Origin of the sequence: Acidovorax sp. YS12, assembly GCA_021496925.1 — a bacterium.
Taxonomy (GTDB): domain Bacteria; phylum Pseudomonadota; class Gammaproteobacteria; order Burkholderiales; family Burkholderiaceae_C; genus Paenacidovorax.
Genome location: CP053915.1, coordinates 4,189,347 through 4,902,500 on the forward strand (window position 1 = coordinate 4,189,347; position 713,154 = coordinate 4,902,500).

Consider the following 713,154-nt stretch of genomic DNA (forward strand, 5'->3'; position numbering starts at 1 on the left):
TTCTACGTCGGCACGGGCCAGGTGCGCTACCGGCGCTTCGGCCTCATGGTGCTGAAGTGGACGGTGATCGCCGCCTGTGCCTTCTTTGCCGTGCTGCTGGTCGGGCGCATCGCCTGAATTTTCCCTATACTCGCGCCTGCTCCGGGGTGCACGTAGGATTAATTTCCTGGGCGTGCTGAGATGGCGGACCTGACCGCCGGAACCGCGAACTTGATCTGGTTAGTACCAGCGTAAGAAGAGCTGCAATGGAAGAGGTGCGTGCGCGTGTGTATCCGCGCGCGCCTTCCATCGATTGCGGAGCATTCCATCCACCCGCCCAAGGAATGCCCGCGATGAACGCTCCCGACTCGTTTTCCCACCTCCTGGCCCGCACGCGCGAGCCTTTCCCGGCCTCGGCCAAAAGCTACCTGACAGGCTCGCGCGGCGACCTGCGCGTGCCGGTGCGCGACATCCGCCTGACCAATGGCGAGGTGGTCAGCGTCTATGACACCTCCGGCCCCTACACCGACCCGGCCGCCGCCATCGACGTGCGCCAGGGGCTGGCCAGCGTGCGCGGCGCGTGGATCGCCGAGCGCGCCGACACCGAAAGCTACGAGGGCCGCGTGCGCAGGGCGCTCGACGACGGCCAGAAGGCCGAGGACGGCGACCGCCTGGCCCAGTTGCGCGCCGAGGCCGCCGCGCTGCAGCGCCAGCCGCTGCGCGCCAAGGCGGGCACGAACGTGACGCAGATGCACTACGCGAAGAAGGGCATCGTCACCCCCGAGATGGAGTACGTGGCGCTGCGTGAGAACGGCCGCCGCGAATGGATGCAGCAGTACCTGCAGGACGCGGCGCGCGAGCAGCGCCTGGCCGGCAACCCGCTGGGCGCGAGCATTCCGAAGATCATCACGCCCGAGTTCGTGCGCGACGAAGTGGCGCGCGGCCGCGCCATCATCCCGGCCAACATCAACCACCCCGAAGTCGAGCCCATGGCCATCGGGCGCAACTTCAAGGTGAAGATCAACGCCAACATCGGCAACTCGGCCGTCACTTCCAGCATCGAGGAAGAGGTGGAAAAGCTGGTCTGGGCCATCCGCTGGGGCGCGGACAACGTGATGGACCTCTCGACCGGCAAGGCCATCCACACCACGCGCGACTGGATCGTGCGCAACAGTCCCGTGCCCATCGGTACCGTGCCCATCTACCAGGCGCTGGAGAAGGTGGGCGGCATCGCCGAGGACCTGACCTGGGCCATCTTCCGCGACACGCTGATCGAGCAGGCCGAGCAGGGCGTGGACTACTTCACCATCCACGCGGGCGTGCGCCTGGCCTTCATCCACCTTACCGCGCAGCGGCGCACCGGCATCGTCTCGCGCGGCGGCTCCATCATGGCCAAGTGGTGCATGGCACACCACCGCGAGAGCTTCCTGTACGAGCACTTCGAGGACATCTGCGACATCATGAAGGCGTATGACGTGTCCTTCAGCCTGGGCGACGGCCTGCGCCCCGGCTGCGCGTCCGACGCCAACGACGAGGCCCAGTTCGCCGAGCTGCGCACCCTGGGCGAACTCACGCAGACCGCCTGGAAGCACGACGTGCAGACCATGATCGAAGGCCCCGGCCACGTGCCGCTGCACATGATCCAGGCCAACATGACGGAGCAGCTCAAGCACTGCCACGAGGCGCCGTTCTACACCCTCGGGCCGCTGACCATCGACATCGCGCCGGGCTACGACCATATCGCCAGCGCCATCGGCGCCGCCATGATCGGCTGGATGGGCACGGCCATGCTGTGCTACGTGACGCCCAAGGAACACCTGGGCCTGCCCGACCGCGATGACGTGAAGCAGGGCATCATCGCCTACAAGATCGCCGCGCACGCCGCCGATGTGGCCAAGGGCCACCCGGGTGCCCGCGCGCGCGACGACGCACTGAGCCAGGCGCGTTTCGACTTCCGCTGGCAGGACCAGTTCAACCTGGGCCTGGACCCCGACACCGCCAAGGAATACCACGACGAAACCCTGCCCAAGGACAGCGCCAAGGTGGCGCATTTCTGCTCCATGTGCGGCCCCAAGTTCTGCTCGATGAAGATCACGCAGGAGGTGCGTGAATTCGCCCAGCAGGGCCTGCAGCACAAGGCCGAGGAGTTTCGCGGCGCGGGCGGCGAGCTGTACGTGCCCATCCAGCCGGTGGCCTGACGGCGGCCGCATTGGTGGATTCCCTCTGGGCGCCCCGGCGGTTCGTAGCATAAAGTTACGCCCTCGCCAGGGTTCACAAGGCCCTGGCTGCCCTGGCATGCGCATTGCATGAGACAGGGCTCTTCAGTCAAGGGGAATTCATGAGAGTCCTGGGCCGCCTGTCCATCCGCGCGCGTCTGTATTTCGGCACGGTGTTTTCATTGGCCTTGCTGGTGCTGCTGGGAAGCATGGGCTATGTGGCCCTGGACCGCACGCGCACCACGCTGCAGGTGCTGTTCGCCGAGCGCGTGCAGACGCTGACCGACATGTCCGACCTGCGCACCACGCTGGGCGATCTGCGCCGCGCGGAGAAGGACATCATCATCAACTACAACAACGCCGTCGAGGTGGGCCAGTTGCGCGAGCGCTGGAACAAGTCCCTCGCGTCGCTGCGCAAGAGCCTGGGCGAAGCGCGCGGGGCGCAGGCGGCGGACGCCGCGTTCGCCAAGGCCGTAGACCAGGCGCTGGCCGAGATCCAGCAGTACGCCGAAGGCATCGGCCCCATTTTCGACCGGCTGGAAAACGCCCAGCTCGACGGCGCGGGCGCCGGGGCCTACGCGGACCAGCTCAAGCAGCACATGGAGGCCACCGACCAGTTGCTCTCCACCCTGGCCCAGAGCGCGCGCCAGCAGATGGACGAAGCGCGCCAGGCCGTGGATGCGCGCACGTCGGCCATGGCCGGGCTCATCGGCGTGACCCTGCTGGTGGCGCTGGCCGTGCTGGTGCCCCTGACGCTGGCCAGCGTGCGTTCCATCACGCGCTCGCTGGCGCAGGCGCGGGACCTGGCCGAGCACATCGCGGCGGGCGACCTCACGCACGAAATCCGTGCACAGCAGCAGGATGAAGTGGGCCAGCTGGTGCAGGCCATGGGGCGCATGCAGGAGGCGCTGCGCGCCCTGGTGCGCCAGGTGCAGGATGCGGCCGGCAACATCGCCACGGCCAGCGGCGAAATCGCCACGGGCAACCAGGACCTGAGCCTGCGCACGGAGCAGACGGCGGCCAGCCTGCAGGAAACGGCTTCTTCGATGGAACTGCTGGCCGGCACCGTGCAAAGCGGCGCCGAGTCCTCGCGCCATGCCAGCGACTATGCCGTGTCGGCCGCGCAGGTGGCGCAGCGCGGCGGCAGCATGGTGGAGCAGGTGGTGCAGACCATGGACCAGATCACGGCCAGTTCGCGCAAGATCGCCGACATCACCGGGGTGATCGACTCCATTGCCTTCCAGACCAATATCCTGGCGCTCAACGCCGCCGTGGAGGCCGCCCGCGCGGGCGAGCAGGGGCGCGGCTTTGCCGTGGTGGCCGGCGAGGTGCGCATCCTGGCGCAGCGCAGCGCCGCGGCGGCCCGGGAGATCAAGGACCTCATCGGCAACTCCAGCCAGCGTGTCGAGGAGGGGTCGCGCCAGGTGGCGCAGGCGGGCGAGACCATGACCGAGATCGTCGGCAGCGTGCGCCGGGTCTCGGACATCATCGGCGAAGTCACGGCGGCGGCCGCCGACCAGCGCGACAACCTCGGCCAGATCCACCAGTCGGTGCGCCAGCTCGACCAGATGACGCAGCAGAACGCGGCCCTGGTGGAGCAGTCGGCGGCGGCTTCCGAGTCGTTGCGCGAGCAGGCGCGCCTGCTCGCGCAGGCCGTGCGCCAGTTCAAGGTGCGCGAGGGCGAGGGCGCCGCGGGCCAGGCCGTGGCGCGCGTGGAAGCGCCGGCGGCATCGCCCATGCTGGCGCGGGCCCTGCCTGCCGCCAGCGCGTGAGGCCGGGGGTACGTGCGGAATATGAGCCAAGATAGCCTCCAGCCCTTTCCTGGAAAGCGCTGGCAGCTATCGAACTCGTAGCGGAGATCCTGGCTCAGTGCGCCGCAAGGCGCAGGGCGGGCGGCACCACCGCCTGGGGCGGCTGCCCCGGCAGCAGGAACTGGCTGACCAGCCCCGTGAGGTCGTTGGCCTGCACCCGCAGGCTTTCGGTGGCGGCCGAGGACTCTTCCACCAGGGCCGCGTTCTGCTGGGTCATCAGGTCCAGGCGCGAAAGCGCGGAGTGGATCGACGTGATGTCGTCGTTCTGCGCCTGGCTGCCGGTCTTGATGTCGGCCATCGTGCGCGCGGCGTCCTGGATCGCCGTGACCACCTGCTGCATCGCCCGGCCGGCGTCGCCTGCCAGGCGCGAGCCGGCCTCGACCTGCTCGACCGAGGTGGCGATCAGCGCCTTGATCTCGCGCGCGGCCTGTGCCGAGCGGTTGGCCAGGCTGCGCACCTCGCTGGCCACCACGGCAAAGCCGCGCCCCTGTTCGCCCGCGCGGGCGGCCTCCACGGCGGCGTTGAGCGCCAGGATATTGGTCTGGAAGGCAATGGAGTCGATCATTCCCGTGATGTCGGCGATCTTGTGCGCGCTGGCGGAGATGTCCTGCATGGTCTGCACCACGTGCGCCACCACGTCCTGGCCTTGGCGGGCCTGGGCCGCGGCCTGGGCGGCACGCGCCTCGGTGTGGTGCGCGGTCTCCGCCGAGGCCTGCAGGGCCCGCTTGACGTGCTCCAGCGCCGCGGCCGTTTCCTGCAGGCTGGCCGCGGCTTCCTCGGTGCGGTCGGACAGGTTGGCGTTGCCGCTGGCGATGTCGGTGGACGCCGCGTGCAGGCTGTATACCGAGGCGCGCACCTGCTGCGCCAGGTGCCGCAGCGCCGTCTGCATGACTGCGAGCGACGACAGCATGTGGCCGGTTTCGTCGCGGTCGTGCCCGGCGATGTCGTGGCGCAGGTCGAGCCCGGCCACGCGGTTGGCTGTGTCGCTGGCCAGCGCGATGGGCCGCGTGATGCTGCGCACCAGCCATAGCGCCAGCAGCGTGCCCAGCACCAGCGAGAGCGCGCCGAACGCCACCAGTGCCAGTTGCGCCCTCCAGCTCCAGCTCGCCACCCGCAGGGCCCCGGCGTCGATGGACTGGCGCTGGGACTGCGTGAGCGCGTCCAGCGCCGCCAGCAGGGCCTGCGACGCGGGCAGGAACTGCGTTGCATAGACCTCGCGGATGCGCTGCGTGAGCCCGAAATCGCGCGCCTGCACCAGGGCCGCGCGGGCCTGGTGGAACGACTGCGCCTGCGTGTTCACATGCGCCAGGTGTTCCTCGTCCGCAGTGCGGGCGAGGCGTTGGGCCAGGGTGTCGATCAGGGCATCGTATTGCCGCTGGGTCTCGGCAATGTCTGCTCCCAGGGTCTCTCCCACTTCGGGCTCGGAACTCAGCGCCACCGCCTTGTAGCGCTCGGCGTTGATGGCCTGGAGGCGGTAGGCATCGGCCACCAGCCGTTCATTCGACACGCTGCGCTGGACGATGTCGTCGGTCGATTGCCCGATGCGGAGCAAGGACCACAGCCCGATCGCGGAGCCCACCAGGCTCAGCGCCAGCACGGCGACGAACAGGCCCAGCAGGCGCCGGCCCAGGGGGCCGACGGTGGCGCGGGCAGGGAGGGGGAGTGTGTGTGGCATGTGCATACGTCGAACGCCGGTGAGGCCGAGTGAACCCGATGCACACTGTGCTGCCAAATTGTGACAATATGTTTTCGCCGCATCCGGTGCGGCGGAGGGCTCCTAGGGAACTTCTGCACGAATCGAGCGGCAAGCGGGCGCGGCAGACCGCCCGGGGCCGCAGATGCACGCGGCGCGGCGATTCGTGCAGAGGCTCCCTAGATGGTCGAAGGGCTGCCGCTGCGGGCCGTGGGCACGGCTTGCGCCAGCCGCCAGCCCTGGGCGTGGATGGCGTCGCACAGGTGGCGCCCATCGGCGTGGTAATGGATCTCGGTGCCTTGCGGCGCTTCCAGCGCCGGCAGCAGCGTGTGCAGCAGCGCCAGCGCGCGCGGCAGGTCGGTCACCGAGATGTCCACCCGCATGAAGGTGGCCGCCCGCTTGCCGTCGGCATGCCGCTCGCCCAGGGATTCGCCCCAGCCCACGACCGTGCCCAGCCCCTGCGCCTGCAGCGCCTGGTCGATGCGCTCTTCGCGCAGGTGCAGCGGGTCCACGGCATGGCGCGCCACGGGGATGCGTACGTAGACGAAGAACTGCGGCATTTCGTGGTGGGCGTAGCGGTCATCGGGTGGGAGTTGCATGCGGTTCTTTCTACACCAAGCGCCGCATCTGCGCTGGCAACGGCCTTTGCGGCCATCCGGCCTGCGCCACGGGGCCCGCGACCGGGCGAGCATGATCGCGTTGCTCAGGAGGCTGGCTGAAGCGCTTGGCGCAGGCAGGCCGTCACGTGGTCGGCGAAGCCGCGCACGCGCGCCAGTTTGGCGGAGCGCTGGCTCATGACCAGCCAGAGCGTCTTGCGCGGCACGGCCTCGCAGGTGCCAATCCGGGCGAGAGAGGGGTCGTCCCTGGCCAGTTCGTCGGGAATCACGCCAGCGCCCAGGCCCTGCCGCACGGCATCGACCAGGGCCGCCAGCGTCTGCGTGCGCAGCGACACCGCGCGGACCTGGGACTGGAGCCAGCGGCTCTCCTTCAGGCCTTGCTGTTCCCCGCCCAGCACCACGCCCGTGCCGCGCGCCAGAAGCATCCGCGCCTGTCCGGGCGAAGGCGTGGCCACGGCCATGCCCTGGCGGGCCGTGTAGACGCCGAAGTGCAAGTACCCCACGCGGCGCACCACCAATCCCTCGGAGCGCGGCTGCAGCGTGCGCAGCGCGATGTCGGCTTCGTCCTTGCCGATGTCCAGGGCGCGGAACGAGGTGTCGAGCGCGAAGTCCACGCCGGGGTTCTGCGCCCGGAAGGACGCGATGGCCTGCACGGCCAAAGGCTCCAGCCCCTCTGCCAGCGTGAGCCGGATCGATCCGGACGCGCGGCTGTCGGCGCCGACGGCATCGCGCAGGGTGGCTTCGAGCGCCAGGCCCAGGGGCTCCAGGGCCTGAACCAGGCGCGCGCCGTTGCCCGTCAGCGTGGTGCCGGCGTGGTTGCGGTGCACCAGCTGGACGCCCAGGCCCGCTTCCAGGGCCGCCAGGCGGCGCGACAGCGTGGTGGTCGCGATGCCCAGGGCCCGGCCCGCATCCAGGAGCGAGGCATGGTGGGCGACGGCAAGCAGCAGCCGGAGGTCGTCCCAGTTCAGGTTTTGCATTCGTGCAGATCCGTTTCGCAGGCGTTGGCACGGGGGCCGGTGGTTTGCAGACTGGCGGGCATCAACCCAGGAGTATTGCTTGAACCAGAAGACTGCATTCGTAACCGGCGCGGCGGGGTTTTTGGGCCGCCATCTCGTATCCACCCTGGCGCAGGCCGGCTGGCGCATCCATGCGCTGGTGCGTGGCGCCGCCCCTGGCTGGCTGGCGGCGCAGGCCGGCGTGACCGTGCACCGCGGCGCGGCCGAGGACCGGGCCGCGCTGCGTGCGGCGATGCCGCAGGGGGTGGACGCGGTGTTCCACCTCGCGGGCAACACGTCGTCGTGGCGCGGGGACGCGGTAGCGATCCAGCGCGACAACGTGTTCGCCACCCAGGCGCTGCTGGACGTTGCGCGCGAGCGCGGCGCGGCGCGCGTGGTCATGACATCCACGCTGGGGGTGTTCCGCCTCGGGGGGCGCATCGAGGAGCGCAGCGCGATGCTCGCCCCGGGGGAGCGCAATCCCTACCTGCGCAGCAAGCTTCTGGCGGACGCGATGCTGTCGGACGCCGGGCAGCGCGGGCTGCCGGTCGTCAGCCTCCACCCGGCGCACATGCTGGGGGCCCATGATGTGTCTGGCTGGGTCCGCCTCTTCGACGATGCCGCCGCCGGGCGGATGGCGGCCGCGCCAGGCGGGCGGGCCAGCTTCTGTGCGGCGCGCGAGGTGGCCCGTGCGCACCTGGGCGCCGCGCTGCTGGCAGCGCCCGCAAGGCGCTATGTGCTTGGCGGGGCCGATGCGAGCTACCTGGAGCTGTTCCGCCGGATCGCGCACCTGACGGGCGCGAAGCCGGTGACGCGCACCGTGCCGAAGGCGCTTCTGTACACGGTGGCCTGCGCGGCCCAGGGGGCGTCCTGGCTGCGCGGGCGGCGCCCTGCGGTCACGCCAGGCCTGGCGCGGATCCTGGCGGGTGAGCTGGTGTGCGATTCGGCGCTGGCCGAGGCCGATCTCGGCTACCGCGCCGTGCCTTTGCCGGACATGCTGCAGGAGAGCTTCGCGGACTGGTCGGCGCGCCGGTCGCCTGGCGCCATCCAGGGGCTTTGAACCGGCGGCTCAGTAGCTGCGTCCGCCCTTGTACATGGCGTGCTGGCGGCGTTGCAGCGGCGCCACCGCAGCAATGCGCCCCATCGCGGCGCCAGCATGGGCGTGGGTGATGGCCAGCCCCAGCGCGTCGGCCGCGTCGGTGCCCGGCAGGCCGGGCAGCTCCAGCAGGCGGCGCACCATCTCCTGCACCTGCGCCTTGGCGGCGCGGCCGTGGCCGACCACCGCCTTCTTCATCTGCAGCGCCGTGTACTCGGCCACGGGCAGGTTGGCGTTGACCAGCGCGGTCAGCGCCGCGCCGCGTGCCTGGCCCAGCAGCAGGGTGGATTGCGGGTTGACGTTGACGAACACGATCTCCACGGCCGCCGTATCGGGCTGGTAGCGCGCCGCCACCTCGGTGATGCCGTCGAACAGCAGCTTGAGCCGCCCGGGCAGGTCGCCCAGCGCGGGCGCGGCGCGGGCGCCCGTGGTGCGGATGGTGCCGCTGGCCACGTAGCGCAGGTGGTGGCCCTCCACGTCCACCACGCCGAAGCCAGTGGTCTGCAAGCCGGGGTCGATGCCGAGGATGCGCATGGGGCTGGGTTGTCAGGGCAGCTGCGCCGAGGGCATGCGCGCCAGGATGGTGCGGGCGCGCTGCGCCAGGTAGGGCGAGCCGGGCTGCTTCTCGTAGTGCTTGGGCGCGGGCAGCATCACCGCCAGGCGGGCGGCCTCGGCCGGTGCCAGTTGGGCGGCGCTCTTGCGGTAGTAGTGCTGCGCGGCGGCCTCGGCGCCGAACACGCCCGCGCCCCATTCCACGCTGTTGAGGTAGATCTCCAGGATGCGCTGCTTGGACAGCAGGTGCTCCAGCGCGAAGGCCAGCACCAGCTCCTGCCCCTTGCGCAGCAGGGTGCGCTCGCCTGACAGCAGCAGGTTCTTGGCCAACTGCTGGGTGATGGTGGAGCCGCCGCGAATCCTGGGCGGGCGCTGGGCCGTGGCGCGCGCCTCGGCCTTGGCGTTGCGCTCGCGCGCCTTTTCGATCGCGCTCCACTCCACGCCGTCGTGGTGGACGAAGCCGTCGTCTTCCGAAGCCAGCACGGCGCGCTTGAGGTGGTCGGAAATCTGCGCGTAGGGCACCCACTGCTGGCGCCAGCGCAGGCCGCCCGGGCTGTGCCACAGCGCCCAGGCCTCGGAGCGCTGGAAGGTGGTGGACTGCGGGGCGGCCCACGCCATGGCGGCGATGCGCGCGACGAAGAACAGCTGCAGGCCCAGGGCCGCCAGCAGCAGCAGCGCCACCCAGCGTGCCAGCGCCTTCATGCCATGGCGCTGCGCAGTTCGGCCAGCACCTGGGCCGACGGGGGGCGCATGCCGCGCCAGAGGGCAAAGGCCTCGGCAGCCTGCTCCACCAGCATGCCCAGGCCGTCGCGCGGGCAGGCGCCGTGGCGCGCGGCCCAGTCGAGGAAGGGCTGTGCGGCGCTGCCGTACATCATGTCGTAGGCCAGGCTGCCGGGGCGCAGCACGTGGGCGGGCACCGGCACCCCGGCGCCGGCCAGGCTGCTCGCGGTGGCGTTGATGATGATGTCGAAATCGTGCTCCAGCCCTTGCATATCAAGCGCAAGCAGCTCTGTTTTTTGTAGCGCTGCAAGGGGCATGTGGGCCTGCACCAGCGCCTGGGCACGGGCTGCGGTACGGTTCATCACCGCCACGCGGCGCGGGCCCTCGTGCAGCAGCGGGCCGAGCACCCCGGCGGCGGCGCCGCCCGCGCCCACGAGCAGCACGTCGCGCCCGGCCAGCGGCACGCCGGCGTTGCGCTGGATGTCGGCCACCAGGCCCAGGCCGTCGGTGTTGTCGGCGTGGATGGCGCCGTCCTGGAAGACCAGCGTGTTGGCCGCCGCGGCGAGCTGCACGCGCGCGCTGCGCGTGGTGGCGCACTGCGCGGCTTCGAGCTTGAACGGCACGGTGACGTTGCAGCCGCGCCCACCCGCCTGGGCGAAGGCGCGCACGGCCTGCGCGAAGCCGTCCAGCGGCACGAGCTGGCGCGTGTACTGCAGGTCGTGCCCGGTCAGGGCGGCGAAGCGGCCGTGGATCCAGGGGGAGCGGCTGTGCTCCACCGGGTTGCCCATCACGCAGTAGGTATCGAGGCTCATGGCTTGGCGGTGGCGGTGCCCGCGCTGGCTTCCAGCGTCTGCTCGCGCGTGAACTTGAAGCGCGAGACCACGGCGATCTGGTCGGCCTTGCGGCGCATGTCGGGGTTGAAGGTGCCGAACGGGCCGGCCGCGCGGGCGATGGCTTCGGCGCGGCGGTCCAGCAGGGCGCTGCCCGAGCCCTGCACGATCTCGGTGGCGAGCACGCGGCCGTCGTGGTTGACGGTGATGATCATCACCAGCTCGCCATAGAGCTTCCTGCCCGCCTGCTCGGGGAAGTTGGCCGTGCCCTTGTCCTCGACCTTGCGGCGCAGCGCGTCGTAGTAGATGGCGTAGGCCTCTTCGCGCACGGCGGGGCTGATGTAGCGCTTCTTCGGGCGGGCGTTTTCCTCGTTGATGCGCTTCTCGATCTCGGCCAGCAGCTTCACGAGCTGGCGGCGCTTGAGCTCCTGCGCCGCCTGCTCGCTGCTGCGGCTGGGGGTTTGCGCCTCGGTTTTGGGCATCTGCGCCACCTGCTGGCGCAACTGGGCCAGCAGCAGGGTCTGCTGCTCGTGCATGGCGTCGAGCTGGCGCTGCGCTTCCTCGAAGTCGTCGCCCACGGTGGTCAGCGCGGCGTAGGGCAGGGGGCTGGTGGCGCGCCCTTGGGCGGCGTCGCCGCCGCCCGCCAGCGCGGCTTGCGCGATGGCCTGGGCCTTGTCCGGCGCTTCGGTGGACTTGGCGTTCACCAGGATGACTTCCAGCGGCGTGTCCTGGAACACGCGGTTGAAGCCTTCCGGGTCGACGAAGCGCACCGTCAGCAGCGCCGCGTGCACGGCCACGGACACGCCCAGCGCCAGCTGCAGCGTGCTCAGGCGAAGGAGGAAGGAGGGGGCTTTCATCTCACCTCACGGGGCGGGGCTGGCGTTGTCGGCGGCCTCGTTCACGTCCACGGCGATGGCGATGGGGCCGGCCACGGCGCTGTCGTCGTCTTCCTCCTCCACGGGGCCGTCGTCGCTCGGGTCGGCGGGGTCGTCCAGGCGCTCGGTCACCGTGCCGCTCACGTCGAGCGTGATCTCGTCGATCTCGCCGAGCTGCACGCGCACGCGCGCGCCGCGCTCCAGGTTTTGCGCGCCCAGCACGGGCAGCACCAGCGGCAGGCTGTCGGCGCGCACCAGGAAGTCGCCGCCGCCGCGCCCGTCCTTGATGACGGTGGCGTCCAGCGTGGCGATCTGGTTCTGCTGCAGGTACTTGAGCGTCCAGAAGCGCTCCATGCCGGCCTGGTAGCCGTTGTAGGCGCCGTAGGCGGTATCGAAGCTGCTGATGATGCCGAACAGCTCGGCGTCCTTGGGCTTGAACGGCGCGGCCAGCGCGGCGGTCTTGCCGTGGCGCGCGCAGGCGATGATCTGCCACTGGTTCACCAGATCGACATAGCGGCGCAGCGGCGAGGTGGCCCAGGCGTAGCTCTTCACGCCAATGCCGGCGTGCGGCAGCGCCTTGGTGGACATGCGCACCTTCACCCCCGGCGCCAGGCTGGCCTGGCTGCGGTAGATGCCGGGCACGCCGTGCTCGGCCAGCATCTGGCCCCAGGTGCTGTTGGCGACGATGGCGGCCTCGGCCACGATCAGGTCCAGCGGCGCGCCGCGCTTGCGCGTGCCGATGCGCACCGTCTCGCTGCCGTCGGGCTCGGCGTCGCCGTTGCCTTGCAGGCGGAAGGTGTAGTCGGGCCGGTTGAAGGCCTCGGGCTTGCCGCGCACCACCTCACGGCCCGCCTTCAGGTGCTTTGCCAGGCGGTATAGAAATGAGAGCTGCTCGCGCAGGCCCAGCAAGGCTTGGGGGGTGTTTTCGCTCTGAATCGACGGGTCTTGCAGCCAGGCTTCGGTGACGATGTGGTCGAGCTGGTCGTGGCGCAGGTTCACGGCCACGGGCACGCGCTCCAGGCGGGTTTCGGTGGCGGTGATCTCCAGCGTGGCTTCGTCGATGGTGGCGTACAGCGACACGGCCGGGTTGGCGCGGCCTTCGTCCAGGGTGTAGATCTGCACCACCGCGTCGGGCAGCATGGTGATCTTGTAGCCCGGCATGTAGACGGTGGACAGGCGTGTGCGGCCCAGCTTGTCCAGGTCGCTGCCCGGCACGATGGCCAGGCCCGGCGCGGCGATGTGGATGCCCAGCGTGACGGTGCCCGTGCCCAGGCCCTGCAGCGACAGCGCGTCGTCGATCTCGGTGGTGGCCGAGTCGTCGATCGAGTACGCCTGCACCGGCGCCAGCGGCAGGTCGGCCGGGGGCTGCGGCGCGCTCAGCGGCGGGAAGCCCGTGCCCTTGGGGAAGTTCTCGAACAGGAAGCGCTTCCAGTGGAACTGGTAGCTCGAATCGATGGCGCCCGCGGCCTGCAGCAGATCCAGCGGGGCCTTGTGCGCGCTGCGGCTGGCCTCGACCACGGCCTTGTACTCGGGCGCGTTCTTGTCGGGGCGGAACAGGATCTTGTAGAGCTGCTCGCGGATCGGCTGCGGGCAGGCGCCGGCGGCCAGTTCGGCGGCCCAGGTGTCGATCTGCGCCTGGACCTGCTTTTTCTTCTCGATGGCGGCCAGCGCCTGCTGCACGATCTCGGCCGGCGCCTTCTTGAAGCGCCCCTTGCCTGCGCGGCGGAAGTAGTGCGGCGCCTCGAACAGGGCCAGCAGCATGCCGGCCTGTTCCGTCACCGGGGCGCTGGCAGAGAAATAGTCGCGCGCCAGGTCGGCGAAGCCGAATTCCTCGTCGGGCGCGAATTCCCAGGCCAGTTGCAGCTCCACGCTGGCGGCGATGGCGCGTGCCTGTTCCAGCAGTTCCGCGGGGGCGGGCTTGTCGAATTTCAGCAGGATATTGGCGGCCTTGGCCTTGACCCGTTTGCCCGAGTCGAGCTCGATCTGGGCCGAGTTCTCGGCTTCGGAGAGGATGCGGCCGGCGAGGAATTTGCCGGCTTCGTCGAACAGTGCATGCATGGGCGCCGATTCTCCCATGTTGTTCCGTGGCGCCGGGCGCGCTCTATATGATCCGCTGCTTTCCTTTCTTCCCCCCGCCCCATGCAGCCACGCGCGGCGGCGGCGCCGCTGGCCGTGCTGGCCCTGGCGCTGCCCTTTCTTTTCGCCTACACCCGCCCGCCCAGCGCCAACTTCTGGCCCTGGCTGGCCTCGTGGGCCTGCGCGGGCGTGCTGGCGGCGCTGCTGCTGGCCGGGCTGGACTGGCCGCGGCGCGGCTGGGCGCGCTGCTGGAGCGCGGCGCTGGTGTTGGCGGCGCTGGTGGCGGCGGGCATCGGGCTGGCGCAGTATTTCCTGGGCGACCCGGGCGGGGCGCCGTGGGTGCAGCCTTCGACGCCGGGCCAGGCCATCGGCAACCTGCGCCAGCGCAACCAGCAGGCCACGCTGCTGAGCCTGGGCCTGTGGGCCTTGCTGTGGGCGGTGGCGCAATGGCAGGCACGCTGGGGCACGGCGCAGGCGCCGCGCGGGGCGGGCGTGGCGGCGGGGCTGCTGCTGTCCTGGGGGCTGGTGCTGCTGGCCGCGGCCAGCGCCGCCACGGCCTCGCGCACCGGCGCGCTGCAGTGGCTGCTGGTGCTCGGGCTGGCGCTGCTGTGGCGCCGTGCGCTGGGGCCTGTGCCGCTGGCGCTGGCCGCCGTCGGCCTGCTGGCCTATGGCGCTGCGTCATGGGCGCTGCCGCACCTGCTGGAGCAGTGGACGGGGATTCCAGCCGACCGGCTGTTTGCGCGCTTTGCCGACGACGGGCAGGGCTGCGGCGGGCGCAAGGTGCTGTGGACGAACGTGCTCCACCTGATCGCCCAGCGGCCCTGGACGGGCTGGGGCTGGGGGGAGCTGGACTACGCGCACTACGTCACCCAGTTTCCCGGCACACGCTTTTGCGTGCTGCTGGACAACGCGCACAACCTGCCGCTGCACCTGGCCGTGGAGCTGGGCGTGCCCGTGGCGGTGCTGGCGGTGCTGGCCTTGCTCGTGTGGGTGCTGCGTGCCGGGCCCTGGCGCGAGCCCGATCCCGTGCGCCAGTTGGCCTGGGGCGTACTGGCGCTGATCGGCCTGCACAGCCTGCTGGAGTATCCGCTGTGGTACGGGCCGTTCCAGGTGTCCGCGCTGGTGGCGGTGCTGCTGCTGTGGCGGCGGGGGCCGCACCTGGCGCCCGTGGCGCGCGGCGCGGGGGCGCTGGCGCTGTGCGCCCTGCTGGCTGCCGGCGCGTATGCGGGGTGGGACTACTGGCGCGTCGGCCAGGTCTACCGGCCCGCCGCCCAGCGCGCCCCGGCCTACCGCGACGCCACGCTGGACAAGGTGGCCGACACGCGGTTGTTCGCGCGCCAGGTGGAGTTCGCCCGCCTGACCACCACGCCGGTGACCCGGGACAACGCCCAGGCGCAGTACGCCATGGCGCTGCGCCTGCTGCACTTCTCGCCCGAGCCGCGCGTGATCGAGCCGCTGATCGACAGCGCCCGGCTGCTGGGGCTGGACGCGCAGGCGGCGTTCCATGAAGAGCGCTTTCGCCAGGCCTACCCGGACGACTACGCGCGCTGGGTGCGCCGCCGCGGTATCAAGCCAGACTGAGGAAATCCACCACCTGCGGCAGCAGCGCGGGAAACTCGCTCAGCGCGTGGTCGCCGCCCTCGCGCACGATCTGGCGCGCCTGCGCATAGCGCGCGGCCATCTCGCGCCAGTCCAGCAGTTCGTCGCCCTGGGCGATCAGCGCCAGTTCGGGGCCGGCGGGCGGGCGGCCGCGCACGTCCAGCGTGCGCAGTTCGTCGATGTACTCCGCGTGGAAGAACAGGCGCTGCGCCGGGTCATGCCAGGCCGTCTGCTCGCCGATGTAGCGCGCCAGGTCGCGCGCCGGATCGACGGCCGGGTTCAGCACCACGCTGGGGCAGCCGGCCTGCTGGGCCACCCAGCTGGCGTAGTAGCCGCCCAGCGACGACCCGACGACGGCCATGCGCGCATGCGGCCAGCCGGCAATGCCCTGCATCACCAGCGCCATGGCCGCGCGCGGCGATGGCGGCAATTGCGGGCACCAGAAATGCACCCGGGGATGGTGCTGCGCCACATGCCGGGCCATGTGCTGCGCCTTGGCGGACTGGGGGGAGGAGCGGAAGCCGTGCAGGTAGAGCAGGTGGGTGGTGGTGACCATGGGGCGGGTTCTACCATGGCGCGCCGCCGATAATGCAAGGTTATGTCCGCCGTTTTCGACAAACCCTCGCTCGCGCAACGCATCCTGCCGCTGTTTCGCGGGTTCGACGGGATTCTGGTGCTGCTGTGCCTGCTGCTGGCGGGCGCGGGACTGCTGGCCATGTATTCCTCGGGCTACGACCACGGCACGCGCTTCGTGGACCATGGCCGCAACATGCTCATCGCCCTGGCGATCCTGTTCGTCGTGGCCCAGGTGCCGCCGCAGAGGATCATGGCCTTCGCCATGCCCTTGTACACGCTGGGCGTGGCGCTGCTGGTGGCGGTGGCGCTGTTCGGCATCACCAAGAAGGGTGCGCAGCGCTGGATCAACCTGGGCGTGGTGATCCAGCCGAGCGAGATCCTCAAGATCGCCATGCCGCTGATGCTGGCCTGGTGGTTCCAGAAGCGCGAGGGCCAGTTGCGCCCGCTCGATTTCGTCGTGGCCGGGGCGCTGCTGGCGGTGCCGGTGGGGCTCATCATGAAGCAGCCGGACCTGGGCACCTCGCTGCTGGTGATGGCGGCCGGGCTGTCGGTGATCTTCTTCGCGGGCCTGTCGTGGCGCCTGGTGCTGCCGCCGGTGATCCTGGGCGCCATCGGCATTGCGCTCATCGTGGCCTATGAGCCGCAGCTGTGCGCGGAGGGCGTGCGCTGGCCGGTGCTGCACGACTACCAGCAGCAGCGCATCTGCACCCTGCTGGACCCGACGCGCGACCCGCTGGGCAAGGGCTTCCACATCATCCAGGGCATGATCGCCATCGGCTCGGGCGGGGTGTGGGGCAAGGGCTTCATGGCCGGCACCCAAACGCACCTGGAGTTCATTCCCGAGCGCACCACCGACTTCATCTTCGCCGCCTACTCGGAGGAGTTCGGGCTGGCGGGCAACCTGTTCATCATCATCTGCTTCCTGCTGCTGGTATGGCGCGGCCTGGCCATTGCCATGGGCGCGGGCACGCTGTTCGGCCGCCTCATGGCCGGGGCGGTCTCCACCATCTTCTTCACCTACGCCTTCGTCAACATGGGCATGGTCAGCGGCATCCTGCCCGTGGTGGGCGTGCCGCTGCCGTTCATCAGCTATGGCGGCACGGCCATGGTCACGCTCGGGCTGGCGCTGGGGGTGCTGATGTCGGTGGCGCGGGCGCAGCGCCTGCCGGCGGCGCAGCCACGGCCCTTCTGATCCTCCCGCATGGACATGGCGGCGTGCCTACAATTCCGCCATGATTTCCCGCGAACCCACCATCGAACGCCTGGCCACGGCGCGGCAGTTGCTGCTGCAGCCTTTCGGCCTGGACGAATCCCACCTGGCGCAGGCCCTGGCCGAGATCCGCGCGCACCGCGTCGATGACGCCGACCTGTACTTCCAGTACACGCGCAGCGAGGGCTGGAGCCTGGAGGAGGGCATCGTCAAGACGGGCTCGTTCTCCATCGACCAGGGCGTGGGCGTGCGTGCCGTCAGCGGCGAGAAGACGGCGTTCGCCTACTCCGACGACATCTCCGTGGCCTCGCTCCTTGATGCGGCCCGCACGGTACGGGCCATTTCGGCCGCAGGCAAGGCTGGGCGTGCGCGAGCAGCTACGCAAAAGATAGCGAAGAGCCGCTCCCTCTATCCGGAGATCGACCCTATCGCCACGCTGGACAGCACGGCCAAGGTGCAGTTGCTGGAGAAGGTGGAGCAGCGCGCCCGCGCCCAGGACCCGCGCGTCGTCCAGGTCATGGCGGGCCTGGCCAGCGAGTACGACGTGGTGCTGGTGGCCCGTGCCGACGGCACCCTGGCGGCGGACGTGCGCCCGCTGGTGCGCCTGTCGGTCACGGTGATCGCGCAGCAGGGCCAGCGGCGCGAGATGGGATCGGCGGGCGGCGGCGGGCGCTTCGGCCTGGCCTATTTCGACGATGCGCAGATCGCCCAGTACGTGCGCGAGGCGGTGAACGCGGCGCTGGTCAACCTGGAAGCGCGCCCCGCGCCCGCGGGCGAGATGACGGTGGTGCTCGGCCCCGGCTGGCCCGGCGTGCTGCTGCACGAGGCCGTGGGCCACGGGCTGGAGGGCGACTTCAACCGCAAGGGCTCCAGCGCGTTCAGCGGCCGCATCGGCCAGCGCGTGGCGGCCAAGGGCGTGACGGTGCTGGACGACGGCACCATTGCCGACCGGCGCGGCTCGCTCAACGTCGATGACGAAGGCCACGCCAGCCAGCGCAACGTGCTGATCGAGGACGGCATTCTCAAGGGCTACATCCAGGATGCGCTGAATGCGCGGCTCATGGGCGTGGCGCCGACCGGCAACGGCCGGCGCGAAAGCTATGCCCACATCCCCATGCCGCGCATGACCAACACCTACATGCTGGGCGGCGACAAGGACCCGCAGGAAATCGTCGCCAGCATCAAGAAGGGCCTGTACGCCACCAACTTCGGCGGCGGGCAGGTGGACATCACCAGCGGCAAGTTCGTGTTCTCGGCCAGCGAGGCCTACTGGGTGGAAAACGGCAAGATCCTCTACCCGGTCAAGGGCGCGACCATCGTCGGCAGCGGCCCGGAGTCGCTGAAGAAGGTCAGCATGATCGGCAACGACATGCGCCTGGACAGCGGCGTGGGCACCTGCGGCAAGGAGGGCCAGAGCGTGCCCGTGGGCGTGGGCCAGCCGACGCTGCGCATCGACGGCCTCACGGTGGGCGGCACCGCCTGAGTGGCCGGCAGCGCAGGCGTTTCCCCATGCCTTCGCTGCGTACATCCCGGCTGCTGCAGGCGCAGTCCTTCGACGCCATCAGCCAGCTCCTGCGCGAAGGGCTGGCCGATGAGGCCACGCGCGAAATGCGCGACGGCCTGAGCGCCCTGTCGCAGCAGATCGAGGCACTGGTCCAGGCCCGGCGCAAGCGCGTGGACGTTTCCACGCTCATTCCCCTGGGCCGGGCGCTGGCCGACAGCGCCAGTGCGCACCAGCGGCTCATGCATGGGCTGGGCGCGCCGTGGCAGTCGCTGTACGAATTCGCCGCCTACCAGCGCGACCTGCGCCGGTTGCGCGATGCGCTCGACGCCTGGCTGCTCGTGCTGGAACAGCACAGCCGGCGCGAGCGGCGCGTGTTCCAGCAGTTCGAGCAGCGCGCATGGCGCACCCTGGGCGGTGCCCTGCTGCTCATCGACATGTACGAGCAGAGCAGCGCCTGGCCCGCCGAGGCGCAGCCCGTGCGGGCGTATTCCTGGTGGCAGCGGGTGCGTGCATGGCTGGGTTGAGCGCGTTGCCGCCAAGCAACGCCGGTTTGTTGCACTGCCGCAAGACGTGCTACATTGAAACGATGCAGATGCGCAGCGCTTTCTACTTTTACTTTTGGTTCTCTGTCCTAGGCGGATGAGAGGAACGCGCGCAAGCACCCAAGACACCTCACACGACAACCGCCGCAGCTGAAAAGCCCGGCGGTTTTTTGTTTTTCGCTCCCTTGTTTTCACCCTTCGAGAGAAACCCCATGACCGTGCAAGCCTCCCCCGCCAGCGATGCCTGGTACCGCAGCGTCGAGAAAACCAGCCAGACCGACGACGAACGCATCCAGGACATCACCGTGCTCCCCCCTCCCGAACATCTGATCCGCTTCTTCCCCATCCGGGGCACCCAGGTGGAGTCGCTGATCACGCAGACCCGCCGCAGCATCCACGACATCATGGCCGGCCAGGACGACCGGCTGCTGGTCATCATCGGCCCCTGCTCGATCCACAGCCCCGAGGCGGCGCTGGACTATGCCCGCCGCCTGCAGCCGCTGCGCGAGCAGTACAAGGACAGCCTGGAAGTCGTGATGCGCGTGTACTTCGAGAAGCCGCGCACCACCGTCGGCTGGAAGGGGCTGATCAACGACCCCTACCTCGACGAGAGCTACCGCATCGACGAGGGCCTGCGCATTGCGCGCCAGTTGCTCATCGAGATCAACCGCCTGGGCATGCCCGCCGCGAGCGAGTTCCTCGACGTGATCTCGCCGCAGTACATCGGCGACCTGATCAGCTGGGGCGCCATCGGCGCGCGCACCACCGAGAGCCAGGTGCACCGCGAGCTGGCCTCGGGCCTGTCGGCGCCGATCGGCTTCAAGAACGGTACGGACGGCAACATCCGCATTGCCACCGACGCGATCCAGTCGGCCGGCCGCGGCCACCATTTCCTCTCGGTGCACAAGAACGGCCAGGTGGCCATCGTGCGCACCAACGGCAACCAGGACTGCCACGTCATCCTGCGCGGCGGCAAGGCGCCCAACTACGACGCCGCCAGCGTAGCCGCCGCCTGCAAGGACCTGGAGGCCGCCGGCCTGCCGTCCACCCTCATGGTCGATTGCAGCCACGCCAACAGCTCCAAGAAGCATGAAAAGCAACTGGACGTGGCCCGCGACATCGGCGCGCAGATCGCCGCGGGTTCGCGCAGCGTCTTCGGTGTGATGGTGGAGAGCCACATCCACGCGGGGGCGCAGAAGTTCTCGCCGGGCAAGGACGATCCGCGTGCGCTGGAATATGGCAAGAGCATCACCGATGCCTGCCTGGGGTGGGACGACTCGGTCGCCTTGCTGCAGGCGCTTTCCACGGCCGTGCTGGCGCGGCGCAAGCTGCAAAGCGTGTAAGCTTGTTGTCCCTATCATCCATTCTTCAAAGAGGGTTACCGCATGCACAGCGAAGTCTCGGTGGCTTTGTCGCCCCAGCAGGAGTTCCGTTTCGACCTGGAGGGGCAAGAGCCTTTGTCCAACGAGGCCGCGCGCCGTTGGCTGGACGAACAGTTCACGCAACTGGAGTGCGAGCCGCTGCGCGCCAGCGGCAAGGTGCTGCTGGCCGACAAGGTGCTGGTGGTGGCACAGGCGGCCGGGCTGGCCCGGCTGTCCGACCCGCAGTGGGGCCAGACCTTCGCCAAGGCTGCCAGCGCCGCGCTGTCCAAGCCGGTGGTGCGGGTGGACGTTCAGGCCATGGCGGTGACGTTCTGAAATCAAGCACCCCCTGAGTCGCCTTCGGCGCCTTCCCCCTCTCTCACGCTGCGCGTGGGAGGGGGACGCAGCCAGTGCGGTGGGGCGGCCCTTGCACGGTTGCCGCGCATGGGCCGCGCCGGTTTCATGCGATGCGCGCTATGGATAACTGAGTCCGGCGCCTGGGCCGGTACCGGCTCCCGCGCCTGCGGCGAGCGCGGCCAGCAGCAGGCCGTGCACGCCGCCGAAACCGCCGTTGCTCATGCACACGATGTGGTCGCCCGGCCGTGCGGCGGCGGCCAGTTGCGCCACCAGGCTGTGAATGTCCGCCGCCGTGTGGGCACGCTCTCCCAACGGGGCGAGTGCCGCCGCAGCATCCCAGTCCAGCCCTGCGGTGTGGCAGTACGCCTGGTCGGCGCTCTCCAGTGCCCAGGGCAGCTGGGCCTTCATGGCGCCGAGTTTCATGGTGTTGCTGCGCGGCTCGAAGGCCGCCAGGATGCGCTGGCCCGGCGGCAGGCGGCGGCGCAGCCCTTCGAGCGTCGTGCGTATCGCCGTGGGGTGGTGCGCGAAGTCGTCATATACCGCCACGCCGCCCACGGTGCCGCGCAGCTCCATGCGGCGCTTGACGTTCTGAAAGCGCGCCAAGGCCTCGGCTGCCACGCCGGGGGGCACGCCGGCATGCTCGGCGCCGGCGATGGCTGCGAGTGCATTGAGCTGGTTGTGCGTGCCCGAGAGCTGCCATTCCACACGCGCCACGCTGGCGCCACCGCGCAGCACGTCGAACGCCTCGGGCGGGCCTTCGGCGCGGTAGTCGCTGCTGGCCGCGCCGAACGTGCGCTGCTCGCTCCAGCAGCCCTGGTGCAGCACGCGCGCCAGGCTTTCCTCCAGCCCATTGGCGATGATGCGGCCCGAGGCCGGCACGGTGCGCACGAGATGGTGGAATTGGCGTTCGATGGTGGCCAGATCGTCGAAGATGTCGGCGTGGTCGAACTCCAGGTTGTTGAGGATGGCGGTGCGCGGCCGGTAGTGCACGAACTTGCTGCGCTTGTCGAAAAAGGCGGTGTCGTATTCATCGGCCTCGATCACGAACCAGGGGCGCTCGCCGCTGTCGGTGACGGCAGGGCCCAGGCGGGCCGAAACGCCGAAGTCCAGCGGCACCCCGCCCACGAGAAAGCCCGGTGCCTTGCCCGCGCATTCCAGAATCCAGGCCAGCATCGAGGTGGTGGTGGTCTTGCCGTGGGTGCCCGCCACGGCCAGCACATGGCGGCCCTGCAGCACATGCTCGGCCAGCCACTGCGGGCCGCTGGTATAGGGCGCGCCGGCATCCAGGATGGCTTCCATCAGCGGGAACTTCGGGCTTCCGTCGGCCAGCCGCGCGCGGCTGACCACGTTGCCAACCACGAAGACGTCGGGGCGAAGTGCCATCTGCCCGGCGTCGTAGCCTTCGACCAGCGCGATGCCCAGGGCGCGCAGCTGGTCGCTCATCGGGGGGTAGACGCCGGCGTCGCAGCCCGTGACCTTGTGGCCCGCCTCGCGTGCCAGCGCGGCCAGGCCGCCCATGAAGGTGCCGCAGATGCCCAGGATATGTATATGCATGGGGGCGATTCTACGTTTGCAATGAAAAAGTCTCGCAGCGCAGGCTGGTATTGCGCTGGTAGCTATCAATTTCAGAGTTTGAGGGTATTCGCGTGCCATGGTGGCGGCTTGGCGCGACAATCTTCGCGGTTGCTGCCGAACAGGGGGGCTCATGCACAACACCACCACTGCCGAGATTGCCAACGCCGCTGCCCGCCTGGTGGTGGAGGAGGGGCTTGACTGGGGCTCGGCCAAGCGCCGCGCCGTGCGCGACCTGGGGCTGCCCGCCCGCACGGCGCTGCCGGACAACGACCAGGTGGAAGACGCGGTGCGCGAATACATCGCGCTGTTCTGCGCCGACACGCAGCCGGGCGAGCTGCTGGCGCTGCGGCGCCTGGCGCTGGTGTGGATGGAGCGGCTGGCGGCCTTCCGTCCGCATCTCACGGGTGCCGTCTGGCATGGCACGGCCACGCGGCTCTCGGATATTTACCTGCAGTTGTTCTGCGATGACTGCAAGTCTGCCGAAATTGCCTTGATCGACCACCATGTGGACTATGAGCCGCGCACGGTCACGGGTTTTCATGGCGAGAGTGTCGAGGCGCTGACGCTGGGCGCCATGTGTCCCGAGCTGCAAACCATGGTGGGCGTGCATCTGCTGGTCTATGACCTGGATGATCTGCGTGGCGCATTGCGTCCCGATTCCCGCGGGCGGCTGCCGCGCGGCGACATCGCAGCCGTGCGCCGGCTGGTGCAGGAGACGGCGGCATGAAGGACGCAATGGATACCACCGCCGCCGTCAGCGCTACGCGCAGGCGCTGGCTGTATGCCGGGGTTGCCGTGGCCGCCGCTGGTGGCGGTGCCACGCTGGCGTGGCGGCACCTGCAGCCAGAGGCGCTGGCGCTGGCGCCGGGGCCGGAGGCGAACCTGTGGAGCCAGTCCTTCGTCACCCCGGAGGGCTCACCCTTGGCGATGGCGGCCTTCAGGGGGCGTCCGCTGGTACTCAACTTCTGGGCGACATGGTGCCCGCCCTGCATCGAGGAACTGCCTTTGCTCAATCGCTTCTACGGCGAACGCAAGGCCCAGGGCTGGCAGGTGCTGGGGGTGGCGGTGGACCAGACGCCCGCTGTGCGTAAATTCCTGGAGAAACTGCCCCTGGAGTATCCCGTCGCCATTGCCACTTCGGGAGGGATGCAACTGGGCCGCGCGCTCGGGAATCTGCAGGGCGGGCTGCCCTTCACCGTCGTGCTGGGCGCGGATGGGCGCATCCGGCACCGTAAAATCGGTCAGGTCCAGGCGCAGGATCTGGCCCGCTGGGCCGATCCGGTTTGATCCAGATGCCTTGGCGGTGCAGATTTCCATTCCGACGTTGATGAAAAATGGGGTCCGATGGCAGAAATAGGGTGAAATTGGAGTACATTCGCGCCCTATTCCGTTTTTAGCCGTTGGAGACCCCATGGATTTGCGAAAACTCAAGACCCTGATTGACCTGGTTTCCGAGTCGAATGTGTCGGAGCTGGAAATCACCGAGGCAGAGGGCAAGGTACGCATCGTCAAGGGCGGCGGCGCGGTCGTGCAGCAGTTCGTCGCGGCGCCCATGCAGGCCCCGGTGGCCCAGGCGCCTGCTGCGGGCGCGGCCGTCCCCGAGCTGCCAGCCCCCCCCGCGCCTGCGGGCCATGTGATCAAGTCGCCCATGGTCGGCACGTTCTACCGGGCCGCCAGCCCCGGCGCCAAGCCCTTCGTGGATGTGGGCAGCCAGGTCAAGGAAGGCGATACCGTCTGCATCATCGAAGCCATGAAGATCCTCAACGAGATCGAGGCCGACAAGTCGGGTACGGTGACCCGCATCCTGGGCGAGAACGGCCAGGCGGTCGAGTACGGTCAGCCGCTGTTCGTCATCGAGTGATGCCGGGGCGCCGCCGCGGGCGGCCTGGCCGCTTCCTTCTTCTTTCGCGGAGGGTGCCGCGCCTGTTTCATGCGTCGCTGGTGATGCGATGCCTCATGGAAAACGGATATGTTTAAAAAAATCCTCGTTGCCAACCGCGGCGAAATTGCCTTGCGCATCCAGCGCGCATGCCGCGAGCTGGGCGTGAAGGCCGTGATGGTCTATTCCGAGGCCGACCGCGACGCCAAGTACGTCAAGCTGGCCGAAGAGGCGGTGTGCATCGGCCCGGCGCCCTCGCCGCTGTCGTACCTGAACATGCCGGCCATCATCTCGGCGGCCGAAGTCACCGACGCCGAGGCCATCCACCCGGGATACGGCTTCCTGGCAGAAAACGCCGACTTCGCCGAGCGTGTGGAAAAGAGCGGCTTCCAGTTCATCGGCCCCACGCCCGAGTCGATCCGCATCATGGGCGACAAGGTGTCGGCCAAGCAGGCCATGATCCGCGCTGGCGTGCCCTGCGTGCCCGGCTCCGAGGGCGAGCTGCCCGACGACCCGGTGCAGATCCGCCGCATCGCGAAGGCCATCGGCTACCCCGTCATCATCAAGGCGGCGGGCGGCGGCGGCGGGCGCGGCATGCGCGTGGTGCATACCGAGGCGGCGCTGGTCAATGCGGTGCAGATGACCAAGGCCGAGGCAGGCGTGGCCTTCGGCAACCCGGCCGTCTACATGGAGAAGTACCTCCAGAACCCGCGTCACATCGAAATCCAGGTGATGGCCGACAAGTTCAAGAACGCCGTGTACCTGGGCGAGCGCGACTGCTCCATGCAGCGCCGCCACCAGAAGGTGATCGAGGAGGCGCCGGCCCCGGGCATCGCGCGCAAGCTGATCGAGCGCATCGGCGAGCGCTGCGTCGCGGCCTGCAAGAAGATCGGCTACCGGGGCGCGGGCACGTTCGAGTTCCTGTACGAGAACGGCGAGTTCTACTTCATCGAGATGAACACGCGCGTGCAGGTGGAGCACCCGGTGACCGAGCTGATCACCGGCGTGGACATCGTGAAGACGCAGATCATGGTGGCCGCTGGGGAGAAGCTGCCCTTCACCCAGCGCCAGATCGAGATCCGTGGCCATGCCATCGAGTGCCGGGTGAACGCCGAGGATCCGTACAAGTTCACCCCCTCGCCGGGCCGCATCACCATGTGGCACATGCCCGGCGGCCCCGGCGTGCGCGTGGACTCGCACGTCTACAACAATTACTTCGTGCCGCCCAACTACGACTCGATGATCGGCAAGATCATCGTGCATGGCGATACGCGCGAACAGGCGCTGGCGCGCATGCGCACGGCGCTGTCCGAGACCGTGGTCGAGGGCATCAGCACCAACGTGCCGCTGCACCAGGAACTGATGGTGGACGCCAATTTCACCGCCGGCGGCACCAACATCCATTACCTGGAAGAGTGGCTGTCGCAGCACAAGCGCTGATGGCCTTGCCGCCATTGCCCCGCTGGCCTGCGTGTTCGCGCGCAGGCCAGCTTTTCGTTTTTGCCAGGAGCCGTTGATGTTTGAGTTGAGCCTGCTGTGTCCCGAGGACAGGGTCGAAGACCTGAGCGACGCCCTGGACGCCCTGGATGCCCTGAGCGTGTCGGTGGAGGACGCCGATGCGCAGACCGAGGCCGAACAGGCCCTGTTCGGCGAGCCCGGCATGCCGCCGCCGCGCGAGGGCTGGCAGCGCAGCCGCATCGTGGCCTTGTTCACGGCCCGTGAAGGCGCCGAGGAGGCGCAGCGGCTCCTGGAGGCCCAGGAGTTCTTTGCCGGCTGCCAGGTGCTGGGCATCGTGCCGGTGCAGGACCAGGACTGGGTGCGCCTGACGCAGTCGCAGTTCACCCCGGTGGAGATCACGCCGGACTTCTGGATCGTGCCCACCTGGCACGACCTGCCCGCGCAGGCGCGCACCAGCATCCGCCTGGACCCGGGCCTGGCCTTCGGCACGGGCACGCACCCGACCACGCGCATGTGCCTGCGCTGGATCGCGCGCCAGGGCGGCGCGCAGGGCCTGGGGTGCGTGCTGGACTACGGTTGCGGCTCCGGCATCCTGGCCATTGGCGCCGCCAAGCACGGCGCCGTGAATATTGACGCCGTCGATATCGACCCGGCCGCCGTGGATTCGACGCGGCTCAACGCGCAGGCCAATGGCGTGCAACTGCACGCCGGGCTGCCCGAGCAGGCCCAGGGTCTGTACCAGACCGTGCTGGCCAATATCCTGGCCACCCCCTTGAAGGTGCTGGCGCCGCTGCTGTGCGCCCATGTGGCGCAGGGTGGCCACCTGGTGCTGGCCGGGATCCTGGAGCGGCAGGCCGAGGAACTGCAGCAGGCCTACGCGCCGTGGCTGCGGCTCGTGGTGTCCGACCGCGAGGATGGCTGGATCCTGATGACGGCGGTGCGCTAACCGTACGCGGGGTGGTTCCTACAATGCCGAGCCGATGAGCCAGATCACCTGCTGCCCTTCCTGCGGAACGAAGTTCAAGGTCGTCGCGGACCAGCTGCGCATTTCCGAGGGCTGGGTGCGGTGCGGCCAGTGCAAGGAAATATTCGACGCATCGGCCCACATGCAGGCCGTCGTCGCGGCACCGCTGTTGCCGGACTTCCCGCTCGAAGAAGGGGCAGTTGCGCATGCCGCGCCCGTGGTGCCTGCGCCCGCGCCGGAGCCCGTCGCGCCCCTGCTGGAGGTGCCCGGGCCGGTGGTGCCCGCCTTTCTCGCGGTGCCTGCGCCACCGCCCGTGGCCGTGGCCGTGGTGGAGCCCGCGGAGCCCATGCCGGCCGAGGCCGAGGCGGTTCCCGAGGAGGCCCCTGCGCTGGCGCCGGAAGTGCCGGAGGTGGCGGAGGCGCCCGCCGAGGACGCGCTGGAATTCCCGGCGCTCCTGCCCGTGGATCCATGGGTGCAGGAGATACCGCAAGAAGCTTCCGCCGAGGTGCCCGGCGAACCGGCCGGCGATGCCGTGCCGGCCACTGCACCGCCGGCCGTGCCTGCGGCTGCTACCCCGCCTGCTCCGGTGCAGCCGCCCCCCTCCAGCGAGGAGGAAGACGTGGACGGAGACGCTACCCCCGAGCCCGGCTTCGTGCGCGCGGCGCGGCGCCAGGCGTTCTGGCACAGCGCGGGCGTGCGCTTCGTGCTGCTGCTGCTGTGCCTGGCGGCGCTGGCCGGGCTGGCCGCGCAAATGGCCGTGCACCAGCGCAATGCGCTGGCCGCCGCGCAGCCACAGCTGCGCCCGTGGCTGGAACTGGCGTGTGCCCGGCTCGGCTGCGCCATCGGCCCGGACCGGCGCATCGCAGTCGTGGCCATCGACAGCTCCGGTTTCGTCAAGGCCGGGCGCGGCGACTCCTACCAATTGACACTGGCGATCAAGAACCTCTCCGGCGCGGCCGTGGCGATGCCCGCCGTCGAGCTGACCCTGACCGATGCGCAGGATCAGGCCGTGCTGCGCCGCGTGCTGCTGCCCGCCGAGCTGGAAGCGCCCGTGGAGCTGGCCGCGCATGGCGAATGGAGTGGCCAGACCATGGTGGTGCTGGCCGGGCCCGCGCTGCGCTTGTCGGGCTACCGCGTGCTGGCCTTCTATCCCTGATTTTTTATTTGACTGGACACACAAGAAATGGCTGCGTTGATTTGCGGATCCCTGGCGTTCGACACCATCATGACCTTCGAGGGGCGCTTCGCCGAGCAGATACTGCCCGACCAGCTGCACATCCTGAACGTCTCGTTCCTGGTGCCGCAGCTGCGCCGCGATTTCGGCGGGTGCGCCGGCAACATCGCCTACAGCCTCAAGCTGCTGGGCGGCGAACCGCTGCCCATGGCCATGCTGGGCAACGATGGCGGCGGCTACCTGGAGCGCCTGCAAGGCCTGGGCATCAGCACCCGCCACGTCGGGCTGGCGCAGGACAGCTATACCGCCCAGGCCATGATCATGACGGACCGTGACAACAACCAGATCACGGCCTTCCACCCCGGCGCGATGATGCAGGCGCACAGCCAGCGCATCGACGCCGGCACGGGCGCGCGCCTGGCCATCATCGCCCCCGATGGGCGCGACGCCATGCTGGAGCACGCCGCGCAGTGCCATGCCGCCGGCATCCCCTTCGTCTTCGACCCGGGGCAGGGCCTGCCCATGTTCAACGGTGACGAGCTGGCGGCTTTCGTGGCCCAGGCCAGCTGGATCACCGTCAACGACTACGAAGGCAAGATGCTGTGCGAACGCACCGGCTGGAGCCTGGAAACCCTGTCGCGCAAGGTGCGCGGCCTGGTCGTGACCCTGGGCGGCGAGGGCTGCGAGGTCTGGACGGACGGTGCCAAGATCCTGGTGCCCCCTGTGCCGCCCGCTGCCGTGGTGGACCCCACGGGGTGCGGCGACGCATGGCGCGGCGCGTTGCTCTACGGCCTGGAGCAGGGCTGGCCGCTGGAGCGGTGCGCGCAACTGGGCAACCGCGTGGGGGCGCTCAAGATCGCGCAGCGCGGGCCGCAGAACTACCAGCTGGACTTCGATCCCCAGTGAGCTTCCGCCTCCTGGGGCGTAGTCCGGATGGGAAATATGGGTCAAATAGGCCTCCAGCGCCCATCCAGAAAGCGCGAGAAGCTATCAAAATAGGAGCTTTCATCCTGCCGCTTCGCCATCCAACCCTCAGCCAGCGCCGCCGATCCGACGCCAGCCAGAGGAGGGGCTTTCATGTCCCTCGCCCTGCGCTGGCGGTTTCGTGTTCGAGCGCTACGACCGGGGTTGCTGAGTTTCTGCGCTGCAAACTTTGAAGAGAAGGAAGTCCATTGAACCGCTACATTCATTTGCCCAAACGCTCTCATTCCGTGGTTTGCCACATGGCCGCCAAGGTGCTGGGCATGGCGGCGCTGGTGCTCGGCGCCTTGCCCGCCCATGCCGACATCCTGTGGCTGCAGCGCGAGGGCGACCAGTTGCAGGCGCGGATCGGTGAGCTGTCCGTGCCTGGGGCCTTGCCGGCGCTGCGCGATGCCCAGCCCGTCCTGCCGGGTGGGCGCGTGGCGCCCATGGCCACGGCGGCGGACCACTACAGCTTTGCGCCTGGCGAGGGCGATGCACGTTTCACCGCACTGCGCGTGGGCGGCAATGGCGTGCTGACCTACTTCCAGGCGCGGCATGGCCGGCAGGAAACAAAAGCCGCCAATGACCTGGAGCTGGTGCCCGCCGAGCCGGGCGGCAATACCTTCCGCCTGTTCTTCAAGGGCCGGCCCGCCCATGCCAGCCGTGTGAACGTGGACACCGCCGCGGGCTGGCGCAAGTCGCTCACGCCCAATGCCGATGGCAGCGTCACGCTGGATACGCCGATCCCGGGCCTCTACGTGCTGGAGGTCAGTGCCAAGCTGAACGATGCCAACGTCACCATCGATGGCAAGAAGTACGAGGACGTGCGCTACACGGCGACGCTGAGTTTCGAAGTGAAGCCGTGACGGCGGGGCAATAAAGAGCCGGCCACCGCGTGTGGCCGCTGCCCCCAAGGGGGCGTTATTGCCTTGGGGCGGCCCGGCGGCAATAAAAAAACCCGGCTGCAAGCCGGGCCGTGCGCAGGCGCGTGGGTGTTTACGGCTTGCCGCCGGTCGGGAAGGGCCACGCGGCTTTCGGACTGAGCGTGGTCTGCACGGCAGGCGCTGCAGGTGCTGCCTTGGCCACGGGCTTGGCGGCGGCTTTCTTCGGCGCGGCGGCTTTCTTGGCGGCCGTGCTGGCCTTGGCGGCTTCGGGCGCCTTTGCTGCTACCTTCTTGGCGGCAGGGGCGGCTGCCTTCTTGGCGGGTGCTGCCGTTTTGGCGGCTGCGGGTGCGGCCTTCTTGGCTGGCGTGGCCTTCTTGGCGGGGGCGGCGGCCTTCTTCACCGGGGCGGCAGCGGCTTTCTTTGCAGGCGCGGCAGCGGCCTTCTTGGCGGGCGCTGCGGCCTTGGCCTTTTGCGGCGCGGCCGCTACGGCTTTCTTGGCGGGTGCGGCGGCCTTGGGGGCGGGCGCGGCCTTCTTGGCCGCTACGGTCTTGGCCGGCGCGGCGGCCTTCTTAGCGGGGGCAGCGGCCTTCTTGGCGGGCGTCGCGGCCTTGGCGGCGGGCGCGGCCTTCTTTGCGGCTACGGTCTTCTTGGCCGGAGCCTCGGTGGCTGCGGCCTTTTTGGCGGGTGCGGCTTTCTTTGCGGTCGGCTTGGTTGCCATGATGGTCTCCTGGGTCGATGGGCTTGGAGCACTTCACGCCGAACCGGTGCGAAGCGATCCATGGCGGCGGATGCGCGCATCCACCGCCATGAATGAAGCAAGCCCCTGGCGGCGGCAGCTTGCCGGCTGCCAGGGGGCTTGGAGGGTATTCGCCATCGCCGTGCAGGGCATCAGTCCCAGGAAAGCGCGCCGCCGGACTGGTACTCGATGACGCGCGTCTCGAAGAAGTTGCGTTCCTTCTTCAGGTCGATCATCTCGCTCATCCAGGGGAACGGATTTTCTTCGTTGGGGAACAGTGCCTCCAGCCCGATCTGGGTGGCACGGCGGTTGGCGATGTAGCGCAGGTAGCCCTTGAACATGGAGGCGTTCATGCCGAGCACGCCGCGCGGCATGGTGTCTTCGGCGTAGCGGTACTCCAGGTCCACGGCCTTGAGGAACAGGGCCTTGATCTCGTCCTTGAACTCGGCCGTCCAAAGGTGCGGGTTCTCCAGCTTGAGCTGGTTGATCAGGTCGATGCCGAAGTTGCAGTGCATCGACTCGTCGCGCAGGATGTACTGGTACTGCTCGGCCGCGCCCACCATCTTGTTCTGGCGGCCCAGCGCCAGGATCTGCGTGAAGCCGACGTAGAAGAACAGCCCTTCCATCAGGCAGGCGAAGACGATCAGGCTCTTGAGCAGCGTCTGGTCGGTCTCCGGGGTGCCGGTGTGGAAGTTCGGGTCCATGATCGCGTCGATGAACGGGATCAGGAATTCGTCCTTGTCGCGGATCGAGCCGATTTCGTTGTAGGCGTTGAAGATCTCGCCTTCGTCCAGGCCGATGGACTCCACGATGTACTGGTAGGCGTGGGTGTGGATCGCTTCCTCGAACGCCTGGCGCAGCAGGAACTGGCGGCATTCGGGCGCGGTGATGTGGCGGTAGGTGCCCAGCACGATGTTGTTCGCGGCCAGCGAGTCGGCGGTGGTGAAGAAGCCCAGGTTGCGCTTGACGATGCGGCGTTCGTCTTCGGTCAGGCCGTTGGGGTCCTTCCACAGCGCGATGTCGCGCGTCATGTTGATTTCCTGCGGCATCCAGTGGTTGGCGCAGGTGGCCAGGTATTTTTCCCAGGCCCATTTGTACTTGAAGGGCACGAGCTGGTTGACGTCGGTCTGGCCGTTGATGATGCGCTTGTCGGCGGCGTTGACGCGGCGTTGCTGAGAAGCAGCCGCAGAAGCTTGCGGGCTGTGGAGGGGAGTGCCGCTTTGCAGGGAATCCTGCGGTGCGGGCTTGGCTTCTTCGTCCCAGGTCAGCATAGGTTGTCCAGTGTCCGGATTATGAAAGCAGTGCTGCAAAAAGGAAAGCGCTGCAGCGTTGCGCAGCAAGGTTCTGTTGCATGGTGGCCGCGTGCACGGCCCGGTTTCCCCGGGGCCGTGCAACCGGCCTTCGGTGGGGCCTTACTGGCAGGCCTCGCAACCGGGGTCGTCGATGGCGCAGAACTTCACGTCGGTGGCAGGGGCGGCGTTCATCTGGGCCTGCGCCGCGGCGGCCGCGGCCTCCAGCGCGCCGTCCGCGCCGTGGCTGGCCACGGCGTTGAGCTGGCGCTTGTTCACCGTGCTCATCTCGACGTGCGTGGCGCTTTGCGTGCGCAGGTAGTAGGTGGTCTTGAGGCCGCGCACCCAGGCCAGCTTGTAGGTCTCGTCGAGCTTCTTGCCCGATGCGCCGGCCATGTAGATGTTCAGGCTCTGCGCCTGGTCGATCCACTTCTGGCGCCGCGAGGCGGCTTCGACCAGCCAGCGCGGCTCGACCTCGAACGCAGTGGCGTACAGCGCCTTGAGGTCCTGCGGCGCGCGGTCGATGGGCTGCAGCGAGCCCTTGAAGTGCTTCAGGTCCATCACCATCACGTCGTCCCAAAGGCCCAGGCGCTTGAGGTCGCGCACCAGGTAGGCGTTGACCACGGTGAATTCGCCCGACAGGTTGGACTTGACCGACAGGTTGCCGAACGAGGGCTCGATCGAGGCATCGACGCCGACGATGTTGGAGATGGTCGCGGTCGGGGCGATGGCCACGCAGTTGGAGTTGCGCATGCCGTCCTGGGCGATCTTGCGGCGCAGGGCGTCCCAGTCCAGGCGTGTGCCGCGGTCCACCTGCACGTGGCCGCCGCGCGCCTGCTCCAGCAGGTTCAGCGTGTCCAGCGGCAGGATGCCGCGGTCCCACAGCGAGCCGCGGTAGCTGGAGTACTGGCCGCGCTCCTTGGCCAGCTCGGTCGATGCCCAGTAGGCGTAGTAGCAGATGGCTTCCATCGACTCGTCGGCGAAGGCCACGGCGGCGTCGGATGCATAGGGAATGCGCAGTTCGTACAGGCTGTCCTGGAAGCCCATCAGCCCCAGGCCCACGGGGCGGTGGCGCAGGTTGGCGTCGCGCGCCTTGTCCACGGCGTAGTAGTTGATGTCGATGACGTTGTCGAGCATGCGCATGGCCGTGGCGATGGTCTTGCGCAGCTTGGCGTGGTCGAGCTGGCCGTCCTGGATGTGGCGCAGCAGGTTCACCGAGCCGAGGTTGCACACGGCGGTTTCGGTCTCGCTGGTGTTCAGCGTGATCTCGGTGCACAGGTTCGACGAGTGCACCACGCCCACGTGCTGCTGGGGCGAGCGGATGTTGCACGGGTCCTTGAACGTGATCCAGGGGTGGCCGGTCTCGAACAGCATCGACAGCATCTTGCGCCACAGGTCCACGGCCGCCACGCGCTTGAACAGCGTGAGTTCGCCACGGTCGGCCTGGGCCTCGTAGGCACAGTAGGCGCGCTCGAAGTCCTGGCCGTACAGGTCGTGCAGATCGGGCACGTCGGAGGGGGAGAACAGCGTCCACTGGCCCTTGTCCATCACGCGCTTCATGAACAGGTCGGGAATCCAGTTGGCCGTGTTCATGTCGTGCGTGCGGCGGCGGTCGTCGCCGGTGTTCTTGCGCAGTTCCAGGAACTCCTCGATGTCCAGGTGCCAGGTCTCCAGGTAGGTGCAGACCGCGCCCTTGCGCTTGCCGCCCTGGTTCACGGCCACGGCGGTGTCGTTGACCACTTTCAGGAAGGGCACCACGCCCTGCGATTCGCCGTTCGTGCCCTTGATGTGCGAGCCGAGCGCGCGCACGCGCGTCCAGTCGTTGCCCAGGCCGCCGGCGAACTTGGACAGCAGCGCGTTTTCCTTGATGGCGTCGTAGATGCCCTCCAGGTGGTCGGGCACCGTGGTCAGGTAGCAGCTCGACAGCTGCGAGCGCAGCGTGCCGCTGTTGAACAGCGTGGGCGTGCTGCTCATGAAGTCGAACGACGACAGCACCTCGTAGAACTCGATGGCGCGCGCGTCGCGGTCGCTCTCGCGCAGCGCCAGGCCCATGGCCACGCGCATGAAGAACGCCTGCGGCAGCTCGATGCGGGCTTTGCGCACGTGCAGGAAGTAGCGGTCGTACAGCGTCTGCAGGCCGAGGTAGTCGAACTGCAGGTCGCGCTGGGGCTGCAGCGCCTTGGCCAGCCGGGGCAGGTCGTATTGCAGCAGCTGCGGGTCGAGCAGCTCGTTGTCCACGCCCTTCTGGATGAACTGCGGGAACGAATTGGCATAGGCCTCGCCCATGGCGGCCGGGGCCACGTCCTGCCCCAGCACCTCGCGCACAATGGTGTGCAGCAGCAGGCGCGCGGTGGCGTAGGTGTAGTCGGGGTCCTTCTCGATCAGCGTGCGCGCCGCCAGGATCGAGGCCTTGTACACCTCGTCCATGGGAATGCCGTCGTACAGGTTGCGCAGCGTCTCGGCCACGATGGGCTCGGGCTGCACCTCGCCGCTCAGCCCGGTGCAGGCGCTGGCCACGAGCGCGCGCAGGCGCAGCAGGTCGAGCAGCACGCGCTGGCCGTTGTCCACCACGTGGATCGCCGGAGCCTGGGGCAGAAGCTGCGCCTGCTGCTGCGCGCGCTCCTGCGCGCGGCGCTCGCGGTACAGCACGTAGGCGCGCGCCACCTCGTGGTGGCCGCCGCGCATCAGGCCGAGTTCTACATGGTCCTGCACGTCCTCGATGTGGAAGGTGCCGCCGCCGGGGCGCGAGCGGGCCAGCGCGCGCACCACGGCATGCGTCAGTTCGTCCACCACCTCGCGCACGCTGGCCGAGGCCGCGCCCTGCGTGCCGTGCACGGCCAGGAAGGCCTTCATCAAGGCCACGGCGATCTTCTGCGGCTCGAAGGCGGCCACGGAGCCGTTGCGGCGCAGGATCTGGTAATGGGCCAGGGCGGACTGGGCGCGGGCGGTCGCCTCGAAAGCCTGGAGCGCCGGGTCGGCATGCGTGGAAGAAGGCGTGTCAAACGCAACTTGCATGGTGAATCCTCGGGTTGGGGTCGTTGGCCAGCCGGGGCGCGCGCAGCGGGGCTGTACCAGGGTGTAACGCTATATCTAGTGTCCTGCTTGAAGGCAAAACGCTACCTGTAGTGTACCGTCGTTGCCGCCTTCGATGCAGCGCGTGGGCTTGGCCGGCGCGGGCCGGGCCGTGGGAGGCCGCGTGCAAAACACCGCGCCATGGGGCTTGCCGGGGCCGAACGAAGCGCCCATGCCGCTTGCGCCGCGATTCGCCCCGGCAGGCGGTATGGATGCTGGGGCGCGCCGTTTCCCTGCGTGCGGGGAAAAACCCTTTGCGATGTGGGGAAAGGGGCGGCTGTACGACCGCGCTGTGCTGAGGTTTTGAGGTGTTTTTGGCCTCTAACCCTTATGCAGCAAGCGCAAGGCGCTATGTTTTTTGAGTCCTGTTGCTGTCCGGCGCGGGAAAGCGGGCCGCTTCCCACCCCAGCGCCTGCTGCAGACGGCGCCACTGGAACCCGGGCCCTGGGTCTTGCTTGCGCCCCGGGGCGATGTGCTCGTGCCCCGCGACGTGGGCGATGGGGTAGCGCGCCGCCAGGTCGCGGCACAGGCGGGCCAGCGCGGCGTATTGCGCGGGCGCGAAGGTCCGGCCTTCCAGGCCTTCGAGCTCGATGCCGACCGAGTCGTCGTTGCAGCGCTCGCGGCCGCGGTAGCGCGAGGCGCCCGCGTGCCAGGCGCGCTGGTCGCAGTCCACGAACTGCCACAGCGCCCCGGAGCGCGTGATGAAGAAGTGGGCCGAGACTTCCAGCCCGCGCAGGCCCTGGTAGTAGGGGTGGGCGTCCCAGTCGAGCCGGTTGGTGAACAGCTGCTGCACCGCGCCGGTGCCGTACTCGCCTGGCGGCAGGCTGATGGAGTGCACCACGACCAGGTCGATGTGCGCCTGCGCTGGCCGCGGGCCGAAGTTGGGCGAGGGCAGGCGCCGCGCGCCGGTGTGCCAGCCCCCGTCCCAGGCGGGATGGGAGGGTGCGGGCTGCTCATTCGGCGTCGTCGGCGCCATCGCTGTCCTGGGGGGTGGGGATCTGCAGCCGCGCGATGCGGTAGCGGATCTGGCGCAGGCTGATGCCCAGGCGCACGGCGGCGGCGGTGCGGTTGAAGCCGCTGTCGTGCAGGGCGCGCACGAGGATTTCGCGCTCCTGCTGGTCGAGCCAGCCCTGCAGGTCCGAGGGCAGTTCCTTCAGCGCTTGCGCCAGGGCGGGCGTGGGCGCTGGCACGGCCTCGGGCGTTGGCGCGGCCGGCTCTTCGGGCGCGGGGGGCGCTGGCGGCGGCATGGGGGGGGCCGTGCCATGGCCGAGCTGCAGCGTGCCCTCCTCGCTGAGGGTCATGGCCCGGTGCAGCAGGTTCTCGAGTTCGCGCACGTTGCCCGTCAGCGGGTGGCTGGCGATCTGCGCCAGCGCCTGCGGCGTGAGCTGCGGGGTGGGCTGGCCGGATTCCTGGGCGATGCGCGTCAGCAGCGCCTCGCACAGCGCGGGCAGGTCCTCGCGGCGCTCGCGCAGGGCGGGGAGCACCAGCTCGATCACGTTGAGCCGGTAATACAGGTCCTGGCGGAAGCGCCCGGCCTGCACGTCGGCGGCCAGGTCGCGGTGCGTGGCGCTGATGATGCGCACGTCCGCGGTCTCTTCCTGGGTCGAGCCGAGCGGGCGCACGCTGCGCTCCTGGATGGCGCGCAGCAGCTTCGACTGCATGGACAGGGGCAGGTCGCCGATTTCGTCGAGAAACAGCGTGCCGCCCCGCGCGGCCTGGAAATAGCCCTCGCGGTCTTGCGTTGCGCCGGTATAGGAGCCCTTGCGCGCGCCGAAGAACTCGGCTTCGAGCAGGTTCTCGGGGATGGCGCCGCAGTTCACGGCCACCAGCGGGCCGTCCGCGCGCTGGCTGTTGGCGTGCAGGGCGCGTGCCACCAGCTCCTTGCCGGTGCCCGACTCGCCGCGCACCAGCACCGGCGCCATGCCACGCGCCACCTTGGCGATGTGCTGCTTGATGGTGCGCATGGGCTCCGAGTCGCCCACCAGGCGGTCGAGCGCGGCGCAGCCGTCGTGCGGCGCGGCCGCCGGCTTGGTGCCCGGGCGCGCGCTGCGCGGCGCGGGCACGCCGCCCGCGCCCTGCACGGCCGAGGCCACGACGGCGCGGAACTGCTTGAGGTCCACGGGCTTGGTCAGGTAGTCAAAGGCGCCGGCGCGCAACGCCTCCACGGCGTTCTCGGCTGAGCCGTAGGCGGTCATGACGACGCAGCGCTCGCGCCGCTGGGCGTCGCGCAGCTCCAGGATCAGCTCCAGGCCCTGGCCGTCGGGCAGGCGCATGTCGGTCAGCACCACGTCGAAGCGCTGCGCGCGCAGTTGCTGGCGCGCCTCCTGCACGCTGGCGGCGGTCTCCACGCGGTGGCCCTCGCGCAGCAGGGTCAGCTCATACAGGGTGCGCAGGTCGGGTTCGTCGTCGACGACCAGTACGAAGGCGGCGTTGGCGGTCATGGGTGGTTCAGACCATGAGGGTGTCGAAAAGCCCCGCAGGCTCTGCCGGGCGCGTGGTCTTGCGGAACGTGACGGTGAAGGCGTTGCCGCCAGCGGGGCCCCGCGCCGTGGCGCGGGACAGCCGCTGGTACGCCAGGGAGGCACCGTGGCGCTGGCACAGCTCACGGCAAATGTACAGCCCCAGGCCGCTGGAGCGGCTGTGCGAGGAGAAGAACGGCTCGAACAGGTGGCGCTCCACCGAGGGGTCGAGGGGCGCGCCGTCGCTCCACACCTGCAGGCTGACCAGGCCGGTGCCGGCGGCCTGGGTGTGGAGCTGCAGCGAGTCGGGCTGCGTGCCCATGAAGCGCAGCGCGTTGTCCAGCAGGTTGATGAGCACGCGCCGCAGGTGCTCGGCGTCGAACTCCACCTGCACCCCGGGCGCCTGCAGCGCCACCAGTGCCTGGCGCCGCGCCGGCTCGGTGCCGCGCCAGTCGTTCCAGACCTGCGCGACGGCCTCGTCCAGCGCCAGCGAAACGGCCGGCGCATGGCTGATCTGGTTCTGCACGCGGGCGATGTCCAGCACCTCCTCGGCGATGCGCGCCAGGCGCTCGGCGTTCTGCTGCACCATGTGGCACAGCCGCTGCTGCGCCGGGTCGCCGAGGTCTTCGCCGAGCAGCGCGTTGGCCTGCACGATGGCGGCCAGGGGGTTGCGGATTTCATGCGCCACGGCGGCCGACATGCGCCCCATGGCGGCGAGCTTCTCGGTGCGCAGCCGCGCCTCCAGCTCGCGCAGGTCGTGCAGGAACATCACGCACTGCGGCTCCGTGCGGGTCTCGCGCGCGCCCTGCTGCGCGGCTGTGAGCCAGGTGCGCACGCGCAGGCCCGTGGGGCTCTGGCCGGGGTGCAGCAGGCCCACGTCGGCGCGCTGCGGCTGCCCGCTGGCGAAGGTGGCGCGCGCCATGCGCCACAGCGGCTCCCAGGCGGGTTCCGCGCCCAGCAGGAAGGGCGGCGTCAGGCCGTCCGCCTGCCCGCCCAGGAGCTGCCGCGCCGCCGGGTTGGCGGCGCGCACGCTGCAGTCCTGCGACAGCACGAGCACGCCGTCGCTCAGGTTCTCGATCACCAGCGCATTCACCTGGCCCTGCTCGCGCGCGCGCTGCTGGCTCTGCTGCGCCATCTGCTGTTCGCTCAGCAGGCGCTGTGCCAGCTGGTACGCGAGGTAGGCCACCATGAAGTAGCCGGTGCCGGTCAGCGCGGCCTGCAGGTAGTGCTGCGCGGCATCGCCCGCGTTCGGGTCCAGGCTGCGCCACCAGACGCTGCCCAGCAGCAGCAGCGTGGCCGTGGCCGTGGTGCCCAGCGCCAGCGTGAGCGAGCCCAGCACCGAGGCCATGAGGATGGGAATGCCGAACAGCGGCGTGTAGTTCATGCCCCCGTTCTGCAGCCATTGCAGCAGGCCCACCATCAGCAGGTCCACGCCCAGCAGCGGCAGCCACGACGGCCCTGGCTGCGGGTCGGGCGGCAGCGGCGCCGCCAGCAGCCGCGTGAGCACGGCCACCACCAGGTACAGGGCGCACAGCGCCAGCAGCTCGGGCTCGGGGTTCTGGTGCAGCGCCAGGCCCGCGCCCTGCAGCAGCAGCAGGGCCAGCGCCACCAGGGCGCGCGCGCTCAGGAAGCCGTGCCACAGGCGCTGGAAGGGGGTGTCGGAACGCTGCGGGGCGGCAGGCATCGCTGCGGGGGGCGTGCTAGCGCGGGCCGGCGCTGCGGTGTTCGGCGCAGCAGTAGTGGCGGCGTGCGTGTTCCAGGGCCTCGGCGCGCGGCAGGTGCAGCCCGCAATGGGCGCAGGACACCATGGCCTGGGGGTCTGGCACGGCGGGTGCGCGTGCCGTGGGCGCTGCGGGCGGGGGCGGGCGGTGCTTGTTGCGCCACAGCGCCCAGGCCAGGGCCAGCACGGCGAAGACCAGCAGGTACTTCATGCGCCCTTGCCCAGCACCACTTCGAGCACGAAGCGCGAGCCCACGTAGGCCAGCAGCAGCAGCACGGCGCCGCCGTACAGCACGCGCATGGCGCCGCGCCCGCGCCAGCCGAACTGCGTGCGCCCCAGCAGCAGGATGGCGAAGGTGACCCAGGACAGCACCGAGAACACCACCTTGTGGTCCCAGCGCCAGGCGCGCCCGTAGAGTTGCTCGCCGAACAGCCCGCCCGCCAGCAGCGTGGCCGTGAGCAGCACGAAGCCCGCCATGACGAAGCGGAAGGTGAGCCGCTCCAGCGTCAGCAGCGGCATGCCGCTGTGCGGATCGGCGGCCTGGCGGATCTGCCGTTCGGCGCGCGCCATGAGTGCGGCATGCACCACGGCGGCGGCGAACAGGCCGTACGACGCGATGCCCAGCGCCAGGTGCAGCGGCAGCCACGGCGAGGCCGTGCCGTGCAGCGGCTGGCCCGGGAAGGCGCAGGCCAGCAGCACGGCGACGGCGCCCAGGCCCGCCAGCATCCAGCGTGCCTGCATCTGCGGGAACAACTGGCGCTCCACGGCGTAGACCGTGAGCACCAGCCAGGCCGTCATCGACAGCGCGGGCGCGAAGCCGAAGCGCGGCGGCGCCTCGCCCACCAGCGCCCAGGCCAGCACGGCGGCGTGCAGCACCCAGGCCAGGGCCAGCGCGGTGCGCGTGGCGCCCGTGCCCAGGCGCGGGCCGGCAGCGGCCGGCACGGCATAGGCGACGGCCGCCGCCGCCGCGAGCAGCCAGCCGAGGAGGGAGGCACTGGGTAAAATCATGGCCCACAGTGTACCTGTGGGCCAGGGGTTTTCCCTCTGGCACCGCCCTTCCATCGCCCCCGGCTGTCCTGGCCTGCGGGCCCATCCAGAGACCGCAGCAGACATGGCTTCCGCACTCACCGACAAACTCTCGCGCCTCGTCAAGGAGATGCGCGGCCAGGCCCGCATCACCGAATCCAACGTGCAGGACATGCTGCGCGAAGTGCGCATGGCCCTGCTCGAAGCCGACGTGGCCTTGCCCGTGGTGCGTGACTTCGTCGCGCGCGTGAAGGAAAAGGCCATGGGCCAGGAGGTGCTGGGCTCGCTCAAGCCCGGGCAGGCGCTGGTGGGCATCGTCAACAGGGAACTGGCCGCCACCATGGGCGAGGGCGTGGCCGACATCAACCTGAACGCGCAGCCGCCCGCCGTCATCCTCATGGCGGGCCTGCAGGGCGCGGGCAAGACCACCACCACCGCCAAGCTGGCCAAGCACCTGCAGGAAAAGCGCAAGAAGAAGGTGCTCACGGTGTCGGGCGACGTGTACCGCCCGGCCGCCATCGAGCAGCTCAAGACCGTCACCCGGCAGGCCGGCGCCGAATGGTTCCCGAGCAGCCCGGAGCAGAAGCCGCGCGACATCGCGCTGGCCGCGCTGGACTACGCAAGGAAGCACTACTTCGACGTGCTGCTGGTGGACACGGCCGGCCGCCTGGCCATCGACGATGTGCTGATGCAGGAAATCAAGGAACTGCACGTCGCCCTGAACCCGGTGGAGACGCTGTTCGTCGTCGATGCCATGCAGGGCCAGGATGCGGTGAACACCGCCAAGGCCTTCAAGGAGGCGCTGCCGCTCACCGGCATCGTCTTGACCAAGCTCGACGGCGACTCGCGCGGCGGCGCGGCGCTGTCGGTGCGCGCCATCACCGGCGCGCCGATCAAGTTCGCCGGCGTGTCGGAAAAGATCGACGGCCTGGAGGTGTTCGACGCCGAGCGCCACGCCGGCCGCGTGCTCGGCATGGGCGACATCGTGGCGCTGGTCGAGCAGGTCACGCAGAACGTGGACCTGCAGGCCGCGCAGAAGATGGCCGAGAAGCTCAAGAGCGGCGATGGCTTCGACCTCAACGACTTCCTGGCCCAGCTGCAGCAGATGAAGCAGATGGGCGGGCTCTCCAGCCTCATGGACAAGCTGCCGACCGAGATCAAGGGCAAGGCCGGCCAGGTGGACATGGACAAGGCCGAGCGCGAGATCCGCCGCAAGGAAGGCATCATCTGCAGCATGACGGCGCTGGAGCGCCGCAAGCCCGAACTCATCAAGGCCACGCGCAAGAAGCGCATCGCCCAGGGCGCGGGTGTGCAGGTGCAGGAAGTGAACCGCCTGCTCAACGAATTCGAGCAGATGCAGACCATGATGAAGAAGATGAAGGGCGGCGGCCTCATGAAGATGATGAAGCGCATGGGCGGCATGAAGGGCATGAAAGGCATGCCCGGCCTGCCGTTTTGAGAGGCTGAGAGTCTTTTGCCCATGCCCGCCTTGCACGCCAAAACACCCCGGATCGTCGTTGCAAATGCTCGCCATGGCCCACGCTATGGCTGTGCTTTGCGCCTAGATCCGGGGTGTTTTGACGCGCCTTTCGGGCACGGCCAGAAAACCCTCAGCCTCTGAGCCGCCGCGCACGCGCCCATGGGCGACACCCTGCGCCTCGGCCCGCTGGCGCTGCCGTGGGGCACGCTGTTCCTGTTCGCGGGCTGGTGGCTGGGCACCTGGGCGCACGAGCGCCTGGCGCGCCGCCAGGGTCTTGCACCGGGCCCGCACGGCTGGCGGATCGGGCTGGCGGCGCTGTTCGCCGCGCGCCTGGGCTTCGTGCTGCAGTACCCCGCTGAATACGCCGCGGCCCCTTGGTCCGTACTCGACATCCGCGACGGCGGCTGGGCGCCCTGGTGGGGCCTGGCTGCCGCGCTGGCCTATGCGGCCGTGCTGGCCTGGCAGCGCAGCCCGTGGCGCCGCACCGTTGCCGTCGGGCTCGCGGCGGGCGCGGGGCTGTGGCTCGCGGGGCTGGCCGCGCAGCATTGGGGCGGTCCGGGCCCCGCGCCGCTGCCACGCTGGCAGGGCGTGGCGCTCGATGCCTCCACCGTCGCGCTGCCCGCCTTGCGCGGCCAGCCCGTGGTGGTGAACCTGTGGGCCACCTGGTGCCCGCCGTGCCGGCGCGAGATGCCCGTGCTGCGGCAGGCGCGCGCGCAGTACCCGCAGGTGCGCTTCCTGTGGATCGACCAGGGCGAGGCGCCCGACGTGGTGCAGCGCTTCGCCGCGCAGCAGGGCCTGCCGCCGGCCGACGTGCTGCTCGACCCGGCCTCCAGCCTGGGCGCACTGCTCGGGCGCAGCGCCTTGCCCACCACGCTGTTCTTCAACGCCGAGGGGACGCTGGTGGCGGTGCGCACGGGCGAGCTGTCGCCGGCATCGCTGGCGCACCATCTGGCGCAGATACTCCCAAAACCATAGCTGCCAGCGCTTGCCCACAAAGGGCTGGCGCCCGAAAAGACTTGTATCCTTACCACGGGCACAGGCGTGTCGGCCAGAATGGCTGCCTTTGGGGCAACGAAGGGGTGTGATGGGCAAGCACGCGGTCACGGCAGCGCCAGCCGGTTATGGCGACTTCCTGCACGAAGCCAAGGCGCAGATCCGCAAGCAGCGCTACTTGGCGCTGCGCGCCGCCAACAAGGAACTGCTGGTGCTGTACTGGTGGCTGGGCGAGGCCATCGCCCAGCGGCAGGCGCAGCAGGGCTGGGGCCGGGCGGTGGTGGAAACGCTGGCGCGCGACCTGCAGGCGGAGTTTCCGGGCAGCAGCGGGTTTTCGGCGCAGAACCTGTGGCTGATGCGCCAGTTCTTTGCGGAGTACAGCGGCAAGCCAAAACTCCAACCACTGGTTGGAGAAATCAGTTGGTCCAAGAACCTGCTCATCATGGCCCGCTGCAAGGACGACCTGGAGCGCGAGTTCTACCTGCGCGCCACGGCCCGCTTCGGCTGGACGAAAAGCGTGCTGCAGCACCAGCTCGACAACCAGACCTACCGCCAGTACCTGGCCGGGCAAACCAACTTCGACGCCGCCCTGCCGGACAGCGTGAAAGCCCAGGCGCTGCTGGCCGTCAAGGACCATTACACCTTCGACTTCCTGGGCCTGGCCGAGGCCCATTCCGAACGCGAACTGGAACAGGCGCTGGTGCGCAACCTGCGCGAGTTCCTGGTGGAAATGGGCACGGCCTTCACCTTCGTCGGCAACCAGTACCGGCTGGCGGTGGACGGCAAGGACTACTTCATCGACCTGCTGCTGTTCCACCGCCGCCTGCGCTGCCTGGTGGCCATCGAGCTGAAGGTGGGCGACTTCAAGCCCGAGCACAAGGGCCAGATCGAGTTCTACCTCGACCAGCTCGACCAGCACCACCGCATGGAGGGCGAGAACCCGCCCATCGGCATCGTCATCTGCCGCGGCAAGACCCGCACGGTGGTGGAGTACGCGCTGCGCAACATGCACCGCCCGCTCGGCATCGCCACCTACACCGTCACCCCGCAACTGCCCGCCAGCTTCGAGGGCGATCTGCCCAGCCCGCAGGAAATCGCCGCGCGCCTGCAGGCATGGGGTGCGCCGCAAGGCGAATGAGGGCGGCAACCGATCATGCCGCCGATAGATTCAAAAACCATAGCTGCCCGCGCTTGCTGCATAAGGCAAAACCCATGAAAAACCTTGAAACCCTCGCCGCCGGGCCGCTGCTCGACGCCTCGTACAAGGGCTACCCGCTGACCGCGCCGCCCTGCCGCCCCGGCGCGCTGGCGCAGCAGGGCTGGAACGTGCTCGCGGGCGACCTGCCGCTGCCGCTGGCCGTGCTCGACCGCGCGGCGCTGGCGCACAACCTGGCGTGGATGCAGGACTACGCCCGGCAGCGCGGCGTGCTGCTCGCGCCGCATGGCAAGACCACCATGTCGCCCGAACTGTTCGCGCGGCAGCTCGCCGCCGGGGCCTGGGGGCTGACGTTCGCCAGCGTCTGGCAGGCGCGCGTGGGCGTGGCGGCGGGCGCGCGGCGCATCGTCATCGCCAACCAGGTGCTGCAGGACGCCGACCTCGACGGGCTCGACGCCCTGCTGGCCGCGGTGGACGGGCTGCGCGTGTGGTTCCTGGTCGATTCGGCGGCGCAGCTGGCGCTCATCGAGGACTGGGCCGCGCGGCGCGGCAGCGCGCGCGTGTTCGACGTGCTGCTGGAGATGGGCATGCCCGGCCAGCGCACCGGCTGCCGCAGCGCCGAGGAAGCCCTGGCGCTGGCGCGGCGCCTGGCGGCCAGCCGCGTGGCGCGCCTGGGCGGCATCGAATGCTACGAGGGCCTGGCCGCGCGCTGCGACGACGCGCACGACGTGCCCGCCGTCACCGCCCTGGTGCGCAGCGCGGGCGCGGTGGCGCGCGGCTGCGACGCCGAGGGCTTGTGGGCACCGGGCGAGGCCGAGATCCTGCTGTCGGCCGGCGGCTCCGCCGTGTTCGACCTGGTGGTGCCGCTGCTGCGCCTGCAGGGCCTGTCGCGCCCGGTGGCGGGCGTGCTGCGCTCGGGCTGCTACGTGACGCACGACCACGGCAGCTACCAGCGCTTCGTGCGCCTGCTGGCGCGGCGCGAGGGGCTGGACGAAACCCTGCGCCCTGCGCTCACCGTGTGGGCCCAGGTGCAGTCGGTGCCCGAGCCGGGGCTGGCGCTGCTGGGCTGCGGGCGGCGCGACGTGTCGTTCGACATCGACATGCCGCTGCCCCTGCGCCGCGCCGCCGTGGGCGCGCGCGTGGCGCAGGCGGCGCCACAGGGCTGGCGCATCACGGCGCTCAACGACCAGCATGCCTACCTGCGCTTCAATCCTGAGGCGCCCGAGGGCGCCTGGCCGCGCGTGGGCGAGCGCGTGGAGCTGGGCATCTCGCACCCCTGCACCACCTTCGACAAGTGGCGCTGGATGCCGCTGGTGGAGGGCGACGGTACTGTCACCGGGGCCATCCACACCTGTTTTTAAGAGGGTGCCTGCGGCCCTTGGCGGCAGGGCAACGTCCCCCTCTTTTACAGCTGGGGATCTTTGTAAGAACCTCCGTGCACGCTTTCCTTCCGATTCGTGCAGAGAATTCCTGGCACCTTGCTGGAAAGGCCAGGACGTGCCCTGGGGTCGTAATGTTTAGTGCTTTTTGAGCTTGCAGGCCGCTTGCAGAAAGCGCTGGCAGCTATGGTTTTTGATCCTTCATGACCACCTCGCCGCGCAGCGTGTAGGTCATCGCCTCGGTGATCTTCACGTCGATCATCTGGCCGGTCAGGCGCGCATGGCCGGGGAAGTTGACCACGCGGTTGCATTCGGTGCGGCCCATCAGCTCGCCGTTTCCGCGCTTGCTTTCGCCTTCGACCAGCAGGCGCTGCACCGTGCCCACGCGCTCCAGGCTGATGTCCTTGATGTTCTGGTTGATGACCGCCTGCAGCGCCTGCAGGCGGCGCAGCTTCACGTCGTGCGGCGTGTCGTCGGGCAGGTTGGCGGCGGGGGTGCCGGGGCGCGGGCTGAAGATGAAGCTGAAGCTGTTGTCGAAGCGCACGTCGTGGATCAGCTTCATCATCTTCTGGAAGTCATCCTCGGTCTCGCCAGGGAAGCCGACGATGAAGTCGCTGCTCATCGCCATGTCGGGGCGGATGGCGCGCAGCTTGCGCACCGTGCTTTTGTATTCCATGGCGGTGTAGCCGCGTTTCATGGCCATGAGGATGCGGTCGCTGCCGTGCTGCACCGGCAGGTGCAGGTGGCTCACCAGCTTCGGAATCCTGGCGTAGGCCTCGATCAGCCGGGGCGTGAATTCGTTCGGGTGGCTGGTGGTGTAGCGGATGCGCTCGATGCCCGGAATCTCGGCCACGTATTCGAGCAGCAGGGCGAAGTCGGCCTTCTCGCTGGTCTCGCCCATCGCGCCCAGGTAGGCGTTGACGTTCTGGCCCAGCAGCGTGACCTCCTTCACGCCCTGGTCGGCCAGTCCGGCCACTTCCACCAGCACGTCCTCGAACGGGCGGCTCACCTCCTCGCCGCGCGTGTAGGGCACGACGCAGTAGCTGCAGTACTTGGAGCAGCCTTCCATGATCGAGACGAAGGCGCTGGCGCCCTCGACGCGCGCGGGCGGCAGGTGGTCGAACTTCTCGATCTCGGGGAACGAGATGTCCACCTGCGGTTTCGCCTTGGCGGCGCGCGCGTTCAGCAGCTCGGGCAGGCGATGCAGCGTCTGCGGGCCGAAAACCACATCGACGAAGGGCGCGCGCTTGATGATTTCCTCGCCCTCCTGGCTGGCCACGCAGCCGCCGACGCCGATGAGCACGCCTTTTTCCTTCAGGTGCTTGACGCGGCCGAGGTCGCTGAACACTTTCTCCTGCGCCTTCTCGCGCACCGAGCAGGTGTTGAACAGGATCAGGTCGGCGGCTTCCGGGTCGTCGGTGGGCTCGTAGCCCTGGGCGGCGCCGAGCACGTCGGCCATCTTGTCCGAGTCGTACTCGTTCATCTGGCAGCCGAAGGTTTTGATGAAGACTTTCTTGGTCATGGCGTGGGGCGAGGCAGACAGGCCCGGGCGCACGCGCGCCCATGTGAAAAACCCGCAGCATGTTGCCACGCTGCGGGTTTTATGTTTGGTGGTCGTAGGTGGACTTGAACCACCGACATCAGCATTATGAATGCTGCGCTCTAACCAACTGAGCTATACGACCGATAGAGCGAAATTATATGCCAGGAATCATTGGTTCGTAAAGTTCGCGGGGCGCTTGTTCACGAAGGCGTCCATGCCTTCCTTCTGGTCGGCCGTGGCGAACAGGCCGTGGAACAGGCGGCGCTCGAACATCAGGCCGTCGCTCAAGGACCCCTCGAAGGCGCGGTTCACGGTTTCCTTGGCGGCCATCACGGCGATCTGCGAGAAGCCGCTGATGGCGAGGGCGGCGCCCAGGGCTTCTTCCATCAGCTTGTCCAGCGGCACCACGCGGCTGACGAGGCCCGCGCGTTCGGCTTCGGTGGCGTCCATCATGCGGGCGGTGAGGGCCATGTCCATGGCCTTGGACTTGCCCACAGCGCGCGGCAGGCGCTGCGTGCCGCCGGCGCCGGGGATGACGCCGAGCTTGATCTCGGGCTGGCCGAACTTGGCGTTGTCGGCGGCGATGATGAAGTCGCACATCATCGCCAGCTCGCAGCCGCCGCCCAGGGCGAAGCCGCTCACGGCGGCGATGACGGGCTTGCGGATGGTGCGCAGGGTTTCCCAGTTGCGCGTGATGAAGTCGCCCTTGTACGCATCGGCGAAGCTGTACTTGGCCATGGCCGTGATGTCGGCGCCTGCGGCGAAGGCTTTCTCGCTGCCGGTGACGATGATGCAGCCGATCTTTTCATCGGCGTCGAACGCCTTGAGCGCCTCGCCCAGCTCGTTCATGAGCTGGTCGTTGAGCGCGTTGAGCTGCTTGGGACGGTTGAGCGTGATGACGCCGACTTTGTCGGCTTCGGTGCGCACGGCGATGCATTCGTAGGCCAAGGGGATCTCCAGGGTGGTTGTGGTTGAAGCGGTCAACTATAGCGAAGGCGGATGCCATGCCTGCAGGCAGCGCCGGACTTGGTGCGCCAGTGGCGGCACGTCTTGTTGCACCACGCCCCAGAGCAACCCGTAATCGATGTTTTCATAGCCGTGGCTGATCTTGGAGCGCAGGCCGTACCAGCCCTGGACGTCCAGCCCGGCATGCTGCGCATAGGCAGGGTCTGCGGCGTGGATGTTGTGCAGGGCCTGCCCGATGATTTCCAGCCTGCGCACCACGCTGTCGCGCACCAGGGTCAGTTGGAGGGTGGGGGCGCCTTCGCTGGCGAAGGTTTCCCGCGTGCAGGGCTGCAGATACGCCTGCAGCAATCCGGCGGAATCGAGGATGTCCTGCAGATAGGCCGGGATGCGTTCGGGGTGCGGGCGTGTCACAGGGCGACGGCTTCCCGCAGTACCTGGCCGCGCCAGGCGGGGGGCAGGCCGGGCGGGGTGTTCACGTCGAAGTTCAGGCCCAGCTCGTGCCGCAGTTGCTGTTCCATGCGCACGATGTCCATCAGGGTGGCGCCGGGCAAGGCATCGACCAGCAGATCGATGTCGCTGCCGCTGGCTTGCCGCCCTTGGGCCACGGAGCCGAACAGGCGCGGGTTGCCGCCCTTGTGCAGGGCTACGATGCGCCGGATCTGTTCCCTCTGGCGCATGACTTCGGTGTAGGTGCTCATGGCGCGGCTCCCGGGTGGATGGAATCAGGCGCCATTGTCACACCGCCCGGGGCGCTGCGGTGTCAGCCCGCCGCCAGCCACGCCTGGGCGCGCGCCGCGTCGGCCAGCTCCAGGCGCACGGTGTCGCCGGTGGCGCCGGGCGCGGGCAGGTCCAGCGGCAGGCGCAGTAGCCGCCCGTCGCGCGCCACCAGGGCCGTGGCCTGGCGCGCGGCGCCGGCGTACAGCGCCAGGTCGTCCAGGCGCTGCAGGCGCCAGGCCTGGCCGGCGGCCTCCAGGCCGAGCCATTCGTCGCCCGCCATGAAGCCGGCGCGCTCGGCGGCGCTGCCGCGCAGCACGGTCTTGATCTGCACGCTGTGGTTTTCCTGCACGCGCAGGCCCAGGCGCTGGGCGGGCTGCGCTGGCTCGGCCTTCAGCGCCACGCCTTGGGCGGCGAGCAGCTCGGCCAGGGGCAGCTCGGCGGTGCCGTGCACCCATTGGGCGATCTCGCCGTGCCAGTCGCGGCCGGTGAGGGCCTGCAGCACGGCGAGCAGGTCGGCCTCGGCCATGGGGCCGCCGGCGCAGCGCTGCCACAGGGCGCGCATCACGGCATCGAGCGTGGCGCCGCCCTCGCGGCGCAGGGCGAGGTCGAGGCACAGCGCCACCAGCGCGCCCTTGGTGTAGTAGCTCACGGTGGCGTTGGGGGTGTTTTCGTCCTGGCGGTAGTACTTGATCCAGGCGTCGAAGCTGGCCTGGGCCACGCTCTGCACCTGGCGGCCCGGGGTTTGCAGCACCTGGGTGCAGGCTTTGCCGAGCAGCTTGAGGTAGGCCGCGTCGTCGATCAGGTCGGCGCGGCGCAGCAGCAGGTCGTCGTAGTAGCTGGTGAAGCCCTCGAAGAACCACAGCAGCTCGGTGTAGTTCTCGCGCGTGTAGTCGTACTGCGCGAACTCGCGCGGGCGCAGGCGCTTGACGTTCCAGGTGTGGAAGTACTCGTGGCTGATGAGACCGAGCAGTTGGGTGTAGCCGTCGCTGGCCTTGGCGTCGCCAGGACCTTCGGTTTTGCGTGGCAGATCGCGGCGGCCGCAGATCAGCGCGGTGGAGTTGCGGTGCTCCAGGCCGCCGTAGCCCTCGTGCACGGTGTTGAGCAGGAACAGGTAGCTCTTGAACGGCGGCTTGCCCCGGGGGTGCCAGAAGCGGATGGCGGCCTCGCAGACCTTGCGCGTGTCGGCCAGCAGCCGCGCGCCGTCGAACGAGGGCGCGGCGCCCGCGACGACGAAGCGGTGCGGCACGCCGCAGGCGGTGAAGCTGGCGCTCCAGAAGGCGCCCATTTCCACCGGGCAGTCGGCCAGTTCGTCGTAGTCGGCGGCGCGGTAGCGGCCAAAGCCGCGTGCGTCCACTTTCAAGGGGAAAAGGCCGGTAGCGCAATGCCAGAGCGCGCTACCAGCTCTCTTTTTGGGAGCGACGATGTCGATCTCGCACGGCAGCGCGGTCTGGCCCGCCACCTGCAGGCACAGGCTGGTGGCGTTGAAGAAGCCGCGCGCGGCGTCGAGCCAGGCGGTGCGTACCGAGGCGTCGTAGGCGCACACCTCGTAGCTCAGCACCAGCGGCTGGCCCGGCTGGCAATCGGCGCGCCAGCGGTCTTTGGCCAGTTGCACCAGCGCCACCGGCTGGCGGCCCTGGCGGGCGTTCAGGCGTTGCAGGTTCTTGGCGAATTCGCGCACCAGGTAGCTGCCGGGAATCCAGGCGGGCAGGGCCACTTCTTGCATGGCGGCGGGCTGCGCCACGGTGAGCGTGACGTGGAACAGGTGGGCGTGCAGGTCGGCCGCTTCCACCCGGTAGTGGACGGCGGCGCGGGCGTGGGCAGGGGGCATGGCGGGTGCTGCAAAAAAGAGAGCTGTCAGCGCAGGCTGGATAAGCGCTGGGGCCTGAAAAGGCCCCATGTTCGTCAGTGCGTTGCGCGCGAGGTCAGTTCGCCGTGGTGGCGCTGGCCGCCTCGGCCAGGCGCTTTTCCACGTCCGGCGCGCCGATGGCGCCGGGCACGCGCGTGCCGTTGGCGAAGATCAGCGTGGGCGTGCCGGTGATCTTGTGCTTCTTGCCCAGCGCCAGGTTGCGTTGCAGCGCGGCGGTGTCGCAGCTCGCGTTGTCCGGGGTCTTGTCGCGCTGCATGTAGTCGTTCCAGGCGGCGGCGCGATCCTTGGCGCACCAGATGTTGCGCGACTTCTCGGCCGAGTCGGGGCTCAGGATGGGGTAGAGGAACAGGTAGACCGTGACGTTGTTGACGTTGCGCATCTCGCGCTCGAAGCGCTTGCAGTAGCCGCAGTTCGGGTCTTCGAACACGGCGATTTTGCGCGAGCCGTCGCCCCGCACCAGGGTGAAGGCGTCCTTGAACGGCAGGTCCTCGAACTTGACGGCCGTGAGCTGGTTGATGCGGTCCTCGGTCAGGTTGCGCCGCGCCTTGGTGTCGATCAGCTCGCCCTGGATCACGTAGCTGCCCTTGGCGTCGGTGTAGAACAGGTCGGTGCCCACGCGCACCTCGAACAGGCCGGGCATGGGGGTGGCGCGCACCTCGTCGATCTTGGCCAGCTGCGGAATGCGCTCGCCCAGGGTCTTGCGGATGACGGATTCATCGGCCTGGGCGCCCAGGCCCAGCAGGGCCAGCGTGGCGCCCGCGCACAGTGCGGGCAGCGCGCGGAGGGGGGATCGTTTCAGTTTCTTGGCAGTCATGTTCATTCTTCAGTGCGTCGTTCCCATGGCCTGGCGGGCCGTCCATTCCTTGAGCAGCCCGCTGCGCTCGAAGCCCTTCAGGCCCCAGTTGCGCAGCGCCTGCAGCGGTGCCTCGCGGCGCGCGAACAGCTGCTGCAGCCCGTCCATGGCCAGGCCCATGGGCAGCAGCGCCGCCTTACGCTCGCGCTCGTAGCGGCGCAGCAGCCGCAAGTCGGCAATGCTGCGCCAGTCGCGTTCCATCAGGGTGCGTGCCAGCGCCTGAACGTCGGCCAGCCCCAGGTTCAGGCCCTGGCCTGCCAGCGGGTGCACGTTGTGCGCCGCGTCGCCGGCCAGCACCCAACTGTGCGTGCCCGATGTACTGCCCGCGTGCTGGCTGCCGCACCAGTGGTTGGCCCGGGCTTGCTGCAGCGGCCAGGCCGCGCGGCGGCTGGCCAGTTCGAGCGCGCCCAGCGCGTCCTGGCTGGCTTCCTGCACACGCAGGGCAAAGGCTTCGGGTTCCAGCGCCAGCAGTTGCGGCGCCTGCTCCTGGGGGACAGACCAGACGATGGCGACGGAGTTCCCTTGCTCCCCGCCCAGCGGCAAGAAAGCCAGGATGCCGCCGTCGGCCTGGAACCACTGGCGCGCCACCTGGCCGTGCGGCAGCGTGCAGTGCAGCCGCGCGGCAATGGCCTGCTGCCCGTACGGGGTGGTGGCGAATTCCACGCCGAACTCATCGCGCGTGCGGCTGGCGCGGCCCTCGCACACCGCGGTGAGCGAGGCTGGCACGGGGCTGGACACCAGCTCCACCTGCGGCTGGTAGCGCACGGCTTCGGCCAGGCGGGCCTCCAGCGCGGGGACATCGACGATCCAGGCCAGCGCATCCACATGCTGTGCCGCGGCATCGAAATGCACACTGCCGTCCTGGTCGCCCTGGATCTCCATGCGTGCCACCGGGGTGGCGTGGCGGACGTCGGGCCAGGCGCGCAGGGACTGCAGCAGCCCGCGCGATACGGCATTGAGGGCGTAGGCCCGCACGTCTTCGTGCGGCTCGGCCGACGAGGGAGCGTCGCCCGGGCCGACCAGCGCCACGCGCAGGCGGTCGCGGGCCAGGAGCAGGGCGAGCGTGCGGCCCACGATGCCACTGCCGCGGATACATACATCAAAGGTTTGCGCCATGCCGGGCATTGTAGGAGGGCGCCAGGCCCGCCCGGTGCGCTGGAGGCGGGGCACGTAAAATGGCGGGTTTGTCTCCCCCCTACCAGAAAGCCACGCCATGAGCCTGAAATGCGGCATCGTGGGCCTGCCCAATGTGGGCAAGTCCACTCTCTTCAACGCCCTCACCAAGGCGGGCATTGCCGCCGAGAACTATCCCTTCTGCACCATCGAGCCCAACACCGGCGTGGTCGAGGTGCCCGACCCGCGCCTGGCGGCGCTGTCCGAGGTCGTCCAGCCCGAGCGCGTGGTGCCGGCGATCGTCGAGTTCGTGGACATTGCCGGCCTGGTGGCTGGCGCCTCCAAGGGCGAAGGCCTGGGCAACCAGTTCCTGGCCCACATCCGCGAGACGGACGCCATCGTCAACGTGGTGCGCTGCTTCGAGGACCCGAACGTGATCCACGTGGCGGGCAAGGTCGATCCTATCGCCGACATCGAGGTCATCCAGACCGAGCTGTGCCTGGCCGACCTGGCCACCGTCGAGAAGGCGCTTAACCGCTACAGCAAGGCTGCCAAGAGCGGCAATGACAAGGAAGCGGCCAAGCTGGTGCAGCTCCTCACGCCCATCCAGGCCGCGCTCGACGAAGGCAAGCCCGCGCGCACCATCGAAGTGAGCAAGGAGGACGCGCCGCTGCTCAAGCAGTTCTGCCTTATTACCGCCAAGCCCGCGATGTTCGTTGGCAACGTGGCCGAGGACGGCTTCGAGAGCAACCCGCTGCTAGACCGCCTGAAGGACTATGCCGCCGCGCAGAACGCGCCCGTGGTGGCCATCTGCGCCAAGATCGAGGCCGAAATGGCCGAGATGAGCGACGACGACCGCGCCATGTTCCTGGAGGAAATGGGCCTGGAGGAACCGGGCCTGAACCGCCTGATCCGCGCGGGCTATGATCTGCTGGGCTTGCAGACCTACTTCACTGCGGGCGTCAAGGAAGTGCGCGCCTGGACCATCCACAAGGGCGATACCGCGCCGCAGGCAGCAGGCGTGATCCACGGCGACTTCGAGCGTGGCTTCATCCGCGCGCAGACGATTTCGTTCGACGACTTCATCCAGTACAAGGGCGAGCAGGGTGCCAAGGACGCGGGCAAGATGCGCGCCGAGGGTAAGGAGTACGTCGTCAAGGATGGGGACGTGATGAACTTCCTGTTCAACGTCTGAATCTGCTGCGCCTGCCCTCTCGTCTGCGCATGCATTTCATGCTTTCTTTGCGGCAGGGAAAAATGCATTACAATCAGCGCTTCGCTTAGTTTTCTTCCTTGGAAGAAGGCGCTGTAAAAGAAGTTTTTAGAGAGTAAAAATTTCTGCTACAATGAAAAGCTTAGCGGCTGTAGCTCAGCTGGATAGAGTACTTGGCTACGAACCAAGGGGTCGTGGGTTCGATTCCTGCCAGCCGCACCAAACGGTAAGCCCTGGAACTGCAAAGTTCCAGGGCTTTTTCGTTTTTGTGAAAATTTCACCATGAGCAAGGCTTTCACAAAAGAAACGGACAACGATGAGGAGGAGCTGGGGCCTGCGCCGATTCCTCCTGGTGGCAAGAACTACATCACCCCTCAGGGCTATGCCCGCCTGCGGGGGGAGTTGTTGGAGTTGATCGATGTCGAACGGCCCAAGATGGTCGAGGTAGTGCATTGGGCAGCCAGCAATGGAGACCGCTCCGAAAACGGTGACTACCTCTACGGGAAGAAGCGCTTGCGCGAGATCGACAGGCGCATTCGCTTCCTGACCAAGCGCCTGGAGATTGCCGAGGTGGTCGATCCGGCGTTGCACGCGGGGCGTGACCAGATCTTCTTTGGCGCCACCGTCACCTATTTGGAGGATGGCGAAACCGAGCGTGAGGTGACGATCCTGGGCATTGATGAAGCGGATAGCGCGCAAGGGCAGATCAGCTGGATTTCTCCGGTGGCACGCGCGCTCCTGAAGGCGCGCGAAGGAGATGAAGTGCAGTTGCCGACGCCGGGCGGATTGCGCGTCCTTGAGATCGTGGCGGTGCGCTACCCTGCCAAGGAGGGAGCGCCCAGGGGCTGAGGCTCACTGAGGCAGGATGCGTTCTGCGCGAAGGACGGCTTGCGTGCGGCGCAGGTTCTTCAGTGCGTTCTCCAGGTGGGCCTGGTCGCGGGTCACGACGATGAAGCGCAAGTCCACGGTGTCCATGGCCGTCTCGTCATCCATGTCCACATGCACGATGTCGGCCTCGGATGTGGCTAGTTCCGAGGCTATGCGTGCGAGAACGCCCTTGCCGTTGCGTACCGTCACCTTGATGCCTGTTTCAAATGCCCGTGTCGGGTCTTCGCTCCAGTCGACAGCGATGAACCGCTCGCTGTCCTTGTGCTGCAGCCGTTTGGCCACATTGCATTCCGTTCGGTGCACCACCAGGCCTTCCCCACGTCCGAGGTATCCGACAATGGTGTCGCCTGGCACGGGGCGGCAGCAGGATGCATATTTGACCGAAGCGTTTTCGCTTCCATCCAGGGTCACCGCGCCTTGCGAAAGGTTCTCGTGGGAGGTGTAACGCTCCTTGGTCATCAATACGGCATTCGGGCGATGGCCATGCTCGCTGAGCAACACCATGAGCCGCTTGGCGACAATGCTTGCAATTCGCTTGCCCAGGCCGATATCGGTCATGAGTTCTGTGCGCGTGCGATTGCCTGTGAAGCGCAGCAGCTTGTCCCATAGAGGCTGGTGGTCTGCTTCGCTACCGGGCAATTGGTCCATGCCTTCTGCGCGAAGCGCCTGGGCCAGCAACTTCTCGCCCAGGGTCGCGGATTCGCTTTGCGCCATGGTTTTCAGGTAGTGGCGAATCTTGGAGCGCGCGCGGCCCGTGCGAACGAATCCCAGCCATGCGGGGTTGGGGGTGGATTCTGGTGCGGTGATTACTTCAACCACATCGCCGTTGTTGAGCTCGGTGCGCAACGGAACCGGCTCGTTGTTGATACGTGCGGCGGTGGTGCGGTCTCCGACATTGCTGTGGATGGCATAGGCAAAGTCCACCACGGTCGCGCCGCGCGGCAGCGCCATGATCTGGCTCTTGGGCGTGAATACATACACTGCGTCGGGAAACAGGTCGACCTTGACGTGGTCCCAAAACTCGGCGGCATCGCGTGTCTCGTTCTGGATATCCAGCAGCGATTGCAGCCATTTGGTGCCGAGCCGCTCGGCGGCGCCGCTGCCCGTGTCCTGGGCCTTGTACAGCCAATGGGCCGCCACGCCGGCCTCGGCGACGACGTGCATTTCCTCGGTGCGCATCTGGAACTCAATGTTGATGCCGGAGGGGCCTACCAATGTCGTGTGCAGCGATTGGTAGCCATTGAGTTTGGCGATCGCAATATGGTCCTTGAACTTGCCGGGAACCGGTTTGTACATCTGGTGCAGCACGCCTAGCGCGGTGTAGCAGTCGGTGACCGTGGGTACGATGACACGGAAGCCGTAGATGTCCGTTACCTGGGCAAAGCTCAGGTGCTTGAGCTTCATCTTCTGGTAAATGGCGTACAGGGTCTTTTCTCGCCCTGCCAAGCGAACCTTCATGCCTAGCTTTGCAAAGGCGGTATCGACTTCACCTTGCACTTTCTGAATCAGGTCGCGTCGCCGGTTGCGCGATTTGCTGACTGCCTTGGTGAGCGTGGCATAGCGCCACGGGTGGAGGTGGCGGAAGGCGAGGTCCTGCAGTTCGCGGTAGGTTTGGTTGAGGCCCAGCCGGTGCGCGATGGGGGCATAGATGTCCAGGGTTTCCGAGGAAATGCGCGCCCATTTGCTGCGTGGCATATCCGACAGCGTGCGCATGTTGTGCGAGCGGTCGGCGAGCTTGACGAGGATGACCCGCACGTCGCGTGCCATGGCCAGGAGCATCTTGCGAAACGACTCGGCCTGATTCTCTTCCCGCGTATTGAACTGCAGCTTGTCGAGTTTTGTGAGTCCGTCAACAAGCTCTGCCACCGGCGCGCCAAAACGGTCGATCAGATCCGATTTGGTGACGCCGCAGTCCTCCATGGCGTCGTGCAGCAGTGCGGCCATCAGGGCTTGGGCATCCAGCTTCCAGCTTGCGCACTGTGCTGCCACCGCGATGGGGTGGGTGATATAGGGTTCGCCGCTGTTGCGCAGTTGTCCCAAATGGGCCGCGTCGGCGTAGCGGTAAGCCTGCCGCACCTGCTCGATGCTGGCGGCGTCGAGATAGCCCAGGTTTTCCGTCAGTGCGGCGAAGCTCGCTGCAGCCGCGTTGGCGGCTGCAACGGTGGGGCCTGCCGGGGTGTGGCTTGGGTCGGGACGGGAGAGGGAGGCTGGAGGCATGGCCGCGTTCATAGGCTTAATGTAGCGCGGAGAGAGGCGGTTAGGGCCGGGGCAAAAAAAAGCACCGCTTGGCGGTGCTTTTCCACAAGGGAGCGTGGTGTGCGGCGGGTGTCAGCCGGGAACCTTCTTGAGCATCTCCAGGCCGACCTTGCCTTGGGCAATCTCGCGCAGGGCGGTCACGGCGGGCTTGTTGCGGCTTTCGATCTTGGGGGCGTGGCCTTGGCTGAGCATGCGCGCACGGTACGTGGCAGCCAGCACGAGCTGGAAGCGGTTGGGGATCTGCTGCAGGCAGTCTTCAACGGTGATGCGTGCCATGGGAAATACTCCAGAGAATCAGGTGATATTGAGCGACTCGAACGTGCTGGCACGGGCGCGGCGCTGGGCCGCGTACTTGAGGCGCTGGGCGTGCACGATGGCCTTCAGGTCGAAGAGCGCACGCTCGAACATTTCGTTGATTATAACGAAGTCGAACTTCTCCACCTGGGCCATCTCATGCGCTGCGTTGCGCAGGCGCCGTTCAATGACTTCGGCCGAATCTTCGCCCCGCCGCTCCAGCCGGGAACGCAATTCTTCCCAGCTCGGCGGAAGGATGAACACCAGAACGGCATTGGCAAACGCCTGCTTGATCTGCAGGGCGCCCTGGAAATCAATCTCCAGCACGATGTCCGCGCCCTGGGAGATGCGTTCCTCGATGGCTTTTTTCGAGGTTCCGTAGCGATTGCCATGCACATTGGCCCACTCCACGAAGGCGTTGCCCGACACCATGGTGTCGAACTCCTGCTCGGAAGCGAAAAAGTACTCCCGCCCGTGCTTCTCCTGGCCTCGGGGCGCGCGCGTGGTGTGCGAGATGGAGCGGTGGGCTTGCGAGTCCAGTTCGAGCAGGGCCTTGACCAGCGTGGATTTGCCCGCCCCGCTGGGGGCCGAGACGACGAACAGATTTCCAGGGTAGTCCATGCTGCCCTTACTCCAATGGCCAAAACGGAATTATCCCAGATCGGCAGCGCCCGCCAGCCTGGGCTTCACTCGATGTTCTGCACCTGCTCGCGCATCTGCTCGATCAGCACCTTCATGTCCACGCTGATGTGCGTGAGGTCGAGCGCTGCCGATTTCGAGCCCAGCGTATTCGCTTCGCGGTGCAGTTCCTGAATCAGGAAGTCCAGGCGCTTGCCGATTTCCCCGCCTTTTTCCAGCAGGCGCTCGATCTCGTCGAGGTGGGACTGCAGGCGCGTGATTTCCTCGGCCACGTCGATGCGGATGGCGAAGGCCGTGGCTTCGGTGAGGGCGCGGTCCTGGGCCGCTTCCGGCGCCACGGCGCCATCGGCCAGGGCCATGGCGTCCTTCCAGCGCTCCATGAAGCGCTGGCGCTGCTGCTCCACGAGCCGGGGCACCAGCGGCGTGGCCTGGCTGGCGAGCGCGCGCAGTTGCGCCACGCGATCCTGCAGCATGGCGGCCAGGCGCTGGCCCTCGCGCTCGCGTGCTGCGATCAATTCGCCCAGGGCCTGCTCGGCGAGCTGCGGGGCGATGCCGCTCCAGTCCTGGTCCGAGCCGGCGCTGGCGTTGGCGCACAGGCGCAGGGCGTCGGCCACGCTCAGCGGTGCGGCCTGGGGCAGCCAGGCCTGCACGGTGTCCTGCAGTCCGTTCAGGCGCTGCAGCAACTGGGGCGAGGGGGCGGGCAGGGCGCCGCCGCCTTCGCTTTCGATGGCGGCGCGCAGTTCCACCTTGCCGCGCTTGAGCCGCGTGGTCAGCAATGTGCGCAACTGCGGCTCCAGCGCCCGCAGTTCGTCGGGAAGGCGCAGCGTGAGGTCGAGGAAGCGGCTGTTGACGGAGCGGATTTCCAGTCCCAGCCGGTGTGCCGCCGCAGGCGCCTGGGCGCCTTCCGCGCTGGTGCCATGCTGGGCACTGGCGTACCCGGTCATGCTGTAAACTGGCATAGGACTTTCCGATGGTTGCTTGCGATCCGGCGATTATCCGGGTTCCACTCCCCCGCCCGAGGTCTCTTCGCAGAAAGTATGTCGTCGCCCAAGATCAAGCCCGCACCTTTGCCTCCCGACACCCTGATTGGTGGCTATCGCGTGGTACGCCGGCTGGCGGCCGGGGGGTTTGGCGTGGTGTACCTGGCGGTGGATGGCGAGGGCCAGCAAGTGGCCATCAAGGAGTACCTGCCCGCCTCGCTGGCCACGCGGGCGCCAGGCGAGCTGACGCCCAAGGTGCCGCCGGAAAAGCTCTCGCTCTACCGCCTGGGCCTCAAGAGTTTCTTTGAGGAAGGCCGCTCGCTCGCGCAGATCTCGCACGCCTCGGTGGTGAGCGTGCTCAACTTCTTCCGCGAGAACGAAACCGTCTACATGGTGATGAACTACCTGGAGGGCGCGTCCCTGCAGGACTTCATCATCACCGCGCGCGACCTCAAGACGCAGAAGGTGTTCCGCGAATCCACCATCCGCTCGCTGTTCGACGAGGTGCTGCGCGGCCTGCGCATCGTGCACCAGCACAAGATGCTGCACCTCGACATCAAGCCGGCCAACATCTTCGTCACCGACGACAACCGTGCCGTGATGATCGACTTCGGCGCGGCGCGCGAGGTGCTGTCCAAAGAGGGCAACTTCATCCGCCCGATGTACACCCCCGGCTTCGCCGCGCCCGAGATGTACCGGCGCGACGCCTCGATGGGCCCGTGGACCGACATCTACGCCATCGGCGCCTGCATCTATGCCTGCATGCAGGGCTTTCCGCCCAACGAGGCGCCGCAGCGCACCGAGAAAGACCGCCTGTCGCTGGCGCTGACCAAGCTGCGCGGCGTGTACTCCGATAACCTGATCGAGGTGGTCGAGTGGTGCATGGCGCTTGATCCGCTGTCGCGCCCGCAATCCGTGTTCGCCTTGCAGAAAGAGCTTTCGCGCGAGGGCGAGCGCCGCTACACCAAACTCACGGTGGCTGAAAAAATGCGCCTGCAGCTCGACACCCTGGTCTCCGACGCCAAGAAGAACGTGCAAAAACTCGGCGAGGCCACCGATCTCGGTGTGAAGCCGAAATGAAGTTCTCCGTATTCCAGGTCAGCCGCCGCGGCGGCCGCGAGAAGAACGAAGACCGCATGGGCTACTGCTACACGCGCGAGTCGGGCCTGTTCGCGCTGGCCGACGGCATGGGCGGGCACCCGCAGGGCGAGGTGGCGGCCCAGATCGCGCTGCAGACCATCTCCGCGATGTTCCAGCGCATGGCCAAGCCCAAGCTCGACGACGTGCGCGAGTTCCTCTCCGAGGCCTTGCTGGCGGCGCACCACCAGATCCTGCGCCACGCCATCGACAAGGGCATGCTCGACACGCCGCGCACCACGCTGGTGGCCGCCGTGGTGCAGGACGGGCGCGCGCAGTGGATCCACTGCGGCGACTCGCGCCTGTACATGGTGCGCGACGGCGCGCTGCTTTCGCGCACGCGCGACCACTCGTACCTGGAGCTGCGCAACATGGCCATCACCCCCGGCCTGGAGCGCGTCAACCGCAACGTGCTGTTCACCTGCCTGGGCTCGCCGTCCAAGCCCATCTTCGACATCACCGGCCCGGTGACGCTGGAGCAGGGCGACCGCATCCTGCTGTGCTCCGACGGCCTGTGGGGCAGCCTGGACGACGAAACCATCACGCGCGAGCTGGGCCGCCAGGCCGTGGCCCAGGCCGTGCCCGACCTGGTGGAAGACGCGCTGCGCAAGGCCGGCAGCACCAGCGACAACGTCACCGTCGTCGCCATGGAGTGGGAGACGCCCGACGCCTTCGAGTCCACCCAGGGCATTTCCACCGAGGGCATCGACGACGACGCCTTCGAGTCCACCATCCAGTCGGGGCCGCTCGATGCGCTGGTCGACGACCTCGACGACGCGGCCATCGAGCGCTCCATCGCCGAGATCAACGAAGCCATCCGCCGCTCCGCTGCAAAAAAAGCATGAGCGCGCAGCGCGCCACGCACACCTGAAAAGGAATCTTCTCCATGACGTTTGAACGCAGCGGCCAGCGCGCCGCCGACCAGTTGCGCGCCGTGCGCATCACGCGCGGCTACACCATCCATGCCGAGGGCTCGGTGCTCATCGAGTTCGGCAACACGAAAGTGCTGTGCACCGCCTCGGTCGAGGAAAAGGTGCCGCCGCACAAGCGCGGCAGCGGCGAGGGCTGGGTCACGGCCGAGTACGGCATGCTGCCGCGCTCCACCCACACGCGCAGCGACCGCGAGGCCGCGCGCGGCAAGCAGAGCGGGCGCACGCAGGAGATCCAGCGCCTCATCGGGCGCAGCCTGCGCGCGGTGTTCGACCTCCGGCTGCTCGGCGAGCGTACCATCCAGCTCGACTGCGACGTCATCCAGGCCGACGGCGGCACGCGCACGGCGGCCATCACCGGCGCCTTCGTGGCCGCGCAGGATGCGGTGAACGGCCTGCTCGCGGCGGGCAAGCTGGCCGCCTCGCCCATCACGGCGCCCGTGGCCGCGATCTCGGTCGGCATCGTGCAAGGCACGCCGCTGCTCGACCTGGAGTACGTCGAGGACGTGGACTGCGACACCGACATGAACGTGGTGATGACCGGCGCCGGCCACTACGTGGAAGTCCAGGGCACGGCCGAGGGCGTGGCCTTCACGCGCGCCGAAATGGACCAACTGCTGGCGCTGGCCGAAAAAGGCATTGGCGAACTGGTGGCGCTGCAGCGCCAGGCACTCTCGAACTGATAGCTGCCAGCGCTTGATGGACGGGCGCTGGAGCCCGATTTGACTATGAAAATCGTTTTGGCATCGAACAACCGCGGCAAGCTCGCCGAGCTGCAGGCCATGCTGGCGCCGCTGGGCGTGGAGCTGGTGCGCCAGGCCGACCTGGGTGTGGGCGAGGCCGAGGAGCCGCACTGCACCTTCGTCGAGAACGCGCTGGCCAAGGCGCGCTTCGCCGCCGAACACACCGGCCTGCCCGCGCTGGCCGACGACGCGGGCCTGTGCGTGCATGCCTTCGGCGGCCTGCCGGGCGTGCAGACGGCCTACTACGCCACCCAGTTCGGCTACGACAAGGGCGACGACACCAATGTGCGCGCGCTGCTGGAGCAGATGCAGGGCATCGCCGACCGGCGCGCCGCCATGGTCAGCACGCTGGTGGCCGTGCGCGGCCCGCAAGACCCAGAGCCGCTCATCGCCGTGGGCCGCGTCAAGGGCGAGATCGCGCCCGAGCGCCGCGGCAGCGGGGGCTTCGGCTTCGACCCGGTGATGTTCATCCCCGAATTCGGCAAGACCTTCGCCGAACTGCCCGCCGAGGTGAAGAACGCGCACAGCCACCGTGGCCGCGCCGCGCAGCAGATGCTGGCGCTGATGCGCGAACATTGGCTATCAAAATGAGAGCTTCCAGCGCTTGCCTGTCGGGCCATTGCGATGGTTTTGATATGAAAAACCTTGCTGGACAAGCGCTGGCAGCTATCGTTTCAAGAGCGCAATGACCTCTCCCCGCGACATCCAGCACTACATGCGCCCCGGCCTGCTGCAGCTTGCCAGCCTGCCGCCGCTGTCGCTGTACGTGCACCTGCCCTGGTGCCTGCGCAAGTGTCCGTACTGCGACTTCAACTCGCACGAAATGAAGGTGGGCGAGCTGCCCGAGCAGCGCTACATCGGCGCGCTGGTGGCCGACCTCGAAGCCGCGCTGCCGCTGGTGTGGGGCCGCACCGTGCACAGCATCTTCATCGGCGGCGGCACGCCCAGCCTGTTCTCGCCCGGCGGCATCGACCGGCTGCTGTCCGACATCCGCGCGCGCCTGCGCGTCGAGGCCGACTGCGAGATCACGCTGGAGGCCAACCCCGGCACGTTCGAGAAGGAGCGCTTTCGCGCCTTCCGCGCCGCCGGGGTGACGCGCCTGTCGATCGGCGTGCAGAGCTTCGACGACGGGCACCTGAAAGCCCTGGGCCGCGTGCACGACCGCGCGCAGGCGCTGGCCGCCGTGCAGGAGGCGGCGCAGGCGTTCGAGACCTTCAACCTCGACATCATGTACGCGCTGCCGGGCCAGACCCTGGCCGGCCTGGAGCGCGACCTGGAGACGGCGCTGGCCTTCGCGCCGCCGCACCTGTCGGTCTACCACCTCACCATCGAGCCCAACACCTGGTTCGCCAAGCACCCGCCCGCGCTGCCCGAGGGCGACGACGCCTACGCCATGCTCGACCGCATCACCGAGATGACGGCCGCCGCGGGCCTGGCGCGCTACGAAGTCTCGGCCTACGCGCGCAAGGGCCACCAGTGCGTGCACAACGGCAACTACTGGCAGTTCGGCGACTACCTCGGCATCGGCGCCGGGGCGCACAGCAAGCTCAGCTTCGCGCACCGCGTCGTGCGCCAGGTGCGCTACCGCGAGCCGCGCCTGTACATGGACAACGCCCTGGCGGGCCGCGCCGTGGCGCAGGACGAAGACGTGCGCCGCGCCGACCTGCCGTTCGAGTACATGCTCAACGCCCTGCGCCTGCGCGAAGGCTTTGCGCTGCAGGACTTCTGCGAGCGCACGGGCCTGCCGGTGACGGCCATCGCGCGCGGCCTGGAAGAGGCAGAGCGCAAGGGCCTGGTCGTGCGCGACATGGGCCACGTGCGCCCCACGGAGCGCGGCTTCGACTTCCTGAGCGACCTGCAGGCGCTGTTCCTGGCCGATTAAGGCCCGCAGTCAGCCGCAGCGCGCGGCGACGATGCGGCCCTGCGCATCGACCTCCAGGTTCAGCCGCTCGGCGTCGAACTCCTTGGTCACGGCCTGCCCCGGCCGCAGGATGCGCGCCATCAGCGCGCCCGAGCGCTGGCGCGCCTGCTCCATCACCGGCGCCGTGGCCTGCTGGCCCACCACCGTTTGCGCCGGCCCCGCGCTGCAGGCGCCGCCTTGCGGCTGCCAGACCGGCGAGGCGTGCGGGCGCGGGCTGCTGCAGCCGGCCAGCAGGGCCAGGCCGGCCAGGGTGGAAAGCATCAGGAAAGCGGGGGGCTGGCGCATGGCGGGGACTCCGGTGGTGGTGGTTTGGTGGTGCCGCGCTACCTTATCCGGCCTGGCGCCAGCGCTTGTCACGAACTGTCAGCGCTGCTGGAAAACGACCGCTTCCAGCCCCATGGCGCGGATGCGCCGGGCGGCCGCGCGGGCCTCGCTGGCCTTGCGGAAGGGGCCGGCGCGCACGCGCGTGTACTCGCCCTTGTTGGTGCCCACGGTTTGCACCTGGACGGGCAGCTTGGCCTTGCGCAACTGCTTTTCCACCTTGTGAGCGTTGGCGCCGTCGGCAAACACGCCGACGGTGATGTAGTAGCGCTTGGCCTGCAGCGGCGCCGGCTCGGCGTCTTGTGGCGCCTTGGCGGGCGGGCTGCCGGCCTGGGCCGGCTTGCTTTTGGCCTTCCTGGCGCTGGTTTTCGCCTGGGGGGCGGATTCGGCGGCCTTGGCCGGGGCCTTGGCGGCTTGGCGGTGCGTCAGGGGCCCGGCAGCGCGGGGGGCGGCCGCTGCCGCTGGCGGGGGTGCCACCATGGGCGAGGCTGCGGCGGGCGGCTCTGGCGCCGGGGCGGCCTCCACTGGTGGCGGCGGGGGCAGCGTATCCGATGCCGCCACCACGCTGGCCGACGCGGCGGCCAGGGGCTCCGGTGCCGACGCCGGGGCAGAGGCCGGCGTGCGCGGCAGGACGGTGGCCGTGCCCGCATGGGCCACGCTGGTGGTGACTTCGTGCGAGGGGCGCGGCACCCACAGCGCCGCGCCCAGCAAGGCCGCGCCCAGGGCCACGTACAGGCCGGCCAGCGCATAGAGCCGCGGCAGGGTGGGGGCCACCTGCGCCAGCTCGGTGTGCGCCTGGGCCACGTTGGGCGCGCCATCCAGCGCGCGCAGGGTGCGCTTGCGCACGTCGGTGTAGACCAGCGCATCGCCCCACAGGCCCGGCAGCGCGCAGCTCAGCACCAGCAGGGCCAGCCCCAGGCCGGCCTCGATGGGCAGCGGCGGCTGCAGCCAGGGGCGCAGGGCCGCGAACCACAACAGCACCAGGCCTTCCACCGCGCAGGCGTACACCAGGGCGGGCAGCCACAGCCTGCGGTAGAGCAGCCAGCCCAGGGTGCACAGCGCGGCGGCCCAGTTCCAGCCGGTGCGGGTGCGGCCCAGGGTCTCGAAGATCTCGAAGCGGGGAAGGTAGTGCGGCGCCCCGGTGGGGCCGAGGGCGGCCTGGTACAACGTGTCGATCACGTTGGGCGGGGTGTCGTCGGTGCGTTGCGGGGGGGCCATCTCGGCGTCCGCCGCAGAGGCCGGGGTCGCATGCATGGCGCATTGTGGCATGGGGGCATGGCCTGCCCGTGCCGCACGGGCGCGGGCGCCGTTGCGTTGCGGCAACCCAGGGGCGTTTTATTGACACGCGACAAGGCGCCAGGCGGCCACAGGCGGCAGCATGGCCGTCCGTGACTGCTCCCCCTCCTTTCTCTCGCCACCGCCGCTGGGGCCTGGGCATGGCCCTGGCCGCCCTGGCGCTGCTGGGGCAGCTGTGGATGGGCCAGGTCAGCACCGCGCATCTGGCGCGGTGGCTGTCGGCGCAGTACCTGCATGGCGATGTCTGCTCCGTGCTGGTGGCCGATGCGTCGGGCGCCGCCAGCGTGCCCGTGCAGGACTCGGATCCCATGGGCCACCATGGCCAGGGGTGCCCCGTCTGCAGCGTGGCCGGCACCGGCCTGGCGCCGGCCAGCACCGCCCCCGCGGTGCGGGGCCTGGCGCTGCAGGCATCGCGCCATGCTGTGCCGGGGCCGGAGGCCCCACGCGCGCTGCCGCGCGGCTATGCGCGCCCGCCCGCGCAGGCGCCGCCTGCGGCCTGAATCTTCCTCTGCCTGGCTTCCGCTGACCGTGCCGGCGCGCTGTGCGCCGCCGCGCGGGCGCGGCCCGTCCCTTTTCGTTTTTGATTCGCCATGAACCGTGAAAACCGTTGGCATGCCCGTGCGGCATGCCCGCGCAGCCTTGCGCTGCGCCCTCTTTGCGCCTTTCTTGCCGCCCTGCCGCTGCTGGCAGCCGCCCAGGAGGGGGCGCTGGACGCCGTCGAGGTGACCGCCCCCCGTTCCGCCGCCCAGCCGCTGGGCGCCAGTGCCGCCGACGGCGCCAGCCTGCAGGCCGGCCGCGCCTGGGGCAGCGACACGGCCCAGCTGCTGCGCAACCTGCCCGGCGTGAGCCTGATGGGGGCCGGCGGCGTGTCCAGCCTGCCCAGCGTGCAGGGCCTGTCGGACGACCGGCTGCGCATCCAGGTCGATGGCATGGACCTGATCTCCTCGTGCGCCAACCACATGAACCCGCCGCTGTCGTACATCGACCCGGCGCGCGTGGGCAGCGTGCGCCTGTTCGCCGGCATCACGCCGGTGAGCGTCGGCGGCGACAGCATCGGCGCCACGATCCAGGTGGAGTCGGCGCCGCCGGAGTTCGCCGAGCCCGGGCAGGCGCGCCTGCTCAAGGGCGAGCTGGGCGGCTACTACCGCAGCAACGGCAACGCCAGCGGCGCCCGTGCCTCGGCCACCTATGCCACCGAGCAGATGAGCCTGCGCTACGACGGCGCGGCCGCGCAGTCGGACAACTACAAGGCCGCCGGCGCGTTCAAGGCCGCCGGGCCCGCCGCCGGCAACAAGCCCGCCCAGTGGCTGGGGGGCGACGAGGTTGGCTCCAGCAGCTACAAGACGCGCAACCATGCGCTGGCCTATGCCGTGCGCGGTGCGTCGCACCTGGTGGAACTGCGCCTGGGTGTGCAGGACATCCCCTACCAGAACTACCCGAACCAGCGCATGGACATGACGCGCAACGACAGCCAGCAGCTCAACCTGCGCTACCAGGGCCAGTTCGGCTGGGGGCAGCTGCAGGCCCGCGCGTACCATGAGCGCACCCGCCACGGCATGAATTTCGGGCCGGACAAGCAGTTCTGGTACGGCGGCGCCAACGACGTGCCCGGCATGCCCATGGACACCGAGGGCCGGACGACCGGCGTGCAGGTGCGCGGCGACATTGCGCTGTCGCCGCGCGACACCCTGCGCGTGGGCGCCGAGGCCCAGCGCTACCGCCTCGACGATTGGTGGCTGCCCTCGGGCGGCGGCATGGCGCCCGATACCTTCTGGAACATCCGGGATGGCCGCCGTGACCGGCTCGACCTGTACGGCGAGTGGGAGGCCCGCTGGAGCCCGCAGTGGCTGACGCAGCTCGGCCTGCGCGCCAGCCGCGTGCGCACCGGCAGCGGGCCGGTGCAGGGCTACAACGGCAGCGGCTACGGCATGGAGGCGCAGGCCTTCAACGCGCGCGACCGCCAGCGCAGCGACACCAACGCCGACTTCACCGCCCTGGCGCGCTACACCGCCAGCGCCGAGGCCAGCTACGAGTTCGGCTTCGCGCACAAGTCGCGCGCGCCCAACCTGTACGAGCGCTACGCATGGTCCACCGGCGGGATGGCCATGCGCATGGTCAACATGGCGGGCGACGGCAATGGCTACGTGGGCAACCCCGACCTGAAGCCCGAGGTGGCCAACACGCTCAGCGCCACCGCCGACTGGCACGACGCCAGCGGCGAGCGCTGGGGCGTCAAGCTCACGCCCTACCTCAGCTACGTGGACAACTACATCGACGCCGAACGCTGTAGCGGCGCGGGCGCCATGTCGGCCTGCACGGCGGCCAACCGCACGGCGACGCAGGGCTTCGTCTACCTGCGCTTCGCCAACCAGGACGCGCGGCTGCACGGCTTCGACCTGTCGGGCTTCGCCGACCTGGGGCAAGCCGGCGGCGCGGGGCGCTGGCAGCTGGGCGGCGCGGTGAGCTATGTGCAGGGCAAGAACCGCAGCACCGGCGACGGCCTGTACAACACCATGCCGCTGAATGCGCGCCTGGCGCTCACGCAGCGCCAGGGCGGCTTCACGGCGTCGGCCGAGTGGCTGCTGGTGGCGGCCAAGACCCGCACTTCCCAGGTGCGCAACGAAGTCGGCACCCCCGGCTACGGCCTGCTCAACCTTCGCGCCAGCTACGCCTGGCAGCAGGTGCGCCTGGACGTGGGCGTGGACAACCTGCTCGACCGCATGTACTACCACCCGCAGGGCGGCGCCTACCTGGGGCAGGGCATGACCATGGCCGGAACCGCCGTGCCCTGGGGCGTGTCGGTGCCGGGCATGGGCCGATCGCTCAGCGTGGGCCTGACCGTGAAGTTCTGACCCTGCCGCCGGGCGGCGCCTGCGCCGCCCGGGCTATTCCACCCCGAGTTCGGCCAGGCCGTACAGCGGTGCGCTGAACCAGGGGCGCCACAGGGCCTCCATGGCCAGACCCGCCCAGCCGTAGCACTCGGCCACGCTGTGCGTCTGCAGCAGTTGCAGGCGGGGGTGGCAGTCGGTCAGCTCGCGCACGTGCCGGATGCCCCAGTGGAACTGCGCGCCCGTGCGGCCCACGCTGGCGTGCAGGCCGGCCTGGCCCACGGCGCACTGGGCCAGGGTGTCGATGAACAGCCGCGAGCCCGCCGGGGCGTGCGTGGCGAATTCGCGCAGCACCTGGCGCACCTGCGCGGGCTGCAGGTACATCAGCACGCCCTCGCACAGCATGAACAGGGGCTGCCCCAGCGCGCGCCGGGGCAGGTGCAGCGCCTGCCACCACTGGGGGTTGCGCAGGTCGAGCATGGCGTGGCGCAGCCGGGGGGACGTGGGCGGCGCCAGCGCGCGGCGCAGCGCCATGACCTCGGGCAGGTCGGCGTCGAGCCAGGTGTTGCGGCCCTGGTCGAGCCACTGGAAGTAGTGCGACAGGCCGCAGCCCAGGTTCACCCCCCAGGCCAGCGGGTGGCGCGCGAAAAAGTCTTCGCCCGCCGCGCGCAGGCGCCGCGTGCGCCACAGGATGTTCAGTACCGTGGGGCGGTCGGCCAGATAGCTGCCCACGTCGGCGTCGAGCACCGCCAGCTGGCGCTGGGCCTCGGCATCGTGGCAGGCCAGGTGGGGAAAGAGGGCGTCGCCCTTGGCACGCGCGGCCAGCGGGATCAGCAGCGTGCTGGGCACGGCGTGCAGCGGCTCGGTGGAGGGCGCGGCCGCAGGCGCGGGCGGCCGCGCGGGAGGCGGGGGGTGGAAAGACTGCCCGTGTTGCATGGAAGAACCCTCGGCGCCAGCGACGGTGGCGATCGCCCCAATCTACGGTGCGTGCCGGGGCGGGGCAATCGGTGGTGGCCGATACATTGTGCTGCATCAAGATGGTGCGTTGCAACAAAAGGTACTCCGCCCGGCCGTGCCGCAGGGCCGTTCCCGGCTTCAGGCGCAGAGCGCCGTGCGCCAGCCCAGTCCGGCCTCGGTGGCGGCGGCGGGACGGTACTCCGCGCCGACCCAGCCCTGGTAGCCGATGCGCTCCAGGTGCTGGAACAGGAAGCGGTAGTTGATCTCCCCGGTGCCGGGCTCGTGGCGCCCCGGGTTGTCGGCGATCTGGATGTGGGCGATGCGCGCCAGGTGCCGCTCCAGCGTCGCGGCCAGCTCGCCCTCGGTGCGCTGGGCGTGGTACACGTCGTATTGCACGAAGGCATTCGGGGCGCCCACTTCGTCGAGCACGGACAGCGCCTGCGCCGTGCGCTGCAGGTAGAAGCCCGGCATGTCGTACCGGTTGATGGGCTCCACCAGCAGGCGCAGTCCGGCCTGGTGCAAGGCGGCCGCGGCAAAGCGCAGGTTCTCGACCAGGGTGTGGCGCAGCAGCGCGTCGTCGGCGCCGGCGGGGGCCTTGCCCGCCAGGCAGTTGAGCTGGGGCACGCCCAAGGCGGTGGCGTAGGCCACGCCCTGCGCCACGCCGGCGCGGAATTCGGCCACGCGCGCGGGGTCGCAGGCGATGCCGCGCTCGCCGCCGTCCCAGTCGCCGGCGGGCAGGTTGTGCAGCACGGCCTTCAGCCCCGTGGCGTCCAGCCGGGCCTTGATCTCCTGCGGGCTGTGGGCGTACGGGAACATGAACTCCACCGCCTCGAAGCCGGCCTGCGCGGCGCGCGCGAAGCGGTCGAGGAAGGGCACTTCAGTGAAAAGCATGCTGAGGTTGGCTGAGAAGCGGGGCATGGGCAGGTCTCCAGATGGGAAGCGGGGATTTTCAGTGTTTTTGGCCTCCAGCGCTTATCCAGTAAGCGCTGCAAGCTACAGAATCAGGAGCGCGCGGAAGTCGTTCACGTTGGTATGCGTCGGCCCGGTGACGAACAGGTCGCCCAGCGGCCCGAAGTAGCCGCAGGCGTCGTTGCGGTCCAGGTGCGTGCCCAGGCGCAGGCCCAGGGCCTGGGCGCGCGCCAGGGTGTCGGGTGCCACGTGGGCGCCGGCGTTGTCCTCCACGCCGTCGATGCCGTCGGTGTCGGCCGCCAGCGCCCACACGCCTGGCGCGCCCTGCAGCGCCTGCGCCAGCCCCAGGCAGAACTCGCCCGCGCGGCCGCCGCGCCCCCTGGGCGTGCCCGGCGGCTGGGGGCGCAGGGTGACGGTGGTTTCCCCGCCCGAGAGCAGCACGCAGGGCCGCGCGAAAGGCTGGCCGTGCCGCGCCACGGCGCGCGCCAGGGCCGCGTGCACCTTGCCCACCTCGCGCGATTCGCCCTCGATGTCGTCCGACAGCACGTGCGCCGCCAGGCCCGCGGTGCGCGCCGCCGCGGCCGCCGCCTGCAGCGATTGCTGGGGCGTGGCGACCAGGTGCACCGCGTGGCCGTGGAAGGCCGGGTCGCCCGGCTTGGGCGTTTCGCAGGCGCCGGCCTGCAGCGCGGCCCGCACGGGCGCGGGCACGCCGATGCCGTAACGCGCCAGGATGGCGAGCGCGTCGGCGCAGGTGCTGGCGTCGGGCACGGTGGGGCCGCTGGCGATGACCGAGGGGTCGTCGCCCGGCACGTCGCTGATGCACAGCGTGACCACGCGCGCCGGCGCGCAGGCGGCGGCCAGGCGCCCGCCCTTGATGCGCGAGAGGTGCTTGCGCACGCAGTTCATCTCGCCGATGGCGGCGCCGCTGTCCAGCAGGGCCTGGTTGATGCGCTGCTTGTCGGCCAGCGCCAGGCCCTCGCCGGGCAGCGTGAGCAGCGCCGAGCCGCCGCCGGAGACCAGGCACAGCACCAGGTCGGTGCTGCGCAGGCCCCGGGCCAGCGCCAGCATGCGCCCGGCGGCGGCCAGGCCGGCGGCATCGGGCACGGGGTGGGCGGCCTCCGCCACCTCGATGCGCTGCGCCAGCCCGGCGGGGCGCGGCGGCGTGTGGCCGTAGCGCGTGACCACCAGGCCGGACAGGGGCGCGTCAGCGGGCCACAGCGCCTCCAGCGTCTGGGCCATGGCGCCGGCGGCCTTGCCCGCGCCCAGCACCAGCGTGCGCCCGCCCGGGCCCGGCGGGGGCGGCAGGAAGGCGGCCAGGGTGTGCCGCGGCAGCGCCTGGCGCACGGCCACGCCGTAGAGGTGTTCGAGGAAGGCGCGCGGCGCGCGCACCGGGTCGGGGGTGGAGGGGGCGGCGGTCACGGCATGTCCTTCGGTGGTTTGCGCCACGGTATCAGGGGAAGTGCCTAGGCGTCGGTCTACCAAAAGTGTATACACATTATGTCGCCACCGCTATCATGCGGCCATGGAAACGTCTACCACCAGTTTCATCGTCGAGAGCCTGACCCGCGCCATCGTCGAGCACCGGCTGCGCCCCGGCACCAAGCTGGCCGAGCAGAAGCTGGCCGACCACTTCGGCGTGTCGCGCACGCTGGTGCGCCAGGCGCTGTTCCAGCTGTCGCAGAACCGCCTGATCCGCCTGGAGCCCGCGCGCGGCGCCTTCGTGGCCGCGCCCTCGGTGGAGGAGGCCAGGCAGGTGTTCGCCGTGCGCCGCATGCTGGAGACGGAGATGACGCGCGCCTTCGTGCGCGAGGTCACGCCCGCCAAGGTGCGCGCCCTGCGCGAGCACGTGGCGCGCGAGAAGGCCGCCGTGGCGCAGGACGACGTGCCCGGCCGCACCGAGCTGCTGGGCGACTTCCACGTCTGCATGGCCGAGCTGATGGGCAACCAGGTGCTGGCGCAACTGCTGGGCGAGCTGATCTCGCGCTGCGCGCTCATCACCCTGATGTACCAGAGCGCCAGCGCCGCCGAGCATTCGCACGAGGAGCATGGCGAGATCGTCAAGGCGCTGGCCGCGCGCGACGAGGCGCTGGCCGTGCGGCTGATGCAGGAGCACCTGCAGAACGTCGAGGCCAGCCTGACCTTCGAGCGCGAGCAGCCCGTCAACGAACTTTCCATGGCCCTTTCCTGAGGCACCTGCGCACATGAACTCCCCTGCCGTTTACGACGCCACCGCCGCCTACCCGCGCGACCTGATCGGCCATGGCCGCACGCCTCCGCACGCCCGCTGGCCCGGTGGCGCGCGCGTGGCGGTGCAGTTCGTGCTGAACTACGAGGAGGGCGGCGAGAACTGCGTGCTGCACGGCGACCCCGCCAGCGAGCAGTTCCTGTCCGAGATGTTCAACCCGGCGGCTTACCCCGAGCGCCACATGAGCATGGAGGGCATCTACGAATACGGCGCGCGCGTCGGCGTGTGGCGCATCCTGCGCGAATTCGAGAGGCGCGGCCTGCCGCTCACGGTGTTCGGCGTGGCCACGGCGCTGCAGCGCCACCGCGAGGTGGCGCAGGCCTTCGCCGAGCTGGGGCACGAGGTGGCCTGCCACGGCCTGAAGTGGATCCACTACCAGGGCGTGCCCGAGGCCGTGGAGCGCGCCCACATGGCGCAGTGCATGGAAATCTTCGACGCGCTCTACGGCCGGGGCGGCGACCACGGCCTGGGCTGGTACACCGGGCGCGACAGCCCCCACACCCACCGCCTGGTGGCCGACGACGGCCGCTTTGCCTACGACAGCGACTACTACGGCGACGACCTGCCGTTCTGGATGAAGGTGGCCAGGAGCGACGGCAGCGCGCACCACCAGCTCATCGTGCCCTACACGCTGGACGTGAACGACATGCGCTTCGCGCTGCCCCAGGGCTACTCGCACGCCGACCCGTTCTTCCAGTACATGAAGGACACATTCGACACGCTCTACGCCGAGGGCGACCCGGCCGGCGGCGATGCGCCCAGGATGATGAGCATCGGCATGCACTGCCGCCTGCTGGGGCGGCCCGGGCGCATCACGGCGCTGCAGCGCTTCCTGGACCACGTCCAGGCGCACGACAAGGTGTGGGTCTGCCGCCGCATCGACATCGCGCGCCACTGGGCGCAGCGTTACCCGGCGCCCCATTCTTGACACCAAAAGTGCCTCCAGCCCTTGCTGGACAAGCGCCAGCAGCTCATTTTTCGAGAGTGAACGCCATGCCCATCACCCTGCAGGAACTCAACGCCGCCACGCCCGAGGCGGCGGCGCAGATGCTCGACGGACTGTACGAACACACGCCGTGGATCGCCGCGCAGGCACTTCAGGCGCGGCCGTTCGCATCGCTGGCGGCACTCAAGCACGCCATGGTGCGCGTGCTGGCCCAGGCGCCGCGCGCGGCCCAGGTGGCGCTGGTGCGCGCCCACCCCGAGCTGGCGGGCAAGGCCATGGTGGCGCAAACGCTCACCGCCGAATCGACGAACGAGCAGAGCAAGGCCGGGCTCACGCAGTGCACGCCCGAGGAGTTCGCGCGCATCCAGCAGCTCAACGCCGACTACAACGCGCGCTTCGGCTTCCCGTTCATCCTGGCGGTGCGCGGGCCGCGCGGCACGGGGCTGGCGAAGCAGGAGATCATCGACACCTTCGCGCGCCGCCTGGAGAACCCGGCCGACTTCGAACTGGCCGAGGCGCTGCGCAACATCCACCGCATCGCCGAGATCCGCCTGAACGACAAGTTCGGCGTGGTGCCCCAGCTCGGCAACGACGTGTGGGACTGGCAGGAAAAGCTGGCCCAGCACAGTGACCCGGGCTACGCCGAGAAAGGCCAGCTCACCGTCACCTACCTCACCGACGCGCACCGCGCCTGCGCCCAGCGCATCAGCCACTGGATGCGCGATTGCGGCTTCGACGAGGTCGAGATCGACGCCGTGGGCAACGTGGTCGGGCGCTACCACCCGGCCGTGGCGGGTGGAAAGTACCTGCTGACCGGCAGTCACTACGACACCGTGCGCAACGGCGGCAAGTACGACGGGCGCCTGGGCATCTTCGTGCCCATGGCCAGCGTGCGCGAACTGCACCGCGCCGGCCGCCGCCTGCCCTGTGGCGTGGAGGTGGTGGCGTTCGCCGAGGAGGAGGGCCAGCGCTACAAGGCCACCTTCCTGGGCTCGGGCGCGCTCGTCGGCGGCTTCCAGCAGGAATGGCTGGCGCAGCAGGACGCCGACGGCATCACACTGCGCGAAGCCATGCAGCACGCCGGGCTGTGCATCGACGACATCCCCAGGCTGCGCCGCGACACCACGCGCTACCTGGGCTTCGTCGAGGTGCACATCGAGCAGGGGCCGGTGCTCAATGAGCTGGACCTGCCGCTGGGCATCGTCACTTCCATCAACGGCAGCGCGCGCTACGTGTGCGAGATGGTGGGCATGGCCAGCCACGCCGGCACCACGCCCATGGACCGGCGCCGCGACGCCGCCACCGGCGTGGCCGAGCTGGCGCTGTACCTGGAAAAGCGCGCGGCCAGGGACGGCGACAGCGTGGCCACCATGGGCCAGCTGCAGGTGCCGTCGGGCTCGGTCAACGTGGTGCCGGGGCGCTGCCAGTTCTCGCTCGACCTGCGCGCGCCCACCGACGCGCAGCGCGACGCCCTCATCGCCGACGTGCTGGCCGAGCTGGCCGCCATCGCCGCGCGCCGCGGGCTGCGCTACACGGCCGAGCTGTCGATGCAGGCCTCGGCCGCGCCCAGCAGCGCGCCGTGGCAGCAGCGCTGGGAGCGCGCCGTGCAGTCCCTGGGCGTGCCGCTGCACCACATGCCCAGCGGCGCCGGCCACGACGCCATGAAGCTGCACGAGGTCATGCCCCAGGCCATGCTGTTCGTGCGCGGCCTGAACGGCGGCATCAGCCACAACCCGCTCGAAAGCACCACCAGCGACGACATGCAGCTGGCCGTCGATGCCTTTACCCACGTCCTGAACCAGATCGCCACGGAAACCCGATGAATACCTACGAACAACTCGACGCCTGGATCGACCAGCACTTCGACGAGCAGGTGCGCTTCCTGCAGGAACTGGTGCGCGTGCCCACCGACACCCCGCCGGGCAACAACGCGCCGCATGCCGAGCGCACGGCCGCGCTGGTCAGCGCCTTTGGCTTTGCGGCCGAAAAGCACCCCGTGCCCGAGGCCGAGGTGCGCGCCTATGGCATGGAGTCCATCACCAACCTGATCGTGCGCCGCCCTTATGGCGACGGCGGCAAAACCATTGCGCTGAATGCCCACGGCGACGTGGTGCCCCCGGGCGAGGGCTGGACGCACGACCCCTACGGCGCCGAGATCGCGGCGGGCAAGATGTACGGCCGCGCCACGGCGGTGAGCAAGAGCGACTTCTCCACCTTCACCTTCGCCGTGCGCGCGCTCGAAGCCGTGGCCAGGCCCGCGCAGGGCGCGGTGGAGCTGCACTTCACCTACGACGAGGAGTTCGGCGGCGAGCTGGGCCCCGGCTGGCTGCTGGCCCAGGGCCTGACCCAGCCCGACCTGATGGTGGCCGCCGGCTTCAGCTACGAGGTGGTGACGGCGCACAACGGCTGCCTGCAGATGGAAGTGGCCGTGCACGGCAAGATGGCCCACGCCGCCGTGCCGCACACCGGGGTGGACGCGCTGCAGGGCGCCGTGGCCGTCATGAACGCGCTGTACGCCGAGAACGCGAAGTACCAGCAGGTCACGTCCAGGGTGCCGGGCATCAAGCACCCGTACCTGAACATCGGCCGCATCGAGGGCGGCACCAACACCAACGTGATTCCGGGCAAGGTGGTGCTCAAGCTCGACCGCCGCATGATCCCCGAGGAGAACCCGGCCGAGGTGGAGGCCAGCATCCGCGCCGTGATCGCCCAGGCCGTGGACGCCTTCAACACCCAGCGCGGCTACGCCGGCGATGACGCGGTGCGCGTGGACATCAAGCGCCTGCTGCTGGCCCACGCCATGACGCCGCTGGCCGGCAATGCGCCGCTGGTCCAGGCCATCCAGAAGCACGGCGAGGCCGTGTTCGGCGCCAGGCCCCCGGCCGTGGGCACGCCGCTGTACACCGACGTGCGCCTGTATGTGGAGCGCGGCATTCCCGGCGTGATCTACGGCGCAGGCCCGCGCACGGTGCTGGAGTCGCATGCCAAGCGCGCGGACGAACGCATCGACCTGGAAGACCTGCGCCGCGCCACCAAGGTGGTGGCACGCACGCTGCACGACCTGCTGGACTGACGCCTTTTGCTCCTGAAAGAAGAGCTGCCAGCGCTTGCTGCATAAGGCCTGGAGGCATTTTTCATGCGGATTCTGGCAGCGCGGCATCCACGGTCTCGGGGCGGCCATACAGCCAGCCCTGCGCCAGCTCGATGCCGCAGGCGCGCAGCGCATCGTGCTGCGCCTGCGTCTCCACGCCCTCGGCCAGCACGCGGCAGCCGAGCTGGTGCAGCTGCGCGACGGAGCCAGCGATGTCCGCGTCGAGCAGGCCCCCCTGGCCCGCGTGGCGCACCACGGTGATGCACAGCTTGGCGATGTCGGGCCGCAGCACGCGCGCCGTATCCAGGTCGGCAAAGCCGCAGCCCGTGTCGTCCAGGGCCAGGCCGATGCCCTGCGCGCGCAGGCCCGACACCGCCGCCGACAGCTCCAGGGCGCCGTCCAGCGGCAGGTGCTCGGTCAGTTCCAGCAGCACGTCCTGGCGCCCTTGCAGCGGCAGCCGTTGCAGGGCGCAGGCCAGGGCCTGCGGGCCCAGGTTGACGGTCAGGAAGCGGCCCGGCGGCAGGCGCCCCCGGGTGCGCTGCAGCGCCAGCGCGGCGCAGTGCAGCTCCATGTCCAACGTGCGGCCGCAGGCGCTGGCGGCGGCGAAGAGCCGGTCCGGCGGCTCCAGCGCGCTGCCTTGCGGGCCCCGGGACAGCGCTTCGTAGCCGACGACGGCGCGGTCGCGCATGCGCACGATGGGCTGCAGCAGCGTGCGCACGCCCTGCGGCCCGGCCAGGAGGGCCGCCACGGCCGTGGCGGTGCCGTGCTCCAGGGCGCCGCCGGGCGGGGCGAGCAGCTCCGCTTGCAGCCAGCCGGGCGGGCACTGCCCGCCGTGCGCGGCCCAGGCGTCGGCGGCCAGCGGGCGCGCCAGCAAGCCCAGCGGCATGCGCATGCCCGTGCCCGCGCCCAGCACCTGGGCCGGCAGCGGCCGCGCCAGGCCGCGGCCCGCGGCCTCGATGGCGCCGCAGGTCTCCTCCAGGTCGCGCGCCAGCGCGCTGCGGCGCAGGCGGAACAGCACCGACCAGCGCCCGGCCGCGTCCTGCCGGTGCTGCGCCACGATCTCGTGCTGGGCCAGCAGGCGGCGGATCAGCGCGTCGGCGGCGTCGCCCAGCTCCCGCAGCGCCAGCTGCGCCGCCTGCGCGCCGAAGATGGCTTCCAGGCGCGCCGCGCCGGGCATGGCGATGGCCAGCACCCCGGTGGCCGGGATGGCCGGCGGCGGCGGGCCGTCAGAAGGATTCCCATTCGGCATCATGGCGCTCCTGCTTGCCGCGGCCCGCTTCGGGCAGCTTGGCCGGTGCGGCGCGCAGCGCCGGGGGGCGGGGCTGTGCCTTGCCGGCGGCGGGCAAGGGCTTGGCGGCTGCAGGCAGCGGCCGGGCCGTGGCAACCCGGGGCTGCGGCTGCGCGGTGGGCCGCGCCCGCGCCTGCATCCGCGCCGGTGTGGGGGCCTGCGCGTCGCCGCCGAGCTTGAAGACGCTCACGGCCGTGGCCAGTTGCGCGGCCTGCTGCTGCAGGGCTTCGGCCGCCGCGGCGCTTTGCTCGACCAGGGCCGCGTTCTGCTGCGTGGCGCGGTCCAGCTGGGTGACGACGCCGCCCACCTGCGCGATGCCCTCGGTCTGCTCGGCCGTGGCGGTGCTGATCTGCGCGATCAGCCCGGCCACGCGCTGTGCCTGGGCCACGATGTCGGTCATGGTGGCGCCGGCATCGCCCACCAGGCGCGAGCCTTCCTCGACCTTGGCGACGCTGTTGTCGATCAGCGCCTTGATTTCGCGCGCCGCGGCGGCGGAGCGCTGCGCCAGCGAACGCACCTCGCCCGCCACCACGGCGAAGCCCCGGCCCTGTTCGCCGGCGCGTGCCGCTTCCACGGCGGCGTTGAGCGCCAGGATGTTGGTCTGGAACGCGATGCCGTCGATCACGCCGATGATGTCGCCGATCCTGCGCGAGCTGGCGGTGATCTCGTGCATCGTGCTCACCACCTCGCCGACCACGGCGCCGCCCTTGTGCGCGGTCTCGCTGGCGGAGGCAGCCAGCTGCGTGGCCTGGCGCGCCGAGTCGGCGTTGTTCCTGACCGAGGCGGTCATCTGCTCCATCGAGGATGTCGCCTGCTGCAGGCTGGCGGCCTGCTCCTCGGTGCGCTGCAGCAGCCCGGCGTTGCCGCCGGCGATTTCCTGCGAGCCCGTGGTCACGGCGTTGGACGCCTGGCGTACCTGGCCGACCACCGCGGCCAGGCTGGCCTGCATGGCGCCCAGCGAGGCCAGCACGCTGCCCGGGCGCGCCTGCGCGGCACCGGCCACCGGGCCCAGGTCGCCCTGCGCCACGTGGCGCGCCACCTCGGCGAGCGCGCGCGGCTCGGCGCCGAGCTGGCGCAGGATGCTGCGCGCCACGATCCAGGCCACCGCGCCGCTGAGCAGCAGCGCCAGCACCAGCGCCGCGAGCATGACGGCCAGGAAGCCGCCCGCCTGCTCCAGCGCGGTGCGGTTCTCGGCCTGGATGCGGGCTTCCTCGAAGTCGATGAGCCGGTTGATCGCCGCGAGCCACTGCACGTACTGGGGCTTGGCCTGCTGCCACAGCGTCTCGCGCGCGGCGGCATCGCCTGCCTCGGCCTGGGCGACGATGGCCTGGGTGGTGGCGACGGCCTGGGCCTCGATGTCGCGGATGCCGGCGTACAGCCGCGCCAGCTCGGGCCCGGCGCCCGGCCGCGCAATGAGCTTTTCCAGCGGGCCGGCGGATTCGGCGTAGAAGGCCGCCAGGGCGGCGATGGTGGCGATCTCCTTCTGCCGCTCGGCGGGCGTGCTGCCGAGCACCACGTCGCGCACGGCGATCGAGCGGTCATGCGCCGAGCCGCGGAAGTTGATGGCGTAGCGCTGCACCTGCACGTGTTCTTCGCTGTTGGCGCGCAGCGCGCTGTTGATGCGCTCGACCTTGGCCATGGCGATGCCGGTAACGGCGACCAGCAGTGCCAGGATCAAGCCAAACCCGGCATACAGGCGCGCGGCGACGGTCATTTGGGAAAACGGCATGGGGAACCCACCCTTTGTTAGCAATTGTGTAATGAATTATATGAATACATACGTTTTGGATGAAAGGTAATTTCTATCGCCGTGCAAGCCATCGGCCGCGCGTGTCCGTGGCAACCACGGGTTCACCCGGATGGTGAGTGCCTGGTTTGTTTGTATACACTTTTTGTATGGATTGCGGCGTGCCGGCCGCGCGGAAAACTGACCCGAGGAAGACCCATGCCCACGAACGTCCACCCTGTCGATGAACGCCTGCCCATGGGGCGGCTGACGGCCCTGGGCCTGCAGCATGTGCTCGTGATGTACGCGGGCGCCGTGGCCGTGCCGCTCATCGTCGGCCGGGCGCTCAACCTTACGCCGGACCAGGTGGCCAAGCTCATCTCCGCCGACCTGTTCTGCTGCGGCCTGGTCACGCTGATCCAGGCCCTGGGCGCCACGCAATGGTTCGGCATCAAGCTGCCGGTGATGATGGGCGTGACCTTCGCCGCCGTGGCGCCCATGGTGTCCATGGCGCAGAGCAACGGCGGGCAGGTGGGGGCCGGGCTGATCTTCGGCGCCGTCATCGGGTCGGGGGTGATCTCGATCCTCATCGCCCCGGCGGTGAGCCGCATGCTGCGCTTCTTCCCGCCGGTGGTGACCGGCACCATCATCGCGGTGATCGGCATCAGCCTGATGCGCGTGGGCATCAACTGGATCTTCGGCAACCCGGTGGGCCCGACGGCGCCCAACGTGGTCAACCCCGAGCACCTGAAGTGGCTGGCCGAGGCGCAGGCCATGGCGGGCGCCCCGGGCTCCTCGCTGCCGCCCCTGCCCAAGGGCCTGGCCATCATGCCCACGGTGCCGAACCCCCGCTATGCCGACCTCACGGGCATGGGCATCTCGGCGCTGGTGCTGCTGTCCATCCTGCTGATCGCCAAGTTCGCCAAGGGCTTCGTGGCCAATATCTCGGTGCTGCTGGGCATCGTCATCGGCGCTGTGGTGGCCACGCTGATGGGGCTGATGACCTTTGAGAAGGTGGCCAAGGCCGAATGGTTCGACCTGGTGCTGCCGCTGGAGATCGCCATGCCGATCTTCGACCCCATCCTGATCCTGACCATGACGCTGGTGATGGTCGTGGTGATGATCGAGTCCACCGGCATGTTCCTGGCGCTGGGCGAGATGACCGAGCGCAAGATCAGCCAGGACGACCTGACGCGCGGGCTGCGCACCGACGGCCTGGGCACGCTCATCGGCGGCCTGTTCAACACCTTCCCGTACACCAGCTTCTCGCAGAACGTGGGGCTGGTGGCGGTCACCGGCGTCAAGAGCCGCTTCGTCTGCGTGGCCGGCGGCGTGATCCTGATCGTGCTCGGCGTGCTGCCCAAGATGGCCGCGCTGGTGGAGTCGCTGCCCACGGTGGTGCTGGGCGGCGCGGGGCTGGTGATGTTCGGCATGGTGGCCGCCACCGGCATCCGCATCCTGGGCGGCGTGGACTTCAAGACCAACCGCTCCAACGCCATGATCGTGGCCGTGTCCATCGGCATCGGCATGGTGCCGCTGGTGGCGCCGAACTTCCGCCAGTGGATGCCGCATTCCATCCATCCGCTGATCGAATCGGGCATCCTGCTGTCGTCGCTCACGGCCGTGCTGCTGAACCTGTTCTTCAACGGCGCCAGCGGCGATGCGGCCGACGCCGTGGAGGCCGCGCGCCAGGCGGAGGCGCACTAGGGTTGCCGTGGGGCCCCAGCAGCCAATGCACACCCAATGTGAATAAAAATGGTCGCCAGGGCTTTACTGGCAAGCGCCAGCAGCTATCGAATCAGGAGCTTGCGCCTGATCTTTGGCGGCTGAAACCGCTCCTGCGACGGTATTGGTATCAGTTTTCCATGGCGCTGCGCGCCACCCGCAGCCCATGAAACCGGCGCGGCCCATGCGCGGGCAGCCGCGCAAGGGCCGCCCCGCCGCGCTGGCTGCGTCCCCCTGCCCGCATGGCGCAGCCATGCGAGAGCGGGGGGAAGGCGCGAAGCGCCTCAGGGGGGTGTTGTTTCATCTCAGGCAGGCTCGATGGGCTCGGTGCGGTAGAAGCAGCCCGGCAGGATGGCCTGCTCCAGCATCTCAATGGAGCGCGCGTCCACGTGGCACCTGGCAAAGAACTCGCGCCAGCCGTTGACGACACCGAGCATGCGCTCGACGAGTGCCTGGGCCTCGCTGGCGGACAGCCCGAAGGCTCCACAGTCCGACAACAGGTTGTAGAGGCTGGCCACGCGGCCAAATCGTCCGGCTTCCAGCGCCAGATCACGGCGCTCCTGCGACACCAGCGGAGCCGGCACGATGTCGTAGGCCGGTGAGAGCCGCCAGCCGGCCGGGGTGCGCAGCAATGCATGGTTGCGCGGGTGATCGTCGTTGTTGGTGACCATCGCGTTGAATACCATGCGCATGAACAGCTCGCGCCGGTCTTCATCGGGCTTGACCGACCATCGGCGCAGCTCGTCGGCCAGCAGGCGGTAAGACCACCGCTCGCGGCCGCTGTAGCCGTCTTCGGCATCCAGGACCGTGAGACCGGAGACCAGGCCGTGCCGCGCGTAGGTCTGGGCGTCCGGGTTCCACGCGCGGTCGAAGCGCAGCAACATCAGGGCCTCGGCTTTGCCGATGGGCTCCAGGCGCGTGCCGCATACGTGCAGTCCCGCCGCGCGGGCGAGTTCGAGGGTGGCGAACTCGATACGCTGCATGTTGTGCCGGTCCCGCTTCTCGGGCAGCTTGGCCAGGTAGATGCGGTGCTGGTCTTCCACCGTGACCTTCGGCCGCGCACCGCCCATGCTGGTGCCGGGCTCCAGGCTTTCCAGCACCTCGTGGGGCAGTTTTCCGGTCTCCTCCAACTGTTCGGCCGCTTCGGCGAGTGCTTGCAGTTGGTGTGTGCGGTTGAATGGCCGCGCTGGCCCCGGTGGCGTAACGGAAAGACCAAAGCGCAGGTTGCCCGCGCCATCGTCGGGACCGTTGAGGAGGTATTCCATCTCGGCGATGTCGGCCTCGGGGCGCGCCAGGCGGGCCTGGATGACGCGACGACCCCAGGCATCGGGGCTGGCGTCCCGCACGGCGCCCGGAATGCCTTTGAGCTTCGTGAAGTGCTGAGGCTTCGCCGACAGAGGCAGACGGTAGGGGTCCAGGGCCATGACGTTCGGCCGTTCAAGGTAGCGCTTGCCGTAGGTGAAGGTGCCTTGGAACGCACCGGCGCCGACCTCCCGAACCTTCAGGGAGGCGCACGGTACCCACTCGAAGGTGCCGGGCAACTCGACGTAGACGTAGCAGGATTTTTCTTCGGCAGCCATGGAGGTTCCCGTCAGAAGTCGTTGCTGGGCGCAGGCGCACGCATGCGCTGCGGCCGCCGGGCTGCTTCAAGAATCTTCCCGTGTTCATCGCCGTCGGGGTCGGCAACCGCCCGAACCGTGTCCAACAAGCCGAGTTTCCACAGCACTGCCAGCAGGGAGCCGACCGCGACACCAGGCTCACCGTTCTCTATGCGGTACAGCGTGCGCCGGCCGATGCCGCAGGCTTGGGCCAGCTCGTCCATGTTCAACTGCCGGCGCAGCCGGGCGGTTCGGATGCCCTCGCCCAGTCGCTCGACGGATTTCAGAACTTCCAGGGGAAGCACTTGGGTAACTTTTTGAGCCATATTTGACCCGTTAAATGATATAACGGGCCAAATAATGCCATATTCGCATCACGCCAGGCAGGCGCTAACAGCTATCGAATCCTGCGACGGTATTGGTATTAGTTTTCCATGGCGCTGCGCGCCACCCGCAGCCCATGAAACCGGCGCGGCCCATGCGCGGGCCACCGCGCAAGGGCCGCCCCGCCGCGCTGGTGGCGTCCCCCTGCCCGCATGGCGCAGCCATGCGAGAGCGGGGGGAAGGCGCGAAGCGCCTCAGGGGGGTGTTGTTTCATCTCAGGGCGACTTCTCCGGCACGCTCACGAAGCCGATCTTGCCCAGGCCGGCCCGGGCCGACAGGGCCATGACCTTGGCGAGGGTTTCGTAGGGGGTCTGTGCATCGGCCTGCAGATGGATTTCCGGCTGCGGCACATGGCTTGCCGCTTCCTGCATGCGTTGCGGCAGCGCCTCTGTGGTGGTTGCCTCGCCGTTCCAGTAGAGGCGGCCATCGGCCTTGATGCCGAGCTGGATGGTCTGCGGCCGCAGATCGGCCGGTGCGCTGCTGGCTTGGGGCAATTCAATCTTCACCGCATGCGTCAGCAGGGGCGCGGCCACGATGAAGACGATCAGCAATACCAGCATCACGTCGATCAACGGAATCATGTTGATCTCGGAAAGCGGTTGCTGGCCGTTTGGAGCCGGGTGGAACGCCATCACGCCCTCCCGCCCTGGTGCGCCGGCATGGCAGCGAAGCCTTCCGTGGCGGCGGGTGTTTCCATCCGGCCCAGGGCCAGCAACCCGAAGACGCGGTGGGCATAGCTCTCCAGTTCGCCACTCCATTGCCGGTTGATGCGCCCGAAGGCGTTGTAGGCCAGCACGGCGGGAATGGCCACGGCCAGGCCGCAGGCCGTCATGATCAGCGCCTCGCCGACCGGCCCGGCAACGCGGTCAAGGCTCGCCTGCCCCGAGAGGCCGATGCTGAGCAGGGCATGGTAGATGCCCCACACGGTGCCGAAGAGGCCGACGAAGGGCGCCGTCGAACCGACCGACGCGAGGGTGGACAAGCCTTGCTCGCGCTGCCGGTTTTCCTCGGCAATGGCCATGTGCAGGGCCGCGCCGATGAAATCGTCCGGCACCGTCATGTCGAAGCCGCGCGGCTCCTCCTGGCGTTTCAACTGGCGGCACGCCGCCATCGCCTTCTCCAGCACCCGTCCATAGGGCTCCCGGGCCGGCGCCTGGCACACCAGTCCTTGCGCCTCGCGAAAGGTCGAAAGGCCGCAGGACGAGGCCAGGAAGCGATCGCTGGCCGCCTTCAGACGCAGTTGCTGCCAGGACTTCAACAGGATCAGGTACCAGCTAGCAACCGACATCAGCACCAGCGCACCCAGCACCAGGATGCCGACGGTATCGGTCTGCGCCAGGAAATGATGGATGCCGAACGGCACAGGGAGGGTTTCGGACATATTCAACTCCGCAAGGAAAAACGAATGGGAACCAGAACCCAGCCGGCGGTATCCGTGCCGCCCTGCCGGGCCGGGATGAAGCGCCAGAGCCAGACAGCTTCGCTGGCCGCCTGGTCGAGGCGCTCGAAGCCGCTGCTCTGGTGCAGCTGGATGGCGTCGGGGCGGCCTTCGGCGGTAACGTGCACGCGCAGCGTGACCCGCCCCTGCTCATGCCGCATGCGCGAAATGGGCGGGTACTCGGGTGCCGGGTTGGAGAGATAGTCGGCATCGAAACTCGGCGCCGAGGGCGACGGCACCGCGCCGGCCTGGGCCATGGCATCGGCCGCGGGCCCCTTGGGCAGGCTGGCTGGCGCTTCCGGCTTGGCCGGCCTGTCATCCGGGGCGGGCGGCGCCACCGGGCCATGCGCCAGCGGGTCCGGCGTCCTGGCGGCCACGGCCAGCACCGGTTCCGGCCTGGGACGCACCGCTGGCGCAGGCTTGGGTTTCATTGGCAAGGGCTTGGGCTCCACCGAGGGCCGCGGGTCGGCCGGCGGCTGGGTATGCGCGGCATCGACCCAATGGACCCGCAGCACGCCGACCGGCTCGTTCCCGCCCTTGTCGAAGGCACCAAAGTATTGCCCCGCCAGCAGGGCCAGCGCGTGCGCCGACAGCACGGCGGCCACCAGGCCGCAGTGCCATGCGAGCGAGACCTTGCCGGCATCGCCGCCGCACGGGGGCGGCGCCGGGTTCCGGGGGCCGGGTATCAGGGGCGGGTGGGCAGGGCGCATGGCGTTGGTCCGCTACCTTGCCACCGGAAGCCGGCGCAAACCGCCATGCACCGGCACCAGCGAGGCCAGCGCCTTTCCCTCGTGCTCGAAGGCCACCTGGCGCAGCGGCACGCCGTACAGCTGCAGCAGATGGGCCTCGGTCAGCACCTCGTCCACCGGCCCGCAGGCGTAGTCGCTCTGGCCGAACATCAGCAGGGCGCCGTCCGCCACGGCATGGGCGTGGTGCGGGTGGTGGGTCGTGAACAGCACCGTCAGCCCCTCATCGCGCAGCCTGGCGATCCATTCCAGCACGATGCCCTGGTTCTTCAGGTCGAGCGCCGAGGTCGGTTCGTCGAGCACCAGAATATCGGCCCCGCTCGCCAGGGCACGGGCGAACACGACCAACTGCCGCTGCCCGCCGGACAACTCATCGAAACTGCGCCCGGCCAAGCCGGCCAGCCCCAGGCGTTCCAGCGCATCGAGCGCCGCGATCTCATCGAGCTTCGAGGGCAGCGAAAAAAGCCCGATCTGCCGCGCCCGGCCCATGAGCACCATGTCCAGCACGCGAAACGGAAAGCTCACCTGGAACAACTGCGGCACGAAAGCCAACTGGCCCTGTACCCGTACTTCCCCGCGCACCGGCCGCAAGGCGCCGAGCAGCAGCTTGAGCAAGGTCGTCTTGCCCCGGCCGTTGGGGCCGAGGATGGCGAACACGCTGCCGCGCGCCACACGGGCCGAGTAGCCTTGCAGCACGGCGGGCATGCGCGGCCCGTAGGCGAAATCGACCGCCGCCATTGCGACGGCGGGCTCCAGCGGTATTTCACTCACGATTCCACCCTTTCCCCTGCATCTTCCAGAACAGGAAGGCGAACACCGGCGTGCCGACCAGCGACGTGAGCAGCCCGATGGGAATCTCCTGTGCCGTGGCGCTGCGCGCGATGTCGTCCATGGCCAGCAGGTAGATGCCACCGAGCAGCGCCGACGCCGGGAGCAGCCGCGAATGCTCCGGCCCGGCCAGCATGCGCGCGATGTGCGGGACGATCAGCCCCACCCAGCCGACACCGCCCGACACGGCCACCTGCGCCGCCACCAGCAGCGCAACCAGCGCGACAACGCCCCAGCGCAGCGCCTCGACATTGACGCCCAGGGCCTGCGCATCCGCCTCGCCCAGCGACAGCAGATTGATGCGCCAGCGCAGCATCAGCAGCAAGCTGCCGGCGAACAAGGTGACGCCTGCGACGATGGCCACTTTTTCATAAGTCATTCCGACGAAGCTGCCGAGCAGCCAGTAGATGATCGACGGCAGCCGGGTTTGCGGATCGGCCACATACTGCGCCATGCCGGTCAGCGCCCCGAAGAAGCCGCCGACGATCACCCCCGCCAGGATCAGCGCCAGCATGCTGCTCTTGCCGGCCAGCCTGGACAGCCCGAAGGCGACGAGCAGCGCCCCCATGCCGAAGCCGAAGGCCAGGCCGACCATGCCCCACATGGGCCACGAAAGCATGATCGCCAGCACCCCGCCGAACGAGGCCCCGGCCGACACCCCGACCACCTCCGGCCCGACCAGCGGATTGCGGAACACGCCCTGCATCGCCGCACCGGCCATCGCCAGCCCCATGCCGCACAGCGTCACGCCGAGGATGCGCGGCATGCGCACGATCTCCACCACCACCCAGGCCTTGTCGGTGTAGGGGCGGGATTCGTTCAATCCCGTGGTCAGCACGATCGAGACGATGTCGCGTAGCGGCACCGGATAGCGGCCCAGCGTGAGCGAGAAAAGCATCAGCGCCAGCAGCGCGACGAAGAACAGCAGAATCAACAAGTCGGCGCGCATCGGCGGCGAACGGCGGTGCGCGGCGGGGCTACCGGTATCTGCCAGCGCATCGGCGGTGAATGTCGGGTTGGATGAGTTCATGGGCAATGGCGCCGGATGACCGGGCACGCATCAATAAAGAGTATGTAGACTGGATCGGTTTTGATGAAAGAAGGCCGCCATGCGAACCACGCTGACCATCGACGACGCCCTGTACGAGCGCGCGCTGGAACTGGCCGACCCCGCCATGGACAAGGCCGATCTGCTGCGCGAGGCCGTCAAAACCTTCATCCGCGTGCAATCGGCCAAGCGCCTGGCCGCCCTGGGCGGCAGCCAGCCGGACATCCAGGACATTCCCCGCCGCAGCGGCGAACCCGCGTAATGAGTGAGGTGCTCGTCGATACTTCGGTGCGGCCTACGACCCCGCCCGGCATTGACCCACGCCGCCGTATGCCTGGTTTCCGTGGCATCAGTACGCCAAGGCCGTGCCACGGTCTTCCCCTTTCGTTTCGCTCGTCTGGATTGGCGCGCCGTCCAGCAGGCGCTCGAAACCGGCAGCGCCCGCGTTGTCGCGCGGGTGCAGCATGGTGTCGAAGTCGTGTGTGGTGAAGGCGTGGCCGTAGACCTCGCGGTAGGCGTCGGTGATCTCCCCGCGCAGCGAAGTTCTCCATCGCCCTCCGGGGTGCAGCAGCCGTGCCATCCACGACACCAGCAGCGGGGCTTCGACGGGCCCGGCCATCCGCGAGGCGCCCGTCGGCATACGGTACACACGCCGCTGCTGTACTGCATCCAGCGCACGCAGCGCAGGGTTTTCGTACAAGGTCTGCGGTGCCAATGAATGGTAGGGTGAAGAAAGAAGCAGGATGGCCTGGGGATCGAGCCGGTACAGTTCCTCGACGTTGGCCGCACCATTGAACGGGCGGGCCTGCTCTACGGCGTTGCGTGCACCTGCGGTGCGCAGCAGTGCGTCCAGCGATGCCTGCCGCCCGCTCACCACGTACAACTGTTCGCTGCTGACGATCACCACATCCACTGGCTTCGTCCCCGGTGGCACGCCCGCGCCCACACGCGCGATGGCGTGGCGGTAGCGCGTCAGCAGCGCCTCGGCGCGGCCGGGTTTGCCGGTCATCGCGCCGATCAGGCGAAACAGCGAGGCCCGGTCGGGCTCGTCGCGGTCATCCAGTTCGATGACGGCCGGGTAGCCTGTCGTTTCCAGCAGGCTGCCGAACCATTCGCCGGTAATCACCGCGTCGGGCTCCTCGATCAGCACCTGCTCGATGCTGAGCATGTTCGTCTCCGCGCGGATGATCAGCGGCGTGCGCCGCGCGAAGCCCGGGAACAGGCGGGTGAGCAGCTCGTTGCGCGCTTCGCGCCAGAGGTAGGGGTAGAGCGTGGCGACGTGCGCGTCGGTCTCGTCCACCGTCATGTAGTGCCAGACCATGGGCTGGTCGAACATCACGCGCCGCGCCGGAACGTCCAGCCGCACGCGGCGCTGCCGCAAGTCCTCGACCACGGTGCCGGGGGACGGCGCCGCCACGCGGGCGTGCGGCGGCCGCGCGGCAATCACAAGCACCGCAGCACTCAGCACCGCCATGGCCGCAACGGCCATCCAGTTCAGCTGCTGCAGCGGTGCCGCCACGCCTGGCCGGGCCATCAGGCCAGCATGGAGTAGAGCTGCGCCAGCGTGGTGGGCGCATGCGCATGGGCGTTGGAGCCATGCTCGCGCAGCCAGCGGTTGGCCTTGTCCGGCGAGAGCGCGCCGAATTCCATCTCGCTCAGGCAGCGGCCGGGGCGGATCACGGCCGGGTGCATGGCCCGCAGCGGCTCGTTGGTCGTGATCAGGATCATCACCTTGAGCCCTTGGCCCAGCAGGCCGTCGGTCATGTTCAGCAGCCGCGACAGGCCCTGGCCCGTGGTGACGCGCGCTTCCGTCGTCATCAGCTCGCCGGCATCCTCCAGGATGATCAGCTTGCTGCGCTGGCGGGCCTCGCGCGCCGTGCGCCCGCCGTTGAAATTGGCCACGTCGAAGATGTAGGTCGGCGAACCGCCGACGAAGCGCTCGGGGTCGGTCATGAAGGCCGCGTCGCACCACGGCTGCCACTCGCGCAGCAGCGCCCGCAGCGCGTGCGTCTTGCCGGTGCCGGGCGCGCCGTGCCAGAGGATCATGCGTTCCTTCGGGCAGTCGCGCAGCGCCAGCAGCCGCTCCATGCCCTCGGTCACCTCGGCGGCGTAGTTGCCGCTGAGGTCGGCCCAGCGGGGCGTGTCGAGCTTGCGCATCATCGCCTTGGGGTATTTGTCCGGGTCCAGCGCCCAGAAGGTGATGGGGACGACGGCATCGTCCTTGTCGTCGCCCACCTGGCGGGCGATGGCCGCGCAGGTTTCATGCACGGCCGCGTAATCCTTGCCGGCGGTGAGGATCTCGGCCCAGCCGTCGAGCACCTCGACCAGCGTGATCAGGTCCTTGCCGTGGCGCAGCAGCCAGGACTTCCTCTGGCCGTCGAAGCTCTCGCTGGCCTCCAGCCGCGACTTGAAGCCGCCCAGCATGTCCAGCGACCAGCCCTTGATGGAGATCTTCTCGCGCGCGATGTGGTGCAGCAGCTTGCCGTGGATCTCGCGGAAGTAGAACGCCACCGGCGTGTCGTGCAGCCACGGCAGGTTGCGGATATAGACGCCTGCACCGGCGAGTTCGCTGTTTGTGGGCGTGTCTTGCAAGGGGAAAGTCATGGCAGTTCCTTGGGGTTGAAGTGAAATGAAAACAGGGGCGCTGGCGACGCGGCACTAGAACTTGAGCGTGGTCGAAAAGGCCACGGTGCGGGGCGCTCCCAGCGCGGGGCCCACGCTGATGTAGTAGTGCTTGTCGAAGAGGTTCGATATGCCCAGCCGGAGGATGGCCGGTTTGTCGTAGAGCCGGGTTTCGTAGCGCAGGCCCAGGTCTGCCACGGCGTACCCCGCGCTGGTTGCCCGGTAGTCCTTGAGGGCGGGTACGTACTCCACCGAGCTTCTGTACGATGCGCCGCCCGTGAGGTACAGGCTGCGCAGGAACGGCAGCGCGTACTCTGCGTACAAGGAGAGCTTTGCCTTCGGAACGAAGGTGGGGGCGTTGTCCTGGTCGCGCGCCAGATTCGTCTTCGTGATCTTTGCGTCGATGAAGCTGGCGCCGCCGAACAGGGTCAGGTTTTTGGTTGCCTTTCCGGATGCCGTGAGTTCGATGCCCCGGTGAACCTGGCGGCCGTCCTGCGTGCGTGTCCGCGTGCCATTGGCATGGTTGTCGTCATACAGATTGGCCTGGTCGATCTGGTACAGCGCGGCGGTCAGCAGCATGCTGCCCAGCGTGGCCTTGGCGCCGATCTCGATCTGCTTGCCGATGGTGGGCGGCAGGAACTGGCCCGCGTTGGTATACGGCGGGCTTGCGCCCGTGGCGACCTGCATGCCCGATTGCAGAGAGCGCATATAGGTCGCGTAGAGCGACAGATCGGGGCGGGGCTTGAAAATCAGCGAGACCGTCGGCGTGGTTGCGGCACTGTCATAGGACGATGTGGCCGTTTCGCTGGTGTTGTATGCGTAGGTCTTGATGCTTGCGTGGTTGATGCCGACCAGGGCCGACCAGCGTTCGTTGAAGGCGATGTCGTCGCCGACCAGCGTGTTGGTGTAGCGCTGCCGCATGCTGACGTACCGCCCTTGCTGGCCCAGTTCGGGCCATGTGACCTCGGGGGTGTTCAACGCTGTGGCCAGGTCTGGAAAATAGAACTCCTGCCAGTTGTAGCCATCCTTGTAGGGGTGGACTTCCATGGCGCTGGTGTTCATCCCGAACGTCAATTTGTGGTTGATTCCAAGGGCCCTGAATTTCAGGTCGGCATAGAGATAGCCGCCATCGCTCCAGCTTTTGGAGTCAACGAGTTTGGCCGAGTCGATGTAGGCCCCGCCTACGTCGTCGATCCAGTACGTCGCGGTTTTGTAATCCTGTGTTTCCCAGACCCTGAGGTAGCCGGCCCGCACGGCGAGCGCATCGGACGGGCTCCAGGTGAGGTTCGTTCCAAGGCGCCTTGCAGTGAGGTCGCTGTAAGTCCCGTCGTTGGTGAACAGGCGCCGGTTGTCAACGTCCTTCGCGGACGGATACGCGCTGGCGCCCCAGATGAATAGATAGTTGTCGGGCTTGTTGACGTTGCGCGTTTCGTGCGAGGCGTCGAACTGGACCAGCAGGTCGCGGCTGAGGTGCCAGTCGAGCGCGCCGCTGAGCATGTTGCGCGCATTGCGCTGCCCGCGCATCATCGTCTCGCCGTCCTGGGTCAGCACGTTGAGCCGGTAGCCGAACCTTTCATCTTCACCGATCGGCCCGCCGAGGTCGGCGTGCGCGTACCACTGCCCGTTGCCGTAGTTCCCGAGCGTGAGGTCATGCATGGGGTACGGGGTGGGGCGCTTGCTGACCAGATTGGTCACGCCGCCGACGTTGCCTGCGCCATACAGAAAGCCCGAGGAGCCGCTCAAGGTTTCCATCCGCTCCAGGTCTTCGGTGGAGGTGCTGAGCCACGTCCAGCGCATGGGAATGCCGTTGCGGGTGACTTCCGCATTGGTAAAGCCGCGTATGCCGACGTTCAGATACCCGCCGTTGTTGGCGGTGTTGCCGCCGGGCGTTGCGGTGGGAATGTAGAGCAGCAGCCGGTCGGCCGATGGCGCGATCATGTTCTCCATCAACTCGGCTGGCACCGAGTGGACCGAGTAGGGCGTGTCCTGGATCGGCTTGTCGCCCCAGGGGCCTGTCGCCTTTGCCGTTTCGGGCCTGTACCCTGCCTGCGCGCTTCCTTCATCCGGCGCTGCTGCCGCCATGACAGATACTTCTGCCAAGGTGGCCACGCTGCCGTTCCTGACGACCAGCGAGCCATCTGCTGCCGTGATGGCTTCCAATCCGCTCCCTGCCAGCAGCCTGTTCAGTGCCGCCAGTGGCTCCATGGCGCCCTTCACGGCGGGTGCGGCCTTGCCCTCGAGCAGCGCGGCGTTGCCGCCGATGGACAGCCCCGATTGGCGCGAAAGCTGCTGGACCGAGGTGCTCAGCGGCTGGGCTGGCAGATCGATGGCCAGGGGTACTGCCTGGGCCCATGCGGCCACCAGCGAAAGCATGGCAGCCGCAATGGGGCGGATAGGAGAGGTGAAGCGCGAGGAAGGCATGGCGGGTTCCGGTCAAGAGATGCAATGTGCTCACCTGTACTTGACGGTACAGCGCCCGAAACTACTCAAATTTTTTTTAGAACGTGTTCACGATCTTTCCTTGGTGCCCGCAAGGCAGCAAAAAACCGCAATCCAGGCGCGCGCCGCAGCCCAGGCGCTCTGCCTGGTCAAGGTGCGCAACGACGAGTGCGGTTTTTTGCTGCCTTGCCCGAAGGGTTGCCCCCGCAAAAGGGGGATCTGCGGCGCTGCCAATGCTCGCCGGGCCACCAGCCCGGCTGCGCTTTGCGCCTTGCACCTGCCCCTTTTGCGGGGCAACGGGCTCTATGAAAAGATCGTGAACACGTTCTTAAAACCCAGCAACCCCTCTTGCCGGAGCGGCCTTGGCCGCGAATGTCAGCCCAAGAAACGATAGCGGAATAAGAAAACCGGCTCGGCGAGTCATAAGGCTTTCGTCAAGGCTTCCATCAAGGCACATGCGACAAGGGCGGCGGCTTCAGCGAACGGCCGAGATGGTGGTGCAAGAGCGACCGGTCAAAGGCGATGGGATGTTCATCCAGGAATCGATGGAGCCAAAGACGGTCAACTTCGGACTCGGACATGAAGATCTTCGTCCCATTGCGATCGCCGTAGATGTCGGCCAATTCATGCAGACTTGGTAGTGTTGACAGCGTTGCACGGGCGCGGGCCTCAAGATCGGCGAAGATGTCACCGCAAGCGGTGGCCTCAAGGCGATCGATATTTTGGGGAGTCAGGACCAGGTGGAGGCCAATGTCGGTCGGCACCGGCTTTTCACTGCGTATTACTTCAATCCATTCGCGTTCCGAGCGCAGGTTCCAATATTCGCCGATAAGATCGGTAACGCAGCGGGGCAGGCGTTCCCGATCCTCCTCGGTGATATATTCGGACTCGCGGTGGGCGCCATGGCCTTGATAATAGAAAGGTCTCACGTGCCGTTCTTCGCATGTGGGCGGCAAGGCATCGAGTTTTTCAAGCAATTCCTCCATGAGAGGCAGGCTGCTCTTGGTTAGAAAAAGCGCGATCGAATTGGTAAAGCCTAATTCTCTGGCCGTTCGAAGGGTGCGCATCAGGAAATCGAAATCGCCACGCCGTCCGTTCCAGCGATCGTGAACGGCGCCGTGGCCGACGAACGACGCATGGACGTTTTCCGCGCCGACCGCCTGGCGTTCGGTCAACCAATGGCGCATCTGCCATTCCTCCATCAAGGGTAGCCCACCCAGCTGAATCCATTTCATCTTGCTTCCGTGGGTGCGCTGATACCAGGCATCGAACTCGATGAAGGTCGTTATGTCGAAATTGTAAGACGGAAGAAATCCGCCATCGAGGCTGATTCCTTCTGGGCCATGGGCCTTGCCCCAATCAATGAATCGGCCGACAAAGGATAGCCAGCGGGCGAAGGGGAATTTCGGGGTTCTGTCGCCGATGCAGCAGTAGCGGCAAATATGGGCGCAAGGAGCGGCGTTGGCTTCTATCCTCATCCAGGCTACTTTTCCCAGCTCTCGTCCCATGATGACCTCCTTATTGGATATATGCTCAATGTGAGCGGTTGATTGCATTCTTCCGGGAAAACCGCATGTACCCCGCAGACATTGCGTTCTGGTCGAGGGACAGGAGCTTGTCTAAATCATCATCCGTCAATGTCGTGTCATGAATAAAATGAAATTCTTCGCGGTATGCCGAGCGCAGGGTGCGGGGTAGATCGGGGTAGAGGATCTCCGCGAACCATTGCAGCAGGAGATTCTCGTCGAGTGTCGGTGCGAAAAAATGCGAGGGAGGGATCCGGTATACTCTTTTATCTCGGACGGCACGAACGATTTGCCACTCATGGGATAGATATAGTTTCTTTGCTCCTTCGTCGGCGGCGAGGTCGGAACCAAGAAAAATAAAATCAGGATCCAGAACTGCAACAGATTCTGGTGTTGGTACCGTTCGAATCCTGTTTCCCCGGCTGACGTTTATGGCACCCAGAACATCGATCAGCCCGTTCAAATGCAATATTTCCCCGTAAAGGAAGCCGAGGCCGACTTCGGTCCCGCCGATGAAAAAAGCCACGCGCGGGTGTTCTTTCCGTGAGCCGATGCTGGCCTTCAACTTTTCGCGGCTTGTCAGGAAATGGGTGCGCAATGCTTGCGCGCGGGCCATCTTCCCGGAAATATTGCCCAATTCCAGCCACTGTGCCAACCGGGCATCCAAAGAAGCACTGTATTGGTAAGAAGAAAGCCGGTGCAGGCCAACCGCCTTCAGCATGGGGAGCCAGATGTCCTGCGTGATCAGGGCATCCGGGTTCAGCAGCAACATTGCTTCCGGATCCGGAGGGATGTTCACCGGGACGATCGCATCCACGTCTGAGTAAATGCGCGAAAGGATGTCCTTGTCGAAGTCGGCTTTCTCGATTCGGGATGTTCCGGCCACATGGCCGAGTTTCTGATCCAAGGTGGCGTAAGCGGCAAGAAAACTCGGCAGGATGACGACTCTCTAGGCGGCAGCCCCGCTGTCATCTGCTTCAGCCCTGGGTAAATCTACTGTAGGCGGCATGAGGGCCATGCTTGCGGCCAAGAGGGGAACCACCAGGAAGGCGGTTTCCCTTCCGATGGACCGCCCGCGTCGCTTCTTGAACGTCACCCGTGGTCAATTGAGATTGACGGTCGCCGAAAACATTGCCGTCAGCGGACTGGCGCCCGACCCTCTCGGATACCAGTATCGTTCATTCGTGACGTTGTCCAGATTGAAGCGGAACGTCGTATCGTAGCCACCAAGAACGGTTTTATAGCGAGCACCGATGGAACCATATGTATAGCCTGGGATATATTTCAATCCGGTGGTCACGTTGCTGGCAACAAAACGGCTATAGTTCTGCACGCCAGCGGTCAGGGTCAGGCCCGGAATATGGGTGACGTCATATTCTGCATACAATTTCTGCATGTATTTCGAAACACCTGCTGGCATTTGGCCGGCTACTCCAGGGTTATTTGGTCGATCGGTTATTTTTGCGTCCATGGACATGGCGCCGCCGAACACGGTCAGATTTTCCGTGACTTTTCCGGAAATGCCTATGTCGATGCCTTTGTGCTTTTGGCGCCCGTTGCCGTAGTGCGTGTAGGAGGTTCCGGCGCTGTTCATCATGTAATAGGTGTTGGCCTGCGTCATGTCGAAGGCTGCCAACGTCACCATGGCCTTGCCGATCGCCCATTTCACGCCAAGCTCATACCCTTTGTGCACGTTGGGCGATGAGGCGCCGGGATTGGTTACCGGCAAGTCAAAATAGGTGCTGGGAACGACATCACCGGGCGTCAGTCCCTCCTGGTATGTGAAGTATGTACTGACGGACGGGACAGGCCTGAAGATGATCGAGCCGGACGGGGAGAGTCGGGATTCCCGATAGTTTTGGGTTTCAGCACCTGTCGTGGCGTCGTAATTGGTAAAACCCATCCTGTCATACGATGCTCCAAGGATGATCGACCATTGATCGGTGATGTCGATCCTGTCGGCGATCGGGATGGATTCATAGACATAACTGTACGATGTTACGTATGGGCCTCCGATGGGCGGCTGCGAGGCAAGTGTGTTGTATGCCGTTTGCAAGGCTGCGGCAGATGCGGCGGGATCATAGTAGTTGAAGCCGTTGATGGTTGACCAGTACGAATTGGTTGGGCTATTGAATTTCGCCCACATTTTCTGGCGGCTATAACCCGTCGTTATGGCATGCTTTATGCCGGATGTTTCAAAATTGAGATCTGCAAGAGCATGGCCCGTCGTGTTGTAGAAGCGGGAATCGGAGTTTGAATTGCCCAGAGTTCCAGAATAAGACCCATTCGCCGCGATGTTCCCATAGCCAAAATACACATAGTTGTTGATGTTTTGCTCATGCTGGAAGCCGCCGCGTACGGCGAGATGATCATTGATGGCCGATCGAAATCTAATTCCGGCCCGATCCGTGGTCCATTTGCTGTAGGTCCATTCCGGCGCTCCGGTTTCGCTGAGATCTGGCGCTTCAGGAATAACCGCTCCTCTCAGGGACCAAGATGAGTTCGGAGCGTTGATCTTGTAGTCGTAATGGGCGTAATCTGCCTGGAATACCGTGGAGTCAATCGGTTTGAAATCGAGGGCGATGCTGACGAGATCGGATCGGATGCTTTGGTTCTTGATCGAGGTATCGCCATCGCGTCCCGCAATGTTGATTCGATAGCCGAAGCGGTCGCCCAGAGGGCCGCCAAAATCGCCATGGAGGTATCGGCTGGTTCCGCCAGGAGCCCCTGCGGTGACCTTGGCAAGACGCTTATCCGTGGGACGCTTCAGGACATAGTTCGTCACACCGCCAATGTTCAGGGCCGCGCCGCTGAGAAATCCCGACAATCCAGACAGTTGTTCGATGCGTTCCTTGTCTTCAAGCGGTATCGATCCGGTAATGTTTGAGAATGCCCTGACCATGCCATCGACCGCCCAATTCTGGGAAAATCCACGAGAAAGAACGTATCTTCCTCCATTGCCTCCGCGCTCTTCTCCATTGGTTTGGAGTGAGGGCATCATGCTCAGGATTTTCTCCGCCGATTCTGTACCGGCATTCTCGATCAGATCGGACGAAGCAACAGAATAACTGTAGGGTAAATCCTGAATCTTCGTTTGGTCCAAAAATCCGGCACGAGACACCAGATCGGCGCGGTAGCCTTCGCTTCCCCTGCCGTCCCGCTGCAAGTTCTGATCCGGCGTCATGTTCGACGCATGAACCACCACCTCCTTCAGCACGGATGCGGCCTTCCGGATGACGGCCTTGTTGCCGTCGAGATCCGCCCTCAGGCCGCTGCCCTGCAGCAGCTGGCGCAAGGCATCGGCGGGTTCCAGCGTGCCGTGCACGGCTGGCGCGGCCTTGCCCTCGAGCAGCGCGGCGTTGCCGCCGATGGACAGCCCCGATTGGCGCGAAAGCTGCTGGATCGAGGTGCTCAGCGGCTGGGCTGGCAGATCGATGGCCAGGGGCGCAGCCTGGGCCCAAGCGGCCACCAGCGAAAGCATGGCCGCCGCAATGGGGCGGATAGGGGAGATGAAGCGGGAGGAAGGCATGGCGGGTTCCGGGCAAGAGATGCAATGTGCTCACCTGTACTTGACGGTACAGCGCCCGAAACTACTCAAATTTTTTTTAGAACCCCAGCAACCCCTCTTGCCGGAGCGGCCTTGGCCGCGAATGCTTGGCTGTGTTCTTCCAACTCCACCAGGATGCCTTCGTCGCCGTGCCCGGAGGCCGCGCCCAGGTGGTGACATGCATGGCGACCACCGTTACGCGCCGGGTGCACCCCATTGCTGGAGGAAGCCCGTGCTGAAACCTTTCAGGTACTGGGTATATCTCTGCTCGTTCTCGATACTGTGCGATGCCGCTTTCGTGCGAACGATCTGGTCGGCCAGTTCCTGCTGCAGCACCGCGTTTTCAAGAATGGCTTTGGCGATAGCCGCTGTGCCGTTTCCCGACTGCAAGGCTCCATCCTTGCCAAGCAAGTAGGCGCCTGCCAATTCGGGGTTGTAGCCGGCGGCTTCCATCAGCTCCGGCTCCCTCTCGTAGAGCCGATCCATGTTGTCGGCGGCGGCGTAGTTCTGTGCGATGAACAGCAGATCTGTGGCGTCCTTGTTGGAGAATTTCCGACGGTCGTGCCATGCGATGAGCTTGAGTACGGCCAGGGATGGCAGGGAGCATGTGTTGACTACCAGCCCCGCGCCGAGGTCTACCACCAGCGTACTACGAAACGCATCCTCGAAGCCTGCCACGTTGAGCACCACGTCATTGCCTGGAGGCCACGCAATCTCGCCCGCAGGGTGCTCTATCCGGCCAAACGGGATCAAATCCAGGGGGATGCCTTTGGGGGCCCCGTAGTGCAGCCGGTGGGGCTTGCCATCCACGGCGTGGAACAAGCCCGTGCCAACGAGAACGTCCTTCAGGTGCTGAAAGCGGTCCCAGTCCTCAAGATAGATTCCGAGGTCCACGTCGCGTGTTGCACGCTTCACCTCCTGCCCGAAGACGTGGACCAAGGTGATGTCCCGCGCCATGGCGCCGCCCACAAAGAACGGGATTTCCAGCGCCGCGGTGGCGCTGCGCGCCTGCGTCAGGATCGCGCGCAGGGCAGGGTCTATGTCGCGGTCAGGAAGCCGTTTCAGCATCGAAGATTTCCTTTTTCAGCAGGCTTGCCACGTCGCGGTTGCGGCTATCCAGGCTGGTCATGAGGTCCGCGTAGACCAGCAGCAAAGGGGCGATGGGCTCAGCGCTTGAATCGGGAGGCGTCCAGAAGGCGTCGAGGATTTCAACCGTACCGTTGGGATCGGGCCGCAGGCGATACTGCATCAACAGCTTTCCGCGGTCCTTCCAACAATAGATGGTGGCCTGCTCGGGCTGGATGTATGAGGTTTTGAGCGCGGCGCCGACCTCGCCCCCCCAGGCAGCGTCTTCGGGCTGCAGTTTTGCATCCTTCCACCACCATCCATTTTGCGGTGCGTACCGCTGAGGTTTGAGCTTGCTGCGCAGTGCGATGGGGTAGTTGCGGGCCCACTCCGTCCGCAGGGTGTCCGCGGCGAGAAGCCTGCGGCTTTTGGTGTCACCGGGGCTCAAGTGGCCCAGGCGTCGAAGGCCTTCCATCGCCTTCGCAGCGGAGCCCAGGGAGACCCCCGCCTTTGTGGCAATGTCACGTATCGGGCGCCCCGGCATGTCGGGTTCTGTCAGCAAGGTGAAGATGACCCGCAAGGCGCTTGCGGACCCCATTACCTCATGACCAGAGCCAGGGGGCTCTTGTTCAAGCCGTTGCTTGCCAGAGATAAAGACATAGCAGCCAGGAACGTCGATGAAGGCGTTCCCTGCGGTGTCCATGAAGTTCAACCCGGCATCCTGGAAAAGGGCGGCATTTTTCTTCGACATGTAGGGCACAACAAGCAGCCGATTCAGGTGACGGGAGGTTTTTGAACGCCGCGCCTCCTGTGCACCCAGGGTTTCGATACGGACAACGGTTTTCACTTCCACCGCGAATCGATGGGCAGGGCCTTCCTTGATGCGCAGTGCGAGGATGGCATCTGCGTCGCCGGGTGATGCAAGCGCTTCATGTTCACAAACCTTCCAGCTCAAAGGGGGGCTCGTGGCCTCCATCGCCTTGGTGAGAATGCTGCTGAAGTTCATTTGTTCGGCATGTTCATAAAAAATGAACAAGCATAATAAATGAACAAAGGGTTCAGGAAACTCGCCTAGTGTCGCGTCAACGGTCGGATGTCGAAGGCTGCACGCAGCCATCGGATTGCAGCGCAAGGCGCAGTGCGCAGCCCATGCCGAGCGCATGGGCAAGCGATGCAACGCAGCGATGCAATTCGAGGGCAAGTGCAGACCGGCATCTGACCGTTGACGCGACACGGGTCTCCATGCTGTTCAGTTGGCGTGCTTTCTGGGAACCTCTCAAAACCCATCCGCTCTCTTCCTGACCCGAGAAGCCTGACCCGCCCCTTGCCATGATCACACCCCGCAGCGCGCTGAAGTTTGACCTGTTCGCCGAGGCCTCGCGCCAGCACAAGAGGGACGAGGTGGGCGATCCGCTGCAGGTGATCGCGCGGCACATCGACTTCGGAGCCCTGGCCGGGCTGGTGGATGCCTTGATCGAGCGTGGCGATGGCCGCCGGGGTGGCCGGCCGGCCTATCCCACCGAGGTGATGGTGCGCATCCTGGTCTTGAAGCGGCTGTACAACCTGTCCGATGAGCAGATGGAGTACCAGTTGCTGGATCGGGCGAGCTACCAGCGCTTTTGCCTGCTGCAGGATGCGATGAACGTGCCGGACCGCAACACGATCTGGCGCTTCGGCGAGCGGCTGGGCGTGGATGGGGCCACGGTGCTGTTCCAGGGAGTGGATGCGCAACTGCACCGCCATGGCTACATGGCCCGGGGCGGACAAGCCATCGATGCGACGCTGGTGCCCGCGCCGCGCCAGCGCCTGGACAGGCCGGAGCGCGAGGCCCTGGCCGAAGGCAGAACGCCCGATTGGAGCGAGGCCGAGCGCCGGCAAAGGGATGTGGATGCCACGCACACGAAGAAGCACGGCAAGAGCTACTTCGGCTACAAGCTCAGCGTGAGCGTGGACCTCAAGCACGGCTTCATCCGCCGCATCGCCACGGGCACGGCCAGCGAGCACGACGGACACCACTTCGACGAGGTGCTGGACATGCACAACACCGGGCGGGCAGTGCATGCGGACAAGGCCTACCCGAGCCGCCAAAGGCGCCAGATGCTGCAAGTGCTGGGATTCGTGGATGCGATGCAGCGCAGGGCCCAGCCGGGCCAGCCCCTGAGCGAGTGCCAGAAGCGGCGCAACCAGCGCATTGCCAGCAAGCGTGCCCGGGTCGAACATGCGTTTGCCGGCATCCGGCACATGGGCGGCAAGTTCGTGCGCACGATCGGGCAGGCGCGCGCCACGGTGGCGATGACGATGATGGCTGCCTGCTACAACATGAAGCGCCTGGCGTCGTTCCTGCATCGGGGAGTGGATGCGTTCTTCAAGCCCCAACCCGGCACCTGCAAGGCACAGGTGCGTCCGCACACAGCGAAAGCCTGAGCCATCGGGGCTGCAAGGCCCCTCAATGCACGAGGTGCAGACCGCCGTAAGGCCTCATCGCGCATTCAAAACGGCTGGCGTCCAATCGTGCCTATTCGGATCCGTCAATCATGGGGTTGTGAGAGGTTCCCTTCTGTCACTGTGGGAGCGGTTCAGCGCCGCTGTATGACCGCCGTTCCGTCGGCCTCGATGTGCACATTGACGGGGGCCATCTGGGGCAGCAGCCGCAAGAAGCTCTCGGCGTCGGCCACGCTGACCGAAGCGGTCACGCGCGAATCCTTCCCGGCCGGGCCTGCGAGTACGACAGGCGCCTGGCGGTAGCGCGAGAAGGTGGTGGCGATTTCGGCAAGGTCCGCATTGCGCAGGTCGATGAATCCTCGTTCGAAGGCAAAGGCGCCGGCCGCGTCGTGCGGGACGCGGGCGAGCTGGGCCTGTGCGCTGGCCGGCGCGGAGAGTTCGGCCACTTCGCCGTTGTGCAGCAGGATGCGCTGGCGCCGCCAGAAGGGGCCGGTCTCGACCTGGACGCGCCCGTGATCGACGCTGACCCGGGTGCGGTCGGCGAGCCGATTGACGGCAAAGCGCGTGCCGAGCACGGTGACGCGCAGGCCGCCGGCCTCGACGATGAAGGGGCGGCCGCCGTCATGCACGACGTCGAAGGCGGCCTCGCCTTGCTGGAGGGCCACGCGGCGTTCGGCCCGGCTGTAGACGATGTCGGCCGCGCTGGCGGCACCGAGCGAGAGCTGGCTGCCGTCGCCGAGTGCGCCGCGCCGGGGCTGGCCGGTTTCACTGCGCAGGGCGGTGGTCCAGACGGCGGTGTTGCGCCATTGCCACCAGATGGCCTCGCCGCCCAGGCCGGCCAGCAGAACGGCGCTCAGCCCGTGCTTGAGCGCCTGCCGGCGCTGCTGGCGCCGCTGCTCCAGCCCCTGGCTGATGGCGTCCCAGCTCTTGGCGTTGTCCAGGCGCTGCCAGAAGTTCTCGAAGGCGGCGTATTCACGGGCGTGCTCCGGGTTGCTTGCCAGCCAGGCTTCGAAACGGCCCCGCTCCGGGTCGTCGGCTTCTGCGTTGTGCATGCGGGCGAACCAGCGCGCCGCCTCTTCGTGTACCCGGCTCAAGCTGCCAGTTCCTCGGCAGCGCGCAGATCGACCATGGTGCGCATGACATGGTTTTCCACGGCGCGCACGGAAATGCCGAGGCGTTCGGCGATCTCGCGGCAACTGAATCCGTCGATGCGGAACAGCCAGAAAATGTCGCGCCGCTTGGCCGGCAGGCGGTCGAGTACGCGTTGCGCTGCCTCCAGGCCGGCGCGCAACTGTGCAATATGTTCTGCCGATGGGGTGGTGCCGGCAAAGTCGCCTTCAGCCACCCAGTCTTCATAATCGGGCAGGGAGATCCAGCGTGCGTCGTTGCGGCGATGGTCGGACAGCACGGAACTGACCACGGTGCGCAGGTAGGCATGCGGCTGCGCGATGGGTTCGCGGGCCGCCGTCAGCGCGAGACGGATCAAGGCGTCATGCAGCACGTCGGATGCGCGGTGCACACACCCCGTGCGCCGTTTGATGCCACCGAGCAGATCGGCGTATGCCCACCGCAAATCCACCCCGTGCCAAATCTCGTTTCCCTGACGTACAGATGCTTTCATCGCACTTTTCCGGACAACCGTTATGGCAATTGTGACATAACGGTTGCAGGGCTAATCCGCAAGGGCGCCGTGGTCTGCGGCTAGCGCCGTAGCAGGCGGCGCATCTTGGTGAGGATGGGCGCTGCGGCATGGGTGCAGGTGCGTTCGAGTTCGTCGTATTGCGCCAGCAATGCCAGGCCCGCCGGGGTGACCGTGGCGCCGCCCCCTCTGCTGCCGCCAGCGGCGGTTTCGATGAGGGGCGCCGGTACCGCGCGCTGCAGTTCGTTCAGCAGGGACCAGGCGCGTTTGTAGCTCATGCCCAGCAAACGGGCGGCGCCCGAGATCGAGCCTTGTTCGGCCACTGCGCGCAGCAGTTCCATCTTGCCTGGGCCGATCGGTACCACGTCGCCCAGGCGCACGCGCGGGCGGATGATTTCAGGTCGCAAGGGCTTGGTCACGGTGTGCGCTCATGGGTAGGCGGGCGTTGCGGTGCCGATTATGGCGGCGGCTGGCGCGTTCTATGATGGAGGGCTGCCAGCCAGCACGCTGGCAGCCTTATTTTTCTGGACTGTCCCATGAGCAAACCCCTGTCCGCCGCCGAGCAAGCCCTGCGCGAAGCCGCGCTCGAATACCACCGCAGCCCCGTCAAGGGCAAGATCGCCGTCACCCCCACCAAGGCGCTGTCGAACCAGCGCGACCTGTCGCTGGCCTACTCGCCGGGCGTGGCCTATCCGTGCCTGGACATCCAGGCCGATCCGTCCAAGGCCTTCGACTACACCTCGCGCGGCAACCTCGTGGGCGTCATCACCAACGGCACGGCCGTGCTGGGCCTGGGCGACATCGGCCCGCTGGCCGGCAAGCCGGTGATGGAGGGCAAGGGCTGCCTGTTCAAGAAGTTCGCCGGCGTGGACGTGTTCGACATCGAGCTGGACGCGCGCGACCCCGACAAGATCATCGAGATCGTCGCCAGCCTGGAGCCCACGCTGGGCGGCGTCAACCTGGAGGACATCAAGGCGCCGGAGTGCTTCTACATCGAGCGCGAGCTGTCCAAGCGCATGAACATCCCGGTGTTCCACGACGACCAGCACGGCACGGCCATCATCTCCAGCGCCGCGCTGCTCAACGGCCTGGAGCTGGTGGGCAAGGAGATCGGCGCCGTGAAGGTGGCCGTCTCTGGCGCGGGCGCCGCGGCCATCGCCTGCGTGGACGTGATGGTGGGCCTGGGCGTGAAGCGCGAGAACGTCTTCATGGTTGATTCCAAGGGCGTGATCTACGAAGGCCGCCCCGGCGGCTATGACGAGTCCAAGGCGCGCTACGCGCAGAAGACCGAGGCGCGCACCCTGGCCGACGTGGTGTGCGACGCCGACGTGTTCCTCGGCTGCTCGGCCCCCGGCGTGCTCACGGCCGAGATGGTCAAGACCATGGCGGGCAACCCCATCATCCTGGCGCTGGCCAACCCCGAGCCCGAGATCCGCCCCGAGCTGGCCAAGGCCGTGCGGCCCGACTGCATCATCGCCACGGGCCGCTCGGACTACCCGAACCAGGTCAACAACGTTCTCTGTTTCCCGTACATCTTCCGGGGCGCGCTCGACTGCGGCGCGACCAAGATCACCGAGGCCATGAAACTGGCCTGCGTGCGCCAGATCGCCGCGCTGGCCAAGGAGAACATCAGCGAGGAGGTGGCCGCTGCCTACGCCGGCAAGGAACTGTCGTTCGGCCCCGACTACCTGATCCCCACGCCGTTCGACTCGCGCCTGATCCTGAAGATTGCGCCCGCCGTGGCGCAGGCCGCGCTGGAGTCGGGCGTGGCCACGCGCCCCATCACCGACATGGAGGCGTACAAGGAAAGCCTGTCGCGCTACGTGTACCAGACCGGCATGCTGATGCGCCCGGTCATCAACGCCGCCAAGGCCCTGCCCGCGGAGCAAAAGCGCGTGGCCTACGCCGACGGCGAGGACGAGCGCGCGCTGCGCGCGGCGCAGATCGCCATCGACGACGGCATCGCCCGCCCCATCCTGATCGGCCGCCCCGCCGTGATCCAGGCGCGCATCGAAAAGGCCGGCCTGCGCATGCAGCCGGGCCAGGACGTGGAGATCTGCGACCCGTCCGACGACCCGCGCTTCCGCCAGTACTGGGAGCACTACCACCAGCTCATGAAGCGCGATGGCGCCACGCCCGAGGTGGCGAAGGCGGCGGTGCGCCGCTCCAACACCATCATCGCCGCGCTGATGGTCAAGCTCGGCGATGCCGACGCCATGATCTGCGGCCTGGTGGGTACCTACGAGACGCACCTGGAGCGCATCCACAGCATCCTCGGGCGCGAGCCCGGCGTGGCCCAGTACGCCGCGCTGAACGCGCTCATGACCAACCTGGGCACGCTGTTCATCGCCGACACCTACGTGAACGAGAACCCCTCGGCGCAGGAGCTGGCCGACATCGCCTGGGCGGCGGTGCAGGAAGTGCGCCGCTTCGGCATTCCGCCCAAGGTGGCGTTCCTGTCGCACTCCAGCTACGGTTCGTCCAAGCGCGCCTCGGCGCGCAAGATGCGCGAGGCGCGCGACCTGTTCGTGGCGCGCCACCCCGAGATCGAGTGCGACGGCGAGCTGCACGGCGATGCCGCGCTGGAGCCCAGCCTGCGCAACGCCTACCTCACCGACTCGACGCTCACCGGCTCGGCCAACCTGCTGATCTGCCCGAACCTCGATGCGGCGAACATCCTCTACAACGTGCTCAAGACCACCACCAGCGGCGGCGTCACCGTGGGGCCGATCCTCATGGGCGTGGCCGGCACGGCCTACATCCTGACGCCTGCCTCCACCGTGCGCCGGGTGCTCAACATGACGGCCCTGGCGGTGGCCAGCAGCGCCGCGCGGCGCAGCAACGGCTGAACGCCGCGGCCTCCCGTGTGCAAGGCCCCATGCGCCCGTCCAGGGCGCATGGGGCTTTTTCATGCCAAATCGGCCTCAAACGCTTGTCCAGCAAGCGCAAGCAGCTCCTCTATCAATAGCAAATGGCGCACCACCCGGGTGCATCGGGGGCCGTCGCGGGCTGGCATCGTTCTTGCAAAGTGCTTCGCGTCATCCCTTATTTCCTGCCGATCAAGCGGGTACGCGCCATGCACACCAAACGCATCCTCCTGAAAGCCGCCGCTGCAGCAGCCCTGCTGCTGGCAGGCGCCGCCGCCCACGCTGCCACGCCCATCAAGTTCCAGCTCGACTGGCGCTTCGAGGGCCCGGCGGCCTTCTTCCTGCTGCCCACGGCCAAGGGCTATTTCAAGGCCGCAGGCCTCGACGTGACGGTGGATGCGGGCAACGGCTCGGGCGGCGCCGTGCAGCGCGTGGCCTCGGGCACCTACGACATGGGCTTTGCCGACCTGGCCGCGCTCATGGAGTTCCACGCCAACAACCCCGACGCGCCCCACAAGCCCGTGGCCGTGATGATGGTCTACAACAACACGCCGGCGTCCGTGATGGCCTTGAAGAAAAGCGGCATCGCCCAGCCGGCGGACCTGGCGGGCAAGAAGCTGGGCGCACCGGTGTTCGACGCCGGCCGCCGCGCCTTCCCCATCTTCGCCCAGGCCAACAAGGTGGGCAGCGTGCAGTGGACCGCCATGGACCCGCCGCTGCGCGAGACCATGCTGGTGCGCGGCGACGTGGACGCGATCACCGGCTTCACCTTCACCTCGCTGCTCAACCTGGAGGCGCGCGGCGCCAAGGCCAGCGAGGTGGTGGTGCTGCCCTATGCCGACTTCGGCGTGAAGCTCTACGGCAACGTGATCATCGCCAGCCCGAAGCTGGTGAAGGAGAACCCGGGCGCCATCAAGGCCTTCCTGCAGGCCTTCGCCAAGGGCGCGAAGGAGGTGATGGCCAACCCTGCCGCCGCCATTGCCTACGTGAAGGAGCGCGACGGCATCGTCAACACGCAACTGGAGACGCGGCGCCTGCAACTGGCCATCGACACCGTGGTCAACAGCCCGGATGCGCGCGCCGAGGGCTTCGGGCAGGTCGTGCCCGCGCGCCTGTCGCTGATGGCGTCGCAGGTGTCCGACGCCTTCGCCACCAAGACGCGCGTGAACCCCGACGCGGTGTGGAACGGCAGCTTCCTGCCCGACGCGGCGGCGCTGGCGATCCTGCCGAAGAAGTAATTTGCTCTTGTTTCAATAGCTTCTGGCGCTTGCTGCACAAGCGCCAGGGCCTGGTTTTGCCCATGACATCCTCCACCCCGCCCGCTGACGCCCCTTTCGTGGAATTCCGCGATGTCTGGCTCGCGTACAACGACGAACTGCTGCGCGCCAACCATTTCGCGGTCGAGGCCATCGACCTGCAAGTGCCCCGGGGCGCGTTCATCGCCATCGTCGGCCCGTCGGGCTGCGGCAAGTCCACCTTCATGAAGCTCACCACGGGGCTGCGCATGCCCTCCATGGGCAGGATCCTGATCGACGGCCAGCCGGTGACCGGGCCGCTGAAGATCTCGGGCATGGCGTTCCAGGCGCCCTCGCTGCTGCCCTGGCGCACCACGCTGGACAACGTGCTGCTGCCGCTGGAGATCGTGGAGCCGCACCGCAGCCAGTTCAAGGCCCGGCGCAAGGAATACGAAGCCCGCGCGCGCGCCCTGCTGCAGAAGGTGGGCCTGGCCGGCTACGAGGACAAATACCCCTGGCAGCTATCGGGCGGCATGCAGCAGCGCGCGTCCATCTGCCGCGCGCTCATCCACGAGCCCAAGATGCTGCTGCTCGACGAGCCCTTCGGCGCGCTCGACGCCTTCACGCGCGAGGAGCTGTGGTGCATCCTGCGCGACCTGCAGGCCGAGCAGAAATTCAACGTCATCCTGGTCACGCACGACCTGCGCGAGAGCGTGTTCCTGGCCGACACGGTGTACGTGATGAGCAGGAGTCCCGGCCGCTTCGTGGTGCGCCGCGACATCGCGCTGCCGCGCCCGCGCGACCTGGAGCTGACCTACACGCGCGAATTCACCGACATCGTGCACGAGCTGCGCGGTCACATCGGCGCCATGCGCAAGGCCGGCGCCGTGATCAACCAGTAAGCGCAGGCAGAAGGACTTTCCCCATGGACAAGAAATTGGTCGAACGCTGGTCGCCCTGGGTGCTGCTGCTCGCCGTGGTCATCGTCTGGCAGGTGGCGTGCGCGGCGTTCAACGTGTCGGAATTCATCTTCCCCAGCCCCTGGGCCATCGCCACGCAGCTGGCGGAGTTCAAGGGCATCATCGCCGGCCACGCCTGGCGCACCTTCTGGGTGACCATGGCGGGCTTCGGCATCGCCATCGTGGTGGGCGTGCTGCTGGGCTTCGTCATCGGCAGCTCGCGCCTGGCCTATGCCGCCGTGTACCCGCTGATGACGGCGTTCAACGCCTTGCCCAAGGCAGCGTTCGTGCCCATCCTGGTGGTCTGGTTCGGCATCGGCGTGGGGCCGGCCATCCTCACGGCCTTTCTCATCAGCTTCTTCCCCATCATGGTCAACATCGCCACCGGGCTGGCCACGCTGGAGCCCGAGCTGGAAGACGTGCTGCGCGTGCTCGGCGCCAAGCGCTGGGACGTGCTGGTCAAGGTCGGCCTGCCGCGCTCGCTGCCGTACTTCTACGGCTCGCTCAAGGTGGCCATCACCCTGGCCTTCGTGGGCACCACGGTGAGCGAGATGACGGCCGCCAACGAAGGCATCGGCTACCTGCTGGTGTCGGCCGGCTCATCCATGCAGATGGGCCTGGCCTTTGCCGGCCTGATGGTGGTGGGCGCCATGGCCATGGCCTGCTACGAGCTGTTCAGCTGGGTGGAAAAGCGCACCACCGCCTGGGCCCACCGGGGCTCGCAGGGAGAGTGAGTCACACATCCCGCTGTGCGCCGCCCACGGCCCATGAAACCGGGGCAGCCGCTCAGGGGGCACTTCAGACGGCGCGCCGCTGCAGCGCCGCCGAGGCGGCAAACACCGCCAGCCCGCCCAGCGCCAGCGCTACCCCGACCCAGCCGGTGGACGCCCAGCCCCAGCCCCACAGCACGCCCATGCCGCCCAGCCAGGCGCCCAGGGCGTTGGCGGCGTTGAAGGCCGAGTGGTTGAGCGCGGCGGCCAGGGTCTGGGCCTCGCCCGCCACGTCCATCAGGCGCACCTGCAGCGCCGGGCCCAGGGCGCCGAGCGTGCCCACCAGGAAGGTGCCCGCCACGGCCAGCGGCAGCACCGGCACCGTGAGGGCGAACAGCGCCAGCACGGCCGCGCCCCACAGCAGAATGCCGGCGATGGTGGCCATGAGGTGCCGGTCCACGAACTTCGGGCCGATCCAGTTGCCCGCCACCATGCCCAGCCCGAACAGCGCCAGCACGAACGGCAGGCCCTGGGGCGGCAGGTGCGCCACTTCGAGCATCGTCGGCTTGATGTAGCTGAACACCGAGAACAGCCCGCCAAAGCCCACCGCGCCCACGCCCAGCGTGAGCCACACCTGCGGCTGGCGCAGCGCCTGCAGCTCGCGCCACGGGCTGGCCGCCGCCGGGGCGGGTGCGTGGGGCACATGGCGGTGCACCAGCCACACCGTGAGCAGGCCGATGGCGCCCACCAGCGCGAAGGCTGCGCGCCAGCCCAGGGCCTCGCCCATCCAGGCCGACAGCGGCACGCCCACCACCACGGCCACGGTGAGCCCCATCATGATCTGCCCCACGGCGGCGGCGCGCCGCCCGGGCGGCGCCAGGCCCGCCGCCACCAGCGCGGCCACGCCGAAATAGGTGCCGTGCGGCAGCCCAGTGACGAAGCGCAGCAGGTTCAGCGACAGGTAGCCCGGTGCCAGGGCGCTGGCGAAGTTGCCCAGGGCGAAGAACAGCATCAGCGCCATGAGCAGCGCGCGCCGCGGCAGGCGCGCGCCCAGCACCGCCAGCACGGGCGCGCCGACCACCACGCCGAGCGCATAGGCGCTGATGACGTGGCCTGCCGTGGGGATTGGCACGCCCAGGTCCGCCGCCACTTCGGGCAGCAGGCCCATGATGGCGAATTCGCCCGTGCCGATGCCGAAGCCGCCCACGGCAAGCGCCAGAACGGCGGCGGTGGAGGAGGGCGCGCGGGGGCTGTCTGAATGCATGGGAAAAAATAAGGAAAAAACGGCTCCAGCCCTTGCCTGGAAAGCGCGAGGTGCTATCAAAAAAGAAAACCGCCTTGCGGCGGTTGGCGGCGGGGCGCGGGGGCGCTCACACCTTCTCAGGCCACCGCGTCGGCCGGCAGGCGCTGCAGCATGGCCAGGCTGCGGGCGATGGTGTCGCGCAGCTCGCGGCGGTCGCAGATCAGGTCCACGGCGCCCTTGGCCTGCAGGAACTCGGCGCGCTGGAAGCCTTCGGGCAGCGTCACGCGCACCGTGGATTCGATCACGCGCGGGCCGGCGAAGCCGATCAGCGCCTTGGGCTCGGCGATGACGATGTCGCCCACGAAGGCGAAGCCGGCGCTCACGCCGCCCATGGTCGGGTCGGTGAGCACGCTGATGTAGGGCAGGCCCTTCTTGGCCAGGCGCGTGAGCGCGGCGTTGGTCTTGGCCATCTGCATGAGCGAGAACAGGCCCTCCTGCATGCGCGCGCCGCCCGTGGCGGTGAAGCAGATGAAGGGCACCTTCTGCTCGATCGCGGCCTCGACGCCGCGCACGAAGCGCTCGCCCACCACGGAGCCCATGGAGCCGCCCATGAAGTCGAACTCGAAGCAGGCCGCCACGATATTGATGCTCTTCACGGCGCCGCCCATGACGATCAGCGCATCGGTCTCGCCCGTCTGCTCCAGCGCTTCCTTGAGGCGCTCGGGGTACTTGCGGCTGTCCTTGAACTTCAGCGCATCGACGGGGATGACCTCCTGGCCGATCTCGTAGCGGCCCTCGTTGTCGAGGAAGGCGTTGAGCCGCGCGCGCGCGCCGATGCGGTGGTGGTGCGCGCAGTGCGGGCAGACGTTCTGGTTGTGCTCCAGGTCGTTCTTGTAGAGCACGGTCTCGCAGCTCGGGCACTTGATCCACAGGCCCTCGGGCATCTGGCGCCGCTCGGCGGGATCGGTTTGCTGGATTTTGGCGGGCAGGAGTTTTTCGAGCCAGGACATAGCGTTTCCTCTTTCAATCGCCAGCGTGCCCCCTGGGGGGCGCCGGCCGGGCTGCATTATGCGTCGAGCGCCTTGCGCACGCCGCGCAGGAAGTCGATGGTGACGGCGACCACTTTCTCGTGCGGCTGGTCTTCGATCAACTGGATGATGCGGCTGCCGATGACCACGGCATCGGCCACGCGGCCGATGGCCTGGGCCGTGGCCGCGTCGCGGATGCCGAAGCCCACGCCCACGGGAATGTGCACGTGCTTGCGGATGGTGGGCAGCATGGCCTCCACGGCCGCCGTGTCGAGCGCGCCGGAGCCGGTCACGCCCTTGAGCGAGACGTAGTACACGTAGCCGCTGGCCACGCGCGCCACCTGCTGCATGCGCTCCTCGGTGCTCGTGGGGGCGAGCAGGAAGATCAGGTCCATGCCGTGCGCGCGCAGCGCGGCGGCGAAGTCCTCGCATTCCTCGGGCGGGTAGTCCACGACGAGCACGCCATCGACGCCGGCCGCGGCGGCGTCGCGCACGAAGGCGCCGGCGCCGTGGATCTGGTCGTAGCGCTCCACCGGGTTGGCGTAGCCCATCAGCACCACCGGGGTGCCCTGGTTGCGCTGGCGGAACTGGCGCACCATCTCCAGCACCTGGGCCGTGCCGATGCCCAGCGACAGGGCTTTTTCGCCCGCCTTCTGGATCACCGGGCCGTCGGCCATGGGGTCGGAGAAGGGCACGCCGAGTTCGATGACGTCGGCCCCGGCCTCGACCATGCCGTGCATCAGCGCGGGCGTGATGTCGGCGAACGGGAAGCCGGCGGTGACGTAGGGGATCAGGGCCTTGCGGCCTTTTTCCTGCAGTTGGGCAAAGGTGGTGGCGATGCGGCTCATGGCTTGGCTCCGTGGGTGGCGGGCGTGCCCTTGACGGCAAGGCCCCGGGTCGAGGGGCGGTCGTAGAAATCCACGCCCGAGAGGTCGGCCACGGTGCCGATGTCCTTGTCGCCCCGGCCCGAGAGGTTGACCAGGATGGATTGGTCGGGGCGCATTTCCTTGGCCAGCTTCATGGCGTAGGCGAACGCGTGGCTGGATTCGAGCGCGGGGATGATGCCTTCGGTGCGGCACAGGTGGTGGAAGGCCTCGAGCGCCTCGCCGTCGGTGATGCCCACGTACTCGGCGCGGCCGATCTCCTGCAGCCAGGCGTGCTCGGGGCCGACGCCGGGGTAGTCCAGGCCGGCGCTGATGCTGTGCGTTTCGGTGATCTGGCCGTTCTCGTCCTGCAGGATGAAGGTGCGGTTGCCGTGCAGCACGCCGCTGGAGCCGCGCTGCAGGCTGGCCGAATGGCGGCCGGAGTCCAGGCCCTCGCCAGCGGCCTCGACGCCGATCAGGCGCGTGGCCGCGTGGTCGATGTAGGGGTGGAAGATGCCCATGGCGTTGCTGCCGCCGCCCACGCAGGCGACCACGGCGTCCGGCTGGCGGCCGGGGCCGAGGAACTCGGGCATCTGCGCCAGGCATTCCTCGCCGATCACCTTCTGGAAGTCGCGCACCATCATCGGGTAGGGGTGCGGGCCGGCCACGGTGCCGATGATGTAGAAGGTGTTGTCCACGTTGGCCACCCAGTCGCGCATGGCTTCGTTGAGCGCGTCCTTGAGCGTCCTGCTGCCCGACTCCACCGGCACCACGGTGGCGCCCAGCAGCTTCATGCGGTAGACGTTGGGGCTCTGGCGCTTCACGTCCTCGGCGCCCATGTAGACGATGCACTCCAGCCCGTAGCGCGCGCAGATCGTGGCCGTGGCCACGCCGTGCTGGCCGGCGCCGGTCTCGGCGATGATGCGCGGCTTGCCCATGCGCCTGGCGAGCATGGCCTGGCCGATCACGTTGTTGATCTTGTGCGCGCCGGTGTGGTTCAGGTCCTCGCGCTTGAGGTAGATCTGCGCGCCGCCCAGTTCGCGGCTGGTACGGGCCGCGTGGTACACGGGCGAGGGGCGGCCGACGAAGTGCGCCAGCTCCGAGTGGAATTCGGCCTGGAAGTCCGGGTCGTCCTGGTAGCGCGCGTAGGCTTCGCGCAGCTCGGTCAGGGCGTGGGTCAGCGTCTCGCTGGCAAAGCTGCCGCCGTAGGGGCCGAAATGGCCGCGCGCGTCAGGTTGTTGGTACTGGGACATGGGGGTTCTTTGCAAGTTGGGCGTCGGCCGCGCGCACGGCGGCAACGAAGCGGTGGATCTTGTCGGCGTCCTTGACGCCCTTGAGCGGCTGGCCGCCGGGGCCGTCCTGCTCTACGCCGGAGCTGACGTCAACGGCCAGCGTGCGGCAGCGCGGGCGCACTTGCAAGATGCCATCGGTCACGTTTGCAGGCGTGAGTCCACCAGACAAAACGAGGTGACAGTTGACGCTTGGTGGAAGGAGTGACCAATCGAATGCCTTGCCGCCGCCGCCATACCCGTCGACATGCGCGTCGAGCAGGATGGCCTGGGCCTGTGAAAAATCGTGTGCGTATTTTACGAGGTCGAAGCCCGCCGCCCCGGCGCCCAGGGGTATGCGCGCGGCGCGCAGCCAGGGGCGCGCGCCCTGGCCGCTGGCGGCCCAGCAGTCGGCGGGCGATTCATCCCCATGGAATTGGGCGATAGCGCCCGCCACGCAAGCGCTGGCAGCTATGACATTGCTAGCGCTCTCGTTGACGAAGAGCAGCACGGGCGTGACGAACGGGGGCAGGCGCCGCGCCAGTTCCGCGGCCCGCTGCGGCGTGACGGCGCGCGGGCTCCGGGCGTAGAGCACGAAGCCGATGGCGTCGGCACCGGCGGCCACGGCGGCGTCCACGTCCTGCTCGCGCGTCAGGCCGCAGATCTTGATGCGTGTGCGGGAGAAGGGGGGCGTCTGGGTGCTGGGTGCGGGGCTGCTCATGGCAGCCAATCATACGCAGCCGTACGCGTGGGCAGGCCCCAGGCCGGGTCGTACACCGGGCCGAGGAAATACAGGCCGTCCGGCGAGAAGGTGGGCGCGGCGGCGTCGCGCGAGCGCGCGGCCAGGACTTCGGCCATCCAGCCCGCCGGCTTGTGCCCCTGGCCCACGGCGATCAGGCAGCCCATGATGTTGCGCACCATGTGGTGCAGGAAGGCGTTGCCCTCGAACTCGAAGCGCCAGTAGCAGTGCGCGTCTTCACCGCGCCGCGTGATGCCGATGCGGTGCAGTGTCTTGACGGGGGTCTTGGCCTGGCAGGCCGAGGCGCGGAAAGACGTGAAGTCGTGTTCGCCCAGCAGGTGCTGCGCGGCGGCGCGCATGGCGTCGCCGTCGAGCGGGTGGAACACCCAGCCGACGCGGCCGGACTCCACGCTCGGGCGCACGGGCGACTGCAGCAGCACATAGGCGTAGCGCCGCGCCGTGGCGCAGGCGCGCGCGTGGAAGGCGTCGGGCACGGGCTGGGCCCATTGCACCGCGATGTCCGGTGGCAGGAAGGTGTTGGTGCCGCGCACCCAGGAAAACGGCGTGCGCCGCAGGGGCGTGTCGAAATGCACCACCTGCATCAGGCCGTGCACCCCGGCGTCGGTGCGACCGGCGCACAGGGTTGCCACTTCCTGCGTGGCGAAGCGGCCCAGGGCCGCTTCGAGGTGGTCTTGCACGGTCTGGCCCGAGGGCTGGCTTTGCCAGCCGTTGTAGCGCTGCCCGTTGTAGCTGATGCCGAGGGCGATGCGGGCCGTGCCTTCGGGCATCAGCCGAGGTCGGACAGCAGGCGCTGGGCGCGGGCCTTGAGCGGGCCGGTGGCTTCGGCAATCACCTCCTCGATCAGCGTGCGCGCGCCGTCGCTGTCGCCGATGGCGTGGAACTCCTCCGCCAGGGCCAGCTTGGTGCTCAGCGGGTCGCTCTCGTCCAGCGGGGCCGCCGCAGTCGTTTCGCCGGCGGCCGGCGTGCTGCCCAGCGGAGCCGGGGTGCTGGCAAGGTCCAGCGACAGGTCGCCCAGGTCGAATTCCAGCGAGGGTTCGGCGGCGGGCGGCTGCGCCGGGGCGGTCGCGAGCGGTATGGCGGCCGAGTCGAGCAACTGCAGGCCCTCGGTCGGGAAGTCGAGCGAGGCCGTGAGGGCCGCATCTTCGGCACTGGGGAGCTCGGGCAGGATGGGCTCGGGAAGGTCCAGGGCCTCCACCACCGGGGGCTCCAGCAGGTCGGGAACGTTGATGGCGCCCTGATCCAGCTCGGGGAGCGGGGCTGGCGGCTCGGCCATGGGTTCCGGCAGCGCGGCAGCCGTGGCGGCCGCGAAGTTGCCGGGCGCGGCGGGCGGCGCTTCGCCCGGGACGTCGGTCGCCAGATCGAGGTCCAGATCGAGGTCCAGATCCAGGTCGGGCGGCAGGGCAATGGGCGCGGCTGCCGCAGCGGCGGCGGTCACCGGGGTGGTGGCGGGAAAGTCGGTCATCAGCGGCGCGGGGGCGCTGGCCACGTCGGCCTTCATGCCGGGCTGGCCGCCGGGCTGGTAGAGCGGGTTCTCCGGGTCGATGTCGCGGCCCAGGCCAGCCACGCGGTTCCAGTCCGGGCCCTGGCCATTGGTCTGGCGGAAGACTTCGTTGGCCACGGCCTCCAGGGCCTTGCGGTCCTGGCGCTTGGCGTAGATCTCGGCGAGCTTGACCTGAATGGAGGTGCGGTCGGGATTGTGGCGCGCTGCCTCCTTGAGGATTTCCTCGGCCTGCAGGTCGCGGCCGTAGGCCAGGTAGACATCGGCCTCGGCGACGGGGTCCACGTCGCCGCCGGCATCCAGCTGGCTGGGCGAGTAGGCCAGGGAGGAGCCGGTGGTCATCTCGCTGTTGGCGGTGTCCACGCGCTGGCCGCCGCTTTGGCCGAAGAAGGAGTCGGGCTGCAGCTTGCTTTCCATGAAGCTGCTGTCCACGCCCGTGGCGGCCTGGCGGCGGCGCTGCAGGACGCGGTAGCCGCCATAGCCCAGCAGCAGGGCCAGGATGCCGCCGCCGGCCAGCGGAATCAGCGGGTCGTCGAGCAGGCCGTCGATGAAGCTGGGCTCCGGCGCGGGCTCGGGTGCCGGCGCGGGCTGGGGCTTGGGTGCCGGTGCGGGCGGCGGCGCCTCGGCGGAAGCCGCTTCCGTGGCCTGTTGTGCCGGGGCTTCGGCCGCGGCCGAGGCGGCAGGCTGCGCCGGGGCAGGTGTCTCGGCCTGCGATGCCGGGGCTGCCGGTGCCGCGGCGGGAACCTGGATGCCGGCTGCCGATGCGGCCGTGGCCGCCGGTGCGGCGGCGGACGCGCCAGCCGCCGCCGATGCGGCGCCGATCTTGTTCAGCTCGGAAATATTGCGCGACAGCTCGGCCATGCGGGCAGCGTTCTCGCCCGACTGCTTGTCCTGCGCCAGCTTCTCGTCGGTACCCTTCTGCCCCTTGATGGCGCCCTTGGACAGGGTCAGCTTGTCGGGCGCGGCCTGGGCCGGCCGCTTGTCTTCGACCTGGGTCTGGACCTTGCCGCTGGCGCTGCGGCTTTGCGTCGCCACTTCGGCCGAGGGGGCCGATGCGGCGAGCTTGCGGCGGAATTCGTTGAAGTCGCGGCTTTGCGCGGCCACGATCTGGCGCGCCTCCGTGGCGGGCACGGCCTGCGCGGTGGCGGCATCGGGCATGTGCAGCACCACGCCGGACTTCAGGCGGTTGACGTTGCCGCCCACGAAGGCGTCGGGATTGCTGCGCATCATCGCCACGAGCATCTGGTCGAGCGAGACGCCAGAGGGGCGGTGGGCGCCGGCCAGGCGGCCTGCGGTGTCGCCGGGGCGCACGGTCACGTTGTCCGTGGCGGGCTCGGCGGCCGGGCGGGGTGCGGGGCGCGGCGTGGCGGCTGGCGCCATTGCCGGGGCGGGAGCGCTGCGGGGGGCTTGGCTGACGGCCGGCGCCGGGATGATGGCGGCCGGTGCTGCGGGTGCGGGTGCGGGTGCCGCGGCTTGCGCCGGGGCCGTCACGGCGGCGGGCGGCTGGCGCAGCGTCGGCGGATCGAACAGCATGGTGTAGCTGCGCACGATCTGGCCGGAGCCCCAGGAGGCATTGAGCACCAGGTCGACGAAGGGCTCGTTGATGGGCCGGGTGCTGGACAGGCGCAGCACCATGGAGCCGTCGCTGCGGCGCTGCAGCTGCACCTGCACGCCGTTGATGGCGGGCGAGTATTCCATGCCCTGGGCACGGAAGGTTTCGGGCGGCGCAACCTGGGTGCGCAGCGTTTCCGCCTCGGAGGCGGAAATCTGCGGCAGCTCGATCTCTGCGCGCAGCGGTTCACCCAATGCAGACTGCACGGTGATGCGGCCCAGGGCCAGGGCCGAGGCGTCGGCTGCGTAGAGGCCGCCCAGGGCCAAGGCCGCTGCGGCCAAAGCGGAGGATTTCCAACGGTGCATGTTTGCCATCTGCTGTAGGAGTTGTGTGGCGCAATCGGCTGGCGTGATGGACATGAGCGATCTCCTCCTCTGCCGTGGCGCTGAATAAATGTAAAAAAGCACCTTAGCAGCAATGTTTTGCACTGACAAGCTCAGGCATCGCTCTAGCTTTTCCCGGGCTGCTCCGGGGCACAGAAGGGGATGGGTCTTGTTGGCAATGGACAACGACCGGTAACAGGGCGTATCCGCGGCAACCCAGCCTTGTGCGCCTTGGCGGCGTGCAACTCTTGCTGCGGCGGTGCTTTTCTACCGCCTGGCTGCTACCTTAGCAGGGCTGCACGGCAGGGAAGGCGCGAACAATGCGGTTGCCGGGGTGCTTTTCACCCCGGTGCCGCACGGCCGTCAGGCGCCGAGCAGGATGCGCAGCATGCGGCGCAGCGGCTCGGCGGCGCCCCACAGCAGCTGGTCGCCGATCACGAAGGCCGATACGTATTCCGGCCCCATGTTCAGCTTGCGCACGCGGCCCACGCCGACTTCCAGGCCGCCGGTGATGGCGGCGGGCGTCAGCTCCTTCACGGTGAGGGTGCGCTCGTTGGCGACGAACTTCACCCAGGGGTTGCCGCTCTGGATGAGGGCTTCGATCTCGGCCAGGGGCAGGTCCTTCTTGAGCTTGAGCGTCAGCGCCAGGCTGTGGCAGCGCATGGCGCCGATGCGCACGCACAGGCCGTCCACCGGGATGGTGGCCTCGGTGCCCAGGATCTTGTTGACCTCGGCCTGGCCTTTCCATTCTTCCTTGGACTGGCCGTTGTCGAGCTGCGCGTCGATCCAGGGGATCAGGCCGCCCGCGAGGGGCGCGCCGAAGAACTCGGTCGGCACGTCCTCGCGGATGGTCTGGGCCACCTTGCGGTCGATGTCGAGGATGGCGGAGGCGGGCGTGGCCAGTTCGCCGGCCACCGCGGCATGCACCACGCCCATGCCCTTGAGCAGCTCGCGCATGTGGTTGGCGCCGCCGCCCGATGCTGCCTGGTAGGTCATGGAGCTGACCCATTCCACCAGGCCGGCCTTGAACAGCCCGCCCAGGCCCATCAGCAGGATGGAGTTGGTGCAGTTGCCGCCGATCCAGTTCCTGCCGCCAGCGGCCAGCTTGGCCTTGATCAGGCCTTCGTTGACCGGGTCGAGCACGATGACGGCATCGCTTTCCATGCGCAGCGACGACGCGGCGTCGATCCAGTGGCCGTTCCAGCCCGCGGCGCGGATTTGGGGGAAGACTTCCTTGGTGTAGTCGCCGCCCTGGCAGGTGATGATGATGTCGCACTTGGACAGCTCGGCGATGTCGTTGGCATCCTTGAGCTGGGTGTGGACCGTGGCCATGGCGGGCGCCTTGCCGCCGGCGTTGGAGGTGGAGAAGAAGACCGGCTCGATCAGCGCGAAGTCGCCTTCGGCCTGCATGCGGTCCATCAGCACGGAACCGACCATGCCGCGCCAGCCGACCAGACCTACCAATTGCTTGCTCATTTCAATCGCCCTTTCAAGTTAAAAACAGTGCGCACCCGACCGGTGGCTGCTTTTCTTCGCCCCCGGCTCGTCTGGCCAGGGAGGGCGCACGACGATACCGGAGCTGGATCAGCCCTTAATGGTCGTGGTTTTGGTGGTGATTGCGCGCGCAGCCTTGCATGCCGTGGCGGCAGAGGCGGTGTTCAGGGCGAACGGGCGGGCGGCAAACATAGCCGCGCATTGTAGCGGAATGCGTTGCCGCCGCGGCGCCTCATACGGGTTTGCCTTCAACCGTATAACTAGGCGGGAAGCCGCAGACAGTGCTGTAGCACGGCAAGGCGAACCAACGACGTTAGACGGTTGAAGGCAAATCCGTATCAGCCCCTTTGCACCGATACGCCGCCATCCACCAGCATGGCCGTGCCGGTGACGAACGAGGCGGCATCGGACGCCAGGTACAGCGCGGCCCGGGCGATTTCCTCCGGCTTGGCCAGGCGCTTGAGCGCGTGCAGCTGCGCCACCTGGGCCAGGGCTTCGGGCGTGGCGTTCATGGCGTGGGCCATGGGGGTGAGCGTGCCGCCGGGCAGCAGGGCGTTGACGCGCACGCCGTGCGCCCCGAACTCCGTGGCCAAGGCCTGGGTGAGCCCGACCAGCCCGGCCTTGCTGGCCGCGTAGGCCGCCGTGCCTGGGAACGCCGCGGTATGGCCGACGAAGGTGGATGTGAAGATGACCGAGCCGCCGCCGCGCGCGCGCATCGCCGGGATCTGGTGCTTGGCGCCCAGGAAGGCGCTGGTGAGGTTGGTGTCCAGCGTGTCTTGCCAGGCCGCGAGCGGCACGCCGGGCGTGGGCTGCAGCGGCCCCATGGTGCCGGCGTTGTTGAAGGCCACGTCGAGGCCGCCGAAGCGCGCCACGGCCGTGGCCACGAGCGCCTGGGCGTAGGCCTCGTCGCGCACGTCGCCCGCCACGGCGGCGGCACGGCCGCCCTGTTGGGCGATGGCCGCGGCGAGCTGGTCGAGCTCCGCCTGGCGGCGCGCACCGACGACGACGGCCGCGCCCGCCTGGGCGAAAAGCAGGGCGGCGGCGCGCCCGATGCCGGAGCTCGCGCCGGTGACGATGGCGACGCGGTTGTGCAGGGAAAGGGGGGACATCAAGACTCCTTGAAGGGGGTTGAAAGCCCAGGAGTCTCGGGTGCGCGGGCGCGCGTGTCTGGCTGGTTCCGGACCTGTGAAGGGGCGGCGCGGCGCCACGCAAAAGCGGCCCCGCGGGGCCGCCTTTGCGTGGGCGGGGGGCAGGTCAGGCCGCCAGCGCCTTCACCACGGCGTCGCCCATCTGTGCGGTGCCGACCCTGGTCGTGCCTTCGCTGTGGATGTCGGGCGTGCGCAGGCCCTGGGCCAGCACCTTTTGCACGGCGGCCTCGATGCGGGCGGCGGCTTCGCCCTGGTTCAGCGAGAAGCGCAGCATCATGGCCGCGCTCAGGATGGTGGCCAGCGGGTTGGCCACGCCCTTGCCGGCGATGTCGGGCGCGCTGCCGTGGCTGGGCTCGTACAGGCCCTGCTTCCTGTCGTTCAGGCTGGCGCTGGGCAGCATGCCGATGGAGCCGGTGAGCATCGAGGCTTCATCCGAGAGGATGTCGCCGAACATGTTGCCGGTCACGATCACGTCAAACGCCTTGGGCTTCTTCACGAGCTGCATGGCCGCGTTGTCCACGTACATGTGCTCCAGTTCCACGTCCTGGTAGTCCTTGTGGACTTCCGTCACCACGTCCTTCCAGAACTGGAAGGTTTCCAGCACGTTGGCCTTGTCCACGCTGGTGACCTTCTTGCCCCGCTTGCGCGCGGCCTCGAAGGCCACGCGGGCGATGCGCTCGATCTCGGGGCGGCTGTAGCGCATGGTGTCGAAGGCTTCCTCGGCACCGGGGAAGTGCCCGTCCACGGCCGTGCGGCGGCCGCGCGGCTGGCCGAAGTAGATGTCGCCCGTCAGCTCGCGGATGATGAGGATGTCCAGGCCCGCCACCAGCTCGGGCTTGAGGCTGGAGGCGTGCGTGAGCTGCTCGTAGCAGATGGCCGGGCGGAAGTTGGCGAACAGGCCCAGGGCCTTGCGCAGGCCCAGGATGGCCTGCTCGGGGCGCAGCGGGCGGTCCAGCGTGTCGTACTTCCAGTCGCCCACTGCGCCGAACAGGATGGCGTCGGCCTCCTTGGCCAGCTTCAGCGTGGCCTCGGGCAGCGGGTGGCCCGCGGCCTCGTAGGCGGCGCCACCGACCGGCGCGGTTTCCATCTCGAACTTCAGGTCCAGGGCGTTGAGGACCTTGACGGCCTCGGCGACGATCTCGGTGCCGATGCCGTCACCGGGCAGAACTGCGATTTTCATGGTGCTTCCTTTTCAAATTTGATAGCTGCTTGCGCTCGCCAGCATTGGTTTTCAATATGAAACAACCTTGAAATCCTTTGCTGGCGAGCGCCAGGCGCTCACTTTTTTTAGTGCATCAGCCCTGTGCCATGGTGTGCGCCAGCCAGGGCTTGGTGGCCAAGCGGTGCGCCTCGAAGGCGGCGATCTTGTCCTTGTGGCGCAGCGTCAGGCCGATGTCGTCGAAACCGTTCAGCAGGCAGTACTTGCGGAACGGGATCACGTCGAACGGGATTTCCTCGCCCTGCGGACGCACGATCACCTGGCGTTCCAGGTCGACGGTGAGTTCGTAGCCGGGGAAGGCCGCCACCTCGTTGAAAAGCTGGTCCACCGTGGCCTCGGGCAGCACGATGGGCAGCAGCCCGTTCTTGAAGCAGTTGTTGAAGAAGATGTCGGCGAAGCTCGGCGCGATGATGGCGCGGAAGCCGTACTGCTCCAGCGCCCAGGGCGCGTGCTCGCGGCTGGAGCCGCAGCCGAAGTTCTTGCGCGCCACCAGCACGCTCGCGCCCTGGTAGCGCGGCTGGTTCAGCACGAAGCCGGGGTTGGGCTTGCGCGCGCTCTCGGGCACGCCGGGCTGGCCCGGCTGGTCCAGGTAGCGCCATTCGTCGAACAGGTTGGGGCCGAAGCCGGTCTTCTTGATCGACTTGAGGAACTGCTTGGGGATGATGGCGTCGGTATCGACGTTCTCGCGGTCCATGGGGGCCACCAGGCCCTTGTGCACGGTGAATTTCTGCATGGCGTGTTTCCTCAGGCGAATTTGCGGATGTCCACGAAGTGGCCGTGGATGGCCGCCGCCGCGGCCATGGCCGGGCTGACCAGGTGCGTGCGCCCGCCCGCGCCCTGGCGGCCTTCGAAGTTGCGGTTGCTGGTGGAGGCGCAGCGCTCGCCGGGCTCCAGGCGGTCGGCGTTCATGGCCAGGCACATGGAGCAGCCGGGCTCGCGCCACTCGAAGCCCGCGGCCTTGAAGATCTGGTCCAGCCCCTCGCGTTCGGCCTGGTCCTTCACCAGGCCCGAGCCGGGCACCACCAGCGCCTGCTTGATGTTCCTGGCCACCTTCTGGCCCAGCTTCTTGACCACGGCGGCGGCCTCGCGCATGTCCTCGATGCGGCTGTTGGTGCACGAGCCGATGAACACCTTGTCCACGAAGATGTCGTTCAGCGGCTTGCCCGGCTCCAGCGCCATGTAGGTCAGCGCGCGCTCCATGGCGCCGCGCTTGTTGGCGTCCTTTTCCTTGTCGGGGTCGGGCACGGTGGCGTCCACGCCCACCACCATCTCGGGGCTGGTGCCCCAGGTGACCTGGGGCACGATGTCCTCGGCGCGCAGTGTGACCACGGCGTCGAAGTGCGCGTCGGCGTCGGAGTGCAGCGTCTTCCAGTACGCCACGGCCTGCTCCCACTCCACGCCGGTGGGCGCCAGCGGGCGGCCCTTGACGTACTCGATGGTCTTTTCGTCCACGGCCACCAGGCCGGCGCGCGCGCCGGCCTCGATGGCCATGTTGCACACCGTCATGCGGCCTTCCACCGACAGCGCGCGGATGGCGTCGCCCGCGAACTCGATGGTGTAGCCCGTGCCGCCGGCCGTGCCGATCTTGCCGATGATGGCCAGCACGATGTCCTTGGCCGTGATGCCGGGCGCCACCTTGCCATCGACCTGGATGCGCATGTTCCTGGCCTTCTTGGCCAGCAGCGTCTGCGTGGCCATCACGTGCTCGACCTCGCTGGTGCCGATGCCGTGCGCCAGCGCGCCGAAGGCGCCGTGCGTGGAAGTGTGCGAGTCGCCGCAGACCACGGTCATGCCGGGCAGCGTGGCGCCGTTTTCCGGGCCGATGACGTGCACGATGCCCTGGCGCTTGCTCATGAACGGGAAGAAGGCGGCCGCGCCCACTTCGGCGATGTTCTTGTCCAGCGTGGTGATCTGCTCCTTGCTGATCGGGTCGGCGATGCCGTCGTAGCCCAGCTCCCAGCCCGTGGTGGGCGTGTTGTGGTCGGCCGTGGCCACGATGGAGCTGACGCGCCACACCTTGCGGCCCGCCTCGCGCAGGCCCTCGAAGGCCTGCGGGCTGGTCACCTCGTGCACCAGGTGGCGGTCGATGTAGAGCACGGCGGTGCCGTCCTCCTCGGTGTGGACGACGTGCTCGTCGAAGATCTTGTCGTACAGGGTGCGTCCCATGGCAGTCTCGCTTCGTCTTTCAGGTGGGGGTGGAAATTGTAGGATTGGCGAGGTGTTCGACCAGCAGCCGCGCGGTGACGGGCAGGGTGTCGAAGTCGCGCGCCACCAGGCGCAGCTCGCGCCGTGCCCAGGGCGCCTGCAGCGGCACGGCCGCGAGCCGGCCCACGCCGCGCATCAGCGCGAAGGCGCGGTCGGGCAGCAGGCCCACGCCCAGGCCGTTGTCGATCATGCGGCACATGGCGTCCAGGCTGGTGACCTGGATGCGCTGGCGCAGCGGCCGTCCGGCCTGCGCGGCGGCCTGGTGCATGGCCAGGCTGATGCTGCTGCCGGCGTGCAGGCCGACGATGTCCCAGTCCAGCACTTCTTCGAATTCGATAGCTGTCCGCGCAGACAGGGCGTGCGTTTGCGGCACGACCAGCACCAGATGGTCGCTGCGGTAGGGGCGGCTTTGCAGGGTGCTGCCATGGCTGGTGGCGGGCATGTTGCACAGCCCCAGGTCGGCCGCGCCTTCCTGCACCGCGTGCAGCACGGCGGGGCTCAGGTGCTCCTGCAGGTCGATCTTGATCTGGCTGTGCACGCGCGCGAAGGCGCCCAGGTCTTCGGGCAGAAACTGCACGATGGCGGAAATGTTGGCGTGCATGCGCACATGGCCGCGCACGCCGCCGGCGTATTCGCTCAGCTCGCCCTGCATGCGCTCCAGCCCGAACAGCACGGTGCGCGCATGGTGCAGCAGGCTTTCCCCGGCGGGGGTGAGCGTTACGCCCCGGCTGTGGCGGTACAGCAGCGCCGTGCCCATAGCGGCCTCCAGGTCCGACAGGCGCTTGCTCACGGCGGACGCCGCGATGAACTCACGCTCGGCCGCGCGGCCGATGCTGCCCAGTTCGCAGACGGCCACGAACAATTGCAGCGAGGTGAGGTCGATGCGGCGCGCGAAACTGCGCTCGGAGCTTTTCATGGGGGCGTGTGATCTTCTCGTTTGGAGAAGGTTTTGCGCATTTTCCCATGATGATTCGGTCTTTGCCATCGTGATATGCGATGGCGTGCCTCGCGGATCGGGCAGCCAGGGACGATAAAAAACCGCCAGGGCACGGATGCCGTGGCGGTTTTTGGCAGGAAGGGGCCGAAATTACTTCAGCTTGGCTTCCTTGTACTCGACGTGCTTGCGCGCCTTGGGGTCGAACTTGATGATCGACATCTTCTCAGGCATCGTCTTCTTGTTCTTGGTGGTGGTGTAGAAGTGGCCGGTGTCAGCGGTAGACACCAGCTTGATCTTTTCGCGTCCGCCTTTTGCAGCCATGTTGGTTCTCCTTCAGTGGAAATTAAGCCTGGCCACGGGCGCGCATGTCTGCGAGCACGGAGTCGATGCCGTTCTTGTCGATCAGACGCAGGGCAGCGCTGGAAACGCGCAGGCGCACCCAGCGGTTCTCGCTTTCCACCCAGAAACGACGGTACTGCAGGTTGGGCAGGAAACGGCGCTTGGTCTTGTTGTTGGCGTGGGAGACGTTGTTTCCCACCATGGGCTTCTTGCCCGTTACTTCACATACGCGTGCCATCAGGACACTCCGATAGTTCACGGCTGCCCGCCCTGGTGGCCGGCAACCTCACCTCGCCAGTTGGAACGGGTGGCGGTAACCCGGCTGCCGCGCCCGCCCCATCGGTGAGGATGTAGGGCGGAAATTCAGCAAAGCCGCGCATTATAGCGCGGCCGCCAGGAATCACTCCTGCTGTTCCAGGAAGCGCTGCGCATCCAGCGCCGCCATGCACCCGGTGCCCGCGCTGGTGATGGCCTGGCGGTACACGTGGTCCTGCACGTCGCCCGCGGCGAACACGCCGGGCACGCTGGTCTGCGTGGCGAAGCCCTTGAGCCCGCCCTGGGTGACGATGTAGCCGTTTTCGAGCTGCAGCTGGCCCTGGAAGATCTCCGTGTTGGGCGCGTGGCCGATGGCGATGAAGCAGCCTTGCAGCGCCACGTCCTCGGTGCGGCCGTCCTGCGTGCTCTTGATGCGGATGCCGGTGACGCCGCTGGCGTCGCCCAGCACCTCGTCGAGCGTGAAGAAGGTCTTGAGCTCGATCTTGCCGGCGGCCACCTTCTCGTGCAGCTTGTCGATCAGGATGGGCTCGGCGCGGAACTTGTCGCGCCGGTGCACCAGCGTCACCTTGCGCGCGATGTTCGACAGGTACAGCGCTTCCTCCACGGCGGTGTTGCCGCCGCCGATCACGCACACGTCCTGGTCGCGGTAGAAGAAGCCGTCGCAGGTGGCGCAGGCCGAGACGCCGCGGCCCATGAAGGCCTCTTCCGACGGCAGGCCCAGGTACTTGGCCGAGGCGCCGGTGGCGACGATGAGCGCGTCGCAGGTGTAGGTGGCGCTGTCGCCGGTGAGGGTGAAGGGGCGCTTCGAGAGATCCACCTTGTTGATGTGGTCGAACACGATCTGCGTCTTGAAGCGCTCGGCGTGCTCCAGGAAGCGCTGCATCAGCTCCGGCCCCTGCACGCCGGCCACGTCGGCGGGCCAGTTGTCCACCTCGGTGGTGGTGGTGAGCTGTCCGCCCTGCGCCATGCCGGTGATGAGCACCGGGTTCAGGTTGGCGCGCGCGGCGTAGATGGCAGCGGTGTAGCCGGCGGGGCCGGAGCCGAGGATGAGGACTTGGGCGTGTTGCGTGGTAGTGGCCATGGTCGGTTTCTGAGGGCTGGGCCCCTGGGTGTCTGAGGGCAAACGCCGATTGTAGGGAGCACCGCAGCCGCCCCGTTCTGTAACGGCTGTTCACCCCTGCTTCGGGTAAGCTTGCCCGCCTGCCATGACCTATTCCCTCAATACATTGAACGCTTCTTCCGGGAGCCGCGCCGCGCCGCGCTCGGGCGCCGCCCGCTTCGGCCATGAGATCGGCCTGGTGCTGGGCCTGGTGGCGTGGGTGTTCTGGCTACTGGCGCTGCTGAGCTATTCGGCGCAGGACGCGGCCTGGTCCACCTCCGGGGGGGGGCAGGCGCGCATGGTGGCCAACTGGGCCGGGCGCCTGGGCGCCTGGCTGGCCGACAGCAGCTATTTCATGCTGGGCTTTTCCGTATGGTGGGCCGTGGCGGCCTTCGTCTGGGCCTGGCTGTCGGCGCTGGCGCGCTGGATGCGCGGCGGCGAGGTGCCCGACGGCGCGCCCTCGCCGCTGCTGCGGCGCCTGGTCTTCTGGGGCGGCCTGGCGCTGCTGCTGGGGGCCAGCACGGCGCTGGAGTGGTCGCGCCTGTACCGTTTCGAGGCCCTGCTGCCCGGCCACGCCGGCGGCGTGCTGGGCTACGTGCTCGGCCCGGCGTCGATGAAATGGCTGGGCTTCACCGGCTCGGGGCTGCTGGGCATCGTGCTGCTGGTGCTGGGCGTGGCGCTGGTGTTCCGCTTTTCGTGGGGGCTGGTGGCCGAGCGCGTGGGCGGGCACATCGACGGCCTGGTGCAGTTCGGCCGTGCGCGGCGCGAGAAGGCCAAGGACCTGGCCGTGGGCAAGCGCGCCGCGCGCGAGCGCGAGGAGGTGGTGCAGGAGGAGCGCCACGAGATCGAGGCCCACCACCCGCAGCCCGTGACCATCATCGAGCCGGTGCTGGCCGAGCCGGCGCAGAGCACGCGCGTGGTGAAGGAGCGGCAAAAGCCCCTGTTCTCCGACATGCCCGACAGCCCGCTGCCGCAGGTGGACCTGCTCGATGCCGCGCAGGCGCGCCAGGAAACCGTCTCGCCCGAGACGCTGGAGATGACCAGCCGCCTGATCGAGAAGAAGCTCAAGGACTTCGGCGTCGAGGTCACGGTGGTGGCGGCGCAGCCCGGCCCGGTCATCACGCGCTACGAGGTCGAGCCGGCCACGGGCGTGAAGGGCTCGCAGATCGTCAACCTGGCCAAGGACCTGGCGCGCTCGCTGTCGCTGGTGTCGATCCGCGTGGTCGAGACCATTCCGGGCAAGACCACGATGGCGCTGGAGCTGCCCAACGCCAAGCGCCAGACCATCCGCCTGTCGGAAATCCTCGGCTCGCAGGTCTACCACGACGCCAAGAGCATGCTCACCGTGGGCCTGGGCAAGGACATCATCGGCGCCCCGGTGGTGGCCGATCTGGCCAAGATGCCGCACTGCCTGGTGGCGGGCACCACGGGCTCGGGCAAGTCGGTGGGCATCAACGCCATGATCCTGTCGCTGCTCTACAAGGCCGAGGCGCGCGACGTGCGCCTGATGATGATCGACCCGAAGATGCTGGAGATGTCGGTCTACGAAGGCATTCCGCACCTGCTGTGCCCGGTGGTGACCGACATGAAGCAGGCCGCCAACGGCCTGAACTGGTGCGTGGCCGAGATGGAGCGGCGCTACAAGCTGATGAGCAAGGTCGGCGTGCGCAACCTCGCGGGCTACAACGCCAAGATCGACGAGGCCAAGGCGCGCGGCGAGATCATCGGCAACCCCTTCAGCCTGACGCCGGAGCAGCCTGAGCCGCTGGACCGCCTGCCGCACATCGTCGTCATCATCGACGAGCTGGCCGACCTGATGATGGTCGTGGGCAAGAAGATCGAGGAGCTGATCGCGCGCCTGGCGCAGAAGGCGCGCGCCGCGGGCATCCACCTCATCCTGGCGACGCAGCGCCCCAGCGTGGACGTGATCACCGGGCTGATCAAGGCCAACATCCCGACGCGCATTGCCTTCTCGGTGGGCAGCAAGATCGACAGCCGCACCATCCTCGACCAGATGGGTGCCGAGGCGCTGCTGGGCATGGGCGACATGCTCTACATGGCCAGCGGCACCGGCCTGCCGGTGCGCGTACACGGCGCCTTCGTGAGCGATGACGAGGTGCACCGCGTCGTCAGCTACCTCAAGGAGCAGGGCGAGCCCGACTACGTCGAGGGGGTGCTCGAAGGCGGCGGCGAGGACGGCGAAGGCGGCTTCGCCGACAGCGGCGGCGAAGGCGGGGGCGGCGAGAAGGACCCGATGTACGACCAGGCCGTCGAGGTGGTGCTCAAGGACCGCAAGGCCAGCATCTCCTACGTGCAGCGCAAGCTGCGCATCGGCTACAACCGCTCGGCGCGTTTGCTCGAAGACATGGAAAAGGCCGGCCTGGTCAGCGCCCTCACGGCCAGCGGCCAGCGCGAGGTGCTGGTGCCCGCGCGGGCGGAGTAGGGTGGAGGAGCAGCGCATGCGCTCCCGTGGCCTCGCGGCACGCGGCCTGGCCCTGGCCCTGTCACTTGGGTTCCCGGCGCTCGCGTGGGCCCAGGATCCGGCGCAGAAGGTGGACGTGATGCACTGGTGGGTGTCGGAGGGCGAGCAGGCCAGCATCGACGTCATCAAGCGCTACACCCGGCAGGCCGGCATGGCGTGGCAGGAGGAAGTGCGGGCCGGTAGCGGCACGGCCCGCTACGGGGATTTCGTGCGCCAGCGGGTCGAGGCCGGCAGGCCCCCGGCCGCCGCGCAGATGATCGGCTTCGACATCCAGTACTGGGCCCGGCGCGGCGCGCTCGCCAGCCTGGACGAACAGGCCCGCCTGCAGGAGTGGGATGAAGTGGTGCCCTACGGCATCCAGCGCCTGTCCAAGTACCAGGGCCATTGGATCGCCGCGCCCATCAACGCGCACGCCACCAACTGGCTGTGGGTCAACAAGCCGGTGCTGGACCGCCTGGGCGGCACCGCGCCGGACAACTGGGACGCGCTGATCGCGCTGCTGGACAAGGCCAAGGCGGCCGGCATCGTGCCGCTGGCCATCGGCAAGGAGGCGTGGGAGCAGACCCTGCTGTTCGAGTCGGTGGCTGCCGGGGCGGGCGGCGCGGAGTTCTACCGCCGCGCCTTCCTCGACCTGGACCCGCAGGCGCTGCAGCCGCAGCTGCTGCGCACCATCTTCCAGCGCATGCGCCAGCTGCGCGCCTTCGCGGATGCGGGCCTGGCCGGGCGCACCTGGGACCAGGCCACCCGGATGGTGATGGCGGGCCAGGCCCTGCTGCAGGTGCAAGGCACCTGGGTGAACGGCGAATTCACCTCGCGGCGCATGGTGCCCGGCAGGCAGTTCGAGTGCTTCCTGTTCCCCGATACCCAGGGCATCTACCTGTTCAACGCCGACCAGTACGTCTTCTTCCAGGGCGCGGCCATGGCCGGCGCCACGCGCGGGCGGTTCGCCGCCACGCTGATGGACACCGGCCTGCAGCGCGACCTGAACATCGCCACCGGCGCCGCGCCGGCGCGCGTCGACGTGGCGCCGGACGCGTTCAACGCCTGCGGGCAGCAGCTCATCCGCCACCTGCGCGCCAGCAACATGCGCCGCACCGTGCTGGGCTCGGTGGCCATGGGCAATGCCAACCCGCCCGCGGTCAAGACGGCCATCTACCAGGTGGTGCAGGCGCATTTCACCGGCGCCATCGACGACGAGACGGCCATCGCCCGGCTGCAGGCAGCCATCGGGCGTGCCACGCAGTGAACGAACCCGCCATGCCGCGTTTCTTCAACAACCTGAAACTGGTCAACAAGGTGCTGCTGATGGTCGGGCTGCTGGGCTCGCTGTCCGTGCTCATCACCGTCTTCGCGCTGCTCAACATGCGCGCCATCGACCGCAGCTACCGCGACCTGCTGGCCGTGGACGTGCAGGCCGCCATCCTGATCGACGGCGCGCTGCTGGAGATGAACGAGGCCAGCCGCCTGGTGTTCGCCGTGCTCACCGAGCAGGAGGAAGCGCGCATGCGCGCCGTGGGCCGCGACATCGCGGCCGCGCAGGAGCGCTTTCGCCAGGCGCTCGACCGCCTGGCCCCCCTGCTGCGCGGCCAGCAGGGCGCGCTGGCCGGCGTGCGTGCGCACGAGGCCGCGGTGGCGGCGCAATCGGCCCGGATCGTGGAGGCCGCCGCCCGCTGGCGCGGCGACCGCGCGCTGCAGATCATCCATGAGCAGTTGCAGCCCGAACTCAAGGGCCTGCGCCGGGGCATGGACGGGCTGCGCGACGCCTCGGTCGCCAACTACCAGGCCGTGGCCGCCGAGCTGGCGGCGCAGACCCGCCGCACCACCGTGCAGACGGCGCTGGCCTTCGGCCTGGCCGTCACCTTCGTGATCCTGCTGTCGGCCTGGCTGTCGATCCACGAGGTCTCGCGCCCCATCAACGGCCTGGCGGCGGCCATGCGGCGCCTGGCCAACAGGGACTACGAAGGCCGTATCGAGGGCGTGCACCGCCGCGACGAGGTCGGCCAGATAGCCCAGGCCATGGACTACTTCCGCGAGAAGATGATCGAGGCCGACCGGCTGCAGCAGGAGGTGCTGCGCGACCCGCTGACCGGCATCGCCAACCGCCGCGCCTTCGACCAGGCCCTGGAGCTCGCCTGGCGCCAACTGGTGCGCAGCCAGCGCCCGCTGAGCCTGCTGTTCATGGACATCGACCACTTCAAGGCCTTCAACGACCACTACGGCCACGGCGAGGGCGACCGCTGCCTGGCGCGTATCGCCGGTGCCCTGCACGGCTGTGTGCACCGGCCGGGCGACCTGGTGGCCCGCTACGGCGGCGAGGAATTCGTCGCCATCCTGCCCGACACCGACGCCCAGGGCGCGCTTGGCGTGGCGCAGGCGTGCCACGCCGCCACGGCGGTGCAGGCCATCCCGCACGGCCATTCCGGCGTGTCCGGCTGGGTGACCCTCAGCATCGGCGTGGCCACCATGGTGCCGCGCCAGGGCAGCACGCCGCAGGAACTGCTGCAGGCGGCGGACGCCATGCTCTATGCCGCCAAGGCGGCTGGGCGCAAAACCACCCGCGCCATCACTTTGGCGCCTACCGCCACGGAGTAACCATGCGGAAAATTACTTTCTTTTTCATAGCTGCCTGCGCTTTCCCCGCCTGGGCCGACGGCCTGAAAAGCCTGGAAAACTTCATGAAGACCGCGCACAGCGGCCGCGCCGCCTTCACCCAGGCGGTGACGGCGCCGCCGAAGGACGGGCAGGCGGCGCGCACCAAACAGTCGAGCGGCCACTTCGCGTTCCAGCGCCCCGGCCGCTTCAAGTTCGTCTACGACAAGCCGTTCGCGCAGACCATCGTGGCCGACGGCAAGACGCTCTGGCTCTACGACGTCGACCTGAACCAGGTCACGCAGCGCGCGCAGGACAAGGCGCTGGGCGCCACGCCCGCCGCGCTGCTCGCCTCCGCGCCCGACCTCGCCGCGCTGCGCGCCGATTTCACGCTGGAATCGGCGCCCGAGGAGGGCGGCCTGCAATGGGTGCTTGCCACCCCGAAGGCCCAGGAAGGCCAGCTCAGGAGCGTGCGCGTCGGCTTCGACGGCGAGGCGCTCGCGGTGCTGGACATCGTGGACAGCTTCGGCCAGCGCTCGCTGATCCGCTTCACCGGCATGCAGCTCAACCCGGCGCTGCCTGCGGGCGCGTTCACCTTCAAGCCGCCTGCGGGGGCGGACGTGCTGCAGCAGTAGTGCTCCTTTTTCAGGAGCTTCTGGCGCTTGGTGTGACTGGAATTCCGATGGAAAAGTACCCGAAAATGTCTTCTGGCAAGCGCGGCAAGCTACGTTTTCGATAGCTACGCGAGCCCCATGCCGCGCGCCTGCAGCGCCGCCTCGGCGCGGCTGCTGATGCCCAGCTTGCGGTAGATGGCCTTCACGTGGTCGCCCACGGTGTGGCGCGAGATGCCCAGGACCTGGCCAATGTCGGCGATGCGCACGCCCTGGGCCAGCAGGCCCAGCACCTCGCGTTCGCGCTGGCTCAGCCCCTCCTGTGCCTGCACCTGCGCCTGCGGCACGCGCGGCGCCTGGAAGTGGCGCAGCAGCCGCCGCGCGATGGCCGGCGACAGCGGCGGCTGGCCCTGCGCGATGCCCTGCAACTGCGTGGCGAGCCAGGGGATCGGGTGGTCCTTGAGCAGATAGCCCTGGGCGCCGGTCTGCAGCGCCTGGAAAAGGTTTTCGTCGTCGTCGTGGATGGTGGAGACGACGATGGCGCAGCCGGGCTGGCGCTGGGCGAGGCGGGCGATCACGTCGCGGCCGTGGCCGTCGCCGAGCTCCAGATCGACCAGCGCCAGGTCGAACGGCTGCGCCTCGACCAGCCGCAGCGCCTCGTGCGCCCCGCGCGCCAGCGTGCACTGCGCGCTGGGGAAGGCCGCCTGTACCGCAGCCTGCACGATAGCCAGGGCATCGGGCAGGTCATCGACGAGCAGGACTTTTTTCATGCGATTTCCTGCGCCTCCAGCGGCAGGCGCACCGCCAGCTCGGCCTGGCCCTGCGCCGTGGCCGCGGTGCGCACCTCGCCGCCCCAGGCCTGCAGCCGCTGGCGCATGCCGCGCAGCCCGCGCCCCTCGGGCCAGCGCGCGGGGTCGCCGATCGCGCCGTCGTTGCGCACCGCCAGGTGCAGCACGCCGCCTGGCGCCAGGCGCAGGGCCACCTCCACCTCCCGGGGCCGGGCGTGGCGCAGCGCGTTGGTCAGCCCCTCGCGCAGCGCGCGCTCGACCACGGCCTTCTGGCGCGAGCCGAGCGCGGGCGCCTCGCCCTCGGTGGGCAGCTCCGCCGTCCAGGCCAGCGCCACGCGCGCCGCCTCGCAGCGCGCCCCGGCCTCGGCGCGCCAGTCGGCGGCAGCGTCGGCCAGCGGCATGTCGTGCGCGTCCATCACGTGCAGGGCGGTGCGCAGGTCCTGCATGGCGGCGCGCGCCAGCTCCACCAGCTCGGGCGAGCCGGCGCGGTGGATCAGCATGAGCAGGCGCGCGCCCACGTCGTCGTGCATGTCGCGCGCGATGCGGCGGCGCTCCTCGCTGGCGCCGCGCTCGTAGGCGCTGCGGCCGGCCTGGGCCTGCTCCATGAGCTGGCACAGCGCGTCCATGAAGGTGGCGTCCTTGCTCGAAAACAGCCGCTGCCCGCGCGCCGGGTAGCGCAGGCAGCGCGCGGCGATGCCGCCGCAGGCCGGCACCTGCAGCGCCAGGCCGGTGCCATCCAGCGCCGCCTGCGGGCCCTGGAACCCGCTGGCCTCCAGGTGCAGCGGGTCGTAGAGGCGGCGCAGCAGGTCGTCCCACAGCGTTTCCTGCGTCGGGCGCGAGGGCTGGAAGGCGATGCGCACCACGTCGGGCATCAGCTCGTGCACGCGCATCGCCGGGCGGTGCGCCAGGCGCTGCCACAGCCACTGCCGCGCGGGAAAGTACAGCGCCCCGCAGATCCACAGCGACGCGCCCAGCGCCAGGCCCGCCGACCAGTCCAGCAGCACGATGAGCAGCGCGTCCACCCCCACCACGGCCACCGTGCCGCCGACCCACAGCAGCATGCGCCAGGCCCATTCGTCCAGGTCGAACAGCCGGTAGCGCCGCAGGCCGAGCGCGATGCCCACGTAGATGAACAGGAAGAAGCCGAAGGCGTAGCCCTGGGGCATGGGCGGCAGCCAGCCCAGCACCGCCGTGGCGACGATGAGCGTGATGAACAGCCCGCTGCCCACCAGCAGCGACAGGCTGAGCCAGCGCAGCGACGCGCGGCCGAGCGCGTCGCCCTTGCTGCGCCGCCACTGCACCAGGGCCAGGGCGATGGCCAGCAGCATCTCGGTCATCACCAGCAGGCGCATGCCCTCGTCGGGGCCGGGCACCCAGCGGCGCACGTCGGCCCACCACCACAGCCCGAACAGCGCGAACGGCGCCGCCAGCCAGGCCGGGCGCGCGGCGGCGCGCAGGGGGCGCGGGTGCACCAGGAAGATGGCCACCAGCGCCGCGCCGAAGAGCGCTGCGCCGAAGTGGTTCAGGTGGCTCAGCGCCAGGAACGTATCGCCGGGCAGCGCCAGCTCGCGCCCGCTGTAGACGGCTGCGGGCATGGCGAACAGGGGAAACGACAGCCCGGTGATGCCGAACATGCGTGCGCCCCAGTCGTGCGGGCGCAGCACCCAGACCCAGCAGGCGATCAGGCAGCCGGCGGTGGAGACGGCGAGCTGGAACCAGAACAGCAGCGGCAGGTTGCTCACGGGCCGCTCGCGCGGCGTGGCCAGGGCGCTTTGCGGCGCGCCGTCCGGTCCGGCCTGCCACCACAGCGCTACCTGCGGGCCGCGCAGCACGGCGGCGAACTGGCTTTGCCGGGCGAAAAAGCCGTCCATGCGCGCGAAGCTCTCCAGCATGTCGGGCTCTTCCATCAGGTCCTCGGCGGCCAGCGCCCGCATCGGCTGCCCCGGCGCGGCAATGCCCAGCAGGCGCGCGCCGGCGGGAATCGCGGCGGACTGGCTGCGCTCCACGGCGACGCCGCCATCCGGCCCGGCCGCCAGCCGCAGCCCCAGCCATGGCATGTGCAGGGCCAGCGCCACGGCCAGCGCGATGGCGGCCAGGCAGTACCCGAGCGCGGCGGACAGCCAGAGCGAGGGCGGGCGGTGCGAGGAAGGCGTCATGCTGCGGGTGCAATGAAAATGATAGCTGCCAGCGCTTGATGGCAAAGGGCCAGGCCGCGTTTTTGCTCGAAACTTCCGGTGGTACGATGGGCCGCTTCGATGGTGTTGGAGGGCAAGTATGGCAGCGCAGGAAGGCAAACCCATGGCCGGGCGGCGCCCCGGCGCGGCGCGCGCCCGCAGGCATGCCTGACACTTTCGCCCTCCCGTCCCTGGCGCTGGCGGCTGTGCCGCTGTTGCTGCTCCTGCTCGGCCTGCTGGCCATGCTGCTGCCCGATGCCGCGCTGCGCGGCCTGGCGGGCGCGCGCGACCCCGTGGCCGTGGCCATGCTGCCGCTGTCCGCGGGCCTGGCGCTGCTGGGCCTGCTGCTGCTGGCGCTCAACGCCGCCGACGGCGTGCGCGCGCAGCAGGCATGGCAATGGCAGCCGGTGCCCGCGCGCGTCGTGCACAGCGGCCTGGTGCAGACCCTGCAGCCGCGCGCCGCCAGCCCGGGCTGGCGGCCCGACGTGCGCTACGCCTACCGCCATGGCACGCAGGACTACACCGGCCAGCGCGTCGCCTTCCATCCGCTGACCAGCAGCGACCGCGCCGCCACCGCCGCCTGGCTGCAGCGCAGCTACCCGGCGGGTGCGCAGGTGACCGCCTACGTCAACCCGGCCGACCCCGCGCAGTCCGTGCTCGAACGCGGCGGCGCAGTCTGGGCCTGGTGGATGGCCGCCGTAGGGCTGGTGCTGGCGGGCGCCGGGCTGTGGCTGCTGCGCGCCGCATTGCGCACGGATGGCACCGGCGGCACCGCGCGGCCCGCCCGCAGGCGCAAGCGTCGGCGTCGGCAGGGGTGAGCCCTCAGGGCTTGGCCGGGGCGCTGCGGGCCTGGCGCACGGCATCGGTCAGCGCGGTGTTGGCGTCGGCCAGCAGTTGCCGCGCGATGCCCTGGTAGCGCGCCGGGTCGGCGTGGATCTCCAGGTCCTTGCGCGAGAAGCTGCGGCCCGACAACAGGCCGGAGACGGCGCCCAGGGCGTTCACGCTGCCATCGGTCACGTCCCTGGTCGTGCCGTAGGCCTGCTGCGAGTACACCGCCTGCCCCAGCTTGAGGGCGCTGCCGTGCGCGTCGGGGCAGTAGCCCACGCACTGGCTGCCGCGCAGCGTGGCATAGACGATGCCGCTGCCCGCGCGCACCGACAGGCCCTGGCCCATGGCCACTTCGGCGTTGCCGCCGGCCACCAGGGTCTTGCCGCTGCTGGCGGCGTTGAGGAAGTCCACGTAGTAGGTCACGCTGATCACCCCGGCCTGCTGCTCCTTGAGCAGCGCGGGCCACACCTGCGTGGGGCTGCCCGCGTTGAAGCCCGAGAAGGCCGAACCCGCGCCGGTGTCGCCCGGGAACATCGCCAGCTTGGCGCCGCCGGGCGCGAACACCAGCAGCTTGCCCTGGCCGGCGTCGAGCGTCGCCGGGCTGGGCACGCTGGCCAGGCGCGCGTAGGCGCCCGATGCGGCCAGGTCGCGCGGCTCCAGCACCGCCAGGCCGCTGGCCCGGAGCTTGTCCACGAAGTCGGCGTAGGCCGCGTCGGTGATGGCCTGGTAGGTGGCATGGTCCAGGCCGCGCAGCGTGCCCTTCATGGCGGTGGAAGCGGAGTTCGTGCTGAACAGCGCGCTGCTGCTGGCCGATGCCGACACCTGCTGGCTGAACGCCACGCGGAACGCGGCGATGACGACCTTGCTTTCGCCCTGGAGGTAGCGGGTGCCGCTGGATTCCACGCTGCCCAGGGGCACGCCCAGGGCGCCGCGCTGCACGGCGGGCTGGTTGCCGCCGCCCGTGGTCACGCAGGCGGACAGCGCGGCCAGCGCCAGGGCCGTGGCGGCCAGCCGGGCCGGGCGGGAAAAAGGAAGGGGCGAGGACAGGGGCATCGGCGCGGACTCCAGCGGATTCTTGAAACGGTTGGATACGAATCGGCCGATTCTGGTGGGCCCCGGCATGCGCGGCAATCCCGCGTACGCGGGATTGCGGGGGGCGCCAGGACTCCGAAGAATGCGCGGGTTCGATACATCTCCTAACCAAAAGGAAACCTTTGCGATGACATACCCGAACCGTTTTACCCTGCAGCGCCCGCTGCGCTGGATGGGGGCCCTGGCCCTGGCCGCGGGCCTGGCCGCCTGCGGCGGAGGGGGCTCCAGCAGCAACGATGGGGCGGCCCCGGTCAATCCGCCCAAGCCCCCGGCACCGGTGGCGACCGAGCTCTTCGGCACCGCCGCCGTTGGCGCGCCCATCGCCGGCGGCAAGGTCGAGGTGCGCTGCCAGGGCGGCGCCACGCTGCTGACGGCCACCACCACGGCCACCGGCACCTGGCAGGTCGATACCACGGGGCAGGCGCTGCCCTGCGCGGTGCGCGTGACGGGCGGCAGCCTGGCGCAGGGGCAGGCCTACCACTCGGTGGCCCTGGCCTTCGGCACCCTGAACGTCACGCCGCTGACCGACCTGATGGTGGCCAACGCCGCTGCCAGGACACCCGCGGCCTGGTGGGGCGGCAGCGGCCCGGCGGACCCGTCGGCCGTGACGCAGGCCGCGCTGGACCGGGCGCTGGCCGCGCTGCGCGCGGCCTTCGGCCTGGCCGTGCTCAAGGACCTCGATCCGCGCACGGCGCAGTTCACCGCCCAGCCCAAGGACAGGATCGACGACGTGCTCGAAGCCCTGCGCCTGGCCCTGCCGAAAGCCGGCATGGACTACGCGGCGCTGGTGCAGGCGGCGCTTGGCCAGGGCTTCGCGCTGCCCGAGAGCTTCCGCACCGTGCTGGCTAGTAGCTACGTCACCGTCACCACGGGCGGCAGCACCCCGGACCCGGTGCCCGGCCCTGGCGGCAACTACACGCTCACGCTGAACGTCACGGCCAGCGGCATGGCCCTGGCGCCGATCACCCTGACCAACATGCCCAAGCCCGCTTCGCAGTCGGAGTTCTGCGGCTGGGTCGATGATCCGTCCAGCCCGCTGTCGCTGACCCAGGTGAGCAATGGCGCGACAGGCAAGGTCGTCATCAACAGCTGCGCCTTCAACGGCACCGTGGGCAGGGTGGATGCCACGCTGACGATCACCTCCCCCGTGGCCATGACGGTGCCCTACAGCGTCACGTACACCTACCGCTGACGCCGGAACTGGCCTTTTGCTCTGTTTCTGGTAGCTGCTTGCGCTTTGCTGGAAAGGGCTGGTGCCTGTTTTTTGCAGGAATGCCGGGCCTGCCCCGGCCCCTTGTTCAGGCCAGCGCCAGCAGCGCCAGCCCGATGGCGGCGGGCACCGCCTGGATGAACAGGATCTTGCGGCTGGCCGTGGCGGCGCCGTACAGGCCCGCCACCAGCACGCACAGCAGGAAGAACACCTGCACCTGCACGCCCCCGGGGCCGAGCCACAGGCCCCACAGCAGGCCCGCCGCGAGGAAGCCGTTGTACAGGCCCTGGTTGGCTGCCAGGGTCTTGGTGGCGGTGGCCATTTCCTGGGTCAGGCCGAAGGCGCGCCGTCCGGCGGGCTTGTCCCACTGGAACATCTCCAGCACCAGGATGTAGACGTGCAGCAGGGCGATCAGGGCGACGACGGCGTTGGCGGCAAGGGACATGGCGTGGCTCGCGGGGTGGCAAAGCGCCCAGCATATCCGCTGCCCGCCCGGCGTGCATGGGCGGGCTGTCGCCTGCGCGCGCGCAGGCGGGGCGTGGCGTCAGCGGCCCATGCCGTAGAACTCGTCGTTGGGCCGCATGCTGGTGACGTTGGCCATGCGGTTGGAGAGGCCGAAGAACGCGGCGATGCCGGCGATGTCCCAGATGTCGTCCTGGTCGAAGCCGTGCTGGCGCAGGGCCTCGAAGTCCTGGTCGTCCACTTCCTGGGCGCGCGCCGAGACCTTCATGGCGAAGTCCAGCATGGCCTTCTGGCGCGGCGTGATGTCGGCCTTGCGGTAGTTCACCGCCACCTGGTCGGCAATGAGCGGGTTCTTGGCGCGGATGCGCAGGATCGCGCCGTGCGCCACCACGCAGTACTGGCACTGGTTGGCGTTGCTCGTGGCGACCACGATCATCTCGCGCTCGGCCTTGCTCAGGTTGCCTTTCTTGTCCATCAGCGCGTCGTGGTAGGCGAAGAAGGCGCGGAACTCGTCCGGGCGGTGCGCCAGCACCAGGAACACGTTGGGCACGAAGCCGGATTTCTCCTGCACGGCCAGGATGCGCGCGCGGATGTCGTCGGGCAGGTCCTTGATTTCGGGCACGGGAAAGCGGCTGATGGGGGCTGCGGTCATGGTGGTCATGGGTCTCTCCTTGGTTTGAAAATGGATCACACCCGCACTACGAGGCGGCCGCGCACCTGCCCGGCAAGCAGCTCGGGCGCGATGGCGATGGCGTCGTCCAGCGTGATGTCGTGCAGCAGCGTTTCCAGCACGGCGGTGTCCAGGTCGGCCGCCAGGCGCTGCCAGGCCTGCAGGCGGTCGGGCGTGGGCGCCATCACGCTGTCGATGCCCGCCAGCGTCACGCCGCGCAGGATGAAGGGCGCCACCGTGGCCGGAAAGCCCATGCCCGCCGCCAGCCCGCAGGCCGCCACCACGCCGCGGTAGCGCATGGCGGCGCACACGTTCGCCAGCACCTGGCCGCCCGCCACGTCCACGGCACCGGCCCAGCGCTCCTTTTCCAGCGGCCGGCCGGGCGGGGCGATTTCCGCGCGGTCGATGACGTGGCGCGCGCCCAGGCCGGTGAGGAAGCCGGCCTCCTGCACCCGCCCGGTGACGGCGGCCACCTCGTAGCCCGCCTTGGCCAGCAGCGCCACGGCCACGCTGCCCACGCCGCCCGCCGCGCCGGTTACCACCACGGGGCCCTTGTCCGGCGTCACGCCGTGGCGCTCCAGCGCCAGCACGCACAGCGCGGCGGTGTAGCCCGCCGTGCCGATGCCCATGGCCTGGCGCGCGGTGAAGGGCGCCTGCAGCGGAACCAGGAAGCGCCCCGGCACGCGGGCTAGTTCGGCCAGCCCGCCCCAGTGCCCTTCGCCCACGCCCCAGCCATTCAGCACCACGGCATCGCCGGGCTGCCAGGCCGGGTCGGTGCTGGACTCCACCGTGCCCGCGAAGTCGATGCCCGGCACCATGGGGAACTTGCGCACCACGGGCGAGCGGCCGGTGATGGCCAGCGCGTCCTTGTAGTTCAGCGTGGAGTAGGCGACGCGCACGGTCACTTCGCCCTCATTGGGAAGGGAGGGCAACGATGCCTCGTCCAGCATGCGCACGGCAGCGGTCTGCTGGCTGTCCTGTTTGTCGATGAGCAAGCCACGGAACATGGGGATCTCCTTGTCGTTTACCTGAGCAGTTGAAAGAAACCTTCGGCATAGACCTGCAGCGGCGCGGCGGAGCGCTGCAGCTTGGCGCGCAGCACCGCGCCCTCCCAGCCGATCCAGAAGAACTGCGCCAGCACCGCGCAGTCGTGCCGCGCCGCGATCTCGCCGGCCTGCTGCGCGGCGCGCAGGCAGGCGGCGGTGCGCGCCTGCCAGTCGAGCAGAACGTCCTCCAGCTGCGCGCGGAACGATTCGGGCAGCGTGCCCATTTCCTGCCCCAGGTTGCCGACCAGGCAGCCGCGCTGGAAGCCGTGGCGCTGCATGCCCGCCTGGGCGTCGGCGATGAAGCCGTGCAGCCGCTGCAGGGGCGGCGTCGCGGGGTCCAGGAACCAGCGGTCGAGCTTGCGCGCGAAGTAGCCGGCGTAGGCCGCGATCAGCGCCTGGCCAAAGGCTTCCTTGCTCTCGAAGTAGTGATAGAACGAGCCCTTGGGCACGGCCGCCTGGCGCAGGATTTCGTCGATGCCGACGGCCGAGTAGCCTTTCTCCGTCAGCACCGCCACGCCGGTGCGCACGAGCAATGCGCGCGTGTCCTCGCGCGGCGCGGCGGGGTTCTTGGGCGGGCGGCCCCGGCGGCGCGGCGCGTGCGGTGGAGCGGTGGATGGCATGGCGGAGGGTTGAAATTAGACTGAATGGTTTAATTATTCCATTAATTAGACCGACTGTCTATATTTCGGCGTGGCAACGCCACTGCGTGTTGTCCGGCCGGCGTGTTCAGTGCGCGCTCGCGGCCAGCCCCGCCGCCAGGGCCAGCGCGTGCACCAGGGGCGCCGCCACCGACAACGCGATGGCTGGGCGCAGGCGCTGCGGTTCGCTGGCATGGCGCAGCAGCAGCGCGGCCGCCGCCAGCGACAGCGGCGCCGAGGCCAGGCCCCACAGCGCGGCGGCGGGCGGAATCAGCAGCCACACCGCCAGCGCCAGCCAGCCGTGCGCCAGCAGCGCCAGCGCCAGGTACAACCAGGCGGCGCGGCGTGCGCCCAGGCGTACCACCAGGGTGTTTTTCCCCACCTGGGCATCGGCCGGGGCGTCGGGAAAGCCATTGATCAGCAGCAGATTGACCACCAGCAGCGCAAAGCTCGCCGCCGTGGCCGCCGGAATGATGAAGAACTGGCGCCGCTGCACGTAGTCCGCCCCCAGCACGATGAGCCACCAGGCCAGGCCCACGGCCAGCTCGCCCAGGCCGCGCGACATCAGTGCCAGTGGCGGCGCTGAATAGGCCCAGGCCAGGAACAGGCCCGCCATGCCAATCAGCAGCAGCCCGCCGCCGCTGTGCAGTGCCAGCAGCAGCCCGGCGGGCACCAGCACAAGCAGCAGCAGCGCGGCCCAGCGGCCGGTGTCGGCCTCGGACACCAGGCCCTGCTGGATCAGCCGCGAACCGCCAGAGAACGGGAACAGGCCCTGCTGGTTCGCTGCGTCGGCGCCGTTGCGCGCGTCGTGGTAGTCGTTCAGCACATTCGCGCCGGCATGCGCCACCACGGCCAGCACCAGGGTGGCAGCGGCCTTGGGCACATCAAAGCCGCAGCCGCAGGCCCAGGCGAACGCCATGCCGAGGAGGCAGGCAGCCGCCGTCAGCAGCAGGAAGCCGGGGCGCGTCATGCGCAGCAGCATGCGCCAGCCGGGCGCGGGCACAGGGGGGCGGGAGTCGGAAAGCATGGCGCTATCGTAGCCACGCGCCGTGGCAGGGCGCGGCAGCGGGCGCGCTGGCGCGCAGCGCATGTGCCTCACATGGCGCGCCTTTGTGCTTCTGTATTGATAGCTGCTTGCGCTTGATAGTTAAGCGCTAGAGGCCATTTTCGCTTGTATTTTCAGCCAGCACGGCGGCCACGCGGGTACGCACCTGGGGCAGCACCTCGGCCTCGAACCAGGGGTTGCGCTGCAGCCAGCCGTTGTTGCGCGGGCTGGGGTGGGGCAGGGCGATGGTGTGCGGCCCCGGGCCCGCCAACTGGCCCCGCCATTCGCGCACTGCGGCGGTGACGCCCTGGCGCGCATCTGGCAGGTGCCAGGCCAGTGCGTACTGCCCCAGCACCACCGTGAGGGCCCGCCGCGGCAGGTGCGTCAGCAGGGACGCGCGCCAGGCCGGCGCGCATTCAGGGCGCGGCGGCGCGTCGCCCGACGGTCCCCGGCCGGGGTAGCAAAGGCCCATGGGCAGGATGGCCACCTGCGCGGCATCGTAGAAGACCGTGCGCTCCAGGCCCAGCCAGGCGCGCAGGCGCTCGCCACTGGCGTCGTCGAACGGGATGCCGCTGGCGTGCACCTTTCGCCCCGGGGCTTGGCCGGCGATCAGGATGCGCGCGCTGGCCGCAGCCTGCAGCACCGGGCGCGGGCCTAGCGGCAGGTGGGGTGCGCACAGGGTGCAGGCGCGCACGCGGCGCAGCAGGGCGGGCAGCGCTTCGGGCATGGCGCGCTGCTATGCAGTGATCTGCGCGCCCGCCTCGGCCAGCAGCGCGCGCAGCACCGCGCGGTGGCAATGGCCTTCTTCCTCGCAGTAGCAGCCCACGGAAAAGTTCGTCTGCCGCGACAACTGCGCCAGCAGCGCGATGCTGTGGCGGTTCTCGGGCGTGCCCATCTCGGCGCGGTAGCGGCGCTCGAAAGCGGCCCACTCCTGCGGCGTGGCAGCCGCCTGGGCCATCTTCACCGTGTCGTTGCTCGGGGCCAGGTTGGGGTACCAGACGTCGTACCAATCCTGCGCCGCGAACTGCTCCTTGGGCACGCCGCGCGGCGGGCGGCGCACGGTGCCAATGCGCGTGCCCTCGTCAGGTGCGCGCGGGGTGCCGAGGCGGACGATGCGAAGGGGCATGGCAGGCAGGGTTGAAGCGGGGAGGCCGCCATTTTGCCGGCGATGGGATCAGCCGCTGGCCAATAGGGAACGGCTGGGGCGCAAGGCCGGGTTAAGGCGCATAAGAGGAGTGGCTGTAGACGGCGATCAGTGCAAAAAAGACAACCGCCAGGCCAAGCCAGATGAGATTTCTCACCCCTGAGCGTGACGCCAAAATTCCCATGAGGAAAAAGGCGGCCGCGATGAAAAGCCACCCCTGCACGACGGCTCCCAGGCCCGAAGAGGTGGAAATGCCGAGCTTTCCCCCCGTGGTGAGCTGGTGTTCCGTGATGCCCATCCAACCGACGCTCGCGCAAATGGCTGCCAAGGCACAGAATGCGATAACGATAAAGAGGGGCGGCTTCATGTTCTCTGGCGTTCAAATTCACGGTTGGCTGAGCGCCGCGGGTGGACAGTGGGCGTAGCCCCCGCTGCTACGGGGTTGGGTTTTTTACCCATGTTGCCATGCTTTTTACAGTGGCCTCTTCAATGCCAATGAACCCGTGGTAATGCAGTGCCTCGCAGGGGTCGCCTGTCGGATTCTCGCCCCCGGAAACCATGAGCAATTTTTTGACAGGCGTGTTTTTGAGGCCTTTCATGATGCTCGGTACTTCGTGCGGTGCGCAAATGACGCAACCGTCTTTTTCATGGTGCACCACCAGGACGGGGATTTGAATTTTTTCGATATCTTGCGTGGGAATCGCACCCGCTTTCTTGTAGCTGACCACGCTCGCAGTGAGAACGATGCCGCCAAGGAGTTCGTTGCCGAAATCGATGGCTGCTGCAGTCGCTGAAACAGTTCCTCGGCTTGTTCCTACAAGCCAAACGGGTAATCCCGTATCGGCTTTCAAATATTCAACTACCCTCTTGATATCCTGGAGATGCTCGGGGCTGAGGCGGTCGGCGTATTCAACGTAGCCGGTCTTCTTGTCCGACGGCAAGCCAAGTACGGCAACATTCAGCCCGTTTTCGGTGAAATGATTTCGGCTACGGACTAAGAAGTTCTCGCTGGATGGCTGTCCATTCACTATTTTCCCCATGCCTCCTTTTCCTCCGGAGAGGAGCAAAACGGTTGCGCTGGCGCCATTGTTTTTAATGTAGAAGATCGGCGTTTTGACCTCCGGGCGGGTGTCAAGTCTGAGCAATTCTTCAGATGCCAGAGTCGGAAGGGCGATGAGTGTGGCTAAAAGGAAAAATAGAAAGCGCATGATGGATAGGGGCTGGTGAATCAAGCCGAGATATGCGGCAGATGGAAGCCATCTGCTTGAGAGCAAGGTTGCTAGCCAAGTCCACAAACCAGCGGTCCATAGCCAACAGCATAGCTGGTAATACAAGCCGGGGCTAGTGCGACTGCAAAGTTAAAATTAACCGATGCCAAGCCAAAGAAAAATACTAATTTGGAAAAATGGCGATGGCACGAAACGGATTGCTATCGAGCGCGGATTAATCTGCGCCCTTGGCAAGTACCTAGGTAGGCGGGTCGGCTTGAGCGCAGAGTTAGAGTGCATTGTTTTTCCCCTTGATGTTGCGCACGAGCATGCCAACAGTAACTGTAATAAGTAGGCAGATAACTGAGGACGTAATGACTGCGACAAGAAAGAACGGATCAAGGTAGCCAGCGTACAGGTAAGCAGCGACTTGAAACAGAACTACTGCTGTGGCAGTAGCCAGCACCGTGGCAAGCAAAAAGGAACGCAGCAACAGGTGCCACCCTAGCGCAGAAGCGACTGCGATAGACGACAAAACAAGCCAGCCAACAGTTGCCTCTGACATAGATGGCTCTAACGGGCGAGGTAAGCCGACCGCCGAAGGCGGGTCGGCTTGACCGAAATGTTAGAGTCAGAAGCCAAAACAGATAACCTGAATTTGGCGACGGGCGCGAACTGCGAAAAAGCACAGCGCCACCGAGGCTGCACAGCACTACCAAAACAATAGCTGCTTGCGCTTGCTACACAAGGGCCGGAGGCCAAAAATACTGGAAACCTGCGCAGCCCATGCAGGCGAAGCCCGGAGAAACGGCAAACCCAGCGCTGAACAACGCTTGAGAAACTGAATGCCGTTTGAAAAAGCATGGACGAAATAAATTGGTTTTCAGTGGTGCTAACACCCTGAGTTCAGCCGCCGCCGTAGGCGGTCGGTTGCGACAAATAGTTATGCGCCTGGCCTTAGCTCATTCAATAGCGGCTGGTACCAGTCTTGACGCTCCTTGATTTTTCCAAGAACGTAGCTTTTTCTCTCTGCGTATGTTTTTAATGCACCAGAACGCGATAGCATTGAATTGCAACTTGGACATGAAAGAACAAGATTTTCCAAGTCATCACTCCCTCCCTCGGAAACTGCAACAACATGATCTACGGTCGCGGAGTGAAATCTAGAAAATGAATCCAATAAGTCATCTCCACAGTATTGGCAATATCCGTTATCTCTTTTAAACGCTTCTTCCCATGTTCCGACATCAACTCGCATATGAAGCTCCTGTTAAACCGCCCAATGGCATAACGCCCTGAGTTCAGCCGCCGCCGTAGGCGGTCGGCTGCGACGAAATGTTAGGACGCAGTGGCGACTTAATATGGGGGCAGTCAAGAGACTCAATGACATTCCATGTGCCCACCAGGGAAAACGGTACATGGACGCCCTGTTTGGTTGTTGATAACTGTTCTTGGATGGCTTGGCGTGTTTTGATTATTAATAATTACACGAGTGGGTTCTGGCATATTTAACATTGACCGCAATTTTAAACATTCTGCGCCCTCTCGACGGTTCTTGTTAGTGATGGTGTTTTTCTCCATATCACAGCGTCGTGTTTGTTCTGATACAGAAACATCATAACGAATGCCAGCTTGGGGTGTCTGGCTTTGTACAGGTTGTGGTTGAGCATATTGCTGGTTAATTTGCCGCTCGCGCTGCAAGGCTTGTTGCTGCAATTTTCGATTTTCTGCCTCAAGTGCTTTCAAGCGTTCTTGATAGATTTGTTCGGGATCTTTTTTTCTTGAATTAAACCACCAGTAGAGCCTGCTTGACAGGGGAGATCAGAAAATACTGTACGCCCATTGACGCTGCATTTGTATACTTGTGCGTACCCCGTTGACATTGAAAGCACAAAAAATATAAAAGACAGGAATTGTCGGTTTTTCATGATATTTGCCACCCTAACGGGCGAGGTAAGCCGACCGCAGAATGCGGGTCGGCTGGAGCGCCGGGTTAGAAGATGTAGTTTTTATTTTTTTAAACTATCGAGGAGCATAGAAAGTTGTGCAGACAATGCAACCATTGTGCGGTCATGTTCCTCTGGTGATAAATTGCTTGGGTTCTGAGCATGCAATGTTATTGCCTCCAAAAGGGAAGATGCGGCATTGATCTTCGCAAGAGTGGTTTTTCCTTCAATAACTTGAGGAACTGCATCAATAATGTTTGTGGCTGAACTCATTATTTTGCTTTGCCAGCCTTGAATTGCCTCATTGACCTGCTCTAGTAGCTTTTCGGCCTTGTCGGCATCCTTCTTTGCCGAAGATGCGAACCAGATGGTGATTCCAACGCTACCGATTGGAATTGCCCAATCTTTGAAAATTTGAATGATTGATAATTCCATGTGTTTCTAACGGGCGAGGTAAGCCGACCGCAGAATGCGGGTCGGCTTGACCGAAATGTTACAGCCAGAAGCCAAAACCGATAACTTGGATTTGGCGACGGGCACGAACTGCGAAAAAGCACTGCGCCACCGAAGCGGCGCAGCACTACGAAAACAATAGCTGCTTGCGCTTGCTACGCAAGGGCTGGAGGCCAAAAAGACTGAAAATGACAAAACGCCAGCAGGCGAAGCCCGGAAAAACGGCAAACCCAGCGCTGAACAACGCTTGAGAAATTAAATGCCGTTTGAATAAGCATGGGCGAAATAAATGGTTTTCTGTGGTGCTAACAGTCAAAGTAAGCGGCTGGCCGGAGGCCAGTCCGCTTGACTGCAAAGTTAGACCCGAAAAAATGGAAAATTTGTACAGAAAATCCTTGAGAAGGACTGGGTCGTTGTAAATGGTCGGATGCGTGAATGAGGTAATAAGACAATGAGTTCATGATTTACTTCTCTTCTTTGCCACGATCATTATTCCTTCCGTATGGCTGTATCCCCAGCTTGTAGGGTAAGTTCCAGATTTGTCAACATCAATTCCACAATGGCCTGATATGGCTGGTGTGATGCTTAAAACATCAAAACCTTCAGAGTCAAGTTCATTGAGTGCTATTTCAGTTTCTCTGGAAAGTCTCTCGCCATCAATTAAATCATCCCTATAATCGGTGGTTTCGATCCACATTTTCTTTTTGGCATAAACAAGCTTTTCTCCTCCAAGAAGATTTCTCTTTACCTCTCCAGTTGGCTCATCTTTTTCGGCCCAATAGCCGAACTTTTGAAAATGTGCTTTTATCCAAATGGTTTTAAACAATGGTGGCTCCACTTATTGGGGAATATAATTTAGAGATTTTTGCAGTTTTCTAACGGACAAGATAAGCCGCCCGCAGTATGCGGGTCGGCTTGAGCGCCGGGTTAGACCCAAAGCGCAAAAACGAAAGTGACCGCAAAGGCCACGAACTACGAAAACCAGAGCTGCCTACGCTTGCTGCGCAAGGGCTAGAGGCCAAAAAGGCTTGAAACTGGCACAGCCTACGCAGGCGAAGCCCGAGCGAACGCCAAACACCCAGCGGATAAACGTTTGCGAAGGTAAATGGCGCTTGAATATTCATGGGCTGAAATGAGCAGGAATAAAAGGCAGGCTAACGGACTAGGTAAGCCTCCCGCAGTATGCGGGTCGGCTTGAGCGCCGGGTTAGACCCAAAACGCAAAAACGAAAGTGACCGCACAGGCCACAGACTACGAAAACCAGAGCTGCCTACGCTTGCTGCGCAAGGGCTACAGGCCAAAAAGGCTTGAAACTGGCGCAGCCCACGCAGGCGAAGCCCGAGCGAACGCCAAACACCCAGCGGATAAAAGTTTGCGAAGGTAAATGGCGCTTGAATATTCATGGGCTGAAATGAGTAGGAATAAAAAGCAGGCTAACGTTGGACGTAACCGGATGGCGAAAAGCGTAGCTTTTTGACAGTCCGGTTGACGGACTTGTTATGCATTTACCTGCACCTGCGTTGAGATGCCATGCTTTTGGGTAATGCTGCTCTGTGTGGCTGTATCTAGAAACTCACAATTACAGGGGTTGGTGATTTTTACTGCGTTTTGCCCCTTAGATTGAAGCCAACCTGCCACCCATTTGAATGCATTTTCAAACGCATCTGCAGCCGTTGTGTATGAGGCTCCAATTGGGACTAGAGATGAATAGAGGGTATGGAACTGAGGATCGTAGACGATTATTTCGCTGCTAAAGGGACTACCAGGTTGCGGCTGGATAATATGGATAGTGTGCTGAGCACCCTTGTCTGTTGAAACAATTACTTCTTGAATTGGAATCACAAAATCTCCTTATGCATAACGGGCGAGGTAAGCCGACCGCCGTAGGCGGGTCGGCTTGACCGAAATGTTAGAGCCAGAAGCCAAAACGGGAAACTCCCATTTGACGACGGGCGCGAACCGCGAAAAAGCGCAGCGCCACCGAGGCGGCGCAGCGCTTGCAAAACGATAGCTTCTTGCGCTTGCTACGCAAGGGCTTGAGGCCCAAAACACTGAAAAATGACAAAACGCCAGCAGGCGAAGCCCGGAAAAAACGGCAAACCAAGCGCTGAACAACGCTTGAGAAATTGAATGCCGTTTGAGTAAACATGGGCGAAATAAATTGGTTTTCTGTAGTGCTAACGCCCTGAGTTCAGCCGACGCCGTAGGCGGTCGGCTGCGACGAAAAGTTAGACCGGCTGAAAAAAGAGGGTATTTGTGCTCTGTTATTTAACCGGATGAATAACTGAAGGTAGATGCTCCAGATCGTTAATGTTTACGCTGATGGGCGGAAGCCATTTTATTTTCAATTGACGCTCACCATCTTTGGGGCCGCTCCAAAAACCGTGCCAGTGTGCTCGCCTGACATGTGGTTTTGGACTGGAATGACGACCTTCAATTGAATCATGAGTAACGTCTTCTGATTTGTCCAGTGCTGCGCGAATGGCTGCACCAATTCGTGTTCCAATTTCCCATGTTGTTACTTGGTTTGAGGGGAATGTACGGATTCCTTTCTTGGTTTTTGTTGGTGGAGTGTTGAATGGGCGATCTGTATTTTTGTATTCTGCATTAACACTGCAGAGGTATAGTAACAACGAAAGAATTGGGCGCAATACACTAGATTGAGACTCTAAAATGTAGTCCCTATTTTTTCGAACTTCTTCAACCTGTTTTCTAAGTGATTCAGGGGTTCCATGACTATCGTAGTCGATTGCACGATTAATTGACTCCTGCAGAGACCATTGCCCCAATTTTATAAAGCTAAATTTTCCTTGGTTTAGAGAGTCTGAGTCGAATAGAAAATGTATCTCAGGTGTTTTTGAATGGACATTGAATTCAAGATGAGCAAAGCATCCCTTTATTTCATGCGTATCTAGTGTGCATCCTGGCGTTTCGATATATAAACACCATTGAGGAAGTTGTAGTAATAGTTCGCTTGGGATGTCGCCATCCAAAGGAGTTTTAACTAGCGAATCATATAAACTTGAGTCAAATCTATAAACCCCCTGTCCTATTCTCCATTTTGATAACGCAGACAACATCAATCCATTTTCAATCTGTTGATTAATAGTAAGATCGTAATGATAGCCGTTGATGATGTGAACATAGGTGGAATTCGGCATAAAGCACCAGTCCGGCCAATTAAAATCATCTTGACCCTTCTGCGAGCGTAGCGAATCTACAGACGACCAAACACCTGGATAGTTCTTTGAGAAATTATCAAGAAATAATTTAGCACGGTGCGTTTGTAAATTGTTTTTTTGTTCCATCTTTGTGGTCTGCTGTTTCAATAAAGTGGCGCTAATGATTAATGAGGCTAACGTACTGAGTTCAGCCGCCGCCGTAGGCGGTCGGCTGCGACGAACAGTTAGATTTCTATAACTTTGGAGAGTTGTTTCTGCTGCCTTGCTCACGCTGTTGTTTTTGTATTTCTGCAGCTTTTAGGTTAATTAATTTTATTTCCGAATTGATCATTGCGTAATTATTTAGTGCAACCTCTAGGCCGCTCGCGAGCCCTATGAATTTACGATCTTCGCCTTGACGCCACTGATAGCCAAGTTCGATGCCGCAACGGTCGTCAGTTTGACGAAGAAGAGCACTGCCAATTACAACCCCCATGCAGGGTTCAGTTTTTGTCCGTTTCATATTTTTATCGAAAACAATGTATGAAGCCGGAGGGGTGCCAAATTTGGAAGTGAATGTTGGGGCGCCGTATTTCTTTTCAAAAGCCGCTTGAAGATTATCGAAAGCAGTCCATGTCTCTGGCTTGTAGCGAGCACCTATTTTTTCTTGCCTTGAAATTGAGAATATTTTTCCGCTAAGAGGTAAAAAACCCAATGAAATCCAACTTGTTTCCGATTCATTATTTGTATAACTATACTTAATTTTAGCCAAAGATTTTGGTATTCCCGGAGACTCTCTATAAAATTCTGTGGAATCAATGCTTGCGTTTGGAAGTTGGGATTTTAATGTTGCTTCAGCTTGTTCTTTTGTCATTCCAAGTTTTATTCCGAGAATGTCAAAATTTTCGGCGTTCTGTGCTAATGCACCAAATGTCGTATTCAGGAGGATGGTTGCGACAAGCAATTTGGAGAATTTCATACGTTCCTCAATTAAATCAATTTAACTAGATTTAGACAACCGCATGCTACTGACCCGGCGCGGCCTAAGTCAAGCGCGCAGCACAAAATCTCCTAAGCCAACCCCATGGCGGCGGTAATTTAGGCCGCCTAAAATTCCACGGATGATGGATGCGCCCTCAACCCCACCTGTTCTCGCCGCGTTGCAGCCGCCCAAGTTGCTGGATTCGTTGCGCCAGCGCATTCGGGTGCTGCACTATTCCATTCGCACCGAGCAGGCTTGCGTGGATTGGGCACGCCGTTTCATTCTGTTCCATGGCAAGCGCCATCCACGCGAGATGGGGGCGCCGGAGGTCACGGCCTTTCTCACCCATCTGGCTGTGGCGCGCAATGTGTCCGCCTCCACGCAGAACCAGGCCAAGGCCGCCATTCTGTTTCTCTACAAAGAGGTATTGCAGCAAGACTTGCCGTGGCTGGATGAGGTTGTTTCGGCCAAGAAGGCGCGCCGCCTGCCGGTGGTGCTGACGCAGCGCGAGGTGCGCGAACTGCTGCTGCACTTGCAGGGCACGCAGTGGCTGGTGGCTTCGCTGCTGTACGGTACGGGCATGCGCATTCTTGAGGCGTTACGCTTGCGCGTGAAGGATGTGGAGTTCGAGCGGCGTGAGCTGGTCGTGCGCGAGGGCAAGGGCAACAAGGACCGGGTGACAGTGCTGCCCGAGAACCTGCTGGCGCCGCTGCGCGAGCAACTGGAGCGGGCTCGCGTGCTGCAAGCGGGTTACGACATCCGTATCGTGCAGGAATTGCTGGGCCACAAGGATGTGAGAGCGTGAACACGTTCTGAATACCACCATGATCTACCCCCATGTTCTGAACAAGGGCGGGCGCGGCGTGCCGAGCCCGCTCGATGCGCTATGAGTCAAGCTTCCCCGTTTTCCCACCAGCCCCTGGCCGAGCGCCTGCGCCCGCGCACCCTGGGCGAGGTAATTGGCCAGCAGCATGTGCTGGGGCCTGGCATGCCGCTGCGGCTGGCGTTCGAGTCGGGGCGGCCGCACAGCTGCATCCTGTGGGGCCCGCCGGGTGTGGGCAAGACCACCATTGCGCGGCTGATGGCCGAGGCGTTCGATGCGCAGTTCATCAGCATCAGCGCGGTGCTGGGCGGCGTGAAGGACATCCGCGACGCCGTGCAGCAGGCCGAGCGCGCGCGCGATGGCCTGGTGCCGCAGCGCACCATCGTCTTTGTGGATGAGGTGCACCGCTTCAACAAGAGCCAGCAGGATGCGTTTCTGCCGCACGTCGAGAGCGGGCTGTTTACCTTCGTCGGCGCCACCACCGAGAACCCTTCGTTCGAGGTCAACTCGGCGCTGCTGTCGCGTGCCACGGTCTACGTGCTGCAACCGCTCGCGGCCGATGATTTGAAGCAAATAGTGGCTAAAGCCCAGGCCCTGCAAGCGCTACCAGCTATCGAAAGCGAAGCGCTGGAGCGCCTCATCGCCTATGCCGACGGTGATGCGCGGCGCCTGCTGAACACGCTGGAGACGCTTGCCGTCACCGCCGAGCAGGCGAAGGTGGAAACCATCACCGATGCCTGGCTGCTGCAGGTGCTGGGCGAGCGCATGCGCCGTTATGACAAAGGCGGTGAGCAGTTTTACGACACCATCAGCGCGCTGCACAAGTCGGTGCGCGGCTCCGACCCCGACGCTGCGCTGTATTGGCTGGTGCGCATGCTCGACGGCGGCGCCGATCCGCGCTACATGGCCCGGCGCATCGTGCGCATGGCGTGGGAAGACATCGGCCTGGCCGACCCGCGCGCGCTGCAGATCGCCAATGAGGCGGCGCAGACCTACGAGCGCCTGGGCAGCCCCGAGGGCGAGCTGGCGCTGGCGCAGGCGGTCATCTACCTGGCGGTGGCGCCCAAGAGCAACGCGGGCTACATGGCCTACAAGCAGGCGCGCACCTTCGTGCAGCAGGACGGCACCCGCCCGGTGCCCATGCACCTGCGCAATGCACCAACCCGGCTCATGAAGGAGCTGGACTACGGCAAGGGCTACCGCTACGCGCATGACGAGGAGGGGGGCTTCGCCGCCGGGGAGAGCTACCTGCCAGAGGGCATGGCGCCGCCGGGCTTCTACCGGCCGGTGGACCGGGGTCTGGAGATCAAGATCGCGCAGAAGCTCGATGAGTTGCGTGCGCGCAACGCGGCAGCGCGGCCGGGTGGAGAATAAGTTCGCGTCAGTAAACGAAATGTCTATTAGCAGTGCTGATGTTTCTGGTGCACTGCTGATGTGGTGCAAATCCCCGGGAAAACCCCGCCCATGCGGATAGGGGCGGGTTTGGCGCACTGGCTAGAATTTGTTGCAAACCCGCGCAGAGAAGCCTGGCGGGTTTTTTGCTACACACGGCTGGGGGCGCACAAGATGCCAACGACGCAGGTGTTGGCAAGGCGCGCACGTCACGAACGAAGGACTTTTTTATGGACATTCTGCTGCAACAGATCATCAACGGTCTGGTCCTCGGCAGCATGTACGCCTTGATAGCCTTGGGCTATACCATGGTGTACGGCATCATCCAACTCATCAACTTCGCCCACGGGGAAGTGCTCATGATCGGGGCACTGACCAGTTGGAGCTGCATCGGCATGATGCAGGAGGCCATGCCTGGCGCACCAGGTTGGGTCATCTTGCTGCTGGCCACGCTCATCGCCTGTGTGGTGGCGGCCGCGCTGAATTTCTCGATTGAGAAGATTGCCTACAAGCGGCTGCGCAGCAGCCCGCGCCTGGCCCCGCTGATCACGGCCATTGGCATGTCGCTGCTGCTGCAGACGCTGGCCATGATCATCTGGAAGCCCAATTACAAGCCCTATCCCACCCTGCTGCCCACCACGCCGTTTGAAATTGGCGGCGCGGTCATCACGTCCACGCAGGTGCTGATCCTGGCCGTCACGGCGGTGGCGCTGGGGGCCATGGTGTACCTGGTGAACTACACTCGCCTGGGCCGCGCCATGCGCGCCACGGCAGAGAACCCGCGCGTGGCCGCGCTCATGGGCGTCAAGCCCGACATGGTGATCTCGGCCACCTTCATCATCGGTGCCGTGCTGGCGGCCATCGCCGGCATCATGTGGGCGTCCAACTACGGCACGGTGCAGCACACCATGGGTTTCCTGCCGGGCCTCAAGGCCTTCACGGCGGCCGTGTTTGGCGGCATTGGCAACCTGGCGGGCGCCGTCGTCGGCGGCCTTCTGCTGGGGCTGATTGAGTCCATCGGCTCGGGCTACATCGGTGACCTCACGGGTGGCGTGCTGGGCAGCCACTACACCGACATCTTCGCTTTCATCGTGCTCATCATCATCCTCACGCTGCGTCCCTCGGGCCTGCTGGGCGAGCGCGTGGCCGACCGCGCCTGAGGAGCCAACGACCATGAAAAACAACAAGATCCAATGGATTCTGGGCGCCGTGGCGCTGCTGGTGCTGCCGCTGGTGCTGCAGTACTTCGGCAACGCCTGGGTGCGCATTGCCGACCTGGCGCTGCTCTATGTGATGCTGGCCTTAGGCCTGAACATCGTGGTGGGCTACGCTGGCCTGCTCGACCTGGGCTACGTGGCGTTCTATGCCGTCGGTGCCTACATGTTTGGCCTGCTGGCCTCGCCGCACCTGACGGAGAACTTCGCCTGGTTCGCCGCCAATTTCCCGGACGGGCTGCACATGTCGCTGTGGATGGTGATTCCCGTGGCACTGGTGCTGGCGGCGTGCACCGGGGTGCTGCTGGGTATCCCGGTGCTCAAGCTGCGCGGTGACTACCTGGCCATCGTCACGCTGGGCTTCGGCGAGATCATCCGTATCTTCATGAACAACCTGGACCACCCGGTCAACATCACCAACGGCCCCAAGGGCCTGGGGCAGATCGACTCGGTCACGGTATTCGGCCTGAACCTGGCCAAGCGGCAGGAGATCTTCGGCTTCGACATTTCGTCGGTCACGCTGTATTACTACCTGTTCCTTGTGTTGGTGGTGTTCACCATCATCGTCTGCTACCGCCTGCAGGACTCGCGCATTGGCCGCGCCTGGATGGCCATCCGCGAGGACGAGATCGCCGCCAAGGCCATGGGCATCAACACGCGCAACATGAAGCTGCTGGCCTTCGGCATGGGCGCGTCGTTCGGCGGCGTGGCCGGGGCCATGTTCGGCGCTTTCCAGGGCTTCGTCTCGCCCGAGTCGTTCAGCCTGATGGAGTCGATCATGATCGTGGCCATGGTGGTGCTGGGGGGCATCGGTCATATTCCGGGAGTGATCCTGGGTGCGGTGCTGCTGTCGGCGCTGCCCGAGGTGCTGCGCTACGTGGCGGGCCCGCTGCAGCAGATGACCGATGGGCGCCTGGACGCCGCCATCCTGCGCCAGCTGCTGATTGCGCTGGCCATGATCGTCGTGATGCTGCTGCGCCCGCGTGGTCTGTGGCCTGCGCCCGAACATGGCAAGAGCCTGGAACAGAAGTCCTGACCCCACCACCGAGAGCAAGAAATGGCAGATACATCGAAAGAAGTGGTGCTCAAGGTCGCGGGCATCTCCAAGCGCTTTGGCGGCCTGCAGGCGCTGTCGGACGTGGGCATGACCATCCGGCGCGGCCAGGTCTACGGCCTGATCGGCCCGAACGGCGCGGGCAAGACGACGTTCTTCAACGTCATCACTGGCCTGTACACCCCCGACACCGGCAGCTTCGAGCTGGCCGGCCAGCCCTACGCGCCGCACGCCGTGCACCTGGTGGCCAAGGCGGGCATCGCGCGCACGTTCCAGAACATCCGCCTCTTCGCCGACATGACGGCGCTGGAGAACGTGATGGTGGGGCGGCACATCCGCACGCATTCCGGCCTGCTGGGCGCCATCTTCCGCACCAAGGGCTTCAAGGCGGAGGAGGCAGCGATCGCCAAGCGTGCGCAGGAGCTGCTCGACTACGTGGGCATCGGCAAGTACGCCGACTTCAAGGCGCGCACGCTGTCCTACGGCGACCAGCGCCGCCTGGAGATCGCGCGCGCCCTGGCGACCGACCCGCAGCTCATCGCGCTGGACGAACCAGCCGCCGGCATGAACGCCACCGAGAAGGTGATGCTGCGCGAGCTGATCGACCGCATCCGCAAGGACAACCGCACCATCCTCATCATCGAGCACGACGTGAAGCTGATGATGGGCCTGTGCGACCGCGTGACGGTGCTCGACTACGGCAAGCAGATTGCCGAGGGCACCCCTGCCGAAGTGCAGAAGAACGAAAAAGTGATCGAGGCCTACCTGGGCACCGGCGGGCACTGAAGGACCGAAAAAATGGCCGAGAAATCCGACAAAGTTCTATTGCAGGTCAAGGGCCTGAAGGTGGCCTACGGCGGCATCCAGGCCGTCAAGGGCGTGGACATGGAAGTGCGCGAGGGCGAGCTGGTCACCTTGATCGGCTCCAACGGCGCCGGCAAGACCACGACCATGAAGGCCGTCACCGCCACGCTGCTCGCCAACGACGGCGACATCGAGTACCTGGGCCGCAGCATCAAGGGGCGCGGCGCCTGGGACCTGGTCAAGGAAGGGCTGGTGATGGTGCCCGAGGGGCGCGGCGTGTTCGCGCGCATGACCATCACCGAGAACCTGCTCATGGGCGCCTACACGCGCAGCGACAACGCCGGCATCCAGGCCGACATCGAGAAGATGTTCACCATCTTCCCGCGCCTGCGCGAGCGCAAGGACCAGCTCGCCGGCACCATGTCGGGCGGCGAGCAGCAGATGCTGGCCATGGGCCGCGCGCTGATGAGCCAGCCCAAGGTGCTGCTGCTCGACGAGCCCTCCATGGGCCTGTCGCCCATCATGGTGGACAAGATCTTCGAGGTGGTGCGCGACGTGTACGCGCTGGGCGTGACCATCGTGCTGGTGGAGCAGAACGCCAGCCGGGCCCTGGCCATCGCCGACCGCGGCTACGTGATGGAGTCGGGCGTCATCACCATGACCGGGCCGGGCCAGGAGCTGCTGAGCGATCCGCGCGTGCGTGCGGCGTACCTGGGCGAATGATGCGCATGCTTCTGAATTGATAGCTGCTTGCGCATGGTGGTATTGGGCTGGGTGCCGTTCTGGCGCCTAGAATACTGGTTGCCATGACCTTTCTGCAATCCCTGCCCATCTCCGTCCAGACGGTCTTCTTGTTGCTCTTGAGCAACATTTTCATGACCTTCGCCTGGTACGGCCACCTGCGCAACCTCGCCACCGCGCCCTGGTACGTGGCGGCGCTGGTGAGCTGGGGCATCGCCCTGTTCGAGTACCTGCTGCAGGTGCCGGCCAACCGCATCGGGTTCACGCAGTTCAACGTGGGGCAGCTGAAGATCCTGCAGGAGGTCATTACCCTCGCGGTTTTCGTGCCTTTCTCGGTGTTCTACCTGGGGCAGCCGCTCAAGTGGGACTACCTCTGGGCCGGGCTGTGCATGGTGGGGGCGGTGTATTTCATTTTCCGCGGCGCCTGACGGCCGCCCGCATGGGGGGCGCGGCTGCCCGGTTAAACTCGCAGGCTTGGCGCATTTGTCATACGAATGACACAAATTGCGCAGGTCTTCCCTACCCCCTTCCGACCACCCCCAATCAGGAACCCTCATGCTGTTTGGCAAGCTGTTGCCGCGCGAAGGCAATTTTTTCGAGATGTTCAACCAGCATGCCGACCGCATCGTCGATGCGGCGCAGGCGTTCTCCCTGCTGGTGGCCAACTACGGCGACCTGCATCTGCGTGAGAAGTACAACCAGGCCGTGGACAGCGCCGAAGGCGCCGCCGACCGCGTGACGCACGAGGTCAACCGCCTGCTGCACAAGACCTTCATCACGCCCATCGACCGCGAGCAGATCCATTCGCTCATCAACACCATGGACGACGTGGCCGACCTGTTCCAGGACTCGGCCGAGGCCATGGCGCTGTACGACATCCGCGCCATGACCGAGGAGATCACGCGCCTCACCGACCTGTGCGTGCGTGCCAGCGAGCGCCTGCGCGACGCCGTCAAGCTGCTCGACAAGATTGCCGACCCGGCCGTGGCCGAAGCCGCGCTCAAGACCTGCGAGGAGATCGACCGCCTCGAAGGCGATGCCGACCGCGTGCTGCGCAGCGCCATGAGCAAGCTGTTCCGCGAGGAAACCGACGTGCGCGAACTCATCAAGCTCAAGGCCATTTACGAGCTGCTGGAGACCATCACCGACAAGTGCGAGGACGTGGCCAACCTCATCGAGGGCGTGATCCTCGAAAACTCCTGACGCCCCGCGCGCAAAGGTTCCTCTCACCATGGAAACGGTACAAACCGCGCTGTGGGTCGTGGTCGTGCTGGTGGCGCTGGCCATCGTGTTCGACTTCATGAACGGCTTCCACGACGCCGCCAACTCCATCGCCACCGTGGTCTCCACGGGCGTGCTGCGGCCCACGCAGGCCGTGCTGTTCGCGGCCTTCTTCAACTTCGTTGCCATCTTCATCTTCCACCTCAGCGTGGCCGCCACCATCGGCAAGGGCATCGTCCAGCCCGGGGTGGTCGATACGCACGTGGTGTTCGGCGCGCTGGTCGGCGCCATCACCTGGAACGTCATCACCTGGTACTACGGCATCCCGAGCAGTTCCTCGCACGCGCTCATCGGCGGCATCGTCGGCGCCGTCATCGCCAAGTCGGGCGCCAGCGCCCTGGTGGCGGGTGGCATCCTCAAGACCGTGGCCTTCATCTTCGTGTCGCCGCTGCTCGGCTTCGTGCTGGGCTCGGCCATGATGGTGATCGTGGCCTGGATCTTCCGCCGCACCCGCCCGAACAAGGTGGACAAGTGGTTCCGGCGCTTGCAACTGCTCTCGGCCGGCGCCTACAGCCTGGGCCACGGTGGCAACGACGCGCAGAAGACCATCGGCATCATCTGGCTGCTGCTCATCGCCACCGGCTACGCCTCGGCCAGCGACGCCTCGCCGCCCGCCTGGACCATCATCGCCTGCTATGCGGCCATCGGCCTGGGCACCATGTTCGGCGGCTGGCGCATCGTCAAGACCATGGGCCAGAAGATCACCAAGCTCAAGCCCGTGGGCGGGTTCTGCGCCGAAACCGGCGGCGCCATGACGCTGTTCCTGGCCACCATGCTGGGCATTCCCGTGTCCACCACCCACACCATCACCGGCGCCATCGTCGGCGTGGGCTCCACGCAACGCGCCAGCGCCGTGCGCTGGGGCGTGGCGGGCAACATCGTCTGGGCCTGGATCCTGACCATTCCGGCCAGCGCTTTCGTCGCGGCGATTGCCTACTGGGTCAGCCTGCAGCTGTACTGATTGCTGCGGTTTTCATAGCTTCCAGCGCTTGCCTGGCAAGCGCTGGAGCCTGATTTCATTGTGAAATCTTGCGCGCTTCCTCGATCTGGTACTCGAAGTAGTGCTGGAAGCTGAACGCCAGGCTCGCCATCAGCATGCCCGCGCCGACCATCAGCGACAGCGCGATGCCGATCACGGTGAGCCAGCGCGTGGCACCCGCCGCCTCGGCCGCCGGGTGCCGCGGGTTGAAACGCGCGTTCCAGCGCGTGGGCGGCGTCAGCCCGTAGAGGATGGCGCGCAGCGCGCAGCCCGCCACCGTGAAGCCCAGCAGCGGCACCAGCAGCCAGCTCAGCCGGTCGTCCTGCCCCAGCGCCTGCACGCGCGCGATGCCGTACAGCCCCAGCCCCGTGGCCAGGGGCAGCAGCCAGCCGAGCAGGTCGCGCGGGCCGTGCAGGTAGAAGCGGTGCAGGCCCAGCGGCCCGCCGAGGAAGGCCAGCCAGGTGGCCAGGGTCTTGTTCTTCATGGCGCCTCGGGCGCGCTGGCGTCGCCTTCGCCCAGGGGTTTTTCCATCAGCACCACGTCCAGCCAGGTGCCGAACTTCCAGCCCACCGAGCGCAGCGTGCCCGCGTGGGTGAAGCCGCTGGCGCGGTGCAGGCCGATGGAGCCGGCGTTGGCCGAATCGCCCACCACCGCCAGCATCTTGCGCACGCCGGCGGCCTGCGCCGCCTCGCACAGCGCGGCGAGCAGCAGGCGGCCGAGCCCCTGGCCGCGCGCCGAATCGAGGATGTACACCGAGTCCTCGGCCGAGTAGCGGTAGGCCGGGCGCGGCTTGAACCAGTTGCAGTAGGCGAAGCCGAGTACCTGCCCGTCGTGCTCGGCCACGAGGTAGGGCAGGCCCTTGCCCAGCACGTCGGCGCGGCGCGCGGCCATGTCGGCGGCGCTGGGCGGCTCGGTCTCGAAGGTGCCCGTGCCGTGCAGCACATGGTGGGCGTAGATGGTGGTGATGGCTGCGACGTCTGTGTCGCGGCTGGCGCGGATGTGTGGCATCGAAAAAACGAACTGGCTATAATCGGCGGCTTTGCTGCGTGTCGCTGGCCGGGTGGCCAAGTCGCGTGTCTCAAACGCCGCAAGATATGGAACGGCAGTAGGTGCTGCATGTTCTCCACCCGAAGGATAAATCATGGTCGTCATTCGACTCTCCCGCGGCGGCGCCAAGGCCCGTCCGTTCTACAACATCGTCGTCGCCGACAAGCGCGTGCGCCGTGACGGCCGCTTCATCGAGCGCCTGGGTTTCTACAACCCCCTGGCCAAGGATGGCGAGGAAGGCCTGCGCATCGCCCAGGACCGCCTGGCCTACTGGCTCGGCGTGGGCGCCCAAGCGTCCGACACCGTTGAGCGCCTGGCCAAGCAAGCTGCCAAGAAGGCCGCCTGATTCGCTTTTCAGGCCCTCCCGGGGCGGGTGCCGTCGGTGGATACTGGCGGCCCCGCCTTTTTGTTTTTGCGTAGCGCCATGTCCTCCTTTCCTCCACTCGAACCGGCCGAACTCCCCGCTGACGCGGTGGAGGTGGGCCGCATTGCCGACGCCTGGGGCGTCAAGGGCTGGTTCAAGGTGCTGGCGCACAGCGCCAGCCCCGAGGCCCTGTTCGCCGCGCCCCAGTGGTATTTGCAGCCGTCCGAGAAGGGCGCCAGGATCTTCAGCGGCACCGTGCTGCTGGTGCCGCGCCAGACGCGCACGCACTCCGACGCCATCGTCGCCAGCGCCCAGGGGGTGGAGGACCGCAACGCCGCCGAAGCGCTGCGCGGCGCGCGCATCTTCGTCTCGCGCGCCTACTTCCCGCAGACGGAGGAGGATGAGTACTACTGGGTCGATCTGATCGGCCTGGACGTGCGCAACCGCGAGGGCGTGGCCCTGGGCCGTGTGCGCGAGTTGCTGTCCACGGGGCCGCAGACCGTGCTGGTGCTGGCCTACGAAGAGGATGGCAAGGCGCGCGAGCGCATGATTCCCTTCGTGTCGGCCTTCGTCGACAAGGTCGAGCTGGCCGAGCGGCGCATCACGGTCGACTGGCAGCCCGACTATTGACGCGGCGCGCGCCGATGCGCTTCGACCTCATCACCCTGTTTCCCGAGCTGTTCGCGCCGTTCCTGGCCAGCGGCGTGACGCGCCGTGCCTACGCCAGCGGCCAGGTGGTGGTGCGCCTGTGGAACCCGCGCGACTTCGCCGAGGGCAACTACCGCCGTGTCGATGACCGGCCTTTCGGCGGCGGCCCCGGCATGGTGATGCTGGCCGAGCCGCTGGCGCGCTGCCTGGCCGTCATCCGCGCCGACCGGGCCGAGGCGCCGGACGTGCAGGCGCCGCTGGTGCTGTTCTCGCCGATTGGCGAGCGCCTGGACCATGCAGGCGTGGCGCAGTGGGCGCAGGGCCCGGGCGCCATCCTGCTGTGCGGGCGCTACGAAGGGGTGGACCAGCGCTTCATCGACGCCGAGGTGCAGCGGCAGATCAGCCTGGGCGACTTCGTGCTCTCCGGGGGCGAGATCCCGGCGATGGCGCTGCTCGACGCCGTGACGCGCCTGCAGCCCGGCGTGCTGCACGATGCGGGCAGCCACCAGTTCGACAGCTTCAATCCGCAGCTCGACGGGCTGCTCGACTGCCCGCACTACACCCGCCCCGAGGTCTGGCGCGGACAGGCCGTGCCGCCGGCGCTGCTGTCGGGCCACCACGCCGAGATCGAGCGCTGGCGCCGCGCGCAGAGCCTGCAGGCCACGGCCAGCCACCGGCCCGACCTGATCGCCGCGGCGCGCACGCAGGGGCGGCTGACGCGCCAGGACGAGGCTGTTTTGGCCAACATGCCCGGCAAGCTATAATCAAAGGCTTTTCGATCCTCTGGCCGGCCGCTGCAAGGCGCACCCGAAGGTGCGCGCGCAGCCACACACCGTCAATCCCGACGCATGCCAATCCTGGCGCGGACAAGATCGTTGGATGCAACCATGAACCTGATCCAGACCCTCGAGCAGGAAGAAATCGCCCGCTTGAACAAGGAAATCCCTGAATTCGCGCCCGGCGACACCGTCATCGTGAGCGTGAACGTGGTGGAAGGCAGCCGCAAGCGCGTGCAGGCCTACGAAGGCGTGGTGATCGCCAAGCGCAACCGTGGCCTGAACAGCGGCTTCACCGTGCGCAAGATCTCCAGCGGCGAAGGCGTGGAGCGCACGTTCCAGACCTACAGCCCGCTGATCGCCAAGATCGAAGTCAAACGCCGTGGCGACGTGCGCCGCGCCAAGCTGTACTACCTGCGCGAGCGCAGCGGCAAGTCGGCCCGCATCAAGGAAAAGCTGCCGGCCCGCAAGGCCGCACCCGTGGCTGCCGCATAAGCGCCGCGCCTGCAGTCTTCCTGCCCAGCCGCTACAGTGCCCCTGTAGCGGCTTTTTTATTGTCTGAGCGTGACCCAGCCTGCCCCCGTCTTCACCCCCTTGCCCGCGTTCGACCCGCGCAGCGTGCCCGTGGCGCGCGTCGATGCCGACCTGCCCGCCGTGCCGCCGCAGGCCCAGACGCCCGCGGCGCTGCGCCAGCGCTTCGCCGCGCCGCCCGCCTGGCAGCCCGAGGTGGTGCTGGAAAAGAAATTCATGCAGCGCGAACCCGCGCAGGCCTCGGTGCTGGTGCCCATCGTGCTGCGCGCCCAGCCCATGGTGCTGCTGACCGAGCGCACGGCGCACCTGTCCACGCACTCCGGGCAGATCGCCTTCCCGGGCGGGCGCGCCGACCCCGAAGACACCAGCCCCGCCGCCACGGCGCTGCGCGAGGCGCAGGAGGAGGTCGGGCTCGACCCCGGCTGCGTCGAGGTGCTCGGGCCGCTGTCCACCTACGTCACGGGTTCGTCCTTCATCATCACCCCCATCGTCGGCCTGGTGCGGCCCGACGCCGTGCTGCGGGCCAACCCGCACGAAGTGGCCGACGTGTTCGAGGTGCCGCTGGCCTTCCTGCTCGACCCGGCGCACCACCGCCACCATGTGGTGGAGTGGGGCGGCGTGCGGCGCGAATGGTTCTCCATGCCCTACCAGGACGGCGACAAGAACCGCTTCATCTGGGGCGCCACGGCGGGCATGCTGCGTAATTTCTACCGTTTCATGCGCGCCTGAACGGGCGCCTGGCGGGCCGCGCGGGCGGCGCCAGTATGATGGGCGCCCATGAGTTTCTTCGCCATCCTGTTCGCTCTGCTGATCGAGCAGGCGCGCCCCCTGTCCCGCACCAATCCCATTCACGCCGGCGTGCGTGCGTGGGCCTTTTCGGTGCGCCGCAATTTCGACGCGGGCCACCAGCACCACGGCTGGGTGGCCTGGGGCCTGACGGTGGTGCTGCCCGCGCTGGTGGCGCTGGGCATCCACTGGCTGCTGCTGTGGGGCGTGGGCTGGCCCCTGGCGGTGCTGTGGAACGTGGCGGTGCTCTACATGACGCTGGGCTTTCGCCAGTTCAGCCACCACTTCACGCGCATCCGCGACGCCCTGGAGTCGGCCGACGAAGACGCCGCGCGCGCCGCGCTGGCGCACTGGCAGCAGGTCGAGGTGGGGCAACTGCCGCGCAGCGAGATCGTGCGCCACGTGATCGAGTACTCGGTCATCGCCGCGCACCGCCATGTGTTTGGTGTGCTGGCCTGGTTTTCCATCCTGGCGGCACTGGGCCTGGGGCCCACGGGGGCGGTGCTCTACCGCCTGGCCGAGTTTGCCGCGCGCTACTACGACGAGGACAAGGGCGACAAAGGCAGCACCGCCCTGCAGCAGTCGGCGGCCCGGGCCTGGACGGCCATCGACTGGCTGCCCGCGCGGCTGACGGCGCTCAGTTTTGCCGTGGTCGGCAATTTCGAGGAGGCCATCGAGGGCTGGCGCTTCCATGCCCAGAACTTCCCCAACGACAACGACGGCGTGCTGCTCGCCGCCACCTCGGGCGCCATCAACGTGCGTCTGGGCGGCGAGGCCCTGCGCCCGCGCGCCGAGGCCGATGGCGCCGCCGCCAGCGAGGGCGACAGCGGCATCACCCCCGGGCGCGAGCCCGAAGTCGGCCACCTGCGCAGCGTGGTCGGCCTGGTCTGGCGCTCGGTGGTGGTGTGGATGCTGCTGCTGGCGCTGCTCACGCTGGCGCGCCTGCTCGGCTGAACCTTTCATCTTTTTGAGCCAAATCGGGCTCCAGCCCTTGCAAGGCAAGCGCTGGAAGCTATGAAATCAGGAGTTCCACGCATGTCCCTTCCTTCGCTGTGCAGCCCCGTGGTGGCCGGGCTGCAGCCCTATGTGCCGGGCGAGCAGCCGCGCATTCCCGGCCTGGTCAAGCTCAACACCAACGAGAACCCCTATCCGCCGTCGCCGCGCGCGCTGGCGGCCATAGCGCAGGCCGCGCGCGAGGGGCTGCAGCTCTACCCCGACCCGCAATCGCTGGCCCTGCGCGAGGCCATCGCAGCGCGGCATGGCCTCGACGCGGGGCAGGTGTTCGTGGGCAATGGCTCGGACGAAGTCCTGGCGCATGCCTTCTTCGCGTTCTTCCAGCACGCCGGCGCGCCGCTCCTGATGCCCGACATCACCTACAGCTTCTACCGCGTCTATTGCGGCCTGTGGGGCATCACTGCCGAGCTGCAGCCGCTCGATGCCGGCCTGGGCATCGACGTGGACCGGCTGGCCGCGCGGTCCGGGCAGGGGGCGTGCGCCGGCATCGTGCTGGCCAATCCGAACGCGCCGACCGGTATCGGCCTGCCCCTGGCACGCATCGAGCAACTGCTGCAGACCTGCCCGCAGCGCGTGGTGCTGGTCGATGAGGCCTATGTGGACTTCGGCGGCGAGAGCGCCGTGGGCCTGGTGGCGCGCTACCCGAACCTGCTGGTGGTGCATACGCTGTCCAAGTCGCGCTCGCTCGCCGGGCTGCGCGTGGGCGTGGCCTTCGGCCAGCGGCCGCTGGTCGATGCGCTGGAGCGCGTCAAGGACAGTTTCAACTCCTACCCGCTGGACCGCCTGGCCCAGGCCGGCGCGTGTGCCGCCTATGAGGACGCGGCGTACTTCGAGCAGACCTGCAGCGCCGTGGTGCAGAGCCGCGAGGGGCTGCTGCTGGCGCTGGAGGACCTGGGCTTCGCGGTGCTGCCCTCGCAGGCCAACTTCCTCTTCGTGCGCCACCCGGGCCATGACGCGGCCACGCTGGCGGCGCAGTTGCGCGAGCGCGCCGTGCTGGTGCGCCACTTCGCCCGGCCCGAGCGCATCGCGCAGTATCTGCGCATCAGCGTCGGCACGCCCGCCCAGTGCGATGCGCTGGTGCAGGCGCTGCGGGCGATTCTGGACGGAAGGGGCGGCGCATGACCACGGCTCGCCTGATTGACGAAACCCGTGCGCGCCACTTCATCGAGCACTACCAGAGCCTGCTGGAGCAGGTGGCCCTGGATGCCGGGCTGGTGCATGCGCCTGTGGCCAAACAGGGCCTGGTACATCTGCTGCAGGCCGCACGCGATGCGCTGGCGGACAAGCCCGCGCTGATCCCGCCCGCCCTTGCCGCGCTACAGGCGCAGGGCAGGCCCGTGCCGCAGGACATCGTCGATGCCGTGGCCACGCTGCGTGTGGGGCGCTGGGTGTACCTGCGCGACACCACGGGCTACAGCGTGCTGTTCGATGGCGAATATGAAAACGTGGCCTATGCCGTCAAGTGCCTGACCACGCCGCTCAAGGAAATGCTGGGCGACAGCGGGGCGGTCATCACCTGCGGCCTGCTGGCGTATGAAGGCCGGGTGATCTCTGATGGTTTGGTCGGTTTCGTTGCCTGGCTAGGCCCGGGGCTGCGCCGCGACTTCAACGCCGCGTTGGGCAAGGTGCGTGCCGGTGGGCATTTCCACAGCGACCGTGTCGTGCCCTTGCCAGCGTCCTTGCCAGCGGATTGATCGGGAAACCGGGCCGGGTTGCCCGGGGCTGCGTGGAGCCGCTTCGGTGCCGCTGCCTTCACGCCACTGCGGCGGCAGCCGCGCTGGCCACGTCGGGCTGCAGCTCGGGCCGCAACCGCTCGTACAGCCCGGTGCGGCGCGCGATGTCGAGCGGCTGGCCCATCAGGCCCGAGACGATCAGGCGCACGCCGTGGGCGGCGCAGGCGTGGGCCAGGTTCTCCAGCGCCTCGGCGCCGGTCGAATCGACGTAGATCACGTTCTTCAAGTCCAGCACCAGCGCCTGGGCGGGCAGGTGGTCCTCCATGGCTTCGAGCAGCTTGGTGGCGCCGAAGAAGAGCGCGCCGTACAGCCGCCAGACCTGCACGCGCGCGTCGTGCCCGGCCAGCACTGGCAGGTCGGCAGCTTGGACGCGCTCGGCCCGCGACAGGCTGGAGATGCGGTAGATGAAGGTCAGGCAGGCGGCGAAGATGCCGAACTCCACCGCCACCGTCAGGTCGAAGACCACCGTCAGCAGGAACACGGACACCAGCGTGATGCGGTACGGCAGGCGGTAGGTCTTGAGCCGCGCGAATTCGCGCCACTCGCCCATGTTCCAGGCGACGAACATCAGGATCGCCGCCAGCGTGGCCAGCGGGATGGATGCGGCCAGCGGCGCGGCCACCAGCATCACCAGCAGCAGCGCCAGCGCATGCACCATGCCGGCGACGGGGCTGGTGGCGCCGCTTTTCACGTTGGTGACGGTGCGCGCGATGGTGCCGGTGGCGGGCATGCCGCCGAAGAACGGCGTGACGAAATTGGCGATGCCCTGCGCCATCAGCTCCTGGTTCGGGTCGTGGCGGTCGCCCACCATGCCGTCGGACACGCGCGCGCACAGCAGCGATTCGATGGCGCCCAGCAGTGCCAGCGTGATCGTCGGCATGAGCAGGTGGCGCGCCGACTCCCAGGTGAAATCGGGCAGCGCGAACGCGGGCAGCCCGGCCGGAATGCCGCCGAAGCGGCTGCCAATGGTCTCCACCGGCATGCCGGACAGCGCCACCACGGCGGTCGCCAGCACCAGCGCGACGATGGAGCCCGGCACGCGCGCGAGCGCGCCGGCTAAAGGGTGCCGCCACGCGGGCAGCCAGCGCTGCCAGCCCACGACCACCGCCAGCGACGCGGCGGCCACGCCGGTGGCCCAGGGATTGAGGGTGGACAGGTGCTGGTACAGCGCGCCGAGCATGCCGAAGAAGTCGCCCGGCATCTTCTCGATGGAGAGGCCCAGGAAGTCCTTGACCTGCGACAGCGCGATCAGCACCGCGATGCCGTTGGTGAAGCCGATGACCACGGCCACCGGGATGAAGCGCACCAGCGTGCCGAGCTGCAGCACGCCCATCAGGAACAGCAGCACGCCCGACAGCGCGGTGGCGATGATGAGGTTGGCCACCCCGTACTGCTGCACGATGCCGTAGACGATGACGATGAACGCCCCGGCCGGCCCGCCGATCTGCACCTTGCTGCCGCCCAGCGCCGAGATCAGGAAGCCCGCGATGATGGCGGTGAACAGCCCCGCCTCGGGCGGCAGGCCCGACGCGATGGCAAAGGCCATCGCCAGCGGCAGCGCGACGACGGCGACCGTGAGGCCCGCGCCGAAGTCCTGCGCGAAGCGGGCCCGGTCGTAGCCGCGCAGCGCGTCCATCAGGCGTGGGCGGAAGGACAACATCGGGGCGGCTCGCGCCATGGCAGTACCTCTCTTCAATAGCGCGGCGCCTCGCTCAACTCCGCGAATAGTTCTCTATAGATTTTGTAGCGGCTGGCGCTGATCGTGCCTGGGCTGGCGTCCGATTCGACCTGCAATTGCACCGCGCAGCCGGGCTCGTGCAGGTGCGTGCAGTTGTAGAACTTGCACGCGCCCGCGTGCGCGCCCACGTCCGGCATGCAGCGCGCCAGGTCGGTGGGCGCCAGGTGGCGCAGGCCGAATTCCTGGAAGCCCGGCGAGTCGATGAGCGCGGTGGTGCGCGCCGCGTCCACCCAGTACCAGGCGGTGCTGGTGGTGGTGTGCTTGCCGGAGTTGAGCGCCTGCGAGATCTCGCCCGTCTGCGCCGATGCCCCCGGCACCAGCAGGTTGATGAGCGTGCTCTTGCCCGCGCCCGAGGGGCCGAGCACCAGCGTGGCCTTGCCCTGCAAATGCGCCATCAGCGCCGTGCGGTCCGCCTCGCCCGATTGCGCCAGGGACAGCGGCAGCACGTTGTAGTGGCGGCTGTCGGGGCCCGCGCTGCCGGCCATGTGGCGGTAGGGCAGCAGCCGCTCCCAGGCGCGCGCGAAGGGCTCCACTAGGTCGCTTTTGTTCAGCGCGATCAGCGGCGTGATGCCTTCGGCCTCGGCGGCGATCAGCGCGCGCGCCAGTTGGCTTTCCGAGAACACGGGCTCGGCGGCGATCAGGATCAGCACCTGGTCCAGGTTGGCCGCGAACGACTTGGTGCGGATCTCGTCCTGGCGGTAGAACAGGTTGCGCCGCGGCAGCACTTTCTCGATGGTGCCCTCGTCGCCCTGGCCGGGCGGCGGCGCCAGCCAGCGCACCTGGTCGCCCACCACGGCCTGGCTTTTCTTGCCGCGCGGGTGGCAGATGCGGCGCGTGCCGTCGGGCGTTTCGACCACGCAGTGGCGGCCGTGGCTGGCCACCACCAGGCCTTCGCGCGCGCTCATGGCGTGGCCAGCAGCGCGTCGATGCGCGCCGCACAGTCGAAGTCGGTTGCCGAGATGCCCTGCACGTCGTGCGTGTTGAAGCGCACCACGCAGCGGCCGTAGTGCACCGACAGGTCGGGGTGGTGGTCCTGCGCGTGGGCGATGAAGGCCACCGCGTTCACGAACGCCATGGTCTCGTGGTAGCTGGCGAAGCGGTAGGTTTTCTCGATGGCGCCCGCGTGCAGCTGCCAGCCCGGGTGCTGCGCCAGGTTTGCTTCAATTTCGATAGCTGTCAGCGCGCGCCGTACCTGGGCGGACCAGTCTTTTTTCGGAAACATGGAAGTCATGCGTGTACCGGGGAGGGCAGGCGCGCCAGGCGCTCGGTGGCGGGCGGGTGCGAGTAGTAGTACTTCACGTACAGCGGGTCGGGCGTGAGCGTGGAGGCGTTGTCCTGGTAGAGCTTGAGCAGCGCCGAGGCCAGGGCGCCGCCGTCGGCCTGGGCCATGGCGTAGGCGTCGGCCTGGAACTCGTGGCGGCGCGACCACTGCGCCATCAGCGGCGCGATGAAGAAGCTGAACACGGGCACGGCCAGCAGGAACAGCAGCAGCGCCAGCGCGTCGTTCGGCGCCGTGCCGCCCGGTGACAGGTTCGGCACCACGCCCAGCCCGGTGTAGAACCAGCCTTGGGTGGACAGCCAGCCCAGCAGCGCGAAGCCCGCCAGGCTGAGCGCGAACAGCCCCGCCATGCGCTGGGCGATGTGGCGGTGCTTGAAGTGGCCCAGCTCGTGCGCCAGCACGGCCTCGACCTCGGCCGGGGTGAGCTGCTGCAGCAGCGTGTCGTAGAACACCACGCGCTTGGCCGTGCCAAAACCCGTGAAATAGGCGTTGGCGTGCGCGCTGCGGCGGCTACCGTCCATCACGAACAGGCCCTTGGCGGCGAAGCCGCAGCGCTGCATGAGCGCGGTGACGCGGGCCTTGAGGGCTTCGTCCTGCAGCGGCTGGAAGCGGTTGAACAGCGGCGCGATGAAGCTGGGGTAGACCCACATCAGCAGCACGTTGAACCCCATCCACGCGCCCCAGGCCCAGAGCCACCACAGCGGGCCGGCGGCGCCCATGAGCCACAGGATCAGCGCGGCGATGGGCAGCCCGATGAGCGCGCCCACCAGCGTGGACTTGAGCAGGTCGGTCAGCCACAGCTTCCACGTCATCTGGTTGAAGCCGAAGCGCTGCTCGACGCCGAAGGTCTGCGCCAGCGACAGCGGCAGGTCGATCAGCCCGCTGATGAGCGCGAAGGCCGCCAGCAGCGCCAACTGCTGCACCATGCCGCCGCCGAGCCAGGCCAGCAGGGCCTGGTTCAGCAGGTCCAGCCCGCCCAGCAGCGTCCAGCCCACGAGCACGGCCGCGCCCAGCGCCATGTCGAGCAGGCCCAGGCGCGCCTTGGCCAGGGTGTAGTCGGCGGCCTTGTGGTGGGCTGCCAGGGGAATGCGTCCGGCAAACGGCGCTGGAACCTGGGCGCGGTGCCGGGCCACGTGGCGGATCTGGCGCGAGGCGAGCCAGAACTTGATCATCAGCCCGGCGCACAGCGCCAGGGCGAACAGCAGGGACAGCGCCAGCGAGGGCGGCAAGGTATCACGTGGGGGCATGCGCGGGGAGTGTAGGGGATGGGCGACAATGCCGGCCATGTCCGAACCCTCTACCCCCACCCCTGTATTGCCCAAATCCGAGCAGAACCTGGTCTGGCTCGATTGCGAGATGACCGGCCTCGAACCCGAGACCGACCGCCTGCTGGAGATCGCCGTCATCGTGACCGGCCCGAACCTGGAGCCGCGCGTCGAAGGCCCGGTGTTCGCCATCCACCAGAGCGACGCGCAGCTCGACCAGATGGACGCCTGGAACAAGGGCACCCACGGCAAGAGCGGCCTGATCGACAAGGTGCGCGCCTCCACCATCACCGAGGCCGAGGCCGAGCAGCAGATCATCGATTTCCTGAGCCAGTACGTGCCCAAGGGCACGGCGCCCATGTGCGGCAACAGCATCGGCCAGGACCGGCGCTTTCTCGTCAAGTACATGCCGCGGCTGGAAGCCTTCTTCCACTACCGCAACCTCGACGTGAGCACGCTCAAGGAACTGGCCAAGCGCTGGAAGCCCGAGGCCTACAACAGCTTCAAGAAGGCCCAGAAGCACACGGCGCTGGCCGACGTGCACGAATCCATCGACGAGCTGGCGCACTACCGCACACACCTGCTGTCGGTGTGAGAAACACGCCGCGGCAGCGGCGCGTGCGGCGATAATCCGCCGCTGTCTGTATCCAGACACCCCTCCCGAGGCGCTGGCGACCTGCCTGGCGCCTTGGTTTTTTCGCGCATTCTTTTACCGGAGACACGCCATGCAATCGCTTTCGTTCAAATCCCTCCTCGCCGCCGCTGCGGCCCTGGCCTGCGCGGCCGGCGCCTCGGCCCAGGAGCAGGTGGTCAAGATCGGCCACAGCGGCCCCCTCTCGGGCCCGAACACCTTCGCCGGCCGCGACAACGACAACGGCGTGCGCCTGGCCATCGAGGAACTGAACGCGCGCAAGATCAGCGTGGGCGGCAAGACGCTGAAGTTCGAGCTGGTCTCCGAGGACGACCAGTGCGACGCCAAGACCGGCGTGGCCGTGGCGCAGAAGTTCGTCGATTCCGGCGTGCGCTACGTCATGGGCCCGTACTGCTCGGGCGTGACCATTCCCGCCTCGCGCGTGTACGACAACGGCGGCACCCTGGTTTCCACCGTGGGCACCAACCCCAAGATCACGCAGTCGGGCTACAAGAACCTGTTCCGCATCGTTGCCAGCGACGTGCAGGCCGGCGCCAGCATGGCTGCGTATGCGGCCAACGTGCTCAAGGCCAAGAAGGTCGGCGTCATCGACGACCGCACTGCTTTCGGCCAGGGGCTGTCCGACGAGTTCGCCAAGGAAGCGCAGAAGCTCGGCATGGCGGTGGCGGGCCGCGAGTTCACCAATGACAAGGCCACCGACTTCATGGCCATCCTGACCACGTTCAAGGCCAAGCAGCCCGAGGTCATCTTCTACGGCGGCTACGCGCCCCAGGCCGCGCCCATGGCACGCCAGATGAAGCAGCTGGGCGTGCGCGCCAAGCTGCTCGGCGGCGACACCCTGTGCAGCCCCGAGATGGGCAAGCTCGGCGGCGACGCCGTGAACGACGTGGTGTACTGCGCCTACGCCGGCATGCTGATGGACAGCGACGCGGGCGCCAAGGCGTTCCAGGAGAAGTTCGCCAAGCGCTTCGGCCAGAACCCCGACGTGTACAGCCCGTTCTACTACGACCAGGTCATCAACATCGGCGAGGCCATGCAGAAGAGCGGCTCCATCGATCCCGCCAAGGTCGGCGCCTACATCCACCAGAACGCCCACAAGGGCGTGATGGGCGAGTACGCGTACGACGACAAAGGCAACCGCATCAAGGCCCCCGTGGTCGTGATGACGTTCGCAGGCGGCAAGGCCAAGCCGCTCGCCAGCTATTGAGGAAGCCCCGCACGATTTGCGGGAAAACCCCAGTCGTGCCATAATTGCGAGATTGCACCGCCGAGGGCGGTGCAATTTTTTTGTGCATCTCCCTTCACTCACCGGGCTTTGCCTGCGGCGCACGCCGCAAGCAGCAAACATTGCCCACCCAGGCCGTCCGCTGCGGCCTTGCGGTTCCGTTTGATGGTTGATGTTGTTGAACCATTGAACGAAGCCGCCGCAGGTAGCGCCTGCGGTTGCCCGTTTTGCGTGAGAAACCATGACCGACATGCTGCCTATGCAGGGCGACGCCGCGCCTGCCGATACCTCCTTGCCTCTTGAAACCCTGGCCCCCGAGGCCACCCCCGCTCCGTCCGCGCTGCCCGAGGGCTTCGTGCGCCTGGGCCTGGCCCCCGAGCTGGTGCAGGCCGTGCGCGACCTGGGCTACACCCAGCCCACCGCCGTGCAGGAAAAGGCCATTCCCATGGCCATGGGCGTCGAGGGCGAGAACTTCATCGACCTGATGGTCTCCAGCCAGACCGGCAGCGGCAAGACCGCTGCCTTCCTGCTGCCTGTGCTGCACACCCTGGTGCGCCAGCAGGCCGAGCAGCAGGCGAACGAACGCGCCGAATACGAGCGCCTGTGCGCCGAGGCCGCCGCCCGGGGCGAGGCCGCACCGAAGCGCGCACGCCGCAAGGACCCGACCAACCCGCGCCACTTCAAGGCCGCCGTGCCGGGCGCGCTGATCCTGTGCCCGACGCGCGAACTCGCGCAGCAGGTGGCGCACGACGCCATCGACCTGGTGCGCCATTGCAAGGGCCTGCGCGTGGCCAACGTGGTGGGCGGCATGCCCTACCAGCTGCAGATCGCCAAGCTGCAGAACGCCAACCTCGTGGTGGCGACGCCGGGCCGCCTGCTGGACCTGCAGCGCTCCATGCAGATCAAGCTCGACCAGGTGCAGTTCCTGGTGGTGGATGAGGCCGACCGCATGCTCGACCTGGGCTTCTCGGACGACCTGGCCGAGATCAACCAGCTCACCAGCCAGCGCAAGCAGACCATGATGTTCAGCGCCACCTTCGCGCCGCGCATCCAGCAGCTCGCCATGCGCGTGATGCACGACAACGGCTCCGCAGTGCAGAAGGTCACCATCGACTCGCCGCAGGAAAAGCACGCCAACATCAAGCAGGTGCTGTTCTGGGCCGACAACGCGCAGCACAAGCGCAAGATGCTCGACCACTGGCTGCGCGATGCCTCCATCGACCAGGCCATCGTGTTCGCCAGCACGCAGATGGAGTGCGACGGCCTGGCCAACGACCTGCAGCAGGACGGCTTCTCGGCCGTGGCGCTGCACGGCGCTTTAAGCCAGGGCCTGCGCAATCGCCGCCTGATGGCGTTGCGCAACGGCCAGGTGCAGATTCTCGTGGCCACCGACGTGGCCGCGCGCGGCATCGACGTGCCCACCATCACCCACGTGTTCAACTTCGGCCTGCCCATGAAGGCCGAGGACTACACCCACCGCATCGGCCGCACGGGCCGTGCTGGCCGCGACGGCCTGGCCGTGACGTTCGCCGAGTTCCGCGACCGCCGCAAGATCTTCGACATCGAAGGCTACAGCCGCCAGCCGTTCAAGGCCGAGGTGATCCCGGGCATGGAGCCGACGCAGCGCTTCCCGCAGGGCCGCCCCGAAGGCAATGGCCGCGGGCGCGAGGGCCGCGAGAACCACAGCCGCGACCGCCGCTTCGGCCGTGGCGAGGGCCGCCCGGCCTTTGGCGACCGCGCAGCGCGGGGCCCGGCCCGCATGGGTGACGGCCAGGGCGCGCCGCGTGGCTTTGGCGACCGCGCCGGGTTTGGTGACCGTGGTGGATTCGGCGACCGTGCTGGGTTCGGCGGCGGCCGCCGCGACAACGACGGCTATGGCCGCAAGGGCGGCTTCGGCGAAGGCGGTCGCAGTGAAGGCGGGCGCGGCGGCTTTGGCCGCCCCGAGGCGGCAGCGCCGCGCGGTGACTGGGGCGGGCGCGGCAAGCCGGCTTTCAACAAGCAGGCGGGCGGCGGCAAGCCCTTCGTGCCCCACGACGCACGCAAGCGCACGCCGCATTCGGCACGCTGAGCGCCAGCGGGCGCAGCCCAGCGAACCGGCCTTTTAGGCCGGTTTTTTTATGGCCCGCTTCCCTTTGGGGCTCACGGCGGCTCACGATAATGTGCGGCGGAGGTGCCCAGTGACTTCTTTCCCTGTATCCGGCGTGGACTACGAACACATGTTCGAGCTCGCCCCTGTCTCGCTCTGGCTTGAGGACTACAGCGCCCTGCGGCAGCTGTTCGAGCGCTGGCGGGCGGAGGGCGTGAGCGACATCCGCGCGCACCTGGCGGGGCACCCCGAGCGGCTGGGCGCCTGCAGCGCCGCGCTGAAGGTGGTGCGGGTCAACCACCGTACCCTGGCGCTTTTCGCGGCGCCCGACCAGGCCACGCTGGTGGCCCGCCTGGACGAAGTGTTCCGGGGCGACATGCATGCGCGCCAGGTCGATGAGCTGGCGGCGCTGTGGTCCGGGGCGCTGGAGTTCTCCAACCGCACGGTGAACTACGCCCTCGACGAGCGGCGCCTGGACGTGCAGATCCATGCGCGCATCCTGCCGGGCCACGAGGAGCGCTGGGACCGGGTGCTGGTGTCGCTGGAGGATGTCACGGCCGAGGTGCAGGGCGCCGAGCGCCTGCGCCGCAGCGAGCGCTATGCGCGCGGCCTGTTCGAGCATTCGCCGGTGTCGCTGTGGGTCGAGGACTTCAGCCATATCCGGCGCCTGCTGGACGAAGTGCGCGCCCAGGGCATACGCGACTTCGCCACTTTCCTCAAGGTGCACCCGGAGTTCGTCACGCGCTGCATCCAGGAAATCCGTGTCATCGACGTCAACCGGCAGACCCTCGCCATGTTCGGTGCCGCAGACAAGGCCGAGCTGCTTGGGGGAATCAACCACATTTTCCGCGACGAGATGCGCGAATCCTTTGCCGAGCAGTTGCAGGACCTGTGGGATGGCAAGCTGGTGCAGCAGCGCGAGGTGGTCAACTACGCGCTGTCCGGCGATCTGCTCAACATTCACATGCAGTTCGCCGTGCTTGACAGCCATGTCCAGGACTGGGGGCTGGTGCTGATCTCGCTCGTCGACATCACGGCGCGCAAGAAGGCCGAGTCCTACCTGGAGTACCTGGGCAAGCACGACGTGCTGACGCAGCTGCGCAACCGGGCCTACTACATGGAGGAGCTCAACCGCCTCGCGCGCAAGGGGCCATGGCCGGTGGCGATCCTGGCCATGGACATGAACGGCCTCAAGGAGGCCAACGACGACCACGGCCATGGCGCAGGCGACGCCATGCTGCGCCGCGTCGGCGAGGTGCTGGCCAAGGCGGTCGATGCGCCGGCCTGCGCCGCGCGCGTCGGCGGCGACGAATTCATGGTGCTGCTGCCCGCCACCGACGAGCGCGGGGCGCTGGCCGTGCAGGAACGCATCCTCTCCTTGCTGGAACTCAACAACCAGTTCTACCCGGGGCAGGCGGTCAGCCTGTCCATGGGCATTGCCTGCTGCCAGGAGGGCGAGTCGATCGAGGCCTCCGTGCACCGGGCCGACCAGGCCATGTATGCCGAAAAGGCCCGCTACTACCAGGAGCGGGAGCTGGACCGCCGCCACCCGCGGCGGTGACGCGGGCCGCCGTCAACGCGCCGTATCAGTTTTCCATGGCGCTGCGCGCCACCCGCAGCCCATGAAACAGGCGCGGCCCATGCGCGGGCAGCCGCGCAAGGGCCGCCCCGCCGCGCTGGCTGCGTCCCCCTGCCCGCATGGCGCAGCCATGCGAGAGCGGGGGGAAGGCGCGAAGCGCCTCAGGGGGGTGTTGTTTCATCTCAGTGCGCGGAATGGCGGCCGATGTCCGGCCAGCGGTGGTGCAGGTAGATCCATGCCACCAGGCCCACCAGCATCAGCAGCAGCGAGGCACCAGCCAGGGCCACGGCGGAATGCATCACCAGCGGCGCCACCATGCCCGCCACCACGCCGTTGGCCGTGGAGCCGACGAAGGCCTGCAGCGATGACGCCATGCCGCGGCGCTGCGGGTGCAGGTCCAGCACCAGCAGCGTGACCACGGGCACCATCAGCGCCCAGCCGAACGAGAAGATGCCAATGGGCAGCAGCGCCCAGAGCACGTGCGGCGCCAGCAGCAGGTTGGCCACGAGGTTCAGCGCCGCGATCAGCAGCATGATGAGGAAGCCGTGGCGGATCTGGCGCTTCGGCGCGATGCGGCCCGCCAGGCGGCCGCTCATCCAGGCGCCGCCCATGATGCCGGAGATGGTGACCAGGAAGAACCAGAAGAACTGCGTGGGCTCCAGTCTCAGCACATCGCCGAGGAAGGCCGGGGCCGACAGCACGTACAGGAACATGCCGTTGAACGGGATGCCGCTGGCCAGCGCCAGGAGCATGAAGCGCGGGCTGGTGCCCAGTTCCCAGTAGCCGCGCAGCAGATGACCGAGGTGGATCGGCTGGCGCTCGCTGGGCGGCAGCGACTCGGGCAGCCAGCGGTGGTTGGCCAGCCACAGGCACACGCCCACGCCGGTGAGGAACCAGAAGACGCTGTGCCAGCCCAGGTGCACCGCCAGCCAGCCGCCGACGATGGGGGCGATGGCTGGCGCCACGCCGAAGAAGATGGTGACCTGGCTCATCACCTGCTGCGCCTGGGCCGGCGGAAACATGTCGCGGATCACGGCGCGCGACACCACGATGCCGGCGCCGGCCGACAGGCCCTGCAGTGCGCGGAACAGCACCAGCGCGCCGATGCTGTCCGACAGCGCGCAGCCCGCCGAGGCCAGGGTGAACACCGCCAGGCCCCACAGCACCACGGGCCGGCGCCCCAGGCTGTCCGACAGCGCGCCGTGGAACAGCGCCATGAACGCGAAGGCGAACAGGTAGGCCGACAGCGTTTGCTGCATCTCCACCGGGGTGGCCTGCAGCGCCTGGGCGATCGCCGGGAACGCGGGCAGGTAGGTGTCGATCGAGAACGGTCCCACCATGCCCAGCAGGGCCAGCAAGATGGCAAGGATCCAGCGCGGGCCGCGCCACAGTGCTTGGGCTTGGGGATGCATGCTTGAGAATCTGCGCCGAGAGGGGAAAAGAAAAAAGCACCTGCCGATTCCTCGGCAAGTGCTTCATCTTCGGTTGTTTTGGTGGGCCCTGTAGGATTCGAACCTACGACCAACGGATTAAGAGTCCGCTGCTCTACCAACTGAGCTAAGAGCCCTTTTCTGCGGCTGCACTGCAGCAGAGCCACGAATTATGCACGAATTTTTGGGGCGTCTGCAAGACACGCCCCAAAATTTATTCCATCGCGTTGCGGCGGGCCAGCTCGACGAACAGGCCGCTGTGGTCCAGATCGTCCAGGCCGTGCGCCACGGCGTCGGCGTAGAGCGATTCGAAGAGCCGGGTCACCGGGGCCTCGAAGCCCAGCTCCTGCGCCGTCGCCAGGGCGTTGCGCATGTCCTTGAGCTGCACCGTCATGCGCCCGCGCGGGGCGAAGTCGCGCTCCACCATGCGCTGGCCGTGCAGCTGCAGGATGCGGCTGTCGGCGAAGCCGCCGGCGATGGCCTCGCGCACCTTGGCCATGTCGGCACCGCCCTTGGCGGCGAGCAGCAGCGCCTCGGCCACCGCGCCGATGGTGATGCCCACGATCATCTGGTTGGCCAGCTTGGCGAGTTGCCCGGCGCCGTGCGGGCCGACGTGCGTGGCGTGGCCCAGCACCTGCAGCAGCGGCAGGGCGCGCGCGAAGTCGGCCGCGCCGCCGCCGGCCATGATGGCCAGCGTGCCGGCCTCGGCGCCGACGGTGCCGCCGGACACCGGCGCGTCGAGCGCGCCGGTGCCGTGCTGCGCCAGCCGGGCCGCGTGCGCGCGCGCTTCGCCGGGCTGGATCGAGGCCATGTCCACGAACAGCGCGCCGGGCCGCATGGCCGCCGCGGCCCCCTGCTCGAACAGCACGCTGGCCACGGCCGGGCCGTCCAGCAGCATGCCCATGACGATTTCGCCGGCCGCCGCCGCGCTGGCGGCGCTGGCGTGCGGCACGGCGCCATCGGCGGCCAGGGGCTGTGCCTTGGCGGCGTCGCGGTTCCAGACGTGCACGGTGTGCCCGGCCTGGCACAGCCGCCGCGCCATGGGAAAGCCCATGCGCCCGGTGCCGAGCATGGCGATGTCCATGTTTGCTCCTTTTTCAATAGCTTTTAGCGCTTTGCCAGCAAGCGTTGGAGGCCATTTTAGGCATGAATCACAGACCCCTTCCGGAAAGGCGTGCGGTGCATAGTTGAATGAATGAGTTTGATTCTCATAAGTATTTGCTAATGAAAATGCGTAAGATGCCGCCGTGGCGCCCGGGCGGGTTGCGGGTGCCGCCTGTGCCTACCGTTCAGCCCGCCGTTACAGGAGTTTCCATCATCATGTTCCGTTTCGCCGCCATTGCCGCTGCCGCCGTCGTCCTGGCCACCCCCGCTTTCGCTGCCGACAATTGCAGCGTCCAGGTCGAGGCCAACGATGCGATGCAGTTCAACACCAAGAGCATCGACGTGCCCGCGTCGTGCAAGAAATTCACGGTGCAGCTCAAGCATGTGGGCAAGCTGCCCAAGACGAGCATGGGCCACAACTGGGTGCTGGCCAAGACCGCCGACATGGATGCGGTCGCCAAGGATGCGCTGGCCGCCGGTGCCGCCGCGGGCTACCTCAAGTCCGGGGACGCGCGCGTCATCGCCGCGACCAAGCTGCTCGGGGGCGGCGAGAGCGACTCGGTCAGCGTCGACGTGGCCAAGCTCAAGGCGGGCGATGCCTATTCGTTCTTCTGCACCTTCCCGGGCCACGTGGGGCTAATGAAGGGCACGCTGCAGGTCAAGTAAGCGCGCTGCACGCCGCACCAACGCAAACGGGGGCCGAGGCCCCCGTTTGCGTTGGTACTGGCGGTGCTTACATCAGCAGGTGCTCGCCCGCGTTGTCGCCGCCCAGGATCACGTAGTTCACCTTGCGGATGTCCATGAGCTTCTTGCCGCCGGCGTAGCTGATGGAGCTCTGGATGTCCTGCTGCATCTCCACCAGCGTTTCGGCCAGCTTGCCCTTGATGGGCTCCAGGATGCGCTTGCCTTCCACGTGCTTGTACTCGCCCTTGTTGAAGTCGGAGGCCGAGCCGTAGTACTCCTTGAACAGCTCGCCATCGACCTCGACGGTCTTGCCCGGCGACTCCTCGTGGCCCGCGAACAGCGAGCCCACCATGATCATGGTGGCGCCGAAGCGGATGCTCTTGGCGATGTCGCCGTGGCTGCGGATGCCGCCGTCGGCGATGATGGGCTTGGTGGCCACGCGCGCGCACCACTTCACGGCCGACAGCTGCCAGCCGCCCGTGCCGAAGCCGGTCTTGAGCTTGGTGATGCACACCTTGCCCGGGCCGATGCCCACCTTGGTGGCGTCGGCGCCCCAGTTCTCCAGGTCGATCACGGCCTCGGGTGTGCCCACGTTGCCGGCGATGACGAACGCCTTGGGCAGCTTGGCCTTGAGGTACTGGATCATGTTCTTCACGTTGTCCGAGTGGCCGTGGGCGATGTCGATGGTGATGTACTCGGGCGTGATGCCTTCGGCCACGAAGCGGTCCACCGTGGCGTAGTCGGGCTGCTTCACGCCCAGCGAGATCGAGGCGAAGCAGTCCTTGGCGTGCATGTCTTTGACGAACTGCACGTTGTCCAGGTCGAAGCGGTGCATCACGTAGAAGTAGCCGTTCTGCGCCAGCCAGGTGCAGATGCGTTCGTCCACCACCGTCTTCATGTTGGCGGGCACGGCCGGGATGCGGAAGCTGCGCCCGCCCAGCTCCACGCTGGAGTCGCATTCCGAGCGGCTCTCCACGCGGCACTTGCGCGGCAGCAGCAGGATGTTGTCGTAGTCGAAGATTTCCATGAGATTCCAAGCTCCTTTGAAAAGGCGCCGCCGAACCATTTCGGCAGCGTGGGGCGCTTGGCTTGGGACCGGCTTTGCGGGCGGCAGCGTACAAGCTGGCGCCGAACCCTGGTTGCACAGGCACAAAAAACCGGGCGTCAAGAAACTTGGGCCCGGTGATTGATTCTATACCTGCCCGCGGCGGCGGGGTGCGAGGGGGTTTCTACAATCCCCGCATGCATTCCCAAGACCCGCTTTCCGCCCCTGCCGCGCCGCTGCTGCAGGGCCTCAACCCCGAGCAGCTCGCCGCCGTCACCCTGCCTTCGGGCCACGCGCTCATCCTGGCCGGCGCGGGCTCGGGCAAGACGCGCGTGCTCACCACGCGCATCGCCTGGCTGCTGCAGAACGGCCACGCCACGCCGGGCGGCATCCTGGCCGTGACCTTCACCAACAAGGCCGCCAAGGAAATGGTGGCGCGCCTCACGGCCATGCTGCCGGTGAACGTGCGCGGCATGTGGATCGGCACCTTCCACGGCCTGTGCAACCGCCTGCTGCGCGCGCACCACAAGGCGGCGAACCTGCCGCAGGCGTTCCAGATCCTCGACACGCAGGACCAGCTCTCCGCCATCAAGCGCCTGTGCAAGCAGTTCAACGTGGACGAAGAGCGCTTTCCGCCCAAGCAGCTGGCCTACTTCATCGCCAACTGCAAGGAAGAGGGCATGCGCCCGCGCGACGTGCCCGCGCACGATGCCGACAGCCGCAAGAAGGTGGAGGTCTACCAGCTCTACGAAGAACAATGCCAGCGCGAAGGCGTGGTGGACTTCGGCGAGCTGATGCTGCGCTCCTACGAGCTGCTGCGTGACAACGACCCGATCCGCGCGCACTACCAGCACCGCTTTCGCCACATCCTGGTCGATGAGTTCCAGGACACCAACCGCCTGCAGTACCTGTGGCTCAGGCAGATGGCGGGCGACGAGGCGGATGGCCGCCTGCAGACCCACGGCTGCGTGATGGCCGTGGGCGACGACGACCAGAGCATCTACGCCTTCCGCGGTGCGCGCGTGGGCAACATGGCCGACTTCGTGCGCGAGTTCGCCGTGGCGCACCAGATCAAGCTGGAGCAGAACTACCGCAGCTACAGCAACATCCTCGACTCGGCCAACCACCTCATCAGCCACAACAGCCGCCGCCTGGGCAAGAACCTGCGCACCACGCAGGGCGCGGGCGAGCCCGTGCGCGTGTACGAAGCCGCGACCGACCTGGCCGAGGCGCAGTGGATGGTCGATGAGATCCGGCAACTGGTGAGGAACGACGGCCTGGCGCGCAAGGAAATCGCCGTGCTCTACCGCAGCAACGCGCAAAGCCGGGTGATCGAATCGCAGCTCTTCAACGCCAGCGTGCCCTACCGCGTGTACGGCGGCCTGCGCTTCTTCGAGCGCGCCGAAATCAAGCACGCGCTGGCCTACCTGCGCCTGCTGGAGAACCCGCACGACGACACCAGCTTCCTGCGCGTGGTCAACTTCCCGCCGCGCGGCATCGGCGCGCGCACGCTCGAGGTGCTGCAGGACGCCGCGCGCCAGGCCGGCTGCTCGCTGCACGACGCCGTGAGCGCCGTGCCCGGCAAGGCGGGCGCCAACCTGGGCGCCTTCGTGGTGCTGGTCGATGTGCTGCGCGAGCAGACGCAGGGCCTGTCGCTGCGCGGCATCATCGAGCAGATGCTCGAATCCAGCGGGCTGGTGGAGCACTTCCGCACCGAGAGGGAAGGCGCCGACCGCATCGAGAACCTGCAGGAACTGGTCAACGCCGCCGAGAGCTTCGTCACCCAGGAAGGCTTCGGCCGCGACGCCGTGGCCCTGCCGCTGGACGAGCACGGCCAGCCGCTCACGCAAAGCCCCGTCAGCCAGGGCCTGGACCCGGACGCGCCGCAGCTCGACGAGCCGCTGCGCCCCGCCGCCGGCATCATCGACGCCGACACCGGCGAAACCCTCTCGCCCCTGGTTGCCTTCCTCACCCACGCCGCGCTGGAAGCGGGCGACAACCAGGCCCAGGCCGGGCAGGACGCCGTGCAGCTCATGACCGTGCACGCCAGCAAGGGGCTGGAGTTCGACGCCGTGTTCATCGGCGGGCTGGAAGAGGGCCTGTTCCCGCACGACAACGCCTCCAGCGACCGCGACGGCCTGGAGGAAGAGCGCCGCCTGATGTACGTGGCCATCACCCGCGCGCGCCAGCGCCTGTACCTGAGCCACGCGCAAACGCGCCTGCTGCACGGCCAGACGCGCTACAACGTCAAGAGCCGCTTCTTCGACGAACTGCCCGAGGAAGCGCTCAAGTGGATCACGCCCAAGCAGCAGGGCTTCGGCTCTTTTGCTCCCAATTCAGGAGCTGGTAGCGCTTATGGGACAAGCCCTGGAGGCCGATTTGGCTTCAAATCCGACAGCTACGCCAGCGCGCCGCCGCCGCCCAAGGCCACCTCGCACGGCCTGCGCGCGGGGCTCGCCGTGTTCCACACCAAGTTCGGCGAAGGCAAGGTGCTGGCCATCGAAGGCACGGGCGACGACGCGCGCGCGCAGGTGCACTTCCCGCGCCACGGCACCAAGTGGCTGGCGCTGTCGGTGGCCAAGCTGACGGTGGTGGAGTGACGCGGGAAACTGTCAGTCGAGCAGGTCCGAATAATCGCCGCGCTCGAATGCCTCGCTGGCCTGCCAGGGCGCCACGGCCGGGGCGGGCAGGCGTGTGGCGGTGACCAGGGTGGAATCGGTGCCGTGCGCGTCGGTGCGTTCGATCCTGCGCGGGTACTGGCCCGCCACGTCCCAGTCCACGGTGGTGGTGGCCTCGCCCTGCCGTTGCCGGTAGCGCTGCACGCCCGCCTTGGGCGGCCCCACGCGCTCCATGCGCTGCAGGGCGGCGGGCGGCACCAGCCAGTACTGCGTGTCCCACGCGCCGCCGTAGCCCACGTTGCCGTGGTGCGCGCGGTCGACCTCGATCACGCGGCGCATGCTGGCCAGGATGACTTCGACCTTCTCCTGGCCGTCGTCGCTGCGGCTCACGCGCAGCGGGGCGCCGTTGGCTTCGTCGTGCGCGTGGCCGGCGTGCGGGCCGTGGCTGTGGTCATGGCCGTGGCCCTGGCTCTGGCGCAGCGCGGCGGGCAGCTCGCGCTCGGTCCACACCATGCCGACGCGGCGGTGGACGTGGTTGGTGTGCGTGGCCTGGCGCAGCACGCCGTCGCGGCCGATGGTGCGGGTGTGGTAGGTCACGCGCAGGTCGATGGGCGGCGCGGCCTTCATGGCCGCCGTGGCGGCCTGCACCGCGCCGCCAGGGCCTTGCGCGGGCTGGGCGAATGTGGCCGGCGGCAGCCACAGCGCGGCGGCAAGCAGGAGGGGGGAGTATTTCATGGAACTATCAAAAGCATAGCTGCCCGCGCTTGATGGACAAGCGCGGGCAGCCGGTTTCACTCAAAGCGTGGGGTTACAGTCCGGCCGCTTCCTTGACCTTGCCGAACACCTTGGTGTTGTCCATGGTGCCCTTGAAGATCTTGGCGCCCGCGCCGCCAGCGAACAGCATCACGTCGCCGCCGCCGTGCGTTTCGGAGCCGGGCGAGCCCAGGTTGATGTTGACTTCCTGCAGGAAGTTGTCCTGCGTGGTGTCCACGTTGGTCAGGTCCTCGCGGCCCGCGCCGCGTGCGGGGGCAACCCAGGGCTTGCCGCCGTCTTCGTCGTTGGCCTGCGTGGTCGCCGTGGGGCGCCCGCCGTTGCCGAACACCAAGGTGGTGTAGGGTTTGCCGTCTGCGGCCAGGGCGGGCTTGCCGGTCTGGTAGTCGATGGCCTTGCCGAGAATCGGCGAGCCGATCCTGGTGTAGCCGTTGAAGGCGATGGCGTGGTCATGGTCGGCCGTCACCACGATCAGCGTGTTCTTCAGGCCGGGGTCCTTCTTCTCCATGTAGGCGCGCACGTTCTCGATGGCCTTGTCGAAGGCCAGCGTGTCTTCCAGCGCGCGCTTGGCGTTGGTGCCGTGCAGGGCGTGGTCGATGCGGCCGCCTTCCACCATCAGGAAGAAGCCCTTGTCGTTGCGGCTCAGCACGTCGAGCGCCTTGGTGGCCATGTCGGACAGGCTGGGCTGGTCGAGCTTCTGGTTCACGCGGTCGAGTTCGTAGGCCATCTCGCTTTGCGAGAACAGGCCCAGCAGGCGGGTGGCCTTGCTGGTGTCGAGCGCGGCCAGTTCGCTGCCCTTGCTCACGTAGGTGTAGCCGTTGCCCTGCATTTCCTGCACCAGGTTGCGCGTGTCCGTGCGCTTGCTGGACGGATTGGCTGCCTTGGGCAGGTAGTTGCGCTGGCCGCCGCCCATGAGCACGTCGAGGCCCGCGGTCACCGACTGCTCGGCGATGGTGTTGTAGGCATTGCGATTGCAGACGTGGGCGTAGGTGGTGGCCGGCGTGGCGTGGCCGACGCGCGTGGTCGAGACCGCGCCCACGGCGCGGCCCTGGGCCTTCGACAGCTCCAGCAGCGTGACGGCGGGCGAGCCATTGTCGGCCGGGCAGGTGGAGTTCTCGTCCTTGTAGTACTGCGCGCCTTTGGCGTCATAGGCCGAAGTCTCGGCGGACATGGAGATGACCTCGTTGTTCATCTTCACGCCGGTCATGTACGCGGCCATGGAGGGCGCGCTGTCGGTGGTCTGGGCGTCGCGCGAGAAGGTCTTGATGCGCGCGGCGTAGGGCAGCGTCTGCATGGCGAGCTTGGCGCGCTCGCTGGTGGGCAGCTTGGCGGGGTTGCCGGCGGCGATTTCCTTCTCGCCCTTGTAGATGCGCGCGGCCGTGACGGTGACCGGGCCCATGCCGTCGCCCAGGAAGAAGATGACGTTCTTGGCCTCGCCGGCGGCCTGGGCCGCGCCCGATGCCAGCAGTGCCACGGCCAGCGCGGTCTTGCGGATTGCGGAGTTCATGTGTGGATTCCTTGTGTTGTGCGGGGCGCTGGCTTACAGGCCGAGGGACTTCTTGATGAGGCCGAACACCTCGTGGTTGGTCAGCACGCCGCTGAAGTTGTCCGCGCCCAGGCCGGTGGCGCCCAGGAACACGTCGCCGCCGCCGTGCGTCTCGCCGCCCGAGGGCATGGGCACCACGGCTTCCTGCAGGTAGTCGGCGCTCTCCAGCTCGGCGCTGCTGATCGGGGCGCGCACGGGCTTGTAGCCCGGGCCGTTGCCGAAGCCCAGCACGGTGTAGGGGTTGCCATCGACATCCTTCGAGGGCGCGCCCTTCACGTAGTCCTTCACCAGGCCCAGCACGCCAGGGTTGCCGGGCGCGGTCTTGCCGGTGATCCTGGCGTAGCCGTTCATCTGCAGCGTGTGGTCGTGGTCGGCGGTGACGACGACCAGCGTGTTCTTCAGCCCGGGGTCGACGGCTTGCATCTTCGCCAGCGCGGTCTTGATGGCGTTGTCGAAGGCCACGGTGTCCTGCAGCGCGCGGCGCGCGTTGGTGGCGTGCAGCGCGTGGTCGATGCGCCCGCCTTCCACCATCAGGAAGAAGCCCTTCTTCTTCGCGGCCAGCGCGTCGATGGCCTTGCCGGTCATCTCGGACAGGCTGGGCTCCCTGGATCCGTCGCGGTCCAGGTCGTAGGCCATGTGGTCCTTGGTGAACAGGCCGGCTATTTTTGTGCTGCCGTCCACGGGCAGCTTGTCGAACGCGGCCTTGTCGGCGGCGAAGCTGTACTTGGCCTTCTGCAGCTCGGCGATCAGGTCGCGCCCATCGTTGCGCCGGCCGCCAGCGGTGGCGGGCGTGAAGTAGTTCGTGCCGCCGCCGAAGACCACGTCGATGCCGTCGCCCAGCTTGGCGTTGTAGCCCGCGCCGCCGGGCACCAGGGCCGCGGCGATGGTGTTCTCGGCGTCGCGGTGGCACACGTGCGCATAGGTGGTGGCGGGCGTGGCGTGGGTGATGCGCGTGGTCGTCACCACGCCGGTGCCGTAGCCGGCAGCCTTCATTTGCTCCAGCAGCGTTTCCACCGCCGTGCCGTTGCCGCTGGCAGGGCAGGTGCTGTCGTACTTGACGTGGTAGGGCTTGCCGTCGGCGCCGGTGGCGCGGGTCTCGGGCGACATGGAGATGACCTCGTTGTTCATCTTCACGCCGGTCATGTAGGCGGCCATCGAGGGCGCGCTGTCGGTCACCTGGCCGTCGTTCGAGTAGGTGTGCACGAAGGCGGTCTCGGGCAACTGGTCCATGGTCAGCTCGCCCGTCTCGCCCACGCTGTAGATGCGCGCAGCCGTCAGCGTGGTGATGCCCATGCCGTCGCCGAGGAAGAACAGCACGTTCTTGGTCGGGGTTTGCGGCACGGGTGTGCTGCCGCCATCGCCGTCGCTCCCCCCGCAGGCGGTGACCAGCACGGATGCGCCTGCCAGCGCCGCACACAACAATTTCAGCTTCATTGGATTGCCCTCGATGGAGTCGTTGGTTGATCTGCGGGCAAATCTAGAAGGCGTGCATGACGGGGGTGTGACGGGGCCCATGAAAAAACCCGGCCGGGGCCGGGTCGTGCTGCGCATGCGCGGCGTGAGCCGCGCTGGGCGTCTTACAGGGTGGGTTGTTTGGCGCTGCCGGTCAGGTAGCCCACGGCGGCGCCGGCCTTGTTCTTGTAATTGGCCTTGATCAGCGGATCCAGTGTGTCTTTCACCACGTTGTGGATGCCGCCCCAGTCACCGGCGTGCTGGAAATTGCTCATGATGTAGGTCCAGCCGTTGATCTCGTCCACGGCGTGCAGGCCGGTCGATTCGCCGCCCGCGGGGATCGACATGAGGCGCGCGAGCTGCTTGGTGTCGACGTTGTAGGCCCACAGGAAGTTGTTCACGTGCTGGCTGCTGTCCTCGCCGATGAACAGGGTGCGCAGCTTCTCCGAGAACTTGAGGTTGTCGGGGTTGCAGACCTTGTTCGGGTTGCCGGTGTTGCCCAGCGCGTCGGCGGCGATGTCCTCGCCGGCCAGCAGGGCCTTGGTGTCCACGGGCATCCACTCGCTGTTGATGGCGGCGCCGGCGGTGTCCTTCTGGCCGCCGCGCAGGTTCAGTGCCATCACCACGCCGGCCTTGAGCTGCTTGGGGATGGAGATGCCGTTGCCCGGCACGTTCGCGGCGTCGCCGGCCACCATGGACTTTTCGCAGTTCTGCAGCGCCGAGTAGGCCACCTTGTCCCTGGCGTTGACGGTGGTGCCCTCCATCTTGGTGAAGCCCATGCTGGCGCCTTTGTATGCGGCGTAGCGATGGGTTTCCAGGAAGGCGGCGGCCTTGTCCATGCCGGGATTGATCTTGATCCACTCGGTCTTGCCGTTGGCCACGATCTTGGTGTAGCTGGCGTCGCCGGGATCCTTGGATTGCACGCTCATGATGTCGGCGGGCTTGAGCGTGTTGGCCAGATTCTCGATCTCGGCGCTGGTGGCCGACCCCAGCTTGATCCAGGTGAGCGGCGCGGCGCTGCCCGAGGCCGGGTCGATGGAGAAGCCCGCGCCCACCTTGGCGGCGTACAGCGTGCCGGAGGACAGGTCCTTCTCCTTGTCGGCCACGAAGACGAAGTAGGCGCTGTTGGTGGCGTCGTCGCCCATCAGCGCGGTGCGCTGGTCGGGCATCACCTGCACCAGCTCGTGCGAGATGCGGCCCATGCAGAAGTGCTTCTTGATGCTGCCGGTGCCATCGGGGTTCACCGTCACCTCGGGCATGTGGCCGTAGTGGTACGGGTTGGCTGCCGTCTCGCTGCCGTACAGGTTCTGGCTGTAGGCCTTGAACTGCGCGTTGCTGGCGGCGGTGAAGGCGTCGGGCTCGTACTCCTCGCTCGACAGGTGGGTGCCCCAGGGCGAGAGGCTGGCGCCGCAGGTGATCCACAGGCCGTGCACCTTGGAGGTGTCCACGTTGTGGTACTTCACCAGGCTCAGCTTGCCGGTGGCCTGGTCCTGGTCCAGCGTGAGCACGGCGATGGGCGAGGGCAGCTTGCCATACATGTCGGTCTTGCCGTCCTGCGCCCAGGTGGTGTACTCGAACTGCACCACGGCGAACACCGGCTTGCCCTTCACGCCGTCCACCTTGGCATTGGGTACGGTGAGCAGCGAAGTGCCGTCGGGCGAGTCGGAGAAGAACTGGCGCTCGGCGCCCGCCACGCTCTTGTCGATGATGGGCTGGTTGCGGATGTCCACGTAGCCGCCGGCCAGGATCTTGCCACCCTTGCCGTCGGCCACCAGGTCGCCGGTGATGAAGAAGGGCTGGTAGGCCAGCTGGTACGACTGCGCGCTGCCGTCGCTGAACTTCACGTCCAGCGCCGAGCCCACCGTGGTCGTGGCCATGGCGGCGGCGTTGGCCAGCGTGGGGGCGGCCATCGAGGTAAAGGATGCCGAGGCGAATGCGGCGCTGCTGCTGCCGCCACCGCCGCAACCCGTGGCCAGCAGCGCGGCCGTGGCGGTGGAGCCGAGGGGCAGCAGGGGGGCACTGGCCAGGAATTGCAGGGCCTTGCGGCGCGTGGGCTGGGGGGTATGGGACATGGTGGGGTCGTTATGTGGTCAAGAACGGAAGGAACAGGCGCCGTCCATCACGGCTGCCGCGGCCCATGCTAGGAAGCCCGTGTGACAGATCCGTGAAGGCAAAGAAAAACCCGGCCAGGGCCGGGTTGTGCTGGGGGGGCGCGGGACGGTCAGTCCACGGGCGGCGGCGGGGGCGCGTCTTCCGCGGCGGGCTCGGGCGCCGCCTGCAGGTACTGCTCGGGCGGCTCGAAGCAGTCGCGGAAGGTGAACACCACCGAGCTGAAGAACATGGCCGCCAGCACCATGGCCGCGCCGACCATGATGCCCCCGGCGGCGGTGCCGATGGCCAGCGACAGCAGCCCGGTGACCAGCGCCACCACCATGCCCACGGCCAGGAACACGCCCATCCAGGCCAGGCCGAAGACCGTGAAGGCGCCGAAGTTGCGCACGCAGGCCACGAGGCTGAAGAACAGCGCCTTGACCGGCGGCACGCCGTGCCAGTGCACCAGGCCGGGCGCGTGCCAGAACAGCAGCGACAGCGGCAGGTACAGCAGCACCGACAGCCACATCGCGCCCTGGAAGGCGGGGCTTTCGGCCACCTCCGGCGTCAGCCTGGCGCCGCCGAAGTAGACCTGGGCGAACTGCCCGCCGTCCACCAGTGCCGACAGGCCCATGATGCCCAGGAAGCCCACAGCGTACATGCCGCCCAGCGCCAGCATGGCGCGCAGGCGCTGCTGCCCGGTGCGAAACGCCACCAGCAGCAGCGCGGGCGTGGGAAAGCGGCCCTGCTGCGTCTCGGCCGTGGCCACCATCATGGCCAGCGTGGCCGAGGGCAGCAGCGCCAGCGCGATGGGCGCGCCCACCAGCGGCACCAGCGTGGCCAGCGACATGGCGGCCATGGTCATGAAAAACAGCGCTGCCAGCGCCAGCGGCTGGCGCCAGAACGCGCGCACGCCGAGCTGCACCCATTTCACGCCGGTGTAGGCGGGGACGATGCGAAGTTTCATGGCCTGGGAGTCTATGCGTCCATGTGCAAGGGGTGGTCAACGCGCGCGCGCAGCACGCGCTCGAAGTGTGCCGGGTCGTGGGCCTTCAGCATGCTGGCCTCGCGCGGCAGGTGGAAGTCCCACAGGCGCGAGATCCAGAAGCGCAGCGCCCCGGCGCGCGCCATGGCGGGCAGCAGCGCGCGCTCGGCGGCGCTGAGCGGGCGCACCGCCTGGTAGGCGGCCAGCATGGCCTGGGCGCGTGCGCCGTCGTGCGCGCCCGTGGGCAGGTCGATGCACCAGTCGTTCAGGCACACGGCCAGGTCGAACAGGAAGGTGTCCACCCCGGCGAAGTAGAAGTCGAAGAAGCCCGTGAGCCGCTCGCCGTCGAACATCACGTTGTCGCGGAACAGGTCGGCATGCACCGGGCCGCGCGGCAGCGCCGCGTAGCTGCTGCCGGCGGCCACGTGGTTCTGGTACGCCAGCTCGGCGCGCAGCAGGGCGCTCTGCGCCTCCTGCAGGTAGGGCAGCACCACGGGCACGGTCTCGTTCCACCACGGCAGGCCGCGCAGGTTGGGCTGGCTGCGTTCGTAGCCGCGCCCGGCCAGGTGCATGCGCGCCAGCATCGCGCCCACGGCTGCGCAGTGCACGGAGGCCGGGGCCAGCTGGCTCTTGCCGGCGAGCTTTTGCACGATGGCGGCGGGCTTGCCGCACACCTGGTGCAGGATGTCGCCGCTCTCCCGGTCGGCCTGCGGGTCCGGCACGGGGATGCCCTTGTGCGCCAGGTGCTTCATCAGGTACAGGTAGAAGGGCAGTTGCTCGGCGCTCAGGCGCTCGAACAGGGTCAGCACCCATTCGCCCTGGTCGGTGCTGAGGAAGTAGTTGGTGTTCTCGATGCCGCCCTCGATGCCGCGCAGGCCCGTGAGCCGGCCCAATGACAGGCGTTGCAGCAGCGCCTGCGCTGCGTCTTCGGAAACTTCGGTGAAAACAGCCATGGTGCGAACAGGCGCGCCATGGCGCCTGCAATCCGGAAATTCGGTCGGGGAAGGTGAGGAAGGAGGGGGGGCGCGCGCGTCAGAACTTGAGCACGTTCCACACGCGCGGGCCGTTGGTGTCGGTGCTGTCGCTGCGGCTGCGGGTGTGCGGGCTCTGGGTGCCGGGCTGCACCTCGTAGGCCGGCAGCTCGCCGGTCTTGGGCTGCACGGTGATGGTCTGGGTCTGGCCGCCCACGCGCAGCTCGTCCACGCGGCTGCCTTCGTCCTCGACCTGGATGCGCTCGGCGCGCTGGTTCAGGCGGGAGTCTTTTTGCTCATCTCTTTGTAGCTGCTGGCGCTTGTCTGGCGCGCCTTCGGGGCTGTTTTGGCCCATATTCTGGGCAAGGACGGAGGCGCTGGCCAGGCAGGCCAGCAGCGTGAGGGTGGTGGAAACGGCGCGCATGGCGCGATTGTAGGCGGGTGCGCCGTCCCAGCGCTCAGCGCTGCGGCGGGCAGCCCTGGGCCGTGCAGGCGCTGGTGTGCTGGGTGATCAGGCCGCGGTAGTTCTGCCCCATCTGGCCCATGCGCGCACACACGTCGCCGCGCGCGTCGAAGGCATAGCCCTGGCTGGCATCGGCGTTGAGCAGTTCCACGCGCGCCAGGCCGGCCTGGGCGAAGGCCTGCGGCTGGCGCCACTGCGGGGCGCAGATGCTGTGGAAGACGAAGGTGGCGTACACCAGCTCGGTTACCTCGGGCTTGCCCATTTGCAGCTGCAGCACGCCCTGCTGCATGCGCGCGGCCGTGAGGCCGTTGCCCAGCAGGGGCTTTTGCAGCACCTCGGGCACGTTCTGGAAGGCCGGTTCGGCCAGGGCGAGGGTGCAGGCGCTGGCCAGCAGCAAGGGCAGGAGTTTTTTCATGGCGGTTTCCTTCGGCATCGGCGGATTGTGCCGTTGCGTGAAGCCTTTCACGGCCTTTTCCTTGCGGTGACAATCGCCCCCATGACGCAAGACAAAACCTTGGTGCTGGTCGATGGCTCCAGCTACCTGTACCGCGCCTTCCACGCCATGCCCGACCTGCGCGCCGTGCCCGGCGACCCGGCGAGCAGCCCCACCGGCGCCATCCGCGGCATGGTCAACATGCTGCAGGCGCTGAAGAAGGACGTGGCGGCCGACTACGCGGTGTGCGTGTTCGACGCCAGCGGCCCCACCTTCCGCGACGCCATCTACCCCGAGTACAAGGCGCACCGCCCCGCCATGCCCGAAGAGCTGCGCGCGCAGATCGAGCCCATCCACGAGGTGGTGCGCCTGCTGGGCTGGACGGTGCTGGCGATTCCCGGCGTCGAGGCCGACGACGTGATCGGCACGCTGGCGTGCATGGCCGCGCGGCAGGGCGTGCAGGTGGTGGTCTCCAGCGGCGACAAGGACCTGAGCCAGCTGGTGAACGAGCGCATCACCATCATCGACACCATGAACGGCAAGAAGCGCGATGTGGCCGGGGTGACGGCCGAGTTCGGCGTGCCGCCCGAGCGGATGATCGACTTCCAGGCCCTGGTGGGCGACGCGGTGGACAACGTGCCGGGCGTACCCAAGGTCGGCCCGAAGACCGCTGCCAAGTGGCTGGGCGAGTACGGCTCGCTCGACGCGCTGATGGCCCGCGCGGGCGAGATCAAGGGCGTGGCCGGCGAGAACCTGCGCGCCACGCTGGGCTGGCTGCCCACCGGGCGCCAGCTCGTCACCATCAAGACCGACTGCGACCTGAGCGCGCACGTGGCGGGCCTGCCTGCTCTTGATTCGATAGCTGCTGGCGCACAGCAGACGGGCGCTTTGGCCGGTTTTTATGAAAAATACGGTTTCAAGGGCCTGGCGCGCGCGCTGCAGCAGGCCAGCCCGGCGCCCACCCCCGCCGTGGCCATGCCCGGCGAGAGCGGCGACCTGTTCGCCGACCACAGCGCCAGCCCCGTGGCCGAGGCGGCGCAGCAGCGCAGCGTGGTGTACGACACCATCCTGAACTGGGCCGATTTCGACCAGTGGCTGGCCCGGCTGCTGAAGGCCGACCTGGTGGCGCTGGACACCGAGACCGACTCGCTCGACGCCCTGCGCGCGCAGATCGTCGGCATCTCCTTCAGCGTGCAGCCGGGCGAGGCGGCCTACGTTCCGCTGCGCCACGAAGGGCCGGACACCTCGGCGCAACTGCCGCTCGAAGAGGTGCTGGCGCGCCTCAAGCCCTGGCTGGAGGACGCGCGCCACGCCAAGCTGGGCCAGCACGTCAAGTACGACCGCCACGTGCTCGCCAACCACGGCATCGAGGTGCGCGGCTACGTGCACGACACCATGCTGCAGAGCTACGTGCTCGAAGTGCACAAGCCGCACAACCTCGCCAGCCTGGCCGAGCGCCACACCGGCCGCACTGGCCTGAACTACGAGGACCTGTGCGGCAAGGGCGTGCACCAGATCCCGTTCGCCCAGGTGCCGGTGGACAAGGCCGCCGCCTACTCGTGCGAGGACTCCGACCAGACGCTGGAAGTGCACCAGGCCCTGTGGCCGCTGCTGCAGGCCAACGAGCGCCTGCGCGCCATCTACGAACTGGAGATGGCCAGCAGCGAAACCCTGTTCCGCATGGAGCGCAACGGCGTGCTGATCGACGCCGCGCTGCTGGCGCAGCAGAGCCACGAGCTGGGCCAGCGCATCGTGCAACTGGAGCAGGAGGCCTACGAGATCGCAGGCCAGCCGTTCAACCTCTCCAGCCCCAAGCAGCTCGGCGAGATCTTCTTCGACAAGCTCGGCATGCCCGTGGTGAAGAAAACCGCCACCGGCGCGCGCAGCACCGATGAGGAGGTGCTGGAAAAGCTCGCCGAGGACTACCCGCTGCCCGCCAAGCTGCTGGAGCACCGGTCCTTGAGCAAGCTCAAGGGCACCTACACCGACAAGCTCGGCACCCTGGCACTGCCGCGCACCGGGCGCGTGCACACGCACTACGCGCAGGCCGTGGCGGTGACCGGGCGCCTGTCGAGCAATGAGCCGAACCTGCAGAACATCCCCGTGCGCACGCCCGAGGGGCGGCGCATCCGCGAAGCCTTCGTGGCGCCGCCGGGGCGCGTCATCGCCAGCGCCGACTACAGCCAGATCGAGCTGCGCATCATGGCCCACATCAGCGGCGACCAGTCGCTGCTGCACGCCTTCCAGCACGGCCTGGACGTGCACCGCGCCACGGCGGCCGAGGTGTTCGGCGTGCCCGTGGACCAGGTCAGCAGCGAGCAGCGCCGCTATGCCAAGGTCATCAACTTCGGCCTCATCTACGGCATGAGCAGTTTCGGCCTGGCCAAGAACCTGGGCCTGGACAACCAGGCCGCCAAGAACTACATCCAGCGCTACTTCGAGCGCTACCCCGGCGTGCAGCAGTACATGGAGGAAACCAAGGCCCGCGCCAAGTCGCTGGGCTATGTGGAAACCGTGTTCGGCCGCCGCCTGGTGCTGCCCGAGATCAACTCGCCCAACGGCCCGCGCCGCGCCGCCGCCGAGCGCGCGGCCATCAACGCGCCCATGCAGGGCACGGCGGCCGACCTCATCAAGCGCGCCATGGTGGCCGTGCAGGCGCGCCTGGACGCCGAGAAGCCCGAGATCCTGATGGTCATGCAGGTGCACGACGAACTGGTGTTCGAGCTGCCCGAGAGCGCCGTGGACTGGCTGCGCCGCGAGGTGCCGCGCACCATGGCCGGCGTGGCCGCGCTGAAGGTGCCGCTGGTGGCCGAGGTGGGCGTTGGGCGCAACTGGGAAGAGGCGCATTGAAGGACAAGCAATCCGTGGCCGACAAGCAGGCGACGGCTGTCCTGCTGGCGGAAGGATTCGCCTTCGCCGTGCAAGTCGGCCTGATCTCGGGCGCCGCCATCGTTGCGGCGCTGGGCAAGTTCCTGCTGGCCTTGCTGCTGCTGGGGCTGGCCTGGGGCCTCGTGCGGCGGTTGCGGCGGCGCAAAGCGCAGCGCATGGCGTAAAAAGCCAGTCCCTCTCTTTTCTTTTTTCAAGGAGCAATGCCATGGCGTTTGACGAACTGAAGCAAGACCTCGATGCCCTCGTGCCCGGCCAGCCCGCCGGAGGCGCCAGCCGCCGTGCTGCACTGCACCTGATGCTGGGCGCGGGCTATGCCGCCGCCGCCGCGCCGGTCATGGCGCAGACCGCCATCCAGACGCCCGCGCAGGGGCTGGCTGCGGGCATGGTGCAGATCGACGCGGGCGGCTTCCAGATGCCCGCCTACCGCGCCGCGCCCGAGGGCCGCAGCGGCCTGCCCGTGGTGCTGGTGGTGCAGGAAATCTTTGGCGTGCACGAATACATAGCCGACGTGTGCCGCCGCCTGGCGCACGCGGGCTACCTGGCCATCGCCCCGGCGCTGTACGCGCGCCAGGGCGACCCCGCGCAGTACACCGAGGTGGCGCGCCTGCTGAGCGAGCTGGTCGCCAAGGTGCCCGACGCGCAGGTGCTGGGCGACCTGGACGCCACCGTGCGCTGGGCCGGCGCCCACGGTGGCGACCTGGCCCGGGTGGGCGTCACCGGCTTTTGCTGGGGCGGGCGCATCACCTGGCTGTACGCGGCCCATGGCCCGGTGAAGGCGGGCGTGGCCTGGTACGGGCGGCTCGCGGGCGAGGCCAGCGCGCTCGCGCCGCGCCATCCGCTGGACGTGGCCGCCACGCTCAAGGCGCCGGTGCTGGGCCTGTATGGCGAAAAAGACAGCGGCATCCCGCTTGACATGGTCGATAAGATGAAAGAGGCCCTGCACAAGGGTTCGGCCGCCGCCCAGGCGTCCGAGTTCGTGGTCTACCCCGACGCGCCGCATGCCTTCCATGCCGACTATCGCCCGAGCTTCCGCAAGGAAGCCGCCGAGGACGGCTGGAAACGGGCGCTGGCCTGGTTCAAACAGCACGGCGTGGCCTGACCGCCAAGCCCTTCGGGGCTTTTTTTGATGAAAACCGGCGCAGACCCTTGTGGGGAAAGCGCTAGAAGCTATGACATTGCTAGCAATTCTCCTGGCCACCCTGGCCGCCGGCATCGGCAGCGTCTGGGTGGCCGCGTTCCTGATGCGCGCCGGCCTGGCCGAACCCAAGCGCCAGGTCGGCCCGCAGCAACTGCTGAGCCTGGCGGCCGGGGCGCTGCTGGCCACGGCCTTCATGCACCTGCTGCCCGAGGCGTTCGAGAGCGCCGTGGAAGCGCGCCACCTGTTCGCCACGCTGCTGGTGGGCGTGGTGTTCTTCTTCCTGCTCGACAAGGCCGAGCTGTGGCACCACGGGCACGAGCATGGGCACGACCACGCGGGCCACGGCCATGAACACAGTGACGCGCACGGCCATGGCCATGCGCACGATCACCACCATGCCCCCGCCACGGGCGGCTGGGCCGTGCTCACGGGCGACAGCGTGCACTGCTTTGGCGACGGCGTGCTCATCGCCTCGGCCTTCATGGCCGACATGCGCCTGGGCTTGGTGGCGGCGCTGTCGGTGCTGGCGCACGAGGTGCCGCACCACATGGGCGACCTGATGGTGCTGCGCCAGAGCAGCGCCAGCCGCCGCATGGCGCTCATCAAGGTGTCCCTGGCCGGCGCCGTGACGGCGCTGGGCGGGCTCACGGGCTACTTCCTCGTGGGGCAACTGCACGACTGGCTGCCGTACTTCCTGGCCGTGGCGTCGAGCAGCTTCGTCTACGTGGCGCTGGCCGACCTGATTCCGCAACTGCAGCGCCGCCTGAGCGCGCGCGAAACCGTGGTGCAGGTGGTGTGCCTGCTGGCGGGCATGGCGATGGTGATGGCGGTGAGCAGCCTGGCGCACCGCTACGCCCACGACCACGGCGCGGCGCACGGCCATGCGCATGACCATGGGCACGAGGATGGGCACGGGCATTGATCCGTGCATTCAGGGCTTTTTAGGCCCCCAGCCCTTGCCTGGCAAGCGCCAGGCGCTATGAAAAAAAGAGTCACCGCTGCCGCCCCTGGCGCTTCGGCGCATGGCCGAAGTAGCGCGCATACGCGGTGCTGAAGTTGCCCGGATGGGCGTAGCCCACCTGCCACGCGGCCTGGGCCACCTGGCAGCCCGATTCCAATAGCGCCCGGGCCCGCTCCATGCGCATCTGCAGCAGCATCTGGCCTGGCGGCATGCCGAAGGCGGCGCGAAAGCCCGCCTTGAAGCGCGTCTCGCTCATGCCCACGGCGGCGCTCAGGTAGGCCAGCGTCAGGGGGCGATCCATCTGCGCGCGCATCAGGTCGCGGGCTCGCTCCAGCGGCGCGTGGCCGCGCGGGCGGGGCGGCGGCGCGTGCGCGGCCAGGCCGAGCGCGCGCACCTGGTCGGCCAGCAGGCTCAGGGCGTGGATGCGCCCGTCCAGCAAGGCCAGGCCCGGGGCATCGGCGCTGGCCCGGTACAGCGCCAGCGCGTGGCCCAGGCTGGCCGCCGGGGTGCGCGCCGACGCCAGCGGCCGCACGCCGCGCGCGGGCATGAGCCGCGCGCACGCCTCGGTGCCCAGCCAGCGCGCCAGCACCTGTTCCTGCACCAGCAGGCGCAACTGCGCCACGCGCTCGCCGGCGGCATAGCGGCGCTCGCCCGCGCTGCCCAGGAACGCAGCGGCGGTGGTGAAGCCTTCGTCGAAGCCCAGCACCTCGCCCTGCGTGCTGCGGTAGTGCGAGCGCCCTTGCAGCCCCACGGTCAGCACCAGCGTGCCGCCTTCGGGCGGATTGGCGTGGGACTGGGCCGCGTCGCGCGCCGGCAGGCAGCACGAGCGCACGGCGGACAGGCCCGGCTCGATCTCCAGCCGCTCGGCCGTGCCGCCGTCCACCGTGGGAAGGCGTGTCCAGGCCGGGGAAGGTGAAGAGGGGTGCATGGGGGGCAGGGCGGGCCGCTCGCATACGAAAACGGCCCGATCGCAAAGGAGATTGGATGATAGTCATTCTCATCAAAATCACACTGCGAGCCAACCCCGTACCGCACGAAAGAGCCGCAGATGACGCGATACCGCCTTCCCCTCACGCTGGGTGTCCTGGCCGCCCTTCACCCCCTGGCCCAGGCCGCCGAAGACGCCCTGGCCACGCTGCCCGATGTCACCGTCACGGTGAACAAGCAGGCCCAGCCGCTGGACAACGTGCCCGCCAGCGTGTCTGTGCACGACGGCGGGCAGCTCGAAGCTGCCGGCGTCACGCGCCTGCAGGAGCTGGAGCAGAGCACGCCCGGCCTGGTGTTCCAGCCCTTCGGCCAGGCGGGCGTGAATGCGCCGGTGATGCGCGGCGTCACGGCGCAGTTCTTCTCGTTCTCGTCCTCGACGCTGCTGCTGGTCGATGGCGTGCCCTCGCTCTTGGCGCAGGGCTTCGACGATGGCTTGCTCGACATCGACCGCGTGGAGGTGCTGCGCGGCCCGCAGTCCACGCTGTATGGCCGCAACGCCGAGGCCGGGGTCATCAGCATCCACACGCGCCAGCCCGGCAACGCGTCGCGCACGGCCGTGTCCGCCGGGCTGTCGAGCCGTTCGGGCCGCTCGCTGCGCTTCGACCTGAGCCGCCCGCTGGTGGCCGACACGCTGTACGCCAGCATCGCGGGCGAGGCCAGCAGCCAGCACGGCTTCATCGACAACCTGGCAACGGGCCGGCGCGAGGACGGCCGCGAGCGCCGCAACCTGAAGCTGGCGCTGCGCTGGACGCCGGGTGCCGGCACCGACGCCACGCTGCGCTACACGCGCCAGGAGTTCCACGACGGCGCGGCGCTCTGGGGATCGCCCAGCGCGCCGCGCGCCACCGTGCAGTCGGGCACGCCGAGCTGGAACCGCTCGTTCGGCGACGGCCTGTCGCTGGACGTGGCGCACGGCTTCGCCAGCGGGCTCAAGCTGCGCTCCATCACCGCCTACCACAGCGTGCGCGACCGCATCCAGCAGGACACGGACTTCCAGCCCGCCGACATGCTGCACATCGCCCGCGACCACCACCTGCGCACGCTGTCGCAGGAGCTGCGCCTGGAGGGCCGCGCGGGCGCCGCCCAATGGCTGGCCGGCCTGTACGCCGACCGTGACGACCACGACCTGCTCAACGAACAGAAGCTGCCCATGGGGTTGACGCGCCTGCCGGCCACCACGAAAGGGCACGGCACGGCGCTGTTCACGCACTGGACGCTGCCGCTGGCGCCCGGCTGGACGGCCGAGGCCGGCGCGCGGCTGGAGCGCAGCACGGTGCGTTTTGCCAGCGGCAACGCCGAGCAATCGCAGGCCCACACGCACGCGCTGCCCAAGCTCGCGCTGCGCTGGCAGTTCGCGCCCACGGCGCAGGTCTATGCTAGCTACGGGCAGGGCGTGCGCGGCGGCGGCTTCAACGTCTTCGTGCCCGCCGCCAACTACGCTGCCTATGCGCCCGAAAAGTTGCGCTCGCTCGAATTCGGCATCAAGGGCCACCTGGCCGGCCAGCGCCTGCGTTATTCGGCCGCCGTCTACCGCATGGACATGCGCGACATGCAGGTGCAGCAAATGCCCGTGCCCGGCATGGTCTACATCACTAACGCGGCATCGGGCCACTCGACGGGCGCGGAGCTGGAGCTGAACTGGCTGCTGGGCCAGGGCTGGCAACTGCAATCGGGGCTGGCGCTGAACCGTACGCGCTTCGACCGCTTCCAGGACGGTGCCAATACCTACGACGGCCACCGCAACCCCTTCGCGCCCGACGTGCAGGCCCACGTGGGCGTGCGCTATGACGCCCCCGCGGGCTGGCACGCGCAGGCGCAGGTCAGCGGCATGGGCCGGGTCTATCTGGACGCGGCCAACCGCTACCAGCGCCCCGGCTACGGCCTCGTCAACCTGCAGGCGGGCCGCAGCTTTGGCCCGGTGGAGCTGAGCGCCTATGTGCGCAACGCTGCCAACCAGCGCTACGACGCCGTGGGCTACCAGAACGGCATTGTCACCGTCTACAGCCCGCCGCGCGAATTCGGCCTGCGGCTGACATGGCGCATGTGAGGAGCGACGCCATGAACCCCCACCCCATGCAACCCTGCTGGGACTTGGCCGCCGCCGCCGTGCAGGCCGAGGCCATCGACTGCGCGCTGGCGCTGGGCCTGTTCGACGCGCTGGCCGAACCGCAAACCGCCCAGGAACTGGCCGCGCGCCGCGGCCTGCACGCCGCCAACACGGCGCATCTGCTGGAACTGCTGTGGAGCCTGGGCCTGCTGCAGGCCGCCGAGGGCCGCTACGCCCTGGCCCCGGTGGCGCGCGATTTCCTGGTGCGCGGCGCGCCCGGCTTCTGCGGCGATGCCTGGCGCTACCGCCTGGACGCGCTGCGCGGGCACGCCCGGCGGCTGCGCGCGCAGGTCGAGCATGGGCCGCAGCCGCAGTCCGCCACCGGCGCGGGCTGGGCCGAGGCGGCGCGCGCGCAGATCGGGCAGGAGCAGCGCGCCGTGAGCGCGGCCGGCGCGCTGGAGATCGTCCAGCGCCTGCCGCGCGCCGCCCAGGCCACGCGCCTGCTCGACCTGGGCGGCGGCCCTGGCTGGATGGCCATCGCGTTGGCACGGCACCTGCCGCGCCTGACCGGCGTGGTGTTCGACGGGCCGGAAACCGCCGCCGTCGCGCAGGAGAACATCGACGCGGCCGGCCTGGGCCAGCGCCTGCGGGCGCAGGGCGGCGACGTGGCGGGCGATGTGATCGGCGCGGGGTTCGATCTCGTGTGGTGCTCGTCCGTGCTGCACTTCGTGCCCGACATCGCCGCCGTGCTCGCCAAGGTGCACGCGGCCCTGGTGCCGGGCGGCCTGTTCATCTGCGTGCACGCCGAGCGGCCCGCCGACCCGCAGGAGGCCGCGCGCGTGCTGCCCTACTACCTGCCCATGCGCCTGCTGGGCCGCCACGTGCTGCCGCAGGGCGGCACGGCGGCGGCGCTGGCGCGCGCGGGCTTCACGGTGGTGGACAGCTTCATTTCACACCAATTCCCCATGACCCCGGTGCAGGTGGTGGTGGGAGCGCGCCATGGCTGAGCGCGCGCGCCTCGCCGCGCTGCAGGCGCTGTTCGCGTGGCTGCACCTCGCGCTCACCGCGCCCAGCGTCTACCTGTGGCTGGGCCTGCCGCTGCTCATGCGCCAGCAGGGCTGGTCGGGCGTGCAGATCGGCCTGTTCCAGCTGGCGGGCCTGCCGGCGGTCGCCAAATTCCTGCTCGCCCGCCCGGTGGAGCGTGGCCCGCGCCGCTACCGCGCCTGGGGCGTGGGCCTGTGCCTGGCGCTGGCCGCCGTGCTGGTGCTACTGGGCTGGGCCGACCTGCTCGCCAGCCCGGCGCAGCTGTTCGCGCTGGCCTTTGCGGCGGCGCTGCTGGCGACCTGGGCCGACATTCCCGTCAACGCCTTGGCCATCCGCCACCTGCCCGCCGGCGAGCAACTGCGCGCGGGCGCGCTGCGCTCGGCGGCGCTGTCGCTGGGCGCCATCGCGGGCGGCGGGCTGATGCTGCTGGTGCAACTGCGCTGGGGCTGGCGCGCGCCGTTCTGGGCGCTGGCGGGCATGCTGGCACTGGGCGCGGCGCTGCTGTGCCTGCTCCCGCCCGGACCGGCTGGGGGCAGGGCGGCCCGCGTTCCCGCCTCGCTGTGGCAGGACTGGCGCGGCTACATCGCCCAGCCCGGCGCGCGCGGCTGGACGCTGCTGCTGGTGCTGTACTTTCCCTTCGTCGGCACGGCGTGGTTCTATCTCAAGCCGTTGCTGCTCGACCTGGGCTTCGACGCACAGCGCGTGGCGCAGATGGCGGGTGTGGGCGGCGGCGTGGTGGCGGCGGCTGCCAGCGGGGTGGCGGCGTACCTGGCGCGCCGCATCGGGCTGCGCCGCGCCGTGCCCGTGGGCGCCTGGCTGGGGTGCGCGTCCCTGGCCGCGCTGGCGCTGGTGGCGGCCTTGCGGCCCCCGGCGGCGGCCGTGTTCGCGGCGGCTGCAGGCGTCGCCGTCGCCATGGGTTACATCGCCGCGCTGGCTTTCGCGCTGACCATGCACTTCGCGCGCCCGCAGGCCGCGGCAGCGGACTACGGCGTGCAATCGAGCCTGTTCGCGTTCAGCCGTGTGCTGGTGCCCGCCGTGGGCGGCTGGCTGCTCGACCGCGCGGGCTACGCCGGGCTGCTGGCGGGCCTGGCCGCCGCGATGCTGGGCGTGTGCCTGCTGTGCATGCAGCGGGCGGCCACGCTGCCGGGCCAAGGGTTTCAAAAAGAATAGCTGCCAGCGCTTTCTGGATAAGGGCTGGAGCCGTTTTTCCCTGCAAAACAGGTCAGCGCGCGATTTCCTCGCGCACGGCGGCCATCTGGCGGCGCGACACCGCCACGGGCTCGGCCAGCCCGTGCAGGCGCACGGCCCAGCCGTCGCCTTCCTCGGGGTCGCAGTATTTCTCCAGCGCGCGCATGGCGTGGCGTGCCACCAGGGCGTTGCGGTGCACGCGCAGGAAGTAGGCGGGGTGGCGCGCCTCGAAGTCCTGCAGTGCGCCGTCGAGCACATAGGTGCGCTGCGCCGTGCGCGCGGTGATGTATTTCTGCTCGGCCTTGAGGTACAGCACCTCGGCCAGCGGCAGGCGCTCGGTGCGGCCCCGGTCCTGGATCAGCAGCGCTTCGCCCTCGGCGGCGGGCGCGGGCGCCGGGGCGGGCGCGGGGCCGCGCCCGCGCTGCACCTTGGCCAGGGCCTGCTGCAGGCGCTGCAGGCGCACCGGCTTGGTGAGGTAGTCCACCGCGTCGAGCTCGAAGGCGCTCACGGCATGGTCGGCGTGCGCGGTGACGAACACGATGGCCGGCGGCCGGGGCAATGCGCGCAGCGCGTGCGCCAGCGCCAGGCCGTCCTGGCCGGGCATGTGGATGTCGAGCAACACGGCATCGACGGCGCGGCCGCTGGGCGACTGCAGCAGCGCCAGCGCCTCGGCGGCGTGCGCGGCCTCGGCCACGGTGTAGCGCGGCTGCGGCTGCTGCGCCTGGCAGTCGGCCAGCAGCGTGCGCAGGCGCGCGCGGGCCAGGGCTTCGTCGTCCACGATCAGGATGTGCATGGGATTTCCAGTCCGGTCAGGACGTGTGAATGAGCGGGCATGGCGGGTTCTTTTACACGTTCTCAGCAGGGGATCGAAATGCGCACCTGGTACAGGCCGTTCTTCACCTTGGTGCTGAACTGCGCCTGCACGTCGTGCAGCAGGGCCAGGCGGGCGCGCACGTTGTCCAGGGCGATGCCGTGGCCGCGCGTGCTGGCGCCGCTCTCGTGCTGCGGCGGCAGGGTGTTGGTGATGCGCACCACCGCGCGGTCGCCGCGCCGCTGCGTGGCGATGCGCAGCTTGCCTCCCTGGCTGCTGGGTTCCACGCCGTGCTTGACGGCGTTCTCCACCAGCGGCTGCAGCAGCAGCGGCGGCAGGCGCGCGCCGTCGGCGGCGGGGTCGAGCAGCCACTGCACGCGCAGGCGCGCGCCGAAGCGCACCTGCTCGATCGCCAGGTAGCGCTGCGCGAGCTGGATTTCCTCGCCCAGCGTGGCTGATTCGCCCTGCTCGACCAGCGCGTGGCGGAACAGGTCGCTCAGGTCCTCGAGCAGCGCCTCGGCCTGCGCGGGCTCGGCGCGCACCAGGGCGATGGCGCTGTTGAGCGTGTTGAACAGGAAGTGCGGGCGGATGCGCGCCTGCAGCTCGGCCAGGCGCGCCGTGGTGGTGGCCGGCGCGCGGGCGCGCGCGCGCAGCACCAGGCCCGCCACCAGCAGGGCCGAGAGCAGCGCGCCCGAGGCGGCGCAGGCCAGCCAGGGCGGGCTGCCGGGCTGCACCAGCGCCAGCATGGCGCCGGCCAGCAGCCCGGCCAGGGCGCCCAGCAGCACGCCCGCCGTGTACTGCTGCGCGATCGACAGGCGCTGCAGCCAGAGCTTGAGGCTGCAGGCCGCCAGCAGCCAGGCCAGCGTGGCGGGCAGCACGCCGCCCGTGAGTAGCGCCAGGCCGGCCAGCCACTGCGCGGGCGTATCGGTGGCGAACAGGGCGCCCACGCCGGCCACGGCCTCGACGAACAGCACGGCGCGCAGCACCACGCCAGCGTGGCAGGCGTCGAAAACCAGGGCGCGCGTGGGCGCGGCCGTGGCGGTGGCTGTAGCGGAGGGGGAAGGCGTCGATAAAATTTGCGTCTCCTGCAGTGCGGCGTCCGGGTGTTCCGGGGGCCGGAACCCTTCGGATTATTCCCTTCCCATGCCTACCAGCCAATCCACGCGCGCGCCCGCGCAGCCCTCCGCCAACCAGCTCGACACCAAGGCCCAGGCCTGGTCTGCCCTGTTTTCCGAGCCCATGAGCGACCTGGTCAAGCGCTACACGTCCAGCGTGTTCTTCGACAAGCGCCTGTGGCAGGCCGACATCGCGGGCAGCCTGGCGCACGCCGAGATGCTGGCGGCGCAGGGCGTCATCGGCCAGGAAGACCATGCCGCCATCCAGCGCGGCATGGCGCAGATCACGTCCGAGATCGAATCCGGCGCCTTCGAATGGAAGCTGGACCTGGAGGACGTGCACCTGAACATCGAGGCGCGCCTGACCCAGCTCGTGGGCGACGCGGGCAAGCGCCTGCACACCGGCCGCAGCCGCAACGACCAGGTGGCCACCGACGTGCGCCTGTGGCTGCGCGGCGAGATCGACCTGATCGCCGGTCTGCTGAAAGAACTGCAGGTGGCGCTGGTCGAGGTGGCCGAGCAGAACGTCGAAGTCATCCTGCCCGGCTTCACCCACCTGCAGGTGGCCCAGCCCGTGAGCTTCGGCCACCACATGCTGGCCTACGTGGAGATGTTTGCGCGCGACGCCGAGCGCATGGCCGACGTGCGCCGCCGCACCAACGTGCTGCCGCTGGGCAGCGCCGCGCTGGCGGGCACCACCTACCCGCTGGACCGCGAGCGCGTGGCGCGCACGCTGGGCATGGAGGGCGTCTGCCAGAACAGCCTGGACGCCGTGAGCGACCGCGACTTCGCCATCGAGTTCACGGCGGCGGCCAGCCTGTGCATGGTGCACGTGAGCCGCCTCAGCGAGGAGCTCATCATCTGGATGAGCCAGAACTTCGGCTTCATCCGCATCGCCGACCGCTTCACCACCGGCTCGTCGATCATGCCGCAGAAGAAGAACCCCGACGTGCCCGAACTCGCGCGCGGCAAGACCGGCCGCGTGGTGGGCCACCTGATGGGCCTGATCACGCTGATGAAGGGCCAGCCCCTGGCCTACAACAAGGACAACCAGGAAGACAAGGAGCCGCTGTTCGACACCGTGGACACGCTCAAGGACACGCTGCGCATCTTCGCCGAGATGGTGGGCGGCCAGTTCAACGCCGAAACGGGCCAGAAGGAGGGCGGCATCACCGTCAACCCCCAGGCCATGGAAGACGCGGCCAAGAAGGGCTACGCCACCGCCACCGACCTGGCCGACTACCTGGTGAAAAAGGGCCTGCCCTTCCGCGACGCGCACGAGACCGTGGCGCACGCGGTGAAGGCGGCTACGTCGCACGCCTGCGATTTGTCGGAGCTGCCGCTGGCGGTGCTGCAAGGCTTCCACCCCGCCATCGAGAAGGATGTCTATGAGGTATTGAGCCTGCGCGGCTCGCTCAACGCCCGCAACACCCTGGGCGGCACCGCGCCCGCGCAGGTGCGCACGCAACTGGCGCGCCACCGTGCGCGGCTGGCGGCCTGACTATCAAAAAGTGAGCTGCTTGCGCCTGTCCATCCACGGTTTCAGATAGAAAAGTATCTGAAACTTAGGAATGGAAAGCGCTAGCAGCTCTTTTTTATGTAGCGCACCCCGTCACGGCGTGACGATGTTGAACAAGGGGTCGAACTCCATCAGGTTCGTCAGCACGGCCCCCAGCGCCTTCGGGTTGCCCTCGATCCTGGCCTCGCCCGCCTCGACCAGCTTGGGCAGCGGCACCTTGGCGAGCAGCATCTTGAAGAAGGCCGCGCGCGTGAGCGACAGCGTGGCGTCCGGGCTGGCGAGCTGGCGGCCCTTGGTGTTGTTGAGCACCGCGTTCGACAGCTCCAGCGCGTAGGTTTCGTTGGCATCGGTGAAGTTGACCTGCGTCGCCAGCGTCAGGCCGTCCACCTTCTGGTGGTCCAGCCGCACGGCGAGAAAGTCGAAGATCATCTCCAGCGTCATGCCGCGCACCATGTCCGGCCCCTGGGTGCTCAGGCGCACCGGCTTGGCGCCCTGGCGCAGCTCCTGCGCGCCCGTCAGGTAGGCGTTGCGCCACACGCCCGATTCGGCCTGGTAGCCCATCTGCTCCAGCGTGGCGGCCTGCTGCAGGCGGGCGGCCTCGTTGCCCGGCTCGGCCATCACGGCGTGGTTGCCCAGCACGGCGGCCCAGCGGTAGTCGCCCGCGTCGAAGGCGGTGCGCGCCTGCTTCAACACGGCGTCGATGCCGCTCATGGCCTTCACGTAGCGCTGCGACGATTCCGCCACCGGCAGCGGGTCCAGCGTGGCGGGGTTGGCGTCGTAGTAGCCCAGGTAGAAGTTGTAGACGGCGCGCAGGTTGTGGCTGAGTGTGCCGTAGTAGCCGTGGGTGGAGAAGTCGTTCTTCAGCCCCTGCGGGAAGAAGGTGGCGTTGGCGATGTCGTCCATCTTGCGCCCCTGGTTGAGCAGGCCGACGGCCTGGTCGTGGATGAAGCGGTAGGCGTCGCGCTGGTGCGCCAGATGCTGGCGGATGCGGTCCGCGCCCCACACCGGCCAGTGGTGGCTGCGGAAGGCCACCTGCGCCTGCGGGAAGGCGTCGATCATGCGGTTGATGTACTTGCTCCAGCCCAGCGCGTCGCGCATCTGCGCGCCGCGGATGGTGTAGATGTTGTGCATGTTGGCCGTGACCACCTCGGACAGGCACAGCGCCTTCAGGTCGGGGAAGTAGAAGGCGAATTCCGCCGGGGCTTCCGAGCCGTTGGCCATCAGGAACTGGATGCGCACGCCGTCCACCACGCGCTCCTCGCCGGTCTGGCGCACGATGTCGGTGGGCGGGATCAGGCCCATGGAGCCCACAGAAACCGTTTTGCCCAGGCCCGAGCCGACCGCGCCGCGCTCGCCAAAGGCCAGCGGAGTGCCGAACTGGTATTGGGCGCGCCGCGTCATGGCGTTGCCGGCCAGCACGTTCTCGGCCACGGCATGCTCCATGAAGCCCTCGGGCGCGATGATGGACACCTTGCCTGCGCGCACGTCGGCTTCATCGACCACGCCGCGTACGCCGCCGAAGTGGTCCACGTGGCTGTGCGTGTAGATCACGGCCACCACGGGCTTGTGGCCCAGTTGCTGCATGGCGAAGGCCAGCGTGGCTTTCGCCGTCTCGGCGGTCAGCAGCGGGTCGATCACGATCCAGCCGGTCTTGCCCTGCACCAGTGTCATGTTGGCGAGGTCGTAGCCGCGAATCTGCCAGATGCCATCGGTCACCTTGAACAGGCCGGCCTGGTTGTTGAGCTGTTCCTGGCGCCACAGGCTGGGGTTGACGCTGTCGGGCGCGGCCCCCCGGATGAAGGCGAACTGCCCGCCGTCCCAGGCAATATTGCCCTGGGCGTCGCGGATCACCCCGCCGGGCAGCGTGGCTACCAGGCCGCGCGAGGCGTCCTCCAAGTCCTGCGGCTGGGCCAGATCGTAGGCGGCGGCGACGGCGCGGTTGGCCTGGGCGGTGGCGGGCGTGGTGGGCTGCGGTTCGTGGGCGTGGGCGAGCGGCAGCGCGCCCAGCGCGGCCAGAACGAGGGTGTGGCGGATTCTCATGGTGATGTCTCCTGGTTGGTGTGTGGTTTCAAAGCGGGGCGTGTGCGCGGATCAGGTCGGCGGCCTTCTCGGCGATCATGATCGCGGGGGCGTTGGTGTTGCCGCCGATCAGCGTGGGCATGATGGATGCGTCGGCCACGCGCAGGCCGGCGATGCCGTGCACGCGCAATTGCGCGTCCACCACGGCCATCGGGTCGCTGGCGGGGCCCATGCGGCAGGTGCCCACGGGGTGGTACTGGGTGTCGGCGCGGCGGCGGATGTCTGCGGCCATGCCGGCGGGGTCGTCGAGGCGCGTGGGGTACAGCATCGGGCCGCGAATGCCGTCGAAGGGGCGGGACTCGATGATGCGCTGCTGCATTTGCGCGCCCCACAGCAGCAGCGCCAGATCGCGCTCGTCGCTGAGGAACTGCGGGTCGATGCGCGGTGCCTGGCGCGGGTCGGTGCCGTTCAGGCCCACGCTGCCCCGGCTGAAGGGGCGCAGCACCTCGACGTGGCAGGAGATGCCGTGGCCCGCGTGCAGCTTGCGCGCGTGGTCGTCCACGATGGCGAGCACGAACACCAGTTGCAGATCGGGCACCGGCACATCGGGCGCGGAGCGCACGAAGGCCCCCGCCGTGGCGAACGGCGTGGTGACCCTGCCTGAGCGCTGGCTGCGCCATTGCAGCGCCGCTGCTGCCATGCGGGCCGCGCCGCGTGCCGAGAGGCCGAACGTCTCGGCGCTGCTGGGCACGCGCCAGGTCTGCACATAGTCGATGTGGTCTTGCAGGTTCTGCCCCACGCCCGGCAGCGCATGGGCCACGGCGATGCCGTGGCGTTGCAGTTCCTCCTGCGGGCCGATGCCCGACAGCAGCAACAACTGCGGCGAGCCGAACGCGCCGCTGCACAGCACAGTCTCGCGCCGCGCACGCACCTGCCGCAACTGGCCGCCCTGGTGGTAGGCCATGCCCGTGGCGCGCCGCCCGTCGAGCAGCACACGCGCCGCCACGGCCTGCGTGACCACCTTCAGGTTGGGCCGCGACAGGTGGGGCGTGAGGAAAGCCTTGGCCGCGCTGCAACGCTCGCCGTCGCGCTGCGTCACCTGGTAGAGGAAGGAGCCCTCCTGCTCCGCGCCGTTGTAGTCCGGGTTGGCGGTGAGGCCGTGCATCTGCGCAGCCTCCTGGAACATCTGGTTGACGGGGCTGTCGTGGCGCGGGTAGGTCACGTTCAGCGGGCCGCCCTGGCCGTGGAAGGCGTCGGTGAACTGCTCGTTGTGCTCGCTGCGCCTGAACAGCGGCAGCACCTCGTCGTACGACCAGCCGGGGTTGCCCAGCGCGGCCCAGCGGTCGTAGTCCCAGCGGTTGCCGCGCACGTAGAGCATGGCGTTGATGGAGCTGGAGCCGCCCAGCACCCTGCCGCGCGGCTGGTAGCCGCGCCGCCCGTTCAGGCCCGGCTGCGGCACGGTGTCGTACCCGTAGTTGTTGATCTTGGTGGGCAGCATCGCCACCACCGCCGCCGGGGCGTGGATCAGCACGCTCTTGTCGGGGCCGCCCGCTTCCAGCAGGCAGACGCTGGTGCCGGGGTCTTCGGACAGGCGCGCGGCCAGCGCGCAGCCCGCCGAGCCCGCGCCGGAGATGACGTAATCGAATTCTTCAAGGGCGTTCATGGGGTGTCTTTTCGAGAGGTTTGCAGCGCCGGGTCGCCCGCGCCCAGCCACAGCCGCAGCACCAGGCGCTGCACGGCGTTGCCGAAGGGCGGGTAGAACAGGCCGATGGGAAAGAAGCGGTGGCGCAGGAACACGGTGCGCGCGTGCGAAAGCTCGCGGAAGCCCTCCTCGCCGTGGTAGGTGCCCATGCCCGAGTTGCCCACGCCGCCGAAGGGCGCGTCGTGGTTCAGCACGTGCCAGCCCCAGTCGTTGACCGTGACGCCGCCCGAGTGCGTGTGCGCCAGCAGCCGCCGGCGCGCCGCCGCGTCGTGGCCGAAGGCGTACAGCGCCAGCGGGCGCGGGCCGCCCTGGATGATGGCGATGGCGTCGTCCAGCGTGTCGTAGGCCAGCACCGGCAGGATGGGGCCGAAGATTTCCTCCTGCGCGATGCGCATGCGCGGCGTCACGCCGGTCACGATGTGCAGCGGCATCTGCCGGCCCGTGCCGCCCTCGGCGCAGGCGATGACCGTGGCGCCCTGGGCGCGCGCGTCGTCCAGCAGCGCGGCGATGCGCTGGCGGTGGCGCTCGTTGACCAGCGCGGTGTAGTCGGGGTGGCCCTGCACGCGCTGGCCGTACAGGCGGGCGAACGCGGCCTGCGCCTGCTGGGCGAAGGCTTTCACGCTGGCGCGGGGCACCAGCGCGTAGTCGGGCGCGACGCAGATCTGCCCGCAGTTGGCCGCCTTGCCGTGGACGATGCGCGTGGCCGCCTCGGCGATGTCGCAGCCGGGCAGCACCACGGCGGGCGACTTGCCGCCCAGCTCCAGCGTCACCGGCGTGAGGTGCTCTGCGGCGGTGCGCATCACGGTGCGGCCCACGGCGGGCGAGCCGGTGAACACGATGTGGTCGAAGGGCAGGGCGGTGAATTCGCCGGGGTCGAGCAGCTCCTCGCCCACCACCGCCACCTGGTCTTCGCTGAACGCCTCGGCCAGCAGGCGGCGCAGGCAGGCGTTGGTGGCGGGCGTGGCCTCGGGCATCTTCACCATCACCCGGTTGCCCGCGGCCAGCGCGGCGGCCAGCGGCCCCAGCGCCAGGTAGATGGGGAAGTTCCAGGGCACGATCACGCCGACCACGCCCTTGGGCTGGTAGGTCACGCGCAGGCGGTTGGTCAGGAACAGCAGTTCGGTCGAGCGCCTGCGCGGCTTCATCCAGCGCCCGAGGTGGCGCAGGGCGTGGTTGATCTCCAGCGTCGAGCCCAGGATGTCGAGCATCCTGGACTCCGCCGGTGCGCGGTAGCCGAAGTCCTGGCTCATGGCCTCGGCCAGCACGTCCTGGTGCCGCAGCAGTTCGCGCTTGAGGCGGCGCAGGTCGTCCCGGCGCTGGGCGGCGCTGGGGCAGGGCGCTTGAAGGAAGGCGCGCCGCTGGCGCTCGAACAGGGCGGCGTGGCGCGCTGGCGGGGCTGCCGTGGCCGCAAGGCGGTCGTTCATGCGTGTCTCCGGTGTGTTTTGGCCGCCAGTGTCGGCAGCGCACCGGCCCGGCGCGAGGGCCAAAGACGCCATGCCGGGGGGCAAACGCGCCAAACACGCGCCTTTCGGGGTTTACCTGGGGGTGTACGGCCAGGAGCACAATGCGCGTATCAAGATGCAACGAGGTTCACGATGACAGGGTTCGCCGCGCCTTCCCCGGCCATACGGGCCAGCGGGCTGGAGGGTGCCACCCACAGCATGCTCGGCCTGGGTGCCCTGGTCGATGAAATGGCCGGCCAGGGCATCGCCGCCGCCGCGCTGCTGCAAGGCACGGGCCTGGTGCCGCAGCAGCTGGCCGACCCCAAGGCCCTGATGTCCACCGCGCAGAAGGTCACGGTGCTGCGCAACGTGCAGCACCTGTCCGCCGTGCCCGACGTGGGCCTGCGCGCCGGCTGCCGCCAGCGCCTGAGCGACTTCGGCGTCTGGGGCTACGCCCTGGCCAGCAGCGCCACCTTTGGCGATGCGGTGCTGCTGGGCATACGCCACATCAAGCTCGCCGGCCCGGTGCTGGAGAAGCGCTTTCGCGTCGAGGGCGACCGCGCCATCTTCGAGGGCTGCGACGTGCTGCAACTGGGCGACATCCTGCCGCTGTCCAGCGAGTTCTGGTTCAGCTCCATCCTGAAGCTCGGCCAGACCTTGCTGGGCAGTCCGGGGCCGCTGCCCGGCAGCCTGCTGCGGCTGCCCTACCCGCGCCCGGCCCATGCGGCGGCCTACGAGCGCGTGTTCGGCGGCACCATCGAGTTCGACGCCGGGGCGATGGAGTGGCACTTCGACGCCGCCGCGCTGCGCCAGCCCTTGCCCAACGCCAACCCGATCACGGCGGGCCTGTGCGCGCAGTTCTGCGAGCGCATGGTGGAGAGCCTGCCCGAAGAGGAGGACAGCCTGGCGCGCCGCATCCGCGCGGCCTGCCTCAACAGCCGGGGGCAGTTCCCCAGCGCCGACGAGATGGCCCAGCGCCTGGGCCTGTCGCTGCGCACCTTGCAGCGGCGGCTGGCCGACGCGGGCAAGAGCTACCAAGCTATCATCGACGAGGTGCGCGCCTCGCTGGCCCTGGAGTTCCTGGAGCACACCTCGCTGCCGGTGGCGGAAATCGCAGCCCGGACCGGGTTTTCCGAGGTGGCGAGCTTTCGCAAGGCGTTTCGCAAATGGACGGGCAACGCGCCCAGCCACTACCGGGAGCGCGCAGGCGATCCCCCGAGCCTTCCATCCCCTGTGCGGAGTCCATGATGTCCCTTCCCCGCCGCCACTGGCTGATCGGTTCCGCCGCCATCGCTGCCTCTCTGCCTGCCTTGTCCTGGGGGGCCAGCCCCATCCGCCTGCTCGTGGGCTTTCCGCCCGGCGGCGGTACCGACGCCATCGCCCGGCTGCTGGCCGACAAGCTCAAGGACCGGCTCGGCGCCCCCGTGGTGGTGGAGAACCGCCCCGGCGCCGGCGGCCAGATCGCGGCGCGCGCGCTGAAGGCGGCGCCCGCCGACGGCACCACGCTGTTCCTCACGCACGACCACACCATCTCCATCCTGCCGCAGGTGGTGAAGAACCCGGGCTTCGCGCCGGACGAGGACTTCGTGCCCGTGGCCGGCATCGCCAGCTTCGTCAACGGCTTCGCGCTCGCCGGCGGCACCCCGGCGCGCAGCTTCACCGGCTACGTCGAGTGGCTGCGCAGGCAGCACGGCGGCAAGGGTGCGGTGGGCATCCCGGCGCCCGCGTCCACGCCCGAGTTCCTGGTGCAACTGCTGGCGCGGCGCTACCAGCTCGACCTGGTGGCCGCGCCCTACCGTGGCGGCGCGCCGCTGCTGGCCGACATGATGGGCAACCAGATCGCCGCCGGCATCGGCTCGGTGCAGGACTTCATCGAGAGCCACCGCGCGGGCAAGGTGCGCTTCGTCGCCGTGCTGGGCGGCAAGCGCCAGGCCGAGCTGCCCGACGTGCCCACGTTCGCCGAGCTGGGCCTGCCGGGCTTCGAGGACATGCCGTACTACGGCTTCTACGCCCCCCGGGGCACGCCGCAGAAGGCCATCGACGCCTTCAGCGCCGCCGTGGCCGAGGTGCTGGCGCTGCCGCCGGTGCGCCAGCAGCTCACGCACATGGGCCTGACGGTGGGGCACATGGCCCCCGGGCAACTGGCGGCGCGCGAGCAGGCCTATACGCGGGTGTGGCGCAAGATCATCCAGACCAGCGGCTTCCAGCCGCAGTGAGCAGGAGCACCCCCCTGAGCGGCTGCGCCGCTTCCCCCCGCTCTCGCCACGCTGCCCGTGGCGGGCAGGGGGACGCAGCCCTCGCTCGGGCCGCGTCCGCTTCATCGGCCGTGGGCTGTTGTGCTCTTGAAACAAGAGCTGCTGGCGCTTGCTGGGCAAGCGCCAGCGCCACAAAAGGCCAAGAATTTCAGAGCGTGTAGCTGGCCCCGGCGCGGGGCACCTGTGCGTGCCAGTGCAGCGTGCGCTCGATGCGCTGGCGCAGCGCGTCCGAGGCGCCCATGTCGCCGTGCACCACGAACACCTTGCCCGGTGCCGACGGCATCTGGCCCAGCCAGCCGGTGAGCTGGGCGGCGTCGGCGTGGGCCGAGGCCGAGTGCAACTGCTGCACTTTGGCGCGGATGGCCACGTCCTGCCCCAGCATGCGCACGCTCTTCTCGCCCGCGGCCAGGCGCGCGCCGCGCGTGCCCGGGGTCTGGTAGCCGGTGAGCAGGATCAGGTTGCGGTGGTGGCCCGCGTGCAGCGCCAGGTGGTGCAGCACGCGCCCGCCGGTGGCCATGCCGCTGGCGGCCAGGATCACGCGCGGGCCGTGCAGCCGCGCCAGGGCCTTGGATTCGTCGGTGGTGCGCACCAGCGTCGTGCCCTGGGTCATGGCCTGCAGCTCGGCGGGGGTGAGGCGGTGCGCGCCCATGTGCTTGCCCAGCAACTGCGTGGCGCTCACGGCCATGGGGCTGTCGAGGTACACCGGCAGCCCGGCCGGAATGCGGCCCTGGGCCTTGAGCCGCGTGATGGCCAGCATGAGCTGCTGCGCGCGCCCCACGGCGAACACCGGCACCACGGCCACGCCGCCGCGCGCGGCCAGGCGCGTGAGCGCCGGGGCCAGTTCGTCCTCCATGTGCAGCGCGGGGTGCTCGCGGTCGCCGTAGGTGGATTCGACCAGCACCACGTCGGCGGCCGGGGGCGCCTCGGGCGGCAGCATCAGCGGGTCGTCGGGCCGGCCCAGGTCGCCCGAGAACAGGATGCGCTGCCCGCCCACTTCGAGCAGCACGCTGGCCGCGCCCAGGATGTGCCCCGCGCCAAAGAAGCGCGCGCGCCAGCCCGGCAGCGGCTCGAATGGCTGGTGCAGCGGGTGGGCCTGCAGCAGGCGCAGGCTGTGCACGGCGTCGAGCCGCGTGTACAGCGGCAGCGCCGGGTCGTGGCGGCTCAGGCGGTGGCGGTTCAGGTACGAGGCTTCTTCCTCCTGCAGGTGGCCGCTGTCGGGCAGCAGGATGCCGCACAGGTCGCGCGTGCCCGCGGTGCAGTGCACGGCGCCGCTGTAGCCCTGGCGCGCCAGCAGCGGCAGGTAGCCGCTGTGGTCCAGGTGGGCGTGGGTCAGCACCACGGCGTCGATGCGCGCGGCGGGCACGGGCAGCGGCTCCCAGTTCATTTCGCGCAGGCTCTTGTAGCCCTGGAACAGGCCGCAATCGACCAGCAGGCGCTGGCCGCCGTGTTCTACGAGGTACTTGGAGCCGGTGACGGTGCCGGCGGCGCCCAGGAAGGTGATGCTGACGCTCATGGAAAGATGCTCCGTGGTGGTCCTGATTCCATCGTACCCAGAAAAAAACCGCCTGGGCGCGTGGCCGCAGGCGGTGGTTTTTTGGGGCGTGGGGGCGGGGTGGCCCGGCTTTAGCTGAAGAAGCTCTTGAGCCGGTCGGTCCAGCTCTCGGTCGAGGGCGAGTGCTTGCCGCCGCCTTTCTTCAGCGACTCTTCCAGCTCGCGCAGCAGCTTGCGCTGGTACTCGGTGAGCTTGACCGGCGTCTCGACCACGATGTGGCAGTACAGGTCGCCGGGGTAGCTGGCGCGCACGCCCTTGATGCCCTTGCCGCGCAGGCGGAACTGCTTGCCGGCCTGCGTGCCTTCGGGAATGTCGATCACGGCCTTGCCCTGCAGCGTCGGCACCTCGATCTCGCCGCCCAGCGCCGCCGTGATGAAGCTCACCGGCACCTGGCAGTGCAGGTCGTCGCCGTCGCGCTCGAAGATGTCGTGCTTGCGGATGCGGATCTCGATGTACAGGTCGCCCGGCGGGCCGCCGTTGGTGCCGGGCTCGCCGTTGCCGGTGCTGCGGATGCGCATGCCGTCGTCGATGCCGGCGGGGATCTTCACCTCCAGCGTCTTCTGGCGCTTGATCTTGCCCTGGCCATGGCAGGCCGTGCAGGGCTCGGGGATGATCTTGCCCGTGCCGCGGCAGTGCGGACAGGTCTGCTGCACGCTGAAGAAGCCCTGGCGCATCTGCACCACGCCCGCGCCGCTGCAGGTGGTGCAGGTCTTGGCGCTGGTGCCGGGCTTGGCGCCGCTGCCGTGGCAGGTGTCGCAGCTGTCCCAGCTCGGGATGCGGATCTGCGCGTCCTTGCCGTGGGCGGCTTCCTCGAGCGAGATGTCCATGGCGTAGGACAGGTCGCTGCCGCGGTAGACCTGGCGGCCGCCGCGCCCGCCGCGCGCGCCGCCGAACATGTCGCCGAAGATGTCGCCAAAGGCCTCGGCGAAGCCGCCGAAGCCTTCGGCGCCGCCGCCGGGGCCGCGCATGTTGGGGTCCACGCCGGCGTGGCCGTACTGGTCGTAGGCGGCGCGCTTCTGCGTGTCGGAGAGCATCTCGTAGGCTTCCTTGGCCTCCTTGAATTTCTCCTCGGCGTTCTTCGCCGCGTCACCCTGGTTGCGGTCAGGGTGGTACTTCATCGCCAGCTTGCGATAGGCCTTCTTGATGTCGTCGTCCGAGGCGTTCTTGGGGACGCCCAGAACCTCGTAATAGTCTCGTTTGGACATGCTAGGGAATCCGGTGGCTTGGAAGAGGCAACGCCGCGCGGGCCGCCTGCATCACGGCAGGCACCAGCGCGGCGGCTTGTGTCAGCGCAAGCGCTGCATCATCCCTTCTTGACTTCCTTCACCTCGGCATCGACCACGTTGTCGTCGTCGGCGGGCTTGCCGCCCGGGGCCGAGGAGGCCGCGCCGGGGCCGGCAGCGGCGCCTTCGGCGGCACCGGCAGCGGCCTGGGCAGCCTGGGCGTCGGCGTACATCTTCTCGCCGAGCTTCTGGCTCGCGGCCATCAGCGCGGTGGTCTTCTCGTCGATGGTGGCCTTGTCATCGCCCTTGAGCGCTTCCTCCAGCGCCTTCACGGCGTCCTCGATGGCGGACTTCTCACCGGCGTCGAGCTTGTCGCCGTGCTCGCCCAGGCTCTTGGTCACGCTGTGCAGGGCAGCCTCGCCCTGGTTGCGCGCCTGCACCAGCTCCAGCTTCTTCTTGTCGTCGGCGGCGTTCAGCTCGGCGTCCTTCACCATGCGCTGGATCTCGTCTTCCGACAGGCCCGAGTTCGCCTTGATGGTGATCTTGTTTTCCTTGCCGGTGCCCTTGTCCTTGGCGCCCACGTGCAGGATGCCGTTGGCGTCGATGTCGAAGCTCACCTCGATCTGCGGCAGGCCGCGCGGCGCGGGCGGGATGCCTTCGAGGTTGAACTCGCCCAGCAGCTTGTTGCCCGAGGCCATCTCGCGCTCGCCCTGGAAGACCTTGATGGTCACGGCGGGCTGGTTGTCGTCGGCCGTGGAGAAGGTCTGCGCGAACTTGGTCGGGATGGTCGTGTTCTTGGTGATCATCTTGGTCATCACGCCGCCCAGGGTCTCGATGCCCAGGCTCAGCGGGGTGACGTCCAGCAGCAGCACGTCCTTGCGGTCGCCCGAGAGCACCTGGCCCTGGATGGCGGCGCCCACGGCCACGGCTTCGTCGGGGTTCACGTCCTTGCGCGGGTCCTTGCCGAAGAACTCCTTGACCTTCTCCTGCACCTTGGGCATGCGCGTCATGCCGCCGACCAGGATCACGTCATGGATGTCGGACACGGACACGCCGGCGTCCTTGATGGCCGTGCGGCACGGGGCGATGGTGCGCTCGATCAGCTCCTCCACCAGGCTCTCCAGCTTGGCGCGGGTCAGCTTGATGTTCAGGTGCTTGGGGCCCGAGGCGTCGGCCGTGATGTAGGGCAGGTTGATGTCGGTCTGCGCAGAGTTCGACAGCTCGATCTTGGCCTTCTCGGCCGCTTCCTTGAGGCGCTGCAGCGCGAGCACGTCCTTGCTCAGATCGACGCCCTGTTCCTTCTTGAACTCGCCGATGATGTAGTCGATGATGCGCTGGTCGAAGTCCTCGCCGCCCAGGAAGGTGTCGCCGTTGGTGGACAGCACCTCGAACTGCTTCTCGCCATCGACGTCGGCGATCTCGATGATCGACACGTCGAACGTGCCGCCGCCCAGGTCATACACGGCGATCTTGCGGTCGCCCTTCTCGGCCTTGTCCAGGCCGAAGGCCAGCGCCGCCGCCGTGGGCTCGTTGATGATGCGCTTGACTTCCAGGCCGGCGATGCGGCCGGCGTCCTTGGTGGCCTGGCGCTGCGCGTCGTTGAAGTACGCGGGCACGGTGATGACGGCCTCGGTCACGGGCTCGCCCAGGTAGTCCTCGGCGGTCTTCTTCATCTTGCGCAGGATGTCGGCCGACACCTGCTGGGCCGAGATCTTGTTGCCGCGCACCTCGATCCAGGCGTCGCCGTTGTCGGCGGCCACGATCTTGTAGGGCATCAGGTCGATGTCCTTCTGCACTTCCTTCTCGGTGAACTTGCGGCCGATCAGGCGCTTGACGGCGTACAGCGTGTTCTTGGGGTTGGTGACGGCCTGGCGCTTGGCCGAGGCGCCGACGAGGATCTCGCCGTCGTCCTGGTACGCGACGATCGAAGGCGTGGTGCGCGCGCCTTCACTGTTCTCGATCACGCGCGTGGTGTTGCCTTCCATGATGGACACGCAGCTGTTCGTGGTGCCCAGGTCGATGCCGATGATTTTTCCCATGTTGTTCTCCGTGATGCTGGAATGTTTGGATGCGGATTAGCTGTGGATAACTTGGCTGGCTTTCAAGGGGGCGGGGCGCGATTTATTTCGGCGCCGCCACGGTGACCAGGGCCGGGCGCAGCACGCGCTCGGCGATCAGGTAGCCCTTTTGCAGCACGCTCACCACGGTGTTGGCTTCCTGGTCGGCCGGCACCATGCTGATGGCCTGGTGCTGGTGCGGGTCGAACTTGGCGCCCGGCGCCGGGGCCACCACGATGACCTTGTTGCGCTCCAGCGCCGACAGCAGCTGGCGGCGCGTCGCGTCGGAGCCCTCGCGCAGCTGGGCGGCGGTGGCATTCTCGATGGCCAGCGCCGCGTCCAGGCTGTCGCACACGGCCAGCATGCTCTCGGCGAAGCTCTCGACGCTGAACTTGCGCGCCTTCGACACTTCGTCCTCGGCGCGGCGGCGGACGTTCTCGGCCTCGGCCTTGGCGCGCAGGAACTGGTCGGCCAGGTCGGCGCTCTTGGCCTTGAGTTCGGCCAGCTCGGCCTGCAGGCGCGCCATTTCGTCGGCCGTGTTGGCGGCCATGGCGGCTTCGACTTCTTCGGGCGAGGGCGGGGTGGCTTGAGGGTTTTGCTCGGACATGGTTGGAAAGTGTTGAAAACCGTGACGGCCCGCACATGGGGCCGGGGCGGCCTTTTTCAAGGCGCGCGGCGTTTGGCGGGGCGAAAAAACCGGCTTCGCGCGGGTGGCGCGGCCGGGCGCCGAAGCCCGCAAGTGTACAAGCGCTTTGCGCGTGGCTATAATCTCGCGCTTTGCCTTGCCACACCGCTACTTGACGCAGCGGGCGGCTTCAACCAAAAGGAGTGTGCATGCGTCACTACGAAATCATTTTGTTGATCCACCCGGATCAGAGCGAGCAAGTTCCGGCCATGCTGGAGCGCTACAAGGGCATGATCACCCAGGGCGGCGGCAAGATCCACCGCGTGGAAGACTGGGGCCGCCGCCAGCTGGCGTACCTGATCAACAAGCTCGCCAAGGCCCATTACCTGTGCCTGAACATCGAGGCTGACCAGGCCGTGATGGCCGAGCTGGAGCACGCCTTCAAGTTCAACGACGCCGTGCTGCGCCACCTCACGGTGCAGAAGAAGAAGGCCGAGACTGGCCCGTCCTCGATGATGAAGACCGTCGAGCGCGAAGAAGCCCGCAAGGCCAGCCAGGCCGAGCAGGCCGCCGCCTGATAGCGCACGGGGAGAGTGGACAACCACGTTGCCTTGACCGCCTGTATCGCCGAGGCCCAGCCTTTGCGCTACACCCCCGCCGGGTTGCCCGCGCTGGATCTGCGGCTCGAACACGGGTCGCGCCAGATGGACGCAGGGCAGGCGCGGGACGTCAAGCTGGCGATCAAGGCACTGGCCTTCGGCACGCTGGCTGAGCGGCTGGCGCGCCAGAACCTCGGCAGCCGCTTTCGCTTCCAGGGCTTTCTGGCCATGTCGCGCAACGGCAAGTCGGTGGTGTTCCACATCCAGGATATTCAACAAGATTAATTTTCAAGAGGCTCGAAAATGGCCACGTTCAAGAAATTCAACAAGGACAAGCGTCCGAAGCGCAACACCCAGTCGCTGCTGTTCAAGCGCAAGCGCTTCTGCCGCTTCACCGTCGCCGGCGTCGAAGAGATCGACTACAAGGATGTCGACACCCTGCGCGACTTCATCGCCGAAAACGGCAAGATCATCCCCGCACGCCTGACCGGCACGCGCGCCATCTACCAGCGCCAGCTGAACACGTCGATCAAGCGCGCGCGTTTCTTGGCCATGCTGCCCTACAGCGACCAGCACAAGATCTAAGGAGCACGAACCATGCAAATCATTCTGCTCGACAAGGTCGTGAACCTCGGCAACCTGGGCGAGATCGTCAAGGTCAAGGACGGCTACGCCCGCAACTTCCTGATCCCCACGGGCCGCGCCCGCCGCGCCACGGCTGCCGCCAAGGCCGAGTTCGAGGCCAAGCGCGCCGAACTCGAAAAGGCCGCCGCCGAGAAGCTGACTGCCGCCCAGGCCCAGGGCGAGAAGCTGGCTGGCACCACCGTCAAGCTGACCCAAAAGGCCGGCGTGGACGGCCGCCTGTTCGGTTCGGTCACCAACCACGACATCTGCGAAGAGATCAACAAGCTGGGCTTCCAGCTGGTCAAGTCGCAAATCCGTATGCCCGGCCTGATCAAGACCGTGGGCGACAACACCATCAGCGTGGCTCTGCACACCGACGTGGTGGTCGAAGTGACCGTTGCGGTCTACGGCGAAACCGCCTGAGCGACGGGTTCCCCGCTTGCCCTGCAAAAGCCGCCTCCGGGCGGCTTTTGTGTTTTCTGCCCGTCGTCCGTGCGGCTAGTACGATGGCGGGCTTGCCCCGAGGATTTCGATGTCTGCCGTGATGCCCCCGCTCGATGATGACTTTGCGCCCCCGCTGCTGGACCGCGAGGTGGCGCAGCTGCGCGTGCCGCCGCACTCGATGGAGTCCGAGTCCAGCGTGCTCGGCGGCCTGCTGCTCGACAACAACGCCTGGGACCGCGTGGGCGACCTGCTCACCGACAGCGACTTCTACCGCCACGAGCACCAGCTGATCTACGCGGCCATCGGCGCGCTGGTCAATGCCAGCAAGCCCGCCGACGTGATCACCGTCTACGAGCAGTTGCAGGGCCTGGGCAAGGCCGAGGAGGTGGGCGGGCTGCTGTACCTGAACCAGCTCGCGCAGTACGTGCCCAGCGCCACCAACATCCGGCGCTACGCCGAGATCGTGCGCGAGCGCGCCATCCTGCGCAAGCTCGTGACGGCCAGCGACGAGATCGCCACCAACGCCTTCAACCCGCAGGGCCGCACGGTGGAGCGCATTCTCGACGAAGCCGAGGCCAAGATCTTCGCCATCGGCGAGGAGGGATCGCGCACCAAGCAGGGCTTCCAGTCGCTCGACACCCTGGTCATCGACCTGCTCGACCGCGTGCAGGAAATGGCCGACAATCCCGTGGACGTGACCGGCGTGCCCACCGGCTTCATGGACCTGGACCGCATGACCAGCGGCCTGCAGGCGGGCGACCTGGTGGTGCTGGCGGCGCGCCCTTCCATGGGCAAGACCTCGTTCGCCGTGAACATCGCCGAGCACGTGGCGCTCAACGAAGGGCTGCCCGTGGCCATCTTCTCGATGGAAATGGGCGCGGCGCAGCTGGCGGTGCGTATCGTCGGCTCCATCGGCCGCGTGAACCAGGGCAACCTGCGCACCGGCAAGCTCTCGGACGAGGAATGGCCGCGCCTCACCGAGGCCATCGAGCGCCTGCGCACCGTCAGCCTGCACATCGACGAAACCCCGGGACTGACCCCGACCGAGCTGCGCGCCAACGCGCGGCGCCTGGCGCGCCAGTGCGGCAAGCTGGGCCTGATCGTGGTCGACTACCTGCAGCTCATGAGCGGCTCGGGCTCCAGCAGTTCCGACAACCGCGCCACCGAACTCGGCGAGATCTCGCGCGGCCTGAAGATGCTGGCCAAGGAACTGCAGTGCCCGGTGATCGCGCTGTCGCAGCTCAACCGCTCGGTCGAGCAGCGCACCGACAAGCGCCCGATGATGAGCGACCTGCGCGAGTCGGGCGCCATCGAGCAGGATGCGGACATCATCATGTTCATCTACCGCGACGACTACTACAACAAGGACTCGAACGAGCCCAACATCGCCGAGGTCATCATCGGCAAGCAGCGTAACGGCCCCACGGGCACCGTGAAGCTGTTCTTCCAGAAGAACCAGACACGCTTCGAGAACCTGGCGATGGGGGGCGATGATTATTGACAAAATCGGCCTCCAGCCCTTGCTGGGCAAGCGCTGGCAGCTCTTTTTTTGATAGTCTCGGAAATCCATGCCGCTCCAGGACACCATATCGACGCAACCTGCCGCGCCGCGCCTCGCGGGCCTCGGTCCCGTGGCCGATGCGCGCACCGTGGTGCTGGTGCTGGGCAGCTTTCCCGGCGTGGCCTCGCTGCGCGCGCAGCAGTACTACGCGCACCCGCACAACCATTTCTGGCCCGTGCTGCAGGCGCTGTGGCCGCAGCACCCGCTGCCCGGGCGCGACGACTACGCCGCGCGCTGCGCGTGGCTGCTGGCGCGCGGCCTGGGCCTGTGGGACGTGTACGCCGCCTGCGAGCGCGAGGGCAGCCTGGACGCGCGCATCCGCAACGCCGCGCTCAACGACTTCGCCGCGCTGCGCGCGCGCTGTCCGCGCCTGGCCGCCATCGCCCACAATGGCGGCGAAAGCTTCCGGCACGCCAAGGCGGTGCGCGCGGTACTGGGCGACGGCCTGCCGTCGCTGCGCCTGCCATCGACCAGCCCGGCCAACGCCTCCTGGCGCTTCGAGCGCAAACGCAACGCCTGGGCCGAGGCCCTGGCCCCTTTTGGATTGGTAGACACCATTGGCCCGCAAGAAAACCGCCGCGGCTGACCTGCCCGAGGTCAGCGTCTCCGAGTACGGCAACGTACGCAATCTGCACCTGGGCACGCCGTGGATCCAGGGCTCGATGCGCCTGGACGACCCGTTCGCCATCGAGCTCGAATACGTGCAGCGCATGATGGCCTGGCTGCTGTTCGTCGAGCCCGCCAGCGTCGCCAAGCGCCACGCCATGCAGCTCGGCCTGGGCGCGGGCGCCATCACCAAGTTCTGCCGCAAGAAGCTGCGCATGTGCTGCACCGTGGTCGAGCTGAACCCGCGCGTCGAGGCCGTGTGCCGCGCCTGGTTCAAGCTGCCGCCCGACGGCCCGCTGCAGCGCGTGGTGCTGGCCGACGCGGCCGAGGAAATCCAGAAACCCGAATGGCTCGGCACGGTGGATGCGCTGGCCGTCGATCTGTACGACCACGAGGCCGCCGCGCCGGTGCTCGACAGCGCGGAGTTCTACGCCGATTGCCGCGCGCTGCTGGCCGAGGACGGCTGCATGACGGTCAACCTCTTCGGCCGCGCCGCCAGCTACGAGCGCAGCCTGGCCAGCATGGCGCAGGCCTTTGGCGAAGAGGCGCTGTGGGCCTTCAAGCCCACGCGCGAGGGCAACACGGTGGTGCTGGCACAGCGCCAGCCCACGCGGCCCAAACCGGCCGAGCTGCGCGCGCGCGCCGAGGCGGTGCAGGCGCGCTGGGAACTGCCGGCCACCAAGTGGCTGCGCGTGTTCAAGCCCGTGGCGCGATAGCGGCGGGATAGAAACAGGAGGACGTCCCATGCATTCCACCCCCCCCAAGGCCGAGGCCGCGCCCCGCATCACCGGCCCGCTGGACTGGCGCCGCGTGGTCGAGTGGCTGAAGGAGGACGGCGTCATCACGCCCGAGGAGGCACAGCGCACCATCGCCCGCTGCTCGCAGGGCGAGAGCCACCAGCACCCGCTGGTGCGCCTGGCCAGCGTGGCCATGGCGCGTGCCGAGGGCGGCCGCCCGCTGCCGCTGGAGGAGCTGACCGAGTACGTGGCGCGGCGCAGCGGCCTGGCCTACCTGCGCATCGACCCGCTGAAGGTGGACGTGGGCCGCGTGGCCGACGCCATGAGCGCCAACTACGCCGAGCGCCACAAGGTGCTGCCGGTGCAGGTCACGCCGCAGGAGGTGGTGGTGGCCACGGCCGAGCCCTTCATCGACGACTGGGTGGCCGAGGTGGAGCGCCAGTCGCGCCGCAGCGTGCGCCGCGTCATGGCGAACCCGCAGGACATCCAGCGCTACATGGGCGAGTTCTTCGCGCTCGCCAAGTCGGTGCGCGCGGCGCAGAAGAGCGGCGGCAGCGCCAGCGGCAGCACCTTCGAGCAGCTCGTCGAGCTGGGCAAGACCAACAAGCAGCTCGACGCCAACGACCAGGGCGTGATCCGCGTGGTCGACTGGCTGTGGCAGTACGCCTTCGACCAGCGCGCCAGCGACATCCACCTGGAGCCGCGGCGCGAGCAGGGCGTGATCCGCTTCCGCATCGACGGCGTGCTGCACCCGGTCTACCAGATGCCCATGGGCGTGCTCAACGCCATGGTGGCGCGCGTCAAGCTGCTCGGGCGCATGGACGTGGTGGAAAAGCGCCGCCCGCTGGACGGCCGCATCAAGACGCGCAACCCGCGCGGCGACGAGGTGGAAATGCGCCTCTCGACCCTGCCCACGGCCTTCGGCGAGAAGATGGTGATGCGTATCTTCGACCCCGACAACGCCGTCAAGGACCTGGACGCGCTCGGTTTCGCGCGCCACGACGCCGACCGCTGGGAGGGGCTGGTGCGGCGCCCGCACGGCATCATCCTGGTGACGGGGCCGACGGGCTCGGGCAAGACCACCACGCTGTATTCCACACTCAAGCGCATCGCCACCGAGGAAGTCAACGTCAGCACGGTGGAAGACCCGATCGAAATGATCGAGCCCAGCTTCAACCAGACGCAGGTGCAGCCGCAGCTCGACTTCAGCTTCACCGAGGGCCTGCGCGCGCTGATGCGCCAGGACCCGGACATCATCATGGTGGGCGAAATCCGCGACCTGCCCACGGCCGAGATGGCGGTGCAGGCGGCGCTCACCGGCCACCTGGTGTTCAGCACGCTGCACACCAACGACGCGCCCAGCGCCGTGAGCCGCCTGATGGAGCTGGGCGTGCCCAACTACCTCATCAACGCCACGCTGCTCGGCATCCTGGCGCAGCGCCTGGTGCGCACGCTGTGCGCGCAGTGCAAGCAGCGCGACGAGAGCGCGCGCATGGAAGACCTGGCCGAGGCCGTGCGGCCCTGGAAGCTCTCCGGCGGCTACCAGCCCTACAAGCCCGTGGGCTGCGTGGAGTGCCGCATGACGGGCTTCCGTGGCCGCATGGGCCTGTACGAGCTGCTCACGGTGAGCGAGGCTTTCAAGGACCGCGTGACGCAAAGCCCGTCGATCGACGCGCTGCGCCGCCAGGCCGTGCACGATGGCATGCGCCCGCTGCGCCTGGCGGGCGCGCTGCGCGTGGCCGAGGGGCTGACCACGCTGGAGGAGGTGGTGGCGGTCACGCCGCCGGTGGAAAAATGAGACACCCCCTGAGTCGCCTTCGGCGCCTTCCCCCTCTCTCTACGCGCTGCGCGCTGCGCGCTCCGGGAGGGGGAGCGCTAGCTCAGCGGCCTGGCAAAGCCAGCTCCGCGGCTGCCTGGCGTGGGCCGCGCCGGTTTCATGGGTGGGGGCGATTTTTAGAAAAATAAGCCTCCAGCCCTTTGCTGGAAAGCGCTAGCAGCTATCAAAACAAGAGCTTTTTTGCCGCAGCCCCGCGCTGCACCGGGAGGAGTGGATCGTGAGAGTCAAGAACCAGAAGGATTTCCTGGCCGGCCTGCTGTTCATGGCCGTGGGCCTGGCTTTTGCCTGGGGCGCCACGCGCTACCCCATAGGACGCGGTGCGCACATGGGGCCGGGCTACTTTCCGCTGGTGCTGGGGGGGCTGCTGGCGTTCATCGGCGCCTTGGTGGTCTTCAAGGCGGCGGTGATCCAGACCGAGGGCGGCAACAAGGTCGGCCCCTGGGCCTGGCGGCCGCTCCTGTGCATCCTGGGCGCCAACTTCGCGTTCGGCATTCTGCTGGCGGGCCTGCCCGGCCTGGGCATTCCCTCGCTGGGGCTGGTGGCGGCCATCTATGCGCTCACGTTCATCGCCAGCCTGGCCAGCGGGCCGCTGCGCTTCAAGGAAGTGTTCGTCCTGGCCAGCGTGCTGGCCGCGGGCAGCAGCCTGGCCTTCGTCGAGCTGCTGCAGCTGCAGCTGCCGCTGTGGCCGGCTTTCGTGGCGGGGTGAGGCATGGACTGGCTGCAACATCTGGCCACCGGATTCGGCGTCGCCTTCACGGCGCAGAACCTGCTGTACTGCTTCATCGGCTGCCTGCTGGGCACCTTGATCGGGGTGCTGCCGGGCATCGGCCCCGTGGCCACCATCGCCATGCTGCTGCCCGCCACCTACGCGCTGCCGCCGGTGGCGGCGCTCATCATGCTGGCGGGCATCTACTACGGCGCGCAGTATGGCGGCTCGACCACGGCCATCCTGGTCAACCTGCCGGGCGAGTCGTCGTCGGTGGTGACGGTGATCGATGGCTACCAGATGGCGCGCGCCGGCCGCGCCGGGCCGGCGCTGGCGGCGGCGGGCATCGGCTCGTTCTTCGCCGGCTGCGCGGGCACGCTGATCCTGGCGGCCTTCGCGCCGCCGCTGGCCGAGATGGCCGTCCACTTCGGCCCGGCGGAGTATTTCTCGCTCATGGTGCTGGGCCTGATCGGCGCGGTGGTGCTGGCCTCGGGCTCGCTGCTCAAGGCGGTGGGCATGATCGTGCTGGGCCTGCTGCTGGGCGTGGTGGGCACGGACGTGAACTCCGGCACGGTGCGCTTCGCCTTCGACGTGCCGGAGCTGATCGACGGCATCGGCTTCGTGGCCATCGCCATGGGCGTGTTCGGCTATGGCGAGATCATCGCCAACCTGTCCCGGCCCGAGGAGGAGCGGGAGGTGTTTTCCGCCAAGGTGCAGGGGCTCATGCCGACGCGCGAGGACTTCCGGCGCATGACGCCCGCCATCCTGCGCGGCACGGCGCTGGGCTCGGTGCTGGGGGTGCTGCCCGGCGGCGGCGCGCTGCTGGCGGCGTTCGCGGCCTACACGGTGGAGAAGAAAACCCGCCTGCACCCCGGCGAGGTGCCGTTCGGCAAGGGCAACATCCGCGGCGTGGCGTCGCCCGAATCGGCCAACAACGCGGGCTCGCAGACCTCCTTCATCCCGCTGCTGACGCTGGGCATCCCGCCCAACGCCGTGATGGCGCTGATGGTCGGGGCCATGACCATCCACGACATCCAGCCCGGCCCGCAGGTGCTGACCCACAACCCCGAGCTGTTCTGGGGCCTCGTGGCCTCGATGTGGATCGGCAACCTGATGCTGGTGGTCCTGAACCTGCCGCTGATCGGCATCTGGATCAAGCTGCTCTCGGTGCCCTACCGCTGGCTGTTCCCGTCCATCGTGCTGTTCTGCGCCATCGGCGTCTACACCACGAACAACAACAGCTTCGACGTGTGGATGGTGGGCGCCTTCGGCCTGGCCGGCTATGTGTTCCACAAGCTGGGCATGGAGCCCGCGCCGCTGCTGCTGGGCTTCATCCTGGGGCCGATGATGGAAGAGTACCTGCGCCGCGCGCTGCTGCTGTCGCGCGGCGACTGGAGCGTGTTCGTCACGCGCCCGCTGTCGGCGGGGCTGCTGGCGGCCGCCGCGCTGCTGCTGGTGCTCGTGCTGCTGCCGGCGGTCAAGCAAACGCGCCAGGACGCCTTCACCGAGGATTAGCCCCACATACCCGCCCCGACCATGCACCACACTCCCCTTCCCGCACTGCACCCGCAACGCGCGCTGCTGCACAACGAGATCCATGCCCGCCCGCCCGAGGCTCTGGCGGCGCCGATGGCGATCACGCACGTCGTCATGTGGGCCGACGCCGCGCAGCGCGAGGCCAGCCGGGCCCACCTGGCGGCCCTGCTGCGCGACCACCACCAGCCGCTGCCGGGCGAGCACAACACCCACCTGCGCGTGGATCTCGGCGCATTCCGGCTGCGCTGGGAGCTGCACACCGAGTTCGTCAGCTGGACGTTCATGGCGCCCCTGGCGGCCGATGGCTTTGCCGAGCGTGAGCCTGCGGGCGCGAGCGAGAGCGTGCCCCGCGGGTGGCTGGCGCAGTTGCCCGGCCAGTGCCTGTGCAGCCTGCACCTGTGGGTGCTGCCCACGCAGGGCTTTGGCAACGCCTCGCTCGTGCCCCAGGTGCTGCGCGAGGACACCCTGGTGGCCTCCACCGTGGCCGACGGCCATGGCGAGGTGTTCACCGACTTTGCCATCCATGCCGACGGCAGCTCGCGCATGGTGCTGCTCGCGGGCGGCATGACGCCGCGCCGCCTGGGGCGGCTGGTGCAGCGGCTGCTGGAGATCGAGACCTACCGCATGGCCGCGCTGCTGGGCCTGCCGGCGGCGCGCGACGCCGCGGCGGTGCTGGCCAGCGCCGAGCGCGAGCTGGCGGCGCTGGCAGAGGCCATCCGCAGCGCCGACCGCGACGCCGAGCCGGCGCTGCTGGACCGGCTCACGCGCCTGGCCGGGCAGGTGGAGAGCCAGCACGCCGCCACGCACTCGCGCTTTTCCGCCAGCAATGCCTACTTCGAGCTGGTGGACCGGCGCATCCGCGACATCGCCGAGTCGCGCCTGGCGGGCATGCAGACCATCGGCGAGTTCATGGACCGGCGCCTGACACCCGCGCGCAATACCTGCGAATGGGTGGCGCGGCGCCAGGACGGGCTGTCGCAGCGCGTCTCGCGCATCAGCAGCCTGCTGCGCACGCGCGTGGAGATCGAGCAGCAGCAGAGCAGCCAGGCGCTGCTGGGCGCCATGAACCAGCGCCAGGACCTGCAGCTCAAGCTGCAGTCCACGGTGGAGGGGCTGTCCGTGGCCGCCATCACCTACTACATCGTCGGCCTGGTGAGCTACCTGGCCAAGGGCGCGCAGAAGCTGGGCTGGCCCTGGTCGCCCGAAAGCACGGCGGCGGTGGCCATCCCGCTGGTGGCCGGCAGCGTCTGGTGGTCGCTGCGGCGCTTGCACCAGCGCATGTTCAAGAACCGCCATTGAAATGAAGCACCCCCTGAGTCGCTTCGCGCTTTCCCCCTCTCTCTACGCGCTTCGCGCTCCGGGAGGGGGAGCGCTAGCTCAGCGGCCTGGCAAAGCCAGCTCCGCGGCTGCCTGGCTTGGGCTGCGCCGGTTTCATGCGTTACGGGCAGGGGAATGCGGCCCTCGCAGCAGGGCAGCCCTTGGCTTGCTGCCCTCGCGTGGGCTGCGCCGGTTTCGTTGCGTCCGATAGCCGTCACAATGCGGGTTCCCTGTCTGTTCCCGGAGGGCCCGTGCGCCACCTGTTGCCGCTGCTGAAGGACGTCCTGCCCGCGTGCCTGCGCCGCTGGGCCAGCGTGGCCCTGCTGGCGTGGTGCGGCGGCGCGCTGGCGCAGGGCGGCGCGGCCCCGGCGCCGTACAAGCTGCGCGTGGTGGGCGGCCTGGCCGGGGTGAACCAGTACCTGCAGCACGAGGAGCCGTTCTGGACCCAGCAGCTCGCGCGCCTGAGCGAGGGGCGCTACAGCGCCGACATCGTGCCGTTCGACCGTGCGGGCGTGCCGGGCGCGGAGATGCTGCGCCTGATGCAGCTGGGCGTGCTGCCCTTCGGCACGGTGCTGGTGAGCGCGCTGGCGGCGCAGTACCCGCAGTACGCGGCGGCCGACCTTCCCGGCATCGGGACCGATATGGCCGGCATACGCGCCGCCGTGGCGGCCTTCCGCCCCTACCTGGAAAAAGACCTGCGCCAGCGCCACGGCGTGGAGCTGCTGGCCATCTATGCCTATCCGGCCCAGGTGCTGTTCTGCAAGAAGCCGCTGGCCCAGCTGACCGACCTGGCCGGGCGGCGCGTGCGCGTGTCGTCCGTGGGGCAGGCCGATTTCGTCGGGGCGCTGGGGGCGCTGCCGGTGCACACCGCCTTTGCCCAGCTCATGCACAGCCTGGAGTCGGGCGACACCGAATGCGCCATCACCGGGACGCTGTCGGGCCACACCCTGGGCCTGTACCGGGTGACCCAATACCTCTACACCCTGCCCGTGACCTGGGGCCTGGCGATCTTTGCGGCCAACCAGACCGCCTGGAATGCACTGCCGCCCGACCTGCGCGCGCTGCTGCAGCGCGAGCTGCCGCAGCTCGAGCGCACCATCTGGGCTGCCGCCGAGCGCGACACCGCCGACGGCGTGGCCTGCAACAGCGGCGCGCCGCAGTGCGGACTGCCGCGCAAGGGGCGCATGGTGGCGGTGCAGCCCTCGGCGCAGGACATGCAGAAAAGCCGCGAGATCTTCGAGACCGTGATCCTGCCGCGCTGGCTGCAGCGCTGCAGCGTGGATTGCGCCGCCGTCTGGAACCAGACCATAGGCCCGGTGCGCAACATGCGCGCGCCCGCAGCGCGATGACGATACCCACGTTCACCCTGGCGCGCATCCGGATCACCGTCTGGAGCCTGGTGGCGTTCTTCCTGGCGGCCCTGGCACTGGGGGCTGCGCTGCTGATGCAGCGCATGCGCCAGGCCGACCTGGCCGACAGCGAGGCGCAGGTGGTGCACTTCGTGGCCGGGGCCGAGGCCGCGCTCAACCGCGTGCTGCTGGGCTTCGACGTGCTGCTGGCCAGCACCGACGAAATGCTCGGCCTGTCGGCCCTGGAAGGCCGCCCCGTGGACGCCGCCGCCGCCAGCCAGGTGCTGCGCCGCGCCACGCGGCAGAACCTGACGGTGCGCTTCGTGGCGCTGCTGGACGAACAGGGCCGCGTGCTGGCGTCGTCCGACCCGGCGGCGGAGCAACTGGCCGTGGACCTGCCCGAACGCTTTCTGCGCCAGGTGCTCGACCCGCCCGTCGCCTCGATGGTGGTGAGCGCCCCCATGGTCAGCTTCGCCAGCTCCGAGCGCGTGCTCTACATGGCGCGCGCCGTGCGCCTGGAGGATGGCACGCGCCTGCTGGCGCTGGCCCAGGTGCCCGTGGCCATGCTGGTGCCGGTGCTGATGCAGAGCGTCGACATCGCCGGCCTGGAGGTGACGTTCGAGCGCCAGGATGGCGAACGGCTGCTGGCCGTGCCCGCGGCGCCCACGGCCCGCCAGGCCGCGCCGCAGCCCCTGCGGCCCGGCGCCCACTGGGGGCAGCAGGCCCGGCTGTCGCAGGTCGATGCGCTGGTGGTGGCGCAGCCCAGCCTGTACCCGCAGCTGTGGATTTCCGCCAGCCTGAGCACGGAGGCCGCGCTGGCTGGCTCGCACACCGAGCGCATGCGCGTGCTGTGGGCGGCCCTGCTGTTCGCCGCCATGGTGCTGGCGGCGGGGGCGCTGGTGCAGTCGTTCCTGGTGCGCATGTATGCGGCGCGCCAGGAAATCACCCAGGCCAAGGCCACGCTGGACCAGGCGCTGGGCTCCATGGTCAGCGGCTTCATGCTGCTGGATGCACAGCACTGCGTGGTGCAGTGGAACCGCCGCTACGAGGAGCTGTTCCCCTGGCTCCAGGGCACGCTGGCCGAGGGGCTCACGTTCGAGGCGGTGCTGGAGATCAGCGCGCGCTGCCAGCTCCCGGGCGCCAGCGATGCCGAGCGCCGCGAATGGGTGCAGCGGCGCATGCTGCTGCTGCACCACCCGGACGGCTGCAGTTTCGAGCAGTACCTGGCGCCCGGCCTGTACGTGCAGGTGACCGAGCGCCCCACGCCCGAGGGCGGCCGCGTCATCAGCTACCACGACGTGACGGAGCTGCGCCGCGCCAGCGCCGAGATCGAGTCGCTCGCGTTCTACGATCCGCTCACCGGCCTGCCCAACCGCCGCCTGCTGCTCGACCGGCTCGGCCAGGCCACGCAGCAGGTGCAGCGCTCGGGGCACACGGGGGCGCTGCTGTTCCTCGACCTGGACCACTTCAAGGTGCTCAACGACACGCGCGGCCACGAGGTGGGCGACCAGCTGCTGCAGCAGGTCGCGCAGCGGCTCAAGGCATCGGTGCGCAGTTGCGACGTGGTGGCGCGCCTGGGCGGGGACGAATTCGTGGTCATGCTGGGCGAGCTGTCGCCCGACCCGGCGCAGGCCGCGCGCCAGGTGCGGCACGTGGGCGAGAAGATCCTGCATACCCTGGCGCAGCCCTACGCGCTGGATGAGCAGGTGCACCGCGGCTCCTGCAGCATGGGGGCGGCGCTGTTCAGCGACGGCAGCCAGAGCGCGGTGGAACTGCTCAAGCGCGCCGACATCGCCATGTACCAGGTCAAGGCCCAGCGCGGCAATGCGCTGTGCTTCTTCGACCCGCAGATGCAGGTGGAGATCAACCAGCGCGCGCGCCTGGAGACCGACCTGCAGACCGCGCTGGTGGAAGGCCAGTTCGAGCTGCACTACCAGCCCCAGTTCACCCTGGCGGGGCAGATGGTGGGCGTCGAGGCGCTGCTGCGCTGGTGCCATCCGCAGCGCGGCATGGTGCCGCCCGGGGAGTTCATCGCCGCCGCCGAAGACAGCGGCCTCATCGTGCCGCTGGGCCAGTGGGTGCTGCGCCAGGCTTGCATGCAGCTGGCCGCGTGGCAGCAGGTGCCGCAGTGCGCCAGCCTGCAGCTGGCGGTCAACGTCAGCGCGCGGCAGTTCCGCCAGCCGGATTTCGCCCAGCAGGTGATCGCCCAGGTCCAGCAGGCCGGCGCGCCCGCGCACCGCCTCAAGCTGGAGCTGACCGAGTCCCTGGTGCTGGAGGACGTGCAGGACTCCATCGCCAAGATGCACCAGCTGCGCACCAAGGGCGTGCGCTTCGCCATGGACGACTTCGGCACCGGCCACTCCTCGCTGGCCTACCTCACGCGGCTGCCGCTGCACCAGCTCAAGATCGACCAGTCCTTCGTGCGCCACATCGGCCAGCAGCACACCGACGACGTGATCGTGCAGACCATCATCGGCATGGCGCGCACGCTGGAGCTGGAAGTGATCGCCGAGGGCGTGGAAACCGCGGCGCAGCGCGACTTCCTGGCCGGGCACGGCTGCACGCTGTACCAGGGCTACCTGTACGGCCGGCCCATGCCGGTGCAGGAACTGGTGGCGCTGGCGGGGCAGGCACCGGGCTGAGGCTTCAAGCCAAATCGGCCTCCAGCCCTTTGCCATCAAGCGCTGGCAGCTATCAAAGAAGAAGCACTCAAGCGCGCCTGGAAGTCACCACGATCCCGCCCACGATGAGCAGGAACGCCACGCCGTGGTACGGCTGCGGCACCTCGCCCAGGAAGGCGGCCGAGAGCACGGCGGCGAACAGCGGCGTGAGGTTGATGAAGAAGCCCCCCAGCACCGGCCCCGCGCGCTGCACGCCCACGCCCCAGAAGCGGTAGGCCAGGATGGCCGGGCCGATGGCGATGAAGGCCAGCCCCGCCAGCAGCGGCAGGCCCCATGTGGCCGGGGCCGGGTGCAGCGCCTGCTCCACGCCGGCAAAGGCGCCGGACCAGGCCAGGCCGAACACCATCTGCGCCATCAGGAACGCCGACCAGTCGGTGCGGATCGACTGCGGCTCGCTGGTGCGCACCAGCAGCCAGCTGTAGAACGCCCAGGAGATCGTGGCCAGCACCATGTACAGGTCGCCGGGCACCAGGCGCAGGGCCAGCAACTGCTCCCAGCTGCCGCGGCTGAGCACCGTCAGCACACCCGCCACCGACAGCAGCGCGCCCGCCACCTGGCGGCGCGCCACCGGCACGCCGAAGCACAGCGCGCCGATCACCAGCATCCACACCGGCATGCCCGAGCCCACCAGCGTCACGTTCAGCGGCGTGGAGGTCTGCAGCGCCAGGTACTGCAGCGCGTTGTAGTTGCCGATGCCCAGCAGCCCCAGCAGCGCATAGCGGCGCCAGTGCGGCCACAGCCCGCTGCACGGCCGCAGCACCCGCCAGGCCAGCGGCAGCAGCACCACGAACGCCAGCAGCCAGCGCACGAAGTTCAGGGTGATGGGCGGGATCAGCGGGCTCACGGCGCGGCCCACCACCGCATTGCCGGCCCACAGCAGCGGGGCGGCGACGAGCATGGCGACGGTGGCGGGGGAGAGGCGGGCGGTCATAGGGGGAGCAACTGTACCCGTTTGCATTTCCGCCTGCAGCGCGGGCGGCCGAAACATGGCACGATGGCCGCTTTGCCTCGGGCGGCCCCGCCCGCGTTTTCTCCAGGAGTGAGCAGCCCATGTCCCTCGCCGTCCAAATCCGCCAGCATGGCGGCCCCGAAGTGCTCGAACTGGCCGACCTGCCCGTGGGCGAACCCGGCCCCGGCCAGGTGCGCATCCGCCACCGCGCCATCGGCCTGAACTTCATCGACGTCTACCACCGCACCGGCCTGTATCCGCTGTCCCTGCCCGCGACCATCGGCATGGAAGGCGCCGGCGTGGTCGAGGCCGTGGGCGAGGGCGTCACGCACCTGCGCGCGGGCGACCGCGCCGCCTACGCCGCCAACCCGCCCGGCAGCTACAGCGAGGCGCGCGTGATGCCCGCCCAGGGTGTGTGCAGGCTGCCCGACGCCATCGGCTTCGAGACCGGCGCGGCCATGATGCTCAAGGGCCTGACGGCGCAGTACCTGCTGAAGAAAACGCGCCCCGCCGAAGGCCTGGAGCCGGGCGACTTCGTGCTGTTCCACGCGGCCGCGGGCGGCGTGGGCCTGATCGCCTGCCAGTGGGCCAGGGCGCTGGGCCTGCAGCTCATCGGCACTGCCGGCAGCGATGCCAAGTGCCAGCTGGCGCTGGACAATGGCGCGGCGCACGCCATCAACTACGCCAGGGAGGACTTTGCCGCGCGCGTGAAGGAGATCACCGGCGGCAAGGGCGTGAAGGTGGTGTACGACTCGGTGGGCAAGGACACCTGGGACAAGTCGCTCGACTGCCTGCGCCCCTTCGGCCTGATGGCGAGCTTCGGCAACGCCTCGGGCCCGGTGCCGCCGTTCGCGCCCGGCGTGCTGGGCGCCAAGGGCTCGCTGTACGTCACGCGCCAGACGCTGTTCACCCACATGAGCTCGCGTGAAGCCACGCAGGCCATGGCCGACGACCTGTTCGCCGTGGTCGCCAGCGGGCAGGTGAAGATCCACATCGCGCAGCGCTACGCCCTGGCCGACGTGCAGCAGGCGCACCGCGACCTGGAAGCGCGCAAGACCACCGGCTCCACCATCCTCACGCTGCCGTGAGCGCGGCGCCGGCCTGGGTGGCGGCGGCGCGCGCGCGGGCGCAGCGGCCCCCGCGCGTGCCGCGCCTGCCGCTGTGGGTGGCGGGGCAGGCCGTCGGGTCGGTGGAACCCGGGGTTTTGGATGAAATTGCCTCCAAAGGCTTGCTGGACAAGCGCTACCAGCTATTGAAAGATGAGCGATCGGGCTGGTCGCTGCACGCTTCCGGCGAGGCCACGCCTGCGCTCGATGCCCTGGCCCAGGCGCTGCGCGCGCAGGGGCGCTGCGGTCCCTGGCGCAACGAGCAACTGGCCGTGTGCGACGCCCAGGGCCGGCGCATCGGCACCATCGAGCGCGGCGCCGTGCGCCCGCTGGGCCTGGCCACCCAGGCCGTGCACCTGGTGGCCCGCGCGCCCGATGGGCGCATGTGGGTGCAACTGCGCGCCTTCGACAAACCCAACAACCCGGGCCAGTGGGACACGCTGATGGGCGGCATGGTTTCGGCCGCCGACACCTTGCCGCAGGCGCTGGCGCGCGAGACCTGGGAGGAAGCCGGCCTGTGCCTGGAGGCGCTGCACGGCGTGGCCCATGGCGGGCACGTGCAGCTGGCCGTGCCGAGCGAAGAGGCCCATGGCTGCGGCTACATGGTCGAGCGCATCGACTGGTTCCACGCCACCGTGCCCGGCGGCATGGTGCCGCAGAACCAGGATGGCGAGGTGGAGCGCTTCGAGCTGCTGGCGCCCGAGGCGCTGCTGGATCGCCTGGCGCGAGGCGCTTTCACGCCCGAGGCGGCGCTGGTGCTGGCCGCCGCGCTGGGGTGGTAGCCCGGCGCGGGCTAGTGTGCTGTCCCGTAAATAACTGCACATGAAATCGCGTCTTCGCGCCCAGGGCGTCGTTGCAAATCCTCGTGATAGCTACGGCTATCACTGCGGTCTGCGCCTCGCCCTGAACACGAATCCATCGATTTCATTTTGTGCAGCTATTTACGGGACAGCACACTAGCTCTCCTGGCGTTCCCGGGCCACGCCGCGCACCAGGTCCCACACGCGCTGCGCCAGGGGCGAGAGGGCGCGGTTGCGCCGGTGCACCAGCACGATGTCGCGGTCCACGCGCGGCTGCAGCGGGCGCACCGCCAGGCGCGGCAGGCCCTCGGGCGGCAGCGCCAGCATGGGGATGACCGAGACGCCCAGGCCCGCATCGAGCATGCGGAAGATGGTGGTGGGGTGCCCGACTTCCTGCGCCACCCGGGCCTGCACGCCCTGCGCGGCCAGCGCGCGGTCGATCAGGCGGCGGCTGCCGGAGGCGTGGTCCAGCAGCACCAGCGGTTCGTCCGCGAGGTCGGTCCAGCGCACCTGGCGCCGCCGCGCGAGCCGGTGCGCGGGCGGGCAGGCCAGGCAGAACGGCTCGGTGTAGACAGGTTCGCAGTGCAGCGCCTCGCGCTCGCTGGGGTCGATGACCACGCCGAAATCCACCTCGCCCGAGAGCACGCTGGCCAGCACGTCGTTCTGGATGCGGTCGAGCAGCACCACCTGCACGCCGGGCAGATCGCGCTGGCAGCGCGCAATGCAGCCGGGCAGCAGGTTGGCCGACAGCGTGGGGCTGCTGGCCACGCGCACGCGGCCATGCAGCGCCGTGGCCATGCCGCGCACATCGAGCAGCGTGGCTTCCAGGTCCTCCAGCACGCGCGGCAGCCGCGCGGCCAGGCTGCGGCCGGCGTCGGTGAGCTCCACCTCGCGCGTGGTGCGGTTGAGCAGCTGCAGCCCGAGCTGCGCCTCCAGCTCGGTGATGCTGCGGCTCACGGCGGGCTGGGTCAGGCCGATCTGGCTGCCCGTGCGGCTGAAGTTGCGCGTGGCGGCCACCGCGAGGAACACCTGGAGCTGGCGCAAGGTCACATTCATGCGCTGGAATCATAAAACCATCAGAGAAATCGATTTCTCTTTGGGTTGCGGCTGCGCTTCAATCGGCGCCTTGCCCCGTTTCGCCCTGCTGCCATGGCCCGCTCCCGTTTTCTGCCCGACAACTTCACCCTCGCACTGCTGACCACGGTGGCGCTGGCCAGCGTGCTGCCCGCATCGGGCGGCGTGGCGCGCTTTTTCGAGGGGCTCACGGTGGCGGCCGTGGGGCTGCTGTTCTTCCTGCACGGCGCCAAGCTGTCGCGCCAGGCCATCGTGGCGGGGCTGTCGCACTGGCGGCTGCACTTGGTGGTGGTGGCCAGCACGTTCGTGCTGTTTCCGCTGCTGGGCTGGGCGCTGCGGCCGGTGCTGCAGCCGCTGGTCACCCCCGATCTGTACCTGGGGGTGCTGTTTCTGTGCGCGCTGCCGGCCACGGTGCAGTCGGCCATCGCCTTCACCGCCATGGCGCGCGGCAACATGCCCGCGGCCATCTGCAGCGCGTCGGCCTCCACGCTGCTGGGCATCGTGATCACGCCGCTGCTCACGGGGCTGCTGCTGTCGCGCACGGCCGCCGCGCAGCACGATGCGCTGGACAGCATCGGGCGCATCATGCTGCAGCTGTTCGTGCCCTTCATTGCCGGGCACCTGCTGCGCCCGTGGATTGGCGGCTTTACCCAGCGCCATGCGCCGGTGCTCAAGTTCGTCGACCAGGGCTCCATCCTGCTGGTGGTCTACACCGCGTTCAGCGCGGCCGTGGCCGAGGGGCTGTGGCGCCAGATGCCGCTGCCCGCGCTGGCCGGGCTGCTGGTGGTGTGCGCGGTGATCCTGGCCCTGGCGCTGTGCTGCACCACCTGGCTCAGCCGCCGGCTCGGTTTCTCGAAGGAGGACGAGATCACCATCGTCTTCTGTGGCTCCAAGAAGAGCCTGGCCAGCGGCGTGCCCATGGCCAAGGTGCTGTTCGCCTCGCATGCCGTGGGGGCCATCGTGCTGCCGCTGATGGTGTTCCACCAGATGCAGCTCATGGTCTGCGCCGTGCTGGCGCAGCGCTACGCGCGCCGGCCGCAGTCTGCTCAGGATTGAGGGCGTGCCGGGGCCGCGTCCTGCAGGCGGCTCGGCGCCAGGGTGCCGGTGGGCTCCAGGATCGGGTAGGCCATGGAGCACAGCAGCGAGTTGATGCGCTTGAGATCGCTCAGCAGGTCGATGTGCAGCGAGCTGGTCTCGATGCTGGGCACCGTGCGGTCCGACAGCCGCGCCAGGTGCGCCGCCGCGTAGCTGCGCTCCAGGTCGCGAAAGCGCACCTTCTCTTCGAGCAGGCGCCGCGCGTCGCGCACGTCGCCGTTGAGGAACACGCTCATCGCCAGGCGCAGGTTGTCCACCAGGCGGCCGTGCAGCTCGGTGATCTCCTGCATGCCGGCCTCGGAAAAGCGAAAGCCGCGCTTGATCTTCTTGTCCTCGATGTCGATCAGCACGCGCTCGATGATGTCGCCGATCTGCTCCATGTTGATGGTGAAGCCGATGATGTCGGTCCAGCGCCGGCCTTCGCGCTCGTCGAGTTCGGAGCGCGAGATCTTCGTCAGGTAGTACTTGATGGCCGAATACAGCTCGTCCACCGAGTCGTCGAGCTGGCGCAGCTCGGCCGAGAGCTTGAGGTCCCCGGTGCGGATCACGGTGTACATGCCCACCAGCATGGCTTCCACCAGGTCGGCCTGGTGCAGGGCCTCGCGCGCCGCGCACGAGATGGCCAGCGACGGCGTGGCCAGCGCCGAGGGGTCGAGGTGGCGCGGGCGCAGCGGGTTCTTGCTGGCCGGGTCGGCTGGCGGCATGAGCCGCGCCATGAGCGAGGCCACCCACTGCGTCATGCCGATGAAGCCCAGGCTGACGACCACGTTGTAGGCCAGGTGGAACAGCACCACGCTGGTGGCGATGTCGCCCAGCCGCGGGTGCGCGTGGCGCAGCCACAGGCCGATGAGCGGCGCCACCAGCGCCACGCCCAGCACCTTGAAGACCATGTTGCCCCAGGTGACCTGGCGCACTTCCACCGAGGCCTTGAGCGTCGTCAGGATGGCCAGCAGGCCGCTGCCCAGGTTGGCGCCCAGCACCAGGCCAAAGGCCACCTCGATGGGCACGACGTGCGAGGCCGCCATGGCCGCGATCAGCAGCACGATGGCCAGGCTCGAATACGAGATGACGGCCAGCGCCGCGCCCACCAGCAGCTCGGCGAACAGGTCGCTGCTGACGCTGCCCAGCAGCGTGCGCACCACGGGCGAGGCCAGCAGCGGCTCGCTGGTCTCCACCACCAGGCGCAGCGCCAGCAGGATCAGCCCCAGGCCGATGAACACGCGCCCGACGCGCCCGGCCGTGGTGTCCTGGCGCGCCATGTACATGACCACGCCGGCGAAGATGAACAGCGGCGAGAGCCACGACAGGTCGGTGGAGAACAGCACCGCCATGAGCGCCGTGCCCACGTCGGCGCCGCGCATCACGGCCAGCGCGGCGGGCAGCGAGATCAGGCCCTGGCCGACGAAGGAGGAGGTCATCAGCGCCGTGGCGGTGCTCGACTGCACCAGCGCGGTGACGCCGATGCCGGACAGCGCCGCGCTGAAGCGGTTGCCCATGCTGCGCGCCAGCAGGCTGCGCAGGTTGGCGCCGAACACGCGCAGCACGCCCGTGCGCACCAGTTGCGTACCCCACACCAGGAGGGCAATGGCGGCCAGCAGGTTGAGCAGATGCTTCATGGGCGGTACACGGGTTCGGAGGGGCCGCAGCAGGGGATGCCCCCTCCGCGGCGCAGAACATTGCAGCATACCCCCGAATCGCCCTGTTAGCCCCGTTTGCCCGCTTCAGCCCCGCCGGGGCAGCGCCAGTGCGAGGATGCCCAGCAGCACCGCCAAGGCCCCCAGCGCCTGGCGCGCACCCACGGGCTCGCCCAGCCAGAGCGCCGCGAGCGCCACGGCCGTGAGCGGCGCCACGGCGGTGAAGGCCGCCGCCTCGCTGCCGGCCACGCGCGCGGCGCCCGCGTACCAGAGCAGGAACCCGCCCACCGTGGGCACCAGCGCGTACCAGGCCACGGCGGCGATGGCCGCGGGCGGCGGCAGCGCGGCCGCGGGCAGTTCGAGCGTCGCGAAGGGCAGGGCGACCAGCAGGCCCAGTCCCGTCATGGCCGTGGCCTGCGCCAGCGGCGGCAGCGGCCGGGCCATGCGCTTGTGCAGCAGGATGAAGGCGCTTTCGCACACCACCGCCGCCAGCACCAGGGGCACGCCGGGCGACGCGGCGAGCGAGCGCCCGTTCCAGGCCACGGCCATCACGCCGCCCGTGGCCAGCAGCACCGCGAGCCACAGGCGCGCGCCGGGCCGCTCGCCCAGCACCGCGGCCGAGAACAGCGCCGCCATCGCGGGCAGCGTGCCGATGAGCACGCCCGCGTCCGCCGCCGGCAGGTGCGCCATGCCCGCGACCAGGAAGGCCGTGTAGCCCACGCTGCCCGCCGCCGCCTGCAGCGTGAGCAGCGCGCCCTCGCGGCGTGTGAGCGCGGGCCAGCGCTCGCCGCGCAGCCGGGCCAGCGCCAGCAGCACGGGCAGCGCCAGGGCCAGCCGCAGCGCGGTGGCGAGGAAAGGGGGGATGCTGCCCGCCATGAGCTTGGAGGCGATCACCGTCGATCCGACGGTCGTCATGGCGAGCGCGAGCAGCAGGTATCCGGCAAGGCGTGGGGACATGGTCAAAAAACCCTCACGCTACGCGGCGGCGCGGCATGGGTCTTGCACGATCTTGCGCCGCCCGCCCCGGCAGAATGCGGGCATGGAACGCATGCAGGAACGGTTCGCGGCCCAGGCCACCGGCTGGCCCGGCGTGCTCGCGGTGGAGGCGTCGTCCAGCCGGGCGCTGGGGCGGCACACGCACGACCAGTTCGGCATCGGCGTGGTGCTGCGCGGCGCGCACGATTCGGCCAGCGGGCGCGGCGAGGTGCGCGCGCGGCCGGGCGACCTGATCTCGGTGAACCCGGGCGAGGTGCACGACGGCCGCCCGGTGCGCGGCGAGCCGCGCGCCTGGCGCATGCTCTACCTCGATGCGCCGGTGGTCGCGCGCCACGCGGCGCTGCTGGGCCTGTCGCCCGGGGCCGAGTTCCAGCACCCCGTGCTCGGCGCGCGCGGCGCGGCGCAGGCGTTCCTGCGGCTGCATGCGGCGCTGGCGAGCCCCGGTGCGGGCGAGGCGGCCCAGCAGGAATTGCTGGAGGTGCTGGCCGCGCTGTTCGGCGCGCCGCCCGCGCCGGCCAGCGCGTTTTCAGGCGCGGTGCGCCGTGCGCGCGAGCGCATCGACGCCGCGCCGCACGAGGGCGCGGCCCTGGCCGAGCTGGCGCATGAGGCGGGCCTGAGCCCCTGGCATTTCCTGCGCGTGTTCAGGGCCCAGACGGGCCTGCCGCCGCATGCCTACCGGCTGCAGCGCCAGTTGCAGCGGGCGCGGCGCGACCTGCTTGCGGGGCGGCCCATCGCGCAGGCGGCGCTGGATGCGGGGTTCCACGACCAGAGCCATTTCACGCGCCACTTCGTGCGCGCCTACGGGCTCACGCCGGGCGCGGTGGCGAGGGCGGTCAGCCCGCCTTCCTGACGCGCAGCAGCTCGTCGATGATGAGGCAGACCGCGCCCACGGTGATGGCGCTGTCGGCCAGGTTGAACGCGGGGAAGTGCCGCCCGCCCAGGTGGAAGTCGAGGAAGTCGACCACGTAGCCGTGCTGCAGCCGGTCCACCACGTTGCCGATGGCGCCGCCCAGGATGCTGGAGAGCGCGAAGGCGAAAAGCCGTTGCCCGGGGTGCTGGCGCAGTTGCCAGACGATGAACAGCGCTGCGACCAGGCCGAACGCCGTGAAGCCCCAGCGCTGCCAGCCCCCGGCATCGGCGAGGAACGAAAAGGCGGCGCCCGTGTTGTGCGCGCGCACGATGTTGAAGAAGCCCGTGATGGGGGTGGCGTCGCCCAGCTGGTAGGCGCCCAGGATCAGCGTCTTGGTGAACTGGTCCGCGATGAACAGCACCAGCGCCCAGCCCAGCCAGGGCCACAGGCTGCCGGTGCCGCCCTTGCCCGCGCGCGCCATCATGCGTGCGCGCGGCTTTCGCCGCTGCCGTACAGGTTGCTGGTGCAGCGCCCGCACAGGGTGGGGTGCTGCGCGTCGTGGCCGACGTCGGCGCGGTAGTGCCAGCAGCGCTCGCATTTGGCATCGGAACGGGTGCGGACGCTTATCTGGAGCGCGCTACCAGCTACCAATTCAATAGCGGAAACGATGAACACGAACTTCAGGTCGTCGCCCAGGCTGGCGAGCAGCGCGTGGTCCTCGGGCGCGGCGGCCAGGGTGACGTCGGCCTGCAGCGAGGCACCGATGCCGCCCGAGGCGCGCACGGCCTCGATTTCCTTGTTCACCACGTCGCGGATCGCGCGGATGCGCTGCCACTTGGCCAGCAGCCCTTCGTCGGCGTGGGCGATGGTGCCGTAGGTCTCGGTGAAGATCGACGCCGAGCTGCCGAACACCTTCCAGGCCTCTTCCGCCGTGAACGACAGGAAGGGTGCCATCCAGCGCAGCATGGCGTGCGTGATCTGGTGCAGCGCGGTCTGCGCGCTGCGCCGCGCCAGGCTGCGGGGCGCGGTGGTGTAGAGGCGGTCCTTGAGCACGTCGAGGTAGAAGCCGCCCAGGTCTTCCGAGCAGAACAGCTGCAGCTTGGCGACCACGGGGTGGAACTCATACACCTTGTAGTGCGCCAGCAGCTCCTCCTGGAACTGCGCTGCACGCGTCAGCGCCCAGCGATCGATCTCCAGCATTTCGCCGAACGGCACGGCGTCGCGGGCCGGGTCGAAGTCGCTCACGTTGGCCAGCAGGAAGCGCAGCGTGTTGCGGATGCGGCGGTAGGCGTCCACCACGCGCGCCAGGATCTTGTCGTCGATGGCGAGGTCGCCCGAGTAGTCGGTGGCCGCCACCCACAGGCGGATGATCTCGGCGCCGAGCTTGCCGCTGACCTCCTGCGGCGAGACGGTGTTGCCCAGCGACTTGCTCATCTTCTTGCCCTGGCCGTCCACCGTGAAGCCGTGCGTGAGCAGCCCGCGGTAGGGCGCGCGGCCGAAGATGGCCGAGGCCAGCAGCAGCGACGAATGGAACCAGCCGCGGTGCTGGTCGTGGCCTTCGAGGTACAGGTCGGCCTCGGGGCCTTCGTCGTGGTGCATGCCGGCGTGCGTGCCGCGCAGCACGTGCCAGAAGGTGGAGCCGGAGTCGAACCACACTTCGAGGATGTCGGTGCTCTTGGTGTAGTGCGCCGCGTCCTCGGCGCCCAGGATGTCGGCGGCGCCCACGCGGCTCCAGGCCTCGATGCCGCCCTGCTCGACGATGGATGCGGCCTGGTCGATGATTTCCATGGTGCGCGGGTGCAGCGCGCCGGTGTCCACGTGCAGGAAGAAGGGCAGGGGCACGCCCCAGCTGCGCTGGCGCGAGATGCACCAGTCGGGCCGCCCGGCGATCATGTCGCGCAGCCGCGCCTTGCCGTTTTCGGGGTAGAAGCGGGTGTGCTCGATGGCCTCCAGGGCGATCTGGCGCAGCGTCTTGGCGGGCTTCTGCGCCGGGTCGGTGAACACGCCCTCGCCCTCGTCCATGCGCACGAACCACTGCGCGGCGGCGCGGTAGATCACCGGGCTCTTGTGGCGCCAGCAGTGCGGGTAGCTGTGGGTGATGGTGGTGGTGTCGAGCAGGCGCCCGGCCACCTTCAGCGCGTCCAGGATCACCGGCACGGCCTTCCAGATGTGCTGTCCGCCGAACAGCGGCAGCTCGGGCGCGTACACGCCGTTGCCCTGCACAGGGTTCAGGATGTCCTGGTAGTCCATGCCGTTGGCGACGCAGCTGTTGAAGTCGTCCACGCCATAGGCCGGCGCCGAGTGCACGATACCCGTGCCGTCCTCGGCCGTGGCGTAGTCGGCCAGGTAGACCGGCGAGATGCGGTCGTAGCCCTTGTCCATGGCGCCAAGCGGGTGCTGGAAGGGCATGTGGTCGAGCTTTTCGCCCAGCGCGGTGGCAAGCACCCGGCCTTCGAGCTGCCAGCGCGCCAGGCACTTCTCCACCAGGGCCGAGGCCACGATCAGCAGGCCGCGCGGCGTGTCCACCAGGCTGTATTCGAGTTCGGGGTTGACGTTGAGCGCCTGGTTGGCGGGAATCGTCCAGGCCGTGGTGGTCCAGATGACGATGAAGGCGTCCTTGTCCAGCCGCTCCAGGCTGAAGGCCGCCGCCAGCCGCGCCGGGTCGGCGGCGGGGAACATCACGTCCAGCGTCTGGCTTTGCTTGTCCTGGTACTCGATCTCGAACTCGGCCAGCGACGAGGCGCAGTCGAAGCACCAGTACACCGGCTTGAGGCCCCGGTAGACGAAGCCGCGCTCCATCACCTTCTTGAGCGCGCGCAACTGGCCGGCCTCGCTGGCGAAGTTCATGGTCTTGTACGGGTTGCCCCACTCGCCGAGCACGCCCAGGCGCTGGAAGTCCACCAGCTGCTGCGCGATCTGCTCCGTGGCGAAGGCGCGGCCCCGGGCCTGCATTTCGTCGCGCGGCAGGTTGCGGCCGTGCTTTTTCTCGATGGCGTTCTCGATCGGCAGGCCGTGGCAGTCCCAGCCCGGGGTGTAGAGCGCGTCGAAGCCTTCGAGCTGGCGCGCCTTGACGATCATGTCCTTGAGGATCTTGTTCACCGCGTGGCCGATGTGGATCTGGCCGTTCGCATACGGCGGGCCATCGTGCAGGATGAACTTGGGCGCGCCGCGCCGGGCGGCGCGCAGCTGCTTGTAGATGCCTTGCTCGTTCCATTCCTTCACCCAGCCCGGCTCGCGCTTGGGCAGGTCGCCGCGCATGGGGAAGGGGGTGTCGGGCATGTTCAGCGTGGCGCGGTAGGCGCTCGCGGGAGCGTTCTTGGGGCTGGATTCGGACATGGGGAAACCTTCAAAGGGGGCGCCCGGGCGACCGTGCCCGAGCCGAGGCTGCATGCGTGCGTGCGCAGGAAATGGCAAAGGGGGCGGAGCCTGCCCCGTCAAATTCGGTCGCGCGTGGTCTGGCGGCGGGTGTCGGTGTAGCTGGGGGCGTGGAACGTGGCGAACCAGGCGCGCGCGTCCTCGCAATCCTGGGCGATGCCTTGGGTGAGCGCAGCGAGGCTGTCGTACTTCAGCTCGTCGTGCAGTTTGTGCAGCAGTTCCACGCGGATGATTTTACCGTAGCCCCCCTGCGCGCCCAGGTGGGCCGGCCAGTCGAGGCAGTGCGTCTCCAGCAGCACGCGGCCGCCGTTCACATCCTGTGGGTCGAGCGAGGGGCGCACCCCCAGGTTGGCCACGCCGCGCAGCGGCGCGTCGGCCAGGCCATGCACCAGCACGGCGAAGATGCCGCTGGCCGCGCTTTTCCAGTGCGCGAAGCGCAGGTTCAGCGTGCGAAAGCCATCCCCTGCGCCCGGGCGCGACTCGGCCAGCTGGCGGCCCAGCTTGCGCCCATGCACCACGTGGCCGCTGATGCTGTAGGGCCGGCCCAGCAGCCGCGCGGCGGCCTGCATGTCGCCGCGCTCCAGCGCGTCGCGCACCGCCGTGCTCGATACGCGCAGGCCGTGCACCTCGTAGCTGTTCATGCGCGCCACGTCGAACCCCTGGGCCTGCCCTGCGGCGTCGAGCAGCGCGTAGCCGCCCGCGCGCTGCGCGCCGAAGCGGAAGTCGTCGCCCACCAGCACATAGCGCGCGCCCAGGCCGCGCAACACCACGTCGTCGATGAAGGCCTGCGCGCTCAGTCCGGCGAAGGCGGCGTTGAACGGCTGCACCACCACCTGCTGCACGCCGCAGCGCTCCAGCTCCGCCAGCTTGTCGCGCAGCGTGCCGATGCGCGCCGGCGCCAGCGCGGGGCGTTTGTGCGCTTGCGCGAAATAGTCGCGCGGGTGCGGCTCGAACGTCAGCACGCAACTGGGCACGCCGCGCAGGGAGGCTTCGTTGTTGAGCAGGGCCAGCATGGCCTGGTGGCCACGGTGGACGCCGTCGAAGTTGCCGATGGTCAGCGCGCAGGCGCTGGCCAGGCCCGGCCGGTGAAAGCCACGGAAGATCTTCATGCTTTTATTTTGATAGCGGCTGGCGCAGTTCCATCAAGCGCAAAACGCCAATTTGTCATGGAATCAGAGTATATTGCGCAAGGCATATTCCATTCCCAGTACCCTTGCAGGAGGCGTGTGGTGAAGGTCTTGAAGCTGTCGGCCCAGGGGCTGCCCCAATCGTGGATTTCGCTGGAACAGGCGGTGCTGCACTACGCCGCCGATGAGGTGCGCTGGGAGTCCGGCGGGCAGATTGCGCTGTTCCGCGGCGGCCACAACGCCTGCACCGGCATGCAGTCGCAGATCGCGGTCAACAGCATCATCGGCACCAAGGGCGTGCCGGCCATCAACCCCTTCGACCTGCGGCCCGCGCTCACCAACAGCAAGCTGTTCGTGCGCGACCGCAGCGTGTGCGCCTACTGCGGCGGCCACTTCCATGAGGGCGAGCTGACGCGCGAGCACATCATTCCCCAGGCGCGCAAGGGGGCGGACCACTGGATGAACGTGGTCACCGCCTGCCGGCCCTGCAACCACCGCAAGGGGCCGCGCACGCCGGAACAGGCGCACATGCCGCTGCTGTATGCGCCCTACGTGCCCAGCCTGTGGGAAGACTTCATCCTGCGCAACCGGCGCATCCTGGCCGATCAGATGGAGTTCCTGATGGCGCATGTGCCCAGGCCGTCGCGGCTGCTCAGCTGACGCAGGAGCCGCAACGAAAAAACGCGGCCGGGGCCGCGTTCTTGGCTCGATAGGGCGGAAAAAGGTCAGGCCGCCGCCTTGCGCGCCATCACCAGGAAGCCCTGCACCGGCTGGCCTGCCTCGTGGCGTATCACCACGTCGTCGATCTGCACGTTCTCGAAACCCGCCTGCCTGCACAGCTGCTGCACGTGGCTGCGCTTGTGGGCGTAGCGGCCGCTGTCCTGCAGCACCAGGTCGGGCCCGTCTTCCGGCGCGGTTTCGCAGGAAAAATAGAAATCGCCAGCGGACAGCAGGATGCGGTGGGCATCGGGAATGGCCTCTGCAATATCGCCTACGTAGACGAACACATCCAATGCGGTGATGACTTCGTAGATCGACGCTGGTGTTTCACGCAAGGCATCGAGCAGGTTGACGGTGTGGAAACGGTCATACACGTCGTGGCGCGCCGCCTGTTCGATCATCTTGGACGACAGCTCCACGCCGATCAGAAAGCCATCGAGCCTGCCCAGGCAGGCGCCGAGCAGGCCCGTGCCGCAGCCCAGATCCAGGACATTGAGATTCCGCTCGGGGAATCTCTCAAGGATCTTGTCGGCCACAACGCGAGGGAGGCGGTATCCGAGTTCCGTGACCAGGTGCTTGTCAAAACTCTCTGCCATGTTGTCGAACAGCTGGCGGTTCATCTCCAGCGGCTGGTGCGGCGGCGTGACGCCGTGGGCCAGGGCGTTGTAGTAGGCGTAGATGGAGTCGCCCGGCGCCAGCTCCAGCAGCTTCATCGTGTCGGCGATCGCCTGGGCGGGCTTGCCGGTGGCTAGCAAGGTCTTGACCCGGCCGAGCAAGGCATGCTCGTCCTTGTCGTTCTGCGCTGCCAGGCTGCTCCACTCCTGCAGCGCTTCCTCGTACCGGCCCAGGTTGTGCAGATCCTGTGCCAGCAGGCGGCGCAGCTGCACATCGCCGGGCACCAGCTCCAGGCCGCGGCGCAGGTGCTTCAGCGCCATTTCGGCATGGCCCGCGCGGTGTGCGATGTCCACCACGCCGGCCAGCACCATCAGGTTCTTCGGCTCCAGTGCGGCCACCTTCTCGGCCGTTTCCACGGCCTCCGGGAACTGGTTCTGGCGTGCCAGCAGCAGCGCCAGCTCCAGCAGCCCGGGGCCCCAGCCGGGCGACATGGCCACGCACTTGCGCAGCGCCTCGAAGGCGCCCTTGATGTTGCCCGACTTCTCCGCCATCAGGCCGGCCAGCATGAAGATGCGCGCGTCACCGGGCAGGATGCGCTGAGCCTGGTTCAGCGTCTGCGCGGCTTCGCGCAATGCGCCCTCTGCAATCTGGGTGCGGGCGGTTTCGAGGTATTTGCGGATGGGATCGGCGTGGACGGCAGTGGCGCTCATGGACGGCTGGATAGGGAGGGGCAAACCAGCCATTATCCGGGATTCGCCGTGGCGCCATCGCGGCCTTCGTGGCCATCGCGCAGCGGCGGCAGGACCAGCGTGAAGCAGGTGCCTTGTCCGGGCGTCGAATCCACCCGCACGTCGCCGCCATGCAACTGCGCCACGCGGCGCGCCACCCACAGGCCCAGGCCGAAGCCCCGTGTCTGGTCCGCGCGGCGGCCGCGCTCGAAACGCTCGAAGATGCGCTGGACTTCCTCGGGCGCGAGGCCCGGTCCTTCGTCTGCCACCGACAGCTCCAGGGCGCCGCCCGATCCCATACGCGCCGCCACCGCGATGTCGCCCGCCTTGGCGTGCTTGACGGCGTTGTCCACCAGGTTGGACAGCGCGATGTGCACCAGCGTGGTATCGCAGGACCAGGTGGCGGGGGCCTCCTGCGTCAGCAGGCGCAGGCGGTGGCGGCGCGACCAGTGCACGAGCTGGGCGGCGTCGTCCACCAGTTCCGGCACCGCAGCCTGGCCGGGATGCAGCTTGAAGCCGGGCGCGTCAAGGCGGTCGTTTACCAGGCAGTTTTCCACCAGCGCCGTGAGGCGCCGGCACGCGCGCCGGATCTGCGCCGCGCGCTCGACCTGGGGGCCTATCTCGGGCGATGGGAATGACCACTGCTCGGTGGCCGCGCTGTCGATCACCGTGAGGGGCGTGCGGAACTCGTGGTTCACCATGTTGAAGAACTGGCGCTGTTCCAGGCGTATCTCGCGTTCGCTGTGCAGCGCTGCCTGCAGGGCGTTCTGGGTGTGCAGCAATTCCTCCGTGCGCTGGCGCACCCTTTCCTCGAGCGATTGCTCGGAGCGTTCCAGCGACTCCACCAGCTGGCGCTGCCGCACCACCGATGCGCGGAACTGCTGCACCAGGCGCAGTCCCACGGCCACCGCGAGCACGATGTTGAGCAGCAGCGCCATGAGCTGCCAGTAGGTGCTCGTGTGGACGGCGGCGGGCATGAACCCCATGGCCGCGAGGGTCACGTAGCCGCCCATCAGCGCATAGGTGGTGTAGGGCACCATCAGCAGGATGCCCACCGTCGAGGGCCCGTCGCGGCGCATGTCGGTCCAGCCCACCCAGGTTGCCAGCGTGCTGGAAATCCAGGGAACGGCGATGGCGAATGCCGCGAACGTCGTGTACCAGCCCAGCGCGATGCTGGCGATGGCCGCCAGCGACGCCAGGGCCATGGCGGCCAGCACCTTGTCCACCCGCCGCCAGCGCGTGCCGCGCGTCAGGACTTCGCGCACCTGCCAGGCCGAAGCCGCGGGCAGCAGGAAAACGCCCACGCTCACCAGCCTGTCGCTCCAGTGTGACCACGCCTCGGGCAGCCAGAGCAGCGCATAGCCCTGCACGTTGACGCTGTGCATGAACGCCATCGCGGAAAACGCCGTCATGGCGGTGAGTGCCGGAATGCGCAGCGCCAGCGCGGCCCCGCCCAGCAGCAGGGCCAGCAGCAGGTTGATGCCCAGGTGCGCCCCCGCAGCCCATTCCACGCTGGCCAGGTGCGCGATCAGCTCGGTGTTGCGCTGCACCACGGCATACGCGTGGGAGGCGCTCGTGGTCTGTACGCGCAGGATCAGCGGCTGCCCCTCGGTGAGGGGAAACAGCAGTTGCCGCGTGCGCACCCGCTGCGCCACGGGCACGGTGTCGCCGCTGTCGCGCCCCTGCCATGCAGCGCCTTCGCCGCTGGGCTGGTACAGCGTGACCTTGTCCAGGTAGGCTGGGGTGACCTCCAGCCACAGCGGGTCGTCCGGGTCGCCCGCAACCGGCGGCGCACTGGCGCGCAGCCAGTACACGCTGTGGCTGTAGCCCTGGTTCAGGGGGCCGTGCAGCGGCGTGAAGGCGGCATCGGGCAGGGCAGCCACCTCGTCCACCGTGAGGCGGCCGGAAGGGTCTTCCAGCAACTGAACCGGATGGTCAACGCCCAGGCGCACGCCGGCTGCCGGGGGCCACAGCAGCGCGGGGCTGAAGATGCACAGCGCCACCAGCCCCAGGGATGCCGCGAGCCAGCAGATGAAACCGAGGACCGTCGTGCGGCCGAGCTGATCGTGGGGCATGGTCAAGCAAAAAATATAGCGCCCGGCGCTTGCTGCAAAAGGCTTAGTGCCTGGTTTCTACCTTTTTTATGCCACCTTGCCCAGTTCCCGTGGAGCAGGCTGCAGGCGTGTATCGCAGACCGGGAGCCGTCGGTGCAGGTGGCCCGGGCCAAGCATTCCGATGGTGCGAATTGATGCGATGGCCGTGTGCTCTCCCCCCAGGCCAGAGGCGTTGCCTGGGTACAACGCCCTTGCGTGCAGTGCCGTCTATCCACGGGTGCGCACGCTGTCGTTCTCGCCGCTGAATCCCTTCGAAAAGTGACAGCCATCAAGAGCCATGGAGGGGAATGGGGTTTTGCATGTCAACAAATGTTAATTCACTGCGAATGTGAGTTTTAGTGAGTGTTTGTGTATGGCGGGCGAAAGGCATGTCAATGAACAATCTGACCGTCATTGATTTTCACCATGCAACAAGCCCCCATACCCATCCCAGACATTGCCGTGGTCGAGGACGACGAAGACATTCGCACCAACGTCTGCCGCTTTCTGGAAAAGACCGGCATGCGGCCATGGGGGGCCGAATCCGCTGAAGACTTCTACGTGCGCCTGCTGACCGAGCGTGCCGACCTGGTCGTCGTCGATCTGGGCCTGCCTGGGGAGGGCGGGCTGAGCCTGGTGCGCCGCCTGGCAGGCCAGGGCGTGCCCGTGATCGTGCTCACCGCCCGGGGCGACCTGGAAAGCCGCATCGCCGGGCTTGATGCCGGTGCCCTGCAGTACTTCGTCAAGCCCACTGACATGCATGAGCTGGTGGCGGGCATCCGCTCGCAATTGCGCCGGGCTGAAGTCCGCCAGCCCGCGCCGGAGGGTATCGCCACGCCCTGGCGCCTGGATGCTGCAGGCGCCCAACTAGTGGCCCCCAACTTGCGCACCGTGGGGCTTACCACCCGCGAGCTGGAACTTATGAGCCACCTGATTGCCGCGCAGGGCGCCCTGGTCACCAAGCAGGCGCTGGTGGATGCCATGGGCGCGGGCGACCTGGAAGGGGGCTTCCACCGCATCGAATCGCAGCTGACCCGGCTGCGCCGCAAGGTGCAGGAGGGCACCGGCATGGGGCTGCCGGTGCGTGCCGTGTTTGGCAAGGGGCTGGTGTTCGTGCCATGAGGAGCCCTGTGCCGCGTGGCGCCCATCACCGTTTTTCGCCGCTGCCGCAAGGCAGCGGCTGTTTTCGTTTTTGTATCGACCAAGGAAGAGAAGGAGCAGCGATGACTATTGCCAATGTTTGGCGGTCACTCCAGGGCCAGGCCCGGAGGTGGTTGCCACCCAAGGGGGGCTCGGACCCCGCGTCGGGAGGGGGCGCACACCGCGCCAAGGTGGCGGCCTTGCTGGCCGTGTCGCTGTTCGGGGCGCAGCAGGCGGCGGCTGCCGATCCTGAGCCGATCTGCAAACCCAGGCTGTACGACATCATCTCCAGCGCCTTCCACCAGTCTGTAGCGCAGATGAACGACGGTAGCTGGAAAATCTGGGGCGAACGGGGGAACCCGTCAACGATGGCGCATGCTTATTCGCCAGTGGACTTGGTGCTGCCAGAAAGTGCCCCAGGCGTTCGCCCCAAGGCGCTTTTGGTGACGGTGGCGGGTACCAGCAATGCAGACTCGCAAGACATCGTGCTGGGCAATGACGGTGCTTTCTATGCGTGGGGGAACAACAACGCGGTATTGCCTGCCACTTACACCAGTGGCTCGACCACCTTACAGAAGACCACTTTGACGTTGCCTAGTGGGGTTAATGCGGGCGATGTCGAGATGATGATGGCTTCGTACCATTTCCTCGTCATCGTCACCAGTAAAACATCGGCCACCCAGGGTGCTGCGTTTGTCTTGGTCAATGGTGCCAACGCCAGCTTGTTGGGCGATGGTTCGAGCAGTGCAGATACCGTGTGGCACCGCGTCAAGACAGGCACCAGTACCGACCTGAAAAATATCATCGCTGTGCGTGCCCACGTCGGCAAAGAGGGTAACGGCGCAGCCATCGCGCTGACCGAAGAGGCAGATGGCACGCGCAAGCTCTACACATGGGGCAATGGCTCGCGCGTGGCTAATAGCGGCAGTAGTGTCGCAACCCACAGCTACGCCACCGAATTGACGGCGCCTGGGAGTGCCGCTGGCAAGCCCAAACAGATTGGCGTGACGGGCAGCAATGGCAACACCAACAACACAGCTTTCTATGTGCTGTACACCGAAGGGGATCCGAATGCCTTTGCATCGGTCGGTACCCTCTGGTCCATGGGGGAGAACGCTGGTCGCCAGTTAGGAAACTTGGACACCACTTCCACCAACACTTGGCAGCAAGTGAAAAAACCTTCAACCTACACGCCGTCGACGGGTATATGGTCGGGCGATGGCGGTGCCATTCCCGATGTCCGCATGTTCAGCGTGCAAGAGCACGATGCAGGCGGTAGCTCGACCGGCTCTGGCGCTTTGATCGTGCAAAACGGCGACGTCTATACCTGGGGCTCCAACAGCGGCGCCATGATTGGCGGCAAAGTAGGCAATGGAAGCAAGGTGGGCAGCGGCGGCAGTGAGGGGGCAACGGATCTATCCAACACGTACACCGCTGAAGGCGCTACTAGTCTTAACACCGCCATTCGTGGCTACCTGATGGATTTGAGAAAACCGTCAGGTGGAGGCGATACCAGTGCCATGGGCAATATCAAGGCGCACTATATTGAAATGGGCGGTCACACCACGGCCTTTTTGCCGGTGAAAAAACCGCAGTACTGCTACGTTGGGCACAAGGTCAACGGCAGCATGGGGGATGGCGAAAACACTGAAGTTACCCAAAAATGGCAATTCCAGTGCGAAGGCACTGCGGCCATGACGATCTGCGGCTCGGATGCCATCGTTGCCATCGACGACGCTTATGCTTCCATTCCTGTGCCCGATGTGGCGCAGGAACTCCCCACCAATGCCTACGCCAACGACGAATGGCAAGGCGAAGCGGCCAACACCAGGCTCGACAAAATCACCGGCGAAGTGCTGACCCCCGCCACCTCCATCAATTGGGGGCCGGTGCCGTATCTGGATGTGAGCACGGGCAAGGTCATCGTGCCGCCCGGTACCCCTCCTGGCGACTACACGATCCGGTACCGTATCAAGGACAAGGACTTTCCTACGACCATTCATGCCGACGCCTCGATCACCGTCAGCATTCTCGGTATCAAGGCGATTCCCGATACGGCAACGACCACGATCGGCACCCCGGTAACTACCATCGTCACCAACAACGACACCAGCCCTGGCGGTGAGCCGATCGACAAAAACAGCGTGACCGTGGTGTCGCAGCCACCCAATGGCACGGTGGTGTGCAAGGGCGACGTGGGTGGCGGCAGCCTGTATGCAGGAGAGTGCAAATACACGCCCAACCCCGGCTTCAAGGGCACGGACACTTACACCTACAAGGTGTGCAATAGCAAAACGCCTACGCCTGAGTGCGACACCACCACCGTCACGGTGGCCGTGGGTGAGCCGCCGACCGTGGTGGCGTACCCCGACTCTGGCATCACGTCCAAAGGCGTGCCGCTGAAAACCCCGGTGCTGGCCAACGATGTGGCCGTCGGCGGCAAGCTTGATCCGGCCACGGTGGACTTGGTGGGCCCAGCCCCTGCGGGTACCTCGGTGGTGTGTGGCGCGGGGTATTGCACCTTGACCTCCAACACGGCAGGCACCTACGTCTATACCTACAAAGTGTGCATGGAGGCCCCCAATGCCAGCCAATGCGCCCAGACCCAGGTGACGGTGACCGTGGCGGGCGATTCAGGTACGCCAGGCGTGCCCGTGCCCACGATTTCTGCCGGGCCGGACTTTGCGACCACCCCGAAAAATACGCTCGTTACCACCACGGTGGTGCAAAACGACAACGCCGTGGGCGGGACCGTGGATCCGAATTCGGTAACCAAGGCCTCGGACCCGGCCCATGGCCAGGTGACCTGCAGCGCCGGCAAGTGCAGCTACATGCCTGAGACCAACTTCGTCGGCACGGATACCTATACCTACCAAGTGTGCCTGGTCAGCCCGAACACGACCTGCACCACCACCACGGTGACGGTGAAGGTGGGTGACCCGGCGATTACCGCGAAGGACGACATGGCCCAGGTGCCCCCCGGCGGTACGGTGAAAACCCCGGTGCTGGAAAACGACAAGCCGGAGGGCGGCGAGCTGGACCCGGACAGCGTCAAGGTTATCACCCCGCCTGCCAAGGGCACGGCTGTGCCGAACCCGGATGGAACCGTGACCTATACCCCTGCTCCCGGCTTCGACGGCACGGATGAGTACACCTACCAAGTGTGCTTGAAGAACCCCAAGGAGGCATGTTCGACGGCGAAGGTTTCGATCACCGATGCCAAGCCCGACGTGTTTGCCCTGATCCAGATGCCCGAAAAGGCCAACCCGGGCACCCAGGTGACGGCGTTGCTGACCTTCGGCAACCAGGGCCAGCAGCCTGCCGGCGAGGTGACCTACAAGGTGACGGGCCTGCCCCAGGGCCTGGGCACGGTGGACTGCACCGGCGCCACCTGCACCTACGACAGCGCCACGCAGACGGTGACCATCACCGGCCTGCCCACCACGCTGGCGTCCGCTCAGACCCAGGAGGTGCAACTGCGCTGGACGGTGCCTGCAGATGCCGCCGATGCGGCCTCCTATACGCTGACGGCCAAGATTGCCACCACCACGGCGGGCAATCCCACCGGTAACGACCAGGACTCGGCAGCATTGACGGTGCAAAAGGCGCCCGCGCTGACGACGACCGAAGTCACCACGACTGTGCAGGTACCCCCTACCGCCGAAACGGGCAAGCCCGTGAACGGCACGGTGAAGTACCTGAACACCGGCAGCGTGGATGCCACCGGCATGACCTACAAGGTGCAACTGTCCACGGGGACGCCGGTGGTCAAGTACAAGGGCGTGGCCTGCACGGTGGACCCGGGCACGGGGGCGCTGAGCGGCTGCGGCCTGCCGGCCACGCTGGGCAAGGGTGAAAGCCTGGAACTGGACGTGGTCTATACCGCGCCCACGGCCGGCGACACGCTGACGCTGACCAGCACCGTGGCGGCCAGCAACGACACCGACATGACCAACAACCAGGCCTCTGGCCCCACCAAGGCGCTGCCTGCGATGCCCGCGCCCACGCCTGACGTGACCGTGTCGGTGGCCCCGCCGCCCACGGCGGTGCCCGGCGCTATGGTGGAAGTGCCCGTGACTTTCGAGAACCTGGGCCCGGCCACCGCGGAAGACGTGGTCTACAAGGTGACGCTGCCTTCGAGCCTGACGGACGTGTCGTGCACGCCCGCGACGTGTACCTACAACCCGGCCACGGGTGAGGTGACGGTGGCTGGCCTGCCCCCGACGCTGCCTCCAGGCGGCAAGACCAAGCTGACGCTGACCTACAAGGCGCCCAGCAGCGGCAAGGTGAAAACCAAAGCCCGTGTGGACACCGAGGGCGAGCCCGATGCCAACAAGCCCAACAACACGGCCGAGGCGGAAACCCGCATCGTGGTGCCGGGCAACCTGACGGTGACCAAGACCGTGTACGAAGACACGACTCCTGGCAAGACCGACACGGGCGGCTCGTGCGGCAACCCCGCCATTGCCAAGTCCGAGCTGCTTATCGTGGAGAAGAACCCCACGGCGCACACCCTGGTCTGGTGCTTCGAGGTGAAGAACAACGGCACCGAGTACCTGGGCACGCCAGCGTGGGACGACCCGAAGCTGCCGGCAGGCACCGTGTTCACGCCCAAGGCGGGTACGACCCTGCCGCTGGCGCCTGGCGCCACGGGCACCTGGTACGCCAAGTCGGTGCATGACAAGAGCGTGCTGAACACCGCGATGCTGACCATGCCCGTGACCGACGGCGGCGGCACGCCCGTTCCGGATACGCCCCCCGCGACCGGCACCACGACCAGCACGACCACCTTCGGCATGATCTACGACCCGCCGTTCGGCGTGAAAGTGGGCAACGTGAACGGCACCAACACGATCCGCTGGACCATGGTGTGGGTGAACGACAACGTGGTGCCCGCCAGCAACGTGACCGTGTCCGACGAGGTCAAGGCGCCCATGACGTACCTCAACGACGGTACGCTGGCGTGCGTCCCCGAAGGGACGACGACGGTGGTGTCGTGCACCTACGACGCGGCCACCAAGCGGGTGATCGCGGTGGCGAACTTCGGCGCGGACTTCGGGGAAACCGTAGCCACGGCGAAGAACCGCCTGTTCATTGCCTTCAACGTGTCGATTCCCGCAGGCGGGAGCAGCTACGAGAACCAGGGCGATGCATCGTGGACGCCGCCGGGCGCGCTGCCTGGCGATCCGCCCCTGACGAGCAAGACCACCTATGTCCCGGGGGTGAGCATCACCCCGGTGACGCCGGGTGGCGGCGTGCCCACGGTCACGGTGCCGCCGGGTGCTGGTGGACATCCGGCGGATCCGGGCGCCGTGGCCCCGACGCCGGTGGCGCCTCCGGCTCCGGCGCCCACGACGCCGAAGTCGATCCCGGTCGATAACCCGCTGGCACTGCTGGTGGCCGCACTGGGCATCATGGGCCTGATGGCCCGCCAGGGCCGCCGGGCACGGCGCTAAGCCTTCGCTGCAGGCCATGAAGATGGCCTGCCGACGGTGAAAAGCCAGCGATGCGCTTGCCGCGCATCGCTGGCTTTTTTATGCATGGCGCTTTCCTGAGGTGATGGGAAAGTATCCAGGGCCAAAAACAAAACCCCACATGCACACAGGCATGTGGGGTTTTGTTTTGTACCGTGCGCGTGCCAGGAGCGTTAAGGTCTCCGGCAAGCGCTTCTCAGCGCCGCCCGCCCAGCAGGCTGGCGCCGAGCTTGAGTAGGTCGCCCGCGTCGAGCTTGCCGTCGCCGTTCTGGTCCAGCAGGCTGCCCAGCAGCCCGCCGCCCAGGCCGCCCTGCTGCCGTACGTGCGCGTGTTCCTGCCCCAGCGTCTGGCCCAGGGCGGAGGCGTCCATGTTGCCGGCCTTCACGCGGTTGGCCAGGTAGGCCATGACCATGGGGGCGAGCATGGCCAGTAACTGGCCCGCGCTGTTGCCCAGGCCGGTGGCCTGGCCGAGCTGGCTTTCGGCCTGCTGGCGGTTGCCGCCCAGGATGTGCCCCAGGATGGCCGCGCCGTCACCCAGTCCGCCTCCCAGGCCGCCGCCAGCGCCCCGGCCTGGCGCCGCGCCTGCGCCGCCCAGCACGGCGCCGAGCAGGTCGCCCAGCCCGCCCAGCCCTTGCGGCGTGGCCTGGCCGTGGTCGCGTTCCAGGGCGTTGAACAGCGCTGCTGCGCCTTGCGGCTGGGCTGTGTTCTGGCCCAGCGCGCCCAGCAGCAGCGGCAGCGCGGCGCCGACGGCGGACTGGATCTGCTGGCTGTTGGCGCCCAGTTGCTGCGCCATTTGCTGCATGGGGGCGCCCTGGAGCTGGGCCATCAGCTCATCGGCCATGGATTGCGGTGCGGTCATTGGTGTGTCCTCTTGCGGCGGCGCGCCAACGTGCCGGGGCACCGTGCCCCGCCGCCGCGCCGGATGGAAGCAGTATGCCCGCGCGGGCGGTGGGGCATGCCTGGGCGCGGAGGGATGGGTGACAGTTCTTCACATTGCCGCTCCAAGGAAAAAGCCCCGCAGGCACCGGGCCTGCGGGGCTTTTCTAAGGGAGGGCGGGGGGCTTCAGGCGAACACGCCCGCCGTGTCCTGCATGCGGGCCGATACCTCGCCCAGGTGGTGCAGCGTGTCGCCCCAGGCCATTTCGAGCTGGGTCAGCGTCTTGAAGTAGTGGCTGCCGATGTATTCGTCGGTCACGCCGATGCCGCCGTGCATCTGCACCGACTGCTGGCCCACGAAGCGCATGGACTGGCCCAGCTGCACCTTGGCCTGCGCCAGGGCGCGGCGGCGTTCCGGCGCGGGCGCGCCGAGCTTGAGGCTGGCGTAGTAGCTCATGGAGCGGGCCAGCTCCAGCTGCATCTTCACGTCGGCCGCGCGGTGGCGCAGGGCCTGGAAGCTGGCGATCGGCACGCCGAACTGCTTGCGCTGGTTCAGGTAGTCGAAGGTGAGGGCGGCGGTCTGGTCCATCACGCCCACGGCATAGGCACAGGCGCAGGCGATGCCGGTGTCCACGGCCAGCTCCAGCGCGGCCAGACCGTCGGCAGTGAGCAGCGTGGCAGGGGCGTTGTCCAGCACCAGCTCGGCGGCGCGGCTGCCGTCCTGCGTGCCGTAGCCGCGCGCGGCCACGCCGGAGGCGGCGCGCTCCACGAGGAACAGGGCGATGCGGCCGTCCAACTGGGCGGGCACGATGAAGGCATCGGCCTGGTCCCCCGCGGGTACTATGCTTTTGCTAGCTGTCAGCGCATGCCCCGTGGGCGTTTGGACCGCTTTTGCCTCGCAAACGTCAAGGCGGTAGCGTGCCTTGCGCTCCTGGTGCGCGAGCACCACCAGCGCCTCGCCGCTGGCGATGCGCGGCAGCCACGCGGCCTGCACCGCCTCGGGGGCGTGGCGCGACAGCACGCTGGTGGCGACCAAGGTCTGCGCCAGCGGCTCCAGCACGATGCCGCGGCCGAGCTCCTCCATGGCCACCATGGCGTCGATGGCACCCTGGCCCAGGCCGCCGTGGGCTTCGGGCACGGTGAGGGCCGTCAGGCCCAGCTCGGCCAGTTCGCCGTAGGCGGTGCGGTCGAAGCCGCCGGCCGCGACGATGGCGCGGCGGCGCTCGAAGCTGTAGCCCTTGTCCACCCACTTGCGCACGGCGTCGCGCAGGGACTGCTGGTCGTCGGAAAAATCGAAATCCATGTCTTGTCTCCTCGGGGCCTCAGCCCAGCACGGTTTGGGCGACGATGTTGCGCTGCACTTCGTTGCTGCCGCCGTAGATGGTGGTCTTGCGCAGGTTGAAGTAGGTCGATGCGAGCGGCGCGTTGCCGGCCTCGCCGCCGGGGAAGTCGCCTTGCCAGCCGGCTTCCATGGCTTCCTCGATGAAGGGCAGGGCGAACGGGCCGGCGGCCAGCATCATCAGCTCGGCGTAGCGCTGCTGGATCTCGCTGCCCTTGATCTTCAAGAGGCCGGCGATGTCGAGCGAGTTCTTGCCGCTCTTCTCGTTCGACAGCACGCGCAGCACCATCATCTCCAGCGCCACCACGTCCACTTCGAGCAGCGCGATCTGGTCACGGAAACGCTGGTCGTCCCACAGGCCCTCGGCCTTGGCGATGCGCTTCAGGCGCTCCAGCTCGCGCTTGCTGCGGTTCACGTCGGCGATGTTGGTGCGCTCGTGGCTCAGCAGGTGCTTGGCGTAGGTCCAGCCCTTGTTCTCCTCGCCGATGAGGTTCTCGGCGGGCACCTCGACGTTGTCGAAGAACACCTCGTTGACCTCGCACTCGCCGTCGAGCAGCTTGATCGGGCGCACCGTCACGCCGGGGCTCTTCATGTCGAGCAGCAGGAAGGAGATGCCGGTCTGCGGCTTGCCCTCGTTGCTGGTGCGCACCAGGTTGAACATCCAGTCGCCGTACTGGCCCAGCGTGGTCCAGGTCTTCTGGCCGTTGACGATGTACTTGTCGCCCACGCGCTCGGCGCGGGTCTTGACGCTGGCCAGGTCCGAGCCCGAGCCCGGTTCGCTATAGCCCTGGCTCCACCACACCTCGCCGCTGGCGATGCCGGGCAGGAAGCGCTGCTGCTGCGCGGGCGTGCCGTAGGCCATGATGACCGGCGCCACCATCACCGGGCCGAAGGGGACGATGCGCGGCGCGCCGGCGAGCGCGCATTCTTCCTCGAACAGGTGCTTCTGCACGGCGGTCCAGCCGGGGCCGCCGAACTGCTTGGGCCAGCCAAAAGCCAGCCAGCCCTTCTTGCCAAGAATCCTGGCCCAGCCCTGCATGTCCTCGCGCGTCAGGCGCAGGGCGTTGTGGACTTTGTGGGAAATGTGCGCGGGCAAATTGGCGCGCACCCAGGTGCGTACCTCTTCGCGGAACGCTTGCTCTTCGGGGGTGAATGCGAGATCCATGCGTATGTCTCCTGTGAGGCGGTATTTGTAGCACGGTCGTTCGTTTTATTCCTGTCCGGGTGGCGACATGGGGGCATCAATGCCTGATCCCGTGCCTGGTTCCGTGTCCGGCTCCACGCCCAGTTCCGCGCACAGGCGGCGCACCGTGGCCTGCAGGGCGGCCACTTCGGCTTCCAGCGCTTCCACGCGCGCCTGCAGGGCGCCGCTGGCCGGGGCCCCGGGGCTGGTGGCGGCCTGCAGCGCCTCCATGTCCACCGGGCCGCACAGCAGGTGCGCCCAGCGCGGCTCGCGCGCGCCGGGCGCGCGCGGCAGCAGCACCACGAGCGGGCCGCCTTTCTCGTCGCTGCGCTCTTGCAGCTCGTCGAGAAAGGCCTCGACCGAGGAAATGTCGGCGAAGCGGTGCCAGCGCTCGGCGTTGATGCGCAGCTCGCCTGCCGTCTGCGGGCCGCGCAGCATCAGCAGGCCCAGCAGCACGGCCGACTGGTCGGGCACGCCCACGCCGCGCGGAAAGTTGTGCTCCCAGCGCGTGGCGCGCTGGCTGCTGATCTCCACCGCCAGCGCCATGCGGCGCAGCCCTTCCAGCGCCTCCTGGGCTTCGCCGTCGGTGACCTGCATCACCGGGTCGCGGCTGGTTTTCTGGTTGCAGCCGGTCACCAGCGCGTTGAGCGTGAGCGGGTAGCTGTCGGGCACGGTGCGCGCCTTTTCGAGCAGCGTGGCGAGCACGCGGGCCTGCGCGGGGGTGAGGGGCTGTTGGCGGGGATCGAAGGGCATGGCGGGATAATCCGGAGCAAATGAAAAACATCGTGATTTTGATCTCCGGCGGCGGCTCCAACATGGCCGCCATCGTGCGTACCGCGCAGCAGCAGGACTGGGCGCGCACCCTGGGCGCCCGCGTGGCCGCCGTGGTGAGCAACAAGGCCGACGCCAAGGGGCTCGCGTTCGCGCGCGAACAGGGCATTGCCACCGAGGTGCTGGACCACAAGGCCTTCGGCAGCCGCGAGGCCTTCGACGCCGCGCTGGCCGAGGTGATCGACCGCCACGACCCCGCCGTGGTGGTGCTGGCCGGGTTCATGCGCATTCTCACGCCGGGCTTCGTCGCGCGCTACGCGGGACGGCTGGTCAACATCCATCCCTCGCTGCTGCCGGCCTTCACCGGGCTGCACACGCACCAGCGCGCGCTGGAGGCCGGCTGCAAGTTCGCCGGCTGCACCGTGCACCTGGTGACGGCCGAGCTGGACGTGGGCCCCATCCTGGAACAGGCCGTGGTGCCGGTGCTGGAAGGCGACACGGCCGACACCCTGGCCGCGCGCGTGCTCACGCAGGAGCACGTGATCTATCCGCGCGCCGTGGCCGGGTTGCTGCAAAAACAATAGCTTCCGGCGCTTGCTGGGCAAGCGCCGGAAGCTATTTTCCCTATCAATCCTGCAGGCCTCAGAAGGTGTGAATGAATCCGGCGTTTCCGAGCAGGCCGCACAAACGTGCGCCATCAAGGCGCAAAGCGCAGCCATAGCGCGGGCTATTGAAGTGCATTTGCAACGCCGAGGGCGTGCGTTTTTGCGGGATGAGCGGGCATGGCGGATTCGTTCACACCTTCTTAAACCTGCGCGCTCACGCTGCTGGCCGTGGTGCTGGCCGTGCTGCCGGCGGCGGCGATCGCCTCGTACTCGCGCTTGGCCTGCTCGGCCAGTTGCACCAGGTTCAGCGTCGTGCCCTGTTCCTGCTGCGTGCCGGTGCCGGCCTGGGTGGCTGCAGCGGTCAGCTGGTCGATGAAGGTCTGCGCCTCGGTGCTGCTCAGCTTCTGGTCGCCATCGGTGTCGATGGCGGAGAACAGGGCCTGCGCCGCCTCCTGCGCGCTGCTGCTGCCGGCCAGGCGCTCGGCCAGCGAGACGGTGCCGTCTTCATTGGTGTCGAGCGGATCGTAGGTGGTGCTGCTGGACTGCGCGCCACCCGCACCGCCCGGACCGCCGGGCCCACCCGGGCCACCGGGCGGCGGCGGGTGCATGCCCCCGCCCGCCGTGCCGGATGCCTGCTCCGACGGACGCCCCGCGTCGAATTCGGCCTGCGAGAGCTGGCCGTCGCCGTCCGTGTCGAGCTGGGCGAACAGTTCATCGCTGCGGGTGCCCGTCTTGCTGGCCGTGCCGCCGGACATCTTTTCCAGCAGGCCCTGCAGTTCGTCCTGGCTCACGCTGCCGTCGCCATCGCTGTCCACCTTGCCGAACAGGTCGTCGCCGGCCATGCCGCGCTCCATGCCGCGCGACTGGGCGAACTCCATCGTGGTGGGCGGGGGCGGCAGCAGGTTCTTCATCGCGCTGCCCAGTTCCTCGCCGTTCAGGCTGCCGTCGCCGTCGGCGTCGTACTGCGCCAGCATGTCCTTGGCGCTGGTGTCCAGGCCCATGCCGGTCTTTTGCGCCACGTCGTCGATCAAGGACTGCAGCTCCGTGCCGTCCACGCCGCCGCTCTGGTCGGTGTCCAGCTTGGAGAGCAGTTTTTCGGGGGTGCGCTGGCCCGCGCTGCGCTGCAGGCTGGCGCTGGACCAGGCGCTGCCGACGCTACTGATGCTCGTCATGGTGGGTTCCTTTCGTTCAGGGCCAGGACGAGCAGCCCCGGCCTGGAACCGATTCTTGAAGGGGCGCGTAAACCGCTGTTGTCCTGTTTGTACCGGGGCCGGTACAAAAGCCCGCCCGAGCCACCGAACTGGCGGGCAAAGGCCGCGCACATCGCCGCTTGCCGTGGCGGGCGCGCTTCCTACACTGGCGCGCCCCGGCCACATTCCACGCGCATGTCCCACATCTTGGTCGTCGACGACGACGAAGACATCACCACGCTGCTGACCCAGTACCTTGCCCGCTTCGGCTTCACCGCCCATGCGGCGGGCGACGGCCCGGCGCTGCGCGCGCAACTGGCGGCGCACCCCATCGACCTCATCGTGCTCGACATCATGCTGCCGGGCACCGACGGCCTGACGCTGGCGCGCGAGCTGCGCCAGCGCACGCAGGTGCCCATCATCATGCTCACCGCGCGCGCCAACCCCTACGACTGCGTGCTCGGCCTGGAAATGGGCGCCGACGACTACATGGCCAAGCCGTTCGAGCCGCGCGAGCTGGTGGCGCGCATCCAGAGCGTGCTGCGCCGCCTGGGCGCGCGCGCCGCGCCGCCGCCCGGGGTGGTGCGCTTCGACGGCTGGGCGCTGCACCGGCTGGAGCGCCACCTGGTGTCGCCGCGCGGCGTGGTGGTGCCGCTGTCGAACGCCGAGTTCCGCCTGCTCTGGACCTTCCTCGGCATGCCCCGGCGCGTGTGCAGCCGCGACCAGCTCATGGAACAGGCGCGCGGCCGGGCCATGGATGCCTTGGAGCGCAGCATCGACCTGCTGGTCTCGCGCCTGCGCCACAAGCTCAGCGACGACCCGCGCGATCCGTCCATCATCAAGACCATACGCGGCGCGGGCTACGTCTTCAACGCGCAGGACGTGCAGGGCTACACCGGAGGGCCGGCGTGAGTGCTGCGCGCCTGCGTGCCGCGCTGGCGCGCTGCCTGCCGGACACGCTGTTCGGCCGCCTGGCGCTGCTGCTGGCCGCGGCCGTGCTGGTGAGCCATGTGCTGGCGCTCACGCTGATGTTCGAGCTGCGCCCGGCGCGCCCCGCGCCGCCGCCCCCGCCCCCCGGGGCGCACGCCATGGCCGTGCCGCCCCCCGGCCCGCCGGCGCTGCACGCGGGCCTGCTGCTGGACATCGGCGTGCGCCTGGGCGTGCTGCTGCTGGCCGCCTGGGTGGCCGCGCGCTGGCTGGCCCGGCCCATCGACCGCCTGGCCGCCGCCGCGCGCGAGCTGGGCCGCGACATCGCCCGCCCGCCGCTGCCCGAGGACGGCACGCGCGAATGCCGCGAGGCCAGCCGCGTCTTCAACCAGATGCAGGCGCGCATCCGCCGCCAGCTGCAGGACCGCGACCGCTTCGTGGCGGCCGTCTCGCACGACCTGCGCACGCCGCTGACCCGCCTGCGCCTGCGCGCCGAGGCCCTGCCCGACGGCACCGAGCGCGCACGCTTCGCGCGCGACATCGCCGAGATGGACGCCATGATCGGCGCCACGCTGGACCACCTGCGCGGCGTGGCCGCTGGCGAACCCCTGGCGCCGCTGGACGTGCAGGCCCTGGTGCAGAGCCTGGCCGACGACGCGGCCGACTGCGGCCACTCCGTGCAGGTGGCGGGCCATGCCGGCCCCCTGCCCGCGCAGGCCGGCGCGCTGCGCCGCTGCATCGCCAATCTGATAGGAAACGCCGTGCGCTATGGCGGCGGCGCCGAGGTCACACTGGCCGACGACGGCGCCTGCGTGCGCATCGCCGTGCGCGACCACGGCCCGGGCCTGCCCGAGGCGGAGCTGGACCGGGTGTTCGAGCCGTTCTACCGCGCCGAGGCCTCGCGCAACCGCGCGCATGGCGGCGTGGGCCTGGGGCTGTCCATTGCCCGCGACATCGCCGAGCGCCACGGCGGCAGCCTGCAACTGCACAACGCCGAGGGCGGCGGCCTGTGCGCCACGCTGGTGCTGCCGCGCGCCAATTCGCTACTGAATGAATAGCTGCTAGCGCTTTATGGGAAAGGGCTAGAGGCTGTTTTCATTCAAATCCTCCAGGGCCGTGAAGCGGGGCTGGCGCACGCCGCCGATCACCACTGTTTCGGTGAACATCGCCGCAGGCCGCACCCACAGGCCGTGCGCGCCGTACAGCGCGCGGTACACCACCAGGGGCTCCAGCGTTTCGCTGTGGCGCGCGGTGCCCAGCACTTCATACAGGCCGCCCTTGTAATGGCGGTACAGGCAGGCGGGCACGCGGGGCAGGGGAGGGAGGTCGGCGTCGGAAGCCATGGGCGGTTTGGGTAGCATGTGCGGCCGCGGCAAAGGGGGCCGCGCAGCATCCTATGCCACCCCGGGGGGAGTTTCCATGGACCAGGCCGATTTCGTGCACTTGGTGCGCCTGAGCGAACATGCCTGCGCCGAAAACAGCCGCGCCTACCGCCGCAGCGTCGCGGCGTTCGCCGCGCTGGGCTATGCCTGGGTGCTGGGCTGCCTGCTGCTGGCGGGCGCGCTGGTGGCCTGGGCGCTGCCGCAGGTGCTGGCCGGGCGCTTGCGTTTCGCGCTGGTGTGGGTGCTGATCGCCGCGCTGGGCCTGCTGTGGACCAGCCTGCGCGCCCTCTGGGTGCGGCTGGACGCGCCCGAGGGCCTGCGGATCACCGCGCGCGACGCGCCCGCGCTGTTCGATGCGCTGGAGCGCATCCGCCGCAAGGTCAAGGGCCCGCCGCTGCACGCCGTCTACCTGGATGGCGACTTCAACGCCAGCATCCGCCAGACGCCGCGCTGGGGCCTGTTCGGCGGCGCGGTGAATACCCTCACCATCGGCCTGCCGCTGCTCATGGCGCTCGACAAGGCGCGCCTGCTGGCCGTGCTGGCGCACGAGTACGGGCACCTGCGCGGCGGCCACGGGCGCTTCGCCGCCTGGATCTACCGCACGCGCCTGTCGTGGCTGCGCCTGCACGACGGCATGCGCGGCGACGCCGGGCCCGTGGCCGCGGCCACCCAGGCGTTCCTGGACTGGTACTTTCCGCGCTTCGCGGCCAAGACCTTCGCGCTGGCGCGCCAGGACGAGTACGAGGCCGACCGCATCGCCGGCCGCCTGCTCGGGCGCGAGGCGGCCGTGGCGGCGCTCATCGAGGTCGAGGTCAAGGGCGCCTGGCTGCAGGCGCACTTCTGGGCCGGCCACTGGCGCGCGGCGGCGGCGCACGCGCTGCCCGTGGGGCCGTACCAGGCGATGCGCGGCCAGCTTGCGCACGCGCCCGAGCCGGCCTTCGCGCGCGAGGCGCTGCGCCAGGCGCTGGCGCGCCTGAGCGGCGTGGACGACACCCACCCCGGCCTGCGCGACCGCGTCGAGGCCCTGGGCGGCGCGCCCGCGCTGCCCGACTGGTCGCGCCGCGGCGCGCTGGGGCTGCTCGGCGAGGCCGAACGCTGGATCGCGCACTTCGACCGCGCCTGGTGCAAGGACAACGCCAGCGACTGGAAGCAGCACCACGCCTGGCTCGGCCGCGTGCGGGCGCGGGTGCAGGCCCTGGCCGCCGCGCGTGCGCAGGGCAGCGCCGACGAACTGGCCGAAGAAGCCACGCTGCGCCGCCAGCTCGACCCGCAGGCCCCGGTGCGCCCGCTGTACGAACTCGCCCTGCGGCGCCGCGATGGGCACCTGGGCGCCTTGCGCGGGCTGGTGCAGACGCTGCCCGGGGACGACCGCGCCGCGCGCCTGCAAGGGCTGCAGCGCCTGTGGGACGCGGGCGGCGACCAGCGCTGGTGGGCGGCGTGCACGGCCGTCGAAGAACTGGAAACGCCGCGCCCCGGCCTGGAGCACGATGCGGACGCCCTCAAGCTGTGGCGCGAGCGGCACCGGCAGGCGCAGGAGGGCGAGGCGCGCGCCTGGGAGGAGCTGACGCAGACCCCGTGCTTCAGCCAGACCGCGCCGCACGACCTGGGCGCTTTCGCGCTGGGCGAGGTGCAGGCCGAGCTGGCGCGCTGCAAGCCCGTGGCGGCGGCGTGGATCGTGTGCAAGCGCCTGCGCGAGTTTCCGGGGCGGCGCGCCTACGTCGTCTTCGTGGAGCTGCCCGGCCTGCCGGACGATGCGCGCTACCCGCTCTGCCGCGCGCTGGAGCGCGGCCTGCGCCTGCCGGGGCCAGCGCTCGTGCTGTGGGCGGGCGAGTCGCCCACGCTGCAGGAAATCCGCGCCCATGCGCATGTGCCGGTATTCACGCGCTGAGCCGGGCCGCGGCGCGCAATGGGACAATCGCCCCCATGCATCCCAAAGCCCTTCTGGACGCCTGCGCCGAGCTGGTGCGTCTGACCCTGACCTTCGAGCACCCGGCCGATGCCGTGGTGTCGCGCTATTTCCGTGACCACCGCGCGCTCGGCCCCCGCGAGCGCGCCACGCTGGCCGAGACCGCCTACGCCGTGCTGCGCAGGAAGCCGCTGTTCGAGCAGCTCGCGCGCTCGGGCTCCGGCCCGAAGGAGCGGCGCCTGGCCATCCTCGGCTTCGCCAGCCAGATCGACGAGCAGGCCCGCCGCGCCGACCCGCGCGCCCAGCGCGGTTCGCGCGACTTCCTCAAGAGCGCGCTGACGCCGCAGGAAAAGGACTGGCTCGACGCCTGCGACCGCGTGCGCGAGGAAGACCTGCTCGAACCCCAGCGCCACAACCTGCCGCAGTGGCTGGCCGCGCCGCTGAAAAGCCAGCTCGGCGACGGCTTCTGGCCCCTGGTGGCCAGCCTGTCGCAGAGCGCTCCGCTCGACCTGCGCGTCAACGCCTTGGTGGCAAAACGGCCTGAAATCGAGAAGGAGCTTGCGCAAGCAGCTATTGAATCGGTAGCAACGCCGTATTCCCCCTGGGGCCTGCGCGTGCAGGGCAAGCCGGCCTTGGCCAAGCTGGAGGCGTTCCAGCGCGGCGCCATCGAGGTGCAGGACGAAGGCTCGCAACTGCTCGCGCTGCTGCTCGACGCCAGGCGCGGCGAGATGGTGGTGGACTTCTGCGCCGGCGCGGGCGGCAAGACCCTGGCCATCGGCGCGCAGATGCGCAACACCGGGCGGCTGTATGCGTTCGACGTGTCGGGCCACCGGCTCGACGCGCTCAAGCCGCGCCTGGCGCGCTCGGGCCTGTCGAACGTGCACCCCGCCGCCATCGCGCACGAGCGCGACGAGCGCGTCAAGCGCCTAGCGGGCAAGATCGACCGCGTGCTGGTCGATGCGCCGTGCTCCGGCCTGGGCACGCTGCGCCGCAACCCCGACCTGAAGTGGCGCCAGTCGCCCGAAGGCGTGCAGGAGCTGGCGGCGAAGCAGGCCGCCATCCTGGCGAGCGCCGCGCGCCTGGTGAAGCCGGGCGGGCGCCTGGTGTATGCCACCTGCAGCGTGCTGCCCGAGGAGAACGAGGCCATTGCCGAGGCCTTTTCCGCCGCGCACCCGGACTTCGTGCCGCAGGAGGCGGGCGCGCTGCTGGAACAGCTCAAGGTGGCGCAGGCCGCCAGCCTGTGCCGCGGCGGCGAGAGCGGCCAGCGCTACCTGCGCCTGTGGCCGCACCTGCACCAGACGGATGGCTTCTTCGCCGCTGTCTGGGAGCGCAAGGCATAGACGCGCTGCCTGTCACGGCGCGCCGGTTGCCTGGGCGGCGCCCAGCACCTGCCGCAGCTTGCGCAGGCCGGCCATGCACTGGCGCCACGGCCCGGGTGCGGCGCTGGGCGGCTGGCTGGCCGGGGCTGCGGCATGCAGTTCCAGCGCGGCGGCGCCTGGCCCTGCGGGCGTGAGCCGCAGCCACAGGTCCTGCGGCGCGCGCCAGCCCTGGCCGGGGTACAGCACCAGCGCCTGCGGGGTGCCGGCCGCGTCCAGCGGGTGGATGGTGAGGTGCAGCGGGCCGCGCTTGCAGAACAGCTCGCTGCCTTCGGCCAGCGGCAGGCTCAGTTCCTGGCCGGGGCCCAGGCGGTGCGTGGTGGGGGGGCTGTAAGGGGTTGGCATGGCAGTCCTGGCGTGAGAGAAATCGATGCCGCCAGCGTAGGCCGGCATGCTGCAATGCAACAGACACAGCCCGCGCGCCGCGCACCGCAGCAGCTCGGAAAAGGGCGCGGCTGTTCCGGTGCTTGCGCGGGCCATCTGTATCTGTTGTGCTTGCAGGTTCTGCGGCAACATCCACCCCCTGCATGACGCGCCAGACCACCGCCTCCCCTCCGCCTGCCCTGTACCGCCAGCTCGCCGCCGAATACCGCCAGGCGATGGTGCAGGGCACTCTGCGGGCGGGCGAGCGCATGCCCTCGGTGCGCACGCTCATGCGGCGCCATGGCGTGAGCCTGTCCACGGCCCTGCAGGTGCTGCGCCATATGGAGGAGCAGGGGCATGTCGAGGCGCGCCCGCGCGTGGGCTACTTCGTGCGCGGCGGGCAGCCCGAAGGGCTGGCGCAGGCGCGCGAGCCGGACCTGAGCCGGCCCGTGACGCCGGTGCCCCAGAAGCGCTACGCCGGCATCAACGAGCGCATTTCGCTGCTGCTGGAGCGCGGCCGCCAGGCCGACGTGCGCGTGGACCTGGGCGGCGCCACGCCGCCGCCGGAGCTGTTCGACCGCGCTTTCCTGAACCGCACCGTGGCGCGCCTGCTGCGCGAGCAGCCGGACCTGCTGGTGCAGGGGCGCGCGCTGCTGGGCACGCACCCGGAGTTCCAGCAGGCCATGGCCCGGCGCGCCCTGGCGGCGGGCATGTGCATCGCACCTGCGGACGTGCTGGCCACCACGGGCAATTCCGAGGCCGTCAGCCTGGCGCTCGCCGCCGTGGCGGCGCCGGGCGACGTGGTGGCGGTGGAGTCCCCCACGTACTACGGGCTGCTGCAGGTCATCGAGGCGCTGCAGATGCAGGCGCTGGAGATTCCCTGCAGCCCGCGCACCGGGCTGTCGCTGGAGGCGCTGGAGCTGGCGCTGCGCACGCAGCCGCGCCTCAAGGCCGTGGTGGCCGTGCCCGAATTGCAGATGCCGCAAGGCACCCGCATGCCGGACGCGCACAAGGCGCGCCTGGTGGAGCTGTGCACGGCCCATGGCGTGGCGCTGATCGAGGACGATTCGTACAGCCTGTTCGTCGAGTCCGACATGCCCACGCGCCCCCTCAAGCACTGGGATACCCGGGGGCAGGTGATCTATTGCGAGGCGTTCAACAAGAGCATGGCGCCGGGCCTGCGCCAGGGCTGGATGAACGCGGGCCAGTGGCATGGCCGGGTGCAGATGCTCAAGTTCGCCCAGACCCGCCATACCCAGCCGCTGGCGCAGTTGCTGGCCGCCGCCTGCGTGGGCGCGCCGGCCCACCTGCGCAGCCTGCAGCAGCTCAGGCTGCAGCTGCGCCGCCAGCGCGAGGCCATGGCGCGCCTGGTGGCGCGCCACTTTCCGCTGGGCACGCGGCTGAGCCTGCCGCCGGGCGGCCTGTGCCTGTGGCTCGAATTTCCCGAAGGCGTCTCGTCTTCCGAACTTTTCACGCAGGCCCTGGCGCGCGGCATCCGCACGTCGCCGGGCAGCATGTTTTCCAACACGGGGCGCTACGAGCGCTGCATGCGCCTGGGCTGCGCCTTCCCCGTGGACGCCGCCGTGGAGCAGGCCTGCCGCGAACTCGGGGGGCTGGCCCACCGGCAACTGGGGCTGCCGCTGCGCGCGTGAGGCGGTGCGTGCTCAGCGCAGCGTGATGTCGATGCACAACTGGTAGCCGACCCCGCGCAGCGGCTGGATCGGGTTGTGCTCCTGGCGGCACAGGGGCTGCAGTTTCTTGCGCAGCCGGGCGATCAGCATTTCCAGCGCGGGGTTGCTGTGGGCGTCCAGGCATTGCTGCAGTTGCCAGCGTTCCAGGCGCTGCCCGGGGGCCCGGACCAGGGCGGCGAGGAACTGGACTTCGTTCGGCGTCAGCGTGGCCTGGCCCGGCGCACCGTGCAGCACCAGCCGGCGCATGTCCAGTTCGAGCCCGCCGGTGGCCGGGGCCGATGCGGCCCGCATGCGGCGCGCCAGCGCCTGGATGGCGGCATGCAGCTCCGCGGGGGAGGCCGGCTTGGTGATGTAGATGTCGGCGCCGTGGTCATAGCCGGCCGACTTGTCTTCGGTCAGGTGGCGCGCCGTGAGCATGATGATGCCGAGGTGCGGCTGCACCTGCCGGAGCCGACGTGCCAGCGAGAGGCCGTCCTCTCCCGGCAGGTTCAGGTCGATGACCATGATGTCGATCTCCGCGCGGCCCGGCAGCTCCGGCACGGCTTCGGCGCAATCCACGGCGTGCACGCGGTGCCCGTGGCGGGCAAGGGCGTCCACGATGGCTTCGCGCAGGTCGCCGTTGTCCTCGACGACCAGCAGGTTCAGGGCGGCAGGCGGGGGCTGCATCATGGCGCTGGTCCTTGCAGGGGCTGGGTGAGCGTGAAGACCGTGCACGCGCCTTCCGTGGCATGGCCGACGCGGCCGCCCAGGCGCGCCATGATGCCCTGCACCAGGTACAGCCCCAGGCCGCACCCGCTCTGGCCCAGGGCGTTGGGGCCGCGGTAGTACTTCTGGCACAGCGGCGCGTCTTCCGGCAGGCCGGTGTGGCCGGTGTGGTTGACGACCTCGATGCGCACATGGGCCTGCCCGTTTTCGGCGGCCTCGGCCGTGCGCACCAGGACGGGGGTGTCCGGCGCCCCGTATTTCAGCGCGTTGTCAATGAGGTTGCCCAGCGCCATCGACAGCAGCACCGGGTCGGTGCGCAGCGCTGGCGCGGGGTGGGCGTGCGCCAGACGCAGCCGCTGCGGCGCCTGGCAGTGCGCGGCGGCCTCCTGCACCAGGCTGTGCAGGTCGCAGGCGCGGGGATGGAGCGGCCAGCCCCCTTGCTCCATGCGATCGACCTGGCGGCAGCGCTCCACGATGGTTTCGATGCTGCCGATGGCGCGGTCCATGCGCAGGTGCTGCGCGGGGTCGGCCGGCAGCATGTCCAGCGTCCAGCGCAGGGTGGTCAGCGGGTTCTTGACCTCGTGTGTCAGCATGGCCATGAAGTGCTGCTGCTCCTGCAGCTTGGCCTGCTGCTCCTGCAGTTGCAGCTGCGACCTGGCCAGGTCCCATTGCGCCTGCAGGCCTTGCCGGCGCAGCCCGCGCGAGCGCAGGTAGAGCACGCTGCCCATCATGCCCGCGCCCAGCAGCCCCTGGAGCAGGCCGCCCTGGAGGTTCCAGGCCGTGGCGGGTGCCAGGCCCAGCAGCGGCGCGAAGGTGGCCAGCAGCGACAGCATCAGCACGCCATAGAGCACGCGCAGCGTGCGCCGCCCCGGCAGGGCATCGCGCCGCGCGGCCAGCGCCAGCGCGAAGAAGACGATGCCCGCCGCCAGCACCACCAGGCTGTTGAGATGCATGCCTTGCAGGGGGCGGCCGCCCAGGCACAGCAGCATGGCCCAGGCGCTGGCGGCGATGAGCGCGTCGAGCACGCCGAGCAGGGCGCGCGGGGGCTGGAACAGGGCCAGCAGCTTGCGGTGGAAGGCCAGCGACACCAGCGCGGCGGTGCACGCCAGTGCGACGGTCAGCTCGGGCAGGCGGCGCGCCGTGGGCAGCAGCGGCGCGAACAGCCCGGTGATCGCCATGCCATAGAGCAGGTAGGCGGCCTGGGCCGCGGCGAACCAGGCCACCACGGGCTCGCGGCTTTGCAGATGGTCGTGCACGGCCCATACCAGCAGGGACGCCATGACCGAGAGAAACAGCCATTGCCCGAGCTGCACCTGCACATCGGCCCGCTGCGCCTGCAGCGGCGTCAGCGCCTGTACCTGCAGGATGGAGCTGCGTGTGCTCTGCAGCCGCAGGTAGTAGGTGGCCGGCGCTTGCGGGCGCACGGTGAAGGCGTGCTGGGTGGAGGTGTGCTCGCGCTCCATCCAGGCCGTGGCCTCGCCCGTGGCCCGGCGCGTCCAGTGCCCGGGGCGCTGCGGGTCGGGCTCGAACAGGGTGATGGCGTCGATGTGGGTGGGGCGGATGCGCAGCACGAGCGCGCCGCCATCGGCGCGCGGCCGTACCTCCAGGCGCAGCCAGTGCACGGCACGGGTGTAGCCCATGGCCAGCACGGGTGGCGCGGGGGCGAAGGCGCGCGCCGCGGCCTGTTCGACGTCGAGCGTGCCATCACGGTCTTCCAGCACGGCCAGGCGGGTGATGTGGTCCTCGCGGGCCAGAGCCGGTGTGGCGTGGCAGGCCAGCAGCAGCCAGAGCAGGAGAAGACGCGCAATGTTCACAGGCCCGATTCTAGGAACGGGGCGCCCGTCCCCCGCGCCGCGCCGCGCGCAGGCCCAGCAGCAGCATGGCCGCGGCCAGGGCGGCCAGCGCCCATTCCGACAGCGTCGGTATCGCCGCCGGGCCGCCCGCCGGAGCCGCCAGCGCAACGCCGGGACCGCCCTGGTCCACGATCACGCCATTGGCGGCCAGGTCGTCGTCGCCCACGCCGCCATCGTGGATGGTCAGGGTCACGGTGCTGCCCGCGATCACCGCCTGGCTCGGGGGCATCTGGTACCAGTGCGGCGCCGTGCAGGCCGTGCCCGTGCAGTTGTAGCCCGCGGGGCTGGGGCCGTACTTCCAGTACACCGTGCCGGCGGGCAGGGGTTCGGGGTAGGTGATGGTGAGCGTGGCGGCACCCGCGCCGCCGGTGAGCACGAAGTCGAACAGCGCGTGCGGGAAGCCGTAGCCCGGCGGCAGGCTGGGCGGCGATTTCGGGTGCCCGCTGACGGGAATGAAGCCCGCGGTTTCCAGCGCGCCGTTGCCCTGCGGTGCCAGCACCCAGCCGCCCGTGCCAAGCTCCACCGCGGCGAGGCCGGACTGGTTTCCCGTGGCGCCCAGGTCCACCGTGCAGGCGGCAGCGGTACCGCCATGCGCGCCGTCGCAGGTCCAGGCCCATTGGTGCGCGGCGCGCGAGACGCCCGCGGGGCTGAGGGTGCCTGCGCTGCACAGGCCGGTGGCGGGCTTGAAGCTGGTGGCCGGCAGGCTGGCGCAGACGGCATCGACGGGGGCGGGCGCCACGGTGACGCTGGCCGTGGCGGTGGCCGCGAGGTAGTTGCTGTCCGCCGCCTTGGTGGCGGTCACCGCGCAGGTGCCCTGGGCCGTGCCGGTGAGCTGGCTGCCCGCCAGGGTGCAGGGGCCGGAGTCGAGCTGGAAGCTCACAGCGCCCCCGCCCGAACCGCCGGTGGTACTCAGGGCCGACGTGCCGCCGACGGCGATGGCGGCAGGCGTGGCCAGCGCCGCCAGGGCGGCCTGTGCCTGCTTGGCGTAGGTGAACCAGGCGCTGGCGGCACTGGTGCCGCTGGGCGTGGTGACCAGCACGCTCTGGCTGCCCGGGGTGCCAGTGGGCGTGGTGGCCGTGATCGTGGTGTCGTTGACCACGTGCACGTTGCCCGCCGCCGCGCCGCCGATGGTGACGGCCGTGGCACCGGTGAAGTTGCTGCCCGAGAGGGTGATGGCCGTGCCGCCCGCCGTGGGACCCGATGCGGGCGTGACCGATTGCAGGATGGGAGCTGCCGGCACCACGGTGACGCTGGCCGTGGCGGTGGCTGCGAAGTAGCTGCCGTCCGCCGCCTTGGTGGCGGTCACCGCGCAGGTGCCCTGGGCTGTGCCGGTGAGCTGGCTGCCCGTCAGCGTGCAGGGACCGGAGTCGAGCTGGAAGCTCACAGCGCCCCCGCCCGAACCGCCAGTGGTGCCCAGGGCCGACGTACCGCCGACGGCGATGGTGCCGGGCGTGGCCAGCGCTGCCAGGGCGGCCTGTGCCTGTTTGTAGGCGAACAGGGTGTTGGCGGTGTTGGTGCCACCCGGGGTGGTGATCAGGACGCTCTTGTTGCCCAGGGTGCCGGCGGGGGTGGTGGCGGTGATCGTGGTGTCGCTGACCACGTGCACGTTGCCCGCGGCCGCGCCGCCGATGGTGACGGCCGTGGCGCCAGTGAAGTTGTTGCCGGAGAGGGTGATGGCCGTGCCGCCCGCCGTGGGGCCGGATGCGGGCGTGACCGACTCCAGGAACGGCGCCGCGGTCTGCAGGTCGGCCACCGTGCAGTTGCCCGCGCTATCGACCTGCGAAGGATCGACGGCATAGACACCGTTGCTGTTGACGGGCCAGCCGTTGCCATTGCTGGTGAGGATGGTGTTGCCGATGTTCCAGGCGGCGTTGTCCACCCCGGTGGGCCCGGTACCGTAGGTCTGGAAGGCGAACAGCGGCCCATAGGTGCCGACGGTCGGCGCGCCCAGGCGTCCGCCCAGAGCGGCGGCTAGGTTCTGCGCCAGCGTCTTGTTGCCCCACCAGGGCGCGTGGGTGATGGCGTAGGTGCACTGGTTGTAGGTTCTTTGCTGGGTGAAGGCCACGGTGTAGAGCGTGCCGCCGACCGTGAGTTCGACGGACGAATAGGCCCAGGCGCTGGGCAGCGTTGCCAGCGCGAGGGCCGCGGCACGCAGCAGCGTGCCGCCCAGCTTTGCCAGGGCGCGGGCAAGGTTTGGCGTGGAGGATGTCATGGGCGGGTGGCGAGGGAGGGTGTCGAAGCCCGCAACCGTAATGAAACGTACCGGCCCAAGCCAACGCTGGCTAACAGGCGCGTGCCGCCTGCATGGGGCGTGGGTTGCCTGGCTGGCTGGTGGTGATGGGTTAACCTCGCCCCTTCACTTGGAGCCCGGGCGTGAACGCTATTTCCTTCCCCTTGATTCTTGCCGCCAGCCTCGGGCTCGCGGCCAGCGCCGCGCAGGCGCTCACCATTACCCATTTCTCGCCCCAGGGCGAAGTGGCGCGCGTGCGCCAGGCGGTGGCCAAGTTCGACGGCGCGGCGGTGAATTTCGGCGACCCCAAGGCGCCGGCGCCGCTCACCCTCAGTTGCGACGACGCGCAGGCCAGCCAGGGCCAGGGGCGCTGGACCAGCGAGCGCGAGTGGGTGTTCGACTTCAAGGCTGACCTGCCGCCCGGCGTGCGCTGCACGGCGCGCGTGGTGCCAGGGTTCAAATCGGGCGCTGGCGCCCCACTGGCGGGCGCTAAAAGCTATCAATTCAATAGCGGTGGGCCGTTCGTGCAGAACCTGCAGCCGGGCACCTACGAGGACATCGACGAAGAGCAGTTCTTCGTGCTGCAGTTCAACGGCCCGGCCACCACCGCCAGCGTGCAGGAGCACACCTGGTGCGTGATGGACGGTGTGGGCGAGCGCGTGCCGGTGCGCCTGATCGCGGGCAAGGAGCGCGAGGCGCTGCTCAAGGCCCAGGGCCTGGACAAGCGCGCCGCCAAGGAGCCCTTGCAGTTCGCCACGCTGGCGTGCCAGCGCCGCCTTAGTTCGGGCACGCGCATGCAACTGGTGTTCGGCAAGGGCGTGGCCACGCCCAGCGGCATTGCCAACCAGGTGGAAAAGCGCTTCGACTACAAGGTGCGCGAGCCGTTCACGGCCGATTTCTCCTGCGAGCGCGAGAACGCGCAGGCCGCCTGCCTGCCCATCCGGCCCATGCGCCTGGCCTTCAGCGCGCCCGTGCCGCGCAAGCTGGCCGAAGGCGTGCGGCTGAAGTCGGCGCAGGAAACCGTCAAGCCGCGCATCGAGGACGCTGCCGACGGCGACAGCGTGGTGTCTTCCCTGGAGTTCGCCGCGCCGCTGGCGGGGCAAACCCAATTCGAGCTGCTGCTGCCCAAGGATTTCAAGGACGCCTCGGGCCGTGTGCTGGCCAATGCCGGCAGCTTTCCCCTGGCCGTGGCCACGGGCGACCTGCCGCCGCTGGCCAAGTTCGCGGCGGCGCCGTTCGGCATCGTCGAGCGCTTTGCCGAAGGGCCGCCGTCCGACAACCCGCCCGCGCTGCTGCCGGTGACGCTGCGCAAGGTGGAGGCCGCGCTGCAGGTGAGCGGCCTGCAGGCGAACACGCTGCAGCCGCGCAGCGACGCCGAGATCATCGCCTGGCTGCGCAAGGTGCGGCGCTATGACGACTACACGGTGTCGCGCGCGCAGGCGCGGCGCGACGTGAAGGGCGCGCTGCCCGCCGCGCTCGACGGGGACAGCGAATGGGTGCAGTCGCGCATGGTGTCGCTGCTGGCGGGGCAGGGCAACGTGAAGAAGCTGGAGCTGCCCCGGCCCGCCAAGGACGACCCGCGTCCCTTCGAGGTGGTGGGCATTCCGCTGCCGGTGGGCTTCTCGGTGGTGGAGATCGCCTCGCCCCTGCTGGGCCAGTCGCTGCTGGACGCGCGCCACGGCGCGCAGCGCACCATGTACGTGCGCACCTCGGCGCTGGTGACCAACCTGGGCGTGCATTTCAAGCTGGGCCGCGAGAACGCGGCGGCCTGGGTCACCTCGCTGGACAAGGGCAAGCCCGTGGCGGGCGCGCAGGTGCGCGTGTCCGACTGCGAGGGCCGCGAGCTGGCGCAGGGCACGACGGACGCGCAGGGCATCGCGCGCTTCGAGGGGCTGTCGCCCGAGCCGCGCACCTGCCAGGGCGAGGGGGAGTGGCGCAGCGCTTACTTCGTCAGCGCGCGCGCCCTGAACGAGGGCGTGCAGGACATGGCCTTCACCTGGAGCGACTGGCAGCGCGGCATCGAGCCGTGGCGCTTCAACGTGCCGACCAGCAACGAGCCCCGGCCCGACGAAATCGCCCACACCGTCTTTGACCGCACGCTGCTGCGCGCGGGCGAAACGGTGTCGATGAAGCACCTGCTGCGCACCCAGACCAGCAAGGGTTTCGCCTTGCCGCCGCACAACCCCGACACCCTGGTCATCACCCATGTGGGCAGCGGCCAGCAGTACACCCAGCCCTTGCAGTGGCGCGGCACGGCCACGGGCGGGCGCAGCGCGCAAAGCCAGTTCCAGATTCCGCCCGCCGCCAAGCTGGGCGTGTACCAGGTGGAGCTGCGCGGCAAGAACCAGTCGTTCGATTCCGGCAGCTTCCGGGTCGAGGAGTTCCGCCTGCCGGTACTCGAAGGGCGCGTGGCGCCCTCGGCCAAGAAGGCGCTGGTGCGCGTGCGCTCCGTGCCCGCCGACGTGCAGGTCAACTACGTGTCGGGCGGCGGCGCGGCGCACCTGCCGGTGCGCGTGTCGGCCCTGGTGCGCGGCAAGCAGCTGCAGTACCCCGACTACGACGCCTTCAGCTTCAGCGCGCCGCGCAAGCGTGATGCATCGTCCGCCAGCCAGAGCGACGACGAGGAAGCCACGGCCAGCCAGGACAGCCGCGTGGTCGCCGACAAGCTGCCCGTGACGCTCGACAAGAGCGGCGCCGGCAAGGTGACGGTGGAGAACCTGCCGGCCCAGCGCGAGGCGCAGGAGCTGCTGCTCGAGGCCACCTACGCCGACCCCAACGGCGAGGTGCAGACCCTGCGCAGCACCCACACCCTGTGGCCCGCCGCCGTGGTGGCGGGCGTGAAGACCGAGGGCTGGGCCTCCAGCGGCAGCCGCGTGCGCTTCCAGGCGCTGGCGCTGGCGCTCGACGGCAAGCCGCAGGCGGGCGTGCCGCTGTCGGTGCAGGCGATCGCGCGCATCACCACCTCGGCGCGCAAGCGCATGGTGGGCGGCTTCTACAGCTACGACAACAAGACCGAAACCAAGGACCTGGGCACCGTCTGCACCGGCCAGAGCGACAGCCGCGGCCTGCTGCTGTGCGAGGCCAAGCTGGACGAGCCCGGCGAGGTGGAGCTGGTGGTGTCTGCGCGCGACAAGGAAGGCAACGAGGCGCAGGCCGCCGCGTCGGTCTGGATCACGCGCCAGGGCGAGCTGTGGTTTGGCGGCGAGGACCACGACCGCATCGACCTGCTGCCCGAAAAGAAAAGCTACCAGCCCGGCGAGATGGCGCGCTTGCAGGTGCGCATGCCGTTCCGCTTCGCCACGGCGCTGGTGGCGGTGGAGCGCGAGGGCATCATCGACCTGCGCGTGGTGGAACTCAACGGCAAGGACCCGACGGTGCAGCTCAAGGTGGAAGAGGGCTGGGGCCCCAACGTCTACGTGAGCGTGCTGGCGCTGCGCGGGCGCCTGCGCGAGGTGCCGTGGTACAGCTTCTTCACCTGGGGCTACAAGGCGCCGCGCGAGTGGTGGACGGCGTTCTGGTTCGAGGGGCGCGAGTACGTGGCGCCCACCGCGCTGGTGGACCTGTCCAAGCCCGCCTACCGCCTGGGCCTGGCGGAAATCCGCGTGGGCGCGCAGGCGCACCAGATCCAGGTGCAGGTGGCGGCCGACAAGGAAAGCTACCCGGTGCGCGGCAAGGCGCAGGTGACCATCACCGCCAAGCTGCCGGACGGCAAGCCGGCCGCCGGGGCCGAGGTGGCGCTGGCCGCCGTGGACCAGGCCCTGCTGGAGCTGATGCCCAACACCAGTTGGAACCTGCTCGACGCCATGCTGCAGCGGCGCAGCTGGGGCGTGGCCACCTCCACGGCGCAGATGGAAATCATTGGCCGGCGCCACTACGGCCGCAAGGCCGTGCCGGCGGGTGGCGGCGGCGGGCGCTCGTCCACGCGCGAGCTGTTCGACACGCTGCTGCTGTGGCAGCCCGCGCTGCAGCTCGACGCCAACGGCCAGGCCAAGGTCACGGTGCCGCTGAACGATGCGCTGACCACCTTCAAGGTCGTGGCCGTGGCCGACCTGGGCGCGGGCCAGTTCGGCACCGGCCAGGCAGCGCTGCGCACCACGCAGGACCTGCAGCTCATCAGCGGCCTGCCGCCGCTGGTGCGCGAGGACGACCAGTTCCGCGCCCAGATCACGCTGCGCAACACCACGCAGGCGGCCATGAAGGTGGAGGTGGCGCCGCGTGCCACGCTGCTGGCGCTGGACAAGCAAACCGTGGACATTCCCGCCGGCGAGTCGCGCGAAGTGGCCTGGAACGTGACCGCGCCAGCGCAGCTGGCGCAGACCCGCGCCGAGTCCATCGTGTGGGAGATCGAGGCGCGCGACACCGTCTCGGGCGCGCGCGATGCGCTCAAGGCCAGCCAGCGCATCATCCCCGCCGTGCCGCTGACGGTGCAGCAGGCCACGCTGGTGCAGGTCGATGGCAGCCTGCAGCTGCCCGTGGCGCCGCCGCAGGACGCGCTGCCGGGCCGTGGCGGGCTCAAGCTCTCGCTGCAGCCCAAGCTGGCCGAAGGCCTGCCCGGCGTGCGCGACTGGTGGGCCCACTACCCGTTCGCCTGCCTGGAGCAGAAAACCAGCAAGTCCATCGGCCTGCGCGACGCCAAGCTGTGGCAGACGGTGGCGGCGCAACTGCCCACCTACCTGGACGGCGACGGCCTGGCCTACTACTTCCCGCCGCGCGATGGCGACGCCAACCGGGGCAGCGACACGCTCACGGCCTACCTGCTCGCCGCCACGCACGAGGCGTCGGGGCTCGACCCGGCCTTCGCGCTGCCCGACGAGGCGCGCGCCGCCATGGAGCGCGGCCTGGCCGCCTTTGTGGAAGGGCGCATCGAGCGCAACTTCTGGAGCCCGCGCAAGGACCTGGACATGCGCAAGCTCGCCGCCATCGAGGCGCTGTCGCGCTACGGCAAGGCCCACGCGCGCATGCTCACCAGCATCACCGTGGCGCCCAACCAGTGGCCCACGCACGCGGTCATCGACTGGATCAACATCCTCAAGCGCGTGGACGGCGTGCCCGAGCGCCGCCAGCGCCTGCAGGAAGCCCAGCAGATCCTCAAGGCGCGCCTGAGCTACCAGGGCACCAGGCTGCTGTTCTCCACCGAGCAGGACGACTACTGGTGGTGGCTGATGCAGAACGGCGACGTCAACACCGCGCGCCTGATGCTCGCCGTCATGGACGACCCCGAGTGGCAGCCCGACATGGGCCGCCTGGTCAACGGCTTCATCAGCCGCCAGCAAGGCGGCGCCTGGCACACCACCACGGCCAACTTCTGGGGCGGGCTGGCGCTGGAGAAATTCAGCGCCAGGTTCGAGGCCACGCCCGTCGCCGGCACCACCCGCGCCGCCATGGGCGCTGCCCACGCCAGCGTGGACTGGGCCAAGGTGGAGCGCATCAAGACCAGCGACGCCACGGGCGCGGCCCACCAGAGCACCTGGTTCGGCGCGCCCGCTGCGCCGGGCATGCTGAAGAACAACGGCATGTTTCTGCCCTGGAGCCCGGCGGGCGGCAAGGAAAGCCTTTCCGTCACGCACCAGGGCGCGGGCAAGCCCTGGCTCACGCTGCAGTCGGTGGCGGCCGTGCAGCTCAAGGCGCCTTTCAGCGCGGGCTACGCCATCAAGAAGACCGTCACTCCCATCGAGCAGGCCAACAAGGGCCTGCCCGCCGGCCAGTACACCCGGGGCGACGTGCTGCGCGTGACGCTGGAGGTGACCAGCACCGCCGACATGACCTGGGTGGCCATCACCGACCCGATCCCGGCCGGCAGCACCATCCTGGGCAGCGGCCTGGGGCGCGACTCCGAGATCGCCACCCAGGGCGAAAAGCGCGAGGGCTGGGGCTGGCCCGCGTTCGAGGAGCGCAGCTTCGAGTCCTTCCGCAGCTACTACGAGTACCTGCCCAAGGGCGCGGTGAAGATGGAATACACCGTGCGCCTGAACAACGCGGGCGACTTCCAGCTCCCGCCCAGCCGCGTCGAGGCGCTGTACGCGCCCGAGATGTTCGGCGAGGCGCCGAATGCGCGGGTGAAGGTGGTGCAGGCGCAGTGAAATGGCTGCCAGCGCTTGTCCATCAAGCGCTGGCAGCTATTGATTTGATAGCTTTTAGGCGGCCATCAGTCGATGCAAACCAGCATCCTCTCCAGATCGTCATGCCCGCAGTGCGGGCATTGGCCGGGCGGCCTGTACAGCGCGCCCCGTGTCCAGTACCTGGCCCATCCACATTGGGCGCATTTGAGTCCGTGATGGTGCCCTCTGGGCAGGTCGAGAGGGTTTGTTATTCCCAGAATGCTGGCCGGTAGAAGCCTTCGGATGCTTGCCCGCAAGGCTCTGGCAATGCCCGGGCGTGGTTGGGTGGGGTCGTCAAGACGCATGGTTCGTCCATTGCAGGAAGCGGGAGGAGAACCAGAGGGTAGTGCGCGGCACCGGCAGGATGTGTCGCAGGCCGTCTCTGTTGCCGGGTGGCCGTACTCGGCCCATCAATCCTTCACCACCGGATAGAACGGCCGTCCCTCGAACTGCGCCGGGTTGTCCATCATCACCTCCAGCATCACCGGCAACACCCGCGCCAGCAGCGCCCGGCCATCGCGCACCTGGGCGCGGTTGACCGAACTGTTCCACGTCGCTCCGCCGTGCATCAACTGGTTTCGCAGCGTGTACAGGCGCACGAACACCTCGTACAGCACCCGCTCGGTATCTTGCTGCGCCAGCGCACGGTGCACGCGCTGGCGCGCATCGTCGAACGCCTCGCGCCAATGGCCGGGCGTGCTGCCATCGCTGCGCGGGTTGTTCAGCGCATCCCAAAAGGGCTGGAACACGTACTGGTTATCGAGCAATACGCGAATGGGGCCGGGGAACACCTGCCACACCAGCGCGGAAAGGGCCTTGGCTTTGTCCAGCGCACATACGTCGGCCATGAAGTTGCGAAACGCCTGCCGCTCCGAAGTGCTGCCGCCCGCGCCCTGGCCCAAGTCCTGCGCATAGGCTGCGTTGAAGGCGATCCACAGGCAGACGAAGGCCACGTCGTCATCCTCGCCCGCCGCCTCGGCGCGCTGCAGCCAGCTCAGGGCGCGGTGCATGCGCAGGGTGAAGGGGGTGCGGTGCTGGGATATCTGGGCCTGGTGGCGGGCGGTGAGTGTTGCCAGCGAGTGGGCCATGGTGGGCGAGGTAGGCATCAGCGTTTGAACCATTTCTCCAAGGTGTTGGCGATCTGGTCGAAGCCAGCCGGCATGGCTACCGCAGCCTTGGAGTCCAGCGGTGCATGGCCGCACTTTGGGCATGCAGCGAAATGATCGTGACCCGGTACCAGTACATCGCTGGCAGGGGCTACGGTTTTGCTCCAGCTGCAGACGGGGCAGTGGCGGTGGCGTGGGGGCAGTGGGATGGGCATGGCCGGTTATAGATTTCGACAAATATCTAAATTTATTTTTACGAAATCATTCCATTCAAAAAAATGGGAAAGATTTTGCTTGTAATAGTCCTCAATCCGACAAACCAAAGGACGGTTTTGATAGATAAGACATAGATTCGTGGTTTCGTCAAAATGCATGCATATCGAATCACCACGATCCAGCCAAGATGTTTCCTGGCTTCTGTCTACATGCCGACAACACTTGCCACAGCCATTGCATGGAAATGGTTGGCGACTGGCGCCGTGTGTCACGGTCATGCATTCAATGCCAATTGCTGGATAACTACCCATTTTTGCAGGCGCTCGCTGGTAGCTTTCTCTGTTTCATTGAAGCCTTCGCGCATCTTGTCAATTTGTGAATTCAATTGAGCAAAGAAATCATCAATTTCTGGAAAAATATTTGTACGCATGAATTGATTGAAGCCATCGGCAAGCTCCTGCGCAAAATCATCTATTTGTTGCTCCGCTCGCTCGCGTGCAAGGCGCTGTGCTTCCATTTGTTCACGCATTGCCTTTTCTTCTGGGTCGCCAGAAAAAATGTCCCATAAAGCCATTCCCGTCGAGACGGCAAGGCCGACATATGGAATATATTTGCTCATCACGGTTCCGGCCCATTTCTCCATGGTCTTGGGACCAATTCCCTTCATCAGCGAAGGCAGTAGCTCCTTGACGGTTTTCAGGGTGCTGACGATATGCTCCGGTTTGACCATTACCGTCATTTGCTTGGCCGCTTGCGCAGCCATTTCAGCAGAAATGCCTGAAGTCCTTTGCGTTTTCTGTATGGGTGGATTTGGATCGGAAGCATTCTCTGCGACAGGTATGTCTCCAGTGTGGCTGTATTGCTCCACATGAGGCATGGCAGCCTGCAATTCCTCGATATCCTGCTGTGCAATAGAGACGAGTTCCTGCAGTCGAAGGTTCAGATGCTGTTGTATCTGCTCGCTGGCTTGCTGCATGATGCTCTCTATTTTTTGCTGGCAATCATCTGGGCTGGTGCGCAAGGCCCGTTTGGTTTTTTCGTAGATGGACTGCCGCTCTTTTTCGATGGCATGCACCATATCGGAAGAAAGCGCTGATTTCTCGCGTGCCATCTGGCGTAGGAATTTATCGAATTTCTTCATGGCCGCGGTATCGCTTTGCTGGCTGCCAAGGGTGTTGACCTGAAAATTCAAGAACTCCAGAAGCTGATGTTTGAGGCGGTCATATACATCATCTGGAGATATTTCATCCAAAAATTTGGTGAGCTGCGTCTTGAAAGATGGGTAACCACTCAACTCAACAAGTTCTGGTTTGTCTTTCAATTGGCCGAGTAAGGCGCGCCGTGCATTGATTCTAACAATGGGAACTTCCTTGAGAATGTTGCTCATGTTGCGCTGGGCCGCAATCTGCTGGAGCTGCTCGCGGGTCTGGTCTTTGAGTTTAATGTAATCCTCATCGCTCAGTCCCTTTTTGTCATTAAATACCATGAATACCTGTTTGCGTTCTGCCAATAAGTCCACCAGCACTTCCAGCGTTTTGGCTTCTTCAACAGTTCCCAGCGGATCGACGACGAAGATCACAGCATCTGCCTTGAGCATTTGGGCCTTGGTGACGTCTTCGTGTGCGATGGGAGCATCTACGCCAGGGGTGTCGAGAATGCTGTATTTACCCCAAGCATAGGATGTCACTTGATCGGTCAACGGAATATCATCCATTGCAGCTTCTTCTCTGCCCAGCAACACATTGATAAGGGTACTCTTACCTGCGTTATAGACGCCATAGACCATGATGCAGGCGTCAGGCTTGTTTTTCTTTTCCTCGAAATTTTTCTCGATAGGAGAGAATTGTGCCGATTTCTCATCATGAGTGCTGCACAGAAGGCGGGCTTGCTCATAAGCATTCAGCAATTGTGTGGAATTTATTTTCATGGTATTTAAATCAAAGTGCGGTTTTGGCTTCGTCGTGGATTAATTTCAATTCAAAATGAAATTTTTTCATGTCGGACGAAATTTTTTCCAGGAGATCTTGAATGCTGCCATCAAAATCATTCCATAGACGATTGGAGTTTTCTTTCAGTGAACTGTCGAGGGCATCTCCATAGATGTCTCGTAATTTTTGCCGAATGTCTTGGAGGTTGTCACCTACGGTGATTTGGATGTCGCGGTAGCGAATGCTGGCACTGTCGCCAGTCATACTTCCCAAACCACCGCCAATCGTGGAGCCGATAGCGGCACCAGCGGGGCCACCGAAGAAAAGACCTAACAAACCTCCCGCGACTGCGCCAATGCCTGAATTGCGTTTTTTGCTTCCTGACCGCGTGCCTGCTTCCACCTGTTCGGTGATGGTGTCGAGCTTGAAATCAGGGATCTGAGGAAGAAGGCTATTTTGATAGGTATTCTTGATGCTGGAATCAAGATCCTTGGTCAAATCATCAGTGATGGCCTGCAATTGCTTATTGATAATCTGCTCAAATTTCTTGCCGAGCTTGCTGTGAAATGCTTTCAATTCATTGTTGGTGTGGTTCTGATCGCTGCGCTGGGCTTCCAGTCCATCAAAAAATTGATCGATAAAGCGTTGGATATGGACTTTTCCCTCTCGCATGTGTATGGGGATTTTCTTTTCTAACTTGTCGCGCACCTTCTGTAAACCTGGCCTAAAACTGTCGATCAACTGCTGATAGGGTGCTAAATCATTCTCACAGTTTCTCAGAAAATTGTACAAATTACTCATGGGTACACGCTGCTTGATCTTCACCCCTTCGGATTGGCAAATTTCTTGCAGCGTTGCACAGAAAACCCCCAAGCCACTGTCGAAGAGAGCCACGGAGTCATTGGCATGTTCCTGGGCATAGCGTGATGAAATGGAGAATATTTCAATCCTTTCTGCGCCTGGAATTTCTTTCAATTCACCACGCACATAGCTTTGCTGTTTTTTGCGACGCTCCACATCTTTCATGATGACGCATTGCACGATGTCGCCGTCATCGTTGACATCCTCTTCGATGTCATCACTGCCCGTGAGCAGCAACAGGGTTCTTTTGTCCTTTCGGATGAGTTCCCTGATCTCTGCCAGGTCGCTGGCGCGGCCTGGTGAATCGGACTTCATGGTGTAGAGAATTAAATCTGCATGATCCAGGTATTCACGGGCCAGATTGCCATTTTCTGCTTTCAGAGAGTGCAAGCCCGGTGAATCCACCCATGTCAATCCAGGTAGATTGAAACTTTGTATGGAGCTTGTGGCTTCGGTAGCGCCTACACGGAATTCACGCTTGTTTTCAGCTTCCTTGTGCTGATCTCCGCCTTCTACATCTACTTTGGCGTGTGATTGATACTGGGGATAGTGCTCGGGCGGTGTCTGGCGTTTGATGCTATTTGTGGGATCGGTATGACCCCAGGCCATATAGTTGCCCAGAGAGCTTTTGCCAGATTTGACTTTGCCGCTGACAAAAACCAACAGTGAATCTTCAAAACCCTGGCGGAATTCAACACCTTTTTGACGCCCCGCCACTTTTTCATCCCACTCACGGCTGGTTTGCGCCATGGTCGTCACAAAATTTTGCAGGGAGGCTTGCAACGGGTTGTTTGCAGGTAGGTTTTTTTGAGCTTCTTGCAGATGATCGGAGATGGCATTGATCAGCTTGGCGCGTGAGGCATCGAATGATTTTTCCAGCTTTTGGGCCTCTTGCAATGAACTGGTGAATTGCGTCGCCAGCCCACCAAAAGATTGAAGTAGTGCCTGTCTTGTGATGGATTTTCTTGTCATTTTTTGACCTTTCATGCCGAGGGGCTTGCCATTTTCATGAGCAGCTTTTTGACCTCCTGCAATTCTTGAATGCCTTCATCCAGGCGTTTTATGCGCTCTTTCTTCTTTTGTAATTCTGCGCCGTACTGGAATTCTGGTTTGTAAAGTTCAGAAAAGATGGCCAGGTTTTCGATGGTTGTTTTGTGCGATGCTCTTTGGGTGAGAATTGCCTCCAAACCATCAATGCTGGAAAAAAGGTGGAGGTCTCTCCGGGAGGCATCTTCCATGTCAAACTGCAACCGGCCTTTCTTCAAATCGAAATCCAGCTCGAATCCTTCGCGTGATGTTGCTTCCACCAATTCAGAAGGGAGAGCTTCTGCCAGGTTTTGACCAAAAATACGTCCTTGTTTTTGGAATTCTTCTTTGGCCGCTTCCAATTTTTTGGAGCGTTCGCGCTCCTTGCGCTCTTGTTCTGCATTTTCTCTTCGGTGGCGCTCCGCAGCATCGCTATCGCTGCTGGAACTGCTACTGGAGTCGTCGTCGCTAAAAGCTTTATATGCTGCTATGCCTGCGAAAATAGCGCCGCCAATCAACCAAGGTAAGGCCATTGCGATACTCCTTAAATTTTCTTGAAGTTGCTTGTGCTCTCATTCAAGAAAGCCTGTAATTGATTCATCTGTGCATTGAAATTGGAAAATTTCTCACTGATCTCTTGCCGGATGGCTGTTTTTTCATCGCGTAGCTCTTGTATCAAGCTTTCCGATTCATTCAGGAGAATTTCGATGTTGGAGGCAGTTTTATTGCTGCGCGTTTGACGCACTTTTGGGGTTATTTTTTGTAGATGCTGCGCCAATGCCTCGATATGGCTTGCCTGGATTAACCCATTTTTCTGCTGGCTGATGCCTGTTTTATAGCGGGTGTTGGATATTTGAATCGTGGTCAGTGAAATATCGAGGTGCTCCTGGCACTGCTTTTGAATGGCCTCGTCGATGGAATCAATCTTGGATTGCTCCTCTTTATCGATCTTGCTGATAACGATGATGATGCTGTGCTTGGTGGATTTTCCGAAATTGCCCTTCAATTGGCGTAAAAAATCCATTTCGACGGATTCCAGCTCCCCCTGCGGCTGGTGAACGAAGAGCACGATGTCAGCTTGGTGAATGCCTTGGCTGGCAATAGCATCATCTTTAGCGTTAGCGTCTAGGCCAGGAGTGTCCAGATAGATATGATTTTTAGTTTCCAGTGTTTTGTTGGCGGTGGTTTCCCGCTGGTCAGCTGTCTTGAAATATTCTTGATCGATATGCTGTGTGAGCATATTGAGTAAATAGCTTTTGCCGGCGTTCATGAGGCCGCAGACTGCGATGATTGGTTTCTCTGATGGTGCGTTTGAAATCAAATTTTCGTATCGATGTCGGAGATCGTTGATTTTTTTCATGGTCAATAGTGCTTTCAGGGCCTTGCAAAGACTAAGGAAAGGGGCCGGATGTATCGGAGCTTTTATGGTTTGCGCAAGCTTTACTGGCCCTGCGGCGCAACGTCCTTGATGGTGGCCAGCAAACTGCGCTTCATTCCCTCGAATTCCGCCTGTGTCAGCGCACCCTGCTGGTATAGCGCAAAGAGCGCGCGCAGTTCGTCAATGTTGCGCTGCATGGGCGAGCCTTCCGCGGGCGCATTGGCTTTTGTTTGAGGCGAGGGCGTTTCCTGCCGCGCGGTAGCTGCATTGGCGGCTTTTCCCGTGGCGGCAGGAAGCGGCGTAATCAAAGGCTTCTTGTCCGATACATCGTCGCGCCCGCTTTCCGCCAGCCAGGCAAACCCGCGCTGGATCATCTGCACCCCTGCCGAAATCCCATACAGCACGCAGCTGATGGCGAACAGCCCCAGCAGAAAAAGAATGAATTGGCCCATGGTGCTTGCTCCTTGTTGGATTCAGTCAATCAATGCGTCAATGGACGGCCCGGCTCAGTCTTCCCACTTGGCCAGCGCCTGCCGCAGCCCTTCCACCAGCGCCTCGTGCCATGCCTTGGGCTCCACGATGCGCACATTCGGCAGCCAGTACCGCACCACGGGCAGCAATTGGTTGATGTGGTTGATCTGCGTGGTCACGAGCAGCGAGCCGTCGCTGTCTTCCCGTTGCTGCTGCTGGGGCAGCAGCGGGCGGCGGGTGAAGTAGTGGGCGATGCTGGGGGCCACGCGCAGCAGCACTTCGGTGGTGCCTTCGGTGAACCACACGTCGTCCTTGGCATTGATGTAATCCTGGTGCGCGCGCTTTGGTATGAAGCGACGGGTTTCGTCCACTTGTAGTGCTTCGATCAGCCCCACGCTGAAGTTCTTCAGCCGCCCGGCTTCTTCGGCCGCCAGGTACCACACGCCGGTTTTGTGGATCAGCCGGTAGGGCTGCGCGTGGCGTGGCTTGTCCTTGTAGGTGAAGCGGCACTCGCGGCGCTGCTCGATGGCCGTTTGCAGCAGGGCGAAGTGCGGGCCTTGTGCGCCCAGGTCTTCCTGCGGCGTGGGCTGGACGCGGGTGCTGCGGCGCGGTTCCGGCGTTTCCAGTTGCGTGAGCAGGTAGCTCAGGCTGCTGTCGGGGAAGAAGTGTTCCGTGCCTGTCAGGCGCGCGTAGCCGTGCAGGTGCGTTGCGGGCACGGTGGCGCGCCATGCCTGGGCCAATTGCCACAGGCCGTCGGCGTTGCGCTCGGCGATGTCTTTCAGCCGCATGCCCAGGTCGCGCTCGATGGTGCGCACGTCCACGTTGAACTTTTTTACCAGTTCGTGCTTGTCCAGTGCCCTGCCTTGGTGCAGGAGGGCCAGGATGCCGGACAGGCGCTGGGCCAGCTTGAAGTTGGAGGGGGTAGCAGGCATGGAAAAGCGGGTTGTGCTGTGGTGTTGGAGGCACTCTAGAAGCCCGGTGCGGCATCCCGTGCCGCCGTGCGAACGAATCTGTGGGCCGATTGATGTAAGTATCTGTGTTGTCCATTCTGCCGTATATATACGTAAGTGGCGACAAGGCTTGCCGCACCCTCGCCGAATGGGCGATGTGGTCGATCAGGCGCTGGGGCAGACGGTGCGCAAGCTGCGCACGGAGCGGGGCTGGAGCCAGGCCGACTTGGCCCTGCGCGTGGGCATGGACCGCAACTACCTCTCGCTCATCGAGCTGGGCCGCAACAGCCCGAGCGTGCGCATGCTCATGCGCCTGTGCCTGGCGCTGGATGTGCGCGCGGCTGATCTGCTGGATGACGTGGAGCGCCGCGTGCAGGCGCAGAAGCCGTTCGAGGGGTGAACGGTTGAATATGGCTGAAAAGTGGCTCCAGCCCTTGCTGGGTAAGCGCTGGAAGCTCACTTTTACATAGCGTCAATCTTCGGCCGGGATGGCTTCCACAGCACCGTTGCGCAGCGTGAAGCGGTGCAGTTGCATGTGGGCGCGTTGCCGTTCTGCCTCTGGCTCGAAGGGGCCGAAGAAGCCGTTCATGGTGACCAGGGGCATGGGCGTGCCGTCTGGCGCTTTTTCGAGCGTGGCGGTGGCGATGTCGGAGCACGAGCCGAATTCCGGCGTCACCGTAATGCCCTGTGCCGTGAGCGTGACGAAGCGGTAGAGCGCCGGGCAGAGCGTTCCGCCAGTGTCTTGCAGCAGCACGATGTCCCGGTTTTCCAGTTCGTAGTGGGCCGCGATGTGCAGCGCGGCATTGCCTTGCACCGCTTCGGCGGTGCCGGGGATCTGCCAGGGCATGCGGTCTGGTGCAGCAGGCGTGGCCGTGGCGGGCGGGGCGCTGGCGCTGGTACGCCCGAGCAGGGCCAGCAGCTTGCGCCGCAGGCCGTTCCACCAGGCGGCCAGGCGTTCCAGCAGCGTGGGCGGCGCGGCGGCGGGGGCCGGGGCGGGGGCGCTGGCATGGGCGCAGGCGGGCTGTGGGTTGGCGAGCACGGGGCGGCCTTCGAGCAGCAGCAGGTGCTCGTCGGTGATGCGCAGCTCGCCCTGGCGTGTGCGCAGCGCGCGTTCCTCCAGGGGCAGGCTGGGCTGCATGAATGCGTTCTGCACCTGGGTGATGAGCCACCAGCCCGAGGGCCGGTCGGCAAAGCGCAGTTGCGGCAGCAGGGCTTCGTCCGGTTCGGTGGTGTGCGCGCCTTCGGCCACGCAGGCCAGGCCCGGCAGGCAGCGCGCCAGGATCACCTGGCCGGCCTGCGAGGCGTTGGCGAACACCTGGCCGATCAGGTCGCCCGATTCGGGGCTGACGAACCACAGCACGGAATGCGTGGGGCCGCGTTCGAGCTGGCCTTCCAGCGTTTCTTCGGCCTGGGCGCTGGCGCGCCAGGGGGCGAGCGCCAGGGCTGCCGCCAGCAGGGCGGCAGGGTAGAGGGGCAGTGGCATGGCTTCACCCTTCCATGAGCGCGCCGAGCAGGAACATCAGCGCGGTGCCCGCCAGCCCCGTGGCGGAGAACACGGTGCCCAGCACGCCGTAGAGCTTGTTGCGCCCGGCTTGCACCAGGGCGGCGATGCCCAGACTGAGCGCCAGGGTTTGCGCCAGCCCGGTGGCGACCATGGCCAGGCCCAGAAGGCCCGCCGCCACGGAGTCTTCGTCCAGGCCGCCCGGCTGGGTGTCCAGCACGCCCGCGATGCCGATGGCGATGAACAGAATCGCCCCGGCGCCCAGGCTGATGGTCAGGGACGCGATGCCCAGCCCCGAATGCGGCTGCGTGGGTATGGCTTGGTACATGGCCGCCCCGCTTACCAGAAGAAGGAGAACGGTCCGGGCCGCGCGGCCTGGTAGGCGCGCACCTTGGCGTCGAATTCGGTGTCGCTCATCCAGACGTAGCGCACCAGCTCCACCATGATGAACACGGCGAAGGCAAAGTACAGCAGCCCGCCCAGCGGCGGCAGCAGCGCGAACAGCACGCCGATGACCACCGGCACGCCGAGCAACTGCAGCAGCCCCCAGCCCCAGGCTCCCATGTAGAAGCGGTGCGCGCCAAAGGCGCCCAGGAACAGGGCGAGCAGGGTGATGACGGGCTTGCGCTTGGGCCGCAGCGCCAGCGGCGGCGGCCCGTTCACCGCAGGGGCCGCCGCAGGCTCGGGCAGGGCCAGTTGCACCTGCCCGGCGCGGTGCGCGTCCAGCGCCACGCATTCCACGGCCATGCCGCGCTCGGGCGCGATGACCTCCATCCAGTCGGTGGCGCGAAAGCTCAGGCGCTGGCCTTCGGCCGTGGCGATCAAGCCCATTTCTTTGTCGGCAACGTACGCGAGAATTTGCCCTCTCATGCGGGTTCTCCTGATTGGTTGATGGTTTTGGCCCCAAAGGCTTTACCAGCAAGCGCGGGCAGCTATCTTTTTCGATAACCCTGGAGGGATTCCAGGCGCCCCGCGTGGCTGGTGGGGCGACTGTAGGAGGGCACTGCGACAGGGGGTGTCGCGCGGGCCGGGGCGGGTTTATTGCGGCGAATTTTTCGCGGGCGCCGCGCTGCCGCCCGCCGGTGCCTGTTCCTGCGGCGCTTCCCACTCCGCCCAGTCTGGCCCGAACAGCTCGGCCGGGTGCTGCGAGCGCTCCGAGCCATTGCCGCACAGCATGGCGTTGGCGGCGCAGTAGCGGTCGCAGCCCCAGCAGGTGCGCTCGGGGTGGGCCGGGTTCTGGGGGAATTTCTTGGGGCGCATGGCGGGTGGGGGAATGGCCTGCAGTCTGGGGATGCGTTGCGTGCAGGGTTTTGAGGCATGTCAAAACCGCGGGGTGCCACGGCACCCTGCGCGGGCGCGCCAACCTGATTACGATGGGCGGTTCCCTCCCTCTCCTGCCAACGCTGTCACGCCATGCTGCTGGGTCTTGCCGCCAACCGCCTGCACCACCGTACCGAAGACGCCGCGCTGTTCGCCTTCCTGCGCGCATGCGAGCCAGGTATCCGTGAACTCCAACTCGGCCTGCACGCCGTGGGCCGCACGCACGACGCCATCGTGGCGGCGGGCCTGCTGCGCGGCCATGCGCCACTGGTGCGCTACCCCTACGGGCGCCAGGGCGGGCTGATGAAGCTGGTGGCCGAGGTGGTGGGCATGGAGGATGAGGGGCGCACGCTCGATGGCGCCATCTACCTCATCGACCCGGTGGACCCGTCGTCCATCTTCCCCGAGGCGCTGGCGCTCAAGCGCCAGTGCGTGATCCATGGCAAGCCGTTCCTCTCCACCGTGGCCAGCGCGCGCGACTGGGTGGAGATGGAGCGCATGCACGCCGGCCTGCCGCCCGACCCCCGGGCCGACGGCTTGCACGACTATGGCGCGCAGACCCTGGCGCTGATCGCGCACGACGCCATGAAGGCCGAGATGCTGGCCTTTGCCGACCGGCATTTCGACGTGCTCTCGCGCTTCGGCCACCGCGTGGCCACCGGCACCACGGGCCTGCGCCTGAACGAGCTGGCCTGGAACCGGGGCTGGCCCACCGACCGCTACTGGGTGCAACGCTTTCACAGCGGCCCGCTGGGCGGCGACGCGCAAATCGCCGACCTGGTGCTGGAGCGCCGCTGCCACCGCGTGGTCTTCTTCGAGGACCCGCACGTGGCGCGCCAGCACGAGGCCGACATCCAGCTGCTGGAGCGCGCCGTGGCCACGGCCACGCACGACGCCGTGTGCACCACCTCGCCCAAGGTGGCGCAGCGCTGGTGCGAGGCGGCGCGGCGGCGTGAGGCCGGGCTGTGAGCAAGCTGGTGTCGATCGTCCTGGCGGCTGCCGTGCCGGTTGGGCTGGCGTGGTGCGTGGCCCAGGAACACCGCGCAGCGGAGCGGGCGCAGGCATTCTGCGCGGCGGCGCTGCCGGGGGCCGATGCCGCATCCCTGCAGGCGCAGGCGCTGGCCCAGGGCGCCCATGCGGGCCAGACGCGCTGGTCGCCGCAGGCCGATGGCGGCGAGCAGCTCTGGGCCACGTTCACCGGCGTCTTCCCGCTGTCGCGCCACATCTGCCTGGTGACGGCCCGCGCGGGCCAGGTGGTGGAAGCCCGGCTGACGTACCTGGACTGAATCGCGCTCCTCGTTCGATAGCTGCTTGCGCTTGTCCAGTAAGGGCTAGAGGCCATTTTTACCCTCAACATGGTATGGCGCCCGCAAATGGAATAAGCTGCAGCGCCAATGCCTTTCTCCGTTTCTTTCCTGGCCTGCATGCCGCGCGCGCGGCGGCGCTGGCGCGTCGGCGTGGCGGTGCTGGCGTGGCTGGCCCTGCCCGCCTGGGCGCTGCCCACGTTCGATGAGGTGCGCACGGGCTTCCGTTCGTCCGAAACCCTGGTGCTCTCGCGCGAGGGCGAGGTGGTGCAGCGCGTGCGCACCGACGCCAGCGTGCGCCGCGGCCAGTGGCAGGCGCTGGCCGACGTGTCGCCCGCGCTGCGCCAGGCGCTGGTGCTGAGCGAGGACAAGCGCTTCTACGCGCACAGCGGCGTGGACTGGGCCGCCGTTTCGGCGGCGGCCTGGGGCAACCTGTGGAACCAGCGCACGCGCGGCGCCAGCACCCTCACCATGCAGCTCGCGGGCCTGCTGGATGGCGATGCATCGGGCTTTCTGCGCCAGGGCCCGGGCGGGCGCGGCGTGGCGCAGAAGCTCGGCCAGGCCGTGGCGGCGCAGGTGCTGGACCGGCGCTGGCGCAAGGACCAGATCCTCGAGGCGTACCTGAACCTCGTGCCGTTCCGGGGCGAGGTCGTGGGCATCGACGCCCTGGCGCGCACCCTGTTCGGCAAGGCGCCGCACGGCCTGGACGAGCGCGAGGCCGCCGTGGCCGCCGCGCTGGTGCGCGCACCCAACGCCCGGCCCGCGCTGGTGGCGCAGCGCGCCTGCGGCGTGCTGCAGGCCATGCGCCCGAAGGCCGGGAGCGCCACGGCCAGCGCCGAGTGCGATGCGCTCGACCTGTTCACCACCGCCGCCCTGCAGCGCCGCGCCTGGGCCGCCAGCGAAGGCATGGCGCCGCACTTCGCGCGCCAGTTCATGGCGCAGCAGCGCGCCCGGCTGGTGCCGGGCCAGCCTTTGCCGGCCACGCTGCGCTCCAGCCTGCGCGCGCCGCTGCAGCGCATGGCACAGCAGACCCTGGCCCAGCACCTGCGCGAGCTGCGCGGGCGCAACGTGGAGGATGGCGCCGTGGTGGTGCTCGACAACGCCAGCGGCGAGGTGCTGGCCTGGGTCGGCTCCTCGGGCGAACTCAGCCAGGCGGCCGAGGTGGACGGCGTGCTCGCGCGGCGCCAGCCCGGCTCCACGCTCAAGCCCTTCCTGTACGCGCAAGCCATCGCGCAGCGGCGGCTCACGGCGGCCTCGCTGGTGCACGATGCGCCCGCGCAGATCGCCACCGCCAGCGGGCTGTACATCCCGCAGAACTACGACCGGCAGTTCAAGGGCTGGGTCTCGGTGCGCACCGCGCTCGCGGCCTCGCTCAACGTGCCCGCGGTGCGCACGCTGGTCATGGTCTCGCCCGATGCCTTCTTCGCCCAGTTGCGCCAGCTCGGCCTGCCGCTGGCCGAGTCCGGCGGCTACTACGGCTACAGCCTGGCCCTGGGCAGCAGCGAGGTGCAACTGCTGCACCTGGCCAACGCCTACCGCGCACTGGCCAACGGCGGGCGCGCCAGCCCCGTGGCCTACGCGCCCGGCGCCACCCCCACATTCACCCCGGCGCTGGACGCGCGCGCGGCCTACCTGGCGGGCGACATCCTCTCCGACCCGAACGCGCGCGCGCGCACCTTCGGCACCGACAGCGTGCTCGCCACGCGCTTCTGGAGCGCGGTCAAAACCGGCACCAGCAAGGACATGCGCGACAACTGGGCCGTCGGCTGGTCCGCGCGCTACACCGTCGGCGTGTGGGTGGGCAACGCCAGCGGCGCCAGCATGCATGACGTGAGCGGCAGCAGCGGCGCGGCACCCATCTGGGCCGCCGTGATGGGCTGGCTGCATGCGCGCGCGCCCAGCCGCGCGCCCCGGCCCCCGGCCGGGCTGGTGCGCCAGGACGTGCGCTTCGGCCCCGACGCGCAAGGCCAGCCGCTGGAGAGCCGGCGCAGCGAGTGGTTCATCGACGGTACGCAGCAGCCGCTGTTTGCTATGGATTCGGGAGCTTCTGGCGCTTACCCAGCAAGCGCTGGAGGCCAAAATGGCTTGCAGGCACGCATCCAGTCGCCCACGCCCGGCACCGTCATCGCACTGGACCCCGACATTCCGCCCGCGCGCCAGAGCCTGTGGTTCGAGGCCAGCGGCGAGGGCAACGGCCTGCGCTGGCGCATCGACGGGCGTGAGCTGGGCCGGGGCGCGCGCTGGGGCTGGCTGCCCTGGCCGGGCCGGCACCTGGTGGAACTGACCGACGCGCGCGGCCAGGTGCTCGATAGCCTGCGCTTCGAGGTGCGCGGGGCCGGGGTGCGGGCGGGCAGATGAAGGAAACAAGGGGGACACATGCGATCGGTTCTGGTATCGGTGGTTATGCTCCAGTGCCTTGCGGCCCTGGCCCATGGGCCGGAGCCGGATTGCGGCATGCTGCCGTGCGGTCCCGGCGCGCCCCGGTTCGCGCAATATGCGGTTGCGCAGCAGGTCGTCAGGAAACCGGCACCCGTGGATTGGCACAGCCACCCTCGGGCCAGACGCTTTCGCACGGCGCTTTCCCAGGCCGTGGCTGGTGGCCCGAATTTCGCGGGCCACTACACGGTGGCCACGTGGGGATGTGGCGTCGCTTGCCTGGAAATGGCGATTGTGGATACGCACACGGGGCGGGTTTTCTTTCCGGGAAACATGCGCAGGAATGCGTACCACGTTGTTACCGAGGACAGGCTGCCTGCGCCCTTCCAGTTCGTGGCGGACAGCGCGTTGCTCATCGTGGCCGGTGCGCCGGACGACGGGCCGGAAAAGGGCATCTTCTTCTACGTGTGGAACGGTAAGACCTTGCGGCTCCGCTACAAGGAGGCCAGGGAGTGGACGCCTTGAGGCTTCACCCGTCGGCCAGCAGCGGCACCTCCACGCACACCGCCGTACACCCTGGCCGCGCGATGCCGCGCAGAAGTAAGCGTTCTGCACGCACGGTGGGTTCATTTACACTGGGACACAACTTCCAGGAGGCCCCCGCGTGCAACCCCTTCTCTCCCATTGGCGCCGGCTCCAGCACCACCTGTTTGCGTGGTGTGCGGCCGTCCTGTTGTGCGCCGCCGGGTGGGGGGCGGCGTGGCCAGCCTGGGGGGAAGAGATCGTCACCGACGAAAAGTCGCAGTCCGTCGCCAAGACGGTGATGGGCATCCTGGGCTACACGCGCTGGCCGGGCGAGCCCGAGACCGTGCAGCTGTGCGTCGTCGGGCCCACCGAGTACGCCGACGAGCTGCTCAAGGGCGGGCAACTGCCGGGCGCGCGCGTGGTGCAGGTGCGCCGCATGCGCCTGGAGGACGCGGCCTTGCTGACCCAGTGCCACGGCGTGTACGCGGGCCGGCTGGACGACCGGGCGTGGCATGCGCTGCGCCAGCGGCTGCAGGGCCAGCCGCTGCTGTCGATCAGCGAACGCCAGGAGCTGTGCCAGACCGACTGCATGTTCTGCCTCGACGTGCGGGACGCGGGCGTCGGCTTTGAAACCAACCTCGATGCCGTGGCGCGCAGCGGCGTGCGCGTCAACCCGCGGGTCCTGCAACTGGCCAAGCGCAAAGGAGGGGCTTGATGGCTCCAGCGCCAGGGGCAGCGCGCGGGCCGCTGTCGTTGCGTGACGTGGTGCACCGCGCCCACCTGGGCATGGCCCTGGTGGCCATGGCGCTGGCGGGCAGCCTGCTGCTGCTGGCAGGCCTGTTCGCGTTGCGCGTGCACATCGGCAGCAACCTGGAGCTGACCGCGCGTTCCGTGGCCTACACGGTCGAGGCGGCGCTGGTCTTCAGGGACGCCGAGGACGCGCAGCAGACCCTGGCGCGCATGCTCGCCGGCGAAGGCGTGGCCCAGGCGCAGGTGCGCGATGCGCAGGGCAAGGTGTTCGCCCAGTGGCAGCGCAGCGGGTCGGGCCCGCGTGCGCGCATGGGCGCCACGCTGGCGCGGCTGGTCGGCAGCCAGCAGGCGACGGCGCCCATCCTGTTCGGTGGCGTGGCGGTGGGGCAGGTTGAGCTGCTTGGCGATGGGCAGGGCATGCTGAATTTCGTGCTGTCCGGCGTGGCGGTGCTGCTGCTGTGCACGGCGGTCAGCGGCGCAGTCGGCATGGCGCTGTCGCGGCGCATGCTGCGCGACATCGTGACCCCCCTGCAGGCCTTGGCGCGGGTGGCGCGCGCGGTGCACCACGAGCGCGCCGTGGGCCAGCGCGTGCCGCCCGCGCGGCTGGCCGAGCTGCGCGCGCTGGGCGATGACTTCAACGCCCTGCTCGATGAGCTGGAGCGCCGCCAGTCGCTGCTGGAGGAGAAAAACGCCCAGCTCACCCACAGCGCGCTGCACGACAGCCTGACCGGGCTGCCCAACCGGGCGCATTTCGAGCACTTCCTTCAGGAGGCGCTGGCGCGCGCGCATGCCGGCGGGCAGCCGATGGCGCTGCTGTTCCTCGACAACGATGGCTTCAAGCAGGTCAACGACACCCACGGCCATGGCGCGGGCGATGTCCTGCTGGCCGAGGTGGCGCGGCGGGTGCAGGCGCAATTGCGCCCGGGCGACCTGGCGGCCCGGCTTGGAGGGGATGAGTTTGCCGTGGTGATGGCGCCCGCCGCCACGGGGCCGCAGGCCGAGGCCATGGCCGCCCGCCTGGGCCAGGCCATTGCCGCGCCGCTGCGCCTGGCCTCGGGGGTGGAGCTGCATCCCGCGGCCAGCATTGGCGTAGCCTTGTTCCCGCAGCAGGGGGCCGACATGGAGGCGCTGCTGCGCGCTGCCGATGCCGCCATGTACCATGTGAAGGGCCGCCGTCGCCGGGCTCGCGCCGAGACCCCGGCACCGCGGTGAAGGGCAGCCAGAAGCTGCCAGCCAAAGGGACAGCAATGATGCAGACGAATTCGATGGATGTCTCCCGCGCAAGGTTTCTGCGCTGCGCAGCGGCCGCTGTGGCCGCCCTGGCGCTGGCCGCGTGCCAGAGCCCGCCGGCCCCGGCCTCCGTCCCGGCGCCGCCGCAGCCCGACCGGCGGGCCCAGGTGCTGCGCGAATATGGCTTCGAGCAGACCGACGACGGCTGGGAGCTGCAGATGTCCGGCAAGCTGCTGTTCGAGTTCGACTCGGATGCACTGCAGGGCCAGCGCCGCGCCTCGGTGCTGCAGATGGGGCACGCCCTGGTGGCGGTGGGCGTGCAGACGCTGCGCGTGGAGGGCCATACCGACGACCAGGGCAGCGATGCGTACAACGAGCGCCTGTCCCTGCGCCGCGCGCAGGCCGTGGCCCAGGTTCTGGCCGAGGCGGGCATGGAGCGCGGCCGCATCAGCGTGCGTGGCTACGGCCGCAGCCGCAGCCGTCCCCTGGTGACCGGTGGCCCTGAAGGGACGCGCAAGGAAAACCGGCGCGTGGCCATCATCGTGCCGGCGCAGTGAACGCGCCCTGGGCAGCCGGGCGCAGGGCGGGGCTGGCTGCAAAAAAATTCAAACCTCCTGCAAAAGCCTTCAGCCTGCACGGGGCGGTGCGGGGCTACCATGCGCGGCTTGTTTCACGCCAACCGAGGACGCCGTGGCCGATCTCTCCAAAATCACCTGTATCGAAGACCTGCGCGTGGCCGCCGAGCGGCGCGTGCCGCGCATGTTCTACGACTACGCCGATTCGGGGTCATGGACCGAGGGCACCTACCGTGCCAACGAAAGCGATTTCCAGTCCATCAAGTTCCGCCAGCGCGTGGCTGTGAACATGGAAGGGCGCAGCACCGCTGTCACCCTGGTGGGACAGCAGGCCTTCATGCCGGTGGCGATCGCGCCCGTGGGGCTGACCGGCATGCAGCATGCCGACGGCGAGATCCACGCCGCGCGCGCGGCCGAGAAGTTCGGCATCCCGTTCACCCTGTCCACCATGAGCATCTGCTCGATCGAGGACATCGCCGGGCACACCAGCGCCCCGTTCTGGTTCCAGCTCTACATGATGCGCGACCGCGACGCCATGGCCCGCATGATCCAGCGTGCCAAGGATGCGAAATGCAGCGCCCTGGTGCTGACGCTGGACCTGCAGGTGATCGGCCAGCGCCACAAGGACATCAAGAACGGGCTGACCGCGCCGCCCCGGCCCACGCTGAAGAACATCCTCAACCTCATGACCAAGCCGCAGTGGTGCCTGGGCATGGCAGGTACCCGCCGCCGCACCTTCCGCAACCTGGTGGGGCACGTCAAGGGCGTCTCGGACATGAACTCGCTGGCCGCCTGGACCAACGAGCAGTTCGACCCGCGCCTGTCCTGGGCCGACGTGGACTGGGTCAAGCAGCAGTGGGGCGGCAAGCTCATCCTCAAGGGCATCATGGAGGTGGAGGACGCCGTGCTGGCCGCGCAGCACGGGGCCGATGCCATCGTGGTGAGCAACCATGGCGGGCGCCAGCTCGACGGCGCGCCTTCGTCCATCCACGCGCTGCCCGCCATCGTGGCGGCCGTGGGCGACCGGCTGGAGGTGTGGATGGATGGCGGCATCCGCAGCGGCCAGGACGTGCTCAAGGCCTGGGCGCTGGGCGCGCGCGGCACCATGATCGGCCGGCCCATGGTCTACGGGCTGGGCGCCTTCGGCGAGGCCGGCGTGACCAAGGCCCTGCAGATCCTGCACAAGGAACTGGACGTGAGCATGGCGTTCTGCGGCCGCACCCAGCTGCAGCAGGTGGACCGTTCGATCCTGGTGCCCGGCACCTATCCGGCGCCCACAATAGCGGGGTGACCCCCGCCGAGCCGCTCCGCCGCATTGCCCACCTCGACATGGATGCGTTCTACGCATCCGTGGAGTTGCTGCGCTATCCCCAGCTGGCCGGGCTGCCGGTGGTGATCGGCGGCGGGCGCCGGACCGAGGACGATGCCCTGGCCGGCGCCTATGCCGGGCGCCTGGCCGAGATTCCGCTGGACTGCTTCGCGCGCCTGCAGGGCTACGCCGGCCGCGGCGTGATCACCACGGCCACCTACGCCGCGCGCGCCTTCGGCGTGGGCTCGGCCATGGGGCTGATGAAGGCGGCGCGCCTGTGCCCCCAGGCCATCCTGCTGCCGGTGGACTTCGCCGAGTACCGGCGCTACTCGCGCCGCTTCAAGGAGGTCATCCTCGCCATCGCGCCGGTGATGGAAGACCGGGGCGTCGACGAGGTGTACATCGATTTCACCCACGTGCCGGGCGGGCAGCGCGAGGGCGGGCGCGTGCTGGCGCGGCTGCTGCAGCGCAGCATCGCCGAAGCCACCGGGCTGAGCTGCTCGATCGGCGTGGCGCCCAACAAGCTGCTGGCCAAGATGGCCAGCGAGTTCCACAAGCCCAGCGGCATTTCCATCGTCCAGCCCGAGGAACTGCAGGCGCTGGTCTGGCCGCTGGCCTGCCGCAGGATCAACGGCATTGGCCCCAAGGCCGACGCCAAGCTGCAGGCGCATGGCATTCGCACCATCGGCGAGCTGGCGGCATGCCCGCGCGACTGGCTGGTGGCGCATTTCGGCAAGTCCACGGGCCTGTGGCTGCACGAGGCGGCCTGGGGGCGTGACGAGCGCCCTGTGGTCACGCAGAGCGAGCCTGTCTCGGTGAGCCGCGAAACCACCTTCGAGCGCGACCTGCACGCCGTGCACGACCGCGCCGAGCTGGGCCGCATCTTCACTGCGCTGTGCCAGCGCGTGGCCGAGGACTTGCAGCGCAAGGGCTACATGGGCCGCACCATCGGCATCAAGCTGCGCTACGACGACTTCAAGACCGCCACGCGCGACCAGACCGTGGCTGAACCCCTGCAGGATGCCGCCGCGATCCGCCGCGTGGCGGGCCAATGCCTCAAGCGCGTGCCATTGGACAAGCGCCTGCGCCTGCTGGGCGTGCGTGTCGGGGCGCTGGTCAAGCCGGGGCAGGAGGGCGCGGTGGCGCCTGCCCGCCATCCCGCCCCTGGCGCCGACCCTTACACGGCGCCGCTTTTCTAGTGTCCCGAGTTGGAAGTTTGCTGAAGAAATAAAGATGTCGAAATCGTCGCCAGGCAAGGCGCAAACCACAGCGATAGCCGTAGCTATCGCGCGGATTTGCAACGCAGCATGGCGGCGATTCTCGGCATCTTTATGAAGCGAACTTCCAACTCGGGACACTAGTCTTACTGTGTCAAAAACGTAGCCTAGCGTTGATGCGCATGCAACATGGACACCTAGGCAGCGTCCTGAGCAATGCTGCGGCGATACGCAGCCGCAACGTCGTGATGGATGATGGGACGTGGCGCTGCGTGCGCTGGGCTTCCGCGAGGCTTGTAATGCGTGGGTAGGGCAGATTCTTCGCCTCGTGCGGCGTTTTTTTTGCTCACCCCTTCCTGATGGCGCAACTGCTGCGCCATCAGAAAGCCGTAGGCCGCAATGCTCAGGCTGGCGTGGTGGTGGAACCCGCGCCAGCCCCGGCCTTCGTAGTGTCCCAGTCCCAGATCCTGCTTGAGGTCCTGGTAGTCGCGCTCGATGCGCCAGCGCATCTTGGCCTCAAGCACCATGCGTTGCAGTTCTGTGTCTTCGGGCAGCGTGTTCAGCCAATACTTCATTGGCTCTTTGTGGCCTTCGGGCCATTCGATGAGCAGCCACTCTTGTGGCCGTTGCTGCGTGCGTAGCTGCTCTCGGTGGGCTGCCTTGACACGCACACGCGCAAAGCGCGAGCGCAGCGTGAAGTTCGTGCCCTCTCGCCATTCAATGCTGTGCCACTGGGCAGGTTCCAGGCCGAACGCCACGTCCCTGGCCGACAGGGGCCGCTCGTGCATGGCATCACCCAGCCGCTGGCGTTTGGGAACTGGGCCGCGACCGCTGTAGGGCGCTGGCGACAGCGGTGCATGCCCTGGTGGCCATACCGTCACGGGGCCCGTCACACCCACCACGTAGGGCAGACCCATCTCGCTCAGCCCCTCTCGAAACGCGGTATCCACGCCGTAGCCTGCATCGGCCAGCACGCAGTGCCTGGGTGCGCCTTGCGCCACCAGGTGCTTGATCTGGGCCAGCGCGATCTGCCCCTTGGTGGCGAATTGCAACTCTTGAGGGATGCCAGCCTTGTGGCGCCGCACCGGATCGTCCGCCCATTCCTTGGGCAAGTACAGCTGCCAGGCCACCGGCAGACTTCCCGCCTGACAGGCCAGGCTCACGCTGACCGCCACTTGGCAGTTGTCCTGCTTGCCCAGCATGCCGCAGTACTGCCGGGCCACGCCCACCGAATGGTGGCCTTGCTTGGGAAAGCCCGTGTCGTCCACGATCCACCAACCGCCCTCCTGGAAGTCCATCGCGGGCACCACCCACTGGGCTACGCGCAGCAGCATCTCTTCATCTGACCACGCAGAGTCGGCGACAAAATGATGTAGTGACTGGTGGCGCGAGCGTGTGGCCTGCGGCGCCAGGTGTGCGGCCATGGGCTCCACGCTCTTGCGCGAAAGCGGTGCCATCAGCCCGGTGCAGTACCCGCGCAGCCCGGCCTGCCGGTCTGCATGACCAAGCCCGCCACCCAGGTGCGCGAGGTAGCGCTCAAACTCTTGAAGTTCTTCCATCAAGGCTCACCTCCTGCGCGACGATTCTCGCATAAGGCCTTGATTTTATTAACACAGTAAGACTAGGCGCGGCGCTCCTGGCGCATTCCACGCAGCCCGAAGCCCTGGCAAGCGCGGACCGGAGCAGACAGGTCTTTGATGTGTATCATTTTGTATATTGACCTGTATCCAGCATCTATTCCCCCGGCAGCGCGGAGATGACGTGCAACAACAACAGAGACGAAGGCTTCCGTCATGCGCATGAATGTGCCTGTCACCCAGTGCAACTACGACTATCCGGGCGGCGAACTGCTGGTTTCCAGTACCAACACGCGGGGTGAGATCACCCATTGCAATCCTGCCTTCGTGCGCGTGAGCGGCTATGACTACGGCGAACTGATCGGCCAGCCGCACAACATCATTCGCCATCCCGACATGCCCGCGCTGGCGTTCAAGGACCTGTGGGCCACGGTGGGGCGCGGCAAACCGTGGACCGGCCTGGTGAAGAACCGGCGCAAGAACGGCGACCACTACTGGGTGCGCGCCAACGTCACGCCGATCATGGAAGGTGGCAAGCCCGTGGGCTATCTGTCGGTGCGCACCAAGCCTGCGGCGCAGGAGGCCGCCGCCGCCGAGGCGCTGTACGCGCGCATGCGCGCCGAAGCCGCCCAGGGCCGGACCACGCTGGCCTTGCGCGGCGGCGAGCTGGTGGTGGGCGGCGTGCGCGGCTGGCTGAAGCGCGTGCGCCGCCTCGGCGTTACCGTGCGCATGGCGCTGACGCTGGCGGCCCTCTCCAGCACCGTGCTGCTGGCCGACGTGCTGGCCCTGCAGGGCGCGCAGGCGCTGCTGTGGCGCGTGGCCGCGCTGGCGGGGGTCGGTGCCGGCATGGTCGCCTACTGCCACTTCCAGTTCAGCGCAGCGCTGAGGGAGGCCGAGCGCTTCGCCAGCGACATCGCGGGATGCAACCTGGCCACCACGGCGCGCACCGACTTTCCCAGCACGCTGGGCACCGTGCTGCGGCGCCTGGTGCAGATCCAGGTCAACCTGCGTGCCGTGGTGGGCGACGTGCGGGCCGAGGTGCAGGGCTTTTCCGGCGTCGCCGGGCAGATCGCCCAGGGCAGCACCGAACTGGCGCAGCGCACCGGCGCCCAGGCGGGCAACCTGCTGCAAACCACGCAGGCGATGCGCCAGCTTTCCGACACGGTGGCCGACACCGTGCGCGCCACCGAGGCCATGGAGGCCGAGAGCGCGCGCAGCATGGCCGTGGCGCGGCGCGGCAGCGCGGCGATCGCCGAGGTGGGCGCGTCGATGGAGCACATCCGCCAGTCGTCCGCGCGCATGGGCGAGATCATCAGCACCATCGAGAACATCGCGTTCCAGACCAACATGCTGGCGCTGAACGCCGCCGTCGAAGCCGCGCGCGCTGGCGAGCAGGGCCGGGGCTTTGCCGTGGTGGCGGGCGAGGTGCGCGCACTGGCCCAGCGCAGCGCCATGGCGGCCAAGGAAATCAGCGGCCTGATCGGCCAGTCGGTGGAGGGTATCGCCGAAGGCAACCAGCGCATGGTGCAGGCGGGCGGCACCATCGAGGACATGGTGCGCCTGGCCGAGCAGGTGTCGGGGCAGATGCACACCATCACCGACGCCACGCGCGGCCAGTCCGAGGGCATCACCCAGGTCAACCAGGCCATGCTGCAGCTCGACCAGGTGACCCAGCGCAATGCCGCCCAGGTGGAGGAATCCACGGCGGCCGCGCAGATGCTGCGCGCGGGCGCGCAGTCGCTGGAGCGCAGCGTGGCCGTGTTCAGACTGTGACCACGGAAAAGGCAGCACAGGAGGAATAAACAATGATGTCACCATGGTGATAGTTGTTTTTGTGCGTGCTCGAGAATTGTTTTTGATCAATCTGGCATCCAACGCATGCCCAGGAGGTTGCTGCTTTTTTATACTGAGTTGACATTCAGCAACATTCCGGCCATGCGCACGAACCTCCCCGTTACCCAGCAGGAGTACGACTACCCTGGTGAAGAGCTCCTGATGTCGACCACCGACACCAAGGGCGTCATCACCCACTGCAATGCCGCCTTCATGCGCGTGAGCGGGTTTGAGTTCGACGAACTCATCGGGCAACCCCACAACATCGTGCGCCATCCCGACATGCCGCCCGAGGCCTATAAGGACCTGTGGGCCACCATCGGCCATGGCCGCAGCTGGACGGGCATCGTGAAGAACCGGCGCAAGAATGGCGACCACTACTGGGTGCGCGCCAGCGTCACGCCGCTGGTGGAAAACGGCAAGCCCAAGGGCTATATGTCGGTGCGGGCGAAGCCCACGCGCGCCGAGGTGGCCGCCGCCGAGCAGCTGTACGAGCGCCTGCGCCGTGAGCGCGAGGCCGGCCGCCCGACCATCCGCCTGCATGCCGGGCGCGTGCGACCCATGGGCTGGCGCGACTGGCTGGGGCGCTGGCAGCGCGCCAGCATCACCCAGCGCATGGCCGGGCTGCTGGGCCTGCTGGTGCTGGCGGGGCTGGCGCCGGGCGCCATGGGCTGGACAGGCCCGGCGGTGCTGGCCGGACAGGCCCTGGCACTGGTGCTGCTGGCCGCGTTCATCGTCTGGCGCGTGGATTCCAGCATCACCAAGTCCTTGACCGACGCCAACCTGCTGGCGCGTGACATCGCAGGCTGCAACCTTGTCACCGTGGTCAGCGGCGGGCGCGGCCGTCACCCTATGGTGCTGCTGACGGAGCGGCTGCAGCAGATCCAGATCAACCTGCGCGCCGTGGTGGGCGATGCGCGCGGCGAGATCTCCGGCTTCGGCGAAATCTCCGGCGAGATGCACCGCAGCGCCCAGCACCTGGCCGAGCGCACCGAGTCGCAGGCCGCGAGCCTGGAGGAAACGGCGGCGTCGATGGAGGAACTGTCGGCCACCGTGCGACAGTCCGGCGACACGGCGCAGCAGATCGCCAAGGAGAGCGAGCGCAGCGCCCAACTGGCGCGCGAGGGCGGACAGGCCGTGGCCACGGTCACCCAGGTGATGCAGTCCATCGAGGATTCGTCGCGCCAGATGGGGCAGATCATCTCCACCATCGAGGGCATTGCGTTCCAGACCAACATCCTGGCGCTCAACGCCGCCGTCGAGGCGGCGCGCGCGGGCGAGCAGGGCAAGGGCTTCGCCGTAGTGGCGGGCGAGGTGCGCGCGCTGGCGCAGCGCAGCGCCCAGGCGGCGGGCGAGATCCGCGCGCTCATCGGCACCTCGAACACGCATGTGGCGCATGGCGCGGGCCAGGTGCAGGCCGCGGGCAAGACCATCGCCCAGGTGGTCGATTCGGCCGCCTACGTGAACCAGTTGATGGAACAGATCGGCACCGCCGCGCGCGAGCAGACCATGGGCATCGCCCAGGTCAACACTGCCGTGGTGGAGCTGAACCACGTCACGCAGCAGAACGCCGCGCTGGTGCAGGAGTCGGCCGACGCCGCCAACCACATGAACGCCAACGCCGGCGTGCTCGGGCGCACGCTGGCGGTGTTCCGCCTGCCGGGCGACCGCAGCTGAACGCTGGGCCGCGTTTCAGGCCTGCCTGCAGGCTGCGTCCGCCGCCACCGGGCCCTGTCCCCGCAGTGCGGCCGCCATGCGGGGCAGCATCGGGGCGAGCGCAGCGTCGTCCGGCGCGCAGGCCAGGCCCAGGTGCCGGGCGAAAGGCAGGGCCGCATCCAGCGGGCGCGCGATGCAGCGCGGCGCATGCGCTGCGTGCGACTGCGGCACCACGGCCAGGCCCAGGCCCAGCTCCACCATCTGCAGCAGGGCTTCCTCGCGCGCGGCGCTGGCCCGTACCTCGAAGGTGATGCCCTGTTCGGCCAGCAGCCGGGCGAAGCGCTCGTGCAGCGGGCAGTAGGGGCGCTCGATCAGCGGCAGGCCCTGCAGGTCGGCCAGGGCGAAGCGGGCCTTGAAGCGCAGCGGGTGCCGCTCGGGCACGAGCATCACGTAGGGTTCGCGCGCCACGCTCTCGAACAGGTCGCCTTCGGGCTTGCAGTGGTCGGCCACGAGGCGCAGCCGTGCCTCGCCGGGCGTGGCGGTCAGGCGGATCTGTGCGGCGGGCCAGTGGGCGTCAAGCCAGGAGAGCAGGGGCGCCGCGCTGCGCAGCAGCACGTCGTCGGGCAGGTGGATGCCCAGCACCTCGCGCGGCGCCTCGCGGAAGTCGCGCACCATCGCCCCGGCCTGCGCCAGCAGGCTGCACGCGCGCGGGTAGAGCCGCTCGCCCGCGGGCGTGGGGGCCAGGCCCGCGCGGCTGCGCTCGAACAGCAGAGTGCCCAGCACGTCCTCCAGCCCCTTGATGGCCATGCTGATCGAAGGCTGCGCCACGTGGCAGCGGCGCGCGGCGGCGGTGACGCCGCCTTCCTCGTAGGCAGCGACGAAGTAGCCCAGGGCGCGCAGGTCGAACAGCATGGCGTGGCGGTGCTCAGGCGCCCGTGGGCGCGATGGTGGTGACGGTCTCGCGGAAGTAGTCGAGCCGGCCCTGGACGGAGTGGCTCACGATCCAGGTCAGGCTCTCCACCTCGCGCTGCTGTACGGCGTAGAAGAAACGCTGGTGGAAGCGCGTGAGTACCCAGTCGTTGCCCAGCGTCTGGCTCTCGGTCTCCACGATGCGCGTGCCGCGCGGAAAGACCTCCACCGCCAGGCGCTGCAGCACGGCCAGCAGGCCGGCTTTATCGCGCGCCTGCTGCCAAGACACGTCGGCCGTGTCGCGGTAGTGGTCGATGCGGAAATCCACGGCATCGTCGATGTGGGCGAGCAATTCCGGCACGTTGCCTGCGGCGAAGGCGGCCAGCACGTGGTCGATGGGGTGGCGGGTGGTTGCGGTGGCGGTCATGGACGGGCTCCTGGGTGAAGAAAGAAGCCGCGACTGTAGAAAGCCGTTATCCATCCGTAAATTATTTTATTTATTGCGCCAAAGGATAAAAAAACGATGGATGGCGGGTCATTGCCGTGCCGTGCGCACGTTGCGCGGCAACTGCTGCGGATGGCTGGTGCGCAGCGGGTTGATGTCCAGCCCGCCGCGGCGCGTGTAGCGCGCGTACACCGTCAGCTTGAGCGGGCGGCAGCGCGCGGTGATGTCCATGAACATGCGCTCCACGCACTGTTCGTGGAATTCGTTGTGGTTGCGAAAGCTCACGATGTACCGCAGCAGGCCGGCCTGGTCGATCTGCGGGCCGCTGTAGCCGATCTGCACGCTGCCCCAGTCGGGCTGGCCGGTCACCAGGCAGTTGCTCTTGAGCAGGCGGCTGGTCAGCGTCTCGGTCACCGGGGCGGCGCCGAACGCGGCGGTGAGCAGCGCGGGCTCCGGCTGGTAGTGCGTGCACTCCACGTCCAGCCGGTCGAGGTCCAGGCCGCTGAGCTCGTGCACGGGTTCCTGGTCGAACTGCTCCGGCCCGGCCAGGCGCACGCCCACGGTGCCGGGGCTGGCCGCGCCGCGCCAGGCGGCTTCGCTCAGGTCGGCGCGCAGGCGCTCGCGCACGGCGTCACTGCTGGCGAAGCGCGTGCCGTTGAAGCTGTTGAGGTACAGCTTGAACGACTTGCTCTCGATGATGTTCGGCGTTTCGCACGGCACGGTGATGTGCGCCAGCGCCACCTGCGGCTTGCCGCGCGTGTTCAGCCACGACAGCTCGAATGCCGTCCACAGGTCGGCACCGAAGAACGGCTGCGGGCCGGTGATGCCGATCTCGGCGCGCTTTGGCGCGCGCGCGATGGGGAACAGCAGGGCGGGGTCGTACTGGTCGGCGTAGGCCGAGGCTTTGCCCAGGGGGGATTGCGCTGGATGGTTCATGGTGTGCTACTGAAGGTATAGCTGCTCGCGCTTTCTGGTAAAGCGCTGGAGCCGTTTTTTGCCTGAAATCTCAAGGCCTCAGAGGCGCAGCACGCTGCGGTAGAAAAAGATGCAGAGGCCGCCAAAATACAGCAGCCCCAGCCACATCGCGGGGGCAAACCCTTCGCCCACGAGGGCCAGGGGCGCGTCCTGGCCGCTGAAGCCGATCAAGGCCGCCAGCAGCAGGCCCATGAGGCTCTCTCCCACGATCAGGCCCGAGGCCAGCAGCAGGCCGCGTTCTTCCGCCGCGGCGGCCCAGTCCGCCCCCAGGCGTGCCCCGGCGCTGCGCAGGCCGCGCTGCAGGCTCCAGCCCAGCGCGGCGCCCACGGCCAGCGTCAGGCCGATGGTGGGCGGCAGGTAGATGCCCAGGCCCACCGCCAGCGGCGGCAGCGCCCCGCGCCCGGTACGGCGCAAGGCCACGTCGGCGACGATGACGCCAACGCCCAGCAGCACGCCCAGCCCCAGCATCGTCCACTCCAGCGCGCCGCTGAAGATGCCGCTGGCGATCTGCTGCATCAGCGTGGCCTGCGGGGCGGCCAGGGCCTGCGCCGGGTCCATGCCCGGGCGCGGCAGGGCGCCGGCAAAGCCGTAGGCGTGGTAGAGCAGGTCGAGCACGGGCGGAATCACCACGGCACCCACCAGGCAGCCGATGATGAGCACCACCTGCTGGCGCCAGGGCGTGGCGCCCACCAGGTAGCCGGTCTTGAGGTCCTGCAGGTTGTCGTTGGAGATGGCGGCCATGGCCAGGATCACCGACACCATGAACAGCACCAGCGCCACGCCCAACTGGCCCGAGACGCTGGCCGCGAACGCCGGCACCAGCGTGTGCAGCGCCAGCAGTGCCAGGCCCATGAGAATGGTGGCGATGATGCCGATGCCCGAGATGGGGCTGGCCGATGACCCCACCAGCCCGGCCATGTAGCCGCAGGCCGCTGCCACCAGAAAGCCGAACACCGCCGCGAACAGCACGCACAGGGCCGTGAGGGCGTAGCGCGTGGCGGGCGGCATGCCCGGCAGGTATTCGGCGATGAAGCCCTGGGTGACCAGGAACAGCACCGCCAGCGCGGCTGCGCCGATGGCCAGCATCCAGTGCCGGGGCATGTCCTGGTCGGTGGCGGGCGGTGCCGCGCCGTCGCCCTGGGGCCGGGCGCCCTGCTGGCGGATGGCCTGCAGGATGGGCCGGACCAGCGTGGCCACGGTCCACAGCGCCGAAATGCCGATGACCCCAGCGCCGAGAAAGCGCACCTTGCCCGCCCACAGCGCGGTGGCCAGCGCGGGCAGCGCCTGCCCGTGATCCGCGGGGGCCAGGGCGGTGAGCCACGGCACGGCCACGCCCCAGCACAGCACCAGCCCCAGCAGCACCGCCACGCCGGCCGCGGCGCCCATCAGGTAGCCGGCGGCCAGCAGCGCCGGAGAAAACCCGGCCGCCACCCGGAACACCACGCCACCCGCGGGAATCCACAGGTTCACCGCATCGCCGAGCAGGCGCAGGCCGCCGCTCAGGAAGCCGAACAGCGCGGCCAGCCCGGTGCCCCAGCCCAGCTGGCGCAGGCCCGCGCCATGCCCCTTGCCCTGGCCCTTGTGGCGCTGGGCCTCGCCCACGCGCAGCACTTCGGCGGCGGCCACGCCCTCGGGGTAGGGCAGGCCGGACTGGACCACCATCACGCGCCGCAGCGGCACGGTGTAGAGCACGCCCAGGGTGCCGCCGGCGGCGCAGACCAGCGCCGTCTGCCAGAACGGAAAGCCGTTCCACAGCCCGAGCATCAGCAAGGCCGGCAGCACGAAAATCACCGACGACAGCGTGCCGGCGGCCGAGGCCTGGGTCTGCACCAGGTTGTTTTCCAGGATGTTGGAGTCGCGCAGGCGGTACAGCAGCGCCATCGAAATCACGGCCGCGGGAATGGCCGAGGCGAAGGTCAGCCCGACCTTCAGGCCGAGGTAGACGTTGGCCGCCGTGAAGGCCAGCGTGATGAGTGCGCCAAGGAAGACACCGCGTACGGTGAACTCGCGCACGGCGGCGGGGTGTGGTGCCATGGGGGCTCGCTTTGCTGGGGGTTCAGTGGAACGCGCGCTCGCGCAGCCATTTGGTGGCGATCCACTTCTCGCCCGCCAGCACGGGCGCGCCGGCGTGCAGGGTCTGGGTGCCCGGATCGGGGCGCGCGTAGCTGAAGAACACCGCGTGGCCCGGGTGCGGCGTCACTTCCAGGCCCGCGTCGGGGAAGGTGGTGGCGCCGCCCTGGGCCGGGGCGTTCAGGTACAGCACCAGCGTGGCCACGCGCTGGCCGCCCCGGCGCACCAGCGTGGCGGTGCCGCGCTGGGCGGGGTCGAAGTAGTCGTAGTGCGGCTTGTACTCGGCGCCCGGGCCGTAGCGCAGCACCTGCAGGCCCTCGCCGTTTTCCACCGGCCAGTTCACCAGGCGGGCGATGCGCGCCTCGATGCGCTGGACCAGCGCCGTCTCGCCGCGCTGGAAGAACATGCCTTCGCTGGTGCGGTCCTCGTTGACTTCCTCCCCGCCGGTGGCTGTGGCCACGGTGAGCGAGCGCGCCATGCGCGGGCGCGCGGCGTCGATCAGCGCGGTGCACTCCTCGGGCGAGAGCAGGTTGCCCAGCAGCACCACGCGCGGGTGCGCCAGGGCCATGAGCACGTCGACCGTGCGGTCGCCCGCGTCGATGCGCGCCGGTGCGCCTTGCAGCGCGGGCTCGGGCAGGGCCGTGGCGGGCCCTGGCCCTGGTGGTGCGGTGCTGGCGTGCAGCGTCTCTTCGGCGGCCTGGCGGGCCACCTCGGCGTCCCAGCCGGCCTGGCACATGGCATCGACCAGGGCGGGCAGGTCCAGCCCCTCGGCGGCCCGCTCGATGATCCAGGCGCGCAGCGCCGGGGTGACGGGCTGGCGGGCGCTCATGGCTGCGCCGCGCGGCGGAACACCAGGCGCTCGGGGGCCGACGCGGCGGGGTGGAAGGCGTAGCCCTCCAGGTCGAAGCCTTCGAGCTGGCGCGGCGTGCTGGCGCGCTGCTGGATGGCCCAGCGCGCCATCAGGCCGCGCGCGCGCTTGGCGTAGAAGCTGATGATCTTGTACTGGCCGCCCTTGCAGTCCTCGAACACGCACTCGACCACGCGCGCGCCGAGCGCCTTGCGGTCCACGGCCTTGAAGTATTCCTGCGACGCCAGGTTCACCACCACCGGGTCGGCCTCGTCCGCCAGCTGGCGGTCCAGGTGCTCGGCGATGCGCCGGCCCCAGAACTGGTACAGGTTGGCGCCAGCGTCGGTGGCCAGGCGCGTGCCCATTTCCAGGCGGTAGGGCTGCATCAGGTCGAGCGGGCGCAACACGCCGTAGAGCCCGCTGAGGATGGCGAGGTGCCGCTGCGCCCAGTCCAGGTCCGGCAGCGAGAGCGTGGCGGCCTGCAGGCCCTCGTACACGTCGCCGTTGAAGGCCATGACGGCCTGGCGCGCGTTCTCCGGCGTGAAGCGGGGCGACCAGGCGCCGTAGCGCGCCACGTTGAGCGCCGCCAGCGCGTCGCTGATGGACATGAGCGAGGCGATGTCCTGGGGCGCGCGGGTGCGCAGCACCGCGATCAGGCGGGCGGCGTCCGGGATGAACTGGGGTAGGGTGTGCGGCAGCCCGGCAGGAAGCGGGCTGTCGTAGTCCAGCGATTTGGCGGGGGAGAGCAGAAACAGCATCGGGCTGGGACTCCTGAGTTTCTAGCCAAATAAGGCTCCAGGCCTTGCTGGCAAAGCGCTGGCAGCTATGGTTTTTGAATCTCGGCCCCGGGGACCCGGCCCGGGGCGCTGGTAGGTCAGTTTTCCATGGCCCATGGAACTGGCGCGGCCCATGCGCGGGCAGCCGAGCAAGGGCCGCCCCGCAGCGAGGGCTGCGTCCCCCTGCCCGCATGGCGCAGCCATGCGAGAGCGGGGGGAAGCGGCGCAGCCGCTCAGGGGGAGCTTCACTTCAACCGCGCTGTGCCTGCTCGAACGGCAGTTGCAGGTCGCGCAGGTCGCGGCGGGTTTCCACCAGGACCAGGGGGCCTTCGTCGAGCACCACGGCCGCGGGCCGTTCGCGCGGCACGTGGACCGGGCTGGGCTCGGCGGCAATCGCGGCCTGCACCGCGGCCACCTTGTCGGCGTCCGAGTTCACCCACTGCAGGCCGGATGCCGTGGCGATCTGCTCCAGCGCGCTGGTGGGCAGCGTGAAGGATTGCACCTTGGGCATGCTGCCCGCTGCGGAGGCGGTGGGGGCCGGGGCGGCTGCGGCTGCCTCGGGCGCTTGCGCTGCGGCCACGGAGGCTACGGCGGGCGCTGCCTCGGCTTCGGCTGCCGGCGCGGGGGCCTCCTCGGCCATTTGCGCGGCCGCCACCGGGGCTGCGGGGGCCGCCGTCACGGGGGCCACCGGGGCGGGCGCTTCGACCGGCTCGGCCGCTGCTTCGGGGGCAGCGGCCGTGGCGGCTGGCGCGGCGGTGAAGTAGCTGCGGCGCGGCGCTTCGTCGGCGCTGGCGTCTTCCGCCGGGGCCGGGGCGGGTGCCGCTTCCGCAGCGCCTTCCTCACGGGCGGGGCGTTCGCCTTGCTCGCCACGGTTGCGGCGGTCGCGGCCATAGCGGTCGCGCGAACGGCGCTCGCGGCGCTGTTCCTCGCTGGCCGGTGCGGCGGCTTCCGGCGCGGCCGTGTCGTTGCCCGTCAGGTCCAGGTCGGGCAGGGCGGACAGCGGCGCGGTGTCGGCAAAGTCGGCCACCGGCAGGGGCGTGGCCGTGCCCTCGGTGCGCGGGGCGCGCTCGCGGCGGCCGCCTTCGCTGCGTTCCGTGCGCTCGCCGCGCTCGGTGCGTTCACCACGGCGGCCGTTGCCGTCGCCGCGCTCGCGGCGCTCGCCATTGCGCGGCGCGCGCTCGCCACGGGCTTCCTGGGGCGCGCCTTCGCTGGCCGGGGCGGTGCCTTCGGCGTCCACCGCCGGGCGCGCGTCGGCATCACGGCGTGCGCGCTGGTCGCGCGGGGCATTGCCATTGCGTTCGCCTTGGCGCAGCTCGCCGTTGCGCTCGCCGCGGCGGCCGTTGCGGGCTTCCGGGCTGCCGCCCTGGGCCTCGCCGCGCGCTGCGCCGCGTTCGCCATTGCGGCGGTTGCGGCCGTCGCCACGGCCTTCACCACGCCCTTCGCGGCGGGCGCCGGCTGCGGCGTCCGTGGCAGGGGCCGCGGCGGGCGTGGCCACGGGCGCGGGCGCAGGGGCCGTGCCAAAGCCGAACAGGCTCTTGAGCCAGGCGAAGAAGCCTTGCTCCTGCTGGGCCGGCGCACGCGGCGCGGCCGCCGGGGCCGGGCTGGGGGCTGGCGCTGCGGCATCGGGGCGCTGGCCATTGCGCGGCGGGCGCTGGGCGCCTTCGGGGCGCGGCTCGGTCACGGGGGCCGGGGCATCGGGCAGCACGCCCTTGATGACCGGCGTCTGCTTGTTCGTCGGCTCCTGCGAGCGGCGCGTGACCTGGGTGCGCTCTTCCTGCTCGTCGGCGAGCTTGTAGCTGGCCTCGATGTGGTCCAGGCGCGGGTCGTCGTGCTTGAGGCGCTCCAGCTTGTAGTGCGGCGTCTCCATCGACTTGTTGGGCACCATGAGCACGGAAACGCGCTGCTTGAGCTCGATCTTGGCGATCTCGGTGCGCTTTTCGTTGAGCAGGAAGGAGGCGACCTCCACCGGCACCTGCACGTGCACGGCTGCGGTGTTGTCCTTCATCGACTCCTCTTGGATGATGCGCAGGATCTGCAGTGCCGAGGACTCGGTGTCGCGGATGTGGCCGGAGCCGCCGCAGCGCGGGCAGTTGATGTGCGCGCCTTCGGAGAGGGCGGGCTTGAGGCGCTGGCGGCTCATTTCCATCAGGCCGAACTTGCTGATGGTGCCGAACTGCACGCGCGCGCGGTCCTGGCGCAGCGCGTCGCGCAGGCGGTTCTCGACCTCGCGGCGGTTCTTGCTCTCCTCCATGTCGATGAAGTCGATCACGATCAGGCCGCCCAGGTCGCGCAGGCGCATCTGGCGCGCCACTTCGTCGGCGGCTTCGAGGTTGGTGCGCGTGGCGGTTTCCTCGATGTCGCCGCCCTTGATGGCGCGGGCCGAGTTCACGTCCACGCTGACCAGCGCCTCGGTGTGGTCGATCACGATGGCGCCGCCCGAGGGCAGGGTGACGGTGCGCGAGTAGGCCGACTCGATCTGGTGCTCGATCTGGAAGCGGCTGAACAGCGGCGCGTCGTCGCGGTAGCGCTTCACGCGGGCCGCGTGCTCGGGCATCACGTGCGACATGAACTGCTGTGCCTGTTCGTAGATGTCGTCCGTGTCGATCAGGATGTCGCCGATGTCGCTGTTGAAGTAGTCGCGGATGGCGCGGATCACCAGGCTCGACTCCTGGTAGATCAGGAACGCGCCCTTGCCCGCCTTGGCGGCGCCGTCGATGGCGGTCCAGAGCTTGAGCAGGTAGTTCAGGTCCCACTGCAGCTCGGGCGCGGTGCGGCCGATGCCTGCGGTGCGCGCGATGATGCTCATGCCCTTGGGGTATTCGAGCTGGTCCATCGCCTCTTTCAGCTCGGCGCGGTCCTCGCCCTCGATGCGGCGCGAGACGCCGCCGCCGCGCGGGTTGTTGGGCATCAGCACCACGTAGCGGCCGGCCAGGGAGATGAACGTCGTCAGGGCCGCGCCCTTGTTGCCGCGCTCTTCCTTCTCGACCTGCACCAGCAGTTCCTGGCCCTCGCGGATCACCTCGTTGATGCGCGCCTGGCTGGGCGAGACGCCCTCGGCGAAGTACTGCTTGGAGATTTCCTTGAACGGCAGGAAACCGTGGCGGTCCTCGCCGTAATCGACGAAGCAGGCTTCGAGCGACGGCTCGACGCGCGTGACCACGGCCTTGTAGATGTTGCCCTTGCGCTGTTCGCGCCCTTCGATCTCGATCTCGTAGTCCAGCAGCTTCTGGCCGTCCACGATGGCCAGGCGCCGTTCCTCGGGCTGCGTGGCGTTGATGAGCATCCGCTTCATGATGCGATTCCTTTGTTCGTTTTGAGGGTGCCGTGTACCAGGGGTACACGGGGCACCGGCATGTTCACTCGTTCTCACAGGCTCTTTCACAGAGCCGAGATGCCGGGGCTGATGCCTTGAAACGAAGGAAAGCGCGCAAACGCCAGCGCTGGCCGCAGGCCAGGCGCTATGTGAGCCAGGGGGGCGGGGGCGCGTGGATGGGGGCGAGGCGCGCGGCGCGCGGCGCGGCCACGCAGGGCTGGGCGCGCAGGGCAGGCAAATGGGCGTTTCCCGGCATGCCAATGGCCACCGCCGGGGGCGCAAGCCTCCGCCAGAGTGACTCCATCCATGCCCAGACAACCCACATGTGTTCGCTTCGATCCGCCGGCAGCGCACATGCTGCAGGCCAGTATTCCGTGTGTTTCAATGCGTCAGCCCGCCGTGCGGCGCGCAGCGAGGGCCGCAGGCTCTTCAAACGCCTGCCGCGGTGCATGCACGAAGCCCGTTGGCATCGACCTGCCTGCGCCGGGGGAAAACCCAGGAAAATGTCCGCTGGACTAAACTCCAGAGAAATCAACCACTTACATTCAACGTGCGCAGGTGAAACACATTATAGAGGGCAAACCAAGTCCTGCCCCGGCGGCCCGTCTTGTCGCGGTGGACGCCGAGTCGGGCGGCCAGCGCCTGGACAACTTCCTGTTGCGCCAGCTCAAGGGCGTTCCCAAGACCCACGTCTACCGCATCATCCGCAGCGGCGAGGTGCGGGTGAACAAGGGCCGTGCCAGCGCCGACACGCGCGTGGCCGAGGGCGACCAGGTGCGCCTGCCGCCCGTGCGCGTCTCGGAGAAGGTGGCGCTCAAGGCCGGGCACCCGGCGCCGGCGCGCGAGTTCCCGCTGCTGCTGGAGGACGAGCACCTGATCGCCATCGACAAGCCCGCGGGCGTGGCCGTGCATGGCGGCAGCGGGGTCAGCTTCGGCGTGATCGAGCAGTTGCGCCAGGCGCGCCCGCAGGCGAAGTTCCTGGAACTCGTGCACCGGCTCGACCGCGAGACCTCGGGCATCCTGCTGGTGGCCAAGAAGCGCTCGGCGCTGAACTTGTTGCAGGACCAGTTCCGCGAGCGCGCGACGGGCAAGACCTACCTCGCGCTGGTGCAGGGCGCCTGGCCTGCCGGCAACAAGGTGATCGACCTGCCCCTGCACAAGTACCTGCTGCCCGACGGCGAGCGCCGCGTGCGCGTCACCACGCCCGAGGACCCGGACGGCATGCGTTCGGTCACACTGGTGAAAGTGCGTGCTCACCTGGCGCCCCGGCCCTTGCAGGGCCTGCCCGCCATGACGCTGCTGGAGGTGACGATCAAGACCGGTCGCACGCACCAGATCCGCGTGCACCTGGCGAGCCAGGGGCACCCGATCGCGGGCGACGACAAGTACGGCGACTTCGACCTCAACAAGCGCCTGCCCCGGCAGGGACTCAAGCGCATGTTCCTGCACGCCTGGCGCCTGCAGTTCAACCACCCCGCCAGCGGCGAGCGCGTGACATTGCATGCCGCGCTGCCGCCCGAGCTGGCGGATTTCATCGACCCCACCGCCCTGGGAAGCCACCATGCCCGCCAACCGACCGCGCCGCTTTGACTTGATTGCCTTCGACTGGGACGGCACGCTGTGCGACTCCACGGCCATCATCGTGCGCTGCATCCAGGCGGCGGTGTGCGACGTCGGCGGTGCCATGCCCAGCGACGAGGCAGCTTCCTACGTCATCGGCATGGGGCTGATGCAGGCCCTGGCGCACGCCGCCCCCGACGTGCCGCGCGAACGCTATGCCGAGCTGGGCAACCGCTACCGCTACCACTACCTGCAGCACCAGGACGATCTGAGCCTGTTCGCTGGCGTCATGCCGCTGCTGGGCGCGCTGCGCGCCCGGGGGCACCTGCTCACGGTGGCCACCGGCAAGAGCCGGCGCGGGCTGAACGAGGCGCTGCACACGGCCCAGCTGCGCGGCGTGTTCGACGGCTCGCGCACCGCCGACGAGACGGCGGGCAAGCCCCATCCCCTGATGCTGCACGAGCTGATGGCCGAATTCGACGTGGCGCCCGAGCGCGTGCTGATGATTGGCGACACCACCCATGACCTGCAGATGGCGCTGGCCGCCGGCTGCGCCAGCGTGGGCGTGGGCTACGGCGCGCACCCGCCCGATGGGTTCGCCCGCTATGCGCCGCTGTTCGTCGCCGATTCGGTGGCGGATCTGCATGTGTGGCTTGAAAACAACGCATGAGGGCCCTGCCATGACGGCGTTCCAGGAAGAAGCCATCGCTTTGTGCGCCAGCGCCGATCTGCAGGAAGGCGGTCTCGCGGTGGCCTTCGACGTGGTGTACGCCGGCCAGCGCTGCCGGGCCTTTGCCATCCGTTTCCAGGGCCAGCCGCAGGCCTACCTCAACCGCTGCGCCCACGTGCCCATGGAGATGGACTACCAGGAGGGCCGCTTCTTCGACGACAGCGGGCGCTGGCTGCTGTGCGCCACCCACGGCGCGGTCTACGAGCCCGGCACCGGGCGCTGCATCGAAGGCCCGTGCCGCGGCGCCAGCCTGGTGAAGATCGCCTTGTCCGAAGTGCAGGGCCAGGTGCGCTGGCATACTGCCCCCCACATGCAACCCGTAGAGTTCTGAACCATGACCGACCCCCAACGCCCCGGATCCGCGGATGCCGGAGGCCAAGCCCCCGCTGCCCCTGATTTGTGGGCGGCTGCCGCCACGGCCCGTCCGGCCGCGGCCAAGCCGGCCGCACCCCAGACGCCGCCCGGCTGGGAGCGCGAGGTGCTGGAAAAGCTGGTGTTCGCCACGGTCAACGAGCAGCGCGCCGCGCGCCGCTGGCGCATCTTCTGGCGCTTCGCCTGGCTGGCGTTCCTGGGCGCCGTGGCCTGGGCCATCTTCGTGTACGACGCCGGAACGCCCAGCAAGAGCGCGCCGCACACGGCGGTGGTGGACATCAAGGGCGAGATCGCCGGCGGCGCCGAGGCCAGCGCCGAGCTGGTGGTGGCCGCCATGCGCAGCGCGTTCGAGGACGAAGGCTCGCAGGCCGTGGTGCTGCTCATCAACTCGCCCGGCGGCAGCCCGGTGCAGGCCGGCATCATCAACGACGAAATCGTGCGCCTGCGCGCCAAGTACGACAAGCCGGTGTACGCGGTGGTCGAGGAGACCTGCGCCTCGGCGGCCTACTACATCGCGGCGGCGGCCGACGACATCTTCGTCGACAAGGCCAGCATCGTCGGCAGCATCGGCGTGCTGATGGATGGCTTTGGTTTCACCGGCACCATGGAAAAGCTCGGCGTCGAGCGGCGCCTGCTGACGGCGGGCGAGAACAAGGGCTTCCTCGACCCGTTCAGCCCGCAGAGCGAGAAGCAGCGCCAGTTCGCGCTCGCCATGCTCGACCAGATCCACCAGCAGTTCATCGAGGTGGTGAAGAAGGGGCGCGGCGAACGGCTCAAGATCACGCCCGAGACCTTCAGCGGCCTGTTCTGGACCGGCCAGCAGGCCGTGGAGATGGGGCTGGCCGACCGCTTCGGCAACCTCGACTACGTGGCGCGCGAAGTCGTCAAGGCCGAGGACGTGATCGACTACACGCGCCGTGACAACGTGGCCGAGCGCCTGGCCAAGCGTTTCGGTGCCGCCGTGGGCACAGGCGCGGTGCATGCCATGCGCGGCGCGCTGCCCGCCTTGCGCTGAGGATGCATTGAGGAATTAGGGGTCAAATTGGCCTCTGGCCCTTGCCAGGCAAGCGCTACCAGCTATCAAAGATGAAGTGAGGTGGCCTCAGCGGCCGATGGCGTACACCACCGGCGTGCGGTTGTCGGGCGGGGTGCCGCCCTGGCGCCATTGGTGCACGGCACGGCTTTCCACGCGGGCCTGCGCCAGCGTCAGGCCTGCCGCGATGGCCAGCCGGGTGCCTGGCTGCAGGTGCTGCAGCAGCGCCTGCCACACGGCGGCGTTGCGGTAGGGCGTCTCGATGAACAGCTGCGTCTGGCCTTGCTGGAGCGCCTGTGTTTCCAGTTGGCGGATGCGCTGGGCGCGTTCGCCCGCGTCTTGCGGCAGGTAGCCGGTGAAGGCGAAATGTTGCCCATTGAGGCCGCTGGCGGCCAGTGCCAGCAGCAGCGATGCGGGGCCCACCAGGGGAACGACGGGCACGCCGGCATCGTGCGCGGCGCGCACCACCGAGCTGCCGGGGTCGGCCACGGCGGGCATGCCGGCCTCGCTGACCAGGCCCATGTCGTGGCCCGCCAGCAGCGGCGCGATGAGCGGCGCGGCGTTGAACTGGCCCGCGTGGTCGCCCTTCTTGTGTACTTCGCGCGGCAGTTCGGTGATGTGCTGCTGTTGCAGCGGCGCGGCCAGCGGGTGCAGGGCGTCGATGCGCTTGAGGTAGGCACGGCAGCTCTTGGCGTTCTCGCAGACCCAGTGCGTGAGCCGTGCGGCACTGCGCAGCGTGCCTTCGGGCAGCACGTCCTGCAAGGGCGTTTGCGCGTCGCAGCCGAAGTCCAGCGGCGCGGGCACGAGGTAGAGCGTGCCGGTCTTGGCGGCGCTCATGGCAGCGCCAGGCCCGCGGCGCGCAGCATGCGGCAGGTACGGATCAGCGGCAGGCCCACCAGGGCCGTCGGGTCGTCGCTGACGATGGCGTCGAGCAGGCTGATGCCCAGGCCCTCGCTCTTGGCGCTGCCGGCGCAGTCGTAGGGTGTTTCGGCGCCCAGGTAGCGCTCGATCTCGGCGTCCGTCAGAGCGCGAAAGCGCACCTCGACAGCCGCCAGATCCACCTGTGCGAAGCCCGTGGCCTGGCACACCACTGCCACGGCGGTCTGGAAGACGACGGTCTGGCCGCGCATCTGCCGCAACTGGGCCGTGGCGCGTTCGTGCGTGCCAGGCTTGCCCAGGGGCTGGCCGGCCAGGTCGGCCACCTGGTCGGAGCCGATCACCACGGCCTGCGGATGCAGCGCGGCGACGGCGTGCGCCTTGGCCTGCGCCAGCCGCAGGGCCAGCGCGCGAGGCACCTCGCCGGGGTGCGGGGTTTCATCCACGGCGGGGGCGGCGGTCTCGAAGGGCAGGCGCAGGCGCTGCAGCAGTTCGCGCCGGTAGGGCGAGGTGGAGCCGAGTACCAGCAGGCGTTGCGGGGAGGGTGATTCAAGCATGGGCGCGATTCTCTTACACTGCCGCGATGACCAAGGAGTTTTCCCCCCGCCGGCTCGACGTGAAGGCCTTCGCCCAGGCGGGCGCGCGGCTGGAAGGGCATGAATCGCTGCTCGCCTACGAGCGTCTGGCCCAGGAGGCGCAGGGGCTGCACCCGGACCTGCGCGTGGACTGGGAGGCCTCGGGCGCACTGGTGGCGCCAACCGGCGGCCCCAGCCAGGTCTGGCTGCACCTGCGCGCGCATGGCACGTTTCCCATGCACTGCCAGCGCTGCCTGGGCACGGTGGACGTGCCGCTGGATGTGGACCGCTCGTTCCGCTTCGTGGCCGACGAAAGCACGGCCGAGGCCCTGGACGACGAATCCGAGGAAGACGTGCTGGCGCTCAGCCGCGAGTTCGACCTGCACGCCTTGATCGAGGACGAACTGCTGATGGCACTGCCCATGGTGCCCATGCACGAGCGTTGCCCCGAGGTGGTGCCCATGGCGTCGGGCAGCGAGGATTTCGAGGAAGCCAATGCGCACAAGCCCAACCCCTTCGCGGCGCTGGCCGCCCTGCGCACCGGCAAGGATTCGGGGCACTGATACTGCGCTGGAACCGATTCGGCTATAATCGAGGGCTTCGCGCGAATCCCCCTCGTGTCTTTAATGGGCTGAATCGCGTTTTTTACCAACCCTTTGAGACCCAGGAGCCATCATGGCTGTTCAGCAAAACAAAAAGTCCCCTTCCAAGCGCGGCATGCACCGCTCGCACAACGCCCTGACGGTGCCCGGCATCGCCGTGGAGCCCACCACCGGTGAAACCCATCTGCGCCACCACATCAGCCCCAACGGCGTGTACCGTGGCCGCCAGGTGCTGAAGAACAAGTCCGAAGCCTGACCTGTTTTCTGCCCGTTCAAGGCCCGTGGCTACCGAAATACGTAGCACGGGCCTTTGTTTTGACCGCTGCATTGGCAAGTTTCCAGGCCACCCATGATCACCTTGGCAGTTGACTGCATGGGGGGCGACCACGGCCCCCGCGTCACGCTTGCAGCGTGCCGCCAGTTTCTCGATACCCATTCCGACGCCCGCCTGCTGCTCGTGGGGCAGCCCGACAGCCTGCAGGCGTTCGCGCACGAACGCGCCACCGTGGTCGCGGCCAGCGAGGTGGTCGGCATGGACGATCCCGTCGAGGTGGCGCTGCGCAGGAAGAAGGATTCCTCGATGCGCGTGGCCATCCAGCAGGTCAAGGATGGCGCGGCCGCCGCGGCCTTGTCGGCCGGCAACACGGGCGCGCTGATGGCCATCGCGCGCTACCTGCTGAAGACGCTGGATGGTATCGACCGCCCCGCCATCGCCACCCAGATGCCCAACGACAAGGGGCGCGCCACCACGGTGCTCGATTTGGGCGCCAACGTCGATTGCTCGGCCGAGCACCTGCTGCAGTTCGCCGTGATGGGCTCTGCGCTGGTGTCGGTGCTGCAGGAGGACTCGCCCGCCAGCGTGGGCTTGCTCAATATTGGCGAGGAAGTCATCAAGGGCAACGAGGTCATCAAGAAGGCGGGCGAGCTGCTGCGCTCGGCAGCCCGGTCGGGCGACCTGAACTTCCATGGCAACGTCGAAGGCAACGACATCTTCAAGGGCACGGTGGACATCGTGGTGTGCGACGGCTTCGTCGGCAACGTGGCGCTGAAGGCCAGCGAGGGCGTGGCGGCGATGATCGTCGGCGCGCTCAAGCAGGAATTCAAGCGCAACATCTTTACGAAAATCGCCGCCATCGTGGCCTATCCGGTGCTATCTGCACTGATGAAGCGCATGGACTACCGCCGCTACAACGGCGCGGCGCTGCTCGGGCTGCGCGGGCTGGTGTTCAAGAGCCATGGATCGGCCGACGCGCTGGCTTTTGAGCAGGCGTTGAACCGCGCGTATGATGCGGCCCGCAACAACCTGCTCGACCGTGTCCGGTCGCGGATTGCGCATGCGGCGCCCCTGCTGGCGCCCTCCACGGCGCAGCCTGCCCTGGCAACGGCGGCCTCCCTGCCTTGAACAAACGCTATTCCCGCATCACCGGCACTGGCAGCTACCTGCCGCCGCGCCGCGTCACCAACCAAGACCTCGCAAACGATTTGGCGCAGCGCGGCATCGAGACTTCTGATGCCTGGATCGTCGAGCGTACGGGCATTCGCGCGCGCCATTTCGCCGAGCCCCAGGTGACCAGCAGCGACCTGGCGCTGGAAGCCTCGCGCCACGCCCTGGAGGCCGCGGGCTGCCAGGCGCGGGATCTGGACCTGATCATCTTCGCCACGTCCACGCCGGACATGGTGTTCCCCTCGGCGGCGTGCATTCTGCAGAACAAATTGGGGGCCAATGGCTGCCCGGCCTTCGACCTGCAGGCCGTCTGCAGTGGCTTCGTGTATGCGCTGACGGTGGCCGACGCCATGATCCGCGCGGGCACGGCGCGCCGCGCCCTGGTGGTCGGCGCCGAAGTGTTCAGCCGCATTCTCGATTTCAACGACCGCACTACCTGCGTGCTGTTCGGCGACGGTGCCGGGGCCGTGGTGCTGGAGGCGTCCGACGAACCGGGCATCCTGGCCAGCGACTTGCACGCCGATGGCAAGTACGTCGACATCCTGTGCGTGCCTGGCACCGTGTCAGGTGGCAAGGTGGTGGGCGATCCGCTGCTCAAGATGGACGGCCAGGCGGTGTTCAAGCTCGCCGTGGGCGTGCTGGAAAAGGCCGCGCGCGCGGCGCTGGACAAGGCCGGCCTGCAGGACGGTGACATCGACTGGCTGATTCCGCACCAGGCCAACATCCGCATCATGCAGAGCACGGCGAAGAAGCTGAAGCTGCCGCTGGAGAAGCTGGTGGTCACCGTGGACCAGCATGGCAATACCTCGGCGGCCTCGATTCCGCTGGCGCTCGACCAGGCGGTGCGCAGCGGGCAGGTGCGCCCGGGCCAGCATGTGATGCTCGAAGGCGTGGGCGGTGGCTTCACCTGGGGAGCGGTGCTCCTGAAAATGTAGCTTCTGGCGCTTGCTTGGTAAGCGCTAGACCCTGATTTCTTTCATATTCCAAGAAGAGACAATGGCTAAATCCTTTGCATTCGTGTTTCCGGGGCAGGGCTCGCAGTCCGTGGGCATGCTCGATGCATGGGGCGACCATCCCGTGGTGGCCGAGACGCTGCGCGAGGCGTCCGAGGCCCTGGGCGAAGACGTGGGCCGCCTGATCCATGACGGCCCCAAGGAAGCGCTGGCACTGACCACCAACACCCAGCCGGTGATGCTGGTGGCGGGCGTGGCCGCATGGCGCGTGTGGCGCGCCGAGGGTGGCGCGCTGCCCGTGGCGGTGGCCGGGCATTCGCTGGGCGAGTATTCCGCGCTGGTGGCCTCGGGCGTGCTGACGCTGGCCCAGGCTGCGCCGCTGGTGCGCCTGCGTGCCGCCGCCATGCAGGAGGCCGTGCCCGTGGGCGCGGGCGCCATGGCCGCGATCCTCGGGCTGGAGTCGTCCAAGGTCATTGCCGGCTGCGCTGAGGCGACGGCGTCGTTCGGTGCGGGCACTGCGGAAGTGGTCGAGGCCGTGAACTTCAACGACCCCATCCAGACCGTGATCGCAGGCACCAAGGCCGGTGTCGAAAAGGCCTGCGAAGTGCTCAAGGCCGCAGGCGCCAAGCGCGCGCTGCCGCTGCCGGTGTCGGCGCCGTTCCATTCGAGCCTGATGAAGCCCGCTGCCGAAAAACTGCGCGCGGCGCTGGCCGAGGTGGCGCTGGGCGCGCCGCAGATTCCGGTCGTGAACAACGTGGACGTGGCCGTGGCGCAGGAACCTGAGGCCATCCGCGACGCGTTGTACCGCCAGGCCTTCGGCCCGGTGCGCTGGGTCGAGTGCGTGCAGGCGCTGCAGGCGCGCGGCGTCACCCACCTCATCGAATGCGGCCCTGGCAAGGTGCTGGCGGGCCTGACCAAGCGCATCGACGCCGGCCTGGTCGGTGCTGCGCTGTACGATCCGGCCACATTGGCCGAAGCCAAGGAGTTGCTCGCATGACGAATTCTGTTTCCAAGGTCGCGCTGGTCACCGGCGCCTCGCGCGGCATTGGTGCCGCCATCGCGCTGGAACTGGCGCGGCAGGGCTACCAGGTGGTCGGCACGGCCACCACCGACGCGGGTGCCGCCGGCATCTCCGAGGCGCTCGCCGGCCATGCCGGCTGCCGTGGCGCCAGGCTCGACGTGAACGACGGTGCCGCCACCGAGGCGCTGATCGACGAGATCGTCAAGGCCCAGGGCGGCCTGCATGTGCTGGTGAACAACGCAGGCATCACGCGCGACACGCTCGCCATGCGCATGAAGGACGACGACTGGGACGCCGTGCTCGACACCAACCTCAAGGCCGTGTTCCGCACCAGCCGTGCCGCCATCCGGCCGATGATGAAGCAGCGCTTCGGCCGCATCATCAGCATCACCAGCGTCGTTGGCGCCTCGGGCAACCCCGGCCAGGCCAATTACGCCGCCGCCAAGGCGGGCGTGGCGGGCATGGCGCGCGCCCTGGCGCGCGAACTGGGCAGCCGCGGCATCACCGTGAACTGCGTGGCGCCTGGCTTCATTGCCACCGACATGACCGCGCAACTGTCCGAGGAACAGCAAAAAGCCCTGAATGCCCAGATTCCGCTGGGCCACATGGGCAAGCCGTCGGACATTGCGCACGCCGTCGCTTACCTGGCATCGGAAGGCGCCGGCTATGTGACAGGGCAGGAGTTGCATGTCAATGGCGGCATGTACATGTAATTAGCGAAAGTTAACGCCGAATCATCCGAGCGGCGAGCTGCTAAGGGCTTTCTCCCTATGCGGCTAGAATCGCGGATTCATTCACAACCCCCAGAGGGAAACCTATGAGCGATATCGAAGCACGTGTCAAAAAGATCATTGCCGAGCAACTCGGTGTGGAAGAGTCCCAGGTGACGAACGAGAAGGCTTTCGTGGCCGACCTCGGCGCCGACTCTCTCGACACCGTGGAGCTGGTGATGGCCCTGGAAGACGAGTTCGGCATCGAGATCCCCGATGAGGACGCCGAGAAGATCACCACGGTGCAAAACGCCATCGACTACGCCAACACCCACCAGAAGGCCTGAGACGGCCTTTGCCGTCCCGAGCGATCAGCAGAAGGTTTTGAACGCATGAGCCGTCGTCGCGTTGTCGTGACCGGCCTGGGTTGCATCAGCCCCGTGGGCAACACGGTGGAGAGCGCCTGGGCCAACCTCCTCGCCGGCCAGTCCGGCATTGACCTCATCACCAAGTTCGACACATCGAACTTCGCCTGCAAGATCGCGGGCGAGGTCAAGGGGTTCGATCTGGAGTCGTACATCAGCGCCAAGGATGCGCGCTCGATGGATGCGTTCATCCATTTCGGCATCGCAGCAGCCGCCCAGGCGGTGCAGGATGCGGGGCTGCCCACTGGGGAGTCGCTTTCGGAAGAGCAGGCCGTACGCATCGGCTGCGTGGTCGGCTCGGGCATCGGGGGGCTGCCCCTGATCGAGAATACCCATACGGAACTGGTGTCGCGCGGCCCGCGCCGCATCACGCCGTTCTTCGTTCCGGCCTCCATCATCAACATGGTGGCGGGACACGTTTCCATGCGCTTCGGCTTCAAGGGGCCGAATCTCTCCGTGGTGACCGCGTGCACCACGGGCCTGCATTGCATCGGCGAGGCAGGGCGCATGATCGAATATGGCGACGCCGACGTGGTCGTCGCCGGGGGCACCGAATCCACCGTGTCACCCTTGGGCGTGGGCGGCTTTGCCGCCATGCGCGCCCTGTCCACGCGCAACGACGATCCCAGAACGGCTTCGCGCCCCTGGGACAAGGACCGCGACGGCTTCGTGCTTGGCGAGGGCGCGGGCGTCGTGGTGCTGGAGGAATACGAGCATGCCAAGGCGCGCGGCGCCAGGATCTATGCCGAACTGGCAGGCTATGGCATGAGCGCCGACGCCGGCCACATGACGGCACCGAGCATGGATGGCCCGCGCCGTGCCATGCTGAACGCGCTGCGCAATGCCGGCATCAACGCCGACCAGATCGACTACCTGAACGCGCATGGCACGTCCACGCCGCTGGGCGACGCGAACGAATCGAATGCCATCAAGGCGGCGCTGGGCGAGCATGCCTACAAGACGGTGGTGAGCTCCACCAAGTCGATGACCGGGCATTTGCTGGGTGGCGCGGGCGGCATCGAGAGCGTGTTCACCGTGCTGGCCCTGCACCACCAGAAGGTGCCGCCGACGATCAACCTGTTCAACCAGGACCCTGAGTGCGACTTGGACTACTGCGCCAACACCGCGCGTGACCTGCGGATCGACGTGGCGCTCAAGAACAATTTCGGCTTCGGCGGAACCAACGGCTCGCTGGTGTTCAAGCGGGTCTGAACAATCCCTGCGCCTTGCGCGTAGCCGCCGCGCCGGATGCCGTCGTACAACGCTCCCGCCCTGCGTTTTCACATCGGGCCCAGCCGCTTTTTGCGGCGCGGGGTGATGGCCATGGCAGTGGCTGGCGGGTTTGCGCTGTTGGGCTGGTCGTGCGAAGGCGCGCCGCCCTCTGCCACGATGTGGGCGGGGGCCGCATTGCTGTGGCTGGCCTGTACGGGTGTGGCGCTGCGCTTCGTGCGCCATTTGCCGCAGGGCATCCTGGTGTGGGACGGGGCTGCGTGGTTCCTTGAAATCCCTGGTCAGCCGTCGCTCGAAGGGCAACTGCGGGTGCATATGGACGGCCAGAGCCGCTTGCTGCTCTCGCTGCGCGGCGAGGGGCGTGCGGTGCACTGGCTCTGGCTTGAACGCTCCATGCACGGCGCATGCTGGATGGACTTGCGCCGTGCGGTATATTCGCGCCCCAGACTGGATGCCGGGCCAGCCCACCCTACCGATACCTCCTGACTCGACAGCCTTTTCATGACAGCTTCCCCCCCCACGCCGGCCAGCCCTGACAGCGATCTGCAATTGGTGGAGCGCACCGTGGCGGGTGACCAGCGGGCTTTCGAGTTGCTGGTGCTCAAGTACCAGCGGCGCATCGAGCGCCTGATCGCGCGCATGGTGCGCGACACCGACCTGGTGCAGGACATCGCCCAGGAAACCTTCATCCGCGCCTACCGGGCGCTGCACCAGTTCCGCGGCGAGGCACAGTTCTACACATGGCTGTACCGCATTGCCGTGAACACGGCCAAGAAGGCCCTGGTGGACCTGCGGCGCAACCCGGTCATCACCGAGAGCGCGCTGCGTGGCGGCAGTGATGATGACGATGAAACTTCCAGCCTCGGTGTGGAACTAACCAGCGACGAAACGCCGGAGACGGTGCTGGCAGCCCAGGAAATCGCAGCGGCGGTGAATGCCGCCATGGAGGCCTTGCCCGAGGAATTGCGCCAAGCGGTCACGCTGCGCGAAATCGAGGGCCTGAGCTATGACGAAATCGCCGCCGCGATGGACTGCCCCATTGGAACTGTGCGTTCTCGGATTTTCCGGGCCCGCGAGGCCATTTCGCAACGTGTCAAGCCCTTGCTGGACAAGCAATCCGGCAAGCGCTGGTAGGGCGTTACGCCGAGGTGTATGCCATGAACGATGAACTGAAACAACGCGAGCAACTGTCGGCCTTGTCCGACGGCCAATTGCAGGGCGACGAATTCGCCCAGGCCATGGCCGCTGCGGCCACTCCTGAAGGCCATGCCACCTGGGCCATGTACCACCTCGTGGGCGACGTGCTGCGCTCTCCCGAGCTGGTACACCATGGCCGCAATAATGACCTGCTGTCCGCCGTGCGCGCGCGCATGGCGCAGGAGCCGTTGCCGAAGCCCCAGCCCGCGCCGCTGCAGCAGGTGGCTCGGCACGGGAAAGCGCAGGCTGCCAACGTCTCCGTGTTCCGCTGGAAAATGGTCGCGGGTTTCGCCTCGCTGGCGGCCGTGTCGGCCATTGGCTGGAATGCGGCCATCGGCCTGCGCGATGAAGCCGCACCGGGGGCGCAACTGGCCGCCGCCGTGCCGGCGCAGGCGCCTGCGCCGGCAGCCATTCCCGCACCCATGGTGGCGGTCGCTGCCGATGGAGACGGCACGCAGCCTGGCGCACAGGTGATGCTGCGCGACCCGCGGCTGGATGAGCTGGTGGCGGCGCACCGCCAGTACCACGGCGCCACGAACCTGCAGATGCCGGCAGGTTTCCTGCGCAACGCCACCTTCGATACGCCGAAATCCGCGCAGCGCTGAGTTCCCGCCGTCTTGGCGCCACGCGCTCCCCTCCGCCAAGCGGCCAGCCGGACTGGCCGCTTGCTGTTGAATTGATCCTGAAAGGAAGACGATGCCCAAGTTCGATTGGAAGCTGCTGCATTCCTGCACCCTTTCCGCCGCGCTCCTGCTGGGCGGCGGCGCAGCCCTGGTGGTCGTGGCGCCGCCCGCCCACGCGCAAGGCGCTGCCGTGCGCGGCCTGCCTGATTTCACCGAGCTGGTGGAGCAGGTGGGGCCGTCGGTGGTCAACATCCGCACCCTCGAAAAGACCTCCGGCCGCGCGGGCGCGGCGGGCATGGACGAGGAAATGCTGGAGTTCTTCAAGCGCTTCGGCCTGCCCATGCCCAACATGCCGCGCCAGCAGCGGCCCCAGCGCCCGCAGCCCGACGAGGAGCAGCCGCGTGGCGTGGGCTCGGGCTTCATCCTGACGCCCGATGGCTACGTGATGACCAACGCCCATGTGGTCGAGGGTGCCGACGAGGTCGTGGTCACGCTCACCGACAAGCGCGAGTTCAAGGCCAAGATCATCGGCGCCGACAAGCGCACCGACGTGGCCGTGGTGAAGATCGAGGCCGCTGGCCTGCCCGCCGTGAAGGTGGGCGACGTCAGCCGCCTGAAGGTGGGCGAATGGGTCATGGCCATCGGCTCGCCGTTCGGGCTGGAAAACACCGTCACCGCGGGCATCGTCAGCGCCAAGCAGCGCGACACGGGCGACTACCTGCCCTTCATCCAGACCGACGTGGCCATCAACCCCGGCAACTCGGGCGGGCCGCTCATCAACATGCGCGGCGAGGTCGTGGGCATCAACAGCCAGATCTACTCGCGTTCGGGCGGCTTCATGGGCATCTCGTTCGCTATTCCCATGGACGAGGCCATCCGCGTCAGTGAACAGCTGCGCGCCACGGGCCGCGTCACGCGCGGGCGCATCGGCGTGCAGATCGGGCCGGTGACCAAGGACGTGGCCGAATCCATTGGCCTGGGCAAGCCGCAGGGCGCGCTGGTGTCCGCCGTCGAGGCCGATTCGCCCGCCGAAAAGGCAGGCGTCGAGCCGGGCGACGTGATCACGCGCTTCGACGGCAAGGCCATCGAGAAAGTGGCCGACCTTCCGCGCCTGGTGGGCAACACCAAGCCGGGCAGCAAGAGCGTGCTGACCGTATTCCGCCGAGGGGCGCAAAAAGACCTGATCCTCACCATCGCCGAGGTCGAGCCGGATGAAAAAGTGGCTGCCGTGGCCGGCAAGGCCAAGCCTTCGGCTGCGGCCCAGCAGCTCGGCCTGACGGTGGCCGACCTGACGGCGGCGCAGAAGAAGGAGCTGAAGCTCAAGGGCGGCGTGCGCATCGTCGCGGCCGCCGACGCGGCGGCGCGTGCCGGCCTGCGCGAGGACGACGTGATCCTGGCAGTGGCCAATACCGAGATCGGCAGCGTCAAGGACTTCGACGCCGTGCTGGCCAAGGCCGACAAGGCCAAGCCCATCAACCTGCTGGTGCGCCGTGGCGAATGGGCGCAGTACGTGCTGATCCGCCCCGCGCGCTGATGTCCCGGGCGTAGCCATGCACCCGCCGGCGGCCGACCCGCATTCCCTGGCCGCCGGAATGTACCTGGGCCTCATGGCCACCACGGCCTTGCTGAACTGCGTCGGCTGGCTGGGCACGCACCGGCGGTTGCATGGTCTGTTCGCGCTGTTCGTGGCCTGCAGCGCGCTGCGCTGGGCTGCACTCGATGGGCTCCTTGGCCCGTTCGCCGCACCCCACGGACGCCTGGCCGATGCGCTGCTGGGCGCGCAGACCGTTACCGGCTCGCTGTGCCAGATCGAGTTCCTGCAACTGCGGCAGGGCCGCTTTCCCTGGCTGCGGCATTACTACCTGTGGTGCGGCGTGGCGTTGGGCACGGCCGTCATGGCGGCGCCCTGGCTGGGCGGATTCGGTGTGCTGTCCACGCTGCTGTTTGCCCTGCTGCTGCCCGCGCCGCTGCTCTCCATGCCGGCCTACGCGCGCCTGTGGCGCAGCGGCGAACTGGCGCAGCGGCTGGTGGCCGTGGCCCTGCCCGCGCATTTCGCGGTGATGCTGCCCGCCATCATGGGCAACGTTGCGGGCAGCCTGGGCGGGCTGCCCCAGGTGCTGGCGTGGCCGCTGTGGCTGCAGGCGGCGCGCTGGTCGGGCCTGCCGCTGGTGCTCACGCTGCACGCCAGCATCGCCCTGCAGGCGCGCGCCGCCGCGCGTGCGCGCGACGAAGCCCTGCACCGCGCCGCCGCGGCCCAGGCGGACGCGCAGCGCCAGCGCCAGGCGCGCGGGGAACAGCACCGCTTCCTGTCCATGCTGGCCCATGAGGTGCGCACGCCGGTGGCGGTGATCGACGCCGCCGCGCACAGCCTGCGCCTGCTCGACCGCATGGATGGCGCGCCGCCCGCGCAGCGCGCCGAGCGCTACCAGCGCATCGACCAGGCCGTGGCGCGCATGCGCGCGCTCATGGAACTGGCAGAGGCGCAGGATCGCCTGCACGAGCCCGAGGAGCCCGCCGGCCCGCTGGATCTGCCCGCTCTCACCACGCAGGCGCTGGCTGCGCTCGATGCCGTCGGCGCCGCGCGCGTGGCCGTCAGCGTGGCGCCGGGCCTGCCGCCCTTGCGCGGCGACGCGCGCCTGCTGTACTTCGCGCTGCTCAACCTGCTGGACAATGCGCTCAAGTATGCGCACCCCGCCACGCCCATCCACATCGGCATCGCCGCCGCCCCTGGCGGCGTGGCGTGGCACATCCGCGACCACGGCCCTGGCATCCCCGAAGACAGGCAGCACATGATCTTCGACAAATACCAGCGCCTGGACAACGGCGGCGACCAGCCCGGCCTGGGCATGGGCCTGGCCCTGGCGCGGCAGATCGCCGAGCGCCACGGCGGCCGCCTGGACATCGACCGCGCCTGGACGCAGGGCGCCTGCTTCGCCCTGTGGCTGCCCGCATGAACGGCGTGCCGCCGGCGCCCATCGCCCTGGTCGAAGACCATGAGGCCCTGCGCGCCGAACTCGTGTTCCACCTGCAATGCGCCGGCCATGCCGTCACCGGCCTGCCGCACGGCGCCGCGCTCGACGCGCACCTGGCGTGCCACCCCTGCCGCCTCGTGGTACTCGACCTGGGCCTGCCCGGCGAGGACGGCCTGGCCATCTGCGCACGCCTGCGCGCCACGCGGCCCGAGATCGGCATCGTCATGCTCACCGCGCGCGGCGCGGCGCGCGAGCGGCTCAACGGCCTGCACGAAGGCGCCGACGCCTACCTCGTCAAGCCCACCCCGCCCGACGAGCTGCTGCTGGTCATCGCCAACCTGCTGCGCCGCCTGCAGCCCGCCCCGCCTGCGCCGCCGCTGTGGCGCTTCGACGCGCGCACCCGGGTGCTCACCCCGTCGCAGGGCGCGGGCATCGCCCTCACCCACGCCGAAGGGGCGCTGCTGCTGGCCCTGCTGCACTGCGCCCCGCACCCGGCCCGGCGCGGCCAGCTCGCGCAGGCCCTGGGCGCCGCCGCCGGGTCCGCCGCTGGCCACCGGCTGGAGATGGCCGTAAGCCGCCTGCGCGCCAAGCTCGCGCCCGCCAGCCCCGGCGCCGAACCCATCCGCGCCGCGCGCGGCGTGGGCTATGTGCTGGCCGTGCCCTGCGTGCAGGTGGCGTAGCGTGGCACCGTGATTTACATAAAAACTGCCTCCAAGCCTTGCCAGGAAAGCGCAAGCAGCTATCAAAGAAGAAGTGCCTGAATGTGATGTTCCGTGAGGTTTCCTTGTGCGTGGCTGACCAGAATCGTGTCGCACCCATTGCCAGGAGACATTCGCATGCACGTTCATCCTTTCATCCGCCGCTTGCCGGCCCTTGCGCTGGCCTGCGCGTTGCCGCTGGCTGCCCATGCCCATGGCGGCCACGACGGCGCGGCTGACGACGCCTACTGCAAACACGCCAGGCTGCTGGGCAAGGACATGCAGGACAAGCTCACGCCGCCCTACAACCAGGCCGCCGGCTTCCAGGCCTTGATGGCTTCGCCCATCGGGCAGGCGGTGCTGGGCCACTTGTGGATGAACCCCGACAAGGCACAGCCCTGTTTCGGCCGCAGCAATACGCAGGGCTGGGACGACGTGGTTTCACGCATTCCGGCCAATGTATCGGCCATCGAGGTCAGCCGCGGGCTGGACCACGCGCTGGTCTATTTCGCCGGCCTGCCGGACTACACCATCGACACCCCCAAGCTGTTCACCGGCTTCAAGCCGGGCAACCTCTATACCGTGTACAAGCTGTCCGCCTATCCGCAGCCCGATCCCCGGCCGCTGCACGAGAAGGCCGTCGGTGGTGCCGTGGGTATCTTCGTCAACGGGCACAGCATCTTCAATTACACCGACACCTTCTCCTACCAGAACAAGGGGGCCTGGTCGTTCGATGCGAACGTGGCCGAGGTTGCCATCGTCAACAGCGACATCGCGCACGCCACGCCTGGCGCGGTGGCGGGGTTTCCGGCAAGCCGGGGCATTTTTCACAACCACCAGATGTCGCGCCAGATCCTCACGCGCGCCAACGACCCATTCGCGCGCGGCGTGGCCGCGCACTCGCGGCTGTACGGCTTCGCCATCGACAGCTATCCCATCTATGGCCCTCTGGGCTACAGCTCGCGCGATACGTCTTCCGGCATCAAGGTGCTGCAAAGCAGCTACGTCAAGCGCAGCTGGACCGACGCTGGCCAGCGCAGCTCGCTGCCCGGCTGGGTGGTGCAAAACTGGGATGGGCAGTACACCGGGGCCGCACTGCTCAACCTGGCGGGCAACGCCAAGGCCGACATGCTGTACACCGATGGCGCCAGCCAGGGCCCCATACAGTACAGCGGCACCGATGCCAAGCTGGCCGCGCACATCGAAGCCCTGCGCCAGAGCCCCGGCCTGGCGCGCGACGCGCAGGGCTACGTCTACTGGACGGCCGAAGTCACCGCCCCCAGCGGCAAGACCATGACCGTGCGCAACTACCTGCTCAAATCCTCCAGCCTCTGGGGGCCGGGCTTCACCGAGCGCGTCCTGCCCGCCAGCTACCAGGCGGCGGACCAGGACAAGTTCCTGTTCACCGCCGCGCTGGGGGCCTTCACCGAGGACTACGAGTTCATTCCCGGCTACGGCGACCTGGACTTCTACAACGGCATCGAAAGCTACCTGCCCGATCGCAAACAGGCCCTGTACCACTACGTCACCCCGTTCAATGCCCAGCTCGGCGATGCCGACCGGATGCAGAAGAACAGCTTTCCGTACTTCATCGGCGTGCAGTTCAAGGGCGTGGTCGAGCCTTTCAACGAAGGCACCATCGCCGAGAAAGACAAGGCCCGCTACCTCACCCAGTACCGCGATGGATACCGTGCCGTGTTCGACTTGGGCGTGACCGGCAAGGATGAAACGGGCAAAGTGCAATACGCTCCGGTCATCGACACCTGGCGCAGAACCCTGGGCGGGGGCAACTGAATGCCGCGCCCCCCTGTCATGCACGCCACGCGGCGCACCTTCCTGGCCGGCCTGGCCCAGGCCGCCCTTCTGGGGGCGGGCGGGTGCAGCAGCACCTCGGCGGCCACTTTCCAGCTGGATGCCCACACTGTCGTTCGCGCACAGAGGCTGGACCAGGAGGTTGCGGCCGCGTTTGCGCTGTTCAATGTGGACGGCGTGCTGCCCGGCTTCGATGCTGCCACGCAGGGCGCGCGCCGCGACGTGGCGCTTTATCGCCTGCGCACCATGGTGCGGATACCCGAAACCGGCGAATCCTTCGAAGCCACCGGCTTGCTGGCCCTGCCGGCGGGGGCCACGGGCAGCCTGCCCGTGGTGTCCTGGCAGCACGGCACCATCCTGTCGTTCGACCAGGTGCCCTCCAACCTGACCCGGCTCGCCGACCTCGGCTATACGCTGAGCGACGCGGCCGACTCCCTCGAAACCCTGTTCAACATCCACCGTTTCGCCGCCAGCGGTTACGCCGTGATCGCGGCGGACTATGTGGGCAAAGGCCCTTTGCGCAACGGCCGCAGCGAGGGCTATGTGGTCAAGGGCGTGACCACCGCCACCTGCCTGGCCATGCTGGAGGCGGGCCAGGCCGCGCTGCGCAGCCTGGGCGTTGCGCCTGGCGCGCTGTGCCTGCACGGCTGGTCGCAAGGCTCGCTCAACACCCAGTGGCTGCACCACGCCTTGCGCGGCAGCGGCGTGGCCATTGCCGCCACGGCGGTGGCCAGCCCGTTTTGCGACCTTGAACAGGCCTGGTCCTACTGGACCGGGCGCACAAGCTATCCCTTGCCCGCCGGTGCTTCGTCCTACCCGGACGTTCCCGGGTGGGTGGCGCTGTGCATGGTTCTTGTCCTGGGCAGCTACGAGCGCTACTACGGCATCCCCGGCTTGCTGGAAGATGCGATACGCCCCGAGTTCCATCAGATGGCGCGCCAGTACTGGAACGATTACGTGTACGACGCCGAGCGCATGCAGTCCTTCCCCGGGCCGCAGGGGCTGCTGGTGCCCGGCTTCTTCGCGCCCGGCACCGCCCAGGCCAACCGCCTGTTCATGGAGCATGCCCGGCGCAACAGCGCCGCAGGCTGGCGCTACGACAGCCCGATCCGCTTCTGCATCGGCCTGGCCGACGAGGCCACGCACCCGGACATGACCACCCCCGTCATCGCCGCCAACCCCGGCTTCGCCCACGGCGTGCTGGTGGCGGGCGCCAACCACCGCACCACCTTCCTGGCGGGGCTTTACGGTGGCCCTGGGGTGTTGCAGGGGCAGCCCAACGCCTTGGCGTGGTTCGATGCGGTGGTGGCGTAACGGTGGTGGCGCGTGCGTGTGCGCTCCTGTTTCAGGAGCTGCTTGCGCTTTCTACATGGGTTTTTCGCTGTGAAAACATCACGAAACCCTTACTGGTAAAGCGCAAGCAGCTATTAAAAAGAAGTTTCCAAATGTGAGGTTTCGTGATGTTTCCCCGCGTGCGCCTGGCCAGAATGGCTTGGCATCACAACTTCCGGGAGACATGCGCATGCCCATCCACCGTTTCGCCCGCATCCTGCTGGCGCCCATCACTCCGGCCCTGGCGCTGCTGCTGTACGGCGGCATGGCGCGGGCCGATTACGACGTCCGCATCGCCGCCGGCACCAGCGCCCAGGGCGCCTGGAGTGGGAGTGGGGGCGGGGGCGATCCCGCCATCTGGACCCCCAGCGGCAGCGGGGCCGTGGTTTCCGTCAGCGAGATCGTGGCGCGGCTCGGCGCGGGCCAGGAGGTGCGCATCGTCACCTCGGGCGGCGGCAGCGAGGCGGGCGACCTTACCGTGCAGGCCCCCCTGGCCTGGAGTGCCGGCCTGCTTGGCCTCCAGGCCCTGGGCGACATCCGCATCGACGCGGTGCTGACCGCCAGTACCGCCGCGGAGCTGTCCTTGCAGGCCGGTGGCAGCGTGCGCGCACGGCTCATGCGCACTGGCTTCGTGGGGCGGGTGGAGTTTCCGGGGCGCTCGGGTGCGGGCTTCCTGTCGATCAACGGCCAGGGCTATACCGTGCTGAATAGCCTGGGCACGCAAGCGGGTACGGAGGCCGGCACGTTGAAAGGCATCAACAGCGCGCTGGGTGGCCATTACGCACTGGGCGCGCCCATCGATGCCAGCGCCACCGCGGGCTGGAATATGGGCAAGGGTTTTGCCCCCATTGGCAGCGGGGCGGCGCCTTTCACCGGCGTCCTCGACGGACTGGGCCATACCGTTGATGGTCTGACGGTGTTCCGCAGCGGCGAAGCGGCTCTGGGCCTGCTGGGCGCGGTCCAGAACGGTACGGTGCGCAACATCGGCGTTGTGGGCGGCGAGGTGGGGGGCGGGGGAACGGGGACCAACGGGGTAGGTGCCCTGGTGGGCATCCTGGAGCTTGGCAAGGTTCACAACAGCTATGCCACGGCCCAAGTCTCGGCCATGAACGCTTCCCGAGACGTCGGCGGGCTGGTGGGGGTCAGCATCGGCGGCTCCATCGACCAGAGCTTTGCTGCTGGTGACGTTATAGCCACTTTTGACAGCAAGGGGGTCGGCGGGCTGGTGGGGTACGTGGTCAACAGCGGCGCCAAGATTGCCCGCAGCTTTGCCCTGGGGAACGTATGGGGAGACGACGACATCGAGGATCTGGGCGGCCTGGTGGGCGCTACTTTCGACGGCGGCACCATCCACGACAGCTACGCGACTGGCAACGTCCAGGGTTATACGGGCGCCAAGCATCTGGGCGGACTGGTCGGGCGCACTGACGCCGGGCTCACCATCAGCAACACCTATGCAGCAGGCCAAGTGGGTGGCAACGGGACTTCTCACACGGGCGGGCTGGTGGGGAAGCACGACAACGCCGCAGCCACGGCCTCCAACAATTTCTGGGACACATCCGCCTCGGGCCAGAACGCCAGCGCCGTGGGTGCCGGCAAGACCACGGCCGAGATGCAGGCGCAAGCCACCTACACCGGCTGGGACTTCGACCAGCAGTGGTCTATCGCCGAGGGGACGGCCTACCCCGTGCTGCGCTGGGAACTGCCGCCGCCGGCCGACAGCGCCCCCACGGCCAGCGATGTCGCCATTTCCTCCAGTACGCCCACCGTGGGCCAACTGCTCACCGGCAGCTACACCTACGCCGACGCCGACAACGACCCCGAGGGCGCCAGCACCTTCGTGTGGAAGCGCGGCAGCACGCCCATCGGCGGCGCCACGGCCCTGCAGTACACCCCCGTGGCGGACGACGCGGGCCAGGCGCTGACCTTCTGCGTGACCCCCGTGGCCAGCACCGGCACGGCCACGGGCGCGCAAGCCTGCTCCGTGCCCTCGGCCCCCGTGGTCTTGGCGCCGCTCGCTGGCGCCTGCGGTGCGGCGGCCGGGCAACCCACGGCACTCGTGCCCGCCACCGGCCTGTGCAGCGTGGGCACGCCCAGCGCCGTGGCCAGCGCCAGCGGCCAATACACCTGGCAGTGCCAGGGCCTGCACGGCGGCAGCGCCAGCAGTTGCCAGGCGCCCTGGGCCAACGCGGGCAGCGCCAGCGCCACGGTGGCGCTGCAAACCGGAAACAACTGGCAGGTGAGCAGCGCCAGCTTCAGCCCCACCCCGCCCGCAGCCGCGCCGCAGGGCGTGACCTTCCCGGCCGGGCTGCTCACGCTGAACCTCAGCAGCGGCACCCAGGGCAGCGACGCCACCGTGACCCTGCAGTTCACCACCCCCATTCCCGCGGGCGCGGTGTACATGAAGTACGGCCCGAGCCCCGACGGCTTCAATTGCCAGGGCACCACTGCCTGCGCCCTGCCGCACTGGTACGAGCTGCCCGCCAGCCGCGTGGAGATCGCCACCAACCGCCTGAGCGCCACGCTGACGCTGACCGACGGCGGCCTGGGCGACTTTGACGGCATAGCCAACCAGTTCATCCAGGACCCGGGCGGCTTCGCGCTCAAGGCGGCGCCCGCACCCACCGGCGCGCAGGCCATTCCCACCCTGAGCGAGTGGGGCGTGCTGCTGCTGTCAGCCCTGGCGGCGGCCTTCGGCCTGCGCGCGGCGCGGCGGCGGGGGTGACCAAAAAAGTGAGCTTCCAGCGCTTGCTGCACAAGGGCTGGAGCCATTTTTCATGGAAAAACAGAGTCCATTCCCGTAGAGGGGGGCGTGGCGGCCGTGCCGGTAGAATGCCGTGCGGCGGTGCTGCCTGCGGTAGCCGTTTTGCCTACAATCGGCACTCCAACCATCGCAAGTAGTTGCCATAGATTGATTGTTGGTTCAGGGCGCGTCGCCACTCGACGCGCCCTTTTTTCTTGCGTGCCTTTGCCGCCTTCCACTGTCTGACGTTTTCCGTTGATGAACCACATCCGTAACTTTTCCATCATTGCGCACATCGACCACGGCAAGTCCACGCTCGCGGACCGCCTGATCCAGCGCTGCGGCGGCCTGGCCGAGCGCGAGATGGAGGCCCAGGTGCTCGACTCGATGGACATCGAAAAGGAGCGCGGCATCACCATCAAGGCGCAGACCGCCGCGCTGCAGTACAAGGCCCGGGACGGCCAGGTCTACAACCTGAACCTGATCGACACGCCCGGCCACGTGGATTTCTCGTATGAGGTGAGCCGTTCGCTCTCGGCCTGCGAGGGTGCGCTGCTGGTGGTCGATGCCTCGCAGGGCGTCGAGGCGCAGACGGTGGCCAACTGCTACACCGCGCTCGACCTGGGCGTGGAAGTGCTGCCGGTGCTCAACAAGATGGATCTGCCCCAGGCCGATCCGGAGAACGCCAAGTCCGAGATCGAGGACGTGATCGGCATCGACGCGAGCGAGGCCATTCCCTGCTCGGCCAAGTCGGGCATGGGCATCGACGAGATACTGGAGGCTGTGGTGGCCAAGGTGCCGCCGCCCAAGGGCCGGGCCGATGGCCCGCTGCGCGCCATGATCATCGACAGCTGGTTCGACAGCTACGTCGGCGTCGTCATGCTGGTGCGCGTGGTCGATGGCGAGCTGAAAAAGGGCGAGCGCTTCAAGATGATGGCCACCGGCGCCGCCTACGAGGCCAACCAGCTCGGCGTGTTCACCCCGGCCAACGTGCAGCGCGAGCAGCTGCGGGCCGGCGAGGTGGGCTACATCATCGCCGGCATCAAGGAGCTCAAGGCCGCCAAGGTGGGCGACACCATCACGCTGGAGAAGAAGCTGCCCAACAACGCCGGCCCGGCGACCGAGGCGCTGCCCGGTTTCAAGGAAATCCAGCCCCAGGTGTTCGCCGGCCTGTACCCGACCGAGGCCAACCAGTACGACGCGCTGCGCGACGCGCTGGAAAAGCTCCAGCTCAACGACGCCTCGCTGCACTTCGAGCCCGAGGTGTCGCAGGCGCTGGGCTTTGGCTTTCGCTGCGGCTTCCTGGGGCTGCTGCACATGGAGATCGTGCAGGAGCGCCTGGAGCGCGAGTTCGACCAGGACCTGATCACCACCGCGCCCAGCGTGGTCTACGAGGTGGTGAAGGGCGACGGCGAGGTCATCATGGTGGAGAACCCCTCCAAGATGCCCGAGCAGGGCCGCATCCAGGAGATCCGCGAGCCCATCGTCACCGTGCACCTGTACATGCCGCAGGACTACGTGGGCCCGGTGATGACCCTGGCCAACCAGAAGCGCGGCGTGCAGATGAACATGCAGTACCACGGCCGCCAGGTCATGCTGACCTACGAGCTGCCGCTGGGCGAGATCGTGCTGGACTTCTTCGACAAGCTCAAATCCGTCAGCCGGGGCTACGCCTCGATGGACTACGAGTTCAAGGAGTACCGCCCGTCCGACGTGGTGAAGGTGGACATCCTGCTCAACGGCGAGAAGGTCGATGCGCTGTCCATCATCGTGCACCGCAGCCAGAGCCAGTACCGCGGCCGCGCCGTGGCGGCGAAGATGCGCGAGATCATCTCGCGCCAGATGTTCGACGTGGCCATCCAGGCGGCCATCGGCGCCAACATCATCGCGCGCGAGACCATCAAGGCGCTGCGCAAGAACGTGCTGGCCAAGTGCTACGGCGGCGACATCACGCGCAAGCGCAAGCTGCTCGAAAAGCAGAAGGCGGGCAAGAAGCGCATGAAGCAGATCGGCTCGGTGGAAGTGCCGCAGGAGGCCTTCCTGGCCATCCTGCAAGTGGAGGATTGAAGTGAAACACCCCCTGAGCCGCTTCGCGCCTGCCTGGCCTGGGCCGCGCCAGTTTCATGGGCTGTGGACGGCGCGCAGCGCCATGGAGGATTGATTCGATATGCAAGCCATGCAAACCATCACCGCCGCGGTGCTCGCGGCCTTCGTCGGCTACATCGGCGCCTGGTATATGGGCGCCATCGAGGGCAACTTCGCGCTGCTGCTGTTCCTGGCCACCGTGGTCACCGGCGCCTACTGGCTGGCCGAGCGCTTCTACTTCCTGCCCCAGCGCCGCCGCGCCGCGCAGGCGCTGCTCGATGCCGACACCCAGCGCCGCGCCGAACTGGACCGCATGGGCATCCAGAAGGTGGATGGCGACGTGGCCGAGGCCCGCGAGCGCCTGCTCATGCAGCCCTGGTGGCTGGACTGGACGGCCGGCCTGTTCCCGGTGATCTGCGCCGTGTTCCTGCTGCGCTCGTTCCTGTTCGAGCCGTTCAAGATTCCCTCGGGCTCGATGATTCCCACGCTGCTCGTGGGCGACCTGATCCTGGTGAACAAGTTCACGTATGGCATCCGTCTGCCCGTCATCAACAAGAAGATCACCGAGGGCAACCCGGTGCAGCGCGGCGACGTGATGGTGTTCCGCTACCCGCCGCAGCCCAGCATGGACTACATCAAGCGCGTGGTCGGCGTGCCGGGCGACGAGATCGCCTACCTGAACAAGCGCCTCACGGTGAACGGCCAGCCGGTCGATACCACGGCGCTGCCCGACTTCTTCGACGCGGACGCGATGCGCTACTTCAAGCAGTTCGACGAACAGCTCGGCGCGCAGCGCCACCGCATCATCGTCAATCCTGATGCCCCGGCCTTCGTGCAGGGCGCCAGCAACTTCGCCGGGCGCGAGGGCTGCCGCTACAGCGTCGAGGGCGTGACCTGCAAGGTCCCCGAGGGGCACTATTTCATGATGGGCGACAACCGCGATAATTCGCTCGATTCGCGCTACTGGGGCTTCGTGCCCGAAGCCAACATTGTGGGCAAGGCGTTCTTTGTCTGGATGAACTTCGGCAACCTCAAGCGCATCGGCCCGTTCCACTGATCCAGAGGGGAAAAACATGCTCGCACACCGCTTTGCCCGCCGCGCGCACCAGCGCGGCCTGTCTTTCATTGGCCTGGTCTTCGTCGGCGTGTTCGCCGTGGCGGCGTTCGCCATCGGCGGCCAGTCGATCCCGGTCTTCCTGGAGCATCAGGCCATCCGCAAGGCCGCTGCCAAGGCCGCCAAGGAGGGCTCGACCGTGGCGGACGTGCGCACCATCTTCGACAAGGCCGCTTCCATCGACGACATCAGCTCCATCAAGGGCGCCGACCTCGAAGTCACCAAGCGCGGCGACAAGATCGTCGTGTCGTACCAGTACGCGCGCGAGATTGCCCTGGCCGGCCCGGCCTACCTCGTCTATCGCTTCAAAGACGAAACCAAATAAACGACCCGATCGGTGCAGCCCAGCCTTCTCGCGCTGCAGCAGCGGCTGCAGCATGCCTTTTCCGATCCGGCGCTGCTGCAGCGTGCCGTCACGCACCGCAGCTTCAGCGCCGACCACAACGAGCGCCTTGAATTCCTCGGCGATTCGGTGCTGAACCTCGCGGTCTCCAGCCTGCTGTACGCGCGCCTGCGCACGCTGCCCGAGGGCGACCTGTCGCGCGTGCGTGCCAACCTCGTCAAGCAGGACACGCTGCACCAGCTCGCGCTGCGCCTGCAACTGCCCGGCGTGCTGCGCCTGGGCGAGGGCGAGACCAAGTCCGGCGGCACGCAGCGCCCCTCCATCCTGGCGGACGCGCTGGAAGCGCTGATCGGCGCCGTGTACCTCGACGCGGGCTACGCCCAGGCCGAGGCCCTGGTGCACCGCCTGTTCGAGGGCGTGGCCATCAATCCGCAGATGCAGGCCGCCTCCAAGGACGCCAAGACCGCATTGCAGGAGTGGCTGCAGGGCCGCAAAATGAAGCTGCCCGCGTACCGTGTGCTGGCCACCCTGGGCGAGGCGCACCGCCAGACCTTCGAGGTGGAGTGCGCCATCCCCCTCCTGGGCTTGGCCGAACGCGGCACGGGCGGCTCGCGCCGTGCGGGCGAACAGGCCGCCGCCGCGGCCATGCTGGCCACTTTGAAAGCCAAGAACCGATGAACGATGCTACTGAAAACGTAGCTGCTGGCGCTGGCGATGCAAGCGTTGGCGGCCCCAATGACCTCGAATCCATGCTCGCCGCCGCGCGCCCCGCGGGGGCCGGCGCAGCAGGCCAGCGCTGTGGCCTGATCGCCATCGTCGGCAAGCCCAACGTGGGCAAGTCCACGCTGATGAACGCGCTGGTGGGGCAGAAGATCTCCATCACCAGCCGCAAGGCGCAGACCACGCGCCACCGCATCACGGGCATCCGCACCCAGGGGGCGACGCAGTTCGTGTTCGTCGATACGCCGGGTTTCCAGACCAAGCACAGCACGGCCCTGAACAAGTCGCTGAACAAGACGGTGATGGGCGCCATTGGCGACGTCGACCTGATCCTCTTCGTCGTCGAGGCCGGCAGCTTCACGCTGGCCGACGCCAAGGTGCTGAGCCTGTTCAAGCCCGGCATTCCCACGCTGCTCATCGCCAACAAGCTCGATACCGTGCACCGCCGCGCCGAGATCGCGCCGTGGCTGAAGGGCATGCAGGAGCGCCACCCGTTCGCCGAGTTCGTGCCCATGTCGGCCAAGAACAAGGGCGATATCGAGCGCTTGTTCGGCATCTGCGAAAAGTACCTGCCCGAGCAGCCCTGGTGGTACGCCGAGGACGAGCTGACCGACCGCAGCGAGAAATTCCTGGCCTCTGAAACCGTGCGCGAGAAGCTGTTCCGCTTCACCGGCGACGAGCTGCCCTACACCTCCACTGTGGTCATCGACAAGTTCGACGAGGAAAAGAGCAAGCAGCACAAGCGCTTCCTGCGCATCGCCGCCACCATCGTGGTCGAGCGCGACGGCCACAAGGCCATGGTCATCGGCGAGAAGGGCGAGCGCTTGAAGCGCATCAGCACCGAGGCGCGGCAGGAGCTGGAAAAGCTCATGGACGCCAAGGTGTTCCTGGAGGTCTGGGTGAAAGTGCGCTCCGGCTGGGCCGACGACGAGGCGCGCGTGCGCGCCTTCGGCTACGAGTGATCTTCTTGCCAAAATCGGGCTCCAGCCCTTGCCCAGCAAGCGCTGGCAGCTATTGATGCAATAGCAGTCCATGCGCGCGCGCCGCATCCAGGAAGAACCCGCCTTCGTGCTGCACAGCTACGACTGGAGCGAGTCGAGCCTGATCCTCGAAGTGTTCACCCGCCACCACGGCCGCGTGGCGCTGGTGGCCAAGGGCGCGAAAAAGCCCACCTCCAACTTCCGCCCCGTGCTGCTGCCGCTGCAGCCGCTGCGCCTGGGCTACACCGTGTCGCAGGAGGTGCGTGACGAAATCCACCCGCTCAAGGGGGCGGAGTGGGCTGGCGGCCACGTCATGCCCACGGGCGACGCGCTGCTCGCGGGCCTGTACCTCAACGAGCTGCTGCTGCGCCTGCTGGCGCGCGACGACCCGCACGCCGAGCTGTTCGACCTGTACGCGGGCGTGGTGCGCGTGCTGGCCGGCGCGCACGGCGATGCGCTGGAGCCCGTGCTGCGCGCCTTCGAGCTGCTGCTGCTGCGCGCGCTGGGCCTGCTGCCCGCGCTCGACGCCGACTCGGCCACCCTGGCCGCGCTGCGGCCCCAGGCGCGCTACGCGCTGGTGCCCGAAGGCGGCCTGCGCCCGGCCCAGGCCGGCGACCGCGCCACGCTTGCGGGCGATGCGTGGTGCGCGCTGCAGCAGGCGCTGGAGGCGCCCGCGGGCTATCCTGCGGTGCTGCGCGCCTGCGCCGGCGTGGCGGCGGAGCTGAAACCTCTGCTGCGCCAGCTGCTCCAATACCATTGCGGCAGCCCCGTGCTGCGCACGCGCCAGCTCATGATGGACCTGCAATCGCTATGACCACCTCCCACCCGCGCACCGCCCTGTCGGTCAACGTCAACAAAGTCGCCCTGGTGCGCAACACGCGCCACCTGGGCATTCCCAGCGTCACGCGCGCCGCGCAGCTGTGCCTGGAGGCCGGCGCGCAGGGCATCACCGTGCACCCGCGCCCGGACGAGCGCCACATCCGCGCGCAGGACGTGGCCCAGATCGCGGCGCTGCTCAAGGACTGGCCGCAGGCCGAGTTCAACATCGAGGGCAACCCCACGCAGAACCTGATGGCCTTCATCCGCCAGGTGCGCCCGCACCAGGCCACCTTCGTGCCCGACGCCGAGGACCAGTTCACCAGCGACCATGGCTGGCGCTTTCCGCAGGATGCCGAGCGGCTCAAGCCGCTGATCGCCGAATGCCGCCAGCTCGGCGTGCGCGTCAGCCTGTTCATGGACGCCGAACCGGCGCAGATGGCCGCCGCGCGCAGCGTGGGCGCCGACCGCATCGAGCTCTACACCGAGCCCTACGCCGCCGCCTGGGGCACGCCGCAGCAGGCCGCGCAGCTGGAGCGCTACCGCGCCGCCGCGCAGGCCGCGCTCGACGTGGGCCTGGGCGTAAACGCCGGCCATGACCTGAACCGCGACAACTTGGCCGACTTCCTGGCTGCCGTGCCCGGCGTGCTGGAAGTGTCCATCGGCCATGCGCTCATCGCCGATGCACTGGAGCTGGGCTATGGCGACACCGTGGCCGCGTACCAGCGCTGCATCGACCAGGGCATGCTTGAGAGAGACTCCTGATTCAATAGCTGCCAGCGCTTGTCCAGCAAGGGCTGAAGCACGATTTGACCCCTATTCCATGATCTACGGCATCGGCACCGACATCTGCGACATCCGCCGCATCGCCGCCAGCCTGGCGCGCCACGGCGACCGCTTCGCCGAGAAGGTGCTGTGCGACGCCGAGCTGCGCACCTGGCGCGCGCGCGGCGCGCGCTGGCCCGAGCGCGGCGTGCGCTACCTGGCCACGCGCTTTTCTGCCAAGGAGGCGTTCAGCAAGGCCATAGGCTTGGGGCTGCGCATGCCCATGACCTGGCGCGCCTGCGAAATCGCCAGCCTGGAAAGCGGCCAGCCCACCATCGTGCTGCACGGCGCGCTGCAGGCATGGTTTGACGCGCGCGGCCTGCGCTGCCACATCACCGTGACCGACGAGGCCGACTACGCCGCGAGCTTTTGCGTGGTCGAAAAGATTTGAGCCCAATCAGCCCCTAGCCCTTGTTGGGCAAGCGCTGGCAGCTATTTCAATGAGAGCAAGAACGACATGACCGAGCACTCCCCCCTGATCATCGACATCGCCGGCACCACACTCACGGCGGCCGACCGCGCGCGCCTGGCGCACCCGCTGGTGGGCGGCATGATCCTGTTCGCGCGCAACTGGCAGGACCGCGCCCAGTTGCTGGCCCTCACGGCCGACATCAAGGCCGTGCGCGACGATCTGCTCATCTGCGTCGACCACGAGGGCGGGCGCGTGCAGCGCTTCAAGACCGACGGCTTCACCCACCTGCCGCCCATGGCGGCCTTCGGCCGCATGTGGCTGGACGACGGCCAGGGCGCCCGGCAGCGCGAAGGCAGCGGCGCGCTGCGCGCCCTGCGCGCGGCCACGGCGGCCGGTTACGTGCTCGGCGCCGAGCTGCGCGCCTGCGGTGTGGACTTCTCCTTCACCCCCGTGCTCGACCTCGACTACGGCGCCAGCGGCGTGATCGGCGACCGCGCGTTCGCGCGCGACCCGCGCGTGGTCAGCGTGCTGGCGCAGGGCCTGGCGCACGGCCTGCTGCAGGCGGGCATGGCGCACTGCGGCAAGCACTTTCCGGGGCACGGCTTCGTCCAGGCCGACTCGCACACCGAGATCCCGGTGGACCGGCGCAGCCTCACTGCCATCCTGCACGACGACGCCGCTCCCTACGACTGGCTGGCGCGCACGCTCACCAGCGTCATGCCCGCGCACGTCATCTACCCCAAGGTGGACCGCCGCCCGGCCGGCTTCTCGGCCAAGTGGCTGCAGGACATCCTGCGCGGCCGCCTGCGCTTCGAGGGCGCCATTTTCAGCGACGACCTGAGCATGGAAGGCGCGCGCCGCCTCGACGGCCAGCTCGTCAGCTACACCGAGGGCGCGCTGGCCGCTTTGGCGGCGGGCTGCGACCTGGTGCTGCTGTGCAACCAGAGCCTGGGCGATGGCGGCGCGGTCGATGAACTCATCGCCGGGCTGGCCCAGGCGCAGGCCCAGGGCCGCTGGCAGCCCAGCCCCGACAGCGAGGCACGCCGCCTGGCCCTGCTGCCGCAAACCCTGCCCACGCCGTGGGACGAGCTGATGCTGCAGCCAGCCTACATGCAGGCGCTGGATTTGCTGCCTTGAACCTAGCAACGGCAGTTGGACGCGCTCGCCAGTGCCGTGATCGGCGTGCCAGGCAAGGCGCGACGACGCGGCGGGCTCCTGCCCGCAAGGAGGAGCAACGCCGCATGGCGCGGCGAGCGCGGTGCTGGCGGGTGCGTAGCGTGTTCACCCCGCAGGTGAACGTCAGCGAAACAGCCAAAGCCAATATCCATGCGGCTCTCGTGAGGGGTGCAAGCGGTCAACTGCCGTTTCTAGGTTGAACCTGGCGCCAGGGCGCGAGCGCATTCAAGCGCAGGCGGTGGTTGCATATTGTTACCATTTGCCACCCCCAATTACCCAATTTCAGGGATACCGCGCCACGTAACAAATCCCTACGATCCCTCCCTTTGCGCACCTGTTTGAGGGGTGTTTTTGGCTTCCAGCCCTTGCCAGTCAAGCGCTAGAAGCTATCGAAAAAGGAGTTTCTCGTGCCCCCAGTCCCCAGCCCCCGTCTTGCCCGCCGGCTCGCTGCCCTGGCCGCCTGCGCCGTGCCGCTGCTGGCGCAGGCGCAGAACTGCACCACTCCTAACACCGATGACGACTACATCCTGGGCGAAGCCCAGGGCGCGAATGATGCCCAGAGCCAAGCCAGCGCCATGCACTGGTCCACCGGCCTGGTGTGGAAGCGTTGCCTCGAAGGCATGGCTTTCAATAGCGTCTCCGGGCAATGCACGGGCACTGCGACACCCGATCAGTGGCAGAACTGGGCGACAAGCTACCTGCCGAAATATTTTGACGACTCGGGGGACTACCCGCATTCCGCCCCCACAGACCGGGACTTTCTGGCCAGCGGCGCCTGGCGCATGGCCTACAAGAGCGAGCTGGCTTCCATCACGCAAAGCTGTGGCGACAACCCCAAGATCAACCGCGTGGTGTTTCCTGATACGCCGTCTTCGTACGTTTGGTCGGGTTCGCCCAGTGCCAGCAATTCGAACGCTGCGTGGTTCGTGTATTTCGGCTATGGCAGCGCCGGCAACACCTACCGCAACTTCGGTAATCCCGTTCGGCTCGTGCGCGCGGGACAGTCTTTTGCCGCTTTGACCTCCCCCGACGCGCAGGCTGGCGCAGCGGGCGATTTCGTCACCTTCCCCGACTTCACCCTCGCAGCCAGCACAGGGACTGGCCAGGCCTGGGGCGGCGCGCGCGTCACAGGCGCTGGCAGCCCCGAATTCCAGGTGAATGGCTCGGGCGACTGGGTGCAACAGGCCATCGTCAAGAGCGGTGACCGGATCACCGTGCGCCTGACGGCCCCCAGCACTGCGGGCGACAGCGCCACCGCCACCTTCACCCTGCGCAGCGGCCAGACCACGGGCACCGACGCCACCGGCTCCAATGGCGGGAATGAAGCCACGGTCATGGTGGAAAAAACGGCCACCTTCACCGCCAACGGGCCCGTGAACGGCGCCTGCGCCAGCGTGGCCGCCAGCGCGACGGCGCCCAGCACCGGCCTGTGCGCCACCGGCACCGCCACCAGCGTGAGCGGCAGCGGCGGCCAGTGGGCCTGGGGCTGCAACGGCAGCAACGGCACCAGCCCCGCTGCCTGCACCGCCCCCTACGCCAGCCAGACCCTGAGCATCAGCGCCAGCCCCGCCACCATCACCGTGGGCGGCACCAGCGCCATCACGGCCAGCAGCAGCGCGGGCCTTGCCGTCACGCTCGTGTCCAGCGGCCCCTGCACCCTGAGCGGCACCACGGCCACCGGCACGGCGCAAGGCACTTGCACCATCACCGCCAGCCAGGCCGGCACCGGCGACACGGGCGCATCCCGCTATCTGGCCGCCACCAGTGTGCCCGCCGGCATCACCGTCAACCTGGCTCCGATCACCGGCCAGTGTGGCAGCGCCAGCGGCGGCACGCTCACCAGCGCGCCCAGCACGAACCTGTGCAGCGCAGGCAACGCCAGCAGCGTGGCCGGCTCCGGCCCGTGGAGCTGGACGTGCCAGGGAATCAACGGCGGCGGCAACTCCGCCACCTGCACGGCCAGCCTGCAAACCTGGGCCGTAACGGCCAGCGCCAGCCCCGCGCAGGGCGGCACGGCAACGTGCAGCCCCGCCAGCGTGGCGCATGGCAGCGGCGCCACCTGCACGGCCACGGCCAGCACCGGCTACCAGTTCAGCGCATGGACGGGGGCCTGTGCGGGCCAGGCCGCGACTTGCACGCTGGCGAACGTGACGCAGGCGCAGGATTCGGTGGCGCAGTTCACGCGGGCGCTGGTCGTGCCCGAAGGGCCGCAGGCGCAAAAGCCCCTGGGGCTGGCGCTGCAGCCGGGCACGGGCTGGCAGGTGACGGACGCCAGCACGCAAACCGCCGCCAGCGTGGGCGCCGCGCTGCCCGCGGGCGTGACGCTGCCGCACGGCATGGTGGCCCTGCGCCTGGAACTGGGCACGGCGGGCAGCACGGCCCAGGTGGTACTGACCTACCCCGAGGCGCTGCCCGCGGGCGCGGTCTACTACAAGTACGGCCCGGTGGTGAAAAACGGCCCCTCGCGCTGGTACCCGTTCCAGGGCGCGCAGATCAGCGGCAACACGGTGAGGCTGACGCTCAAGGACGGCGCCGTGGGCGACGACGACCTGACGGAGAACAGCGTGATCAACGACCCGGGCGGCGTGGCCGTGCTGAGCACGCCCGCCCCCGCTGGCGCGCAGGCCATTCCGACGATGGGCGAATGGGCGCTGGCGCTGCTGGCGGGGGCGCTGGGGCTGTTCAGCCTGGGCGCGCTGCGCCGGCGCGGCGCTTGAGGGAGAGAAAGCCGCTCCTGCGAAGGCCAGGCGCCTGGCTTGCAGGCGCGGGCCGTAATTCTTCAAGCCAAATTGGCCTCTTGCGCCCGCCCAGCAAGCGCTGGCAGCTATTGAATGAAGAGTGCCGGTTTTCCCATTGGCGGCTGCGGCTGCGGCCGCTTCCGCCAACGGGCCGTTGGTGTCATTCGGCCAGGAAGCCCGCCATCCGCGCGCTCAGCGCGTAGAACGGCGGCAGCGTCTGGCGCTGCGCGAAGTCCTGGCGCATGCCCACGGCCATTTCGTAGGGGCTGTCCAGGCCCGGTTCGGCGAGGCCTGCCAGGGCGGCCTGGGCCAGCATCTCGCCGCGCTGCTCGGGCGCCTGGGCCAGGGCCAGGTCGGCGCCCAGCGCCAGGCTCTCCAGGCGCGTGGAGACGATGGGCGCGGAGGTGGCCGCGCGCAGGGCGCGCAGCAGGCCGCCCTGGGGTGCGCCCTGCGGGTCCGGCCAGCCTTGGCCGGCATGGTGGGTGAGCGCCACGGCGCCGGGCGCGCCGGGCTGGGCCAGGGCGGGAGGCAGCGTGCCGTCGTCCGTCCACGCCTGCACGCGCAGGCCTGCGCCCCGGGCGGCTTCGGCCAGGGTGTCGTACTCGGCCTGGTCCTGCGCGCCGCGCAGCACCAGCAGCGTGCCGCCCGCGGGAGCGAGGTCCTGCAGCAGCCGCTGCCAGGCCCCGGCGTAGCGTGCGCGGGCCTCGGCCTGCGCGGGCAGCGCGGGCTGGTACACCACCACCGGCGGCGCTGCCGGGGCGGTGGCCGAGCGCACGCAGGCGCGCGCGCCCGGGCCCTCTGCAATCACCGTGCCGGGGTCGAAGGCCTTCATCTGCGCCAGGATGCCGGGGCAGGCGTCGGCGGCGAAGCCCATGTACTGGTGGCGCACCTTGAGCCGCGCGGCGGGCCGCAGCACGGCGTCCAGCCCGCGCCCCAGCGCCTGGGCGTAGGCGCTGCCCGCCGGGCCTTCGTGCACCACCAGGATGCGGCGGCTGTGCATGTTGAACGCCACGGCGGCGGCGGCCAGCAGCAGGAACAGCGCGGCCCAGGCCCAGCGCATCGCCGCGTCCCGGTTCATTGCAGGAGCCCCATGTGCCGCCAGTAGGGCACCGAGGCGGCCAGCGCCACGATGCGGCTTGCCTGGAGCCAGGCGTTGCGGCGCAGCACGTCCCGGGCGATGCCGGGGGACAGCTCCACGGACTCCCGGAACAGCAGGTAGTCGGAGCTTTGGTGGGGAAGGAACCAGATTTCGCTGGCCGTGACGATGACGAAGCCCAGCACCAGCGGGTGCAGCCCCTGCGCGTCGGCCAGCGGCATGAGCACGGCGCACAGCGTCGCCACGCACACCATCGAGGGCAGCGCCAGCCGCAGCAGCATGACGGCCGCGACGAGCAGCAGCAGGAAGGTGCCTTGCTGCGTGCGCATGAGCAGCGCCAGCCCGTCGGCGTGCGCCGCCAGCCAGGGCTGTATGCCCATGAAGGTGAAGCCGCGCGCGATGCCCACGGTGCACACCAGGTACAGCAGGATGGACCAGTTGACGCCTGCGTGCACCCGGTCCATGGGCAGCACGCCGGTGGCCATGAGCAGCAGCATGGCGAACAGCGCGAGCCAGGCCATGTCGATGTGGTGCACGTTGCCCAGGGCCGAGCCCAGGCCCAGGCACAGCAGCGCCAGCGCGGTGACGCCTTCGGGGAAGGCCATGCGCGGCAGCGGCGCCTGTGCCCAGGCGGGCGTGCCGCCGCCCTGCGTGGCCGGGCCCAGCGCCACGCTGGCGGCCAGGCCGGCGGCGATCACGGCGGTATAGACGGCGGCGCACTGGAACCAGGCCATCCAGTTGACGTGCGGCTGCCAGTGCTCGGGCAGGATGCCGAGCACGACGAAGTTGGCCGCGTTGCCCAGCAGGAACGAGGTGGACAGCAGGGTGCAGCCCGACAGCGCCGCGAACGCCAGCGCCGCGTACCCGGCCGTGCCGGGGCGCGCCAGGGCCTTGACCATGGGGGCGAGGAGCTGCAGCCGCCCCAGGGTGCTGGGGATGAACAGCGTCATTGCCACGCCCACCAGCATCAGGCAGGCCTGGAAGCCCCTGGCGGTGTGCGGCAGCGGCCGCAGCAGCGCGGCCAGCAGGCGCTGCGTCAGGCCGCTGTGCTGGATCGCCGTGCTGCAGCCGAACATGCCCAGCAGCAGGAAAAAGCCGCTCCCGGCCAATCCGGCCAGGGCCTGCTCCACGGGCAGGTGGTTGCCCGCCATCAGCAGCAGCAGCGCCAGCAGCGCGCCGGCGGCGGGGGGCGCCAGGCCCAGCACCCAGACGCACAGCCCCGCGCCCAGGGCCGCGCCGAAGCACGCCCAGGGCACCCAGGGGTCGCTGCGCCCGGCCACGGCGGTCAGCACCAGTGCGGGCAGGCCGAGGGCCGCGAGCCAGCCCAGCGCGTGGCGCAGCGTGGGCTCCGGGGCTGGCGTATCGCTGGCGGGTGCATCGCCGGCGGGGGCGGTGCGGGCCTGCGCGAGGAAGTCCTGGCACGCGGGCTGGTCTTGCGCCAGCGCGTGCAGCACGGGCGCGGCGATGCGCCAGCCCTGGCCTGGGGCGGCGGGCAGGCTGGACGCGGGCACGGCGTCCAGGGTGAGCGCGCGCGCGCCGCCCAGCCAGCCCAGCACGGCGTGGCCGTGCAGCAGCCGCGCCAGTTCGGCGGCGTCGCGCCAGGCCACGGGTTCGACCAGGGTGGCAAGCAACTGCCGGGACGAGCGGTCCAGGCAGGGCCAGAGCGGGTGCTGCTGCAGCGGGGGGCTCATGGTGCGGCGTGCGGCGCGATGAAGCGGCGGGAGATGCGCGCGTAGTAGGTGTCCAGCGCGTCCAGGTGCATGTGGCGCCGCTGCATTTGCGCGGGGTTCACGAGCAGGGCGAAATTGCGCGTCAGCAGGTGGCGCGCGGCGGCGGGCGCGGCGAAGGCCTCGGGCGCCGTGGCGGCCTGCAGGGCCAGCTGGGTGGCGACTTCGCCCTGCTCGACCGGCGAGGGCAGGATGCCCATGGGGATCCCGTCCATCACGGCATAGCCCGACAGCGCGCTCAATGGCTGGGGCAGGCGCTCCAGCGCGGCCTGCGCGAGCTGCATGCGCCAGGACGGCGCGGTGCGGCCCGCGGGCACGGGCAGGTAGCGGTAGTCGCCGATGACCACCAGGTCGGCCTGCGTGGCGATTTCGTCCAGCGCGCGCAGCCACTGCTCCAGCGAGGCGCAGCGCCACACGCCGATGGGCTGCGCCGCTTTCCAGCCATGCGCGAGAAAGCCGCGCGCCTCTTCCTCGGCCGCAGGCCCGGTGTCGGAGACCAGGGCGATGCGCGGCTTGCGCGCCGCGCCCGGGGGGGCCAGCCGCAGCAGGCTGCTTTCGACCATGGGCCAGGGCGTGCGTTCGGCGATGCCCTGCACCTGGGGCCGCTGGCTGTGCGCCAGCGTGCGCGCGTGGTCTTCGATGCCGCTGTAGACGATCAGCGGCTGGAGGGCCCCGAGGTAGGCCGCGCCGACGCGGGCCTGCGCCAGGTCGTCCACCACCATGACCACGTCGGGCTCCCAGCGCCCGATGAAGCCCAGGGTTTCAGCGATCTGCGCCTGGGTGCGCTGCGCATCGCGGCCCTGCAGGTAGATGCGTTCCAGGCGCACGGCGCCGGCCTGCTGCATTGCCCGGTCGATGCCGGCGTCGATGCCGCGCGTCCAGGGAATGCGCTCGCTCTGGCTGTGCACCACGAGAATCGACGGGCGCTGGGCTCCCATCCACACCAGGGCGGCGGCGAGGGCCAGCAGCCCGGCCTCCACCAGGCGGCGCGGCAGGGCGGCGGCGTGCGCGGTGCGGCCCATGCCTACCAGCCGCACCACAGGGCGTAGGCGGCGCAGCCGAGCCAGGTCACCGGGCTGCACAGCGTGGCCCGGATGCGGCGCCACCGGCCGGTGCTTCCGGCATGGCGCTGCAGCAGGAATTCGGCCAGGTGAAAGCCTGCCAGCGCGGGCACCAGGGCCTCCAGCAGGTCGTAGCGCTGGGCTTCGGCCCAGGGAATGGCCAGCACCAGGGCGAGCAGGGCGGCAGCGTTGGACGGCACCAGCAGGCGCAGGCCCAGCAGCAGCGCCAGCGGCAGAGCGCCGCCGCCGCTCCAGGGCAGGGAGGGCAGCGCGGCGGCGAAGCAGACCACCAGGCCGGGCAAGACCATCAGGGAGACGAACAGGGGCCAGTCGATGCCGGTCTGCAGGTGGTGCGGGGCCAGCACATGCAAGGCGAACAGGGCCGCCAGCGCGGGCAGCGTCACCACGCCGGGGGCCAGGCCGTGCAAGGGCTGCAGCGCCACCAGGCACAGCGTGCCCAGGGCGATGGCGGCGGTGTCGCGCAGCGCGGCGCGGCCTGCTGCGTCCTGCGCGGGCGGCGGCGCTGCGGGCGGGGCGGCGCCGGACGGCGGCGCCAGCCACTGGACGCCCACTGCATAGGCCAGCGCCAGCAGCGCCAGGGGCCAGGTGTGGGCGAACCAGTACAGCGGCACGAAACGGTCGAGCCCGCTGGCGGGCAGCAGGGCCAGGGCCAGCAGGTTGGCCGGATGGGCGGGCAGCCAGGCCAGCCGCGCGCAGAGCTGGGCGGCGCAGGCGAGGTCGCGCCGCGCCGGGGGCGCGCCCGCGGGCAGCGCCTGGAAAATGCGCGCCCACTGGCGCGCCTGGCGCGGCGAGGGCAGCAGGGCGAAGGCCAGCGCCAGCCAGGCCACGGCCGGCATGCGCTGCCATGCAGGAGTGCGCGGGGCCGGGCGCAGGCTGCGCGCGGCCTGTGCCGCGAGCCAGCCGAGCAGGCCGCTTTCCCGCGCTGCCGCCGCGAGCCCGAGCACGCCCAGCCCCCACAGCACGGCATCGCTGCCCGCGCCGGAGAGCAGGCTGGCCATGGGGGCCAGGCCGAACAGGTTCATCACCAGCAGCACCAGCAGCACGGCGAACAGCGGGGGCAGGGCGCGCTGCGTCCACAGGCCCAGCAGCAGGAGCAGGCACAGCCAGACGCCCATCTGCCGCACTGTGGCGCCGGGCGCGAGCGGCCATTGCGGCTGCGCGAGGTAGAGCAGCAGGCCGAACAGGGCGCAGAGCGCGCACAGCAGCCAGGCCCATGCGTGGGCCCGGCCTGCGTGCGCGGGCGGCTCCGTCATGTGACTTCGACGATCTGCATCATGCCCATGTCTTCATGCGCCAGGATGTGGCAGTGCATGACGAAGGCGCCCTTGAAGTCGCTGAAGCGCGTGCGGAAGGTGACCGACGTGGGCGCCTGCGGCGTGCCGCCGCGCGGCAGGCCGATGGTGTCGCACCAGTAGGGGGCGACCGGCTGGCCGTTGACCTTGACCACCTCGACCGGGTTGATGTGGATGTGGAACGGGTGCTGCACCGCGTTCATGTTGTAGACCGTCCATTCCTCCACGCTGCCGAGATCAACGGTCTGCCGGATGGCCCGGCTCGACTGGAAGGGGGCGAGGCGCGCGGGCATGCCTGGGTTCTGCGTGGCCCGGGTGCCGCCCGCGCCGGTGGTGAAGGCGGTGTCGGCCAGGAAGGTGTTGCCGGTCTGGTACTGCCACTGCGCCAGCTCGCCGGGCGGCAGGTCGAGCGCGTCGGCCGCGGGCGGTTCGGTGAGCGGGGAGCCGTCGTCGTTGAACACCGAGCGCAGCACGATGTTGCGCTGGAGGCCGCCTTTTCCGGCCAGCTCGGCGTCGCTGACCGGCGCCAGCGCCTCGGGCACCGGCAGGGGAGCGCCGGGCAGCGCCATGGACAGCGGCGCGCCTTCGACCACCACGTAGGCCAGAACGTCGGCCGCCAGCGGCTGGGCGTTGCCCATGTCGTAGGCCTGGGTGCGCAGTTCGTAGCGGCCCGGCGCGCTGGCCTGCACGAGGATGTCGGCCCGGTTGCCCGGTGCCAGCACCAGGCCCGGGCCGCCGTCGGCCGGGAACGCCAGCGGCGCGCGGCGCGGGCAGGAGTCGAGGGCGATCAGGTGCAGGGCATGGCCCTCCAGCGCCAGGTTCAGGTAGTTGGCGATGCCGGCATTGACCAGGCGCCAGCGCTCGACCTGGCCGGGGCGCAGCACCAGCGTCGGGCGGCGCACGCCGTTGACCAGGAACGGCGGCTCGGCCTGCGGGCTGGCGACCTGGGAGAAGCTCTCCAGCAGGCCCTGCGCGTCGTGGATCGGGGCCTGGAACATGAACACGCGGTCGCGCGCGGCGGCGATTTCGGGCACGTCGTCCAGCGGGCCCTGGACGATGATCGCGCCCGCCATGCCGCTGGCCACCTGGATCGCGGTGGCGCCGTGCAGGTGCGGGTGGTACCACGAGGTGCCGCAGGGGTGGTCCGCGCCGATGGCGTACTCGTGCTGGCGCGACTGGCCGGGCTGCACCGCCGATTCGGAGCTGTCGATCACGTAGTCGCCATAGAGGCCGGGGCCGACCATGCCAGGGGCCACGTGCAGCCCGTGGGTGTGCAGGTTGGCGCTGTTCATGAAGCGCAGGTGCTCCACCGGCTCGGTGCTGGGCGGGTTGGGCGGTAGGTCGTTGACCACGCGCACGCGCAAAGTCTCTCCGGCGCGCAATTGCAGCGTGGGCGCGGGAACCATGGCGTTGTAGGTGCGCAGGTGCACGCGCTGGCCGTTCACGGTCAGGTCGGCATAGGCCATGCGCAAGGTGTAGTCGAGCAGGCCGCCGCGCGCCACCAGGCGCTGCGGCTCGACGAAGGTCTCGGGCGTGGCGCCATCGCCGCCGCCACAGGCGGCCAGGGCTGCGGGCAGGCAGGCGCCCACGCCGAGTTTCCAGGAGACGTTCAGGAAGTCGCGCCGGGAGGAGGAAGTCATGGGAAGGTTTCCTGGTGGAGTCAGGCGGTGGAATCGTCGAGCAGCACGGGGCTGGCGTGCAGGGGGGCATCGTCGCCGAGCTGGGCATTGCGGTTGTCGCCCCAGGCCCACACCCGCAGGCCATCGCTGGCCAGGACGTGGCCCTGGCCCGCCGCCAGCAACCGCAGCGGCGGCAGTTGCGCGACCTGCCGGATGCCGGGCAGCGCTTCGGTGCCGCCCTGGCCCAGCTGGCCCTTGGCGTTCCAGCCCCAGGCGTACAGCCGGCCGGAGCGCCCGAGCGCGTAGGACACGTGCTGGCCCGCCGCGACCTGGCGCGCCGCCTCGGGCAGCGGCACCCGGCCCGGTTGCGCGCGGTAGGGGGCTTGCGCGTGGCCCAGCTGCCCATGCTGGTTGCTGCCCCAGGCCCAGACGCGGCCCAGGGCGTCGATGGCCAGGCTGTGGCTGGCGCCGGCGGCCACGGCCGCCAGCTGGGGCAGGCCGGGCACGCGCACCGGCGCGGGCTGGCCGTGCAGGTGGCCCAGGCCGAGCTGCCCCGCCGTGTTGGCGCCCCAGGCCCACAGGTGGCGCGTGGTGTCGAGCAGCAAGGCATGCGCGCCGCCCGCGCAGCACAGGGCGGTGGCGGGCGCCTGGGCAATGCGGGCGGGTGCGGTGTTGCGCGCATCGGCCGCGCCCGGGGCCAGGCCCCAGTGGTACAGGCCACCGTCGCGGGCGAGCGCCAGCGTGAAGAATTCGCTGGCGCTGAGTTGCGCCAGGGCGGGCAGGCCGGCGAGCGCGCGCGGCTCGGACTGCGTGATGCGGGCGAGCCTGCCGCCCAGGCCGGCGCGGTTGGCGCCCCAGGCGTAGGCCGTGCCGCGCGCATCCAGCGCCAGACTGCTGCCCGCGCTGGCCGCGATGTGGCGCAGCGCCATGGCGCTGGCGATGCGCACGGCGGCGCCGGCCGCGTCCGGCGCGGTGCACACCCCGGCGGGCGGCGGGAAGCGCCCGGTGCCGTCGCCGCCCCAGCCCAGCAGCACCGAGTCCTCGCGCAGCACCAGGCTGTGGTCGCGCCCGGCGGCCAGGTCGAGCACCTTGGCGCTTGCGCCCACGGGTGTACCTTCGCCCTCGCGGGGTGCGGCGGGAGCTTGCTTGGGGCGGCCCGGCGCGGCGCTCATGGGGCCTTGGAGACGATCAGCAGGCCGCGCGCCTTGCCGCTCACGCTGTCGGGGTCCTGCGCGCCGCGCAGCAGGCGGACCAGCGGCACCCAGACCGGCGGGTACTTGTAGCGCGCCACGTCCATGAGCAGCACCGAGTCGCTGGCCTCGTGGTAAGCGGCCAGCGGCGACCAGTGGCCCCCGCCCACCTCGCCGGTGAAGCGGCGGTTGAAATTGAACAGCACGAAGCGGTCGGATTCGCGCAGGTGTTTCTTCAGCAGCTCGCGCAGGCTGTCCAGGTCCAGCGTATCGGCGAAGTGCTTTTCCACGGCCACGGGGTAGTGCGCCAGCACCGCGCTGAGCTGGTCCATGGTCATGCCTTCGCGCGCGACGACCTCGGGGTCGGCGATGCGCTTGTCCACGCCGTTGAAGAAGTCCTGCTGCGTGAAGAACGGGAAGTCCGGGTACAGCGCGGTGGCCGGGCGCGGCAGGCCCAGGGCGTTGAGCGTGATGACGGAGGTGGCCACCGAGCAATAGGCCTGGTTGCGCTGGGTCTCGAAATACGTGGCCAGGGGCCAGTAGGCCTGCCGGTAGTCGCTTTGCAGCAGGCGCTGCTGGCCGATGGGGTGCGAGAGCGCGAACAGCGCGCTGGGCACTTCCAGCGCCTGCCCGGCGAGCGGGGCCGCCGGGGCGGTGGCAGCGTCGCGCGCCAGCGCGGCATGGGGCAGGGCCAGTGCCGTGGCCAGGGCGGCGAGGGTGGCGCAGGCGCGGGCCTGGCGCATGAGGGGGGCAAGAAGGTGTTGCATGGCGGTCATCCGTTGCGGGCGAGGGTGGCGCGGGCCTTCTGGCGGGCCTGGACGAGGGCCGCCAGGGCATGGTCTATGGATTCGGGGTCGGTGAAGGCCGACAGCGTGAAGAACTTGATGCCTACGACGGGTTCGCCGTAGCCGGTGCTGCGGTAGCGGTTGGTCTGCACGAACACGGGGCTGTCGCCGGCCTCGGCGGCTTCGCGCGTGTGCTGGTACACGGCTTCGTTGAAGCGGTTGTGCGCCTGCAGCGCGGCACGCTGGCCGGGGTCGCCGCTCTCGGCGCGGTAGGCGCTGTCGGCATCGACGCCATCGGGATAGACGCGGATGACGACCACGGCGCCGTGGTTCTCCGTGTTCAGCACCGTGAGCCAGGGCAGCTCGCGCGCCCTCTGGCGCATCAGCTCGGCCATCTGCACGCAGTGGCTCAGGAGGCCGCGAAAGCCGTCCTTGCCCAGCAGCAGCAGGTTGGCCAGCGCCGCCAGCACTGGCCCGCCCGAGCGTGAGCACTCGAGCGTGTAGATGCCCGGGTCGTACTCGCCGAACTGGAACAGGTACGGCATGGCCACCTTGTCGCGGCGCACCGGGTTGAGCAACTGGGCGTCGCTGGCCAGGAACAGGCTGGAGGCATAGGGCGTGTAGCCGCTCTTGTGGAAGTCGATGCCCAGCGAGTCGGCCAGCGCGAGGTGGCGCATGCGCGCGCGCACCTTCTGCAGCGCGCCGGCGGCGGCGGCCGGGATTTCCAGCGGGTTGGCGCCGAAGTCGTAGTCGTTGAACACGCTGTAGGCCCAGCCGATGACGGCGTCGGCGTGCAGGTAGGGCAGGTAGTCCAGGCGGTATTCCTGCGCCAGGCGCAGGCGCAGCGCGTGCACCGCCTCGATGTCATCGACGCCGAAGGCATCGGTGCTGCCCATGGTGACCACGATGGCGGCGATGCGCTCGCCCTTCTCGATGCTGGCGCGCAGGGCTTTTTCGAGCGCGGCGAGGTCGATGGCGTTGTCCTCCCCGGTGGGCACCGACACGGCGGCCTGGCTGCCCAGGCCCAGCCAGGCGGCCGAGCTGAGCTTGGCGTAGTGCGCGGCCTCGGAGCCGAACACGCGCAGCGGCTGGCGCAGGCCCTCGTTGAACAGGCCCGGCTGCGCCCGCTCGGCGCCCAGCTTGATGCCGTAGAGGGTGGTGCCGGTGCCGCCGAAGGTGAACAGGCCCAGGGCCTTGTCGGCGTCGTAGCCGACCAGGGCGGCGCACATGGCCGAGACGCGCACCTCGGCCTCGGCCACCTTGTACGAGAGGTCGTCCCAGACGGTGTTCGGATCGACCAGCGCGCCGTAGAGCTGCCCGATGACGGACACCGAGGTGGCCGAGCCGTGCAGGCGGTGCACGTCAGGGTGGCTCCAGGTGAACTGGCCTTCCAGGTAGTGGGCGGTCTCGCGGATGGTGCGGCGCGTGTCGCCCATGTCCTTGCCGACGCGGAATTTCCGCGCCCCGGCGTAGTCCAGGGGCTTGCGCTGGCCGAGGAAGGTGCGCTGGGACTTCAGCTTCTCGTACTCCGACAGCGCGAAGGCCATGGTGCGCGAAAAGCGGCTGTCGGCCTTGGCCGACCGGGTGGGCGAGGGGAAGCTGTCGCGTATGGCGCGCACGATGCGCTTGTAGCCTTCGGTGCCGGCGTCGGCATCCGCCGGGTGCGCCGTCTTGCGCAGCGCCGCCTTGGCCTTTGCCGGCAGCGTGGCCGCCAGGGAGGCCAGGGCGGATGCCTGCAGCCAGGAACGTCTGAGCATGGGGTGTCTCCGGTGGGGGCGGGGCTGGTTTCAGGCCGCGGGGGCGAAGCGCCCCGCCGCCAGGTCCTGGGCCAGCAGGGGCAGCGCCCGCAGGCCCAGCGCCACGGCGGTCAGCGTGGGCGCGTTGATGGGCATGGTGGGAAAGTTGGCCGTGCCGACGATGAACAGGTTGGCATGGTCGTGGCTGCGGCACCAGGGGTCGACGACCGAGCGCCTGGCGTCCGTGCCCATGCGGGCGGTGCCCGCGATGATGGCCGTGGCGATGGAGGGCGCGTCGCTGGTGATGTCGGTGCAGCCGAGCGCACGGGTGATCTCGGCGTGGCGCTGGCGTGCCTTGTCGATGGCGCGCAGGCTGTAGCCGTCGATCGTGAAGCTGACGCGCGGGCGCGGCATGCCGCTGCTGTCGCGCAGCTGGGGGTCGGGCACCACGCGGTTGTGCGCCACGGGCAGCGTCTCCACCGAGCTGTTGATGGCCAGCTCGCGCGCGCACTGGTCGTTCAGGGCCGTGGTGAGGGCCGCGCCGCGCAGGCCGGTCTTGATGAGGTGGGCCGCGCGCTGCATGGGCCCCAGGCCGGTGCGCCAGCCCCGGTTCAGGAACGAGGTGCCGATGGCCGCATGCTGCTTGCGGAAAGGCCCGTCGCGCAGTTCCAGGATGCCGGCGGTGGTGGTGGGCGCGCGGTAGGTGTAGAGCGGCTCCCGCGTCAGCGCGCGCGTGTCCAGGTCCACCTGGCCCATCAGGTAGCGCCCCACGGCATCGCTGCGGTTGGCCACGCCCTGCGGCGCATGCGGCTGGGCCGAGCGCAGCAGCAGGTTGGGCGTTTCGATGGCGTGCGCGGCCAGCAGGTACAGCCTGGCCCGGGCCTGGGCGCGGCTGCCGTCGGCGCGGCGCAGGCGCAGGCCCTGGATGAGCTGGCCGGGGCCGACCTCGATGTGCTCCACCAGCGTCTGCGGCAGCAGGCGCACGCCAGCGGCCTCGGCCTTGGCCACGTGCACGCTGGCGTCGTACTTGGCGCCAATCGGGCAGATGGGCACGCAGCTGGCGCTGCCGCAGCAGGGCGGGCGCCCGTCGAAGGGTTCGGAGTTGCGCGCATGGCTGAACGGCCCCATGGTGTAGCCCAGCGGCGCCAGGGCGTCGCGGATCACCTGGTCCGAATAGGCCAGCGGGACCGGCGGCAGCGGAAACGGCACGCCATGGCGCGGGCCGCCTTGGTCGTAGGCGTCGTCGCCCGCCGTGCCCCACTCGCGCTCGGTGAACAGGTAGTGAGCCAGCAGGTCGTCGTAGGCCAGGGGCCAGTCCTCGCCGACGCCGTACAGGGTCCGGGTCTTGAAATCGTTGGGGCGAAAGCGCGTGGAGAACCCGGTCCAGTGCCAGGTGGTGCCGCCCACGGCGCGCATGAAGCTGCCGCCGAAGACATCCGGGCCGGCCTGCACCATGTAGTCGCTGGCGTGCATGGGGTGGGGCGCGTAGTCCTGGCTCGGGTAGGGCGCGTTCGGGCCCTTGACGGCGGAGTCCTGGAAATGCTGCACGGCGGTGGCGCGGTCGATGCGCGGGCCGGCCTCGACCATCAGCACCTTGGCGCCCTGGCGCGCCAGTTGCCAGGCCATCATGCTGCCGACGGCTCCGGCGCCAATGACGATGACGTCCGCGGACAGGGTTTCGGCGGACGGGGTGGTGGTACTCATGGGTGTGCCTGGGTCGAGGTTCAGACGGGCTTTTCCGCCCAGTAGCCGAAGGCGCCGCCGCAGACGCTGGGCGGCTTGGTGAAGGTCAGGGCCGGCCACACCGGCGCGTCGAGGTAGGTGAGCACGCGGCCGTCGCCCGCCATGCCGCTCATCCACAGCTGCAGGGCCAGCTCCGCCGCCTCGCGCGCGGCGGGGGCGAGCGAGGCCGTCTGCTGCGCGTCGGCGGGCAGGGCGGCCAGGGCCTGCAGGGCGTCAAGCTGGGGTGGATCGAGGCTCTCGGCCAGCACGGCGAGGTATTGCGCCACCAGCGCGTCGTTGGTCACCTGGGTGCCGGCGAGCGCATTGCACAGCGCGGTGAGTTGCCGCACCTGGCTGGCCGTGGGCGGGGGCGCGGCGGCCATGCCCACGGGGGATGCCATGGCGGCGGCGCAGCTGGCGAGGGCCAGGATGAAATGGCGGCGCGAGGGTGGTGCGGACGCTGGCATGGCGGTATTCCGTGGGGCGGCCATGGAGGAGGCCTTCTTTTTGTTTGCCAAGTGCAAACGAATGCAAATAAATGCAAACCGAGGCGCCAATCTAATTCATAAATGACCTGGCGCAAAGCAAAAATGGCCCCGGGTTATCCATGTTCGCGCGGGCCGTGGCGCGCGGTGCGTCCGCCGTGGCGGTGCAGGGGTTTCAGGAAAAATTCGCCTCAAAACCAATACCAGCAAGCGCTAGCAGCTATTCTTTTGGGAGTTCTTCGGCCTGCGGCATGGGGGCGGGCGCGGGCAGCCCGTCCTTCCAGCGCCGCACCACGCGCTGGAAGATGAGTGTGTTGGGAATCTGCAGCAGCATCGGGTGGCCGGGCGTGCTGCCGGCGTCTTCGAGCGTGGTGTAGAGCAGGTTGATGTCCACCACGCGGCCCTTGGCGCCGGGTTTCTCGGCGGTGTCCAGCAGCTCGATGGTGTCGCCGATGCGAAATGGCCCGACGGTGAAGATCAGCAGCGCGCAGAACAGGTTGGACAGCACGCTCCACGCCGCGAAGAAGGCCACGGCGCCCACGGCGGCGAAGCCCGTGAACGCCGACCACAGCACCGTGGCCGAGACGCCCAGGCGTTCCAGCACCAGCAGCAGCGCGCTCAGCAGGATGGACCAGCGGATCAGCCCGTTCACCGGCACGAGCATGGCGTGCGGCAGGTTGTAGTGCCGCGCCGCGCGCGTGACCAGCTTGCGCAGCAGCCGCTGCAGCAGCCAGGCCACGCCGACGATCAGCAGGATCTGCGCACCGGGCACGATGATGTCGAGCCAGTCCTGCGCCCAGTCCGGCAGGTGGTTCTTGAACTTGTCGAAACGGCTCGCGCTCATGGGTCAGCCATTTCCCCTGGCCCTGGCAACCGGCGCACTCCAGCCCAGCGGACGCCGCGCAAGGGCCGCCCCGCAGCGCTGGCGTTGTCCCCCTTCCCGGAGCGCGTAGCGCGCAGAGAGAAGGGGGAAGCGGCGCAGCCGCTCAGGGGGGTGCTCTTCATGCACAGCGCTGCTCGATGGTGTCCATCTGCATCTCGAAGCTGAAGAAGCGGTTGCGCCCCTGCGACTTGGCGGCGTACAGGGCCTGGTCGGCGCGCATGATCATGCTTTCGGCGTTCGCGCCTTCGTCCGGCACGCAGGTGGTGATGCCGCCGGAGATCGTCAGGTCGGGGCCCAGCGGCGAGGCCGGGTGCGGTATCGGATGGGTCTTGAGCATCTGGCCCAGGGCGCGGGCGAAGGTCATGGCGCCGGAGCGCGGGGTGTTGGGCAGGATCAGCGCGAACTCCTCGCCGCCGTAGCGCGCCGCCACGTCGCGCGGGCGCATGCACACGCCCTGCAGCAGCCGTCCGACCTCGCGCAGGCAGGCGTCGCCCTGCACGTGGCCGCTGGCGTCGTTGTAGGCCTTGAAGTGGTCCAGGTCGCACAGCATCAGGGTCAGCGGCTGGCCTTCGCGGCGCGCCGACAGGATCTCGCTGTGCAGGATGCGGTCGAAGCCGCGCCGGTTGACCAGGCTGGTCAGGCCGTCGAGCTCGACCATCTCGTTGAGGCGCTGGTTGGCCTGGTGCAGGTCGGCCGACAGGGTGACCAGGCGCCGGCGCATGTCCAGCAGGCGGCGCATGGCGCGCAGCTTGGCCACGAGCACGATCGGCTTGACGGGCTTGACCAGGTAGTCGTCGCCGCCCGACTCGATGCCGCGCCACAGGTCCAGGTCGCTGTCCAGGCCCGACAGGAAGATGATGGGCGTCCAGTCGCCCGGCTCGGCGTCGCGCATCTGCTGCGCTGCCCAGTAGCCGTCCCGGCCGGGCAGCTTGATGTCGAGCAGCACCAGGTCAGGGCGCCGCGCCTTGAACTGCGCCAGCGCTTCCTCGGCAGTGCCGGCTTCCATGATGTCGGCCACGCCCGCGTGCTGCAGCTCGGCCTTGAGCGCCGCGCGCACGGAGCGCTGGTCGTCCACGACCAGCACCGAGAAGGATTCCGGCAGCGCCATCGGCGCGCTGAGCCGCGGTGCGGGCTGCTGGATGGCGGGAGGCGGGGGTGTGGTCATGGCAGCGGGCTCCAAGAGGCTGGGGCGGTGGGGCGTCGGGAGGGGGGCGCGTCAGCCTTCGCGGCGCAGCGCCGGGAACAGGATCACGTCGCGGATGCTGGGGCTGTCGGTCAGCAGCATCATGAAGCGGTCGATGCCGATGCCGCAGCCGCCGGCTGGCGGCATGCCGTACTCCAGCGCGCGCACGAAGTCGTGGTCGTAGTACATGGCCTCGTCGTCGCCACTGTCCTTGGCGTTCACCTGGGCCTGGAAGCGCGCGGCCTGGTCCTCGGCGTCGTTCAGCTCGGAGAAGCCGTTGCCGAATTCGCGGCCCGTGATGTACAGCTCGAAGCGCTCGGTCACCTCGGGGCGCACGTCGTTGGCGCGCGCCAGCGGCGAGATCTCGGTCGGGTGCTCCATGATGAAGGTGGGCTGCCACAGCTTGTCCTCCACCGTTTCCTCGAAGTACAGCACCTGCAGGCTGGCGAGGGTGCGGGTGGACAGGCGGTCCTTTTCCTCGCTCAGGCCGAGTTTCTTGAGCGCGCTGGTCAGCCACGCGGCGTCGTCCACGTGGGCGCCGGCCTCGGTGTACTGGAAGATCGCCTCGCGGATGGTCAGGCGCTGGAAGGGCTGCGACAGGTCCACCTCGCGGCCGCCGTAGGTGAGCTGCAGCGTGCCCGCCGCCTTCAGGGCCGCGTCGCGGATGAGCTGCTCGGTGAAGTCCATCAGGTCGCGGTAGTTCCAGTAGGCCGCGTAGAACTCCATCATGGTGAACTCGGGGTTGTGGCGCACCGAGATGCCTTCGTTGCGGAAGTTGCGGTTGATTTCGAACACGCGCTCGAAGCCGCCGACCAGCAGGCGCTTGAGGTACAGCTCGGGTGCGATGCGCAGGTACATGTCCTGCTCGAGCGCGTTGTGGTGCGTGACGAAGGGGCGCGCGTTGGCGCCGCCGGGAATGGGGTGCAGCATGGGCGTCTCCACTTCCAGGAAGCCGTGCTGCACCATGAACTCGCGGATGCCGCTCACCGCCTTGCTGCGCGCCACGAAGCGCTGGCGCGCCGCCTCGTCGGTCATCAGGTCGACGTAGCGCTGGCGGTACTTCAGTTCCTGGTCGGCCACGCCGTGGAACTTGTCGGGCATGGGGCGCAGGCTCTTGGTGAGCAGGCGCAGGCGCGTCACCTTCACCGACAGCTCGCCGGTCTTGGTCTTCATGAGCTGGCCCTCGGCGCCGATGATGTCGCCCAGGTCCCAGTGCTTGAACGCGGCGTACAGCTCCTCGCCCAGCGCGTCGCGCGTCACGTAGAGCTGGATGCGCCCGGTGGCGTCCTGCAGCGTGGCGAAGCTGGCCTTGCCCATCACGCGCTTGAGCATCATGCGGCCGGCCACGCCCACCTGCACGGGCGTGGCCTCCAGCGCCTCGGCGCTGGCCGCGCCATGCTGCCCCTGCAGCGCGCTGGCGCGGTCGGCAGGCTGGAAGTCGTTGGGGAAGGCCACGCCGCCGCCCTGCGCCTGCTGCTGGCGCAACGCCTTGAGTTTCTCGCGGCGCTCGGCGATGAGTTGGTTGTCGTCTTGCGCGGGCAGGGCGGGGGCGTTGGGGTGGTCAGACATGGGCAGCAGCCGGTTGGGGGGAAGTAAACCCTCTATTTTAGTTGCCCGCCATCCAGACGCTCAGGGCCAGCAAGCCTGCGCTCGACACCCCCGCGAGCCACCACAGATGGATGGCGGGCGGCCAGGCGGCGGCACCCAGCAGCGGCAGGGCCAGCACCAGCAACTGCAGCGCGTCGAAGGCGATGGCCAGGTGCGAATAGCGGCGCTCCCGGCCCTGCTGGAAGGGCCGGTGGCTCAGCGCGGCGAAAAGGCAGGCGCTGCCCTGCCACAGCACCAGCGGCAGGATGTACGGGCGCAGCCCGCGCCAGCCTTCGGCCAGCAGGCCCATGTCCAGCAGCGCGGCGCCCGCCAGCCCCACCAGCCCGGTCGCCAGCGCCGCGCCCAGGCCGATGGCGAGCGAGCGCGCCCGTGCCGTCTCGCGCCGCGCCAGCAGCACCTGCGCCCAGGCGGCGTGGACGATGGTCGGCATGAAGCCCAGCAGCCGCAGCAGCACCGCGAGGTAGCTGGCATCGGCCACGCCGTGCAGGCGCTGCCAGACGAGCAGCAGCGCCGTGCCCGTCACGGCATCCATCACCGTGTGCGCCATGCGCAGCCAGGCGCTGCGCCGGTCGGCCTGCCGGGGGGCTTGCGCGGCTGGTGCCGTGTCGGCATGGGCGTTGCCCTGCGTGGGCAGCAGCCACAGCGCGCCCAGGGCGTAGCCGCCCGCCGCCGCGATGAGCAGGCCCATGGCGCCATGACCGTCGCCGCCATGCAGCGCGCTCCAGCCCGCCGCCAGCGCCAGTGCCAGCACCGGGGGCAGCGCGCGCGCCAGCGCCGCCGAGGCGGGCGCGGCCGTGCGCAGCGCCCAGGGCTGCGCCAGGTACCACAGCATCTGCAGCAGCGCCAGCAGCGCGGCCCAGCCCAGCACGGCCAGCGGCTGCGCCATGGCGCCGAACCAGATGGCCGCGCCCACCAGGGGCAGCAGCAGGCCCCAGCGCGCCAGGCTGGCGCGCAGCACGGCGCGCAACGCCTGGGCCGGGGGCTGCCGCGCGTCAGCCAGGAAGGTGAGCGGGCCTTGCGCCAGCGCCAGCGTGACCCAGAAGAACGCCACCTGCGCGATCACCGCGAAGCGGCCCGTGGCCTCGGGCGAGAAGAAGTGCAGCATGGCCACGCCCATCAGCGCCTGCGCGCCGAGCGATACCAGGCTGGCCACGGCCAGCGTGGCCGAGGCGGGCAGGCGCTTCATGGGCATAGCCCCAGGGTGCGCCACAGCGCCAGGCGCTCCAGCACGCGCGGCCAGGCCAGCGCGCGCAGGTCCGGCACGGTGCAGGCGGCGGGGTCGTGCTGTGTGGCGAAAAAGCGGGCGTATTGCGCCGCGTTGGCCTGCTGGGGCAGGAAGGCGAAGCGCGCACCGTGTTCTTGTGCGAAGGCCCGTACCCACGGGTAATCGGTGCTCACCACGGGCAGGCCCACGGCGCAGTATTCGAGCAGCTTGGTCGATGTCTGCTGGTGGTAGGGCGCCTGGTTCGGCACCAGGTTCAGGCCGAAGCGGGCGCGGCGCAGCAGTCCGGGCACGGCGCCGTGCGGCACCCTGCCGGTGAGCGTGGCATGGCGCAGCGGCGCGAAGGCGGCGCGCAGCTCCGGCGGCGGCTCGCCGATCAGCAGGGTGCATAGCCCGGCCTGCTCCAGCCCCTGGAGCAGCGGGATGAAATGCCGCAGCCGCCGCATGTCGCCCAGGTAGACGGCGTCGAATTCCGGGGCGCCGGGCGTGTCTTGCGCGGCGAAGAACGCCGGGGCGATGCCCATGTCGCGGAACTCGCAGGGCACGCTGTCCGCGAAGCCCAGGCGCGCGCGCACCCAGGCGTTCTGGAACAGCCGGTACTGTGGCCGGGGCTGGCTGGCGTGCTTGGCCCGGTCTTTCAGCCAGGCCCAGGGCGGCACCGAAGCCGAGGCGTACTCGTGCACCTGGAAGGCGTGGGGGAAGCGCTGCGCCGCGCCGCGCGGCACGCGCCCGCACAGCCACCAGACGACGGCTGCGTCGCCGGGCACGCTGGCGCCGTCGCGATGGATCTGGGCCTGGTGGCCCAGGCTTTCGAGGTAGGCCGCGTAGGCGGCCAGCTCCGGCAGGTAGGCATCGCCGCCGCGCACGTAGTGGATCAGCATGCGGCGGCCTCGCGCAGCACCTGCTGCCATTGGCGGGCGAAGCGCGGCCAGGCGTGGTGGTCCAGCACGCTGTCCAGCGCCTGCTGGACCTGCGGCGCGGGCAGGGCGAGCACCTGCTGCACGGCGGCGGCAAGCTGGTCGGGGCTGTCGCCGGGTGCCAGCAGGCAGGCGGGCACGGTCTCGCGCAGCGCGGGCAGCGGCGGCGCGATGAAGGGAATGCCCGCCGCCGCCGATTCGAGCGCGCTCAGGGGGCAGCCGCCTTCGTAGCGCGAGGCCAGCAGCGTCAGGTGCCAGTCTGGTGACAGGGCGGCCGCACGCGGGCGCGCGCCGCAGAACGTCAGGCGCCCGGCTTGCATCAGGTCGCCCGCCTGCCGCTCCAGCGCGGGGCGCAAGGGGCCATCGCCCACCAGACTCAGGCGGTAGTGCGGCGGCAGGAGCCGCAGCATGGCGATCAGGCGCTCGGGCTGCTTTTCCGGCGACAGGCGTCCGACGTAGCCCAGTTCCACCGTGCTGCCGTCGGGTGGCGCGGCGCGCAGGGGCGCATGCGGCAGGCGCAGCGCGTTGGGAATGACGTGCGCCCGCGCATCGGGCAGCGCGTGGCCCAGGAAGCCTTCGAGCGAGGCGCGGGCATGGTGCGAGATGAACACGAAGCGCGGCACGCGCCGGTACAGCCAGCGCAGCCAGGCGTGTTTGGCGGGGTGGCTGCGGGCCTCGGCCAGCACCTCCTGCAGCGGGCCATGCACCCAGACCACCCAGGGCTTGCCCAGCGCCTGCCCCAGGGCCCAGGCGGCGTAGGCGGGGCCGAAATTGTGCGTGGCCAGCAGCACGCCGGCCTGCCGCGCCGCGCGCCATACGCGCGGGTGCGGTGGCGCCGTGTCAACCGCCCAGCCCGCGCTTTGCAGGCCGTCCTGCAATTCCTGCACGATGGTGCCCACGCCGCCCAGGCGCGGGCCGTCGCGCAGCAGGCAAACGCGCGGTGGCGGGCCGGCCATCAGCGCGCCCCGAAGCCCGTGGCGACGATGCGCACGGTCTTGTAGATGATCAGCAGGTCGAGTGCCAGCGCGTAGTGCGTCACGTAGTACAGGTCGTAGCCGAGCTTGACGGCGGCCTGTGCCGCGCCATCGGTATAGCCCTGCTGCACCTGCGCCCAGCCGGTGAGCCCCGGGCGCACCCAGTGCCGGTACGGATACGCCGGAATGCGCTGGGCGAACTCGCGCACGAAGGGCACCTGCTCCGGGCGCGGGCCGATCAGCGACATGTCGCCGCGCAGCACGTTCCATAGCTGAGGCAGCTCGTCCAGGCGCGTGCGGCGGATGAAGCGGCCGGCGCGCGTGATGCGGTCGTCGCCCGGCTGGGCCGGGCGGGTGCGCGCGGCCTCGCACTGGGCGTGGTGCATGCTGCGCAGCTTCCACAGCCGGAACGGGCGGCCATGCAGGCCCGTGCGCTGCTGCGAGAACAGCGCCGGGCCGGGCGAGTCGAGCTTGACGGCCAGGGCGGTGAGCAGGCACAGCGGCAGCCACAGCGGCAGCGTCAGCACGGTGGCACTGAGGTCGAGCATGCGCTTGGCCACGTCGTAGGCGGGGCGCACGTCCTGCTCCCACAGCGCGTCGGGGTGGGGCAGCATGCGCCGGCCGGTCAGCAGCTCGGCCACCGCGTCGAGGCTGTACAGGCGCGTGTGGCTCTGCTTGAGCGCGCGGATGTGCCGCGCGTCGCCGGGCGACGCGGGGTCGAGCACCACGCCGTCGCAGGGCGTGGGGAACTGCCCGGCCTGGCAGACGTGCAATACCAGCGGCAGCGCCTCCAGCTGCGGGCTGCCGATGCGCGCCTGCAGCTTGCCGGGCAGGGCAGCGTCGAGGCAGGCCAGGTGCAGCACGTCGCGGCGGCGGATGGCGCGGTAGCCCAGCAGGAACCAGGCGGCCGTGAGCCCGTAGGCCAGCAGCACGGCGCCGCGCGAATAGGGGTGCTGCGCCAGCGCGAAGCCCAGCGGCGCGAGCGCGAACGGCATGGTGGTGGCCACCAGCACGTAGCTCACGCGCTCGAAGTGCGGCAGGTAGGCGCCCTGGTACAGCCACTGCGTGGCCACGGCGTAGGGAATGGCGCACCACAGCACCGTGGCGCGGAACTGCGCCGTGGCCCAGCCCTGGCCCTGCAGCCACCAGCCCAGGCCGTAGGCCAGCACGAGCACCAGCAGGCCGGCCAGCGCCCAGCGCAGCACCGCGTTCTGGTAGCGCACGGCGAAGGAGCCGAGCGGCTGCGCGTCAAGGGCGGGGTTCATGGCGCTGCGCTGTGGCGGTAGATGTCCAGCACGGCCTGGGCCATGCGCGCGGGCGTGTGCGCCTGTTCGTAGCGCTGGCGCGCGGCCTGCCCCAGCGCGGCGCGCAGCGCGGGGTCGTGCGCCAGGCGCTGGAGCGCGGCGGCCACGGCGCGGGCGTCGTTGGGCACGCGCAGGCCCTGTGCCGTGGTGGGCAGGAGTTCGCGCAGGCCGGGCAGGTCGCTGGCGACGATGGCCAGGCCCGCGCGCATGGCCTCGATGACGGAAATCGGCAGCCCTTCGTGGTCCGACAGCAGCACGAACACGCCGTGCCGCGCCAGCAGCCCCGGCACATCGGTGCACAGGCCCGTGAATTCGACCGCCTCCAGCCCCAGGCGCCGCGCCAGCGCCTGGTGCGCGGCCAGGTCCGGGCCGTCTCCGGCCAGGGTGGCGGGGATTTCCGCGCCCGTCGCGTCGCGCACCAGCGCCAGCGCGTGCAGCAGCAGGTCGGGGCGCTTCGGCGGCGCCATGCGCGCCACCATCACGATGCACGCGGGCAGGTCGTGCGCGGGCGTGCCGCCGGGCAGGTCGTCCAGCGCGTTGGCGACGGCGCTGCAGCGCCGCGCCGGGATCGGCAGCCAGCGCGCCAGGCGCAGCTCGTGGCGCGACACGCACACCAGGTGGCGGGTGAGGGGCGCGCACAGCGCCTCCACCAGCCAGGCCAGCGCGCGGCGTGGCAAGGGGGCGCCGGCCTTGAAGGCGAAGCCGTGCACGGTATAGACCACCGGGGTGCGCGTGATGCACCCCGCCGCGCGCGCCACCACCCCGGCGGCGGCGCTGTGGGCGTGCAGCAGTTGCGGGCGGCTGGCGCGGATGAGGCGCACCAGCGCCGCCACGGCGCGCGCCACGCGGGCCGGGGCGAGCCCGTTGTCCAGCGCGGCGATGCGCTGCACCGGCACGCCCAGGGCGTGCAGGGCCCGGGCCAGCGGCGGCTGCGGGTCGCTGCCACCGACCACGGCCGTGAAGCGCACCCGGTCCGCCAGGGCGCGGCACAGCGCCTCGACGTGCGTTTGCGCGCCCCCGGTTTCGCCCTTGGTGATGACCTGCATGACGAGAAGGGGTGGCGCGCTGGCGGGTGCGTCGGACGGCGCTGCCGTCATGGCGCGATACCCGTGCGGTCGAGCACGTCGCCCACCAGCTCCAGGCGCAGCAGCGGGTTGTCCAGGGCCATCAGTTGCTGCTTGAGCGGCAGCGGCACGGGCAGCAGCTCGCACCAGCGGTTGGCGACCCAGCCGCAGTCGTCCAGCTGCGCGGGCGTCGCGGGCGGGGCGCGTTCGGCCTCGGGCTGGCGGTCGTGCAGGGTCTGCAGCACATGCGCCAGGGCCGTGGCGAAGCGGCGCAGGTCGGCGGGCACGGGCGCCGGGGTGTCTTCGTCCAGCTGCTCCACGTCGGCCACCCACAGGCCGTGCGGCAGCTGGTGGCTCTGGCGCACGCGAAAGCGCAGCGTGCCGTGCGCGCTCAGCGTGATCAGGCCGGGCTGCGGCGACTGGAACTGCGCGATGGCGGCCAGCGTGCCGACGTCGTGGAACTGCTCCTGCGGCGCGCCCGCCTGGCGCACCTCGCGGCCGCTGGCCAGCGCCACCACGCCGAAAGGCGCGCCCGCGCGCTGGCATTTGCGCACCATGTCGAGGTAGCGCACCTCGAACACGCGCAGCGGCAGCGTGCCGCCGGGAAAGAGCACCGTCTCCAGCGGGAACAGGGGCAGCGAGGTGAGCGTGAGGGGGTGGGCCATGGTGGTCGAGCCCGCTATCATCCCATGGGTTGGGGCCCGCCCCGTAGTCCGCCGCTGCCATGCTCTACCAGATCGTTACCCTGCTGCTCGATGTCGTGGCCGGCCTGCTCACGGGCGCCTGCCTGCTGCGCCTGTATATGCAACTGCAGCGCATACCGTTCGCCAATCCGGTGGGCCAGCTGGTGTTTGCGCTGACCGACTGGCTGGTGATGCCGCTGCGCCGCGTGATCGCGCCCGTGGGGCGCTGGGACCTGTCGAGCCTCGTGGCGGCGCTGCTGCTGCAGCTGGCCCAGTACCTGCTGCTGTGGCTGCTCTTCGGGGGCGTGGTGCCGGTGGCCGCGCTGCCCGTGCTGGCCCTGTTCGGCCTGGCGCGCATCGTGCTCTCGGGCCTCACGGGCCTGCTGATCGTGTATGCGCTGCTGTCGTGGGTGCAGACGCGCTCGCCCATCGCCGGGGTGATCGCGCGCCTGAGCGAGCCGCTGCTGCGGCCACTGCGGCGCGTGGTGCCGTTGATGGGCGGGCTCGACCTCTCGCCGCTGGTGGCCCTGGTGCTGCTGCAGGTGGCGATGATCGTGCTGGGGCACCTGCAGGCCGGCGCGCTGGCCGGACTCTCCGGGCTCGGGTAGGTCGCCCGTCTCCTGCGCGTGCGGGTATCTCCCGGAGTTTGATGTACAGAAACTGTATACACTTTGGCGGTCACATACCGCCAAAGCGCGGCTTAGGAGAAGTTCCATGGGCTTGAGCACCCACGTCCTCGACACCATGCATGGCTGCCCGGCCGTGGGCATGGCGGTGGCGCTGTACGCTACCGAAGGCGAGGCAGCCACGCTGGTCAAGCGCCTCGTGCTGAACCACGACGGCCGCACCGATGCGCCCCTGTTCGACAACGCCAGCCTGCGCGCCGGCACCTACCGCCTGACCTTCGACGTGGCCGGCTACTTCAAGGCGCGCGGCGTGCAACTGCCCGAGCCCAACTTCCTGAACCAGGTCAGCCTGGACTTCGGCGTGGCCCATACCGACCAGCACTACCACGTGCCACTGCTGGTGAGCCCGTGGAGCTATTCCACGTACCGTGGCTCGTGAATTGTGTGCTCATGAAACGATAGCTTCCAGCGCTTGGTACAAAAGGTTTTCAGATAGAAAATAATCTGAAAACCAGTGTGGACAAGCGCTGGCAGCTCACTTTTTCAGAGCTGCCCCTCGGTCAGCGTATCGAGCTGGAACTGCCCCGAGGCATCCCAGAGCCAGACATCGGTGTAGGTCACGCTCCCCATGCGCGCTGGGGCCGGGAAGGGCGCAGCGGCGCGTACCAGGGCTTCGATCTGCCGCACCACCTCGGGGGCATGCTGCGGCGCCCGCTGCCAGTGCAGGCGCTTGACCTGGCCGGCGCGGTCGATCTCCACGTCCAGCACGCCCACGGCGTACAGCATGGCCGGCAGCTTGCCGGCGTGGATGCGCGCCGCGTGGCGCTGGTACAGGTGGCGTGCCGCGTCCTCCCGGTAGGCGCGCGCCGTGGCGGCCTGCGAAGCCCCCGCGCCGCCCGCGGGCGGCGGCACGCCCGGGCCCTGCGGCGGCGCCTGGCAGGCGGCCAGCCAGACCGTGGCGGCGGCCAGCAGGCACGCGCGCCGGGCACGGGAAACGCAGGAGGGAGACGGACGGGGGAAAAGCATGGTGTGGGCGCTATGCTGGCGCAGGGCTGGAGCCTGCAAGGAGTGATGGTGACGGGGCTGGATACGGGGGCGGTGGCGACGGGTGCGGCGGCATGGCAGCGCTTGCTGGACGGCCTGGCGCGCGGGCCGGCCTGCCTCGTGGAGGTGGAGTCTACCCAAGGCTCGGCGCCACGCGCGCCGGGCGCCTGGATGGCCGTCCTCGCCACAGAGGCCGGCGGCGCGGTGGTGGGCACGGTGGGCGGCGGCCACCTGGAGTGGCAGGCGCTGGCGGCGGCGCGCGCGCACCTCGCGGGCATGCCCGGCGATGCGCTGCGGCGCTTCGCGCTCGGGCCCAGCCTGGGGCAGTGCTGCGGCGGCGTCGTGCACCTGCGCTTCACCGTCGTCACGGCCGCGGACACCGCCGCGCTGCGCCAGCGCCTGGCGCCGCGCCTGGCGCCCGTGGCGCTGTTCGGGGGCGGCCACGTGGGCCATGCGCTGGCGCGCGTGCTGCAGCCGCTGCCTTTCGCGCTGACCTGGATCGACAGCCGCGACGGCATCTTTCCCGACCCCGTGCCCGAGGGCGTGCAGTGCGAGCATTCGAGCCCCGTGCAGGCCGCCGTGCCGCTGCTGGCGCCCGGCGCGTGCGTGCTCGTGATGAGCTTCAGCCATGCCGAAGACCTGGACGTGGTGGCGGCATGCCTGCAGCGCCAGCGCGCCCAGGGCGACCTGCCCTTCGTCGGGCTCATCGGCAGCCGGACCAAATGGGCACGCTTCAGCCACCGGCTGCGCGCGCGCGGGTTCACGCCGGCGGAGCTGGCGCACGTCACCTGCCCGATCGGCATCCCCGGCATCACGGGCAAGGAGCCCGAGGTGATCGCCGTGGCCGTGGCCGCGCAGTTGCTGCAGCGGCGCGTCGAATAAGGGTTTTGGTGGCTGTGAACGTACACCAAAATTGCATACACTTCACGCTCTCGGACAGGTCGCAGCGGTGCCCGGTGAGTGTGAACGCGGCCTTAGAACGTGTTGATGATCTTTTCATGGTGCCCGCAAGGCAGCAAACAGCCGTAATCGAGGCGCGCGCCGCAGGCCATGCTGGCGGCCTGGCCAAGGCGCGCAACGACGAGTGCGGCTGTTTGCTGCCTTGCCCGGAGGGTTGCCCCGCAAAGGCAGCGTCTGCGGCGTTGCCCATCCTCGCCGCACACCAGTGCGGCTTGCGGTGGGCGCCTTGCAGCCACTGCCTTTGCGGGGCAACGGACACCATGAAAAGATCGTCAACACGTTCTTTCGTTCTGCTCAGAGCGCCCGCAGTGGTGAGCAGGTTGCAATGAAAGCGGCCCCCACGCCGCGAGGTTGAGAATCATGGAAAGCTATCTTCTCGACTGGGCCAACCTGCTGTTGCGCTGGCTCCACGTCATCACCGCCATCGCCTGGATCGGCTCGTCGTTCTATTTCGTCTTCCTCGACAGCAGCCTCACGCCGCCCGAGGACGAAGACCTGAAGAAGCAGGGCGTGAACGGCGAACTCTGGGCCGTGCACGGCGGCGGCTTCTACCACCCGGTCAAGTTCAACGTCGCGCCCCCGAAGCTGCCCGCGCACCTGCACTGGTTCTTCTGGGAGAGCTACAGCACCTGGCTCAGCGGCTTCGCGCTCTTCACCGTCTCGTACCTCTGGAACGCCAGCACCTACCTGGTCGACAAGTCGCGCATGGACTGGGCGCCGGCCACGGCCATCGCGGTGGCGCTGGGCTTCCTGGCCGTGTTCTGGCTGCTGTACGACCTGGCGTGCCGCACCTTCGGGCAGAAGAAGAACGGCGACGCCATCGTCGGCGCCCTGGTGCTGGGGCTGGTGTGCGTGGCCTCGTGGCTGGCGTGCCACTGGTTCGCCGGGCGCGCGGCCTTCCTGCTGGTGGGCGCGATGATCGCCACCGCCATGAGCGCCAACGTGTTCTTCTGGATCATCCCCGGCCAGCGCACGGTGGTGGCGTCCATCAAGGCTGGCCAGCCCGTGGATCCGATCCACGGCAAGCGCGGCAAGCAGCGCAGCGTGCACAACACCTACTTCACGCTGCCCGTGCTGTTCGCCATGCTGAGCAACCACTACAGCTTCACCTGGAGCCACCCGCAGAACTGGCTGGTGCTCATCCTCATGATGTTCGCGGGCGCCGCCATCCGCCAGTTCTTCGTGGCGCGCCACGGCTACAAGCTCGGGCGCAACGGCAATCCGCTGCCCTATGCGCTGGCCGGCGTGGCGGTGCTGCTGGCGGCGGTCGCCTGGATGCGCCCGGCCCCCGCCACGCCCGCGCCCGCAGGGGTCGCCGCACCAGTGGCGGACTTTGCCGCCGTGCAGGGCGTGCTGGCGCAGCGCTGCTACAGCTGCCATGGCGCGCAGGTGCAGATGAAGAACCTGCGCTTCGACGCGGCGGACGCGGTGCGGCAGAACGCACAGGCCATCTACCAGCAGGTGGTGGTGCAAAAACTCATGCCCATGAACAACGCCACCGGCATGACCGATGCCGAGCGCGCGCTCGTGCGGCAGTGGTTCGAGGCCGGGGCTGCGACCCCCTGACATCTTTTGCATTCTTGACGGTAGTGCAGGGGTTTTGTTGATTTGTCTCAAAACCGGAACGGGCCTGGGCGTGCACAGTCCAGCCTATGTTTTTGACTCCGTCTTTCGACCCCTCCGCTCAGGCCGAAGTGGTGGCGCCTGGCGGGGTGCTGCGCGTGCGCAACCAGCGGCCCACCTCGGTACTGCACATCGACAGCGGCCGCGTGCTGCTGGGCGTGCGTGATGGCGAACAGATGCGCCACCAGCTCGGCGTGGTCGAAGGCCCCGCCTGGCTCGATGCCGCACCGGTGCTGCTGGAGCAGCCCTGCGCCGTCGACATGGTGGCGGAAACCGTGGTGCACATGCGCAGCGTGCCGCGCGACACGTTCATGCGCGGCTTTGCCGTGCTCCCCGATTCGGTGCAGAGCCTGCTGCGCGACATGGCGGCCGGCTACTGCCAGCAGACCGAGCTGGCCGTCAGCCGCCTGGCGCAGGACGCCGAGGCGCGCTGCGCCCAGTGGCTGCTGCGCCATGCCCAGCATGACGGCAACGGCTCTCTGCGCGTGACCCTGCACCAGCGCAAGCGCCTGATCGCCGCGCAGCTCGGCATCGCGCCCGAGACCTTCTCGCGCGTGCTGCGCCACCTGCGCGAACACGGGCTGATCGCCGGGACCGGCAACGTGCTGGCCCTGCCGCAGCCGCGCGCGCTGCAGATGGTCGCCGGCGTCTGAGATCGTGAACACGCTCTGAGGTACCTCCCCGTCCTGACGCAGATCAGGGTTTTCCGCGGCGGGCTTCAAGGGTTCCACCCAGGCGGTGCGGCAAGGGCGCTGCGTATATTCACCTGAGCTACTCAGGGATACGCAACGCACCATGACTTCCATCTTCGCCTTTGCCGCCGTCGCCCGTGCAGCGGGGTGCCTGCGGGGCCGCGCATGAGTCCCTCGCCGCTGGGGCATCCCGGGGCGGTGGCCAGCTTCTGGTGGGCGCCCGGCGCCATGGTGTGGCGCCTCATGCTCGTGGCCGCGCTCGCGGTGGCGCTGGCCGGGGGGCTCGGGGCCTTCATCGTGGCGCAGGCGTCGGGGCAGGAGACCGTGCGGCGGCTGGCCGCGCAGCAGAACGACGAGGTCGAAATGCTGGCGCGCCTGCTGGCCGGCAAGGTGGAGCAAAGCCAGCGCCTGCTGGTTTCGGTGGCGGCCGGCATCACGCCGGCCATGGTCGAGTCGCCCGCCACGCTGGAGGCGCAACTGCACCAGGGGCTGCAGCCCGCGCGTTTTTTCGACAGCCTGCTGGTGGCGCGCTCCAATGGCCTGCTCAGCCTGTACCTGCGCCACGGCCGCGCGCAGCAGGCCGGCAGCCTCGACCCCGCCGAGCGCGACGGCCTGCGCCGCGCGCTGGCCGACGGCAAGCCCCAGGTCTCGGAACCCATCGCGGAGCACACCAGCGAGGCGCGGCTGCTCTTCACCATGCCGCTGCACCGCGAGGACGGCAGCCTGTTCGGCGTCATCGGCGGCACGCTGCGCCTGCAATCCCAGGCCCTGCTGCCGCCCGCCCTGGCGCTGCCGCTGCGCGCCGACTCGCGCCTGGTGGTGTTCACGCGCGACGGCACCATCCTGGCGCACTCGCAGCCCGCGCGCATCCTCGGGCAGGTGCGCGACGAACCCGGCCTGGCGCAGGCCTATGCCGATTGGCAGGCGCGCGCGCAGGCCATCGCCGATGGCGCGCAGACCCAGCTGCAGCCGGCCCACATCGTGAGCATGGCCGGCATGCCGCTGCCGCAATGGATGGTGGCGCGCGTCAGCGACGTGCAGGCGCGCGCGGTGCCCGGCCAGGGCGTGTGGGGCCAGATGTGGTGGATGGCGGCGGCCCTGCTGCTGCTCATCGCCCTCGCCGCCATGCTGTGCATGGCCTGGCTGGCCCAGCCGCTGGCCGTGCTGCGCCACCGCGCGCCGCAACTGCTGCAGACCGGGCCCGATGCGCTGGAACCCTGGCCGCGCGCGGCGGGCGAGGTGGATGCGCTGGTCGACGTGCTGCGCAGCCTGGGGCGCCAGCGCGCCCAGCTGCGCACGCAGCATGCGGTGCTGGACGTGCGCTTCCAGGCGATCCTCGACCATGCGCCCGTGGGCATCGTCATCATCCGCGGCGGTGTCTTCGAGCTGCTCAACCGCCAAGCCTGCCACATGCTCGGCTATTCGCTGGATGCGCTGCGCGGCCAGCACGCCAGCACGCTGCACGCCTCGGTGGCCGACTACCAGCACCTGGAGCGCCAGGTGCGCCAGGCGTTCACGGCCCATGGCGCGTTCAACGGCGACGTGTGCTTCCTGCGCAAGGACGGCGGGCCCGTCTGGGCGCGCGTGCAGGGCCATGCCCTGGGGCAGGCGGAAGAGGGCGTCGGGTCGGTCTGGATCCTGGAGGACATGACCGCCGAGCGCGAGGCGCTGCGCCAGCAGGACTGGGGCGCGCGGCACGACCCGCTGACGCTGCTGGCCAACCGCGCCGGGCTGGAGCTGCGCCTGCAGTCCCTGCTGGCGCAGCGCCACGAGGGCGCGGCGGGCGGCGCGGGCGTGCTGCTGTTCCTCGACCTGGACCACTTCGCCGTGCTCAACGACGAAGCCGGCCACGAGGCGGGCAACGACGTGCTGCGCCACGTGGCGCGCCGGATCGAGACCCAGGTGCGCCAGATCGGCTGGGCCGCGCGGCTGGGCGGCGACGAGTTCGCCGTGGTGCTGCCGGGCTGCACCCGCGCGCGCGGGCTGGCCGTGGCCGAGCAGTTGCGCGCGGCGCTGCAGGACTGGGAGCCCGCCTACCAGGGGCGCAGCTTCACGCTCGGGGCGAGCATCGGCCTGGTGACGCTGGACGCGCGCCTGGCCGGCGTGGCCGAGGTGCTGCATGCCGCCGACATGGCTTGCTATGCCGCCAAGCGCGCGGGGCGCAACCAGGTGGTGGAGCACCCGGAAACAGCCGCCGCGTCCTGATCATACGGATTTGCCTTCAACCGTCTAACGTCGTTGGTTCGCCTTGCCGTGCTACAGCACTGTCTGCGGCTTCCCGCCTAGTTATACGGTTGAATGCAAACCCGTATCAGGCGCCCGCGGCCAGGGCCACGAGATGCGCGCCGGCGTGTGCGATGCAGGCCGACTCCAGGCCCCAGCGCCAGTACGCGAGGCCGAACAGCAGCCCCGGCACGCTGTTGGCCGCCAGCAGGTAGCCCACCGTGGCCGGCGTGAACGGCACCCCCATGGCAGCCGCCGCCGGAAAGTGGCCGATGGCGAAAAACAGCGCGGCCACGAGCGTTGCCGCAGCCATGTACCTGGCGCGGGGACGGCCGGCGCGCCGCTGCAGAAAGCGCCACGGCAGCCAGGCCAGCAGCGTCATCAGCCCCCAGCGCAGCAGGATTTCCTCGGTGATGCCGCCGTAGAGCAGCCGCGCCGCCACCGGGATGTGCAGCGCCGCGTCCGCCTGCTGCAGCTCCGGCGGCGCTGCCAGCCCCGCGGTGCGCAGTGCGGCGCCGGCCGCCAGCCCGAGCAGCGCGCCGGGGAGGAGCTGGGGTTTCACGGCATCCCAGAGGCCCGTGCCGCAGAGCGCCGCTTCCGCCACGGGGGCCTTGAGGCCGAGCGGCCTGGCAAGCGCGGCGCCCAGCCAGGCGGCCAGCGCCAGCAGCACGCCGCTTTGCACCAGGCTCGCGGCGATGGCCGCGCCATGCGGGACCGGAGTGCCTTGCAGGAGTCGCGGGGTCACGGCCAGCGCCAGCACGAGAACCCCGGGCATTCCGGCGGCCCACAGTGCCGCGCCCAGGCGCGGTGTCGATGGAGGTGTCATCGCATCTTCCGCCAGGGCTTACTGGCCCAGGCGGCCGGTGCTGCAGACCATCTCGCAGCGCGTGACCTTCGGCGGGGCCGTCAGCAGCGTGCCGAACTGCTGCAGCGCCGCCTCGACCTCGGGCCGCTGGAGGTGCGCTTCCCAGTCCGCGCGGTTCTTGTACCGCTCGTAGAGGACGAAGGTGTTGGGGTTTTCCAGCGAGCGATGGGCCGCATAGAAGACGATGCCGTCTTCCTGCCCGGCCAGCGCGACCATGGCATGCAAAAGGCTTTCAAGCCGGTCAAGGCAGTGGGGCTGGGCTTCCAGTTCAACGACCAGTACGAACATGCAGGGCTCCTTCATGAAGTGGTTTCAGGGGGGCCGAGCATGCCCGGGAGATCGCGGCGCGTATTGTAGAAATGCGTCTTCGTTCGGGCCTCCTGGAGAAACAGATCCGGCGGGGCGCCGGCCCGTTTCCGGAAGTCGTGGATGAAATGCGCCTGGTCGTAGTACCCGTGGGACAGCGCGGCGTCGCGCGGATGCGCCGCGCCCTCCAGCATCAACGTCCGGACGGTGTGCTGGAAGCGGCTCAGGCCTTTGAATTCCATCGGTGTGCTTCCAGTCAGCGACAGAAAGCGGCGCTCGAACTGCCGCCGGCCCAGCGGCATGGCGCGGGCCAGGGCGTCGATCGACAGCGAGGAGAAATGCCGGTAGATCCGTGCGGCGGCGCCTTCGGCCAGAAGGTCGGGTGCTTCGTGCTTCCAATGGCGGAGCAGGAAGGCCTGGAGGCGCGGCAGCGTGTCGCGCGGCGCCGCCGCACGGGCGAGGTGGCGCAGCACATCGCGCGCGGCAGGGCCGAAGGCCTCCTCGGCCGGCAGCGCGCGGTCCGGCAGCGCCAGGCCGGGAAGGCGCGTGAAGCGGTGCACCATGCCGGCCTTGAACCGCACGGCGATGAAGCCGATGTGCGGGGTCGGCAGCAGCCGCACGGCATGGCGGCGCAGGCAGAACAGGTGCCCCTGCGGGCACGCCATGGGCTGGCCGTCCGGCGCCAGGTAGCGGAACGGCGCCCCGTAGTGCAGATACAGTTCCGCGCCGGTGCCGGGCAGCAGGGTCGGCAGCGGGACCGGCGCGCCGTCCGTGCTCTCCCACCCCCAGATGCGATCGACGAAAGGCCGCAACGCGGGCGCTGGCAGAACGTGGAAGGTCTTCATGCGCTGGCCCGGGGGCATGGCGCATCAAAAAACATAGCTGCCAGCGCTTGTCTGCATTGGGTTTGAGGCCGATTTTGCCATTATTCATGCCCTGGCCCGGGGCGCGCGGCGGCGTCCAGCCCGCCCAGCGCGCGCAGCAGGTTCTCGGCCGTGGCCGGGGCCGTGAGGCGCACCGGGGCGCCGTCGGCGCGCGCGGCGGCCACGGCGTTGCGCAGGGCCTCGTACACGGCCACGGCGAGCATGAACGGCGGCTCGCCCACGGCCTTGCTGCCGCCCACGTTGTCCTCGCGGTTGGCCTCGGGCCACAGGGCGACGCGAAAGCGCGCCGGCACGTCGCCCGTGGCCGGGATCTTGTAGGTGCTGGGCGCGTGCGTGGCGAGCAGCCCCTGGTCGTTCCACACGAGCTGCTCGGTGGTGAGCCAGCCCATGCCCTGGATGAAGCCGCCCTCGATCTGGCCGATGTCGATGGCCGGGTTGATGCTGTGGCCCACGTCGTGCAGGATGTCCACGGCCAGCACCCGGCTCTCGCCGGTGAGCGTGTCCACCACCACCTCGCAGCAGGCCGCGCCGTAGGCGAAGTAGTAGAACGGCCGGCCGGTCAGCGTGGTCTTGTCGTAGTGGATCTTGGGCGTGCGGTAGAAGCCGTCGCTCCACAACTGGATGCGGTTGGCGTAGGCCTGCTGCACCACGTCGCTCCACGCGCGCACCGTCTTGGGCGAGATGACCTGCCCGCCCTGGAACTGGATCTCCCCGGCGCCGCAGCCGTCCAGCCCGCACACGAAGGCGGCCAGGTTGGCGCGCACGTTGCGCGCCGCGTACTGTGCCGCGCGGCCGTTGAGGTCGGTGCCGCTGCTGGCGGCGGTGGCGCTGGCGTTGGGCACCTTGCTGGTGTCGCTGGCGGTCACGAGGACGCGCGCCAGCGGCACGCCCAGCTCGTCGGCCACGATCTGCGCCACCTTGGTGTGCAGGCCCTGGCCCATCTCGATGCCGCCGTGGTTCACCTGCACGCTGCCGTCGGTATAGACATGCACCAGCGCGCCCGCCTGGTTGAACAGCGTGGCGGTGAAGCTGATGCCGAACTTCACCGGCGTGATGGCGATGCCGCGCTTCAGGACGGCGTGGCGCGCGTTCCAGGCCGAAATGGCCTCCAGGCGGCTACGGTACTGCGCTGACAGCTCTAACTTTGGTAGCAGATCGTGCAGGATGTTGTCCTCCACCGGCATCTGGTAGTGGGTGACGTTGCGCTCGCCCAGGCCGTAGAGGTTGGCCATGCGCACGTCCAGCGCGTCGCGGCCCAGGGCGCGCGCGATGTCGCCCAGGATGGTCTCGATGGCGATCACTCCCTGGGGCCCGCCGAAGCCGCGGAACGCGGTGTGGCTTTGCGTGTTCGTCTTGCAGCGGTACGAGGCGATTTCCACGTCCTGCAGGAAGTAGGCGTTGTCGCAGTGGAACACCGCGCGGTCGGCCACCGGGCCCGACAGGTCGGCGCTGAAGCCGCAGTTGGCGGCCATGCGCAGTTGCAGGCCCTGGATGCGGCCCGCGCCGTCGAAGCCCACCTCCCAGTCGTAGGCGAAGGGGTGGCGCTTGCCGGTGACGAGGAAATCGTCGTCGCGGTCCAGGCGCAGCTTGACCGGGCGGCCCACCTTGCGCGCCGCCACGGCGGCCCACACGGCCAGGTGGCCGGCCTGCGTTTCCTTGCCGCCGAAGCCGCCGCCCATGCGGCGGCACTCCACGCGCACGGCGTGGCTGTCCACGGCCAGCGCGTGCGCCACCCAGTGCTGCACCTCGCCCGGGTGCTGGGTGCTGGAGTGGATGAGCCATTGCCCCTGCTCCTGCGGCAGCGCGTAGGCGATCTGGCCCTCCAGGTAGAAATGCTCCTGCCCGCCCACTTCGAGCTGGCCGCGCAGGCGGTGCGGCGCGCGCGCCAGCGCCGCCGCGGCATCGCCACGGCGCACGAACACCGGGGGCAGCACGTAGCTCTGCTGCGTTAGCGCCTGCTGCACGCTCAGCACCGCCGGCAGCGGCGTGGTGTCGGCACGCACCAGGCGCGCGGCGCGGCGCGCCTGTTCGACGCTGTCGGCCACCACCAGGCCGATGACCTGCCCGGCGTACTCCACGCGGTCGATGGCGAACACCGGCTCGTCGTGGGCGAAGGCGGCGAGCAGCTTGTCGCCCGGAACGTCCGCCGCCAGCACCACGCTGCGCACGCCGGGCAACTGCAGCGCGGCGGAGGCGTCCACGCCGTGCAGGCGCCCGTGGGCGATGCGCGAGAGGATGGGCGCCGCGTACAGCGTGCCGCGCACCTCGGGCAGGTCGTCGATGTAGCTGGCGCCGCCCGTCACCTGGGCGCGGGCGCTCTCGTGCGGGTGCGGCTGGCCCATGGCAGGCTGGGCGCGGGGGAGGGTGACTGGGGGGGCGGGCGAGCGTGTCATGCCGGCTCCTCCTGCGGCGCGCAGTCCGCGAGCGAAAAATCCTCCAGCGAGACGGCCGCCTGGCCCTGGCTCTCCAGCCAGTAGCGCCGCACCAGGCCGGCCAGCACGGCGCTGCGGTAGGCGCCGCTGGCGCGCATGTCGGAAATCGGCGTGAACTCGGCCTGCAGCGCTGCGCCGGCGCGCCGGGCCAGCGCCTCGGTCCAGGGCTGGCCGGTCAGTAGGGCCTCGGTCTGGCGCGCCCGCGCGGGCGTGGCGGCCACGCCGCCCGCGCCGATGCTGGCGCGGCGCACCACGCCATCGGCGATGTCCAGGTGCAGGGCCAGGCACACGGCGGAGATGTCGTCGTCCCAGCGCTTGGACACCTTGTAGGCGCGCAGCAGCCCCTCGGGGGCCGGGCGCGGCACCAGGATGCGCACCAGCAGCTCGTCCGGCGCCATGGCGTTCTGGCGGTAGCCGGTGTACAGGTCTTCGAGCGCCAGCGTGCGCTCGCCGCGCATGCTGGCCAGCACCACCTGGGCGCGCAGCGCGATCAGCAGCGGCATGGAGTCGCCGATGGGCGAGCCGTTGGCCACGTTGCCGCCCAGCGTGCCTGCGTTGCGCACCGGCAGGCCGGCGAAGCGCGCGGCAAAGCGCTGCAGCTGCGGCCACTGGCGCTGCAGCGCGGCGAAGGCGTCGGTGAGGGTGACGGCGGCGCCGATGCGCAGCCCGGCGCCATCGTCCTCGATGCGGCGCAGCTCGGCGGCGCGCGTCACGTCCAGCACCTGGGCGAACTGGCGGTGCTGCTTGGTGATCCACAGCCCGACGTCGGTGGCGCCGGCCACCACCTGGGCCTGCGGGTAGGCGGCGCGCGCGGCCAGCAGCTCGGCCTGGGTGGTCGGGGCGATATAGATCCAATCGGCCTCCGGGCTTACGGAGGCAAGCGCCGCCAGCTCCAGTTTCTGTAGCAATTCGGCTTCGTCCAGCGGCGCCGGGGGCAGGCTGGCCATCTGCTGGGCGGCGTCGAGGATGGGGCGGTAGCCGGTGCAGCGGCACAGGTTGCCCGAGAGGGTTTCCTGCGCCAGCGCGCGGCTGACCGGGCGGCCCTGGCCGGTGTGGTTCTGGTACAGGGCGAACAGGCTCATCACGAAGCCGGGCGTGCAAAAGCCGCACTGGCTGCCGTGGCACTGCAGCAGCGCCTGCTGCGCGGGGTGCAGCGTGCCGTCGGCCTGCGCCAGGTCCTGCACCGTCCACAGCGCCATGCCGTTGAGGGAGTGCGCCATGCGGATGCAGGCGTTCACCGCCTGGTAGCGCACGCGGCCGTGCACGGCGTCGCCCAGCACCACGGTGCAGGCGCCGCAGTCGCCCTCGCCGCAGCCTTCCTTGGTGCCGGTCAGGCCCAGGTCTTCGCGCAGCAGCTCCAGCAGGGTGCGGTCGGGCGGAACGTGGGAAAGCGTGACCAGCTGGCCTCGGTGCACGAACGTCAGGGGGCGGGAATTCATGGGGCGGCGGCGGAGTGCGGTATGGGCCTCTACCTTATGACAAAAAACGCAGCCGTGTCATGCGCGCGCAAAACTGCCGCGCCCGGTGTGGTTTGCGTGCGCACGCGCGCCCCAGGCTGTTGCGTTACTACCAAAAGCATAGCTGCTGGCGCGCATGGGGCAAGCGTCTGGACTCTTTGGGGCACATGGCCGGTGACAATTTGAGAGACAATCCGCCCCATGCATTCCCCCGACGCTCCCCCCGCCAGCGGCGCCGCGCCGCCACCGTTGCGGCTGCAACTGGCCGGCATCACCAAGCGCTACCCGTCCGTGGTGGCGAACAGCGGCGTGTCCCTGGCGGTGCGCCCGGGCGAGATCCATGCCGTGCTGGGCGAGAACGGCGCGGGCAAGTCCACGCTGATGAAGATCATCTACGGCGCCGTCAAGCCCGACGAGGGGACGGTGCAGGTGGACGGGCGCGCGGTGCACATCCGCAACCCGCAGGAGGCGCGGCAGCTGGGCATTGCCATGGTGTTCCAGCACTTCAGCCTGTTCGACACGCTCTCGGTGGCCGAGAACGTGTGGCTGGGCCTGGACAAGACCCTGTCGCTGGCCGAGGTGACGCAGCGCATCGCCGCGAAGGCGGCCGAATACGGCCTGGAGATCGACCCGCTGCGCCCGGTGCATACGCTCAGCGTGGGCGAGATGCAGCGCGTGGAGATCATCCGCGCGCTGCTGGCCAACCCGCGCCTGCTGATCCTCGACGAACCGACCTCGGTGCTCACGCCGCAGGCGGTGGAAAAGCTCTTCGTGGTGCTGCGCAAGCTGGCGGGCGAGGGCTGCAGCATCCTCTACATCAGCCACAAGCTGCACGAGATCCGCGCGCTGTGCACGGCCTGCACCGTGATGCGGGCGGGCCAGGTGACGGGGGTTTGCGATCCGCGCGAGGAATCGAATGCGTCCCTGTCACGCCTGATGATCGGCGCCGAGCCGCCCGCGCTGACCTACCGCGCGGTGCAGGCGGGCGCGCCGGTGCTGCGCGTCGAGGGGCTGACGCTGCCGCGTGGCGATGCCTTCGGCGTCGATCTCACCGACCTGCAGTTCGAGGTGCGCGCGGGCGAGGTGGTGGGCATTGCGGGGGTCTCGGGCAACGGGCAGCGGGAGCTGCTGTACGCGCTGTCGGGCGAAGACCAGCGCGCGCAGCCCGCCATGGTGCAGATCGGCGGCCCGCGCGGCATGGTGCCCAGCGGGCGCCTGAACCCGCGCCAGCGGCGCGCGCTGGGCCTGCATTTCGTGCCCGAGGAGCGCCTGGGCCGTGGCGCCGTGCCCGGCATGGGGCTGGCACACAACCTGCTTCTGACCCGTGGCGACGCGCTGGGCGCGGGCGGGTGGATCCGCATGCGCGCGTTGCGCGCGCAGGCCAGCGGCATCATCGCGCGCTTCGGCGTCAAGGCCGGGGGGCCGGATGCCACGGCGCAGTCGCTGTCGGGCGGCAACCTGCAGAAATTCATCGTGGGCCGCGAGATCGACGCGGGCCCGCGCCTGCTCATCGTCTCGCAGCCCACCTGGGGCGTGGACGTGGGCGCCGCCGCGCAGATACGCGGCGCCATCCTGGCGCTGCGCGACGCGGGCTGCGCGGTGCTGGTGCTGAGCGAGGAGCTGGACGAATTGTTTGAAATCTGTGACCGCCTGCACGTGCTGGCCAAGGGCCACCTGTCGCCTTCCGTGGCGCGGGCCGAGGCCAGCGTGGAGCGCATCGGCGAATGGATGAGCGGCCTGTGGCATGCCGAGGTGCAGGAGCACCTGGCGCACATGGCCGCGCACGATGCCGGACACGACGCGCAGGAGGCCCGCCATGCTCAAGCTTGAGGCGCGCCCCCAGGCGTCGCGCCTGTGGTCGTACGGCTCGCCGGTGCTGGCGCTGGCCATCACGGTGGTGATCGGCGTGGCGCTGTTCGCGCTGCTGGGCAAGGACCCGGTGCGCGGGCTGCAGGTGTTCTTCTGGGAGCCCATCAGAACCCCGTACGCCCTGGGCGAACTGGCCGTCAAGGCCACGCCGCTGCTGCTGATCGCGCTGGGGCTGGCGGTGTGCTTCCGCTCCAATGTGTGGAACATCGGCGCCGAGGGGCAGTTCGTCATCGGTGCCGTGGCGGCGGGCGGCGTGGCGCTGCTGGCCGGCAAGACCACCGGGCCGTGGATCGTGCCCGCCATCCTGCTCGCGGGCATGCTTGGCGGCATGGCCTGGGCGGGCGTCACGGCGCTGCTGCGCGACCGCTTCAACGCCAATGAGATCCTGGTGAGCCTGATGCTGGTCTACGTGGCCACGCTGGTGCTGGGCTACCTGGTTTATGGGCCCTGGAAGGACCCCATGGGCTTCAACTTCCCGCAGACCAAGATGTTCGAGCGCGTGACGCAGATGCCCCGGCTGTTCACCGGCTCGCGCGTCACCATCGGCCTGCCGCTGGCCCTGGCGGGGGCGCTGGCGCTGTGGGTGTTCCTGTTCCGCACGCGCGCCGGCTTCGCCTTGCAGGTGGGCGGCCTGGCGCCTGCGGCGGCGCGCTATGCCGGCTTTTCCAGCCGTTCGGCGCTGTGGAGCGCGCTGCTCATCTCCGGCGCTGCCGCGGGCCTGGCGGGCGCGCTGGAGGTGGCCGGCCCCATTGGCCAGCTCACGCCCTATGTGCCGGCGGGCTACGGCTTCGCGGCCATCATCGTGGCCTTCGTGGGGCGGCTGCACCCGGTGGGCATGGTGCTGTCGGCCATCCTCATGAGCATGTTCTACATCGGTGGCGAGCTGGCGCAGTCGCGCCTGGGGCTGCCCAAGTCGCTCACGGGCGTGTTCCAGGGGCTGCTGCTGTTCACGCTGCTGGCGTGCGACACGCTGGTGGCGTACCGGGTGCGCTGGGCGCGGCCGTCCAAGGGGGGCAGGTAATGGAATCGTATGCACTGCTGATCGGCTCCACCCTCAGCGCGGGCACGGTGATCGCGCTGGCGGCGCTCGGGCTGCTGGTCAACGAAAAGGCCGGCATCGTCAACCTCGGGGCCGAGGGCATGATGCTGTGCGCCGCGCTGGCGGGCTTCGCCACGACCGTGGGCACGGGCAATGAATGGCTGGGCTTCGCGGCCGGGGCGCTGGCCGGGGCGTTGCTGGCGGCGGTCTTCGGCGTCCTGGTGATCTGGCTCAACACCAACCAGTACGCCACCGGGCTGGCGCTCTCCCTGTTCGGCGTGGGCTTCTCGGCTTTCGCGGGCCAGAACTTCGTGCAGGCCAAGCTGCCGGAGCTGGCGCAGGACGGCATTCCCTACCTGCGCGACCTGCCCCTGGTCGGCCCGGCGCTGTTCGACCACGACCCGCTGGTCTATGGCGCCATGGTGCTGGCCGTGGCGCTGATCTGGTTCCTGGACCGCACGCGCGCCGGCCTGGTGCTGCGCGCGGTGGGCGAGTCGCCCCAGTCGGCGCATGCGCTGGGCTACCCGGTGCGCTGGATCCGCCTCGGGGCGGTGGTGTTCGGCGGGGCGCTGTGCGGGCTGGCGGGCGCCTTCATCTCGCTGGAATACACCCCGCTGTGGGTCGAGGGCATGGTGGCGGGGCGCGGCTGGATCGCGCTGGCGCTGACCACGTTCGCCACCTGGCGGCCGGCGCGCGTGCTGCTCGGCGCGTACCTGTTCGGCGGCGTGACCATGCTCCAGTTCCATTTGCAGGCCACGGGCGTGCAGTTGGCAAGCCAATTGCTTTCCATGTTGCCGTACCTGGCGACCATCGTGGTGCTGGTCTTGATCTCGCGCAATCCGGCATGGATCCGTGCGAACATGCCGGCCTCGCTCGGCAAGCCGTTCTACCCGGGCAGTTGAGTTTTTTCGTTGTCTTTCATTCCCCGTATTCGACCCATGAACCTTGTGAACAAACGCTCCCTGCTGAAAACAGCCGCGCTGTCGGCGCTCGCTCTCGCTGCCCTGGCGGGGTGCGGCAAGAAGGATGAGGCCCCAGCCGCAGCGCCCGCGCCGGCTGCGGCGCCGGCGGCCGACAAGCTCAAGGTGGGGTTCGTTTACGTCAGCCCGATCGGCGACGGTGGCTGGACCTACCAGCACGAGCTGGGCCGCCGCGCGATCCAGGAGAAGTTCGGCGACAAGGTCGAAACCACGTTCGTCGAAAGCGTGCCCGAGGGCGCCGATGCCGAGCGCGTGCTGCGCGACATGGGGGCGCAGGGCACCAAATTGGTGTTCGCCACCAGCTTTGGCTACCAGGAATTCGTGCAGAAGGTGGCCGCGGACCTGAAGGACGTGAAGTTCGAGCACGCCACCGGCTACAAGCAGGCCGACAACGTGGCCACCTACGACACCAAGACCTTCGAGGGCGCGTACCTCGCCGGCATCGTGGCCGGCGGCATGAGCAAGACCAAGACGGTGGGCGTGGTGGCCTCGGTGCCGATCCCCGAAGTGGTGCGCAACATCAACAGCTTCGTGCTCGGCGCGCAGAGCGTGGACCCGGCGATCAAGGCCAAGGTGGTCTGGGTCAACGAATGGTTCAGCCCGCCCAAGGAGGCCGAGGCCGCCACCTCGCTGGTCAACGGCGGCGTGGACGTGATGTACCAGAACACCAATTCGCCCTCGGTGCTCAAGACCGCCGAGGAGCGCGGCGTGCGCGCCTTCGGCAAGGACGGCGACATGAGCGCCTATGCGCCCAAGGCGCACCTGGGCTCGGCCGTGATCGACTGGGGCCCGTACTACACCAAGGTGGTGGGCGACACGCTGGCCGGGCAATGGCAGGGCGGCGCCCACTGGTGGGGCGTGAAGGAAGGCGCCATCGACCTGCTGAAGATTGCCGACGACGTGCCGCAAGAGATCAAGGACCGCGTGGCCAAGGCCCGCGCCGGCCTGCGGGACGGCAGCTTTGCCGTCTGGACCGGCCCGGTCAAGGACAACGCGGGCAAGGAAGTCCTGGCTGCGGGCCAGGTCGGCGACCTGCCATTCCTCTCCAGCATCAACTTCTACGTCGCCGGCGTGGAGGGCAAGGTTCCCGGCACGGAAGGCAAGTAAAGGTTTCGTGCCACCATGCGCCCCTGGCCTGCCAGCGGGCGCGGGCCCTTGTGGCGCCCCGGTTGTTTTTCACTCCCCTGAAGGAAAGTCATGACGGATTTGCACAAGCGTTCCCTGTTCAAGCTGGCCGCGCTGTCGGCGGTGGCGGCCACGGCCCTGGTGGGCTGCGGCAAGAAGGAGGAGCCCGCGCCCGCGCCGGCCCCCGCCGCACCGGCGGCCGAGGCGCCCGCGCCCAAGCCCGAGCCGCTGAAGATCGGCTTCGCCTACGTCGGCCCGGTGGGCGACGGCGGCTGGTCGTACGCCCACGACCAGGCGCGCAAGAAGCTGGAGGCCGAGTTCGGCGACAAGATCCAGACCTCCTACGTGGAGAGCGTGCCCGAGGGCCCCGACGCCGAGCGCGTGCTGCGCGACATGGTCACCCAGGGCAACAAGGTGATCTTCGGCACCACCTTCGGCTACATGGACGTGATGCAGAAGCTGGGCGAGGAGTTCAAGGACGTGCGCTTCGAGCACGCCACGGGCTACAAGACCAGCGAGAACGTGCGTACCTACGACAGCCGCACCTACGAGGGCGCCTACCTCGCGGGCATCATCGCGGGCGCCATGACCAAGACCAACACGCTGGGCGTGGTCGGCTCCGTGCCCATCCCCGAGGTGCTGCGCAACATCAACAGCTTCACCCTGGGCGCGCAGAGCGTGAACCCCAAGATCAAGACCAAGGTGGTCTGGGTCAACGAGTGGTTCAGCCCGCCCAAGGAGACCGAGGCCGCCACTTCGCTGATCAACGGCGGTGCCGACGTGCTGTTCCAGAACACCGACTCCCCCGCCGTGCTCAAGACGGCCGAGGAAAAGGGCAAGCGCGCCTTCGGCTGGGATTCCGACATGACCGCCTACGGCCCCAAGGCGCACCTGGGCTCGGCCGTCATCAACTGGCTGCCGTACTACGCCAAGGCCACCAAGGACGTGCTGGACGGCACCTGGACCACGGGCCAGAGCTGGTGGGGCGTGAAGGAAGGCGCCATCGACCTGGTGTCCGTCGCCGAGGACGTGCCCGCCGAGGCCAAGGCCAAGGTCGATGCCGCCAAGGCCGGCCTGAAGGACGGCACGTTCGTGATCTGGAAGGGCCCGATCGTGAACAACGCCGGCCAGACGGTGCTGGACAAGGACGCCGTGGCCGATGACAAATTCCTCACCGGCATCAACTTCTACGTCAAGGGCGTGGAAGGCAAGGTGCCGGGCGGCAACGGCAAGTAAGCCGCGCGCCGTGCTTCGGCAATGAAAGGGCCGCCCTCGGGCGGCCTTTTTATTGGCCCGTTCCAAGGTGCAAAGCTGCCCGCTTTGGAGGGTGTAGGGGGGGCCATTCCCGTGGACGCGAGCAGGCGCGCCGGTTTGTCTGTACCCTGTGGTCGCCCTGCCCCGCAGGGGACAACAACAGAAGGAGACAAACCTATGACGTACCACATCACCCGTGGCCTGCGGCCGCTTTCCTTGGTCGCGCTGGCCGCATTGGCCGCGTGCGGCAGTAGCGGCAGCGACGATTCCGCCCACTACAGCGCCGAGATCCGCCGCACCACCATGGGCGTGCCGCACATCAAGGCCAGCGACTGGGGCGGCCTGGGCTACGGCTACGGCTATGCGCAGGCCCAGGACAACCTGTGCACCATGGCCGACTCGTTCCTGACCTACCGGGGCGAGCGCTCCAAGTTTTTCGGTGCCGACGCGCTGGCGGTCTACAACAGCACCATCGCGCGCCCGCGCAACATCGACTCCGACTTCTTCCACCGCCACCTCATCACGCAGGACGTGCTCGATGCCATGGTGGCCCAGCAAGGCGACAGCCTGCGCAAGCTGACGGCCGGCTTCGTGGCGGGCTACAACCGCTACGTGCGCGACAACCAAGCCAGCGGCAAGGCGCATGCCGCCTGCCGCGGCGAAGCCTGGGTGCGCCCCATCACCGAGCAGGACCTGCTGCGGCGCATGTACGTCGCCAACCTCGCGGCGGGCTACAGCAACTTCGTCGCGGCCATCGCCAACGCCGTTGCGCCAACGGCCACGGCCGCCAAGGCGGGGCAGGACATGCAGGTGCCCGACCCCGCCAGCATCACCGCGCCGCCGCTCCAGGTGGGCGGCAGCGCCGGCATCGGCAGCAACATGTACGGCTTCGGCACGGCCGGCACGGGCGACGCCAGCCCGGTGCTGTTCGGCAACCCGCACTGGTACTGGAAGGGGCCGGACCGCTTCTACCAGGCGCAGCTCACCATTCCCGGGGAGCTGAACGTCAGCGGCGCGTCGTTCCTCGGCCTGCCGATGGTGCAGATCGGCTTCAACGACAACGTGGCCTGGAGCCACACCGTTTCCACGGCGCGGCGCTTCGGCTTCTTCCAGCTCACGCTGGCGCCGAACGACCCGACCAGCTACCTGCTCGACGGCCAGGCCGTGAAGATGAAGGCCAACCCCATCACGGTGGAGGTGCGCCAGGCCTCGGGCGCCACCGCCACGGTGAGCCGCACCCTCTACAAGACCGAGTACGGGCCCATGGTCAACCTCGCCAGCCTGAATCCGGCGCTGGGCTGGAACACCGCCTCGGCATTCGCCATGCGCGACATCAACGGCGAGAACTTCCGCAGCCTGCGCAACTGGCTGCGCTGGAACCAGGCCAAGTCGCTCGACGAATTCACGCAGATCCAGAAGGAAGAGGCCGCCATTCCCTGGGTGAACACCGTGGCCGTCGGGCGCGGCGCTGCCCGCGCCTGGTATGCCGACATCGGCACCGTGCCGAATGCGCCGCCCGATCTGCTGGCCGCCTGCACCACGCCCATCGGCAAGGCCATGGCGGCGGCGCTGCCCGAGGTGCCCATCCTCGACGGCGCGCGCAGCGCCTGCCACTGGCGGACCGACGCCGACTCGGTGCAAAAGGGCGCCATCGGCGTGGCGCGCATGCCCAGCCTGCTGCGTGACGACTATGTGGGCAACATGAACGACAGCTACTGGCTGGCCAACGCCAGCGCGCCGCTCACCGGCTTCCCGAGCATCTTCGGCGCCGCAGGCACGGCGGCCCAGTCTCTGCGCACGCGCCTGGGCCACACCATGGCGCTGGAGCGCCTGGCGGGCACCGACGGCTACCCCGGCAACAAGGCCACGAGCGAGATCGTGCGCCAGATGGTGCTGAACAGCCGCGTGTTCAGCGCCGAGCGCTTCAAGGACCAGGCGCTCGACCTGGTGTGCGCCACGCCGTCCGCCACGCAGGACGTGGCGGCCGCCTGCGCCACGCTGCGCGCCTGGGACAACCGGGGGGGCACCGGCGCGCGCGGCTCGCACGTGTGGGATGAGTTCTGGACCCGCGTGCAGGTGCCGGCGGCCCAGCTCTTTGCCGTGCCGTTCAATCCCGCCGACCCGCTGAACACCCCGCGCGACCTGCAGCCGGGCGCTGCCGACGCGCTGCGCCAGGCGTTCGGCGCCGCAGTGCAGGCGGTGCAGGCCTCGGGCTTCGCGCTCGACGCGCCGCGCGGCGACGTGCTGTTCTCCGCGCGCGGCGGCGTCAGGACGGCGCTGTACGGCGGCTGCGGCGGCGTGGGCTACTTCACCATCAACTGCTCGGAGAACCCCATCGGCCAGGGCGGCTACAGCATGGACGGCCAGCCGCACGGCAACAGCTACATGCAAGTGGTGAACTTCCCGGCGGGCGGGGTGCAGGCCTACACCTTCCTGACCTTCTCGCTGTCGGATGACCCCGGCTCGGCCCACTATGCCGACTACACCCAGGCCTATGGCGCCCAGCAGTGGCTGCGCGTGCCCTTCGCCGAATCGGAAATCACTGCCGACAAGAACTACCAGACGGTGACCGTGTCCGAGTGATCCGGCCTTGCGGCCAAGCGCGCCCCCGCCGCCAGGCCGGGGCGCTTTTTTTCTCGCCTGCCGGGCGCACAATGGCTGCGCCACTTCTGGAGACCGCCGATGTTCAAGGTACCCCCCGTCCCCGCCGAGCGCCTGCCCGCGCTGCTGCGCGCCATGCCCAAGGCGGAGCTGCACATCCACATCGAAGGCTCGCTGGAGCCCGAGATGATCTTCGCGCTGGCGCAGCGCAACGGCGTGCAGTTGCCCTACGCCAGCGTCGAGGCGCTGCGCAGCGCCTACGCCTTCACCGATCTGCAGAGCTTTCTCGACATCTACTACGCCGGTGCCAGCGTGCTGCTGCATGAACAGGATTTTTACGATCTGGGCCGCGCCTACCTTGCGCGAGCAGCTATGGATAACGTAGCGCACGCCGAGCTTTTCTTCGACCCGCAGACCCACACCGCGCGCGGCGTGGCCATGGAAACCGTGGTGGGCGGCCTGCACCGCGCCTGCGTGGAGGCGCGCGCCGAGCTGGGTATCTCCAGCGCGCTCATCCTTTGCTTCCTGCGCCACCTCAGCGAGGAGGACGCCTTCGCCACGCTGGAGCAGGCGCAGCCGTACCTGGACAAGATCATCGGCGTCGGCCTGGACAGCAGCGAACGCGGCCACCCGCCGGAGAAGTTCGCGCGCGTGTTCGCGCGCTGCCGCGCACTGGGCCTGCACGCGGTCGCCCATGCGGGCGAGGAGGGCCCGCCGGCCTACATCTGGAGCGCGCTCGATGTGCTCAAGGCCGAGCGCATCGACCATGGCGTGCAGGCCGTGCACGACGCCCTGCTGATGCAGCGCCTGGCGCGCGAGCGCATCGCGCTCACCGTCTGCCCGCTGTCCAACCTCAAGCTGCGCGTATTCCCCAGCCTGGCGCAGCACAACCTGCGCCAATTGCTCGACGCTGGCCTGGCCGCCACGGTGAATTCGGACGACCCGGCCTACTTCGGCGGCTACATCAACGAGAACTTCACCCAGGTCTTCGCCGCCACGGGCCTGACGGCGCGCCACGCCTACCAACTGGCCTGGAACAGCTTCGAGGCCAGCTTTGCCCCCGAGGCCGACAAGCGGCGCTGGGAACACCGGCTCAAGGACGTGTTCGACCGCTGCTACGAGTACGACAGCTAGGGTTGATCCCCGGCTCTCTCGTGCACTCGCACGATGCGGCGTGCTTCATTGAGGGGCAAGTGCTTTCCTTTCATGCCAAGGCTTGGTAGGGTGCGGGCGCGCTGCCCGCTCCCCTGCCGGGCATGGCACCCAGAAACAGAAAGGAAAACCTTCCCATGCATTGGCCCCTGCGTTCGATTCCTCCCCTGGCCCTGGCCTGCGTCCTGGCCGCGTGCGGCGGCGGCGATGGCGACTCCCCCAGCCCCGCGCCGCGCTACCCCGCCACACGCGCGGGTGACGATGCCACCACGCATTTCGGCCAGCGCGTGGCCGATCCGTACCGCTGGCTGGAGGACACCCGCAGCACGCCGGTGATCGACTGGATGCGGGCGCAGAACGCCTTCAGCGCGGACTACGTGGAGGGCCAGGCCATCTATCCCCAGGTGCTGGCGCGGCTGCAGGCGTTGGAGCTGCCTGAGTTCGTGGCGCAGCCCCAGGCCAAGCGCTCCGGTGGTGCTGCCGTGCGGGCCGACGGCCTGCAGCAGGTGGGCCAGCAGCGCCAGGGGCGCTACTACTACCAGTGGCGCGACCTGGGCCGCCAGGAGCGCGAGGGCCGCCAGGACGACTGGCGCCGGCGCCCGGCGGGCGCTGCCGGGCCGCTGCCGGGCCCTGCGGTGGACAACCGCATCTACGTGTCGGCCGGGCCGGGCCAGGCGGGGCAGGTGCTGCTGGATGTGGGCCAGTTGGCGCAGCAGGAGCCTGACGACACCATCGAGCTGCAGGGGCACCAGGTCAGCCCCGATGGCCGCTTCCTGGCCTACCGGCTCAAGCGCAACCACGCCGACCTGGACGAATTGCACCTGATCGACCTGCGCAGCCCGAGGCCGGAGCCTGCCGTGCTCACGCGCACCGTGGCGGGCTTCATGTTCGAGGGCGCGGCGCTGCTGTATGTGGAGGTGGAAAACGTCACGCGGCCTGGCGCATCGAGCTATGGCCAGCAGGCCATCGTGCGCGTGGACCCCGCCAAGTCCGGAGACACCGAGGTGTTGTACCGCACGGAGGCCGCCCGCCCGATGGGCCTGACCCTGGGGCCGGTGCTGGGCAGCCAGTTGTATTTCGGGCGCTCGGCCGACACCGGCACCAGCGACGTGCTGCGCCTGGACCTGGCGGCGCCCGGCGCGGCGCAGATGGTGCTCGATGGCCAGGGGCGCGTGTCGTTCCAGGTCATGGATGTGCAGGCGGATGGCCGGCTCCTGGTGTCCACCACCGATGGCGCCGCGATGTACCGCCTGGTCAGCGTGGACCCCGCGCAGCCCCAGGGCGGAACGTGGCGCCATGTCTTGCCCGCGCAGCCGCAGGACGTGGTGTCCGAGGCCCAGCTGTGCGGCCGCTACGCCTATGCGCTGAAGTGGCGCGATGGCGAGAACCGGCTGGAGCGCTACGCGCTGGATGGCAGCAGCGCGCCCCGCGAGATCGCCTTGCCCGCGCCGGGCGCCGTACTCGGCCTGCGCTGCAGCGAAATCCTGGGCCAGCCGGAAGACCTGGACTACATGCATTCCACGCTGGCGCAGCCGGGCCAGTATTTCCGCTACGAACCGGAGGGCGACCGGGTGGTGCTGCGCGGCAGCCTGTCCTACCCGGGCCATGACCCGCAAAACTACGAGGTGCGCGCGCTGCAAGCGCCCGCAGCAGACGGCACGCAGATCCCCATCAACCTGGTGCACCGCAAGGGGCAGGTGCTGGACGGCAAGGCGCCGGCGCTGATGTACGTGTACGGTGGCTTCATGTCGCCTTCGCCGGCCTACTTCGATGCCGACGTGCTGCCCCTGCTGGAGTCGGGCGGCGTGTACGTGATTGCCCACGTGCGCGGCGGCGCCGAGCGCGGCACGGCCTGGTACGACGCCGGGCGGCTGTTCAACAAGCGCAACACCTATGCCGACCTGGCCGACGTGGCGCGCTACCTGGCTGCGCAGGGCTACACCAGCGCCGCGCGCCTGGGGGTGCAGGGCTGGTCGAACGGCGGCACCTCGTCGGCCGCCGTGGCGCTGCTGTATCCGGAGCTGTTCGCCGTGTCGCTGCCGCGCGTGGGCGTGCATGACCTGACGCGCTACACCGCGTTCACCTGGGGCTTCAGTTGGACGCACGACTACGGCGACCCGGCCGTGCAGGCCGAGTTCGCCAACCTCATGACCTTCTCGCCGCTGCACAGCGTGCAGGCGCGCAAATACCCCGCCATGTACGTGATGACCGGCCAGGATGACCAGCGCGTGCTGCCCGCGCACAGCTACAAGCTGGCCGCCGCGCTGCAGAACACGGCCACCGGCCCGGGGCCCTACCTGCTGCATGCGTTCGCCAAGTCGGGCCACGGCATCGAGGGCGAGCGCCAGCGCAGCACGGCGCATGCGCTGACGTTCTTCTTCACGCAGACGGGCGCGCCGTTCGTGGCGCAGAAGTAAGCAGCAGCCAGCGCCGGACGCTCCGTTTTTGATAGCTTTTGGCGCTTTCTGGAGAAGGGTTTGGGCCGGTTTTCATTGAAAACCGGCCCCGGCGTCACAGCGCCGCGCGCAGCCGCTCGGCGTAGCCCTGCAGCACGGCCGGGCCGGGCTCCTGGCGCGGCCAGGTGAAGGTAATGCCGTCGTCCTCGTGGCGCGGCACCACGTGCATGTGGAAGTGGAGCACGGTCTGCCCGCCCAGCGGGCCGTTGGCCTGCAGCAGCGTCAGGCCCGGCGGGTCGAACACCGTGCGGATGGCCTGGGCCACGCGCTGCGCCGTCTGCATGACGGCGGCGGCCTCCTCGGGCGTGAGGTCGAACAACGTGACCGCGTGGCGCTTGGCGGCCACCAGCACATGGCCGGGGGTGACCTGGCCCAGGTCCATGAAGGCGACGGTCAGTTCGTCCTCGTACACGCGGGCGGCTGGAATCTCGCCCGCCACCAGGCGGCAGAAAATGCATTGGCCGGGGGGCGAGGTATCGACGAACATGGGCATGGGCTGTCTCCCTTCAGGGTGGTTTTAAAGCCGGGTATCGTACCGGCCATGCAGATATACCGCAGTGCGCTGTTGCGCTTCACCGAAGACGGCCAGGCCGTGCATGACGAGGACGGCCTGCTGGCCATCGCCCCCGACGCCCAGGGCCGCGCGCGCGTGCAGGCGGCGGGCAGCTGGCAGGCGCTGCGGGCCCGCTATGAGGGGCAGGCGGTCACGCACTGGCCGGGGCGCATCATCGCGCCCGGCTTCGTGGACATGCACGTCCACTACCCGCAGACCGACGTGATCGGCTCGCCCGCGCCGGGCCTGCTGCCCTGGCTGGAGAACTACACCTTTCCGGCCGAAGCGCGCTTTGCCGACCCGGGCCACGGCGCCCAGGTGGCGCAGTTCTTCGTGGAAGAGCTGCTGCGCAACGGCGTGACCACGGCGCTGGCCTTCGCCACTTCGCACCCGGCGTCAGTGGATGCGCTGTTCACCCAGGCGCGGACGCGCGGCATGCGCCTCATCACCGGCAAGGTGCTGCAGGACCGCCACTCGCCCGACGGCGTGCGCGACGACACCGTGCAGGGCCTGGCCGACACCGAGGCGCTGATCCAGCGCTGGCACGGCGTGGACCGCCTGGGCTACGCCATCACGCCGCGCTTCGCGCCCACCAGCACGCCCGCACAACTGCGCGGCGCGGGCGAACTGGCGGCGCGCTACCCGGACACCTGGATCCAGTCGCACGTGGCGGAGAACCGCGACGAGATCGCCTGGGCGCGCGCGCTGTTTCCCGCCGCGCGCAGCTACCTGGCGGTGTACGACGATTTCGGCCTGATGCGCGAGCGCGCCGTGTACGCGCACTGCATCCACCTCGACGCCGAGGACCGCGCCCTGCTGCGCGCGCGCCGCACGGCGGCGGCCGTGTGCCCGACCAGCAACCTGTTCCTGGGCAGCGGCTTTTTCGACCACGCGGGTGCGCACGAGGCGGGCTTTGCCCATGGCCTGGCCAGTGACGTGGGCGGCGGCACCAGCTTTTCGCCGTTTCGCACCATGCAGGCGGCGTACTACGTGGGGCGCACGGGCATTGAAGGGGGCCAGGCCAAGCGCGGCCTGTCGCTCACGCCCGCGCAGCTGTGGTGGCAGCACACCGGCGGCGCCGCGCAGGCGCTGGGGCTGGGCGGCGTGGTGGGCAACCTGCAGCCCGGCTGCGAGGGCGACTTCGTCGTGCTCGACCCCCGGGCCACGCCGCTGCTGGCGCGGCGCACGGGCCAGGCGCGCAGCCTGGATGAGCTGCTCTTTGCGCTGATCGTGCTGGGCGACGACCGGGTGGTGGAGCAAACCGTCATTTCACAGGCAAAATATGGTCCCAGCGCTTGACCATCAAGCGCCAGCAGCTATGAAAAACGGAGTACCTGCATGAGCATCAAGAGCGATAAATGGATACGCCGCATGGCCGAGCAGCACGGCATGATCGAGCCCTTCGAACCCGGCCAGGTGCGCGAGGTGGAGGGCCGGCGCATCATCAGCTACGGCACCAGCAGCTACGGCTACGACATCCGCTGCGCGCCTGAATTCAAGGTGTTCACCAACATCCACAGCACCGTGGTGGACCCGAAGAACTTCGATGAGAAGAGCTTCGTCGATTTCCAGGGCGAGAGCTGCATCATCCCGCCCAACAGCTTCGCGCTGGCGCGCACGGTGGAGTACTTCCGTATTCCGCGCAACGTGCTCACCGTCTGCCTGGGCAAGAGCACCTACGCGCGCTGCGGCATCATCGTCAACGTCACGCCCTTCGAGCCCGAGTGGGAAGGCTACGTGACGCTGGAGTTCAGCAACACCACGCCGCTGCCCGCGCGCATCTACGCGGGCGAGGGCTGTGCGCAGGTGCTGTTCTTCGAGAGCGCGCCGGACGACGTGTGCGAGGTCTCGTACCGCGACCGGGGCGGCAAGTACCAAGGCCAGGTCGGCGTCACACTGCCGAAAGCGTGAGCAACCCCCTGAGCGGCTGCGCCGCTTCCCCCTTCTCTCTGCGCGCTGCGCGCTCCGGGAAGGGGGACGCCGCCAGCGCGGCGGGGCGGCCCTTGCGCGGCGTCCACTGGCCTGGGGTGCGCCGGTTGCAAGCGCCGGGGGCGGTGCGTTCCGTCAGGAAAGAAGGCGCGTGCCGCTGCCGCGCAGCGCCAGCCGCGCTGCCGCCAGGTCCCACCCGCCCCAGCCGCAGCTCTTGAACAGCACCGGCCCCGGGCCGGGCCGCCAGTGCGCGCGCTCCAGGCTGGCCAGCGTGGGCAGGGCGGCCACGTCGATCCCCGCCTGCAGTAGGTCGCCTGCCTCGTGCACGGCGTCGGCCGTGTCCACCACGATCTGGCCGTGCGCGGTGAAGGCGTGGCACAGCGCCGCGTCCAGCTCCACCATCTGCGGGGTGAAGGCGCCCACGGCGGCGAGGAAGGTATCGGGGTGGGGCGCCGAGCGCAGCACCACGCCGCTGGCCGGGGTGCAGGTGACGATCAGCGGGCACAGCGGCGCCGCGCGGTCGGCGTCCTCCACCACGTGGGCCTGCACGCCCAGGGCGTGGGCCTGCAGCGCCAGCGCCTCGGCGCTGGCCTGGCTGCGCGAGGCAATCAGCACCTCGGTCACGCCCAGGCCGGCCACAAAGGCGTGCAGGTGCGCCAGGCCCTGCGCGCCCGCGCCCACGATCAGCAGCGGCCCCTGCGGCACGCGCGCCAGCCGCTGCGCCGCGTACAGCGACACGGCGGCGGTGCGCCGGGCGGTGATGGTGGGGCCGTCCAGAAGCAGGCGGCGCACGCCCGTGGCCACGTCGAACACCACCACGTCGCCCTGGATGGTGGCGCGGCCCGTGCCCGCGTTGGCCGGCGTGAAGGTGATGAGCTTGGCGATGGCCACCTGCGCGTCGCTGGCGGGCATGGTGAACAGGGTGCCGCCGCCAGCCAGGGGCAGCACGGTGCGCGCGGGCACCTGCACGCTGGCGTCGCGCAGCACGGCGGCGATTTCATCGGCCAGCGGCAGCCAGGGCAGTTGCGCGGCGGTGGCTTCGGGGCTCAGGAGGGCTTGGTGCATGTCAGTGTTCGGCTCCGGCGTGCAAGGGGATGTCGTGGCGCGCCAGGGCGGCGGCCCACAGCGTGGCGTGGATGCCGCGCACCATGTCGCGCAGCGGCATGCTGGGTAGGCCCTGTTCGGGCAGCAGCGGCACGTGCACGAAGCCGCCGCGTGCGCCGGGCGCGCCCGCGCCCTGGTGCAGCAGGTGCAGCAATCCGTACAGCACCTGGTTGCACACGAAGGTGCCTGCGCTCTGCGACACCTCGGCGGCGATGCCCGCCTGGCGCACGGCGCGCAGCATGGCCTTGATGGGCAGCGTGGCGAAGTAGGCGGCGGGGCCGCCGGGCACCACGGGCACGTCCACCGGCCGCGTGCCCTGGTTGTCGGGAATGCGCGCGTCGATGACGTTGATGCCGATGCGCTCGATCGACAGCGCCGTGCGCCCGGCCGCCAGCCCCAGGCACAGCACGAGGGCCGGGCGGTGCGCCTGCAGCAGCGCGCGCAGGTGCTCCAGCGCCTGGCCGAATGCCGTGGGCAACTGCGCCGCCACCACCCGGTGGCCCGCGATGCGCTGCCCCGCCAGGGCGCGGGCCACGCACCAGCTGGGGTTGACCGTGGCGTTCTCGAACGGGTCGAAGCCCGTGAGCAGGATGGAGGGCATGGCGCCATGGTAGCGCGGGCGCAATAATCACGGCTTTGTCCCCGCGGCGGGGGCGGGGAGCGGCAGCGATGCGATGGGAAGGCAACCGTGAATCGGACAACGTGGAAGACCGCCGCAGCGGGGGCGGCGGCGGTGGCGGTGGCGGCCTGGGCGGGCGCACCATCGGCATTGGCACGGTGGTCATCGCGCTGATCGGCTGGGGCGTGTTCGGCATCAACCCGCTGACCACCATCGGCCTGCTCTCGGGCGGCGGCGCGCCGCAGGTGCAGCAGGGCCCGGCCCAGCGCCCGCCGCAGGACGACCGGCAGGCCGCGTTCGTCTCCACCGTGCTGGCATCGACCGAGGACGTGTGGACGCAGATCTTCCGCCAGGGCGGGGCGCAGTACCAGGTGCCGAAGCTGGTGCTGTTCCGCGGCGCCACGCCCACGGCCTGCGGCATGGGGCAGAGCGCGATGGGGCCGTTCTATTGCCCTGGCGACCGCAAGGTCTATCTGGACATGGATTTCTTCGACACCATGAGCCGCCAGCTCGGCGCGCCCGGCGAGTTTGCGCGCGCCTACGTGATCGCGCACGAGGTGGGCCACCACGTGCAGACGCTGCTGGGCGCCACGGGCAAGGTGGACGCGATGCGCGGGCGCGTCAGTCAGCGCGAGCAGAACGCGCTCTCGGTGCGGCTGGAGCTGCAGGCCGACTGCTACGCGGGCATCTGGGCCCGGCACTCGCAGCAGGCCAAGAACTGGCTCGACCAGAGCGACATCGAATCAGCCATCAACGCCGCGCAGCAGATTGGCGACGACACCCTGCAGCGCCAGCAGACCGGCACCGTGCGGCCCGATGCGTTCACCCACGGCTCCAGCGCGCAGCGCGTGCGCTGGTTCTCCCAGGGCATGAAGCAGGGCAGCGTGCAGGCCTGCGACACCTTCTCGGTCAACAGCCTGTAGGAACGTAAACACGTTCTTAGCACCTTTCAAGCGAAAAAAACCAGGGTTTCCACGCCTGGTGCGACAATAGCAGGTTCATGACCAGTTCTTTTTCCAATCTATCGCTGGCCGAGCCGCTGGCGCGCGCCGTGGCCGAAATGGGCTACGAGAACATGACGCCCATCCAGGCACAGGCCATCCCGGTGGTGCTCACCGGCAAGGACGTGATGGGCGCGGCGCAGACCGGCACGGGCAAGACGGCGGCGTTCTCGCTGCCGCTGCTGCAGCGCCTGCTCAAGCACGAGAACAGCTCCACCTCGCCCGCGCGCCACCCGGTGCGCGCGCTGGTGCTGCTGCCCACGCGCGAGCTGGCCGACCAGGTGGCGCAGCAGATCGCGCTGTACGCCAAGCACACCAAGCTGCGCAGCACCGTGGTGTTCGGCGGCATGGACATGAAGCCGCAGACGCTGGAGCTGAAAAAAGGCGTCGAGGTGCTCGTGGCCACGCCGGGCCGCCTGCTCGACCACATCGAGGCCAAGAATGCCGTGCTCAACCAGGTGGAGTACGTGGTGCTCGACGAAGCCGACCGCATGCTCGACATCGGCTTCCTGCCCGACCTGCAGCGCATCCTGAGCTACCTGCCCAAGCAGCGCACCACGCTGCTGTTCAGCGCCACCTTCTCGCCCGAGATCAAGCGCCTGGCCGGCAGCTACCTGCAGGATCCCATCACCATCGAGGTGGCGCGTCCGAACGAAACCGCCTCCACGGTGGAGCAGCGCTTCTACAGCGCGAACGACGACGACAAGCGCCGTGCTATCCACCAGGTGCTCAAGACCCGGGGCCTCAAGCAGGCGTTCGTCTTCGTGAACAGCAAGCTCGGTTGCGCCCGCCTGGCGCGCAGCCTGGAGCGCGAAGGCCTGAAGACGGCGGCGCTGCATGGCGACAAGAGCCAGGACGAGCGCCTGAAGGCGCTCGAAGCCTTCAAGCAGGGCGAGGTCGATCTGCTGGTGTGCACCGACGTGGCCGCGCGCGGCCTGGACATCAAGGACGTGCCCGCCGTGTTCAACTTCGACGTGCCGTTCAACGCCGAGGACTACGTGCACCGCATCGGCCGCACGGGCCGTGCGGGCGCCACGGGCCTGGCCGTCACGCTCGTGTCGAACAGCGACACGCGCCTGGTGGCCGACATCGAGAAGCTCATCAAGAAAAAGATCGAGATCGAAGCCATCGAGTTCGATGGCGATCGCCCCCGCGGCCGCCACAACGATGGCCGCCGCGCCTGGCGCGACGCGGGCGAGGACAGCGCCGCCCCGGCCGCGCGCAGCCCGCGCAGCGGCTACCGCGCACCCGCCGTGGCGCGCGACCCGTTCTTCGACAAGCCCTACGAGGCCAGCGCCGCTACCACTGCCGCCCCCGCAAGCTGGGAGGCCGCGCCCAAGGCCGCCGCGGCAGTGCGCAGCGGCATCTCGGCCAACATCAAGCCCAAGCGCAAGGTGGCGGCCTTGTTTACGGCGCCGGTGCCAGTGGCTGAATCGGTCGAATAGACTGAATCTAGTCAAAATAGCTGCCAGGGCTTGCAGGGCAAGCGCTGGCAGCTATTTTTTTGGTAGCTTCAAGGCACTCACTGGCAAACGCCGGGCGAGGCGTGCACGGGGCCAAGCTACCCTTGGTCGCACTCCGCCGCCGCCACCGGCTCCACCACCGTCAGCTTCACCCACACGCCCCGGTTGTCGGGAAAGCACAGCGTGCCGTCGGCAAACGCCATCTTCCAGTACGAAAGCACCGTGGCGGGTGCATCCGGCGCTTTGAACCCCATCTGCAGCCGCACCGTCCCGCCCGGCGGGGTGGGGGGAATCGGAATGCAGGGGCCGTCAGGCACCAGGGGCGGGGCCAGGTGCAGTTCCTGCCCACAGCGGGTGTAGACCACCACCTCTTCATCCTGGCACAGCAACTGCCGCCCCTCCCACGCTACGCGGCCCGCGTTCTGCAGCTTCCAAACCTTGAGCACGCGCTGGCCTGGTGCCACCAGCGTGCCGTCGGGCAGCGTCACGTCGGCCACGAACGCGCTGCGGTCCACCGTGGGCGAATCCTTGGCCTTGATGGCGGCGGGCGAGGCATCCAGCACCAGTTGCAGCAGCTTCAGCGGATGCACCCGCAGCGCATTCGCCAGGCTGACCACCAGGTTCAGCGACGGCAGCCGCGCATGCGCGCCGCCTTGCTCCAGCAGATACAGCGACTGGCGGCTGATGCCCGCCTGGCGGCACAGCGCCGCCAGCGAAAGACCCATGTCTTGCGCGCGCTGGCGGATGTACAGGGACACGGGGGATTGGGTGCTCATGGAAGGCGCTTCTTGTTTGTCAAGTTGAAACCAATCGTGTTGTATGTATAAAAAATTTTACATACGGTGTCATACCCTCCCTGAAGGGCCTGTCCGGTAGCCAGCGGGCATGGAAACAGAAGAGTTTGGGAGATGAACCGTGAGTACACCCGTTTCGGGACATAACAGAATCGGCCGGTATATTTTGCTGGGTGCCTTGGTATTTGCGTTGGTGATTGTCGGGGGCGGTTTCGCGGGATATTTCTATATCGAGTCGCGCAAGGACAACGAAGCCTACGAAAGAGCCCTGGCGGGTGGCAGCAAGGCCCATTTGAATGCCTATCTGGCCGAATATCCAGGCGGGCGCCACGTCGGTCAGGCGCACCGGGCCATCGACGAACTGGATTGGCAGGCCACATCCAAGAATGTGCCCGGGTATCTCGCCTATTTGAAGCTGCACCCGCAAGGGGCGTATGCGGCGCAGGCAAGGGAAAAAGCCGACGACCTGACCTGGGACCACCTGAACCGGCGCGGGAATATCGCGGCGCTGGAGGAATACCTCGACGTCTTTCCCGAAGGCAAGAGCGCCAGTCTGGCGCGCGGCCAGATCGAGAAAAAGCTGGCCTGCAACCGCAGCTATGCGCAGCAGGAACTGGCCAAACTCCAAGCCCATGGCAGCTTGGTGGATGCCGCTTCGGAGGGCGCCGAGAACCGCTACAGCCGCAAGCAGGGGACGGCCTATTCCACCACCCATTTCTCCGGCAAGACGGCGACGACCTACCACCACGACGGCAGCTACACCAGCCAGGATGGCGTCGAAATACGCTACCGGGTCACCAATGGCTCCAGGTTCCTGGTCTACGAGCGCATCGAGGGCGAGGTGTCCTTCCGAACCAAGGCGGGGGTGTTCTGGCGCGGGCTGCTGGGGGGCTGGATCGGGGCGGGTGTCGGTTCTGCCCGCGATTCGCAGAACGGCATGCAGGACGGCGCCGTCGCTGGGGCCAGGAAAGGCTACGAAATGGCCAGCCACAAAGACAAGGTGGTCATCACCCAGCGTCTCGGGCCGGGTGAAACCTACAGCGGCAGCGCCTACCTGCGGGCCAAGTACAAGGTGCTCAACAGCGATTTCAAGGCCGAGAGAATCCAGGCCGCGATTTCCGAGCCTTTGCTCAAGCGCAACACGGCGCCGGGGTGCTAGGCATGAACATCCTGCAGTTGCTGCAAGCCCGGCGGGGCCCCCGCGCAGACGGCGCGCCTGCGTCCGATTGGCGGCCGCCTTTCTTTCTGCTGCTGGCCGTGACGGCCCTGCTGGTGTGGCTGGAGGTCCAGTACAACGTCAGCCTGCTGAACAGCATCAGCGACCCGGCCACCACCCCCGAGCAGGCGGACGATCTTTCCAGCCGGGGCAAGCTGCTGGCCGCGTTCGGCTTGACCTGGGCCTTGTTTCGCGGCCTTCTGTTCAGGGGGCGCAGCCTCGTGTGGGGTGTCATCGGGCTGGGCTTGCTGACGGGTGCAGGTTATTGGGCGCTGGATTCCGTGTACGCCAGGGTCATCGACAACCTCAAGCCGGAAGTCAAGGTGATGGGGTTCAACCTGCTCTCGTACCGGCGCGACCTGCTGACGGGAGAACTGGAGGACCCCGACATTCCGAGCCTCAAGGATTCGCCGGTGACCAGCAGGATCTTCATGGGAGCCTTCCCCATCGTTCTGCTCGACCAGCGCTTCATGGTGCCCGCGCAGGACATCGTGGAACGCAAGGCGTCGGACAAGCAGAACGAGGCCCTCCAGATCTCGGATGAGAAGTGGAGCGAATACGCTGAGAACATGGATGCGCTGCGCAAGGCGCACGTACGGTACATCGACTCCAGCCGCAAGGCCAAAGGCATCGGGCTGGAGGCCGACTGGCAGAGCTATGGCCGGGAAATGGAAAAGCTGGCCTTGGGCCACGCGCGCTACCTGCAAGCCGTGCGCAGGGCGCGCCGTGAAGCCGACCTGACCGGCGAATGGGTCGCCTACGAAAGAAACATGAACGATGTGCGCGCGGGCCATCGCGAATTCATCGAAGGCTCGGCCAAGGCCGCACGCTATGGAAGCCGGGGCACGGCTGAATTCCGCAGGCGTTCCGGCGGTCTCGATCCGAATACGCAATTGCCCCTGCAACAGTTCCCCTCGCTGATGAAACGCTCGTCGCACCCCAGGGCTGCGCAGATGCGGCAGGCGGAAGCCCGGGTGATCGGCCACGATTTCGATGGGCGGCCCATCCATGCCAGGGAAATGCCGTATTTCATGTCGCGCGCCGAATTCGAGCAGTGGACTGCCAGGAAGGCGCACGACGTTTTGGCAGCGGCGAATTTCCCGGTCGATCCCGGCCTTTCCAAGGACGACTTTGTCGCGCTGCTGCGCAAGTCCGAAGGCAAGAACGGCCAGGATCTGCGTCAGCACGAACGCAAGGAGATTGGCCACAAGCCCGATGGCAGCGCAGTACTCGCCGGTGCCATGCCGTATTTCATGCACCGGGAGGGCTTTTTGGCATGGACCGGGAGCCTCGTGCGTGAATCCATGGCAGCGCAGGCCATGCCCCCGGATGAGAGCTTGTCGCTGGCGCAGTTCGTCGCTCTGCTGAGGAAGTCCACCGGCAAGGATGGCGAGCGCTTGCGCAAGGCCGAGGGCCAGTTGGTCACCAAGCGCCCGGATGGAAGCGCCTTGCTCGTGCGCGACGTTCCCTACTTCATGAGCCGGGCGCAATACCAGGACTGGGTGGCGGCCGAGGCGCAGCGCATGAAAGCCATGGCCATGCCGACGGTCGAGAACGTGAACACGCTGAAAAACATCCAGCAGGTGAATGCGGCAGTCTTCATTCCGCCCATGGCCATCATTTCCAGCCTCACGAGCGCGCTCGTCAATGCGATCTCGCTGGTCTTGCTGGTGGCTTCCTGGGCACTGATGCGGTCGGCCACAGCCGCGCCAGCCGGGCGAATGCTCAGGAGATACAGCGTAGTGCTGATGCTGGCCATTTTTGGCGCATTGGTCGCGGCGATGCCGTCGCACGTCTTCGATCAGGGCACGGCGCTTTATGACCTGGAAAACACCTTGCACCGCGAAGTCGGCAGCGTATCCATGCTCTGGTCGCGCCTGAGCAATATCCAGAAATATTTTCTTTGAGGGAGACACAAGGCATGCGCCACAAAAGAATAGCAACCTATGCGCTGGCGGGGAGCCTGACGCTTTTCTCCACCGCCTGCTCGAACATGCCCGACGTCTCCAAGACCATGCAGGGAACCGTTGGCGGAGCCGTGGCCGGTGCCGCCATCGGCGCGCAGGCGGGCGGCGCGCGGGGCGCCTTGGTAGGTGCCATCGTGGGCGGCTTCATCGGCAACCGGATCGGCAACTACCTCGACGAACAGGACATGAAGAAGCTGGAAAAGCTGGAGATGGACGCACTGCGCACGGGCAAGGCGCAGTCTTTCGTGGCACAGAAGTCCAACGAGAAGGTCACCATCACGCCGGGGCCGGTGCTGCGCGAAACGCTGGCGACCTATGCCGTGTCGCCCAGCGTGACCAGCCATCCGCTGGAACTGGCCTCCAGAGTGGAAGTGCCTGCGCTGGTCGATACCCCCGTGTACCAGACGACCAACACGCGCGAGCGCCCCAGCCAGGTCGTCAAGAAAGGGCAGCCGTTGCGCGTTCCCGCCGTCGTTGGCAAGGACAAGCGTTGGGGCGCAGTGGTCGAGGGCGAGACGGTGGTCGGCTATGTGCCGGTGTCGTACCTGAACAGCAAAACGGCAAGGGCCTATGTGCCACCCGCTGCGGCCAAGCCCGTGGCGAAAAAGCCAGCTGCCGCCAAGCCCGCGGCTGAATCCGCCGGGCCGGTGGAAACCGCCCAGCCGGCGGCGCTCGCCAGCGAGCCCAGGCAGCTCACTGCCGCGGTGGTGGGCAATTGCAAGGTCAGCGTGCGCCGGGTCAAGGACACGGTGGAAGAGCTGAAGTACTGCAACGAGCCGCCCAAGGGCTGGCAGAAAGTCGTGGCCTGAGAAAGTGCGAACGATGCGGCATCTGGCGTCGCCCTGGAAAACCTGGGCCATGGCGCTCCTGGCGGCCGCGCCGCTGGCGGGCTGGGGGCTGACAGCGGGCGACCTGGAAATGCTGCGAACGGTGGCCGGCAAGCTGCAAGGCGAATACACGCGCATGCAGAAAGAGGCGCGCGCGGCGGTCGCCGCGAACCGTGGCGCGGCCAGTTGCGAAAATCACGCCGCCAAGGCGCAGAAAAGAGCCAAGGAATATGCCGCACTGGCCCGTCTGAGCAGCCAGATTTACATGAACCAGGAAAGCCTGCCGCTCAGGCAGGATGCCGTGGCCGAAAGAGACATTCTGGGCGCTGACGGCAGGCCTATGACGATCTACCGCGACCCCGGCTCCGAAGGCTTTGCAGAGCTCCATCACGAGGCGCTTGCGGGTGCAAGGATTTTGGTGTTCCGGGGTAGCCGGATATCTTCGCTGAAAGACATCACCACCAATCTGGTGCAGTTCTCCAACGTGCTGCCGGCCCGCTACCGCTGGGCTGACGAACTGGTGGAGCACGTACGCCTTCAGTTTCCGGGTGAGCGCCTGATGCTTACCGGGCATTCTTTGGGCGGCGGCCTGGCCATGTATGCCGGGCTGCGGAGGGGGCAGGAGGTGGTTGTCTTCAATCCCGCTGGCCTGTCGCGCGGCGTCGTCACGGAACTGCAACTGTCCGCCACGCAATGGCAGGCCGCCGCCGGGCGCATGACGGCTTTCATCTCGCGCAGTGGTGAGTCGGTCGATCCCGTGTCGGCCACCTCCTTGGCGGGCAAGACCTTGATGGCAGGGCTGCGCTATATCGTGGATTTGGAGCGCGGACTGACGCCGTGGCAGCAGCATGAGATGGACGGGCTGTCCGCCAGGCTGGCCCAGGCAACGGGAGAAGCATTCGGTTGCAGCCAGTACCTGGGCATTCAGCGGCTTTGAATTTGCCATGGCTTTTAACCCGCTCTATCTCGTCGAAGAAGTGGCCACGGCCCGAAATGCCGAAGAACTGCGCACCGCCATCCAGCGCGCCGCATCGCGGTTGGGGTTCGACACCTACTGCTTCGGCATGTTCTACAACGAGCCGGGTAGCGGCGAGCCCCAGTATTTTTCCATTGACAACTACCGGCCTGGCTGGGCCGAGCACTACACCCGGTCTGGCTACCAAGAGGTGGACGTGGCCGTCACCCACTGCGCGGGCCACACCACCCCGCTGGTGTGGACGCGCAAGCTCTACGACACCCCTCAGCTCAAACATCTGGAAGAAGAAGGTCTGGCGCAGGGAATAGATGGCGGCGTCACGCTGCCTGTCCACAGCCCTTGGCTCATCGGCATGGGCGGGCTCCTCCTGGCCAGCGCTGAGCACGCCGACCGCGTGGCGGCGAGGGCCGCTGACTTCGTGGCCACCGGCCAACTGCTCGCCTGCCACGTGGCCCAGACCGTGCGCAACCTCGATCTGCTGCCCGCCTCCATGGCCTTTCGCCCCACCGAGGAACTGACACCGCGCGAGGCCGAGTGCCTGCAATGGGCGGCATCCGGCCTGCCCGCCCAGGCCATCGCCCAGCGCATGGGCATCTCGGTGGCCACCGTCAACAGCTTCTTCCTGCCCGCCATTCGCCGCAAGCTGGGCGTGGCCAGCACGCTTGAAGCCGTCAGCCTAGCGTTTCGCCACCGGCTCATCAGGCTGTAAGGAAACACACCTCTAAGAATTGAGAGTTACAGCGTGAAACGTTTTTTGTCATATTCGCGCGCTTACCGCCTGTCTTTTTGCCGCAGCACCAACGCCATGAAAAGCCCCAACACCATGCCCATGCACCCGCAGCGTCCATTCACGCCTCTCCGGCCCTTGCGCATCGCCCTGGCCGTAGTTTGTATAGGGTGGTTGGTGCATGCGGGTACCGCTCATGCACAGGATCACAGCGTCATCGACTACCGCTATGACATGTTTTGCCCAGGCAATTTTCACCATCAGTCCAACTACCACTACGACCCCGCCGCCGCATTGAAAATGGCGGATTATGCAATCCACGCTTACGAAATAAAAAGCTCCGATGACGATACTACATCCGCCAGTCTTCTGAAAAATGCGATGGGATCGGATTATAAAGATGTCGTAATCCTCAATAACCGCGGTGCAATCAATGTTCAGGCATTTGCGAAGGAAACACCTACAAAAATCATTGTAGCCTTCAAGGGGACTGACCCTGAAGATAATGGTGGTGTAGATGTGATGAGTGATCTGGACTCTGCCGGGACAAATTTCCTTGTGAATGGCGTATCTGTTGGGGCGGGGCAGGTTCACAGAGGGTTTTTCAATCAGGCCAAGGCATTCGAGGAAATGGCCAAAACAGCCAGACTGCCAAGCGGCCAGTTCTTGCATGCTGCGCTGCTTAATAGCGGTAAGGACGTTTATCTGGCAGGGCACAGTCTAGGCGGTGCAGTGGCAGCGCTGTATGGCGCCATGCTGCGGGAATACGGAGTCGCAAAAAACAGGATGTCGGTGTACACCTTTGGCGCGCCCTCGGTGGGGGATAAAAAGTTTGCCGACAGGTACGAAGTATTCCGGGATACCGGCATCAACATGTTCAGGATACGCAACAGGAGTGATGCTGTTCCCTATTTGGCATATTTGCAGGTTGACACGGCCGTGGTTCGGGATTGCGTTACGTCGGGCGCTGTGGCTGCAGGCGCGGCAGCGGCTTTAGGGCCTGCGGGCGCGGCAGCGGCAGGTGCCACAACGGCAGGGCGCTGTGTCCTCAAGGCCGTCGGATCTTCCTTCATTTCGCACAGATACCACCATATAGGCTTTCTAAGAGTGCATGCCCCTGGCTCTTGGGCGGAAGGAGGCGGCCGGCAAGTCCATGTTGACGACAACTCCGGCTTGCTCGCACCAATAGGTGATGCATTCACAGGCACCACCATCGTGCTCTTGAATTCCCCGAATGCCTTGGATGAGCATTCAATGGACAGGTATCGATCTCACGTCCAAAGAAACGACACATTCAACGTTCCCGTCGATATAGCCCCCCCGTGCTACATCGCCAGCAATGGTAATCAGGAACTGGTGGCCCCAGATGAAAGCTACGGTTCAAAATTCAACCTGGATCGCTTTGCCAACAGCAGCGACTACCACGCCTACCGGCCCGCCATCACGGCACCGCATATCGTCAACGGCGTGCTGGAATTGGGCTTGCGCTTTGATGCGCCGCACTTCTATTCCAACGCATCCGACTTGGCGCCCGAATTCCACCAAATCAATGGGTCGGCCCAGCGTCCGATGGCCGTGTACTCCATCGGCACCCAAGGGGCAAAGAACTTGCTGGGCACCGTGCAGAATGTAGGGCAAACCATTGTGCTGAAAGAGGGGATGACCCCCGAATTCCTGTTCGACCGTCAAGGGTTGCACACAATGCGCTTGCTTGTCGAGATGAAGAACCTGCCGTTCATCACCACCGCCGAACCTGAGCGCAAACTGTCGAAAGAATTGACGATCAGCTTGGCCGCTGCTGATGTCACGTTTGACCGCCAATACACGCGCAGTCAATTGATTTTTGAAAATCCACTGGATGCCGCATGGGATGCCTCGCAGCGCACTGCCACGCTCAACGCGGGTGAGAAGATAAAAATCTGCGTGGGCGCGCAGGATTCAATGCCGGGCTATGCTTTTCAAAATCATGTGCTCTGGATAGAGCCGGAAATGGGCGGCTCTCCCATATCTTTGCAGGGCACGAATTACGATGCCGCCTCTGGCTGTAGCGAATTTACCGCCCCATCCGTGGCGGGCCGTTATCGCTTCAATCAATTGCAGGCCCACGTGAACGGCCCTTATGGCGAAGAGTTCATGGGGCTGGGGCTTATTAATGGCGACTATTACCAAGTCAGTGGTTTTGACCAGCCCGCCAACCCTGGCGGCGGCACCGGCACCGTAGGCACGCACCCGCTCAACGACACCGGCATCACCTGGAGCGGCCATGCCACCAGCGGCAATGCCAGCATCTGCGACCCCAGCCACCCCGCCGGGCAAGACTGCCGCTACGGGCGCGACGCCCAGGCCGCCGCAGGCCAGTTGACCAAGAAGGGCGGCGGCAATGCGGGCTTCGACTTCACCAAGATTTCCAACAGCGGGGCCAAACTGCCCGAGAGCGCCGCGCTGGGCAGCGGCCCCAATGACTGGGCCTGCACCCAGGACAACGTGACCGGTTTGATTTGGGAAATCAAGGTCAACGACGCCAGCCACCTGCGCCACATGAGCCACATCTACTCTTGGTACATGACGGGCAGCCCCGACGGCAATAACGGCACCGCTGACGGCGGCAGTTGCAAGGACTCAGGCCATTGCAACACCGAAAAATTCGTGCAGGACGTGAATGCCGGTGCGGGCCTGTGCGGCGCGAACGACTGGCGCATGCCCACCGCAAAGGAGCTTCGCAGCATCGTGGACATGGGCCGCCGTAACCCGGCCATTGACGATGTGGTCTTTTTCCAGAACACCCCGTCTTCGTTTTTCTGGTCGGGCGCGCCCTTGGCTGGCGATGCGGACTACGCATGGGGCGTGGATTTCAATATCGGCCAACTCAGTTTCGGCGACCGCCTCAACGGCTTTCGTGTTCGGCTCGTGCGCGTTGGACAGTGATCTTGTCCTTTGGGATGCCCAAACATGAACCACCCCGCCAACGCAGCCTTCCCCCTTTCACTCCTTTCCCCTACCGCAGGAGTTACTCAATGAACCGCATGCACCTTGCCTGGGCCGCGCTGTGCCTGCTGCCCGTCTGGGCGCAGGCCGTTACGTGTCAGAACGGGATCCCCGCCAGCAACCCCGACAGCATTTACACCGTGCATGGCGATGGCACCGTGACCGACACGCGCACCGGGCTGATGTGGAAGCAGTGCCGGGAAGGCTACGACGGTGCCAGTTGTACCGCCGACGCGAGCACGATCTTATTTAAGTGGGGGGCCGCGTTGACCCATGCCGAGGGCCATATCTTTGCCGGCCATAGCGACTGGCGCTTACCCAACCAGAAGGAGTTAGAAAGCCTGCTGGAGGAGTGCCGCACCAGCCCTGCGATCAATGACGGCATTTTTCCAAATGAGCCCACATCGTCTTCGCTCGGTTTGCTCGTCTGGTCAGGCTCGCCCGTGGTCGGTTCGAGCAATGCGTGGAGCCTGGATTTCAACAACGGCGATATCTATGGCGTCGGCCGCGACTACGGCTCCCACGTTCGCCTCGTGCGCGATGGACAGTCTTCTGCCCCTTTGCCTTCTTTGTCCTCCACCCGCTTCCTCTCCGAAACCCTCCCCGACGGCACATTCCACCTCGGCCCAGCCACCAAGACCTGGACGTTCCGCAACGGCCCAGCGGCAGTCACGGGCCTGAAGGCCGTGCGCGTCAGCGCCGACGCGGGCCTGGGTATCACCGCCACTGAGCTTTCCATCGGCAACGTGGCCGCCAATGCCAGCTTCACCATCAACCTGCCTGTCAACCCCACGCGCAGCGCCCAGCCCCAGCCCAAATCAGTCTGGAAGCTGGTGGACGGCGCAGGCCAGGACGTAGCCATCAGCAACTCGGCCAGCAACACCTTCTGGGTGGCGCTGCGCACCAACCGCCCCCCGCGCTTTTCCGCCGCGCAACTGGGCAGCATTGGCGGCAAGCATGGCACCGCCCTCACGCTGCCCCTGCTGGGCGAGGACGACGACGGCGATGCACTGACCTACAGCGTGGTTGCGGGCGGCGGCAGCATCAGCGGTAATACCTGGAGCGGAACGGCCAGCGCGCCCAGCGGCGACAGCGTGGTGAGCCAGCTCACCCTGCGCGTCTCCGATGGCCTGGAGAGCGCCACGCGCACGGTGGACGTGGTGGCTTATGGCGCCAACGGCCTGCGCAACTTCTTTGCCGACGTGCCCTTTGCGGGCGATGCCAACGGCGTGTATGCCGCCACGCACTTCCTGGCCGGGCAGGGCATGGTGCTGGGCTGCGGCACCGACGGCAACAACCAGCGCATCTACTGCCCGGGGCAGAACGTGACGCAGGCCGAGGCGCTGAAGGTGCTGCTGCAAGTGGCCCAGGCGCGCGGCCTGCTGCAACTGGCGCCCGCGCCCGGCGTGCCCGCGCACTTCATGGCGAGCACGCCCGATGGCATGGTCAACTACGCCTGGGCCGCGCCCTATGCCTATGCCGCCCAGGCCCAGGGGCTGATCGACAGCGTGCAAGCCTGGAACCCAGCCGCCACGCTGCCCCGCGCCACGCTGGCGCGCTGGATCGACAAGCTGCTGGCGCTGAACGCGCCCCTGGCCTTGCTGGAGGCCAACGGCCTGACCGACAGCTACCGCTTTGCCGATGCCGCCGCCTTTACCAGCAGCGCCGACCATGCTGCTGCGCTGCGCACGGCCCTGCTGGGCTACCTGGGCTACCTGGGCAGCCTGGGCGGCAGCTTTGGCCCGGCGGCGCTGGTCAACCGGGGCGACTTTGCCGTGGCCGCCGCCAAGGTGCTGCGCGCGCCCCGCATCGACGGGCTGAACCTGGGCGGCGCCACGCTGCAAAACCGCTTTGGCCGCAGCATGCCCACCGTCACCCACGGGCAGACGCTCGCCATCAACGGCGTGCAGAACCTGCGCACGCAAGAGATTTTGATGAGCGGCGACTACGTGCTGGAGGAGTGGACGGAACCTCCCGCCAACTACGTGCGCGTGGGTGTGGCCCTGCCCAGCGGGCAGGCGCTCGGCCCCATGCGCTACGTGAAGGACCTGGCTGCCAACCCGCTGGTGCTGGACACGGGCGCGCTGCCCATCCAGGCCGCCACGCAGTTGAACCTGATCGTGCTGGTGGAGAGCCACAAGGACGCGCCGGGGCAGGACGTGCCGCGCTCGGGCACGGCGCTGACCTATACGGTGACGGTGGCCATCGACTTCCCTGACCGCGATGGCGACGGCGTGCGCGACGACCTGGACGCCTACCCCGACGACCCGCGCTTTGCCACCAATGCCCCCGGCAGCAGCTACCCGCAGGAGGTGGTGGACTATCTGGCCGCGCGCGGCTTGCTGCCCACGGACCCGGTGCTTATCAACGGCCAGCCCGCAGGCTATACCCATGGCCAGGCGCTGATGCAGGGCAAGCCGCCGTATGACGGCGCGGGCAGTACCGGCCCGGGCCCGGGCGCCAGCGTGGCTCTGGCTGTGGTGCGCAGCGGCCCCGGCAGCGTGGCGCGCAGCCCGGCGGGCACGCCGGTGGCGGGGGCCGATGGCAGCTTCGACTACGCCGCAGGCACGGCCGTGACGCTGACGGCCCAGTCGGACAGCGGCGCGCGCTTTGTCGGCTGGTCGGGCGCATGCACGGGCACGGTGCCCACCTGCCAGTTGACGCTGAACAGCGCCGCCAGCGCGGTGGCCGCCTTTGCGCTGAACCAGGGCGGCGGCACGGGCAGCAGCGGCGGCACGCCCATGGCGGGCGGGGGCACCACCACGGTCAGCGCCAGTGCCCCCGGCGGCGCGGGCACGGTGACGGCCCAGGCCAGCGGCGGCGGCGCTAGCCCCTGGGTGTTCACCAAGGCCGAGGTGCAACCCGCGCCCGCGCAGGGCACCGCTGGGCTGCCAGCAGGCGCCACCTTCCCGTATGGGCTGGTGGACTTCGAGCTGGCGCTGGGCCAGGCGGGCATGCAGGCCACCGTGGTGCTGACCTATCCCGGCACGCTGCCGCAGGGCGCCCGGGTGGCGTACTACAAGTACGGCCGCACCCAGGCCAACCCCACCCCGCACTGGTATGCGTTCCCCGGCGCGCAGGTGAACACCGCCAACAACACCGTCACCCTCACGCTGCAGGACGGCGGCGCGGGCGACGACGACCTGGCGGCCAATGGCGCGATCCGCGACCCGGGCGGGCTGGCGCTGCTGGCGGCGGGGTCACCTGCGGCGGTGTCCATCCCCACCCTGGGCGAATGGGCGCTGGCGCTGCTGGCGGTCCTGCTGGGGCTGTTCAGCCTGGGCGCGCTGCGCAGGTGCATGCCGGTGCGTGGCTGACCGGCATTCCGGTGCCCGCTCCCTGCGCACAGTGTGGCGCGCAGGGAGTGGGGTATCCTGAAAAGATAGCTGTCTGCGCTGGATGGGCGCGGATTTCACGGGCTTTTTGGCCTCCAATGCCCGTGCAGCAAGCGCTGGCAGCTATAGAAACAGGAGTCTTGCGCGAATCTTTCGCGCCATGCCGATTTCATTTTCAAGGGGGGAGCACATGCGGCGAATCGCTGTACTTTTGGCGGGCAATCTGGCGGCATGGCCTTTGGGCCTGCTGGCCGACGAAAGCTCCGGTATGGCCCTCGACCGTCCCCCTCCGCGGGTGCTGCCTGAAATAACAGTTCAGGCCGTACCCGAGGACAGCACGCCTTCCCCCGCCGCCATGTCCCCCGGCGGCATCGGTGCCGACGCACCCGTGGCGGTGGACGTGCCGGGCGGCGCCAGCCGCCTCGACGACGCGCTGGCCGGCATGGGCTGGGCGAGCTGGGACGCCTCCAACTCCCTCGGCCTGGGCGCGGGCCTGAACGTGCGCGGCTTCACCCTGAGCGACATGGGCGCGCCGCGCATCCAGGCCAGCCACGTGTTCCTCGACGGGCACGCCGACATTGCCTGGATGTACGTGCGCGATGCCGCCACGGTGGAGTCGGTGCAACTGCTCGCGGGCAGCGATGCCACCTTGCTCGGCGCGGCCACGCCGGGCGGCGCGCTGCTGCTGCGCGGCAAGGCGCCCACGGGCCAGGCCTTCGCGCGCGTGCGCGCCGAGGCCGCCAGCAACGGCCTGCGCCGCCTGGTGCTGGACGCCGAGCGCGCCGCCGGCCCGGTGCAACTGCGCGGCGTGCTGGTGCAGCACACCGGCGACCAGGGCGTGGAGGGCGTGACCGACCGGCACCGCGCCGCGCTGCTGTCGGCCCGCCTGCCGGTGGGCGCGGGCGCGCTGCGGCTGGATCTGGAAGACGCCGCCGCGCACCTGCCCTTTCCCTTCGGCGCGTTCTACCAGCACGGGCATTTCTGGCTCGATACGCCCTACGTCGATGCCCGCCATGCCAGCGCCGACCGCTACTACCAGCGGCAGGCGCTGGCGTGGCGCGGCCCTGTGGGAGATGCCATGGAACTGCACGCCCACCTGCAGAACGTGCACAGCACGCGCGACGAAGTGCTGGTGGGCGCCTGGGGCCTGGGCGATGGCGTGACGGCCCCGGGCTACTACCGGCCCCTGCAGGAGCGCAACCGCCAGCGCGATGCCGGCCTGCGCCTGGACGGCCACGGGGCGCAAGGGCTGCTGCGCCACCAGTGGAGCGTGGCCTGGTCGTGGCACGAGCAGCGCAGGCGCTTCTCCGGCCCGCAAAACGTGGGCGGGTTCGAGATCGACATGGTGCAGCCGGTGTTCCCCGACGACCCCGGCGCGCTGCCCCTGGCGCCGCGCTTTGCCTTTCAGACCTACCGCGAGAGCGGCCTGGGCCTGGCCTGGCGCAGCACCTGGCAGGGCTGGGAGCTGCGCGCGGGCACGCGCCGCTCGGCCATGCGCACCTGGAGCGCGGCGCAGCCCGAGGTGCCGCTGGCGCAGGTGCAGGATGCCCGTCCGCTCACGCACGCCTGGGCATTGGGGCGGGAGCTGGGGGCCGGGCACCGGCTGTGGCTGTCGCGCGCGCAGTCGGTCATGCCCAACATCGGCCAGTTTTCCGACGGGCGCTGGCTGCCCGAAAGCCGGGCGGTGCAGTGGGAGCTGGGCTGGCGCTGGCAGCCCGAGGGGGAGCGCGCGCCGCACCGCGCGCCGAATCTGGCGGCCCTGCTGTTCCACATCGACCGCAGCAACCTCAGCGCCACCGACCCTGCCGACCGCGACTACTTCATCCTGCGCGGCAACGTGCGCTCGCGCGGCGTGCAGGTGCGCGGCGGCTGGCCGCTGCCGGGCGGCGCCTGGCTGCAGGGCGCGGCCACGGCGCAGCACGTGCGCGCGCACAACGGGCTCGGCCGGGCCAGCCACGTGGCGGGCGTGCCGCACGTGCATGGCGCGCTGCGGCTCGACGGCCCGGCGCTGCACGGTGCGGTGCCGTGGGTGCGCGTGGTGGCCGCATCCCACCGGCCGGGCGATGCGGGCGCGGGCTTCAGGGCGCCGGGCTTCGGCGTGGTGGACATGGGGGTGCGCGGCCAGGCGGCACACGGCCTGGCCTGGGGCCTGGCGCTGGAGAACGCCGCCGACCGGCGCTACGTGCGCGCGCTGACCTCGGCGGAGAACATCTGGCAGGGCACGCGCCGGCGGATCCACGCCTGGGTGGAGCACGGGTGGTAGGCGCGCGCCGTGTGCCGGATTGGCAATGAAAATGGCCACTGGCGCTTATCCATCAAGCGCTGGAAGCTATATTTTCAGGAGCGCGCTCAGTGCCCGTGCGGGTGCCCGCCGTGCCCGGCCAGGCTGGCGACCAGGGCCGCGTCCACCTGCGTGAACGCCAGCACCTGCCCGCCGCGCCGCTGCGCGAAGGCCTGCGCCGCCGCGCGCGTGGCGAAGGCAGGCAGGTTGCCCGCGCGCATCGGGCCCCTGGCATTCGAGCCGTGCACGTAGAAGGCGCCGTGCGCGTCGATCCACGCGGCATCGTCGCGGCGGGCGCTGTCGCGCACGTACTGCGCGGCGATGTCTTGCGCGCTGCGGCCGGGGCTGTAGCGCGCCACGTCGTGCAGGTACATGAACAGCGACAGCGGCGAGTCGAAGAAGTGCGCCTCGCCCTGGGTGAAGATCACCTGCGCCGCCCATTCGGGCGCGCGCGCGGGGAACATGCCGCAGACCGGGCAGCGCGCCTCGGCGGGCACGGCGCGCGCTGCCGTGGCGGGCAGGCCGCTGGCCGGGTCGTAGGGCGTGGGCGGGGCGACAAGGCAGACGTCGTCGCCCGGCAGCAGCACGGTGTCCTGGCGGGCGGCGCCCCGCCTGGCGGCCCAGGCGCCCACGGCACCGGCGACGCCAGCGGCCGTGCCCGCCAGGGCGAGGGCCATCCAGGCGCGGCGGCGCAGCGGGGCGGACTGAGGGGAAGGGGCGGGCGCTGCCATGATGGCTACATGCGTGTGTCGTGCAGCGCGCCGCCGCTCAGGTCCACCATGCCCGGCTTGATGTCGGCAAAGCTCAGCACCTTGCCGCCGTACTCGCCGGCGAATTTCGTGGCGTCGGCCTCCTGGGCGAAGCTGGCGATGGTCGGGCCCATGGAGCCGTGGCGCTTGCTGCCGAGCACGTAGACGGCGGTCTTGGCGTCGGTCCAGTGGCCCTTGGGCTCGTTCCAGTCGGCCTGGCCCATGTCCTGCACGTAGACGGCGCGCACGGCGCGCACCTGCTCGCCGGCCAGCAGGGTGTTGAACAGCTCCACGGTGTCGCAGAAGAAGGCGGGCTTGTCCTGGCCGGCGTAGTAAATCTGCGCCTTCGGGCCGGGGTAGTCGGCCAGCAGCATGCCGTCGAGCTCGCAACTGGTGGCGCGGTCGATTTCCACGGGGGCGAGCGATTGCGCCTCGCCCGCCTTCTCGCCGCAGGCGGCCAGCAGCGTGGTGAAGGCGGCCAGGCCGAGCGTGCCGAGCACATCGCGGCGGGTGTGGCGGCGGGTGAAACAGGAACAGGTCATGGCTTGAATCTCCAGTTGGCGAGGGCGAGCGGCACCACGATCCAAGCCAGCATCACGGCGCCCATGGCGGCCGGGTTGCCCAGCGAGGCAGGCACCACGCTGGCCAGGCCGTAGAGGGTGCGCACGTCTTCGAGCGAGAACACGTTGAGGATGCGGAACACGTCGGCCGGGTTGAGCAGCAGCAGCCAGGCGAAGGCGTCGCCCGCGAAGCGCCCGCCGGTGGTGACGAGCACGCCGAGCAGCAGCAGGTCGAACACCAGCACGAAGAAGAACCAGAAGGCGATGGCCAGGCCCGAGGCGCGCGTGCGGTCGCGCGCCAGCACCGAGATAAGCACCGCCAGGCTCAGGAAGGCCAGCCCGAGCAGCACCGAGCTGAGCATGAAGCCGGCGTAGTGGAACAGTGCGTTGGCGCTCATGTGGCGCCACAGCAGCACGGCCACCAGGCCGAAGCCCGCCAGCGTGGAGAGCGTGAGCGCCAGCGCCAGGCCGAGGTACTTGCCCAGCAGCAGCTCCAGCCGCGTGATGGGCAGGGCCAGCAGCAGGTCGAGCGAGCCGCGCTCGCGCTCGCCGACGATGGCGTCGAAGCCGAGCAGCAGCGCGATCAGCGGGATCAGGTAGATCACCAGGCTGACCAGGCTGGCGATGGTGAATTCGATGGAGCGCAGGCCCACCGCGCCCTGCTGCGCACCGCCGAAGTAGGCGATGACGAGCGAGAACACGGTGAACACCAGGGCCACGGCCAGCACCCAGCGGTTGCGCATGCGGTCGCGGAATTCCTTGGCGGCGACGGTGAGGATGGGGGAGATTTCCATGGGGCAAGGGGTGGGTTTAGGCCGCGAAGCCGAAGAACACGTCTTCGAGCGAGGGCTCCAGCAGCTTGAGGTCGCGCACGCGCGCGCCCAGCGGGGCCAGCGCGGCGAGCACGGCCATTTTTTGCGCGCGCGGGCACTGCAGGCGCAGGCCGGCGGGCGTGGCCTCGGGCGCGATGCCGGTGGCGCCTTGCAGCGCCTGGGCGGCGGCGGGCGCGTCGGCAGCGTCCAGCTCCAGCTCCACGGTCAGCGGCATGCGCGTCTGCTCGCGCAGCGCCTGCACGCTGCCCACGGCCTGCAGGCGGCCCGAGGCGAGGATGGCGAGGCGGTCCACGCGCTCCTGCAGTTCCGACAGGATGTGCGAGGTGATGATGACCGTGACCCCACCGGCCTGCAGCGCGCGCAGCGTGGCGTAGAAATCGCGGATGGCGGCCGGGTCCAGGCCGTTGGTGGGCTCGTCGAGGAACAGCACGCGGGGCGTGCCCAGCAGCGCCTGGGCGAAGCCGAGGCGCTGGCGCATGCCCTTGGAGTATTCGCGCACCGGGCGGCGGCCGGCGTGGCCCAGGCCCACGCGCTCCAGCATGGCCGGGCATTCGGCCAGCGGCGCGCCCTTGAGGCGGGCGAAGAAGTGCAGCGTCTCCAGCCCGTCAAGGTTGTCGTACAGCACCACGTTCTCTGGCAGGTAGCCGAGCTGGCGCCGCGCGGCGCGGAAGTCGCGCCCGGTGACCGAGGCGCCGCCGATGCGGATGTCGCCCTGCGTGGCGCGCGTGAGGCCGAGCATCATCTTGAACAGCGTGCTCTTGCCCGCGCCGTTGTGGCCGATGAGGCCGAGGATTTCGCCGCGCGGAATGTCCAGGCTCACGCCATCGACGGCGCGCAGTGCGCCGTAGTGCTTGCTCACTTCGTGCAGCGAGATGGCCAGTGCATTGCTGGCCGAAGGCTCATTGGCCGGGAAAGTGCTTGCCACGCCATTCACTCCAATCTTTGTGGCCGGGCTGCATGCGCGGGTGGGGATCGACCACCGAGGGCGCACGCAGAATCGGGAATTGCCGCCCCACCAGGCGCAGCGCCTGCACTGCCGGGCTGGCCAGCAGCAGCTTGACGCTGGGGTGGCGCCAGGTCAGGCGGTCCACCATGTCGTTGGCCTCGTAGGGCACGTCGCCCACGCCGTCGCCATCGCGGTCCCAGCCCAGGTAGTTGCTCCAGTGGTTGCCCTGCTTGCCGCCCCAGGGCATGTCGCGCGCGCCCACGTAGCGCACCTGTTCGCGGTTGCCGATGAAGTCGTTGCCTTCGACCTCGTTGTTCTTCGAGCCGGCCGCCAGGTGCACGCCCACGGTGTTGTCCACCACCAGGTTGCGGTTGAGCTTGATGTACTCCACGTCGTAGATGAAGAAGCCGCGGTTGTTGCCCGCCACCACGTTGTCCTCGATCACCGAGTCCTGCAGCGTGCGCAGCATGATGCCGTGGTCGGAGTTGCCCCAGGCGCGGTTGCCGCGCACCACCTGGTCGCGCACCTCCATCAGCGCCAGGCCGCCGCGGTTGTAGTAGGTGTCGTTGTCCTCCCACAGGTTGTAGTAGGAGTTCATGTAGTGCGTGCCATAGCGGCTGTGGTGCAGCCGGTTGCCCTGGAACACGGCGTGGTGCGACACATCGACGTACAGCGCGTCGCGCACGAAGCTGATGTCGTTGTGCAGGATCTTCGCGCCCCGGGTGTTGTAGAGCTGCACGCCGTTGCCGCGCTGCGGCGAGGCGTATTCGCGCTTGCCGGTGATGACGTTGTGCTCGATGCGCACGTCGTCGGCCTTCTCGATCCACAGGCCGAACAGGTTGTACGTCAGGTCGCAGTGGCGCACCACGGCGCGGTGCGCGCCGGGGTAGAGGTAGATGCCGGCGTTCTGCGCCTTCAGGTCGTCGCCCGAGTCGCGCACGATCAGCCCCTCGATCACCACGTCGGGCGCGGTCACGCGGACGGTGTCGCCCTGGTTGCCGCCGCTCAGGGTGGGGCGGTCCAGGCCGCGCAGCGTCAGCGGCTTGTCGATCAGCAGGTTGGCGCGGTACTGGCCGCGCTGCACCTGCACCGTGTCGCCGGGCTGGGCGGCGCGCACGGCGGCGGCCAGGTCGTCGCCGGGGCGCACCGTGAGGGTGGCTGCCTGGCAGGCCCCGGCGATCCACAGCGCCAGGGCCCGGCTTAAGTGGGTGATGGAGCCCTTCATGGGGTGAACAACCCCAGGGCCTGCAGCGCCAGGAACAGCGCGGCGCCGATCATCAGGTTCTTGAAACCGACGTAGCTGATCATGTCGAACACCCCGGAAATCCGGTAATTGTCGCGCCACCACGGGCCGTCCTTGACGTAGCCGCGGCCCGACAGGCGGATCAGCACTTCGTACACGCTCCAGCCGAACCACCAGCCGATGATGGCACCCGAGGACAGGTGGCCCATGGCCGTCATCACCCAGGCCACGCTGGCCGCCACGGCCAGGGCGATGCCGGCCATCTGCAGCGCGCGGCGGCTGTGCCAGCCCTCGCTGCTCCAGGGCCAGAGGTGGTCGCGCAGTTCCAGCAGCAGCCACTTGGCGGCGCCCACGCCGCGCTTGTGCGCGGGCAGGGTGGGGGCGGTGGGCATGCGCGGGTCGGGGCCGTTCTTGGCCTTGGCGGCGATCTGGTCCTCCACCTTGGCCGGGTGGATGGGGATGAAGTAGCCGTTGGCGCCGATGGGCGTGAGCTCCAGCCCGTCCTTCTCGCGGCGCTTGCGCTCCTTGGCCAGCGGCGGGCAGCCCTTCACGTCGGTGTAGAGGATCATGCAGTCCAGGCAGTGCAGGCACTCGCGGTGGTCGATGCGGCCGTCGGCGTCGATGGCCTGCGCGCCGCAGCCCACGGCGCAGGCCTTGCAGCTGTTGCAGTCCTGCTTGCGCTTGAGGCCAAACCAGCGGAACGTGCTCGGCATGGCCAGCGACGCGCCCAGCGGGCAGATGTACTTGCAGTAGGGCCGCTCGATGAAGATCGACACGCCCAGGATGGCGGCCACGAACAGGCCGTAGGGCCAGGCGCGGTTCATCACGCCGACCAGGAAGGTGGTCTTGAACGGCTCGACCTCGGCCAGCTTCTCGGCCAGGCCCATGGAGAACATCGACACCGCGAGCAGGAAGAAGAACACGGCGTACTTGAGCCACTTCAGGCGGTCGTGCCACTTCTGCGGCAGCTGCGTCTGGAAGCGCTTGAGGCCGATGGCCTCGGCGATCTTGTAGATGCCCTCCTGCAGCGAGCCGAACGGGCACATCCAGCCGCAGAACAGCCCGCGCCCGAACAGGAACACGGTGACGATGATGAAGATCCAGAACAGGAAGATGAACGGATCGGACAGGAACAGCGACCAGGTCCACTGGAACAGGATGGAGTGGAACCACGTCAGCACCTGCGTGATGGAGGGCTGGGCCATATAGCCGAAGCCGATCCAGAAGATGCTGATGGCCCAGAAGGTGTACTTGAAGCCGTTCACCGGCCACTTGTTCTTGTGCGTCGAGAGGCGCGTGAGCTTCTCGCGCAGCGCGTACACCACGGTGACGGCCACCAGCAGCAATGCGAACAGGCCGATGGGCAGCGCCTGCGACTTCCAGATGCGCACCCAGGGCGCGTCGGGCTCCTGGACCTTGGGGCGGCCGCCTTCGAGCAGGGTGGCGGGCAGCCAGTACTTGGACTCGAACACGGCGAAGCTGCGGTGGCCGGTGGCGCGGTCGACGCGGTTGCCCAGGAAGGCGAACTTCCACGGGTAGGCGGCCGAGAAGGCCTGCGAGCGGATGATGAAGATGGCCGATTCGTTGTAGCTGGGCGCGCCGGCGGCGTCGAGCCCGTAGAGGTTGAGCGAATCGAGGTCGCGGAAGGTGAACGAGTCCGCCCCCTGCTTGACCTGCACGCGGTCGAAGATGCCGCCGCGCACGAAGCCCGAGCCCTTGAACGACTCCTGCCCCGCGGTCTTGATGACGAACAGCGCGTTCTCGCCCTCCTTGAGGCGCGAGCGCAGGCTCTCGAAGCCGTTCTTGCCCAGCAGGCTGCGGCCCACGTCGGGCTGGTTCAGGTCGCCGAACCACAGTTCGATGAACGGCTCGGGGCCGCGCGGCAGGCCCACCTGTTCGGGCTTGACCAGCAGCCGCTGCACCGCGCCCATCTGCACGAGCTGGGCCCAGTCGTAGGCCTGGCCGGTGGCGACGAAGCGCGCCTGCTCGCGCACGGTGGGGGCGATGATGCCGGTCTGGCGCGCCACGGCGGCGCCCGAGGCCATGACCACCTGGTTCTGCGCCACCACGGTGACGGTGGCGCCGGAGATGGCATCGACGCCGATGACGTTCTCATCGGGGCGCGAGGGGCCGACCTCGATGGTGTCGGTGACCGACTTGCCCAGGTACTGGTTGTTGAAGTTGATCAGCGCCGATTCGGGAATGCCCAGCAGCAGGATGGGCTCGGAATGCTTGAGCACCTTGATGCCGACGAAGCGGCCATCCTTGTCCATGCCGATGAGCGTGACCACCGGCTTGCCCGAGTAGGCGGGCGTGTCGGTGATGTCGGTGGAGAGCATGACGTAGCCCAGCAGCCTGTCGCCTTCGCTGCCCTCTTTGCCGTAGGCCTCGACGTAGGGCGGCTGGCCCTTGCGCTCGGAAAACCGCGTGGCGCCGGGAAACACCTCGGTGCAGGGCAGCAGCGCGCACAGGTCGGGCGCGGTAGCCAGGTTGGCAGGCAGCTCGGCCTCGTAGGCGCCTGCGTGGGCGCGGGGCGCCAGCAGCATCGAGAGCGCCAGCAGCAAAGCTAGGAAAAAGGCGGCGAGCCGGGAACCGTGGGTGGGCATTGCACTACTTATTTAATAGCTGGCAGCGCAAGCGCTGCCAGTGTTTGGGGCCGATTTTTCTAAAAGCCCCCTGGGACGGCCCGCAGCGTCCCAGGGGGTGTTCCTTACGCCTCCACGATCATGCGCGTGCGCATTTCCAGGTGGAGTGCGTGGCAGAAGTGCGTGCAATAGCACCAGAACACGCCAGGCTTGTCGGCGGTGAAGGTCACCGACTTGGTCTCCAGCGGGTTCACGATGAAGTTGACGTTGTAGTTCGGGATGGCGAAGCCGTGCGTCAGATCCTCGATCTTGTCCAGGTTGGTCAGGATCAGCGTGACCTCGTCGCCCTTCTTCACCGTGAACTCGCGCAGGCTGAAGGCCGGCGCCTGCGAGGTGAGCTTGACGGTGACCTTCTTGCCGTTGCGCGTCACGCCCGATTCCTTCGGGTCCTTGACGGCCAGCGGGAAGTCGTCGAGCGAATACACCTGCTTGGGCTTGACGATGTCGCGCTTGAAGATGATGAAGTCATGCGGCTCGCCGCGCACCGGGTGGTCGGCCAGCAGCACCATCTTCTCGCCCGAGATGTCGATGAGCTGTTCGTTCTCGGGGTGCAGCGGGCCCACGGGCAGGAAGCGGTCCTTGGAGAACTTGCAGCCCACGGCCAGGAACTTGCCGTCGGCGGCCTTGGTTTCGGACTGCGAGGCGTTGATGTGGCCAGGCTGGTAGTGCACGTCCAGGCGGTCCACCACGTACTTGGCGTTCTTGTCGCCCTTGTGGAAGGCGATGGCCTTCTCCACGTTCCACTTCACCACCTGGCTGTCCAGGAACAGCGTGGTGTAGGCGTTGCCGCGGCCGTCGAAGGCGGTGTGCAGCGGGCCCAGGCCGATCTCGACCTCGGCGACGATGGCGTCGTCGAGCTTCTCCAGCTTGCCGTCGAACCATTCCAGCACCTTGGCCAGCTCGATGGTGGTGGCCGTGGGCGAGAGCTTGCCGGCGCAGATGAAGTACTTGCCGTCGGGCGAGGCGTTCACGCCGTGCGGGTTCTTCGGAACACTGACGTAGGCCACCAGCGCGGTGGCGGGGTCCTTGTTGGCATCGTGCGAGCCGTCCACCACGGGCACCTTGGAGCCGCCGATGGTCTTGAACTTGCCGGCCTTCACGGCTTCCTCGATGCGCGCCACGTTGAAGAACAGGCAGGCGTCGCGCTCGGCGGACATCATGTCCTCGTAGTGGATGCCGTTCTCGGTGTTGTACTGGTTGGTGGCGGCGAGCTTGCCGTCATAGGACGTGGCCACCAGGTCGCAGTTGCCGTCGATCAGCACCTGCCAGCGCACTTCCATGGTCTCGGCGTCGACGCAGGTGAACAGCGAGTGGTACTTGCTCGGGTCGTTCACGCCCTTGCCGTCGTTGGGCAGGGGGATGGCGAACTCGCCGCCGCAGAACACGCGCGTGGTGTAGTTGATGGCCGGATCCACCGGATCCGCCTTGTCCGGGAAGATGCCGTGGAAGCCCTGCACGTTGGGCAGCTTGGTGATCTTGTCGCAGACGAAGTAGTCGAGGCGGATGCGCGCCACGCGGCTGTTGATCTTGTCGTTGATCCAGGCGTAGCGGCCGTCGTAGTTGCCGTCCTTGTACGAGGCGTGCGTGTGGTGCGTGTCGGCGACGGTGTACTCCAGGTGGCCGTCGGCCTTGGTGCCCATGACCGCCTTGGATTCGTTGGTCACGCCCCAGCCCACCAGCGCGTCGGGCACGAAGCAGGGAATGCGGTGGATCTCGCGGCCCGAGGGCAGGCCCAGCACGCGCATGTCGCCGGTATGGCCGCCGCTCCACAGGCCGTAGTAGGTGTCCAGCTCACCCGGCTTCAGGTGCACGCTGGCGCCGGCATGGCTGGCGGCGGGCGCGGCGGGGGCTGGTGCCGCGGGGGCTGCGGCCGGGGCGGCGGCGGGCTTGTCGTTGCACGCGGCAACGCCCACCGTCAGGCCCGCCAGCGCGGCGGTGTTGATGAAACGGCGGCGGCCGATGCCGGCGGTTTCGGTGCTCAGGTCTTCTCTCTTCTTGCTCATGGTTAGCCTCTTTCTGATTGGCAAAGGGGAAACGGTGGTGCGCGTGCCGGGGGCGGCGCCCCCGAGGGCGCCAGGGCCAGCAGGCCCGGCGGCATGGCGACGGATTCGGGGGCGGCGGGCTGCAGCGGCAGCTCCGCGCCCGGGTGGGATGGCGGGGCGCTGCCCAGCAGGCACAGCGGGCAGTCCAGGGCGGGCTTGGCCAGCGGCGGATGGCCGCCGTCGGCATAGGACACCAGCGCCATGCCGCTGCTGGAGCACACCAGCGCCAGCGCATGCGGCTTGACCAGCGGGGTGGCGAGGGCCACCCCGTAGCACAGCGCGAACCATGCGAGCACGCACCAGCGCAGCCGGGTCATGGAGCGGAACAGGTGCATGGGCATGGCGCTGGTGGGTGTGGCTGGTGGGGTATCGGCAGGTGTGTTGCAAGCCTTCCGCCGGATGCGGTACGGTGTGCAAATGTTCACCTGAAATGTTTATTTGTATATTGATTCAGGTCAAATGAATATTTGCCAAAGGCTTACACACTGGCGCCAGCCGGATGGAGGCCGGGCATGGGCCCGCGCGGTGCGCGGTTTTTCCTGCCTTCCGTCCCCGTTTTTTGTTTGTTGCACTGCTAGAAGAAAGGCATCCCGATGAAATCGATCTCCCTGTCCATGACCCTGACAGCGGCCGTCCTGTTGCTCGCCGCCTGCGGCAAGACCGAGGCGCCCGCGCCGGCCCCCGCGCCCGCTGCCGCCGCGGCGCCTGCTCCCGCCCCTGCCGCGCCCGCGGCGCCGGAGAACACCGTGGGCAAGAGCGTCTATGGCAAGACCTGTTCCATGTGCCATGCCGCCGGCGTGGCCGGCGCGCCCAAGCCGGGCGACAAGGCCGACTGGGGCCCGCGCATCGCCCAGGGCAAGGACACGCTGTACAAGCACGCGCTCGAAGGCTTCACCGGCAGCAAGGGCATGATGCCGGCGCGCGGCGGTGCCGCCACGCTGGGCGACGACGAGGTGAAGGCCGCCGTGGACTTCATGGCCGACCAGTCCATCTGATGCCTGCGGAGCGTGCCATGACCAATGCATTGCAAGGCGGGCGGCTGTCGCGGCGGCGTTTCGCCCTGGCGCTGCCGCTGCTCGGGGCGCTGCCCTGGGCAGCGCCCGGCAGCGCCGTGGCGGCGGGGCCGCAGCGCGCGAGCCGCAACCTCATGGGCACGCGCGTGGACATCGTGGCCGACGCGCCGGACGCCCGTCTGGCCCAGGCAGCCATCGGCAAGTCCTTTGCCGAGATGCAGCGCCTGGAAGCGCTGCTGAGCCGCTACCGTGCCGACAGCGTGGTGCGCCGCATCGGCGCCGCGGCCGGGCGCCAGCCCGTGCCCGTGGTGCCCGAGGTGATGGCCGTGCTGCACAGCGCGGCACGCGTGTTCCGCGAGAGCGCGGGCGCGTTCGACCCCACCGTGGGCGCGCTTGAAGGCTGGCATTTCGAGCCCGGCCAGGAGGCCGTGCCCACGCCGGCCGCCATCGCGCAGGCGCTGCGCCGCGTGGACGGGCAGGCGCTGCGGCTCGACGCCCAGGCCGGCACGGCCTACCTGGCGCGGCCCGGCATGGCGCTGGACCTGGGCGGCATCGCCAAGCTGCCGATCCTGGCGGCGGGCCTGCGCGTGCTGCAGCGCGAGGGCGTGGACAACGCGCTGCTCAACGGCGGCGGCGACGTGCTCACGGCGGGCCGCCTGCAGGGCCGCCCCTGGCGCGTGGGCGTGCGCGACCCGCGCGCGCCGGGGCAACTGCTCGGCGCGATTGCGATCGACGGCACCGCCGTGGTGGCCTCGTCGGGCGACTACGAGCGCGGTTTCGTGCGCGGTGGGCGCCGCCTGCACCACGTGCTGGACCCGCACACCGGCTGGCCCACCACCGGCGTGCACGGCGTGGCGCTGTTCGCGCGCGAGGTGGATGCGGTCAATGGCTGGGGCACGGCGCTGATGGTGCAGGGCGCCGCCGCCGTGCCGGCCTGGAGCGCGCGCCACCCCGGCGTGGCCGTGCTGGCCGCGGGCGGCGATGGCACGCTGTGGCAGTCGCCGGACATGGCGGCGTTGCTGCAGGCCGGCTGAAGTGAAACTCAGGCGCAGATCAAGCGGGAGCAACCTGGACGGTGTATCCGATTTGTTGTAGTCGCCGAATGAGCCGGTTGGCGGTTTTTTCGGCGTCAGCGCGGTCAAAGTGCGCAGCCCCCAGGTCATGCCATTCGGTGCCATCTTTGAGCATGTGCCATGCAGCGGTGAGCATGGAAGCGGCCACGGCGATGATGGCCTTCTTGGCACCCCGACGGGCTCGGATGCGGTGGAACTGCGCCTGCAGGTAGCTGCCCTTGACCTTAACCGCGGCCCATGCGGCCTGCACCAAGGTGGTCTTGAGCCACACGCCCCCACGGCGCAGCCGTGTGCTACGCCGCTTGCCCGCGCTCTCGTCGCTGCGCGGGCACAGGCAGGCCCATGACAGCAGGTGGCCTGCCGTTGCAAAGCGCGACATGTCGATGCCGATCTCGGCGACCACCACGTTGGCGCTGACCTGACTCAAGCCGGGCATCGTGCTCAGCAACTTGGCGGCTTGTCGAAACGGCTCGAGCCCCAGGCCCACCTCCTTCTCGATGTCGGCAATGGCCTTGTCCAGAGCGTCGATATGGCCCAGGTGCAGCTTGAGCATGAAGCGGTGGTGGGCACGCACGCGCCCGCTCAATGCCTCGACCAACTCGGCTCGGCTGGCCTTGAGGCGGTTGCCCACGACATATGAAGCCAGACGCTGGGGATCGCTGCGGCCGTCAATGAGCGCCTGCAGCACCGCACGCCCACTCTTGCCCAGGATGTCGCTCAGGACGCTGGTGATCTTGATGTTGGCGTCTTCGAGCACCTTCTCGATGCGCTGCACGTGCGAGGCGCGCTCGCGCACGAACTGCTTGCGCGTTCGCGTCAGGGTGCGCAGCTCCTGCACCGCCACCGGCGGCACGAAGCTGGCGCGGATCAAGCCATGAGCCAGCAGATCGGCCAGCCACATCGAATCGTTCACGTCAGTCTTGCGCCCGGGCATGTTCTTCACGTGCGCGGCATTGGCCAGCACCAACTCGAAGTGGCCTTCGAGCACATGCCACACCGGCTTCCAGTACACGCCCGTAGCTTCCATGGCGACGTGCTCGACGCCGAAGGATTCGAGCCAGTCGGCCAGCTCCAGCAGGCCCGAGGTGGTCGTGGCAAAGGTGCGGACCTCTTGCACCAGCGGGCCTGGGCCCGCAATCCGTGCGCAAGCCACTACGCTTTGCTTGTGCACGTCCAGTCCCGCACAGAGCGGATGAATCACGTCCATGATCGCCTCCTCATCAAAGAACAGCAGCGACACCGGCGTGCGACCCACGTCATCGAAGTCTGAAGTGCGTGCTCAGGCACGCCAGTGCCTGGCGACAGTTTGGGGTGCTCGTGAGGCCGCGGGTCCAACTGATACACGGGTTCGGGACACCAAGTACGAACCGACCTCTGTGCCGGACGCCGCACCCAAATTACACCCTCGTTTCATGCGTCGCGGGTGCTGCGACGCAGCATGAAAAACTGATACGGGTTTGCATTCAACCGTATAACGTCGTTGGTTCGCCTTGCCGTGCTACAGCACTGTCTGCGGCTTCCCGCCTCGTTATACGGTTGAATGCAAACCCGTATGATTCACCAAAAACAGGAGCTGCCAGCGCTTGATGGGTGAGGGTTTTGGCATGTTTTGATGCTGAAGTCCTTGCCTTTCAAGCGCTGGCAGCTCTTTTCCCAGGAGCGGATGGCGCAGTGTTCAACCTGGCTTCTGCGCCTGCGGGCACTGCACCTGGCACTGCTCGCGTTCGGCCAGCGTGGCGCCGAAGCGCACGGCGCTCAAGGCTCCACCCCAGACACAGCCCGTGTCCAGCGCCAGCAGGTTGGGCCGGTTCAGCCAGCCCAGCGTGGACCAGTGGCCGAAGGCGACCAGCGTGTCCGCGCTGCGCCGCCCCGGCACGTCGAACCAGGGCAGCAGGCCGGCGGGCGCCTGGGCGGCGCTCTCGGTGCTGTCGAAATCCATCACGCCCTCGGGCGAGCAAAAGCGCAGCCGCGTCAGCGCGTTGACGATGACGCGCAGGCGCTCCATGCCCTGCAGCGCGTCGTGCCAGCGGTCGGGTTGGTTGCCGTACATGGCCTGCAGGAATTGCGGCAGGCCCGGGCCGCGCAGCACGGCCTGCACTTCCTCGGCCAGGGCCAGGGTGGCGTCCGCGCTCCAGGCGGGCAGCACGCCGGCATGCACCATCAGCAGCCGCTCGCCCGCGTGCGGGTGCGCGCGCGCCAGCGGCTGCTGGCATAGCCAGCCGAGCAGCGCGTCGCGGTCGGGTGCGTCGAGCACGCTGGCCAGGGTGTCGCGGCGCGAGGCGCGGCGCGTGCCGTGCGCGGCGGCGAGCAGGTGCAGGTCGTGGTTGCCCAGCAGCGGGCGCAGCGCGCCGTCCAGGCGCATGCAGCGGCGCAGCACGGCGGCCGAGTCCGGGCCCCGGTTCACCAGGTCGCCCAGCAGGTACACGGTGTCGCGGCTGGGCGAGAAGCCGATGTGCGCCAGCAGCCGCTCGAGTGCGTCGCTGCAGCCTTGGATGTCGCCGATACAGTACAGTGCCATGGAAAGATTTCGTTACCGATGAGACCATGGATTTTCTGCTGATCGCGCTGCTGACCCTGCTCAATGGCGTGTTCGCGATGTCGGAGCTGGCCCTGGCGTCGAGCCGCAAGCTGCGCCTGGCGGCGATGGCCGAGGGCGGCGACAAGGGCGCGCGCGCCGCGCTGCGGCTGCTGGAAGACCCCACGCAGTTCCTCTCGTCGGTGCAGGTGGGCATCACCTCCATCGGCATGCTCAACGGTATCGTCGGCGAGGCCGCGTTCAGCGCCGGCCTGGGCCTGTGGCTGCAGCAGATGGGCATGCCCGAGGCGGCGGCGGGCGTCACGGCCACGGCCGTGGTCGTCTCGGCCATCACGTTCACCACCATCGTGTTCGGCGAGCTGGTGCCCAAGCGCATCGGCCAGCTCTATCCCGAGGCCGTGGCGCGCCTGGTGGCGCTGCCCATGGCGGGCGTGGCGCGCGTGGCCAAGCCGTTCGTGCGCGCGCTGACGCTGTCCACTCAGGCGGTGCTCAAGCTGCTGCGCATCGACAACGCGGCCGGCCGCGCCGTGACCGAGGAGGAAATCGCCGCCAGCCTGGAGGAAGGCCGCGAGGCCGGCGTGATCGAGCACCACGAGCACCAGATGGTGCAGAACGTGTTCCGCCTGGACGACCGCCCGCTCACTTCACTGATGGTGCCGCGCTCCGAGGTGCAGTGGCTCGACGCCGGGCTCTCGGTGCACACCGCGCTGCGCCTGGCCAGCGCCGACGGCGGCAAGGGCGCGCATTCCTGGTACCCGGTGTGCCAGGGCTCGCTCGACGACGTGGTCGGCGTGGTGGGCGTGGCGCAGCTGCTGGCGCTGCCCGCCGATGCGCCGGGCACGCTGCAGGACCATGCGCTGCCCGCCTATTTCCTGCCCGAAACCCTGAGCGGTCTGGAATTGCTCGGCCAGCTGCGCATTGGCTCGGGGCGGTTCGTGTTCGTGGTCGATGAATATGGCGTGGTGCAGGGCATCATGACGCCGCGCGATCTGCTGGAGGCCATCACCGGCGAATTGCTGCCGGGCGGCGGCGACGATACCTGGGCCACGCTGCGCGAGGATGGCTCCTGGCTGCTGGACGGCCAGATGCCGGTTTCGGAGTTGAAGGCGCGGCTCGATATTCGCGATTTGCCGGGCGAAGACCGGGGGCGCTACAACACCGTCGCCGGCCTGCTGCTCTCCGCATCCGGGCATTTGCCGGCGGTGGGCGAGCGCATTCCCTGCGCGGGCTGGGTATTCGAGGTCGTGGATTTGGACGGGCGGCGTATCGACAAGGTTTGGGCCCAGCCGGCCAATCCGCAGCCGGCCCTGGAGCCGTAATCGCGCGGGGGATATTGTGGAAATTGCGTATGTGTAAATCCGTGCAAAGCCGTGCGCGGTGTTTTGAATATCCATATAATGGGGCCTTCATTTCACCACTACCCCTATATCACCATGACCATCTCTTACGATGAGCTGCTCAAACAGCGTGAAGCCCTGGACTTGCAAATCAACGAAGCCCGCAAGGCGGCTTTGGACGGCGCCATTTCCCAGGTTCGCACTCTCGTGGCCAAGTTCGAGCTGACGCCCCAGGACGTGTTTCCCGCCGGCCGTGTCGCACGCCCCGCATCCCCGACGGGTGCCAAGGTCGCTCCTAAATACCGCAACCCCGCCACCGGCCAAACCTGGACCGGCCGCGGCAAGCCGCCGCGTTGGATCCAGAACGAAAATCGCGAGCAGTTCGCGATCTGATCGCCTCCTGGCCGCATTCGGCACGAAAAACCCGCATTCAGCGGGTTTTTTGTTTTGTGGGTATTCCAGTGGGCTATTGCACGGGCGCGTGGTTTGTCGAGAATGGGGGCAAACACCCGCATCGCCATCCCCACGTCAGGAGTATTTCCATGGCCTCTTCGTCGTCCACGGCCGCGCGCCATCCCTTCGCCTCCACGCTCAAGGCGTTCGAGACCGCATCGGGGCGCAGCGGCAAGCTGTATTCGCTGCCCGCGCTGGCGCGCAAGTTTCCGGGTATCCGGCGCCTGCCGGTGTCGCTGCGCATCGTGCTCGAAGCCGTGCTGCGCCACTGCGACGGCCGCAAGGTCACCCCCGCGCACGTGGAGCAACTGGCGCGCTGGCAGCCGCAGGCCGAGCGCAAGGACGAGATTCCGTTCGTTGTCTCGCGCGTGGTGCTGCAGGATTTCACCGGCGTGCCGTTGCTTGCCGATCTGGCAGCCATGCGCAGCGCGGCCACGCGCCTGGGCAGGAATCCCCGCAAGATTGAACCGCTGGTACCCGTCGATCTGGTGGTCGACCATTCCATCATGGTCGACCATTACGGCAGCAAAAAGGCGCTCGATCTGAACATGAAGCTCGAATTCCAGCGCAACCGCGAGCGCTACGAATTCATGAAATGGGGCATGCAGGCCTTCGATACCTTTGGCGTGGTGCCGCCGGGATTCGGCATCGTGCACCAGGTCAATCTGGAATACCTGGCGCGCGGCGTGCACCGCGGCAAGGACGGCGTGTATTACCCCGATACTCTGGTCGGCACCGACAGCCACACCACCATGATCAACGGCATTGGCGTCGTCGGCTGGGGCGTCGGCGGAATCGAGGCCGAAGCCGCGATGCTGGGCCAGCCGGTGTATTTCCTCACGCCCGACGTGGTGGGTTTTGAATTGACCGGGCAATTGCGCGAGGGCGTGACGGCCACCGACCTGGTACTCACCGTGACCGAATTGCTGCGCCGGCACAAGGTCGTGGGCAAATTCGTCGAATTCTTTGGTGCGGGCACGCGCTCGCTGTCGCTGCCCGACCGCGCCACCATTGCCAATATGGCCCCCGAGTATGGCGCCACCATGGGCTTTTTCCCGGTGGACGAGAAAACCCTGGCCTATTTCAAGGGCACGGGCCGCAGCAAAACCGAGATCGAAGCCTTCGAGGCGTATTTCAAGGCGCAGGGCCTGTTTGGCGTGCCCGGCGCGGGCGACATTGATTATTCGCAGGTGGTGCATCTGGACCTGGGCGAGGTCACGCCCAGCCTGGCCGGCCCCAAGCGCCCGCAGGACCGCATCGAGCTGGGACAGGTGAAGCAGCAGTTCAGCGCGCTGTTCAGCAAGCCGGTGGCGGAAAACGGCTTCAACCAGCCGGCCGGGCGCCTGGCCGAACGCCACCGCCTGGGCTGCGGCGAGGGCGGGCCGGCGCAGGAGGCGCCCGCGCCGCGCCCCGGCGCCGCGCGCGACGTGGTCGAGATGGTGGGCAACCGGCCCGCGCTGGCGGCGGCGCAGGCGGTCCCCGGCGCAGTGTGCGCGCTGCCCGCCGGCGGCGACAAGGCGCCCACGCTCGGCCATGGCGACGTGCTGATCGCCGCCATCACCAGCTGCACCAACACCTCCAACCCCAGCGTGCTGCTGGCCGCGGGCCTGCTGGCCAAGAAGGCGGTGGAGGCCGGCCTGAAGGTGCGGCCGCACATCAAGACCTCGCTGGCGCCGGGCTCGCGCATCGTCACCCAGTACCTGACCGAGACCGGGCTGCTGCCCTACCTGGAAAAGCTCGGCTTCGCCGTGGCGGGCTACGGCTGCACCACCTGCATCGGCAACGCGGGCGACCTGGCGCCGGAACTCAACGACGCCATCACGCGCAACGACCTGGTGTGCGCCGCCGTGCTCTCGGGCAACCGCAACTTCGAGGCGCGCATCCACCCCAACATCAAGGCCAACTTCCTCGCCAGCCCGCCGCTGGTGGTGGCCTACGCCATCGCCGGCACCGTGCTGCGCGACCTGATGACCGAACCCGTGGGCCAGGGCCGGCGCGGGCGCGACGTGTACCTGGGCGACATCTGGCCGGGCAGCGACGAAATCCACGCGCTGATGCGCCACGCCATGCAGGGCAAGGCCTTCCGCGCCAACTACGCGCAGGTGCGCAAGGCGCCGGGCAAGCTCTGGGGCGCCATCCGCGGCGTCGAGGGCGTCACCTACACCTGGCCGCGCAGCACCTACATCGCCGAGCCGCCGTTCTTCCACGGTTTTGCTCTCGATTCAGGAGCTGCCAGCGCAGGCCAGGCAAGCGCTGGAGGCCAAAAAGGCTCTGAATCCGTCATGGGCGCGCGCATCATGGCGCTGTTCGGCGACTCCATCACCACCGACCACATCTCGCCCGCCGGCTCCATCAAGGAAAGCTCGCCCGCCGGGCAGTGGCTGCTGGCGCATGGTGTCATGAAACAGGACTTCAACAGCTACGGCGCGCGGCGCGGCAACCACGACGTGATGGTGCGCGGCACCTTCGCCAACGTGCGCATCAAGAACCTGATGATCCCGCCCCGCGCCGACGGCGCGCGCGAGGAGGGCGGCGTCACCCTGTTCCAGGGCGAGGGCGCGCAGCATGGGCAGAAGCTGAGCATCTTCGACGCGGCCCAGCAGTACATGGCGCAGGGCACGCCCACCGTGGTCTTCGCGGGCGAGGAGTACGGCACCGGCTCCAGCCGCGACTGGGCCGCCAAGGGCACGCAGCTGCTCGGCATCAAGGCTGTGGTGGCGCGCAGCTTCGAGCGCATCCACCGCTCCAACCTCGTGGGCATGGGCGTGCTGCCGCTGCAGTTCCTCGGCAGCGATTCGTGGGAGTCGCTGGGCATCACGGGCAGCGAGCGCATCGACCTGCTGCTCGACGCGCAGCTGGCGCCGCAAAGCGCGGCCCGCCTGGTCATCCACGGCGCCGACGGCACGCGGCGCGAGGCCACGCTGCGCCTGCGCATCGACACCCCCATCGAGGTGGACTACTACCGCGCCGGCGGCATCCTGCCCTACGTGCTGCGCCAGTTGCTCAATGGTTGAGCGCGTCTTGCGGGGCGCACAATCGCGGGCATGAAGAAGCAGGTATTGATTGCCGGCGGCGGCATCGCGGGGCTGGCCGCCGGCATCGGCGCCGCGCGCGCCGGGTGGGAGGTGCGGCTGTTCGAGCGCGCCGCGGCGTTCAGCGAAGTGGGGGCGGGCGTGCAGCTCGGGCCCAACGTGGTGCGCAGGCTCCAGTCCTGGGGCCTGCAGGGGCCGCTGCAGGCCGTGGCGGCGTTCCCGCCGCGCCTGGTGGTGCGCTGCGCGCGCAGCGGCGCGCGGCTCGGCGCGCTGGCCCTGGGCCAGACCGCCGTGCAGCGTTATGGCGCGGCCTACGCCGCCATCCACCGCGCCGACCTGCACGCGCTGCTGCTGCAGGCCCTGCGGCAGCAGCCCGATGTGCACCTGAACCTGGAGCAGGCCATTGAGGGCTACGGCGCGTCCGAGGATGCCGTCACCGTGCGCACGCATTGCAAGAAAGTCATCGAGGGCGATGCCCTGCTGGGCGCCGATGGCGTGCGCAGCCGCGTGCGCGCGCAGCTGCTGGGCGACGGCCCGCCGCGCGTCACCGGCCACCTGGCCTACCGCGTGGTGGTGCCGCAGGCCGCGCTGCCGCAGGCGCTGCGCACCAGCGAGGTCACCACCTGGTTCGGGCCGCGCCTGCACGTGGTGCAGTACCCGGTGCGCCGGGGCGAGCTGCAAAACCTGGTGGCCATCGTCGAGGGCCCGGCGCCCGACGACCTCGACACCTGGGACCACGGCGCCAACGCCGCCGACCTGGAATCCGCCCTGGCCGGTACCTGCACCGCGCTGCAGGACGTGGTGCGCGGCGTGCCCGCCGCAGGCGGCGGCTGGCGCCTGTGGCCCCTGGCCGATCGCGCGCCGCTGCGCGCACCGGCGCAGATGGCCCAGGGCCTGGTGGCGCTGTGCGGCGACGCCGCCCACCCCATGCGCCCCTACCTGGCGCAAGGCGCGGGCATGGCCATCGAGGACGCGGCGGAGCTGGAGAGCGCGCTGTCCATGCACGACCTGGAGGTGCCGCTGCGCCTGCGGCGCTACGCGCTCAACCGCTGGCAGCGCGCCGCGCGCGTCCAGGCGCGCTCGCTGCGCAACGGCCGCATCTTCCACGCTACCGGCCTGGTGCGCTGGGGGCGCGACCTGTCGATGCGGCTGCTGGGCGAGCGCCTGCTCGACCAGCCCTGGCTGTACCGCTGAAACCGTGCTTCTCTTTCAATAGCTGCCAGCGCTTGCCAGGAAAGGGCTAGAGGCCATTTTTGCTGCTATCCGGCGCGGGCAACAGGCGGAAGGCCAGGGTGCCCCCGCACAGCAGCGCCGTGATGGTGAGCAGCACCGCCACGTACGGGTCGCCGCCTCGGGCGCTGGCGAGCGAGGCCACCAGGCCCGTCAGCCACTGCACCAGCGCCACGCCCAGGAACATGGCCATGGTGAACACGGCCATGGCGCGCCCGGTCATCGCGGCGGGGTAGGCCGTGCGCACGTCGGCGTACTGCAGCACCATGTAGCCCGATAGCAGGCCCAGGGCGATCGCGCCGCCCACATCCATCCAGGCGCTGTGCAGCAGCGCCATGGCCAGGAACAGCGCGGCCATGGCCAGCGTGCCGGCGACGATCCAGCGCCGCCGCCGGGCCGGGCCGGGGTCGAGCCGCCCGAACAGCGCCGGGCCGAACAGCGAGACCAGCGAGACCAGCAGCGCCACGTTGCCGCTTTCCACCAGCGACAGGCCGTGCCGCGCGATCAGCAGCGGCCCCAGCCACAGCCCGCGCAGCGCCAGGAAGGCGGCGTAGGTCACCAGCCCGAGCAGCATGATGCCCCAGGTGTGCGGCAGCAGGAACAGCGCGCCGAAGCCGCGCACGGCCTGGCCCAGCGACTCGTGCGCGCCCGCGTGCGCGGCCGGCGCGGGCTCGTGCACGCGCCAGAAGATCAGCAGCCAGGCCAGCACCCCCAGCCCCGCGAGCACGGCGAAGCCCATGCGCCACGACGAATGCTGCACCAGCCAGGCCAGCGGCGTGCCGGTGAACAGCATGCCCAGGCCCCCCAGGCCCAGCGCCACGCCCGACACCAGGGCGAAGCGATGCGGCGCGAAATAGCGCGCGATGAACACCGTGCACACCAGGAACGCGGGCGCGCAGCCCACGCCGATCAGCAACTGCCCCAGCAGCATCAGGCCCCACTGCGGCGCCCAGGCCGACAGCAGCGCGCCCGCCACCGTGAGCGGGAAGGCCGTGAGCAGCGTGCGCCGCACGCCGAACAGGTCGATGCCCACGCCCATGAACAGCTGCATGCAGCCGAACGCGAAGGCGAAGGCGCCCGCGAACACCCCCAGCGCCTGCGGCGACAGCCCGAACTCCGCCTGCAGCCCCGGCGCGATGATGGCGGTGATGGTGCGAAAGGCCTGGCTCAGCGCGAAGCCGCAAATCAGGGCCAGCAGCATGGCCCAGGCGGTACGCGCGGGCAGGGCGGGAGGGGGAGTGGTGGCGGGCATGGCCCGCAAGGCTACCCGAGCCGCGCCGCCCGTGCTGCGCCGCAGGTGACCTGGGTGCTATCGTTCAAGGAGCTTCTGGCGCTTGTCCGGAAAGGGCTGGAGGCGGTTTTTGACCTGAATCCAGAATCAGCCACGGGCACGCCTGCACAATCGCCGCCATGTTCTACGCCATACCCCTGGATGCCCGGCCCACCTGGCGCAACCCGCCGTGGATGACGGTGCTGCTGATCGTGGTCAACATGATCGTCTTCTGGGGGCCGCAGCGTTCCGAAGAAAAGGCACAGGAGCGCGCGGCGGCCTACTACGTGCAGAGCGCGCTGCCGGCGCTGGAGATTCCGCGCTTCATCGCCTGGCTCGGCGAAACCGGCCACCCGCAGGCCGCGCAGGCCCGCGCCATGCAGCGCGCCGGGGCGCGGCGCCTGCTGCTGCAGTGGATGGAGCACGAGCCAGCCTTCCAGCAGCGCCTGCAGGCGGCGCTGGCGGCCGCCGCGGACGACCCCGGCCAGGCCGAATGGCGCGCCGCGCGCTCGCGCTACCAGGCCCTGCAGCCCGCGCCGTTCACGCTGCGCTGGTCGCAAAGCTACGCCAAGGACGCCGAGCCGCGCCCCGTCACCTGGCTCACGGCCACCTTCCTGCACGCCAGCACCGGGCATCTGCTCGGGAACATGGTGTTCCTGTTCCTCTTCGGCTTTTCGGTGGAGCTGGCGCTGGGGCGCGGGCTGTACCTGGCGTACTACCTGCTGGGCGGCATCGGCGCTTCCCTGCTCGCGGGCTGGGCCTACGCCGGCACCGGCAGCTACGGGCTCGGCGCCTCGGGGGCCGTGTCGGCGCTGATGGGCATGTACGCCGTGCTGTACCGGCTGCGGCGCGTGCGCTTTTTCTACCAGCTGTTCTTCTACTTCAACTACGTGACGGCGCCCGCGCTGCTGCTGTTGCCGGCCTGGATTCTCAACGAGCTGCTGCAGCACTGGCTGGCCGGGCGCGGCGTGGCCTACATGGCCCACCTGGGCGGCCTGCTCACCGGCGCCGGCCTGATGGCGCTGACCATGGCGGCGCGGCGCAAGCCGCTGCAGGTGCCGGTGCAGCCCGCGCCGGCGGACGACGGCTTCGACGCGCACGTGGCCCAGGCGCGCCAGCTCGCCAAGGGCCTGAAGTTCGAGCAGGCGCTGGCGCAGTGGCGCGCGGCGGCGCGGCTGCGGCCGCAGGACCGCACGGCGTTGGAGGCCTGGTTCAGCACCGCGCAGCTCTGGCCCGAGGGCGAGGACTTCCACCGTGCGGCGCGGCGCATCTTCGGCCTGCGCGCGCAGGACGCGGACACGCTGGCGTTCCAGCACACGGCCTACCGCACCTACCTCGACAAGGCAAGGCCCGGCGCGCGCCTGCAGCCCGACGTGATGGCCCGCCTGGCGCGCCGCTTCGCCCGCGCGCGCCAGTGGGGCGACGCCGAGCGCCTGTTCACCGCGCTGCACCAGACGGCCCCGGCGCACCCGGAACTGGCCGAAACGCTGGGCCTGCTGGTGGCCGCGCAGTGGCACGCGGGCCAGCACGAGCGCGCCGCCGCGTGGCTGCCGCAACTGCGCCAGCTCGCGCCCGACAGCCCGGTGCTGCGCACGCCTGGCATGCCTCGTTAGGGGGATGCCTTTCAAGGCCTTTGGCGGTGCTCTGGGCGGCGGGCCGTGGGCCTGGTTTCACGCGGGTTTGCGGATGCTTTTGGGCTCCAGCGCTTATGTAGCAAGCGCTGGCAGCTCTCTTTTTTGATCTTTTGCTGGGGGTTTGCTTCCCGGAGCCGGGACTCGCCCCGGCGGGCGACCTCCTTTTCTTGCTCGTGCAAGAAAAGGAGGCAAAAGAAGCACGCCCCTGCTGCCCGTATCCCCTTCGCTTCGCTCCGGGGCAGCCTGCGGTGCTCGGGCGTGGGGCGGTGCCGCGTAACTCACTGCGCGCTACGCGCTCCGTTCAAACAGACGCGGCAAGTCAGATCACGAAGCGCGTGTGTCCTGCGGCACACGCGCCCGCCCCACGCCCTGCGCTCCTCGGTACGGCCAGAAGGGGTTTGAAGCCCCACACGGGCCATCGCTGCGCTCGGCCCCCAACACGCAGGCGCTGCGCGCCGCGAAGTCCAGGCCGAGCGCAGCGATGGCCCGTGTCGTCTCCACCCCCTTTCAGGCTGCGCCTGGGGCGAGGCGGTGGCGGGGTGGCATGCGCGAAGTCGCGCATGCTTCGTGAACTGACTCGCTGTGGCTGTTTGAGCGAAGCGCCGCAGGCGCGCAGCGAGTTCCGCAGCGCACCCCGCCAGCGCCTCGCCCCAGGTTTGCCCCGTAGCGCAGCGAAGGGGTCGCAGACTGCGGGGCTCGTTTCTTTGGGTACTTTCTTGCCGCGCGGCAAGAAAGTACCTCGCCCGCCGGGGCGAGTCCCGGCCCCGGGAAGCAAACCCACGACAAGCATTAAAACAGCCCCAAACCCAAGCCCAGCAAGCGCCGGCAGCTATCAAAAACAGCACCGGCCAACACCATGACAGGCATCCTCGTCAGGGCACGGCAGGCTCGGGCGGCAGGTGCTGGCGCAGCAGCCAGCGCGTTTCCTGCGTGGCGGCGTCATCGGGGTAGCGCGCCTGCAGTGTGGCGAGCACCTTGAGCGCCATGTCGGCGCGGCCCATGCCCTGCAGCAGCACGCGCGCCGCCAGCTCGTAGGCCTGGGGCACGCTGGCGTGGCCCTTGAAGCGCCGGTCGAAGCCGCCCAGCAGGGCCAGGGCCTGCTGCGCGTCGCCCGCGTTCCAGGCGGTGCGGGCCAGCGCCAGCGTGGGGTCGGCCTCGGCCAGGGTGAACGGGGCTTCCTTGGCGCGGCAGGCCTGGTAGGCGCGCAGCGCCTCGGTGCTCTGGCCGTGGCGCAGCAGCAGCGGGATGAAGCGCTGCGCGTGGTCCAGCAGGCTCGGGGTTCGGTCCGCCAGCGCCAGGATGCGGTGGTAGCGCCGCTGCGCGGCCACTTCGTCGGGGCGCGTGCGCTGGCTTTCGTAGGCGATGCCGAGCGCGCCTTCCAGGTCGCCTTCGGTGACTTTCTGCGCCACCAGGGCGTCGGTCGCGTCCTGTTCGATCTGCTGCGGGCTGCGCAGGTCGGCGGGCGGCGTGTCGATGCCCGCGCCGGGCAGCAGGTCGATGCCGAAGGCGGCGTGGTTCTGGTACATCACGTAGCCCAGCAGGCTGCACATGACCCAGCCGAAGTAGATCAGCAGCCAGTTCAGCAGCGGCGGCAGCAGCCACCCCGGGAACACCGGCGCCAGCAGCCCCATGGCGATGACCGAGCCCTGGCTCAGCAGGAACAGGAAGAAGCACAGCAGCGCGTAGGGCCAGCCGATGGCGCGCACCGCGTCCCAGGCATTGGCGGGGTTCAGCGTGGCGCGCAGGCTGCCCGTCTGCACCAGCACGATGAGGCTGGCGGGCAGCAGGAAGCTGATGGCCAGCCAGGCCAGCTGCCCCAGCGCCGGGCGCAGGCCCTGCAGCCAGCCCGCGGCCAGGGACTGCAGCACCAGCAGGGCGAACAGCTTCCAGGGCAGGTTCTTCCATTCCTCGTCGAACTGGCCGGTGAAGTCGGCCGCGCGGTAGATGCCGCGCGAACCCAGCGCGGTGATCTTGAAGCCGTAGCGCGACGCGGCCAGCACGATGCCCAGCTCCGTCGCGAGGACCACGGGCCACACGGGCACGAGGAAAAACACCAGGCTGCACAGGGACAGCAGCGTGCAGTACGCCAGGGGCTGCCCCTGCAGCGGAAAGGTGAAAAAGGCGTTGAGCCGGTGCCAGAACGGGGGCAGCGGCTGGGCGGGCTCTGGCGGCCCCTGTGTGCGCAGGTTCATGGTATGGCCCGCCTCCCTCTCGCAGGCCGTGCGCAGTATAGAGAAGGGTCAGATTCCGTCCAGCGGCGCCAGCCCGTGGCGCCGCCGCGCGCGCTGGCAGGCGTCGCTGCCGTCCTCGAACTCGCGGCAGGGCGAGGGGCGCCATTCGTAGATGCCGCAGGCCACCTGCTGGCCCAGGCGGCCGGTCAGCGCGGCGCAGCGCGGCGGGCTGTGGTCGGTGCCGCGCATGCGGCGCAGGCTGGCGGTGAGCTCCACCGCCAGCCCGTCGGGCACGCTGCCGCCGCACGCCTGCGTTTCGTGCGCGGAGAAATCGACGCGAAAGCTCGCGCAGCAGGCGCCGCAGGTCAGGCAGGGGTGGCTCATGGCAGGCAAGGCGGGGGGACGCTCGCATTGTGCGGCAACTGCCGCTGTCCTGACGCCCATCAAGAGAAAGTTCGGGTTTTGCCTGATAATGAGAATAGGTTTTATTGATTATTGCTACATCGTTACCACTGTGTTTATGACTTCCCACGCCACCGGGGGGCCGTCCGGCCCGCATGCCACTTTGGGCCTGGACGCTTTGCCGCGTGCCACCACCGCGCGCGTTGTGGCGCTGGCCGCAGCGCAGGACGCGCAGCAGCAGGAACTGCTGCTGCGGCTCATGGAGATCGGTTTCCTGCCCGGCGAGCCGGTGCGCGTCATCGGGCGGGGCTTTCCGGGCGGCGACCCGCTGGCCGTGCGCGTTGGCCAGGCCACGTTCGCGCTGCGCCGCCATGAGGCGGCTCTGGTGCAGGTGCAGGCGGAGGGCGTGGCATGAGCGTGGCACAGGCCCAAGCCCCGCTGCGCGTGGCGCTGCTGGGCAACCCGAATTGCGGCAAGACGGCACTGTTCAACCTGATGACCGGCGCGCGCCAGAAGGTGGCCAACTACGCCGGCGTCACGGTGGAGCGCAAGGAGGGCATGCTGCAGACGGCGGGCGGGCGGCGCGTGCGCATGCTCGATCTGCCCGGCACCTACAGCCTGCACGCGCACAGCCTGGACGAGGCCATCACGCGCGACATCGTCACCGGCCACCATGCCGCCGAGGCACCGCCCGAGCTGCTGCTGTGCGTGACCGATGCGACGCACCTGCGCCTGAACCTGCGCCTGGTGCTGGAGGCGCGCGCGCTGGGCCTGCCCATGGCGCTGGTGCTCAACATGAGCGACATGGCGCAGCAGCGCGGCATCACCATCGACCGCGAGGCGCTGTCCCAGGCGCTGGGCGTGCCGGTGCTGGCCAGCGTGGGCGTGCGCCACGATGGCGCCCACGAGCTGCTGCAGTGGCTCGACGGCGTGGCGCCCGTGGCGCCGCCGCCCATGGCCCTGCAGCTCAGCGCCGAACCGCGCCAGCGCGTGCTCGACCTGCACCACGAGGTGCAGCGCATCATGAGCCTGGCGGTGCGCGAGGCGCCGGCGCACAGGCTGCTCGACGACCGCATCGACGCCGTGGTGCTGCACCCCGTGTGGGGCCTGGTGCTGCTGGCGGTGCTGCTGTTCCTGATGTTCCAGGCGGTGTTCAGCTGGGCCGAGGGGCCCATGGAGGCGATCGAGGGCGGCACGAAACTGCTGGCCGAGTGGGTGAACGCGCACATGGCCGAGGGCGTGCTGCGCAGCCTCATCACCGACGGCATGCTGGCCGGCGCGGGCGGGGTGGTGGTGTTCCTGCCGCAGATCCTGATCCTGTTCCTGTTCATCCTGGCGCTCGAAGACTCGGGCTACCTGCCGCGCGCGGCCTTCCTGCTCGACCGCGTGATGGGCACCGTGGGGCTGTCGGGGCGCTCGTTCATCCCGCTGCTGTCGAGCTTCGCCTGCGCGGTGCCGGGCATCATGGCCACGCGCTCCATCGCGAGCTGGCGCGACCGGCTGGTCACCATCCTGATCGCGCCGCTCATGACCTGCTCGGCGCGCCTGCCGGTGTATGCGCTGCTGATCGGCGCGTTCATCCCGGCGCGCACGGTGGCCGGCATCTTCAACCTGCAGGGGCTGGTGCTGTTCGGCCTGTACGTGGGCGGCATCGTCAGCGCCATGGCCGTGGCCTGGGTGGCCAAGCTGGCGCGCCGCCAGGCGGGCCCCACGCCGCTGCTCATGGAGCTGCCGGCCTACCGCCGGCCGAGCCTGCGCAGCCTGGCCATCGGGCTGTACGAGCGCGCCATGATCTTCCTGCGCCGCGTCGGCGGCATCATCCTGGCCGTGACGGTGCTGCTGTGGTTCCTCTCCAGCTTTCCCGCGCCGCCGGAAGGGGCCGAGGGCCCGGCCATCGAATACAGCTTCGCCGGGCGCATCGGCCAGGCCATCGAGCCCGTGGTGGCGCCCATCGGCTTCAACTGGCAGATCTCCATCGCCCTGGTGCCCGGCATGGCCGCGCGCGAGGTGGCGGTGGGGGCGCTGGGCACGGTGTACGCCCTGTCGGCCACGGACGACGACGCGGTGGCCGAGCAGCTCGGCCCGCTGATCGCTGCCGGCTGGTCGCTGGCCACGGCGCTGTCGCTGCTGGTGTGGTTCGTCTTCGCGCCGCAGTGCATTTCCACCATCGCCGCGGTGCGGCGCGAGACCAACGGCTGGCGCTGGCCGCTGGTGATGACGGCCTACCTGTTCGCGCTGGCCTACGGCGCGAGCTTCATCACCTACCGCGTCGCCTTGGCGCTTGGAGGAGGTTGAACCATGACCCAGGAAATCATCGTCGGGCTGATCGTGGCCCTGGCCGCGGCCTACGTGGTGTGGCGCTTTCTGCCCGCGCGCTGGCGCAAGCCCTTGCAGCGCGTGCACCCGGCCCTGGCGCGCGAGAGCGGCTGCGGCGGCTGCAGCGGCTGCTCCAGCCAGTCCAGCGGCTGCGGCTCGCACGGCCAGAAGGCGCCGTAAGCTCCTGATTCGAGAGCTGCCAGCGCTTGCTGATAAAGGGCTGGAGCGGTTTTTTACTCCAAACCTTGCGGGGGCGGCCGTTGCCCCCGCAGCGGCGTCAGGCAGCGCTCAGGGCGCCGGCCTGCGTCAGGCGCTCGGCCACCAGGAGCTTTTGCATTTCCGCCTGGCCCATGATGCCCAGGCTTTCCGCGACCTCGGCGATCGGCCGGCCCGAAGCCATGGCCGCCTTGGCGATGGCGGCGGCCTTCTCGTAGCCGATCAGCGGGTTCAGCGCGGTGACCAGCGTGACCGAGGAGGCGATGCGTTCGCCCAGCAGGTGCTGGTTGGCCACGATGCCCTCGACGCAGTGCTTCTGCAGCGTGCCGCAGGCGTGCGCCAGGTGGTGCAGGCTCTTGTGCAGCGCCCAGGCCATCAGGGGCTCGAAGGCGTTGAGCTGCAGCTGGCCGGCCTCGGCGGCCATGGTGATGGCGGCGTCGTTGCCGATGACCTCGAAGCACACCTGGTTCATCGCCTCGGGGATCACCGGGTTCACCTTGCCCGGCATGATGGACGAACCAGCCTGGCGCGCGGGCAGCTGGATGTCGCCGACCCCGGCCTGCGGGCCGGAGGACAGCAGGCGCAGGTCGTTGCTGATCTTGGACAGCTTGGCGGCGATGCGCTTGAGCACGCCGGAGATATCGACGAAGGCCCCCGTGTCCGACGTGGCGGCGATCAGGTTGCCGGCGGCCTTCACCGGCACGCCCGACAGCGCGGCCAGCGTGGGCACGACCACGTCCACATAGCCCACGGGCGCATTGATGCCGGTGCCGATGGCGGTGCCGCCCATGTTCACCTCGGTCATCAGGTAGGCGGATTCGCGCAGGCGCTTTTCGTCGTCGGCCACCATGGCGGCGAAGGCCGCGAACTCCTGGCCCAGCGTCATGGGCACGGCGTCCTGCAGCTGGGTGCGGCCGATCTTCAGGATGGGGGCGAATTCTTCTGCCTTGGCTTCAAAGGCGCCGCGCAGCTGCGCCAGGGCTTCCAGCAGCGTCTGGATGCCGGCATAGGTGGCGAGCTTGACGGCCGTGGGGTAGGCGTCGTTGGTGCTTTGCGAGGCGTTGACGTGGTCGTTCGGGTGAATCACGTCGTAGCGGCCCTTGGGCAATCCCAGGTGCTCCAGGGCACGGTTGGCGATCACCTCGTTGGCGTTCATGTTCGTGGAGGTGCCGGCGCCGCCCTGGATCACGTCCACGACGAACTGGTCGTGCAACTGGCCGGCGATCAGGTCGTCGCAGGCCTGGGCAATGGCGCGGGCGGGTGTTTCGCTGATCGCGCCCAACTGCAGGTTGGCATGGGCGGCGGCCTTCTTGACGAAGGCGAAGGCCCGGATCAGCGCGGGCATGGCGGCCACGGACTGGCCAGTGATGGGGAAGTTCTCGACGGCGCGGGCGGTGTGGATGCCCCAGTAGGCGTCGGGAGGGATGGTCTTGATGCCGATGAAATCGTGTTCTTGGCGCATGGTGCGTTCCAGAAAAAAAGAGGGGAAGAAAAAAAGACGGGCCCCATGGACAAACGCCGCCTGGGTGGCAGGCGGCGTTGTCGAGGGCCCCCGCGCGGGGGGCGCAGGGGGAGGGCACACAGGGGTGCACATGTGCCAATGCCCTGGAGGCCAGGCGTCAGGGATGGCTGACGCACCGCCACGCAGGGCATTGGGGGCGCATTATGGCCCGGATAGGCGCGTGAAGGGGGAGGCGACGAAGTCGCTCAGGGGGTTGTCCTCATGCAATACGGCCGAGCAGCAGGTATTCCATGAGCGCCTTTTGCACGTGCATGCGGTTCTCCGCCTCGTCCCAGACCACGGACTGGGGGCCGTCGATCACGTCGGCCTGCACCTCCTCGCCGCGGTGGGCCGGCAGGCAGTGCATGAACAGGGCATCGGGCTTGGCGGCGGCCATCATCTCGGTGTCCACGCACCAGTCGGCGAAGGCCTTCTTGCGCGCCTCGTTCTCGGCCTCGTAGCCCATGCTGGTCCACACGTCGGTGGTGACCAGGTCGGCGCCGCGGCAGGCGTCCATCGGGTTACTGAAAAATTGATAGCTGCCAGCGCTTGCCCCGCCTGGGCCAACGGCCAATTTCTCATCGATCTCGTAGCCGCTGGGCGTGCTCACGTGCACCTTGAAGCCGAGGATCTCGGCGGCCTGCAGCCAGGTGTTGGCCATGTTGTTGCCGTCGCCCACCCAGGCCACGGTCTTGCCGGCGATGGAGCCGCGGTGCTCGATGTAGGTGAAGATGTCGGCCAGGATCTGGCAGGGGTGGAACTCGTTCGTCAGGCCGTTGATGACGGGCACGCGCGAGTATTCGGCGAAGCGCTCGATCTTGGCCTGCTCGAAGGTGCGGATCATCACGATGTCGGTCATGCGGCTGATGACCCGCGCCGAATCCTCGATGGGTTCGGCGCGGCCGAGCTGGCTGTCGCCCGTGGTCAGGTGCACCACGCTGCCGCCCATCTGGTACATGCCGGCCTCGAAGCTCACGCGCGTGCGCGTGCTGGCCTTCTCGAAGATCATGGCCAGCGTGCGGTCGGCCAGCGGGTGGTACTTCTCGTAGGTCTTGAAGCGCTTCTTGATCAGCGCGGCGCGCTCGAACAGGTAGGCGTATTCGCCGGCGCTGAAGTCCTTGAATTGCAGGTAGTGTTTCATGGCGGCGGCCGGCTTCATTGCGCCAGCAGGGCTTTGACCAGGGGGGCGAGGCGCGCAACGATCTCGTCGGCCTCGGCGGTGGTGAGGATCAGCGGCGGCACGATGCGGATCACGCTGTCGGCCGTCACGCTCAGCAGCAGCCCGGCCTCGGCCGCCTGGCCGATGAGCGCGCCGCAGGGGCGGTCCAGCTCCACGCCCAGCATCAGGCCCTGGCCGCGGATCTCCTTCACGCCGGGCAGGCCGCCCAGCGCGCGTTCCAGGCCCGCCTTCAGGTGGGCGCCCACGGTGGCGGCGTTTTCCAGCAGGCCGTCCTCCTCCATGATGCGGATGGTTTCCACACCCGCGCGCATGGCCAGCGGGTTGCCGCCGAAAGTGGTGCCGTGGTTGCCGGGCTGCAGCACGTCGGCGGCCTTCGGGCCGGCCACCACGGCGCCGATCGGCACGCCCGAGCCCAGGCCCTTGGCCAGGGGCATCACGTCGGGCACGATGCCCGCCCATTGGTAGGCGAACCACTTGCCGGTGCGGCCCATGCCGCACTGCACCTCGTCGATCATCATGAGCCAGCCGCGCTCGTCGCACAGCTTGCGCAGGTCGCGCAGGTATTCGGCGCGCGCGGGGTTGATGCCGCCCTCGCCCTGGATGGTCTCGAAGAACACCGCCACCACGTTGGGGTTGCCCTCGGTGGCCTGCTTGATGGCCTCGATGTCGTTCAGCGGCACACGGATGAAGCCTTCCACCAGCGGGCCGAAGCCGCTGCGGATCTTGGGGTTGCTCGTGGCCGACATGGTGGCGATGGAGCGGCCGTGGAAAGCCTTGTCGTAGACCACGATCTCGGGGCTGGCGATGCCCTTGTCCACGCCGAACTTGCGCGCGATCTTGATTGCGGCCTCGTTGGCTTCCAGGCCGGAGTTGCAGAAGAACACCTTGCTCATGCCCGACAACGCCACCAGCCTGGCGGCCAGCTGTTCCTGGCCGGGTACGTGGTAGTAGTTCGAGGTGTGGATCAGCTTGGCGATCTGCTCCTGCAGCGCGGGCACGAACCGGGGGTGGTTGTGGCCCAGCGTGTTCACGGCGATGCCGCCCAGCCCGTCGAGGTATTCCTTGCCGTTCACGTCCCACACGCGGCAGCCCTGGCCGCGCTCCAGCGCGATGGGCACGCGGCCATAGGTGTTCATCACGTGGGGTGAGGCAGCCTCGATGAAAGCGGACATGCGGACGATCTCCAAAGCGGTGGCGGGCCGGGGGCCTTGCCGGGTCAAAAGGGAAGCGAGATTTTAGGGCGTGTCCTCCATCAATTCCCCCACGCGCTGACCCCGCAATGTGGATGGATGCGCGAAGCGGGGCGCAGCCCATGGTCATCCATGGGCAAGCCACGCGACAAAGCAGACGCCGCATTGCGGGGCCAGCCCGAAGGGAAAGCCAGCCAGGCCGTGCATTGCGTCGTTGCCCTTCGTTTGTGTAGCCAAGCTACACAGCGCTCAGGGCGCCTAGCACTGCACGGCCTGGCTGGCTTTCGCGTGGGGGAATTGATGGAGGACACGCCCTGGAGTGCGCAGCCCACCCGGTGTACGGGTTCGCCCCGTTGCATGCAGATGCGTTGCGAAATACCGGATTAGAGGGCTGACTCTTATATAAGAGTTAGAATCCGCAGGTTTTGCGCCAGGGTGGCGATCCTGCCGGCGCAGTCCCTCTCCACGATGCACGATGGCGACCTGAATGGCGATACAACCTGACACCCGAGAAGTCTTCATCCAGGGCATCACCCACGAGGGGCGCACCTTCCGCCCGAGTGATTGGGCGGAGCGGCTGGCCGGCGTGATGAGCCAGTTCCGCCCGGGAGGGACGCGCCCCGGCAGCCACCTGAGCTATTCCCCCTGGTGCATCCCCACCACGCTGAACGGCGTGAAGTGCGTGGTGGTGCACCGCGACCTGCAGGCGCACGAGCCCATGGCCTGGGATTTCGTGCTCAATTTCGCCAAGGACAACAACCTGCAGATCGCCGAGGCCTGCCTGCTGCCCGACGAGCCCAAGCCCCGGGGCTGAGGCAGCGCCTCATTGCGCATTGCCTTCCTGGCCCTGCCGCCTTTCATGCGCCCACGAAAAAACCGCCCGAAGGCGGTTTTCCGTTTTGCTGACAGCGCACCCGTTACAAACGGCGGGTGGCCGGGGCCACCCGTGCGATTGCCTGAAAGGGTCAGGCGGCCAGTGCCAGGGCCTTGACCTTGGCGGACAGGCGGCTCTTGTCGCGAGCGGCCTTGTTCTTGTGGAAGATGCCCTTGTCGGCGATGGTGTCGAGCACGGACTGGGCCTTGGCGAACAGTTCGGTGGCCTTGGTCTTGTCGCCGGCCAGGACGGCCTTCTCGACGTTCTTGACGGCGGTGCGGTACTTCGAGCGCAGCGAGGTGTTGGCTGCGTTCAGCTTGACGCCTTGGCGCGCGCGCTTGCGGCCCGAGGCCAGGCGGGGGTTCTTTTTCTTCGGCTTAGCAGATGCCATGGTATGTGTTCCTTGTGTCTGAGGATGATGTCAGCAAAGCCGGGCATTATAGCCCGGCCCTGCTCGGCAGGCAGGGGCGATGGTGCGCATACACTCTCGCCGGTGTCTCTGTTCAAAGCCGCCTCCACCGTTTCGCTGCTGACCCTTGCCTCCCGGGTGACGGGCCTGGCCCGTGATCTGCTCATGGCGTCGATCTTCGGCGCCAATGCACTCACCGACGCGTTCAACGTCGCCTTCCGCATTCCCAACCTGTTCCGGCGCCTGTTCGCCGAGGGCGCGTTCAGCCAGGCCTTCGTGCCCGTGCTGGCCGCCTCCAGGGCCCAGCATGGAGAGGAGGCCACGCGCCATCTGATCGACAGCGTGGCCACGGTGCTGGCCTGGGTGCTGCTGCTGGCCTGCGTGCTGGGCGTGGCGGGCGCGCCCGTGCTGGTCTGGCTGCTGGCAAGCGGCCTGCGGCAGAACCCCGAGAGCTACCAGGCGGCGGTGCTCATGACGCGCTGGATGTTCCCCTACATCGGCTTCATGTCGCTGGTGGCGCTGGCGGCCGGGGTGCTCAATACCTGGCGGCGTTTCGCCGTGCCGGCGGCCACGCCGGTGCTGCTCAACCTGTGCATGATCGCGGCGGCCTGGCTCGGGGCGCCGCAGTTCGCCGCGCGCGGCATCGAGCCCATCTACGCCATGGCCGGGGGCGTGGTCCTGGGCGGGGTGCTGCAGCTGGCGGTGCAGTTGCCGGCGCTGTACCGCGTGGGGCTGCTGCCGCGCATCGGCGTGACGTGGGCGGCGGTGCGTGCCGCGTATGGCGATGAGGGCGTGCGCCGCATCCTCCGGCTGATGGCGCCCGCGCTGCTGGGCGTGGGCGTGGCGCAGGTGTCGCTGATGATCAATACCCAGATCGCCTCCTACCTGGCCCCGGGCAGCGTGACCTGGCTGTTCTACGCCGACCGGCTGATGGAGTTCCCGACGGGGCTGCTGGGCGTGGCGCTCGGCGTGGTGCTCACGCCCCAGCTGGCGGCGGCCAAGGCGGCGGGCGATGCCGCGCGCTATTCGGCCATGCTCGACTGGGGGCTGCGCATCGTCGTGCTGCTGGCGGTGCCCTGCGCCGTGGGGCTGCTGACGTTGGCTGAACCGCTGGTGGCCACGCTGTTCCACTACGGCGCGCTGCGCGATGCCGACGTGGGCGAGATCGGCCGCGCCCTCGCGGGCTACGGCGTGGGCCTGCTCGGGCTCGTGGCCATCAAGGTGCTGGCGCCGGGCTACTACGCCAGCCAGGACATCCGCACACCGGTGCGCATCGCCATCGCCGTGCTCGTCATCACGCAGGTGCTGAACCTGGCGCTCGTGCCCTGGGTGCAGCACGCCGGGCTGGCCTTGTCGATCGGCCTGGCGGCGCTGGTGAATGCCGTGTGGCTGCTCATCGGGCTGCTGCGGCGCGGCAGCTACCGGCCCCAGCCGGGCTGGGGGCGCTATGCGCTGCAGGTCGTGGCGGCGAGCACGCTCATGGCGCTGCTGCTGGTGGCGGCGGCGCAGTCCTTCGACTGGATTGGCCTGCGCGCGCATGCCGGCCAGCGCGTGGCCTTGCTCGCGGCCGTGCTGGCGGCCGCCGCGCTGCTGTACTTCGGCGCCCTGTGGGCTGCCGGGCTCAAGCTGCGGCAGCTGCTGCGCCGCTGATCCCCGGCGGGCCCTGGCTTGACGCCGCCCCGCCACCACCTTACAACCAAGCCATGACCCTGCGCTACAGCGCCCCCACGGCACTTGAATATTTCGCCACCCTGGTGCACAGCGACGAGCACTTCCCGCTGTTCGAGGCTGCCGCCTGCGTGGCCCATGATGAGTACCCGGAACTCGACGTGCAGCAGCTCCTGGGCGATGTCGACCAACTGCAGGCGCGGCTGCGCCGGCGGCTCGCGCCGGATGCCGGGTCGCTGCAGCGCCTGCAGGTGCTGAACCAGTTCTTCTACGGCGACCTGGGCTTCGGCGGCAACGTCAACAACTACTACGACCCCGAGAACAGCTACCTCAACGCCGTGCTGCGCACGCGCCGGGGCATTCCGGTGTCGCTGGCGGTGCTGTGGATGGAGCTGGCCCAGGGCCTGGGGCTGCAGGTGCGCGGCATCACGTTCCCGGGGCATTTCATGGTGAAGGCGCTGCTGCCCCAGGGGCAGGCCGTGCTGGATCCGCTCACGGGGCAGTCGCTCTCGCGCGAGGAACTGCTGGAGCGGCTGGCGCCCTACCAGCGCCGGGAAGGCGTGCTGGGCGACGATGAGCCGCCGCTGGGCCTGTACCTGCAGGCGGCCGCGCCGCGCGACATCCTGGCGCGCATGCTGCGCAACCTCAAGGAAATCCACCAGTCGCAGAAGGACTACCCGCGCCTGCTGTCGGTGCTCGACCGCCTGGTCGTGCTGCAGCCCGAGATGTGGGACGAGCGCCGCGACCGGGGCCTCGCGCATGCGGCCTGCGGGCATAACCAGCAGGCCGTGGCCGACCTGGAGGCCTACCTGGCCCATGCTGCGCGGCAGGGCACCGAGGCCGGGGAAATCGCGCAGCGCCTGGGGGCGCTGCGCGGGGGCTGAGATTCAGCTTGCCTTGACGGCCAGCACCGGGCAGGGCGCGGTCATCAGGATTTCCTGCGCCATGCTGCCCAGCAGCAGCTTGCCCACGGCGGTGCGCTTGCGCAGGCCGATGACGAGTACCGACACCTGCTCCGACTCCACCAGCCCGACGATTTCGTCGATGGTGCTGTTGCCGCGCACGAACTGCTTGAACTCGGCCTGGACCGGCAGCTTGGCCAGGCGTTCCTCCACGCGCTCGACCTCGTAGCCGTTGACGATGGCTTCGTCCTGCCCGCCGCCCGGGCCGGCGTTGACGACCACGAGCCGCTCGTTGCGGCGGGTGGCGATTTCGATAGCTTTGTCCAGCGCGGCCTGGCCTTCGGGGCGGGCTACATAGGCGACGAGAATGGTCATGCGTTGTCTTCCTTGGCTTGTGTCGAGAAGGGTCTGACGGAAATACAAAAAGTGCCTGCGGCACTGCCGGGCAGCATAGCCCAATGCCAAGGGGTTTGCGAAGACCCGGCTGTCACGGTCAGCGCAGCGCGCGCTTCGAGGGGGTGCCGGGGCGCCCGAACTGCCGCCATGCGCGGCGCAGCTGCGTGTCGGAGCCGAACCCCGCGAGTTCGGCCGCCAGCGTCACGCTGTGGCCCGCCTGCAGCGCCGCTTCGGCGGCGGCCAGGCGGATGTGGCGCAGGTACGCCAGGGGCGCGATGCCCGCGTGCTGCATGAACAGCCGGGTGAGGTGGCGCGGCGAGGCATGGGCCACGGCGGCCATGGCGGGCACGCTCCAGTCGGCCTGCGGCTGCTGGGACACGGCGTCCTGCACGCGGTGCAGCGCGGCGTGCAGGTGGCCGCGGTGGTGCAGGAAGGGCGACAGCCCGGGGTCGTGCGGGCCGCGCCGCAGCGCCACGACCATGGCCTGCGCCACGCGCGCCGCCACGGCCGGCCCGCAGACCTGGGCGATGCGGTGCAGCACCAGGTCGATGCCCGTGGTCACGCCGGCGCTGCTGTGCAGCGCGCCGTCCTGCACGAACACGCGGTTGGCCACCACGTCGCAGCGCGGCTCAGCGGCGGCGAGTTCGTCCAGGTGCTGGTGGTGCGTGGTGGCGCGGCGCCCGGCGAGCAGGCCGGCGCGCGCGGCCAGCAGCGCGCCCGCGCACACGGTGACGAGTTCCAGCCGCCCTGGCACGGGCCGCAGGCCGCGCAGCCAGTGCAGCAGTGCGTGCGCCTCGGGTGTATCCAGCGCGGTGTGGGTGCCGGGCAGGCCGGCGAGCACCACCCAGGCCGGGGCCGGCAGGGAGGCGGGCAGCGGCTCCAGCCCGGCCAGCGCCACGCCGACCGAAGTGACGGCCTGGGGCGCGGGGCTGGCGAAGCGCAGCACGAAACGCGGCGGCAGCCCCTGGGACGCCAGTACCTGGTTGGCGATGCGCAGCGCCTCCGCCGGGCCGGCCCAGTCGAGGGCCAGGCCGTGCGGCAGCAGCGCGAACACGGCGTGGATCGGCTCCGCTGTCATGGCGGGCTGTCCTGGGCCGTGCGCGCCAGTGCCTCATCCACGCGGCACAGCGTGGCGAAACGCCCCCGCAGCACGGTGGCGGTGCGCGCCACGATGTCCTCGGCGCGCAGTGGCTCGCCATCGGGCTGCCGCATGTCGAAGGTGAGCGTGGCTTCGGGCACAAAATCCACGGCCCAGCCGAGGTCCGAGGCATGGCGCGCGGTGGTTTCGCAGCATTGCTCGGTGCGGATGCCGCTGACGATGAGGCGCCCGATGCCCTGGCGCGTGAGCCAGACGTCGAGGCCCGTGCCCACGAGGGCGCTGTGGCGCGACTTGGTGAACGTGGCGGCGGGCGTGAACGCGGCCAGGCCGTCGAGCGGGCGCACATGGCCGCTGGCCTGGGAGAACGGGTTGGCGGCGGTTTCGGGCCCGTCGCAGTGCAGCACGCGCACGATGGGAATGCCCTGCCGGGCGCAGCCCGCGATGAGGGCGTTCTGCGCGGCCAGCCAGGCGGGCAGGTGCCGCTCCGAGAAGAACGGGCGGTGGCGGAACGACTCCTGCGCATCGATCACAACGAGACAGGTTTTCATGGCGCTTTCCTTGGGCGATGGTGATGGATGGCGCCCATCATCCGCCGCCTGCGGCGGCCCGTCCGCCCGGCGCGCGCCACGCACCGGCCGGATCAGGACATTTTCCGGCAACGCCCCCGGTGCCTACACCAGATGCGCCGCCTGCAGCTCTTTCTTGAGGTAGGCGTACATCAGCGGCGCGGCCACCAGCCCCGCGGGGCCGAAGACGGCCTCGGCCGTGAACATCACCGCCAGCAGCTCCCACACGCCCATGTGCGTGCGCTGCCCCACCACCTTGGCGTTGATGACGTACTCGGCCTTGTGGATCAGCACCAGGAAGCCCAGGCAGGCCAGCGCCGCCATGGGCGACACCGAGAGGCCGACGATGGTGATGACCACGTTGCACAGCAGGTTGCCGACGATGGGGATCAGCCCGGCCAGGAAGGTGAGCGTGATGAGCGCCGGCGTGTAGGGCAGCTCCAGCTTCCACAGCGGCAGCAGCACCAGCAGGAACAGCGCGGTGAGCGCGGTGTTGAAGGCCGCGATCCAGAACTGCGCCGCCACGATCTGGCGGAAGGCCTCGCCCAGCAGGCGGATGCGCTGCGACAGCGCCTGCGCCAGCGGCCGGCGCGCCAGGCCCGGGTGGCGCACGGCGGCCAGGGTGCCGATGAGCAGGCCCACGTAGGCGTGCAGCAGGCCGCCGAGCCAGGCGCGGCCGGCCGTGGCCAGGGCGCCGGACTTGGCGGCCAGGTAGCTGGCGATGCTGCGCTGGATGTCGGCCGCGCCCTCGGGCAGTTGCATGGCGATGTCGGGTGGCAGCTTCAGGCGCAGCTCCAGCACGGTGCGCGCCATGAAGTCGAGCAGCTCGCGGTACTGCGCCGGCGCCGAGACGATGTAGGAACGCGAGTGCGACAGCGCCAGCGCCACCAGCAGCAGCGGCGAGAGGATGACCAGCGTGGCAGCGGCGATCTGGCCGGCGCGCGATGCGCCCTTGCTGCCAGGCAGCTTGCGCCGCAGCCACGCCAGGCGCGGCGCCAGCCAGCGCGTGACCAGGAAGCCCAGGCAGGCGCACAGCAGCCCGGGCAGCAGGCCGCGTTCCATGACCAGCAGCAGGGCCGCGGCCATCAGCAGGTAGCTGGCGACCTGCACGCCGCGCGCGTTGTGCGCGGTGTTCGCAAGCATGGCGCCGCGTCAGCCCACCGTGACGGCCGCGCCGGTGCCACGCGCGGCGATGGTGCCGATGGCGTGGACGCGCTCGCCCAGGCCGCGCAGCGTGGCGGCCGTGGCCTCGGCGGCGTCGGCGGACACCACCACCACCATGCCGATGCCGTTGTTGAAGGTGCGGTTCATCTCGATGTCGTCGATGCCGGCCGTCTTTTGCAGCCAGGCGAACAGCTCGGTCTGCGGCCAACTGCCGGCCTGCAGGTGCGCGGCCAGGCCTTCGGGCAGCACGCGCGGGATGTTTTCCAGCAGGCCGCCGCCGGTGATGTGGGCCAGGGCCTTGATGGGGTGCTTTTCAAGCGCGGCCAGCACGTTCTTCACGTACAGGCGCGTGGGCTCCATGATGGCCTGCCTGAAGGGCTTGCCGTCGAGCGTGGCGGGCACGTTGGCGCCCGCGCGCTCGATGCACTTGCGCACCAGGCTGAAGCCGTTGGAGTGCACGCCGCTCGACGCCAGGCCCAGCACCACGTCGCCGGCCTGCACGTTCTGGCCGGTGAGGATCTTCGACTTCTCGACCGCGCCCACGGCGAAGCCCGCCAGGTCGTACTCGCCGGCCGGGTACATGCCGGGCATCTCGGCCGTCTCGCCGCCGATCAGCGCGCAGCCGGAGAGCTCGCAGCCCCGGGCGATGCCGCCCACCACGGCGGCGGCGGTGTCCACGTCGAGCTTGCCGCAGGCGAAGTAGTCCAGGAAGAACAGCGGTTCGGCGCCCTGCACCAGCACGTCGTTCACGCTCATGGCCACGAGGTCGATGCCCACGGTGTCGTGCATGTTCCACTCGAACGCCAGCTTGAGCTTGGTGCCCACGCCGTCGGTGCCGCTCACCAGCACCGGCTCCTGGTAGCGCTTGGGCACCTCGAACAGCGCGCCGAAGCCGCCGATGCCGGCCATCACGCCTTCGCGCAGGGTCTTCTTGGCCAGCGGCTTGATGCGTTCGACCAGCGCGTCGCCCGCGTCGATGTCGACGCCGGCGTCTTTGTACGAAATGGGAGGGGTGGCAGAGGAGCTCATGCAGGTTCCGTGGTGCGGGAGGCGCCCGCGGGGCGGGCCAAAAGCGCGAATTTTAAGGGGCTGCCCGGCCGGGGCAGGGCAGCCGGCACATTCGCGGGGGCTTTCTTCCTGCTGTGCAGATTAAAATGCCCGGCTCCCGTCTCGCCTCGTTCCTTGCCGCAGCCGCCTACGGCAAGGGGCTTCTACCATCCTCCCGCATGTTGCCTCTTCCCTTGACGTTCGTTATGCCTGCCACCGGCCGGGGGCGGGCATGAGCCACATGAAGCAATTGGCGCTGGACATCGGCCTGGCCCCCGTGCCCACGCTGGCGCGCTTCTTCCCCGGGCCCAACGAGGCGGTGCTGCAGCACCTGCGCCTGGCGGTGGAAAGCGACAGCGGCGGCGCGCTGCGCGCGGCCGTGCCCATGTACCTGTGGGGCGAGTCCGGCTGCGGCAAAACGCATCTGCTCAAGGCCGTGCGCGAGGCGCTGCGCGAGCGCGGCCTGGGCGCGGGCTGGCTCGACGCCGCCAGCGCGCAGCCGCCCGCGTTCGACGAAGGCTGGGCGGCGGTGCTGCTCGACGACGTGCACCTGTACTCCACCGCGCAGCAGGCCATGGCGTTCAACTGGTTCGTCAACGCCACCAGCCCCGCCACCGGCACGCCGCGCTGGGTGCTGGCCGCGGGCAGCGTGCCGCCTGCCGACCTGCCGCTGCGCGACGACCTGCGCTCGCGCCTGGGCTGGGGCCACGTGTTCCAGCTGCACCTGCCCGACGAAACGGCGCGCCGCGCCGTGCTGCGCCAGGAGGCCGACGCGCGCGGCATCTTTCTGGGCGACGACGTGATGGACTACATGCTGCGCCGCTTCTCGCGCGACCTGGGCAGCCTGATGCAGTTGCTCGACCAGCTCGACGGCTTTGCCCTGCGCACCCAGCGCGCCATCACCATTCCGCTGCTCAAGACCATGCTGGAGACGGAGTGAGTTTTATGCATCAAATTGGCATCCAGCCCTTGCCAGGAAAGCGCTGGCAGCTATCAAAACAGGAGGGGCGCCGCACGCGGCGCCAACACCTTGGCACACACTGACACGCAGGCCCGCCGCCCCCGGCTGGCCCTGTTCGACCTCGACCACACCCTGCTGCCGCTCGACTCGGACTACGAGTGGGGCGAGTTCACCATCCGCATCGGCTGGCGCGACGCGGCCGAGTTCGGCCGGCGCAACGCTGCCTTCTACGCCGACTACCAGGCCGGCCGTCTCAACGTGCCCGACTACGTGCGCTTCGCCACCGAGGCCGTGCGCGAGCGCGGCCCGCAGGAGGCGGCGCAGGCGCACGCGCGCTTCATGCGCGAGGTCATCGCGCCCGCCATCCGCCCCGAGGCGCTGGCGCTGCTGCGCCGCCACCAGGCGGCGGGCGACCAGGTGCTCATCGTCACCGCCACCAACGAATTCGTCACGCGCCCCATCGCCCAGGCGCTGGGCGTGCCCGAGCTGCTGGCGCTGGAGCTGGAACGCGGCCCCGACGGCTGGTACACCGGCGAGATCGCGGGCGAAGCCACCATGCGCGAAGGCAAGGTGCGCCGCATGGCGCGCTGGCTGGCCGAGCGCGGCCTGGCCTGGGACGCGGTGGAGAGCACCTTCTACAGCGACTCCACCAACGACCTGCCCCTGCTGGAGACCGTGAACCACCCCGTGGCCACCAACCCCGACGCGCGCCTGCGCGCCATCGCGCAAGCGCGCGGCTGGCCCATCCTCGACCTGTTTTCCGAGCAACCATGATCAAGACTTTCATCGACAAGCTGCTGGGCAAGGCCGAAGGCGCGAAGCCGCGCAAGCCGCGTTTCGGCAAGCGCGTGGACGTGCCCGCCAGCGTGCACGGCATCAACCCCGAGCTGGTGGACCGGCGCGCGGTGGACGTGGTGCGCACGCTGCAGGATGCGGGCTTCGAGGCCTACATCGTCGGCGGCGCCGTGCGCGACCTGCTGCTGGGCCTGCGCCCCAAGGACTTCGACGTGGCCACCAACGCCACGCCCGAGCAGGTCAAGGGCCTGTTCCGGCGCGCCTTCATCATCGGCAAGCGCTTTCGCATCGTGCACGTGGTGCACGGGCGCGGGCGCGAGCACGAGGTGATCGAGGTCTCCACCTTCCGCGCCTACCTGGACAACAGCGCGGCCGAGCAGGTCAGCGGCAACGAGCGCACCAGCAAGGCCCAGCTCTCGGGCATGCAGCATGCCGTGGACGCTTCGGGCCGCGTGCTGCGCGACAACGTCTGGGGCCCGCAGGACCAGGACGCGGCGCGGCGCGACTTCACCGTCAACGCCATGTACTACGACCCCGAGACCCAGGTCGTGGTGGACTACCACAAGGGCATCGAGGACGCGCAAAAGCGCGTGCTGCGCATGATCGGCGACCCGGCCACGCGCTACCGCGAGGACCCGGTGCGCATCATCCGCGCCGTGCGCTTCGCCGCCAAGCTCTCCAGCCTCGGCTTTGCCCTGGAGCCCAAGACCGGCAAGCCCCTGGTGGCCAGCCAGCACCTGCTGCAGGAGGTGCCGCAAAGCCGCCTGTTCGACGAAATGCTCAAGCTGCTGCAGACCGGCCACGCGCTGGCCTCGGTGGAGCAACTGCAGAAGCTCGGGCTGGAAAAAGGCATCTACCCGCTGCTCGACGTGGTGGTGCAGCGCGCCGGCAACCCGCTGGTGCGCGCCGTGCTGCAGGACACCGACCGCCGCGTGGCCGAGGGCAAGGCCGTGGCGCCGAGCTTCCTGCTCGCCTGCGTGCTGTGGCAGGACGTGAAGGCCGGCTGGGAGCAGCGCCTGGCGCGCGGCGAGCACGCCTTCCCGGCGCTGCAGGATGCCATCGACGAAGCGTTCGAGCAGCGCATCGGCGACGTCTCGGGCCGTGGCAAGCTGGCCGCCGACATGCGCGAGATCTGGGTCATGCAGCCGCGCTTCGACAAGCGCTCGGGCAGCCAGCCGTTCAGCATGGTGGCGCACATCCGCTTCCGCGCCGGGTTCGACTTCTTCCGCCTGCGCGCCGACGTGGGCGAGGCCAGCGACGAGCTGGTCGAGTGGTGGCAGGAGTTCTCCCTGACCGACGACGCGCGCCGCGAGGACATGATGGCCCAGGTGCGCGAGGAGCAGCGCCAGGCCCAGCGCGCCCAGCAGCGCAAGGCCCCGGCCGTGGCGCACCGCGTGCCCAAGGCCGATGGCGCCGAGCCGCCGGCCCCGGCGGACGACGCCGCCCCCGCCACCGACGCGCCGAAGAAGCGCCGCCGCCGCCGCCGCAAGCCCGGCGGCGGGCAGGGCGGCGCCAGCGATGCGGGGCAGGGTGACTGACCCTGTTTTTTCGGCCCCGGCCTGGATCGGCCTGGGCGCCAACCTCGGCGATGCGCGCGCCGCGCTGGCGGGTGCCGTGCAGGCCATGGCGCGGCTCCCCGGCACCGATGTGCTGCGTGTGTCCTCGCTGTACCGCAGCGCGCCCGTGGACGCCACCGGCCCGGACTACCTGAACGCCGTGGCCGCGCTGCGCACCGCGCTGGCGCCGCAGGCGCTGCTGCAGGCCCTGCAGGCGCTGGAGCAGGCGGCGGGCCGCGAGCGCCCCTACCGCAACGCGCCGCGCACGCTGGACCTCGACGTGCTGCTCTACGGCGACCAGTCCATCGCCACCCCCACGCTCACCGTGCCGCACCCGCGCCTGTGGGAGCGCGCCTTCGTGCTGCGGCCGCTGGCCGAGTTGCGCCCCGGCTGGGCCACGCCCGAACAGCTGCAGGCCGTGGCCGGGCAGCGCATCGAATGCCTGGGGGCGTGGTGACTCGCATTACGATGCGTACCCGTTTCCTCCATCCCTCCGCGCCCTTTGCCTTTATGTACTCAAATTTCATAGCTGCTACCGCTTGCCAGCAAAGGGCTGGAGGGCAATTTGATGCCTTTTCGGGCGCAGCCGCGCGGCTGCGCGGGAGCGCGCCATGAACCCTCCAAGCCCTGCCATGCAGCCGCCGCGTGAACTGGCATCGCTCTCCTGCGTCGTGCCCTGCTACAACGAGGCGCGCAACCTGGAGCAACTGCTGCCGCTGCTGCGCGCCAAGCTGGCCAGCCTGGCGCCGCGCTGGGAGATCGTGCTGGTGGACGACGGCAGCACCGACGCCACGGCCGAGCGCATGCGCGAGTGGACGCGCGAGCCCGGCGTGCGCGCCGTGCTGCTGTCGCGCAACTTCGGCAAGGAGGCGGCGCTGAGCGCGGGCCTCGAAGCCGCCGCGGGCGACGCGGTGGTGATGATGGACTCCGACATGCAGCACCCGCCGGCGCTGCTCGACACCTTCGTGCGCCACTGGCGCGCCGGGGCCGACGTGGTGTACGCCGTGCGCGAGCACCGCGAGGCCGAATCGGCCTTCAAGCGCGTGGGCACCGACTGGTTCTACGGCCTCATCAACGGCGGCGAGCGCTTCCGCCTGCCGCCGGGCGCGGGCGACTTCCGCCTCATGGACCGCAAGGTGGTGCAGGCGCTGCTGGCGCTGCCCGAGCGCAACCGTTTCATGAAGGGCCTGTACGCCTGGGTCGGCTTCGACGCCGTGGCCGTGCCCTACCTGCCCGACGAACGTGCCCACGGCACCAGCCATTTCAGCAAGCGGCGCCTGATCCGCTTCGGCATCGACGGGCTCACCGCCTTCTCGGTGTGGCCGCTGCGCGCGGTGATCGGGCTGGGCTTTGTGCTGGCGCTGGCGGCGTTCGGCTACGGCGCGTACCTGACGCTCGAATACTTCCTGCACGGCCACGAAGTCGGCGGCTGGACCACCATCGTCGTCAGCCTGATGCTGTTCGTCGGCATCCAGCTCGTGTCGCTCGGCGTGGTGGCCGAGTACGTGGGGCGCATCTACGAAGAGGTCAAGTGCCGGCCGCTGTACCTGGTCAAGCGCGAGCTGGGCCGGGGCCTGCGGGACGAGGCATGAGCCGCCACGAACAGGGCGCCGGACACGGCGGCGCCTGGCGCGACGCCCTGGCCACCCTGGCCCTGGTGGCGGCCTGGCTCGCCGCCACGGCCTGGCTGCGCCCCCTCATGGTGCCCGACGAAGGGCGCTACGCCGGCGTGGCCTGGGAGATGGTGCGCTCGGGCGACTGGCTCACCCCCACGCTCAACGGCCTGCCGTTCTTCCACAAGCCGCCGCTGTTCTACTGGCTCTCGGGGGCGGCGCTGTCGCTGTTCGGGCTGGTGGAGATCGCCGGGCGCGCGGCCTCGCTGTGCGGCGCCACGCTGGGCAGCATGGCGCTGTACCTGTTCACGCGCCACTGGTGCGGGCAGGCGGCGGCGCGGCGCACGCTGTGGGTGCTGCTGTTGCAGCCGCTGCTGTTCATCGGCGGGCAGTTCGCCAACCTCGACATGCTGGTGGCCGGCTGCATCACCGCCACGGTGCTGGCACTGGCGCACGCGGCGCTGCGCTTCGAGCAGGGCCAGCCGCACCGCCGCGCGCTCTGGCTGGGCTACGCGCTGGCCGGGCTGGGCGTGCTGGCCAAGGGGCTGATCGGCTTTGTCATCCCGGCGCTGACGCTGGGCCTGTGGCTGCTGCTGCGCTGGCGCTGGCGCACGCTGTGGGCGCTGCTGAGTTTGCCCGGCGCGGGCATCTTCCTGCTGGTGGCGGCGCCCTGGTACGTGGCCATGCAGATGCGCTTCGACGACTTCCTGCACTACTTCTTCGTGGTGCAGCATTTCCAGCGCTTCTCGGTGGGCGGCTTCAACAACGTCATGCCGGTGTGGTTCTATCCCGCCGTGCTGGCGCTGCTGAGCCTGCCCAGCCTGGTGTGGTGCCCGCACCTGCTCGACCGCGGCTACTGGGCCGAGGCGGTGGGCGCACGGGCCACGCCGCAGGGTGCGGTGCGCCTGCTGATGCTGGTGGCCGTGGGCAGCGTGCTGCTGTTCTTCTCCATCCCCAAGTCCAAGCTGGTGGGCTACGTGCTGCCGGCCGTGGCGCCGCTGGCCTGGCTGCTGGCCGACGCCAGCCAGCGCCTGGCCACCACCCCGGGGCGCCGCCGCGCCTGGGCCGCCAGCGTCGCCAGCGGCGGGCTGCTGGCGCTGGCCGTGGTGGGGTGGCTGACGGTGCACCAGGACTATTCGCTGCGCAGCCTGGGCCAGACATTGGGCGCCGAGCGCCAGGCGGACGAGCCCGTCTACATGCTCGAGGAATACTTCTACGACGTGCCGTTCTACGCCCGCCTGCGCGCGCCGGTGCACGTGGTGGACGACTGGGGCACGCCCGCCGTGAAGCAGCGCGACAACTGGCGCAAGGAAATCGCCGACGCCGGCGAGTTCGACCCGGCCGCCGCGCGGCGCCTGCTGCTGCGCCCCGAGGCGCTGCTGCCCGCGTTGTGTGTGGCGCCCGTGGGCTGGGTGCTGGCCGAGCAGTACCTGGCCCCGCGCTACCCCTTCCTGGCGCAGGCCGAGGCGGTGCGCACGGTGCACGAGATCACGCTGTGGCGCGTGCGCTCCGCGCAGCTCACTGCGTGCGCAGAAACGCCCAATGGCGGCTCAGCAGGTAAGTGAGCCCGGCCACGCCGACGAGCACGATCGCCAGCAGAATGTCGTAGCGCGCGCGGGTCCAGTGCAGCAGCAGCGCGTAGGCGGCCTCGTTGATGGCGAAGCCCCCGGCCGAGATGGCGAAGAAGCGCAGCGCGGCCCGGCCCATGCCGTTGCCGTGGCCGCGAAAGCTCAGGAAATGGTGGCCGCTGAACGAGACGGCGAACGCCACCAGCCAGCCCGCCACGTTGGCCTGCAGCGGCGCCAGCCCGCCCAGTGCCACGCAGGCGGTGGCCACGCTCCAGTGCACGGCGGCGGCGGCGCAGCCGACGACGATGAACCAGGCCACGCGCCCGCGCTGGCGCTTGAACAGGAACGAGGAATGAGCAAGACGGAGATGGCGGTCGGTACGGTGCATGAGGCGCCGCAGCATAGCAGCAGCGGGCGCGGCATCGCCCTGTGCGTGGACGACTATGGCCTGAACGACGGCGTCAACCAGGCCGTGCTGGCGCTGGCGCGGCTGGGACGGGTGCAGGCCGTCTCGGCCATGGTGGGCGGGCCGGCCTGGGGCCAGGGCGCGCCCGCGCTGCGCGCCCTGGACGGTGCGGCGGTCGAGGTCGGGCTGCACCTGGACCTGACCGAGTGTGCGCTCGACCCGGCGCTGCGTTTTCCGCTGTCGCGGCTTATTGCCCTGGCTTACCTGGGACAGCTCGACCGCAACGCCCTGCAGCGCGAAATCGCCGCGCAGCTCGACGCCTTCGAGCACGCCATGGGCCGGGCGCCGGCCTACGTGGACGGCCACCAGCACGTGCACCAGCTGCCCGTGGTGCGCACGCTGCTGCTGGCCGAGCTGGCGCGCCGCTACCCCCAGGGCGGGCTGTGGCTGCGCGCCACGCGCAGTGCGCCGCGCGCCGCCCATGCCGACGCGCGCACCGCTTTCAAGAGCCAGGTCATCGCCACCCTGGGCAGCCGCGCGCTGGCCGCGCTGGCGCGGCGCCAGGGCCTGCGGCAGAACGCCTGCCTGCTGGGGGTGTACGACTTCACCGGCGGGGCCGACGGCTACCGCGCGCGCCTGGCGCGCTGGCTGCATGCCGCGCGCCAGGGCGATCTGCTGATGTGCCACGTGGGCCTGCCCACCACGCTGCCCGACGTGCTGGCCGGCGCGCGCCAGGATGAGTTCGCCGTCATCGGCGGGCCGGCGTTCGGCGCGCTGCTGGAGCAGGCCCAGGTGCGCCTGCAGCCCATGCGGGAACTCCTGGTTTGATAGCTGCCAGCGCTTGACTGGCAAGGGCTGGAGGCCTTTTTTACTTCTTTTGCGCCTCGTACATGCGGAGGATGTCCGAGAGCTTGTCCGCCGTGTCCGCCGTATCGACGGCGGCCTTCAAGCCGGGATTCTGCGTGGCCATCCAGTCATGGAATTCCTGCGACTTCACGGTGTCGCGCCATCCCGGGTGGGTGCTGTCCATGCGGGCCAGCTCGACATCCACGGAATCGTGGGGCCCGGCGGGGGCGGGGGCGCCCTGGCCCTGGCCCTGGCCCTGGTACGCGGGCAGCCGGGCCCTTGGCACCTGCATGTTCCCGCCCTCCAGCGCCACGGCGACCATGGCCGCAGCGCCCGCTGCCGCCAGCAGCCCGAGGGCGGAAACCACCTTGCCCAGCATGGCCCAGACGGCGGGCCCGGCGTAGGCCGATGCCGCTCGCCAGATGCCGATGTTCGCCAGCGCGGCGTAGGCGCAGAAGGCGAAGACCACGGCGATGGCGGCCGGGCTGCCCGGCGCCAGCAGCCACAGCGCGAGCGCCCATGGCAGGCTGGCGGCGACGCCGTAGCCCCAGTACGTCCGGGCCAGGCCGGCGCGGCCGCTCCACAGGTTGGTGATGGTATCCATGGTGTTCTTTCGGAGTGCAGTCAGTTACCCATGGCGTTGCGCGCCACCGGCAGCCCACGAAACCGGCGCGGCCAGGCCAGCAGACGCCGCGCAAGGGCCGCCCCGCCGCGAAGCGGCTCAGGGGGGTGTCGTTTCACCTTAGTCCACCTGCGCGCCCGAGGCCTTCACCACCTGCTGGTATTTGGCGCGTTCGCTGGCCATGAAGGTCTCGAACTGCTCCGGCGTGGTCGGCACGGGTTCGGCCATGAGGGTGGCGAAGCGGGTCTGGGTCTCCGGGGCCTTGAGGGCATCGGTGAACGCCTTGTTCAGCCGCGCGATGGTGGCGGGCGGCGTGTGCGCCGGGGCCACCAGGCCCCACCAGGTGTCGATGGTGAAGCCCTTGAAGGTATCGGCCAGCGGCGGCACGCCCGGCAGCATGGGGCTGGCGGCGGTCGATGTGACGGCTAGCGCCTTGAGCTTGCCGGCCTTGATGTTGGGGGCGGCGGCGGCGAGGTTGTCGATGTTGAAATCGACCTCCCCGGCCAGCAGCGCCAGCTGCGCCGGGTTCGCGCCCCGGTAGGGAATGTGCAGGGCAAAAATCCCCGCCTTCTGCTTGAACATCTCGCCCGCGAGGTGGCCCGCGCTGCCGTTGCCGCCGCTGCCGTAGTTGAGCTTGCCCGGGTGGGCCTTGGCGTAGGTGACGAGGTCGGCCACGCTGCGGATCTTCAGCTGCTCGGCGCGGGCCGCGTTCATCACCAGCACGTTGGGCACGCGCACCATCTGCGTGATGGCGGCGAAATCCTTGCCCGCGTCGTAGGGCATGCGCTGGTACAGCCAGGGGTTGACGGCGTGTGTGGCCGTGGCGGCCAGGCCGATGGTCATGCCGTCCGGCGCGGCCTTGGCCACGGCATCGGCGCCGATGTTGCCGCCCGCGCCGGCCTTGTTCTCGATGATCACGGTGCCCAGCGTGTCGCGCACGCGCTCGGCCAGCACGCGCGACGTCACGTCCAGCGGCCCGCCCGGCGGGTAGGGCACGATCAGGCGGATGGGCGCGTTCTGCGCCAGGGCCAGCGGGGCGGCCAGGGCCATGGCGGCTGCGGCGGTATGGACCAGAAGGGTTCTGCGTTGCATGGTGCGTCGTCCGTTCAGTGTTTGTCGGCCTCGGAAGTGAAGGCGTCGGCGAAGAATTCCTCGGGCGGCAGGCCGCGCGTGGCGGTGTAGCGCTCGCGCGCCGTATCGACCACGATGGGCGCGCCGCAGGCATAGACCTGGTGGCCGGAGAGGTCGGCGAAGTCGTCCAGCACGGCCTGGTGCACGAAGCCGGTGCGGCCGCTCCAGCCGTCTTCGGGCAGCGCGTCGGACACCACGGGCACGTAGCGCAGGTGCGGCATCTCGGCCGTGCGCGCCAGCATCCAGTCGTGCATGTACAGGTCGCGCGGGCGGCGCCCGCCCCAGTAGAGCGCCGTGGGCCGCGTGATGCCCTTGTGCTGCAGGTGCTCGATCAGCGCCTTCACCGGCGCGAAGCCGGTGCCCGAGGCGAGCAGCACGATGGGCTTGTCCGAGTCCTCGCGCAGGAAGAAGCTGCCGAACGGCCCCTCGATACGCAGGATCTCCTTTTCCTTCATGGCGTGGAAGACATGGTCGGTGAAGCGCCCGCCCGGCATGTGGCGGATGTGCAGCTCCAGCCCGGGCGCGCTGTCCTGCTGGTGCGGTGCCGTGGCCATGGAATAGGCGCGGCGCAGGCCGCCTTGCAGCACGAACTCGATGTACTGGCCCGCGTGGTAGCGGAACACGTCGGTGGCGGGCAGCTGCAGGCGCAGCTGCATCACGTCGTGCGACTTCTTCTCCAGCGCCGCCACGCGCACGGGCAGCTTCTTCACGGGGTAGGCGCGTTCGTCGGTCACCTGGCGCGATTCGAGCACCACGTCGGACTGCGGGTGGGCGCAGCAGGTCAGCACGTAGCCGGCGGCTTCCTCCTCGGCGCTCAGGGCCTTGTCCTGGTGCGGGCCGTGGCTGACGGTGCCGCTGAGCTTTTTGCACTTGCACGAGCCGCAGGCGCCGTCCTTGCAGCCGTAGGGCAGGCCCACGCCGTGCTGGATCGCCGCCGCGAGAATGGATTCGCCGCCACGGGCTTGGAAGCCGCGCCCGCTCGGCTGCACGGTGATCTGGAAGGCGGTGTCGGCAGCAGGGGGCATCATGGAGTGGGTATCCTTGGAGTCGTTGTCAAACAAAGCCAACCGAGCATTGTGCCTTCTAACCAAAACCCTCTGGGTGCGCTTCCGGCGCGCTTTCGGCGCGAGCGCGTGCTCGTCGTCGGCTGCGGCGACGTCGGCCTGCGCGCCGCGCGCGAACTGCGCCATGCGCGCGTGCTGGCGCTGACCTCCAGCGCCGAGCGCCGCGCCCCGCTGCGCGCGGCGGGCCTCACGCCCCTGGCGGGCAACCTGGACGATGCCGGCACGCTGCGCCGCCTGGCGGGCCTGGCCACGCGCGTGCTGCACCTGGCGCCGCCGCCCGGCGAGGGCGACGGCGATCCACGCACCTGGGCGCTGGTGTGCGCGCTGCGCCGGCGCCAGCCGCCGCGCGCACTGGTCTATGGTTCCACCACCGGGGTCTATGGCGACTGCGGCGGGGACTGGGTGAACGAGGCGCGCCCCGTGGCGCCACGGACGCCGCGCGCGCGCCGCCGCGTGGACGCCGAGCGCGCGCTGCGCGCCTGGGGCTGCGCCGGGGTGCGCGTGAGCATCCTGCGCATCCCGGGCATCTACGCGCCCGGCCGCGAGGGCGGCACGCCCGAGGCGCGCCTGCGCCGCGGCACGCCGGTGCTGGCGCCGCAGGACGACGTGTACACCAACCACATCCATGCGGACGACCTGGGCCGTGCCTGCGTGCTGGCGCTGTGGCGCGGGCGCGCACAGCGCACCTGCAACGTGAGCGATGCCAGCGACATGAAGATGGGTGACTACTTCGACTGGGCGGCCGGCCTGTACGGCTTGCCGCGCCCGCCGCGCATCACGCGCGCGCAGGCGCAGAGCGAGCTGCCGCCGCTGCAGCTGAGCTTCATGGGGGAATCGCGCCGCCTGGACACGCGGCGCATGCGCGGCGAGCTGCGCCTGGCGCTGCGCTACCCCACGGTGCGGCAGGGGCTGGCCGCGGGCAGCTAGCGCCGTAGCGCCGGGAACTCAGGCGCTCTCGCCGTCCTCGGTCGCAGGCGTTTCGGGTGCCTCGGCTGCGTCCGCTTCTGCCGCAGCGGGGCGCTCGCCGGCCTGGCGCAGCGCGGCCTTTTCGCCCGCGCTGGCGAACTTGCTGTACTTGCCCAGCAGCGGCACCAACTGGCCGTAGATGCGCGGGCTGGCGGCCAGGCATTCCTTCTGTTCCAGGAAGTCGGCTTCGCCGGTGAAGTTGCCGATGAGGCCACCGGCCTCGGTCACCAGCAGCGAGCCGGCGGCCACGTCCCAGATCGACAGGCCGGATTCGAAGAAGCCGTCGGCGAACCCGGCGGCCACATAGGCCAGGTCGAGCGCGGCGGCGCCGGGGCGGCGCAGGCCGGCGGTGCGCGGCATGAGGTCGGCCATCATGGCCAGGTAGTGCTTGAAGTTGTCGCCGGGGCGGAACGGGAAGCCCGTGGAGACCAGGCAGTCCTTGAGCTGGGTGCGCTTGGAGACGCGGATGCGCCGGTCGTTCATGAAGGCGCCGCGCCCGCGCGTGGCGGTGAACAGGTCGTTGCGCGTCGGGTCGTACACCACGGCATGTTCGACCTTGCCCTTGAAAGCCATGGCGATGCTCACGCAGTACACCGGGAAGCCGTGGATGAAGTTGGTCGTGCCGTCCAGCGGGTCGATGATCCAGACGTAGTCCGAATGCCTGGCGCCGTGCGTGCTGCCGGTTTCCTCGGCCAGGATGCCGTGGCCGGGGTAGGCCGTGAGCAGGGTCTCGATGATGGCCTGCTCGGCGGCGTGGTCCACCTCGGTCACGAAGTCGTTCACCTGCTTTTGCGAGATGCGCACCGCCTCCACGTCGAGCGCGGCGCGGTTGATGATGGCGCCGGCGGCGCGAGCGGCCTTGATGGCCACGTTGAGCATGGGGTGCAGGTTGGACGACATGGATTGTGGGGGGAAGGGCGATGGCCCGGCCAGGAGGCGCGGGGCGGAACCGGCGATGCGGCGAGAAGCGGGGGAAGCGAAGAAAGGGCCGTGATTCTACCCGCTGCGCGCCAGGGCGCAGCGGGCGGGGCCATGCGTCAGGGCAGGCGCAGCCGGTCCGACTCGTCCACGGTGACCCGCTGGATCCGGCCGTTGTTGCCTACCGAGTACTCCACGTACAGCTGCTTGCGCCGGTTGGGCGCCGGGTCGGTGCCGGCCAGGTCGTTGCCGGCTTCCACGTTCAGCCGCCCGTCGTAGATGTAGGAGCGCAGGCGCTGGGTCACGTCCACCTGGCGGTAGCCGTCGCCATAGGTGGCGCGGTGGATGGTCAGGTAGCCGTAGCCCGGGCCGCCGGGGTTGTAGCCGCCGTTGCCGCCATAGCCGTCCACGAGCTGGGAGGGGCTGACCCACGAGGATTCGGCGTACTCCGCCGTCTGTATGCGGCCGTCGCGGCCACGGATCTGCACGCGCAGCACCTTGCGCTGGTTGGGCGCGGGGTCGGCGCCGAACAGGTCGTTGCCCACGCTGAAGCCGCTGCCCTGGCGTGCCAGCTGGCGCACGCGCTCGGTCACGTCCATGCCCTGCCAGGGCGTGCCGTAGGTGGCCTGCAGCACCTGGCTGTTGTGGTTCCAGTGGCCCTGGTCATGGCCGGGGCCCTGCCCCTGGCCGGGGTACCAGCCGCCACCGCCCTGCGGGGCGAAGGGCGCGGTGTCCAGCCACTGCGACTCGGCCACCTCGAAGGTGCGCGCGCGGCCGTCCCAGCCCTGGGCCTCGATGCGCAGCGCCTTGCGCTGGTTGGGCGCGGGGTCGGCGCCGAACAGGTCGTTGCCCACCTGGAAGCTGCCGCCCTGCTGCGCCAGCTGGCGCACGCGCTGCGTGACGTCCATGCCCTGCCAGGACGTGCCGTAGGTGGCACGCGTGACTTGGTATTCGCCGCCGCGCTGGGCGCGGGCGGGGCCGCTCAGCGCCAGCAGTAGCAAGGTGAACAGGCCGAGCAGCCACAGGGACTGCCAGGAAGGCCGCAGGCGGGCGGCGCCGGATGGGCGGGGGGCGAGGCTGTGCATCAGAGGGTCTCCAGAAAACGGTTTCGGGTTTCAACGCGCGAGCGGGCCATGCGGTGCACCGTGCGCAGAGGGCTTGGCGGCGACAATCGCAGTTTGCCGATTTTTTTGCCGCCATGCGCACACGCTTCATTCTGATTCACACCAGCCATGCAGGCAACGTCGGCGCCGCCGCGCGCGCCATGAAGACCATGGGGTTCGACGACCTCGTGCTGGTCGCGCCGCGCTGGCCTAACGTGCTGCGCAAGGAGGAAACCATCCAGCGTGCCAGCGGCGCGCTGGATGTGCTGGAGAATGCACGCATCGTCGAAACGCTGGACGAGGCGCTCGATGGTATGAGCCACCTGTGTGCCACCGCGATGACGCCGCGCGACTTTGGCCCGCCCACGCGCACGCCGCGCACGCACTTCGATTTGCTATTAAAAAGAGAGCTGCCAGCGCTTGATGGAAAAGCGCTGGAGGCCGATTTGGTGCAGGAAACTGGCGTGGCCTTCCTGTTCGGCTCCGAGCGCTTCGGCATGGCCAACGAGGACGTGTACCGCTGCCACGTGGCGCTTTCCATTCCCACCAATCCGCGCTTCGGCTCGCTCAACCTGGGCGCGGCAGTGCAGGTGGTGGCCTACGAATGGCGCCAGGCCCTGGGCGGCTTCGCGGTGCAGGATGCGCAGGCCGCGCCGCTGCGCGCCGACGCCGCGCAGGTGGCGGGCATGCTGGCGCACTGGGAGCAGGCGCTCACGGCCATCGGCTTTCTCGACCCGGCCGCGCCCAAGAAGCTCATGCCGCGCCTGAACCAGCTGTTCAACCGCGCGCAGCTCACGGCCGAGGAAATCCACATCCTGCGCGGTGTCGCCAAATCCATGCTCCAGGCGCGCGCGGCGAAGCCGCTAGACTGACCGGCTTTCGTCTTTAGATATAACAAAAAGCAATGTTTGCCCGCCTGCGCTCCGATATCCAGTGCATCCTCGACCGCGATCCTGCCGCGCGCAGCCTGTGGGAGGTGGTCACCTGTTATCCGGGGCTGCACGCGATCTGGCTGCACCGCCTGGCGCACTGGTGCTGGCACCACGGCCTCAAGTGGCTGGGGCGCTTTCTCTCGCATGCCGGCCGCTGGCTCACGGGCATCGAGATCCATCCCGGCGCGGTGCTGGGCGAGCGCGTGTTCATCGACCACGGCATGGGCGTGGTGATCGGCGAGACGGCGGTGGTGGGCGATGGCTGCACCATCTACCACGGCGTCACGCTCGGCGGCACATCGCTCTACAAGGGCACCAAGCGCCACCCCACGCTGGGCCGGAACGTGGTGGTCAGCGCCGGGGCCAAGGTGCTGGGCGGCTTCGAGGTGGGCGACGGGGCAAAAATAGGCTCCAACGCCGTGGTCATCAAGCCCGTGCCCGCGGGGGCCACGGCGGTGGGCATTCCGGCGCGCATCATCCCCTCCAGGGACGGGCACAGCGCCGACGTGACCGAGCCGCACAAGGCCGAAGAGGCGCAGTTCAGCGCCTACGGCGTGACGCAGCAGCAGGACGATCCCATCACCCAGGCCATGCGCGGCCTGATCGACTCCGCGGCCTCGCAGGAGCACCAGATCGCGCTGCTGTGGCAGGCCATCGAGAAGCTCTCGCAATCCACCCCGCAAAGCGCCGGCTGCGTACCGCTCGAAGCCGTGCGCTGTGAGCAGTTCCAGGCAGCCAAGCTCAACGACATCATCGGCAAGTGATTTCCATGGACGTTTCCCAAGCCTTGCGCGCGCGCCGTTCGGTGCGCGCATTCCTGCCCCAGGTGCCCGCCGCCGCGCTGGTGCAGACCCTGCTGCAGGAGGCCGCCCAGGCCGCGTCGGGCGGCAACCTGCAGCCGTGGCGCGTGGTGGCCCTGGCCGGGGAGCCCTTGCGCGCATTGCTGGCCGCCGTGGCGCAGGCCCAGCCGGGCGACGACGAGACCCTGCAGTCCTATCCCCCGAGCCTGTGGGAGCCTTACCGCACGCGCCGCTTCGCCAATGGCGAAGACCTGTACCGCACGCTGGGCATTCCGCGCGAGGACAAGGCCGGGCGCCTGAACCAGCTGGCCAGGAATGCCGCGTTCTTCGGCGCCCCCGTGGGCATCTTCGTGTGCGTGGATGAGCGCATGGGCATGCCGCAGTGGGCCGACCTCGGCATCTACCTGCAGTCGCTGATGCTGCTGGCCGTGCAGCACGGGCTGGCCACCTGCGCCCAGGGCTTCTGGCGCCGCTACACCGCCGCCGTGCAGCAGCAGCTGGACCTGCCCGAGGGCTACCGCGTGGCCGTGGGCGTGGCGCTGGGCCATGAGGACACGGCCGCGCTCATCAACACCCTGCGCACCCCGCGCGCGCCCTGGGCCGAGTGGGGGCAGCTGCGCGGTTTCGCTTGAGGTAGCGCGGGGGAAACGCTGCCGCTATGGCGTGATGGCGATCTTCAGCACGCCGTCGCGCTGGTGGGCGAACAGGTCGTAGGCCTCCACGATGTCGTCCAGCCTGCGCTGGTGCGTCACCAGTACCCCCAGGTCCAGGCGCTCGGCGGCGATCACGTTCATCAGGCGGCGCATGCGCTCCTTGCCGCCGGGGCACAGCGCGGTGCGGATGGTGTGGTCGCCCAGGCCGGCCGCGAACTGCGCCAGCGGGATCGACAGATCCTCCGAGTACACCCCCAGGCTGGAGAGCGTGCCGCCGGGCTTGAGCACCTGCATGGCCTGCGCGAACGTGGCCTGGGTGCCGAGCGCCTCGATGGCGCTGTCGGCGCCCTTGCCGCCCGTGAGCTTCATCACTTCCTCCACCACGTCCACGTCGCGGAAGTTCAGCGTCACGTCGGCGCCCATCTTTTTGGCGATGCCCAGGCGGTGGTCGTTGCCGTCCACGGCGATGATGGTGGTGGCGCCCAGCAGGCGCGCGCCGGCCGTGGCGCACAGGCCGATGGGGCCTTGCGCCAGCACCACCACGGTGTCGCCGATGCGGATGTTGGCGTTTTCCGCGCCCTTGAAGCCGGTGGACATGATGTCCGGGCACATCAGCACCTGCTCATCGGTCAGGCCGTCGGGAATGGGCGCCAGGTTGGCCTGCGCGTCGGGCACCAGCACGTACTCGGCCTGGGTGCCGTCGATCAGGTTGCCGAAGCGCCAGCCCGCCGTGGCCTTGTAGCCGTGGCAGCCGCACAGGCCGCGCGCCGCCAGGTAGCTGCCGTCCTGGCTGGGGTAGCCGTCCTGCGCGGCATAGCTGTTGAAGTTGGGGCAGATGGCGCCGGCGATCACGCGTTGGCCCTCCTGGTAGCCCTGCACGGCGCTGCCGAGCTTCTCGATCACGCCCACGGGCTCGTGGCCCACGGTCAGGCCCGGCGCCACCGGGTACTCGCCCTTGAGGATGTGCACATCGGTGCCGCAGATGGTGGTGGTGGTGATGCGCACCAGCGCATCGTTGGGCCCGACGCCGGGAATGGGCTTGTCGGCCAGCGCGATGCGGCCTTTTTCCACGAAGACGGCGGCTTTCATCATGGCGGTCATGGGAGGCTCCTTTCCAGTGGTGGAAGATCCACCATACCCCTCGTGCCCGCGCGCGGGGCTACTTCGCAGCGGGCTGCTCGGGTATGGCCGGCGCCTGTGCCGCGCAGACCGCGTCGTCCACGCTCCAGAACGTGGCGATGTGCGCCAGGCCGGCGCGCTGCAGCGCCGCCCGCGGGTGGTCCTTGACCCGTGCCAGCAGCAGCGCCACGCCGCGGCGCGCCAGGTGGGCGTGCAGCTCCTGCACGGCTTCGAGCGTGGTCACGTCCATGTCGTCGCTGGATTCCACGCTCAGCACCACGGCATGCAGGCCGGGGGCGCTGGCACGCGCGGCCACGGTGTGCGCCATGGCCTCGGCATTGGCGAAGAACATGGGCCCGTCCGGGCGCAGCACCAGCACGCCCGGCGTGCGCCCGGCCTGCGGGTGCAGCCGCAGGGCGACGAAGTCGCGCGTCCCGGGCAGGCGGCCCAGTTCGCTGGAGGCCGGCTGCGCGAAGCGCCGCAGCGCCAGCAGCAGCGACAGGCCCACGGCCAGCAGCATGCCGAACAGCACCCCCAGCGCCAGCACCCCGGCGGCGGCGGCCAGCGCCATCCAGGCGTCGCCGTTCCAGCGCAGCGTGGCCCACAGTGGGCGCGGCCCCAGCTTGTGCGAGACGATGCCGGCCACCACCGCGCACAGCACTGGCAGGGGCAGCAGCGCCAGGGCATCCTGCGCCAGCCCCAGCAGCAGGGCGATGGCAGCGGCCGCCACGAGGCCGGTCCAGCGGCTGCGCCCCCCGGCCTCGTAGTTGGCCGACGAGGCGGAGAAACCCGCGCCCACGGGCAGGCCCTGCAGCAGGCTGCTGCCGATGTTGGCGGCGCCCAGCGCCAGCATTTCGCGCCGGGCGTCGATGGGGTCGCCCGCCTGCAGCGCCAGCGAGCGTGCCGAGCCCCAGGACTCGGCGAACAGGATCATCAGCAGCGCGGGCGCCACCTGCAGGGCGCGCACCCAGCTGTCCCAGTCCAGCTGTGGCCAGCCCAGCCGCAGGCCCTGCAGGGTGACGGAGCCGACCAGCGCCACCCCCTGCGCCGCCAGCGGCTGCGTGGCGGACAGCCCGATGCCCAGCGCCAGGACCAGCACCGAGGGCTGGACCCAGGCATGGCGCGCCTGCAGGCGGTGCAGCGCCAGCCACAGGGCCAGCGCGCCCGCGCCCAGGGCCGTGGCCGCCCCGTGCAGCGCAGGCAGGCGGCCCAGCCATTCCCACAGCAGGGGCAGCGTGTGCGCGCTGCTGGCGGGCACGCCGGTGAGGCCGGGCAACTGCTTGATGACGATGGTGGCCGCGAGCGCCCAGGCGAATCCGCGCAGCACCGGGCGCGAGACGAAGGCCGCCAGGAAGTGAGCCCGGGCCAGCGCGGCGATGACGAACAGCCCGCCGGTGATGCCGACCAGCGCGAAGGCGCTGGCGGCGCCATTGGCCGCCACCACCGAGGCGAAGATGGCCGCCGCCGACGAGGTGGCCGACAGGGTGGCGAAGCGGCTCGTGCCGATGAAGGGGTAGACGAGCAGCCCCGCGAGCGCTGCCGCCAGGGCGTGCGCCGGCGGCACGCCGGCGATGGCCGCGTAGGCCACGGCCTCGGGCACCAGCAGCCCGGCAATCGCCAGGCCCGCCAGGAGGGCCCCGCCGCCCTGGGGCGCGGCGGGCGTGGCGGATTCGTTCACACTTGCCCAGTGCTTCAGCGGGGACGTACGGCGCTCTTGGGCCGGAACGCCTTGCAGACCTCGGGGCGCGTTTCCAGGTAGGGGCCGCCGATCAGGTCGATGCAGTACGGCACGGCCGCGAAGATGCCGGGCACGCGCTGCGCGCCGCTGTCGTCCTTCAGACCTTCCAGCGTTTCGGCGATGGCCTTGGGCTGGCCGGGCAGGTTGATGATCAGGCTCTGCCCCCGGATCACCGCCACCTGGCGCGAGAGGATGGCCGTGGGCACGAACGCCAGCGAGATCTGGCGCATCTGCTCGCCAAAGCCCGGCATTTCCTTGTCCGCCACGGCCAGCGTGGCCTCGGGCGTCACGTCGCGCGGCGCCGGGCCCGTGCCGCCGGTGGTCAGCACCAGGCTGCAGCCGGCATCCACCAGCTCGATCAGCGTGGCGCTGATGCGCGCCTGCTCGTCCGGGATCAGGCGCGGCTCGAACTGCAGCGGGTTGTGCAGCGCGCGCTTGAGCCAGTCGTGCAGCGCGGGCAGGCCCTTGTCCTCATAGGTGCCGCTGCTGGCGCGGTCGCTGATGGAGACGATGCCGATCTTGACCGGCGCGTACTGCGGGGTGTTAGGCATGGCCGTGCTCCTCATCTTCGGGGGATGGAGGGGCATTGTCGGCCGCCGCCTGGGCGCTGTCCATCTGCGCGCGCACGAGCTGGAACAGCTCGCGGTAGGCGCGGCCCTTGCGCGGTGCCAGGCCCTGCGATTCGGCCTCCTGGGCGTCGTGGGCCGGGGGCGCATCCTTGCGCGCCTGGCGGACCAGCGCGCGGATCTGCTGCGTGTCGGTGCCGGGGTAGTCGGCAAGCCAGGCGGCCAGCGCGTCGTCGCTGGCGATGAGCCGGTCGCGCCAGTGCTCGGCCTGGTGCAGCGCCAGCTTCTCGGCGGCCGAGCCGCTTTGCTGCTCGTCCAGCGCGGCCTCGATGGCGGCGACTTCGTCCTCATCCAGCTTGCGCATCAGCTTGCCGATGAACTGCATCTGGCGGCGCTTGCCCTCGAAGTTGGTGATGCGCTTGGCCTCCTGCAGCGCCTCCTGCAGCTTTTCGGGCAGCTGCAGGCGCGCGAACAGGTCGGCGCGCAGCGTCAGCAGCGCATTGCCCAGCGCCTGCAGCGCCTCGCTTTCGCGCTTGAGGTCGGTCTTGCTGGCGTCCGGGGTGCCTTTGAGTTGGGCCTTGAGTTCGAGGTCCAGGTCGCTGCCTTCGGCAACGAAGCGGCCTTTCACGTAATAGCCTTTTTTGGGTTTGCGTGACATGGTGGAGCAGGGGGAGAAGGGGGCGCGGCGGAAGGGCGGCCCGAAGCGCCAATGAAGCGGCAAGTATCATAGCCGCCGCTATGAAAACCTCCCGTTCCCGCGCCGCGCGCGCCGATGCCTCCCTGCCCGAAAGCGGCTTCAGCTACACCCAAGACCACTTCGCCGACCTGGTGGACCAGGCCCTGCGCCACGCCAAGAAGCTGGGTGCCACGAACGCGGGGGCCGAGGCCTCGGAGGGCTGCGGCCTGTCCGTCAACGTGCGCAAGGGCGAGCTGGAGACGGTGGAGCGCAACCGCGACAAGTCCCTGGGCGTCACGGTCTACCTGGGCCAGCGCCGGGGCAACGCCAGCACGTCCGACTTTTCCAGCGCGGCCATCGAGCAGACCGTGCAGGCCGCCTACGACATCGCGCGTTTCACCGCCGAGGACCCGGTGGCGGGCCTGCCCGACGCCGCCGACATCGCCCCGCCCGAGACCCACCGCGACCTGCAGCTTTTCCACCCCTGGGCCATCACCAGCGAGGAGGCCGCGCGCCTGGCGCTGGAATGCGAGCAGGCGGCGCTGGCCACGCACAAGCGCATCACCAACAGCGAGGGCGCGGGCGTGTCGGCGCAGCAGAGCCACTTCTTCAGCGCCCACACGCACGGCTTTCGCGGCGGCTACGCCAGCTCGCGCCACAGCATCTCGGTGGCGCCCATCGCCTCGCTGCCGGGGCGCCACGGCGAGATGCAGCGCGACGCCTGGTACAGCTCCCAGCGCAACGCCGCCGACCTGGCCGCGCCCGAGGCCGTGGGCCGCTACGCCGCGCAGCGCGCGCTCAGCCGCCTGGGCAGCCGCAAGATTCCCACCACCGAATGCCCGGTGCTGTTCGAGTCGCCGCTGGCGGCGGGGCTGCTGGGCAGCTTCGTGCAGGCGGTGAGCGGCGGCGCGCTGTACCGCAAGAGCAGCTTCCTGCTCGATGCGCTGGGCAACCAGGTCTTCCCCAAGCACATCGACATTTCCGAAGACCCGTTCATTCCAGGCGGCAAGGGCAGCTCGCCGTTCGACGAAGAGGGCGTGCGCGTGCAGGAGCGCCAGGTGGTCGAGGGCGGGCGCGTGCAGGGCTACTTTCTGTCGAGCTACTCGGCGCGCAAACTCGGCATGCGCACCACGGGCAACGCCGGTGGCTCGCACAACCTGGCGCTGACCTCGCGCCGCACCCGGCCTGGGGACGACCTGCCGGAAATGCTGCGCAAGCTCGGCACGGGCCTGTTCGTCATCGAGCTGATGGGGCAGGGCGTAAACTACGTGACCGGCGACTACTCGCGCGGCGTCAGCGGCTTCTGGGTGGAGAACGGCGAGATCGCCTTCCCGGTGCACGAGATCACCATCGCCGGCAACCTCAAGACCATGTTCAAGGGCATCGAGGCCGTGGGAGCGGACGCCTACGGCTACGGCGCCAAGACGGTGGGCTCGGTGCTCATCAACCGCATGAAGGTGGCTGGGAGTTAAGAGGGTTTTTGGCCTCCAGCCTTTGCTGAGCAAGCGCGAGCAGCTCTTGAAAACGGAGCGAATCAGCTATCCATGGCGCTGCACATGAAACTGACACGGCCCAGGCCAGGCAGCCGCGGAGCTGGCTTTGCCAGGCCGCTGGCTGCGTCCCCCTCCCACGCGCAGCGTGAGAGAGGGGGAAGGCGCCGAAGGCGACTCAGGGGGTGTTTCATTTCCCGGCCTGCGCCGCCTGCCAGCGCTGGCGGTTCTTCTGCACGTCGCGCGCCATCTGCATGCGCTGGCGGCCGTAGAGCTTCTCGTAGCCCTCGTTCCAGCCCAGCAAGATCCAGGGCTGGTGCGTGGCGATGTGGGCGAAGGCCGTGGCCACCGCGTCCTCCTTGCCCTGGAGCGTGACGCTGGCGTCGCGCCACTTGAGCACCAGCGCGTGCGTCTCGCCCGCCGGGATCACGTAGTACAGCTTCTTCTTCGTCACCTGCGGGTGCGCCCACAGCAGCTCGTTGAGGTTGTACAGGTCCAGGTTCAGCCACTGCCTGCGCAGCAGGTGGTTGGCCGTCAGCGTCCAGCCGCCGATCTTCTGCGCCTCGGGCGCGCGCAGCTCCTGGTCGAGGATGCGCGTGACCGCATGCAGCCGCCCCCACTGGCTGGCGCGCGCAACGGCCGGGTGGGTCTGCGGGTTACGCATGCGGCCCAGGGCCACCAGGCCCCAGCCGCCCGCCGCCAGCACCAGCGCGCCCGCCAGGCCGAGCAGCCACCAGCCCTCGGTGCGGAAGTCGCGCAGGTCCAGCAGCAGCGGCAGGAAGTGCGGGCGCATCTTCTGCGCGCCGGGGGCGGCGAACAGGCGCTGCGCCACGTCGGCGGGCAGGGGCCGAACCTCGCCCACCAGATCCTTGCCGGGGGCGCTGTCGCCGTGCGCCTTCACCAGCACGAGCCGGCCGTCCAGGCGCGCGGCGAAGTAGTGGCCCGAAATGCTGCGCCCCGTCTCCACCCCGCGCTTCTTGCGTACCGTGATCTCCTCAATGCCCGTGTCCAGCATCTCATCGGCGCGCACGCGCACCCAGCGGGGCGCCTTGGCGTCGCTGGCCGACAGCGTGTCCAGGCGCTGGGCCGTCACCGTGGTGGGGCCGCGGAAGAATTCGCGCAGGTAGGGCGCCTGGGTGCCGAGCCAGCCCGCCACGCAGGCCAGGACCAGCGCGGCGACGATGCAGCGGTTGCGGCTGGTGCGGCGGGCTTGCGTCAGCAGCCAGGAGGAGGGGGTGGTCATCTTGTACGGCTTTCTTGGGGCGCCAGCGTCACGGCGCTGCGCAGGAGTCGTCCAGCCCGGCCATGCTGGCGAGCTTTTGCAGGCGCGAGCGGTTGTCCAGGCAGGCCTGGTGGCGCGCCTGGGCTTCCTGCTGGCGTGCCAGGGTGGCTTGCTGCTGGGCCTGCTGCGCCGCGTGCCGGGCGGCCTGCGCGCGCTCGGCCTGCAACTGCGCGATGCGCGCGCGGATCTGCGGCATCGCCGCCAGGGCGGCCTTCTCGCCCTCCACGATGGCCTGGGCGCGCTGGCTGAAGTCGGCCGGGCCGATGTCCAGCACCTGCGGGCGGATCACCACGTCGGCCCGCGCCAGCTCGGCCTGGCCGAGCTTCTGGCCCATGATGGCGATCGACTGGCCCAGCGCGCCCAGCAGGTGCCCGGGCGCCTGGCCCCGGGCCTTGTTGGAGATGTCCACGGCAATCACCACGTCGGCGCCGAGCTGGCGCGCGGCGTCCACCGGCACGGGGCTGACGATGCCGCCATCGACGAAATGGTGCTTGCCGATGGCCACCGGCTGGAACACCCCCGGCACGCTGCTCGACGCGCGCACCGCCTGGCCCGTGTTGCCGCGCGCGAACACCGTGCGCTCGCCGTCCTCCAGCCGCGTGGCCACGGCCACGAAAGGCCGGGGCAACTGCTCCAGGGGCTTGCGGCGCACCTGCTCGTTCACGTAGTCCTCCAGCTTCTGGCCTTGCACCAGCCCGCCGGAAGACAGCTGCAGGTCGCGGATCTTGGCTTCGTCCAGCGCCACGGCTTTTTCCTGCAGCTCGAAGGCATTCATGCCGCTGGCGTACAGCGCGCCCACCACGCTGCCCGCGCTGGTGCCCGCCACCACGGCGGGGACAAAGCCGTTGGCCTCCAGCATCTTGATGACGCCGATATGGGCGAACCCCTTGGCTGCGCCGCCGCCCAGGGCCACGCCCACCTTGACGGGCGCCGCCGCTGGCGTTGGCGTGGCGGCGGCGGGCCCGGCCTGCGCCGCCGGAGGCGGTGGTGCCGGCGGGTTGCTGCCGCAGGCGGCAAGGCCGAGAAGGCTGGAAAGCACCAGGGGGCGCAACGGGAAGGCCAGGCGCATGGCGTGAAGCTCTGCTGTCAGGGAAAGCGCCGCAGTGTATCGGCTGGGGGGCGGGCGGGGAGGGCGATGGTGTTATTGGATGTACAAAGCACGTTCCCAGAAGGAATCCGCGGCCATGATGGAAAAGAGAAACTGGTTCGACCAAGGCGGGCAGTCGTACGCGCAGTACCGGCCCGAGTACCCCGAGGCCCTGGCGGCGTTCCTCGCGGCGGCCGCGCCCGCCACCCGGCTGGCGGTGGACGTGGGCTGCGGCAATGGGCAACTGACCACGCTGCTGGCCCGGCACTTCGCGCAGGTGGCGGGCATCGACCCCAGCGCGGACCAGATCGCGCACGCCAGGGCCGCCTCCGGCGTGGCCTACGCCGTGGCGCCGGCCGAGAAGCTGCCCTTCGCCGACGGGGTGGCAAGCGCCATCACCGCGGCCCAGGCGGCGCACTGGTTCGACCTGCCCGCGTTCTACGCCGAGGTGCGGCGCGTTGCGCACCAGGGCGCCGTGGTGGCGCTCATCAGCTATGGCGTGCTGGCGTTGGAAGGCGCCCTGGGCGAGCGTTTCCAGCGTTTCTACGCGGAGGACATCGGCCCCTTCTGGCCGCCTGAGCGCAGGCTCGTGGACGCCGGCTACGCCGGCATGGACTTTCCCTTCGCGGAGCGCCCGGCACCGGCGCTCGCCATCGAACAGATGTGGAACCTGGGCCGGTTCCTGGGCTACGTCGCCACCTGGTCGGCAGTGAAGAACGCGCGCCAGGCGGGGAAGGAGGCGCTGCTGGCTGCCTTCGCGGACGAATGCGCCGCGCTGTGGGGCGATGCCGCCGAGCGGAAGCGGGTGACCTGGCCCCTCCACATGCGGCTGGGGTGGGTTTAAGCCAAAAAGCCTTTCAGCCCTTGTGTAGAAAGCGCTAACAGCTCCTGAAAAAAGAGCATTCGCGCCGCTTCACCCCTGGGCAATGCAGGCGGCGATGGCCTGGCCCACTTCGGTGGTGCTGGCCGTGCCGCCCAGGTCCGGCGTGCGCGGGCCGGTGCGCAGCACGGCCTCGACCGCTGCCACGATGGCATCGTGCGCCTGGCGGCCGGGGCCCTCGCCGTGGGTGAGGAAGTCCAGCATCAGCGCGCCCGACCAGACCATGGCGATAGGGTTGGCGATGTTGCGCCCGTAGATGTCGGGCGCCGAGCCGTGCACGGGCTCGAACAGGCTGGGGAAGGCACGCTCGGGGTTCAGGTTGGCCGAGGGCGCCAGGCCGATGGTGCCGGTGGTGGCCGGGCCCAGGTCCGAGAGGATGTCGCCGAACAGGTTGGTAGCCGCCACCACGTCGAAGCGGCCCGGCTGCAGCACGAAGCGCGCCGTGAGGATGTCGATGTGCTGCTTGTCCAGCGCCACATCCGGGTACTTTTGCGCCACCTCTTCGGCGCGCTGGTCCCACCAGGGCATGCTGATGGCGATGCCGTTGCTCTTGGTGGCCAGGGTCACGTGCCTGCGCGGGCGGCTCTGCGCCAAGTCGAAGGCGAACTTCAGCAGGCGCTCCGCGCCCTTGCGCGAGTAGACCGATTCCTGGATCACGATCTCGCGATCCGTGCCCTCGTACATGATGCCGCCCAGCGACGTGTACTCGCCCTCGGTGTTCTCGCGCACCACCACGTAGTCGATGTCGCCGGGCTGGCGGCCGGCCAGCGGGCAGGGCACGCCCTCGAACAGGCGCACGGGGCGCAGGTTGATGTACTGGTCGAACTCGCGGCGGAATTTGAGCAGCGAGCCCCACAGCGACACGTGGTCGGGCACGGTGGCGGGCCAGCCCACGGCGCCGAAGAAGATCGCGTCCATGCCCTGCAATTGCGCCTTCCAGTCGTCGGGCATCATTTTCCCGTGCTGTGCGTAGTAGTCGCAGTGGGCCCAGTCGAAGGCATGGAATTCGAGCGGCAGGCCGAAGCGCCGGGCGGCGGCCTGCACGGCGCGCAGGCCTTCGGGCATGACTTCGCGGCCGATGCCGTCTCCGGCGATCACGGCGATCTGGTAGGTGCGGGGCATGGGGCTCCTGGGTGGGCAAAGGAGGCGATTCTTCAGGAGAACGCCGCGCGCGGCAATCCGCCCCGTGTCGGCCCGGCGTCATGCGGCGGCCCGCGGACGGCCCCACAATGCGCGCTTTCATCGACGAAGCCGATACGCCATGGATACCCGCAATGCCCTCGATACCCGCGCCGTGGGCCTGATGGTGGTGCTGTGCCTCATCTGGAGCGCGCAGCAGATCGCCCTCAAGGCCACCGCGCAGGACTGCGCGCCGCTGCTGCAGATCGCGGTGCGCTCGGGCGTGGCCGCGTTGCTGGTGGGGCTGTGGATGGCCTGGCGGCGCGAGCGCCTGACGCTGGCCCACGGCGTGTGGCAGCCGGGCGTGGCGGCGGGGGCGCTGTTCGCGCTGGAGTTTTTGCTGGCGGGCGAGGGGCTGCGCTACACCTCGGCGGCGCACATGGTGGTGTTCCTCTACACCGCGCCCATCTTCGCCGCGCTGGGGCTGCACTGGCGGCTGCCGGCGGAGCGGCTGGCGCCGCTGCAGTGGGCGGGCATCGCGCTGGCCTTCGCGGGCATCGTGGTGGCGTTCTTCCTGCGCGGCACCCAGGGCGCGGGGCCGGACTGGCAGCGCATGCTGTGGGGCGACCTGCTCGGGTTGCTGGCCGGGGCGGCGTGGGGCGCCACCACGGTGCTGATCCGCGTCACGCGGCTGAGCAGCCTGCCGGCGTCGCAAACCCTGCTGTACCAGTTGGTGGTGGGCTTTGCGCTGCTGCTGCCGCTGGCCTGGGGCGCGGGGCATGTCGGCGCCTTCCGTGGCACGCAGGCGGTGTGGGCCAGCCTGGCGTTCCAGTCGGTGGTGGTGTCGTTCGCCAGCTTCCTGCTGTGGTTCTGGCTGCTGCGCACCTACCTGGCCTCGCGGCTGGGGGTGTTCTCGTTCCTTACGCCGCTGCTTGGCGTGGCGCTGGGGGCGTGGCTGCTGGACGAGCCCATCGCGCCGGGCTTCCTGGCCGGGGCGGTGCTGGTGCTGGCGGGCGTGGTGCTGGTCAGCAGCCACGGCTGGCTGGTGCAGCGCTGGGGGTCGGCCCGATAGGGAGCGCTTGCGGTCATTGGCAAGCGTGCCGTGGCGCTGGTTTGCGGGCGCCCTGGTTTGGTGCGTGTGGCGTAGAACTTGCTAGCGATTGTCGTATTGACAACCAAGAGGCATCCGCCGCGATGCCGCACCGCCATGGCATTCATGCATCGTGTTTCCGGCTGGCTGGGCCGGCTCAGCGTGGGGCGCAAGCTCATGCTGATCTATCTGCTCGACCTCACCGCAGTGATCTATGTGTCGGGCATTCTGATCCATGAGAAGTACCTGGCGATCAACTTTGCCCGCAAGGAAATGGTGGGAACCGAGTATGTAGAGGTGGTGCGCGATGGCCTGCTGGGGGCGTTTGCGCCGCAGGCACCGGCCGTTTCCGCGCGGCCGCTGCTTGCGCGGCTGGAGGCGGTGCGGGCCGAGCACGACGCGGTATTGAGCAGCGCTTCCATGAGCGAACCCTTCCAGGCCACGCTGGCCGCGCTGGGCGATGCGCCTGCCGGTGCCGGGGGGCAGCAACAGCTGCTGCGTGAGGGGCGGGAGCTGCTGACGACGGTGGGCAACCAATCCAACCTGATCCTTGATCCTGACCTGGACAGCTACTACGTCATGTCGCTGATGATCTTGCGCTACCCCGAGCTGTTGCAGGTGCTGCACGAAACCCAGCAGTTCCTGCGCAGTGGCGCGCACGCCCAGGGGCCCGGCGGCCCGGCGCAGTTGTTGACGCTGGTGGGACGCATGGATGCTGCGCTGCAGGGTATCGAGTCGGATCACGGCCAAGCGTTCATCGCTGGCAATGCGGCGCTGCGGGAGGCCCTGGGCACGCAGCGCGAGGCCTTGCGCGCCAGTATCACGGAGCTGTTGCGCCAGTTGCAGGCCATCGCAGCGGGCGGTGCGCCAACGGATCTGGCGGCCGTGGGACTGCGCAGCGAGCAGGTGCTGGTGGCGCTGCGCGATGCCTGGAATGTGGCCACGGTGCAGATGCACCGCCTGCTGGACAACCGGGTGGACGTGCAGTTCCACCGCATGTGGCTGCATATGGGCACGGCGATGCTGTTGCTCGGCTGCATCTTGAGCCTGGTGACGCTGGTGGCGCGGCAGATTGCCAAGCCACTGCAGCAATTGGCCCGGGTGGCGGACGAGGCGCGGCGCAGCGGCGACCATCGCTTGCGCGCGGTCTGGAGCAGCCGCGACGAGATCGGCCGCCTGGTGACGGCGTTCAATGAAATGCTGGCCCAGCTCGACCGCGAACGCCTGCAGCAGCAGGAACTGGCGGCCAGCGCCCGGGCCGCTCAGGCGCAGCGCGAACTGGTGGAGGCGCTGCCTATTCCCATGGTGGTGACTTCGATTCCAGAACACGAGGTGCTGCATGCCAATGCGCCGGCGCGCCCGTGGCTCAACGGCGTGGCGCGCGACCCATGGCGGCAGGGGCTGGAGCCTGGCGTGCGGGCGCGCTTTTTCCAGCGCCTGGCGGACCACGATGTGGTGGACGAGTTCGAGGTGCGCTGGAAAGGCGGCGGCGAGCCGCTGTGGGCGGTGCTGTCGGCGCGGCGGCTGCGCTTTCAGGGGCGCGATGCGATGCTTACGGCCTTCACGCCGATCAATGTGCTCAAGGTGATGGAGCGGCGGCTGGAGCTGTGGGCCAAGGTGTTCGAGGCCTCTTCCGAGGGCATTATCATCATGGGGCCGGATCTGCACATCATCAGCGTGAACAAGGCGTTTTGCCGCAGCACGCACTACGACTTCTATGAATTGCTGGGCGAGAGGCTGGCGCTGCTGCTGGACGAGGACGGCGGCGATGCCCCGCTGTGCGAGCGCATCTGGGACACCATGCGCGAGCGCGAGTCCTGGCAGGGCGAGGTGCGCTTTCGCCGCCGCTCGGGAGAGACCTACCCGGCGTGGCTCATGGTGTCCGCCGTACGTGAAGGCGGCAAGGGGGGCGCTGTGGCCAACCACATTGGCATTGCCATTGACATTACGGACCGCAAACTCAACGAGGAACGCATCCGTTTTCTGGCCCACCATGATGTGTTGACCGAACTGCCCAACCGTTCGCTGTGCGAGCAGCGTTTGCAGGCGGCGCTGGCCCAGGCCCGGGCTGCCAGCGGGCGGGTGGCGGTGCTGTTCATCGATCTGGACCGCTTCAAGAGCATCAACGACACGCTGGGCCACCATATTGGCGATGGGCTGTTGCGCTCGGTGGCAGCACGGCTGACGCAATCCGTGCGTGGCCAGGACACGGTGAGCCGGCTGGGCGGTGATGAGTTCGTGGTGGTGATGCAGGGCGTGGCGGGGCGTGAGGACGTGCAGCAACTGGTGGAGCAGCGCCTGATCCCGCTGATCCGCCAGGCGCATCTGGTGGAGGGGCATGAGTTGCATGTGTCGTGCAGCGTGGGCATGGCCCTGTATCCCGAGGATGGGCAGGAACTGGAGGAGTTGATGCGCCGCGCCGACGCTGCCATGTACGAAGCCAAGACCACCGGGCGCGATATGGCTTGCTTCTATTCCGCGCAGACCGACCAGCGCGCCCTGGCGCGCCAGAGCCTGGAGCAGTACCTGCGCCGCGCGCTGGAGCGCAATGAATTCTCGCTGCACTACCAGCCGCGGGTGCGGGCGCAAAACGGGCAGCTGGTGGGGCTGGAGGCCCTGCTGCGCTGGACGCATCCCACGCTCGGCATGGTGCCGCCGTCGGAGTTCATTCATATCGCGGAAGAGGCCGGGCTGATCCGTGGCATCGGCGCCTGGGTACTCCAGGAGGCCTGTGCGCAGTGGATGCGCTGGCGCCAGGATACCGGCGCCGGGGCGCAGGCCCTGGGGCGTACGGTCATGTCGGTCAACCTCTCGGCCGCGCAACTGGCGGATCCGCAACTGGTGCCCGACGTTCAGGCCGTACTCAAGCGCCTGGGCATGCCGGCGTCAGCCCTGGAGCTGGAGATCACGGAGTCGCAGCTCATGGACAACGCCCACGCGGCACAGCAGCAACTGGCGGCACTCAAGGCGCTGGGGGTGCATCTGTCGATCGACGACTTTGGCACCGGCTATTCCAGCCTGGCCTACCTCAAGCGCTTCGACATCGACAAGCTCAAGATCGACCGTTCCTTCGTGCGCGAACTGCTCACCAATCCGGCGGACATGGCCATCACGCGCGCCATCATCGCGCTTGGGGCATCAATGGGGCTGAAACTGGTGGCCGAGGGCGTGGAAGACGTTGCCACGGGCCGGGTGCTGACAGCCCTGGGATGCGATGAACTGCAGGGCTTCCATTTCAGCCGCCCTTTGCCGGTGCCGGCACTGGAGCGCTGGGCGGCAGGGGGCGCTTTGCCCGATCCGCGCGCCCATGCGGAGTCTGCGGCAGGCTAAAAAAGCCTCCAGCGCTTATGGGGCAAGCGCTGGAAGCTATGGGTTTGATAGCGGCGCGAAAGCTCAGCCCGCCAGCGCTGCCTTCACGGCGGCCGAGACCTGGCCCATGTCGGCCTTGCCCGCCAGGCGGGCCTTGACCACGCCCATGACCTTGCCCATGTCGCCGGGGCCGGCGGCGCCTACTTCGGCCACGATGGCTTTCACGGCGTCGAGGATCTCGGCCTCGGACATGCGCGCGGGCAGGTAGGCCTGCAGCACGGCCAGTTCGGCCTTTTCCTTGTCGGCCAGGTCCTGGCGGCCCGCGCCCTCGAAGGCGGTGATGCTGTCCTTGCGCTGCTTGATGAGCTTGTCCACGATGGCGACGATGGCCGCGTCGTCCAGCGTGATGCGTTCATCGACTTCCTTTTGCTTCATGGCCGCCTGCAGCAGGCGGATGGTGCCCAGGCGCTCGCTGTCCTTGGCGCGCATGGCGGTCTTCATGTCTTCGGTGATCTGGTCCTTGAGTCCCATGTCGTTCTCTCCATGTCGAAAAACAAAAAACCCGCGCTTGGCGTCCCTAGCGCGGGTTTTCGAGAAGGCTGTGCGCTGATCAGTACAGCTTCTTGGGCAGCTGCATGCTGCGCACGCGCTTGTAGTGGCGCTTGACGGCGGCAGCCTTCTTGCGCTTGCGCTCGGCAGTGGGCTTCTCGTAGAACTCGCGGGCGCGCAGGTCGGTCAGCAGGCCCAGCTTCTCGATGGTGCGCTTGAAGCGGCGCAGGGCCACGTCAAAGGGTTCGTTCTCTTTTACACGGATGGTGGTCATTGGCGATTGTGTTCCAAAGTGTGCCTGCAGAGGGTTTCCGGGAAGATCGGGCCCGAGAGCCATGCCAGGCGGTTGTCCCCGTCTTTAACTAGTATTTGGCCGACGGGGCATGCCAGCAAAACCGAAGATTATATCTCGCGCCTGCCAAATATCAAGCACGCTTATGCGCATGCTTACAAAGCGGCGGATTTGCGATACTGCGGCGCCTATGACCATCTACGCCATGGACCCACGCACCACGGTGCTGATCGGCAGCATCACGAGCGGCCTGATGGCCATCGTGCTGACCCTGCTGGCGCGCGCCACGCCGCTGCCCGTGCCGGGACTGCGCACCTGGGTTGCGGGCGCGTGGCTGGTGTTCCTGGCACTGCTGTTGCTGGGCCTGCGTGACTGGATCTCGCCGCTGGCCTCGGTCACGCTGGGCAACAGCGCCCTGGTGCTGGCGTACATCGTGTGGCTGGCTGGAACGCACCGGCACTTCGGCGAGCGCATGCGCTGGAAATCCTGGCTGGCCGCCGGGGCGCTGGCCATCGCCGCGGCGACCTGGTTCGTCTATGGCGAGGAGAGCTTTCGCCTGCGGGTGGTCATCGTCGCCGGGTTGTGCGCGTTCATCAGCGCCTACCACGCCGTCGTCCTGCTGCGCCATCCGCAGGCCGACCGCTTCGCCAAGTCGCTCGGCATCACGCTGACCACGTCCTGGCTCGCGGCCCTGGCCCTGGTCTACGGCACGCGGGCGCTGCACGCCGCCGCCTTGCCCCAGGGCGACAGCGGCCTGCTGACCCAGGACGTGATCCAGATCATCTACACCGGCAGCTTCACCATCTGCAACCTGATGCTCGTCATCGGCTTCGCCACCATGGCCTCGGACTACGTGCGCACCTGGATCGAGAACCAGGCGATCCGCGATCCGCTGACCGGCACGCTCAACCGCAAGGCACTGATGGAGTGCCTGGAGTGCGAGCACGCGCGCAGCGCCCGCACTGGCCAGACCTTCAGCGTGGCCATGCTGGACGTGGACCACTTCAAGCGCATCAATGACGGGCACGGCCACCTCGTGGGCGACCGGGTGCTCGTGCACCTGTGCCGCCGCCTGGAGAACCTGGTGCGGCCCTACGACGTCGTGGCCCGCTTCGGTGGGGAAGAATTCGTCATCGTGATGCCGCAGACGCCGCTGCACGTGGCCTTGCAGGCGGTGCGGCGCATCCTGGACGAAGCGGCCAACGTCGATGGCACTTCCCTGCCCTCCTTCACGGTCAGCGCGGGGCTGACCGAATGGTTCGCCGGCGATGGCCCGATCGACGCCATGATCGCGCGTGCCGACGCCGCGCTCTACGCCGCCAAGGCCAATGGGCGCAACCGCGTGGAGATCGTGGCCGTCTAGCCGGGCAGCGCCTGCGCGCAGGCGTGGGCGCTGGCCCAGGCCCACTGGAAGTTGTAGCCGCCCAGCCAGCCGGTGATGTCCACCACCTCGCCGATGCAGTACAGGCCGGGCTGTGCCTTGGCCTCCATGGTCTGCTGCGAGAGCGCGCGCGTGTCCACGCCGCCCAGCGTCACCTCGGCTTTCCTGTAGCCCTCGGTGCCCGTGGGCACCAGCTCCCAGCGCGCCAGGCGCGCGGCCAGCAGGTGCAGTGCCTTGTCGCTGGCCTCGTTGATGGGGCGCTGCCACTGCGCATCCTGCGCGGCCCAGGCGTCGGCCAGGCGGCCGGGCACGAGGGCGGCGAGTTCGTTGGCGATCCGCTTGCGCGAGCGCGCCTTGGCCTGCAGCAGCGCGGCGGGCAGGTCCACGCCCGGCGCCAGGTCGATGGACAGCGGCTGGCCCGGCTGCCAGTAGCTCGAAATCTGCAGCACGGCGGGGCCGGACAGGCCCCGGTGGGTGAACAGCAGGTCCTCGTGGAAGGCCGTGCGCTCCTTCCTTTTGCCGCCGGGCCGCCCCAAGGCAAAAGCGGCCCCCTCGGGGGGCAGCGACCCGCGCAGCGGCGGAGCGTGGGGGCCTTCATGGTGGCCTGTGCTGATTTCGACTGGCAGCGCCAGGCCCGCCAGTTGCGCGTAGGGGGCCCAGGCGTCGCCGTTGAAGGTCAGCGGCACCAGGCCCGGGCGCTGCGCCACCAGCGGCAGGCCGAACTGGCGCGCCAGCCGGTAGCCCAGGTCGCTCGCGCCGATCTTCGGGATTGACAGCCCGCCCGTGGCGATGACCAGGCTGCGCGCCGCGACCGGGCCGCGATCGGTATCGATTTGATAGCTGCCAGCGCTTTCCCTGTATGGGCTGGAGGCCGAGAACACCACATTTTTCACGCTGCACGGCTGCCAGTGCTGCACGCGCCCGGCGGCGCATTCGGCCAGCAGCATGGCGATGATGTCCTCGGCCGAGCGGTCGCAAAACAGCTGGCCCTTGTGCTTTTCGTGGTGGCCGATGCCGTGTTTGTCCACCAGCGCGATGAAGTCCTGCGGCGTGAAGCGCGAGAGCGCCGAGCGCGCGAACTGCGGGTTCTGGCCCACGTAGTGCCGGTGGGGGGCGCGCACGTCCAGGTCGCGGTTGGTGAAGTTGCAGCGCCCGCCGCCGGAGATGCGGATCTTCTCGGCCACCTGCGTGGCGTGGTCGATCAGCAGCACCCGCAGCCCGCGTTGGCCCGCCTGGGCGGCACAGAACAGGCCGGCGGCGCCGGCACCGATGACGACGGCGTCGAAGAAGGGGAGGGAAGACACGGGCGGCATTGTCGTTGATGCCGCCACGGCGCTGGGCGCGGCCCTGCGGCGCTAGCGCATGTAGTTGCCGTTCGGGCCGATCACCGCAATGTCCACGTAATTGGAGCCGTTGTGGTTCTGCGCGCTGAAGCGGTAGGCGTGGCCGCCCAGGTCGAGCCGGTTCAGCCCCTCCATGGCCTGCACCAGGCCCGGGCCGGTCACGCCGGGGCCGGCGGCGCGCAGGCCCTCCAGCAGCACGCGCGCGTCGAGGTAGCCGATGAAATGGTCGTAGTTCACCTCCAGGCCGTGCTGCTTCATCGCGGCCTGGAAGTCGCGCGTGACCTGCATGGTGGCGCGCAGCGGCGAAGGCGTGGTGCGCGCCACGGCCAGGCCGCGCGCGTCGCTGCCCAGGGCCTTGAGCACCTGCGTGCCTGCGCCCAGCGACAGCGTGTACAGCGGCACGCCCAGGTGCGCGCGGTGGGCGCGCACGTAGGCCACCACGGACGGCCCGGCGGCGACCATCAGCATGGCGTGGGGCTGCAGCGCGGCCAGGGCCTTGGCGGCTTCCCCGGCGTCCTTGCCGCTGCTGTCGAGGGCGTGCGTGCCCACCAGGGTCGCGCCCTCGGCGGCGATGGCCTGCTCGGCCAGCGGCAGGGCGAGCTTGCCGAAGTCGTTGTTCTCGTAGGCGATGCCGATGCGCGTGCTCTGGATCGACACCAGGTTGCGCACCACCTTGGCCAGTTCGTCGGCGTAGCTGGCGTTGGTGGTGAACAGCCAGGGGCTGCGCGCGGCGCGCAGCGCAGGGCTGCCGGTGTAGACGGCGATCAGCGGCGTCCTGGCCTGCGGCAGGTAGGGCAGCAGCGCCAGCACCTGCGAGGTGCCGGCCTGGCCGAACAGCGCCACCACGCCTTCGTCCTCCACCAGCTTGTGGGCGTTTGCCAGCGCGCGCTGGGGCTCGAAGCCGTCGTCCAATGTCACCAGCCGCACCTTGCGCCCGGCCACGCCGCCGGCGGCGTTGAAATCGGCGATGGCGGCGTCCTGCCCGGTATGGATGGGGTCCAGGAACGGCGCCATGGGGCCGGACAGCGCCGACGAACGCCCCACCAGGATGTCGCCCTGCGCGGACGCGCCGCGCGCCTGGGCGCTGGCGAGCACGGGTGCGGCCAGCGCCGCGGCGCCCGCGGCGATGCGGTGCAGGGTGTGGCGGCGGCCGGTGTCGGGCGCGCCGGTGCGGTGGCGGACGGGGGTGGGGTGCATGCGGGTCTTTCCTGGGCAGACGGAGGAAGGCGCATCCGGGGGACTTGTACCGTGCCGCCCTGGGATGCGCGCCGCATTGTTCCCAGGTCCCGACGCGGGCGGCCCCTGGGGTTTCCCCAAAGAATTGTCCCCGGGGCGACAGTTTTTTCATCGCCGGGCCGCCCCAAGATGCAAAAGCGCCCCCTCGGGGGGCAGCGAACTACGCGAAGCGAGGCAGCGTGGGGGCCATGTTTCAGTTCTGCAGCGCCTGCACGCCGCGCACCACGTCGCCGACGACGATGACCGAGGGGCTGCCCAGCCCTTCGCGCGCGATGGTGGCGTGCAGCTGCTCCAGCGTGGTCACCGCATGCCGCTGGTGCGGCAGGCTGACGTGCTGGACCACGGCCACGGGCGTGCCGCCGGGCAGGCCGTGCAGCAGCTCCTGCTGGATGTGCGCGCTGCCCGCCATGCCCATGTAGATGACCAGGGTGAGGCGCAGGTCGCGCGCTGTGGCTGCCAGCAGGCGCCAGTCGGTGTCCGGGCCGCCGGTCTTGCCGTGCCCGGTGATGAACACCACCCCCTGGGCGTGCGCGCGGTGCGTCAGCGGCGCGCCGAGCAGCGCCATGCCGGCCATCGCGGCGGTGATGCCGCTGACCACCTCCACGGCCACGCCGGCGGCGCGCAGGTGCTCCACCTCCTCGCCGCCGCGGCCGAAGATGAACGGGTCGCCGCCCTTGAGGCGCACCACGTGCTCGCCCGCGCGCACGGCGTCGAGCATGAGCTGCTCGATCAGCGCCTGCGGCGTGCTCTTGCAGCCGCCGCGCTTGCCCACGTGGACGATGCGCGCGCCGGGCGGCGCCAGCGCCACGATGGCCTCGCTCACCAGGTCGTCCACCAGCACCATGGTGGCCGCCTGCAGCGCCTTCAGCGCCTTCAGCGTGAGCAGCTCGGGGTCGCCCGGGCCGGCGCCCACGAGGGTGCAGCGCCCTGGCGGCGTGGCGGGCGTGGACGGGGCGCTCGCTGGTGTACCTTCGCCCTCTCGGGCTGCGCTGCGAGCTTGCTTAGGGCGGCCCGGCGCGGCGCTCATGCGCCGCCCGCCTCGATCCGCCGCGCCAGGTGCGCGATGTGGCCCACCTGCCGCGCCAGCGCCTCGGGCACGGGCAGCTCGCCCGCGAGCACGGCGCGGGTGTAGCGCGCCGTGCTGTCCACGTCGATGGCCTCGGGCAGGCCCGGCACCTCGGCGGCCGTGCCGCCCTGCTGCTCGGCCAGGACGTGGTGCACGCCCGCCAGCACGCCGTCGTAGCGCGGCTGGCGGCGCGGGTCGGCGGCGGGCTCGCCCTCCAGCCCGCGCGAGAGCAGGGCGTGCATGCCCAGGGCCGACAGGGTGCCGGTCATGGTCTGGATGTATTCGGGGTGGGTGTAGCTCGACACCAGCAGTGCCGGGCCGTCGCAGGGCGCCAGCAGCTTGACCAGACTGTGCCCCGGCGTGCGCAGTCCGATGGCCTCGCGCACTGCCAGCAGCCGCGCCAGGCCCGGGTGCAGGCGCGCCGTGGCGATGTGCGCGACCGTGCCGTCCGCCATGGCTTCAGGCGCGGCGAGCGCGGGAATGCCCAGCGCCTGCAGCACATCCGGCGCCAGCACGCGGCGCGCCTCGGTGCGCATGCCGTGCAGCAGCACGGGCAGGCCCTCGCGCGCCACCAGCAGGGCCAGCAGCGGCGTGAGCACCGGCAGCTTGCGCGCGCCGTTGTAGCTGGGCAGCACGACCAGCGGGCGCCGCGTGGCGGGAAAGCGCGCCACGCGCGCCAGGGCGGCGTCGAGGAAGCCGCTCATTTCCTCCACTGTCTCGCCCTTGATGCGCATGGCCACGCAGAAGGCGCCGGTTTCGAGGTCCCCGGCCTGGCCGTCGAGGACCTGGCCGAGCAGGTCGGCGGCCTGGGCGCGCTCCAGCGCCTTGGCGCCGCGCGTGCCCCGGCCGATTTCTTTGATGTAGTGGCTGATGCCCATGGTGGTGGCTGTGTTTCTACGTGGGTGCCGGATTCTGCGGCAAAGCGCGATAGCCATGGGCCATAAGCCCACTCATCCATGGCGCCACGGCCATGAAACCGGCGCGGCCCATGCGCGGGCCACCGCGCAAGGGCCGCCCCGCCGCGCTGGTGGCGTCCCCCTCCCGGAGCGCGTAGCGCGTAGAGAGAGGGGGAAGGCGCCGAAGGCGACTCAGGGGGGGGTTCAAGCCTTTTCCACATGCCCCTGCCGGGTGTAGAGGAAGTCGATCACCGCCTTGCGGCAGTGCGCGTAGCGCGCGTCCTCGGCCAGCGCCAGGCGCTCGCGCGGGCGCGGCAGATCGACGTGCAGCACCTCGCCGATGGTGGCGCCGGGGCCGTTGGTCAGCATCACGATCTTGTCGGACAGCAGCACGGCCTCGTCCACGTCGTGCGTCACCATGACCACGGTGCTGCGCGTGCGCGCCACGATGTCGAGCAGTTCGTCCTGCAGCTTGGCGCGCGTCAGCGCGTCGAGCGCGCCGAACGGTTCGTCCATCAGCAGCACCTGCGGCTCCATCGACAGCGCGCGCGCGATGCCCACGCGCTGCTTCATGCCGCCGGAGATTTCGCCGGGGCGCTTGTGCGCGGCGTGCGCCAGGCCCACCAGGGCCAGCGCGGCTTCGGTGCGCTGGCGCAGCTGCGCCTTGCTCTCCCTGGCGCCAAAGACGCGCTCCACGGCCAGGTGAATGTTGCCCTCGCACGTGAGCCAGGGCAGCAGCGAATGGTTCTGGAACACCACGGCGCGCTCCGGCCCCGGGCCCTTGATCTCCTTGTTGGCGCACAGCAGCACGCCGCTGGTGGGCGCCGCGAGGCCCGCGATCAGGTTCAGCAGCGTGCTCTTGCCGCAGCCCGAGTGGCCTATGAGCGCCACGAACTCGCCCTGGGCGATGCCTAGGTCGATGTCCTTGAGCGCGGGGAACGCGCCCTTGGCCGTCTTGAAGGTCTGCGCGACGCCCTGGATGTCGATGAACTTGGCGGGGTTGCTCATGATTTCACCTCTTCGTACGTGAAGGCCGAGGCCAGTTGGACCAGCGCCAGTTCGAGCAGCAGCCCGACGCCGCCGATGACGAAGATGGCGATGAGGATGTTGCGCACGTTCAGGTTGTTCCACTCGTCCCACACCCAGAAGCCGATGCCTACGCCGCCGGTGAGCATCTCGGCCGCCACGATCACCAGCCAGGCCGTGCCCACGGCCAGGCGCACGCCGGTCAGCAGGTAGGGAAGCACGGCGGGAAAGAGGATGGTGGTGGCGATCTTCCATTCGGAAAGATTCAGCACGCGCGCCACGTTCATGTAGTCCTGCGGCACGCGCTGCACGCCCACGGCGGTGTTGATGACCATGGGCCAGATGGAGCAGATGAAGATGGTCCAGATGGCCGCCGGGTTGGCGCCCTTGAACACCAGCAGCCCGATGGGCAGCCACGCCAGCGGCGACACCGGCCGCAGCAGGCTGATGATGGGGTTGCACATGCGCGAGAGGAAGGCGAAGCGCCCGATGAGAAAGCCCGCCGGTATGCCCACCGCCGCCGCCAGCCCGAAGCCGATGGCCACGCGCTGCAGGCTGGCCAGCACGTTCCAGCCCACGCCCTGGTCGTTGGGGCCGTTGCGGTAGAACGGGTCGCTGAACACCTCCACCGCCTGCGCCCAGGTCTGCAGCGGGCCGGGAATGCTCTGGCCCGTGGTGGACGCCACCAGCGCCCAGACCCCCAGCAGCAGCCCCAGGCCGCAGGCGGGCGGCAGCACGGCGAGCCAGAAGGCGCGCGAGGCCGCGGCCCAGTCGCGTGGCGGTTTTTGTGACTGTTTTTGGCCTCCAGCGCTTTCCTGGAAAGCGCTGGCAGCTACTTTTTTCATAGTATCCGGGGGCGTCGCGGATTCGCGCGGGGAGTGAAAGACTGCGCTGACCATGGTGCGTTCTCCTTCAGGCCTTGATCTTGAAACCGTCGGCGTACTGGGCGGGGTTGCTGCCGTCCCACGCCACGCCATCCACCAGCTTGTGGCTGCGCATGTCGCTCCTGGGCAGCGGCACCTTGGCGGCCGCCGCCGCCTGCTTGTACAGGTCGATGCGGTTCACCGCCCTGGCCACGCCCAGGTAGTCGGGGTGGTCCTTGAGCAGGCCCCAGCGCTTGTGCTGGGTGAGGAACCACATGCCGTCCGACAGGTAGGGGAAGTTGGCCGCGCCGCCGTTGTGGAACTTCATGGGGTGCGGGTCGTCCCAGCGCCTGCCCATGCCGTCCTCATAGCGGCCCAGGATGCGCTGGTTGATGGCATCCACGCTGGTGTTCACGTAGGCCTTGCTGGCGATGGTCTCGGCCATCCTGGCCTTGTTCGCCAGGCTGTCGTCGATCCAGCGGCCCGCCTCCAGGATGGCGGCCGTCACGGCGCGCGCCGTGTTCGGGTACTTCTGCACGAACTCCGCCGTGGTGCCCAGCACCTTCTCGGGGTGGTCCTGCCAGATGGCCTGCGTGGTGCTGGCCGTCACGCCGATGCCGTCCAGGATGGCGCGCTGGTTCCATGGCTCGCCCACGCAGAAGCCGTCCATGTTGCCCACGCGCATGTTCGCCACCATCTGCGGCGGCGGCACGGTGATGACCTTGGCGTCCTTCAGCGGGTGGATGCCGTGCGCCGCCAGCCAGTAGTACAGCCACATGGCGTGCGTGCCCGTGGGAAAGGTCTGCGCGAAGGTGTATTCGCGCTTCTCGGCGGCCATCAGCCTGGCCAGGCCCGCGCCGTCCTTGGCGCCCTTGTCGGCCAGCTTCTTCGACAGCGTGATGGCCTGGCCGTTGTGGTTCAGGCCCATGAGCACCGCCATGTCCTTCTTCGGGCCGGAGACGCCCAGGTGCACGCCATACACCAGGCCGTAGAGCACGTGGGCGAAGTCCAGCTCGCCATTCACCAGCTTGTCGCGCACGCCGGCCCAGCTCGCCTCCTTGGTGGGGGTGATCTTCACGCCGTACTTCTGGTCGATGCCCAGCACCGAGGCCATGACCACGCTGGCGCAGTCGGTCAGCGGGATGAAGCCGATCTTCACCTCCTTCTTCTCGGGCGCGTCCGAGCCCGCGGCCCACGCGCCGTGGTGGCCCAGGCTGGCATAGACGAAGGCCCCGCCAGCGGCGAGAAAGCCGCGGCGCGATGCCTGGGCGGTGTGGGGGGTATCGGGGGTGGCCATGTGAAACTCCTTCAGGTCGGAACGTCGGAAATCGGCGAACCCCAAAAACGAAACGGCGCCCATCGCCCACCCGCCCTGCGGGCCTGGTGGGAAATGGACGCCGTTGTCCGTAGTCAGGGCCCAGGGGCTCTGTATCGACAGCCCGGCCCTCGTTGGCCTGGCTGCCTTGCGGGGTATTACGCAGGAAGCGTGCCAGCCGCAATGCGCGTGCCGTGCCGCACTTTGGTGCACTGGGACGCAGTTTCCGCTATGTTTTTGGGAGCTTTCAGCGCTTGCCTGGAAACGAATCCAGGTAAGAAGTGATGTGAAACCCTTGCTGGGAAAGCGCCAGCAGCTATCGAATCAAGAGCTTGCACCAGATCCCCCCATGAAACTGGCGCGGCCGAGGGCCAGCGGACGCCGCGCAAGGGCCGCCCCGCCGCGCGGGCGTCGTACCCCTGCCCGCAGCGCGCAGCGCTGCGAGAGCGGGGGGAAGCGGCGCAGCCGCTCAGGGGGGGGCCCTCTAATAAACATCGCGCAGGTAGCGCTTCTCCCGGCCCAACTGCGCGATCCATGCGCGCGCGCCGTCGGCATCCATGCCGCCGTGCGTGCAGGCGATGCCGGCCAGCGCGGCCTCCACGTCGCGCGCCATGCGCGCGGCGTCGCCGCAGACGTAGAACGCCGCACCGTCCTGGAGCCAGGCCCAGAGTTCGGCGCCTTGTTCGCGCATGCGGTCCTGCACGTACACCTTGTCCGCCTGGTCGCGCGAGAAGGCGGTGTCCAGCCGGTGCAGGTGGCCGCTGCGCTGCCAGGCGAGCAGTTCGTCGCGGTAATAGAAGTCGGTGGCGGCGCGCTGTTCGCCGAAGAACAGCCAATGGCGCCCGCGCGCGCCCACGGCCTGGCGCTCTTGCAGGAAGGCGCGGAACGGCGCCACGCCGGTGCCCGGGCCCACCATGACCATGGCGCGCGCGGTGTCGGCGGGCGGGCGGAAGTGCGCGCTGCGCTGCACGAAGACGGGCAGCGGCGCGCCGCCCGTGCGCTCGGCCAGGAAGGTGGAGCACACGCCACCCTGCACGGTGGAGACGGTGAGGTGCACCTCGCCCGGGTGCGCCTTGGGGCTGGAGGCGATGGAGTACAGGCGCGGCTGCAAGGGCCGCAGGGCCTGCGCCCAGGCTTGGGCGTCCATTTGCACCGCATCGGGGCGGGCTGCGAGCAGTTCGGGCAGGAAGCCGCCTGCCGCCTGCTCGCCGGCGATGCGGCGCAGCAGCGCGGGCGTGGGACGCGCAATGTCGAGGTGGCGCAGCAGCGCCTCGCGCAGCGGCAGCGCGCCGGCCGTGGGCAGCTCCACGGGCGCATCGGGCGGCAGGCGCAGTTGCGCGAGCAGCGCATCCACGCGCGCGGGGTCGTTGCAGGGCCAGACGCCGAGCGCGTCGCCCGCCTCGTAGGCCGGGCCGTCCGCGCCCAGGGCGATGACGTGCTGGCGCACGTCCTTTTGCGAGCCTGCAGCGTTCAGGCGGGTGTTGCCCACGTGGCGCGCGGCGTAGGGCTGCTTGCGGCTCCAGGTGCTGGCGGCGGGCGGGGCCGCAGGGGGGGCCGTGGCTGCCGTGGTTGCTGTAGTTGCGGGGGCGGATTCGGCGGCGCCGAGCGCGCCGGCCACGGCCTCCAGCCACGGCGCGGCGGCGGGCTCGAAGTCCGGCTCGCAATCGGCACGCGCGTGCAGGCGCTGCGCGCCCAGGGCGTGCAGGCGTTCGTCGAGCTGGCGGCCGAAGCCGCAGAACTGCGCGTAGGACGAATCGCCCAGCGCCAGCACGGCGAAGCGCGTGCCCTCCAGGCGCGGCATGGCGGGCGCCTGCAGCGCGGCCCAGAAGCTGCCCGCGCTGTCGGGCGCGTCGCCGTCGCCGAAGGTGCTGGCGATGCACAGCACGCAGGGCGTGCGCGCCAGGCGCGCGGGCTCGAAGGCGTTCATCTCGGCCAGCTCCACGGCGTGGCCGCGCGCGCGCAACTGCGCGGCGGCGCGCTGCGCCAGCCCTTCGGCGTTGCCGGTTTGCGAGGCCCACAGGACGGCGACGGGCAGGGCGGCGGATGCGGGCGCGGCCACGGCGGCGGCAGCGGCCTGCACGCCGGGCGCGCGCGAGAACAGGCCCGCCAGCAGCCCATCGACGCGCAGCCGCGCTGCGCGCGCCAAGGGCGCCGAGGGCGGCAGCACCGGCACGCTGCCGGGCGCCAGGCCGCCGGGCGTGCGCAGGGCGTGCAGAAAGCCTTGCAGGTAGGTCTGCGCGTCTTCGTCCAGCGCCAGGGCGGGCGCGGCGGCGGGCAGGCCCAGGGCGTGGGCCAGGGGTTCCAGCGCGGCATCGGCGGCGGCCAGGGCGAGGGTGGGGGCAGGGGTGTCTTGCATGGCGGTAGTGGAGGGTGAAACGGCGGCGGCCACGCGGGCCAGTGCCACGGCGCAGTGCTTGAGTTCGGGCTGCTGCGAGTCCGGGTCGGTGGCGTTGCAGGTCAGCGCGTTGATGGCGAGGTGGTCGCCGAACACGTCACTCCAGTGGAACGGCGCGAAGCACTGGCCCGGCGCGCTGCGGTCGGTCAGCACGGCGGGCAGCACGGCGCGGCCGCGGCGCGAGCGCAGCTCCACCGCGTCCCCGGCGGCGATGCCCAGGGCCTGCGCGTCCTGCGGGTGGATCTCGACGAACGGGCCGGGGTTGAGCTTGTTCAGCGTGGGCACCTTGCCGGTCTTGGTCAGGCTGTGCCACTGGTGCTGCACGCGGCCGGTGTTGAGGGTGAAGGGGTAGTCGCCGTCGGGCAGTTCGGCGGGCGGCATCCAGGGCCGGGGCCAGAAGCGCGCGCGGCCGCTGGCGGTGGGAAAGCGCGGGCCTTCTCCGTCATCGGCCAGATAGCGGATAGGGTGGCGGCTGGCTGTGTCGCCCGGCGCGCAAGGCCACTGCAGCGGGCCTTCGCGCGCCAGGCGCGCGTGGCTGGCGCCGCGCAGGTCGTAGCCGGTGGCCGGGTTGGCGAAGCGGCGCAGTTCGTCGAACACCTCGGCGGCGCTGGTGTAGTGGAAGGCGTCGCCGAAGCCCATGGCGCGGGCCACGCGGGCGATGATGTCCCAGTCGGCCAGGGCCTCGCCGGGGGGAGGAACGGCGCGCGGCATGCGCGTGAGGTTGCGCTCGGAGTTGACCATCACGCCCTCGGCCTCGGCCCACAGCGCGCCGGGCAGCAGGATGTCGGCGTGGCGGTTGGTCTCGGTGTCGAGGAAGGCGTCCTGCGCGATCACCAGCGCGGCGCGCCGCAGGGCCTCCACCACGCGGCCGCGGTGCGGCACGGTGGCCACGGGGTTGGTGCAGATGATCCAGCAGGCCTTGATGTGGCCCGTCGCCATGCGCTCGAACATCTCCACCGTGCCGCCGCTGGATTCGGCGCGCAGCGTGCCAGGGGGCAGGCCCCAGGCGGCCTCGCAGAAGGCGCGGTCCTCGGCGTTCAGCGCGCTGCGCTGGCCGGGCAGGCCGGGGCCCATGTAGCCCATCTCGCGCCCGCCCATGGCGTTGGGCTGGCCGGTGAGGCTGAACGGCCCCGCGCCGGGGCGGCAGATGGCGCCCGTGGCCAGGTGCAGGTTGCACAGCGCGTTGGTGTGCCAGGTGCCGTGGATGCTCTGGTTCAGGCCCATGGTCCAGCAGCTCATCCACTCGGGGCCGGCCTCGGCGATCCATGCTGCGGCGGTGCGGATGTCGGCCTCGGCGAGGCCGGTGATCTGCGCCACGCGCGCGGGGGGGAATTCGGCCAGGTGCGCGGGCATGCCGGCCCAGCCCTCGGTGTGGCGCGCGATGAAGGCGTCGTCGATATGGCCGCCCTCGGCCAGCAGGTGCAGCAGGCCGTTGAGCAGCGCCATGTCGGTGCCGGGGCGCAGCGCCAGGTGCAGGTGCGCCTTCTCGGCCGTGGCGCTGCGGCGCGGGTCCACCACGATCAGGCGCGCGCTGGCCTTCACCCGGTCCATCATGCGCAGGAACAGGATGGGGTGGCAGTCGGCCATGTTGGCGCCGGCGACGAAGAACAGGCGCGTGCGGTCGAAGTCGTCATACGCGCCCGGCGGCGCGTCGGCGCCGAGCGAGAGCTTGTAGCCGCTGCTCGCGCCCGCCATGCACAGGCGCGAGTTCGACTCGATGTGCGGCGTGCGCAGCCAGCCCTTGGCGAGCTTGTTGGCGAGGTACTGCGCTTCCAGCGACATCTGGCCCGAGACGTAGAGCGCGATGGCGTCCGGCCCGTGCGCGTCCCGCACCGCGCGCAGGCGGCGGGCGGCTTCGGCGATGGCCTGGCCGATGGGGCTGCGCACAGGCTCCTGGCCGCGCGCCTGGCGCACGTAGGCGCTGTCGAGGCGGCCGGGCGCGGTGAGGGGCTGGGCACAGGTCTGGCCCTTGGTGCACAGGCGCCCCTGGTTGGCGGGGTGCAGCTTGTCGCCCTTGACCTGGATGACGCGCCGGCCCTCCACTTCGAGCACGATGCCGCAGCCCACGCCGCAGTAGGGGCAGACGCTGCGCACCTGCTGGCGCGCGGAGGGGCTGGGCTGGCTCATGCGAAAGGCTCCGGCAAAAAAAATGCGCCCGCAGGCGCGCCGGAAACCAGGCCGATGCACGCCGTGCGGACGCCGTTGTCCGTGGGGGGCGCGCCTGCATCGGCACGCCTTGCCCCGGGTCAAAGCACGAGCCGTGCCAGAAAAAAGCCGCCGGGCGTGCGCCATGCTGGTGCGCCGGGATACAGGGTTTGCATGTGCTTGAAAGTGCTTGGGCCAAACGAAAACATCGTTACATAATGCGAACGCCTCTCTCGGCACCTCGGGCCGGGAGCGATGGAAAAGCGACATTTCCTGGAAAGGAGCGCCTCATGCGAACGAATTTGCCCGTCAGCACGCAGGAGTACCCGTTTCCCAGGGGGCAGACCCTGGTTTCCACCACTGACCTGAAGGGGCGCATCCTCTACTGCAACCCCAGTTTCATCGAGGTCAGTGGCTACGAGCGCGAGGAGCTGCTGGGCCAGCCGCACAACATCGTGCGCCACCCCGACATGCCCGAAGAAGCCTACCGCGACATGTGGCAGACCATCGCCAGCGGCCAGCCCTGGTCGGCCCCGGTGAAGAACCGGCGCAAGGACGGCGATTTCTACTGGGTGATGGCCAACGTCACCCCTCTGATGGACGGCGACCGGCCCTCGGGCTACATGTCGGTGCGCACCGAGGCCACGCGCGCGCAGATCCAGGCCGCCGAGCGCCTGTACCAGACCCTGCGCTCCGAGAAGGAGGCGGGCCGCAAGGTACACATGCTGCGCGCGGGCAACCCGGTGCGGGTGGATGCCTGGGGACGCTGCTGCGCGTTGCTGCTGCCCGGCATGCTGGGGCGGCTGGTGCTGACCGCGCTGGCGGTGCTGGGCGTGGCGTTCGTGGCCGCCCTGGTCAGCGGGCAGCGCCTGCATATGGGCGCTGCCGTGGCCTGGGGCGTGGCCCTGGCGCTCACGTGCGCGATTGCCGGCTTCGCCTACCGCATGGCCGTGGTGCCCCTGGTGCAGTTGGTGCGGCAGGCCAACCGGCTGGCCGCGGGCGACCTGACGCAGCGCGTGAACGTCAAGCACAGCGGCGTCGTCGGCGACCTGGAGAAAGCCCTGGCCCAGCTGGGCGTGAACCTGCAGTCGGTGGTGCGCGATGCGCGCGACGAAAGCGACAAGATGCAGGTGTCCAGCTCCGAGATCGCGCAGGACAACCGCGACCTGTCGGCGCGCACCGAGGTGCAGGCCGCCAACCTGGAGGAAACCGCCGCGTCGATGGAGCAGATCACCGGCACCGTCAAGCTGACCACGGAATCCGCCAGCCAGGCCATGCAATTGGCCAGCCAGGCCACGTCGGTGAGCGAGCGCAGCAGCAGCGCGGTGGACGGCGTGGCGCACACCATGCAGCAGATCGAGGCGGCGTCGGTGCGCATTGGCGAGATCACGCAGCTGATCGACAGCATCGCCTTCCAGACCAACATCCTGGCGCTCAATGCCGCGGTGGAGGCGGCCCGCGCGGGCGACCAGGGGCGCGGGTTCGCCGTGGTGGCCAGCGAAGTGCGCAGCCTGGCGCAGCGCTCGGCCAGCGCCGCCAAGGAGATCCGCCAGCTCATCGGCGACTCGGCCGCGCGGGTGCATGAGGGCCATGAGAAAACCGGCGCCGCGCAGCGCACCATGGCCGAGTCGCTGGCCCTGGTGCGGCGCGTGAACACCTGTATCGGCGAGATCCACAGCGCCTCCAGCGAGCAGCTCACCGGCATTTCGCAGGTCAATTCCGCCGTGGTGCAACTGGACCTCATCACCCAGCAGAACGCGGCGCTGGTGCAGCACAACGCGGCGCTGGCTCAGGCCCTGCAGGCCCAGGCGCAGACCATGGCCGAGACGGTGCACGTGTTCCGCCTCGACGCGGCGGGGCAGGCGCCGCAGGCCGACGCCGTGGCCCTGCGCCGGGCCATGAAAGGCCAGCGGCAGGCGGCAGGCCCCGCACCGGCCACCCGGACTATCGATCACCCTGTTGCATCCGGCCTGCAGTTGGGCTGAAATGGGCCTTCACTTCACGGGAGGCTTCCATGACCATCGTCTCTGACATCCTGAAATCCAAGTCCAGCAATGCCATCCACCGTATCGCGCCCGGCGACTCGGTGCTCGATGCGCTCAAGTTGATGGCCGAGAAAGGCATTGGCGCGCTGCTGGTGATGGAGGGGCAGGACATCGTCGGCATCGTCACCGAGCGCGACTACGCGCGCAAGATTGCCCTGCTCGGGCGCACCTCGGCTGCCACGCTGGTGCGCGACGTCATGACGCGCGACGTGCTGTACGTGCGCCCCAGCCAGAGCAGCGAGGAGTGCATGGCCATCATGACCGGCAACCGCCTGCGCCACCTGCCGGTGGTGGACGACGCGGGCCAGTTGCAAGGCCTGATCTCCATCGGCGATCTGGTCAAGGACATCATCTCGGCGCAGAAATTCATCATCGATCAACTGCAGCACTACATCAGCGGCGGGCGCTGACTACGCCCGGCCCGCGTGCCATGGGACACGCCCTACACTCGCGGGCATGAGCTTGCTGATTCTGGGGATCGAATCCTCCTGCGATGAAACCGGCGTGGCCCTGGTCGAAGCCCAGGGCGGCGCGCACGTGCCGCGCCTGCTGGCCCACGCGCTGCACAGCCAGATCGAGATGCACCAGGCCTACGGCGGCGTGGTGCCGGAGCTGGCCAGCCGCGACCACATCCGCCGCGTGCTGCCGCTGGCCGAGGCGGTGTTCGCCGAGGCCGGGCGCGCGCTCGGCGCGGTCGATGTCGTGGCCTTCACGCGCGGGCCGGGCCTGGCCGGGGCGCTGCTGGTGGGCGCGGGCGTGGGCTGCGCGCTGGGCGCGGCGCTGGGCAGGCCCGTGCTCGGCGTGCACCACCTGGAGGGGCATTTGCTGTCACCCTTCCTCAGCGCCGATCCGCCCGAATTCCCGTTCGTCGCCCTGCTGGTGTCCGGCGGCCACACGCAATTGATGCGCGTGGACGGCGTGGGCCAGTACGCGCTGCTGGGCGAAACCATCGACGACGCGGCGGGCGAGGCCTTCGACAAGTCGGCCAAGCTGATGGGCCTGGGCTATCCGGGCGGGCCGGCGCTGTCGCGCCTGGCGCAGCAGGGCGACCCTGCCGCATTCGCCCTGCCGCGCCCGCTGCTGCACAGCGGCGACCTGGACTTTTCCTTCGCCGGGCTGAAGACCGCCGTGCTCACCCAGGCGCGCAAGCTGGGCGACCAGCTGGAGGCGCGCAAGGCCGACCTGGCGGCCAGCACCCAGGCGGCCATCGTCGAGGTACTGGTGAAGAAAACGCTGAAGGCCTTGCGCCAGACCGGGCTGCAGCGCGTGGTGGTGGCGGGCGGCGTGGGCGCCAACCGCCTGCTGCGCGAGCAGCTCGACACCGCCTGCGCGCGCCAGCGCGTGCGCGTGCACTACCCCGAGCTGCACCTGTGCACGGACAACGGCGCCATGATCGCCATGGCCGCTGCCATGCGCCTGCAGGCCGGGCGCGAGCAGGCGCGCCGCGACTACGCCTTCGACGTCAAGCCGCGCTGGCCGCTCGACAGTCTTTGCACATGAAAATGGCCCCCACGCTCCGCCGCTGCGCGGGTCGCTGCCCCCCGAGGGGGCCGCTTTTCATCTTGGGGCGGCCTGGCAATGAAAAACGCCCGCAGCGCAATGCTGGCGGGCGCTAGAAGCTATCAAAAAGAGAGTCAGTCAATCGCCAGGCGCGTGGCTGTTGGTGCCGGGATGCGCTTGGCCAGGGTGAGCGTGAGCACGCCGTTTTCCAGCTTGGCGCTGCTCGCGGCGGCGTCGATCTCGGCGGGCAGCTCCCAGGCACGGCGCACCTGGCGTGGGGCGCCTTCGGTGCTTTGCAGGCGCACGACGGCACCGTCGATGTCGATCTGCAGCTGCTCGCGCGCCAGGCCCGGCACATCGAGCTGCAGCGTGACGGCCTTGTCGTCCTGCTGCACCTGGCAGCCCTGGGGCGTGCTGGCCTGCAGCTGATCCAGCAGGAAGCGCTGCAGCGCCTGGTCGGCGGCACGGGGGGCGAAGGGGCTGCGCTGCATCACGGGGGCGAAGATCATAAGGGTTACTCCTATACACTGCGCGGCGCCCGACGTGGTTGCCGCTTGGTGAAAAGGTAGGTGGCCCGCGCCGCTTTTCAAGAGGAATCCACGCATGAATAAATTGCGCCGCCAGGCCTTGAAATGGGCCGCCGCCGCCCTATGCGGCAGCGCCGCCATGGCCCTGGCGCAGCCCGCCGCGCCGGTGAAGCTGGCGCTGGTCGAGAGCCTGTCCGGGCCGTTCGCCAACACCGGCGAGGCGGTGTACCGCAACCTGCTCTGGGCCACCGAGCGGGTGAACGCGCGCGGCGGCGTCATGCTGCCGGGCGGCGCCCGCCCCCTGGCGCTGACGCGCTACGACAGCAAGGGATCGAGCGAGGAGGCGCTGTCGGCGCTGCGCGCCGCCATCGACGATGGCGCGCGCATCGTCCTGCAGGGCAATTCCTCGGCCACGGCAGCGGTGCTGGTCGAGGCCATCGCCAAGCACAACCAGCGCGAGAGCGCCAGGCGCGTGCTGTTCCTGAACTACTCGGCCGTCGATCCGCAGCTCACCAACGAAAAGTGCAGCTTCTGGCATTTCCGCTTCGATGCCCATGCCGACATGCGCATGGCGGCGCTGATGGAGGTGCTGCGCGCCGACCAGGGCGTGCGCAGCGCGTACCTGATCGGGCAGGACTACAGCTTCGGCCAGGCGGTGCTGCGCGAGGCGCGGCGCCAGCTCGCCGCGCAGCGGCCCGACGTGGCCATCGTCGGCGACGAGCTGCACCCCGTGGGCCGGGTCAAGGACTTCGCGCCCTACGCCGTCAAGATCAAGGCCAGCGGCGCGCAGGCGGTCATCACCGGCAACTGGGGCAACGACCTGACGCTGCTCGTCAAGGCCGCGCGCGACGTGGGCTACGAGGGCCGCTTCTACACCTTCTACGGCAATGCCCTGGGCGCGCCGGCCGCGCTGGGCGAGGCCGGCGTGGGCAAGGTGGTGGCCGTGGCCGACTGGCTGCCCAACGTGCCGGGCGCGCCCAGCGAGGCGTTCTACCGTGCCTTCCGCGCGCGTTTCCCGCAGCCGCAGGACGACTACGTGCACCTGCGCATGCAGCTCATGGTGGAGGCCCTGGCCCAGGCCATCGAACGCGCGGCCAGCCTCGACGCGGTGGCCGTGGCGCGGGCGCTGGAGCAGGCCCAGGTGCGGATGGCGGGCCACGGCGGCTTCATGCGCGCGCAGGATCACCAGTTCCAGCAGGCCCTGGCGGTGGGCGTGATGGACCGGCAGGGCACCCCGGGCGTGCCGTTCGACGTGGAAGGCTCGGGCTACGGCTTTCGCGTGGTGCGCCAGATCCCTGCGGCCCAGGCACAGCTACCCACCAGTTGCCGGATGCAGCGGCCCTGAAGTGACACGACCCCCCCCTGAGCGGCCAGCGCGGCGGGGCGGCCCTTGCGCGGTTGCCCGCGCATGGGCCGCCCCGGTTTCGTGTGCGGCGGGTGGCGCGCAACGCAACTGACATTACAGCCATTGCGGCAGATAGTGGCTCAGCGCCAGCCCGGCCACCAGCAGCCACGCGAACAGGGCGGCGGCCAGCAGCAAGGGCTTGAGGCCCGCGGCCCGCACGGCCTGCACGTGGGTGGTCAGCCCCAGGGCCGCCATGGCGATGGCGAGCAGCAGGTCGTCGAGCTGCACGCCGGCATGCACCACGGCGGCGGGCAGCACGCCCAGCGAATGCACCCCGGCCATGGCAACGAAGCCCAGCGCGAACCAGGGAATGGTGATGGCGCCGTGGCCCACCGCGTGCTGCCCCTGCATGCGCGCCGCGCGTGCCTGGCTGGCAGAGAGCGCGAGCAGGAATGGCGCCAGCATCATCACCCGCACCATCTTGGCGATCACCGCCGTGCTGGCGGCCTCGGGGCCCACGGCCGCGCCAGCGGCCACTACCTGCGCCACCTCGTGCACCGTGGCGCCCACGTACAGGCCGTAGTGCTGCGCGTTGGCGGGTAGCCAGCCGTGTGCCGCGTTCCAGTGGAACAGCGCGGGGTACAGAAAGGTGCCCAGGGTGCCGAACACCACCACCGTGGCGATGGCCACCGCCACGTCCTGCGCCCGGCCCCTGGCCACTGGTGCGGCGGCCAGCACGGCGGCGGCGCCGCAGATGGAGCTGCCCGCACCGATCAGCAAGGTGGTGCGCCGGTCCAGCCCCAGCACGCGCTGGCCCAGCCAGCAGGCCAGGCCGAAGGTGCTGGCGAGCACCAGCGCGTCGGTGGCCACGCCGCTCCAGCCGACCTGCGCGATGTCCTGGAACGTCAGGCGCAGGCCGTACAGCACGATGCCCGCGCGCAGGAGCTGCTGCTTGGCCAGGGCCACGCCGGGGCCGCAGGGCCGCGCCAGGCGCGGGTACAGCGTGTTGCCCAGCAGCAGGCCGGCGACGAGGGCCAGCGTCAGCGCGCCCAGCCCGTGCCGGGCGAACCAGGGCTGCCGCGCCAGCCACAGCGCGCCGGCGGCGATGGCGCCGCCCAGGGCCAGCCCGGGCGCGGCCCGGGCGATGGCGGGAGGAAAAACGGGGGGAGCGCGCAGGCTGCGTAGGGAGGGCATGCCCGGACTGTAGGGAGACTGGTTATATTTGTATAACGGATTGTTTATCTAGAGCCTGCCTGTTGAACAGGTTGATGCCATGCTCCACCTCACCCTGCGCCAGCTCGAAATCTTCATCGCCGTGGCGCACAGCGGCTCCACGGTGGCGGCGGCCCCGGTGGTGGCGCTGTCGCAGTCGGCCACCAGCGCGGCGCTGCAGCAGCTCGAAGGCGGCCTGGGTACGCCGCTGTTCGAGCGCGCGGGGCGCGGCCTGGTGCTCAACGACGCGGGGCGCGCGCTGCTGCCGCAGGCGCTGGCGCTGCTGGAGCAGGCGCGGGCCATCGAGCAGGCGTTCGGCGCCCGGGGCGCGGGCCTGCCGGTGCGCCTGCGCGTGGCGGCCAGCACCACCATCGGCAGCTACGTGCTGCCCCGCGTGCTGGCTGCCCTGGCGCGCAGCCACCCGCAGGTGAGCGTGGACCTGCACATCGGCAACACGCGCGAGGTGGCCGAGGCCGTGCAGGCGCTGCAGGCCGATCTGGGGCTGATCGAAGGGGCCAGCCACTGGCCGGGGCTGGAGACGGCGCCCTGGCTGCGCGACGAACTGGTGCTGGTGGCCGCGCCGGACGACCCGCTGGCCCAGGCGGCGCGCCAGCGCCCGCTGGGCCTGGCGGCGCTGCGCCGCGCGCGCTGGCTGCTGCGCGAGCAGGGTTCCGGCACGCGCGAGATGGTGGAGCACGCCCTGCTGCCGCGCCTGCACCAGCTGGCTTCGGCGGCCACGCTGGGCAGTTCCGAGGCCATCGCGCACTGCGTGGCGCAGGGGCTGGGCATCAGCTGCCTGTCGCGCGTACTAGTGCAGCCGCTGCTCGACAGCGGGGCCCTGGTGCTGCTGCCCACGGTGCTGCCGCGCATGTGGCGGCATTTTTCGCTGCTGCAGCGCGCGGGCCGCCAGCCCTCGCCGGCGCTGGCGGCTTTCGTGCAGGCCTGCCGGGCGCACGGGTAGGCCGCGCGCCATTTGGCGGCGGGCCGCCGCGCTTCGCGCCGCTGGGCACGTGTTTCGTCGCATGCCTGCTGCGGGGCGGGGCGGCGCTCTCGACACTGGCGCCATGTTCCACCCTCGCCGACACGCCCGCGCCATGCGCCCATCGCCCTTCACCCACATGGCCTGTGCCGCCGTGCTCGCCGCCGCGGCCTGCAGTGCCCAGGCCGCGCCGGACGCGCAGTTTGTCCCGGCCTTCCAATCGTTCCTGCTGGCCTCCGAAGGCCAGGACGCCGCACTGGCCTCCGCGCTGGCGGGCTTTGGCGCCCTCTCGCAGGCCGAGCCCGCCAGCCCCGTGCTGCTGGCCTACCGGGGCGCCGCCACGGCCATGCAGGCCCGCACCACCTACCTGCCCTGGCGCAAGATGGCCTACGCCGAAGACGGCCTGGCCCTGCTGGACAAGGCGCTGGCCATGCTGCAGCCCGCGCATGACGCCCCGGGGCAGCGGCAGATTCCCGCCGTGCTGGACGTCAAGCTGGTGGCGGCCAACACCTTCCTCGCACTGCCCGCGATGATGAACCGGCGCGACCGGGGCGTGAAGCTGCTGGGCGAGGTGGCGCGCAGCCCGCTGCTGCCATCGGCTCCCCCCGCGTTCCAGGAGAGCGTGCGCAAGGCCCTGGACAAGGCGCGGCTGGCGCCGGACGGAAAGGCGCGCCCATGAGCCGCAGACCTTTGCACGAAGGCGCCGTGGTGCGTCTGCACGGCGTGCGCAAGACCTACCGCCTGGGCGCGCATGTGATTCCCGCCCTGCAGGGGGTGGACCTCGCGGTGCAGCGCGGCGAGCTGCTGGCGCTCACCGGCCCTTCGGGCAGCGGCAAGAGCACGCTGCTGAACCTGTGCGGCCTGATCGACACGCCCGACGCGGGCGAAATCGTCCTCGGCGGCACCCCGGTGCAGGGGCTGGACGAACAGGCCCGCACCCTGCTGCGGCGCGATGCGCTGGGCTTCGTGTTCCAGGGCTTCAACCTCGTGCCCGTGATGACCGTGGCCGAGAACGTGGACTACCCGCTGTTCCTGGCCGGCGTGCCTGCCGCCGAGCGGCGCGAGCGCGTGGCGCAGCAGCTTGCCGCCGTGGGCCTGCAGGCGCATGCGCACCACCGCCCCGACGCGCTCAGCGGCGGCCAGCGCCAGCGCGTGGCGATAGCGCGCGCGCTGGTCAAGCGGCCCCGGCTGGTGATTGCCGACGAACCCACGGCCAGCCTGGACTCGCATACCGCCGACCAGGTGCTCGACCTGATGCGCGAGCGCGGCCAGGCCGAGGGCGCGGCCTTCGTGATCGCCACCCACGACGGGCGCCTGACGCGCCGCTGCGACCGGGTGGTGGCCTTGCTGGACGGGAGAATCCAATGAACGACTTCTGGACCTGGGTGCGCTTCGCCTGGCACAACTGCCTGCGCAACCTGCGCCGCTCGCTGGTCACCACCGCGATCGCCATGCTGGGCACGGCGGCCATCCTGCTGGCCGGGGGCTTTGCGCTGTTCACCTACGACAGCCTGGCCCAGGCCTCGGCGCGCGACACCGGCCACCTGGTAGTGGGCACGCCCGCGCACTTCGCGCAGGACGAAGACGTGCCGCTGCAAAACGGGCTGGACGCCGTGGCAGCCCTGCGCGGCACGCTGCTGGCCGATCCGGCCGTGCGCCATGTGCTGCCCCGGGTGGCGTTCAGCGGGCTCGTCAGCAACGGCGACAAGAGCGTGGTCATGCTGGCCCAGGGCGTGGAGCCCGACAGCGAATTCGCCGTCAAGGGGCCGTTCCTCACCGTGCGCAGCGGCCACCTGCTGGAGAGCGGCGCAGCGCAGCCGCAGGTGATGCTGGGCGACGACCTGGCGCGCAGCCTCAAGGCCGGGCCGGGCAGCAGCCTCACGCTGCTGGCCAGCACCACCGAGGGGGCGATGAACGCCATTGACGTGGTGGTGACCGGCACCTTCACCACCGGCGTGCCGGAGATGGACAAGCGCGCCGTGTACACCAGCGTGCAGGTGGCGCAGCAACTGCTGGTCACGCAGCGCGTCTCCAGCCTGGGCGTGTTCCTCGACCGCATCGAGGCCACCGAGGCCGCGCGCGAACGCCTGGCCGCGCAACTGCCGCAACTGCAGGTGCAGACCTGGGAGCAGCAAGCGGTGTTCTACCAGGCGGTGCGCGGCCTGTACAACCGCATCTTCGGGGCGCTGGGGCTGATCATCGCGGTCATCGTCGTCTTCGTCGTCACCAGCGCCATGGCCATGGCCGTGATCGAGCGCACCCGCGAAATCGGCACACTGCGCGCCCTGGGCACCCTGCCGTCGCAACTGCTGCGCAGCCTGGGGCTGGAGGGCATGCTGCTGGGCGGCTTGGGCGCCCTGGCGGGCGCGGCGGTGGCGCTGGCCGTGTCGGGGCTGCTGCACGTCTTTCCGGTGCAGATGCCGCCGCCGCCCGGGCGCAGCGAAGGCTACCCGCTGCTCATCCACTTCTCGCCCACGCTGTACGCGCTGACCATGGTGGCCATGGTGGGGCTCACGCTGCTGGCCTCGGTGCTGGTGGCGCGCAAGACGGTTCACATGCCGGTGGTCGAAGCCCTGGCCCATACCTGAATGGAACGACACCCCCCTGAGCGGCTGCGCCGCTTCCCCCCGCTCTCGCCACGCTGCGCGTGGCGGGCAGGGGGACGCCGCCAGCGCGGCGGGGCGGCCCTTGCGCGGCGTCTGCTGGCCTAGGCCGCGCCGGTTTCATGGGCTGTGGGCGGCGCGTGGCGCCATGGATAACTGAAAGGAAGCTCTCATGTCTCTTGCTTTGGGAAAGCACCCGGCGCGCCTGCTGGGCCTCGTGGCCGCGGCCCTGGCCTGGCCCGCCGTGGCGCAGAACGTGGACGCCATGCTGCGCGACGCCGACCGCTACCGCACTGGCGCCGACAACCTGCAGGTGGACACCCTGGTGCAGTCGTACAAGACCGACGGCACGCTCGACAAGGAGCGCCGCTACACCGTGTTCGCGCAGCAGGACCGCCGTACCCTGGTGCTGATGCAAAGCGCCGCCGAGAAAGGCCAGAAGGTGCTGATGCTGGGCGACGACTTCTGGCTGCTCATGCCCAGCAGCCAGCGGCCCATGCGCATCACGCCCATGCAGAAGCTGCTGGGTGATGCCTCCACCGGCGACATCGCCACCATGCGCTGGAGCGGCGACTACACCGCCACCCTGGTGGGCGAGGAGCCCTGCCAGCCGGATGAAGCCCGGGCCTGCTACCGCCTGGCCCTGCAGGCCGCGCGCAAGGGCGTGACCTACCAGCGCGTGGAACTGTGGCTGGCCCGGCAGCGCCACGAGCCGGTGCGTGCGCAGCTCTACGTGCAGTCGGACAAACTGGCCAAGACCGCGCACTTCGAGCTCGACGCCAGCCGCAGCCAGGTGGATGCCATGGTGCTGATCGACCAGTTGGGCCAGCAGCGGCAAACGCGCATCCGCTACCTGCAGCGCAAGGAGCGCACGGTGCCGGAGGAGTGGCTCAACCCCATGTTCCTGGCGCGCAGCCCGGTGCTGGAATGACGGGGTGCTGCAACCGGTTGGCGTTGCTGCTGTGCGCCGCCATGGCCATGGTGCCGGCGGCGGGCGGCGAGCTACGCGGCAGTTGGCAAGGCTATTGGCTGGCGCGCAGCGCGGCGCAGGCCGGGCCGCTGGCCCAGGCGCATGCGCTGCTGCCCGCCATCGAGGTGGCACCGGCCTCGTCGGGCGTCACGCTGGCCCAGCTGCAGGGCAGTGCCGCCTGGGGCGGGCTGCAGTGGCATGCCGACGTGGTGGCCCAGGCCGAGCGCCCCGAAGGTGGCCCCAGCCACACCCAGGCCACGGTGATGGAAGGCTACGCCGCCGCCGCCCTGGGCGGCTGGCAGTGGAGCCTGGGGCGCAAGGTGGTCTGCTGGGACGTGGGCTACGGCTTTCGCCCCAACGACGTGGTGCAGCAGGAGGTGCGCCGACCGCTCGTGGCTGTGCCCCTGCAGGGGCGGCCGGTGCTGATGGCCGAGCGCTACACGCAGGACGCCGCCTGGAGCCTGGTGGCCGTGAATCCCACGGCCGAAGGCAGCGCTACGGGCGCCCGCGAGCCCGCGCTGGCGGCACGCTGGTACCAGCGCCTGGGTGCGTTGGATGCCTACGCCTTCACCCGCTGGGGCCGGCGCACGGGGGGCAGCCTGGGCGCCGCCTTCGCCTGGGTGGCGAGTGATGCCGTGGAGCTGCACGGCTCGCTGCGCCACATGGCGCGTTTCGATACCTGGGAAGACGCCTCGGCCGCGCCCGGCGCGCTGGCCCTTGCCAGCCCGTGGCGCGCGGCCACCGGCGGCGCCGCGCAGCAGGCGCTGCTGGGCGGCACCTGGACCAACGCGCAGCAGGTGAGCGTGCTGCTGGAAGCCTGGTACGACGGCACGGCGCCCTCGGCGGGCCAGTGGCGGCAGTGGGCGCAGCGCGGGGAGGCGCTGCAGCGCATGGCCACCGCCGGCGCCCCGCCGGCGGCCGTGGCGGGCAACCTGGCGTGGCAGGCGCAGGCGTTCAACGCCTTTGCGTCGCTGCGGCGGCAGAACCTGTTGCTGCGCGGCAGCTGGACCGCCGGGGCGTGGGAGCCCGCGCTGGACATGCTCTACCACCCCGAGGATGGCGGGCGCCTGCTCACGGCGAGCCTGGCGTGGAAAGGGGATCGCTGGCGCTGGGAGGGCGGCCTGCGCGCCAGCGCCGGGCCAGCCTCGGCCGTGCTGCGGCAGTTGCCGGTGCAGCGGCAGGGCTATGTGCAGGCCGGTTGGTCTTTCTGACCAGGCATGCTTTTCTTTTGATAGCTGCTTGCGCTTGGTGGGTAAGGGTTTGAGGTCGATTTCATTGATATTCTTGAAATGGCCTCGCCCGGGCGGCGCCGAGGTCAAAAACTGTATTTCGCGGAAAGGATGAGGTTCCGCGGTGCGCCATAGGTGCCGTAGTTGCTCATCACGCTGGAGTAATACCGCTTGTCCAGGGCGTTGGTGAGGTGCAGGGACACGGCGAGATGTTTGTCGACCTCATAGCGCGCCATCAGATTGACCAGCGCCATGCTGCCTTGCGTGTAGTTGAAAAGACCGCCGCCGCTGATGGCGCTCTGCCAGCTGACCCCGCCACCCACTGTCAGCGGGTTCCACGGGCCTGCAAACCGCCGGGTGGTGAACAGCTTGACCGTCTGCTGGGGCAGATGGCCCAGCGTGCGCTGGCCGTTCTGGTCCACCACGCGCGCGGTGGCATAGCTGGCCGAAACCTGCCAGTTCCTGGTCAGGGCGCCGTTCAGCTCGATCTCGATGCCACGTGTCCTGGTCTTTCCCAGAATCTCGTAGCGGTAGATTTCCGGATTCCAGATGGCGAGGTTGTCCACATTCGACTGGTAGGCATTCGCGCTGGCATGGAAGCGCCCGTCCAGGAAACTGGCCTTGGTCCCGATCTCGTACCCCATGCCCTCTTCCGGATCGACCGCCGCCAGGCCGCTGTAGCGGATCGTGCGCGCCGTCTGGGGCTGGAAGATCTTGGTGTAGCTGCCGTACAGCGACCACGTGCCGTTGAGCGCATGCACCACGCCCAGGTACGGCACGAAGACCTGTTCGCTGCGCTGCGCCGCGTTCGAGCGGTCCGCCGTCCAGTGGGTCAGCCGCGTGCCCAGCAGCAGGCTGGTGGCGTCGCCCAGGCGCAGGCGGGTACTGGCGTAGACGCTCTGGAGCCGTTCCTTCGCGGTGCTCCGGCCTTCATCGGTGAAGGTGGGCGCGGCGGTGCCCGTGGTCCAGTCGTAGATGTTGGCGGCGGAGACGAAGTCGTCGTTGGACCAGTAGTCCGGGCTCTGCGACCGCAGCTGCATGAGGGAGATGCCGGCGATCAATTCGTGACTGCGCCCGAACGCCGCGTATTGCCCCGAGACATAGGCGTCCAGCGTGTTCTGCGTGGGGCGGCTTTCCCAGCGGGCCGGCGATATTTCCGCGCCGTCACCCGTCGCCGCGTCGATGCTGCCGAGGATGCTGTTGACCACACCGTCGTAGCGGTAGCGCGAATGGCCCAGCTCCACTTTCCCTACCCAGCCCGAATCGAAATAGTGCTCCACGGAAGAGAAAACGCCCGTCGAGGCATGGTCGTAGTAGTTCCAGCCGGGGGTGCCGTTGTCGGCAAGGCCGAGGGGAATGCGCTGGCCGTTGCCGAAGAAAAGGGGTCGCCCCATGATGGGCGACCGGGTGTCGCTGGCGAGGTGGCTGAAGCCCGCCGTCACCAGGGTCTTGTCGCCCACGTCGAGTTCGACGATGCCGTAGAGCGACTGGTTCGTCTGCCTGAAACGGTCCACCCACGCATGGCGGCGGCTGGTATCGGCCACCAGCCTGGCGCGGGCCGATGCGCTTTCGTTCAACGGGCCGGAGATGTCCGCCCCGGCCCCCGCGCGGTCCCAGCGGCCGAGTTCCGCCGTGACCGCCCGCTGGGGCGCAACCGTCGGCCGCTTGCGGATCAGGTTGACGGTGGCTGCCGGCGTGCCCAGCCCGTTCATGATGCCGGTGGCGCCGCGCACCAGTTCGATGCGGTCGTAGGACGTCGTGTTGTCCAGGAACGGGCTCATCGTGGACGAAGTCGGCACCCCGTCGATCTGGTAGTTCTGCAGATAGGAGCCGCGCGCATAGACGGCGGGGCCGTCCTGCCCGAAGGTGGTGTGCTGCAAGACGATGCCGGGCGCCGCTTCCAGCGCATCGGCCACCGTGGCCAGGTGCTGGTCGTACAGCCGCTGGCGGGTCAGCACCGAGATCGCCTGCGGCGTTTCCTGCGGCGTCAGGTTCAGGCGGGTGGAGCTGCTGGTGGAGGACGTGGTGTACGCGCCCGTGCCCTCCGTGGTGGACCCGGGGGCCTTGCCGGACACCGTGACTTCGGGCAGCGCCGTCCCGGCGGTGCCGTGGCCGCCTTCGCCGGGCACGGCGGCCTCTGCACCCTGCAGGGGCCTGACGGTCAGTGTCCCGTTCCCGGTCCGGGCGAGCTGCAGGCCGCTGTGGGCCAGTGCTTTCTGCGCGGCCTGCTCGGCGGTGTAGTGCCCATGAATCGCGGGCGACGAGTGGCCGTGCACCAGCGTCGAATCGATGGAGATGCGCGCGCCGCTTTCTTGCGCGATGCGGGTCAAGGTCGCGCCCAGCGCCTGCGGCGGGATGTCATAGGTGCGTGCGGCTGCAGGGACCGTGGCTGGGGCTGGAGATTGGGCGTGTGCGGCCCACGGCGCGCCCGCCAGGAGGCAGGCCGCCAGCACGGCAGGGCGCAAGCCGGAGTGAACAGGTGTTTGCATGGATGTGGTCGGTTCGTTGGCAGGCCCGGATGTGGGCCCTCACGACAAAGGACAGCCGACGACGAAAAAGTGACACCGGCCCGGCAAAAAAAGTTGCCGCCTACGCCCGCTCGATGCGCACGAGCCAGCCGCCGGAGTGCACATGCACCGCCACGGGCAGCGTTTCGGCGATGCTCCGGAGCGCTTCGTCGGTGTCATCCAGCGGGTAGCTGCCATACACCTTCAAGGCCGCGGCCGCCGGGTCAATGCGCAGGAACCCGGCGCGGTAGGCGCGCAGGGCATCGATCACCTCGCCCAAAGGCCGGTCGTACACGGTCACGCGGCCGCTTTCCCAGGCGGCCGCGGCAACGGCCTCCTCGGTGGCCGGGCGCAGGCCCTGGGCCGTCAGCGACGCCGTGCCGCCAGAGGGCAGCTCCACTGGCGGCCCCTGCCGGGGCGTGATGCGCAGCGCCTGGTCCAGGGCGGCCACCAAGCTGCCTTGTGCCTGCTGCCGCACCAGCAGGCGCGCCGGACGGCCGGCATCCAGCGGCTGCACCTCGCCATGCGCGCTGACGAGGCAAAAGGGCCGCTGGCGGCCGGGCAGCACATCGGCGATGAGGGCGCCTGCGCGCAGCGTGACCTGGCGCCGCTCATGGGTGAACTGCACATCGGCCGCCGAGCGGGCATTGAGCAGCAGGGTGCTGCCATCCGCCAGCGCAAAGTGCCGGCGCTGGCCGGTTGCGGTATGCACGTCGGCGAAGGTGTGCTGCAAGGGGTCGAAGCGCTGCAGGAGCGCGGCGGTGCCGGCGCCGGCCCCGCCCAGGGCCAGCGCGCCCCTCAACACGTGCCGCCTGCGCTGGAGCCGCGTCTTTGCTTGGGCCAGCGCCTGCGCCATGGCCTGGGCCCGGTCCGGCGCGTGCGGGTGGAACGCGCGCACGGGCGCCAGAACGTCCGCCACCGGCCCGTTCAGGTGCAGCCATGCGGCACGGTGGCGTTCGTCGCGTTCCAGCCAGGCGTCGAAACGCTGCCTTTCCGCGGGGCCCGCCTCTCCGGACTGGAGCAGCACCATCCAGCGGATGGCCTCGCGCGCCGTGGCGTCCAGGGGCGGCGCGCTCATGGGCCGGTGCGCAGATGCCAGCAGGCTTCCCAGCACCGGGCCATGTAGCGGCGCACCATGCTGGCCGAAACCCCCAGCTGCTGTGCGATCTGGGCGTAGGTGAGGCCGTCGAGCTGGCTCATCAGGAAGGCCTGGCGCGCCTTGTCGGGTTGCGCATCCAGTGCATGCGCGATGGCCTCCAGGGACTCGACCAGCAGGGCCCTTTCCTCGGGCGACGGCGAGACGGCCTGCGGCAGTGCGGCGATCGCGTCGAGATAGGCCTGCTCCAGTTCCCGGCGGTGCCAGAGGTTGATGAGCAGGCGCTTGGCCACGGTGGCAAGGTAGGCCCGTGGAGCCTCCAGGGCATCGGCCTGCGGCCGGGTGATGACCCGCAGGAAGGTCTCCGAGGCCAGGTCTTCCGCATCGGCCCGGTTGCGCAGCCGGTACGACAGCCGCTGCAGCAGCCACGGCTGGTGCTCGCTGAAGAGCTGGGCCGCCATCGCCATGGGCCGGGGGGCGGACGGCGGCGCGGCGGGATGAAGGAGCGGGAGGGTAGGCACGGGATTGGTAGTGAGAACTTTTCTCATTCCAATCCTATCATCGGCGGGGCGCGCGAACCCCTCAGCGCGCGCCGTCGCGCGCCGCCGCCACCGCCTGCCCCAGCTCGATCACCGCCAGCGCGTAGTAGCTCGACCAGTTGTAGCGCGTTACCACGTAGAAGTTCTCGGTGCCCGCCACGTAGACCGGCGCGGCGGCGCCGTTCTGCAGCTCGACCAGCGCCAGCTGCCCCGGGTGCTGCGCGCCCGCGCCCAGCGGCAGCACGCCCTTGTCGGCCATGCTGGCAGGGCTGAACGTGGGCAGGATGTCGGGTGCGAGCAGCGCGTCGAGCTGCAGGCGCTGCGCGTCGAAGTCCACCGCGTAGTGCGTGGGCATGCCGGTGACCCAGCCGTGCGCCTTGAAGTAGCTGGCCACCGAGCCGATGGCGTCGGCCGGGCTGCCGAACAGGTCGATGCGGCCGTCGCCGTCGAAGTCCACGGCCCAGCGCGCCCAGCTCGACGGCATGAACTGCGGCATGCCCATGGCGCCGGCGTAGCTGCCGCGCGGGGTGAACGGGTCCATGCCGGTGCGCTCGCACAGGCTCAGGAACTGCTCCAGCTCGCGCTGGAAGAAGGCCTGGCGCTCGGCGGCGCGCGGGTGCGCGGCGGGGAAGTCGAAGGCCAGCGTGGCCAGCGCGTCCATCACGCGAAAGCCGCCCATGTGCTGGCCGTAGATGGTTTCCACGCCGATGATGCCGACGATGATCGCGGCCGGCACGCCGTACTCCTGCTCGGCGCGCGCCAGCGTGGCGGCGTTGTCCTGCCAGAAGCGCAGGCCGGCGCGGATGCGCACGGGCTCGACGAAGCGGCTGCGGTAGGCGTTCCAGTTCTTGGCCTGCCCCTTGGGCGGCGGCAGCATGAGCTGCGGCACGCGCGGCAGGAAGCGCGCCTGGCCGATGGCCTGGCGCACCCACTCGCGGTCCAGCCCGCGCCGCGCCGCGAGGTCGTCGGCGAAGCGCAGCGCCTCGGCGCGGCTGGCGTAGGGCGTGGTGCCCTGGGTGGCGTCGGCCTTCCTGGCTTGCCCGGCTGCCGGTTTTTTTACGGGTTTTTGGGCTGTAGCGCTTGCTGGTAAAGCGCTGGCAGCTATCGAAAGTGCAGCAAATGCGAGGAGTCGTTTCATGGCGGAGAGGCAGGGCGGCGCCGGGGCCAGCGCAGGCGGCGCAGTTCGCGCTGCAGCTGCGCCAGGCTGGCGTCCGCAAGGGGGGCGTAGCGGGCCTGCTCCAGCCGCAGCAGCCAGGCGCAGGCAGGGGTGCCATCGGCACCGAATTGTGCCTGCGCGCGCGCGGCCATGGCGCGCGGCGGCAGGTGCGCGGGCAGCGCGAGGCCGGCGCGTGCCAGGCGTGCGCGCGCCTGGTCCAGCAGGCGCACCCAGGGGTCGGTGCGGTGGCGTTCCCACAGGGCCCACAGGGCGCCGCCGCCGGCGGCCAGGCACACCAGGGCGCCGAGCAGGCGCAGCAGGTCCTGCCAGTCGGGCGTGGAGACGCCCAGCGCGCGCAGCAGGTCGAGCTGGCGGCCCTGGGTGTAGTTCAGCACCCACTGGTTCCAGCCGTTGTTCACGGCCTCCCACACGGCGCGCAACTGCTGCGCCATGCCGGGGCTGATGACGGTGCCCATGGCGCCGGCGAACAGCCCCTGCGGCGCGCGCAGGCGCTGCAGCTGGCCGACGCGGCTGGGCGCGACGGCGCCGGTGGGGTCCACGCGCACCCAGCCCTGGCCGGCAATCCAGACCTCGGCCCAGGCGTGGGCGTCGCTCTGGCGCACGGTCCAGTAGCCGTCCACGGCGTTCAGGTCGCCGCCCTGGTAGCCGGTGACGATGCGCGCCGGCACGTCCATGGCGCGCATGAGCACGGCGAAGGCCGAGGCGATGTGCTCGCAGAAGCCCTCCTTGCGCTGAAACCAGAATTCGTCCGCCGTGTGCTCGCCGTACACGCCGGGGTCGAGCGTGTAGGTGTAGCCGCCGGTGCGCAGGCGCTGCAGCGCGGCGTCCACCAGCGCGGGCGTGCCGCCCTGGGCCAGGCGCGGGTCGGCGCGCAGCTCGGCGGCCAGGGCGCGGGTGCGCGGGTTGGAGCCCGGGGGCAGGGCGGTGTAGGGCGCCAGCGCCGGGCCGCGCTCGCGCGGGCCGTAGCGGAACTGCGGGTAGCTCTCGGCGCGGTAGCGCAGCACGCTGGTGAGCGGGCGGCGCGCCACCCACTGCAGGTCGGGCGACATGCGCGCGGTGGTGCCCTCGGGCAGTTCGGGGGCATGGCGCGCGGCGTCGAGCACCAGCAGCCAGGGGCGCTGGTGCGGCTCGAGCGTGGCCTCGTAGGCGATGGGCGTGCCCTGGGTCTCGAAGAGGGCCAGGTCGGGGGCCTGCGCACGCAGGTGGATGGTGTCGCCGGCGCGCCACTCGCGTCCGTCGAACTGGCCCAGCACCGGGCCGCGGAAGTACAGCTGGTGCTGCGCGGGTGGCGCGCCCTGCGGCGTCAGGAAGCGCACGCGCAGCGCCACGCTGTCGTCGAGCGCGAGCTGGGCGATGTTGCCGACGCGCATGTCGTCCGACAGGCCGGTGCGGCCGCTTTGCAGGTCGCTGGGCAGGCCCCACAGCGGCGCCATGCGCGGGAACAGCACGAACAGCGCGGCCATGATGGGCGCGCCCAGCAGCGCCATGCGCCCGGCCATGCGCAGCGACTGCGCCAGGGGCGGGCGCCCCACGGGCATGTGGGCATTCACCAGCGCGGCCAGCAGCCCCAGCAGCGCCAGCAGCATGGCGGCGGCCACGGGCAGGGCCTGCGAGAAGAAGAAGTTGGACAGCAGCGTGAAGAAGCCCAGGAAGAACACCACCATGGCGTCGCGCCGCCCGTGCAGCTCCAGCGTCTTCAGGCCCAGCAGCATCACGATCAGCGTCACCCCGGCGTCGCGGCCCAGGATGGTGCGGTGCGTGAGCAGCGTGGCGCCCAGGGCCAGCGCGAGCAGCACGCCGATCACCCAGCGCCCCGGCAGCGGGCGCCCGCGCCAGGCCAGTTGCCCGCGCCAGGCCAGCAGCGCCAGGCAGGTGGCCGTGGCCCAGGGGGGCAGGTGGCCCGCCAGCGGCAGCACGATCCAGGCGATCACGCCCAGCAGGAACAGCGTGTCGCGCGTGTCGCGCGGCATGCTGGCCAGGGTGGCGGCGAGGCGGGAAGAAGGTTTCATGTGCTACCGAAAAGTGAGCTGCTGGCGCTTTATGGGCGGGCGTTTGAGGCCGAAATGATTAAAAAATTCATTCAGCACAGCGCCAGTGCCTCCAGGCAGCGGCGGCGGTGCTGCGCCCCTTCGCCGGGGGCGATGGTGGCGCCCCCGGGCAGGCGCAGGCCCCAGCGCAGGCCCAGCCGGTCGGCCTGCAGCACCCAGGCCGTGACGCGGGCGATGCGCGCCTCGGGGTCTGGCAGGCCGGCGCGGTCCACGTCGAGCCACAGGTCGGTGCCCTGGCTTTGCTGGGCGTCGCGGCTGACCAGCGCGTGGCCGCCGGTGGCGAAGGCCTGCGCCGCCTTCTTCCAGACCACGAGCTTGAGCGGGTCGCCGCGCCGGTAGGCGCGCACGCCGTCGAACTCGCCCGCGCCGCCGGCGCGCGTGGCGTGGCCCTGGCCGGCGCGCGGCTCGCCCGGGGGCAGGGGCGCGGCGGGCACTTCCGGCGCGGGGTAGACCAGCACCTGCGCGGCGGGGCGCCACCAGGCCCAGACGCGGAAGGTGCCGAGCGGAAAGAGCGTCTGCGCCGTCAGCAGCGGCAGCGCGTGCAGCCCGCGGCGCGGCGGCTTGAAGGCAATGTGCACCTGGGCCGCGCCCTGGGCCGGCACGTCGGTCCAGGCCCAGTGGGGCGCGCCGCCCTCGTGCCAGGTGGCCAGGGCGATGCCGTGGCGCGGGCTGCGCCGCGCGTTGTGCAGCTCCACCGTCAGCGTGGCGGCCTGGCCCTGGAAGGCGGGCTCGGGCGGCAGCAGGCGCAGCTCGGTGCCGCGCAGCGTGGCGTGGCAGATGTGCATGCCCGCGGCGGCGCTGCCCGCCAGCAGGAAGGTGAGCAGGTAGCCCAGGTTGAGCTGGAAGTTGATGGAGGCGATCAGCAGCACCAGCAGCGTGAGCGCCAGCATCCAGCCCGAGCCGGTGGGCAGGATGTAGACGTTGCGCTGGGTCAGCGCCAGGGTGTCGGTGGCGGGCAGGCGTGTCTGCCACCAGCGGCGCAGCGCAGCAAGCGGGTTCTTGGGCACTTCGCGGTTACCCCCGGCACATGAACCCGGCGCGGCCCAAGCGCGGGCAGCCGCGCAAGGGCCGCCCCGCCGCGCTGGCTGCGTCCCCCTCCCGTAGCGCGCAGCGCGTAGAGAGAGGGGGAAGGCGCCGAAGGCGACTCAGGGGGTGCTTCATGGCAACGGCGTGGCTTCGACCATGGCGCGCACCTGCTCCAGCGCGCCGCGCCCGGCGTCGCCCACGGGCACCAGGCGGTGGGCGATGGTTTGCGGCAGCACGGCCTGCACGTCGTCGGGGGCGACGTAGTCGCGCCCTTCGATCAGCGCGCGCGCCTTGGCCGCGCGCACCAGCGCGATGCCGGCGCGCGGCGACAGGCCCTGCACGAACCAGCGCCCCGAACGGGTGGCGGCAATCAGGTCCTGCACGTAGGCCAGCAGCGCGTCGGAGGCGTGCACGGCCAGCACCGTGCGCTGCAGCGCCTCCAGTTCGTCCTGCGACAGCAGCGGCAGCAGGGTATCGACCATGTCGCGCCGGTCGTCGCCCGCCAGCAGCAGGCGCTCGGCCGCGCGGTCGGGGTAGCCCAGCGAGATGCGCATGAGGAAGCGGTCGAGCTGGCTCTCGGGCAGCGCGAAAGTGCCCAACTGTTCCAGTGGGTTTTGCGTGGCGATGACGAAGAACGGCCGCGGCAGCGCATGCGTCTGGCCTTCGATGGAGACCTGCTTTTCTTCCATGGCTTCGAGCAGCGCGCTTTGCGTGCGCGGGCTGGCGCGGTTGATCTCGTCGGCCAGCAGCACCTGGGCGAACACCGGGCCGGGGTGGAACACGAAGCCCTCCTGGCTGCGCTCGTACACGGAGACGCCGGTGAGGTCGCTGGGCATCAGGTCGGCGGTGAACTGCACGCGCGAGAACTGCAGCCCGAAAGTGCGTGCCAGCGCGTGTGCCAGCGTGGTCTTGCCGACGCCCGGAACGTCCTCGATGAGCAGGTGGCCCCCCGCCAGCAGGCAGGTAACGCAGTCCTGGATTTGTAAGCTTTTCCCTACTATCACCGTGTTAAGCTGATTCAGTAACAAAGTGATTTTCTGTTTTGCGTGCATTGCGCGACGTTATCCGAAAAAAGCAGCAGAAGGGAGACATGACTGTGAGCAAGACGGGCTTTTACACCCACGAGGATTGCCGGAAACACGAAATGGGGCCGGGCCACCCGGAATGCCCCGAACGGCTGGACGCGATCCAGGACCGGTTGCTGGTGTCGGGCGTTTCCGACGCGCTGGAGCACCTGGAGGCCCCGCTGGCCTCGCTCAACGACATCGAGCTGGCGCACGACCGCCTGCACGTCGCGGCCCTGCGCGGCCTGACGCTGCGGCTGGTGGAGGAGCAGGCGGCGGGCGGCCCCGAGCACACCTCGCTGGACTCCGACACCTCCATCAACGCCCATACCTGGACCGCCGCGCTGCGCGCCGCGGGCGCCGCAATGGCGGCCACCGATGCGGTGCTGGCCGGCGAGCTGGAAAACGCCTTCTGCATGGTGCGCCCGCCCGGCCACCACGCCACGCGCAGCAAGGCCATGGGCTTTTGCTTCTTCAACAACGTGGCCGTGGCCGCCAAGTACGCGCTGCAGCGCCACAACCTGCAGCGCGTGGCGGTGATCGACTTCGACGTGCACCACGGCAACGGCACCGAGGACATCCTGGCGGGCGACGCGCGCGCGCTGATGTGCAGCTTCTTCCAGCACCCGTTCTACCCCTACAGCGGCGACCACGAGCCGGCGGCCAACATGTGCAACGTGCCGGTGCCGGCGTACACGCGCGGCATGGACATCCGTGAGATCGTCGAGATGATGTGGATTCCGCGCCTGGAGGAGTTCAAGCCCGAGCTGATCTTCATCAGCGCCGGGTTCGACGCGCACCGCGAGGACGACATGGGCCAGCTCGGCCTGACCGAGCAGGACTTCACCTGGATCACCCAGCGCATCAAGGACGTGGCGCGCCGCTACTGCGGCGGGCGCATCGTCTCGTGCCTGGAGGGCGGCTACGTCATGAGCCCGCTGGCGCGCAGCGTCGAGGCCCACGTGCGGGTGCTGGCCGACCTCTGACCAGCGCGCCGGGGAGGGCTGGTCAATAATCGCCGGAACCCGTTCCGGCGTCCCTCTCTAGTGTGGCGAACACCACACTAGCACGGGGGCGCCATGTCCCATGCGCCGCGGCGCCCGCGGCGCGCACAGGAGCCTCCGACATGACCCCCACCCCCGAGCTTCTCCAGGCCACGCGCGACGCGCGCGGCGTGGTCACCCTGACGCTGAACGACCCGGCGCGCTTCAATGCGCTGGGCGCCGACATGCTGACCGCGCTGCAGCAGGCGCTGGACGGCGTGGCGCGCGACGAGGGCGCGCGCGTGGTGGTGCTGGCCGCCCAGGGCCGCGCGTTCTGCGCCGGCCACAACCTCAAGGAAATGGCGCAGCACCCGGAACTGGCTTACTACCAGCAGCTGTTCGCCCAGTGCTCGCGCATGATGCTGTCGATCCACAAGCTGCCCGTGCCGGTGATCGCGCGCGTGCACGGCATGGCCACGGCGGCGGGCTGCCAGCTCGTTGCCCAGTGCGACCTGGCCGTGGCCAGCGAGGACGCCAGCTTCGCCACCAGCGGCATCCACTACGGCCTGTTCTGCGCCACGCCCAGTGTGCCCCTGGTGCGCAACGTGCCCGCCAAGCGGGCCATGGAGATGCTGCTCACCGGCGACTTCATCGACGCGCGCACGGCGCTCGACCAGGGCCTGGTCAACCGCGTGGTGCCGCCCGAGGCGCTGGACGCGGAGGTGGAGAAGCTCGTGCAGTCCATCCTCGGCAAGCCGCGTGTGGCCGTGGCCATGGGCAAGGCGGTGGTCTACCAGCACCGCGAGCTGGGCCTGGACGCCGCCTACCAGCTCGCCGGCCAGACCATGGCCGCCAACATGATGGACGCCGACGCGCAGGAGGGCGCCCGCGCCTTCGCCGAAAAGCGCCAGCCCGCCTGGAAGGCCTGAGATGAAACAACACCCCCCTGAGGCGCTTCGCGCCTTCCCCCCGCTCTCGCATGGCTGCGCCATGCGGGCAGGGGGACGCCACCAGCGCGGCGGGGCGGCCCTTGCGCGGTGGCCCGCGCATGGGCCGCGCCGGTTTCATGGGCTGCGGGTGGCGCGCAGCGCCATGGAAAACTGAGATGGCGCAGTCTGCGGACAAGCCGATGTTCGACGACGTCGGCCACTGGTTCGAGCGCTTCCTGCAGCCCGGGGCGCTGGTCGAGCTGGGCGTGTTGGCCGCCTGCGTGGCCCTGGCATGGGCGCTGGTGCAGCGGCTGTCGCCCAAGGGCCAGGCGCAGGACCGGCGCTCCATCCTCTGGGGCCGCAGCGTGGTCGATGGCGCGCTGTTCCCGCTCACGCTGCTGGCGCTGGCCTACGCGGCGCGCGCGCTGGTGGCGCTGTGGCTGCCGCTGGCCGTGTTCAAGCTGGCCATTCCCGCGCTGGTGGCGCTGGCGGTGATCCGCACCGGCGCCAAGGTGCTGCAGGCGGCCTTCCCGGAATCGGCCTGGGTGCGGCCCATCGAGCGCACCCTCTCGTGGGCCGGCTGGGCGGCCATGGTGCTGTGGGTGACCGGGCTGCTGCCGCTGCTGCTGCACGACCTGGAGGACATCACCTGGAAGGTGGGCAACACCACCATGTCGGTGCGCACGCTGATCGAGGGGGCGGTCACCGCGGGCCTGGTGATGATCGTGGCGCTGTGGATCTCCTCGGCCATCGACGGGTGGCTGCTGCGCTCGGCCACGGGCAGCAGCCTGTCGGTGCGCAAGGCCCTGAGCAACGCCCTACGCGCGCTGCTGCTGTTTCTCGGGCTCACCATCGCGCTGTCGGCGGTGGGCATCGACCTGACGGCGCTGTCGGTGCTGGGCGGCGCGGTGGGCGTGGGCATCGGTTTCGGCCTGCAGAAGCTGGCCGCCAACTACGTGAGCGGCTTCGTCATCCTGGCCGAGCGCAGCATCCGCATCGGCGACAACGTGCGCGTGGACAACTTCGAGGGGCGCATCACCGACATCACCGGGCGCTACACCGTGATCCGCTCGGGCGGGGGGCGCGAGTCCATCGTGCCCAACGAGATGCTGATGACCAGCCGCGTCGAGAACCTTTCGCTGGCCGACCTCAGGGTGTGGCACTCTACCGTGGTCAGCGTGGGCTACGACAGCGACGTCGATCTGGTCATGCGCCTGCTGGGCGAGGCGGCGCTCGCCAGCCCGCGCGTGCTGCGCGACCCCGCGCCCAGCGTGGCGCTGTCGGCCTTCGGCGCCGATGGCCTGGAGTTCACCGTGGGCTTCTGGATCAACGACCCGGAAAACGGCACGCTGGGCCTGCGCTCGCAGATCAACCTGGGCATCCTGCGCGCCTTGCGCGCGCATGGCGTGGATATTCCCTACCCGCAGCGGGTGCTGCACTGGCAGGGCGGCACGCCTCCGCAGTAGCGCGCTTGCGCTATTCATTGAATAGCTGCTTGCGCTTGCTGCATAAGGTTTTGAGGCATTTTCGATGCATGGAAAATCCTGCGCCGTGCGCCTCCCAGGGGGAGGGGCCCGCCGCCCGCGCACGGCTGCAGTTACAGTAGCCGGGCCGCGCAACCCGCGCCGCGCCGGATGGCGCCGATGCGCCCGACGCGACAGCCGGGCCTGCCTGCCAAAAGCAGCACTGGCCTATAATCCTTCAAAAAGCACGATCGTTCTTTTTTTGCCGATGCGTGGCTCGGATGGCATAACCCGCCGCCATCCGCCGCCGTGCGGCATACAATGTTCCAGTTTACGTAAACGTCAATTCAATCAACTCCCAAGGAGCCGCTGCAATGAAGGTTTTGGTCCCTGTCAAGCGCGTGGTGGACTACAACGTGAAGGTCCGCGTGAAATCGGACAACACGGGCGTGGACATCGCCAACGTCAAGATGAGCATGAACCCCTTTGACGAAATCGCCGTCGAGGAGGCCGTGCGCCTGAAGGAAAAGGGCGTGGTGACCGAGATCGTTGCCGTCTCCTGCGGCGTGGCGCAGTGCCAGGAGACCCTGCGCACGGCCATGGCCATCGGCGCCGACCGCGGCATCCTGGTCGAAACCGACGCCGAGCTGCAGCCCCTGGCCGTGGCCAAGCTGCTCAAGGCCCTGGTGGACAAGGAACAGCCCGGCCTGGTCATCCTGGGCAAGCAGGCCATCGACGACGACGCCAACCAGACCGGCCAGATGCTGGCCGCGCTGGCCGACCTGCCGCAAGCCACCAACGCCAGCAAGGTCGAGCTGGCCGCCGACAAGGTCAGCGTGACCCGCGAGATCGACGGCGGCCTGGAAACCCTGGCCTTGGGCCTGCCCGCCGTCATCACCACCGACCTGCGCCTGAACGAGCCGCGCTACGTCACCCTGCCCAACATCATGAAGGCCAAGAAGAAGCCGCTCGACACGGTCAAGCCCGAAGAGCTTGGCGTGGACGTGGCCCCGCGCCTCAAGACCCTGAAGGTCAGCGAGCCGCCCAAGCGCGGTGCGGGCGTGAAGGTGGCCGACGTGGCCACCCTGGTCGAAAAACTCAAGAACGAAGCGAAGGTGATCTAAATGTCGGTACTCGTTATTGCTGAACACGACAACGCATCCATCAAGGGCGCAACGCTCAACACCGTCACCGCAGCAGCCGCTTGCGGCGGCGACGTGCACGTGCTGGTGGCGGGCGAGGGTGCCGCCGCAGCCGCTCAGGCCGCAGCCCAGATCGCCGGTGTTGCCAAGGTCATCCACGCCGACGGCGCGAGCCTGAAGAACGGCCTGGCCGAAAACGTCGCCGCGCAAGTGCTGGCACTCCAAGGCAGTGGGGCGGGCAACTACAGCCACATCCTGTTCCCCGCCACCGCCAGCGGCAAGAACGTGGCACCCCGCGTGGCCGCCAAGCTGGACGTGGCGCAGATCAGCGACATCACCAAGGTGGTGGGCGCCGACACTTTCGAGCGCCCCATCTACGCTGGCAACGCCATCGCCACCGTGCAAAGCGCAGATGCCACCAAGGTCATCACCGTGCGCACCACCGGCTTTGACGCCGCAGCCGCCACTGGCGGCAGTGCCGCCGTGGAAGCGGCAGCCGCCGTGGCCGACGCGGGCAAGAGCAGCTACGTGGGCAGCGAAATCGCCAAGAGCGACCGCCCCGAACTCACCGCCGCCAAGATCATCGTCTCCGGCGGCCGTGCGCTGGGCAGCGCCGAGAAGTTCAACGAAGTCATGACCCCGCTGGCCGACAAGCTGGGCGCGGCCATCGGCGCCTCGCGCGCCGCCGTGGACGCGGGCTATGCGCCGAACGACCTGCAGGTGGGCCAGACCGGCAAGATCGTGGCGCCGCAGCTGTACATCGCCGCCGGTATCTCGGGCGCCATCCAGCATCTGGCCGGCATGAAGGACTCCAAGGTGATCGTGGCGATCAACAAGGACCCCGAGGCACCGATCTTCTCGGTGGCCGACTACGGCCTCGAGGCCGACCTGTTCACGGCCGTGCCGGAACTCGTCAAGGCCCTGTAAACCGTTGCGCCGCAGAAAAGGCATCGCTTGCGATGCCTTTTTTTTCATCCCCCTGATTCGTCCCTGATTTGGAGAACCCATGAGTTACACCGCCCCCGTCAAAGACATGCTCTTCGCCATCGAGCACCTGGCCCGCATCGACCAGGTGGCCCAGATCCCCGGTTTCGAGGACGCCGGCCTGGAAACCGCCGCCGCCGTGCTGGAGGAGTGCGCCAAGTTCAATGAAGGCGTGGTGGCTCCGCTCAACGTCGAGGGCGACAGGAACCCCTCGGCCTGGAAGGACGGCCAGGTCACCACCACCCCCGGCTTCAAGCAAGCCTACCGCCAGTTCGCCGAAGGCGGCTGGCAGGGCCTGCAGCACCCGGCCGACTTCGGCGGCCAGGGCCTGCCCAAGACCATCGGCGCGGCGTGCGGCGAGATGATCAACAGTGCCAACCTGAGCTTCGCGCTGTGCCCGCTGCTCACCGACGGCGCCATCGAGGCGCTGCTCACCGCCGGCAGCGACGCGCTCAAGGCCACCTACCTGGAGAAGCTGATCTCCGGCGAGTGGACCGGCACCATGAACCTGACCGAGCCCCAGGCCGGCTCCGACCTGTCGCTGGTGCGCACCAAGGCCGATCCGCAGCCCGATGGCACGTACAGGATCTTCGGCACCAAGATCTTCATCACCTACGGCGAGCACGACATGGCGGACAACATCGTCCACCTGGTGTTGGCGCGCGTGGCCGGCGCGCCCGAGGGCGTGAAGGGCATCAGCCTGTTCGTCTGCCCCAAATTCATGGTGCATGCCGACGGCAGCCTGGGCGCGCGCAACGACGTGCACTGCGTCTCCATCGAGCACAAGCTGGGCATCAAGGCCTCGCCCACGGCGGTGCTGCAGTTCGGCGACCATGGCGGCGCCATCGGCTACCTGGTGGGCGAGGAAAACCGCGGCCTCGAATACATGTTCATCATGATGAACGCCGCGCGCTACGGCGTGGGCGTGCAGGGCATTGCCGTGGCCGAGCGCGCCTACCAGCAGGCCGTGCAGTACGCGCGCGACCGCGTGCAAAGCCGCCCCGTCGATGGCAGCGTGGCCGGTGCCGCGGCCATCATCCACCACCCCGACGTGCGCCGCATGCTCATGACCATGCGCGCCTGCACCGAAGGCTGCCGCGCCATGGCCAGCGTGGCCGCCGCCGCGTACGACGCGGCCCACCACCACCCCGATGCCCAGGTGCGCCAGGACAACGCCGCCTTCTACGAATTCATGGTGCCGCTGGTCAAGGGCTACAGCACCGAGATGAGCCAGGAAGTCACCAGCCTGGGCGTGCAAGTGCACGGCGGCATGGGCTTCATCGAGGAAACCGGCGCGGCCCAGCACTACCGCGATTCCAAGATCCTGACCATCTACGAAGGCACGACTGCCATCCAGGCCAACGACCTGGTGGGCCGCAAGACCAGCCGCGACGGCGGCCAGATGGCCAAGGCCATCGCCGCGCAGATCGAGAAGACCGAAGGCGAACTCGCCGCCAGCGGCACCGCCGCCGCCCAGGCCGTGGCCCAGCGCCTGGCGGCCGCACGCGCCGCCTTCCTGGAGGCGGTGGACTTCGTCGCGGGCAACACCAAGGCCCAGCCCAACGCCGTGTTTGCCGGCAGCGTGCCCTACCTCATGCTGGCGGGCAACCTGGTGGCCGGCTGGCAGATGGGCCGCGCGCTGCTGGTGGCCCAGGCCAAGGCGGCCGCGGGCGAAGACCTGGCCTTCATGCAGGCCAAGGTGGCCACGGCGCGCTTCTACGCCGAGCACATCCTCGTGAAGGCCTCGGGCCTGCGCGACGCCATCGTGCACGGCGGCGAGAGCGCCTGCGCGCTGCCGCTCGAGGCGTTCTGATTGGCGTTTTGACAGGCGTTTTTTGCCAAGCGCTATGTAAATAAGAGCTGCTGGCGCTTGCCTGGCAAGCGCTGCAGCCCTTTTTGACCATTATTCCCGGAGACAAGACCATGGCCCTGCCGCCCGTTCTGCAAAAGCCCACGCTGCCCGTCATCGGCTCGCCGCTGTTCATCATCAGCAACCCCCAGCTCGTCATCGCGCAGTGCCAGGCCGGCATCGTCGGCGCCATGCCCGCGCTGAACGCGCGCCCGGCCGAGCAGCTCGACGACTGGCTGGCCGAGATCACCGAAACGCTCGCCGCCTGGGACAAGGCGCACCCCGAATCGCCCGCGGCGCCGTTCGCCATCAACCAGATCGTGCACAAGAGCAACGACCGCCTGGAGCACGACATGCAGGTGTGCGCCAAGTACAAGGTGCCCATCGTCATCACCAGCCTGGGCGCGCGCGAGGACGTGAACCAGGCCGTGCACGGCTGGGGCGGCGTGGTGCTGCACGACGTCATCAACAACAAGTTCGCGCACAAGGCCGTGGAAAAGGGCGCCGATGGCCTGATCGCCGTGGCTGCCGGCGCGGGCGGCCACGCGGGCGTGAAGAGCCCGTTCGCGCTCATCCAGGAGATCCGCCAGTGGTTCGACGGCCCGCTGGCCCTGTCCGGCGCCATCGCCTCGGGCAACGCCATCCTGGCGGCGCAGGCCATGGGGGCGGACTTCGCCTACATCGGCTCGGCCTTCATTGCCACGCACGAGGCGCGCGCCAGCGACGCCTACAAGCAGGCCATCGTCGATGGCAGTTCTGACGACGTGGTCTACAGCAACCTGTTCACCGGCGTGCACGGCAACTACCTGGCCCCGTCGATCCGCGCCGCCGGGCTGGACCCGGAGAACCTGCCCGAGTCCGACCCGAGCAAGATGAACTTCGGCGGCAGCGCCGCCGCCAAGGCCTGGAAGGACATCTGGGGCTGCGGCCAGGGCATTGGCGCCGTGGACGCAGTCACCAGCACGGCCGACCTGGTGGCGCGCCTGCGCCGCGAGTACCAGGCCGCGCGCGAGCGCCTGGCGCTGCGCTGATTGCTTCATCTTTCATAGCGGCTGGCGCAAGCGGGGCTTGCGCCAGCCGCTTTTTTATGCGCGATCCACCCCGGGCGCCCACGGCTGCGCTTGGGTTTAGCGCTGCACGCTGGAGGGCGGGGCGCCGAAATGCCGCCGGAACATGGCGGCGAACGCGCTCTGGCTGGCATAGCCGCACTCGAAGGCCACGTCGATGATGCGCGCGCCTTCGGCGAGGCGGCGCAGCGCGAACAGCAGCCGTGCCTGCTCGCGCCACTGGGCGAAGCCCATGCCGGTCTCTTGCAGGAACAGCCGGTGCACGGTCTTGCTGGCGACCCCCAGCCGTGCCGCCCATTGGGCCGCCGTGGCGGTGTCGGCAGGGTGGTCCAGCAGGGCCTCGCAGATGCGGCGCACCCGTGCGTCCTGGGGAACGGGCAGATGCAGGGGCAGCGTCTCCGCCGTGCGCAGCTCATCGAGCAGCAGCCCCATCAGCCGTGCGTCCCGGCCGTCCTCGGCATGGTCGCGCGGCACCTGGACGGCGGCCACCAGCAGCTCGCGCAGCAGCGGAGAGACGTTGATGACGCAGCTGTGCTCCGGCAGGGCATCGATCCGTGCCGTGTCGATGAAGGCCGTGCGCATCTGCACGTCGCCAGACATCCGCACCGCGTGCCGCACCCCAGGGGCCAGCCACAGGGCGCGGTTGGGCGGCACCACCCAGAAGCCGGCGGCCGAATCGACCCGCATGACGCCTTCGATGGCATAGAGCAGTTGGCCGCGCGGATGCGAGTGCCAGCCGGTGGAGGCGCCAGCGGGCCAGTTGGCCTCCATGGCGACCATGGGGCGCTCGGTGTCGTGGAAGTCCAGGTGCCTGCGGGCGAGCGGGGCGTTCATGTCTCTTACTCTACAGAAATTGTCTTTCGGGCGAGAGACAGACTTTCTCTGACCCCCTACGCTCTGCCCCATGCCCGCGCCGTTGCGGGTGTTGTTTCTTCCGCCATGACCACCACAGCCACTTCCACGGGCGCCCAGCCGCCCGCCGCTTCTCTCCACCACGGCGCCGGGCCCCAGCAGCCGCAGGGCTTCGTGGCCCGGATCGTCGGCGCGGCCGCGCTGGCGCACCTGCTCAATGACCTGATCCAGGCCGTGCTCCCCGCGGTCTATCCGATGCTGAAGACGCAATTCGCCCTGAGCTTCGCGCAGATCGGCTGGATTGCGCTGGTCTACCAGGTCACGGCCTCGCTGCTGCAGCCATGGGTGGGCCTGTTCACCGACAAGCACCCCAAGCCTTACCTGCTGCCCGCCGGCATGGTGGTCACGCTGGCGGGCGTGGGCCTGCTGGCCTTTGCCGGCAGCTATGCCATGCTGCTGCTGGCGGCGGCCGTGGTGGGGGTGGGATCGGCCACCTTTCACCCGGAAGCGTCGCGGGTGGCCCGCATGGCGTCGGGCGGGCGTTTCGGGACGGCCCAGTCGGCTTTCCAGGTGGGGGGCAACACGGGGTCGGCCATCGGCCCGCTGCTGGCTGCCGCCGTCGTGGTCCCGCATGGGCAGCAGGCCATCGCCTGGTTCATGCTGGCGGCGGTGCTGGCCATCGGGGTGCTGCTGCGGGTCACGGGCTGGACGCTGCGCCACGGCCAGGCCCAGGCCAGCCGCCTGGCGCAAAGCCATGCCGGCGGCCTGGGGCGCGGCGACATCGCGCGCGCGATGGTGGTCATCGCGCTGCTGATGTTCGCCAAGTTTGTCTACATCGCGGCCTTCACCAACTACTTCACGTTCTATCTGATCGAGCGCTTTGGCCTCGGGGTGCAGGAAAGCCAGGTCTACCTTTTCATCTTCCTGGCGGCGGTGGCGCTGGGCACGTTCGCCGGCGGCCCGGTGGGCGACCGCATCGGCCGCAAGGCCGTCATCTGGGTCTCGTTCCTCGGTGTGGCGCCGTTTGCCCTGGCGCTGCCGCATGCCAACCTTTTCTGGACGGCCGTGCTGGCCATTGCCGTGGGACTGGTCATGTCGTCCGCGTTCGCCGCCCTGGTGGTCTATGCGCAGGAGGCCGTGCCGGGGCGTGTGGGCCTGGTGTCGGGCGTCATGTTCGGCCTGATGTTCGGCATTGCCGGCATGGGGGCCGCCGGGCTGGGGCTGCTGGCCGACCGCCACGGCATCGTCTGGGTCTACCAGGTGTGTGCGTACCTGCCGCTGCTGGGCGTGGTGACGGCGTTCCTGCCCAACACCCGGCTCATGCTGCCTGGCGCCGGAAGAACCCGTCCAGCAGCGGCAGCAGCGCCGGAAACTCCTGCGCGAAGCGCGGGCGGTTGACGAAGTAGGCCTCGCAGGCCACGGCGAAGAACTCGGCGGGCGCGGTGGCGCCGTAGGCGTCGAGCCAGGGGCGCTCGCCGCCGAAGCGCTCGGCGATGATCACGCGCTCGCGGAAGTGCGCGTAGGCCGGCGCCCAGGCGCCGTGCCAGGCGGCGCGGGCCGCCCGGGCGCTGGTGCTGCCCATGAAGCCGGCGGGCAGCGGCGGGTAGCCGTCGGCCGGGCCGTTGCGCATGTCCATCTTGTGCACGAATTCATGCACCACCACGTTGGCGCCGTGGCTGGCGTTGCGCGCCGCGTCCTGCACGGCCTGCCAGCTCAGCATGACCGGGCCGCGCTCCATGGCCTCGCCCAGCAGCACCTCGTGGTAGTGGTGCACCACGCCGGCTTCGTCGGTGGCGGTGCGGCGCGCCAGGGCATCGCCCGGGTGCACCACGATGCCCACGAAGTCGTCGTACCAGGCCAGCGCGGCGCGCGGCTCGCCCAGGTGCAGCAGCGGCAGGCAGGCCTGGGCGGCAATGGCCACGGCCATGGCGTCGGTCACTTCCAGGCCGTGCGCGCCGGTGAATTCCTTGCGCTGCAGGAACAGTGCCGCCAGCGCGCGCAGCTTGGCCTGCTCGGGCAGCGCCAGCGCGGCCAGGAAGGGGTACTGGCCCAGGGTGTGCAGCCACAGCGGGGCAGAGATGTCGGGCACGGGCGCCACGGTGGCGCGCAGCCGGTTCCAGGCGCGCTGGAGCAGGGGGAAGGCAGGCATCGCTGCTACCTGGGGGCGAGGGGCAGGCGTTCCAAGCCCTCGGCCGTCAGGCGCAGCACTTCGGCGCGCGGGGGCGTGGCGTCCAGGTCCCAGTCGCTGAGCACGTGGCGCAGCAGGCCGGGGGCCAGCACATGCGTGGCCGGGCGGTGCGTGTGGCCGTGGATCAGCGCCCGCGCGTTGGCGGCCTGCAGCCACGCCAGGGCGGCGGGGTGGTCCACGTCGGCGTACCAGGCGCTGGAGTGCTTGCGCGCTTCGCTCTGCGCGCGCATGCCGCGCGCCTGGGCGCGCCGCTGCGCCAGCGGCACGGCCAAGAAGGACTGCTGCCACGCCGGGCTGCGCGCCAGGACGCGAAAGCGCTGGTACTCCGCGTCGTCCAGGCACAGCGCGTCGCCGTGCGACAGCAGCCAGCGCTGGCCGGCGAAGGCCAGCACCGTGGGGTCGGGCAGCAGCGCGGCGCCGCTGGCGCGGGCGAAGCCCTCGCCGATGAGGAAGTCGCGGTTGCCGTGCAGAAAGTACAGCGCGTGCTGGCGTGCGGCCTGGGCCAGCAGGGCGCAGCAGCGCGACTCGAAGCTGCCGGGGTCGGCCAGCGCGTCGTCGCCCACCCAGACCTCGAACAGGTCGCCCAGCAGGAAAATGGCGTCGGCGTGCGTGCGGGCCAGGTAGCCGGCCAGGGCCTGCACGGTGGCCTCATGGCCGGGGTCCAGGTGCAGGTCGGACAAGAAATCGACCGTGCGCCACGCCGGGGCTGCGGTCAGCTCCTCGGCGCGGGGCACGGTCGGCGGCATGCGGGCAGGGGCGTTTTACAGGGCCACGGCTTTGTCGATCACCACGGGGTCGAAGGGCACGTCGTCATGGAAGCCCTTGCGCGTGGTGCGCACTTTCTTGATGGCGTCCACCACGTCCTGGCCCTTGACCACCTTGCCGAACACGGCATAGCCCCAGCCCTGGCCCGAGGGGGCCGTGTGATTCAGGAAACCGTTGTCCACGACGTTCAGGAAGAACTGGGCGGTGGCGCTGTGCGGGTCGTTGGTGCGCGCCATGGCGATGGTGTAGACCTCGTTCTTCAGGCCGTTGGCGGCTTCGTTCTCGATCGGGTCGTCGGTGGGCTTTTGCTTCATGTCGGCGGTGAAGCCGCCGCCCTGCACCATGAAGTTCTTGATGACGCGGTGGAACACGGTGCCGTCGTAGAACCCCTTGTTCACGTAGTTCAGGAAGTTGGCCGTGGTCTTGGGCGCGTTGGCCGCGTCCAGCTCCAGCGTGATGACGCCGGGGGTGGCGGTTTCCGCGACGTGGATGGTGACGTGCAGTTCGACTTGCGGGTTGCTCATGGTGCGGTGTCCTTTCGGTTATTTGACCAGCGTTGCGGATTGGATGGTGACGGGCGTCGTGGGCACGTTCTGGTGGCCGCCCTTGTTGCCCGTGGCCACGGCCTTGATCTTGTCCACCACCTCGGTGCCGCTCACCACCTTGCCGAACACGGCGTAGCCGTGGCCGTCGGGGCTGGGGGCGTTGAGCATGGCGTTGTTCTTGACGTTGATGAAGAACTGCGCGGTGGCCGAGTCGGGAACGCCGGTGCGTGCCATGGCGATGGTGTAGGTGTCGTTCTTCAGGCCGTTTTTCGCCTCCAGCGGGATGGGCGCGCGCGTGGGCTTTTGCACCATGTCGGCGGTGAAGCCGCCGCCCTGGATCATGAAGCCGTCGATGACGCGGTGGAACACCGTGCCGTCGTAGTGCTTGTCCTTCACGTATTGCAGGAAGTTCTCCACCGTCTTGGGCGCCTTGGCCGGGTCGAGCTGCACCACGATGTCGCCCATGCTGGTGGCCAGTTTGACCTTGGGTGCTTCCTCGGCCCGTACGGATGCTACGAAAAAAGTAGCTGCCAGCGCAATGCTGGCAAGGGCCAGGGCCGAATTTCTACGGGAAATCATCCGATCACTCCTTCAAAAAAGATCTTCCAGGCGCCGCCGCCTTGGCGGAGCCAGTACTGGCGCTTGACGGGGCCGGTGCGTGCGCCCTCGGCCACCTCGCCGAAGGTCACCACCATGGTGTCGGCGCTGTCGCTCCAGCGCAGGTAGGACAGGTCCTTGAGCGCGAAGTTGCGTCCCTGGAGCTTGTGCACTTCGCGCTGCAGCACCGGCGTCCAGTCGGCCAGGCTCTTGTCGTAGCTGGCGAAATCACTGGCGTAGAAGGCCAGCAGGCGCTGAATGTCGCCGCTGCGCTTGGCCTGCTGCCAGGCCTGCAGCTGGCTGGTGAAGGCCTGGCGCTCGGTCTGCAGGCTCTGCGGCGCCACCCACTGCAGCTGGCGCGCGATGACCACGGGGGTGCTGCGCACTTCCACCGTGCGCAGCAGGCGCGCCAGGTCGGTGTTGGCCATGGCTACGCAGCCGTCCGTGGCCTGGGGCGCGCGCGCGAACTGCTCGGGCGGCGTGCCGTGTACCCAGATGCCGCTGCCGGTCTTGCCGCGGCGCAGGTCGTAGGGGTTGGGGTAGTTCAGCGTCAGCGCGCCCGCGCCGTAGAAGTCCTTGAGCGACTTGGGGTCGAGGTTGCTGCCGATGAAGTACACGCCCAGCGGGGTGCGCATGTCGCCCTCGGCGGCCTTTTCCACCCCCTGCTTGCCGACCGAGACGTAGTAGTCCGCCACCAGTTGCGGGCCGTGGTGGCCGTTCTCGAACAGGTACAGGCGCGCGCGCGAGGTGTCCACGGCAATGGCGTGGCGCGCGCTGGGCGCCAGGGCCAGGAACTGCGCCGGCACGGTGCCTGGCGGGGGGCGTTCGCGCAATGCCTGCAGGCGCAGCTGGGCCTCCTGCTGCAGCTCGTTCAGCGCGGGGGCGCTGGCTTCGGGCCGGCCCGGAACGGCCTTGCCGGGCCGCACCTGCGTGGCCAGCAGGTCCCCGTAGAGCAGTTGGGCCAGCTGGAACTGGGGGTAGTCGCGCACCAGGCGCTCGGTGTGGGCCAGGGCCTCGCGCCGGCGCCCCTGGCCCACGAGGCGGTAGGCCTCGATCAGCCGGTTCTCGGCCTGCCCGTCGCGCGCCGGGGCTGCGGGCTGGCGCGCTGCGGGGGCGGCCTTGCGCGCGGAGGCAGGGGCGGCGGCCGTGGGCAGGCTGGCGCATGCCAGCGCCGTGATCAGGAGGAAAGAGGAGAGTCGTCGTCCCATGCACACCTGCAGGCTCAGGGCCTGCTGCAAAAAAAACGGCGCGCCCGGGCGGGCGCGCGGCATGTCGGGGCCATCGCTCAGGCGCCCGTGGATTCCTTGACGATGAGCCAGCGTTCGCCGGACTTCACGAGGTGCAGCGTCTTGCGGCTGGAGACCGAGAGCGCGTCGGCCTTGTAGTCCTGGCGGAAGCGCGCCTCCGCCTTGTTGCCGTCCACCTTGATGCTCAGGTTGCTGAGCTTCACGCTGATGCTGGACTTGCCCACGATGCGGTCGCGGCGCTGCTTTTCCCAGTCCTTGCGCGAGAGCTTGCCGGGGGCGTCGAAGTCCTTGCCGTAGGCGCCCAGGTAGGCCGCCATGTCCTTGGCCGCCCAGGCGTGCGCCCAGGCGTTGACGGCTGCCTCGACGTCCTTTTCGGCGGGGTTGGGTGCCGCCGCGGGGGCCGGGGCTGGCGCGGGCGCGACGGGCTCCGCTGCGGGCGCGGGCTTGGCTGTGGGCTCCGGGGCCTTGGTGGGCGCGGGCGCAGAGGCGGACGGCGCAGCGGGTGTGGCGGCTGGAGCGGGGGACGGCACTGCGGGCGTCGCCGTGGGGGCAGCCACAGGCGCGGGCTTGGCACCCTTGGTGGCGGCCTGCGCAGGCGTGAACATGTCGCGGATCAGTCCCAGCTTCGGCGCCACGGCGGCGTTGCCGCTGTCGAGCTGCAGGGCCTTGCTGTAGGCTTGGCCGGCCAGGCGGGCGTACACGTCGCCCAGGTTCTCGTGCGCCGTGGCGTAGCTGGGGTTGGTGCGGATGGCCATCTCCAGCGCCGTGCGCGCCTTGTCGTACTGGTTCTGCCCGGCGTAGAGCACGGCCAGGTTGTTGTACGGCTCGGGCAGCTCGGGATAGTCCTCGGTCAGGCGGGTGAAGGTCTGGATGGCGTCGCCGGTCTTGCCCGACTCGGTCTGGATCACGCCCTTGAGGAAGCGCATCTGCGGATCGCGCGGCTTGGTGGCCAGGTACTGCTCGGCCTTGGTCAGCGCGTCGGCCAGCTTGCCATTGCGCACCAGCTGGCTGACGTCGGTGTAGTCGTCGGCACGCGCGGGTAGGGCGGCGGCGAGTGCGGCGGCCAGCGCCAGCAGGCGCAGGGCATGGCTCAGGGTCGGGCGTGAGGGCATGGGAGGGCTTTCGGTGGGCGAGGCGCCCGCCGCAGGGCGGGGGGCTTATACTGCGGCGGATTGTAGCGGAGGGGTCTTTCCCTCATTGGCGCTTTGTTACCAATGGTAAACCCGGGCTTCCGCGGCCTGCCGTGCCCCCCGCGTCTCCCCACCCCAAGACATCCCATGAGTTTGCGTATCTACAACACGCTGTCGCGTGCATTGGAGCCGTTTTCGCCGCTGGAGCCTGGCCACGTGCGCATGTATGTGTGCGGCATGACGGTGTACGACCTGTGCCATGTGGGCCATGCGCGCTCCATGGTCGCCTTCGATGTGGTGCAGCGCTGGCTGCGCGCCAGCGGCCTGGCCGTGACCTTCGTGCGCAACATCACCGACATCGACGACAAGATCATCCGCCGCGCCGTGGAGAACGGCGAGACCATCGGCGCGCTGACCCAGCGCATGATCGACGAGATGTACCGTGACGCCGACGCCCTGGGCGTGGAGCGCCCGACGCACGACCCGCGCGCCACCGACTACGTACCGCAGATGCTGGACATCGTGCGCCAGCTCGAAGGCAAGGGCCTGGCCTACCGCACGGCCTCGGGCGACGTGAACTTCGCCGTGCGCAAGTTCCCCGGCTACGGCAAGCTCAGCGGCAAGACGCTGGACGAACTGCAGGCCGGCGAGCGCGTGGCGGTGCAGGACGGCAAACAGGACCCGCTCGACTTCGTGCTCTGGAAGGCCGCCAAGGACGGCGAGCCGCCGGAGGCGAAATGGGACAGCGGCTACGGCCAGGGGCGCCCGGGCTGGCACATCGAGTGCTCGGCCATGTGCGGCGCGCTGCTGGGCCAGACCTTCGACATCCACGGCGGCGGCGCCGACCTGCAGTTCCCGCACCACGAGAACGAGATCGCCCAGAGCGAGGGCGCCAGCGGCCAGCCGCTGGCGCGCTTCTGGATGCACAACGGCTTCATCAACATCGACAACGAGAAGATGTCCAAGAGCCTGGGCAACTTCTTCACCATCCGCGACGTGCTGGGCCAGTTCGACGCGGAGACCATCCGCTTCTTCGTCGTGCGCTCGCACTACCGCAGCCCGCTGAACTACAGCGACGCGCACCTGCAGGACGCGCGTGGCGGGCTCAAGCGGCTGTACACCGCGCTCTCCGTGGTGGCACCTGCCGAGGTGGCCGCCATCGACTGGGCCAGCCCCTACGCCGCGCGCTTCAAGGCCGCCATGGACGAGGACTTCGGCACGCCCGAGGCCGTGGCCGTGCTGTTCGATCTGGCGGGCGAGGTCAACCGCACGCGCAGCGCCGCGCTGGCCGGCCTGCTCAAGGCGCTGGGCGGCTGCCTGGGTCTGCTGCAGGGCGATGCCCAGGCCTTCCTGCAGGCGGGTGCGGGGCTGGATGAAGCGGCCATCGCCGCGCAGATTGCCGCGCGCGCCGCCGCCAAGGCGGCCAAGAACTTCGCCGAGGCCGACCGCATCCGCGCCGAACTGCTGGCCCAGGGCATCGTGCTCAAGGACGCGCCCACGGGCACGACCTGGGAAGCCGCGCAGTGATGGATGGCGTCATGGTTTTAGGCATAAAAATGGCCTTGAAGGCTTATGGGGCAAGCGGTGGCAGCTACTAAAAGCATAGTCGTTGACCCGGCCGCGCCCGGCTACTGGGCCGAGGCCTGCAAGCACCTGGTGAAGAAGGACCGGGTGATGAAGCGCCTGATTCCGCAGTTCGCCGACGCCGCGCTGCAGACGCGCGGCGATGCCTTCGGCACGCTGGCGCGCAGCATCGTCGGCCAGCAGATCTCGGTCAAGGCGGCGCAGACCGTGTGGGACCGCTTCGCCCTGCTGCCCGTCAGCATGGAGCCCGAGGCCGTGCTCAAGCTCAAGGTGGACGACATGCGCGCCGCCGGCCTGTCAGCGCGCAAGGTGGACTACCTGGTGGACCTGGCGCTGCACTTCGCCAACGGCAAGCTGCACGTGCAGGATTGGCAGGGCATGGACGACGAGGCCATCATCGCCGAGCTGGTGGCCATCCGTGGCGTGGGGCGCTGGACGGCGGAGATGTTCCTGATCTTCCACCTCATGCGCCCGAACGTGCTGCCGCTGGACGACGTGGGGCTCATCAACGGCATCAGCCGCCTGTACTTCTCGGGCGACCCGGTCAGCCGCAGCGACGCGCGAGAGGTGGCCGCCGCCTGGAAACCGTGGAGCACCGTGGCGACTTGGTATATTTGGCGCTCGCTCGACCCGCTGCCCGTCGTCTATTGAACGGGCTGCGCGCGCAGCAAACGGCGGCACCCGGCCCCGCGCCCGCCAGCGTGCCGCCCAAGGAGAAAACATCTTGGCGAAAAAGACCTTTCTGGATTTCGAGCAGCCCATCGCGGAGCTGGAATCCAAAATCGAAGAACTGCGCTACGTGCAGACCGAAAGCGCGGTCGATATCTCGGAAGAGATCGACCAGCTCAGCAAGAAGAGCCAGCAGCTCACCAAGGACATCTACAGTGACCTGTCGCCCTGGCAGATCACGAAGATCGCGCGCCACCCCGAGCGGCCCTACACGCTCGACTACGTGCGCGACATCTTCACCGACTTCATCGAGCTGCACGGCGACCGCCACTACGCGGACGACCAGTCCATCGTGGGGGGGCTGGCGCGCTTCAACGGCCATGCGTGCATGGTCTTGGGGCACCAGCGCGGTCGCGACACCAAGGAACGCATGCTGCGCAACTACGGCATGTGCAAGCCCGAGGGCTATCGTAAGGCGCTGCGCCTGATGAAGACGGCCGAGAAGTTCAAGCTGCCCGTGTTCACTTTCGTTGACACCATGGGCGCCTACCCCGGCATCGACGCCGAGGAGCGCGGCCAGTCCGAGGCCATCGGCCGCAACATCTACGAGATGGCGCAGCTCGAAGTACCCATCATCACCACCGTCATCGGCGAGGGCGGCTCCGGTGGCGCGCTGGCCATCGCCGTGGCCGACCAAATGCTCATGCTGCAGTACGCCATGTACTCCGTCATCAGCCCCGAGGGCTGCGCCTCGATCCTGTGGAAAACCAGCGAGCGCGCGCAGGACGCGGCCGAGGCGCTGGGCATCACGGCGCACCGCCTGAAGGCGCTGGGCCTGGTGGACAAGATCGTCAACGAGCCCGTGGGCGGGGCGCACCGCGACCCCAAGCAAATGGCTTCCTTCCTCAAGCGCGCCCTGGGCGATGCCTTCCGCCAGCTTGCCGACCTCAAACCCAAGGAGCTGCAGGACCGCCGCTACGAGCGCCTGCAAAGCTACGGCCGCTTCACCGACACCAAGGCCGACAACCGCTGACTGCCACCGGGGCCGCACCGGCCTATGCAACGGCTCCCCTTGGGGAGCCGTTGGCGTTCGTGGCGCCCGGATAATCGGCCGCCATGTGGATTGCGAAACCTTGTTGCCCATGACGCAGGCGTTCGACGAAGCGCTGCGCTGCTTTTCCCCTGCGCTGCCGCTGGCCGTGGGCTTGAGCGGCGGCGCCGACTCCACCGCGCTGCTGCTGGCCTGCGCCGCGCGCTGGCCGGGCCGGGTGCGGGCCATCCACGTGCACCATGGCCTGCAGGCGGCTGCCGATGGTTTCGAGCGCCACTGCATCGCCTTGTGCGCGCGCCTGCAGGTGCCGCTGCAGGTGCGGCGCGTGGACGCGCGCCACGCCCCCGGGCAAAGCCCGGAAGAGGCCGCGCGCCACGCACGCTACCAGGCTTTTGAGGCTGCAGTCCAGGACAGGCAAGCGCCAGATGCTATTCAATCAATAGCACTGGCACAGCATGCCGACGACCAGGTCGAAACCCTGCTGCTGGCGCTCTCGCGCGGCGCCGGCGTGGCCGGGCTGGCCGCCATGCCCATGCACTGGGAACGGGCCGGGCTGCAGTGGCACCGCCCCTTGCTGCGCGTGCCGGGCGCGGCCGTGCGCGACTGGCTGCGCGCGCGCGGCGAGACCTGGGTCGAAGACCCCAGCAACCAGGATGAGCGCTATACGCGCAACCGCATCCGTGCGCGGCTGCTGCCGGCGCTGCAGGCCACCTTTCCCCAGTTCCGCGACACCTTCGCGCGCAGCAGCCAGCATGCGGCCCAGGCCGACGCGCTGCTGCAGGAGATCGCGCGGCAGGATCTGGCCGAGGTGGGCGTGCCGCCCGCCATCGGCGCGCTGCGCGCGCTGGGTACGGCGCGCCAGGCCAACGTGCTGCGCCACTGGCTGCGCCAGGCGCACCAGACCACGCCCGGCACGGCACAACTGCACGCGCTGCAGCGCCAGCTGGCTGCCTGCGCCACGCGCGGCCACCGCATCGAGCTCAAGGTGGGGCGCGGCTTCGTGGTGCGCCAGGGCGAGCGGCTGGCGTTCGTCGAGGCGCTGGCCGCGCCGCCGCCGTAAGCGGCGGCGCCATGGGGCTCTCGGTATAATTTCAGGTTGCCTGCGGCGGCGCCGCAGCGCGTATCCCTCATCATCCTCAAATATCTCAGATGGCACTGTTCGTTCATAAATACGGCGGTACGTCGATGGGCTCCACGGAGCGCATTCGCAACGTCGCCAAGCGCGTCGCCAAATGGGCTCGGGCGGGCCACCAGATGGTGGTGGTGCCCAGCGCCATGAGTGGCGAGACCAATCGCCTGCTTGGACTGGCCAAGGAACTCGCGCCCTCGCGCGCCTCCTCCGCCTACCACCGTGAACTCGACATGCTGGCCGCCACGGGCGAGCAGGCGTCGTCGGCGCTGCTGGCCATCGCGCTGCAGTCCGAAGGCCAGCCGGCCGTGAGCTACACCGGCTGGCAGGTGCCGATCCGCACCGACAGCGGCTACACCAAGGCGCGCATCGAGTCGATCGACGACAAGCGCGTGCGCGCCGACCTGGACGCCGGCAAGGTGGTCATCATCACCGGCTTCCAGGGCATCGACGAGGGCGGCCACATCACCACGCTGGGCCGCGGCGGCTCCGACACCTCGGCCGTGGCTGTGGCGGCCGCCATGAAGGCCGATGAATGCCTGATCTACACCGATGTCGATGGCGTCTACACCACCGACCCGCGCGTGGTGCCGCAGGCGCGCCGCCTCAAGACGGTGAGCTTCGAGGAAATGCTCGAAATGGCCAGCCTGGGCAGCAAGGTGCTGCAGATCCGCTCGGTGGAGTTTGCCGGCAAGTACAAGGTGCCCATGCGCGTGCTCTCCAGCTTCACGGCCTGGGACATCGACATCAACGAAGAAGCCGCCTCCGGCACCTTGATCACCTTTGAGGAAGACGAAAAAATGGAACAAGCCGTCGTTTCCGGCATTGCATTCAACCGCGATGAAGCCAAGATTTCCGTGCTCGGCGTGCCGGACAAGCCGGGCATCGCCTACCAGATCCTCGGCCCCGTGGCCGAGGCCAACATCGAAGTCGATGTGATCATCCAGAACATGAGCAAGGATGGCCGCACCGATTTCAGCTTCACCGTCAACCACAACGACTACGCGCGCACACTGGACCTGCTCAAGGAAAAAGTGGTGCCGGCGCTGGGTGCCCAGGAGGTGGTGGGCGACACCAACATCTGCAAGGTCAGCATCGTCGGCATCGGCATGCGCAGCCACGTGGGCGTGGCGTCCAAGATGTTCCGCGTGCTGAGCGAAGAGGGCATCAACATCCAGATGATCTCCACGTCGGAGATCAAGACCTCCGTCGTCATCGACGAGAAGTACCTGGAGCTGGCCGTGCGTGCACTGCACAAGGCTTTCGATCTGGACCAGCCCGTGGCGTAAACGGGGCGTGATTTAAGGCATAATAGAGAGATTGCGGAAACGTGACCGAGTGGCCGAAGGTGCTCCCCTGCTAAGGGAGTATGGGGTGTAGAGCCTCATCGAGGGTTCGAATCCCTCCGTTTCCGCCAGAACTTTAAAAACCCACTCCAAAAGAGTGGGTTTTTTTATGCCCGCCCCGGGCATCGACCCGTTATAAAACAACGTGATACGCTTCATTTCATGGTGTTTTATACAGTGTTTTATCAGCCGGCAACCAACCAGCATCCAACCTCAATTCAATGTTTTTTGGCCTACGTGATGGCCTGCAGAAATTGAGCGATGCCGAAGCGAATCCTTGAAATGACGGCGCTGGAGGCCTCCAGGCTGCGCGTTGAAGGCTCGCCCGCTGTGGGCGGGGTCAGCGGGTTGTACCTGCGGATTGAAGGCGGGTCAGCGTTTGCAGGTTCGCCAGCGCCAGTACGGTGGCCTCGCTGGCCTGGCCGATCTTGCGCTGCACTTCGCGCAGCACGATGCCCAGGATCGTGCGCTGGCGTTTGACCACCCGGCGCAGCCGCTTGAACTGCTTGGCGTGGGCATAGCCGCCAGCCTTGCGCCGCAGGGTCTTGCCTTCCTTGGCGAAGGTCTGCTTGAGCGCGATGCCCGAGCGCTTGGCTGCGGCCACCACCTTGTGGCGGGCGATCTCCAGCAGGCGTGAGTCGACCGGGTGGGCAATAGCCTTCTCCTGCACCGTGGTGTCCACGATCACGCGCTCGAACTCGGCTGGTTTGATGACTTTGGACGCCACGGCCGTGTCGATGGTGGCCTTGAGCAACTCCTCGACCCCGGCTTCACCGATGGCACGCCTGAAGCGTCCGATCTGGGTGGCGTCGCAGGGCAGACGCAGCTCATCCGGGCCAGCGGCTGGTGAAAGAGGTCGGCGCCCTCGGGCTGGGGCATGGGCAAACTCCCGGAAATCGAATCGTGGTGTGTCGATTCTGGGGGGATCACTGCCCAGCGGTACCAGCGCAAACCCAGCGTTCATGCGGGGCAGCAGGGTTTTCCAGGGCCGACTCAGTAGCCGACGGTGAAACGCTGCCGGATGTGGGTGGGCGTTTCGATCTCGTCCACGAGCGCTACGGCAAAGTCTTCAAAAGAAATGCTGCTTCCATTTTCATTGGTGAGAAGTTGGTCTTTGCCAAGGCGGAATTCTCCGGTCCGTTTACCTTCGAAAAATAAGGCCGAGGGCGATAGGAACGTCCATTCCAGTGTATTTTCAGCCTTTAATTTATTCAAAAATACTTGACCGGCACTGGATTCCGGTTTGACGGCTTCGGGAAAATTCGGAGTATCGATCAGCAATACGCCAGGCGCTACTTCAAGGCTACCCGCACCACCAACTACGTAATAGCGCTTGACACCAGACTCTTTGACTGCACCAATAAGCGTATCAGGGTTGCTTTTTGAGAAAAACACTGAGCTGATGACAGCGTCATGATTTTTTAGGGTCTGAGCGAGGGCATCAGGGAACCTCTCAAAACCCAACCGCTCTCTTCCTGACCCGAGAAGCCTGACCCGCCCCTTGCCATGATCACACCCCGCAGCGCGCTGAAGTTTGACCTGTTCGCCGAGGCCTCGCGCCAGCACAAGAGGGACGAGGTGGGCGATCCGCTGCAGGTGATCGCGCGGCACATCGACTTCGGAGCCCTGGCCGGGCTGGTGGATGCCTTGATCGAGCGTGGCGATGGCCGCCGGGGTGGCCGGCCGGCCTATCCCACCGAGGTGATGGTGCGCATCCTGGTCTTGAAGCGGCTGTACAACCTGTCCGATGAGCAGATGGAGTACCAGTTGCTGGATCGGGCGAGCTACCAGCGCTTTTGCCTGCTGCAGGATGCGATGAACGTGCCGGACCGCAACACGATCTGGCGCTTCGGCGAGCGGCTGGGCGTGGATGGGGCCACGGTGCTGTTCCAGGGAGTGGATGCGCAACTGCACCGCCATGGCTACATGGCCCGGGGCGGACAAGCCATCGATGCGACGCTGGTGCCCGCGCCGCGCCAGCGCCTGGACAGGCCGGAGCGCGAGGCCCTGGCCGAAGGCAGAACGCCCGATTGGAGCGAGGCCGAGCGCCGGCAAAGGGATGTGGATGCCACGCACACGAAGAAGCACGGCAAGAGCTACTTCGGCTACAAGCTCAGCGTGAGCGTGGACCTCAAGCACGGCTTCATCCGCCGCATCGCCACGGGCACGGCCAGCGAGCACGACGGACACCACTTCGACGAGGTGCTGGACATGCACAACACCGGGCGGGCAGTGCATGCGGACAAGGCCTACCCGAGCCGCCAAAGGCGCCAGATGCTGAAAGTGCTGGGATTCGTGGATGCGATGCAGCGCAGGGCCCAGCCGGGCCAGCCCCTGAGCGAGTGCCAGAAGCGGCGCAACCAGCGCATTGCCAGCAAGCGTGCCCGGGTCGAACATGCGTTTGCCGGCATCCGGCACATGGGCGGCAAGTTCGTGCGCACGATCGGGCAGGCGCGCGCCACGGTGGCGATGACGATGATGGCTGCCTGCTACAACATGAAGCGCCTGGCGTCGTTCCTGCATCGGGGAGTGGATGCGTTCTTCAAGCCCCAACCCGGCACCTGCAAGGCACAGGTGCGTCCGCACACAGCGAAAGCCTGAGCCATCGGGGCTGCAAGGCCCCTCAATGCACGAGGTGCAGACCGCCGTAAGGCCTCATCGCGCATTCAAAACGGCTGGCGTCCAATCGTGCCTATTCGGATCCGTCAATCATGGGGTTGTGAGAGGTTCCCGAATGGATCGTGACTGTCCGCGCCGCACTCGCAGCGGGGCGTTCAATCGTCGATCGAAGCGCTCCAGCGGCTGTCCCAGTCGCGCTGCACGCGCTCGATGTCACGCCGGTCGCGCTTGGTGGGGCGGCCGTCGTGCAGGCTGGCGGCGGGCTCGGGTGCCAGGCGGCGCTGTTCCGCTGCTTGCGCGCGTGCAGCCAGGCTCTCCGGGGTCTCGGCGTAAAGCTGCTGGGCCACGGGGGCGGGGCCGCGCATGGCGCTGAGCGCCTGCACCACCACCGTGCGGGCGATGGGGCCCTGGCGCAGCGCCACCGTATCGCCCACGCGCAGCTCGCGCGCGGCCTTGGCGTTGGCGCCATTGACGGTGACGCGGCCCTTGCCGATCTCTTCCACGGCCAGGCTGCGGGTCTTGTAAAAGCGGGCGCACCAGAGCCACTTGTCCAGGCGCATCGATTCCGGTGGCGTCATGGGCGCGATTGTGCCTTGGCCCGGGCCGGGCGCTACCATCGCGCCATGTCCCAGCCCACCGACGATGCGCCGGCGCTGCCCCTGGATGCCGACGGCATCCTGGCGCTCGCGGCGCGCTCCATGTTCCAGCTTTTTTCCAGCGTCAGCCAGGGCATGTTTCTAGTGGACCGGGCGGGCCGCATCGTCTGGGTCAACGAGGGCTACCGCCGCTTCCTGCCCGATCTGGGGCTTGGTTCGGTGGAGCAGTTCGTCGGCCGCATGGTGGAGGAGGTGATTCCCAACACCCAGATGCGGCGCGTGCTTGAAACCGGCCAGCCGGTGCTGATCGACCTGCTGACCAACCGCGCAGGCACCTTCGTGGTCAGCCGCATTCCGCTGCGCGACGAGGCCCAGCAGGTCATCGGCGCCATCGGCATCGTGCTGTTCGACCATCCCGAAACCACCTTGCAGCCCCTGATCAGCAAGTTCGCGCTGCTGCAGCGCGAACTGGACGATGCGCGCCGCGAGCTGGCCGTGCAGCGCGGGCGCTCGCGCCTGGAGCAGGTGGGCGGTGGCGGGCGCCGCGCCAAATACACCTTCGCCAGCTTCGTGGGCAGCAGCGCGGCGGCGGTGGAGGTCAAGCGCCAGGCGCGCCGGGCCGCGCAGTCGCTGAGCCCGGTGCTGCTGCTGGGCGAAACCGGCACCGGCAAGGAGCTGCTGGCGCACGCCATCCACGCGGCATCGAGCCGGGCCAGCGGCCCGTTCGTCAGCGTCAACATCGCCGCCATTCCCGATACGCTGCTGGAGGCCGAGTTCTTCGGCGTGGCCCCGGGCGCGTACACGGGCGCCGACCGGCGCGGGCGCGACGGCAAGTTCAAGCTGGCCGACGGCGGCACGCTGTTCCTCGATGAAATCGGCGACATGCCGCCGCACCTGCAGGCCAAGCTGCTGCGCGCGCTGCAGGAGGGCGAGATCGAGCCGCTGGGCTCGAACCAATTGGTGCCGTTCGACGTGCGCGTGGTGGCGGCCACCTCGCGCGACCTGCCGGCGCTGGTGCGCGAGGGGCGCTTCCGCGAAGACCTGTTCTACCGCCTGCATGTGCTGCCCATCCGCGTGCCGCCGCTGCGCGAGCGGCGCGGCGACATCCCGGCGCTGGTCGAGGTGCTGGGCGAAGACCTGGCGCTGCGCAACGGCACGGCGCCGCCCGAGCTGCTGCCCGACGCGCTGGCGCTGCTGGTGGCGCAGAGCTGGCGCGGCAACATCCGCGAGCTGCGCAACCTGCTGGAGCAGGCGGTGATGCGCAGCGACACCCTGGCCATCGACGGCGCGCAGCTCACGCAGCTGCTGCGCGAGTCGGGCGTGGAGCTGGCGCCGCCCGCGCCGGACGGGGCGCCGCCGGGCATGGACGACGCGGCCCGCCTGCTGCGCCCGCTGGCCGTGCAGGTGGCCGAGCTGGAACGCCGCGCCATCTCCGCGGCCCTGGCGGCCCACGCGGGCAACAAGCAGGCGACCGCGCGGCAACTCGGCATTTCGCGCGCCACCTTGTACGCGCGCATGGAAAACCCTGAATGATTTTCAGGCATGCGCCTGTTTTAAAGACATTGTTTGTGTCTGAAAAACAGGCATTCCGGCCCGGGTGGCTGCCGGCACCCGGGGTGCGCGAGGGCCGCCAGGCCTGGCACGGACCATGCTGATGCCAGGCCACCACACAAGGAGACAAGTCATGCAGCGTCGCACCCTGGTCGCATGGGCCGCCCTGGCCGCTTCTTTGAGCAGCCCGGCGTTCAGCCAATCCGGCGAGATCCGCATCGCCCACGTCTACAGCAAGACCGGCCCGCTCGAAGCCTACGGCAAGCAGACCCAGAACGGCCTGCTGATGGGCCTGGAGTACGCCACCGGCGGCACCATGGCCATCAACGGCAGGAAGATCGTGCTGATCGAGAAGGACGACCAGGGCAAGCCCGACCTGGGCAAGAGCCTGCTGGCCACGGCGTATTCCGACGACAAGGCCGACATCGCCGTCGGCCCGACCTCCTCGGGCGTGGCGCTGGCGCTGCTGCCGGTGGCCGAGGAGTACAAGAAGATCCTGCTGGTGGAGCCCGCCGTGGCCGACGCCATCACCGGCGAGAAGTGGAACAAGTACATCTTCCGCACCGGCCGCAACAGCAGCCAGGACGCCATTGCCAACGCCGTGGCCATCGACAAGCCGGGCGTGACCATCGCCACGCTGGCGCAGGACTACGCCTTCGGCCGCGACGGCGTGAAGGCCTTCAAGGACGCCATCAGGCAAGCCAAACTGGTGCACGAGGAATACCTGCCCACCAACACCACCGACTTCACCGCCGGCGCGCAGCGCCTGATCGACAAGCTCAAGGACCAGCCCGGGCGCAAGGTCATCTTCATCATCTGGGCCGGGGCGGGCAACCCGTTCAAGATCGCCGACCTCGACCTCAAGCGCTACGGCATCGAGATCGCCTCGGGCGGCAACATCCTGCCCGCCATGGCGGCCTACAAGAACCTGCCCGGCATGGAGGGCGCCACCTACTACTACTTCGGCATTCCGAAGAACCCGGTGAACGAGGCCATGGTGTCGGCGCACTACAAGCAGTTCAAGGCGCCGCCGGACTTCTTCACGGCCGGCGGCTTCAGCGCCGCCATGGCGCTGGTCACGGCGCTCAAGGCCACCAACGGCGAGACGAACACCAACAAGCTCATCCGGACCATGGAGGGCATGCGCTTCGACACGCCCAAGGGCCCGATGACCTTCCGCAAGGAAGACCACCAGGCGCTGCAGAGCATGTACCACTTCAAGATCAAGAACGACCCGGCCTTCGCCTGGGGCGTGCCGGAGCTGGTGCGCGAGATCAAGCCCGAAGAGATGAACGTGCCCATCCGCAACCAGCGCTGACCGCCGGGTCGCCGGGTACTTCGTTTTCGATAGCTGCCAGCGCTTGATGGGCAAGCGTTTGGGCCGTTTTTTACCTGAATTTTCGCGGAGCCTCGACACCGGATGCTGGCGACCCACGACTTGACCATCCGCTTCGGCGGCCACGTGGCGGTGAACGCCGTGACCTGCGCGTTCGCGCCCGGCACGCTCACCGCCATCGTCGGCCCCAACGGCGCGGGCAAGACCACCTATTTCAACCTGATCTCGGGCCAGCTCAAGGCCACGGGCGGCACGGTGTCGCTGGGCGGGCGCGATCTGACGGGGCTGGCGCCGTCGGCGCGCACGCGCGCCGGGCTGGGCCGCGCGTTCCAGCTCACCAACCTGTTTCCCGGCCTGAGCGTGCTGGAGAACGTGCGGCTGGCCGTGCAGGCCACGCGGGAGGGGCGCCACCGCCGCGGCTTCAACCTGTGGAGCGTCTGGAGCGACCACCAGCGCCTGACCGCGCGCGCCGAGGAGATCCTGTGCGCCGTGGCCCTGCAGGCCCGGCGCGACGCGCTGGTGGCCAGCCTGCCGCACGGCGACCAGCGCAAGCTCGAAGTGGCGCTGCTGATGGCGCTGGAGCCGCAGGTCTACATGTTCGACGAACCCACGGCCGGCATGAGCCACGACGAGGCACCCGTGATCCTCAACCTGATCCGCGCGCTCAAGCAGGACCAGACCAAGACCATCCTGCTGGTGGAGCACAAGATGGACGTGGTGCGCGAGCTGGCCGACCGCATCATCGTGCTGACCAATGGCACGCTGGTGGCCGACGGCGCGCCCGCCGAGGTCATCGCCTCGCCCGTGGTGCAGGAGGCCTACCTGGGCATCACCCAGGAATCCAGCAAGGAGGCCGCATGAGCCACTTGCTGGAACTGCGCGGCGTGCACACCCACATCGGCGCGTACCACATCCTGCACGGCGTCGATCTGGCCATTCCCCGGGGCCAGCTCACCATGCTGCTGGGCCGCAACGGCGCGGGCAAGACCACCACGCTGCGCACCATCATGGGCCTGTGGCGGGCCTCCAGGGGCACGGTCCACTTCGGGGGACGGGACATCACGGCCCTCGACACCCCTGCCATCGCGGGCCTGAACATCGCCTACGTGCCCGAGAACATGGGCATCTTCGCCGACCTCACCGTGAAGGAAAACATGCTGCTGGCCGCGCGCAAGGCGCGCAACGCGGGCCAGATGGACACGGCGCGGCTGGAATGGATCTTCAAGCTCTTCCCGGCCGTGGAGACATTCTGGAACCACCCCGCCGGCAAGCTCAGCGGCGGGCAGAAGCAGATGGTGGCCGTGGCGCGCGCCATCATCGAGCCGCGCGACCTGCTCATCGTGGACGAACCGAGCAAGGGCCTGGCGCCCGCCATCGTCAACAACATGATCGAGGCCTTCGGCCAGCTCAAGCAAAGCGGCGTGACCATCCTGCTGGTCGAGCAGAACCTGCACTTCGCCAAGCGCCTGGGCGACAGCGTGGCGGTGATGGACAACGGCCGCGTGGTGCACGCAGGCCGCATGGCCGACCTGGCGCAAGACGCGGCATTGCAGCAGTCGCTGCTGGGGCTGGCGCTGTGAAGAATTTCAAGCCTTTTTGCCCTCCAGCCCTTGCTGGACAAGCGCTGGCAGCTATCAAAAAAGTAGTCCCCGGAGGGCCCCGCGCATGAACGCCCGCGACTTCGACTGGAAGCCCCTGGCCCTGGTGCCGCTGCTGGCGCTGGCCACGCTGCCGCTGGTTGGCTCGCCCAGCACCTGGCTCACGCTCACCGTGGCGGGCCTGGCCATGGGCATGATCATCTTCATCATCGCCTCGGGCCTCACGCTGGTGTTCGGCCTGATGGACGTGCTCAACTTCGGCCACGGCGTGTTCATCGCCTTGGGCGCCTTCGTGGCCACCAGCGTGCTCGGCGCCATGGGCGACTACACGCAAAGCGCCGAGCTGTGGCGCAACCTGCTGGCCGTGCTGCCCGCCATGGTGGTGGCCATGCTGGTGGCGGGCGCCATCGGCCTGGCGTTCGAGCGCTTCATCGTGCGGCCCGTGTACGGCCAGCACTTGAAGCAGATCCTCATCACCATGGGCGGCATGATCATCGGCGAAGAGCTGATCAAGGTCATCTGGGGCCCTGCGCAGATCCCGCTGCCGCTGCCCGAGGGCATGCGCGGCGCGCTGCTGGTGGGCGATGCGGCCATCGAAAAGTACCGGCTGATCGCCATGGCGGTCGGCCTGGTGGTCTTCGGCCTGCTGGCCTGGACGCTGTCGCGCACCAAGGTGGGCCTGCTCATCCGCGCCGGCGTGCAGGACCGCGAGATGGTCGAGAGCCTGGGCTACCGCATCCGCCGCCTGTTCGTGGGCGTGTTCATGGTGGGCTCGGCCCTGGCGGGCCTGGGCGGCGTGATGTGGGGGCTGTACCAGCAAAGCGTGATCCCGCAGATGGGCGCGCAGGTCAACGTGCTGATCTTCATCGTCATCATCATCGGCGGCCTGGGCAGCACGGGCGGCGCGCTCATCGGCGCGCTGCTGGTGGGGCTGATGGCCAACTACACGGGCTTCCTGGTGCCGAAGGTGGCGCTGTTCTCCAACATCGCGCTCATGGTCGCCATCCTGCTGTGGCGGCCCCAGGGCGTGTACCCCGTCGCCAACCGCTGAGGCAAAGAGACTTGAACATGCTGAACCGTCTTCTTTCCGGCGACTACCCGCGCAGCAAGGTGCTGGCGGTCCTCCTCATCGCCATCCTGCTGGGCCTGGCGTTCGCGCCCTTCCTGTTCCCCGGCGTCAAGGCGCTGTCGGTGGCGGCCAAGGTGCTGGTCTTCGTCGTGCTGGTGGCCAGCTTCGACCTGCTGCTGGGCTACACCGGCATCGTGAGCTTCGCGCACACCATGTTCTTCGGCATCGGGGCCTACGGCATCGCCGTGGCCACCACGCGCATGGGGCCCACCTGGGGGGCGCTGGCCGTGGGCACGGGCGGCGCGCTGCTGCTGTCGCTGCTGCTCTCGCTCGCGGTGGGCCTGTTTTCGCTGCGCGTGCGGGCCATCTTCTTCGCCATGATCACGCTGGCCGTGGCGGCGGCGTTCCAGACGCTGGCCTCGCAGCTCTCGGACATCACGGGCGGCGAGGACGGCCTGACCTTCAAGGTGCCCGAGCTGCTGTCGCCGAGCTTCGAGCCCTTCGACGACCCGTTCCTCGGCGTGGCCATCGACGGGCGGCTCATCTGCTACTACCTGCTGTTCGCCACCGCCGTGGCGCTGGTGCTGGCGCTGCTGCGCATCGTCAACTCGCCCTTCGGCCGCGTGCTGCAGGCCATCCGCGAGAACGAATTCCGCGCCGAGGCCATCGGCTACCGCGTGGTGGTGTACCGCACCACATCCAGCGTGCTGTCGGCGCTGTTCGCCTGCGCGGCGGGCTGCATGCTGGCGCTCTGGCTGCGCTACAACGGGCCGGAAACCTCGCTGAGCTTCGAGATCATGATGGACGTGCTGCTCATCGTCGTCATTGGCGGCATGGGCACCATCTACGGCGCGGCCGTGGGTGCGGTGCTGTTCCTGGTGGCGCAAAGCTACCTGCAGGACCTGCTGCGCCTGGGCCACGAGGCCACGGCCGGCCTGCCCTGGCTGGCCGCGCTGCTCTCGCCCGACCGCTGGCTGCTCTGGCTCGGGCTGCTGTTCGTGCTTTCCGTCTACTACTTCCCCACCGGCGTGGTGGGGCGCCTGCGTTCCCTGCGTCCCCGTTCCTGACGGGGCGCGTTCTCGTGTCGATGGCAACCAAGCAAGGAGACAACATGCGAGCGAATGAACGAGTGATGGCGCGCCTGGCCCCCACGGCCCTGGCCGTGGCCGCCCTGGCGGCCTGTGGTGGGGGTGGCGGTGAATCTGCCCGCAACGAGCTGCCCGCCGGCATCAAGGAAATCAGCGCCACCGCCTACCCGGCCACCACGGCGGGCACGGGCGCCACGGCGGCCACGCAGGACCTGCTCACGGGCGGCATCGGCAAGACGGGCCTGGGCGCCGCCGCCGCGCCGGCCTATGCCGACCCGGCCAACCCCACGGCGGCCGAACTGCGGCGCAACGCGCTGTACGCCAACTACCGCGGCATCCTCGACCCTTCCGCAGGCGGCGGCTACGGCACGCTGTACGGCCCCAACGTCACGGCCCAGGGGCAGGTGACGGCCGGCGAGGGCCTGGTTCCCGGCCGCGAGTACGTCGCCGCGCTCGACGATGGCACGGGCCGCAAGCAGACCGTGATCGCCGTGCAGGTGCCCGACAGCTTCAGCGCCAGCAACCCGTGCGTGGTGCTCGGCGCGTCGTCGGGCTCGCGCGGCGTGTACGGCGCCATCGGCACGGCGGGCGAGTGGGGCCTGAAGAAAGGCTGCGCCGTGGCGCTGACCGACGCGGGCAAGGGCGTGGGCCTGCACAACCTGGCCGACGACACCGTGAACCGGATCGACGGCACGCGCGCCACGCGCACGGCCGCTGGCGCTTTCAGCTTCTTCGCCGCCGCGCTGGGCGACGCGGCGCGCGCCGCCTACAACGCGGCCTTCCCCAACCGCATCGCCATCAAGCACGCACATTCGCAGCAGAACCCCGAGAAGGACTGGGGCGGCGACACGCTGGCCGCCGGGCGCTACGCGCTGTACGTGCTCAACGCGCGCTACGGCACGGCGGACAAGCCCGTGCCCTTCACCAGGGACAACACGCTGGTGATCGCGGGCTCGGCCTCCAACGGCGGCGCGGCCTCGCTGCGCGCGGCCGAGCAGGACGGCGACGGCCTGATCGACGGCGTGGTGGCCTCCGAGCCCGTGACCGAGATGCCTGCCAGCGGCGCCTACGGCATCCAGTTCGGCGGCGCGGCCGTGGCGGGCTACGGCAAGACCCTGGCCGAATACACCACCTGGGGCAACATCTACCAGCCCTGCGCGGCGCTGGCGGCCGACGCGGCGCTGGGCGAGGTGTCGTACTACAACTTCATCGGCCTCGCGGCCATGACCGCGCGCGCCACCGCGCGCTGCGACGGCCTGGCCGCCAAGGGCCTGGTGAATGGCGCCACCACGGCCGAGCGCGCGGCCGACGCGCTGGCCAGGCTGCACGCCTACGGCTGGACGGCGGACAACGACAGCATGCACAACGCCCACTACGGCCTGGGCAACGGCCCCATCCTCTCGGCCATGTACACCATGGCGTATGGCCGTTTTGGCGTAGACGCCAACCTCTGCGGCACCAGCTTCGCGGCCGTCAGCGCCACGGGCGACGTGGTGGCCGCGGCGCCGGCCGCGCTGGCGCAGAGCTTTGCCATCGCCAACGGCACGGCCAACGGCGCGCCGGCCGGCGTGGTCTACAACGATGCGGTGGGCGGCGCCAAGGCCTGGCAGTTCGCGGTGTCGCCCTCCACCGGCGTGGCCGACCTGGGGCTGGACAACGCGCTGTGCCAGCACGCCCTGGTGAGCGGCAGGAACCCGGCCACGGGCGCCGCGCTCACGGCCGCGAGCACGCCGACGAAGGCGCAGAGCGACGCCGTGCGCGCCGGCATCGCCGAGGTGCTGCACAGCGCCAACCTGCGCGGCAAGCCCGCGATCATCGTGGCCGGCCGCAGCGACGCGCTGGTCCCGGTGAACAACAACGCGCGCGCCTACACGGCGCTCAACCGCACCATCGAGGGCGCATCGAGCAAGCTGCGCTACATCGAGGTGACGAACGGCCAGCATTTCGACGCCTTCCTGCCGCTCAGCGGCTTCGATACGCGCTTCGTGCCGCTGCACCCGTACTTCAACCAGGCCATGGACGCGATGTGGGCGCACCTGAAGAACGGCGCCACCCTGCCGGCCAGCCAGGTGGTGCGCACCACGCCGCGCGGCGGCGCGCCGGGCGCGGCGCCCGCCATCACGGCGGCCCACGTGCCGCCGTTCGCGGCGGTACCTGCGGCGGCAGACCAGATCGGCTTCGCCGGCACGTCCATCACGGTGCCGCGCTGACGCCGGCGCCAGCCTCTCTCCCCGCTCCCAGAAAGTCCTCCACCATGTCTCCCTCGTCGCGCTACGCCACCTGTGCCGGCTATGAAATCCACTACATGGACTGGGGCGCGCCCGGCGCCCCCGTGGTCATCGCCTGGCATGGCCTGGCGCGCACGGGGCGCGACATGGACGAGCTGGCCGCGCACCTCAGCACCCGCTACCGCGTGATCTGCCCCGACACGCTGGGCCGGGGGCTGAGCCAGTGGAGCCGCGCGCCGGCGCAGGAGTACTGCCTGGCGTTCTATGCGCGCCTGGCGGCGGACCTGTTCGCGCAGCTCGGCATCGGCCGCGCGCACTGGGTGGGCACCTCCATGGGCGGGGCCATCGGCACGGTCTGCGCCGCCGGGCGCCACGAGCCGCGCCTGCGCGGGCGCATCCGCAGCCTGCTGCTCAACGACAACGCGCCGCGGCTGGCCGATGCGGCGCTGGCGCGCATCCGCGCCTACGCTGGCGAGCCGCCCGCGTTCGCTACCGTGCAGGAGCTGGAGGCCTTCTTCCGGCAGGTCTATGCCCCCTACGGCTGGCTCAGCGACGCGCAGTGGCGCCGCCTGACGGAAACCTCGGTGCGCCGCCTGCCCGACGGGCGCGTGACGCCGCACTACGACCCGGCCATGGTGCAGCAGTTCACCGCGCACGAGAACGACTACCTGATCTGGGCGCACTACGACGCGCTGGACATCCCCGTGCTGTGCCTGCGCGGCGAGGATTCCGACCTGGTCGAGCGCGCGACGGCGGCCGAGATGCTGCGGCGCGGGCCCGGCGCGCGCGGCCTGGCGCAGGTGGTCGAGGTGCCCGGCTGCGGCCACGCGCCGGCGCTCAACGTGCCGGCGCACCATGCGCTGGTGGACGGCTTCCTGGCAGCGTGCGAGGCGCGCGAGGCAGGCTAGCGCCTGCGCGCGCCGCGCCGCTGGCCCCACGCGGCGGCCTGGCAGGCGCGGCGGTAGTCGCGCAGCGTCTGCTCGGCGCGGGCCAGCACCTGCGCATGGTCCTGCCCCGTGAGCAGGGCGATGCCCTCGGACACATGGCGCGCCGCGTGGATGTGGAACCGGCCCTGCGCCACCGCTTCCACCACCTGCGGCGACAGCATCAGGTGGCGCTGGTTGCGTGCCGGCACCAGCACGCCCTGGTTGCCGGTCAGCCCGGCCTGCGCGCAGGTGCGGAACCACCCCTCGATCTTCTCGTTCAGCCCGCCCACGGGCAGCACCTCGCCGTGCTGGTTGAGCGCGCCGGTGACGGCCACGTCCTGGCGCAGCGGCAGGCCCGAGAGCGCGGACAGCAGCGTGTACAGCTCGGCGCACGAGGCCGAATCGCCCTCGATGCCGCTGTATTCCTGCTCGAACACGATCGAGGCGTTGAGCGCCAGCGGCGCCAGGTGCCCGAACAGCGCGGCCAGGTAGCTGTGCAGGATGAGCACGCCCTTGTCGTGGATGGGGCCCGACATCTCGACCTCGCGCTCGATGTTGATCAGCCCCTCCTGGCCCGCGAAGGTGCGCGCCGTGATGCGCACCGGGAAGCCGAAGCGGTAGTCGCCCAGGTCGATTTGCGTGAGGGCGTTGAGCTGGCTCACCTGCATGCCCGCCAGCGAGATCAGCAGCTCGCCCTCGGCGATGGCCTCGTGCAAGGCTTCCTCGGGCGCGTTGTGGCGCTGCTGGCGCGCCAGCAGCGCGGCGTCCACGTCCTGGGGGCCGGTCAGCGCGGCGCCGCGCGTGCGCGCCTGGGCGGCGCTTTCGATCAGCAGCGCCTCGGTGCTGGCGAACAGCGCGCTCTGGCGCGCCTGGTCGTCGGCCTCGCGGTGCGAATGCTCCAGCAGCCGGGCCACGGCGGCCGCGCTGCAGTGCGGCAGGCCGCGCCGCGCGCAGCTGCGCGCAATGAAGGCCGCCGTGGCGTGGCGCGTGGCCGGCGTGGCGGCGAAGCGCTCGGCGAAGTCCACCTTCACGCGAAAGCGCCGCGCCAGGTCGGGGTCGCCCTCCTGCAGCGCGTAGTACTCGGCCGTGGAGCCGACGAGCACGATCTTCACGTCCACGTCCACGCCCTCGGGCTGCAGCGCGACGGCGGCGCCAGGGCCGTGGGCCGCGGCGTCCTCGATCATCAGGCGGCTGCAGCGCAGGAAGCGGCGCAGCCGCTCCCACAGCGGTTCGTCGCCCAGCAGGTCGCGCAGGAACAGCAGCAGGTAGCCGCCGTGCGCGCGCAGCAGGCTGCCCGCGTGGATGCCGGAGAAGTCGGCGCGCGGCGCCTCGCCGTCGGCCTGGTGCTCGATGTTGCCGAACAGGCTGCGCAACTGCGGGTTGTCCTCCACCACCACTGGGGCGCCGCGCAGGTCGCCGTTGTCCACGGCCAGGTTGACGCGGCACAGGTCCAGCAGGTCGGCCAGGTCGGCACGGCGGTCTTCCTCGGCGGCGTCGTCGGGCTGCACGCCTTCGCGCGGCAGGAACAGGTCGATGTTGTCCAGCACCTCGCGCTGCACCTGGTCGAACCAGTGGCCGAGCTTGGCGGCGTCCTTGATCTGCTTGCGCAGGCTCTGGCGTATCGGGTCGAGGGCGTGGTCCACCAGCGGCCTGGCGGTCTGGCGGTGCAGTTGCTCCAGCGCTTCGTCGCGCGTGCGCTCCAGCGGCCGGGTGCGGTCGAGAAAGCGCACGATCTCGGCGCGCAGTTCCTGCTCTGCCTGCTCGATGGCCTGGCGCTGCGCGGGCGAGAGCGCCTGGGCCTCCTGGTCGGTGATGGCCTGGCCGCCCTCGCCGAGCAGTGTGAACACCATCTGCTCGCCTTCGCGCGTGAGCTGGAAGCGGCGCTCGCGCGCGAAGGCGTCGAGCGCCGAGAAGGCGCGCGCCTCCTCGCTCTGGAAGGTGCGGACGATGCGCTCGGCCTCGGCCTTGATGTCGGGCGCGGCCAGGCGCTTGGGGATTTCGGCCTCCAGCGTCCTGGCCCACTGCTGCATGCCCTGGCGCAGCGCGCGCCCCTGGCCCGCGGGCAGGCGCAGCGCGCGCGGGCGCTCGGGCTGGTCGAAGTCGTGCAGGTAGCACAGGTCGGGCGGCACCGGGCGCGCGGCGGCGGCCTCCTGCATGGCCTGGCGCATGAGCGAGGCGCGGCCGCTGCCGACCTCGCCGAGCACGAACAGGTTGTAGTCCGGCTGGTCCATGGCCAGGCCGAAGCGCGCGGCGGCGAACGCGCGCTCCTGCCCGATCCAGGGCAGCGGCTGGCCCACCAGTTCGCTGGTGTCGGCGAAGCCCAGCGCCAGCGGGTCGATGGTGCAGCGCAGCTGGGCTGGCGCCAGGGTGGGGCAGGGCGGGGTCATGACGGTGCTCCCAGGGCCAGCGCCCGCGCGCGCGCCTCGGCCAGCGCCTGCGGCGCCTCGGGCTGCACGGGCCAGCCGGCGAGGTGGTTCAGCGCAATGTGTTTCAGCGCGTCGATCCAGGCCGGATGCGCGTTGAGGCAGGGGATGTAGTGGAAGTCCTGCCCGCCCGCGTGCAGGAAGGCTTCGCGCACTTCCTGGTCGATCTCCTCCAGCGTTTCCAGGCAGTCGCTGGCGAAGCCGGGGCAGATCACGTCGACGCGGCGCACGCCCTCCTGCGCCAGCCGCACCAGCGTCGGCTCGGTGGCGGGCTCCAGCCACCTGGCCTTGCCGAAGCGCGACTGGAAGGTGACCAGGCAGCGCCCGTCCGGCAGGCCCAGGCGCTCGGTCAGCAGGCGTGCGGTCTTGCGCGCCTCGCAGTGGTAGGGGTCGCCCAGGTGTAGCGTGCGCTCGGGCACGCCGTGAAAGCTCAGCACCAGCCGCTCGGGCTGGCCGTGGGCCTGCCAGTGCTGCGCGATGCTCTGCGCCAGCGCGCCGATGTAGCCCGCGTCGTCGTGGTAGCGGTTGACGAAGCGCAGCTCGGGCACGTGGCGCGTGCGCGCGGCCCAGGCGTACACCGCGTCGAACACGCTGGCCGTGGTGGTGCCGGAGTACTGCGGGTACAGCGGCAGCACCAGGATGCGCGTGGCGCCCTCGGCCTTGAGCGCGTCGAGCTGGCTGGCGATGGAGGGGTTGCCGTAGCGCATGGCGTGGCGCACCAGCACGGGCTGGCCCGCGTCCTGCAAGGACTGGCCCAGGGCCTGCGCCTGCCGCGCCGTCCAGGCCAGCAGCGGCGAGCCGTCGGCCGTCCAGATGCTGGCGTACTTGGCCGCCGACTTGCGCGGCCGGGTGCGCAGGATGACGCCGTGCAGCAGCGGCAGCCAGGCGATGCGCGGGATCTCGACCACGCGCCGGTCGCCGAGGAACTGGCCCAGGTAGCGGCGCAGGGCCGGGGCGGTGGGGGCATCCGGGGTGCCCAGGTTGCACAGCAGGATGGCGGTGCGCTGGGGCTGGCCGTGCCGCTGGGGCGGCTCGGGGGCAAAGAAGGAGGGCAGGGGCATGCGGCGATTGTGCCAATGCCGCTGGGGTATTCTCGGCACCTGCCCTGGCGGCGCCCGGCTTTCCGCTGGCCGCCCCTTGGCTGCACCTTTGCCACACCTCTGCCAAGCCTATGACCACACCTGTCTATCTGCCCCCGGTTCGCTCCGTGGGGCTGGCGCAACCCCTGACCTGGCTGGCGCGGGGCCTGAACGACCTCACGCACGCGGGCTGGGTGAGCTGGGCCCATGGCCTGGCGGCGGCGTTGTTCGGCCTGGGCGTGAGCGCGCTCGCGTACCGGCATTTCTGGCTGCTGGCGGGGGTGCTGTCGGCCTTCCTCGTGGTGGGGCCGGTGCTGGCCACGAGCTTCTATGCCCTCAGCCGCGCGCTGGAGCGCCAGCAGCGCGCCGACTGGTGCGTGGTGCGGCGCACCTGGCTGGGCTGGCAGCGCAGCCACCCGCGCGCCTGGCGCGACCATGACTACTGGTGCCTGGTGGAGTTCGGGCTGCTGCTGGCGCTGGCGGCGGTGGGCTGGATCGTGGTGTCGGCCTCGCTCATCACCCTGCTGGCGCCCGCGCCCGTGAACGACCCGCTGGATTTCGTGCGCCACGTCGTGCTGGCCGATGGCGGCTGGCTGTTCGAGCTGTGGCTGGGCCTGGGCAGCCTGCTGGCGGCACCGATCTTCGCCTCCAGCGTGGTGGCCATGCCGCTGCTGCTGGATCGCAAGGCCACGCTGGGCCAGGCCGTGCTGACGAGCTGGACGGTGGTGCTGGCCAACCCCATTCCCATGGCCTTCTGGGCCGCCCTGATGCTGGCGCTGACCCTGCTGGGGCTGGGCACGGTGTTTTTTGCCTTCATCGTGGCCATTCCGGTGCTGGGGCATGCGAGCTGGCATGCCTACCGCGATCTGGTCGATGCCTCGGGGCTGCCCGAGCGCGGGGAGAATCTGGCGTGATTTTTGGGTATACCGAAGAACAACTGGCGGGGTTCTTCCTCACCTACGGGGTGGCGGCGTTCATCCTGTTCATGGTGTTCATCATCGGCCACCTGGCCTGGCAGTCCAAGGCCGGCAAGTTCGGCACCTTCGTGATCTTCCTGGGCCTGGGCGTGGGCTTCCTGGGCTTCGTCGCCAAGTTCATCATCCAGTGGTGGCTGGAGAAGTAGTTTTTAAGCAAAAAAGGCCTCCAGCCCTTGCTGGATAAGCGCTGGCAGCTATCGAATGGTGAGCAATCTTCAGGGCAGGAATGCTGGCGACAGCAGGCGCAGGCCGATGGAGAACCAGCGTTCCTGCGCCCCGCTGCCCGCGCGGTTGCCGTAGGTGGTGTCCACCTGCACGTGGTCGGGCACCAGCCAGTAGCGCAGGCCCACCTGGTAGAACGGCTTGCCCTGGTTCTGGCCAAACACCTCGGCGATCAGCCAGGTGGACGCGCTCCACTGGACCTCGGTGCCCAGGCCCCAGGTCATGCGGTGGCGCCGGGCCTCGCGCTCGTGCAGCCAGCCGACGTTGGTGTGCACCAGCACGCGGTCGTTCCGTAGCGAGAAGGTAGCGGGCACGTAGGCGTACAGGTCGCCCAGCAGGTTGTTGCCGGTGTGGATGGCCGGGTGGCGCACGTTGCCCACGGCCAGGCCCCAGCCCCAGCCGTCCGGCTCCAGCGGCTTGAACAGGGTCTTGGCCTGGAGGACGATGTCGGTGGTCTGAGTGCCGCCGTCGTCCTTGCCCTTGGCGCCGCCGAGCGAAAGCTCCAGGTTGCCCGTGAAGTTGCAGGCCGGCTGGGCCCAGTACTCGGTGCTGTCCTGGTTGCGCTTGACCCAGCTTTCCACCTGGCAGGCCTTGGCATCGACGATGCGCGCATCGTCGGTGACCATGGGGCGCGCCGCCTGGGCTGCGCCCCAGGGCAGCAGGGCGGCCAGGGCCAGAAAGGTGGGCATGGGGAGGTGGGGCCGCACGGGATGCTCCTTGAATGGCGGGTGGATAGCGGGTCGGGTGGGCCGCTACTCTGGCAGCCGGGTGTGACAGCCATGAGGCGACAGCAGCGCGCGCGCCACGGCGCAGCCGCTGCGCACCGCGCCTTCGAGCGTGGCGGGGTAGGGGCCGTCGATGTAGTCGCCCGTGGCCCACAGGCCCGGCAGCAGCGCGGGCGGCGGGCGCCGCAGCGCGGGCGTGCAGGCGAAGGTGGCGCGCTTTTCCACCACGGTCTGCACCGGCTGCAGCGCCGCCAGGCCCAATGCGGCGCGGGCCTGGGCCAGCACCTGTGCTTCCAAGGGGGCGCGCTCGCCGGCGCTGGTGCTGACGACGAAGGCCAGCAGCCCCGCAGGCCCGCCGAGCTGCCCCCGGTCGAAGACGAACTGCGCCGGCTGCCCGGCCTGCGCGCGCAGCGCCAGCATGGGCGCGGCGAGCACCGGGCCCGGCGCCCCCGGCACCTGGGCATAGACCGTGGTGATGGGGATGAAGCGCAGCGCCTCGGCCTGCGCCAGCCAGGGCTGCAGCGCGGGCTGCGCCAGCGCGCGCAGCAGGCGCACGGCCTCGGTGCTGGGGGTGGCGAGCACCACGGCGTCGAACGGCGTGCCGTCCACCTGCCAGGCGCCGCCCTGGTGGGCGATCTGCTGCACGCGCCGGCCGGTGTGCACGCTGGCGCCGTGGCCTGCCAGCCAGCGCGCTGCGGGTTCGGCGAAGACGCTGCCCAGGTCGGTGCGCGGCAGCAGCAGGTGCGAGCCGCCGCGGCCGCTGAACAGGCTGTCCTGCAGCACGCGCAGGAACACCTGGCCGCTGGCCTCGTGCGCCGGGGTGTTGAGCGCCGAGACGCACAGCGGGTCGATGAATTCATCCACCAGCCGCCGCGGCAGCCGCGCGCACAGCTGGGCCACGGTGGCCTGCGGCGCGCAGCGAAAGCCGCCCAGGCGCCAGGCGGCGGCCGTGCGCAGCAGCGCGGCCTTGTCGCGCCAGCGCCAGCCGCGCGCCCGGGCGATGCCCGCCAGCGCATCCCAGGGCGGCGCGAGGTCGGGCAGGCGCAGCCCGGTGCCGTCGGCAAAGGTGAGGGCCAGCGGCTGGCGGTGGAACACGTCCTCGGGCCGCACCCCCACCTGGCGCATGAGGCGCAGGCATTCGGCGTAGGCGCCGATCAGGATGTGCTGGCCGTTGTCCAGCACCCGCCCGTTGGCGTGCAGCGCGCGGGCGCGGCCGCCCACGTCACGTGCGGCCTCGAAGACGGTGGGCCGCACGCCCGCGGCGGCCAGTTCGATGGCGGCCGCCAGCCCGGCCCAGCCGGCGCCGATGATGGCAATCCGCATCGTCAGCAATCCGCAGGGCGCCGTGCGCCGTCCACGCCCCATGAAACGGGCGCGCCCCGGGCCAGCGGACGCCGCGCAAGGGCCGCCCCGCCGCGCTGGCGTCGTCCCCCTTCCCGCGCGCAGCGCGAGAGAAGGGGGAAGCCGCGCAGCGGCTCAGGGGGTTGCCGCTTCATCAGAAGCGGCCCAGCGCTTGCATCTTCCACGCCAGCCAGAACTTGCGCAGCGGCGTCAGGCTGGTGCGCTGGTTCAGCACCTGGAAGTTGTCGCGCTCGATTTCGCGCAGCAGCGTGCGGTAGATGCTGGCCATCATCAGGCCGGGCTTCTGCGCGCGCCGGTCGGCCGCGGGCAGCAAGGCCAGCGCTTCGTCGTAGCAGCGGTGCGCGCGCTCGGCCTGGAAGCGCATCAGCGCGGTGAAGCGCTCGGAATGCTGGCGCGCGCTGATCTCGTGCGCCTTCACGTCGAACTGCTGCAGCTCGTTCACCGGCAGGTAGATGCGCCCGCGCATGGCGTCCTCGCCCACGTCGCGGATGATGTTGGTGAGCTGGAAGGCCAGGCCGAGCTTGTGCGCGTAGGCGGTGGTGGCGTCCTGCGTCTGGCCGAAGATGCGCGCGGCCACCTCGCCCACCACCCCGGCGACCAGGTGGCAGTAGCGCGCGAGGCCGGCGAAGTCGAGGTAGCGCGTCTGCTCCAGGTCCATGCGGCAGCCTTCGATGACGGCCAGCAGGTGGCGCTGCTCGATGCCGTAGGCGCTCGCGTGCGGCATCAGCGCCTGCATCACCGGGTGGCTGGGCTGGCCCGCGAAGGCCTGGGCCACCTCGCCCTGCCACCAGGCGAGCTTGGCGGCGGCCACGCTGGGGTCGTGCACCTCGTCCACCACGTCGTCCACCTCGCGGCAGAAGGCGTAGAAGGCGGTGATGGCGGCGCGGCGCGGCGCGGGCAGGAAGAGGAAGGCGTAGTAGAAGCTGCTGCCCGAGGCGGCGGCCTTGTGCTGTACGTATTGCTCGGGGGTGCTCATCGGAGGGGGCGGGCTGGCGTTGGCGTTGCGCCGATTGTCCCATGGCGCGGTGGCGGGGCGTACACGGTTTTAGGGTCTTTTATGCCCTGAAGGCGCATGGGGCCTGCGCAAGCAGCTATTGTTTTTGATGTGGGGCATCAAGCATGGCGAGCGCGCCGACGATGAGCGCGTGCATGCCCTGGACGAATTCCGCCTCCATCTCGGCCTCTTCCTGCGCGCGCGCCGTGGCCGCGGTGGGCGCGCGGCCCGCGACGGAATACACCGTGTCGGCTACGGCGATGCAGTGGAAGGCCACGGTGGCGAGCAGCCAGCGCGCCCGCGCCTTCGGAATCCCGTAGGCCTGCGCGATGTGGCTCTGGTGCTCATCGATCTTGGCGAGCATGGGCTGGGTTGCGGCCGCCCGGCGCAGCACGTAGGGCGTGAGCCCGGGATGCGTCTTGACGAAGGCCTGCGCGGACGCGCTGAAGGCGACCAGGTAGTCCTCCAGGGCCACGCCGTCCTGGCCGTCGGCCCGGGGGATCTGCCAGCGCTGGAAGATTTCCTCGGCCACCAGGTGCTTGAGTTCCTCCAGGCTGGCGACGTGCTTGTACAGCGCCATGTGGCTCACGCCCAGCGCGGCGGCGACGCCGGTGAAGGTGATGTTCGGCAGGCCGATGGCGATGCCCGCGTCGGCGATGCGTTCGCGGGTGATGGTGCGCGGGCGCCCGCGCGCCGGCGGCGGTTTCTCGTGGGGCATTGCTTCTCCTGGGGCTGGTGGCGATTGTGCGCGTCCGCCAGTGTTGTGCGTGGGGCGGGATGAATTAGTTTAATATGATGAAACTAATTCGTATTTCCTGTTTTATTTCGATTCACGCTCGCCCATGAGTGCGCACGACACGGCTGCGGCCGTCCCTTCCTCCCCGTCTGCATCTTCCGGCCCGCTGCGCCGCATCCTCCACCCGGTACGCGGCCGGCTGGCCTGCGCGGCCGTGCTGGCCGCCGTGGGTTCCATGCTCGCCCTGGTGCCGCTGGCGGGCATCGCGCACGTTGCGCGCATCGCCCGGGGCCAGGGCGGCGGCAGCGTCGGGCCGGTGGTCGCGGCCAGCGTGGCCTGCCTGTTCGCGGGCATGGCGCTGGTGCTCGCGGGCGAGCTGGTGGCGCACCTGGCCGACAACCGGCTCACCCACGGCTTGCGTGTGGCGGCCGCGCGCAGGCTGGCGCAGGCGCCGCTGGGCTGGTTCACCAGCCGGGCGTCGGGCGAGGTCAAGCAGGCCATGCAGGACGACATCGCCACGCTGCACGGCCTGACCGCGCACTTCTACACCGCCGTGGGGCGGGCCGTGGGCGCGGTGGGGGTGTCGGTGGTCTATCTGTTTGCGCTGGACTGGCGCCTGGCGATTGCGGCGCTGCTGCCGTTTCCGGGGTTCTTCGTGTTCCTGCGGCGGGCCATGCAGGCCAGCGGGGCAGGCATGCAGGCATTTGCCGAGCGGCTCGGGCGCATCAACAGCGCGACGGTGGAGTTCGTCGGCGGCATTCCGGTCGTCAAGGCGTTCGGCGCGGCAGGCACGGCGCATGGCGGCTACCGCGAGGCGGTCGATGGCTTCGCCGAGGCGTTCGCGGATTTCACGCGCCCGCTGGTGGCGTCCATGGCCCACGCGCACGCCATGGTCGCGCCGGTGACGGTGCTGGGCGTGGTGCTGACTTTCGGCGCGGCGTTCGTGGGCCTGGGCTGGATGGCGCCGGTGGACGTGCTGCCGTTCGCGCTGGTGGCGCCGGGCATCTGCGCGCCGCTGCTGTTGCTGCATACGCTGCTGCACGACCTGCAAGGCGCCGCCGGTGCCGCGCAGCGCGTGCTGGCGCTGCTGGAAACGCCGGTGCTGGCGCAGCCTGCGCCAGGCCAGCAGCAGGTGCCCGTGGGCCATGCGGTGCGCTTCGAGAACGTGGGCTATGGCTACGGCGATGGCCACCGGGTGCTGTCGGGCATCAGTTTCACGCTGGAGCCGGGCACGGTGACGGCCATCGTCGGCCCGTCGGGCGCGGGCAAGTCCACGCTGGCGCGGCTGCTGCTGCGCTTCTTCGATCCGGATGAGGGGCGCATCACGCTCGGTGGCGTCGATCTGCGCCACATCGAGGCGTCGCAGCTCTACCGCCGCATCGGCTTCGTGCTGCAGGACGTGCGGCTGGTCCACGCCAGCGTGCGCGACAACATCGCGTTGGGGCGGCCTTCGGCCAGCCAGCAAGAGATCGAGGACGCCGCGCGCGCGGCGAACATCCACGCGCGCATCCTGGCGCTGCCGCGTGGCTACGACGCCGTGGTGGGCGAGGACGCACAGTTCTCCGGCGGCGAGCGCCAGCGCGTGAGCATCGCGCGCGCCGTGCTGCTCGACCCGCCCGTGCTGGTGCTCGACGAAGCCACGGCCGCCGCCGACGCGGGCAACGAGGCCGCCATCCAGGACGCGCTGTCGCGCTTCGCGCAGGGGCGCACGCTGCTGGTCATCGCGCACCGGCTCGACACGGTGGCGCAGGCCGACCGCATCCTCGTGCTCGATGGCGGCGTGGTCGTGGCGCAGGGGCGCCATGCCGAGCTGCTGGCGCAGGGCGGGCGCTATGCGCGGCTGTGGGCCGAGGGCCAGCCATGCTGAAAACCTTCATCCAGTTGCTGGGCGAGGACGCCCGCCTGCTGCGCCGCTACGCCTGGATGGCCGTGGCCTATGGCGTGCTCTGCGGCCTGGCCATCGCCGCGCTGGTGCCGGTGCTCACGCACCTGCTGGCGGGCGACGCGCGCGCCGCCGCGCCGTGGCTGGCCGCGCTGCTGGCCGGTGTGGCCGTCTGCTGGGGCTGGCGCCGCCGCGTGGAGCAGGCAGGCGTGCGCGTGGGCGTGGCCGTGCTGCAAGGCGGGCGGCATCGCCTGGGCGCGCATGTGGCGCGCCTGCCCGTGGGCTGGTTCACGCCGCAGAACACGGCACGCATCGGCCACATCGTCACGCAGGGGATGATGGCCGTGGCGCAGTTGCCCGCGCACGTGTTCACGCCGGTCATCGGTGGCGTGGTGACGCCGCTGGCCATCGTGGCCGCCCTGTTCGCGCTGAACGCGCGGCTGGGCCTGATCGCGCTGGCGGCGCTGCCGCTGCTGGCCGGGGTGTTCGCGCTCACGGCGCGGCTGGCGCGGCGGGCCGACGCGGCGTTCCACGGCCATTTTGCCGAGGCGAGCCAGCGCATGGTGGAGTTCGCGCAGGCGCAGCCGGTGCTGCGCGCCTTTGGGGGGGAGGGCGGCGGCACGCGCTTTCTGGCGCAGGCGGTGGCGCGGCAGCGCCAAGCGGGCCTGCGGCTGATCGTGCTGTCGGCCCTGTCCGCCGTGCTCACTGCCTGGGCCGTGCAGGCCGTGTTCGCGGTCTTGCTGTTGGCTGGCGCGCTGTGGCTGGATGGCGAAGTGGCCGGCACCCTCGCCGCGCTGCTGCTGGTGGTGCGCTTCATCGACCCGCTGCTGGAAGTGGCGGGCTATGGCGAGGTGCTGCGCGGTGCGCGCGGGCAGCTCGATGCGGTGCGCGCCATCTTCGCCGTCGAACCCCTGCCGCAGCCGAGCGCGCCGCAAGCGCCTGCCGATGCGTCCATCGAACTGCGCGGCGTGCATTTCCGCTACGAACCCGGCGCGCCCGAGGTGCTGCGTGGCGTGAACCTGCGCATCGCGCCCGGCAGCATGGCCGCGCTGATCGGCGAATCCGGCTCGGGCAAGACCACGCTGGTGCGGCTGATCGCGCGCTTCTTCGACGTGGATGCGGGCAGCGTGTGCATTGGCGGCGTGGACGTGCGCCAGATGACGGACGCGCAACGGGCCGCGCAGATCAGCCAGATCTTCCAGGACAGCACGCTGTTCGCGGGCAGCATCGCCGACAACATCCGCATTGGCAAGCCCGGCGCCAGCGATGCCGAGGTGGCGGAAGCCGCGCGGCAGGCGGGCGTGGAGGGGATCGGGCTGGACACGCCGGTCGGCGAAGGCGGCGCGCGCCTGTCGGGCGGCGAGCGCCAGCGCATCGCCGTCGCCCGCGCGCTCATCAAGGACGCGCCGATCCTGCTGGTGGACGAAGCCACCGCCGCGCTGGACGCGGAGAACCAGGCCGTCATCGCCGCAACGCTGGCGCGGCTGCGCGGGCGGCGCACGCTGGTCGTGATCGCGCACCAGCTCTCCACGGTGGCGATGGCCGACCAGATCGTGGTGCTCGAAGGCGGCCAGATCGCTGAGCAGGGCACGCCCGCGCAGTTGCGCGCGCGCCAGGGGCGCTACGCCCGCTTCCTGGCCCAGCGCGAGGCCGCCAAGGGCTGGCGCATCGCACCGGGCGAGGGGCCGTGCTGATGCCCGTGCGCCTGCTGTTCCTGTTCATCGCGCTCTGCGGCGCCTCGCTGCTGATCGGCGCGCGGCAACTGACGTGGCCGCTGCCCGCCGATGCCTGGCTGACGTTGACGGCCAGCCGCCTGCCGCGCCTGGTGGCGCTGGTGCTGACGGGCGTGGGGCTGTCGGTGTGCGGCGTGATCCTGCAGCACATCGTGCGCAACAAGTTCGTCGAGCCGGGCACTTCGGGCGGGCTGGATGCGGCCAAGCTCGGCATCCTGGTGTCGCTGACCGTGCTGCCCGCCACGGGTACGGCGGGGCGCATGCTGTTCGCGCTGGTGTTCTGCTTCGCGGCCAGCCTGCTCTACGTCGCCATCATCCGGCGCATCCGCTTCAGGAACACGGTGCTGGTGCCCGTGGTCGGCCTGATGTACAGCAGCGTGCTCAGCGCCGTGGCGGAGTTCTACGCCTGGCGCCACAACATCCTGCAAAGCATGCAGGGCTGGCTGCTGGGCGACTTCTCGCGCGTGGTGCAGGGCCATTACGAGATCCTCTACGTCATCGTGCCCGTGGTGGCGCTGGCCTACTTGTACGCGCACCGCTTCACCGTGCTGGGCATGGGCGAGGACATGGCCGCCAGCCTGGGCCTGGGCTACGCGGCCACGGCGGCCGTGGGGCTGGTGCTGGTGGCGGTGACGGTATCGGCCACGGTCATCGCCGTGGGCGCGATTCCCTTCGTCGGGCTGGTCGTGCCGCAACTGGTGGCCCTGCGCCGGGGCGACAACCTGGGCCGCACGCTGCCCATCGTCGCGTTCGGCGGCGCCGCGCTGCTGCTGGCCTGCGACATCCTGGGGCGCTTGCTGATGTACCCGTTCGAGGTGCCGATCGGCCTCACGGCGGGCGGCGTGGGTGGGGCGCTTTTTCTCGTACTGATTTTGCGAGGATTGCGGTGATGCGCAGCGGCAGACTGTGGATGTTCTGGCTCGCGGCCGCCGTGCTGGCCGGGGCCTTCGTGTTCGCGGGCGCGGGGCTGGACTTCGGCTACGTGATCCCGAAGCGGCTGGTGCGGCTGGCGGCCATCGCCGTGGGCGGCGTGTGCGTGGCGCTGTCGGCCATCGTGTTCCAGACGCTGGCGGGCAACCGCATCCTCACGCCCGCCATCCTGGGCTACGAGGCGGTCTATCTGCTGTGGCAGTCATTGTTGCTGCTGCTGTTGGGCACCGAGGGGCTGGCGGCGCTGGGCGTAGGCGGCAACTTCGCCGTCTCCATCGCGCTGATGCTCGGCTACTCCTGGGCGCTGCAGCGCTGGCTGTTGCGCAGCGGCGCGAACGACGTGTATCTGTTGCTGCTGCTCGGGCTGGTGCTGACGATGGTGATCGGCACCTTCACGCAGTTCGTGCAGTTGCGCATCAGCCCCGGCGAGTTCGCCGTGTTCCAGGGCTTGAGCCATGCCTCGTTCAACCGCGCGCGGCCCGAGACGCTGGCGCTCTCGGCCCTGGCGGTCGCCGCCGTGTGCCTGGCGGCGCGCAGGAGCCTGCCGGTGCTCGACGTGCTGGCGCTGGGGCGCGAGCAGGCCCTCTCGCTCGGCGTGGACCACGCGCGCCAAGTGCGGCGGCACCTCGCGCTGATCGCGGTGCTGGTGGCGGTGTCCACCAGCCTCATCGGGCCGACGGCGTTCCTGGGCATCTTCGTCGCGCACATCGCCTACGCGCTGGCGGGCAGCAGCCGCCACCGGGCCACGCTGCCGCTGGGCTGCGCGGTCGCCATCGCCATCTTCCTCGCCGCGCAGCTCCTGGTGGAGCACGCCTTCAACTACCAGACCACCGTCAGCATCCTCGTGAATCTGGTGTGCGGCGCGTACTTTCTCGCGCTGGTGGTGCGCGGCCGGGGCACCGCATGATTACCGTCCGCAATCTCCACAAAGCCTACGGCGCCAAGACGGTGCTGTCGGGCATCAGCACCGCGTTTCCGGCGCGGCGCATCACCTCGCTCATCGGCCCCAATGGCGCGGGCAAGTCCACGCTGCTGATGCTCATGGCGCGGCTGCTGCCGCCCAGCGGCGGCGAGGTGCTGCTGGATGGCCGCAGCGTGGCCGGCATCCGCACCGGGGAATACGCCCGCCACGTCGCCACCCTGCGGCAGTCGCCCGGCTTCAGCATGCGCCTCACGGTCGAGGAACTCGTTGCCTTCGGGCGCTTTCCGCACAGCCGGGGCGCGCTCACGCCCGAGGATCGCCGCGCCATCGACGAAGCCATCGCCTTCCTGGCGCTGGAGCCGCTGCGCGGCGCCTACATCGACGAAATCAGCGGCGGCCAGCGCCAGATGGCGTTCCTCGCGATGACCATCGCGCAGCAGACGCCCGTGCTGCTGCTCGACGAGCCGCTCAACAACCTCGACATGAAGCACGCCGTGCAGATCATGCGCGCGCTGCGCCGCCTGTGCGACGAGCAGGGGCGCACCGTGGTGCTGGTGATCCACGACATCAACTTCGCCGCCAATTACTCCGACCACATCGTCGCGCTCAAGGGCGGCGCGATGCACGCGAGCGGCCCCACCGGCGAGGTCGTGACCGAGGCGCGGCTGCGCGATCTGTACGGGCTGGACTTCGAGATCGTGCGCGGCGCGCGCGGCTGCCTTTGCAACTACTTCAATCCTCGGGACAACTGACCATGCACCTTCCACGCAGAAGCCTTCTTCTGGCCGCCGCCGCCATGCCGCTGCTCCCTGCCAGGGCGGCCATCACCATCCGGCACAAGCTCGGCACCACCGTCATCCCGCGCCCGCCGCAGCGCGTGGCGGCGCTGGAGATGAACGAGGTGGACTTCCTCGACCAGCTCGGCGTGCCGGTCGCGGGCATGGTCAAGGACTACGTGCCGCACTTCCTCGCGCGCTACAAGGACGATGCGAACGTGCGGGACCTGGGCGCCATCGTCCAGCCGAACCTGGAGCGCGTGCATGCGCTGCGGCCCGACCTGATCCTCATCACGCCGCTGCAAGCCAACCACTACCAGGAGCTGGCCGAGATCGCGCCCACGCTGCATTTCGACGTGGACTTCCGCAACAGCCAGCACCGCCACATCGAGGTGGTGCGCGAGCACCTGCTGACGCTGGGCCGCATCTTCGGCAAGGAAGCCCTGGCACAGCAAAAGGCCGCGCAGCTCGACGCCAAGGTGCAGCAGGCCCGCCGCGTGACCGAAGGCCGGGCCGAGCGCGCGCTGATCGTGCTGCACAACAACGGCGCGTTCAGCGCCTTCGGCCAGCAGTCGCGCTATGGCTTCGTCTTCAGCGCGCTGGGCGTGCAGTCCGCCAGCGCGGCGGTGGAGAGCAGCCTGCACGGCCAGCCCGTCTCCAGCGAATTCATCCAGCAGGCCGACCCCGACATCCTCTACGTGGTGGACCGCACCGCCGTGATGGAGCGCCGCCCGGTCATGAGCGCGCAGCAGCTCGCCAACCCGCTGCTGCGCCAGACCAAGGCGTGGAAGAGCGGCCGCGTGGTCTTCGCCGATGCCGACGCCTGGTACATCACCGGCGCCAGCCCGGCGTCCCTGCAACGGCTGATCGACGACGTGGTCCGGGGCTACCGCTGATCCGCAGGCCGCTTTTTTCTCTCAACTTCTCGCAACCTTGAAGGAAACCGCCATGGCCCAACGTCGCCATATCCAACGCAACGCACGCCCGTTGTTCGCCCTGAGCGCCATCGCCGCCGCGCTGGTCGCCCCGCAGGCGCTGGCGCAGACCGCGCAACCAGCGCAAACAGCGCAGCAGGAGTCCGCCACGCTCTCCACCGTCACCGTGCAGGACAAGGCCCAGACGCCCACCGCGCCCTATGCGGGCGGGCAGGTCACTTCCGGCGGGCGCATGGGTTTTCTGGGTGACAAGGACATCATGGAAACCCCGTTCTCCGTCATCACCTACACCGAGCAGTTCATCGAAGACCAGCAGGCCACGGACATTACCGGCGTGATCGCCAGGACCGACCCCACGGTGTTCACCAGCGGCATCGCCGGCGAGAGCAACGAGGGCTATTCGATTCGCGGCTTTACGTCGAGCATCAACGACGTGACCTTGAACGGCCTGGCCGGCATGGCGCCGTACTACCGCAGCAGCCTCGAGATGTTCGGGCGCATCGAAGTCATGAAGGGGCCGTCGGCCATGCTCGGCGGCATGCTGCCCAAGGGCTCGGTGGGCGGCTCGGTCAACTTGGTGACCAAGCGCGCGGGCAACGAGCCGGTGACGCGCCTGACCACCAGCTATAGCGGGCAATCGCTGTTCGGCGGCCACATCGACCTGGGGCGGCGCTTTGGCGAGGACGGGCAGTTCGGCGTGCGCTTCAACGGCGTTTACCGCGACGGCGAGACCGCCGTGCACGACCAGGACCGCAAGGCCACCCTGGCATCGCTGGGGCTGGACTGGCGCAGCTCCCGCGTGCGCCTGTCGGCTGACCTGTACCGCAGCAACGACCACGGCAATGGCCTGACCCGTGGCCTGGGGCTGGCCGCCGGGCTGGCGATTCCCACGCCGCCCAGGCCCACTGTCACGTGGAACCCGCCCTGGGCCTTCTTCGACACGGTGGACAAAGGCGTGATGGCGCGCGGCGAGTTCGACATCAGCGACCAGCTCACGGCCTATGCCGCAGCGGGCATCAGCAAGACCGCGTTCCAGTCCAACATGGGCACGGGCAACATCATCAACGCGGCGGGCGACTTCACCATCAACTTCAGCGGCGTGAGCGACGAGGTGGAGCGCAAGTCGGCCGAGGTGGGCCTCAAGGGGCGGCTGCGCACGGGCGACGTGGGCCACCAGTTTGCGCTGAACGTCACGCACTACACCGAGGATTATTTGCTGCGGGGCTTCCGCAACAGCCTGGGTGCAACGGGCTGGACCACCAACATCTACAACCCCGTCTGGGGCAGCAACCCCGGCACCACGTACCCTGCCCTGACCCGGACCGAAACGGGTATGACCAGCTTTGGCGTGGCAGACACCATGTCCTTCCTGCAAGACCGGCTGCAGCTCACGCTGGGCGTGCGCCACCAGAGCGCTTCCACCGACAGCTACCTTGCGCCCACCGGTGCGCGCACCAGCACCTATGACAAGAGCGCCACCACGCCCGCAGCGGCCGTGCTGTTCAAGGCCACGGACAAGCTGTCGGTGTATGGCAACCTCATCCAGGGCCTGAGCCAGGGCTCCACTGCCCCGGCCACCGCAGCCAATGCGGGCGAGGTCTTCCCGCCGTACAAGAGCAAGCAAATGGAAGTGGGTGCCAAGCTCGACCTGGGCAACTTCGCCCACACCGTCAGCCTGTTCGAGATCAAGCGCCCCAGCAGCTATACCGACCCGGCCACCAACGTCTTCGCGTTCGGCGGCGAGCAGCGCAACCGGGGCGTTGAATGGGGCTTCTTCGGTACGCCTGTGCGCGGCGTGCGCCTGATGGGCGGCGTTGCCTATACCGATGCCAAGATCACCAAAGCCGCAGTCGCCGCCAGCGAGGGCAAGCAGGCCACCGGCGCGCCCAAGTGGCAAGGCAAGCTGGGTGCCGAATGGGACGTGCCAGCCGCCCCTGGCCTGACGCTGACCGCCAACGCCAACGCGGCCAGCAAGCGCTACTTCAACGCCACCAACACCCTGTGGGTGCCGGGCGGCACCACCTGCGACCTGGGGGCGCGCTACGCCACCAAGGCCGCCGGCTACCCCTTGATCTTGCGCGCCAGCGTGACCAACGTGGCCAACAAGGCTTACTGGTCGCAAGCGAACTTTGGCGGCCTGGGGCTGGGTGCGCCGCGCACCTTGACACTGTCGGCAGCGGTGGACTTCTGACGCCGGGCCGCCATGGGCCGCCGGGAAGGCAGCCCATGGCGGCTGATTGTTTGAGGTGTTTTGGCCTCCAGCGCCCGTCCTGCAAGCGCGGGCAGCTATGGCTTTGGTAGCTCTCCGGCGTCAGGCCGCGTCGTCCAGGTTCTCGTGGTGCGCCACGGCGCCGCGCTTCCAGTAGGCAGCGGCGCGCAGGGCATGGCGGCTGTGGCCCTTGTCCTGCACCAGCAGGCGGCGCAGCGCGGCCATGGTGCCGGCTTCGCCCGCGCACCAGGCGTAGCCCTCGCCGGCGGGCAGCGCGAAGGCGCGCACGGCGTCGATCAGCGCCGCGTCGTCGTCCAGCCAGTGCAGTTGCAGGCGCGCCTGCGTGGCCAGCGCGCGGCGGTCGGAGGCGTCCAGCGCGATGAAGGCGAAGGCATGGCTGCCGGCGGGCAGCTCCTCCAGGCGCCGGGCGATGGCGGGCAGCGCCGTCACGTCGCCGGCGAGCAGGTGCCAGGCGTAGTCGGCGGGCACGAGGAAGGAGCCGCGCGGGCCGCCGATGTCCAGCCGGTCGCCCGCCTGGGCACGGGCGGCCCAGGCGGCGGCCGGGCCGTCGCCGTGCAGGGCGAATTCCAGCGTCAGCTCGTTGGCTACGGGGTCGTAGCGGCGCGGGGTGTAGTCGCGCCGTGCGGCGCCAGCGCCCCCGGCGGGCAGGAACAGCTTGATGTGGTCGTCGAACCCGGGGCTGTGAAAGCCTTGCAGCGCGTCGCCGCCCAGGGTGACGGCGCGCACCTGGGGGCTGACCTGGGTAGTGCGGCGCACTTCCAGGGTGCGCATGCGCAGTTCGTGGCGCACGCGCTGGACGCGGCTGGCGGCGGGGGAAAGGTCTTCGGGCATGGTTGCGGTCAGTTGGTTGATAATATCATTCATTATGGTAAATAAAATTGACAATATCAATCAATTGACTTCCCCGGGAAGCGCCCCGGCGCGCGCGGCGGGCGATGAGGTGATGGAGCTGCTGCACCGGCTGATGCACCAGTACCGCGCGCTGCAGCAGCAGGCGCTGCGCGAGGGCGCGCACGGCATCACGCTCTGGGAGAGCAAGGCGCTGGGTTTCTTCGCCCGCCAGCCCGGGGCGACGCAAAGCGACCTGGCGGCCCACTCGGGGCGCGACAAGGCGCAACTGGCGCGCCTGGTGAAAGGGCTGCGCGAGCGCGGCCTGCTCGATGGCGTGGCCGACGCCGCCGACCGCCGCACCGTGCGCATCGCCCCCACGGCGCAGGGGCTGGCGCTGCTGCAATCCCTGCGCGGCCAGGCGCAGCAGGTGGCCGAGCGCGCCGTGGCCGGGCTGGACGGGCAGGAGCAGGCGCAACTGCGCGCGCTGCTGGCGCGCATGGCGGCCAACCTGGAGGGGTGAGGCGCTTACCCTGACCTTGGCTTATGGCGCTGCCCATGAAACTGGCGCGGCCCAGCCCAGCGGACGCCGCGCAAGGGCCGCCCCGCCGCGCTGGCGTCGTCCCCCTGCCCGCATTGCGCAGCAATGCGAGAGCGGGGGGAAGCCGCGCAGCGGCTCAGGGGGGTGTCGTTTCCCTCAACACTGCACCACGTTCACGGCCAGGCCGCCGCGCGAGGTTTCCTTGTACTTGGTCTTCATGTCGGCGCCGGTCTGCATCATGGTCTTGATGACCTTGTCGAGCGAGACGACGTGCGTGCCGTCGCCGCGCAGCGCCATGCGCGCGGCGTTGATGGCCTTGATGGCGCCCATGGCGTTGCGCTCGATGCACGGGATCTGCACCAGCCCGCCCACGGGGTCGCAGGTCATGCCCAGGTTGTGCTCCATGCCGATCTCGGCGGCGTTCTCCACCTGCGCCGGGGTGCCGCCGAGCACGGCCGCCAGCGCGCCCGCCGCCATCGAGCAGGCCACGCCCACTTCGCCCTGGCAGCCGACTTCGGCGCCCGAGAGCGAGGCCGTCTGCTTGTAGATCAGGCCAATGGCGCCGGCCGTGAGCAGGAACTGGACGATGCCCTCGTCGCCGGCCCCGGGAACGAAGCGCGCGTAGTAGTGCAGCACCGCCGGCACCACCCCGGCCGCGCCGTTGGTGGGCGCCGTGACCACGCGGCCGCCGGCGGCGTTCTCCTCGTTCACGGCCATGGCGTAGAGGTTGACCCAGTCGAGCATGGACAGCGGGTCGCGCAGCGCTTCCTCGGGCCGCGCGCACAGGCTCTGGTACAGCGCCGGGGCGCGCCGCTGCAGGTGCAGCGGGCCCGGCAACTGCCCCCCGCCCGCACAGCCCCGGCGCACGGCGGCGGCCATGGTTTGCCAGATGTGCAGCAGGCGGCGCCGTACCTCGGGGGCGCTGTGCCAGTGCTGTTCGTTGGCCAGGGTGAGGGCCGCCACCGACGAACCCGTGGCCTGGCAGTGCGCCAGCAGCTCGGCGCCGGTGCGGTAGGGGTGGGGCAGGCCGGCGCCGGTGCCCAGGGCGTCGGGCGGGGGCTGGTCGGCCATGTTGAGCACGCGTGCGCCGTGTTCGTCCACCACGAAGCCGCCGCCGACCGAGTAGTACACGCGCCGCAGCAGGGCCGTGCCATCGGCGCCGAAGGCGTGGAACTGCATGCCGTTGGGGTGGTAGGGCAGGCTCTTGCGCCGCATCAGCAGGTGCGCGCGCGGCACGAACGGCAGCGGGCGGCGGCCCAGCAGGGCAAGCTGCCCGCTGGCGTGGATGGCGGCGATGGCGGCGCCGATCTGGTCGGGGTCGATCTGCTCGGGCAGGTGCCCGGCCAGACCCAGCAGCACGGCCCGGTCGGTGCCGTGGCCCACGCCCGTGGCGGCGAGCGAGCCGAACAGTTCCACCTCCAGCCGCTGCACGGCGGGCAGCAGGCCCAGGGCGTCGAGCTGGCAGGCGAACTGGCGCGCCGCGATCATGGGGCCCACGGTGTGGGAGCTGGAGGGGCCGATGCCGATCTTGAACAGATCGAAAACGCTGACGGACATGGCGGGGCGTGCGGTGGTGGATCTGCCGCCGGTTGTACTGGCGGCGGCGCGGGCGGCCATGCTGGCAATCCCTGAGAGGGGTGCAGGCCCGCGGGCTTGCATGCTCTTTGATTGATAGCTGCCAGCGCTTGCTGGATAAGCGCCAGGGCCGTTTTTTCTTCAAAAAACACGCCGCCTTCAGCGACCGTTGCGGGGCATGAAAGTAACTTCTGCCCCGGCGCTTCAGCCAGTGCGGCGGCGCATGCACAGGGCGCGCCAGCCCATGCGCAGCCAGTCGGGCGGCGCCAGCGTGGGGCGCTGGCACAGGTTGGCGCCGTGCAGGGCGTCGATCTTGTCGAGGATGCGCAGCCCGCCCTGCACCACCAGGCGCAGCTCCCAGCCCGCGCGGCCCGGCAGGCGGTGCACCAGCGGGGCGCCCTGCAGCATCAGCGCGCGCGCCCAGGTGGCGTTGCCGGCCAGCAGGCGCGTGGTGGCGGGCGTGGGCTGCAGCGCGGCCAGCGTGGCGCGGTCCACGCCGTGGGCGGCGCAGTCGGCGTCGCAGAGGTAGTGGCGCCCGCGCGGAATGTCCACGCTCAGGTCCTGCCAGAAGTTGATGAGCTGCAGGGCGGAGCAGATGGCGTCGCTCTGCGCCAGGGCCTCGGCATCCGCCACGCCATACAGGTGCAGCAGCAGCCGCCCCACGGGGTTGGCCGAGCGGCGGCAGTAGTCGAGCAGGGCGGTGCGGTCGGCGTAGGTGGCGGCGTCGCGGGTTTTCTCGGCGTCCTGCACGAAGGCGCTGAGCAGGTCGTCGAGCAGCGCCACGGGCAGGCCATGCTGGCGCAGCACGCCCTGCAGCGGGCCGAACACGGCGGCCCAGCGCGCGCCGGGCGCCGCCCCCGCGGCCGCGGCGGCCAGCTCGGCGCGGTAGGCCGCCAGGTCGCGCAGGCGCTGGGTTGGCGCGGCGTCGCCCTCGTCGGCAATGTCGTCGGCCGTGCGCGCAAAGGCGTACAGCGCGGCAATGGGCGCGCGCAGGTGCGGCGGGCACAGCAGCGAGGCCACGGGAAAGTTCTCGTAGTGCGTCACGGGCGCCGCCGTGGCGGGCGCGGCCGGGGGCGGGGGGGATGGGGGCGGGGCGTTCACGGCACGGATTGTCGCCGTGCGCGGCCGTTTTGGTCTTGACAAGGGGGCTGGGGCTACTTAGATTACTAACCAGTCAGTCATTAATTTCACCACCCCCTTCCATCATGCGTTCTTCCTCCGCGTTGGCGTGGCCCCGTTCGGGGCTTTTTTTGCAGCCGGGCCGTGCCCGGTCTTCCGGCGGCGGCGCTGCCTGGCTGTGCGTGGCGGCGGCGGCTGCGCTGCTGGCCGGGTGCGCACGCCCGGAACCACCGCCCGAGCCGGTGCGCTCCGTCAAGCTGCTGACGGTGGGCGAGGGTGACCTGCAGGCGCAGCGCGAGTTCGCCGGCGAGGTGCGGGCGCGCGTGGAGTCGCGCCTGTCCTTCCGCGTGGCGGGCAAGCTGGTGCAGCGCCAGGCCGAGCTGGGCCAGGCGGTGAAGCCCGGCCAGTTGCTGGCCCAGTTGGACGCGCAGGACTACGCGCTGGCGCTCGACGCCGCGCGCGCCCAGGTGGTGGCGGCCGTGACGCAGCGCGACCTGGCGGCGGCGGATTTCAAGCGCTTTGCCCAGCTCAAGGCGCAGAACTTCATCAGCGGCGCCGAGCTGGAGCGGCGCGAGGCGGCGCTCAAGTCGGCCCAGGCGCAGCTCGACCAGGCCCAGGCCCAGGTGGCCGCGCAGGGCAACCAGCAGGCGTACACGCGGCTGGTGGCCGACGTGGCGGGCGTGGTGACCGGCATCGAGGCCGAGCCGGGCCAAGTGCTGTCGGCCGGCATGACGGTGGTGCGCATCGCCCAGGACGGCGCGCGCGACGTGGTGTTTTCCGTGCCCGAGGACCAGGTGGCGCGTGTGCGCGTGGGCCAGGACGTGCAGGTGCGCGCGTGGTCCGGCGGCGCGCCGTTCGGCGGCAAGGTGCGCGACGTGGCGGCCAGCGCCGACCCGGTGACGCGCACCTACCTGGTCAAGGTGGCGGTGGCCGGGCCGCAGGTGCCCGCGCTGGGGTCTACCGTGTATGCGCTGCCGGCGGCGCTGTCGCAGGTGGGGCAAAAGGCGCTCAAGCTGCCCACCAGTGCACTGCGCCAGGACGGGCAGCAGACGGCGGTGTGGGTGTACGACGCGGCGGCGGGCACGGTGCGCTCGCAGCCCATCGAGATCGCCGCGGCCGATGGCAACGAGGTGGTGGTGCGTGGCGGGCTGGCGCCCGGCATGCAGGTGGTGGCCACGGGCGTGCATGTGCTGGCGCCGGGGCAGAAGGTTAGCGTTTATCAGCCAAAAACGGCTCCAGCGCCCGCCAGCAAAGCGCTAGCAGCTACTGATTCGGTAGCGCCCGTGAACCAGCCGCAGTGAGGGCCGCATGACGCCAGTGCAAGCCAGGCAGGGCTTCAACCTGTCCAAGTGGGCGCTCGACCACGCCGCGCTCACGCGCTACCTGATGGTGGTGCTGATGGTGCTGGGCATCGCCGCCTATTTCCAGCTCGGGCAGGACGAAGACCCGCCCTTCACCTTCCGTGCCATGGTGGTGCGCACCTACTGGCCCGGCGCCACGGCGCAGCAGGTGGCCGAGCAGGTGACCGACAAGATCGAGCGCACGCTGCAGGAGGTGCCCTACGCCGACAAGATCCGCAGCTACTCCAAGCCGGGCGAGTCGCAGATCATCTTCCAGATCAAGGACTCGTCGCGTCCCAGCGAGGTGGCCAACGTCTGGTACCAGGTGCGCAAGCGCGTGGGCGACATGCGCTACACGCTGCCGCAGGGCGTGCAGGGGCCGTTCTTCAACGACGACTTCGGCGATGTCTACGGCGTGATCTACGCGCTGGAGGCCGACGGCTTCAGCTACGCCGAGGCCAAGGAGTTCGCCGACGACGTGCGCCAGCGGCTGCTGCGCGTGCCCGACGTGGCCAAGGTGGAACTGTTCGGCGTGCAGGACGAGAAGCTGTTCATCGAGATCCCGCAAAAGCGCCTGGCGCAGCTTGGCCTGGACATGAACCAGGTGCTGGCCCAGCTGGGCCAGCAGAACGCGGTGGAGAGCGCGGGCACCGTGCAGGCGCCGCAGGACCAGGTGCAGGTGCGCGTGGGCGGGCAGTTCGGCGGGCCGGACGATTTGCGCGCCATGCCGATACGCGGCGCCTCGGGCGCGCAGCTGCGCCTGGGCGACATCGCCACCGTCACGCGCGGGTACGTGGACCCGGCCACGGTGAAGGTGCGCCACCAGGGGCAGGAGGTGGTGGCGCTGGGGGTGTCGATGGCCAAGGGGGGCGACATCATCCGCCTGGGCCGGGCCCTGGGCGAGGCCACGGCCCAGATCGAGAAGACGCTGCCGGCCGGTGTGCGGCTGGTGAACGTGCAGGACCAGCCCAAGGCCGTGGTGCGCTCGGTGAACGAGTTCATCAAGGTGCTGATCGAGGCCGTGGTGATCGTGCTGGCCGTGAGCTTCATCAGCCTGGGGCTGCACAAGCGCCCCGGCAACCACCCGCTGTGGCGCCGCTGGACGCTGGACACGCGCCCTGGGCTGGTGGTGGGCATCACCATTCCGCTGGTGCTGGCCGTCACCTTCCTGGCCATGTGGTACTGGGGCATCGGGCTGCACAAGATCTCGCTGGGCTCGCTCATCATCGCGCTGGGCCTGCTGGTGGACGACGCCATCATCGCCGTGGAGATGATGGTGCGCAAGATGGAAGAGGGCTACGACAAGGTGCGCTCGGCCACCTTCGCCTACGAGATCACGGCCATGCCCATGCTCACGGGCACGCTGATCACGGCGGCGGGCTTCCTGCCCATCGGCATCGCCAAATCCACGGTGGGCGAATACACCTTCGCCATCTTCGCGGTGACGGTGATCTCGCTCGTGCTGTCGTGGATCGTCTCGGTGTACTTCGTGCCCTACCTGGGCACGCTGCTGCTCAAGGTGCCGCCGCATGTGCCCGACATGGTGGCCGGCCGCGAGGAGCCGCACGAGATGTACGACACGCCGTTCTACGTGACCTTCCGCCGCCTGGTGAACTGGTGCGTGGAGCACCGCTGGCTCACCATCGGCGCCACGCTGCTGACCTTCGCGCTCGGCTTGTGGGGCATGGGCAAGGTGCAGCAGCAGTTCTTCCCGGATTCGAGCCGCCCCGAGATCCTGGTGGACGTGTGGCTGCCCGAGGGCAGTTCGTTCGCCGCGAACGAGGAGGTGACGCGGCGCGTCGAGACGGTGCTGCGCGCGCAGCCCGGCGTCGAGACGGTGAGCGCCTGGGTGGGCTCGGGCGTGCCGCGCTTCTACCTGCCGCTGGACCAGGTGTTTCCGCAGACCAACGTATCGCAGTTCATCGTGCTGCCGCAGGACTTGAAGACGCGCGAGACGCTGCGCATGGCGCTGCCCGCGCTGCTGGCGCAGGAGTTCCCCGAGGTGCGCGCGCGCGTGAAGCTGCTGCCCAACGGGCCGCCGGTGCCGTACCCGGTGCAGTTCCGCGTGCTGGGGCCCGACCCGGCCCAGTTGCGCTTGCGCGCCGACGAGGTCAAGGCCATGCTGCGCGAGAGCCCGCAGATGCGCGGCGTGAACGACAACTGGAACGAGTCGGTCAAGGCGCTGCGCCTGGAGATCGACCAGGACAAGGCGCGCGCCCTGGGCGTGTCCAGCCAGTCCATCGCCCAGGCCACGCGCACTACGGTGCTGGGCACCACGGTGGGCCAGTACCGCGAGGGCGACAAGCTGATCGACATCGTGCTGCGCCAGCCGCTGGATGAGCGCGCTGCCATCACCGACCTGGCCAACGCCTACGTGGGCACGTCCACCGGCCGCGCCATACCGCTGACGCAGATCGCCAAGCCACGCATGGCCTGGGAGCCGGGCGTGATGTGGCGCGAGGGCCGCGAGTACGCCATCACGGTGCAGGGCGACGTGGTGGAGGGGCTGCAGGGCGCCACGGTGACCCACGCGCTGCTGCCCGGCCTGCGCGCGCTGGAGGGGCAGTGGCGCGCCGCCGGCGGCACGGCCTACCGCATCGAAGTGGCGGGCGCCGTCGAGGAAAGCGCCAAGGGCTCGTCTTCGATCGCGGCGGGGCTGCCCGTCATGCTGTTCATCACCTTCACGCTGCTCATGCTGCAGCTGCACAGCTTCAGCCGCGCGATGCTGGTATTCCTGACCGGCCCGCTGGGGATCGCCGGGGTGGCCGCGGCGCTGCTGGCGCTGGGCCGGCCCTTCGGTTTCGTGGCGCTGCTGGGGGTGATCGCGCTCATGGGCATGATCCAGCGCAACTCGGTGATCCTGATCGACCAGATCGAGCTCGACCGCGCGCGCGGCGTGCCGGCGTGGGACGCCATCATCGAGGCGGCGGTGCGCCGGCTGCGCCCCATCGTGCTCACGGCGGCGGCGGCCGTGCTGGCCATGATTCCGCTGTCGCGCAGCGTGTTCTGGGGGCCCATGGCCGTGGCCATCATGGGCGGGCTCGTCGTGGCGACGGTGCTGACCCTGCTGGCGCTGCCGGCCATGTATGCGGCGTGGTTCCGCGTGCGCCGGCCCAGTCCGGAGGAAGTGGCCATGGTGCGCAGCACGCAGATAGCACATTAATTTACGGGGCTTTGCTTACAACCAGCTAAAATCGCCGGTTGACCCCATTCACGCAGGCGGCATTCCATGGCCGCCTGTTTGTTTGCAAAACCAGCGCGGGTGGCGAAATTGGTAGACGCACCAGGTTTAGGTCCTGACGCCCGCAAGGGTGTGGGGGTTCGAGTCCCCCCCCGCGCACCACGAGACTTGGCGGAGTCGCTGCTGCCGACACCATCTACATCCTCGATCCGATACTAGGAACACAAATGGCCGTTACTGTTGAAACCCTTGAAAAGCTCGAGCGCAAGATCACGCTGAGCCTGCCCCTGACCACCATCCAGACCGAAGTCGATGCCCGCCTCAAGCGCCTGGCACGTACCGTGAAGATGGATGGCTTCCGTCCCGGCAAGGTGCCCCTGAGCGTGGTGGCCCAGCGCTATGGCTACTCGGTGCAGTACGAAGTGCTGAACGACAAGGTGGGCGAGGCCTTTGCCCAGGCCTCCAACGAGGCCCAACTGCGCGTGGCCGGCCAGCCGCGCATCACCGAGAAAGACGGCGCGCCCGAAGGCCAGGTGACCTTCGACGCCGTGTTCGAGGTGTTCCCCGAAGTGAAGATCGCCGACCTGTCGGATGCCGAGGTCGAGCGCCTGTCCGCCGAAGTGGACGAGGCCGCCATCGAGAAGACCCTGGACATCCTGCGCAAGCAGCGCCGCACGTTCGCCCAGCGCGCCCAGACCGCGCCCGCCGAGGACGGCGACCGCGTGACCGTGGACTTCGAGGGCAAGATCGACGGCGAGCCCTTCCAGGGCGGCAAGGCCGAGGACTTCCAGTTCCTGGTGGGCGAAGGCCAGATGCTCAAGGAATTCGAGGACGCCGTGCGTGGCATGAAGTCGGGCGAGAGCAAGACCTTCCCGCTGGCCTTCCCCGAGGACTACCACGGCAAGGACGTGGCCGGCAAGACGGCCGACTTCCTGGTGACGCTGAAGAAGATCGAGGCCGCCAACCTGCCGGAAGTGAACGAGCAGTTCGCCAAGTCGCTGGGCATTGCCGACGGCACCGTGGAGGGCCTGCGTGCCGACATCAAGAAAAATCTCGAGCGCGAGGTGAAGTTCCGCCTGATGGCCCGCAACAAGCAGGCCGTGATGGACGCCCTGGTAGCCAAGGCCGAGCTGGACCTGCCCAACGCGGCCATCCAGGCCGAGATCGCACGCCTGCTGGAAGGCGCGCGCGCCGATCTGAAGCAGCGTGGCATCAAGGACGCCGACAAGGCCGAGATCCCTGAGGACATCTTCCGTCCCCAGGCCGAGCGCCGCGTGCGCCTGGGCCTGGTGCTGGCGGAGCTGGTGCGTGCCAACGCGCTGCAGGCCACGCCCGAGCAGCTCAAGACCCACATCGACGAACTGGCCGCGAGCTACGAGAAGCCCGAGGACGTGGTGCGCTGGTACTTCGGCGACCGCCAGCGCCTGGCCGAGGTGGAAGCCGTCGTGGTGGAAAACAACGTCACCAGCTTCGTCCTGGGCAAGGCCAAGGTCACCGACAAGGCCGTTTCCTTCGAAGAGCTGATGGGCCAGCAGGGCTGATCCTTGAGAAGTCCGGGACGGTTGCGGCAGGCGCTGTCCCTGGATTCTTCTTGTTTCCTGGGGCTTGTGCTTTGGCGCACAAGCCCCAATTCATTTGTGGATACAGTACGCGCCGTACTGGTTGGACTGGAGAAAACATGAGCGCATTGGATACACAGAACCTGGGCCTGATCCCCATGGTCATCGAGCAGTCGGGCCGTGGCGAGCGGTCGTACGACATCTACTCGCGCCTGCTCAAGGAGCGGGTGGTCTTCCTGGTCGGGCCGGTCAACGACCAGTCCGCCAATCTGGTGGTGGCGCAGTTGCTGTTCCTGGAGAGCGAGAATCCTGACAAGGATATTTCGTTCTACATCAACTCCCCGGGCGGTTCGGTCAGCGCCGGCTTGGCGATTTTCGACACCATGAACTTCATCAAGCCGGATGTCTCGACGCTGTGCACGGGCATGGCGGCCAGCATGGGCGCGTTCCTGCTGGCGGCGGGTGCCAAGGGCAAGCGTTTCGCGTTGCCCAATTCCAAGGTGATGATCCACCAGCCGCTCGGCGGCATGCAGGGCCAGGCAACCGAGATCGAGATCCATGCGCGCGAAATCCTCAAGACCCGCGAGCAGCTCAACCAGATCCTGGCAGAGCGTACCGGCCAGCCGCTGGAAAAGATCCAGCAGGACACCGAGCGTGATTACTACCTGAGCGCCGCCGAGGCGCAGTCCTATGGCCTGGTGGACCAGGTCATCGAAAAGCGCGCCTGAGGGAGGTGCGCCAAGCGGCGTTTCCCCTGCGGGGAACGCCGTTTTTATTTCGCTATCATCCCCCGACCAACGTATTCAGTGACAAGGCATTGCCCCCATGGCCGAGAAAAAAGGCTCCTCCAGCGAGAAAACCCTCTACTGCTCTTTTTGCGGCAAGAGCCAGCATGAAGTGAAGAAGCTGATCGCCGGTTCGTCGGTTTTTATCTGCGACGAATGCATTGGCCAGTGCAACGAAATCATCCGTGACGAGCTGCCCGCAGGGGGCTCCACGACCGACGTGCGCGGCGATTTGCCGACGCCCGCCGAAATCAAGGGCAACCTGGACAACTACGTCATCGGCCAGGAGAAGGCGAAGCGCACCCTGGCCGTGGCGGTCTACAACCACTACAAGCGCCTGCGCTACAAGGACAAGGCGGGCAAGGACGAGGTGGAGCTCTCGAAGAGCAACATCCTGCTGATCGGCCCCACGGGTTCGGGCAAGACCTTGCTGGCGCAGACGCTGGCGCGTCAGCTTGACGTGCCCTTCGTCATGGCCGATGCCACGACGCTGACCGAAGCTGGGTATGTCGGCGAGGACGTGGAAAACATCATCAGCAAGCTGCTGCAAAGCTGCAACTACGACGTGGAAAAGGCGCAGCGCGGCATCGTCTACATCGACGAAATCGACAAGATCTCGCGCAAGTCGGACAACCCGAGCATCACGCGCGACGTGTCGGGCGAGGGCGTGCAGCAGGCCTTGCTGAAGCTGATCGAAGGCACCATGGCCAGCGTGCCGCCGCAGGGCGGGCGCAAGCATCCCAACCAGGACTTCCTGCAGATCGACACGACCAATATCCTGTTCATCTGCGGCGGCGCTTTCGCCGGGCTGGAGAAGGTCATCGAGAACCGCACCGAGGCCTCGGGCATCGGCTTTGGCGCCGCCGTACGCAGCAAGCAGCAGCGCGCCATCTCCGAGGTGTTCCAGGACATCGAGCCCGAGGATCTGATCAAGTTCGGCATCATCCCCGAACTGGTGGGCCGCATGCCTGTGGTCACTTCGCTGGCCGAGCTGAGCGAGGATGCCCTGGTGCAAATCCTGACAGAACCCAAGAACGCCTTGGCCAAGCAGTACAGCAAATTGCTGTCCATGGAAGGTGTGGAGCTGGAAATACGCCCCGCCGCGCTCAAGGCGATTGCCCGGAAGGCGCTCGCACGCAAAACCGGTGCGCGTGGATTGCGCTCGATCCTGGAGCAGGCACTGATCGGCACCATGTTCGATCTGCCCAACGCCGCCAATGTGGAAAAAGTGGTGGTGGACGAATCCACGATCGAGGAAAGCAAGCCGCCATTGCTCGTGTACCGCGAGGCGGCCAAGAAGGCTTGACGTACTTGCAGCGAAGCCTTCGCGCCGCTGTTGCACATGTCTCCTGCGGGAGCTGCGTGCCCCCGTTTCCCCCGGCTGGTGTTTCGGCACCAGCGGGTTGAAGAATTTCCCGCTGCGCATTGCGGTGCGCGGCGACTCATGAGGTTTGCCATGTCTGGACATACCCCCTTGCCTTCCGCTCCTGTCGAATTGCCCCTGCTGCCACTGCGCGATGTGGTTGTTTTTCCCCATATGGTGATTCCGCTGTTCGTGGGGCGTCCCAAGAGCATCAAGGCGCTGGAGCTGGCCATGGAAGCCGACCGGCGCATCATGCTGGTGGCGCAGAAGGCGGCTGCCAAGGATGAGCCCTCAGCGTCCGACATGTTCGACATGGGCTGCATCTCGACCATCTTGCAGATGCTCAAGCTGCCCGACGGCACGGTGAAGGTGCTGGTCGAGGGACAGCAGCGTGCCCAGGTGCAGGGCATTGCCGATGAGGAGACGCACTTCGTGGCCAGCGTCTTGCCCGTTGCAGAAGTGTCTGCGGACGATGGCAAGCCCAGCGAGATCGAGGCACTGCGCCGGGCGGTGATGCAGCAGTTCGACCAGTACGTCAAGCTGAACAAGAAGATCCCGCCGGAGATCCTGACATCCATTTCCAGCATCGACGACCCGGGGCGCCTGGCCGACACCATCGCGGCACATCTGCCGCTCAAGCTGGAGAACAAGCAGGCCGTGCTCGACCTCTTCCCTGTCAAGGAGCGGCTGGAAAACCTGTTCGAGCAGATCGACCGGGAGGTCGACATCCTCAACGTGGACAAGCGCATCCGCGGCCGCGTCAAGCGCCAGATGGAAAAGAGCCAGCGTGACTTCTACCTGAATGAACAGGTCAAGGCCATCCAGAAGGAACTGGGCGAGGGCGAGGAGGGCGCAGACGTCGAGGAGATCGAGAAGAAGATCAAGGCCGCGCGCATGCCCGCCGAGGCACGCAAGAAGGCCGAGGGCGAGCTGAAAAAGCTCAAGCTCATGTCGCCCATGTCGGCGGAAGCCTCGGTGGTGCGCAACTACATTGACGTGCTCACGGGCTTGCCGTGGAGCAAGAAGACCAAGATCAAGCACGACCTGCTGAACGCGGAGTCTGTGTTGAACGAAGACCATTACGGCCTGGAAAAGGTCAAGGACCGCATCCTCGAATACCTCGCGGTGCAGCAGCGCGTGGACAAGGTCAAGGCGCCCATTCTGTGTCTCGTCGGACCGCCGGGTGTCGGCAAGACTTCGCTTGGCCAGTCCATCGCCAAGGCCACGGGCCGCAAGTACGTGCGCATGGCGCTGGGCGGCATGCGGGACGAGGCTGAGATCCGTGGGCATCGCCGCACCTATATCGGCGCCATGCCGGGGAAGGTGCTGCAAAGCCTGAACAAGGTGGGGACGCGCAATCCGCTGTTCCTGCTCGACGAGATCGACAAGCTGGGCACCGATTTCCGGGGGGATCCGTCGAGTGCGCTGCTGGAAGTGCTGGATCCGGAGCAGAACCATACTTTCTCCGACCACTACGTGGAGGTCGATTTCGACCTGTCGGATGTGATGTTCGTCGCCACCAGCAACTCGATGAACATTCCTCCGGCGCTTCTGGACCGGATGGAGGTCATACGCCTCTCGGGCTATACCGAGGATGAGAAGACCAGCATCGCCATGAAGTATCTGCTGCCCAAGCAGATGGGCAATAACGGCGTCAAGGAAGCCGAGCTGCAGGTCACCGAAGCCGCGGTGCGCGACATCGTGCGCTACTACACGCGCGAAGCGGGGGTCCGCTCGCTGGAGCGCGAGTTGTCGAAGATCTGCCGCAAGGTGGTCAAGGGCCTGCAGTTGAAGAAACTGGAGCCGCAGGTCGTGGTAACGGCTGACAACCTGGCGGACTACCTGGGCGTGCGCAAGTACAACTATGGCCGTGCCGAGCAGCAGAACCAGGTGGGGCAGGTCGTCGGCCTAGCCTGGACCGAGGTGGGCGGAGATCTGCTGACCATCGAAACGGCCACGATGCCGGGCAAGGGCAACATCACCCGTACGGGCTCTCTGGGCGACGTGATGAAAGAGTCCGTCGAAGCTGCGCGCACCGTCGTGCGCAGCCGTGCGCGGGTGCTGGGCATCAAGGACGAGGCCTTTGAAAAGCGTGATATCCACATCCATGTTCCCGACGGAGCCACGCCCAAGGATGGCCCCAGCGCGGGCATTGCCATGGCGACCGCACTGGTATCCGCTTTGACGGGCATTCCTGTGCGTGCCGATGTGGCCATGACGGGGGAAATCACGTTGCGCGGCGAGGTCACGGCGATCGGCGGCCTCAAGGAAAAGCTGCTGGCTGCGTTGCGTGGCGGTATCAAGACGGTGTTGATCCCCGAGGAGAACGTGAAGGATCTGCAAGAGATTCCTGACAACGTGAAGAGCGGGTTGGAAATCGTCCCGGTGAAGTGGATCGACAAGGTGCTGGATGTGGCGCTGGAATCCAAACCTGTGCCCCTGACGGATGAGGAAATCGCTGCGGCTACGGCTGCCGCCACGCAGAAGGCGGCAGCAGCGGATACCCTAAAACACTGAATTCAAAAAAATTCGGGAACAGGTGAAAATTGCGCTACAATTCAGTCCATCGCAGCAAACGTTGTAGAATGTAAGGCTTCGGTAGATGCGGGAATAGCTCAGTTGGTAGAGCGCAACCTTGCCAAGGTTGAGGTCGTCGGTTCGAGACCGATTTCCCGCTCCAAAATTTCAAAAAAGGGAGGCTTCCGCTTCCCTTTTTTGTCAAAAAAAAGTCATTCTTGGCGCGGTAGCAAAGCGGTTATGCCCCGGATTGCAAATCCGGTTAGCCCGGTTCGACTCCGGGCCGCGCCTCCAGGTATGAATGTGTAAGCTCTAGCGAGTGAGCACACGTAGTTGGTTTTTGCAGGGTGAAAAATTTGTTCGAAAATTGCGGGCAAATTTTGGTATAATAAAAAATTGTTCGCCTTGAATGGGTGGGCGAAATGCGGGAATAGCTCAGTTGGTAGAGCGCAACCTTGCCAAGGTTGAGGTCGTCGGTTCGAGACCGATTTCCCGCTCCAACGAATAGCATTCATGGAGTTCCATGGAATGCAGAAAAAAAGGAGCTTCGGCTCCTTTTTTTGTTGGTGGATCGCCTAAGGGAAGCCCAGGGGTGTCCATCTACAGCCAGCTCTTTTAAGGCCTGTTTTCAGGCCATCATCCGCTCCGCGCCAAGGCGGTACTAAGTGGCGCTGGCTGCGATCCGGGCCCGGTTCTGAATTGCCCCGGATTACCTAGATAGCGTTGCAGGGTCTGCTGCATGTCGTCGCAGCTGTTGAATCGGCGGGTCTTCAGAACGTCCGCTATACGACCGTTGAACCGCTCTACCATGCCGTTGGTTCTTGGTGTTCTGGGCTTGGTCAGCCGATGCTTGATGCCCAGTTGGTCAAACGCGTGGTCGCCACTGGGCTCACGCTCCTTGCTGGCGAACAGGAGGTCCATGAACTCCTTGCCGTTGTCGGTGAGCAGCTTGCTGATCCTGATTGGGCAGGATTTGTGCAGGGCCGCCAGAAAGGCCCGGGCGCTGGCGGCTGTCTTGTTGGCCTTGAACTGAACGAACACCCATCGCCGGCTGCTCTCGTCCTGCATCTGGGGCAGGTATTTCACATCCATGTGCACATAGCCAGACTCGTAGCGCTTGAAGGCCTTGTGGGCCACGGCAGGTTGCTTGCTTCGCATGGCACCTCCGATTGGGCCTCAGTTTGAGGCTCGAAGGTCTCTACTGGACCTGGGGCGATTCATGCGACTCTACAGGTGGAAATCGCCTGCAGCTTCCGGCTGATAAAGCACTTTCCCGATCTGGATATGGCAAGTACGGCTCGGAATCCGCCAGTCGAAGGCATCGCCCTCCTTGTAGCCTAGGATCGCCGTGCCGATGCCGGAACAAACCGATAGTTTCCCGGCGCGGTCATCTGCATCCTCTGGATAAACCAGCGCAACTTCCATCTCCTGGTCGTCTACTTGCAGCAAGGCCTTTGAGTTCATCGTGACGACATCCTCAGCCACCTGCCGTGGATCGACGACGACGGCTCGTTCGATCTCGTGCTCCAACTCAAAAATATCAGAACTCTGTTCGAGCTCAATCAGGCTCCTGAGCCGAGCCTTGTCGATTTCTGTGATGTAGATGGCCGAGGTGTGGGTCGCAGGGCTTTCGCGCAAAAGCCGGAGGTAGCGCTCCGAGTGCATGGCAAAAGAATTCATCGCAGGCGTTGCGCTTTCCAGCAAGAAGCCGCTGCGCAGGAATGCCTTCAGTGACCGCGCGTTGTCTGGGTGGATTTTGGCGATGAGCTTCTCGGCTCGCATATCGAAGAAAGCGAGTTTCATGCCTTCGCGGATCGCGCTGGCGCCTAGTTTGCGCCCCCAGTTGTCACGGTCGCCAATGACCAGAACCATTTCGCAGTCCGGGCCCTTCTTGACGAGACGCACGAACCCGACTGGTACGTCGTGTCGGTCATAGGCCATGAAAAACCTGCCGCCTTGGTTGAACAGATGGGTCAGGATCGGCAACTGAACTCGACCGATGACCTGTTCAATGAACCGGGAGACATGCCGCGAATCGCTCAGGTAGCGCGTGACGCCCTCATCTTCCAACCAGTCCATCAGAGTCAGCGCGTTGGCCCGGGTGATCTCCGGACACAGGGAAATGAAAGGCTTGTTCATCTTCACCCCATTGGGTTTCAAGTATGAAAGCCTTTCATGGCCTCGGCCATGACGGTTCTTTCGACGGGGTGCTCATTCTAAGGTAAGGCGGGCGCCGTGCTTCGGGGAGTCAGGAAGGGAGAGGCCCTGGCCAACTGCGGATCCAGCTTGTGCCCATGTGTGAAACGGTCCCGGTGGGTGATTGCCGGGGTGTTTTGCTTGGGGCGGGGGCAGCCTGCCCGGCAAGCACCACCTTGGCTGCCGTTCCCAGGGGCAGTGGCACTGGGTTGGTGAGACTGGGAAGGTTTGATGGGCTAGGCGGGGCGGCTACTTCGTTGTTGTCCCGCATGGCCTGTGGGCCCTTGGACGTATGGCCGGAATGATGCTTATCTCATGAAGCGAATTAAGGCATAATCAAAGGCTTTGGTACTCCTCATCAAAAACAAGGAGTAGGGGAGTAAGGACTTAGCGCCCTGGTACAAGTCCAACTTCCTGCAACATCAAGGGAAGCTCCACGCTTCCCTTTTTTCTTGGGGTTGCTGGCTGCGGCCTCGCAGTTGCTGGTTTGAGGACATTGCACCACTGCGCTGCCCGGGTTACCCTGCGGAGCACCCGTGCGGTGCCGCACAGGCCCCGATGGTGAAATTGGTAGACACTGCGGACTTAAAATCCGCCGCTTTCCTGAAAAGGGGCGTGCCGGTTCGACCCCGGCTCGGGGCACCATCCAGATTCGAACATGTCAAGTTACAACGCTCCCTTTGAAATCCATGTGCACGGCCAGGTGCCGTTGCGTCCGGGCACGCGCTTCGAGCAGCTGCAAGAAGCGCTCAAGCCGCTGTGGAAGTACGCGGGTGCGCGTTCCCTGGCCGATGGCGCGGCCAGCGCCTACGAGGAAGAGCCCGGGATCGAATACGACGGCAAGGCCAACGTGCTGCGCATGTGCTGGACCGTCGTGGGCGACGAGGATTTCCGCCAGTCGCTCGATGAGATGTGCATGAGCCTCAATGAGCTGGCCGAGGCGGGGGCGGCCATCGAGGTGACTTTCTATGACGTCGAGTTCGACGAGGACGAAGCGCCGGACGACGCCGAGTCGCGCGACGACTTCCTGATGCTCTTCGTCGGGCCCACGCCGGCGGCCATCATGCAGGTGCAGCGCGACCTGCTGGTCCAGGACGTGGTCAACCTGATGGAGCGCCATTTCGACGGCTCCGAACTGGGCGGTGTCGTGGCCGAGATCGACCGGCTGTTCAGCCAGCGCTTCGATGCGCTCGTCAGCTCGCTCGAGATCGGCAAGCCGCCGCGCGGCGGTGGCGGCGCGCCGGGCCATGGCGGTGGCGGCGGTGGCCGCCGGCCGCGTCACCTGCATTGAGCGCGGCGGCCATGTCCGACCGCGTGGCGCGGGCGGGCGCGGCTGCGGAAATGCCTCTGCCCTACCTGCAGGCCTACCCCCTGCCTTTGCAACAGCAGGTTCGGGCCTTGCTGGCGCGCCAGGGCACGGGCGCGTGGCTGCTGCAAAAGTACCCCCAGGCCCACGCCATGCGCACCGACAAGGCGCTGTACCAGTACACCGCCGGACTGCGTGCCCGGCATCTGCGCAATGCCGATGCGGTCAACAAGGTGCTGTTCGACAGCAAGATCCACATCGTGCGCCATGCCCTGGGCCTGCATACCAGCCGCAGCCAGGTGCAGGGAGGGCGCCTGGCTGCGCGCCACGAGATCCGCATCGCCGCGCTGTTCAAGCAGGTGCCCGAGGCGTTCCTGCGCATGATCGTGGTGCATGAGCTGGCCCACTTGCGCGAGCGCGAGCACAACAAGGCGTTCTACCAGCTGTGCGAACACATGGCGCCTGACTACCACCAGGCCGAGTTCGACGTGCGCCTGTACCTGACGCACCTGGAGCACCAGGGCGAGCCCCTGTGGGGTGCCGCCAGCGCTCAGGCGTGAGCGGGCGCGGGCACTTCCGCGGCGCTGCAGCAGTCCGCGGGTAGCTGCAGCCAGCGCGCGGCGGCGGCGCGCAGCAGGTCCAGGTCGCCGGTGGTCAGCAGGCGCAGCGCCGCATCGCTGGCCAGCGGGGCGTGGCTCGCCAGCAGGCCGGCGCCCTGCAGCAGGCGCCGCGTCTGGCGCGCCACGGGCTGGCCGGTTTCGATCAACTGCACGCCGGGGCCCGCCAGGGGGCGCAGCACCTCCTGCGCGAAGACGTAGTGCGTGCAGCCCAGCACCAGGGTGTCGATGCAGCTGGCGTCGCCGCCGAACGGGCCCATGGCCTGGAGGTAGCGCGCGCACAGCGCCTGCACCTCGGCACCGGCATCGCTGGAATCCCCGCCCAGGGCGGCGCGTTCGATCGCGTAGGCCAGTCCGTCGCATGGCTGCACCACCCAGTGCACATGCCCGGGCAGCGAAGCCTGCAGCCGCGCGAACCGGGCGCTGGAGAGCGTGCCCCGGGTGCCGATCACGCCCGCGCGCCCCGTCCGGGTGGCCGCCACGGCGGGCTTGAGCGCCGGCTCCACGCCCACGAGCGGCAGGCCGGGATGGCTGGCGCGCACCTGGTCGATGGCTGCCGCCGTGGCCGTGTTGCAGGCCACCACCAGGGCCTTGATGCCGTGTATGTCGCGCAGGTGGCTGGTGATGGCCTGGGTGCGCGCGGCCACGAAGGCGTCGCCGCGCTCGCCGTAGGGGGCATGGCCGTTGTCGGCCAGGTAGACGAAGCGCTCCTGCGGCAGCTCGGCGCGCAGCGCCTGCAGCACGCTCAGCCCGCCCACGCCGCTATCGAACACACCAATGGGGGAGGAGGCAGACGGCATGGCTTGGGGCGCTGGGCAAGGGGAAGGGCGATGCGCGATTGTAGGAAACCTCCGCCGGGGCTGCGCATGCTCCTTCTTCAATAGCTTGCAGCGCTTGCTGCACGCACGCTGGAAGCGTTTTTGGCTGAAAACCGGCGCAGTCCTGTCACGCCGTGGCCGCAGCCGCCGCTTGTGGCGCGGCCTGCGGAGCGGCGTTGGCATCATCGTCCGCGGGGGCTTGCGTGTCGTCCTTGGGCTGGAGCGCGGCCAGCTTGGTGGCCAGGAAGTCGTCGAAGCCCTTTTGCACCAGGTCGAAGGTTTTCTGGATGCCCGCGGCCACGTCGCTGCCTTCGCCCAGCACGCCCAGCCCCTTGAGGATTTCGTGCGCTTCGCCATAGCCCTTCTCGAAGCCGCCGCGCACCAGGTCGACGAAGTCGCGCAGCACGGTCTCGGCGTCCTTGTCGGGGTAGCGCGCGGCGTAGGCATCGAAGAAGCCCGTGGCCGCCGACAGGATGCGCCCGGCGGTGGCCTCGGCGCTGTTGTCCTGCTGCATCGCGGCCTGCAGCGCGTCGGGGCCGAACTCGGGGGCCAGCAACTCGTTGATGTGGTCGATGGCCGTGCGGTAGAGCAGGGCCATGGAGTCGTCGCCCGCCTTGATGGACACGTCCAGCGAGGCTTGCAGGATCTGCGTGTTGAGCTGGGTGCGCTGCCCGTCCGGGGTGTTCGCGGCGGCCTTGCGCGCCTCGTCCAGGGGCGTGGCCTGCGCCGTGGAGGCATTGGCGGCACCGGCGGCGCTGGTGGCCTGGGCCTGGGAGGGTTGCGTGGCGCTCAGGGCGGGCGTCGATACCATGGCTTGGCTCCTCTTGATCGGTGGATTTGTGCCGTTTTATCGGCACTTTTTCCGGGATCTTGAGCCTGTGCTCAGCCTTGTTCGGCCAGCAGGTCCTGCAGCGCCTTGACCTGCTGGCGCAGGCGCTCGTTCTCGGCTTCCAGTTCGGTCACGCGCTGGCGCAGTGCCTCGGCCGAGGCGGGCGGCGCGGCGCCTTCGTCCGGCGCGGCGGCGGGGGCCTCGGCCTTGGGCTTCTTCTTGGCGTCGCGCACGCGGCGGGCGGCCTGCTTGAGTTCCTGCGCGCCCCCGGCGGCCACGGTTTTCTGCTCCTCCACGGGCAGCGTCGCCACCACGGCCGCGGCGTTGAGCGACAGCTCGCCCGACTTCACGGCGGCCACCACTTCGGGCGCGGCGTTCTGGTGGATGGCCTCGATCATCTTCACCTGGCTGGCCGTGAGGCGCGCGGCGCGCGCCAAGGCCTCGCGCGTGTCCAGCGCGTCGTCCGGCACCTTGGGCACGCTGGCCAGCGCCTGGGCCACCACGGGGTCGGTGTCGCCTTCCCAGGGGGCCTGGGCCTCGGGCGCCTGGGCGGCTTCGGCCCGGGCGGCCACCACGGCGGCGGCAGCGGCCGCGCGGCGGCTGGCGATGATCTCGCGCTTGCGCAGCGCCAGCACGCCGCGCTGGAACTCCGACACGCTGCGCCGGCCCAGGTGCTGGTCGATCATCCACAGGTGCACGTCCTCCATGTTCTGGAAGCGCGTGTTCTGCACCGTCTGGAACGGCAGGCCGTGCTGGGTGCAGATGCGGTAGCGGTTGTGCCCGTCCACCAGGACGTTGCCCCACAGCACCAGCGCGTCGCGGCAGCCTTCTTCCAGGATGCTGCGCTCCAGCGCTTCGTTTTCTTCGGGGGTCAGGGGGTCGATGTAGGCCAGCAGTTCGGGCAGGACGGTGATGTCGGGCGGGGTGGTCGTGGTCATGGGGGGAGCGTGGAAAGCGAAAAGGCCCCTGCGGGCCTTGGTGCTATGGAAAAAGAAGCGGGCAGCGCTTGCCCTGTCTCGATTCTAGATGGGAATGGCCTTGGAATCCCTGCTGGCCCAGCGCGGGCAGCTATGGTTTTTGCACTCCAGGGGTTTTGTCAATCATTGTGAATACCTCCGGTGATATGAGAACTTGGGAGTGCTCGCCTATGGCAGCGTGAGGGGGCTTGCTTGAAGAATCCGGCTGCCATTGATTCGTTCCCATGCAGCCGCCCGATTTTCCCCCACCCACCATCGCCGTCGTCGAGGACGACGCGGACATGCGTGCCAGCGTCTGCAGCTTTCTGCGCCAGCGCGGCATGCAGGCCTGGGGAGCCGAGTCGGCCGAGGATTTCTACGTGCGCCTGCTGCGCGGGCAAGCCGACCTGGCCGTGGTCAATCTCGGCCTGCCGGGCGAAAGCGGCCTGAGCCTGGTGCGCCGCCTGGCGCAGCGCGGCATGCCCGCGGTCGTGCTGACCGCCCGGGGCGACGTGCAGAGCCGCATCGCCGGGCTGGAGGCCGGTGCGCTGCAGTATTTCGTCAAGCCCGCGGACCTGGGCGAGCTGGCCGCCGGCATCCGCTCGCAGCTGCGCCGCACGCGCATCGGCGCCGCCCATGCCGCCATGCCGTGGCACCTGGATGCCAGCCAGCGGCCCCGGCTGGTCGCCCCCAACGGGCGCGCCGTCGAACTCACCACGCGCGAGCTGGAGCTGCTGGGCAGCCTGATGGCGGCGCAGGGCGCGCTGGTTTCCAAGCAGGCGCTGTTGCAGGCCCTGGGCGCGAGCAGCGCGAAGAACGGCTTCCACCGCATCGAATCGTCGCTCACCCGCCTGCGGCGCAAGACGCTGGAGGGCACGGGCCTGCCGCTGCCCGTGCGGGCGGTGTTCGGCAAGGGATTGGTGTTCGTCCAGTGAGCCACGCCGACGCACGCATGGCCGCCAGGGCGGCCCGTTTTGTTCAACCACACCGAGGAGAAACCATGAACCACAAGAAACCAACCCGGGCGGCGCGCGCGCTGCTCGCCGGCCTCATGGCAGCCGCTGCGCTGCCCGCGGCGCACGCGGGCTTCACCAACGGCAGCTTTGCCGACCCGGTGGACACCGGCTGGAACCCGCACGGCTACCAGCGCCGCTACCTGACGCCAGGCTTCGTGAAGAACACCGCCCTGACGCCCATCGTGCCCCAGACGTTCGCCGACCTGGGCCTGCAGAACATGGACACCGGGGCCTACACCAGCCAGTCCGCCACCCGGCAGGGGGCGGGGAGTGCGACCAATACGGGCAGCAACCTGTCCTGGCCGTCCGGGAACGCGCTGCGCGTGCACTCCGACACCACGGGCAACAACACCAAGGCCAGCTCCGTGCACCAGGAAATCACACTCGCGGCGGCCGACCGCGACCCGGCCACGGGCAAGTTCCACCTGCGCTTCCTCGGCGCGCCCGTGCTGGAGAACTACGCCAGCCACAACGGCACGAACCAGGCCTACTTCTTCATCGAGGTGGTCAAGGACGACGGCACGCCCAATGCCAAGGTGCTGTACACCACCTACAACTTCGCCAACCAGCCCAGCGTGGTGTTCCATGCGGCCGGCAGCTACCAGTACACCGATTGGGTGAACTTCGACATCGCGCTCGACGCCACCGGCCCCAACGCCGTGGCGGAGAACGACAAGGTCACGCTGCGCGTGGTGGCCGCGGGCTGCGGCGACACGGCGCACGCGGGCGCGTTCTACATGCGCGAGGTGCGCACAGGGGCCAACGCCGTCAGCCAGGCCGACAGCATCTGGGTCACCGTGAGCGCCGAGCCCGAGGTGCGCAAGTACGTCAACGCCGACGGCAGCACCACCATCGAATACACCTACACCTACAAGAACATCGGCACCAACGCGGTCAGCGGCGTGAAGGTCGAGCCCGCGCTGCCCGTGACCTCCGACGGCAAGCGCACCGTGTTCGACGGCATCGGCGTGCCGACGGCGGGCACCACCAAGAGCTGCACTGCGCCGCAAGGGGCAGAACCCGCGAGCGTGAATACGCCCTGGTCCGCGTCGTGCGCCATCGGCGACCTGGCGCCGGGCGAGCAGGGCACCTTCACCATGAAGGTGCGCGTGCCGGCCGGCACCACGGGCGACGCCGTGAACAACGGCACCTACCCCATCTCGGCCACCGACATCGACCCGCAGTCCGGCCAGATGGTGCAGACCAAGCTGTACGCCGACATGGTGCCCGACACCACCAACGTGCCCGCCACGCTGGGGCTGAACCAGCCCGTGCCGCCCACCGCCTCGTTCTCGTGCAAGAACGAGGGCGCGACCCAGGCCAGCGCCGCCACCTGCGCCATCGCCGGCCTGCCCACGGGCGTGGCCATCGGCCAGTGCAGGATCAAGGACATCAATGGCGCGAACGAAGCCAACTGGACCGGCCCCGCCGCCGTGCCCGTCGGCGCCACGGTGACGTGCCCGCTCACTGGCACGCCCACCGATGAGGCCGATGTCGGTGTTCCCAAGACCACCACGGTCACGGGCAGCGCCGGCAACGACGGCAACCCGGGCAACAACAGCGCACCCAGGCAGGTGACGGTGGGCGGGCCGCACGTCACCATCAACCTGGGCGGCCTGCCCAAGGGCGTCGTGGGCCAGCCCTACAAGGGCAGCTTCACCTGCACGAGCGATGGCGCCATCGACGCCACCAACGCGCGCTGCGGCGTCACCGGCCTGCCCGATGGGGTGACCGTGGGCCAATGCACCATCGACACCGCCACCCCCGCCGCCAACTGGGCGCCGGGCGAAACCATCCCCGTGGGCAAGGTGGTGACCTGCCCGGTCGCCGGCACGCCCGCCAAGACCAGCGGCCCGGTGACCGGCACGGCCGGCTCGGGCAGCTTCCCCGACGACGTGCAGACCGTGCCCGCCGGCGACGTGGCCGGGCCCGCGCCCGCAGGCGCGCAGGCCATTCCCACGCTGTCCGAGTGGGGCCTCATCCTCCTGTCGGCGCTGATGGGGCTGTTCATGGCGCGCCGCCGCCAGCGCGGCTGAACGGGGCGGGCAGCTTGCCAGCGGCGCTACCCGGCGCCGCTGGCTTTTTTGCATGAAAAGCGGCTGTAACGCGCATGTAGAAAGCGCGGGCAGCTATTGTTTTTGAAGTCTTTGACAAGGGGCGCAGAGCCATGCGATTCACTCCACCCTGCCTGGCGCTGTGCGCGGCCCTGCTGGCCGCGCAGGGCATGGCGCACGAGGCGCCGCCCGCCCGCGGGAAAGCCCCCCGCAAGACCGCCTTTCCCGCCCGCCAGAACGGCCTGTGGGAGGTGACGGTGCGCAGCGACGACCTGGTGCTGAAGCGCGCCGGCCAGGCGCCGCACAGGCCGCAGACGGTGCGCATGTGCACCAGCGCCGAGGCCGAGCCGGTGATGCTGCTGGCGCTGGTGCCCAGCCAGGAGGATTGCCATGCGGTCAAGGTGACCCGGCGCCCGCCGAAGGCCGGCGCGGGGTACGCCATCGCCACCGTGTGCTACGTGCATGACAACCGCGTGGACGCGCGCATCGAACTGCAGGGCGACCTGCGGTCCGCCTACCGCGGCACCTTCGACGTGACGTATGCCCAGACGCCCCTGGGCAACACGGGCCGCATGGCGTTCGAGGGCCGCCGGCTCGGCGCCTGCCCGGCGGGCCAGCGCCCCGGCGACATGGTGCTGCCCAATGGCGTGACGGTGAACGTGGTGGACGACAGGAAGCGCGCGCAAGGCCGGGCGCATGGCCACGCCCATTGACATGGAGGGACGGAGCCTGGCCGCCATGCCCTGAACCCGGGCGCCGCATAATTTCACGGTTTTGTGCATGCTTGGAGCGCCCTTTCGTGAAAAATGTTTTCGTTCTCAACGGCCCTAACCTGAACCTGCTGGGCACGCGCGAGCCCGCCGTGTACGGCGCGCACACGCTGGCCGATGTCGAGGCCCTGTGCCAGCAGGCCTGCGCGCGCCACGGGCTGGCGCTGCAGTTCCGCCAGAGCAACCACGAGGGCGATCTGCTGGACTGGCTGCACGAGGCCGGCCGCCTGCACGCCCGGGGCGAGCTGGCGGGCGTGGTGCTGAACGCCGGGGCCTACACGCACACCAGCGTGGCGCTGCTCGACGCCATCAAGGGCACGGGCGTGCCGCTGATCGAGCTGCACATCAGCAACGTGCATGCGCGCGAGCCCTTTCGCCACCATTCCTACATTTCGGCCGTGGCCCGTGCCGTGGTGTGCGGCCTGGGCGTGGCCGGCTACGGCCTGGCGATCGACGCCATCGCCCAGTGGTAGCACTGCCTGCAGACATGGCGCGCCTGCAGGCGCAGGCGCGGCGCCTCGCCACGCCGATGGCGGCGGGCGAAATCGTCTGGCACGCCTGGGGCGTGCCGCGCGCGGGCGTGGCGCCGCTGGTGCTGCTGCACGGCGGCAGCGGCAGCTGGACGCACTGGCTTCGCAATATCGACACGCTGCTGGCCGAGGGCCGCGAGGTGTGGGCCCCCGACCTGCCGGGGTTTGGCGACTCGGCCCCGCCGCCCGGCGGGCATGATGCCGACGCCATGGTCGCCCCGCTGCACGCCGGGCTGCGGGTGCTGCTGGGCGCGCAGCCGTGCGATCTGGTGGGTTTTTCGTTCGGCGGCATGGTGGCGGGCCTGCTGGCGGCGGCGCACCCCCCGGCGGTGCAGCGCCTGGTGCTGGTGGGGGCGCCGGCCATGGGCGTGGTGCCCGAACGCCAGTTCACGCTCAAGGGCTGGCGCCACCTGCCCACGCAGGCAGAGCAGTTGCAGGCGCACCGCGACAACCTGGCGGCGCTGATGCTGTCCGACCCGTCGCACATCGACGATGCCACGCTGGCGCTGCACATCCACAACGTGGCGCGCGACCGCCTGCCGCGCCGGCGGCTGGCGCACACCGACATCCTGGCGCGTTCGCTGCCGCAGGTGCGCTGCCCGGTGCATGCCATCTATGGCGCCAGCGATGCGCTGTACAAGCGCTGGATCACCGCGCTGGAGGCCGCTTTCCGGGCCACGGGGGCACCGTTCGCGGGCATGGCGCTGGTGCCCGGCTGCGGCCATTGGGTGCAGTACGAGCAGCCCGGCGCCTTCCACGCGGCGCTGCGCGAGGCGCTGGCCTGAGCGCGGCAGGGAACCAAGGAGCCAGACATGGGTTCGCAGCCCCCATTGCAGGTGCCGGAGCACGAGGTGCAGATCACCGCCATGCGCGCCCAGGGCGCGGGCGGGCAGAACGTGAACAAGGTGTCGAGCGCGGTGCACCTGCGCTTCGACATCACGGCGTCGTCGCTGCCGCTGCCGATACGGCAGCGCCTGCTGGCCCTGCGCGACGGGCGCATCACCCAGGACGGAGTGCTCGTCATCAAGGCCCAGCAGCACCGCAGCCAGGAGCTGAACCGGGCCGACGCCTGGGCGCGCCTGCTGGCACTGGTCAACAGCGTGGCCACGCCGCCGCGCGCGCGCCGCGCCACACGGCCTACCCTGGCGTCGCAACAGCGCCGGCGCGAGAGCAAGCGCTTGCGCGGCGCCGTCAAAGTGTTGCGCGGACGGGTCGAATCGGACTGAAAAAACGTGCGATTGTTGCGTTTTTCGCAATGCTCAATCCCGCCTCTGCGGCTTGGTGGGAGGCGGGAGGAACCCTACATTCATGGCTCCAAGGAGTTTTGCCATGTCTGCCGTCTTGCCCGTTACCGCCCCTGCTGCCTCCGTTTCCGCTGCGGCTGCCGCGCCGCAACTGCCGGCGCTGTTCGTCTCGCATGGGGCGCCGCTGTTCGCCATCGAGGCGGGCGAGACCGGGCCTGCGCTTACGCGCTGGGGGCAGGCGCTGCGCGCGCGCTTCCCGGGCCTGCGCGGCGTGGTCATCCTGTCGCCGCACTGGATGGCGCCTTCCATCGAGGTCATGGCGGGCGCGGCCCCCGCCACCTGGCATGACTTTGGCGGCTTTCCGCCCGCGCTGTACGCCCTGCGCTACCCGGCGCCCGGCGCGCCCGCGCTGGCCGAAGAGGTGCTGGCGCTGCTGCACGCAGCCGGGCTGGCGGCGCAGGGCAACGCGCAGCGCCCGTTCGACCATGGTGCCTGGGTGCCGCTCATGCACCTGTTTCCTGCTGCCGATGTGCCCGTGGTGCAGGTGGCGCTGCCCGTGGCGGCGGGCCCGGCGCAGGCGTATGCCATGGGTGCCGTGCTGCGGAGCCTGCGCGCCCAGGGCGTGCTGGTGGCGGGCTCGGGCAGCATGACGCACAACCTGCGCGAGTTCGTGGGCGGCGTGCAAGCGCCTGCACCGTACGTGCAGGCATTCAGCCGCTGGGTGGAGGACGCCATCCGGCGGCAGGACCTGCCCGCGCTGCTGGACTACCGCCGCCAGGCCCCGCACGCGCAGCGCGCCCACCCGACGCAGGAGCATTTCCTGCCGCTGTTCTTCGCGTTGGGCGCGGCGGGCGAAGGCTGGCAGGCCGGGTACCTGAGCCGCGAAGTGATGTATGGCATGCTCGCCATGGACAGTTTCGCGCTCGACGCCGCCGCCTGACGGGGCGTGCCATTCCCTCGCCTTACCAGGAGCCTTCCACCATGCTGGATCTGCCATTCACCTTTCAGCACCGCCCCGCGAACCCGGCGGTGCGCCACCCCTGGCTGCTCGTGCTGATGCACGGCGTGGGCAGCAACGAGCACGACCTGTTCGGCCTGGCGCCGCAGATTCCCGAGGCGTTCCATGTGCTCAGCCTGCGTGCGCCGTTCCGCATGGGGCCGGGCGCGTTCGCGTGGTTCGATTTTTCCATCGAGCCCAACGGCGAGCGCACCATCAACGAGGCCCAGGAGGCGCAAAGCCGCGCCCTGCTGGCGCAGGCCCTGTCCTCGGCCGCCAGCCAGCTGGGCGTGGCGCCCGAGCACGTGGTGGTGGGCGGCTTCAGCCAGGGCGGCATCATGGCGCTGTCGCTGCTGCTTTCGCGCCCCGAACTGATGCGTGCTGCCCTGGTGTGGCACAGCCGGCTGCTGCCGCAGATCGTGCCCCACATCGCCGCGCCCGATGCCTTCCATGGCAAGCACCTGTGGGTCAGCCACGGCACGCACGACAACGTGATTCCCCTGGCCGCGGCGCAGTCCATCCGCCGCCAGGTGCAGGCCCTGCCGCTGCACCTGGCGTACGAGGAGTTCGCCAGCGCCCATGAAATCCGCCCGGCCGAACTGGCCCACACGGTGGCCTGGCTGCAGGGGCTGTACGGCGCAGTGTGAGGTCGCCGGCGTGGCCGGCACTGTGCGATGCCCCGTGAAAAGCCTGCCCCCGGGCGCCATGGATGCACGTATATTCCTGCATCTCTTCGCTCAACAGGAGGTCCTATGCCCTTGCGCAATCCGCTGTCTGCCTGGACGTTTGGCCCGATCCGCGCCCGCCGCTGCGCCTGCGGCAGTGCCGGTTGCGACCGGCTGCACCAGAGGGTGATGGCCGACATGTCGCGCCGTTTCTTTTTGGGCGGGGCGGCGGCCATGTTGGCTCCCTTCGCGCTGGGGCCGGAGCTGGCCCTGGCGCAAACGGCGCCCAGCCGGCCGCGCACCCTGCTGACCAACTTGCGCTTGTTCGATGGCAGCGGCCAGCGCGTGCGCCAGGGCGTGCAGGTACTGATTGAAGGGGACCGCATCCAGGCGCTGCTGGGGGCGGGCGAGCAGGTGGCGGATGCCCAGGTGATCGACTGCCAGGGCAAGCTGGTGATGCCGGGGCTGATCGACGCGCACTGGCACGCCATGCTGGCGGGGATTCCGGAGATGGTGGCCATGACTTCGGATGTGGGCTATCTGTACCTGAGTGCCGCGCAAGAGGCGCAGCGCACGCTGCTGCGGGGCTTTACCTCGGTGCGCGATGCGGGCGGCCCGTCCTTCGCCTTGAAGCGGGCGATCGACGAAGGCATGGTGGCGGGCCCGCGCATCTTCCCCAGCGGGGCCATGATTTCGCAGACCTCCGGCCACGGGGATTTCCGCCTGCGCACCGAGTTGCCGCGTGCGGACAACGAGCCCTTGAGCCTGATCGAGCGCGTGGGCGTGGCGATGATCGCCGACGGCGAAGACCAGGTGCTGCGCCGCGTGCGCGAGCAGCTCATGCTGGGGGCCACGCAGATCAAGATGCTGGCGGGCGGCGGCGTGGCCTCGATGTACGACCCGCTGGACAGCACCCAGTTCACCGACAAGGAGCTGCGCGCCGGCGTGGCCGCCGCCGACGACTGGGGCACCTACGTCATGGCCCATGTCTACACGCCCAAGGGCATTCAGCGCTCCATCCGCGCGGGGGTGAAAAGCATCGAGCATGGCCAGCTGGCGGATGAGGAAAGCGTGCGCATGATGCGTGGCGAAGGCGTGTGGTGGTGCCTGCAGCCCTTTTTCGACGATGGCGAGGGCAATGCCTACGCCGACCCCCAGCGCCAGGCAAACAAGCGCAAGACCTCCGAGGGCACCGAAAAAGCCTATGCCATGGCGCAAAAGCATGGCGTCAAGACGGCCTGGGGCACCGACATCCTGTTCAACCCCAAGAACACGGCCAGCCAGGGGCGGCATCTGGCCAAGCTCACCCGTTTTTACGACCCGCTCACCCTGCTGGCCCAGGCCACGGGCGTGAATGGCGAGCTGCTGGCGCTGTCGGGCGAGCGCAACCCCTATCCCCACACCCTGGGGCGTATCGCCGCCGGGGCGTGGGCCGATATCCTGGTGGCCGATGGCGACCCCGGCGCGAACCTGGACTTCCTGACCGAGCCCGAGCGCAATCTGCGCCTCATCATGAAGGGCGGCAAGGTCTACAAGAACACCCTGGGTTGAGGCGTTGCCGTCCATGTCCTGGATGCGCGTTGGCCTGCTGTGGCTGCTGTGTTGCCTGGGCATGGGCCCTGCGGGGGCGCAGGATGCGCAGCCGGACACCCGCCAGCCCCAGGTGCTGCGCGTGTACAGCCGCAGCATCACGACCCTGGCCGGGGAGGTGGGGGGCTACTCTCCCAGGGACCGGGCGGAGGCGGCGGAGCAGCGCATCGAAAAAACCTTCAACGCCCAGCCCCGGGCGCGCGTGAGCAGCCGGGTCGATGACAAGGGGGCGGCCATTCTGCTGGGCGGCCAACTGGCGTTTTACCTGCGCCCTGCGGACATCAACACCATGGACGGCGAAACCCTGGAGCAGCGCGTACAGGAAGCCGTGCAAGCCCTGGAGCTGGTGCGCGAAGACTTGAGCGTGCTGCACAACCCGCAAGCCATGGCCAAGATGGTGGCCTGGGTGCTGCTGGCTACCGCAGCGGCCGCGCTGGCCTTGAAGCTGCTCTGGCGTCTGCGCCGCTGGGCGCTGCAGCGGCTGCGCCATTGGGTACACCCGGCGGTGCGCTGGGCGGGGGTGGTGGCAGGGCGCAGGGTGCGCATTGCCGTGCGCTGGGTGTACTATGCCATGGCCCTGGTTTTCACGCTGCTGGCGCTGGGGCTGGTGCATGCTTGGCTGTCGGTGGTGTTGCACCAGATTCCCTATACCCGCGCCTGGAGCCTGAACCTCAACAGCCTGCTGTGGGAGTTTGCCCAGGACCGCCTGTGGGCGGTGCTGGAGCTGCTGCCCAATCTGCTCATCGCCCTGGTGATTCTGCTGGCAGCACGCTACACGGCCCGCTTCGTGGCGTACCTGTTCGGGCGCATCGAGCGTGGCGATCTGGTGCTGGCCCAGTTCGACCGCGACACCGCCGCCACCACGCGGCGTTTGCTGGTGTTTGCCGTGTGGGTGTTCGCCCTGGCGATGGCCTACCCCTATTTGCCTGGGGCGCAGACCGAGGCGTTCAAGGGGCTGTCGGTGATGATCGGCCTGATGGTGTCGCTGGGCGCGTCCAGCCTGGTGGGGCAGTTTGCCTCGGGGCTGATCCTGATTTACTCCCGGGCGCTGAAAGTGGGGGAGTACGTGCAGATCGGCGAGGTCGAGGGCACGGTGGCGCAAATCGGCCTGTTCGCCACCAAGCTCCACACCAATTTGCGCGAGGAAGTGAACATCCCCAATTCGGGCCTGGTGGGCGAGAAGGTGAAGAATTTCTCGCGCCTGACCCGGGGCGGCGGGGTATTCATTGCCGTGAACGTGACGGCTGGCTATGACACGCCCTGGCGGCAGGTCGAGGCCATGCTGCTGGAAGTGGCCCGCGAGACCCCGGGCGTGCGCCTCCACCCCGCGCCCAAGGTGCTGCAGAAAAAGCTCTCGGACACCTGCGTGGAATACGAGCTGCGCGTGGCGATCGACGAACCCAAGCACCAGGCCGCCATCGTCAGCCTGCTGCACGGCAAGGTGCAGGATGTGTTCGCCCGGCAGGGCGTGGCCATGCTCTCGCCCCAGTACATCGTGGAAGTGGGGCAGGAGCCGCCCGCATCGACAGGCAGTTGAAAAGCGGGAGCCCGGCGGCAAAAAAAAAGCGGGCCTGGGCCCGCTGAAAGCATGTGTGCGCGGGGCGTTCAGTCGCCCGCTTCGCCCATCTGCGACTGGAGGTAGTTCTGCAGGCCGACCTTGTCGAGCAGGTCGATCTGGGTTTCCAGGAAGTCGATGTGCTCCTCGGTGTCCTCGAGGATTTCCTGCAGCAGGTCGCGCGAGACGTAGTCGCGCACCGCTTCGCAGTGGGCGATGCCTTCCTTGAGGGTGGCTTGCGCGCCTTGCTCCGCGCGCAGGTCGCAGGCCAGGATCTCGGGCACGTCCTCGCCGATCTGCAGCTTGCCCAGGTCCTGCAGGTTGGGCAGGCCGTCGAGCACGAAGATGCGGTCCATCAGCGCGTCGGCGTGCTTCATCTCGCCGATGGACTCCTGGTACTCCTTCTTGGCCAGCTTGTCGAAGCCCCAGTGCTTGAGCATGCGGTAGTGCACGAAGTACTGGTTGATGGCCGTCAGCTCGTTCTTGAGCTGGGCCTGCAGGTAGGTGATGGCCTGTGCGTCGCCTTGCATCGTGGGGCTCCCGGTATCTGTGGTGTGAATGGCGGGATTGTCATCGCACACCCGGGGCCGGGCAAGGCGGCGGCGCGCAAGACCCTGTTTTGCCGGTTGGGCTGCTATTCAACCTGACACGCATTCGTATCCGGTGGGCCGGGCGTGCGTTTTAATAGCTATTAACAATTAACATTATCGAATAGATTGATTGGATTGATTGTCGCGATGGGGATAGACTTCATCCCTGTCATCACTCGACTCCAACTGAAAGGAAACCGCAATGTCCCTGATCAATACGCAAGTGCAACCGTTCAAGACCACCGCCTTCGTGAACCGCAACGGCAAGGGTGAGTTCATCGAAGTGACCGAGCAGAGCCTCAAGGGCAAGTGGTCCGTGCTGATCTTCATGCCGGCTGCCTTCACGTTCAACTGCCCCACCGAGATCGAGGACGCTGCCGAGCACTACGCCGAGTTCCAGAAGGCCGGTGCCGAGGTCTACATCGTCACCACCGACACGCACTTCTCGCACAAGGTGTGGCACGAGACCTCCGACGCCGTGGGCAAGGCCAAGTTCCCCCTGGTCGGCGACCCGACGCACCAGCTGACCAACGCCTTCGGCGTGCACATCCCCGAAGAAGGCCTGGCGCTGCGCGGCACCTTCGTGATCAACCCCGATGGCGTGATCAAGACCGTGGAAATCCACTCCAACGAAATCGCCCGCGACGTGTCGGAAACCCTGCGCAAGCTCAAGGCCGCCCAGTTCACGGCAGCGCATCCTGACCAGGTGTGCCCCGCCAAGTGGAAGGAAGGCGCCAAGACCCTGACGCCTTCGCTGGACCTGGTCGGCAAGATCTAATCCGCGCTTCTCTACAGCCGGACAGTGCCATGGCGCCATGCGCCATGCCGTCCGGCTTTTTTTCGCCCTCATATTTCCAACAAATTCGCAAAGGACCGCCATGCTCGACGACCAACTCAAATCCCAACTCGCCGCCTACCTGGAGCGCGTGACGCAACCGTTCGAGCTGGTGGCATCGCTGGACGACAGCGAGACGGCGGCGCAGATGCGCGAGCTGCTGACCACCATCCAGGGCCTGCGCGGCGACAAGATCACGCTGCGCCTGGACGGCCAGGACGCGCGCAAGCCCTCGTTCTCGCTGCAGCGCGCGGGCACGCAGCAGTCCCTGCGCTTCGCCGGCCTGCCGTTGGGGCATGAGTTCACGTCGCTGGTGCTGGCGCTGCTGTGGACCGGCGGCCACCCGCCGAAGGTGGAGCAGGACCTGATCGAGCAGGTGCAGGCGCTGTCGCCTGTGGATGGTGGCGACTTCAATTTCGAGGTCTACATGAGCCTGTCGTGCCACAACTGCCCCGACGTGGTGCAGGCGCTGTCGCTCATGGCCGTGCTCAACCCCAAGGTCAAGACCACGGTGATCGAAGGCGGCGCCTTCCAGCAGGAGGTGACTGAGCGCGAGATCATGGCCGTGCCCATGGTCTACCTCAACGGCCAGGTGTTCGGCGCGGGCCGCATGGAGCTGGCCGAGATCGTCGCCAAGCTCGACACCGGCGCCGCCGCGCGCGAGGCCGCCAAACTCTCGGCCAAGGAGGCGTTCGACGTGCTGGTCATCGGCGGCGGCCCGGCCGGCGCCGCGGCCGCGGTGTACGCGGCGCGCAAGGGCATCCGCACCGGCGTCGCGGCCGAGCGCTTCGGCGGCCAGGTGAACGACACGCTGGACATCGAAAACTACATCTCCATCCCCAAGACCGAGGGCCCGCAGTTCGCCGCCGCGCTGGAGCGCCACGTGCGCGAGTACGAGGTGGACATCATGAACCTGCAGCGCGCCAAGGCGCTCAGGCCCGCCGCCACGGCCGGCGGCCTGGCCGAGGTGGAAATGGACAACGGCGCCGTGCTCAGGGCCAAGAGCGTCATCCTCTCCACCGGCGCGCGCTGGCGCAACATGAACGTGCCCGGCGAGGAGCAGTACCGCACCAAGGGCGTGGCCTACTGCCCGCACTGCGACGGCCCGCTGTACAAGGGCAAGCGCGTGGCCGTGATCGGCGGCGGCAACTCCGGCATCGAGGCCGCGATCGACCTGGCCGGCGTGGTGGCGCACGTCACCGTGTTCGAGTTCATGCCCCAACTCAAGGCCGACGCCGTGCTGCAGAAGAAGCTCGCCAGCCTGCCCAACGTGGACGTGGTGCTGAACGCCCAGACCACCGAGGTGCTGGGCGACGGCAGCAAGGTCAACGCGCTGGCCTACAAGGACCGCGCCACGGGCGAGGAAAAGCGCGTGGAGCTCGAAGGCATCTTCGTGCAGATCGGCCTGCTGCCCAACACCGACTGGCTCAAGGGCACGGTGGAGCTGAGCAAATTCGGCGAGATCGTGATCGACGCCAAGGGCCACACCAGCGTGCCCGGCGTGTTCGCCGCGGGCGACTGCACCACGGTGCCGTACAAGCAGATCATCATCGCCGCCGGCGCGGGCGCCACGGCCGCGCTCTCCGCGTTCGACCACATCATCCGTAGCTGAGGCTGTCGAAAACCATAGCTGCTCGCGCTTGCCTGGACTCGTTTTACAAGGCTTTTTAGCCTCAAACCAAGGCCAGCCAAGCGCTGGCAGCTACTGAAAAAGAAGCGCCCTGGTGCCATGCCCAGGGCGCTTTCTTCTGGGGCGCGCGGCCCGGCGCGCGCCAGGCATGTTCGGGGGGGATCGTTACAATCGAGAGCGATTCCCATTCATCGCCATGCCTTCGCACCTTCATGCCCTCCACGTCCTCTACGCAGACCACCACGGCTGGCTGCTGGGCTGGCTGCGCCGCAGGCTGGGCTGCCCGCATGGCGCGGCGGACGTGGCGCAGGACACCTTCGTGCGCATCCTCGCCTCGCGCGACGCGCTGCTGGGCCTGCGCGAGCCGCGCGCCTACCTCACCACCACCGCGCAGCACCTGCTGATCGACCGCGCGCGCCGCCAGGCGCTGGAGCGCGCCTACCTCGCCGAACTGGCCGCGCTGGCCGACAGCCAGCCGGGCCTCGCGCCCTCGCCCGAAGACACCCTCGCCGCACTGCAGGCGCTGCAGCAGATCAGCGCCGCGCTCGACGGCCTGCCGCCCAAGCCCGCGCGCGCCTTCCTGCTGCACTACCTGGATGGCGAGCCGCAGGACGCCATCGCCGCCTCGCTCGGCGTCTCCCCCCGCATGGTGCGCAAATACCTGGTGCAGGCGCTGCTGCACTGCCATACCGCCATGGACCGGACCATGGCCGGCGGCGCATGACGGTACGCGCGCCCGACCTCATCGCCGAAGAAGCCGCGCAATGGCTGGTGCGTCTGGGCGCCGGCGCACCCGACACACCCGACGAAGCCGCCCGCGCCGCCTTCGCCGCCTGGAAGGCCGCCGACCCGCGCCACGCCGAGGCCGCGCGCGGCATGGAAGCCCTGCTGGAGCGCATGCAGGGCCTGCGCGCGCAGGCCGGCGGCAACGCGCGCCCGGCACAGGCCGCGCTCAGCGCCGCGCTGTCCGCTGGACGGCGCCGCCGCCGCATCGCCCGCGCGGGCGCCGCGCTGGCCCTGGCGTTCGCCCTGGCGGTGCCCGCCGCCGTTGTGCTGCACGCCTGGCCGCCCGCCTACCTGCTGGCCGACCTGCGCACCGGCACCGGCGAATGGCAGACCCGCGAACTTGCCGACGGCACCCGCATCGCCCTGCGCGGCGGCAGCGCCGTGAACCTGCGCTACGACGCGGCGCGGCGCACGCTGGAGCTGGTGCAGGGCGACATCCTGGTGGACGTGGCGAAGGACGCCGCGCGCCCCTTCGTCGTGCAGACCGCGCATGGCCGCATCCGCGCGCTGGGCACGCGCTTCGTGGTCGAGCGGCAGCCCGGCGCCACCGTGCTCTCCATGCTTGAATCCGCAACCGAAGTCACGCCCTCCGGCGGCGCCGCGCCGCTGCGCGTGCAGGCGGGCGAGCGCCTGCGCTTCACCGCCGCCGGGGCCGAGCCCCTCACCGCGCTGGACGCCGCCAGCACCGAGGGCGCCTGGCGCCGCCGCCAGCTCGTGGTGCACGACCAGCCGCTGCCCGAGGTGCTCGACGCCCTGGCGCGCCAGCGCCCCGGCTACCTGCACTACGACCGCGCGGCGCTCGAAGGCATCCGCGTCTCGGCCGTGCTGCCGCTGGACGACACCGGCCGCGCGCTGCAACTGCTGGTCGATGGCTTTCCGCAACTGCGGGTGCGCATGGTCACGCGGTATCTCGCCATGGTGGACGTGGCGCCGCAGCCCTGAAGAGCCTGCGGCGGCCCGTGCGGCTGTGGGCCGCGCCAAGACTCCTTTTTTGATAGCTGCCAGCGCTTGCTGCATAAGCGCCAGGAGCCAATTTCATTGAAATTCCGCAGGCCGCCATGCGCGTGGCCCTTGCGGAAAGCACGCCGCCCGGGTTCCGCTTTTCGCCGCCCGTCCGTCAAGCGCAAGGAAAGCAACAGAAAGGGAACCACCATGCCGACATCCAACCGACACCTTGCCCGGCGCCGCGCTGGCGGGCGCCTCAAGCCCCTGGCCGCCGCAGTGGCGCTGGCCGCCGCCTTCTGCGCCTTGCCCGGCCCCGCCGCCGCGCAGGCCCCGGCGGCCGCGAGCGACAGCATTCCGCCCGGCCCGCTGGCCGAGGCGCTCAACCGCTTCGCCCAGCAAAGCGGCACCGCGCTGGTGATCGACACGGCCAGGGTGCGCGGCCTGCAGTCGCCGGGGCTGCAGGGGCGCTACGGCGTGGAGGACGGCTTTGCCGCGCTGCTGCGCGGCACCGGGCTGGCGCTGGGCAAGACGGACGCGGGCTATGTGCTGGTGGCCGCGCCGCAAGGCGCCCAGGCGCCAGCGGCGGCCGGGGGCGGTGCGGCAACCGCCACGCTGCGCGAGGTGACGGTGACCGCGCAGGCCGAGCGCAGCGCCACCACGGAGGACACCGGCAGCTATGCGGCGCGAGGCGCAACCTTGTTCAAAGGCGCGCAATCGCCCAAGGACATTCCGCAGTCGGTCACGGTCATCACGCGCCAGCAGCTCGACGATCAAGGGCTGAACACCGTCACTGATGCATTGGCCCAATCCCCAGGCACCTATTTCCGCAAGCGTCCCAATGGCGGCAGCGACGTGTATCTGCGCGGTTTCTCGACGGACACGCTGCAATACGACGGCGTACCGCTCAAGCGGTATCACAGCTTCGGCAACGACTTGAGCGCCAGCTCCGTGTATCTGGATCGCATCGAGGTATTGCGCGGCGCACAAGGGCTGCTCGAAGGTGCGGGCAATCCGGCCGGCTCGGTCAACCTGGTGCGCAAGCGCGGCCTGGCCGAGCGCAAGGTCACCGTGGAAGGCCGTATGGGTTCCTGGGACACCTACGGCACCCGCGTGGACGCGGGCGGGCCGCTGAACGCGCAAGGCACGCTGCGCGGCCGTGCCGTGCTCGATTACGAGGACAAGAAGTCCTTCCTCGATACCGTATGGGATCGCAATTTGAATCTCTATGGGGCACTCGATCTGGACATCACACCGGACACCACGATGGGCCTGGGCGTTGCCCACGCGCGGCTCAAGGGCAACAGCACGCTGTACGGCGGCGTCCCCCGCTTTGAAGACGGGCAGGCCATTGCGCTGCCCCGCTCTGCCTATATCGGCGCGGGGTGGAATGAGGCGACCCGGCGCGAGACACAGCTTTTCTTCGACCTGTCGCACCGCTTCAATGCCGATTGGACGCTGAAGGCCAGCGCGGTGAGCCTGCGCGATGGCTACGACGCCACCACCGCCTACGAAAACGGAGAGGTCGCTACAGGGGGAGCGACAGTGGATGGCATCGGCTACGTCTACGACAACGCTTCAACGAACCGGGGCTTTGACGTCCATGTCGACGGCAGGTTGAATGCCCTCGGCATGGCGCACGAGGTGGTGCTCGGGGCCAACTACTCGAAGGTAAAACGCGATGACCGCTATACCCAATACTGGGTTCACGCGGTCTATGACGTGTACCAGCCCAACCATGATCCGCTTCGGTTCGCTGCGTTCAATCCATCCGAGATCTGGGATCAGAACTACGACGTCACGCAGAAAGGGGTCTATGGCCTGTGGCGCAGCCACCTGAGCGAGCGGGCAACGCTGATGGCCGGCGGGCGGGCAAGCTGGTATGACTACACAGGTCACGGCATCAGCCAGGTCGATGGCCATCAATCGTCGAGTGCCATGCAGGAAAGCGGCAACTTCACGCCCTATGGCGGCTTCGTCTATGCCTTGACGCCCCAATGGTCGGCCTATGCCAGCTATGCGGCCATCTTCAATCCGCAGAGCGCGACCGATGCCCGGCGGCAAGTGTTGCCGCCGATGACCGGCAAAGCCTACGAAGCAGGCGTCAAGGGCGAATTGCTGGATGGCGCATTGGACGTGTCGATGGCCGCTTTCCGCATCGACCAGAACAACCGGGCCGTTACCGACTACGGCTCGCCGAAGATCTGCGGGAGCGGCGGTGCCAGCTATTGCTCCAAGCCTGCGGGGAAGGTGCGCATCGAAGGATTCGAGATGGAGGCTCACGGTGAACTGGCGCGGGGCTTGCAGGTCAGCGGCGGCTATACCTACAGCCGCAACAAGTATGTGCAGGATGCGAACAGCGCCTTGATGGGCACGCCCTTTGACTATCTGATGCCCCGCCACCTGCTGCGCCTGTGGACTGGCTACCGCTTACCCGGCGACCTGAGCGCCTGGCATGTGGGCGGCGGCCTGGCCTACCGCAGCGCGCAGCGCACCAACAGCACCACCAAACCGAACCCCGTACAGGGCGGCTATACGGTCTGGGGTGCCCGGGTGGCCTACCAAGTCAGCACGGCCTGGTCGGTGGCGCTGAACATCGACAACCTGTTCGACAAGCGCTACTACGGGAACATCGATAGCGATTACTGGTCCAGCTACGTCGGCGAGCCGCGCAAGTTCCTGCTGACCTTGCGCGGCAGTTTCTGACGCCCAGTGTCCTGTCCCGGAAATAACTGCACATGAAATCGCGTCTTCGCGCCCAGGGCGGCGTTGCAAATCCTCGCGATAGCTACGGCTATCGCTGCGGTTGGCGCCTTGCCCTGAACGCGAATCCATCGATTTCATCTCGTGCAGCCATTTCCGGGACAGCACACCAGCCGGATGGCGTGGTCTTCGGTCACTGCGTGAATCCCTGCACCGGCCACATCCAGGGCAGTGGGCGGTGCGGTTTTTCCTTGCCCCAGTTCATCCGTGCGCGGCCGGCTCGACGCGCGGGGCGCTTTTGCGTTCGAGAAGCCGGCCAAGCCTTTCCAGGTGCAGATCGAGACCACGCCCGGGCTGGCGTTGGAGATCGATGAGGGAGAAATCAAATGATGGGGTAACAAGGGGGGCAAAGTTATAATTCAAGTTATAACTTTTGGAACCTGCCATGCACACCCTCAAGCTCACCCAGATCGGAAACTCCGTCGGCGTCATCCTGCCCAAGGAGGTGCTGGCGCGCCTGAAGCTGGAAAAGGGCGACACGCTGTTTTTGACGGATTCGCCCGAGGGCGTCAACCTGACGCCTTATGACCCGGGCCTGGATGACCAGATCGCCATGGGCCGCGAGTTCATGCGCGAGTTCCGCGACACCTTCCACGCGCTGGCGAAATGACGGCGCCTCGCACCTGGCGCTGGGTGGACAAGAAGGTCTTGTTGCTGCTCCACGACGAGAGCCTGGCGCTGCATGGGGGCGCGTCTGGCCTGCGCGATGAAGGCTTGCTGGACTCCGCACTGGCCCGCCCGCAGAACCTCGTGGCCTACGGTTCACCAGACACCGCAGAGTTGGCCACGGCCTATGCGGCGGGGCTGGTGCGCAACCATCCGTTCGTGGATGGCAACAAGCGGGCGGCCTTCCTGGCGGTTGGCTTGTTCCTGGGTCTCAATGGCTACCGGCTGTCGGCGTCGCAGGCCGACGCCACGCTGCACGTGCTCGCCCTTGCCTCCGGCGAACTGGCGGAACCCGCCTTTGCCGACTGGCTGCGCCGCCACGCCGTGGCGCGCTGAGCCAGGCCTGCCAAAACCGCAGGCAGGCGCCAGGGGCCCTGGCCCCGCCTACCCGCGCAGCCGGCCGGTCGCTTCGTCGAACGCCACCACGCCGCCCTCGGGATCGCCCTCCACCAGCAGGTCTTCATAGAACGCGCCGAAGGGGCGCGTGGGGTGGGCGATCTGGATCTCCAGAATCCACAGCCCCGTTTGCGGGCATGCGCCGAAGTCGCCCAGGTCGCCCGCGCGGTAGATGGCGTGCGGAAAGTCGCACACGCGGTGGCCCTTGATGTCCACGTTCAGCCGCCAGCCCATGGCCTGGGCCTGCTCGGCGGCGTAGGCATACAGCGCCGTGCCCGCCAGCCCCTGCGCGCGCCAGCACTGCGCCACGCGGTGCCACAGGGTGCGCGCCGCGTCGGCGCAGGCGCGCATCTCGGCGTCGTCGCCCACCACGAAGGTGGCGCCCGCGTCGCCCTCGTGCCCGTTCCACACGGGGCCGATGTCGATGAAGAAAATGTCGTCTGCGCCCAGCACGCGGTCGGGGTCGATGCGGCGCTGGAAGGTCTTGAGCGTGCTCTCGCCAAAGCGCACCAGGGTCTGGTGCCAGATGCGGTCCATGCCCATGCCCTTGAGGATGGCGGTGGCCTGGGCGCAGGCGTCGCCCTCGCGCATGCCCGGCTGCACGGCCTGGGCGATGCGGCGCACGGCCTCCCAGGTGTTTTCTCGGGCCTGCTGCATGGCGGCGAGCGAAAAGCGCTCGCCCACGCGTTCTTGGGGATGGGACATGGCGATAGGGGGGAAGCAGAAAAAGAGACGGCCCCTGGCGGGGCCGTGGATGGGAACGGGGCGTGCCGGGCGCTATTCTATGTATGAATAGCAATGGCCGCGGCGCAGGCCCGTCAGCCCTGCTGCGCCGACAGGGGGAGGCCGAACACCGCGTCGAACGCCCAGTTGAAGACGAAGGTGTAGCACAGGAAGAAGACCACCAGCCCCAGATCCATCACCAGCGCCTGCCACAGCGTCACCTGGAACCACCAGGCGAACAGCGGCACCAGGATGAACACCAGCCCGCCCTCGAAGCCAATGGCGTGCGCCACCCGGCGGCGCACGCTGCGCCCCTTCACGCTCTGGCGCGCCTCCCAGCGCTCGAAGGCCCAGTTGAAGACGATGTTCCAGACGATGGCGATGGCCGAGGCGGCCACGGCCACCACGCCCGAGTGCCCCGCGCTCTGCCCGGCCAGCAGGGCCAGCCCGGCCGTCGCGGCGGCGATGGCGATGAGTTCATACAGCGCCACGTAGATGACGCGGCGGCGGCGCCCGCGCAGGTAGAACCATAGCGGGGCAGGGGCGGAAATGGGAGCGGATGCAAAGGTCTTGGCAGTCATGGGGGCGAACTTTATGTGCCTATGGCTGATATATAAAGTCAGCTTATTTCAGAAAAATTGACAGGTTGCCGCCATGGCCTTCACTTCCGACAGCGTGCAGGTGTTTCTCGCCGTGCTCGACCACGGCTCGTTCTCGGCGGCGGCGCGGGCCTTGTCGCGCGTGCCTTCGGCCGTGAGCATGACCATGGCGCACCTGGAGGCCGAACTGGACGTGCAACTGTTCGACCGCAGCAGCCGCGAACCCCGGCCCAGCGCCGCTGCCCGCGCGCTGGAGCCCCAGGCGCGCCAACTGGCGCTGCAGCTGCACCAGCTCAACGCCCAGGCGCTGGCACTCACCCAGGGGCTGGAAGAGCGGCTGACCGTGGCCATTGCCCCCGAGCTGCTTGGCGCGCACTGGACGGCTGCCCTGGCCACCCTGGCGCTCGAATATCCGCTCTTGCAGGTGGAAGTGCTGGCCGCCCCGCAGACCGACGCCGTGGCCATGCTGCACGCCGGCCGCGCACAGCTGGCGCTGGTGTTCGAGCGCCCCAGCATCGACGGCCGCGAAGGCTTCGAGGAAGTGGGCAGCGAAGTGCTGATTGCCGTCATCGCCCCGCACCATCCGCTGCTGGCGCAGCCCCCCGCACCGCTGCTGGGCGAGGAGCACCTCACCACCACGCGCCAGATCGTCGTCGCCAGCCGCGACTGGACGCAGACCGACCCGCGCTTCGTGTTCGCCCGCCACCATTGGCGCACCGACAACCACCTGGCCGCGCTCGGGCTGATCGAGGCCGGCCTGGGCTGGGGCTGGCAGCCCCGCGCACTGGCCGAGCCCCGCATCCAGGCCGGCACCCTGGCCGAAATGCACTTCGCCAACCTGAGCAATGGCGTTTCACTGTGGGTGGATGTGGTGTGGTCCAAGGAGCGCCCGCTGGGGCTGGGGGCGCGGCGGTTCGTGGAGTTGATGACACGCCCTGGAAGCTGCCGTTCGGTTTGTCAGCCTGAATGACCGTTTCCGAACACCGGGGCGGCTGCTGGGGAATTTGCCGCGGATGGTGTGGACGGCTGTGGATTGCAGGGCGGCCGGGCAGCGTCTTGCAGGCTCTGTGAGTGTCGGGGCTGGGAGGTGCCAAGACAGTAGAAGATCAGCCCGGCAGCGGCCACCACGCCCAGCGTAATGAAGGCTGCGCCATAGCCGAAATGCTGTGCGATGGCACCAGCAAGGGCGGGACTGGCGGCAGCGCCCAGGCCTTGGATCGTCATGACCGCGCCCAATCCCGAATTGATGTGTCTCGTGCCCTGCAGGATGTTGGCGACAAGGCCCGGAAGGGCAACGCCCAGCAGGCCCGCTCCGATTCCATCGAGCACCTGTACCGGAACCAGTGCCCACGGGGATTCCGTGCACGCGGCGATCATCCCCCGCATGGGCAGCGCCAACAGGGCGGCAATGACCAGTGCCCGGTATCCGTGCCGGCTGGCATGCCATCCGGCCCAAAGCGCGACAGGAATCATGACCAACTGCGCCACGATGATGGCCGACGCCGTGAAGACGCTGGGGTCCGCCAGCCCGCGTGCGACGATAGCCTGCGCAAACAAGGGAAGCATCGCGGCATTGCCCAGGTGGAACAGCAGCATGGTGACCGCGAGCAGGCCCAGGTCACGCGATTCCGTCAGTACCCGGAGTAGGGACGGCGAGGAACTTCGACCTTGCGCAGGTCGCTGGAGCGCGAGCCCACCGCCACGGGCGCGCTCATGGTCGATGTCCTGCGGGCGGATCTGCCGCAAGCATGCAAGCGCCGCACACGCCATCAGGGCCATCAAGACCAACACGGCCGACAGTCCCCATCGATAGCCTGCCAGCCCGGCCAATGCCGCCGTGGCCACGTTGCCAGCATGATTCCAGGACTCGTTGATGCCTAGTTGCCGAGGCAATTCTCTCTGGCCCACGAGGCCCAAGGTAATGCCCATGATGCCGGCCCCTATCAAGGCGCCCGCAATTCCCGTCGCCACCTGGGATGCAATGACGGCGCCGAACGATGGCGTCGTCCATAAAGCCACCGTCGCCAGCGTGAGCACGATGGTGCCACCTGCCAGCAGCCGCCGCTTGTGGCGTGAAGCGTCGACCCACGCTCCCATCGGCGCGGTTGCCAGCATTCCAGCGACGCCGCCTGCGGCCATCACATAGCCGATGTCGTCGGCTCGCCAGCCCTGGCTGGCCAGGAGCACGCCGAGAAAAGGCCCCAGGCCGTCACGGACGTCGGCCAGAAAGAAATTCAGGCTGGACAGCCAGCTCCGCGAACGGGCATGTGCTGGCACCATGGAGGGCATCGTCATCGCCGCCGCCTAATGCAAAGGGCCTTTGAACACGAAGAAGGCGCCCAGGCAGATGAAGCCGAAACCCACCAGATGATTAAGCGTGAGCTTTTCGCCGAGATAGACAACGGAAAAAACGGCAAAGACCACCAGCGTGATGACTTCCTGCATCGTCTTGAGCTCGGCCGCGCTGTAGATGGCATGGCCGATCCTGTTGGCAGGGACCGCGAAGCAGTATTCGGCCAGCGCGATCAGCCAGCTCACCAGCACCACCAGGTAAAGCGGGCGGTCTCCAAATTTGAGGTGGCCATACCAGGCCACCGTCATGAAGGCGTTGGATACGAAAAGCAGTGCAATGGGCAAGAGCTTGGGAGGCATCGAGAAAACTCCAGTCAGGGGAAGCGCCGTGCCCGGCGAGTGTGGCGAGCGCCCGCACTGGCCAGGCACGCGAAGGCACGGACTCAGGGCACGCGGTCGTAGAGCGGCTGCAGGGCGGACAGGCTGGTGCCCATGCTGACGGCTTCCAAAGAGGTGCCGAACGCATTGCGCGTGCCCAGGCCGGACGCCGCGAATGGCGCGCCCGCCTGCACGGAAAGGCGCAGGCTCTCGGGCGGGAAGCGAACGATGCTGCCATCGCTCAGGATGACGCCGTTGGCTTCGCCCCGCGGGCCGGTGAGCACGGTCTCCACGCGGCCTTCCGCCTGCTGGGGCTGCAGGCGCTGGGCGCGCAGGTGCGGCGGCAAGACCCGGCCCTCGCCCACCGGCGGCGGCTGGTCGTACACGGTGCGCCCGCTGCCGATGTGGACGATGGCGTCGGCCCTGACCGTGCCCCGTGCTTCCGCCCGTCCAATGATGCGGACGGAGTCGCCGACCTTGACCGCAGCCGTAAGCGCATCGGCCATGTGCGGCGGGAATTTGGCGATCGTTCCGTCGCTCAGCCGCAGTCCGTCGACCTCGCCGTAGGGATTAGTGAGCATCCGCTGAACCTGGCCTTCCGCCGCGTACTGGCCCGCCAGGCCAGGGGCTTCCAGTCGCTGAGGCGGTGGTGCGGGCCGTTGGGGCGCCGGGTCCGGCGGGAGGGCCTGTGCGCTCAGGCTGCACAAGCCGCATGCGAGCGCGGCAGACATGGCGATGAAATGCGTAGACATGGAAAGGCTCCTTGGGTTGGGGAAAAACACCCAACCTGTGGCGCAAGCACCGTGCCTAAAAGGATTTCATTTGAAATCAATGGGTTGTACGCGTCGAGTGTCGGACACCGTCCGATCCAGCGACGCCCGGGTGTCACGGAACCGGACACCGGCTTGCGTGCATTCGCTTCAGTCCAGGCCGAATTCGGCCAGCTTGCGGTAGAGCTGCTGGCGGGACAGCCCGAGGCGCCGCGCTGCCTCCGTGCGGTTGCCGGTGGCCGCTGCCAGAGCGCGCACGATCATTTCTCGTTCCAGGCGGGCGACGGCCAGTTCCATCGGGCCGTCCCAGTCAATGTCCAGGCCCGGCGCGGGCACATTCGGCGTCTGCAGCCCGACATGTTCGGCATCGATGACGGGGCCATGGCTGAGGATGGCCGCGCGTTCCATGGCATTGCGCAGTTCGCGCACGTTGCCGGGCCAAGGGTGGGCCAGCAGCAGCCGGGCCGCCGCCGCACTCAGCCGCTTGGGCGAGTCGCCGCCCAGCAGGCGCAGGAAATGTTCGGCCAGCAGCAGCACGTCGCCCAGGCGCTCGCGCAGCGGTGGCAGCCACAGCGGCACCACCTGCAGGCGGTACCACAGGTCTTCGCGGAAGCGCCCCTCCTTGACCGCGGCGGGCAGGTCCCGGTGCGTGGCCGCGACGATGCGCACGTCCACGGGCCGGACGCGGTTGGCACCGACGGGGGTGATCTCGCGCTCCTGCAGCACCCGCAGTATCTTGGCCTGCGTGGACAGCGGCATGTCACCTATCTCATCGAGGAACAGGGTGCCGCCATCGGCCTCGCGAAAGCGCCCGGTGCGCTCGCTGACGGCGCCGGTGAACGCCCCCTTGACGTGGCCGAACAGCTCGCTCTCCATCAGCTCGGCCGGGATCGCGGCGCAGTTCACCGCGACGAAGGGTCCGGCAGCCCTGCCACTGTTGCGGTGCAGGGCCCGCGCCACCAGTTCCTTGCCCGTGCCGGTCTCGCCGAGGACCAATACGGTGGCATCGCTGCCTGCGGCCAGCCCGATGCGCTTGAATACCTGGCGCATGGCTTCGCTGCTGCTGACCAGCTCGGTGCCATCCACGGGGTCTCCTGTCGTGCGTGCTGCGGTAGCCGCCTGGCCCCGGCTCGGGGAGCCGGCTTCTCGCCGCAAGGCCCGCTCGAGCGTTTCGACCAAGGCAGTCCTGGCGACGGGCTTGGTCAGATGATCGAATGCGCCCAGGCGCATCGCCTCGATGGTGTTGCCGCCACTCGCATAGGCGGTGAGCATGATGCTGGGCACCTGCGAGATGCGTGCCGCTCGGCGCAGGAATGCCAGGCCGTCCTCTCCCGGCATCCGCAGATCGACGATGGCGGCATCCACGTCCTCGGTGCGCAACCTGTGCAGGCCCGCATCGGTGGTTTCGGCCTGGAGCACTTGGTGGCCAAGGTCCTGCAGCATTTCCGCGAGGCTGCCGCGAAACGCCGCGTCATCGTCAACGATCAGGATGCGGGCCATGGCAGCTCCATCTCCATGCGTGTTCCTAGGGCCGAGTCGGCGAGGTAGGCCCGCCCGCCGTGGCCCTGCACGATCTCGCGCACCAGTGCTAGTCCCAGGCCGGTGCCGCCAGCGCGGTGGGTGGCGAAAGGCTCGAACAGCGTAGCGCGCAAATCGAGCGGAATGCCGGAGCCATCGTCCGCCACCCACAGCAGCAGTGCGCCACGGCTCGTGCGGCGCGCACCGAGTTCGACCTGCCCGTGTTCCCCTGTGTGCGCCAGCGCATTGAGCAGCAGGTTGTCAAAAACCCGTGCCATCTGCACCGGGTCGAACAGGGCAACCCCCTTGGCGCTGGCGGCCAGCGCTGCGTCAACTTCCACCGTGATCCGGACGCCATTCTTTTGCGCGGCTTCGGCGTGGGCATTGCGCCGCTCTTCCAGCCATTCCCGCAGATCAACCGCCTCGCGCTCGGCGCGGAATGGCTGCGTCAACGCCAGCAGGCTCGACACCAGCGTTTCCAGGCGCGCTGTTTGCGACAGCACGGCTTCCAGCGCGCCAGCCACCCGGGCTTCCCGCAGATCCACCGGCGCAGCCATCGCGTTTTCCACCTTCATGCGCATCGTGCCCAGAGGGTTGCGGATCTCGTGCGCAAGCCCGGCGGAAACGCGCCCCAGCGTGGCCAGGCGTTCGGACTGGGCCAGTTGCTCCCGCAGACGGGCTGACTGGCGCTGCCAGCGCGCAATCATCCAACCCAGCCATGCGCCGGAGACCACGACCAGCGCCAGCAACAGGCTTACTGCAAGGATCAGGGTGTTGACCGTTTCCGCGGCCAGCAGCGGCACGCGCATCAGGGTCCACGCGATCAGGCGCGGCCCATCGGTTTCCACGGGGCAGGCAGCGAAAGCCACGGCTTCACGCAGACCAGGCCGGACATCCGTCACGAGGCTTGCGGTATCCAGCGCCCGCTGGGCCATGTCGGCAATGCGCTCCAACTCGGCACTCGGTGGGTCGCGCTTGATCCCCGTGCCGTCGTAGGTCGGGAAAGCGTAGGCCACCACACCCGCATCCGCGCGCCAGAAGCCGCCTTCCATGCCCGGCTGATCGCGCAGCGCCAGATCAAGCACAGCCTGCGCGGCCGCGGAGGCCATGGGGTGAGATTCCTCATTCGCAGACAAGAGCTGCTGGCGAGCGCGTGCCGCACCCGCTTGCAGCGCCTGGCAACTGGTCGAGGCAAGTTGGCGCGCATGTGCAATCTGGGGGCCAGCGCTTTGGCGGCTGAGCAACAACAGGAGCCAGCCCAGCACAAGAGCCACGGTGGCAATGGACAGCCACAGGGTCAGCAGATCGCGTCGGACGGAGGATTGCAGCGACAGGTGAGATTTCCTTTGGTATGAGGCACTGCTGGAATGCTGGGGGCGGGCGCTGATGGCTGGCGCCATTGCGCCATTGGGGGCAGGGCATGCACCACGTTCTCTGCCACTGCGACGCACACACCTGAAAGAGGCCGCGATGGGCGGCAGCCAATGCAACAGCCTTGCTATTCTAGGGGCCCTCTGTTCGCTGAGAGGGGGTAACGCGGCCGCTCGACGAAGCATGAGCGGACAGCGGCAACCAGCCGTCTGCGCAGCGTTTCGCGGATGTCCAGCCTGCGCTCGAATCGAATGCGCAGCCTGCCACGGCTCGCAAGCCCCAACTGGGCTGGGTATGCCAGGACGGGCGTGGCGCGGGCCTGCGCGAGGAGCCGGCGAAAGCCAAGGCACGGCGCGCGGCGTATGGGGCGGGGCGACAATCCGCCGTAACCGCGCCGCGCGGGCCCATCCACCCTTTTTGCTTCTTGGAGCCGCCATGCCCACCACCCCCGCTACGGCAACTGCCCCCGCGTACTTTGACCTGCACGACCGCGCCCTGGCCGAGCGCTGGAAGGCCTGGCAGCCGGTGCCGGGCCAGCCAGTGCCGCTGCACGGCTTCGATCCCCGCGCCAAGCCGTTCTCGCTGGGCAGCAAGGCCGAAGACAAGGCCGCCGTGGAGGCCTTGGCCGTGGAGCTGGACGCGCTGCAGAACCTGTTCTACGCCGACAAGCGCTACAAGCTGCTGGTGCTGCTGCAGGGCACCGACACGGCGGGCAAGGACGGCACGATCCGCGGCGTGTTCGGCCGCATGAGCGCCCTGGGTGTGCACACCGTGGGCTGGAAGGCGCCGACCGAGCCCGAGCGTGCGCGCGACTACCTCTGGCGCATCCACCAGCAGGTGCCGCCGGCGGGTGAGATCACGGTGTTCAACCGCAGCCAGTACGAAGACGTGCTGGTACCCGTGGTCAACGGCTGGATCACGCCCGCGCAGCACCAGCAGCGCCTGGCGCACATCAACGATTTCGAGCGCCTGCTGAGCGAGACCGGCACCGTGGTGCTCAAGTTCATGCTGCACATCGGCAAGGACGAGCAGCGCCAGCGCCTGCAGGAGCGCCTGGACGACCCCGCCAAGCACTGGAAGTTCGACCAGAGCGACCTGGCTGCCCGCGCGCAGTGGGACGGCTACCAGCGCGCCTACGAGCAGTTGCTGGCGGCCACGCACACGCCCTGGGCGCCGTGGACCATCGTGCCCGCCGACTCCAAGACCCACCGCAACCTGATGATCGCCACGCTGCTCAAGGCCGTGCTGGAGCGGCTGGATTTGCGCTACCCGCCGGGCGACCCGGCGCTGGCGCATTTGACGGTCGAGTGAGGGCAGCCCGGAAACTCCTGTTTCGATAGCTGCTGGCGCTTGTCTGGCGGGCGTTTGCGGCCTATTTCATGCGGATTCATGCGGATACCTAGTGTCGTGAGTTAGAAGTTCGTTGAACTAATCGAAGATGGCCGAATCGATCGTGTACCGTATGCACACGACGAGGCGGCCATGCGAGGAAGACCCAAGGCAGAACTGGTGCTGAGCGAAACCGAGCGCGAGCAGCTCACAGCGCTGACGCTGCGGCGCAAGACCGCGCAGGCGCTGGCGTTGCGCGCTCGCATTGTTCTGGCCTGCGCCGAAGGCGTGGACAACCAGGTGGTTGCAAGCCGCCAGCGCGTGACGCAGCAGACGGTTTCGAAGTGGCGCGCCCGATTCGTCGAGCATCGGCTGGACGGACTGCTGGACGCCCCTCGGCCTGGCGCACCGCGAACGATTGACGACGCGCGGGTCGACGCCGTAATCGCCAAGACGCTGGAGAGCGTTCCCGATGCGGCGACGCATTGGAGCACCCGCACCATGGCGCGCGAAACCGGCATGTCGCAAACGGCGGTGTCTCGCATCTGGCGCGCATTCGGACTCCAGCCTCATCGCCAAGAGACCTTCAAGCTCTCCAGCGATCCCCTGTTTGTGGAGAAGGTGCGCGACATCGTCGGGTTGTATCTGGACCCGCCGCTCATGGCCATGGTCCTGTGCGTGGACGAGAAGAGTCAAATTCAGGCACTCGATCGCACGCAGCCCCTGCTGCCCCTGGCCCCGGGCATCCCCGAGCGGCGTACCCACGACTACGAGCGCCACGGCACGACCACGCTCTTCGCGGCGTTGGACATTGCCACCGGGTCCGTCATCGGGGACTTGCATCGCCGCCATCGAAGCGCGGAGTTCCTGCAGTTCCTGCGCACCATCGAGGCCAACGTGCCGGCGGTGCTGGACATCCACCTCGTGATGGACAACTACGGAACACACAAGACTCCTGCCATCAGAAGCTGGCTTGCCCGGCATGCGCGCTTTCACGTGCACTTCACCCCGACCTCTGCGTCCTGGCTGAACCAGGTCGAGCGCTGGTTCTCCACCCTGACGCAAAAGTACATCCGCCGCGGCACTCATCGCTCCACACGACAACTCGAACAGGCGATCAGGCACTACATCAAGAACAACAATGACCACCCGAAGCCGTTCGTGTGGTCCAAGACCGCCGACGACATCCTCGCGAGCGTCGAGAGATTTTGTTTGCGAACTTCTAACTCACGACACTAGTCGAACAGGTACTGCACCGCGCCATCGCGCCCGCGCACCTGCGTGCAGGCGATACCCCAGAGGCGCTCGATGCGCCCGGGCGTGAGCACCTCGGGCGCGGGGCCCAGGCTGATTGCCTCGCCCTGCGCCAGCAGCAGCACGTCGTCGGCGTAGCGCAGCGCCAGGTTCAGGTCGTGCAGCACCGCCACCACGCCGCAGCCTTGCGCGTGGGCGCGCTCGCGCAGCAGGCGCAGCGCCTGGTGCTGGTGCGCCAGGTCGAGCGCGGCCGTGGGTTCGTCCAGCAGCAGCCAGCGCGCCGCGCCGCCGGGCAGGGGCGCCCACACCTGGGCCAGCGTGCGCGCCAGGTGTACGCGCGCCTTTTCTCCGCCCGACAGGGTGTTGAAGATGCGCTGCGCCAGCCCGGCCACGCCGGTGGCCTGCAGCGCCTGCGTGACGATGCCGCTCTCGTCGGCGGCCGGCTGCCGGCGGTGCGGGTAGCGCCCCAGCTCGGCCACCTCGCGCACCGTGAAGTCGAAGGCCACGGTGCCCTCCTGCGGCATGACGGCGCGGCGCAGCGCCAGCGCGCCCGGCGCCAGCGCGTGCAGCGGCTGCCCGTCCAGCAGCACCTGCCCGGCGTCGGGCCGGCGCTGGGCCGACAGCAGCGACAGCAGCGTGGATTTGCCCGCGCCGTTCGGCCCCAGGATGGCGGTGAAGCGCCCGGGCCGCAGCGTGGCCGAGACGCCGCCGAGCAGCACGCGCCCGCCCGCCGCCACCACCCGCGCATCGATGCATTGCAGCGTCATACGCGGCCCCTGAAGTGGCGCAGCATCCACAGGAACATGGGGCCGCCGATGGCGGCCGTGAGCACGCCCAGCGGCAGCTCGGCCGGCTGCACTACGGTGCGGGCCACGGCATCCGCCGCCAGCACCAGCGCCGCGCCCAGCAGCGCCGAGCAGGGCAGCACCACGCGGTGGTCCGGCCCGGTCAGCAGGCGCACCCAGTGCGGCGCCACCAGGCCGACGAAGCCGATGATGCCCGTGGTGGCCGTGATGGCACCCACGGCCAGCGCGGTGATGAGCACCGCCGCGCGCTTGGTGCGCTCGACATGCACCCCCAGCAGCGCCGCCTGCGCCTCGCCCAGGGCGATGGCGTTGAGCGGCCGCGCCCAGGCCAGCGCGGCCGCGCAGCACAGCGCCACCACCGTGGTGACCAGCGCCACGGCGCTCCAGCGCGCGCCGCCCAGGCTGCCGAGCAGCCAGAACTGGATGTTGCGCAGTTGCTCATCGGTGGCCATGAAGTTCAGGTAGCCCAGGCCCGCGCCCGCCAGCGCATTGACGGCCACGCCGGCCAGCAGCATCAGCGCGACGTGGGTGCCCGCGGGCCCGTGCGCGAAGCGGTAGATGAACCCGGTGACGGCCAGCCCGCCCGCGAAGGCGGTGAGCATCAGCGTCCAGCTGCCCAGCGCGTGCGGCAGCGCGGGAAACCAGGCGGGGCCGAGCACGATGGTCAGGCCCGCCGCCAGCGCCGCGCCGCTGCTGATGCCGACCAGCCCGGGGTCGGCCAGCGGGTTGCGGAACAGCCCCTGCATGAGCGCGCCGGCCAGCGCCAGGCCCGCGCCCGCGGCGGCGGCCAGCAGCAGCCGGGGCAGGCGGATGTTGAGGAACACCAGCTGCTGCGGCGTGTCGGGCGGCGTGCCCGACACGGCGTGCGCCAGCGCCCCCAGCAGTTGCGCCGGGGCGATGGGGTAGGCGCCGCTGGCGCCGCCGGCGACGAAGGCCAGCGCCACCAGCGCCAGGCCGAGCGCCAGCGCGCCGCGCGGCGCCAGCAGCCGGCCGGGTCTGGGGGGCGGTGGTGGCGTGGCCGCGCCTTCGGCGCCCGCGGTCTGGCCGGCGCCTGGCCGCGCCGGCCCGCTCGATGCGCTCATGGGTACAGGCGGGCGTGCAGGGCGCGCACGGCCTGGGGCAGGCGCGGGCCGAAGCCCATCAGCAGCAGCGCGTCGAGCGCGATCAGCGCGCGGCGCTGGTAGGCCGGGGTCAGGGCGAGCTCGGGCCGCTGCCAGAACTTCTGCGGCCCGCCCAGGGCATCGATGCCCTGCTCGGTGGTGAGGATGAAGTCCGGCGCGCTGCTGGCCAGGGCCTCGGCCGTCATGGGCCGGTAGCCGGTGAAGCCCGTGAGCGCGTTCACCCCGCCGGCGAAGCGGATCAGCGCATCGCCCGCCGTGCCCTGGCCGCCCACCTGGGCCGAGGGCCCGTGGGACAGCACGAACAGCACGCGCGGCGCCGCGCGCCCGGCGGCGGCCTGCGCGACCTCGCGGCCGAGCTGCGCCCATTCGGCGTCGAGCCGCGCCTGCAGCGCCCGCGCGGCGTCCTCGCGCCGGGCCGCGTGGCCCACGGCCTGCACCTTGCGGCGCACGTCGTCCCAGGTGTATTCGGACGGAACCAGCTCCACCTTCACGCCGGCGCTGCGCAACTGGTCGAGCACCACGGGCGGGCCGGCCTCGGTGGTGGCAATCACCGCGTCGGGCCGCAGCGAGAGCACGCCCTCGGCCGAGAGCTGGCGCAGGTAGCCCACCTTGGGCGTCTTCAGCGCGGCGGCGGGGTACAGGCTGGTGGTGTCGGTGCCCGCGAGCTGGGCCTCGGCGCCCAGCGCATAGACCACCTCGGTGATGGCGCCGCTGACGGTCACCAGGCGCGGCAGGCCCGCTGCGGCGGATGTGGCAGACGCGGCGGGCGCTGGCTGTGCCCGCAGCGCCAGCGGCGTGGCGCAGCCCAGGGCCGCGGCCAGCACCGCGCGCCGCGAGGGGGGCAGGGCGTGCATGCGGACGGCTCCCGCGCTCATGCCGCCAGGGCGGCCAGCGGCGCCGCCTTGCGCACGATGGCGCGCCAGTCCTGGCGCTCGGGCTCGCCGGGCTTGCGCGCGCCGAAGAACATGGCCATCAGCTCGCCCGTGCGGTCGAATGCCTCGACCGAGGTGACGATGCCGTCGCTGGTGGGCTTCTCGACGACCCAGACCTGGTCGATGGCGTCCTCGCACAGGTGCAGGTTGAAGCCCGGGTCGAGCACGTTGAGCCAGTGCGCGCCCTGCATCTCCAGGGGCTCGATGCGCACCACCGGGCCGGTGTGGATCTGGATGCAGCCGGGGCTGCCCACGAACACCATGATGGGGGCGCCGTCGAAGGCGGCCTCCTGCAGCAGCTGGCGCAGCGCGGTCTTGGCGGCGCGGCGCGTGAAGCGCCCCTCGGCGAGGCGGAAGCTCTGCCGGCGCTCCGCGCCGAAGCGCTTGAGCAGGTCGAAGAATTCGTGCGTGTCCTGCATCGCGGCCCAGGCATCAAGCAGGCCAGGGGCGTCGATGGCGCTGTCCGCCTGCGGCGCCAGGGCCGCGGGCCTGGCCTGGAATACCGGCGCCAGCGTGGGGTCGATGAAGCGCTGCATCACCGCCTCGAAGGCGGCGCGGCCCGTGGCCTCGCGGCAGAACACCTTGTGCACGGCCAAGCCGTGCGCATCGAAGAATTGCAGGCTCAGCGCGGCGGGTGCGCCCGGGCTGGCCGCCGCCTCGGTGACGGCGAAGCCCGCGTGCCAGTGGTGGAAGAACAGGCGCAGGTCGATGGCCTCGCCCAGGGCCAGGCCGATGGGGCCGGTGGCCGACAGCTTTTCGTAGACGCCGGTCTTCTCGTGCACGGTGGAGGCGTTGCGCGTGAGGGCGAGCAGCGGGCCGCAGGCCTGCAGCGCCTGCAGCAGTTCGAGCCAGGGGCCGCGCAGCGGCACGGCCCGCAGCGGCGCGCCGTGCGCGCCGGCGTGCGCGGCGAGGGCCGCGCCTTCGCTCACGCCGATGGATTCGGCCGCGTCCTTGTGGCGCTTGCCTGCGGCACGGGCCTGGGCGAAGCGGGCGCGGATGTCGGGTGCGTTCATGGTGAGTGGTTCAAAAATGAGAGCTGCCAGCACTTGCCTGGCAAGCGCTGAAGGCCAAAAACACGCGAAATATCAGTTCGCGGGCTGGATGCCGAATTCGACGGTCCAGGTCTGTGCGCTGGTGGCCGAGGCGGGGTCGGCGTACTTGATCTCGGCCAGGCGCATGCGCGCGTAGCTGTTGCCCGCGGCGGACTTCACCAGCGTGCCGGCATCCGGGTTGGCCTTGATCTGGTGCTGCACCACGCCCGCGGCAGCCGCGGTGGCGGCCGTGGGGTAGTAGGTGAACCAGCCGTAGTTCAGCGGGTTCGGGTAGGTGCCGGTGTAGTCCGGGGTGAGCGCGGAGCCGATGGCGTCCTTGACCCAGGCGCTGGCGGTGGCCGGGCCGGTCTTCGCGCCGGTCAGGTCGGCCAGGGTGTCGTTCAGGTTGCTCGCGGCGGTGAACTTGGCCGTGACAGGCTTGCCGTTGGCGTCGTAGAAGCCCGCGGGCTTCTTGCCCACGAAGCCGGCCACCTTGGCGCTGCCCGAGGCGCCGCCGTTGAGCTTGACGTTGTAGCGGTTGAAGGCGATGTGCCAGGTGCCCGATTCCGTGGTCTTGGCGTTGTTCTCCAGGTCGTAGTAGACCCAGCCGCCCGTCGCGTCGATGCCGCCCGCGGGCGTGGAGAGCACGTTGCCCGGGCTGGCCGTATTGACCCAGCGGAACGAGGGCCAGCCCGATGTCGTGCCCGTGGGGCTGCCGTAGTAGCCGGTGACCTGCACGGCATACACCTTGCCCCCGGCGCCCGTGATGTCGGCCGAGTCGCTGTTGGTGGTGACCAGGAACACGTTGAAGTTCGGGTGCAGCTGGTTGTTGCCCGTGAGGTCGTACTCGAACACGGCGCTCTGGATGCCGTTGCCGCCGGTGAAGACGCTCTTGGCGGAGTCGGCCATCCAGGCGCGGTCGGGCACGGCCTGGCCCGAGGCCGGGTCGAGCGTGGCGTCCTTGTAGTTCAGCAGATCGGCCCATTTGTAGGTGAAGGGCGCGCCCAGGGCCGCGCCCTTGCCGCTGCCGCTGGGGCCGCTGTTGGTGTACAGCGCGGCGGTGCGGCCGCTGCTGGTCAGCTTGATGTCCCAGCCGGTGCCGCTGCACCCGGCCACTTCGGCCTTGGCGTCGAAGTCGTAGCAGACCGACTGGCCCGCCGCGGGCAGCGTGAACTGCCAGGTGGCGTTCTGCGTGAACTTGCTGGTGCTGGCGGGGGGCGTGGGGGTGGGCGTGGTGCCGCTGCCGGACGATCCGCCGCCACCGCAGGCGGCCAGCGCCGCTGCGGCCAGGGCCGTGGACAGGTATTTGAGGGAAGTCGTGTGGTGCATGGTGCAGGCTCCTGGTCGTCAGTGGTAATTCATTCCAATTCCAGATCAATCGATTACTTTGTCGGCTTCGCTTGCCGTGCTACAGCACTGTCTGCGCTTCGCCTTCGCGTACTCGATTGATCTGGAAATGGAATCAGTGGAAATTCAGAGGGCGTTGCCGAACGCGACCTTCGCGCCGATGTAGACGAAGCGCCCCGCGATCGGGCCGTAGTCGCCCTGGGCGGCGAAGTCGCGCTGGCGGTTGGTGAGGTTGTTGACGCCTGCGAACAGCGTCGTGGCGGCGCCCAGCTTGTGGTTCAGCGCCAGGTCCAGGGTCGTCCAGGCGGGCGAGCGCGCGCCGGTGGCGGTGTCCGTCAGCTCGTTGCTCTGGCTGCGCAGGCGCAGGCTCAGCGTGCTGCCGGGCAGCGCGCGCCAGTCGGCGCCCAGGCGCACGATGTCGCGCGGGCGGCGCGTCAGCTCCTGGCCCGTGTCGAGGTCGCGCGTGCGCGTGTAGGTGTAGGCGGCGTTGAGCTGCAGCGCGGCGCTGGCGCGCCAGTTGACGCTGGTCTCCAGCCCGCTGGTGCGGGCGCGCGCGATGTTGGCGTAGGTGTAGGTGGCGATGCCGTCGGCCACGGTGGCGTTGGCCAGGTCGGTCTGGATCAGGTCGCGCACGCGGTTGTGGAAGGCGTTGACCTCGATCGCCAGCCGGTCGCCGTGCGCCAGGGTGCCGCCCACCTGCAGGCTGGTCGAGGACTCGGGCTTGAGGTCGGGGTTGCCCACCACCTTGTAGCCCAGGGCGCTGTGGTCGAACAGGTAGTGGCGCTCCTTCAGGTTGGGCACGCGGTAGCCTTGGCCCAGGCTGGCGCGCAGCACGCCCTTCCAGCCGCCGCCATCGAGCAGGTTGCCGCGCACGCTGACCTTGGGCGCCCAGTGGCCGCCGAAGTCCGAATCGTGCTGGCCGCGCAGGCCCAGCAGCACTTCCCAGGTGTCGGAGAGCAGGATGTCGTTCTGCACGAACAGCTCGGTGCTGGTGCGCTCGGCGTTGCCGGCCACGCCCAGCTCGGACAGGCCGTTGCTGGTCTGCGCCAGGGTTTCGCGGTGCCAGTCGGTGCCGACCATCCAGAGCTGGCGGCCCCAGGCCGGCAGGTCGAACTGGGTGCCCAGGTGCTGCGTCTCCTGGCGCGACTGGCGGTTGGTGGCGAGCACTTCGTTGGAGTAGCCGGGCGAGTGGCTGTCGTAGCGCTCGTGCACGCCCTTGAGCTGCGCGCGCAGGCCGCTGGCGAAGCGCCAGTCCATGCCGCCGCTCACGCGGTCGCGCGTGATGTCCTCCTGCTTGCGCTGCGGCACGTTGGCGGGCGGCACGTACACGTTGTAGCGCTGGGTGTCGTTCTCGGTGTAGCGCGAGGCCTCGGCCCAGGCGCGGCCCCGCGCGTCGGGCATCCATTCGCCGCGCGCGGCCAGCTGCTGGCGGCGGCTGGCGTCGCCCTGGCGCGGGTAGGCATCGGGCCGCACGCCGAAGCCGGCGTCGTCCACCACGTCGCCCGACAGGGCCAGGCGCCAGTGTTCGGTGCCGCCGCCCAGGTTGAAGCGCGCATGGCGGTTGTTGGCGCTGGCGCCGCGGCCGTTGTCGTTCTGGCTGCCGTAGCTGCCCAGGTCCAGCGCCGCCGTGCCGCCGAAGCCCGCCGCCGTGCGCCGCGTGATGACGTTCACCACGCCACCCATGGCGGAGCTGCCGTACTGCGCCGAGCTGGCCCCCTTGACCACCTCGATGCGTTCCACGTCGCTCAGCAGGTACTGGCCCAGGTCCACGGTGGAGCTGGTGCTGGCGGTGATCGGCAGGCCGTCGATCAGCACCAGCACCTGGTCGGCGCTCAGGCCCTGCAGCGACAGCTCGTAGCCCGACTTGCCCAGCACCTCGCGCAACTGCAGGCCGGGCACGTTCTCCAGCGCCTGCTTGAGCGTGCGCGCATGCGTGCGCTCGATTTCCTCGCGCGTGACCACCTCGGTGCGCACCGGGGCGTCATCCAGCGCGCGCTCGGTGCGCGTGGCGGTGATGACCGTGGGCTTGAGGGTGTGTTCGGCGCCGGCTTCCTGGGCATGGGCGGGCAGTGCGGCCAGCAGGGAGGAAAGAAGCCAGAGCGGCGGGCGGGAAGGCAAAGGCTTCATGGCATGAAGGCAAAGTGGGTTTGATGAAAGGCAAATAATTATATTAATTTAAATGAGAATGATTTGTCTTCTATTCCTTCCGAAGTGCTCGGTTGTGTGTTTCGTTTGTGTTGATGTGGCTTTTGTTGAGAATGCTTCTCATGTAATATCACCCGGCGCCTGTGCGGCGAGGCTTGCCGTCCATCTGGAAAGACGATTCTCATGACCCATCCTTCCCCCCCCGTTCCGTCCTCCCACGACGAGGAGTACAGCCTGCCGTGCGCCGAGGCGCTGATGGCCGGCACGCTCGCATTGATGACCGGCTTTGCCCAGGCGGGCGGCATGCAGCGCGACGCCATGCGCGCCAAGATCGTCGCCAACCTGGACAACCTGTCCGGGCTCTCCACGCTGACGCCGCACTTCCGCACCATGCTGGCCAGCCTGCGCGAGCGCTGGGGCCAGCCCTGGAGCGAGGCGGCGGCGGGAGATCCGTGCGTGCTGTGGCACACCGCGCCCGGCAGGCTGCAATAGACCGCCGCAACGGCACGGCCATGCGGGCATGGGCGGCGCCTGGGCATAGAATGCCGCTTCCCATGCGCCGCCTGCTCGTCCTCCTGCTCCTGGCTTTCCTGCCGCTCCAGTCCGTCTGGGCGGTGGCGGCAAGCTATTGCGCGCATGAGGCGGCGCCTGCGGCGGCGCATTTCGGCCACCATGTGCACCAGCACCACGATGGCCATGCCGATGGCGCGGGCGCCAGCGCCGCCAAGGCCGGCGCCGACATGGACTGCCATGCCTGCCATGGCATGGGCAATGCCCTGCACATGGATGCTGTGGCGCCGCCGCTGCGCCTTGCGGGCGCCCGTCCCGCCCCCTTCGTGCTGCCGCAGCTGCAGCCGCCCAGCCCGCACCGCCCCGAGCGCCCCAACTGGCGCGCCCCTGCCTGAGCGGCAAGGCCAGCGGGGCAGGGCAGCCCCATTCCCTTCGCGTGTGACGCCTGTGCGCCCTGGTGGCGCGGCGCACCCTGTCTTGCCGGTTTTCACCCCATGGCTTTGCCATCGGAGAAACATCGGATGCCTTTTCACCGAACGATATTCCGGCCCCGCCCCGGGGCCCTGGCCTGGGCGTGCGCCTGGGCACTGACAGGGGGCGCCACGGCCGCCATGGCGCAAACCGCCCCGGCGCCTGCAGCGCCCGATTTGCCCGCGCTGTTCGCCCAGGCCTGGCAGCGCCAGCCCGAAGCCCAGGCCTTGCAGCTGCGCCGCCAGGCCGCGCAGGCCGAGCGCGACAGCGCCGACGCCTGGACGCCCGAGCCCGCCGCGCTGGATCTGCAGGCCAAGACCGACCGCATCGGCAGCCGCCAGGGCGCGCGCGAGACCACCGTGGGCGTGGTGCTACCGCTGTGGCTGCCGGGCGAGCGCGCCCGCAAGGCCGCCCTGGGCGACGCCGCGCTCGAAGCCGCCCAAAGCCGCACCCAGGCCGCCCAGCTGGAGCTGGCAGCGCGCGTGCGCGAGGCCTGGTGGGGCTGGCAGCGCGCCCGCAGCGACCTGGCGCAGGCGCAAAGCCAACGGGCCAGCGCCCAGGCCCTGGCCGCCGACGTGGCGCGCCGCTACCAGGCGGGCGACATGGCGCGCTCCGAGCACTACCAGGCCGAGGCGGGCGTGGCCCAGGCCCAGGCGCTGCTGGCCGAGGCCCAGGGCGCCAGCGATGCCGCGCGGCTCGCGCTGCAGGCCCTGGCGGGCGCGCCGGTGCCGTCGGCGCCCGATGCGGCGGCGGTGGCCGGCACCGAGCCTGAGCCCGAGCCCAGCCCGGCGCCTTCGCTGGCGCTGCCGCTGCCCGTGCCCGAGGCGCATCCGGCGCTGGCCGACTGGCTGCACCAGGCCCGCGTGGCGCGGCGCCAGGCCGATCTGGTAGCGGTGCAGGGACGCGCCAACCCGGAGCTGTCGCTCTCGGCGGCGCGCGAGCGCGGCACGGCGGACGAGCGCTACCAGCAGTCCATCACGCTGGGCGTGCGCCTGCCGCTGGGCGCGGGCGTGCGCGCCCAGGCGCGCGAGGCGGCGGCCCTGGCCCAGGCGCTGGAGCTGGAAACCCGCGCCGAGCGCGAACGCGAGCGCCTGGGGGCCGACATCCAGGCCGCCCAGGCGCGCGCGCGCGCTGCCACGGCGCAGCGCGAGGCCATGGCCCGCCATGCCGAGCTGGCGCGCGCCACGCGCGGCTTCGTGGCCAAGGCCTTTGCCCTGGGCGAGGCCGACTGGCCCACGCGCCTGCGCGTGGAGCAGGACGCCGCCCAGGCCGAGCGCCAACTGGCCCGCGCGCGCATCGAAGCGGCGGCGGCGCTCTCGGCACTGCGCCAGGCGCTGGGCCTGCTGCCGCAGTGAGCGCGCTGCCGGGTTTCAAGAAAAAACGGGCTCCAGCCCTTGTATGGAAAGCGCTGGCAGCTATCAAAAACGTAGTTCATTTTGTGAGATTGCAGAGAATCACCATGCAACACCGAAACGTCCTGGCCGCTTTACCGGCCTCTCTCCTGGCCCCTTTACTGGCCCTGCTGCTGGGCCTGGCACCGCTGGCCGCCCGGGCCCACGAAGGGCATGACGATGCTCCCGCCGCTGCGTCCACCGAGGCCGCGCCGCGCTTTGCCCTGGCCTCCGAGCTGTTCGAGCTGGTGGGCGTGGTCAACGGCCACACCCTGGCCCTGTACCTCGACCGGGCCGACGACAACCGCCCCGTGCCCGGCGCGCAACTGGAGCTGGAACTGGCCGGCCAGCGCCTGGCCGTCACCCCCGTGGGCGAAGGCGAATACCGCGCCGAACTGGCCGCGCCGCTGGCCGAAGGCAGCCTGCCGGTGACCGCCACCGTGGTCGCGGGCGACGACACCGACCTGCTGGCCGGCGCGCTGGACTGGCACGCCCCCGCCGCCGCTGCGGCCCCAGGGGGCAGCCCCCGCATGCGCTGGCTGGCCGGCGCCGCAGGGGCCCTGGCGGCGCTGGGCGCCGCGTTATGGGCGTGGAGGGACCGCCGCCGCGCCGCCCCCCAGGCCACTGTTCGCGCCGGAGGTGCCGCATGACGCGCCGCAACCACCGCCTCGCCGCCTGGCTGCTGGCTGCCCTGGCCGTGGCGCTGCCGCTGGCCGCGCCCGCGCACGAGGGCCATGACGACGCCCCCGCCGCCGTGGGCGGCGACGGGCCGCGCCGCCTGCCCGACGGCAGCGTATTCCTGCCCAAGCCCGCGCAGCACCAGCTGGGCGTGCGCACGCTGCCTGTGCAGGCGGGCGAGCACCCGCAGGCCTTCGAGCTGGCGGGCACCGTGGCCATGGACCCGAACGCCGGCGGCAAGGTGCAGGCCACCCTGGCCGGGCGGCTGGAGGCCGGCCCGCGCGGCCTGCCGGTGCTGGGCCAGGCCGTGCGCAAGGGCGAGGTGCTGGCCTACGTGGTGCCCACGGCGGGCGCCATCGAGCGCTCCAACCAGCTGGCGCAGCAGGCCGAGCTGCGCGCCGCCCAGGGCCTGGCGCGCCAGCGCGTGGCCCGCCTGCAGGCGCTGGCCGACACCGTGGCGCGCAAGGACATCGAGGCCGCCGAAGCCGAGCTGCAAAGCCTGACCCAGCGCCTGGCCGCCGTGGGCGCCGGGCTGCAGCAGCGCGACGCTTTGGTGGCCCCGGCCAGCGGGGTCATCGCCTCGGCCAACGCCGTGGCCGGGCAGGTGGTGGACGCGCGCGAGCTGGTGTTCGAGGTGGTGGACCCGCGCCACCTGCGCATCGAGGCCCTGGCCTACGACCCGGCACAGGCGCAGGACATCGCCAGCGCCCACCTGGCATTGGGCGGGCAGGCGCTGCCGCTGCGTTTCCTGGGCGCGGCGCGCAGCCTGCGCGAGCAGGCGCTGCCCCTGTCGTTCACGGCCGATGGGCAGGCCCTGGCCACCCTGGCCCTGGGCCAGCCGGTGCGCGTGGTGGCGCAAACCCGCGCCCGCGTGGCCGGCATGGCGGTGCCGGTGGCGGCGCTGCAGCGCAATGCGGCGAATCAGAGCATCGTCTGGGTCAAGACCGCGCCCGAGCGCTTCGCGCCGCGCGTGGTGCGCCATGTGCCGCTGGATGGCGTGCTTGTGGCCGTGACCTCGGGCCTGCACGCGGGCGAGCGCGTAGCCACCGAGGCGGCTTCGCTCATCAACCAGGTCCGCTGAGGAGTGCCGCATGTTCAAGTGGTTGCTAGAAAAGAGCCTGGCCCACCGGCTGCTGGTGCTGATGGCGGCGGCGGTGCTGATGGCCTACGGCGCGTACACGCTGTCGCGCACGCCGGTGGATGTGTTTCCCGACCTCAACAAGCCCACCGTCACGGTGATGACCGAGGCCGGGGGCATGGCGGCGGAGGAGGTGGAGCAGCTCATCACCTTCCCGCTGGAAACCAGCATGAACGGCCTGCCCGGCGTGGAGAGCGTGCGCTCCACGTCGAGCGCGGGGCTGTCGTTCATCTACGTCACCTTCGACTGGAGCGTGGACCTGTTCCGCGCGCGCCAGATGGTGTCGGAGCGCCTGTCGTCGATGGAAGAGGGCCTGCCGCCCGGCGCCGCGCCCCGCATGGGGCCGGTCAGCTCGATCATGGGCGAGATCATGATGGTGGCCATCCCGATCGATGAGGCGCGCACCACCCCCATGGCCGTGCGCGAGTACGCCGACTGGGTGCTGCGCCCGCGCCTGCTGTCGATTGCCGGGGTGGCGCAGGTCATCCCGATTGGCGGCGAGGTGCGCCAGTTCCAGGTGCAGCCCGACACCGTGCGCATGGCGCAGCTGGGCGTGACGCCCGAGCAGCTCACGGCGGCGCTCAAGGGGTTTTCGGCGAACACCTCGGGCGGCTTTCTGGAGCGCAACGGGCGCGAGGTGCTGATCCGCCACCTGGGCCGCACCGCCCGGCTGGAAGACCTGCAGAACCTGGCCGTGGGTGCGCGCGGCGGCCAGAGCGTGCTGCTGCGCCAGGTGGCCGAGGTGACGTTCGCCGCCGCCACCAGGCGCGGCGACGCGGGCTTCGAGGGCGGGCCGGCGGTGATCCTGGGCATCCAGAAGCAGCCCACGGCCGACACCATTGCGCTGACCGGGCGCATCGAGGCCGCGCTGGCCGACCTGGCCAAGACGCTGCCCAGCGGCATGCAGGCGCCGCGCGTCACGTTCCGCCAGGCGAGCTTCATCGAGGCCTCGGTGCACACGCTGCAGGGCAAGCTCATCGGCGCTTCGGTGTTCGTGGCGGTGGTGCTGTTCGTGTTCCTGGGCACGCTGCGGCCCACGGTGATCGCGCTCACAGCCATTCCCGTGTCCATCTTCCTGACGGCGCTGGTGTTCCGCTATTTCGGGCTGTCGATCAATACCATGACCCTGGGCGGGCTGGCCATTGCCATCGGCGGCCTGGTGGACGACGCCGTGGTGGACGTGGAGAACGTGCTGCGCCGCCTCAAGCTCGACCGCAGCCGCAAGTCGGGCGCGCGGCTGCATCCGCTGGAAGTGGTGAAGCTGGCGTCGCTGGAAGTGCGCTCGGGCATTGTCTATGCCACGGCCATCATCGTGCTGGTGTTCCTGCCGCTGTTCGCGCTGCCGGGCATCGAGGGGCGGCTGTTCGTGCCCCTGGGCGTGGCCTTCATCGTCTCCACGCTGGCGTCGCTGCTGGTGTCGGTCACCGTCACGCCGGTGCTGGCGCTGTACCTGCTGCCGCGCATGAAGCACCTCGACCACGGCGACACGCGCCTGCTGGCCTGGCTCAAGGCGCGCTACCGCAGCGCCCTGCAGGCGGTGCTGGAACGCCCGCGCACGGCCGTGGCCGCCGGGGCGGCGGCCGTGGCGCTGGCGGCGGCATCGGTGCCGCTGTTTCCCACCACGTTCCTGCCGCCGTTCAACGAGGGCACGCTGCTGGTGGGCCTGCGCCTGAACCCGGGCGTGACGCTGGCCGAATCCACGGCCGTGGCGCGCCAGGCCGAGCGCCTGGTGCGCGCGGTGCCCGAGGTCACGCACGTGGGCCGGCGCAGCGGCCGCGCCGAGCTGGACGAACACGCCGAGGGCGTGCACGTGAGCGAGCTGGACGTGGGCCTGCTGCCCGCCGCGCAAATGCGCCGCGGCATGGCCGAGGTGCAGGCCGACATCCGCGCCCGCCTGGCGCCGCTGCCGGTGGCGGTCTCGATGGGGCAGCCCATCTCGCACCGCATCGACCACATGCTCTCGGGCGTGCGCTCGCAAATCGCCATCAAGCTCTTCGGCGAAGACCTGGACACCCTGCGCGGCCAGGCCGAGGCCCTGCGCGCGCGCCTGGCGGGCGTGCCGGGCCTGGCCGACCTGGAGGTGGAAAAGCAGGTGCTGGCCCCGCAGGTGACGGTGCGCGTGGACTACGACGCCGCCGCCCAGTACGGCGTGAGTGCCGCTCAGGTGCTGGCCATGCTGCAGACCCTGGTGGAGGGCGAGAAGGTCGGGCAGGTGGTGGAGGGCGGGCGCCGCTTTGCCCTGGTGGTGCGCCTGCCCGATAGCGCGCGCTCGCTCGAAGGCCTGCGGCAGTTGCTGCTGGACACGCCCCGGGGCCGCGTGCCGCTGGCGCGCCTGGCGCGCATCGAGGAGGGCGACGGCCCGAACCAGATCAGCCGCGACGACGGCCGCCGGCGCATCGTGCTCTCGGCCAACGCGCAGGGACGGGCGCTGTCCGAGGTGGTGGCCGACATCCGCCAGGTAGTGGCGCAAACGCCGCTGCCCGAGGGCTACTTCATCACCCTGGGCGGCCAGTTCCAGGCGCAGGAGGAGGCCAGCCGCCTGGTGGGGCTGCTGTCCCTCGTGTCGCTGGCACTGATGTTCACCGTGCTGTACACGCGCTACCAGTCGGCGCGGCTGTCGCTGCTCATCATGGCCAACATTCCGCTGGCGCTGGTGGGGGCGGTGCTGGGGCTGTGGGTGTCGGGGCAGCCGCTGTCGGTGGCGGCGCTGATCGGCTTCATCACGCTGGCGGGCATCTCGGTGCGCAACGGCATCCTGAAGGTGAGCCACTACCTGAACCTGATGCGCGCCGAGGGCGAAGGCTTCGACCACGCCATGATCCTGCGCGGCTCGCTGGAGCGGCTCAGCCCGGTGCTCATGACGGCGCTGGTCACGGCGTTTGCGCTGGCGCCGCTGCTGTTCGAGGCCGAGCGCCCCGGCACCGAGATCCTGCACCCGGTGGCCGTGGTGATCTTCTCGGGCCTCATCAGCTCGACCCTGCTCGACACCTTCCTCACCCCGGCCCTGTTCTGGCTCTTTGGCCGCCGCGATGCCGAGCGGCTGCTGAACCACGACAGCGCCGAGGCGTTCTGATGGCTTGCCTTGTTTCACATGAAAGGACTGTTCCCATGAACTTCGCTTCCGCACGCGCCGCCCTGGCGGCCCTCTCGGCCCTCGCACTCGCCCTGGGCGCCGCCCTGCCTGCCCACGCCCATGGCGACAGCCACGCCACCGCGCCGCGGCATGGCGGCGTGGTGGCCCAGGCCGCCGACGTGGACTATGAGCTGGTGGCCCAGCCCGGGCGCATCACCCTGTACCTGAGCGACCACGGCCAGCCCGCCAGGACCGAGGGCGCCAGCGCCAAACTCACGCTGCTGAACGGCAGCGAGAAAACCGAAGCCACGCTGACCCCCACCGGTGTTGGCACGCTGGAAGCCCAGGGCGCATTCAAGGTGGCGCCAGGCACCAAGGTGGTGGCGCTGGTGACGCTGCCGGGCCGCAAGGCGGCGAATGTGCGCTTTGTGGTGAAGTGAGGCGGGGGGGCGCCAGCCCCCGCGTGGGCTGGCGGTTTTATCAGGCGAAATCAGGCTCAAAGGCTTGTGGGTAAAGCGCTGAAAGCTATCGATTCAGGAGTTTCTGGCAATCTGGCGGTGGTCATTGCGGCCTTCTTTGTGCAATAATTCGATAAACATTGAATTATTGAAGTATGCAGGAACCCCAAGTCATCCGCTCCCTCGCGGCCCTCGCCCAGGAGGTTCGCTTGCGTGCCTTTCGCGCGCTGGTTGTCGCCGGCCCCGAAGGCTTGACGCCGAGCGTCCTGGCCGAGCAACTGGGCGTGGCTGCCAACACCTTGTCTTTCCACCTCAAGGAGTTGGCGAATGCCGCCCTGATCAGCCAGGAGCGCCAGGGGCGCAACCTGGTTTACCGCGCCTCGTTCGATGCCATGAACGACCTGCTCGGCTACCTCACTGAAAACTGCTGCCAAGGCGCCCCTTGCAGCCCTGTCCCGGCGGCTGCCTGCAACTGCTGAGCAGCCAAGTCCTCTGCGTCAATTCACCATGGCCGATATATCCGAACCCTTGAACGTGCTGTTTCTGTGCACGCACAATTCCGCCCGCAGCATCCTGGCCGAGGCTTTGCTCAACCACCTGGGCCAAGGCCGTTTCAGGGCCTATTCGGCGGGCAGCAGCCCGCGGGGGAATCAGCAGCCGAATCCCGTGGGCCTGCAGGTGCTGCAGCGCGCAGGGGTGCCTGTGGACGGGCTGCGCAGCAAGAGCTGGGACGAGTTCGCGCGGCCGGATGCGCCGCGGATGGACCTGGTCATCACGGTGTGCGACAGCGCCAAAGGGGAAATGTGCCCCATTTGGCCGGGCCATCCAGCCACGGCGCATTGGGGCGTGGCCGACCCGTCAGAGGGAGATGCGCCGCCAGAGGACAGGCTTGAAGCCTTCCGGCACACCATGCACCTGCTGCGCCGCCGTCTGGTTCTGCTGGTGAACTTGCCGGCGGACAGGCTGCAGAAGGCCGCGCTGCAAGGCTCGGCACGCGAACTTGCGGCGCACTGAAAATCATGCAGCCATCTTGTGATGGAGCCGCCGCAAAGGCGGGCGGCCCGGCCATGGGCGGTTTCGAGCGCTATCTCTCGGTCTGGGTGTTCCTGTGCATCGTGGCCGGCGTCGTCCTGGGCCATCTGTTTCCGGGCCTGTTTCAGGCGGTTGGGGCCATGGAGGTGGCGCGGGTCAATCTGCCGGTGGGCCTGCTGATCTGGGTGATGGTCATTCCCATGCTGGTCAAGGTGGACTTCGGTGCACTCGGCGAGGTACGCAACCACATGAAGGGCATTGCGGTCACGCTGTTCGTGAACTGGCTCGTGAAGCCGTTTTCCATGGCCCTGCTGGGCTGGATCTTCATTCGCCAGGTGTTTGCGCCGTGGCTTCCGGCGGGGCAGATCGACAGCTACGTTGCCGGCCTGATCCTCCTGGCTGCGGCGCCATGCACGGCCATGGTGTTCGTCTGGAGCCGCCTCACCGGCGGCGATCCGCTGTTCACGCTTGCGCAGGTAGCGCTCAACGACGCGATCATGGTCGTGGCCTTTGCGCCGCTGGTGGGCCTCTTGCTGGGCCTGTCGGCCATCACCGTTCCATGGGCGACGCTGCTGGTGTCGGTGCTGCTCTATATCGTGGCGCCGGTGATCGTTGCGCAATGGCTGCGCCGCAAGCTTCTGACCAGGGGCCAGGCCTCTTTCGACCGGGTGCTTCGGAGGGTGGGCCCGTGGTCGATGGCCGCGCTCCTGGCAACCCTGGTGCTGCTGTTCTCTTTCCAGGGCAACGCGATCCTGCGGCAGCCGCTGGTGATCGCTCTCCTGGCCGTGCCGATCCTGCTCCAGGTGTTCTTCAACGCGGCGCTGGCGTACGGGCTCAACCGGGCGGTTGGCGAAAAGCACGAGATTGCCTGCCCTTCGGCCCTGATCGGGGCGTCCAACTTTTTCGAGTTGGCCGTGGCCGCCGCCATCAGCTTGTTTGGCTTGCAGTCGGGCGCAGCCTTGGCCACCGTCGTGGGCGTTCTGATCGAGGTGCCGGCCATGCTGCTGGTGGTGCGCGTCGTGAACCGGACACGGAACTGGTACGGGAAATAAGCGTAGCGGGGCGACTGCTGTCCCTCAGAGCGTGTTCATGATCGCGCCCGCACACCCGCGTGGAGATCGTGAACCAATGGGATGGACGCCCCTACCCTAAACGGCATCAAAGTGCCAAAGTGGAGACGTCAGTTCTCTTCCACTTCAACGAGCAGGAGCGTCCACCATGAAGGTTACAACCATTGGCATCGATCTGGCCAAGAATGTGTTTCAAGTCCACGGCGTTGATGAACACGGTCGGGCAGTGTTCAACAAGCCGCTCAAGCGCAACCAGATAGCGGCATTCTTTGCCAACCTACCCGCCTGTCTGATCGGCATGGAAGCTTGCGCCAGCGCCCATCACTGGGCACGCAAGCTCCAGGGCATGGGCCACACCGTGCGCCTGATGGCCCCGCAGTTCGTCAAGCCCTACGTCAAGACCAACAAGAGTGATGCCGCCGATGCTGCTGCCATCTGCGAAGCTGTTACCCGCCCGAGCATGCGTTTCGTGCCCGTCAAGAACATCGAGCAGCAAAGCGTACTGGCCCTGCACCGGGTGCGACAGGGGTTTGTCCTGGCCCGCACCGCGCAAGCCAATCAAATCCGGGGCCTGCTCGCCGAGTTTGGGCTGGTCATTCCACAGGGCATCGGCCACATCCACCAGCGGGTGCCAGAGCTCATCGAGGATGCTTCCAATGAACTGCTCGGCATGTTCCGCCAGCTCATGAACAAGCTGCTGGAGCACCTCAAGGAGCTTGACCGCCAGGTTCAGGAACTGGAAGCGCAAATCGTCGCCTGGCACCGCCAAAGCGATTTGAGCCGCAGGCTCGAACAGATACCCGGCATTGGCCCCGTGACGGCTTGCGCATTGGTCGCTTCGTTGGGCGATGCCAGGCACTTCAAGGATGGTCGACAAGTGGCTGCCTGGCTGGGCCTTGTGCCACGCCAGCACTCCAGCGGGGGCAAGCAAAACTTGCTGGGCATCAGCAAGCGGGGCGACACCTATTTGCGAACCTTGCTGATTCACGGTGCACGCTCGGTGATCTACCACACGCAGAACAAAGCATCCGACAGTGCGCAATGCCGCTGGGTCAATGGCGTGCTACAGCGGCGCAACAAGAACGTGGCAGCGGTGGCGCTGGCCAACAAGAATGCACGCATCGTGTGGGCCTTGCTCGCGCATGACAGAAGTTACGAGTCAGGCTACACACGGCAAGCAGCCTGAGCAGCCACAGCGCCGCTACGGCAGGAACAACGACGACAGGGAGCAAAACCACCGATTGCTCAAGCAATCATGAAGTGATGGCAAGACAGGTCAGACCGTGGTGGATGCAATCCGATGAGAACGTAGCACTTCGAGTGCGCTGAACCGATAGGAAATCCGCCAGCGAATCCCATCAGGGACCGTGGCTCATGCCACATCAAGTCCGGATATACGGGTGCAATCTTTACCTACTTGACAGCACTGCATGAGGGCTTGGCTTATTCGGGGCGTCCATATACGCTCTCAGTACATCAGCCGCTCCGGCCGTACTTCCTGCAGGATGGTGGTGGCGATCTCTTCGATGCTCTTGGTGGTGGTGGAGAGCCAGCGAATGCCCGAGCGGCGCATCATGGCCTCGGCTTCGCTGACTTCGTGGCGGCAGTTCTGCAGGCTGGCGTAGCGCGAGTTGGGACGGCGTTCGTTGCGGATTTCGCTCAGCCGCTCGGGCTGGATGGTCAGCCCGAAGATCTTGGCGCGGTAGGGCACCAGCGCCGGGGGCAACTGGCGGCGCTCGAAGTCCTCGGGAATCAGCGGGTAGTTGGCCACCTTCAGGCCGCATTGCATCGCCAGGTACAGGCTGGTGGGCGTCTTGCCGCTGCGCGAGACGCCGATCAGGATCACGTCCGCCCCGGCCAGGTCGCGGTGGCTCTGGCCGTCGTCGTGGTCCAGGCTGAAGTTGATGGCCTCGATGCGGTCGGTGTATTCCTTGGAGCGGGTCACGTCGGAAAAGCGCCCCACGCGGTGGTGCGACTTGATGCCCAGCTCCTGCTCCAGCGGGTGCACGAAGGTGCCGAACATGTCCAGCAGCATGCCCTTGCAGCCGTCCTGGATGACCTGCAGCACTTCCATGTTCACCAGCGTGGTGAAGACGATGGGCTTGCGGCCTTCCAGTTCGGCGGTGTGGTTGATCTGGCGCACCGCCTGGTGGGCCTTGTCCACGGTGTCCAGGAAAGGCAGGCGCACGTGGCGCGATTTCAGTTCGAACTGGGCCAGGATGGCGTTGCCAAAAGTCTCGGCGGTGATGCCGGTGCCATCGGAGATGAAAAAGACGGTGCGCATGGGCGGGAAGGGGACGGAGGACGAAAGAGCCGCCGGCGGGCCCGGGGGCCGCGGCATAGAATGGCGCCCATTATTCCCAAATTCCCACCATGCGCAGCGGCTGCCTACAACCAGAACAGCAAAGCCTGGCCCTGCGCATGCGCGTGCACCCGCCCCAGCGCGCGGGTGGGCGCAAGGCCGGTTTTTTAACTTCTGGAGCTTTCCCATGTCTGCACGCTTCGAGGCGACCGCCCTGGTCGTACCGTTTGAAAACCTGAGAATGAGCGACGTCGAGGTCGTTGGCGGCAAGAACGCCAGCCTTGGCGAAATGATCTCCCAACTGCCCCAGGGCGTGCGCGTGCCCACGGGCTTTGCCACCACGGCGCACGCGTTCCGCGAATTCCTGCAGTACGAGGGCTTGGCCGAGCGCATCAGCCAGCGCTTGGCGGCGCTCGATACCGAGGACGTGCGCGCGCTGGCCGAGGCCGGGGCCGAGATCCGCGGCTGGGTCGAGGCCCAGCCTTTCCCTGCCGGCCTGGAAAAGGCCGTGCGCGACGCCTTCGCCACGCTGTCGGCGGGCAACGCGCAGGCCAGCTTCGCCGTGCGCTCCTCCGCCACGGCCGAGGATCTGCCGGACGCCTCTTTCGCGGGCCAGCAGGAGACCTTCCTGAACGTGGTCGGCATCGAGGACGTGCTGCACAAGATGAAGGAAGTGTTCGCGTCGCTCTACAACGACCGCGCCATCAGCTACCGCGTGCACAAGGGCTTCGCGCACGACGTGGTGGCCCTCTCGGCCGGCGTGCAGCGCATGGTGCGCTCCGACCTGGGTGCGGCCGGTGTGATGTTCACCATCGACACCGAGAGCGGCTTCGAGGACGTGGTGTTCATCACCAGCAGCTACGGCCTGGGCGAGACGGTGGTGCAGGGGGCCGTGAACCCCGATGAGTTCTACGTGCACAAGCCCATGCTCAAGGCCTCCAAGCGCGCCGTGATCCGCCGCAACCTGGGCAGCAAGCTGATCCAGATGGTGTTCTCCTCGCCCGAGGAGAAGCAGGCCACCGGCAAGCTGGTGAAGACCACCGAGGTGGCCACCGAACTGCGCAACCGCTATTCGCTGACCGACGCCGACGTGGAGCAGTTGGCCCACTACGCACTGGTGATCGAGCAGCACTACGGCCGCCCGATGGACATCGAGTGGGGCAAGGACGGCACGGACGGCCAGCTCTACATCCTGCAGGCGCGCCCGGAAACGGTGAAGAGCCAGTCCAAGGGCCAGGCCGAGCAGCGCTTCAAGCTCAAGGGCCACGGCACCGTGCTGGCCGAGGGCCGCGCCATCGGCCAGAAAATCGGCACCGGCCCGGTGCGCCTGGTGCACAACATCAGCGAGATGGACAAGGTGCAGCCCGGCGACGTGCTCGTGACCGACATGACCGACCCCAACTGGGAGCCGGTGATGAAGCGTGCCAGCGCCATCGTCACCAACCGCGGCGGGCGCACCTGCCACGCGGCCATCATCGCGCGCGAGCTGGGCATCCCGGCCGTGGTCGGCTGCGGCGATGCCACCGAGCAGCTCAAGGACGGCACGCTCGTCACCGTGAGCTGCGCCGAGGGCGACACCGGCCGCATCTACGACGGCCTGCTGGAAACCGAAGTGACCGAGGTGCAGCGCGGCGAGATGCCGCCGATCGACGTCAAGATCATGATGAACGTGGGCAACCCGCAACTGGCCTTCGACTTCGCCCAGTTGCCGAACCAGGGCGTGGGCCTGGCGCGGCTGGAGTTCATCATCAACAACAACATTGGCGTGCACCCCAAGGCCATCCTGGACTATCCGAACGTCGATGCCGACCTGAAGAAGGCCGTCGAGTCGGTGGCGCGCGGCCACGCTTCGCCGCGTGCCTTCTACGTGGACAAGGTGGCCGAGGGCGTGGCCACCATCGCCGCCGCCTTCTGGCCCAAGCCGGTGATCGTGCGCCTGTCGGACTTCAAGAGCAACGAGTACCGCAAGCTCATCGGCGGCAGCCGCTACGAGCCCGAGGAAGAGAACCCGATGCTGGGCTTCCGTGGCGCGGCGCGCTACATCAGCGCGGACTTCGGCGAAGCCTTCGCCATGGAGTGCGAGGCGCTCAAGCGCGTGCGCAACGACATGGGCCTGACCAACGTGCAGGTGATGGTGCCCTTCGTGCGCACGCTGCCCCAGGCCGACAAGGTGACCCGGCTGCTGGCGGCGCATGGCCTGCAGCGCGGCGAGAACGAGCTCAAGGTCATCATGATGTGCGAGGTGCCGAGCAACGCCATCCTGGCCGAGCGCTTCCTGGAGTATTTCGACGGCTTCTCCATCGGCTCCAACGACCTGACCCAGCTCACCCTGGGCCTGGACCGCGACTCGGGCCTGGAACTGCTGGCGGCCGACTTCGACGAGCGCGACCCCGCCGTGCAGGCCCTGCTGAGCCGCGCCATCGCGGCCTGCAAGGCGCAGGGCAAGTACGTCGGCATCTGCGGCCAGGGCCCCAGCGACCACCCGGACTTCGCGCAGTGGCTGGCCAACGAGGGCATCGCCTCGATCTCGCTCAACCCTGACAGCGTGATCGCCACCTGGCAGCAGCTCGCCGCGGGCTGACCATGCCCCTGCCACCGGCGCCCCCAGGAATCCAGGCAACCCGCAGGCCCCCGGGCGCGCCTTTCGCGCCCGACCTGCACGATGCGCGCCATCTCTGGCTCAAGGCAGGGCTGCTGCTGGTCTGGGTGCTGGTGACCTTCGTGGCTTGCTTCTTCGCCCGCGACCTGCAAATGCTCGTCGCGGGCTGGCAGCTGGGGTACTGGATAGCCGCCCAGGGGGCGGTGCTGGTCTTCATGGTCATCGTCGTCGCGTATTGCTGGGCCATGAGCCGCTTCGAGCGGCAGGACGCGGCCCGGGCGGCGCCCACGCGCACCGGCGGCGGCTGACCATGGCTGACAAGGGCCGGGCCTCGGAGCGCGCCTACCTGTGGCGCCTGCACCGCATCCTGGGCCTGTACATCCTGGGCGTGCTGGGCTTCCTGGCCCTCATGGCCTGGGCCGAGCAGCGCGGGCTGTCGCGCCACTGGATCGGCCCGATCTTCCTGTTCATCATGGTGATGGTTTGCGCCGCCATCGGCGTGTACGGCCGCACCACCGATGCCGAGGAGTACTACGTCGCCGGGCGGCGCATACCGCCCATGTACAACGGCATGGCCGCCGCCGCCGACTGGATGAGTGCCGCCTCGTTCATCAGCCTGGGCGGCGCGCTGTACCTGCAGGGCTTCTCGGGCACGCCGGGCCAGCCCGGCGGGCTGGCCTACGTGCTGGGCTGGACCGGGGGCTTCGTGCTCGTGGCCATGCTCATCGCGCCGCACCTGCGGGCGATGAACCTCTACACCATCCCCGACTTCTTCCAGGTGCGCTTCGGCGGGCGCTGGCCGCGCGTCATCGCCGCCCTGGCGGCGGTGCTGTGCTCGTTCACCTACGTGGTGGCGCAGATCTATGGCGTGGGGCTGATCGCCTCGCGCCTCACGGGGGTGCAGTTCGAGATCGGCATCATGCTCGGGCTGGGCGGCGTGCTGCTGTGCTCCTTCCTCGGCGGCATGCGCGCCATCACCTGGACGCAGGTGGCGCAGTATGTGGTGATGCTGCTGGCGTTCCTGATCCCGGTGTCGTGGCTGGCCTACCAGCAGCTCGGCACGCCGCTGGCGACGCTGGTCTATGGCAAGCAGGTCAGCCAGATCGAGCGGATGGAAGAGCAACTGCTGCTGTCCGAAACCGAGCACCAGGTGGTGCGCGCCTACCTGCAGCGCGGCATGGAATACGAGCGCCGGCTGCTCGACGTTGGCGCGGCCCTGGCACGCGAGCGCGAAGCGGCGCGCGAGCGCATCCACCAGCTGCGCGCCAGCAATGCCGACGTCGGCCTGATCGTCGCAGCCAGCCGCGAGCTGGCGTCCATGCCGCGCGACGAGGCCCAGGCGCGCGAGCGCTGGACGCGCGAAATGGTCGAGAACTACGAGCGCGCTCGTCCGCTGGGCGGGCTGCCGCGCCACAGCCAGGCCTTCGTCGGCGACCCGGACGGCACGCCCAAGGAGCGCGAGGACTTCCAGGACACGCGGCGCAACTTCCTGGCCCTCATGTTCTGCCTGATGGTGGGCACGGCGGGGCTGCCGCACCTGCTCACGCGCTACTACACGGCGCCAACGGTGGCAGGGGCGCGGGCGTCGGTGGCGTGGTCGCTGTTCTTCATCGCCCTGCTGTACGTGAGCGCGCCCGCGCTGGCGGTGCTGGTCAAGTACGAGGTCATGCACAACCTGGTGGGCAGCCACTTCGACCAGTTGCCCAACTGGATCGCCCAGTGGGCGCGCGTGGACGCGGCGCTGCTCTCGGTGGAGGACGTGAATGGCGACGGCATCGTGCAGTTCGGCGAGATCCACCTGGGCGCCGACCTCATCATGCTGGCCACGCCGGAACTGGGCGGCCTGCCGTACGTGATTTCGGGCCTGGTGGCGGCGGGCGGGCTGGCGGCGGCGCTGTCCACCGCCGACGGCTTGCTGCTCACCATCAGCAATGCCCTGGTGCGCGACCTGTACTTCCAGGAAAAGACGCGCCACACCTCGCCCGAGCAGCGCGTGATCCTCACCAAGTTTGCCCTGCTGGCAGTGGCGCTGGCGGCGGCGTTCGTGGCGGCGCTCAAGCCGTCCGACATCCTGCCGCTGGTGTCGGCCTCGTTCTCGCTGGCGGCGTCGGCCTTCGTGCCCGTGATGGTGCTGGGCATCTTCTGGCGCGGCACCACGCGCAAGGGGGCCGTTGCCGGCATGCTGGCGGGTCTGGCGGTGGTGCTGTACTACATCCTCTCGCACGTGCCCGCGCTGCGCGCAGCCCTGCCGCCGTGGATGCTGGCCCGCGGGCTGTGGTTCGGCATCCAGCCGATTTCCGCGGGGGTCTTCGGGGTGCCAGCGGGGTTCGTGACGGCACTGCTGGTCAGCCGCATCACCCGGCCGCCGCCGCCCCAGCCAGCCATCCGGCTGGAGATGTAAGCATGCGTATGGATAAACCCCGATACCCCTGCAGGGCCGGTCTGTGCCATGCTGTGCCGAAGTAGAGCGGCGCCTTCGCGCTGCCAAGGACACCATGCGACTCGTCAAAACCGCCCAGGGGCAGCAGGCTTTCAAGGAGCGCAGTCACAGCCTGTCGCAGCGCCAGCGCTCGGCATTTCTCCTGTTCGACGGCCAGCGCAGCATCGACGAGGTGCTGGCCGCCACGGCGGTCATGGGCATTACGCGGGACGATGTGCAGGCCATGGTGGCGCAAGGCCTGCTGGCACCGGCGGCTGACCAAGCCAGCGCATCCAGTGATGCACCCGCGCCGGCTTCGGAGCGCTCGCCCAAGGAGCGCTACCAGGATGCCTACCTGATCGCCACCGAGCTCACCGGTGCGCTGGGGCTCAAGGGCTTTCGCCTGAACCTGGCGGTGGAGGGCGCCTCCGGTTTCGATGACCTGGTGGCCTTGGCGCCCAAGATCCGCGAGGCCGTGGGCGAGGCCAAGTACGAGCGCCTCAAGCGGGCGCTGTTCGCTTAGCCAGAGAAAAAGCGGGTCAGACGCCCAGCAGTTCCACGTCGAACTTCAGCGTGGCGTTCGGCGGAATCACGCCGCCCGCGCCGCGTGCGCCATAGCCCAGCTCGGCCGGAATGACCAGCGTGCGCTGGCCGCCCACCTTCATGCCTTGCACGCCTTCGTCCCAGCCCTTGATGACCATGCCGGCGCCCAGCGGAAACACGAACGGGTCGTTGCGGTCGCGGCTGGAGTCGAACTTGGCGCCTTGCTGGCCGTCGTTGTAGAGCCAGCCCGTGTAGTGCACGCGCACTTGGGCGCCGCGCGTGGCCTCGGCGCCGCTGCCGACGACCGTGTCTTCGTACTGCAGGCCGGAAGCGGTGGTGGTGAATGCCATGGGAATTCCTTTCTGGTGCTATCGAAAAAAGAGCTGCTGGCGCAGGCGCCATCAGCCCTGGTGGCCAAAAAAGCCAAAACCCGCGCAACGGCGCGGGCTGGGGAAGGAAAGCCAGCGGGGCGGCTTACTTCTTGGTGCGGCCGCCGGCCCAGCGGGTGGCGAAGGCCTGCAGGTCCGACAGGCGCTTGAGCAGATCCTGCCCGGTGGGCGTGACGGTATAGCCCTCGCTGCCATGGTCCACCAGACCGGCCTCGCGCAGCTCCTTGATGCGGGTGTTGAGCGTGTTGGGCGTGATGCCGCCCACGCTGTCTTGCAGCAGGCGGAAGGTCTGGGGGTGGCCATCGCGCAGGGCCCACAGCACACGCAGCGCATAGCGGCATTCGAGCTTTTCGAACAGCTGGTTGATGGCGGCGTTTTCCTTGGAGCTCATGGACGCTTCTCCTTGCGCAGTTGTAGTTGAGCAGTCAGGCAGGCCCAGCCTGCCAGGATGGCCGGACTATAGCCCGGAATCCGTTGTGCTACAAGTTTAATAGCTCCAAAGCGCCTGTGCACATGCGCTGCCTAGGAAAAATACGGGGGGCGTGTAACAAGTGTTGCGGTCCCGCCACGCCGCTGCCGGGCGCCTGGGCGCGGTGTGCGCGTATGCTCGCGCCCGTCGTTCACCCCCTTGCCCATGCCATCCATGCAAGCTGCCGCACCCGCCCCCGCTTCTTCGTCCCTGCCGCTGGCGGGGCTGCGCGTCGTGGAGTTTTCCCACATGGTCATGGGCCCCACCTGCGGCATGGTGCTGGCCGACCTGGGCGCCGAGGTCATCAAGGTCGAACCCATCGAGGGCGACCGCACGCGCCACCTGCTCGGCGCGGGGGCAGGGTTCTTCCCGCTGTTCAACCGCAACAAGAAAAGCATCGCCATCGATCTGCGCCACTCCGAGGGCCAGGCGGCGGCGCGCAGGCTGGCGCTCTCGGCCGACGTGGTGCTGCAGAACTTCAAGCCCGGCGCGCTGGCCAAGTACGGGCTGGACTACGCCGCGCTCAGCAGCGAGAACCCGCGCCTTGTCTACGTCAACCACACAGGCTTCCTGCCCGGCCCCTACGAGCACCGCACGGCACTCGACGAAGTGGTGCAGATGATGGGCGGCCTGGCCTACATGACCGGCCGCCCCGGCGACCCGCTGCGCGCGGGCGCGAGCGTGAACGACATCATGGGTGGCATGTTCGGCGCCATCGGCGCCATGGCTGCGCTGATGCAGCGCGGCATCACCGGGCGCGGGCAGGAGATCGACTCCGCGCTGTTCGAGAACAACGTCTTCCTCGTCGGCCAGCACATGCTGCAGTACGCCATCACCGGCCAGCCCGCCGCGCCCATGCCCGAGCGCATTTCCTCGTGGGGGCTGTACGACGTGTTCAGCGTGAAGGACGGCGAGCAGATCTTCCTGGCCGCCGTGAGCGACGCGCAGTGGAACACCTTCTGTGACGCGCTGGGCTTCGCCGACCTGAAGGCCGACCCGCGACTCGCCACCAACAACGACCGCGTGCGCCAGCGTGCCACCATGCTGCCCGAGCTGCGCCAGCGCCTGGCCGCGCGCACGGCGGCCGAGCTGTCCGAGCTGTTCGAGCGCAACGGCCTGCCTTACGCGCCCATCGTGCGCCCTGAGCAGCTCTACGACGACCCGCACCTCAACGCCAGCGGCGGCCTGGCCGATATCGCGCTGCCCGACGGCGACCTGGCGGGCCAGACCGTGCGCACCACGCTGTTCCCGCTGCGCATGGACGGCCAGCGCCTGGGCGTGCGCCTGAGCCCGCCCCGGCAGGGCGAGCACACGGCGGAGCTGCTGGAGGGCCTGGGCTATACCCCGGCGCAGGTGCGGGCGCTGCGGGAGCAGAGCGCGGTGGCGTGAATATTGGGTGAATTGGCCTCCAGCGCTTATGCAGCAAGCGCTGGTAGCTATGTTTGCAAGAGCAAAAGTTAGAACCGGTATTTCAGGTTGGCTGAGATGCGGCGCGGCTCGCCGAAGGGCGAGTAGTACTTGTTCTCCAGGTTCGCGCGGTAGGTGCGGTCGAACAAGTTGCTTACCGCCAGCGTCAGATCGGCCTTCGGCGTGATTTCGTACCTGGCCATCAGCCCCACCAGCACCAGCCCGCCGCTGCGCACGGTGTAGGGTGCGCCCGTGTCCCAACTGGTGTCGTTGCGGTAGATCCTGCTGCGTGCCGACACATTGCCGCCCAGCGTCCAACCCGTGTTCGGCAGCTTGTAGGCAGTGGACAGGCGCAGGCTGTGGCGCGGCAGTTGGGGGTTGTAGCGCTGGCCGTCCGTGGCGCCGCTGGCGTACTTGCTGCCGGTGAAGGTGTAGCCCGCCGCCACGTTCCAGCCCGCCGCAATCTCGCCGCTGGCGCCCAGGTCGATACCCTGGCTCACCACCTTGTCGGCAGCGATGTAGCAGGTGCCGCCGCAGGCGTTGGCCGGGTCGGGAACGATGGATTCATCGCGCCGCGCCAGGTTGGTCTGCTCCAGGCGGAACACGGCGGCGGACACGTTCAGGCGCTTGTCCAGCAGTTCGCCCTTGATGCCTGCCTCGTAGTTCGCGCCCACCACGGGCTTGACGGTGCCGCCGTCCGCCTGCTTCTGGGTTTGCGGGGTGAAGATATCGGAATAGCTGGCATAGACCGAAACCTGGGTGTTCAGGTCGTAGATCAGCCCGGCATAGGGGCTGATGACGCCGCTTTCCTCGCTGCTGGTGCGTTTTGTAAGCAGGTTCTCGTCTTTGTAGTTGCTGACACGCACGCCGGTGATGAGCTTGAGTGCATCGGTCACGCTCCAGCGTGCCACGCCGTAGGCTCCCAGCTGGGTTGTCTTCGTGTCGCCGAAATAGGGGGTGGCTCCGGGGATGTCGTCCAGTGCACGGGGGGCGAAGGTATGGATGTTGATGGGTGTCAGAGGGATATAGCCTGCACCCGTGTAAGTACGCTGCATCGTCGAGCCGTTGAAGCCGAATGCCGCCTCGTGCTTGCGCCCGAGCCATTGAAACGGCCCGGAGGCATGGATGTCCGCTGCAGTGGAACTCAAGTCCTGGTTCAGACTGCGTTGTCGGGCCAGCATCAGGCCGTCGCCGGTCGCCATGTCCAATTCACCCAGGATATAGCTGGGACGGAAGATGTCGGAATTCGTCCTGTCATGGGAGAAGCTGGCCTTGGCCTGCCAATCGCCCGCCAGACGCTGCGTCAGGCCCAGCGTGGTCAGTGTGTAGTCCTTGACGGTGCGGCTTCCCCCATCGCCAAAAAAGTCGGTGCGGCGAATGTCCGGTTCGCTGCCGTCCGCCGCGAACGGCGCACCCAGATGGTTACGCCCGGTGTCCCGCTGGTATTGCACGCTGGCTTCCAGCGTGGTGGTGGCGGTCAGGTCGGCCTCGGCCACGGCATAGATGGCGCGGCGGTTGCGGTAGGCGTAGTCCACAAAGGATTTGCTGTTGTCCGCCACGGCCACCACACGGCCCCGGATGCGGCCCGATTCGGTGAGCGGGGCGGAAATATCCCCCACGATGCGCCGCCCGTCCCAGGAGGCCAGTTGCATTTCAGCCGATGCCTGGAAAGTCTCGGTAGGCCGCTTGCGTACCAGATTGATGGTGCCACCCGGTTGTCCTGCGCCCGTCAACAGGCCCGCTGCCCCCTGAACCGTCTCCACCCGATCGAGGAAGGCATTGTCGATCTGCGGATTGGTGTTGTTGTTGCTGATGCCGATGGGGTTGGGCACGCCGTCGTACTGGGTTTGCATCTGGAACCCACGGCTGTAGTAGTTGGCGCCGTTGTTGCCCTGGTCGGCGAAGAACATGCTGCTGACGGTCTTGACCGCATCATCCACCGAGGTCATCCCAAAGTCCTGCATCTGCTGGCTCGTCACTACGGTCACCGTCTGCGGCGTCTCGCGCGGCGTCAGGCTGAGCTTGGCGGCGGTATTGGTCGCCGTGGCCTGGTAACTGCCTGTGCCCTCGGTGGCGCCGCTGCGCTCGGCCTCGGCGGTTACGCGCACTTCGCCGAGCGAAGGGGCAGGCACGGATGCGGCGGGCACGGCAGGCGCCCGCACCGCCGTCAGCGCGCCGCTGCCGGTGCGCGCCACGGCCAGCCCGCTGCCCGCAAGGGCGGCGCGCACGGCCTGCTCGGCCGTGTAGCTGCCGCGCACGGCGGGCGCGGCAATGCCCTGCACCAGCGCCGCGTCCACCGACACGGGCTGGCCGCTTTCGGTGGCGATGCGCGTGAGCGTGAGGCCCAGCGGCTGGGCCGGGATGTCGTAGGCGTGCTGGCCCCGTGCCGCCTGCAGGGCGGCGGCCTGCGCCAGCGCGGGCAGGGGCCCGGCGCCCAGCAGGGCGAGGGCGGCGGCGAGGATGGTGGGGCGCAAGCGCTGCGCGCGGAGGGGGGTGATGGGTTGCATGGCGGCAGGGGGTTGTCGGGCCGTGCGAAGGTGGCCCTCATTCCTCCTGTGCAACGAGCGGGCAAAAGCGTCAGTGCGGGTGCGAGAAAATTTTCCGGGCCAGCGTGAGCGGTGCGGCGGAAACTCTTGTTTTCATAGCTGCTCGCGCTTGTCTGGTAAGCGCTGGAGGCCGATTTGGCTTGTATTTTTCAGATGCGCCCCGCTGGCGTGCCCGTGCCATGGATGCGCGCCTGGAGGACGAAGCCATCACCACCATGCATGAGTTTGTGCCGAAGAAGAAAGGGGGGGCTCAGGCCACCGCCGCGAACGGCTCAATGGACTCCAGTTCTTCGCCTAGCTCCATGCGGGCTGTCTCTGCGTCGTACTGGCTTTGCAGGTTGAGCCAGAACTCAACAGAGGTTCCGAAGAACCGGGCCAGGCGCAATGCCGTGTCAGCCGTGATGGAGCGCCCATGCTTGATGATGGCGGCAATGCGGGTTTGGGGGACGTGGATAGCCTGGGCCAGACGGTATTGCGTCAGGCCCATGGGTTCCAGAAACTCCGCGGCGAGAATTTCACCGGGGGTCGGTAGAGTGAGTTGCTTGGTCATATTCATCGCCTCTTGCGAAAGTCCACAATGCCGCTCTCGCGTCAGTGGTAGTCAACAATTTCAACGTCCTTCGGGCCTTCTGGTGTCCACACGAAGCACACGCGCCACTGGTCGTTGATGCGGATGCTGTGCTGCCCCTCTCTGTCGCCACACAGGGCTTCCAGGCGATTGCCAGGAGGAACCCGCAGATCCAGCAGCACGGCAGCGGCATGAAGCATGCGCAGCTTGCGCAGGGCAACGGCTTCGATGTTTACCCAGCGGCGCACGCGCTCAAGGCCAAACAGGGCTTGTGTCTCGGGGCACTTGAAGGATTGAATCGCCATGAGTAGATGCTAATGTTCTGCGTTAGTATCGTCAAGCGTTGGTATGGGCAGGCTGATTCGCATGGGCGAGGTCAGGCGCGGCCCGTGCGGGTCTGGTAGGGGGCGAAAACGGCGGCAAGCTCCTTCGCAAGAGGGCGCTTTTCGAGGGGGCGGGTGGGTGCCCCGGTCGCGCAAGGAGGGGACATGAAGACAGCATCGGCTTCGCTGTTTGCGCTATTGCTGCGTTGTTTTTGCAGTGTCACCCCGCCTCGATCCGCACCAGCCACCCGCCCCGGTACATATGCACCGCCACGGGCAGCGTGTCGGCGATGATGGCCAGCGCCCGGCCGGTGTCGTCGAGCGGGTAGCTGCCGTGCACGCGCAGCCGCGCCGCCTCGGGGGCGATGCGCAGCAGCCCGTGCCGGTAGGGGCGCAGCGCGGCCACCACCTCGCCCAGCGGGCGGTCGTTGACGACGAACAGGCCCTGTTGCCATGCCGTGGCGGTGGGCGCCGCCTCGGGGGCGGGGGTGGTGCTGGTGGGCGTCATCCAGGCGGCCTGGCCGGGGGCGAGCCATTGGCGTGCGGCGGGCGCGCCGGCCGGGACCAGCTCCACGCTGCCTTGCAGCGCCACGGCCAGGCTGCGTTCGCTTTCCTGGCGCAGCAAAAAGCGCGTGGCGGCCGCGCCGGCCTGCACGCGGACGCTGCCGTCCCGGCACCGGGCGGCGAAGGGCCGCAGCGCGTCCGGCTGCACGCTGGCGATGCATTCGCCCCCGCGCAGGCGCACGGCGCGTTCGCTGCCGGTGTCGGCCACGTCCACGGCGGAGCGGGCGTTGAGCAGCAGCGTGCTGCCGTCGGCCAGCGCGAAGCGGCGGCGCTCGCCGGTGCCGGTGCGCAGGTCGGCCAGCGCGTCTTGCAGCGGCGTGAAGCGCTGGGCCAGCAGGCCCGTGCCCAGGCCCACGCCGCCCAGCGCCAGCGCGCCGCGCAGCATGCGGCGGCGGCGCTGGGCGTGCGTGGCGGCGTCGGCCAGCGCCTGGGCGATGGTGTCGGCCTGCCCCGGCACGCGCTGGTTGAGGGCGCGCGCGGCGGCGAAGGCGCCGTCCACCGGACCGGCCAGGCGCTGCCAGGCGGCGCTGCGGGCGGGGTCGCCGTGCAGCCATTCGGTGAAGGCGGTCTGGTCGGCGGCGGTGGCCTCGCCCGAGCGCAGCAGCACCAGCCAGCCGATGGCGTCGTCGGTGGGCGTGCTCATGCCGGTTCCGCCAGGGCCTGGGCGCAGGCCTGCCAGCCCTGCACCATGTATTTGCGCACCATGCTGGCCGACACGCCCAGGCGCGTGGCGATGTCGGCGTAGGTGCGTTCGTCGAGCTGGCTCATGAGGAAGGCGCGGCGCGCCTTGTCGGGCAGGCCGTCGAGCGCGCGGGCGATGCCTTCCAGCGATTCGAGCAGCAGCGCGCGTTCCTCGGGCGAGGGCGCGAGCGCCTCGGGCAGGTGGGCGATGGCGTCGAGGTAGGCGCGCTCCAGGTCGCGGCGGCGCCAGAAGTCGAACAGCACGCGCTTGGCGAGGGTGGCGACGAAGGCGCGCGGCGTGCCCACCGCCGCCAGGTCGGGCTGGGCGACCACGCGCACGAAGGTCTCGGAGGCGAGGTCCTCGGCATCGGCGCGGTTGCGCAGGCGCTGGTGCAGCCGGCCCAGCAGCCAGGGCTGGTGCTCGGCGAAGAAGGCGGCGGCCAGCGGGCGCTGGGCGGGCGGCAGGGGCGGCATGGGGGTGGGCTATTTCGTGAGAATCATTCGCATTTTATGGAGGAGCCTTCCGCCCGGCCCTTCGTAAGGCCTCAATGCTCCTGGTTTGATAGCTGCTTGCGCTTTCTGGGTAAGGGCTGGAGGCCGATTGGAGGGGATCACGGGTAAAGTCTTTGTAAATGCGACTTACTTTTATTTGGTGTGCCTAAAATCGCTGTTCCGCTTTTTTCTCTCCGATGACATCCACCCCCCCGAACCCGCGGCGCCGCGCCTACTGGCTCAAGATGCTGCACGAATGGCACTGGGTCAGCTCCGCGCTGTGCCTGGTGGGCATGCTGCTGTTCGCCATCACCGGCATCACGCTCAACCATGCGGGGCAGATCGAGGCCAGGCCCCGTGTGGTGCGCGGCGTGGCCGCCGTGCCCGAGGCGCTGCGCGCCGAACTCGCCGCCGCGCAGGCGCGCCAGGGCACGCGGCCCGGTGCCGTGCCCGCGCCGCTGGCCGACTGGGCGCGCGCCCAGTGGGGGCTGGAGGCGGCGGGGCGCGAGGCCGAGTGGTCGGCCGAGGAGGTCTACGTCTCCCTGCCGCGGCCCGGCGGCGATGCCTGGCTGCGCGTGGCGCTGGCCGACGGCGAGGCCGAGTACGAAGCCACCGACCGGGGCTGGATCGCCTACTTCAACGACCTGCACAAGGGCCGCAACACCGGCGCCGCCTGGAGCTGGTTCATCGACCTCTTCGCCGCCGCTTGCCTGGTGTTCACCGCCACCGGGCTGTTCATCCTGCAGATGCACGCCGGCAACCGCCCCTTCACCTGGCCGGTGGCCGGCCTGGGGCTGCTCGTGCCGGTGCTGCTGGCGCTCCTGTTGATCCACTGAAAGCTGACTGCCTATGAAAACCTCTCTGCCATTGCGCTACACGGCCGCCCTGGGCACCGCGGTAGGTGCCTCCGTGGGGGCGCTCCCGGCGTTTGCCGCCGGCCTGGGCGTGGGCGTGGAAATTCCGCGCCTCGACGTGGCCGAATACCACTGCCCCTACGTGGCCGTGTGGATCGAGCGGCCCGACGCCAGCGTCGCCGCCACGCTGGCCGTGTGGTACGACGTGAAGATGAAGAACGCCGAGGGCACCAAGTGGCTCAAGGACATGCGCCAGTGGTGGCGCCGCGCCGGCCGCGACCTGGCCGTGCCCATCGACGGCGTGACGGGCCCCACGCGCCCCGCGGGCAAGCACCAGCTCGGCTTCACCGAAGGCACCAATCCGCTGCCCAAGCTGCCGCCGGGGGACTACAAGCTGGTGGTCGAGGCCGTGCGCGAAGTCGGCGGCCGCGAGGTGGTCAGCGTGCCCTTGCGCTGGCCCGCGTCCCAGGCCGAGACGCTGCGCGCCAAGGGCAGCAGCGAGCTGGGCGAGATCGCCGTCGAGCTCAAGCCTTGAGGCTATCCATCAAGCCTTTCACGTCTCTTGCCAAAGGATTTCCCATGCACTCCAAGCCCCGCTTTCCTGGCCGCATCGCGGCCTGCCTCGTTGCCCTGTGCGGCGCGTTCACGTCGGCGCAGGCGCACAACGTCTGGCTGCTGCCGTCGTCCACCGTGCTCTCCAAGGCCGAATGGATCACCGTGGACGCGGCCGTGTCCAACGACCTGTTCTTCTTCAACCACGTTCCGCTGAACCTCGACGGCCTCGCCGTGACGGCGCCCGATGGCGCGTCCGTGGCGCCGCAGAACGTGCACAAGGGCAAGCTGCGCAGCGTGTTCGACCTGGAGCTGCAGCAGGCCGGCACCTACCGCCTCGCCGTGCTCAGCAATGGCCTTTTCGCCAGCTACAAGGACAAGGCCACGGGCCAGCCCCGCCGCTGGCGCGGCACGCCCGAGAAGTTCGCCGCCGAGGTGCCGGCCGACGCGGTGGACCTGGCCGTCACCCAGGCCGTCGGCCGGGTCGAGACCTTCGTCACCGTGGGCAAGCCCAGCGCCGTCGCGCCCGCGCGTCAGGGCCTGGAGCTGGTGCCCGTGACCCACCCCAACGACCTGGCCAAGGGGGAGAAGGCCACCTTCGCCTTCCACCTGGACGGCAAGCCCGTGCCGGACCTCGAAGTGGTGCTGGTGCCGGGCGGCACGCGCTACCGCGATGCCGTGGGCGCGATCAAGGCCACGACCGATGCCAGCGGCCGTTTCAGCGTCACCTGGCCGCAGGCCGGCATGTACTGGATCGATGCCGACGTGAAGGACCAGAAGACCTCGCTGCCCCAGGCCAAGGAGCGCCGCCTGTCCTACGTGGGCACGGTGGAGGTGCTGCCCTGAGCTTCGCCGCCGCCACCCCCGCCGCGCCGCCGCGCGTGCGCTTCGCGGCCGACGTGCTGCGCGGCGCATGGGCCGGCGCCAGCGGGGCGGCCCAGGGCGCGGCGGCCGTGCCGCGCCATGCCGACCCGGCCCGGCTGCAAACGCTCGCCGGGCAGGCCATGGGCACGCGCTGGTCGGTGCGCCTGGACAACCCGGGCTTCGTGCCGCTCGTGCCCGTGCGCGCGGCCGTGGAGGCGGCGCTGGCGCTCGTGGTGCGGCAGATGAGCCCGTGGGAGGCGGATTCCGACCTCTCGCGCTTCAACCGCGCGCCGGCCGGGAGCTGGCACGCGCTGCCCGCCGAATTCTTCACCGTGCTGCACAGCGCCTTCGCCTGGGCCCAGGCCAGCGGCGGCGCGTGGGACCCGACCGTGGGCCCGCTGGTGGACCTGTGGGGCTTCGGCCCCCGGCCCGATCCGCTGGCGCCGCACCGGGCCGCCGTGCCCGGCGCGGCGGCGCTGGCGGCGGCGCGTGCGCGCGTCGGCTTCGGGCGCATCGCGCTGGACGCGCCGGCGCGCCGCGCCCTGCAGCCCGGCGGCGCGCACCTGGACCTGTGCGGCATCGCCAAGGGCTATGCGGTGGACCTGGCGGCGCAGGCGCTCGCCGGCCTGGGCTTCACCGACTTCCTGGTGGAAGTGGGCGGCGAACTGCGCGCGCGCGGCGTGCGCCCCGGCGGCCAGCCCTGGCGCGTGGCGGTGGACGCCGTGGCGGGCCTGCCCGCGCGCGTGCTGGCGCTGCGCGAACAGGCCGTGGCGACCTCGGGCGACCACTGGCACGCCTTCGAGCACGGCGGGCGCCGCTATTCGCACACCATCGACCCGCGCAGCGGCGAGCCGGTGCGCCATGCGCTGGCCAGCGTCACCGTGCTGCATGCCGAATGCATGCAGGCCGACGCGCTGGCCACGCTGCTCACGGTGCTCGGGCCGCGGCAGGGCCTGGACTTCGCGCAGGCCCATGGCGTGGCCGCGCAGTGGTGCGAGCGCACCGGGGCGGGCACGGTGTTTCGCGCCACGTCGTTCTTTCCGGCGGACGGCGCATGAGCGCCCTGGCCCCGCAGGCGCGCTGGCTGCTCGCCGCGCTGTGCGTGCTGCTCTACGCCGCGCTGTGCCTGGGCCTGTGGCGGCGCGCGCGGCGCCGTGCGCGCGCCGCCCGGGCCGAGGCCGCGGCCCTGGCCGCCGCGCCCGCGGGCAGCCAGCCGGTGCTGGTGGCCTACGCCAGCCAGACCGGCCAGGCCGAGGCCATCGCGCACGAGACGGCGCGCCTGCTGCACACCGCCGGCGAGTCCGTGCACCTGTGCGCGCTCGGCGCCGTCGATGCCGCGCTGCTCGCGCGCACGCGCACCGCGCTGTTCGTGGCCAGCACCTACGGCGAGGGCGACGCGCCCGACAACGCCGCCGCTTTCCAGCAGGGCTGCATGGCGCGGCCCCTGGCGCTGGCGCACCTGCGCTGCGGCGTGCTGGCGCTGGGCGACCGGCAGTACGCGCGCTTCTGCGGCTTCGGCCAGGCGCTGGCCGCGTGGCTCGCGGCCAGCGGCGCCGAGGCCCTGTTCGATGCCGTGGAGATGGACAACGGCGCCCCCGAGGCGCTGCGCCGCTGGCAGCAGCACCTGGGCCAGGTGGCGCTGCTGGACGCCACGCCCGCGTGGCAGGCCCCGGCGTTCGCGCCCTGGCGGCTGGCCGAGCGCATCCACCTGAACCCCGGCAGCGCGGGCGGGGCGGTGTTCCACCTGGCGTTCGCGCCGCCGCCGGGCGTGGCGGCGGATTGGCAATCGGGCGACCTGGCCGAAGTGCGCGTGCCCGCCGACCCGGAGCGCCCGCGCGACTATTCCATCGCCTCCATCGCTGCCGATGGCTGCGTGCACCTGCTGGTGCGCGCGGCCGTGCGTGCCGATGGCCGCCCCGGCCTGGCTTCGCAGTGGCTGTGCCAGGGCCTGGCGCCGGGCGCCACGGTGGACATGCGGCTGCGCCCGCACGGCAACTTCCGCCTCGCGGGCAACGCGGGGCGGCCGCTCATCCTCATCGGCAACGGCACCGGCCTGGCGGGGCTGCGCGGCCACCTGCGCGCGCGCGCCGCGCAGGGGGCGGGGCCGAACTGGCTGGTGTTCGGCGAGCGCGCGGCGGCGCACGACTTCCTGCACCGCGAGGAACTGCTGCGCTGGCAGGCCGAGGGCGTGCTGGCGCGGCTCGATCTCGCGTTCTCGCGCGACCAGGCGCAGCGCATCTACGTCCAGCACCGGCTGGCCGCGCAGGCCGGGCTGCTGCGCGACTGGGTGCTGGGGCAGGGCGCGGCCCTCTACGTCTGCGGCAGCCTGCAGGGCATGGCGCAGGGCGTGGACGAAGCGCTGCGCACGGTGCTCGGCGATGCCGTGGTGGACGCCATGGTGCGGGACGGGCGCCTGCGGCGCGACGTGTATTGAGCCTGGGCTGGCGCTGGGGTCTTTCAAGCCGAATCGGACTCCATCCCTTGCGTGGAAAGCGCAGGGTGCTATGAAAAACAGAGTGATCTGACCGGCGCGGCAGCCTGCGGCCCGCAGGGCACGCGGCGGTTTTGTCGCATTTCTGAGACGATGCGGGCACAAGATGGATACAAATCAAACACAAATCATTCTCGTTTGTAATAATTTCTCTCTGATAGCCCCTGTGTGCAGAACAAAACACTCCAGAGCATGACCGGGCCTTCGTCTTTCCCGTTCTTTCTTTTCTGGAGTCGTTTTCCATGCAACGTATCCCGCGCGGCGCCTGTCCGCTGCATCGCTCTGTCCTGGCCGCCCTGATCGCGGGCCTTGGCGCCGCCAGCGCCCAGGCCCAGGCCCCGGAGGCCGCCTCGCTCAAGGAGGTGGTGATCTCCGCCTCGGGCTTCGAGCAGGACGTCCGGGAGGCGCCGGCCTCCATCACCGTCATCACGCGCGAGCAGCTGGAGCAAAAGCGCTTCAACAGCATCGCCCAGGCGCTGGAGGACGTGGAGGGCGTGGACATCGGCGCGGCCACCGACAAGACCGGCGGCCTGAACATCAGCATCCGCGGCATGCCCAGCGACTACACGCTGATCCTCATCGACGGCCGGCGCCAGAACGCCCCGGGCAACGTCGCGCCCAACGATTTCATGGGCACGCAGACCAGCTTCCTGCCGCCGGTCTCGGCGATCGAGCGCATCGAGGTCATCCGCGGCCCCATGTCCACGCTCTACGGCTCCGACGCCATGGGCGGCGTCATCAACATCATCACGCGCAAGGTGGGCAAGACCTGGGCCGGCGCGGTCGGCGCCGACTACGCGCTGCAGCAGGAGTCGGCCTTCGGCGACACGCGCGCCGCCCGCTTCTACCTGAGCGGCCCGCTGCGCACGGACGTGGCCGGCCTCACGCTGCGCGGCAGCACCTTCCACCGCGGCGCGGCCGACATCCGCTACGCCGGCGTCGGCGGCAAGGAGCAGATCCCCATCATGGGCTCCAACCCCGCCAGGAGCGACGTGCACAACCTGGGCGCGCGCCTCACGCTCACGCCCAACCGCTACCACGACATCACGCTCGACGTGGACACCGGCCGCCAGACCTACGACAACGCCGGCAACCGCCTGGGCACCCAGGGCATGCAGGGCGGCTACGGCCCCGAACTCAAGTTCAACCGCGACCAGGTGGTGCTGGCGCACACCGGCCGCTACGGCTTCGGCACCTGGGACACGAGCTACCAGGCCAACCGCACCGAGACCATTGGCCGCACCATTCCCCCGGGCACGCCCGGCGCCGTGGCGGGCAGCGGGCGCACGCTGGAGGTGGAGAGCAAGGTGTTCGACACCAAGCTGGTGCTGCCCTGGGGCGGCAGCCACCTGAGCACCGTGGGCGGCCAGTGGTGGGACGCCAGGATGCAGGACGGCGTGGCGCCGGAGAACTTCAAGTTCACGCAGAAGGCGCTGTTCGCCGAGGATGAGTGGAGCCTGACCGACGCCTTCAAGCTCACCATGGGCGTGCGCTACGACAAGCACAGCATCTTCGGCGGCAAGGCCAGCCCGCGCGTCTACGGTGTGTGGAACGCCGCGCCGCAGTGGACGCTCAAGGGCGGCGTGAGCCATGGCTACAAGACGCCGCGCGTCGAGCAGCTCACGCCCGGCATCAACGGCTTCGGCGGCCAGGGCACGATCCCGCTGATCGGCACGCCCACGCTCAAGCCCGAGACCAGCCAGAACGTCGAACTGGGCCTGTACTTCGACAACCAGCAGGGCGTGCTGGCCAGCGCCACGCTGTTCAACAACGAGTTCAAGGACAAGATCACCAGCGGCACCGGCCTGCCCAACTGCCGCTACGCCGCCTCGCCCAACCGCCCCGGCTGCGTGGACTTCGGCAACTGGCCCAACGTGGATCTGTTCGGCCAGCAGGTGAACGTGGACGAAGCGGTGACGCGCGGCATCGAGCTCAACGCCAAGCTCCCGCTGGCGCGCGGCTGGTCGGCCAGCGCCAACTACACCTACACGCACAGCGAGCAAAAGAGCGGCGCCAGCAAGGGCCAGCCGCTGACCGACACGCCCGAGCACGCGCTCAACGCGCGCCTGGACTGGGCGCTGGCGGCGAACTGGAACGTCTGGCTGCGCGGCGAGTACCGCAGCGAACGCTACCGCGACCCCGGCACCACCGCCGCCACGCGCGCGGCGGCTGCGGCGCTGGGCGACTACAAGGCCTATACCCTGCTGCACCTGGGCGGCGCGTGGCGCGTAAACCCGCAGTTCACCGTGAGCGCGGCGGTCTACAACCTGCTCAACAAGAGCTTCATCGACTACCGCATTTACAACGTGCCGGGCGCGGCAGCGCAGGCGGGCAACATCTACCGCAACCCGCAGGAGGGCCGCCGCCTGTGGGTCTCGGCCAACTACGAGTTCTGAACTTGCGTGCCCTTGGCTCTGGATGGGCCAAGGGCCGCATGGGGACATGGCGACGGCAAACCGTGGAGCAACCTGGCGGGCCGACGGCAAGGGGCCAAGCTTTATCGCGGCTTCAGGTGGTTCGGCATGCCACGGCTGCACGGCCTGCGGCAGCCAATTCGCGCGGCCGTCGAATCAACCTGAAGTGGTTGACTTAGAGCGCACTCCAACTTCTAGGATCGCGCCATGGAATCTCTTCTGAGCATTGAAGAAGTCGCCCGGCGCACGGGCCTGACGGCCCATACCCTTCGCTACTACGAGCGCATCGGGCTGATCGCCCCGGTTGGCCGTGCGGCGGGAGGCCAGCGGCGCTATGCGGCATCCGACATGGCTTGGATCGAATTCCTGCTGCGCTTGCGAACGACGCACATGCCCATCGGCAAGATGCAGGCGTTCGCAGAACTACGCGGCGCTGGGGACTCGACGGTGCCGGATCGTCGCCAGATGCTGGAAGAACACTTGACGGAAGTTCTGGCGGAAATCGAAGCGATGCGCCAATCCGCAGATGCTTTGCAGGCGAAGATCGCGCATTACCGCTGGTTGGAGCAGTCCTTGGCGCCGGATTCAATCTCTGGTGAAGGACATGCTGATGAACATCGAAAACCGCTACGAGCGCGGACTCGCTAAGCTGCGTGAAATCGACGGCGAGGCTGGTGAGAACGTATTGCGAAGCCTGGAAGACATTGCCCCGGACTTCGCCCGCTACCTGATCGAGTTTCCTTTTGGCGACGTGTATTCCCGCCCCGGCCTTGACCTGAAAAGCCGTGAAATCGCCGTCGTCGCCGCGCTGACTGCGCTGGGCAATGCAGCGCCCCAACTCAAGGTGCACGTTCAGGGCGCGCTCAACGTGGGCGTCACGCGCACGGAGATCGTCGAAACCATCATGCAGATGGCGGTTTATGCCGGCTTTCCGGCGGCGCTCAATGGGTTGGCGGCTGCCAAGGAAGTCTTTGTGCGGGAGGGCGCCCAATGAAGCGAGCCATTGCGCATGCGGGCCTTGCGGTGAGTGGCGTGAGTTTGCCGGACAGGCCCGGTACGGGGGCATGAACACCTTGCGGCCCAAGTGATGGAGAGACCTGCTGTATCTGGCTTCGGCGCGATCCAGCGCAAGGCCGGGCTGGAACCATCGAAAAAAGGGAGTGCCGCACTGGGGTGATGCACTCCTTTTTTCATAGCTTCTGGCGCTTTCCCAGCAAGGGCTAGAGGCCATTCAGGCCATTGATTTCGCCTCCAGCATGCGCACCAGCACCAGCAGCGCGCGGTTGACCGGCGTGGGCAGCCCCAGCGCCGTGCCGCGCTGCACCACGTAGCCGTTGAGGTGCGCGATCTCGGTGGGCCGGCCGCGTGCCAGGTCCTGCGCGGTGGAGGAGCGCTGGCCGGCCATCGTCCGCGCGATGTCCTGCACGGCGGCGCGGATGCCGTCCGGCAGCTGCACGCCGTCAGCCCGGGCCACGGCCAGGCACTCGGCCACCAGGTCGTCGATCACCGCGCTGGCGCCGTCCTGCGCCATGAGCCAGCCGTAGGGCTGCTGCACGATGGCCGAGAGCGCGTTGTACGCGCAGTTGATGACCAGCTTGGCCCACAGCGCGCCGCGCACGTTGTCCGACACCTCGGTGGGGACACCCGCCTGCCCCAGCGCCTGCGCCAGGCGCGCGCTGGCGGGCGACGGGCCCACCACCAGCTCGCCGCGCCCGAAGTGCCGCACATGCCCCGGCCCCGCCATGGCCGTGGCCACGTACACCACGGCGGCCACCACCGGGTGGCCGGGGCCTAGCACGGCGCGCACGCGCGCGTCGTTGTCCACGCCGTTCTGCAGCGTCAGCACCAGCGCGCCGGGGGCCAGGTGGGGCTGCATCTGCCGCGCCGCCGCTTCGGTGCCGGTGGATTTGACGCACAGCAGCACCACGTCGGCGCCTTGCACGGCGCGGGCCTCGGTGCTGGCCTGCAGCGGCACGTGCGTGTCCTGCGTGGCGGTTTGCAGGCGCAGGCCGTGGGCCGCGATGGCCTGCACGTGCGCCGGCCGCCCCACCAGCCGCACGGTGTGGCCCGCCTGCGCCAGCAGCGCGCCGAAGTAGCAGCCCACGGCCCCGGCGCCCATGATGGCGAACGACAGGCGGGAGGCGGGGGCGGCAGTGGGCGTCATGGCGAATCCTGGGTGCGAGAGAGCAGGCGTGATTGTCGCGCGCCGTGGCGGGCGTGCCATGGCCGCACCACGGCACGCTGCCCGCTATGCCTGCGCGCCGCCGCGCCGCAGCCGGTACAGCGCGTGCTGGAGCAAGGGGCTGCCGGCCTCCAGCAGCGGGTGCGCGAAGGTGCCCGCGGCGTGCATGCCCAGGCGCTCCATGACCGCGCGGGAGCGGCGGTTGCCTACGGTGGTGAACGCGACGATTTCTTCCAGCCCCAGCGTCTCGAAGCCGAAGCGCAGCGCCTGCGCGGCGGCTTCCGAGGCCAGCCCCTGGCCCCAGTACGCGCGGGCCAGGCGCCAGAGCACCTCCACGCAGGGCGAAAAGGGCAGCAGGGGCGACGGCACATGCAGCCCGACGCAGCCGATGAAGGCGCCATCCGCCTTCGCCTCCACGGCCCAGGGCCCCCAGCCGTGCTCGCGCACCAGGGCCTCGCAGCGGTCCGCCATGGCGTCGCTCTGCGCCCGGGTGAGCGGCGCGGGAAAGAACGCCATCACGCGCGGATCGGCGTTCAGGGCCGCGAAAGGCGCGCGGTCCGCCGCCGTCCATGGGCGCAGGCGCAGCCGGGGTGTTTCGAGCGTGCCGTGCATGCGATGCGCCGTCAGAAGGCCGGATGGATGCTCAACGCCAGCATGGCCGACAACTGGCACAGCGGCCTGCCCGCGCTTTGCTGCAACGCATTGAACGCATGCTGCACGGCTTGCAGGTCGCGCTGGCTGGTGGGCGTGCGGCCGATGATGCCCGCGGCCACCAGGCGCGCCACCACGTGGCTGGTCAGCAGGAAGGTGTCCTTCCCGGCCAGGCGCAGGAAACCGGCCGCCGAGCGCCCGCCCAGGCGGGCGCCGCGCTGGGCCAGTACATGCCACAGGCCGGTGGTGTCGCTGCCGGGCCAATCGGCAAGAAAACCGCCAAAACTGCCGTGCGCCTGGCGGATGTCCAGGATGAACCGGGCATTCTTCGCAATGCTTTGCAGCTTGGCGCGGTCGCGGATGATCCGGTCGTTTTGCATGTGGCCTTCCATCTGCTCCGGGCCGAGCAACACCATTTGCCCGGGCTCGAAGCCCGCGAAGGCTTTCTCGAATTCGGGCCACCTGGCATCGACCACCGCGTGCTGCATTCCCGCCTGGAAGACCCGCTGGCTCATGGCGGAGAGGTAGCGGTCGTCGCCTTTGCTTCTCAATTCCTCGGCGGTGAGCGCCTGGGGCAGGAAGGCTTCCATGGCTTCGTCGGAGGCAAAGCGCGCGCGTACCGTGTCGTGAAGCCAGCGATAGTCAAGGGCCATGGTCGCTGCTTTCTTCACCGGGCCTTGCACTGGATCGGTGCCATGCGGCCGATCTCAAGGGTCAGGTCGTCCCCTTTGCCGCGAATGGTGTTGGGGCCGTTGCTGTAGATGAAGCCAGAGCCGCTGGGCTGCTGCTGGAGTTCCATGCGCTCGCCGTGGCGTGTCAGGACGGCGGTGCCGTGGGCGGGTGAAAAGCGCACGGAAACCGACTCGCCGTGGGTGCAGGTAAAGGCCACGTCAAGGTCGGCCGGTGCGGGCGGGGTGGCGCTGCAGGCGCACAGGAGGGCGGCGGCGAACAAGGCGGAAGCGGATGCTTTCATGGAATTTCCCCGTTGAAGGTTGGCGGACGGACACCGCTGGCATGACAGCCGCGATGCCACGAAGCGGCACGACGCTGCAAGAATGATAGCTGGCAGCGCTTGCTGTGCAAGGGGTAGGGCCAGAAAAGGCTTGAAACGCGCATGGCGCATGCAGGCCAGGCCTCGCCGTGGCTGGCGGCCAGCACGAAGCGGCGGGTGCTTGGGCGCAAAAAAGCCCGGCCCTGCGCGATGGCGGGGCCGGGCTGGCGGCTGCGGCTGGGCGCTTACAGCGAGTCGATGAAGCTGCGCAGCTTGTCGCTGCGGCTCGGGTGCTTCAGCTTGCGCAGCGCCTTGGCCTCGATCTGGCGGATGCGTTCGCGCGTCACGTCGAACTGCTTGCCCACTTCTTCCAGTGTGTGGTCGGTGGACATTTCGATGCCGAAGCGCATGCGCAGCACCTTGGCCTCGCGTGGGGTCAGGCCGTCGAGGATGTCCTTCACCACGTCGCGCAGGCCGGCCTGCATGGCGGCGTCGATGGGCGCGGTGTTGGCGCTGTCCTCGATGAAGTCGCCCAGGTGGCTGTCGTCGTCGTCGCCGATGGGGGTTTCCATCGAGATCGGCTCCTTGGCGATCTTCATGATCTTGCGGATCTTGTCCTCGGGGATCTCCATCTTCGCCGCCAGGATCGACGCATCGGGCTCGAAGCCGAACTCCTGCAGGTGCTGGCGGCTGATGCGGTTCATCTTGTTGATGGTCTCGATCATGTGCACCGGGATGCGGATGGTCCGGGCCTGGTCCGCGATGGAGCGGGTGATCGCCTGGCGGATCCACCACGTGGCGTAGGTCGAGAATTTGTAGCCGCGGCGGTACTCGAACTTGTCCACGGCCTTCATCAGGCCGATGTTGCCTTCCTGGATCAGGTCGAGGAACTGCAGGCCGCGGTTGGTGTACTTCTTGGCGATGGAGATCACGAGGCGCAGGTTGGCCTCGATCATCTCCTTCTTGGCGTCGCGCGAGGCCATTTCGCCGGCGTTCATGCGCTTGTTGATGTCCTTGAGCTCGGACAGCGGCACCACCACGCGGGTCTGCAGGTCGATCAGTTTCTGCTGCAGTTCCTGCACGGGCGGGATGTTGCGCTGCAGCACGGCGCTCCAGGGCTTGCCGGCGCTGGCCTGCTGCTCCACCCATTGCAGGTTCAGCAGGTTGGGCGGGAAGTCCTTGACGAAGGTGTCCTGCGGCATGCCGCACTTGTCCACGATGATGCGGCGCAGCTCGCGTTCCTTCTTGCGCACGTCGTCCACCTGGGCGCGCACCATGTCGCACAGCTTCTCGATGGTCTTGGCGGTGAAGCGGATGGTCATCAGCTCGGCCGAGATCGTGTGCTGGATCTTCATGTACGTGGCGCCGCCGTAGCCGTCCTTGTCGTACACCTTGTGCATCTTCTCGAACTGCTCGCGCAGCTTGTCGAAGCGGCGCAGGGCCTCGTTCTTCAGCTCTTCGAGCTTCTTGGTCAGCGCCTTGGAGCCGCCCTTGCCGTCGTCGTCGTCGGCTTCGTCGTACTCGTCGAAGTCTTCCTCGGCCACGTAGTCGTCGTTTTCGTCGGCGTCGACGAAACCGTCCACCACGGTGGAAATGACGACCTTGCCCTCGCGGATTTCCTCGGCCATGTTGAGGATCTCGGCGATGGTGGCGGGCGAGGCGCTGATGGCTTCCATCATGTCCTGCAGGCCGCCCTCGATGCGCTTGGCGATCTCGATCTCGCCCTCGCGCGTGAGCAGCTCCACCGTGCCCATCTCGCGCATGTACATGCGCACGGGGTCGGTGGTGCGGCCGAATTCGGAATCGACGGTGGACAGGGCCGCCTCGGCCTCTTCCTCGGCTTCTTCCACGGTGGTGGCCGTGGGCGTCACGTTGTTCTGGAACAGCGTTTCGGCATCGGGCGTCTGCTCGTACACGGCCACGCCCATGTCGTTGAGCATGGCGACCACGACTTCCATGGTCTCGGCGTCCACCAGCTTGTCGGGCAGGTGGTCGGAAATCTCGACCCGCGTCAGGTAGCCGCGCGTCTTGCCCAGCGTGATGAGCTTCTTGAGCAGCGAGCGGCGCTTGGCCAGGTCTTCCTCGGACAGGACGGTTTCGTCCAGGCCGAACTCCTTCATCAAGGCGCGTTCCTTGGCCTTGCTGATCTTCATGCGCAGGGGCTTGACCTTCTCGGTGGCGACATCGGCCACCGGCGCTTCCTCGACTTCGCCTTCCAATTCGGATTCGATGTCCGACAGGTCGGCGTCGTCGCCCATGCCTTCGCCTTCTTCCTTGGCCTTGGGCTTGCGTCCGCGCTTGGCCGGTGCCTTGGCGGCGGCCTTGGGCTTGGCGTCCGTGTCGTCGGCACCCGCGGCCTTGGCGGGGCGGCCGGCCTTCTTCTTGGGGGCTTCCTCGGCGGCTGCGGCATCGGCGTCCGCGGTGGCCTTGGGCTTGCGCGCGGGCTTCTTCTTCTCTTGCGCTTCGGCGTTCTTCAACAATTCATCGGCGGCTTCTTTGAGCAGCTGGGCTTTGCTTTTGGGTGTGGACACGGTGGACGCTTTCGTTGCGGCTTTGGCGGCCGGGAGGGAAACGGTTTTTTCAGCGGCATCTGCGGCAGGCTTGGCAGACTTCGCGGACTTTTGCACGGGCATGGATAACCTCAGCGTCAAAAAAGGGACACACAAAGAAAACGCAAGCGCCACGGAAACCGGCGCATGGAGCACACACGGCCTGGGCCGTGTGGAGGGGAACCCTCGGGGCAAGATGTCTGGGCGAACATTTGGTGTGCAGTCCTTGCGGTAATGTGGGCCGTGCACTTGCTGCAATGGGCGTGGAATCCACGCTGGCCCGGTCCGGAGGTGCTGCTGTCGCTCTTGCCAGTCAACCTTGGATTATATCGGTTTAAAAAGTTCCCAAGGAAAAGAAAAAAGTCAAGAGGCTTTGCGCGCCAGCGCCTCCAGCGCTTCCAGCTCCAGGCGCTGGGCCTGCAGGGCGCGCAGGCGCTGGGCGGCTGCGGGGTCGGTGCGCAGGGCGGCCACGGCCTCGGTCTCCTGCTGCTTGATGCGGTCCATGCGCATGCGGTTGAGCACGCCGCGTAGTTCGCGCCGGATTTCCGGCAGGTCGCCCTCCGGCTGGGCATGCGGGCCGCTCATCAGCTGCGCGGCCAGGCTCTCGCAGCCCTGGCCGCGCAGGCTTTCGCGCAGCACGGCCCAGGGCTGGGCGCCGTGCTCGTGCCACTCCTGCTCCAGCCAGGCGAACAGCGGGCCGTGCGGGGCGGGCTGGGCGCCCAGGGCGTCGTGGTCGTCGTGCGTCAGCTCTTCCAGAAACGCCATGTGCGACAGCAGCAGCCGCGCGGCCTGGTCGGCGCGGCTCACGGGCGAGGGGCGGGGCCCCTGGTAGGGTGGGGCCCAGGCCTTGGCGCCGCGGTTTTTCCAGTTGCCCCGGCTGCCCTGGCCGGGGCCTGCGGCGGGGCGGGAGGGGAAGTTGCCAGCGAAGGCGGGCGGGGCGCCGTGTTCCCAGGGGGGCGGCTCCTGTCCGGGGGCGGGCGCACGGGCGGGCGCGGGCGCCGCGCCGTGGCTCCACAGGTCGGCCAGGTCGCGGGCGTCGAGCTGCGCCAGCTGGGCCAGCTCGGCGAGCAGCTGGCGCTTGAGCGCGCCGTCGGGCAGCGCGGTCCACAGGGCGCGGGCGTTGGTGGCCATGTGGGCGCGGCCTTCGGCCAGGCCCAGGTCGCAGCCTTCGCTGGCGGCTTCGACCAGGAAGCGGCTCAGTGGCATGGCGTCGCCGACGTGGCGCGCGAACGCCTCGGGGCCGTGGGCGCGGATGAAGCTGTCGGGGTCGTGCTCGGCGGGCAGGAACAGGAACTTGATGGCGCGCGTGTCGCTGGCGTAGGGCAGGGCGCCGTCCAGCGCCTTGCGCGCCGCGCGGCGGCCCGCCGCGTCGCCGTCGAAGCTGAAGACGACCTGGTCGGTGAAGCGGAACAGCTTGTGCACGTGCTCGCTGGTGCAGGCCGTGCCCAGCGTGGCCACGGCGTTGCCGAAGCCGAGCTGCGCCAGGGCCACCACGTCCATGTAGCCCTCGGTCACCAGGGCGTAGCCGGCCTCGCGGATGGCGGTGCGCGCCTCGAACAGGCCGTACAGTTCGCGGCCCTTGTGGAACACCGGCGTTTCGGGCGAGTTGAGGTACTTGGGCTTCTCGTCGCCCAGCACGCGCCCGCCAAAGCCGATGCACTCGCCCTTGACGTTGCGGATGGGGAACATGATGCGGTCGCGGAAGCGGTCGTAGCGCTTGCCGTCCTCCTCGCCCACGATCACCAGGCCCGATTCGTGCAGCAGCGGGCTGTCGTACTCGGGGAAGACGCTGGCCAGGTTGCGCCAGCCCTCTGGCGCGTAGCCCAGGCCGTAGCGCTTGGCGATCTGCCCCGAGACGCCCCGGCCCTTGAGGTAGGCTACCGCGCGCGGCGAGGCCCTGAGCTGCTTGCGCCAGGATTCGCCGGCTTTTTCCAGCACGTCGGTCAGCGTGGCCTGCTTCTGGCGCGCGGCGGCGGCGCGCTCGCGCTCCTGGGGCGAGGCATCGTCCTGCGGCACGGCCAGGCCCACGCTCTGCGCCAGGTCCTGCACCGCTTCGACGAAGCCCATGCCTGCGTGGTCCATGAGGAAACCGATGGCGTTGCCGTTCTTGCCGCAGCCGAAGCAGTGGTAGAACTGCTTGGAGGGACTGACGCTGAAGGAGGGCGACTTCTCCCCATGGAAGGGGCACAGGCCCATGAAGTTGGCCCCGCCTTTCTTGAGCTGCACGTAGCGTCCGACGACATCGACCACGTCGACGCGGGACAGCAGCTCCTGGATGAAAGATTGGGGAATCGACACAGCCGTGATTGTCCGCGCAAACCGATTCGCGTTTACCCCTATTGCTTTCAGCCCGCTGTCAGCCAGCGTTGCTGTAATAGAAGGATTTTGTTTTCAATAAACCAAGGAAACCAGCCGTGACCAGCATGTACGACCAGCATCTGCCCCGCAACGAAGCCAACCACGCGCCGCTCTCGCCGCTGGCGTTCATCGAGCGCACGGCCGAGGTCTACCCCGACCGCCTGGCCATCGTGCACGGCGACCTGCGCCAGACCTGGGGCGAGACCTACAAGCGCTGCCGCCAGCTCGCCAGCAGCCTGCGCCGCCTGGGCATTGGCAAGAACGACACCGTGGCCGTGATGCTGCCCAACACCCCGCCGATGGTGGAGGCGCATTTCGGCGTGCCCATGGCGGGCGCGGTGCTCAACACGCTGAACACCCGCCTCGACCCCGAAACCATCGCCTTCATGCTCGACCACGGCGAGGCCAGGGCGCTCATCGTCGATCCCGAATTCAGCGCCGTGGTGGCCAAGGCGCTGCCGCTGCGCAAGAACCCGGCGCCGCTGGCCCTCATCGAGGTCGAGGACGCGCTCTACGGTGCCCCCGCACAGGCCCTGGGCGGCACGCGCTACGAGGATTTCGTGGCCGCGGGCGACCCGGCCTTCGCCTGGGAACTGCCCGGCGACGAATGGGACGCCATTGCCCTGAACTACACCAGCGGCACCACCGGCAACCCCAAGGGCGTGGTCTACCACCACCGCGGCGCGGCCATCAACGCCATCAGCAACGTGCTGGAGTGGGACATGCCCAAGCACGCGGTGTACCTGTGGACGCTGCCCATGTTCCACTGCAACGGCTGGTGCTTTCCGTGGACCGTGGCGGCGCGCGCCGGCGTCAACGTGTGCCTGCGCCGCGTCGATGCGCAGGCCATCTTCGATGCCATCCGCAACCACGGCGTCACGCACTACTGCGGCGCGCCCATCGTGCAGGGCCTGCTGGTGAACGCGCCCGCCGCCATGAAGGAAGGCGTGCCCGCCGGCGTCAAGGCCATGGTGGCCGGCGCCGCGCCCCCGGCCTCGATGATCGAGGGCATGGAGCAGATGGGGTTCGACCTGACCCACGTCTACGGGCTGACCGAGGTCTACGGCCCCGCCACCGTGTGCGCCAAGCACGACGCCTGGAACAGCCTCGACATCGGCGAGCGCGCGCGCCTGAACGCCCGCCAGGGCGTGCGCTACCACCTGCAGCGCGCCGCCATGGTGTGCAACCCCGAGACCATGGAGCCCGTGCCGCACGACGGCGAGACCATGGGCGAGATCATGTTCCGCGGCAACATCGCCATGAAGGGCTACCTGAAGAACCCGCAGGCCACCGAGGACGCGTTCCGCGGCGGCTGGTTCCACAGCGGCGACCTGGCCGTGCAGTACCCCGACGGCTACATCAAGATCAAGGACCGCAGTAAGGACATCATCATCTCGGGCGGCGAGAACATCTCCTCCATCGAGGTCGAGGACGTGCTCTACCGCCACCCCGACGTGCTGGCCGTGGCCGTGGTGGCCAAGCCCGATCCGAAGTGGGGCGAAACCCCCTGCGCCTTCGTCGAGCTGAAGGCGGGCGCGCTGACCACGGTGGACGACATCGTGCAGCACTGCAAGAAGCACCTCGCGGGCTTCAAGGTGCCGCGCGCCGTGGTGTTCGGCGAACTGCCCAAGACCAGCACCGGCAAGATCCAGAAGTTCGAGCTGCGCCGCAAGGCCGGATCGGCCACGGCGATCAACGTGTGACCATGGGGTGAGGGCCAGGGGCGCCGGGGCGCTCCTGGTTCGATAGCTGGCAGCGCTGGGTGGACAAGGGCTGAAGGCCGTTTTGATTCAAAATACGGCGTTTCCCGTTCCTGCACCGCACCGTGAACCCCTTCGTGACCGGGCTTGCCGCGCATGCGCTGGCCCTGCGCTTTCTCGGCGGCTTTGCCGTCTGGCGCGGCGGCACGCCCGTCACCGGCTTCCCCTACGACAAGGTGCGCGCGCTGCTGGCCTACCTGGCGCTGGAGCCGGGCCTGCACAGCCGCGAGTACCTGGCCGACCTGCTGTGGCCCGGCGTGGACGCGCAGCGCGCCCGCGCCAACCTGCGCGTGTGCCTGTTCGACCTGCGCCGCCTGCTGGGCGACGCCGCCGCGCAGCCGCCGCTGCTGGAGGCCACCCCGAAGATGCTGCGCCTGCACGCCGCAGCGGGCCTGCGGCTCGACGTGGCCGATTTCCTGGCCTGCGCCGGCCTGCCGGCCGAATCCCCCGACCTGCTCGCGCGCGGCGTGGCGCACTACCGTGGCCCGCTGCTGGCGGGCCTGTCGCTGCCCGACGCGCCCGAGTTCGACGCCTGGCTGGAGGCGCGGCGCGCGGCGCTGCAGCGCCAGGCCGTGCAGATGCTCGAACGCCTGGCGGCATACCACGAGGCCCAGGGCCACGACGCCCAGGCGCTGCAGTACGCCCAGCGTGCCACCGAGGTCGATCCCTGGAGCGAGCCGCTGCAGCGCGCCTGCCTGCGCCTGCTGGCGCGGCGCAGCCCGGCGGCGGCGCTGGCGCATTTCGCAACCTTCCGCCGCGCGCTCGCGCGCGAACTCGGCGCCGAACCCGAGCCGCAGACGCTGGCCCTGGCCGCGCGCCTGGCCCAGCCGGGCACCGCGCCCGAGGCCGCCCCGGCCCCGGCCGCGCGGCCCGGGCGCCGCCACCTGGCGGTGCTGGCCTGCGACTTCGAGCCGCGCGGCGGCATGGACCCCGAGGAGGCCGCCGCCGCCCTGGGCGGCCTGCTGGCGCAGGGCGCGCAAGGCGTGCGCAGCCACGGCGGCCACGTGGCGCTGGCGCAGGGCGGCGAGCTGCTGGCCTTCTTCGGCTACCCGCAGGCGCGCGAACACGCGCTGCGCGACGCGGCGCAGGCCGCCCTGGCCGTAGCACGGGCGTGGCGCGCGCAGGAGGGCGCGGCTGACCTGGTGCTGCGCGCCGGCCTGCACGCTGGATGGGGCTTTGCCGACGAATCGGGCGGCCTGCCCGACGCGGCGGGCGTCCTCACCAAGGCCGCGCGCCGCCTGGCGCAGGGCGCGCCGGCGGGCGGCATCGCGGCCAGCGCCGGGCTGCGCCGCCTCGCTGGCGGGCAATTCCAGTGGTCGGCGCCCGATGACGCTGGCGCCGCGCTGCTGCTGGCGCGTGGCCCGGGCGCCGGGCGGGCGGAGGGGCCGGAGCGCGGCTTGCCGCCCCTGGTCGGGCGGCGCCAGGAGCTGGAGCGCCTGCGCGCCGCGTGGGGCGATGCCTGCCAGGGCCCGCGCCTGGGTGCGCTGGTGCAGGCCGAGGCGGGCCGGGGCAAGTCGCGCCTGGCGGCGGCGCTGGCCCAGCAGGTGCTGAACGGCGGCGGCGTGGTATGCGAAGTGGCCTGCCAGTCCGGCGCGGCGCACATCCCGTACCTGCCTTTCGTCGAGAGCCTGCAGCGCCAGATCGGGCTGGAAGGGACGGAGGATGGCGCCGCGCACTGGCTGCGCCAGCGCCTGGGCGCCGATGCTGTGGACGCGCTGCCGGTGCTGCTGCACCTGCTGGGGCTGGCCGAAGACGTTGCCGCCCTGTACCCCGCCGAGCGCAAGGCGCGCGAGCAGGCCCTGCTGGCGCGCCTGTTCGGCCCGGCGCCGGACGGCCGGCCGCTGCTGCTGCTCGTGGAAGACCTGCACTGGGCCGACGAGGCCACGCTGGAACTGCTCGAACGCATGCTTGGCGAGGGGGACGCGGGCGGCGCGCCGCTGTTCATGCTGTGTACCGCGCGCGCCGCGCCGCCCGGGCCGCTGGCCGAGCGCCTGGCCGTGCGCCTGGAGCTGGCGCCGCTGCCCGCCCAGGCCATCCGCACCCTGGTCACGCAGGTGGCGGGGGCTGGCCAGCCCCTGGGCGACGCGCTGCTCGCCTCCATCGTGCACCGCGCCGACGGCGTGCCGCTGTACGCCGAGGAACTGGCGCGCGCCGCGCTGGCCGGCGGCGGCCGCGCGGGCGACGTGCCCGAAACCCTGTGGGACGCGCTGGCCGCGCGCCTGGACGGCCTGGGCCCGGCCAAGCGCATCGCCCAGTACGCCGCCTGCATCGGGCGCGACTTTGGCGAGGACCTGCTGTGCGCCATCGCCACCGCGCCGGACGACGTGGACGGCGGCCTGCAGGTGCTGCTGCACGCCGGGCTGGTGCAGCGCCGGCTCGGCGGGCTGCTGCACTTCCGCCACGCGCTCATCCGGCAGGCCGCCTACGAATCGCTGGCGCAGGCCGAGCGGCGGCAGATCCACGCGCGGCTGGCGCAGGCGCTGGGCAGCGGCTTCGCCGAGCGCGTGCGCGCCCACCCCGAGATCCTGGCCCACCACCTGTCCGAATCCACCGACCCCGCCGCCGCGCACGCCTGGTGGGTGGCGGGCACGCAGGCCGCGTCGCGCTCGGCGCTGGCCGAGGCCATCCACGACTTCTACGCCGGCCTGGCCGCCGTGCAGGCCTTGCCCGAGGGCAGCCCCGAGCGCACGCACGACGAACTGCGCCTGCAGATCGGCCTGGGCACGGCGCTCGTGGGCGCGCAGGGCTACGGCGCCGAGGCGGCGCAGGAGTGCTTCCAGCGCGCCTGGGCCCTGAGCGCCGGTGCGCCGCCCGGCATGGACCTGTTTCCGCTCATGTGGGGCCTGTGGATGGTGGGGCGCCACGGCGAGGGCGAGCATCCGCTGGAATACGCCGGGCGCCTCGCCCGCATGGCCGAGGGCAGCACCGACCCGGCGCGGCGCATGGCCGTGGAATACGCCTGGGGCAACAACACCTTCTGGCTGGGCGAGTTCGCGCGTGCGCGCCGCCACCTGGAGGCGGCCATCGCCTGGCGCGCGCAAGTGGAGGGCGCCGAATCCATCGCGCGCTTCGGCGAGGACATCGGCATCGCCGCGCGCGCCCTGCTGGCCTGGGTGTGCTGGATCGAGGGCGACCTGGAACGCGCCCGCGCGCTGGCCGACGAAAACGTGGCCCTGGCGCGCGCGCTCGGCCACGCGCACAGCTTCGGCTTCGCCTTCAGCTGCGCGGCGGTGCTGTACCGCCACCTGCGCGCGCCGCAGCAGGCGGCGGCGCTCAGCGGCGAACTGCTGGACTACGCCCGGCACCACCGCCTGCTGCTGTGGCAGGCCGCCGCCGCCGGCGTGCTGGGCTGGGCGCAGGCGGCGCAGGGCGACGCGGGCGGGCTGGCCCCGATCCGCCAGGGGCTGGAGGGCGCGCGGCTGGTGTTCCGCGTGATCGAGATCACCTTCATGGCCTTCCTCATCGACGCGCTGCTGCACCTGGGCCGCCCGGCCGAGGCGCTGCCGCTCATCGACGAGGCGCTGGAGCGCTCCGCCGCGAACCATGACACCCATTTCGTGCCCGAGCTGCTGCGCCTGCGCGGCGACGCGCTGCGGCACCTGCGCCCCGATGCCGCCGCCGAGGCGCTGGACCTGTACCGCCAGGCGCTGCGCCTGGCCGAGGCGAGCGGCGCCGCCCTGTTCGCGCTGCGCAGCGCCACGCGCATCGCGCGGCTGGAGGCAGGCGCCGGGGCGGCCCGCCCGCTGGCACAGGTGCTGGCGCGCGTGCAGGGCCCGCCCGGCAACCCGGACCTGCGCGAGGCACGCGAAGTCCTGGAAATGCTCCTGAAAAAGTAGCTGGCAGCGCTTGCCTGGAAAGCGCTGGCGGCCTTTTGGGCTGAAATCGCCGCGATTCAACGCCTGGTCAACGCTCCGTTCCCACAATCCTCCTCTTTTGCGCAAGGCGCCCAGAAAAGGGGGATCGATGCCAACGGCACGAATCATGGTCATTTTGGCCTCCAGCCCTTTGCTGGTGAGCGCTAGCAGCTCTTGAAACAATAGCATGCATATCCAATCCAACTGGCTTCGGCGGTGGGCCGCCGCCCTGGCCCTCGGGTGGGGGCTGGCCATCGCCGCCCATGCGGCGTTGCCCGCGGTCATCAGCTACCAGGGGCAGCTCACGCAGGCCGGCGGCGGGCCACTGCCCGGGCCGGCGCAACTGGTCTTCCGGCTGTACGGCGCCGCCACGGGCGGGGCCGCGCTGTGGACGGAAACGCACCCCGCCGTGGCCTTGTCCAGCGGCGTCTTCAGCGTGCAACTGGGCAGCGCCGCGCCATTGGCGCTGCCGTTTGACCAGCCGTACTACCTGGGTGTGTCGGTCAATGGCGGCGCCGAGCTCGCGCCGCGCACGCCGTTGGCCAGCGCGCCCTATGCCCTGGCGGCGCAGACCGTGGCCGACGGGGCCGTGACCGCCGCCAAGATCGGCCAGGTGTGCGCCGTGGGCGAGACCCTGGTGCGCACCGCCAGCGGCTGGGCCTGTGGCGCGGCCACCGGCCCGCAAGGCCCGCAAGGGCCCGCAGGCCCGGCCGGGCCAACCGGCCCTGCGGGCGCTGCTGGGCCAGCCGGCGCCATGGGCGCGGCGGGCATGCGCACGCTGGTCGCCACGGCCGCCGAGCCAGCGGGCGCCAACTGCGCCAGCGGCGGTACCCGGGTGCAGAGTGGTAGCGATGCGGACGGCAACGGCGTGCTCGATGCGGGCGAGGTGGCGGCCACGGCCTACGTCTGCCATGGTGCCCAGGGCGCGCAGGGCGCCGCCGGGGCGCAGGGCCCCACCGGCCTCACCGGTCCCGCGGGCGCTGCCGGGCCGGCCGGCGCGACGGGCGCGGCGGGCATGCGCGCGCTGATCGCCACGGCCGCCGAGCCGGTGGGCGCCAACTGCAGCAGCGGCGGCACCCGTGTGCAAAGCGGCGGCGACGCGAACGGCAACGGCACGCTGGACGCGGGTGAGGTGGCGGCCACGGCCTATGTCTGCCACGGTGCCCAGGGGCCGCAGGGCAGCCCCGGGGCGCAGGGGCCCGCCGGCCCCGCGGGCGGCGGCACCCTGGTGCACGGCTGCTTCAGCGTGGGGCAGGCCGGCAGCGGCACGGGCTACACCGTTGCCTACGACAGCGGCACGGGCCAGCACACGCTGGCCTTCACCACGCCCTTCGCCAGCGCGGGCTACACGCTGCTGCTCGACGTCCGGGCCGCGCCCACGGGCCGCGCACGCGCGGTGTATCCGGTGGCCAAGACGGCCGGCGCGGTCACGCTGGCGCTGGGCTGGCTCGATTCCGCCGAGACGGCGCAGCCCGTGTGCTTCGTGGCGGCGCAGTGAACCAGGCACCCCATGCCATGAAGAAAAACCATATCCTTTCCCTTTCTCCGCGCGGCCTCGCCCTGGCGGCTGCCCTGGCAGCCCTGGCGCCGCCGGCCGTGGCGCAGCAGGACTGCATGCTGGGCGAGCTGCGCCTGTTCGCGGGCAACTTCGCGCCGCTCAACTGGATGCTGGCGCAGGGGCAGATCCTGTCCCTCAACGGCCAGACGGCGCAGTTGTTCGCCATCCTGGGCGCCACCTACGGCGGCAACGGCAGCTCCACCTTCGCCCTGCCGGACCTGCGCGGGCGCGTGGCGGCCGGGGCGGGGCAGGGGCCGGGCCTGAGCTACCGCAGCCTGGGCCAGCAGTGGGGCGCCGAAACGCGCACGCTGACCACCAGCGAGTTGCCCGCGCATACCCACCCCCTGAACGTCGCCAGCAACGCTCCGGCCACCACCGGCACGCCCGGTGGCGACAAGGTGCTGGCCGTGGCACAGAACGCGGGGCTGTACGCCGCCGCGCCGCCCTCGGTCGCGCTGGCCGGCAACAGCCTGGCCACGGCGGGGAGCGGCCAGCCGTTCTCCATCCTGCCGCCCAGCCTGGGCATGAACTACATCATCTGCACCGGCGGCACGGCGCCGGTCCGCCCATGACCGCCATGGCACGGCACGCACCATGGGGGGCACGCCTGCGGGCCGCCGGCGCCTTGGCCGTGGGCCTGCTGGCGGGCGCGGCTGCCTGCGCCCAGGCGCCGGCTCCCTGCCTGCTGGGCGACGTGCGGCTGTTCGCGGGCAATTTCGAGCCCGTGGGCTGGAAGTTCGCCAACGGCCAGTTTCTGCGGATCGACGATCACAGTGTGTTGTTCTCGCTGCTGTTCACCACCTGGGGGGGCGATGGCATGACGTTCTTCGGCCTGCCCAACCTGAGCAGCCGGATTCCGATGGGGACGGGCCAGGGGCTGGGCCCGTACGGCGACATCGCCGATGGGATGACCTGGGGCCAGGAGCGGACCACGCTGATGTATGCCAACCTGCCGCAGCACAGCCATCCGGTGATGGTGGCCGGCGCCACGGCCACCACGGCGGTGCCTGCGGCCGGCATGGCGCTGGCGGCGGTGCCGGAGGCGGGGGCGTTCGCGGTGGCGGCGCCCAACGCCACGCTGGCGTTCGCGTCGGTGGGGGTCGCAGGCTCCAGCCAGTCCTTCGAGACCCTGCCGCCTGCCATGGGACTGAACTACATCATCTGCGTGGACGGTGTGTACCCGTCCCGGTATTAGTACTGCAACCTCCTGGATGAGTAGGGGAAGCCCATGAAATCAATGCATTCGCGCGCAGGGCAAGGCGCAAACCGCAGCAATAGCCGCAGCTATTGCGAGGATTCGCAAAGCCGCCATGCGGGCGAAGGCGCGATTTCAGTACCAGGCATGGAACACGACATGCATTCGCCGCTTTGCGTGCGCCGCGCTGGTGCCCTGGTGCTCGCTTTGGCCGGTGGCCTGTGGGCGCCGCAGGCGGCGGCCCAGGCCGGTGCCATCGCGGGCCAGGCCATCGCGGGCCCGTCGTCGGGCGGCGGCGTGGTGCTGCACGGCGGCGCCGTCTTTGCGCAGGCCAGCACGCCGGTGCTCACGGGCGGCAGCCTGCCCGGCGGCGTGGCGGGCAGCGCCTACCGCCAGAGCCTGTCGGCCACGGGCGGCACGCCGCCCTATGCCTACCTGCTGTCCGGCGGCAGCCTGCCGCCGGGCGTGGTGCTGACGGCGGCCGGCGTGCTGTCGGGCACGCCCACGGCGGCGGGCACGTACCGCTTCACGGTGCAGGTCACCGACGCAGCGGCGCAGGTGATCGTGGTCACCTACCAGTGGGTGGTGGCACCGGCCAGCAGCCCGGCGGTGCCGCTGGCGGTGCCCCTGGGCGGGCCGGTGGCCGGCGCGCTGCTGGGGCTGCTGCTGGTCTGGGGTGGTGCCGCGCGGCGGCGCAAGGAGGATGCATGACGGGTTCAGGCCGCGTGGGATGGCCGAGGGTGCGCGGGTGGCTGCTGGCCTGCCTGCTGGCGTGCCTGTGCGGGTGGGCCGTGGCCGATGACGGCGAGCCCGGCTTTGCCAACTTTGCCCAACTGGCGTCCATCAGCGTGGGCGGCGTGGCTGCCAGCTACCCGCTGGGCGACCTGGAGGACGACCCGCTGGCGGTGACGACGCAGACCGTGCACATCGGCCACTGCGCGCCGCAGCGCCTCGCCGTAACCGGCTGGCAGCCCCCGGCGCACGAACACACGGTGCGCGTGCAGGGGCAGGTGCTGACTATGTCCCAGTACCAGCCCGGCGGCGCGCTGGATGTGACCCTGCCCTTTGGCAGCAGCACGCTGGTGCTGGAGGCGGAGCGCTTCGTCTCCGCAGGCTGGCGCCCGCCTTCGACCCCGCCGTGGCGCTGTACAACGCCCAGGTGGGCAGCACGGTGGGCAGCATCACCGTCACGCCCACGCCGGGCTTTGGCGGCACGGCCACGGTCAATGGCACGCCGTCGGGCAGCGGCGGCGTGGCCGTGGCGCTGGCGCCGGGGCTCAACACCATCGCTGTGCAGGCCACGGCGCAGGACGGGGTGGCGCAGTTCGGCTACACCCTGTGCGTGGTGCGCGCGCCAGCGACGCAAAGCGCCAGGCTGGCGGGGCTGGCGCTGTCCAGCGGCACGCCGTGGCCGCCCGTGCATCCGGACATCGCGGCCTACAGCGCGCGCGGCCAGCGGGGCGGACAGCATCACGCTGACGCCCACGGCTGAGGACGCCACGGCCACCGTGCGCATCAACGGCGGCGCGCCCGTGCTGCCGGGCGACGCATCGGCCCCGCTGGCGCTGGCGCCGGGGCACAACGCCTTCACTCTCCAGATCACCAGCAGCGACGGGCAACTGAACCGCAGCTACACGCTCGACGTGCTGCGCGGCCAGGGCAACGCGGCGCTGGCCGGGCTGTCGCTGTCCGATGGCAGCTTGACCCCCGCGTTCGACCCAGGCGCAACGGCCTACAGCGCCACCGTGCCCTACGTGGTGACGACGCTGCGCGTGGGCGTGGGCGTGGCGCTGGCCGACCCCGACGCCAGCGTGCGCGTCGCCGGCCGGGCGCTGCGCAGCGGCCACGCCGCCGCCGTGGCGCTGGCGCCGGGTGCCAACAGCGTGCCGGTGCAGGTCACGTCCAGCGACGGCACGGTGCAGCGCAGCTACATGCTGACCATCACCCGCGCGGCGCCCGTGCAAGCGCTGGGCGACCACCCGGCGCAGTTCGCCGCGGCGCAAAACCTGCAACTGGCCGGAGGCACCGTGCGCGCCCTGGCCGCGCAGGACATGGACGGCGACGGCCGCCCCGATCTGCTGGCACTGGAGGCCCCGCGCCCCGAGCTGGCCCTGCTGACCGCGCAGGACGGCGGTGGCTTCGGCCCCGTGCAATGGCTGCCGCTGGGCGTGGTCATCCCCGCGGCCCTGGCACCCGGCGGCTACCTGGGCCAGGGCTGGACGGACGTGCTGGCGCCCATTGGCGGCGAGGCGCGGCTGGCGCTGAACCTGGGCGCCGGGCACATGCTGGCACACCCGGCCATCGTCGATGGCTACTACGAACCCCTGGTGGCGCACGACATGGACGGCGATGGCCGCGACGATGTGGCAGCACGCAGCGGCAGCAACGCCGTGCTGCTGCACAGCCTGGGCGACGGCCGCTTTGCCCCGCCGCAGGTGGCGGGCAGCCTGCCCGGCCTGCGCTTCGTGGCGGCGGGCGACTTCGACGGCGACGGCCATGCCGACCTGGCGCTCATCAGCGACCAGGGCGCCGTGCGCGTGCTGCCCGGCTTGCCGCAGGGCGGCTTCGGCACCCCGTGGGATGGCAGCCTGGGCGTGGCGGGCATCAGCGGCATGGTGGCCCCGCCGCGCGTGGCCGACCTGGACGGCGACGGGCGCGACGACCTCGCCGTGGCCGTCTCCGCCAACGGCCTGAGCACGCTGGCCGTGCTGCGCGGCCAGCCCGGCGGCAGGCGGCGCGGCCAGTTGCACGCCCGACCCGGTGCCGTTCGGCGGCAGCGCTGCCTGCACCGCCACGCCTGCCATGGGCTACCAGTTCACGGGCTGGACGGGCGCTTGCGCGGGCCAGGGCGCCGCTTGCACCCAGGGCAATGTCCGGGCGGCGCAGGCGTCGGTGGCGTTGTTCGTACCCCATGCCTGCGCCGTCACGGCCACGGCCAGCCCGGTGGCGGGCGGCACGGCGAGTTGCACGCCCAGCGCGGTGGCGCACGGCGGCAGCGCCACCTGTACCGCGACGGCCAGCGCGGGCTACCAGTTCACGGGCTGGAGCGGCGCTTGCGCGGGCCAGGGCGCCGCTTGCACCCTGGGCCATGTCCAGGCCGCGCAGGCTTCGGTGGCGCTGTTCGCGCTCCATGCCTACGCCGTCACGGCCACGGCCAGCCCGGTGGCGGGCGGCATGGCGAGTTGCGCACCCAGCCCGGTGGCGCATGGCGGCAGCGCCACCTGTACCGCCACGGCCAGCGCGGGCTACCAGTTCGCGGGCTGGACGGGCGCCTGTGCGGGCCAGGGCGCCCATTGCATCCTGGGCGGCCTGACGGAAGAAAAGGCTTCGGCCGCCCTGTTCGCGCAGCAGACAACGCTGGCCCTGCCCGAAGGGCCGCAGGCGCAAAAGCCCCTGGGGCTGGCGCTGCAGGCGGGCGCTGGCTGGCAGGTGGCGGTCGCTGGCATGCAGACCGCCGCCAGCGTGGGTGCCGCGCTGCCTGCGGGCGTGACGCTGCCGCATGGCGTGGTGCGCCTGCGTCTGGAGCAGGGCAGCCAGGCCACGGTGGTGCTGACCTATCCGCAGGCCCTGCCGCAGGGCGCGGTCTATTACAAGTACGGCAAGACGGCGGACGGCCCGCAGCCGCACTGGTACCCCTTCCCCGGTGCGGCCATCAGCGGCAGCACCGTGACGCTGACCTTGCAGGATGGCGGGGCGGGCGATGACGACCGGATGGAGAACAGCGTGATCGTGGACCCGGGCGGCGTGGCGCTGCTGGCTGCTGCGCCCGCCGGCGCACAGGCCATTCCTACCCTGGGTGCATGGGCGCTGGCGTTGCTGGCGGGTTTGCTGGGGCTGTTCAGCCTGGGGGGGGATGGCGCAGGCCGCGATGCCGTTTTTTTGAGAGAAATCAGGCTAAAACCCTTATGGAGTAAGCGCTGGAAGCTATTGAAAGAGGAGCGAACTCAGGCGCGCTGCGGCCCGGGCTGGCCGTCTTCCACCACGAAGCGTGCCAGGCTGGTGGCGCCGCTGTCGGCGCGCAGCGGGTCGTCGAGCACGCGCAGCGTGGTGGTCCAGCGCGTGGGCGTTACGTCGGCCAGGCCATAGCCGCGCAGGTCGCAGCGCGCGAGCAGCACGTGGGGGTTGTGCTGGGCAATGGCGTCCACCTTGGCCTGCGTGGTGCCTGAGCGCGAGGTGATGGACGTGCCGCAGAACTCGCTGGCGAGCACCGCAGCGTCCGCCCGGTCCGGTTCGGCGAGCACGTTGCACACGTAGTTCTGGTGGATGTCGCCGCCCAGGAACACGGCGTTGCGCTGCGGGTGGCGCTGCAGCGACTGCAGCAGGCGCTCGCGCGCGGCGGGGTAGCCGTCCCAGCTGTCGATGCTGCGCACGCCCGAGGGGTAGTGGCGCGGCGCGAACAGCGTTTGCTGCGCGATCACGCTCCAGCGTGGCGCGTCTTCGGCGGAGTGCCCGGCCAGGCGTGCGTCGAGCCAGTGCTCCTGCGCGGCGCCCAGCAGCGTGCGCCGCGGGTCGCTCCAGGCCGCGCAGTCTCCGGGGCGCACGCCGCCTGCGCCGCTGCTGCCGTCCTTGCGGCAGGCCTGCCAGTCGCGGAATTGGCGCGTGTCGAGCAGGTGGATGCGCGCCAGGCGCCCCCAGGACAGGCTGCGGTACACCTGCAGCGCGTCCACGCCGCGCGCCAGGCTCGCCGCGCGCAGGGGCATGTTCTCGTAGAAGGCCTGCCAGCCGGCCAGGCGCATGGCCTGGAAGGCCGGCGTGCCGCCGTCGCGGCCGAGGGCGCCGGCGTAGTCGTTCTGCACCTCGTGGTCGTCCCAGGTGACGCTCCACGGGCAGGCGGCGTGTGCGGCCTGCAGCAGCGGGTCGCTCTTGTGCAGCGCGTAGCGGTCGCGGTAGTCGGCCAGGGTGCGCGCGGCGCGCAGTGTGTGCACGCGGGCCAGGCCCGTGGTGTCGCGGGGGCTGGCGTATTCGTAGATGTAGTCGCCCAGGAAGAGCACGAGGTCCGGCGCGTCGTGCACCGCATGGCGCCAGGCGGCGTAGTGGCCGTGCTCCCAGCGCTGGCACGAGGCGAAGACCAGGCGCAGCCGCGCGGGCAGGTCCTGCGGCGCGGGTGCGGTGCGCGTGCGGCCCGTGGCGCTCACGGCGTCGCCGCACTGGATGCGGTAGTGGTACCAGCGGCCGGGCGCCAGGCCCTGCAGCTCCACGTGCACGCTGTGGCCCCATTCGGGCAGCGCCTGGGCCTGGCCGCGCTGCACGATGTGGCGAAAGCCCGCGTCGTCGGCCAGTTCCCAGTGCACCGTGAGCGGGGCCAGGGCCGCGCCAGGCTCGGCGGGCACGAGGCGGGTCCAGAGCACCACGCCGTCGGGCGCGGGGTCGCCGCTGGCGACGCCGAGGGCGAACGGGTCGTGGCGCAGGGTCTCCTGGCTCCAGGCTCAGCGCGGCACCCGGGTGGCCAGCGCGGCCAGGGCGGCGCGCCGCAGCAGGGCGCGCCGCAGGGGGCTCATGCGGCGACGACGCGGTTCTTGCCGGCGCGCTTGGCCAGGTACATGCCCTGGTCGGCGCGGCGCAGCGCTTCGGTGCTGCCCTCCTCGGCGCCGAGCTGGGCGACGCCAGCGCTGAAGGTGATGAGGATCTTCTCGTTGTTCTGCAGGAAGAACCGGGTCGTCAGTTCGCGCTGCAGCCGCGTCATGGCCTCGATCCCCTGGGCCTGGCCGGTTTCGGGCAGCACGACCACGAATTCCTCGCCGCCGTAGCGCGCCAGCATGTCCTGCGGCCGCAGGGCCGAGCGCGCGACGTCGGCCAGGTGCACGAGGGCGGCGTCGCCCGTGTCGTGGCCCAGGCGGTCGTTGATGGACTTGAAGTTGTCCACGTCCAGCAGGGCCACGCACAGGGGGGCGCCGTTGCGCCGCGAGCGTGCGATCTCGCGTTCCATGACCTCGTCCAGGCCCTTGCGGTTGAGGGTGCCGGTCAGCGGGTCGTGGCGTGCCAGGGCGCTGGCGCGGTCGAGTTCGTCCTGCAGCTTGGCGATTTCGGCGTGCTTTTCCTCGGTGCGCTGGCGCAGCGCCTGCAGCTCGTCGTGGGCCACGCGGCTGTCCAGCGCCATGGCGCGCGTGGCGCTCATGACTTCCTGCAGCACGGGCGTGATGTCTTCCAGGCGCGCGGCGCGGCCGATCAGCTCGGCGCAGCGCTCCATGGTGCCGTGGTAGCGGTCGCTGGAGGAACTGATCTTGGCCAGGCGCTCGATGAAGGTGGCCAGCAGCTCCTTCATCTGCTCCTCGGCCTCGGCGCTGCGGGCGCGCGCCTCGGTCTGCTTGTAGATGACGTCCTTGAGGCGGCGCTGCACGTCGTCGAGGCGGCGCAGCGTCAGCGGCGGGGTGGCGGCGGCCATCAGCGCCTCGGCCTGGCCGCGCAGCCAGTCGTCGTTGGGACTGAGGGCGGAGATGTTCTCGAACACCAGGCGCAGCAGCGCCAGCAGGCCCAGGCGTATGGCGCCTTGCTCCTCGGTGGCGAACGACAGGCGGTAGGTGAAGTTGTTCAGCAGCAGCACCAGCGTGGACGATGGCGCCGCGCCTTCGCGCAGCATCTCGACCAGTTGCACCGCCATGTCGTGCACGCGGGCGTCGTCTTCGCTAAGTGAATTGAGGATGTTGTCCATCAGGCGCGCGAGCTGCTCGGCCAGGTCTTCGGGCAGCACGGCGAGCGGTTCGGGGGCGGGCTCCTTCAGGGCCGGGCCGGCGGCGTGCAGCCCCAGGTTGGCATAGCCCACCATGACGCTTTGCAGGGCCTGCCAGTCCTTGCGGTTGATGGCCGCGCCCAGTTGCTCGAGCAGGCGGATCTGCGCCGGCGTCTGGCCCGGCAGCACGCGCAGGATGGCGCGCAGCGGTGCCTCGGGGAAGGGCGCGTGCGTTGGCCCGCCTTCGATTTCCGCGTAGACGGCCTGGTAGTTGTCGGGTGTGGGGGCCAGCCTGCGCAGGGCCAGTTGCCGGAGTGTTTCGCGCGCGATGTCGGATGAATTTCGGTCTGCCATGTGCAAATCTACGCCAGGACGCCCGAAGTTTGACAGAGGCGCCCGGCATTGACCAGATGCCGGGCCTTGGCAGGAGGCCTGCCAGCCTTTACGCGTTGACGAGGACGAGCTTGCCCTTGACGGCGCGCGAACCCATGAGGGCGAAGGCTTCGCGCAGCGCGGACATCGGCAGGGTGCGGTCGAGCACGGGCTTGACCTTGCCCTCGCCGTACCAGCGGGCCAGCTCGGCCATCATCGCCGCGTTGGCCTGGGGCTCGCGCTTGGCGAACTCGCCCCAGAACACGCCCACGATGGATGCGCCCTTGAGCAGGGGCAGGTTCAGGGGCAGCGCCGGGATCGGGCCCGAGGCGAAGCCCACCACCAGGTAGCGCCCGCGCCAGGCGATGGAGCGCAGCGCGGGTTCGGCGAAATCACCACCGACCGGGTCGTAGACCACGTCCGGGCCCTTGCCGCCGGTGGCAGCCTTGATGGCATCGCGCAGGTTGTCGCGGCTGTAGTTGATGGTCGCATCGGCGCCCAGCGACTGGCACAGCGCGCATTTGTCGTCGCTGCTCGCCGCGGCGATGACGCGCGCGCCGCGCGCCTTGGCGATCTGGATGGCCGCCGTGCCGACGCCGCCGGCCGCGCCGAGCACCAGCACGGTCTCGCCCGGCTGCAGTTGGCCGCGGTCGATCAGCGCGTGGTGCGACGTGGCGTAGGTCATGATGAAGGCGGCGGCATCCTCGAGCGCGAACCCGGGCGGCAGGGGCATGCACAGGGCGGCCTGCGCGATCGTGTGCGTGCCGAAGCCGCCGGTGCCGGAGAGGCAGGCGACGTTCTGCCCGGGCTGCAGGTGGTTCACGCCTTCGCCCACGGCGCGCACCACGCCGGCGTACTCGGCCCCCGGCACGAAGGGCAGGGGTGGCTTGATCTGGTACTGGTTCTGCACGATCAGCAGGTCGGGAAAGTTCAGGCTGGCGGCCTTGATTTCGATGAGCACCTCGCCCGCCTTGGGTTCGGGCGTCGGCAGTTCGGTCCAGGCCAGGGCGTCTACGCCGGTCGGTGTGGTGCAAAGCCAAGCGTGCATCAGGAGTCTCCTTTGTTGAGAATGGGGGTCGCGTGAAATCGGGCCGCATGATAAGGAGGGCAACCCGCCCGGCATTGTCCCTGGCGCGACCCTACAATCGGCGCAATCCGTTTTGCGACCATGAAGATCCTCATTTCCAACGATGACGGCTACCAGGCACCCGGCATCGCCGCGCTGTACGAGGCGCTGCGCACCATCGCCGATGTCGAGGTGGTGGCGCCCGAGCACAACAACAGCGCCAAGTCCAACGCACTCACGCTGCATTCGCCGCTGTACGTGCACCGCGCCGCCAACGGCTTTCGCTACGTGAACGGCACGCCGGCCGACTGCGTGCACATCGCCCTCACGGGGCTGCTGGGCTACCGGCCCGACCTGGTGGTCTCCGGCATCAACAACGGCGCCAACATGGGTGACGACACCATCTATTCCGGCACCGTGGGCGCTGCCATGGAAGGCTATCTGTTCGGCATTCCGTCGATCGCCTTCTCGCAGGTGGACAAGGGCTGGGGCGAGCTGGAGTCCGCCGCACGCAAGGCGCGCGAGATCGTGCAGCAGATGCAGTCGCAGCGGCTGGTGGGCGAGTCTCCCTGGTTGCTCAATGTGAACATTCCCAATATGCCGCATGAAGCACTGCGGCCCTTGAAGCTGTGCCGCCTGGGGCGCCGCCATGCGGCAGAGCGCGTGATCACGCAGGAGAGCCCGCGCGGCGAGGTGATGTACTGGATTGGCGGGGCGGGCGCTGCCAAGGACGCCGCAGAGGGCACCGACTTCCATGCCACGGCCCAGGGCCATGTGGCCATGACGCCGCTGAAGGTGGACCTGACCGACCACGACCATCTGGCCTACTGGGCGCAGACGGCGGCGCGCCTGGCCGCCGGTGCGGCAACCGCGTGATGCAGCCGCGCCGCCCGGGTTTTCCTGCGCGCCTGCCCTCGGCGGCGCCTGCCGCAGCGCCGCGTCCCGCGGGCCAGCCGGTGGCGCTGCGGCCCCCGGCGCCCGCGCCCCAGGGCGTGGGCCTGGACTCCGCCGCCGTGCGCGCGCGCATGGTGCAGCGGCTGGCGGCGGGCGGCATCACGGCGCCCGCCGTGCTGCAGGCCCTGCGCGATGTGGAGCGCCATCGCTTCGTCGACAGCGCCCTGGTGAACCAGGCGTACGAGGACACCAGCCTGCCCATCGGGCTGGGGCAGACGATCTCCAAGCCCAGTGTGGTGGCGCGCATGCTGCAACTGCTCCTGGGAGCGCCTTGTGCCGCGGCTGGCCTGGGGCGTGTGCTGGAGATCGGTACGGGGTGCGGCTACCAGGCGGCAGTCCTGGGGCGCATCGCCCGGGAGGTGTATTCGATGGAGCGGCTGCGCGGCCTGCACGAGCGCGCGCGCGCCAACCTGCGCCCCCTGCGCCTGGCGAATGTGCATCTGATCTTTGGCGATGGCATGGCGGGCTATGGGCCAGGGGCGCCCTATGCCGCGATCATCGCGGCGGCGGGCGGCGAGGCCGTGCCTGGCGCCTGGTATGGCCAGTTGGCCGTTGGCGGGCGTCTGGTTGCGCCGATGGCCCTTGGTGGCGGGCAGCAGGCCCTGCTGGTGGTCGACAAGACGGAGCAGGGCTTCAAGGAGAGCGTGCTCGAGGCCGTGCATTTTGTCCCTTTAAAATCGGGAGTTGCCTGAAAAGGATTGCTTATGTTGGTATCGCGTGGTCTTGTGGGTTGGGGGGCTGTGGTGTTGGCCGGGTTGCTGATGGCCGGTTGCGGGACTTCGCTCAACAGGGCCCCTGTGGAGGATCGGGGAACGTCGGCGGGCGCGGTGCCGTCCGCCACGCCGGGCACCGTGGTCGAGGCCCCGAAGCCGCTGCCCGGGGCTGAGAATGCGGGCAAGCCCGGCTACTACAGCGTCAGGCCCGGGGATACGCTGATCCGTATCGGCCTGGAAAACGGCCAGTCCTGGAAGGACATCGCGCGCTGGAACAACCTGGAAAACCCGAACCTGATCGAGGTGGGGCAGGTTTTGCGCGTTGTTCCGCCAGGCTCCGCGGTGGCGGCTGCTCCCGTGGCGCCTGCGGTCACGGGGGATTCCGGTGTCGTGACGCGCCCGGTATCGTCGTCCAGCGTGGCTCCCAGCACGGCTGCGTCGGCTCCGGCCGCAGTGCCCGCGCCGGCACCTGCCGCCGCAGGGGATGACGGCCTGGGCTTCATCTGGCCGGCGGCCGGCAGCCTGCTCGCGGGCTTCGACGAAGCGCGCAACAAGGGCTACGACATTGGCGGCAAGGCCGGCGACCCGGTGCTGGCCGCGGCGGATGGCCGCGTGGTGTACGCGGGTGCCGGGCTGCGCGGCTATGGCAACCTGGTCATCCTCAAGCACAACAACACCTACCTGACCGCCTATGCGCATAACCAGACGCTGCTGGTCAAGGAAGACCAGTCCGTGCGCAAGGGCCAGAAAATCGCCGAAATGGGCAGCACCGACGCCGACCGCGTGAAGCTCCACTTCGAGATCCGCCGCCAGGGCAAGCCGGTCGATCCGTCGCGCTACCTGCCGTCCCGTTGAGCGGCGTGGAGATGGCTGCGGCCCTGCCCCCTGGCTGGCAAGAGCCGGGGGAAGAAGAGCAGGGGCCCGAGTCCTCCGAGGCCGAGGTTCGCAGCCTGTCCGTCGGTGCCGGCCAGCATGGGGGGCGCCTGGACAAGGCGCTGGCCGAGCTGGTGCCGGAGCTGTCCCGCAGCTATTTGCAGCAGTTGCTGGCGCAGGGGCTGGTGTGTCTCAATGGCGCGGCGTCGTGCAAGCCCGCGCACAAGGTCAAGGCGGGCGATGCCCTGGTGGTGGAGATCCGGCCCACGCAGCAAAGCCAGGCGTTCAAGCCCGAGGCCGTGCCGGTGCCGGTGGTGTTCGAGGATGCCCACCTGCTGGTCGTCAACAAACCGGCGGGCCTGGTGGTGCATCCGGCGCCAGGCCACTGGAGCGGCACGCTGCTCAATGGCCTCATGGGGCGTGATCCGAAAGCCATGCTCCTGCCGCGCGCGGGTATCGTGCACCGGCTGGACAAGGACACCAGTGGCCTGATGGTGGTGGCGCGTGAACGTGCCACGATGGACGCCTTGGTGCGCTTGATCGCACAGCGCCAGGTCAGCCGCCAGTACCTGGCGCTGGGGCATCGCGCCTGGCAGGGGGGCAGCCTGCGCACGGTCGATGCGGCGGTGGGGCGCGATCCGCGCAATCGCCTGCGCATGGCGGTCGTCGATCTGGCGCAGCATGCGGGCAAGCCGGCGCGCACCGATTTCGAGTGTCTGGCGGGGAGCGATCTGGGGTGTTTCGTGCGCTGCACGCTGCACACCGGACGCACGCACCAGATCCGCGTGCACATGGCCTCCATGGGCCACCCCCTCGTGGCGGATGCGCTGTATGGCGGCGGCGTGGCGGCGGGCATGGCGCGCCAGGCGCTGCACGCCTACCGCCTAGCTTTCGTCCATCCCGTGACGGGGCAGCCGCTGGAGTTCCATGCGCCGTTGCCCGGGGACATGCAGCAGGCCTTGCTGCAATGGGGCCTGGGCTACAATCCCGATCCAGCGGCTTGACGCGTACCGCCAAACCCTCCTCGCCTGTGACCTGGCTTCCAGCACCGCATCGCCGTTTCGCCGAGTGCTGACGTACCGAATCCTTCTTTTTGATTGCTGGCGCCGCACTGCCTGTGCAAGGCGCCGTTTGCCCGGAAACCTCTGAACCATGAACTCGGTGGATGCCAAGAGGATCCTTGAGACCGCGTTGATCTGCGCCCCGCAGCCCGTGAGCGTGCGTGACCTGCGCATGCTGTTCAACGACATGCTCGGTGCAGACAGCATCAAGGCGCTTTTGCAGGAGTTGCGGCAGGACTGGATGCAGAAGGGAGTGGAGCTGGTGTGCGTGGCCAGTGGCTGGCGTTTCCAGAGCAGGCCCGAGATGCGCGAGTACCTTGACCGGCTGCATCCCGAAAAGCCGCCGCGCTATACGCGCGCCACGCTGGAGACGCTGGCCATCATCGCTTACCGCCAGCCGGTGACGCGGGGCGACATCGAGGACATTCGCGGCGTGACGGTGAACAGTCTCATCATCAAGCAACTGGAAGACCGCGGTTGGGTGGAAGTGATCGGCCACCGCGAGACGGTGGGGCGGCCTGCGCTGTTCGCCACCACCCGCCAATTCCTCGATGACCTGGGGCTGCAGTCGCTCAACCAGCTGCCCATGCTGGAAGACACGCGCGCGCAGGCCGGGGCGCTGCAAGCGCTTGGCGCGCCCGAGGGAGAGCCTTTGGCGGGCGAGCTTTTTGAAACTTCTTTGAACGAACAGGGTGCCGCCGAGGGTGGCGCAGCAACTCAGCCATGAATGACAACACCCCCACCGACGCTGTAGAAACGGACGCGCCAACCGGGCCTGCCAAGGCGGATGCGCGGCAGGCGCCGCGCAAGAAGGCGCCCCGGCCCGCCGCTGCGGCTGTGCCCGATGGCTACCAGTTTGCCGACGTGGTTTCTGGCGCCTTCGATGAGGACGAAGGGCGGGCCGATGTGCCCGTGCCCAAGCGGGTGCTTTTGCCGCAGCCCGAGACGCCGAAGCTGCACAAGGTGCTGGCCCAGGCCGGGCTGGGCTCGCGCATCGAGATGGAGCAGATGATCCTGGAAGGACGCATCTCGGTGAACAACGAGCCCGCCCATGTCGGGCAGCGCGTGCAGTATGGCGACCAGGTCAAGGTCAACGGCAAGCCGATCCGTTTCCGCATCGAGCCGCCGCCCGTGCGCGTGATCGCTTACCACAAGCCGGTGGGCGAGGTGGTGACGCACGACGACCCGCAGAACCGCCCCACGGTGTTCCGCAGGCTGCCACGCCTGGTGCAGGGCAAATGGCAGTCGGTGGGGCGGCTGGACCTGAATACCGAAGGCCTGCTGCTGTTCACCAGTTCGGGCGATCTGGCCAACAAGCTGATGCACCCGCGCTTCGGCCTGGAGCGTGAGTACGCGGTGCGCGTGCTCGGCGCCTTGAGCGATGAGGAGCGCCAGACGCTGCTCGATGGCGTGCAGCTCGACGATGGCCCGGCCGCGTTCGGCTCCATCGAGGACGGCGGCGGCGAGGGCGCCAACCGCTGGTACCGCGTCACCATCTCCGAGGGGCGCAACCGGGAAGTGCGCCGTCTCTTCGAGGCCGTGGGCCATGCGGTGAGCCGGCTCATCCGCATCCGCTACGGCGCCATGCTGCTGCCGCGCGGCCTCAAGCGCGGTGCGTGGATGGAGCTGGACGAGCAGGACATCCGCGCGCTCATGGCGGCGGCGGGCATGCAGGAGCGGCCACGCGCAGCGCAGGGGCAGGGTGCCGGCCGCGGCCGGCGTGCGGGAGCCGCTCCGCGCGGCCCAGGCGGGGCAGCGGGCGCGCGCAAGGCGCAGGGCGCTTCGCAGAATGCGCCGCAGCGTGGCCGGGGTCCGGGCGGTGGCGCGCAGCCCGATCCCATGAAGACTTCGCTGGGATACATCGGGGCCGACAGCCTTTCACGCCAGCGGCAGGGGCAGAAACGCAACGCCCCCCGCAGGGGCGGGCGCTGATCCGGCATGCCCGGGCTGGCGGGCCGGGAACCGTGGGCCCGTTAGAATTGAAGGTTTTGTCTATCGGGCAAAAAAACCGAAACTCATAGGAAATTGAAAATGGCTATCGAACGTACCCTCTCCATCATCAAGCCTGACGCTGTCGCCAAGAATGTGATCGGCCAGATCTACGCACGCTTCGAGGCCGCCGGCCTGAAGGTCGTGGCGGCCCGCATGGTGCACCTGTCGCGCCTGGAGGCCGAGCAGTTCTATGGCGTGCACAAGGAGCGTCCTTTCTTCAAGGACCTGGTGGACTTCATGATCTCCGGCCCGGTGATGGTGCAGGCTTTGGAAGGCGAGAACGCCATCCTGAAGAACCGCGAGCTGATGGGCGCCACCGACCCCAAGAAGGCTGAGCCCGGCACGATCCGCGCCGATTTCGCCGACAGCATCGACGCCAATGCCGTGCACGGCTCCGACGCGGCGGAAACGGCTGCCGTGGAAGTGGCCTTCTTCTTCCCCGGCCTGAACATCTACTCGCGTTGAGCATGTTTCCCGTGCCATGTGGCACGGGCGCATGACAGGGCATGACGACCAATCTCCTCGACTTCGATCTCGACGGACTGGCCGCCTTTTGCGAGGGGCTGGGGGAGAAGCGTTTTCGTGCCACGCAGCTGTTCCGCTGGATTCACCAGCGTGGCGCGCACGATTTCGGCCAGATGAGCGATCTGGCCAAGTCGTTGCGCGAGAAACTCAAGGATCGCGCCTGCATCACCGGCCTGCCCGTACTGACGGAGCAGGCCTCGGCGGATGGCACGGTCAAGTGGCTTTTCGACGTCGGCGGCGGCAATGCCGTCGAAGCCGTTTTCATTCCCGAAGACGACCGGGGTACGCTGTGCGTGTCCTCCCAGGCCGGCTGCGCCGTGGGCTGCCGTTTTTGCTCGACCGGGCACCAGGGCTTTAGCCGCAACCTCACCACCGGCGAGATCCTGGCCCAGCTGTGGTATGCCGAGCACCACCTGCGCCAGCGCCTGGGTGGCAGCGAGCGCGTGATCTCCAACGTCGTCATGATGGGCATGGGTGAGCCGCTGCAGAACTACGGTGCCCTGGTGCCGGCCTTGCGGGTAATGCTGGACGACCACGGCTATGGCTTGTCGCGCCGCCGCGTGACCGTTTCCACCTCGGGCGTGGTACCGATGATGGACCGGCTGGCGCTCGACTGTCCGGTGGCCCTGGCGGTGTCACTGCACGCGCCCAATGATGCGTTGCGCGACCACCTGGTGCCGCTCAACCGCAAGTACCCGCTGGAAGAATTGCTCCAGGCCTGCATTCGCTACCTGGACCATGCGCCGCGGGACTTCATCACCTTTGAATACTGCATGCTCGACGGAGTCAACGACCAGCCCGAGCATGCCCATCAGTTGATCCGGCTTGTGCGCAGCCATGCCCAGGGCAAGGCCTGGTGCAAGTTCAATCTGATCCCTTTCAACCCTTTCCCGGCGTCGGGCCTGTTGCGCTCCCCGCTGCAACGGGTGGCCGAGTTCGCCAGGCTGCTCAGTGAGGCGGGCATCGTCACCACGGTGCGCAAGACGCGGGGCGACGACATCGACGCGGCCTGCGGCCAGTTGGCGGGGGACGTGAAGGACAGGACGCGCGCCGCCGAGCGCATGGCGCGGCGGCGCACGATTGAAATCAAGCCGGTTTAGCGGTTCGTACCGCAGTTATCGAGGAGGCTCTGCATGATGGGAACGGTTGTGGATTGGCTGCAGCGGGGCCGCTGGGGCCTTGTGGCCGGTGGCATGGCGCTGGCGGTCCTGGCCGGTTGCGCAACGCCTGGGGGCACCGCCTCGAGCGATGGCTCCGATATCGTGACGGCCTCCGACGAGACGGAAACCCACCGCCGCGCCCGCATCCGTTTGGAGCTGGCTGCCAGTTATTTCGAGCGCAGCCAGCTCACGGTGGCCCTGGACGAGATCAGGCGCGCCCTGGCCATCGAGCCCAACTATGCCGATGCGTTCAATCTGCGCGGCCTGGTCTTCATGCGCATGGACGACCTCGGCCTGGCCGAAGAAAGCTTCCGGCGCGCCATGGCGCTGCGCCCCTCCGATCCCGATGTGGCGCACAACTATGGCTGGCTGCTGTGCCAGCAGAAGAAATTCGCCGAGGCCGACCAGCACTTCGAGCGTGCCCTGGCCCAGCGCAACTACACCGCGCGCAGCAAGACCTACATGGCGCAGGGTTTGTGCCATGACGCCGCGGGCCAGGCCGGTCTCGCCGAGCAGTCCTTGCTGAAATCCTACGAACTCGATCCCGGCAATCCGGTCGTGGCCTACAACCTGGCGCTGCTGCTGCAGCGCCGGGGCGATTTGACGCGCGCGCAGTTCTATATCCGGCGCTTGAACAACAGCGAGCTGGCGAATGCCCAGTCGCTGTGGCTGGGCATCAAGATCGAGCGTGCCCTGGGCAGCGACGTGGCCATGCGCCAACTGGGCGAGCAGCTGCAAAAGCGTTTCCCGGAGTCGCGCGAACTCGGCGCCTACAAGCGGAGGGCGTTCGATGAATGACACCACGACCCACGAAGGCCAGACGGGTGCCAGCGCGGGTGCGTTGCTGCGCCAGGCGCGCCAGGCCGCGGGCATGGACATCGCGGTGCTGGCGAGTGCGCTGAAGGTGCCGGTCAGCAAGCTCCAGGCGCTGGAAAACGACGACTTCGCCGTGCTGCCCGACGCGGTGTTCGCGCGTGCCTTGGCGTCCAGTGTGTGCCGCACGCTGAAGGTCGATCCCGCTCCGGTGCTGGGGCAGTTGCCTCAGAGCCAGGCGCCGCGCCTGGTGGGCGAGAAGGACGGCCTGAATGCGAAGTTCAAGGACCCCCAGGACAAGGCGCCGCCCTTGCGGCTGCCCGCGGCCTCGCGGGGCGTGAGCCTGGCGGTGCTGGTGCTGCTGGCCGGGGCGGCCGCGGTGTATTTCCTGCCCAGCGGCATGCTGGAGTTCGATTGGGCGCGCACCCCCGCGCCGGAGCCGGTGCATGCCGTGGCCGAGGCGTCCCGGGAGGGCGCTGCCGTTGCGGAGGCCACGCAAGACGCGGGGCCGGCCGTGCCGGCACAGCCGCCGGCCAGTGACTTGCCGCTGGCCGCGCCAGCGGCCCCGGCATCGCACGCGACGGTGGCGCCCATGGCGGCCGCCAGCGTGGCGCCTGCGACTGTTGCGGCGGCTTCCTCGGCGGTGCTGGAGTTCCGTGCCAACGCGGAATCCTGGGTGCAGGTGCGGGATGCCTCGGGCACGGTGGTGTTCGAGCGCACCCTGAGGGCCGGCGAGTCGGCCCAGGCGCCGGGCAAGCCGCCGCTGGCCGTGGTGGTGGGCAAGGCCAACGCCACCGAGGTGGTGGTGCGCGGCGTGCCGTTCGACCTGGCTGCAGTCGCGCGCGAGAACGTCGCGCGCTTTGAGGTGAAATAGTGCAAGCAATGAACAGCGAGGCGCAGCCCATCGCGGTGGCGGCGCCCCGGGCGCGCCGTACGCGCCAGGCCCGGGTCGTCTGGGGCAGCCGCGTGGTGACCGTGGGCGGCGACGCGCCGGTGCGCGTGCAGTCGATGACCAACACCGACACGGTGGACGCCATCGGCACGGCCATCCAGGTCAAGGAACTGGCCCTGGCGGGCTCGGAGTTCGTGCGCATCACGGTGAACACGCCGGAGGCCGCGCAGGCCGTGCCCTACATCCGCGAGCAGCTCGACCGCATGGGGCAGGATGTGCCGCTGGTGGGCGACTTCCACTACAACGGCCATCGCCTGCTGACCGAATTTCCGGCCTGCGCCGAGGCGCTTTCCAAGTACCGCATCAACCCAGGCAACGTCGGCAAGGGCGACAAGAAGGACAAGCAGTTCGCCCAGATGGTCGAAGCGGCAATCCGCTGGAACAAGGCAGTGCGCATCGGCGTGAACTGGGGCAGCCTGGACCAGGAGCTGCTGGCGCAGCTGATGGACGCCAACAGCCGCCGCGCCCAGCCGTGGGAGGGGCGCCAGGTCATGTACGAGGCGCTGATCACCTCGGCCATCGAGTCCGCGCGCCAGGCCGAGGCCATTGGGCTCGATGGCAGCCAGATCATCCTGTCGTGCAAGGTCAGCGGCGTGCAGGATCTGATCTCGGTCTACCGCGAACTGGCGCGCCGCTGCGACTACGCGCTGCACCTTGGCCTGACCGAGGCGGGCATGGCGACCAAGGGCACGGTGGCGTCGGCCACGGCCCTGTCCATCCTGCTGCAGGAGGGAATTGGCGACACCATCCGCGTCTCGCTCACGCCGCAGCCCGGCGAGGCGCGCACGCAGGAGGTGGTGGTGGCCTCCGAGATCCTGCAGGCGCTGGGCTTGCGCGTGTTCGTGCCCAGCGTCACGGCGTGCCCGGGCTGCGGGCGCACCACCAGCACCACGTTCCAGGAGCTGGCCAAGCAGATCGACGACTACCTGCGCGCGCAGATGCCGGTGTGGCGCGGACGCTATCCCGGCGTCGAGGGCATGAAGGTGGCCGTGATGGGCTGCATCGTCAATGGCCCCGGCGAGAGCAAGCATGCCGACATCGGCATCAGCCTGCCCGGCACCGGCGAGGCACCGGCGGCGCCGGTGTTCATCGACGGCGAAAAGGCCATGACCTTGCGCGGCGACAACATCGCGCGGGAGTTTCACGACATCGTCGAGCAGTACGTGCAGCGCCGCTACAGTGCGCGCTGAATCGTCGTTGCTATTGTTCAAGGAGCTGCTAGCGCTTGCTGGATAAGCGCTGGAGGCCAATTTCATTCATATTCATATTTCTTCGGGAACCCCTTGCCGTGAGCGTCACCCCTCCTTCCGCGCCGAGCAAAGCGCAAAAGCTCAGCGCCGTCAAAGGCATGAACGACATCCTGCCGGCCGCCGTGCCGCGCACCGAGAAGCTGCCCAGCTCCGAGCGCTGGCAGTGGTTCGAGGCGGCCGTGCGCAAGGTGCTGGGCCGCTATGGCTACCAGTACCTGCTGACGCCCGTGGTCGAGCCCACGGCCCTGTTCGTGCGCGGCCTGGGCGAAGTGACGGACATCGTGGAGAAGGAGATGTATTCCTTCACCGATGCCATGAACGGCGACCAGCTCACGCTGCGCCCCGAGGGCACGGCGGGCGTTGTGCGCGCCATGATCGAGCACAACGCGCTCTACAACGGCCCGCTGCGCCTGTGGACCGCCGGCCCCATGTTCCGCCACGAGCGGCCGCAAAAGGGCCGCTACCGCCAGTTCCACCAGCTCGACGTGGAGGCGCTGGGCTTCGCCGGGCCGGACGTGGACGCGGAAATGATCCTCGTGGCGCGCGCGCTGTGGCGTGAGCTGGGCCTGGTCGAAGGCCAGCACGTGCGCCTGGAGATCAACAGCCTGGGCCAGAGCGCCGAGCGCCGCGCGCACCGCGATGCGCTGGTGCGCTACTTCGAGGAGCACGCCGCCGTGCTGGACGAAGACGCGCGCCGGCGCCTGCACAGCAACCCGCTGCGCATCCTCGACAGCAAGAACCCGGCGATGCAGGCGCTGATCGAGGCCGCGCCGCAGTTGATGGACTTCCTCGGCGCCGAGTCGCGCGCGCATTTCGGCGCCGTGCGCGCCGCGCTCGATGCCGTGGGGCTGCAATACCGCATCAACCCGCGCCTGGTGCGCGGCATGGACTACTACAACCTCACCGTGTTCGAGTGGGTGACCGACCAGCTCGGCTCGCAAGGCACGGTGTGCGGCGGCGGCCGCTACGACGGCCTGATCGCGCAGCTGGGCGGCAAGAGCGCGCCCGCCGTGGGCTTCGGCCTGGGCATCGAGCGCCTGCTGCTGCTGGCGCAGGAACTCGATCTGCCCATGCCGTGCAGCGCCGCCGACGCCTATGCCGTCGTGCCGCCGGGCACGCCGCTGGCGCCCGTGGTGGCCACGCTGGAGGCGCTGCGCGCCCAGGGCGTGTGCGTGATCCAGCACGCGGGCGGTGCTGACGGCGCGGGCAGCATGAAGTCGCAATTCAAGAAAGCCGACGCCAGCGGCGCGCGCCATGCCCTGGTGTTCGGCGGCGAGGAACTGGCGCGCGGCCAGGTGCTCGTCAAGGCCCTGCGCGACGGCAGCGGCGCCCAGGTGGAGCGCTCCCTGGCCGACGTGACGCAATGGGCGGCCGCTCTACAATCCAACGCTTAAATTTCGCAACGCATTCCATGGCACATCACCTCGACCTTGAAGAACAAGAGCAGCTTGACCGGCTCAAGCATTTCTGGAACGCCTGGGGCACGCTGATCAGTTCGGTGCTGCTGGTGGTGTTTGGTGGCCTGGCGGCCTGGAATGGCTACCAGTACTGGCAAAGCCGCCAGGCATTCCAGGCCTCGGCCCTGATGGATGCCGTGGACGCTGCCATCGCTGCCAAGGATCCAGCCCGCATGGAGCAGGCCTTCGGCGATTTGCGCGAGCGCTATGCGGGCACCATGCAGGCCGGCCTGGCCGGACTGCAGTTGAGCAAGGCGCTGGCCGATGCGGGCAACCTGGACGGCGCCAAGGCTGCGCTTACCTGGGTGGCGGACAAGGCGTCCGACCCCGGGCACAAGGCGCTGGCGCGCCTGCGCCTGGCCAGCGTGCTGGCGCAGCAGCAGGCCTACGACGAGGCGCTCAAGCAATTGTCGTCCGGCATTCCCCCGGAGTTCGATGCAGCGGCCGCCGACCGCCGGGGCGACATCTACGCCCTGCAAGGCAAGAAGGCCGAGGCCATCGAGGAGTACAACAAGGCCTACCGGCGCTTTGACGAAGGCCAGGAATACCGCCGTATCGTGGAAGTCAAGCTCAATGCGCTGGGTGTCGAGCCGGCCGCCGTGGCGCCTGCCCAAGGGGGCGCGAAATGATGCGCCGCGCTTTGCATGCGCGCGCGGTGCGCCCGCTGGGTGTGCTGGCGCTGGCGTCCGCCGTGCTGCTGTCCGGCTGCTCGCTGTGGGGCGGCGGCTCCAGCAAGCCGAAGCCGCTGGAGCTGGGCACCATGGAGCCGGTGCTCGCCGTGCGCCAGGCCTGGCTGTCCAAGGTGGGTCCGGTTGATCGCCTGGCGCTGGCCGTGCATGTCAACGGCACGGTGGTGACCGTGGCCTCCGACGCGGGCACGGTGGCGGCTATCGATGCCCGCACGGGGGGCGACGTATGGCGTGCGCAACTGGGGCGGCCGCTGATCGCCGGCGTAGGCAGCGATGGGCAGCGTGCGGCCGTGGTTTCGGACAGCAATGAACTCATCGTGGTGGCTGATGGCCGCGAAGTCTGGCGCCGGCCGCTGACGGCGCAGGCCTATACGGCGCCGCTGGTGGCCGGAGAACGTGTTTTCGTGCTGGCCGCCGATCGTTCGCTGGCGGCCTACGATGCGGCCACGGGCCAGCGCCTGTGGCGCCAGCAGCGCCAGGGCGAGCCCCTGGTGCTGCGCCAGCCCGGGGTCCTGATGGCCGTGGGCGACACCCTGGTGGCCGGCATGGCGGGACGCATGGTGGGCTTCAACCCCGACAACGGCACGGTGCGCTGGGAAGCGCCCGTCGCCACGCCCCGGGGCACGAACGACGTGGAGCGCCTGGTGGAACTGGTCGCGCCGGTGAGCCGGGTGGATGACAGCGTGTGCGTGCGTGCCTTCCAGGCGGCCGTTAGCTGCGTGAACACGGCCCGTGCCGCGACCCAATGGAGCCAGGCGGCCAACGGTGCCACGGGCATCGACGGCGATGGCACGCTGCTGTTCGGCACGGAAAGCAATGGCTTCGTGCAGGCCTGGCGCCGCGCCGATGGCGCGCGCGCCTGGTCGTACGACCGCCTGCAGTACCGCAAGCTCACGGCACCGCTGCTGCTGGGCCGCTCGGTGGTGGTGGGGGACGATGCTGGCTGGGTGCATTTGCTCTCGCGCGAGGACGGGCAGCCGCTCAACCGCTTCGCCACCGACAACTCGGGCATCGCCGCCACGCCGGTGGTGGCGGCCAACACGCTGGTCGTCGTGACGCGCAATGGCGCTGTCTACGGCTTCCGGCCCGATTGATGCGCGGGAGTCGCAGGGCATGAAACCTGTCATTGCGCTCGTTGGGCGCCCCAACGTCGGCAAGTCCACGCTGTTCAACCGCCTCACCAAGTCGCGCGACGCCATCGTGGCCGACTTCGCCGGGCTGACGCGCGACCGGCACTACGGCAACGGCCGCCAGGGCAAGTACGAGTACATCGTCATCGACACGGGGGGCTTCGAGCCGGACGCGTCGAGTGGCATCTTCCGTGAGATGGCCAAGCAGACCCAGCAGGCCGTGGCCGAGTCGGATGTGGTGGTGTTCGTGGTCGATGCCCGCGCGGGCGTGTCGGCGCAGGACCACGACATCGCCAACTACCTGCGGCGCTTGGGCAAGCCCTGCCTGTTGGTGGCCAACAAGGCGGAAGGCATGCAATCGGGCGTGCAGCTGTCCGAGTTCTATGAGCTGGGCCTGGGCGAGGTTTACCCCGTCTCCGCGGCGCATGGCCAGGGCGTGCGCGGCCTGGTGGAGCAGGCGCTGGAGCCGCTGAACCTGCCTGAGCCGGAGGACGATGGGGATCTGCAGGAGGGGCTTGGTCCGGTCAAGCTCGCCGTTGCAGGGCGTCCCAACGTCGGCAAGTCCACGCTGATCAACACCTGGCTGGGCGAGGAGCGCCTGGTGGCGTTCGACATGCCGGGCACGACGCGCGATGCGATCTCCGTTCCGTTCGAGCGCCAGGGGCAGAAGTTCGAGCTGATCGACACGGCAGGCCTGCGGCGCAAGGGGCGGGTGTTCGAGGCCATCGAGAAGTTCTCGGTGGTGAAGACCCTGCAGGCCATCGAGTCGGCCAACGTCGTGCTGCTGCTGCTCGATGCCACCCAGGGCGTGACGGACCAGGACGCGCATATCGCGGGCTATATCCTCGAAAGCGGCCGTGCCGTGGTCATCGCGGTCAACAAATGGGATGCGGTGGACGACTACCAGCGCCAGATGCTGGAGCGCTCGATCGAGACGCGGCTGTCGTTCCTGAAATTCGCCAACCTGCACTTCATCTCTGCGCAGAAGCGCCAGGGGCTGGGTCCTGTGTGGGCTTCGATCGTGCAGGCGCACAAGGCGGCCACCTGCAAAATGCCGACCCCCATCCTGACCCGGCTGCTGCTGGAGTCGGTACAGTTCCAGACGCCCAAGCGCGTGGGCGGCTACCGGCCGAAGATGCGCTACGCGCACCAGGGTGGCATGAACCCGCCGCTGATCGTCATCCACGGCAATTCGCTGGAGCTCGTCACCGATGCCTACAAACGCTTCCTCGAGGGGCGTTTCCGCAAGGAATTCAACCTCGTGGGGACGCCCCTGCGCATCGAGATGAAGACCTCGCACAATCCATTCGTCGACAAGGAATAGCGGCGAAAGCCCTTGTGCCCCGAACAGCCGATGCGCTGTGGTAAGGTGGCGAATTACAACAACATTCTTGAACACGGAGAATATCGTGAGCAACAAAGGCCAACTCCTCCAAGACCCGTTCCTGAACGCGCTGCGCCGCGAGCATGTGCCGGTCTCCATCTATCTGGTCAACGGCATCAAGCTGCAGGGCCAGATCGAATCCTTCGACCAGTACGTTGTGTTGCTGCGCAACACCGTGACACAAATGGTCTACAAGCACGCCATCTCCACCATTGTTCCTGGCCGCGCCGTGAATTTCTCCACGGCCGACACTGCGGACAGCGACGCCAGCGGCTCCTGAGTTTGCATTGCACTACAGCCCCCCGCCGTGGCGGGGACGCGGGCCCAGAGGAGGGCTTTCGTGGGTTTTGATGCTTCGGCGCAGCGCAAGGGCGCTGCGGTGGTCTTGGTCGGGGTGGACTTCGGGCTGCCCCATTTCGATGCCGAACTCGAAGAACTGGGCCTGCTGGCACAGACGGCCGGCCTGGATCCCGTGGCCCGGCTGACTTGCAAGCGCAAGGCGCCGGATGCGGCGCTTTTCGTAGGCAGTGGCAAGGCGGATGAAATCCGCCTGCTGGTGCAGATGCATGGCGCGGTCGAGGTGCTGTTCGACCAGGCGTTGAGCCCCGCGCAGCAGCGCAACCTGGAGCGCCACCTGGAAGTGCCGGTCTATGACCGTACCCTGCTCATCCTGGAAATCTTTGCCCAGCGCGCGCGCAGCCACGAAGGCAAGCTTCAGGTCGAGCTGGCACGGCTGCAGTACCTGAGCACGCGCCTGGTGCGCCGCTGGTCGCACCTGGAGCGCCAGCAGGGGGGCATTGGCATGCGTGGCGGCCCCGGGGAGACACAGATCGAGCTGGACAAACGCATGATTGGGGACGCGATCAAGCGCACCCGTGAGCGTCTGCTCAAGGTCAAGCGCCAACGCTCCACGCAGCGCCGCCAGCGCGAACGCCGCGACACCTTCAATATCTCCCTGGTCGGCTATACGAACGCAGGCAAGTCCACGCTGTTCAATGCGCTGGTCAAGGCGCGTGCCTACGCTGCCGACCAGCTTTTTGCCACGCTGGATACGACCACGCGCCAGCTGTACCTGGTTGATGCGGGGCGGTCCGTGTCGCTGTCGGATACCGTCGGCTTCATCCGCGATTTGCCCCACGGTCTCGTCGATGCCTTCCAGGCCACCTTGCAGGAGGCGGTGGATGCAGATCTTCTGCTGCACGTGGTGGATGCGGCCAATCCGCATTTCCCGGAGCAGATCCAGCAGGTGCAGAAGGTGCTTGCGGAAATCGATGCGGTGGATATTCCCCAGCTGCTGGTATTCAACAAGCTCGATGCACTCGCGCCGGAACAGCGGCCGTTGCAGTTGCAAGACAGCTATGAGATGGACGGCCGGCCCGTGCCGCGTGTTTTCCTGAGTGCGCGTACGGGAGAAGGGTTGCAGGCGTTGCGCCAGCAATTGACCGCGACCGTGATTGCCGAGCGGGGCCAGGGCATGACCCCTGGCATTGCTCCTGAATTACCGGAGGGTCTGGTCTGATTGGGCAGAATGTCCGAATGGCCCGCATCCAACAACTCTGAGACATTGCATGATTTTTCCAATTCGCGCCCCGCGTTGGGCGATGCTGCCGCAGCGTATCCGGGGAATGTTCAATCTGAACGATCCGCGTTGGGGCCGTGGTGATGACAAGGCGTCGGACGATGCCAACCGGCCGGAGGATCGCCCCCCGCAGGGGCGGCGCAATCCAGGGCCTGGTGGCCAGCCGCCCGATCTGGATGAGCTGTGGCGCGACCTTAACCGCAAGCTGTCTGGCCTGTTCGGCGGCGGCAATGGCGGCGGGCGTGGCGGTAATGGCGGCGGTTTTCAGCCAGACATGCGCAATGCGGGCATCGGGGCGGGGCTGATCGCAGGCATCGCCTTCGTCATCTGGATGGGGACGGGCATTTTCATCGTCCAGGAAGGCCAGCAGGCGGTGATCACGCAGTTCGGCAAATACAAGGCCACCGTGGGGGCCGGTATCAACTGGCGGCTGCCCTATCCGATCCAAAGACATGAGCTCGTCTTCGTGACGCAGATCCGCTCCGCCGATGTGGGGCGTGACAGCGTGATCAAAAGCACCGGGCTGCGTGATTCCGCCATGCTGACGGAAGACGAAAACATCGTCGAAATCAAGTTCGCCGTGCAATACCGGTTGAATGACGCGCGTGCGTGGCTGTTCGAGAGCAAGAACCCGGCCGATGCCGTGGTGCAGGCCGCGGAAACGGCGGTGCGCGAGGTCGTGGGCAAGATGCGCATGGATACGGCGCTGGCCGAGGAGCGTGACCAGATTGCGCCGCGCGTGCGCCAGTTGATGCAGACCATCCTGGATCGCTACAAGATTGGTGTCGAAGTCGTTGGCATCAATCTGCAGCAGGGCGGCGTTCGTCCTCCCGAGCAGGTGCAGGCCGCGTTTGACGATGTGCTCAAGGCGGGCCAGGAGCGCGAACGTGCCAAGAACGAGGCCCAGGCCTATGCCAATGACGTGGTGCCACGTGCCGTGGGTACGGCTTCGCGCCTCGGCGAAGAGGCCGCTGCCTACAAGGCGCGCATCGTGGCCCAGGCACAGGGTGACGGGCAGCGCTTCAGCTCCGTGCTGGCAGAGTACCAGAAGGCGCCCCAGGTCACGCGTGACCGTCTGTACCTTGAAGCCATGCAGCAAATCTATGGCAGCGTGACCAAGGTGCTGGTGGAGTCGCGCCAGGGCTCGAACCTGCTGTACCTGCCGCTGGACAAGATCATGCAAGGCGTGGCGCAACAGCCTGCCGTGGCTGCGGTCGATGGCGCGCCTGCCACTTCCAGTTCTGCGCCTGCTGCCGCCCCATCGGGGTTCGGCAATGATTCCCGTGCCCGTGACAACAGCCGCTCGCGTGATCGCGAGCTGCGTTAGGAGAGCCTTGTGAACCGAGTCGGTTTTTTTGTTACGACCATTCTGCTGGCGCTGGCACTGGCCAGTTCCATGCTCTTCGTGGTGGACCAGCGCCAGTTCGGTGTGGTGTATGCACTGGGGCAGATCAAGGAAGTCATCACCGAGCCAGGTCTGAACTTCAAGCTGCCCCCGCCGCTCCAGACGGTGGCCTATATCGACAAGCGCCTGCTGACCCTGGACAGCTCCGACACCGAACCCATGCTGACCGCTGAGAAGCAGCGGGTGGTGATCGACTGGTATGTCCGCTGGCGTATCTCCGAGCCTTCGGAGTACATCCGCAACGTGGGCATGGACGAGAACGCTGGTGCACTGCAGCTCAACCGGGTGGTGCGCAACGCCTTCCAAGAAGAAATCAACCGTCGCACGGTGCGTGAATTGCTTTCCACCAAGCGCGAAGCCTTGATGGCGGATGTGAAGAAGGAAGTGCTCGAAGCGGTTCGTGGCGCCAAGCCCTGGGGGGTGGATGTGGTGGACGTGCGCATTACGCGCGTGGATTACGTCGAGGCCATTACCGAGTCGGTGTATCGCCGCATGGAGGCCGAGCGCAAGCGGGTTGCCAATGAGCTGCGCTCGACGGGCGCTGCGGAAGGCGAAAAAATCCGTGCCGATGCGGACCGTCAGCGTGAAATCACGGTGGCGAATGCCTACCGTGATGCACAGAAGATCAAGGGTGAAGGCGATGCCGAAGCCGCACGGGTGTATGCCGAGGCGTTTGGCAGGGACCCGCAGTTTGCCCAGTTCTACCGCAGCCTTGATGCTTACAAGGCAAGCTTCAACAAGAAAAGCGACGTGATGGTAGTGGATCCATCTTCGTCCGAGTTCTTCAAAGCCATGCGCAATGGCGGTAGCGCTGCAGCTGCCCCGGCTGCGTCTCGCAAGTAACCGGCGCCCGCTGCCTGCCATGGATTGGAGCGACAGCCTCTGGCTTGCCTGCGCCCTGGTGCTGGTGTTCGAGGGCTTCATGCCCTTCGTGGCACCGGCTCTGTGGCGCAGGACGTTCTTGCAGATTGCGCAGATGCGCGATGGGCAGATTCGCTTCTTTGCGCTATGCAGCATCCTGGCGGGCCTTTTGATGCTCGTTTGGGCTTGAGGGCCTCGGCCTGCCCGGCCTGACGAGGGCGGGTCGGACCCTAGCCGGTAGAATCACGTTTTTAACAGCCTCTCCTCTTCCCATGTCTGCTTGGGTCCTCCCGGATCACATTGCCGATGTCTTGCCTTCCGAGGCGCGGCACATTGAAGAACTGCGCCGCGGGCTGCTGGATGCGGCGCGCAGCTACGGCTATGAGCTCGTCATGCCGCCGATGCTCGAACATCTTGAATCCTTGCTGACCGGCTCGGGCGAAGCACTGGATTTGCAGACGTTCAAACTCGTCGATCAACTCTCCGGCCGCACGCTCGGTCTGCGTGCCGACACCACGCAGCAGGTGGCGCGCATCGACGCGCACCTGCTCAATCGCCAGGCCGTGACGCGCCTGTGCTATTGCGGGCCGGTGCTACACACCCGGCCCGACCGCCCGCATGCCACGCGCGAACCGCTGCAGTTCGGTGCCGAAATCTATGGACATCAGGGGCTGGAGGCAGATTTGGAGGCGCTGCGCTTGGCACTCGATTGCCTGCGGGTTGCAGGAGTGCGCGATTTCAGCGTCGATCTTGCGGATGTGCGCATCGTGCGCAGTCTCCTGGCGGGCGTGCCTGTCGATGGTGAGGTGCTGCGTGGCGTGCATGTGGCGTTGGCGAGCAAGGACGCCAGCGAACTGGCGGCGCTTACGCGCGACTTTCCTGCGGCATCCCGCGAGGGCCTGCGCGCCCTGTTGACCTTGTACGGTGACATCCAAGTACTGGATGAGGCTGAAAAAGCCTTGCAAGGCATAGCTGGAGCGCGCGAGGTGCTATCAAATTTGCGTACGGCTGCGTCCCGCCTGGGCGATGTGCCGATCACCTTCGATTTGGCCGACCTGCGTGGGTATGCCTACTACAGTGGCATGCGCTTCGGCATTTATGCCCGTGGCGCCAGCGATGCGCTGGTGCGCGGTGGCCGCTATGACGAGGTGGGGGCGGTGTTCGGGCGCAACCGTCCCGCCGCCGGGTTCAGCCTCGATATCAAGCAATTGGTGGCCGTGGTGCCGCCGCATCCCCTCAAGGCCGCCATCCGTGCGCCTTGGAGCGAGGCGGCGGACTTGAATGCGGCCATCGCTGCCTTGCGCAGCCAAGGGGAAACCGTGGTCTGCGTGCTGCCAGGCCATGACAGCGGAGTCGATGAGTTCCGCTGCGATCGCGAGTTGGTGTGCACCGCTGGCCAGTGGGCCGTGCGCACCCTTTGATGCATTCAAGAAGTCAACCGGATTTGGACATGAAAACGAACAAAGGTCGCAATGTCGTTGTGGTCGGCACCCAGTGGGGTGACGAGGGCAAGGGCAAGCTCGTGGACTGGCTTACCGAAAGTGCCCAGGGCGTGGTGCGTTTCCAGGGAGGACACAACGCGGGCCATACCTTGGTGATCAACGGCGTGAAGACGGCTTTGCATCTGATTCCCAGCGGCATCATGCGTCCCGGCGTCAAGTGCTACATCGGCAATGGCGTGGTGCTGTCCGCCGCCAAACTGTTCGAGGAAATCGAAGGTTTGGAGAAGGCCGGTGTGGAAGTGCGCTCGCGCCTGCGTGTCAGCGAGGCCTGCCCGCTGATTCTGCCGTTCCATGCCGCGTTGGACGTGGCTCGCGAAGCGGTGCGCGAGCAAGGCGGTGCGGAAAAAATTGGCACCACGGGGCGCGGCATTGGACCGGCGTACGAAGACAAGATCGCCCGTCGTGCGTTGCGTGTGCAGGATCTCAAGTACCCTGAACGCTTCGCCGCCAAGCTGCGCGAATTGCTGGCGCTGCACAACCATGTGTTGCAGACGTTCCTGGGCTCCGGGAGCTTCACCTTCGGTGATGCTCTCAAGCCCTACATCCGTGATGGCGCAGTGCAGTTCGAGCCGGTCTATGAAGAGGCCATGCGCCATGCCGAACTGCTCAAGCCCATGATGGCCGATGTTTCGCGTGAGCTCAATGAGGCCCACCAGGCCGGCGGCAATCTGCTGTTCGAAGGCGCGCAGGGTACGCTGTTGGACGTGGACCATGGCACCTATCCCTATGTCACATCAAGCAACTGCGTCGCCGGCAATGCGGCCGCAGGTTCGGGCGTCGGCCCCGGCATGCTGCACTACATCCTGGGGATCACCAAAGCCTATTGCACACGCGTGGGCGGTGGTCCGTTCCCGACCGAACTCGAATGGGAAAAGCCGGGTACGCCGGGCTACCACATGAGCACTGTGGGTGCAGAGAAGGGGGTGACTACGGGCCGTAGCCGCCGCTGCGGCTGGTTCGATGCGGCATTGCTCAAGCGCAGCGCGCAGGTCAACGGCCTGTCGGGCCTGTGCATCACCAAGCTCGACGTTCTTGATGGTTTGCAGGAGCTCCAGCTGTGCGTGGGCTATGAGCTTGACGGCGAGCGCATCGATCTGCTGCCCATGGGGGCTGACGAGATTGCACGCTGCAAGCCGATCTACGAAACCCTGCCTGGCTGGAGCGAGTCCACGGCCGGTGTGACCGTGTACGAGCAACTGCCGCAAAGCGCACGCAATTATCTGGAGCGCATCACCCAGGTCACGGGCGTGCCTATTGCCATGATTTCGACCAGCC

At 68.9% G+C, this 713,154-nt stretch carries 623 protein-coding genes, 9 tRNA genes, 7 pseudogenes and 1 riboswitch (2 of these 640 running past the window's edge); of the genes and pseudogenes, 337 read left to right on the top strand and 302 right to left on the bottom strand.

What is annotated here, in order from left to right; genetic code table 11:
• The 3 genes from YS110_18755 to YS110_18765 all read left to right on the top strand — a co-directional run.
• Positions 1-117 carry the 3' portion of a hypothetical protein gene (locus tag YS110_18755; GenBank protein ID UJB66658.1) on the top strand. Its footprint begins 60 nt before the window's first position, so only the last 117 of its 177 coding nucleotides appear in the window; its start codon lies beyond the left edge, outside the window; its stop codon occupies positions 115-117.
• Positions 118-132: 15 nt separating this feature from the next.
• Positions 133-254: riboswitch (TPP riboswitch) on the top strand.
• Positions 255-332: 78 nt separating this feature from the next.
• On the top strand, positions 333-2,177 hold the full coding sequence (gene thiC, locus YS110_18760; protein UJB66659.1) for a phosphomethylpyrimidine synthase ThiC: 1,845 nt from the start codon (positions 333-335) through the stop codon (positions 2,175-2,177).
• Between the two features lie 140 nt (positions 2,178-2,317).
• The gene (locus YS110_18765) at positions 2,318-3,967 is read left to right on the top strand and encodes an MCP four helix bundle domain-containing protein (protein ID UJB66660.1); all 1,650 of its coding nucleotides are present in this window, start codon (positions 2,318-2,320) and stop codon (positions 3,965-3,967) included.
• A 94-nt stretch (positions 3,968-4,061) separates the two neighbouring features.
• On the opposite strand, the gene YS110_18770 is transcribed toward YS110_18765, so the two are convergent.
• The 3 genes from YS110_18770 to YS110_18780 form a co-directional block, all read right to left on the bottom strand.
• Positions 4,062-5,687: an MCP four helix bundle domain-containing protein gene (locus YS110_18770; protein UJB66661.1), complete on the bottom strand. Its 1,626-nt coding sequence runs from the start codon at positions 5,685-5,687 to the stop codon at positions 4,062-4,064.
• A gap of 191 nt (positions 5,688-5,878) precedes the next feature.
• Positions 5,879-6,298: a hypothetical protein gene (locus tag YS110_18775; protein ID UJB66662.1), complete on the bottom strand. Its 420-nt coding sequence runs from the start codon at positions 6,296-6,298 to the stop codon at positions 5,879-5,881.
• Between the two features lie 104 nt (positions 6,299-6,402).
• Entirely contained in the window at positions 6,403-7,293 is an 891-nt protein-coding gene (locus YS110_18780) for a LysR family transcriptional regulator (protein UJB66663.1), read from the bottom strand.
• A gap of 79 nt (positions 7,294-7,372) precedes the next feature.
• On the opposite strand from YS110_18780, the gene YS110_18785 reads away from it, so the two are divergent.
• Complete coding sequence (locus tag YS110_18785; GenBank protein ID UJB66664.1) at positions 7,373-8,371, top strand: NAD-dependent epimerase/dehydratase family protein; 999 nt, start codon at positions 7,373-7,375, stop codon at positions 8,369-8,371.
• A 9-nt stretch (positions 8,372-8,380) separates the two neighbouring features.
• On the opposite strand, the gene ruvC is transcribed toward YS110_18785, so the two are convergent.
• From ruvC to YS110_18810, 5 genes are read right to left on the bottom strand one after another with little or no spacing between them, the layout of a single operon-like run.
• A complete protein-coding gene (ruvC, locus tag YS110_18790; GenBank protein UJB66665.1) occupies positions 8,381-8,941 on the bottom strand; it encodes a crossover junction endodeoxyribonuclease RuvC in 561 nt (186 codons plus the stop codon).
• 12 nt (positions 8,942-8,953) lie between these two features.
• The gene (gene mtgA, locus YS110_18795) at positions 8,954-9,661 is read right to left on the bottom strand and encodes a monofunctional biosynthetic peptidoglycan transglycosylase (protein UJB66666.1); all 708 of its coding nucleotides are present in this window, start codon (positions 9,659-9,661) and stop codon (positions 8,954-8,956) included.
• Positions 9,658-10,491: a shikimate dehydrogenase gene (gene aroE, locus YS110_18800; protein UJB66667.1), complete on the bottom strand. Its 834-nt coding sequence runs from the start codon at positions 10,489-10,491 to the stop codon at positions 9,658-9,660. Before aroE ends, mtgA begins: the two co-directional genes overlap by 4 nt.
• Positions 10,488-11,366, bottom strand: coding sequence for a TonB family protein (locus tag YS110_18805; protein ID UJB66668.1), 879 nt, complete (start codon positions 11,364-11,366; stop codon positions 10,488-10,490). The genes aroE and YS110_18805 overlap by 4 nt, the downstream gene beginning before the upstream one ends.
• Positions 11,367-11,372: 6 nt before the next feature.
• Positions 11,373-13,442, bottom strand: a complete 2,070-nt coding sequence (locus tag YS110_18810) for an RNB domain-containing ribonuclease (GenBank protein UJB66669.1) — start codon at positions 13,440-13,442, stop codon at positions 11,373-11,375.
• Between the two features lie 81 nt (positions 13,443-13,523).
• Here YS110_18810 and YS110_18815 point away from each other — a divergent pair, with 81 nt between their 5' ends.
• Positions 13,524-15,041: an O-antigen ligase C-terminal domain-containing protein gene (locus tag YS110_18815; GenBank protein UJB66670.1), complete on the top strand. Its 1,518-nt coding sequence runs from the start codon at positions 13,524-13,526 to the stop codon at positions 15,039-15,041.
• Here YS110_18815 and YS110_18820 read toward each other — a convergent pair.
• Entirely contained in the window at positions 15,028-15,615 is a 588-nt protein-coding gene (locus YS110_18820) for an esterase (protein UJB66671.1), read from the bottom strand. The genes YS110_18815 and YS110_18820 overlap by 14 nt on opposite strands.
• Positions 15,616-15,657: 42 nt before the next feature.
• On the opposite strand from YS110_18820, the gene rodA reads away from it, so the two are divergent.
• From rodA to YS110_18845, 5 genes are all read left to right on the top strand, one after another.
• Entirely contained in the window at positions 15,658-16,827 is a 1,170-nt protein-coding gene (rodA, locus tag YS110_18825) for a rod shape-determining protein RodA (protein ID UJB66672.1), read from the top strand.
• Between the two features lie 40 nt (positions 16,828-16,867).
• A complete protein-coding gene (gene tldD / locus YS110_18830; GenBank protein ID UJB66673.1) occupies positions 16,868-18,328 on the top strand; it encodes a metalloprotease TldD in 1,461 nt (486 codons plus the stop codon).
• Positions 18,329-18,354: 26 nt separating this feature from the next.
• Positions 18,355-18,873, top strand: a complete 519-nt coding sequence (locus YS110_18835; GenBank protein UJB66674.1) for a hypothetical protein — start codon at positions 18,355-18,357, stop codon at positions 18,871-18,873.
• Between the two features lie 230 nt (positions 18,874-19,103).
• On the top strand, positions 19,104-20,234 hold the full coding sequence (locus tag YS110_18840; GenBank protein ID UJB66675.1) for a 3-deoxy-7-phosphoheptulonate synthase: 1,131 nt from the start codon (positions 19,104-19,106) through the stop codon (positions 20,232-20,234).
• A 42-nt stretch (positions 20,235-20,276) separates the two neighbouring features.
• On the top strand, positions 20,277-20,588 hold the full coding sequence (locus YS110_18845; GenBank protein UJB66676.1) for a hypothetical protein: 312 nt from the start codon (positions 20,277-20,279) through the stop codon (positions 20,586-20,588).
• Positions 20,589-20,726: 138 nt separating this feature from the next.
• Here YS110_18845 and mpl read toward each other — a convergent pair whose 3' ends face one another.
• A complete protein-coding gene (gene mpl / locus YS110_18850) occupies positions 20,727-22,163 on the bottom strand; it encodes a UDP-N-acetylmuramate:L-alanyl-gamma-D-glutamyl-meso-diaminopimelate ligase (GenBank protein ID UJB66677.1) in 1,437 nt (478 codons plus the stop codon).
• A gap of 151 nt (positions 22,164-22,314) precedes the next feature.
• Between mpl and YS110_18855 the strand changes: the two genes are divergently transcribed.
• From YS110_18855 to YS110_18890, 8 genes are all read left to right on the top strand, one after another.
• The gene (locus YS110_18855; GenBank protein UJB66678.1) at positions 22,315-22,911 is read left to right on the top strand and encodes a hypothetical protein; all 597 of its coding nucleotides are present in this window, start codon (positions 22,315-22,317) and stop codon (positions 22,909-22,911) included.
• Complete coding sequence (locus YS110_18860; GenBank protein ID UJB66679.1) at positions 22,908-23,471, top strand: TlpA family protein disulfide reductase; 564 nt, start codon at positions 22,908-22,910, stop codon at positions 23,469-23,471. The genes YS110_18855 and YS110_18860 overlap by 4 nt, the downstream gene beginning before the upstream one ends.
• Positions 23,472-23,595: 124 nt before the next feature.
• Positions 23,596-24,045, top strand: coding sequence for an acetyl-CoA carboxylase biotin carboxyl carrier protein (locus YS110_18865; protein ID UJB66680.1), 450 nt, complete (start codon positions 23,596-23,598; stop codon positions 24,043-24,045).
• 108 nt (positions 24,046-24,153) lie between these two features.
• A complete protein-coding gene (gene accC / locus YS110_18870; protein ID UJB66681.1) occupies positions 24,154-25,503 on the top strand; it encodes an acetyl-CoA carboxylase biotin carboxylase subunit in 1,350 nt (449 codons plus the stop codon).
• Between the two features lie 76 nt (positions 25,504-25,579).
• Positions 25,580-26,467, top strand: a complete 888-nt coding sequence (gene prmA, locus YS110_18875) for a 50S ribosomal protein L11 methyltransferase (GenBank protein UJB66682.1) — start codon at positions 25,580-25,582, stop codon at positions 26,465-26,467.
• Between the two features lie 34 nt (positions 26,468-26,501).
• Complete coding sequence (locus YS110_18880) at positions 26,502-27,641, top strand: DUF3426 domain-containing protein (protein UJB66683.1); 1,140 nt, start codon at positions 26,502-26,504, stop codon at positions 27,639-27,641.
• Between the two features lie 27 nt (positions 27,642-27,668).
• Entirely contained in the window at positions 27,669-28,565 is an 897-nt protein-coding gene (locus YS110_18885; GenBank protein ID UJB66684.1) for a carbohydrate kinase family protein, read from the top strand.
• 317 nt (positions 28,566-28,882) lie between these two features.
• The gene (locus tag YS110_18890; protein ID UJB66685.1) at positions 28,883-29,488 is read left to right on the top strand and encodes a hypothetical protein; all 606 of its coding nucleotides are present in this window, start codon (positions 28,883-28,885) and stop codon (positions 29,486-29,488) included.
• A 130-nt stretch (positions 29,489-29,618) separates the two neighbouring features.
• Here YS110_18890 and YS110_18895 read toward each other — a convergent pair whose 3' ends face one another.
• The 8 genes from YS110_18895 to ccsA all read right to left on the bottom strand — a co-directional run bounded on the left by YS110_18895 (position 29,619) and on the right by ccsA (position 39,790).
• Positions 29,619-30,224: a histone gene (locus YS110_18895; GenBank protein ID UJB66686.1), complete on the bottom strand. Its 606-nt coding sequence runs from the start codon at positions 30,222-30,224 to the stop codon at positions 29,619-29,621.
• 170 nt (positions 30,225-30,394) lie between these two features.
• Positions 30,395-31,513, bottom strand: a complete 1,119-nt coding sequence (locus YS110_18900; GenBank protein UJB66687.1) for a ribonucleotide-diphosphate reductase subunit beta — start codon at positions 31,511-31,513, stop codon at positions 30,395-30,397.
• A gap of 141 nt (positions 31,514-31,654) precedes the next feature.
• A complete protein-coding gene (locus YS110_18905; GenBank protein ID UJB66688.1) occupies positions 31,655-34,546 on the bottom strand; it encodes a ribonucleoside-diphosphate reductase subunit alpha in 2,892 nt (963 codons plus the stop codon).
• A gap of 406 nt (positions 34,547-34,952) precedes the next feature.
• Positions 34,953-35,579 (bottom strand): 1,6-anhydro-N-acetylmuramyl-L-alanine amidase AmpD, encoded by a 627-nt coding sequence (gene ampD, locus YS110_18910; protein ID UJB66689.1) that lies wholly within the window; start codon positions 35,577-35,579, stop codon positions 34,953-34,955.
• A complete protein-coding gene (locus YS110_18915; protein ID UJB66690.1) occupies positions 35,557-37,044 on the bottom strand; it encodes a sigma-54-dependent Fis family transcriptional regulator in 1,488 nt (495 codons plus the stop codon). Before YS110_18915 ends, ampD begins: the two co-directional genes overlap by 23 nt.
• A 7-nt stretch (positions 37,045-37,051) precedes the next feature.
• Positions 37,052-38,746, bottom strand: coding sequence for a PAS domain-containing sensor histidine kinase (locus tag YS110_18920; GenBank protein UJB66691.1), 1,695 nt, complete (start codon positions 38,744-38,746; stop codon positions 37,052-37,054).
• Positions 38,747-38,762: 16 nt separating this feature from the next.
• Positions 38,763-38,993, bottom strand: a complete 231-nt coding sequence (locus YS110_18925; protein UJB66692.1) for a hypothetical protein — start codon at positions 38,991-38,993, stop codon at positions 38,763-38,765.
• Complete coding sequence (gene ccsA, locus YS110_18930; protein UJB66693.1) at positions 38,990-39,790, bottom strand: cytochrome c biogenesis protein CcsA; 801 nt, start codon at positions 39,788-39,790, stop codon at positions 38,990-38,992. The genes YS110_18925 and ccsA overlap by 4 nt, the downstream gene beginning before the upstream one ends.
• Positions 39,791-39,893: 103 nt before the next feature.
• On the opposite strand from ccsA, the gene ffh reads away from it, so the two are divergent.
• From ffh to YS110_18950, 4 genes are all read left to right on the top strand, one after another.
• Positions 39,894-41,267, top strand: a complete 1,374-nt coding sequence (ffh, locus tag YS110_18935) for a signal recognition particle protein (GenBank protein UJB66694.1) — start codon at positions 39,894-39,896, stop codon at positions 41,265-41,267.
• Between the two features lie 180 nt (positions 41,268-41,447).
• Positions 41,448-42,263 (top strand): redoxin domain-containing protein, encoded by an 816-nt coding sequence (locus YS110_18940; protein UJB66695.1) that lies wholly within the window; start codon positions 41,448-41,450, stop codon positions 42,261-42,263.
• Positions 42,264-42,372: 109 nt separating this feature from the next.
• Positions 42,373-43,419, top strand: a complete 1,047-nt coding sequence (locus YS110_18945; protein ID UJB66696.1) for a DUF1016 domain-containing protein — start codon at positions 42,373-42,375, stop codon at positions 43,417-43,419.
• A gap of 74 nt (positions 43,420-43,493) precedes the next feature.
• Positions 43,494-44,798: an amino acid deaminase gene (locus tag YS110_18950; protein ID UJB66697.1), complete on the top strand. Its 1,305-nt coding sequence runs from the start codon at positions 43,494-43,496 to the stop codon at positions 44,796-44,798.
• A 202-nt stretch (positions 44,799-45,000) separates the two neighbouring features.
• Here the strand turns inward: YS110_18950 and miaB are convergent, their stop codons facing one another.
• The 8 genes from miaB to YS110_18990 all read right to left on the bottom strand — a co-directional run bounded on the left by miaB (position 45,001) and on the right by YS110_18990 (position 51,878).
• Positions 45,001-46,338, bottom strand: coding sequence for a tRNA (N6-isopentenyl adenosine(37)-C2)-methylthiotransferase MiaB (gene miaB, locus YS110_18955; GenBank protein ID UJB66698.1), 1,338 nt, complete (start codon positions 46,336-46,338; stop codon positions 45,001-45,003).
• An 86-nt stretch (positions 46,339-46,424) separates the two neighbouring features.
• Positions 46,425-46,501: transfer RNA gene (locus YS110_18960), tRNA-Met, on the bottom strand.
• Between the two features lie 26 nt (positions 46,502-46,527).
• Positions 46,528-47,307: an enoyl-CoA hydratase gene (locus YS110_18965; GenBank protein UJB66699.1), complete on the bottom strand. Its 780-nt coding sequence runs from the start codon at positions 47,305-47,307 to the stop codon at positions 46,528-46,530.
• Positions 47,308-47,343: 36 nt separating this feature from the next.
• Entirely contained in the window at positions 47,344-47,736 is a 393-nt protein-coding gene (locus YS110_18970) for a DUF86 domain-containing protein (GenBank protein ID UJB66700.1), read from the bottom strand.
• Positions 47,733-48,002 (bottom strand): nucleotidyltransferase family protein, encoded by a 270-nt coding sequence (locus tag YS110_18975; GenBank protein ID UJB67517.1) that lies wholly within the window; start codon positions 48,000-48,002, stop codon positions 47,733-47,735. Before YS110_18975 ends, YS110_18970 begins: the two co-directional genes overlap by 4 nt.
• A gap of 83 nt (positions 48,003-48,085) precedes the next feature.
• The gene (locus YS110_18980) at positions 48,086-49,870 is read right to left on the bottom strand and encodes a M61 family metallopeptidase (GenBank protein ID UJB66701.1); all 1,785 of its coding nucleotides are present in this window, start codon (positions 49,868-49,870) and stop codon (positions 48,086-48,088) included.
• Between the two features lie 94 nt (positions 49,871-49,964).
• On the bottom strand, positions 49,965-50,723 hold the full coding sequence (locus YS110_18985) for a DsbC family protein (protein UJB66702.1): 759 nt from the start codon (positions 50,721-50,723) through the stop codon (positions 49,965-49,967).
• A 9-nt stretch (positions 50,724-50,732) separates the two neighbouring features.
• Positions 50,733-51,878 carry an FAD-dependent monooxygenase gene (locus YS110_18990; protein UJB66703.1) on the bottom strand — a complete coding sequence of 382 codons (1,146 nt, stop codon included), beginning with the start codon at positions 51,876-51,878 and terminating at the stop codon, positions 50,733-50,735.
• Between the two features lie 97 nt (positions 51,879-51,975).
• Between YS110_18990 and ychF the strand changes: the two genes are divergently transcribed.
• The 3 genes from ychF to greB all read left to right on the top strand — a co-directional run bounded on the left by ychF (position 51,976) and on the right by greB (position 53,937).
• A complete protein-coding gene (ychF, locus tag YS110_18995; protein UJB66704.1) occupies positions 51,976-53,070 on the top strand; it encodes a redox-regulated ATPase YchF in 1,095 nt (364 codons plus the stop codon).
• Between the two features lie 163 nt (positions 53,071-53,233).
• A tRNA-Arg gene (locus YS110_19000) sits at positions 53,234-53,310 on the top strand.
• Positions 53,311-53,370: 60 nt separating this feature from the next.
• Positions 53,371-53,937, top strand: coding sequence for a transcription elongation factor GreB (gene greB, locus YS110_19005; GenBank protein UJB66705.1), 567 nt, complete (start codon positions 53,371-53,373; stop codon positions 53,935-53,937).
• A gap of 3 nt (positions 53,938-53,940) precedes the next feature.
• On the opposite strand, the gene YS110_19010 is transcribed toward greB, so the two are convergent.
• The 4 genes from YS110_19010 to YS110_19025 all read right to left on the bottom strand — a co-directional run bounded on the left by YS110_19010 (position 53,941) and on the right by YS110_19025 (position 58,124).
• A complete protein-coding gene (locus tag YS110_19010) occupies positions 53,941-56,205 on the bottom strand; it encodes a bifunctional (p)ppGpp synthetase/guanosine-3',5'-bis(diphosphate) 3'-pyrophosphohydrolase (GenBank protein ID UJB66706.1) in 2,265 nt (754 codons plus the stop codon).
• Positions 56,206-56,304: 99 nt separating this feature from the next.
• On the bottom strand, positions 56,305-56,508 hold the full coding sequence (locus tag YS110_19015) for a DNA-directed RNA polymerase subunit omega (GenBank protein ID UJB66707.1): 204 nt from the start codon (positions 56,506-56,508) through the stop codon (positions 56,305-56,307).
• Positions 56,509-56,526: 18 nt separating this feature from the next.
• The gene (gene gmk, locus YS110_19020) at positions 56,527-57,147 is read right to left on the bottom strand and encodes a guanylate kinase (protein ID UJB66708.1); all 621 of its coding nucleotides are present in this window, start codon (positions 57,145-57,147) and stop codon (positions 56,527-56,529) included.
• A 65-nt stretch (positions 57,148-57,212) separates the two neighbouring features.
• A complete protein-coding gene (locus YS110_19025; protein ID UJB66709.1) occupies positions 57,213-58,124 on the bottom strand; it encodes a YicC family protein in 912 nt (303 codons plus the stop codon).
• A 78-nt stretch (positions 58,125-58,202) separates the two neighbouring features.
• Here YS110_19025 and YS110_19030 point away from each other — a divergent pair, with 78 nt between their 5' ends.
• The 5 genes from YS110_19030 to YS110_19050 all read left to right on the top strand — a co-directional run bounded on the left by YS110_19030 (position 58,203) and on the right by YS110_19050 (position 62,836).
• Complete coding sequence (locus YS110_19030; protein ID UJB66710.1) at positions 58,203-59,225, top strand: serine/threonine protein kinase; 1,023 nt, start codon at positions 58,203-58,205, stop codon at positions 59,223-59,225.
• Complete coding sequence (locus tag YS110_19035; GenBank protein UJB66711.1) at positions 59,222-60,127, top strand: serine/threonine-protein phosphatase; 906 nt, start codon at positions 59,222-59,224, stop codon at positions 60,125-60,127. Before YS110_19030 ends, YS110_19035 begins: the two co-directional genes overlap by 4 nt.
• Before the next feature lie 41 nt (positions 60,128-60,168).
• A complete protein-coding gene (gene rph / locus YS110_19040) occupies positions 60,169-60,894 on the top strand; it encodes a ribonuclease PH (protein UJB66712.1) in 726 nt (241 codons plus the stop codon).
• Between the two features lie 45 nt (positions 60,895-60,939).
• Positions 60,940-61,545 (top strand): RdgB/HAM1 family non-canonical purine NTP pyrophosphatase, encoded by a 606-nt coding sequence (rdgB, locus tag YS110_19045; GenBank protein ID UJB66713.1) that lies wholly within the window; start codon positions 60,940-60,942, stop codon positions 61,543-61,545.
• Positions 61,546-61,639: 94 nt separating this feature from the next.
• Entirely contained in the window at positions 61,640-62,836 is a 1,197-nt protein-coding gene (locus YS110_19050; GenBank protein ID UJB66714.1) for an oxygen-independent coproporphyrinogen III oxidase-like protein, read from the top strand.
• A 9-nt stretch (positions 62,837-62,845) separates the two neighbouring features.
• On the opposite strand, the gene YS110_19055 is transcribed toward YS110_19050, so the two are convergent.
• Together YS110_19055 and YS110_19060 are read right to left on the bottom strand one after the other, a co-directional pair.
• On the bottom strand, positions 62,846-63,160 hold the full coding sequence (locus tag YS110_19055; GenBank protein ID UJB66715.1) for a proteinase inhibitor I78: 315 nt from the start codon (positions 63,158-63,160) through the stop codon (positions 62,846-62,848).
• A gap of 78 nt (positions 63,161-63,238) precedes the next feature.
• On the bottom strand, positions 63,239-64,450 hold the full coding sequence (locus tag YS110_19060) for an SPOR domain-containing protein (protein ID UJB66716.1): 1,212 nt from the start codon (positions 64,448-64,450) through the stop codon (positions 63,239-63,241).
• Positions 64,451-64,584: 134 nt separating this feature from the next.
• Here YS110_19060 and YS110_19065 point away from each other — a divergent pair, with 134 nt between their 5' ends.
• Together YS110_19065 and YS110_19070 are read left to right on the top strand one after the other, a co-directional pair.
• A complete protein-coding gene (locus YS110_19065) occupies positions 64,585-64,992 on the top strand; it encodes a hypothetical protein (GenBank protein ID UJB66717.1) in 408 nt (135 codons plus the stop codon).
• Positions 64,993-65,082: 90 nt separating this feature from the next.
• Positions 65,083-67,344, top strand: coding sequence for a TonB-dependent receptor (locus tag YS110_19070; GenBank protein UJB66718.1), 2,262 nt, complete (start codon positions 65,083-65,085; stop codon positions 67,342-67,344).
• 33 nt (positions 67,345-67,377) lie between these two features.
• On the opposite strand, the gene YS110_19075 is transcribed toward YS110_19070, so the two are convergent.
• The 3 genes from YS110_19075 to YS110_19085 form a co-directional block, all read right to left on the bottom strand.
• Complete coding sequence (locus YS110_19075; GenBank protein ID UJB66719.1) at positions 67,378-68,256, bottom strand: class I SAM-dependent methyltransferase; 879 nt, start codon at positions 68,254-68,256, stop codon at positions 67,378-67,380.
• Positions 68,257-68,415: 159 nt separating this feature from the next.
• Positions 68,416-69,195, bottom strand: a complete 780-nt coding sequence (hyi, locus tag YS110_19080; protein UJB66720.1) for a hydroxypyruvate isomerase — start codon at positions 69,193-69,195, stop codon at positions 68,416-68,418.
• A gap of 75 nt (positions 69,196-69,270) precedes the next feature.
• A complete protein-coding gene (locus tag YS110_19085) occupies positions 69,271-70,605 on the bottom strand; it encodes a glycerate kinase (protein UJB66721.1) in 1,335 nt (444 codons plus the stop codon).
• A 103-nt stretch (positions 70,606-70,708) separates the two neighbouring features.
• Here YS110_19085 and YS110_19090 point away from each other — a divergent pair, with 103 nt between their 5' ends.
• From YS110_19090 to YS110_19105, 4 genes are all read left to right on the top strand, one after another.
• Complete coding sequence (locus YS110_19090) at positions 70,709-71,374, top strand: GntR family transcriptional regulator (protein ID UJB66722.1); 666 nt, start codon at positions 70,709-70,711, stop codon at positions 71,372-71,374.
• Between the two features lie 13 nt (positions 71,375-71,387).
• A complete protein-coding gene (gene puuE / locus YS110_19095) occupies positions 71,388-72,359 on the top strand; it encodes an allantoinase PuuE (GenBank protein ID UJB66723.1) in 972 nt (323 codons plus the stop codon).
• A gap of 65 nt (positions 72,360-72,424) precedes the next feature.
• Positions 72,425-74,200, top strand: a complete 1,776-nt coding sequence (uraD, locus tag YS110_19100) for a 2-oxo-4-hydroxy-4-carboxy-5-ureidoimidazoline decarboxylase (protein UJB66724.1) — start codon at positions 72,425-72,427, stop codon at positions 74,198-74,200.
• Entirely contained in the window at positions 74,197-75,450 is a 1,254-nt protein-coding gene (locus YS110_19105) for a M20/M25/M40 family metallo-hydrolase (GenBank protein ID UJB66725.1), read from the top strand. Before uraD ends, YS110_19105 begins: the two co-directional genes overlap by 4 nt.
• A 61-nt stretch (positions 75,451-75,511) precedes the next feature.
• Here YS110_19105 and YS110_19110 read toward each other — a convergent pair whose 3' ends face one another.
• Together YS110_19110 and YS110_19115 are read right to left on the bottom strand one after the other, a co-directional pair.
• The gene (locus tag YS110_19110; GenBank protein UJB66726.1) at positions 75,512-76,720 is read right to left on the bottom strand and encodes an EAL domain-containing protein; all 1,209 of its coding nucleotides are present in this window, start codon (positions 76,718-76,720) and stop codon (positions 75,512-75,514) included.
• Positions 76,721-76,928: 208 nt separating this feature from the next.
• Positions 76,929-78,485: pseudogene (locus tag YS110_19115) on the bottom strand (MCP four helix bundle domain-containing protein).
• Positions 78,486-78,701: 216 nt separating this feature from the next.
• Between YS110_19115 and YS110_19120 the strand changes: the two are divergent.
• A complete protein-coding gene (locus tag YS110_19120) occupies positions 78,702-80,189 on the top strand; it encodes a purine permease (GenBank protein ID UJB66727.1) in 1,488 nt (495 codons plus the stop codon).
• A gap of 323 nt (positions 80,190-80,512) precedes the next feature.
• Here YS110_19120 and YS110_19125 read toward each other — a convergent pair whose 3' ends face one another.
• From YS110_19125 to YS110_19155, 7 genes are all read right to left on the bottom strand, one after another.
• Positions 80,513-81,787, bottom strand: coding sequence for a type II toxin-antitoxin system HipA family toxin (locus tag YS110_19125; protein UJB66728.1), 1,275 nt, complete (start codon positions 81,785-81,787; stop codon positions 80,513-80,515).
• An 11-nt stretch (positions 81,788-81,798) separates the two neighbouring features.
• Positions 81,799-82,131, bottom strand: coding sequence for a helix-turn-helix domain-containing protein (locus YS110_19130; protein UJB66729.1), 333 nt, complete (start codon positions 82,129-82,131; stop codon positions 81,799-81,801).
• 273 nt (positions 82,132-82,404) lie between these two features.
• Positions 82,405-82,821: a biopolymer transporter ExbD gene (locus YS110_19135; GenBank protein ID UJB66730.1), complete on the bottom strand. Its 417-nt coding sequence runs from the start codon at positions 82,819-82,821 to the stop codon at positions 82,405-82,407.
• The gene (locus tag YS110_19140) at positions 82,821-83,570 is read right to left on the bottom strand and encodes a MotA/TolQ/ExbB proton channel family protein (protein ID UJB66731.1); all 750 of its coding nucleotides are present in this window, start codon (positions 83,568-83,570) and stop codon (positions 82,821-82,823) included. Before YS110_19140 ends, YS110_19135 begins: the two co-directional genes overlap by 1 nt.
• Positions 83,571-83,572: 2 nt before the next feature.
• Positions 83,573-84,337: a TonB family protein gene (locus YS110_19145; GenBank protein ID UJB66732.1), complete on the bottom strand. Its 765-nt coding sequence runs from the start codon at positions 84,335-84,337 to the stop codon at positions 83,573-83,575.
• A gap of 12 nt (positions 84,338-84,349) precedes the next feature.
• The gene (locus YS110_19150; protein UJB67518.1) at positions 84,350-85,111 is read right to left on the bottom strand and encodes an ABC transporter ATP-binding protein; all 762 of its coding nucleotides are present in this window, start codon (positions 85,109-85,111) and stop codon (positions 84,350-84,352) included.
• A 25-nt stretch (positions 85,112-85,136) separates the two neighbouring features.
• On the bottom strand, positions 85,137-86,150 hold the full coding sequence (locus YS110_19155) for an iron ABC transporter permease (protein ID UJB67519.1): 1,014 nt from the start codon (positions 86,148-86,150) through the stop codon (positions 85,137-85,139).
• Positions 86,151-86,310: 160 nt separating this feature from the next.
• On the opposite strand from YS110_19155, the gene YS110_19160 reads away from it, so the two are divergent.
• Positions 86,311-86,511: a type II toxin-antitoxin system VapB family antitoxin gene (locus tag YS110_19160; protein ID UJB66733.1), complete on the top strand. Its 201-nt coding sequence runs from the start codon at positions 86,311-86,313 to the stop codon at positions 86,509-86,511.
• Between the two features lie 87 nt (positions 86,512-86,598).
• Here the strand turns inward: YS110_19160 and YS110_19165 are convergent, their stop codons facing one another.
• From YS110_19165 to YS110_19175, 3 genes are read right to left on the bottom strand one after another with little or no spacing between them, the layout of a single operon-like run.
• Entirely contained in the window at positions 86,599-87,783 is a 1,185-nt protein-coding gene (locus YS110_19165; GenBank protein ID UJB66734.1) for an ABC transporter substrate-binding protein, read from the bottom strand.
• Positions 87,783-88,853 carry an AAA family ATPase gene (locus tag YS110_19170; GenBank protein UJB66735.1) on the bottom strand — a complete coding sequence of 357 codons (1,071 nt, stop codon included), beginning with the start codon at positions 88,851-88,853 and terminating at the stop codon, positions 87,783-87,785. Before YS110_19170 ends, YS110_19165 begins: the two co-directional genes overlap by 1 nt.
• A 54-nt stretch (positions 88,854-88,907) precedes the next feature.
• Positions 88,908-91,292: a TonB-dependent receptor gene (locus YS110_19175; protein UJB66736.1), complete on the bottom strand. Its 2,385-nt coding sequence runs from the start codon at positions 91,290-91,292 to the stop codon at positions 88,908-88,910.
• Between YS110_19175 and YS110_19180 the strand changes: the two genes are divergently transcribed.
• Positions 91,273-91,704, top strand: coding sequence for a hypothetical protein (locus YS110_19180; protein UJB66737.1), 432 nt, complete (start codon positions 91,273-91,275; stop codon positions 91,702-91,704). The genes YS110_19175 and YS110_19180 overlap by 20 nt on opposite strands.
• Positions 91,705-91,756: 52 nt before the next feature.
• On the opposite strand, the gene YS110_19185 is transcribed toward YS110_19180, so the two are convergent.
• The 5 genes from YS110_19185 to YS110_19205 form a co-directional block, all read right to left on the bottom strand.
• Positions 91,757-92,818, bottom strand: coding sequence for a hypothetical protein (locus tag YS110_19185; GenBank protein ID UJB66738.1), 1,062 nt, complete (start codon positions 92,816-92,818; stop codon positions 91,757-91,759).
• 25 nt (positions 92,819-92,843) lie between these two features.
• Positions 92,844-93,743, bottom strand: coding sequence for an ABC transporter substrate-binding protein (locus tag YS110_19190; protein ID UJB66739.1), 900 nt, complete (start codon positions 93,741-93,743; stop codon positions 92,844-92,846).
• Between the two features lie 195 nt (positions 93,744-93,938).
• A complete protein-coding gene (locus YS110_19195) occupies positions 93,939-96,365 on the bottom strand; it encodes a TonB-dependent receptor (GenBank protein UJB66740.1) in 2,427 nt (808 codons plus the stop codon).
• A gap of 213 nt (positions 96,366-96,578) precedes the next feature.
• Positions 96,579-97,451: a nucleotidyl transferase AbiEii/AbiGii toxin family protein gene (locus YS110_19200; GenBank protein UJB66741.1), complete on the bottom strand. Its 873-nt coding sequence runs from the start codon at positions 97,449-97,451 to the stop codon at positions 96,579-96,581.
• The gene (locus YS110_19205; GenBank protein ID UJB66742.1) at positions 97,432-98,454 is read right to left on the bottom strand and encodes a hypothetical protein; all 1,023 of its coding nucleotides are present in this window, start codon (positions 98,452-98,454) and stop codon (positions 97,432-97,434) included. Before YS110_19205 ends, YS110_19200 begins: the two co-directional genes overlap by 20 nt.
• 326 nt (positions 98,455-98,780) lie before the next feature.
• On the opposite strand from YS110_19205, the gene YS110_19210 reads away from it, so the two are divergent.
• Entirely contained in the window at positions 98,781-99,872 is a 1,092-nt protein-coding gene (locus YS110_19210) for an IS5 family transposase (GenBank protein ID UJB67520.1), read from the top strand.
• Positions 99,873-100,024: 152 nt separating this feature from the next.
• On the opposite strand, the gene YS110_19215 is transcribed toward YS110_19210, so the two are convergent.
• From YS110_19215 to YS110_19225, 3 genes are all read right to left on the bottom strand, one after another.
• A complete protein-coding gene (locus YS110_19215; protein UJB66743.1) occupies positions 100,025-100,984 on the bottom strand; it encodes a FecR domain-containing protein in 960 nt (319 codons plus the stop codon).
• Positions 100,981-101,511: a sigma-70 family RNA polymerase sigma factor gene (locus YS110_19220; protein UJB66744.1), complete on the bottom strand. Its 531-nt coding sequence runs from the start codon at positions 101,509-101,511 to the stop codon at positions 100,981-100,983. Before YS110_19220 ends, YS110_19215 begins: the two co-directional genes overlap by 4 nt.
• An 80-nt stretch (positions 101,512-101,591) precedes the next feature.
• Positions 101,592-101,870: a LysR family transcriptional regulator gene (locus YS110_19225; GenBank protein ID UJB67521.1), complete on the bottom strand. Its 279-nt coding sequence runs from the start codon at positions 101,868-101,870 to the stop codon at positions 101,592-101,594.
• Positions 101,871-102,065: 195 nt separating this feature from the next.
• On the opposite strand from YS110_19225, the gene YS110_19230 reads away from it, so the two are divergent.
• The 4 genes from YS110_19230 (at position 102,066) to YS110_19245 (ending at position 107,324) form a co-directional block, all read left to right on the top strand.
• Positions 102,066-104,378 (top strand): NADP-dependent malic enzyme, encoded by a 2,313-nt coding sequence (locus YS110_19230; protein ID UJB66745.1) that lies wholly within the window; start codon positions 102,066-102,068, stop codon positions 104,376-104,378.
• A gap of 227 nt (positions 104,379-104,605) precedes the next feature.
• The gene (locus YS110_19235; protein UJB66746.1) at positions 104,606-105,634 is read left to right on the top strand and encodes an ABC transporter substrate-binding protein; all 1,029 of its coding nucleotides are present in this window, start codon (positions 104,606-104,608) and stop codon (positions 105,632-105,634) included.
• Positions 105,635-105,696: 62 nt separating this feature from the next.
• Positions 105,697-106,533 (top strand): ABC transporter ATP-binding protein, encoded by an 837-nt coding sequence (locus YS110_19240; protein UJB66747.1) that lies wholly within the window; start codon positions 105,697-105,699, stop codon positions 106,531-106,533.
• A 23-nt stretch (positions 106,534-106,556) separates the two neighbouring features.
• A complete protein-coding gene (locus YS110_19245) occupies positions 106,557-107,324 on the top strand; it encodes an ABC transporter permease (protein ID UJB66748.1) in 768 nt (255 codons plus the stop codon).
• Between the two features lie 64 nt (positions 107,325-107,388).
• Here YS110_19245 and YS110_19250 read toward each other — a convergent pair whose 3' ends face one another.
• The 16 genes from YS110_19250 to trxB form a co-directional block, all read right to left on the bottom strand.
• Positions 107,389-108,564, bottom strand: a complete 1,176-nt coding sequence (locus YS110_19250) for an MFS transporter (protein ID UJB66749.1) — start codon at positions 108,562-108,564, stop codon at positions 107,389-107,391.
• Positions 108,565-108,680: 116 nt separating this feature from the next.
• A complete protein-coding gene (locus tag YS110_19255; protein ID UJB66750.1) occupies positions 108,681-109,553 on the bottom strand; it encodes an acetyl-CoA carboxylase carboxyltransferase subunit beta in 873 nt (290 codons plus the stop codon).
• Between the two features lie 56 nt (positions 109,554-109,609).
• A complete protein-coding gene (locus YS110_19260; protein ID UJB66751.1) occupies positions 109,610-110,419 on the bottom strand; it encodes a tryptophan synthase subunit alpha in 810 nt (269 codons plus the stop codon).
• On the bottom strand, positions 110,416-111,687 hold the full coding sequence (gene trpB / locus YS110_19265) for a tryptophan synthase subunit beta (GenBank protein ID UJB66752.1): 1,272 nt from the start codon (positions 111,685-111,687) through the stop codon (positions 110,416-110,418). The genes YS110_19260 and trpB overlap by 4 nt, the downstream gene beginning before the upstream one ends.
• A complete protein-coding gene (locus YS110_19270) occupies positions 111,665-112,423 on the bottom strand; it encodes a phosphoribosylanthranilate isomerase (protein UJB66753.1) in 759 nt (252 codons plus the stop codon). Before YS110_19270 ends, trpB begins: the two co-directional genes overlap by 23 nt.
• Entirely contained in the window at positions 112,420-113,229 is an 810-nt protein-coding gene (gene truA / locus YS110_19275) for a tRNA pseudouridine(38-40) synthase TruA (protein ID UJB66754.1), read from the bottom strand. The genes YS110_19270 and truA overlap by 4 nt, the downstream gene beginning before the upstream one ends.
• Positions 113,229-115,877 carry a hypothetical protein gene (locus YS110_19280; protein UJB66755.1) on the bottom strand — a complete coding sequence of 883 codons (2,649 nt, stop codon included), beginning with the start codon at positions 115,875-115,877 and terminating at the stop codon, positions 113,229-113,231. The genes truA and YS110_19280 overlap by 1 nt, the downstream gene beginning before the upstream one ends.
• A gap of 381 nt (positions 115,878-116,258) precedes the next feature.
• Positions 116,259-117,371, bottom strand: coding sequence for an aspartate-semialdehyde dehydrogenase (gene asd / locus YS110_19285; GenBank protein UJB66756.1), 1,113 nt, complete (start codon positions 117,369-117,371; stop codon positions 116,259-116,261).
• A 356-nt stretch (positions 117,372-117,727) separates the two neighbouring features.
• Positions 117,728-118,498 (bottom strand): SDR family oxidoreductase, encoded by a 771-nt coding sequence (locus tag YS110_19290; protein ID UJB66757.1) that lies wholly within the window; start codon positions 118,496-118,498, stop codon positions 117,728-117,730.
• A 145-nt stretch (positions 118,499-118,643) separates the two neighbouring features.
• Positions 118,644-119,717, bottom strand: a complete 1,074-nt coding sequence (gene leuB, locus YS110_19295; GenBank protein ID UJB66758.1) for a 3-isopropylmalate dehydrogenase — start codon at positions 119,715-119,717, stop codon at positions 118,644-118,646.
• A gap of 115 nt (positions 119,718-119,832) precedes the next feature.
• Positions 119,833-120,489: a 3-isopropylmalate dehydratase small subunit gene (gene leuD / locus YS110_19300; protein ID UJB66759.1), complete on the bottom strand. Its 657-nt coding sequence runs from the start codon at positions 120,487-120,489 to the stop codon at positions 119,833-119,835.
• Positions 120,490-120,500: 11 nt separating this feature from the next.
• Positions 120,501-121,922 (bottom strand): 3-isopropylmalate dehydratase large subunit, encoded by a 1,422-nt coding sequence (gene leuC, locus YS110_19305; GenBank protein UJB66760.1) that lies wholly within the window; start codon positions 121,920-121,922, stop codon positions 120,501-120,503.
• 19 nt (positions 121,923-121,941) lie between these two features.
• Positions 121,942-122,877, bottom strand: coding sequence for a LysR family transcriptional regulator (locus YS110_19310; protein ID UJB66761.1), 936 nt, complete (start codon positions 122,875-122,877; stop codon positions 121,942-121,944).
• A gap of 171 nt (positions 122,878-123,048) precedes the next feature.
• The gene (gene rpmG, locus YS110_19315) at positions 123,049-123,219 is read right to left on the bottom strand and encodes a 50S ribosomal protein L33 (protein ID UJB66762.1); all 171 of its coding nucleotides are present in this window, start codon (positions 123,217-123,219) and stop codon (positions 123,049-123,051) included.
• A gap of 22 nt (positions 123,220-123,241) precedes the next feature.
• A complete protein-coding gene (gene rpmB, locus YS110_19320) occupies positions 123,242-123,475 on the bottom strand; it encodes a 50S ribosomal protein L28 (GenBank protein UJB66763.1) in 234 nt (77 codons plus the stop codon).
• A 162-nt stretch (positions 123,476-123,637) separates the two neighbouring features.
• Positions 123,638-124,594, bottom strand: a complete 957-nt coding sequence (gene trxB / locus YS110_19325) for a thioredoxin-disulfide reductase (GenBank protein UJB66764.1) — start codon at positions 124,592-124,594, stop codon at positions 123,638-123,640.
• A gap of 124 nt (positions 124,595-124,718) precedes the next feature.
• Here trxB and YS110_19330 point away from each other — a divergent pair, with 124 nt between their 5' ends.
• The 4 genes from YS110_19330 (at position 124,719) to lolA (ending at position 130,318) form a co-directional block, all read left to right on the top strand.
• Positions 124,719-127,055: a DNA translocase FtsK 4TM domain-containing protein gene (locus YS110_19330; GenBank protein UJB66765.1), complete on the top strand. Its 2,337-nt coding sequence runs from the start codon at positions 124,719-124,721 to the stop codon at positions 127,053-127,055.
• A gap of 118 nt (positions 127,056-127,173) precedes the next feature.
• Positions 127,174-128,340, top strand: a complete 1,167-nt coding sequence (locus YS110_19335) for an extracellular solute-binding protein (GenBank protein UJB67522.1) — start codon at positions 127,174-127,176, stop codon at positions 128,338-128,340.
• Positions 128,341-128,351: 11 nt separating this feature from the next.
• Positions 128,352-129,686 (top strand): diguanylate cyclase, encoded by a 1,335-nt coding sequence (locus tag YS110_19340; protein ID UJB66766.1) that lies wholly within the window; start codon positions 128,352-128,354, stop codon positions 129,684-129,686.
• A gap of 2 nt (positions 129,687-129,688) precedes the next feature.
• On the top strand, positions 129,689-130,318 hold the full coding sequence (lolA, locus tag YS110_19345; GenBank protein ID UJB66767.1) for an outer membrane lipoprotein chaperone LolA: 630 nt from the start codon (positions 129,689-129,691) through the stop codon (positions 130,316-130,318).
• Positions 130,319-130,422: 104 nt separating this feature from the next.
• Here the strand turns inward: lolA and YS110_19350 are convergent, their stop codons facing one another.
• Both YS110_19350 and YS110_19355 read right to left on the bottom strand, forming a co-directional pair.
• Positions 130,423-131,064, bottom strand: coding sequence for a response regulator transcription factor (locus tag YS110_19350; protein UJB66768.1), 642 nt, complete (start codon positions 131,062-131,064; stop codon positions 130,423-130,425).
• Positions 131,061-133,238, bottom strand: a complete 2,178-nt coding sequence (locus YS110_19355) for a histidine kinase (GenBank protein ID UJB66769.1) — start codon at positions 133,236-133,238, stop codon at positions 131,061-131,063. The genes YS110_19350 and YS110_19355 overlap by 4 nt, the downstream gene beginning before the upstream one ends.
• Positions 133,239-133,420: 182 nt before the next feature.
• On the opposite strand from YS110_19355, the gene YS110_19360 reads away from it, so the two are divergent.
• On the top strand, positions 133,421-134,074 hold the full coding sequence (locus YS110_19360; protein UJB66770.1) for a DUF3592 domain-containing protein: 654 nt from the start codon (positions 133,421-133,423) through the stop codon (positions 134,072-134,074).
• 4 nt (positions 134,075-134,078) lie between these two features.
• On the opposite strand, the gene YS110_19365 is transcribed toward YS110_19360, so the two are convergent.
• Complete coding sequence (locus YS110_19365) at positions 134,079-135,137, bottom strand: hypothetical protein (protein ID UJB66771.1); 1,059 nt, start codon at positions 135,135-135,137, stop codon at positions 134,079-134,081.
• 166 nt (positions 135,138-135,303) lie between these two features.
• Here YS110_19365 and YS110_19370 point away from each other — a divergent pair, with 166 nt between their 5' ends.
• A complete protein-coding gene (locus tag YS110_19370; protein ID UJB66772.1) occupies positions 135,304-136,368 on the top strand; it encodes a hypothetical protein in 1,065 nt (354 codons plus the stop codon).
• A 106-nt stretch (positions 136,369-136,474) separates the two neighbouring features.
• Here the strand turns inward: YS110_19370 and YS110_19375 are convergent, their stop codons facing one another.
• The 21 genes and pseudogenes from YS110_19375 to YS110_19475 form a co-directional block, all read right to left on the bottom strand.
• The gene (locus YS110_19375; GenBank protein UJB66773.1) at positions 136,475-136,831 is read right to left on the bottom strand and encodes a DUF1304 domain-containing protein; all 357 of its coding nucleotides are present in this window, start codon (positions 136,829-136,831) and stop codon (positions 136,475-136,477) included.
• Positions 136,832-136,930: 99 nt separating this feature from the next.
• Entirely contained in the window at positions 136,931-137,500 is a 570-nt protein-coding gene (locus YS110_19380; protein UJB67523.1) for a peroxidase-related enzyme, read from the bottom strand.
• Between the two features lie 35 nt (positions 137,501-137,535).
• The gene (locus tag YS110_19385) at positions 137,536-138,525 is read right to left on the bottom strand and encodes an oxidoreductase (GenBank protein UJB66774.1); all 990 of its coding nucleotides are present in this window, start codon (positions 138,523-138,525) and stop codon (positions 137,536-137,538) included.
• A gap of 17 nt (positions 138,526-138,542) precedes the next feature.
• Positions 138,543-139,184, bottom strand: coding sequence for a TetR family transcriptional regulator C-terminal domain-containing protein (locus YS110_19390; protein UJB66775.1), 642 nt, complete (start codon positions 139,182-139,184; stop codon positions 138,543-138,545).
• Positions 139,185-139,290: 106 nt separating this feature from the next.
• Positions 139,291-140,172: a prenyltransferase gene (locus YS110_19395; GenBank protein UJB67524.1), complete on the bottom strand. Its 882-nt coding sequence runs from the start codon at positions 140,170-140,172 to the stop codon at positions 139,291-139,293.
• A gap of 184 nt (positions 140,173-140,356) precedes the next feature.
• A complete protein-coding gene (locus YS110_19400) occupies positions 140,357-140,974 on the bottom strand; it encodes a uracil-DNA glycosylase family protein (GenBank protein ID UJB66776.1) in 618 nt (205 codons plus the stop codon).
• A 9-nt stretch (positions 140,975-140,983) separates the two neighbouring features.
• On the bottom strand, positions 140,984-141,373 hold the full coding sequence (locus YS110_19405; protein UJB66777.1) for a DUF488 family protein: 390 nt from the start codon (positions 141,371-141,373) through the stop codon (positions 140,984-140,986).
• Between the two features lie 91 nt (positions 141,374-141,464).
• The gene (locus tag YS110_19410; GenBank protein UJB66778.1) at positions 141,465-141,758 is read right to left on the bottom strand and encodes a hypothetical protein; all 294 of its coding nucleotides are present in this window, start codon (positions 141,756-141,758) and stop codon (positions 141,465-141,467) included.
• A 67-nt stretch (positions 141,759-141,825) separates the two neighbouring features.
• Positions 141,826-142,599: an alpha/beta hydrolase gene (locus tag YS110_19415; protein UJB66779.1), complete on the bottom strand. Its 774-nt coding sequence runs from the start codon at positions 142,597-142,599 to the stop codon at positions 141,826-141,828.
• 573 nt (positions 142,600-143,172) lie between these two features.
• On the bottom strand, positions 143,173-143,463 hold the full coding sequence (locus YS110_19420) for a DUF1010 domain-containing protein (GenBank protein UJB66780.1): 291 nt from the start codon (positions 143,461-143,463) through the stop codon (positions 143,173-143,175).
• Positions 143,464-143,542: 79 nt separating this feature from the next.
• Positions 143,543-143,857 carry an HNH endonuclease gene (locus tag YS110_19425; GenBank protein ID UJB66781.1) on the bottom strand — a complete coding sequence of 105 codons (315 nt, stop codon included), beginning with the start codon at positions 143,855-143,857 and terminating at the stop codon, positions 143,543-143,545.
• A 122-nt stretch (positions 143,858-143,979) separates the two neighbouring features.
• Positions 143,980-144,345: a hypothetical protein gene (locus tag YS110_19430; protein UJB66782.1), complete on the bottom strand. Its 366-nt coding sequence runs from the start codon at positions 144,343-144,345 to the stop codon at positions 143,980-143,982.
• On the bottom strand, positions 144,342-144,527 hold the full coding sequence (locus tag YS110_19435; GenBank protein ID UJB66783.1) for a DUF4124 domain-containing protein: 186 nt from the start codon (positions 144,525-144,527) through the stop codon (positions 144,342-144,344). Before YS110_19435 ends, YS110_19430 begins: the two co-directional genes overlap by 4 nt.
• An 81-nt stretch (positions 144,528-144,608) precedes the next feature.
• Positions 144,609-144,980, bottom strand: coding sequence for a hypothetical protein (locus YS110_19440; GenBank protein ID UJB66784.1), 372 nt, complete (start codon positions 144,978-144,980; stop codon positions 144,609-144,611).
• A gap of 6 nt (positions 144,981-144,986) precedes the next feature.
• A pseudogene (locus tag YS110_19445) lies at positions 144,987-145,276 on the bottom strand (DUF1010 domain-containing protein).
• Between the two features lie 179 nt (positions 145,277-145,455).
• Positions 145,456-145,824, bottom strand: coding sequence for a hypothetical protein (locus tag YS110_19450; protein ID UJB66785.1), 369 nt, complete (start codon positions 145,822-145,824; stop codon positions 145,456-145,458).
• Between the two features lie 49 nt (positions 145,825-145,873).
• Positions 145,874-146,122, bottom strand: coding sequence for a DUF1010 domain-containing protein (locus YS110_19455; protein UJB66786.1), 249 nt, complete (start codon positions 146,120-146,122; stop codon positions 145,874-145,876).
• A gap of 373 nt (positions 146,123-146,495) precedes the next feature.
• Positions 146,496-146,840 (bottom strand): hypothetical protein, encoded by a 345-nt coding sequence (locus tag YS110_19460; protein ID UJB66787.1) that lies wholly within the window; start codon positions 146,838-146,840, stop codon positions 146,496-146,498.
• Between the two features lie 9 nt (positions 146,841-146,849).
• A pseudogene (locus YS110_19465) lies at positions 146,850-147,147 on the bottom strand (DUF1010 domain-containing protein).
• 115 nt (positions 147,148-147,262) lie between these two features.
• The gene (locus YS110_19470) at positions 147,263-148,450 is read right to left on the bottom strand and encodes a hypothetical protein (protein ID UJB66788.1); all 1,188 of its coding nucleotides are present in this window, start codon (positions 148,448-148,450) and stop codon (positions 147,263-147,265) included.
• Positions 148,413-149,138 carry a hypothetical protein gene (locus YS110_19475; protein ID UJB66789.1) on the bottom strand — a complete coding sequence of 242 codons (726 nt, stop codon included), beginning with the start codon at positions 149,136-149,138 and terminating at the stop codon, positions 148,413-148,415. Before YS110_19475 ends, YS110_19470 begins: the two co-directional genes overlap by 38 nt.
• Before the next feature lie 145 nt (positions 149,139-149,283).
• Here YS110_19475 and YS110_19480 point away from each other — a divergent pair.
• From YS110_19480 to YS110_19520, 9 genes and pseudogenes are all read left to right on the top strand, one after another.
• Positions 149,284-150,031, top strand: a pseudogene (locus YS110_19480) (phage integrase N-terminal SAM-like domain-containing protein).
• Positions 150,028-151,338, top strand: coding sequence for a replication-associated recombination protein A (locus YS110_19485; protein ID UJB66790.1), 1,311 nt, complete (start codon positions 150,028-150,030; stop codon positions 151,336-151,338). Before YS110_19480 ends, YS110_19485 begins: the two are co-directional and overlap by 4 nt.
• Before the next feature lie 248 nt (positions 151,339-151,586).
• Positions 151,587-152,516 carry a branched-chain amino acid ABC transporter permease gene (locus YS110_19490; GenBank protein ID UJB66791.1) on the top strand — a complete coding sequence of 310 codons (930 nt, stop codon included), beginning with the start codon at positions 151,587-151,589 and terminating at the stop codon, positions 152,514-152,516.
• 13 nt (positions 152,517-152,529) lie between these two features.
• Complete coding sequence (locus tag YS110_19495; protein UJB66792.1) at positions 152,530-153,606, top strand: ABC transporter ATP-binding protein; 1,077 nt, start codon at positions 152,530-152,532, stop codon at positions 153,604-153,606.
• A gap of 21 nt (positions 153,607-153,627) precedes the next feature.
• Positions 153,628-154,410 carry an ABC transporter ATP-binding protein gene (locus YS110_19500; protein ID UJB66793.1) on the top strand — a complete coding sequence of 261 codons (783 nt, stop codon included), beginning with the start codon at positions 153,628-153,630 and terminating at the stop codon, positions 154,408-154,410.
• 12 nt (positions 154,411-154,422) lie between these two features.
• Positions 154,423-155,151: an ABC transporter ATP-binding protein gene (locus YS110_19505; protein ID UJB66794.1), complete on the top strand. Its 729-nt coding sequence runs from the start codon at positions 154,423-154,425 to the stop codon at positions 155,149-155,151.
• A gap of 83 nt (positions 155,152-155,234) precedes the next feature.
• Positions 155,235-155,597 carry a DMT family protein gene (locus YS110_19510; protein UJB66795.1) on the top strand — a complete coding sequence of 121 codons (363 nt, stop codon included), beginning with the start codon at positions 155,235-155,237 and terminating at the stop codon, positions 155,595-155,597.
• A gap of 127 nt (positions 155,598-155,724) precedes the next feature.
• Positions 155,725-156,372 carry a DUF47 domain-containing protein gene (locus tag YS110_19515; protein ID UJB66796.1) on the top strand — a complete coding sequence of 216 codons (648 nt, stop codon included), beginning with the start codon at positions 155,725-155,727 and terminating at the stop codon, positions 156,370-156,372.
• 28 nt (positions 156,373-156,400) lie between these two features.
• Entirely contained in the window at positions 156,401-157,411 is a 1,011-nt protein-coding gene (locus tag YS110_19520; GenBank protein UJB66797.1) for an inorganic phosphate transporter, read from the top strand.
• 55 nt (positions 157,412-157,466) lie between these two features.
• Here the strand turns inward: YS110_19520 and YS110_19525 are convergent, their stop codons facing one another.
• Complete coding sequence (locus YS110_19525) at positions 157,467-157,913, bottom strand: hypothetical protein (protein ID UJB66798.1); 447 nt, start codon at positions 157,911-157,913, stop codon at positions 157,467-157,469.
• Positions 157,910-158,437 carry an N-acetyltransferase family protein gene (locus tag YS110_19530; GenBank protein ID UJB66799.1) on the bottom strand — a complete coding sequence of 176 codons (528 nt, stop codon included), beginning with the start codon at positions 158,435-158,437 and terminating at the stop codon, positions 157,910-157,912. Before YS110_19530 ends, YS110_19525 begins: the two co-directional genes overlap by 4 nt.
• Positions 158,438-158,570: 133 nt before the next feature.
• Between YS110_19530 and rpsP the strand changes: the two genes are divergently transcribed.
• From rpsP to YS110_19570, 8 genes are all read left to right on the top strand, one after another.
• Complete coding sequence (gene rpsP, locus YS110_19535) at positions 158,571-158,822, top strand: 30S ribosomal protein S16 (protein UJB66800.1); 252 nt, start codon at positions 158,571-158,573, stop codon at positions 158,820-158,822.
• A gap of 78 nt (positions 158,823-158,900) precedes the next feature.
• Positions 158,901-159,470 carry a ribosome maturation factor RimM gene (gene rimM, locus YS110_19540; protein UJB66801.1) on the top strand — a complete coding sequence of 190 codons (570 nt, stop codon included), beginning with the start codon at positions 158,901-158,903 and terminating at the stop codon, positions 159,468-159,470.
• A 14-nt stretch (positions 159,471-159,484) separates the two neighbouring features.
• Complete coding sequence (gene trmD / locus YS110_19545) at positions 159,485-160,252, top strand: tRNA (guanosine(37)-N1)-methyltransferase TrmD (GenBank protein ID UJB66802.1); 768 nt, start codon at positions 159,485-159,487, stop codon at positions 160,250-160,252.
• A 123-nt stretch (positions 160,253-160,375) separates the two neighbouring features.
• Positions 160,376-160,759: a 50S ribosomal protein L19 gene (rplS, locus tag YS110_19550; protein ID UJB66803.1), complete on the top strand. Its 384-nt coding sequence runs from the start codon at positions 160,376-160,378 to the stop codon at positions 160,757-160,759.
• 69 nt (positions 160,760-160,828) lie between these two features.
• Complete coding sequence (locus YS110_19555) at positions 160,829-161,524, top strand: CoA pyrophosphatase (GenBank protein ID UJB66804.1); 696 nt, start codon at positions 160,829-160,831, stop codon at positions 161,522-161,524.
• A gap of 48 nt (positions 161,525-161,572) precedes the next feature.
• On the top strand, positions 161,573-162,535 hold the full coding sequence (locus YS110_19560) for a CobD/CbiB family protein (GenBank protein UJB66805.1): 963 nt from the start codon (positions 161,573-161,575) through the stop codon (positions 162,533-162,535).
• Positions 162,536-162,616: 81 nt separating this feature from the next.
• Positions 162,617-163,717, top strand: a complete 1,101-nt coding sequence (locus YS110_19565) for a histidinol-phosphate transaminase (GenBank protein UJB66806.1) — start codon at positions 162,617-162,619, stop codon at positions 163,715-163,717.
• Positions 163,714-164,289 (top strand): hypothetical protein, encoded by a 576-nt coding sequence (locus tag YS110_19570; GenBank protein ID UJB66807.1) that lies wholly within the window; start codon positions 163,714-163,716, stop codon positions 164,287-164,289. Before YS110_19565 ends, YS110_19570 begins: the two co-directional genes overlap by 4 nt.
• 58 nt (positions 164,290-164,347) lie before the next feature.
• Here the strand turns inward: YS110_19570 and YS110_19575 are convergent, their stop codons facing one another.
• Genes YS110_19575 through YS110_19590 form a run of 4 tightly spaced genes read right to left on the bottom strand, consistent with a single transcriptional unit; the run spans position 164,348 to position 168,631 of the window.
• Entirely contained in the window at positions 164,348-166,006 is a 1,659-nt protein-coding gene (locus YS110_19575; protein UJB66808.1) for an STAS domain-containing protein, read from the bottom strand.
• Between the two features lie 14 nt (positions 166,007-166,020).
• Positions 166,021-166,971: a ribosome small subunit-dependent GTPase A gene (gene rsgA, locus YS110_19580; GenBank protein UJB66809.1), complete on the bottom strand. Its 951-nt coding sequence runs from the start codon at positions 166,969-166,971 to the stop codon at positions 166,021-166,023.
• Positions 166,968-167,297: a 4a-hydroxytetrahydrobiopterin dehydratase gene (locus YS110_19585; protein ID UJB66810.1), complete on the bottom strand. Its 330-nt coding sequence runs from the start codon at positions 167,295-167,297 to the stop codon at positions 166,968-166,970. The genes rsgA and YS110_19585 overlap by 4 nt, the downstream gene beginning before the upstream one ends.
• Positions 167,294-168,631 carry a M48 family metallopeptidase gene (locus YS110_19590; GenBank protein UJB66811.1) on the bottom strand — a complete coding sequence of 446 codons (1,338 nt, stop codon included), beginning with the start codon at positions 168,629-168,631 and terminating at the stop codon, positions 167,294-167,296. The genes YS110_19585 and YS110_19590 overlap by 4 nt, the downstream gene beginning before the upstream one ends.
• Between YS110_19590 and orn the strand changes: the two genes are divergently transcribed.
• From orn to YS110_19610, 4 genes are all read left to right on the top strand, one after another.
• Complete coding sequence (gene orn / locus YS110_19595; protein ID UJB66812.1) at positions 168,630-169,205, top strand: oligoribonuclease; 576 nt, start codon at positions 168,630-168,632, stop codon at positions 169,203-169,205. The two genes, YS110_19590 and orn, sit on opposite strands and share 2 nt — an antisense overlap.
• A 130-nt stretch (positions 169,206-169,335) precedes the next feature.
• Entirely contained in the window at positions 169,336-170,469 is a 1,134-nt protein-coding gene (locus YS110_19600) for a branched-chain amino acid ABC transporter substrate-binding protein (protein UJB66813.1), read from the top strand.
• 259 nt (positions 170,470-170,728) lie between these two features.
• Positions 170,729-172,555: a DEAD/DEAH box helicase gene (locus YS110_19605; protein ID UJB66814.1), complete on the top strand. Its 1,827-nt coding sequence runs from the start codon at positions 170,729-170,731 to the stop codon at positions 172,553-172,555.
• Between the two features lie 148 nt (positions 172,556-172,703).
• A complete protein-coding gene (locus YS110_19610; GenBank protein UJB67525.1) occupies positions 172,704-174,134 on the top strand; it encodes a sensor domain-containing diguanylate cyclase in 1,431 nt (476 codons plus the stop codon).
• Positions 174,135-174,334: 200 nt separating this feature from the next.
• Here the strand turns inward: YS110_19610 and YS110_19615 are convergent, their stop codons facing one another.
• The 3 genes from YS110_19615 to YS110_19625 all read right to left on the bottom strand — a co-directional run bounded on the left by YS110_19615 (position 174,335) and on the right by YS110_19625 (position 176,666).
• Entirely contained in the window at positions 174,335-175,564 is a 1,230-nt protein-coding gene (locus YS110_19615) for a multidrug effflux MFS transporter (GenBank protein ID UJB66815.1), read from the bottom strand.
• A 79-nt stretch (positions 175,565-175,643) separates the two neighbouring features.
• Positions 175,644-175,719: transfer RNA gene (locus YS110_19620), tRNA-Lys, on the bottom strand.
• 77 nt (positions 175,720-175,796) lie between these two features.
• Positions 175,797-176,666 (bottom strand): NAD(P)-dependent oxidoreductase, encoded by an 870-nt coding sequence (locus YS110_19625; protein UJB66816.1) that lies wholly within the window; start codon positions 176,664-176,666, stop codon positions 175,797-175,799.
• A 236-nt stretch (positions 176,667-176,902) separates the two neighbouring features.
• Here YS110_19625 and azu point away from each other — a divergent pair, with 236 nt between their 5' ends.
• Positions 176,903-177,352 carry an azurin gene (gene azu, locus YS110_19630; protein UJB66817.1) on the top strand — a complete coding sequence of 150 codons (450 nt, stop codon included), beginning with the start codon at positions 176,903-176,905 and terminating at the stop codon, positions 177,350-177,352.
• A gap of 67 nt (positions 177,353-177,419) precedes the next feature.
• Here azu and YS110_19635 read toward each other — a convergent pair whose 3' ends face one another.
• Positions 177,420-178,397: a GMP reductase gene (locus tag YS110_19635; protein UJB66818.1), complete on the bottom strand. Its 978-nt coding sequence runs from the start codon at positions 178,395-178,397 to the stop codon at positions 177,420-177,422.
• Between the two features lie 215 nt (positions 178,398-178,612).
• Between YS110_19635 and YS110_19640 the strand changes: the two genes are divergently transcribed.
• Positions 178,613-181,015 (top strand): UvrD-helicase domain-containing protein, encoded by a 2,403-nt coding sequence (locus tag YS110_19640; protein ID UJB66819.1) that lies wholly within the window; start codon positions 178,613-178,615, stop codon positions 181,013-181,015.
• Between the two features lie 12 nt (positions 181,016-181,027).
• Here YS110_19640 and YS110_19645 read toward each other — a convergent pair whose 3' ends face one another.
• The 8 genes from YS110_19645 to YS110_19680 all read right to left on the bottom strand — a co-directional run bounded on the left by YS110_19645 (position 181,028) and on the right by YS110_19680 (position 189,727).
• The gene (locus YS110_19645) at positions 181,028-181,768 is read right to left on the bottom strand and encodes a hypothetical protein (protein ID UJB66820.1); all 741 of its coding nucleotides are present in this window, start codon (positions 181,766-181,768) and stop codon (positions 181,028-181,030) included.
• A 73-nt stretch (positions 181,769-181,841) separates the two neighbouring features.
• Positions 181,842-183,311: an alkaline phosphatase gene (locus YS110_19650; GenBank protein ID UJB66821.1), complete on the bottom strand. Its 1,470-nt coding sequence runs from the start codon at positions 183,309-183,311 to the stop codon at positions 181,842-181,844.
• Positions 183,312-183,344: 33 nt separating this feature from the next.
• The gene (locus YS110_19655) at positions 183,345-184,784 is read right to left on the bottom strand and encodes an alkaline phosphatase (protein ID UJB66822.1); all 1,440 of its coding nucleotides are present in this window, start codon (positions 184,782-184,784) and stop codon (positions 183,345-183,347) included.
• A 143-nt stretch (positions 184,785-184,927) separates the two neighbouring features.
• Positions 184,928-186,874 (bottom strand): DUF839 domain-containing protein, encoded by a 1,947-nt coding sequence (locus YS110_19660; GenBank protein ID UJB66823.1) that lies wholly within the window; start codon positions 186,872-186,874, stop codon positions 184,928-184,930.
• Positions 186,875-187,023: 149 nt separating this feature from the next.
• Complete coding sequence (locus tag YS110_19665) at positions 187,024-187,860, bottom strand: hypothetical protein (protein ID UJB66824.1); 837 nt, start codon at positions 187,858-187,860, stop codon at positions 187,024-187,026.
• A gap of 11 nt (positions 187,861-187,871) precedes the next feature.
• Entirely contained in the window at positions 187,872-188,831 is a 960-nt protein-coding gene (locus YS110_19670; GenBank protein ID UJB66825.1) for a homoserine kinase, read from the bottom strand.
• Positions 188,832-188,910: 79 nt separating this feature from the next.
• Positions 188,911-189,273 (bottom strand): hypothetical protein, encoded by a 363-nt coding sequence (locus YS110_19675; protein ID UJB66826.1) that lies wholly within the window; start codon positions 189,271-189,273, stop codon positions 188,911-188,913.
• Positions 189,274-189,307: 34 nt separating this feature from the next.
• On the bottom strand, positions 189,308-189,727 hold the full coding sequence (locus tag YS110_19680; GenBank protein ID UJB66827.1) for a hypothetical protein: 420 nt from the start codon (positions 189,725-189,727) through the stop codon (positions 189,308-189,310).
• Between the two features lie 81 nt (positions 189,728-189,808).
• On the opposite strand from YS110_19680, the gene polA reads away from it, so the two are divergent.
• From polA to YS110_19700, 4 genes are all read left to right on the top strand, one after another.
• Positions 189,809-192,595 (top strand): DNA polymerase I, encoded by a 2,787-nt coding sequence (gene polA / locus YS110_19685; GenBank protein UJB66828.1) that lies wholly within the window; start codon positions 189,809-189,811, stop codon positions 192,593-192,595.
• Positions 192,592-192,798 (top strand): hypothetical protein, encoded by a 207-nt coding sequence (locus YS110_19690; protein UJB66829.1) that lies wholly within the window; start codon positions 192,592-192,594, stop codon positions 192,796-192,798. The genes polA and YS110_19690 overlap by 4 nt, the downstream gene beginning before the upstream one ends.
• A gap of 41 nt (positions 192,799-192,839) precedes the next feature.
• Positions 192,840-193,733, top strand: coding sequence for a dienelactone hydrolase family protein (locus YS110_19695; protein UJB66830.1), 894 nt, complete (start codon positions 192,840-192,842; stop codon positions 193,731-193,733).
• A 70-nt stretch (positions 193,734-193,803) separates the two neighbouring features.
• Complete coding sequence (locus YS110_19700) at positions 193,804-194,694, top strand: ZIP family metal transporter (GenBank protein ID UJB66831.1); 891 nt, start codon at positions 193,804-193,806, stop codon at positions 194,692-194,694.
• A 70-nt stretch (positions 194,695-194,764) separates the two neighbouring features.
• On the opposite strand, the gene YS110_19705 is transcribed toward YS110_19700, so the two are convergent.
• On the bottom strand, positions 194,765-195,661 hold the full coding sequence (locus tag YS110_19705; GenBank protein ID UJB66832.1) for a helix-turn-helix transcriptional regulator: 897 nt from the start codon (positions 195,659-195,661) through the stop codon (positions 194,765-194,767).
• Between the two features lie 120 nt (positions 195,662-195,781).
• Between YS110_19705 and YS110_19710 the strand changes: the two genes are divergently transcribed.
• Genes YS110_19710 through YS110_19720 form a run of 3 tightly spaced genes read left to right on the top strand, consistent with a single transcriptional unit; the run spans position 195,782 to position 199,981 of the window.
• On the top strand, positions 195,782-197,767 hold the full coding sequence (locus YS110_19710; GenBank protein ID UJB66833.1) for a TonB-dependent receptor: 1,986 nt from the start codon (positions 195,782-195,784) through the stop codon (positions 197,765-197,767).
• 11 nt (positions 197,768-197,778) lie between these two features.
• The gene (locus YS110_19715; GenBank protein UJB66834.1) at positions 197,779-198,774 is read left to right on the top strand and encodes a methyltransferase; all 996 of its coding nucleotides are present in this window, start codon (positions 197,779-197,781) and stop codon (positions 198,772-198,774) included.
• Positions 198,767-199,981 (top strand): MFS transporter, encoded by a 1,215-nt coding sequence (locus tag YS110_19720; GenBank protein ID UJB66835.1) that lies wholly within the window; start codon positions 198,767-198,769, stop codon positions 199,979-199,981. Before YS110_19715 ends, YS110_19720 begins: the two co-directional genes overlap by 8 nt.
• Before the next feature lie 52 nt (positions 199,982-200,033).
• On the opposite strand, the gene YS110_19725 is transcribed toward YS110_19720, so the two are convergent.
• Positions 200,034-200,792, bottom strand: a complete 759-nt coding sequence (locus YS110_19725; GenBank protein UJB66836.1) for a response regulator transcription factor — start codon at positions 200,790-200,792, stop codon at positions 200,034-200,036.
• A 62-nt stretch (positions 200,793-200,854) separates the two neighbouring features.
• A complete protein-coding gene (locus YS110_19730; GenBank protein UJB67526.1) occupies positions 200,855-201,901 on the bottom strand; it encodes a histidine kinase in 1,047 nt (348 codons plus the stop codon).
• A 52-nt stretch (positions 201,902-201,953) separates the two neighbouring features.
• On the opposite strand from YS110_19730, the gene argH reads away from it, so the two are divergent.
• Positions 201,954-203,426 carry an argininosuccinate lyase gene (gene argH / locus YS110_19735; GenBank protein UJB66837.1) on the top strand — a complete coding sequence of 491 codons (1,473 nt, stop codon included), beginning with the start codon at positions 201,954-201,956 and terminating at the stop codon, positions 203,424-203,426.
• A gap of 111 nt (positions 203,427-203,537) precedes the next feature.
• Here the strand turns inward: argH and YS110_19740 are convergent, their stop codons facing one another.
• From YS110_19740 to YS110_19750, 3 genes are read right to left on the bottom strand one after another with little or no spacing between them, the layout of a single operon-like run.
• Entirely contained in the window at positions 203,538-205,484 is a 1,947-nt protein-coding gene (locus YS110_19740; protein UJB66838.1) for an MBL fold metallo-hydrolase, read from the bottom strand.
• 28 nt (positions 205,485-205,512) lie between these two features.
• Positions 205,513-207,126 (bottom strand): GMC family oxidoreductase N-terminal domain-containing protein, encoded by a 1,614-nt coding sequence (locus tag YS110_19745; protein ID UJB66839.1) that lies wholly within the window; start codon positions 207,124-207,126, stop codon positions 205,513-205,515.
• Positions 207,123-208,589, bottom strand: coding sequence for a coniferyl aldehyde dehydrogenase (locus tag YS110_19750; GenBank protein UJB66840.1), 1,467 nt, complete (start codon positions 208,587-208,589; stop codon positions 207,123-207,125). The genes YS110_19745 and YS110_19750 overlap by 4 nt, the downstream gene beginning before the upstream one ends.
• Positions 208,590-208,760: 171 nt before the next feature.
• On the opposite strand from YS110_19750, the gene YS110_19755 reads away from it, so the two are divergent.
• Positions 208,761-209,855: an AraC family transcriptional regulator gene (locus YS110_19755; GenBank protein UJB66841.1), complete on the top strand. Its 1,095-nt coding sequence runs from the start codon at positions 208,761-208,763 to the stop codon at positions 209,853-209,855.
• Positions 209,855-210,823: a Twin-arginine translocation pathway signal gene (locus YS110_19760; GenBank protein ID UJB67527.1), complete on the top strand. Its 969-nt coding sequence runs from the start codon at positions 209,855-209,857 to the stop codon at positions 210,821-210,823. Before YS110_19755 ends, YS110_19760 begins: the two co-directional genes overlap by 1 nt.
• A gap of 187 nt (positions 210,824-211,010) precedes the next feature.
• Here YS110_19760 and YS110_19765 read toward each other — a convergent pair whose 3' ends face one another.
• The 4 genes from YS110_19765 to grpE form a co-directional block, all read right to left on the bottom strand.
• Positions 211,011-212,375, bottom strand: coding sequence for an MBL fold metallo-hydrolase (locus YS110_19765; GenBank protein UJB66842.1), 1,365 nt, complete (start codon positions 212,373-212,375; stop codon positions 211,011-211,013).
• Positions 212,376-212,485: 110 nt separating this feature from the next.
• A complete protein-coding gene (gene dnaJ, locus YS110_19770; protein UJB66843.1) occupies positions 212,486-213,619 on the bottom strand; it encodes a molecular chaperone DnaJ in 1,134 nt (377 codons plus the stop codon).
• Positions 213,620-213,717: 98 nt separating this feature from the next.
• Positions 213,718-215,676, bottom strand: coding sequence for a molecular chaperone DnaK (dnaK, locus tag YS110_19775; GenBank protein UJB66844.1), 1,959 nt, complete (start codon positions 215,674-215,676; stop codon positions 213,718-213,720).
• An 82-nt stretch (positions 215,677-215,758) separates the two neighbouring features.
• The gene (gene grpE / locus YS110_19780) at positions 215,759-216,301 is read right to left on the bottom strand and encodes a nucleotide exchange factor GrpE (protein UJB66845.1); all 543 of its coding nucleotides are present in this window, start codon (positions 216,299-216,301) and stop codon (positions 215,759-215,761) included.
• A gap of 227 nt (positions 216,302-216,528) precedes the next feature.
• Between grpE and rpsF the strand changes: the two genes are divergently transcribed.
• From rpsF to YS110_19845, 13 genes are all read left to right on the top strand, one after another.
• Positions 216,529-216,897 carry a 30S ribosomal protein S6 gene (gene rpsF / locus YS110_19785; GenBank protein UJB66846.1) on the top strand — a complete coding sequence of 123 codons (369 nt, stop codon included), beginning with the start codon at positions 216,529-216,531 and terminating at the stop codon, positions 216,895-216,897.
• Positions 216,898-216,912: 15 nt separating this feature from the next.
• Entirely contained in the window at positions 216,913-217,203 is a 291-nt protein-coding gene (gene priB, locus YS110_19790; protein UJB66847.1) for a primosomal replication protein N, read from the top strand.
• 18 nt (positions 217,204-217,221) lie between these two features.
• Positions 217,222-217,503 (top strand): 30S ribosomal protein S18, encoded by a 282-nt coding sequence (locus YS110_19795; GenBank protein ID UJB66848.1) that lies wholly within the window; start codon positions 217,222-217,224, stop codon positions 217,501-217,503.
• Positions 217,504-217,515: 12 nt separating this feature from the next.
• Positions 217,516-217,965 carry a 50S ribosomal protein L9 gene (locus tag YS110_19800; protein ID UJB66849.1) on the top strand — a complete coding sequence of 150 codons (450 nt, stop codon included), beginning with the start codon at positions 217,516-217,518 and terminating at the stop codon, positions 217,963-217,965.
• Positions 217,966-218,074: 109 nt separating this feature from the next.
• Positions 218,075-219,487: a replicative DNA helicase gene (gene dnaB / locus YS110_19805; protein UJB66850.1), complete on the top strand. Its 1,413-nt coding sequence runs from the start codon at positions 218,075-218,077 to the stop codon at positions 219,485-219,487.
• 67 nt (positions 219,488-219,554) lie between these two features.
• A complete protein-coding gene (locus YS110_19810; GenBank protein UJB66851.1) occupies positions 219,555-220,133 on the top strand; it encodes a DNA-deoxyinosine glycosylase in 579 nt (192 codons plus the stop codon).
• Positions 220,105-220,869 carry a spermidine synthase gene (locus tag YS110_19815; GenBank protein UJB66852.1) on the top strand — a complete coding sequence of 255 codons (765 nt, stop codon included), beginning with the start codon at positions 220,105-220,107 and terminating at the stop codon, positions 220,867-220,869. Before YS110_19810 ends, YS110_19815 begins: the two co-directional genes overlap by 29 nt.
• A 28-nt stretch (positions 220,870-220,897) precedes the next feature.
• Positions 220,898-222,688: a type II/IV secretion system protein gene (locus tag YS110_19820; GenBank protein UJB66853.1), complete on the top strand. Its 1,791-nt coding sequence runs from the start codon at positions 220,898-220,900 to the stop codon at positions 222,686-222,688.
• Positions 222,689-222,944: 256 nt separating this feature from the next.
• On the top strand, positions 222,945-223,433 hold the full coding sequence (locus YS110_19825) for a tripartite tricarboxylate transporter TctB family protein (GenBank protein UJB66854.1): 489 nt from the start codon (positions 222,945-222,947) through the stop codon (positions 223,431-223,433).
• 3 nt (positions 223,434-223,436) lie between these two features.
• A complete protein-coding gene (locus YS110_19830; protein UJB66855.1) occupies positions 223,437-224,948 on the top strand; it encodes a tripartite tricarboxylate transporter permease in 1,512 nt (503 codons plus the stop codon).
• A 21-nt stretch (positions 224,949-224,969) separates the two neighbouring features.
• Positions 224,970-226,268: a DUF3422 domain-containing protein gene (locus tag YS110_19835; GenBank protein ID UJB66856.1), complete on the top strand. Its 1,299-nt coding sequence runs from the start codon at positions 224,970-224,972 to the stop codon at positions 226,266-226,268.
• A gap of 134 nt (positions 226,269-226,402) precedes the next feature.
• Positions 226,403-227,635 (top strand): TRAP transporter substrate-binding protein, encoded by a 1,233-nt coding sequence (locus YS110_19840; protein UJB66857.1) that lies wholly within the window; start codon positions 226,403-226,405, stop codon positions 227,633-227,635.
• A complete protein-coding gene (locus YS110_19845) occupies positions 227,632-230,277 on the top strand; it encodes an EAL domain-containing protein (protein ID UJB66858.1) in 2,646 nt (881 codons plus the stop codon). Before YS110_19840 ends, YS110_19845 begins: the two co-directional genes overlap by 4 nt.
• Positions 230,278-230,344: 67 nt before the next feature.
• Here YS110_19845 and YS110_19850 read toward each other — a convergent pair whose 3' ends face one another.
• The gene (locus YS110_19850) at positions 230,345-231,247 is read right to left on the bottom strand and encodes a DMT family transporter (protein ID UJB66859.1); all 903 of its coding nucleotides are present in this window, start codon (positions 231,245-231,247) and stop codon (positions 230,345-230,347) included.
• 119 nt (positions 231,248-231,366) lie between these two features.
• Between YS110_19850 and YS110_19855 the strand changes: the two genes are divergently transcribed.
• Both YS110_19855 and YS110_19860 read left to right on the top strand, forming a co-directional pair.
• Positions 231,367-232,353, top strand: a complete 987-nt coding sequence (locus tag YS110_19855) for a quinone oxidoreductase (protein ID UJB66860.1) — start codon at positions 231,367-231,369, stop codon at positions 232,351-232,353.
• Positions 232,350-233,153 (top strand): NUDIX domain-containing protein, encoded by an 804-nt coding sequence (locus tag YS110_19860; GenBank protein UJB66861.1) that lies wholly within the window; start codon positions 232,350-232,352, stop codon positions 233,151-233,153. The genes YS110_19855 and YS110_19860 overlap by 4 nt, the downstream gene beginning before the upstream one ends.
• Before the next feature lie 174 nt (positions 233,154-233,327).
• On the opposite strand, the gene YS110_19865 is transcribed toward YS110_19860, so the two are convergent.
• The gene (locus YS110_19865) at positions 233,328-234,227 is read right to left on the bottom strand and encodes a LysR family transcriptional regulator (GenBank protein ID UJB66862.1); all 900 of its coding nucleotides are present in this window, start codon (positions 234,225-234,227) and stop codon (positions 233,328-233,330) included.
• Positions 234,228-234,320: 93 nt separating this feature from the next.
• Here YS110_19865 and YS110_19870 point away from each other — a divergent pair, with 93 nt between their 5' ends.
• Entirely contained in the window at positions 234,321-235,301 is a 981-nt protein-coding gene (locus tag YS110_19870) for a bile acid:sodium symporter (GenBank protein ID UJB66863.1), read from the top strand.
• Here the strand turns inward: YS110_19870 and YS110_19875 are convergent.
• On the bottom strand, positions 235,292-236,956 hold the full coding sequence (locus YS110_19875) for a Na/Pi cotransporter family protein (GenBank protein UJB66864.1): 1,665 nt from the start codon (positions 236,954-236,956) through the stop codon (positions 235,292-235,294). The genes YS110_19870 and YS110_19875 overlap by 10 nt on opposite strands.
• Positions 236,957-237,061: 105 nt before the next feature.
• Complete coding sequence (locus YS110_19880; GenBank protein UJB66865.1) at positions 237,062-237,931, bottom strand: DMT family transporter; 870 nt, start codon at positions 237,929-237,931, stop codon at positions 237,062-237,064.
• 91 nt (positions 237,932-238,022) lie between these two features.
• Between YS110_19880 and YS110_19885 the strand changes: the two genes are divergently transcribed.
• Positions 238,023-238,820 (top strand): AraC family transcriptional regulator, encoded by a 798-nt coding sequence (locus tag YS110_19885; GenBank protein UJB67529.1) that lies wholly within the window; start codon positions 238,023-238,025, stop codon positions 238,818-238,820.
• Here the strand turns inward: YS110_19885 and YS110_19890 are convergent.
• The 3 genes from YS110_19890 to YS110_19900 form a co-directional block, all read right to left on the bottom strand.
• Positions 238,804-239,301 carry a lipoprotein signal peptidase gene (locus YS110_19890; GenBank protein UJB67528.1) on the bottom strand — a complete coding sequence of 166 codons (498 nt, stop codon included), beginning with the start codon at positions 239,299-239,301 and terminating at the stop codon, positions 238,804-238,806. The two genes, YS110_19885 and YS110_19890, sit on opposite strands and share 17 nt — an antisense overlap.
• A complete protein-coding gene (ileS, locus tag YS110_19895; protein UJB66866.1) occupies positions 239,301-242,156 on the bottom strand; it encodes an isoleucine--tRNA ligase in 2,856 nt (951 codons plus the stop codon). The genes YS110_19890 and ileS overlap by 1 nt, the downstream gene beginning before the upstream one ends.
• 98 nt (positions 242,157-242,254) lie before the next feature.
• Positions 242,255-243,304, bottom strand: a complete 1,050-nt coding sequence (locus YS110_19900; protein UJB66867.1) for a bifunctional riboflavin kinase/FAD synthetase — start codon at positions 243,302-243,304, stop codon at positions 242,255-242,257.
• A 120-nt stretch (positions 243,305-243,424) separates the two neighbouring features.
• Here YS110_19900 and YS110_19905 point away from each other — a divergent pair, with 120 nt between their 5' ends.
• Entirely contained in the window at positions 243,425-243,982 is a 558-nt protein-coding gene (locus tag YS110_19905) for an HNH endonuclease (GenBank protein ID UJB66868.1), read from the top strand.
• 65 nt (positions 243,983-244,047) lie between these two features.
• On the opposite strand, the gene YS110_19910 is transcribed toward YS110_19905, so the two are convergent.
• Both YS110_19910 and YS110_19915 read right to left on the bottom strand, forming a co-directional pair.
• On the bottom strand, positions 244,048-245,367 hold the full coding sequence (locus YS110_19910) for a methyltransferase domain-containing protein (GenBank protein ID UJB66869.1): 1,320 nt from the start codon (positions 245,365-245,367) through the stop codon (positions 244,048-244,050).
• 32 nt (positions 245,368-245,399) lie between these two features.
• Positions 245,400-247,460 carry a histidine kinase gene (locus YS110_19915; protein UJB66870.1) on the bottom strand — a complete coding sequence of 687 codons (2,061 nt, stop codon included), beginning with the start codon at positions 247,458-247,460 and terminating at the stop codon, positions 245,400-245,402.
• Between the two features lie 444 nt (positions 247,461-247,904).
• Between YS110_19915 and YS110_19920 the strand changes: the two genes are divergently transcribed.
• Both YS110_19920 and YS110_19925 read left to right on the top strand, forming a co-directional pair.
• A complete protein-coding gene (locus YS110_19920) occupies positions 247,905-248,600 on the top strand; it encodes a response regulator transcription factor (protein UJB66871.1) in 696 nt (231 codons plus the stop codon).
• A 1,712-nt stretch (positions 248,601-250,312) separates the two neighbouring features.
• Positions 250,313-254,074 (top strand): DUF11 domain-containing protein, encoded by a 3,762-nt coding sequence (locus YS110_19925; protein UJB66872.1) that lies wholly within the window; start codon positions 250,313-250,315, stop codon positions 254,072-254,074.
• Positions 254,075-254,288: 214 nt separating this feature from the next.
• On the opposite strand, the gene YS110_19930 is transcribed toward YS110_19925, so the two are convergent.
• The 4 genes from YS110_19930 to YS110_19945 form a co-directional block, all read right to left on the bottom strand.
• On the bottom strand, positions 254,289-254,951 hold the full coding sequence (locus YS110_19930; protein ID UJB66873.1) for a DUF937 domain-containing protein: 663 nt from the start codon (positions 254,949-254,951) through the stop codon (positions 254,289-254,291).
• 204 nt (positions 254,952-255,155) lie between these two features.
• Positions 255,156-256,271 carry an acyl-CoA dehydrogenase family protein gene (locus tag YS110_19935; GenBank protein ID UJB66874.1) on the bottom strand — a complete coding sequence of 372 codons (1,116 nt, stop codon included), beginning with the start codon at positions 256,269-256,271 and terminating at the stop codon, positions 255,156-255,158.
• A 19-nt stretch (positions 256,272-256,290) separates the two neighbouring features.
• A complete protein-coding gene (locus YS110_19940; protein ID UJB66875.1) occupies positions 256,291-257,472 on the bottom strand; it encodes an acyl-CoA dehydrogenase family protein in 1,182 nt (393 codons plus the stop codon).
• A 45-nt stretch (positions 257,473-257,517) separates the two neighbouring features.
• Entirely contained in the window at positions 257,518-258,243 is a 726-nt protein-coding gene (locus tag YS110_19945; protein UJB66876.1) for a YceH family protein, read from the bottom strand.
• Positions 258,244-258,263: 20 nt separating this feature from the next.
• Between YS110_19945 and YS110_19950 the strand changes: the two genes are divergently transcribed.
• Positions 258,264-258,845, top strand: a complete 582-nt coding sequence (locus tag YS110_19950) for a phosphoribosylglycinamide formyltransferase (protein ID UJB66877.1) — start codon at positions 258,264-258,266, stop codon at positions 258,843-258,845.
• A gap of 221 nt (positions 258,846-259,066) precedes the next feature.
• On the opposite strand, the gene YS110_19955 is transcribed toward YS110_19950, so the two are convergent.
• Positions 259,067-260,038: an EF-hand domain-containing protein gene (locus YS110_19955; GenBank protein UJB66878.1), complete on the bottom strand. Its 972-nt coding sequence runs from the start codon at positions 260,036-260,038 to the stop codon at positions 259,067-259,069.
• Positions 260,039-260,251: 213 nt separating this feature from the next.
• Here YS110_19955 and YS110_19960 point away from each other — a divergent pair, with 213 nt between their 5' ends.
• Complete coding sequence (locus YS110_19960) at positions 260,252-260,968, top strand: response regulator transcription factor (protein UJB66879.1); 717 nt, start codon at positions 260,252-260,254, stop codon at positions 260,966-260,968.
• 23 nt (positions 260,969-260,991) lie between these two features.
• Positions 260,992-262,041: a HAMP domain-containing protein gene (locus tag YS110_19965; protein UJB67530.1), complete on the top strand. Its 1,050-nt coding sequence runs from the start codon at positions 260,992-260,994 to the stop codon at positions 262,039-262,041.
• 24 nt (positions 262,042-262,065) lie between these two features.
• On the opposite strand, the gene YS110_19970 is transcribed toward YS110_19965, so the two are convergent.
• On the bottom strand, positions 262,066-262,326 hold the full coding sequence (locus YS110_19970; GenBank protein ID UJB66880.1) for a DUF1653 domain-containing protein: 261 nt from the start codon (positions 262,324-262,326) through the stop codon (positions 262,066-262,068).
• A gap of 76 nt (positions 262,327-262,402) precedes the next feature.
• On the opposite strand from YS110_19970, the gene YS110_19975 reads away from it, so the two are divergent.
• Both YS110_19975 and YS110_19980 read left to right on the top strand, forming a co-directional pair.
• Positions 262,403-264,253, top strand: a complete 1,851-nt coding sequence (locus YS110_19975) for a M48 family metalloprotease (protein ID UJB66881.1) — start codon at positions 262,403-262,405, stop codon at positions 264,251-264,253.
• A gap of 35 nt (positions 264,254-264,288) precedes the next feature.
• Positions 264,289-265,611 (top strand): RsmB/NOP family class I SAM-dependent RNA methyltransferase, encoded by a 1,323-nt coding sequence (locus tag YS110_19980; GenBank protein ID UJB66882.1) that lies wholly within the window; start codon positions 264,289-264,291, stop codon positions 265,609-265,611.
• Between the two features lie 12 nt (positions 265,612-265,623).
• Here the strand turns inward: YS110_19980 and YS110_19985 are convergent, their stop codons facing one another.
• Positions 265,624-265,992: a hypothetical protein gene (locus YS110_19985; protein ID UJB66883.1), complete on the bottom strand. Its 369-nt coding sequence runs from the start codon at positions 265,990-265,992 to the stop codon at positions 265,624-265,626.
• A 182-nt stretch (positions 265,993-266,174) separates the two neighbouring features.
• Between YS110_19985 and YS110_19990 the strand changes: the two genes are divergently transcribed.
• A complete protein-coding gene (locus YS110_19990; protein UJB66884.1) occupies positions 266,175-267,662 on the top strand; it encodes a PLP-dependent aminotransferase family protein in 1,488 nt (495 codons plus the stop codon).
• A gap of 12 nt (positions 267,663-267,674) precedes the next feature.
• On the opposite strand, the gene YS110_19995 is transcribed toward YS110_19990, so the two are convergent.
• Genes YS110_19995 through YS110_20005 form a run of 3 tightly spaced genes read right to left on the bottom strand, consistent with a single transcriptional unit; the run spans position 267,675 to position 272,471 of the window.
• Entirely contained in the window at positions 267,675-268,367 is a 693-nt protein-coding gene (locus YS110_19995; protein UJB67531.1) for a response regulator transcription factor, read from the bottom strand.
• The gene (locus YS110_20000) at positions 268,367-270,220 is read right to left on the bottom strand and encodes a hypothetical protein (GenBank protein UJB66885.1); all 1,854 of its coding nucleotides are present in this window, start codon (positions 270,218-270,220) and stop codon (positions 268,367-268,369) included. Before YS110_20000 ends, YS110_19995 begins: the two co-directional genes overlap by 1 nt.
• A gap of 10 nt (positions 270,221-270,230) precedes the next feature.
• A complete protein-coding gene (locus YS110_20005; protein ID UJB66886.1) occupies positions 270,231-272,471 on the bottom strand; it encodes an IPT/TIG domain-containing protein in 2,241 nt (746 codons plus the stop codon).
• A 185-nt stretch (positions 272,472-272,656) separates the two neighbouring features.
• Between YS110_20005 and YS110_20010 the strand changes: the two genes are divergently transcribed.
• Positions 272,657-278,569: an alpha-2-macroglobulin gene (locus tag YS110_20010; protein ID UJB67532.1), complete on the top strand. Its 5,913-nt coding sequence runs from the start codon at positions 272,657-272,659 to the stop codon at positions 278,567-278,569.
• A 428-nt stretch (positions 278,570-278,997) separates the two neighbouring features.
• Here YS110_20010 and YS110_20015 read toward each other — a convergent pair whose 3' ends face one another.
• From YS110_20015 to YS110_20050, 8 genes are all read right to left on the bottom strand, one after another.
• Positions 278,998-279,675 carry a hypothetical protein gene (locus YS110_20015; protein ID UJB66887.1) on the bottom strand — a complete coding sequence of 226 codons (678 nt, stop codon included), beginning with the start codon at positions 279,673-279,675 and terminating at the stop codon, positions 278,998-279,000.
• 239 nt (positions 279,676-279,914) lie between these two features.
• On the bottom strand, positions 279,915-280,187 hold the full coding sequence (locus YS110_20020; GenBank protein UJB66888.1) for a YkgJ family cysteine cluster protein: 273 nt from the start codon (positions 280,185-280,187) through the stop codon (positions 279,915-279,917).
• On the bottom strand, positions 280,184-281,836 hold the full coding sequence (locus YS110_20025; protein UJB66889.1) for a 50S ribosome-binding GTPase: 1,653 nt from the start codon (positions 281,834-281,836) through the stop codon (positions 280,184-280,186). Before YS110_20025 ends, YS110_20020 begins: the two co-directional genes overlap by 4 nt.
• Positions 281,837-281,846: 10 nt before the next feature.
• On the bottom strand, positions 281,847-283,670 hold the full coding sequence (locus YS110_20030) for a dynamin family protein (protein ID UJB66890.1): 1,824 nt from the start codon (positions 283,668-283,670) through the stop codon (positions 281,847-281,849).
• Between the two features lie 11 nt (positions 283,671-283,681).
• Complete coding sequence (locus YS110_20035; GenBank protein ID UJB66891.1) at positions 283,682-284,257, bottom strand: hypothetical protein; 576 nt, start codon at positions 284,255-284,257, stop codon at positions 283,682-283,684.
• Positions 284,258-284,268: 11 nt separating this feature from the next.
• On the bottom strand, positions 284,269-285,084 hold the full coding sequence (locus YS110_20040) for a 50S ribosome-binding GTPase (protein UJB66892.1): 816 nt from the start codon (positions 285,082-285,084) through the stop codon (positions 284,269-284,271).
• Between the two features lie 80 nt (positions 285,085-285,164).
• Positions 285,165-285,554, bottom strand: a complete 390-nt coding sequence (locus YS110_20045) for an SHOCT domain-containing protein (protein UJB66893.1) — start codon at positions 285,552-285,554, stop codon at positions 285,165-285,167.
• Between the two features lie 54 nt (positions 285,555-285,608).
• Positions 285,609-286,505 carry a WYL domain-containing protein gene (locus YS110_20050; protein UJB66894.1) on the bottom strand — a complete coding sequence of 299 codons (897 nt, stop codon included), beginning with the start codon at positions 286,503-286,505 and terminating at the stop codon, positions 285,609-285,611.
• A gap of 148 nt (positions 286,506-286,653) precedes the next feature.
• Here YS110_20050 and YS110_20055 point away from each other — a divergent pair, with 148 nt between their 5' ends.
• Complete coding sequence (locus tag YS110_20055) at positions 286,654-286,923, top strand: helix-turn-helix transcriptional regulator (GenBank protein ID UJB66895.1); 270 nt, start codon at positions 286,654-286,656, stop codon at positions 286,921-286,923.
• A gap of 72 nt (positions 286,924-286,995) precedes the next feature.
• Here the strand turns inward: YS110_20055 and YS110_20060 are convergent, their stop codons facing one another.
• The 4 genes from YS110_20060 to YS110_20075 form a co-directional block, all read right to left on the bottom strand.
• Positions 286,996-288,006 (bottom strand): hypothetical protein, encoded by a 1,011-nt coding sequence (locus YS110_20060; protein UJB66896.1) that lies wholly within the window; start codon positions 288,004-288,006, stop codon positions 286,996-286,998.
• 4 nt (positions 288,007-288,010) lie between these two features.
• Complete coding sequence (locus YS110_20065) at positions 288,011-288,352, bottom strand: hypothetical protein (GenBank protein UJB66897.1); 342 nt, start codon at positions 288,350-288,352, stop codon at positions 288,011-288,013.
• Between the two features lie 11 nt (positions 288,353-288,363).
• Positions 288,364-288,894 carry a TM2 domain-containing protein gene (locus YS110_20070; protein UJB66898.1) on the bottom strand — a complete coding sequence of 177 codons (531 nt, stop codon included), beginning with the start codon at positions 288,892-288,894 and terminating at the stop codon, positions 288,364-288,366.
• 168 nt (positions 288,895-289,062) lie between these two features.
• A complete protein-coding gene (locus tag YS110_20075) occupies positions 289,063-289,284 on the bottom strand; it encodes a DUF3079 domain-containing protein (protein ID UJB66899.1) in 222 nt (73 codons plus the stop codon).
• A 153-nt stretch (positions 289,285-289,437) separates the two neighbouring features.
• Between YS110_20075 and YS110_20080 the strand changes: the two genes are divergently transcribed.
• From YS110_20080 to YS110_20120, 9 genes are all read left to right on the top strand, one after another.
• Positions 289,438-290,313: a methylglyoxal synthase gene (locus YS110_20080; GenBank protein ID UJB66900.1), complete on the top strand. Its 876-nt coding sequence runs from the start codon at positions 289,438-289,440 to the stop codon at positions 290,311-290,313.
• A complete protein-coding gene (locus YS110_20085; GenBank protein UJB66901.1) occupies positions 290,310-290,630 on the top strand; it encodes a hypothetical protein in 321 nt (106 codons plus the stop codon). Before YS110_20080 ends, YS110_20085 begins: the two co-directional genes overlap by 4 nt.
• A 108-nt stretch (positions 290,631-290,738) precedes the next feature.
• Positions 290,739-293,006: a penicillin-binding protein 1C gene (gene pbpC / locus YS110_20090; protein UJB66902.1), complete on the top strand. Its 2,268-nt coding sequence runs from the start codon at positions 290,739-290,741 to the stop codon at positions 293,004-293,006.
• 18 nt (positions 293,007-293,024) lie between these two features.
• Entirely contained in the window at positions 293,025-293,549 is a 525-nt protein-coding gene (locus tag YS110_20095; protein ID UJB66903.1) for a hypothetical protein, read from the top strand.
• A gap of 103 nt (positions 293,550-293,652) precedes the next feature.
• Positions 293,653-294,264: a YfiR family protein gene (locus tag YS110_20100; GenBank protein ID UJB67533.1), complete on the top strand. Its 612-nt coding sequence runs from the start codon at positions 293,653-293,655 to the stop codon at positions 294,262-294,264.
• Positions 294,264-295,511 (top strand): diguanylate cyclase, encoded by a 1,248-nt coding sequence (locus YS110_20105; GenBank protein UJB66904.1) that lies wholly within the window; start codon positions 294,264-294,266, stop codon positions 295,509-295,511. The genes YS110_20100 and YS110_20105 overlap by 1 nt, the downstream gene beginning before the upstream one ends.
• Before the next feature lie 53 nt (positions 295,512-295,564).
• A complete protein-coding gene (locus YS110_20110; GenBank protein UJB67534.1) occupies positions 295,565-296,086 on the top strand; it encodes an OmpA family protein in 522 nt (173 codons plus the stop codon).
• Between the two features lie 133 nt (positions 296,087-296,219).
• Complete coding sequence (locus tag YS110_20115) at positions 296,220-297,395, top strand: alpha-hydroxy-acid oxidizing protein (protein ID UJB66905.1); 1,176 nt, start codon at positions 296,220-296,222, stop codon at positions 297,393-297,395.
• 38 nt (positions 297,396-297,433) lie between these two features.
• Entirely contained in the window at positions 297,434-298,612 is a 1,179-nt protein-coding gene (locus YS110_20120; protein UJB66906.1) for a DNA polymerase IV, read from the top strand.
• 215 nt (positions 298,613-298,827) lie between these two features.
• Here the strand turns inward: YS110_20120 and YS110_20125 are convergent, their stop codons facing one another.
• Positions 298,828-300,189 carry an IS701 family transposase gene (locus YS110_20125; protein ID UJB66907.1) on the bottom strand — a complete coding sequence of 454 codons (1,362 nt, stop codon included), beginning with the start codon at positions 300,187-300,189 and terminating at the stop codon, positions 298,828-298,830.
• A 234-nt stretch (positions 300,190-300,423) separates the two neighbouring features.
• On the opposite strand from YS110_20125, the gene YS110_20130 reads away from it, so the two are divergent.
• Positions 300,424-301,980 (top strand): PAS domain-containing protein, encoded by a 1,557-nt coding sequence (locus tag YS110_20130; protein ID UJB66908.1) that lies wholly within the window; start codon positions 300,424-300,426, stop codon positions 301,978-301,980.
• 162 nt (positions 301,981-302,142) lie between these two features.
• Entirely contained in the window at positions 302,143-303,717 is a 1,575-nt protein-coding gene (locus tag YS110_20135) for a PAS domain-containing protein (GenBank protein UJB66909.1), read from the top strand.
• 15 nt (positions 303,718-303,732) lie between these two features.
• Here YS110_20135 and YS110_20140 read toward each other — a convergent pair whose 3' ends face one another.
• The 7 genes from YS110_20140 to YS110_20170 all read right to left on the bottom strand — a co-directional run bounded on the left by YS110_20140 (position 303,733) and on the right by YS110_20170 (position 313,010).
• Complete coding sequence (locus tag YS110_20140) at positions 303,733-304,608, bottom strand: LysR family transcriptional regulator (GenBank protein ID UJB66910.1); 876 nt, start codon at positions 304,606-304,608, stop codon at positions 303,733-303,735.
• Positions 304,609-304,621: 13 nt separating this feature from the next.
• Positions 304,622-305,032 (bottom strand): hypothetical protein, encoded by a 411-nt coding sequence (locus tag YS110_20145; protein ID UJB66911.1) that lies wholly within the window; start codon positions 305,030-305,032, stop codon positions 304,622-304,624.
• 108 nt (positions 305,033-305,140) lie between these two features.
• On the bottom strand, positions 305,141-305,986 hold the full coding sequence (gene queF, locus YS110_20150; protein ID UJB66912.1) for an NADPH-dependent 7-cyano-7-deazaguanine reductase QueF: 846 nt from the start codon (positions 305,984-305,986) through the stop codon (positions 305,141-305,143).
• 78 nt (positions 305,987-306,064) lie between these two features.
• Positions 306,065-308,059: an oligopeptide transporter, OPT family gene (locus tag YS110_20155; GenBank protein UJB66913.1), complete on the bottom strand. Its 1,995-nt coding sequence runs from the start codon at positions 308,057-308,059 to the stop codon at positions 306,065-306,067.
• A 22-nt stretch (positions 308,060-308,081) separates the two neighbouring features.
• Positions 308,082-308,924, bottom strand: coding sequence for a 2OG-Fe(II) oxygenase (locus YS110_20160; GenBank protein UJB66914.1), 843 nt, complete (start codon positions 308,922-308,924; stop codon positions 308,082-308,084).
• Positions 308,921-309,700, bottom strand: a complete 780-nt coding sequence (yaaA, locus tag YS110_20165) for a peroxide stress protein YaaA (protein ID UJB66915.1) — start codon at positions 309,698-309,700, stop codon at positions 308,921-308,923. Before yaaA ends, YS110_20160 begins: the two co-directional genes overlap by 4 nt.
• 268 nt (positions 309,701-309,968) lie before the next feature.
• On the bottom strand, positions 309,969-313,010 hold the full coding sequence (locus tag YS110_20170) for an Rne/Rng family ribonuclease (protein UJB66916.1): 3,042 nt from the start codon (positions 313,008-313,010) through the stop codon (positions 309,969-309,971).
• A gap of 579 nt (positions 313,011-313,589) precedes the next feature.
• On the opposite strand from YS110_20170, the gene YS110_20175 reads away from it, so the two are divergent.
• From YS110_20175 to YS110_20190, 4 genes are read left to right on the top strand one after another with little or no spacing between them, the layout of a single operon-like run.
• On the top strand, positions 313,590-314,621 hold the full coding sequence (locus YS110_20175; GenBank protein ID UJB66917.1) for an RluA family pseudouridine synthase: 1,032 nt from the start codon (positions 313,590-313,592) through the stop codon (positions 314,619-314,621).
• Positions 314,593-315,261, top strand: coding sequence for an HAD-IA family hydrolase (locus tag YS110_20180; GenBank protein UJB66918.1), 669 nt, complete (start codon positions 314,593-314,595; stop codon positions 315,259-315,261). Before YS110_20175 ends, YS110_20180 begins: the two co-directional genes overlap by 29 nt.
• Positions 315,262-315,271: 10 nt before the next feature.
• Entirely contained in the window at positions 315,272-315,652 is a 381-nt protein-coding gene (locus YS110_20185) for a Rieske 2Fe-2S domain-containing protein (GenBank protein UJB66919.1), read from the top strand.
• A 3-nt stretch (positions 315,653-315,655) separates the two neighbouring features.
• Complete coding sequence (locus YS110_20190; protein UJB66920.1) at positions 315,656-316,708, top strand: S49 family peptidase; 1,053 nt, start codon at positions 315,656-315,658, stop codon at positions 316,706-316,708.
• 87 nt (positions 316,709-316,795) lie between these two features.
• Here YS110_20190 and YS110_20195 read toward each other — a convergent pair whose 3' ends face one another.
• Positions 316,796-317,563 (bottom strand): SAM-dependent methyltransferase, encoded by a 768-nt coding sequence (locus YS110_20195; protein ID UJB66921.1) that lies wholly within the window; start codon positions 317,561-317,563, stop codon positions 316,796-316,798.
• Positions 317,560-318,159, bottom strand: a complete 600-nt coding sequence (gene maf / locus YS110_20200) for a septum formation inhibitor Maf (protein ID UJB66922.1) — start codon at positions 318,157-318,159, stop codon at positions 317,560-317,562. The genes YS110_20195 and maf overlap by 4 nt, the downstream gene beginning before the upstream one ends.
• 26 nt (positions 318,160-318,185) lie before the next feature.
• Here maf and YS110_20205 point away from each other — a divergent pair, with 26 nt between their 5' ends.
• The 27 genes from YS110_20205 (at position 318,186) to YS110_20335 (ending at position 347,127) form a co-directional block, all read left to right on the top strand.
• Complete coding sequence (locus YS110_20205) at positions 318,186-318,740, top strand: DUF177 domain-containing protein (protein UJB66923.1); 555 nt, start codon at positions 318,186-318,188, stop codon at positions 318,738-318,740.
• Between the two features lie 112 nt (positions 318,741-318,852).
• Positions 318,853-319,035 (top strand): 50S ribosomal protein L32, encoded by a 183-nt coding sequence (rpmF, locus tag YS110_20210; protein ID UJB66924.1) that lies wholly within the window; start codon positions 318,853-318,855, stop codon positions 319,033-319,035.
• Positions 319,036-319,128: 93 nt separating this feature from the next.
• Positions 319,129-320,181 carry a phosphate acyltransferase PlsX gene (gene plsX, locus YS110_20215; protein UJB66925.1) on the top strand — a complete coding sequence of 351 codons (1,053 nt, stop codon included), beginning with the start codon at positions 319,129-319,131 and terminating at the stop codon, positions 320,179-320,181.
• Positions 320,178-321,158 (top strand): ketoacyl-ACP synthase III, encoded by a 981-nt coding sequence (locus YS110_20220; GenBank protein ID UJB66926.1) that lies wholly within the window; start codon positions 320,178-320,180, stop codon positions 321,156-321,158. The genes plsX and YS110_20220 overlap by 4 nt, the downstream gene beginning before the upstream one ends.
• Positions 321,159-321,219: 61 nt before the next feature.
• The gene (fabD, locus tag YS110_20225; GenBank protein UJB66927.1) at positions 321,220-322,173 is read left to right on the top strand and encodes an ACP S-malonyltransferase; all 954 of its coding nucleotides are present in this window, start codon (positions 321,220-321,222) and stop codon (positions 322,171-322,173) included.
• Entirely contained in the window at positions 322,170-322,910 is a 741-nt protein-coding gene (fabG, locus tag YS110_20230; protein UJB66928.1) for a 3-oxoacyl-ACP reductase FabG, read from the top strand. The genes fabD and fabG overlap by 4 nt, the downstream gene beginning before the upstream one ends.
• A 104-nt stretch (positions 322,911-323,014) precedes the next feature.
• Positions 323,015-323,254: an acyl carrier protein gene (gene acpP, locus YS110_20235; protein ID UJB66929.1), complete on the top strand. Its 240-nt coding sequence runs from the start codon at positions 323,015-323,017 to the stop codon at positions 323,252-323,254.
• 45 nt (positions 323,255-323,299) lie between these two features.
• Entirely contained in the window at positions 323,300-324,544 is a 1,245-nt protein-coding gene (gene fabF, locus YS110_20240; protein ID UJB66930.1) for a beta-ketoacyl-ACP synthase II, read from the top strand.
• A 111-nt stretch (positions 324,545-324,655) separates the two neighbouring features.
• Positions 324,656-325,048: a hypothetical protein gene (locus tag YS110_20245; GenBank protein UJB66931.1), complete on the top strand. Its 393-nt coding sequence runs from the start codon at positions 324,656-324,658 to the stop codon at positions 325,046-325,048.
• A 15-nt stretch (positions 325,049-325,063) separates the two neighbouring features.
• The gene (gene rpoE, locus YS110_20250; GenBank protein UJB66932.1) at positions 325,064-325,696 is read left to right on the top strand and encodes an RNA polymerase sigma factor RpoE; all 633 of its coding nucleotides are present in this window, start codon (positions 325,064-325,066) and stop codon (positions 325,694-325,696) included.
• A gap of 23 nt (positions 325,697-325,719) precedes the next feature.
• The gene (locus tag YS110_20255) at positions 325,720-326,364 is read left to right on the top strand and encodes an anti-anti-sigma factor (GenBank protein UJB66933.1); all 645 of its coding nucleotides are present in this window, start codon (positions 325,720-325,722) and stop codon (positions 326,362-326,364) included.
• Between the two features lie 91 nt (positions 326,365-326,455).
• On the top strand, positions 326,456-327,916 hold the full coding sequence (locus tag YS110_20260) for a DegQ family serine endoprotease (GenBank protein UJB66934.1): 1,461 nt from the start codon (positions 326,456-326,458) through the stop codon (positions 327,914-327,916).
• A 16-nt stretch (positions 327,917-327,932) separates the two neighbouring features.
• A complete protein-coding gene (locus YS110_20265) occupies positions 327,933-329,336 on the top strand; it encodes a histidine kinase (GenBank protein UJB66935.1) in 1,404 nt (467 codons plus the stop codon).
• On the top strand, positions 329,333-330,034 hold the full coding sequence (locus tag YS110_20270; protein ID UJB66936.1) for a response regulator transcription factor: 702 nt from the start codon (positions 329,333-329,335) through the stop codon (positions 330,032-330,034). The genes YS110_20265 and YS110_20270 overlap by 4 nt, the downstream gene beginning before the upstream one ends.
• 156 nt (positions 330,035-330,190) lie before the next feature.
• The gene (locus YS110_20275) at positions 330,191-331,846 is read left to right on the top strand and encodes a YHYH protein (GenBank protein ID UJB66937.1); all 1,656 of its coding nucleotides are present in this window, start codon (positions 330,191-330,193) and stop codon (positions 331,844-331,846) included.
• A gap of 147 nt (positions 331,847-331,993) precedes the next feature.
• Positions 331,994-333,178, top strand: coding sequence for a lysophospholipase (locus tag YS110_20280; protein UJB67535.1), 1,185 nt, complete (start codon positions 331,994-331,996; stop codon positions 333,176-333,178).
• A gap of 208 nt (positions 333,179-333,386) precedes the next feature.
• On the top strand, positions 333,387-335,921 hold the full coding sequence (locus YS110_20285) for an IPTL-CTERM sorting domain-containing protein (protein UJB66938.1): 2,535 nt from the start codon (positions 333,387-333,389) through the stop codon (positions 335,919-335,921).
• A gap of 276 nt (positions 335,922-336,197) precedes the next feature.
• Positions 336,198-338,006: an elongation factor 4 gene (lepA, locus tag YS110_20290; GenBank protein UJB66939.1), complete on the top strand. Its 1,809-nt coding sequence runs from the start codon at positions 336,198-336,200 to the stop codon at positions 338,004-338,006.
• Between the two features lie 100 nt (positions 338,007-338,106).
• On the top strand, positions 338,107-339,081 hold the full coding sequence (gene lepB / locus YS110_20295; GenBank protein ID UJB66940.1) for a signal peptidase I: 975 nt from the start codon (positions 338,107-338,109) through the stop codon (positions 339,079-339,081).
• A 16-nt stretch (positions 339,082-339,097) separates the two neighbouring features.
• On the top strand, positions 339,098-339,463 hold the full coding sequence (locus YS110_20300; protein UJB66941.1) for a DUF4845 domain-containing protein: 366 nt from the start codon (positions 339,098-339,100) through the stop codon (positions 339,461-339,463).
• Positions 339,464-339,475: 12 nt separating this feature from the next.
• Positions 339,476-340,159 carry a ribonuclease III gene (gene rnc, locus YS110_20305; protein ID UJB66942.1) on the top strand — a complete coding sequence of 228 codons (684 nt, stop codon included), beginning with the start codon at positions 339,476-339,478 and terminating at the stop codon, positions 340,157-340,159.
• Entirely contained in the window at positions 340,156-341,163 is a 1,008-nt protein-coding gene (gene era / locus YS110_20310; GenBank protein ID UJB66943.1) for a GTPase Era, read from the top strand. The genes rnc and era overlap by 4 nt, the downstream gene beginning before the upstream one ends.
• Before the next feature lie 70 nt (positions 341,164-341,233).
• Positions 341,234-341,995: a DNA repair protein RecO gene (gene recO, locus YS110_20315; GenBank protein ID UJB66944.1), complete on the top strand. Its 762-nt coding sequence runs from the start codon at positions 341,234-341,236 to the stop codon at positions 341,993-341,995.
• Positions 341,992-342,762 carry a pyridoxine 5'-phosphate synthase gene (locus YS110_20320; GenBank protein UJB66945.1) on the top strand — a complete coding sequence of 257 codons (771 nt, stop codon included), beginning with the start codon at positions 341,992-341,994 and terminating at the stop codon, positions 342,760-342,762. Before recO ends, YS110_20320 begins: the two co-directional genes overlap by 4 nt.
• A 58-nt stretch (positions 342,763-342,820) precedes the next feature.
• Positions 342,821-343,213 carry a holo-ACP synthase gene (locus YS110_20325; GenBank protein ID UJB66946.1) on the top strand — a complete coding sequence of 131 codons (393 nt, stop codon included), beginning with the start codon at positions 342,821-342,823 and terminating at the stop codon, positions 343,211-343,213.
• A gap of 66 nt (positions 343,214-343,279) precedes the next feature.
• Positions 343,280-344,371, top strand: coding sequence for a beta-N-acetylhexosaminidase (nagZ, locus tag YS110_20330; GenBank protein ID UJB66947.1), 1,092 nt, complete (start codon positions 343,280-343,282; stop codon positions 344,369-344,371).
• Positions 344,372-344,817: 446 nt separating this feature from the next.
• Entirely contained in the window at positions 344,818-347,127 is a 2,310-nt protein-coding gene (locus YS110_20335) for a DUF1566 domain-containing protein (protein ID UJB66948.1), read from the top strand.
• Between the two features lie 181 nt (positions 347,128-347,308).
• On the opposite strand, the gene YS110_20340 is transcribed toward YS110_20335, so the two are convergent.
• The 19 genes from YS110_20340 to YS110_20430 all read right to left on the bottom strand — a co-directional run bounded on the left by YS110_20340 (position 347,309) and on the right by YS110_20430 (position 369,702).
• A complete protein-coding gene (locus YS110_20340) occupies positions 347,309-348,226 on the bottom strand; it encodes a hypothetical protein (GenBank protein ID UJB66949.1) in 918 nt (305 codons plus the stop codon).
• Positions 348,223-349,935: an anion permease gene (locus tag YS110_20345; GenBank protein UJB66950.1), complete on the bottom strand. Its 1,713-nt coding sequence runs from the start codon at positions 349,933-349,935 to the stop codon at positions 348,223-348,225. The genes YS110_20340 and YS110_20345 overlap by 4 nt, the downstream gene beginning before the upstream one ends.
• Positions 349,932-350,993: a hypothetical protein gene (locus YS110_20350; GenBank protein UJB66951.1), complete on the bottom strand. Its 1,062-nt coding sequence runs from the start codon at positions 350,991-350,993 to the stop codon at positions 349,932-349,934. Before YS110_20350 ends, YS110_20345 begins: the two co-directional genes overlap by 4 nt.
• A gap of 2 nt (positions 350,994-350,995) precedes the next feature.
• Positions 350,996-352,306, bottom strand: coding sequence for a hypothetical protein (locus YS110_20355; protein UJB66952.1), 1,311 nt, complete (start codon positions 352,304-352,306; stop codon positions 350,996-350,998).
• Positions 352,303-353,985, bottom strand: a complete 1,683-nt coding sequence (locus YS110_20360; GenBank protein ID UJB66953.1) for a multicopper oxidase domain-containing protein — start codon at positions 353,983-353,985, stop codon at positions 352,303-352,305. The genes YS110_20355 and YS110_20360 overlap by 4 nt, the downstream gene beginning before the upstream one ends.
• 20 nt (positions 353,986-354,005) lie before the next feature.
• A complete protein-coding gene (locus YS110_20365) occupies positions 354,006-355,136 on the bottom strand; it encodes a hypothetical protein (GenBank protein ID UJB66954.1) in 1,131 nt (376 codons plus the stop codon).
• Positions 355,133-355,897 (bottom strand): phytochelatin synthase, encoded by a 765-nt coding sequence (locus tag YS110_20370; protein ID UJB67536.1) that lies wholly within the window; start codon positions 355,895-355,897, stop codon positions 355,133-355,135. Before YS110_20370 ends, YS110_20365 begins: the two co-directional genes overlap by 4 nt.
• 29 nt (positions 355,898-355,926) lie before the next feature.
• A complete protein-coding gene (locus YS110_20375) occupies positions 355,927-357,696 on the bottom strand; it encodes an aspartate aminotransferase family protein (GenBank protein UJB66955.1) in 1,770 nt (589 codons plus the stop codon).
• 30 nt (positions 357,697-357,726) lie between these two features.
• Entirely contained in the window at positions 357,727-359,379 is a 1,653-nt protein-coding gene (locus YS110_20380) for a GMC family oxidoreductase (protein ID UJB66956.1), read from the bottom strand.
• A gap of 20 nt (positions 359,380-359,399) precedes the next feature.
• The gene (locus YS110_20385; protein UJB66957.1) at positions 359,400-359,864 is read right to left on the bottom strand and encodes a hypothetical protein; all 465 of its coding nucleotides are present in this window, start codon (positions 359,862-359,864) and stop codon (positions 359,400-359,402) included.
• 238 nt (positions 359,865-360,102) lie between these two features.
• Complete coding sequence (locus YS110_20390; GenBank protein UJB66958.1) at positions 360,103-360,726, bottom strand: mechanosensitive ion channel; 624 nt, start codon at positions 360,724-360,726, stop codon at positions 360,103-360,105.
• A gap of 157 nt (positions 360,727-360,883) precedes the next feature.
• Positions 360,884-361,930, bottom strand: coding sequence for a diguanylate cyclase (locus YS110_20395; protein UJB66959.1), 1,047 nt, complete (start codon positions 361,928-361,930; stop codon positions 360,884-360,886).
• A gap of 51 nt (positions 361,931-361,981) precedes the next feature.
• On the bottom strand, positions 361,982-363,517 hold the full coding sequence (gene lysS / locus YS110_20400; protein UJB66960.1) for a lysine--tRNA ligase: 1,536 nt from the start codon (positions 363,515-363,517) through the stop codon (positions 361,982-361,984).
• A gap of 37 nt (positions 363,518-363,554) precedes the next feature.
• A complete protein-coding gene (locus tag YS110_20405; protein ID UJB66961.1) occupies positions 363,555-364,742 on the bottom strand; it encodes a hypothetical protein in 1,188 nt (395 codons plus the stop codon).
• The gene (locus YS110_20410; protein ID UJB66962.1) at positions 364,739-365,659 is read right to left on the bottom strand and encodes a glycosyltransferase family 4 protein; all 921 of its coding nucleotides are present in this window, start codon (positions 365,657-365,659) and stop codon (positions 364,739-364,741) included. The genes YS110_20405 and YS110_20410 overlap by 4 nt, the downstream gene beginning before the upstream one ends.
• Positions 365,653-366,651: a glycosyltransferase family 4 protein gene (locus tag YS110_20415; protein UJB66963.1), complete on the bottom strand. Its 999-nt coding sequence runs from the start codon at positions 366,649-366,651 to the stop codon at positions 365,653-365,655. The genes YS110_20410 and YS110_20415 overlap by 7 nt, the downstream gene beginning before the upstream one ends.
• The gene (locus YS110_20420) at positions 366,651-367,934 is read right to left on the bottom strand and encodes a sugar transferase (GenBank protein ID UJB66964.1); all 1,284 of its coding nucleotides are present in this window, start codon (positions 367,932-367,934) and stop codon (positions 366,651-366,653) included. Before YS110_20420 ends, YS110_20415 begins: the two co-directional genes overlap by 1 nt.
• On the bottom strand, positions 367,931-369,070 hold the full coding sequence (locus YS110_20425) for a glycosyltransferase (protein ID UJB66965.1): 1,140 nt from the start codon (positions 369,068-369,070) through the stop codon (positions 367,931-367,933). Before YS110_20425 ends, YS110_20420 begins: the two co-directional genes overlap by 4 nt.
• The gene (locus YS110_20430; protein UJB66966.1) at positions 369,067-369,702 is read right to left on the bottom strand and encodes an LON peptidase substrate-binding domain-containing protein; all 636 of its coding nucleotides are present in this window, start codon (positions 369,700-369,702) and stop codon (positions 369,067-369,069) included. Before YS110_20430 ends, YS110_20425 begins: the two co-directional genes overlap by 4 nt.
• Before the next feature lie 59 nt (positions 369,703-369,761).
• Here YS110_20430 and YS110_20435 point away from each other — a divergent pair, with 59 nt between their 5' ends.
• Both YS110_20435 and uraH read left to right on the top strand, forming a co-directional pair.
• Positions 369,762-370,328 (top strand): YggT family protein, encoded by a 567-nt coding sequence (locus YS110_20435; protein UJB66967.1) that lies wholly within the window; start codon positions 369,762-369,764, stop codon positions 370,326-370,328.
• A 106-nt stretch (positions 370,329-370,434) separates the two neighbouring features.
• Positions 370,435-370,785: a hydroxyisourate hydrolase gene (gene uraH, locus YS110_20440; protein ID UJB66968.1), complete on the top strand. Its 351-nt coding sequence runs from the start codon at positions 370,435-370,437 to the stop codon at positions 370,783-370,785.
• A 104-nt stretch (positions 370,786-370,889) separates the two neighbouring features.
• On the opposite strand, the gene YS110_20445 is transcribed toward uraH, so the two are convergent.
• The gene (locus YS110_20445) at positions 370,890-371,372 is read right to left on the bottom strand and encodes a hypothetical protein (protein UJB66969.1); all 483 of its coding nucleotides are present in this window, start codon (positions 371,370-371,372) and stop codon (positions 370,890-370,892) included.
• 45 nt (positions 371,373-371,417) lie between these two features.
• Here YS110_20445 and xdhC point away from each other — a divergent pair, with 45 nt between their 5' ends.
• From xdhC to YS110_20465, 4 genes are all read left to right on the top strand, one after another.
• Positions 371,418-372,272, top strand: a complete 855-nt coding sequence (gene xdhC, locus YS110_20450) for a xanthine dehydrogenase accessory protein XdhC (protein ID UJB67537.1) — start codon at positions 371,418-371,420, stop codon at positions 372,270-372,272.
• Positions 372,273-372,710: 438 nt separating this feature from the next.
• A complete protein-coding gene (locus tag YS110_20455) occupies positions 372,711-373,916 on the top strand; it encodes a urate hydroxylase PuuD (protein ID UJB66970.1) in 1,206 nt (401 codons plus the stop codon).
• A gap of 86 nt (positions 373,917-374,002) precedes the next feature.
• Positions 374,003-374,626, top strand: a complete 624-nt coding sequence (locus YS110_20460; GenBank protein ID UJB66971.1) for a Crp/Fnr family transcriptional regulator — start codon at positions 374,003-374,005, stop codon at positions 374,624-374,626.
• Between the two features lie 204 nt (positions 374,627-374,830).
• Complete coding sequence (locus YS110_20465) at positions 374,831-376,870, top strand: diguanylate cyclase (GenBank protein UJB66972.1); 2,040 nt, start codon at positions 374,831-374,833, stop codon at positions 376,868-376,870.
• Positions 376,871-376,976: 106 nt separating this feature from the next.
• Here YS110_20465 and YS110_20470 read toward each other — a convergent pair whose 3' ends face one another.
• The 5 genes from YS110_20470 to xdhA form a co-directional block, all read right to left on the bottom strand.
• Positions 376,977-377,663: a CPBP family intramembrane metalloprotease gene (locus tag YS110_20470; protein UJB66973.1), complete on the bottom strand. Its 687-nt coding sequence runs from the start codon at positions 377,661-377,663 to the stop codon at positions 376,977-376,979.
• Between the two features lie 69 nt (positions 377,664-377,732).
• On the bottom strand, positions 377,733-378,041 hold the full coding sequence (locus YS110_20475) for an antibiotic biosynthesis monooxygenase (protein ID UJB66974.1): 309 nt from the start codon (positions 378,039-378,041) through the stop codon (positions 377,733-377,735).
• Between the two features lie 11 nt (positions 378,042-378,052).
• Positions 378,053-378,904, bottom strand: coding sequence for an AraC family transcriptional regulator (locus YS110_20480; GenBank protein UJB66975.1), 852 nt, complete (start codon positions 378,902-378,904; stop codon positions 378,053-378,055).
• An 80-nt stretch (positions 378,905-378,984) separates the two neighbouring features.
• The gene (gene xdhB, locus YS110_20485; GenBank protein UJB67538.1) at positions 378,985-381,285 is read right to left on the bottom strand and encodes a xanthine dehydrogenase molybdopterin binding subunit; all 2,301 of its coding nucleotides are present in this window, start codon (positions 381,283-381,285) and stop codon (positions 378,985-378,987) included.
• Positions 381,286-381,332: 47 nt separating this feature from the next.
• Entirely contained in the window at positions 381,333-382,814 is a 1,482-nt protein-coding gene (xdhA, locus tag YS110_20490; protein UJB66976.1) for a xanthine dehydrogenase small subunit, read from the bottom strand.
• A 219-nt stretch (positions 382,815-383,033) separates the two neighbouring features.
• On the opposite strand from xdhA, the gene YS110_20495 reads away from it, so the two are divergent.
• From YS110_20495 to YS110_20530, 8 genes are all read left to right on the top strand, one after another.
• Positions 383,034-384,662 carry an ABC transporter ATP-binding protein gene (locus tag YS110_20495; GenBank protein UJB66977.1) on the top strand — a complete coding sequence of 543 codons (1,629 nt, stop codon included), beginning with the start codon at positions 383,034-383,036 and terminating at the stop codon, positions 384,660-384,662.
• Positions 384,649-385,722, top strand: a complete 1,074-nt coding sequence (locus YS110_20500; protein UJB66978.1) for an ABC transporter permease — start codon at positions 384,649-384,651, stop codon at positions 385,720-385,722. Before YS110_20495 ends, YS110_20500 begins: the two co-directional genes overlap by 14 nt.
• A complete protein-coding gene (locus YS110_20505) occupies positions 385,722-386,642 on the top strand; it encodes an ABC transporter permease (protein UJB66979.1) in 921 nt (306 codons plus the stop codon). Before YS110_20500 ends, YS110_20505 begins: the two co-directional genes overlap by 1 nt.
• A gap of 36 nt (positions 386,643-386,678) precedes the next feature.
• The gene (locus YS110_20510) at positions 386,679-387,827 is read left to right on the top strand and encodes a BMP family ABC transporter substrate-binding protein (GenBank protein UJB66980.1); all 1,149 of its coding nucleotides are present in this window, start codon (positions 386,679-386,681) and stop codon (positions 387,825-387,827) included.
• Between the two features lie 90 nt (positions 387,828-387,917).
• Entirely contained in the window at positions 387,918-389,081 is a 1,164-nt protein-coding gene (locus YS110_20515) for a BMP family ABC transporter substrate-binding protein (GenBank protein ID UJB66981.1), read from the top strand.
• A gap of 195 nt (positions 389,082-389,276) precedes the next feature.
• Positions 389,277-391,682, top strand: a complete 2,406-nt coding sequence (locus YS110_20520) for a penicillin acylase family protein (protein UJB66982.1) — start codon at positions 389,277-389,279, stop codon at positions 391,680-391,682.
• Between the two features lie 99 nt (positions 391,683-391,781).
• On the top strand, positions 391,782-392,834 hold the full coding sequence (locus YS110_20525) for an adenosine deaminase (protein ID UJB66983.1): 1,053 nt from the start codon (positions 391,782-391,784) through the stop codon (positions 392,832-392,834).
• A 155-nt stretch (positions 392,835-392,989) separates the two neighbouring features.
• Entirely contained in the window at positions 392,990-395,269 is a 2,280-nt protein-coding gene (locus tag YS110_20530) for a prolyl oligopeptidase family serine peptidase (protein UJB66984.1), read from the top strand.
• A gap of 94 nt (positions 395,270-395,363) precedes the next feature.
• Here the strand turns inward: YS110_20530 and YS110_20535 are convergent, their stop codons facing one another.
• The gene (locus tag YS110_20535; protein UJB66985.1) at positions 395,364-395,801 is read right to left on the bottom strand and encodes an HIT family protein; all 438 of its coding nucleotides are present in this window, start codon (positions 395,799-395,801) and stop codon (positions 395,364-395,366) included.
• A gap of 48 nt (positions 395,802-395,849) precedes the next feature.
• Between YS110_20535 and guaD the strand changes: the two genes are divergently transcribed.
• Together guaD and YS110_20545 are read left to right on the top strand one after the other, a co-directional pair.
• Positions 395,850-397,160 (top strand): guanine deaminase, encoded by a 1,311-nt coding sequence (gene guaD, locus YS110_20540; GenBank protein UJB66986.1) that lies wholly within the window; start codon positions 395,850-395,852, stop codon positions 397,158-397,160.
• Positions 397,161-397,199: 39 nt separating this feature from the next.
• A complete protein-coding gene (locus YS110_20545; GenBank protein UJB66987.1) occupies positions 397,200-397,772 on the top strand; it encodes a dCTP deaminase in 573 nt (190 codons plus the stop codon).
• 153 nt (positions 397,773-397,925) lie between these two features.
• Here the strand turns inward: YS110_20545 and YS110_20550 are convergent, their stop codons facing one another.
• Both YS110_20550 and pcp read right to left on the bottom strand, forming a co-directional pair.
• A complete protein-coding gene (locus tag YS110_20550; protein ID UJB66988.1) occupies positions 397,926-398,855 on the bottom strand; it encodes a delta(1)-pyrroline-2-carboxylate reductase family protein in 930 nt (309 codons plus the stop codon).
• A gap of 1 nt (position 398,856) precedes the next feature.
• Positions 398,857-399,495: a pyroglutamyl-peptidase I gene (gene pcp / locus YS110_20555; protein UJB66989.1), complete on the bottom strand. Its 639-nt coding sequence runs from the start codon at positions 399,493-399,495 to the stop codon at positions 398,857-398,859.
• Between the two features lie 68 nt (positions 399,496-399,563).
• Here pcp and YS110_20560 point away from each other — a divergent pair, with 68 nt between their 5' ends.
• On the top strand, positions 399,564-400,436 hold the full coding sequence (locus tag YS110_20560; GenBank protein UJB66990.1) for a neutral zinc metallopeptidase: 873 nt from the start codon (positions 399,564-399,566) through the stop codon (positions 400,434-400,436).
• A 77-nt stretch (positions 400,437-400,513) separates the two neighbouring features.
• Positions 400,514-401,959: a DEAD/DEAH box helicase gene (locus YS110_20565; protein UJB66991.1), complete on the top strand. Its 1,446-nt coding sequence runs from the start codon at positions 400,514-400,516 to the stop codon at positions 401,957-401,959.
• Between the two features lie 116 nt (positions 401,960-402,075).
• Here YS110_20565 and YS110_20570 read toward each other — a convergent pair whose 3' ends face one another.
• Positions 402,076-402,753, bottom strand: a complete 678-nt coding sequence (locus YS110_20570) for a helix-turn-helix domain-containing protein (protein ID UJB66992.1) — start codon at positions 402,751-402,753, stop codon at positions 402,076-402,078.
• Positions 402,754-402,892: 139 nt separating this feature from the next.
• Here YS110_20570 and YS110_20575 point away from each other — a divergent pair, with 139 nt between their 5' ends.
• The 8 genes from YS110_20575 to YS110_20610 all read left to right on the top strand — a co-directional run bounded on the left by YS110_20575 (position 402,893) and on the right by YS110_20610 (position 417,067).
• Positions 402,893-403,930 (top strand): hypothetical protein, encoded by a 1,038-nt coding sequence (locus YS110_20575; protein UJB66993.1) that lies wholly within the window; start codon positions 402,893-402,895, stop codon positions 403,928-403,930.
• Between the two features lie 2 nt (positions 403,931-403,932).
• Positions 403,933-405,894, top strand: coding sequence for a hypothetical protein (locus tag YS110_20580; GenBank protein UJB66994.1), 1,962 nt, complete (start codon positions 403,933-403,935; stop codon positions 405,892-405,894).
• A gap of 14 nt (positions 405,895-405,908) precedes the next feature.
• On the top strand, positions 405,909-406,763 hold the full coding sequence (locus tag YS110_20585) for a glycine zipper 2TM domain-containing protein (protein ID UJB66995.1): 855 nt from the start codon (positions 405,909-405,911) through the stop codon (positions 406,761-406,763).
• 13 nt (positions 406,764-406,776) lie between these two features.
• Positions 406,777-407,718 carry a hypothetical protein gene (locus YS110_20590; protein ID UJB66996.1) on the top strand — a complete coding sequence of 314 codons (942 nt, stop codon included), beginning with the start codon at positions 406,777-406,779 and terminating at the stop codon, positions 407,716-407,718.
• Between the two features lie 7 nt (positions 407,719-407,725).
• A complete protein-coding gene (locus YS110_20595; GenBank protein UJB66997.1) occupies positions 407,726-408,466 on the top strand; it encodes a LuxR family transcriptional regulator in 741 nt (246 codons plus the stop codon).
• A 33-nt stretch (positions 408,467-408,499) separates the two neighbouring features.
• On the top strand, positions 408,500-411,409 hold the full coding sequence (locus tag YS110_20600; GenBank protein UJB66998.1) for a DUF1566 domain-containing protein: 2,910 nt from the start codon (positions 408,500-408,502) through the stop codon (positions 411,407-411,409).
• A gap of 89 nt (positions 411,410-411,498) precedes the next feature.
• The gene (locus YS110_20605) at positions 411,499-414,786 is read left to right on the top strand and encodes an IPTL-CTERM sorting domain-containing protein (GenBank protein UJB66999.1); all 3,288 of its coding nucleotides are present in this window, start codon (positions 411,499-411,501) and stop codon (positions 414,784-414,786) included.
• A 373-nt stretch (positions 414,787-415,159) separates the two neighbouring features.
• Positions 415,160-417,067 carry a TonB-dependent receptor gene (locus tag YS110_20610; protein ID UJB67000.1) on the top strand — a complete coding sequence of 636 codons (1,908 nt, stop codon included), beginning with the start codon at positions 415,160-415,162 and terminating at the stop codon, positions 417,065-417,067.
• A gap of 86 nt (positions 417,068-417,153) precedes the next feature.
• On the opposite strand, the gene YS110_20615 is transcribed toward YS110_20610, so the two are convergent.
• The 8 genes from YS110_20615 to YS110_20650 all read right to left on the bottom strand — a co-directional run bounded on the left by YS110_20615 (position 417,154) and on the right by YS110_20650 (position 426,438).
• Positions 417,154-417,762, bottom strand: a complete 609-nt coding sequence (locus YS110_20615) for a nitrous oxide reductase accessory protein NosL (GenBank protein ID UJB67539.1) — start codon at positions 417,760-417,762, stop codon at positions 417,154-417,156.
• Positions 417,763-417,821: 59 nt separating this feature from the next.
• Positions 417,822-418,376 (bottom strand): nitrous oxide reductase accessory protein NosL, encoded by a 555-nt coding sequence (locus tag YS110_20620; protein ID UJB67001.1) that lies wholly within the window; start codon positions 418,374-418,376, stop codon positions 417,822-417,824.
• A complete protein-coding gene (locus YS110_20625) occupies positions 418,373-419,188 on the bottom strand; it encodes an ABC transporter permease (GenBank protein UJB67002.1) in 816 nt (271 codons plus the stop codon). The genes YS110_20620 and YS110_20625 overlap by 4 nt, the downstream gene beginning before the upstream one ends.
• 16 nt (positions 419,189-419,204) lie before the next feature.
• Positions 419,205-420,152, bottom strand: coding sequence for an ABC transporter ATP-binding protein (locus YS110_20630; GenBank protein ID UJB67003.1), 948 nt, complete (start codon positions 420,150-420,152; stop codon positions 419,205-419,207).
• Positions 420,127-421,398, bottom strand: a complete 1,272-nt coding sequence (locus YS110_20635; protein ID UJB67004.1) for a nitrous oxide reductase family maturation protein NosD — start codon at positions 421,396-421,398, stop codon at positions 420,127-420,129. Before YS110_20635 ends, YS110_20630 begins: the two co-directional genes overlap by 26 nt.
• Positions 421,395-424,022: a regulatory protein NosR gene (locus YS110_20640; protein UJB67005.1), complete on the bottom strand. Its 2,628-nt coding sequence runs from the start codon at positions 424,020-424,022 to the stop codon at positions 421,395-421,397. The genes YS110_20635 and YS110_20640 overlap by 4 nt, the downstream gene beginning before the upstream one ends.
• A 104-nt stretch (positions 424,023-424,126) precedes the next feature.
• Complete coding sequence (locus YS110_20645) at positions 424,127-426,064, bottom strand: nitrous-oxide reductase (protein ID UJB67006.1); 1,938 nt, start codon at positions 426,062-426,064, stop codon at positions 424,127-424,129.
• A gap of 2 nt (positions 426,065-426,066) precedes the next feature.
• Positions 426,067-426,438, bottom strand: coding sequence for a hypothetical protein (locus YS110_20650; GenBank protein UJB67540.1), 372 nt, complete (start codon positions 426,436-426,438; stop codon positions 426,067-426,069).
• Positions 426,439-426,696: 258 nt separating this feature from the next.
• Between YS110_20650 and YS110_20655 the strand changes: the two genes are divergently transcribed.
• Entirely contained in the window at positions 426,697-427,098 is a 402-nt protein-coding gene (locus tag YS110_20655; protein ID UJB67007.1) for a cytochrome c5 family protein, read from the top strand.
• Positions 427,099-427,115: 17 nt separating this feature from the next.
• Positions 427,116-428,150 (top strand): FAD:protein FMN transferase, encoded by a 1,035-nt coding sequence (locus tag YS110_20660; GenBank protein ID UJB67008.1) that lies wholly within the window; start codon positions 427,116-427,118, stop codon positions 428,148-428,150.
• Between the two features lie 19 nt (positions 428,151-428,169).
• Here the strand turns inward: YS110_20660 and YS110_20665 are convergent, their stop codons facing one another.
• Both YS110_20665 and YS110_20670 read right to left on the bottom strand, forming a co-directional pair.
• Positions 428,170-429,396 (bottom strand): IS110 family transposase, encoded by a 1,227-nt coding sequence (locus YS110_20665; protein ID UJB67541.1) that lies wholly within the window; start codon positions 429,394-429,396, stop codon positions 428,170-428,172.
• 468 nt (positions 429,397-429,864) lie between these two features.
• Positions 429,865-430,707: a symmetrical bis(5'-nucleosyl)-tetraphosphatase gene (locus YS110_20670; GenBank protein UJB67009.1), complete on the bottom strand. Its 843-nt coding sequence runs from the start codon at positions 430,705-430,707 to the stop codon at positions 429,865-429,867.
• Between the two features lie 26 nt (positions 430,708-430,733).
• Between YS110_20670 and YS110_20675 the strand changes: the two genes are divergently transcribed.
• From YS110_20675 to YS110_20690, 4 genes are all read left to right on the top strand, one after another.
• Positions 430,734-432,044: an HlyC/CorC family transporter gene (locus YS110_20675; GenBank protein ID UJB67010.1), complete on the top strand. Its 1,311-nt coding sequence runs from the start codon at positions 430,734-430,736 to the stop codon at positions 432,042-432,044.
• Between the two features lie 114 nt (positions 432,045-432,158).
• On the top strand, positions 432,159-432,455 hold the full coding sequence (locus YS110_20680) for an H-NS histone family protein (GenBank protein ID UJB67011.1): 297 nt from the start codon (positions 432,159-432,161) through the stop codon (positions 432,453-432,455).
• Positions 432,456-432,604: 149 nt separating this feature from the next.
• Entirely contained in the window at positions 432,605-435,529 is a 2,925-nt protein-coding gene (locus tag YS110_20685; GenBank protein UJB67012.1) for an aconitate hydratase, read from the top strand.
• A gap of 30 nt (positions 435,530-435,559) precedes the next feature.
• Positions 435,560-436,741 (top strand): FAD-dependent monooxygenase, encoded by a 1,182-nt coding sequence (locus YS110_20690; GenBank protein ID UJB67013.1) that lies wholly within the window; start codon positions 435,560-435,562, stop codon positions 436,739-436,741.
• A gap of 46 nt (positions 436,742-436,787) precedes the next feature.
• Here YS110_20690 and YS110_20695 read toward each other — a convergent pair whose 3' ends face one another.
• Positions 436,788-438,029 (bottom strand): MFS transporter, encoded by a 1,242-nt coding sequence (locus tag YS110_20695; protein ID UJB67014.1) that lies wholly within the window; start codon positions 438,027-438,029, stop codon positions 436,788-436,790.
• 158 nt (positions 438,030-438,187) lie between these two features.
• Between YS110_20695 and YS110_20700 the strand changes: the two genes are divergently transcribed.
• Positions 438,188-439,660, top strand: coding sequence for a rhomboid family intramembrane serine protease (locus YS110_20700; GenBank protein ID UJB67015.1), 1,473 nt, complete (start codon positions 438,188-438,190; stop codon positions 439,658-439,660).
• An 893-nt stretch (positions 439,661-440,553) separates the two neighbouring features.
• Here the strand turns inward: YS110_20700 and YS110_20705 are convergent.
• Entirely contained in the window at positions 440,554-441,873 is a 1,320-nt protein-coding gene (locus tag YS110_20705) for a tetratricopeptide repeat protein (protein ID UJB67016.1), read from the bottom strand.
• Positions 441,874-441,921: 48 nt separating this feature from the next.
• Positions 441,922-442,236 (bottom strand): YkgJ family cysteine cluster protein, encoded by a 315-nt coding sequence (locus YS110_20710; protein ID UJB67017.1) that lies wholly within the window; start codon positions 442,234-442,236, stop codon positions 441,922-441,924.
• A 136-nt stretch (positions 442,237-442,372) separates the two neighbouring features.
• On the opposite strand from YS110_20710, the gene YS110_20715 reads away from it, so the two are divergent.
• Genes YS110_20715 through YS110_20725 form a run of 3 tightly spaced genes read left to right on the top strand, consistent with a single transcriptional unit; the run spans position 442,373 to position 444,750 of the window.
• On the top strand, positions 442,373-442,669 hold the full coding sequence (locus tag YS110_20715; GenBank protein ID UJB67018.1) for a FeoA domain-containing protein: 297 nt from the start codon (positions 442,373-442,375) through the stop codon (positions 442,667-442,669).
• Positions 442,666-444,549 carry a ferrous iron transporter B gene (locus YS110_20720; GenBank protein UJB67019.1) on the top strand — a complete coding sequence of 628 codons (1,884 nt, stop codon included), beginning with the start codon at positions 442,666-442,668 and terminating at the stop codon, positions 444,547-444,549. The genes YS110_20715 and YS110_20720 overlap by 4 nt, the downstream gene beginning before the upstream one ends.
• 3 nt (positions 444,550-444,552) lie before the next feature.
• Positions 444,553-444,750: a FeoB-associated Cys-rich membrane protein gene (locus YS110_20725; protein UJB67020.1), complete on the top strand. Its 198-nt coding sequence runs from the start codon at positions 444,553-444,555 to the stop codon at positions 444,748-444,750.
• 97 nt (positions 444,751-444,847) lie between these two features.
• Here YS110_20725 and YS110_20730 read toward each other — a convergent pair whose 3' ends face one another.
• The 3 genes from YS110_20730 to YS110_20740 all read right to left on the bottom strand — a co-directional run bounded on the left by YS110_20730 (position 444,848) and on the right by YS110_20740 (position 448,639).
• Entirely contained in the window at positions 444,848-446,248 is a 1,401-nt protein-coding gene (locus tag YS110_20730; protein ID UJB67021.1) for an aspartate ammonia-lyase, read from the bottom strand.
• A gap of 259 nt (positions 446,249-446,507) precedes the next feature.
• Positions 446,508-447,428, bottom strand: coding sequence for an ornithine carbamoyltransferase (argF, locus tag YS110_20735; GenBank protein ID UJB67022.1), 921 nt, complete (start codon positions 447,426-447,428; stop codon positions 446,508-446,510).
• Between the two features lie 14 nt (positions 447,429-447,442).
• Positions 447,443-448,639, bottom strand: coding sequence for an aspartate aminotransferase family protein (locus YS110_20740; GenBank protein UJB67023.1), 1,197 nt, complete (start codon positions 448,637-448,639; stop codon positions 447,443-447,445).
• Between the two features lie 505 nt (positions 448,640-449,144).
• On the opposite strand from YS110_20740, the gene YS110_20745 reads away from it, so the two are divergent.
• Entirely contained in the window at positions 449,145-449,471 is a 327-nt protein-coding gene (locus YS110_20745; protein ID UJB67024.1) for a DUF3579 domain-containing protein, read from the top strand.
• Positions 449,472-449,622: 151 nt separating this feature from the next.
• Here the strand turns inward: YS110_20745 and rpsT are convergent, their stop codons facing one another.
• On the bottom strand, positions 449,623-449,922 hold the full coding sequence (gene rpsT, locus YS110_20750; GenBank protein UJB67025.1) for a 30S ribosomal protein S20: 300 nt from the start codon (positions 449,920-449,922) through the stop codon (positions 449,623-449,625).
• A gap of 102 nt (positions 449,923-450,024) precedes the next feature.
• Between rpsT and murJ the strand changes: the two genes are divergently transcribed.
• Both murJ and YS110_20760 read left to right on the top strand, forming a co-directional pair.
• Complete coding sequence (gene murJ / locus YS110_20755) at positions 450,025-451,590, top strand: murein biosynthesis integral membrane protein MurJ (GenBank protein ID UJB67026.1); 1,566 nt, start codon at positions 450,025-450,027, stop codon at positions 451,588-451,590.
• Between the two features lie 53 nt (positions 451,591-451,643).
• A complete protein-coding gene (locus tag YS110_20760; protein ID UJB67027.1) occupies positions 451,644-452,492 on the top strand; it encodes a tetratricopeptide repeat protein in 849 nt (282 codons plus the stop codon).
• Between the two features lie 3 nt (positions 452,493-452,495).
• Here YS110_20760 and YS110_20765 read toward each other — a convergent pair whose 3' ends face one another.
• The 5 genes from YS110_20765 to YS110_20785 all read right to left on the bottom strand — a co-directional run bounded on the left by YS110_20765 (position 452,496) and on the right by YS110_20785 (position 456,764).
• Complete coding sequence (locus YS110_20765) at positions 452,496-452,885, bottom strand: universal stress protein (GenBank protein UJB67028.1); 390 nt, start codon at positions 452,883-452,885, stop codon at positions 452,496-452,498.
• Positions 452,886-453,003: 118 nt separating this feature from the next.
• Positions 453,004-453,984 (bottom strand): helix-turn-helix domain-containing protein, encoded by a 981-nt coding sequence (locus YS110_20770; protein UJB67029.1) that lies wholly within the window; start codon positions 453,982-453,984, stop codon positions 453,004-453,006.
• Complete coding sequence (locus YS110_20775; GenBank protein ID UJB67030.1) at positions 453,981-454,553, bottom strand: isochorismatase family protein; 573 nt, start codon at positions 454,551-454,553, stop codon at positions 453,981-453,983. Before YS110_20775 ends, YS110_20770 begins: the two co-directional genes overlap by 4 nt.
• A 123-nt stretch (positions 454,554-454,676) precedes the next feature.
• Positions 454,677-455,714: an AI-2E family transporter gene (locus YS110_20780; GenBank protein UJB67031.1), complete on the bottom strand. Its 1,038-nt coding sequence runs from the start codon at positions 455,712-455,714 to the stop codon at positions 454,677-454,679.
• Positions 455,715-455,723: 9 nt separating this feature from the next.
• Positions 455,724-456,764 carry a phosphoribosylformylglycinamidine cyclo-ligase gene (locus YS110_20785; protein UJB67032.1) on the bottom strand — a complete coding sequence of 347 codons (1,041 nt, stop codon included), beginning with the start codon at positions 456,762-456,764 and terminating at the stop codon, positions 455,724-455,726.
• 259 nt (positions 456,765-457,023) lie between these two features.
• Between YS110_20785 and hda the strand changes: the two genes are divergently transcribed.
• The 6 genes from hda (at position 457,024) to YS110_20815 (ending at position 463,272) form a co-directional block, all read left to right on the top strand.
• Complete coding sequence (gene hda, locus YS110_20790) at positions 457,024-457,722, top strand: DnaA regulatory inactivator Hda (protein UJB67542.1); 699 nt, start codon at positions 457,024-457,026, stop codon at positions 457,720-457,722.
• A gap of 126 nt (positions 457,723-457,848) precedes the next feature.
• Complete coding sequence (locus tag YS110_20795) at positions 457,849-458,517, top strand: HAD family hydrolase (GenBank protein ID UJB67543.1); 669 nt, start codon at positions 457,849-457,851, stop codon at positions 458,515-458,517.
• Positions 458,514-460,076: a polynucleotide adenylyltransferase PcnB gene (pcnB, locus tag YS110_20800; protein ID UJB67033.1), complete on the top strand. Its 1,563-nt coding sequence runs from the start codon at positions 458,514-458,516 to the stop codon at positions 460,074-460,076. Before YS110_20795 ends, pcnB begins: the two co-directional genes overlap by 4 nt.
• The gene (gene folK, locus YS110_20805) at positions 460,057-460,551 is read left to right on the top strand and encodes a 2-amino-4-hydroxy-6-hydroxymethyldihydropteridine diphosphokinase (protein ID UJB67034.1); all 495 of its coding nucleotides are present in this window, start codon (positions 460,057-460,059) and stop codon (positions 460,549-460,551) included. Before pcnB ends, folK begins: the two co-directional genes overlap by 20 nt.
• Before the next feature lie 175 nt (positions 460,552-460,726).
• Positions 460,727-461,686 (top strand): glycosyltransferase family 2 protein, encoded by a 960-nt coding sequence (locus YS110_20810; GenBank protein UJB67544.1) that lies wholly within the window; start codon positions 460,727-460,729, stop codon positions 461,684-461,686.
• Positions 461,683-463,272, top strand: coding sequence for a glycosyltransferase family 39 protein (locus tag YS110_20815; GenBank protein ID UJB67035.1), 1,590 nt, complete (start codon positions 461,683-461,685; stop codon positions 463,270-463,272). Before YS110_20810 ends, YS110_20815 begins: the two co-directional genes overlap by 4 nt.
• Here the strand turns inward: YS110_20815 and YS110_20820 are convergent.
• Positions 463,226-463,663: a GtrA family protein gene (locus YS110_20820; protein UJB67036.1), complete on the bottom strand. Its 438-nt coding sequence runs from the start codon at positions 463,661-463,663 to the stop codon at positions 463,226-463,228. The two genes, YS110_20815 and YS110_20820, sit on opposite strands and share 47 nt — an antisense overlap.
• On the opposite strand from YS110_20820, the gene YS110_20825 reads away from it, so the two are divergent.
• Complete coding sequence (locus tag YS110_20825) at positions 463,643-464,509, top strand: ChbG/HpnK family deacetylase (protein ID UJB67545.1); 867 nt, start codon at positions 463,643-463,645, stop codon at positions 464,507-464,509. The genes YS110_20820 and YS110_20825 overlap by 21 nt on opposite strands.
• Before the next feature lie 40 nt (positions 464,510-464,549).
• Here the strand turns inward: YS110_20825 and YS110_20830 are convergent, their stop codons facing one another.
• From YS110_20830 to YS110_20840, 3 genes are all read right to left on the bottom strand, one after another.
• Positions 464,550-465,131: a hypothetical protein gene (locus YS110_20830; protein ID UJB67037.1), complete on the bottom strand. Its 582-nt coding sequence runs from the start codon at positions 465,129-465,131 to the stop codon at positions 464,550-464,552.
• A gap of 138 nt (positions 465,132-465,269) precedes the next feature.
• The gene (locus YS110_20835; protein ID UJB67038.1) at positions 465,270-466,241 is read right to left on the bottom strand and encodes a tripartite tricarboxylate transporter substrate binding protein; all 972 of its coding nucleotides are present in this window, start codon (positions 466,239-466,241) and stop codon (positions 465,270-465,272) included.
• 14 nt (positions 466,242-466,255) lie between these two features.
• A complete protein-coding gene (locus YS110_20840) occupies positions 466,256-467,305 on the bottom strand; it encodes a CDP-6-deoxy-delta-3,4-glucoseen reductase (protein UJB67546.1) in 1,050 nt (349 codons plus the stop codon).
• A gap of 51 nt (positions 467,306-467,356) precedes the next feature.
• On the opposite strand from YS110_20840, the gene YS110_20845 reads away from it, so the two are divergent.
• Complete coding sequence (locus YS110_20845; protein UJB67039.1) at positions 467,357-468,271, top strand: NAD-dependent epimerase/dehydratase family protein; 915 nt, start codon at positions 467,357-467,359, stop codon at positions 468,269-468,271.
• Positions 468,272-468,289: 18 nt separating this feature from the next.
• Here YS110_20845 and YS110_20850 read toward each other — a convergent pair whose 3' ends face one another.
• Together YS110_20850 and YS110_20855 are read right to left on the bottom strand one after the other, a co-directional pair.
• Positions 468,290-469,210 carry an inositol monophosphatase gene (locus YS110_20850; protein ID UJB67040.1) on the bottom strand — a complete coding sequence of 307 codons (921 nt, stop codon included), beginning with the start codon at positions 469,208-469,210 and terminating at the stop codon, positions 468,290-468,292.
• A gap of 137 nt (positions 469,211-469,347) precedes the next feature.
• Positions 469,348-470,313, bottom strand: a complete 966-nt coding sequence (locus tag YS110_20855) for a hypothetical protein (GenBank protein UJB67041.1) — start codon at positions 470,311-470,313, stop codon at positions 469,348-469,350.
• Between the two features lie 113 nt (positions 470,314-470,426).
• Between YS110_20855 and YS110_20860 the strand changes: the two genes are divergently transcribed.
• Genes YS110_20860 through YS110_20870 form a run of 3 tightly spaced genes read left to right on the top strand, consistent with a single transcriptional unit; the run spans position 470,427 to position 472,695 of the window.
• Positions 470,427-471,203: an RNA methyltransferase gene (locus YS110_20860; protein ID UJB67042.1), complete on the top strand. Its 777-nt coding sequence runs from the start codon at positions 470,427-470,429 to the stop codon at positions 471,201-471,203.
• 32 nt (positions 471,204-471,235) lie between these two features.
• Positions 471,236-472,027: a serine O-acetyltransferase gene (gene cysE, locus YS110_20865; GenBank protein ID UJB67043.1), complete on the top strand. Its 792-nt coding sequence runs from the start codon at positions 471,236-471,238 to the stop codon at positions 472,025-472,027.
• A 5-nt stretch (positions 472,028-472,032) separates the two neighbouring features.
• A complete protein-coding gene (locus YS110_20870; GenBank protein ID UJB67044.1) occupies positions 472,033-472,695 on the top strand; it encodes a nitroreductase in 663 nt (220 codons plus the stop codon).
• Between the two features lie 24 nt (positions 472,696-472,719).
• Here the strand turns inward: YS110_20870 and YS110_20875 are convergent, their stop codons facing one another.
• From YS110_20875 to YS110_20890, 4 genes are read right to left on the bottom strand one after another with little or no spacing between them, the layout of a single operon-like run.
• Positions 472,720-473,817 (bottom strand): NAD(P)-dependent alcohol dehydrogenase, encoded by a 1,098-nt coding sequence (locus YS110_20875; GenBank protein UJB67045.1) that lies wholly within the window; start codon positions 473,815-473,817, stop codon positions 472,720-472,722.
• Positions 473,818-473,875: 58 nt separating this feature from the next.
• On the bottom strand, positions 473,876-475,513 hold the full coding sequence (locus tag YS110_20880) for a SulP family inorganic anion transporter (protein UJB67046.1): 1,638 nt from the start codon (positions 475,511-475,513) through the stop codon (positions 473,876-473,878).
• 14 nt (positions 475,514-475,527) lie between these two features.
• Positions 475,528-476,124 carry a molybdopterin adenylyltransferase gene (mog, locus tag YS110_20885; GenBank protein ID UJB67047.1) on the bottom strand — a complete coding sequence of 199 codons (597 nt, stop codon included), beginning with the start codon at positions 476,122-476,124 and terminating at the stop codon, positions 475,528-475,530.
• Positions 476,117-476,797, bottom strand: coding sequence for a DUF615 domain-containing protein (locus YS110_20890; GenBank protein ID UJB67048.1), 681 nt, complete (start codon positions 476,795-476,797; stop codon positions 476,117-476,119). The genes mog and YS110_20890 overlap by 8 nt, the downstream gene beginning before the upstream one ends.
• An 80-nt stretch (positions 476,798-476,877) precedes the next feature.
• Here YS110_20890 and pmbA point away from each other — a divergent pair, with 80 nt between their 5' ends.
• Positions 476,878-478,287 (top strand): metalloprotease PmbA, encoded by a 1,410-nt coding sequence (pmbA, locus tag YS110_20895; protein UJB67049.1) that lies wholly within the window; start codon positions 476,878-476,880, stop codon positions 478,285-478,287.
• 208 nt (positions 478,288-478,495) lie between these two features.
• On the opposite strand, the gene YS110_20900 is transcribed toward pmbA, so the two are convergent.
• Positions 478,496-479,548: a hypothetical protein gene (locus YS110_20900; protein ID UJB67050.1), complete on the bottom strand. Its 1,053-nt coding sequence runs from the start codon at positions 479,546-479,548 to the stop codon at positions 478,496-478,498.
• Between the two features lie 28 nt (positions 479,549-479,576).
• Positions 479,577-480,656: a patatin-like phospholipase family protein gene (locus tag YS110_20905; GenBank protein UJB67051.1), complete on the bottom strand. Its 1,080-nt coding sequence runs from the start codon at positions 480,654-480,656 to the stop codon at positions 479,577-479,579.
• 118 nt (positions 480,657-480,774) lie between these two features.
• Here YS110_20905 and YS110_20910 point away from each other — a divergent pair, with 118 nt between their 5' ends.
• On the top strand, positions 480,775-481,518 hold the full coding sequence (locus tag YS110_20910; protein UJB67547.1) for a class I SAM-dependent methyltransferase: 744 nt from the start codon (positions 480,775-480,777) through the stop codon (positions 481,516-481,518).
• Positions 481,519-481,587: 69 nt separating this feature from the next.
• Here YS110_20910 and YS110_20915 read toward each other — a convergent pair whose 3' ends face one another.
• Positions 481,588-482,676: a tartrate dehydrogenase gene (locus YS110_20915; GenBank protein UJB67052.1), complete on the bottom strand. Its 1,089-nt coding sequence runs from the start codon at positions 482,674-482,676 to the stop codon at positions 481,588-481,590.
• A gap of 139 nt (positions 482,677-482,815) precedes the next feature.
• Between YS110_20915 and YS110_20920 the strand changes: the two genes are divergently transcribed.
• Together YS110_20920 and YS110_20925 are read left to right on the top strand one after the other, a co-directional pair.
• On the top strand, positions 482,816-483,745 hold the full coding sequence (locus YS110_20920; protein UJB67053.1) for a DMT family transporter: 930 nt from the start codon (positions 482,816-482,818) through the stop codon (positions 483,743-483,745).
• Positions 483,746-483,880: 135 nt separating this feature from the next.
• Positions 483,881-487,093 (top strand): EAL domain-containing protein, encoded by a 3,213-nt coding sequence (locus YS110_20925; protein UJB67054.1) that lies wholly within the window; start codon positions 483,881-483,883, stop codon positions 487,091-487,093.
• A gap of 63 nt (positions 487,094-487,156) precedes the next feature.
• Here YS110_20925 and YS110_20930 read toward each other — a convergent pair whose 3' ends face one another.
• Both YS110_20930 and YS110_20935 read right to left on the bottom strand, forming a co-directional pair.
• Positions 487,157-487,603: a GatB/YqeY domain-containing protein gene (locus tag YS110_20930; GenBank protein UJB67055.1), complete on the bottom strand. Its 447-nt coding sequence runs from the start codon at positions 487,601-487,603 to the stop codon at positions 487,157-487,159.
• Positions 487,604-487,682: 79 nt separating this feature from the next.
• On the bottom strand, positions 487,683-487,895 hold the full coding sequence (locus YS110_20935; protein ID UJB67056.1) for a 30S ribosomal protein S21: 213 nt from the start codon (positions 487,893-487,895) through the stop codon (positions 487,683-487,685).
• A gap of 223 nt (positions 487,896-488,118) precedes the next feature.
• Between YS110_20935 and YS110_20940 the strand changes: the two genes are divergently transcribed.
• Positions 488,119-489,276 (top strand): GGDEF domain-containing protein, encoded by a 1,158-nt coding sequence (locus YS110_20940; GenBank protein UJB67057.1) that lies wholly within the window; start codon positions 488,119-488,121, stop codon positions 489,274-489,276.
• On the opposite strand, the gene YS110_20945 is transcribed toward YS110_20940, so the two are convergent.
• The 8 genes from YS110_20945 to YS110_20980 form a co-directional block, all read right to left on the bottom strand.
• Entirely contained in the window at positions 489,273-490,607 is a 1,335-nt protein-coding gene (locus YS110_20945) for an NAD(P)/FAD-dependent oxidoreductase (protein ID UJB67058.1), read from the bottom strand. The genes YS110_20940 and YS110_20945 overlap by 4 nt on opposite strands.
• 42 nt (positions 490,608-490,649) lie before the next feature.
• The gene (locus YS110_20950) at positions 490,650-491,834 is read right to left on the bottom strand and encodes an ABC transporter substrate-binding protein (protein UJB67059.1); all 1,185 of its coding nucleotides are present in this window, start codon (positions 491,832-491,834) and stop codon (positions 490,650-490,652) included.
• 232 nt (positions 491,835-492,066) lie between these two features.
• Positions 492,067-492,900: a uroporphyrinogen-III C-methyltransferase gene (gene cobA / locus YS110_20955; protein UJB67060.1), complete on the bottom strand. Its 834-nt coding sequence runs from the start codon at positions 492,898-492,900 to the stop codon at positions 492,067-492,069.
• Positions 492,897-493,817, bottom strand: coding sequence for a DNA-binding protein YbiB (ybiB, locus tag YS110_20960; GenBank protein UJB67061.1), 921 nt, complete (start codon positions 493,815-493,817; stop codon positions 492,897-492,899). The genes cobA and ybiB overlap by 4 nt, the downstream gene beginning before the upstream one ends.
• Positions 493,818-494,039: 222 nt before the next feature.
• A complete protein-coding gene (locus tag YS110_20965; GenBank protein UJB67062.1) occupies positions 494,040-494,843 on the bottom strand; it encodes an ABC transporter ATP-binding protein in 804 nt (267 codons plus the stop codon).
• Positions 494,840-495,760, bottom strand: a complete 921-nt coding sequence (gene ntrB / locus YS110_20970; GenBank protein UJB67063.1) for a nitrate ABC transporter permease — start codon at positions 495,758-495,760, stop codon at positions 494,840-494,842. Before ntrB ends, YS110_20965 begins: the two co-directional genes overlap by 4 nt.
• A 13-nt stretch (positions 495,761-495,773) precedes the next feature.
• A complete protein-coding gene (locus tag YS110_20975) occupies positions 495,774-497,021 on the bottom strand; it encodes an ABC transporter substrate-binding protein (GenBank protein UJB67064.1) in 1,248 nt (415 codons plus the stop codon).
• 502 nt (positions 497,022-497,523) lie between these two features.
• Positions 497,524-501,561 (bottom strand): molybdopterin-dependent oxidoreductase, encoded by a 4,038-nt coding sequence (locus YS110_20980; protein ID UJB67065.1) that lies wholly within the window; start codon positions 501,559-501,561, stop codon positions 497,524-497,526.
• A 308-nt stretch (positions 501,562-501,869) separates the two neighbouring features.
• Here YS110_20980 and YS110_20985 point away from each other — a divergent pair, with 308 nt between their 5' ends.
• Genes YS110_20985 through tsaD form a run of 3 tightly spaced genes read left to right on the top strand, consistent with a single transcriptional unit; the run spans position 501,870 to position 505,124 of the window.
• Positions 501,870-503,564: a PAS domain S-box protein gene (locus YS110_20985; protein UJB67066.1), complete on the top strand. Its 1,695-nt coding sequence runs from the start codon at positions 501,870-501,872 to the stop codon at positions 503,562-503,564.
• A 29-nt stretch (positions 503,565-503,593) separates the two neighbouring features.
• The gene (locus YS110_20990) at positions 503,594-504,034 is read left to right on the top strand and encodes a CBS domain-containing protein (protein UJB67067.1); all 441 of its coding nucleotides are present in this window, start codon (positions 503,594-503,596) and stop codon (positions 504,032-504,034) included.
• Positions 504,035-504,080: 46 nt separating this feature from the next.
• Entirely contained in the window at positions 504,081-505,124 is a 1,044-nt protein-coding gene (gene tsaD, locus YS110_20995; protein ID UJB67068.1) for a tRNA (adenosine(37)-N6)-threonylcarbamoyltransferase complex transferase subunit TsaD, read from the top strand.
• A gap of 134 nt (positions 505,125-505,258) precedes the next feature.
• On the opposite strand, the gene YS110_21000 is transcribed toward tsaD, so the two are convergent.
• Positions 505,259-505,633: an Hsp20 family protein gene (locus YS110_21000; protein UJB67069.1), complete on the bottom strand. Its 375-nt coding sequence runs from the start codon at positions 505,631-505,633 to the stop codon at positions 505,259-505,261.
• A 94-nt stretch (positions 505,634-505,727) separates the two neighbouring features.
• Here YS110_21000 and YS110_21005 point away from each other — a divergent pair, with 94 nt between their 5' ends.
• Entirely contained in the window at positions 505,728-506,996 is a 1,269-nt protein-coding gene (locus YS110_21005; GenBank protein UJB67070.1) for a branched-chain amino acid ABC transporter substrate-binding protein, read from the top strand.
• 114 nt (positions 506,997-507,110) lie between these two features.
• Here YS110_21005 and YS110_21010 read toward each other — a convergent pair whose 3' ends face one another.
• Positions 507,111-508,190, bottom strand: a complete 1,080-nt coding sequence (locus YS110_21010) for a YeiH family putative sulfate export transporter (GenBank protein UJB67071.1) — start codon at positions 508,188-508,190, stop codon at positions 507,111-507,113.
• A gap of 79 nt (positions 508,191-508,269) precedes the next feature.
• Between YS110_21010 and YS110_21015 the strand changes: the two genes are divergently transcribed.
• From YS110_21015 to YS110_21040, 6 genes are all read left to right on the top strand, one after another.
• Positions 508,270-509,169, top strand: a complete 900-nt coding sequence (locus YS110_21015) for a LysR family transcriptional regulator (GenBank protein UJB67072.1) — start codon at positions 508,270-508,272, stop codon at positions 509,167-509,169.
• 133 nt (positions 509,170-509,302) lie between these two features.
• Positions 509,303-509,866, top strand: coding sequence for a hypothetical protein (locus YS110_21020; GenBank protein ID UJB67073.1), 564 nt, complete (start codon positions 509,303-509,305; stop codon positions 509,864-509,866).
• Between the two features lie 26 nt (positions 509,867-509,892).
• A complete protein-coding gene (locus YS110_21025) occupies positions 509,893-510,555 on the top strand; it encodes an ABC transporter ATP-binding protein (protein ID UJB67548.1) in 663 nt (220 codons plus the stop codon).
• A complete protein-coding gene (locus YS110_21030) occupies positions 510,552-511,775 on the top strand; it encodes an ABC transporter permease (GenBank protein ID UJB67074.1) in 1,224 nt (407 codons plus the stop codon). Before YS110_21025 ends, YS110_21030 begins: the two co-directional genes overlap by 4 nt.
• A gap of 187 nt (positions 511,776-511,962) precedes the next feature.
• The gene (locus YS110_21035; protein UJB67075.1) at positions 511,963-512,721 is read left to right on the top strand and encodes an outer membrane lipoprotein-sorting protein; all 759 of its coding nucleotides are present in this window, start codon (positions 511,963-511,965) and stop codon (positions 512,719-512,721) included.
• A gap of 17 nt (positions 512,722-512,738) precedes the next feature.
• Complete coding sequence (locus tag YS110_21040) at positions 512,739-513,971, top strand: hypothetical protein (GenBank protein UJB67076.1); 1,233 nt, start codon at positions 512,739-512,741, stop codon at positions 513,969-513,971.
• Between the two features lie 104 nt (positions 513,972-514,075).
• Here YS110_21040 and YS110_21045 read toward each other — a convergent pair whose 3' ends face one another.
• From YS110_21045 to YS110_21075, 7 genes are all read right to left on the bottom strand, one after another.
• The gene (locus YS110_21045) at positions 514,076-516,478 is read right to left on the bottom strand and encodes a TonB-dependent siderophore receptor (GenBank protein UJB67077.1); all 2,403 of its coding nucleotides are present in this window, start codon (positions 516,476-516,478) and stop codon (positions 514,076-514,078) included.
• Positions 516,479-516,578: 100 nt separating this feature from the next.
• The gene (locus tag YS110_21050; GenBank protein UJB67078.1) at positions 516,579-517,574 is read right to left on the bottom strand and encodes a DUF4880 domain-containing protein; all 996 of its coding nucleotides are present in this window, start codon (positions 517,572-517,574) and stop codon (positions 516,579-516,581) included.
• Complete coding sequence (locus YS110_21055; GenBank protein UJB67079.1) at positions 517,571-518,140, bottom strand: sigma-70 family RNA polymerase sigma factor; 570 nt, start codon at positions 518,138-518,140, stop codon at positions 517,571-517,573. The genes YS110_21050 and YS110_21055 overlap by 4 nt, the downstream gene beginning before the upstream one ends.
• Positions 518,141-518,174: 34 nt before the next feature.
• Positions 518,175-519,269, bottom strand: coding sequence for a lytic murein transglycosylase B (mltB, locus tag YS110_21060; protein ID UJB67080.1), 1,095 nt, complete (start codon positions 519,267-519,269; stop codon positions 518,175-518,177).
• On the bottom strand, positions 519,266-521,317 hold the full coding sequence (locus YS110_21065) for a DUF3488 domain-containing protein (GenBank protein ID UJB67081.1): 2,052 nt from the start codon (positions 521,315-521,317) through the stop codon (positions 519,266-519,268). The genes mltB and YS110_21065 overlap by 4 nt, the downstream gene beginning before the upstream one ends.
• Before the next feature lie 71 nt (positions 521,318-521,388).
• Complete coding sequence (locus YS110_21070; GenBank protein UJB67082.1) at positions 521,389-522,363, bottom strand: DUF58 domain-containing protein; 975 nt, start codon at positions 522,361-522,363, stop codon at positions 521,389-521,391.
• Between the two features lie 150 nt (positions 522,364-522,513).
• Positions 522,514-523,434 (bottom strand): MoxR family ATPase, encoded by a 921-nt coding sequence (locus YS110_21075; protein UJB67083.1) that lies wholly within the window; start codon positions 523,432-523,434, stop codon positions 522,514-522,516.
• 38 nt (positions 523,435-523,472) lie between these two features.
• Here YS110_21075 and YS110_21080 point away from each other — a divergent pair, with 38 nt between their 5' ends.
• From YS110_21080 to YS110_21110, 7 genes are all read left to right on the top strand, one after another.
• Positions 523,473-524,432 carry a histone deacetylase family protein gene (locus tag YS110_21080; GenBank protein UJB67084.1) on the top strand — a complete coding sequence of 320 codons (960 nt, stop codon included), beginning with the start codon at positions 523,473-523,475 and terminating at the stop codon, positions 524,430-524,432.
• A 140-nt stretch (positions 524,433-524,572) separates the two neighbouring features.
• On the top strand, positions 524,573-525,358 hold the full coding sequence (locus tag YS110_21085; GenBank protein ID UJB67085.1) for an enoyl-CoA hydratase: 786 nt from the start codon (positions 524,573-524,575) through the stop codon (positions 525,356-525,358).
• Between the two features lie 176 nt (positions 525,359-525,534).
• Positions 525,535-526,824, top strand: a complete 1,290-nt coding sequence (locus tag YS110_21090) for a mechanosensitive ion channel (GenBank protein UJB67086.1) — start codon at positions 525,535-525,537, stop codon at positions 526,822-526,824.
• A 371-nt stretch (positions 526,825-527,195) separates the two neighbouring features.
• Positions 527,196-527,945: an electron transfer flavoprotein subunit beta/FixA family protein gene (locus YS110_21095; GenBank protein UJB67087.1), complete on the top strand. Its 750-nt coding sequence runs from the start codon at positions 527,196-527,198 to the stop codon at positions 527,943-527,945.
• The gene (locus YS110_21100) at positions 527,946-528,890 is read left to right on the top strand and encodes an electron transfer flavoprotein subunit alpha/FixB family protein (GenBank protein ID UJB67088.1); all 945 of its coding nucleotides are present in this window, start codon (positions 527,946-527,948) and stop codon (positions 528,888-528,890) included. It begins immediately after the preceding gene.
• A 79-nt stretch (positions 528,891-528,969) separates the two neighbouring features.
• Entirely contained in the window at positions 528,970-530,760 is a 1,791-nt protein-coding gene (locus tag YS110_21105) for an acyl-CoA dehydrogenase (GenBank protein ID UJB67089.1), read from the top strand.
• 110 nt (positions 530,761-530,870) lie between these two features.
• Complete coding sequence (locus YS110_21110; protein ID UJB67090.1) at positions 530,871-531,827, top strand: nitronate monooxygenase; 957 nt, start codon at positions 530,871-530,873, stop codon at positions 531,825-531,827.
• Between the two features lie 96 nt (positions 531,828-531,923).
• Here the strand turns inward: YS110_21110 and YS110_21115 are convergent, their stop codons facing one another.
• A complete protein-coding gene (locus YS110_21115) occupies positions 531,924-532,697 on the bottom strand; it encodes a helix-turn-helix transcriptional regulator (GenBank protein ID UJB67091.1) in 774 nt (257 codons plus the stop codon).
• Between the two features lie 105 nt (positions 532,698-532,802).
• On the opposite strand from YS110_21115, the gene YS110_21120 reads away from it, so the two are divergent.
• Positions 532,803-534,113, top strand: coding sequence for an MFS transporter (locus tag YS110_21120; GenBank protein UJB67092.1), 1,311 nt, complete (start codon positions 532,803-532,805; stop codon positions 534,111-534,113).
• Here the strand turns inward: YS110_21120 and YS110_21125 are convergent.
• The 6 genes from YS110_21125 to YS110_21150 all read right to left on the bottom strand — a co-directional run bounded on the left by YS110_21125 (position 534,034) and on the right by YS110_21150 (position 539,169).
• A complete protein-coding gene (locus YS110_21125) occupies positions 534,034-534,864 on the bottom strand; it encodes a zinc-dependent peptidase (protein UJB67093.1) in 831 nt (276 codons plus the stop codon). The two genes, YS110_21120 and YS110_21125, sit on opposite strands and share 80 nt — an antisense overlap.
• 5 nt (positions 534,865-534,869) lie before the next feature.
• Positions 534,870-535,649, bottom strand: coding sequence for a UDP-2,3-diacylglucosamine diphosphatase (locus YS110_21130; GenBank protein ID UJB67094.1), 780 nt, complete (start codon positions 535,647-535,649; stop codon positions 534,870-534,872).
• 15 nt (positions 535,650-535,664) lie between these two features.
• Positions 535,665-536,192: a peptidyl-prolyl cis-trans isomerase gene (locus YS110_21135; GenBank protein ID UJB67095.1), complete on the bottom strand. Its 528-nt coding sequence runs from the start codon at positions 536,190-536,192 to the stop codon at positions 535,665-535,667.
• 18 nt (positions 536,193-536,210) lie between these two features.
• The gene (locus YS110_21140) at positions 536,211-536,792 is read right to left on the bottom strand and encodes a peptidyl-prolyl cis-trans isomerase (GenBank protein ID UJB67096.1); all 582 of its coding nucleotides are present in this window, start codon (positions 536,790-536,792) and stop codon (positions 536,211-536,213) included.
• Positions 536,789-538,018, bottom strand: a complete 1,230-nt coding sequence (locus YS110_21145; GenBank protein UJB67549.1) for a L,D-transpeptidase — start codon at positions 538,016-538,018, stop codon at positions 536,789-536,791. Before YS110_21145 ends, YS110_21140 begins: the two co-directional genes overlap by 4 nt.
• 77 nt (positions 538,019-538,095) lie before the next feature.
• The gene (locus YS110_21150) at positions 538,096-539,169 is read right to left on the bottom strand and encodes a tetratricopeptide repeat protein (GenBank protein UJB67097.1); all 1,074 of its coding nucleotides are present in this window, start codon (positions 539,167-539,169) and stop codon (positions 538,096-538,098) included.
• A 165-nt stretch (positions 539,170-539,334) separates the two neighbouring features.
• On the opposite strand from YS110_21150, the gene YS110_21155 reads away from it, so the two are divergent.
• The 6 genes from YS110_21155 (at position 539,335) to YS110_21180 (ending at position 545,037) form a co-directional block, all read left to right on the top strand.
• Entirely contained in the window at positions 539,335-540,714 is a 1,380-nt protein-coding gene (locus YS110_21155; GenBank protein ID UJB67098.1) for a cysteine--tRNA ligase, read from the top strand.
• A gap of 45 nt (positions 540,715-540,759) precedes the next feature.
• Complete coding sequence (locus tag YS110_21160; protein ID UJB67099.1) at positions 540,760-541,422, top strand: DNA-3-methyladenine glycosylase 2 family protein; 663 nt, start codon at positions 540,760-540,762, stop codon at positions 541,420-541,422.
• A gap of 73 nt (positions 541,423-541,495) precedes the next feature.
• Positions 541,496-542,473: an acetyl-CoA carboxylase carboxyltransferase subunit alpha gene (locus tag YS110_21165; GenBank protein UJB67100.1), complete on the top strand. Its 978-nt coding sequence runs from the start codon at positions 541,496-541,498 to the stop codon at positions 542,471-542,473.
• Positions 542,474-542,582: 109 nt separating this feature from the next.
• Positions 542,583-543,551: a tRNA lysidine(34) synthetase TilS gene (gene tilS, locus YS110_21170; protein ID UJB67101.1), complete on the top strand. Its 969-nt coding sequence runs from the start codon at positions 542,583-542,585 to the stop codon at positions 543,549-543,551.
• A gap of 89 nt (positions 543,552-543,640) precedes the next feature.
• Positions 543,641-544,909, top strand: coding sequence for an aspartate kinase (locus YS110_21175; protein ID UJB67102.1), 1,269 nt, complete (start codon positions 543,641-543,643; stop codon positions 544,907-544,909).
• 35 nt (positions 544,910-544,944) lie between these two features.
• A tRNA-Ser gene (locus YS110_21180) sits at positions 544,945-545,037 on the top strand.
• 353 nt (positions 545,038-545,390) lie between these two features.
• Here YS110_21180 and YS110_21185 read toward each other — a convergent pair.
• Positions 545,391-545,789 (bottom strand): annotated as a pseudogene (locus tag YS110_21185) (IS5/IS1182 family transposase).
• 170 nt (positions 545,790-545,959) lie between these two features.
• Entirely contained in the window at positions 545,960-546,562 is a 603-nt protein-coding gene (locus tag YS110_21190) for an NAD(P)H-binding protein (protein UJB67550.1), read from the bottom strand.
• Between YS110_21190 and YS110_21195 the strand changes: the two genes are divergently transcribed.
• Entirely contained in the window at positions 546,476-547,567 is a 1,092-nt protein-coding gene (locus tag YS110_21195) for an IS5 family transposase (protein UJB67551.1), read from the top strand. The two genes, YS110_21190 and YS110_21195, sit on opposite strands and share 87 nt — an antisense overlap.
• 173 nt (positions 547,568-547,740) lie before the next feature.
• Here the strand turns inward: YS110_21195 and YS110_21200 are convergent, their stop codons facing one another.
• Complete coding sequence (locus YS110_21200; GenBank protein UJB67103.1) at positions 547,741-548,163, bottom strand: RNA-binding S4 domain-containing protein; 423 nt, start codon at positions 548,161-548,163, stop codon at positions 547,741-547,743.
• Between the two features lie 45 nt (positions 548,164-548,208).
• Between YS110_21200 and YS110_21205 the strand changes: the two genes are divergently transcribed.
• From YS110_21205 to YS110_21240, 8 genes are all read left to right on the top strand, one after another.
• Positions 548,209-549,714, top strand: coding sequence for a sigma 54-interacting transcriptional regulator (locus YS110_21205; protein ID UJB67104.1), 1,506 nt, complete (start codon positions 548,209-548,211; stop codon positions 549,712-549,714).
• Positions 549,715-549,865: 151 nt separating this feature from the next.
• The gene (locus YS110_21210) at positions 549,866-551,050 is read left to right on the top strand and encodes a substrate-binding domain-containing protein (protein UJB67105.1); all 1,185 of its coding nucleotides are present in this window, start codon (positions 549,866-549,868) and stop codon (positions 551,048-551,050) included.
• 102 nt (positions 551,051-551,152) lie between these two features.
• Positions 551,153-551,929 carry an ABC transporter ATP-binding protein gene (locus YS110_21215; GenBank protein UJB67106.1) on the top strand — a complete coding sequence of 259 codons (777 nt, stop codon included), beginning with the start codon at positions 551,153-551,155 and terminating at the stop codon, positions 551,927-551,929.
• Entirely contained in the window at positions 551,926-552,648 is a 723-nt protein-coding gene (locus YS110_21220) for an ABC transporter ATP-binding protein (GenBank protein ID UJB67107.1), read from the top strand. Before YS110_21215 ends, YS110_21220 begins: the two co-directional genes overlap by 4 nt.
• 85 nt (positions 552,649-552,733) lie before the next feature.
• A complete protein-coding gene (locus YS110_21225) occupies positions 552,734-553,717 on the top strand; it encodes a branched-chain amino acid ABC transporter permease (protein UJB67108.1) in 984 nt (327 codons plus the stop codon).
• A 17-nt stretch (positions 553,718-553,734) separates the two neighbouring features.
• Positions 553,735-554,802: a branched-chain amino acid ABC transporter permease gene (locus YS110_21230; GenBank protein UJB67109.1), complete on the top strand. Its 1,068-nt coding sequence runs from the start codon at positions 553,735-553,737 to the stop codon at positions 554,800-554,802.
• 44 nt (positions 554,803-554,846) lie between these two features.
• Positions 554,847-557,033 carry a hydrogenase gene (locus tag YS110_21235; protein UJB67110.1) on the top strand — a complete coding sequence of 729 codons (2,187 nt, stop codon included), beginning with the start codon at positions 554,847-554,849 and terminating at the stop codon, positions 557,031-557,033.
• Positions 557,034-557,077: 44 nt separating this feature from the next.
• Positions 557,078-557,959 carry an alpha/beta hydrolase gene (locus YS110_21240; protein UJB67111.1) on the top strand — a complete coding sequence of 294 codons (882 nt, stop codon included), beginning with the start codon at positions 557,078-557,080 and terminating at the stop codon, positions 557,957-557,959.
• Here the strand turns inward: YS110_21240 and YS110_21245 are convergent.
• Positions 557,956-560,364 carry an AAA family ATPase gene (locus YS110_21245; GenBank protein UJB67112.1) on the bottom strand — a complete coding sequence of 803 codons (2,409 nt, stop codon included), beginning with the start codon at positions 560,362-560,364 and terminating at the stop codon, positions 557,956-557,958. The two genes, YS110_21240 and YS110_21245, sit on opposite strands and share 4 nt — an antisense overlap.
• Positions 560,361-561,455 (bottom strand): ferrochelatase, encoded by a 1,095-nt coding sequence (locus YS110_21250; GenBank protein UJB67552.1) that lies wholly within the window; start codon positions 561,453-561,455, stop codon positions 560,361-560,363. Before YS110_21250 ends, YS110_21245 begins: the two co-directional genes overlap by 4 nt.
• Positions 561,456-561,571: 116 nt before the next feature.
• Here YS110_21250 and YS110_21255 point away from each other — a divergent pair, with 116 nt between their 5' ends.
• Positions 561,572-562,393, top strand: coding sequence for a DUF2189 domain-containing protein (locus tag YS110_21255; protein ID UJB67113.1), 822 nt, complete (start codon positions 561,572-561,574; stop codon positions 562,391-562,393).
• A complete protein-coding gene (locus YS110_21260; GenBank protein UJB67114.1) occupies positions 562,390-562,602 on the top strand; it encodes a DUF2788 domain-containing protein in 213 nt (70 codons plus the stop codon). Before YS110_21255 ends, YS110_21260 begins: the two co-directional genes overlap by 4 nt.
• A gap of 69 nt (positions 562,603-562,671) precedes the next feature.
• Here the strand turns inward: YS110_21260 and YS110_21265 are convergent, their stop codons facing one another.
• The 4 genes from YS110_21265 to YS110_21280 all read right to left on the bottom strand — a co-directional run bounded on the left by YS110_21265 (position 562,672) and on the right by YS110_21280 (position 566,477).
• Positions 562,672-563,367, bottom strand: coding sequence for a hypothetical protein (locus YS110_21265; protein ID UJB67553.1), 696 nt, complete (start codon positions 563,365-563,367; stop codon positions 562,672-562,674).
• A 63-nt stretch (positions 563,368-563,430) separates the two neighbouring features.
• A complete protein-coding gene (locus tag YS110_21270) occupies positions 563,431-564,726 on the bottom strand; it encodes an FAD-dependent oxidoreductase (GenBank protein ID UJB67115.1) in 1,296 nt (431 codons plus the stop codon).
• Positions 564,727-564,898: 172 nt separating this feature from the next.
• Positions 564,899-565,741 carry a presqualene diphosphate synthase HpnD gene (hpnD, locus tag YS110_21275; GenBank protein UJB67116.1) on the bottom strand — a complete coding sequence of 281 codons (843 nt, stop codon included), beginning with the start codon at positions 565,739-565,741 and terminating at the stop codon, positions 564,899-564,901.
• A gap of 115 nt (positions 565,742-565,856) precedes the next feature.
• The gene (locus tag YS110_21280) at positions 565,857-566,477 is read right to left on the bottom strand and encodes a TetR/AcrR family transcriptional regulator (protein ID UJB67117.1); all 621 of its coding nucleotides are present in this window, start codon (positions 566,475-566,477) and stop codon (positions 565,857-565,859) included.
• A gap of 124 nt (positions 566,478-566,601) precedes the next feature.
• On the opposite strand from YS110_21280, the gene YS110_21285 reads away from it, so the two are divergent.
• The 7 genes from YS110_21285 to YS110_21315 are packed head-to-tail and all read left to right on the top strand — an operon-like array spanning position 566,602 to position 575,864.
• A complete protein-coding gene (locus YS110_21285; GenBank protein UJB67118.1) occupies positions 566,602-568,362 on the top strand; it encodes an ABC transporter ATP-binding protein in 1,761 nt (586 codons plus the stop codon).
• Positions 568,356-570,071: an ABC transporter ATP-binding protein gene (locus YS110_21290; protein ID UJB67119.1), complete on the top strand. Its 1,716-nt coding sequence runs from the start codon at positions 568,356-568,358 to the stop codon at positions 570,069-570,071. Before YS110_21285 ends, YS110_21290 begins: the two co-directional genes overlap by 7 nt.
• On the top strand, positions 570,071-571,000 hold the full coding sequence (locus YS110_21295; GenBank protein UJB67554.1) for an iron chelate uptake ABC transporter family permease subunit: 930 nt from the start codon (positions 570,071-570,073) through the stop codon (positions 570,998-571,000). The genes YS110_21290 and YS110_21295 overlap by 1 nt, the downstream gene beginning before the upstream one ends.
• Positions 571,000-571,947, top strand: a complete 948-nt coding sequence (locus YS110_21300; GenBank protein ID UJB67120.1) for an iron chelate uptake ABC transporter family permease subunit — start codon at positions 571,000-571,002, stop codon at positions 571,945-571,947. The genes YS110_21295 and YS110_21300 overlap by 1 nt, the downstream gene beginning before the upstream one ends.
• Complete coding sequence (locus tag YS110_21305) at positions 571,944-572,714, top strand: ATP-binding cassette domain-containing protein (GenBank protein ID UJB67121.1); 771 nt, start codon at positions 571,944-571,946, stop codon at positions 572,712-572,714. The genes YS110_21300 and YS110_21305 overlap by 4 nt, the downstream gene beginning before the upstream one ends.
• A 2-nt stretch (positions 572,715-572,716) precedes the next feature.
• Positions 572,717-573,634, top strand: a complete 918-nt coding sequence (locus YS110_21310) for a siderophore ABC transporter substrate-binding protein (GenBank protein UJB67122.1) — start codon at positions 572,717-572,719, stop codon at positions 573,632-573,634.
• A gap of 52 nt (positions 573,635-573,686) precedes the next feature.
• Complete coding sequence (locus tag YS110_21315) at positions 573,687-575,864, top strand: TonB-dependent siderophore receptor (GenBank protein UJB67123.1); 2,178 nt, start codon at positions 573,687-573,689, stop codon at positions 575,862-575,864.
• Positions 575,865-575,984: 120 nt separating this feature from the next.
• On the opposite strand, the gene YS110_21320 is transcribed toward YS110_21315, so the two are convergent.
• Positions 575,985-576,734, bottom strand: a complete 750-nt coding sequence (locus tag YS110_21320; GenBank protein UJB67124.1) for a siderophore-interacting protein — start codon at positions 576,732-576,734, stop codon at positions 575,985-575,987.
• Positions 576,735-576,768: 34 nt separating this feature from the next.
• Here YS110_21320 and YS110_21325 point away from each other — a divergent pair, with 34 nt between their 5' ends.
• Positions 576,769-577,254 (top strand): winged helix-turn-helix transcriptional regulator, encoded by a 486-nt coding sequence (locus YS110_21325; GenBank protein ID UJB67125.1) that lies wholly within the window; start codon positions 576,769-576,771, stop codon positions 577,252-577,254.
• A gap of 174 nt (positions 577,255-577,428) precedes the next feature.
• Here YS110_21325 and YS110_21330 read toward each other — a convergent pair whose 3' ends face one another.
• Together YS110_21330 and hpnC are read right to left on the bottom strand one after the other, a co-directional pair.
• On the bottom strand, positions 577,429-578,829 hold the full coding sequence (locus tag YS110_21330; GenBank protein ID UJB67126.1) for an L-serine ammonia-lyase: 1,401 nt from the start codon (positions 578,827-578,829) through the stop codon (positions 577,429-577,431).
• Between the two features lie 222 nt (positions 578,830-579,051).
• Positions 579,052-579,948: a squalene synthase HpnC gene (gene hpnC / locus YS110_21335; protein ID UJB67127.1), complete on the bottom strand. Its 897-nt coding sequence runs from the start codon at positions 579,946-579,948 to the stop codon at positions 579,052-579,054.
• A gap of 104 nt (positions 579,949-580,052) precedes the next feature.
• Between hpnC and YS110_21340 the strand changes: the two genes are divergently transcribed.
• From YS110_21340 to YS110_21385, 10 genes are all read left to right on the top strand, one after another.
• Positions 580,053-581,267, top strand: a complete 1,215-nt coding sequence (locus YS110_21340) for an efflux RND transporter periplasmic adaptor subunit (GenBank protein UJB67128.1) — start codon at positions 580,053-580,055, stop codon at positions 581,265-581,267.
• A gap of 7 nt (positions 581,268-581,274) precedes the next feature.
• Positions 581,275-584,469, top strand: a complete 3,195-nt coding sequence (locus tag YS110_21345) for an efflux RND transporter permease subunit (protein ID UJB67129.1) — start codon at positions 581,275-581,277, stop codon at positions 584,467-584,469.
• 93 nt (positions 584,470-584,562) lie between these two features.
• A tRNA-Leu gene (locus tag YS110_21350) sits at positions 584,563-584,649 on the top strand.
• Positions 584,650-584,714: 65 nt separating this feature from the next.
• On the top strand, positions 584,715-586,028 hold the full coding sequence (locus YS110_21355) for a trigger factor (protein ID UJB67130.1): 1,314 nt from the start codon (positions 584,715-584,717) through the stop codon (positions 586,026-586,028).
• A gap of 137 nt (positions 586,029-586,165) precedes the next feature.
• On the top strand, positions 586,166-586,774 hold the full coding sequence (gene clpP, locus YS110_21360; protein UJB67131.1) for an ATP-dependent Clp endopeptidase proteolytic subunit ClpP: 609 nt from the start codon (positions 586,166-586,168) through the stop codon (positions 586,772-586,774).
• A gap of 97 nt (positions 586,775-586,871) precedes the next feature.
• A complete protein-coding gene (gene clpX / locus YS110_21365) occupies positions 586,872-588,137 on the top strand; it encodes an ATP-dependent Clp protease ATP-binding subunit ClpX (GenBank protein UJB67132.1) in 1,266 nt (421 codons plus the stop codon).
• Between the two features lie 150 nt (positions 588,138-588,287).
• Positions 588,288-590,711 (top strand): endopeptidase La, encoded by a 2,424-nt coding sequence (lon, locus tag YS110_21370; GenBank protein ID UJB67555.1) that lies wholly within the window; start codon positions 588,288-588,290, stop codon positions 590,709-590,711.
• An 87-nt stretch (positions 590,712-590,798) separates the two neighbouring features.
• A tRNA-Gly gene (locus tag YS110_21375) sits at positions 590,799-590,874 on the top strand.
• Positions 590,875-590,931: 57 nt separating this feature from the next.
• Positions 590,932-591,005, top strand: a tRNA-Cys gene (locus tag YS110_21380).
• 130 nt (positions 591,006-591,135) lie between these two features.
• Positions 591,136-591,211, top strand: a tRNA-Gly gene (locus YS110_21385).
• Positions 591,212-591,425: 214 nt separating this feature from the next.
• On the opposite strand, the pseudogene YS110_21390 reads toward YS110_21385, so the two are convergent.
• Both YS110_21390 and YS110_21395 read right to left on the bottom strand, forming a co-directional pair.
• Positions 591,426-591,872, bottom strand: a pseudogene (locus tag YS110_21390) (DDE-type integrase/transposase/recombinase).
• Positions 591,873-591,938: 66 nt separating this feature from the next.
• A complete protein-coding gene (locus YS110_21395; protein UJB67133.1) occupies positions 591,939-592,850 on the bottom strand; it encodes a GNAT family N-acetyltransferase in 912 nt (303 codons plus the stop codon).
• A 609-nt stretch (positions 592,851-593,459) separates the two neighbouring features.
• Between YS110_21395 and YS110_21400 the strand changes: the two genes are divergently transcribed.
• The 3 genes from YS110_21400 (at position 593,460) to YS110_21410 (ending at position 594,773) form a co-directional block, all read left to right on the top strand.
• Positions 593,460-593,552, top strand: a tRNA-Leu gene (locus tag YS110_21400).
• A gap of 13 nt (positions 593,553-593,565) precedes the next feature.
• A complete protein-coding gene (locus YS110_21405) occupies positions 593,566-594,198 on the top strand; it encodes a hypothetical protein (protein UJB67134.1) in 633 nt (210 codons plus the stop codon).
• A 50-nt stretch (positions 594,199-594,248) separates the two neighbouring features.
• Positions 594,249-594,773, top strand: coding sequence for a M48 family metallopeptidase (locus YS110_21410; GenBank protein ID UJB67556.1), 525 nt, complete (start codon positions 594,249-594,251; stop codon positions 594,771-594,773).
• Here the strand turns inward: YS110_21410 and murI are convergent.
• The 3 genes from murI to YS110_21425 all read right to left on the bottom strand — a co-directional run bounded on the left by murI (position 594,764) and on the right by YS110_21425 (position 597,415).
• A complete protein-coding gene (gene murI / locus YS110_21415; GenBank protein UJB67135.1) occupies positions 594,764-595,630 on the bottom strand; it encodes a glutamate racemase in 867 nt (288 codons plus the stop codon). The two genes, YS110_21410 and murI, sit on opposite strands and share 10 nt — an antisense overlap.
• A gap of 145 nt (positions 595,631-595,775) precedes the next feature.
• Positions 595,776-596,459 (bottom strand): DUF5610 domain-containing protein, encoded by a 684-nt coding sequence (locus YS110_21420; protein ID UJB67136.1) that lies wholly within the window; start codon positions 596,457-596,459, stop codon positions 595,776-595,778.
• A gap of 71 nt (positions 596,460-596,530) precedes the next feature.
• Positions 596,531-597,415, bottom strand: coding sequence for a plasmid replication/partition related protein (locus YS110_21425; GenBank protein UJB67137.1), 885 nt, complete (start codon positions 597,413-597,415; stop codon positions 596,531-596,533).
• Between the two features lie 263 nt (positions 597,416-597,678).
• Between YS110_21425 and YS110_21430 the strand changes: the two genes are divergently transcribed.
• The 10 genes from YS110_21430 to YS110_21475 all read left to right on the top strand — a co-directional run bounded on the left by YS110_21430 (position 597,679) and on the right by YS110_21475 (position 607,836).
• Complete coding sequence (locus YS110_21430) at positions 597,679-598,368, top strand: response regulator transcription factor (GenBank protein ID UJB67138.1); 690 nt, start codon at positions 597,679-597,681, stop codon at positions 598,366-598,368.
• A 65-nt stretch (positions 598,369-598,433) separates the two neighbouring features.
• Entirely contained in the window at positions 598,434-600,485 is a 2,052-nt protein-coding gene (locus YS110_21435) for an IPTL-CTERM sorting domain-containing protein (protein ID UJB67139.1), read from the top strand.
• A 131-nt stretch (positions 600,486-600,616) separates the two neighbouring features.
• Positions 600,617-601,216, top strand: a complete 600-nt coding sequence (locus tag YS110_21440) for a DUF3617 family protein (GenBank protein UJB67140.1) — start codon at positions 600,617-600,619, stop codon at positions 601,214-601,216.
• Between the two features lie 86 nt (positions 601,217-601,302).
• The gene (aroQ, locus tag YS110_21445) at positions 601,303-601,746 is read left to right on the top strand and encodes a type II 3-dehydroquinate dehydratase (GenBank protein ID UJB67141.1); all 444 of its coding nucleotides are present in this window, start codon (positions 601,303-601,305) and stop codon (positions 601,744-601,746) included.
• 14 nt (positions 601,747-601,760) lie between these two features.
• Entirely contained in the window at positions 601,761-602,588 is an 828-nt protein-coding gene (locus YS110_21450; GenBank protein UJB67557.1) for an alpha/beta fold hydrolase, read from the top strand.
• 27 nt (positions 602,589-602,615) lie between these two features.
• Complete coding sequence (gene arfB, locus YS110_21455; protein UJB67142.1) at positions 602,616-603,029, top strand: aminoacyl-tRNA hydrolase; 414 nt, start codon at positions 602,616-602,618, stop codon at positions 603,027-603,029.
• Between the two features lie 103 nt (positions 603,030-603,132).
• Entirely contained in the window at positions 603,133-603,987 is an 855-nt protein-coding gene (locus tag YS110_21460) for a dioxygenase (GenBank protein ID UJB67143.1), read from the top strand.
• Positions 603,988-604,028: 41 nt separating this feature from the next.
• On the top strand, positions 604,029-604,691 hold the full coding sequence (locus tag YS110_21465; GenBank protein ID UJB67144.1) for a dienelactone hydrolase family protein: 663 nt from the start codon (positions 604,029-604,031) through the stop codon (positions 604,689-604,691).
• A gap of 207 nt (positions 604,692-604,898) precedes the next feature.
• A complete protein-coding gene (locus YS110_21470; GenBank protein ID UJB67558.1) occupies positions 604,899-606,260 on the top strand; it encodes an amidohydrolase family protein in 1,362 nt (453 codons plus the stop codon).
• A 13-nt stretch (positions 606,261-606,273) separates the two neighbouring features.
• Positions 606,274-607,836 (top strand): mechanosensitive ion channel family protein, encoded by a 1,563-nt coding sequence (locus YS110_21475; protein ID UJB67145.1) that lies wholly within the window; start codon positions 606,274-606,276, stop codon positions 607,834-607,836.
• Positions 607,837-607,904: 68 nt separating this feature from the next.
• Here YS110_21475 and bfr read toward each other — a convergent pair whose 3' ends face one another.
• The gene (gene bfr, locus YS110_21480; protein ID UJB67146.1) at positions 607,905-608,384 is read right to left on the bottom strand and encodes a bacterioferritin; all 480 of its coding nucleotides are present in this window, start codon (positions 608,382-608,384) and stop codon (positions 607,905-607,907) included.
• Between the two features lie 262 nt (positions 608,385-608,646).
• Here bfr and ahpC point away from each other — a divergent pair, with 262 nt between their 5' ends.
• From ahpC to YS110_21515, 7 genes are all read left to right on the top strand, one after another.
• On the top strand, positions 608,647-609,222 hold the full coding sequence (ahpC, locus tag YS110_21485) for a peroxiredoxin (GenBank protein ID UJB67147.1): 576 nt from the start codon (positions 608,647-608,649) through the stop codon (positions 609,220-609,222).
• Between the two features lie 100 nt (positions 609,223-609,322).
• Positions 609,323-610,891, top strand: coding sequence for an alkyl hydroperoxide reductase subunit F (ahpF, locus tag YS110_21490; protein UJB67148.1), 1,569 nt, complete (start codon positions 609,323-609,325; stop codon positions 610,889-610,891).
• A 214-nt stretch (positions 610,892-611,105) separates the two neighbouring features.
• Positions 611,106-611,633, top strand: a complete 528-nt coding sequence (locus tag YS110_21495; GenBank protein ID UJB67149.1) for a sigma-70 family RNA polymerase sigma factor — start codon at positions 611,106-611,108, stop codon at positions 611,631-611,633.
• Complete coding sequence (locus YS110_21500) at positions 611,630-612,637, top strand: FecR domain-containing protein (protein UJB67150.1); 1,008 nt, start codon at positions 611,630-611,632, stop codon at positions 612,635-612,637. The genes YS110_21495 and YS110_21500 overlap by 4 nt, the downstream gene beginning before the upstream one ends.
• A gap of 210 nt (positions 612,638-612,847) precedes the next feature.
• Positions 612,848-615,343 (top strand): TonB-dependent siderophore receptor, encoded by a 2,496-nt coding sequence (locus tag YS110_21505; protein UJB67151.1) that lies wholly within the window; start codon positions 612,848-612,850, stop codon positions 615,341-615,343.
• 442 nt (positions 615,344-615,785) lie between these two features.
• The gene (locus YS110_21510; protein ID UJB67152.1) at positions 615,786-616,010 is read left to right on the top strand and encodes an AbrB/MazE/SpoVT family DNA-binding domain-containing protein; all 225 of its coding nucleotides are present in this window, start codon (positions 615,786-615,788) and stop codon (positions 616,008-616,010) included.
• Positions 616,007-616,402 (top strand): type II toxin-antitoxin system death-on-curing family toxin, encoded by a 396-nt coding sequence (locus YS110_21515; protein UJB67153.1) that lies wholly within the window; start codon positions 616,007-616,009, stop codon positions 616,400-616,402. Before YS110_21510 ends, YS110_21515 begins: the two co-directional genes overlap by 4 nt.
• 48 nt (positions 616,403-616,450) lie before the next feature.
• Here the strand turns inward: YS110_21515 and YS110_21520 are convergent, their stop codons facing one another.
• On the bottom strand, positions 616,451-617,167 hold the full coding sequence (locus YS110_21520) for an aminopeptidase P family protein (GenBank protein UJB67154.1): 717 nt from the start codon (positions 617,165-617,167) through the stop codon (positions 616,451-616,453).
• 113 nt (positions 617,168-617,280) lie between these two features.
• On the bottom strand, positions 617,281-617,706 hold the full coding sequence (locus tag YS110_21525; protein ID UJB67559.1) for a PACE efflux transporter: 426 nt from the start codon (positions 617,704-617,706) through the stop codon (positions 617,281-617,283).
• Positions 617,707-617,839: 133 nt separating this feature from the next.
• On the opposite strand from YS110_21525, the gene YS110_21530 reads away from it, so the two are divergent.
• Positions 617,840-618,754: a LysR family transcriptional regulator gene (locus tag YS110_21530; GenBank protein ID UJB67155.1), complete on the top strand. Its 915-nt coding sequence runs from the start codon at positions 617,840-617,842 to the stop codon at positions 618,752-618,754.
• On the opposite strand, the gene YS110_21535 is transcribed toward YS110_21530, so the two are convergent.
• From YS110_21535 to YS110_21555, 5 genes are all read right to left on the bottom strand, one after another.
• The gene (locus tag YS110_21535) at positions 618,742-620,079 is read right to left on the bottom strand and encodes an MFS transporter (GenBank protein UJB67156.1); all 1,338 of its coding nucleotides are present in this window, start codon (positions 620,077-620,079) and stop codon (positions 618,742-618,744) included. The genes YS110_21530 and YS110_21535 overlap by 13 nt on opposite strands.
• Before the next feature lie 9 nt (positions 620,080-620,088).
• A complete protein-coding gene (locus YS110_21540; protein ID UJB67157.1) occupies positions 620,089-620,436 on the bottom strand; it encodes a DMT family protein in 348 nt (115 codons plus the stop codon).
• Between the two features lie 83 nt (positions 620,437-620,519).
• A complete protein-coding gene (locus tag YS110_21545; GenBank protein ID UJB67158.1) occupies positions 620,520-621,206 on the bottom strand; it encodes a hypothetical protein in 687 nt (228 codons plus the stop codon).
• A 168-nt stretch (positions 621,207-621,374) separates the two neighbouring features.
• A complete protein-coding gene (locus YS110_21550) occupies positions 621,375-622,724 on the bottom strand; it encodes a sigma-54-dependent Fis family transcriptional regulator (GenBank protein ID UJB67159.1) in 1,350 nt (449 codons plus the stop codon).
• Positions 622,709-624,142, bottom strand: coding sequence for a sensor histidine kinase (locus YS110_21555; protein ID UJB67160.1), 1,434 nt, complete (start codon positions 624,140-624,142; stop codon positions 622,709-622,711). The genes YS110_21550 and YS110_21555 overlap by 16 nt, the downstream gene beginning before the upstream one ends.
• A gap of 406 nt (positions 624,143-624,548) precedes the next feature.
• Between YS110_21555 and YS110_21560 the strand changes: the two genes are divergently transcribed.
• Together YS110_21560 and YS110_21565 are read left to right on the top strand one after the other, a co-directional pair.
• Entirely contained in the window at positions 624,549-625,424 is an 876-nt protein-coding gene (locus YS110_21560; protein UJB67161.1) for a polyphosphate--nucleotide phosphotransferase, read from the top strand.
• Between the two features lie 171 nt (positions 625,425-625,595).
• Positions 625,596-626,681, top strand: a complete 1,086-nt coding sequence (locus YS110_21565) for an IS630 family transposase (GenBank protein UJB67162.1) — start codon at positions 625,596-625,598, stop codon at positions 626,679-626,681.
• On the opposite strand, the gene YS110_21570 is transcribed toward YS110_21565, so the two are convergent.
• The 6 genes from YS110_21570 to YS110_21595 all read right to left on the bottom strand — a co-directional run bounded on the left by YS110_21570 (position 626,678) and on the right by YS110_21595 (position 634,060).
• Positions 626,678-627,463 (bottom strand): heme ABC transporter ATP-binding protein, encoded by a 786-nt coding sequence (locus tag YS110_21570; GenBank protein UJB67163.1) that lies wholly within the window; start codon positions 627,461-627,463, stop codon positions 626,678-626,680. The genes YS110_21565 and YS110_21570 overlap by 4 nt on opposite strands.
• Positions 627,460-628,584, bottom strand: coding sequence for an iron ABC transporter permease (locus YS110_21575; GenBank protein UJB67164.1), 1,125 nt, complete (start codon positions 628,582-628,584; stop codon positions 627,460-627,462). The genes YS110_21570 and YS110_21575 overlap by 4 nt, the downstream gene beginning before the upstream one ends.
• A complete protein-coding gene (locus YS110_21580; protein ID UJB67165.1) occupies positions 628,581-629,477 on the bottom strand; it encodes an ABC transporter substrate-binding protein in 897 nt (298 codons plus the stop codon). The genes YS110_21575 and YS110_21580 overlap by 4 nt, the downstream gene beginning before the upstream one ends.
• 17 nt (positions 629,478-629,494) lie before the next feature.
• Positions 629,495-630,568 (bottom strand): hemin-degrading factor, encoded by a 1,074-nt coding sequence (locus YS110_21585; protein UJB67166.1) that lies wholly within the window; start codon positions 630,566-630,568, stop codon positions 629,495-629,497.
• Positions 630,569-630,640: 72 nt separating this feature from the next.
• Positions 630,641-631,915 (bottom strand): hypothetical protein, encoded by a 1,275-nt coding sequence (locus YS110_21590; GenBank protein ID UJB67167.1) that lies wholly within the window; start codon positions 631,913-631,915, stop codon positions 630,641-630,643.
• 144 nt (positions 631,916-632,059) lie between these two features.
• The gene (locus YS110_21595; GenBank protein ID UJB67168.1) at positions 632,060-634,060 is read right to left on the bottom strand and encodes a TonB-dependent receptor; all 2,001 of its coding nucleotides are present in this window, start codon (positions 634,058-634,060) and stop codon (positions 632,060-632,062) included.
• A 201-nt stretch (positions 634,061-634,261) separates the two neighbouring features.
• Between YS110_21595 and YS110_21600 the strand changes: the two genes are divergently transcribed.
• The 11 genes from YS110_21600 (at position 634,262) to YS110_21650 (ending at position 645,085) form a co-directional block, all read left to right on the top strand.
• Complete coding sequence (locus YS110_21600; GenBank protein ID UJB67169.1) at positions 634,262-634,570, top strand: hypothetical protein; 309 nt, start codon at positions 634,262-634,264, stop codon at positions 634,568-634,570.
• Positions 634,571-634,632: 62 nt separating this feature from the next.
• Complete coding sequence (locus YS110_21605; GenBank protein UJB67170.1) at positions 634,633-634,983, top strand: hypothetical protein; 351 nt, start codon at positions 634,633-634,635, stop codon at positions 634,981-634,983.
• A gap of 126 nt (positions 634,984-635,109) precedes the next feature.
• Complete coding sequence (locus YS110_21610; protein ID UJB67171.1) at positions 635,110-636,414, top strand: TolC family protein; 1,305 nt, start codon at positions 635,110-635,112, stop codon at positions 636,412-636,414.
• A gap of 104 nt (positions 636,415-636,518) precedes the next feature.
• Complete coding sequence (locus YS110_21615; GenBank protein UJB67172.1) at positions 636,519-637,100, top strand: hypothetical protein; 582 nt, start codon at positions 636,519-636,521, stop codon at positions 637,098-637,100.
• Positions 637,097-638,209 (top strand): HlyD family efflux transporter periplasmic adaptor subunit, encoded by a 1,113-nt coding sequence (locus tag YS110_21620; protein ID UJB67173.1) that lies wholly within the window; start codon positions 637,097-637,099, stop codon positions 638,207-638,209. Before YS110_21615 ends, YS110_21620 begins: the two co-directional genes overlap by 4 nt.
• Before the next feature lie 10 nt (positions 638,210-638,219).
• A complete protein-coding gene (locus YS110_21625; protein ID UJB67174.1) occupies positions 638,220-641,339 on the top strand; it encodes an efflux RND transporter permease subunit in 3,120 nt (1,039 codons plus the stop codon).
• A gap of 35 nt (positions 641,340-641,374) precedes the next feature.
• On the top strand, positions 641,375-641,779 hold the full coding sequence (locus YS110_21630) for a hypothetical protein (GenBank protein ID UJB67175.1): 405 nt from the start codon (positions 641,375-641,377) through the stop codon (positions 641,777-641,779).
• 173 nt (positions 641,780-641,952) lie between these two features.
• Positions 641,953-642,276 carry a helix-turn-helix transcriptional regulator gene (locus YS110_21635; GenBank protein UJB67176.1) on the top strand — a complete coding sequence of 108 codons (324 nt, stop codon included), beginning with the start codon at positions 641,953-641,955 and terminating at the stop codon, positions 642,274-642,276.
• A gap of 28 nt (positions 642,277-642,304) precedes the next feature.
• Positions 642,305-642,811 (top strand): arsenate reductase ArsC, encoded by a 507-nt coding sequence (locus tag YS110_21640; GenBank protein UJB67177.1) that lies wholly within the window; start codon positions 642,305-642,307, stop codon positions 642,809-642,811.
• Between the two features lie 5 nt (positions 642,812-642,816).
• Positions 642,817-643,881: an ACR3 family arsenite efflux transporter gene (gene arsB, locus YS110_21645; protein UJB67178.1), complete on the top strand. Its 1,065-nt coding sequence runs from the start codon at positions 642,817-642,819 to the stop codon at positions 643,879-643,881.
• Positions 643,882-644,047: 166 nt separating this feature from the next.
• On the top strand, positions 644,048-645,085 hold the full coding sequence (locus tag YS110_21650) for an IS110 family transposase (protein UJB67179.1): 1,038 nt from the start codon (positions 644,048-644,050) through the stop codon (positions 645,083-645,085).
• A gap of 282 nt (positions 645,086-645,367) precedes the next feature.
• Here YS110_21650 and YS110_21655 read toward each other — a convergent pair whose 3' ends face one another.
• On the bottom strand, positions 645,368-646,183 hold the full coding sequence (locus YS110_21655) for a kinase/pyrophosphorylase (protein UJB67180.1): 816 nt from the start codon (positions 646,181-646,183) through the stop codon (positions 645,368-645,370).
• A gap of 205 nt (positions 646,184-646,388) precedes the next feature.
• On the opposite strand from YS110_21655, the gene ppsA reads away from it, so the two are divergent.
• From ppsA to YS110_21675, 4 genes are all read left to right on the top strand, one after another.
• Positions 646,389-648,782, top strand: coding sequence for a phosphoenolpyruvate synthase (gene ppsA / locus YS110_21660; GenBank protein ID UJB67181.1), 2,394 nt, complete (start codon positions 646,389-646,391; stop codon positions 648,780-648,782).
• A 2-nt stretch (positions 648,783-648,784) separates the two neighbouring features.
• A complete protein-coding gene (locus tag YS110_21665) occupies positions 648,785-649,108 on the top strand; it encodes a DUF4212 domain-containing protein (GenBank protein ID UJB67182.1) in 324 nt (107 codons plus the stop codon).
• A gap of 2 nt (positions 649,109-649,110) precedes the next feature.
• Positions 649,111-651,201, top strand: a complete 2,091-nt coding sequence (locus tag YS110_21670) for a VC_2705 family sodium/solute symporter (GenBank protein ID UJB67183.1) — start codon at positions 649,111-649,113, stop codon at positions 651,199-651,201.
• 94 nt (positions 651,202-651,295) lie between these two features.
• On the top strand, positions 651,296-651,742 hold the full coding sequence (locus YS110_21675) for a hypothetical protein (GenBank protein UJB67184.1): 447 nt from the start codon (positions 651,296-651,298) through the stop codon (positions 651,740-651,742).
• A gap of 16 nt (positions 651,743-651,758) precedes the next feature.
• Here YS110_21675 and YS110_21680 read toward each other — a convergent pair whose 3' ends face one another.
• Together YS110_21680 and YS110_21685 are read right to left on the bottom strand one after the other, a co-directional pair.
• Complete coding sequence (locus YS110_21680; GenBank protein ID UJB67185.1) at positions 651,759-652,112, bottom strand: FKBP-type peptidyl-prolyl cis-trans isomerase; 354 nt, start codon at positions 652,110-652,112, stop codon at positions 651,759-651,761.
• A gap of 124 nt (positions 652,113-652,236) precedes the next feature.
• On the bottom strand, positions 652,237-652,542 hold the full coding sequence (locus tag YS110_21685) for a helix-turn-helix transcriptional regulator (protein UJB67186.1): 306 nt from the start codon (positions 652,540-652,542) through the stop codon (positions 652,237-652,239).
• Between the two features lie 243 nt (positions 652,543-652,785).
• On the opposite strand from YS110_21685, the gene YS110_21690 reads away from it, so the two are divergent.
• Positions 652,786-654,009, top strand: coding sequence for a CoA transferase (locus YS110_21690; GenBank protein ID UJB67187.1), 1,224 nt, complete (start codon positions 652,786-652,788; stop codon positions 654,007-654,009).
• A 68-nt stretch (positions 654,010-654,077) separates the two neighbouring features.
• On the opposite strand, the gene YS110_21695 is transcribed toward YS110_21690, so the two are convergent.
• The 5 genes from YS110_21695 to YS110_21715 all read right to left on the bottom strand — a co-directional run bounded on the left by YS110_21695 (position 654,078) and on the right by YS110_21715 (position 659,183).
• Complete coding sequence (locus YS110_21695; GenBank protein ID UJB67188.1) at positions 654,078-656,534, bottom strand: TonB-dependent siderophore receptor; 2,457 nt, start codon at positions 656,532-656,534, stop codon at positions 654,078-654,080.
• A gap of 289 nt (positions 656,535-656,823) precedes the next feature.
• Positions 656,824-657,123, bottom strand: coding sequence for a HigA family addiction module antidote protein (locus tag YS110_21700; GenBank protein ID UJB67189.1), 300 nt, complete (start codon positions 657,121-657,123; stop codon positions 656,824-656,826).
• A gap of 41 nt (positions 657,124-657,164) precedes the next feature.
• The gene (locus YS110_21705) at positions 657,165-657,446 is read right to left on the bottom strand and encodes a type II toxin-antitoxin system RelE/ParE family toxin (GenBank protein UJB67190.1); all 282 of its coding nucleotides are present in this window, start codon (positions 657,444-657,446) and stop codon (positions 657,165-657,167) included.
• A 238-nt stretch (positions 657,447-657,684) separates the two neighbouring features.
• Entirely contained in the window at positions 657,685-658,671 is a 987-nt protein-coding gene (locus YS110_21710) for a DUF4880 domain-containing protein (GenBank protein UJB67191.1), read from the bottom strand.
• Positions 658,668-659,183, bottom strand: a complete 516-nt coding sequence (locus tag YS110_21715) for a sigma-70 family RNA polymerase sigma factor (GenBank protein ID UJB67192.1) — start codon at positions 659,181-659,183, stop codon at positions 658,668-658,670. The genes YS110_21710 and YS110_21715 overlap by 4 nt, the downstream gene beginning before the upstream one ends.
• Before the next feature lie 215 nt (positions 659,184-659,398).
• Between YS110_21715 and YS110_21720 the strand changes: the two genes are divergently transcribed.
• The 8 genes from YS110_21720 (at position 659,399) to YS110_21755 (ending at position 667,370) form a co-directional block, all read left to right on the top strand.
• A complete protein-coding gene (locus YS110_21720; protein UJB67193.1) occupies positions 659,399-660,037 on the top strand; it encodes a PepSY-associated TM helix domain-containing protein in 639 nt (212 codons plus the stop codon).
• Between the two features lie 13 nt (positions 660,038-660,050).
• Entirely contained in the window at positions 660,051-660,590 is a 540-nt protein-coding gene (locus tag YS110_21725; protein UJB67194.1) for a DUF2271 domain-containing protein, read from the top strand.
• 44 nt (positions 660,591-660,634) lie between these two features.
• Complete coding sequence (locus tag YS110_21730) at positions 660,635-661,453, top strand: DUF4198 domain-containing protein (GenBank protein ID UJB67195.1); 819 nt, start codon at positions 660,635-660,637, stop codon at positions 661,451-661,453.
• Positions 661,450-662,529, top strand: coding sequence for an FAD:protein FMN transferase (locus tag YS110_21735; GenBank protein ID UJB67560.1), 1,080 nt, complete (start codon positions 661,450-661,452; stop codon positions 662,527-662,529). Before YS110_21730 ends, YS110_21735 begins: the two co-directional genes overlap by 4 nt.
• A complete protein-coding gene (locus tag YS110_21740; GenBank protein UJB67196.1) occupies positions 662,526-663,905 on the top strand; it encodes a flavodoxin domain-containing protein in 1,380 nt (459 codons plus the stop codon). The genes YS110_21735 and YS110_21740 overlap by 4 nt, the downstream gene beginning before the upstream one ends.
• A gap of 299 nt (positions 663,906-664,204) precedes the next feature.
• Positions 664,205-666,358, top strand: a complete 2,154-nt coding sequence (locus YS110_21745; protein ID UJB67197.1) for a TonB-dependent receptor — start codon at positions 664,205-664,207, stop codon at positions 666,356-666,358.
• A 225-nt stretch (positions 666,359-666,583) separates the two neighbouring features.
• The gene (locus tag YS110_21750; GenBank protein ID UJB67198.1) at positions 666,584-667,024 is read left to right on the top strand and encodes a MerR family transcriptional regulator; all 441 of its coding nucleotides are present in this window, start codon (positions 666,584-666,586) and stop codon (positions 667,022-667,024) included.
• Positions 666,987-667,370 (top strand): carboxymuconolactone decarboxylase family protein, encoded by a 384-nt coding sequence (locus tag YS110_21755; GenBank protein UJB67199.1) that lies wholly within the window; start codon positions 666,987-666,989, stop codon positions 667,368-667,370. The genes YS110_21750 and YS110_21755 overlap by 38 nt, the downstream gene beginning before the upstream one ends.
• A gap of 237 nt (positions 667,371-667,607) precedes the next feature.
• Here the strand turns inward: YS110_21755 and YS110_21760 are convergent, their stop codons facing one another.
• From YS110_21760 to YS110_21785, 6 genes are all read right to left on the bottom strand, one after another.
• A complete protein-coding gene (locus tag YS110_21760) occupies positions 667,608-668,540 on the bottom strand; it encodes a ketopantoate reductase family protein (protein ID UJB67200.1) in 933 nt (310 codons plus the stop codon).
• An 84-nt stretch (positions 668,541-668,624) separates the two neighbouring features.
• Entirely contained in the window at positions 668,625-669,170 is a 546-nt protein-coding gene (locus tag YS110_21765) for a GNAT family N-acetyltransferase (GenBank protein UJB67201.1), read from the bottom strand.
• 11 nt (positions 669,171-669,181) lie between these two features.
• A complete protein-coding gene (locus YS110_21770) occupies positions 669,182-669,862 on the bottom strand; it encodes a DNA-3-methyladenine glycosylase I (GenBank protein ID UJB67202.1) in 681 nt (226 codons plus the stop codon).
• Between the two features lie 14 nt (positions 669,863-669,876).
• Positions 669,877-670,182, bottom strand: a complete 306-nt coding sequence (locus YS110_21775) for an MliC family protein (protein ID UJB67203.1) — start codon at positions 670,180-670,182, stop codon at positions 669,877-669,879.
• 263 nt (positions 670,183-670,445) lie between these two features.
• Positions 670,446-672,833: an RNA polymerase sigma factor RpoD gene (gene rpoD, locus YS110_21780; GenBank protein ID UJB67204.1), complete on the bottom strand. Its 2,388-nt coding sequence runs from the start codon at positions 672,831-672,833 to the stop codon at positions 670,446-670,448.
• A gap of 279 nt (positions 672,834-673,112) precedes the next feature.
• Positions 673,113-675,047 (bottom strand): DNA primase, encoded by a 1,935-nt coding sequence (locus tag YS110_21785; GenBank protein ID UJB67205.1) that lies wholly within the window; start codon positions 675,045-675,047, stop codon positions 673,113-673,115.
• A gap of 116 nt (positions 675,048-675,163) precedes the next feature.
• On the opposite strand from YS110_21785, the gene YS110_21790 reads away from it, so the two are divergent.
• The 7 genes from YS110_21790 to YS110_21820 all read left to right on the top strand — a co-directional run bounded on the left by YS110_21790 (position 675,164) and on the right by YS110_21820 (position 687,178).
• On the top strand, positions 675,164-676,810 hold the full coding sequence (locus YS110_21790) for an acyl-CoA synthetase (protein ID UJB67206.1): 1,647 nt from the start codon (positions 675,164-675,166) through the stop codon (positions 676,808-676,810).
• A gap of 122 nt (positions 676,811-676,932) precedes the next feature.
• The gene (locus YS110_21795) at positions 676,933-680,703 is read left to right on the top strand and encodes an AAA family ATPase (protein UJB67207.1); all 3,771 of its coding nucleotides are present in this window, start codon (positions 676,933-676,935) and stop codon (positions 680,701-680,703) included.
• A gap of 205 nt (positions 680,704-680,908) precedes the next feature.
• Positions 680,909-682,219, top strand: a complete 1,311-nt coding sequence (locus YS110_21800) for a hypothetical protein (GenBank protein ID UJB67208.1) — start codon at positions 680,909-680,911, stop codon at positions 682,217-682,219.
• 116 nt (positions 682,220-682,335) lie between these two features.
• Positions 682,336-682,851, top strand: a complete 516-nt coding sequence (locus YS110_21805) for a phage tail protein (protein ID UJB67561.1) — start codon at positions 682,336-682,338, stop codon at positions 682,849-682,851.
• A gap of 5 nt (positions 682,852-682,856) precedes the next feature.
• Positions 682,857-683,474 carry a tail fiber protein gene (locus YS110_21810; protein UJB67209.1) on the top strand — a complete coding sequence of 206 codons (618 nt, stop codon included), beginning with the start codon at positions 682,857-682,859 and terminating at the stop codon, positions 683,472-683,474.
• A gap of 33 nt (positions 683,475-683,507) precedes the next feature.
• Positions 683,508-684,185, top strand: a complete 678-nt coding sequence (locus YS110_21815) for a putative Ig domain-containing protein (protein ID UJB67210.1) — start codon at positions 683,508-683,510, stop codon at positions 684,183-684,185.
• A 515-nt stretch (positions 684,186-684,700) separates the two neighbouring features.
• Complete coding sequence (locus YS110_21820) at positions 684,701-687,178, top strand: cadherin-like beta sandwich domain-containing protein (protein UJB67211.1); 2,478 nt, start codon at positions 684,701-684,703, stop codon at positions 687,176-687,178.
• A 240-nt stretch (positions 687,179-687,418) separates the two neighbouring features.
• On the opposite strand, the pseudogene YS110_21825 reads toward YS110_21820, so the two are convergent.
• The 3 genes and pseudogenes from YS110_21825 to YS110_21835 form a co-directional block, all read right to left on the bottom strand.
• Positions 687,419-688,972: pseudogene (locus YS110_21825) on the bottom strand (alkaline phosphatase D family protein).
• On the bottom strand, positions 688,969-690,495 hold the full coding sequence (locus YS110_21830) for a diguanylate cyclase (protein UJB67212.1): 1,527 nt from the start codon (positions 690,493-690,495) through the stop codon (positions 688,969-688,971). Before YS110_21830 ends, YS110_21825 begins: the two are co-directional and overlap by 4 nt.
• A gap of 88 nt (positions 690,496-690,583) precedes the next feature.
• On the bottom strand, positions 690,584-691,561 hold the full coding sequence (locus YS110_21835) for an NADPH:quinone oxidoreductase family protein (protein ID UJB67213.1): 978 nt from the start codon (positions 691,559-691,561) through the stop codon (positions 690,584-690,586).
• A 120-nt stretch (positions 691,562-691,681) separates the two neighbouring features.
• Here YS110_21835 and surE point away from each other — a divergent pair, with 120 nt between their 5' ends.
• The 22 genes from surE to YS110_21945 all read left to right on the top strand — a co-directional run.
• On the top strand, positions 691,682-692,455 hold the full coding sequence (surE, locus tag YS110_21840) for a 5'/3'-nucleotidase SurE (GenBank protein ID UJB67214.1): 774 nt from the start codon (positions 691,682-691,684) through the stop codon (positions 692,453-692,455).
• Complete coding sequence (locus tag YS110_21845; GenBank protein ID UJB67215.1) at positions 692,455-693,225, top strand: protein-L-isoaspartate(D-aspartate) O-methyltransferase; 771 nt, start codon at positions 692,455-692,457, stop codon at positions 693,223-693,225. The genes surE and YS110_21845 overlap by 1 nt, the downstream gene beginning before the upstream one ends.
• A 12-nt stretch (positions 693,226-693,237) precedes the next feature.
• Complete coding sequence (locus YS110_21850; GenBank protein UJB67216.1) at positions 693,238-694,101, top strand: peptidoglycan DD-metalloendopeptidase family protein; 864 nt, start codon at positions 693,238-693,240, stop codon at positions 694,099-694,101.
• An 11-nt stretch (positions 694,102-694,112) separates the two neighbouring features.
• Complete coding sequence (locus YS110_21855) at positions 694,113-695,123, top strand: RluA family pseudouridine synthase (protein UJB67217.1); 1,011 nt, start codon at positions 694,113-694,115, stop codon at positions 695,121-695,123.
• A 148-nt stretch (positions 695,124-695,271) separates the two neighbouring features.
• Positions 695,272-695,907, top strand: coding sequence for an SMC-Scp complex subunit ScpB (scpB, locus tag YS110_21860; protein ID UJB67218.1), 636 nt, complete (start codon positions 695,272-695,274; stop codon positions 695,905-695,907).
• On the top strand, positions 695,904-697,112 hold the full coding sequence (locus YS110_21865; protein ID UJB67219.1) for a pseudouridine synthase: 1,209 nt from the start codon (positions 695,904-695,906) through the stop codon (positions 697,110-697,112). The genes scpB and YS110_21865 overlap by 4 nt, the downstream gene beginning before the upstream one ends.
• Positions 697,113-697,211: 99 nt before the next feature.
• Positions 697,212-697,637: a nucleoside-diphosphate kinase gene (gene ndk / locus YS110_21870; GenBank protein ID UJB67220.1), complete on the top strand. Its 426-nt coding sequence runs from the start codon at positions 697,212-697,214 to the stop codon at positions 697,635-697,637.
• Between the two features lie 41 nt (positions 697,638-697,678).
• Positions 697,679-698,797, top strand: a complete 1,119-nt coding sequence (rlmN, locus tag YS110_21875) for a 23S rRNA (adenine(2503)-C(2))-methyltransferase RlmN (protein UJB67221.1) — start codon at positions 697,679-697,681, stop codon at positions 698,795-698,797.
• 33 nt (positions 698,798-698,830) lie between these two features.
• Positions 698,831-699,655: a type IV pilus biogenesis/stability protein PilW gene (gene pilW / locus YS110_21880; protein ID UJB67222.1), complete on the top strand. Its 825-nt coding sequence runs from the start codon at positions 698,831-698,833 to the stop codon at positions 699,653-699,655.
• Positions 699,648-700,544, top strand: coding sequence for a helix-turn-helix domain-containing protein (locus tag YS110_21885; GenBank protein ID UJB67223.1), 897 nt, complete (start codon positions 699,648-699,650; stop codon positions 700,542-700,544). Before pilW ends, YS110_21885 begins: the two co-directional genes overlap by 8 nt.
• Positions 700,545-700,552: 8 nt before the next feature.
• Complete coding sequence (ispG, locus tag YS110_21890; protein ID UJB67562.1) at positions 700,553-701,812, top strand: flavodoxin-dependent (E)-4-hydroxy-3-methylbut-2-enyl-diphosphate synthase; 1,260 nt, start codon at positions 700,553-700,555, stop codon at positions 701,810-701,812.
• Positions 701,813-701,910: 98 nt separating this feature from the next.
• Positions 701,911-703,266, top strand: a complete 1,356-nt coding sequence (hisS, locus tag YS110_21895; GenBank protein ID UJB67224.1) for a histidine--tRNA ligase — start codon at positions 701,911-701,913, stop codon at positions 703,264-703,266.
• Between the two features lie 17 nt (positions 703,267-703,283).
• The gene (locus YS110_21900; GenBank protein ID UJB67225.1) at positions 703,284-703,958 is read left to right on the top strand and encodes a tetratricopeptide repeat protein; all 675 of its coding nucleotides are present in this window, start codon (positions 703,284-703,286) and stop codon (positions 703,956-703,958) included.
• Positions 703,958-705,112 (top strand): outer membrane protein assembly factor BamB, encoded by a 1,155-nt coding sequence (gene bamB / locus YS110_21905; GenBank protein UJB67563.1) that lies wholly within the window; start codon positions 703,958-703,960, stop codon positions 705,110-705,112. Before YS110_21900 ends, bamB begins: the two co-directional genes overlap by 1 nt.
• 19 nt (positions 705,113-705,131) lie before the next feature.
• Positions 705,132-706,472, top strand: a complete 1,341-nt coding sequence (der, locus tag YS110_21910) for a ribosome biogenesis GTPase Der (GenBank protein ID UJB67226.1) — start codon at positions 705,132-705,134, stop codon at positions 706,470-706,472.
• A 67-nt stretch (positions 706,473-706,539) separates the two neighbouring features.
• Entirely contained in the window at positions 706,540-706,812 is a 273-nt protein-coding gene (gene hfq / locus YS110_21915; protein ID UJB67227.1) for an RNA chaperone Hfq, read from the top strand.
• Positions 706,813-706,872: 60 nt separating this feature from the next.
• On the top strand, positions 706,873-708,051 hold the full coding sequence (gene hflX / locus YS110_21920) for a GTPase HflX (GenBank protein UJB67228.1): 1,179 nt from the start codon (positions 706,873-706,875) through the stop codon (positions 708,049-708,051).
• Positions 708,052-708,100: 49 nt separating this feature from the next.
• Positions 708,101-709,438, top strand: a complete 1,338-nt coding sequence (gene hflK, locus YS110_21925) for an FtsH protease activity modulator HflK (GenBank protein ID UJB67229.1) — start codon at positions 708,101-708,103, stop codon at positions 709,436-709,438.
• Between the two features lie 9 nt (positions 709,439-709,447).
• Entirely contained in the window at positions 709,448-710,359 is a 912-nt protein-coding gene (gene hflC / locus YS110_21930) for a protease modulator HflC (protein UJB67230.1), read from the top strand.
• A 19-nt stretch (positions 710,360-710,378) separates the two neighbouring features.
• Positions 710,379-710,567 (top strand): DUF2065 domain-containing protein, encoded by a 189-nt coding sequence (locus tag YS110_21935; protein ID UJB67231.1) that lies wholly within the window; start codon positions 710,379-710,381, stop codon positions 710,565-710,567.
• An 82-nt stretch (positions 710,568-710,649) separates the two neighbouring features.
• Positions 710,650-711,798, top strand: a complete 1,149-nt coding sequence (locus tag YS110_21940) for an ATP phosphoribosyltransferase regulatory subunit (protein ID UJB67232.1) — start codon at positions 710,650-710,652, stop codon at positions 711,796-711,798.
• 29 nt (positions 711,799-711,827) lie between these two features.
• A protein-coding gene (locus tag YS110_21945) for an adenylosuccinate synthase (GenBank protein UJB67233.1) crosses the window boundary here: on the top strand, positions 711,828-713,154 show its 5' portion. Its footprint extends 50 nt past the window's final position; the window shows 1,327 of its 1,377 coding nt (coding positions 1-1,327); the start codon lies at positions 711,828-711,830; its stop codon lies off the right edge, out of view.

Coding starts and splice junctions, on each gene's coding strand:
- thiC (UJB66659.1), top strand. CDS start 333: ATGAACGCTCCCGACTCGTTTTCCCACCTCCTGGCCCGCACGCGCGAG.
- YS110_18765 (UJB66660.1), top strand. CDS start 2,318: ATGAGAGTCCTGGGCCGCCTGTCCATCCGCGCGCGTCTGTATTTCGGC.
- YS110_18770 (UJB66661.1), bottom strand. CDS start 5,687: ATGCACATGCCACACACACTCCCCCTCCCTGCCCGCGCCACCGTCGGC.
- YS110_18775 (UJB66662.1), bottom strand. CDS start 6,298: ATGCAACTCCCACCCGATGACCGCTACGCCCACCACGAAATGCCGCAG.
- YS110_18780 (UJB66663.1), bottom strand. CDS start 7,293: ATGCAAAACCTGAACTGGGACGACCTCCGGCTGCTGCTTGCCGTCGCC.
- ruvC (UJB66665.1), bottom strand. CDS start 8,941: ATGCGCATCCTCGGCATCGACCCCGGCTTGCAGACCACTGGCTTCGGC.
- mtgA (UJB66666.1), bottom strand. CDS start 9,661: ATGAAGGCGCTGGCACGCTGGGTGGCGCTGCTGCTGCTGGCGGCCCTG.
- aroE (UJB66667.1), bottom strand. CDS start 10,491: ATGAGCCTCGATACCTACTGCGTGATGGGCAACCCGGTGGAGCACAGC.
- YS110_18805 (UJB66668.1), bottom strand. CDS start 11,366: ATGAAAGCCCCCTCCTTCCTCCTTCGCCTGAGCACGCTGCAGCTGGCG.
- YS110_18810 (UJB66669.1), bottom strand. CDS start 13,442: ATGCATGCACTGTTCGACGAAGCCGGCAAATTCCTCGCCGGCCGCATC.
- YS110_18815 (UJB66670.1), top strand. CDS start 13,524: ATGCAGCCACGCGCGGCGGCGGCGCCGCTGGCCGTGCTGGCCCTGGCG.
- YS110_18820 (UJB66671.1), bottom strand. CDS start 15,615: ATGGTCACCACCACCCACCTGCTCTACCTGCACGGCTTCCGCTCCTCC.
- rodA (UJB66672.1), top strand. CDS start 15,658: ATGTCCGCCGTTTTCGACAAACCCTCGCTCGCGCAACGCATCCTGCCG.
- tldD (UJB66673.1), top strand. CDS start 16,868: ATGATTTCCCGCGAACCCACCATCGAACGCCTGGCCACGGCGCGGCAG.
- YS110_18835 (UJB66674.1), top strand. CDS start 18,355: ATGCCTTCGCTGCGTACATCCCGGCTGCTGCAGGCGCAGTCCTTCGAC.
- YS110_18840 (UJB66675.1), top strand. CDS start 19,104: ATGACCGTGCAAGCCTCCCCCGCCAGCGATGCCTGGTACCGCAGCGTC.
- YS110_18845 (UJB66676.1), top strand. CDS start 20,277: ATGCACAGCGAAGTCTCGGTGGCTTTGTCGCCCCAGCAGGAGTTCCGT.
- mpl (UJB66677.1), bottom strand. CDS start 22,163: ATGCATATACATATCCTGGGCATCTGCGGCACCTTCATGGGCGGCCTG.
- YS110_18855 (UJB66678.1), top strand. CDS start 22,315: ATGCACAACACCACCACTGCCGAGATTGCCAACGCCGCTGCCCGCCTG.
- YS110_18860 (UJB66679.1), top strand. CDS start 22,908: ATGAAGGACGCAATGGATACCACCGCCGCCGTCAGCGCTACGCGCAGG.
- YS110_18865 (UJB66680.1), top strand. CDS start 23,596: ATGGATTTGCGAAAACTCAAGACCCTGATTGACCTGGTTTCCGAGTCG.
- accC (UJB66681.1), top strand. CDS start 24,154: ATGTTTAAAAAAATCCTCGTTGCCAACCGCGGCGAAATTGCCTTGCGC.
- prmA (UJB66682.1), top strand. CDS start 25,580: ATGTTTGAGTTGAGCCTGCTGTGTCCCGAGGACAGGGTCGAAGACCTG.
- YS110_18880 (UJB66683.1), top strand. CDS start 26,502: ATGAGCCAGATCACCTGCTGCCCTTCCTGCGGAACGAAGTTCAAGGTC.
- YS110_18885 (UJB66684.1), top strand. CDS start 27,669: ATGGCTGCGTTGATTTGCGGATCCCTGGCGTTCGACACCATCATGACC.
- YS110_18890 (UJB66685.1), top strand. CDS start 28,883: ATGGCCGCCAAGGTGCTGGGCATGGCGGCGCTGGTGCTCGGCGCCTTG.
- YS110_18895 (UJB66686.1), bottom strand. CDS start 30,224: ATGGCAACCAAGCCGACCGCAAAGAAAGCCGCACCCGCCAAAAAGGCC.
- YS110_18900 (UJB66687.1), bottom strand. CDS start 31,513: ATGCTGACCTGGGACGAAGAAGCCAAGCCCGCACCGCAGGATTCCCTG.
- YS110_18905 (UJB66688.1), bottom strand. CDS start 34,546: ATGCAAGTTGCGTTTGACACGCCTTCTTCCACGCATGCCGACCCGGCG.
- ampD (UJB66689.1), bottom strand. CDS start 35,579: ATGGCGCCGACGACGCCGAATGAGCAGCCCGCACCCTCCCATCCCGCC.
- YS110_18915 (UJB66690.1), bottom strand. CDS start 37,044: ATGACCGCCAACGCCGCCTTCGTACTGGTCGTCGACGACGAACCCGAC.
- YS110_18920 (UJB66691.1), bottom strand. CDS start 38,746: ATGCCTGCCGCCCCGCAGCGTTCCGACACCCCCTTCCAGCGCCTGTGG.
- YS110_18925 (UJB66692.1), bottom strand. CDS start 38,993: ATGAAGTACCTGCTGGTCTTCGCCGTGCTGGCCCTGGCCTGGGCGCTG.
- ccsA (UJB66693.1), bottom strand. CDS start 39,790: ATGATTTTACCCAGTGCCTCCCTCCTCGGCTGGCTGCTCGCGGCGGCG.
- ffh (UJB66694.1), top strand. CDS start 39,894: ATGGCTTCCGCACTCACCGACAAACTCTCGCGCCTCGTCAAGGAGATG.
- YS110_18940 (UJB66695.1), top strand. CDS start 41,448: ATGGGCGACACCCTGCGCCTCGGCCCGCTGGCGCTGCCGTGGGGCACG.
- YS110_18945 (UJB66696.1), top strand. CDS start 42,373: ATGGGCAAGCACGCGGTCACGGCAGCGCCAGCCGGTTATGGCGACTTC.
- YS110_18950 (UJB66697.1), top strand. CDS start 43,494: ATGAAAAACCTTGAAACCCTCGCCGCCGGGCCGCTGCTCGACGCCTCG.
- miaB (UJB66698.1), bottom strand. CDS start 46,338: ATGACCAAGAAAGTCTTCATCAAAACCTTCGGCTGCCAGATGAACGAG.
- YS110_18975 (UJB67517.1), bottom strand. CDS start 48,002: ATGCGCCAGAGGGAACAGATCCGGCGCATCGTAGCCCTGCACAAGGGC.
- YS110_18980 (UJB66701.1), bottom strand. CDS start 49,870: ATGCCCCCTGCCCACGCCCGCGCCGCCGTCCACTACCGGGTGGAAGCG.
- YS110_18985 (UJB66702.1), bottom strand. CDS start 50,723: ATGACTGCCAAGAAACTGAAACGATCCCCCCTCCGCGCGCTGCCCGCA.
- YS110_18990 (UJB66703.1), bottom strand. CDS start 51,878: ATGGCGCAAACCTTTGATGTATGTATCCGCGGCAGTGGCATCGTGGGC.
- ychF (UJB66704.1), top strand. CDS start 51,976: ATGAGCCTGAAATGCGGCATCGTGGGCCTGCCCAATGTGGGCAAGTCC.
- greB (UJB66705.1), top strand. CDS start 53,371: ATGAGCAAGGCTTTCACAAAAGAAACGGACAACGATGAGGAGGAGCTG.
- YS110_19010 (UJB66706.1), bottom strand. CDS start 56,205: ATGAACGCGGCCATGCCTCCAGCCTCCCTCTCCCGTCCCGACCCAAGC.
- YS110_19015 (UJB66707.1), bottom strand. CDS start 56,508: ATGGCACGCATCACCGTTGAAGACTGCCTGCAGCAGATCCCCAACCGC.
- gmk (UJB66708.1), bottom strand. CDS start 57,147: ATGGACTACCCTGGAAATCTGTTCGTCGTCTCGGCCCCCAGCGGGGCG.
- YS110_19025 (UJB66709.1), bottom strand. CDS start 58,124: ATGCCAGTTTACAGCATGACCGGGTACGCCAGTGCCCAGCATGGCACC.
- YS110_19030 (UJB66710.1), top strand. CDS start 58,203: ATGTCGTCGCCCAAGATCAAGCCCGCACCTTTGCCTCCCGACACCCTG.
- YS110_19035 (UJB66711.1), top strand. CDS start 59,222: ATGAAGTTCTCCGTATTCCAGGTCAGCCGCCGCGGCGGCCGCGAGAAG.
- rph (UJB66712.1), top strand. CDS start 60,169: ATGACGTTTGAACGCAGCGGCCAGCGCGCCGCCGACCAGTTGCGCGCC.
- rdgB (UJB66713.1), top strand. CDS start 60,940: ATGAAAATCGTTTTGGCATCGAACAACCGCGGCAAGCTCGCCGAGCTG.
- YS110_19050 (UJB66714.1), top strand. CDS start 61,640: ATGACCTCTCCCCGCGACATCCAGCACTACATGCGCCCCGGCCTGCTG.
- YS110_19055 (UJB66715.1), bottom strand. CDS start 63,160: ATGCGCCAGCCCCCCGCTTTCCTGATGCTTTCCACCCTGGCCGGCCTG.
- YS110_19060 (UJB66716.1), bottom strand. CDS start 64,450: ATGCATGCGACCCCGGCCTCTGCGGCGGACGCCGAGATGGCCCCCCCG.
- YS110_19070 (UJB66718.1), top strand. CDS start 65,083: ATGAACCGTGAAAACCGTTGGCATGCCCGTGCGGCATGCCCGCGCAGC.
- YS110_19075 (UJB66719.1), bottom strand. CDS start 68,256: ATGCAACACGGGCAGTCTTTCCACCCCCCGCCTCCCGCGCGGCCGCCC.
- hyi (UJB66720.1), bottom strand. CDS start 69,195: ATGCCCCGCTTCTCAGCCAACCTCAGCATGCTTTTCACTGAAGTGCCC.
- YS110_19090 (UJB66722.1), top strand. CDS start 70,709: ATGGAAACGTCTACCACCAGTTTCATCGTCGAGAGCCTGACCCGCGCC.
- puuE (UJB66723.1), top strand. CDS start 71,388: ATGAACTCCCCTGCCGTTTACGACGCCACCGCCGCCTACCCGCGCGAC.
- uraD (UJB66724.1), top strand. CDS start 72,425: ATGCCCATCACCCTGCAGGAACTCAACGCCGCCACGCCCGAGGCGGCG.
- YS110_19105 (UJB66725.1), top strand. CDS start 74,197: ATGAATACCTACGAACAACTCGACGCCTGGATCGACCAGCACTTCGAC.
- YS110_19110 (UJB66726.1), bottom strand. CDS start 76,720: ATGATGCCGAATGGGAATCCTTCTGACGGCCCGCCGCCGCCGGCCATC.
- YS110_19120 (UJB66727.1), top strand. CDS start 78,702: ATGCCCACGAACGTCCACCCTGTCGATGAACGCCTGCCCATGGGGCGG.
- YS110_19125 (UJB66728.1), bottom strand. CDS start 81,787: ATGGCTGCCGAAGAAAAATCCTGCTACGTCTACGTCGAGTTGCCCGGC.
- YS110_19130 (UJB66729.1), bottom strand. CDS start 82,131: ATGGCTCAAAAAGTTACCCAAGTGCTTCCCCTGGAAGTTCTGAAATCC.
- YS110_19135 (UJB66730.1), bottom strand. CDS start 82,821: ATGGCGTTCCACCCGGCTCCAAACGGCCAGCAACCGCTTTCCGAGATC.
- YS110_19140 (UJB66731.1), bottom strand. CDS start 83,570: ATGTCCGAAACCCTCCCTGTGCCGTTCGGCATCCATCATTTCCTGGCG.
- YS110_19145 (UJB66732.1), bottom strand. CDS start 84,337: ATGCGCCCTGCCCACCCGCCCCTGATACCCGGCCCCCGGAACCCGGCG.
- YS110_19150 (UJB67518.1), bottom strand. CDS start 85,111: ATGGCGGCGGTCGATTTCGCCTACGGGCCGCGCATGCCCGCCGTGCTG.
- YS110_19155 (UJB67519.1), bottom strand. CDS start 86,150: ATGCGCGCCGACTTGTTGATTCTGCTGTTCTTCGTCGCGCTGCTGGCG.
- YS110_19160 (UJB66733.1), top strand. CDS start 86,311: ATGCGAACCACGCTGACCATCGACGACGCCCTGTACGAGCGCGCGCTG.
- YS110_19165 (UJB66734.1), bottom strand. CDS start 87,783: ATGGCCCGGCCAGGCGTGGCGGCACCGCTGCAGCAGCTGAACTGGATG.
- YS110_19170 (UJB66735.1), bottom strand. CDS start 88,853: ATGACTTTCCCCTTGCAAGACACGCCCACAAACAGCGAACTCGCCGGT.
- YS110_19175 (UJB66736.1), bottom strand. CDS start 91,292: ATGCCTTCCTCGCGCTTCACCTCTCCTATCCGCCCCATTGCGGCTGCC.
- YS110_19185 (UJB66738.1), bottom strand. CDS start 92,818: ATGGGACGAGAGCTGGGAAAAGTAGCCTGGATGAGGATAGAAGCCAAC.
- YS110_19195 (UJB66740.1), bottom strand. CDS start 96,365: ATGCCTTCCTCCCGCTTCATCTCCCCTATCCGCCCCATTGCGGCGGCC.
- YS110_19200 (UJB66741.1), bottom strand. CDS start 97,451: ATGCTGAAACGGCTTCCTGACCGCGACATAGACCCTGCCCTGCGCGCG.
- YS110_19205 (UJB66742.1), bottom strand. CDS start 98,454: ATGAACTTCAGCAGCATTCTCACCAAGGCGATGGAGGCCACGAGCCCC.
- YS110_19220 (UJB66744.1), bottom strand. CDS start 101,511: ATGAAAGCATCTGTACGTCAGGGAAACGAGATTTGGCACGGGGTGGAT.
- YS110_19225 (UJB67521.1), bottom strand. CDS start 101,870: ATGGAACTGCTGCGCGCAGTGGCCGAACAAGGCTCGATCTCGGGCGCC.
- YS110_19230 (UJB66745.1), top strand. CDS start 102,066: ATGAGCAAACCCCTGTCCGCCGCCGAGCAAGCCCTGCGCGAAGCCGCG.
- YS110_19235 (UJB66746.1), top strand. CDS start 104,606: ATGCACACCAAACGCATCCTCCTGAAAGCCGCCGCTGCAGCAGCCCTG.
- YS110_19240 (UJB66747.1), top strand. CDS start 105,697: ATGACATCCTCCACCCCGCCCGCTGACGCCCCTTTCGTGGAATTCCGC.
- YS110_19245 (UJB66748.1), top strand. CDS start 106,557: ATGGACAAGAAATTGGTCGAACGCTGGTCGCCCTGGGTGCTGCTGCTC.
- YS110_19250 (UJB66749.1), bottom strand. CDS start 108,564: ATGCATTCAGACAGCCCCCGCGCGCCCTCCTCCACCGCCGCCGTTCTG.
- YS110_19255 (UJB66750.1), bottom strand. CDS start 109,553: ATGTCCTGGCTCGAAAAACTCCTGCCCGCCAAAATCCAGCAAACCGAT.
- YS110_19260 (UJB66751.1), bottom strand. CDS start 110,419: ATGAGCCGCATCGCCACCACCTTTGCCCAACTGCAGGAAAAAGGCCGC.
- trpB (UJB66752.1), bottom strand. CDS start 111,687: ATGTCCCAGTACCAACAACCTGACGCGCGCGGCCATTTCGGCCCCTAC.
- YS110_19270 (UJB66753.1), bottom strand. CDS start 112,423: ATGAGCAGCCCCGCACCCAGCACCCAGACGCCCCCCTTCTCCCGCACA.
- truA (UJB66754.1), bottom strand. CDS start 113,229: ATGCCCGAAGGCACGGCCCGCATCGCCCTCGGCATCAGCTACAACGGG.
- YS110_19280 (UJB66755.1), bottom strand. CDS start 115,877: ATGCACCGTTGGAAATCCTCCGCTTTGGCCGCAGCGGCCTTGGCCCTG.
- asd (UJB66756.1), bottom strand. CDS start 117,371: ATGAGCAAGCAATTGGTAGGTCTGGTCGGCTGGCGCGGCATGGTCGGT.
- YS110_19290 (UJB66757.1), bottom strand. CDS start 118,498: ATGTCCCCCCTTTCCCTGCACAACCGCGTCGCCATCGTCACCGGCGCG.
- leuB (UJB66758.1), bottom strand. CDS start 119,717: ATGAAAATCGCAGTTCTGCCCGGTGACGGCATCGGCACCGAGATCGTC.
- leuD (UJB66759.1), bottom strand. CDS start 120,489: ATGCAGAAATTCACCGTGCACAAGGGCCTGGTGGCCCCCATGGACCGC.
- leuC (UJB66760.1), bottom strand. CDS start 121,922: ATGGGACGCACCCTGTACGACAAGATCTTCGACGAGCACGTCGTCCAC.
- YS110_19310 (UJB66761.1), bottom strand. CDS start 122,877: ATGAAAAGCTCCGAGCGCAGTTTCGCGCGCCGCATCGACCTCACCTCG.
- rpmG (UJB66762.1), bottom strand. CDS start 123,219: ATGGCTGCAAAAGGCGGACGCGAAAAGATCAAGCTGGTGTCTACCGCT.
- rpmB (UJB66763.1), bottom strand. CDS start 123,475: ATGGCACGCGTATGTGAAGTAACGGGCAAGAAGCCCATGGTGGGAAAC.
- trxB (UJB66764.1), bottom strand. CDS start 124,594: ATGGCCACTACCACGCAACACGCCCAAGTCCTCATCCTCGGCTCCGGC.
- YS110_19330 (UJB66765.1), top strand. CDS start 124,719: ATGACCTATTCCCTCAATACATTGAACGCTTCTTCCGGGAGCCGCGCC.
- YS110_19335 (UJB67522.1), top strand. CDS start 127,174: ATGCACTGGTGGGTGTCGGAGGGCGAGCAGGCCAGCATCGACGTCATC.
- YS110_19340 (UJB66766.1), top strand. CDS start 128,352: ATGCCGCGTTTCTTCAACAACCTGAAACTGGTCAACAAGGTGCTGCTG.
- lolA (UJB66767.1), top strand. CDS start 129,689: ATGCGGAAAATTACTTTCTTTTTCATAGCTGCCTGCGCTTTCCCCGCC.
- YS110_19350 (UJB66768.1), bottom strand. CDS start 131,064: ATGAAAAAAGTCCTGCTCGTCGATGACCTGCCCGATGCCCTGGCTATC.
- YS110_19355 (UJB66769.1), bottom strand. CDS start 133,238: ATGACGCCTTCCTCGCACCGCCCGCCCTCGCTCTGGCTGTCCGCCGCG.
- YS110_19360 (UJB66770.1), top strand. CDS start 133,421: ATGCCTGACACTTTCGCCCTCCCGTCCCTGGCGCTGGCGGCTGTGCCG.
- YS110_19365 (UJB66771.1), bottom strand. CDS start 135,137: ATGCCCCTGTCCTCGCCCCTTCCTTTTTCCCGCCCGGCCCGGCTGGCC.
- YS110_19370 (UJB66772.1), top strand. CDS start 135,304: ATGACATACCCGAACCGTTTTACCCTGCAGCGCCCGCTGCGCTGGATG.
- YS110_19375 (UJB66773.1), bottom strand. CDS start 136,831: ATGTCCCTTGCCGCCAACGCCGTCGTCGCCCTGATCGCCCTGCTGCAC.
- YS110_19380 (UJB67523.1), bottom strand. CDS start 137,500: ATGACCGCAGCCCCCATCAGCCGCTTTCCCGTGCCCGAAATCAAGGAC.
- YS110_19385 (UJB66774.1), bottom strand. CDS start 138,525: ATGTTCCGTGGCTTGCTCATCGACAAACAGGACAGCCAGCAGACCGCT.
- YS110_19390 (UJB66775.1), bottom strand. CDS start 139,184: ATGCCATCCACCGCTCCACCGCACGCGCCGCGCCGCCGGGGCCGCCCG.
- YS110_19395 (UJB67524.1), bottom strand. CDS start 140,172: ATGACGCGCCCCGGCTTCCTGCTGCTGACGGCGGCTGCCTGCCTCCTC.
- YS110_19400 (UJB66776.1), bottom strand. CDS start 140,974: ATGCCCGAAGCGCTGCCCGCCCTGCTGCGCCGCGTGCGCGCCTGCACC.
- YS110_19405 (UJB66777.1), bottom strand. CDS start 141,373: ATGCCCCTTCGCATCGTCCGCCTCGGCACCCCGCGCGCACCTGACGAG.
- YS110_19410 (UJB66778.1), bottom strand. CDS start 141,758: ATGAAGCCGCCCCTCTTTATCGTTATCGCATTCTGTGCCTTGGCAGCC.
- YS110_19415 (UJB66779.1), bottom strand. CDS start 142,599: ATGCGCTTTCTATTTTTCCTTTTAGCCACACTCATCGCCCTTCCGACT.
- YS110_19420 (UJB66780.1), bottom strand. CDS start 143,463: ATGCTTTTTCAAACGGCATTCAGTTTCTCAAGCGTTGTTCAGCGCTGG.
- YS110_19425 (UJB66781.1), bottom strand. CDS start 143,857: ATGCGAGTTGATGTCGGAACATGGGAAGAAGCGTTTAAAAGAGATAAC.
- YS110_19435 (UJB66783.1), bottom strand. CDS start 144,527: ATGAAAAACCGACAATTCCTGTCTTTTATATTTTTTGTGCTTTCAATG.
- YS110_19440 (UJB66784.1), bottom strand. CDS start 144,980: ATGGAATTATCAATCATTCAAATTTTCAAAGATTGGGCAATTCCAATC.
- YS110_19455 (UJB66786.1), bottom strand. CDS start 146,122: ATGAATATTCAAGCGCCATTTACCTTCGCAAACGTTTATCCGCTGGGT.
- YS110_19475 (UJB66789.1), bottom strand. CDS start 149,138: ATGAAATTCTCCAAATTGCTTGTCGCAACCATCCTCCTGAATACGACA.
- YS110_19485 (UJB66790.1), top strand. CDS start 150,028: ATGAGTCAAGCTTCCCCGTTTTCCCACCAGCCCCTGGCCGAGCGCCTG.
- YS110_19490 (UJB66791.1), top strand. CDS start 151,587: ATGGACATTCTGCTGCAACAGATCATCAACGGTCTGGTCCTCGGCAGC.
- YS110_19495 (UJB66792.1), top strand. CDS start 152,530: ATGAAAAACAACAAGATCCAATGGATTCTGGGCGCCGTGGCGCTGCTG.
- YS110_19500 (UJB66793.1), top strand. CDS start 153,628: ATGGCAGATACATCGAAAGAAGTGGTGCTCAAGGTCGCGGGCATCTCC.
- YS110_19505 (UJB66794.1), top strand. CDS start 154,423: ATGGCCGAGAAATCCGACAAAGTTCTATTGCAGGTCAAGGGCCTGAAG.
- YS110_19510 (UJB66795.1), top strand. CDS start 155,235: ATGACCTTTCTGCAATCCCTGCCCATCTCCGTCCAGACGGTCTTCTTG.
- YS110_19515 (UJB66796.1), top strand. CDS start 155,725: ATGCTGTTTGGCAAGCTGTTGCCGCGCGAAGGCAATTTTTTCGAGATG.
- YS110_19520 (UJB66797.1), top strand. CDS start 156,401: ATGGAAACGGTACAAACCGCGCTGTGGGTCGTGGTCGTGCTGGTGGCG.
- YS110_19525 (UJB66798.1), bottom strand. CDS start 157,913: ATGAAGAACAAGACCCTGGCCACCTGGCTGGCCTTCCTCGGCGGGCCG.
- YS110_19530 (UJB66799.1), bottom strand. CDS start 158,437: ATGCCACACATCCGCGCCAGCCGCGACACAGACGTCGCAGCCATCACC.
- rpsP (UJB66800.1), top strand. CDS start 158,571: ATGGTCGTCATTCGACTCTCCCGCGGCGGCGCCAAGGCCCGTCCGTTC.
- rimM (UJB66801.1), top strand. CDS start 158,901: ATGTCCTCCTTTCCTCCACTCGAACCGGCCGAACTCCCCGCTGACGCG.
- trmD (UJB66802.1), top strand. CDS start 159,485: ATGCGCTTCGACCTCATCACCCTGTTTCCCGAGCTGTTCGCGCCGTTC.
- rplS (UJB66803.1), top strand. CDS start 160,376: ATGAACCTGATCCAGACCCTCGAGCAGGAAGAAATCGCCCGCTTGAAC.
- YS110_19560 (UJB66805.1), top strand. CDS start 161,573: ATGAGTTTCTTCGCCATCCTGTTCGCTCTGCTGATCGAGCAGGCGCGC.
- YS110_19565 (UJB66806.1), top strand. CDS start 162,617: ATGTCCCTTCCTTCGCTGTGCAGCCCCGTGGTGGCCGGGCTGCAGCCC.
- YS110_19570 (UJB66807.1), top strand. CDS start 163,714: ATGACCACGGCTCGCCTGATTGACGAAACCCGTGCGCGCCACTTCATC.
- YS110_19575 (UJB66808.1), bottom strand. CDS start 166,006: ATGGCGCGAGCCGCCCCGATGTTGTCCTTCCGCCCACGCCTGATGGAC.
- rsgA (UJB66809.1), bottom strand. CDS start 166,971: ATGAGCGCGCGCGAAGGCCTGGTGGTGGCCAGCCACGGCCGCCACTGC.
- YS110_19585 (UJB66810.1), bottom strand. CDS start 167,297: ATGACTTCCATGTTTCCGAAAAAAGACTGGTCCGCCCAGGTACGGCGC.
- orn (UJB66812.1), top strand. CDS start 168,630: ATGTCCGAACCCTCTACCCCCACCCCTGTATTGCCCAAATCCGAGCAG.
- YS110_19590 (UJB66811.1), bottom strand. CDS start 168,631: ATGGCCGGCATTGTCGCCCATCCCCTACACTCCCCGCGCATGCCCCCA.
- YS110_19600 (UJB66813.1), top strand. CDS start 169,336: ATGCAATCGCTTTCGTTCAAATCCCTCCTCGCCGCCGCTGCGGCCCTG.
- YS110_19605 (UJB66814.1), top strand. CDS start 170,729: ATGACCGACATGCTGCCTATGCAGGGCGACGCCGCGCCTGCCGATACC.
- YS110_19610 (UJB67525.1), top strand. CDS start 172,704: ATGTTCGAGCTCGCCCCTGTCTCGCTCTGGCTTGAGGACTACAGCGCC.
- YS110_19615 (UJB66815.1), bottom strand. CDS start 175,564: ATGCATCCCCAAGCCCAAGCACTGTGGCGCGGCCCGCGCTGGATCCTT.
- YS110_19625 (UJB66816.1), bottom strand. CDS start 176,666: ATGGACATCGCCATGCTCGGCACCGGGCGCATGGGCTTTCCCATGGCG.
- azu (UJB66817.1), top strand. CDS start 176,903: ATGTTCCGTTTCGCCGCCATTGCCGCTGCCGCCGTCGTCCTGGCCACC.
- YS110_19635 (UJB66818.1), bottom strand. CDS start 178,397: ATGGAAATCTTCGACTACGACAACATCCTGCTGCTGCCGCGCAAGTGC.
- YS110_19640 (UJB66819.1), top strand. CDS start 178,613: ATGCATTCCCAAGACCCGCTTTCCGCCCCTGCCGCGCCGCTGCTGCAG.
- YS110_19645 (UJB66820.1), bottom strand. CDS start 181,768: ATGAAATACTCCCCCCTCCTGCTTGCCGCCGCGCTGTGGCTGCCGCCG.
- YS110_19650 (UJB66821.1), bottom strand. CDS start 183,311: ATGAACTCCGCAATCCGCAAGACCGCGCTGGCCGTGGCACTGCTGGCA.
- YS110_19655 (UJB66822.1), bottom strand. CDS start 184,784: ATGAAGCTGAAATTGTTGTGTGCGGCGCTGGCAGGCGCATCCGTGCTG.
- YS110_19660 (UJB66823.1), bottom strand. CDS start 186,874: ATGTCCCATACCCCCCAGCCCACGCGCCGCAAGGCCCTGCAATTCCTG.
- YS110_19665 (UJB66824.1), bottom strand. CDS start 187,860: ATGAAACTTCGCATCGTCCCCGCCTACACCGGCGTGAAATGGGTGCAG.
- YS110_19670 (UJB66825.1), bottom strand. CDS start 188,831: ATGGCTGTTTTCACCGAAGTTTCCGAAGACGCAGCGCAGGCGCTGCTG.
- YS110_19675 (UJB66826.1), bottom strand. CDS start 189,273: ATGCGCGCCGTTTCCACCACCCTCACGCTGCTGGCCTGCCTGGCCAGC.
- YS110_19680 (UJB66827.1), bottom strand. CDS start 189,727: ATGAAAAAACTCCTGCCCTTGCTGCTGGCCAGCGCCTGCACCCTCGCC.
- polA (UJB66828.1), top strand. CDS start 189,809: ATGACGCAAGACAAAACCTTGGTGCTGGTCGATGGCTCCAGCTACCTG.
- YS110_19695 (UJB66830.1), top strand. CDS start 192,840: ATGGCGTTTGACGAACTGAAGCAAGACCTCGATGCCCTCGTGCCCGGC.
- YS110_19700 (UJB66831.1), top strand. CDS start 193,804: ATGACATTGCTAGCAATTCTCCTGGCCACCCTGGCCGCCGGCATCGGC.
- YS110_19705 (UJB66832.1), bottom strand. CDS start 195,661: ATGCACCCCTCTTCACCTTCCCCGGCCTGGACACGCCTTCCCACGGTG.
- YS110_19710 (UJB66833.1), top strand. CDS start 195,782: ATGACGCGATACCGCCTTCCCCTCACGCTGGGTGTCCTGGCCGCCCTT.
- YS110_19715 (UJB66834.1), top strand. CDS start 197,779: ATGAACCCCCACCCCATGCAACCCTGCTGGGACTTGGCCGCCGCCGCC.
- YS110_19720 (UJB66835.1), top strand. CDS start 198,767: ATGGCTGAGCGCGCGCGCCTCGCCGCGCTGCAGGCGCTGTTCGCGTGG.
- YS110_19725 (UJB66836.1), bottom strand. CDS start 200,792: ATGCACATCCTGATCGTGGACGACGAAGCCCTGGCCCGCGCGCGCCTG.
- argH (UJB66837.1), top strand. CDS start 201,954: ATGCCTACCAGCCAATCCACGCGCGCGCCCGCGCAGCCCTCCGCCAAC.
- YS110_19740 (UJB66838.1), bottom strand. CDS start 205,484: ATGAGAATCCGCCACACCCTCGTTCTGGCCGCGCTGGGCGCGCTGCCG.
- YS110_19745 (UJB66839.1), bottom strand. CDS start 207,126: ATGAACGCCCTTGAAGAATTCGATTACGTCATCTCCGGCGCGGGCTCG.
- YS110_19750 (UJB66840.1), bottom strand. CDS start 208,589: ATGAACGACCGCCTTGCGGCCACGGCAGCCCCGCCAGCGCGCCACGCC.
- YS110_19755 (UJB66841.1), top strand. CDS start 208,761: ATGACAGGGTTCGCCGCGCCTTCCCCGGCCATACGGGCCAGCGGGCTG.
- YS110_19760 (UJB67527.1), top strand. CDS start 209,855: ATGTCCCTTCCCCGCCGCCACTGGCTGATCGGTTCCGCCGCCATCGCT.
- YS110_19765 (UJB66842.1), bottom strand. CDS start 212,375: ATGAGCGTCAGCATCACCTTCCTGGGCGCCGCCGGCACCGTCACCGGC.
- dnaJ (UJB66843.1), bottom strand. CDS start 213,619: ATGTCCAAACGAGACTATTACGAGGTTCTGGGCGTCCCCAAGAACGCC.
- dnaK (UJB66844.1), bottom strand. CDS start 215,676: ATGGGAAAAATCATCGGCATCGACCTGGGCACCACGAACAGCTGCGTG.
- grpE (UJB66845.1), bottom strand. CDS start 216,301: ATGTCCGAGCAAAACCCTCAAGCCACCCCGCCCTCGCCCGAAGAAGTC.
- rpsF (UJB66846.1), top strand. CDS start 216,529: ATGCGTCACTACGAAATCATTTTGTTGATCCACCCGGATCAGAGCGAG.
- YS110_19795 (UJB66848.1), top strand. CDS start 217,222: ATGGCCACGTTCAAGAAATTCAACAAGGACAAGCGTCCGAAGCGCAAC.
- YS110_19800 (UJB66849.1), top strand. CDS start 217,516: ATGCAAATCATTCTGCTCGACAAGGTCGTGAACCTCGGCAACCTGGGC.
- dnaB (UJB66850.1), top strand. CDS start 218,075: ATGTCTGCCGTGATGCCCCCGCTCGATGATGACTTTGCGCCCCCGCTG.
- YS110_19810 (UJB66851.1), top strand. CDS start 219,555: ATGCCGCTCCAGGACACCATATCGACGCAACCTGCCGCGCCGCGCCTC.
- YS110_19820 (UJB66853.1), top strand. CDS start 220,898: ATGCATTCCACCCCCCCCAAGGCCGAGGCCGCGCCCCGCATCACCGGC.
- YS110_19830 (UJB66855.1), top strand. CDS start 223,437: ATGGACTGGCTGCAACATCTGGCCACCGGATTCGGCGTCGCCTTCACG.
- YS110_19835 (UJB66856.1), top strand. CDS start 224,970: ATGCACCACACTCCCCTTCCCGCACTGCACCCGCAACGCGCGCTGCTG.
- YS110_19840 (UJB66857.1), top strand. CDS start 226,403: ATGCGTTACGGGCAGGGGAATGCGGCCCTCGCAGCAGGGCAGCCCTTG.
- YS110_19845 (UJB66858.1), top strand. CDS start 227,632: ATGACGATACCCACGTTCACCCTGGCGCGCATCCGGATCACCGTCTGG.
- YS110_19850 (UJB66859.1), bottom strand. CDS start 231,247: ATGACCGCCCGCCTCTCCCCCGCCACCGTCGCCATGCTCGTCGCCGCC.
- YS110_19855 (UJB66860.1), top strand. CDS start 231,367: ATGTCCCTCGCCGTCCAAATCCGCCAGCATGGCGGCCCCGAAGTGCTC.
- YS110_19865 (UJB66862.1), bottom strand. CDS start 234,227: ATGAATGTGACCTTGCGCCAGCTCCAGGTGTTCCTCGCGGTGGCCGCC.
- YS110_19870 (UJB66863.1), top strand. CDS start 234,321: ATGGCCCGCTCCCGTTTTCTGCCCGACAACTTCACCCTCGCACTGCTG.
- YS110_19875 (UJB66864.1), bottom strand. CDS start 236,956: ATGAAGCATCTGCTCAACCTGCTGGCCGCCATTGCCCTCCTGGTGTGG.
- YS110_19880 (UJB66865.1), bottom strand. CDS start 237,931: ATGTCCCCACGCCTTGCCGGATACCTGCTGCTCGCGCTCGCCATGACG.
- YS110_19885 (UJB67529.1), top strand. CDS start 238,023: ATGCAGGAACGGTTCGCGGCCCAGGCCACCGGCTGGCCCGGCGTGCTC.
- YS110_19890 (UJB67528.1), bottom strand. CDS start 239,301: ATGGCGCGCGCGGGCAAGGGCGGCACCGGCAGCCTGTGGCCCTGGCTG.
- ileS (UJB66866.1), bottom strand. CDS start 242,156: ATGTCCGAATCCAGCCCCAAGAACGCTCCCGCGAGCGCCTACCGCGCC.
- YS110_19900 (UJB66867.1), bottom strand. CDS start 243,304: ATGAAGATCTTCCGTGGCTTTCACCGGCCGGGCCTGGCCAGCGCCTGC.
- YS110_19910 (UJB66869.1), bottom strand. CDS start 245,367: ATGAGCGCCACTGCCGTCCACGCCGATCCCATCCGCAAATACCTCGAA.
- YS110_19915 (UJB66870.1), bottom strand. CDS start 247,460: ATGCCCCACGATCAGCTCGGCCGCACGACGGTCCTCGGTTTCATCTGC.
- YS110_19920 (UJB66871.1), top strand. CDS start 247,905: ATGCAACAAGCCCCCATACCCATCCCAGACATTGCCGTGGTCGAGGAC.
- YS110_19925 (UJB66872.1), top strand. CDS start 250,313: ATGACGATCTGCGGCTCGGATGCCATCGTTGCCATCGACGACGCTTAT.
- YS110_19930 (UJB66873.1), bottom strand. CDS start 254,951: ATGACCGCACCGCAATCCATGGCCGATGAGCTGATGGCCCAGCTCCAG.
- YS110_19935 (UJB66874.1), bottom strand. CDS start 256,271: ATGGATTTCGATTTTTCCGACGACCAGCAGTCCCTGCGCGACGCCGTG.
- YS110_19940 (UJB66875.1), bottom strand. CDS start 257,472: ATGGATCTCGCATTCACCCCCGAAGAGCAAGCGTTCCGCGAAGAGGTA.
- YS110_19945 (UJB66876.1), bottom strand. CDS start 258,243: ATGCCCTTCGATCCCCGCCAACAGCCCCTCACCCCCGCGCAGGCCCGC.
- YS110_19950 (UJB66877.1), top strand. CDS start 258,264: ATGAAAAACATCGTGATTTTGATCTCCGGCGGCGGCTCCAACATGGCC.
- YS110_19955 (UJB66878.1), bottom strand. CDS start 260,038: ATGACGAGCATCAGTAGCGTCGGCAGCGCCTGGTCCAGCGCCAGCCTG.
- YS110_19960 (UJB66879.1), top strand. CDS start 260,252: ATGTCCCACATCTTGGTCGTCGACGACGACGAAGACATCACCACGCTG.
- YS110_19970 (UJB66880.1), bottom strand. CDS start 262,326: ATGGCTTCCGACGCCGACCTCCCTCCCCTGCCCCGCGTGCCCGCCTGC.
- YS110_19975 (UJB66881.1), top strand. CDS start 262,403: ATGGACCAGGCCGATTTCGTGCACTTGGTGCGCCTGAGCGAACATGCC.
- YS110_19980 (UJB66882.1), top strand. CDS start 264,289: ATGCATCCCAAAGCCCTTCTGGACGCCTGCGCCGAGCTGGTGCGTCTG.
- YS110_19985 (UJB66883.1), bottom strand. CDS start 265,992: ATGCCAACCCCTTACAGCCCCCCCACCACGCACCGCCTGGGCCCCGGC.
- YS110_19990 (UJB66884.1), top strand. CDS start 266,175: ATGACGCGCCAGACCACCGCCTCCCCTCCGCCTGCCCTGTACCGCCAG.
- YS110_19995 (UJB67531.1), bottom strand. CDS start 268,367: ATGCAGCCCCCGCCTGCCGCCCTGAACCTGCTGGTCGTCGAGGACAAC.
- YS110_20005 (UJB66886.1), bottom strand. CDS start 272,471: ATGACATCCTCCACGCCAAACCTTGCCCGCGCCCTGGCAAAGCTGGGC.
- YS110_20015 (UJB66887.1), bottom strand. CDS start 279,675: ATGGCCCACTCGCTGGCAACACTCACCGCCCGCCACCAGGCCCAGATA.
- YS110_20020 (UJB66888.1), bottom strand. CDS start 280,187: ATGACCGTGACACACGGCGCCAGTCGCCAACCATTTCCATGCAATGGC.
- YS110_20025 (UJB66889.1), bottom strand. CDS start 281,836: ATGAAAATAAATTCCACACAATTGCTGAATGCTTATGAGCAAGCCCGC.
- YS110_20030 (UJB66890.1), bottom strand. CDS start 283,670: ATGACAAGAAAATCCATCACAAGACAGGCACTACTTCAATCTTTTGGT.
- YS110_20035 (UJB66891.1), bottom strand. CDS start 284,257: ATGGCCTTACCTTGGTTGATTGGCGGCGCTATTTTCGCAGGCATAGCA.
- YS110_20040 (UJB66892.1), bottom strand. CDS start 285,084: ATGAAAAAAATCAACGATCTCCGACATCGATACGAAAATTTGATTTCA.
- YS110_20045 (UJB66893.1), bottom strand. CDS start 285,554: ATGGGCCAATTCATTCTTTTTCTGCTGGGGCTGTTCGCCATCAGCTGC.
- YS110_20050 (UJB66894.1), bottom strand. CDS start 286,505: ATGCCTGCTACCCCCTCCAACTTCAAGCTGGCCCAGCGCCTGTCCGGC.
- YS110_20060 (UJB66896.1), bottom strand. CDS start 288,006: ATGCCACTGCCCCTCTACCCTGCCGCCCTGCTGGCGGCAGCCCTGGCG.
- YS110_20065 (UJB66897.1), bottom strand. CDS start 288,352: ATGTACCAAGCCATACCCACGCAGCCGCATTCGGGGCTGGGCATCGCG.
- YS110_20070 (UJB66898.1), bottom strand. CDS start 288,894: ATGAGAGGGCAAATTCTCGCGTACGTTGCCGACAAAGAAATGGGCTTG.
- YS110_20075 (UJB66899.1), bottom strand. CDS start 289,284: ATGCGCCCCAAGAAATTCCCCCAGAACCCGGCCCACCCCGAGCGCACC.
- YS110_20080 (UJB66900.1), top strand. CDS start 289,438: ATGCTGCTGGGTCTTGCCGCCAACCGCCTGCACCACCGTACCGAAGAC.
- pbpC (UJB66902.1), top strand. CDS start 290,739: ATGCCTTTCTCCGTTTCTTTCCTGGCCTGCATGCCGCGCGCGCGGCGG.
- YS110_20095 (UJB66903.1), top strand. CDS start 293,025: ATGCGATCGGTTCTGGTATCGGTGGTTATGCTCCAGTGCCTTGCGGCC.
- YS110_20105 (UJB66904.1), top strand. CDS start 294,264: ATGGCTCCAGCGCCAGGGGCAGCGCGCGGGCCGCTGTCGTTGCGTGAC.
- YS110_20110 (UJB67534.1), top strand. CDS start 295,565: ATGGATGTCTCCCGCGCAAGGTTTCTGCGCTGCGCAGCGGCCGCTGTG.
- YS110_20120 (UJB66906.1), top strand. CDS start 297,434: ATGGATGCGTTCTACGCATCCGTGGAGTTGCTGCGCTATCCCCAGCTG.
- YS110_20125 (UJB66907.1), bottom strand. CDS start 300,189: ATGGAAGAACTTCAAGAGTTTGAGCGCTACCTCGCGCACCTGGGTGGC.
- YS110_20130 (UJB66908.1), top strand. CDS start 300,424: ATGCGCATGAATGTGCCTGTCACCCAGTGCAACTACGACTATCCGGGC.
- YS110_20135 (UJB66909.1), top strand. CDS start 302,143: ATGCGCACGAACCTCCCCGTTACCCAGCAGGAGTACGACTACCCTGGT.
- YS110_20140 (UJB66910.1), bottom strand. CDS start 304,608: ATGCTGTTCGACCTGCGCGCCCTGGGCTACTTCGTCGCTGCCTACGAG.
- YS110_20145 (UJB66911.1), bottom strand. CDS start 305,032: ATGACCGCCACCGCAACCACCCGCCACCCCATCGACCACGTGCTGGCC.
- queF (UJB66912.1), bottom strand. CDS start 305,986: ATGAACCATCCAGCGCAATCCCCCCTGGGCAAAGCCTCGGCCTACGCC.
- YS110_20155 (UJB66913.1), bottom strand. CDS start 308,059: ATGGCACCACACCCCGCCGCCGTGCGCGAGTTCACCGTACGCGGTGTC.
- YS110_20160 (UJB66914.1), bottom strand. CDS start 308,924: ATGAGCGCCCGCCAGCCCGTCACCCCGGCGCTGCGCGCCTGGATCATC.
- yaaA (UJB66915.1), bottom strand. CDS start 309,700: ATGCTGTTTCTGCTCTCCCCCGCCAAATCGCTGGACTACGACAGCCCG.
- YS110_20170 (UJB66916.1), bottom strand. CDS start 313,010: ATGAAGCGGATGCTCATCAACGCCACGCAGCCCGAGGAACGGCGCCTG.
- YS110_20180 (UJB66918.1), top strand. CDS start 314,593: ATGCCCGCCAACCGACCGCGCCGCTTTGACTTGATTGCCTTCGACTGG.
- YS110_20185 (UJB66919.1), top strand. CDS start 315,272: ATGACGGCGTTCCAGGAAGAAGCCATCGCTTTGTGCGCCAGCGCCGAT.
- YS110_20190 (UJB66920.1), top strand. CDS start 315,656: ATGACCGACCCCCAACGCCCCGGATCCGCGGATGCCGGAGGCCAAGCC.
- YS110_20195 (UJB66921.1), bottom strand. CDS start 317,563: ATGAGCGCCGCCAAGACCGGCACGCTCTACCTCGTGCCCGCGCCGCTG.
- maf (UJB66922.1), bottom strand. CDS start 318,159: ATGCTTGAATCACCCTCCCCGCAACGCCTGCTGGTACTCGGCTCCACC.
- YS110_20205 (UJB66923.1), top strand. CDS start 318,186: ATGACCAAGGAGTTTTCCCCCCGCCGGCTCGACGTGAAGGCCTTCGCC.
- rpmF (UJB66924.1), top strand. CDS start 318,853: ATGGCTGTTCAGCAAAACAAAAAGTCCCCTTCCAAGCGCGGCATGCAC.
- plsX (UJB66925.1), top strand. CDS start 319,129: ATGATCACCTTGGCAGTTGACTGCATGGGGGGCGACCACGGCCCCCGC.
- fabD (UJB66927.1), top strand. CDS start 321,220: ATGGCTAAATCCTTTGCATTCGTGTTTCCGGGGCAGGGCTCGCAGTCC.
- fabG (UJB66928.1), top strand. CDS start 322,170: ATGACGAATTCTGTTTCCAAGGTCGCGCTGGTCACCGGCGCCTCGCGC.
- acpP (UJB66929.1), top strand. CDS start 323,015: ATGAGCGATATCGAAGCACGTGTCAAAAAGATCATTGCCGAGCAACTC.
- fabF (UJB66930.1), top strand. CDS start 323,300: ATGAGCCGTCGTCGCGTTGTCGTGACCGGCCTGGGTTGCATCAGCCCC.
- YS110_20245 (UJB66931.1), top strand. CDS start 324,656: ATGGCAGTGGCTGGCGGGTTTGCGCTGTTGGGCTGGTCGTGCGAAGGC.
- rpoE (UJB66932.1), top strand. CDS start 325,064: ATGACAGCTTCCCCCCCCACGCCGGCCAGCCCTGACAGCGATCTGCAA.
- YS110_20255 (UJB66933.1), top strand. CDS start 325,720: ATGAACGATGAACTGAAACAACGCGAGCAACTGTCGGCCTTGTCCGAC.
- YS110_20260 (UJB66934.1), top strand. CDS start 326,456: ATGCCCAAGTTCGATTGGAAGCTGCTGCATTCCTGCACCCTTTCCGCC.
- YS110_20265 (UJB66935.1), top strand. CDS start 327,933: ATGCACCCGCCGGCGGCCGACCCGCATTCCCTGGCCGCCGGAATGTAC.
- YS110_20270 (UJB66936.1), top strand. CDS start 329,333: ATGAACGGCGTGCCGCCGGCGCCCATCGCCCTGGTCGAAGACCATGAG.
- YS110_20275 (UJB66937.1), top strand. CDS start 330,191: ATGCACGTTCATCCTTTCATCCGCCGCTTGCCGGCCCTTGCGCTGGCC.
- YS110_20285 (UJB66938.1), top strand. CDS start 333,387: ATGCCCATCCACCGTTTCGCCCGCATCCTGCTGGCGCCCATCACTCCG.
- lepA (UJB66939.1), top strand. CDS start 336,198: ATGAACCACATCCGTAACTTTTCCATCATTGCGCACATCGACCACGGC.
- lepB (UJB66940.1), top strand. CDS start 338,107: ATGCAAGCCATGCAAACCATCACCGCCGCGGTGCTCGCGGCCTTCGTC.
- YS110_20300 (UJB66941.1), top strand. CDS start 339,098: ATGCTCGCACACCGCTTTGCCCGCCGCGCGCACCAGCGCGGCCTGTCT.
- era (UJB66943.1), top strand. CDS start 340,156: ATGAACGATGCTACTGAAAACGTAGCTGCTGGCGCTGGCGATGCAAGC.
- recO (UJB66944.1), top strand. CDS start 341,234: ATGCGCGCGCGCCGCATCCAGGAAGAACCCGCCTTCGTGCTGCACAGC.
- YS110_20320 (UJB66945.1), top strand. CDS start 341,992: ATGACCACCTCCCACCCGCGCACCGCCCTGTCGGTCAACGTCAACAAA.
- YS110_20325 (UJB66946.1), top strand. CDS start 342,821: ATGATCTACGGCATCGGCACCGACATCTGCGACATCCGCCGCATCGCC.
- nagZ (UJB66947.1), top strand. CDS start 343,280: ATGACCGAGCACTCCCCCCTGATCATCGACATCGCCGGCACCACACTC.
- YS110_20340 (UJB66949.1), bottom strand. CDS start 348,226: ATGAACCGGGACGCGGCGATGCGCTGGGCCTGGGCCGCGCTGTTCCTG.
- YS110_20345 (UJB66950.1), bottom strand. CDS start 349,935: ATGAGCCCCCCGCTGCAGCAGCACCCGCTCTGGCCCTGCCTGGACCGC.
- YS110_20350 (UJB66951.1), bottom strand. CDS start 350,993: ATGGGCCGCACCGCGCACGCCGCCGCCCTGCCGCGCCGCCTGGTGGAG.
- YS110_20355 (UJB66952.1), bottom strand. CDS start 352,306: ATGACGGAGCCGCCCGCGCACGCAGGCCGGGCCCACGCATGGGCCTGG.
- YS110_20360 (UJB66953.1), bottom strand. CDS start 353,985: ATGACTTCCTCCTCCCGGCGCGACTTCCTGAACGTCTCCTGGAAACTC.
- YS110_20365 (UJB66954.1), bottom strand. CDS start 355,136: ATGAGCGCCGCGCCGGGCCGCCCCAAGCAAGCTCCCGCCGCACCCCGC.
- YS110_20370 (UJB67536.1), bottom strand. CDS start 355,897: ATGCGCCAGGCCCGCGCCTGCGCCACCCTCGCCGCCCTGGCCACGGCA.
- YS110_20375 (UJB66955.1), bottom strand. CDS start 357,696: ATGCTCAGACGTTCCTGGCTGCAGGCATCCGCCCTGGCCTCCCTGGCG.
- YS110_20380 (UJB66956.1), bottom strand. CDS start 359,379: ATGAGTACCACCACCCCGTCCGCCGAAACCCTGTCCGCGGACGTCATC.
- YS110_20385 (UJB66957.1), bottom strand. CDS start 359,864: ATGCCAGCGTCCGCACCACCCTCGCGCCGCCATTTCATCCTGGCCCTC.
- YS110_20390 (UJB66958.1), bottom strand. CDS start 360,726: ATGAGCGCGAGCCGTTTCGACAAGTTCAAGAACCACCTGCCGGACTGG.
- YS110_20395 (UJB66959.1), bottom strand. CDS start 361,930: ATGACCACACCCCCGCCTCCCGCCATCCAGCAGCCCGCACCGCGGCTC.
- lysS (UJB66960.1), bottom strand. CDS start 363,517: ATGTCTGACCACCCCAACGCCCCCGCCCTGCCCGCGCAAGACGACAAC.
- YS110_20405 (UJB66961.1), bottom strand. CDS start 364,742: ATGAAGCGCCTGCCCGCCTCGGCCACGCTGGCCGTGGCCAGCCTGGTA.
- YS110_20410 (UJB66962.1), bottom strand. CDS start 365,659: ATGCTGATCCACTACGTGCGCGGCGGCGATGCCTACCTGCCGGAGCTG.
- YS110_20415 (UJB66963.1), bottom strand. CDS start 366,651: ATGGCCGGCCCGCCACCGCGCGTTTGCCTGCTGCGCGACGGCCCGCGC.
- YS110_20420 (UJB66964.1), bottom strand. CDS start 367,934: ATGAACCCCGCCCTTGACGCGCAGCCGCTCGGCTCCTTCGCCGTGCGC.
- YS110_20425 (UJB66965.1), bottom strand. CDS start 369,070: ATGACGGCAGCGCCGTCCGACGCACCCGCCAGCGCGCCACCCCTTCTC.
- YS110_20430 (UJB66966.1), bottom strand. CDS start 369,702: ATGGCCCACCCCCTCACGCTCACCTCGCTGCCCCTGTTCCCGCTGGAG.
- YS110_20435 (UJB66967.1), top strand. CDS start 369,762: ATGCTCTACCAGATCGTTACCCTGCTGCTCGATGTCGTGGCCGGCCTG.
- uraH (UJB66968.1), top strand. CDS start 370,435: ATGGGCTTGAGCACCCACGTCCTCGACACCATGCATGGCTGCCCGGCC.
- YS110_20445 (UJB66969.1), bottom strand. CDS start 371,372: ATGCTTTTCCCCCGTCCGTCTCCCTCCTGCGTTTCCCGTGCCCGGCGC.
- xdhC (UJB67537.1), top strand. CDS start 371,418: ATGGTGACGGGGCTGGATACGGGGGCGGTGGCGACGGGTGCGGCGGCA.
- YS110_20455 (UJB66970.1), top strand. CDS start 372,711: ATGGAAAGCTATCTTCTCGACTGGGCCAACCTGCTGTTGCGCTGGCTC.
- YS110_20460 (UJB66971.1), top strand. CDS start 374,003: ATGTTTTTGACTCCGTCTTTCGACCCCTCCGCTCAGGCCGAAGTGGTG.
- YS110_20465 (UJB66972.1), top strand. CDS start 374,831: ATGAGTCCCTCGCCGCTGGGGCATCCCGGGGCGGTGGCCAGCTTCTGG.
- YS110_20470 (UJB66973.1), bottom strand. CDS start 377,663: ATGCCCGGGGTTCTCGTGCTGGCGCTGGCCGTGACCCCGCGACTCCTG.
- YS110_20475 (UJB66974.1), bottom strand. CDS start 378,041: ATGTTCGTACTGGTCGTTGAACTGGAAGCCCAGCCCCACTGCCTTGAC.
- YS110_20480 (UJB66975.1), bottom strand. CDS start 378,904: ATGAAGACCTTCCACGTTCTGCCAGCGCCCGCGTTGCGGCCTTTCGTC.
- xdhB (UJB67538.1), bottom strand. CDS start 381,285: ATGGGCCAGCCGCACCCGCACGAGAGCGCCCGCGCCCAGGTGACGGGC.
- xdhA (UJB66976.1), bottom strand. CDS start 382,814: ATGAATTCCCGCCCCCTGACGTTCGTGCACCGAGGCCAGCTGGTCACG.
- YS110_20495 (UJB66977.1), top strand. CDS start 383,034: ATGCATTCCCCCGACGCTCCCCCCGCCAGCGGCGCCGCGCCGCCACCG.
- YS110_20500 (UJB66978.1), top strand. CDS start 384,649: ATGCTCAAGCTTGAGGCGCGCCCCCAGGCGTCGCGCCTGTGGTCGTAC.
- YS110_20505 (UJB66979.1), top strand. CDS start 385,722: ATGGAATCGTATGCACTGCTGATCGGCTCCACCCTCAGCGCGGGCACG.
- YS110_20510 (UJB66980.1), top strand. CDS start 386,679: ATGAACCTTGTGAACAAACGCTCCCTGCTGAAAACAGCCGCGCTGTCG.
- YS110_20515 (UJB66981.1), top strand. CDS start 387,918: ATGACGGATTTGCACAAGCGTTCCCTGTTCAAGCTGGCCGCGCTGTCG.
- YS110_20520 (UJB66982.1), top strand. CDS start 389,277: ATGACGTACCACATCACCCGTGGCCTGCGGCCGCTTTCCTTGGTCGCG.
- YS110_20525 (UJB66983.1), top strand. CDS start 391,782: ATGTTCAAGGTACCCCCCGTCCCCGCCGAGCGCCTGCCCGCGCTGCTG.
- YS110_20530 (UJB66984.1), top strand. CDS start 392,990: ATGCATTGGCCCCTGCGTTCGATTCCTCCCCTGGCCCTGGCCTGCGTC.
- YS110_20535 (UJB66985.1), bottom strand. CDS start 395,801: ATGCCCATGTTCGTCGATACCTCGCCCCCCGGCCAATGCATTTTCTGC.
- guaD (UJB66986.1), top strand. CDS start 395,850: ATGCAGATATACCGCAGTGCGCTGTTGCGCTTCACCGAAGACGGCCAG.
- YS110_20545 (UJB66987.1), top strand. CDS start 397,200: ATGAGCATCAAGAGCGATAAATGGATACGCCGCATGGCCGAGCAGCAC.
- YS110_20550 (UJB66988.1), bottom strand. CDS start 398,855: ATGCACCAAGCCCTCCTGAGCCCCGAAGCCACCGCCGCGCAACTGCCC.
- pcp (UJB66989.1), bottom strand. CDS start 399,495: ATGCCCTCCATCCTGCTCACGGGCTTCGACCCGTTCGAGAACGCCACG.
- YS110_20560 (UJB66990.1), top strand. CDS start 399,564: ATGCGATGGGAAGGCAACCGTGAATCGGACAACGTGGAAGACCGCCGC.
- YS110_20565 (UJB66991.1), top strand. CDS start 400,514: ATGACCAGTTCTTTTTCCAATCTATCGCTGGCCGAGCCGCTGGCGCGC.
- YS110_20570 (UJB66992.1), bottom strand. CDS start 402,753: ATGAGCACCCAATCCCCCGTGTCCCTGTACATCCGCCAGCGCGCGCAA.
- YS110_20580 (UJB66994.1), top strand. CDS start 403,933: ATGAACATCCTGCAGTTGCTGCAAGCCCGGCGGGGCCCCCGCGCAGAC.
- YS110_20585 (UJB66995.1), top strand. CDS start 405,909: ATGCGCCACAAAAGAATAGCAACCTATGCGCTGGCGGGGAGCCTGACG.
- YS110_20590 (UJB66996.1), top strand. CDS start 406,777: ATGCGGCATCTGGCGTCGCCCTGGAAAACCTGGGCCATGGCGCTCCTG.
- YS110_20595 (UJB66997.1), top strand. CDS start 407,726: ATGGCTTTTAACCCGCTCTATCTCGTCGAAGAAGTGGCCACGGCCCGA.
- YS110_20605 (UJB66999.1), top strand. CDS start 411,499: ATGAACCGCATGCACCTTGCCTGGGCCGCGCTGTGCCTGCTGCCCGTC.
- YS110_20610 (UJB67000.1), top strand. CDS start 415,160: ATGTCCCCCGGCGGCATCGGTGCCGACGCACCCGTGGCGGTGGACGTG.
- YS110_20615 (UJB67539.1), bottom strand. CDS start 417,762: ATGGCCCTCGCCCTGGCGGGCACGGCCGCTGGCGTCGCCGGTGCCGTG.
- YS110_20620 (UJB67001.1), bottom strand. CDS start 418,376: ATGACCTGTTCCTGTTTCACCCGCCGCCACACCCGCCGCGATGTGCTC.
- YS110_20625 (UJB67002.1), bottom strand. CDS start 419,188: ATGGAAATCTCCCCCATCCTCACCGTCGCCGCCAAGGAATTCCGCGAC.
- YS110_20635 (UJB67004.1), bottom strand. CDS start 421,398: ATGAAGGGCTCCATCACCCACTTAAGCCGGGCCCTGGCGCTGTGGATC.
- YS110_20640 (UJB67005.1), bottom strand. CDS start 424,022: ATGCCCACCCACGGTTCCCGGCTCGCCGCCTTTTTCCTAGCTTTGCTG.
- YS110_20645 (UJB67006.1), bottom strand. CDS start 426,064: ATGAGCAAGAAGAGAGAAGACCTGAGCACCGAAACCGCCGGCATCGGC.
- YS110_20650 (UJB67540.1), bottom strand. CDS start 426,438: ATGCACCTGTTCCGCTCCATGACCCGGCTGCGCTGGTGCGTGCTCGCA.
- YS110_20655 (UJB67007.1), top strand. CDS start 426,697: ATGAAATCGATCTCCCTGTCCATGACCCTGACAGCGGCCGTCCTGTTG.
- YS110_20660 (UJB67008.1), top strand. CDS start 427,116: ATGACCAATGCATTGCAAGGCGGGCGGCTGTCGCGGCGGCGTTTCGCC.
- YS110_20665 (UJB67541.1), bottom strand. CDS start 429,396: ATGGACGTGATTCATCCGCTCTGTGCGGGACTGGACGTGCACAAGCAA.
- YS110_20670 (UJB67009.1), bottom strand. CDS start 430,707: ATGGCACTGTACTGTATCGGCGACATCCAAGGCTGCAGCGACGCACTC.
- YS110_20675 (UJB67010.1), top strand. CDS start 430,734: ATGGATTTTCTGCTGATCGCGCTGCTGACCCTGCTCAATGGCGTGTTC.
- YS110_20680 (UJB67011.1), top strand. CDS start 432,159: ATGACCATCTCTTACGATGAGCTGCTCAAACAGCGTGAAGCCCTGGAC.
- YS110_20685 (UJB67012.1), top strand. CDS start 432,605: ATGGCCTCTTCGTCGTCCACGGCCGCGCGCCATCCCTTCGCCTCCACG.
- YS110_20690 (UJB67013.1), top strand. CDS start 435,560: ATGAAGAAGCAGGTATTGATTGCCGGCGGCGGCATCGCGGGGCTGGCC.
- YS110_20695 (UJB67014.1), bottom strand. CDS start 438,029: ATGCCCGCCACCACTCCCCCTCCCGCCCTGCCCGCGCGTACCGCCTGG.
- YS110_20700 (UJB67015.1), top strand. CDS start 438,188: ATGTTCTACGCCATACCCCTGGATGCCCGGCCCACCTGGCGCAACCCG.
- YS110_20705 (UJB67016.1), bottom strand. CDS start 441,873: ATGAACCTGCGCACACAGGGGCCGCCAGAGCCCGCCCAGCCGCTGCCC.
- YS110_20710 (UJB67017.1), bottom strand. CDS start 442,236: ATGAGCCACCCCTGCCTGACCTGCGGCGCCTGCTGCGCGAGCTTTCGC.
- YS110_20715 (UJB67018.1), top strand. CDS start 442,373: ATGACTTCCCACGCCACCGGGGGGCCGTCCGGCCCGCATGCCACTTTG.
- YS110_20720 (UJB67019.1), top strand. CDS start 442,666: ATGAGCGTGGCACAGGCCCAAGCCCCGCTGCGCGTGGCGCTGCTGGGC.
- YS110_20725 (UJB67020.1), top strand. CDS start 444,553: ATGACCCAGGAAATCATCGTCGGGCTGATCGTGGCCCTGGCCGCGGCC.
- YS110_20730 (UJB67021.1), bottom strand. CDS start 446,248: ATGCGCCAAGAACACGATTTCATCGGCATCAAGACCATCCCTCCCGAC.
- argF (UJB67022.1), bottom strand. CDS start 447,428: ATGAAACACTACCTGCAATTCAAGGACTTCAGCGCCGGCGAATACGCC.
- YS110_20740 (UJB67023.1), bottom strand. CDS start 448,639: ATGTCCGCTTTCATCGAGGCTGCCTCACCCCACGTGATGAACACCTAT.
- YS110_20745 (UJB67024.1), top strand. CDS start 449,145: ATGGCGATACAACCTGACACCCGAGAAGTCTTCATCCAGGGCATCACC.
- rpsT (UJB67025.1), bottom strand. CDS start 449,922: ATGGCATCTGCTAAGCCGAAGAAAAAGAACCCCCGCCTGGCCTCGGGC.
- YS110_20760 (UJB67027.1), top strand. CDS start 451,644: ATGACCCTGCGCTACAGCGCCCCCACGGCACTTGAATATTTCGCCACC.
- YS110_20765 (UJB67028.1), bottom strand. CDS start 452,885: ATGACCATTCTCGTCGCCTATGTAGCCCGCCCCGAAGGCCAGGCCGCG.
- YS110_20770 (UJB67029.1), bottom strand. CDS start 453,984: ATGACAGCGGAGCCGATCCACGCCGTGTTCGCGCTGCTGCCGCACGGC.
- YS110_20775 (UJB67030.1), bottom strand. CDS start 454,553: ATGAAAACCTGTCTCGTTGTGATCGATGCGCAGGAGTCGTTCCGCCAC.
- YS110_20780 (UJB67031.1), bottom strand. CDS start 455,714: ATGCTTGCGAACACCGCGCACAACGCGCGCGGCGTGCAGGTCGCCAGC.
- YS110_20785 (UJB67032.1), bottom strand. CDS start 456,764: ATGAGCTCCTCTGCCACCCCTCCCATTTCGTACAAAGACGCCGGCGTC.
- hda (UJB67542.1), top strand. CDS start 457,024: ATGAAGCAATTGGCGCTGGACATCGGCCTGGCCCCCGTGCCCACGCTG.
- pcnB (UJB67033.1), top strand. CDS start 458,514: ATGATCAAGACTTTCATCGACAAGCTGCTGGGCAAGGCCGAAGGCGCG.
- folK (UJB67034.1), top strand. CDS start 460,057: ATGCGGGGCAGGGTGACTGACCCTGTTTTTTCGGCCCCGGCCTGGATC.
- YS110_20810 (UJB67544.1), top strand. CDS start 460,727: ATGCAGCCGCCGCGTGAACTGGCATCGCTCTCCTGCGTCGTGCCCTGC.
- YS110_20815 (UJB67035.1), top strand. CDS start 461,683: ATGAGCCGCCACGAACAGGGCGCCGGACACGGCGGCGCCTGGCGCGAC.
- YS110_20825 (UJB67545.1), top strand. CDS start 463,643: ATGGCGGTCGGTACGGTGCATGAGGCGCCGCAGCATAGCAGCAGCGGG.
- YS110_20820 (UJB67036.1), bottom strand. CDS start 463,663: ATGCACCGTACCGACCGCCATCTCCGTCTTGCTCATTCCTCGTTCCTG.
- YS110_20830 (UJB67037.1), bottom strand. CDS start 465,131: ATGGATACCATCACCAACCTGTGGAGCGGCCGCGCCGGCCTGGCCCGG.
- YS110_20835 (UJB67038.1), bottom strand. CDS start 466,241: ATGCAACGCAGAACCCTTCTGGTCCATACCGCCGCAGCCGCCATGGCC.
- YS110_20840 (UJB67546.1), bottom strand. CDS start 467,305: ATGCCCCCTGCTGCCGACACCGCCTTCCAGATCACCGTGCAGCCGAGC.
- YS110_20850 (UJB67040.1), bottom strand. CDS start 469,210: ATGTCGTCCAACCTGCACCCCATGCTCAACGTGGCCATCAAGGCCGCT.
- YS110_20855 (UJB67041.1), bottom strand. CDS start 470,313: ATGCACAGCCTCGCCCCCCGCCCATCCGGCGCCGCCCGCCTGCGGCCT.
- YS110_20860 (UJB67042.1), top strand. CDS start 470,427: ATGCGCACACGCTTCATTCTGATTCACACCAGCCATGCAGGCAACGTC.
- cysE (UJB67043.1), top strand. CDS start 471,236: ATGTTTGCCCGCCTGCGCTCCGATATCCAGTGCATCCTCGACCGCGAT.
- YS110_20870 (UJB67044.1), top strand. CDS start 472,033: ATGGACGTTTCCCAAGCCTTGCGCGCGCGCCGTTCGGTGCGCGCATTC.
- YS110_20875 (UJB67045.1), bottom strand. CDS start 473,817: ATGACCGCCATGATGAAAGCCGCCGTCTTCGTGGAAAAAGGCCGCATC.
- mog (UJB67047.1), bottom strand. CDS start 476,124: ATGCCTAACACCCCGCAGTACGCGCCGGTCAAGATCGGCATCGTCTCC.
- YS110_20890 (UJB67048.1), bottom strand. CDS start 476,797: ATGTCACGCAAACCCAAAAAAGGCTATTACGTGAAAGGCCGCTTCGTT.
- pmbA (UJB67049.1), top strand. CDS start 476,878: ATGAAAACCTCCCGTTCCCGCGCCGCGCGCGCCGATGCCTCCCTGCCC.
- YS110_20900 (UJB67050.1), bottom strand. CDS start 479,548: ATGACCACCCCCTCCTCCTGGCTGCTGACGCAAGCCCGCCGCACCAGC.
- YS110_20905 (UJB67051.1), bottom strand. CDS start 480,656: ATGCGCCTGGCCTTCCCGTTGCGCCCCCTGGTGCTTTCCAGCCTTCTC.
- YS110_20910 (UJB67547.1), top strand. CDS start 480,775: ATGGAAAAGAGAAACTGGTTCGACCAAGGCGGGCAGTCGTACGCGCAG.
- YS110_20915 (UJB67052.1), bottom strand. CDS start 482,676: ATGCCCCGCACCTACCAGATCGCCGTGATCGCCGGAGACGGCATCGGC.
- YS110_20920 (UJB67053.1), top strand. CDS start 482,816: ATGGATACCCGCAATGCCCTCGATACCCGCGCCGTGGGCCTGATGGTG.
- YS110_20925 (UJB67054.1), top strand. CDS start 483,881: ATGGCATTCATGCATCGTGTTTCCGGCTGGCTGGGCCGGCTCAGCGTG.
- YS110_20930 (UJB67055.1), bottom strand. CDS start 487,603: ATGGGACTCAAGGACCAGATCACCGAAGACATGAAGACCGCCATGCGC.
- YS110_20935 (UJB67056.1), bottom strand. CDS start 487,895: ATGACCACCATCCGTGTAAAAGAGAACGAACCCTTTGACGTGGCCCTG.
- YS110_20940 (UJB67057.1), top strand. CDS start 488,119: ATGGACCCACGCACCACGGTGCTGATCGGCAGCATCACGAGCGGCCTG.
- YS110_20945 (UJB67058.1), bottom strand. CDS start 490,607: ATGCCGCCCGTGTCTTCCCTCCCCTTCTTCGACGCCGTCGTCATCGGT.
- YS110_20950 (UJB67059.1), bottom strand. CDS start 491,834: ATGCACCCCACCCCCGTCCGCCACCGCACCGGCGCGCCCGACACCGGC.
- cobA (UJB67060.1), bottom strand. CDS start 492,900: ATGAGCGCCGCGCCGGGCCGCCCTAAGCAAGCTCGCAGCGCAGCCCGA.
- ybiB (UJB67061.1), bottom strand. CDS start 493,817: ATGGGCATCAGCCACTACATCAAAGAAATCGGCCGGGGCACGCGCGGC.
- YS110_20965 (UJB67062.1), bottom strand. CDS start 494,843: ATGAGCAACCCCGCCAAGTTCATCGACATCCAGGGCGTCGCGCAGACC.
- ntrB (UJB67063.1), bottom strand. CDS start 495,760: ATGGTCAGCGCAGTCTTTCACTCCCCGCGCGAATCCGCGACGCCCCCG.
- YS110_20975 (UJB67064.1), bottom strand. CDS start 497,021: ATGGCCACCCCCGATACCCCCCACACCGCCCAGGCATCGCGCCGCGGC.
- YS110_20980 (UJB67065.1), bottom strand. CDS start 501,561: ATGAGCCAGCCCAGCCCCTCCGCGCGCCAGCAGGTGCGCAGCGTCTGC.
- YS110_20985 (UJB67066.1), top strand. CDS start 501,870: ATGCGAACGAATTTGCCCGTCAGCACGCAGGAGTACCCGTTTCCCAGG.
- YS110_20990 (UJB67067.1), top strand. CDS start 503,594: ATGACCATCGTCTCTGACATCCTGAAATCCAAGTCCAGCAATGCCATC.
- tsaD (UJB67068.1), top strand. CDS start 504,081: ATGAGCTTGCTGATTCTGGGGATCGAATCCTCCTGCGATGAAACCGGC.
- YS110_21000 (UJB67069.1), bottom strand. CDS start 505,633: ATGATCTTCGCCCCCGTGATGCAGCGCAGCCCCTTCGCCCCCCGTGCC.
- YS110_21005 (UJB67070.1), top strand. CDS start 505,728: ATGAATAAATTGCGCCGCCAGGCCTTGAAATGGGCCGCCGCCGCCCTA.
- YS110_21010 (UJB67071.1), bottom strand. CDS start 508,190: ATGCCCTCCCTACGCAGCCTGCGCGCTCCCCCCGTTTTTCCTCCCGCC.
- YS110_21015 (UJB67072.1), top strand. CDS start 508,270: ATGCTCCACCTCACCCTGCGCCAGCTCGAAATCTTCATCGCCGTGGCG.
- YS110_21020 (UJB67073.1), top strand. CDS start 509,303: ATGCGCCCATCGCCCTTCACCCACATGGCCTGTGCCGCCGTGCTCGCC.
- YS110_21030 (UJB67074.1), top strand. CDS start 510,552: ATGAACGACTTCTGGACCTGGGTGCGCTTCGCCTGGCACAACTGCCTG.
- YS110_21035 (UJB67075.1), top strand. CDS start 511,963: ATGTCTCTTGCTTTGGGAAAGCACCCGGCGCGCCTGCTGGGCCTCGTG.
- YS110_21045 (UJB67077.1), bottom strand. CDS start 516,478: ATGCAAACACCTGTTCACTCCGGCTTGCGCCCTGCCGTGCTGGCGGCC.
- YS110_21050 (UJB67078.1), bottom strand. CDS start 517,574: ATGAGCGCGCCGCCCCTGGACGCCACGGCGCGCGAGGCCATCCGCTGG.
- YS110_21055 (UJB67079.1), bottom strand. CDS start 518,140: ATGAGAAAAGTTCTCACTACCAATCCCGTGCCTACCCTCCCGCTCCTT.
- mltB (UJB67080.1), bottom strand. CDS start 519,269: ATGAAACGACTCCTCGCATTTGCTGCACTTTCGATAGCTGCCAGCGCT.
- YS110_21065 (UJB67081.1), bottom strand. CDS start 521,317: ATGAAACCTTCTTCCCGCCTCGCCGCCACCCTGGCCAGCATGCCGCGC.
- YS110_21075 (UJB67083.1), bottom strand. CDS start 523,434: ATGCACGCAAAACAGAAAATCACTTTGTTACTGAATCAGCTTAACACG.
- YS110_21080 (UJB67084.1), top strand. CDS start 523,473: ATGACTGTGAGCAAGACGGGCTTTTACACCCACGAGGATTGCCGGAAA.
- YS110_21085 (UJB67085.1), top strand. CDS start 524,573: ATGACCCCCACCCCCGAGCTTCTCCAGGCCACGCGCGACGCGCGCGGC.
- YS110_21090 (UJB67086.1), top strand. CDS start 525,535: ATGGCGCAGTCTGCGGACAAGCCGATGTTCGACGACGTCGGCCACTGG.
- YS110_21095 (UJB67087.1), top strand. CDS start 527,196: ATGAAGGTTTTGGTCCCTGTCAAGCGCGTGGTGGACTACAACGTGAAG.
- YS110_21100 (UJB67088.1), top strand. CDS start 527,946: ATGTCGGTACTCGTTATTGCTGAACACGACAACGCATCCATCAAGGGC.
- YS110_21105 (UJB67089.1), top strand. CDS start 528,970: ATGAGTTACACCGCCCCCGTCAAAGACATGCTCTTCGCCATCGAGCAC.
- YS110_21110 (UJB67090.1), top strand. CDS start 530,871: ATGGCCCTGCCGCCCGTTCTGCAAAAGCCCACGCTGCCCGTCATCGGC.
- YS110_21115 (UJB67091.1), bottom strand. CDS start 532,697: ATGAACGCCCCGCTCGCCCGCAGGCACCTGGACTTCCACGACACCGAG.
- YS110_21120 (UJB67092.1), top strand. CDS start 532,803: ATGACCACCACAGCCACTTCCACGGGCGCCCAGCCGCCCGCCGCTTCT.
- YS110_21125 (UJB67093.1), bottom strand. CDS start 534,864: ATGCCTGCCTTCCCCCTGCTCCAGCGCGCCTGGAACCGGCTGCGCGCC.
- YS110_21130 (UJB67094.1), bottom strand. CDS start 535,649: ATGCCGCCGACCGTGCCCCGCGCCGAGGAGCTGACCGCAGCCCCGGCG.
- YS110_21135 (UJB67095.1), bottom strand. CDS start 536,192: ATGAGCAACCCGCAAGTCGAACTGCACGTCACCATCCACGTCGCGGAA.
- YS110_21140 (UJB67096.1), bottom strand. CDS start 536,792: ATGATTTCCCGTAGAAATTCGGCCCTGGCCCTTGCCAGCATTGCGCTG.
- YS110_21145 (UJB67549.1), bottom strand. CDS start 538,018: ATGGGACGACGACTCTCCTCTTTCCTCCTGATCACGGCGCTGGCATGC.
- YS110_21150 (UJB67097.1), bottom strand. CDS start 539,169: ATGCCCTCACGCCCGACCCTGAGCCATGCCCTGCGCCTGCTGGCGCTG.
- YS110_21155 (UJB67098.1), top strand. CDS start 539,335: ATGAGTTTGCGTATCTACAACACGCTGTCGCGTGCATTGGAGCCGTTT.
- YS110_21160 (UJB67099.1), top strand. CDS start 540,760: ATGGGGCAAGCGGTGGCAGCTACTAAAAGCATAGTCGTTGACCCGGCC.
- tilS (UJB67101.1), top strand. CDS start 542,583: ATGACGCAGGCGTTCGACGAAGCGCTGCGCTGCTTTTCCCCTGCGCTG.
- YS110_21175 (UJB67102.1), top strand. CDS start 543,641: ATGGCACTGTTCGTTCATAAATACGGCGGTACGTCGATGGGCTCCACG.
- YS110_21200 (UJB67103.1), bottom strand. CDS start 548,163: ATGACGCCACCGGAATCGATGCGCCTGGACAAGTGGCTCTGGTGCGCC.
- YS110_21205 (UJB67104.1), top strand. CDS start 548,209: ATGTCCCAGCCCACCGACGATGCGCCGGCGCTGCCCCTGGATGCCGAC.
- YS110_21210 (UJB67105.1), top strand. CDS start 549,866: ATGCAGCGTCGCACCCTGGTCGCATGGGCCGCCCTGGCCGCTTCTTTG.
- YS110_21215 (UJB67106.1), top strand. CDS start 551,153: ATGCTGGCGACCCACGACTTGACCATCCGCTTCGGCGGCCACGTGGCG.
- YS110_21220 (UJB67107.1), top strand. CDS start 551,926: ATGAGCCACTTGCTGGAACTGCGCGGCGTGCACACCCACATCGGCGCG.
- YS110_21225 (UJB67108.1), top strand. CDS start 552,734: ATGAACGCCCGCGACTTCGACTGGAAGCCCCTGGCCCTGGTGCCGCTG.
- YS110_21230 (UJB67109.1), top strand. CDS start 553,735: ATGCTGAACCGTCTTCTTTCCGGCGACTACCCGCGCAGCAAGGTGCTG.
- YS110_21235 (UJB67110.1), top strand. CDS start 554,847: ATGCGAGCGAATGAACGAGTGATGGCGCGCCTGGCCCCCACGGCCCTG.
- YS110_21240 (UJB67111.1), top strand. CDS start 557,078: ATGTCTCCCTCGTCGCGCTACGCCACCTGTGCCGGCTATGAAATCCAC.
- YS110_21245 (UJB67112.1), bottom strand. CDS start 560,364: ATGACCCCGCCCTGCCCCACCCTGGCGCCAGCCCAGCTGCGCTGCACC.
- YS110_21255 (UJB67113.1), top strand. CDS start 561,572: ATGACCACACCTGTCTATCTGCCCCCGGTTCGCTCCGTGGGGCTGGCG.
- YS110_21265 (UJB67553.1), bottom strand. CDS start 563,367: ATGCCCACCTTTCTGGCCCTGGCCGCCCTGCTGCCCTGGGGCGCAGCC.
- YS110_21270 (UJB67115.1), bottom strand. CDS start 564,726: ATGCGGATTGCCATCATCGGCGCCGGCTGGGCCGGGCTGGCGGCCGCC.
- hpnD (UJB67116.1), bottom strand. CDS start 565,741: ATGAGCACCCCCGAGCAATACGTACAGCACAAGGCCGCCGCCTCGGGC.
- YS110_21280 (UJB67117.1), bottom strand. CDS start 566,477: ATGCCCCACGAGAAACCGCCGCCGGCGCGCGGGCGCCCGCGCACCATC.
- YS110_21285 (UJB67118.1), top strand. CDS start 566,602: ATGAGTGCGCACGACACGGCTGCGGCCGTCCCTTCCTCCCCGTCTGCA.
- YS110_21290 (UJB67119.1), top strand. CDS start 568,356: ATGCTGAAAACCTTCATCCAGTTGCTGGGCGAGGACGCCCGCCTGCTG.
- YS110_21295 (UJB67554.1), top strand. CDS start 570,071: ATGCCCGTGCGCCTGCTGTTCCTGTTCATCGCGCTCTGCGGCGCCTCG.
- YS110_21300 (UJB67120.1), top strand. CDS start 571,000: ATGCGCAGCGGCAGACTGTGGATGTTCTGGCTCGCGGCCGCCGTGCTG.
- YS110_21305 (UJB67121.1), top strand. CDS start 571,944: ATGATTACCGTCCGCAATCTCCACAAAGCCTACGGCGCCAAGACGGTG.
- YS110_21310 (UJB67122.1), top strand. CDS start 572,717: ATGCACCTTCCACGCAGAAGCCTTCTTCTGGCCGCCGCCGCCATGCCG.
- YS110_21315 (UJB67123.1), top strand. CDS start 573,687: ATGGCCCAACGTCGCCATATCCAACGCAACGCACGCCCGTTGTTCGCC.
- YS110_21320 (UJB67124.1), bottom strand. CDS start 576,734: ATGCCCGAAGACCTTTCCCCCGCCGCCAGCCGCGTCCAGCGCGTGCGC.
- YS110_21325 (UJB67125.1), top strand. CDS start 576,769: ATGGTAAATAAAATTGACAATATCAATCAATTGACTTCCCCGGGAAGC.
- YS110_21330 (UJB67126.1), bottom strand. CDS start 578,829: ATGTCCGTCAGCGTTTTCGATCTGTTCAAGATCGGCATCGGCCCCTCC.
- YS110_21340 (UJB67128.1), top strand. CDS start 580,053: ATGCGTTCTTCCTCCGCGTTGGCGTGGCCCCGTTCGGGGCTTTTTTTG.
- YS110_21345 (UJB67129.1), top strand. CDS start 581,275: ATGACGCCAGTGCAAGCCAGGCAGGGCTTCAACCTGTCCAAGTGGGCG.
- YS110_21355 (UJB67130.1), top strand. CDS start 584,715: ATGGCCGTTACTGTTGAAACCCTTGAAAAGCTCGAGCGCAAGATCACG.
- clpP (UJB67131.1), top strand. CDS start 586,166: ATGAGCGCATTGGATACACAGAACCTGGGCCTGATCCCCATGGTCATC.
- clpX (UJB67132.1), top strand. CDS start 586,872: ATGGCCGAGAAAAAAGGCTCCTCCAGCGAGAAAACCCTCTACTGCTCT.
- lon (UJB67555.1), top strand. CDS start 588,288: ATGTCTGGACATACCCCCTTGCCTTCCGCTCCTGTCGAATTGCCCCTG.
- YS110_21395 (UJB67133.1), bottom strand. CDS start 592,850: ATGAACAAGCCTTTCATTTCCCTGTGTCCGGAGATCACCCGGGCCAAC.
- YS110_21405 (UJB67134.1), top strand. CDS start 593,566: ATGTCAAGTTACAACGCTCCCTTTGAAATCCATGTGCACGGCCAGGTG.
- YS110_21410 (UJB67556.1), top strand. CDS start 594,249: ATGCCTCTGCCCTACCTGCAGGCCTACCCCCTGCCTTTGCAACAGCAG.
- murI (UJB67135.1), bottom strand. CDS start 595,630: ATGCCGTCTGCCTCCTCCCCCATTGGTGTGTTCGATAGCGGCGTGGGC.
- YS110_21420 (UJB67136.1), bottom strand. CDS start 596,459: ATGGTATCGACGCCCGCCCTGAGCGCCACGCAACCCTCCCAGGCCCAG.
- YS110_21425 (UJB67137.1), bottom strand. CDS start 597,415: ATGACCACGACCACCCCGCCCGACATCACCGTCCTGCCCGAACTGCTG.
- YS110_21430 (UJB67138.1), top strand. CDS start 597,679: ATGCAGCCGCCCGATTTTCCCCCACCCACCATCGCCGTCGTCGAGGAC.
- YS110_21435 (UJB67139.1), top strand. CDS start 598,434: ATGAACCACAAGAAACCAACCCGGGCGGCGCGCGCGCTGCTCGCCGGC.
- YS110_21440 (UJB67140.1), top strand. CDS start 600,617: ATGCGATTCACTCCACCCTGCCTGGCGCTGTGCGCGGCCCTGCTGGCC.
- YS110_21450 (UJB67557.1), top strand. CDS start 601,761: ATGGCGCGCCTGCAGGCGCAGGCGCGGCGCCTCGCCACGCCGATGGCG.
- arfB (UJB67142.1), top strand. CDS start 602,616: ATGGGTTCGCAGCCCCCATTGCAGGTGCCGGAGCACGAGGTGCAGATC.
- YS110_21460 (UJB67143.1), top strand. CDS start 603,133: ATGTCTGCCGTCTTGCCCGTTACCGCCCCTGCTGCCTCCGTTTCCGCT.
- YS110_21465 (UJB67144.1), top strand. CDS start 604,029: ATGCTGGATCTGCCATTCACCTTTCAGCACCGCCCCGCGAACCCGGCG.
- YS110_21470 (UJB67558.1), top strand. CDS start 604,899: ATGGCCGACATGTCGCGCCGTTTCTTTTTGGGCGGGGCGGCGGCCATG.
- YS110_21475 (UJB67145.1), top strand. CDS start 606,274: ATGTCCTGGATGCGCGTTGGCCTGCTGTGGCTGCTGTGTTGCCTGGGC.
- bfr (UJB67146.1), bottom strand. CDS start 608,384: ATGCAAGGCGACGCACAGGCCATCACCTACCTGCAGGCCCAGCTCAAG.
- ahpC (UJB67147.1), top strand. CDS start 608,647: ATGTCCCTGATCAATACGCAAGTGCAACCGTTCAAGACCACCGCCTTC.
- ahpF (UJB67148.1), top strand. CDS start 609,323: ATGCTCGACGACCAACTCAAATCCCAACTCGCCGCCTACCTGGAGCGC.
- YS110_21495 (UJB67149.1), top strand. CDS start 611,106: ATGCCTTCGCACCTTCATGCCCTCCACGTCCTCTACGCAGACCACCAC.
- YS110_21500 (UJB67150.1), top strand. CDS start 611,630: ATGACGGTACGCGCGCCCGACCTCATCGCCGAAGAAGCCGCGCAATGG.
- YS110_21505 (UJB67151.1), top strand. CDS start 612,848: ATGCCGACATCCAACCGACACCTTGCCCGGCGCCGCGCTGGCGGGCGC.
- YS110_21510 (UJB67152.1), top strand. CDS start 615,786: ATGCACACCCTCAAGCTCACCCAGATCGGAAACTCCGTCGGCGTCATC.
- YS110_21515 (UJB67153.1), top strand. CDS start 616,007: ATGACGGCGCCTCGCACCTGGCGCTGGGTGGACAAGAAGGTCTTGTTG.
- YS110_21520 (UJB67154.1), bottom strand. CDS start 617,167: ATGTCCCATCCCCAAGAACGCGTGGGCGAGCGCTTTTCGCTCGCCGCC.
- YS110_21530 (UJB67155.1), top strand. CDS start 617,840: ATGGCCTTCACTTCCGACAGCGTGCAGGTGTTTCTCGCCGTGCTCGAC.
- YS110_21535 (UJB67156.1), bottom strand. CDS start 620,079: ATGACGATGCCCTCCATGGTGCCAGCACATGCCCGTTCGCGGAGCTGG.
- YS110_21540 (UJB67157.1), bottom strand. CDS start 620,436: ATGCCTCCCAAGCTCTTGCCCATTGCACTGCTTTTCGTATCCAACGCC.
- YS110_21545 (UJB67158.1), bottom strand. CDS start 621,206: ATGTCTACGCATTTCATCGCCATGTCTGCCGCGCTCGCATGCGGCTTG.
- YS110_21550 (UJB67159.1), bottom strand. CDS start 622,724: ATGGCCCGCATCCTGATCGTTGACGATGACGCGGCGTTTCGCGGCAGC.
- YS110_21555 (UJB67160.1), bottom strand. CDS start 624,142: ATGGCGCCAGCCATCAGCGCCCGCCCCCAGCATTCCAGCAGTGCCTCA.
- YS110_21560 (UJB67161.1), top strand. CDS start 624,549: ATGCCCACCACCCCCGCTACGGCAACTGCCCCCGCGTACTTTGACCTG.
- YS110_21565 (UJB67162.1), top strand. CDS start 625,596: ATGCGAGGAAGACCCAAGGCAGAACTGGTGCTGAGCGAAACCGAGCGC.
- YS110_21570 (UJB67163.1), bottom strand. CDS start 627,463: ATGACGCTGCAATGCATCGATGCGCGGGTGGTGGCGGCGGGCGGGCGC.
- YS110_21575 (UJB67164.1), bottom strand. CDS start 628,584: ATGAGCGCATCGAGCGGGCCGGCGCGGCCAGGCGCCGGCCAGACCGCG.
- YS110_21580 (UJB67165.1), bottom strand. CDS start 629,477: ATGCACGCCCTGCCCCCCTCGCGGCGCGCGGTGCTGGCCGCGGCCCTG.
- YS110_21585 (UJB67166.1), bottom strand. CDS start 630,568: ATGAACGCACCCGACATCCGCGCCCGCTTCGCCCAGGCCCGTGCCGCA.
- YS110_21590 (UJB67167.1), bottom strand. CDS start 631,915: ATGCACCACACGACTTCCCTCAAATACCTGTCCACGGCCCTGGCCGCA.
- YS110_21595 (UJB67168.1), bottom strand. CDS start 634,060: ATGAAGCCTTTGCCTTCCCGCCCGCCGCTCTGGCTTCTTTCCTCCCTG.
- YS110_21600 (UJB67169.1), top strand. CDS start 634,262: ATGACCCATCCTTCCCCCCCCGTTCCGTCCTCCCACGACGAGGAGTAC.
- YS110_21605 (UJB67170.1), top strand. CDS start 634,633: ATGCGCCGCCTGCTCGTCCTCCTGCTCCTGGCTTTCCTGCCGCTCCAG.
- YS110_21610 (UJB67171.1), top strand. CDS start 635,110: ATGCCTTTTCACCGAACGATATTCCGGCCCCGCCCCGGGGCCCTGGCC.
- YS110_21615 (UJB67172.1), top strand. CDS start 636,519: ATGCAACACCGAAACGTCCTGGCCGCTTTACCGGCCTCTCTCCTGGCC.
- YS110_21620 (UJB67173.1), top strand. CDS start 637,097: ATGACGCGCCGCAACCACCGCCTCGCCGCCTGGCTGCTGGCTGCCCTG.
- YS110_21625 (UJB67174.1), top strand. CDS start 638,220: ATGTTCAAGTGGTTGCTAGAAAAGAGCCTGGCCCACCGGCTGCTGGTG.
- YS110_21630 (UJB67175.1), top strand. CDS start 641,375: ATGAACTTCGCTTCCGCACGCGCCGCCCTGGCGGCCCTCTCGGCCCTC.
- YS110_21635 (UJB67176.1), top strand. CDS start 641,953: ATGCAGGAACCCCAAGTCATCCGCTCCCTCGCGGCCCTCGCCCAGGAG.
- YS110_21640 (UJB67177.1), top strand. CDS start 642,305: ATGGCCGATATATCCGAACCCTTGAACGTGCTGTTTCTGTGCACGCAC.
- arsB (UJB67178.1), top strand. CDS start 642,817: ATGCAGCCATCTTGTGATGGAGCCGCCGCAAAGGCGGGCGGCCCGGCC.
- YS110_21650 (UJB67179.1), top strand. CDS start 644,048: ATGAAGGTTACAACCATTGGCATCGATCTGGCCAAGAATGTGTTTCAA.
- YS110_21655 (UJB67180.1), bottom strand. CDS start 646,183: ATGCGCACCGTCTTTTTCATCTCCGATGGCACCGGCATCACCGCCGAG.
- ppsA (UJB67181.1), top strand. CDS start 646,389: ATGTCTGCACGCTTCGAGGCGACCGCCCTGGTCGTACCGTTTGAAAAC.
- YS110_21665 (UJB67182.1), top strand. CDS start 648,785: ATGCCCCTGCCACCGGCGCCCCCAGGAATCCAGGCAACCCGCAGGCCC.
- YS110_21670 (UJB67183.1), top strand. CDS start 649,111: ATGGCTGACAAGGGCCGGGCCTCGGAGCGCGCCTACCTGTGGCGCCTG.
- YS110_21675 (UJB67184.1), top strand. CDS start 651,296: ATGCGACTCGTCAAAACCGCCCAGGGGCAGCAGGCTTTCAAGGAGCGC.
- YS110_21680 (UJB67185.1), bottom strand. CDS start 652,112: ATGGCATTCACCACCACCGCTTCCGGCCTGCAGTACGAAGACACGGTC.
- YS110_21685 (UJB67186.1), bottom strand. CDS start 652,542: ATGAGCTCCAAGGAAAACGCCGCCATCAACCAGCTGTTCGAAAAGCTC.
- YS110_21690 (UJB67187.1), top strand. CDS start 652,786: ATGCCATCCATGCAAGCTGCCGCACCCGCCCCCGCTTCTTCGTCCCTG.
- YS110_21695 (UJB67188.1), bottom strand. CDS start 656,534: ATGCAACCCATCACCCCCCTCCGCGCGCAGCGCTTGCGCCCCACCATC.
- YS110_21700 (UJB67189.1), bottom strand. CDS start 657,123: ATGACCAAGCAACTCACTCTACCGACCCCCGGTGAAATTCTCGCCGCG.
- YS110_21705 (UJB67190.1), bottom strand. CDS start 657,446: ATGGCGATTCAATCCTTCAAGTGCCCCGAGACACAAGCCCTGTTTGGC.
- YS110_21710 (UJB67191.1), bottom strand. CDS start 658,671: ATGAGCACGCCCACCGACGACGCCATCGGCTGGCTGGTGCTGCTGCGC.
- YS110_21715 (UJB67192.1), bottom strand. CDS start 659,183: ATGCCGCCCCTGCCGCCCGCCCAGCGCCCGCTGGCCGCCGCCTTCTTC.
- YS110_21720 (UJB67193.1), top strand. CDS start 659,399: ATGACATCCACCCCCCCGAACCCGCGGCGCCGCGCCTACTGGCTCAAG.
- YS110_21725 (UJB67194.1), top strand. CDS start 660,051: ATGAAAACCTCTCTGCCATTGCGCTACACGGCCGCCCTGGGCACCGCG.
- YS110_21730 (UJB67195.1), top strand. CDS start 660,635: ATGCACTCCAAGCCCCGCTTTCCTGGCCGCATCGCGGCCTGCCTCGTT.
- YS110_21740 (UJB67196.1), top strand. CDS start 662,526: ATGAGCGCCCTGGCCCCGCAGGCGCGCTGGCTGCTCGCCGCGCTGTGC.
- YS110_21745 (UJB67197.1), top strand. CDS start 664,205: ATGCAACGTATCCCGCGCGGCGCCTGTCCGCTGCATCGCTCTGTCCTG.
- YS110_21750 (UJB67198.1), top strand. CDS start 666,584: ATGGAATCTCTTCTGAGCATTGAAGAAGTCGCCCGGCGCACGGGCCTG.
- YS110_21755 (UJB67199.1), top strand. CDS start 666,987: ATGAACATCGAAAACCGCTACGAGCGCGGACTCGCTAAGCTGCGTGAA.
- YS110_21760 (UJB67200.1), bottom strand. CDS start 668,540: ATGACGCCCACTGCCGCCCCCGCCTCCCGCCTGTCGTTCGCCATCATG.
- YS110_21765 (UJB67201.1), bottom strand. CDS start 669,170: ATGCACGGCACGCTCGAAACACCCCGGCTGCGCCTGCGCCCATGGACG.
- YS110_21770 (UJB67202.1), bottom strand. CDS start 669,862: ATGGCCCTTGACTATCGCTGGCTTCACGACACGGTACGCGCGCGCTTT.
- YS110_21775 (UJB67203.1), bottom strand. CDS start 670,182: ATGAAAGCATCCGCTTCCGCCTTGTTCGCCGCCGCCCTCCTGTGCGCC.
- rpoD (UJB67204.1), bottom strand. CDS start 672,833: ATGCCCGTGCAAAAGTCCGCGAAGTCTGCCAAGCCTGCCGCAGATGCC.
- YS110_21800 (UJB67208.1), top strand. CDS start 680,909: ATGCATATCCAATCCAACTGGCTTCGGCGGTGGGCCGCCGCCCTGGCC.
- YS110_21805 (UJB67561.1), top strand. CDS start 682,336: ATGCTGGGCGAGCTGCGCCTGTTCGCGGGCAACTTCGCGCCGCTCAAC.
- YS110_21810 (UJB67209.1), top strand. CDS start 682,857: ATGGCACGGCACGCACCATGGGGGGCACGCCTGCGGGCCGCCGGCGCC.
- YS110_21815 (UJB67210.1), top strand. CDS start 683,508: ATGAAATCAATGCATTCGCGCGCAGGGCAAGGCGCAAACCGCAGCAAT.
- YS110_21820 (UJB67211.1), top strand. CDS start 684,701: ATGGCACGCCGTCGGGCAGCGGCGGCGTGGCCGTGGCGCTGGCGCCGG.
- YS110_21830 (UJB67212.1), bottom strand. CDS start 690,495: ATGGCAGACCGAAATTCATCCGACATCGCGCGCGAAACACTCCGGCAA.
- YS110_21835 (UJB67213.1), bottom strand. CDS start 691,561: ATGCACGCTTGGCTTTGCACCACACCGACCGGCGTAGACGCCCTGGCC.
- surE (UJB67214.1), top strand. CDS start 691,682: ATGAAGATCCTCATTTCCAACGATGACGGCTACCAGGCACCCGGCATC.
- YS110_21845 (UJB67215.1), top strand. CDS start 692,455: ATGCAGCCGCGCCGCCCGGGTTTTCCTGCGCGCCTGCCCTCGGCGGCG.
- YS110_21850 (UJB67216.1), top strand. CDS start 693,238: ATGTTGGTATCGCGTGGTCTTGTGGGTTGGGGGGCTGTGGTGTTGGCC.
- YS110_21855 (UJB67217.1), top strand. CDS start 694,113: ATGGCTGCGGCCCTGCCCCCTGGCTGGCAAGAGCCGGGGGAAGAAGAG.
- scpB (UJB67218.1), top strand. CDS start 695,272: ATGAACTCGGTGGATGCCAAGAGGATCCTTGAGACCGCGTTGATCTGC.
- YS110_21865 (UJB67219.1), top strand. CDS start 695,904: ATGAATGACAACACCCCCACCGACGCTGTAGAAACGGACGCGCCAACC.
- ndk (UJB67220.1), top strand. CDS start 697,212: ATGGCTATCGAACGTACCCTCTCCATCATCAAGCCTGACGCTGTCGCC.
- rlmN (UJB67221.1), top strand. CDS start 697,679: ATGACGACCAATCTCCTCGACTTCGATCTCGACGGACTGGCCGCCTTT.
- pilW (UJB67222.1), top strand. CDS start 698,831: ATGATGGGAACGGTTGTGGATTGGCTGCAGCGGGGCCGCTGGGGCCTT.
- YS110_21885 (UJB67223.1), top strand. CDS start 699,648: ATGAATGACACCACGACCCACGAAGGCCAGACGGGTGCCAGCGCGGGT.
- ispG (UJB67562.1), top strand. CDS start 700,553: ATGAACAGCGAGGCGCAGCCCATCGCGGTGGCGGCGCCCCGGGCGCGC.
- YS110_21900 (UJB67225.1), top strand. CDS start 703,284: ATGGCACATCACCTCGACCTTGAAGAACAAGAGCAGCTTGACCGGCTC.
- bamB (UJB67563.1), top strand. CDS start 703,958: ATGCGCCGCGCTTTGCATGCGCGCGCGGTGCGCCCGCTGGGTGTGCTG.
- der (UJB67226.1), top strand. CDS start 705,132: ATGAAACCTGTCATTGCGCTCGTTGGGCGCCCCAACGTCGGCAAGTCC.
- hflK (UJB67229.1), top strand. CDS start 708,101: ATGATTTTTCCAATTCGCGCCCCGCGTTGGGCGATGCTGCCGCAGCGT.
- YS110_21935 (UJB67231.1), top strand. CDS start 710,379: ATGGATTGGAGCGACAGCCTCTGGCTTGCCTGCGCCCTGGTGCTGGTG.
- YS110_21940 (UJB67232.1), top strand. CDS start 710,650: ATGTCTGCTTGGGTCCTCCCGGATCACATTGCCGATGTCTTGCCTTCC.